At 70.2% G+C, this 922,746-nt stretch carries 807 protein-coding genes, 14 tRNA genes, 9 rRNA genes, 1 other RNA gene, 10 pseudogenes, 2 CRISPR repeat arrays and 3 riboswitches (2 of these 846 cut by a window edge); of the genes and pseudogenes, 332 read left to right on the forward strand and 509 right to left on the reverse strand.

The genetic code is table 11. The annotated features are described in order from the left end of the window. Positions 1-662: the end of a nicotinate phosphoribosyltransferase gene (locus DVK44_RS10575; RefSeq protein ID WP_114659442.1), read on the forward strand. The gene continues 667 nt to the left of window position 1, outside the view; only the last 662 of its 1,329 coding nucleotides appear in the window; its start codon lies beyond the left edge, outside the window; the stop codon is at positions 660-662. A 109-nt stretch (positions 663-771) separates the two neighbouring features. Next, a complete protein-coding gene (locus DVK44_RS10580) occupies positions 772-1,371 on the forward strand; it encodes a nicotinamidase (protein ID WP_114659443.1) in 600 nt (199 codons plus the stop codon). A 93-nt stretch (positions 1,372-1,464) separates the two neighbouring features. On the opposite strand, the gene DVK44_RS10585 is transcribed toward DVK44_RS10580, so the two are convergent. From DVK44_RS10585 to DVK44_RS10595, 3 genes are all read right to left on the reverse strand, one after another. Continuing rightward, the gene (locus tag DVK44_RS10585) at positions 1,465-2,211 is read right to left on the reverse strand and encodes a hypothetical protein (protein ID WP_114659444.1); all 747 of its coding nucleotides are present in this window, start codon (positions 2,209-2,211) and stop codon (positions 1,465-1,467) included. 74 nt (positions 2,212-2,285) lie between these two features. Then, the gene (locus tag DVK44_RS10590; RefSeq protein ID WP_228447077.1) at positions 2,286-2,690 is read right to left on the reverse strand and encodes a hypothetical protein; all 405 of its coding nucleotides are present in this window, start codon (positions 2,688-2,690) and stop codon (positions 2,286-2,288) included. Positions 2,691-2,814: 124 nt separating this feature from the next. Then, a complete protein-coding gene (locus DVK44_RS10595; protein ID WP_114659445.1) occupies positions 2,815-5,232 on the reverse strand; it encodes an immune inhibitor A domain-containing protein in 2,418 nt (805 codons plus the stop codon). 370 nt (positions 5,233-5,602) lie between these two features. On the opposite strand from DVK44_RS10595, the gene DVK44_RS10600 reads away from it, so the two are divergent. Next, positions 5,603-5,896 carry a hypothetical protein gene (locus DVK44_RS10600; protein ID WP_114659446.1) on the forward strand — a complete coding sequence of 98 codons (294 nt, stop codon included), beginning with the start codon at positions 5,603-5,605 and terminating at the stop codon, positions 5,894-5,896. Here DVK44_RS10600 and DVK44_RS10605 read toward each other — a convergent pair. After that, positions 5,882-6,607 carry an RDD family protein gene (locus DVK44_RS10605; protein WP_114659447.1) on the reverse strand — a complete coding sequence of 242 codons (726 nt, stop codon included), beginning with the start codon at positions 6,605-6,607 and terminating at the stop codon, positions 5,882-5,884. The genes DVK44_RS10600 and DVK44_RS10605 overlap by 15 nt on opposite strands. A 138-nt stretch (positions 6,608-6,745) precedes the next feature. Next, on the reverse strand, positions 6,746-8,446 hold the full coding sequence (locus tag DVK44_RS10610) for an RDD family protein (RefSeq protein ID WP_114659448.1): 1,701 nt from the start codon (positions 8,444-8,446) through the stop codon (positions 6,746-6,748). A gap of 423 nt (positions 8,447-8,869) precedes the next feature. Here DVK44_RS10610 and DVK44_RS10615 point away from each other — a divergent pair, with 423 nt between their 5' ends. Next, positions 8,870-9,346 carry an SsgA family sporulation/cell division regulator gene (locus DVK44_RS10615; RefSeq protein WP_114659449.1) on the forward strand — a complete coding sequence of 159 codons (477 nt, stop codon included), beginning with the start codon at positions 8,870-8,872 and terminating at the stop codon, positions 9,344-9,346. Between the two features lie 120 nt (positions 9,347-9,466). Here the strand turns inward: DVK44_RS10615 and DVK44_RS10620 are convergent, their stop codons facing one another. Continuing rightward, positions 9,467-10,834 carry an FAD-binding oxidoreductase gene (locus DVK44_RS10620; RefSeq protein WP_114659450.1) on the reverse strand — a complete coding sequence of 456 codons (1,368 nt, stop codon included), beginning with the start codon at positions 10,832-10,834 and terminating at the stop codon, positions 9,467-9,469. 97 nt (positions 10,835-10,931) lie between these two features. Here DVK44_RS10620 and DVK44_RS37605 point away from each other — a divergent pair, with 97 nt between their 5' ends. Continuing rightward, a complete protein-coding gene (locus DVK44_RS37605; RefSeq protein ID WP_269439588.1) occupies positions 10,932-12,527 on the forward strand; it encodes a tetratricopeptide repeat protein in 1,596 nt (531 codons plus the stop codon). 63 nt (positions 12,528-12,590) lie between these two features. Here DVK44_RS37605 and hppD read toward each other — a convergent pair whose 3' ends face one another. Further along, on the reverse strand, positions 12,591-13,670 hold the full coding sequence (hppD, locus tag DVK44_RS10630) for a 4-hydroxyphenylpyruvate dioxygenase (protein ID WP_228447595.1): 1,080 nt from the start codon (positions 13,668-13,670) through the stop codon (positions 12,591-12,593). Positions 13,671-13,896: 226 nt separating this feature from the next. On the opposite strand from hppD, the gene DVK44_RS10635 reads away from it, so the two are divergent. The 7 genes from DVK44_RS10635 to DVK44_RS10670 all read left to right on the forward strand — a co-directional run bounded on the left by DVK44_RS10635 (position 13,897) and on the right by DVK44_RS10670 (position 20,787). After that, complete coding sequence (locus DVK44_RS10635) at positions 13,897-14,472, forward strand: Lrp/AsnC family transcriptional regulator (RefSeq protein WP_228447078.1); 576 nt, start codon at positions 13,897-13,899, stop codon at positions 14,470-14,472. Further along, positions 14,469-15,116: an ABC transporter permease gene (locus DVK44_RS10640; protein WP_114659452.1), complete on the forward strand. Its 648-nt coding sequence runs from the start codon at positions 14,469-14,471 to the stop codon at positions 15,114-15,116. The genes DVK44_RS10635 and DVK44_RS10640 overlap by 4 nt, the downstream gene beginning before the upstream one ends. A gap of 94 nt (positions 15,117-15,210) precedes the next feature. Then, positions 15,211-16,491, forward strand: a complete 1,281-nt coding sequence (locus tag DVK44_RS10645) for a betaine/proline/choline family ABC transporter ATP-binding protein (RefSeq protein WP_228447596.1) — start codon at positions 15,211-15,213, stop codon at positions 16,489-16,491. After that, on the forward strand, positions 16,488-17,372 hold the full coding sequence (locus tag DVK44_RS10650; RefSeq protein WP_181957441.1) for an ABC transporter permease: 885 nt from the start codon (positions 16,488-16,490) through the stop codon (positions 17,370-17,372). The genes DVK44_RS10645 and DVK44_RS10650 overlap by 4 nt, the downstream gene beginning before the upstream one ends. A gap of 32 nt (positions 17,373-17,404) precedes the next feature. Next, positions 17,405-18,379 carry a glycine betaine ABC transporter substrate-binding protein gene (locus DVK44_RS10655; protein ID WP_408055393.1) on the forward strand — a complete coding sequence of 325 codons (975 nt, stop codon included), beginning with the start codon at positions 17,405-17,407 and terminating at the stop codon, positions 18,377-18,379. 1,139 nt (positions 18,380-19,518) lie between these two features. Beyond that, entirely contained in the window at positions 19,519-20,010 is a 492-nt protein-coding gene (locus DVK44_RS10665; protein WP_114659456.1) for a hypothetical protein, read from the forward strand. A 426-nt stretch (positions 20,011-20,436) separates the two neighbouring features. Continuing rightward, positions 20,437-20,787: an SGNH/GDSL hydrolase family protein gene (locus tag DVK44_RS10670; protein ID WP_114659457.1), complete on the forward strand. Its 351-nt coding sequence runs from the start codon at positions 20,437-20,439 to the stop codon at positions 20,785-20,787. Positions 20,788-20,837: 50 nt separating this feature from the next. On the opposite strand, the gene DVK44_RS10675 is transcribed toward DVK44_RS10670, so the two are convergent. Beyond that, complete coding sequence (locus DVK44_RS10675; protein WP_114659458.1) at positions 20,838-21,350, reverse strand: hypothetical protein; 513 nt, start codon at positions 21,348-21,350, stop codon at positions 20,838-20,840. Positions 21,351-21,671: 321 nt separating this feature from the next. Here DVK44_RS10675 and DVK44_RS10680 point away from each other — a divergent pair, with 321 nt between their 5' ends. The 3 genes from DVK44_RS10680 (at position 21,672) to DVK44_RS10690 (ending at position 25,117) form a co-directional block, all read left to right on the forward strand. Beyond that, entirely contained in the window at positions 21,672-23,342 is a 1,671-nt protein-coding gene (locus tag DVK44_RS10680) for a purple acid phosphatase family protein (RefSeq protein WP_228447079.1), read from the forward strand. A 129-nt stretch (positions 23,343-23,471) separates the two neighbouring features. Next, positions 23,472-24,272: a hypothetical protein gene (locus DVK44_RS10685; RefSeq protein WP_114659460.1), complete on the forward strand. Its 801-nt coding sequence runs from the start codon at positions 23,472-23,474 to the stop codon at positions 24,270-24,272. Next, positions 24,269-25,117, forward strand: a complete 849-nt coding sequence (locus DVK44_RS10690; RefSeq protein WP_114659461.1) for a nickel/cobalt transporter — start codon at positions 24,269-24,271, stop codon at positions 25,115-25,117. The genes DVK44_RS10685 and DVK44_RS10690 overlap by 4 nt, the downstream gene beginning before the upstream one ends. A gap of 113 nt (positions 25,118-25,230) precedes the next feature. Here the strand turns inward: DVK44_RS10690 and DVK44_RS10695 are convergent, their stop codons facing one another. Continuing rightward, the gene (locus DVK44_RS10695) at positions 25,231-26,172 is read right to left on the reverse strand and encodes a hypothetical protein (RefSeq protein WP_114659462.1); all 942 of its coding nucleotides are present in this window, start codon (positions 26,170-26,172) and stop codon (positions 25,231-25,233) included. Positions 26,173-26,213: 41 nt separating this feature from the next. Next, complete coding sequence (locus DVK44_RS10700; RefSeq protein WP_114659463.1) at positions 26,214-26,669, reverse strand: NUDIX domain-containing protein; 456 nt, start codon at positions 26,667-26,669, stop codon at positions 26,214-26,216. A 536-nt stretch (positions 26,670-27,205) separates the two neighbouring features. On the opposite strand from DVK44_RS10700, the gene DVK44_RS10710 reads away from it, so the two are divergent. Further along, positions 27,206-28,426 carry a helix-turn-helix domain-containing protein gene (locus DVK44_RS10710; protein WP_114659464.1) on the forward strand — a complete coding sequence of 407 codons (1,221 nt, stop codon included), beginning with the start codon at positions 27,206-27,208 and terminating at the stop codon, positions 28,424-28,426. Between the two features lie 214 nt (positions 28,427-28,640). Here DVK44_RS10710 and DVK44_RS10715 read toward each other — a convergent pair whose 3' ends face one another. Continuing rightward, positions 28,641-29,393 (reverse strand): SDR family oxidoreductase, encoded by a 753-nt coding sequence (locus DVK44_RS10715; RefSeq protein WP_114659465.1) that lies wholly within the window; start codon positions 29,391-29,393, stop codon positions 28,641-28,643. 220 nt (positions 29,394-29,613) lie between these two features. On the opposite strand from DVK44_RS10715, the gene DVK44_RS10720 reads away from it, so the two are divergent. Together DVK44_RS10720 and DVK44_RS10725 are read left to right on the forward strand one after the other, a co-directional pair. Beyond that, positions 29,614-30,507 carry a helix-turn-helix domain-containing protein gene (locus DVK44_RS10720; protein WP_408055305.1) on the forward strand — a complete coding sequence of 298 codons (894 nt, stop codon included), beginning with the start codon at positions 29,614-29,616 and terminating at the stop codon, positions 30,505-30,507. Next, a complete protein-coding gene (locus DVK44_RS10725) occupies positions 30,504-30,731 on the forward strand; it encodes a DUF397 domain-containing protein (protein ID WP_114659466.1) in 228 nt (75 codons plus the stop codon). Before DVK44_RS10720 ends, DVK44_RS10725 begins: the two co-directional genes overlap by 4 nt. Positions 30,732-30,759: 28 nt before the next feature. Here the strand turns inward: DVK44_RS10725 and DVK44_RS10730 are convergent, their stop codons facing one another. The 8 genes from DVK44_RS10730 to DVK44_RS10765 form a co-directional block, all read right to left on the reverse strand. Further along, positions 30,760-31,260 (reverse strand): GNAT family N-acetyltransferase, encoded by a 501-nt coding sequence (locus DVK44_RS10730; protein ID WP_114659467.1) that lies wholly within the window; start codon positions 31,258-31,260, stop codon positions 30,760-30,762. Further along, complete coding sequence (locus tag DVK44_RS10735) at positions 31,257-32,054, reverse strand: GNAT family N-acetyltransferase (RefSeq protein ID WP_114665048.1); 798 nt, start codon at positions 32,052-32,054, stop codon at positions 31,257-31,259. The genes DVK44_RS10730 and DVK44_RS10735 overlap by 4 nt, the downstream gene beginning before the upstream one ends. A gap of 142 nt (positions 32,055-32,196) precedes the next feature. Next, positions 32,197-32,991 (reverse strand): S16 family serine protease, encoded by a 795-nt coding sequence (locus DVK44_RS10740; protein ID WP_114659468.1) that lies wholly within the window; start codon positions 32,989-32,991, stop codon positions 32,197-32,199. A gap of 179 nt (positions 32,992-33,170) precedes the next feature. Continuing rightward, positions 33,171-33,812: an IclR family transcriptional regulator gene (locus tag DVK44_RS10745; RefSeq protein WP_114659469.1), complete on the reverse strand. Its 642-nt coding sequence runs from the start codon at positions 33,810-33,812 to the stop codon at positions 33,171-33,173. Between the two features lie 586 nt (positions 33,813-34,398). Further along, on the reverse strand, positions 34,399-36,192 hold the full coding sequence (locus DVK44_RS10750) for a DEAD/DEAH box helicase (RefSeq protein ID WP_114659470.1): 1,794 nt from the start codon (positions 36,190-36,192) through the stop codon (positions 34,399-34,401). Between the two features lie 162 nt (positions 36,193-36,354). Then, on the reverse strand, positions 36,355-36,723 hold the full coding sequence (locus DVK44_RS10755) for a type II toxin-antitoxin system death-on-curing family toxin (RefSeq protein ID WP_114659471.1): 369 nt from the start codon (positions 36,721-36,723) through the stop codon (positions 36,355-36,357). Continuing rightward, entirely contained in the window at positions 36,723-36,920 is a 198-nt protein-coding gene (locus DVK44_RS10760; protein WP_114659472.1) for an Arc family DNA-binding protein, read from the reverse strand. The genes DVK44_RS10755 and DVK44_RS10760 overlap by 1 nt, the downstream gene beginning before the upstream one ends. 74 nt (positions 36,921-36,994) lie before the next feature. After that, the gene (locus DVK44_RS10765) at positions 36,995-38,503 is read right to left on the reverse strand and encodes an MFS transporter (RefSeq protein WP_114659473.1); all 1,509 of its coding nucleotides are present in this window, start codon (positions 38,501-38,503) and stop codon (positions 36,995-36,997) included. 211 nt (positions 38,504-38,714) lie between these two features. On the opposite strand from DVK44_RS10765, the gene DVK44_RS10770 reads away from it, so the two are divergent. Next, positions 38,715-38,789 (forward strand) — tRNA-Cys (locus DVK44_RS10770). A gap of 197 nt (positions 38,790-38,986) precedes the next feature. On the opposite strand, the gene DVK44_RS10775 is transcribed toward DVK44_RS10770, so the two are convergent. The 5 genes from DVK44_RS10775 to DVK44_RS10795 form a co-directional block, all read right to left on the reverse strand. Beyond that, positions 38,987-41,290 (reverse strand): xanthine dehydrogenase family protein molybdopterin-binding subunit, encoded by a 2,304-nt coding sequence (locus DVK44_RS10775; RefSeq protein WP_114659474.1) that lies wholly within the window; start codon positions 41,288-41,290, stop codon positions 38,987-38,989. Next, entirely contained in the window at positions 41,287-42,735 is a 1,449-nt protein-coding gene (locus DVK44_RS10780) for a 2Fe-2S iron-sulfur cluster-binding protein (RefSeq protein WP_114659475.1), read from the reverse strand. The genes DVK44_RS10775 and DVK44_RS10780 overlap by 4 nt, the downstream gene beginning before the upstream one ends. Then, on the reverse strand, positions 42,732-43,625 hold the full coding sequence (locus DVK44_RS10785; RefSeq protein ID WP_114659476.1) for an FAD binding domain-containing protein: 894 nt from the start codon (positions 43,623-43,625) through the stop codon (positions 42,732-42,734). Before DVK44_RS10785 ends, DVK44_RS10780 begins: the two co-directional genes overlap by 4 nt. Before the next feature lie 553 nt (positions 43,626-44,178). Further along, positions 44,179-44,478: a DUF3039 domain-containing protein gene (locus DVK44_RS10790; protein ID WP_114624094.1), complete on the reverse strand. Its 300-nt coding sequence runs from the start codon at positions 44,476-44,478 to the stop codon at positions 44,179-44,181. 222 nt (positions 44,479-44,700) lie between these two features. Next, a complete protein-coding gene (locus DVK44_RS10795; RefSeq protein ID WP_114659477.1) occupies positions 44,701-45,261 on the reverse strand; it encodes a YqgE/AlgH family protein in 561 nt (186 codons plus the stop codon). 295 nt (positions 45,262-45,556) lie between these two features. Here DVK44_RS10795 and murA point away from each other — a divergent pair, with 295 nt between their 5' ends. Then, positions 45,557-46,897: a UDP-N-acetylglucosamine 1-carboxyvinyltransferase gene (gene murA, locus DVK44_RS10800; protein WP_114659478.1), complete on the forward strand. Its 1,341-nt coding sequence runs from the start codon at positions 45,557-45,559 to the stop codon at positions 46,895-46,897. A gap of 195 nt (positions 46,898-47,092) precedes the next feature. Here the strand turns inward: murA and DVK44_RS10805 are convergent, their stop codons facing one another. From DVK44_RS10805 to DVK44_RS10850, 10 genes are all read right to left on the reverse strand, one after another. Further along, the gene (locus DVK44_RS10805) at positions 47,093-47,374 is read right to left on the reverse strand and encodes an HU family DNA-binding protein (RefSeq protein ID WP_003954777.1); all 282 of its coding nucleotides are present in this window, start codon (positions 47,372-47,374) and stop codon (positions 47,093-47,095) included. 408 nt (positions 47,375-47,782) lie between these two features. After that, a complete protein-coding gene (locus tag DVK44_RS10810; RefSeq protein WP_114659479.1) occupies positions 47,783-49,195 on the reverse strand; it encodes an NAD-dependent malic enzyme in 1,413 nt (470 codons plus the stop codon). Positions 49,196-49,630: 435 nt separating this feature from the next. After that, positions 49,631-52,162, reverse strand: coding sequence for a HelD family protein (locus DVK44_RS10815; RefSeq protein ID WP_228447080.1), 2,532 nt, complete (start codon positions 52,160-52,162; stop codon positions 49,631-49,633). 47 nt (positions 52,163-52,209) lie between these two features. Next, positions 52,210-53,067, reverse strand: coding sequence for a zf-HC2 domain-containing protein (locus DVK44_RS10820; protein ID WP_114659480.1), 858 nt, complete (start codon positions 53,065-53,067; stop codon positions 52,210-52,212). Further along, positions 53,064-53,657 (reverse strand): sigma-70 family RNA polymerase sigma factor, encoded by a 594-nt coding sequence (locus tag DVK44_RS10825; RefSeq protein WP_114659481.1) that lies wholly within the window; start codon positions 53,655-53,657, stop codon positions 53,064-53,066. The genes DVK44_RS10820 and DVK44_RS10825 overlap by 4 nt, the downstream gene beginning before the upstream one ends. 977 nt (positions 53,658-54,634) lie before the next feature. Further along, entirely contained in the window at positions 54,635-55,165 is a 531-nt protein-coding gene (locus DVK44_RS10830) for a GNAT family N-acetyltransferase (RefSeq protein ID WP_114659482.1), read from the reverse strand. Positions 55,166-55,324: 159 nt separating this feature from the next. Further along, positions 55,325-56,464 (reverse strand): uroporphyrinogen-III synthase, encoded by a 1,140-nt coding sequence (locus DVK44_RS10835; RefSeq protein ID WP_114659483.1) that lies wholly within the window; start codon positions 56,462-56,464, stop codon positions 55,325-55,327. 117 nt (positions 56,465-56,581) lie between these two features. Beyond that, positions 56,582-57,979, reverse strand: a complete 1,398-nt coding sequence (locus DVK44_RS10840) for a nitrate/nitrite transporter (RefSeq protein ID WP_114659484.1) — start codon at positions 57,977-57,979, stop codon at positions 56,582-56,584. 240 nt (positions 57,980-58,219) lie between these two features. Further along, positions 58,220-59,086, reverse strand: a complete 867-nt coding sequence (locus DVK44_RS10845; RefSeq protein ID WP_114659485.1) for an LLM class F420-dependent oxidoreductase — start codon at positions 59,084-59,086, stop codon at positions 58,220-58,222. A gap of 380 nt (positions 59,087-59,466) precedes the next feature. Continuing rightward, positions 59,467-59,976, reverse strand: a complete 510-nt coding sequence (locus DVK44_RS10850; RefSeq protein WP_331461590.1) for an ATP-binding protein — start codon at positions 59,974-59,976, stop codon at positions 59,467-59,469. A gap of 395 nt (positions 59,977-60,371) precedes the next feature. On the opposite strand from DVK44_RS10850, the gene DVK44_RS10855 reads away from it, so the two are divergent. The 4 genes from DVK44_RS10855 (at position 60,372) to DVK44_RS10870 (ending at position 63,468) form a co-directional block, all read left to right on the forward strand. Beyond that, positions 60,372-60,923 (forward strand): GntR family transcriptional regulator, encoded by a 552-nt coding sequence (locus tag DVK44_RS10855; RefSeq protein WP_114659487.1) that lies wholly within the window; start codon positions 60,372-60,374, stop codon positions 60,921-60,923. 5 nt (positions 60,924-60,928) lie between these two features. Next, positions 60,929-61,717 (forward strand): GntR family transcriptional regulator, encoded by a 789-nt coding sequence (locus tag DVK44_RS10860; protein WP_408055306.1) that lies wholly within the window; start codon positions 60,929-60,931, stop codon positions 61,715-61,717. Between the two features lie 40 nt (positions 61,718-61,757). Continuing rightward, on the forward strand, positions 61,758-62,600 hold the full coding sequence (locus DVK44_RS10865) for a DUF4037 domain-containing protein (protein WP_114659489.1): 843 nt from the start codon (positions 61,758-61,760) through the stop codon (positions 62,598-62,600). A gap of 61 nt (positions 62,601-62,661) precedes the next feature. Then, positions 62,662-63,468, forward strand: a complete 807-nt coding sequence (locus tag DVK44_RS10870) for a hypothetical protein (protein WP_181957443.1) — start codon at positions 62,662-62,664, stop codon at positions 63,466-63,468. Positions 63,469-63,583: 115 nt separating this feature from the next. On the opposite strand, the gene DVK44_RS10875 is transcribed toward DVK44_RS10870, so the two are convergent. After that, on the reverse strand, positions 63,584-64,738 hold the full coding sequence (locus DVK44_RS10875; RefSeq protein WP_162793772.1) for a methyltransferase domain-containing protein: 1,155 nt from the start codon (positions 64,736-64,738) through the stop codon (positions 63,584-63,586). A gap of 338 nt (positions 64,739-65,076) precedes the next feature. On the opposite strand from DVK44_RS10875, the gene DVK44_RS10880 reads away from it, so the two are divergent. Then, positions 65,077-65,391, forward strand: coding sequence for a hypothetical protein (locus tag DVK44_RS10880; RefSeq protein ID WP_162793774.1), 315 nt, complete (start codon positions 65,077-65,079; stop codon positions 65,389-65,391). An 11-nt stretch (positions 65,392-65,402) separates the two neighbouring features. Here the strand turns inward: DVK44_RS10880 and DVK44_RS10885 are convergent, their stop codons facing one another. From DVK44_RS10885 to ftsE, 11 genes are all read right to left on the reverse strand, one after another. Next, a complete protein-coding gene (locus tag DVK44_RS10885) occupies positions 65,403-66,353 on the reverse strand; it encodes an RNA polymerase sigma-70 factor (RefSeq protein ID WP_114659492.1) in 951 nt (316 codons plus the stop codon). Between the two features lie 85 nt (positions 66,354-66,438). Beyond that, positions 66,439-66,849 carry a VOC family protein gene (locus DVK44_RS10890; protein WP_114665050.1) on the reverse strand — a complete coding sequence of 137 codons (411 nt, stop codon included), beginning with the start codon at positions 66,847-66,849 and terminating at the stop codon, positions 66,439-66,441. Between the two features lie 10 nt (positions 66,850-66,859). Beyond that, positions 66,860-67,351: a helix-turn-helix transcriptional regulator gene (locus DVK44_RS10895; RefSeq protein WP_114659493.1), complete on the reverse strand. Its 492-nt coding sequence runs from the start codon at positions 67,349-67,351 to the stop codon at positions 66,860-66,862. 127 nt (positions 67,352-67,478) lie between these two features. Beyond that, positions 67,479-68,768, reverse strand: coding sequence for an acyltransferase family protein (locus DVK44_RS10900; protein WP_114659494.1), 1,290 nt, complete (start codon positions 68,766-68,768; stop codon positions 67,479-67,481). Then, the gene (locus DVK44_RS10905) at positions 68,765-70,972 is read right to left on the reverse strand and encodes a bifunctional polysaccharide deacetylase/glycosyltransferase family 2 protein (protein WP_114659495.1); all 2,208 of its coding nucleotides are present in this window, start codon (positions 70,970-70,972) and stop codon (positions 68,765-68,767) included. The genes DVK44_RS10900 and DVK44_RS10905 overlap by 4 nt, the downstream gene beginning before the upstream one ends. Beyond that, on the reverse strand, positions 70,973-71,713 hold the full coding sequence (locus tag DVK44_RS37610) for a hypothetical protein (RefSeq protein ID WP_162793776.1): 741 nt from the start codon (positions 71,711-71,713) through the stop codon (positions 70,973-70,975). It abuts the gene before it with no gap. Between the two features lie 272 nt (positions 71,714-71,985). Beyond that, positions 71,986-72,372: a transfer-messenger RNA gene (gene ssrA / locus DVK44_RS10915) on the reverse strand. A gap of 185 nt (positions 72,373-72,557) precedes the next feature. Continuing rightward, on the reverse strand, positions 72,558-73,037 hold the full coding sequence (smpB, locus tag DVK44_RS10920; RefSeq protein ID WP_114659497.1) for an SsrA-binding protein SmpB: 480 nt from the start codon (positions 73,035-73,037) through the stop codon (positions 72,558-72,560). 65 nt (positions 73,038-73,102) lie between these two features. After that, on the reverse strand, positions 73,103-74,269 hold the full coding sequence (locus tag DVK44_RS10925) for a S41 family peptidase (RefSeq protein WP_114659498.1): 1,167 nt from the start codon (positions 74,267-74,269) through the stop codon (positions 73,103-73,105). A 67-nt stretch (positions 74,270-74,336) separates the two neighbouring features. Continuing rightward, on the reverse strand, positions 74,337-75,254 hold the full coding sequence (ftsX, locus tag DVK44_RS10930; RefSeq protein WP_114659499.1) for a permease-like cell division protein FtsX: 918 nt from the start codon (positions 75,252-75,254) through the stop codon (positions 74,337-74,339). Between the two features lie 52 nt (positions 75,255-75,306). Then, entirely contained in the window at positions 75,307-75,996 is a 690-nt protein-coding gene (gene ftsE, locus DVK44_RS10935; protein ID WP_114665051.1) for a cell division ATP-binding protein FtsE, read from the reverse strand. A 283-nt stretch (positions 75,997-76,279) separates the two neighbouring features. On the opposite strand from ftsE, the gene DVK44_RS10940 reads away from it, so the two are divergent. Next, positions 76,280-76,474: a hypothetical protein gene (locus DVK44_RS10940; RefSeq protein ID WP_114659500.1), complete on the forward strand. Its 195-nt coding sequence runs from the start codon at positions 76,280-76,282 to the stop codon at positions 76,472-76,474. 138 nt (positions 76,475-76,612) lie between these two features. On the opposite strand, the gene DVK44_RS10945 is transcribed toward DVK44_RS10940, so the two are convergent. The 4 genes from DVK44_RS10945 to DVK44_RS10960 all read right to left on the reverse strand — a co-directional run bounded on the left by DVK44_RS10945 (position 76,613) and on the right by DVK44_RS10960 (position 82,081). Beyond that, entirely contained in the window at positions 76,613-77,413 is an 801-nt protein-coding gene (locus DVK44_RS10945) for a hypothetical protein (protein WP_114659501.1), read from the reverse strand. Positions 77,414-77,696: 283 nt separating this feature from the next. After that, entirely contained in the window at positions 77,697-78,803 is a 1,107-nt protein-coding gene (prfB, locus tag DVK44_RS10950; protein ID WP_114659502.1) for a peptide chain release factor 2, read from the reverse strand. Positions 78,804-78,900: 97 nt separating this feature from the next. Beyond that, positions 78,901-80,142: a serine/threonine-protein kinase gene (locus tag DVK44_RS10955; RefSeq protein WP_114659503.1), complete on the reverse strand. Its 1,242-nt coding sequence runs from the start codon at positions 80,140-80,142 to the stop codon at positions 78,901-78,903. 157 nt (positions 80,143-80,299) lie between these two features. Continuing rightward, positions 80,300-82,081, reverse strand: coding sequence for a serine/threonine-protein kinase (locus tag DVK44_RS10960; RefSeq protein ID WP_114659504.1), 1,782 nt, complete (start codon positions 82,079-82,081; stop codon positions 80,300-80,302). 489 nt (positions 82,082-82,570) lie between these two features. Between DVK44_RS10960 and DVK44_RS10965 the strand changes: the two genes are divergently transcribed. The 4 genes from DVK44_RS10965 to DVK44_RS10980 all read left to right on the forward strand — a co-directional run bounded on the left by DVK44_RS10965 (position 82,571) and on the right by DVK44_RS10980 (position 90,234). Then, complete coding sequence (locus tag DVK44_RS10965) at positions 82,571-86,266, forward strand: FtsK/SpoIIIE domain-containing protein (RefSeq protein WP_114665052.1); 3,696 nt, start codon at positions 82,571-82,573, stop codon at positions 86,264-86,266. A gap of 203 nt (positions 86,267-86,469) precedes the next feature. Continuing rightward, positions 86,470-87,924 (forward strand): ABC transporter substrate-binding protein, encoded by a 1,455-nt coding sequence (locus DVK44_RS10970; protein WP_114659505.1) that lies wholly within the window; start codon positions 86,470-86,472, stop codon positions 87,922-87,924. A 4-nt stretch (positions 87,925-87,928) separates the two neighbouring features. Continuing rightward, a complete protein-coding gene (locus tag DVK44_RS10975; protein WP_114659506.1) occupies positions 87,929-89,323 on the forward strand; it encodes a carbohydrate ABC transporter permease in 1,395 nt (464 codons plus the stop codon). Continuing rightward, entirely contained in the window at positions 89,320-90,234 is a 915-nt protein-coding gene (locus DVK44_RS10980) for a carbohydrate ABC transporter permease (RefSeq protein ID WP_114659507.1), read from the forward strand. Before DVK44_RS10975 ends, DVK44_RS10980 begins: the two co-directional genes overlap by 4 nt. Before the next feature lie 142 nt (positions 90,235-90,376). Here DVK44_RS10980 and DVK44_RS10985 read toward each other — a convergent pair whose 3' ends face one another. Beyond that, a complete protein-coding gene (locus tag DVK44_RS10985; protein ID WP_228447081.1) occupies positions 90,377-91,000 on the reverse strand; it encodes a TetR/AcrR family transcriptional regulator in 624 nt (207 codons plus the stop codon). A 180-nt stretch (positions 91,001-91,180) separates the two neighbouring features. On the opposite strand from DVK44_RS10985, the gene DVK44_RS10990 reads away from it, so the two are divergent. Then, entirely contained in the window at positions 91,181-92,128 is a 948-nt protein-coding gene (locus DVK44_RS10990; RefSeq protein WP_114659509.1) for an ABC transporter permease, read from the forward strand. Further along, positions 92,121-92,954 (forward strand): ABC transporter ATP-binding protein, encoded by an 834-nt coding sequence (locus DVK44_RS10995; RefSeq protein WP_114659510.1) that lies wholly within the window; start codon positions 92,121-92,123, stop codon positions 92,952-92,954. Before DVK44_RS10990 ends, DVK44_RS10995 begins: the two co-directional genes overlap by 8 nt. A 92-nt stretch (positions 92,955-93,046) precedes the next feature. Here DVK44_RS10995 and DVK44_RS11000 read toward each other — a convergent pair whose 3' ends face one another. The 3 genes from DVK44_RS11000 to DVK44_RS11010 form a co-directional block, all read right to left on the reverse strand. Further along, entirely contained in the window at positions 93,047-98,080 is a 5,034-nt protein-coding gene (locus tag DVK44_RS11000) for an NAD-glutamate dehydrogenase (RefSeq protein ID WP_114659511.1), read from the reverse strand. Positions 98,081-98,563: 483 nt separating this feature from the next. After that, a complete protein-coding gene (locus DVK44_RS11005; protein ID WP_114659512.1) occupies positions 98,564-99,235 on the reverse strand; it encodes an HAD family hydrolase in 672 nt (223 codons plus the stop codon). An 89-nt stretch (positions 99,236-99,324) separates the two neighbouring features. Further along, positions 99,325-99,831, reverse strand: coding sequence for a DUF6912 family protein (locus tag DVK44_RS11010; RefSeq protein WP_114659513.1), 507 nt, complete (start codon positions 99,829-99,831; stop codon positions 99,325-99,327). A gap of 284 nt (positions 99,832-100,115) precedes the next feature. Between DVK44_RS11010 and DVK44_RS11015 the strand changes: the two genes are divergently transcribed. Further along, positions 100,116-100,652, forward strand: a complete 537-nt coding sequence (locus tag DVK44_RS11015) for an Rv3235 family protein (protein ID WP_408055307.1) — start codon at positions 100,116-100,118, stop codon at positions 100,650-100,652. A gap of 149 nt (positions 100,653-100,801) precedes the next feature. Here DVK44_RS11015 and secA read toward each other — a convergent pair whose 3' ends face one another. Beyond that, positions 100,802-103,624, reverse strand: a complete 2,823-nt coding sequence (gene secA, locus DVK44_RS11020; RefSeq protein ID WP_114659514.1) for a preprotein translocase subunit SecA — start codon at positions 103,622-103,624, stop codon at positions 100,802-100,804. 241 nt (positions 103,625-103,865) lie between these two features. Here secA and DVK44_RS11025 point away from each other — a divergent pair, with 241 nt between their 5' ends. Beyond that, the gene (locus DVK44_RS11025; RefSeq protein WP_114659515.1) at positions 103,866-104,438 is read left to right on the forward strand and encodes a GNAT family N-acetyltransferase; all 573 of its coding nucleotides are present in this window, start codon (positions 103,866-103,868) and stop codon (positions 104,436-104,438) included. Between the two features lie 78 nt (positions 104,439-104,516). After that, positions 104,517-105,740, forward strand: a complete 1,224-nt coding sequence (locus DVK44_RS11030) for a winged helix-turn-helix domain-containing protein (protein WP_114659516.1) — start codon at positions 104,517-104,519, stop codon at positions 105,738-105,740. Between the two features lie 64 nt (positions 105,741-105,804). On the opposite strand, the gene DVK44_RS11035 is transcribed toward DVK44_RS11030, so the two are convergent. The 7 genes from DVK44_RS11035 to DVK44_RS11065 form a co-directional block, all read right to left on the reverse strand. After that, positions 105,805-106,572: a response regulator gene (locus DVK44_RS11035; RefSeq protein ID WP_114659517.1), complete on the reverse strand. Its 768-nt coding sequence runs from the start codon at positions 106,570-106,572 to the stop codon at positions 105,805-105,807. Positions 106,573-106,837: 265 nt separating this feature from the next. Then, positions 106,838-107,536 (reverse strand): ribosome hibernation-promoting factor, HPF/YfiA family, encoded by a 699-nt coding sequence (hpf, locus tag DVK44_RS11040; protein ID WP_114659518.1) that lies wholly within the window; start codon positions 107,534-107,536, stop codon positions 106,838-106,840. A gap of 236 nt (positions 107,537-107,772) precedes the next feature. Continuing rightward, entirely contained in the window at positions 107,773-108,498 is a 726-nt protein-coding gene (locus DVK44_RS11045) for a ComF family protein (RefSeq protein ID WP_114659519.1), read from the reverse strand. A 200-nt stretch (positions 108,499-108,698) separates the two neighbouring features. Beyond that, positions 108,699-110,564, reverse strand: coding sequence for an LpqB family beta-propeller domain-containing protein (locus tag DVK44_RS11050; protein ID WP_114659520.1), 1,866 nt, complete (start codon positions 110,562-110,564; stop codon positions 108,699-108,701). After that, the gene (gene mtrB / locus DVK44_RS11055; protein WP_114659521.1) at positions 110,554-112,635 is read right to left on the reverse strand and encodes an MtrAB system histidine kinase MtrB; all 2,082 of its coding nucleotides are present in this window, start codon (positions 112,633-112,635) and stop codon (positions 110,554-110,556) included. Before mtrB ends, DVK44_RS11050 begins: the two co-directional genes overlap by 11 nt. Position 112,636: 1 nt before the next feature. Beyond that, a complete protein-coding gene (gene mtrA, locus DVK44_RS11060) occupies positions 112,637-113,314 on the reverse strand; it encodes a two-component system response regulator MtrA (protein WP_114659522.1) in 678 nt (225 codons plus the stop codon). Positions 113,315-113,539: 225 nt separating this feature from the next. After that, on the reverse strand, positions 113,540-113,959 hold the full coding sequence (locus tag DVK44_RS11065) for a hypothetical protein (RefSeq protein WP_162793778.1): 420 nt from the start codon (positions 113,957-113,959) through the stop codon (positions 113,540-113,542). Positions 113,960-114,158: 199 nt separating this feature from the next. Here DVK44_RS11065 and DVK44_RS11070 point away from each other — a divergent pair, with 199 nt between their 5' ends. From DVK44_RS11070 to DVK44_RS11090, 5 genes are read left to right on the forward strand one after another with little or no spacing between them, the layout of a single operon-like run. Continuing rightward, positions 114,159-115,394, forward strand: a complete 1,236-nt coding sequence (locus DVK44_RS11070) for a DUF7544 domain-containing protein (protein WP_114659524.1) — start codon at positions 114,159-114,161, stop codon at positions 115,392-115,394. Between the two features lie 4 nt (positions 115,395-115,398). Continuing rightward, entirely contained in the window at positions 115,399-116,082 is a 684-nt protein-coding gene (locus DVK44_RS11075; protein ID WP_408055308.1) for a DUF4129 domain-containing protein, read from the forward strand. Then, on the forward strand, positions 116,079-117,269 hold the full coding sequence (locus DVK44_RS11080) for a DUF4350 domain-containing protein (RefSeq protein WP_114659525.1): 1,191 nt from the start codon (positions 116,079-116,081) through the stop codon (positions 117,267-117,269). Before DVK44_RS11075 ends, DVK44_RS11080 begins: the two co-directional genes overlap by 4 nt. Then, the gene (locus DVK44_RS11085) at positions 117,266-118,276 is read left to right on the forward strand and encodes an AAA family ATPase (protein ID WP_228447083.1); all 1,011 of its coding nucleotides are present in this window, start codon (positions 117,266-117,268) and stop codon (positions 118,274-118,276) included. Before DVK44_RS11080 ends, DVK44_RS11085 begins: the two co-directional genes overlap by 4 nt. Before the next feature lie 11 nt (positions 118,277-118,287). Continuing rightward, complete coding sequence (locus tag DVK44_RS11090; RefSeq protein ID WP_114659526.1) at positions 118,288-119,598, forward strand: DUF58 domain-containing protein; 1,311 nt, start codon at positions 118,288-118,290, stop codon at positions 119,596-119,598. Between the two features lie 138 nt (positions 119,599-119,736). Here the strand turns inward: DVK44_RS11090 and rrf (DVK44_RS11095) are convergent. The 4 genes from rrf (DVK44_RS11095) to DVK44_RS11115 all read right to left on the reverse strand — a co-directional run bounded on the left by rrf (DVK44_RS11095) (position 119,737) and on the right by DVK44_RS11115 (position 126,517). Continuing rightward, a 5S ribosomal RNA gene (gene rrf, locus DVK44_RS11095) occupies positions 119,737-119,853 on the reverse strand. Between the two features lie 81 nt (positions 119,854-119,934). Continuing rightward, a 23S ribosomal RNA gene (locus DVK44_RS11100) occupies positions 119,935-123,058 on the reverse strand. Positions 123,059-123,358: 300 nt separating this feature from the next. After that, positions 123,359-124,884 (reverse strand): 16S ribosomal RNA (locus DVK44_RS11105). The 16S, 23S and 5S rRNA genes sit together here, the layout of an rRNA operon. 625 nt (positions 124,885-125,509) lie before the next feature. Further along, on the reverse strand, positions 125,510-126,517 hold the full coding sequence (locus DVK44_RS11115; protein WP_114659527.1) for a stage II sporulation protein M: 1,008 nt from the start codon (positions 126,515-126,517) through the stop codon (positions 125,510-125,512). A 121-nt stretch (positions 126,518-126,638) separates the two neighbouring features. Between DVK44_RS11115 and DVK44_RS11120 the strand changes: the two genes are divergently transcribed. Continuing rightward, positions 126,639-127,568 carry an RDD family protein gene (locus DVK44_RS11120; protein WP_114659528.1) on the forward strand — a complete coding sequence of 310 codons (930 nt, stop codon included), beginning with the start codon at positions 126,639-126,641 and terminating at the stop codon, positions 127,566-127,568. Between the two features lie 48 nt (positions 127,569-127,616). Here the strand turns inward: DVK44_RS11120 and DVK44_RS11125 are convergent, their stop codons facing one another. From DVK44_RS11125 to DVK44_RS11160, 8 genes are all read right to left on the reverse strand, one after another. Continuing rightward, entirely contained in the window at positions 127,617-128,249 is a 633-nt protein-coding gene (locus tag DVK44_RS11125) for a hypothetical protein (RefSeq protein ID WP_114659529.1), read from the reverse strand. Between the two features lie 178 nt (positions 128,250-128,427). After that, positions 128,428-129,885 (reverse strand): adenosylhomocysteinase, encoded by a 1,458-nt coding sequence (gene ahcY / locus DVK44_RS11130; RefSeq protein WP_114659530.1) that lies wholly within the window; start codon positions 129,883-129,885, stop codon positions 128,428-128,430. A gap of 225 nt (positions 129,886-130,110) precedes the next feature. Further along, a complete protein-coding gene (locus DVK44_RS11135) occupies positions 130,111-131,058 on the reverse strand; it encodes a cation diffusion facilitator family transporter (protein ID WP_114659531.1) in 948 nt (315 codons plus the stop codon). A gap of 87 nt (positions 131,059-131,145) precedes the next feature. After that, positions 131,146-132,315, reverse strand: coding sequence for a mannose-6-phosphate isomerase, class I (manA, locus tag DVK44_RS11140; protein ID WP_114659532.1), 1,170 nt, complete (start codon positions 132,313-132,315; stop codon positions 131,146-131,148). Between the two features lie 71 nt (positions 132,316-132,386). Next, positions 132,387-133,538, reverse strand: a complete 1,152-nt coding sequence (locus tag DVK44_RS11145; RefSeq protein ID WP_114659533.1) for an SIS domain-containing protein — start codon at positions 133,536-133,538, stop codon at positions 132,387-132,389. 39 nt (positions 133,539-133,577) lie between these two features. Next, the gene (locus tag DVK44_RS11150; protein WP_114659534.1) at positions 133,578-133,760 is read right to left on the reverse strand and encodes a Trm112 family protein; all 183 of its coding nucleotides are present in this window, start codon (positions 133,758-133,760) and stop codon (positions 133,578-133,580) included. A 385-nt stretch (positions 133,761-134,145) separates the two neighbouring features. Further along, a complete protein-coding gene (locus DVK44_RS11155; protein ID WP_114659535.1) occupies positions 134,146-135,504 on the reverse strand; it encodes a phosphomannomutase/phosphoglucomutase in 1,359 nt (452 codons plus the stop codon). Positions 135,505-135,621: 117 nt separating this feature from the next. Then, positions 135,622-136,050: a DUF3499 domain-containing protein gene (locus DVK44_RS11160; protein ID WP_114665056.1), complete on the reverse strand. Its 429-nt coding sequence runs from the start codon at positions 136,048-136,050 to the stop codon at positions 135,622-135,624. Between the two features lie 275 nt (positions 136,051-136,325). Here DVK44_RS11160 and DVK44_RS11165 point away from each other — a divergent pair, with 275 nt between their 5' ends. Then, on the forward strand, positions 136,326-136,754 hold the full coding sequence (locus DVK44_RS11165) for a metallopeptidase family protein (RefSeq protein WP_114659536.1): 429 nt from the start codon (positions 136,326-136,328) through the stop codon (positions 136,752-136,754). Between the two features lie 46 nt (positions 136,755-136,800). On the opposite strand, the gene DVK44_RS11170 is transcribed toward DVK44_RS11165, so the two are convergent. The 3 genes from DVK44_RS11170 to DVK44_RS11180 all read right to left on the reverse strand — a co-directional run bounded on the left by DVK44_RS11170 (position 136,801) and on the right by DVK44_RS11180 (position 142,665). Beyond that, positions 136,801-138,339: a DUF5719 family protein gene (locus DVK44_RS11170; protein ID WP_114659537.1), complete on the reverse strand. Its 1,539-nt coding sequence runs from the start codon at positions 138,337-138,339 to the stop codon at positions 136,801-136,803. Then, the gene (locus DVK44_RS11175) at positions 138,336-142,103 is read right to left on the reverse strand and encodes a glycosyltransferase family 2 protein (RefSeq protein WP_114659538.1); all 3,768 of its coding nucleotides are present in this window, start codon (positions 142,101-142,103) and stop codon (positions 138,336-138,338) included. Before DVK44_RS11175 ends, DVK44_RS11170 begins: the two co-directional genes overlap by 4 nt. Before the next feature lie 298 nt (positions 142,104-142,401). Then, a complete protein-coding gene (locus DVK44_RS11180; protein WP_114659539.1) occupies positions 142,402-142,665 on the reverse strand; it encodes a WhiB family transcriptional regulator in 264 nt (87 codons plus the stop codon). Between the two features lie 716 nt (positions 142,666-143,381). On the opposite strand from DVK44_RS11180, the gene DVK44_RS11190 reads away from it, so the two are divergent. Genes DVK44_RS11190 through DVK44_RS11200 form a run of 3 tightly spaced genes read left to right on the forward strand, consistent with a single transcriptional unit; the run spans position 143,382 to position 146,176 of the window. Then, the gene (locus DVK44_RS11190) at positions 143,382-143,885 is read left to right on the forward strand and encodes a cysteine dioxygenase (protein ID WP_114659540.1); all 504 of its coding nucleotides are present in this window, start codon (positions 143,382-143,384) and stop codon (positions 143,883-143,885) included. Positions 143,886-143,897: 12 nt separating this feature from the next. Next, positions 143,898-144,854 carry a 2-phospho-L-lactate transferase gene (gene cofD / locus DVK44_RS11195; protein WP_114659541.1) on the forward strand — a complete coding sequence of 319 codons (957 nt, stop codon included), beginning with the start codon at positions 143,898-143,900 and terminating at the stop codon, positions 144,852-144,854. Then, a complete protein-coding gene (locus DVK44_RS11200) occupies positions 144,851-146,176 on the forward strand; it encodes a coenzyme F420-0:L-glutamate ligase (protein WP_114659542.1) in 1,326 nt (441 codons plus the stop codon). Before cofD ends, DVK44_RS11200 begins: the two co-directional genes overlap by 4 nt. Before the next feature lie 19 nt (positions 146,177-146,195). On the opposite strand, the gene DVK44_RS11205 is transcribed toward DVK44_RS11200, so the two are convergent. From DVK44_RS11205 to DVK44_RS11215, 3 genes are all read right to left on the reverse strand, one after another. After that, entirely contained in the window at positions 146,196-147,191 is a 996-nt protein-coding gene (locus DVK44_RS11205) for a DNA-3-methyladenine glycosylase family protein (protein WP_114659543.1), read from the reverse strand. A gap of 276 nt (positions 147,192-147,467) precedes the next feature. Then, positions 147,468-148,550 carry a mannose-1-phosphate guanylyltransferase gene (manB, locus tag DVK44_RS11210; protein ID WP_114659544.1) on the reverse strand — a complete coding sequence of 361 codons (1,083 nt, stop codon included), beginning with the start codon at positions 148,548-148,550 and terminating at the stop codon, positions 147,468-147,470. Positions 148,551-148,656: 106 nt separating this feature from the next. Next, positions 148,657-150,138: a peptidoglycan recognition protein family protein gene (locus DVK44_RS11215; RefSeq protein WP_114659545.1), complete on the reverse strand. Its 1,482-nt coding sequence runs from the start codon at positions 150,136-150,138 to the stop codon at positions 148,657-148,659. 136 nt (positions 150,139-150,274) lie between these two features. Here DVK44_RS11215 and DVK44_RS11220 point away from each other — a divergent pair, with 136 nt between their 5' ends. From DVK44_RS11220 to DVK44_RS11280, 12 genes are all read left to right on the forward strand, one after another. Further along, positions 150,275-151,027 carry a TIGR03089 family protein gene (locus tag DVK44_RS11220; RefSeq protein WP_114659546.1) on the forward strand — a complete coding sequence of 251 codons (753 nt, stop codon included), beginning with the start codon at positions 150,275-150,277 and terminating at the stop codon, positions 151,025-151,027. Positions 151,028-151,228: 201 nt separating this feature from the next. After that, complete coding sequence (locus tag DVK44_RS11225) at positions 151,229-152,746, forward strand: LCP family protein (RefSeq protein ID WP_114659547.1); 1,518 nt, start codon at positions 151,229-151,231, stop codon at positions 152,744-152,746. A gap of 224 nt (positions 152,747-152,970) precedes the next feature. Then, positions 152,971-154,776, forward strand: coding sequence for an LCP family protein (locus DVK44_RS11230; protein ID WP_114659548.1), 1,806 nt, complete (start codon positions 152,971-152,973; stop codon positions 154,774-154,776). A 65-nt stretch (positions 154,777-154,841) separates the two neighbouring features. Continuing rightward, the gene (locus DVK44_RS11235; protein ID WP_114659549.1) at positions 154,842-156,551 is read left to right on the forward strand and encodes an LCP family protein; all 1,710 of its coding nucleotides are present in this window, start codon (positions 154,842-154,844) and stop codon (positions 156,549-156,551) included. A 225-nt stretch (positions 156,552-156,776) separates the two neighbouring features. Continuing rightward, positions 156,777-158,249: an LCP family protein gene (locus DVK44_RS11240; RefSeq protein WP_114659550.1), complete on the forward strand. Its 1,473-nt coding sequence runs from the start codon at positions 156,777-156,779 to the stop codon at positions 158,247-158,249. A 157-nt stretch (positions 158,250-158,406) separates the two neighbouring features. After that, positions 158,407-159,591, forward strand: a complete 1,185-nt coding sequence (locus tag DVK44_RS11245; protein WP_114659551.1) for an LCP family protein — start codon at positions 158,407-158,409, stop codon at positions 159,589-159,591. Next, positions 159,591-160,004, forward strand: a complete 414-nt coding sequence (locus DVK44_RS11250) for a cytidine deaminase family protein (protein WP_114659552.1) — start codon at positions 159,591-159,593, stop codon at positions 160,002-160,004. Before DVK44_RS11245 ends, DVK44_RS11250 begins: the two co-directional genes overlap by 1 nt. A gap of 180 nt (positions 160,005-160,184) precedes the next feature. Continuing rightward, on the forward strand, positions 160,185-160,376 hold the full coding sequence (locus DVK44_RS11255; protein WP_114659553.1) for a hypothetical protein: 192 nt from the start codon (positions 160,185-160,187) through the stop codon (positions 160,374-160,376). Continuing rightward, positions 160,360-160,884, forward strand: coding sequence for a DUF6879 family protein (locus DVK44_RS11260; protein ID WP_114659554.1), 525 nt, complete (start codon positions 160,360-160,362; stop codon positions 160,882-160,884). The genes DVK44_RS11255 and DVK44_RS11260 overlap by 17 nt, the downstream gene beginning before the upstream one ends. Next, entirely contained in the window at positions 160,881-161,711 is an 831-nt protein-coding gene (locus tag DVK44_RS11265) for a helix-turn-helix domain-containing protein (protein WP_114659555.1), read from the forward strand. Before DVK44_RS11260 ends, DVK44_RS11265 begins: the two co-directional genes overlap by 4 nt. A gap of 334 nt (positions 161,712-162,045) precedes the next feature. Continuing rightward, positions 162,046-162,279, forward strand: coding sequence for a DUF397 domain-containing protein (locus DVK44_RS11275; RefSeq protein WP_114659557.1), 234 nt, complete (start codon positions 162,046-162,048; stop codon positions 162,277-162,279). Between the two features lie 59 nt (positions 162,280-162,338). Then, on the forward strand, positions 162,339-162,806 hold the full coding sequence (locus DVK44_RS11280; protein ID WP_114659558.1) for a hypothetical protein: 468 nt from the start codon (positions 162,339-162,341) through the stop codon (positions 162,804-162,806). On the opposite strand, the gene DVK44_RS11285 is transcribed toward DVK44_RS11280, so the two are convergent. Then, positions 162,807-163,985, reverse strand: a complete 1,179-nt coding sequence (locus DVK44_RS11285; protein WP_114665057.1) for an acyl-CoA dehydrogenase family protein — start codon at positions 163,983-163,985, stop codon at positions 162,807-162,809. 187 nt (positions 163,986-164,172) lie between these two features. On the opposite strand from DVK44_RS11285, the gene DVK44_RS11290 reads away from it, so the two are divergent. Further along, positions 164,173-165,519: a UDP-glucose dehydrogenase family protein gene (locus tag DVK44_RS11290; RefSeq protein ID WP_114659559.1), complete on the forward strand. Its 1,347-nt coding sequence runs from the start codon at positions 164,173-164,175 to the stop codon at positions 165,517-165,519. A gap of 369 nt (positions 165,520-165,888) precedes the next feature. On the opposite strand, the gene DVK44_RS11295 is transcribed toward DVK44_RS11290, so the two are convergent. Next, the gene (locus DVK44_RS11295) at positions 165,889-166,410 is read right to left on the reverse strand and encodes a CGNR zinc finger domain-containing protein (protein WP_114659560.1); all 522 of its coding nucleotides are present in this window, start codon (positions 166,408-166,410) and stop codon (positions 165,889-165,891) included. Between the two features lie 92 nt (positions 166,411-166,502). On the opposite strand from DVK44_RS11295, the gene DVK44_RS11300 reads away from it, so the two are divergent. Further along, complete coding sequence (locus DVK44_RS11300; RefSeq protein WP_114659561.1) at positions 166,503-166,880, forward strand: VOC family protein; 378 nt, start codon at positions 166,503-166,505, stop codon at positions 166,878-166,880. 67 nt (positions 166,881-166,947) lie between these two features. On the opposite strand, the gene DVK44_RS11305 is transcribed toward DVK44_RS11300, so the two are convergent. From DVK44_RS11305 to DVK44_RS11315, 3 genes are read right to left on the reverse strand one after another with little or no spacing between them, the layout of a single operon-like run. Then, positions 166,948-168,168, reverse strand: coding sequence for a dipeptidase (locus tag DVK44_RS11305; protein WP_114659562.1), 1,221 nt, complete (start codon positions 168,166-168,168; stop codon positions 166,948-166,950). Further along, positions 168,165-168,662, reverse strand: coding sequence for a 5-(carboxyamino)imidazole ribonucleotide mutase (gene purE / locus DVK44_RS11310; RefSeq protein WP_114665058.1), 498 nt, complete (start codon positions 168,660-168,662; stop codon positions 168,165-168,167). The genes DVK44_RS11305 and purE overlap by 4 nt, the downstream gene beginning before the upstream one ends. 44 nt (positions 168,663-168,706) lie before the next feature. Beyond that, on the reverse strand, positions 168,707-169,846 hold the full coding sequence (locus tag DVK44_RS11315) for a 5-(carboxyamino)imidazole ribonucleotide synthase (RefSeq protein WP_114659563.1): 1,140 nt from the start codon (positions 169,844-169,846) through the stop codon (positions 168,707-168,709). Between the two features lie 220 nt (positions 169,847-170,066). Between DVK44_RS11315 and DVK44_RS11320 the strand changes: the two genes are divergently transcribed. Beyond that, positions 170,067-170,552, forward strand: coding sequence for a GtrA family protein (locus DVK44_RS11320; protein WP_114659564.1), 486 nt, complete (start codon positions 170,067-170,069; stop codon positions 170,550-170,552). Between the two features lie 31 nt (positions 170,553-170,583). On the opposite strand, the gene DVK44_RS11325 is transcribed toward DVK44_RS11320, so the two are convergent. Both DVK44_RS11325 and DVK44_RS11330 read right to left on the reverse strand, forming a co-directional pair. Then, positions 170,584-171,858 (reverse strand): ATP-binding protein, encoded by a 1,275-nt coding sequence (locus DVK44_RS11325; RefSeq protein ID WP_114659565.1) that lies wholly within the window; start codon positions 171,856-171,858, stop codon positions 170,584-170,586. Positions 171,859-171,899: 41 nt separating this feature from the next. Further along, a complete protein-coding gene (locus DVK44_RS11330) occupies positions 171,900-172,577 on the reverse strand; it encodes a response regulator transcription factor (protein WP_114659566.1) in 678 nt (225 codons plus the stop codon). Positions 172,578-172,806: 229 nt separating this feature from the next. Here DVK44_RS11330 and DVK44_RS11335 point away from each other — a divergent pair, with 229 nt between their 5' ends. Beyond that, positions 172,807-174,330, forward strand: coding sequence for a peptide MFS transporter (locus tag DVK44_RS11335; RefSeq protein ID WP_114659567.1), 1,524 nt, complete (start codon positions 172,807-172,809; stop codon positions 174,328-174,330). Positions 174,331-174,419: 89 nt separating this feature from the next. Here DVK44_RS11335 and DVK44_RS11340 read toward each other — a convergent pair whose 3' ends face one another. Beyond that, positions 174,420-174,908, reverse strand: coding sequence for an ATP-binding protein (locus DVK44_RS11340; RefSeq protein WP_114659568.1), 489 nt, complete (start codon positions 174,906-174,908; stop codon positions 174,420-174,422). A gap of 357 nt (positions 174,909-175,265) precedes the next feature. Continuing rightward, the gene (locus DVK44_RS11345; RefSeq protein WP_114659569.1) at positions 175,266-175,634 is read right to left on the reverse strand and encodes an STAS domain-containing protein; all 369 of its coding nucleotides are present in this window, start codon (positions 175,632-175,634) and stop codon (positions 175,266-175,268) included. Positions 175,635-175,896: 262 nt separating this feature from the next. Between DVK44_RS11345 and DVK44_RS11350 the strand changes: the two genes are divergently transcribed. Next, complete coding sequence (locus tag DVK44_RS11350) at positions 175,897-176,865, forward strand: RNA polymerase sigma factor SigF (RefSeq protein WP_114659570.1); 969 nt, start codon at positions 175,897-175,899, stop codon at positions 176,863-176,865. Between the two features lie 96 nt (positions 176,866-176,961). Here DVK44_RS11350 and DVK44_RS11355 read toward each other — a convergent pair whose 3' ends face one another. Beyond that, a complete protein-coding gene (locus DVK44_RS11355) occupies positions 176,962-178,161 on the reverse strand; it encodes an endonuclease/exonuclease/phosphatase family protein (RefSeq protein WP_162793780.1) in 1,200 nt (399 codons plus the stop codon). Positions 178,162-178,250: 89 nt separating this feature from the next. On the opposite strand from DVK44_RS11355, the gene DVK44_RS11360 reads away from it, so the two are divergent. From DVK44_RS11360 to DVK44_RS11370, 3 genes are all read left to right on the forward strand, one after another. Further along, the gene (locus DVK44_RS11360; RefSeq protein WP_114659572.1) at positions 178,251-179,201 is read left to right on the forward strand and encodes an LLM class flavin-dependent oxidoreductase; all 951 of its coding nucleotides are present in this window, start codon (positions 178,251-178,253) and stop codon (positions 179,199-179,201) included. Between the two features lie 131 nt (positions 179,202-179,332). Then, positions 179,333-179,665 carry a DUF397 domain-containing protein gene (locus tag DVK44_RS11365; protein WP_162793782.1) on the forward strand — a complete coding sequence of 111 codons (333 nt, stop codon included), beginning with the start codon at positions 179,333-179,335 and terminating at the stop codon, positions 179,663-179,665. 86 nt (positions 179,666-179,751) lie between these two features. Then, a complete protein-coding gene (locus tag DVK44_RS11370; protein WP_162793784.1) occupies positions 179,752-179,949 on the forward strand; it encodes a hypothetical protein in 198 nt (65 codons plus the stop codon). Positions 179,950-181,169: 1,220 nt separating this feature from the next. Here DVK44_RS11370 and DVK44_RS37030 read toward each other — a convergent pair. The 10 genes and pseudogenes from DVK44_RS37030 to DVK44_RS11420 all read right to left on the reverse strand — a co-directional run bounded on the left by DVK44_RS37030 (position 181,170) and on the right by DVK44_RS11420 (position 188,931). After that, positions 181,170-181,847 (reverse strand): hypothetical protein, encoded by a 678-nt coding sequence (locus DVK44_RS37030; protein WP_114659575.1) that lies wholly within the window; start codon positions 181,845-181,847, stop codon positions 181,170-181,172. A gap of 117 nt (positions 181,848-181,964) precedes the next feature. Beyond that, positions 181,965-182,069, reverse strand: a pseudogene (locus DVK44_RS37865) (aldo/keto reductase); the annotation flags it as partial. A 142-nt stretch (positions 182,070-182,211) separates the two neighbouring features. Next, on the reverse strand, positions 182,212-183,324 hold the full coding sequence (locus DVK44_RS11385; protein ID WP_114659576.1) for a CU044_5270 family protein: 1,113 nt from the start codon (positions 183,322-183,324) through the stop codon (positions 182,212-182,214). Then, positions 183,321-184,004, reverse strand: coding sequence for an RNA polymerase sigma factor (locus tag DVK44_RS11390; protein WP_228447085.1), 684 nt, complete (start codon positions 184,002-184,004; stop codon positions 183,321-183,323). Before DVK44_RS11390 ends, DVK44_RS11385 begins: the two co-directional genes overlap by 4 nt. A 74-nt stretch (positions 184,005-184,078) precedes the next feature. Further along, on the reverse strand, positions 184,079-184,675 hold the full coding sequence (locus DVK44_RS11395; protein ID WP_114659577.1) for a dihydrofolate reductase family protein: 597 nt from the start codon (positions 184,673-184,675) through the stop codon (positions 184,079-184,081). 52 nt (positions 184,676-184,727) lie between these two features. Then, positions 184,728-185,714, reverse strand: a complete 987-nt coding sequence (locus DVK44_RS11400) for an aldo/keto reductase (RefSeq protein WP_114659578.1) — start codon at positions 185,712-185,714, stop codon at positions 184,728-184,730. 228 nt (positions 185,715-185,942) lie between these two features. Further along, entirely contained in the window at positions 185,943-187,085 is a 1,143-nt protein-coding gene (locus DVK44_RS11405; protein WP_114659579.1) for a methyltransferase domain-containing protein, read from the reverse strand. A 235-nt stretch (positions 187,086-187,320) separates the two neighbouring features. Continuing rightward, positions 187,321-188,178, reverse strand: a complete 858-nt coding sequence (locus DVK44_RS11410) for a Scr1 family TA system antitoxin-like transcriptional regulator (protein ID WP_114659580.1) — start codon at positions 188,176-188,178, stop codon at positions 187,321-187,323. 17 nt (positions 188,179-188,195) lie between these two features. Continuing rightward, a complete protein-coding gene (locus DVK44_RS11415; protein WP_114659581.1) occupies positions 188,196-188,717 on the reverse strand; it encodes a DUF6879 family protein in 522 nt (173 codons plus the stop codon). Further along, positions 188,683-188,931, reverse strand: a complete 249-nt coding sequence (locus tag DVK44_RS11420; RefSeq protein WP_114665060.1) for a hypothetical protein — start codon at positions 188,929-188,931, stop codon at positions 188,683-188,685. The genes DVK44_RS11415 and DVK44_RS11420 overlap by 35 nt, the downstream gene beginning before the upstream one ends. Positions 188,932-189,152: 221 nt before the next feature. Between DVK44_RS11420 and DVK44_RS11425 the strand changes: the two genes are divergently transcribed. The 3 genes from DVK44_RS11425 (at position 189,153) to DVK44_RS11435 (ending at position 194,073) form a co-directional block, all read left to right on the forward strand. Further along, positions 189,153-190,496, forward strand: coding sequence for a histidine-type phosphatase (locus DVK44_RS11425; RefSeq protein WP_181957445.1), 1,344 nt, complete (start codon positions 189,153-189,155; stop codon positions 190,494-190,496). Between the two features lie 153 nt (positions 190,497-190,649). Next, positions 190,650-191,912 carry a DegT/DnrJ/EryC1/StrS family aminotransferase gene (locus DVK44_RS11430; RefSeq protein ID WP_114665062.1) on the forward strand — a complete coding sequence of 421 codons (1,263 nt, stop codon included), beginning with the start codon at positions 190,650-190,652 and terminating at the stop codon, positions 191,910-191,912. Then, entirely contained in the window at positions 191,905-194,073 is a 2,169-nt protein-coding gene (locus tag DVK44_RS11435) for a lipopolysaccharide biosynthesis protein (RefSeq protein ID WP_114659582.1), read from the forward strand. The genes DVK44_RS11430 and DVK44_RS11435 overlap by 8 nt, the downstream gene beginning before the upstream one ends. Here DVK44_RS11435 and DVK44_RS11440 read toward each other — a convergent pair. The 7 genes from DVK44_RS11440 to DVK44_RS36310 all read right to left on the reverse strand — a co-directional run bounded on the left by DVK44_RS11440 (position 194,052) and on the right by DVK44_RS36310 (position 202,168). Continuing rightward, positions 194,052-195,155, reverse strand: coding sequence for a glycoside hydrolase family 26 protein (locus DVK44_RS11440; RefSeq protein WP_114659583.1), 1,104 nt, complete (start codon positions 195,153-195,155; stop codon positions 194,052-194,054). The two genes, DVK44_RS11435 and DVK44_RS11440, sit on opposite strands and share 22 nt — an antisense overlap. A 92-nt stretch (positions 195,156-195,247) precedes the next feature. Beyond that, entirely contained in the window at positions 195,248-195,772 is a 525-nt protein-coding gene (locus DVK44_RS11445; protein WP_114659584.1) for a hypothetical protein, read from the reverse strand. A 50-nt stretch (positions 195,773-195,822) separates the two neighbouring features. Next, positions 195,823-197,637, reverse strand: coding sequence for a hypothetical protein (locus tag DVK44_RS11450; protein ID WP_228447086.1), 1,815 nt, complete (start codon positions 197,635-197,637; stop codon positions 195,823-195,825). Between the two features lie 227 nt (positions 197,638-197,864). Beyond that, positions 197,865-198,692 (reverse strand): polysaccharide deacetylase family protein, encoded by an 828-nt coding sequence (locus DVK44_RS11455; protein WP_228447087.1) that lies wholly within the window; start codon positions 198,690-198,692, stop codon positions 197,865-197,867. Further along, positions 198,689-200,176: a glycosyltransferase gene (locus DVK44_RS11460; protein WP_114659585.1), complete on the reverse strand. Its 1,488-nt coding sequence runs from the start codon at positions 200,174-200,176 to the stop codon at positions 198,689-198,691. Before DVK44_RS11460 ends, DVK44_RS11455 begins: the two co-directional genes overlap by 4 nt. Before the next feature lie 45 nt (positions 200,177-200,221). Next, positions 200,222-201,274, reverse strand: a complete 1,053-nt coding sequence (locus tag DVK44_RS11465) for a GNAT family N-acetyltransferase (protein WP_408055309.1) — start codon at positions 201,272-201,274, stop codon at positions 200,222-200,224. Positions 201,275-201,595: 321 nt separating this feature from the next. Beyond that, entirely contained in the window at positions 201,596-202,168 is a 573-nt protein-coding gene (locus tag DVK44_RS36310; protein ID WP_162793786.1) for a DUF6415 family natural product biosynthesis protein, read from the reverse strand. Positions 202,169-202,334: 166 nt separating this feature from the next. Here DVK44_RS36310 and DVK44_RS11475 point away from each other — a divergent pair, with 166 nt between their 5' ends. Then, positions 202,335-203,801, forward strand: coding sequence for a hypothetical protein (locus DVK44_RS11475; protein WP_114659587.1), 1,467 nt, complete (start codon positions 202,335-202,337; stop codon positions 203,799-203,801). A 90-nt stretch (positions 203,802-203,891) separates the two neighbouring features. On the opposite strand, the gene hutI is transcribed toward DVK44_RS11475, so the two are convergent. From hutI to hutU, 4 genes are all read right to left on the reverse strand, one after another. Next, a complete protein-coding gene (hutI, locus tag DVK44_RS11480; RefSeq protein ID WP_114659588.1) occupies positions 203,892-205,070 on the reverse strand; it encodes an imidazolonepropionase in 1,179 nt (392 codons plus the stop codon). A 119-nt stretch (positions 205,071-205,189) separates the two neighbouring features. Continuing rightward, a complete protein-coding gene (locus tag DVK44_RS11485) occupies positions 205,190-206,689 on the reverse strand; it encodes a formimidoylglutamate deiminase (protein ID WP_228447088.1) in 1,500 nt (499 codons plus the stop codon). Then, a complete protein-coding gene (locus DVK44_RS11490) occupies positions 206,686-207,873 on the reverse strand; it encodes an allantoate amidohydrolase (RefSeq protein WP_114659589.1) in 1,188 nt (395 codons plus the stop codon). Before DVK44_RS11490 ends, DVK44_RS11485 begins: the two co-directional genes overlap by 4 nt. Before the next feature lie 47 nt (positions 207,874-207,920). Beyond that, positions 207,921-209,594, reverse strand: coding sequence for a urocanate hydratase (hutU, locus tag DVK44_RS11495; protein WP_114659590.1), 1,674 nt, complete (start codon positions 209,592-209,594; stop codon positions 207,921-207,923). A gap of 103 nt (positions 209,595-209,697) precedes the next feature. Between hutU and DVK44_RS11500 the strand changes: the two genes are divergently transcribed. The 6 genes and pseudogenes from DVK44_RS11500 to DVK44_RS11525 all read left to right on the forward strand — a co-directional run bounded on the left by DVK44_RS11500 (position 209,698) and on the right by DVK44_RS11525 (position 213,912). Further along, positions 209,698-211,236: a type III PLP-dependent enzyme domain-containing protein gene (locus DVK44_RS11500; RefSeq protein WP_114659591.1), complete on the forward strand. Its 1,539-nt coding sequence runs from the start codon at positions 209,698-209,700 to the stop codon at positions 211,234-211,236. Positions 211,237-211,423: 187 nt separating this feature from the next. Beyond that, a pseudogene (locus tag DVK44_RS11505) lies at positions 211,424-211,612 on the forward strand (hypothetical protein); the annotation flags it as partial. A gap of 282 nt (positions 211,613-211,894) precedes the next feature. Then, a pseudogene (locus DVK44_RS37870) lies at positions 211,895-212,077 on the forward strand (hypothetical protein); the annotation flags it as partial. Between the two features lie 68 nt (positions 212,078-212,145). Beyond that, a complete protein-coding gene (locus DVK44_RS11515; RefSeq protein WP_114659592.1) occupies positions 212,146-212,928 on the forward strand; it encodes a transcriptional regulator in 783 nt (260 codons plus the stop codon). A 91-nt stretch (positions 212,929-213,019) separates the two neighbouring features. Next, positions 213,020-213,412: a roadblock/LC7 domain-containing protein gene (locus DVK44_RS11520; protein ID WP_408055310.1), complete on the forward strand. Its 393-nt coding sequence runs from the start codon at positions 213,020-213,022 to the stop codon at positions 213,410-213,412. Between the two features lie 125 nt (positions 213,413-213,537). Next, complete coding sequence (locus DVK44_RS11525) at positions 213,538-213,912, forward strand: hypothetical protein (RefSeq protein WP_114659593.1); 375 nt, start codon at positions 213,538-213,540, stop codon at positions 213,910-213,912. A 26-nt stretch (positions 213,913-213,938) separates the two neighbouring features. On the opposite strand, the gene DVK44_RS11530 is transcribed toward DVK44_RS11525, so the two are convergent. The 4 genes from DVK44_RS11530 to DVK44_RS11545 all read right to left on the reverse strand — a co-directional run bounded on the left by DVK44_RS11530 (position 213,939) and on the right by DVK44_RS11545 (position 216,333). Beyond that, positions 213,939-214,505, reverse strand: coding sequence for a hypothetical protein (locus DVK44_RS11530; RefSeq protein ID WP_114659594.1), 567 nt, complete (start codon positions 214,503-214,505; stop codon positions 213,939-213,941). Positions 214,506-214,815: 310 nt separating this feature from the next. After that, entirely contained in the window at positions 214,816-215,199 is a 384-nt protein-coding gene (locus DVK44_RS11535; RefSeq protein ID WP_162793788.1) for a hypothetical protein, read from the reverse strand. Positions 215,200-215,275: 76 nt separating this feature from the next. Beyond that, entirely contained in the window at positions 215,276-215,482 is a 207-nt protein-coding gene (locus tag DVK44_RS11540; protein WP_114659596.1) for a DUF397 domain-containing protein, read from the reverse strand. Between the two features lie 11 nt (positions 215,483-215,493). Beyond that, complete coding sequence (locus DVK44_RS11545) at positions 215,494-216,333, reverse strand: helix-turn-helix domain-containing protein (protein WP_114659597.1); 840 nt, start codon at positions 216,331-216,333, stop codon at positions 215,494-215,496. A 176-nt stretch (positions 216,334-216,509) separates the two neighbouring features. Between DVK44_RS11545 and DVK44_RS11550 the strand changes: the two genes are divergently transcribed. Continuing rightward, positions 216,510-216,959 carry an ATP-binding protein gene (locus tag DVK44_RS11550; RefSeq protein WP_114659598.1) on the forward strand — a complete coding sequence of 150 codons (450 nt, stop codon included), beginning with the start codon at positions 216,510-216,512 and terminating at the stop codon, positions 216,957-216,959. Continuing rightward, the gene (locus DVK44_RS37615) at positions 216,917-217,042 is read left to right on the forward strand and encodes a hypothetical protein (RefSeq protein ID WP_269439599.1); all 126 of its coding nucleotides are present in this window, start codon (positions 216,917-216,919) and stop codon (positions 217,040-217,042) included. Before DVK44_RS11550 ends, DVK44_RS37615 begins: the two co-directional genes overlap by 43 nt. A 46-nt stretch (positions 217,043-217,088) precedes the next feature. On the opposite strand, the gene DVK44_RS11555 is transcribed toward DVK44_RS37615, so the two are convergent. Both DVK44_RS11555 and DVK44_RS11560 read right to left on the reverse strand, forming a co-directional pair. Next, the gene (locus DVK44_RS11555; RefSeq protein ID WP_331461591.1) at positions 217,089-218,897 is read right to left on the reverse strand and encodes a HAMP domain-containing sensor histidine kinase; all 1,809 of its coding nucleotides are present in this window, start codon (positions 218,895-218,897) and stop codon (positions 217,089-217,091) included. Continuing rightward, complete coding sequence (locus DVK44_RS11560) at positions 218,884-219,591, reverse strand: response regulator transcription factor (RefSeq protein ID WP_114659599.1); 708 nt, start codon at positions 219,589-219,591, stop codon at positions 218,884-218,886. Before DVK44_RS11560 ends, DVK44_RS11555 begins: the two co-directional genes overlap by 14 nt. 111 nt (positions 219,592-219,702) lie before the next feature. Here DVK44_RS11560 and DVK44_RS11565 point away from each other — a divergent pair, with 111 nt between their 5' ends. The 4 genes from DVK44_RS11565 (at position 219,703) to DVK44_RS11580 (ending at position 223,743) form a co-directional block, all read left to right on the forward strand. Beyond that, positions 219,703-220,323, forward strand: coding sequence for a hypothetical protein (locus DVK44_RS11565; RefSeq protein WP_162793790.1), 621 nt, complete (start codon positions 219,703-219,705; stop codon positions 220,321-220,323). Between the two features lie 113 nt (positions 220,324-220,436). Further along, the gene (locus DVK44_RS11570) at positions 220,437-221,747 is read left to right on the forward strand and encodes an efflux RND transporter periplasmic adaptor subunit (RefSeq protein WP_114659601.1); all 1,311 of its coding nucleotides are present in this window, start codon (positions 220,437-220,439) and stop codon (positions 221,745-221,747) included. Continuing rightward, positions 221,744-222,478, forward strand: a complete 735-nt coding sequence (locus DVK44_RS11575) for an ABC transporter ATP-binding protein (protein ID WP_114659602.1) — start codon at positions 221,744-221,746, stop codon at positions 222,476-222,478. Before DVK44_RS11570 ends, DVK44_RS11575 begins: the two co-directional genes overlap by 4 nt. Continuing rightward, positions 222,475-223,743 (forward strand): ABC transporter permease, encoded by a 1,269-nt coding sequence (locus DVK44_RS11580; RefSeq protein ID WP_114659603.1) that lies wholly within the window; start codon positions 222,475-222,477, stop codon positions 223,741-223,743. The genes DVK44_RS11575 and DVK44_RS11580 overlap by 4 nt, the downstream gene beginning before the upstream one ends. Before the next feature lie 19 nt (positions 223,744-223,762). On the opposite strand, the gene DVK44_RS11585 is transcribed toward DVK44_RS11580, so the two are convergent. Together DVK44_RS11585 and DVK44_RS11590 are read right to left on the reverse strand one after the other, a co-directional pair. Next, complete coding sequence (locus DVK44_RS11585; RefSeq protein WP_114659604.1) at positions 223,763-224,614, reverse strand: MurR/RpiR family transcriptional regulator; 852 nt, start codon at positions 224,612-224,614, stop codon at positions 223,763-223,765. Then, positions 224,611-226,317 carry an aromatic amino acid ammonia-lyase gene (locus tag DVK44_RS11590; protein WP_114659605.1) on the reverse strand — a complete coding sequence of 569 codons (1,707 nt, stop codon included), beginning with the start codon at positions 226,315-226,317 and terminating at the stop codon, positions 224,611-224,613. The genes DVK44_RS11585 and DVK44_RS11590 overlap by 4 nt, the downstream gene beginning before the upstream one ends. A 194-nt stretch (positions 226,318-226,511) precedes the next feature. On the opposite strand from DVK44_RS11590, the gene DVK44_RS11595 reads away from it, so the two are divergent. From DVK44_RS11595 to DVK44_RS11610, 4 genes are read left to right on the forward strand one after another with little or no spacing between them, the layout of a single operon-like run. Beyond that, the gene (locus DVK44_RS11595) at positions 226,512-227,648 is read left to right on the forward strand and encodes an ABC transporter ATP-binding protein (RefSeq protein WP_114659606.1); all 1,137 of its coding nucleotides are present in this window, start codon (positions 226,512-226,514) and stop codon (positions 227,646-227,648) included. Continuing rightward, on the forward strand, positions 227,645-228,307 hold the full coding sequence (locus DVK44_RS11600; RefSeq protein WP_114659607.1) for an ABC transporter permease: 663 nt from the start codon (positions 227,645-227,647) through the stop codon (positions 228,305-228,307). Before DVK44_RS11595 ends, DVK44_RS11600 begins: the two co-directional genes overlap by 4 nt. 8 nt (positions 228,308-228,315) lie before the next feature. Then, positions 228,316-228,978 (forward strand): ABC transporter permease, encoded by a 663-nt coding sequence (locus DVK44_RS11605; protein WP_114659608.1) that lies wholly within the window; start codon positions 228,316-228,318, stop codon positions 228,976-228,978. 37 nt (positions 228,979-229,015) lie between these two features. Continuing rightward, positions 229,016-229,981: an ABC transporter substrate-binding protein gene (locus DVK44_RS11610; protein WP_228447089.1), complete on the forward strand. Its 966-nt coding sequence runs from the start codon at positions 229,016-229,018 to the stop codon at positions 229,979-229,981. A 6-nt stretch (positions 229,982-229,987) separates the two neighbouring features. Here the strand turns inward: DVK44_RS11610 and DVK44_RS11615 are convergent, their stop codons facing one another. The 3 genes from DVK44_RS11615 to DVK44_RS11625 all read right to left on the reverse strand — a co-directional run bounded on the left by DVK44_RS11615 (position 229,988) and on the right by DVK44_RS11625 (position 232,678). After that, positions 229,988-231,274 (reverse strand): RNA polymerase sigma factor, encoded by a 1,287-nt coding sequence (locus DVK44_RS11615; protein WP_228447090.1) that lies wholly within the window; start codon positions 231,272-231,274, stop codon positions 229,988-229,990. A 63-nt stretch (positions 231,275-231,337) separates the two neighbouring features. Continuing rightward, complete coding sequence (locus DVK44_RS11620; protein ID WP_114659611.1) at positions 231,338-231,691, reverse strand: YciI family protein; 354 nt, start codon at positions 231,689-231,691, stop codon at positions 231,338-231,340. A gap of 147 nt (positions 231,692-231,838) precedes the next feature. Continuing rightward, complete coding sequence (locus DVK44_RS11625) at positions 231,839-232,678, reverse strand: oxidoreductase (protein ID WP_114665068.1); 840 nt, start codon at positions 232,676-232,678, stop codon at positions 231,839-231,841. Between the two features lie 112 nt (positions 232,679-232,790). Between DVK44_RS11625 and DVK44_RS11630 the strand changes: the two genes are divergently transcribed. Next, positions 232,791-233,366, forward strand: coding sequence for a TetR/AcrR family transcriptional regulator (locus DVK44_RS11630; protein ID WP_114659612.1), 576 nt, complete (start codon positions 232,791-232,793; stop codon positions 233,364-233,366). A 12-nt stretch (positions 233,367-233,378) separates the two neighbouring features. Here DVK44_RS11630 and DVK44_RS11635 read toward each other — a convergent pair whose 3' ends face one another. The 4 genes from DVK44_RS11635 to tsaB are packed head-to-tail and all read right to left on the reverse strand — an operon-like array spanning position 233,379 to position 236,101. Then, positions 233,379-233,699: a hypothetical protein gene (locus DVK44_RS11635; RefSeq protein ID WP_228447091.1), complete on the reverse strand. Its 321-nt coding sequence runs from the start codon at positions 233,697-233,699 to the stop codon at positions 233,379-233,381. Beyond that, the gene (tsaD, locus tag DVK44_RS11640; protein WP_114659613.1) at positions 233,696-234,856 is read right to left on the reverse strand and encodes a tRNA (adenosine(37)-N6)-threonylcarbamoyltransferase complex transferase subunit TsaD; all 1,161 of its coding nucleotides are present in this window, start codon (positions 234,854-234,856) and stop codon (positions 233,696-233,698) included. Before tsaD ends, DVK44_RS11635 begins: the two co-directional genes overlap by 4 nt. Then, positions 234,849-235,403: a ribosomal protein S18-alanine N-acetyltransferase gene (gene rimI / locus DVK44_RS11645; RefSeq protein WP_228447604.1), complete on the reverse strand. Its 555-nt coding sequence runs from the start codon at positions 235,401-235,403 to the stop codon at positions 234,849-234,851. Before rimI ends, tsaD begins: the two co-directional genes overlap by 8 nt. 35 nt (positions 235,404-235,438) lie before the next feature. Further along, on the reverse strand, positions 235,439-236,101 hold the full coding sequence (gene tsaB / locus DVK44_RS11650) for a tRNA (adenosine(37)-N6)-threonylcarbamoyltransferase complex dimerization subunit type 1 TsaB (RefSeq protein WP_114659614.1): 663 nt from the start codon (positions 236,099-236,101) through the stop codon (positions 235,439-235,441). A 118-nt stretch (positions 236,102-236,219) separates the two neighbouring features. Here tsaB and DVK44_RS11655 point away from each other — a divergent pair, with 118 nt between their 5' ends. Continuing rightward, complete coding sequence (locus DVK44_RS11655; protein ID WP_114659615.1) at positions 236,220-236,789, forward strand: hypothetical protein; 570 nt, start codon at positions 236,220-236,222, stop codon at positions 236,787-236,789. A 19-nt stretch (positions 236,790-236,808) separates the two neighbouring features. Here DVK44_RS11655 and DVK44_RS37035 read toward each other — a convergent pair whose 3' ends face one another. From DVK44_RS37035 to glmS, 7 genes are all read right to left on the reverse strand, one after another. After that, on the reverse strand, positions 236,809-236,994 hold the full coding sequence (locus tag DVK44_RS37035) for a hypothetical protein (protein WP_114659616.1): 186 nt from the start codon (positions 236,992-236,994) through the stop codon (positions 236,809-236,811). 203 nt (positions 236,995-237,197) lie between these two features. Continuing rightward, entirely contained in the window at positions 237,198-237,779 is a 582-nt protein-coding gene (gene tsaE, locus DVK44_RS11665) for a tRNA (adenosine(37)-N6)-threonylcarbamoyltransferase complex ATPase subunit type 1 TsaE (RefSeq protein ID WP_114659617.1), read from the reverse strand. Continuing rightward, entirely contained in the window at positions 237,751-239,022 is a 1,272-nt protein-coding gene (locus tag DVK44_RS11670; protein WP_114659618.1) for an alpha/beta fold hydrolase, read from the reverse strand. Before DVK44_RS11670 ends, tsaE begins: the two co-directional genes overlap by 29 nt. Then, positions 239,019-240,197 (reverse strand): alanine racemase, encoded by a 1,179-nt coding sequence (gene alr, locus DVK44_RS11675; protein ID WP_408055311.1) that lies wholly within the window; start codon positions 240,195-240,197, stop codon positions 239,019-239,021. Before alr ends, DVK44_RS11670 begins: the two co-directional genes overlap by 4 nt. Before the next feature lie 138 nt (positions 240,198-240,335). Continuing rightward, on the reverse strand, positions 240,336-241,805 hold the full coding sequence (locus DVK44_RS11680; RefSeq protein WP_114659620.1) for an NAD(P)H-hydrate dehydratase: 1,470 nt from the start codon (positions 241,803-241,805) through the stop codon (positions 240,336-240,338). Between the two features lie 126 nt (positions 241,806-241,931). Further along, positions 241,932-242,300: a holo-ACP synthase gene (locus DVK44_RS11685; protein WP_114659621.1), complete on the reverse strand. Its 369-nt coding sequence runs from the start codon at positions 242,298-242,300 to the stop codon at positions 241,932-241,934. A gap of 30 nt (positions 242,301-242,330) precedes the next feature. Continuing rightward, complete coding sequence (gene glmS / locus DVK44_RS11690; RefSeq protein WP_114659622.1) at positions 242,331-244,214, reverse strand: glutamine--fructose-6-phosphate transaminase (isomerizing); 1,884 nt, start codon at positions 244,212-244,214, stop codon at positions 242,331-242,333. Positions 244,215-244,388: 174 nt separating this feature from the next. Here glmS and coaA point away from each other — a divergent pair, with 174 nt between their 5' ends. The 3 genes from coaA (at position 244,389) to DVK44_RS11705 (ending at position 247,702) form a co-directional block, all read left to right on the forward strand. Beyond that, positions 244,389-245,426 (forward strand): type I pantothenate kinase, encoded by a 1,038-nt coding sequence (gene coaA / locus DVK44_RS11695; RefSeq protein WP_408055312.1) that lies wholly within the window; start codon positions 244,389-244,391, stop codon positions 245,424-245,426. A gap of 282 nt (positions 245,427-245,708) precedes the next feature. Next, the gene (locus DVK44_RS11700) at positions 245,709-246,515 is read left to right on the forward strand and encodes a class I SAM-dependent methyltransferase (protein ID WP_114659623.1); all 807 of its coding nucleotides are present in this window, start codon (positions 245,709-245,711) and stop codon (positions 246,513-246,515) included. A 44-nt stretch (positions 246,516-246,559) separates the two neighbouring features. Beyond that, positions 246,560-247,702 carry a Fic family protein gene (locus DVK44_RS11705; RefSeq protein WP_114659624.1) on the forward strand — a complete coding sequence of 381 codons (1,143 nt, stop codon included), beginning with the start codon at positions 246,560-246,562 and terminating at the stop codon, positions 247,700-247,702. Here the strand turns inward: DVK44_RS11705 and DVK44_RS11710 are convergent. From DVK44_RS11710 to DVK44_RS11735, 6 genes and pseudogenes are all read right to left on the reverse strand, one after another. Continuing rightward, entirely contained in the window at positions 247,680-248,786 is a 1,107-nt protein-coding gene (locus tag DVK44_RS11710; RefSeq protein WP_228447605.1) for a protein kinase family protein, read from the reverse strand. The two genes, DVK44_RS11705 and DVK44_RS11710, sit on opposite strands and share 23 nt — an antisense overlap. Before the next feature lie 348 nt (positions 248,787-249,134). Then, positions 249,135-249,747: pseudogene (locus DVK44_RS11715) on the reverse strand (IS21 family transposase); the annotation flags it as partial. 139 nt (positions 249,748-249,886) lie between these two features. Then, positions 249,887-250,375, reverse strand: coding sequence for a GNAT family N-acetyltransferase (locus DVK44_RS11720; protein WP_114659625.1), 489 nt, complete (start codon positions 250,373-250,375; stop codon positions 249,887-249,889). Next, complete coding sequence (locus DVK44_RS11725) at positions 250,369-251,253, reverse strand: protein kinase domain-containing protein (protein WP_114659626.1); 885 nt, start codon at positions 251,251-251,253, stop codon at positions 250,369-250,371. Before DVK44_RS11725 ends, DVK44_RS11720 begins: the two co-directional genes overlap by 7 nt. Continuing rightward, positions 251,169-251,867, reverse strand: coding sequence for a DUF6875 domain-containing protein (locus DVK44_RS11730; protein WP_114659627.1), 699 nt, complete (start codon positions 251,865-251,867; stop codon positions 251,169-251,171). The genes DVK44_RS11725 and DVK44_RS11730 overlap by 85 nt, the downstream gene beginning before the upstream one ends. Next, a complete protein-coding gene (locus DVK44_RS11735; RefSeq protein ID WP_114659628.1) occupies positions 251,864-252,268 on the reverse strand; it encodes a hypothetical protein in 405 nt (134 codons plus the stop codon). The genes DVK44_RS11730 and DVK44_RS11735 overlap by 4 nt, the downstream gene beginning before the upstream one ends. 332 nt (positions 252,269-252,600) lie before the next feature. Here DVK44_RS11735 and DVK44_RS11740 point away from each other — a divergent pair, with 332 nt between their 5' ends. Together DVK44_RS11740 and DVK44_RS11745 are read left to right on the forward strand one after the other, a co-directional pair. Next, positions 252,601-253,662, forward strand: a complete 1,062-nt coding sequence (locus DVK44_RS11740) for a helix-turn-helix domain-containing protein (RefSeq protein ID WP_228447092.1) — start codon at positions 252,601-252,603, stop codon at positions 253,660-253,662. A gap of 14 nt (positions 253,663-253,676) precedes the next feature. Beyond that, positions 253,677-254,249 carry an HD domain-containing protein gene (locus tag DVK44_RS11745; RefSeq protein WP_114659630.1) on the forward strand — a complete coding sequence of 191 codons (573 nt, stop codon included), beginning with the start codon at positions 253,677-253,679 and terminating at the stop codon, positions 254,247-254,249. Between the two features lie 1,169 nt (positions 254,250-255,418). Here the strand turns inward: DVK44_RS11745 and DVK44_RS11755 are convergent. Further along, positions 255,419-256,027, reverse strand: coding sequence for a hypothetical protein (locus DVK44_RS11755; RefSeq protein ID WP_114659632.1), 609 nt, complete (start codon positions 256,025-256,027; stop codon positions 255,419-255,421). A gap of 848 nt (positions 256,028-256,875) precedes the next feature. Between DVK44_RS11755 and DVK44_RS11760 the strand changes: the two genes are divergently transcribed. Further along, positions 256,876-258,216 carry a tetratricopeptide repeat protein gene (locus DVK44_RS11760; protein WP_114659633.1) on the forward strand — a complete coding sequence of 447 codons (1,341 nt, stop codon included), beginning with the start codon at positions 256,876-256,878 and terminating at the stop codon, positions 258,214-258,216. A 60-nt stretch (positions 258,217-258,276) separates the two neighbouring features. Here DVK44_RS11760 and DVK44_RS11765 read toward each other — a convergent pair whose 3' ends face one another. Both DVK44_RS11765 and DVK44_RS11770 read right to left on the reverse strand, forming a co-directional pair. Then, the gene (locus DVK44_RS11765; RefSeq protein ID WP_114659634.1) at positions 258,277-259,212 is read right to left on the reverse strand and encodes a major capsid protein; all 936 of its coding nucleotides are present in this window, start codon (positions 259,210-259,212) and stop codon (positions 258,277-258,279) included. Positions 259,213-259,256: 44 nt separating this feature from the next. Beyond that, positions 259,257-259,754, reverse strand: coding sequence for a phage terminase small subunit P27 family (locus DVK44_RS11770; protein WP_228447093.1), 498 nt, complete (start codon positions 259,752-259,754; stop codon positions 259,257-259,259). 613 nt (positions 259,755-260,367) lie between these two features. On the opposite strand from DVK44_RS11770, the gene DVK44_RS11780 reads away from it, so the two are divergent. Then, positions 260,368-260,658: a hypothetical protein gene (locus DVK44_RS11780; protein WP_114659636.1), complete on the forward strand. Its 291-nt coding sequence runs from the start codon at positions 260,368-260,370 to the stop codon at positions 260,656-260,658. Here DVK44_RS11780 and DVK44_RS11785 read toward each other — a convergent pair. From DVK44_RS11785 to DVK44_RS11800, 5 genes are all read right to left on the reverse strand, one after another. Next, the gene (locus DVK44_RS11785) at positions 260,655-260,993 is read right to left on the reverse strand and encodes an HNH endonuclease (RefSeq protein ID WP_114659637.1); all 339 of its coding nucleotides are present in this window, start codon (positions 260,991-260,993) and stop codon (positions 260,655-260,657) included. The two genes, DVK44_RS11780 and DVK44_RS11785, sit on opposite strands and share 4 nt — an antisense overlap. Before the next feature lie 38 nt (positions 260,994-261,031). Further along, positions 261,032-261,106, reverse strand: a tRNA-OTHER gene (locus DVK44_RS36315). Positions 261,107-261,703: 597 nt separating this feature from the next. Beyond that, entirely contained in the window at positions 261,704-263,290 is a 1,587-nt protein-coding gene (locus DVK44_RS11790) for a recombinase family protein (RefSeq protein WP_162793792.1), read from the reverse strand. A 1,139-nt stretch (positions 263,291-264,429) separates the two neighbouring features. Further along, positions 264,430-264,639 (reverse strand): DUF397 domain-containing protein, encoded by a 210-nt coding sequence (locus tag DVK44_RS11795; protein ID WP_114659639.1) that lies wholly within the window; start codon positions 264,637-264,639, stop codon positions 264,430-264,432. Positions 264,640-264,642: 3 nt separating this feature from the next. Beyond that, a complete protein-coding gene (locus DVK44_RS11800) occupies positions 264,643-265,473 on the reverse strand; it encodes a helix-turn-helix domain-containing protein (RefSeq protein ID WP_228447094.1) in 831 nt (276 codons plus the stop codon). A 294-nt stretch (positions 265,474-265,767) separates the two neighbouring features. On the opposite strand from DVK44_RS11800, the gene DVK44_RS11805 reads away from it, so the two are divergent. Continuing rightward, the gene (locus DVK44_RS11805; RefSeq protein WP_114659641.1) at positions 265,768-266,277 is read left to right on the forward strand and encodes an ATP-binding protein; all 510 of its coding nucleotides are present in this window, start codon (positions 265,768-265,770) and stop codon (positions 266,275-266,277) included. A gap of 497 nt (positions 266,278-266,774) precedes the next feature. Here the strand turns inward: DVK44_RS11805 and glmM are convergent, their stop codons facing one another. From glmM to DVK44_RS11825, 4 genes are all read right to left on the reverse strand, one after another. Beyond that, positions 266,775-268,133: a phosphoglucosamine mutase gene (glmM, locus tag DVK44_RS11810; protein ID WP_114659642.1), complete on the reverse strand. Its 1,359-nt coding sequence runs from the start codon at positions 268,131-268,133 to the stop codon at positions 266,775-266,777. Positions 268,134-268,461: 328 nt separating this feature from the next. Beyond that, positions 268,462-268,989 carry a 30S ribosomal protein S9 gene (gene rpsI / locus DVK44_RS11815; RefSeq protein WP_114659643.1) on the reverse strand — a complete coding sequence of 176 codons (528 nt, stop codon included), beginning with the start codon at positions 268,987-268,989 and terminating at the stop codon, positions 268,462-268,464. Positions 268,990-269,031: 42 nt separating this feature from the next. Further along, positions 269,032-269,475 carry a 50S ribosomal protein L13 gene (rplM, locus tag DVK44_RS11820; protein WP_114659644.1) on the reverse strand — a complete coding sequence of 148 codons (444 nt, stop codon included), beginning with the start codon at positions 269,473-269,475 and terminating at the stop codon, positions 269,032-269,034. Positions 269,476-269,820: 345 nt separating this feature from the next. After that, a complete protein-coding gene (locus DVK44_RS11825) occupies positions 269,821-271,440 on the reverse strand; it encodes an ABC-F family ATP-binding cassette domain-containing protein (RefSeq protein ID WP_408055313.1) in 1,620 nt (539 codons plus the stop codon). A 446-nt stretch (positions 271,441-271,886) separates the two neighbouring features. Here DVK44_RS11825 and DVK44_RS11830 point away from each other — a divergent pair, with 446 nt between their 5' ends. Next, positions 271,887-272,735, forward strand: coding sequence for a hypothetical protein (locus DVK44_RS11830; protein WP_114659646.1), 849 nt, complete (start codon positions 271,887-271,889; stop codon positions 272,733-272,735). Positions 272,736-272,776: 41 nt separating this feature from the next. On the opposite strand, the gene truA is transcribed toward DVK44_RS11830, so the two are convergent. The 31 genes from truA to rpsJ all read right to left on the reverse strand — a co-directional run bounded on the left by truA (position 272,777) and on the right by rpsJ (position 290,190). Next, positions 272,777-273,652 carry a tRNA pseudouridine(38-40) synthase TruA gene (truA, locus tag DVK44_RS11835; RefSeq protein ID WP_228447095.1) on the reverse strand — a complete coding sequence of 292 codons (876 nt, stop codon included), beginning with the start codon at positions 273,650-273,652 and terminating at the stop codon, positions 272,777-272,779. A 103-nt stretch (positions 273,653-273,755) separates the two neighbouring features. After that, a complete protein-coding gene (gene rplQ / locus DVK44_RS11840) occupies positions 273,756-274,265 on the reverse strand; it encodes a 50S ribosomal protein L17 (RefSeq protein ID WP_114659648.1) in 510 nt (169 codons plus the stop codon). A gap of 160 nt (positions 274,266-274,425) precedes the next feature. Then, positions 274,426-275,448: a DNA-directed RNA polymerase subunit alpha gene (locus DVK44_RS11845; RefSeq protein WP_003956430.1), complete on the reverse strand. Its 1,023-nt coding sequence runs from the start codon at positions 275,446-275,448 to the stop codon at positions 274,426-274,428. 245 nt (positions 275,449-275,693) lie between these two features. Further along, positions 275,694-276,098 carry a 30S ribosomal protein S11 gene (gene rpsK, locus DVK44_RS11850; RefSeq protein ID WP_003956432.1) on the reverse strand — a complete coding sequence of 135 codons (405 nt, stop codon included), beginning with the start codon at positions 276,096-276,098 and terminating at the stop codon, positions 275,694-275,696. A gap of 67 nt (positions 276,099-276,165) precedes the next feature. Continuing rightward, positions 276,166-276,546 (reverse strand): 30S ribosomal protein S13, encoded by a 381-nt coding sequence (gene rpsM / locus DVK44_RS11855; RefSeq protein ID WP_114659649.1) that lies wholly within the window; start codon positions 276,544-276,546, stop codon positions 276,166-276,168. A 188-nt stretch (positions 276,547-276,734) separates the two neighbouring features. Next, entirely contained in the window at positions 276,735-276,848 is a 114-nt protein-coding gene (rpmJ, locus tag DVK44_RS11860; RefSeq protein ID WP_003956441.1) for a 50S ribosomal protein L36, read from the reverse strand. A gap of 56 nt (positions 276,849-276,904) precedes the next feature. Next, entirely contained in the window at positions 276,905-277,126 is a 222-nt protein-coding gene (gene infA, locus DVK44_RS11865; RefSeq protein WP_003956442.1) for a translation initiation factor IF-1, read from the reverse strand. A gap of 175 nt (positions 277,127-277,301) precedes the next feature. Then, positions 277,302-278,138, reverse strand: a complete 837-nt coding sequence (gene map / locus DVK44_RS11870; RefSeq protein WP_114659650.1) for a type I methionyl aminopeptidase — start codon at positions 278,136-278,138, stop codon at positions 277,302-277,304. Positions 278,139-278,277: 139 nt separating this feature from the next. Then, complete coding sequence (locus tag DVK44_RS11875; protein ID WP_114659651.1) at positions 278,278-278,940, reverse strand: adenylate kinase; 663 nt, start codon at positions 278,938-278,940, stop codon at positions 278,278-278,280. Next, positions 278,940-280,259, reverse strand: coding sequence for a preprotein translocase subunit SecY (secY, locus tag DVK44_RS11880; protein ID WP_114659652.1), 1,320 nt, complete (start codon positions 280,257-280,259; stop codon positions 278,940-278,942). Before secY ends, DVK44_RS11875 begins: the two co-directional genes overlap by 1 nt. 233 nt (positions 280,260-280,492) lie before the next feature. Continuing rightward, positions 280,493-280,948: a 50S ribosomal protein L15 gene (gene rplO / locus DVK44_RS11885; RefSeq protein ID WP_114625513.1), complete on the reverse strand. Its 456-nt coding sequence runs from the start codon at positions 280,946-280,948 to the stop codon at positions 280,493-280,495. Position 280,949: 1 nt separating this feature from the next. Then, positions 280,950-281,132, reverse strand: coding sequence for a 50S ribosomal protein L30 (rpmD, locus tag DVK44_RS11890; RefSeq protein ID WP_041985698.1), 183 nt, complete (start codon positions 281,130-281,132; stop codon positions 280,950-280,952). Continuing rightward, positions 281,132-281,734 carry a 30S ribosomal protein S5 gene (gene rpsE / locus DVK44_RS11895; protein WP_017239585.1) on the reverse strand — a complete coding sequence of 201 codons (603 nt, stop codon included), beginning with the start codon at positions 281,732-281,734 and terminating at the stop codon, positions 281,132-281,134. Before rpsE ends, rpmD begins: the two co-directional genes overlap by 1 nt. A 46-nt stretch (positions 281,735-281,780) precedes the next feature. Beyond that, positions 281,781-282,164, reverse strand: a complete 384-nt coding sequence (gene rplR, locus DVK44_RS11900; protein WP_114659653.1) for a 50S ribosomal protein L18 — start codon at positions 282,162-282,164, stop codon at positions 281,781-281,783. 3 nt (positions 282,165-282,167) lie between these two features. Then, on the reverse strand, positions 282,168-282,707 hold the full coding sequence (gene rplF / locus DVK44_RS11905) for a 50S ribosomal protein L6 (protein ID WP_114659654.1): 540 nt from the start codon (positions 282,705-282,707) through the stop codon (positions 282,168-282,170). 21 nt (positions 282,708-282,728) lie between these two features. After that, positions 282,729-283,127, reverse strand: coding sequence for a 30S ribosomal protein S8 (rpsH, locus tag DVK44_RS11910; RefSeq protein ID WP_030351444.1), 399 nt, complete (start codon positions 283,125-283,127; stop codon positions 282,729-282,731). A 214-nt stretch (positions 283,128-283,341) separates the two neighbouring features. After that, positions 283,342-283,527 carry a type Z 30S ribosomal protein S14 gene (locus tag DVK44_RS11920; protein ID WP_003948630.1) on the reverse strand — a complete coding sequence of 62 codons (186 nt, stop codon included), beginning with the start codon at positions 283,525-283,527 and terminating at the stop codon, positions 283,342-283,344. A gap of 2 nt (positions 283,528-283,529) precedes the next feature. After that, complete coding sequence (rplE, locus tag DVK44_RS11925) at positions 283,530-284,090, reverse strand: 50S ribosomal protein L5 (protein WP_114659656.1); 561 nt, start codon at positions 284,088-284,090, stop codon at positions 283,530-283,532. Beyond that, the gene (rplX, locus tag DVK44_RS11930; protein WP_114659657.1) at positions 284,090-284,413 is read right to left on the reverse strand and encodes a 50S ribosomal protein L24; all 324 of its coding nucleotides are present in this window, start codon (positions 284,411-284,413) and stop codon (positions 284,090-284,092) included. Before rplX ends, rplE begins: the two co-directional genes overlap by 1 nt. Positions 284,414-284,415: 2 nt before the next feature. After that, positions 284,416-284,784 (reverse strand): 50S ribosomal protein L14, encoded by a 369-nt coding sequence (gene rplN / locus DVK44_RS11935; protein ID WP_003974257.1) that lies wholly within the window; start codon positions 284,782-284,784, stop codon positions 284,416-284,418. A 112-nt stretch (positions 284,785-284,896) separates the two neighbouring features. Then, on the reverse strand, positions 284,897-285,181 hold the full coding sequence (gene rpsQ / locus DVK44_RS11940) for a 30S ribosomal protein S17 (RefSeq protein ID WP_114659658.1): 285 nt from the start codon (positions 285,179-285,181) through the stop codon (positions 284,897-284,899). Then, a complete protein-coding gene (rpmC, locus tag DVK44_RS11945) occupies positions 285,181-285,405 on the reverse strand; it encodes a 50S ribosomal protein L29 (RefSeq protein WP_030351440.1) in 225 nt (74 codons plus the stop codon). The genes rpsQ and rpmC overlap by 1 nt, the downstream gene beginning before the upstream one ends. Further along, positions 285,405-285,824, reverse strand: coding sequence for a 50S ribosomal protein L16 (rplP, locus tag DVK44_RS11950; RefSeq protein WP_014047785.1), 420 nt, complete (start codon positions 285,822-285,824; stop codon positions 285,405-285,407). Before rplP ends, rpmC begins: the two co-directional genes overlap by 1 nt. Positions 285,825-285,829: 5 nt before the next feature. Continuing rightward, complete coding sequence (rpsC, locus tag DVK44_RS11955) at positions 285,830-286,675, reverse strand: 30S ribosomal protein S3 (protein WP_114659659.1); 846 nt, start codon at positions 286,673-286,675, stop codon at positions 285,830-285,832. Further along, positions 286,675-287,022: a 50S ribosomal protein L22 gene (gene rplV / locus DVK44_RS11960; protein WP_114625505.1), complete on the reverse strand. Its 348-nt coding sequence runs from the start codon at positions 287,020-287,022 to the stop codon at positions 286,675-286,677. The genes rpsC and rplV overlap by 1 nt, the downstream gene beginning before the upstream one ends. A 40-nt stretch (positions 287,023-287,062) precedes the next feature. After that, positions 287,063-287,344 (reverse strand): 30S ribosomal protein S19, encoded by a 282-nt coding sequence (rpsS, locus tag DVK44_RS11965; RefSeq protein WP_003966956.1) that lies wholly within the window; start codon positions 287,342-287,344, stop codon positions 287,063-287,065. A gap of 12 nt (positions 287,345-287,356) precedes the next feature. Beyond that, positions 287,357-288,193, reverse strand: a complete 837-nt coding sequence (gene rplB / locus DVK44_RS11970; protein WP_114659660.1) for a 50S ribosomal protein L2 — start codon at positions 288,191-288,193, stop codon at positions 287,357-287,359. 50 nt (positions 288,194-288,243) lie between these two features. Beyond that, a complete protein-coding gene (gene rplW, locus DVK44_RS11975) occupies positions 288,244-288,561 on the reverse strand; it encodes a 50S ribosomal protein L23 (protein WP_114659661.1) in 318 nt (105 codons plus the stop codon). Further along, positions 288,561-289,214: a 50S ribosomal protein L4 gene (rplD, locus tag DVK44_RS11980; protein ID WP_114659662.1), complete on the reverse strand. Its 654-nt coding sequence runs from the start codon at positions 289,212-289,214 to the stop codon at positions 288,561-288,563. Before rplD ends, rplW begins: the two co-directional genes overlap by 1 nt. A gap of 8 nt (positions 289,215-289,222) precedes the next feature. Beyond that, a complete protein-coding gene (gene rplC, locus DVK44_RS11985) occupies positions 289,223-289,867 on the reverse strand; it encodes a 50S ribosomal protein L3 (protein ID WP_114659663.1) in 645 nt (214 codons plus the stop codon). Positions 289,868-289,881: 14 nt separating this feature from the next. Then, a complete protein-coding gene (rpsJ, locus tag DVK44_RS11990) occupies positions 289,882-290,190 on the reverse strand; it encodes a 30S ribosomal protein S10 (RefSeq protein WP_003948644.1) in 309 nt (102 codons plus the stop codon). Between the two features lie 651 nt (positions 290,191-290,841). Between rpsJ and DVK44_RS11995 the strand changes: the two genes are divergently transcribed. Beyond that, complete coding sequence (locus DVK44_RS11995) at positions 290,842-291,294, forward strand: RlpA-like double-psi beta-barrel domain-containing protein (protein ID WP_114659664.1); 453 nt, start codon at positions 290,842-290,844, stop codon at positions 291,292-291,294. Between the two features lie 90 nt (positions 291,295-291,384). Here DVK44_RS11995 and DVK44_RS12000 read toward each other — a convergent pair whose 3' ends face one another. Further along, positions 291,385-292,395: an aldo/keto reductase gene (locus DVK44_RS12000; protein WP_114659665.1), complete on the reverse strand. Its 1,011-nt coding sequence runs from the start codon at positions 292,393-292,395 to the stop codon at positions 291,385-291,387. Between the two features lie 103 nt (positions 292,396-292,498). Between DVK44_RS12000 and DVK44_RS12005 the strand changes: the two genes are divergently transcribed. The 3 genes from DVK44_RS12005 (at position 292,499) to DVK44_RS12015 (ending at position 295,032) form a co-directional block, all read left to right on the forward strand. Further along, on the forward strand, positions 292,499-293,476 hold the full coding sequence (locus DVK44_RS12005; RefSeq protein ID WP_114659666.1) for an AraC family transcriptional regulator: 978 nt from the start codon (positions 292,499-292,501) through the stop codon (positions 293,474-293,476). A 138-nt stretch (positions 293,477-293,614) separates the two neighbouring features. After that, on the forward strand, positions 293,615-294,133 hold the full coding sequence (locus DVK44_RS12010) for a hypothetical protein (protein WP_228447096.1): 519 nt from the start codon (positions 293,615-293,617) through the stop codon (positions 294,131-294,133). 95 nt (positions 294,134-294,228) lie between these two features. Further along, positions 294,229-295,032, forward strand: coding sequence for a hypothetical protein (locus DVK44_RS12015; protein WP_162793794.1), 804 nt, complete (start codon positions 294,229-294,231; stop codon positions 295,030-295,032). Positions 295,033-295,075: 43 nt separating this feature from the next. Here the strand turns inward: DVK44_RS12015 and DVK44_RS12020 are convergent, their stop codons facing one another. The 5 genes from DVK44_RS12020 to DVK44_RS12035 all read right to left on the reverse strand — a co-directional run bounded on the left by DVK44_RS12020 (position 295,076) and on the right by DVK44_RS12035 (position 298,482). After that, a complete protein-coding gene (locus tag DVK44_RS12020) occupies positions 295,076-295,588 on the reverse strand; it encodes a hypothetical protein (RefSeq protein ID WP_114659668.1) in 513 nt (170 codons plus the stop codon). A gap of 4 nt (positions 295,589-295,592) precedes the next feature. Beyond that, positions 295,593-296,942, reverse strand: coding sequence for an AAA family ATPase (locus tag DVK44_RS12025; protein ID WP_162793796.1), 1,350 nt, complete (start codon positions 296,940-296,942; stop codon positions 295,593-295,595). 169 nt (positions 296,943-297,111) lie between these two features. Continuing rightward, positions 297,112-297,303, reverse strand: a complete 192-nt coding sequence (locus tag DVK44_RS36320) for a hypothetical protein (protein WP_162793798.1) — start codon at positions 297,301-297,303, stop codon at positions 297,112-297,114. A gap of 106 nt (positions 297,304-297,409) precedes the next feature. Beyond that, on the reverse strand, positions 297,410-297,607 hold the full coding sequence (locus tag DVK44_RS12030) for a DUF397 domain-containing protein (RefSeq protein ID WP_114659670.1): 198 nt from the start codon (positions 297,605-297,607) through the stop codon (positions 297,410-297,412). Next, on the reverse strand, positions 297,604-298,482 hold the full coding sequence (locus DVK44_RS12035; RefSeq protein WP_228447606.1) for a helix-turn-helix domain-containing protein: 879 nt from the start codon (positions 298,480-298,482) through the stop codon (positions 297,604-297,606). The genes DVK44_RS12030 and DVK44_RS12035 overlap by 4 nt, the downstream gene beginning before the upstream one ends. A gap of 173 nt (positions 298,483-298,655) precedes the next feature. On the opposite strand from DVK44_RS12035, the gene DVK44_RS12040 reads away from it, so the two are divergent. From DVK44_RS12040 to DVK44_RS12055, 4 genes are all read left to right on the forward strand, one after another. Continuing rightward, complete coding sequence (locus DVK44_RS12040; protein WP_408055314.1) at positions 298,656-299,153, forward strand: ATP-binding protein; 498 nt, start codon at positions 298,656-298,658, stop codon at positions 299,151-299,153. Positions 299,154-299,704: 551 nt separating this feature from the next. Then, complete coding sequence (locus DVK44_RS12045; protein WP_114659671.1) at positions 299,705-300,640, forward strand: helix-turn-helix domain-containing protein; 936 nt, start codon at positions 299,705-299,707, stop codon at positions 300,638-300,640. A 78-nt stretch (positions 300,641-300,718) separates the two neighbouring features. Continuing rightward, positions 300,719-300,967: a type II toxin-antitoxin system VapB family antitoxin gene (locus DVK44_RS12050; RefSeq protein WP_114659672.1), complete on the forward strand. Its 249-nt coding sequence runs from the start codon at positions 300,719-300,721 to the stop codon at positions 300,965-300,967. 2 nt (positions 300,968-300,969) lie between these two features. Further along, positions 300,970-301,386: a PIN domain-containing protein gene (locus tag DVK44_RS12055; protein WP_114659673.1), complete on the forward strand. Its 417-nt coding sequence runs from the start codon at positions 300,970-300,972 to the stop codon at positions 301,384-301,386. A gap of 224 nt (positions 301,387-301,610) precedes the next feature. Here the strand turns inward: DVK44_RS12055 and DVK44_RS12060 are convergent, their stop codons facing one another. Continuing rightward, a complete protein-coding gene (locus DVK44_RS12060) occupies positions 301,611-302,396 on the reverse strand; it encodes an NADPH-dependent F420 reductase (RefSeq protein ID WP_408055315.1) in 786 nt (261 codons plus the stop codon). 179 nt (positions 302,397-302,575) lie between these two features. On the opposite strand from DVK44_RS12060, the gene DVK44_RS12065 reads away from it, so the two are divergent. After that, a complete protein-coding gene (locus tag DVK44_RS12065) occupies positions 302,576-303,265 on the forward strand; it encodes a TetR/AcrR family transcriptional regulator (protein ID WP_114659675.1) in 690 nt (229 codons plus the stop codon). 20 nt (positions 303,266-303,285) lie between these two features. Here DVK44_RS12065 and DVK44_RS12070 read toward each other — a convergent pair whose 3' ends face one another. From DVK44_RS12070 to DVK44_RS12165, 19 genes are all read right to left on the reverse strand, one after another. Then, on the reverse strand, positions 303,286-305,718 hold the full coding sequence (locus tag DVK44_RS12070; RefSeq protein WP_408055394.1) for a GH92 family glycosyl hydrolase: 2,433 nt from the start codon (positions 305,716-305,718) through the stop codon (positions 303,286-303,288). A 209-nt stretch (positions 305,719-305,927) separates the two neighbouring features. Then, positions 305,928-307,652: a hypothetical protein gene (locus DVK44_RS12075; protein ID WP_228447097.1), complete on the reverse strand. Its 1,725-nt coding sequence runs from the start codon at positions 307,650-307,652 to the stop codon at positions 305,928-305,930. A gap of 251 nt (positions 307,653-307,903) precedes the next feature. Further along, entirely contained in the window at positions 307,904-310,273 is a 2,370-nt protein-coding gene (locus DVK44_RS12080; RefSeq protein WP_114659677.1) for a YncE family protein, read from the reverse strand. Continuing rightward, positions 310,270-310,836 (reverse strand): hypothetical protein, encoded by a 567-nt coding sequence (locus DVK44_RS12085; RefSeq protein WP_114665075.1) that lies wholly within the window; start codon positions 310,834-310,836, stop codon positions 310,270-310,272. Before DVK44_RS12085 ends, DVK44_RS12080 begins: the two co-directional genes overlap by 4 nt. 189 nt (positions 310,837-311,025) lie before the next feature. Then, positions 311,026-312,444, reverse strand: coding sequence for a glycoside hydrolase family 43 protein (locus DVK44_RS12090; RefSeq protein WP_114659678.1), 1,419 nt, complete (start codon positions 312,442-312,444; stop codon positions 311,026-311,028). A gap of 270 nt (positions 312,445-312,714) precedes the next feature. Next, positions 312,715-313,908, reverse strand: a complete 1,194-nt coding sequence (tuf, locus tag DVK44_RS12095; RefSeq protein ID WP_114659679.1) for an elongation factor Tu — start codon at positions 313,906-313,908, stop codon at positions 312,715-312,717. A gap of 150 nt (positions 313,909-314,058) precedes the next feature. Further along, entirely contained in the window at positions 314,059-316,185 is a 2,127-nt protein-coding gene (gene fusA, locus DVK44_RS12100) for an elongation factor G (RefSeq protein ID WP_114659680.1), read from the reverse strand. Between the two features lie 38 nt (positions 316,186-316,223). Next, positions 316,224-316,694, reverse strand: a complete 471-nt coding sequence (rpsG, locus tag DVK44_RS12105) for a 30S ribosomal protein S7 (protein ID WP_030351427.1) — start codon at positions 316,692-316,694, stop codon at positions 316,224-316,226. 2 nt (positions 316,695-316,696) lie between these two features. Further along, the gene (rpsL, locus tag DVK44_RS12110) at positions 316,697-317,068 is read right to left on the reverse strand and encodes a 30S ribosomal protein S12 (RefSeq protein ID WP_003948652.1); all 372 of its coding nucleotides are present in this window, start codon (positions 317,066-317,068) and stop codon (positions 316,697-316,699) included. Positions 317,069-317,413: 345 nt separating this feature from the next. After that, on the reverse strand, positions 317,414-321,325 hold the full coding sequence (locus DVK44_RS12115; RefSeq protein WP_114659681.1) for a DNA-directed RNA polymerase subunit beta': 3,912 nt from the start codon (positions 321,323-321,325) through the stop codon (positions 317,414-317,416). A gap of 125 nt (positions 321,326-321,450) precedes the next feature. Then, positions 321,451-324,933, reverse strand: a complete 3,483-nt coding sequence (gene rpoB / locus DVK44_RS12120) for a DNA-directed RNA polymerase subunit beta (protein ID WP_114659682.1) — start codon at positions 324,931-324,933, stop codon at positions 321,451-321,453. Between the two features lie 584 nt (positions 324,934-325,517). Then, the gene (gene rplL, locus DVK44_RS12130; protein ID WP_114659683.1) at positions 325,518-325,901 is read right to left on the reverse strand and encodes a 50S ribosomal protein L7/L12; all 384 of its coding nucleotides are present in this window, start codon (positions 325,899-325,901) and stop codon (positions 325,518-325,520) included. 81 nt (positions 325,902-325,982) lie between these two features. Next, positions 325,983-326,543 carry a 50S ribosomal protein L10 gene (gene rplJ, locus DVK44_RS12135; RefSeq protein ID WP_114659684.1) on the reverse strand — a complete coding sequence of 187 codons (561 nt, stop codon included), beginning with the start codon at positions 326,541-326,543 and terminating at the stop codon, positions 325,983-325,985. A gap of 281 nt (positions 326,544-326,824) precedes the next feature. Further along, complete coding sequence (locus tag DVK44_RS12140) at positions 326,825-327,730, reverse strand: LolA-like protein (RefSeq protein ID WP_114659685.1); 906 nt, start codon at positions 327,728-327,730, stop codon at positions 326,825-326,827. A gap of 166 nt (positions 327,731-327,896) precedes the next feature. Continuing rightward, complete coding sequence (gene rplA / locus DVK44_RS12145) at positions 327,897-328,619, reverse strand: 50S ribosomal protein L1 (protein WP_114659686.1); 723 nt, start codon at positions 328,617-328,619, stop codon at positions 327,897-327,899. 85 nt (positions 328,620-328,704) lie between these two features. After that, on the reverse strand, positions 328,705-329,139 hold the full coding sequence (gene rplK / locus DVK44_RS12150; RefSeq protein ID WP_114659687.1) for a 50S ribosomal protein L11: 435 nt from the start codon (positions 329,137-329,139) through the stop codon (positions 328,705-328,707). A gap of 168 nt (positions 329,140-329,307) precedes the next feature. Beyond that, positions 329,308-330,171 carry a transcription termination/antitermination protein NusG gene (nusG, locus tag DVK44_RS12155; RefSeq protein ID WP_114659688.1) on the reverse strand — a complete coding sequence of 288 codons (864 nt, stop codon included), beginning with the start codon at positions 330,169-330,171 and terminating at the stop codon, positions 329,308-329,310. Between the two features lie 72 nt (positions 330,172-330,243). After that, on the reverse strand, positions 330,244-330,528 hold the full coding sequence (gene secE / locus DVK44_RS12160; protein ID WP_114622197.1) for a preprotein translocase subunit SecE: 285 nt from the start codon (positions 330,526-330,528) through the stop codon (positions 330,244-330,246). A gap of 109 nt (positions 330,529-330,637) precedes the next feature. Then, positions 330,638-330,710: transfer RNA gene (locus DVK44_RS12165), tRNA-Trp, on the reverse strand. A gap of 227 nt (positions 330,711-330,937) precedes the next feature. On the opposite strand from DVK44_RS12165, the gene DVK44_RS12170 reads away from it, so the two are divergent. Both DVK44_RS12170 and DVK44_RS12175 read left to right on the forward strand, forming a co-directional pair. Continuing rightward, the gene (locus DVK44_RS12170) at positions 330,938-332,164 is read left to right on the forward strand and encodes a pyridoxal phosphate-dependent aminotransferase (RefSeq protein WP_114665076.1); all 1,227 of its coding nucleotides are present in this window, start codon (positions 330,938-330,940) and stop codon (positions 332,162-332,164) included. 154 nt (positions 332,165-332,318) lie between these two features. Beyond that, positions 332,319-333,344, forward strand: coding sequence for an adenosine deaminase (locus tag DVK44_RS12175; protein ID WP_181957448.1), 1,026 nt, complete (start codon positions 332,319-332,321; stop codon positions 333,342-333,344). 27 nt (positions 333,345-333,371) lie between these two features. Here DVK44_RS12175 and DVK44_RS12180 read toward each other — a convergent pair whose 3' ends face one another. The 6 genes from DVK44_RS12180 to DVK44_RS12205 form a co-directional block, all read right to left on the reverse strand. Next, the gene (locus DVK44_RS12180) at positions 333,372-334,427 is read right to left on the reverse strand and encodes a UDP-N-acetylmuramate dehydrogenase (protein ID WP_114659690.1); all 1,056 of its coding nucleotides are present in this window, start codon (positions 334,425-334,427) and stop codon (positions 333,372-333,374) included. Positions 334,428-334,506: 79 nt separating this feature from the next. Then, positions 334,507-334,935 (reverse strand): MaoC family dehydratase, encoded by a 429-nt coding sequence (locus DVK44_RS12185; RefSeq protein WP_114659691.1) that lies wholly within the window; start codon positions 334,933-334,935, stop codon positions 334,507-334,509. A gap of 5 nt (positions 334,936-334,940) precedes the next feature. Beyond that, the gene (locus DVK44_RS12190; protein ID WP_114659692.1) at positions 334,941-335,393 is read right to left on the reverse strand and encodes a MaoC family dehydratase N-terminal domain-containing protein; all 453 of its coding nucleotides are present in this window, start codon (positions 335,391-335,393) and stop codon (positions 334,941-334,943) included. A gap of 130 nt (positions 335,394-335,523) precedes the next feature. Next, on the reverse strand, positions 335,524-335,688 hold the full coding sequence (gene rpmG, locus DVK44_RS12195) for a 50S ribosomal protein L33 (RefSeq protein ID WP_003956487.1): 165 nt from the start codon (positions 335,686-335,688) through the stop codon (positions 335,524-335,526). Positions 335,689-335,781: 93 nt separating this feature from the next. Next, positions 335,782-335,854 (reverse strand) — tRNA-Met (locus tag DVK44_RS12200). Between the two features lie 47 nt (positions 335,855-335,901). Then, positions 335,902-335,974 (reverse strand) — tRNA-Thr (locus DVK44_RS12205). A 228-nt stretch (positions 335,975-336,202) separates the two neighbouring features. Here DVK44_RS12205 and DVK44_RS12210 point away from each other — a divergent pair. Together DVK44_RS12210 and DVK44_RS12215 are read left to right on the forward strand one after the other, a co-directional pair. Then, complete coding sequence (locus DVK44_RS12210; RefSeq protein ID WP_114659693.1) at positions 336,203-337,516, forward strand: amidohydrolase family protein; 1,314 nt, start codon at positions 336,203-336,205, stop codon at positions 337,514-337,516. 54 nt (positions 337,517-337,570) lie between these two features. Next, complete coding sequence (locus DVK44_RS12215) at positions 337,571-338,233, forward strand: SDR family oxidoreductase (protein WP_114659694.1); 663 nt, start codon at positions 337,571-337,573, stop codon at positions 338,231-338,233. A 111-nt stretch (positions 338,234-338,344) separates the two neighbouring features. Here DVK44_RS12215 and DVK44_RS12220 read toward each other — a convergent pair. Next, positions 338,345-338,426: transfer RNA gene (locus DVK44_RS12220), tRNA-Tyr, on the reverse strand. Positions 338,427-338,609: 183 nt separating this feature from the next. Here DVK44_RS12220 and DVK44_RS12225 point away from each other — a divergent pair. Beyond that, a complete protein-coding gene (locus DVK44_RS12225; protein WP_114659695.1) occupies positions 338,610-339,098 on the forward strand; it encodes a YajQ family cyclic di-GMP-binding protein in 489 nt (162 codons plus the stop codon). 134 nt (positions 339,099-339,232) lie between these two features. Here DVK44_RS12225 and DVK44_RS12230 read toward each other — a convergent pair whose 3' ends face one another. Then, positions 339,233-339,502 (reverse strand): GlsB/YeaQ/YmgE family stress response membrane protein, encoded by a 270-nt coding sequence (locus tag DVK44_RS12230; RefSeq protein ID WP_114659696.1) that lies wholly within the window; start codon positions 339,500-339,502, stop codon positions 339,233-339,235. A gap of 297 nt (positions 339,503-339,799) precedes the next feature. Here DVK44_RS12230 and DVK44_RS12235 point away from each other — a divergent pair, with 297 nt between their 5' ends. Continuing rightward, positions 339,800-340,201, forward strand: coding sequence for a YccF domain-containing protein (locus DVK44_RS12235; RefSeq protein WP_114665077.1), 402 nt, complete (start codon positions 339,800-339,802; stop codon positions 340,199-340,201). Positions 340,202-340,210: 9 nt separating this feature from the next. Here DVK44_RS12235 and htpX read toward each other — a convergent pair whose 3' ends face one another. The 11 genes from htpX to DVK44_RS12290 all read right to left on the reverse strand — a co-directional run bounded on the left by htpX (position 340,211) and on the right by DVK44_RS12290 (position 350,826). After that, entirely contained in the window at positions 340,211-341,074 is an 864-nt protein-coding gene (gene htpX, locus DVK44_RS12240) for a zinc metalloprotease HtpX (protein WP_114659697.1), read from the reverse strand. Between the two features lie 148 nt (positions 341,075-341,222). Then, the gene (locus DVK44_RS12245) at positions 341,223-342,728 is read right to left on the reverse strand and encodes an NADH-quinone oxidoreductase subunit N (protein ID WP_114659698.1); all 1,506 of its coding nucleotides are present in this window, start codon (positions 342,726-342,728) and stop codon (positions 341,223-341,225) included. Next, positions 342,725-344,317 carry a complex I subunit 4 family protein gene (locus DVK44_RS12250; RefSeq protein WP_114665078.1) on the reverse strand — a complete coding sequence of 531 codons (1,593 nt, stop codon included), beginning with the start codon at positions 344,315-344,317 and terminating at the stop codon, positions 342,725-342,727. The genes DVK44_RS12245 and DVK44_RS12250 overlap by 4 nt, the downstream gene beginning before the upstream one ends. Before the next feature lie 27 nt (positions 344,318-344,344). After that, positions 344,345-346,363 (reverse strand): NADH-quinone oxidoreductase subunit 5 family protein, encoded by a 2,019-nt coding sequence (locus DVK44_RS12255; protein WP_114659699.1) that lies wholly within the window; start codon positions 346,361-346,363, stop codon positions 344,345-344,347. After that, positions 346,360-346,737, reverse strand: a complete 378-nt coding sequence (gene nuoK, locus DVK44_RS12260; protein ID WP_114659700.1) for an NADH-quinone oxidoreductase subunit NuoK — start codon at positions 346,735-346,737, stop codon at positions 346,360-346,362. The genes DVK44_RS12255 and nuoK (DVK44_RS12260) overlap by 4 nt, the downstream gene beginning before the upstream one ends. Then, positions 346,737-347,342, reverse strand: a complete 606-nt coding sequence (locus DVK44_RS12265; RefSeq protein WP_228447608.1) for an NADH-quinone oxidoreductase subunit J family protein — start codon at positions 347,340-347,342, stop codon at positions 346,737-346,739. The genes nuoK (DVK44_RS12260) and DVK44_RS12265 overlap by 1 nt, the downstream gene beginning before the upstream one ends. Positions 347,343-347,389: 47 nt before the next feature. After that, entirely contained in the window at positions 347,390-347,947 is a 558-nt protein-coding gene (locus tag DVK44_RS12270; RefSeq protein ID WP_114659701.1) for a NuoI/complex I 23 kDa subunit family protein, read from the reverse strand. Next, positions 347,947-348,915: a complex I subunit 1/NuoH family protein gene (locus tag DVK44_RS12275; protein ID WP_114659702.1), complete on the reverse strand. Its 969-nt coding sequence runs from the start codon at positions 348,913-348,915 to the stop codon at positions 347,947-347,949. The genes DVK44_RS12270 and DVK44_RS12275 overlap by 1 nt, the downstream gene beginning before the upstream one ends. Next, a complete protein-coding gene (locus DVK44_RS12280; RefSeq protein WP_114659703.1) occupies positions 348,912-349,802 on the reverse strand; it encodes an NADH-quinone oxidoreductase subunit C in 891 nt (296 codons plus the stop codon). The genes DVK44_RS12275 and DVK44_RS12280 overlap by 4 nt, the downstream gene beginning before the upstream one ends. Beyond that, entirely contained in the window at positions 349,799-350,443 is a 645-nt protein-coding gene (locus tag DVK44_RS12285) for an NADH-quinone oxidoreductase subunit B (protein WP_114659704.1), read from the reverse strand. Before DVK44_RS12285 ends, DVK44_RS12280 begins: the two co-directional genes overlap by 4 nt. Next, entirely contained in the window at positions 350,434-350,826 is a 393-nt protein-coding gene (locus DVK44_RS12290; RefSeq protein ID WP_114659705.1) for an NADH-quinone oxidoreductase subunit A, read from the reverse strand. The genes DVK44_RS12285 and DVK44_RS12290 overlap by 10 nt, the downstream gene beginning before the upstream one ends. Positions 350,827-351,100: 274 nt before the next feature. Between DVK44_RS12290 and DVK44_RS12300 the strand changes: the two genes are divergently transcribed. From DVK44_RS12300 to DVK44_RS12320, 5 genes are all read left to right on the forward strand, one after another. Further along, complete coding sequence (locus DVK44_RS12300) at positions 351,101-352,303, forward strand: sensor histidine kinase (RefSeq protein WP_114659707.1); 1,203 nt, start codon at positions 351,101-351,103, stop codon at positions 352,301-352,303. A gap of 156 nt (positions 352,304-352,459) precedes the next feature. After that, complete coding sequence (locus DVK44_RS12305; protein ID WP_114659708.1) at positions 352,460-353,773, forward strand: sensor histidine kinase; 1,314 nt, start codon at positions 352,460-352,462, stop codon at positions 353,771-353,773. A gap of 133 nt (positions 353,774-353,906) precedes the next feature. Next, positions 353,907-354,566, forward strand: a complete 660-nt coding sequence (locus DVK44_RS12310) for a response regulator transcription factor (protein WP_114665079.1) — start codon at positions 353,907-353,909, stop codon at positions 354,564-354,566. Between the two features lie 342 nt (positions 354,567-354,908). Next, a complete protein-coding gene (locus DVK44_RS12315; RefSeq protein WP_114659709.1) occupies positions 354,909-356,876 on the forward strand; it encodes a 2-oxoacid:acceptor oxidoreductase subunit alpha in 1,968 nt (655 codons plus the stop codon). Next, positions 356,869-357,948: a 2-oxoacid:ferredoxin oxidoreductase subunit beta gene (locus DVK44_RS12320; protein WP_228447100.1), complete on the forward strand. Its 1,080-nt coding sequence runs from the start codon at positions 356,869-356,871 to the stop codon at positions 357,946-357,948. The genes DVK44_RS12315 and DVK44_RS12320 overlap by 8 nt, the downstream gene beginning before the upstream one ends. 40 nt (positions 357,949-357,988) lie before the next feature. Here DVK44_RS12320 and DVK44_RS12325 read toward each other — a convergent pair whose 3' ends face one another. Continuing rightward, a complete protein-coding gene (locus tag DVK44_RS12325; protein ID WP_114659710.1) occupies positions 357,989-358,375 on the reverse strand; it encodes a winged helix-turn-helix transcriptional regulator in 387 nt (128 codons plus the stop codon). Positions 358,376-358,479: 104 nt separating this feature from the next. On the opposite strand from DVK44_RS12325, the gene DVK44_RS12330 reads away from it, so the two are divergent. After that, complete coding sequence (locus tag DVK44_RS12330) at positions 358,480-359,340, forward strand: SDR family oxidoreductase (protein WP_114659711.1); 861 nt, start codon at positions 358,480-358,482, stop codon at positions 359,338-359,340. A 149-nt stretch (positions 359,341-359,489) separates the two neighbouring features. Then, a complete protein-coding gene (gene rarD / locus DVK44_RS12335) occupies positions 359,490-360,518 on the forward strand; it encodes an EamA family transporter RarD (protein ID WP_114659712.1) in 1,029 nt (342 codons plus the stop codon). Here rarD and DVK44_RS12340 read toward each other — a convergent pair. After that, the gene (locus DVK44_RS12340) at positions 360,470-361,963 is read right to left on the reverse strand and encodes an MFS transporter (RefSeq protein WP_228447101.1); all 1,494 of its coding nucleotides are present in this window, start codon (positions 361,961-361,963) and stop codon (positions 360,470-360,472) included. The genes rarD and DVK44_RS12340 overlap by 49 nt on opposite strands. A gap of 131 nt (positions 361,964-362,094) precedes the next feature. On the opposite strand from DVK44_RS12340, the gene DVK44_RS12345 reads away from it, so the two are divergent. After that, positions 362,095-362,529, forward strand: a complete 435-nt coding sequence (locus DVK44_RS12345; RefSeq protein ID WP_114659713.1) for a winged helix-turn-helix transcriptional regulator — start codon at positions 362,095-362,097, stop codon at positions 362,527-362,529. A gap of 54 nt (positions 362,530-362,583) precedes the next feature. On the opposite strand, the gene DVK44_RS12350 is transcribed toward DVK44_RS12345, so the two are convergent. Further along, complete coding sequence (locus tag DVK44_RS12350) at positions 362,584-363,195, reverse strand: CGNR zinc finger domain-containing protein (protein ID WP_408055395.1); 612 nt, start codon at positions 363,193-363,195, stop codon at positions 362,584-362,586. Between the two features lie 172 nt (positions 363,196-363,367). Here DVK44_RS12350 and DVK44_RS12355 point away from each other — a divergent pair. Further along, a pseudogene (locus DVK44_RS12355) lies at positions 363,368-364,297 on the forward strand (M28 family metallopeptidase); the annotation flags it as partial. Positions 364,298-364,352: 55 nt separating this feature from the next. Here DVK44_RS12355 and DVK44_RS12360 read toward each other — a convergent pair. From DVK44_RS12360 to DVK44_RS12380, 5 genes are all read right to left on the reverse strand, one after another. Beyond that, the gene (locus DVK44_RS12360) at positions 364,353-365,267 is read right to left on the reverse strand and encodes an ABC transporter permease (protein ID WP_114659715.1); all 915 of its coding nucleotides are present in this window, start codon (positions 365,265-365,267) and stop codon (positions 364,353-364,355) included. After that, positions 365,254-366,201, reverse strand: a complete 948-nt coding sequence (locus DVK44_RS12365) for an ABC transporter ATP-binding protein (RefSeq protein ID WP_114659716.1) — start codon at positions 366,199-366,201, stop codon at positions 365,254-365,256. The genes DVK44_RS12360 and DVK44_RS12365 overlap by 14 nt, the downstream gene beginning before the upstream one ends. An 82-nt stretch (positions 366,202-366,283) precedes the next feature. Then, positions 366,284-367,675 (reverse strand): FG-GAP and VCBS repeat-containing protein, encoded by a 1,392-nt coding sequence (locus DVK44_RS12370; protein ID WP_114659717.1) that lies wholly within the window; start codon positions 367,673-367,675, stop codon positions 366,284-366,286. A 246-nt stretch (positions 367,676-367,921) separates the two neighbouring features. After that, positions 367,922-369,235, reverse strand: coding sequence for a LolA family protein (locus DVK44_RS12375; RefSeq protein WP_114659718.1), 1,314 nt, complete (start codon positions 369,233-369,235; stop codon positions 367,922-367,924). Between the two features lie 313 nt (positions 369,236-369,548). Continuing rightward, the gene (locus DVK44_RS12380; RefSeq protein ID WP_114659719.1) at positions 369,549-370,559 is read right to left on the reverse strand and encodes a polyprenyl synthetase family protein; all 1,011 of its coding nucleotides are present in this window, start codon (positions 370,557-370,559) and stop codon (positions 369,549-369,551) included. Positions 370,560-370,714: 155 nt separating this feature from the next. On the opposite strand from DVK44_RS12380, the gene DVK44_RS12385 reads away from it, so the two are divergent. The 3 genes from DVK44_RS12385 (at position 370,715) to fahA (ending at position 375,755) form a co-directional block, all read left to right on the forward strand. Beyond that, entirely contained in the window at positions 370,715-372,220 is a 1,506-nt protein-coding gene (locus tag DVK44_RS12385) for a peptide MFS transporter (RefSeq protein ID WP_228447103.1), read from the forward strand. Between the two features lie 70 nt (positions 372,221-372,290). Further along, positions 372,291-374,372: a CocE/NonD family hydrolase gene (locus DVK44_RS12390; RefSeq protein WP_114659721.1), complete on the forward strand. Its 2,082-nt coding sequence runs from the start codon at positions 372,291-372,293 to the stop codon at positions 374,370-374,372. A 159-nt stretch (positions 374,373-374,531) separates the two neighbouring features. Then, a complete protein-coding gene (fahA, locus tag DVK44_RS12395) occupies positions 374,532-375,755 on the forward strand; it encodes a fumarylacetoacetase (RefSeq protein ID WP_114659722.1) in 1,224 nt (407 codons plus the stop codon). Positions 375,756-375,821: 66 nt separating this feature from the next. On the opposite strand, the gene nuoN is transcribed toward fahA, so the two are convergent. The 14 genes from nuoN to DVK44_RS12465 form a co-directional block, all read right to left on the reverse strand. Then, the gene (gene nuoN, locus DVK44_RS12400) at positions 375,822-377,474 is read right to left on the reverse strand and encodes an NADH-quinone oxidoreductase subunit NuoN (RefSeq protein WP_114659723.1); all 1,653 of its coding nucleotides are present in this window, start codon (positions 377,472-377,474) and stop codon (positions 375,822-375,824) included. After that, positions 377,471-379,075: an NADH-quinone oxidoreductase subunit M gene (locus DVK44_RS12405; RefSeq protein ID WP_114659724.1), complete on the reverse strand. Its 1,605-nt coding sequence runs from the start codon at positions 379,073-379,075 to the stop codon at positions 377,471-377,473. The genes nuoN and DVK44_RS12405 overlap by 4 nt, the downstream gene beginning before the upstream one ends. A gap of 6 nt (positions 379,076-379,081) precedes the next feature. Further along, positions 379,082-380,977 (reverse strand): NADH-quinone oxidoreductase subunit L, encoded by a 1,896-nt coding sequence (gene nuoL / locus DVK44_RS12410; RefSeq protein ID WP_114659725.1) that lies wholly within the window; start codon positions 380,975-380,977, stop codon positions 379,082-379,084. 14 nt (positions 380,978-380,991) lie between these two features. Beyond that, entirely contained in the window at positions 380,992-381,291 is a 300-nt protein-coding gene (nuoK, locus tag DVK44_RS12415; protein WP_114659726.1) for an NADH-quinone oxidoreductase subunit NuoK, read from the reverse strand. Next, the gene (locus tag DVK44_RS12420) at positions 381,288-382,166 is read right to left on the reverse strand and encodes an NADH-quinone oxidoreductase subunit J (protein WP_114659727.1); all 879 of its coding nucleotides are present in this window, start codon (positions 382,164-382,166) and stop codon (positions 381,288-381,290) included. The genes nuoK (DVK44_RS12415) and DVK44_RS12420 overlap by 4 nt, the downstream gene beginning before the upstream one ends. Beyond that, entirely contained in the window at positions 382,163-382,720 is a 558-nt protein-coding gene (gene nuoI, locus DVK44_RS12425) for an NADH-quinone oxidoreductase subunit NuoI (RefSeq protein ID WP_114659728.1), read from the reverse strand. The genes DVK44_RS12420 and nuoI overlap by 4 nt, the downstream gene beginning before the upstream one ends. 97 nt (positions 382,721-382,817) lie before the next feature. Next, entirely contained in the window at positions 382,818-384,218 is a 1,401-nt protein-coding gene (gene nuoH, locus DVK44_RS12430) for an NADH-quinone oxidoreductase subunit NuoH (protein WP_114659729.1), read from the reverse strand. Beyond that, positions 384,215-386,764, reverse strand: coding sequence for an NADH-quinone oxidoreductase subunit G (locus tag DVK44_RS12435; protein WP_114659730.1), 2,550 nt, complete (start codon positions 386,762-386,764; stop codon positions 384,215-384,217). Before DVK44_RS12435 ends, nuoH begins: the two co-directional genes overlap by 4 nt. Continuing rightward, positions 386,761-388,122 (reverse strand): NADH-quinone oxidoreductase subunit NuoF, encoded by a 1,362-nt coding sequence (gene nuoF / locus DVK44_RS12440; RefSeq protein ID WP_114659731.1) that lies wholly within the window; start codon positions 388,120-388,122, stop codon positions 386,761-386,763. The genes DVK44_RS12435 and nuoF overlap by 4 nt, the downstream gene beginning before the upstream one ends. Next, positions 388,122-388,862, reverse strand: a complete 741-nt coding sequence (gene nuoE, locus DVK44_RS12445) for an NADH-quinone oxidoreductase subunit NuoE (protein ID WP_114665083.1) — start codon at positions 388,860-388,862, stop codon at positions 388,122-388,124. Before nuoE ends, nuoF begins: the two co-directional genes overlap by 1 nt. Positions 388,863-388,897: 35 nt before the next feature. Next, the gene (locus DVK44_RS12450) at positions 388,898-390,259 is read right to left on the reverse strand and encodes an NADH-quinone oxidoreductase subunit D (RefSeq protein ID WP_114659732.1); all 1,362 of its coding nucleotides are present in this window, start codon (positions 390,257-390,259) and stop codon (positions 388,898-388,900) included. Further along, entirely contained in the window at positions 390,259-390,981 is a 723-nt protein-coding gene (locus DVK44_RS12455; RefSeq protein ID WP_114659733.1) for an NADH-quinone oxidoreductase subunit C, read from the reverse strand. The genes DVK44_RS12450 and DVK44_RS12455 overlap by 1 nt, the downstream gene beginning before the upstream one ends. Before the next feature lie 91 nt (positions 390,982-391,072). Further along, on the reverse strand, positions 391,073-391,627 hold the full coding sequence (locus DVK44_RS12460; protein ID WP_114659734.1) for a NuoB/complex I 20 kDa subunit family protein: 555 nt from the start codon (positions 391,625-391,627) through the stop codon (positions 391,073-391,075). Positions 391,628-391,645: 18 nt separating this feature from the next. Then, a complete protein-coding gene (locus DVK44_RS12465) occupies positions 391,646-392,005 on the reverse strand; it encodes an NADH-quinone oxidoreductase subunit A (protein WP_114659735.1) in 360 nt (119 codons plus the stop codon). A gap of 759 nt (positions 392,006-392,764) precedes the next feature. Here DVK44_RS12465 and DVK44_RS12470 point away from each other — a divergent pair. The 7 genes from DVK44_RS12470 to DVK44_RS12500 all read left to right on the forward strand — a co-directional run bounded on the left by DVK44_RS12470 (position 392,765) and on the right by DVK44_RS12500 (position 399,290). Next, on the forward strand, positions 392,765-393,646 hold the full coding sequence (locus DVK44_RS12470) for a C40 family peptidase (RefSeq protein WP_114659736.1): 882 nt from the start codon (positions 392,765-392,767) through the stop codon (positions 393,644-393,646). A gap of 318 nt (positions 393,647-393,964) precedes the next feature. Beyond that, positions 393,965-394,798, forward strand: a complete 834-nt coding sequence (locus DVK44_RS12475; protein ID WP_114659737.1) for an AfsR/SARP family transcriptional regulator — start codon at positions 393,965-393,967, stop codon at positions 394,796-394,798. A 420-nt stretch (positions 394,799-395,218) separates the two neighbouring features. Further along, positions 395,219-395,722, forward strand: coding sequence for a MauE/DoxX family redox-associated membrane protein (locus DVK44_RS12480; protein ID WP_331461592.1), 504 nt, complete (start codon positions 395,219-395,221; stop codon positions 395,720-395,722). A 12-nt stretch (positions 395,723-395,734) separates the two neighbouring features. After that, positions 395,735-396,313 carry a TlpA family protein disulfide reductase gene (locus DVK44_RS12485; RefSeq protein WP_114659739.1) on the forward strand — a complete coding sequence of 193 codons (579 nt, stop codon included), beginning with the start codon at positions 395,735-395,737 and terminating at the stop codon, positions 396,311-396,313. A gap of 77 nt (positions 396,314-396,390) precedes the next feature. Next, complete coding sequence (locus tag DVK44_RS12490) at positions 396,391-398,184, forward strand: ABC transporter ATP-binding protein (protein WP_228447104.1); 1,794 nt, start codon at positions 396,391-396,393, stop codon at positions 398,182-398,184. After that, entirely contained in the window at positions 398,181-398,603 is a 423-nt protein-coding gene (locus tag DVK44_RS12495; protein ID WP_114659741.1) for a S26 family signal peptidase, read from the forward strand. The genes DVK44_RS12490 and DVK44_RS12495 overlap by 4 nt, the downstream gene beginning before the upstream one ends. A gap of 135 nt (positions 398,604-398,738) precedes the next feature. Continuing rightward, on the forward strand, positions 398,739-399,290 hold the full coding sequence (locus tag DVK44_RS12500; protein ID WP_114659742.1) for a glycoside hydrolase family 25 protein: 552 nt from the start codon (positions 398,739-398,741) through the stop codon (positions 399,288-399,290). Positions 399,291-399,315: 25 nt separating this feature from the next. On the opposite strand, the gene DVK44_RS12505 is transcribed toward DVK44_RS12500, so the two are convergent. Continuing rightward, the gene (locus DVK44_RS12505) at positions 399,316-400,602 is read right to left on the reverse strand and encodes a geranylgeranyl reductase family protein (RefSeq protein ID WP_114659743.1); all 1,287 of its coding nucleotides are present in this window, start codon (positions 400,600-400,602) and stop codon (positions 399,316-399,318) included. A 107-nt stretch (positions 400,603-400,709) separates the two neighbouring features. Here DVK44_RS12505 and DVK44_RS12510 point away from each other — a divergent pair, with 107 nt between their 5' ends. Next, on the forward strand, positions 400,710-401,237 hold the full coding sequence (locus tag DVK44_RS12510) for a GNAT family N-acetyltransferase (protein WP_114665084.1): 528 nt from the start codon (positions 400,710-400,712) through the stop codon (positions 401,235-401,237). A 169-nt stretch (positions 401,238-401,406) separates the two neighbouring features. After that, positions 401,407-401,940 carry a flagellar hook-length control protein gene (locus tag DVK44_RS12515; protein WP_114659744.1) on the forward strand — a complete coding sequence of 178 codons (534 nt, stop codon included), beginning with the start codon at positions 401,407-401,409 and terminating at the stop codon, positions 401,938-401,940. 95 nt (positions 401,941-402,035) lie between these two features. On the opposite strand, the gene DVK44_RS12520 is transcribed toward DVK44_RS12515, so the two are convergent. From DVK44_RS12520 to DVK44_RS12535, 4 genes are read right to left on the reverse strand one after another with little or no spacing between them, the layout of a single operon-like run. Next, a complete protein-coding gene (locus tag DVK44_RS12520; RefSeq protein WP_114665085.1) occupies positions 402,036-402,728 on the reverse strand; it encodes a demethylmenaquinone methyltransferase in 693 nt (230 codons plus the stop codon). A gap of 57 nt (positions 402,729-402,785) precedes the next feature. Then, entirely contained in the window at positions 402,786-403,874 is a 1,089-nt protein-coding gene (locus tag DVK44_RS12525) for an acyltransferase family protein (protein ID WP_114659745.1), read from the reverse strand. Continuing rightward, the gene (locus DVK44_RS12530; RefSeq protein ID WP_114659746.1) at positions 403,874-406,114 is read right to left on the reverse strand and encodes a bifunctional polysaccharide deacetylase/glycosyltransferase family 2 protein; all 2,241 of its coding nucleotides are present in this window, start codon (positions 406,112-406,114) and stop codon (positions 403,874-403,876) included. Before DVK44_RS12530 ends, DVK44_RS12525 begins: the two co-directional genes overlap by 1 nt. A 4-nt stretch (positions 406,115-406,118) precedes the next feature. Beyond that, on the reverse strand, positions 406,119-406,397 hold the full coding sequence (locus tag DVK44_RS12535) for a hypothetical protein (RefSeq protein WP_162793800.1): 279 nt from the start codon (positions 406,395-406,397) through the stop codon (positions 406,119-406,121). Positions 406,398-406,778: 381 nt separating this feature from the next. Between DVK44_RS12535 and DVK44_RS12540 the strand changes: the two genes are divergently transcribed. After that, positions 406,779-407,855 carry a glycoside hydrolase family 18 protein gene (locus tag DVK44_RS12540; protein ID WP_114659748.1) on the forward strand — a complete coding sequence of 359 codons (1,077 nt, stop codon included), beginning with the start codon at positions 406,779-406,781 and terminating at the stop codon, positions 407,853-407,855. A gap of 20 nt (positions 407,856-407,875) precedes the next feature. Here the strand turns inward: DVK44_RS12540 and DVK44_RS12545 are convergent, their stop codons facing one another. The 4 genes from DVK44_RS12545 to DVK44_RS12560 all read right to left on the reverse strand — a co-directional run bounded on the left by DVK44_RS12545 (position 407,876) and on the right by DVK44_RS12560 (position 412,483). Next, entirely contained in the window at positions 407,876-408,334 is a 459-nt protein-coding gene (locus DVK44_RS12545; protein WP_114659749.1) for an imidazolonepropionase-like domain-containing protein, read from the reverse strand. Between the two features lie 44 nt (positions 408,335-408,378). Continuing rightward, a complete protein-coding gene (mqnC, locus tag DVK44_RS12550) occupies positions 408,379-409,593 on the reverse strand; it encodes a cyclic dehypoxanthinyl futalosine synthase (protein ID WP_114659750.1) in 1,215 nt (404 codons plus the stop codon). 118 nt (positions 409,594-409,711) lie between these two features. After that, complete coding sequence (locus tag DVK44_RS12555) at positions 409,712-411,529, reverse strand: serine/threonine-protein kinase (protein WP_114659751.1); 1,818 nt, start codon at positions 411,527-411,529, stop codon at positions 409,712-409,714. 72 nt (positions 411,530-411,601) lie between these two features. Next, complete coding sequence (locus DVK44_RS12560; RefSeq protein ID WP_181957631.1) at positions 411,602-412,483, reverse strand: menaquinone biosynthetic enzyme MqnA/MqnD family protein; 882 nt, start codon at positions 412,481-412,483, stop codon at positions 411,602-411,604. Positions 412,484-412,822: 339 nt separating this feature from the next. Between DVK44_RS12560 and DVK44_RS12570 the strand changes: the two genes are divergently transcribed. Then, on the forward strand, positions 412,823-413,026 hold the full coding sequence (locus tag DVK44_RS12570; protein WP_003967102.1) for a cold-shock protein: 204 nt from the start codon (positions 412,823-412,825) through the stop codon (positions 413,024-413,026). A 152-nt stretch (positions 413,027-413,178) separates the two neighbouring features. Here the strand turns inward: DVK44_RS12570 and DVK44_RS12575 are convergent, their stop codons facing one another. From DVK44_RS12575 to DVK44_RS12595, 5 genes are all read right to left on the reverse strand, one after another. Continuing rightward, a complete protein-coding gene (locus DVK44_RS12575) occupies positions 413,179-413,487 on the reverse strand; it encodes a DUF4229 domain-containing protein (protein WP_228447105.1) in 309 nt (102 codons plus the stop codon). Positions 413,488-413,579: 92 nt separating this feature from the next. Next, positions 413,580-414,107 carry a GNAT family N-acetyltransferase gene (locus DVK44_RS12580; RefSeq protein WP_114659753.1) on the reverse strand — a complete coding sequence of 176 codons (528 nt, stop codon included), beginning with the start codon at positions 414,105-414,107 and terminating at the stop codon, positions 413,580-413,582. Between the two features lie 13 nt (positions 414,108-414,120). After that, a complete protein-coding gene (gene mqnE, locus DVK44_RS12585) occupies positions 414,121-415,299 on the reverse strand; it encodes an aminofutalosine synthase MqnE (RefSeq protein WP_408055316.1) in 1,179 nt (392 codons plus the stop codon). A gap of 110 nt (positions 415,300-415,409) precedes the next feature. Beyond that, positions 415,410-415,862 carry an Lrp/AsnC family transcriptional regulator gene (locus DVK44_RS12590; protein WP_114659755.1) on the reverse strand — a complete coding sequence of 151 codons (453 nt, stop codon included), beginning with the start codon at positions 415,860-415,862 and terminating at the stop codon, positions 415,410-415,412. A 93-nt stretch (positions 415,863-415,955) separates the two neighbouring features. Beyond that, the gene (locus tag DVK44_RS12595; RefSeq protein WP_114659756.1) at positions 415,956-416,690 is read right to left on the reverse strand and encodes a UbiX family flavin prenyltransferase; all 735 of its coding nucleotides are present in this window, start codon (positions 416,688-416,690) and stop codon (positions 415,956-415,958) included. A 134-nt stretch (positions 416,691-416,824) separates the two neighbouring features. Between DVK44_RS12595 and DVK44_RS12600 the strand changes: the two genes are divergently transcribed. Continuing rightward, positions 416,825-417,448: a rhomboid family intramembrane serine protease gene (locus DVK44_RS12600; RefSeq protein WP_114659757.1), complete on the forward strand. Its 624-nt coding sequence runs from the start codon at positions 416,825-416,827 to the stop codon at positions 417,446-417,448. Positions 417,449-417,481: 33 nt separating this feature from the next. On the opposite strand, the gene mqnP is transcribed toward DVK44_RS12600, so the two are convergent. Next, on the reverse strand, positions 417,482-418,387 hold the full coding sequence (mqnP, locus tag DVK44_RS12605; protein ID WP_114659758.1) for a menaquinone biosynthesis prenyltransferase MqnP: 906 nt from the start codon (positions 418,385-418,387) through the stop codon (positions 417,482-417,484). After that, positions 418,384-419,835 (reverse strand): menaquinone biosynthesis decarboxylase, encoded by a 1,452-nt coding sequence (locus tag DVK44_RS12610; protein WP_114659759.1) that lies wholly within the window; start codon positions 419,833-419,835, stop codon positions 418,384-418,386. Before DVK44_RS12610 ends, mqnP begins: the two co-directional genes overlap by 4 nt. Before the next feature lie 126 nt (positions 419,836-419,961). On the opposite strand from DVK44_RS12610, the gene DVK44_RS12615 reads away from it, so the two are divergent. Further along, on the forward strand, positions 419,962-420,402 hold the full coding sequence (locus DVK44_RS12615) for a PLD nuclease N-terminal domain-containing protein (protein WP_114659760.1): 441 nt from the start codon (positions 419,962-419,964) through the stop codon (positions 420,400-420,402). A 117-nt stretch (positions 420,403-420,519) separates the two neighbouring features. On the opposite strand, the gene ccsB is transcribed toward DVK44_RS12615, so the two are convergent. From ccsB to hemL, 7 genes are all read right to left on the reverse strand, one after another. Then, positions 420,520-421,617 carry a c-type cytochrome biogenesis protein CcsB gene (gene ccsB, locus DVK44_RS12620; protein ID WP_162793802.1) on the reverse strand — a complete coding sequence of 366 codons (1,098 nt, stop codon included), beginning with the start codon at positions 421,615-421,617 and terminating at the stop codon, positions 420,520-420,522. Then, positions 421,614-423,479 (reverse strand): cytochrome c biogenesis protein ResB, encoded by a 1,866-nt coding sequence (gene resB / locus DVK44_RS12625; RefSeq protein WP_114659761.1) that lies wholly within the window; start codon positions 423,477-423,479, stop codon positions 421,614-421,616. The genes ccsB and resB overlap by 4 nt, the downstream gene beginning before the upstream one ends. A gap of 4 nt (positions 423,480-423,483) precedes the next feature. Beyond that, the gene (locus DVK44_RS12630; RefSeq protein ID WP_114659762.1) at positions 423,484-424,221 is read right to left on the reverse strand and encodes a cytochrome c biogenesis CcdA family protein; all 738 of its coding nucleotides are present in this window, start codon (positions 424,219-424,221) and stop codon (positions 423,484-423,486) included. Positions 424,222-424,315: 94 nt separating this feature from the next. Next, entirely contained in the window at positions 424,316-424,939 is a 624-nt protein-coding gene (locus tag DVK44_RS12635) for a TlpA family protein disulfide reductase (protein WP_114659763.1), read from the reverse strand. A 98-nt stretch (positions 424,940-425,037) separates the two neighbouring features. Further along, positions 425,038-426,300 carry a polysaccharide deacetylase family protein gene (locus tag DVK44_RS12640; RefSeq protein WP_114665088.1) on the reverse strand — a complete coding sequence of 421 codons (1,263 nt, stop codon included), beginning with the start codon at positions 426,298-426,300 and terminating at the stop codon, positions 425,038-425,040. 229 nt (positions 426,301-426,529) lie between these two features. After that, complete coding sequence (locus DVK44_RS12645; protein WP_228447610.1) at positions 426,530-427,177, reverse strand: histidine phosphatase family protein; 648 nt, start codon at positions 427,175-427,177, stop codon at positions 426,530-426,532. 113 nt (positions 427,178-427,290) lie between these two features. Continuing rightward, a complete protein-coding gene (gene hemL, locus DVK44_RS12650) occupies positions 427,291-428,622 on the reverse strand; it encodes a glutamate-1-semialdehyde 2,1-aminomutase (RefSeq protein WP_114659765.1) in 1,332 nt (443 codons plus the stop codon). Positions 428,623-428,738: 116 nt separating this feature from the next. On the opposite strand from hemL, the gene DVK44_RS12655 reads away from it, so the two are divergent. Further along, positions 428,739-429,407 carry a hypothetical protein gene (locus tag DVK44_RS12655; protein WP_114659766.1) on the forward strand — a complete coding sequence of 223 codons (669 nt, stop codon included), beginning with the start codon at positions 428,739-428,741 and terminating at the stop codon, positions 429,405-429,407. A 206-nt stretch (positions 429,408-429,613) separates the two neighbouring features. On the opposite strand, the gene DVK44_RS12660 is transcribed toward DVK44_RS12655, so the two are convergent. From DVK44_RS12660 to DVK44_RS12690, 5 genes are all read right to left on the reverse strand, one after another. Beyond that, entirely contained in the window at positions 429,614-430,090 is a 477-nt protein-coding gene (locus DVK44_RS12660; protein WP_114659767.1) for a carboxymuconolactone decarboxylase family protein, read from the reverse strand. A 140-nt stretch (positions 430,091-430,230) separates the two neighbouring features. Beyond that, positions 430,231-432,054, reverse strand: a complete 1,824-nt coding sequence (locus DVK44_RS12665) for a M4 family metallopeptidase (protein WP_228447106.1) — start codon at positions 432,052-432,054, stop codon at positions 430,231-430,233. 1,468 nt (positions 432,055-433,522) lie between these two features. After that, a complete protein-coding gene (locus tag DVK44_RS12680; protein ID WP_162793804.1) occupies positions 433,523-433,867 on the reverse strand; it encodes a hypothetical protein in 345 nt (114 codons plus the stop codon). Next, positions 433,864-434,175: a hypothetical protein gene (locus DVK44_RS36710; RefSeq protein ID WP_181957449.1), complete on the reverse strand. Its 312-nt coding sequence runs from the start codon at positions 434,173-434,175 to the stop codon at positions 433,864-433,866. The genes DVK44_RS12680 and DVK44_RS36710 overlap by 4 nt, the downstream gene beginning before the upstream one ends. Continuing rightward, on the reverse strand, positions 434,172-434,453 hold the full coding sequence (locus DVK44_RS12690; protein ID WP_228447107.1) for a hypothetical protein: 282 nt from the start codon (positions 434,451-434,453) through the stop codon (positions 434,172-434,174). Before DVK44_RS12690 ends, DVK44_RS36710 begins: the two co-directional genes overlap by 4 nt. Positions 434,454-434,654: 201 nt before the next feature. On the opposite strand from DVK44_RS12690, the gene DVK44_RS12695 reads away from it, so the two are divergent. Both DVK44_RS12695 and DVK44_RS12700 read left to right on the forward strand, forming a co-directional pair. After that, on the forward strand, positions 434,655-435,449 hold the full coding sequence (locus DVK44_RS12695) for a helix-turn-helix domain-containing protein (protein WP_331461593.1): 795 nt from the start codon (positions 434,655-434,657) through the stop codon (positions 435,447-435,449). Further along, positions 435,439-435,645 (forward strand): DUF397 domain-containing protein, encoded by a 207-nt coding sequence (locus tag DVK44_RS12700; protein WP_114659771.1) that lies wholly within the window; start codon positions 435,439-435,441, stop codon positions 435,643-435,645. Before DVK44_RS12695 ends, DVK44_RS12700 begins: the two co-directional genes overlap by 11 nt. Positions 435,646-435,809: 164 nt before the next feature. Further along, positions 435,810-436,321: a CRISPR direct-repeat array (repeat unit 24 nt; unit sequence TCCCCGCGCGTGCGGGGATGGTCC). A gap of 1,188 nt (positions 436,322-437,509) precedes the next feature. Here DVK44_RS12700 and DVK44_RS36715 read toward each other — a convergent pair. The 8 genes from DVK44_RS36715 to DVK44_RS12740 all read right to left on the reverse strand — a co-directional run bounded on the left by DVK44_RS36715 (position 437,510) and on the right by DVK44_RS12740 (position 452,675). Beyond that, positions 437,510-437,686, reverse strand: a complete 177-nt coding sequence (locus DVK44_RS36715) for a hypothetical protein (RefSeq protein ID WP_181957450.1) — start codon at positions 437,684-437,686, stop codon at positions 437,510-437,512. Positions 437,687-437,790: 104 nt separating this feature from the next. After that, positions 437,791-439,341 carry a hypothetical protein gene (locus tag DVK44_RS12710; protein WP_114659772.1) on the reverse strand — a complete coding sequence of 517 codons (1,551 nt, stop codon included), beginning with the start codon at positions 439,339-439,341 and terminating at the stop codon, positions 437,791-437,793. A 180-nt stretch (positions 439,342-439,521) separates the two neighbouring features. Next, positions 439,522-440,031, reverse strand: coding sequence for a hypothetical protein (locus tag DVK44_RS12715; protein WP_162793806.1), 510 nt, complete (start codon positions 440,029-440,031; stop codon positions 439,522-439,524). Positions 440,032-440,136: 105 nt separating this feature from the next. Beyond that, entirely contained in the window at positions 440,137-445,104 is a 4,968-nt protein-coding gene (locus DVK44_RS12720) for a DNA repair ATPase (protein WP_114659774.1), read from the reverse strand. A 136-nt stretch (positions 445,105-445,240) separates the two neighbouring features. Next, positions 445,241-447,349: a flotillin family protein gene (locus DVK44_RS12725; protein ID WP_114659775.1), complete on the reverse strand. Its 2,109-nt coding sequence runs from the start codon at positions 447,347-447,349 to the stop codon at positions 445,241-445,243. Between the two features lie 146 nt (positions 447,350-447,495). Next, on the reverse strand, positions 447,496-448,176 hold the full coding sequence (locus DVK44_RS12730) for a hypothetical protein (protein WP_114659776.1): 681 nt from the start codon (positions 448,174-448,176) through the stop codon (positions 447,496-447,498). 241 nt (positions 448,177-448,417) lie between these two features. Then, complete coding sequence (locus tag DVK44_RS12735; RefSeq protein ID WP_114659777.1) at positions 448,418-451,102, reverse strand: hypothetical protein; 2,685 nt, start codon at positions 451,100-451,102, stop codon at positions 448,418-448,420. Positions 451,103-451,220: 118 nt separating this feature from the next. Beyond that, positions 451,221-452,675: an MFS transporter gene (locus DVK44_RS12740; protein WP_114659778.1), complete on the reverse strand. Its 1,455-nt coding sequence runs from the start codon at positions 452,673-452,675 to the stop codon at positions 451,221-451,223. Positions 452,676-452,869: 194 nt separating this feature from the next. Between DVK44_RS12740 and DVK44_RS12745 the strand changes: the two genes are divergently transcribed. Further along, positions 452,870-454,426 carry a glycoside hydrolase family 28 protein gene (locus DVK44_RS12745; RefSeq protein WP_114659779.1) on the forward strand — a complete coding sequence of 519 codons (1,557 nt, stop codon included), beginning with the start codon at positions 452,870-452,872 and terminating at the stop codon, positions 454,424-454,426. Positions 454,427-454,497: 71 nt separating this feature from the next. On the opposite strand, the gene DVK44_RS12750 is transcribed toward DVK44_RS12745, so the two are convergent. The 4 genes from DVK44_RS12750 to DVK44_RS12770 all read right to left on the reverse strand — a co-directional run bounded on the left by DVK44_RS12750 (position 454,498) and on the right by DVK44_RS12770 (position 458,844). Beyond that, positions 454,498-456,000, reverse strand: coding sequence for a Cys-Gln thioester bond-forming surface protein (locus DVK44_RS12750; protein WP_114659780.1), 1,503 nt, complete (start codon positions 455,998-456,000; stop codon positions 454,498-454,500). An 808-nt stretch (positions 456,001-456,808) separates the two neighbouring features. Beyond that, positions 456,809-457,386: direct repeats of the CRISPR family, unit length 29 nt; unit sequence CGGTTCACCCCCGCCTGCGCGGGGAGCAC. Between the two features lie 125 nt (positions 457,387-457,511). Then, positions 457,512-457,745 (reverse strand): DUF397 domain-containing protein, encoded by a 234-nt coding sequence (locus DVK44_RS12760; protein ID WP_331461594.1) that lies wholly within the window; start codon positions 457,743-457,745, stop codon positions 457,512-457,514. Further along, positions 457,703-457,894: a DUF397 domain-containing protein gene (locus DVK44_RS12765; protein ID WP_331461595.1), complete on the reverse strand. Its 192-nt coding sequence runs from the start codon at positions 457,892-457,894 to the stop codon at positions 457,703-457,705. Before DVK44_RS12765 ends, DVK44_RS12760 begins: the two co-directional genes overlap by 43 nt. Next, complete coding sequence (locus tag DVK44_RS12770; protein WP_331461596.1) at positions 457,891-458,844, reverse strand: helix-turn-helix domain-containing protein; 954 nt, start codon at positions 458,842-458,844, stop codon at positions 457,891-457,893. Before DVK44_RS12770 ends, DVK44_RS12765 begins: the two co-directional genes overlap by 4 nt. 115 nt (positions 458,845-458,959) lie before the next feature. On the opposite strand from DVK44_RS12770, the gene DVK44_RS12775 reads away from it, so the two are divergent. Both DVK44_RS12775 and DVK44_RS12780 read left to right on the forward strand, forming a co-directional pair. After that, positions 458,960-459,394 (forward strand): ATP-binding protein, encoded by a 435-nt coding sequence (locus DVK44_RS12775; RefSeq protein ID WP_114659785.1) that lies wholly within the window; start codon positions 458,960-458,962, stop codon positions 459,392-459,394. Positions 459,395-459,495: 101 nt separating this feature from the next. After that, positions 459,496-459,732: a hypothetical protein gene (locus DVK44_RS12780; RefSeq protein WP_114659786.1), complete on the forward strand. Its 237-nt coding sequence runs from the start codon at positions 459,496-459,498 to the stop codon at positions 459,730-459,732. Positions 459,733-460,953: 1,221 nt separating this feature from the next. Here DVK44_RS12780 and cobN read toward each other — a convergent pair. After that, the gene (gene cobN / locus DVK44_RS12785) at positions 460,954-464,634 is read right to left on the reverse strand and encodes a cobaltochelatase subunit CobN (protein WP_114659787.1); all 3,681 of its coding nucleotides are present in this window, start codon (positions 464,632-464,634) and stop codon (positions 460,954-460,956) included. 58 nt (positions 464,635-464,692) lie between these two features. After that, positions 464,693-464,818, reverse strand: a riboswitch (cobalamin riboswitch). A gap of 159 nt (positions 464,819-464,977) precedes the next feature. Between cobN and cobG the strand changes: the two genes are divergently transcribed. The 3 genes from cobG to DVK44_RS12800 are packed head-to-tail and all read left to right on the forward strand — an operon-like array spanning position 464,978 to position 468,737. After that, positions 464,978-466,528, forward strand: coding sequence for a precorrin-3B synthase (gene cobG / locus DVK44_RS12790; RefSeq protein ID WP_228447108.1), 1,551 nt, complete (start codon positions 464,978-464,980; stop codon positions 466,526-466,528). After that, the gene (locus tag DVK44_RS12795; RefSeq protein ID WP_114659788.1) at positions 466,525-467,175 is read left to right on the forward strand and encodes a precorrin-8X methylmutase; all 651 of its coding nucleotides are present in this window, start codon (positions 466,525-466,527) and stop codon (positions 467,173-467,175) included. The genes cobG and DVK44_RS12795 overlap by 4 nt, the downstream gene beginning before the upstream one ends. Next, positions 467,172-468,737, forward strand: a complete 1,566-nt coding sequence (locus tag DVK44_RS12800) for a precorrin-2 C(20)-methyltransferase (protein ID WP_114659789.1) — start codon at positions 467,172-467,174, stop codon at positions 468,735-468,737. The genes DVK44_RS12795 and DVK44_RS12800 overlap by 4 nt, the downstream gene beginning before the upstream one ends. Here the strand turns inward: DVK44_RS12800 and DVK44_RS12805 are convergent. After that, positions 468,716-469,480, reverse strand: coding sequence for a cobalt-precorrin-6A reductase (locus DVK44_RS12805; protein WP_114659790.1), 765 nt, complete (start codon positions 469,478-469,480; stop codon positions 468,716-468,718). The two genes, DVK44_RS12800 and DVK44_RS12805, sit on opposite strands and share 22 nt — an antisense overlap. 17 nt (positions 469,481-469,497) lie before the next feature. Between DVK44_RS12805 and DVK44_RS12810 the strand changes: the two genes are divergently transcribed. Next, a complete protein-coding gene (locus tag DVK44_RS12810; protein ID WP_114659791.1) occupies positions 469,498-470,643 on the forward strand; it encodes a cobalt-precorrin-5B (C(1))-methyltransferase in 1,146 nt (381 codons plus the stop codon). A gap of 740 nt (positions 470,644-471,383) precedes the next feature. Here the strand turns inward: DVK44_RS12810 and cobM are convergent. From cobM to DVK44_RS12830, 4 genes are all read right to left on the reverse strand, one after another. Then, positions 471,384-472,154, reverse strand: coding sequence for a precorrin-4 C(11)-methyltransferase (gene cobM / locus DVK44_RS12815; protein WP_114659792.1), 771 nt, complete (start codon positions 472,152-472,154; stop codon positions 471,384-471,386). Next, positions 472,151-473,482 (reverse strand): precorrin-6y C5,15-methyltransferase (decarboxylating) subunit CbiE, encoded by a 1,332-nt coding sequence (cbiE, locus tag DVK44_RS12820; protein ID WP_114665091.1) that lies wholly within the window; start codon positions 473,480-473,482, stop codon positions 472,151-472,153. Before cbiE ends, cobM begins: the two co-directional genes overlap by 4 nt. A gap of 139 nt (positions 473,483-473,621) precedes the next feature. Continuing rightward, complete coding sequence (locus DVK44_RS12825) at positions 473,622-474,488, reverse strand: CbtA family protein (protein ID WP_114659793.1); 867 nt, start codon at positions 474,486-474,488, stop codon at positions 473,622-473,624. A 21-nt stretch (positions 474,489-474,509) separates the two neighbouring features. Beyond that, positions 474,510-474,740 (reverse strand): CbtB domain-containing protein, encoded by a 231-nt coding sequence (locus DVK44_RS12830; RefSeq protein WP_114659794.1) that lies wholly within the window; start codon positions 474,738-474,740, stop codon positions 474,510-474,512. A 76-nt stretch (positions 474,741-474,816) separates the two neighbouring features. Then, a riboswitch (cobalamin riboswitch) is annotated at positions 474,817-474,938 on the reverse strand. A 35-nt stretch (positions 474,939-474,973) separates the two neighbouring features. Between DVK44_RS12830 and DVK44_RS12835 the strand changes: the two genes are divergently transcribed. Then, positions 474,974-475,666, forward strand: coding sequence for a histidine phosphatase family protein (locus tag DVK44_RS12835; protein WP_228447109.1), 693 nt, complete (start codon positions 474,974-474,976; stop codon positions 475,664-475,666). 93 nt (positions 475,667-475,759) lie between these two features. Here DVK44_RS12835 and DVK44_RS12840 read toward each other — a convergent pair whose 3' ends face one another. Both DVK44_RS12840 and DVK44_RS12845 read right to left on the reverse strand, forming a co-directional pair. Continuing rightward, positions 475,760-476,023 carry a GlsB/YeaQ/YmgE family stress response membrane protein gene (locus tag DVK44_RS12840; protein ID WP_114659795.1) on the reverse strand — a complete coding sequence of 88 codons (264 nt, stop codon included), beginning with the start codon at positions 476,021-476,023 and terminating at the stop codon, positions 475,760-475,762. A 130-nt stretch (positions 476,024-476,153) separates the two neighbouring features. Then, positions 476,154-476,765: a TIGR03086 family metal-binding protein gene (locus DVK44_RS12845; RefSeq protein WP_114659796.1), complete on the reverse strand. Its 612-nt coding sequence runs from the start codon at positions 476,763-476,765 to the stop codon at positions 476,154-476,156. 130 nt (positions 476,766-476,895) lie between these two features. Between DVK44_RS12845 and DVK44_RS12850 the strand changes: the two genes are divergently transcribed. From DVK44_RS12850 to DVK44_RS12865, 4 genes are all read left to right on the forward strand, one after another. Continuing rightward, the gene (locus tag DVK44_RS12850; protein WP_114659797.1) at positions 476,896-477,768 is read left to right on the forward strand and encodes a helix-turn-helix domain-containing protein; all 873 of its coding nucleotides are present in this window, start codon (positions 476,896-476,898) and stop codon (positions 477,766-477,768) included. 72 nt (positions 477,769-477,840) lie between these two features. Then, positions 477,841-478,377 carry a GNAT family N-acetyltransferase gene (locus tag DVK44_RS12855; RefSeq protein ID WP_114659798.1) on the forward strand — a complete coding sequence of 179 codons (537 nt, stop codon included), beginning with the start codon at positions 477,841-477,843 and terminating at the stop codon, positions 478,375-478,377. Positions 478,378-478,430: 53 nt separating this feature from the next. Further along, a protein-coding gene (locus DVK44_RS12860; protein WP_114659799.1) for an IS5 family transposase occupies positions 478,431-479,311 on the forward strand; the annotation gives its coding sequence in 2 pieces (ribosomal slippage) (positions 478,431-478,791 and positions 478,791-479,311; 882 coding nt in all). A 110-nt stretch (positions 479,312-479,421) separates the two neighbouring features. Then, on the forward strand, positions 479,422-480,237 hold the full coding sequence (locus DVK44_RS12865) for a Mut7-C RNAse domain-containing protein (RefSeq protein ID WP_114659800.1): 816 nt from the start codon (positions 479,422-479,424) through the stop codon (positions 480,235-480,237). Here the strand turns inward: DVK44_RS12865 and DVK44_RS12870 are convergent. Continuing rightward, a complete protein-coding gene (locus DVK44_RS12870) occupies positions 480,234-480,632 on the reverse strand; it encodes a hypothetical protein (RefSeq protein WP_228447110.1) in 399 nt (132 codons plus the stop codon). The genes DVK44_RS12865 and DVK44_RS12870 overlap by 4 nt on opposite strands. A 339-nt stretch (positions 480,633-480,971) precedes the next feature. Between DVK44_RS12870 and DVK44_RS12875 the strand changes: the two genes are divergently transcribed. After that, the gene (locus DVK44_RS12875; protein WP_114659802.1) at positions 480,972-481,796 is read left to right on the forward strand and encodes an SDR family NAD(P)-dependent oxidoreductase; all 825 of its coding nucleotides are present in this window, start codon (positions 480,972-480,974) and stop codon (positions 481,794-481,796) included. A 61-nt stretch (positions 481,797-481,857) separates the two neighbouring features. Here the strand turns inward: DVK44_RS12875 and DVK44_RS12880 are convergent, their stop codons facing one another. After that, a complete protein-coding gene (locus DVK44_RS12880; RefSeq protein ID WP_114659803.1) occupies positions 481,858-483,051 on the reverse strand; it encodes an RtcB family protein in 1,194 nt (397 codons plus the stop codon). Positions 483,052-483,235: 184 nt separating this feature from the next. Between DVK44_RS12880 and DVK44_RS12885 the strand changes: the two genes are divergently transcribed. From DVK44_RS12885 to DVK44_RS36325, 4 genes are all read left to right on the forward strand, one after another. Then, a complete protein-coding gene (locus DVK44_RS12885; protein WP_114659804.1) occupies positions 483,236-484,072 on the forward strand; it encodes a DUF3558 domain-containing protein in 837 nt (278 codons plus the stop codon). 153 nt (positions 484,073-484,225) lie between these two features. Beyond that, positions 484,226-485,029 carry a DUF3558 domain-containing protein gene (locus tag DVK44_RS12890; protein ID WP_114659805.1) on the forward strand — a complete coding sequence of 268 codons (804 nt, stop codon included), beginning with the start codon at positions 484,226-484,228 and terminating at the stop codon, positions 485,027-485,029. A 190-nt stretch (positions 485,030-485,219) separates the two neighbouring features. Then, a complete protein-coding gene (locus tag DVK44_RS12895) occupies positions 485,220-486,947 on the forward strand; it encodes a DUF2637 domain-containing protein (protein ID WP_114659806.1) in 1,728 nt (575 codons plus the stop codon). Positions 486,948-487,118: 171 nt separating this feature from the next. Beyond that, on the forward strand, positions 487,119-487,973 hold the full coding sequence (locus DVK44_RS36325) for a calcium-binding protein (protein WP_162793808.1): 855 nt from the start codon (positions 487,119-487,121) through the stop codon (positions 487,971-487,973). 96 nt (positions 487,974-488,069) lie between these two features. Here DVK44_RS36325 and lysS read toward each other — a convergent pair whose 3' ends face one another. After that, positions 488,070-489,827, reverse strand: a complete 1,758-nt coding sequence (gene lysS, locus DVK44_RS12905; protein ID WP_114659807.1) for a lysine--tRNA ligase — start codon at positions 489,825-489,827, stop codon at positions 488,070-488,072. Positions 489,828-489,978: 151 nt separating this feature from the next. On the opposite strand from lysS, the gene argS reads away from it, so the two are divergent. The 4 genes from argS (at position 489,979) to DVK44_RS12925 (ending at position 494,963) form a co-directional block, all read left to right on the forward strand. Continuing rightward, positions 489,979-491,772, forward strand: a complete 1,794-nt coding sequence (gene argS, locus DVK44_RS12910; protein WP_114659808.1) for an arginine--tRNA ligase — start codon at positions 489,979-489,981, stop codon at positions 491,770-491,772. Positions 491,773-492,005: 233 nt separating this feature from the next. After that, complete coding sequence (locus DVK44_RS12915; RefSeq protein WP_114659809.1) at positions 492,006-492,689, forward strand: DUF4232 domain-containing protein; 684 nt, start codon at positions 492,006-492,008, stop codon at positions 492,687-492,689. Between the two features lie 78 nt (positions 492,690-492,767). Continuing rightward, positions 492,768-493,568, forward strand: coding sequence for an alpha/beta fold hydrolase (locus DVK44_RS12920; protein WP_114659810.1), 801 nt, complete (start codon positions 492,768-492,770; stop codon positions 493,566-493,568). Between the two features lie 243 nt (positions 493,569-493,811). Next, positions 493,812-494,963 (forward strand): methyltransferase domain-containing protein, encoded by a 1,152-nt coding sequence (locus DVK44_RS12925; RefSeq protein ID WP_114659811.1) that lies wholly within the window; start codon positions 493,812-493,814, stop codon positions 494,961-494,963. Here the strand turns inward: DVK44_RS12925 and DVK44_RS12930 are convergent. Further along, on the reverse strand, positions 494,911-495,378 hold the full coding sequence (locus DVK44_RS12930) for an ATP-binding protein (RefSeq protein ID WP_228447111.1): 468 nt from the start codon (positions 495,376-495,378) through the stop codon (positions 494,911-494,913). The genes DVK44_RS12925 and DVK44_RS12930 overlap by 53 nt on opposite strands. Positions 495,379-495,490: 112 nt before the next feature. Between DVK44_RS12930 and DVK44_RS12935 the strand changes: the two genes are divergently transcribed. From DVK44_RS12935 to DVK44_RS12945, 3 genes are all read left to right on the forward strand, one after another. Then, the gene (locus DVK44_RS12935) at positions 495,491-496,318 is read left to right on the forward strand and encodes a helix-turn-helix domain-containing protein (RefSeq protein ID WP_114659813.1); all 828 of its coding nucleotides are present in this window, start codon (positions 495,491-495,493) and stop codon (positions 496,316-496,318) included. Further along, complete coding sequence (locus tag DVK44_RS12940; protein ID WP_114659814.1) at positions 496,315-496,557, forward strand: DUF397 domain-containing protein; 243 nt, start codon at positions 496,315-496,317, stop codon at positions 496,555-496,557. Before DVK44_RS12935 ends, DVK44_RS12940 begins: the two co-directional genes overlap by 4 nt. Before the next feature lie 169 nt (positions 496,558-496,726). After that, positions 496,727-497,362 (forward strand): DUF4232 domain-containing protein, encoded by a 636-nt coding sequence (locus DVK44_RS12945; protein ID WP_114659815.1) that lies wholly within the window; start codon positions 496,727-496,729, stop codon positions 497,360-497,362. 161 nt (positions 497,363-497,523) lie between these two features. Here DVK44_RS12945 and hemB read toward each other — a convergent pair whose 3' ends face one another. The 6 genes from hemB to DVK44_RS12975 all read right to left on the reverse strand — a co-directional run bounded on the left by hemB (position 497,524) and on the right by DVK44_RS12975 (position 504,188). Further along, positions 497,524-498,516: a porphobilinogen synthase gene (gene hemB / locus DVK44_RS12950; RefSeq protein ID WP_114659816.1), complete on the reverse strand. Its 993-nt coding sequence runs from the start codon at positions 498,514-498,516 to the stop codon at positions 497,524-497,526. A gap of 147 nt (positions 498,517-498,663) precedes the next feature. Further along, positions 498,664-500,325 (reverse strand): bifunctional uroporphyrinogen-III C-methyltransferase/uroporphyrinogen-III synthase, encoded by a 1,662-nt coding sequence (locus tag DVK44_RS12955; RefSeq protein WP_114659817.1) that lies wholly within the window; start codon positions 500,323-500,325, stop codon positions 498,664-498,666. Next, positions 500,322-501,335 carry a hydroxymethylbilane synthase gene (hemC, locus tag DVK44_RS12960; protein WP_114659818.1) on the reverse strand — a complete coding sequence of 338 codons (1,014 nt, stop codon included), beginning with the start codon at positions 501,333-501,335 and terminating at the stop codon, positions 500,322-500,324. Before hemC ends, DVK44_RS12955 begins: the two co-directional genes overlap by 4 nt. Beyond that, complete coding sequence (locus DVK44_RS12965) at positions 501,332-502,723, reverse strand: glutamyl-tRNA reductase (protein ID WP_114659819.1); 1,392 nt, start codon at positions 502,721-502,723, stop codon at positions 501,332-501,334. The genes hemC and DVK44_RS12965 overlap by 4 nt, the downstream gene beginning before the upstream one ends. Next, positions 502,720-503,544, reverse strand: coding sequence for a redox-sensing transcriptional repressor Rex (locus DVK44_RS12970; RefSeq protein ID WP_114659820.1), 825 nt, complete (start codon positions 503,542-503,544; stop codon positions 502,720-502,722). The genes DVK44_RS12965 and DVK44_RS12970 overlap by 4 nt, the downstream gene beginning before the upstream one ends. A 365-nt stretch (positions 503,545-503,909) precedes the next feature. Next, positions 503,910-504,188, reverse strand: a complete 279-nt coding sequence (locus tag DVK44_RS12975) for a glutaredoxin family protein (protein WP_114659821.1) — start codon at positions 504,186-504,188, stop codon at positions 503,910-503,912. 160 nt (positions 504,189-504,348) lie between these two features. Between DVK44_RS12975 and DVK44_RS12980 the strand changes: the two genes are divergently transcribed. The 3 genes from DVK44_RS12980 (at position 504,349) to DVK44_RS12990 (ending at position 507,906) form a co-directional block, all read left to right on the forward strand. Further along, on the forward strand, positions 504,349-505,296 hold the full coding sequence (locus tag DVK44_RS12980; RefSeq protein WP_114659822.1) for an HAD family hydrolase: 948 nt from the start codon (positions 504,349-504,351) through the stop codon (positions 505,294-505,296). A 316-nt stretch (positions 505,297-505,612) separates the two neighbouring features. After that, a complete protein-coding gene (locus tag DVK44_RS12985) occupies positions 505,613-506,410 on the forward strand; it encodes an ECF subfamily RNA polymerase sigma factor, BldN family (RefSeq protein WP_114659823.1) in 798 nt (265 codons plus the stop codon). A 257-nt stretch (positions 506,411-506,667) separates the two neighbouring features. After that, entirely contained in the window at positions 506,668-507,906 is a 1,239-nt protein-coding gene (locus DVK44_RS12990; protein ID WP_114659824.1) for a DUF5667 domain-containing protein, read from the forward strand. Positions 507,907-508,028: 122 nt separating this feature from the next. Here the strand turns inward: DVK44_RS12990 and DVK44_RS12995 are convergent, their stop codons facing one another. From DVK44_RS12995 to DVK44_RS13045, 11 genes are all read right to left on the reverse strand, one after another. Continuing rightward, complete coding sequence (locus DVK44_RS12995; RefSeq protein WP_114659825.1) at positions 508,029-509,087, reverse strand: lysophospholipid acyltransferase family protein; 1,059 nt, start codon at positions 509,085-509,087, stop codon at positions 508,029-508,031. Continuing rightward, positions 509,080-510,183, reverse strand: a complete 1,104-nt coding sequence (locus DVK44_RS13000) for an NAD-dependent epimerase/dehydratase family protein (protein ID WP_114659826.1) — start codon at positions 510,181-510,183, stop codon at positions 509,080-509,082. Before DVK44_RS13000 ends, DVK44_RS12995 begins: the two co-directional genes overlap by 8 nt. Positions 510,184-510,361: 178 nt before the next feature. Further along, positions 510,362-510,460, reverse strand: coding sequence for a 30S ribosomal protein bS22 (locus DVK44_RS13005; protein WP_003948845.1), 99 nt, complete (start codon positions 510,458-510,460; stop codon positions 510,362-510,364). Between the two features lie 110 nt (positions 510,461-510,570). Beyond that, positions 510,571-510,783 carry a helix-turn-helix domain-containing protein gene (locus tag DVK44_RS13010; RefSeq protein ID WP_162793810.1) on the reverse strand — a complete coding sequence of 71 codons (213 nt, stop codon included), beginning with the start codon at positions 510,781-510,783 and terminating at the stop codon, positions 510,571-510,573. Positions 510,784-510,911: 128 nt separating this feature from the next. Then, on the reverse strand, positions 510,912-511,727 hold the full coding sequence (locus tag DVK44_RS13015; protein WP_114659828.1) for a phosphatase: 816 nt from the start codon (positions 511,725-511,727) through the stop codon (positions 510,912-510,914). A 161-nt stretch (positions 511,728-511,888) separates the two neighbouring features. Further along, entirely contained in the window at positions 511,889-513,061 is a 1,173-nt protein-coding gene (locus DVK44_RS13020) for an acetoin utilization protein AcuC (RefSeq protein ID WP_114665093.1), read from the reverse strand. Then, complete coding sequence (locus tag DVK44_RS13025; protein WP_114659829.1) at positions 513,030-514,259, reverse strand: MFS transporter; 1,230 nt, start codon at positions 514,257-514,259, stop codon at positions 513,030-513,032. Before DVK44_RS13025 ends, DVK44_RS13020 begins: the two co-directional genes overlap by 32 nt. A 43-nt stretch (positions 514,260-514,302) precedes the next feature. Next, the gene (locus tag DVK44_RS13030) at positions 514,303-514,959 is read right to left on the reverse strand and encodes an HAD family hydrolase (RefSeq protein ID WP_114659830.1); all 657 of its coding nucleotides are present in this window, start codon (positions 514,957-514,959) and stop codon (positions 514,303-514,305) included. A gap of 66 nt (positions 514,960-515,025) precedes the next feature. Continuing rightward, positions 515,026-515,142, reverse strand: a 5S ribosomal RNA gene (gene rrf / locus DVK44_RS13035). An 80-nt stretch (positions 515,143-515,222) separates the two neighbouring features. Continuing rightward, positions 515,223-518,346: ribosomal RNA gene (locus tag DVK44_RS13040) — 23S ribosomal RNA — on the reverse strand. Positions 518,347-518,649: 303 nt separating this feature from the next. Further along, positions 518,650-520,175 (reverse strand): 16S ribosomal RNA (locus tag DVK44_RS13045). 867 nt (positions 520,176-521,042) lie between these two features. On the opposite strand from DVK44_RS13045, the gene trpS reads away from it, so the two are divergent. Next, the gene (trpS, locus tag DVK44_RS13055; RefSeq protein WP_114665094.1) at positions 521,043-522,074 is read left to right on the forward strand and encodes a tryptophan--tRNA ligase; all 1,032 of its coding nucleotides are present in this window, start codon (positions 521,043-521,045) and stop codon (positions 522,072-522,074) included. Between the two features lie 38 nt (positions 522,075-522,112). Here the strand turns inward: trpS and proC are convergent, their stop codons facing one another. The 5 genes from proC to DVK44_RS13080 form a co-directional block, all read right to left on the reverse strand. After that, positions 522,113-522,922, reverse strand: a complete 810-nt coding sequence (gene proC / locus DVK44_RS13060; RefSeq protein ID WP_114659831.1) for a pyrroline-5-carboxylate reductase — start codon at positions 522,920-522,922, stop codon at positions 522,113-522,115. Between the two features lie 129 nt (positions 522,923-523,051). After that, positions 523,052-523,849: an ABC transporter permease gene (locus DVK44_RS13065; protein ID WP_114659832.1), complete on the reverse strand. Its 798-nt coding sequence runs from the start codon at positions 523,847-523,849 to the stop codon at positions 523,052-523,054. Continuing rightward, positions 523,846-524,673 (reverse strand): ABC transporter ATP-binding protein, encoded by an 828-nt coding sequence (locus tag DVK44_RS13070; protein WP_114659833.1) that lies wholly within the window; start codon positions 524,671-524,673, stop codon positions 523,846-523,848. Before DVK44_RS13070 ends, DVK44_RS13065 begins: the two co-directional genes overlap by 4 nt. Positions 524,674-524,706: 33 nt before the next feature. Next, positions 524,707-525,492 carry a class I SAM-dependent methyltransferase gene (locus tag DVK44_RS13075; RefSeq protein WP_114659834.1) on the reverse strand — a complete coding sequence of 262 codons (786 nt, stop codon included), beginning with the start codon at positions 525,490-525,492 and terminating at the stop codon, positions 524,707-524,709. 152 nt (positions 525,493-525,644) lie between these two features. After that, positions 525,645-526,022 (reverse strand): SH3 domain-containing protein, encoded by a 378-nt coding sequence (locus DVK44_RS13080; RefSeq protein ID WP_114659835.1) that lies wholly within the window; start codon positions 526,020-526,022, stop codon positions 525,645-525,647. A 129-nt stretch (positions 526,023-526,151) separates the two neighbouring features. On the opposite strand from DVK44_RS13080, the gene DVK44_RS13085 reads away from it, so the two are divergent. Then, positions 526,152-528,554, forward strand: coding sequence for a serine/threonine-protein kinase (locus DVK44_RS13085; RefSeq protein WP_114659836.1), 2,403 nt, complete (start codon positions 526,152-526,154; stop codon positions 528,552-528,554). A 99-nt stretch (positions 528,555-528,653) separates the two neighbouring features. On the opposite strand, the gene ilvD is transcribed toward DVK44_RS13085, so the two are convergent. From ilvD to DVK44_RS13105, 4 genes are all read right to left on the reverse strand, one after another. Further along, complete coding sequence (gene ilvD, locus DVK44_RS13090; RefSeq protein ID WP_114659837.1) at positions 528,654-530,504, reverse strand: dihydroxy-acid dehydratase; 1,851 nt, start codon at positions 530,502-530,504, stop codon at positions 528,654-528,656. A 105-nt stretch (positions 530,505-530,609) separates the two neighbouring features. Next, a complete protein-coding gene (locus DVK44_RS13095) occupies positions 530,610-531,236 on the reverse strand; it encodes a TetR/AcrR family transcriptional regulator (RefSeq protein ID WP_114659838.1) in 627 nt (208 codons plus the stop codon). Beyond that, the gene (locus DVK44_RS13100) at positions 531,233-532,147 is read right to left on the reverse strand and encodes a sugar phosphate isomerase/epimerase family protein (RefSeq protein WP_114665095.1); all 915 of its coding nucleotides are present in this window, start codon (positions 532,145-532,147) and stop codon (positions 531,233-531,235) included. The genes DVK44_RS13095 and DVK44_RS13100 overlap by 4 nt, the downstream gene beginning before the upstream one ends. A gap of 48 nt (positions 532,148-532,195) precedes the next feature. Beyond that, a complete protein-coding gene (locus tag DVK44_RS13105) occupies positions 532,196-533,125 on the reverse strand; it encodes a Ppx/GppA phosphatase family protein (RefSeq protein WP_114659839.1) in 930 nt (309 codons plus the stop codon). A 40-nt stretch (positions 533,126-533,165) separates the two neighbouring features. Between DVK44_RS13105 and DVK44_RS13110 the strand changes: the two genes are divergently transcribed. Further along, entirely contained in the window at positions 533,166-534,065 is a 900-nt protein-coding gene (locus DVK44_RS13110) for a hypothetical protein (protein WP_114659840.1), read from the forward strand. 59 nt (positions 534,066-534,124) lie between these two features. Here DVK44_RS13110 and DVK44_RS13115 read toward each other — a convergent pair whose 3' ends face one another. After that, on the reverse strand, positions 534,125-536,152 hold the full coding sequence (locus DVK44_RS13115; protein WP_114659841.1) for an RNA polymerase sigma factor: 2,028 nt from the start codon (positions 536,150-536,152) through the stop codon (positions 534,125-534,127). A gap of 166 nt (positions 536,153-536,318) precedes the next feature. On the opposite strand from DVK44_RS13115, the gene radA reads away from it, so the two are divergent. Then, positions 536,319-537,728: a DNA repair protein RadA gene (radA, locus tag DVK44_RS13120; RefSeq protein WP_114659842.1), complete on the forward strand. Its 1,410-nt coding sequence runs from the start codon at positions 536,319-536,321 to the stop codon at positions 537,726-537,728. A gap of 44 nt (positions 537,729-537,772) precedes the next feature. After that, positions 537,773-538,897 carry a DNA integrity scanning diadenylate cyclase DisA gene (disA, locus tag DVK44_RS13125; protein ID WP_114659843.1) on the forward strand — a complete coding sequence of 375 codons (1,125 nt, stop codon included), beginning with the start codon at positions 537,773-537,775 and terminating at the stop codon, positions 538,895-538,897. A 122-nt stretch (positions 538,898-539,019) separates the two neighbouring features. Here the strand turns inward: disA and DVK44_RS13130 are convergent, their stop codons facing one another. Beyond that, a complete protein-coding gene (locus DVK44_RS13130; protein WP_181957452.1) occupies positions 539,020-539,946 on the reverse strand; it encodes a hypothetical protein in 927 nt (308 codons plus the stop codon). Between the two features lie 176 nt (positions 539,947-540,122). On the opposite strand from DVK44_RS13130, the gene DVK44_RS13135 reads away from it, so the two are divergent. From DVK44_RS13135 to cseC, 6 genes are all read left to right on the forward strand, one after another. Next, positions 540,123-540,773: a phosphatase PAP2 family protein gene (locus DVK44_RS13135; protein ID WP_114659845.1), complete on the forward strand. Its 651-nt coding sequence runs from the start codon at positions 540,123-540,125 to the stop codon at positions 540,771-540,773. 286 nt (positions 540,774-541,059) lie between these two features. Continuing rightward, positions 541,060-541,986: an HhH-GPD family protein gene (locus DVK44_RS13140; RefSeq protein ID WP_228447611.1), complete on the forward strand. Its 927-nt coding sequence runs from the start codon at positions 541,060-541,062 to the stop codon at positions 541,984-541,986. A 202-nt stretch (positions 541,987-542,188) separates the two neighbouring features. Next, on the forward strand, positions 542,189-542,785 hold the full coding sequence (locus DVK44_RS13145) for a SigE family RNA polymerase sigma factor (protein WP_228447112.1): 597 nt from the start codon (positions 542,189-542,191) through the stop codon (positions 542,783-542,785). Positions 542,786-542,835: 50 nt separating this feature from the next. After that, on the forward strand, positions 542,836-543,444 hold the full coding sequence (locus DVK44_RS13150) for a hypothetical protein (RefSeq protein WP_228447113.1): 609 nt from the start codon (positions 542,836-542,838) through the stop codon (positions 543,442-543,444). 10 nt (positions 543,445-543,454) lie between these two features. Next, positions 543,455-544,162 carry a two-component system response regulator CseB gene (gene cseB, locus DVK44_RS13155; protein ID WP_114659848.1) on the forward strand — a complete coding sequence of 236 codons (708 nt, stop codon included), beginning with the start codon at positions 543,455-543,457 and terminating at the stop codon, positions 544,160-544,162. Between the two features lie 96 nt (positions 544,163-544,258). Continuing rightward, the gene (cseC, locus tag DVK44_RS13160) at positions 544,259-545,575 is read left to right on the forward strand and encodes a two-component system sensor histidine kinase CseC (protein ID WP_114659849.1); all 1,317 of its coding nucleotides are present in this window, start codon (positions 544,259-544,261) and stop codon (positions 545,573-545,575) included. Between the two features lie 138 nt (positions 545,576-545,713). Here the strand turns inward: cseC and DVK44_RS13165 are convergent, their stop codons facing one another. Continuing rightward, the gene (locus tag DVK44_RS13165) at positions 545,714-547,357 is read right to left on the reverse strand and encodes an MDR family MFS transporter (RefSeq protein ID WP_114659850.1); all 1,644 of its coding nucleotides are present in this window, start codon (positions 547,355-547,357) and stop codon (positions 545,714-545,716) included. Positions 547,358-547,480: 123 nt separating this feature from the next. On the opposite strand from DVK44_RS13165, the gene DVK44_RS13170 reads away from it, so the two are divergent. After that, a complete protein-coding gene (locus tag DVK44_RS13170) occupies positions 547,481-548,059 on the forward strand; it encodes a TetR/AcrR family transcriptional regulator (RefSeq protein ID WP_114659851.1) in 579 nt (192 codons plus the stop codon). 34 nt (positions 548,060-548,093) lie between these two features. Here the strand turns inward: DVK44_RS13170 and DVK44_RS13175 are convergent, their stop codons facing one another. After that, on the reverse strand, positions 548,094-548,723 hold the full coding sequence (locus tag DVK44_RS13175) for a M23 family metallopeptidase (protein ID WP_114659852.1): 630 nt from the start codon (positions 548,721-548,723) through the stop codon (positions 548,094-548,096). Between the two features lie 664 nt (positions 548,724-549,387). On the opposite strand from DVK44_RS13175, the gene DVK44_RS13185 reads away from it, so the two are divergent. The 3 genes from DVK44_RS13185 to DVK44_RS13195 are packed head-to-tail and all read left to right on the forward strand — an operon-like array spanning position 549,388 to position 552,883. Next, complete coding sequence (locus DVK44_RS13185; RefSeq protein WP_114659853.1) at positions 549,388-549,750, forward strand: trypco2 family protein; 363 nt, start codon at positions 549,388-549,390, stop codon at positions 549,748-549,750. Then, positions 549,747-550,799, forward strand: coding sequence for a trypsin-like peptidase domain-containing protein (locus DVK44_RS13190; protein ID WP_162793812.1), 1,053 nt, complete (start codon positions 549,747-549,749; stop codon positions 550,797-550,799). Before DVK44_RS13185 ends, DVK44_RS13190 begins: the two co-directional genes overlap by 4 nt. A 35-nt stretch (positions 550,800-550,834) precedes the next feature. Beyond that, positions 550,835-552,883, forward strand: coding sequence for an NACHT domain-containing protein (locus tag DVK44_RS13195; RefSeq protein WP_331461647.1), 2,049 nt, complete (start codon positions 550,835-550,837; stop codon positions 552,881-552,883). An 88-nt stretch (positions 552,884-552,971) separates the two neighbouring features. On the opposite strand, the gene DVK44_RS13200 is transcribed toward DVK44_RS13195, so the two are convergent. After that, on the reverse strand, positions 552,972-555,494 hold the full coding sequence (locus tag DVK44_RS13200) for an ATP-dependent Clp protease ATP-binding subunit (RefSeq protein WP_114659856.1): 2,523 nt from the start codon (positions 555,492-555,494) through the stop codon (positions 552,972-552,974). 434 nt (positions 555,495-555,928) lie between these two features. Between DVK44_RS13200 and DVK44_RS13210 the strand changes: the two genes are divergently transcribed. Next, positions 555,929-556,567 (forward strand): SCO3374 family protein, encoded by a 639-nt coding sequence (locus DVK44_RS13210; RefSeq protein ID WP_114659857.1) that lies wholly within the window; start codon positions 555,929-555,931, stop codon positions 556,565-556,567. Here DVK44_RS13210 and DVK44_RS13215 read toward each other — a convergent pair. From DVK44_RS13215 to DVK44_RS13265, 11 genes are all read right to left on the reverse strand, one after another. Continuing rightward, complete coding sequence (locus DVK44_RS13215) at positions 556,546-556,881, reverse strand: histone-like nucleoid-structuring protein Lsr2 (RefSeq protein WP_114659858.1); 336 nt, start codon at positions 556,879-556,881, stop codon at positions 556,546-556,548. The two genes, DVK44_RS13210 and DVK44_RS13215, sit on opposite strands and share 22 nt — an antisense overlap. A 155-nt stretch (positions 556,882-557,036) precedes the next feature. Further along, positions 557,037-557,576, reverse strand: coding sequence for an amino-acid N-acetyltransferase (locus DVK44_RS13220; RefSeq protein ID WP_114659859.1), 540 nt, complete (start codon positions 557,574-557,576; stop codon positions 557,037-557,039). Positions 557,577-557,585: 9 nt separating this feature from the next. Next, the gene (locus DVK44_RS13225; protein ID WP_114659860.1) at positions 557,586-558,065 is read right to left on the reverse strand and encodes a BlaI/MecI/CopY family transcriptional regulator; all 480 of its coding nucleotides are present in this window, start codon (positions 558,063-558,065) and stop codon (positions 557,586-557,588) included. 101 nt (positions 558,066-558,166) lie between these two features. Continuing rightward, positions 558,167-558,355 carry a hypothetical protein gene (locus DVK44_RS13230; protein ID WP_114659861.1) on the reverse strand — a complete coding sequence of 63 codons (189 nt, stop codon included), beginning with the start codon at positions 558,353-558,355 and terminating at the stop codon, positions 558,167-558,169. A 14-nt stretch (positions 558,356-558,369) separates the two neighbouring features. Further along, a complete protein-coding gene (locus DVK44_RS13235) occupies positions 558,370-558,996 on the reverse strand; it encodes a hypothetical protein (protein WP_114659862.1) in 627 nt (208 codons plus the stop codon). A gap of 129 nt (positions 558,997-559,125) precedes the next feature. After that, positions 559,126-559,923 (reverse strand): type III pantothenate kinase, encoded by a 798-nt coding sequence (locus tag DVK44_RS13240; RefSeq protein ID WP_114659863.1) that lies wholly within the window; start codon positions 559,921-559,923, stop codon positions 559,126-559,128. Continuing rightward, positions 559,923-560,999, reverse strand: a complete 1,077-nt coding sequence (nadC, locus tag DVK44_RS13245; protein WP_114659864.1) for a carboxylating nicotinate-nucleotide diphosphorylase — start codon at positions 560,997-560,999, stop codon at positions 559,923-559,925. Before nadC ends, DVK44_RS13240 begins: the two co-directional genes overlap by 1 nt. Before the next feature lie 3 nt (positions 561,000-561,002). Further along, positions 561,003-562,787: an L-aspartate oxidase gene (locus tag DVK44_RS13250; protein WP_114659865.1), complete on the reverse strand. Its 1,785-nt coding sequence runs from the start codon at positions 562,785-562,787 to the stop codon at positions 561,003-561,005. Continuing rightward, positions 562,784-563,863, reverse strand: coding sequence for a pantoate--beta-alanine ligase (panC, locus tag DVK44_RS13255; protein WP_114659866.1), 1,080 nt, complete (start codon positions 563,861-563,863; stop codon positions 562,784-562,786). Before panC ends, DVK44_RS13250 begins: the two co-directional genes overlap by 4 nt. Next, complete coding sequence (locus DVK44_RS13260; RefSeq protein WP_228447114.1) at positions 563,860-564,867, reverse strand: Rossmann-like and DUF2520 domain-containing protein; 1,008 nt, start codon at positions 564,865-564,867, stop codon at positions 563,860-563,862. The genes panC and DVK44_RS13260 overlap by 4 nt, the downstream gene beginning before the upstream one ends. Positions 564,868-564,981: 114 nt before the next feature. Next, the gene (locus tag DVK44_RS13265) at positions 564,982-565,182 is read right to left on the reverse strand and encodes a hypothetical protein (protein ID WP_114659868.1); all 201 of its coding nucleotides are present in this window, start codon (positions 565,180-565,182) and stop codon (positions 564,982-564,984) included. 100 nt (positions 565,183-565,282) lie between these two features. Between DVK44_RS13265 and DVK44_RS13270 the strand changes: the two genes are divergently transcribed. Next, entirely contained in the window at positions 565,283-566,371 is a 1,089-nt protein-coding gene (locus DVK44_RS13270; RefSeq protein ID WP_114665096.1) for a DUF5937 family protein, read from the forward strand. A 36-nt stretch (positions 566,372-566,407) separates the two neighbouring features. On the opposite strand, the gene DVK44_RS13275 is transcribed toward DVK44_RS13270, so the two are convergent. From DVK44_RS13275 to DVK44_RS13285, 3 genes are read right to left on the reverse strand one after another with little or no spacing between them, the layout of a single operon-like run. Next, complete coding sequence (locus DVK44_RS13275; RefSeq protein ID WP_114659869.1) at positions 566,408-567,010, reverse strand: AAA family ATPase; 603 nt, start codon at positions 567,008-567,010, stop codon at positions 566,408-566,410. A gap of 4 nt (positions 567,011-567,014) precedes the next feature. Then, positions 567,015-567,689 (reverse strand): response regulator transcription factor, encoded by a 675-nt coding sequence (locus DVK44_RS13280; RefSeq protein WP_114659870.1) that lies wholly within the window; start codon positions 567,687-567,689, stop codon positions 567,015-567,017. A gap of 58 nt (positions 567,690-567,747) precedes the next feature. Then, entirely contained in the window at positions 567,748-568,947 is a 1,200-nt protein-coding gene (locus DVK44_RS13285) for a sensor histidine kinase (RefSeq protein WP_114659871.1), read from the reverse strand. A 204-nt stretch (positions 568,948-569,151) separates the two neighbouring features. On the opposite strand from DVK44_RS13285, the gene DVK44_RS13290 reads away from it, so the two are divergent. Beyond that, positions 569,152-570,165 (forward strand): SAM-dependent methyltransferase, encoded by a 1,014-nt coding sequence (locus DVK44_RS13290; RefSeq protein ID WP_228447613.1) that lies wholly within the window; start codon positions 569,152-569,154, stop codon positions 570,163-570,165. Next, positions 570,162-571,319, forward strand: coding sequence for an NADH-quinone oxidoreductase subunit D (locus DVK44_RS13295; protein ID WP_114659872.1), 1,158 nt, complete (start codon positions 570,162-570,164; stop codon positions 571,317-571,319). Before DVK44_RS13290 ends, DVK44_RS13295 begins: the two co-directional genes overlap by 4 nt. Positions 571,320-571,363: 44 nt before the next feature. Here the strand turns inward: DVK44_RS13295 and DVK44_RS13300 are convergent, their stop codons facing one another. The 4 genes from DVK44_RS13300 to DVK44_RS13315 form a co-directional block, all read right to left on the reverse strand. Then, positions 571,364-572,452, reverse strand: coding sequence for a hypothetical protein (locus tag DVK44_RS13300; RefSeq protein WP_181957453.1), 1,089 nt, complete (start codon positions 572,450-572,452; stop codon positions 571,364-571,366). A 164-nt stretch (positions 572,453-572,616) separates the two neighbouring features. Beyond that, entirely contained in the window at positions 572,617-573,606 is a 990-nt protein-coding gene (locus DVK44_RS13305) for an ABC transporter substrate-binding protein (protein ID WP_114665099.1), read from the reverse strand. A 52-nt stretch (positions 573,607-573,658) separates the two neighbouring features. Beyond that, the gene (locus DVK44_RS13310) at positions 573,659-574,417 is read right to left on the reverse strand and encodes an ABC transporter permease (protein ID WP_114659873.1); all 759 of its coding nucleotides are present in this window, start codon (positions 574,415-574,417) and stop codon (positions 573,659-573,661) included. A 2-nt stretch (positions 574,418-574,419) separates the two neighbouring features. Beyond that, entirely contained in the window at positions 574,420-575,166 is a 747-nt protein-coding gene (locus DVK44_RS13315) for an ABC transporter permease (RefSeq protein ID WP_114659874.1), read from the reverse strand. A 142-nt stretch (positions 575,167-575,308) separates the two neighbouring features. Between DVK44_RS13315 and DVK44_RS13320 the strand changes: the two genes are divergently transcribed. Continuing rightward, complete coding sequence (locus tag DVK44_RS13320) at positions 575,309-576,511, forward strand: ABC transporter ATP-binding protein (protein ID WP_114659875.1); 1,203 nt, start codon at positions 575,309-575,311, stop codon at positions 576,509-576,511. Here DVK44_RS13320 and DVK44_RS13325 read toward each other — a convergent pair. Next, entirely contained in the window at positions 576,498-577,613 is a 1,116-nt protein-coding gene (locus tag DVK44_RS13325) for an alpha/beta hydrolase (RefSeq protein WP_114659876.1), read from the reverse strand. The two genes, DVK44_RS13320 and DVK44_RS13325, sit on opposite strands and share 14 nt — an antisense overlap. A gap of 145 nt (positions 577,614-577,758) precedes the next feature. Here DVK44_RS13325 and DVK44_RS13330 point away from each other — a divergent pair, with 145 nt between their 5' ends. The 7 genes from DVK44_RS13330 (at position 577,759) to DVK44_RS13360 (ending at position 584,506) form a co-directional block, all read left to right on the forward strand. Beyond that, a complete protein-coding gene (locus DVK44_RS13330; RefSeq protein WP_114659877.1) occupies positions 577,759-579,645 on the forward strand; it encodes a phosphatidylglycerol lysyltransferase domain-containing protein in 1,887 nt (628 codons plus the stop codon). Between the two features lie 144 nt (positions 579,646-579,789). Next, complete coding sequence (locus DVK44_RS13335; protein WP_114659878.1) at positions 579,790-581,346, forward strand: serine/threonine-protein kinase; 1,557 nt, start codon at positions 579,790-579,792, stop codon at positions 581,344-581,346. Positions 581,347-581,433: 87 nt separating this feature from the next. Further along, positions 581,434-582,342 carry a dihydropteroate synthase gene (gene folP / locus DVK44_RS13340; protein WP_114659879.1) on the forward strand — a complete coding sequence of 303 codons (909 nt, stop codon included), beginning with the start codon at positions 581,434-581,436 and terminating at the stop codon, positions 582,340-582,342. Then, on the forward strand, positions 582,339-582,803 hold the full coding sequence (locus DVK44_RS13345) for a nuclear transport factor 2 family protein (protein WP_114659880.1): 465 nt from the start codon (positions 582,339-582,341) through the stop codon (positions 582,801-582,803). Before folP ends, DVK44_RS13345 begins: the two co-directional genes overlap by 4 nt. Positions 582,804-582,956: 153 nt before the next feature. Further along, on the forward strand, positions 582,957-583,316 hold the full coding sequence (gene folB, locus DVK44_RS13350) for a dihydroneopterin aldolase (RefSeq protein WP_114659881.1): 360 nt from the start codon (positions 582,957-582,959) through the stop codon (positions 583,314-583,316). Beyond that, positions 583,313-583,951, forward strand: a complete 639-nt coding sequence (gene folK, locus DVK44_RS13355; RefSeq protein ID WP_114659882.1) for a 2-amino-4-hydroxy-6-hydroxymethyldihydropteridine diphosphokinase — start codon at positions 583,313-583,315, stop codon at positions 583,949-583,951. The genes folB and folK overlap by 4 nt, the downstream gene beginning before the upstream one ends. Positions 583,952-584,002: 51 nt before the next feature. Continuing rightward, entirely contained in the window at positions 584,003-584,506 is a 504-nt protein-coding gene (locus DVK44_RS13360; RefSeq protein WP_114659883.1) for a DUF3180 domain-containing protein, read from the forward strand. A 38-nt stretch (positions 584,507-584,544) separates the two neighbouring features. On the opposite strand, the gene folE is transcribed toward DVK44_RS13360, so the two are convergent. The 6 genes from folE to dacB form a co-directional block, all read right to left on the reverse strand. Beyond that, entirely contained in the window at positions 584,545-585,150 is a 606-nt protein-coding gene (gene folE / locus DVK44_RS13365; RefSeq protein WP_114659884.1) for a GTP cyclohydrolase I FolE, read from the reverse strand. Positions 585,151-585,260: 110 nt separating this feature from the next. After that, the gene (gene ftsH / locus DVK44_RS13370; protein WP_114659885.1) at positions 585,261-587,288 is read right to left on the reverse strand and encodes an ATP-dependent zinc metalloprotease FtsH; all 2,028 of its coding nucleotides are present in this window, start codon (positions 587,286-587,288) and stop codon (positions 585,261-585,263) included. Positions 587,289-587,524: 236 nt separating this feature from the next. Continuing rightward, positions 587,525-588,085: a hypoxanthine phosphoribosyltransferase gene (hpt, locus tag DVK44_RS13375; RefSeq protein ID WP_114659886.1), complete on the reverse strand. Its 561-nt coding sequence runs from the start codon at positions 588,083-588,085 to the stop codon at positions 587,525-587,527. A 68-nt stretch (positions 588,086-588,153) separates the two neighbouring features. Beyond that, complete coding sequence (gene tilS, locus DVK44_RS13380; protein ID WP_114659887.1) at positions 588,154-589,254, reverse strand: tRNA lysidine(34) synthetase TilS; 1,101 nt, start codon at positions 589,252-589,254, stop codon at positions 588,154-588,156. 187 nt (positions 589,255-589,441) lie between these two features. After that, the gene (locus DVK44_RS13385; RefSeq protein WP_114659888.1) at positions 589,442-590,572 is read right to left on the reverse strand and encodes a zinc-dependent metalloprotease; all 1,131 of its coding nucleotides are present in this window, start codon (positions 590,570-590,572) and stop codon (positions 589,442-589,444) included. A 291-nt stretch (positions 590,573-590,863) separates the two neighbouring features. Further along, complete coding sequence (gene dacB / locus DVK44_RS13390) at positions 590,864-592,357, reverse strand: D-alanyl-D-alanine carboxypeptidase/D-alanyl-D-alanine endopeptidase (protein WP_114659889.1); 1,494 nt, start codon at positions 592,355-592,357, stop codon at positions 590,864-590,866. Between the two features lie 108 nt (positions 592,358-592,465). On the opposite strand from dacB, the gene DVK44_RS13395 reads away from it, so the two are divergent. Both DVK44_RS13395 and DVK44_RS13400 read left to right on the forward strand, forming a co-directional pair. Next, positions 592,466-592,960 (forward strand): inorganic diphosphatase, encoded by a 495-nt coding sequence (locus tag DVK44_RS13395; protein ID WP_114659890.1) that lies wholly within the window; start codon positions 592,466-592,468, stop codon positions 592,958-592,960. Between the two features lie 196 nt (positions 592,961-593,156). After that, positions 593,157-594,869, forward strand: a complete 1,713-nt coding sequence (locus DVK44_RS13400; RefSeq protein ID WP_114659891.1) for a threonine/serine exporter family protein — start codon at positions 593,157-593,159, stop codon at positions 594,867-594,869. A 58-nt stretch (positions 594,870-594,927) separates the two neighbouring features. On the opposite strand, the gene DVK44_RS13405 is transcribed toward DVK44_RS13400, so the two are convergent. Both DVK44_RS13405 and DVK44_RS13410 read right to left on the reverse strand, forming a co-directional pair. Continuing rightward, a complete protein-coding gene (locus DVK44_RS13405; RefSeq protein ID WP_114659892.1) occupies positions 594,928-595,998 on the reverse strand; it encodes a DedA family protein in 1,071 nt (356 codons plus the stop codon). A 202-nt stretch (positions 595,999-596,200) separates the two neighbouring features. Beyond that, the gene (locus DVK44_RS13410) at positions 596,201-596,962 is read right to left on the reverse strand and encodes a MerR family transcriptional regulator (RefSeq protein WP_114659893.1); all 762 of its coding nucleotides are present in this window, start codon (positions 596,960-596,962) and stop codon (positions 596,201-596,203) included. Positions 596,963-597,118: 156 nt separating this feature from the next. Here DVK44_RS13410 and DVK44_RS13415 point away from each other — a divergent pair, with 156 nt between their 5' ends. Beyond that, positions 597,119-597,745: a Uma2 family endonuclease gene (locus DVK44_RS13415; protein WP_228447116.1), complete on the forward strand. Its 627-nt coding sequence runs from the start codon at positions 597,119-597,121 to the stop codon at positions 597,743-597,745. 88 nt (positions 597,746-597,833) lie between these two features. Then, positions 597,834-599,270, forward strand: coding sequence for a glutamate decarboxylase (locus DVK44_RS13420; RefSeq protein WP_114665100.1), 1,437 nt, complete (start codon positions 597,834-597,836; stop codon positions 599,268-599,270). A 43-nt stretch (positions 599,271-599,313) separates the two neighbouring features. Here the strand turns inward: DVK44_RS13420 and DVK44_RS13425 are convergent, their stop codons facing one another. From DVK44_RS13425 to DVK44_RS13445, 5 genes are all read right to left on the reverse strand, one after another. Then, on the reverse strand, positions 599,314-600,138 hold the full coding sequence (locus tag DVK44_RS13425) for an ABC transporter permease (protein ID WP_114659895.1): 825 nt from the start codon (positions 600,136-600,138) through the stop codon (positions 599,314-599,316). Then, positions 600,135-601,100: an ATP-binding cassette domain-containing protein gene (locus tag DVK44_RS13430; RefSeq protein ID WP_114665101.1), complete on the reverse strand. Its 966-nt coding sequence runs from the start codon at positions 601,098-601,100 to the stop codon at positions 600,135-600,137. The genes DVK44_RS13425 and DVK44_RS13430 overlap by 4 nt, the downstream gene beginning before the upstream one ends. Positions 601,101-601,209: 109 nt before the next feature. Continuing rightward, positions 601,210-601,851 (reverse strand): PadR family transcriptional regulator, encoded by a 642-nt coding sequence (locus tag DVK44_RS13435; protein WP_114659896.1) that lies wholly within the window; start codon positions 601,849-601,851, stop codon positions 601,210-601,212. A 73-nt stretch (positions 601,852-601,924) separates the two neighbouring features. Then, positions 601,925-603,391 carry an aldehyde dehydrogenase family protein gene (locus tag DVK44_RS13440; protein ID WP_114659897.1) on the reverse strand — a complete coding sequence of 489 codons (1,467 nt, stop codon included), beginning with the start codon at positions 603,389-603,391 and terminating at the stop codon, positions 601,925-601,927. A gap of 63 nt (positions 603,392-603,454) precedes the next feature. Continuing rightward, positions 603,455-604,336, reverse strand: a complete 882-nt coding sequence (locus DVK44_RS13445; protein WP_181957454.1) for a helix-turn-helix domain-containing protein — start codon at positions 604,334-604,336, stop codon at positions 603,455-603,457. Positions 604,337-604,658: 322 nt separating this feature from the next. On the opposite strand from DVK44_RS13445, the gene DVK44_RS13450 reads away from it, so the two are divergent. Next, complete coding sequence (locus DVK44_RS13450; protein WP_162793816.1) at positions 604,659-605,171, forward strand: ATP-binding protein; 513 nt, start codon at positions 604,659-604,661, stop codon at positions 605,169-605,171. A 209-nt stretch (positions 605,172-605,380) separates the two neighbouring features. Here DVK44_RS13450 and DVK44_RS13455 read toward each other — a convergent pair whose 3' ends face one another. The 5 genes from DVK44_RS13455 to rpmG (DVK44_RS13475) all read right to left on the reverse strand — a co-directional run bounded on the left by DVK44_RS13455 (position 605,381) and on the right by rpmG (DVK44_RS13475) (position 607,735). After that, a complete protein-coding gene (locus DVK44_RS13455; protein ID WP_114659900.1) occupies positions 605,381-605,623 on the reverse strand; it encodes a DUF397 domain-containing protein in 243 nt (80 codons plus the stop codon). A gap of 214 nt (positions 605,624-605,837) precedes the next feature. After that, positions 605,838-606,092 (reverse strand): 30S ribosomal protein S18, encoded by a 255-nt coding sequence (gene rpsR / locus DVK44_RS13460; protein WP_114659901.1) that lies wholly within the window; start codon positions 606,090-606,092, stop codon positions 605,838-605,840. A 3-nt stretch (positions 606,093-606,095) separates the two neighbouring features. Beyond that, positions 606,096-607,256 carry a CobW family GTP-binding protein gene (locus DVK44_RS13465; protein ID WP_114659902.1) on the reverse strand — a complete coding sequence of 387 codons (1,161 nt, stop codon included), beginning with the start codon at positions 607,254-607,256 and terminating at the stop codon, positions 606,096-606,098. Then, positions 607,253-607,546, reverse strand: a complete 294-nt coding sequence (locus DVK44_RS13470; RefSeq protein WP_114659903.1) for a type B 50S ribosomal protein L31 — start codon at positions 607,544-607,546, stop codon at positions 607,253-607,255. Before DVK44_RS13470 ends, DVK44_RS13465 begins: the two co-directional genes overlap by 4 nt. A 24-nt stretch (positions 607,547-607,570) precedes the next feature. Further along, positions 607,571-607,735: a 50S ribosomal protein L33 gene (gene rpmG, locus DVK44_RS13475; RefSeq protein WP_114659904.1), complete on the reverse strand. Its 165-nt coding sequence runs from the start codon at positions 607,733-607,735 to the stop codon at positions 607,571-607,573. A 52-nt stretch (positions 607,736-607,787) separates the two neighbouring features. On the opposite strand from rpmG (DVK44_RS13475), the gene rpmB reads away from it, so the two are divergent. The 3 genes from rpmB to DVK44_RS13490 are packed head-to-tail and all read left to right on the forward strand — an operon-like array spanning position 607,788 to position 608,901. Beyond that, positions 607,788-608,024, forward strand: coding sequence for a 50S ribosomal protein L28 (gene rpmB / locus DVK44_RS13480; protein WP_114665102.1), 237 nt, complete (start codon positions 607,788-607,790; stop codon positions 608,022-608,024). Beyond that, on the forward strand, positions 608,024-608,329 hold the full coding sequence (gene rpsN / locus DVK44_RS13485) for a 30S ribosomal protein S14 (protein WP_114659905.1): 306 nt from the start codon (positions 608,024-608,026) through the stop codon (positions 608,327-608,329). Before rpmB ends, rpsN begins: the two co-directional genes overlap by 1 nt. Positions 608,330-608,367: 38 nt before the next feature. After that, on the forward strand, positions 608,368-608,901 hold the full coding sequence (locus tag DVK44_RS13490; RefSeq protein WP_114665103.1) for a hypothetical protein: 534 nt from the start codon (positions 608,368-608,370) through the stop codon (positions 608,899-608,901). Positions 608,902-608,936: 35 nt separating this feature from the next. Here DVK44_RS13490 and DVK44_RS13495 read toward each other — a convergent pair whose 3' ends face one another. After that, positions 608,937-611,138: an FUSC family protein gene (locus DVK44_RS13495; protein ID WP_114659906.1), complete on the reverse strand. Its 2,202-nt coding sequence runs from the start codon at positions 611,136-611,138 to the stop codon at positions 608,937-608,939. A gap of 89 nt (positions 611,139-611,227) precedes the next feature. Next, entirely contained in the window at positions 611,228-612,433 is a 1,206-nt protein-coding gene (locus tag DVK44_RS13500) for a DUF2786 domain-containing protein (protein ID WP_114659907.1), read from the reverse strand. 189 nt (positions 612,434-612,622) lie between these two features. Between DVK44_RS13500 and DVK44_RS13505 the strand changes: the two genes are divergently transcribed. Continuing rightward, the gene (locus DVK44_RS13505) at positions 612,623-613,183 is read left to right on the forward strand and encodes a sugar O-acetyltransferase (protein ID WP_114659908.1); all 561 of its coding nucleotides are present in this window, start codon (positions 612,623-612,625) and stop codon (positions 613,181-613,183) included. Positions 613,184-613,216: 33 nt separating this feature from the next. Here DVK44_RS13505 and DVK44_RS13510 read toward each other — a convergent pair whose 3' ends face one another. Then, on the reverse strand, positions 613,217-613,708 hold the full coding sequence (locus tag DVK44_RS13510) for an ATP-binding protein (RefSeq protein ID WP_114659909.1): 492 nt from the start codon (positions 613,706-613,708) through the stop codon (positions 613,217-613,219). 162 nt (positions 613,709-613,870) lie between these two features. Further along, entirely contained in the window at positions 613,871-614,785 is a 915-nt protein-coding gene (locus DVK44_RS13515) for an NADP-dependent oxidoreductase (RefSeq protein ID WP_114659910.1), read from the reverse strand. Between the two features lie 216 nt (positions 614,786-615,001). Here DVK44_RS13515 and DVK44_RS13520 point away from each other — a divergent pair, with 216 nt between their 5' ends. After that, complete coding sequence (locus DVK44_RS13520) at positions 615,002-616,708, forward strand: bifunctional 3'-5' exonuclease/DNA polymerase (RefSeq protein ID WP_114659911.1); 1,707 nt, start codon at positions 615,002-615,004, stop codon at positions 616,706-616,708. Between the two features lie 69 nt (positions 616,709-616,777). Here DVK44_RS13520 and DVK44_RS13525 read toward each other — a convergent pair whose 3' ends face one another. From DVK44_RS13525 to DVK44_RS13535, 3 genes are all read right to left on the reverse strand, one after another. Further along, positions 616,778-618,028, reverse strand: a complete 1,251-nt coding sequence (locus DVK44_RS13525; protein ID WP_114659912.1) for a hypothetical protein — start codon at positions 618,026-618,028, stop codon at positions 616,778-616,780. A 75-nt stretch (positions 618,029-618,103) separates the two neighbouring features. Continuing rightward, positions 618,104-618,634, reverse strand: coding sequence for a SigE family RNA polymerase sigma factor (locus DVK44_RS13530; protein ID WP_228447117.1), 531 nt, complete (start codon positions 618,632-618,634; stop codon positions 618,104-618,106). Positions 618,635-618,790: 156 nt separating this feature from the next. After that, entirely contained in the window at positions 618,791-621,094 is a 2,304-nt protein-coding gene (locus tag DVK44_RS13535) for an N-acetylmuramoyl-L-alanine amidase (RefSeq protein ID WP_228447614.1), read from the reverse strand. 511 nt (positions 621,095-621,605) lie between these two features. Between DVK44_RS13535 and DVK44_RS36330 the strand changes: the two genes are divergently transcribed. Then, the gene (locus tag DVK44_RS36330; protein WP_162793818.1) at positions 621,606-622,064 is read left to right on the forward strand and encodes a hypothetical protein; all 459 of its coding nucleotides are present in this window, start codon (positions 621,606-621,608) and stop codon (positions 622,062-622,064) included. A gap of 16 nt (positions 622,065-622,080) precedes the next feature. Then, entirely contained in the window at positions 622,081-623,160 is a 1,080-nt protein-coding gene (locus DVK44_RS13540; RefSeq protein WP_162793820.1) for a WD40 repeat domain-containing protein, read from the forward strand. A gap of 276 nt (positions 623,161-623,436) precedes the next feature. On the opposite strand, the gene DVK44_RS13545 is transcribed toward DVK44_RS13540, so the two are convergent. Continuing rightward, positions 623,437-624,639 carry a cytochrome P450 family protein gene (locus DVK44_RS13545; RefSeq protein WP_114665104.1) on the reverse strand — a complete coding sequence of 401 codons (1,203 nt, stop codon included), beginning with the start codon at positions 624,637-624,639 and terminating at the stop codon, positions 623,437-623,439. A 53-nt stretch (positions 624,640-624,692) separates the two neighbouring features. Next, positions 624,693-626,060 (reverse strand): serine hydrolase domain-containing protein, encoded by a 1,368-nt coding sequence (locus DVK44_RS13550; RefSeq protein ID WP_228447118.1) that lies wholly within the window; start codon positions 626,058-626,060, stop codon positions 624,693-624,695. 234 nt (positions 626,061-626,294) lie between these two features. Between DVK44_RS13550 and DVK44_RS13555 the strand changes: the two genes are divergently transcribed. Then, a complete protein-coding gene (locus DVK44_RS13555; RefSeq protein ID WP_114659916.1) occupies positions 626,295-627,692 on the forward strand; it encodes a sensor histidine kinase in 1,398 nt (465 codons plus the stop codon). Then, positions 627,677-628,321 carry a LuxR C-terminal-related transcriptional regulator gene (locus DVK44_RS13560; RefSeq protein ID WP_114659917.1) on the forward strand — a complete coding sequence of 215 codons (645 nt, stop codon included), beginning with the start codon at positions 627,677-627,679 and terminating at the stop codon, positions 628,319-628,321. The genes DVK44_RS13555 and DVK44_RS13560 overlap by 16 nt, the downstream gene beginning before the upstream one ends. A 512-nt stretch (positions 628,322-628,833) precedes the next feature. Here the strand turns inward: DVK44_RS13560 and DVK44_RS13565 are convergent. Genes DVK44_RS13565 through DVK44_RS13580 form a run of 4 tightly spaced genes read right to left on the reverse strand, consistent with a single transcriptional unit; the run spans position 628,834 to position 633,605 of the window. Next, positions 628,834-629,571, reverse strand: coding sequence for a TatD family hydrolase (locus DVK44_RS13565; RefSeq protein ID WP_114659918.1), 738 nt, complete (start codon positions 629,569-629,571; stop codon positions 628,834-628,836). Further along, the gene (gene qatC, locus DVK44_RS13570; RefSeq protein WP_114659919.1) at positions 629,568-630,905 is read right to left on the reverse strand and encodes a Qat anti-phage system QueC-like protein QatC; all 1,338 of its coding nucleotides are present in this window, start codon (positions 630,903-630,905) and stop codon (positions 629,568-629,570) included. Before qatC ends, DVK44_RS13565 begins: the two co-directional genes overlap by 4 nt. Continuing rightward, the gene (locus DVK44_RS13575) at positions 630,902-631,615 is read right to left on the reverse strand and encodes a hypothetical protein (RefSeq protein ID WP_114659920.1); all 714 of its coding nucleotides are present in this window, start codon (positions 631,613-631,615) and stop codon (positions 630,902-630,904) included. The genes qatC and DVK44_RS13575 overlap by 4 nt, the downstream gene beginning before the upstream one ends. Position 631,616: 1 nt before the next feature. Then, entirely contained in the window at positions 631,617-633,605 is a 1,989-nt protein-coding gene (locus DVK44_RS13580; RefSeq protein WP_114659921.1) for a P-loop NTPase fold protein, read from the reverse strand. A gap of 125 nt (positions 633,606-633,730) precedes the next feature. On the opposite strand from DVK44_RS13580, the gene DVK44_RS38025 reads away from it, so the two are divergent. Then, a protein-coding gene (locus DVK44_RS38025) for an IS630 family transposase (RefSeq protein WP_456243356.1) occupies positions 633,731-634,815 on the forward strand; the annotation gives its coding sequence in 2 pieces (ribosomal slippage) (positions 633,731-634,174 and positions 634,177-634,815; 1,083 coding nt in all). 294 nt (positions 634,816-635,109) lie between these two features. Here DVK44_RS38025 and DVK44_RS13595 read toward each other — a convergent pair. From DVK44_RS13595 to DVK44_RS37875, 3 genes and pseudogenes are all read right to left on the reverse strand, one after another. Then, positions 635,110-636,894: an IS481 family transposase gene (locus DVK44_RS13595; RefSeq protein ID WP_408055396.1), complete on the reverse strand. Its 1,785-nt coding sequence runs from the start codon at positions 636,892-636,894 to the stop codon at positions 635,110-635,112. A 368-nt stretch (positions 636,895-637,262) separates the two neighbouring features. Further along, positions 637,263-637,877 carry an IS630 family transposase gene (locus tag DVK44_RS37040; RefSeq protein ID WP_228447615.1) on the reverse strand — a complete coding sequence of 205 codons (615 nt, stop codon included), beginning with the start codon at positions 637,875-637,877 and terminating at the stop codon, positions 637,263-637,265. Positions 637,878-637,971: 94 nt separating this feature from the next. After that, a pseudogene (locus tag DVK44_RS37875) lies at positions 637,972-638,355 on the reverse strand (helix-turn-helix domain-containing protein); the annotation flags it as partial. Between the two features lie 732 nt (positions 638,356-639,087). On the opposite strand from DVK44_RS37875, the gene DVK44_RS13605 reads away from it, so the two are divergent. From DVK44_RS13605 to DVK44_RS13625, 5 genes are all read left to right on the forward strand, one after another. After that, positions 639,088-640,233, forward strand: a complete 1,146-nt coding sequence (locus DVK44_RS13605) for an ATP-grasp domain-containing protein (protein ID WP_228447120.1) — start codon at positions 639,088-639,090, stop codon at positions 640,231-640,233. Then, positions 640,230-641,378: an MFS transporter gene (locus DVK44_RS13610; RefSeq protein ID WP_114659925.1), complete on the forward strand. Its 1,149-nt coding sequence runs from the start codon at positions 640,230-640,232 to the stop codon at positions 641,376-641,378. Before DVK44_RS13605 ends, DVK44_RS13610 begins: the two co-directional genes overlap by 4 nt. Continuing rightward, the gene (locus DVK44_RS13615; RefSeq protein WP_114659926.1) at positions 641,375-642,724 is read left to right on the forward strand and encodes a hypothetical protein; all 1,350 of its coding nucleotides are present in this window, start codon (positions 641,375-641,377) and stop codon (positions 642,722-642,724) included. The genes DVK44_RS13610 and DVK44_RS13615 overlap by 4 nt, the downstream gene beginning before the upstream one ends. Then, positions 642,721-643,833 carry a class I SAM-dependent methyltransferase gene (locus DVK44_RS37045; RefSeq protein ID WP_228447121.1) on the forward strand — a complete coding sequence of 371 codons (1,113 nt, stop codon included), beginning with the start codon at positions 642,721-642,723 and terminating at the stop codon, positions 643,831-643,833. Before DVK44_RS13615 ends, DVK44_RS37045 begins: the two co-directional genes overlap by 4 nt. A gap of 129 nt (positions 643,834-643,962) precedes the next feature. Continuing rightward, on the forward strand, positions 643,963-644,148 hold the full coding sequence (locus DVK44_RS13625; RefSeq protein ID WP_114659927.1) for a DUF1737 domain-containing protein: 186 nt from the start codon (positions 643,963-643,965) through the stop codon (positions 644,146-644,148). Between the two features lie 457 nt (positions 644,149-644,605). On the opposite strand, the gene DVK44_RS38030 is transcribed toward DVK44_RS13625, so the two are convergent. The 9 genes and pseudogenes from DVK44_RS38030 to DVK44_RS13675 form a co-directional block, all read right to left on the reverse strand. Then, positions 644,606-645,690 (reverse strand): IS630 family transposase gene (locus DVK44_RS38030; protein ID WP_456243357.1). Its coding sequence is split into 2 segments (ribosomal slippage): positions 644,606-645,244 and positions 645,247-645,690, totalling 1,083 coding nucleotides; the frame shifts between segments, so codons are not numbered across the junction. Positions 645,691-645,753: 63 nt separating this feature from the next. Further along, positions 645,754-646,980, reverse strand: a pseudogene (locus DVK44_RS13640) (relaxase/mobilization nuclease domain-containing protein); the annotation flags it as partial. Further along, on the reverse strand, positions 646,980-647,387 hold the full coding sequence (locus tag DVK44_RS37050; protein WP_228447122.1) for a plasmid mobilization protein: 408 nt from the start codon (positions 647,385-647,387) through the stop codon (positions 646,980-646,982). The gene DVK44_RS37050 and the pseudogene DVK44_RS13640, both read right to left, overlap by 1 nt. Before the next feature lie 254 nt (positions 647,388-647,641). After that, positions 647,642-647,866 carry a hypothetical protein gene (locus DVK44_RS13650; RefSeq protein ID WP_114659930.1) on the reverse strand — a complete coding sequence of 75 codons (225 nt, stop codon included), beginning with the start codon at positions 647,864-647,866 and terminating at the stop codon, positions 647,642-647,644. A gap of 102 nt (positions 647,867-647,968) precedes the next feature. Beyond that, positions 647,969-649,015: a DUF2637 domain-containing protein gene (locus DVK44_RS13655; protein WP_114659931.1), complete on the reverse strand. Its 1,047-nt coding sequence runs from the start codon at positions 649,013-649,015 to the stop codon at positions 647,969-647,971. Beyond that, a complete protein-coding gene (locus DVK44_RS13660; RefSeq protein ID WP_114659932.1) occupies positions 649,012-649,578 on the reverse strand; it encodes a WhiB family transcriptional regulator in 567 nt (188 codons plus the stop codon). The genes DVK44_RS13655 and DVK44_RS13660 overlap by 4 nt, the downstream gene beginning before the upstream one ends. Before the next feature lie 116 nt (positions 649,579-649,694). Then, on the reverse strand, positions 649,695-650,402 hold the full coding sequence (locus DVK44_RS13665; RefSeq protein ID WP_114659933.1) for an ATP-binding protein: 708 nt from the start codon (positions 650,400-650,402) through the stop codon (positions 649,695-649,697). Continuing rightward, the gene (locus DVK44_RS13670) at positions 650,402-651,421 is read right to left on the reverse strand and encodes a hypothetical protein (protein WP_114659934.1); all 1,020 of its coding nucleotides are present in this window, start codon (positions 651,419-651,421) and stop codon (positions 650,402-650,404) included. Before DVK44_RS13670 ends, DVK44_RS13665 begins: the two co-directional genes overlap by 1 nt. Position 651,422: 1 nt before the next feature. Beyond that, the gene (locus DVK44_RS13675) at positions 651,423-651,749 is read right to left on the reverse strand and encodes a transcriptional regulator (RefSeq protein WP_114659935.1); all 327 of its coding nucleotides are present in this window, start codon (positions 651,747-651,749) and stop codon (positions 651,423-651,425) included. A gap of 564 nt (positions 651,750-652,313) precedes the next feature. Between DVK44_RS13675 and DVK44_RS13680 the strand changes: the two genes are divergently transcribed. The 3 genes from DVK44_RS13680 to DVK44_RS13690 all read left to right on the forward strand — a co-directional run bounded on the left by DVK44_RS13680 (position 652,314) and on the right by DVK44_RS13690 (position 654,993). Beyond that, entirely contained in the window at positions 652,314-653,189 is an 876-nt protein-coding gene (locus DVK44_RS13680; RefSeq protein WP_114659936.1) for a helix-turn-helix domain-containing protein, read from the forward strand. 181 nt (positions 653,190-653,370) lie between these two features. Then, a complete protein-coding gene (locus DVK44_RS13685) occupies positions 653,371-654,036 on the forward strand; it encodes a site-specific integrase (RefSeq protein ID WP_228447123.1) in 666 nt (221 codons plus the stop codon). Positions 654,037-654,141: 105 nt separating this feature from the next. Further along, complete coding sequence (locus DVK44_RS13690; protein WP_114665107.1) at positions 654,142-654,993, forward strand: DUF3626 domain-containing protein; 852 nt, start codon at positions 654,142-654,144, stop codon at positions 654,991-654,993. 60 nt (positions 654,994-655,053) lie between these two features. Here DVK44_RS13690 and DVK44_RS13695 read toward each other — a convergent pair. Then, positions 655,054-655,934, reverse strand: a protein-coding gene (locus DVK44_RS13695; RefSeq protein WP_114659937.1) for an IS5 family transposase whose coding sequence is annotated in 2 segments (ribosomal slippage) — positions 655,054-655,574 and positions 655,574-655,934 — 882 coding nt in all. Because the reading frame shifts where the segments join, the coding sequence is not laid out codon by codon here. Positions 655,935-656,200: 266 nt separating this feature from the next. Here DVK44_RS13695 and DVK44_RS13700 point away from each other — a divergent pair. Next, the gene (locus DVK44_RS13700; RefSeq protein WP_114659938.1) at positions 656,201-656,413 is read left to right on the forward strand and encodes a hypothetical protein; all 213 of its coding nucleotides are present in this window, start codon (positions 656,201-656,203) and stop codon (positions 656,411-656,413) included. Between the two features lie 34 nt (positions 656,414-656,447). Here the strand turns inward: DVK44_RS13700 and DVK44_RS13705 are convergent, their stop codons facing one another. Next, positions 656,448-657,050 (reverse strand): ArsR/SmtB family transcription factor, encoded by a 603-nt coding sequence (locus DVK44_RS13705; protein ID WP_114659939.1) that lies wholly within the window; start codon positions 657,048-657,050, stop codon positions 656,448-656,450. Between the two features lie 122 nt (positions 657,051-657,172). Here DVK44_RS13705 and DVK44_RS13710 point away from each other — a divergent pair, with 122 nt between their 5' ends. The 6 genes and pseudogenes from DVK44_RS13710 (at position 657,173) to istB (ending at position 659,942) form a co-directional block, all read left to right on the forward strand. Beyond that, positions 657,173-657,580 carry a hypothetical protein gene (locus tag DVK44_RS13710; RefSeq protein ID WP_114659940.1) on the forward strand — a complete coding sequence of 136 codons (408 nt, stop codon included), beginning with the start codon at positions 657,173-657,175 and terminating at the stop codon, positions 657,578-657,580. Beyond that, positions 657,573-657,845: a hypothetical protein gene (locus DVK44_RS13715; protein ID WP_114659941.1), complete on the forward strand. Its 273-nt coding sequence runs from the start codon at positions 657,573-657,575 to the stop codon at positions 657,843-657,845. The genes DVK44_RS13710 and DVK44_RS13715 overlap by 8 nt, the downstream gene beginning before the upstream one ends. Positions 657,846-658,035: 190 nt before the next feature. Next, positions 658,036-658,428, forward strand: coding sequence for a hypothetical protein (locus tag DVK44_RS37055; protein WP_228447124.1), 393 nt, complete (start codon positions 658,036-658,038; stop codon positions 658,426-658,428). Between the two features lie 24 nt (positions 658,429-658,452). After that, a complete protein-coding gene (locus tag DVK44_RS37880; RefSeq protein WP_408055317.1) occupies positions 658,453-658,905 on the forward strand; it encodes a Mu transposase domain-containing protein in 453 nt (150 codons plus the stop codon). After that, the gene (locus tag DVK44_RS37060; protein ID WP_228447125.1) at positions 658,895-659,137 is read left to right on the forward strand and encodes a hypothetical protein; all 243 of its coding nucleotides are present in this window, start codon (positions 658,895-658,897) and stop codon (positions 659,135-659,137) included. The genes DVK44_RS37880 and DVK44_RS37060 overlap by 11 nt, the downstream gene beginning before the upstream one ends. Next, positions 659,134-659,942: pseudogene (gene istB / locus DVK44_RS13725) on the forward strand (IS21-like element helper ATPase IstB). Before DVK44_RS37060 ends, istB begins: the two are co-directional and overlap by 4 nt. A gap of 402 nt (positions 659,943-660,344) precedes the next feature. Here the strand turns inward: istB and DVK44_RS13730 are convergent. From DVK44_RS13730 to DVK44_RS37070, 5 genes are all read right to left on the reverse strand, one after another. Further along, entirely contained in the window at positions 660,345-660,974 is a 630-nt protein-coding gene (locus DVK44_RS13730; RefSeq protein ID WP_114659942.1) for an HAD-IA family hydrolase, read from the reverse strand. A gap of 253 nt (positions 660,975-661,227) precedes the next feature. After that, the gene (locus tag DVK44_RS13735; RefSeq protein ID WP_331461598.1) at positions 661,228-662,427 is read right to left on the reverse strand and encodes an MAB_1171c family putative transporter; all 1,200 of its coding nucleotides are present in this window, start codon (positions 662,425-662,427) and stop codon (positions 661,228-661,230) included. Between the two features lie 181 nt (positions 662,428-662,608). Further along, positions 662,609-665,128 (reverse strand): ATP-binding protein, encoded by a 2,520-nt coding sequence (locus tag DVK44_RS37065; protein ID WP_228447127.1) that lies wholly within the window; start codon positions 665,126-665,128, stop codon positions 662,609-662,611. Positions 665,129-665,779: 651 nt separating this feature from the next. Continuing rightward, the gene (locus DVK44_RS13750; protein WP_331461599.1) at positions 665,780-666,460 is read right to left on the reverse strand and encodes a DUF6082 family protein; all 681 of its coding nucleotides are present in this window, start codon (positions 666,458-666,460) and stop codon (positions 665,780-665,782) included. Between the two features lie 445 nt (positions 666,461-666,905). Then, a complete protein-coding gene (locus DVK44_RS37070; RefSeq protein ID WP_228447129.1) occupies positions 666,906-667,385 on the reverse strand; it encodes a hypothetical protein in 480 nt (159 codons plus the stop codon). Between the two features lie 318 nt (positions 667,386-667,703). Between DVK44_RS37070 and DVK44_RS13760 the strand changes: the two are divergent. The 4 genes and pseudogenes from DVK44_RS13760 to DVK44_RS13770 all read left to right on the forward strand — a co-directional run. Beyond that, positions 667,704-668,348 (forward strand): annotated as a pseudogene (locus DVK44_RS13760) (helix-turn-helix domain-containing protein); the annotation flags it as partial. Between the two features lie 115 nt (positions 668,349-668,463). Continuing rightward, positions 668,464-668,580, forward strand: coding sequence for a hypothetical protein (locus DVK44_RS37620; RefSeq protein ID WP_269439640.1), 117 nt, complete (start codon positions 668,464-668,466; stop codon positions 668,578-668,580). Continuing rightward, the gene (locus DVK44_RS13765) at positions 668,577-668,771 is read left to right on the forward strand and encodes a DUF397 domain-containing protein (RefSeq protein WP_114659944.1); all 195 of its coding nucleotides are present in this window, start codon (positions 668,577-668,579) and stop codon (positions 668,769-668,771) included. Before DVK44_RS37620 ends, DVK44_RS13765 begins: the two co-directional genes overlap by 4 nt. 153 nt (positions 668,772-668,924) lie before the next feature. After that, positions 668,925-669,734, forward strand: coding sequence for an SDR family NAD(P)-dependent oxidoreductase (locus DVK44_RS13770; RefSeq protein ID WP_114659945.1), 810 nt, complete (start codon positions 668,925-668,927; stop codon positions 669,732-669,734). Between the two features lie 9 nt (positions 669,735-669,743). Here DVK44_RS13770 and DVK44_RS13775 read toward each other — a convergent pair whose 3' ends face one another. Next, positions 669,744-671,129, reverse strand: a complete 1,386-nt coding sequence (locus DVK44_RS13775; protein ID WP_114659946.1) for a hypothetical protein — start codon at positions 671,127-671,129, stop codon at positions 669,744-669,746. 210 nt (positions 671,130-671,339) lie between these two features. On the opposite strand from DVK44_RS13775, the gene DVK44_RS13780 reads away from it, so the two are divergent. The 7 genes from DVK44_RS13780 (at position 671,340) to DVK44_RS13810 (ending at position 677,073) form a co-directional block, all read left to right on the forward strand. After that, positions 671,340-672,860, forward strand: a complete 1,521-nt coding sequence (locus DVK44_RS13780) for a radical SAM protein (RefSeq protein ID WP_114659947.1) — start codon at positions 671,340-671,342, stop codon at positions 672,858-672,860. Between the two features lie 16 nt (positions 672,861-672,876). After that, positions 672,877-673,554 (forward strand): maleate cis-trans isomerase family protein, encoded by a 678-nt coding sequence (locus DVK44_RS13785; RefSeq protein ID WP_228447130.1) that lies wholly within the window; start codon positions 672,877-672,879, stop codon positions 673,552-673,554. After that, entirely contained in the window at positions 673,551-674,375 is an 825-nt protein-coding gene (locus DVK44_RS13790; protein ID WP_114659949.1) for a hypothetical protein, read from the forward strand. Before DVK44_RS13785 ends, DVK44_RS13790 begins: the two co-directional genes overlap by 4 nt. Positions 674,376-674,391: 16 nt before the next feature. Next, a complete protein-coding gene (locus tag DVK44_RS13795; protein WP_114665110.1) occupies positions 674,392-675,210 on the forward strand; it encodes a PfkB family carbohydrate kinase in 819 nt (272 codons plus the stop codon). A 24-nt stretch (positions 675,211-675,234) separates the two neighbouring features. Next, positions 675,235-676,188 (forward strand): nucleoside 2-deoxyribosyltransferase, encoded by a 954-nt coding sequence (locus DVK44_RS13800; protein ID WP_114659950.1) that lies wholly within the window; start codon positions 675,235-675,237, stop codon positions 676,186-676,188. After that, positions 676,185-676,685 carry a hypothetical protein gene (locus DVK44_RS13805; RefSeq protein WP_114659951.1) on the forward strand — a complete coding sequence of 167 codons (501 nt, stop codon included), beginning with the start codon at positions 676,185-676,187 and terminating at the stop codon, positions 676,683-676,685. The genes DVK44_RS13800 and DVK44_RS13805 overlap by 4 nt, the downstream gene beginning before the upstream one ends. A gap of 82 nt (positions 676,686-676,767) precedes the next feature. After that, positions 676,768-677,073, forward strand: a complete 306-nt coding sequence (locus DVK44_RS13810) for a MazG-like family protein (protein ID WP_114659952.1) — start codon at positions 676,768-676,770, stop codon at positions 677,071-677,073. Between the two features lie 197 nt (positions 677,074-677,270). On the opposite strand, the gene DVK44_RS37075 is transcribed toward DVK44_RS13810, so the two are convergent. Beyond that, positions 677,271-678,131, reverse strand: coding sequence for a DUF4231 domain-containing protein (locus DVK44_RS37075; protein ID WP_228447131.1), 861 nt, complete (start codon positions 678,129-678,131; stop codon positions 677,271-677,273). A 181-nt stretch (positions 678,132-678,312) separates the two neighbouring features. Continuing rightward, positions 678,313-678,600, reverse strand: a complete 288-nt coding sequence (locus DVK44_RS13820) for a hypothetical protein (protein WP_114659953.1) — start codon at positions 678,598-678,600, stop codon at positions 678,313-678,315. A gap of 91 nt (positions 678,601-678,691) precedes the next feature. Here DVK44_RS13820 and DVK44_RS13825 point away from each other — a divergent pair, with 91 nt between their 5' ends. Beyond that, a complete protein-coding gene (locus tag DVK44_RS13825) occupies positions 678,692-679,351 on the forward strand; it encodes a helix-turn-helix domain-containing protein (RefSeq protein WP_114659954.1) in 660 nt (219 codons plus the stop codon). Further along, positions 679,348-680,961: a site-specific integrase gene (locus tag DVK44_RS13830; protein ID WP_114659955.1), complete on the forward strand. Its 1,614-nt coding sequence runs from the start codon at positions 679,348-679,350 to the stop codon at positions 680,959-680,961. Before DVK44_RS13825 ends, DVK44_RS13830 begins: the two co-directional genes overlap by 4 nt. Positions 680,962-681,201: 240 nt before the next feature. Here DVK44_RS13830 and DVK44_RS13835 read toward each other — a convergent pair whose 3' ends face one another. The 13 genes from DVK44_RS13835 to bldG all read right to left on the reverse strand — a co-directional run bounded on the left by DVK44_RS13835 (position 681,202) and on the right by bldG (position 699,436). Continuing rightward, the gene (locus DVK44_RS13835) at positions 681,202-681,447 is read right to left on the reverse strand and encodes a hypothetical protein (RefSeq protein WP_114659956.1); all 246 of its coding nucleotides are present in this window, start codon (positions 681,445-681,447) and stop codon (positions 681,202-681,204) included. After that, positions 681,444-682,553, reverse strand: a complete 1,110-nt coding sequence (locus DVK44_RS13840) for a hypothetical protein (protein WP_114659957.1) — start codon at positions 682,551-682,553, stop codon at positions 681,444-681,446. The genes DVK44_RS13835 and DVK44_RS13840 overlap by 4 nt, the downstream gene beginning before the upstream one ends. A 299-nt stretch (positions 682,554-682,852) precedes the next feature. Further along, positions 682,853-682,926, reverse strand: a tRNA-Thr gene (locus DVK44_RS13845). Between the two features lie 148 nt (positions 682,927-683,074). Further along, a complete protein-coding gene (locus tag DVK44_RS13850) occupies positions 683,075-684,640 on the reverse strand; it encodes an alpha/beta hydrolase (RefSeq protein ID WP_114659958.1) in 1,566 nt (521 codons plus the stop codon). Between the two features lie 185 nt (positions 684,641-684,825). Further along, entirely contained in the window at positions 684,826-686,031 is a 1,206-nt protein-coding gene (locus DVK44_RS13855) for a DNA polymerase III subunit delta' (protein WP_114659959.1), read from the reverse strand. Positions 686,032-686,237: 206 nt separating this feature from the next. Next, positions 686,238-689,714, reverse strand: a complete 3,477-nt coding sequence (tmk, locus tag DVK44_RS13860) for a dTMP kinase (RefSeq protein ID WP_228447132.1) — start codon at positions 689,712-689,714, stop codon at positions 686,238-686,240. 154 nt (positions 689,715-689,868) lie between these two features. After that, positions 689,869-692,745, reverse strand: coding sequence for a type I DNA topoisomerase (gene topA, locus DVK44_RS13865; RefSeq protein ID WP_114659960.1), 2,877 nt, complete (start codon positions 692,743-692,745; stop codon positions 689,869-689,871). Positions 692,746-693,136: 391 nt separating this feature from the next. Then, positions 693,137-693,334: a hypothetical protein gene (locus DVK44_RS13870; RefSeq protein ID WP_114665113.1), complete on the reverse strand. Its 198-nt coding sequence runs from the start codon at positions 693,332-693,334 to the stop codon at positions 693,137-693,139. A gap of 195 nt (positions 693,335-693,529) precedes the next feature. Beyond that, positions 693,530-695,092, reverse strand: coding sequence for a DUF7059 domain-containing protein (locus DVK44_RS13875; protein WP_114659961.1), 1,563 nt, complete (start codon positions 695,090-695,092; stop codon positions 693,530-693,532). A gap of 98 nt (positions 695,093-695,190) precedes the next feature. Next, positions 695,191-695,787 (reverse strand): small secreted protein, encoded by a 597-nt coding sequence (locus DVK44_RS13880; RefSeq protein ID WP_114659962.1) that lies wholly within the window; start codon positions 695,785-695,787, stop codon positions 695,191-695,193. 226 nt (positions 695,788-696,013) lie between these two features. Further along, positions 696,014-698,314 (reverse strand): sodium-translocating pyrophosphatase, encoded by a 2,301-nt coding sequence (locus DVK44_RS13885; protein ID WP_114659963.1) that lies wholly within the window; start codon positions 698,312-698,314, stop codon positions 696,014-696,016. Between the two features lie 232 nt (positions 698,315-698,546). Continuing rightward, positions 698,547-698,996 (reverse strand): ATP-binding protein, encoded by a 450-nt coding sequence (locus DVK44_RS13890; protein WP_114659964.1) that lies wholly within the window; start codon positions 698,994-698,996, stop codon positions 698,547-698,549. A 98-nt stretch (positions 698,997-699,094) separates the two neighbouring features. Further along, a complete protein-coding gene (bldG, locus tag DVK44_RS13895) occupies positions 699,095-699,436 on the reverse strand; it encodes an anti-sigma factor antagonist BldG (protein WP_114659965.1) in 342 nt (113 codons plus the stop codon). A gap of 79 nt (positions 699,437-699,515) precedes the next feature. Here bldG and DVK44_RS13900 point away from each other — a divergent pair, with 79 nt between their 5' ends. Further along, positions 699,516-702,026 (forward strand): DEAD/DEAH box helicase, encoded by a 2,511-nt coding sequence (locus DVK44_RS13900; RefSeq protein ID WP_114659966.1) that lies wholly within the window; start codon positions 699,516-699,518, stop codon positions 702,024-702,026. Here DVK44_RS13900 and DVK44_RS13905 read toward each other — a convergent pair. The 7 genes from DVK44_RS13905 to ssd all read right to left on the reverse strand — a co-directional run bounded on the left by DVK44_RS13905 (position 701,947) and on the right by ssd (position 706,972). Continuing rightward, positions 701,947-702,339, reverse strand: coding sequence for an Rv3654c family TadE-like protein (locus tag DVK44_RS13905; RefSeq protein ID WP_114659967.1), 393 nt, complete (start codon positions 702,337-702,339; stop codon positions 701,947-701,949). The genes DVK44_RS13900 and DVK44_RS13905 overlap by 80 nt on opposite strands. Then, positions 702,324-702,755 (reverse strand): TadE family type IV pilus minor pilin, encoded by a 432-nt coding sequence (locus DVK44_RS13910; RefSeq protein WP_114659968.1) that lies wholly within the window; start codon positions 702,753-702,755, stop codon positions 702,324-702,326. Before DVK44_RS13910 ends, DVK44_RS13905 begins: the two co-directional genes overlap by 16 nt. After that, on the reverse strand, positions 702,742-702,951 hold the full coding sequence (locus tag DVK44_RS13915; RefSeq protein ID WP_114665114.1) for a DUF4244 domain-containing protein: 210 nt from the start codon (positions 702,949-702,951) through the stop codon (positions 702,742-702,744). The genes DVK44_RS13910 and DVK44_RS13915 overlap by 14 nt, the downstream gene beginning before the upstream one ends. Before the next feature lie 79 nt (positions 702,952-703,030). Further along, positions 703,031-703,813 carry a type II secretion system F family protein gene (locus DVK44_RS13920; protein ID WP_181957455.1) on the reverse strand — a complete coding sequence of 261 codons (783 nt, stop codon included), beginning with the start codon at positions 703,811-703,813 and terminating at the stop codon, positions 703,031-703,033. Further along, on the reverse strand, positions 703,810-704,652 hold the full coding sequence (locus tag DVK44_RS13925; protein ID WP_114665115.1) for a type II secretion system F family protein: 843 nt from the start codon (positions 704,650-704,652) through the stop codon (positions 703,810-703,812). The genes DVK44_RS13920 and DVK44_RS13925 overlap by 4 nt, the downstream gene beginning before the upstream one ends. A 62-nt stretch (positions 704,653-704,714) precedes the next feature. Next, positions 704,715-705,878, reverse strand: a complete 1,164-nt coding sequence (locus DVK44_RS13930; RefSeq protein WP_114659969.1) for a TadA family conjugal transfer-associated ATPase — start codon at positions 705,876-705,878, stop codon at positions 704,715-704,717. Next, positions 705,875-706,972, reverse strand: a complete 1,098-nt coding sequence (gene ssd / locus DVK44_RS13935; RefSeq protein WP_114659970.1) for a septum site-determining protein Ssd — start codon at positions 706,970-706,972, stop codon at positions 705,875-705,877. The genes DVK44_RS13930 and ssd overlap by 4 nt, the downstream gene beginning before the upstream one ends. Positions 706,973-707,480: 508 nt before the next feature. Between ssd and DVK44_RS13940 the strand changes: the two genes are divergently transcribed. Both DVK44_RS13940 and DVK44_RS13945 read left to right on the forward strand, forming a co-directional pair. Beyond that, on the forward strand, positions 707,481-708,329 hold the full coding sequence (locus DVK44_RS13940; protein ID WP_114659971.1) for an HAD family hydrolase: 849 nt from the start codon (positions 707,481-707,483) through the stop codon (positions 708,327-708,329). Between the two features lie 177 nt (positions 708,330-708,506). After that, positions 708,507-708,731 carry a hypothetical protein gene (locus tag DVK44_RS13945; protein ID WP_114659972.1) on the forward strand — a complete coding sequence of 75 codons (225 nt, stop codon included), beginning with the start codon at positions 708,507-708,509 and terminating at the stop codon, positions 708,729-708,731. Here the strand turns inward: DVK44_RS13945 and DVK44_RS13950 are convergent. Next, positions 708,713-709,594, reverse strand: a complete 882-nt coding sequence (locus DVK44_RS13950; protein WP_114659973.1) for a Fic family protein — start codon at positions 709,592-709,594, stop codon at positions 708,713-708,715. The two genes, DVK44_RS13945 and DVK44_RS13950, sit on opposite strands and share 19 nt — an antisense overlap. A 102-nt stretch (positions 709,595-709,696) precedes the next feature. On the opposite strand from DVK44_RS13950, the gene DVK44_RS13955 reads away from it, so the two are divergent. Continuing rightward, complete coding sequence (locus tag DVK44_RS13955; protein ID WP_114659974.1) at positions 709,697-710,683, forward strand: ATP-binding protein; 987 nt, start codon at positions 709,697-709,699, stop codon at positions 710,681-710,683. A gap of 61 nt (positions 710,684-710,744) precedes the next feature. Here the strand turns inward: DVK44_RS13955 and DVK44_RS13960 are convergent, their stop codons facing one another. Then, entirely contained in the window at positions 710,745-712,001 is a 1,257-nt protein-coding gene (locus DVK44_RS13960; RefSeq protein ID WP_114659975.1) for a polysaccharide deacetylase family protein, read from the reverse strand. Between the two features lie 305 nt (positions 712,002-712,306). On the opposite strand from DVK44_RS13960, the gene DVK44_RS13965 reads away from it, so the two are divergent. The 6 genes from DVK44_RS13965 (at position 712,307) to DVK44_RS36725 (ending at position 720,628) form a co-directional block, all read left to right on the forward strand. Beyond that, entirely contained in the window at positions 712,307-714,901 is a 2,595-nt protein-coding gene (locus DVK44_RS13965; protein ID WP_114659976.1) for a bifunctional SulP family inorganic anion transporter/carbonic anhydrase, read from the forward strand. Between the two features lie 188 nt (positions 714,902-715,089). Next, positions 715,090-717,045 carry an acetate--CoA ligase gene (gene acs / locus DVK44_RS13970; RefSeq protein WP_114659977.1) on the forward strand — a complete coding sequence of 652 codons (1,956 nt, stop codon included), beginning with the start codon at positions 715,090-715,092 and terminating at the stop codon, positions 717,043-717,045. Between the two features lie 227 nt (positions 717,046-717,272). Next, positions 717,273-718,703: a Na+/H+ antiporter NhaA gene (gene nhaA / locus DVK44_RS13975; protein ID WP_114659978.1), complete on the forward strand. Its 1,431-nt coding sequence runs from the start codon at positions 717,273-717,275 to the stop codon at positions 718,701-718,703. 71 nt (positions 718,704-718,774) lie between these two features. Further along, positions 718,775-719,269, forward strand: a complete 495-nt coding sequence (locus DVK44_RS13980; protein WP_114659979.1) for a phage holin family protein — start codon at positions 718,775-718,777, stop codon at positions 719,267-719,269. Continuing rightward, positions 719,266-720,234 carry an alpha/beta fold hydrolase gene (locus DVK44_RS13985; protein ID WP_228447133.1) on the forward strand — a complete coding sequence of 323 codons (969 nt, stop codon included), beginning with the start codon at positions 719,266-719,268 and terminating at the stop codon, positions 720,232-720,234. The genes DVK44_RS13980 and DVK44_RS13985 overlap by 4 nt, the downstream gene beginning before the upstream one ends. 217 nt (positions 720,235-720,451) lie before the next feature. After that, positions 720,452-720,628, forward strand: a complete 177-nt coding sequence (locus DVK44_RS36725) for a hypothetical protein (RefSeq protein ID WP_181957456.1) — start codon at positions 720,452-720,454, stop codon at positions 720,626-720,628. A gap of 54 nt (positions 720,629-720,682) precedes the next feature. On the opposite strand, the gene DVK44_RS13990 is transcribed toward DVK44_RS36725, so the two are convergent. From DVK44_RS13990 to nth, 3 genes are all read right to left on the reverse strand, one after another. Beyond that, positions 720,683-721,882: a MarP family serine protease gene (locus DVK44_RS13990; protein WP_114659980.1), complete on the reverse strand. Its 1,200-nt coding sequence runs from the start codon at positions 721,880-721,882 to the stop codon at positions 720,683-720,685. Between the two features lie 127 nt (positions 721,883-722,009). Further along, positions 722,010-722,714 (reverse strand): NUDIX hydrolase, encoded by a 705-nt coding sequence (locus tag DVK44_RS13995; RefSeq protein WP_114659981.1) that lies wholly within the window; start codon positions 722,712-722,714, stop codon positions 722,010-722,012. Positions 722,715-722,857: 143 nt separating this feature from the next. Beyond that, a complete protein-coding gene (nth, locus tag DVK44_RS14000; protein ID WP_408055397.1) occupies positions 722,858-723,751 on the reverse strand; it encodes an endonuclease III in 894 nt (297 codons plus the stop codon). 341 nt (positions 723,752-724,092) lie between these two features. On the opposite strand from nth, the gene DVK44_RS14005 reads away from it, so the two are divergent. Beyond that, on the forward strand, positions 724,093-724,767 hold the full coding sequence (locus tag DVK44_RS14005) for a Crp/Fnr family transcriptional regulator (RefSeq protein ID WP_015034542.1): 675 nt from the start codon (positions 724,093-724,095) through the stop codon (positions 724,765-724,767). 184 nt (positions 724,768-724,951) lie between these two features. Here the strand turns inward: DVK44_RS14005 and DVK44_RS14010 are convergent, their stop codons facing one another. The 4 genes from DVK44_RS14010 to DVK44_RS14025 all read right to left on the reverse strand — a co-directional run bounded on the left by DVK44_RS14010 (position 724,952) and on the right by DVK44_RS14025 (position 727,646). Further along, positions 724,952-725,782: an MBL fold metallo-hydrolase gene (locus tag DVK44_RS14010; RefSeq protein ID WP_114659983.1), complete on the reverse strand. Its 831-nt coding sequence runs from the start codon at positions 725,780-725,782 to the stop codon at positions 724,952-724,954. Beyond that, positions 725,779-726,864 (reverse strand): NUDIX hydrolase, encoded by a 1,086-nt coding sequence (locus tag DVK44_RS14015; RefSeq protein WP_228447135.1) that lies wholly within the window; start codon positions 726,862-726,864, stop codon positions 725,779-725,781. The genes DVK44_RS14010 and DVK44_RS14015 overlap by 4 nt, the downstream gene beginning before the upstream one ends. Before the next feature lie 153 nt (positions 726,865-727,017). Then, positions 727,018-727,488 (reverse strand): RidA family protein, encoded by a 471-nt coding sequence (locus tag DVK44_RS14020; RefSeq protein WP_114659984.1) that lies wholly within the window; start codon positions 727,486-727,488, stop codon positions 727,018-727,020. Further along, on the reverse strand, positions 727,485-727,646 hold the full coding sequence (locus DVK44_RS14025; RefSeq protein ID WP_106965770.1) for a DUF4177 domain-containing protein: 162 nt from the start codon (positions 727,644-727,646) through the stop codon (positions 727,485-727,487). The genes DVK44_RS14020 and DVK44_RS14025 overlap by 4 nt, the downstream gene beginning before the upstream one ends. A gap of 71 nt (positions 727,647-727,717) precedes the next feature. Here DVK44_RS14025 and DVK44_RS14030 point away from each other — a divergent pair, with 71 nt between their 5' ends. Further along, positions 727,718-728,683, forward strand: a complete 966-nt coding sequence (locus DVK44_RS14030; protein ID WP_114659985.1) for an ArsA family ATPase — start codon at positions 727,718-727,720, stop codon at positions 728,681-728,683. Then, positions 728,680-730,113: an ArsA family ATPase gene (locus DVK44_RS14035; protein WP_114659986.1), complete on the forward strand. Its 1,434-nt coding sequence runs from the start codon at positions 728,680-728,682 to the stop codon at positions 730,111-730,113. Before DVK44_RS14030 ends, DVK44_RS14035 begins: the two co-directional genes overlap by 4 nt. A 368-nt stretch (positions 730,114-730,481) precedes the next feature. Here the strand turns inward: DVK44_RS14035 and DVK44_RS14040 are convergent, their stop codons facing one another. Next, positions 730,482-730,826 (reverse strand): WhiB family transcriptional regulator, encoded by a 345-nt coding sequence (locus DVK44_RS14040; protein WP_030751176.1) that lies wholly within the window; start codon positions 730,824-730,826, stop codon positions 730,482-730,484. Positions 730,827-731,234: 408 nt separating this feature from the next. Here DVK44_RS14040 and DVK44_RS14050 point away from each other — a divergent pair, with 408 nt between their 5' ends. Next, positions 731,235-733,505, forward strand: a complete 2,271-nt coding sequence (locus DVK44_RS14050; RefSeq protein ID WP_114659987.1) for a transglycosylase domain-containing protein — start codon at positions 731,235-731,237, stop codon at positions 733,503-733,505. A 178-nt stretch (positions 733,506-733,683) separates the two neighbouring features. On the opposite strand, the gene DVK44_RS14055 is transcribed toward DVK44_RS14050, so the two are convergent. Continuing rightward, positions 733,684-734,148 (reverse strand): GatB/YqeY domain-containing protein, encoded by a 465-nt coding sequence (locus DVK44_RS14055; protein ID WP_114659988.1) that lies wholly within the window; start codon positions 734,146-734,148, stop codon positions 733,684-733,686. A gap of 75 nt (positions 734,149-734,223) precedes the next feature. Between DVK44_RS14055 and DVK44_RS14060 the strand changes: the two genes are divergently transcribed. The 6 genes from DVK44_RS14060 to DVK44_RS14085 all read left to right on the forward strand — a co-directional run bounded on the left by DVK44_RS14060 (position 734,224) and on the right by DVK44_RS14085 (position 739,583). Beyond that, positions 734,224-735,162 (forward strand): metallophosphoesterase, encoded by a 939-nt coding sequence (locus DVK44_RS14060; RefSeq protein ID WP_114659989.1) that lies wholly within the window; start codon positions 734,224-734,226, stop codon positions 735,160-735,162. A gap of 112 nt (positions 735,163-735,274) precedes the next feature. Then, a tRNA-Pro gene (locus DVK44_RS14065) sits at positions 735,275-735,348 on the forward strand. 163 nt (positions 735,349-735,511) lie between these two features. Then, positions 735,512-736,186 (forward strand): DUF433 domain-containing protein, encoded by a 675-nt coding sequence (locus DVK44_RS14070; RefSeq protein WP_114659990.1) that lies wholly within the window; start codon positions 735,512-735,514, stop codon positions 736,184-736,186. Continuing rightward, positions 736,183-736,635: a DUF5615 family PIN-like protein gene (locus DVK44_RS14075; protein WP_114659991.1), complete on the forward strand. Its 453-nt coding sequence runs from the start codon at positions 736,183-736,185 to the stop codon at positions 736,633-736,635. The genes DVK44_RS14070 and DVK44_RS14075 overlap by 4 nt, the downstream gene beginning before the upstream one ends. 355 nt (positions 736,636-736,990) lie before the next feature. Continuing rightward, a complete protein-coding gene (locus tag DVK44_RS14080; protein ID WP_114659992.1) occupies positions 736,991-737,932 on the forward strand; it encodes a helix-turn-helix domain-containing protein in 942 nt (313 codons plus the stop codon). A 247-nt stretch (positions 737,933-738,179) separates the two neighbouring features. Continuing rightward, positions 738,180-739,583 (forward strand): hypothetical protein, encoded by a 1,404-nt coding sequence (locus tag DVK44_RS14085; RefSeq protein WP_228447136.1) that lies wholly within the window; start codon positions 738,180-738,182, stop codon positions 739,581-739,583. A gap of 28 nt (positions 739,584-739,611) precedes the next feature. On the opposite strand, the gene DVK44_RS14090 is transcribed toward DVK44_RS14085, so the two are convergent. The 7 genes from DVK44_RS14090 to DVK44_RS14120 all read right to left on the reverse strand — a co-directional run bounded on the left by DVK44_RS14090 (position 739,612) and on the right by DVK44_RS14120 (position 747,261). Then, positions 739,612-740,829 (reverse strand): hypothetical protein, encoded by a 1,218-nt coding sequence (locus DVK44_RS14090; RefSeq protein ID WP_162793822.1) that lies wholly within the window; start codon positions 740,827-740,829, stop codon positions 739,612-739,614. A 119-nt stretch (positions 740,830-740,948) separates the two neighbouring features. Next, positions 740,949-741,686 (reverse strand): type I-E CRISPR-associated protein Cas6/Cse3/CasE, encoded by a 738-nt coding sequence (locus tag DVK44_RS14095; protein WP_114659995.1) that lies wholly within the window; start codon positions 741,684-741,686, stop codon positions 740,949-740,951. Between the two features lie 7 nt (positions 741,687-741,693). Then, on the reverse strand, positions 741,694-742,545 hold the full coding sequence (gene cas5e / locus DVK44_RS14100; RefSeq protein WP_114659996.1) for a type I-E CRISPR-associated protein Cas5/CasD: 852 nt from the start codon (positions 742,543-742,545) through the stop codon (positions 741,694-741,696). After that, positions 742,542-744,011, reverse strand: a complete 1,470-nt coding sequence (locus tag DVK44_RS14105) for a type I-E CRISPR-associated protein Cas7/Cse4/CasC (RefSeq protein WP_228447137.1) — start codon at positions 744,009-744,011, stop codon at positions 742,542-742,544. Before DVK44_RS14105 ends, cas5e begins: the two co-directional genes overlap by 4 nt. Continuing rightward, positions 744,008-744,646 carry a type I-E CRISPR-associated protein Cse2/CasB gene (gene casB / locus DVK44_RS14110; protein ID WP_114659997.1) on the reverse strand — a complete coding sequence of 213 codons (639 nt, stop codon included), beginning with the start codon at positions 744,644-744,646 and terminating at the stop codon, positions 744,008-744,010. Before casB ends, DVK44_RS14105 begins: the two co-directional genes overlap by 4 nt. Position 744,647: 1 nt before the next feature. Next, positions 744,648-746,141 (reverse strand): type I-E CRISPR-associated protein Cse1/CasA, encoded by a 1,494-nt coding sequence (locus tag DVK44_RS14115; protein ID WP_231717285.1) that lies wholly within the window; start codon positions 746,139-746,141, stop codon positions 744,648-744,650. A gap of 940 nt (positions 746,142-747,081) precedes the next feature. Then, the gene (locus tag DVK44_RS14120) at positions 747,082-747,261 is read right to left on the reverse strand and encodes a hypothetical protein (protein WP_114659998.1); all 180 of its coding nucleotides are present in this window, start codon (positions 747,259-747,261) and stop codon (positions 747,082-747,084) included. A gap of 918 nt (positions 747,262-748,179) precedes the next feature. On the opposite strand from DVK44_RS14120, the gene DVK44_RS14125 reads away from it, so the two are divergent. Continuing rightward, on the forward strand, positions 748,180-751,224 hold the full coding sequence (locus DVK44_RS14125; RefSeq protein ID WP_114659999.1) for a hypothetical protein: 3,045 nt from the start codon (positions 748,180-748,182) through the stop codon (positions 751,222-751,224). A gap of 406 nt (positions 751,225-751,630) precedes the next feature. Here the strand turns inward: DVK44_RS14125 and DVK44_RS14130 are convergent, their stop codons facing one another. After that, positions 751,631-752,914: a hypothetical protein gene (locus tag DVK44_RS14130; RefSeq protein ID WP_114660000.1), complete on the reverse strand. Its 1,284-nt coding sequence runs from the start codon at positions 752,912-752,914 to the stop codon at positions 751,631-751,633. A 212-nt stretch (positions 752,915-753,126) separates the two neighbouring features. Between DVK44_RS14130 and DVK44_RS14135 the strand changes: the two genes are divergently transcribed. Further along, complete coding sequence (locus tag DVK44_RS14135; RefSeq protein WP_114660001.1) at positions 753,127-753,900, forward strand: glycosyltransferase family 2 protein; 774 nt, start codon at positions 753,127-753,129, stop codon at positions 753,898-753,900. Positions 753,901-754,004: 104 nt separating this feature from the next. Continuing rightward, positions 754,005-754,382 carry a nuclear transport factor 2 family protein gene (locus DVK44_RS14140; RefSeq protein ID WP_114665120.1) on the forward strand — a complete coding sequence of 126 codons (378 nt, stop codon included), beginning with the start codon at positions 754,005-754,007 and terminating at the stop codon, positions 754,380-754,382. A gap of 65 nt (positions 754,383-754,447) precedes the next feature. On the opposite strand, the gene DVK44_RS14145 is transcribed toward DVK44_RS14140, so the two are convergent. Then, positions 754,448-755,065 (reverse strand): ATP-binding protein, encoded by a 618-nt coding sequence (locus DVK44_RS14145; protein WP_114660002.1) that lies wholly within the window; start codon positions 755,063-755,065, stop codon positions 754,448-754,450. Positions 755,066-755,284: 219 nt separating this feature from the next. Between DVK44_RS14145 and DVK44_RS14150 the strand changes: the two genes are divergently transcribed. The 3 genes from DVK44_RS14150 (at position 755,285) to DVK44_RS14160 (ending at position 757,024) form a co-directional block, all read left to right on the forward strand. Further along, entirely contained in the window at positions 755,285-756,136 is an 852-nt protein-coding gene (locus DVK44_RS14150) for a helix-turn-helix domain-containing protein (RefSeq protein WP_114660003.1), read from the forward strand. 10 nt (positions 756,137-756,146) lie between these two features. Next, entirely contained in the window at positions 756,147-756,338 is a 192-nt protein-coding gene (locus DVK44_RS14155) for a hypothetical protein (RefSeq protein ID WP_114660004.1), read from the forward strand. 302 nt (positions 756,339-756,640) lie between these two features. After that, positions 756,641-757,024: a hypothetical protein gene (locus tag DVK44_RS14160; RefSeq protein WP_228447138.1), complete on the forward strand. Its 384-nt coding sequence runs from the start codon at positions 756,641-756,643 to the stop codon at positions 757,022-757,024. A gap of 3 nt (positions 757,025-757,027) precedes the next feature. Here the strand turns inward: DVK44_RS14160 and DVK44_RS14165 are convergent, their stop codons facing one another. Beyond that, positions 757,028-760,339, reverse strand: coding sequence for a type ISP restriction/modification enzyme (locus tag DVK44_RS14165; RefSeq protein ID WP_114660006.1), 3,312 nt, complete (start codon positions 760,337-760,339; stop codon positions 757,028-757,030). 322 nt (positions 760,340-760,661) lie between these two features. Between DVK44_RS14165 and htpG the strand changes: the two genes are divergently transcribed. The 9 genes from htpG to DVK44_RS14210 all read left to right on the forward strand — a co-directional run bounded on the left by htpG (position 760,662) and on the right by DVK44_RS14210 (position 777,550). Further along, a complete protein-coding gene (gene htpG, locus DVK44_RS14170; RefSeq protein ID WP_114660007.1) occupies positions 760,662-762,617 on the forward strand; it encodes a molecular chaperone HtpG in 1,956 nt (651 codons plus the stop codon). A 208-nt stretch (positions 762,618-762,825) separates the two neighbouring features. Further along, a complete protein-coding gene (locus DVK44_RS14175; protein ID WP_114660008.1) occupies positions 762,826-764,124 on the forward strand; it encodes a pyroglutamyl peptidase in 1,299 nt (432 codons plus the stop codon). Positions 764,125-764,368: 244 nt separating this feature from the next. Then, positions 764,369-766,399 (forward strand): hypothetical protein, encoded by a 2,031-nt coding sequence (locus DVK44_RS36335; protein WP_162793824.1) that lies wholly within the window; start codon positions 764,369-764,371, stop codon positions 766,397-766,399. Positions 766,400-766,463: 64 nt separating this feature from the next. Continuing rightward, a complete protein-coding gene (locus DVK44_RS14185) occupies positions 766,464-768,014 on the forward strand; it encodes an ABC transporter substrate-binding protein (RefSeq protein ID WP_114660009.1) in 1,551 nt (516 codons plus the stop codon). 121 nt (positions 768,015-768,135) lie between these two features. Further along, positions 768,136-769,887: a TIGR02677 family protein gene (locus tag DVK44_RS14190; RefSeq protein ID WP_114665121.1), complete on the forward strand. Its 1,752-nt coding sequence runs from the start codon at positions 768,136-768,138 to the stop codon at positions 769,885-769,887. Further along, positions 769,884-771,260: a TIGR02678 family protein gene (locus DVK44_RS14195; RefSeq protein WP_114660010.1), complete on the forward strand. Its 1,377-nt coding sequence runs from the start codon at positions 769,884-769,886 to the stop codon at positions 771,258-771,260. Before DVK44_RS14190 ends, DVK44_RS14195 begins: the two co-directional genes overlap by 4 nt. Further along, positions 771,257-775,738 carry a TIGR02680 family protein gene (locus tag DVK44_RS14200; RefSeq protein WP_114660011.1) on the forward strand — a complete coding sequence of 1,494 codons (4,482 nt, stop codon included), beginning with the start codon at positions 771,257-771,259 and terminating at the stop codon, positions 775,736-775,738. Before DVK44_RS14195 ends, DVK44_RS14200 begins: the two co-directional genes overlap by 4 nt. After that, positions 775,735-777,231, forward strand: a complete 1,497-nt coding sequence (locus tag DVK44_RS37080) for a TIGR02679 domain-containing protein (RefSeq protein ID WP_228447139.1) — start codon at positions 775,735-775,737, stop codon at positions 777,229-777,231. Before DVK44_RS14200 ends, DVK44_RS37080 begins: the two co-directional genes overlap by 4 nt. Before the next feature lie 43 nt (positions 777,232-777,274). Further along, on the forward strand, positions 777,275-777,550 hold the full coding sequence (locus DVK44_RS14210; protein WP_114660012.1) for a hypothetical protein: 276 nt from the start codon (positions 777,275-777,277) through the stop codon (positions 777,548-777,550). A gap of 99 nt (positions 777,551-777,649) precedes the next feature. Here the strand turns inward: DVK44_RS14210 and tatA are convergent, their stop codons facing one another. Further along, complete coding sequence (tatA, locus tag DVK44_RS14215) at positions 777,650-777,988, reverse strand: Sec-independent protein translocase subunit TatA (protein WP_114660013.1); 339 nt, start codon at positions 777,986-777,988, stop codon at positions 777,650-777,652. 139 nt (positions 777,989-778,127) lie between these two features. Between tatA and DVK44_RS14220 the strand changes: the two genes are divergently transcribed. After that, positions 778,128-779,708 carry an LCP family protein gene (locus DVK44_RS14220; RefSeq protein WP_114660014.1) on the forward strand — a complete coding sequence of 527 codons (1,581 nt, stop codon included), beginning with the start codon at positions 778,128-778,130 and terminating at the stop codon, positions 779,706-779,708. On the opposite strand, the gene mgtA is transcribed toward DVK44_RS14220, so the two are convergent. The 4 genes and pseudogenes from mgtA to DVK44_RS14240 all read right to left on the reverse strand — a co-directional run bounded on the left by mgtA (position 779,699) and on the right by DVK44_RS14240 (position 784,324). After that, positions 779,699-782,617, reverse strand: coding sequence for a magnesium-translocating P-type ATPase (gene mgtA, locus DVK44_RS14225; RefSeq protein ID WP_114660015.1), 2,919 nt, complete (start codon positions 782,615-782,617; stop codon positions 779,699-779,701). The two genes, DVK44_RS14220 and mgtA, sit on opposite strands and share 10 nt — an antisense overlap. A 115-nt stretch (positions 782,618-782,732) precedes the next feature. Next, a pseudogene (locus DVK44_RS14230) lies at positions 782,733-783,053 on the reverse strand (ArsR/SmtB family transcription factor); the annotation flags it as partial. Between the two features lie 185 nt (positions 783,054-783,238). After that, the gene (locus DVK44_RS14235) at positions 783,239-783,490 is read right to left on the reverse strand and encodes a twin-arginine translocase TatA/TatE family subunit (protein ID WP_408055318.1); all 252 of its coding nucleotides are present in this window, start codon (positions 783,488-783,490) and stop codon (positions 783,239-783,241) included. Positions 783,491-783,607: 117 nt separating this feature from the next. Beyond that, positions 783,608-784,324 carry a hemerythrin domain-containing protein gene (locus tag DVK44_RS14240; protein WP_162793826.1) on the reverse strand — a complete coding sequence of 239 codons (717 nt, stop codon included), beginning with the start codon at positions 784,322-784,324 and terminating at the stop codon, positions 783,608-783,610. Between the two features lie 226 nt (positions 784,325-784,550). Here DVK44_RS14240 and DVK44_RS14245 point away from each other — a divergent pair, with 226 nt between their 5' ends. Together DVK44_RS14245 and DVK44_RS14250 are read left to right on the forward strand one after the other, a co-directional pair. Then, positions 784,551-786,362, forward strand: coding sequence for a S9 family peptidase (locus DVK44_RS14245; protein WP_114660018.1), 1,812 nt, complete (start codon positions 784,551-784,553; stop codon positions 786,360-786,362). Between the two features lie 155 nt (positions 786,363-786,517). Next, the gene (locus tag DVK44_RS14250; protein WP_114660019.1) at positions 786,518-787,270 is read left to right on the forward strand and encodes an SURF1 family protein; all 753 of its coding nucleotides are present in this window, start codon (positions 786,518-786,520) and stop codon (positions 787,268-787,270) included. 47 nt (positions 787,271-787,317) lie between these two features. Here the strand turns inward: DVK44_RS14250 and DVK44_RS14255 are convergent, their stop codons facing one another. From DVK44_RS14255 to DVK44_RS14295, 9 genes are all read right to left on the reverse strand, one after another. Beyond that, entirely contained in the window at positions 787,318-788,808 is a 1,491-nt protein-coding gene (locus DVK44_RS14255; RefSeq protein WP_228447141.1) for a DUF4232 domain-containing protein, read from the reverse strand. Beyond that, the gene (locus DVK44_RS14260; RefSeq protein WP_114660020.1) at positions 788,805-789,380 is read right to left on the reverse strand and encodes a SigE family RNA polymerase sigma factor; all 576 of its coding nucleotides are present in this window, start codon (positions 789,378-789,380) and stop codon (positions 788,805-788,807) included. The genes DVK44_RS14255 and DVK44_RS14260 overlap by 4 nt, the downstream gene beginning before the upstream one ends. A 514-nt stretch (positions 789,381-789,894) precedes the next feature. Beyond that, positions 789,895-790,974 carry an aspartate-semialdehyde dehydrogenase gene (locus tag DVK44_RS14265; protein WP_114660021.1) on the reverse strand — a complete coding sequence of 360 codons (1,080 nt, stop codon included), beginning with the start codon at positions 790,972-790,974 and terminating at the stop codon, positions 789,895-789,897. 20 nt (positions 790,975-790,994) lie between these two features. Then, complete coding sequence (locus tag DVK44_RS14270; protein ID WP_114660022.1) at positions 790,995-792,266, reverse strand: aspartate kinase; 1,272 nt, start codon at positions 792,264-792,266, stop codon at positions 790,995-790,997. A 243-nt stretch (positions 792,267-792,509) separates the two neighbouring features. Beyond that, positions 792,510-793,319, reverse strand: coding sequence for a hypothetical protein (locus DVK44_RS14275; RefSeq protein WP_331461600.1), 810 nt, complete (start codon positions 793,317-793,319; stop codon positions 792,510-792,512). A gap of 260 nt (positions 793,320-793,579) precedes the next feature. Then, positions 793,580-794,155, reverse strand: coding sequence for a Uma2 family endonuclease (locus tag DVK44_RS14280; protein WP_114660024.1), 576 nt, complete (start codon positions 794,153-794,155; stop codon positions 793,580-793,582). A gap of 50 nt (positions 794,156-794,205) precedes the next feature. Further along, positions 794,206-795,129, reverse strand: coding sequence for a hypothetical protein (locus DVK44_RS14285; protein ID WP_228447142.1), 924 nt, complete (start codon positions 795,127-795,129; stop codon positions 794,206-794,208). 457 nt (positions 795,130-795,586) lie between these two features. Further along, positions 795,587-795,799: a DUF397 domain-containing protein gene (locus DVK44_RS14290; protein ID WP_228447143.1), complete on the reverse strand. Its 213-nt coding sequence runs from the start codon at positions 795,797-795,799 to the stop codon at positions 795,587-795,589. Continuing rightward, on the reverse strand, positions 795,796-796,665 hold the full coding sequence (locus tag DVK44_RS14295) for a helix-turn-helix domain-containing protein (protein WP_114665123.1): 870 nt from the start codon (positions 796,663-796,665) through the stop codon (positions 795,796-795,798). The genes DVK44_RS14290 and DVK44_RS14295 overlap by 4 nt, the downstream gene beginning before the upstream one ends. A gap of 82 nt (positions 796,666-796,747) precedes the next feature. Between DVK44_RS14295 and DVK44_RS14300 the strand changes: the two genes are divergently transcribed. From DVK44_RS14300 to DVK44_RS14310, 3 genes are all read left to right on the forward strand, one after another. Then, positions 796,748-797,164, forward strand: a complete 417-nt coding sequence (locus tag DVK44_RS14300; protein WP_228447144.1) for an ATP-binding protein — start codon at positions 796,748-796,750, stop codon at positions 797,162-797,164. Between the two features lie 189 nt (positions 797,165-797,353). Continuing rightward, positions 797,354-797,779, forward strand: coding sequence for a DUF4259 domain-containing protein (locus DVK44_RS14305; protein WP_114660028.1), 426 nt, complete (start codon positions 797,354-797,356; stop codon positions 797,777-797,779). A 1,750-nt stretch (positions 797,780-799,529) separates the two neighbouring features. Further along, positions 799,530-800,516 carry a trypsin-like serine peptidase gene (locus tag DVK44_RS14310; protein ID WP_228447145.1) on the forward strand — a complete coding sequence of 329 codons (987 nt, stop codon included), beginning with the start codon at positions 799,530-799,532 and terminating at the stop codon, positions 800,514-800,516. Between the two features lie 26 nt (positions 800,517-800,542). On the opposite strand, the gene DVK44_RS14315 is transcribed toward DVK44_RS14310, so the two are convergent. The 3 genes from DVK44_RS14315 to DVK44_RS14325 form a co-directional block, all read right to left on the reverse strand. Continuing rightward, entirely contained in the window at positions 800,543-801,223 is a 681-nt protein-coding gene (locus DVK44_RS14315) for a DUF5063 domain-containing protein (RefSeq protein ID WP_114660029.1), read from the reverse strand. Then, positions 801,216-801,815 (reverse strand): recombination mediator RecR, encoded by a 600-nt coding sequence (gene recR, locus DVK44_RS14320; RefSeq protein WP_114660030.1) that lies wholly within the window; start codon positions 801,813-801,815, stop codon positions 801,216-801,218. The genes DVK44_RS14315 and recR overlap by 8 nt, the downstream gene beginning before the upstream one ends. Before the next feature lie 111 nt (positions 801,816-801,926). Beyond that, positions 801,927-802,262: a YbaB/EbfC family nucleoid-associated protein gene (locus tag DVK44_RS14325; RefSeq protein WP_114660031.1), complete on the reverse strand. Its 336-nt coding sequence runs from the start codon at positions 802,260-802,262 to the stop codon at positions 801,927-801,929. 288 nt (positions 802,263-802,550) lie between these two features. Between DVK44_RS14325 and DVK44_RS14330 the strand changes: the two genes are divergently transcribed. Next, the gene (locus tag DVK44_RS14330) at positions 802,551-803,420 is read left to right on the forward strand and encodes an SLATT domain-containing protein (protein WP_114660032.1); all 870 of its coding nucleotides are present in this window, start codon (positions 802,551-802,553) and stop codon (positions 803,418-803,420) included. A 106-nt stretch (positions 803,421-803,526) separates the two neighbouring features. On the opposite strand, the gene DVK44_RS14335 is transcribed toward DVK44_RS14330, so the two are convergent. From DVK44_RS14335 to DVK44_RS14350, 4 genes are all read right to left on the reverse strand, one after another. After that, complete coding sequence (locus tag DVK44_RS14335; RefSeq protein WP_114660033.1) at positions 803,527-804,177, reverse strand: hypothetical protein; 651 nt, start codon at positions 804,175-804,177, stop codon at positions 803,527-803,529. Positions 804,178-804,357: 180 nt separating this feature from the next. After that, complete coding sequence (locus tag DVK44_RS14340) at positions 804,358-807,111, reverse strand: dolichyl-phosphate beta-glucosyltransferase (RefSeq protein WP_114660034.1); 2,754 nt, start codon at positions 807,109-807,111, stop codon at positions 804,358-804,360. 20 nt (positions 807,112-807,131) lie between these two features. After that, positions 807,132-807,815, reverse strand: coding sequence for a GntR family transcriptional regulator (locus DVK44_RS14345; protein ID WP_114660035.1), 684 nt, complete (start codon positions 807,813-807,815; stop codon positions 807,132-807,134). A gap of 199 nt (positions 807,816-808,014) precedes the next feature. Beyond that, positions 808,015-809,403 carry an aspartate aminotransferase family protein gene (locus DVK44_RS14350; RefSeq protein WP_114660036.1) on the reverse strand — a complete coding sequence of 463 codons (1,389 nt, stop codon included), beginning with the start codon at positions 809,401-809,403 and terminating at the stop codon, positions 808,015-808,017. Between the two features lie 327 nt (positions 809,404-809,730). On the opposite strand from DVK44_RS14350, the gene DVK44_RS14360 reads away from it, so the two are divergent. After that, a complete protein-coding gene (locus tag DVK44_RS14360) occupies positions 809,731-811,650 on the forward strand; it encodes a protein kinase domain-containing protein (RefSeq protein ID WP_114660038.1) in 1,920 nt (639 codons plus the stop codon). 83 nt (positions 811,651-811,733) lie between these two features. Here DVK44_RS14360 and DVK44_RS14365 read toward each other — a convergent pair whose 3' ends face one another. Continuing rightward, a complete protein-coding gene (locus DVK44_RS14365; protein ID WP_114660039.1) occupies positions 811,734-813,587 on the reverse strand; it encodes a bifunctional metallophosphatase/5'-nucleotidase in 1,854 nt (617 codons plus the stop codon). A 1,451-nt stretch (positions 813,588-815,038) separates the two neighbouring features. On the opposite strand from DVK44_RS14365, the gene mshD reads away from it, so the two are divergent. Further along, entirely contained in the window at positions 815,039-815,992 is a 954-nt protein-coding gene (gene mshD, locus DVK44_RS14370) for a mycothiol synthase (RefSeq protein WP_114660040.1), read from the forward strand. A gap of 33 nt (positions 815,993-816,025) precedes the next feature. Here the strand turns inward: mshD and DVK44_RS14375 are convergent, their stop codons facing one another. After that, positions 816,026-816,640, reverse strand: a complete 615-nt coding sequence (locus DVK44_RS14375) for a LysE/ArgO family amino acid transporter (RefSeq protein WP_114660041.1) — start codon at positions 816,638-816,640, stop codon at positions 816,026-816,028. A gap of 86 nt (positions 816,641-816,726) precedes the next feature. On the opposite strand from DVK44_RS14375, the gene DVK44_RS14380 reads away from it, so the two are divergent. From DVK44_RS14380 to DVK44_RS14410, 7 genes are all read left to right on the forward strand, one after another. After that, entirely contained in the window at positions 816,727-817,647 is a 921-nt protein-coding gene (locus DVK44_RS14380; protein ID WP_114665125.1) for a LysR family transcriptional regulator ArgP, read from the forward strand. A gap of 101 nt (positions 817,648-817,748) precedes the next feature. Beyond that, entirely contained in the window at positions 817,749-818,192 is a 444-nt protein-coding gene (locus DVK44_RS14385) for a GntR family transcriptional regulator (RefSeq protein ID WP_114660042.1), read from the forward strand. Next, complete coding sequence (locus DVK44_RS14390) at positions 818,189-819,208, forward strand: ABC transporter ATP-binding protein (protein ID WP_114660043.1); 1,020 nt, start codon at positions 818,189-818,191, stop codon at positions 819,206-819,208. Before DVK44_RS14385 ends, DVK44_RS14390 begins: the two co-directional genes overlap by 4 nt. Next, complete coding sequence (locus DVK44_RS14395; protein ID WP_114660044.1) at positions 819,205-820,128, forward strand: ABC-2 transporter permease; 924 nt, start codon at positions 819,205-819,207, stop codon at positions 820,126-820,128. The genes DVK44_RS14390 and DVK44_RS14395 overlap by 4 nt, the downstream gene beginning before the upstream one ends. A 324-nt stretch (positions 820,129-820,452) precedes the next feature. Continuing rightward, positions 820,453-822,777, forward strand: coding sequence for an RNA degradosome polyphosphate kinase (locus DVK44_RS14400; protein ID WP_114660045.1), 2,325 nt, complete (start codon positions 820,453-820,455; stop codon positions 822,775-822,777). Positions 822,778-822,790: 13 nt separating this feature from the next. Beyond that, entirely contained in the window at positions 822,791-823,888 is a 1,098-nt protein-coding gene (locus DVK44_RS14405) for a CHAD domain-containing protein (protein WP_114665126.1), read from the forward strand. After that, complete coding sequence (locus DVK44_RS14410) at positions 823,885-824,316, forward strand: NUDIX hydrolase (RefSeq protein WP_114660046.1); 432 nt, start codon at positions 823,885-823,887, stop codon at positions 824,314-824,316. The genes DVK44_RS14405 and DVK44_RS14410 overlap by 4 nt, the downstream gene beginning before the upstream one ends. Positions 824,317-824,325: 9 nt before the next feature. Here DVK44_RS14410 and DVK44_RS14415 read toward each other — a convergent pair whose 3' ends face one another. The 6 genes from DVK44_RS14415 to DVK44_RS14440 all read right to left on the reverse strand — a co-directional run bounded on the left by DVK44_RS14415 (position 824,326) and on the right by DVK44_RS14440 (position 829,018). Continuing rightward, positions 824,326-825,228 carry a JmjC domain-containing protein gene (locus tag DVK44_RS14415; protein WP_181957457.1) on the reverse strand — a complete coding sequence of 301 codons (903 nt, stop codon included), beginning with the start codon at positions 825,226-825,228 and terminating at the stop codon, positions 824,326-824,328. Between the two features lie 46 nt (positions 825,229-825,274). Beyond that, positions 825,275-825,724, reverse strand: coding sequence for a hypothetical protein (locus DVK44_RS14420; protein WP_114660047.1), 450 nt, complete (start codon positions 825,722-825,724; stop codon positions 825,275-825,277). A gap of 3 nt (positions 825,725-825,727) precedes the next feature. Next, a complete protein-coding gene (locus DVK44_RS14425; RefSeq protein WP_114660048.1) occupies positions 825,728-825,970 on the reverse strand; it encodes a DUF397 domain-containing protein in 243 nt (80 codons plus the stop codon). 100 nt (positions 825,971-826,070) lie between these two features. Beyond that, positions 826,071-826,925 carry a helix-turn-helix domain-containing protein gene (locus DVK44_RS14430; RefSeq protein ID WP_114660049.1) on the reverse strand — a complete coding sequence of 285 codons (855 nt, stop codon included), beginning with the start codon at positions 826,923-826,925 and terminating at the stop codon, positions 826,071-826,073. A 37-nt stretch (positions 826,926-826,962) separates the two neighbouring features. After that, on the reverse strand, positions 826,963-827,520 hold the full coding sequence (locus DVK44_RS14435) for a DUF6879 family protein (protein ID WP_228447146.1): 558 nt from the start codon (positions 827,518-827,520) through the stop codon (positions 826,963-826,965). Between the two features lie 178 nt (positions 827,521-827,698). After that, the gene (locus tag DVK44_RS14440; protein ID WP_114660050.1) at positions 827,699-829,018 is read right to left on the reverse strand and encodes an erythromycin esterase family protein; all 1,320 of its coding nucleotides are present in this window, start codon (positions 829,016-829,018) and stop codon (positions 827,699-827,701) included. A 58-nt stretch (positions 829,019-829,076) separates the two neighbouring features. Here DVK44_RS14440 and DVK44_RS14445 point away from each other — a divergent pair, with 58 nt between their 5' ends. Then, positions 829,077-829,823 carry a TioE family transcriptional regulator gene (locus DVK44_RS14445; protein ID WP_114660051.1) on the forward strand — a complete coding sequence of 249 codons (747 nt, stop codon included), beginning with the start codon at positions 829,077-829,079 and terminating at the stop codon, positions 829,821-829,823. A 39-nt stretch (positions 829,824-829,862) separates the two neighbouring features. On the opposite strand, the gene DVK44_RS14450 is transcribed toward DVK44_RS14445, so the two are convergent. Further along, positions 829,863-830,522, reverse strand: coding sequence for a LysE family translocator (locus DVK44_RS14450; RefSeq protein ID WP_114660052.1), 660 nt, complete (start codon positions 830,520-830,522; stop codon positions 829,863-829,865). 357 nt (positions 830,523-830,879) lie between these two features. Between DVK44_RS14450 and pstS the strand changes: the two genes are divergently transcribed. The 4 genes from pstS (at position 830,880) to pstB (ending at position 835,124) form a co-directional block, all read left to right on the forward strand. Then, positions 830,880-832,013, forward strand: a complete 1,134-nt coding sequence (gene pstS / locus DVK44_RS14460; RefSeq protein WP_114660054.1) for a phosphate ABC transporter substrate-binding protein PstS — start codon at positions 830,880-830,882, stop codon at positions 832,011-832,013. Between the two features lie 190 nt (positions 832,014-832,203). Then, positions 832,204-833,202: a phosphate ABC transporter permease subunit PstC gene (gene pstC, locus DVK44_RS14465; RefSeq protein WP_114660055.1), complete on the forward strand. Its 999-nt coding sequence runs from the start codon at positions 832,204-832,206 to the stop codon at positions 833,200-833,202. After that, positions 833,199-834,317, forward strand: coding sequence for a phosphate ABC transporter permease PstA (gene pstA, locus DVK44_RS14470; protein WP_114660056.1), 1,119 nt, complete (start codon positions 833,199-833,201; stop codon positions 834,315-834,317). Before pstC ends, pstA begins: the two co-directional genes overlap by 4 nt. A gap of 30 nt (positions 834,318-834,347) precedes the next feature. Then, positions 834,348-835,124: a phosphate ABC transporter ATP-binding protein PstB gene (pstB, locus tag DVK44_RS14475; RefSeq protein WP_114660057.1), complete on the forward strand. Its 777-nt coding sequence runs from the start codon at positions 834,348-834,350 to the stop codon at positions 835,122-835,124. Positions 835,125-835,236: 112 nt separating this feature from the next. Here the strand turns inward: pstB and DVK44_RS14480 are convergent, their stop codons facing one another. Further along, entirely contained in the window at positions 835,237-836,235 is a 999-nt protein-coding gene (locus tag DVK44_RS14480) for an inorganic phosphate transporter (protein ID WP_114660058.1), read from the reverse strand. Between the two features lie 5 nt (positions 836,236-836,240). Further along, complete coding sequence (locus DVK44_RS14485) at positions 836,241-836,861, reverse strand: DUF47 domain-containing protein (RefSeq protein WP_114660059.1); 621 nt, start codon at positions 836,859-836,861, stop codon at positions 836,241-836,243. 239 nt (positions 836,862-837,100) lie between these two features. Between DVK44_RS14485 and DVK44_RS14490 the strand changes: the two genes are divergently transcribed. Beyond that, positions 837,101-837,427: a metal-sensitive transcriptional regulator gene (locus tag DVK44_RS14490; protein ID WP_114660060.1), complete on the forward strand. Its 327-nt coding sequence runs from the start codon at positions 837,101-837,103 to the stop codon at positions 837,425-837,427. A 450-nt stretch (positions 837,428-837,877) separates the two neighbouring features. Here the strand turns inward: DVK44_RS14490 and DVK44_RS14500 are convergent, their stop codons facing one another. Then, complete coding sequence (locus DVK44_RS14500; RefSeq protein ID WP_114660062.1) at positions 837,878-838,714, reverse strand: hypothetical protein; 837 nt, start codon at positions 838,712-838,714, stop codon at positions 837,878-837,880. Between the two features lie 1,486 nt (positions 838,715-840,200). On the opposite strand from DVK44_RS14500, the gene DVK44_RS14510 reads away from it, so the two are divergent. From DVK44_RS14510 to DVK44_RS14520, 3 genes are all read left to right on the forward strand, one after another. Further along, positions 840,201-841,856 (forward strand): IS4 family transposase, encoded by a 1,656-nt coding sequence (locus DVK44_RS14510; protein WP_114660064.1) that lies wholly within the window; start codon positions 840,201-840,203, stop codon positions 841,854-841,856. A 472-nt stretch (positions 841,857-842,328) separates the two neighbouring features. Beyond that, positions 842,329-843,270 carry a COG4315 family predicted lipoprotein gene (locus DVK44_RS36340; protein WP_162793828.1) on the forward strand — a complete coding sequence of 314 codons (942 nt, stop codon included), beginning with the start codon at positions 842,329-842,331 and terminating at the stop codon, positions 843,268-843,270. A 59-nt stretch (positions 843,271-843,329) separates the two neighbouring features. Continuing rightward, entirely contained in the window at positions 843,330-843,965 is a 636-nt protein-coding gene (locus tag DVK44_RS14520; protein ID WP_228447147.1) for a sortase domain-containing protein, read from the forward strand. A 64-nt stretch (positions 843,966-844,029) separates the two neighbouring features. Here DVK44_RS14520 and DVK44_RS14525 read toward each other — a convergent pair whose 3' ends face one another. Then, the gene (locus DVK44_RS14525; RefSeq protein ID WP_114660066.1) at positions 844,030-844,800 is read right to left on the reverse strand and encodes a phosphatase PAP2 family protein; all 771 of its coding nucleotides are present in this window, start codon (positions 844,798-844,800) and stop codon (positions 844,030-844,032) included. Between the two features lie 231 nt (positions 844,801-845,031). After that, entirely contained in the window at positions 845,032-846,039 is a 1,008-nt protein-coding gene (locus DVK44_RS14530; RefSeq protein WP_114660067.1) for a C40 family peptidase, read from the reverse strand. 340 nt (positions 846,040-846,379) lie between these two features. Between DVK44_RS14530 and DVK44_RS14535 the strand changes: the two genes are divergently transcribed. The 6 genes from DVK44_RS14535 to DVK44_RS14560 all read left to right on the forward strand — a co-directional run bounded on the left by DVK44_RS14535 (position 846,380) and on the right by DVK44_RS14560 (position 853,927). Next, positions 846,380-846,688, forward strand: coding sequence for a hypothetical protein (locus DVK44_RS14535; RefSeq protein ID WP_030353484.1), 309 nt, complete (start codon positions 846,380-846,382; stop codon positions 846,686-846,688). Between the two features lie 289 nt (positions 846,689-846,977). Continuing rightward, positions 846,978-847,841, forward strand: a complete 864-nt coding sequence (locus DVK44_RS14540) for a hypothetical protein (protein ID WP_114660068.1) — start codon at positions 846,978-846,980, stop codon at positions 847,839-847,841. Between the two features lie 139 nt (positions 847,842-847,980). After that, on the forward strand, positions 847,981-849,291 hold the full coding sequence (locus DVK44_RS14545; protein WP_114665129.1) for a hypothetical protein: 1,311 nt from the start codon (positions 847,981-847,983) through the stop codon (positions 849,289-849,291). Further along, positions 849,288-850,841: an SCO6880 family protein gene (locus tag DVK44_RS14550; protein ID WP_114660069.1), complete on the forward strand. Its 1,554-nt coding sequence runs from the start codon at positions 849,288-849,290 to the stop codon at positions 850,839-850,841. The genes DVK44_RS14545 and DVK44_RS14550 overlap by 4 nt, the downstream gene beginning before the upstream one ends. Before the next feature lie 91 nt (positions 850,842-850,932). Continuing rightward, complete coding sequence (locus DVK44_RS14555; protein ID WP_114665130.1) at positions 850,933-852,393, forward strand: ATP-binding protein; 1,461 nt, start codon at positions 850,933-850,935, stop codon at positions 852,391-852,393. A gap of 1 nt (position 852,394) precedes the next feature. Then, on the forward strand, positions 852,395-853,927 hold the full coding sequence (locus DVK44_RS14560) for a type IV secretory system conjugative DNA transfer family protein (RefSeq protein ID WP_228447148.1): 1,533 nt from the start codon (positions 852,395-852,397) through the stop codon (positions 853,925-853,927). On the opposite strand, the gene DVK44_RS14565 is transcribed toward DVK44_RS14560, so the two are convergent. The 5 genes from DVK44_RS14565 to DVK44_RS14590 form a co-directional block, all read right to left on the reverse strand. Continuing rightward, positions 853,924-854,499, reverse strand: coding sequence for a GNAT family N-acetyltransferase (locus DVK44_RS14565; RefSeq protein ID WP_114660070.1), 576 nt, complete (start codon positions 854,497-854,499; stop codon positions 853,924-853,926). The two genes, DVK44_RS14560 and DVK44_RS14565, sit on opposite strands and share 4 nt — an antisense overlap. A gap of 119 nt (positions 854,500-854,618) precedes the next feature. Further along, positions 854,619-854,735 (reverse strand): 5S ribosomal RNA (rrf, locus tag DVK44_RS14570). Positions 854,736-854,816: 81 nt separating this feature from the next. After that, a 23S ribosomal RNA gene (locus DVK44_RS14575) occupies positions 854,817-857,941 on the reverse strand. Between the two features lie 301 nt (positions 857,942-858,242). Beyond that, a 16S ribosomal RNA gene (locus DVK44_RS14580) occupies positions 858,243-859,768 on the reverse strand. A 642-nt stretch (positions 859,769-860,410) separates the two neighbouring features. Then, complete coding sequence (locus DVK44_RS14590) at positions 860,411-860,980, reverse strand: MarR family winged helix-turn-helix transcriptional regulator (RefSeq protein WP_114660071.1); 570 nt, start codon at positions 860,978-860,980, stop codon at positions 860,411-860,413. Positions 860,981-861,081: 101 nt separating this feature from the next. Between DVK44_RS14590 and DVK44_RS14595 the strand changes: the two genes are divergently transcribed. Next, entirely contained in the window at positions 861,082-862,392 is a 1,311-nt protein-coding gene (locus DVK44_RS14595) for an MFS transporter (protein WP_114660072.1), read from the forward strand. A 7-nt stretch (positions 862,393-862,399) separates the two neighbouring features. Here DVK44_RS14595 and DVK44_RS14600 read toward each other — a convergent pair whose 3' ends face one another. Then, a complete protein-coding gene (locus DVK44_RS14600) occupies positions 862,400-864,145 on the reverse strand; it encodes an ATP-binding SpoIIE family protein phosphatase (RefSeq protein WP_114660073.1) in 1,746 nt (581 codons plus the stop codon). A gap of 136 nt (positions 864,146-864,281) precedes the next feature. Continuing rightward, positions 864,282-865,748 carry an NAD(P)/FAD-dependent oxidoreductase gene (locus DVK44_RS14605; protein WP_114665132.1) on the reverse strand — a complete coding sequence of 489 codons (1,467 nt, stop codon included), beginning with the start codon at positions 865,746-865,748 and terminating at the stop codon, positions 864,282-864,284. Positions 865,749-866,071: 323 nt separating this feature from the next. On the opposite strand from DVK44_RS14605, the gene DVK44_RS14610 reads away from it, so the two are divergent. Next, positions 866,072-866,923 (forward strand): TetR/AcrR family transcriptional regulator, encoded by an 852-nt coding sequence (locus DVK44_RS14610; RefSeq protein ID WP_114660074.1) that lies wholly within the window; start codon positions 866,072-866,074, stop codon positions 866,921-866,923. Positions 866,924-867,197: 274 nt separating this feature from the next. Beyond that, positions 867,198-869,393 carry a sigma-70 family RNA polymerase sigma factor gene (locus DVK44_RS14615; RefSeq protein ID WP_114660075.1) on the forward strand — a complete coding sequence of 732 codons (2,196 nt, stop codon included), beginning with the start codon at positions 867,198-867,200 and terminating at the stop codon, positions 869,391-869,393. 71 nt (positions 869,394-869,464) lie between these two features. Here the strand turns inward: DVK44_RS14615 and DVK44_RS14620 are convergent, their stop codons facing one another. After that, a complete protein-coding gene (locus DVK44_RS14620; RefSeq protein WP_114660076.1) occupies positions 869,465-871,570 on the reverse strand; it encodes an asparagine synthase-related protein in 2,106 nt (701 codons plus the stop codon). A 694-nt stretch (positions 871,571-872,264) separates the two neighbouring features. Here DVK44_RS14620 and DVK44_RS14625 point away from each other — a divergent pair. The 4 genes from DVK44_RS14625 to DVK44_RS14640 all read left to right on the forward strand — a co-directional run bounded on the left by DVK44_RS14625 (position 872,265) and on the right by DVK44_RS14640 (position 877,614). Beyond that, complete coding sequence (locus tag DVK44_RS14625; RefSeq protein WP_114660077.1) at positions 872,265-873,851, forward strand: sporulation protein; 1,587 nt, start codon at positions 872,265-872,267, stop codon at positions 873,849-873,851. Between the two features lie 162 nt (positions 873,852-874,013). Then, positions 874,014-875,321, forward strand: coding sequence for an L-2-hydroxyglutarate oxidase (gene lhgO / locus DVK44_RS14630; protein WP_114660078.1), 1,308 nt, complete (start codon positions 874,014-874,016; stop codon positions 875,319-875,321). Between the two features lie 98 nt (positions 875,322-875,419). Next, a complete protein-coding gene (gene trmB / locus DVK44_RS14635) occupies positions 875,420-876,193 on the forward strand; it encodes a tRNA (guanosine(46)-N7)-methyltransferase TrmB (protein ID WP_114660079.1) in 774 nt (257 codons plus the stop codon). A 77-nt stretch (positions 876,194-876,270) separates the two neighbouring features. Further along, the gene (locus DVK44_RS14640) at positions 876,271-877,614 is read left to right on the forward strand and encodes a PrsW family intramembrane metalloprotease (RefSeq protein ID WP_114660080.1); all 1,344 of its coding nucleotides are present in this window, start codon (positions 876,271-876,273) and stop codon (positions 877,612-877,614) included. Positions 877,615-877,731: 117 nt separating this feature from the next. Here the strand turns inward: DVK44_RS14640 and DVK44_RS14645 are convergent, their stop codons facing one another. The 5 genes from DVK44_RS14645 to DVK44_RS37090 form a co-directional block, all read right to left on the reverse strand. Next, entirely contained in the window at positions 877,732-878,811 is a 1,080-nt protein-coding gene (locus DVK44_RS14645; RefSeq protein WP_114660081.1) for a M23 family metallopeptidase, read from the reverse strand. 11 nt (positions 878,812-878,822) lie between these two features. Beyond that, positions 878,823-878,977, reverse strand: a riboswitch (cyclic di-AMP (ydaO/yuaA leader). A 215-nt stretch (positions 878,978-879,192) separates the two neighbouring features. Next, a complete protein-coding gene (locus DVK44_RS14650; protein ID WP_228447618.1) occupies positions 879,193-880,377 on the reverse strand; it encodes a PP2C family protein-serine/threonine phosphatase in 1,185 nt (394 codons plus the stop codon). A gap of 443 nt (positions 880,378-880,820) precedes the next feature. Then, a tRNA-Met gene (locus DVK44_RS14655) sits at positions 880,821-880,894 on the reverse strand. 64 nt (positions 880,895-880,958) lie between these two features. Continuing rightward, the gene (locus DVK44_RS36730) at positions 880,959-881,117 is read right to left on the reverse strand and encodes a hypothetical protein (protein ID WP_181957458.1); all 159 of its coding nucleotides are present in this window, start codon (positions 881,115-881,117) and stop codon (positions 880,959-880,961) included. Positions 881,118-881,302: 185 nt separating this feature from the next. Continuing rightward, positions 881,303-881,554, reverse strand: a complete 252-nt coding sequence (locus tag DVK44_RS37090) for a hypothetical protein (protein WP_114660083.1) — start codon at positions 881,552-881,554, stop codon at positions 881,303-881,305. A gap of 963 nt (positions 881,555-882,517) precedes the next feature. On the opposite strand from DVK44_RS37090, the gene DVK44_RS14665 reads away from it, so the two are divergent. Both DVK44_RS14665 and DVK44_RS14670 read left to right on the forward strand, forming a co-directional pair. After that, the gene (locus tag DVK44_RS14665; protein ID WP_114660064.1) at positions 882,518-884,173 is read left to right on the forward strand and encodes an IS4 family transposase; all 1,656 of its coding nucleotides are present in this window, start codon (positions 882,518-882,520) and stop codon (positions 884,171-884,173) included. Between the two features lie 383 nt (positions 884,174-884,556). Further along, a complete protein-coding gene (locus tag DVK44_RS14670) occupies positions 884,557-884,970 on the forward strand; it encodes a hypothetical protein (protein ID WP_114660084.1) in 414 nt (137 codons plus the stop codon). A gap of 52 nt (positions 884,971-885,022) precedes the next feature. Here the strand turns inward: DVK44_RS14670 and DVK44_RS14675 are convergent. The 3 genes from DVK44_RS14675 to DVK44_RS14685 form a co-directional block, all read right to left on the reverse strand. After that, a tRNA-Lys gene (locus DVK44_RS14675) sits at positions 885,023-885,095 on the reverse strand. A 143-nt stretch (positions 885,096-885,238) separates the two neighbouring features. Further along, positions 885,239-887,452: a DEAD/DEAH box helicase gene (locus tag DVK44_RS14680; RefSeq protein ID WP_114660085.1), complete on the reverse strand. Its 2,214-nt coding sequence runs from the start codon at positions 887,450-887,452 to the stop codon at positions 885,239-885,241. A 236-nt stretch (positions 887,453-887,688) separates the two neighbouring features. Continuing rightward, a complete protein-coding gene (locus DVK44_RS14685; protein WP_114665133.1) occupies positions 887,689-888,354 on the reverse strand; it encodes a hypothetical protein in 666 nt (221 codons plus the stop codon). A 143-nt stretch (positions 888,355-888,497) separates the two neighbouring features. Here DVK44_RS14685 and DVK44_RS14690 point away from each other — a divergent pair, with 143 nt between their 5' ends. From DVK44_RS14690 to DVK44_RS14720, 7 genes are all read left to right on the forward strand, one after another. Next, entirely contained in the window at positions 888,498-888,848 is a 351-nt protein-coding gene (locus DVK44_RS14690; RefSeq protein ID WP_114660086.1) for a metallopeptidase family protein, read from the forward strand. Positions 888,849-889,005: 157 nt separating this feature from the next. Further along, positions 889,006-889,078 (forward strand) — tRNA-Glu (locus DVK44_RS14695). A gap of 39 nt (positions 889,079-889,117) precedes the next feature. Further along, positions 889,118-889,192: transfer RNA gene (locus DVK44_RS14700), tRNA-Asp, on the forward strand. A 27-nt stretch (positions 889,193-889,219) separates the two neighbouring features. Further along, positions 889,220-889,296 (forward strand) — tRNA-Phe (locus DVK44_RS14705). 97 nt (positions 889,297-889,393) lie between these two features. Next, entirely contained in the window at positions 889,394-893,335 is a 3,942-nt protein-coding gene (gene hrpA, locus DVK44_RS14710; protein WP_114660087.1) for an ATP-dependent RNA helicase HrpA, read from the forward strand. A gap of 174 nt (positions 893,336-893,509) precedes the next feature. Further along, positions 893,510-893,584: transfer RNA gene (locus DVK44_RS14715), tRNA-Asp, on the forward strand. A 202-nt stretch (positions 893,585-893,786) separates the two neighbouring features. Next, positions 893,787-894,080, forward strand: coding sequence for a DUF6274 family protein (locus DVK44_RS14720; RefSeq protein ID WP_162793574.1), 294 nt, complete (start codon positions 893,787-893,789; stop codon positions 894,078-894,080). Between the two features lie 467 nt (positions 894,081-894,547). Here the strand turns inward: DVK44_RS14720 and bldC are convergent, their stop codons facing one another. Together bldC and DVK44_RS14730 are read right to left on the reverse strand one after the other, a co-directional pair. Continuing rightward, entirely contained in the window at positions 894,548-894,754 is a 207-nt protein-coding gene (gene bldC, locus DVK44_RS14725) for a developmental transcriptional regulator BldC (protein ID WP_003949541.1), read from the reverse strand. A gap of 569 nt (positions 894,755-895,323) precedes the next feature. Beyond that, positions 895,324-896,172 (reverse strand): hypothetical protein, encoded by an 849-nt coding sequence (locus tag DVK44_RS14730; RefSeq protein ID WP_114665134.1) that lies wholly within the window; start codon positions 896,170-896,172, stop codon positions 895,324-895,326. A gap of 170 nt (positions 896,173-896,342) precedes the next feature. On the opposite strand from DVK44_RS14730, the gene DVK44_RS14735 reads away from it, so the two are divergent. Both DVK44_RS14735 and DVK44_RS14740 read left to right on the forward strand, forming a co-directional pair. Further along, complete coding sequence (locus tag DVK44_RS14735) at positions 896,343-897,479, forward strand: Leu/Phe/Val dehydrogenase (protein WP_114660089.1); 1,137 nt, start codon at positions 896,343-896,345, stop codon at positions 897,477-897,479. 333 nt (positions 897,480-897,812) lie between these two features. Further along, a complete protein-coding gene (locus DVK44_RS14740) occupies positions 897,813-898,064 on the forward strand; it encodes a DUF3073 domain-containing protein (protein ID WP_114660090.1) in 252 nt (83 codons plus the stop codon). Between the two features lie 200 nt (positions 898,065-898,264). On the opposite strand, the gene purM is transcribed toward DVK44_RS14740, so the two are convergent. From purM to DVK44_RS14770, 6 genes are all read right to left on the reverse strand, one after another. Next, the gene (purM, locus tag DVK44_RS14745) at positions 898,265-899,341 is read right to left on the reverse strand and encodes a phosphoribosylformylglycinamidine cyclo-ligase (protein WP_114660091.1); all 1,077 of its coding nucleotides are present in this window, start codon (positions 899,339-899,341) and stop codon (positions 898,265-898,267) included. Between the two features lie 192 nt (positions 899,342-899,533). After that, positions 899,534-901,057: an amidophosphoribosyltransferase gene (gene purF / locus DVK44_RS14750; protein WP_114660092.1), complete on the reverse strand. Its 1,524-nt coding sequence runs from the start codon at positions 901,055-901,057 to the stop codon at positions 899,534-899,536. 131 nt (positions 901,058-901,188) lie between these two features. Further along, complete coding sequence (locus DVK44_RS14755; protein WP_114660093.1) at positions 901,189-902,232, reverse strand: META domain-containing protein; 1,044 nt, start codon at positions 902,230-902,232, stop codon at positions 901,189-901,191. Between the two features lie 58 nt (positions 902,233-902,290). Continuing rightward, positions 902,291-903,160: a maleylpyruvate isomerase family mycothiol-dependent enzyme gene (locus tag DVK44_RS14760; protein ID WP_114660094.1), complete on the reverse strand. Its 870-nt coding sequence runs from the start codon at positions 903,158-903,160 to the stop codon at positions 902,291-902,293. Between the two features lie 10 nt (positions 903,161-903,170). Continuing rightward, complete coding sequence (locus DVK44_RS14765) at positions 903,171-904,055, reverse strand: alpha/beta hydrolase (RefSeq protein ID WP_114665135.1); 885 nt, start codon at positions 904,053-904,055, stop codon at positions 903,171-903,173. Positions 904,056-904,087: 32 nt separating this feature from the next. Next, complete coding sequence (locus tag DVK44_RS14770; protein ID WP_228447149.1) at positions 904,088-904,870, reverse strand: alpha/beta fold hydrolase; 783 nt, start codon at positions 904,868-904,870, stop codon at positions 904,088-904,090. 66 nt (positions 904,871-904,936) lie between these two features. On the opposite strand from DVK44_RS14770, the gene DVK44_RS14775 reads away from it, so the two are divergent. From DVK44_RS14775 to DVK44_RS14795, 4 genes are all read left to right on the forward strand, one after another. Further along, entirely contained in the window at positions 904,937-905,551 is a 615-nt protein-coding gene (locus DVK44_RS14775) for a TetR/AcrR family transcriptional regulator (protein ID WP_114660096.1), read from the forward strand. 58 nt (positions 905,552-905,609) lie between these two features. Further along, positions 905,610-906,215 (forward strand): DinB family protein, encoded by a 606-nt coding sequence (locus tag DVK44_RS14780; protein WP_114660097.1) that lies wholly within the window; start codon positions 905,610-905,612, stop codon positions 906,213-906,215. Between the two features lie 1,369 nt (positions 906,216-907,584). Further along, on the forward strand, positions 907,585-907,878 hold the full coding sequence (locus DVK44_RS14790; RefSeq protein ID WP_114665136.1) for a hypothetical protein: 294 nt from the start codon (positions 907,585-907,587) through the stop codon (positions 907,876-907,878). A 205-nt stretch (positions 907,879-908,083) separates the two neighbouring features. Further along, on the forward strand, positions 908,084-909,238 hold the full coding sequence (locus tag DVK44_RS14795; protein ID WP_114660098.1) for an ABC transporter substrate-binding protein: 1,155 nt from the start codon (positions 908,084-908,086) through the stop codon (positions 909,236-909,238). A 112-nt stretch (positions 909,239-909,350) separates the two neighbouring features. Here the strand turns inward: DVK44_RS14795 and DVK44_RS14800 are convergent, their stop codons facing one another. Next, positions 909,351-909,941 carry a DoxX family protein gene (locus DVK44_RS14800; protein WP_114660099.1) on the reverse strand — a complete coding sequence of 197 codons (591 nt, stop codon included), beginning with the start codon at positions 909,939-909,941 and terminating at the stop codon, positions 909,351-909,353. 189 nt (positions 909,942-910,130) lie between these two features. Here DVK44_RS14800 and DVK44_RS14805 point away from each other — a divergent pair, with 189 nt between their 5' ends. The 4 genes from DVK44_RS14805 to DVK44_RS14820 all read left to right on the forward strand — a co-directional run bounded on the left by DVK44_RS14805 (position 910,131) and on the right by DVK44_RS14820 (position 913,563). Next, positions 910,131-910,676 carry a SigE family RNA polymerase sigma factor gene (locus tag DVK44_RS14805; RefSeq protein WP_114660100.1) on the forward strand — a complete coding sequence of 182 codons (546 nt, stop codon included), beginning with the start codon at positions 910,131-910,133 and terminating at the stop codon, positions 910,674-910,676. A gap of 4 nt (positions 910,677-910,680) precedes the next feature. After that, positions 910,681-911,601, forward strand: a complete 921-nt coding sequence (locus DVK44_RS14810; protein WP_114660101.1) for a hypothetical protein — start codon at positions 910,681-910,683, stop codon at positions 911,599-911,601. A gap of 82 nt (positions 911,602-911,683) precedes the next feature. Beyond that, complete coding sequence (locus tag DVK44_RS14815; protein WP_228447150.1) at positions 911,684-912,484, forward strand: hypothetical protein; 801 nt, start codon at positions 911,684-911,686, stop codon at positions 912,482-912,484. 119 nt (positions 912,485-912,603) lie between these two features. Continuing rightward, a complete protein-coding gene (locus DVK44_RS14820; RefSeq protein ID WP_114660103.1) occupies positions 912,604-913,563 on the forward strand; it encodes an intradiol ring-cleavage dioxygenase in 960 nt (319 codons plus the stop codon). 94 nt (positions 913,564-913,657) lie between these two features. Here DVK44_RS14820 and metG read toward each other — a convergent pair whose 3' ends face one another. Beyond that, complete coding sequence (metG, locus tag DVK44_RS14825; RefSeq protein WP_114660104.1) at positions 913,658-915,373, reverse strand: methionine--tRNA ligase; 1,716 nt, start codon at positions 915,371-915,373, stop codon at positions 913,658-913,660. Positions 915,374-915,761: 388 nt separating this feature from the next. Between metG and DVK44_RS14830 the strand changes: the two genes are divergently transcribed. Both DVK44_RS14830 and DVK44_RS14835 read left to right on the forward strand, forming a co-directional pair. After that, entirely contained in the window at positions 915,762-916,415 is a 654-nt protein-coding gene (locus DVK44_RS14830) for a response regulator transcription factor (RefSeq protein ID WP_114660105.1), read from the forward strand. 191 nt (positions 916,416-916,606) lie between these two features. After that, positions 916,607-917,845, forward strand: coding sequence for a sensor histidine kinase (locus DVK44_RS14835; RefSeq protein WP_228447621.1), 1,239 nt, complete (start codon positions 916,607-916,609; stop codon positions 917,843-917,845). Positions 917,846-917,900: 55 nt separating this feature from the next. On the opposite strand, the gene DVK44_RS14840 is transcribed toward DVK44_RS14835, so the two are convergent. Then, positions 917,901-919,415 carry a VWA domain-containing protein gene (locus DVK44_RS14840; RefSeq protein WP_181957459.1) on the reverse strand — a complete coding sequence of 505 codons (1,515 nt, stop codon included), beginning with the start codon at positions 919,413-919,415 and terminating at the stop codon, positions 917,901-917,903. Positions 919,416-919,617: 202 nt separating this feature from the next. Here DVK44_RS14840 and DVK44_RS14845 point away from each other — a divergent pair, with 202 nt between their 5' ends. Then, positions 919,618-920,061 carry an RNA-binding S4 domain-containing protein gene (locus DVK44_RS14845; protein WP_114660107.1) on the forward strand — a complete coding sequence of 148 codons (444 nt, stop codon included), beginning with the start codon at positions 919,618-919,620 and terminating at the stop codon, positions 920,059-920,061. Positions 920,062-920,099: 38 nt separating this feature from the next. Here DVK44_RS14845 and DVK44_RS14850 read toward each other — a convergent pair whose 3' ends face one another. Together DVK44_RS14850 and DVK44_RS14855 are read right to left on the reverse strand one after the other, a co-directional pair. Continuing rightward, positions 920,100-920,786 (reverse strand): FMN reductase, encoded by a 687-nt coding sequence (locus tag DVK44_RS14850; RefSeq protein ID WP_228447151.1) that lies wholly within the window; start codon positions 920,784-920,786, stop codon positions 920,100-920,102. Between the two features lie 5 nt (positions 920,787-920,791). Beyond that, complete coding sequence (locus DVK44_RS14855; protein WP_114660109.1) at positions 920,792-921,931, reverse strand: LLM class flavin-dependent oxidoreductase; 1,140 nt, start codon at positions 921,929-921,931, stop codon at positions 920,792-920,794. A gap of 239 nt (positions 921,932-922,170) precedes the next feature. On the opposite strand from DVK44_RS14855, the gene DVK44_RS14860 reads away from it, so the two are divergent. Further along, positions 922,171-922,746, forward strand: partial view of an alpha/beta hydrolase gene (locus DVK44_RS14860; protein ID WP_114660110.1) — the 5' portion only. 555 nt of this gene lie beyond the right edge of the window; 576 of the gene's 1,131 nt are visible here — the first part of the coding sequence; the start codon lies at positions 922,171-922,173; the stop codon falls past the right edge of the window.

Raw genomic sequence — 922,746 nt, forward strand, 5'->3', positions numbered from 1 at the left:
GGGCCCAGATCGACTCGCTCGGCCGGGGCACCACGCTGCTGGTCGACACGTACGACGTGGCCGAGGCCGTCCGTACCGCCGTGGAGCTGGCGGGCCCCGAGCTGGGGGCCGTCCGGATCGACTCGGGGGATCTGCTGCTGGTCGCGCACCGGGTACGGCAGCAGCTGGACGACCTGGGCGCGGTGAACACCAGGATCGTGGTCACCTCCGACCTGGACGAGTACGCCATCGCCTCGCTCGCGGCGGCGCCGGTGGACGCGTACGGCGTCGGGACGCAGCTGGTCACCGGCAGCGGGCACCCGACCTGCTCGATGGTCTACAAGATCGTCGCCCGCGCCGGGTCCGCGGACCCGAAGGCCCCGCTGCACCCCGTCGCGAAGAAGTCCCTCGGCGGCAAGACCTCGGTCGGCGGCCGCAAGTGGGCGGCGCGTCGGCGGGACGCGGAAGGGTACGCGGAGGCCGAGGTGATCGGCACCGGGCCGGTGCCGCCGGAGCTGCTGGACCGGCAGCTGCTGGTGGAGCTGGTCAAGGGCGGCGAGATAGTCGCGCGGGAGCCGCTGGATGTCGTCCGCGCGCGGCATGTCGCGGCGCGGGCCGGGCTGCCGATGTCGGCGATCCAGCTGTCGCGCGGGGAGCCGGTGATCCCGACCGAGTACGTGTGACCGAGCCGCACGGGCCGGCGACACGTCGTCCGAGCCCCTCGTCTGTGGAGTGCGGCGTGCTTAGGCTCGAAAACGACCGTCCGTCCCCCACTATCGAAGGAAAATCGTCATGCACCGCGCATTGATCGTCGTGGATGTCCAGAACGACTTCTGTGAGGGCGGCAGCGTCGCGGTGACGGGGGGTGCCGAGGTCGCCGCCGCCATCACGGATCTGGTCGGCCGGGCCACCGCCGGGTACCGGCATGTGGTCGCCACCCGCGACTGCCATGTCGACCCGGGCGCCCACTTCGCCACTCCCCCGGCCGTCCCGGACTTCGTCAACAGTTGGCCAGTGCACTGCGTCGCCGGTACGGAGGGGGTGGGCTTCCACCCGAACTTCGCGCCGACCGTCGCCTCCGGGGCGATCGAGGCGGTCTTCGACAAGGGCGCGTACGAGGCGGCGTACAGCGGCTTCGAGGGCGCGGACGAGAACGGCGAGCGGCTGGCGGACTGGCTGCGGGAGCGCCAGGTCACCGAGGTCGATGTGGTCGGGATCGCGATGGACCACTGTGTCCGGGCCACCGCGCTGGACGCGGTCCGCGCGGGCTTCACCACGCGCGTCCTGCTCGATCTGACGGCCGCGGTGGCGAAGGAGACCACCGAGCGGGCGCTGGTGGAACTGCGTACGGCGGGCGTGGAGCTGAGCGGGGCGCCGGTCCTGGCGTCGTAGCGGGCGCGAGGAGGGCGCCGTCGGCCGGGTGCGCGTACGTACGTAGTACGTACGTGAATGCCCGGCCGGCGCCGCGCCTCAGCTGTCCGGACCTCAGCTGCCCATGACCTCCTTGCGGAAGTCGGCCATCGGCATCGTGTCGGCCTCCTTCGGCAGGGTGATCGTGTTCTTCTCACCGAACCGGCCGTACGTGGTGGAGCTGGTCCGGCCCTCCCGCGTCGAGTCCATCTTCAGCAGGTACGGCGGGCCCTCGGCGGCCACGTGGTACGTGTCGGACGTGGCGCCGACCGACATCGTGAGCGCCACGGTCTCCTGCCCGCCGACCTTGCCGTTGCGGTCCTTGGCGAACTTCGCGCTCTCGTCGATGCGGTAGTACGCGTCACAGCTCTGGCCGGCCTCGTTGGAGACGTACACATCGGCGAGCTTCGGCGGCACGGTGATCTTCTGGCCGGTCTGTTCGACGCTCGCCGCGAGCAGGGACGCGCTGATGTAGTTCTTGCCGTCCTTGCAGAACATCTCGCCGGCCCCGTCGGCGCCGGCCGACTTCATCCGCAGCCCCTCGACCGGGTCCGACCAGGTCTCCTGCGTACCGCCGCCGAGGGCGGTGGAGGAGCCGGAGGCGTGGAAGGCGGTGGCCTTCATGGCCTTGTTGACCTCTTTGACGAGGTCGCCGGCCTTGTCGTAGGAGGCCGCGTTCTTGCCGGAGCCGCTCTCCGAGCCGCTGCCGGAGCTGCCGGAGCAGCCGGTCACGGCGGCCAGCAGCGCCGCCGTGACGATCAGGGGGCGCAGCAGGGGCCGCGGCGAGCGCGACGGCGTGGCCGGACGGTGGATGTGACGCACAGGTGATCCCCGGGTTCCTGTCAGTGACGATTTGCTGGTCGGCGGCACAACCTAGCAACCCGGAGCGGGGGATCCTAAACCAGGCGCGCGAGGGGAACGTCAGTGCGCCTGCCGGGCAGCACCGGGCGGTGGGGTGCCCTGCGGTGGGCGCGGGCCGGGGTGCCGATCAGGGCCCGTATCGGCTGCCAGAGCTGCTCCAGGCACTCGGGGGTGGTGCGCCAGAGCAGCCCGTCGGGGTGGTGCAGGACGGCCGTGATCTCGTCGGGGGTCGGCGGTTCCGCGTTGCCGCGGAGGTAGACCGCGCGCAGTCCGAGGTTGCGCAGCCGGGTCAGGGCGCGGGCCCGGTTCGCCGCGTGGACCAGGACGCGTACGGACCCCTCGCCGGAGGCGCCGCCCGGGGCCTCGGCCGCGGGTCTGGGCAGGGTGAGTGCCACCACCACCGTGCCGTTCGGGAGTCTGCTGAAGCCTCCGCCTGCCATGGTCTTCATCTCCGCCGTGAGCCATCGTGTCAATAAGGATCCGTAGGACGCACCTAAACACGATCGGCCGCCGCCCGCTAGGGGGCGACGGCCGATCACGGCTCTGACCTGGGATTACTCCCGGTTACTTGCCAGACTTGCCCACCTTGACCGTCATCGTCAGCCCATCCAGCGGCTGGCTGATGATGCTGATCTTGGTGTTGGTGTCAGGAACCTTGACGCTCGCGCGCGGGTTCTCCGCGCTCCAGTACGTGCCCTTGCGGTCGTCGAAGACCGGCACCCCGAGCTGCGGCGCTACGCGCGTCGCCTTGTCGGCCTTGTGGAGCGTCATGCCCGTCGTCGGCCACCAACTGAACGTCGAGTCGTACGACTGGATCCTGGCCCGCATCAGCGTGCCGTCCGACCACTTGAGCGGCTTGGCGTGCGCGTCGACCGGCAGGATCAGGCCCTCGCCCTCGTGCTGGCTGGTGTTGTTGTCCTTCTGCGAGGTGTCCCAGAGCCAGATCAGCAGGCCGTTCTGGTACGCGTAGTGCTCGACCTTGCCGTCGTTCGGCGCGGTGAAGCCGAAGTTGTACGGGCCGACCTTGAGGGTCTTGTCGTACGAGACGTACTGCCGGTTCTCCGCGATGTAGTACTGGTCGTAGTCCTCGGTGAAGGACTCACCGATGCGCGAGAAGCCCTTGGCGGTCCAAGCGGGGTCCGCCGTCTCGGCGTTGTCGCTGAACACCGGTGTGCCGTCGGCGGTCAGGGTGATGTCGTCGGCGGTGAAGCCGAGGCCGCTCACGCCGCCGTCGGTCTGGTAGCGGAAGCGCAGGTCGAGCTTCTGGCCCGCGTAGGCGTCCAGCGGGAAGACGAGCTTCCGGTACCCGTCCGACACGTCCGTGAGGACCGGCCTGTCGGCGGAGTCGCGCGGCAGCGGCGCGCCGTCGGCGGTGCCGTCGAGCGGGGTGTACGTGCTGCCGCCGTCCGTGGAGACCTCGGTGTAGAGGAAGTCGTAGTCGGCCTCGATGTCCCACCAGCCCTGGAGTTCCAGCGCGGCGGAGGACTTGCCCGTCAGATCCACCGAACGAGTGAGGGTGTTCTTGAGGTCGTCACCCATTCCGCTCCACCACTGGGTGGCGCCCTGGGCGGGCTTCACCACGGTGGTGGTCCGGGTCTTCTTGGGCAGATCGACCACGAGGGCCTGCGGGTTCTTGGTGTTGTACGCCGAGACGCCCAGCTTGTGCGTGGAGGCGGTGGCCGCCTTGGCCCGGTCGTAGTCGAGCCAGCCGAGCTGGAGTTTGTCCCAGGCGGTCATGTCGCCGGGCAGGTCACCGATCGCGTCCTTGCCGGTGCCGAGCCAGGAGCCGGACGACATCAGCGTCCAGAAGCCGGTGGAGTTCTCGCCGCCCGCGGTGTCGTACAGGTCGGGCAGGCCGAGGTCATGGCCGTACTCGTGGGCGAAGACGCCGAGTCCGCCGTTCTCCGGCTGCATGGTGTAGTCACCGACCCAGATGCCGGTGTCACCGATCTGGGCGCCGCCGGCCTTGTTGTCGCCGGGGCCGGTGCTGCCCGCGCCGGTGCCGTACGCGTACCAGCGGTGCGCCCACAGGGCGTCGGAGCCCTGGACGCCGCCGCCGGCGGACTCGTCCTCACCGGCGTGGACGATCTGGAAGTGGTCGATGTAGCCGTCAGGCTCGTTGAAGTCGCCGTCGTTGTCGTAGTCGTACCGGTCCCACTGGTCGTACTGGGAGAGGTAGTCCTTGATCTCGGCGCTGGACTTGCCCTGCGCCTTCTGGTCGGCGACCCAGGCGTTGACGCCGTCGCGGACCAGGTCCCAGACGTTGGCGCAGTTGCTGGAGCCGCAGTAGTTCGAGCCGTAACGGGCCTCGTTCCACGGGACCTTGACCCAGTCGGAGACCTGGCCGTCGACCGAGTAGCGCCCGGAGGACGTCTTCTCGTAGTAGGTCTTCAGGGACTCCTTCGGCCGGCCCTTGAGGTCCGTGCCGGAGCCGAAGTAGAGGTCCTGGAAGTGCTCCTGGCTGTAGTCGGCCTGCCAGGCGGTGGAGTTGTCGACCGTACGGTCGGGTTCGGCTATCTCGTTGTGCAGGGGACCGGGCGTGCCGCCGTACTTCACGACGGACGGGCCGGAGGGGCCCTGCGGGTAGTACAGGGTCTCGTTGTCGACCTGGTCGCCGAACTCCACGAGGATGGTGAAAATCTTGTCGGTCTTCTCCCGGCCCAGCTCGACGTACTTCTTGTCGTCGAGCTTGACGACCTGGGAGCCGCCGCGCTTCTGGATCTTGGCGCCGCCCGAGATGACCTGCTGGAGCGCGGCCTCGCGCTGCTGTGACTGCTGCTTGCTGAACGGACCTTCCAGATCGTGTTCGACCACGCCTTCCTGGGGGGCCGGATCGCGGGTCTCGATTCCGGTGGGGGCCGCCGCCGGACCGGTGGGCCCGGGCTGTGCCTGTGCCGTGGTGAAGGCCGAGGCCGTCGCGGCGGTGGCGGCGAGCGCCACGATGACCGCGGACAGCCGTCTCGTCCGTCGATAGCTGATCACTTGATGTGTTTCCTCCCCGGCGCACGCGATCCGCGGACCGTAAGTGGGGGATCCGCGCGCGTCTGCGCGACATAAGTGACGACATTGGACCGGAGTTGCAGAAGAAAAGACAGATCTTGACTTGCACAGGTCAACTGCACTATGCGTCCGTCCACTTCCGGTATCCGGACGCGCGGCCGGACAGGGAGGAATTCGGGCAACGGGAACACTTTTTCGGCCACTTGCCGGGAGGGAATGACTCGGTGCGCCCCCCGTGCACCGGCACCGCGGGTGAGGTCAGGCTTACTTCCCGCCGCCTCGGGCATCCACCGTCGTAGAGTCGCCTGACAGTGAGTCGTCCGACACGATGCTTCGAGGGACGGATTCCGCCATGCCGCGTCCGACTGCCGCACAGCTCGCCTACGGTTCCGCCACCATCATCTGTTCGACACTCGCCATGCTTCTGCTCTCCGGCACCACCACGGGGGTCGGGGCCGCGCTGATCGGGGTCGCGGCGCTCGCGCTCGGCCTGCTGGTCGCCGTCACCCTGCCGCTGCCGCGCGGGCGCGCCCGGGGCACCCGGCCCGTCGCCGGGGATGCCGGAAGCACCCGGCCCGTCGCCGGGTCCGGTGCGCCGGCACCCGCACCCGCACCTGCACCGGCGCCGCACTCAGTGCGGCGCTGAGGTCGTCGAGGTCCCCTCGGTGTCCGATACGACGACCGTCCTGGCCGCCTTGTCGTGCAGGCCCTGCCGGTAGGGCTTGCTCGCCAGGACGGTCGCGAGGATGATCAGCCACCACAGCACGAAGCAGCAGAGCAGCGCGGGCAGCCAGAGCACGGCCGCGCGCAGCAGCGACGCGTTGGTGTCCGGAATGGTGCCGTGGTTCAGCATCGCGACGCGGATCTTCATCCAGCGCTTGCCGAGGGTCTGACCGTACTTCCGCGTCATATAGGTGTCGTAGCCGACATACGCGACGAGGGAGATCAGCGACCAGATCCAGTGCCGGCCGGTGTTCACCTGATTGGTGACGCTGTTCCAGCTGTCGCCGTTCGTGGAGTCCCAGGCGCCGCCGGTGAAGGCCGAGATGATCGCCAGCGGGATGAAGATGATCAGGATGTCGATGATCCGCGCCGCCAGCCGCTTGCCGAACGGCGCGAGCGGTGGCATCCCGGCGAGCGGATCGGTCCCCCCGTAGGAGCTGCCCCCGAAGGGATCGCCGCCGTACGGGGACGACGGGGGCGGACCGCCGGGGCCGCCGTACGCGTTCCCGTAGGGGGAGGAACCACCGGAAGTCGGGGGCTCCCCCGAGGGCGGGTGCTCCCCGGACGGCGGGGGCTTCTTGAGGAACGGGTCGTCCTCGGGCGGCTGGCCTGGCGGCGGCTGATCGTTGCTCATGGGGGCAGTGCATCCCGCCGGGCAGGGGCCCGCAACGGCGCGGCGTCCGTTCGGAGGAACGCCGCGCCTGCCGGTACGTCAGCTCACCGGGCGTCAGCCGCCGCGTCAGCCAGCGGCGCGGTCTGACGCCCGCAACGGTCAGCCCGCGACGAAGGTGTGCGCCGCCTTGTCGTGCCAGCACTGCCGCCAGGGCCGGTCGACCAGACACCACAGCACATTGCCGATCCCGACGACAAGCAGCCCCAGCACCCCGTAGACCAGCCAGCGCCGGAGCGCCGCGCCAAAGCCCGGCGCCTCATGCGTCTCGATGTCGCGCACGTCCAGACCGCACAGCTTCTTGCCGAGCGTGCGCCCCCACTTGGCGGTCGGCACCGCCTCGTACAGCAGGCCCACGACCAGCAGCGCGGCGATGACGATGCCGAGGTAGGAGGCGGTCGTCGCGTCGAGCAGCCAGACGGTGACGGTCTCTCCGGTCTGCCGGGCCGCCTCGACCTTGTCGTCGATGTGGGTACGGGCCCGGAGCGCCAGCGGCACGGCGAGCGCGCCGACGACGACGCCCAGCACCAAGCTGTCGATCAGCCGCGCGACGAGCCGCTTGCCGAGCCCGGCGGGTCTGGACGCGGCCTGGGCGCGGGCCGCCTGGAGGAACGGGTCCTCGACCGGGGGCTTCCACGGCACGACGGGCTCGTCGGCGCCGTCCGCGCGGGCGAGCCGGTGCACCTGCTGCGCCCAGGAAGTGGCGCCGCCGCCGGTGCCGGTGCTGATGGGGGTGTCGGGAGTGGTGGGGGTGGCGGGCGCGGCGGGCGGTTCCTGCGCGATGGTGGGCTGCGCCTGAGCCGGGGCCGGGGCCTGGGGCTGCTGGAGCTGGGGGGCCTGCTGCGGCTGCGGCGGCTGGAGCTGCGGGGCGGGCGGGAGTTGCGGGGCCGGGGGGAGCTGTGGGGTCGGCGGGGACTGCGACGGCACCCTCGGCAGGGCCTTCGCGGCCTTGCTCGCCTCGATGGCGCCCTGGCTGAGAGCGCGGATCGCCATCGTCCCGTCGGCCTGTCCCGTACGGCCCGCCGCCGCGTCGCCCTCGGCCTTCGCGCGCCGGGCGGCCCGCAGGGCGCGGATGGCGACGGTGCTGTCCACCGGGGGCTGCGCGCTCGGCGGCGGCACCAGCGGCCGGTCCGGCACACCCGTACCGGTGCCGCTGCCGGACCCCTGCTTGGGGCCGCGCCGGCCGGCCCGGATCGCGACCGTACCGTCCGAAACCGGTGGCTCGGACGGGGGCGGGGGCGCGCCCGCGACGGCGGTACGGTCCGACGCGCCGTCCGGGGAGTCGGGCGCGCGCATGCCGGGCAGCGCGCCACGGGTCGGGTCACCGGCGGACGGGCTCGCGGCCGGGTTCCGTACGCCGATACGGGGATCGACGGGCCCGGCGCCCGGCCCGGAGGCGGACTGCGGTCCCGGGACCCGGGGGTCCTGAGCCTGTCCCAGTCCCTGACCCTGCCCCTGACCTTGTCCCTGGTCCTGACCCTGAGTTCCCCAGGAGATCCGGGCGTCACGGTCGCCGCCGAAGCCGCTCTGCCGCGAGGCGTCGGCCTGCCACGCGGACGCCGGTTCCGGCCGGGACGGTCCGGCGGGCCCCTCGTCGAGGAACACCGGGCCCGTCTCCTCGAAGCCGGGCCCCGCGGCGGCCCGTTCGGCGCCCCGCTCGGGGGGCGGATCCTGCGGCGCGGGCCGGCTCGTACCGGGCACCCAGGCGGCACCGTTCCAGTACCGGACGTATCCGGGGATCGAGGGATCCGGGTAGAAGCCTTCCCGGGGTACGTTCCCGCCGTCGCCAGGAGGAGTAGCCAATGACCCCAACTCCGTTCACTCGCACCATGTTTGACCTGTCCGGGCTGTCGGCTGCCGGACATGTCCGGGCGCGTCACGCCGCTTGTCCAAGGAAGACATTAACGAAGAACGCGGGGACCGGAGGACAGAGACCGAGGACAAGAATCGCACGCGGACGGCGCTCTCCGGACGCCGATGCGCGGTACGGGGTCACCGGGCGAGGCCGGTTCGTCAGGACATACGAAACGGCGTACGAGGCGGCGCACACCCGTACCCACGGAACGCCCGGGCACCCTCCACCCACCCCTCACTCGCCCCTCACTCGCCCCTCACCGAAGACCGGCGAAAATTCCTGCCCGAAGTCGCGTCATAGCCGGCGGGGTGGCGCCTCTCATCTGGTACGGCCCCGGTCCGGGGCCCTGGCCAGAAGAGGAAGTGCCGCTCATGCACACCGTGGTGGAACGAGAACTGGAACTGAGTCTGGTGCTGTCGCCGGAGCGCAGCATCCCCGTCCCTGCCCGGCTGACGTACCGCACGGACGATCCGTATGCCGTGCACATCACCTTCCACATCGGTTCGGACACCCCCGTGCACTGGACCTTCGCCCGCGAGCTGCTGGTGGAGGGGGTGTTCCGGCCGTGCGGGCACGGAGACGTACGGATCTGGCCGACGAAGGTCGCCGGCCGGGGCGTGCTCTGCTTCGCGCTCTCCTCGCCGGACGGCGACGCGCTGCTGGAGGCGCCGTCGGTGGCGGTGGCGGCGTGGGTGGAGCGCACGCTGCGGATCGTGGAGCCGGGGACCGAGGCCGACCGGCTCGGCCTCGACGAGGGGCTGACGGAGTTGCTCTCCCCGCTGCCCGCGGACGATCTGTGGCTGCGGGACCCATGGCCGTCGGACGGCACGGCGGACGGCGATGCGTAGAGGCGGCGGGGCCGGACACGGGTGGCCGCGGGGGCCGTACCGTGTCCGGCACGCCGGTCGGGCGGAGGGCGCGGAGGGCGCCGAGCGCACGAAAGGCGCCCGTCACGTGCGTAACGCCCCTCAGAACAGCTTGCCCGGGTTGAGCAAACCCAGCGGGTCGAACGTCTGCTTGATCCCCCGCTGCAACTCCAGACCCACCGGCCCCAGCTCGCGCGAGAGCCACTCCTTCTTGAGCACCCCCACGCCGTGCTCCCCCGTGATCGTGCCGCCCAGTTCCAGGCCGAGCGCCATGATCTCGTCGAACGAGGCGCGGGCCCGGCGGGATTCGTCGGGGTCGGCCTGGTCGAAGCAGACGACGGGGTGGGTGTTGCCGTCGCCCGCGTGCGCGCAGACGCCGATGGTCAGGTCGTGCTTACGGGCGATGGCCGCCGTGCCGTCGAGCATGTCGCCGAGCCGGGAGCGCGGTACGCACACGTCGTCGATCATGGTGGCCGACTTGACCTTCTCCAGCGCGATCAGCGACTGACGGCGGGCCTGAAGCAGCAGTTCGGACTCGGCGGCATCCGCGGCGGGCACCACTTCGGTGGCGCCCGCCGCCACGCACAGCTCCCCGACCGCCGCGAGGTCGGCCGCCGGGTCCGGTGTGTCGAAGCCCGCGAGCAGCAGCGCCTCGGTGGACTCCGGGAGGCCCATCCGGGTCATCGCGTTGACGGCCCGTACGGTCGTACCGTCCATCAGTTCGAGGAGGGACGGGGTGTGCCCGCGCTCCATGATCCGGCAGACGGCATCGCACGCGGCGGCGGCCGAGGGGAACTCGGCGGCCAGCACCAGCTGCCGGGGCGGCAGCGGCCGGAGCGCCAGTACGGCCTTGACGACGATGCCGAGGCTGCCCTCCGAGCCGACGAAGAGCCGCGTCAGGTCGTATCCGGCGACGCCTTTGGCCGTACGGCGCCCGGTGGTCAGCAGCCGGCCGTCCGCGAGGACGACCTCCAGCCCGAGGACGTACTCCGCGGTGACGCCGTACTTGACGCAGCACAGACCGCCGGAGGCCGTGCCGATGTTCCCGCCGATGGTGCAGGTCTCCCAGCTGGAGGGGTCCGGCGGGTAGTACAGACCGACCTCGGCGACCGCGCGCGAGAGCGTCGCGTTGACGACGCCCGGCTCGACGACGGCGATCCGGTCGACCTGGCCGATCTCCAGGATCCGGTCCATCTTCGTCAGGGACAGGACGATGCACCCGTCCGTGGCGTTCGCGGCCCCGGACAGCCCGGTACGGGCGCCCTGCGGGACGACGGGGACGCGCAGCGCGGTGGCGGTGCGCATCACGTGCTGCACCTGTTCGACCGTGCGCGGCAGGACGACGACGGCCGGTGTGCCCGCCGCGCAGAAGCTCGCCATGTCGTGGGCGTAGGAGGCCATGACATCGGGATCGGTGATCAGCGCGTCGGCGGGGAGGGAGGACCGCAGCTGTGCGAGGAGATCATCCATGGGCCCAGCGTCGCATCCGGGGCCATCGGTGTGAACCCGTCTGCGATCCACCCGGCAACCCCGGACCCCCTCTTCGTATTGACGCACAGTAATCCGTATGAACGCCATGAAGACGGAGCAGACCCGGCGGACCGGTCCGATCCGGCAGGTCAGGAGGGCGGCGCTGGCGGCCGGGGTGGGAGCCGTACTGGTCGGGGGTGTGCTGCTGTTCGTACCCGACCGGAGCGGCGGACCCGCCGCTCCCAGCCCCGAGGCGCGCGCGCTCGCGGCGGTCGGCGCGGGCGCCCCGGCGGCCCTGCCGGATCTGGCGGCGCTGGTCCGCGACCGGGAGGCCCGGGTACGGGACCATCCGGACGACGACGGGGCGTGGGCGGTGCTCGGCGCGGCGTATGTGGAGCGCGGGACCGGGCTGGGCGATCCGGCGGACTACGGGAAGGCGGAGCACGCGCTGCGGCGTTCGCTGGCGGTACGGCCCGAGGACGCCGGGGCGGCGGGAGGCCCGGGGGCCGGGGCCGCTTCCGGGGCCGACGGCAAGGCGAAGGGGGCCGCGCCCGGCGGTAACCCCGGGGCGCTGGCCGGGCTCGGCGCGCTGGCCAACGCCCGGCACGACTACGCCGCCGCCAAGCGGTGGGGCGAGAGCCTGCGCGCCCGGCGGCCGGCCGAGTGGACGGCGTATCCGGTGCTGATCACGGCGTACCGGGGGCTCGGCGACTACACGGCGGCCGGAAAGGCGCTCACCAAGCTGAAGGACCTGCGCTCCGACACGCCGGTGCTCACCCGTGCGGCGGAGGTGTACCGCGACCGGGGCTGGCGCGAGGACGCGGAGGCGAAGGCGACCGAGGCGGTGGCGCGCGCCGCTTCGCCCGCCGAGAAGACACAGGCGCTCGGCACCCTGGGCGAGCTGGCCGGGCAGCGCGGCGAGCACACCGAGGCGCTGGGCCGCTACGACGCGGCGCTCGCGGTGACCCGGGACCATGCCCCCGCGCTGGCGGGCCGGGCCCGGGCGCTGGCCGCGCTGGGCAGGACGGACGAGGCGTCCCGCGCCTACCAGTCGGCGCTGAGCAAGCAGCCGAACCCCGAATACGCCCTGGAACTGGGCGAGTTGTACGACTCGATGGGCCTGGACGGCGATGCCCGTACGCAGTACGCGACCCTGCGCGCGCGGACCGGGGCGGCCCAGCGGCGGGGCGGGGTGAACGAGGAGCTGGTCCTCGCCCGGTTCGAGGCCGACCACGGCGATCCGCAGGCGGCCGTACTGCGGATGAAGTCGGAGTGGCGGGAGGGGCGCCGGAGCATGGCGGTGGCGGACGCGCTGGGGTGGGCGCTGTACCGGGCCGGGCAGGAGAGGGAGGCGCTGCCGTACGCGAAGAAGGCGTCGGAGCAGGGGGTGCGCAGCGCGCTGTTCGCGTACCACCGGGGCGAGATCGAACGGTCGCTGGGGATGGCGGGGGCGGCCCGGCGCCATATCGAGGAGGCGCTGCGGACCGATCCGCACTTCTCGCCGCTGCTGGTGCCGAGGGCGCTGGACGCGCTGGACGACCTGGGCGAACCGGCGGGCGGCGGACCGGCGCAGATGGACGCCACGGCACCGCCGGAGGCACCGACGCGGGTACGGAAGCCGGGGGCGCCGAAGGCGTCACCGTCGCCGTCACCGAAGGCGTCAGCATCGGCGTCGGCGTCGTCCGGGACGTAACGGTCGCGGGGAGGGACGCGGGAGGGGTACGGGCCGCCCGTACCCCTCCCCGCGACCCTCGTCTCACAGGTTGCCGCGCTTCTCCTGCTCGCGCTCGATCGCCTCGAAGAGCGCCTTGAAGTTGCCCTTGCCGAAGCCCATCGAGCCATGGCGTTCGATCATCTCGAAGAAGACCGTCGGCCGGTCCTGGACCGGCTTGGTGAAGATCTGGAGCAGATAGCCGTCCTCGTCCCGGTCGACCAGGATCTTCAGCTCGCGCAGCGTTTCCACCGGCACCCGGGTGTCGCCCGCCCACTCGCCGAGCGTGTCGTAGTACGAGTCCGGGGTGTCCAGGAACCGTACGCCCGCCGCCCGCATCGCCCGTACGGACGCGACGATGTCGTTCGTCGCGAGGGCGATGTGCTGGACGCCGGCGCCGCCGTAGAACTCCAGGTACTCGTCGATCTGCGACTTCTTCTTGGCGATCGCGGGCTCGTTGATCGGGAACTTGACCTTGAGGGTGCCGTCCGCGACGACCTTCGACATGAGCGCGGAGTACTCGGTGGCGATGTCGTCGCCCACGAACTCCTTCATGTTGGTGAAGCCCATGACCTTGTTGTAGAAGCCGACCCATTCATTCATCCGGCCCAGTTCGACATTGCCCACGCAGTGGTCGATGGCCTGGAAGGTACGGCGGGCGGGCGGCTCGACGATCGGTTCGGCGGCGTCGAAGCCCGGGAGGTACGGACCGTCGTAGCCGGAGCGCTCGACCAGGGTGTGCCGGGTCTCGCCGTACGTGGCGATGACGGCCCGGACGACGGTCCCGTGCTCGTCCTTGCTCTCGTACGGCTCCTCGATGCCGCGCGCGCCGTGCTCGACGGCGTACGCGTACGCGGTCCGCGCGTCCGGCACCTCGATCGCGAGGTCGACGACCCCGTCGCCGTGGGCGGCGACATGCGCGGCGAGGAAGCGGCCCCAGTCGGTGGACGGCTTGATGACCGATGTGAACACGAACCGGGCCGCGCCGTTGACCAGGACGTAACTGGCGGTCTCGCGGCTGCCGTTCTCCGGTCCCGCGTAGGCGACGAGCTTCATGCCGAAGGCCGTGGAGTAGTAGTGCGCGGCCTGCTTGGCGTTGCCGACGGCGAAGACGACCGCGTCCATCCCCTTGACGGGGAAGGCGTCGGTGGCCGGGCTCGGAGGGCGCGAGGGGACGGGGGCGGCGGCGCTGTGCACTGCGGTGTCAGCCATGGGGCCAGCGTCTCGCCGCTTCACAAGGTGCGCAATAGTTCATGTTTTCGCTGGGCAATCTGTACAGCAGCGGGCGGAATCCACTCGGCTGTCTGCACATGATGACCATGTTTGACTCACGCGACAGGGGAGATGGCGCATGACGACCGACGGCATCGACGAACTCGACGGCAGACTGATCGTCCTGCTGGCGCGGGAGCCCCGGATCGGCGTGCTGGAGGCGTCGCGGCGGCTGGGGGTGGCGCGCGGGACCGTACAGGCGCGGCTGGACCGGCTTCAGTCGAATGGAGTGATCCGGGGATTCGGCCCGACGGTCGACCCGGCGGCGCTCGGCTATCCGGTCACGGCGTTCGCCACGCTGGAGATCAAGCAGGGGAAAGGCGTCGCCGTACGGGCCCACTTGGCGACCGTGCCCGAGGTTCTCGAACTGCACACCACGACCGGCCAGGGCGACATGCTGTGCCGGCTCGTGGCCCGCTCGAACGCCGATCTTCAGCGAGTGATCGACCGGGTTGTCGGGTTTGATGGCATTGTCCGGGCCTCCACGGCGATCGTCATGGAGAACCCCGTACCCCTGCGGATCATCCCGCTGGTGGAGCAGGCGGCACGGCAGCGGGCGGGAACGGGGTCGGGAGCGGGGTCGGGAACGGCGGCGGGAACGGCGGCGGGAACGGCGGCGCGTGTGCGAGAGCGAGTGGGAGAGGAGCACAGTTGAGTTTCTGGGGCTATCTGGACAGCCAGCGCGGCCAACTGCTCACCGACGGGTTCCAGCACGTCAGCGCCGTGTTCCAGTGCATGGTGATCGCCACCGCGCTGGGCGTGCTGATCGGCGTCGTGAGCTACCGCAGCTCCTGGGGCGGGAATCTGGCCATCCTCTCCACCGCCTCGATGCTGACCATCCCCTCCCTCGCCGCGATCGGTCTGCTGATCCCCGTGGTCGGTCTCGGGGTCGCCCCCACCGTGATCACCCTGACGCTGTACGGGCTGCTGCCGGTCGTCCGTAACACCGTCGTCGGGCTGCGCGGGGTGGATCCGGCGCTGGTGGACGCGGCCAAGGGCATCGGGATGTCCCGTACGGCCCGGATGCTCCGGGTCGAACTGCCGCTGGCCTGGCCGCCGATCCTTACGGGTATCAGGGTCTCCACCCAGATGCTGATGGGGATCGCCGCGATCGCCGCGTACGCCTCGGGGCCGGGGCTCGGCAATGAGATCTTCCGCGGGATCGCCTCGCTGGGCAGCGCGAACGCGCTGAACCAGGTGCTCGCGGGGACGCTCGGGATCGTCATCCTGGCGCTGCTCTTCGATGCCGCGTACATCCTGCTGGGCAGGCTGACCATCCCGAGGGGGATCCGTGTCTGAGGAGAAGCCGCCGGGTTCGTACGAGACGCACGAGACGCACGGGGCGTACGAGGCGCCCGAGACGCGGCCCGCGGCCTCCAGCTCCGGGGCCGGCATCCTGCTGGAGGGCCTCACCAAGCGCTATCCGGGCAGCAAGCAGCCGGCCGTGGACGACGTACACATGGAGATCAGGCCCGGCGAGACGGTGATCCTGGTGGGCCCGTCGGGCTGCGGCAAGTCGACCACCCTCAAGATGATCAACCGGCTGATCGAGCCGACCAGCGGCCGGATCACCATCGGCGACGAGGACGTGACCGATATCGACCCGGTGAAGCTGCGCCGCCGGGTCGGCTACGCGATCCAGTCGTCCGGCCTCTTCCCGCACATGACGGTCGCCGAGAACATCGCGCTCGTACCGAGGATGGTGGGCTGGTCCAAGGCGCGGGTACGGGACCGGGTCGAGGAGATGCTCGATCTGGTCGGGCTCGATCCGCGTGAGTTCCACGGCCGCTATCCGCGCCAGTTGTCGGGCGGGCAGCAGCAGCGGGTGGGGGTGGCGCGGGCGCTGGCGGCGGATCCGCCCGTACTGCTGATGGACGAACCGTTCGGCGCGGTCGACCCGATCACCCGCGACCATCTCCAGGACGAGCTGATCCGGCTCCAGCACGAGCTGCACAAGACGATCGTGTTCGTGACGCACGACTTCGACGAGGCGATCAAGCTCGGGGACCGGATCGCGGTGCTGCGGGAGCGGTCGCAGATCGCGCAGTTCGACACACCGGAGGCGCTCCTCACCAATCCGGCGGACGACTTCGTCTCCGGTTTCGTGGGGGCGGGCGCGGCGCTGAAGCGGCTGAATCTGACGCGCGTACGGGAGGTGGAGATCGCAGACTTCCCGACGGTGACCGTCGACGACCCGCTCCAGTCGATCTTCAACAAGCTGCGCGCGGGCCCGCACAACGAGCTGCTGATGCTGGACCGGCGGAACCGTCCGTACAAGTGGCTGCGGCGCGGCGATCTGATGCGCGCGAAGGGATCGCTGGCGCGCGCGGGCCAGTTGGTGCACGACACGGTGACCCGGGACGCGACCCTGCGCGACGCGCTGGAGGCGGTCCTGATCGACAGCGGCGGCCGGGTGGCGGTGACGGGGCGGCGCGGGGAGTACATCGGGGTGGTCGACATGGAGACGCTGATCAACTCCGTGCACGAGATGCTGGAGGCGGACCGGCTGGCCGCGTTCGAGCACCAGCACGAGCAGGCGGAGCTGCTCGACGGGACCGGCCGCGCGGGCGAGGCAGGCGGGGCGGGGGCCACGGACGGCGCCAGCCGGGTGGATGAGGCCGACGGACCGGGCGGACCGGGCGGAGCGGGCGGACCGGGCGGAGCGGGCGCGTGAACGCGGCCACGCGGTGGAGCGGTGGCCCGCCGCCGCCGGACCGGCCGGCCTGGGAGGAGGCGGAGGACCCCACTCCGTCGCCGCCCAGCGGCCCGGCACCCGACCCGGCGGTCGGACTGCGCGGTGCGCGGCTCAGGGGGCTGCGGCGCCGGATCACCTGGCGGAAGCTGGTGACGGTGCCGGGGGCGGTCGTCGTGATCCTGCTGCTGACCTGGCTGTACGTCAGCGACACCCACCTCGACTCGATCGCCAGGAACTCGCTGAGCGGGGGCAATGTGCAGCTGCGGCTGTGGCAGCACATCCAGCTGACCGCGATCTCCACGTTCTGGGTGCTGGTCATCGCGCTGCCGCTGGGTATCGCGCTGACCCGGCCCGCGCTGCGGAAGGCCGCGCCGGGGGTCACGGCGCTCGCCAACATCGGGCAGGCGGCGCCCGCGATCGGGCTGCTGGCGCTGCTGGTGATCTGGCTGGGGATCGGGCCGTCGACGGCGATCGCGGGGATGGTCGTGTACGCCGTACTGCCGGTGCTGGCCAATACGGTGGCCGGGCTGCGGGCGATCGATCCGGGCCTGGTGGAGGCGGCCAAGGGCATCGGCATGTCGGGGCGGGGCACGCTGGCGAGGGTGGAACTGCCGCTGGCGGTACCGCTGATCCTCGCGGGGGTACGGACGGCCCTCGTCCTGAACGTCGGTACGGCGACACTCGCGACGTTCGGCGGGGGCGGCGGGCTCGGTGACCTGATCACCTCGGGGATCCAGACGCAGCGGATGCCGGTGCTGATCATCGGTTCCGTACTGACGGTGTGCCTGGCGCTGATCGTGGACTGGCTGGCGTCGCTGGTGGAGGTCGTCCTGACGCCGCACGGACTGGAGACGATCTGATGCGCAGCTGTCGGACGACTTCCCGGACGGCGCTGACGACCCGGACGGCGCTGGCAACCCTGACAGTGCTGGCGGGACTGGCGGGTCTGGCGGGCTGCGGCCTGAAGAGCGGCTCCCCGATGGTGGACAACGTCGAACCGGGCCGGCTGGGCGCGGGCAAACCACTGAAGGGCGCCTCTCTGACGGTCACTTCGAAGAACTTCAGCGAGAACATCATCCTCGGCGAGATGATCGGCCTGATCTTCAAGGCGGCGGGCGCGGAGGTCCTGGACCGTACGAACCTCCCCGGCTCGATCAGCGCGCGCGAGGCGATCGTCAAGGGCGACGCCGACGCGATGTACGAGTACACGGGTACGGCGTGGATCACCTATCTGGGCCATGAGAAGCCGATCCAGAACAGCCAGAAGCAGTGGGCGGCCGTCCGCAACGCCGACCGCGCGCACGGCGTGGTCTGGCTGCCGCAGTCGACCCTCAACAACACCTACTCACTGGGCATCAACCAGGCCAACAACAAGAAGTACAAGCTCAGGACACTCTCCGACGCGGCAGCGCTGGCGAGGAAGAACCCGTCGGCGGTCAGCGTCTGCGTGGAGAACGAATTCGCCTCCCGCGACGACGGCCTCACCGGCATGCAGAAGGCGTACGACATGCCCCTGTCCGCGTCCCAGATCAAGAAGATGGACGCCGGCATCGTCTACACCCAGGTCGCCAAGGGCGCCTGCCTGCTGGGCGAGGTCTTCACCACGGACGGCCGCATCCAGGCGCTGCACCTCGACATCCTCGCCGACGACCGCCACTTCTTCCCCCTCTACAACGCGGCCCCGGTCATCCACGCGGCCACCTTCAAGAAGCACCCCCAGATCGCAAAGCTCCTCGACCCGCTCTCGAAACGCCTGAACACCAAGGTCGCCCAGGAGCTGAACGCCCAGGTGGACGTGGCGGGCGAGGACCCGCACAACGTGGCGAAGCAGTGGCTGATCAAGGAGGGCTTCATCAAGAAGGGCTAGGGCTAGGGCCGGGTGCCGGGTGGGGTTGTTGTCTGCGGGTCAGTACCAAGAGGTAGAGCGGGGTGTACGGGAGCAAGGTGCTTGGCGCTGGGCCGCCCCTCCTTTCGCCAGTGTCGCGCCTCCAGGGGAGGTGTAAAGGGCGCTCCTTCGTCGCGTCGGCTGCGCCGACTCCGCTGCGCTACGCCCTTGACACCTCCCCTTCCGGCGCGTGTACGGGAGAGGGGGGCGGCCGGGGGGAGGGGGCCCGAGGGGTGGTGCCGTTCTGCCACTCGGTTCAGGGGCTGGCGGGTGGGTGGGCCCTGCGGGGCGCGCGACAGAGGAATGGGGTGACTCGGCCCCGGCTCAGCGGCCAACGGTCCGCTGTTGGTTGCGACTCAAGCCCCGCTGGTCACCGTTGCGCTGTGGTGCCCGGAAGGCGGACGGGTTCTGCGGCCCGGCTCGGGTCTGCGGGCCACCCCCCTGCCGATCCGCCCGATATGGGGCGATTTGGGGGGCGATTGGAGGTCTCTTTGGGCGGCACATGCGTCCTCAGGTGCGTTAGCGGCACTCCAGGACGCATGGACGGCCTTCAGGGACCCACTTGTTGTCACACACGCCCCAGCAACCCCACAACCCACACTCGGTGCCCAGCGGGGCTTGAGTCTCAGCAAACAGCGGACCGTTGGCCGCTGAGCCGGTGTGGGACCGCCCCATTCCTCTGCCGCGCAGCCCCGCAGGGCCCACCAGGCCGCCGGACCCTGAACCGACCGGCAGAACGGCGCCACCTCCTGGGCCCCCCTTCCCCCCGGCCGCCCCTCCCGCACCCGCACTTGCGACTCCGGAGGAGGTGTCAAGGGCGGAGCGCAGCGCAGTCGGCGCAGCCGACGCGACGAAGGAGCGCCCTTTACACCTCCACCGGAGACGCGACACTCAAAGGCCGGAGGGGCGGCCCCACACCCAACAACCCCCACCACCAACCCACCCCACTCAACGCCGCTCTAACCTGCACCCAACAACCCCACCGCGCCCAGCAGCACATGAGTCCCAAGTCGCCGCACGTCGGCGCCTTGACGCCGGGCATCCGGTGGGCGACCGTAACGCAGCAAGAGAGCAGGAGAACTGTGAACCATCGAAGCCCTGATGTATGGACAGCTAACCGGGTGGCTGTGTCCTTGGCCTTCCTGTGGCTCATCTGGGTAGCGTCGTCCGGTCAGGCGATCAGGACTGGCTGGGACGGGTGGCGCAGCCTGTTTGACGGCTTCCCCCTCTGGGGCTGGGTGCTTGCCCTGTGGCTGGTGGTCCTCCGGCCGTTTCTCTACCCCCGGCCCACTCCGGGGCTGGTGCTCCCCGGGGAGGATCTCCGGCCCTCGGGATTCGGCTGGCGGGCCGTGGCGTTTCTCGGCGTCATGGCCACGACCCTGCTCGTCCTCGTGGTCAATGGCCCGCTCCTCGGGCTGGCCTTCCGCGAGGGCACCTGGGCTGACTCGATCGCCGGGCTGGGCGACTTCCTCGCCAGTGCCGCCTTTCTCGTCCCGACGGCCCTGATAGCCGGGTTCCTCTTCCTGTCCCCGGCGATATGGCCCTCAGAGGCATGGGCGAGACGGGTCAGGGCCCGGCTGGCGGGTGGCCGCCCGGCCAAGGGGAAGCCGTAGCCCGTAACCCATCCCCTATCACCCGTCACCCATCACCCATTCGCCGACGAATCTCACTTTCCCAAGAACCGCGACCATGATCAATTGGTTGTAGTGGCACCCGCGATGTGCGGGCTGTACGGGGACGGGGACGGGGACGGAATGAACGGCTGGACAAGACGTGCGGCATGGGAACTTGCCGCGGTGTATGCGCTGGCGGCGGCGGTCCATGTGACGGGGGTGATCAGCGTGTTCGTCTGGAACGGATGGGTGCTGCTGCACTTCGTACCGGCGAGCGTCGGCTCCCTGATCGGTGCCCGCTGCGTTCATCGGGCCATCCGCCCAGTCGCCGTAGCCCCCGCCACCGTCCCTGCCGAAATCATCCCTGAGGTGGCATCTGTCGCGGAACGCCCCCGCTCCACGGCCGGAGTTCAGTAGGTTGGCGCCATGCCTTCCGTACTGATTGTTGGTTATGACCCGCACTCCATCCCGGACTCCGACGCCGAGGCCCTGCTCAAGCAGCTCGACCAGGAGATGGCCCGCTTCGAGGGGCTCGGCATCAGCGCGACCGCGGCCCTGGTCACGGCGGACGAGTCCACCGAGCCCGCCCTCGTGGCGCAGTTGGCCGACCGGCCGTGGGATGTCGTCGTCATCGGCGCCGGTGTCCGTACGCCCGAGCCGGCGCTCGTCCAGTTCGAGCGCATCGTGAACCTGGTCCGGCGGTACGCGCCGCAGGCCGCCGTGGCCTTCAACACCGGCCCGGACACCAGCGTCGAGGCGGCTCAGCGCTGGATCTGATCGCGGAGGGGGCAGAGGAGGGGTGGGGGCATACAGATGGCCGCCCCGCCTCAGAGCAGGGGCAGCATCGACTTCGTCAGCTCCCCGCGCGGGCTGTAGACCACGCACATGATGTCGCGGTCGCCGCCCGCCCACGTCTCCGCCGTCGGCAGGACCGGATAGAAGTCGAGCGCGGACTCCGCCGTCTCCCGCTCGCCCCACTGCTCGCGGAAGCCGCGCTCGCAGCCGCGCCGGGCGAACTCCGCGAGCGCGGGGCGGTCATAGGCGCCGTCGTCGGCCAGCAGGAAGCCGTACGACTGGTTTGCCGCGCCCTCGTCGCACGCGCGGTAGAGCACGACCTTCTCGTCGGCCGTCACGGAGTACGTGGGGTCGGTGAAGCACTCCGCGCCCTCGATGTTGAGGATGCCCGGCGTCGCGGCCGTAATGAAGGTGTCGTCCTTGCGCATGACCGTGGGCGAGGGCTCGACCAGCAGCGTCCCCAGCGCGAGCAGGCTGGGAACGGCGGCCAGCAGCCGGGGAGTTCGACGTCGGCGTACGGGCGCAAGAGGCACGGCATCCAGCACGGCATCCACCTGACCGGGGAGAACGGGTAGTCGGGAGGGCAGAGAAGAGGGGGCTGAGAAGGGGGCGGCGTGCCCCCTCGGTACCGACCGACCATAGGCGGCGCCGAATGAACGTCAGATCCCGTACGGGCAAAGCCCAGGCGGACAGCCGACGACAAACGGGCACGCGGCTCGGCGCGCCACCGCGCCACTGTTCCGCCGCCGTACAGATCAACATAAGTAAAAGTTAAGTCAACGCTGATTAAATTTCTGGCAATCCAGGCAACCGCCATGGAACGCGCTTTTACGTGCTTTCTCTCCTCAAAGGGATACGGCTCTCCTGTGAACGATGTCAGAAGCCCCTGGACCCATGCCTCCCGCCGCGTGAAGATCACCACGACCGGTGTCGCCGTCCTGGTCGTCGCCGGTGTGGTGGCCGGCCCCGCCGCCTTCGGCGACAACGCGACGCCTCCCGTCAAGGTCCCCGCCGCCGAGGTCCACAAGCCGTCCGCGATACCGGACCGCATCCTGCTCACGCCCACCACCACCCCCGCCACCAGCCAGAAGGTGACCTGGCGCGCCAAGGCCGAAGCCCCTTACGCTCAGGCGCAGTTCATGGAGGCGCCGCGCGCGCTCGGTGATGTGGCCCCGGCGGCGGGCGCGGTCACCTCCGTACAGGCGGAGGCGACCAACTCGGTCAACACCTCGCTCGGTTACGCCTCCACGTACCACACCGCGCAGTTCACCGGCCTCAAGCCAGCCACCCGCTACACCTACCGCGTCGGTGACGGCACCAACTGGAGCCCGTGGACCGACTTCACCACGGCCGCCGCCGAGTTGAAGCCGTTCTCCTTCATCTACTACGGCGACGCGCAGAACTACATCGACTCGGCGGTCCCGCGCGTCTTCCGCAAGGCGTTCGCGGACCGGCCCGAGGCCAAGGTGGTCGTCAACGCCGGTGACCTCATCGACACGGCCAACAGCGAGGAGCAGTGGGGCCAGTGGTACCAGGCCGGCAGCTTCATCGACGCGCAGGTCAACAGCATCTCGGTGCCGGGCAACCACGAGTACAGCAACGGCCTGTCGAACTTCTGGCGCCCGCAGTTCCCGTACCCGGACAACGGCCCCGGTGACGCCGCGCTGAAGCAGACCGCGTACACCGTGGACTACCAGGGCGTGCGCTTCATCGCCCTGGACTCCAATGTGCAGAGCGACGCCAAGCTGATGGCCGCCCAGACCGCCTGGCTGGAGGGCCTGCTCAAGAACAACCCCAACAAGTGGACGGCCGTCACCTTCCACCACCCCGTCTACTCCACGACCGGCTCCCGCAACAACGCCGCCGTACGCGACCAGTGGGGCCCGCTCTTCGAGAAGTACGGTGTGGACCTGGTCCTCCAGGGCCACGACCACAGTTACGGGCGCGGCAACAAGACCGAGAACCGCAAGAGCGTCACCACGCACAACGGTGTCACGTACGTCGTCTCCGTCTCCGGCGGCAAGATGTACGCGCTCAACAACGGCGCCAACTGGACGGGCAACGGCGCCGAGCCGGTCGCCAACAGCGAGCGCACCCAGCTCTACCAGCTGATCGACGTGGAGAAGGACCAGCTGCGCTTCGAGGCCCGGTACGCCAACGGCGAGCACTTCGACGGGTTCACCGTCCGCAAGAACGCCAAGGGCGAGAAGACGGTCAACGAGATCCGCACCCCGGAGAACTCCGTGGGCGAGCACGTCACCGTCGACAAGACGAAGGTGTCCAACCGGCTCGGCACTGTGGACGTCTCGGCCTTCGGTTACGACCCGGGCGAGTCGGCGACCGTGTCCATGCGGCGCACGGACGGCAAGAAGGTCATCCTTCAGCTGCCGATCGGCGTGGCGAAGGCCGACGAGCTGGGGCGGCTGCGGCACACGGCCCGGCTGAACCCGCTGACCATGCCCAAGGGCACGTACGTGATCCACCTGGAGAGCAAGAACCAGAAGATCACCAGCCCGGTCATCACCGTCACCAACTGATTCGGTCGGCGTTCTCGCACCGTTCACCTCCCCGCCGGGACGGAGCCGGAGGCTCGGGTCCCGGCGGGGGTGTGCGCGCTCCGCCCCTCGACTGACCCCTCGCCCCGGCCGCTCAGGAGAACAGATCCCTTGACCACCGACCAGCCGCCACGAGCGCAAGGACCGGCGCGCGGCACCGGGGCCGCGTCCCGGGCGGTCCGGGCCCAGTCCCGGTCCCGGGCCCGCAGGGTTACGGTCGTACGGGCCGCAGCGCTGCTCGTAACCCTCGTACCCCTCGTATCCCTGGCTTCCCTCGCCCTCGCCCTCGCGGCCCCGCCCGCGTCCGCGCACCCCTTCGGGCCGCCGTCGACCGCCGGGATCAGCGCGCAGGGTTCCCGGATCTCCCTCTCCTGGCAGGCCGAGGCGGACGACTGGGTCGCGCTGGGCCATTCGCTGCGCGCCTTCGACTCTCCCGACGACGACCCGGCCTTCACCGAGCTGACCGGCGAACAGAAGCTCCAGCGCTCCAAGGCCGTCCACACGTACCTGCTGCGGCATATCGAGGTCCGCCAGGCCGGACGCGCGTGCCGGGCCACGGTGGCACCGCTGGAGGGGCTGCTCGACCAGGGGGCCCGCTTCACCTTCGACTGCCCGGAACCGCTGGTGGAGGCGGATGTCACGCTCAGCCCGCTCACCGATCTGAACGAGTCGTACCGCACGATGCTCACGGCGGAGGGCGCCGCCACCCCCAAGCAGTCCCTCTTCACCTCCGCCGCCCCGACCCACCGGCTGCGCTTCACCGCCTCCGGCGACGGCGTACGGAACACCGTGACCGCCGTGGCCACGGGCACCGCCATCGCCGCACTCGCCGCGCTGGCCGTACCAGTCACGCGCCGAGTACGCAGAGCGCGGCAGCAGACGACCAACACGCCCTCGGGGAGCGCGACATGACGGATCTCGGCAGCCTGGACAGCCGACTGGTCGCCCTCTTCGACGGCCGTACGGTCTTCTGGGTCGCGCTGGTCGTGGCCCTGGGCGTCGGCGCGGCCCACGCCGTCGCCCCCGGCCACGGCAAGGCCATCACCGCCGCCTACCTGGCCGGTACGCGAGGCCGCTACCGTGACGCGGCGCGCCTCGGGGTGATCGTCGCCGCGATGCACACCTTCTCGGTGCTGGTACTCGCCCTGTTGTGGGTGGGCGTCAGCGGATTGGCAGCCACGGGTACGCGGACGATCACGGGGTGGATGCAGGCGGTGGCAGGGATCGTGGTGGTCGGGGTGGGGGTGAACCTGGTGTACCGGCATGTACGGGGACGCGGGCACGGGCATAGCCACGGGCACGGCCACAGCCACACGCACAGCCATGCACACGGCCACAAGCACGACCACGACCACGCCGACGTCAACAGCGACCACCCCCACCCCCACCCCCACGAACACCCGTCTCCGCCTCCGCCTCCGACCGACCCCTGGTCCCGGCGCGGCCTGGCCGCTCTCGCGCTCTCCGGGGGTCTACTGCCTTCCCCGTCCGCCTTCCTGGTGCTCGTGAGCGGCCTGCTGACCGGCCGCGCCCTGGGCGCCGTCGTCCTGGTCATCGTGTTCGGCATCGGGATGGCGCTGACCCTGACAGGCGTCGGCGCCGCCTCCATCAGCGGCTTCGCCTTCCTGGAACGCCGCTTCAGCGGCGGCACTGCGGCCCGGCGCCTGGCGTCCTGGACCCCGGTCGTAGCCGGGGCCACCGTGGCAACGGGCGGCTGCCTCTACCTGCTCGCCGCCGTCACCACACTCGCGGCCTGACACCGGCGGCTACTCGAAAGCGAGGACGAGCACTAGGACGAGCACTAGGACGCGCAATAGCCCCGTCCACACGCCACGGAACGACGCGCGGACGGGGCCGACCAGGCGACCGCCTACGCGGTCACCGGCTCGAAGTAGCCTGGCGTCCGGAACAGTCCCGCGAACGTACCGGGGCCGTGGCGGTCGTCGAGCCATGCCCCGAGCGTCGTTGTGTCGCCGCTGATGACGGCCGCGAGCAAGCGCGTGTGGCACTCATTTTCCTCCCCCGGGGCGAACTCTTCGAGGAAGTGCAAGTACCGCCGGTTCACGCCCATTTCGTAGTGCCGAAGTGCTGCGGCATATTGTGTCTGTTCCGCGCTTTCCGGCACATCCACCGCTCGCCGGCTGTCCTCTTTGGTGAGCGTTCCCGTCACGTCCCTGAAGGCGAGCGCACCAAGAACGTCCGTGGGTTCCGTGAAACCGAACCGTTCAGCGGTCTTCCGGGTGATGGAGCGCGCTTCCTTGTCGCACGCGCCCTCCATGACGATTCCGAGGTTGCGCGTGTGGCGGCTTCCGCGCTCATCGGCAACCGAGTACGACTGTCCGGTCACGCGACGGTAGTTGATTCCGTACTGAGTACGGACTGGCAAGCCTGCCACCTCCGCATATCGCCGACGCGATCCGTAGTGAAGGCAGTCATGGGCGTACGCACGCAGCAGGTCGAGCAGCGCCAGCGAGGGGCGTTCAGGATTCCGGCGTTCCATGGGGCCGTGCATGGTGATGACAGCGACCATTTGGAGATGCCGGTAACCCTGGTTCGGGTGGTGGAATCCGCCGAAGGCCCCAGCGCGCGAGGATTCGCAGCCGACCAACACCCGGTCGAGCGGGAGCATCCTCGACAACCCGTAACCTGTGTAACGACGTTGGGCGTTCTCCACACCGGCGCGGAAAGGAGTGGTGTCGATCCCGTCGGCCGCCCATAGGCTGAGGATTTCCGAGAGCGGGTGGAAAACGTGGGCGGGGTGCGTTCCCGTGAGTGGGGACGTGTCGGCGCGCATGGCAGAGAGGGCCGCCATTGCCCGCGCTCCCGTCACGGACTCGTTCGGGGCCAGTTCCGTTAAGTCGGGGTACCCGACTTGATGAGCTGAATGTGAGACTCTTGCATCCCCTCCGGGAGCATGTCCGGGCTGAACCACTTTGCCTCCAGAATCTCGAAGTCGTCAATCTTGAGCGTTCCACCCACGTGCAGAGCCTCGTACGCGATTTCCAGGCGGAGCTTGTAGCCGCTGGTCACCTGAACCAGTCGCCCCGGCACCACGTCGAGGCCCGTTTCTTCTCGGACCTCCCGAACAATGGTCTTCGGGAATTCCTCACTCTTGATGGCGTACCCGGTAGGAAGACCCCACGGGCGGTCAGCGGGCCACATGCGGTGTTTCAACAGCAGGACTTCCCCCGCCTCATTGCGCACAATGCCCGTAACGCCGACCATGAATTTGGCGTGCGCGAACCACAGAACACGCCATTGCAGCGGGCCGCGAATGAGCTTCCACATTCGAGCAATGATTCGCTTCATATGCACCCTTTCGATAAGGCAAGCGGTGTCCAGCGCTTGCGATGCTGGCTCAACCTATGCCGTGGGGTGCAGGTCACGCCCAGGCTTCTCCGCACCCGCCCGGACGCTCTCGATCTGTCTCTCCGGCCAGCTGGTTGAACGTACGGGGGCTCGCACTGCGGGCCTGGTCACCCATGGGCGTCCGCGTGGTGGCGGATCATCCTGACGTTGCAGTCGCTCTGCTTGCTCCCGTCGCCGTTCGCCTGCGCCCGGTCGCGCTCCATAGCGACGTTGTCGCAGTGCGCGCACCCCGGGACCGGCTTCGGGTCACTCTCCAACCTCAACGGGAGATCTACGGGATTCTCCTGCGTGGTCCGTGTCCTGGTCGCCATGGTCACCATCCCGCTCGTTTCGGCAAGTCCGTTGCTGCCCGTTGGTCAAGACAAGCCTGATGAAGGTCCGCACACCACAGCAAAAGGGCCGCAACCCTGCCGCGCCCTGGCCGCACTGGCTACGCTGACCAGGGAAGACGTGTTCCTGAGAGGAGGCCGGCCACGATGACCAGCAGGCGACGGAGGTTGGCGGAGCGCCGGAAAGCGTGCGGGTTCAATCAGGAGGAGTTCGCGGAAGCAGTCGGCGCTGATCGCTCAACGGTCCAGCGCTGGGAGAGCGGAAAGAACGACCCCCAACCTTGGCAGCGCCCGAAGATCGCTAAGGCGTTGTCGATCACCTCAAGAGAACTTGACGTGCTGCTGATTCCTGACGCTTACGCCCCGCCGCAGTCTCGTGCCGGTTGGCTCACTGCCGCATCTCCGGATAGTGAAGACGAGTTTGACGCACTCGAATTGGCTCGACGGGTTTCAGCCAGCGACGTAGGGAAGGAGACATTGAATCGTCTCGAAGGTGCGTTTGATGAACTGGCTATGAAATACCCCGTGTCTCCTCCGCAAGACCTGCTCGAAAGAGTACGCAAGCATTCCGCGTATGTGACTCGCCTCATGGATGCACGCATGACGCTTACAGAACAGCGCCGCCTTTATGTGACCGGAGGCTGGTTCCAACTTTTGGGAGCCACTCTGCATATCGACCTGAACCAAGAGTGCGCCGCGACTGCCCGGTTGCAGACGGCAGCTACCCTCGCTCAGCACGCAGAGCACCGTGAAATTGAGGCATGGTGTTACGAAACGGACGCTTGGCGAGTGCTCACGGATGGCGACTACGCCCGCGCGCTGGAACTCTCTCTGATCGCACAGGAATTGGCGCCGACCGGAACATCGGCCGCAATCCAGGCAACAGCGCAAGAGGGGCGGGCGAGAGCGCGACTCGGAGAGGGGCCCGAAACGTACGCGGCGATAGACCGAGTTCAAAGAATGTCATCCGCAATGTCCCCACGCAAGGGAACTGAACATCACTACCAATATGATCCCGGTAAGGCCCTGGCTTATACGGCGACGACCCTTGCATGGATCGGAGATTCAGCAGCGGAGGACTACGCCCGCCAGGTAATCACCAGACTGGCGCCCAGTGGCGACGTGAAAAAATGGCCGCGCCGAGTGGCTTCAGCAAATATTGACTTGGCGCTGGCTTTACTTGGTGGTGACCGGCTGGACGAGGCGTGCAATGCGGCACAGCGGGCCATACTTTCCGGCCGCATCGTTCCTTCAAATCACTGGCGCGCGCTTGAAGTCGTTAAGGCCGTGGAGCGGCGACAGCTTCCGGAAGCGTCCGATCTGCGAGAGGCTTACCAGGGATTGAAGGCAATCCCTAAAGGAGACTGACTGGCCCGCCTGCACCTGAGAACGCAGAAATCCCCGCATCCGTCACCTGGTGTAGATGACGGCGCGGGGGCTCTGTGTTGCTGCGGATCCCTGCCGCTCAGCCAGCGGGCGGGTATGGGGTACCCGCCCGGTCAAACGGCGGACGCGAGCCACGCGCCGAAGGGTCTCAGTGCAGACCGTCCACGCGAGGAATTCCCGCCTGTGCCAGTAAGAATCACGTCTGGTGGGGGCCCTGTTCGGGGAGCTGCTCGAAGTGGAACGCCTTGATGAAGCAGTCCCGGGGCTGGCCGAGTGCGAAGAACACACACTCCGCGACGGATTGGGCCGTCAGCATGTCGCCGGAGCCGCGCGGTGTGGTCTCCCACTGCGGGGAGAGCGGATCCGGGTTGTGGAAGTCCGGCGGGTAGAGCGAGATGACCCGCACACCGTGGGGTCTCAGCCGCTTGGAGAGGACGTCGGCGAAGCCGGCCTGTGCGCTCTTCGCCGCGTAGAAGGCGGCGTGTGCGTCGGAGCGGTGGTGGCCGGGGAGCCCAGCCGCGGAGATCATGTTGACGATGTCCGGGCGGTCGGACGCGAGCAGCAGCGGCAGCAGGCGCTTCACCATCAGGACCGTGCCGGTGGCCCCGGAGGCGATGGTGTCGATCACGTCCTCGTCGCTAGCCGAGAGCAGATCCGGCCCCTCCAGCCAGCGGGCCCCATTGTTGACCAGCACGTCCACCCGGTCGGTACGTTCCGCCAGTTCGGCGGCAAACCACCGGATCGAGGCGGCTTCAGCCACGTCGCAGGCGAAGGCGTGCACCCGCTCATGCCCGAGGTCACGGATCTCGGCCGCCACGCGCCGCGACGCCTCCAGGGAACGGGAGGACAGATAGACCTCAGCCCCCTGCTGAGCGAAGCGGATGGCGAGAGTACGGCCGAAGTCACGGGCCGCACCCGTGATGACGACGCGTTGGTGTTCCAAGTTCATGCGAGTGCCGGACACGCCGACATCATCACAAGCCGTTCGTGGAGAGGGGAAGGAGACCTTCGGCCTAGGACTTCCCACCCCGACTGCACGCGCGTTCGAGCGGCATGGCCGGGTTTCTGTCCGGGTGTTGTACGGGTTCTGTCCGGTGCGCGGGGCGTGACTTTTCGCAGCGTCGAGGGGATTACGTAGCGAGCGAGGTCTCGTTTCGGAGGTGTACGCAGTGGGCGTGGACAACGGCGGTACGGGCACGGACAGCGGCGCGGCAGAGGGAGCGGACGGAACGGACGAGCCGGACTGGGAGCCCGGCTCCGACGAGGAGTCCGACGGGGTCATCACTGCGTTGGGCCGGCAGATCAAGCTCTGGCGGATGGCGGCGGGCCTGAGCCAGATCGAGTTCGGGGTGGCGATCGGGTACAGCGAGAACCAGGTCTACAAGGTCGAGGCCGGAAAACGCATCCCCAGACCGGAGTTCCTGGACAAGGCGGACAAGGTCCTGAAGGCGGGCGGCAGGATCTCCGCGATGAAGGCGGACGTGGCGGTCGTTCGCTACCCCCGGAAGGTCCGGAACCTGGCGAAGCTTGAGGCGGAAGCGGTAGAGCTGGGCGCATATGGAAACACCGTTGTTCACGGGCTTCTCCAAACGGAGGCGTACGCCCGCTCGCTGTACGGGCTACGGCGACCGGCTTACGATGACAACGAACTCGAACGTCTGGTGGCCGCCCGGCTGGGGCGGCAGAGCATCTTCGATCGGCGGCCCTTCCCTTTGCTCACGTTCGTGCAGGAAGAGGCGGTGCTCCGGCGGCCCGTCGGAGGCAGAATGGTATTGCGGGGACAGCTCGAACACCTCCTGAAAATTGGCAAGTTGCGGCACGTCGAAATCCAGGTGATGCCCACATCGGCCGAGGAGCACTCAGGCTTGGGCGGCTCGCTCCAGGTACTGAAGCTCCAGAACGGCGCGACAGTGGGGCACAACGAAGTCCAGCTCATCAGTCGTGTGATCTCCGACCCCAAGGAGGTCCAGATCCTCGATATGCGCTATGGGATGATCCGATCGCAGGCACTGAGGCCACGAGAATCGATGGCCTTCATTGAGAAGCTTCTTGGAGAAACATGACTCTCAAGCCCTCTGCCGGAGACGGCTCCGCGCCGAGGTGGACGAAAAGCAGCTACAGCACCAACGACGGCCCGGAGTGCGTCGAGGTCGCCGCCACCCCTCACACCATCCACGTCCGCGACACCAAGGACATCCGCCTCCCCCACCTGGGCTTCGCCCCCACCGCCTGGGGGGACTTCGTCACGTACGCGTCAGGGCGCGGGCGCGTGCAGGCCGGCCAGTAGACCGCGTCTGCGTCGGCCGCCGGGGTGGCTACCGTACGGCGGACAGCTCGCGCTCCCCCACCGTCTGCCCGCCGCTCCGCTCTCCCGTAGGCCGGAAGCCGAGCCCCAGGTAGAAGCCCTCGGGGCCGTCCTCGCCCGGCTCCCAGGTGGTGGTGAAGCGGGTGCCGCCCCGGCGGGCGATCTCGGCGGCCACGGCCTCGACCGCGAAGCGGCCGTAACCGCGCCCCTGTTCACCGGCCGCGATGTTGAGGCGCCAGAGGCCGGAGCGGATGTCGGTGCCCGTGCCGTCGCCCTTGAAGTCGATGCCGAGGAAGGCCATCAGGAAGCCGACCGGCCTCCGGTCACCGTCCACGATCAGGCGCGGCCAGGCCACACCGGGATGTACGTATGCCTCGGCCAGCGACTTCACGACCGGTGCGACGAACCGTTCCTGATCGGGGTGGACCCGTACACCGAGCGCGGCGTCGAGGTTGGCCGGAGTGATCTCCTCCAGCCAGGGTGCGTTCCGAGGGGCGTTTACGGTGGTCATGCGGGCTCCGGGGCCAGGAGGGCGTGTTCGGTGAACTGGCCGCAGGGGTGGAAGCCCAGGCGTCGGTAGACGGGTTCGCCGTCGGTGGACGCCTGGAGTACGGCGGTGCCGTGGTCCAGGTCGACGGCGGTGCGGAGCGCGGCGAGGGTGATGGCGCCGCCGTAGCCGCGTCGGCGGTGGGCGGTCAGGGTGCTGATGTTGTAGATCCCGGCGACACCGGCATGGAGGAAGACCTCGGCCGAGCAGACCGGACGGCCGTCGACGTAACCGACCAGGTAGCGGGCCGGGCTGTCGGGCGCCAGGGCCGACGCCTGTTCGGCGGCGGCGAGGGTGAAGAAGCGGCGGACGGTGTCGGCGGGCGGATCCCAGTTGGCGGCGAGGACCGTGGCGTAGTCGTCCAGTTGCTCAGGCGTGGTCACCGGGCGGATATCGAGTCCCTCCGGTACGTCCGGTACGTACGGACGCGGCGCGGTGTCGGTCAGCTCGGCCCACATCGCCGTCTCGCGCTCAGCGACGGGCAGACCGGCGGCCGAGAGGCGCGCGCTCAGATCGGCCGGTGCGGACGCGGGCCCCACCCACCAGGAGAACGGGCGGCCGGTCGCGGTCAGAGCCCGGAGGGTCTCAGCGATCCGCGCCGGGGCAGTCGCCTCGGTGAAGCGGGCGGCGGCGACGATGTTGAAGGTGTCGTCGTCGAGACCGCTGTCGGCGATGAGGAGGTCATCGGCCTCGGCGGTGCTCGCGCCTGTCATCCGCCGGTGGAGGTGGGCGGCGTGTTCCGCGAGGTTCTGCTCCATCCTGCGCAGCAGGTCGTGCTCGCCCGGGTCCGGCCCTGTCATCCGCTTCATGTTGGCCGATCACATCACGTCGGTCCGGCGGTCGGCCAACGGTTTGCGGGCGCAGCCGTCAGCTCCGTAGCTCAGTAGCTCCGTAGCCCAGTCAGCAGGCCGGGACCTTCTCGTCCTGCTTCCCCAGCGCCTTCAGCGCCGAGACCGCGCCCTTGAGCGTGGTCACCGGGATCAGCCGCATCCCCTTCGGCAGCTCGCTCTTCGCGTCCGAGCACTCCGCCTTCGGTACGAGGAAGACGGTCGCCCCGTCGCGGCCCGCCGCCTGGGTCTTGAGCGCGACCCCGCCGACGGCGCCGACCTCGCCGTCGCCCGTGATCGTGCCCGTACCGGCGATGACGCGGCCACCGGTGAGGTCGCCGCCCGTGCCGTCGCCGTCGAGCTTGTCGACGATGCCGAGCGCGAAGAGGAGGCCGGCGCTGGGGCCGCCGACGTCGGAGAGGTGGAGGGTGACGTCGACGTTCCTCGGGTTCTTGCCGAGGTAGCCGAGGGCGGCGCGGGTCGCGGAGTCCTGCGACTGGACCATGTCGTGGACGTTGTGCTGCCGGATCTCCTTGTCGGACTTGCCCGACGGATAGACCGCCTCGCGCGGCAGCACGGCCCGGTCCGTACGGAACCAGCCCGCGACCACATCGCCGAAGTCGACGTCCGTGGACGGGCCCGTCGCCTCGATGGTCGTCATCCGCAGCTGGCCCGTGGTCTCGCGGGTGGGCGTGTCGCCGGTGATGGTGATGATCTGGCGGCCCTGGTTCGCGCCGAGGACGTTCGCCGTCATGCCCGGCTGCGCCACGGCGTACGGCAGCGGCGCGACCCCGACGACGACGAACAGCGCGACGATCGGAACGGCGCAGAGCGCGAGGGCGCCGGGGCGCGTGAGGCGAGAGAACACCCGGTCAATCTATCGGTCGCGCTGTGAGCCGTGCGCAAGGGCGGACGGGGGGACGGACGGGAACCCCCGGTCGCGCTGTTGCGCCCTGCGCCACCCGCCCTGCGCCCGGGAAGCAGCCGTACGCCCGGGAACCGGCCGTACGCCACCCACCGCACCCGCCACCCACCCGGCGAACCGTTTCAGCGCAGCGCGTCCGCCACTTCCCGCGCCGCGTCGAGCACCCGCGGACCGACCCGTTCCGGTACGGCGTCCGCCAGCATCACCACGCCCACGCTGCCCTCGATCCCCGTCACCCCGATCAGCGCCGCCGCCGCCCCGCTCGCGCCCGCCTCCAGCTCGCCGGCGGTCAGGGTGCAGGCCGGTTCGCTGTAGGCGTTCTGCCGGGCGGCGAGTATCGCCCGGCCCGCCGCGCCGCGTTCGAGCGAGTGCCGGAAGCCGGTGCGGTACGCGACGTGGTAGTCGGTCCAGGTCGGCTCGACGACCGCGACGGCCAGCGCCTCCGCCCCGTCGACGAGCGTCAGATGGGCGGTGGCGCCGATGTCCTCGGCGAGCGAGCGCAGCGCGGGCAGCGCGGCCTCCCGTACGAGGGGATGCACCTGCCGGCTCAGCCGCAGCACACCGAGCCCCACCCTGGCCCGGCCGCCCAGGTCGCGGCGGACCAGGGCGTGCTGTTCTAGGGTGGCGAGCAACCGGTAGACGACGGTCCGGTTGACCCCGAGCCGGTTGGACAGTTCGGTCACGGTCAGCCCGTGATCGGTGTCGGCGAGCAGTTTGAGGACCCGTAGTCCTCGGTCCAGCGTCTGGGAAGTCTCCGCGGTCACGACGCCCTCTCCTTCGGAGTGAGAATTCGGAGTGAGTGACGACGGCACTCTCACGACCTGCGGCACCGGTCCCGTCGGTGACACACGGAGAGGCCACCGGTGGCCTGACGCCACCGGATGCGCTACGCGGCGGAGTTGCCACGGAGCGTTTACGTTTCGGGGACACTAACCACTGGACTCCGCTCAGCGGAAGCCCTGGTCCAGAATCCGGGCACAGGAGGCGACCGGCCGATAACGGAACGGAGTTGATCTTCCGTGTATGCCGGCTTGGCCGACCGGTCGAACGCGCCCTGAAAAACGGCTGGTTCGGGCGTTTATTTCGGTGATGTCGGCATATGGATGCGGCTGCCACCCGAAAGGGCAGCAGCCGCAGTCATATGCGCCGCACACGCGGGGTGACGCTGGGTGATAATTCGTCGCGCATATCTTTACTCAGCAGCGCATCCATCTCGACGGTCCCGCCGCACGGGACGGACGCGCCCCGGTCACTCAGCGCGTCGAGCGCAGGCGCGACACCCAGCGCTTTTCGGTCACTCACCGCGCCGCACCAGAAGCACTCGGTGACCCAGGGGGCCGACAGCGCCCCTCAGCGCATCCGCGTCGCCCACTCCCCCACCTTCGCGATCCGCTCCCGCAGCTGACCCGCCGTCGCCTCCGCGCTCGGCGGCCCGCCGCACACCCGGCGCAGCTCGGTGTGGATCACCCCGTGCGGCTTGCCGCTCTGGTGGACGTACGCGCCGACCATCGTGTTGAGCTGCTTGCGCAGCCCGAGCAGCTCCTTGTGGGAGACCACGGGCCGCTTCTCGGCGGGCAGCTCCAGCAGGTCCGCCTCCGCGTCCGGCTTCTTACGGCTGTGCGCGATCTGCCGGGCCTGCCGCTTCTGGAGCAGCATCTGCACCTGGTCCGGTTCCAGCAGGCCGGGGATGCCGAGGTAGTCCTGCTCCTCCTCGCTGCCGGGGTGCGCCTGCATGCCGAAGGCGGCGCCGTCGTACATGACCCGGTCGAAGACGGCGTCGGACTCCAGCGCCTCGAACGTGAACTGCTCCTGTTCGCCGGTGTCCTCGTCCTGGAGCTTCTCGGCCTCCGCCATCTCCTTCTCGGACTCGGCGTAGGGGTCGTCCTCGCCCTTCTTCGGCTTGTCGAGCACATGGTCGCGCTCGACCTCCATCTCGGAGGCGAAGCCGAGCAGGCCGGGGATGGTCGGCAGGAACACGGACGCGGTCTCGCCGCGCCGCCGGGACCGTACGAAACGGCCCACGGCCTGCGCGAAGAAGAGCGGGGTGGAGATGGTCGTGGCGTACACACCGACGGCGAGACGGGGGACGTCGACGCCTTCGGACACCATGCGGACGGCGACCATCCAGCGGTCGTGGTTCGCGCTGAACTCGTCGATACGTTTGGACGCGCCGGTGTCGTCGGAGAGGACGACGGTCGCCTTCGAGCCGGTGATCTCCCGGATGATCTTGGCGTACGCGCGGGCCGAGTCCTGGTCGCTGGCGATGACCAGGGCGCCGGCGTCGGGGATGCCCTTGCGGACCTCGGTGAGCCGGCGGTCGGCGGCGCGCAGGACGTTGGGCATCCAGTCGCCGCGCGGGTCGAGGGCGGTGCGCCATGCCTGGGAGATGGCGTCCTTGGTCATCGGCTCGCCGAGCTTGGCGGCGATCTCGTCGCCGGCCTTGGTGCGCCAGCGCATGTTGCCGCTGTAGCTGAGGAAGATGACGGGGCGGACGACGCCGTCGCCCAACGCGTTCCCGTAGCCGTACGTGTAGTCGGCGGAGGAGCGGCGGATGCCGTCGTTGCCCTCCTCGTACGCGACGAACGGGATGGGGTTGGTGTCGGAGCGGAACGGCGTCCCGGTCAGCGCGAGCCGCCGGGTCGCCGGCTCGAACGCCTCCAGGCATGCCTCGCCCCAGGACTTGGAGTCACCGGCGTGGTGGATCTCGTCGAGGATGACCAGGGTCTTCCGCTGCTCGCACCGGTTGCGGTGCAGCATGGGCCGCACGCCGACACCGGCGTAGGTGATGGCGACGCCGTCGTACTCCTTGCTCACCGGTCCCGCGCTGTACTCCGGGTCCAGCTTGATGCCTATACGGGCGGCGGCCTCGGCCCACTGCTTCTTCAGGTGCTCGGTGGGCGCGACGACGGTCACCTGCTGCACGACGTGGTGGTGCAGCAGCCAGGACGCCAGGGTCAGCGCGAAGGTCGTCTTCCCGGCGCCGGGGGTCGCGACGGCGAGGAAGTCGCGCGGCTGCGTCTCCAGATATCTGCCGAGGGCGTTCTCCTGCCAGGCGCGCAGCTTGTTGGCGGTGCCCCAGGGGGCGCGGCCGGGAAACGCGGGTGAGAGGTGATGGGAGGAGGGGGAGGAGGCGGTAGTAGTCACGGTCTCCGGTTCGGCGCTCGGGGTCGGCACGCGTGGGCGGGGGCCGCGAGGGCGGGGACCGCGCGTACGAGGACCGGGCCACCCTACCCGCGCGACGGCCCGGTCCTCGTATGAACCGAGGGGTCGGCGGACAGGTGGGACGGGCGCCACACCGTCATCGGCTCAGCGCGCGAAGCGCGGGAGCAGCTCAGCGATCTTCGGCATCTCCAGCTCGCCCTGGCAGACGCTCAGCACGAACCGTTCCGCTTCGTCGACGTCGAAGTCGGGTCGCAGCGGATGCCCGTTCAGGTGCAGAAGGACCCAGGTTGCATACCAGGCGATGCGCTTGTTGCCGTCCACGAGCGCGTGATTGCGTGCCAGCGATTCCATCAGGGCAGCGGCCTTCTGCCATACGTCCGGATAGGCATCCTGGCCGAACACGCTCGCCTGCGGGCGCGAGAGGGCCGAGTCGAGCAGCCCGTAATCACGCACCTCGTCGGTGCCGAGATTCTTGGCGAGGCCGAGACTCTCCGGCAGCGTCAAGTAGTACATCAGGCGAGCCTCCGGTTCAGCTCCTCACTCGCTCTCAGCACGTGGGCCGCCGCCTCGTTGAAGAGGCGGGCGCGCTCGTTCACAGCGGTCATGACCGCGTCGTGCGCGAAGGACTGCATACTGCGCCCCTCAGCATCAGCACGATCGCGCAGGGCGTCCAGCTCTTCTTCGGTGAACCTCAGATTCAGACCAGCCATGGCGCCATGGTACCGAGTGGTACCGCGTGGGGCCCAAAGAGTTGTTCACCGGACCGGACCCGGCCCCCCACCTGCTATCGCCCGGGAACCGGCCCCGCCGCCGGGACCCGTACCCGCAGGGCCACCCAGACCCCCGCCAGGGCCACCATCGCCATCGGGAGGAAGACCGCCACGAAGGCCGCCGGGTGGGAGCCGGTGGTGGCGGCGGTTGCCGCGTCGGTGGCGGCGCTGTGGCCCACCGCGCCGCCGCCCAGGGCGGCGAAGGCCGTGCCGCCCGCCGCGAGGAGGAGGACGTTCGAGAGGCCGTCGGACATCTGGAGCGCCGCCGAGTTCGCGCCCGCCTCCTCCGGCGCCGAGAGCTTGAAGAGCAGCACGCTCGTCGAGGCCAGCACCGCGCCCATGCCGAGACAGCCGACGCCCCAGCCGACCGCCAGGACCCAGACCGGGACGGCCTCGATCAGTACGGTCGGCGCGATGGCGATCGCCAGCGCGACCAGCACCATGCCGCCCGCCATCAGCGGCTCGCGGTACGGCTCCAGGCGCGGCCGGGACTGTACGTACGAACCGAGCGCCCATGTCGCGCCGCCCGCCGCCAGCGAGAGACCGGCCATGGTCGGGGAGAGGCCGCGCTGGGTGACGAGCATCAGCGGCACAAAGCTCTCCGCCGCGATGAACGACCCCGCCGCGACCCCCCGGAGCAGCACCACCGACGGCAGCCCGCGAGCCGCGCGCCAGGTGCCGGCCGGGAGCAGCCCGAGCACGGCGGGCACGAGGAACGCGATCCCGGCCACCGCCGGCAGGAGCGAGAGCCAGCGCGCCTCCTGGCCCGCGTACTGGAGCAGCGCCGCGCCCAGCGAGATCGAGAGCGCGAGCCGGATCCGGCGCGCGTCGAACGCGGGCACGGGTCCCGACGGGTCGGCCGGCCCGGACGCCGTCCGCCGTATCGCGGGCAGCGCGAGCGCCAGCGGCGGCAGGACGAGCACGGGGATGCCGACGAACACCCAGCGCCAGCCGAGGTGCTCGGTGATCGTCCCGGCGGCGAGCGGCCCGACCACCGACGGGATCACCCAGCTCGCGGCGAACGCGGCCATGATCGCGGGCCGCAGCCGTTCCGGATACGCGCGGCTCACGACGACGTACAGCGCGACGATCACCAGCCCGCCGCCGAGCCCCTGCACGGCGCGGCCGAGGATGAACAGCAGCATCGTGGACGCGGTGCCCGAGACCATCAGCCCGGCGGCGAACGCGCTGATCCCGGTGGCGAGCGGCGCCAGCGGCCCGCTGCGGTCGGCCCACTGCCCGGACAGCACCATCGCGAAGAGGCTGGTGGTGAAGTACGCCGAGAACGCGAACGCGTACAGCGACACGCCGTGCAGCTCCCGCGCGGCCACCGGCATCGCCGTACCGACGGCGGTCGCCTCGAAGGCGATCAGCAGCACGACGGAAACGATGCCGATGCTGAGCGCCCGGTGCGCCGGCCCGAGCACCCCGCGCTCGGGCGTCGGCGCGGGGGCGGGGGCGGGGGCGGGCGCTTGGGCTGGTGCTGGTGCGACGGCGGCGTCGTACGGATCCGGGACGGTCATTGCCTCAGCGTAAGGGGCTTGTCCCTGTTTGAGCCCTGGCGCGAGGTGTATCCGCCCTGGTCCCTTGGTCGTAAGCCGTTCATGAACGGCGTATGGCAGTCGCGTTGCACGGCGCCCGGGACCCTTGAGCGGGTGAGGTGCGGGGGCCTACCTTCGAGAAGGCAAGAGGAAAGCAGAGAACGCAGAGAACAGCGAACAACAGCAGTTGCCCGGCCGTGTGCCCGAGTGGTTCAGGGGCTCGATTGCAAATCGAGTTACGTGGGTTCGATTCCCGCCACGGCCTCCATACAGAGCGGCCCGTCCCCTCCGGGGGGCGGGCCGCTCCTCGTGTCAGCCCGATGCCCCGCCGTGAGGTTAGCGGGTGAGCATCGTGCCGAGTTCCCGCCGAAGCGGGGCTGGACGGCGGGCTGCCCATGCCGTTCTCCTGCACGGTCGGCAACTGCGGCGAATGCCGGGGCAGCGGAGTGACGAAGTACTACGGAATCACGGCGCCGCCACCGCCGCCTGCGGCCGGATCGGGAGTCGGCTGATCGGCCGGCCCGTGGCCGCCCGTACCGCCGACGCCACCGCCGCCGGGGACGTCACGACCGGCGCCGCACTGGCGGGCTTCGCGCCGAAGGGCGCGACCACGTCGCGCTCCTCGATGAGCTGGACGATCCGGATGTCCGGCGCGTCCAGGGACGTCGGCAGCGCGTAACCGGTCAGGTCGGGACGGCGGATCACCCCGCGGTTGGTACGCAGGTTCTCGGTGAGGGCCGTGCCGATGCCCTGGGTGACGCCGGCCTCGATCCGGGTCGCGAGCTGCGCCGGGTTGAGGACGCGGCCGACGTCCTGCGCCACGGCCATCTCCACCACCCGTACCGCGCCCAGCTCGATGTCGACGTCCACCACCGCGCGGATCGCGCAGAACGCCATGCCCACGAAGGCGTCGCCCTGCCCGGAGGCGTCGAGGGGCTCGGTCGGGTGCGGGCGGCACTGGGCGGTGGCCCACAGTTCCTTGCCGTCCATGGCCTCGGTGACGGTGGTGGAGAGCACCCCGTCGTACGAGGTGATCTTGCCGTCGGTGATCTGGAGCAGCTCGGTCGACATCCCGAACTTGTGCGCCAGCGGCTGGAGGAGCTGCGTACGGACCATCTTCGCCGCTCGCTCGACCGCGCCGCCCGAGACCCAGGTGTGGCGTCCGTGGGCGGCCGGGCCCGCCGGGGGCTGGTCGGTGTCGACGGAGGCCACGTGGACCTCCTCGATGCCCAGGGTCTCCTGGACGATCTGCCGGGCGAGGGTGGCGAAGCCCTGTCCGGTCTCGACGGCCGCGCAGATGACCGTGGCGATGCCGTCGTGGACCTTGACGGTGGCGGTGGAGACCTCGTCGGCCCCCTCGGCGCCCAGCATGTGGACCATGCCCAGCGCGTAGCCGACCCCGCGCCGTACCGCGCCCGGCTCGCCCGCGCCCTCCGGGCCGCCGGGCAGCAGCCAGGCGGCCTCGGGGGTGTCCTTGGGGAGCGGCGGCAGCGGGTAGTCCCGTACGGCGGTGAGGAGTTCGGCCACCGGGGCCGGGCAGGTCACGGTCTGGCCGGTGGGCAGGATGTCGCCGGTCGCGAGGACGTTACGGAGCCGGAGTTCGGCCGGGTCCACCCCGATCTTGGCTGCCAGCTTGTCCATCTGGCCCTCGTACGCGGCACAGACCTGCATGGCGCCCTCGCCCCGGACATGGCCGGAGGGCGGGTTGTTCGTACGGACGGCCCAGCCCTCGATGAAGGCGTGCGGGACGACGTACGGGCCGCAGGCGAAGGCGACGGCCGCCGCGAGGGACTCGGACGAGGCGTCCGCGTACGCGCCCGCGTCCAGCAGGATCTGCGCCTCGACCTTGACGAGCCGGCCCTCGGTGTCCGCGTGGTGGCGGTAGCGGAGCAGGGTCGGGTGGCGGTGGGCGTGGCCGAGGAAGGACTCCTCGCGGGTCGCGGCGAGTTTGACCGGGCAGCCGGTGCGCAGGGCGAGCAGGCCGAGCGGGATCTGGAAGCCCGGGTCCTCGCGGTCGCCGGTGGCGCCGGGGACGCCGGTGACGACGACCTTGACCATCTCGGGGGCGAGCCCGAAGCAGGCGGCGGCCAGATCGCGGTCGGTGTGCGGGTCGGTGGAGGCGGTGTAGATCTCGACGCCCCCGTCGGGTCTCGGCACGGCGAGGCCGGCCTCGGCGCCGATGGGGGCCGGGTCCTGGCGGCCGATGCGGTAGAGGCCCTCGACGATGACCTCGCCGGTGACCGTGGCGTCGCCGTAGCTGAGCGGGATGTGCCGGATCAGATTGCCGTCGGGGTGCAGCGGTTCGGCGGCGAACGCCTTCTCGGGGTCGGTGACCGGGTCGAGCACCTCGTACTCGACGGTGATCGCGGCGGCGGCGAGCCGGGCGGTGTCGGGGTGGTCGGCGGCGACGGCGGCGATGGCCTCGCCGTGGTGGCGCACGACCTCGGCGGCGAACACGGGACGGTCGACGACGCGCCGGCCGTACGCGGTGTCGCCGGGGACGTCGTCATGGGTGATGACGGCCCGTACACCGGGCATTTCGGCGGCGCCGGAGGTGTCGATGGCGATGATCCGGGCATGCGGGTGCGGGGAGCGCAGGATGGCCGCCCACAGCAGTCCCTCGGCCCACAGGTCGGCGGCGTACGGGAAGGTGCCCTCGGTCTTCGCGCGCGCGTCGGCCGGGGGGAGGGACGCACCGAGGCCGTGCGCGGGCGGCTCCTGCTGGGGGCCGTCGAGCGCCGTGATCCCGGTGGCCGCGTCGTTGCTCACGCCATGCCTCCGTCGGGCGAGTGCGGGTTCTGGCCGTTCTGGTGCTGGCTGTTCTGCTGCTGGTTGTTCTGCTGGCCGTTCTGGGCGCCGGGTGACGCCTGGTGCGGTACGCGGGCCTCTTCGGACGCCGCGGCGGCGGCCTCGGCGCTGGCCTTGCGGCCGGCGACGACCTCGTCCACCGCGTCGAGCACACCACGGTAGCCGGAGCAGCGGCAGAGGTTGCCGCAGAGCGCCTGGCGGGTCTCCAACTCGCTGGGGGCGTGATTGCCCTCCAGCAGATCGTGGACGGTCATGGCCATGCCGGGGATACAGAAACCGCACTGCACCGCACCGCACTTGGCCAGCGCCCGCTGGACGTCGGAGGGTTCGCCGTCGGCGGCCAGGCCCTCGACCGTACGGACCTCGGAGCCGGCCGCGGTGGCGGCGGGCACCAGGCAGGACGCCACGAGCCGGCCGTCGACCTGCACGTTGCAGGCGCCGCACTCGCCCTGCGAGCAGCCGTCCTTGGCGCCCGCGAGGCCGAGGCGCTCGCGCAGCACGTACAGCAGCGACTCGCCGATCCACGCGTCGGTGACGGGGCGGTCCGCGCCGTTGACGCGCAGGACGTAGGAGCCGCCGGGGTGTTCGGCGGTGCCGTTGCTGCTGGTGAGCGGCTCGGGCTCGGCGGACTCCGGGGCGGGGGCGGGCTCGGGCGTTTCCGGTACGTCGGCGGGGGTGGCCGCCTCCGTGCCCGTACCCGCGTCCGTATCCGCGCCCGGGGCGCCCTCGTCGGAGACAGCCGCGTCGGACGCGGTGGCGTCCCCGTCCGCCGCCCACGGAGCGGCGGCGCCGCCCGGCAGTGTGGCGGGCGGGCTGCCGCCGGTCCACTGGGCCGACGACGTCAGCGCGGCGGTGCTGAACTCGCCGGATTCCTCCGGCAGTTCGCCCCGCGCGACGGGAATGGTCCACTGGCCGGTCAGCTCGGCGCCGCCGCCTCCGTCCGCGCCGCCCGTACCCGAGGAGGACGGCCCCTGGCCGTCCTGACCGGGCCCCGCGCCGAGGTCCGCCTCCGCGACGGTGGCGCTGAAGTTCCAGTGGCTCGTGCCCTGCGACTCGTAGCCGCCCGGGCCGTAACCGCCGTGCGCGTAGCCGCTCGTGCCGTACGCCTGGCCGTCCCCCGTGCCACTGCCGTCCCGCGCGGGCTCGGGCCACTGTGTGCCGCCCGCGCCGGCGACCGGCTGCGCGGCCCAGCCGCCCGGCGCCGCCTGGTCGTTGTGCGTGGGCGGGCCGATGCTCGGCGGTACGTAACCGTGCCCGGGCGCGGCCAGCGGCGCGTCCTGGGAGTCCTCCGGGGGCAGCTGGACAAACGCGGTCGACTCACCGTCGTACTCGCCGCCCTGCGGGACCGGCTGCCAGCCGCCCGGTGCCACGGGCGTCCCCGTACCGGAACTCTCATTGGTGGTCACGACAACGCCCTCCCCAGTGCCCGTCGGGCCAGCGCGGCGACCGTACGCCGCAGATGAAGTATGGCGGCCGACGGCGGGGGTGCCTCTCCCCCGCCCGGCGGCGGCTGGTCCGGGATGCACGCGGCGGCGACGTACTCGCCGAAGGCGGCGAGCGCCTCCTGCGCGAGCCCGCGCGCGCCGTCCCAGTCGATGAGCGAGGCGATCCAGCGCTCGGCCTCCAGCGGACGCAGCGGCATCGGCGCGATCGCCCCGACCGCGCAGCGCACACCGCGCCGCGCCGGATCGAGGACGACGGCGACGGACGCGGTGGCCCGGCCGGGGCCGGTGCGGCCGGTCGCCTTGAGGAAGACCTGCGGGGCGTGCAGCAGCGGTACGCGTACGAAGCCGATGAGTTCGGCGGGCGCGAGCATCTCGCGGCCGGCCAGCAGATGCGACACGGGGATCTCGCGGCGCGCGCCGTCCGGGCCCGCGACCACCAGATCGGCTTCGAGCGCGGCGAGTACGGGCAGGGCGTCACCCGTCGGGGCGGCGCTGGCGATATTGCCGCCGAGCGTGCCCGCGTTACGGATCTGGGGCGGCCCGGCCGCGCGCGCGGACGCGGCGAGCGCGGGGATGAGCGCCGCGAAGTCCGGCCTGCCCATGCGCGCGTGGGTGAGGCCGGCGCCGAGGAGCGCGTGACCGTCCTGATAGTGCCAGCCGCGCAACTCGCTGATCCGGCCGAGGCCGACGAGTCCCGCGGGCCGCAGCTGGCCTTTGTTGACCGCCGCCATCAGATCGGTTCCCCCCGCGACGGGCACGGCGGCGGGCATCGCGGTGAGCGCCCCCACGGCCTCGTCGAGAGAGGTCGGCAACGTCACGAACTGCGCCGTTTGCGGTGCGTGCGTGGTCAACCCAGCTGCCCCTTTCCGGTGTCCCGGTGTCCCGCCTGTGTTGCCGTACCGTACGTGCTCACAGCCCGGACGTGGCAACTCTGGCACATCTTCCGGGCCCGTCGTCGCGAGGGTCCACGAAGGGTGCATCCGTCCCCGACCAGGGGGAAGGTCCGGTTTCACACCTCTTCGCCGTCAGATGCGAAATGCCACTCTTCGGCGGTCGTTGTACGACTTATCCGTACGGACCGGGTGAGCGGACGGACCGTCGGACCGCCCTCGGCGGCTCTCCGGCGGACCGGTTCACGCCCGGTTCACAGCGGGTTCACACGATCGGGGACGACGCGCCGGGGCAACACGCCGTCGCGCGGCCGATATTCGCCACAGCGGATTCCCGCCGCGCCGCGCGCCCGTCGCGCGCCCGTCGCACGATCGCCGCACGATCGCCGCGCGCTTCGCGTACGTACGGGAGCACGCGTGAGCGCGTACGGGAACGTGGACGAGAACGTGAACGGCCCCCGGAGCGCGCCGCACACGCGCGCCCCGGGGGCCGTCCGACGTCGAAGGCCGGTGGCTACTTCTTGCCGCCGTCCTTGCCGCCCTTGCCCTTGTCCTTGTCCCCGCCGGGGCCCATGGACTCGTAGATCTCCTTGCACATGGGACAGACCGGATACTTCTTGGGGTCGCGCCCCGGTACCCAGACCTTCCCGCACAACGCGACCACGGGAGTGCCCTCCAGGGCGCTCGCCATGATCTTGTCCTTCTGGACGTAGTGGGCGAAGCGCTCGTGGTCGCCGTCGCCACGCGACACCTGCGGTGTCGGCTCCACGAGGGTGCCCGTGCCTGCCCCGCGATCGGGCTCAAGAGTGCTCATGGGAGCCAAGGGTACCCACGCCCGCCCCGTCGTGGCGGCCCCGGGTCCGTGCACTCCGGAGCCGCGCGCTCACGCATCGCGCCGACACGCCGGGAGCGGGGGCGGGGCAGGACGGCGCAATCAGGCCAATCCCCCCTTCCGGATCCCCGTCATCGCCCGCGCCAGGCCCGCGTCATCGCCCTTCAGGGACCCGCGCCATCGCCCTCCGCGCGGTCCGGCGGCTCAGTTGAGCGAGGGATCGTCCGGGTAGGTGGCGACCATCGCCAGCTCGCTGCGCTGTCTGCGCAGCACGGCCCGCCACAGCCCCTCGGGCCGGGGCGAGGAGATGTCGCCGGGCTCCGAGTCGACCACGTACCAGGCGCCGTCGCGCAGTTCGTTCTCCAGCTGGCCGGGGCCCCAGCCCGCGTATCCGGCGAAGATACGGAGCGAGCCGAGCGCCCGTGCCAGCAGCTCGGGCGGCGCGTCGAGGTCGACCAGGCCGATCGCCCCGTACACCCGGCGCCAGCCCAACGGCCCCTCGCCGCCGGGGATGACGGCGAGGCCGAGCGCCGAGTCGAGGGCGACGGGGCCGCCCTGGAAGACCACCCCGGGCTCCCCCGCCAGCTCTCCCCAGGGCTCCAGGATGTCCCCGACGTCCACCGGGGTGGGCCGGTTGAGGACCACGCCGAGGGAACCCTTCCCGTCGTGGTCGAGCAGGAGGACCACCGCGCGGTCGAAGTTCGGGTCCGACAGGGCGGGTGTCGCGACAAGCAGCCGCCCTGTGAGCGAGGACACCTCGGTCATGCGAGCCATGATCCCGCATCTTCGCCGCGCGCGGGGCGCGCCCGGCGACGTGGGCCGGATCTCGGCCTGTTGGAGCGCGGCGGAACGGGCGGCGGACGCGCGGCGGACAGCGGGCGGACAGCGGGCGAACCCCGCGCGGTGACCCTGCGCGAGGGGCCCTCCACCGTACGTGCCGACCCTCCGCTCTTACATGTCCATCACGTGTCCTGCCCGTCCCGGCCCTTACAGGACAGGGGCCTTCGCCCCTTACCCTTTTCCTTGACCGCCTGCCCGCCCACTCCGGAACGCGAGATTCATGACCGCCACAGACGATGTAATGCTTGTCCACGGTGGAACCCCGCTGGAGGGCGAGATCCGCGTCCGAGGCGCGAAGAACCTGGTGCCGAAGGCCATGGTCGCGGCGCTGCTCGGCAGCGGTCCGAGCCGGCTGCGCAATGTGCCCGACATCCGTGATGTCCGGGTCGTGCGGGGGCTGCTCCAGCTGCACGGGGTGACGGTGCGCCCCGGTGACGAGCCGGGTGAGCTGATCCTCGACCCGACGCATGTCGAGAGCGCGAACGTCGCGGACATCGACGCGCACGCGGGCTCGTCGCGTATCCCGATCCTGTTCTGCGGACCGCTGCTGCACCGGCTCGGCCACGCGTTCATCCCGGGTCTGGGCGGCTGCGACATCGGCGGCAGGCCGATCGACTTCCACTTCGACGTGCTGCGGCAGTTCGGCGCGACGATCGAGAAGCGGGCGGACGGCCAGTACCTGGAGGCGCCGCAGCGGCTGCGCGGCACCAAGATCCGGCTGCCGTACCCGTCGGTCGGCTCGACGGAGCAGGTGCTGCTGACGGCCGTGCTGGCCGAGGGCGTCACCGAGCTGTCGAACGCCGCGGTGGAGCCGGAGATCGAGGATCTGATCTGCGTGCTCCAGAAGATGGGCGCGATGATCTCGATGGACACCGACCGGACGATCCGGATCACCGGCGTCGACCGGCTCGACGGCTATACGCACCGGGCGCTGCCGGACCGTCTGGAGGCCGCGTCCTGGGCCTCGGCGGCGCTGGCCACCGAGGGCAACATCTATGTGCGGGGCGCGCAGCAGCGCTCGATGATGACGTTCCTCAACACGTACCGCAAGGTCGGCGGGGCCTTCGAGATCGACGACGAGGGCATCCGCTTCTGGCATCCGGGCGGCTCGCTCAACGCGATCGCGCTGGAGACGGACGTACACCCGGGCTTCCAGACGGACTGGCAGCAGCCGCTGGTGGTGGCGCTGACGCAGGCGTCGGGGCTCTCCATCGTGCACGAGACGGTGTACGAGTCGCGGCTCGGCTTCACCTCCGCGCTCAACCAGATGGGCGCGCACATCCAGCTGTACCGGGAGTGTCTGGGCGGTTCCGACTGCCGTTTCGGGCAGCGCAACTTCCTGCACTCGGCGGTCGTGTCGGGGCCGACCCGGCTCCAGGGCGCGGATCTGGTCATTCCGGATCTGCGCGGCGGTTTCTCGTATCTGATCGCGGCGCTGGCGGCGCAGGGCACCTCGCGGGTGCACGGCATCGACCTGATCAACCGCGGTTACGAGAACTTCCTCGACAAGCTGGTGGAGCTGGGCGCGAAGGTGGAACTGCCGGGCCGCACACTCGCCTGACCGTACAGAGGACCGTAGATCCGACCGTACGAAGCCGGGAGGACCGTACGGAGCCGCTGACCAGGGGCTCCGCGGCTCTGTACGGTCCTCTGACGGCCTCGCACAGCAGGGGCGGCCATCCGGATCGGATGGCCGCCCCTGTGCGTCGTACTGGTGTCCTGTACAGGAGGTACAGGCACTGTTCGCCTATGGGTGTTACTTGCCCTTGGCGGCTTCCTTGAGCTTGGAGCCCGCGGAGACCTTCACGCTGTAGCCGGCCGGGATCTGGATGGGGTCGCCGGTCTGCGGGTTACGAGCGGTGCGAGCGGCACGGTGGGTGCGCTCGAAGGTCAGGAAGCCGGGGATGGTGACCTTCTCGTCGCCCTTGGCGACGATCTCGCCGACCGTCTCGGCGAGAGCGGCCAGCACAGCGTCGGCGTCCTTGCGGGTCACCTCGGCGCGGTCGGCCAGGGCGGCCACCAGCTCACTGCGGTTCATGTTGTTACTCCCGTGTTCTTCTTGCCTGTGAGGCGTGAGATCGAAGCCGATGCTGCCAGGGCCCTCGGACAGTCCCCGGACCCGGGTCTGCTGACAGACCCTCGCGCCCGAATACGCATCCTGCCCCCACCAGCGGCGGGAAAGCCAATCCGGCACCCTCCGGAGTCACACGAAAAGCGCCACTGCCTCGTCGTCGTGACGTTCCGTCGACTCTGTGGAGACTCCTTGGAGCCTTGGGGCCCTTGAACCCGCCGGAGGCCCTGAAAACCTCCCTGGAGCGGCGGGGCTCATGGTCCGCCACCCTAGATGGGCCCGTGGGGCCCGGCGAATCGCGACGCGCCGGGCACCGGACGGACGTGAGATGTACCACCGGCGTACGGTGCGGTACGGGAGCCGGACGACGGCTTCTCAGCCCTCGCCGTTCGCCTTCGCGGCCTCGCGCACCGCTCCCGCGACCGCGCCCGCGACCCGGTCGTTGAAGACCGACGGGACGATGTAGTTGGCGTTCAGCTCGTCCTCGCCGACGACGTTCGCGAGGGCGGCGGCGGCGGCCAGCATCATGTCCGTGTTGACCGTGCGGGACTGGGCGTCCAGCAGGCCGCGGAACACACCGGGGAAGACCAGCACGTTGTTGATCTGGTTGGGGAAGTCGGAGCGGCCGGTGGCCACCACGGCGGCCGTCTCGCGCGCGATCGCCGGGTCGACCTCAGGGTCCGGGTTGGCCAGCGCGAAGACGATCGCGCCGTCGGCCATGGCGGCCACGTCGGCACCGTCCAGCACGTTCGGGGCGGAGACCCCGATGAACACGTCCGCGTCGACCACGGCCTCCTTGAGGGTGCCGGTGACGCCCTCCGGGTTCGTGTTGTCGGCGATCCAGCGCAGCGGCGACTCGGGGGCCGCGTCGACGAGGTCGGCGCGGTCCGCGTGCACGACACCGTGGATGTCGGCGACGACGGCGTGCTTGACACCGGCCGCGAGCAGCAGCTTGAGGATGGCCGTACCGGCCGCGCCGGCGCCGGACATGACGACCCGTACGTCGCCGATGCCCTTGCCGACCACGCGCAGCGCGTTCGTCAGGGCGGCGAGGACGACGATGGCGGTGCCGTGCTGGTCGTCGTGGAAGACGGGGATGTCGAGGGCCTCGCGCAGCCGTGCCTCGATCTCGAAGCAGCGGGGCGCGGAGATGTCCTCCAGGTTGATGCCGGCGAAGCCGGGCGCGATGGCCTTGACGATCGCGACGATCTCGTCGGAGTCCTGGGTGTCCAGGCAGATCGGCCAGGCGTCGATGCCGGCGAAGCGCTTGAAGAGGGCGGCCTTGCCCTCCATGACGGGCAGCGCGGCCATCGGGCCGATGTTGCCGAGGCCCAGCACGGCGGAGCCGTCGGTGACGACGGCGACCGAGTTGCGCTTGATGGTCAGCCGGCGGGCGTCCTCGGGGTTCTCCGCGATCGCCATGCAGACGCGCGCCACACCGGGCGTGTAGACCATGGAGAGGTCGTCACGGTTGCGGATGGGGTGCTTGGACTGCATCTCGATCTTGCCGCCGAGGTGCATCAGGAACGTACGGTCCGAGACCTTGCCGAGGGTGACCCCCTCGATGCCCCGGAGCTGTTCCACGATCTCTTCCGCGTGGCCGGTGGAGCTGGCGGCGATGGTGACATCGATCCGCAGCTTCTCGTGGCCGGAAGCGGTCACGTCCAGACCGGTCACCGAGCCGCCGGAGGATTCCACGGCCGTGGTCAGCTGCGAGACCGCGGTACCGCTCGCGGGCACCTCCAGCCTGACCGTCATCGAGTACGAGACGCTGGGCGCCGTTGCCATGACCGTGTTCCTCTTCTTTCCTCAGCCTCATTGCCGCCCCGTCCGGCCCCTGGACCGGAGAGACCTTCAGATGGTCGCACCTACCGGCCGGTAACAGGTAAAGACCTTTATCTACGGAACCTGTCTTCCAGGATGCGAGACGGCAAGGGCGGGCGGCGAGGGCGGGCGCGCGACAGAAACAGGCCCCTGCCGGATCCGCTGATCCGGCAGGGGCCCGCCGAGAAAAAGGTGGCACCGGCCCGCCATGCTCGCCTCGCGGCAAGTGGTCGCTCGAAGCGACTAAGGTTGGGCCCGGGGGCTTGGATCGAACCGGTGCCACCCCCAGGCTAACAAACCACCCGCGACAAGTGATTCCCTCCCGCGCGAGTTGACCCGCGGTCAATCCGGCGGGTCAACCCGTACGTCAACGTAAAGTGGACGCCCCCCGGTGCGCGCCTACTCCCGCAGCAGGTCCGGCACCCCGTCCGCGTCCGGCTCGTCCCGGGCCGCCGAGACCACCGTGAGCTGCTGGGTCGCCCTGGTCAGCGCCACGTAGAGCACCCGCAGCCCGGCCGGGGACTCGTCCGCGATGTCCGCCGGGGAGACCACGACCGTCGCGTCGTACTCCAGCCCCTTGGCCTCCAGACTGCCCAGCGCCACCACCCGGTCACCGAGCCCGGCCAGCCAGCGCGCCGCCTGCTCGCGCCGGTGCATGGCCACGACGACGCCCACGGTGCCGTCCACCCGCTCCAGCAGCCGCCGCGCCTCCTCCCGTACGGTCGCGGCCAGGTCGCCGTCGCCCACGGCGGCGAAGCGCGGCCGTACGCCGGTGGAGCGCACCGCCCGCGGGGACTCCATGCCGGGCATGGCCAGGTGGAGGACCTTCGCGGCCAGCTCGGCGATCTCCGCCGGGTTGCGGTAGTTCACCGTCAGGGTGAAGCGGCGGCGCGGGCGCGTGCCGAGTGCCTCGTCACGGGCCTCGGCCGCCTCGTCCGGATCGGACCAGGACGACTGCGCGGCGTCCCCGACGACCGTCCAGGTGGCCTGCCGGCCGCGGCGGCCCACCATGCGCCACTGCATGGGCGTCAGGTCCTGCGCCTCGTCGACGATGACATGCGCGTACTCCGTACGCTCCGCCGCCAGCCGCTCGGCCCGCTCGCGCTGGGTCTCCTCGCGGGTCGGCATCAGCTCCTCCAGCCCGGTGAGCTGGTCCAGCGGGTCCAGCTCACGCCGCTTGCGCGGGCGCGGCGGCGCGCCGAGGAGCATCTCCAGCTCGTCCAGGAGCGCCACGTCGTGCACGGAGAGCGCCCCCTTGCCGTCCGGCCCCAGCCGGGCGAGCGAGCGGGCCAGCCGGCGGCTCTCGCCCTGGTTGAGGACCCGGCGCGACCAGCGGCCCAGACGCCGTTCGTCGCCCATCGCGGCGAGCACCGCGCGCGGGGTCAGCTCGGGCCACCAGGCGTCGAGGAAGCCGGTGAAGTCGTCCTCGGAGGTGATGTCCTCGTCGAACGACGAGCGCAGCTCCGCCGCCAGTTCGGGATCGGTGTGGCGGCCGGCCGAACCGGACTTGGTCCACAGCGCGTCGAGCAGCAGCCGGCGGGCGCGCGGTCTGAGCAGGTTGACGGGCGCGGTGCCGCTGAGCACCGTCTGCCGGATGCGGTGCAGCTCGGGCTCCGCCAGCTCCAGGCGGCGGCCGAAGGCGACGACGCGGAGCCGGTCGGTCCGTACGGTACGGGCGGGCTCGTCGTCGTCGGGGCCGCCGAGACCGTCCGGGCCGTCCGGGCCATCCGGGTCCTCACCGAAGGCCAGCTGGGCGCCGTCCCGGAGCTGCCCCTGCCGCTGCCGCCCGCCCTGGCCCGCGGACCGGCCCCCCGAGCCTCCCGTGCCTCCCGAACCTCCCGAGGCCCCCTCCAGCGCGCCCCGGGCCGCGTGGCGCAGCACCCGGATCATCCGCGCCGAGCCCTTGACGCGGGCCACGGCCGGTTCGTCGTACGCGGTGGCCTCCGCGCCGTCCACCAGGGATCCGACCGCGCGGATGGCGACCTGCCCCTCCTCGCCGAGCGAGGGCAGCACGCCCTCGGTGTACGCCACGAGCAGCGGCGTCGGCGAGACGATGAGGATGCCGCCCGCGTACCGCCGCCGGTCCTGGTAGAGCAGATACGCGGCGCGGTGCAGCGCGACGGCCGTCTTGCCGGTGCCGGGGCCGCCGGCGACCTCGGTGACGGACGCGGCGGGGGCCCGGATGACCAGGTCCTGTTCGGCCTGGATGGACGAGACGATGTCGCGCATGGTGTGGCTGCGGGCCTGGCCGAGCGCGGCCATCAGGGCGCCGTCGCCGATGACGGCGAGCGGGTCGCCGTCCAGGGTGGCGGTCAGCTCGGGGCGCATCAGGTCGTCCTCGACACCGAGGACCTTGCGGCCCTTGGAGCGGATGACCCGGCGCCGTACGACCCGCCCCGGATCCACCGGGGTGGAGCGGTAGAACGGCGCGGCGGCGGGCGCGCGCCAGTCGATGACCAGCGGTGCGTAGTCGGAGTCCAGGACGCCGATCCGGCCGATGTGGAGCGTCTCGGCGATCTCGGCCGTACGGTCGTCACGGATGGCGTCGTCGGCCGGCTCGACCGAGGTGAACGCGCCGTCCGGGCCCTTCTGCCCGTCCTTGCCGCGGAGCAGGTCGACCCGGCCGAAGAGGAAGTCCTCGAACTCGTTGTTGAGCCGGTTGAGGTGGATACCGGCCCGGAAGACCTGCGCGTCGCGCTCCGCAAGGGCTCCCGGGGTCCCGACCTGACCCCGTTTGGCGGCGTCGTTCATCAGGAACTCCGCCTCGTGGATCTTCTCCTCCAGCCGGCGGTACACCTGGTCCAGATGGTGCTGTTCGACGCCGATCTCGCGGTCGCGAACGGAGTCGTGCCCCGTGTCGCGTGCGGGATCGACGGCGGGTCCAGCTGATTGAACAGCGGCATCCTGCGCGGCCACCGAGGCCCCCTTCATGACGTGCGTTGGGCAGCCGTCAACCGTACGCGAAGGGGGCCGTTATGTCAGGCAGGGATCTCCACGAGCTTGTCGCCGTCGAGAGTCACGACCTCGAAGTGGTCGATGTCGCTCTTCTGGATCGACGTCCCGCCCTGTACGTAGAGCGGCTTCTTGCCGGCCGCGTTGGGACTGTCGGGGATGCCGTAACCCCACTCGGGCACGGCCCAGGTGGTGACGGTCTCCTTCTCGCCGGTCTTGGAGACGGCGACAAGGCTGCACTTCAGCGGCCCCTTGACGTTCTTCAGCTCCAGCATGGACTCGGTGCCCCACAGCTTCTCCGTCATGCTGACGGAGGCGCTGACCTTGGTGGCGGGATCGGTGGCACTGAGCTTGCCCGACGCCGACTGGAAGTCAGCGGCGGGATCCCTGGGCTGAGGCTGCGCGAAATTGCCGCTGCTGCTGGTGTCCCCGGAGGTGGCGACGATCGCCCCCACCGGACCGGCGATGATCAGCGCAGCCGCGGCGGCGACCAGATACAGCCCGCGCCGCTTCCGCTTCGCCCGTTTGATGGCGACCTCGTCGACCAGCCGGTCGAGCAGCTGGGGAGTCGGTTGCACGGAGACGGACGGCGTCGGAATCTCCGCGAGCGACATGACCCCGGGTGAGATAGGGGTGACGGACGCTCCGCTGAAGGAACTGGACAGGTTGGGCGAGCCGAGCGAGGAGGGCGCATCCCCGAGCATGGCCAGCATTGGCTCCATCCCGGAGAACTCCTCCAGATGGACGGCGCAGATCCGGCATCCGGCCAGATGCGCCTCGAATGCTGTCGCCTCGGCATCGTCCAGAATTCCAAGGACATATGCTCCGACGGCTTCATGCACAGTACTTTCGTCGCCCAGTCCGTACTGCTCGTGCGTGGTCATGCCGAGATCCCCCTTTCCTCCAATGCGAGCTTCATCGAGCGCAGTGCGTAGAACACACGGGAACGCACGGTCCCGCTGGGTATGCCGAGCGTCTCGGCAGCCTCATTGACGGTCCGTCCCTTGAAGTACGTCTCCACGAGTACTTCCCGGTGAGCAGGGGTCAAATCCTCCAGCGCATCCGAGAGCGTCATCAGCCACAACGCCTTGTCGATCTCGTCCTCCGCGGGCATGACCTCCAGCGGTGACGGATCGACTTCCTGCGGCCGGGCCTGCCGGCTGCGGTGTCCGTCGATGACGATGCGTCGTGCGACCGTCACCAGCCAAGGTCGGACAGAGCCGGTCGCCCTATTGAGCTGGCCGGCGTTCTTCCAGGCACGGATGAGCGTTTCCTGAACGACATCCTCGGCCCGCTGGCGGTCGCCCGCCACAAGACGCATGACGTAGGCAAGGAGCGGTCCGGCGTGTTCCCGGTACAGCGCTCGCATCAACTCCTCGTCGGGAGCGGGAGCAGGAGTATTGGTGCGCGGTGTCGCGCTCCGGTGTCGGGCCCGGTGAGGGCGGTCATCGGCCACGGCCGCATCCTTGCGCACCTAAACCTCCCGGTCGAGACCTTCTTGGCTGCTTCTCCCTCATCAGTACGGAGACGGGGGCCACCGGACTCAACGCCGCCGAAGAAAGTTTCAAGATCTTTTGAGCCATCCGACAGGCGTCCTGGGCGGGTTCGCGCCGATCCGGGGCCCACGGAGGTTTCGTGCAGGACACGTGGAGGATCTGTCAGGGACCCGTACAGGAACCACGCAGAGTTGGCTGAAAATCGCTCAAGAACCTTATGTAATTCCCACACAAGAGACGACTTCAGCCACGCCAACGACCACCTACCGGCCACGGTCCGGTGCGCGAACGCGCGCATGGAAAGATCACCGGGCCACCCCGCCCCCGGCGGCACCCCGGCACCCCCTGGCGACGGCCGCCACCCGCGCCCCCGCCACACCCCACCCGCACCCCGCGCACACCCCCGTCCATACGCCCGCCTGTTCAGCGGCAGCGCACCCGCCCCGGCCGCTCAGAGCGCCGTGAGCCGCCGAAAGCCCCCGGCCCCACCCCCGGGTCCACCATCGCCCCACGCGCCCCACGCACCCCAACTACCGCGCACCGGCGCACAGTTAGGCGCGCGCCCATACCCATCACGCGCCCAATCCACGCCCCCTCACCACCGCGCACCCCGACGCACCGACAGCTATCAGCCATCGGCGAGGTGTTGGCCGCGGGCGATCACGAGCATGTGAGCGGACTTCCGTACGCAAAAGAGGCCACCCCGGCCGTCCTTCATGGCGTTCACGCGCCCCACAGGCAGTCCAGGCCCCGGAGCCTCCGCCGGACAGCCCGACACGACCGGCACGCCGCACGGTCCGCTCCAGGCCGTGAGGGGGCGGCGCCCGGCGCGCGCGGAGCAGGCCGCCAGGAAGGAATGCGCCGGGGTGAGCAGGCCCGGACGCGCCTCTGGGGACGGTCTGGGGACCCACGCGCCCCGCGTGACGGTTTCAGGCCAGCGCAGGGGTACGGGCGCCTAAGGCATGGCGTTCGGCGGACCGTTGTGCAGGATGCGCTGGTACAGCCGGTGGTCGCGCCACTCGCCGTCGATGTGGAGATAGCGCGGCGCCGTACCGATCACCTCGAACCCGCACTTGGCCAGCACCCGCTGCGACGCCGCGTTGGCCAGGACCGTGCCCGCCTCGATGCGGTGGAGCCCCAGGTCGTCGCGGGCCGACCGGCAGACCTCCTGGGTGACACGGGTCGCCAGACCGCGGCAGGTGTACGCGGCGTCGACCCAGTATCCGAGGCTGGCGCTGCGGAACGGCCCGAGCGCGATGTTGGACAGCGTGGCCTGCCCGACGATGCGCCGGCCGTCGGTGAGATGCCAGCGCTGTACGGACGGATCCGCGAGGCGGTGGGCCTGGGCGCGCGCGGTGAAGAAGTCGGCGGGGCGGTCCGGCTCCCAGGGCCGCATGTGGTCGCGGTTGCGGACGAGGGCCTCGGCGACCAGTTCGGCGTCGTCGGCGGTGGCGGGCCTGAGGCGGATCGTGGAGTCGTGGGCCATCTCCGTACCGTACGTACGGAACGGACGGGCCGGGAAACAGGCCCACCGGCCACATAGGCCCCAGAAAACGCAGGAGCCCCAAGAGCCCCAGGGCCGCACAAACCTCCTGAGGCCGACCGCCCTCAGCCGAGTCCGCCCTCCAGCCTCCCGCCTCCGCCCTCAGACGTCCGCGTACTTCGAGTCCGCCGTAGGGTCCAGCGCCAGCCGGTAGCCCCGCTTGACCACCGTGTGGATCAGCTTCGGCGCGCCCAGTGCCGTCCGCAGCCGGGCCATGGCCGTCTCGACGGCGTGTTCGTCACGTCCGGCGCCGGGCAGCACACGCAGCAGCTCCGCGCGCGAGACCACCCAGCCGGGCCGCCGGGTGAGCGCGCGCAGCAGGGCCATCCCGGCGGGCGGCACCGGCCGCAGATCGCCGTCCACCAGCACCGCGTGGCCCCGGATCTCGACGCGGTAGCCGGCGACCGGCAGCGTACGGGCCCGGCCGGGCAGCTCCGCGCAGAGCACCTGCACCAGCGGCCCGAGCCGGAACCGCTCCGGCTGTACGGTGTCGATGCCGCGCGCCTGGAGCGGCAGCGCGGTGACGGGGCCGACGCATGCCGCCAGCACGTCGTGGTGCAGGGCCGTGAGCAGATCGGCGAGCTGCCCGCGTTCGTCGGCGCGGGAGAGCAGCGAGGCGGCGGCGGGCGCGCTGGTGAAGGTGACGGCGTCGACGGCGCGGGCGACGGTCGCGTCGATCAGCCGGTCGACCGGCGCGAGGTCCTCCGGCGGCATCCAGCGGTACACGGGGACGACGACGACATCGGCGCCCCCGGCCCGGAGCGCCTCCACGAACCCCGGCAGGGGCTCGCCGTGCAGCTGGAGCGCGATCCGGCGGCCCTCGACGCCCTGCCCGAGGAGGCGTTCCAGCACCTCGGCCATGGATTCGGAGCTGGGCGACCACTCCTCGGTGAGTCCGGCGGCGCGGATGGCGCCTTTCACCTTGGGTCCGCGCGCGAGGAGTTCGACACCGCGCAGACAGGCGAGCAGGTCCTCGCCGTACCCCCAGCCGTCGGCGGCCTCCACCCAGCCGCGGAAGCCGATCGCCGTGGTCGCGACGACGATGTCGGGGACGTGCGCGATCAGTTCCTTGGTCGCGGAGAGCAGCTCCGCGTCATCGGCGAGCTGCACGATCCGCAGGGCGGGCGCGTGCACGACGGTGCCGCCGCGCCGCTTGAGCAGCGTGCCCAGCTCGTCGGCGCGCCGGGCCGCGGTGACCCCGATGGTGAATCCCGCGAGCGGACCGTGGCGCTGACCGTCCATACCTCTCCCACCTGACGACGCTGCTGACGGCACAGGACCCGTCGGCGTACCGAGCCTGCCAAGGATGCGTGACGGGCCCGGTACACCGGAATTTCACCCACGTTACGTCGGGCGGCCTCACACCTCCGAGTAGCTGAGCCGGGACCTGCCGCTCTCGGCCGGGACGGCCGCCTCGGCGGCGGGGGCCGGCTCGCGAAGGTATACCGCCCAGGTCAGCGCGAAGCACGCGACGTAGAAGAGCAGGAAGACGACGAACGCGGACGTTCCGGTGCCCGCCGTCATGAAGGACTGCCGGAAGGCGAGGTTGATGCCGAGGCCGCCGAGCGCGCCGACGGCTCCGATGAGCCCCATCGAGGCGCCGGAGAGCCGCCGTCCGTAGGCGTCGGCGGCGGCGCCGGCCATGCCCTTCTCGACGGCGCGGGCCCGGAAGATGCCGGGGATCATCTTGTACGTGGAGCCGTTGCCGAGGCCGGTGAGCAGGAAGAGCGCGACGAATCCGACGAGGAAGACGGTGAGGGACTCGATGACGGAGGCGAAGACCACGACGCCGGTCGCGAGCGCCATGGCCGCGAAGTTCCAGAGGGTGATGCGGGCGCCGCCGTACTGGTCGGCCAGTTTGCCGCCGATCGGCCGGATCAGCGAGCCGAGCAGCGGTCCGATGAAGGTGAGCGACGCGGCCTGGAGAGGGGTGCGCCCGAACTGGGTCTGGAGGACCAGACCGAAGGCGAAGCTGTAGCCGATGAAGGAGCCGAACGTCCCTATGTAGAGGAGGGACATGATCCAGGTGTGCCGGTCGCGCAGGGCCTCCCCGGCGGCGCCCGCGTCGTTGCGTACCGGCGCGAGGTTGTCCATGAACAGCGCCGCGCACACGGCGGCCACGACGATCAGCGGGATGTAGACGCCGAGGACGATGCGCGGGTGGGTGGCCCCGGCGGTGCCGATGACCAGTAGTCCGATCAGCTGGACGACGGGCACGCCGATGTTTCCGCCGCCGGCGTTGAGGCCGAGGGCCCAGCCCTTCTTCCGGAGCGGGAAGAAGGAGTTGATGTTGGTCATGGACGAGGCGAAGTTCCCGCCGCCGACGCCGGTGAGCGCGGCGACGGCCAGGAAGGTGCCGTACGAGGTGCCGGGCTCCATGACGAGATACGCGGCGCCGGTCGGCAGCAGCAGCATCAGCGCCGAGAAGACGGTCCAGTTACGGCCGCCGAAGCGGGCGACGGCGAAGGTGTACGGGACGCGTACGACCGCGCCGACCAGGGTGGCGGTGGCGATCAGGAAGAACTTGCCGGCCGGGTCGACGCCGTACTCGGGCCCCATGAACAGGACCATGACCGACCAGAGGGTCCAGATCGAGAACCCGATGTGCTCGGAGAGTACGGAGAAGACGAGATTGCGCCGGGCGACGCGCTCGCCGGTCTCCCGCCAGAAGGTCTCGTCCTCGGGGTCCCACCGCTCGATCCAGCGGCCGCGGCGGCCCCCTTCGGGCGGTGCGGGGGTGGTGGTCGGGGCAGTCATCGCGCGCCTCCCGGACGGGATCGAATGGTGAGCCCCGACCGTAGGGACACCGCGTTTCGGCCCGGTGCCGCCGGGTGACCGGTGCGAAACCTTGCTCTCACCCGGGGGCGCGGACCGCTGTGAGCGCTTTCACCAGCGCCTCAACCTCACTTACGGCTCAGATCCACCCGCGGCTCACCCATGGCTCACCCGCGGCTCACCCATGGCTCACCCGCGGCTCACCCATGGCTCACCCGCGGCTCACCCTCGGCTCAGCCCGAGGACGCCGGCAAGCCGCCGCCACCCCTCCACCGGAAGCCCGGTGGCGGCCCCGTCCCGGACGATCTGAAGGGCGAGATGGTCGGCGCCGGCGGCGAGGAAGGCGTCGATACGGTCGCGTACGCGCGCGTCGTCGCCCCAGGCGTAGACGGCGTCGATCAGCCGGTCGCTGCCGCCGCCGGTGAAGTCGTCCTCGGTGAAGCCGAGCCGCAGGAAGTTGTTGGTGTAGTTGGGAAGCAGGAGATACCGGGAGAAGTGCTCACGCGCGGCACTGCGCGCGATCTGCGGGTCGGTCTCCAGCACGACCTTCAGATCGGGCGCGAGCAGCGGCTGCGCGCCCAGGATCTCGCGGGCCTCGGCGGTGTGCTCCGGCGTGACGAGGTACGGGTGCGCGCCCCCGGCCCGGTCCCGGGAGAGCCGGAGCATCTTCGGCCCGAGCGCCGCGAGCACCACCCGCGAGGCGGGCACCCCGGCCGCGTCGAGCCCGTCCAGATACTCCACCATCGCGGAGTAGGGCCGCTCGTACTGCGCGGCGAGCTTGGCGTGACTGGCCCCGATCCCGAGCACGAACCGCCCGGGATGCGCGGCCTCCAACTCCAGGAACCGGGCGCCGACCTCGGCGGGCGTGTGCTGCCAGATGCTGAGGATCCCGGTGGCAACGACGATCCCGGCAGACCCCTCGACCAACGGCGCCGCGTCCCCCACCCCAGGACTCCCCCCGAACCACACACCCCCGTACCCCAACGCCCCCAACTCAGCAGCGGCCACACCCCGCTCCCCCGCCCCCACGGTATGCAACTCCGAACTCCAGATCCCGTACCGGCCCATGGCGTCCCGCAGAGCAACCATTTCTTGTCTCCCAGATGTCCCAGAGGATGCGTCGGTCAACAATCACTCCAACCCCCCAAAAACACCCCGCATTCCACCCACCCCACCCCCCAACCGAACCAAATGGCCGAACCCCGGCTACCGGGCTCGGCGGCCACTGAAGCGCTCTTCCCGAAGCCACCCGACCAGGAATTCCCACTCCGCCGTGGGGTACGGCCCGACACAGCACCCACAGGGGCAGGCCCCGGACGTGCGGATGCCGGGAACCCCGAGCACGGACCCCAGCACCAGCCGAACCAGCAACCAGCCCCGCCGGGCGAAGGCACGCCGACGGCCACGCCTACCGTTCACAGGCCGCCGCGCCGATCTCTGTGGGCCCTTCGCCATGATCCAAGGCCACGTCACCCGGACACCACCGCCCAGACAGCCTTGCCGACACCGTCACGGCCGGCGACACCCCATGAGTCGGCAACCGCCTCAACAATCAGAAGCCCCCGCCCAGCACAGGCACCGGGCGAAGCGTCCTGCACCTCCGGCCGCCGGGAACAGGCGTCATGCACCTCAAGACGCACCCCACCACCGGGCAGCGCCAGGAACCGCGTCTCGACCTCCCGCCCGGCCGGCACGTGCGCGTGCCGTACGGCATTGGTGACCAGCTCCGAGAGCACGAGCACGGCCGCCTCCTCCACCGAACTCAGTCCCCACAGCGCCAGCGCCTTCCGCAACTCCGCCCGCGCGAGCCCAACGGACCGTGCGTGCCGCTTCCACCTGCGCACCACCGGAGCCCGGCTCACCGCACCGCCCCCGTGCCCGACCCCTGCGCGGCCAGCCACTCCGTCCGCATCAGCAACCGCCGCCTGTACTGCTCCACCCGCTCCCGGCGCTCGACATCCCGCCGGGAACACGGCCACAACAACGCGCTGTGCACTCCCCGCCCCGAGGACCAACAGCCATGCACAAACACCAGCCGAGGCCGAAACTCCACAGGACGCTTCGGAGGGAAGACCACCAGGCAACAGGCCACCCGCCCGGGTTGACGCCGTCGAACGGCCGGAAACAAGCCGCGTAACGGCGACTCGAAGAAACGAACGATAGGGTTCACGACGTCTGACGCTCCTTCAAAGCGTTGGACCACGCCCCGGGACGCCCAACGTCGCCGGGGTTCGCGGTATCCAAGGCCAAACCGTATCGCTATTCGCGAAAAGCAGCAAGGTAGTGTGGCGTGTGCGGCACCCAGACGCTCACCTACCGTGTAGAGCGGCACGGCATGGACAGGGAAATCCGTCAACGACACTGTGAGGACGTCATGAGCACCAACGCCGCCGGTCATTGGGTCAGCACCTCCATGCCCTACCTGACACCACAGCCCCCCGGCGGCCCCGACGCGTGGGCCGCCGAGTCCGCGGCACGGGGCCGGCGCGGCGCGCAACGGATCGTCGGGGCCGGCGAGGTCGCGGCGTCCGACGAGGTCGCGGAGCTGCTCGGGGTCGCGCCGGGCGCGTTCGTCGTCGTACGGCGGCGCGTGATGTACCTGGACGACGAGCCCTGCGAGCTGACCGACACCTACTACCCGGCCGCCATCGCCCGCGGCACCCGCCTCGCCGGTACGGCCAGGATCCCTGGCGGCGCTGTCACCCTCCTCGCCGAGCTGGGACACGTGGGCGTACGCGTCCGCGAGGACATCACCGCCCGCCTCCCCACCCCCGAGGAACGCGAAGCCCTCCAAACCGCCCCGGACGAACCGGTACTCCGCCTGACCCGCACCACCCTCGACGGCGAGGACCACCCCATCCAGGCCGACACCATGACCATGCCCGCACACCGCCAACGACTGCGGTACGAGATCAGAATCGGATGACACCCGTGCCCCGGACCACCGCGCCCCAGACCGGAGAGAACAGGCCCGACCGGCGCTCCCTCCATCAGCGGATCGCCGCCGATCTGCGCGACGAGATCATGACCGGAGACCTCGCCCTGGGCGCTGACCTGCCGTCCACCACACGCCTCAAGGAGCGATTCGACGCCTCGAACGCCACCGTGCAGAAAGCGCTGCAACTCCTCAAGGACGAACAGCTGGTCATCGGGCGCGCGGGCGCCGCCGTAACCGTGCGGGAGCATCGGCAGCTGACCGTACGGCCCGCCTCGTCCCTGGACGTCGCGGACCGCGGCAGGCCGTACCCATGGCTCGCGGAGACCGCGAAGCACGGCGGCACAGCCCGCACCAGACTGCTCGCCGTCGCCGAGACGGCGCCTCCCGCCGATGTGGCGGCGGCCCTCGGACTGCCGTCCGGCGGCACCGCACTCCTGCGCCACCAACTGCTGCTCCTCGACGAGCAGCCGGTCGAACTCGTCCACGCCTACTACCCACTGGACATCGCCCGTGGCACCGCCCTGATGGAACACCGCCGCATCCGGGGCGGAACCCCCGCCCTCCTGACCGAACTGGGCCACTCACCCCGCCTCGGCGTCGACCACGTCTCCGCCCGCGTCCCCACCCAGGAGCAGTACGAGGCGCTCCGCCTCCCCGGCGACCTGCCGGTCCTGCGCACACTGCGCGTCGTGTACGGGCCCGACGAGCGACCGGTCGAGGCCACGGTGATGGCGAAGGCAGGCCATCTGTACGAGCTGCGGTACGAGTTCACTCCCGCTTGAGAACCGCCCCGCGCATGCGCCGGCTGCCAGACTCCTCCGTATGCGGCAGCTCATCGAGAACATGGCCCACCGCCTGGCCGAAGTCCCGGGTGTCGTCGGGGTGATGCTCGGCGGGAGCCGGGCGCGTGGGGAACAGCGGGCGGATTCCGACTGGGATCTGGGGGTGTACTACCGGGACACGCCCGATCTCGGCGCGTTGCGCGCGCTGGCCGGGCCCGGGGTGGAGGTGGCCGGACCCGGGGGCTGGGGGCCGTGGGTGAACGGGGGCGCGTGGCTGCGGGTGGACGGCGTGGCGGTGGACTGGATCCTGCGGGATCTGGACCGGGTCGAGCGGGTGTGGGCGGACTGCCGTGAGGGCCGGTACGAGGTGGGGACACAGCCGGGGCATCCGCTCGGGTTCTGGTCGCCGTGCTACGCGGGCGAGGTCGCGCTGGGGGACGTACTGGCGGACCCGAGCGGTGAGCTGACAGACCTCCGGCGCCGGACCACCGCCTACCCCGAGCCGCTGCGCGAAGCGTTGATGGCTGGCGCGTGGGAGGCGGAGTTCCTGGTCGCCGCCGCGATGAAGGGCGCGCACCGGTCGGACACCCTCTTCGTCTCGCTCTGCCTGTCCCGGGCCGTCGGCGTACTGGTGCAGAGCCTGTACGCCGAGGACCGACGCTGGTGCCTCAACGAAAAGGGCGCGCTGGCCGTCGCCGCGACCCTGCCGAGCGCACCGCCCGACTTCGGACCACGCGTCCGCCGTCTCCTGGGGGCACCCGGCGAGAGCGCCGAGGCGCTGACGGCGACGGTGGCGTCGGCGCGGGTGCTGACCGAGGAGACCCTCGCCACGCTGCGGAACCGCATCCGTCAGGAGAACCGGGCCAGCGGAATAAGGGGATGAGGGGATGAGCAAGGAGATAAGGACATGACAGCCGGAGCCGGGCCGTCCGACAATCGGGGCTATGACCTCAGAGCCTCGGCGCTTCGCCATCCGTGTCGTCGTGCCGACCGACCCCGGAAACGAAGGCGTCGAGGTGCGTCCGCTGGCCGACGGTGAGGACATCGTGGAGCGGATGTTCGACGACGGGGCGGCCATGGACCCCCGGGAGCTGCTGTCGACCACCGAGCCCCTCATCGCGGCGGAGGCTCCGCACGAGGTTCGGCTGGCTCAGGCGCGGTGTGCGGAGGGGTGCTGCGGCGCCCTCTACGTGACGATTCGACGCGAGAGTGACCACGTCGTCTGGGGGCCGTGGCGCAATCCCGCCGACGACGGCATGAACCTGCCGGAGCTTCGCTTCGACGCCGTCCAGTACCGGGCCGAGGTCGAGCGGGCGGTGGCGGATCGTGGGTGGGAGTGGCCCGCCCGTACCGTGGCTCGGCTGCTGGAGGCGGAACTCCTCGCCCGTACGGACTGGCTGACGCGCTGGGAGTGCGAACTGCAAGGCGTCTTCGCCTGGCCTGGGGACGGGAACGGGGATCGTGTCGTCCTCCGCCTTCTCCACCCGGGGCGCGCCGCCATCACCGCCGAGCGCCCTTGGCTCCAGTTCCAGCTGAGGCTGGCCGTATCCCCCGGCGACGACCCGTCGGTTCAAGCGGCGCGGCTGGCCGATCAATTGACGGCCGCCGGCGACCCCCGCGCGGCGGCGGAGGTCTGCGGCGGCTCGGCCGACAACGCCGAGCAGCTCGGCTATCCATGGCTGCCCGGCTCGGAGAAGCCGGGCCGTCGGGCCCGCAGGCTGCCGTTCAGGGCGGGGCGGCGGCCGGAGTGACCCCGCGGTGAAGTTCTTGGCTCAGCTGTTGCAGGTCGGGCACTTCTCCGAGCGCTGTGTGCCGTCGTAGTTGACCTTGACCCACCCCGAACCGCCGCAGGTGCCACAATTCGGATCAGCCATGCTCGCTTCCCTTCGTAAAGCCCATCGTTTGAGCGGCGGATACGGTCGGATCGTCCAGCCATACGTACTGCCTTGACCGCGTCACGGTGAATCCGATGCGATCGAGCCCGGGGCTTCCCCTCTCCTTCCAGCCCCGGTACACCTCCTCGGCCTCGTCCCACAGATCGCGCGGCCCTGTCTGTGTGACCCGGCCGGCCTCCACCGTCGCGAGTGACGTCCCGGAGCTGAGCAGTCCCGCGTCCCCGGAGCCGGAACCCGAGCCGGAGCCGGAACTCCCGGTGGCGAAGGGGATGTCTCCCACCAGGTCACCGAGGAGCACCTCAAGCCCCGGTTCGGTGTGTGCGTGCAGCAGGGGGTCCGGGGCGGTGCGCAGTTTTCGGGTACGTGGCTCCGTGCGCTTCAGGCGGCTCACCGGTCGGCGCTGCGCGCGCAGCAGCATGAACGAGCACACCTCGTGGAAGCTCCCGGACGCGGTGCCGTTCTCGCCCACGGTGAGGCGCAGCAGTCGGGTGGCCGGTGCGTGCGGGAGGACGATGACGCCGCCGGGGCGGGTCTGTTCCACCCAGCGGTACGGAATGTCCCGTACCCCGCAGGTGACATGGACCCCGTCGAACGTCGCGGCGGGGTCGGGTATCCCCGCCGTTCCATCGCCGACCACAAGGCGGGGCGCCATGCCGACGGACCGCAGATTCCGCTCCGCGACGGCGGCGAGAGCGGCGTCCACTTCGACCGTCGTCACGTTCTTCTGGTCGCCGGTCACGTACGAGAGGAGCCCGGCGGTCCATCCCGTGCCCGTGCCGATTTCCAGGATCCGGTCGCCCTGCCCGGGCCCGAGCCGCCGGAGAAAGGCCGCGACGAGGGACGGGCTCGAAGCGGAGCACGTGGGTGCGAAGGTCTTCGCCGCGTTCTCGGCGGTGAGCGGGCTCTCCCCGTCGTCGAGTTGCGTATAGATCGCCGCATCCGACGAGACGGCCCGCCACCACACCTCGGGGTCGGCGTCCCGGTCGATCCAGCGCCCGCGCGTCGCGCCGGAACCGGCACCCGCGGGAGTGCCCGCGGCCCACGCCTGCCGAGGGATGAACGGATACCGGGGTACATGAATCAGCGCGTCCGCGAGATGAGCCGTACGCCGTGCCAACGCTTCCACCACGCCCCCCTACCGACAGCCCCTGTCGAGATCGCCGCACTCAGTCACTACACCCAGGCTGCCCACTACGGAGAGTATTCAATCCACCACCCAGAGCGGCAGAGGTGGGCGACAAAGAAGGGGCCTTCCTCGTGTGAGGAAGGCCCCTTCTCGCATGGAGCGCCCGGCAGGCCTTGCACCTACATTTCCCACCGGCAGGTGGGCGTCTTTCCTTGGACCACAGACGCGCGACTTCGTTTGCGTGAACCGAAGTTACACCATGATCATACATGATGTGCGGGCGCTCAATGCCGCCCGGAAGCATGTCGTCCGCCTCGGCCCGGTGCGACACTTCCGCCATGACGGAGACGGAGAAAGGCTCCGAACGGCCCTCCTTCGCCGAGGACTTGGCCGTCGCCGTACTGATCCCGCTGCTCGATCTGGCGGTCGTCCTTCTCGCCCTCTACACACCGCTCTGGGTGTTCGGCCCGAAGGGCCCGCTGCCTCTGCCCGTGGACGTCGTCTACACGCTGTTCCTGCTGATGGTGGTGTTCCTGGTGGTGGCCGCCGGGCGCAGTGTGTACGTGCTGTACCGGCGGCGGTGGCGGGTGGCCGGCACCGTACAGGTCCTCGTCCTTCTGGGGGTACCCCTGCTGCTGGCGCTCACCCGGTAGCACTCCCCCGGTCACCCCTTCCGTCGGCGCGCCTCGATCATCGCCTCCTTGAGCGCCCATCCGTCCGCCACCGGACCCACGTGCCCCAGCTTGTCGGGATTGACCACCGAGTGGATCGCCCGGATCCGGCCGTCGCCCACATCGAGCGCCATGGTGCCGATGACCTTGCCGTCCCGGTCGCGGATGAGTACGCCCGGCAGGCCGTTCACCTCGCGCGCGCCCAGCGTCACATCGATCAGCGCGAGCTGCGGCAGGTACGCGGCGAGCAGCCGGGCCACCTTGTCGGCGCCGACGATGTTCCGGGCCAGCTGCGGCGCCTTGCCGCCGCCGTCCCCGACCAGCTGGACATCGGCGGCGAGCAGCTCCCGCAGACCGTCGACGTCGCCCTCCCTGAGCGCGTCGAAGAACCGTGCCGCCAGCTCCTCGCGCTCCCGCCGGTCCGCGTCGAACCGGGGGCGCCCCGCCTCCATATGGCCCCGCGCCCGTACCGCGAGCTGCCGGCAAGCCGCCTCCGAGCGCCCCACGGCCGGGGCGATCTCGGGGAAGCCGAACCCGAACACCTCCCGCAGCACGAAAACCGCCCGTTCGAGCGGACTGAGCCGCTCCAGCAGCAACAGCGCCGCCATCGACAGCGAGTCCGCCAGCTCCGCCGAGCGCGCCGGGTCCTCGTAGGGGTCGGTGAGCAGCGGCTCGGGCAGCCACTGCCCGACGTACCGCTCCCGCCGTACGCGGGCCGAGCGCAGTACGTCGATCGAGATCCGGGTGACCACGGCCGAGAGGAACGCCTTGGCCGACGCGGGACGGGTCGGGTACGTCTCGTAGCGCAGCCAGCTCTCCTGGACCGCGTCCTCGGCCTCGCTCACGCTGCCGAGGATCCGGTAGGCGATCGAGAACAACAGCGGCCGCAGCTCCTCGAACTCCTCGGTCCGAGTGGTCTGGGTGGCCCCGTTCTCCCGCGTCATCGCGACTCCTCCCTGAAGATGCTGTCCTCAGGACACGGGACGAGACAGCCCCTCCGTCCGTGACATGCCCGGACGTTACGGAGCGCTACGCCTTGGCGACCTGCTGGATCCGCACCATGTTGCCCGAGGGGTCACGGAACGCACAGTCCCTCGGGCCCCAGGGCTGGTCGGCCGGCTCCTGGAGCACCTCGGCGCCCGATGCCCGTACCCGCTCGAAGAGCGCGTCCAGGTCGTCGGTGCTGAAGCCGACGTTCTGAAGGGCACCTTTGGTGACCAGCTCCTGGAGCCTGTCGCCGTCGGCCTGGGAACGGCCACCGTGCGGCTGCGAGAGCACGATCTCCAGGCCGGGCTGAGTGGGGCTGCCGAGGGTGACCCAGCGGAATCCGCCGGAAGCGACGTCGTTGCGGACTTCGAGGCCGAGTGCGTCGCGGTAGAAGCCGATCGACTCATCCGGGTCGTTTACGGTGATATGCGCATACTTGAGTGCGATGTTCATGCCGCCCACGTTAGGCGGCGGCCGTGCGGCCCGCTTCTTGAATCCTGCTCGACGAATTCGACGGGTTCGACGGGTTCGACGGGTTCACCGAGGACCCACCCCCCGGCTTCCTCGTCGGGCGCGTCTGCGTCTTCGCCACGCACGGCGGCATCGCCACCACCGCCGAGTGCTCCCGGCGGCGGTACGCGCTCGGTGTCTCCCCCACCAGCTCGCTGAAGCGCGAGCTGAACGAGCCGAGCGACGTACAGCCCACCGCCATACACGCGTCCGTCACGCTCATCCCCCCGCGCAGCAGCGCCATCGCCCGCTCTATCCGGCGGGTCATGAGGTAGCTGTACGGCGTCTCCCCGTACGCCGCCCGGAAGCGTCGCGAGAAGTGCGCCGGCGACATGAGCGCGCGGCGCGCCATCGCGGGCACATCGAGCGGACGCGCGTACTCGCGGTCGATCAGATCCCGCGCCCGGCGCAGGTGCGCGAGATTGGCAAGCTCTTCCGGGGTCATGAATCGAAGCTACCACCGCCCACTGACATCACCCCTGACCTGCATGAACAGCAAAACAACGGTGCCCGCTCGCCTTCCCCGGAGGGAGACGAACGGGCACCGCCGGCAAGACCGAGGACCAACCGCCTCAGCGGCGTCTGCGCGCCCCCGTGCCCGCCCCATCCTTCGCCGCGTCCCTTGCCGCATCCTTCGCCGCGCCGTTCGGCCACCACCTGGGCCGCCGTTTCGCCGCCACGTCCTCCACCCATCCCATCGCCAGGATCGCCAGCCCGATCAGCGGCCAGACCAGCACCAGCGGCAGCACGTCGTACGAGGCGTTCAGCTCCGAGGAGTACGCGTCGATGCCGGGGATGTTCCAGAGCTGGTCGATGAGCGGGAACGTCGCCAGGATCATCAGGTTGTGCCAGAGGTAGATCGTCACGGCCCGGTTGTTGGCGAGCGTGACCACCGAGTCGAACTGCGCCAGCCTCCCCGGCAGTTCCTTCCAGGACGGTGAGTACTGGAGCAGGATCGCGCAGAAGCCCAGCGACCAGGCCGCCTGGGCCAGCGGGATCTCGTCGAAGTTCCAGCCCTCGTCGGTGAGATGCCCGGCCGCCCACCACAGGGCGAAGGCCATCAGGAAGAAGGACAGCGAGACGGTGAGATAGCGCGGCACCTTCTGGAACAGGCCGTCGTTGTGGGCGAAGCCGAGCACCCAGCACGCGCCGTAGATCGCGAAGTCGATGACGATCTGCCCGGCCTCACCGGGGATGGTCACCAGCTCGCTGCTGACGATCGCCGTCAGCACGACCGGGAAGAGCAGCGTCACCCACGGCAGCCGGCGGAACGCCCGCAGCAGCAGCGGCGACAGCAGGACGAACCACAGATACGCGCGGATGTACCAGAGCGGCCCGGCGACATCCTCCGCCCAGGTCGTGTCCAGATACGCGCTGCTGCCGTCGCCGCTCTCCTCCGGATACGGCGGGGCGCCCAGCGGGAGGAAGTAGTTGGCCAGTTTGAGGAACCACCAGACCCCCTCCTCCCGTACCGGCTTCCAGCCCATCACGAACATCAGCGGCACGGTGAGCACCGCGAACGCCCACATCGGCGGCAGCAGCCGGCGGAGCCGGCTCCGTACGACGCTCCAGGGGGTACGCCGCGACAGCGACCGCGCCATCAGCGACCCGGCCAGCGCGAACATGACGCCCATGGACGGGAAGAGGATCGTCAGCCAGGCCCAGCCGAAGATATGGAAGACGACGACACGGACCAGCGCGATGGCGCGCAGCAGGTCCAGATAACGGTCCCGGCCGCCGCCACCACCGGAGGAGGGCTTCTCAGCGGCCTCCGCCACGACGGCCGCATCCGCCGTATCGACCGGAACAGGCGGAACAGCCGGAACAGCCGGAACAGAAGGAGACGGTCCAACGCCGCTCATGCCACCGGCCTCCGGTCCTTCTCCACACCGCTCCCCGACGCGGAACTCGCCGCCGAACCCGCCCCCGGCGCCGCCTCCACCACACCCGTACGGCGCAGCTTCTGCCACCGCAGCCGGCCGCCCGTCAGCGCGGTGATCCACGACTGGAGCAGCACCACGTACATCAGCTGCCGGTACAGGATCTGCTGGAGCGGCAGCGATATCAGATGCGTCATCCGTTCCTTGTCCAGCCGGAAGGCGTACGCGGCGCACACCAGCTGTACCGCCAGCACCCCCAGCCACGCCCCGATCGTCTTCTCCGTCGGGCCGAAGACCAGCCCGTACAGCAGGAACACGTCGATCAGCGGCGCCAGCAGCGGCGCCAGGACCATGAACAGCGAGACCAGCGGCAGCCCGACCCGGCCGAAGCGCCCGGAGGGGCCGCGTTCCAGGAAGGCGCGGCGGTGCTTCCAGATGGCCTGCATCGTGCCGTAGCTCCAGCGGTAGCGCTGGGACCACAGCTGCTGTACGGACTCGGGCGCCTCGGTCCAGGCGCGGGCGCGCTCGGCGTAGACGACGCGCCAGCCGTCCCGGTGCATGGCCATGGTGATGTCGGTGTCCTCGGCGAGGGTGTCCTCGCTCATCCCGCCGACGCGCTCCAGCGCGGTCCGCCGGAAGGCGCCCACCGCGCCGGGGATGGTGGGCATGCAGCCGAGCATGTCGTACATACGGCGGTCGAGGTTGAAGCCCATCACGTACTCGATGTGCTGCCAGGCGCCGATCAGGGTGTCGCGGTTGCCGACCTTGGCGTTGCCGGCGACCGCGCCGACGCGCGGGTCGCCGAAGGGCTGGACCAGCTCGCGCACGGTGGACGGTTCGAAGACGGTGTCGCCGTCCATCATCACGACGATGTCGTGACTGGCGTGCGCGATGCCGTTGTTGAGGGCGGCGGGTTTGCCGGAGTTGGGCTGGCGTACGACATGGACGTTGTCCAGCCAGAGCGCCTCGACGATGTCCGCGGTGCCGTCGTTGGAGCCGTCGTCGATGACGATGACCTCGATCGGATGCTCGCTCGCCGTCAGGGAGTTGACCGTATTGGCGATGCACTCGCGTTCGTTGTACGCGGGTACGAGCACGGTGACGGGCTCGGTGACGGGCTCGCCCCAGCGGAAGTCGCGGCGGCGGACCTTGCGCGCGTGCGCGAAGGAGAGCACCAGCATCAGGCCGAACCGGGCGATGACCAGGGAGCCGATGATGGAGAGCCCGACGACCAGGATCGCGGTGACATTGCCGGAGAGGGCGACGGCGGCGACCCATGCCTTGCCCTTCCAGAGGTCGACGCCGGTGACCGGGGTGTGGGCGCTGGGGGCGCCGAGGGCCTCGGTGAGGTTGCTGAAGCGGAAGCCGCGCTTCTTCATGTCGGGCAGGAAGCGGTCGAGCGCGGCGACGGTCTGCGAGCGGTCGCCGCCGGAGTCGTGCATCAGCACCAGTGAGCCCTTGGTGCCCTTGGGCGTGGCCCGCTCGATGATCGCGTCGACGCCGGGCCGCTTCCAGTCCTCACTGTCGGTGTCGTTCAGTACCGTGATGTAACCGAGGCTGCCGATGTACTCGGTGACCGGCCAGGTCTTGTTGTCCATCGCGCCGGCGAAAGAGGAGTACGGCGGCCGGAAGATGGAGGAGCGGATGCCCGCCGCGCCGGCGAGCGCCAGCTGGTTCTGGGAGAGTTCCCAGTCGATCCGGGAGGGGGTCTGGAGGGAGAGGTCCGGGTGGTTGAAGGTGTGCAGGCCGATCTCGTGGCCCTCGGCCACCATCCGCTTCACCAGCTCGGGGTAGCGCGAGGCCATGGTGCCGGTGATGAAGAAGACGCCGTGGGCGTTGTGCTGCTTGAGCTTGTCGAGGACCTTGGGGGTCCACTCGGGGTCGGGTCCGTCGTCGAAGGTCAGGACGAGCTGACGGTCGGGGATGTCGAGGGACTTGGCGGGGCCGGTGCCGCGCGCGTCGATGACCGGGCCGCCGCGCAGGATGTGGTCCGGCACCTGCCCGGTGGGCGCGGGGTCCCGGACCCGGTGGTCGGCGAGGATCTCGCTGTGCACATAGCCGCGCAGCATGAGCATGGCGAGCAGTGCGACGAGGATGAGCGAGGGCAGCAGATAGCGCATCGGCAGTCTGCGCCGGGGGCCGCGCGGGCGCTTGCGCGCGCGGGCCCGCTTTCCGGAAGTCGCCATCTAGCGCGCCCCCTTCACGGCCATGGCCTGATCGCCGTCCACCCCGGGCGCGGGCTCCTCGGAGGTGCTCGGCTCCACGGGGGACGCGTCCGGTTCGACGACCGGCGCGGAGGTCGTGGGCACACCGCCGCCGGAGCCGGGCGGCACACTCTCGTCCGGGCCCGGCACCGGGTCCGTGCTGGGCTGCGCCGACATGTCGGCGGAGGGCGAGAACTGGGGCGCGGGGATCGACGAGGAGGGTACGGCCTGACCGGCGGTGCCCACCACGGCGGTGCCCGACGGCCGGGGCACGACGACCGTGCCCGGGTCCGTGGCCGTGGTCCCGGCCGAGGGCTCGACGGGGTCGGCGGTGGCGGTGGGGCTCTCGGTGGCCTCGGGCCGCACCTTGACCGTGTCGGCCTTCTTCTTGTCCGCGCCGGGTATCGGGAGCCAGGGGGCGTTGGAGTCGCCGCCGACGAGGGCCGCGACCACGGTCATGGCGTAACAGGCACACGCGATGGCGACGACCCAGCCGGCTCTCCGGAGCTTCTTGCTCCGCCGCCCGCTCTCATCGACGAACACCGGCCCGTCGGCCGCCTCGGGGCCCTCGGCCGCTATGGCCGGCAGAGCCGCCGTCTCCTCCACGGGCCTGGTGCCCGCGGGGAGTTCGGAGAGCTGACGTCCCAGACCGTCCAGCTCGACGGTGACGTCATTCGGCTCGTATATATGCCCATGAGAGGCATCTTTTCGCCAATTATCCACTGCTGTAGGCACATCCCCCACCACGGAACGATTTGGGCATATACGCAGCATGGTCGGATCTACCACCGGATCGGGTCCCCACCCGAAGCGGACGCCCCCCTACCACATTGCACCCGTGGCACGAATGTAGCCCACGCCGACGGCAGTCAAGTTCCGTTTCCCGTGTTGCCGTGCATCGATGTGATGACAGTGGTACAAGACGAGTGGCACGACAAGAGGCCCCGCTGCCTGAGCAGCGGGGCCTCTGTCCGTTTTGATAAAAAACATGGGAATTGTGGAGATGGCGGGAATCGAACCCGCGTCCAACGGTGCGGAACCAGGGCTTCTCCGAGTGCAGTCCGCTACGATTTTCTCGGCCCCGGAGATCACACGGACAAGTCTCCGACGGGCTCAGTCACTGTTTGATTTCCCTCTGTGTCCCGTGACCGGGCTCAGAGGTTTAGTTCCCTAGTTGATGCCAGGAACCGGGTCGGGAACAGCCCCGGGCTGACACTCCGCAGAGTCTTCGCTAGCTGCTAATTAGGCAGCGAGGGCGAAGGCGGAGGAATCGCGCTTGGAAGTGGCGATTATTGTTTGCGACATATGGTTTACGAGATCATTGCCGCTTCCTCGACTCGCTTCCCCTGCTTCGACATCCGCTGTCGAAACCGATCATCCCCATGTGTTTTTTTCAAAAGCGCCCATTCGCATGAGCGTGTACAGCTCGTACCGCGTAGATGCCGGTAGTGCGTTGTGCGGTACGGATCCCATCCTACGTGACCGACGCGCCACCGTGCCAGCCATTACCCGCGACGCGACCGCGCATACGACCGGCACACGACCGGGCAACACGACTGGGCGCGGGTCAGGCGCGCTGCCGGCGCTTGACCGCCGAGATCGCGCGGTCCGTCTCGCGCCGGTCCTGCTTCTCCCGGAGCGTCTGACGCTTGTCGTACTCCTTCTTGCCCTTCGCCAGCGCGATCTCGATCTTGGCGCGGCCGTCCTTGAAGTACAGCGCCAGCGGCACGATCGTGTGGCCCGACTCCTGCGCCTTCGACTCCAGCTTGTCGATCTCGGCGCGGTGCATCAGCAGCTTCCGCTTGCGCCGGGCGCTGTGGTTGGTCCAGGTCCCCTGGCTGTACTCGGGCACATGGACGTTGTGCAGCCACGCCTCGTGGCCGTCGATCTGTACGAAGCCGTCCACCAGGGAGGCCCGCCCCTGGCGCAGGGACTTCACCTCCGTACCGGTCAGCACGAGTCCGCACTCATAGGTGTCGAGAACGAGGTAGTCGTGCCGCGCCTTCTTGTTCTGCGCGATCAGTTTGCGCCCAGTTTCCTTAGCCATAGTCCCGCCATTTTCGCACCCCCGCGCAACTCTTTTACTCCCCTGCGCCCCGGACCTTCCCGGAGCTACTCCGTGCTTCCCAGACCGCTCAGTACGGTCCTGGCGCGGTCCTCGGCGTTCTTGTTCGCCAGCAGATCCGGGGTGACCCCGCGGTCGTCCACGCTGTGGCCCGCCGGGGTGCGGTAGTGGCCGACGGTCAGCTCGGCGACGGAGCCGTCCGGGAGCGGGCTCGGCATCTGGACCGAGCCCTTGCCGAAGGTCCGCGAGCCCACCGTGACGGCCCGGCCGCGGTCCTGGAGCGCGCCGGTGAGCAGCTCGGCGGCGCTCATCGTGCCGCCGTCGACCAGCACCACCAGCGGCCGGTCCGTCTCGCCGCCCTGCTCGGCGTAGAGGGCCCGCTGCTCGCCCCGTACGTCGTACGTCGCGACGAGACCGCCGTCGAGGAAGGCCGAGGCGGCGGTGACGGCCTCGGTGACCAGCCCGCCCGTGTTGCCCCTCAGGTCCAGCAGCACACCGGCGCCGTGCGGGGCGGCCAGGACGGCGCTGCGTACGCGCTCGCCCGAGCCCTTGGTGAACGAGTTGACCTTGATCCGCCGCGCGCCGCCCTCTATCGCCTCGACGGTGACGGACTCGGTGGAGAGCCGCGCGCGGCGCAGGTTCTCCGTACGGAGAACGCCGTCCCGTTCCAGCCCGAGGACGACGGGGGTGCCCGCCTCGGCGCCCTTGGCGCCCCGCAGCAGCGCCATGACCTCCGTGACGGGCCGCTTGGCCACGCCCGTACCGTCGATGGTCCTGATCAGATCGCCGGGGCCGATGCCGGCCCGGGCCGCCGGTCCGTCCGGATGGACGCGGGTGACCTCTATCCGGCCGCCCGCCGCGCGCCGGGCCCAGAGCCCCACACCGGTGTACTCGCCGTCGAGGGCCTGCTGGAACTCCTCGTACTCGCGCTTGTCGTAGACGGCGCCCCAGCGGTCCCCGCTGCGGCTGACGACCTCCTCGGCCGCCTCCGTGGCCGACTTGCCGTCGGCCATGGCCTGCGCGGCGGCCCGCGCGACCTCGTCGCGGTCCGCCGTGGCGGCCGCGGGGCGTACGGCGGGCCGCGGCGCCGCCTCCTCGCTGTGCGGCAGCGAGTTCGTGGCCGCGGCCGTGGCGAGCACGCTCGCGAACACCAGGGTCAGGGCCGCACCGCGGCCCACACCCCGGGGCTTTCGGTACGACTCGGATCCCGGCATGGCGCCGAGTCTAGGACAACGGACGCCGCCGGAACGGTGCTTGTCCAGTCCACGCCAGGGGCACAGATCACACGCGAAGGTACTTGCGCAGCGCTATAAAGGCGGCTGCGGCGGGCATCAGGAGGCCGATCGCGAGCACCAGAGGCAACTTGGCGAGGACCGCGTCCCAGCCGATGAAGTTGACGAGTTCCATCTTGTCGGCCAGGGCCAGTCCGTGGTCGATCAGGAAGTAACGGCCGAAGAGCAGCATCGTGCAGGCGACGACACCACCGATCAGTCCGGCGAACGCGGCCTCCATGATGAACGGCATCTGGATATAGAAGCTCGAAGCGCCGACGAGCCGCATGATCCCCGTCTCGCGCCGTCTGCTGAACGCCGATACGCGCACGGTGTTGACGATCAGCATCAGCGCGATGACGAGCATCAGCACCATCACCCCGAGCGCGGCGATCCGCATTCCGCTCATCAGATCGAAGAGGTTCTCCAGGATGTCCCGCTGGTCCTGGACGGACTGGACACCGTCCCGGCCGGCGAAGGCCGTCGCCACGACCTGGTACTTCTCCGGGTCCTTGAGCTTGACGCGGAAGGACTCCGGCATCTGGTCCGGGGTGATGGTCGCGGCGATGGGGCTGTCGCCGTACCGCTCCTTGTAGTGCTTGAACGCCTCGTCGGAGGTCTCGTAATGGACGCTCTGCACGATGTCCATCTTCTTCAGATCGGCCTTGATCTGATCCCGCTGCTGACCGGTCACGGCGCCCTTGACGCACTTGGGCGTGGTGGCCGCGTCGTTCTTGTTGCAGAGGAAGATGGAGACGTTGACCTTGTCGTACCAGTAGCCCTTCATCACGTTGACCTGCTCGCTCATGAGCAGCGCGCCGCCGAAAAGAGCGAGCGAGAGGGCTACGGAGACGACGACCGCGAAAGTCATCGTGAGATTCCGGCGGAGACCGACGCCGATCTCCGACAGGACGAACTGGGCGCGCATGGCGTCCTTTCAGCTTTCGATACTCGGTGCGCAGTTACTGGTGACGCTGCTGTCAGTGCTGGTAGCCGTAGACGCCGCGGGCCTGGTCTCGTACCAGACGGCCCTTCTCCAGCTCGATCACGCGCTTGCGCATCTGGTCGACGATGTTCTGGTCGTGGGTCGCCATCACGACCGTCGTACCGGTGCGGTTGATGCGGTCCAGCAGCTTCATGATGCCCACCGAGGTCTGCGGGTCGAGGTTGCCGGTCGGCTCGTCCGCGATCAGCAGCATCGGCCGGTTGACGAACGCCCGCGCGATCGCGACGCGCTGCTGCTCACCGCCGGACAGCTCGCCGGGCATACGGTCCTCCTTGCCGCCGAGACCGACCAGGTCGAGGACCTGGGGGACGGCCTTGCGGGTCTCGCCGCGCGGCTTGCCGATGACCTCCTGCGCGAACGCGACGTTCTGCGCGACGGTCTTGTTGGGCAGCAGGCGGAAGTCCTGGAAGACCGTGCCCAGCTGGCGGCGCATCTGCGGCACTTTCCAGTTGGACAGGCGCGCGAGGTCCTTGCCGAGAACGTGCACCATGCCGTGCGTGGTGCGCTCTTCGCGGAGGAGCAGTCTCAGGAAGGTCGACTTGCCGGAACCGGACGAGCCGACCAGGAAGACGAACTCCCCCTTCTCGATTTCGAGGGAGACATCACGCAGGGCGGGGCGGTTCTGCTTCGGGTAGGTCTTGGAGACGTTGTCGAATCGAATCACGGGATGCACCACGGTCGGCCGGGAGTAGGTGAGCGAGACCTTACGCGAACCCGACCGGCGCGCGCAGTCCGCGTCCGGGGTTGGAGGGGCGCGCGGGCCCGCGCATGGGCGATTTATCACGGATACGGACGGGCCGCCAGTGGTACCCGGCCATCGGATTCCGGCCGATCGCGCCGAAACGGCCAGGAACTGGCACAGTGGAGGAGGGGAACGGTCGTGTTCCCCCGAGCGTTGAGCGGAGTGACACGTAAGCGGCTCCGCCGCGTGGTGAGGAGGAATGCGCATGACCTACGACCGATTGGTGTGCGCCAACTGCGCGGGACCGGTGGCGGAGGGCAGGTGCCGTGTGTGCCGCGCCCACCGGGAGCGGCTCCAGCAGCAGGGCCCCCTCGGCGGCCTGAGCCCGGTGGCACTGCTGACCCTGCTGGTGCTGCTGGTGGCGGCGGTGGCGCTGGTCGCGACACACCAGCCCGCGTGAGCCGCGACACACCCACGGACGAGTACGAGCAGGAAAGGCGAGGGCCCGGACGCTGATTCAGCGTCCGGGCCCTCGCTTCCGCTTACGCGTCCGTACCCCGCGGGCACGTTACGTGACGAGGCGCGTGGTGTACGGGCCTCAGGCGGCCGTGGCGCCACCGGCGAGCAGACGCGGCAGCATCCGGAAGCCGATGCCGCCCGCGATCATCGTCGCGGCACCGATGATCAGGAACGAGGTCTCGGCGGCGCCGGTCTCGGCCAGCTCCTCCTTGACCTCACCCTGCTGCACCGGCTGCGAGCCGACGCTGTCGGTGTCGGCGCCGTTGCCACCGGTCGTGGTCTGGCCGCCGGCCGTCGAGGACGAGGCGCCGTCGGTGGAGCCACCGGTGGTGCCGGTGGTGCCGCCCGAGGTGGTAGTGCCGCCGTCGGTCCCGCCGTCGGTGCCGGTGGAGCCGGTCGTACCGGTGGAGCCGGTCGTGCCCGTGCTGCCGGTCGTGCCGGTGGAGCCGGTCGTACCCGTGGAACCGGTCGTACCGGTGGTCCCGCCGTCGGTGGTGCCACCGTCGGTCGTGGTCCCGCCATCGGTCGTGGTCCCGCCGTCGGTGGTGGTGCCACCATCGGTCGTGGTCCCGCCATCGGTGGTGGTGCCACCATCGGTCGTGGTCCCGCCATCGGTGGTCGTGCCACCATCGGTCGTGGTCCCGCCGTCCGTCGTACCGCCGTCGACGCCGCCGTCGACGCCACCCGGGTCGCCGCCGCCGTCGGTGGTGCCGCCGTCCGTCGTACCGTCGTCGTCACCGACACCGAGACCGGCGTCGGCGGTGACGGACACGCCCGTACCGGCGGCCTGAGCGATGCCCGCGATGGTCAGCGAAGCACCCGCGGCGATCACGGCGCCGGCCGCCACACGCGCCACGCGGATCCGCGTCTTCTTTGTCATCTGGTTGCTACCCCCAGTAGGTCATTCGTCAGTGGTGCAGCGTCCGGGCCCGTGGCCGCTGAGGGGGTCCGTACCACTCCGCCCCCGGTCACACACGACCCGGAAATTCGCATGCCAAACGTCAGAGTTCCCGTTTTCCAGATACGCGTCAAGGTCGTTGCGGGCGCGATGACCGTTAACGGAACACTTGTCCGGCCTGTGGGGTTGCAACTGTGACATAAAAAGGGAACTGCCGCTCTGTACGCGACAGTTCCCTCACTATGTTTGTCGACAAAGCGCGAATTTAGCGTTCCTGCTGCTTGCGCCAGCGAATTCCGGCTTCCAGAAAGCCGTCGATCTCGCCGTCAAGTACCGCCTGGGGATTACCCACTTCGAAGTCCGTGCGCAGATCCTTGACCATCTGGTAAGGGTGCAGAACGTACGAACGCATCTGGTTGCCCCACGAGTTGCCGCCGTCGCCCTTGAGCGCGTCCATCACGGCCTGCTCCTCCTGGCGGCGGCGTTCGAGCAGCTTCGCCTGGAGGACGTTCATGGCGCTCGCCTTGTTCTGGATCTGGGAGCGCTCGTTCTGGCAGGAGACCACGATGCCGGTCGGGATATGGGTGATGCGTACGGCGGAGTCGGTCGTGTTGACGCCCTGGCCGCCGGGGCCCGAGGCGCGGTAGACGTCCACGCGCAGCTCGGTCTCGTCGATCTCGACATGGTCGCTGGACTCGACGACCGGGAGCACCTCGACGCCCGCGAAGGAGGTCTGGCGGCGGCCCTGGTTGTCGAAGGGCGAGATACGGACCAGGCGGTGGGTGCCCTGCTCCACGGAGAGCGTGCCGTACGCGTACGGCGCCTTGACGGCGAAGGTGGTCGACTTGATGCCGGCCTCTTCCGCGTACGACGTCTCGTAGACCTCGGTGCCGTAGCCGTTCCGCTCGGCCCAGCGCAGATACATGCGCTGGAGCTGCTCGGCGAAGTCGGCGGCGTCGACCCCGCCCGCCTCGGCGCGGATGTTGACGAGCGCCTCGCGCTCGTCGTACTCGCCGGACAGGAGGGTACGGACCTCCATCTCGTCCAGCGCCTTGCGCACGGACGCCAGCTCGGTCTCGGCCTCGGCGCGGGTGTCGGCGTCGTCCTCGGCCTCGGCCAGTTCGAAGAGGACTTCGAGGTCGTCGATACGGCCGCGGAGCGCCTCCGTCTTGCGGACCTCGGCCTGGAGGTGCGAGAGCTTGCTGGTGATCTTCTGCGCCGCCTCGGGGTCGTCCCAGAGGGACGGCACCGCTGCCTGCTCCTCCAGTACGGCGATGTCGGCCCTCAGTTTGTCGAGGTCCAGGACGGCCTCGATCGACCCCATGGTCGAGGAGAGGGACTTCAGCTCTTCGGATACATCGACGACTGCCACGCACCCAGCCTAACGGCTGGCCGCGCGAACCCCACCCCCGCCGGTGATTCCCGCCGGTGGGCCCGACTGACCTGGCGCACGGGTCACAGCGCGCGGGTCACGGCACCGGGGACATCGTCTGCTTCGAGTCGCCCGGGGCTCCGTCCGTACCGTTGCCGCCCGTGGCCAGCCAGCCGCCCACCCCTACGGCCGCGATCAGCAGCACCGCCGCCGCGCCCAGCGTGATCCGGCGCTTGCGGACCGTCTCCGCCTTGTGGCGGGCCGAGCCCGGCCGGCGCTGTCCGGACGGGCGCGGGGCACGGGCCGTGCCGCGGGCGCCGCCCGCCAGCTCGTCGGGGGCCGGGACGCGCATGCTCGTATGCGTGTCGCGGTTGGAGTCGGGGGCGGCGCCGGGCACCAGCGGGACCGCCCCCCGGCGGCGCGGCTCCGTCTCGGCGGCGGGCCCCGGCTCCCGGTCGTCGTAGGGCTGCTGGGTGGGCTCGCCCTCCGGCTCGTCCACGTCCAGCGGGGGTATGCCGGCCAGCGTCGGCAGCTGCTCGCGCAGCCGGTCCGCCAGCTCCGAGGCGCGCAGCCGGGAGGCGGGGGCCTTCGCCAGGCACTGGACGAGGAGCTGCCACAGCTCCTCGGGGATGCCGGGCAGCGGGACGACGGTCTCGGTGACATGCCGGCGCAGTACGGCGCCGGGGTGGCCGCCGCCGAACGGCGTGAAGCCGGCGAGCAGCTCGTACAGGACCGTGGCCAGCGCGTAGATGTCGACGGCGGCGCGCGGCGGGAGGCCCTCGACGATCTCGGGGGCCAGATAGTCCGGCGTGCCGATGATCTTGGACGCCTTGGTGCGCCGGGGGGTGTCGATCAGTTTGGCGACGCCGAAGTCGGTGAGCAGCGCGGGATGCGCGCCGCCCGGGCCGAGCGGGCCTTCCATGTCGAGCAGGATGTTCTCGGGCTTGACGTCGCGGTGGACGACTCCGGCCGCGTGCGCGGCGGCGAGTCCGTCGGCGATGTCGGCGACTATGGCGACGGCCGCCTCGGGGGCGAGCCTGCGCTCGCGGTCCAGCCGGGTGCGCAGATCGGTGCCCCGGACCAGCTCCATGACGAGCGCCAGGTCGTTGCCGTCCACGACGAGATCGTGGACGCCGACCACCCGGGGGTGGTCGAGCCCGAGCAGGGCGGTGCGCTCCTGGACGAAGCGTCCGACCAGCTCCTGGTCGGACGCGAGGTCCTCGCGCAGGAGTTTGATGGCGACGGGCCCCTCGGGGCCCTCGCCGAGCCACACCGTGCCGGCGCTGCCCCGCCCCAGGATCTGATGGGCGGTGTACCGGCTGCCGATATTCCGTGCCAAGACTGCTCCCTCAGCGGCTGGCGTTGCCCCCTCAAAGTACGCGGGAATCGGGGTGCTCCGTGCCCCTGTTCACGCCGAGCCCTCGCTACGGCGGACGATTTGCGGCACTCCGGGGCTTCTGTCCCCGAAGTGCCACGGCAGGTGCCACGGCCGCCGGTCAGCCGCTGAAGCTCCGCACCCGCGCCGCCCAGTCCGACACCTTGTCGTAGGCCTGGCCGAGCGCGGAGAAGAAGCCCCGGGTGCTGCCGACCCACTCGGGCAGCGGGGTCAGCGTCCACAGGAGCCAGCAGCCGACGAAGAGCAGGATCACCATGAACAGGCAGCCCTTGAGGCAGCCGAGCCCGGGGATCTTCATCGGGTTGGAGCTGCGCTGACGCGGCTCGCGCGGCGGGCGCGGTTCGCGCTCCGGGCGGGGCGCCGGACGCGGGGGCTCCTGCTGGGGCGGCGGCTGGGGCGCGAACCGCTGCTGCTGCTGTTGCGGTTGTTGCTGCTGTTGCTGTTGCTGGGACCGCTGCGACCGGCGCTGCGACCGCTGGGGCTGCTGCTGGGGCGGTGGCTGCTGGGGCGGCGGTCCGTACTGCTGCTGGCCCTGCGGGGGCCCGTACTGCTGCTGCCCGTAAGGCTGTTGCCCCTGCTGCGGGCCCTGCTGCTGGCCCTGTTGCGGGTACGGGGCCTGCTGCGGCGGGTGCGGAGGCTGCTGGGGCTGGCGCTGCGGGCGGCGGCGCAGCGGGTCCTCGCTCGGGTCGAGGTACTGGACCTGCGTCTGCTCGTTGCGGTCGCGCGCGGCCTGGAGCTGGCCCTGCCACGGGTGCGGTCCGTCCGGCTCGGCCGGCGGTACGGGCGGCATCATCGCGGTCGGTTCGGCGCCGCCGGGCACCGCGCCCGTCGGCAGCACGCTGGTCGCCGCGTTGGGCCCGGTGGTCGGCAGGAAGCTGGTCGCCGCGTTGGGGTCGTACGAACCCGCGTTGCTCGGCAGGACCTGGGTCGGGTCGGCCTCGCCGCCGGGGCTGCCGGGGACCGGCGCGGGCGCCGGGTCCGGGGCGAGGAGCGCGCCGACGCCGAGCGCGGCGCTGATCCCGTCGGGGGTGGCGTGCGCGCCGATCCCGTCCGCGACGACCCGCAGGGCGTGCGCCAGGCTCTGGGCGCTGGGCCGCTGGCCGGGCTCCTTGCGCAGACAGCGCTCGATGACCGTCCACAGCGGTTCGGGCACGTTGCCGGGGCGGCGCGGCTCCTCGCTGAGATGGCGCTGGAGCACTTCGAGCGCGGTCGCGCCGGCGAACGGCGGCTGGCCGGTGACCAGTTCGTACAGCAGGATGCCCGCGCCGTAGATGTCGACGGCGGAGGTCTGCGGGCGGCCCTCGGCGGACTCCGGCGCGACATAGGCCGGGGTGCCGACGAACTCGTGGGCGCGGGTCAGCCCCGGGGAGTCCGCGAGGCGCGCGATGCCGAAGTCGGTGAGCATCGGGTGCAGCTGGTCGCCGTCGCTCTTCAGGAGGACGTTGGCGGGCTTGAGGTCCCGGTGCACGACGCCGTCGTGGTGGCTGGCGGCGAGCGCGTCCGCGATCTGGGCGGTCACCAGGGCGGCGGCGACCGGGCTGAACGGGCCGTTCTCCCGCAGATAGCGGTGCAGGTCGGGCCCCTCGACCAGGTCCATGACGAGCGCGAGGAGATCGCCCTCGACCACCAGGTCGCGGGTGCGGACGATATTGGGGTGGGTGAGCCGGAGCAGTACGGAGCGCTCGCGCAGGAAGCGCATCACCACGTCCGGATCGTGCGCCAGCTCCTCCTTGAGGACCTTGATCGCGACGGTCTCGCCCGGACCGCCGGCCACGGCCGCCTCGGCCCCTGCGGTCTCCCGCTGACGAGCGCGCCACACGGTGCCGGTGGCGCCGCGTCCGATGGGCTCATCGAGCAGATATTTGCTGCCTACGGGCCGCACGCCATGCGCTCCCTGCTGTTCGTGGTCGTCACTCGTCCCGGCCCCGCCGGGATCCGACCCACTGTAGACCGGCCGGACGGATCACCGAGGTGGATGCCGAGTGGATCACAGGTCCGGTCCGTTCGAGGATTCCTTCGAGGATTCCGGGGATTCGAGTGATCTCGAAAGACAGAGACGACGACATCGTACGGATGGTTGCCGGGAAGCGCCGTCGCGGAGGTCACAGACGATCCCAAGCCGTATCGAAGCGGTGTCCAAGCAGGCGATTTTGCGCCAACAGCCGACCATTCAAGATCACTTGTCACCGGTCGCCGGGCGTGTTGTCAGTGGCAGGTGCGAGGATGCCCCCAGCACGCGGCGTGTGGAATGGGGAATGACACCGCCCGTGCCGACCAGTACCGGACGACGCGTCCGTGCGCGGTGGGGGGATGCGGGACCGTGGACATTCCCCTGCCCGGGTACTCCGCGCAGAAGGGACCGCTGACGGCGATGCAGATCCGGCTGACCGTCCTCGCGCCACGCGGCGGCCACGCCGCCGGGCGGCCGTGCGACGTGCTCGTCACCGCGCCGGCCGGGACGGCGCTCGCCGCCGTCGCCTCCGGCCTGGCCACCGCCGCGGCGGGCCCCGACGCCTCCGGCGCCGTCGTCCTCTACTCCGGCCGCGAGCGGCTCGACGCGCAGCGCCGCACCCTGGGCGAGCCCCCGCTGATCGACGGCGCGGTGCTCTCCCTCCAGGTCCCCGGCGAGGACGACACGCCCGAGGAGGACGTCCCGGCCCGGCTCCATGTGGTCGCGGGTCCGGACGCGGGCGGGGTGCATCTGCTGCACGGCGGCCAGATCAGGATCGGCCGCTCCGGCGACGCCGATGTCCCGCTGGACGACCCGGACGTCTCCCGGCTGCACTGCGCGGTGACGGTCGCCGCGGACGGCGCGGTCACGGTCGCGGACCTCTGCTCGACGAACGGGACGACGCTGGAGGGCGTCCGGGTCGGCGAGCGGCCGGTCCCGCTGCCCTCCGGCGCGCTGCTGCGGATCGGTGAGTCCGCGCTGCGCCTGACCACCGGCGCCCGGGCCGCCGAGCGACCGCCCGCGCGGCCGACGGCGCCGGACGGCGAGGGGCATCTCCGGCTCCTCGACCCGGCGGGCCGCACGGCCGACGCGGACGCGGATACGGGTACGGGTACGGAATCGGACGCGCGCGCCGCGGACGCCCACGGCGGCGCGGGCAGCCGACCGTACGGGACCTCGCCGGGCGATCCCGGCCGGGCGTCGTACCGGACGGGGGCGTCGAGCCGGATCCCCGGGCCGCAGTACGGCGCCTCGCGGTACGGCAGCCCGCCGGGCACCCCGCGCGTGCCGGACCCGCGCGCCGAGGACACGCATTACGCCAGTGGCCGCGGCCCCGCCCCGGAGGGACCGGGCGCGTACGAGCCGCGTACGGACCACGGAACGCACGGCGGCAGGGCCCTGACGTACGAGACGTACGACCGGCCGGCGGACGCCACGACGGCGGCCACCAGCCCGGCAGGCACAGGCCCCGGCACAGGCACAGGCACAGGCACAGGCTCCGCCAACGGCCTCGCCCCGGGCCCCGACGGTACGGCGCCCGCCCACGCGCCCGCCACCCACGCCACCACCCCGGCCCCCGCCTCGGCCTCGGCCTCCCGGCGGCAGGACACGCCCCCGCGCGGCACGGAGCCGCCCCGTAACCCCCGCCTCCCCGACGCCCCGGAGGCCGCCGCCACGACCGACCCGCTCGCGGCGCCCGCCGCGCCCGAGGCTCCGGACGCGGTGGCGGCCCGGCGGCGCGGCGGCATAGGCGCCTGGGCGCGCCGCCTCGCCGGTGGCCGGGGCGAGGAGCCGCCCGAGGCCGCCCCGGGACCGCCGGACCCCGCCGGGGCAGTCGGCCCCGCCCCGCGCGCCGAGATCTGGCCCGACCCGGCCGCCGTCCTGCTCACCGCGCTCGGCCCCGGCCCCCGGCTGTGGGAGCGGGGCACCCGGCACGCGGAGGCGTTCGCCGTCCGGCTGGGCACGGCGGACCGGCAGACCGCCGACGGGAGCGGCGCGCTGCCGCTGGTGCCCGTGACGGTCGGGCTGCGCGAGGCGGGCTCGCTCGGCCTGGCCGGTCCCCGCGAGCGGCTGACGGGGCTGGCCCGGTGGGCCGTGGCCCAGCTCGCCGCGCTGCACTCCCCCGCCGATCTGGAGATCGTCCTGATCAGCGCGGACCGCGCGCAGAGCCTGGAGCGGCGGAAACGGGACTGGGGCTGGCTCGGCTGGCTCCCGCACGTCCGCCCGGCGCACGGCCAGGACTGCCGGCTCCTGCTGGCGTACGACCGCGACCAGGCGGCGGCCCGCCTCGGTGAGCTGACCCGCCGGCTCGACGAAGGACCGCTGGGCGCGGGCTGGGCCTCGGCCGACCCGTGGACGGTCACGGAGGCCGGCGCCCGGCACGACGGCCCGCACACCCTGGTGGTCGTCGACGGCGACCCCGGCTCCGCCGCGCTGCGCGAGGCGACGGCGCAGCTGGCCCAGGGCGGCGCCGCCGCCGGGATCCATCTGATCTGTCTGGCCGAGACACCGTCCGCCGCGCCGGACTCCCCGGTCGCGGCGGTGTACGAGACGGCGTGCGCGGCCTCGCTGCCCTTCCGCGAGTGCGGGGCCGTCGCGCTGCTCAGCGGCGATGTGGCCACCGCGCTGCGGCTGCTGCGTACGGCGGTGGGGCAGCCCGCCGGGCATGGCTCGGTCGCCGTGGTGGACGCGGTGTCGGCCGCCTGGGCCGAGCGGTTCGGCCGGGCGCTGGCGCCGCTGCGGGCGGCGGCCGGCAGCGGCCGGGACCGGCCCGCGACGGCGCTGCCGCGCGTCTCCCGGCTCCTCGACGAGCTGGGGCTGGCCCGCGCCACCCCGGCGTCGCTGATGGCCCGTTGGGCGTCCGCGGCGGACCGTACGGACGACTGCACGGTCGTGCTGGGCGCCGGTCCGCGCGGCCCGGTGAGCGTCGATCTGCTGGAGGAGGGGCCCCATCTGCTGATCGAGGGCCCGGCGGGCAGCGGCCGTACGGAGCTGCTGCGGTCGATCGCGGCCTCCCTGGCCGCCGCCGCCCGCCCCGACCGGCTGGGGCTGCTGCTGGTCGACGGCTCGGGCGGCGAGCGCGACGACGCGGCCGGCGGGCTGTCCGTCTGTACGGAACTCCCGCACGCGACGGAGCACTTGGTGGCGTCCGACCCGGTGCGGATGCGCGAGTTCGCGCAGGCGCTGGGCGCGGAGCTGAAGCGCCGGGCGGAGCTGCTGGGCCGGCTGGACTTCGCCGAGTGGCAGCGCGCCCAGGAGACCCGGGACCGCGACCGGGACCGGGTGATCGGCCCGCGCACACCGGGCGGCACGGAGCAGCGGTCGGAGCAGCGAGCCGACCAGCGGTCCGACCAGCGCGCCGACCAACGAGCGGGCAGACGCGGCGAACAGCAGCTCCGTACGGACCCGGTGCGCGCGGACTCCGTGCGTACCGACTCGGTGCGTACGGAGCAGCTGCGTACGGACTCCTTCCGCGCCGACCCGTACAGCACCGACTCCGCCCCACTGGACCGCGACCGGGAGCGCAACCAGGACCGCGACCGGGACCGCCCCCAGGACCGCGTCCGCGAGGACCGCCCGCCCGCCGCCCTGCCCCGGCTGGTCGTCCTGGTCGACGACTTCGACGCGCTCGTCGCGCCCGCCCTCGGCAGTCCGGGCCGCCCCGCCGCCGGCTCCGTCGTCCGGGCGCTGGAGGCGGTGGCCCGGGACGGCGAGCGGCTCGGCGTGCATCTGGTCGCGGCCTCGGCCCGCCCCGAGCGTACGGTCGACACGGAGCTGGCCCACGGCGCCCGGCTGCGCGTCGTACTGGACCTGCCGCCCGCCGCGCCCGCCCCGGACGAACCGTCCCCCGGGCGCGGCCGGCTGGGCCATCCGGACGGCCGGGTCACCCCGTTCCAGGGCGGCCGGGTCACCGGCCGTATCCCCCGGACGGCCACCCAGCGGCCGACGGTCGTGGTGCTGGAGTGGGAGCGGATGGGCGACCCGCCGGCCCGCCGCCCGGTCCGCGAGCTGGGGAACGGTCCGACGGATCTGGCGCTGCTCGCCAGCGCGCTGGAGCGGGCCGCCCGTTCCGTCGACGCCGTCCCTGTCGCCCCGCTGACACCGGCTCACCCATGAAGTCACACCAAGATCCCATACGTCCGTACCGGCACGTCACGAGGCCATCACGATCCGAGAGTTGAGGCCGAGAACGGTATTGCGGCCCCAGGTCACCCGGCGTAGGACTATGCGCACGGGACGCGAGCAGCGCCGCCACGTCACGGCCGCACCGCCGCGCCCGTACGCGTAGACCGTACGCACACGGGAAGAGACGGGGAGTAATGGGCACAACGCGCGAAGCGGGCAAGGCACATGGCATCGGGAGAGGTCCGGGGGCCGGCCGGGGCGGCGCCCGGGACGGCGGGCCGGGGCCGGTCACGCGCCGGGCCGCCGTGGCGCTCGTCGCCGTCGGCGCCCTGTCGCTCGCCCTGACCGGCTGCGGCGACTCGGGCGGCTCCGGTGACGGCAAGGGCTCGGGATCGGGGGGCGGTTCGGCCGATCCGTCGGCCGTCTCGGTCGAACTCCCCAAGCTGGACGGGGAGAAGATCCAGGTCGCGGCCGTATGGACCGGATCCGAGCAGAAGAACTTCACGAAGGTGCTGACCGAGTTCGAGAAGCGCACCGGCGCGACGGTCACCTTTGTCCCCGCGCAGGACCCCATCGTCAACTTCCTGGGCACGAAGATCGCGGGTGGCAGTCCGCCCGATGTGGCGCTGCTCCCCCAGGTCGGCGCGATCCAGCAGGCCGTCGAGAAGAAGTGGGCCAAGCCGGTCGGCGCCGAGGCGAAGGCCCAGCTGGCGAAGAACTACGACCAGGGCTGGCAGGATCTCGGCGCCGTGGACGGCGAGCAGTACGGCGTGTACTTCAAGGCCGCCAACAAGTCGCTGATCTGGTACAACAACGCCGCGTTCGAGAACGCGGGCGCCACCGTGCCGAAGACCTGGCCGGAGTTCCTGGAGACCGCCGAGACCATCTCCGCCTCCGGGGTCACCCCGGTCTCGGTCGGCGGCGCCGACGGCTGGACCCTCACCGACTGGTTCGAGAACATCTATCTGTCGCAGGCGGGCCCGGAGAAGTACGACCAGCTGGCGAAGCACGAGATCAAGTGGACCGACCCGTCCGTGAAGGACGCGCTGACCACGCTCGGCCAGCTCTTCGGCAAGCCGAGCCTGATCGCCGGCGGCACGGACGGCGCGCTCCAGACGGAGTTCCCGGCGTCCGTCACGCAGACCTTCACCGGCGGTGAACAGCCCAAGGGCGCGATGGTCTTCGAGGGCGACTTCGTCAGCGTCAACATCGCGGAGACCGACGCCGAGATCGGTACGGACGCGAAGGTCTTCCCGTTCCCCGCGGTCGGCTCCGACTCGCCGGTGGTCACGGGCGGCGACGCGGCCGTGGCGCTGAAGGACACCAAGGGCGCGCAGGCGCTGCTGACCTTCCTGGCCTCGGTGGACGCCGCGAAGATCTGGGCGGAGTCGGGCGGTTTCCTCTCGCCGAACAAGTCCCTGGACCTCGCCGCGTATCCGAACGACGTCCAGCGCGACATCGCCAAGGCGCTGATCGCGGCGGGCGACGACGTCCGCTTCGACATGTCGGACCAGATGCCGCAGTCGTTCGGCGGTACGCCCGGCAAGGGCGAGTGGAAGGCCCTCCAGGACTTCCTGAAGAACCCGAAGGACATCGCGGGGATCCAGCGGCAGCTGGAATCGGCCGCGGCCAAGGCGTACAAGAGCTGACGGGGTGACCTCACCGACCACGGGGGGCGCCGCGTCCGCGCCGGTACCGGCGTCCGCGCCCGTACCGGCGCCCGCGCCGCCGCCCCCCGCTTCCCGTACGCGCAAAAGCGTGACCGGCACCCGCAAGATCGTCGCGGCGGCCTTCCTGCTGCCCGCGCTCGTGCTGCTCGGCGCGCTCGTCGTCTATCCCATCGGGTTCTCCGTCTACCGGTCGTTCTTCGACAAGGCGGGCACCGGCTTCGCCGGGTTCGGCAACTATGTGGAGCTGTTCACCGACGACACGATCCTGACCGCCGTCAAGAACAACGCGATCTGGGTGGTCGTGGCGCCGACCCTGGCGACCGCGCTCGGCCTGATCTTCGCCGTACTGACCGAACGGGTCAGCTGGGGCACGGCCTTCAAGCTGGTCGTCTTCATGCCGATGGCCATCTCCATGCTCGCCGCGGGCATCATCTTCCGGCTGGTGTACGAGCAGGACCCGGCCCGCGGCGTCGCCAACGCGGTGGTGGTCGGTGTGCACGACACCTTCAGCGACGCGGCCGGCTATCCGCGGGCGCACCCGCTGCCGGTCCATCCCCTGGAGGCGACGGCGGACGACGACGGCGCGTTCGTCACCAAGGAACCGGCGCGCGCCGGTACGCGGGCCCTGCTGCCGCTGGTCGGGGTCGCCCCCGCCAAGATGCCGTCCGACGCGCGCCCGGCGAAGGAGGCGGCGCCGGAGGCGGGCCGGGTCACCGGCACGGCCTGGCTGGACTTCACCCCGGGCGGCGGCGGAAAACCCAATGTCATCGACGCCGCGGAGCTGGGACTCAAGGGGCTCAAGGTGGAGGCGGTGAAGGACGGAAAGGTCGTGGCCGCCACCACGGCACGCGCCGACGGTACGTTCAGCCTCCCGGCGGCGGCGGACGGGGCCCTGCTCCGGCTGCCCGGCGCCAACTTCAAGGAGCCGTACAACGGCGTGACCTGGCTCGGTCCGTCCCTGATCACCCCGGCGATCATCGGCAGTTATCTGTGGATGTGGGCCGGGTTCGCGATGGTGCTGATCGCGGCGGGGCTGGCGAGCGTGCCCCGGGAGCTGATGGAGGCCGCGCGGGTGGACGGCGCGACGGAGTGGCAGGTCTTCCGCCGGATCACCGTGCCGCTGCTGGCGCCGGTCCTCGCGGTCGTCATGGTCACGCTGATGATCAATGTGCTGAAGATCTTCGACCTGGTCATGATCATCACACCGGACTCCTCGGAGGCCGCCGCGAATGTGCTGGCGCTCCAGCTCTACCGCTCGTCGTTCGGCACGGACGCGGATCTCGGGGTCGGCAGCGCCATCGCCGTACTGATGCTGCTGCTGGTGCTGCCGGTGATGCTGTTCAACATCCGGCGCATGCGGAAAGAGAGCCGTCGATGACTCCTCTGACGACCACTCCGGACGTCGCGGACGCCCCGGCCAAGGCTCCGGCCAAGGCCAGGCCGTCCCTCGGCAGCCGGATCGCCGCCCGCGCGGGCGGCGGCGCGGTGCGGGTCTTCCTGGTCCTGGTCGGTCTGTTCTGGCTGATGCCGGCCATCGGCCTGCTGATCTCGTCGCTGCGCGCGCCCTCCGACATCAACGCGAGCGGCTGGTGGAAGGTCTTCACGGCCCCCGCGCAGCTCACCGCTGACAACTACACGCGGCTGCTGGAGAACGGCACGATCACCAACTCGCTGCTCTCCACCGTCATGATCACCGTCCCGTCGACGGTCCTCGTGGTGGTGATCGGCTCCCTCGCCGCGTACGCCTTCGCCTGGCTCGACTTCCCGGGCCGCGACTGGTGGTTCCTGGGGGTCGTGGCGCTGCTGGTGGTGCCCGTACAGGTGGCGCTGGTACCGGTGGCGAAACTCTTCGGCGCCATCGGCATTTTTGAGACAACCTTCGGCGTGATCATCTTCCATGTCTCCTTCGGGCTGCCCTTCGCGATCTTCCTGCTGCGGAACTTCTTCGCGGAGATCCCGAGGGAGCTGCTGGAGGCCGCGCGGCTCGACGGGGCGGGCGAACTGCGGCTGTTCACCCGGGTCGTGATGCCGCTGGGCGGGCCCGCGATCGCCTCGCTGGGCATCTTCCAGTTCCTCTGGGTCTGGAACGACATGCTGGTCGCGCTGATCTTCGCGGACTCCAAGAACCCGCCGATCACGGTCGCGCTCCAGCAGCAGGTACGGCAGTTCGGCAACAACATCGATGTGCTCGCGCCCGGCGCGTTCGTGTCGATGATCATCCCGCTGGCGGTGTTCTTCGCGTTCCAGCGGCAGTTCGTGTCCGGGGTGATGGCGGGCGCGGTGAAGTAACGCCCGGACGGGCCACAAGGGCCACAAGGGGTACGAGCAGGACGAGCGGGCGCCGGTGTGCGCCCGCTCGTTCCGTACGCGCCCACGCTTTTGGTACGCGCCCGTTTCTTACGCGTCGCCCGCCCTTTTGGTGCGCGCCCGTCTACTTCGTGAGCGCGCCGACCGCCGATGCCGCCAGGTCGTCGAGGTACCCCTTGGGCAGATCGCCCCGTACGACCACAAGCCGCCAGTAGAGCGGTCCGATGATCAGATCGAGCGCGCGGTCGGGGTCCGTGCCCTCGGGGAGTTCACCGCGCTCCACCGCCTCGCGGACGATCACGGCGGCGATGCCCTGCTGTCCGTCCAGCAGCGCCGCCTTGATCGCGTCGGAGATCTCCGGGTGCCGGGCCGCCTCCACCAGCAGATCCGGGATGACCTGCGAGGCGACCGGGTGGCGCAGGGCGTGCGAGGCCACTTCGAGCAGGGCGCGCACATCCCCGTACAGCGAACCGGTCGCGGGCGCCGGCAGCCCCCGCGTCGCGAAGGCCGAGACCAGGTCGAGTACGAGCGCCAGCTTGGACTTCCAGCGGCGGTAGACGGCGGTCTTGCCGACCCCGGCCCGGCGCGCGATGCCCTCGATGGACATCCGGGCGAACCCGACCGCCGCCAGCTCCTCGAAGACGGCCGCGCGGATGGCGTCGGTCACGTCCTCCCGGAGCACGGCGGCACCCGCCGGGACACGGCGAGCGGTGCGGGGGTCGGCCGGGGGGCGGGATTCCGTAGTCATCACCGCCGAGCATAGCGGCATCGACGTCACGACGACACGGTTGCGTTGCGACGTACTCCGGCCTACCTTGTCGTTACGACGATACGGACCCGTCCCGGCGCTTCGGCGCCCCATGCACCCCGCTGCCCCGTTGCCTCCATCGCCTCTGTTTGCCTCTGTTGCCTCCCGAAAGCGACACCCGTGAGCCAGACGACCGCCCCGCCCCCCACCCAGGCCCCGCGATCCACCGCCGGGGCCCCTGGTTCCGCCGGCACCGCCGGGACCGACCTCAGCGCCCTGGCCCTCCGCCACGGTCTGACCGTGAGCGGCGCGCGCCCGCCCCTGCCCCAGTACATCGGCCGGCTCTGGTCGCGGCGCCACTTCATCACCGCGTTCGCCACCGCGCGGCTGACCGCCCAGTACAGCCAGGCCAAACTCGGCCAGATCTGGCAGATCATGACCCCGCTGCTCAACGCGGCGGTCTACTACTTCATCTTCGGCGTCCTGCTCGACACCAGGCGCGGGGTCGACGACTTCATCCCGTTCCTGGTCACGGGCGTGTTCATCTGGACCTTCACCTCCAGCTCGATCATGGCGGGCACCCGCGCGATCTCCGGCAATCTCGGCCTCGTCCGCGCCCTGCACTTCCCGCGCGCCGCCCTGCCGATCGGGCTCGCCCTCCAGCAGCTCCAGCAGCTGCTGTTCTCGATGGGCGCGCTCGTCGTGATCCTGGTCTGCCTCGGCCAGTACCCCTCACCCAGCTGGCTGCTCGCCGTCCCCGCGCTGCTGCTCCAGTCGCTGTTCAACACCGGCGTCTCGCTGATCGTGGCGCGGCTCGCCGCCAGGACCCCGGACATCTCCCAGCTGATGCCGTTCCTGCTGCGCACCTGGATGTATGTCTCAGGGGTGATGTGGAGCGTGGACAAGGTGACGAGCAGCGACCATCTGCCCCACTTCGTCACGCTGGCCCTGGAGTGCAATCCGGCCGCCGTCTATATCGACCTGATGCGCTTCGCGCTTGTCGACAGCTTCACCGCCGCCCAACTGCCCCCGCACATCTGGGCCGTGGCGCTCGGCTGGGCCCTGCTCGCGGGCGTCGGCGGATTCCTGTTCTTCTGGCAGGCCGAGGAGGAGTACGGACGTGGCTGAGCCCGGAACCACCCCCACACCCGCCCCCGCGCCCGACAGCGCCGAACCCACCCCCACCGTCGTCGTCGACGGCGTCCACATCACCTACAAGGTCCACGGCACCAAGGGCGGCCGGGGCAGCGCCACCTCCGCCCTCAGCCGGATCGTCTCGCGCCGGGCGGCGCCCGGTGTGCGCGAGGTGCACGCGGTCAAGGGCGTCAGCTTCGCCGCGTACAAGGGCGAGGCCATCGGTCTCATCGGCTCGAACGGCTCCGGCAAGTCCACCCTGCTCAAGGCCATCGCCGGGCTGCTGCCGCCCACCGAGGGCCGGGTGTTCACCCGGGGCCAGCCCTCGCTGCTCGGCGTCAACGCGGCGCTGATGGCCGATCTGACCGGCGAGCGCAATGTCATCCTCGGCGGCCTGGCCATGGGCATGTCGCGCGAGCAGGTCCGTACCCGCTACGACGACATCGTGGAGTTCTCCGGGATCAACGAGAAGGGCGACTTCATCTCGCTGCCGATGCGCACGTACTCCTCCGGGATGGGCGCCCGGCTGCGGTTCTCGATCGCCGCCGCCAAGAGCCATGACGTACTGCTGATCGACGAGGCGCTCTCCACCGGCGACGCGAAGTTCCAGCGCCGCAGCCAGCGCCGGATCGCCGAACTGCGCGAGCACGCCGGGACGGTCTTCCTCGTCAGCCACAGCAACCAGTCCATCCTGGAGACCTGCGACCGGGCGATCTGGCTGGAGTCGGGGACGCTGCGGATGGACGGTCCCGCGGAGGATGTCGTCGCGGCGTACGACGAGTTCACCGGCAAGGGGAAAGACGCCAAGAAGAAGTCCTGAACGGACGACGGAGAAACGAACGACGGCGGGCGTCCGGCTCACCAGGAGCCGGACGCCCGCCATCTCCCCCTCACCTACGCGTCAGCTGCGCGTCAGCTGCGCGTCCGCAGCAGCGTCCGCATCGTCCGCATCGCCACCGACAGATTCGCCAGGTCGAAGGTGTCCGACCCCTGGATCTCGTCCAGCGTGGCGCGCGACCGGCCCAGGATCGCCGCGTTCTTCTCCTCCCACGCCTTGAACCGCTCCTCGGGCGTCGAGTCGCCGTCGCCCACCGCCAGCACATCCGCCGTCAGCGCCGCGTGCGCCGCGTACAGGTCCTCGCGGATGGAGGCGCGGGCCATGGACTGCCAGCGGTCGGCCCGCGGCAGCTCGATGATCCGGTCCATCAGCCGGGTGATCCGCAGCCGGTCACCGAGGTCGTAGTACACCTCGGCGACGGCGAGCGGGTCCTGGTCCGTACGGTCCGCGATCGCCACGACGTCCAGCGCCGGGAAGGCCGACGAGAACCCGGCCACCCGCAGCGCCAGCTCCTCCGGGACCCCCGCGCCGGTCAGCTCGGCCAGGATGCCCTGGTACCACTCCAGCTCGGCGCCGCGCAGCATCGTCGGCAGCTGCGCCCAGACCCGCTCCACGCCCGCGGCGAAGAACTCGATGGTCCCGGCGATCTCCAGCGGCTGCGGCCGGTTGCCCAGCAGCCAGCGCGTACCGCGCTCCACCAGCCGGCGGCTGTGCAGCCTGATCCGGGTCTGCACCTCGGCCGGAACACGGTTGTCGAGCGCCTCGACGGCGTCCCAGACCGCGTTCAGCCCGAAGATCTCCCGGGCCGCGGTCTGCGCCCGTACGATCTCCTCGACCGATGCGCCGGTCTCCTCGCGCAGCCGGTGCAGGAAGGTCGAACCGCCCGCGTTGACCGTGTCGTTGACCAGCACCGTCGTGATGATCTCGCGGCGCAGCGCGTGTCCGTCGATCTGCTCGGCGAAGCGCTCCCGCAGCTGCCGCGGGAAGTAGGCGTGCAGCAGCTTGCGCAGATACGGGTCGTCGGGCAGGCCCGTGTGGATCAGCTCGTCGGCCGTCGTGATCTTGGTGTAGGCGAGCAGTACGGCCAGCTCCGGCTGGGACAGGCCCTTGCCGGTGGCGAGCAGTTCGCGGATCTGCCGGTCGGACGGGAGGAACTCCAGCGCCCTGTTGAGGTGCCCGTCCCGCGCCAGCCGGCGCATGAAGCGCTGGTGCGCGTGGAGCAGCGAGGGCGCCTGCGAACCGGCGTTGCCGAGCGCCGTGTTCTGCGCGTAGTTGTTGCGCAGCACGAGCGCGCCGACCTCGTCGGTCATCTCGGCGAGCAGCGTGTTGCGCTGCTTGACGGTCATGTCGCCGTCCGTGACCAGCCCGTTGAGCAGGATCTTGATGTTCACCTCGTGGTCGGAGGTGTCCACGCCCGCGCTGTTGTCGATGGCGTCCGTGTTGACCTTGCCGCCCTCGCCGTCGGCGCCGCCGCGCCGGGCGAACTCGATCCGGCCGAGCTGGGTCAGCCCCAGGTTGCCGCCCTCGCCGACGACCTTGACGCGCAGATCCTCGCCGTTGACGCGGATCGCGTCGTTGGCCTTGTCGCCGACGTCGGCGTCCGTCTCGGTGGACGCCTTGACGTACGTACCGATGCCGCCGTTCCACAGCAGGTCCACCGGGGCCTGGAGGATCGCCTTCATCAGCTCGGCGGGCGTCAGCTTCGTGACGCCCGGCTCGATCCCGAGGGCCTCGCGCACATGCGCGTTGACCGGGATCGACTTGGCGGTACGGGGGTGGATCCCGCCGCCCTGCGAGAGCAGCCCCTTGTCGTAGTCGGCCCACGACGAGCGCGGCAGCTCGAAGAGCCGGCGGCGCTCGGCGTACGAGGTGGCCGCCTCGGGGTGCGGGTCGAGGAAGATGTGGCGGTGGTCGAAGGCCGCGACGAGCCGGATGTGCTCGGAGAGCAGCATCCCGTTGCCGAACACGTCGCCGGACATGTCCCCGACGCCGACGACGGTGAAGTCCTCGGTCTGGGTGTCGTGGCCCAGCTCGCGGAAGTGCCGCTTGACGGACTCCCAGGCGCCGCGGGCCGTGATGCCCATGCCCTTGTGGTCGTAGCCCGCGCTGCCGCCGGAGGCGAAGGCGTCCCCGAGCCAGAAGTCGTAGGAGAGCGCGACGTCGTTGGCGATGTCGGAGAAGCTGGCGGTGCCCTTGTCGGCGGCGACGACCAGATAGGTGTCCTCGCCGTCGTGCCGCACCACATCGGCGGGGGGCACGACCTCGCCCGCGACCATGTTGTCCGTGATGTCCAGCAGCGCCGAGATGAAGACCTTGTACGAGGCGATGCCCTCGGCGAGCCAGGCGTCCCGGTCGGCGGCCGGATCGGGCAGCTGCTTGGCGACGAAGCCGCCCTTGGCGCCGACCGGCACGATCACCGTGTTCTTGACCATCTGCGCCTTGACCAGGCCGAGGATCTCCGTACGGAAGTCCTCGCGCCGGTCCGACCAGCGCAGCCCGCCGCGCGCGACCTTGCCGAAGCGCAGATGGACACCCTCGACACGCGGCGAGTACACCCAGATCTCGTACGCGGGACGGGGCGCGGGCAGATCGGGGATGGCCTGCGGGTCGAACTTCATCGACACGTAGTCGTGGAACCCGCTGCCGCTGCCGCTCCGGTGCTGGAAGAAGTTCGTCCGCAGAGTGGCCTTGATGAGGGTGAGGAAGGAGCGCAGGATGCGGTCCTCGTCGAGGCTCGCGACCTGGTCGAGGGCCCCGTCCAGCTCCTCCAGCATCGCCTCGGTCAGCTCGATGCCGGCGTTCTGCCGCTCCGGCGACATCCGGGCCTCGAAGAGGGAGATCAGCAGCCGGGTGGTGTGGACGTTGTCGCGGAGGGTGTCCTCCATGTACTCCTGGCTGAACGTCGAGCCCGACTGGCGCAGGTACTTGGCGTACGCGCGAAGCACCATCGCCTGCCGCCAGTCCAGACCGGCCCGCAGGACGAGCGAGTTGAAGCCGTCGTTCTCCGCGGCTCCGGTCCAGACCGCGGCGAACGCGTTCTGGAAGCGCTCGCGGTCGTCCTCCGTCAGATAGTCGCCGCCCCCGGACCCGCCGCCCTGCGGCAGCCGCAGGCCGAAGTCGTAGATCCAGGAGGTCGTACGGTCCGCGCAGCGCAGCTCGTACGGGCGCTCGTCCACGACCTCGACGCCCAGGCGCTGGAGCACGGGGAGAACGGCGGAGAGGGAGACCTGCTCGCCCGAACGGTAGATCTTGAAGCGCCGCTCGCCGGGGCCCGCGCCGACCGGCTCGTACAGGGAGAGCGAGAAGTCCGACGTCGACTTGTCGAGCGCCTCCAGATGGGCCAGGTCGGCCACGGCGGCGCGCGGGGTGTGGTCGGCCTTGTACCCCTCGGGGAAGCCGCCGCCGTACCGGCGCAGCAGCTCGGCCGCGCGCTCCTCGCCGCACTCGGCGTTCAGCGCCTCGCCGAAGGCGTCGGCCCAGGAGCGGGCGGCGGCGACGAGCCGGGCCTCGATCCGGTCCGTGTCGGCGTCGGTGAGCTTGACCAGCTCGGTGCCCCGGGGGACGCGGACCACGAAGTGGAGCCGAGAGAGAACCGATTCTGTGTTCCAGGCGGTGAAGTCGACGCTGGTGCCGCCCAGCTCCTCCTTCAGGATGTCCACGAGCCGCAGCCGGACACCGGTGGTGTAGCGGTCGCGCGGCAGGTAGACGAGGGCCGAGTAGTAGCGCCCGTACTCGTCCTGCCGGAGGTAGAGCCGCAGCCGGCGGCGCTCCTGGAGGTAGAGCACGCTGGTGACGATCGAGCGGAGTTCGTCGACGGGGGTCTGGAACAGCTCGTCGCGCGGGTACGTCTCCAGGATCTGGAGCAGGTCGCGGCCGTCGTGGCTGTCGGGCGAGAAGCCCGCGCCCTTCAGCACCTCGGCGACCTTGCGCCGGATCACCGGGACGCGGCGTACGGACTCGGTGTACGCGGCCGAGGAGAACAGCCCGAGGAAGCGCCGCTCCCCGATGACATTGCCCTTGGCGTCGAACTTCTTGACCCCGACGTAGTCGAGGTAGCTGGGCCGGTGGACGGTGGCGCGGCTGTTGGCCTTGGTGAGGACGAGCAGCTTGTGCTCACGGGCCTTGGCGCGGGCGTCGGCGGGCAGCCGGCTGAAGGAGGGGCTGACCGGGTGGTCGTCGTCGGCCGCGGCGTGGACGGGGTCGGAGCGCAGCACGCCGAGCCCGGTGCCGGGCACGGCGGACAGGGCGTCGCTGTCGGTGAGTTGGTACTCGCGGTAGCCCAGGAAGGTGAAGTGGTCGGCGGCGAGCCAGCGCAGCAGCTCCCGCGCCTCCTCGACCTCCTGGTCGCGCAGATCGTCGGCGGTGGGCTCGCCGGGCAGCTCCTCGGCGATGCGCAGCGCGGCGTTGCGCATCTTCTCCCAGTCCTCGACGGTCTCGCGGACGTCGGACAGGACGCGCAGCAGGTCGGCGGTGATCTGCTTGAGGTCGGCGCGCTCGGTCTCGCGGTCGACCTCGACATGGATCCAGGACTCGGTGACCGCGTCGTGCGGGCGCTCGGCCGCGGTGGCCGTCCCCTCGGGGAGCACCTCGATCAGCTTGCCGGTGACATCGCGGCGGACGACGACCTGCGGGTGGATGACCGCGTGGATGCCGCGGTTCTGCCGGGACAGCTCGTTGGTGACGGAGTCGACCAGGAAGGGCATGTCGTCGGTGACGACCTCCACGACGGAGTGGCTGCACGTCCAGCCGTTCTCCTCGACCGTCGGGGTGTGCACGCGCACGCTCGCGGTCCCCTGGGGACGGTGCGCGGCGAGGCGGTAGTGGGAGAGCGCGGCGCCGGCGATGTCGAGCGGATCGCGGCCCGCGAGATCCTCGGGAGCGGTGTGCAGGTAGTAGCGCTGGAGGTAGGCCAGAAGGGCGTCCTGGCCACCCGGACCGCCTGGACCGCCGGGGCCGTCCCCGTGGTCGGCGGTGCGGTGCCCGGCCGGGGCGCCGTCCGGGCCGGGGCTGTGCCCGGGACCCCACGTACCCCCCGCCGGTCCGCTCTCAGCGGCCAGGGCCGCCTGTTCGAGCAGCTCGGCCTTGGCTTCGTCCAGCTTGGTGTGCATGTCCTCTGGCTCCTGTCGCGCGCCGTTGCGTGACGTAGGTGAAGGAAGCGACACAACGCCACGACGCGGGGTTTCCGGTCTGAGTCGACGTTATGCCGCCATGAGAGATGTCCGGGGCCTTATTGGCGAATTCTGGCTGCCGGCCCGGTCCGGGGGCGTGTCGCGCACGTCCCGGCCGGCTCACGACGGCGGCGAGGCCGCGGCACTCCGGGTGACCAGCGGCCGCCCGGGCGCGGTGGCGCTCCGGGCGCGGGGCGGGGGCTTCGCTGCCCCCACGGCTTATCGCGCTGATCACGGACACAAGGCTATCGCTCTCCACCGGGGGCATGTCATGGACCGCTTATGTACAAAGGCGGCCCCCGAGTTGGCCGGACCGGACAGAGCGCGCGCGACGGCACGCGCGTACGGCGCTCAGGCCGGCCGGCCCCTCAGCCACTCAGGACGCCCGAACGCCCGGCCCGGGCTCACCCTGGGGTCAGGCCATCAGGACGTCAGGTCTCCCGCCACGGCGACCGCCTCCGCGAGGCTGTCGACGACCGGAACGCCGACGGCCTCCAGCGCGGCCCGGCTGTGCGAGCCCCCGGTGTACAGCACGGCCCGCGCGCCGACGTGCGCCGCCGCCATCGCGTCGTCGACCGCGTCGCCGATCACCACCGTGCGCCCGGGGGATATCTCACCGGCGGCGGCCAGCGCGGCCAGATGGCGCTCCATGTGCTCGGCCTTGCCGCCGCCGGAGGGACCCGTACGCCCGTCGATCCGGACGAAGTGGCGGTCGATGCCGTACCCCTTCACCACCGGGACCAGCTCCGCGTGCCCGTACAGGCTCAGCAGCGACTGGGTGCCGCCCTCCAGGGCCCACCGGGCGAGCAGCTCCTCGGCGCCCACCGTCAGCCCGCAGTCCACGCGGCGGGCCGTGTAGTGCCGGTGGAAGACCTCGTCCATGACGACCCACTCGGCGTCGCTCGGCAGCCGGCCCATCAGCCGCTCGTAGAACTTGGGCACCGGAACGCAGTACAGCTCGCGGTAGCGCTCCAGGCTGATCGGTTCGAGCCCCGCTTCCGCGAACGCGGCGTTGGTCGCCCCGATGACGGCCTGGATGTCGTCGAGGATCGTGCCGTTCCAGTCCCAGACCAGATGCGTGTTCTGCTTCCCCATGCCCAGAACGGTACCCGGAGGGTCTGACAACGGCCCGGCGCGAGCGGGCGCGCACGGGCGGCCGGGGCGGGCGTGCCGGGGCGGTGTGCTCAGGCGATGAGGTTCGGGATCTCCTGGACGCCGTACCAGAGCAGTTCGTGGTCCTCCGCGCCGTCCACCGTGAAGCGGGCGTCGTCGTCCCCGTGGTCCGCGGCGCCCAGCGCCGCCGCGGCGGCCGACACATCGGCTTCCGCGTCGTCGGAATCGACGTGCACCGCCGCCGCCTTGGCCAGCGCGATCGCAGAGGCGATCCGCACCTCGCCGAGCCCGGCCGAGTCCGGCCCGCGGTCCGGGTCGGCCACCGCGTCCCGGTCGGGTACGTCGGCCGCGACGACGACCCGGCGGCGCCCGGCGTCCGGGTCGGCGGCCAGCAGCCGGAGCGAGCCGCCAGCGGCCCGGCTGAGCGCGGCGTACTCCAGCTCCTCGATGTCGTCGGAGACGTACCACTCGCGCAGCCCGGGGGTCACCGCGTAGGCGATCACCGGCCCCGGCCCCAGTTCGCCGGTCTTGTGCGCCTCTGCGAGACCGGGAAGGGTCAGGGGGACGTAGACGCGCATTGGCTGGCCGCTTTCGTAGGAGGAGAGCCCCCAAGGATACGTGCGGAGTCCCTCTTCGGGGTGATGCCCGATACGCCCCCGGCTGTCCACCACGAACCGCGCGCCACCTCGCGATCGGCGCCGGGACCGCCATCGGGTCACCCTGATAGGTGACTCTCCGGTCCGTTCATCCCGGCCCGGCGGCGCCTTGCGGCCCGCCCCCGGGGGAACGTAAAAGATCCCCCAACAAAAGTTACCGACCGGTATCGAACCGGACGGGCAGAACGGGGGCGATCTGCGTGCACATGAACAGGACCGGAACTCCCGCCACCGGCGCTCCGGGACGGGCGGCGCACCCGGCGCCGCCCACCGCGTCCGGCCTCGCCGCCGACCGCGCGGCGGCCCGGAACGTCGCCGCCGCGGCCGGACCGGCGGCGACCAGGCCGCCCGGCCGCCGCGACCAGCGCCGGCCCGGCACCGTACCGGCGCAGCGGCGGCGCGGCCGGCACCTCCCGCCGCACGAACTCTTCGCGGAACGCCTGCTCGCCGTCCTCAGCGGCCACCGCCCGGTGCACTACATGCTCGGCCTGACCGTCGGCGAGGCGTACGAGCAGCTGGTCCGTCTCGCGCCCGGCACCCCGCTCAGAGCCCGTGGCACCCGCCCGGTGGTCCGTACCTGCCGCGGCTTCCAGCCCTGCCGGGGCGTGGTCGAGGCGTCCGCCAGCATCGCCGCGGGCGAGCAGGTGCGGGCCATGGCCTTCCGTCTTGAGCTGAGCCCCGATCTCCGCTGGCGCTGCGCGGCGGTGGAGCTGGGCGGTGAACGGCTCCCCACGGGCCCCTGAGCCCGGCTCAGGACCGCGCCACGAGCCCGCCACGAAGCGCGCCGGGAAACGCATACGGGCCGGGGTCACGCACAACGCGTGTGCGTGACCCCGGCCCTTACCTCTGACTACCGCTTACGGCACCCACGGCCCCCGAGGGCCGCGCGCCCCTACTTCTTGCGGCGGCGGCCGGCCGTGCCCTTCTGGGCCTTCCGGCGCTCCGCCCGCGTCATCCCGTCCGACGTCGACCGCGTCGGTCCGTCCACGTTCTGGAAGTCGCCCTCCACGATGCCGCCCTCCCCGTCCACGGTGGGAGCGGAGAAGTGCAGCCGGTCCGGCCGCTGCGGCGCGTCGAGCCCCTTGGCGCGGATCTCCGGGCGCGCGGTGCCGGCCGGCACCGCGTCCTCCTTGGAGAGCGAGGTGCGCTCGGCGGAGTCCTGCACCGGGACCTCCTCGACCTGCTGCTCGACCTGGACCTCCAGGTTGAACAGGTAGCCGACGGACTCCTCCTTGATGCCCTCCATCATGGCGTTGAACATGTCGAAGCCCTCGCGCTGGTACTCGACCAGCGGGTCCTTCTGCGCCATCGCCCGCAGGCCGATGCCCTCCTGGAGATAGTCCATCTCGTAGAGGTGCTCACGCCACTTGCGGTCGAGGACGGAGAGCACCACGCGCCGCTCCAGCTCGCGCATGATGTCCGAGCCCAGCTGGTTCTCGCGCTCCTCGTACTGGGCGTAGATGTCTTCCTTGATGGACTCGGCGATGAACTCGGCGGTGATCCCGGCCCGGTCGCCCGCCGCGTCCTCCAGCTCCTCGACGGTGACCTTCGTCGGGTAGAGCTGCTTGAACGCGCCCCACAGCCGGTCGAGGTCCCACTCCTCGGCGAAGCCCTCGACGGTCTCGGCCTGGATGTACGCGTCGATCGTGTCGTCCATGAAGTGGCGGACCTGCTCATGGAGGTCCTCGCCCTCCAGGACGCGGCGGCGCTCGCCATAGATGACCTCACGCTGCCGGTTGAGCACCTCGTCGTACTTCAGGACGTTCTTGCGCGTCTCGAAGTTCTGCTGCTCGACCTGCGACTGGGCGGAGGCGATGGCGCGGGTCACCATCTTGTTCTCGATCGGGACATCGTCCGGCACATTGGCCATGGCCATGACGCGCTCGACCATCTGCGCCTTGAAGAGCCGCATCAGGTCGTCACCGAGCGAGAGGTAGAACCGGGACTCGCCCGGGTCGCCCTGACGGCCGGAACGGCCGCGCAGCTGGTTGTCGATACGGCGCGACTCGTGGCGCTCGGTGCCGAGGACGTAGAGCCCGCCCAGCGCCTTGACCTCCTCGAACTCCGCCTTGACGGCCTGCTCGGCCTTCTCCAGCGCGGCCGGCAGCGCCGCCGCCCACTCCTCGACGTGCTCGATGGGGTCCAGGCCGCGCTGGCGCAGCTCGGCCTCCGCCAGGTCGTCGGGGTTGCCGCCGAGCTTGATGTCCGTACCGCGGCCCGCCATGTTGGTGGCGACGGTGACGGCGCCCTTGCGGCCCGCCTGGGCGACGATCGTCGCCTCCCGGTCGTGCTGCTTGGCGTTGAGCACCTCGTGCTGCACACCGCGCTTGCTGAGCTGCTGCGAGAGGTACTCGGACTTCTCGACGGAGGTGGTGCCGACCAGGATCGGCTGGCCCTTCTCGTGCTTCTCCGCGATGTCGTCGACGACCGCGGCGAACTTGGCGACCTCGGTGCGGTAGATCAGGTCGGACTGGTCCAGACGCTGCATCGTCCGGTTCGTCGGGATCGGCACGACGCCCAGCTTGTAGATCTGGTGGAACTCGGCGGCCTCGGTCATGGCCGTACCGGTCATGCCGGAGAGCTTGCCGTAGAGGCGGAAGAAGTTCTGGAGGGTGATCGTGGCGAGGGTCTGGTTCTCGTCTTTGATGTCCACCCCTTCCTTCGCCTCGATCGCCTGGTGCATGCCCTCGTTGTAGCGGCGGCCGGCGAGGATACGGCCGGTGTGCTCGTCGACGATCATGACTTCGCCGTCGATGACGACATAGTCCTTGTCGTTCTTGAAGAGTTCCTTGGCCTTGATGGCGTTGTTCAGATAACCGACGAGCGGGGTGTTCACCGACTCGTACAGGTTGTCGATGCCGAGCCAGTCCTCGACCTTGGCGACGCCGGGCTCGTGGATGGCGACCGTGCGCTTCTTCTCGTCGACCTCGTAGTCGCCGGTCTCCTCGATGCCCTTGAGCTGGTTGCCGGCCTCGCCCTTGGTCAGCCGCGTGACCAGCTTGGCGAAGTCGCCGTACCACTTGGTGGCCTGGTCGGCCGGACCGGAGATGATCAGCGGGGTACGGGCCTCGTCCACGAGGATCGAGTCGACCTCGTCGACGATCGCGTAGTTGTGGCCGCGTTGGACCAGCTCCTCCTGGGACCACGCCATGTTGTCGCGGAGGTAGTCGAAGCCGAACTCGTTGTTCGTGCCGTACGTGATGTCGCAGGCGTACTGCTGGCGGCGCTGCGCGGGCGTCATGTTCGCCAGGATGCAGCCGACCTCCAGGCCCAGGAAGCTGTGGACGCGGCCCATCATCTCGGAGTCGCGCTCGGCCAGGTAGTCGTTCACCGTGATCAGGTGGACGCCCTTGCCGGACAGCGCGTTGAGGTACGCGGGCAGCGTGCCGACGAGGGTCTTGCCCTCACCGGTCTTCATCTCGGCGACATAGCCGAGGTGCAGCGCGGCGCCGCCCATCAGCTGTACGTCGTAATGACGCTGGCCGAGGACGCGCTTGGCCGCCTCGCGGACGGTCGCGAACGCCTCCGGAAGCAGGTCGTCCAGGCTCTCGCCGTCGGCGTACCGCTCTTTGTACTCGGCGGTGAGCGCCTTCAACTCGGCATCGGAGAGGTTGACGAAGTCCTCTTCGATAGAGTTGACCTGGTCCGCGATGCGGTGCAGTTTGCGCAGGACCTTACCTTCGCCTGCACGCATGAGCTTGTGGAAGACGGACACTGAGGCTGGTCTCCTTGCCGGTCGGGCCTGGCACGTGGGTCGTGTACGGACACGGGCGCGGGCACGGCAGGCGGGCCCCACCGCAACGGCCATCGTAAGCGAGGACCCGCCCGCCCCGGGAGGGCCGCCGTCACGCGGGCCCGCCGTCACCCACCAGTGAGAACGCGCGGAAGGCGCGGAAGGTGCCGGTGTCACGGGAAAACCGTTCGCCGTACGGTACCGGGGTCAGCACAATCCGTTCATGGAACCCGTCACCCTCACGACCGAACGCCTGCTGCTGCGCCCTCTCACCCCCGACGACATCGACACCGTCTTCACCACCTGCCAGGATCCCGGCATCCAGCGCTGGACAACGGTGCCGTCGCCGTACGAGCGTCAGCACGCGGTGGACTTCATCGAGCGGATCGCCCCCGACGGCTGGCGCGACGGCACGGCGTACACCTTCGGTGTACAGCGGCGCGACGGCGGCCCCCTCATCGCCTCCGCCGCCCTCCACTTCCCCCGCGCCGGGACCTGGGAGGTCGGCTACTGGACGGCCCCGGAGCACCGCCGCCGCGGCTACACGGCCGAGGCGGTAAGGGCGCTCTGCCACTGGGCCTTCACGACGGTGGGCGCGATACGCGTCGAGTGGCGGGCCGAGGCGGGCAACACGGGCTCGCGCGTCGTCGCCGAGAAGGCCGGCTTCGTGATCGAGGGCACCCTGCGAGGCGGGCTGCTCAACAAGGGCACGGTGCGCGACTGCTGGATCGGCGGGCTGCTCCCGTCCGATCTGCGGCTGCCCGGAGCCCACCCGTATCTGCCGGCCGAGCGCTGAGCCCCGGCCGGCCGGGCCACGGCGGGCAGGCGCGGGGCCGGGGACCGATTGTCAGTGGCGCCGTATAGCGTGCGGACCATGACCACTGCGACCGCTCCGCCGCCCGTCACCGAGCTGTCCGCCGACGAGGCCCGCCGGATAGCGCTGCGCGCGCAGGGCTTCCTCGGCGCCCCGGACCGGCGCGCCGGTGTGCGGGGCGTGCTGCGCCACCTCGGAGCCGTCCAGCTGGACACGATCTCGGTGCTGGCGCGGTCGCACGAGCTGATTCCGTACGCGCGACTGGGCGCGGTGGGCCGCAGGACGGTCGAGGACGCCTACTGGACACCACCCGCCCCGGCGGCCCCGGACGCCCCCGCCGACGCGCCCTCGGCGTCTCCGCACGCGTTCGAGTACTGGTCGCACGCGGCGTGTGTGCTGCCCATCGAGGAGTGGCCGCACTTCGCGTTCCGCCGCCGCGCCTACCGCGCCCGCCCGCACTGGTACCACGAGCTGGCGGACGGGGCGTACGAAGCGGTGATCGCACAGCTGCGTACGCAGGGCCCGCTGACCGCCACGGAGCTGGGCGGCGCCAAGAACGGCGGCCCCTGGTGGGACTGGTCCGAGGCGAAGGTCGCCGTCGAGCGCGCGCTGATGTACGGCGAAGTCGTGTGCACCGGGCGGCGGAGCTGGAAGCGGGTGTACGACCTCGCGGAGCGTGCCGTCCCCGGCGAGCTGCTCCACGACGACCTGGACGACACGGAGTGCCTGCGCCGGCTCGTGGCGCTCGCCGGGCAGTCGCTCGGTGTGGGCACCCGCGCCGATATCGCCGACTACCACCGCCTCAAGGGCGAGCAGGTCGACGCGGTGATCGCGGACTCCGGTCTGGTGCCGGTGACGGTGGCGGGATGGGACAGGCTCGCCTGGGCCGATCCGGCCGCCCTCGCGACCGCGCCGAGCGGCCGCCACCGTACGACGCTGCTGTCGCCGTTCGACTCCCTCATCTGGGAGCGCGCCCGCACCGAGCGGATATTCGGCTTCACCCACCGGCTGGAGGCGTATGTGCCCAAGGCCAAGCGCGTCCACGGCTACTTCGCGATGCCGCTGCTGTCCGGCGGCCGGCTGCTGGGCCGTGTCGACCCGGCGCGCGAGGGCGCCACCCTGGTCGCCAAGCAGGTGTCGCTGGAGACCCCGCGGGCCGTCCTCCCGATGGCCCGGGCGCTGCGAGAGGCCGCGGAGTGGGTCGGCTGCTCGGACGTACGGGTCGAGCGCGTAGAGGCGCCGGAGCTGCGCGAGCCGCTGGCGAAAGCGCTCACCGCCGGCTGACGCGACCGGAAGCGGGCCGGCGGATCAGCCGGTCAACTGGTCAGCCGGTCTACGGACCGGCCGGTCAGCGGATCTCCAGGATCTTCTCCCGCATCGCGTAGACCACGGCCTCCATCCGGGAGTGCAGCTGGAGCTTCTCCAGGATGTTGCGCACATGGTTCTTCACGGTGTTCTCGGAGATGAACAACTCCTTGGCGATATCACGGTTGTTCATCCCCGTGGCCACCAGCTTGAGGACCTCCAGCTCCCGTTCGGTGAGCCGCGGCGCCGGCACGAGCCGGCGCTCGTCGGTGCGCTGGATCATCGACTTGAACTCGGTCAGCAGCTTCGACGCCATGGACGGGCTGATCTGGGACTGGCCGTCCGCCACGGCGCGGATCGCGGTCGCCACCTCGTCCGTGGAGATCTCCTTCAGGAGATAGCCGGTGGCCCCCGCCTTGATCGCGTCGTAGAGGTCGGCCTCCTCGTCGCTGATCGTCAGCATGATGATCTTGGCACTGGGGGCCACCTCCTTGATGGAGGTGCACGCCTCGATACCGCCGCGCCTGGGCATCCGTACATCCATCAGCACGATGTCGGGCAGCAGGTCGGCGGCCTTGTCGACGGCCTCCGCGCCGTCGCCCGCCTCCCCGACGACCTCGATGCCCTCCTCGTGGGCGAGGACGATCTCCAGCCCCCGGCGGAAGAGCGCGTGGTCGTCGACGACCAGGACCCGGATCGGCTCGGCGCCCGCGCCGCCGCCCTCCGCGCCCGCGCCCGTATCGGCCCCGGCACCCCCGGCCGGGCCGTCGGAGCCGCCGGCGTGGTGCACCGGTCCGAAACTGTCCGCCATGGTTCCCTCCCCTGAAGGCCGGGGCCCGAATTCCTGAGAGCCGGCCAACCGCAGTTCGCAGACCACCTGTTGGCTTGCGACTCCATGATTTCATGCCCGGACGGCGGAGCGGGGGTGCACGGACTCGCAGGACGGTGCCCCTGAGGGCACACAGGGCGCTCAGGGGCACCGCCGGAGCATGAAACTCCGTATCATCCGGACCGGTTCCGGCCGGAATCGGTCGTTCCGGCCTCAGACCCCTTTCCGGGGCAGGGCCTGTGCGGTATCAGCCGCCGAGGGCGCCGCCCGCGCCACTCCCCTCGGAGCCCGCGAACGGGTCCGTACGGAGGTGGATGACGCCGTAGTCGTAGGCATGGCGCCGGTAGACGACGCTGGGTTCCTTGGTGTCCGAGTCGACGAACAGATAGAAGTCGTGCCCGACCAACTCCATCTCGTAGAGCGCCTGGTCAAGGGTCATGGGCGCGGCGGCATGGGTCTTCTCGCGGACCACCAGGGGGCCTTCGCCCTGGACCTCCAGCGAGCCGGCCATGGTCGTCGTGATGGTGGTGGCCGCCGCGGCGGTCTCCTCGGCCGCGGTCGCGCCGTTCGCGTTCAGCCGGGCCACGCCGGGGACGGCATCGGGGACCTCCGCCGCCGAAAGCCGGCCGTTGCCACGCCGGCTGTAGCGCTTCTCGTGCTCCTTGCGCAGCCGCGCCTCCAGCTTGCCGGTGGCCAGGTCGAGCGCCGCGTAGGGATCGGCCGCCGACGCCTCCGCACGGATCACCGGACCGCGGGACCGGAGAGTGATCTCCACCCGGTCGCTCCGGTCGGCCTGACGCGGGTTGTGCTCCTTGGACACCTCGACGTCGAGGCTGATCACCTTGCCGTCGAGCTTCTGGATCTTCTCCAGCTTCAGCTTCTCGGCCACGTGCTTACGGAACCGCTCGGGTACCTCGGTCTTGCGGCCCTTGACGACGATGTCCACGCAGAACTCCGTTCCCGGATCACTCCGCCTCGTCGCGGAGTTGCTCCCTGTTGCACCAGACCCCGGTCACCGCCGGAGCCTCGGACTTGGCGACCTGCCGCCTCCTCCTCTCCGCTTGCGCCACCCCTCATAACCGAACATAGACCTCCCGGACGGGTGTCGGCACCCGCTACCGGCACGTACCTCTGTTCAGCTGTTCTCCTGCCCTGTCTACCTGCAACGATGCGCGGTCCCGGTCAGTTCCGATTTATTTCGAAGGAAAGCGGCGGCGCGGCCACCACCGCCGCGCTCACCGGCACACCCCCCGGCTGCTGCCCGGCCCAGGTCGCGGCCCGCAGCGCCCGCGCCGCCTCGACCAGCGAGGCACCCGTCGTCATCAGGTCGTCCACCAGCACCACCCGGCCGCCCTCCAGCAGCCGCGCGCCCCCGACGGCCACCTCCAGGGCCCCCGACAGGTTCGCCAGCCTCTGACGGGCGCCGAGGCCCGCCTGATCGGCCACCGCGCGCCGCTGCCGGAGCACCGGCAGCACCCGGCAGGACCGTCCCGTACGGCGCAGCTCCCCGGCGGCGGCCAGCGCGATCCGGCGGGCCGCGTCATGCCCCCGCGCGCCCACCGCACGGCGCGCGGACGGCACCGGTACGAGCAGCAGCGGCCCCACCCCGGTCCCGGGCGGCGCGGCGACCCGTACCGCCCCGGCCAGCGCGCGTCCCAGCGGCCCGGCGAGCCCGAGAGCGCCGCGCTCCTTGTGGGCCAGCAGCACGGCCCTTACCGCGTCCTCGTAGGGCGCGGCGGCGTACACCGACGGCAGGCCCGCCGGCTCGGGCACCGGCCGCACCCGGCACGGCCAGGTCCCGTACAGCGCCCGCCCGCAGTCCTCGCACAGAGGTGTCCGGGGACTGCCGCAGCCGCCACAGGCGACCGGCAGCACCAACCCGGTGATCTCACGCCACCACGCCCGCATAGAAGACACTGTGCCAACCTCGCGGTCACCGGGCCACCCCTGTGGACAACCGGACACATGAGCCCACTGCCCCGCCACCCACCAGGAACACGGCACCGGGCCGCACGGGCCCGCGGCCGGGGCGGCCTCCCGGCCCTTTCCCCGGCCCGGCGCCCGGCCCGATGCCTCGCGGTCCGCTGCCCCGGCCCGATGCCCCGCGGTCAGCCCGGGTAGACCGGCGACGACCCCGACTCGACCATCGTCTGCCAGTTCGCCCCGGTCGGCAGCCGGACGATCCCCGCGTCGTCCGAGTCCGCGATCAGCGGCTGCCGGTCGTCGTCCGCCGCGGCGATCGCCGTCACCTGGTTCAGCCCGGGCAGCACCCCGGCCGCCGAGGTCGACCCGTCGGTCTGGATGTAGCGCACCTGCTGCACCCCGCCGGCCTCCTTGCCGACGACCACCAGCCGGCTCGGACCGGCCCACGACACCGCCGTCACCGTCTCCATCTGCGGCGCCACCGACTGGAGTTCCGTCACGGTCACCTTCGGGTCGTCCTTGGGGCCGTGCCGCTCCACCCGTCCGATCTGAAGGGTGGTCCGCCCGCCCTTCGTCAGCAGCAGCGCGATCCGCACCCCGTCCGCCGACACCCGCAGCGCCTTGACGCGCGCGCCGTCGAGCCCCTCGACCGTCACCGGACGGGCCGGCCCGGCACCGTCCGCGAACCGCAGCAGCCGAGGCTTCGCCGGGTCACGGTCCGCGATCCACAGATCGCCGCGCCCGTCCCAGCTGGGCGCCGACAGCGCGCCCTCCTTGCCCTTGCCGCCACTGGTCACCAGCGGATCGCCCAGCTCGCCCTCCGAAAGGATCGACGCCACATGGAGCGACCTGAAATCGTCCGTGACCCCGGCCGCGTGCTTCTCGTCGCGGGCGACCGCCACCGCGCCGAGCTTCACCGCGCCCGTACCGAAGGGGCCGATGACCTGCGTACGGTCCACCGTCGCCTCGTCGCCGCCCGTCTGAAGCAGCGACAGCCGCCCGTGCTCGTCCACGAAGTACGGCGTGACCGGACGGCCCGTCGGACGGTCGGGCGCGAACTCCTCGGCCTGGTCCCCCCGGAGCACACAGAGCGAGGAGCCGTCCGCGAGCAGCTCGACCTGGCCCACCGGCGTTGCGGAGAGATCCCGCAGGGTGAAGAGCAGTTGGGCCGCCATCTTCCGGCACTGCGCGCGCCCCGCCTTGGCCGCCTTCCCGTTCAGCGGCACCTTCAGCGCGTTCCGGTCGTCGAACTCCAGTGACGTGACGCCCTTCTGGAGCGCCGTCCCGCGCGGGAAGGGCGAATCGACGACCGGCTTCAGCCAGTTCGTCGGACCGTCGAGCAGCACCCTGACGGCCTGGGTGACCGGGTCCATCCGCGAAGTGGGGTCTATCCGCTGCCGGATGTACACGGGGTCCGCGACCAGCCAGTTCTCACCGGACGCGAAGTAGTACTTGTTGACGGAGCGGTAGTTGCGCTGGAAGTCCGACTCACCGAGCACCAGCCCCTGCGGCAGACTGTCGATGCGCCACTCCTTGGTGCCCCCGATGGTCTGCTGCACAAGGTGGATGTCACCGCCGTACGCCGTCGGCTCGATCGGCTTGTAGGCGTGCGAGGAGTCCATGTCGGCGATCTGGTCGCCGTACAGCGGATAGGTCAGCCCCGCACTCGCCCGGCCGGACGCCTCCTTCGGCCCGGCCGGATCCGGCGCGGCACGCAGCACCACCGCCCCCGCCCCCGGCTGCCAGAAGTCGGACGCGTCCTTCGTCAGATACTTCCTGGCCATCGCGAAATCGGGGTCGTCACTGGTCATGGCCTCCAGGAAGCCATTGACGATCTCGTCGGGCTCGGCCTTCTCCCGAGGCGGTACGGCGTACACCCGCACCTGGGACTCGCCCGGCGGCGACGCCTTGACGGGCTGCACATCGCCGCTGTCCGGGATCGACGCGCACCCGGCCAGCAGCACACCGCACACACCCAGCACAGCGGTCGCCCGCGCGCCGGACGCCCGTACCGCGCCTCCCTGACCCCTACGACGGCGGTCAACGCCCACGAATCGTGCCCTCCCGCTCCGCACCACGCTCCACGGGACCGGCGGCCCCGCTCTCCCCGTTCTGCCCGCTCTCCCCGTCACCGGGGCCCTCCACGCCGGGCAGCCGCTCCCCCGCGGGCCGCGCCACCACCCGGGCGCCGCTGCCGGGCAGCGCCGTCGGATCCACCGCGCTCGCCCCGAGCGGCGCGGCCGGCACCCCGGGCGCCCCAGTCAGCGTGGGACGGTCCGCCCGCGGCTGGCCGGGCACACTCGCCAGCCGGTGCGCGCTCTCCTTCACGTCCTGGGCGCCCGCATTCTCGCGGTTGCGCCGCGAGTCCTCCGGCTCCAGCGGTATCGGGGAGCCGCGCAGCGCCTCGTCCGCCGTACGCGGCAGGGTCAGCCGGAACTGCGAACCCCCGCCCGGCTCGCCCCACGCCTGGAGCCAGCCGCCGTGCAGCCGCGCGTCCTCGACGGCGATCGACAGACCGAGGCCGGTGCCCCCGGTGGTCCGGGCCCGGGCCGGGTCGGCCCGCCAGAACCGGTTGAACACCCGGGTCGCCTCGCCGGGCTTCAGCCCCACCCCGTAGTCACGCACCGCGACCGCGACCGCGCCGCCCGCCGCACCGAGCCGTACGACGACATCGCGGCCCTCGCCGTGCTCCACGGCGTTGACGACGAGATTGCGCAGCACCCGCTCGACCCGGCGCGCGTCGGCCTCCGCGACCACGGGCTGTTCGTCGCCGAGCACCCGGATCCTGCTGCCCTTGGCCTCGGCCAGCGGCAGCGCGCCGCCGATCACCCTGCGCACGACCTGCCGCAGATCTATCGGCTCGGCCTCCAGCGCCGCCGCCCCCGCGTCGAAGCGGCTGATCTCCAGCAGATCCGACAGCAGCGACTCGAAGCGGTCCAGCTGGTCACCGAGCAGCTCCGCCGAGCGCGCCGTGATCGGATCGAAGTCGGCGCGCGCCTCATGAATGACATCGGCGGCCATCCGTACGGTCGTCAGCGGCGTCCGCAGCTCGTGCGAGACGTCGGAGACGAACCGCCGCTGCATCCGGGACAGCTCCTCCAACTGCTGGATCTTGAGCTGGAGGTTCTGCGCCATCTTGTTGAACGCCTCGCCGAGCCGGGCGATGTCGTCCTCGCCGGTGACCTTCATCCGCTCCTGGAGGCGCCCGGTGGAGAGCCGCTCGGCGATCCCGGCGGCCATCCGTACGGGCGTCACCACCTGCCGCACCACCAGCCACGCGATCGCCCCCAGCAGCACAACCACGAAGAGCCCGGCCGTGGCGAGCGTGCCCTTGACGAGATTGAGCGACTGCTCCTCCTGCGACAGCGGGAAGAGGTAGTACAGCTCGTACGCGTTGCCGTCGATGTCGTTCAGCCGCTTGCCGACGATCAGCCCCGGCTCCGGATCCCGGCCCTCGCCCGCCCCGGTGTACCTGATCAGCGCATACGTCTGGAACGGCCCATTGCCCTGGGCGACCGCGGCACGCAGATCGGCGGGCACACTGGCGAAGTCGACGCCGCCCGAGACCCGGGGCGCGCGATTGGTCGACGCCACCGAATCCGGACTCAGCGCCACCACGTTGAACGCCCCGGGACCACCACTGGCCAGCTGTTCCACCAGGTCCGAGCGCCAGTTGACGGAGTTACGGCCCGATCTGCCGCTCGTCCCGTCGCCCTCCCGGCCGCCGAGCGCCGCCGGTACGTCGGCCTTCTCCTTCGCCACGGTGAAACCACCGGCCGCCTGACTCTGCGCGGCCTTCTCCTTGGCTTCGAGCAGCCCGTTACGGACCTGCCCGATGACAACGAACCCAAGCAGCAGCACCACACCGAGCGACATCAACAAGGTCGTTGTGATGATCCGCAGCTGGATATTGCGCCGCCACAGCCGCACGGCGGGCAGCAGCGGACGCCGCACCCCACGCACCACGAGCCGGAGCAGGGGCGCGCCCGGCGACCCGTCCTGGAGCAGCCGGCCGCTGCGGAACAGCGGGCCGAGCCGCGAGAACATATGCCCGGAACCGGCAGCCCGCCCCGCACGGACCCCCGGCTCACCGGGCTTCGGAGCAGCGCTGCCGCCGGTCATCTCAGCTCGGTCCTGCCTTGTAGCCCACACCGCGCACGGTCACCACGATCTCGGGCCGCTCGGGGTCCTGCTCCACCTTGGAACGCAGCCGCTGGACATGCACATTGACCAGCCGGGTGTCCGCCGCGTGCCGGTATCCCCACACCTGCTCCAGGAGCACCTCCCGGGTGAACACCTGCCACGGCTTACGGGCCAGCGCCACCAGCAGATCGAACTCCAGCGGCGTCAGGGCGATCGACTGCCCCTCACGCTTCACCGAGTGACCCGCCACATCGATGACCAGATCCCCGATGGTCAGCTGCTCCGGTGCCGGCTCCTCCGACCTGCGCAGCCGCGCCCTGATCCGGGCCACCAGCTCCTTGGGCTTGAACGGCTTGACGATGTAATCGTCGGCGCCCGACTCCAGCCCCACCACCACATCCACGGTGTCGCTCTTGGCCGTGAGCATCACGATGGGGACCCCGGACTCGGCCCTGATCAGCCGGCAGACCTCGATACCGTCCCGGCCGGGGAGCATGAGATCCAGCAGCACCAGATCCGGCTTGGCCTCCCGGAAGGCAGCCAGTGCCTTGTCACCGTCCGCTACGAACGACGGCTCGAAACCTTCACCACGCAGCACAATGCCGAGCATCTCGGCCAGTGCGGTGTCGTCATCGACGACAAGGACGCGTCCCTTCATATCGACATCATCCCATTTTCATTTCCGTTGCGTAGACACGCGTGACTTGCCTCACAGAGCAGCGACGGTCTGCGTCGAAGTCCGAGGGCGACCGTCGCCGTCGGTGGCCGTCGATGTCAAGCATTGCTGTCAAACCCGTACGGCCCGGCCCGAGCCATGGCCAACCGCCACAGCACCACCCACCGCCCTCTCCCCTCCCGTCGCCCCCACACGGTAGTGGAGCGACTACGCCCTCGCGGACGGGCCGGCCCAGCGACGGAGCCTGCCGAGACTCTCCTCCTTCCAGCGAGCGACTGCCGCGGCCTCGCCGCCGCCACTCATCAGCGCCATCACCGGCGTCCAACGCCGCCGCCCCGAGAGGTCCGTCCACCGGATCGCGGGAAGATCCGTGACCGCCGTAATGGCCGCCCGGGAAATCGTCCGCGTCCGCAGCAGGCCCCGTACCCGCACCCGGTCCCCGCCGCACAGCACAGCAGCCCGGTACCCCCGCACCGCCAGCACCGGAACGGCGGGGGACACGGCCAGCATCCCCACCACCGCCGCAGCCTCCGACCACAAGGCCCCCAGAGCCCCCGCCACCACCAGCGGGAACACCCCGCACACGGTATTGGCCCACCGATTGACGGCCGGCGGAATCAATCTCATGGCACACCCCCTTCGCCGCCACAGCCTCGCACCACCGCCCGCACGGCAAAGGCGGAGGCCGGTGGAAGAAGGAGAGACGGCCCCCGGCCCACCACAAGCCGACGCGTGGCACGATGGCGGTGCCCCGCTCTGGCCGGGTACCACCGAAAATCCGGCCCGCCGAAGCAGAATCCGCAACCAATCCACGAGGTGGACGACCGTGAACGACACTCCGGGCTGGGCCTCGCCCGGATCCGCCCCGTCCGACGGCCAGGACGCCACCGTGCCGGGCCAGGCCGCGCCCGCCGACGACGCCGCCCCCTCCAAGTGGTCCGCGGCCCAGCCGCCGCCCGGCCAGTGGTCCCCGCCGAGCACCCCCGCCGGCGGCCCCGGCGGCCCGCCCCCGCCCACCCCCGGCTGGGGCGCCCCCGGCCAGGGCGGCGGCTGGGGCGGCAACTGGGGCAAACCGCCCGCCGCCAAGCCCGGTGTGATCCCCCTCCGCCCCCTCGGCGTCGGCGAGATCCTCGACGGCGCCGTATCGACCCTGCGCACCCACTGGCGCACGGTGCTCAGCGTCAGCCTCGTCGTCGCCGTCATCTCCCAGATCAGCGACATACTCGTCCAGCGCTATCTGATCCCCGAACCCATCGCGGTGGACGCGAACGCGGGCGCCGCGGAAGCACTCCGGCAGACCGCCGACTCCCTCCAGGGCAGCCTTGCCGCCGAGCTTCCCTCCCTGCTCATCATGCTGATCAGCACGATCTTCAGCACCGCGATCCTGACCGTGGTGATCAGCCGCTCCGTGGTCGGACGCCCCGTCACACTCCCGGACGCCTGGCACGAAGCCCGGCCCCGGCTCGCCCAACTGCTCGGTCTCACCGTGCTGGTGCCGCTCATCAGCGTCCTCGTGATAGCGGTCGGTATCCTCCCCGGTGTGCTCGTGGGATCCGATGCGGGAGCCGCACTGGCCGTGCTCGGCGGATTCGCCGCCTTCGGCGTCGTCGTCTGGCTGATGGTCCGCTTCAGCCTCGCCTCCCCCGCGCTCATGCTGGAACGTCAGGGCGTCGTGGCGTCCCTGCGCCGCTCCGCGAAGCTCGTCAACGGCACCTGGTGGCGGATCTTCGGCATCCAGGCCCTGACCTTCGTGCTGATCATGTTCATCTCGCTGGTCGTCGCCATCCCGTTCAGCGTCATCGCCCTCCTCGCCGACAGCTCCGGCCTCGACGGCCTGCTCGCCGGCGACACCCCGAGCTTCGGGTGGCCCTTCCTGATCATCACCGGCATCGGCGCGGTGATCACCAACACGATCACCTACCCGATCGCCGCCGGTGTCACCGTCCTCCTCTACGTGGACCAGCGCATCCGGCGCGAGGCCCTCGACCTCGAACTGGCCCGTGCCGCCGGGGTGTCCGCCGACAGCACGGAGCAGCCGGGCCGGCACGCCCCCGGGAACTGACACAGTGTCCATTCCGGGGGGAGCGAAGGAATTGCTGATCCGCGTCAGCGGCGAGATACCGGTGGACACTCCACGCGTCCCCGCCCGAGAGGCGGCGGAGCGGGAGCTGTCCAAACCGATGTACCACGAGAGCGACCCGAACCTTCTGGTCCAAGCGATAAACGCCTTCTGGGACTGGGTCGGTGACCTCCTCGACTCGGTCTCCGGCGCCGCCCCCGGCGGCCCGCTCGGCGCCGTCGTCATCATTCTGATCGTCGTGGCCCTCCTCACCGCCCTCTGGTGGCGCCTGGGCACACCCCGCCGGCCGGCCGGCGGACCGGAAGAACTCTTCGACCAGGGCCCGCGCAGCGCCGCGGAACACCGCGCCGCCGCCGAACGGCACGCCGCCGCGAACCGCTGGACCGAGGCCGTCCAGGAACGGATGCGCGCCATCGTCCGCTCCCTGGAGGAACGGTCCCTGCTCGACCCCCGCCCCGGCCGCACCGCCGACGAAGCCGCCGACGAAGCCGCACGCGCCCTCCCCGACCACGCGGCCCGGCTCCGCACCGCCGCCAGGGAATTCGACGACGTCACATACGGAGGACGCACCGCGGACCACCGGACATATCTGTGGCTGCGCGAACTCGATACCGACCTCCAGCGCACCAAACCCCAGCTGAGCACCGCCGCCGGAGGACCTGCCGAGTGACCTCCACGAACACCTCCACCACGCTCTCCCCCACGTCCCGGCAGCTCTGGAACCGAAGCCGCGGGCTGCTCCTCGCCCTGGTAATCCTTCTGGCCGCCGGCGTCACCATGGCGGCGATCCGCTCCGGCGACCAGCACGGCGTCCTCGACCCCCGCTCCGCCGACCCGTACGGCAGCCGCGCCGTCGCCGAACTGCTCAAGAGCAACGGAGTCACCGTCGACGTGGTGACCACCCTCGACGCCGCCACCTCCGCCGCCGGCACCGACACCACCCTCCTGGTCACGGTGCCCGACCTGCTGACACCCCGCCAGCAGCACACACTGCACACCACGATGGCCTTCTCGGCCGGCCGCACCGTCCTGCTCGGTGCCGGAACCCCTTCCGTGGACACACTCGTCCCCGGCGTCCGCGCGTCCACCCCCATCCCCGTCGGGACCTCCGCGCCCCGGTGCGACTTCCCCGCCGCCATCCGCGCGGGGAAAGCCGACATCGGCGGGGAGCGCTACATCACCGACTCGCCCGACACCGACGCCTGCTACCCCACCGACGGCCTGCCGTCCCTGCTCCGGGTGGAAGAAACGGGCTCCGGCGACACCGTCCTGCTGGGGTCGCCCGACATTCTGTTCAACAAGCGTCTCGACCACGAGGGAAATGCCTCGCTGGCCCTGCAAGTGCTCGGCTCCCGGCCTCATCTCGTCTGGTACCTCCCTTCGCTCAGTGATGTCTCCGCCGTCGAGGAAAGCGACGACGGCGAGAGTGCCTTCCTCGCTCTGATCCCGTCCGGTTGGCTCTGGGGCGCCTTCCAGCTCCTCCTCGCCGCCGTACTCGCCGCCATCTGGCGCTCCCGTCGGCTCGGTCCGCTCGTGACCGAACGGCTCCCCGTCGCCACCAGGGCATCGGAGTCCACCGAGGGCCGCGCCCGCCTCTACCGCAAGGCGAACGCCCGCTCCCATGCCGCCGCCGCACTGCGCCAGGCAGCTCAGAACCGGCTCGCCGCCCTCCTCGGTGTACCGCCCACCGAGGCCCACACCCCCGACGCCCTGCTCCCCCCGATCTCCGTCCGGCTTCCCGCCACCGCGCTGGACCCGGCCACCCTGCTCTTCGGCCCGGCGCCGGCCGACGACAACGCTCTCGTCCGCCTGGCGGACCAACTCGACGCCCTCGAAAGAGAGGTACGCACTTCATGAGTGCCCCGACCGCACCCAACGCCGGGACCGCCGGAATCACCGCGGACACCGCGACCGCGGACAGCGCCCGCGCCTCCCTGGAGGCACTCCGCGCCGAGATCGCGAAGGCGGTGGTCGGCCAGGACCCCGCCGTCACCGGGCTGGTCGTCGCCCTGCTCTGCCGCGGCCACGTCCTCCTGGAAGGCGTCCCCGGCGTCGCGAAGACCCTTCTCGTCCGGGCACTCGCCGCTTCCCTCGAACTCGACACCAAGCGCGTCCAGTTCACCCCCGACCTGATGCCGAGCGACATCACGGGATCGCTGGTCTACGACACCCGCACCGCCGAGTTCTCCTTCCAGCAGGGTCCCGTATTCACCCATCTGCTGCTGGCCGACGAGATCAACCGCACTCCGCCCAAGACACAGTCATCGCTCCTGGAAGCGATGGAGGAGCGCCAGGTCACGGTCGACGGCACCCCGCGCCCGCTGCCCGATCCATTCCTGGTGGTGGCCACCCAGAACCCGGTCGAGTACGAGGGCACCTACCCCCTTCCCGAAGCCCAGCTCGACCGCTTCCTGCTCAAACTCACCGTGCCGCTGCCGTCCCGCGACGACGAGATCAGCGTCCTGACCCGGCACGCGGAAGGCTTCAACCCGCGCGATCTCCAGGCCGCGGGGATACGGCCCGTCGCGGGGCCCGCCGACCTGGAAGCCGCGCGCGATGCCGTCGCCAAGACTTCCGTCTCGCCCGAGATCGCGGGCTACGTCGTCGATATCTGCCGTACCACTCGTGATTCCCCCTCGCTCGCGCTCGGCGTCTCTCCCCGAGGCGCCACCGCCCTGCTCTCCACCGCCCGCGCGTGGGCCTGGCTCACCGGCCGGGACTATGTCACCCCGGACGATGTGAAGGCCCTGGCTCTGCCGACTCTCCGCCACCGCGTCCATCTGCGGCCCGAGGCCGAGATGGAGGGCGTCACCGCCGACTCCGTCATCACCGCGATCCTCGCCCAAGTCCCTGTCCCCCGATGAGGTGTTGAACCATGGCCCTCACCGGACGAACCGCGCTCCTCGCCGCTCTTGGCTCTCTCCCCGTCGGCCTGTTCGCCCCCAGCTGGGCGGGGATTCTCGCTGTCAACGCGCCCCTCTCACTCGCCATTCTGTGCGACTACGCCCTGGCCGCACCAGTGAAAACGCTCCAATTCACCCGAAGCGGTGACACTTCTGTTCGACTCGGTGACGGCGCGGAGGTACAGCTCACCGTCACCAACCGCTCAAGTCGCCGTCTGCGCGCCCGAGTTCGGGACGCCTGGCAGCCGAGCAGCTGGCCCGCGGGCGACGAGCAGGATTCCTCCCGCCACGCACTGACCGTCCCGGCCGGCGAGCGTCGCCGCCTGACCACGTTCCTGCGCCCCACCCGACGCGGCGACCGGCGGTCCGAGCGCGTCACCGTGCGCTCGTTCGGGCCGCTGGGCCTGGCCGCGCGCCAAGGCAGCCACGAGGTGCCGTGGACCGTACGCGTACTGCCGCCCTTCACCAGCCGCAAACACCTGCCGTCCCGGCTCGCCCGCCTCCGGGAACTGGACGGCCGCACAAGCGTGCTCACCCGTGGCGAGGGCACCGAGTTCGACAGCCTCCGCGAGTACGTGCCCGGTGATGACACCCGGTCCATCGACTGGCGGGCCACCGCGCGCCAGTCGGCCGTGGCGGTACGCACCTGGCGCCCCGAGCGCGACCGGCATCTCCTGATCGTCCTCGACACCGGCCGCACCTCGGCCGGCCGCGTCGGCGATGTGCCACGACTCGACGCGTCGATGGACGCCGCGCTCCTCCTGACCGCCCTGGCCTCACGAGCCGGCGACCGCGTCGATCTCCTCGCCTACGACCGCCGCACCCGTGCACAGGTCCTGGGCCGCTCGGCGGGCGATGTCATACCCTCCATGGTCAACGCGATGGCAACGCTGGAACCGGAGCTGGTGGAGACGGATGCCCGTGGCCTCAGCACAGCGGCACTGAAGCACGCCCCCCGCCGTTCGCTCCTCGTCCTGCTCACCAGCCTCGACGCGGCCCCGGTCGAGGAGGGGCTCCTCCCCGTCCTCGCCCAGCTCACGCGTCGCCACACAGTTCTCGTGGCGTCGGTGGCCGACCCGCATATCGAGAAGATGAGCGCGGCCCGGGGCACAGTGGACGCGGTGTACGAGGCAGCCGCGGGAAGCCAGGCAACGGCTCAGCGGCTCCGTACGGCCGAGCAGTTGCAGCGCCACGGTGTGACCGTCGTGGATGCCACCCCGGACAACCTGGCGCCGGCACTCGCCGACGCCTATCTGGCACTCAAAGCGGCAGGGCGCCTCTGACATTTCTCTTTACGCGCCGCCATGGCGATTGGCCATACGGATCATCCGACCCTGGAAAGGAAAAAGGGCCCCGAAAGGGCCCTGAACGCAGAAATGCCCTGTACCAGATACCTGGCACAGGGCATTCCCACAATAATTGTTCGGCGGCGTCCTACTCTCCCACAGGGTCCCCCCTGCAGTACCATCGGCGCTGTGAGGCTTAGCTTCCGGGTTCGGAATGTAACCGGGCGTTTCCCTCACGCAATGACCACCGAAACACTATGAAGTTAACCAAACTACCGGATGACAACACGGCTGTTCGTTACTTCAGAACTAACACAGTGGACGCGAGCAACTGAGGACAAGCCCTCGGCCTATTAGTACCAGTCAGCTCCAACCGTTACCGGTCTTCCACATCTGGCCTATCAACCCAGTCATCTACTGGGAGCCTTAACCCCTCAAAGGGGGTGGGAGTCCTCATCTCGAAGCAGGCTTCCCGCTTAGATGCTTTCAGCGGTTATCCTTTCCGAACGTAGCCAACCAGCCATGCCCTTGGCAGAACAACTGGCACACCAGAGGTTCGTCCGTCCCGGTCCTCTCGTACTAGGGACAGCCCTTCTCAAGACTCCTGCGCGCGCAGCGGATAGGGACCGAACTGTCTCACGACGTTCTAAACCCAGCTCGCGTACCGCTTTAATGGGCGAACAGCCCAACCCTTGGGACCGACTCCAGCCCCAGGATGCGACGAGCCGACATCGAGGTGCCAAACCATCCCGTCGATATGGACTCTTGGGGAAGATCAGCCTGTTATCCCCGGGGTACCTTTTATCCGTTGAGCGACGGCGCTTCCACAAGCCACCGCCGGATCACTAGTCCCGACTTTCGTCCCTGCTCGACCCGTCGGTCTCACAGTCAAGCTCCCTTGTGCACTTACACTCAACACCTGATTACCAACCAGGCTGAGGGAACCTTTGGGCGCCTCCGTTACTCTTTAGGAGGCAACCGCCCCAGTTAAACTACCCATCAGACACTGTCCCTGATCCGGATCACGGACCCAGGTTAGACATCCAGCACGACCAGAGTGGTATTTCAACGACGACTCCACCTGAACTGGCGTCCAAGCTTCAAAGTCTCCCACCTATCCTACACAAGCCGAACCGAACACCAATATCAAACTATAGTAAAGGTCCCGGGGTCTTTCCGTCCTGCTGCGCGAAACGAGCATCTTTACTCGTAGTGCAATTTCACCGGGCCTATGGTTGAGACAGTCGAGAAGTCGTTACGCCATTCGTGCAGGTCGGAACTTACCCGACAAGGAATTTCGCTACCTTAGGATGGTTATAGTTACCACCGCCGTTTACTGGCGCTTAAGTTCTCAGCTTCGCCAACCCGAAAGTCAGCTAACCGGTCCCCTTAACGTTCCAGCACCGGGCAGGCGTCAGTCCGTATACATCGCCTTACGGCTTCGCACGGACCTGTGTTTTTAGTAAACAGTCGCTTCTCGCTGGTCTCTGCGGCCACCCCAAGCTCAGAGTGCAAAACTCATCACCCAGAATGGCCCCCCTTCTCCCGAAGTTACGGGGGCATTTTGCCGAGTTCCTTAACCATAGTTCACCCGAACGCCTCGGTATTCTCTACCTGACCACCTGAGTCGGTTTAGGGTACGGGCCGCCATGAAACTCGCTAGAGGCTTTTCTCGACAGCATAGGATCATCCACTTCACCACAATCGGCTCGGCATCAGGTCTCAGGCTCAATGTCATCCGGATTTACCTGGACAACGCCCTACACCCTTACCCCGGGACAACCACCGCCCGGGCTGGACTACCTTCCTGCGTCACCCCATCGCTTACCTACTACCACCTTGGTTCAGCGGCTCCACCACTCCCCTTCACCCGAAGGATCCAGGACGGCTTCACGGCCTTAGCATCAATGGATTCGATACTGGGCGTTTCAAAGCGGGTACCGGAATATCAACCGGTTGTCCATCGACTACGCCTGTCGGCCTCGCCTTAGGTCCCGACTTACCCTGGGCAGATCAGCTTGACCCAGGAACCCTTAGTCAATCGGCGCACACGTTTCCCACGTGTGTATCGCTACTCATGCCTGCATTCTCACTCGTGAACCGTCCACAACTAGCTTCCGCTGCTGCTTCACCCGGCACACGACGCTCCCCTACCCATCACAGCGGGCGTTGGCCCTCATGCTGCAATGACACGACTTCGGCGGTACGCTTGAGCCCCGCTACATTGTCGGCGCGGAATCACTTGACCAGTGAGCTATTACGCACTCTTTCAAGGATGGCTGCTTCTAAGCCAACCTCCTGGTTGTCTCTGCGACTCCACATCCTTTCCCACTTAGCGTACGCTTAGGGGCCTTAGTCGATGCTCTGGGCTGTTTCCCTCTCGACCATGGAGCTTATCCCCCACAGTCTCACTGCCGCGCTCTCACTTACCGGCATTCGGAGTTTGGCTAAGGTCAGTAACCCGGTAGGGCCCATCGCCTATCCAGTGCTCTACCTCCGGCAAGAAACACACGACGCTGCACCTAAATGCATTTCGGGGAGAACCAGCTATCACGGAGTTTGATTGGCCTTTCACCCCTAACCACAGGTCATCCCCCAGGTTTTCAACCCTGGTGGGTTCGGTCCTCCACGAAGTCTTACCTCCGCTTCAACCTGCCCATGGCTAGATCACTCCGCTTCGGGTCTTGAGCGCGCTACTATAACGCCCTATTCGGACTCGCTTTCGCTACGGCTTCCCCACACGGGTTAACCTCGCAACACACCGCAAACTCGCAGGCTCATTCTTCAAAAGGCACGCAGTCACGACGCACCGAGTAAACTCGGCGCGCGACGCTCCCACGGCTTGTAGGCACACGGTTTCAGGTACTATTTCACTCCGCTCCCGCGGTACTTTTCACCATTCCCTCACGGTACTATCCGCTATCGGTCACCAGGGAATATTTAGGCTTAGCGGGTGGTCCCGCCAGATTCACACGGGATTTCTCGGGCCCCGTGCTACTTGGGTGGTTCTCAAACGAGCCGTACAGATTTCAGCTACGGGGGTCTTACCCTCTACGCCGGACCTTTCGCATGTCCTTCGCCTATCCATACGGTTTCTGACTCGCCGACCGGCCGGCAGACCGATCAAAAGAACTCCCACAACCCCGCATGCGCAACCCCTGCCGGGTATCACACGCATACGGTTTGGCCTCATCCGGTTTCGCTCGCCACTACTCCCGGAATCACGGTTGTTTTCTCTTCCTGAGGGTACTGAGATGTTTCACTTCCCCTCGTTCCCTCCACACTGCCTATGTGTTCAGCAGCGGGTGACAGCCCATGACGACTGCCGGGTTTCCCCATTCGGACACCCCCGGATCAAAGCTCGGTTGACAGCTCCCCGGGGCCTATCGCGGCCTCCCACGTCCTTCATCGGTTCCTGGTACCAAGGCATCCACCGTGCGCCCTTAAAAACTTGGCCACAGATGCTCGCGTCCACTGTGCAGTTCTCAAACAACGACCAGCCACCCACCACCCCACCTTCACAGGCGAGTTCACTGGGGCCGGCAACCCGAAGGGCGAGCAACGCTCGCACCCTCAGACACCCAACAGCGCGCCCGGCACACCCGATCCCCCACTGCGTTCCACGCCGAAGCAGTACTTGCAGAAGAAACCTGATGTGCCGAATAGTCAACGTTCCACCCATGAGCAACCAGCACCGGACATTCGCCGATGTACTGGCCTCTGACCAGAGCAAGCCCTGGTAAGAAATGCTCCTTAGAAAGGAGGTGATCCAGCCGCACCTTCCGGTACGGCTACCTTGTTACGACTTCGTCCCAATCGCCAGTCCCACCTTCGACAGCTCCCTCCCACAAGGGGTTGGGCCACCGGCTTCGGGTGTTACCGACTTTCGTGACGTGACGGGCGGTGTGTACAAGGCCCGGGAACGTATTCACCGCAGCAATGCTGATCTGCGATTACTAGCAACTCCGACTTCATGGGGTCGAGTTGCAGACCCCAATCCGAACTGAGACCGGCTTTTTGAGATTCGCTCCGCCTCGCGACATCGCAGCTCATTGTACCGGCCATTGTAGCACGTGTGCAGCCCAAGACATAAGGGGCATGATGACTTGACGTCGTCCCCACCTTCCTCCGAGTTGACCCCGGCAGTCTCCTGTGAGTCCCCATCACCCCGAAAGGCATGCTGGCAACACAGAACAAGGGTTGCGCTCGTTGCGGGACTTAACCCAACATCTCACGACACGAGCTGACGACAGCCATGCACCACCTGTACACCGACCACAAGGGGGCGACCATCTCTGGCCGTTTCCGGTGTATGTCAAGCCTTGGTAAGGTTCTTCGCGTTGCGTCGAATTAAGCCACATGCTCCGCTGCTTGTGCGGGCCCCCGTCAATTCCTTTGAGTTTTAGCCTTGCGGCCGTACTCCCCAGGCGGGGAACTTAATGCGTTAGCTGCGGCACCGACGACGTGGAATGTCGCCAACACCTAGTTCCCAACGTTTACGGCGTGGACTACCAGGGTATCTAATCCTGTTCGCTCCCCACGCTTTCGCTCCTCAGCGTCAGTAATGGCCCAGAGATCCGCCTTCGCCACCGGTGTTCCTCCTGATATCTGCGCATTTCACCGCTACACCAGGAATTCCGATCTCCCCTACCACACTCTAGCCTGCCCGTATCGAATGCAGACCCGGGGTTAAGCCCCGGGCTTTCACATCCGACGCGACAAGCCGCCTACGAGCTCTTTACGCCCAATAATTCCGGACAACGCTCGCACCCTACGTATTACCGCGGCTGCTGGCACGTAGTTAGCCGGTGCTTCTTCTGCAGGTACCGTCACTTGCGCTTCTTCCCTGCTGAAAGAGGTTTACAACCCGAAGGCCGTCATCCCTCACGCGGCGTCGCTGCATCAGGCTTTCGCCCATTGTGCAATATTCCCCACTGCTGCCTCCCGTAGGAGTCTGGGCCGTGTCTCAGTCCCAGTGTGGCCGGTCGCCCTCTCAGGCCGGCTACCCGTCGTCGCCTTGGTAGGCCATCACCCCACCAACAAGCTGATAGGCCGCGGGCTCATCCTTCACCGCCGGAGCTTTCAACCTTCCCCCATGCGGAGAAAAGTATTATCCGGTATTAGACCCCGTTTCCAGGGCTTGTCCCAGAGTGAAGGGCAGATTGCCCACGTGTTACTCACCCGTTCGCCACTAATCCACCCCGAAAGGCTTCATCGTTCGACTTGCATGTGTTAAGCACGCCGCCAGCGTTCGTCCTGAGCCAGGATCAAACTCTCCGTGAATGTTTACCGGATATCCGGCTAGCACACACGAGAGCGGAACCACCGGCCGGAATAAGACCAGTGGTTCACAGCGTCCTCGCTGTGTTTTTCTTCAAAGGAACCTCAACCCACCGAGTATTCGGTAGGTCGGGGTATCAACATATCTGGCGTTGACTTTTGGCACGCTGTTGAGTTCTCAAGGAACGGACGCTTCCTTCGTACTCACCCGCAGACTGTTTTCTGGGGCTTTCCTCCGGGCGCTTTCCCTTCGGTGTTTCTTGTTTTGTTTCCGTCTTGCGTTTCCGACTCTATCAGACTCTTTCGTGTCCGATTCCCCGTCGGAGCGGGGCTTGCTTTCCAGTTCTTCGCTTTCGCGTTTTCCCTTTCCGGCGGTTCCGACTCTACCAGACTCACTCGGCGTGTTCTGCCTCAAGAATTCTGGTGGCCTTTGGACTGGCCTTTTGTCTTTCGACGGACTCGACCGGAAATTCGATTTCCTGCCGGGAGTCTCGTAGAGATTAACTTCCGCACCCGAAGCTTGTCCAACTTCGAGGCAACCGTTCAAATCTACCTCCCCACCCAGGCCGTGTCAACGGTCTTTGTGGGGCGAAGAGGAGACTAACAGGTCGGGGACGTGCGGCGCACATCAGGCCGCGACGGGGAGTTCGGCGCTTCGGTCCGGGGCCTCCACATCTCCTGTGTCGCCGGCGCGGGCCGCTCGGCCGCCCAGGATGTAGACGTAGGCGAGGAAGGCCAGTTCGGCGGCGACGCCTATCGCGATGCGTGCCCAGGTCGGCAGGCCGGACGGGGTGACGAAGCCTTCGATGAGGCCCGAGATGAAGAGGACCAGTGCGAGTCCGATGGCCATGCCGAGGGCCGCGCGGCCCTCGCGGGCCAGTGCCGTACGGCGGGAGTGCGGGCCGGGGTCGATGACCGTCCAGCCCAGGCGCAGGCCCGTACCCGCCGCGACGAAGACCGCCGTCAGTTCGAGCAGACCGTGCGGAATGATCAGGCCGAGGAAGGTGTCCAGCCGGCCGGCCGCCGCCATCAGGCCGATGCCGACGCCCAGGTTCAGCACGTTGACGAAGAGGATCCAGATCACCGGCAGGCACAGGAAGGCGCCCAGGACCAGGCACATCGCGGCGGCCTGCGCGTTGTTCGTCCAGACCTGGGCCGCGAAGGACGCCGCCGGATGGCTTGAGTAGTACGTCTCGTACTCCCCTCCCGGTCGCGTCATCTGGCGCAGCGCCTCCGGGGCCGCGATCGCGGACTGGACCTCGGGGTGTACGGATATCCACCAGCCGATCACCACGGCCAGCAGCGTGGAGAGCAGCGCCGTAGGGATCCACCAGCGCCGCGAGCGGTACACAGCCGCGGGAAAGCCCGCCGTCAGAAAGGCCGTGGCGTCCCGCCAGCCGGCGCGTCGCGTACCCGTGACCGTGGCACGGGCGCGGGCGACGAGCTGCGTGAGGCGCGAGGTGAGCATGGGGTCAGGGGCGCTGGACTGGATCAGTGAGAGGTGCGTCGACGTGCGTTGGTAGAGCGCGACGAGTTCGTCGGCCTCGGCACCGGTGAGGCGGCGGCCCCGGCGCAGGAGATGTTCCAGGCGGTCCCACTCGGCGCGGTGGGCGGTCACGAAGACATCGAGATCCATGGTCGGCTGCTGCTCCAGGCACTGGGTGCGTACGGTCTGTACTACTGCGGCGCGCTGCGGGCCAGCTTGGCAGACTGGGAACTTCAGGGGCAGGGAAGGTCGGCAGAGGGGTGGGGCACCGGTGAATGAGCTTGTGACGGGCGACGCGGTCGTGCTGGGGCTCCGGCCGGCGAAGCTGCCGAGCCGGGCGCTGGCTCTGCTGATCGACATGGTGGTCGTCTGGTCGGTCTATCTGGCGGTGTCGCTCGGGGTGGTGGCCTCGACCAGCGCCCTGGACGACGCCGCGGTCGCCGCCCTCTCCGTCGCGACGTTCCTGCTGGTCCTGGTGGGCGGGCCGGTGGCCGTGGAGACGCTCAGCCACGGGCGGTCGCTGGGCAAGCTGGCCGTCGGCCTGCGGGTCGTACGGGACGACGGCGGGCCCATCCGGTTCCGGCACGCCCTCGTGCGTGGGGCGCTGGGCGCGGTGGAACTCCTCATGACCTTCGGTGTCATCGCCTGTATCGCGTCGCTGGTGTCCGCGCGCGGCCGGCGGATCGGCGATGTGTTCGCCGGGACGCTGGTGGTACGGGAGAGGGTGCCGACCCCGCACATGGCCACTGTGCCGCCGCCCCCGCCCTGGCTCGTGGGGCGGTTCGCGGAGCTGGACCTGTCCGCCGTGCCGGACGGGCTCTGGCTCGCGGTACGCCAGTACTTGACGCGTATGGAACAGCTGGACGCGGCGGTGAGCCGGGCGATGGCCGAGCGGCTCGCGGATGATCTGGTGGCGCGTACGGGGGCGCCCGCGCCGCAGGGAGTGCCCGCGGCGGCCTATCTGGCGGCCGTGATGAACGAGCGGCAGGCGCGGGACGCCCGGCGGGCCTTCGGGCCCGGTGCTCCGACCGGCTCGCCCGCTCCCGGCCCTGTGGCCTCTTTCGGTCCCGTGCCCACTTCCGGTCCCGTGGCCTCTTTCGGTCCCACGGCCCCTTCCGGTCCCCTGGCTCCGTCCGGTCCCTCGCCCGCTCCGGCGCCCGTCCCTCCGCGGCCCGCCACCGGGTTCGTACCGCCCGCGTAGAGACCGGATCAGGTCCGGGTCGGGAGGTTCGGGGCGGGGCGGGGTGGGTCAAGCCAGGGGCGAGGGTGGGGATTCGAGGTCTTCGAGTTCGATCCCGGGGGCCGCGAGCACCACGTCGCCGGCCAGGTGGACCGTGTGCTGCTCACCGGTGTCCAGGGCGCTGACCTGGTACTCGTCCACGATCAGGGGGCCATTGTCAGTGGCATGCGCTTCACTGTTCACCAGCGCCCAGGACTGGTCCACGGTCCGGGGTGCCAGGACGGGGTCGGTGAAGGCCACGAGGCGTACGCGCGTCGCGGGGGAAGCGGGGGTGAGGCGGAGCAGGCGGGTGATCGCCACGAGGAAGGCGGGGGAAGTGCCGGTGAAGGCGTGGGCGCGCACATTGCCTTCTGTGGCATGGACACCGGTGGGGTCGGTACGGACCCAGGTGACGCCGTCGAGTGCGGCGCCGCGGACTTCCCAGTCGGCGGCGAGGAGTTGGAGACGGATGGGGCGGCCGAGTTCGTCGAGGGCCAGATCGACGGAGCCCGCGTCGTCGCCGGAGGGAGTGGTGATCCCGGCGGGAGCGGTGATCCGGGAGACATAGCGCCAGCCGGAGGGGCCTGGCGCGCAGTGGAAGTGTTCGTCGCCGAGAGGGGTGTGGTCGTGCGGGTCATGGAGCGAATACCGGCCGCGGGGCATGGGGCTTCGAGGTCCTTCGGGGCTTTCGGATCTTTCTGGTCCCTCGGGGCTTCGGCCGGCGAGTCCGTTCGTACGGTCTCGCCCGCCCGGGCCCGTCACTGACGGAACAGGCCCCCGTCACGGGGGTGCGGGGGCCTGTTCTGCGTCACTGTCGTCCGGAGGCCGTGGCCTCCGGGTCTCAGTAGCGGTAGTGGTCGGGCTTGTACGGGCCTTCGACCTCGACACCGATGTACGCGGCCTGCTCGGGGCGGAGCGTCGTGAGCCTCACGCCGAGCGCGTCGAGGTGGAGGCGGGCGACCTTCTCGTCCAGGTGCTTGGGCAGCACATAGACGTCGGTCGGGTACTCCTCCTGCTTGGTGAACAGCTCGATCTGGGCCAGCGTCTGGTCCGCGAACGAGTTGGACATCACGAAGGACGGGTGGCCGGTCGCGTTGCCCAGGTTCAGCAGGCGGCCCTCGGACAGGATGATGAGGGTCTTGCCGTCCGGGAAGGTCCAGGTGTGGACCTGGGGCTTGACCTCGTCCTTGACGATGCCGTCGATCTTCGCCAGACCGGCCATGTCGATCTCGTTGTCGAAGTGGCCGATGTTCCCGACGATCGCCTGGTGCTTCATCTTGGCCATGTCGGCGGCCATGATGATGTCCTTGTTGCCCGTCGTGGTGACGAAGATGTCGGCGATGGAGACGACATCGTCCAGCGTCGCGACCTGGTAGCCGTCCATCGCCGCCTGGAGCGCGCAGATCGGGTCGATCTCCGTGATGATCACGCGGGCGCCCTGGCCGCGCAGGGACTCGGCACAGCCCTTGCCGACGTCGCCGTAGCCGCAGACGACCGCGACCTTGCCGCCGATCAGGACGTCGGTGGCGCGGTTGATGCCGTCGATCAGCGAGTGGCGGCAGCCGTACTTGTTGTCGAACTTCGACTTGGTGACCGCGTCGTTGACGTTGATCGCCGGGAACAGGAGAGTGCCATCACGATGCATCTCGTACAGCCGGTGGACACCGGTCGTGGTCTCCTCCGTGACACCGCGGATCTCGGACGCGAGCCGGGTCCACTTCTGCGGGTTCTCGGAGAGGGTGCGGTTCAGCAGACGGAGGATGTAGCTGTACTCCTCGCTGTCCGCCGTGGCCGGGTCCGGGGCCTCGCCGGCCTTCTCGAACTCGACGCCCTTGTGCACCAGGAGGGTGGCGTCACCGCCGTCGTCCAGGATCATGTTCGGGCCGCCGGTGGGGCTGTTGGGCCAGGTCAGGGCCTGCTCCGTGCACCACCAGTACTCCTCCAGCGTCTCGCCCTTCCAGGCGAAGACGGGGACGCCCTTCGGGTCGTCCGGGGTGCCGTGCGGGCCGACCGCGATGGCGGCGGCGGCGTGGTCCTGGGTGGAGAAGATGTTGCAGGACGCCCAGCGGACGTCCGCGCCGAGCGCGACCAGGGTCTCGATGAGCACGGCGGTCTGCACGGTCATGTGCAGGGAGCCGGTGACCCGGGCGCCGGCCAGCGGCTGCGCCGCGGCGTACTCCTTGCGGATCGACATCAGGCCGGGCATCTCGTGCTCGGCGAGAGTGATCTCTTTGCGGCCGAACTCGGCGAGCGAGAGATCGGCGACCTTGAAGTCCTGTCGGTTGGCGACAGTCGTCATAGCGAGCTGCTCCTCGTGAAGGGTGTCGAGGGTGAATACGTACGGCTGGCTCTGCGGCGGCGGGCATACGGATGCCCGGGCGCTCGCGGCCCAGTCCGTCGGAGGCCCTCTCTCCCTCGGCCGGTCCGCAAGCGGGCCGCCCGACCGCCATCAGCAGCGACGTCTGGCTCTGTCCACGAATCTACACCGGACGGTCCGGCCGCCCACAGCCGATCGGCGAAGGAGTCAGTCCTTGGCCGGGTTCGTCCCCGCGGCGGCGGCCGACGCGCTGTAGATGTCGGGCTCCAGATAGATCACCCGGGCGATCGGCACCGCCTCCCGGATCCGGGACTCGGCCGCGTTGATGGCCGCGGCGACCTCGCCCGCCGTGTCGTCGTGCTCGACCGCGATCTTGGCCGCGACCAGCAGCTCCTCGGGGCCGAGGTGGAGCGTGCGCATGTGGATGATGCCGGTCACGACCTCGTCGTCGACGATCGCGGCCTTGATCTTCCGTACGTCCTCCGCGCCCGCGGACTCGCCGAGGAGCAGGGACTTCGTCTCGGCCGCGAGCACCAGGGCGATCACGATGAGGAGGATGCCGATGCAGAGCGTGCCGATGCCGTCCCAGATGCCGTCGCCGGTGAGCACGGCGACCCCCACACCGCCGAGCGCGAGAACGAGACCGATCAGCGCGCCGAAGTCCTCCAGCAGCACGACGGGCAGCTCAGGCGCCTTCGACCGGCGGATGAACTCCTTCCAGGACTGCGTCCCCCGCGTGGCGTTGGACTCCTTGATGGCCGTCCAGAACGAGAAGCCCTCCGCGATGATCGCGAAGACGAGCACCCCGACCGGCCAGTACCAGGAGGTGATCTCGTGCGGGTGCTTGATCTTCTCGTAGCCCTCGTAGATGGCGAACATGCCACCGACCGAGAACAGCACGATGGAGACGAGGAAGGCGTAGATGTAGCGCTCGCGGCCGTAGCCGAAGGGATGCTCCTCCGTGGCCGCGCGCTTCGCCTTCTTGCCGCCGAGGAGCAGCAGCCCCTGGTTGCCGGAGTCGGCGAGGGAGTGCACACCCTCGGCGAGCATCGAAGAGGAGCCGCTGAAGGCGAACGCAACGAACTTGGCTACCGCGATGGCGAGATTGGCGCCGAGTGCCGCCACAATCGCCTTGGTTCCGCCGGACGCGCTCATGGGTGCGTGGGTTTCCCTTCCGTGTTCTGCGGCCCTGGCGCCGCTGTACGGCGGGAATTGTCGCAGCCCGTGGTGCGGCCGTTCCTCTCAGACCACCACGGTGGCGCGGAAAACGGTTCCCGTACCGGACAGTTCGGCCTTTTCGCCCGCCGGTACGAAGACCGAGCCGCCCGGGGTCAGCGCGAGACCGTTCGCCCGGGGCTCGCCGGCTGTGCAGAGCAGGATCTGCGGGGTGGCGGCGGTCAGGTCGCGCGGTGCGCCGCCCGGCGCGAGGGCGTAGCGGGAGAGCCTGAACTCGTCGATGGGCGTGTCGTACACCTCCTCGCCGGAGGCGGACACCTCCGGGCGCAGCACGCCCGGGTCGGTCGCCTCGAAGCGCACGATACGGAGCAGTTCGGGGACGTCGACGTGCTTGGGCGTGAGGCCGCAGCGCAGGACGTTGTCCGAGTTGGCCATGATCTCGACGCCCAGGCCGTTGAGATAGGCGTGCGGGACGCCCGCTCCCAGGAAGAGCGCCTCGCCGGGCTGGAGCCGCACGTAGTTGAGGAGCATGGCCGCGATGACGCCCGGGTCGCCGGGGTAGTGGCGCGCGATCGACGCGTAGGGCGCGTAGTCGCCGCCGAGGCGTTCCGCGGCCGCCGCGGTCTCGGTGACCGTCGCCGTCATCTCGTCCGGATCCGCGGCCAGGACGGCCGTCAGGACCTCGCGCAGCGCGGCCTCTTCGGGGTGGGCGCGCAGCAGGTCGACGTACGGCTTGAGCGCGTCGACGTCCAGCCCCGCGAGCAGGTCGGCGGCCTCCGCCGGCGCGCGGAAGCCGCACAGTCCGTCGAAGGGGGTGAGCGCGCAGATCAGTTCGGGCTTGTGGTTGGCGTCCTTGTAGTTGCGGTGGGGCGCGTCGATCGGCACGCCCCGGCTCTCCTCGTCCGCGTAACCCGCCTTCGCCTGGGCGAGATCGGGGTGGACCTGGAGCGAGAGCGGCGAGCCCGCCGCGAGGATCTTGAGCAGGAACGGCAAGCGCGGGCCGAACTTCTCCACGGCGGCGGCGCCGAGTTCGGCGGCGGGGTCGGCGTCGATCAGGCCGGAGAGCGTCTGCTCCCCGGCGCCGGCGCCCCGGTCGAGCCGCGACGGGGCGCCCGGGTGGGCGCCGAGCCACATCTCGGCCTGGGGTTCGCCCGTGGGGGTCTCGCCGAGGAGTTCGGGGATGGCGGTGGTGGATCCCCACGCGTAGGGGCGCACGGTGTTGGAGAGGCGGTCCATGAGTGAGCTTCCTTGTACGGGGGGGGTGTTCTGTGCGGGTGGTGGATTTGTGTGCGGGTGCGTGCTTGCTGTCAGGCGGGGGTTTCGCCCGCCAGCGCCAGATAGACCGTCGCGAAGTCCGTCACCGCGATCAGTTCGGCGAGCGCTTCCAGCTCGCCGCCCTCCTCTGGCTCCAGTTCGCTGATCGCCGTGTCATGTCCCAGCGCGAGTTCGCGCGCGGCCGGCGCTGCGGTCAGCCCGCCCGTCGGGCGGTCCCTGAGCAGCACGATCCGTGCGCGCAGCGCCGGCCGGTCCTCCACGCGGTCGCGGAAGAAGTCGTCCGGTCCCGCCTCGCCGCCCGACAGATCGCCCACGAGCAGCGCGCCGTGCGCCGTGATCGCCTCGGGCAGCTCCGCGGCGAGCGCGGGCCGGCCGGTCAGCTCGGCCAGTACGTCGGCGAAGCGGCGCCCGGCGGGGGCCGCGGCCGGGCCCTCCGTCCAGACCAGCGGGAGGCTGTCGGCGAGTTCGGCGGCGAGCGTCTTGGCCGGGTTGCTGTACGTCGCGATGGCCGGACCGCAGCGTTCCGCCACGCGGTCCAGCCGGTCGGCCACGAGCTGAAGCGTCTCGGCCGGCGCGGTCAGCAGCCCCGCCCGGTCGAGGAGCGCCAGCAGCGGGACGAGCAGCGCCCACAGCGCTCCGGGCGCGGCGGCCGGCGCAGCGCCGTCTTCCGTCTCCCGCGCGAACTCGTTCGGCGCCTTCGCCATCGGTACGAGGAGACCGCGCGTACCGCCCAGTTCCTCGCTCAGCGGCGAGCGCTCCGGGGCGACGGCGACGACCGTACAGCCGCGGCGGTACGCCTGATCCACGAGGAGCGCCAGCCCGGGTTCGCTGCCGTCCGTCGTGGCGATCAGCAGCAGATCCACGGGGCCGGCCCAGCCCGGCAGCGTCCACCGCAGCGCACCGGCGGCGGGGGCCACACCGGTGGGGCGGAGCCGGGTCACGGGAGCGGCGGGCGCGGCCAGCGCGGCGAGGATGTCGGCGGTGCCGGTCGCGGCGGCGCCCGAACCCGCGATGAGTACGGCGCGGGGGCGGCCCTCGGGGCTCAGCGCCATCACGCCGGCCTCCGCGGAGTGCCGCAGCGCGGTACGGACGCGGGCGCCGGCCTCGGCCGCGCCGCGGAGCAGACCCTGGCGGTCGGCGCGGGTCAGCTCTTCCGGAGCGTCGAGCAGCGACTCGTCGAGCATGGGGGATGGACCTCCGTTGGACCGGGGTTGCGGCTGCGGTTATGCGGGGCGGCGCGCCTCGTCCACCAGGAGGACGGGGATGTCGTCGCGTACCGGGTAGGCCAGACCGCAGTCCTCGCCGGTGCAGACCAGCTCGGGGGTGTCGGCCGCGGTGCGGTCGGCGAGCGGGGCGTGGCAGGCGGGGCAGGCGAGGATCTCCAGGAGACCTGCTTCGAGCGGCATGGGGGGCGTCCCTTCGAACATGTGGATCGGGCCACGTCAGCGTACCGGTCCGCCTCCCGTCTAAGGGGCCGTGGTCTTTGGCGGTGCGGGGTGCGGGCCGGTTCGTTTCGTGCCGGGAGCCGGGGCGGGGTCGCCTCCCGGCGGGGGGTCGTAGTGCGGGCCGGTTCGGGGTGCGGGTCGGTTTCCCCGTGCCGGGGGCCGGGGCACTCCGGAGGCGCATCCCCGGATGCATGATTTACGCCGCCGCGCGGCGGCGTTCTTCGACTGCGGACCGTACAGCGGCACAAATCACGCTCTACATCCGGGGACGTCACCTCCTGCGACCCCGGCCCCCTCCGGTAGGTGGACGGCCCGTGTCCAAACGTCGCGGGTCGAGCCCGGAAGCTCAGCCTCTGATGAGGGTCAGAGCCTCGTCCCTGATGTGCTCCATCGTTTCCCTGTCCCTCGCCTCCACGTTCAGCCTCAGCAGCGGTTCCGTGTTCGAGGGGCGGAGGTTGAGCCACCAGTCGGCGGCCGTGACCGTGAGGCCGTCAAGGTCGTCGAAGGTGACGTCGTCGCGGGTGGCGAAGGCCGCGTGGACGGCGGCCGTTCGGGCGGACTGGTCGGTGACCGTGGAGTTGATCTCGCCGGAGGCCGCGTACCGGTCGTACGAGGAGACCAGTTCGGAGAGGGGGCCGGGCTGGGTGCCGAGGGCGGCCAGGACATGGAGGGCCGCGAGCATGCCGGTGTCGGCGTTCCAGAAGTCGCGGAAGTAGTAGTGCGCGGAGTGCTCGCCGCCGAAGACCGCGCCGGTGGTGGCCATTTCCTGCTTGATGAAGGAGTGGCCGACGCGGGTGCGTACGGGGGTGCCGCCGTGTTCCTTGACGACTTCGGGGACGGACCAGGAGGTGATGAGGTTGTGGATGACCGTGCCGCCCGGGTGCTTGGCGAGTTCGCGCGCCGCGACGAGGGCGGTGATGGCCGACGGGGAGACGCCCTCGCCGCGCTCGTCGATGACGAAGCAGCGGTCGGCGTCGCCGTCGAAGGCGAGGCCCAGGTCGGCGCCCTCGGCGCGGACGCGGGCCTGGAGGTCGACGAGGTTCTTGGGGTCGAGGGGGTTGGCCTCGTGGTTGGGGAAGGTGCCGTCCAGCTCGAAGTACATCGGTACGACATCGAGCGGGAGGCCGGCGAGGACGGTGGGGACGGTGTGGCCGCCCATGCCGTTGCCCGCGTCCACGACGACCTTCAGCGGGCGGATCGAGGAGAGGTCGACGAGGGAGAGCAGATACGCCGCGTAGTCGCGCAGCGTGTCGCGCCGGGTGAGGGTGCCCGGCGGGGTGACAGCGGGCGGGGTGCCCTGCGCCAGCCAGTGTTCGGTCAGGGCGCGGATCTCCGCCAGGCCCGTGTCCTGGCCGACGGGCGCGGCCCCGGCGCGGCAGAGCTTGATGCCGTTGTAGCGGGCGGGGTTGTGCGACGCCGTGAACATCGCGCCGGGGATGTTCATGTTCCCCGACGCGTAGTACAGCTGGTCGGTGGAGCAGAGTCCGATGATCGTGGCGTCGGTGCCGCGCGCGACGGCGCCCCGGGCGAAGGCCGCGGCGAGGCCCGGCGAGGAGGGCCGCATGTCGTGGCCGATGACGATCGACCCGGCCTCGGTGACCTCGGCGAAGGCGGCGCCGAGGAGTTCGGCGAGCGGCTCGTCCAACTGCTCGGGGCAGAGCCCGCGGATGTCGTACGCCTTCACGATCTGCGCCAAATCGGCCACGGCCAACCCTCCAGAACTGCGTTCCCCTACGGACCCGTCAAACTACCCGTGGACATGGGGATGATCCCCTAGGTGTAGTGCCTTGCGGGGCATCGGGGTCCTGTACGTACGGAGAACTCAGGACTCCGGCGAGCGCAGTACGCGCAGATGTCCTCGTCGGCCGACTTCCGCCGGGTCCGCTCCCCGGGTCCCCTTGCCGCCACCGCCGGACGCCGGGCGCTCCTGCGGGCGGGCCGCTTCCCGTACGGCGTTGGCCAGCGCTTCGAGATCGTCGCCGCTCGGGCGTGACGGGGCCGAGCCGTCCGTCAGGCGGACGACCTCCCAGCCGCGCGGAGCGGTCAGCCGCTCGCTGTGTTCCGCACACAGGTCGTAGCAGTGGGGCTCGGCGTAGGTGGCGAGCGGGCCGAGGACCGCGGTCGAGTCGGCATAGACGTACGTCAGTGTCGCGACAGCAGGACGGCCGCACGCGGTGCGCGAACAGCGACGTACAGGGCTCACGATGTTGGACGGTACCGCACTCTTGAGCGGGCCGCGACGACTCGCCACCCGCTCACCCACCCGTGTCGCGGTCGGCCGCTCCGCTCCGGTTGGCCGGAATCAACTGCCCTGACCTGCATGGAAAGATGCGTGACGGAGAAGCGACGCCCGGTGACGCGGTCACCACTCGGGGCAAAAGGCATCATTGGCGGCCGGGCCGGTGATCGCGGGGGTGCCGGAATACGGGTCCGGGCTTGGCCGGAATGCTCAATATGCGACATGCCGTGCGCGGGGGCGGCGGCCGAGATATCGGATTCCCGGCGCGGGGCTACGCTGCGTCAGTGATGGACAGTCCTGTATCTCCCCGCCCGGCCGAGCCGGGTCCGCGCCGCCGCGACCGCCACGGCCGCGGTATGCGCGGGCCGGTCGCGCCGCCCCAGGTGCCGCTCTCGACCAGCCGCTCGGAGTCCTTCCACGATCTCGTGCGGGACTCGGTGGACCGGCTGGAGCGGCGCTGGCCCCAGCTGGCCGAGGTCGATTTCCTGGTCATGGAGGTGCCGGTCGCGCTGGACGACACCGTGCCGCTCGGCAGCTCGGAGCCCGCGGACAAGAACGCTCCGGCGCGCATCGTGGTCTACCGGCGGCCCGTGGAGATCCGTACCAAGAGCCGCGACGAGCGCGCGCTGCTGGTGCACGAGGTGGTGGTGGAGCAGGTCGCGGAGCTGCTCGGGCTCGCTCCCGAGTCCGTCGATCCCCGGTACGGGCAGGACTAGGCGGGGGTGGGGGCGGGGCGGTTTGCCCCTCCCCCGCCCGCATCCGCTACTTCCCCTCCAGGATCGAGAGGTCCTCGCGCGCCTCCGGTACGGAGACCGTCCCCCGGTCGTCCGGCAGCGTCTGTACGGTGAACATCTGGACGCCGTCCTCCGGCAGCGACAGCATCCGCGCCGCGTGCACCGGACCGCCCGACTCCGGTTCCACCGTCAGCGCGTACGCGCCCTTGAGCCCGGCCGGCACCTCCGGCTCCACGCCCAGGGTCGTACCGGCCTTGACCGTGTACGTCTTCACCGTCGCCTCGCCGCCCCCGCTGCCCGCCGAGGCCGTGACCTTGACCTTCGCGGTCGCGCCCGGGGCCGTCAGATAGAGGGTCGAGCCCTTGGCGCGGTTGTCGGCCACGGTCGCCCGTGAGGCGATCGCGCCGGTCGCCGGGATGAAGGCGATCTCCCGCTTGTCGCCCTTGCCGCGCACCACGCGCAGCGCCGCGACCACCGGGGCTCCGCGTCCGCCGCCGGACGGGGAGACGATCAGCGTGCCCGCCTCGCCCTTGGTCACGTCCGACAGGTCGAGCGCCGCCGTCATCTTCGACTTGACGTGCAGGCTCTCCGCGCCGGCCGGGGTGAACGTACCGTCGGAGCCGGCGAGCTGGACCTTGAGGTCGGCGTCGTCGTCGCCGGTCGAGAACGCCACCAGCCGTACGTCGGTGGCGTCCGCCGGGATGCCGGGGAGCACCTGGCGGCCCGCCGCGTCCGCCGAGGCGGCCAGCCAGTCGCTGCCGCCCGCGGTGTCGGCGGCGCTCACCGCGGCCCCGATCCTGCCCGTACGGGTGGTGACATGGACGGTCACATTGGGCTCGTCCTGGGTGGACAGCGTGGAGAGCAGCACGGGGACGCTGGACCGGGCGGGGACCGGAATGCCCTCCCCCGTCTCCGACTTGATCAGGCCCTCCTTCCCGTACAGCTCGATGTCCACGACCGCCACCGAGTCGTCGGGGTTGGTGAGGTGGACATAGTCCTGGCGGGAGCGCTCGGTGCTCGCGGCGGGGAACCAGAAGTCGGTCTCCGGCGGGGTGCAGGTCAGCCCGAGCAGCCCGCGCGCGTCGCCGACGCCGACCGTGGTGGTCTGCTGCGTGGTCCAGCCGGGGGCGAACCGGCCGGTGGCGACGCCGACGAGCGCCGGGGCGTCGGCGCCGTTCTTCTCGGCGGTGACCGGCTTGCCGGGCTCCTTCAGGGCGAGGAACGCTTTGGTGTCGGACGTGTCCTTCTTGGTCGTGCTCTCCTGCTTGCCGTCATTGGCGATCAGGGTCACGGTCGACACCTTCAGCTCGGCCGAGGCGTCGCCCTCCGCGCTCGCCTCACGGTCCGCGCCGCCCTTACCCGTAGGGGTGACGGAGGTGTACGTGGTCTCCGCGACGTCCGAGACGCTCGGTACGGGGCAGAGCTGGCTGGTGCGCTCCACCGGCAGCCGTGCGGCGGTCGCCGGGGCGGCCGTGTCCCCGGCCGCCGGGGCGGTCATGGAGGCGAAGCCGGTGATGGCGGCGAGGGCGGTGGCGACCGCGAGGAGGGAGAGGGTCGTACGGTTCACTGGTTGCTGCTCCCGTCGGGGCGCTGACGCGGGTCGTTCTCGGGGGCGTTCCCGTAGGGGCCGTCACCGTAGGGCTGCTGGTGGGGCGGCTGGGGCTGCTGGGTGTACCCGTAGGGGTCGTACGGCTGCTGCTCCTGTACGTACGGTCCGGCGGCCGGGAAGCCGCCGTCCTGGTACTGGCCGCCGTCCTGGTACTGCCCCTCCGGGTACTGGCCCTGCTGCTGGTACGGGTCGGGGGCGTACTGCTGCTGGTACTCCTGCTGGTACTGGCCCTCGGCGTACTGCTGCACGGGCTGCTGTACAGGCGGCACGGGCTGCTGCGTGTACGTGCCCGGGTCCCATTCGTCGTACGTCTGGTCCTGGGCCTGGGGCTGCTGCGGCTGTTCCTGTGCCTGCGCCTCGGTCCGCTGCTGCGGTACGCCCGCGAGTACGTCCGCGTTCTCCCCCTCGGCCCGCGCGTCCGGCGCATCCGGCAGATCGGGCGTCTCGGCGCCCTCCGCCTCCGCCGCCGCGCGCAGCCTGCGCGCCCTGCGTCCGTCGCCCGACGCGGACTCCGCCGGGATCTCGGTGTCCTCCTCGGGCAGGTCGTCGTCGATCTCCCGGCGCCGCCCCGGCAGGGCCAGCACCAGCAGGACGACGGCGAGCGCGCACTGCGCCCAGATCCACACCCGGTGGGTGAAGGGCTCCTCGTACGTGAGGTCGAGCCGGCCGCCCTCGGCGGGCAGTTCGAAGCCCTGCGCCCAGCCGTCGACGGTCTTCTTCGGCAGGGGCTTGCCGTCGAGCGTGGCCTCCCAGCCGTCGTCCGCCCGGTCCGCGATCCGCAGCACCCGCCCGGCGGAGCCCGACGGGATCTTGGTGTGTGCCTCGACCGGCCCGGCGGCGACGGCCAGCGGCTCGCCGATGCCCTTGCCGTTCACGATGGTGGCCCGCGAGATCTGCCGGTCCACGCGCCACAGCGCGCTGCCGTCGAGCTGGCTGAGCCGGGTCAGGCCCGGGGTGGCGTCGAGGACACGGCTCGTCTCGCGCGGCGCTCCGTCCCGTACCAGTACGTACCGGATCGCGAAGCCGCTGAGCTGGTCGGTCTGGTCGGCGCCGGAGCCGGCCACCAGATTCGCGACGATCTTGTCGAGCCGGGCGTCCCCGCCGCCCGACGCGGTCAGTTCGGCGTCACCGAGCCGCGCGCCGGAGCCCCTGACCAGGGAGTACGAGACCACGGCCGGTGAGGTGCCGCCGAGCACGAGGGTGCGCGGCTGGTCACGGGTGATGCTCTCCTCGGCGACGAACGCGGGGACCTGCACCGGGTCGCGGCGCTCCAGCGGTCCGGCCGCGCCGCCGATCATCCAGCCGAAGGCGGCGATCAGCGGGGCGGCGCCCGCGGCGGCGGCGATGAGCACGGCGACGGGCTGGCGCCAGCCGAAGCTCTCGGCGGCGACCCGGATCCGGGCGCCGTCGGCGCCGAGGACGGCCGCGGCGATCAGCGCGAGCCCGTAGAGCAGGGTGGCGGGTCCGGCCCAGCCGGAGTTGTTGGAGAGGACGGCGAAGACGAGCGCGCCCAGGGCCACCGCCCAGGCCGTACGGATCGCGAACTGCCGCTCGCCGCGGAGCAGGGCGGCCAGCGCGGCCAGCACGATGCCGAGCATCAGGATCCCGCCGGCCGCCTTGGGCCCGCCGGGGCTGATGCCGAGCAGGTCGAGCGCGGTCGCCGAGCCCGTGCCGAACTCCAGGCCCGCCTCGCGGAAGAAGGCGCCGGGGTCGGTCAGCAGCGACAGCGACCAGGGCGCCAGCATCAGCAGCGGGGTGCCGAGCGCGACGAGCACGCGCGGCGCGTACGCCTTGATGTCGCCGCGCCGCAGCACGAGGACGCCCAGGCCGAGCAGCCCGGCCAGCGGCCAGACGATCGGCGTGAAGGCCATCGCGAGGGTCAGCAGGAAGGCGTACGCCCAGGTCGCGCGCCAGCTGCCGCGCGCCTCGGCGTGCGCGCCGTCGCGCAGGGCGTACGCGGCGACGGCGGCGCGGGCGATCAGCGGCAGCAGGACGGCGAGCACGGCCGTGCCGAGCCGCCCGGTGGCCAGGGCGCCGGTCGCGGCGGGCAGGAAGGCGTACGCGACGCTCGCCCAGGCGCGCAGCAGCCGGGACGGTACGAGGGTGCGCGAGGCGAAGTACGCGGTGACCCCGGCGAGCGGCACGGAGCAGACGAGCAGCAGGGTCAGCGCGAAGCCGGTGGAGCCGAGGAACAGCGCGGACAGGGCCGCGAGTACAGCGAGATAGGGCGGCGCGGTGTCGGTGAGCCCCGTGCCGACGGGGTGCCAGCCGTCCGCGTAACGGGACCAGAGGTCGGATACGTCGGCGGGCGCCGGGAGCAGCGCGCCGCCGGCGAGGGAGCCGCCGCCGAAGAGGCCGCGGCAGGCGACGACGGAGATGAGCAGGAGGAGCGCGAAGAGGACGGGCCCGGGCTTGCGGGCCAGCTTCTTGAGCCGGGCGAACTGCTCGATCTCCATGTAGTCGGCGTCGTCGCCGCCCGGTCCGGACTCGACGGCGCCGTGGCGCGAGCCGCCCGCGTCCGTACCGTCGGAGTCGCCGCCGAAGGTGGTGGCGATCTGTTCGACGGTGACGCGGATGGTGGCGCCGGCGGGCGGGAAGAGGGGGCGCAGTTCGGCCGCCTCGACGACGGCCTTGCCGCGCTCCTTGCGGCCGCTGATGATCCTGCCCGGGCGCAGCAGGGTGCCGCAGAGCCCCATGACCTCGTCGATGGCCTGGACGGGCGCCTTGCCGACGATGTAGGCGAGGGTGCGCAGGAGCGTGCCGATGACGAGCCGGAAGAGCACGTAGGGCAGCACGGTGGCCCGTGCGTTGACGAGCATGGTGTAGACGGCGCCGGCCTTGTCGACGCGGTGCGGGTTGACGACGGAGCGGCCCGCGCAGTCGACGCTGCGGCGCTCGCGCGCGGATGCCTCGGCGTGCCGCAGGACGGCGTCGGGGGCGACGAGCACCCGGTGTCCGGCGGCGTGCGCGCGCCAGCAGAAGTCGACGTCGTCGCGCATGAGGGGCAGCGCCCGGTCGAAGCCGCCGAGTTCGTCCCAGACGTCGCGGCGCACGAGCATGCCGGCGCTGGAGACGGAGAGGACCGTACGGACCTGGTCGTGCTGGCCCTGGTCCTGCTCGCGCCGGTCGAGGCCGGTCCAGCGGCGTCCGCTGTTGGCGATGGAGACGCCGACTTCGAGGAGCTGCTTGCGGTCGTACCAGCCGCGGAGTTTGGGGCCGACGACGGCGGCGTACTCGTCGGAGTCGGCGACGCGCAGGAGTTCGGCGAGGGCGTCGGGCGCGGGCGCGCTGTCGTCGTGGAGGAGCCAGAGCCACTGCACCGGTTCGCCGTGCGGGAGTTCCGGCAGGTCGTAGTTCTCGTCCTGCCAGGTGCGGGTCACCGGGTTCCAGCCGCCCGGCCGCCGCAGATACGCGATGTCCTCGGGGGTGAGCACGCCGGCGAGCCGGGCGGACTCGTCCACGGCCGCGCCGAAGCCGGACCGGCGCGCGAGGTGCAGCACATGGTCGTCGCCGAGGGCCTCGGTGAGGAGTCGGGCGGAGTCGTCGGCGCTGCCGGTGTCGGCTGCCATGACGTTCTGTACGGGGCGTTCCTGGCCCAGCAGCCCCGCGAGGACGTCGGGCAGCCAGCGCGCGCCGTCGTGGGAGACGAGCACCGCGGTCACGACGTGCCGCGGGAACTCGGGGGCGGTGGCGGGAACGAACGCGGCTGTGGTGGGGGACATTGAAGTAGCAGGCCCTCCGGCCGGGGGGTCGCCCCGAAGGGGCGTTGGAGCGTCTCGGACGGGGCCCCACACTAACGGTAGGAACGGACAAGGAGCGCCGGGTCACCGGGTCCGCCGGGAAACGGAACGGTCCGCCGTCCGCGGGGAAGCGCGGACGGCGGACCGTGTCGTACGTGGGTGAGGGCGGGGCCGGTGGGGCGGGGAGGCCGGACCGGGTTTCGGGCAGAGCCTCGGGCCGGGTTTCGGGCGGGGTCTCGGGCCGGGTTTCGGGCCGGTCTTCCGGAGTGAGCGCGGGGCGTCAGATCGCGGCCTTTTTGAGCCGGCGCCGCTCGCGTTCGGAAAGTCCTCCCCAGATGCCGAATCGCTCGTCGTTGGCGAGGGCGTATTCGAGGCATTCGGAGCGGACCTCGCAGGCGAGGCAGACCTTCTTGGCCTCGCGGGTGGAACCGCCCTTCTCCGGGAAGAAGGACTCGGGATCGGTCTGGGCGCACAAGGCGCGCTCCTGCCAGCCGAGTTCTTCGTCCGCGTCCTCGACCAGCAGTTGTTCGAACAGCTCGGTCATGTGCGCCCCTCGTCTGTCTATATACGTCCCCGTGGCTGTGGCCGCTGTCGAGTTCGGCCGAACGACACGAGTGAAATTACAAGTGCGTGCTCTGGGTGGGTCAAGCCGAGATCTGCTATTGGGCCCGGTATTCACTCTCCGGAACCAAGGCTATGCGGAAAGTGTTCAAATCACCAAAAACCTGACACATGCCACTGGCCTGCCCGCATCACCTCTCTCTCGACAAGAGAGACGTCACGAACCACGGCCCTGTTGCGTGTCCGGCCGAGGTTGCGATCCGGATCACAGTCACGACCGCCGGGCGGCACCACCGGTACGCCACCGGTCGCCGCCGCCGGACAGTCGCTGCCCCATGTGTCCGCGGCCTTTCGCGCACAAACCTTTCTCCCGTCGAAGCAACCGGAAGAGGTGAAACATTGCCGCCGAATCAGTTACCGAGTTGACATCTGGGAGCGGATTCGCGACCTTAGGTCTCATGCCAGCGAACCCCTCGCAGACCGCGACCCACGCCCGTGGATTCCGCAGTGCTGTCCAGGCCCGCTGTCGCTGTTCCGCCCGCGCCTGCTGTTGATGCCCCGAGGCTCCAGCCGATCGCGTTGATCATCACCGCTCGCTCCCGCGTGTTCACCACGCTCCGCGCCGTGTGACCCGCCTTCCCCGCTTCATCCGTGTGACCCGCCTTCGTCATCCGTATCTGCCGAGGACCACCGCACCCCATGAACAGCGACAGCGACCTTCAGATCGCCGGCGACCTCCTTGAGGTCCCGCACCTTCTCCAGCCCGCCCGGGAGCACCCCGTCACCGTCGCCGACTTCGTCGGCCTCGCCCGTACCGTCGCCGCCGACCGCGCGCAGTGGGCACCGCTCGTCCAGTACGACGCCACCAGCCGCTGGTACCACCGGCTGCGCACCGGGCCCGGCTACGAGGTCTGGCTGCTCTCCTGGGTGCCGGGGCAGGGCACCGACCTGCATGACCACGGCCGGTCCTCGGGCGTACTGACCGTCCTCGAAGGCGAACTGACGGAGCGTTCGGAAGGCGGCAGCCGGGTCCTCGCGCCGGGCGCGGAGCGGGTGGTGGCGCCGGGGCAGGCACACGAGATGGTCAACGCGTCGCTCGAACCGGCGGTGAGCCTGCACATCTACTACCCGGGGCTCACCGAGATGCCGATGCACACCACCGCGGCGGTCGCCGCGGCCTCGGAGGATGTCGTACCTGCCTGACACACTGTTCTCATGCGCATTGTGGTTCTGGCCGGCGGCATCGGCGGCGCCCGTTTCCTGCGTGGCCTCAAGCAGGCCGCGCCGGACGCGGACGTCACGGTCATCGGCAACACGGGTGATGACATCCATCTGTTCGGGCTGAAGGTCTGTCCCGACCTCGACACCGTGATGTACACCCTCGGCGGTGGCATCAACGAAGAGCAGGGCTGGGGGCGTCTCGACGAGACGTTCCAGGTGAAGGCGGAGCTGGCGGCCTACGGGGTGGGGCCCGAGTGGTTCGGCCTCGGCGACCGCGACTTCGCCACACACATCGTCCGTACGCAGATGCTTGGCGCCGGCTATCCGCTGAGCGCCGTCACCGAGGCGCTCTGCGCCCGCTGGAAGCCGGGCGTACGGCTGCTGCCCATGTCCGACGACCGCGTGGAGACGCATGTCGCGATCGAGGTGGACGGCGAGCGCCAGGCCGTGCACTTCCAGGAGTACTGGGTGAAGCTGCGGGCGTCCGTCGACGCCCAGGCGGTCGTGCCGGTCGGCGCCGAGCAGGCCAAGCCGGCGCCGGGCGTGCTGGAGGCCATCGCCGCCGCCGACGTCATCCTCTTCCCGCCGTCCAACCCGGTCGTCAGCATCGGCACGATCCTCGCCGTCCCCGGTATCCGCGAGGCCATCGCCGAGGCGGGCGTGCCGGTCGTCGGCCTCTCCCCCATCGTCGGGGACGCGCCCGTGCGCGGGATGGCCGACAAGGTGCTCGCCGCGATCGGCGTCGAGGCGACGGCCGCGGCCGTCGCGCTGCACTACGGCTCGGGGCTGCTCGACGGCTGGCTGGTCGACACCGTGGACGCCTCCTCCGTACCCGCCATAGAGGCCGCGGGCATCCGCAGCCGCGCCGTTCCGCTGATGATGTCGGACGCGGACACCACCGCCGCGATGGCCCGCGAGGCGCTCGCGCTGGCCGAGGAGGTGCGGGCATGACGGGCGGTACGGGCATGACGGGCGCCCCCTCGTACAAGGTGCGCGCGCTGCCGGGGCTGCCGGAGATCCGCCCCGGCGACGACCTCGCCAAGCTCATCGCCGCCACCTCTCCCGGGCTGGCCGACGGGGATGTCCTGCTCGTCACCTCGAAGATCGTCTCCAAGGCCGAGGGCCGGATCGTCGAGGCGACGGACCGCGAGGCGGCGATCGACGCGGAGACGGTCCGGGTCGTCGCGCGGCGCGGCCCGCTCCGTATCGTCGAGAACCGGCAGGGCCTGATCATGGCCGCCGCCGGGGTCGACGCCTCGAACACCGCGCCCGGCACGGTCCTGCTGCTGCCCGAGGACCCCGACGCCTCCGCCCGCGCGATCCGGGACGGGCTGCGGGACACGCTCGGCGTGGACATCGGCGTGATCGTCACCGACACCTTCGGCCGGCCCTGGCGCAACGGGCTCACCGATGTCGCGATCGGCGCGGCGGGGGTACGGGTCCTGGACGATCTGCGCGGCGGCACGGACGCGCACGGCAATCCGCTCCAGGCAACGGTCATCGCGCTCGCGGACGAGCTGGCGGCGGCGGGCGACCTGGTCAAGGGCAAGACCGAAGGGCTGCCGGTCGCGGTGGTGAGCGGCCTGCCGCACCTCGTCGGCCCTTCCGTTCCCGACACCGGCAGCCGTTCGCTGGTGCGGGACGCCGCCGACGACATGTTCCGGCTCGGCACGTCCGAGGCCGTACGGGAGGCGGTGACCCAGCGCCGTACCGTCCGCGACTTCACCGACGAGCCGGTCGACCCCGGCGCGGTCCGCCGCGCGGTCGCGGCGGCGCTCACCGCGCCCGCCCCGCACCACACCACACCCTGGCGCTTCGTCCTGCTGGAGTCGGCGGAGTCCCGGCTGCGGCTGCTGGACGCGATGCGCGACGCCTGGATCGCGGATCTGCGCCGCGACGGCAAATCGGAGGAGTCCGTCGCCAAGCGCGTCCGGCGCGGCGAGGTGCTGCGCCGGGCGCCGTATCTCGTGGTCCCGTGCCTCGTCGCGGACGGCGCGCACACATACGGCGATCCGCGGCGCGACGCGGCCGAGCGCGAGATGTTCGTCGTCGCGATGGGCGCGGGCGTCCAGAACTTCCTGGTCGCCCTGGCCGGCGAACGGCTCGGCTCCGCGTGGGTCTCGTCCACGATGTTCTGCCGGGACGTCGTACGGGACGTCCTGGCGCTGCCCGCCGACTGGGACCCGATGGGCGCGGTCGCGGTGGGGCACGCGGCGACGGCACCGGCCGCGCGGCCGGCCCGGACGCCGGAGGGCTTTATCGAGGTGCGCTGAGGATCTGTTGCACTTGGCCCTACAGGCGCGCGATGTTCCGGATCTCCATCCGGGGCGCGCGCCGGGCCGGGACCCGGCCGCTGAGCAGGATCAGCCGGACGGCGCGGTGGCGCTGGCCCTCGTACGGGGCGAGCAGTTCCAGCATCGCCGCGTCGTCCGCGTCCCGGTCGTCCGCGAGCGCGTGCCCGACGATGCCGGGCAGATGCAGATCGCCGACGGTGACGGCGTCGGGCGCGCCGTTCGAACGCTGGATCACCTCGGCGGCCGTCCACGGCCCGATCCCCGGGATCAGCTCCAGCCGGGCGGCGGCCTCCGCCGGCGCCATCGCCGCCGCCTCCTCCATCCGGCGCGCGACCCGCACGGCACGCAGGATCGTCGCGGACCGCTTGGCGTCGACCCCGGCCTTGTGCCACTCCCACGACGGGACGAGCGCCCATGTGCGGGCGTCGGGCACGACGTACAGGCGCGTGTGCTCGTCCTCGTTGCCTTCCCCGCCGGGGCCGGGCGCGGGCTCGCCGTACTTCCGTACCAGCAGCCGCCAGGCGCGGTACGCCTCGACCGTCGTGACCTTCTGCTCCAGCACCGACGGAATCAGCGACTCCAGTACGAGCCCGGTCCGGCAGAGCCGCAGCCCCGGCCGACGCCGCTGGGCCTCCGCGAGGACGCGGTGGCGCGGGGTGAAGGCGCCGGGGTCGTCGTCGGCGCCGAGCAGTCCGGGCAGCCGCTCCAGCAGCCACCCGGCCCCCGGCCCCCACGCCTCGGCCACCACATCGCGCCCGTCCCGGCCGACGCGCACCGTCCCGGCGCCCTCGGGCGTCCGGCACGTCCGCCACACCGTCCCGTCCCCACCGGCCCGGAACGTCGGATCCCCCGGCCCCCGCCGCAACGGCCCGAGCACAAGACCGAGGTCGTACGGCCCCTCCGGCGGCGTCCACCGCCGACTCAGCCCCGAGGCACGCAGAGTCGCGCTGCGCGCTGGTGCGTGGGGTCTGTCAGGGGAGAAGCGTCCGGCCACGAGGTCGAGCGTAAGGGGTCCGGGCCCAGCCCAAGACGTCTGGGCGTCGGCCGACCACGACCGGAGGGGGCCGGGGTCGCAGGAGGTGACGTCCCCGGATGTAGAGCGTGATTTGTGCCGCTGAACGGTCCGCAGTCAAAGAACCCAGCCGCACGCGGCGTAAATCATGCATCCGGGGATGCGCCTCCGGAGTGCCCCGGCCCCCGGCACAAAACGAACCGGCCGCACCCCCAAACCGGCCCGCACTACGCCCCCCGCCGGGAGGCGACCCCCCGGTTACTGATCCGCGGAGAATCTCACCGCGCCCGCGCCCAGTACCGCGTCGCACCAGACCCGGACCCCCTCGCGCAGTTCGTTGTCCGGCCCCACGATCGCGCCGTCGCCGATCACCGCGTCCGTGACCACCGTGCGGGCGCCGACGTGGGCGTGGTTGCCGATCAGTGAGTTGGTGATCGTGGCGTTGGGGGCGATGGTCGCGCCGTCGAGGATCACGCTGCCCGCGACCCGGGCGCCCGCGCCGATGACCGCGCCCGCGCCGACGACCGTGCCCGCCGTGAGTTTGGCGTCGGGGGCGACCGTGGCGGTCGGGAGGGTGAGGCGGTCGCCGCAGCGGCCGGGGACCGCCGGGGACGGGGCGCGGCCCAGGACCAGATCGGCGGAGCCGCGGACGAACGCGGCCGGGGTGCCGAGGTCGAGCCAGTACGTGGAGTCGACCATGCCCTGGAGGTGCGCGCCGGCCGCAAGGAGGCCGGGGAAGGTTTCCCGTTCGACCGATACCGGCCGCCCCGCCGGTATCGCGTCGATCACGGAGCGCCGGAACACATACGCCCCCGCGTTGATCTGGTCGGTGACGATCTCCTCCGGGGTCTGGGGCTTTTCGAGGAAGGCCGTCACGCGGCCGTCCGTGTCGGTCGGCACGAGGCCGAACGCGCGGGGGTCAGGGACGCGGGTCAGGTGCAGTGAGACATCCGCGCCGGAGGCCGCGTGGGTGGCGACGAGGGCGCGGATGTCGAGGCCGGTGAGGATGTCGCCGTTGAAGACGAGTACGGGGTCGTCGGGCCCGGCGCGCAGCCGCGACGCGACATTGCGCAGCGCGCCGCCCGTGCCGAGGGGCTCGCGCTCGGTCACGTACTCCAGGCTCAGGCCGAGCGACGAGCCGTCACCGAAGTACGGTTCGAACACCTCCGCGAGGTACGACGTGGCGAGCACGATGTGCTCGACGCCCGCCGCGCGGGCCCGCGCCAGCTGGTGGGTGAGGAACGGCACGCCCGCCGCCGGGAGCATGGGCTTGGGTGTGTGCACCGTGACGGGGCGCAGTCTGGTGCCTTTGCCGCCGACCAGGAGGATCGCTTCTGTCAACGTGTGGTCTCCGCTTCTCGGTGATCGCGTTCTCGTGGGCCGCGTCTACGTACGTATATCCATACATGCGCGGGTACCCGGAACCGACCAGTCCGTGCGGACCGGGTCAGCGCCCCTGGTATCCGGCCGCCTTCGTCCGTACCGTGCCGAGCTTCTCGTAGAGGTGGGCACCTGGGCATTCGGTGGCGAATCCGTCCCGGTGGCCGGAGATGGTGTGCAGGGTGACGCGGGTCCCCTTGCCGTACTTTCCGCTGCCGCCGGAGGTCAGGGTGACCTTGCCGCCGGGGTTGACGCCGTGCAGTCCGAGCTTCCAGGCGGTGAGCTGGGCGAGTGCGGTGACCGCCGCCGCGGGCGGGTTCGTACCGGTGTACGTTCCGAGGACGGCGATGCCCGTGGAGTTCGTGTTGAAACCGAGGGTGTGGGCGCCCAGCACGGGCTTGGCCACTCCTCCGGCGCGCCCTTCGTAGATGTTTCCGCACTTGTCGACGGCGAAGTTGTAGCCGAAGTCGCGCCAGCCGCTGCTCTTGACGTGGTAGCGGTAGATACTGCGCAGGACTGAGGGTGCCTCGTCACAGGTGTAGTTGTTTCCGGTGGCGCTGTGGTGGACGAAGGCGGCCTTGACGGTGCTGGTGTAGCCGAAGTTCCGCTCACGCAGGGACTCGTCGGCGCCCCAGCCCCTGCGGGTGATGATGCGCGGCCGGGGGGCGTCGTACCGCTGCGCCTCCGCCTCCGACGCTGCGGAGGACGCGGCAGAGGACGAAGACTCGGACGAGGACTCGGACGCGGGTACGGCCAGGGCCGGGATCTCTCGTGCGCCGGAGGCCACCAGTTCCTCGTTCGCGGCCGAACTGGCCAGCTCCTCGGGGGACATGGGGGCGAGCGGGGCGCGTTCACCGGTGGTGCCGGTACCGGTAGTGGTGCTGGTGCCGGTAGTGGTGGCGGGGTCCGCCGGGGTCTCGGCCGTGTCCTTCGCGCCCTGCTCCGCGCTGCCGCCCACCGCCGGTTCCACGCCCGGGTCGATCAACTCCAGCCGCAGGCCCTGCGGGAGCAGCGCGCGGGCCGGGCCCGTCTCGTTCTGGTCCTGGGTGGCCCGTACGCGCAGCTCCACGCCGTCCGAGCCGCCGACCCAGAGCGGGGCCGTGGAGCCGTGCACGGTGCCGGAGTCGCGTTCCTGGCTGCCGGGGTCGGCGCCGTGTTCCTGGTTGTGGGTCTCCAGGTCCTGCCACTCGGACCAGGTCTGGGTGCCCGCCGCGCGGGTACGGACCTGGACCGTGCCGTGGAACTCGGTGTCGGCGTCGTCCCACACGACCCCGAGCAGCGAGAAGGGGCGCACATCGCGGCGGCTCACACCCCGCTCCCGCGCGGCGCCCAGGGATCGGTCGGCGGGGAGCGCGGTCAGCGGGATCGACTGGGTGGAGCCGGGGACGCCCGGGGGCACGGTCACGGCCGGCACTGAGGCCGGCGCGGCCGCCGCGACCGGGGTACCGGCGGCCGCCGGGAGCGCGGTGGCGCCCGAGGGGAACGACAGCGGAAGGACCAGGGCGGCGGTGCACGCGACGCCGATCGGGGTTGCAAGGTAGGCACGCATGAACCGATCCTCGGCGCCCGACCGCCCGCGCGCCCGCTGGACGCTCCCGGAAAACTGACGGCCCGTCGCTCCAACCGGTGGAGGCCGTCACCGGTACGGCGGTGGCCCCACAGGGTCGCGGCGTACCCTTTGCCGCGTGAATGCCAGCGACCGTACCCCCGCCGACCTGCTGCGATCCGCTCTCGCCACGGACCCGGCCCGCCCCTTGGTCACGTTCTACGACGATGCCACCGGTGAACGGGTCGAATTGTCCGTCGCCACCTTCGCCAATTGGGTGTCCAAGACCGCCAACCTGCTCCAGGGCGAGCTGGCGGCGGAGCCGGGCGACCGGCTCGCGCTGCTGCTGCCCGCGCACTGGCAGAGCGCGGTCTGGCTGCTCGCCTGCTCCTCGGTGGGGGTGAGTGTCGACATCGGCGGCGACCCAGCGAAGGCCGGCCTCGTTGTCACCGGTCCGGACACACTCGATGCCGCGCGCGCGTGCGGCGGCGAGCGGGTGGCGCTCGCGCTGCGCCCGCTCGGCGGGCGCTTTCCGCAGCCGCCGGAGGGCTTCATCGATTACGCGGTGGAGGTGCCCAGCCAGGGCGACCGCTTCGCACCGTACGCCCCGGTCGACCCGGACGCGCCCGCGCTCACCGTCGAGGGTACGGAGCTGACCTCGGCCCAACTCGTCGCGCTGGCACGGGAGAACGCCTCGGAGCGCGGTCTGGCGCCGGGCTCGCGGCTGCTGTCGGGGCTCGCGTACGACAGCTGGGACGGGCTCTCGGCCGGGCTGTTCGCACCGCTCGCGGCGGGCGGCTCCGTGGTGCTCTGCCGGCACCTCGGGTCGCTCCCGGCAGCGGCGCTCGAACAGCGTGTGACGAGCGAGCGGGTCACCCACCGCGCGGTGTGAACGGGGTGGTGTCGGCGTCGGCGAACGTCGGCGAACGTCCGAAAACCGCCCGGTCTGCACACAACGGACCGGGGTAGCGCGGCCGTAACCAAACTGAAGTACATGATCGGCAATATGTACGACCTCCCGTACAACCAAGGGCGCTGTTTGCCCGTCTACGACATCAACCGGCGGCCCAGTGCGCCGTCGATGCCTTGAAGGATGGACGAAGACGTGACCGACAGTGCTGGCACGCCGCCCGAGCCGAACGAGAACTCCGGCGCCGGGTCCGGGACCGAGTCCGGGAGCACGGACGGGACCACGCACGGAACTGCGCACGGGACCGCGGACGGGACCGCGGACAGGACCACGCACGGGACCGCGGACGAGAGCGCCGACGGGACCGCCGTCGAGGCCGGAGACGGGATCAGGGACGCGGCCGCGGACGAGTACCGCGCCGCCCTCACCGCCGTCGCGTCCGCCATGACCGCCGCCCTCACCGCCGCCGCCTCCGCCATGGCCGCCGCCGTGGCCGCCGGCACACCGGCCGACGCACCGGCCGCCGTACGAACGGACATATCGGCCGACGCACAGGCCAAAGCGCCTCTCGCGCCCCCGAAACCGCCGAAGCCGCTCAAACGACGCAAGCGCCGCTGGTTGCGCTGGGTAGCCGTAGGCGCGGCCGCCGCCGTCCTCGCCTCGGGCGGCGCCGGCTGGTGGTTCTACCGGCAGCTCGACCACAACATCACGACCGATACCACCACCGCGGCCGAACTTCAGACGTACGAGAAGGAACGGCCGAAGCCCGTCGTCCTCGACGCGGAGAACATACTTCTCGTCGGCTCGGACAGCCGGGCCGGCAAGAACGGCAAGTACGGCCGGGACGACGGCGGTTCACAGCGTTCCGACACCACGATCCTGCTGCACCTGGCCGCCGACCGGAAGAGCGCGACCGCCGTCTCCTTCCCCCGCGACCTGATGGTGGACATCCCGAGCTGCCGCCGATCGGACGGCTCCCGGACGCGGGCGCAGTTCGCGCAGTTCAACTGGGCCTTCGAGTTCGGCGGCGCGGCCTGCACGATCCGTACCATCGAGAAGCTCACGGGCATACGCGTCGACCACCACATGGTGGTGGACTTCCAGGGCTTCAAGGACATGGTCGACGCGGTGGACGGGGTCAAGGTCTGCCTGAAGGAACCGGTCGACGACAAGAACTCCAAGCTCAAGCTCGACGCCGGTACGCACACCCTCGACGGGGAGCAGGCGCTCGCGTACGTACGCGCCCGGCACAGCCTCGGGGACGGCAGCGACACCCAGCGCATGGGCAGACAGCAGCGGTTCCTCGGCGCCCTCTTCAAGAAGGTGCGGAGCAACGGTGTCCTGCTCAACCCGACGCAGCTCTATCCGGTCCTGGACGCGGCGACGAAGTCGGTCACCACGGACCCCGGGCTGGGCTCGCTGAGCGCGCTCTACGATCTGACACGGTCCATGCGGAGCGTACCCACCGAAAAGGTGCAATTCCTTACGGTGCCGCGCCAGCAGTACAGCCTGGACCGCAACCGCGACGAGCTGGTGCAGCCGGCCGCCGGGAAGCTCTTCGAGCAGCTTCGCGACGACGCCGCCGTCACCGTCGTACCGGCGAGCAAGGACGATGACACCGCACCCTCCGCCTCGCCCTCACCGGACGGCGGGGACACCGTGTTCGAGGGGACAAATGCCGCGGCGGGCGTGTGTGAGTAAAGCGATCCTCAAAGAGATGGCAGCAGTCCACGGAGATTGAGCGGATTGCCCACTTGTAAGCGATGAGGAATGTGTCACTGGCGTCGCTCGACGCCGAACTGGACGGATAGTGTGGCGCGATCCGGTGTATCCGACCAACAGGTCGCGCACTAGCTGGAGCAAAACCGAGCGCCTTCCGGAAGAGAAGGCGACTCGCGTGGCACCGACGGAGGATTCAGGCAACCGTGGATGCACATAGCCGTGGGCAGGCGGACGAAATCGATCCCGCCGACCAGTGGGTGCTCAACCCGGACACGGGTAACTACGAGCTGCGACTGGACCGCTCCGCAGGGCAGCCGCCCGCACCGCGCGCGGCCACCGGTTCGAGAACCGACGGCCCCGGCACGGCCCCCGACACCGGTACGGGTAAGGGCAGCGGCTCCGCGACGGGCGGATCCGGTACGGAGCCGGACCCCGACCCGGACCGGGAACCGCAGGCCAGACGGGCCGACGTGCCCGGCCAGCGGAGCCGGCGGGCGGGGAAGAACCAGACGGCCCCGCCGCCCGCCGCGGCCGGCCGCCGCAAGGGCAAGGGCAAGAAGAAGACGGGCAAGAAGAAAGCCCTGCTGTGGACCGGCGGTGTACTGGCGTTCGTCCTCGTGGGCGCCTCCGCGGGCGGATATCTCTACTACGAGCACCTCAATAGCAACATCGCCACGATCGATGTCGCGGGCGCCGGTACCGGCGGATTCAAAAAGGGCCAGCCCGTCAACATCCTGCTGATCGGCACGGACAAGCGGACCGGCGCCGGGAATGAGGGATACGGCGACGCGGGCAGTATCGGCCACGCCGACACCAATCTGCTGTTCCATGTGTCGAAGGACCGTACGAACGCGACGGTGCTGTCCATCCCGCGCGACCTGATCACCAACATTCCCGACTGCGAGACCAAGACCGAGGAAGGCACCAAAGTCATCCCGGGCTCCTCGGACCAGCGCTTCAACAACAGCCTGGGCCAGGACGAGCGGGACCCCGGCTGCACGATGCGTACGACCACCGAACTCACCGGCCTGGAGATCGACCACTTCATGATGGCGGACTTCAACGCCGTCAAGACGCTGTCCACCGCGGTCGGCGGCGTGGAGGTCTGTGTGGACAAGGACGTCGACGACAAGAAGTCGCGGCTCAAGCTCACCAAGGGCACCCACCGGATCGAGGGCGAGCAGGCCCTCGCCTTCGTACGGACCCGGCACGCCTTCGGCAACGAGAGCGACCTCACCCGGATCCAGACCCAGCAGCAGTTCCTCAGCTCGATGATCCGCCAGATGAAGTCGGGCGACACCCTCACCAGCCCCACCAAGCTGTTCAAGCTGGCGGAGGCGGCGACGAAGGCGCTCACCGTCGACACCGGCATCGGCAGCATCGAGAAGCTGAGCGAGCTGGCCAAGGAACTCGCCAAGGTCCCGGCGAAGAACATCACCTTCATGACACTGCCGGTGCTCGACAACCCGGCGGAGGCCGTCCGGGCCACGGTGGTCCTCAACGAGGCCGAGGCCAAGAAGCTCTTCACGATGATGCAGAACGATGTCTCCCTCACCGAGGTGAAGGAGAAGGAGTCGGCGGCGAAGAGCGCGGCCAAGAAGAAGCAGGCGGCGCTCCTCAAGGGCACCAAGGCCGCTCCGGGCGATGTACGCGTCGACGTGTACAACGGCGGCGGGCCGCAGGGCTCGGCGCAGGAGACGCTGAACTGGCTCCAGAACTCCGAGGGCGTCCTGAAGTCCTCCAACAAGGGCAACGCCGACACGGAGGTCAAGAAGACCCAGCTGGAGTACGCGCCGAACCAGGCCGATCAGGCGCGGGCGCTCGCGGAGATGCTCGGACTGCCGGGCAGCGGCATGAAGCCGGGCACCGAGGACGCGGTGGGGCTTGAGGCGATGACCCTGACGCTCGGCAAGGACTTCAAGGGCGCGGGCGTGCCCATCACGGGCGCGGCGAAGGTGTCGGACGTCGTGCAGCGCGTGAAAGCGGACAAGCAGGTCTGCGCCAAGTGAGCCAGCGCGGGCAGAGTGGTGCACGGCCTGAGGGCGCGCCGGAACAGGCGCCCCAGGCAGGCGAGTTGGGCTGGGACGACAGCCTCTACGAGGGTGCCGACGGCGATACGGGAACGAAGACGGCGACAAAGGCGAAGGCGAGGACGGACGCGGGTACGGGTGCCGCTGACAGCGGTGCCGGTGCCGACGGTACGGCCGCGAGCGGCAGCAGTGGCGGCACCGTCGCCGGGCGCGGCACCCTGCGGCGCGCGCTGCGCTGGGCCGCCGCCGTACTGTCGCTGCTGATACTCGGGACGGCCGGCGCCGGTTACCTGTACTACAAGCACCTCAACGACAACATCCGCAGCGGCGCACGCACCGGCGGCTCGGACGACCCCGAGAAGGCCGCGGCGAACGCCGCCGGGGACACCCCGCTGAACATCCTGCTTCTCGGCTCCGACAGCCGCGGCAAGCCCGAGAACGTCAAGCTCGGCGGCGGCAAGAACCTCACGTCGGACCCGCCGCTCGCCGACGTACAGATGCTCGTCCACATATCCGCCGACCGGAAGAACGCCTCGGTCGTGTCCATACCCCGGGACACCCGGGTCGACATACCCGAGTGCAAGGACGCCGAGACCGGCAAGGTCTACCCGAAGACCAATACGATCATCAACGCGTCGCTCGGACGCGGTGGCGCCGGCTGCACCCTCGCCACCTGGCAGAACCTGACCGGCCTCTACATCGACCACTGGATGACGATCGACTTCTCCGGTGTCGTGCAGATGGCCGACGCGATCGGCGGGGTCGACGTCTGTGTCAAGAACAACGTGTGGGACCGGCCGCTCCCCGGGGTCCCCGGCGGTTCGGGGCTGAAGCTCACCAAGGGCACGCACCAGGTCAAGGGCGAACAGGCCCTCCAGTGGCTGCGTACCCGGCACGCGTTCTCCAGCGACCTCGGCCGCGCCAAGGCGCAGCACATGTACATGAACTCGATGATCCGTCATCTCAAGTCGCAGAACGTCTTCACGGACACCCCCCGGCTGACCGGGCTGGCGGAGGCCGCCACCAAGTCGCTGGAGGTCTCCGAGGAGATCGGTACGGTCAAGAAGCTCTTCGATCTGGCCATGCAGCTCAAGAGCGTGCCGACCGACCGGGTCACCATGACCACCATGCCGACCGTGACGGATCCGCAGGATCCGAACCACCTGGTCGTCCAGCAGACCGACGCCACCAAGATGTGGACGATGCTCCGCGACGACGTCGCCTTCGACGGCAACGCCAGCAAGGCGGACGAGGAGGCGGCGGCCGCCAAGAAGAAGAAGGCCGCGGAGAAGGCGGCCGAGCAGGCCGCCGCGGCGGTCAAGGACCCGGCCGGCGACCCCGCCGACACCGGTGTGCTCGTACGGAACGGTACGGGCGGGACGCAGACGCCGGTACGGGGACGGGCGGCGACCGTGGCGTCCCTGCTGGTCGGCAAGGGCTACACACTGGCCAGGGCGGACGCGACGCTCACCCCGCAGGAGAAGACGACGGTCCTGTTCCCGAGCGCGGAGCTGGAGGGGGACGCGCAGGGCGTGGCCAAGGCGCTGGGGATCCCGCTGACGTCGGTGCAGCGGTCCACGGATGTCTCAGGGGTCACGGTGACCGTGGGCGCGGACTGGCGTACGGGGACCTCGCCGTCGGAGGAGACCGCCGCGCCGCCGTCGAAGGCGGGCGCGATACCGGACACGGCGGACGCGATCAACGGCGCCGAGAAGGACGCGTGCATGGACGTGTACGCGCCGTACCGCTTCTGAGCGGTCTGCCGTCCGGCCCGTCCCCTTCAACTTCAACGCGAGCCGGAGTGGTGGCGCCCCGTTACCGCGAACGGGGGACAGCCACGCGCGCCGCCGGGTTGCGGCCCGGTGCCGCTGATCGTATGGGCCTACTGTGCGCGTAATCCGCCACGATCGCCCTTCTCCTCCCCCACTCCCCCCACTTCCCCCCGCTTCCCCCCACTCCCACCGCGGAGGTGCTCCCCCGTGCCCACGCCGCCCCGCACGACCACCCGCACCACCACCCGCCGCACCACCGGCGCGGCCCGATCCGCCCCGCGCCGCGGCCCGCGCTGGGGGAAGCGCACGGCGACGGCGCTCTCCGTGCTGGTCCTGGGCGCGGGCGGGATCGGGCACGCGGTGGTGACCGGCCTCGACACGGGGATCGAACGGGTCGATCCGTTCAAGGACATGAAGAACCGGCCGCACGCGGGCCGCGGGTTGAACCTCCTGCTCGTCGGCACCGACGGCCGCGACAAGATCACCGAGGAGGAGCGGCAGAAGTACCGGCTGGGCGGCGCGCCCTGCCACTGCACCGACACGATCATGCTGGTGCATCTCTCGGAGGACGGGAAGCGCGCCAGCGTCGTCAGTGTGCCGCGCGACAGCTATACGGAGCTGCCCGAGCACACCGACACCAGCGGCAAGCGCCACGCCGCGCACCCGGCGAAGCTGAACGCGGCGTACGCGGAGGGCGGGCCGGGGCTGACGGTCAGTACGGTGGAGCGGATGACGGGGGTGAAGATCAGCCATTATCTGGAGGTCGACTTCACCGCCTTCATGAAGACGGTGGACGCGGTCGGCGGGGTGGAGATCTGCACGGCCAAGCCGATGAAGGACACGTACACCGGGCTCGACCTGGCGGCCGGCACCCACCGGATGAACGGCGGTGAGGCGCTCCAGTACGTACGGTCCCGGCATATCGACGGCGCGGCCGATCTCGGCAGGATGCAGCGCCAGCAGCGCTTCGTGGCCGCGCTGATCCACCGGGCGGCGGGCAGCGGTGTGCTGCTGAACCCGGTGCGGTTCAAGGAGGTCACCTCGACGGTGCTGGCCTCGGTACGGGCGGACGCGGGGTTCGGCGCGGAGCAGATGCTCGCCCTGAACGAGGCGATGCGCGGCTTCTCGCCCGCGTCGTCGGAGTTCACCTCCGTACCGCTGGCCGGTGACGGGTCCGGGGTGACGGTCAAGGGGCTGGGCTCGACGGTGAAGTGGGACCCGGAGAAGTCACGGCGGCTCTTCCGGGCGCTGCGCGACGACAAGCCGCTGACGGCCGCGCACGAGCCACGCGAGCGCGGCCACTCAGGGCCCACGACGGTCGAGGTGGACCCGAGCCGGATCAAGGTGCAGGTCTACAACGGCACCACGGCGGACGGCCTCGGCAAGCGGGTGGACGACGCGCTGCGCGCGACCGGCTTCGACACCACCCGCGCCCCGCTCGGCTCCGACGGCCCGGATGTGCACCGTACGGTCGTCATGTACGACCCGCGCTGGGACCGCTCGGCGAAGTCGCTGGCCGCGGCGCTGCCGGGCAGTGAGCTGCGCGCGGTGAAGCAGCAGGGCGCGACGCTGAAGGTGCTGGCCGGCACGGACTACAAGACGGTGACGCCGGTCCGGGCGCGGGAGACACCGAAGAACGAGTTCGGCGCGACGACGGGGGACGAGGCGGTCTGCGCGTAAACCCCGTAACCGCTGCCGCGAAACGATCTCCGAACGCCCCCGGAACCGCTCCCCATGGGAACAAACAGGTCCTGATTGCATCATCTTGGCAACGGGCCCGGTCCGATTTCCCACCCTCCCTGTATGGAGCGCGACAAGGCCCGGCACACTGGTCCGCATGAATGACTGGCCCAATGGATCGCACGCACAGCGCCAGGGTGTGCCGCCGCAGCGGCCGCAGTACGTCCAGGGCGCGGGACCCACATCCGGCCGCGGAGCGGGCCCCCGTCCCGGCTCCGGATACCACCAGGGCCAGGGGTACGGCTCGCCCTCCGGCGGCGTACCGCCCCAGCGCGGCGGCGGGCCGTCGGGGCCGGCGCAGGGCCCCGACTGGCGCCGCCGGATCAAGATCGGCTCGCTGGTGCTGGTCGTCGTCATCCTGGCGACCACGCTCGGCACGTACTTCTGGGCGGACTCCAAGCTGCGGCGCGAGGTCGATCTGTCGGTCGTGATCGACCGCCCGGCCGAGGGCAAGGGCACGAACTATCTGATCGTCGGTACGGACAGCCGCGACGGCATGTCCGACGAGGAGAAGAAGAAGCTCCACACGGGCTCGGCCGAGGGCAGCAGGACCGACTCGATGATGATCCTGCACACGGGATCCAACGGGCCGACGCTGATCTCGCTGCCGCGCGACACCGATGTGCAGATCCCGTCTTTCAAGGGCTCGCAGTCCGGCAAGCTCTTCCCCGCGCAGACCGCGCACAAGAAGCTCAACGCGGCCTACGCCGAGGACGGCGCGCCGCTGCTGGTGCGTACGGTCGAGGCCAAGACCGGGCTGCGGATCGACCACTACGTGGAGATCGGCTTCGCCGGATTCGCCAATGTGGTGGACGCGATCGGCGGGGTGGACCTGGACATCCCCCAGGCGTTCAAGGACAAGAAGTCGGGCGCGGACTTCCAGGCCGGCGAGCAGACCCTCAACGGCGAGCAGGCGCTGGCCTTCGTCCGGACGCGGTACGCCTTCGCGGGCAGCGACCTGGACCGTACGAAGAACCAGCAGAAGTTCCTCGCCGCCCTGGCCGCCCAGACGGCCACCCCGAGCACGATCATCAACCCGTTCCGCTTCTACCCGGCGGCGGGCGCGGGCCTGGACACGCTGGTCGTGGACAAGGACATGTCCCTGTGGGCGCTGGGCCGGATGTTCTTCGCGATGAAGGGCGTGACGAGCGGCGACGGTACGTCGATGAACATGCCGCTGGCGGGCCAGAGCGGGGGGAACCTGCTGTGGGACGAGGCCAAGGTCAAGCAACTGGTGAGCCAGCTCAACAACGACGAGAAAGTAACGGTCACCGGCAACTGATGACGCCACCCGCCGCCGCCCCCGCCGCCGTCGACCACGCCCTCATCGAGGCGGCAACGGCCACCGCCCGCGCCCACACCCACGGCGACCTGCACACCATGGCCGCCGCGGGCCGGTCGGCGGACGGCCGCGTGGTCACGGCGATGAACGCGTACCACTTCACCGGCGGCCCCTGCGCCGAGCTGGTCCTCGTCGGAACGGCGGCGGCGCTGGGGATCCACGACCTGACCACGATCGTCGCGGTGGGCGACCGCGACCGCGGCGTCATGCCACCCTGCGGCCGCTGCCGCCAGTTCCTCTTCGACTACTTCCCGACCCTCCACGTCATCGTGGGCACGGGCCCCCACCTCCGCACGGTCCCGATCACGGAGCTGCTGCCGGAGGCGTACGCCTGGTCGGACCACCAGGACTGAAGGACTGGCAGTGCGCGGGAGGCGGGGCAGCGAACGGCGTGTTCTCCGTCGTAACTCGGAGCCGGCCGCACGGTTTCCCGTTCCGTCAATCGCGGCCGCTTGACCCGCGTACCCCAGCCTCGGGAGCATTTGCGTAGGTGCCGTGTACCGGCAGCGCCAGGGAGAAGGGGAACCCGGACCATGAAGGTCACCAAGCTGGTCAGCACGTGCGACATCAAGGACTGCCCGACGATCTACGCCACGGATCGCGGCACCCTCCTGGTTCAGGGCGAGACTCCGACCGATCACGGGCTGCGGATTCCCGCCCACGAAAACCTCGTTGAGATCCCGATCGAGCTGATCCAGAAGGCCATCCGTGACAACCTCATTTAGGACACTCGGAGATCTCTTCGACACGTTCGAGCATGAGGCGTTCCGGCTGGAAACGCTCGACGACTACAGCAGATCCGGGAACGTGGATGCCTATCACGCCTTCCTGGCCGGGGATCCGAAGCCGGACGACTACAACACGGGATGGATCGAAGAACTCCGCTCCCACACGGAGCGAGGAAAGCGGGTCTACCGGGTACACATCCTGACCCGCCCGCTCACGGACTACCTCCGGTTCGAACTCGGGTGGGGATACCGGACGAACATGTCGGGGGGCGAAGAATTCTTCATTCTTGACGTCACCGACAGGCCCAACCCGCTGGAGAATGTGCCGGACTTCTGGTTCTTCGACTCCGCATCGGTTGCCGTGATGAACTACGACGGAACGGGAAAATTCCTGGGCCCGGAAATCCTTCCGCCGGAACGAGCGGCGGAGTTCACGCGGTTCCGCGACAGCGCGCTCGCCCAGGCTGAGCCGTTCACCGAATGGTGGGCCAAGTACGGCTTGTGAACAGAGCACAGATTGGGGCTGCGCTGCGGGCACTGCGAGTGGCATCCGGGAAGGAGGCCAAGGCGGTTGCCCGGAGCGCGCTCATGTCTCCGTCCAAACTGTCCAAAATCGAGAACGCCAAGATGACGGCCGACGCGACGGACGTGGAGCGCATCCTCACCGCCATAGGCGTCTCGGACGAGGTCAAGGCGGAGTACGCCGAGGCAGCGAGGGCGTCAGTGACGGAGACGACCGCCTGGCGCCTCCTGAGGCGGACGGGGTTCCACAAGGGCCAGCAGGCCGTGAGGGCTCTGGAAGCGCAGATGTCGACGTTGCGGCTGTTCCAGCCGTCCCTGGTTCCCGGCCTGCTCCAGACACCGGAGTACATCCGGGCCGTTCTGCATCGCCACCGCCTCAGTGAGGACGCCCTCTCCCGGACGATCAACGGGAGACTCGAACGTCAAGCGGTCCTCTACGACAACACGAAGTCACTCCGGTTTGTCATCACCGAACCGGTTCTGCGGTGGCGAATCGTCCCACCCCAGATGATGGCCGCGCAGATCGACCGGATCGTTTCCCTTTCACGGCTCCCCCACGTGGACATCCGTGTAGTTCCCCTTGAGATCGAGCAGCACGATATCGCGAATCACTCATTCGTCATCCGTGACGACCGGATGGTGACGGTGGAAACGATCCACGCCGAAGTGGTCGTCACCGACCCCAGAGACGTGGGGCTCTACATCAAGAAGTTCGACGGATTCGAACAGTCAGCCGTGTCCGGCGATGACATGCGGAGTCTGGCCGAGGGAATCCGGGACGGGTTTTTGCGGGAACGGGAAACAGGATAGAGAGTCCTCCGCGACCCGTTGAAGATAGTGCCGTGGAAAGCGAAGAGAGAACTCCCGACCCGAAGCCCCGGCGCACGGCGGAGACGTATCTGACCGAACTCCCCCGCGAACCTTCAGCGGTACCCGGCTGCTCGACGTGCCTGTCGCTGTCGGTTTCCCGCGGAAACGCGAGGTCCGTGGGGGACTACAGCGGCGTATCCGACTCCAACGTGAGACTGCGTCAGCACCAGCGGGACGAGCACACGGAAACGGCCGCAAGCACCACGTCCGAGGAGATCGGCACACGGGCCCCCGGCGGCCCCGTCCGCACGCAGTCGAACGGAAAGGCATAGCGATGCTGAACGAGTCCGATCTGTACGCGCTGGACATCACCGGCGCCGCGTTCGTGAAGGCATGCGGCGGTAACACCCACCCCGACGGGGAGTCGTGCGCGGTTCTCGCGAAGATCGGTGTGGACGCGTGGGCGCTCGCCGACAGCAAGCGGCCTGGGCAGGAGCCGCTCCGCTTCACCACGGCCGAGCTGGCCGCGGCGGGGATCGACCCGGCGCGGTTCGGGCTGTCCGTCTGACCCGGCCGCCCCTTCGGGGGAATCCCACTCCCGCGGACTCCCCCGAAGGGGAACGACCAGTGCACCATCACGGCTATCTGTGGACCGGCCCCAAGCAGCGGTTCGACGACGAGGCCCTGCGGCGGCCGGCGTATCCCGAGCCGCCGCCTGCCGGCAGCAGGCCGGAGCTGGTTCAGCGGTATCGCGACGTGGCCGCGGAGTTCCCGGTGTGTGATCTGCCGCCGCTGGAAACGGCGCTCTGGCTCGTCAAGCCGCGTTCGCTGGTGCGCGGCACATGGCACGAGGCGAAGGAGGCGGCCTTGTGGCTCGCGGAGCGGCTGGCCGAGTACGCGCCCCGCTTCGACTCCGCCGCGCAGCGCGACCCGGGCCGCCTCGCGCTGCTCGTCGGCTCCGCCGCCGCGCGGCTGGCGCGGGGCGGCGACGTGTCCCTCGGCTGCTACCTCGAACGGCCCTCGTATCTGTCGCTGGCGCTGGTGACGTGTTCCCCGAACCGGGCCGCGCCCGAACTCCGCTGCCCTGTCGCGTAGTTACGGGAGGTTCCGGGCCATCACGACGCGCTGGACCTGGTTCGTGCCCTCGTAGATCTGGGTGATCTTGGCGTCGCGCATCATGCGTTCGACCGGGTAGTCGCGTGTGTAGCCGTAGCCGCCCAGGAGCTGGACCGCGTCCGTCGTGATCTCCATCGCCGCGTCGGAGGCGAAGCACTTGGCTGCCGCGCCGAAGAACGTCAGGCTCTCCTGGGTGCCGGTCGCGCCGCCGGAGACGCGTTCGGAGCGGGCGGCGGCGGAGTAGGTGAGCTGGCGGGCGGCCTCCAGCTTCATGGCCATGTCGGCGAGCATGAACTGCACGCCCTGGAAGTCACCGATCGGCTTGCCGAACTGCTTGCGCTCCTGGACGTACCCCTTGGCGTAGTCCAGCGCGCCCTGCGCGATGCCGAGGGCCTGGGCCGCGATGGTGATGCGGGTGTGGTCCAGGGTCTTCATCGCCGTGGCGAAGCCGGTGCCCTCCGCGCCGATCAGCCGGTCGGCGGGGATACGGACGTTGTCCAGGTAGACCTCGCGCGTCGGCGAGCCCTTGATGCCGAGCTTCTTCTCCGGCGCGCCGAAGGAGACACCCTCGTCGCCCTTCTCGACCACGAACGCGCTGATCCCCTTCGTTCGCTTGTCGGGGTCGGTGACGGCCATGACCGTGTAGTACTCGGAGACGCCCGCGTTGGTGATCCAGCGCTTCACACCGTTCAGCACATAGTGGTCGCCGTCCCGGACCGCCCTGGTCGTCATACCGCCCGCGTCGGAGCCCGCGTCCGGCTCCGAGAGACAGTACGAGAACATCGCGTCGCCCTTGGCCAGCGGCGTCAGGTACTTCTTCTTCAGGTCCTCGCCGCCCGCCAGCATCACCGGCAGCGAGCCCAGCTTGTTCACGGCCGGGATCAGCGAGGAGGAGGCACAGACCCGCGCGACCTCCTCGATCACGATCACGGTGGCGAGCGCGTCCGCGCCGGCCCCTCCGTACCCCTCCGGGACATGAATGGCATGCAGGTCGGAGGCGACGAGCGCGTCCAGCGCCTCCTGCGGGAAGCGGGCCTCTTCGTCCACAGCCGCCGCGTACGGCGCGATCTTCGCCTCGGAGAGCGCGCGGACGGTCTCGCGGAGCATCTCGTGCTCCTCGGACGGGCGGTACAGGTCGAAATCAGCCGATCCGGCCACGGTCACTCACTCCCCAAGACGCTAACTACCGTTAAGTAACACGATTTTAGTGGGCGGACCTCGCGCCCGCATAGGTGACGTTGCCGACAGACCTCCGGCGGGGCTCTCCCGGCCGCGCGGTTATGCTCGGGCCGCACTTCGCTGTACGTACTACAAGGTCCCTCGCCGTCCCCCACCTGGAGTTTCCATGGCCCCCAAGATCACCGTGATCGGCACCGGCTACCTCGGCGCCACCCACGCCGCGGCCATGGCGGAGCTGGGCTTCGAGGTGCTCGGGCTCGATGTCGTACCGGAGAAGATCGAGCTGCTCTCGAAGGGCCGGGTACCGATGTACGAACCCGGTCTGGAGGACCTGCTGCGCAAGCATGTCGCCGGCATCGAGGGGTCCAGCGGCCGGCTGCGCTTCACCATGGACTGGGCGGAGGTCGCCGAGTTCGGCGATGTGCACTTCGTCTGCGTCAACACCCCGCAGAAGCACGGCGAGTACGCGTGCGACATGTCCTACGTCGACTCCGCCATGGAGAGCCTCGCCCGCGAGCTGCGCCGGCCCGCGCTGGTCGTCGGCAAGTCCACCGTCCCGGTCGGCAGCGCCGAGCGGCTCGCCGCCCGTATCACCGAACTGGCGCCCGCCGGCCCGGAGGTGGAGCTGGCCTGGAACCCGGAGTTCCTCCGCGAGGGCTTCGCCGTCCAGGACACCCTGCACCCGGACCGGATCGTGGTGGGCATACGGAGCGAGGCCGCCGAGCGCACCCTGCGCGAGGTCTACGCGACGCCGGTCGCGGAAGGCTCGCCCTTCGTGGTCACGGACTTCCCCACGGCCGAGCTGGTCAAGACCTCCGCCAACTCCTTCCTCGCCACGAAGATCTCCTTCATCAACGCGATGGCCGAGGTCTGCGAGGCCGCCGGCGGCGATGTGGTCAAGCTGGCGGAGGCCCTCGGCTACGACGAGCGCATCGGGAACAAGTTCCTGCGCGCCGGGATCGGCTTCGGCGGCGGCTGTCTGCCGAAGGACATCCGGGCATTCATGGCCCGCGCGGGCGAACTCGGCGCGGACCAGGCGCTGACGTTCCTGCGCGAGGTCGACTCGATCAACATGCGCCGCCGCGGCCACATGGTGGAGCTGGCCCGCGAGGCCGTCGGCGCCGACTCGTCGTTCCTCGGCAAGCGCGTCGCCGTCCTGGGCGCGACCTTCAAGCCGGACTCCGACGACGTACGCGACTCCCCCGCGCTCAACGTCGCCGGGCAGATCCACCTCCAGGGCGGCCAGGTCACCGTCTACGACCCGAAGGGCATGACGAACGCCAAGCGCCTCTTCCCGACGCTCGGGTACGCGGACTCCGCGCTGGAGGCCGTACGCGGCGCGGATGTCGTCCTGCACCTCACGGAGTGGCGCGAGTTCCGCGAGCTGGACCCGGCCGTCCTGGGCGCGGCGGTCGCGCGCCGGCTCGTACTGGACGGCCGCAACGCCCTGGACCCGTCACCCTGGCGCGCGGCGGGCTGGACATACCGGGCAATGGGCCGCCCGCGAGCCTGAGCCGCGGCGTTTGAGGCCCGGCCGTCCACCGGCGGGAGGGGGCCGGGGTCGCAGGAGGTGACGTCCCCGGATGTAGAGCGTGATTTGTGCCGCTGTACGGTCCGCAGTCGGCCGACGAAGCCGCACGCGGCGTTCGGGGGTCCGGGGGTGTCCCCCGGGAAGGCACAGCATGCATCCGGGGATGCGCCTCCGGAGTGCCCCGGCCCCCGGCACAAAACGAACCCGCCGCACCCCGTACAACCACAAACCACGGCCCCCTAGCCGGAAGGCGACCCCGCCCCGGCCCCCGGCACCGAAACAACCGGCCGCACCCCGCACCGCCAAAAACCACGGCCCCCTAGCCGGGAGGCGACCCCGCACCACGGCCCCTCAGACGGGAGGCGTCTCCGTCAGCCTCGCCCGGTACGCCCTCATCTTCGCCCGCGCCCCGCACACCGACATCGTGCACCAGCGGCCGCGGCCCGCCGGGCTGCGGTCGTAGAACGCCCAGAGGCAGTCCTCCGCCTCGCACGCCTTGAGCCGGTCCCAGGTGCCGTCCGCCGCGCCCGCCGCGATCGCCTCCGCCACGCGCGCGGTCAGGGTGGCCGCCAGCGGGCGGACGGCGGCGGCGCCCGCCAGGTCGACCGTCACCCGCAGCGGGGCCTCGGCGAGCAGGCGATCGAGTTCGGCCGTCGAGGGGCGGCCCGGGAGGTGGATCCCGGCGTGTGCGAGGCAGGCCGTACGGAGCGCTTCGCGCAGTTCGCGGGCGGCCGGGACCTCCGCTTCGGCGAGGCCGAAGGCGGCGCGGCCGTCGGGCGATTCGAGGGAGTCGACGCCCGTCTCCACGTTGAGGGAGTTCACCAGCGCCTGCACCAGGGCGAGCCCGCCCGGCGCGGGGGGCCTGTTCGTCATGGTTGCGACGTTACCTCTTCTGGGGGAGTATGCGGTAACCGTTCATAGTTACTGAATGGGCGTCTTAACCGGTAACCATTGGAGGAGCTTCCATGGCCATCGCCACCCTCTGCACCGTCGTCCTGGACTGTCCCGACCCGGCCGCACTCGCCCGTTTCTACGCCGGGGTCCTCGGCGGTGAGGTCGTCGCGGAGCGCGAGGGGCCCGACGCCTGGTTCGAGTTGACGGGCGCCGGCGGGACGACGCTCGCCTTCCAGGCCGCGCCCGGTTACGTACCGCCTTCGTGGCCCGCGCCGAACGGGTCGCAGCAGTTCCATCTGGACCTGGACGTAACGGATCTGGACGCGGCGGAGGAGCAGGTGCTCGCGCTCGGCGCGACGGTGCTGGACGCGGCCGACCGGAAGCGGTCGTTCCGGGTCTACGCCGACCCGGCGGGGCATCCGTTCTGCCTCTGCCTCTGCGCCGGTTGAGACGCGAGGGGCGCGGGGGCGCGGGGGCCGAAGAACGGCCCCCGCCCCCGCTCAGCCCCCGCACGGCTCAGCCGTCCAACGCCTCGATCGTCGCCTGCGACGGCCCCCGCGTCGCCTTCAGCGACCGCGACACATCCTCCGCCGCCCGCAGCACCCGTACCGCGTTCTGCCAGGTCAGCTTGGCCACGTCCGGTGTCGACCAGCCGCGTGCCAGCAGCTCCGCGATCAGGTTCGGATAGCCCGCCACATCCTCCAGGCCCTCCGGCGTGAACGCCGTGCCGTCGAAGTCCCCGCCGATGCCGATGTGGTCGACGCCCGCGACCTCGCGCATGTGGTCGAGATGGTCCGCGACCGTCGACACGGTCGCGACCGGGCGCGGGCGCGCCGCCTCGAAGGCCGCGTGGACCTTCATGGCCTCGGGTGTGGTGGCGAGCGGATGCAGCCCGTGGGCACGCATGTTCTCGTCCGCCTCGTGCGTCCACTCCACCGCCTCGGGCAGGATGAACTTCGGTACGAACGTCACCATCGCGACGCCGCCGTTCCCCGGCAGCAGGGCCAGCACGTCGTCCGGCACATTGCGCGGATGGTCGCAGACCGCCCGCGCCGACGAGTGCGAGAAGATCACCGGCGCCTCGGTCACCGCGAGCGCGTCGCGCATCGTCGTGGCCGCGACATGCGAGAGGTCGACGAGCATCCCCGTACGGTTCATCTCGCGCACGACCTCGCGGCCGAACGCGGAGAGCCCGCCCACCCCCGGCTCGTCCGTCGCCGAGTCCGCCCAGCGCAGATTGTCGTTGTGCGTGAGGGTCATGTAGCGGACGCCCAGGGTGTACAGCGCCCGCAGTGTGGCCAGGGAGTTGTTGATCGAGTGGCCGCCCTCGGCGCCCATCAGCGAGGCGATCCGGCCCCGGCGGCGCGCGGCCTCCATGTCGTCCGAGGTCAGAGCGCGGGCCAGGTCGTCCGGGTAGCGGTCCAGGAGCCGGCCGACGACGTCGATCTGCTCCAGCGTCGCGCTGACCGCGTCGTCCCCGGCCATGTCGGAGCGTACGTACACGGACCAGAACTGGCCGCCGACCCCGCCGCGCCGCAGCCGGGGCAGGTCGGTGTGGAGGCGGGCGGAGGTGTCCCCGCCGATGTCGAGCCGGTCGAGGTCGTAGCGGACCTGTTCGCGCAGCGCCCACGGCAGGTCGTTGTGGCCGTCGACCACGGGGAAGTCCGCGAGCAGGGCGTGTGCTCGGTCCAGGAAGTCCCCGGCGGAACCGGCGTCCGGCGCGGCCGGCGGCGTCACTTGCCGAATCCGAAGTGCTCCGAGCCCTCGACCTTGGCGCGCAGCCGCTTGCCCTTCTCCGTCGCCTGGTCGTTCAGGTCCTGCTGGAACTCCCGCATCCGCTGCTGGAGTTCCGGATCGTGCGCGGCGAGGATACGGGCGGCCAGCAGCCCCGCGTTCCGCGCGCCGCCGACCGAGACCGTCGCGACCGGCACCCCGGCCGGCATCTGGACGATGGAGAGCAGCGAGTCCATGCCGTCGAGGTACTTGAGCGGTACGGGAACGCCGATCACCGGCAGCGGTGTCACCGAGGCCAGCATGCCCGGCAGATGCGCCGCGCCGCCCGCGCCCGCGATGATCGCCTTCAGGCCGCGGCCGGCCGCCCGCTCGCCGTACGCGATCATCTCGTGCGGCATCCGGTGCGCGGAGACGACATCGACCTCGTACGGGATCTCGAACTCGTGCAGGGCCGTCGCCGCGGCCTCCATGACGGGCCAGTCGGAGTCCGAGCCCATGACGACGCCGACGAGGGGCGCGTGGGGGGTGCGTGGGGAGGTGGTCACTCGGTGATCGTTCCTCGCAGGTAGCCGGCGGCGTGGCGGGCGCGCTCCAGCACCTCGTCCAGGTCGTCACCGTAGGTGTTGACATGCCCCACCTTGCGGCCGGGCTTCACGTCCTTGCCGTACATATGGATCTTGAGCTGCGGGTCCCGGGCCATGCAGTGCAGATACGCCGTGTACATGTCGGGGTAGTCGCCGCCGAGGACATTGCACATGACCGTCCAGGGCGCGCGCGGGCGCGGGTCGCCGAGCGGCAGGTCGAGGACGGCCCGTACATGGTTGGCGAACTGCGAGGTGATCGAGCCGTCCTGGGTCCAGTGCCCGGAGTTGTGCGGGCGCATGGCCAGCTCGTTGACCAGGATGCGGCCGTCGGCCGTCTCGAACAGCTCGACCGCGAGATGGCCGACGACACCCAGCTCGGCGGCTATCCGCAGCGCGAGCTGCTGGGCCTCGCCCGCCAGCTCGTCGGAGAGTCCGGGCGCGGGCGCGATCACGGTGTCGCAGACGCCGTCGACCTGCCGCGACTCGACCACCGGATACGCCACGGCCTGGCCGTGCGGCGAGCGGACGATATTGGCCGCCAGCTCCCGTACGAAGTCGACCTTCTCCTCGGCGAGCACCGGGACCCCGGCGCGGAACGGCGGCTCGGCCTCGGCCTCGGACCGTACGACCCACACGCCCTTGCCGTCGTACCCGCCGCGCACGGTCTTGAGGACGACCGGGAAGCCGCCCACCTCGGCGGCGAAGGCCGCGGCGTCGGCCGGGTCCGTCACCACACGGTGGCGCGGGCAGGGGACGCCCAGTCCGCTGAGGCGGGCGCGCATCACGCCCTTGTCCTGGGCGTGCACGAGCGCGTCCGGGCCGGGGCGGACGGGGATGCCGTCGGCCTCCAGTGCCCGCAGATGCTCGATCGGTACATGTTCGTGGTCGAACGTGATCACGTCGCACCCGCGCGCGAAGTCACGCAGCGTGTCCAGGTCGCGATAGTCGCCGATGACGACATCGCTGACCACCTGGGCCGCCGAGTCCTGCGGGGTGTCGCTGAGAAGCTTGAACCTGAGGCCGAGGGGGATGCCCGCCTCGTGGGTCATACGGGCGAGCTGACCGCCGCCGACCATGCCGACTACCGGGAACGTCACGCACCCAGGGTATCCGGACACCGCGGGCGGCACGTCGCGCGGTGTCCGGACCGCCCTGGCGCGGCCCGGCTCCGGGCCCCGCGCCGTACCCGCACCCGACCACCCAACGTCACCGAGCGTGACGTACGGTCGCCCAAGCGGCGGAGGAAGCCCCTGGTTAGCATGGTCCGGTACCGCCGGATCGAGTGAACTATCGAGTGAACTGGGGCTGAACGAGCATATGAGCGAACGCAGCGCACTCCGCGTGCGACTGGACCGACTCGTACGCGAGGCGGCCAAGTTCGGCGCGGTGGGCGGCGCGGGGCTGCTGGTGAATCTCCTGGTCTTCAACCTCGTCCGGCACACCACCGACCTCCCGGTGGTGCGGGCCAGTGTTCTGGCCACCGTCGTCGCGATCGCCTTCAACTACGTGGGCTTCCGCTACTTCACGTACCGGGACCGCGACAAGGGCGGACGGACCCGGGAGCTGACGCTCTTCCTCGTGTTCAGCGCGATCGGGCTGGTGATCGAGAACGGTGTCCTGTACACGGCGACATACGGGTTCGGCTGGCACTCCCCGCTCCAGAGCAATGTGTTCAAGTTCGTCGGCACCGGGATCGCGACGCTGTTCCGCTTCTGGTCGTACCGGACGTGGGTGTTCCGGGTACGGCCGGTGAAGGACGGCGAGCCCGCCGAGGAGACGGCGGAGCCGGCGGGAGTGCGCTGACCGGTACGGGACGGCCCCTGAGCGGGCCGGATCAGCGGACCGGGCGCTGCGGGTCGCCCGACCCCTTGCGCGTACGGGCCTCCCGGCTCAGGAACAGCGCGAAGACCGGCGGCTGCTGCTGGAGCAGCTCCAGCCGCCCGCCGTCCGCCTCCGCCAGATCGCGCGCCACGGCGAGCCCGATACCCGTCGAGTTGCGGCCGCTGATCGTCCGCTCGAAGATCCGCGCGCCGAGGTCCGCCGGGACGCCGGGGCCCTCGTCGGTCACCTCGATGACGGCCTGGTTGCCGGTGACACGGGTGCGCAGCGCGACCGTACCGCCGCCGTGCATCAGCGAGTTCTCGATCAGCGCGGCCAGGACCTGCGCGACCGCGCCCGGTGTGGCGACGGCGCGCATGCCGGGCCGGCCCGAGCAGACGATGGCGCGGCCCGAGCTGCGGTAGGCCGGGCGCCACTCCTCGATCTGCTGCTTGACGACCTCGTCCAGGTCGAAGGCGACGGCGGAACCGGTCCGCGGGTCGCGGGCGTTGGTGAGCAGCCGTTCGACCACATCGGTGAGCCGCTCGACCTGCGTCAGCGCGATCTGCGCCTCCTCCTTCACCGTGTCCAGGTCGTCGGTCACGGAGATCTCCTCCAGCCGCATCGACAGCGCGGTGAGCGGTGTACGGAGCTGGTGCGAGGCGTCCGCCGCGAGCCGCCGTTCCGCCGTGAGCATCCGGGCGATCCGCTCGGCGCTGGCGTCGAGCACATCCGCGACCCGGTCCAGCTCGGGCACCGCGTACCGCCGGTGCCGGGGGCGCGGGTCGCCGGAGCCGAGGCGCTCGGCGGTCTCGGCGAGATCGGTGAGCGGCGAGGCGAGCCGGTTGGCCTGGCGTACGGCGAGCAGCGCGGCGGCGACGACGGCCAGCAGCGCGACCATGCCGATGATCAGCAGCGTACGGCCGACCTCGCGGGTGACGGAGGAGCGCGTCTCCTCGACGGTGACCGTCTCGCCCTCCTCGCCCGTCGCCCGCGCGCGCAGAACGCTGCCGGTGGGCCGCTCGCCGACCTCGACGGTGGCGCGGCCGGGGATCTCGATGCGCGCGTACCGCTTCTTGGCGACCTGCTCGGAGAGCACCTTCGCGTTGACGCGGTCGCCGCCGAGCAGCCGGCTGTCGACGATGCTGACGAGCCGCAGCGCCTCGGAGTCCACGCTCTCCTGGGCGCTGCTGCTGATCGTGCGGGTCTCCACGATGACGAGCGAGACCCCGAACACGCCGATGACGATGAGCACCACGGCGAGCGTGGAGGTGATCAGCCGGCGGCGCACGGCCCACTCCTCGCGGGGGAGCCGCCTCCGAAGTCGTCCATCTAACTCTTCTCGAACCGGAAGCCGACGCCCCGTACGGTCGCGATGTACCGCGGGTTGGCCGCGTCGTCGCCGAGCTTCTTGCGCAGCCAGGAGATATGCATGTCGAGCGTCTTGGTGGACGACCACCAGGTGGTGTCCCAGACCTCGCGCATCAGCTGGTCCCGGGTGACGACCCGGCCGGCGTCCCGGACGAGCACACGCAGCAGGTCGAACTCCTTGGCGGTGAGCTGAAGCTCCTCGTCGCCCATCCACGCGCGGTGCGACTCGACGTCGATACGGACGCCGTGCGTGGCGGGGGCGGGCGTGGTGTCGGCGGCGCCGCGCCGCAGCAGCGCCCGTACCCGGGCCAGCAACTCGGCGAGCCGGAACGGCTTGGTCACGTAGTCGTCGGCGCCGGCGTCGAGGCCGACCACGGTGTCCACCTCGTCGGCGCGGGCGGTCAGCACCAGGATCGGGATCGTGTGGCCCTCGGCGCGCAGTCTGCGAGCGACCTCCAGGCCGTCCATACCGGGCAGCCCCAGGTCGAGGACCACCAGGTCGATACCGCCCTGGAGTCCTGCGTCCAGCGCGGTCGGGCCGTCTTCACGGACCTCGACCTCGTAACCCTCCCGTCGCAGGGCGCGGGCCAGCGGCTCCGAGATGGAAGCGTCGTCCTCGGCGAGCAGTACACGGGTCATGAGGTGATGGTAGACCGCGCGGGCCGGGGCTCGGGCGGTGTGGCTCCGGCTGCGTCCGCTGAGGCCCGAGGGGCGAGGGAGCCGGGGCACCGTATCGCTATCTGTCATGCCGTATGGTGTCAAGACGCCTGTAGTACCACTTGGGGACCTTTGGCCCGCTCAGCGCCGAAGGTCCCTTTCGCGTGATGCTGCAACGTCCCCCACACACAGAGCAAGCAAGGAACGATCCATGGCGTCCAGCCTGACGACGGACCCGCCCAGCGCGCCCGCCGGCCCCGAGAAGACCTTCTTCGGCCACCCGCGCGGGCTGGCCACCCTCTTCATGACGGAGATGTGGGAGCGCTTCAGCTTCTACGGCATGCGGGCCCTGCTCACCATCTATCTGATCTCCGGCGGTCCCGACGCCTCCAAGGGGCTCCAGGGCGGCGGCCTCGGGATGGACCTGGCCACCACCACGGCCATCTACTCCATCTATCTCTCGATGGTCTATCTGCTGGCCATGCCGGGCGGCTGGCTGGGCGACCGGGTCTGGGGCCCGCGCAAGACCGTCACCATCGCGGCCTGCACGATCATGCTGGGCCATCTGACCCTGGCGCTGCCGGGCTCGGGCACCTTCTTCGCCGGGCTGGCGCTCGTGGCGCTCGGCTCGGGGCTGCTGAAGGCCAATATCTCCACGATGGTCGGCCAGCTCTACGACGGCCCGGACGACCCGCGCCGCGACGGCGGCTTCACCGTCTTCTACATGGGCATCAACATCGGCGCCTTCTTCGCGCCGCTGGTCATCGGCACGGTCGGCGAAACGTACAGCTGGCACCTCGGCTTCGCCCTGGCGGCGGTCGGCATGGGCATCGGCCTGGTCACCTTCCTCGTCGGTACGCGCCATCTGAACCCGGCGAGCAGCCTCGTCCCCACCCCGCTCTCCCGCGAGGAGCGCGCCTCCTGGCTGCGCAAGGGCATGACCTGGCTGCTGATCGCGTCGGTCTTCTACGCCACCGTCGTGCTCAGCGGTCACTTCACCCTCAACTGGGCGATGGTGCCGCTCACGCTGGCCGGGGTGGTCATCCCGGCCGGGGTACTGCTCCGTATCAAGCGGGACAAGGACCTGACGGCGGCCGAGCAGACGCGGATGTCCGGGTACATCTGGTTCTTCGTGGCCGCCGCGGTCTTCTGGATGATCTACGACCAGGGCGGCTCGACGCTCCAGGCGTTCGGGACGACGAAGTCGGCGGGCACGCTCTTCGGGCTGTCCTTCCCGACGTCCTGGTACCAGTCGCTGAACCCGGTGTTCATCATGGCGCTGGCGCCGGTGATGGCGTGGTTCTGGCTGTGGCTGAACCGGCGGGGCCAGGAGCCGACGACGGTCGTGAAGTTCGCGGCCGGTCTGGTCCTGATCGGCGTCTCGTTCTTCTTCTTCCTGGTGCCGCTGGTGATGGCGGGCGACGGGACGCTGGTCAGCCCGATGTGGCTGGTGGGCATCTATCTGATCCAGACGGTGGGCGAGCTGTGCGTGTCGCCGGTGGGCCTCTCGGTGACCACGAAGATGGCGCCGGCCAAGTACGCGAGCCAGATGATGGGCGTGTGGTTCCTGGCGGTGACGGCGGGCGACTCGGTGACGGGGCTGCTCTCGATCGCGCAGGTGGATCTGAGCCGGTCGGGCGTGGTGGCGCTGGAGGCGCTGCTGGCGACGCTGGCGGGGGTCGCGGTGTACATGTACCGGAAGCAGGTGCGGGCGATGATGGGCGACATTCACTGAGCGGGGGCGGGGGCGGCTGAGGCGTACATACGTACGCGCCGACACCGTCACGTACGTATCTACATACGTACGTGACGGTGTCCGTGGTTTTACGCGGGTGCCGCCAGCTCCGCCCATACGGTCTTGCCCGTCGCGCCGGGCGCCCGGACGACGCCCCAGTCGAGGCAGAGCCGCTGGACGATGAACATTCCGTGGCCACCGGGCCGGCCGGCGCGGTGCGGGGTACGGGGCGCGGGCTGGCCGGCGCCCCGGTCGGTGACCTCCAGGCGCAGCGCCTTCGTGCCGTACGCGACGCGCAGCCGCTCCGGGCCCTCGGCGTGCAGACAGGCGTTGGTGACCAGCTCGGAGACGACCAGCAGCACGTCCTCCGCCGCCGCCCGCCGGTCCGCGGTCGGGGCGGGCAGCCAGCCCCAGTCGTGGAGCGCCTGGCGGGTGAAGTCGCGTGCGAGCGGGACGACGCCGCTGGCACCGGACAGCACGAGCGTCCGTACCCGTGCGCCGGGCGTGGCGGGGGCGGGGCCCGCCTCGTCCGGCTCGGGGCCGAGGTCGCCCGGCGGAGGCTGCCGGGTGGTGCTCATCAGCGCTTCACCTCACCGATTCGCCAACTGTGTGGATTCCGTCAGATTCAAGTACGTACAGAGAACGCGTCAATACAGGTCGGTACAGCACATCGTGCACATCGTCATACAGCAGTCGGCGCAGAACGTGCGGCGTCCAGATTTCCATGGTCCTCCCGCGCGGCCCGCCCGGGGTCTTCTGCCCGCCCGAATCGTGACAACACCCACTTCACCGATACGGAAGGCGTGACGCAGGCAACACGGGGGGCCGCCGGGGCGGGGGAAGGCGGGGAGGGACGAGGCGGACGGGTGGGGCGCGGGCCGAACGGCGCGAGGAGAGGGCGGGGCGCGGGCAGGGGGCCGGACACCGGCCCCGATTCAGTCGGCCAGGGCCTCTTCGAGCGACTCGTGGACGGTGAAAACGGCGTCCGCGCCGGTGATCTCGAAGACTCTCGCGACGACAGGCAGCATTCCCGCCAAGTGGACCCCTCCCCCGGCGGCGTCCGCTTTCAGGCGGGCGCCGAGCAGCACATTGAGTCCGGTCGAATCACAGAACTCCAGTCGCGAACAGTCGATCACCAGACGGGACCGGCCCTGTTCGAGTGCCTCGTCCAGCGGGACCCGCAGCAGGTCGGCCGTATGGTGATCCAGCTCACCGGCCGCCGTCACCACCTCGCTCCGGCCCTCCGTGCGCGCCGTGACCTGGAGCCGGCCCCGGTTCGTGCTGTCGGCCGTCTGGCGGTCCATGCCCGTCCCTCTTCGCCGTGTCGTCCCGTGGTCACCACAAATGGATGACGTCCGCCGAACATTACGCCTTTCACCCGCCGACCGGTACTCAAACTCCCCTACATTACGGGCATAGCGCACAAATCGCACTTGCAAGTGGCTGCTTATAGCGGGTAGGGCTAGTAGGGACACATCCGACCGCGACCGGCTTTGGAGGCGCCGCAAACCGCAGCAACGCGCATCGGCACCGGCAGCCATATGCCGCTACGTATGGAGGAGACCCATGTCACCCCGGCTCGACGAACCGCGTACCCCGCACGCGCCGTCGGCAACTCCCCCCGCCCCTTCTGAGCAACTCTCCGCCGTCTCCACCGTCTCCACCGCTCCTGCCCCGGACGGCCACGACGGCCACGACAACCTGAACGGCCTGACCGGCCTGGACGGCCTGCCCGAGATCCCGCAGTTCGACAAAGTCAACGCGGTAGACGCCCGGGCGCTGTCGAAGACTCTCTTCGCCCGTCTCGCCACCCTCGAAGAGGGCACGCACGAGCACGCGTACGTCCGTAACACCCTGGTCGAACTGAACCTCGCCCTGGTGAAGTTCGCGGCGTCCCGGTTCCGCTCCCGCAGCGAGCCGATGGAGGACATCGTCCAGGTCGGCACGATCGGCCTGATCAAGGCCATCGACCGGTTCGAGCTGAGCCGGGGCGTCGAGTTCCCCACCTTCGCGATGCCGACCATCATCGGCGAGATCAAGCGTTTCTTCCGCGACACGTCGTGGTCGGTACGGGTCCCGCGCCGGCTCCAGGAACTCCGTATCGACCTCGCCAAGGCCGGCGACGAACTGGCCCAGCAGCTCGACCGCGCGCCGACCGTCGGTGAACTCGCGGACCGGCTCGGCCTCACGCACGACGAGGTGGTCGAGGGCCTGACCGCGAGCAACGCGTACACCGCCAGCTCTCTGGACGCCCAGCCCACGGACAGCGACGGGGACGGGAACGGCGAGAACGCGCTCGCGGACCGGATCGGGTACGAGGACCACGGACTTGAGGGCATCGAGTACGTCGAGTCGCTGAAGCCGCTGATCGCGGGCCTGCCGTCGCGGGACCGCAAGATCCTCTCGCTGCGGTTCGTGGCGAACATGACGCAGTCGGAGATCGGCGAGGAGCTGAACCTCTCGCAGATGCATGTGTCGCGGCTGCTGTCGCGGACGCTGCGGACGCTGCGCAGGGGTCTGACGCTGGAGGAATGAGCGCGGGCGACTGCACCACAGACGGCCGATTCACCCGCGCGCCCGCCCCGGAGGAGCATCGGGGCGGGCGCGGGCGTTGGGTAACCGGGCGCCTGATCAGCTCAACTGCCGCTGCCGGCAGTCCTTCTCGACGCCGCTCTTGTAGAGGCAGACCTTGACGACCGGTGAGGTCACGGCCCCGGCCGCCGTCGTGAACGTACCGCAGCGGTCCGCGTACGCGCCGTCCGCGCCGGTGAGCACCTCGGCGCCGCCGGACGTCCGGGAGACGTAGGCCCGTACGCCCCAGCCGTCCGCCTTGTTGTCGCACACCCGCAGGGTGGCCGCGCCGTCGCCCTGGACGGCGAGATGCGCCCAGCCCGCGTCGGAGTCGGCGCCCGCGAGCACCGTGCCGGTCCTGGTCACGGCGGTGGAGCGGACGGTGAGGTCCGTGACGACGGGCAGGTGGTCGGAGGCGTTGGTGGAGACGGTGTGCGCGCCGTCGACGTCGAAGGCGGGGGTCGAGTAGACGTAGTCGATCCGCGAGTCGTCCAGGCCATCACCGGGGTGGGTGACGGCGGAGGCGCCGGTGTTGACGTTCACCCGGGTCCAGGAGTCGATCCAGTCGGCGGCGGCGAACCAGGGCCGTATCCCGTCGTCGGGGCGGACGTTGAGGTCGCCGGTGAGCAGCATCGGGGAGGTCATCAGCGCGCTGGGCAGCTTGTCGATGACCGCGCGGGCCTGCCGGTTGCGGCGCTCGGTGGCCTCGGTGCCGACGCCGGCCGAGAGGTGTGTGGTGTAGACGCGTACGGCCGTCCCGTCCACGTCGAGCCGCGCGCCGCCGAGGCTGCGCAGGACGGCGGTGGTGTTGGCGGGGTACTGGGGCAGTTGGTAGGTCAGCGTCTCCTTGATGGGGTACTTGCTGAGGATGACGTTGCCGGCGAGGCCGCCCAGCGCGTTGGTGTCGCTCTTCGCGAAGTGCGCGGAGTACTGCGGGAGGGCGTCGAGGAGGGCCCCCCACTGGTTGACGCCGCCGATGGCGCGGTTGTCGTGGAGTTCCTGGAGGGTGACGACGTCGGGGTCCTGGGCGCCGATGACCCGGGCGACGCGGTTGATGTCGGTGACGCCGTCGGTGCCCTTACCGCCCTGGATGTTCCAGTCCATGACGCGGAGGGAGAGGGCGGCGGCGGTCGTGGCCGTGGGTTCGGCGGCCTGGGCAGCCTGGGCTGGGGCGGCCTGGGCTGGGGCGCCGCTGCCTGCGGCGACGAGGGCGAGGGCCCCGATCAGCCCGGATATGAGGCCATGGGTACGTCGTCTCATTGCTGTCCCCGTTCGTTGGTGCGTGAGTTGGTGGGCAGATTCAACCAGAGGGCTGGTCGGGGCACGCGGCGAGTTATTAAGGTCAGGAAATGACCAATGCCTTCTCCACGTCTTCCTCCGCCTCATCCGCTTCAGCAGCACGCCGGATCGGCGTGATGTTCGACAGAGCCCGCCGCCCGGAGGAACTCGCCTCTTTCGCCGCCGAGTTGGAAAATCTGGGCGCGGGCCCGCAGGTGGACGACCTGTGGGTGGTGGAGGACCTGGGCTGGGCCGGCGGTGTCTCCTCGGCGACGCTCGCGCTGGCGGCCACCGAGCGGCTGCGGGTGGGCATCGGCATCAGCCCGGCACCGCTCCGTAACCCCGCGCTGCTGGCCATGGAATTCGCCACGCTGGCGCGGGTGTTCCCCGGCCGGTTCGTCGCGGGCATCGGGCACGGCTCGCCGGACTGGATGGCGCAGGTGGGCGCGGCGTCCCCGACGAAGCTCGCGCTGCTGGAGGAGACGATCGGGGCCGTACGCGGCCTGCTGTCAGGCGCGACCACGAGCGTGGACGGCCGTACCGTCCACATCGACGGCGTCACCCTGGTCCACCCCCCGGCCGAGGCACCGCCGGTGGTCGCCGGGGTCGTACGGCCGCGCTCCCTGGAACTCTCCGGCCGGGTGGCCGACGGCACGGTGATGGCCGAGGGCCAGGGCCCGCGCGCGGTCGAGGCCGCGCTGAACACCATCGCCAAGGGCCGCGCGGCCGTATCGCCGGACGGCCCGGCCGCGCACGAACTCATCGTCTTCACGCACCTGTACGTGGACGACGACCCGGCCGGGGTCACGACGGCGACCGCGCCGGTGGTGGCGGAGTACACGGAGTGGCTGGGCATCCCACGGGAGGACGTCTTCCTCGCGGCGGGCCCGGCGGCCACGGCGGCGGAGCGGATCCGCAGCCTCTGGGAGGCGGGCGCGGACACGGTGGTCCTGAGGCCGATCGGCGAGAACCCGCTGGGCCAGGTACGGGTGGCACTGGCGGCCCTGGCGGAACTGGCGTAGCCCTACGCCGCACGCGGCCCGGGGGAGGCGCCGCCGCCTCCGTACGCTTCCCCCGGAGCGCGGGCCCGGGACCGGGCCCCGATCCGGGCACCGGTCCGCCCGTAACACGCGACGACGCCCACGCAGACCCCATGCCGTCCCGCAGGACACACCGCGAGCGGTTGGCGCACATCCACAAGGTGGCGCAGCAGCAGAACGTCTGCGTCCAAGTGCTACCGCTGTCGGAGTGGCAGGCCGCGCACTTGTCGTCCCACTTCGTGATGTTCAGCCTCGGACCCGAACTTCAGGCTGTCGTCTACGACACCACCGCAAGCTCCGTGGTCCTGGAAGACCTCGACGCGTCCGCCGGACCGACCAACGACTGCGTGGAGGTAGCCCACCGGGACAGCGGCACGCAGTTCTACACCTCCGCCGAGTGGGCGGCGTTCCTCGACGGCCTGAAGTCCGGCGACCTCGGCCGGTGACGGACGGCGGCGGCAGGGACGCGCGGCCCAGGGGACAGATCAAGGGACAGATCAGGTGACACACCGAGCAGAGGATGAGATTCAGGGTGGAGCAGAATAAAAGCGTCAGAATTATTCAAGCCGCCATCCACTCATTGGCGATTATTACCTCGTTCGTTTTCCTCATGGACAGCTGGCTGTTCGTTGCCCCGATCTTGGCGGCAGGCGTGATCAATTTTCTCTTGCTTCCTCGCGTGCACCATAAGCTTCTCGTCACCAAAAAGATCAATGAAGGTAAGTGCTGACTCTCCGCCATATCCACAAAGCGGCAAGCCGTTATCCGTAGGGCAGTGCGCGAGGCTGACGGGCGGGGCCGGACCTTGTCGGGGCCAGCCGGTGGCGAGTGTGCGGCGTTGGGCCGCCCCTCCTCCTGCCAGTGTCGCGCCTCCAGGGGAGGAGTAAAGGGCGCTCCTTCGTCGCGTCGCTGCGCGATGGGCTGCGCCCACCCTTGACACCTCCCCTTCCGGCGCGTGTACGGGAGAGGGGGGGCGGCCGGGGGGAGGGGGCCCAAGGGGTCCGCTGTTCTCTCGGCCGGCTCAGGGTCCGGCGGCCCGGTGGGCCCTGCGGGGCTGCGCAGCAGAGGAATGGGGCGGTCCGACACCGGCTCAGCGGCCAACCGCCCGCTGCTGGTTGCGACTCAAGCCCCGCTGGTCACCGTCGCGTGTGGTGCCCGGAAGGCGGACGGGTTCTGCTGTCCCGGCCGGGTCTGCGGGCCGGGTACCCTGCCCGCATGCCCCATATGGGGCAGTTTGGTAACCCGTTGGGGGGCTGCTCGGGCGGCACATGTGTCCTCAGGTGCATTAGCGGCCCTCCCCGACGCATAGACGGCCTTCAGGGGGCCACTTGTCGTCACCTGCGTCCCGGCAACCCCACAACCCACACCCGGTGACCAGCGGGGCTTGAGTCTCAGCCGACAGCGGGCGGTCGGCCGCTGAGCCGGGGCCGAGTCACCCCATTCCTCTACCGCGCGCCCCGCAGGGCCCACCCGCCCGCCGGACCCTGAGCCGAGTGGCAGTGCAGCGGACCCCCCGGGCAACCCCCTCCCACCCGGCCGCCCCTCCCAACAAGCCGCACTTGCGACTCCGGGGCAGGTGTCAAGGGTGACCGAAGGTCATCGCGCAGCGACGCGACGAAGGAGCGCCCTTTACACCTGACACGGAGACGCGACACTCACACCAGGAGGGGCGGCCCCGTCACCCCGCAACCCCCGCCACCGACCCACCCCACTCGGCTTCGCACTGACCCGCAGACAGACAGGTAGCCAGGCCGTCTTCACCGCACTTGGCCGGGTTGCAGGTACACCAAGCCGTTTGGCACGAGCTGTAGCGCGCGGGCGGCGCGGGGTTACCGGTGCCCGGGATAGCCAGTGCGTAGGAGCTGCGGTGCGGTGTCCACCAGCAAATCGACTGTCCAGAAAATGCGTGACCCCTCAACAGCCTTTGCTACAAGCCTCATCGCCGTCTCTCTAAGGTTGCTCTTCTGTCGTCTCGACTGCGAACGGTCCGGTGGCAGGAGCTGTACACACTGCGACATCCGATTCCCTGCCCGTCGCCAAACCCGCCTCGCAGAGTCGGCCGCCTTTCTCGCGCAGGTCGAGGTAGAAGCGCGTGGCCTTGCCGTCTTGCTTGAGGCCGTGAATGCGTTCGTCAATGTAGCCGAGGCCGTTCAGGGTCACTCTGACCTTGGCGGGGGTGGGCTCCGAGACCTTCTGCAGCGCCTGGATGATGCGCTGTTCGTGCTGGAGGCTCGCGCACTGATCGCGGTCGTTCAGCTGTACTGCGGGCTCCGTGGGTGCGCCGGGCTCGATCGGGTCTGTCGGGGGAGTCTCACCAGGGGCGAGACTCTGTTCCCCCTCCGGACCGGTCGGACCGGTCGGACCGGTCGGCATCTTGTCAGTAGGTCCAGACGCGGTCCCATCGGTCCAAGAACACGGCTGCGCAAGCCTGTCGAGCATCGCCGCGAATGCCACCTGCTCGGACGGCGACGATGTGGCGTTCACCTTGGAGTCGACGCGCCTGCCCGGCTCACTGCCACCCAGCTCGTCACTTCCGCAGCCGGTAATCGTCAGGGCTGTGAGGGCGGCAACCGCGAGAGCGCGCCGGGGGTGGGTGAACGCGCTGATGGAAGCGCGGATTCGTGTCATGTGCAGAGTCTCCGGCGGACGCCCCGCGCTCCGCATGAGTATGCGTGCTCATACGCATGGGTGCTCACAGTCAGTAGCCCAAAGCCTCCCTTACTGCAGGAATCGGGCGCGTGGCTTCCGTTTCAGCACGCGGGCCACCGGCGCGATGGCCCGGGCCTCAGCCAGGCTCTCCGGGCCCACGCCGGAGACGCCCAGGTGCCGGATGAGGCCGGAGCCCCGCAGGGCCCACCCGCCCGCCGGACCCCGAACCGGCCGCCAGGACAGCGGGCCCCCTGGGCAACCCCCACCACCGACCCGCAGGTGATAACGGAACCACCCTGCGGTGTCGGAGGCCGGCTGGAGGACTTACGGGAATGTCGAGGTCTTACGAGGACGGGGTCTGCTTCATCTCGTCCACTACGGCGCGCGTGAGGATGGCGCTGGTGTAGTTGACGGTGCCGGGCTTGATCACGATGCCCTCTTCTGTCTGCTGCTTCACCTGGACGTTGCGCTGGCCGAGGAAGGCATGGGTCTTCTTGTCGAAGATCCACTCCTCGCGGTTACCGCCCAACTCGTCCTGCCGGGCAACGGCGATGCCGGGACGGCCCGTCGCGTCCACGGCGTTGTTCACGACGACCACCCCGGGGATCTTCGCGGCGGCCTTGAACAGCGCCGGGTACAGCGCCGCGGGCGGGTAGCTCTCGCTGAGCAGGTCGCCGATCGTGCTGAATGCCTGCTGGTCGGGGGAGTTGCCCTGGCCGGCGGTCTCCTTGTAGATCTTCGCCAGCAGCTTGTCGGGGTTGGTGGTGAGCTTGGTCAGGTAGTCGTACGACGCTCCGTTCAGGCTCGGCTTCGGGGTGTTGCCCTGCTCGTCGGGCAGGCTCAGGGTCTCCCCCTCGGGACCGTCGTTGACCGTGGGGTCGATCAGCCAGCCCTTGGTGCCGTCGGGCGACATCCAGATCTGCCGTGTGCTGAGCGGTTCGCTGATGAGGCGGCTCTTGTCGTTGACGGTCTTGATGAACGTGCTGGCCGTCTTGGACTCGACGTAGATGAACTGGCCGGGCCCGACCTTCGGGCGGTCCGTCCCGGAGGCGGCGGCGAGCGCGATCTGGTCGATCAGCTGGGGTACGCCGTCGGCGCTGGCCGTGCCGAGGTCGGTGGTCAGGGCCGGCCCGGTGGCGACATCGTCTCCGCCACCGCCGATGTCGAGCACCGAGGCGGCCACGATCACACCCGCCACGGCGGCGGCCAGCGCGGGCAGCGCGATCGCCAGGCGCGGCATCCGCAGCCGGGCCTTCTTTACGGGGGCGGGGGCAGTGGGGGCGGATGCGGTGGACGCCGTACCGTTTTCGTTCTGCCGCATGTCGTGGATCTGGGCCATCAGACGCTCCTTGTGGAACTGGTGACGGCCCGGCGGCAGGTCGCGCGCTGTACGGGACATGAGCTGGGCGCTCTCGTCCATGTCCGCCGGGGACTGCCGGGACGGGTTCGCGTTCATCGGTTTCCTTCCTGTACGGGCCGGATCGCGTTGTTGTGATCGCCTCTTATCTGTCGGGTGAGGACAGTGGCTTCCCGTTTTCCGCGTACTTCTTTCCGGGCCGTCGTCTCCCGGAGCGTGGCGTCCAGCGGGCGGGCGAGTTCGGCCTCGGCCAGCGTGCGCAGCTTCTTGCGGGCCCGGGACAGCCGGGAGGCGACCGTACCGACTGCGATGCCGAGCGCCTCGGCCGCCGCCTCGTAGTCGAGGCCCTCGCCCAGGCAGAGCGCGATGACCTCGCGCTCGTTCCGGCGCAGCGCGGCGAGGCAGGTGAGTACGGTCGCGAGTCTCCGGCGGTCGTCGACCTGGCCGGCCACCTCGTCGGCGTGGTCGGGCACCGACAGCTCGGCCGCCGCGGCGGCGTTGGCGGCGGCCCGGTACCGGCGGTTGGAACGGAACTGATTCCGCGCGGTGTTGGTGGCGATCCCCAGCAACCAGGGCCGCAGCGAACCCCCTTCGGGATCCACCCTGTCCCGCAGCTTCCACGCCTCCATGAACGTGGCGGCCATCACGTCCTCGGCGGTCGACCAGTCGGCGGTCAGCCGGAAGGCGTGGTTGTAGATCGCGCGCGCGTAGCTGTCGAACAGCTCGGCGTACGCGCTCGAATCCCCGGCTCTGATCCGGGTACGCAGTTGAGTGCTCACCTCAGGAAGCTGTCCGGCACCCGCTACCGCCTTCCCGTGACCTGCGCCACACGGCGCAGGTCACGCACCACATGTCACGCGCGGCGTCGGTCGTACGTGAGGAAGACTCCTCCGCTCTTGAGAACGGTGTGGTCGGTCAGCTCCCAGGCGTGGGGCGCGAAGGCGGTGGTCCGTCCGAAGAGGGGGATACCGGTGCCGATGGTGAGCGGGCTGAGTTTTACGATCACACGGTCGATCTCGGTGTAGAGCGCGCCGGCCAGTTCCGCACCGCCGACGAGCCAGATGTCCTTGCCGTTCCCACGCTTCAACTCCCTTACCTTCGCGACTGGTTCATCGGCTGCGAGTTCGACGGCGGGGTCCGGGCTCTCCGTCAGTGTCCGGGAGAAAACCACATGCTTGAGGTGGGGATAAGCGTCGGTCACACCGGCCGCGAGCCCGACCTCGTAGCTCCTGCGGCCCTCAACGACGGTGTCGAAGCGGACGCCCTCGGCGGTGACACCGAGCGCGGCGCGGGCCGGTCCCGGCAGGGTCTCGGGGTACTCCTCCACGAGGTGCTGGATGTAGTCCTCGGCCGGGGACCAGAAACCGCCGGGGCCGCTGGGGTCCGAGCCGTCGGGGCCGGCGATGAAGCCGTCGAGCGTGGAGGCGATGAAGTACACGAGTTTGCGCACAATGAGTCCTTCGTTGATCGGATCGGTCGCGATGAAGACCGCGGCTGAGCGCTTACGCTTCGCCGCTGTGGCGGGGCGGCGGCTGGAGGCGGGCCAGCTCGTCCGGGGAGAGCCGCAGCGCGCCGGCGGCGATGTTCTCGACGAGGTGGCCGGGGTCGCCGGTGCCGGGGATCGCCAGCACATGGGGGCCGCGGTGCAGTGTCCACGCCAGCCGGACCTGCGCGGGCGTCGCGCCGTGGGCGCGCGCGACGGCGAGCACTTCGCCGTCAGGCGTGGCGCTCGCGCGTACCTCGCTCGTACGCGCCGCACCCGTACGCGCCTCGCTCGTACGCGCCACACCTGTTGGCGCCTCGCGCCGGTCGCCTGCGATCGCGAAGTACGGTACGAACGCGATGCCTTGCGCTCCGCAGATCTCCAGCAGGCTCTCGGTACCGGCGAGTTGGGCACCCAGACCGTACTGATTCTGCACGCAGACCACCGGCGCGATGGCCTGGGCCTCAGCGAGGTGCTCCGGGCCCACGTTGGAGATGCCCAGGTGGCGGATGAGTCCGACGGCGCGCAACTCGGCCAGGGCGCCGAAGTGTTCGGCGATCGAGTCCTGGGTCGTTCGGCGCAGGTTGACGACATCGAGGTGGTCGCGGCCGAGCTGACGCAGGTTCTCCTCGACCTGGCCGCGCAACTGCCCCGGCGCGGCCATGCCCAGCCACTCCCCCGACGGGCTCCGCCCCGGTCCGACCTTGGTGACGATGACCAGGTCGTCGGGGTAGGGGGCCAGCGCCCGGTTGATCAGCTCGTTGGCGGAGCGCAGGGGGGAGAAGTAGAACGCGGCGGTGTCGATGTGATTCACCCCGAGTTCGACCGCGCGGCGCAGCACTCCGACCGCGCGGGCGCGGTCGATGGGGGCGCCTTCGGAGTTCCCCCTCATGCCATTGCCCGTCAGCCGCATCGTGCCGAAGCCGAGACGGTTGACTTCCCGGTCGCCGAGCTTCCAGGTGCCGGCAGCCCCGGCGGTGATCGGCGTGCTCGGTTCCGAGGTCATGGTTGGGCTCCCCCTTGTGGCTCGGCACACTCTGAAATGGGCGCGCGCGGGCTGCCCTGACCGGCCGCCGACCTCGGATTATGGAGCGCGGTCGCCATGAGAAGAAGGCACGGCGCGGGCGGGAAAAGTCACATGGCGTACGGGAACGCGTTCGCTCCGTGTCGCGTTGGACAGTGCGGGAGCTGCCGCACCCGCGCTCACCGGATGCGCATCCTTGCTACGTACGGTCTATCCGGCACCCGTGTGCGCCACGACGTGGTGCAGGTCGTCCAGCCAGATCTGTTGGCCCCCGGTGCCGGTGCCAGCACCGGTGCTGACCGAAACACCGAAGCGGGAGCGGTCCGGGGCGCCCAAGTCGTGCCAGCGCAAGAACTCGTGCCGGACCTCGTCCCAGAGGGCGCGGCGGCCGTGCTGCTCGACCTCGTACGCTGCCGCGTCGGGTACGTACGCGACCGTGGCCCACGACATTCCGTCGTCCGCGACAAACCGGAGTGTGGCCTCGCCGCTGTCGTCGTCCGCCGGGCACCAGCGGTAGCGCACGTCGGTGAGGCTGAGGCCGGTGAAGAACGCCGGGGCGTCCTGGATGACGTGCTGCGGAGGGATATCGGTCGTGGTCCTCGTCTCCGGGGCCCCCGGCCCGCCTCGGCCGCTGCCCCCGGGCCGGACCGATCCCGCCCGGGCCGTACGGTCCCACATGAAGGCCGGGTCGCCCGAGAACGTACCGAGCGCTTGTCCGTCCTTGACTGTCAGGGTGAGGAAGGAGCCGCTGAAGTAACTGCTGCCCCAGGGGGTGACGATGCGCCCGTCGGGACACTGCTCCAGCCACGCTCCCGGCACATTCCGCATGGTGCACGTGCAGATGATCCGATCGTACGGGGCGCCCGCCGGATGCCCTTCGTGACCGTTGCCCAGAACCGTCGTCGGGTGGTGGCCGAGGTTGCTGAGATTCTTCACGGCGGCGGACAGGACCGCCTCGTCGAACTCCACGCTCGTCACATTCGCCGCGCCCAGCCGGTGGGACAGCCAGGCCGCGTGGTAGCCGGTCCCGGTCCCGATCTCCAGTACGCGATGCCCTTCGCGTACGTCGAGCAGTGCGAGCATCTCCAGCATGATGGACGGCATCGTGGAGGAGGATGTGAAGAGCCTGAACTCGCTGTCGGGCGTGGGCTTCCCGTCGTTGACCTGGGTCACGACCGGAGCGTCGGCGTAAACGGACCGGAGCCAGCCTTCCGGGTCCGCGGTGAAGTCTCCGCCCTCGCACACCTCCGGAATGAACAGCCCGCGGTCCACCGAGGCCACGGTCTCGTGCCACTCGGGCGGTAGTACGCCTTGGCGAAGCAGCGTGTGCACGAGCTGCTGGTGCGTTGTCATCCGGCATCACCTCTTCGGGGGCTCGTACGGCTTGGTCGGCCCCGGCGGCTTCTCACGGTGGCCGTCGCTCTCGGAGGTGTCCGGCTTTCCGGAGTGGTCTCCGCCCTTCTTGCCCATGGTCGCCTCGTCCTCTCACGTCATCTGTCGGCTCGACTGCCGGCTCGGCTGTCGGGCCAATGACGTTACGGACGGGAGTGGTTGACGGTCCACGTTGTTGCATTCTGTTGCAGGCCATTCACTCGGGAGAGCCACGGGAGTCAATCGCTCTGTCGATCAGGGCCCTTGCACGAGGTCCGTACACCGCCATCCGACTGATCCTGGCGAAAGCACGCTGATACAGCAGCACCTCGCCCGGAACCGTGACGGTCACCTTGGCTGAAAGCAGCTCAACGTGAACTCTCACGTCGTCGAACATCGTGAACGTCTCGATTCCCCAAATGACCCGGGGCGCGGAACTCGGAACAATCCCCAGCGAGACAGCCGGATAGGTCATAGCCGTGCGCAAATAGGCGAGTTGAGCGGTCATAACGGGGTCGGCAGCGATGCGCTGGAAAAGGACATCCTCCTCGACGAGCAGCACGACACGGTGATGCCCGTCGCGGACGACACGCGATCGGGCCACGCGTGCCGCAGCCGCCTCGTCGACGTCATCGGGAAGTCCACGGAAGTCAGCGACGAGAGTGAGCAGGGCTCGTGCGTAGTCCTCCGTCTGAAGAAGTCCGGGCACGACCCTGGAGCAGTACGCGCGGATCAGCGCGGTGCGCTCGTACAACGGGACGCCGGCTTGCTGAAGGCTCCGTAGCCCCGTCCGCTGCGTTCGCCGCCACTCGACGTACATCATGTCCGCAGATCGGGAGAAGGCGATCAGGTCGTCGGCCCGGTCCTCGGCGCGACAGGCGATGCACCACGCCCTGATGTCGGCGTCGGAGGGCGTGGTTCTCGCGCTCTCGATACGTGAGGTCTTCGCCTTGTTCCAGCCGCACAGGTCGGCCAGCGCCTGCATGGTCAGATGCGCGCCGAGGCGGAGGTCCTTGAGCTGCGTGGAGACGCACTCGCGGGCAGCCTGCGCGCTGGAGAACGAAAACGAGGGCATGGAACGGCAGCTCCGTGTCAGACGCTGTACTTCTCGTGCGGGATAGCCCGCTCCCACACGGCCTCGAAAGACGAGGCGAGCAGCTTGAGGAGGGTGGGGTCGGTGCTGAACTCGTCATCGACGAGCGAGCCGTCCCCCGCGAAGTGGTGAATCCTCGCCAGGCGATCGTCGAACAGCCAGTAGTCGTTGCCGGGGAGTGCGAGGTCCGACGCGGAACGCCGCGGCAGCCAGCGGACGTGTTCGCCGGCACCCACATTGGCGCGTGTGACGTCATGCTCCCAACGGACGTATTCCGACACGGGCTCGCTGACCACCCGCGCCCGTCGGATCACGACTCCGCGCGCCACCGCCCCGGCGACCTCCTCGTGAAACCCACGCCACCACGTCGCACGGTCGCTCCAGTCCGTCCGATGCCCGCGGCGCCAGGCCGCGAAGCGCTCGTTGTCGCCGTAGGCATCACGCATCTCCAGGTGCACCGCGGAGCGTTCCGTGCCCCTGAGGATCTCAGCGAAGCTCGGCTGCTCGCTCTTCTGCGGCATCACATGCCCTCCTGATCTGCGGCACCATTCGTGCCGGGATACGAATGACTGCCTCGGTCGGAGGGATCGAGCCGACTTCCCGGCACTTGTCCTCGGTCGCGTCGTCCGCCTTCCAGCCCTGGAGGACGAGATCGGCATTGTCGTCATCCACCCAGGCCGACGGGCAGTGGTCCTCGTCCGTGTCGGGGTCCTTGCCGAAGAACAGTAGGGACATGGCGGCTCTCCCATCCAACATTCAGTACATCGCGATCTGTTGAACAACCTTCACTCTCCGCAGTCGGGCCGGTCAAGGGACTCCCGCGTCTTCGGGTGATCGGTTGGTGGACATGTCTCGTTCATCTCGGCGGGCCACGGTGGAGCGGCCCCGGGGCGCCCTTTCGTGGAGCGGGTTGTCCGTGTCCGCTGTCGGCCGAACTGAATGAGGACCAGAGGATCATGCGACGCGCTACCGCCACCGCCACCGTGCCCGCCATCGCGCTCGCGCTCGTCGCGCTGTTGCCCGGTGGGGTGGCCACCGCTCATGGGGGTGGGGAGACCTTGTACGCCACCAAGACGCCGTACCGGCCGCAGCAGGACGCCCGTACGTATCAGCGGGTGCCTGCCGGGTTTGTGCCGGTGTTCACGGAGAACGTGTCGCGGCACGGGTCGCGGGCCGCGACCAGTGGGGAGGACGGGGAGCTGGTGCTCGCGCTGCTGGCCAAGGCTGGGGCGGACGGGGCGCTGACCTCGGCGGGGAAGGCGTTCGGGGCGGAGGTCCAGGGGCTGCTGGACGCCATGGCCAAGGTCGGGTACGGGGAGCTGAGCGGGCGCGGGAAGCAGGAGTTGCGGGATACGGCGGCGCGGCTGCGGAAGCGGCTGCCCGCGCTGTTCGGGGCGATGCCCGCGAAGAACGAGCGTATCGACGTCGTCAGCTCCGGCAAGGGCCGCGCGGTCGACAGCGGTACGGAGTTCACGAAGGCGCTCGTCGCCGCCGATCCCGCGCTCGGGCCGCTGGTCGGCCCCGCCCGTACGGACGCGGACCTGCTCTACTTCCACAAGTCGGCCGGCGGCGCCGCGTACCGCGACTACCTCGCCAACGACCAGCGCCTCGCCGCCACCCTGAAGAAGATCCGGGAGCAGCCCCGGACCGATGCCGCCGCCCGGAGCATGCTGCGCAAGCTCTTCTCCGCCTCCTTCGTCAACCGGATGACCGCCGCCGACCGGGTCGCCGCCGCCGAGGCCGTCTACAGCCTCTACGCCATCGCACCCAGCATGAGCGCCGAGGGCGACTGGCACATGGACCGCTACATCGACAGCCGGGACGCCTCCTGGTTCGGGTATCTGGACGACGCCGAGAGCTTCTACGAGGCCGGTCCCGGTTTCAATGACTCGGACATCACCTACCGCATGGCGGACGTGCTGCTGGACGACCTCTTCCGGCAGGTCGAGGCCAAGAAGGCCGGCACGAGCGAGTTCGGGGCCGTGCTGCGCTTCACCCACGCCGAGGAGATCATGCCGCTCGCCGCGCTCATGAAGCTCCCCGGCAGCGAGCGCCCGGCGTCGCCGTCCCGCCCGTACACGTACGCGGACAACGTCTGGCGCGGCTCCTCGGTCGCGCCCATGGCGTCGAACATCCAGTGGGACGTCTTCCGCAAGGGCAGCACCTACCTCGTCCGGATGCTCTACAACGAGAAGGAGACCGCCTTCAAGGCCGGCTGCCGGCCCGTCTCCAGGGGCAGTTTCTTCTACAACCTGGATGAGCTGGAGCGTTGCTTCGACCGGGCGAAGGCCGCGCGCTAGCCACCGGCACCGGTCCCGTCCTCCGCCCCATGCCTTATTGACTCCCCCCGCCCGGTATGGGAGACATTGAGCCGGGACAGGGGGGTCGCAATGGCTCGTGGGGAGGGCCCGCCGGCGGAGCAGCGCTCCGCGTACGCGGCCTTGGAGTCGCTGATGCGCGCGCGCCTCGGCAGGGACGTTCTGTACATGCCGTCGTGCCGGCTCGGGCTCTATGTGGCGCTGCGCCACTGGTGCCCGCCGGGCGGGCGGGTGCTCATGTCGCCGGTCAACGACGACGTGATCTTCTTCGTCGTGCTCGCCGCCGGACTGCGGCCCGTACAGGCGCCGTTGAATCCGTACGACGGGTCGATCGACCTCGGCGCCGTGCCGGAGAGCGTGTGGGGTGGGCTGTCCGGCGTCATCACCACCAATCTGTACGGCAATCCCGATCCGGCGCCCGAACTCCGGTCCCGCTGCGACACGTTGGGGATTCCGCTGATCGAGGACTGCGCCCACGCCATCGGGTCCACGGTGGCGGGGCGGCCGGTCGGGTCGTTCGGGGACGCCGCCGTGTTCAGCCTCTCCAAGCATGTGGGGGCCAAGACCGGGGGGTTTCTGGCCTTCGGTGGGCCGAAACAGCAACCGGACGTACGCGACTCGCTCGTTCGGCTGCGCGATCTCGCCCTTCTGCCCGCTCGCCCCTCCGCCGAACTCGCCTACGCCGTACGCCCGTACGCCGAAGCCGCCGTACGCGCCACCCGTCTCGTCCCCGCCGCGCGCGCCGCGCTGCGGCTGCTCGGGCAGGAGGAGCGCGACGGCATCCGGATGCCCCTGCGGGCGGACGAGCTGGCGCGGGCCGTCGCCGCCGCGCCGGATCTGGCCGCGTTCCACTCGTGGGTACGGGTCGACATGCACGACTACCGGTTACGGCCCGGACGCCTCCGGTTACGCCGTACGGAACGGCTCCTCGGCGCCCTCGACGCCACACTCGACGCCCATCGGGCCGGTACGGAGGCGCTGTTGGGGTCGCCCTGGGCGCCGCCCAGTAGCGGCCCCGTACAGGGCGGTCCCGTACAGGGCGGTCCCGTACAGGGCGGTCCCGTACAGCCGCTGTTCCGCTTCCCCCTTCTCGTCGCCGACCGGGCCGCCGCCGTCGCCGCCCTCGCCCGGCGGCACATCACCACTGGTTATCTTTACGATCCTCCCCTCGACAGCTACGCCGGCGCCGCCTTCACCGATCCGCCGCCCTCGCCCGCTCCCGGTACATCCGCCGGCGCCTGGTTCGCGCGGCACGCGTTGCCGGTTGATCCGCGCCTCGCCGACCGCGTGATCTCGGTACTCCGGGAGGCGGACGTGGTACCGGTCCGGCCGGTGGAGTCCGGAGCCGACAACGGAACCAGCAGCCGCGCCGGCAGCGGGACCGGCACCGGTGGCTGACACCGCCCGGCTGCCGGGACGCGCCGACCGGCCGGCGCCGCCCCCGGCATCCCCCGCTCCCCCGGCGAAGCCGCCCGGCGGCGACTCCATGTTCCGCAACGCCTACGCCCTCATGCTCTCCACCGGCGTCTCCGCCGCCCTCGGCCTCGGCTTCTGGCTCGTCGCCGCCCGCTACTACACCGAGGAGGCCGTCGGCCAGGGTTCCGCCGCCATCGCCGCCATGCGGCTGCTCGCCTCGATCACCGCCACCACCATGATCGGCGCGGTCGTACGCTACGTCCCGCGCGCCGGGCGTGCGACCGGGCCGCTGGTGTGGCGCGCGTACGCCGTCAGTTCGCTGGTGGTGTGCGTCGCGTGCGTCGTGTTCCTGATGACGCTCGACCTGTGGGGGCCCTCGTACGCGCCCCTCGGCGGGCTGACGGCGGGGCTCGTCTTCACCGCGTCGTGTGTCGCCTGGGCGCTGCTCACCCTCCAGGACGGGGTGCTGACCGGGCTGCGCCGGGCCTTCTGGGTGCCCGTCGGCAACGCCGTCTTCTCCCTCGGCAAGCTGGTGCTGCTCGTCGTCCTCGCCACGGCGCTGCCCGTCCTCGGCGTCTTCGTCTCGTGGGCGGCGGCCATCGCGCTCTCCGTCCTGCCGCTGGGCTGGCTGATCTTCCGCCGGCTCATCCCGCGCCAGGCCGCCGCCGACCGCGACCGCGAGCCGCCCCGGGCGGCCGACATCGGACGGTTCCTGGCGGGCGACTCGGTCGGGGCGCTCTTCAGCCTGGCGATGATCAACCTGCTGCCGGTGCTGGTCGCGGTCCGCTTCGACGCCGCGCACAACGCCTTCTTCTACACGGCCTACACGGTCGGCGGCACGATGGAGTTCATGGCCATCAACATGGCCTCCTCGCTCACCGCGCACGCCTCCCACAGCCCGGACCGGCTGGCCGAGGGCGTACGCGGCGCGCTGCGCCGGATGGCGCTGCTGCTGGTACCGGTGGTGCTCGTACTGGTGGTGTTCGCGCCGCAGGTGCTGGCGCCGTTCGGCGCGGATTACGCGCGCCACGGCACAACGGTGCTCCGGCTGCTGGCCGCCGCCGCGCTGCCCCGGGTGATCGTGGAGCTGTACATCGGGGTGCTGCGGGTCCAGGGCCGTACGGGCCTGCTCGCCGCGCTCCAGGGCGCCATGTGCGTGCTCGTGCTCGGCAGCGCGCTGTATCTGTTCGGTCCCGGCGGGGCGGGGATCGCCGGGGCCGGGGTCGCGATGCTGCTGCCGATGACGCTGATGGCGCTGGTCGCGGCGTTGGGGCTGCGGCTGGCGCTGCGGCCGGGGGCGCGCGGCGCGTACGGGGCGCGGCATCGCCGTTCCGGGGGGTATCGGGCCGGCGCGGGAGCCGGCGCGGGAACCGGCGCGGGTGCCACCGTCGTCAGCGACGGGTACGGGACGAACTGGGCGCGCGAGGCCGCCGCGCCCGCGCCCGCTCGCAGTTCCGGTTCCGGACGCATCGACGAGAGCCGTCTCATCACCCTCCTCTGGCTGCTGCTCGGCACCTCCGTCGGGCTGTTCTGGGCGCCGCTCGTCCGCGTCGGGGATCTCGGCCTCGACCGGCTCACCGGCGCGCGACTCCTCGACGTACTACCGCCGTTGACCCTGCTCGGCGCCATTGTGCTGATCGTCGTCCAGTGCGCCACCGTCTCCCTCGTACGGCCGGGCGCGGCGCTGCTCGTACTGGGGCCGCTCCTCACGTTCGCCGCGCTGCACTCCGCGCCGCTGCTGATCGGCGTACGGCCCGACCCGCTGTCCGGGCGCTGGCACGGGCCGGTCGCCGACGCCGTGACACGGCTGGCGGACTGGGCGGCGGGCATGCGCGCGGACCTGGGGGCCGGGCAGGCAGCCACCGGAGCCGCCGGAGCCGCCGACCGTGACGCCGTGCTGTGCGCCCTGCCCGTCGCGCTCCAGCTGCTCTGCCTCCTCCTCGTCGCCCTCGCCCTGTGGGCGGTACGGACGGACGGGCGCCTCGCCGCGAGCGTGCTGTGGGTGCTGGTGGTGGCCGGCTGGGCGGCGCAGGGGCTCTTCGCCTCCGCCGCCGTCCCCGTCGCGCTCGCCCTGCTCGCCGTGGCCTCGGCAGCCCTCGCCGTACGGGCCCGGTTCCCTCGTCAGCGCGTCGGCAACGGCTGATTGAAGTAGGGATCCGCGCCCGCCTTCCGGTAACCCTCCAGCGCCGGGCCCTTGTTGACCGTCAGATCGCAGTTCTCCCCCGGCACCGGCCGGTTCCAGTGCACCAGCGCCCGCACCGCCGGCAGCCGCGGCGCCACCTCCGGGATCGCCTCGTACCAGCCGCGCTGCCGGTCGGGCCGCTCCGGGTCCGGAGCCGTACTGAACTCGGACAGCATGATCGGCTTGTCGGCCGAGACATTGGCGCGCAGCCAGTCGTACGCCGGGCGCTGGCTGCTCTCGAAGTCCAGCCAGGACGCGCTGCGTTGACAGCGGTAGTAGTTGTACTGGTCCATGCCGATCCAGTCCACGTACGCGTCGCCCGGATACAGCGCCTTCATCAGGTCCGCGTGCCCCAGATAGCCGGAGACCGTCCACACCCACACCACGTTGTCCACGCCCAACTCCGCGAACCGGTCGTGGATATGGCGGTACGCGGCGACGAACTCCTCCGGCGTCCCCGCGTCCGGCGTCCGGAAGTCGGTCTCCTGGTCGAACGAGAAGAAGACGCGCTTGCCGTACGCCTTGAGCCGCCTCGCCTGCGGATCGATGATGTCCCGGTCGAACTTCCCGGCCGCCACCTCCCGCCAGCCGAGCTGAGTCTCGGTCCAGTTCTCGTGGTGCGGCTCGGTCCACACGGTGGACTCCCAGGCCAGCATCAGCATCCGGTCGCGCCCCAACTCCTGCTCGTCGGGGGTGAGAAGGACGCCGTCGCGCTCGGTGTTGGACATGTCGTGGTAGTTGTAGACGAGGTCGAGCCGCCGGCCGATCTTCTTCTCGAAGGCGTGTACGGCGTCCTTGAGCGAGCCGTTCTCCGCGTACGGGACATACGCGCCCCACCAGGCCCCGCAGCCCGGCTCCAGCAGCGCGCTCGCGGCGCACCGGCCGCTCGGCATCGGCCCGGAGGCGGCGTTGTCGGGCAGATCGCGGGAGGAGGCCGACGAACCGTCGTCGCGGTCGTCGCGGGTGATCCAGACCCCGAGGGCGACGATCATCGCGCCTATGGCGGCCAGGATGACGGCGGTGTACGTATGCCTGCGTGCCATGGGTTCCCTGTGTGCCCTCGGTCGCTTGCGTGCGCTTGGTGCCTTGCGTGTCGTCGGCTCCTTGCGTGCCCTCGGTTCCTTGCGTGCCCTCGTCATTGGCCCCTCCACAGCGGCATCGGCCCGTCCGTACGGCCCGGGTCGCGGCGCTCGGCCGCCCCTCGGGTCACGGCGGGCAGCGGTACGGCGGGCAGCGCCGCCGCGAGGGTGGTGACGGCGGCGAGCGAGGCCAGGAACACCGTCGCCGTGAAGCCCGCCACGAGGTGGAGCGCGGTGGCGGCGAGCGTCGCGAGCGACAGGCTCAGCGGCGCGGCCAGCGCCAGCACCTCCAGCCGGGCGGCGGGCCGCAGCCCGCGCGGCAGCGGGAGCAGGAGCGCGCAGCCGGGGCCGAAGGCGACGAAGAGCAGCACGGGGATCCAGCGCGCGGGCCAGCCGGCGGGCAGCGCCGTGGCGGCGAGCGCGAGCCAGCCGGTGAGCGCGAGGGCGGCTCTGAGCAGCCAGGGCGCGAAGGGGGCTCTGCTCGGCGCCTGGGGCTGGACCGCGGGCCGCGTTTCAGGCTGCGCCTCGGGCCGCGCCTCCGGCTGATGCTGCTCCTCCGGCTGTCCCTCGGTTGGGTACATGGCTGTGGCGGCCTCCTCGTATCGTCTTCTCGTATCGTCTTCTCGTCTTCTCATGGGCTCGCGGAAACACCAGGCGCCGGTACGTGTTCCAGGAACAGCCCGTTCCGGTTCTCCTCCACCACCCGGAAGCGCGGCGACCGCTTCAGCGCCGCGCTCATCCGGGCGAAGCCCCCCGCCGGCAGATACCCCTCGCTGAACGTGGCCCTGTCCTGCGCCGGCGTGAGCAGCACGTAAGCCGGCCGCCCCTCCGGCACCCCCGCGTCGAGATAGCCAGCCGGATCCTCCAGCATCCGCAGGTTCCCCGACACCTCCTGCTCGGTGAAGAACCAGCGCTCGTACCGGTCGTAGCGGTAGTACGCCCCCGGGAAGGACCCGGTCGTCGCCATGATCAGCGCACCCTCCGGCGCCCGGTCGTAGGACCGTCTGACAAACGCGGTCTCGGTCGGGGACACGTACTGCATGCCCTCCTTGCCGTAGTACGACGGCAGAAAGCCCGCCAGCAGCGCGACCAGCGCCAGCGGCAGGGCCACCGCCGTCGCCCGGCGCGCGTGGCGGCGCGCCCTGTTCGTGCCCGCGGCGGTCGGGACGAGCGCCGCGGCGGCGAAGAAGGCCGTGCCGGGCAGCCCGAACAGATAGACGCGGAAGAGCATTTCGCCGCCGTAGTCGTTCACGGCGAACAGCGGTACGGGCGCGGCGGCGGCCAGCAGCAGCGGCAGCGCGCTGCGGGCCAGGCGGCGCCGGAGCAGTACGGCCGTACCGGCGAGCGCGCCGAGGACCAGCACCATCGCGATATTGGCGTTGCCCACCAGCTCCGGCCCGGGACCGGTCGGCGCGCCCGCGTAACCGGCGCGGGAGTTCTTCATCAGGTCGCCCGCCGAGTCGCGCAGTGTGCTCAGGGTGTCCAGGAACAGCACCCGGCCCATGGTGAGATCCCAGATGAGCATGATCAGACCGGTCACGGCGAGCAGCCCGAGATTGCGGTAGCGCCGGGTCAGGCACAGCGCCATCAGGGTCATGCAGAGCATGACGGGCGTCAGCTGGTGCGAGGCGTTGACGGCCGCGATCAGCGGCGCGAGGATCGCCACGCAGAGCGCGCGCTGCCACCGGCCGGTGGGCGGCGGCACGGCGGTCGCGGCCGGGTCGAGCCGGTCGCGGGAGCGGAGCGTACGGGCGGATCCGGGCCGTACGAAGTGCCGTACGACGACGGCGAACACGCTCAGGAAGAGCAGATACGCGAACGCCTGGGGCGCCAGATAGTCCTGCCCCACCCAGTTCGCGAGCTGGAAGATCCACACCGCCGTCCAGACGAGCCGCCAGTCGTCGGTGAAGGTGCGGTAGATCAGGACGAGCACCGGCAGCATCAGCAGACCGAAGGCGATCGGCGCCCAGTTGATGTACGGGGCCGCGCCCGTCGTCCCGAAGGCCCTGATCAGCGCCGCGTTGAGGGAGAAGAAGCCGGGCCACTGGTCGTACGCGGCCATCCCGCCGGAGAGCGGCGTGTGCGGGTGTACGGTCCCCTCCGCCAGCAGCCGGGTGATCACCTCGTCGTGCTTGGACGCCCAGGCGTAGCGCACCGAGTCGTAGAGCAGCGCGGGCGGCGCCTTGAGCGCGGTGAGCAGGGCGACGCAGTAGGCGAGCGGCCAGAGGGGGGCGGTGCCGGCGCGGCGGAGGGTGTGGAGAAAACCGGCGGTGAGGACGAGGAGGGAGGCGTAGAAGGCGAGCGGGAAGCGGTCGAGGAGGCCGAACTCACCGATGTCACGGAAGCCGATACGGGGCAGGGACCAGCTCCAGAGGGCTCCCGCGATCAGCAGGAGGAGCAGCGGTACGGAGGCGAAGGCGCGCGCCCGGGGGTGGGGGCGGCGCATGGGCGGGGGCGGCGGCGGGGGTGGGGGCGCGGGGGGAACGGGTGCGGGAGGTGCGGGGCGCACGTCGGTGTATATAGCGGTGCCGGTCGCGGTGCCGGTCGCGGCGCCGGTGACAGTGCCGGTCGCAGCGCCTGCTTCGGCCCCGGTCGCGGTACCGGCGTCGGTCTCGTACGTACGTTGCCGCACAGTGTGGCGCCCTCCTCTTCCCGTAGCTCGGTTCCGTTCCGTCATCCGGCGAACTCCGGGCCGCGTACGCGGGCGCGCGCCCCCCGGTACAGCCGCCAGCCCAGCGTCGGCAGCGAGTCGGGGAAGGGCGCCACCCTGGCCCGTTCCCCCTCGGCCGCCGCCCCCGCCATCCAGGAGGCGACATCGGCGGCGGTGTGGGTACGGCGCACGATCAGCCGGGCGATGCGGTACGTGTCGTCCCGGTCCGAGCTGAGCGCGTGGCGGACGGCGACGGCGGAGGCGTACCCGGCGCGCGCGGCGGCCCGGCGCACGCGGGCGCTGTTGTAGCCGTGGGGATAGGCGAGATGCGCGACCTCGTGTCCGAGCGTGTCCTCCAACACCCTTTTCGCGTCGTGGAGTTCCCGGTGGAGCGCGGGGGCGCGCACGGTGTCGAGCTGCGGATGGGTGACCGTGTGCGCGCCGACCTCCACTCCGTACTCGACCAGCACCGACGCCTGCCGGAGCGACATCATCGGGGCGGGCGGCAGCAGGCTGGTCAGGCCGGGGGTGATGGCGCCGGTGGTCAGATAGGCGGTGGCGGGCAGCGCGCGGGCGGCGAGCGCCTCGGCGGTGGGACCGGGGAGATCCGCGAAGCCGTCGTCGAAGGTGAGCACGACGGGCCGGGGCGGCAGCGGTGTGCCGCGCGTCAGATGCCGTACGAGGACGCTGACCGGGACGGCCGACCGGCCCGAGGCGACGACCGCGTCGAGGTGGGCGGCGAAGTCGCCCGGCGCGACGGTGAATTCGGCGATCCACGGGGGCGGGTCCGCCATGACGGCGTGGTAGAGGAGAACGGGGATCGGCGCGCGGGAACCGACGTCAGCGGTCATGCCGGGCCCCCGCTTCCGCCCTCGCCCCTGCTGCCCCGGCCTTTGCCCCCGCCTCTGTCTCCGCTGTCTCCGCCGCGTATCCGTCGGCGCGCCTTGGCGTAGCCCAGCGGGCCGTACAGCATCCCCCGGCGCTCCAGCCGGGAGAGTGCGCGCGGCCAGGGGTGGCCCTGCCCGCCGTGCGCGCCGGGGACGCCATCGGAGGCCACCCCGCTTTCGGTGTCAGCCCGGTGAGCCGTGATCGCGCGGGCGTGCGCCAGGGCGCGCGGCAGCTTCGTGAGGAAGGCGGGCAGCAGCGCGGGCCGGCGTACGAGGAGGGCGGTCAGATACGCGGTGAGCCCGGCGCCGTATCCGTACGCCTGGTTCCGCAGGTCGGCCCAGGTCTCGCGGTGGTGGTGCCAGACGAGCGCCTCGGGCGTGTAGCGCAGCCGGTGGCCCGCCGTCAGGATCCGTACGAAGGCGTAGAGGTCGTCGCCGCCCCTGGCGGGCGTGCCGGTGCCGGTGGCCGGGTCGAAGCCGCCGACCGCACGGAGCGCGTCCGCGCGGAACGCCATGTTCGCGCCCGAGCCGAAGCTGCCCGCCGTGAACGGGAACAGCGGCTCGTCGGCGGGTGGCCGCGCGGGGTCGTACAGCCGGGGCGTGAAGCCCTTGGCGAAGCCGCCGTGGCTCTCCAGCAGGATCTGCGCGGGGGTGGCCAGCCGGGCGGGGAGGATCAGGCCGGTGACACACCCGAGTCCGGGGTCCGTGGCGAAGGGCGCGGTGAGGGCGGTGAGCCAGTGCGGGTCGGCGATCACGTCGTCGTCGGTGAAGGCGAGGACGGGGGTGGCGGTGGCTGCCTCCGTGATGCCCCGGTTGTGGGCGACGGCGAGGCCGGGGCGCGGTTCGAGGACGTAGCCGACCCGCCCGTCGTAGCGCGGGGACCGTACGAGATCACGCGTGGCGGTGGTGACGGGCGCGTTGTCGACGACCAGGACGCGGAAGTCCGGGTGGTCCTGTGCGAGGAGCGAGTCGAGGGCGCGGGCGAGCTGCCCGGCGCGCTCACGGGTGGCGACGACGACGGTGGTACGGGGGAGGGCCGGCGGCCCGGCGGACGGGGACTCTTCGGCGTAGCCGTAACCGCTTCGGTAGCCGTGGCCGTACCCGCTCCGGCGCTCCTCGGCGTACCCGTACCCGCTCCGTCGCTCCTCGGCGTACGCGCTTCGATAGCCGTTGCCGTACCCGTCCCGGTACTCCTTCCGCGCGCGGAACGCCGCCGTCAGCACCTCCGCCGGGTCCTCCCCCGCCGCCACCCGTCCGACCACCGTGGCCACCGGCCGCCCCCGGAGCCGTACGAGCGCGTATACGTCGCCGCCCGCCTCGCCCGGGAGGGGCCCGCCGGGCGCCGGTAAGAGGGAGAGCACCGCGCCGTCGGGGCCGTCCAGGTCGAGCTGGACGACGGCGATCGGCTGAGGGCTCGGTCTGCGTGGTGCGCGTATGTGCTCTGCCATCGGCTCCCCCGTTGCTCACGCGGTTACGTCGTCGGCCGTCCGTCGTCACCTGACCCGCAGCCGGCCCATCCGGCTCAGCGTCGCTTGCGCGTACCCGGCCAGTCCGGGCCGGTTCCGTACGAAGGTGTGGGCGCGCCGGGACGGCTCCCGGCTCAGCCAGTGGAGCGCCGCCCGCGCGCCCGGCCGGACGGCCGCGCCCTCGTACACGCGCAGTCCGCCGGTCTTGAGCGCGTCCTTGTACTCCGCCGCGCCGCGCCCCAGGTCGAGCAGGCCGATGCCCGCCCCGGCGGCGGCCTCGGCCATCCGCAGATGCAGGATCAGCCCGGGCGAGTACTTGGCGAACTCCGGGTCGTACGCCGGGAACCAGCAGGACAGTACGGTGCGCGAGCGCAGCCCGAAGTGCGCGGCGACGGGGCGGTCGGCCACGTACAGCACGGAGAGCACTCCGGCGCAGTCCGGCGCGCGGGTCGCGGCGAGCCGGCGCACGAGCACGCTGATCCACACCTGCGCGAACCGGTCGCGCCGGCCGGTGCGCCGGTACTGCGCGGACTTCCACGCCATGAGCGTGCGCAGGGCGGCCGGGTCGCGTTCGTCGAAGACGAAGCGGACCTCACCCGCCTGCCTGCCCAGCTTCCGTTCCTTCGCGGCCGTCGTACGGAAGAACTTGGGCGACCGGACGCGCAGGGCCGACTCGTACGCCGCGTACCCCGCCCCGACGTCGATGACCGGGGACTCCAGCGCCGCGGCGGCGGCCGGGACGAACAGCTCCTGCCCCGCTTCGAGGTTGTCGAACTCCCAGGCCGACAGCGAGCAGCCGGTCAGCAGTTCACGCGCGCTCAGCCCGAGCCCGGGGCGGAACACCCCGCCCTGGCAATCCGACACGCCGAGCCCGATGGCCCGTCCCCGGCCCAGCCGTCCCTTCTCGTACGGGAGAAAACCGACCGGTTCGCCGGTGCCGGCGTCCTGGACGACGGCGACCCGGGCCCGGGGGCGGACGGAGCCGACCGCCCGGGTGAACTCCGGTTCCATGAAGGGGTTGGCGGGCGCGCCGGACCTGGCGCGTAACTCACGCCATGCCTCGGCTTCCGCTTCGCTCAATTCCCCCGGTGCCACCACACACACGCGGGTGCGCACGGCACTGCGTACCTGACTCAACTCGACCCCCCGGTCACTGCCCCGTCCCCGTACTTCCCCACCCCGCTCGACAGGACGGTACCGGTCGAAATCATTACGGGACAGTGCCAGTCGCCCATCTGGTGACGGATCCGGGGATGGGGTGATACGGATGGGGCCAGTGATGCTAAAGAGGCGAACGCGGCGCTACAAGGCGCTACAACCGGAGTCCGACCGCGAGGGCGATGGTGAGCCCCAGCGTGCAGACGGCGACCACGAACCACGCTTGCTGCTTGCCTTCGGGACTCATGTGCGGCCTCGCAGATAGTCCATGAAGGTGCGGCACATCCGCGCCATCGCGCGCATGTGGACCCAGTTGGCCATGGCGCCCTCGCCGGGTCCGCCGTCGGTCAGGTCGTACCAGTCCTTGAGCGCGCCCTTGGCCCGTACGGAGTGCTGGGACTCGGGGATCGCCTCCACGACGGCGACGAGCCGCGCGCCGTGGCTGATGAGCCGGACCGTCAGATCGGCGATCTCCGCGGGCGGGGGCATCATCCGGTGGGGGGCGAGGGCCCGGTCGGCGTCGAAGCTGATGGCGTCGGGGTCGAGGAGCACGGGAGTGGCAGGAACGGTGGGGTGGGCGGGGGTGGGATCGACGGGGGCGGGGCGGCCGGGGGTGGTGGGGCGGACAGGTAAATCGGTGTGGGCGGTGCGAGAGTTGGTGGTGGTGTGGGCGGTGCGCGAGGTGCCGGCCGTGTGCGTGGTGTGCGCAGTGCTGGAGGTGTGCGCGATGCTGGAGGTGCTGGTGGTGTCTATGGCTGGCGTGGTGTGCGTGGTGTGCGCGTTTTCGCCTGTGCCACCTGTTCTGTCGTCTGTCACTGTGGTCACCTTGACCCCCGTCTTCGTGTTCTCTGCCGCTGGAAGTGCTGGAACCGCTGGAGCCGCTGAAGCTCTCTGACGAGAGAACCGCGTTATCACCCTCCGCGAGTACCGTGGAAGGCAGGTCCAATGATGAAAGCCATGAACGCACTGGGGGAGTTGGAACATGGCGAGTAATTCACGCACGCCCAACAGCGGTCTGGCCCTGCTGCTGACGCAGGCGAAATGGTCCCGCTCACAGTTCGCCCAGATCATCAACCGCATGGGCGCGGAAGCCGGGCTCGAACTCCGCTACGACCAGTCGGCCGTCTCGCACTGGGTGGCCGGAACCGTACCGAAAGAGCAGGTCAGGCCGCTGATCGTGGAGGCTTTCGCACGGAAGTTGCGGCGGCCCGTCACCCACGCGGAGGCCGGCCTGCCGAGCACATCGGGATCGTCCGACCCTCCTGGCACCCTCGGCACTCTCAACACCCACAGCGCTCCCGGCACTCGGGGATCGGCCTCCTCGTCGTCCCCGTCCGCCTCGGCCGCCTCACCCACCTCACCTGGCTCTTCTTCTCGCACCAACACCCTCGAAGAACTGGTCGACATGGGGAGAGCGGACATGGACCCCTCGCGCCGGAGCCTGATCGCCGCCGGACTCTTCTCGGCGGCCGTCGTCGTACCGCTCTTCCCCGATCTGGCCCATGCGGCCACCCACTCGATCACCGCCGCCCCGGGGAAGCGGACGGTCCGGATCGGCGTGCCGCAAGTACAGGCCGTACGCACGATGACCGATCGGATAGCAGACATTCTGGACGAGTTGGGTGGTGGTCATGCCCGACCCATGGCTGCCGCGTTCCTCGTAAACACCGTCATGCCGTGGCTGAAGGCCGAGGCCGCCGAACCCGTCCGCAAGGACATGCTGGCGGCGGCCTCCGACCTGGTGTACCTGACCGGGTGGATGGCGATGTACGAGCGCGCCCACGGACTGGGCCAGCGGTACTACCTCCGGGCACTGGAGCTGGCGGGCGCCGCCGAGGACCATGTCACGTACTGCCGCACCCTGCGCGGGATGTCGCTCCAGGCGTCGAACCTCGGTTACGGGAAGCGCGCGCTGGAGCTGGCCGACTCGGCGGCCGAGGCGTCACCGAAGGCGGAGCCGCGCCTCCAGGCGTTCCTCTCCGGGCAGCAGGCGCACGCGGCGGCGATGGTCGGCGACAAGCGGCAGGCCATGGCGCGGCTGCGGCAGACCGAGACGGCGCTGACGAAGGCGGACAGCCGGCGGGAGTCGGTCGGGGGGTACGACCGGAGCGCGTACCTCTTCCATGTGTCGCACGTGCTCTACGAGTTCAAGGATCTGCCCGGCTCGATCTCGGCGCTCCAGCAGTCCCTGAAGACACAGGAGAAGAACGAGCGGCAGGGGCGCGTCCACTTCCTGGCCGTACTGGCCCAGCGCCAGCTGGAATTGGGCCATCTTGAGGCGGCGTGCGCGAGCTGGACGCTGTTCCTGGAGGACTACGAGCACGTGTCGTCGGCGCGCGGGGACGAGCACTTCGAGACGATGCGCCGACGGCTGAAGCCGTACGCGCAGACGCGGGCGGTACGGCAGTTGCGGCCGCGGATGGACGAGATGGCGGTGCTCAAGGCGTAGGCGGGTACGGGGGCGGCGGTACGGGCGCGAGGCGCGCCTACGCCCGTACGACGACGCGCGTACCGCCGCTGCACGACCCGCGTGCCGCCGCTATACGACCCGCGTGCCGCCGCGCCAGACCTCCGAGACGAGCGGGACGCCGGGGCGGTACGCGAGGTGGACATGGCTCGGCGCGTCGAGGAGGGCGAGGTCGGCGCGGGCCCCGGGCGTGATGCGGCCGATGTCCGTACGGCGCAGCGCGGCGGCGCCGCCCGCGGTGGCGGACCAGACGGCCTCGTCCGGGGTCATGCCCATGTCGCGTACGGCGAGGGCGATGCAGAAGGGCATCGAGGAGGTGAAGGACGAGCCCGGGTTGCAGTCCGTGGAGAGCGCGACGGTCGCGCCCGCGTCGAGCAGCCGGCGCGCGTCGGGCCAGGCGGCGCGGGTGGAGAACTCGGCGCCGGGGAGCAGGGTGGCGACGGTACGGCTCTGGGCGAGCGCGTCGACGTCGGCGTCGGTGAGATGCGTGCAGTGGTCGGCGGAGGCGGCGTCGAGTTCGACGGCGAGCTGGACTCCGGGGCCGTACGACAGCTGGTTGGCGTGCACCCGGGGGTGCAGGCCCTTGGCGAGACCGGCGGTGAGGATCGCGCGGGCCTGGTCGCCGTCGAAGGCGCCCTGTTCGCAGAAGACGTCGATCCAGCGGGCGTGGGGCGCGCAGGCGTCGAGCATCTCGCCGGTGACGAGGGCGACGTAGGCGGCGGGGTCGGTGGCGTACGCGGGGTCGGGCGGGACGATGTGGGCGCCGAGATAGGTGGTCTCGTCGGTCTGTTCGCGGGCGATGCGCAGGGCGCGGGCCTCGTCGTGGACGGTGAGGCCGTAGCCCGACTTGGTCTCCTGGGTGGTTGTGCCCTGGCGGAGCGCCTCGGCGAGGTAGCGGGCGACGTTGGCGCTCAGCTCGGCGTCGGTCGCGGCGCGGGTGGCGGCGACGGTGGTGCGGATGCCGCCGGCGGAGTAGGCGCGGCCGGACATCCGGGCGTTGAACTCCTGGGTGCGGTCGCCCGCGAAGACCAGGTGGGAGTGGGAGTCGACGAAGCCGGGGACGACGGCCCGGCCGCCCGCGTCGAGGGCGTTGTCAGTGGCGGGTGCTTTGCTTGATTCACCGACCCAGGCGATGCGGTCGCCGTCGATGACGACGGCCGCGTCCTGGATCAGACCGATGGGGGTTCCGTCACCGAGGGAGGGATCGTTGGTGACCAGGCTGGCGATGTGGGTGAGGGCGGTGGTCGTCATCGCGGGGATGCTCCTGTACGGCCTCTTCGGCGAGGTCAGCGGGACGGAGGACGGAGGGAGTACGGCGGCCGGCGGGCCGGGACGTCTGCGGACGGCAGGTCTGCGGACGGCAGGCGGGGTCAGCGGTCGTCGTGCAGGGCCGCGATGGTCGAGGCGAGTGCGGCGGGGACGTCCGGGACCAGGGTATGGACCCCGTCGCGGACGATCTGCCGGCCCCCCACGACCGTGTGGCGGACATCAGCGGCGGAGGCGGCGAATACGGCGGTCTCCGCACCGAGCGAGGGCCGTGGTCCCGCTGTTCTGACCGAGTCCAGGGCGATCGTGGTCAGATCCGCGAGCGCGCCCGGCGCGATCCGGCCCGCGCGGTCCCAGCCGAGGGCCGCGTGTCCGTCGGCGGTGGCGGCGCGCAGCAGCGCGGCCGCTGTCCAGTGGCCCCGGGTCCTGGTGCGCAGGCGCTCGTCCAGCTCCAGCGCGCGGGCCTCTTCGAGGATGTCGATGACGGCGTGGCTGTCGCTGCCCAGCGACAGCGGCGAGCCGGCCCGCTGGAGGCGGGCCGCCGGGCCGATGCCGTCGGCGAGGTCGCGTTCGGTGGTGGGGCACATGCAGGTGCCGGTGCGGGAGGCGCCGAGAAGGGCGATGTCCTCGTCGGTGAGGTGCGTGCTGTGGACGGCGGTGGTGGCGGGGCCGAGGACGCCGTGGTCGGAGAGGAGCTGGGTCGGGGTCCGGCCGTGGGCGGCCAGACACGCGTCGTTCTCGGCCGTCTGCTCCGAAAGGTGCACATGGAGCGGGGCCCGCCGCTCCTGGGCCCAGCGCGCGACCGTGGCCAGCTGGTCGGCGGGGACCGCCCGTACGGAGTGAATGGCCGCGCCGATCCTGGCGTGGTCGCGATCCTTGACAACTGAACAGCGTGTGGCCCAGGCGTCCGCCGTCCCGTCGGAGAAGCGGAGCTGGTGACGGTCGGGCGGGGCGCCGAAGCCGGCGGAGAGATAGGCGGTGTCGAGGAGGGTGATCCGGATCCCGGCGTCGGCGGCGGCCTGGATGAGGGCCTCGCCCATGGCGTTCGGATCGGCGTAGGGGGTGCCGCCGGGCGCGTGGTGGAGGTAGTGGAACTCTCCTACGGCGGTGATACCGGCGAGCGCCATCTCGGCGTACACAGCGCGGGCGAGCGCGTGGTACGAGTCGGGGGTGAGCCGGTCCGCGACGCCGTACATGACCTCGCGCCAGGTCCAGAAGGTGCCGGAGCCGACCTGGACGGTGGCGCGCAGGGCGCGGTGGAAGGCGTGCGAGTGGGCGTTGGCCAGCCCGGGGAGCGTGAGCCCGCGCAGCGCGGTGGCGCCGGGGGGCGGGGTGGCGACACCGGTGCGGACATCGGTGATACGGCCGTCGGCGACGGAGAGGAGGACACCGGAGGCGACGCGGGGACCGGCGTGGGGGCCGGTCGAGGACCCGGCGTGGGGACCGGCGTGGGGCCCGGAATCAGCAGCCGGGGCAGCGTCCGGCCCTGCTCCCTCCGACCCCGTGCCCTCCGACCCGGCGCCGTCCAGCCAGGCGTGCTCCAGCCAGTAGTACGTCGTCGTGCGGGCCGTGCGGGTCGTGCTGGCGTTCTGCCGGGTGCTCATGCGCGCACGAGTCCTTCCAGTACGTCGGCGAGCGCGTGGACTCCGGCCACACAGTCGTCCTCGGTGGCGGATTCGGCCGGGGAGTGGGAGATCCCGGTCGGGTTCCGGACGAAGAGCATGGCGGTGGGGACGGCGCCGGAGAGGACCCCGGCGTCGTGTCCGGCGCCGGTGCCGAGGACGGGCGGCCGGCCGAGGATCGTGCCGATCTCGTCGCGCAGGGCATGGCCGAACTCGACGATCGGGCTGAAGGACTCCCGTACGACGCGCAGATCGATCCCGGCGCGGTCCGCGTCGGCGCGGGCGGCGCTCTCGACGGCGGTGACGACGGCGTCGAGGGTGGCCTCGTCGGCGGCCCGCGAGTCGAGCCAGCCCCGGACGAGGGAGGGGATGGCGTTGACGCCGTTGGGTTCGACGGAGACCTTGCCGAAGGTGGCGAGCGCCCCGGCGAGTTCCGCCTCGCGGCGGGCGGCCAGGACGGTCCCGGCGAAGGTGAGCATCGGGTCGCGGCGGTCCGCGAGCCGGGTGGTGCCCGCGTGGTTGGCCTCGCCGTGGAAGTCGAAGCGCCAGCGGCCGTGGGGCCAGATCGCGGAGGCGATGCCGACCGGGTCGCCGGAGAGGTCGAGGGCACGGCCCTGCTCGACATGGAGTTCGACGAACGCGCCGATCCTGGCCAGGCGTTCGGGGTCCGGGCCGATGGCGGCCGGGTCGTAACCGGCGGCCTCCATCGCCTTGGGCAGCGGGATGCCGTCGGCGTCGAGCAGCTCGTGGGCTCGGGCGGCAGTGAGCTGCCCGGCGGCGAGCCGGGAGCCGACGCAGGCCACGCCGAAGCGGGCGCCCTCCTCGTCACCGAAGTTGGCGAGGGCGAGGGGCCGGCCGAAGCGCGTTCCCCGGCGGCGGAGTTCGTCGAGCGCGGCGAAGGAGGAGACGACGCCGAGGGGGCCGTCGAAGGCGCCGCCGTCGGGTACGGAGTCGAGGTGCGAGCCGGTGACGACGGCGTCCCCGGCGAGCGGGTCACCGAGCCAGGCCCACTGGTTGCCGTTGCGGTCGACCTCGTAGGCCAGCCCGCGTGTCTCGGCCTGCGCCCGGAACCAGGCGCGGCAGTCGGCGTCGGCGGCGGTCCAGGCGTAGCGGCGGTAGCCGCCGGTGGTGGAGTCACGGCCGAGGGGGGCGAGGTCGCGCCACATCTCCTGGAAGGAGGGGGGCGCTACCGGCCCGGGCGCGAGGGGAGCGCTCACGCGTCCTCCCGCATGGGGATACGGACGTCGCGCTCGTCCGCGACGGTCTCGGCGAGGTCGTAGCCCGCGTCGACATGGCGGATGACGCCCATGCCGGGGTCGTTCGTCAGGACCCGGCGGATCTTCTCGCCCGCGAGCTTCGTGCCGTCCGCGACGGAGACCTGGCCCGCGTGGATGGAGCGGCCCATGCCGACGCCGCCGCCGTGGTGGATGGAGACCCAGGAGGCGCCGGAGGCGACATTGACCATGGCGTTGAGGAGGGGCCAGTCCGCGATGGCGTCGGAGCCGTCGAGCATGGCCTCGGTCTCGCGGTACGGGGAGGCGACGGAGCCGCAGTCGAGGTGGTCGCGGCCGATGACCAGGGGCGCGGCGAGTTCGCCGGAGGCGACCATGTCGTTGAAGCGCTCGCCGGCCCGGTCGCGCTCGCCGTAGCCGAGCCAGCAGATCCGGGCGGGCAGGCCCTGGAAGTGGACGCGTTCGCCGGCCATTTTGATCCAGCGGTGGAGGGACTCGTTCTGGGCGGAGTCGCCTTCGGGGAAGAGTTCGAGGATGGCCTTGTCGGTCTTGTGGATGTCCGATGCCTCGCCGGACAGGGCCGCCCAGCGGAACGGGCCCTTCCCTTCGCAGAAGAGGGGGCGGATATAGGCGGGGACGAAGCCGGGGAAGTCGAAGGCGCGCTCGTATCCGGCAAGTTGGGCCTCGCCCCGGATGGAGTTGCCGTAGTCGAAGACCTCGGCGCCCGCGTCCTGGAAGCCGACCATGGCCTCGACGTGCCGGGCCATGGCCTCGCGGGCGCGCAGGGTGAAGTCTGCGGGCTTCTCGGCGGCGTACGCGGCCATGTCGTCGAAGTCGACGCCGAGCGGCAGATAGGCCAGCGGGTCGTGGGCGGAGGTCTGGTCGGTGACGATGTCGACGGGCGCGCCCTCGGCGAGCATCCGGGGCAGCAGTTCGGCGGCGTTGCCGAGCAGTCCGATGGAGAGCGGCCGGCGCGCGTCCCTGGCCTCGGTGGCGAGCTGGAGGGCGTGGGCGAGGCTGTCGGCCTTCACATCGAGGTAGCGGTGCTCGATCCGGCGGTCGATGGCGCGCGGGTCGCAGTCGATGCAGATCGCGACGCCGTCGTTCATGGTCACGGCCAGCGGCTGGGCGCCGCCCATGCCGCCGAGTCCGGCGGTGAGGGTGATCGTCCCGGCGAGTGTGCCGCCGAAGCGCTTGGCGGCCACGGCGGCGAAGGTCTCGTAGGTGCCCTGAAGGATGCCCTGGGTGCCGATGTAGATCCATGAACCGGCGGTCATCTGCCCGTACATGGTGAGCCCGAGGGACTCCAGCCGCCGGAACTCCTCCCAGTTCGCCCAGTCGCCGACCAGGTTGGAGTTGGCGAGCAGCACGCGCGGCGCCCACTCGTGGGTCTGCATGACGCCGACGGGCCGGCCGGACTGGACGAGCATCGTCTCGTCCTGCTTGAGGGTGCGCAGCGTACGGACCATGGCGTCGAAGGAGCGCCAGTCGCGGGCGGCCTTGCCGGTGCCGCCGTAGACGACGAGCTGGTCGGGGTGTTCCGCGACCTCGGGGTCCAGATTGTTCTGGAGCATGCGCAGCGCGGCCTCCTGCTGCCATCCCAGGGCGCTCAGTTCCGTACCGCGCGGTGCCCGTACGGGGCGGGGTCCTGACATGGCGGGGCCTCCTCCGAAGTAGTCAATCTATTCACATCCTGGCCCGATGAATAGTTGTAGTCAACAGCTGCGGGCCGGTCCGGCGGGTGATTGGCTGGCAGACATGTCTTCCGTTGAGCACGGCACCGGCGCTCCCGGCAGCGCGGGCAGGGGCGCGGGCGAGGGCGCGGACCCGGACGGCGGCCCGGACGGCGCCCGGGTGGCGGCCCGCCGTGACCGTGGCGTACGGGCCGCCGTGGAGCAGGGTCTGCTGGGCCCGGCCGGGGCCATCGGCGGAGACCTCGGAGAGGACGGCGGGGGCCCCGGGCGGGACGCCGGCGGGGGCCCGCCGGTCTGCGCGCTGCTCGACGTGGCCGGAATCCGCGCCTCGGCCGCCGCGCTGCGGGCCGCGTTCGCGGAGGTCACCGCTCCGGGGACGCCCGTCCTGCACACCTTCGCCGTGAAGGCCACACCGCTCGTGCCCGTACTGCGGCTGCTGGACGCGGCCGGGATCGGCGCGGAGGTCGCGAGCCCCGGGGAGCTGGCCCTGGCGCGGGCGGCGGGGGTACGGGCGGACCGGATCGTCCTCGACTCCCCCGCCAAGACGCTCGCCGAGCTGCGCGAGGCGCTGGCGCTCGGGATCGCCGTCAACGCGGACAACCCGCAGGAGCTGGACCGGATCGACGCGCTGATGGACACGCACGCGGGCGGAGGCCGGGGCGCGGGCCTGGGCGCGGGCGCCGGCGGAGCCCCCGGCGCCGGGGCAGGGTCCACTCTCGGGCTGCGGATCAATCCGCAGACCGGCGGCGGCTCGATCGACGCGACGGCCACCGCGACGGCCACGTCCAAGTTCGGCGTGGCGCTGCGCGACGAGGGCGCCCGCGCCTGGGTCGTCCGGGCCTTCCTCGACCGGCCCTGGCTGACCCGGCTGCACACCCACTCCGGCTCGCAGGGCATCCCGACGGCCCTCATGACACGGGGCGTGAGGGAGCTGTACGACCTGGCCGAGGAGATCAACGCGGCGGCCGGCCGCCGGCAGGTGGACACGCTGGACATCGGCGGAGGGCTCCCGGTCAACTTCGCCTCCGACGAGGAGACGCCGACGTACGCGGAGTACGCCCGGCTGCTGAAGGAGACCGTCCCCGGACTGCTGGACGGCCGCTACGGTCTGGTGACGGAATTCGGCCGTTCCCTGCTCGCCCGGCACGGCACGGTTCTCACCCGGGTCGAGTACGCGAAGTCCGCCGGGTCCCGGCCCATCGCGGTCACCCACGCGGGCGTGCAGCTCGCCACCCGTACCGTCTACGCCCCGGCGTCCTGGCCGCTGCGCGTCGCCGCGTACGACCCGGCGGGGCGGCCCAAGGGCGGGCCCGCCGTGGCCCAGGACATCGCGGGCCCGGCCTGCTTCGCGGGCGACCTGCTGGCCGGGAACCGGCCCCTGCCCCTGCTGGAGCAGGGGGATCTCGTCGCGGCCCTGGACACCGGCGCCTACTGCTTCACCGCCCACTACGCCTACAACAGCCTGGCCCGGCCCGGGGTGTACGGGTTCACGGAGGCCCCCGGCGGCGGGGTACGGTTCGCGACCGTACGGGCGCCGCAGACGCTCGCGGAGATCGTCGCCGAGTCGGGCGGCGCGGCTCCGGACGCGCTGCTCGACGGCTGACCGGACGCGCGGCCTCCGGGCCGGTCCGCTGTGGTCCACCGAAATCGCGCCACCCCCGGCCGGACGTTCCGAGCATGTTCCGATGGAAAATGCCAGAACGCCCACCCCACGCGCGAACGTTGCGTAATCTCACGATTACCGCCGTACGACAGTGCGCCCGCACGCCCGGCTGGGGAGGGGAATCCGCGTGCCCGGAATCGATGCATGCCTGGACGAGGCCATGAGCCTGCCAGGCGCGCGCGGAGCGGCGATTGTCGACTGGACGAGCGGCCTCGCGCTCGGCACAGCGGGCGAATCGCCCAACGGAGACCATGAGGCGACGGCCGCCGAGACGGCCGAACTCGCCAGAGCGGCGGCCGAGTACTCGGCGTTCGCGCCGACGGAGAGACCGGCGGCGAGACCCGCGAGACCGGTCCTGGCGCTGCCCGCAGGACCGCCGCCCGCCAGAGCGCTGCCCCCCGGGTTACTCCCCGTCGGTCCGCCGTATCCCGCCGGACCGCCGTTCCCCACCGGGACACCGCCGGCCGGGACACTGCCGCCCGGTCTCGCACCGGCCGTCGGGCACCCGGGAAGCCCCGAGCCCCCCGAGTCCTCCGGGAGCCACGAGAACCCCAGCGGCTCCGGCGGCCCCAGCGGCTCCAACGGCCCCAGAAGCGAGAAGGGCCCACCGGTCGAGGACCTCATCGTCACCACACGCACCGGGTACCACATCATGAGTTTCGTGGAGACGACGTTCGACAGCAGCGTCTTCCTGCACCTCTGGCTCGACCGGGACTCCGGCAACCTCGCCCTCGCCCGAATCCGCCTCAGGCAGCTCGCCGAACGGCTGGTACTGGGATGACCGCGCAGTCCCCCCTCCCCCACATACCGCCGGTACCGCCGATACCCCCGTCGCCGCCGGAGCCGGTCATGCCGCCCGGGACCCATATCCAGTCGGCCGTCTCCCCGATGCTCGTCCGGCTGGCTGGCGAGCGCGCCACCGGCGCCCTGCTGCGCGATCAGGGCACGCTCTATCTCACCGACGGCCGCGTCGTCCACGCCGAGAGCCCGGTGGCACCCGGCATGGACGTCCTGCTGACGGCGGGCGGCCGGTTACCGCGCGGCGGCTGGGAGGAAGCCGTCGACCGCGCCGGCACCCGCCGCGAGGTGGGCAGATATCTCGTGGACAGCGGCCGGCTGCACAACGGAGAGCTGGAAATAGCCCACCTGGGCGCCCTGTTCGACGCCGCGTTCTTCGCCCTGGCCCCCGGCAGCGGACCCACCCGGTTCCGGTACGGGGTGGCGCACTGGATGGGTCCCGTACGGCCCGTGTCCGCCACGGCCGTCGAGCGCGAGACGGTGCGCCGGCGCGAACTCCTCGACCACGTATGGCCCTACGCGGCCGTCGACACCGCGCCCCTGGTGGCGCGCGAGCCCGCGCCCGGCCAGACCGTCACCCGCCGACAGCGCGCGCTGCTCGCGCTGGCCGACGGTGTACGCACCCCGGTGGCCATCGCCTGGGCCCTCGGCCGGCCGGCGTTCCACACCCTTCTCGACGTCCGGCGGCTGGCCGCCGCCGGGCTCGTCGAGACGCCCGACGACCCGGTGCCGACCGCTCCCGCGACGCTTCCGCCGTGGGTCGCGACGGTCTCCGGCGACCCGGACATCACGCTGTTACGCCGGCTCCGCGACGCCCTGGAGGCAAGCCTGTGATCCCCCGCTCCATCCACCGCCACCCGGTCCGTGCCACGCCGTCATGGTCATGAGGCGTGCTCTGCGGGCGCGTGCCGAGAGGAGACAGCTGATGAGCGCAGAAGCCGACGTACTCGGCGAGATCAGACGCCTGCGGGCGCGCCTTCCCCAGCTCACGGGGGCCATGGCGGCCAGCACGGACGGCCTGGTCCTCGCCCAGGACACGGCCGATGTGGAACCCGAAGGCGTCGCGGCACTCACCGCCGCCGCCCTGGGCGTCGCCATGCGCCTGACGGACGCCACGGGCCAGGGCGGCTTCCGTGAGCTGCTGATCCGGGGCGAACTGGGCTATGTCGCGACGTACGCGGCGGGTTCCTCGGCGGTCCTGACGCTCCTGGCGGAGCCGAGGACCAACGTGGGCCGGCTGCATCTGGAGGCCCGCCGGTCCAGCGCCAGGATCGGCGAGCTGGTGGACGGCGCGCTGGAGCGCCTGGAGAACGCCTGACGACAGACACACCAACCACCCCGACCGCCACCCCACACAACTCCGCCCCATCACCTCGCCCACCTCTCCCACCTCCCCCACCGAACAGATTTCAGACTCACACCAAGAGAAGGAAGTGCACGTCCATGGCCAACACCGAAGCCGCTCTCAAGGAAGCCGTCACATCCATAGAAGGCGCCATCGGAGCAGCCCTCGTCGACTACGCCAGCGGAATGGCCCTCGGCACGATCGGCGGCAGCAAGGAACTCGACCTGACGGTCGCGGCCGCCGGCAACACCGACGTGGTCCGGGCGAAGGTCCGCACCATGGAACTGCTCGGCCTGAAGGACGAGATCGAGGACATCCTCATCACCCTGGGCGGCCAGTACCACCTGATCCGCCTTCTCAAGGGCCGTGGCAACAGCGGGCTCTTCCTCTACCTGGCGCTCGACAAGGCCCGCGCGAATCTGGCGATGGCCCGCCACCAGCTGATGAAGATAGAGGCGAGCCTGGAGGTCTGACAGCCCCTCCAAGCACCCCGCGTCCCTCAACGGCGACGCCGCGCCCCGCCGGGCCCGGCGTCGCCGGCCGCGATTCCGGTGGTGCGGTAGCCCTTCACCTTCTTGCCGACCGGCCGGCCGGCACCGGCCCAGTCGGTACGTACCCACAGCAGCACGTCGTCCCGGCGCTCCCGGCCGCCCAGCCAGAGCGACTTGAGCCAGAGTCCCGCGCCGGCGCCCGCGAGGACGAGCCCGCCGGCGATGGGCAGCACGAACGAGAAGACCCCGGCCACCAGGAACGCGCCCAGCAGCCACCACCGGTGCGCCCGCCGCCAGTTCCGCAGCGTTACGGCACGGTCCTGGAGGATGTCGAACTTCCCGGCCTTCGAAGCGGCGTCCGCCCACCCCGTATAACGCCGCCGCCGCACCAGCGCGACCACGGCGGCACACACCAGGAACAGCGCGGCCCCGGCATACCCCCCGATCCGGCGCCCGGTCAGCCCCGGGATCAGGAATCCCACCCCGGCGGCCACCACCCCCAACCACCACAAGGGCAAGGCCCCCGCCCGTACGACCACCGCGACCCGTGCCAAGGACTGTCCGCCGCGCCCCACTGCCTGCCTCCTCGAAGTCACCGTCCGGAGCCGTTCGTAGCGAAGGATAGTAACGCTCTCTGAGCGTTCTCTGAGAGCCCTGCGACAGGAGCAAATCGAGCGACGCGAGGAACGCGAAAGGGGCCCTTCCTCTTGCGAGAAAGGGCCCCTCCGTGTCGAGCGCCCGGCAGGCCTTGCACCTACATTTCCCACCGGCAGGTGGGCGTCTTTCCTTGGACCACAGACGCGAGACTTCGTTTCGGTGAACCGAAGTAACACCATGATCATACAAGAGACTTGAGGTGTGGATCAACACGGCTCACGGGCTGGCTCAGCTCAAGAAGTGGGCCACCAGGACGAGTCCCGCGAGCAGGCCGTAGTAGGCCAGGACCAGCAGCAGGCTGACGAGGAGCAGCAGCCAGCCGATCAGGATGGCGATCAGGGCCATCCCCCGGTCCTGGCCGCCCAGCCGCTTGCCCCGGCGGCGGCCGAGATGCCCGGCCGGGATGGCGACGATGCCGCACAGAAACAGGAGGAAGGTGTAAAAGCCGCCGTACATCAGCCAGAACATCGGCGTGATCGCGGTGGCGGTGATCAGGGTGACTCCCCCGATGGCCGCCGCGATACTGACTCGGGCGGGCGTGTTGCGTGCCTTCGTCAATGGCTCGGCCGCCGATGGGTCCTCGGCCGTCGATGGGTTACTGCTGGTCGTCATCATGCTCCCCGTTGGTCAAAAAAAGGCGGCGGCCGACAGGTCGGCCACCGCTTCCGTAACGTACTGCGCGCGAATGTCAGGCAGCGAGCGCACCCGAACGGACGGCGTTCACGAACGCCTGCCAGGACCCGGGGGCGAAGACGGCGGCGCCGCGCTCGCGGTCCTTGGTGTCGCGGACGGCCTGACGGCCGGAGAGCAACCGGCCGCGTTCAACGCACCCGTTGTCACTGCCGCTGTATGTGCTCTTGTGCCAGACCGCACCATCGAACTCGTCGGAGGTCACTGCCCACTGCCCTAGAGGAGATCACGGATGTACTTCTCTGACGCGGACGGCGAGAGAGCCGCGGCGGTGAACTCATCCCACACACGCGTGTAAATCTGCACATCCGTCCGCTGTTCCAACAAAGTACCACCGGTGACATGCTCCAACCATGCGACGTCGATGGAAGGTTCACCTCGCAGAGAGAAGAGCGTGAACGGGGCGTACTGCTCAGCGGGGATCGCCGCGTCGAGCGGCAGGATCTGGATGCTGACGTTGGGCCGGTCTCCCATCTCCAGCAGATATTCAAGCTGCTCCCGGGCTACGGCCGGCGACCTGCTGATCCGATGCAGCACAGCCACATCGATGATGGTGCGCAGCGTGAAGTCCAGCTGTGCGTCGATGAGTTCCTTCCGCTTCAACCGCGTCTCCGCCAGTGGGCCGATCTTCTCCGCCGGGTGGCGTGTCTCGAAGATCCGCCGCATGTACGTCTCAGTCTGGAGCAGCCCGGGAATGACCGTTGGAACGTACTCCCGCACCAACTCGGAGTCCGCCTCCAGCGTCAGGTAGTCCCGAAGCGTGTCGTGCAGCAACGGGCCCTGGCTGCTCCACCAGTCCACCTTGTGGATCTCCTTGGCCAGCCGCCTGACGCTTGCCACGTACGCCGCGTCGTCGATCTCGTAGAAGTCCAGCAGCACCGTCAGGTCCAGTGGCCTTATGCCCCGCTTGCCGTTCTCGATCTGCGAGACCTTCGGCTGACCGCACTGCAACTTCTCGGCGATGTCCTGGACTTTGTAGCCCCTCTCCAGACGGAGTCGCCTCAGCTCGTTACCGAGCCGCTTGCTGCGCATCGTGGGCATATCCCTTTGCTCCATGGCGACATGGTTGCGTGCCCGCCCTCCCGATAACAGCACTTCGGTACAGCTTTCACCCTCAAGTGTGAATGCTTGGGAATTACTTGCCCATTGCTAAGTTCACCAGACACCATCACTCCGTAACACGGCGCACCAACCCGGTGACTCGCCGTCACCCCCGCAGTCCAGGAGGAGCCATGGCGAGCGTGGCCGGGATCGAACGGGAGCTGCGGCTCAGCATCGCCGTGCAGCCGGCGGAGTTGGGCCGTATCCGGCGTGACCTGCTGGAACGGCTGGACGCATGGGGGTACGCGGCCGTGCGTGACGACGCCGTGCTCGTCGTCACGGAGTTGCTGACGAACGTTCACCAGCACGCCGGCGGCCGGTGCGACCTGCTCGTCAGAGCCGCCGAACCGGACCTCCTGCTCATCACGGTCAGTGACCCCGTGATGGTCGCGCCGGCCCGCCGGAAGCCACAGCCGGTATCCGGTCCCGCCGAGGACGGCCGGGGGCTCGTCCTGGTCGACGCGCTGACCGAGCACTGGGAGACCGTGCTCACCGCGACCGGCAAGGACATCAGGTGCTCGATGCGCGTTCCGCCCCCATGCGCCTCCTCGGCCGCCGCTCCCACGACAGCCGCCGTATGAGTCCGAGCGCCGAGCAGCTCGGTTACGTCATCGCGGTCCTGGTGATCGGCGGCTCGCTCGCCTTCGCCGTCTGGCGCGGCTGAAGGGCGGCGATCGGCTGAAGGGCGGCGATCGGCTGAAGGGCGGCGATCAGCCCCCGTGCCGGGGCAGGCTCACGGTGAACGTGGTGCCCTCGCCGGGGGTGCTCCGTACCGTGATCGCGCCGCCGTGGGCCTCGGTGAGTTTGCGGGCGATGGAGAGGCCCAGTCCGCTCCCGCCGGTCTGGCGGCTGCGGGACTTGTCCGCGCGCCAGAACCGGTCGAAGACGTACGGGAGATCCTCGGGCGCGATCCCGGTGCCGGTGTCCACGACCTCCAGCAGCACATCGTTCTTGCGCTGCCGGGCGCTCAGGGCGACGCTGCCGCCGCTCGGGGTGTGGCGTACGGCGTTGCCGACCAGGTTGCCGACGATCTGGCGGAGCCGGAGCGGGTCGGCGTACCACATCTCGTGGTCATCGGCGGGTACGGCGATGCCCTCGACGTGGGTGCTCAGGGTGACGCCCGCCTGCGCCGCCGTGCCGCTGTGGGCCGAGGCGACATGGTCGAGTACGTCGGGGAGGTGCACCGGCTCGGTGTGGAGGGCCAGGCTTCCGGCGTCCGCGGCGGCCAGGTCCCGCAGGTCGTCGATGATGTGCTGGAGCAGGACCGCCTCGTCCAGCAGCAGATCGAGCAGTCGCCGGTCCGCCGGGGTGATGCCGTCCTGGGCCGCCTCCAGCCAGCTGCGGATGTTCGTCAGCGGACTGCGCAGTTCGTGGGCGACATCGCCGACCATCGTCGTCCGCTGCTCTTCGAGCCGTTCCCGGCGTTCGGCGAGGTCGTTGAAGGCCACGGCGAGGCGCCCGATCTCGTCGTCGGCCCCCACCGCGATCCGGGGCGTCCGCTCGGCGGGCTGCTGGGCCGCGGAGATGAGCGTCCGCAGCGGCCGGACGAGACGCCGTCCGACGACGACGGAGACGCCGACGGTGACGGCCAGGACGAGGGCCGCCGCCAGGGCGATCCGGGTCACGCCGTCGCCGGACAGCTCGAACTCGGCGGGCTCCTGGGCCGCCGCCTGTCCCGAGGTGCCGACGAAAAGCAGCGCCGCCGGGGCCACATAAGGCCGGAGCTGCTGCTGGCGGGCCCCGTCCAGACACTGCTGGGCCACCGCGTCCGCCATCGTCGTCCGTGTCTCGTCCTGGAGCCTTACGGCGAAGTCCTGGGTCACCTCGACCGTCTTCGGCTCGACGTCGAGGCACTCGGCGGTCTGCGCGGTCAGTTCGTCGAGCGCCGCGCGCCGGGCGGGCGAAGGCGCCTGGTAGGTGTAGAGATCGCAGACGTTGGCGATCTTGGCCTGGTGGTACACGTCCGGGAAGAGGATCTGCCGCCGCCCGCTGGGCAGTTCCACCACCTTCGGTTCCAGGCCGACTTCTCGTACGCAGGCGAGCGCCTTGGCCGTCTCCGTCCGTACGGTCGCGCGCTCCTTCGCCGTCAGCCGGTAGGGGCCGACGGCGCGGGGGTCGATGGGCCCGCTGTCCGTGCGCGCGAGGACGACGTTCAGGTTCAGCGGATCGATGACCGCCGCCGGCCGGTCCGGCAGCACGCGTGCCGCCCCGGGGGAGGCCGCGAGCCGGGTACGGGAGGGGGTGGTGAGCGTGATCGTACGGCCGGTCTCGTCCGCGAGTTCGGTGACGAACCGCTGAACACCGTCCCATCCTCGGTGAGTTGCCGCGTAGCCGATGAGCGCGTCATAGATCTCGTTGCCGTCGGAGAGGGACTGGCCCGGCTCGCCGCGCAGATTCTGGGTGGTGGTCGTGGCGGCGATCCACGCGGTCGCGGCCACCGCGCACATCGCGATCAGGGTGGAGGCGGTGAGCAGCCGGACCAGCAGCCGCCGGTGCAGCGGGATCCTACTCGGGCGCACGTCGGCCGCCGTCCGTCAGTTTGTAGCCGACACCGTGGACGGTCACCAGATGGACGGGCGTCCGGGGGCTGCGTTCGATCTTCTTGCGCAGGTTCATCACATGCATGTCGATGGTGCGGGTGGTGGGCATGGTGTCCCAGCCGCGGGTACGTTCCAGCAGCTGCTGCCGGGTGAAGACGCGGCCCGGCTCCGCCGCCATCGTCGCGAGCACGGTGAACTCGCCCGCCGTGCAGGCGATGGGCCGGCCGTCGACCCGTACCTCGTGCCGTACGGTGTCCACCGCGATCGGCCCCACCCGCAGGACGCTGTCCGCCCGCGACGGCGTCGCCCGCTCGACCCGGCGCAGCAGGGTCCGTATCCGCGCCATCAGTTCGCGCGGACTGTACGGCTTGCTCATGTAGTCGTCGGCGCCCAGGTCGAGCCCGAGCAGCAGGTCCTCCTCGGCCGTCCGGGCGGTCAGCATCAGGATGGGCATCGTCGTCTCCTGCCGCAGGATCCGGCAGACGTCGAGGCCGTCGATGCCCGGCATCATCACGTCGAGCACGAGCAGGTCCGGGCGCAGCCGGCGTACGGCGTCGACGGCGGAGCGGCCGTCATGGGCGAGCAGGGCTTCGTATCCCTCGTGGCGCAGGTACAGGCGCAACACCTCCGCCTGCCGTTTGTCGTCCTCAGCGATGAGGACCGTGGCGTTCATGAGCCGACTATATGAGGGGGTCGGCGGGGGTCGGGGCGGCCCGGCGGAAGCTGACAAACTCAATACATCTGCCCGACGGCGGCCTGATTTCCGTACGCCAGTCTCAGTGCCATGAAACAGCGCGCGACTATTTCCCCGGCTCCCGCCCTGGTCGTGGGAGCCCTGTGCGGCGTCCTGCTCGTGGGGTGTTCCTCCGGATCCGACTCCGGCCAGGACAGCGGTGCCGGAGCCGGGAACGAGACCGGCATCGCCTCGGTGGCCTCACCTGACGCGAAGGACGGAAAGGACGGGAAGGACGGAAAGGCGTCCTCCGGCGGCACCGGAACACAGCAGAAAAAGGGCACCATGATCGGCATAGACCTGGACACCGCGGAAGTGGCCGCCATCGAGGATGCCTGGCGTGCCTGTCTGATCTCCAACGGTGCCAAGACATACCGGAAGGGGGGTCAGGAAATCCCCGACCAGCTGTCCCGGGAGCCCGCGTCCGCCTACAAGGCGTGCGAGGCGAAGGAGCCCTACGTCGACCCCGTGCTCGACCCGGACGCCAATCCCCGTTACGCCGAACAGACGAAGACGTGGATGGCCTGCATGAACCGTAACGGGATCGAGGTCAGCCGCAGCGGGGACAGTGAATTCTTCAACTACGGAAAGATCGACCCGAAGCTCGAAGCCGAGCCCGACGGCATAAGCAAGGTCACCAGCAAGTGCTACACGGAGTCCTACAAGTGGTGACCGACGACGACTCGACTCTCCCCGCTCCTTCCGCTCCCTCCGCTCTCTCCGATCCCCCCGCTCCTCCCGCGCGCCGGAGCCGCCGGAAGCGCGCCGCACCCGACGAGACCCCCGTGTCCGGGGGCAGCGGCGCGCCCGGCACCCGCCGCCGGGCCCGGATCATCGCGGCGACGAGTCTCGTGGCCCTGCTCGTGACGGGAGCGGCCGGGGCCGCCGTGTGGAGCTACGGCTCCGGCAGAACGGTTACGGCGGGCACGGCGTCCGACCCGTCCGCGCAGACCGCCACGGTCACCCGGACCGATCTGAGCAACAGCCGCACACTGGACGGGACCCTCGGCTACGGCAGGGCGACGACCGTCCGCGCGAACGCCACCGCCGGCGCCAACGGCGGGGGCACGGTCACCTGGCTGCCGGCCGACGGTACGGAGGTCACCAGGGGCAAGGCCCTCTACCGTGTCGACGACCGCCCGGTGTCCCTCCTCTACGGTGACCTTCCGCTGTACCGGCGGCTCGACACGCTCAACACCGTGGGCCGGGACGTCCGCATGCTCGCCGAGAACCTGGTGGCCCTCGGCTACACCATCGGCAACCAGCCGCTGCCGGGCCAGACGGTCAACGTAAGACTGCCGGACCCGGACCCGGACCAGGGCGCGGGCGCGGACGAGGCACCGAGCCGGGACGCGGACCGGGATACGGATCCGAGCCCGGACGCCAGTACGCCGGCCACCGGCGGCTCGACCGCTCCGCCCACCACGAAGACGGCCTCGCCGTCGTACCTGCCGGTCAAGGTCGGCCCGGACGACGGGGTGCTCACACAGGAGCTGATCGACGCGGTCAAGCGCTGGCAGACCTACCTCGGGGTGCCGGCCACCGGTGTCATCGACGCGTCCGACATCGCCGTGCTCAAGGGGGCGGTCCGGGTGGACAGCGTGCAGGTCCAGACGGGAGACCCGGCGGACGGGCCGATGCTGAAGGCCACGACCACGGGCAAGGCCGTGACCCTCTCCATGGAGGCCACCGAGTCCGGCGGTATCAAGCGCGGTCAGCGCGTCACCGTCCATCTCCCCGACGAGTCCACCGTGCCGGGCAAGGTCTCCTCCGTGGCCACCACCGCGGAACCCGCCGGCGCGGAACAAGGCCCGGACGCCCCGCCCATGGTCACCGTCACCGTGACGCTCGACAACGAGGCCAAGGCCAGGAAGTTCGACTCGGCGCCGGTGCGCGTGGACTTCGCCGGCGAGAGCCGCAGCAATGTGCTGACCGTCCCGGTCACGGCGCTGCTGTCGCTGCGCGAGGGCGGTTACGGAGTGCAGCTGGCGAACGGGAAACTGATCGCGGTGACCACGGGACTCTTCTCCAAGGGACAGGTCGAGGTCAGCGGCGACGGGCTCGCCGAGGGCGCCCGGGTGGTGGTCGCGTCGTGACGGCGGTGCTCTCCGCCCGGGACGTACGGGTCGCGTACGCGGGCGGGGTGACGGCGCTCGACGGTGTCTCGCTCGACATCCACCAGGGTGAACTGCTGGCGATCGTCGGCCCGTCCGGCTCGGGCAAGTCCACCCTGCTGAACATCATGGGCACGCTCGCCCTGCCGACCGGCGGCCGAGTCGAGATCGCCGGACACGATGTCGCCGGACTGACGGACCGTCAACTCTCGTCACTGCGCGGACGCCTGCTCGGTTTCGTCTTCCAGCACTTCCATCTGTCCGACGGTCTCACCGCCGCCGAGAACGTCGCCACCGGCCTGCTGTACGCGGGCGTGCCGAGGCGCGAACGCCGGCGGCCGGCGCTGAAGGCGCTGGAGCGGGTCGGCCTCGGCCACCGGGCCGGTCACCGGCCGCCGCAGCTCTCGGGCGGTGAGCGCCAGCGGGTCGCCATCGCCCGCGCGCTGGTCCACCGCCCCCTGCTGGTCCTCGCGGACGAACCCACCGGCGCGCTCGACACGGCCAACGGGCGGCTCGTACTGGACCTGTTCACCCAGCTCAACCAGGAGGGCACCACCATCGCGCTCATCACCCACGACCGCGGTATCGCCGAGAGCATGCCGCGCCGGGTGGAGATCCTGGACGGCCACATCGTGAACGACACGGGCGCGGTCGCGACCGACACGCTCTCCCTGCCCGCCCCCGTACCCACATGGCAGGGGGCCACCTCATGACCCACAGCCAGCTCACACCGTCGCCATCGCCGCCGTCGTCTCCGTCGTCTCCCCCGCCCTGGCTGCGCCCGGTGCGGCTGTCCCCGTCCGATCTGCTGCGGCTGGGCCTGGTCGGGATCCGTACCCGCCGGATGCGTGCCGCGCTCTCCGCACTCGGCATCTCCATCGGCATCGCCACCATGATCCTGGTCACCGGCATCCCCACATCGAGCCAGCGCGCGCTGGAGGCGGAGCTGACCGCGCTCGGCACCGACCGGCTCCAGGCCGTCGCCGACTCCAAACTCGCGCGACCGGGCGAGAGGGCCGCCTTCCCGGCGGAGGCGGCCGCCATGGTGGCCCGTATCGGTCCCGTCAAAGCCGTCGCCGAGACCGCCAACGTCCATCGGAGCGTGCGGCGTTCCGACCGGGTCGACGCCGGTCTCACGGCGGGACTCACCGTCCAGGCCGCCCGGCCCAATCTGATCGAGGTGATCAACACGGAGGTCCGGTCCGGGAGCTATCTGACCGACGTGACGGAGAAGTTCCCCTCCGCGGTACTCGGCGCGAAGGCCGCCGCCACCCTCGGCTTCACCCGTATCACCCCGGGCGCCGAACCCCCGCAGATCCTCATCGGGAAAAGCTGGTTCAGCGTGGTCGGCATTCTGCGCACCACCCCGCTGACCCCCGCGATCGACGGCTCGGTCCTGATCGGCTGGGACGCCGCCCGCGACCATCTCGCCTTCGACGGCCGCCCGACCCAGCTCTTCATCCAGGCCGAGGAGTCGGCCATCGAGGACGTGTACTCCGTACTGCCCACGACCATCGCACCGCAGAACCCCGGCCTCGCCAAGATCAGCCGCCCCACGGACGCGCTCGCCGCGAAACGCTCCACGCAGTCGGCCTTCTCCGGTCTCTTCATCGGGCTGGCCGGGGTCGCGCTGCTGGTCGGCGGGATCGGAGTCGCCAACACCATGGTGATCTCCGTACTGGAACGCCGTAAGGAGATCGGGCTGCGCCGGGCGCTGGGCGCGAGCCGGGGCCAGATCCGCGCCCAGTTCCTCACCGAGTCCATCGCCCTGTCCAGCCTGGGCGGGGTGGCCGGTGTCGTGCTGGGGGCGACGGCCACCATGGCGTACGCCGCGTACCGCGCGTGGCCGATGGCGATCCCGCTCCCCGCCGCCGGGGGCAGTCTGGCCGGCGCCGTACTGGTCGGTGTGCTCGCCGGGGTTTATCCGGCCGTACGCGCGGCGCGCCTCCCGCCGACGGAGGCGCTGTCCGCCACGTAACGCCGTAAACCCACGGCCCTCACTCCACGAACAGCCCCCGCGCGCTCGCCCGCGCGTCGAACTCCTCCAGCCGCGCCTGCGCGTCCGGCAGGCCGTCGCACATCGCCTCCAGCAGCACCCGCCCCAGCAGCATCGGCGCGCACACCGTGTCGAAGGCGAGGCCCGTGCCGACGGCCGCCGGGAGGAGCAGATCGCTGTGGTGGGCGACGGGGGCGAAGGCGGAGTCGGCGACCGTCACGACCGTCAGACCGGCGGCCCGGGCGTACGCCAGCGCGTCCACGACCTCCTTGGGGTGGCGCGGCAGCGCGAAGCAGAGCAGCGCGCTCGCGCCCGCGTGGCGGGCCGTGTCGATACGGTCCGCGAGCATCGTGCCGCCCTCGTCGAGCAGCCGTACGTCCGGGTGCACCTTGGCGGCGAAGTACGCGAAGCCGCGCGCCTGCGAGGAGGCGGCGCGCAGCCCGAGGACCGGGAGCGGGCGGGAGGCGGCGAGGAGCCGGCCGGCGCGTTCGACGGGGGCCGGGTCGGCGAGGAGTTCCGCGAGCTGGCGCAGGTTCTCGATCTCGCCCTGGACGGCCTGCTGGTACTCGTTGTACGAGGCGCCCCGGTCCGCCTCCGCCGGGGTGGTCCCGTTGCCCGGCGCGACCTCGCGCAGATGCCGGCGCAGCGCCGGGTAGCCGTCGAAGCCGAGCGCGACCGCGAAGCGGGTGACGGACGGCTGGCTGACCCCGGCGAGTTCGGCCAGCTCGACGCTCGACAGGAACGGCGCGTCGCCGGCCCGGCGGACCATGCTGTGCGCGATGCGGCGCTGGGTGGGGGTGAGGCGGTGGCCCTCGAAGAGCTGCTGGAGTCGGGCGGCAGGGCTGTCGCTCATGCGATCCCCCTTGTCGGTACGGTCGGTTCGGTCGATGTGGTCATTGACAGATACGCGGCGGAAGCACCGGAAACGGCTGACGTGTCGCCTCCGTACCCGTCATCGCTCACGCGACGCGCCACCTCCGCGAACCGGTCCAGCAGCGCGGCGGCCGCCGTCACATCATCGGTCAACGGCCGGTCCGCGATCGCCTCGTCGAGTACGGACCCGGCCAGCTCCAGCGCCCGGCCGACCGGCAGACCGGCCTCCGGGGTCAGCCCGCGCAGCCGCAACGCCCGTACGGCGGCGACGAGTTCGCAGCCGACGACCAGCCGGTACGCACCCGCCACCCGCAGCGTCTGCCGTGCGGCGAGCGACGCGAAGCTGGCCTGTTCCTCCACGCCCCGGGACAGTACCGCGTGGCCGAGCGAGGCCGGGGCCGCGTAGGCGCGCAGATCACCGAGGGCCGCACCGGCCGCGTACTCCAGGATCATCACGCCGGAACTCGCGGGCTCGGCGTCCGCGAGGAAGGGCCGCAGCCGGGTGAAGGCCGGCTCGTTCAGGGCGGAGAGCCGGGAGGTGGAGAGCCGGGCGGTCTGGACGAGGGAGAGCCGGAAGTGGTCGAGCGCCAGGGCTATCTGGGCCAGGTAGAAGCCGCCGTGGTGGTACGCGGCGGGGATCGGGTCGGCGTCCGTGCCCGGGAAGATCAGCGGGTTCTCGGCGGCGGCGTTGATCTCGACGGCGAGGGCGGTCTCCAGCGCGTCGGCGGCGTCCCGCGCGGGGCCGTGTATCTGCGGCACGCAGCGGAAGCCGTACGGGTCCTGGATCCGGCCGAGCGGCGGCCCCGGCCGTTCGGCGGCGCCCAGGAGCCGGCGCATCCGGGTGGCGACGGCGTACGAACCGGGGTGCCGGCGCGCCGCGTGCACGGGCTCGGCGTACGCCTCGTACGAGCCGTCGACGGCCAGCAGCGAGAGCGCGGCGACCAGCTCGGTGGCGTCGAGGAGCCGGCGCAGCTCGTCCAGGGCGAGCGCGGCCTGTCCGAGCGTGAGGGCGTTGCTGCTGATCAGGGCGAGGGCGTCGTTGTTGTCGAGCGGCTGCGGCTCGGGGGCGTGCCCGCCCTGCCAGGGGTGCTCACCGACGAGGGCGAGGCCCATCTGCGCGAGGGCCGCGATATCGCCCGTACCGACCGAGCCGAAGGCGTGGACGACCGGGTACGCGCCGGATTCCAGCGCGTCGCAGAGGGCCGTGATCACGGTCGGCCGGAGCCCGGCACCGCCCGCGAGCAGCTGGTTCGCCCGTACGGCGAGCATGGCGCGGACCTCGCGGGCGGGCAGCGGATCGCCGATGGCGCCGGCGTGGCTGCGCAGCAGGCGCAGCCCGTGGTCGGCGGCGGCCTCGGTGGGCACGCTCTCGCCGCGGTTGGCGCCGACGCCGGTGGACCGCCCGTACACCCGGCCGGAGGCGGCCAGCTCACGCGCGACGTGCCAGCTCTGTTCGGCGCGCTTGATCGCGTCGGTCCCGGGTACGGGACGAGCGGCGCCGGAGGCGAGGCGGACGACGTCGGAGACGGGGAGGCTCCGGCCGTCGAGGACGACGATGGCGGGAGGCGAGGGCGCGGTGGCGGCGGACGCGGGCGCGGCAGCGACCACGGGTGTGGCGGCAGAAGGGGCCGGAGCCGCGGCCGGGGCCGGTGTCACGGAGCCGTCACTCTCGGTCCTGGTCATACGCGCGCACCTCTTCCGTCTCGCCGCGCCATGCCGCGCGGTGCCGACCCGACGGCACCACCGGCCCCCGTCCACATCCGTAACCAGTGATTTACCTCGGGGCATTGACAATCTATTCAGTCACCGAGAACTCTGCATGACTATATGCAGCCAGGCAAGGGACCGACGCGTGCGGACTCGGCAAGGGACGACAGATGATCAAGTTCGACACAGTGCACAAACGCTTCCCGAACGGCACGACGGCGGTCCACGATCTGACGCTGGAGATGCCGGAGGGCGGGATCACCGTCCTGGTCGGCTCCTCCGGCTGCGGTAAGACGACCACGCTGCGCATGGTCAACCGCATGGTCGAGCCCACCTCGGGCACCATCCGGCTGGCCGGCAAGGACATCCGCGAGCAGGACGCGGCCGAGCTGCGGCGCGGCATCGGATATGTGATCCAGCAGTCGGGCCTCTTCCCCCACCGTACGGTCCTCGACAACATCGCGACCGTGCCGCTGCTGCTCGGCTGGGGCCGCCGGAAGGCCCGGGCGCGGGCGTCGGAGCTGCTGGAGACGGTCGGGCTGACGGCGGAGACCGGCAAGCGCTACCCGCACCAGCTCTCCGGCGGCCAGCAGCAGCGCGTCGGCGTGGCGCGCGCTCTGGCGGGCGATCCGGCGGTGCTGCTGATGGACGAGCCGTTCGGGGCGGTCGACCCGGTCGTACGGATCCAGCTCCAGGACGAGCTGCTCCGGCTCCAGCAGGAGCTGAACAAGACCATCGTCTTCGTCACCCACGACATCGACGAGGCGGTCCGGCTGGGTGACCGTATCGCCGTCTTCCGTACGGGCGGCCATCTCGTCCAGTGCGCCCCGCCGGCCGAGCTGCTGGCGCGCCCGGCGGACGATTTCGTGGCGGGGTTCCTGGGCGAGGAGCGGGAGCTGAAGCTGCTGTCGCTGATGACGCTGGCGGATGTCCCGGTGGCACCGAAGACGACGGTACGGACCGTACGGGACGACGAGCCGGCGCCGGGCCCGGAGAGCGGGCCGTGTCTCGTGGTCAACGCGAAGGGCGAGCCGCTGGGCTGGCGCGAGGCGAAGGCGCCGACAGCCAAGACGCCGGCAGCCAAGACGCCGTCCGGTGATCAGGGCCCCCTCCTCCCGATCCGCCCCCTCCGCGACACCGACTCCCTGCTGGCGGCGCTCAACGAGTCGATCGCCTCGCCCGCACCGGCCGGCCTGATAGCCCGGGTCGACGCGGAGGGCGTGCTGAAGGGCGTGACCTCGCGGGACGCGATCCATGAGCACGCGGGCCGCCGGCACGGCCGGGCCCGGGACGGGGAGTCGATATGACGATCGACTGGTCCTGGATCTCCGATCACGCGGGCGATCTCGCCTCCCTCACCCTCAACCACCTCCAGGCCGCGCTGACCGCCGTCTTCTTCGGTCTGCTGCTCTCCCTCCCGCTGGCGGTGCTCGCCCACCGGGTGCGCCCGCTGCGCGGGGTGCTCCTCGGGGTGTCGAACGTCCTGTTCACGATCCCGTCCATCGCGGTCTTCGTGCTGCTGCTGCCCATCTCGGGCCTGACCAGGACCACAACCGTCATCGGGCTGACGATCTACACGATCGTCGTGCTGCTGCGGAACACCGTCGAGGGCCTCGACTCGGTCCCCACGAGGGCCCGCGAGGCGGCCGTCGCCATGGGCACGCGCCCGCTGCGGACGCTGCTGACCGTCGAACTGCCGCTGGCGCTGCCGGTGATCATGGCGGGGGTGCGGATCGCGACCGTCATGTCGATCTCGCTGGTCAGCGTCGCCACGTACATCGGTGACGGCGGTCTCGGCCAGCTCTTCACCGACGGCTTCCAGCGCAACTTCCCCACCCCGGTGGTGGCCGGCATCGTGCTGACGCTGCTGCTGGCGCTGGTCGCGGACGCGCTGCTGGTGACCGTGCAGTACGTACTCACGCCCTGGACCAGGAAACAGCGTCACTCAGCCGGCGGAAGGGCCTAGGGACTGCCATGTTCGAACTCCTCAAGAACCTGGGCTCCTGGCTGGTCGCCGGCGAGCAGTGGACCGGCTCCGACGGCATCGGCCACCGCCTCGCGGAGCACCTCCAGTACTCGCTGCTCGCGACGGTGATCGCCGCCGCGATCGCGCTGCCCGTAGGACTGCTCATCGGGCATACGGGCCGAGGCGCGTTCGTGGCGATCAATCTCGCCTCGTTCGGCCGGGCGCTGCCGACCGTTGGTTTGGTCGTCCTGGTGTTTCTCGCGAGTGGTCTGTCGATGACGCCGGTGTACGTGGCTCTGGTCGCGCTCGCGGTGCCGTCCATCGTGACCAACACGTACGCCGGGATGAGCGCCGTCGATCCGGAGGTGAAGGACGCGGCGCGCGGTCAGGGCATGCGCGGCCACCAGGTGCTCCTGCGGGTCGAGGTGCCGCTGGCAATGCCGCTGATCATGACCGGGCTGCGGCTGGCGCTGATCCAGGTGGTGGCGACGGCGACGATCGCCGCGTATGTCAGCTTCGGCGGCCTGGGCCGGTATGTGTTCGACGGGCTGGCCCAGCGCGATCTGGTGCAGGTGCTGGGCGGGGCGGTGCTGGTCGCGGTGGTCGCGGTCGCCCTGGACCTGGCGCTGTCGGGGCTTCAGCGCGTTCTCTTCCGCCACCGAGCGGCCTGACCGTAATGAGCGGCATGACCGTAATTAGGAGAAACCCATGACCTCATCCCCTTCCTCCTCATCCATGCCCCGCCGACGGGCCGTGCTCGGCGGCCTGTTCGCCGCCGCGTCCGTCCCCGTACTAGCGGCGTGCGGCGGCGGGATCACCTCTCTGGACGGCCAGGGCGGCAACGGCGGAGGCGGCGGTGGCGGCTCCAGCGCGGACGGGATCACCATCGGCACCGCCAACTTCACCGAGAACCAGATCCTCGGCTATCTGTACGCCGCCGTGCTGAAGTCCGCCGGTGTGAAGACGAAGGTCCGGCCCAACCTCGGGACGCGCGAGATCCTCATCCCGGCGCTGAAGGGCGGCGACATCGACCTTCTCCCCGAGTACCAGGGCGCGCTGCTCCACTACCTCTCCCCGAAGGCCACCGCCACGGAGGAGGGCGAGATGCAGAACGCGCTCACCATCGCCCTCCCCGCGGGCCTCCAGGTCCTCCCGTACGGCGCGGCCGAGGACTCGGACGCGTTCGTGGTGACGCGCGCGACCGCCGACAAGTACGGCCTCACGTCCCTGGCCGACCTGCGGAAGCAGAACGGCAAGCTGGTCATCGGCGCGGCGCCGGAGGTGAAGAAGCGGGTCGTGGGGGTCATCGGGCTGAAGGACGAGTACGGCGTCGAGTTCAAGGAGTTCAAGTCGCTGGACTCGTCGGGCCCGCTGGTGAAGGGCGCGCTGAAGAAGGGCGATGTGGATGTCGCCAACCTCTTCACGACGGACACGGACATCGTCGCCGAGGGCTGGGTGGTCCTCACCGACCCGAAGAACCTGATCCCCGGCCAGCACATCGTCCCGCTCATCACCGACCGCAAGGCCGACCCTGCCGTACGGAAGGCGCTGGCGCGGCTGGGCAACGCCCTCTCGACGGAGGACCTGACCGAGCTGAACCGCCAGGTGGACAAGGACAAGAAGGACCCGGAGGACGTGGCGAACAGGTGGGCGGCGGCAAACATAAAGGCGTAGGGGGCGCTACTCCCGCGGCGCGGCACGGCGCAGGAGCAGGTCGCGTTCGCGCGCGTTGCGGGTGAGGGCAGCGGCGCGCGAGAACTCCGCGCGGGCCTCGGCCGTACGCCCCAGCCGCTCCAGCAGGTCGCCGCGGACGCTCGGGAGCAGATGGTACGAGCGGAGTTCGGGGCCGGCGGCGAGGGCGTCCACGAGCGCCAGCGCGGCGGCCGGGCCGTCGGCCATGGAGACGGCGACGGCGCGGTTCAGCTCCACGACCGGGGAGGGCGTGAGCGCGGCGAGCCGGCCGTAGAGGGTGGCGATGGCGGACCAGTCGGTGGCCGCGTAGTCCGCCGCGCGGGCGTGGCAGGCGGCGATGGCGGCCTGGAGGGCGTACGGCCCGGGCTCCGCCGTGAGGCCGCCGGCGCGGGTGAGGGCGGTGAAGCCGCGCCGGATGAGGAGCTGGTCCCAGCGGGCCCGGTTCTGGTCGGCGAGGAGCACGGGCTCGCCGTCGGGTCCGGTACGGGCCGCCGTACGGGACGCCTGAAGCTCCAACAGCGCGGCCAGGGCGTGGACTTCGGGCTCGTCGGGCATGAGCGCGGCAAGCTGCCGGGCCAGCCGGAGGGCGTCCTCGCAGAGGCCGGGACGGAGCCAGTCGTCACCGGCGGTGGCGGAGTACCCCTCGTTGAAGACGAGGTACACGACCTCCAGCACGGAGGCGAGCCGCGCGGCGCGCTCCGTACCGTACGGCACCTCGAAACCGACGCCCGCCGCGGCGAGACTCCGCTTGGCACGGACGACGCGCTGGGCGACGGTCGCCTCGGAGGCGAGGAAGGCGCGGGCGATCTCACCGGTGGTGAGCCCGCAGAGCAGCCGGAGGGTGAGGGCGATCCGGGCCTCGGTGGAGAGGACGGGGTGGCAGGCGGTGAAGATGAGGCGCAGGAGGTCGTCATCGATGGGCTCGGACTCCGCCTCGGCCAGCTCCGCCAGAACCCGCGCGTCAACCCCCGGCTCGGCGGCGGAGTCCGCCAGCTCCCGCCCCACCTCGGCGAGCTTGCGCGCGTAGGTCTCGCGACGGCGGACGAGGTCGATGGCACGGTGCTTGGCGGTGGCCATGAGCCAGGCCCCCGGTCTCTCCGGGACACCCGACTCCGGCCACCGTTCCGCCGCCGCGACCAGCGCGTCCTGCGCGATCTCCTCGGCGATCCCGACATCGCGCACGATGCGGGCGACCACCGCGATGATCTTCGCCGACTCGACCCTGAACACCGCGTCGAGCGCGCGGTCCGCCTGCTCAGCCCGTTCAGCTCTCACAGAAACCCATCAGAGCACAAACGGACACGCCAAACGCGCCTACGCAGCCACTCGGCTACTCGCCTACTCGGCGATCTGCCGGACCTCAAGGGTCACGGGCATCTCGTCCTCGTGCACATCCACGAAGCGCTGCGCCCAGTAGACCGCCTCTTCCTTGTCCTTCGCCTGAAGAAGCGCATACCCCCCGATGACCTCCTTGGCCTCGGTGAACGGCCCGTCGGTAACGGTGGTCTTCCCCTCCCGCCGACTGACCCGCACCCCGTCCGAGGTAGGCGTCAGCCCAGCGGTATCGAGCATCGCCCCCGCCTTGGTGATCTCCTCCAGCAGCGCCCCCATGCGCTGCATCAGCTCAGGACTGGGACCGCCCTCGGGGATGGCGGACTCTTCAATGCGAACCATGGACAGATACCGCGGCATCGTGACTCCTCAGATCGTTCCGGACACACCGGATGTGCCGAACGGAGCGGGACTGTTTCCCGCTCTCACCCTTACGTCGAACGACAGACACCCGGATCGACACACGCCGGACCTTTTCCCGAAGATTTTTTACGGAGACGGGGAAGCTCAGCGCGGCAGACCGACCGCGCGGGAGATCACGGTGTCGAAGGCACGGTCGGGCAGGACCTTGCGCAGGGCGATGAGGGGCCGGGCGCCGAAGCCGGTGGCGTAGCGGGTCCTGGGGCGGTGGGCGGTGACGGCCTTCGCGACGGCGTCGGCGATGACGGTGGGCGGGGAGTTGCGCTTGGTATTCGCCTCGGAGCGCAGAGAGGCGGCCACGGCGGTGGCCTGCTTCGCGTAGGGGCCGCTGTTGGAGGACGCCTCCAGCCTGTCGGCGGCGATGCCGCCCCATTCGGTGGCGATGCCGCCCGGTTCGATGACGACGACGTCGATGCCGAAGGGTTTGACCTCCAGGCGCAGGCAGTCACTGAGTGCTTCCAGGGCGAACTTGGTGCCGTGGTACCAACCACCCAGCGGCGTATGGAGCTTGCCGCCCATCGAGGTGATGTTGACAACGGTGCCGGCGCGCTGGGCACGCATGTGGGGCAGGACGAGCTGCGTCAGGCGCAGGGCGCCGAAGACGTTGACCTCGAACTGGTGCCGGGCCTCGGCCAGGGGCACGTCTTCGAGGGCGCCGTAGGAGCCGTAGCCCGCGTTGTTGACCAGGGCGTCGATACGTCCGGTCTCGCTCAGGATCTTCTCGACGCCGGCTCGCACGGAGGCGTCATCGGTGACGTCCATGGCCAGCGGACGCACCCCGACGTCGGCGAGTTTCTGGAGCCGTTCCGTACGGCGGGCGGCCCCGTAGACGGTGTAGCCGAGTTCTCGCAGCTTGAGAGCGGTGGCCTCGCCGATGCCGGAGGAGGCACCGGTGACAAGGGCGGTCTTGGTGGTCTTGGCAGGCATGGCGGGCATGACGATCGGTCCTTACGGTTAAGATGAACTCTGGTTCACTATCTATCCTGAACCGCAGTTCACTTTTATGCAAGTGCACGTGTACGTGGAAGGCAGGCACCCCGTGACCCAGGCCAAGGCGCCGCGCGCCGACGCGGTCCGCAACCGGAAGAAGATCCTCGATGCCGCCGGAGAGCAGATCACCGCTCACGGGCCCGACATCGGGATGGACCAGATAGCCGCCGCGGCGAGCGTGGCCGTGGGGACCCTGTACCGGCACTTCCCCACCAAGACCGACCTGGTCGCGGCCGTCGTCGCCGAGTACGTGGCCCGCGTCGCGGACGACGCCGAAGCCACCCGCGCGCGGGTGAAGGCCGGCGCCCGTGCGCTGGCCGAGCTGACCGCCTTCCTCAGCCGCGTCATCGAGGCGTCCGCGACCGACCGCGCGGTCAAGGCCGCGGCTCACGCCCTCGGCGCCGAGCCGGGCGACCACACCGTCGAGGAGCGCGCCGGCGCGGCCGTCGCCGCCCTCATCCGGGCAGGCCAGGACGACGGCGACATCCACCCGGACGTCACCGTCAACGACATCTACCTGCTGTTCTCCACCGCCCCCACCGACCGGCCCGCTGCCGACCGCGCCCGCTGGCTCGCCCTCGTCACCCCGGGACTGACCACGAACGCCCGCGTCACGGGCGGGTGAGAGCGGGGAATCTCACGTCACGTCGCGTGACCCCGACGGCGGAGCCGCGTCCGTCCCCAACGACTCGAAGCGCCAGCGGTGCACCGGACGGGCCAGCAACTCGCCCTCCGGATCGGGGAGTTCGGGGACGTCCGCGTCGTACGCGCCGGGCCACCAGGCGATGACCAGGACCCGGTCCCCCGGCGCGCGCAGGAGTTCGTGGCGCAGCGGGGCGGGCGTCAGCTCGTTCGTACGGGCGCGGGCCCAGGTCAGGAGGTCCGGGGCCCGGTCGGGGGCGGCCTTGGCCTCCCACATGAGCGCCACGATCGGGGTTCCGGGCATCGGCTCGCTCATGAGTACAGGTTGTCCTTCGCCAGCTCATGCAGATGGTCGTGATCATGACCACCGTGCCCGTGCCCGTGGTCGTGCCCGTGCCCGTGGTCCTGCCCGTGGTCCTGCCCGTGCTCGCGGCCCGGCACATGCGGGTCCGTCACCGGCAGCGACGAGTCCGCCGACAGCTCCCAGTCCGACGCAGGCCGCCCCCGCGCCACCATCTCCGCGCCCAGCGCCGCCACCATCGCGCCGTTGTCCGTGCACAGCCCCGGGCGCGGCACCCGCAGCCGGATGCCGGCCCGCTCGCAGCGTTCCGCCGCCAGCGCGCGCAGCCGGGAGTTCGCCGCGACGCCGCCGCCGATCATCAGGTGGTCCACGCCCTCGTCCTTGCAGGCCCGTACCGCCTTCCGGGTCAGCACATCGACGACCGCCTCCTGGAAGGACGCCGCCACATCCCGTACGGGCACCTCCTCGCCCGCCGCCCGCTTCGCCTCGATCCAGCGGGCCACCGACGTCTTCAGGCCGGAGAAGGAGAAGTCGTACGCCGCGTCCCGCGGCCCGGTCAGCCCGCGCGGGAACGCGATCGCGCGCGGATCGCCCTCGCGCGCCAGCCGGTCGATCACCGGCCCGCCGGGAAAGCCCAGATGCAGTACGCGCGCGATCTTGTCGAACGCCTCGCCCGCCGCGTCGTCAATCGTCGCGCCCATCGGCCGCACATCGGACGTGATGTCCGGCGCGAGCAGCAGCGACGAGTGCCCACCGCTGACCAGCAGCGCCATCGTCGGCTCGGGCAGCGGGCCGTGTTCGAGCTGGTCGACGCAGATGTGGGAGGCCAGGTGGTTGACGCCGTACAGCGGCTTGCCCAGGGCGTACGCGTACGCCTTCGCCGCCGAGACGCCCACCAGCAGCGCGCCGGCCAGCCCGGGGCCCGCCGTGACCGCGATCCCGTCCAGGTCCCGCGCCGAGACGCCCGCCTCCTTCAGCGCGCGCTCGATCGTCGGGACCATCGCCTCCAGATGCGCCCGGGACGCGACCTCCGGTACGACACCGCCGAAGCGCGCGTGCTCGTCGACGCTCGACGCGATGGCGTCGGCGAGGAGGGTCGTACCGCGCACGATGCCGACACCGGTCTCGTCGCAGGAGGTCTCGATACCGAGGACGAGGGGTTCGTCAGCCATGGGTGTCAGTCCTTGAGGAGGCTTCTTGCCCCGCGGGGGCTTCGGTGGATTCGGGTGCTTCTTGCTCTGCGGGGGCTTCTTGCTCTGCGGGGGCTTCTGGGTGGTTCTTCACGATGAGCCGCATGACGAGCGCGTCGACATTGCCGGGCTGGTAGTAGCCGCGCCGGAAGCCGATCGGTTCGAAGCCGAACCGCGTGTACAGCTTCTGCGCCCGGGTGTTGTCCACCCGTACTTCGAGCAGCACCTCCTCGCACTCGAAGGCGGTGGCGTGCTGGAGGAGGTCGGTCAGCAGCCGGGCGCCGAGGCCGCTGCCCCACTGGTCGCGGGCGACGGCGATGGTCTGTACGTCACCGAGCCCGCCGGCCGCCGCGAGCCCGGCGTATCCGGCGATCCGCCCGTCGGGCGTCTCGGCCACCACGTAACGCCGGGTCGCCCGCGGACCGCGCGCGTGCGCCAGCTCCGACCAGAACATGCCGGCCGACCAGGCGTCCTCGGGGAACAGCTCGTGCTCCAGCTCGAGGACGGGATCGATGTCCCACCAGCGCATCTCGCGCAGCGCCGCGGAGGGCTTGAGACCGGTGGTCACTGGGGGGTGACCACCTTGTAGTTCTTGGGCACCTGCGCGTCCGGCCGGCGCAGATACAGCGGCACCGGCGGCAGGAACCCGCTGTTGTCCCCTTCAGCCAGCATCTCGGCCGCCAGCGCCGCCAGCGCCGCCGCCGACTGGTGCTCGGGCCCGCGGGCGTCCGGGAAGGCGTCGGGGTAGAGCAGCCCGCCGGCCCCGACGACCGGCAGGCCGGCCAGCCGCTCCGCGATATCGGCGGGCCGGTCGACGGCCGGGTCGGTGAGCCGCGTACGGCCGCCGTCCGCGTACCGCGCCCAGTAGACCTCCTTGCGCCGCGCGTCCGTGGCGACGGCAAACGGCTCCGCCAGCCCCGCCGCGTACGCCAGACCGTCCAGCGTGCACAGCCCCCGTACCGGCACCCCGAGCGCCGAGCCGAAGGTCAGCGCCGTGACCAGCCCGACCCGCAGTCCGGTGTACGGTCCCGGGCCGACCCCCACGATCACCTCCGTGACGGCGTCGAGTCGCACCCCGGCCGCGCCGAGGACGCGGTCGACGGCGGGCAGCAGCAGCTCCCCATGGCGGCGGGCGTCGACCTGGCTCTCCGTGGCCAGGACGGAGCTGCCGTCGTGGAGAGCGACGGTGACGGCGGGCGTGGCGGTATCTACGGCGAGCAGAAGCACGCAAACAGCCTACGGCTCCCGGACCCGTGGCACGCCGCCCCGGGTCGCCGCCCGGGGTCCCGGGACGCCTGCTGCTACGGTCCCCAACGGGGTCCCACGCACGAGAGGCGGATCAAAGGTGTCCAGGAAAACCTCCGGAATCGTCGCCGCACTCACCGCCGCGGCGATCGGCGCGGTCGGCTTCCTCGCCTTCCAGGCATCGGCGAACATTCCCGGGAAGGCCACCGCCACCGGCAGCCCCGGCAGCTCCCCGAGCGCCTCCGCGTCCGGCTCCGCCGGCTCCCCCGCGCACCAGCGCAAGAACCCGCGCGCGCTGCCCGCCGAATCCGGCACCGGGGAGCGGGTCGTGTACGCGCTCGGTGAGCGCCGGGTGTGGCTGGTCGCCGAGGGCGGCAAGCCGGAACGTACCTTCGCGGTCGTGCCGAGCACGGTCAGCCCGGCGGCCGGCTCGTACGCCGTCTCCTCGCGCTCCGGCTCGGTGACCGGCTCTGACGGCGTACGGATCGAGCACGTGGTCCGGTTCACGAGCGTCGACAACGTCGTGATCGGCTTCAGCTCGGCGGTGGACGGCACGACGGCGACGCCGGACCCGACGCTGAAGACGGGCGGGGTACGGATGAAGCGGGGGGACGGGAACGCGATGTGGAGGTTCGCGACGGTGGGCACGAAGGTAGTGGTCGTCCCGTAACTCTGGGGCCGAAACTGCCTCAGGCGGCGGCTTCCCCGACCTCGTCCGAAACAGGGGCCACCACCGGAGCGGGCGGAGCCGGCGGCGTGGACACGGCTCTGGCCGCCGCACAGGACGCGAGCAGGTCTTTCATCGGTACGGACGAGGGCGACAGCGTCCGAAAGAGGTACGGCTGCGGACGGGTTTCACGCTCGGGGGCCGGCATGGATGCCTCCTGTGGCTCCGGGGGCAGGCATGGTTAGGTAGACCTAACCACGTCTCTGTCACCATGTGACCATGCGCGGCACGGCATGCGCAACATTTTGCCGACGTCTTGTCGGAATGTACGGAACACGTACGACCACCGCGTACGGAACACCTGGCAGCGGAGTCCGGCACACCCGCCCGCACCGCCCCCACCGCCCGCACTCAGCGCGTGAGCGCCTCCAGGCGCGACCAGTCCGCCGCCGCCCAGCGAGCCCCGTACCCCGTGAAACGCACGCTGCGCCGGTCGTCGTCTTCGCTCTCCACAGCGGTCTCGCCGCCGACAGCGCGCTCGATCACCACATGCAGCCGGTCGTCCGACAGCTCCTCGACCTTGCCGTCGCCCCACTCCACGACCACCACCGAGTCCGGCAGCGAGACATCCAGATCGAGATCCTCCATCTCGTCCAGCCCCCCGCCGAGCCGGTACGCGTCCACATGGACCAGCGCGGGGCCGCCCACCAGCGACGGATGGACACGGGCGATCACGAACGTGGGCGAGGTCACGGCGCCCCGGACGCCGAGCCCCTCACCGAGGCCGCGGGTCAGCGTGGTCTTGCCCGCGCCGAGTTCGCCGGTGAGCATCACCAGATCGCCGGGGCGCAGCAGGGCGGCGAGGGAGCGCCCCAGGTCGCGCATGGCGTCGGGCGACTCGACGGAGCGAACGGCAGAAGTGCGGGAGTTACGGGAGTTACGGGAGTTACGGGCGGGGGCGGCGTCAGTCGCCCGGCTGTGCGGTGCTTCCATGCGGGCCAACGTTAGACGGTCCGGCCCCCGTACCGCCGGATGTACTCCCCGCCACGGCGCCCACCCGCGCCAGCAGGTCCGCGAGCCGGTCCGTGACCGCCTCCGGGTGCTCCAGCATCACCAGATGCCCGGCGTCGGGCACGATCACCAGCTCCGCGTCCGGCAGCAGATCCCCGATGGTCTCGCTGTGCGAGCTGGGCGTCACGAGATCGCTCTCACCCGCCAGTACGAGCGTCGGGACGTCCCGGAAGACGCCGAGCGCCCGCACCTTGTCGTGGTCGGTGAAGGCCGGGTAGAACTCCGCGACGACATCGATGGGCGTGGACTCGATGAGCCGCTCGGCGAACCGTACGACGGCGGGGTCGACGTCCTTCGAGCTGAACGAGTACCGCTTGATCAGCACGGCGAAGAGGTCCGCGGTCAGCCGCCGCCCGCGCTCGACCAGCTCCGCCTGCGATCCGAGCGCCCTGAGGACGCCGGGAAGTATGCGGCGTACGGCGTTGACGCCCGCGACCGGCAGCCCCCAGCTGACCTCGCCGAGCTTTCCGCTGGACGTACCGACGAAGGCGGCGCCGACGACCCGGTCGCGTACCAGCTCGGGGTACTGGTCGGCGAGGGCCATGATCGTCATCCCGCCCATGGAGTGCCCGACGAGGACGAGCGGCCCCTCGGGCGCGGCGGCGTCGATGACGGCCTTCAGATCGCGGCCGAGCCGGTCGATGGTGACGGGCACCGCGTCCGGTCCGGCCTGGGAGACGCCCCGTTCGGAGCGGCCGTGGCTGCGCTGGTCCCAGTGGACGGTACGGACGAGACCGCGCAGGGCGGCGCGCTGGAAGTGCCAGGAGTCCTGGTTGAGGCAGTAGCCGTGGCTGAACACGACGGTGACGGGGGCGGGCGCCTTGCGGCCGAACAGCCGCCGCCGGCGCGGGGCGGAACCGCCGGCTCCGGTGCCGGCACCGGTCTCGGGGACGGCGGCGTCGACCTCGAAGTACAGCCGCGTACCGTCGTCGGCGGTGGCGGTGCCGGGGGTGCCGCGCAGGGCGCCGTACGGTCCGGTCGCGTCGAGCGCGAGCCGGGCGCGGCGGCGCATGGAGCGGCCGACGGTGAGCCGCTCGATCGCGACACCGGCGGCGGCGGCGCCGGCGATCACCCCGACGGCGACCCCGGCGACCCCGGCCCGGCGCCAACTGCCGGCGGCGTCGGCCGCGTCCAGAGCGTCGGCCACCACACCCCCGTCACTCACGGCGCACCCACCGAGTGCGCAGCACCCTCGCCGTCCACATAAACCCGGGGAACCCGGGCCCCGATCCGCGTGACGATCTCGTACGCGATGGTGTCCGCGGCCCGCGCCCAGTCCTCGGCGGTCGGTTCGCCCCGGTCGCCGGGCCCGAAGAGGATGGCCTCCGCGCCGGGCTCGGGCGTGTCGGCGCCGAGGTCCACGACGAACTGGTCCATGGCCACCGTCCCGGCCACCCGCCGCCGCACCCCGCCGACGAGCACGGGCCCGCGCCCGGAGGCGTGGCGGGGGATGCCGTCGGCGTAACCGAGCGGGATGAGCCCGAGGTGGGTCTCCGCCGGGGTCACGTAACGGTGCCCGTAACTGACTCCGTGCCCCGCCGGTACGCCCTTCACCAGCGCGACGGAGGCGGCGAGCGTCATGACGGGCCGGAGGCCGAAGTCGGCGGGGACGCCGATCTCGGGGCTGGGCGAGAGGCCGTACATGGCGACGCCGGTACGGACGAGGTCGAAGTACGACTCGGGCAGGGTGAGCGCGGCCGGGGAGTTGGCGATGTGCCGCACCTCGGGCGTCACGCCTTCCTTCTCGGCGTACGCCAGCATCCCGTGGAAGACGTCCAACTGCCGTGCGATGGACGGGTGTCCGGGCTCGTCGGCGCAGGCGAAGTGCGACCAGAGGCCGGTGACGTGGACCAGCCCGGCGGCCTGCGCGGCGAGGGAGGCACCGACGAGTTCCGGCCAGTCGGCGGGCTGGCAGCCGTTACGGCCGAGACCGGTGTCGGCCTTGAGCTGGATACGGGCGGGCCGCCCCGCCTCCCGCGCGGCGGCGGTCACCTCGCGCAGCGCCCACATCCCGCTGACGGCGATGTCGAGGTCGGCCTCGATGCCCTCGCGCCAGGGGTCCCCGGGCGTCCACAGCCAGCACATCACCCGCCCGTCGATCCCCGCGGCCCGCAGCGCGAGCGCCTCGTGCGGCGTCGCGGTCCCCAGCCACCCGGCCCCGGCCGCACGGGCGGCCCGGGCGACGGGCACCATGCCGTGCCCGTACGCGTCGGACTTGACGACGGCCATCAGCCCCGCCCCACCCCCGACCCGCGCCCGCAGGGCCCGCACATTGCCCCGCAGGGCAGCAAGATCGACTTCGGCACGGGCCCGGGGGGCGGCGGTCGAGGTCTGTGTCATTCCGGTCATCATCGCCAGTGTCTCAGAAGGGCCCCTCCGCGAAGGGTTGCGGCCGTCTCCTGACCTCAGGGCATGACAAACGGAAGGAGCGAGAGAAGCAGGAGCGAGAGAAACGGGAGGAGCGACCGCGACGCTCGCTCACCCCACCACATTCCGCCACGCCTCCGGCAGCCACGCAGCCACATCGTCCGCCGCCACCGGCGCCCCCCGCGCCGCCAGCCGCGCCGCCAAGCCGTGCAGGTACGCGGCCACCGAGCCCGCGTCGCGCGGGGGCAGGCCCGTGGCCAGGAGGGATCCGGCGAGGCCGGACAGGACGTCGCCGCTGCCCGCCGTGGCCAGCCAGGGCGTCCCGGTGGGGTTCACCCGTACGGGAACGCCCGCGTCCGGGTCCGCGACCAGCGTCGTCGAGCCCTTCAGCAGCACCGTCGCGCCGTACCGCGCCGCCAGTTCCCGTACGGCGTCGAGGCGGCCCGCCTCGACGTCCTCGCGTGGGATGCCGAGCAGCGCCGCCGCCTCCCCCGCGTGCGGGGTGAGCAGCGTGGTCGCCGTGGCGGCCCGCGCCGAGCGCCCCCGGAGCGTCTCCACGTCCAGCAGCCGCAGCCCGTCCGCGTCGACCAGCACCGGTACGTCCGAGGCCAGCACGTCCGCGACGGCCGCCGTCGCCCAGGAGCCGTCGCCGAGGCCGGGGCCGACCACCCAGGACTGGACCCGGCCGGCGGCGGACGGCGAGCCCTCGTGCACCAGCGTCTCGGGGAAGCGCGCGAGCACCGCCTCGACGCCGGGCCCGACGTACCGCACCGCCCCCGCGCCACCCCGCAGCGCCCCCGCGACGGCGAGCACGGCGGCCCCCGGATAGCGCGCGGAACCGGCGACGACCCCGACGACCCCGCGCCGGTACTTGTCGCTCTCGCCGGTCGGCACGGGCAGCAGCCGCGCGACATCCGCGTGCTGGAGCGCCTCCAGGGCCGGTACGGACGGCAGATACGGCCCGAGCCCGATGTCCACGAGCCGCAGCGCGCCCGCCCGCTCCCGGGCCGGGTCGACGAGCAGGCCCGGCTTGTACGTACCGAAGGTCACCGTCGCGTCCGCGCGCACCGCCTCCCCGGCCACCTCGCCGCTGTCCGCCTCCACCCCGCTGGGCAGATCGACGGCGACGACCATCGCGCTCCCGCTCCGCGCCGCCCGCGCCACCGGTACGGCGTCGGGCCGCAGTCCGCCGCGCCCGCCGATGCCGGTGATGCCGTCGAGGACGAGATCGGCGGCGGCCAGTACGTCGAAGGGGTCGTCGGCGACGCGCCCGCCCGCGCCCAGCAGCGCGCCGAGGCCGCCCTGGTGCGTACGGCCGGGAACGAGCAGCACGGCGCACACACCGGCGCCCCTGCGGGCCAGCCGCGCGCCGGCGTACAGCGCGTCACCGCCGTTGTCGCCACTGCCGACGAGGAGGACGACACGCGCCCCGTACACCCGGCCGCGCGCCTCGCGGAGCAGCCCCGCGCAGGCCGCCGCGAGCCCGGCCGCCGCGCGCTGCATGAGCGCGCCCTCGGGGAGCCGGTCCATCAACTCCCGCTCGGCGTTACGGACGGCCGCCACCGAATGAGCGGTACGCATGTCTCAAACCACCTCCATCGATCAACTACCGATCAACTGCCGATCCCCCTTCGGCAACTACCGATCATCCCTCGGCCGATCAGCCACCACGGCCGATCAGCCGCCTCCACGATCACCCCTCCACGATCACCCCTCCGCGATCACGACCGCCGACGCCACCCCCGCGTCATGGCTGAGCGAGACATGCCAGCTCCGCACCCCCAGCTCGGCCGCGCGCGCCGCCACCGTCCCGCGCACCCGCAGCCGGGGCTGCCCGCTGCCCTCCTGCCACACCTCGGCGTCGGTCCAGTGCAGCCCAGGGGGCGCGCCGAGCGCCTTGGCGACGGCTTCCTTGGCGGCGAACCGCGCGGCCAGGGAGGCGACCCCGCGCCGCTCGCCGCTCGGCAGGAGCAGCTCGCTCGCGGAGAAGAGCCGGTCGGCGAGGAGCGGGGTCCGCTCCAGGGACGCCGCGAACCGGTCGATGGCGGCGACGTCGATGCCCACCCCAATGATCATTTACCGAACCTCACAGAGTCGCACCGAACCTCACTCCACTGTCACGGACTTGGCCAGATTCCGGGGCTGATCCACTTCATTGCCCCGCGCCGTGGCCAGCTCGCACGCGAAGACCTGCAACGGCACGGTAGCGACCAGCGGCTGAAGCAGCGTCGGCACCACCGGAATCCGGATCAGATGATCGGCGTACGGCGCCACCTCCTCGTCCCCCTCCTCCGCGATCACGATCGTGCGCGCGCCCCTGGCCCGGATCTCCTGGATGTTGGACACGATCTTGCCGTGCAGCACCGAGCGCCCGCGCGGCGACGGTACGACGACGACCACCGGCAGATCGTCCTCGACGAGCGCGATCGGACCGTGCTTCAGCTCGCCCGCCGCGAACCCCTCGGCGTGCATGTACGCCAGCTCCTTCAGCTTCAGCGCCCCCTCCAGCGCGACCGGATACCCGACGTGCCGGCCCAGGAAGAGCACGGTCTCCTTCTCCTTCAGGGAACGCGCGAGGTCCCGTACGGGCTCCATGTCCGCCAGGACGCGTTCGATGGCGTCCGGCACGCGCGCGAGGTCGCGTACGACGTCCCCGATCTCGTCGCCCCACTTCGCGTCGCGCCGCTGCGCCAGATAGAGCGCGACGAGGTAGCAGGCCACGAGCTGGGTGAGGAACGCCTTGGTGGACGCGACGGCGACCTCGGGCCCGGCGTGGGTGTAGAGGACGGCGTCGGACTCGCGCGGGATGGTCGAGCCGTTCGTGTTGCAGATGGCGAGCACCCTGGCGCCCTGCTCCCGCGCGTGCCGCAGCGCCATCAGCGTGTCCATGGTCTCGCCGGACTGCGAGATGGCGACGACGAGCGTACGGGGGTCGAGGATCGGATCGCGGTAACGGAACTCGCTGGCCAGCTCCACCTCGCAGGGCAGCCGGGTCCAGTGCTCGATGGCGTACTTGGCGATCAGCCCGGCGTGGAAGGCGGTGCCGCAGGCGATGATGACGACCTTGTCGGCCTCGCGGAGGACGGCGTCGGGGATCCGCACCTCGTCGAGGGTGAGCACGCCCTCGGCGTCGACGCGGCCGAGGAGGGTGTCGGCGACGGCCCTGGGCTGTTCGGCGATCTCCTTGAGCATGAAGGAGGCGTAACCGCCCTTCTCGGCGGCGGAGGCGTCCCAGTCCACGTGGTACGAACGGACCTCGGCCGGCGCCCCGGAGAAGTCCGTAACACTGACGCCGACCCGCCCTCCTTCCCGGCCCCCCTCCGAGCCCCCGTCCCGCCGCAGCTCCACCACCTGATCCTGACCCAGCTCGATCGCCGCGCGCGTGTGGGCGATGAAGGCGGCGACATCGGAGGCGAGGAACGCCTCGCCGTCCCCGACCCCCACGACGAGCGGCGAGTTGCGGCGCGCGCCCACGACGACATCGGGTTCGTCGGCGTGGACGGCGACGAGCGTGAAGGCGCCCTCCAGCCGCCGGCAGACCTGCCGCATCGCCTCGGCGAGGTCGCCGCACGCCGAGAACGCCTCGGCGAGGAGGTGCGACACGGCTTCGGTGTCGGTCTCCGAGCCGAGGTGGTGCCCCCGGCCGGCCAGCTCGGCGCGGAGCGCGGCGAAGTTCTCGATGATGCCGTTGTGGACGACGGCCACGCGCCCGGAGTTGTCCAGGTGGGGGTGGGCGTTGGCGTCGGTGGGGCCGCCGTGGGTGGCCCACCGGGTGTGCCCGATCCCGGCGGGCCCGCTCGGCAGCGGCTGTTCGACCAGCACCTTCTCCAGATTGACGAGCTTGCCCGCCTTCCGCGCCGAGGCCAGCCCACCATCGGCGAGCACGGCCACCCCGGCCGAGTCGTACCCCCGGTACTCCAGCCGCTTGAGCCCGGCGACGACGACGTCGAGCGCCGACTGCCCGCCGACGTAACCCACGATTCCGCACATGAAGCTCCCCTTTCAGCCACCAATGCCTCATTCACGCCGAATCGTCGCAGAAGGGACACCGGGGTCCGGGGACCACACGACCGTGGCGACCGTGGCGCCGACCGCCCGGCGCCACGTACCCGGGGTGACGCAACACACCAGCAACAATCAGCCACGACCCCGGACAATGGCCCGGTGATCACTCCGCCGCCGAACGCCACCGCCACCCCCCGCCACCGAGGCGACAACCGCCGGGGCGACCACGGCCCGGCCCCGGCCCAGCCGTCGACCCCGTACGTGGACCTCTCCCGCGCCGAGTGGAGCGCGCTGCGCGAGAAGACCCCGCTGCCGCTGACGGCCGAGGAGGTCGAGCGGCTGCGGGGGCTCGGTGATGTCATCGACCTGGACGAGGTACGGGACATCTACCTCCCGCTCTCCCGGCTGCTCAACCTCTACGTACAGGCGACGGCCGGTCTGCGCGGCGCGCTGAACACCTTCCTGGGCGACGCGGGCAACGGCCACGGCGCGCAGCGCGGCACCCCGTTCGTCATAGGGGTCGCGGGCAGCGTGGCCGTGGGCAAGTCCACCGTCGCCCGCCTCCTCCAGGCGCTGCTGGCGCGCTGGCCGGAGCACCCGAGGGTCGAGCTGGTCACCACGGACGGCTTTCTGCTCCCGATGAAGGAGCTGGTCGCCCGCGACCTCATGCGCCGCAAGGGCTTCCCCGAGTCGTTCGACCGGCGCGCCCTGACGAGGTTCGTGGCCGACATCAAGGCGGGCAAGGACGAGGTGACGGCGCCGGTCTACTCGCACCTGATCTACGACATCGTCCCGGGCGAACGGCTGACCGTACGGCGCCCCGACATCCTGATCGTCGAGGGCCTGAACGTCCTCCAGCCGGCCCTGCCGGGCAAGGACGGCAGAACGCGCGTGGCGCTGGCCGACTACTTCGACTTCAGCGTGTACGTGGACGCGCGGCCGGAGGACATCGAGACCTGGTACCTGAACCGCTTCCGCAAGCTCCGCGAGACGGCGTTCCAGGACCCGTCCTCGTACTTCAGGAAGTACACGCAGGTCTCCGAGGAGGAGGCCCTCGACTACGCCCGCACCACCTGGCAGACCATCAACAAGCCCAACCTCCTGGAGAACGTGGCCCCCACCCGGGGCCGAGCCACCCTGGTCCTGCGCAAGGGCCCGGACCACAAGGTCCAACGACTGTCACTGCGCAAGCTCTGACGCCGTACGACACAAGCCGCAGACACCCCCCTCCGACCACCCCCCGCCCCCCTCCGACGGCCCGCGCCGGCCCGCGCCCAAATCCACTGGCCCCGCCAGCCCGCACCGGCCCCCGCCGGCCCGCGCCGGCACCCGCGGGCCCGCGCCGGCACCCGCCGGCCCGCGCCGGCCCCCGCCAGCCCGCGCCGGCCCCCGCCAGCCCGCACCGGCCCCCGCCAGCCCGCACCGGCCCCCGCCCAAAAACCACTGGCCCCCTCCAGCACCGCCTGCCACCCTGCCCCCATGACCACCGTCGACAGAGCCTTCGCCGAGCCCCGGCTGGCCGCGCTCTACGATCTCTTCTCGCCCGAGGCCGGCCGTGGCGACTTCACCCTCTACCTCCCGCTGGTGATGTCCGCCCGGTCCGTACTGGACATCGGCTGCGGTACGGGCCAACTCCTGCACCGGGCCCGCGAGAACGGCCACCCCGGCCGCCTCTGCGGCCTGGACCCGGCGGCCGGCATGCTGGAGGTAGCCCGTAAGACCGCTACCGCTACCGCTACCACCCCCACCTCCACCACTACCCCCTCCCCGGAAATCGAGTGGATCCAGGGCGACCTGTCCACGGCCCCCGCCTGGCGGGACACGTTCGACCTGGCGGTCATGACCGGCCACGCCTTCCAGGCCCTCCTGACCGACGCCGAGATCCACACGGCACTGACGGCGGTCGCCGCCGCCCTCACCCCCGACGGCACCTTCGCGTTCGAGACGCGCAACCCGTCGGCACGGGAGTGGGAGGACTGGCACCTCCGCTACTCGGGCCGGGTGACCGACCCCACCACCGGCGCCACGGTGGAGAACCGCTGCGAGGTGATCGCCGCCGAGGGCGACCGGGTGACCTTCACCCACACGTACACCAGCCCCACCTGGGACACCCCCCAGCAGAGCCGCAGCACCCTCCGCTTCCTCACCCCCGAGGCCCTCACCACCGCCCTCACCGCCGCCGGCCTCACCATCACGGCCCAGTACGGCGACTGGGACCACAGCCCCCTGACCACCACCGGCCCAACCCCCAGCCCAGAAATCATCACCCTCGCCCGCCGCGTCTGAGACCGCAGCATGAGTGAATGATAGGAGACAGGTATCATTGACTCATGCTGTATCGAACGCCTCGCCTGGAGCCCCTCGACATCCAGGTCTTGGACCAGATCAACGCCATGCGCGACGAGTTGCGGCACGCAGTGCGCCAGGCCCCCGCGAAATGGACCCTCGACCTGCGCAAGGCCCTGACCGCCAGCGCCATCGCCGCGTCCAACACCATTGAGGGGTACCGGGTGGAGGCCAGGGACGTGGCCGACCTGATGGACGGCGAACGCGAGGTAGAGGCCAGCGACGAGAACAAGGCCGAGACCCTCGCCTATCAGCAGGCCATGACCTACATCCAGTCCCTGCACGACGCCCCCGACTTCCGGTACGGCAAAGGGCTCCTCAACGCCCTCCACTGGATGCTGCAAGGCCACCATCACCCCCTCAAAACCGCAGGTCAGTGGCGGAAGACCGCCATCCGTATCACCGCTCCCGGAGACGACCTCGCGACCGACTACGAGGGCCCCGACCAAGACCTCGTCCCCGGCCTCATGAGCGAGCTGGTCGACTGGCTCAACGGCGGCGACCTCGACAGCCACGTCCTGATCAGGGCCGCGATGGCGCATCTGAACCTGGTGAAGATCCACCCCTGGTCCGACGGCAACGGCCGGATGTCCCGCTCGCTCCAGACGCTTCTGATCGCCCGCGGCGGTGTCCTCGCGCCCGAGTTCTCCTCGATCGAGGAGTGGCTGGGCATGCCCGGCAACACCTGGGAGTACTACAAGGTGCTGCGCGAGGTCGGTGGACCGGTGTGGTCGCCCGAACGGAACACACTGCCGTGGATCAAGTTCAACCTGCTCGCGTACCACCAGCAGACCCAGCGAGTGCGCCGCCGCGTCGACCGCTCCAACGAATGCTGGATTCAGCTGATCGAGACAGCCGACGCCTACGGCGTGACCGAGCGGCAAACCACCGCCTTGCACGAGGTGGCAATGGTGGGGAGAGTGCGACGCTCCCGTTACGAGAAGGCCGAGGCCCTCAACAACCAGCAGGCCACCCGGGACCTCCAGGCCCTCACCAAGGCCGGCCTGCTGACAGCCGTCGGCCAGACCAAAGGCCGGCATTACGTGGCGGGCCCCCGCTTCCCCCAGCAGGTCCTGGCCACAGCCCAACGGCCCCACACCATCGTCAACCCGTACGCCGCCGAGTAACCCGACCCCCGGGGCCGCCCTCCCGGACCTGGTCCCGGACCCGGTCCCGGACCCGGCGGATCTCCTCCAGCGGGTACGGAGTCGCCCGGCTCACGCCGCGCAGCGCGCCGAGGAACTCCGACACCACCACGGCGAGCGGCGCGTCCCGCGCGAGAATCGCGGCGGCGGCCACCGGAATCCCGGCGGGTAGCTCGCCCCCGGCCCAGGCCCGAAGCAGCGCGGCGCGCTCCTCGCCCCGGCATCCGTACAGCGCGGCGGTCAGCCAGTGCACCAGGTACGAGTCGACGTAGTCGCGGTCGTAGGTCCGGTGCGTACCGTAGAAGTCAGCCTCCTCGGCCGACAGTTCGAACCGGGACGAGAGAGCAAGCCCGAAGTCCGCGAAGAAGAGGCGCCGGCCGTCGGTCAGGATGTTCTCGAAGTGCGCGTCGAAGTGCAGGAGCCCGCGCCCGTTCATGAACGCGATACCGGCCCCCAACTCCCGTTCCACCATGCCGCAGGCGCGCTCGGCGGCCTCACCACCGGCGGCCACCCGCTCCCCCAGCCACTGATGCAGGTTCTGGGGGACATACTCCAGGAACAACGCGACGCTCGCCGTCGCGTCCCGCAGCCCCTCGATCCGACGCCGCACCGCCGATCCGCCACCCCAGTAGGCGACGGTCCGTTCCACATCGGCCAGTTCCGGTGGCAGGGACACGGGCACCACATCCGGCAGCACCCGCCAGTGGTACATGAGCGGAAAGCCCTCGTAGGCGCCCGCGAGGACCCAGTCCGTCGTCATGGTGTGCACGGCCAGCTCCCGCCACACCCCGAACCCGGGCCCACCAATGCCGTACTGACACACGACCGGCAGCCCGAACAGATTCGCCGTGGACCGCACATGCTCCGGCCGCCGCTCCCAGTCGGTCAGAGGCACCCGCTTCACAAAAACCGGCACCCCCGCGACCTCCACCAACACCGACGTCCCACCAATCCCCCGCCCCAGGGGCACAGCCCCCGCGACAAGCGCACCAAGCGCCCGGTCACTGAGCGAGGCCAGCGCCGAGGACACACCACGGTGAGCAACAACCCGCGCGTTACGCGCCATCACACCCTCAAAAAGTCTCAACCGGTACGCCACCGACGAACGACGACCGCAGGGCCGGAGCCAGGCGAGGCAGCGTAGCGCGGGGCCGCCCGTCCGTCGCTGGTTGCGCCCCAAGCCCCGCTGGTCACCGTTGTGTGGGTTGTGGGGTTGCTGGGACGCGGGTGACAACAAGTGGGCCTCTGTGAAGGCCGTCCATGTGTCCAAGAGTGCCCCTAACGCACCTGAGGACACATGTGCCGCCTGAGGAGCCCCCCAACAGGTCGCCAAACCGGCCCATAGGGGATGCATGGGCGGGATCGGACGGCCCGGGGGTCCGACCGGACAACAGGGCCCGCCCAGCAGTAACAGGACACACGTATGTACTTGCAGGCCGTAGTGCCGTCCCGCGGCGACGACTTGGGGGTGGCGGACTGCGACCCCGGCGACCCGGTCGATGGTCATCGTCTTCTCGTTGTCGGTCAGGACATAGGTCGGGACCCCGCCGATCGCCCGCAAGGTGCAGTCGATGCAGGAGACCACGGTGGGCAGAGTGCGGTCCCAGGTCGGGGTCACCACCCGGAACCTCGACCAGACCAGCCAGGCGCACAACAGCAACGTCTGTCGCTCGTCCGAGCCGCCCGGACCAGGGACTTTCGCCCCCCAGTCGAACTGCAACCACAGGCCCGGCTCGGTGATCCACGGCCGGTAGGTGCGGCGGTGGCCGGCCTTCCAGCGTTCCTTCGCCTTCGCGACCGCGCGGCGGGTGGTCCGCTCGTCGCCGGTGAACCCGAGCAGGACCAGGCGCTCGTGGAGCTTGTCGGCCCGCACCCTGCCCTGCGAGCGTTAGACCCACTCCTCGATCGACCGGACGGCCCGTGTCCCTCATCCGTGCGTACCTGCGTACGGTCTTCGGGTCGACCCCCGCCAGCTCGGCAGCCGAATGCGCACACCCAGTGGCATCCAGGGCCTCGAAGATTTCCATGATCTCCCTGTCAGGCTTCTTCAACGATCCCTCCGGCCATTGCAGGGCGGCCAGTGCCAGGTCGGCGCGGAAGCGCTCGAAACTGAGGCCGCCGTCTTGGCGGCGGGCCATCAGGGGGCGGAGGTCGTTGAGATTCATGTCAGGCACCGCGCTCCAGCGCGTACAGCTCGTAGGGGACGGTTCTGGTCTCGGTGTCCCGGTCGGCCGTGCCGATGTGGGTGAACCCGGTTTTGGCCAGGACGCGGCCGGAGGCGGGGTTGTCGGGGTGGTGCATGGCCTCCAGCCGGGTGAGGCCGGCAGTGGTGAAGGCGACGGTGACGACCTGGTGGGCGGCGTGGGTGGCGTAGCCGTTGCCCCAGCTGTCTTCCCGGAAGATGTAGCTGATGGTGCCCATGGATGGGGTGCGTCGGCGCAGGGAGATCAGGCCGATCAGGTCGCTCTCGTGGAGGATGCCCCAGCTCCACTGCGCGCGCGGGGTTTCGGCGGCTCGGGTGAGGGCCGTGCGGATCTTGTCGTGGGCCTGGTCGAGGGTGAGGGGCTTGCCGGTCGTGTGCCGGATGGAGGCCCCGCTGTAGATGCGGGTGAGGGCGGGGGCGTCGTCGAGGGCCAGGGCGCGCAGGGTCACCATGCGGTGGTCAGCTCCTTCGCGGTGGGCCGGTCTGCGGGGTCGGGTGCGAGACACGCGGTGATGGCGTCCTCGAACTCGGGGAAGGGCCAGGGCCGGGCGTCGCGCAGCGCGGTGGTGGTGCCCCGGGCGATGGCGGCCAGCTTCTTCGGCCGGTCCAGGTCGTCGTCGTAGGCGACGGGGCGCCGGCCGGTCCAGCACCAGAACAGGGAGGCGCCAAGGCTCCAGATGTCGCCGGAGGGCTGTGCCTGGATGTGGGTGTCGGCGGGGGTATCGAGGATCTGCGTGGCGAGCTCGGGGGCGGTGGTGTGGGTGAGGGCTCCCTGGTACGGGACGCGGCGGCCGTCGCCGGGGCCGCAGGCGAGGGCGTAGTCGATGACGGCGGCGTGACCGCCTTGGGTGACCAGGGTGTTGGTCGGCTGAACGTCGGCGTGGGCCCACCCGGCGACGTGCATGAGCGCGAGGTGTTCCGTCCAGGTGCGGGCGATGCCCGCGAGCCAGGGGCGGACCGAGGCGCGGTCTCCTTCAGGGCCGCGGGCGAGGGTGAGGGCCCGCCACAAGGGTGTGCCGTCGATCCAGTTGACGGCCAGCCACCGGCCGCCGTCCCATGTCCCGGCGCTCACACGGTAGTCGGGGCTGAGTGCGCAGGCGGCGGTGAGGCGGAGCAGGTGGTCGTCCTCCTGGGCCATCTCGGCGGCCTTGTCGCGGGCGTTGTCCCCGTCGGGGTTGTTGGCTTTCAGTACGACGGCACGTTTGGGGCCCTGGAGTTTCCAGGCGCGGGAGCCGCGCCGGTCGCTCAGGAGCTGGACGGCAGTGGGCTCGCCGGTGTGTGCGCCAAGGAGGACGACGGCTTCGCCGGGGGGAGCAGGTGTTGTGCCCATGTACGGATCTTCTTCCACTCGGTGGGGATGTGCTCGAACACGTCACGGCCGTCGTCGTCGGCCGCGGCAAGAGCGGCGGCCAGGTCGGGAGTCGCGCTCAGGAAGCGTGGGTCGCGGCGACGGACGGCGGCCCTCACGGGGAGGAACGAGACGGGGGCGGCCGGGATCCGCCGGCCGGACGCGGCGACTTCCTCTTGGCCCGCGTAGAACTTGCCGAACATCACGCCGATGGGGCCGTAGAGGTTCTTCAGCACCCAGTGCGGCCAGGCGAGCAGGTCACGGTGCCGAGTCCCGGGTACGCCGCCCAGCAGGACGATGTTCTCGCACCGCAGGAGGCCGTGCGGCCGGTTCAGCAAGGGCCGCAGCCACTCAGCGGCCTGGACACCCGTGTGGAAGAGCTCCGCCTGAACGCCCTCGGCGTCGCCGTCGGCGCGGTAGACCGTCCAGGACGTCAGACCCTGCTGGAGGGAGGGGGCCAGGTAGGGGCAGTGGGAAGTCATCTGCCGCGCGTAGTCGCTGATGTCCACGGAGGTGGGCCGGGTGGTGCCGGCCTCAACGAGGCGCAGCGCCCCGGCGGTGGGCCGGGGCGCTGCGCCGGTACGGCCGGTGGTCACCGGCGGGCGGTCTCCGGCTGGTCGGGCGCGACGTCGTCGCCGTCGCCGCCGGTGGGAACGCAGTCCCACTCCGCGACCACGGTGCCGGCCTCCCGGTAGCGGGCGACGGCGTCCTGGTCGAGGTTGCCGTCGGCGTCGGTGAACCACATCTCTGGCAGCGGCCCGTACACCTCTTCGTAGGCGGCGACCCAGGCGATCGGGCCGTGGCCGTTGTTCGCGACGTGACGGATCGGTTGCCCGGCGGTCTCCAGGCACAGGGCCTCGTAGGCCGGGGTGCCGAGCAGGTCGTGCCACGCCTTGTCGACGGCCGGGGAGAACATCTCGGGTGCGGACTGGCCGGTCTTGAAGCGCTGGCCGGTGATGGTCAGGAACCGGCGCAGCTCAGTCGGTGCGGTGCTCACGGTGGCGCCCCTTTCAGTGTCGAGTGGTGCTCGCCCGGCCCGGGTTGGGACGGGTGTGGTGCCGGTGCGCCGCGCACCCGGAGGGATCGGTCCCGGCCGGGTGCGCGATGGTCTCAGGGGGGTGTGGAGGACCAGGTGTGTGCTGCTCATCGGGGCCTCACCGGGTCAAGTGGTCGCGGGCGGCACGGTCTCGTTCGTCGGACGTCGACCGCATTCCGACGGTAGGGACGGGCGGGATGCGGTAGGACTGACCGTGAGTACGGGTTTCGGTGCAAAGGGTGACTGGGGAGCAGGCCGGTATGGGCAGGCCCGGGCGAACATCGGCAGGCGTAGTGAGCGGGTTCGTGCTGCGCCTGGCCCGCGAGTCGATCCCGTACACGCAGGCCGTCCTGGCGGAGGCCCTGGGCGTGGACGTCGAGACGCTTCAGGGCTGGGAGTCGGGGCGGCGGCCGCTGGCGAACATGCGGGCCGGGGCGCTGCTGGAGCTCCGGCGGCGGCTGCCGGCGCTCGGTGCGGACGTGGCGCTGATGCCGTGGCTGGACGCGGCGATGGACGCGGACCGGATCATCGCGGCTGCCCTGGACGGCGACGGCGAGACGGGCAGGCCGCACCCGCTGGCCGGGTGGGTGCACACCCGGGACACCGCACACATGCTGGCCTGGGCACTGAACGGCACCATCCCACCGGCGCTCGCCGGACGGTTACCCCGGCCCCGGCGCGGTCCGGTCGCCGTCGCACCGCAGCTGACGGCCGCGGACCGGGCGGCGTTCTTCGACCACCTGCGGGGCACGACCGAGGCGGCGGCCCGGCAGACCGAGGGCGGGGTGCTGCTGCACCGCCAGGCGCTCTACCTCGCCTCGTACGACCAGGGGCCGGACGCGGCCGCGTGGACCGCGCACACTCTCCACCGGCGCCGTGACGTGCTGGCCCGGCGGGGCTGGTCGCCGCACTGGGCGGAGGCCCGCTCCACCGCCACCGCGCTCGCCCGCCTCGGAGACCCGCAGCCGCTGCTGGACTTCATCGACCGCGCCCTGGCTGACGACGACACCGCGGAGGCCGCGAACCTCAACTACTGGGCGTTGTGGCTGGGAGCGTTGCCGCTGCCGCAACCGGACGACGCGTTCATGCGCAACCGGGACCTGTCGGGCTGGGATCCGGTCACCCTGCTGCGCGGACTCGCCCGCGGCGTGCATCTCGCGCCCGGCTACGTCGACCTGTACGCGCACTCGCTGTGGGCGCTGCTGAATGCGTTCCCGTGGCTGGCACAGGCCGCCGGGCCGCTCGCGGGTCCGCTGCGCGAGCAGGCCGGCCAACTCCTTGACGGGGCACCGCTGTCGGCGAGATCGCGGCGCGAGCTGGCCGACGTCCACTACGTTCTCGATCACAACCGCTGACACCGGAGGACCGCATGGCCGACGACACCACTCAGGGCACCGCGAGCTTCATCTCCGAGATGGGCGTGCTCAAGCGCGTCGCACGGACCGGCTGGTGGTTCACCGGCAACAAACAGCCGGAGTCCGTGGCGGAGCACTCCTTCCGGGTCGGGGTGATCGGCTCGGTCCTCGCCATGATGGAGGGCGCCGACCCGGCCCGGGTCGCGCTGATGTGCCTGTTCCACGACAGCCAGGAGACCCGGATCGGGGATATCGCGCATATCGGCCGAAAATACATCAAGGCCGCCCCGAACGGCGAGGTGACCGCCGACCAGGTCGCCAACGCCCACCCGGCCGTACGCACCGGGGTGCAGAGCGCCGTCGACGAGTACGAGGCCGGCGAAACCCCGGAGGCGATCGTCGCCCGCGACGCCGACAAGCTCGAATGCCTCGTGCAGGCGGTGGAGTACCGGGAGCAGGGCTACAGCCTCACCCAGAACTGGATCGACACCAGCCTCGCGTCGCTCAAGACCCCGTCCGCAAAGGCCCTCGCCGACGCCGCGCTGAGTATGAACTCGCTCCAGTGGCAGCAGAACTTCCTGCCCTGACCAGCCGCCGTCTCCGGCGAGGCCCCCGCTGCCGGGGGCTCCTCGCTGTTCGGCCCTGGACCAGCGCCTGAACCGCTCGGGTAACTCCCACCATTTCGTCCCGTTCCGGAACCGCCCACACGACGCCTTCGAGACACCCCACCGTTCCACACAGGCCCTGGCGGGGCCAGCAAGGCGGGGAGGGGCGGCCGGGCGAGAGGGGGTAGCCCGGGGGTCTGCCGTAGTGGCGGCCGGTTCAGGGTCCGGCGGCCCAGCGGTCGGGTAGCCCCTACGGGGCCGCGCAGCAGCCGCATGGGGTGACTCGGCACCGGCTCAGCGACCAACCGTCCGTCGCTGGTTGCGACTCATGCATCGCTGGTCACTGTGGGGTTTTTGTCTGCGGGTCAGTACCAAGAGGTAACCGGGGCGTACGGGAGCGAGCGTGCAGCGCTGGGCCGCCCCTCCTTTTGCCAGTGTCGCGCCTCCAGGGGAGGTGTAAAGGGCGCTCCTCCGTCGCGTCGGCTACGCCGACTCCGCTGCGCTCCGCCCTTGACACCTCCCCTTCCGGCGCGTGTACGGGAGAGGGGGGGGCGGCCGGGGGGAGACCCTACACCCTGGGACCTGGGAAAACACCGGGATCCGGGCATGCGGAAGCCCCGCCCGACACGTGGTCGAACGGGGCTGGTCCGCTGTCTCAGGACCGGACTACGCGGCCCACTGTGCCCTGGTCATGCACTCCTCCCCAGTGCGGAGAACTGATCATCCGGGTACCGGTACGGGTACTCCACTCCCCGCGCCGCGAACTCAACGGCGAAGCGCCGTTCCCGCTGTACGGGCGTGAGTGGCATGGTCTCTTCGGCCCGGAAGATGGCTCGCGCGTCCGCCGAGCTGGGCCCGGTCCACGGCTTGGCCCAGGGGCCCGTAGTGGGCGCGCACGGCTCTGCGGGGACTGCTGAGGGTTCCGCACGGCGCTTCCCGGTAGCGGGCAGCACAGCGGCAAGGATGAGGTGCAGGCATGCCACAAGGGCACGCGCGATAGAGTGACGCACGTCGGCAACTCCTGAGGTTGTCGGCCACGCCCCGGGAGTGTTAGCGCACTCGCCGGGGTTTCTTTTTGATGTTGTGTCAGGGACCGTAACACCCCGGCACCGACACCGGGAAGTACCCACCAAGCACGGCGGGTTGGCGCGCTACGGGAGATCGACGACCGTCACGCCGCGCAGTTCGCGGAAGAGCCGGGATGCGAGCATGCCCGGAAGTCTCTTCTTGCTGTACGCGGAGAGCACGTCATCCTCAGTGGTGACCCAACCGTTCAGCGTCAAGCGGTAGACGATCCCCGCCACCCCATACAGGGGAGCTTTCCGAGCCCGCAGCACGACGTACGGCCCATGGCGCAGATGCGGACACTGCCGCGCCGACACCCGGGCGTGTTCGGCACACACGGGCGGCATCGACGTGAGGGAACGCTCAGGCCATGTCGGCGGCGATTCGACGCGCTGCCAGTCGATGAACAGCCATCCCTGCCGGTTCCGGTCGGCGGGCTCCCTGCACACCTGACACAACATGTGTTCCATGCATTCGCGTTGACGGCGCGGGTGCATCGAGTGATAGAGAACCTTGCTCGGGCCCGGAGTCTCTTCCATGCGGGCCCACAAGTTCCCGTGCTTGTCACGGTCCCCGGGCCGCGTGCTCTTATAGGCGAGCCGGTACCCGTTCGGGCTGTCCTCAATTTCCAGCTCTGATTGGAGCGTGGCTACTTCGGTACTGAGTAAGGCGACGTAGGGGGTTAACAGCGGCATGGGTCTTTGGCTCCTTGGCGGTACGTGTTCCCGTGCTGGTGCGGGGCTACTTGTCGTGGGTCACAATCACGATGATGAGTACGGCGATTCCGACCCATACAACGGCAGCGGCGAGCGCCCAACCGGTCTCCTGCGTGGCACGCTTCACCACTGGATTTTTCCTAGCGTCACGTCCCCGCCGGCACATGTCCGGCAGGGAATTTTGAAGGTGTAGTGGCAGACGTCGCATCCCGCGAATCCGCAGCACACCGGACACCAGACTTCACGAAATCCGATACATTCCCCGCAGTACGGACCCTTGCGCGGAGTTCCGGTATCAGCGCGGCGATTGCGAGCGGTCACCCGGGTCTCCGCCTGGTCCGGTCTCTCGCCTTTTCCAGAAGGGGCCGGATGCGTTCCATGGCGGGACTGCGCGACCGGTCGTCGTCACCCGCGTACGGCGGGGGCGGCTTGTCCGGGCACTCAGGATGCCCGCACTGGCAGGGCGGCCACCGGAGCCCGGACCGGGTCGGCTGCCCGCTCACCGGGCTCACCACGTCTCACCCGGACCCGGCACGGAGAGCGCCAACAGCCGGAGAGCAACACGCGCCAGCACAAGACGAGTTGGCGCGACGTAGCCACCACGGGGCACCCAGTCCGGGGCGAGCCCGTAGTAGCCACCGGCCCGGATGAGTTCACATAACAGGTCAGCGTCGCCACCTGGGGCTTTCGCTGGTTTCCCCTGGTCATCCATGGTCGCCCCGCCTCCTGGAGTGATCTCGACTCACTCAAGGCAACTTGACGACTACTCACAGCGCTACGCTTGTCACAGCGTGAAGACATAAGAGCCATAAGTCCGCTGCGGGGAGATGGGAACAGTGAAGGCACTGGAGGCGAACACGGCACTTGAGCGGCTGTACCGCGAGAGCGGGTGGACGATGCGCCAACTCGCCCAAGAGGTCAACCGCATCGGAACCGAACGCGGAACACCGCTCAAGTACCAGCAGCCATCCGTCAGTCAGTGGCTGAAGGGGCACTTGCCCAAGGAATCTGTCCGTCCGCTGATCCTGGAAGCGTTTGCCCGACGTCTGCGACGACCCGTCACTCACGCCGAGGCAGGGTTTCCCGCGCCCCCCAAGGAATCAAATGCCCAGCCGGATACGGTGGAAGGGCTGATCGACTTGGGGAGGAATGACGTTGACCCGTCTCGCCGATCCATTCTCGGCGCGGGGCTCTTCTCGGTAGCTCTAACCATTCCGGGGTGGCCCGATGTCGTCGACAGATTGGAAGCCATAAAAGTTGATCCACAGCGGCGCATCGGCCAGTCCGAAGTGCAAACAGTTCTGGCGGTTACCAACCGCCTTTCAGATCTTGATGACGATTTCGGTGGACGCTTTGCACGTCCGATGGCTGCCGCTTTCTTGGTCAACACGGTTGCCCCCTACTTGAAGGCGAGTGCGTCACATGAAACGCGGCAATCGATGATGTCTGCCGCTTCCTTTCTCTGCTACCTCACAGGATGGATGGCGGTAGACGAAGGGGCTCATGGACGAGCGCAGGAATATTACGTGAAAAGCCTAGAACTTGCAGGAGCGAGCGGTGACCACTTGACCTATTGCCATGTCTTGCGCGGCATGTCGGTGCAAGCGGCAAATCTAGGGCATGGCGCACCTGCCGTACGGCTCGCAAATGCCGCCGCCGAAGCATCGCCCGAATCCACCCCGCGCATGCGCGCATTCCTCGCCGGGCAACAAGCACATTCTTATGCGCTAGCAGGTGAGAAGACAAATGCATGGAGCAGCCTGCGCGAAGCGGAGCGCGCAGTAAACCAGGCGGAAAGCCAGATCGGAACATTCGGAGGTTTCAGCTCGGCAACTTTGGCCTATTCAACTGCGGAGGTTCGATACGCATTGGGTGACACGAAAGGAAGTGTCGAGTCTCTTCATGACCACTTCCGGCTTCGGGATTCTACAGATATGCAAAGAACCAAGCTGATCTTTAGTTCCCTACTGGCGGAAAGGCAACTTCAAATCGGACACCTAGAGGCCGCATGCGCCACTTGGGAATCCGTCCTTGATAAATATCCGTCAATCCACTCAGGCAGGATTGACGGGCAGGTGGCAAAAATCCCATCTCTGCTTTCGCGCCATAGGTCGAATTCGATTGCGAGGCAAACATTCGAGCGCTCTCGCGAACTATGCTCAAAATAAAAAACCCCGCACCCGCCATCCCAGTCAAGGAGAGACGAGTACGGGGCGCTGATGATCCGATCAGCCGTTCGCTACGCCCCGGAGGCGTGCGGCAGCCTTACCACCGAACATGGCGAGTCCGCAGTAGAAATCAATCCGGGTCCGAAACACCGGCTTTTCGTGGGCCTCGCCCAAATCGGTTGCCTGAATCCCGCCGTTGGTGAGCCCGGTTACCCCGGTGTCAGCCTCAGACGCGCCGAAGCGGACGGCGTACATATCGCTGGTCTCCTTGCCGTCCTCGCCGATTGTCAGCGGGATAACGTCCGTGCCGTCGAGATTCTGGCCGGCGTCCAGAAGAGGAACACCGTTCCACGTGGGCGCGCGCTTTCCCCCGATCTCGCTCACAAGGAGTTCGCTCCCTCCGAGTCGCCGGAATCCCGACTTGACCTTGGCGATTATCTCACTGTTGGTATAGATAGCGCCGTTCGATCCACTGAGTCCGTTAACCCGTCCGACCAGGGAATCCAGCGCATCAAAGAATGCAAAGCCATCCGCCACAGGAGAAAGCCCCTCGGCGTCGGCCACCTGTGAGCCGATCAGCCTCTTACGGAGACCATCAAAACCCTTCGGGTTGACCATGACGTCACCGTTGAAGAACTGATCGGAAAAGTGGATTGATGCAGCCTTGATCTTCATATGTGTGTGAATGGCGCGTTGCTCATTAAGATTGCTTCGCGTCTGAACGATGAACTTGTCGACGTCCGCGTCACCGCCAAGGATGGCAAGCGTTTCGATCCGCTGGTTGACTGCACCAACACTCTCCGGATACGCCTCGTTCACAGCGCGGAAAGCGACACCGGGAAGCTTGGATTCCTCGTTGTACTTGTACGCACTCCCTTGGACGTTGATAAGCGGCAGGCGGTCGAGGATCGGCGATTCTTGAACAAACATCTCGATTACGCCGAGCTTGAGCATGTCCTCAGTGAGCTTGGCAGATTCAGCAAGTGTCAGAGCCACAGTTATTTCTCCAATTTTATTTCAGCGTGGTCGCGAGTCGGCAATCAGTCCCAGATATCCGAGTCGTCATCATCGAATTCCGGCGCAGTGATAGCGATCCGCGCACTCGGCGAGAGACCCAACTCCCGGATATATCGTGCGAGTTGCGTCCGGTACTGCGCTGCGATCGTTGCGGCGCCGTTCTTCACCGTTCCACGCTCGGCAGTCACCATCAGCCCGCGCTCTGAGAGATCCCGTTCCGCCTGGTCGATCCGTGCGACACACACGCACAAGTCTTTGACGGTCGCGTGGTCCACTTCACCAATACCGGCGGCAACTTCCAACACCGGTACTACGCGCCGCCATTCAGTGGATGCCACATTCCGGCAACGCTCGTTCGCTGATTCAACGGCGGGATCAGGTGAGGTCTTGAAAACCTCGCTCCAATCCGACTCGGTGAGGATCGCGCGAGGGATTACCACTCCCTCTTTGATCGATGTCTTTGACGGGTTACCCTCGCGGGCCCGCTGGACAGCGGACATGGGCCGGTATCGGTCGGCCACAAAACCTCGCTTCCTTTTGATGCGTTCAATTGGGGCCCCAAAAACGCCTTCAGCTCCGGAGAGAGTTTTTCTCCTCCCTGCCGCTCAGGATCGCGAGGGGCAGGGGGTACCCGCCTGGTCAGAACGGCGGACGCTCGCCGGCTTCACGACGGGAACGAGCTTCCGCAGCGAACCCGCCCGGCTGATTCCGCGCGGTTTCGCGGTTATGGCACGCGACACACAACGGCCGAAGATGCTTCGGAGCATCCGGATTCACAACACCCTGCGCGAGCAACTCGCGCCGAGACAGCGGGAAATGATCCGCCACGTTCGCCAACCGACCACACAACACACACCACGGGTTCGCATACAGGTACGCCTTACGGATCCGCTGCCACCGCGTCGTGTAGACCACACCGCCACGCGAAACACGGTCTCTCGCTGCTTCCCTCGCATGGGCCGCACAACGGCCACCCGTGGTCAGCTCGGGACACCCGGGGACAGGGCAAGGGGGGCGGGGTTTGCGGGGCATGGGGGCTCACCTCCAGGCAAGGCGGGAAACAGGCGGTCGCCAAGGGCTCGGGATGGGTACGGTCAAGACGACCGAACAACCCGCAAGGAAGAGAGAGAGCCCGTGCCCGTCCCGGACGACTTTGACCCTGACTCGGTAGACCCCGAGTCGCTGTTACTCCCGCAACGCCCCGCACACGGTGACCCGTTCATTGAGTGGCTGTTGCAGCGCGGGGAAAAGAACGGCCTGACCAGCGAGCCCGGACGCGCGCACCTCATGCTGACGGGCGCTATCGCCGTAGAAAAGGGCTTGACCACACCCATGGCCGAACAACTCGCCACGCTGCTAGAGACCAGCGAGGACGAGATTTGGGCCAAGCACCACGAGTTGGGATACGGCAGGACGCTCGACTAGGCCGCGTGCCCGAACTCGGTACGCGTCTTGAGCTGGTGGCAGCCGTGGCACAGCACTTGCACATTGCTGTCCGTATCCTCGCCACCAAGGGCGAGGGGCCGCACGTGGTCCACGTCCACCCCGCCCGCAGGGAAGTCGCCCAAACACCAGTCGCACCAGGCCGAGCCCCGTTCCTGCACTCGCCGGCGAAGCCTCGCAGCAGCGTCACGACGGTTCGCACGACGCCTACCCCGTGCCCGTCGGGAACGGACGCTCGGCCGTCCCTCGTACGCCCCGTGGTGCGTCTTACAGCGGCCCCGGTGCGTGGCGGGCTCGGTGCAGTCGATACAGCGCATGTGCGTCCCCCTGGTCGTTGTCCTGGTGCTCGTCGTCGTGCCCGCCCCCGGACTCGAACCGGGGAACTCTGCCGATTGGATACGGCGCACCTCTCACCGTTGGGTCAGCGGGCAAGCTCGTTGCCCTCGCCGGCGGAACCGGTTCAGACAACGTGGAGGACTGCACGGCTTCACGGCGGTGCAGTCCCCCGAACGCGCTGCCACACGACCCCAGCGGCCACCCGGAACGGGTGCGTGGTGCACGGGCAACGCGCCGAGAGAGGGGTACTCAGACCGCCGGAATCCCCGTTGGGGTGGGTGCGCGGTAACCCCGCTCTCTCTTCCGGAAGTAGTAGGGACGGACGAATTCCTACTAGGTACCGTCGCTACGGTGCTTCCGGTGAGGTCTCGTCTCGTTCTGCTTCCGGGAGTAGTAGGGACGGACGAATTCCTGCACACCATGCAAGCGGTAGAGGAAGGCCCGGGTTCCCGAGGATGCCGACTGGTGACGCGGTGACGGCCGAGACCCCAAACTCTCTTCTCTCTTATTTTTTCTATGTGATCTAAAAAAATACAAAAAGTCGTCACCCCAACACCCTTCGCCCTGCTGAAGAGCGGCCCCCGGAGTCGGGTTGCCAGGGAGCCCCAGGGTGCGTGTGCCCGTCTGCGGGCATGGGAGAGCCCCGGTGGCGTGGGGGCCGTCCGGGGCTGTCTCAGGCTTGCAGGGACCGCTATGCGGCTTCGGTGTAGTCGTCTGTGGTGGGTTCGGGGGTGGCCCATTCGATGGTGACGCGCTGGTCGCCGTTGAACTTGATTCCGCGTTTGGCTGCTTTGGTGACGTGGATGGTGTCGATGGCGAGGCCCAACAGGTCGCGTCGCGTGGCGGGGTCGGAGCCTTCCCACTTGGTGAGCGCGTCGCCGTCCATGAGGACCGAGACGTCCACCCGTGTGTCTCCGGTGAGTTCCCGGATGCGTGCTTCGGCCTTGTCGAGTCGGCGTTCGGCGGCGTTCTTGTGGGGGATGCGATAGCGGGCGGAGCGTCCGGTGTAGAAGTCTGCTGCGTCGTCGGCCATGAACTTGTCGAGTTTGGCTTGTGCTGCTTTGAGTTCGGCGCGTGCGTCCCGGACTGCCTGTGTTTCTTCGGGGCGGGTGAGTACCTGCCAGCGTTCGGCTACGGCGATCATGAGTTCGTCTTCGTCGCCTGTCTCGCCGAGTTTCGCGGCCCATTCGGCGACGACGTACTTTTCCAGTGCGGTGCGGGTGGCGGATGCGGGGGCGGGGCAGTGTCCACCGCCCGCGTGCTGCTGGCACACGTAGGAGTCTGCGTCTTTGGACATGGCGTATCCGCATCCGGTGCAGCGGAGTCGTCCGGTGAGTGCGTGGAGGCTGCGGCCGGGGGTGGGTGTGGTGGTGTTGACGATGGTTTGGTGTCCGCTGAGGATCCGTCGTGCGCGGGACGCTGTCTCGGCCGGAATCATCTCGGGCAGAACGGTGTCATCGACGCAGCGGACACGCTGTCCGGCTTCGTTGACGTAGTGCGCGGGCACCTTCCCGGAGTGCGTGAGGGTGAGCCATCCCTCATAGGCGGGGTGGACGATGATTGCCCGTATCCCCGCGCCGGTCCATGACTTCCCCGTGGATGTGCAGATGCCCTCGGCGTTGAGCTTGCGGGACAGGGCACGCGAGGACACGCCCTCGGCGATCTCCTTGAAGATGCGGACGACCACTTCCCACGGGGAGATCTCGCGGCGGCCCTCAATCAGGCACAGGTACGGGGCACGGTTGGGGGAGAGCCGGCGCGTGTCCGGGTGGGCGACCAGGCCGAACGGCGCTTTGGCGAGCCAGCGTCCCTCGTTGCGCTGCCTGTTCTTCGTCCCCCGCACGTTGTGGGACAGGCGCTGGGAGTATTCGCGGGCGTTCTCCGCGCGGTCGATGATCCATCGGCGGTCGCGCTCGTCCATCGAGTCGAGCCGCTCGTAATCGAAGATCACGCGTGCTTTGCCGAGGATCGGCACCACGGCTTCGGCACCCTTGCGGCTGAACCGGTCGAGCGCGTAGCACCAGAGCGCGGGGACCTCTCCGCCGAGTACGGCGTCCATGGCAGCGTCATACATGGGCCGCTTCACGTCCGACCAGGCAGACAGGTTCTCCTTCCACACCCGCCGCACCCGGTAGCCGTTCTCAGCGGCCCACGCACGGCCCCGCTCTTCCTGCGCACGGATGGAGAGGGCGCGTTCACCCTCGCGGACGATCTTGGACTTCCTCAGCAACAGGTCGGCTTCGGGCCGGTCGTCGGGCGTGCTCGCTACGTTGTTCATGCCTCTTGTAGGGACGGATGAGTTCCTGGCGGCCCTGGTAGGCATCGCTGTAGCCATGTGAAACCCCTTGTGACCAGCGGAAACGGTCCGCTGCCCGAGTGCTCCCAGAGTGTTGGGTTCACTGGGGGAGGGGGCCCGGGGGGTCCGCTGTTCTGCCACTCGGCTCAGGGTCCGGCGGGCCGGTGGGCCCTGCGGGGCTGCGCGGCAGAGGAATGGGGCGGTCCCACACCGGCTCAGCGGCCGACCGTCCGCTGTTTGCTGAGACACAAGCCCCGCTGGTCACCGTGGTGTGGGTTGTGGGATTACTGGGACGCAGGTGGCGACAAGTGGGTCCCTGAAGGCCGTCTATGCGTCCGGGAGTGCTCCTAACGCACCTGAGGACACATGTGCCGCCGGAGGAGACCCCCAACAGGCCGCCAAACCGCCCCATATGGGACATGTGGCTGGGGGTGGGTGGCTCGAGGGGGCGACCGAGTGGCGGGCCCCGTCCGGCGGCGCGGGAAGGTGCCTGCCGGGACGCGCGCGGCGCCAAGTGGGCCCCTGGGGGTCGTCTATGCGTCCCGGAGTGCCGCTTATGCACCTGAGGACACATGTGCCGCCCGAAGGGACCCTCGACAGCCTTCCAGACAGGCACATACGGGACAGATCGGCAAGGGGGCGGCCCGCAGACCCGGCCGGGCCGCAGAACCCGTCCGCCTTCCGGGCACCACAACGCAACGGTGACCAGCGGGGCTTGAGTCGCAACCAACAGCGGACGGTCGGCCGCTGAGCCGGTGTCGGACCGCCCCATTCCTCTGCTGCGCAGCCCCGCAGGGCCCACCCGCCTGCCGGCCCCTGAGCCGAGTGGCAGAACAGCGGACCCCTTGGGCCCCCTCCCCCCGGCCGCCCCCCCTCTCCCGTACACGCGCCGGAAGGGGAGGTGTCAAGGGCGGAGCGCAGCGCAGTCGGCGCAGCCGACGCGACGAAGGAGCGCCCTTTACACCTCCCCTGGAGGCGCGACACTGGCAGGAGGAGGGGCGGCCCGGCAGGCACCTGGCGTTCAGCTTCTCGCTCCCGTACACCCCGGTTACCTCTCGGTACTGACCCGCACCCGACAACCCCAGCGGGGCATGAGTCTCAACCAACCGGCGGCCCCACCCTCACTGCCGCACGCCACCGACGAACGCGGCCCACGCCGTGGCCGAGACCACGAGGGCCGGGCCGGTCTTGTGCTTGGAGTCGCGGACGCCGACGTGACCGGCGCCGGCGAGGTCGGCGATCTCCAGGCAGTTGGTGCCGATCTCCTGGCTGTACGACGACTTGAACCAGGACTGTTCGGGGACTACTTCAGGGCCTGTGCGGTAACTCATACGTCAGTTCTCTCGCGCTAGTCGTTCCAGGAAAGCGGCCGTCTCGCCCGGCGGGAGAGCAGCTGCCCGCAGGGCATCGAATCTACGGGTGAAGGACCAGATCTCCACCTCCTTATCCGAGATGTTCGACCCCCAGGTCGCGTCAACCTGCGCGATGGCTGGCAGCGGAGCACCGAAGTCCATCAAAGCGAAGTTGGAGCCGCTCCGGAACGTAGCTGTAGCCATCGGAAGGATCTGGACGGTCACATTGTCCGCGCGAATGAACTTGGCGATCTCTTCGTACTGCTCAAGCATCACGTCCCTGCTGCCGACCACCCTCCTCAGCGAAGCCTCGTCCAGAATGACCCACAGCTCCAGCGGACTGCTCCTACGAGTCAGCAAGTCCTTGCGCTGCATCCGGATCTGAGTGTGGCGCTCCACAAACTCGGTTGTTGTCTCTTCGACGAACTTCGCAGCCAGGAACAGCTCACGCGCGTAACGCTCCGTCTGGAGCAGCCCGTACACCACGTTCGGCTGCCAGGCACGGACACTACGCGCGCCGCTCTCCAGCCCGATGAACATGCTCATACCGGACGGCATAACGCTGCGATAGACGGACCACCAGCCCCGGTTGAGCGAGTCGCGGTGGATCTCCACCAGGAAGTCCACGTCCTCCTGGTCCTCAACCCCATAACGGTCCAGCAGGTCCTTCAAGTCCTGAACCTTCGGCAGACCGGTCAGCCCGTTCTCCGTGCGGTGCAGCTTGGACGGGGAGAACGTCAACCCGTCGACCGCCTGAGCAAGGGTGAAACCGGCCTTGTCCCGCAACTGCTTCAGTTCCCAGCCGAGTTGCATGCGCCGAACCGTTGGTCCTGTGGGTGCTGCCACGAGTGTGCCTCCGTGGGGAGAGAGACTGCCGCGCCAAAGTGCTTGCCGCGAGTCTGGCAGTTCCTGTCCCTCACGTGGAGTGCGTAGCGCGCTCGATCACATATACCAATTCGCGCGAGATTCCCGCGCCAGCTTGCTCAGCAGGCACAACGCGTCCCAATCTGGCTGAGCGACCACCCCATCACCGTCGGTAGCGATCGCTGAAGTTACCGCTTCTGGGTGATCCGCGCCCAAAACCCAGAAAAGCCGCTGGAGTTCCCCATGCCCCTCCACCACCCGGCCGACCCCGCCCGCTCCAACCGCCCCCCGTTCATACTGAGCGCGCTGGAGGCGCACGGCGCTCTCCCCTCCCCCACCGGGCGGCCCGCGTACACGCAGACGCTGCCCTGCGCGCCCGAGTCGGCCCGCCGGGCGCGGCTGCTGGTGAGTGCCGCCTGTACGGCGTGGGAACTGGCCGGACTTGTGGACAGCGCGACGCTGATCGTGTCGGAGTTGCTGGCCAACTCCGTTGAGCACAGCGGTAGTCGGCTGGTACGGGTGGTCGTGTCACACCCCGAGCACGGCCGCGTACGGGTAGCCGTGGCGGACAACTCCCGCACACAGCCCACCCCACGCACCGCGCCCGACAACGCCGAGGACGGACGTGGCCTCGCCGTCGTCCAGGCCCTCGCGGACCGGTGGGGTACGGACGTCAGACGCTGGGGGAAGCTGGTGTGGGCCGAGTGCGCCACGGCCGAGCGCGCCACGAAGGACAAGGTCCGCGAGCCGTGAACCACCCGCCGCCCGGCCCACCATCCCCGCCCCTGACCCGGCTCACTCCCCGGCAACAGATGGCCATCGACTGCGCCCGCTGCACCCGCCGTCTCGGTATGGACGGTCGCGTACTGGGCGAAGTGCACCACCTCGGCCGGCTCTTCAGGCTCTGGGGCTGCGTGCCCGACTGCACAGGGCCTCTGCGGGCGAACGGTACGACATGATCAGCCGACGCCCACACCCACGCCGACGCCCGCACGCACACCCCCGCCCGCACCCACGCCCCCGCCCACCCCACCGCAGCCTCCCCAACCGCCGCAGACTCCTGCTGGAGGCCGTGCTGACCAGCCTGACGACCGCCGTCCTCCTCATATCCCTGGCCTACGGCGTCACCGGCCGCAACGGCCCCGGCCGGTGACCGCACACGGCTCAGACACTGGACGACGCGGACGCCCGGCACCCGGCACAGACGTCCAAACGCCACCGGCGGCCCGCACCCGCGCCCGCACCCACCCTCAGCCCAGCGCCACCTTCACCGCGTCCGCCAGTCGCCCCGCCACCGCGCGGGCCTGGTCGATGTCGGCCGCCTCGACCATGACCCGTACCAGCGGTTCCGTGCCCGAGGGGCGCAGCAGGACGCGGCCCGTCGTGCCGAGGTCGCGTTCCGCCTCGGTGACCGCCGTCGCCAGCTCCGCCGAGGTCTTGACCCGCGACTTGTCGACGTCGGGGACGTTGACGAGGACCTGAGGCAGCCGGTCCATGACGCCGGCCAGGTCGGCCAGCGTACGGCCGGTCGCGGCGACGCGGGCCGCGAGCATCAGGCCCGTCAGCGTGCCGTCGCCGGTGGTGGCGTGGTCGAGGACGATGACATGGCCCGACTGCTCGCCGCCGAGGGCGTAGCCGTGCTCCTTCATGGATTCGAGGACGTACCGGTCGCCCACCGCGGTCTCCACCAGGTGGATGCCCTCGCGCTCCATCGCCATCTTGAAGCCGAGGTTGGACATGACCGTCCCCACGACCGCGTCGCCGCGCAGCGTGCCCGCCTCGCGCATCGCCAGCGCGAGCACCGCGAGGATCTGGTCGCCGTCGACCTCCGCACCCGTACCGTCCACGGCCAGGCAGCGGTCCGCGTCGCCGTCGTGGGCGATGCCGAAGTCCGCGCCGTGCTCGACGACCGCGGCCTTGAGCAGCCCGAGGTGGGTGGAGCCGCAGCCGTCGTTGATGTTCAGCCCGTCCGGCTCGGCGCCGATCGTGATGACCTCGGCGCCCGCGCGCGCGAACGCCTCCGGGGAGACCCGGGCCGCCGCGCCGTGCGCCTCGTCGAGGACGACCTTGAGGCCGTCGAGCCGGTTCGGCAGTACGGCGATCAGATGCGCCACGTACTGGTCGAAGCCCTCGTCGTACGTACGGACCCGCCCGACGCCCCCGCCGGTCGGCCGCGCCCACGGCTCGCCGGTGCGGTGCTCCTCGTAGATCTTCTCGATCCGGTCCTCAAGATCGTCGGCGAGCTTGTGGCCGCCGCGCGCGAAGAACTTGATGCCGTTGTCGGGCATGGCGTTGTGGCTCGCGGAGAGCATCACGCCGAGGTCGGCGCCCAGCACACCGGTGAGATACGCCACCGCGGGGGTGGGCAGCACACCGACGCGCAGGACGTCCACGCCCGCGCTCGCGAGGCCGGCCACGACCGCCGCCTCCAGGAACTCGCCGGACGCGCGCGGATCGCGCCCGACCACCGCCGTGGGCCGATGCCCCTCGAACGTCCCCACTTCGCCGAGCACATGCGCCGCCGCCACCGACAGCCCGAGCGCCAGCTCAGCCGTCAGATCGGCGTTGGCGACACCGCGCACGCCGTCCGTGCCGAAGAGTCGTCCCACAGCTCTCCCTCCGAGAAACGCGTGGACCGCTACCCGCCCACGCGCGAAACTCCGAAAATGCTCCGAAAATGCAAACCCATGCGAACTTATGCCAGCACTCGCCAACACGCGTCGGTACAGGAGACGCGCTCGCCAAACTGACCGAGCGTCCGATGACTCAGTGTCCGATGAGACTGTGATCCTGTTATACGCCCGGATAAGCAGGAAAACGAATGCCCCGGCAGCACGGAGTGCCGCCGGGGCGTTCGAATGCCGTAAGGCCGGGCCCGAAACAGTCGTGACGTGCGAGTCTCGCGGACGCGCGGGCGACGTTCGGACCCGTGAGCGATTAACGCTTGCTGTACTGCGGCGCCTTGCGGGCCTTCTTGAGACCGGCCTTCTTGCGCTCGACCGCACGGTCGTCGCGGCTCAGGAAGCCGGCCTTCTTCAGCGTGGCGCGGTTGTTGTCCACGTCCGCCTCGTTCAGCGAGCGGGCCACACCGAGACGCAGCGCGCCGGCCTGGCCGGAGACGCCGCCACCCGAGATACGGGCGATGACGTCGTAGCGGTTGTCCAGCTCAAGCACCTTGAAGGGCTCGTTGACAGCCTGCTGGTGCACCTTGTTGGGGAAGTAGTCCTCAAGGGTGCGACCGTTGATCTTCCACTTGCCACTGCCCGGGACGATCCGGACACGGGCGATGGCGTTCTTGCGGCGGCCCAGGCCGGCGGCCGGCTGCGGGTCGCCGAAGCGGCCCGCCAGCGACTCGGAGGTGTACTCGCCCTCCAGGGGCACCTCCGACTCGAAGGTCGTCACGGCGTCGAAGGTCTCCTCGACCTCAGCGCCTTCGACGGGGGTCTCAACAGTGGTCTCGGCCACGATGCTCCTCAGATTTCTTTTCGTCTTAGGGGGTGGCCGGAATTACTGCGCGACCTGGGTGATCTCGAACGGCACCGGCTGCTGGGCAGCGTGCGGGTGCTGGTCGCCCGAGTAGACCTTCAGCTTCGAAAGCATCTGACGGCCCAGGGTGTTCTTGGGGATCATGCCCTTGATGGCCTTTTCGACGGCCTTCTCGGGGTTCTTGGCGAGCAGCTCGTCGTAACGGACGGAGCGCAGACCACCCGGGTAACCGGAGTGGCGGTACGCCATCTTCTGGGTCTTCTTGTTGCCGGACAGGTGCACCTTGTCCGCGTTGACGATGATGACGAAGTCACCGGTGTCGACGTGGGGGGCGTAGATCGCCTTGTGCTTACCGCGCAGAAGGTTGGCGGCGGTGGTCGCCAGACGGCCCAGGACGATGTCCTGCGCGTCGATGATGTGCCACTGGCGCGTCACATCGCCGGGCTTGGGGCTGTACGTACGCACGGTCGTATGCCTTCGCTTCTTCAGTGAGTGGAGTCCTGACAAGGCCACCCGGACGATCACGACAGCCCTGGTGGTACGCCGGGGACGCAACCCGTGTACCTACCGCTGTCCATCGGCCCGGTGGACCGGCGTAAGGGCCCCTCGCGTGAGAACGACCAAGCCAATACGCATAACGAACCAGAAGAATACCGTCGTGCCCCCGTACGGGTCAAAACGAGGTCCCGGGGCGGCCGCAGGGTCAGTCCCGGGACCGGCCGCGGGGTCACTCCCGGGACCGGCCGCAGGTCACTCCCGGCGCCGGCCGCGGGGTCAGCCCCGGGGCCGGCCACAAGCACCAGGTCCCCCCTACCGCGCCCGCTCCACCCGCCGCTCGTCCCACACCGGCTCCGCCGTCTCCCGTACGACCCCGTCCGACCCGAAGACCAGATAGCGATCGAACGTACGAGCGAACCACCGGTCGTGCGTCACCGCCAGCACCGTCCCCTCGTACGCCTCCAGACCCTCCTGGAGCGCCTCCGCCGACTCCAGGTCCAGGTTGTCCGTCGGCTCGTCCAGCAGCAGCGCCGTCGTCCCGCGCAGCTCCAGCAGCAGGATCTGGAAGCGCGCCTGCTGCCCGCCAGAGAGCCGCTCGAACGGCTGGTCGCCCTGGCGCTCCATCTCGTACCGCCGCAGCACGCTCATCGCGCCGCCCCGGTCCTTCGCGTGCTCCGTCCACAGGATGTCGACCAGCGTGCGCCCCAGCAGCTCCGGATGGGCGTGCGTCTGCGCGAAGTGGCCGGGCACCACCCGCGCGCCCAGCTTCCACGTCCCCGTGTGCCGTACGTCCTCGCCCGCCAGCAGCCGCAGGAAGTGCGACTTGCCGGAGCCGTTCGAGCCGAGGACCGCCACCCGCTCGCCGTAGAAGATCTCCAGCGAGAAGGGCTTCATCAGCCCGGTCAGCTCCAGGTTCTCGCAGGTCACGGCCCGTACGCCGGTACGGCCGCCACGCAGCCGCATGGTGATCTCCTGCTCGCGCGGCGGCTCCGGCGGCGGGCCGGCCTCCTCGAACTTCCGCAGCCGCGTCTGCGCCGCCGAGTAGCGGGACGCCATCTCGTGGCTGACCGAGGCGGCCTGCCGCAGATTGACCACCAGCCGCTTGAGCTGCGCGTGCTTCTCCTCCCAGCGCCGCTTCAGCTCCTCGAAGCGGGCGAACCGCTCGCGCCGCGCCTCGTGGTACGTGTCGAACCCGGCGCCGTGGACCCACACGTCCGAGCCCGCCGGCCCCGGCTCCACGCTGACGATCTTCTCGGCGGCCCGCGCCAGCAGCTCCCGGTCGTGGGAGATGAAGAGCACGGTCTTACGGGTCTCCCGCAGCCGCTCCTCCAGCCAGCGCTTGCCCGGGACGTCCAGATAGTTGTCCGGCTCGTCCAGCAGCAGCACCTCGTCCGGACCGCGCAGCAGCGCCTCCAGCACCAGCCGCTTCTGCTCGCCGCCGCTCAGCGTGCGCAGCGCGCGGAACTGCGCCTTGTCGTACGGGACCCCCAGCGCGGCCATGGTGCAGATGTCCCAGACCGTCTCGGCCTCGTACCCGCGCGCCTCCGCCCAGTCGCTCAGCGCCTGCGCGTAGGCCATCTGCGCGGCCTCGTCATCGACCGTCATGATCGCGTGCTCGGCCTCATCGACGGCCGCGGCGGCCTCCCGGATCCGCGGCTGGGCGACGGAGACCAGCAGGTCACGCACCGTGCGCTCGTCCCGTACGGACCCCACGAACTGCGACATCACACCGAGCCCGCCGCTGACGTTCACCGTCCCGCCGTGCGGTTGCAGCTCGCCCGCGATCAGGCGCAGCAGTGTGGTCTTGCCCGCGCCATTGGCTCCGACGAGCGCGACGACGCCGCCCTCCGCGACGCGGAAGGACGCGTCGCCGAGAAGCACCCGTCCGTCGGGGAGGTAATACTCCAAATGCGCGGCCTCTAGATGTCCCATGCCCCGCATTGTCCGTGCATTCGTCGCAACGGCCCAATCACTTTCCGGTTTCCGGTTCCGCTCACGGGGCGACCGCACGCGCGCCCGGGCTTAAACTCGCGGGCATGAGCTTTGGGCAAGGGGGGGCCTCCTGGGGTGACTCCGGTTCACCGGGACAGAACCCGCATGGATCACAGGACCCGTACGCATCGCAGGACCCACACGGCACACCGGCGCCCTACGGAGCACCGGACCCGTACGCGCAGGACTCTTACGCATCGGACTCCTATGCGCGGAAACCGTATGCGCAGGATCCGTTCGCTCAAGATCCATTCGCGCAGGACCCATTCACACAAGGCCGTCAGGAACGGCGCGAACAGCACGACACATATCCGGCACGGGAGCCTTATGCGGCACAAGAACCGTACGCCCGGGACCCGTTCGGACCGTCCAACCGGTTCGGTTCGGTGAACCGGCACGACGAGGAGGACCCGTACGGCAAGAGCACCCCGGACTGGGGCGCCCTCGCCGACGCCTCCGCCGCGCGCAGCCGGCGCAGGCGCTGGCTGCTCGCCGGCAGCGGCGTTCTCGCGACCGGCGCGATAGCCGCGCTCGTCGCGACGAGCGTGGTGTCCGTGGGCAACCAGGACGCCAACGCCGCCTCGGGCCGCGGGGCGAACAATCTGCCCCCGGTCGCCGAACTCCCCTCGGAGACGGCCGAGCCGGAGCCGAACTTCTCCTCGGTCGCGCCGCCACCGCCGCCGAATCCGAAGGACTACGTCTCCAGCGCCGACAAGGACAAGGCACCACTCACCGTCGAGTCCCTTTTCCCCGGCGCCAAGTTGACGGCCGTGGACCGCGTCTACCAGAAGGGCGCCACCACGACAACAACCAACTGCGCCGCCGCCGCACAGGGCGCGCTCGGCTCGATCCTCGCCTCCAACAGCTGCGACCAGGTCATCCGCGCCACGTACCGCAAGGACGGGGTCGCCGTGACCGTGGGGGTGGCCGTCTTCGCGAAGGAGGCGCAGGCCCTCAAGGCCAAGGACCAGGCCGAGGGCGGGATCGCCTCACTCTCCGGAGCGGGCGTCACCACCTTCTGCCGGGCCCCTTCGGTCTGCCGCAAGACGACCAACTCCTACGGCAGGTACGTGTACTTCACGGTCGGCGGCTTCATCAGCGGCCAGAACGTGACGAACGCGGACAAGGATGTCTTCACCGCCGGTGACGATGTCGCGGAGTTCACGTTCCAGCAGATCCTGGCCCGTGGACAGGCGCAGGCGTCGGCAGCGGCCACCAGGCCCGTAGACCCGTAACAACCAGCCACCAACTAACCCACACCGGCCGCCGAGCCGGCTCAGCAGCAACCGTCCACCGGAATCCCGCCCAGCGTCCGCTTGTTGCGTGCCTGAAGATTGCGCGCACCGAGCAACTCGTCCGCCGGATAACCCACTTCCTCCAGCGTCAGCCCGTGCGGCCGTACGACATGCACCGCCGAGTCCCGTACGCCCGCCGCGAGCACCTTCGCCGGCCACTCCACGGGCCGGTGCCCGTCCCCCACGAACAGCAGCGCACCGACCAGTGAGCGCACCATGTTGTGGCAGAAGGCATCGGCCCGAACCGTGGCGGTCACGACCCCGTCCGCCCCGCGCTCCCACTCCAGCCGCTGGAGCGTACGGATCGTCGTCGCCCCCTCGCGCCGCTTGCAGTACGCCGCGAAATCATGCTCGCCGAGCAGCCCGGCCGACGCCGCGTTCATGGCGTCCACGTCCAACTCCCAGTCGTGCCACAGCACATGGCTCCGGAGCAGCGGGTCGACCCCGCCCGGGTGATCGGTCACCCGGTACGCGTAACGCCGCCAGATCGCCGAGAAACGGGCGTTGAAGCCCGCCGGGGCCTCGGCCACGCTCCACACCCGTACGTCGTGCGGGAGGCGCCCAGCGAGCCGCCGCAGCAGCCTCTCGGCGTGCTCGGCCCAGACCTCCGCCGGCAGATCCACATGCGCGACCTGGCCGCGCGCGTGCACACCCGCGTCGGTACGCCCGGCGACGGTCAGCTCGTACGTACGCGACGAGCGCGTCACCGTACGCAGCGCGTCCTCGATCTCGCCCTGTACGGTCCGCCGGGTCTTCTGCTTGGCCCAGCCGGAGAACTCCTTGCCGTCGTACGACAGATCCAGCCGCACCCGCACCTGCCCGGCCGGGGGCCCCTCGGCCTCCACAGCGCTTTCCACGTCCCCACTCACCCGCGGTCACTCCCCTCAAGCTCAAGCTTCAAAGACAAACGGGCCCGCCCCCGTGAGGGAGCGGACCCGTCCGTCAGTCGCGTGAACGCGCTCAGGCGTCCTTGGACTCGGCCTCGGCCTCGACGGCGGCAGGCTTGGCGTCCTCGACGGTCTCGGCCGGAGCCTCGTCCTTCTTGAGGGCGTCTTCCTTGACCGCGCGCTTGGTCGCGGCCTCGGCCTCACCGGTGGCCTCCTGCGCCACGGTCAGCGCCTCGACCAGCTCGATGACCGCCATCGGGGCGTTGTCGCCACGACGGTTGCCGATCTTGGTGATACGGGTGTAACCACCGGGGCGGTTCTCGTAGCGGGGGGCGATCTCGGTGAAGAGCGTGTGGACGACGCTCTTGTCCGTGATCGACTCCAGCACCAGGCGACGGTTGTGGATGTCGCCCTTCTTCGCCTTGGTGATGAACCGCTCGGCGATGGGCCGCACACGGCGGGCCTTCGCCTCGGTGGTGGTGATGCGGCCGTGCTCGAAGAGCGACTTCGCGAGGTTCGCGAGAAGCAGCTTCTCGTGCGCAGCGCTGCCGCCCAGACGGGCGCCCTTGGCGGGCTTCGGCATGGTGTTACTCCTTCATATCTGCACCGGCCGTGTCAGGTACCGATGTCAGTTCCCGGACGGGCGATTACCCGCCGGAACCCAAAGCTCTCGCTCCGGAAGTTTTCATCTCAAGCCCGTCCGGCGATTGAGGACAGAACCCCAACCGCCGGCCGGAGGCGTATCAGTACTGCTCGGTCTCGACAAAACCGGCGTCCGCGTCATCATCGGCGCCGAACGCGTCAGCCGCGGCGGTCGGGTCGAATCCGGGCGGGCTGTCCTTGAGCGCCAGGCCCATGCCGGCCAGCTTCGCCTTGACCTCGTCGATCGACTTCGCACCGAAGTTACGGATGTCGAGCAGGTCGGCCTCGGAACGCGCCACCAGCTCACCCACGGAGTGGATGCCCTCGCGCTTGAGGCAGTTGTACGACCGAACGGTCAGCTCCAGCTCCTCGATCGGCAGCGCCAGATCGGCGGCGAGCGCGGCGTCCGTGGGCGACGGGCCCATGTCGATGCCCTCGGCGTCGATGTTCAGCTCGCGCGCGAGACCGAACAGCTCGACCAGCGTCTTACCGGCGGACGCCATGGCGTCGCGCGGCCGCATGGCCTGCTTGGTCTCGACGTCGACGATCAGCTTGTCGAAGTCGGTGCGCTGCTCGACACGGGTCGCCTCGACCTTGTACGTGACCTTGAGCACCGGCGAGTAGATGGAGTCGACGGGGATCCGGCCGATCTCCTGGCCCACCTGCTTGTTCTGGACGGCGGAGACATAGCCGCGACCGCGCTCGACGGTCAGCTCCATCTCCAGCTTGCCCTTGCCGTTCAGCGTCGCGAGGACGAGGTCCGGGTTGTGGACCTCGACACCGGCCGGGGGCGCGATGTCGGCGGCGGTGACCAGGCCGGGGCCCTGCTTGCGCAGGTACATCACGACGGGCTCGTCGTGCTCCGAGGAGACGACCAGCTGCTTGATGTTGAGGATGAGGTCGGTCACGTCCTCCTTGACGCCCGGCACGGTGGTGAACTCGTGCAGGACTCCGTCGATCCGGATGCTGGTGACAGCGGCACCGGGGATCGAGGAGAGGAGCGTACGGCGGAGGGAGTTGCCGAGGGTGTAGCCGAAGCCCGGCTCCAGCGGCTCGATGACGAACCGCGAGCGGTATTCGTCAACGACTTCTTCGGTCAGCGAAGGGCGCTGAGCGATCAGCATGGCGAGATCCTTCTGTCATGGGCACCCACTATTTGATGCCCTATGTGCAAGGGTACGGGCGGCACAGCCCGAATGAGCCGTACCGCCCGCACCCCAAAAACAACAACGTGTCGCCGGACCTGAAGGCCCGGACCCCGAAGGGTCAGACGCGACGACGCTTCGGCGGGCGGCAGCCGTGCTGCATCATGTGGGGAATAATCCCCACACCCCAAGCCGAAACGCCCGGCGTAGCTGGCCCCGAAGGGTCAGACGCGACGACGCTTCGGCGGGCGGCAGCCATTGTGCGGGGTGGGGGTGACGTCCTGGATCGAGCCCACCTCCAGGCCGGTGGCCTGGAGCGAACGGATCGCGGTCTCACGGCCGGAGCCGGGACCCTTGACGAAGACGTCGACCTTGCGCATGCCGTGCTCCTGCGCGCGGCGGGCGGCCGACTCGGCGGCCATCTGCGCGGCGAAGGGGGTGGACTTGCGCGAGCCCTTGAAGCCGACGTGGCCGGCGGAGGCCCAGGAGATCACGTTGCCCGAGGGGTCCGTGATCGAGACGATGGTGTTGTTGAACGTGCTCTTGATGTGGGCGTGCCCGTGAGCGACGTTCTTCTTTTCCTTGCGGCGCACCTTCTTGGCAGCGCCCTGACGACCCTTGGGGGGCATCTATTACTCCTACAGGGAGGTGGTCGGTCCTACAGCGCAAGACCGCTGATGAGCGTCCGGCTGAGGACTACTTCTTGCCCGGCTTCTTCTTACCGGCGATGGCGCGACGCGGGCCCTTGCGGGTACGGGCGTTCGTGCTGGTGCGCTGGCCGTGCACCGGGAGGCCGCGGCGGTGACGCAGACCCTGGTAGCAGCCGATCTCGACCTTGCGGCGGATGTCGGCCGCGATCTCGCGACGGAGGTCACCCTCGGTCTTGAGGTTGGCGTCGACGTACTCGCGGATCTTGACGAGGTCTTCCTCGGCAAGGTCGCGGACGCGGACGTTCGCGTCGACACCAACGGCGGCGAGGGTCTCCTTGGACCGGGTGCGCCCGATACCGAAGACGTAGGTGAGGGCGACCTCGACGCGCTTGTCGCGCGGGAGGTCAACGCCTGCGAGGCGTGCCATTCATGGCTCCTGTTGATTCGGAGGTCTTCCGCAGTGTCCCTCCCGGCCGGTCGGCGGCCGGGTCTCCGGCCTCCGCCGGAGGTGTCGGCCGCTGCCCTGTCGTAACCGACGGGGACGGGACCGGACACTGCGTAATTACGGTGTTGCTCGCGTCACGCGAAGTACTGCGAGAGGCAGGCGGTCGTACGTCAGCCCTGGCGCTGCTTGTGGCGCAGGTTGTCGCAGATGACCATGACCCGGCCGTGACGGCGGATCACCTTGCACTTGTCGCAGATCTTCTTGACGCTCGGCTTGACCTTCATGGGATTGAGGTTCTCCGGGTCAGTGCGGACACCCGTCTGAGGGGCGCCAGCAAGATCTACTTGTATCGGTAGACGATCCGGCCACGCGTCAGGTCGTAGGGAGACAGCTCCACCACTACCCGGTCATCGGGGAGGATTCGGATGTAGTGCATCCGCATCTTGCCGCTGATGTGCGCGAGGACCTTGTGACCGTTCTGCAGCTCCACCTTGAACATGGCGTTCGGGAGGGACTCGATCACGGTGCCCTCGATCTCGATGGCACCTTGCTTCTTGGCCACGCTTCGCCCTTCGAATCGGCTACCTTGATCGATTCTGGCAGCCGCATGAGGACACACGGGTACACCAGAGCCGACGCGTCAGTCTACGGGAGTGCCCTCGAAAAGACGAATCCGTTGAGTTTGCCCAGACCGCATGATTCTCAATCCCGCAACGCCCCGCTCGCGGGATCGCCGCCTACCCCAGCGGATCAGGCGCCGCCGTCACGCCCAGCTCCGCCAGCTTCGCCTTGCCGCCGTCCACCGCCGTCAACACCAGCGGGCCGTCCTCCGTCAGCGCCACCGAGTGCTCCCAGTGCGAGGACCAGGTGCCGTCCGTCGTGATGACGGTCCACTCGTCCTCCAGCACCTCGGTGTGCGGCGTGCCCAGCGAGACCATCGGCTCGATGGCCAGGCAGAAGCCCGGGATCAGCTTCGGGCCCTTGCCGCGCTTGCGGGTGACGTAGTTCAGCAGGTGGGGGTCCATGTGCATCTCCGTGCCGATGCCGTGGCCGCCGTACTCCTCGATGATCCCGTACTTGCCGCCGCCGGGCCGCGGCTGGCGGCGGATGTACGTCTCGATCGCGCGCGAGACGTCGACCAGCCGGTTGCCGACGCGCATCGCGGCGATGCCGGCCCACATCGACTCCTCGGTGACCCGGGACAGCTCGACCAGCTCCGGGGCGTGACCGGTGCCGACGAACGCCGTGAAGGCCGCGTCACCGTGCCAGCCGTCGACGATCGCGCCGGCGTCGATGGAGATGAGGTCGCCGTCCTTGAGGACGGTCCTGTCGTCGGGGATGCCGTGGACGACGACCTCGTTGACCGAGGTGCAGATCGTCGCGGGGAAGCCGCCGTACCCGAGGAAGTTCGGCTTGGCGCCGTGCTCGGCCAGCACCTTCCGCGCGACCTGGTCGAGATCGTTCGTGGTGGCGCCCGGCACCGCCGCGGCGCTCGTCGCCGCGTGGACGGCGGCGACCACCAGTCCCGCCTCGCGCATCTTCGCGATCTGGTCGGGAGTCTTGATCTCCACCATGGCTATGCCTTCGCCTTCCAAGAACGTTTCAGCAAATCAGCAGATCATCACTTAATGAATACCGTGTTCAACAGTAAGGCCGCAGCGCCCCGAAGGACACCACGGCCTCACCAAAAGCACGCGTCGTACGTACGGGACCTCAGGCCGCGGCCGGCCCCCGCCCCAGCGCCTCCATCGCACGCTCGGTCACCTCGGTGACCTTGCCGAGCGCGGAGATCGTCACTACGAGGCCCTGGGCCCGGTAGTGGTCGATGATCGGCTCGGTCTGCGTGTGGTAGACCTCCAGGCGCGTCCGTACCGTCGCCTCGGAGTCGTCGTCCCGCTGGTACAGCTCGCCGCCGCAGACGTCACAGACGTCCTCCGTCTTGGGCGGGCTGTACGTCACGTGGAAGACATGCGCGCTGTCGTTCCGGCAGATGCGCCGGCCGGCGATCCGCTTCACGACCTCGCCCTCGGGAACCTCCAGGTCAAGCACCGCGTCCAGCTTCACACCGTCCGCCGTGAGCGCCTCGTCCAGGGAGACCGCCTGCGACACATTGCGCGGGAAGCCGTCCAGCAGGAATCCGTTCTCGGCGTCCGGCTGGGCCATGCGGTCCTGCGCCATCGCGATGGTCACCTCGTCCGGCACCAGGTTCCCGGCGTCCATGTACGCCTTCGCCTGTTTGCCGAGGTCCGTGCCCTGGCTGATGTTGGCACGGAAGAGGTCGCCCGTGGAGATGTGCGGGATCGACAGGTTCTTGGCAAGGTACGCGGCCTGCGTTCCCTTGCCGGCACCGGGCGGCCCGACGAGGACGATTCGCATCAGCGGAGGAACCCTTCGTAATTGCGCTGCTGAAGCTGGCTCTCGATCTGCTTCACGGTCTCCAGACCCACACCCACGATGATCAGGATGCTTGTCCCGCCGAACGGGAAGTTCTGGTTAGCACCACCGAAGCCCGCCAACGCCATCGTCGGAACGAGAGCGATCAGACCCAGGTACAGCGAGCCCGGCCAAGTGATCCGGTTGAGCACGTAGCTCAGATACTCGGCCGTGGGACGACCTGCCCGGATACCCGGGATGAAGCCACCATACTTCTTCATGTTGTCAGCGACTTCTTCGGGGTTGAACGAGATCGCCACGTAGAAGAAGGCGAAGAAAACGATCAACAAGAAGTACGTGGCGATGTAGTAGGGGTGGTCGCCCTTGACGAAGTGCGCCTCGATCCAGGTCTTCCAGCCCGACTGGCCACTGGAGAACTGGGCGATCAGCGCCGGGATGTAGAGCAGCGACGACGCGAAGATGACGGGGATCACACCCGCCTGGTTCACCTTGAGCGGGATGTACGTCGACGTGCCGCCGTAGGAGCGGCGGCCGATCATGCGCTTCGCGTACTGGACGGGGATACGGCGCTGTGCCTGCTCGACGAAGACGACGAGGCCGACCATCACGAAGCCGATCAGGATGACCGTGCCGAACTCGATCCAGCCGTGGGCGAGCGTGCCGCTCTCCTTGATGGCCCAGAGCGCGCCGGGGAAACCGGCGGCGATGGAGATGAACATCAGGATGGACATGCCGTTGCCGATGCCGCGGTCGGTGACGAGTTCACCGAGCCACATGACACAGGCGGTACCGGCGGTCATGGTGATGACCATGGTGACGGTGACGAAGATCGACTTGTCCGGAACGATCTCCGAGGCGACTGGGCAGCCGCTGAAGAGAGCGCCGCTGCGGGCGGTGGCGACAAGACCGGTGCCCTGGAGAACGGCCAGGGCGACCGTCAGATAACGGGTGTACTGCGTGATCTTCGCCGTGCCGGACTGGCCCTCTTTCTTGAGGGCCTCCAGCCGGGGGATGACCACGGTCAGCAGCTGGAGGATGATGCTCGCGGTGATGTACGGCATGATGCCCAGGGCGAAGATGGTGATCTGGAGCAACGCCCCGCCGCTGAACATGTTCACGAGCCCGAACAGGCTGTTGTTGCCCTTCTGAGCCGCGTCGACACAGATCTGGACATTCGCGTAGCTGACCCCGGGCACGGGCACATGCGCCCCGAGCCGGTACAGCACGATGATGGCCAGCGTGAAGAGCAGCTTCTTGCGCAGGTCGGGCGTCTTGAACGCCCGGGCGAACGCGGTGAGCACGGTGCCTCCTGCGACCCCCGCGCTACTGCGTCAGAGGTGACGGTATTGAGGATCGACGGATACGGAACAAGCAGTTCCGGGAAGGGTCCCCGGGGCCGGGGGCGAACTCCCGGCTTCAATACAGCAAGAACGCACGCCACCTTACCGGCGACTGTGCCCCCCTTGGAACGACCAACCGGGGATGCCCCTTTTGAGAGGCATCCCCGGTCGGATGTTCAGGCCATCGAGTTGTCTCAGACAAGCTCGGTGACGGTGCCGCCGGCAGCGGCGATCTTCTCCTTGGCGGACCCGGAGACGGCGTCAACCGAAACCTGGAGCGCCACCGAGATCTCGCCCTGGCCCAGGACCTTGACGAGGCTGTTCTTGCGTACCGCACCCTTGGTGACCAGGTCGGCCACCGTGACCTCGCCGCCCTCGGGGTAGAGAGCGGAGAGCTTGTCCAGGTTCACGACCTGGTACTCGGTGCGGAAGGGGTTCTTGAAGCCCTTCAGCTTCGGCAGACGCATGTGGAGGGGCATCTGCCCACCCTCGAAGCGTGCCGGAACCTGGTAGCGGGCCTTCGTACCCTTGGTACCACGACCTGCGGTCTTACCCTTGGACGCCTCACCACGACCCACACGGGTCTTGGCGGTCTTGGCGCCCGGGGCAGGACGGAGGTCATGCGCCTTCAGCGGGCTGTTCTCCGCCATGTCAGTCAACCTCCTCAACCGTGACGAGGTGCCGCACGGTGTTGGCCATGCCGCGGAACTCGGGACGGTCTTCCTTGACAACCACGTCGTTCAGGCGCTTCAGCCCGAGCGAACGGAGGGTGTCGCGGTGGTTCTGCTTGCTGCCGATGTACGACTTCGTCTGCGTGATCTTGAGACGGGCCATTACGCACCCGCTCCCGCACGCGCACGGAGCAGAGCCGCGGGGGCGACGTCCTCAAGGGGCAGACCGCGGCGGGCCGCGATCTCCTCGGGACGCTGCAGGCCCTTGAGGGCCGCCACGGTCGCGTGCACGATGTTGATCGCGTTGTCCGAGCCGAGCGACTTCGACAGGATGTCGTGCACGCCCGCGCACTCCAGCACGGCACGCACCGGGCCACCGGCGATAACGCCGGTACCGGGGGAAGCCGGCTTGAGCAGAACGACGCCGGCCGCCTTCTCGCCCTGGATCGGGTGAGGAATCGTGCCCTGGATACGGGGGACCTTGAAGAAGTTCTTCTTGGCCTCCTCAACACCCTTGGCGATGGCGGCCGGAACCTCCTTCGCCTTCCCGTAACCGACGCCGACGGTGCCGTCACCATCGCCCACCACGACCAGCGCGGTGAAGCTGAAGCGACGACCACCCTTCACAACCTTGGCGACACGGTTGATCGCGACAACGCGCTCAACGTAAGCGGTCTTCTCGGCGGCAGCGCCACCGTCGCGACCCTTCCGGTCCCGCCGCTCGCCGCCACCGGCACCGCTTCCGCGGCGCTGGGGTCCAGCCATTGGATTTACCTCTCTCTGTTACGTCCGTTAGTCCCGGAACCGGGGCTTAGAACTTCAGCCCGGCTTCGCGGGCGGCGTCAGCCAGAGCGGCAATGCGCCCGGCGTACCTGTTGCCACCACGGTCGAACACGACGGCCTCGACACCGGCGGCCTTGGCGCGCTCGGCGACCAGGGCCCCGACCTTCTGGGCCTGGGCGCTCTTGTCGCCCTCGCCACCGCGGATCGAGGTGTCCAGCGTCGACGCCGAAGCGAGCGTGTGGCCCGCGATGTCGTCGATGACCTGCGCGACGATGTTGCGGTTGGAGCGCGTCACCACGAGGCGAGGACGCTCCGGCGTACCGGAGACGTGCTTACGGACGCGGATGTGACGACGCTTGATGGCAGCGCGCTTGTACGCGTCACCCTTGGCGATCTTTACACCGTATGCCATGGCTTACTTACCCGCCTTTCCGACCTTGCGGCGGATGACCTCGCCCGCGTACTTGACGCCCTTGGCCTTGTACGGGTCGGGCTTCCGCAGCTTGCGGATCTTAGCGGCGACCTCGCCGACCTTCTGCTTGTCGATGCCCTCGACCGTGAACTTCGTGGGCGTCTCGACCTTGAAGGTGATGCCTTCGGGGGCCTCGATGGTGATCGGGTGGCTGTAGCCCAGGGCGAACTCCAGGTTGGAGCCCTTCGCCTGGACGCGGTAACCGACACCACTGATTTCGAGCGCCTTGATGTATCCCGTGGTCACGCCGGTGATCATGTTCGCCACCAGCGTGCGGGACAGGCCGTGGAGGGCCTTGTTCTGACGCTCGTCGTTGGGGCGCAGCACCGAGAGGGTGCCGTCCTCGCCCTTGGTGACCTCGATCGGCGCGGCGACGGTGTGCGAGAGGGAACCCTTGGGGCCCTTCACCGCGACCGTGCGGCCATCGATGGTGACGTCCACACCGGCGGGAACCTGGATGGGGAGCTTGCCGATTCGCGACATGAGCTTTTCCTCCGTTCCCGACTACCAGACGTAGGCGAGGACTTCCCCACCTACGCCCTTCTTGCTGGCCTGCTGGCCGGTCAGGAGACCGTGGGACGTGGAGATGATCGCCACGCCCAGGCCGCCCAGAACCTTCGGCAGATTGGTGGACTTCGCGTACACGCGCAGACCCGGCTTGGAGATGCGCTTGATGCCGGCGATCGAACGCTCGCGGTTCGGGCCGAACTTCAGCTCCAGGACGAGGTTCTTGCCGACTTCGGCGTCCTCGACCTTCCAGCCGGTGATGAAGCCCTCCTGCTGGAGGATCTCCGCGATGTGCGACTTGATCTTGCTGTGCGGCATCACGACGTCGTCGTGGTATGCCGAGTTCGCGTTGCGCAGACGCGTGAGCATGTCTGCGATGGGATCAGTCATGGTCATGAATTGGCCTTCGGCCTCTCTCGCCGGGGTTTCCTGTATGCGCCATCCCTCTCCCCGATCAGAGCCGGGACGGGTGCGGTGCGGGGACCTACGGCGTAGTAAGTCTTCATGGACGGCAGGCGCCCAACCCCACAAGCCTACGGCATGTGAGGGAGGGCTCCTGCCAACCCAAATTACTTACCGAGAGTTCGGGCAGTTCTCCGGAACGGAGGAACTACCAGGAACTCTTGGTCACGCCCGGCAGCTCGCCACGGTGGGCCATCTCACGAAGGCACACGCGGCACAGGCCGAACTTGCGGTAGACGGAGTGGGGCCGGCCGCAGCGCTGGCAGCGGGTGTAACCGCGCACACCGAACTTCGGCTTGCGGGCGGCCTTAGCGATCAGAGCCTTCTTCGCCACGGTCAGTTCTCCTTGAACGGGAAGCCGAGGTGACGAAGGAGGGCACGACCCTCGTCGTCGTTGACCGCCGTGGTCACCACGGTGATGTCCATGCCCCGGACCCGGTCGATCTTGTCCTGGTCGATCTCGTGGAACATGACCTGCTCCGTGAGACCGAAGGTGTAGTTGCCACGGCCGTCGAACTGCTTCGGCGACAGACCGCGGAAGTCACGGATACGCGGCAGCGCGAGCGACAGCGTACGGTCCAGGAACTCCCACATGCGGTCACCGCGGAGGGTGACGTGGCAGCCGATCGGCTGACCCTCGCGCAGCTTGAACTGCGCGATGGACTTGCGGGCCTTGGTGACGGACGGCTTCTGGCCGGTGATCGTGGTGAGGTCCTTGATGGCGCCCTCGATCAGCTTGGAGTCGCGGGCGGCGTCGCCCACACCCATGTTGACCACGATCTTGACGAGACCGGGGATCTGCATGACGTTCTCGTACGAGAACTCCTCACGCAGCTTGCCGGCGATCTCCTCGCGGTAGCGCAGCTTCAGACGCGGCGCGGTAGTGGTCGCAGTCATCAGATGTCCTCACCGGTCCGCTTGGCAACGCGGATCTTGTTGCCCTCGTCGTCAAAGCGGTAGCCGACGCGAGTGACGACCTTCTTGCCGTCCTTCTCCACGACCAGCTGAACATTGCTGACGTGAACGGGGGCCTCGGTGGTCACAATGCCGCCGGTCTGCGAACCGCGAGCCGTCTGACCGGCCTTGGTGTGCTTCTTGACCCGGTTGACACCCTCGACCAGAACACGGTCCTGCGTGGGGTAGGCCACGATGACCTTGCCCTGCTTGCCCTTGTCCTTGCCGGTGATGACCTGTACCAGGTCGCCCTTCTTGATCTTCATGCTTACAGCACCTCCGGAGCGAGCGAGATGATCTTCATGAACTTCTTCTCGCGCAGCTCGCGGCCCACCGGGCCGAAGATGCGGGTGCCACGAGGGTCGCCGTCGTTCTTGAGAATGACGGCGGCGTTCTCGTCGAAGCGGATGTACGAGCCGTCCGGACGGCGGCGCTCCTTGACGGTGCGAACGATGACCGCCTTGACGACGTCACCCTTCTTCACATTGCCGCCGGGGATCGCGTCCTTGACGGTGGCGACGATGACGTCGCCGATGCCCGCGTAGCGGCGACCCGAGCCACCGAGAACACGGATGGTGAGAATTTCCTTCGCACCCGTGTTGTCGGCGACGCGCAGTCGCGACTCCTGCTGGATCACGTCTATCTCCTGATCGTCTGCCGGTTCCCCGGGGGCCGCTCGCTGAGCGGCCCCCGGAGCCTGGCGGAACTACCTCCGCGGGGAGACCCCCGGGGAGGAAATTACCGAACTACTACTTGGCCTTCTCGAGGATCTCGACGATGCGCCACCGCTTCGTGGCGGACTGCGGCCGGGTCTCCATCAGGAGGACGCGGTCGCCGATGCCGGCGGCGTTCTGCTCGTCGTGCGCCTTGAGCTTGTTCGTACGGCGGATGACCTTGCCGTACAGGGCGTGCTTCACGCGGTCCTCGACGGCGACGACGACGGTCTTGTCCATCTTGTCGCTGACGACGAGACCCTCACGGGTCTTGCGGTCTCCGCGGGAAACCTTGTTCTCGGTCACGTTGTTCTCAGTCATCAGGCGCTCTCCACCGTCTCGATGCCCAGCTCGCGCTCACGCATCAGGGTGTAGATCCGCGCGATGTCCTTACGGACGAGCTTCAGCCGCCCGTGGTTTTCGAGCTGACCGGTCGCCGCCTGGAAGCGGAGGTTGAACAGCTCTTCCTTGGCCTCGCGAAGCTTGGCGACAAGCTCCTCGTTGCCCAGCTCGCGCAGTTCGGACGCCTTGGTAACGGCCGCCATCACGACTCACCTGCCTCGCGCCGAACGATCCGGCACTTCATCGGAAGCTTGTGAGCAGCGCGGGTAAGCGCCTCACGCGCAATCTTCTCGTTCGGGTAGGACAGCTCGAACATCACCCGACCGGGCTTGACGTTCGCGATCCACCACTCGGGGGAACCCTTACCGGAACCCATGCGGGTCTCGGCGGGCTTCTTGGTGAGCGGACGGTCCGGGTAGATGTTGATCCAGACCTTGCCGCCACGCTTGATGTGACGGGTCATCGCGATACGAGCGGCCTCGATCTGACGGTTCGTCACGTACGCGGGGGTCAGCGCCTGGATACCGTATTCGCCGAACGCAACCTGCGTGCCACCCTTGGACATACCGCTGCGCTTCGGGTGGTGCTGCTTGCGGTGCTTGACCCTACGGGGGATCAGCATTTCGGTCAGGCCTCCGTTCCGCCGGTAGAAGAGGACGTCGCCTCAGCGGCCGGAGCGGTGGTGGCCTCGGCCTTGGGGGCCTCGGCTCCCGTGCCCTGCGGCTTGCGACCGCGTCCGCCACGCTCGCCACCGCGGCCACCGCGGCCGGCGGGACGGTCGTTGCCGCCACCACGGGCCGGACGGTTGCCGGCGCGGGCCGCGGCGTTCTCGGCGCGCACCTCGGCGATGTTCTTGACGTCGCCCTTGTAGATCCAGACCTTCACACCGATACGGCCGAAGGTCGTCTTGGCCTCGAAGAAGCCGTAGTCGACGTTCGCACGGAGCGTGTGCAGGGGCACGCGGCCCTCGCGGTAGAACTCCGAGCGGGACATCTCGGCGCCGCCGAGACGGCCACCGCACTGGATCTTGATGCCCTTGGCGCCCGCCTTCATCGTCGACTGCATGCTCTTGCGCATGGCGCGACGGAAGGAGACACGCGAGGAGAGCTGCTCGGCGACGGCCTGGGCCACCAGCTGAGCGTCCACCTCGGGGTTCTTGACCTCAAGGATGTTGAGCTGGACCTGCTTGCCGGTCAGCTTCTCCAGCTCGCCGCGGATACGGTCGGCCTCGGCGCCGCGGCGGCCGATGACGATGCCCGGACGCGCGGTGTGGATGTCCACGCGGACTCGGTCACGGGTGCGCTCGATCTCGACCTTCGAGATGCCGGCCCGCTCCATGCCCTTCGTCATCATGCGACGAATGGCAACGTCTTCCTTGACGTAGTCCTTGTACAGCTTGTCGGCATACCAGCGGGACTTGAAGTCCGTGGTGATACCGAGCCGGAACCCATGCGGGTTAACCTTCTGGCCCATTACCGGGTTCCTTCCTTGCTGCTGACGACCACGGTGATGTGGCTGGTCCGCTTACGGATCCGGTAGGCCCGGCCCTGGGCGCGCGGCCGGAACCGCTTCAGGGTCGGACCCTCGTCCACGTACGCCTCGCTGATGACCAGCGAAGAGGCGTCGGTGTGGTCGTAGTTGTGAGCGGCATTGGCAATGGCGCTGTCGAGCACCTTGCCTACCGTCACGCTCGCGGCCTGCGGGGCGAAGCGCAGGACCGCCTGAGCCTCCGTGGCATCCATGCCACGGATGAGGTCCACCACTCGGCGGGCCTTCATGGGCGTGACGCGGATGTACCGCGCCTGGGCCCTGGCTTCCATGGTTGTCCCTTCGGTGTAAGTCATAGTCAGTCACCCCGCGTTAGCGGCGCTTCGACTTCCGGTCGTCCTTGACGTGGCCGCGGAAGGTGCGAGTCGGCGAGAACTCGCCGAGCTTGTGGCCGACCATCGACTCGGTGACGAACACCGGGACGTGGATCTTGCCGTTGTGCACCGCGATCGTGTGGCCGAGCATGGCCGGGACGATCATCGAGCGACGGGACCAGGTCTTGATGACGTTCTTGGTGCCTGCTTCGTTCTGGACATCCACCTTCTTGATGAGGTGTCCGTCGACGAAGGGCCCCTTCTTGAGACTGCGCGGCATCTAAACCCGCTCCTAGCGCTTCTTGTTCGTCTTGCGGCGGCGGACGATGTACTTGCTGCTTGCCTTCTTCGGCGAGCGAGTACGACCCTCCTTCTGACCCCACGGGCTGACCGGGTGGCGACCACCGGAGGTCTTGCCCTCACCACCACCGTGCGGGTGGTCGACCGGGTTCATCGCGACACCGCGGACGGTCGGGCGAACGCCCTTCCAGCGCATACGGCCGGCCTTGCCCCAGTTGATGTTCGACTGCTCGGCGTTGCCGACCTCGCCGATGGTGGCGCGGCAGCGCACGTCGACCATCCGGACTTCACCGGAGGGCATACGAAGGGTGGCCATGGAGCCCTCCTTCGCCAGCAGCTGCACCGAAGCGCCCGCGGAGCGGGAGATCTTCGCGCCGCCGCCGGGACGCATCTCGATGGCGTGGATGGTCGTACCCACCGGGATGTTGCGCAGCGGCAGGTTGTTGCCCGGCTTGATGTCGGCGCCGGGGCCGTTCTCAACCCGGTCGCCCTGGCTCAGCTTGGCCGGGGCGATGATGTAGCGCTTCTCGCCGTCTGCGTAGTGCAGCAGCGCGATGCGGGCGGTGCGGTTGGGGTCGTACTCGATGTGCGCGACCTTGGCCGGCACGCCGTCCTTGTCGTGACGACGGAAGTCGATCACCCGGTAGGCGCGCTTGTGGCCACCACCCTGGTGACGAACGGTCACACGACCGGCGTTGTTACGGCCGCCCTTGCTGTGCAGCGGGCGGACCAGCGACTTCTCCGGCGTGGACCGCGTGATCTCGACAAAGTCGGCGACGCTGGAGCCACGACGGCCCGGGGTCGTCGGCTTGTACTTGCGGATACCCATTGTCTCTCAGTCCTCGGAAATATTCCGGATCCTGGACGTCTCGACCTCCGTCAGGAGGTCGGTCCGCCGAAGATGTCGATACGGTCGCCCGCGGCAAGGGTGACGATGGCGCGCTTGGTGTTGGCGCGCTTACCGAAACCGGTGCGGGTGCGCTTGCGCTTGCCCTGACGGTTGATCGTGTTGACCCCGGCGACCTTGACCGAGAAGACCGCTTCCACGGCCTGCTTGATCTGGGTCTTGTTGGCGTGGGGCGCCACGATGAACGTGTACTTGTTCTCGTCGAGCAGCGCGTAGCTCTTCTCGGAGACCACGGGCTTCACGAGAATGTCGCGCGGGTCCTCGAAGGTCTTGCTGGTGATCTCGGCCATCAGGCTTCGGTCCCTTCGGAGTCATCGGCCTTGGAAGGGCCAGACACGAAGGACTCGAAAGCGGCCTGGGTGAAGACCACGTCGTCGGAGACGATCACGTCGTACGTGTTCAGCTGGCCCGGCGCCAGGATGTGCACCTGGGGCAGGTTGCGGGCGGAGAGCCACGCGGCCTCGTCGGAGCGCTCGGCGATCAGGAGCACGTTCTTGCGCTCGGAGATCTTGCCCAGCAGCGTCCTCGCGGCCTTGGTGGAGACCGCTCCGTCCACCACGCCGGAGACGACGTGGATACGGGAGTGACGGGCCCGGTCGGTGAGGGCACCGCGCAGGGCGGCGGCCTTCATCTTCTTCGGGGTCCGCTGCGAGTAGTCACGCGGCTGCGGGCCGTGGACGACGCCACCGCCGACGAACTGCGGAGCGCGGGTCGAGCCCTGACGGGCGCGGCCGGTGCCCTTCTGGCGGTACGGCTTCTTGCCACCGCCGCGGACTTCGCCACGGGTCTTGGTCTTGTGCGTGCCCTGGCGGGCAGCGGCCAGCTGGGCGACAACGACCTGGTGGATCAGCGGAATGCTGACCTTGGCGTCGAAGATCTCCGAAGGGAGTTCGACGGTCCCGGCCTTGTCGCCTGCCGGCGAAAGGATGTCAACGGTGCTCATCAGTTACCTCAGGCCCCCTTGGCCGCGGTACGGACCAGGACGAGGCCGCCGTTCGGACCAGGAACCGCACCCTTGATCAGGATGAGGCCCTTCTCCGCGTCAACGGCATGAACGGTCAGGTTCTGGGTGGTGACCCGCTCGTTGCCCATACGGCCGGCCATCCGCATGCCCTTGAACACGCGGCCCGGGGTGGCGCAGCCACCGATGGAGCCAGGCGAGCGGTGCTTGCGCTGGGTGCCGTGACCGGCGCCGAGGCCCTTGAAGTTGTGACGCTTCATGACACCGGCGAAGCCCTTGCCCTTGCTCTTGCCCGTGACATCAACCTTGATGCCGGACTCGAACACGGCGGCGGTGATCTCCTGGCCGAGCGTGTACTCGCTCGCGTCGGAGGTCCGCAGCTCCACCAGGTGGCGGCGGGGGGTCACGTCGGCCTTGGCGAAGTGGCCCTTGAGGGGCTTGTTCACCTTGCGCGGGTCGATCTCGCCGAAGGCGATCTGGACCGACTCGTAGCCGTCGCTGTCATTCGTACGGACCTGGGTAACAACGCAGGGCCCGGCCTTGACCACGGTCACCGGGACGACACGGTTGTTCTCGTCCCAGACCTGGGTCATGCCGAGCTTCTCGCCCAGGACACCCTTGATCTGCTTTGCCATCTCTTCCGCGCCTCTCAGAGCTTGATCTCGATGTCAACGCCGGCCGGAAGGTCCAGGCGCATCAGCGAGTCAACGGTCTTGGGCGTCGGGTCGAGGATGTCGATCAGGCGCTTGTGCGTGCGCATCTCGAAGTGCTCGCGCGAGTCCTTGTACTTGTGCGGCGACTTGATGACGCAGTACACGTTCTTCTCAGTGGGCAGCGGCACCGGGCCCGCGACCGACGCACCAGTACGCGTCACCGTCTCGACGATCTTCTTCGCCGAGGAATCGATGACCTCGTGGTCGTAGGCCTTGAGCCGGATGCGGATCTTCTGTCCCGCCATGGCTGCTTCGTAGTCCTGTCTCTCGTAACGCTCTGGGACCCGGTGATTCCGGGCTCTTCTCCGACCCACGCGGTCGGGCGTGTCGCATCCTCGCCAATGAAAATTTCCCTGAGGATTTCCCCTGCGAGGAGCGGCCCGAGTCCGCCGGCCGGAGCAGAACCGCGACCGCCTGAGCGATCACTCTCCGCCACCGGGAGCCTGGTCGGCACCCCACTGACACTTCCCGAAAGATTCCCGTACGTCCGCCCCAGCGCTGCCCCGTAAGGCAGTTGGGACGACGAGTACTGTGGGACTCGCTTCCGGTCCTCCCGGCGGGAGGCGCGCAGCATTGGCACTCAACCGAGCAACCTGAACAGTGTGCCATAGGGCCACTTGCCCTGGCCAATCGGGCCAGAAAGCGTACCCCACGCCCCGAACGGCCAACCCACCCCCACACGCGACGCACGCGAAGCGTCACGGACCGGCTTCACTCCGTGTCCTCCGCTCCGGGCCGACAGGCGCGCGACACGCACCAGGGTGGCGGAAAGGCGCTCTGGGAAAGCGCTGCCGCGCCACGCATCATGAGTCCGCACCACCCCCACACCCCCACCCGTTGGCACGGATGACTGGCGCCACTCCCGAACACATCCACCTGTTCGAAGGGGTCAACCGATGTCCCGTACATCCCTCGCGTCCCGCGTGTCCCGCGCGTCCCGGATCCCCACGGCCGTCCTGGCCGGCGCCTCGACGGCCCTGGCCCTGGGCACGCTGGGCGCCTCCGTGACCTCGGCCAGCGCCGCCCCGGACACCACGGCCAGGATCCAGGTCGCGGGCCAGGCGACGTGGTTCAACACCGGCCTGGGCGCCTGTGGTTGGTACAACAACAACAGCGAGCTGGTGGTGGCCATCTCCCCCGCCCTCTACGGCACGTACCCCAACCCCAACAACTCCCCCGCCTGCGGACGCCGCATGGCGGTCAGCGGCCCCTGGGGCTCCGTAACGGTCACCGTCGTAGACCGTTGCGCCGGCTGCGCCACCAACGACATCGACCTCAGCCCCACGGCCTTCTCCCGCATCGGCGACCTCAACGCGGGCCGCATCAACGTCAACTGGAACTGGGTCTGACGCGGCCCGACGCGATACGGGCGGCCTCCGGCCGGGGCCGGAGGCCGCCCGTGGGGCCGGCCCGTACAACTGGTGAACCGTGTCCGGCGGTTACCGCCAGGTAGGCATCATCGCCTCGGAGTAGCGGGAGCCCGCCGCCCCGTGCGGCAGGATTTCCGTGATGCGGGTGAGGTCCTGGGGCGTGAGGGTGGTCTGCGCGGCGGCCACGTTCTCCTCCAGTCGGCGGGGGCTGCGGGTGCCCGGGATGGGGACGATGTCGTCGCCCTGGGCGAGCAGCCAGGCCAGGGCCAGCTGGGTGACCTTGATGCCCTTGCTCTCCGCCAGCGCGGTCAGCTCGCGGACGGCGGCGAGGTTCTTCTCGTAGTTGCCGGGCTGCCAGCGGTCGTCGCCGCGGCGCATGTCGTCGGCGGGGTACTCGGCGGCCGGCTTGACCGCGTCGGTGAGGAAGCCGCGGCCCAGGGGCGAGTACGGCACGAAGCCGATGCCCAGCTCCCGGAGCACCGGCAGGACCTCGGCCTCCACCTCCCGCTCGAACACCGAGTACTCGGTCTGGAGCACCGAGACCGGGTGGACCGCGTGGGCCCGCCGGATCGTGTCGGCGCCGGCCTCGCTCAGCCCGAAGTAGCGGACCTTGCCTTCGGCGATCAGCTCACCGACCGTCCCGGCCACGTCCTCGATGGGGACATCCGGGTCCACACGGTGCTGGTAGAGCACGTCGATACAGTCGGTGCCGAGGTGGCGGAGGCTGCTCTCGGTGACCTCGCGGATGTGCTCGGGCCGGCTGTCGAACGCGGCGCCGATCCTGGCCGGGTCGCTGAGGTCGAAGCCGAACTTGGTGGCGAGCAGGATCTCGTCACGGAAGTCCTTCACCGCGCGGCCGAGAAGCTGCTCGTTGCTGCCGGTGCCCAGGCCGTACAGCTCCGCGGTGTCGAAGAGGGTCACGCCGAGTTCGTAGGCGCGGCGGATCGTGTCGACGCCGCCCTGCTCGTCAGGGGCTCCGTAGGCCATGGTCATGCCCATGGTGCCCAGGCCGATCGCACCGGCCTGGAGGCCCTGCCCGCCCAGGGTCCGGCGGGGGAGGTTCGTCGTGTGCTGTGTCATGCCTTCAACGCTAGGGACGCGGTGTCCGGGGGGGCATGGGGCATCGGTCGCGTACAGTTGCCTGATCCTCTCAGCGAAGGATCAGTAAAGGAGCGCCGACGCGATGACGCAGGAGCCCGCACGCGCCCCGCTGGACCAGCGAGCCCCTCAGGACCAGCGAGCCCATCGAGCCCAGCGCGACCAGCTGGACCGGCTCGGCGCCGCCGTCGACCGGCACCGCCTGGGCCTGAGCACGGACACCGCCATCCCCCGGCTCACCGTCATCTCGGTCGAGGAGCCCATCGAGCCCGATGACCAGCTGTACGAGCCGATGATCTGCTTCATCTCCGACGGCGCGAAGCGCACCACCTCGGGAGATCTCCGCTCGGCCGCCGGCACCGGCGAGATGCTCCTGAACACCATCGACCTGCCCGTCGCCGTGGAGCTGGCGAAGGTGCCCTACCGCGCCGCCGTGATGCGGCTGGACGGCCAGACCGTCACCGATCTGCTCATCGAACTGGACATCCGCCCGGACGGTACGGGCCCGGCCACCGCATCGGCCGTGGCCGGACTGACCGCCGCGCCGATGACACCGGAACTCCTCGACGCGGTCACGCGCTGGGTCGAACTCCTCGACACCCCCGAGGACATCCCCGCCCTAGCCCCCCGTATCGAGAGCGAGATCCTCTACCGGCTGCTGCGCAGCGCGCTCGGCCCCAGCCTGCGCCAGTGGTCGCCGGGCGACTCGGCCACCAACCGGGTGCGCCAGGTGGCCCGTTGGATCTGCGAGCGCTACACCGAGCCGCTCAGCATCGACGCGATCGCCGCCGTGGCGCACATGAGCCCGGCGAGCCTGCACCGCCACTTCAAGGCGACGACCGGCATGAGCCCGCTCAGGTACCAGAAACACCTGCGCCTCCAGGCCGCCCGCCGCCGCCTGCTCGCGGGCGACGCCACGGCGGCGCAGGTCGCGCAGGCGGTCGGCTATGTGAGCGCGACGCAGTTCAACCGCGAGTACCGCAGCGCCTACGGCCTCCCACCCGGCCAGGACGCGGCCCGCCTCCGCGCCCGCCTGACGGACACCCCGACGGGCCCGACATAGCCGCGGGCCAACCGCATCGGCCCATACGGGTGCTTTACGGCCTCGTACGGACCGATCCGCGCCGCGAAGGGGCAGAGAGGCACCGCACGGTGCCCCCGCCCGGGCACCGGCACCGCCCGCGAGAAGGAGCCCCGCCACATGCCCGCGAACCACCGCGCCACCCGAGCATGGACGACCACCACGGCCGCAGCGGCGGCAGGCGCCCTGGCCGCCACCGCCCTGCTCGCCCTCCCCTCCCCCGCCCACGCGGCAGCCCCCACCTGGTACTGCGGCGATTCGAGCTGGAGCTACCCGGACCCCGCCACCGAGGTACGCACCCTGCTCTGCCTGGGCGACACCCTCGGCCAGCTCACCCCGTCACTCACCTCCGAGTGCAAGTACAACGGCACCTGGGGCTGGAACAGCACCCAGTGCGACGCCAAGGACCTGCGCTTCCGCCTCACCAACCCGAGCGGCACGGTCTACAACGGCACCATGCCCGACGGCACCGGCTACTACTGGGACATCTACGGCACCCCCGAGGTCCCCTGCGCCGTCGGCGACTGGACGTACGAACAGTCCTCCACCCACCGCAAATGGGGCGACAGCTGGAGCCCCGCCGGCCCCTGGGGCGACACCTCCTCCACCCGCACCATCAACGTAAGCGCGTGCGGCTGACGCGTGCGGCTGACGCCCACTGCGCCTGCCCCCACCGGTGACCGCTTCTCCGTGACGACTCCCCCACGGCGGCGACGGCTGACACCGTCCCGCCGGTGGAGGCACTGGAGAGAGGCCGGTTGAATACCCGAATGGTGGATGTGGATTGGGCACAAACGCACGACTGCTGCTTCGACACCGATCGCGTCCCCAAGCTCTTGGAGCAAGTGGAGCGAACGGAACAAGCAGATCAGGTGGAGCAGGCGCAGCGCGGAAGCGACGCTGAGGCGTGGCAGGAGCTGGGGTACAGACTGGTCCTTGAGCACGACCTCGTATCGCCTGCCAGTTTCGCCGCCCTGCCCACCCTGGTGCGTCTCGCCCACAACAACACGAACGCGCGCCGTCTGGCCGGAGAGATCATGGAGCGTGCGGCAGGGCAGCATGGCTGCGACGAGCTGCTGGCGGAACGCGCCGATGCCGTCATGGGGTTCCGCGAGCTGCTGGACAGCCACCTGCGATCACGGCCGGCCGACTACCTGGCGGCCTTCCGCGCACTGCTCGCGGTTGAGAAGCAGTACCACTGGGCGTCGGTGCTGGGAGACTTCACAGACGACTTCTTCCACGTGGGCTGTCCCCACTGTGCCGTGGAAGTGACCGTCGCCGTCGGCTGCCACGGGCACTACTCCGCGATCCGGGACTGGCACCTGGGCGACGTGGGCCGGCGCACCCTGCGACCCGCCTGCGCCGAGGAGTTGTCCGGCACCGGCCGCTGGATGCACAGGATCGCCGTCCGGGACGGGGAGGATGTCCTGGCTGACGGAATCCTCCACCTGTTCGGCAAGGCGGAGTGCCCCCGCTGTATGAGCGTCTTCACCATCGCGGACGAGTACGCATCCGCCAACCTCCCGGCCTTGAGGTAAGCCACATGACGCCGATTCCCTCCGGCTCAGCCGGCCCTCCGGCTCAGCCGAGATCGGCCCACGTGTTCATCGTCGCCTCCAGCGTCCAGATACGGACCTGGGCCTGTACACGCGTGGAGTAGAGGTCACGCTCCACCACAATGCTCAGATCGCCCGTACCGAGCTGCTGCCGCGCGGCATGGTCGACAAGGTCCATGCCCGTGGCACCGCCGTCGCACAGAGACATGAGGAGCGAACCGTCCCAGGTGCGCTCGTGCAGCACCCACGGGGCTTCGCCAAGCGCGGTCTTGCGCAACATCTTCATGAACGTGGCGGCGCACCGGCGCCGGGCCACCCCTTCCTTGATCTGGAAGACATGATTCCCGGTCTCCACCACCGTCGCGGTGGGGAGGATGAACTGAACGCGGGCAGCGAGCCTGCGGTCCATCTCGGCGAGCACGTCGGCTCTGTGGTCGTTCATGTAGGGAACGTCGAGAATCTCGACGAAGACGGACGTGTCGAGGAAATCGACGACCGGAAGCCCTAAACCGGAAGCCGGCCGGCGCTGCTTGCTCACAGACTCACAGACTCCTCAAGAAGTCCTCGACGCTGACGACCGTGCCCGCGTCCCTGGGACGTACGGCATCCGGTAGCCGCCCCTTGGCAACAGCGTCCCCCAGATCCCCGGCCGCCAGGAGATCCACATAACCGGGCAGCTCCGTGAGGGGCGTCAGCCTGCTCTCCCCCGACTCCGGATCGCGGGTGCAGACGACAACCCCCGAGTGATCCTCCGCGGTAAGCGCATTCAGCAGGGCCGGGCTGTGCGTGGTGAAGAGGACCTCGATACGGCGCTGCTGCGCCTCTTCCCTCATCAGACGCAGCACGCGAGCGGCCTGGGTGGGGTAGAGCCCGTTCTCGATCTCCTCGATGACGAGAAGCCGCGCGGGGCGGGCCCTGTCCGCCGCGCCATCGCGGTCGGGCGCGTCGAGCAGCGCCGTGCCGAAGGCGAGGAACCGGAGCATCCCGTCGCTGAGCAACCGAGCCGGAACCTCATGCACGGCACCGTGGAACCCCGACTCGTGGAGCACGAGCTGTACGTCTCCGAGCGAGGTGACGACCGTGTCGATATCCACGACCGGATTCTCCGGCATCCCGCTGATCAGCTCCTTGAGCCGACCGAACGACTGCGGATCGCGGCTCCGCAGTTCACCCACCACCGCGCTCAGGTTGTCGGCGCTGCGGCGCAGTTCGGTGTCCCGCTCCGGCACGTACTGACGCATGAGGTGCGGGACCGGGTCCAGCAGGAAGACCTGCCGGAGGGCCGCCAGCACGCGATCGACAGCTTCATTCACCAGACGGCCGGCGCTGGTTCTGTCCGAGACGAAGGAAGGCGCCACAGCACACGCAAGGTAGGAAAGGCCGTGGAACCTGCCGATGTCTCCAGGGTCCTTGCGGCCATTGAAAAAGCGCACTTCGATCGTGCTGGAGTCCTCGTTGTAAGGCTCCGCCTCCAGCAGGACCCGGCCGGAAGGCAGAATCCTCTTGCCGTACCGCACACCCTCCACCGCGACCAGCCGTTCACGACGGACGCGTACAGCGGGCCGCACCTCGATCTCCACGTCGTAGTCCAACACCGCCTCCCCCACCCGCACGCGGCAGCCGAGGGCGAAGAAATCACGCCCCAGCGGAGCGCACCCCTCGGCGCCACCCCGGATCGGTTCCTCGCCACCGTGCCGGGGGCCATCCAGCGCATCCCGTACGGGCTCCCCGAGAGCGAGCCGGGACAGGACCGTCAGGGCGTCCAGCGCGTTGGACTTGCCGCTGCCGTTCCGGCCGATGAGAAGGGTGAGGTTCTGAAGGGACAGCCGCTGGTCGGTGAAGCTCTTGAAGGAGGTGAGGCGCACTTCCTCCAGGCGGGGGATCGTCTGCACTGGGCACCTCGCTCGCTCGGCCAGGCCCGCCGGGCGCAGCGGGACTGCCTCTCACCTAACAGCACCCATCAACGCACCGTCCAACAGGACAGGCGCACGGACACGAGTGCCGCTCTCCCGGGCTACTCACGGCTGCGGCTGGGCAGCTCGTCAGCGGGAACGAACCGACTCAGTTGACGGCGCGCACCACGAGCCGGACCACGGCCGCTATTCCTCGCCCGACCCACTCGATCCCTCCGCCCGGCACGACCAGGTCGCCGACCTCCGAGGCCACCTTCTCCGTGCGCTTTCCGGCGCGGCAGCGCGGGCAGGAGCGGGGCCAACTGCGCTTCTTCGTATCGCACTTCTTGCAAATCGCCATGGCCCCATTCTCAACTGCCGCCCCGCGCAGGCGGATCGACTGCGCGGGGTAGAAGCAGGTTCCCGATCTCCTCCTCGTGGTGTACGGGTCGTACGCCTCCGGGAGGTCAGCGCTCGGAGGCGTACGGGACGAAGGCGGCCCAGGCGGGGGCGGCGAAGCCGAGGTGGGGGCGGTGGGGGTTCTTGGAGTCGCGGACGTGGACGGTGGTGGGGCTGCCTGCGGCGGCTGCCACCTCGACGCAGTCGTTGTCGTTACTGCCGCTGTAGCTGCTCTTGAACCAGTTCAGCTCAGACTCGCGCGTCATGTCTCTCCCAGCACTTTCTCGATAAAGGCCAGCGACTCCCGTGGGCTGAGAGCCTGCGATCGGATGATCCCATATCGCATCTCAAGGATCTGAATGTCTTTCGGGTCGGAGAGCACCCGGGTGGTGAGCTGCCCCGACACATATCCCGCCGCGGAACCGTCCTTGAGTTTCAGCACTTGGAGCTCGCCGCCCATGCCTGCGTGGTCCTCTTGATCCGTCGGCATCACCTGGATCTCCACATGCAGCAACTTCCCTCTCTCCAGAAGGTGTTCGAGTTGTCGGCGCAATACCATTCTGCCCCCGATCGGCCGCCTCAGCGTGGCCTCTTCCTGGACAAAGGTGAGCGTGGTCACCGGCGTACGGTCGAAGATCTCCTGCCGTGCGATACGGGCGGCCACGTACCGCTCGCGGTCGTTCGGGGCGAAGGCCGGGCGCCGGACGTCGAAGAGCGCCCGCGCGTACTCTTCCGTCTGCAACAGACCGTGAAGATTGTGGTTGCCGTACGCTCCCAGCTCTACCGCCTCCGCCTCCAGCCTCGCCAGGTCCCGGATCTTCTTCGGATACCTCGCCTGCGCCACATCCACCTTCATCGCGGCGATCCTGCCGCCCGCCCTCAGCACCTTGTCCGCCTTGTCGAGGAACTCCGGTCTGGGGATGCGCTTACCCGCCTCCACCTTGTAGATCAGGTTCTCGCCGTACCCGATCTCCACCCCGAACTCCGCCTGACTCAGCCCCATCGCCGCCCGCCAGAGCTTGATCTGCCGGCCCACCGCCACCATGACGGCTCGCGAGTCGTCGTCCAGGTCGGCGGCATCCCAGTCGGGCTCGTCCGCGCCGTCCGTCGTGAAGTCCTTGGCCTTGCCGTCTGCACCCACTTCGTACACCTCCGGATTCGTGTCGTCATGGCTCAATCCCCGTACCCCCACTCAAGGTCACGGCCCGCGACCCGGACAGCGCCCTGACAGAAAGGCGCCCCGACTGTACACATCACCGTCCGTAAGGGGATGCTCACTGTTCAGGCTAGACATATCCGGCCACTCTGTGTGATGTGAACCAAGAAACCGTCGAGAGCGTCGACAGCGGCCACCTGCCGCTCACCCAATCCGCGCCGTACTCCGAGGAGTTCCGCGTCCAGTTCTCCTCCACCCGCAGAGGCGCCCGGCTGGCGCGGCTGCTGGCTGTGGAGCAACTGCGGTCGTGGGGACTGCCCTTCGAGGCGGCGGCGCACGTGGTGGCGGAGTTGGCGACGAACGCCGTGCAGCACGGCCGTACGCCCGGACGGGACTTCCGCTTGCGCCTGCTGCGGCCCGGGCCGGGGATGCTGCGGATCGAGGTGTCCGACTCGCAGGGCACCAGGCTCCCGGCGACCGGGCGGCGGCCGGTAGGGACGTACGAGGAGACGGGGCGCGGGCTCGCGCTGGTCGCGGCGTTGGCCGACCGGTGGGGCGTGACGTCCGGGCCGCCGCCGTGCAAGACGGTCTGGGCCGAGCTGAGCTTCACCGAGGCCGGGACCGGGGCCGAGGAGCGTGCGCCGTGGACACCGTAACCATGCGCGTCCTGTGGGGCGTTACGTCGATATCGCTCAGCCTCGTCGTCCTGGCCGCCGGCGTGCTGTACGCACACACGCAGAGCCCGGCGCGGGCCTTACCGCCGCCACCCCTCGAAGCCGAACAGGGCTACTCGTACACCTGCTACTGCCACCGCGACCCAGTCCACGTGACCGTACCCACACACCAACGCCCCCGCCTCCACGGCCGGGGCCACCGAAGCCCGGAAACACAGGCCCTGGCGGAACGGGCGTCGCGGCTGCGGGACGTCAAAAACCAAAGAACCTAGGTAAATAACCAACCCAACCCAACCAAACCCCGGGCAGGTCACCCACACGGGTGATCTCGCCCTGGACGGCTGGCTTTTGGTGCGTTCGGAGAGGCAGGCTCAGCCTCAACAACACCACACATGAGACGGCCCCCGGCCGGGACTGGCATCCCGATCCGAGGACCTGACCAGCAAGGAAGAAAAGGCTTCCCGATGGATGAGCAGCAGTTTAGTGCGCCCTCGCGGGCCCTTCAGGTAGTTCGCGGATCCGGCCGCGGCGGCGTGGCGAAGGTCCACCTGCCCCAGGACCCCGGCTACACGATCGTGGGCAACCACCTCGCCCAGCACGTCGAGTTGTCGTTCACCGCGATCGGCCTCGGCACACATATCCAGTCGTTGCCGGTGGGCGCGCCGGTGGACATCCGGACGCTGTCGGCTCGGCATCCGGAGGGGCGGGAACGGATCGCCGCCGCTTTACGGGAGCTGGAAGCCCACGGGTACATCGAGCGGCGCCGCGAACGGACCGACGACGGCCGGATCGTCAGCCTGACGATCTCGTACAACAACCCCGAGGCGGCCCGCGCCCGGCTGGCCCTCGAAGCGGCCCTGCCGACGGAGCCGCCGCCGCTTCAAGTGCAGCCGGAGGCGGCACCGGAAGCGGTACGGGAAGAGGCGCCGGAAGCGGTACGGGAAGCACCTCCGGAGACCGTAGAGGTACGCCCCGAGCCCGTACCGGCGGCCGAGGCACCCCCCGAAGCATCGCCCGCGCCCCCGCCCCCGCTCCCCGACGCGGAAGCCCACGACCCGGACCGCCGTCGCGCCGCGGCCGACCTCCTCGCCGGACTGCGCCGCGACGACCCCCGCCTCCTCCTCCCGGAACGGGACGTACGGCGGCTGGCGCCGGGCGTCGAAGCCTGGCTGGAGCGGGGCGCCACGCCGTACGCCGTACATCACGCGCTGACCGCAGCCCTGCCGCTCAACCTGCGCCACCCGGCGGCCCTCCTGGCCCACCGCCTGACCGCGCTGCTGCCACCCCCGCTGCCGCCCGCACTCGCGCTCCAGGCCGCGCCCGTGGGCGCCGTAACCGCTCCTCGCCCGCACCCGCTCCAGAACTGCGACCACTGCGACCGCGCCTACCGCGCCCCGGAACCGGGCACCTGCCAAGGCTGCACGGCAGCGGCACCGGCAGCGGTCGTGGCCCACCAGCAAGCAGCCTGAGCGACGTCACATCGCGACACGCGGAACATACAAAGCATCCACTACCTTTGTATGTAGCCAACATTACGGAGGCAGGCGATGTCCGCCACACAGATCGATATCGACGATGAAGCCCTCAAGGAAGCCATGCGACTCTCTGGCGCCAAGACCAAAAAGGAAATGGTCAACATCGCTCTCCGTGAGTACGCGGAACGCCGTCAGCGTACGGAGAAGCGGCTTCGTCACGTAGAAAATGCCCAGCACTGGGACGAGGACAGCTTCTGGCGGCGCCATGCGGCAGAGAAGGGCGCACTGGACAGCCCGCGTTCTCAGTCGGGGGCAGCCTGACCATGATCAGCTATCTCGCCGACTCCACTGCGGTCTGGCGTCTACGACGCAACCTGAAGCTGAATGACGCGTGGGGTCACGAACTCGATGAAGGCGCCATCGGTTCGTGCGCTCCACAGCGCACAGAGTTCCGGCAATCGGCTCGAAGCCTCGATGAATACGACCAGATGACGGCGATGTTCACCGACATCCACCCTGACGTACCTGTCCCCAAGCGGGCATGGCAGTGGATCGAGACAGCGCAATACCGACTCGCACAACGAGGCCAGCACCAGAGCCTGTCGGCGGTCGACTGGCTCATCTGCGCGACGGCGGCGCACCACGGGTTGGTTGTACTTCACGACGACCATGATTTTTCAGCTGCCGCACGCCTTCTCGACGACGTGACAGAGCGAAGTGTCTTCGCTCTGTCGGAGTGACAGGGCCCGGCCACCGAGCCCGCCGCCGAGCCGGGCCAGTGCGGCCACGCTCGGGGTGTTGCCCGGTTCCGCCGTGAACATCACGCAGCCGGCACGTCGACGCCGGGCAGCAGGGGCTGGCAGTACCAGGTCAGGACTCGCTCCGGATGGCGCAGACGCTAGCGCGGCGCCTGTACGTATACGAGGCGTACGTCATGTCGCGCCAACCGGGGGCGGACTCGGGGTCAGGCCACCACGCGATCGGCGGTGAGCTTGCGGGGGGTGTCGGCGAGGAGCGTGCGCAGCTGGGCTGCGGGCAGCGGGACGCCCTGATCGACCGGCGGCGGTGTCTGCGGCGCGGTGCCGGCGCGGAGGGCTTCGCTCAGCTGTGCCCAGAAGGCCCTCATGGCGTCGGGGTCGGCGGAGTACGGCAGCGCGTAGGGGTCGGTCTCCGGCTCGAAGCGCCAGCTTTCGGCCAGGGGGCCGGCGTCGACGGTGTCGAAGCCGAGCCGGCCGATCAGGTCGGACGCGCTCGCCTTGGCGTCGGGGTCGTCGCCGGAGATGGGCAGGGCGGATCGGTCGGCGGCGCCTGCGGGGCGGGCGAGGGCGGGGATGTGGTGGTCGCTGATGTTGTTGAACGCCTTGACGAGCTTCGCGCCGGCCAGGTGTTCCTGGACGAGTTCGCTGGTGGTGGTCTTGCCGGAGTCGAGGGCCTCGATGTGTCCGTCGCGCATCGGGTAGTAGTTGATCGTGTCGAGCACGACCTTGCCGGCCAGCGCGGTGACGGGAAGCTCCCGGAAGGGGGCGAGCGGGATGCTCACCACCACCCAGTCGCCCGCCCGTGCCGCCTCTTCCGGGGTCGCGGCGCGGGCCCGCTCGCCCAGCTCCGCCACGGTCTCGGCCAGGGTCTCGGGACCGCGTGAGTTGGACAGGACGACGTCGATCCCCGCCGCGACCGCGAGCCGGGCGATGCTCGTGCCGATGCTGCCGCTGCCGATGAAGCCAAGTGTTGCCATGAAAGGTCTCCTCATTTCGCGGACCGTGCGGTCCGTCCGCAGTCCGTCCGCAGTCCGTCCGCAGTCCGTAGGTGGCTCCGCAGGGGAGCAGGGCTCAACCCCTCGCACCACAAACGGAGCAATCGCTCCCCTTGAAGGTAACACAACCGGAGCAGACGCTCCGCAATGCCGGAGTTCCCCTGTACCCTGAACGCGTGACCCTCGCCGACCAGCCAACCCCCGTCCCCGACGGCGCCCCCGGGCAGCCCGCCAAGCGCGGCCGCCGCGCCGACGCCGAACGCAACCGCGCCGCGATCATGGAGGCGGCCGGCGCCGTCTTCGCCGAGCACGGCGGCACCGTCGACGTCCGGGAGATCGCCCGCCGCAGCGGCGTCGGCATGGGCACGCTGTACCGCCACTTCCCGACCAAGGACGACCTGCTCCTCACCGTCCTGGAGAAACAGTTCGGCTCCTGGCTCGCCGACGCCCACCAGCAGGCCACCGCCACCGAGGACCCCTGGCAGGCGCTGAGCGGGTTCTTCGAGCAGATGCTCACCACACAGGCCGGCAACCGCGCCGTCGTCGAGAGCTACACCACCCGAGGCGGCCCCACCGCCTCCTGCGCCCAGCGCTGCTACGCCTTCATCGACGAACTGCGCACCCGCTGCATGGACGCCGGCCTCCTGCGCCCCGACGTCACCACCGACGACCTGGTCCTGCTCAGCGGCTCCCTGAGCCAGGCCGTGCTGACCACCGCCGACAGCCGGCCGGGCCAGTGGCGCCGCCTCCTGCGTATCTCCCTCGACGGCCTCAGCAGCCGCAACACCGAACCACTGCCCGAGCCCGCGCCCTCGACGGAGCCCGAGCCCGAGCCGTCAACCTCGCCGGGGCGAAGCACATCCTGATACCCCGGCAGGTGAGCCACTCAGCGCGGCAGGCGCTCCGAAGCCGTCGCCCACGTGGTGTTCGGGTGGTCGGTCAGGCCGAAGGTGAGTGATCCGCCCTTCCGTACGAGCGAGCCGTCGACCCACGACGCGTCGTGCGTACGGCCGTTGAGCCGTACGGAGTCGATGTAGGGGTTGGCAGTCGACGCGGCCGGCGCGCTCACCGTGATCGCGCCTCGGCGGCCCGCCGGAGCGATCACCGCGCGCGGGAAGAGCGGGCTCGTCAGGAGCAGGTCGGCGCGGCCGGGGGTCTGGGGATAGATGCCGAGCGCGGCGAAGACGTACCAGGCGGACATGGTGCCGAGGTCGTCATTGCCGGGGAGGCCGGCGGGACCTGTGCCGTACACCGTGTTGACCAGTTCGCGCACCGTCTCCTGGGTCTTCCAGGGCTGCCCGAGCGCGTTGTAGAGCCAGGGCGCGTGGATGCCCGGCTCGTTGGTGGCGTCGTAACGGAGCGGGTCGCCGCCGCGCAGCGACCAGGAGCCGTCGGGCTTGTGGAAGAAGCCGTCCAGCCGCGCCGCCGCGATCTCGCGCCCGCCCATGGCGCCGGCCAGGCCCTGGACGTCCTGCGGCACCATCCAGGTGTACGTGGCCGATGTGCCCTGGGCGAAGCCGCGTTCGGAGGCGGGGTCGAAGGGGGTGACCCAGGAGCCGTCGAGGTTCCGGGCCTGGGCGTAACCAACGCCGTTGCCGGCGGCCGGGTTGAAGACATTGCTCCAGTAACCGCCGCGCTCCGCAAGCTCCTTGGCCTCGTCCTCACGGCCGAGGAGCTTCGCCCAGTGCGCGAGCGCCGAGTCCGCCACGGCGTCCTCCAGCGTCTCGGCGGCGCCGCCCCAGCAGTGGCACACGTCGTGGGCGGCGTAGTGGGAGTCGAGGTACTGGGCGAGGTTGGGGCGCTGGCCCTCGCACTGGCCGGGGCAGCCGGCGTCGGACAGGCCGTCCGGGTGCGGGACGGTGGCCTGGCGGTAGAGCGAGGCGTAGGCGCCTTCGACGTCGAAGTTACGGACGCCCATGGCGTAGAAGGTGGCCAGGGTCGCGGCCGTGGGGTCGCCGGTCATCACATGCGTCGCGCCGCTGATGTGCACCCAGCGGTCCCAGACGCCGCCGTTCTGGCGCGCGAAGTTGAACAGCGACTGCGCGAAGTCGCCCGCCACACGCGGTTCGAGGAGGGCGAGCAGCTGCACCTGGGCGCGGTACTGGTCCCAGCCGGAGAAGTTGCTGTACTGCGCGCCCTGCCCGCGTACGACGCGCCGCGTCTCGCCCATGGCGTCGGCCTTGTCGTCGGGATCGCCGCCCATTCCCGGGTAGCGGCCGTCACGGTCGCTGATCAGGTTGGGCTGCTGGAGCGCGTGGTAGAGCGCGGTGTAGAAGGTGGTGCGCTGCGCCTCGCTGCCGCCGCTGATCCGCACCCCGCGCAGCTTCCTGTCCCAGACGGCCCGCCCGGCCGCCGCGACATCGGCCGCGCTCGCGCGGGGGGCTATCTCGCCGCGCAGATTGGCCTCGGCACCGGCGAGGGAGACGTACGAGATGCCGAGCCGCATCCTGACATCGTTGTCGTCACGCGTGTCGAAGCTGACGTAACCACCGGAGCCGCGCCCCGCCCGGTCCGCGCCCGTGAGGTACCCCTCGCCGCCGCCGGCCGTCGTGGCGCCCGGCGAGAGCGTGCCGTCGCGCCAGGTGCCGACAGCGGAGAAGGCGCGGTCGAACGACGCGGTGAAGTGGAGGCGGTAGTAGCTCTTGCGGTTGTTCGAGCCGCCGTTGGCGCGCCTCCCGCAGAACGCGCCGGTCTCCACCCAGCCCGTCACCTTGCGGTTCTTGGCGTCGATGTCGATGTGCGCGTCCTTGCTGCCGTTGAGGGAGTTGGAGACGCGGAAGAGCAGATTGGCCGGCTGGTCGGCCGGGAAGGTGAAGTCCGCGACACCGGCCCGCTCGCTGACGGCGAGGTCGGTGCTGGCCCCGGAGTCCAGCTTCACGCGGTAACGCCCGGGCTCCGCCTTCTCGTTGGCGTGCGAGAAGCCCGACGCGTACTTCTGGTCCTTGGTGTCGGCCGTCGGCGAGGAGTCCACCTCCCCCACGAACGGCATGATCGGTACGTCCCCCGCCGCGCCCGGATGGCAGCCGGCGCCGTTGACATGCGTGAGGCTGAAGCCCCGGACGCGGGTCGTGTTGTACGAATAGCCGTTGGCGGCGGCGGTGTTGGTCTGGTCCCCGGCGGTGCTGGTCGGGGACCAGGCGATCATCCCGAAGGGCAGATTGGCCCCGGGGTACGTATTGCCGCCGTTCGACGACCCGATCAGCGGATCGACGTACGCGGAGGGACTGCCCACCTCACCCGCGTGTACGCCCGTAGCGCCCGCGACGGGAGTGGCGACGAGGAGCGGCGCGATCAGTCCCCCGACCACAACAGCCACCACACCCGCGCCCCCGCCGCCCGCGCCCCCGCCGGACCTGCCCGGTCCACTCCCGAACACCGCACTTCCCCTGGAAAACACACTCATCGTGGGCCTCAACCTCTCGTCAGCCGTGCTCAGTTGGAGATCGGCAGTGACGATAGGGGCGCCCGGCGATCCCCACCATGCCCCACGAGACACGAGTGATGAAGCTTGGATGAAGTCGCCACCGTCTAGTCGTCGTCGGCGGGGGCCGCGACCGTGGGAAGAGGGCACGTGAGCGGGAGGACCCGCTCGGTCAGCCGTCCCGTGAGGTGGGTCTCGGTGACCACGGCCTCGGCCAGCCAGTCCGCCGCCGTCAACCGCTCGATGAGACACGGCAGTTCATCGCGGTCAACAGCGCACGCGGACGCGAGGAAGTCCAGCGCGACGCCCTCGCCGGAGGAGCCGAGCCGGCCATTGGCACTGATCCGGGTGGCAAGCGTCAGGGCGAGCAGCCGGACGTCCGCGGGAGCCTTGCTCTTGCGGAGCTTCTTGTCCGAGATGACCCTCTGGGCCCATCCACTGAGCTTGGGCCGCATCTTCTTGCCGAAGACGAACGGGCCGGGCGCGTCCGGCTGGGGCGTGAGGGACGGGACGGTGACGGGGGTCGGGTTCTCCGGCCGGGAGACGACAAGGTCGTCCACCGTGCCGGGGATGCTCAGCCAGCCGCAGTCGATCAGCTCCGCCATCAACTGCTCCGGATCGCTCAGGCCAAGGGAGTTGAGGTCCTGCCCGACGAGATTGCCCGTGCCGCTGTGCGCGGCCCGCAGGGTCAGCATCACCACCAGCAGGCGTGCCTCCGGGCCGGGCAGCGGGGTGCTGTCGGTGACGTGGGCGAGGACGGACCGGGCGTGCTCCCACTGCGCGGCACCGGTCAGCAGGCGGGTCACACCCGACGGGTCCTCGCTCGACACGCCCGTACGGTGCTGATGCTGGAGGCGGGCGGCGGTGGCGGCCTGCTCGGCGCGCTGGGCGTCCAGCCGCAGGCCCGTGTCGCAGGTGGCGTCGGCCCAGGCAATGAAGGCGCGCGCCTTGCGCGCGTGGAGATCGGCGAGCAGCGCGAGGTCCGGCTCGCTGCGCCGCTGGTAGGCGCGGAAGAGATCGCCCAGCTCGATCAGCTCGTCGCGCAGGACGACGGGCCGCAGATCGTACGGAATGATCCGCTGCGCGATCTTCGGACGCCGGGGCCGACGCCGCCCGGGCCCGGGGACCGACGCGTCCCCGGACGCGGCGGGCCCAGGCGCGGGCCCAGGCGCGGGCGCAGAGCCGGACGCAGGCGCAGCCCCGGAGCCAAAGCCTGAGCCGGCAGCGGAGCCGGAAGTGGAGCCGGAAGCGGAAGCGGAAGCAGACACCGGCTGCGGAACGGGCGCCGTCGCACTGTGGGAGAACTGCGCGCTCGCGGGCAAGCCCGCCGGCCGCCCCTCAGCCGCCCGGACGCGGGCGGGAGCGGGCGCGGTACGGGAAACGGCGCCGGAAGCGGCCGAAACCTGCGCGGCAGTGGAGACGATCTTCGTACCGGGCGTGGCCGCCGCGCAGCGCGAACAGCACTCCAGCGCCTGCCACCACCGCCCCTCCCGGTCGCCGAGCACCGCCAGAACGACCGCGCCGCCGCACCGCCAGTGTTCGGCGCGCTCACCGCGATCGGCGGGCCGGACATGGCCGCGGCACCCCTCGGCCTTGCAGGCGCAGTACGCCTCGGCCCGAGGCGCGGCAGCGGCCCGGAGATGGGCCTTGAGGTGCTCCACCGCCGCCTCGCGCCCGGCCGCCGCGGACGGCAGCAGCCGCGCGGCACAGGAAGGCCGGCTGCACGAGACCCGCACCGCCACACTCCCCCGGCCAACGCCGTCCAGCCGCACCGTCCACCTGCGTCCCAGCACCCGTTCATCCAGCCCGCCGGCTGCCATGGCCTCCGTCATCCTGCCCACCTCCCCCGGTGTCCCCACCGTCCGTCACCGTCACGAACAACGGCCCCCACAGAGAGCCTCCCCCGCATCCGGTGTTCTGATCCACGGTTGTAAACGACTACCAGCCGTTCGAGTGACACCCCGGCGGAACATCTGGCTGGTTCTGAGCCAGAGGAGACCGATCGGACACCGTACGAAAGCGCCCGGCGCCCCTGGGGATTCGGGGCGCCGGGCTGGTTGAGGTGACGTGGTCGCCGCTCGGCTCAGCCGGCGGTGGAGGTACGGCGTCGCCGTACGAGGACCGCCGCCGCGCCCGCCAGGATCAGCAGGGCCGCGGTGCCGGCCAGCGGGAGTACGGAGCTGCCGGTGGAGGCGAGGCCGCCGCCGGTGCCGCCGATGGTGTCGACGCCCCCGGTGGTGTCCGAGCCGCCGACGGTTCCGCCGGAGGTGGAGGATCCGCTGGATCCGCCGGTGGCGGAGCCACCCGCAGTGGAGCCACCGGCCGTGCTGGTACCGCCGTCAGTGGTCGAACCACCGTCCGTAGAACCACCGTCGGTCCCACCATCAGTGGAGCCACCGTCGGTGGCACCCCCGTCCGTACCACCATCGGTCGACCCACCATCGGTCGAACCGCCGTCGGCACCCCCGTCAACGCCACCATCAGCGCCGCCGTCCGTGCTTCCGCCATCCGTACCGCCGTCCGTACTGCCCCCGTCCGTACTTCCCCCGTCCGTACCGCCTCCGTCCGTACTACCGCCGTCCGTACCGCCGTTGCCGCTACCCGCCTCGACCGTCAGCCGCGCCGCCGACGTACGCACGCTGCCGACCACGTTGCTGAAGACCGCGCGGTAGCGGTAGCCGTCGTGGGCCGCGCGGGCCGTGAAGGTGAGTTCCGGGGCGGCCGAGTCGGCGATGACGTTCCACGTCTGGCCGTCGTCCGGGCTGACCTCCCAGAGCGCCACCGGCGCCGGGGTCGCGTCGGCGGCGGCCGTCAGGGCCACCTCCGTGCCGGCCTCGACCGTGGTGTCCTCGGGAGCCCGGGTCACCTTCGGGGAGACCTGCCGGGCGATCTGGTGGACCTTGCCGTCGGCCAGCGCGTACGCGGTGTGCCGAGGGCCGTCCAGGGCCAACGCCGAAGGACTGCCCGGGAGTTCGATCGGGTCAAGGATCTCCGGAGCGTCCCCGGCCATGTCGACCACGGCGACCGCCGTGCTGTTCAGCCGGCCCGCGTACAGCGTCTTCGTCTCCGCGTCGAACGCCAGGAACTTCGGCGCGCCGCCGACCGGGATCGTACCGGTGACCTCGCCCGCGGCCAGGTCGACGACCGAGACCGTACCGGCCGCGATATTGCCCACGTACGCCGTCCGCGTCGTCGGGTCGACGGCCACGCCCTGGCTGCCGAGGGCGGTGGTGCCGATGCTGACCGTGGAGGTCAGGGTGGCGGTCTCGCCGTCGATGGCTTCGAGGTTGTTGGCGAAGGTGTACGTGCCGTTGACGACCGCGCCGCCGACGTAGACCGCGTACCCGATGTGGTGCACGGGGTCGACCGTCAGCCCGTACGGCGCGAAGGGCAGCGCGACCGGCGCGCCGACCGCCTGCCGGGACTCCGTGTCGTACACGAGCACCGATTTGGCGTTGGAGACGGCGACGTAGAGCCGCTTGCCGGCCGGGTCGAGGGCCATCAGCCCGACGTTGCCCGGGACGGCGATCGGCTCGCCGACCGCCTCGCCCGTACGGGAGTTGACGACGGCGACCGCGTTCGACCGGGGTACGTAGAGCAGCCCGGCGTCCGGGTCCACCGCCATGGTGGCGGCGGTGGCGGTGCCGGGGCCGGCCAGCGGGTCACCGGCCGGCTCACCGGTCTCCGGGTCGTACGTGGTGAGGCCGCGCGCCTCGCTGACGTGGACGCTCCCGGACGCCGAGTCGACGGCGAAGGCCGCGGGGCCGGTGCCGAACGAGCGGGTCAGCGCGTGCCGTACGGTCCCCTCGGGGACCTCGGGGGTGGGCTCCTCGTTGCCGTCACCGTCGCCCGTACCGAAGGTGACCGGGACGATCACGTCCTGGGCGCGCTCGGTGATGTGCGTGTGGTCGGCCTTGGTGACGACGGCGCAGCGGACCTGGGTGCAGTCGATCTCCGCGTCCTGCGCCTTGACGGTGAGCTGGAGTTCGAACCCGCCCTTGCCGTCCGCCTGTTGGGTGAAGGGCTTGACCATCTCCACCGCGTAGGGCGGCGGGTTGCTGGAGATCCAGTACGAGGATCCCGACGAGCCGGTCGTGTCGGCGCCGCCGAGGCAGGGGGTGGGCTCCTTGCCGGTCTCGGGGACGACGCAGAAGGCGAGGTAGACGCCCTTGTCGAGGGCGTAACCGGAGCCGGTGACGGTGACGGTGGCGCCCTTGGGGGCGAGGCCCTCGGTGGCGGAGACGGTCAGGGTCTGACCGGTGGGCCCCGTACCACTACCGGGAACAGCCGCAACAGCCGCTCCCGTAGAGGCCGTTACGGCCGTTCCCGCAACGGCCACCGCCGCGACGGGCGCCGCACCGGTGACTCCGGTGATCAGCAGACCCGCCGCGGCGGTGGCCGCGAGAAGACGGCCTCTTTTGGAGAGATGTCTTTTCGGGAGAAGTGAACTCACTGGAAGGTCACCGGCACATAGACGTCGTAGTCACGGTTGTTGGAGTCGAAGTGGTCGGCGCGCGTGACGATGGCGCACTTCACACCGTTCTGGCCACAGGTGACACCGGAGGCGATGTTCGGGTTGACGTGGATCGGCACGGAGAAGCTGCCACGTCCACTGACATTGGTGTACGGGGACGCGTTGGAGCCCGCCAGCCAGTACCAGTCGCTGTTGATCCAGTGCGAGGCGCCGGTGGTGCCGGACTCGTCCTGGCCACCGAGACACGGCGTGGGCTTGGCGGTGAAGGTGCTGGAGTCGTTGGTGTCGACGCCGTCGGGGATGACGCAGAGGCTGACGTAGATCCCCTTGGCGGTGTTGTAGCCGCTGCCCGTGACCGTGACGTTCTCGCCCGCGGCGGCCAGGGTGCTGGGCGCGGTGACCGAGAGGTTGTACGTGTTCGTACCGACGGTGACCGTACGGCCGGCGGTCGCGGCGGACGCGGAGCCCGCGAGACCGACGGTGAGCGCGGTGGCGGCGAGGCCGGCGAGGGCGGTACGGGCGAGGAGAGCGGTTGGACGCATGAAGAAGGACACCTTTCGACACGTTGACGAGCAAGCTCGCCGCGGAGGCAAGCTTAGGTAAGGCATACCTAAGTATAAGATCGGCAAAGCGTCAACACCCTTCCGCCACCGACCTCTTGAACAACCGCTCCGAACCGCCCTCCGAGCAACCCCTCCAAACAGCCCCCGCCCCTCCCCCGCCCCTCCCTCTCAGTAACCGACGGAGAAGGTCGCGTCGGCCAGCTCCGTAGCGGTCGACACCGGGTCGATCCGCAACACGCTGTCGACGTGCCGGATGTAGCGCGTCGGGAAGTTGTACGAGCGGAAGGACGCCCAGGAGGAGTCGGCCAGCCCGGCGGTGCGGTGGAACGTGGCGTCGGCGGCGAACGCCGAGGTGCCGTCGTTCTCGTCCAGCCGCAGGTTGTAGCTGTAGTGCCGCAGATAGCGGGCCGGGTAGTTGACCGACTGGAAGGACACACCCGCGCTGTCGGCGAGCCCCGGCACGAGCTTCCACTGCGCGTCCGTGTACGGGTCGAACGGGTACGGGTCGATCCGGCCGACGAAGCCGGAGTGCCGGACGTAACGGCCGGGATAGTTGTACGACTTCAGCCGGTTCCAGGCCGGACTGCCCCACCGCGCGACGAGGTTGGTGTACTCCGCCGCGGTGATCGTCGCGATCGTACAGTGCTTGGAGTTGACCGGCTGTGTGTAGAGGCGCTGGTTGACGGCGGTCCAGGTGCCGGCCGCGAGGTCATTGCTCTGCCAGGCGTAGAACACACCGTTGGGCGTGTATGTGTCGCCCCACAGGTACCAGGTGCCGGACGTGAGGGATTTCACCAGCGTCGGCCCCTCGGTGCCGCCCTGCGCGGCCGGTGTGCTGAAGGGGGTGAAGCTGCCGGGGGTGAGGGTGGTGGAGCGCGCGCCGACGAGCGCCTGATTCCTCTTGTAGTACAGGTAGTTGACGCCGTTGACGCCCACGGCGAGGTTGCCGTCGATGACGTCGTAACCGGGATCGAAGAAAACCTGCGGCTCCGAGGCCGTACGGAAGTCGGTGGTGTAGTTGACCATGATCACGTTGTGGCCGCTGGAGTTCACCGACGAGTAGATGACCCCGTACTGCCCGCGCCCCGCGTCCCAGAACGCCTCGGGCGCCCAGCTGTGGGTGACCATGTCGTGCAGCTTCAGCAGCCGGTAGCCGGTGAAGGTGCGGAGGTCGGCGGAGTCCCAGACATGGATGTACTGACTGTTGCGGCTCCAGTCGGTGCCCTTGAGGTCGGTGGCGATGACGATGAAGGTGCCGTCCTGCCTCCGCATGATGAACGGATCCCGCAGCCCGGCGGCGCCCGCGGTGGGGACGACCACGGGGTTGTTCTGGTTGAGCGGCATCCACTGGAGGCCGTCGGTGCTGACGGCCAGATGGAGCCCGTAGTCGTCACCCAGCCCGTTCGGCGACTCGGTGAAGTAGCCCATGACATAGGCCGAGTCCGCGGCATACGCGGCTCCCGCCCCCACGCTCAGCACCCCGGCCATGGCCAACGGCACAGCCGCCGCCGCACCGAGCACCGCTCGCCGCGAGGGCCGGGCTCCACCACCGGGAAGGGGACTTGAGGGACTTACGCTCGCACTCATCTGCGCTCCAGGGTCCGAAGGTCCATGCGGGGACGTGCGGGAAACAGCTGACCGATGACCGATATCTCGAACACGGTTCGGCAAACCGATCAGAAGGTAGGCGCATGGCGTGTTCGCGTCAATCATTCGGACACATCTCGACACTCCAGCACCACAACGCAAAGAGCCCCGCCCACCGTCCGCAAAGACAGTGCACGGGGCCCTTCAAGCCGCTCCGAGGAGCGACCACTACTGCTACCAGGCCGGATCGGACCCGATCGTCAAGGACGATCAGACGTTGATCTTGGTGACCTGGCCGGCGCCGACGGTCCGGCCACCCTCACGGATGGCGAACTTGAGGCCCTCCTCCATGGCGACCGGCTGGATCAGGTTGACCGTCATGACGGTGTTGTCGCCCGGCATGACCATCTCGGTGCCCTCGGGAAGGGTCACCACGCCCGTTACGTCCGTGGTACGGAAGTAGAACTGCGGGCGGTAGTTGTTGAAGAACGGGGTGTGACGGCCACCCTCGTCCTTCGACAGGATGTAGGCCTGGGCCTCGAACTCGGTGTGCGGCGTGACCGAACCGGGCTTGATGATGACCTGGCCGCGCTCGACGTCCTCGCGCTTGATGCCACGGAGGAGCAGACCGACGTTCTCACCGGCCTGGCCCTCGTCGAGCAGCTTGCGGAACATCTCGATGCCGGTGACCGTGGTGGTGGTCTTCTCCTGCTTGATGCCCACGATGTCAACGGTCTCGTTGACCTTGAGGACACCACGCTCGATACGACCGGTGACGACGGTGCCACGACCGGTGATCGTGAAGACGTCCTCGATCGGCATCAGGAACGGCTTGTCGACGTCGCGCTCGGGCTGCGGGATCGCCTCGTCGACGGCGGCCATCAGGTCGAGGACCGTCTGGCCCCACTCCTTGTCGCCCTCAAGGGCCTTGAGCGCCGAGACCTTGACGACCGGAAGGTCGTCGCCCGGGAACTCGTACTCGGAGAGCAGCTCACGGACCTCGAGCTCGACGAGCTCAAGGATCTCCTCGTCGTCCACCATGTCGGCCTTGTTCAGCGCGACAACGATGTACGGCACGCCGACCTGGCGGGCCAGGAGCACGTGCTCCTTGGTCTGCGGCATCGGGCCGTCGGTGGCCGCGACCACGAGGATGGCGCCGTCCATCTGCGCCGCACCCGTGATCATGTTCTTGATGTAGTCCGCGTGACCCGGGCAGTCGACGTGCGCGTAGTGACGCGACTCCGTCTGGTACTCGACGTGCGCGATCGAGATCGTAATACCGCGCTGGCGCTCCTCGGGAGCCTTGTCGATCTGGTCGAAGGCCGAGGCCTCGTTCAGGTCCGGGTACGCGTCGTGCAGCACCTTGGTAATGGCGGCCGTGAGGGTCGTCTTACCGTGGTCAATGTGACCGATGGTGCCGATGTTGACGTGCGGCTTAGTCCGCTCGAACTTCGCCTTCGCCACTGGGTCCTCCTGGAGTGGTTCTGTACGCCTTACTCATCGGCGCCAGGTGATCTTTGCTGGGATGCCGGGGCCCTGCGTATCCCCCACCGCGATGCGGCGGGGATACCCCAGGACTTCCGGTGACAAGCCTAAAGCGTGGACTCGGAAGAGTTACTCGCCCTTGGCCTTCGCGATGATCTCCTCGGCGACGTTCCGGGGAACCTCGGCGTAGGAGTCGAACTGCATCGAGTAACTTGCGCGACCCGAGGTCTTGCTGCGGAGGTCTCCGACGTAGCCGAACATCTCCGACAGCGGCACCAGGCCCTTGACGACCTTGGCGTTGGACCGGTCCTCCATGGCCTGGATCTGGCCACGGCGGGAGTTGATGTCGCCGATCACATCGCCCATGTAGTCCTCGGGCGTGGTGACCTCTACGGACATCATCGGCTCAAGGAGTACGGGAGAGGCCCTGCGGGCACCCTCCTTGAACGCCTGCGAACCGGCGATCTTGAAGGCCAGCTCCGAGGAGTCGACCTCGTGGTAACCACCGTCGAGCAGCGTGATGCGCACACCGGTCATCTCGTAGCCCGCGAGGATGCCGAACTGCATGGCCTCCTGCGCGCCGGCGTCCACCGAAGGGATGTACTCCTTCGGGATACGTCCACCGGTGACCTTGTTCACGAACTCGTACGAGGTGTCGCCACCCTCGATGGGCTCGATCATGATCTGCACCTTGGCGAACTGCCCGGTGCCACCGGTCTGCTTCTTGTGGGTGTAGTCCACACGCTCGACGGTCTTACGGATCGTCTCACGGTAAGCGACCTGCGGCTTGCCGACGTTCGCCTCGACCTTGAACTCGCGGCGCATCCGGTCGACCAGCACCTCAAGGTGAAGCTCGCCCATACCGCCGATGACGGTCTGGCCGGTCTCCTCGTTGCTGTGCACCTGGAAGGAGGGGTCCTCCTCCGCGAGGGACTGGATGGCGACACCCAGCTTCTCCTGGTCGCCCTTGGACTTGGGCTCGATCGCGACCTCGATCACCGGGGCCGGGAAGTCCATGGACTCCAGGATCACCTGGTTCTTGTCGTCGCACAGCGTCTCACCGGTGGTGGTCTGCTTCAGGCCCATGACGGCGACGATGTCACCGGCGCCCGCCGACTCGATCTCCTCACGCTTGTTCGCGTGCATACGGTAGATCTTGCCGATGCGCTCCTTGCGGCCCTTCACGGAGTTCAGCACCGCGGTGCCGGACTCCAGCAGGCCGGAGTACACCCGGATGAAGGTGAGCTTGCCCAGGTGCGGGTCGCGCATGATCTTGAAGGCCAGCGCGGCCAGCGGCTCGTCGACGGACGGCTTGCGCTTGACGACCAGCTCGGGGTCCTTCACGTCGTGGCCCTCGATGGCCTCGACGTCGAGCGGGGTCGGCAGGTAGCGCACGACCGCGTCGAGCAGGGGCTGGACGCCCTTGTTCTTGAACGCGGTGCCACAGAACACCGGGGTGACCGTGGTGCCGCCGGCCTTGCCGGAGGCGATGGTGATACGACGGATCGCCGCGTAGAGCTGCTCCACGGAGGGCTCGGTGCCCTCCAGGTACAGCTCCATCAACTCGTCGTCGTTCTCCGAGACGGTCTCCAGCAGCGTCGCGCGCCACTCCTCGGCCGCCTCGGTGTGCGTGTCCGGGATGTCGACGACGTCGTACATCTCGCCCTTGGCGGCCTCGGCGGACCAGACAAAGGCTTTCATCGTCACGAGGTCGACGACACCCTTGAAGTCGGCCTCGGCACCGATCGGAAGCTGCATGACGATCGGAACCGCGCCAAGGCGGTCCTTGATCATGTCGACGCAGCGGTGGAACTCCGCGCCGGTCCGGTCGAGCTTGTTGACGAAGCAGATACGGGGCACGCCGTAACGGTCGGCCTGGCGCCATACCGTCTCGGACTGCGGCTCCACACCGGCGACACCGTCGAACACGGTGACGGCACCGTCGAGGACGCGGAGCGAACGCTCCACCTCGACCGTGAAGTCCACGTGACCCGGGGTGTCGATGATGTTGATGGTGTGGTCGACGTCGTCGAGCGGCCAGTGACAGGTCGTCGCGGCAGACGTGATCGTGATGCCGCGCTCCTGCTCCTGCTCCATCCAGTCCATCGTGGCAGCGCCGTCGTGGACCTCACCGATCTTGTAGCTCACACCGGTGTAAAACAGGATGCGCTCGGTGGTCGTCGTCTTGCCCGCGTCGATGTGGGCCATGATCCCGATGTTGCGGACCTTGGCCAGGTCAAGCGAAGTGGTGGCCATAAGGCTCAATCTTCTCTCGGTCTCGATGTGGGTAGCGACTACCAGCGGTAGTGCGCGAAGGCCTTGTTGGACTCGGCCATCTTGTGCGTGTCCTCACGCTTCTTGACCGAGGCGCCGAGACCGTTGGAGGCGTCGAGCAGCTCGTTCATGAGGCGTTCGGTCATGGTCTTCTCGCGACGGGCGCGGGAGTAGCCCACGACCCAGCGCAGCGCGAGGGTGGCGGCGCGACCGGGCTTGACCTCGATCGGCACCTGGTAGGTGGCGCCACCGACACGGCGGGACTTGACCTCAAGCGTGGGCTTGACGTTCTCAAGCGCGCGCTTCAGGGTGATGACCGGGTCGTTACCGGTCTTCTCGCGCAGGCCCTCCATGGCGCCGTACACGATCCGCTCGGCGGTGGAACGCTTGCCGTTGAGCAGAAGCTTGTTGATGAGGGACGTGACAAGAGGAGAACCGTAGACCGGGTCGATGATGACCGGGCGCTTCGGGGCGGGGCCCTTACGAGGCATTCTTACTTCTCCTTCTTGGCGCCGTAGCGGCTGCGGGCCTGCTTGCGGTTCTTGACACCCTGGGTGTCAAGGGAGCCGCGGATGATCTTGTAGCGAACACCCGGCAGGTCCTTCACACGGCCACCACGCACGAGCACGATCGAGTGCTCCTGCAGGTTGTGTCCCTCACCCGGAATGTAGGCCGTAACCTCGATACCAGAGGTCAGACGCACACGTGCGACCTTCCGGAGCGCGGAGTTCGGCTTCTTCGGGGTGGTCGTGAAGACACGCGTGCAGACGCCACGACGCTGGGGCGAACCCTCAAGCGCGGGTGTCTTGTTCTTCTCGACCTTGTCCTGCCGGCCCTTCCGGACCAGCTGCTGGATCGTAGGCACTACTTCTCCGGTTTCTGTGTGCCGTTAGTGAAACTAACCTGGAACACCTCCGACCCACGCGGTCGGGTGTGTCGAATGCTGCATGACCCCGCACGAGGCGGAAGAAGCGCAGATCGCGGTGGCCGGTACTCGGGCTCCCGATGCGGCTGTAGACACGCACAGGAGCCCAGGCACACCCCAGGCACAAGGTCTGAGCGTACCTACCTCATCCACTCCGGTCAAAACAAATGCCGGGCACCCCGACACGCCGAGGCTTCACGGGCCTGTACGGGCCCGTACAAGACCCCGAAACGACCGGAGGGTGGCCACCCCGCCCGGGATGGCCACCCTCCGTTCACTCACGCCTTACTGGTTGTACGGACCGTAGTCGTAGTCCTCCAGCGGGACGGCCTGGCCGGAGCCCGTGCCGAACGGCGAGTAGTCGATGTCGTCGTAGCCGACGGCCGAGTACATCGCGGCCTTGGCCTCCTCGGTCGGCTCCACCCGGATGTTGCGGTAGCGGGACAGACCCGTACCGGCCGGGATGAGCTTACCAATGATGACGTTCTCCTTGAGGCCGATCAGGGAGTCCGACTTGGCGTTGATCGCCGCGTCGGTCAGAACCCTGGTCGTCTCCTGGAAGGACGCCGCCGACAGCCACGACTCGGTGGCCAGCGACGCCTTGGTGATACCCATCAGCTGCGGACGGCCGGAGGCCGGGTGGCCGCCTTCCGTGACCACACGACGGTTCTCGGTCTCGAACTTCGAGCGCTCCACCAGCTCGCCCGGCAGCAGCTCCGCGTCGCCGGACTCGATGATCGTCACCCGGCGCAGCATCTGCCGGATGATGATCTCGATGTGCTTGTCGTGGATCGACACACCCTGCGAGTTGTAGACCTTCTGGACCTCGCCGACCAGGTGGACCTGGACCGCGCGCTGACCGAGGATCCGCAGCACGTCGTGCGGGTTGGTGGCACCGACGGTGAGCTTCTGGCCCACCTGGACCGCGTCGCCCTCGCCGACCAGCAGACGGGCGCGCTTGGAGATCGGGAACGCCGTCTCCTCGCTGCCGTCGTCCGGGGTGACGACCAGCTTCTTGGTCTTCTCGGTCTCCTCGATACGGACGCGGCCGGCCGCCTCCGAGATCGGGGCGACACCCTTGGGCGTACGGGCCTCGAACAGCTCGACCACTCGGGGCAGACCCTGGGTGATGTCGTCACCGGCCACACCACCGGTGTGGAAGGTACGCATCGTGAGCTGCGTGCCGGGCTCACCGATGGACTGGGCGGCGATGATGCCGACCGCCTCACCGATGTCGACCAGCTTGCCGGTGGCCAGCGAGCGGCCGTAGCAGAAGGCGCAGGTACCGACCGCGGACTCGCAGGTCAGGACCGAGCGGGTCTTGACCTCCTCGACCCCGGCGGCCACGACGGCGTCGATCAGGACATCGCCCAGGTCGACATTGGCCGGCGCGATGACCTTGCCGTCGACGACGACGTCCTCGGCGAGCATCCGCGCGTACACGGACGTCTCGACGTCCTCCGCCTTGCGCAGCACACCATCGGCGCCGCGCTCGGCGATCCGCAGCTTCAGACCGCGGTCGGTGCCGCAGTCCTCCTCGCGGATGATGACGTCCTGCGAGACGTCCACCAGACGACGGGTGAGGTAACCCGAGTCGGCGGTACGCAGGGCGGTGTCGGCCAGACCCTTACGGGCACCGTGGGTGGAGATGAAGTACTCCAGCACGGACAGACCTTCACGGAAGGACGCCTTGATGGGACGCGGGATCGTCTCGTTCTTGGCGTTGGACACCAGACCACGCATACCGGCGATCTGACGCATCTGCATCATGTTTCCGCGAGCACCCGAGTTGACCATCATGAAGATGGGGTTGGTCTTCGGGAAGTTCGCGTTCATCGCCTCGGCGACCTCGTTGGTCGCCTTCGTCCAGATCGCGATGAGTTCCTGCGTGCGCTCGTCCTTGGTGATCAGACCGCGCTCGTACTGCTTCTGGACCTTCTCGTCCTGCGCCTCGTAGCCCTGGACGATGGCCTTCTTCGCCTCGGGCACGACGACATCGGAGATGGCGACGGTGACACCGGAGCGGGTCGCCCAGAAGAAGCCGGCCGCCTTCAGGTTGTCGAGCGTCGCCGCCACGATGACCTTGGGGTAGCGCTCGGCGAGGTCGTTGACGATCTCGGAGAGCTGCTTCTTGCCGACCGAGTCGTCGACGAACGGGTAGTCCTCGGGCAGCAGCTCGTTGAAGAGCGCGCGGCCCAGGGTGGTCCGGAACCGGAACGGGTCGCCCGGCTGCCACGCGACGGCGGTGCCGTCGGTGTCGTCCTCGGCGGCCGGCGGGGTCCAGCCGCGCGGCGGGATGGTGCCCACCGGGAAGCGGATGTCGACCTTCGCCTGGAGCGACAGCTCCCGGTTGTCGAACGCCATGGTCGCCTCGGCGGTCGAGCCGAAGGACCGGCCCTCGCCGATGACCTTGCGCTCCTCCTCGTCCGTGGTGAGGAAGAAGAGGCCGAGCACCATGTCCTGGGTCGGCATGGTGACGGGACGGCCGTCGGCCGGCTTCAGGATGTTGTTCGAGGACAGCATCAGGATGCGGGCCTCGGCCTGCGCCTCCGCGGAGAGCGGCAGGTGGACGGCCATCTGGTCACCGTCGAAGTCCGCGTTGAACGCGGTGCAGACGAGCGGGTGGATCTGGATGGCCTTGCCCTCGACCAGCTGCGGCTCGAACGCCTGGATGCCCAGTCGGTGCAGCGTGGGCGCACGGTTCAGCAGTACAGGGTGCTCGGCGATGACCTCTTCGAGGACGTCGTACACGACCGTACGGCCGCGCTCGACCATGCGCTTGGCCGACTTGATGTTCTGCGCGTGGTTCAGGTCCACCAGGCGCTTCATCACGAACGGCTTGAACAGCTCCAGCGCCATCGCCTTCGGCAGACCGCACTGGTGCAGCTTGAGCTGCGGGCCGACGACGATCACGGAACGGGCCGAGTAGTCGACGCGCTTGCCGAGGAGGTTCTGACGGAACCGGCCCTGCTTGCCCTTGAGCATGTCGCTCAGGGACTTCAGGGGACGGTTGCCGGGACCGGTCACCGGGCGACCGCGGCGGCCGTTGTCGAACAGCGCGTCGACGGCCTCCTGGAGCATCCGCTTCTCGTTGTTCACGATGATCTCGGGGGCACCGAGGTCAAGGAGACGCTTGAGGCGGTTGTTCCGGTTGATCACACGGCGGTACAGGTCGTTCAGGTCGGAGGTCGCGAAGCGGCCACCGTCCAGCTGCACCATCGGACGCAGGTCCGGCGGGATGACCGGCACGCAGTCCAGCACCATGCCCTTGGGGCTGTTGCTGGTCTGGAGGAACGCGGAGACGACCTTGAGGCGCTTGAGCGCACGGGTCTTCTTCTGGCCCTTGCCGGTACGGATGATCTCGCGGAGGCGCTCGGCCTCCTCGTCGAGGTCGAAGGACTCCAGGCGCTTCTGGAGCGCGGCGGCGCCCATCGAACCGTCGAAGTACGTGCCGAAGCGGTCGCGCAGCTCGCGGTAGAGCAGCTCGTCGCCCTCCAGGTCCTGGACCTTGAGGTTCTTGAAGCGGCTCCACACCTCGTCGAGACGGTCGATCTCGCGCTGCGCGCGGTCGCGCAGCTGCTTCATCTCGCGCTCGGCGCCTTCGCGCACCTTGCGGCGCACATCGGCCTTGGCGCCCTCGGCCTCCAGCTCGGCCAGGTCGGTCTCAAGCTTCTTGGCGCGGGCTTCGAGGTCCGAGTCACGGCGGTTCTCGACCTGCTGGCGCTCGACGGAGACATGCGCCTCCAGCGAGGGCAGGTCGCGCGTCCGGCGCTCCTCGTCCACGAACGTGATCATGTACGCGGCGAAGTAGATGACCTTTTCGAGGTCCTTCGGCGCGAGGTCCAGCAGGTACCCGAGGCGTGACGGGACACCCTTGAAGTACCAGATGTGGGTGACGGGCGCGGCCAGCTCAATGTGGCCCATCCGCTCACGGCGCACCTTGGCGCGGGTGACTTCGACACCACAGCGCTCACAGATGATGCCCTTGAAGCGGACACGCTTGTACTTGCCGCAGTAGCACTCCCAGTCCCGGGTCGGACCGAAGATCTTCTCGCAGAAGAGTCCGTCCTTTTCGGGCTTGAGCGTGCGGTAGTTGATGGTCTCCGGCTTCTTCACTTCGCCGTGCGACCAGGTCCGGATGTCGTCCGCGGTGGCAAGGCCGATCCGCAGCTCGTCGAAGAAGTTGACGTCGAGCACTTGTCGTCAATCCCTCTTTCGGGGGTTCGAGCCCCTCGCGTCAGCGAGTAGATGGGGCACTTCAGCAATGGTCTGAACGGGTCCGGGGAGAGCCGGCCGGATACGGGATCCGGCCGGCGAACCCGTCAGACCTCTTCGACGCTGCTCGGCTCGCGCCGGGACAGGTCGATACCGAGTTCCTCCGCCGCGCGGAAGACGTCCTCGTCCGTGTCGCGCATCTCGATGGACATACCGTCCGAGGACAGCACCTCCACGTTGAGGCAGAGCGACTGCATTTCCTTGATGAGCACCTTGAAGGACTCGGGGATGCCGGGCTCGGGGATGTTCTCGCCCTTGACGATGGCCTCGTAGACCTTCACGCGGCCGGTCACGTCGTCGGACTTGATCGTCAGCAGCTCCTGGAGTGCGTACGCGGCGCCATAAGCCTCCAGCGCCCACACCTCCATCTCACCGAAGCGCTGGCCACCGAACTGGGCCTTACCACCCAGCGGCTGCTGGGTGATCATCGAGTACGGGCCGGTCGAGCGGGCGTGCAGCTTGTCGTCGACCAGGTGGTGCAGCTTGAGGATGTACATGTACCCGATCGAGATCGGGTCCGGGAACGGCTCACCGGAGCGGCCGTCGAACATCCGCGCCTTGCCGGAGCCCTTGACCATCCGCTCGCCGTCGCGGTTCGGGATCGTGGACTCGAAGAGTCCGGAGATCTCGTCCTCGCGGGCGCCGTCGAAGACCGGGGTGGCGACGTTGGTGCCGGGCGCGACATCGTCGGCGCCGATGGCCTTCAGCCGCTCCATCCACTCCTCGTTGCCCTCGACCTTCCAGCCCTGGCTGGCGAGCCAGCCGAGATGGATTTCGAGGACCTGTCCCGGGTTCATTCGGGACGGCACACCGAGCGGGTTGAGGATGATGTCGACCGGGGTGCCGTCCTCCAGGAACGGCATGTCCTCGATCGGCAGGATCTTCGAGATGACGCCCTTGTTGCCGTGCCGGCCGGCGAGCTTGTCACCGTCGGTGATCTTGCGCTTCTGGGCGACGTAGACGCGGACCAGCTGGTTGACGCCGGGCGGCAGCTCGTCGCCCTCCTCGCGGTCGAAGACGCGGACGCCGATGACCTTGCCGATCTCGCCGTGCGGGACCTTCAGCGAGGTGTCACGGACCTCGCGCGCCTTCTCACCGAAGATCGCGCGGAGCAGCCGCTCCTCCGGGGTCAGCTCGGTCTCGCCCTTGGGCGTGACCTTGCCGACCAGGATGTCCCCGGCGACGACCTCGGCACCGATACGGATGATGCCGCGCTCGTCGAGGTCCGCGAGGACCTCCTCGGAGACGTTCGGGATGTCGCGGGTGATCTCCTCGGGGCCGAGCTTGGTGTCCCGGGCGTCGACCTCGTGCTCCTCGATGTGGATCGAGGAGAGGACGTCGTCCTGGACCAGCCGCTGGCTGAGGATGATCGCGTCTTCGTAGTTGTGGCCCTCCCACGGCATGAACGCCACGAGCAGGTTCTTGCCGAGCGCCATCTCACCCTGCTGGGTGGCCGGCCCGTCGGCGAGGACCTGGGACTCCACGACCCGGTCGCCCTCGTTGACGACAACCTTCTGGTTGACCGAGGTGCCCTGGTTGGAGCGGGAGAACTTGGCGATGCGGTACGTGGTGTACGTACCGTCGTCGTTGGCGACGGTGATGTAGTCCGCGGAGACCTCCTGGACCACACCCTCCTTCTCCGCCTTGATGACGTCACCGGCGTCGACCGCGCAGCGGTACTCCATGCCGGTGCCGACGAGCGGCGCCTCGGACGTGATCAGGGGCACGGCCTGACGCATCATGTTCGCGCCCATGAGGGCACGGTTGGCGTCGTCGTGCTCCAGGAACGGGATCATCGCGGTCGCGACCGACACCATCTGGCGCGGCGAGACGTCCATGTAGTCGACGTCGTCGCCCGGGATGTAGTCGACCTCGCCGCCACGGCGGCGGACCAGCACGCGGGGCTCCGTGAAGCGCATGTCCTCGGAGAGCGTGGCGTTGGCCTGCGCGATGACGAAGCGGTCTTCCTCGTCGGCCGTCAGGTAGTCGACCTCGTCGGTGACGACACCGTCGGTGACCTTGCGGTACGGCGTCTCGACGAAGCCGAACGCGTTGACCCGGCCGTAGGAGGCGAGCGAGCCGATCAGACCGATGTTCGGGCCTTCGGGGGTCTCGATCGGACACATGCGGCCGTAGTGCGACGGGTGCACGTCACGGACCTCGAAGCCGGCCCGCTCACGGGAGAGACCACCCGGGCCAAGAGCCGACAGACGGCGCTTGTGGGTGAGACCCGACAGCGGGTTGTTCTGGTCCATGAACTGCGACAGCTGGCTGGTGCCGAAGAACTCCTTGATGGAGGCGACGACCGGCCGGATGTTGATCAGGGTCTGCGGCGTGATCGCCTCGACGTCCTGGGTCGTCATGCGCTCGCGCACGACGCGCTCCATCCTCGCCAGACCCGTACGGACCTGGTTCTGGATGAGTTCGCCGACGTTGCGCAGACGGCGGTTGCCGAAGTGGTCGATGTCGTCGGTCTCGACGACGATCTGGGTGCCGTTCTCGCCGACCGTCTCGGTCTCACCGGCGTGCAGCTTGACCAGGTACTTGATGGTCGCGATGACATCGTCGGTGGTGAGCACGCCGGCGTCCAGCGGCTCGTCCGCGCCGAGCTTCTTGTTCACCTTGTAGCGGCCGACCTTCGCGAGGTCGTAGCGCTTCGGGTTGAAGTAGAGGTTCTCGAGCAGCGTCTGAGCGGCCTCGCGCGTCGGCGGCTCGCCCGGACGCAGCTTGCGGTAGATGTCGAGAAGCGCGTCGTCCTGGCCCTGGGTGTGGTCCTTCTCCAGGGTGGCGCGCATGGACTCGTACTCGCCGAACTCCTCCAGGATCTGCTCGGTCGTCCAGCCGAGAGCCTTGAGGAGTACGGTCACGGACTGCTTGCGCTTGCGGTCGATACGGACACCGACCATGTCGCGCTTGTCGATCTCCATCTCCAGCCAGGCACCCCGGGACGGGATGATCTTGGCGGAGAAGATGTCCTTGTCGGACGTCTTGTCGATGGAGGAGTCGAAGTAGACACCCGGCGAGCGCACCAGCTGGGACACCACGACACGCTCGGTGCCGTTGATGACGAAGGTGCCCTTGTTGGTCATGAGCGGGAAATCGCCCATGAAGACCGTCTGGGACTTGATCTCGCCGGTCTCGTTGTTGGTGAACTCGGCCGTGACGAAGAGCGGGGCGGCGAACGTGAAGTCGCGGTCCTTGCACTCGTCGATCGAGTTCTTCGAGGGCTCGAAGCGGTGGTCGCGGAAGGTCAGGGACATCGACCCGGAGAAGTCCTCGATCGGGGAGATCTCCTCGAAGATCTCCTCCAGACCTGACTTCCTGGGGACGTCCTGCCCACTCTCGACAGCCGCCTCGACACGAGCCTTCCAGGCGGGGTTGCCGAGCAGCCAGTCAAAGCTCTCGGTCTGGAGCGCCAGAAGGTTCGGAACCTCAAGCGGCTCCTTGATCTTTGCAAAGGAGATGCGCAGCGGGGCAGTGCTTGCGCCGTTGTTCGTATTCGTGGTCGAGGCGTTGCGCGAGGCGGCCAAGAGGGGGTCCTTCCGAGGGCTCGGACTCACTACGCGCGTACCGGTCCCAAGCAGACACGGAGAGGGAAAGCCCAGTTCAGGGCTGTTAACTCACCGATGCTCTTGCGAGGGGGTGCCCCTGGTGACGGGCAGGGAGCAGCTAACAGGCAGCGCAAAGGGTCAGTGTAGCCACTTGGCACACTGATGTCCAGAGCGGGTTTTCCGACACCCTCGTTTTTCTCAACACCCTTGTCTCAACTGCATGTCTCTACTACGCAACATCGCGCCGTGGGCGCACATCGTTACTGCCCTCTTCGCCATCGATCCATGCCTCGGATCCGGATCGATTGTGACGACGCGTCCTGAGAATTGCGCGCTGCGTGCGGTTCGTCAAGGCCCCCGCCTCCCGCGAGAGGCCCCGGGCGTACGGAAGCACGGCGATGATCACGATACTCGCAGCGCGCGGAAGAGCAAGGCACCCCCCACGCGAACGGCGAAGGGCGACCACCCGACTGGGTGATCGCCCTTCGCGTCAACGCTGCGCCGCGAGGCGCCGAGACAGCCTCCGTACGCCTCTCAGCGGCCGGAGACGGACTCGCGTGGGGTTACTTGACCTCGACGGAGGCGCCGGCGCCCTTGAGGGCCTCGGCGGCCTTCTCGGCGGCAGCCTTGTCGACCTTCTCGACGACGGGCTTGGGGGCGCCGTCCACGAGGTCCTTGGCCTCCTTGAGGCCCAGGGAGGTCAGCTCGCGCACGACCTTGATGACCTGGATCTTCTTCTCGCCGGCACCGGTGAGGATGACGTCGAACTCGTCCTGCTCCTCGACGGCGTCCGCGACGGCGGCAGCGCCACCGGCAGCGGCGACGGCGACCGGGGCGGCGGCCGTGACGTCGAACTTCTCCTCGAACGCCTTCACGAACTCAGCAAGCTCGATGAGGGTCAGGTTCTCGAACTGCGCGAGCAGCTCTTCCTGGGACAGCTTCGCCATGATGGCGTCCTTCCACTATGCGGCTGGTGCCGTGTGTACAGTTCCGCGGGCATACCGCCCGCTGTGGCCGGCCGAGCGTGATTACTCGGAGTCGGCCTCGACGGGGGCCGCCGGGGCGGCACCGTCCTGCTCTTCCTTCTTGGCGCGAAGCGCTTCCGCGGTGCGGGCGAACTTCGACGGAAGCGCCTGGAAGAGCGCGGCAGTCTGGGACTGCTTGCCCTTCATGGCACCCGCCAGCTTGGCGAGCAGAACCTCACGGGACTCGAGGTCCGCGAGCTTCTTGATCTCATCGGCGGACAGCGCCTTACCGTCAAGGACACCGCCCTTGATGATGAGATTGGGGTTGTCCTTGGCGAAGTCACGAAGACCCTTCGCCGACGTCACCGGGTCACCGGTGATGAAGGCAACCGCTGTCGGACCCGCGAACAGGTCGTCCAGCGCGTTGATCCCGGCCTCGTTGGCCGCGATCTTGGTCAGCGTGTTCTTCACCACGGCGTACTGGGCGTCCTCACCGAGAGAACGGCGCAGCTCCTTGAGCTGCGCCACGGTGAGACCCCGGTACTCGGTCAGCACAGCGGCGTTCGAGCTGCGGAACTGGTCCGTCAGCTCGGCTACCGCGGCAGCCTTGTCGGGCCTTGCCATGAGCGTCGGCCTCCTTCCGGGTGATGAGGACCGCTCAGAAGGGGCTGGGCAAAACGAAACGCCCCGGCGCAGGCGCACGGGGCGTAGCTCGACCGAATGGGATCCGGGAGCTTTCCACAGTCACCTGCGCAGGACGTCCGCAGCTAGCGGATCCTTCGGCCGCCGCACCCTCTTACGAGCACACGGCAACGACCAGCGGTCTTTGGCTTCTGGGGAAGAGTACGTGCGAACCGGCACGAAGGGCAAATCGCGCCCGGTCAGGCGTTCGGTCGAGCGTCCCGTCAGGCGTCCGAACCGTCCTCGGCGCCCGCCATCATCTCGGCGAGGTCGGCCACCTCGGAGGCCGGCGGGGCCTTGATCTCGACCGGCTTGTTGTAGTCGACGAACTTGATCGTCATGTCGAGCGGCCCACCGTCCGTGGTCGCGCGGGTACGGACCTGCTTGGTGCGGTCGTCCCCGTCGACCCACATGTCCATCGTGAGCTTGTCGATGCCCAGGTCCTCGTACGCCTTGAGGCTCTTCTGGCGCTGCTTCTTCGTGTCGGCGTCCAGGCCCTTCAGCGCCGCCTTCATGGCGCTGAGCGGGACCGAGCCCTTGTAGTGGGTGGTTTTCACCCCGTCGACGGTCTCCTCGCCGACCCGCTTGAGGTCCTTGGCCGCGGTGAGCGACGCGGTCTCGGCGGCCGGGTTGCGGTCCAGCTGGCTGGACATCGCGCCGAGCGGGCTCTCCCCGCTCTTGCCGGCCATGTCGTCGAGAGCCGCCATGGGGAACTTGAGCCAGCGCTTGCCGTTCATCTCCGGATCGGCGGCGGCCTCGTCACCGCCCATGTACATGGCCTCGGAGGTGAGCAGGATCTCGATCTCCTGCTCCTCGCCCTCCAGCTCGCCCGCCATCTTCATGCGCATGCCGAACGGGTCCATGCTCATCGCCACGTCGCCGCTGATGGTCCCCTCACCCGGGACCTTGCCCTCCATCGTGTAGGAGAGCGAGGTGATCTTCTCGTTCTTGTCGGCGGCGCGCTGGACGGCGGCCACCGGGTCCATCTCGACGGTGGTCGCGGAGACGGAGGGCGACGCGGACGGCTTCGTGGCGGTGTCGGCGGAGTCCGTGGACGAACAGGCGGCGGTGGTACAGAGCAGCACACCGCTGAGCACGGTCACCGCGGCGGTGCGGTACATCGGGTTCATGATTCCCCCCACAGGAATGGCACAGATGATCCAAATATCCCGCTGACTGTACCGTCCGCCTCTGACAACGCCACCGGAATAACGAAGCAGCCGGTCCCCGCACCTCAGGAGAGATGCGGGGACCGGCTGCGTACCGTGCGGTGCGACCCGCGGCCTGCCGTCGGTGTCAGACGGCGGCCGGGTCCTCCTCGACGAGGAGGTTACGGGTGCGGTTGGCGTCCAGCGGGATGCCGGGGCCCATCGTGGTGGCCAGCGTGGCCTTCTTGATGTAGCGGCCCTTGGCGGCGGACGGCTTCAGACGGAGGATCTCGTCCAGCGCGGCGGCGTAGTTCTCGACCAGCTTCGTCTCGTCGAAGGAGACCTTGCCGATGATGAAGTGCAGGTTCGAGTGCTTGTCGACGCGGAACTCGATCTTGCCGCCCTTGATGTCGTTGACAGCCTTGGTGACATCGGGGGTGACGGTGCCGGTCTTCGGGTTCGGCATCAGACCACGCGGGCCGAGGACGCGGCCGAGGCGGCCGACCTTGCCCATGAGGTCCGGGGTGGCGACGACGGCGTCGAAGTCCAGACGGCCCTTCGACACCTCGTCGATCAGTTCGTCGGCGCCGACGATGTCGGCGCCCGCGGCACGCGCGGCCTCGGCGCGGTCACCGGTCGCGAAGACCAGGACCCGGGCGGTCTTGCCGGTGCCGTGCGGGAGGTTCACGGTGCCACGGACCATCTGGTCGGCCTTGCGCGGGTCGACGCCCAGACGCATGGCGACCTCGACGGTGCCGTCGAACTTGGTGGAGGTGGTGTCCTTGGCGATACGGACGGCCTCGAGCGGGGCGTAGGTACGCTCCCGGTCGATCTTGGCGTCCGCGCCGCGGAGTGCCTTGCTGCGCTTCACTTCGTCTCCTGGTGTTTCTTCAGGTGTGGAGTTCGTGGTCCGGACCGCGCATGGCCCTGCCACTGGGTGGTACTGCGGGGCTGGATCAGCCCTCGACCGTGACGCCCATGGAACGAGCGGTGCCGGCGATGATCTTCTCGGCGGCGTCCAGGTCGTTGGCGTTGAGGTCGGGCATCTTCGTCGTGGCGATCTCGCGCACCTGGTCGCGGGTGAGCTTCGCGACCTTCTTGACGTGCGGCTCGCCGGAGCCCTTGTCCACACCCGCGGCCTTGAGGATCAGCTTGGCGGCCGGCGGAGTCTTGGTGATGAAGGTGAAGGAGCGGTCCTCGTAGACCGTGATCTCCACCGGCACGACCATGCCACGCTGCGACTCGGTCGCGGCGTTGTAGGCCTTGCAGAACTCCATGATGTTCACGCCGTGCTGACCCAGCGCGGGGCCGACCGGCGGAGCCGGGTTGGCCGCGCCGGCCTTGATCTGGAGCTTGATAAGCCCCGTGACCTTCTTCTTCTTGGGAGGCATTGCTCTCTCCGGGTCCTAGTGAGAGTTTTCGGCCGCCATCCGGTCATCCGGACGGAGGCATACCGCACAACGATAACGGGTATAGCTGCACGGCCAAAAACCGACAGGTCAGACAGGTGGTGAAGCCTGTCTGACCTGTCGGAAGCTGGGGAGCGGGGTCGTCCCGGCTCAGTTCTTCTGGATCTGGTCGAAGCTCAGCTCGACCGGGGTCTCGCGACCGAAGATCTCGACCAGGCCCTTGACCTTCTTCGAGTCCGCGTTGATCTCGTTGATGGTCGCCTGGAGGGTGGCGAACGGACCGTCGGTGACGGTGACCGAGTCGCCGACCTCGAAGTCCAGCACCTGGACCTCGACCTTGCGGGCCGGAGCCGGCTTGCCCTCGGCCTCGGCGGCCTCACGCGCGGCCTTCTCCTCGGCCTCCGGGGCGAGCATCTTGACGATCTCGTCCAGGGTCAGCGGGTACGGGTCGTAGGCGTTGCCCACGAAGCCGGTGACGCCGGGGGTGTTGCGGACGACGCCCCAGGACTCGTTCGTCAGATCCATGCGCACCAGGACATAGCCCGGGAGCTTGTTCTGGCGGACGTTCTTGCGCTCGCCGTTCTTGATCTGGACGATCTCTTCCTCGGGGACCTCGGCCTGGTAGACGAACTCCTCGACGTTCAGCGAGACGGCGCGCTGTTCCAGGTTCGCCTTCACGCGCTTCTCGTAGCCCGCGTAGGTGTGGATCACGTACCACTCGCCGGGCAGGGTGCGCAGCTCCTCGCGGAGCGCGGCGACCGGGTCGACCGCGGGAGCCGCGGTCTCGTCCTCGGTGGCCTCGTCGTCCTCGTCCTCGGCGTCGTCCCGGGCCTCGTCAGCCTCGTCGTCCTCGGCCTCGACGTGAACAGCGGCTTCCTCGGCCGGCTCGCCCGCGGCGATGTCAGCGGCTTCGGCCTGGTCTGGCTCGACAGCGTCCGCCGCCTCGACGATGCCGGTCGCGTCCTCTCGGGACTCCACCGACTCGCTGGCGTCGTTCAGTTTCGGGTCAGACACGGTGGCTGCTTCTTCCTGGCTCAATGGGTGGAACACGCGAAAGGGGCGCCGCACTGGGCGCCCTACGCGGGATCAGCCGAAGACGTACTTGATTGCTTGCTGGAAGCCATAGTCAATCACGGTCACCAGACCGATCATGACGACGACGAAGACAATCACGACTGTGGTGTACGTAGTCAGCTGACTACGAGTCGGCCAGACAACCTTGCGCAGCTCTGCGACGATCTGGCGGTAGAAGAGCGCGAGACGGCCCAGAGGGCCCTTCTTGCCTCGCTTGCCACCCTTACGGGGCTTCTTCGACTCGGCGGACTCATCGTCGGCATCAGGCTTGTCGATGGAGCCCACGGCGTCCGTCACGCTCTCTCACCTGATTCCGGGTCGTGACCGTGCCGCGCCCGGGGGAGCCGCACGGCGATGCATTGAATGTACGTACATGCGCACACGCCCTGGCGAAGGGGGTGTGTAGCAGGGCCGGAGGGACTTGAACCCCCAACCGCTGGTTTTGGAGACCAGTGCTCTACCAATTGAGCTACGACCCTTTGTGTTTTCCCGAACCTACCGCATCCAACCGGATACATGGAGTGCCCGGTACGGACTTGGCGGATGAAGGCCAACGACGAGTGAGTGTACGTGGTCGTCGGCCCTGCGTCGAACAGCTCCCCCGGGAACCGTCCGCGTCCAACCGTCCACAGTTCTTGTCGGGTTATGTGTCCACCGTACGAAACCTGTGTACCCCGGATGTTTCGGGTCTGCGAGCATGGTGCTCATGAGCGCTGCAATCCCTCCGACCGAGCGCCGGGTCTCCGCCCGCATCGGCGCGATCTCCGAGTCCGCCACCCTCGCCGTGGACGCCAAGGCGAAGGCCCTGAAGGCCGCCGGCCGTCCGGTGATCGGCTTCGGCGCCGGTGAGCCCGACTTCCCGACCCCCGGCTACATCGTCGAGGCCGCTGTCGAGGCGTGCCGCGACCCCCGGTACCACCGCTACACGCCGGCCGGCGGGCTCCCCGAGCTGAAGGCCGCCATCGTCGCGAAGACGAAGCGCGATTCCGGTTACGAGATCGAGCCGGCCCAGGTCCTGGTGACCAACGGCGGCAAGCAGGCGATCTACGAGGCGTTCGCCGCCATCCTCGACCCGGGCGACGAGGTCATCGTCCCGGCTCCGTACTGGACGACGTACCCGGAGTCGATCCGGCTGGCCGGCGGTGTCCCGGTGGAGGTCGTGGCCGACGAGACCACCGGCTACCGCGTCTCGGTCGAGCAGCTGGAGGCGGCCCGTACGGAGCGCACGAAGGTCGTGCTCTTCGTCTCCCCCTCGAACCCGACGGGCGCCGTCTACAGCGCGGCCGACACCGAGGCCGTCGGCCGCTGGGCCGTCGAGCACGGCCTGTGGGTGATGACGGACGAGATCTACGAGCACCTCGTCTACGGAGACGCCGTCTTCACCTCGCTGCCGGCCGTCGTCCCCGAGCTGCGCGACAAGTGCGTCGTGGTCAACGGCGTGGCCAAGACCTACGCGATGACCGGCTGGCGGGTGGGCTGGGTCGTCGGCCCCAAGGACGTCGTCAAGGCCGCGACGAACCTCCAGTCGCACGCCACGTCCAACGTCTCCAATGTCGCGCAGGTCGCCGCGATCGCCGCGCTCACCGGCGATCTCACCGCCGTCACCGAGATGCGGACCGCCTTCGACCGCCGCCGCCGCACGATCGTGCGCCTGCTCAACGAGATCGACGGCGTCCTCTGCCCGGAGCCCGAGGGCGCGTTCTACGTGTACCCGTCGGTGAAGGGCCTGCTCGGCAAGGAGATCCGCGGCAAGCGCCCGCAGGACTCGGTGGAGCTGGCCGCGCTGATCCTCGACGAGGCCGAGGTGGCCGTCGTCCCGGGCGAGGCGTTCGGCACCCCGGGCTATCTGCGGCTCTCGTACGCGCTGGGCGACGAGGACCTGGCGGAGGGCGTGGGCCGGATCCAGAAGCTGCTGGGCGAGGCGAAGGACTGACCCCGCCCCTCACCACCCGGCGCTTCCCCCACCTCACCGGTGGGACCAGAACGGGCTTCCGGCTGTCGGCCGGGAGCCCGTTTTTCCGTCTCGGCGAGACCACGATCGGGGAAAGTGGCTGCCACCGGGCCGATCCGTGCGGCAGGATCTAGCAATGGAGAGCACCATCCCCCGCGATATCAGCCTGCTGCCCAAGGCTCATCTGCATCTGCACTTCACCGGCTCGATGCGCCCCACCACCCTGCTGGAGCTGGCCGACAAGTACGGCGTCCATCTCCCGGACGCGCTCACCGGCGGCGAACCGCCCAAACTGCGCGCGACCGACGAACGCGGCTGGTTCCGCTTCCAGCGGCTGTACGACATCGCCCGGTCCTGTCTGCGTGCCCCCGAGGACATCCAGCGGCTGGTCCGCGAGGCAGCCGAGGAGGACGTCAAGGACGGCTCCGGCTGGCTGGAGATCCAGGTCGACCCCACCTCGTACGCCCCGCACCTGGGCGGGCTGATCCCGGCCCTGGAAGTCATCCTGGACGCCGTCGACGCGGCCTCCCGGGAGACCGGCCTCGGAATGCGCGTCCTGGTCGCGGCGAACCGGATGAAGCACCCCCTGGAGGCCAGAACGCTGGCCCGGCTCGCGGTGCGGTACGCGGACCGGGGTGTCGTCGGCTTCGGGCTCTCCAACGACGAGCGCCGGGGCATGGCCCGGGACTTCGACCGGGCCTTCGCGATCGCCCGGGACGGCGGGCTGCTGGCCGCGCCGCACGGCGGCGAGCTGACCGGCCCCGCGTCCGTACGGGACTGCCTGGACGATCTGAGCGCCTCCCGGATCGGGCACGGCGTCCGGGCCGCCGAGGATCCCAAGCTGCTGCGCAGGCTCGCCGAGCGCGGGGTGACCTGCGAGGTCTGCCCGGCGTCGAATGTCGCCCTGGGCGTCTACGAGAAGCCCGAGGACGTGCCGCTGCGGACGCTGTTCGACGCCGGGGTGCCCATGGCGCTCGGCGCGGACGACCCGCTGCTGTTCGGCTCCCGGCTGGCCGCCCAGTACGAGCTGGCCCGCCGCCACCAGGGCTTCTCCGACGCCGAACTGGCCGAGCTGGCCCGCCAGTCGGTACGGGGCTCGGCCGCGCCGGCGGACGTACGGGCCAGGCTGCTGGCGGGCATCGACGCCTGGCTGGCCGCGTGAGCCTGGTCTATCTGGCCAGACAACCCGCTACAGGCTGACGCCCACCGTCACCGGCTCGTTGACCAGCGTGATCCCAAAGGCGGCGTGCACCCCGGCGACCACCTCGCGGGCCAGCGCGAGGAGGTCCTCGGTGGTCGCCGCGCCCCGGTTGGTCAGGGCGAGGGTGTGCTTGGTGGAGATACGGGCCGGACCCGTGCCGTACCCCTTGGTGAAACCGGCCTTGTCGATCAGCCAGGCGGCGGAGGTCTTCGTACGCCCCTCCCCCTCCGGGAAGCCGGGCGGTGTCACGTCCTCGCCGAGGCGCTCCCGGACGCGGGCGGTGAAGTCGGCGTACTGCGCGTCGTCGAGGATCGGGTTGGTGAAGAAGGAGCCCGCGGACCAGGTGTCGTGGTCCTCCGGGTCCAGCACCATGCCCTTTCCGGCCCGCAGCCGCAGGACGGTCTCGCGGGCGGTCGCCGCCGCCACCCGCTCGCCGGGCCCGACGCCCAGGGCACGGGCCGTCTCGGCGTACGCGAGCGGCGCGGAGAGCCCGCCCGCGTCCTCCAGGGCGAAGCGGACGCGCAGCACGACCCAGCGGCCAGGGTGCTCCTTGAAGCGGCTGTGGCGGTACGCGAAGCCGCAGTCGGCGTTGGTGAGGGTGACCCGCTCGCGGGTGGTGCGGTCGTAGGCGTCGACCTCCGTGATGGTGCGGGAGACCTCCTGGCCGTACGCGCCGACGTTCTGGATCGGTGTGGCGCCGACCGAGCCGGGAATGCCGGCGAGGCACTCGACGCCCGCCAGGCCCGCTTCGACCGTACGCGCGACCGCGTCGGTCCACACCTCACCGGCGGCCAGCTCCAGCGCGGTGCCGTCGAGGGCGAAGCCCCGGGTGGCGATACGCAGGGCGGTGCCGTCGAAGCCCTTGTCCCCGATGATCAGGTTGCTGCCGCCGCCGATGATCAGCAGCGGGGTGCCGGTGTCGTCCGCCTCGCGTACGACGGCGATCACTTCCTCGTCGGTGGTGGCCGTGACCAGACGGGTCGCGGGGCCGCCGAGGCGGAAGGTGGTCAGGGGGGCGAGGGGGGCATCGTGGAGTTCCTGCACGGGGACAAGAGTACGGTCCGTCCCCCAGCCGGGGACGGACCGCAGAGCCGTACGCGCGCGCCCGCGCGCATCAGGTGTCTCAGGCGAGCCGGACGACCGCGCGGGACAGGCCCAGCACCTTCTGTCCGGCGCTCGTGGCCGTCAGATCGACGCGGACCTGGTGGTCGTCGAGCTTGGCCGCGACCTTCGCGCTGACCTCGATGAGCGCGCCCTCGTCGTCGTTGGGCACCACGACGGGCTTGGTGAAGCGGACGCCGTACTCGACGACGGCGGCCGGGTCGCCCACCCAGTCGGTCACCACCCGGACCGCCTCGGCCATGGTGAACATGCCGTGGGCGATGACGTCCGGGAGGCCGACCTCCTTGGCGAACTTCTCGTTCCAGTGGATCGGGTTGAAGTCCCCGGAGGCGCCCGCGTACTGGACCAGCGTCGCGCGGGTGACGGGGAAGCTCTGGGCCGGCAGCTCCGTGCCGACCTCGACGTCGTCGTAACCGATCTTCGCGGTCATCGGTCTCACGCCTCCTCGGCGGCGCGCGCCACCAGCTTGGTCCACGCGGTCACGACATGCTCGCCGGCCTCGTCGTGCACATCGCCCCGGACATCGATGACATCGTTCCCGGCGAGGGACTTGATCTCCACGATGGTCGAGGTGACCGTCAGCCGGTCGCCCGCCCGTACCGGACGGCTGAAGGCGAACTTCTGGTCGCGGTGCACCACCCGGCTGTAGTCCAGGCCGAGCTGCGGATCCGCGACCACGTCGCCCGCCGCCTTGAACGTGATGGCGAACACGAAGGTGGGCGGCGCGATCAGATCGGTGTGCCCGAGCGCCTTCGCGGCCTCCGGATCGGTGTACGCCGGATTGGGGTCGCCCACCGCCTCGGCGAACTCGCGGATCTTCTCCCGGCCGACCTCGTACGGCTCGGTGGGCGGATAGCTCCGCCCCACGAAGGACTGGTCGAGCGCCACGACTCGCTCCCTCCTGATGTCCTGCTGAACTGAACGTTCTGCTGATCTTGTACTGATGTTCTGCGGTAGGCGTGCCCAAACGACGCGAGGCCGTCCCCAGTACGGGGACGGCCTCGCGTACGAGCCTGATTCAGCGCGTTTCGCGGTGCGCGGTGTGCGAGTTGCAGCGCGGGCAGTGCTTCTTCATCTCAAGACGGTCCGGGTTGTTACGCCGGTTCTTCTTGGTGATGTAGTTCCGCTCCTTGCACTCCACGCAGGCCAGCGTGATCTTCGGGCGGACGTCGGTGGCAGCCACGTGAGTGCTCCTTGGACGGACAACGGATGAACGGATGAACGCATAAAAGAGTAGCCGATCGAAGGACCGACCCCACAATCGGCTACTTTTGTGTAGCGGTGACCGGACTTGAACCGGTGACACAGCGATTATGAGCCGCTTGCTCTACCGACTGAGCTACACCGCTTCGATGTTGGTTCTCCTCGCCCGAAGGCGAGGATCACCGAACATCTGAGCCCCAATACGGAATCGAACCGTAGACCTTCTCCTTACCATGGAGACGCTCTACCGACTGAGCTATTGGGGCGAGCGATGAAGACATTACACGGTCGGCTGCCGATCGCCCAAATCCGTTTCAACGGCCTCTTCCCCGTGCCTCACCAGGGCCCCATCGGCCCCACCGGTGGGCTCGCCGGTACGACTATTCCGCTCCTCCTTCGCTCCTCCTCGAAGCGCGGCGGGGCCGCCCCTAGGCTCGACCGCACCGCGTGATCCTCCCCACGTTCCGCTGCCCCTCTTGCACCTCCGGAGCCCGATGCCCGACAGCCCACCGCAGCCGTCCGACGACGCCACGGCCGACACCACCGCGCTCGTCCTGTGCGGCGCCCGGCTCGCCGACGGCAGGACCGTCGACGTACGGCTCGCCGCCGGCCGGATCGAGGCGGTGGGCACGGCCGGCAGCCTCACCGTGTACGGCACCCGGGTCGACCTCACCGGCTTCCTGCTGCTCCCGGCCCCCGCCGAACCCCACGCCCACGGCGACACCGCCCTCACGGCACTGCCCCCGGGCGGGGGTACGGGCGGGCATCCGTCCGGGCCGGCCGGGCCCGTCTCGTACGCCCCGGAGGATGTCCAGCGCCGCGCCACCGAGGCCACCCTGCTCCAGCTCGGGCACGGCGCGACCGCGGTCCGCGCGCACGTACGGATCGGCGAGCGGCAGCGGCTGGGCCGGCTGGAGGCGGTGCTCCAGGCGCGGCGGTCGCTGCGCGGGCTCGCCGATCTGACCGCCGTCGCGGTGCCCCGGCTGCTGACGGGCGTGGCCGGCGCCGACGGGCGGGCGATGCTGCGCGACGCGGTCAAGATGGGCGCGGGCGTGGTGGGCGGCTGCCCGGATCTCGACCCGGATCCGGCGGGGTACGCGGAAGCGGTGCTGGAGGTGGCCGCCGAGCACGGCTGTCCCGTCGATCTGCACACGGACGGCGCCGATCCGGTACGGCTCGCGGCGCTGGCCGCCATGGCGGGCGGGGTGCGGCAGGGCGTGACGCTCGGGCCGTGCGCGGGGCTGGCCCGGCTGCCGGCCGAGGTGGCGGCGCGGGCGGCGGAGCGGCTGGCGGCGGCCGGGGTGACGGTGGTGTGCCTGCCGCAGGGCACATGCGGCGGCGCGGAGCGCGCGGGCGATCCGGTCCGTGCGCGGGCGCGGAGCGCGGAGCGGGGGCGCGGGGTCGCGCCCGTACGGCTGCTGCGGGCGGCCGGGGTACGGGTCGCGGCGGGCGGTGGCGCGCTGCGGGACCTCGCGAACCCGGTGGGGCGCGGGGATCCGCTGGAGGCCGCGTATCTGCTGGCTTCCCGGAGCGGGCTGCGGGCGGCGGACGCGTACGGCGCGGTGAGCGCGGCGGCGCGGGCCGCGATGGGGCTGGCCGAGGTGCGGGTGGAGGCGGGTTTCCCGGCCGAGCTGCTGGCGGTGCGCGGGGACAGCGTCGAGGGCGCGCTCTCGCTGGCGTACAGCCGGATCGTCATCCACCGGGGCCGGGTGGTGGCGCGGACGAGCGCGGTGCGGGAGTACTGCGACTCGGCGGCGGTGGCGGCGCTGGAGCTGCCGCGGCAGGGCCGCTCCGACCTCGGCGCCTGAGCGCGTACGTCTGCGGTACGTCACCGGGGATGGTGTCCGGCGTACGGTCTGATCATGCGAATCGTGATTGCCGGAGGACATGGACAGATCGCGCTGCGGCTGGAGCGGCTGCTCAGCGCGCGCGGGCATGAGGCCGTGGGGGTGATCCGCGCCGCCGGGCAGGCGGACGACCTGCGGGCGACCGGCGCGGAACCGGTCGTGCTGGACCTGGAGTCGGCCTCGGTGGACGAGGTCGCCGGGGTGCTGGAGGGCGCGGACGCCGCGGTCTTCGCGGCGGGCGCGGGCGGGGGCAGCGGGGCGGCCCGCAAGGAGACGGTGGACCGGGGCGCGGCGGTGCTCTTCGCGGACGCGGCGGAGCGCGCGGGCGTACGCCGGTTTGTGGTGGTCTCCTCGATGGGCGCGGACCCGGACCGCGCGGGCGGCGAGGTCTTCGACGCGTACCAGCGCGCGAAGGGCGCGGCGGACGTGTACGTGCGGTCAAGGACCGCGCTGGACTGGACGATTCTGCGGCCGGGCCTGCTGACGGACGACGCGGGTACGGGACTTGTCGCGCTGGAGGCGTCAACGGGGCGCGGTCCGGTGCCGCGTGACGATGTGGCGGCGGTTCTGGCGGAGCTGCTGGAGACGCCGGGGACGGCCGGTCTGACGCTGGAGCTGATCAGCGGCGCGGTGCCGGTGGCGGACGCGGTGACGGCGGCGGCGGACGGCCGTTCCTGACCGGTTCGGGACCGTTCGGGGGCGGCTCCGGGCCGCTTCCGAACGGTTCCGGGCGTACGAAAAATGGCCTCCGCCTCACGTTTCCGTGAAGCGGAGGCCATCTCTCTCGTGTGGCGGCGCCAGGATTCGAACCTGGGAAGGCTAAGCCGGCGGATTTACAGTCCGCTCCCATTGGCCACTCGGGCACACCGCCATGGGATGTCGCTGCCGTGAGGATCATCGCTGGTGGGCGGTGCTCCGTGGCAACGACGTAAACAATACCCGATGCCCGGGGGTGCTCCGCCACTGCTTTGATCAGCGCTGGGCGCGGGCGCGGGTGACTAGGCTTTACGGCAGCACTGCACCCCGCAGCACCGATGACAAGGAGCCACAGGACATGGCCGACTCCAGTTTCGACATCGTCTCGAAGGTCGAGCGGCAGGAGATCGACAACGCGCTCAACCAGGCATCGAAGGAACTCGCCCAGCGCTACGACTTCAAGAACGTCGGGGCCTCGATCGGCTGGTCCGGCGAGAAGATCCTGATGCAGGCGAACTCCGAGGAGCGGGTCGCCGCGATCCTCGATGTCTTCCAGTCCAAGCTGATCAAGCGCGGTATCTCGCTGAAGGCGCTGGACGCCGGCGAGCCGCAGCTGTCCGGCAAGGAGTACAAGATCTTCGCCTCGATCGAGGAGGGCATCTCCCAGGACAACGCGAAGAAGGTCGCGAAGTTCATCCGTGACGAGGGCCCCAAGGGCATCAAGGCGCAGGTCCAGGGCGATGAGCTGCGCGTCAGCTCGAAGAGCCGCGACGACCTCCAGACGGTGATCGCGCTGCTCAAGGGCCAGGACTTCGACTTCGCGCTCCAGTTCGTGAACTACCGCTGACGCCTGCCGACGGCCGCCGTCTCCCGGCCGCCGCCACACGGCGGCGGCCCGCGAGGGCGCCGTAACCGCTCGCGCCGTAACCGCTCGCCGTACCCGCTCGCCCTGCCTGCTCTCCGTACCGCTCTCCGTACCGCTCAGCGGGACCGCGAGTGGCCGAAGACGATCCGGTAGCCGATCAGCAGGACAAGCGCGCCGCCGATGGCCGCCGCCCAGGTGGCGCCGTCGTAGAAGCTGTTGTTGATGGGGTGGTCGAGCCAACGGGCCGAAATCCAGCCGCCGATGAACGCGCCCGCGATCCCGATGAACGTCGTGCCGAGGATGCCGCCGGGGTCCCGGCCGGGGAGCAGAATCTTGGCGACGGCTCCGGCGAGCAGTCCGAGAATGATCCAGCCGATGATGCTCATGCCTTGGGTCCTGCCTTTCCGTGCTGTGTACCGGGGAAGACGTCGAGGTGGCGGCCGATGGTTGCGCGTTTTCGCAACTCACGGCGTACACACAGGAACACACAGGAAGCCTTACGCCCCGGGCCGGGCAACCCTGCGCCCCCGGGAGAGCGTCTGCCCCGGAAAGCCGCCGTCACCGCCGATGTGATCGTCGGCACCGCCGGGAACCGGGGCCGGTCAGGTTTCGTCTCAGGCGGTCGGAGCCGGATAATTGGCTTGAGCGGTGATGCGGGCGGACCTCGCGAAAGGCAAGTGATCATGAAGCTCATCGAGCTGATCCTGAATGTCCTGTGGCTGGTGCTCTGCGGCATCTGGATGGCCATCGGCTATGCCATCGCCGCGATCATCTGTTTCGTCCTGATCGTGACGATCCCGTTCGGCATCGCCTCGCTGCGTATCGCCGGCTACGTACTGTGGCCCTTCGGCCGCACCACGGTCGAGCGGCCCGACGCCGGGGCGCCGTCCTTCATCGGCAACATCATCTGGGTCGTCTGCGCGGGCTGGTGGCTGGCGCTCGGGCATCTGCTGACGAGCATCCCGCTCTTCGTCTCGATCATCGGCATCCCCTTCGGCTGGGCGAACCTGAAGATGATCCCGGTCTCGCTGATGCCGCTGGGCCGCGAGGTCGTGTCGTCGGACGAGCGCTTCGGCGGACGCTGAGCAGAGGCCCTAGGGCCGGTGGGGGCCGGCCATCCGCTCCAGCCGGGCGATGCGCTCCGCCATCGGGGGGTGCGTGGAGAACAGCTTCGAGACCTCGCCGGGCCGGAACGGGTTCGCGATCATCATGTGGCTCGCGGTCTCGATACGCGGCTCCGGCGGCAGCGGCAGCTGCCGCGTCCCCGTCTCCAGCTTGCGCAGCGCGCTGGCCAGCGCCAGCGGGTCGCCGGTGAGCTGGGCGCCGGCCGCGTCGGCCTCGTACTCGCGCGAGCGGCTTACCGCCAGTTGGATGACGGAGGCGGCGAGCGGGCCCAGGATCATGAGCAGCAGCATGCCGAAGAAGCCCGGGCCGTCATCGTCGTCGGAGCGGCCGAACGGGATCAGCCAGGCGAAGTTCACCAGGAACATCACCACCGAGGCGAGCGCCCCGGCGACCGAGGCGATCAGGATGTCGCGGTTGTAGACATGGCTCAGCTCATGGCCGAGGACACCGCGCAGCTCGCGCTCGTCGAGGAGCTGGAGGATGCCCTCCGTGCAGCAGACGGCGGCGTTGCGCGGATTGCGGCCGGTGGCGAACGCGTTGGGCGCCTGGGTCGGTGAGATGTAGAGGCGCGGCATGGGCTGGCGGGCCGCCGTCGACAGCTCCCGGACGATCCGGTAGAGCTGGGGGGCCTCGAACTCGCTGACCGGGCGGGCGCGCATGGCGCGCAGGGACAGCTTGTCGCTGTTCCAGTAGGAGTACGCGTTGGTGCCGAGCGCCACGACGAGCGCGATGATCAGGCCCGTACGGCCGAAGAAGCTGCCGATCCCGATGATGAGCGCTGAGAGTGCCGCGAGGAGTACGGCGGTTTTCAGCCCGTTGTGCCGGCGGTGCACGGTACGCCCTCCAAGTGGTGCGGCAGGGGAACCCTTTGCCTGGTGCTGCTCCACGTCTCCAGTGGACCCTTACCTTCTGGTCAACGCGAGGCGAGCGGTCCGGGTTCCCCTCCGTGCCCGTACGGGCACGGCGCGGGGGGCCGACCGGTCAGAACAGGCCGGTTCCCGCGAAGCGCAGCACGAGCTGGGGCGCTCCCGACAGCACGATCCCGGCGGCGGCCGTCAGCCCGATGGCGGCGGTGATCGCGGGGGTGGCGGTGACGGTGTGCGTGCCGGTGGCGGTCTCGTCCCCGGGCGCCTGGAAGAGGACGGCCGTCCACCGGAGGTAGTAGGTGAGGCCGATCACGACGTTGACGGCCATGACGGCGGCCAGCCAGCCGAGTCCCGCGTCCACAGCCGCGGAGAAGACGGTGACCTTGGCGAAGAGGCCGATGATCCCCGGGGGCAGTCCGGCCAGGCAGAGCAGGAAGAAGGCCAGGGCGAGGGCGGCGAAGGGCCGGCGCGCCCAGAGGCCCCGGTAGTCGGAGAGGCGGTTCAGCGGCTTCGTACGGGCCACCAGGACTGTGACGGCGAAGGCACCGAGGTTCACGACGGCGTACATCAGGGCGTACGCGACGGTGGAGCCGACGCGCCGCTCGCCCGCGTACGCGGCCGACGCGATCGGCACCAGCAGATAGCCCGCCTGGGCGACGGACGACCAGGCGAGCAGCCGTACGGCGCTCCACGCGCGCGTGGCCGACTGCCGGAGCGCGGCGACATTGCCGAGGGTCATGGTGAGCGCGGCGAGGACCGCGAGGAGCGGGCCCCACACGTTCCCGTACGAGGGGAACGCGACGACGGTCACCAGGATGAGGCCGGAGAAGCCGACCGCCTTGCCGACGACGGAGAGATACGCGGCGATGGGCAGGGGCGCGCCGATGTAGGTGTCGGGGACCCAGAAGTGGAAGGGGGCGGCGGCGGTCTTGAAGGCGAAGCCGACCAGGGTGAGGGCGACACCCGCCCCGGCGAGCGTCTCCAGCGGGCCGGTCCCTTCGGCGAGTTCCCCGGCGATCTCGCCGAGGTGGAGGGTGCCGGTGGCCGCGTACACGAAGCTGACGCCCAGGAGCATCACGGCGGTGGCGGTGACCGAGGAGAGGAAGAACTTGAGCGCCGCCTCGGAGGAGCGCCGGTCGCCGCGCCGGAGCCCGACCAGGGCGAACGCGGGCAGGGAGGCGACCTCCAGGGCGACGACCAGGGTGGCGAGGTCGCGCGCGGCGGGCAGCAGGGCGGCGCCGGCCGCCGAGGCGAGCAGCAGGAACCAGTACTCCCCTACGGGGAGTTCCCCGGTGTCGTGGAGCGAGAGGAGCACGGTGAGCAGCGCTCCGCCGAGCACCAGCGCCTGGATGACGAGGGTGAAGTGGTCGGCCGTGTAGCTGCACACGCCGGGCTGGGCGGGGAGGCAGAAGGTGGCGCGGTGTCCGTCGCGCAGCGGTACGAGGGTGAGGAGCGCGGCGACGAGTCCGGCGACGGCGAGTCCGCCGAGGAGCGGCTTGCGGTGCGCCGGTACGAAGAGGTCGGCGACGAGGACGATCAGGGCGACCGTCGCCGTGAGGGTGGGGGGCGCGATCGCGAGCCAGTCGACGGACTGGACGAGGCTGGCGGCGGCCACGGTCACGACTTGCCTCCTGCGAGGAGCTTCTGCACGGCGGGGTCGGTGAGGCCGAGGAGGACGGCGGGCCAGAGTCCGGCGACCACGGTGAGGACGACGAGGGGGCTCCAGGCGGCGATCTCGTAGCCGTGGATGTCGGCGGCGGGAACGCCGGGGTCCTGTTCTTTCGGGGTGACGTCTTCCTTCGGGGGGACGCCCATGCACACGCGGCGCACGACGACCAGGAGGTACGCGGCGGTGAGCAGCGTGCCGACGGCGGCGATGGCCATGAAGGTACGGAAGGCGGGGCGGCTGAGCCCCTCGGCCGGGTCGAACGCGCCGAACAGGGTGAGCATCTCGCCCCAGAACCCGGCCAGTCCGGGCAGTCCGAGGGAGGCGACGGCGGCGAAGGCGAACAGCCCGCCGAGGCGGGGCGCCCGGCCGTAGAGCGCGGCGCCGGTCGCGCCGGCGAGGGTGTCGAGGTCGGCGGTGCCGTACCGGTCCTTGACCGCTCCGGCCAGGAAGAAGAGCAGGCCGGTGATGAGGCCGTGGGCGATGTTGGCGAAGAGCGCGCCGTTGACTCCGGTGGGGGTCATGGTCGCGATGCCGAGCAGCACGAAGCCCATGTGGCCGACGGAGGAGTAGGCGATCAGCCGTTTGAGGTCGCCGCCCGCGCCCTGCCGCGCGAGGGCGAGGCAGGCGAGGGATCCGTAGATGATGCCGGCGACGGCGAAGGCGGCGAGGCAGGGGGCGAAGGTCCGCATCCCGTCCGGCGCGATGGGCAGGACGATCCGGACGAATCCGTACGTTCCCATCTTGAGCAGGACACCGGCGAGGAGGACGGAGCCCACGGTCGGGGCGGCGGTGTGGGCGTCCGGCAGCCAGCTGTGCAGCGGCCACATCGGGGTCTTCACCGCGAGCCCGAGACCGATCGCCAGAACGGCGGTGACCTGCACGGATGTACTGAGCCCTGACCCGTTGTCAGTGGCGAGTGCCACCATGTCGAATGTGCCCGCGTTGATTCCGATCAGCAGCAGGCCGAGCAGCATGACCACGGAACCGAGCAGGGTGTAGAGGATGAATTTCAGGGCGGCGGCCTCCCGGCCGCCGGCCACGCCTTCCGATCCGCCCCAGCGGGCGATCAGGAAGTACATGGGGATCAGCACCATCTCGAAGGCGAGGAAGAAGAGCAGCAGATCGAGGACGGCGAAGGTGGCGAGGGTGCCGGACTCCAGGACGAGCAGCAGGGCGACGAACGCCTTCGGGGACGGGCCCGTGGGCGGCTTGTAGTAGCTGTAGAGCGCGCAGAGGAAGGTCAGCAGCGCGGTCAGGACCAGAAGGGGGAGGGAAATGCCGTCGATGCCGAGGTGGATCCGCACGTCGAGTGCCGCGATCCAGCTGATGTCCGTGGTGGCCTGCATCCTCGACGGATGGCCGTGGTCGAAGCCGAGCGCGAGGACGACCGTGGCGGCGAGGATCGCGCCGGTCACGGTGACACCGTGGCGGAGCACGGCCTGGTCGGGGCCGGTGCCGCGCAGTCCGGGCGGGGCCGGCAGAAGCGCGGCGACGGCGCCGATGAGCGGCCCGACGATGATCAACGCCAGAAGGAACTGCATCACGGACTCACTGATATCGATCACGGCTCACGCTCCGGCGGTTCGCGCGATGAGTACGGCGGCGATCGCCAGGACGACGGAGCCGGCGAGCAGGACGCTCAGATAGGTCTGCACATTGCCGGTCTGCGCGCGGCGCACGGCCGCGCCGAGCCCGCGTGCCCCCGCGCCCGCGCCGTGTACGTAGGTGTCGATGACCTCGCGGTCGAGGAAGCGGACCAGCCGGGCCGCCGCCAGCACGGGGCGTACGAACAGGCGGTCGTAGAGGGCGTCGAGGTGGAAGCCGGCCGCCGCGTGACGGTGGAGCGGGCCCAGCAGGACCCGGCCGGGGTCGGCCGGGTCGGGGGCCGCCGCGGTCGCGGGTCCGTACATCCGGGTGTGGGCCTCCATCGCCGCGACCTCGGCGAGGGCGGGTTCGGCGTCGGGGTGGGCGGCGACGGCGCCCATGGGGGTGCGGGCGGCCAGGGCCGTGGTGTGGCGCCAGCAGCCGTAGGTGATCAGGCCGCCGACGAGCGCGGCGCCCGTGCCGAGCACGGAGGTGGTGAGGTTCGGGGCGAGGCTGTGGCCGTCGAACCAGCCGGGGAGACGTCCGGCGGTCAGACCGAGCGCGAGGGAGGGTACGGCGAGCACCCAGAGCACGGTGTTCATGGCGAGCGGCTGTCTGCCGTGGTCGGGGGCCTCGGCTCCGTGCCCGCGGAAGGCCAGCAGCCAGAGACGGGTGGCGTAGGCGGCGGTGAGGAGGGCGGTGAGCAGACCGGCGACGAGCACGGTCCAGCCGGCCGCGCCCGGGGCGGTGGTGCCGGTCGCGCCGAGGGCCGTGTGCTCGGCGGCGACCAGCACGGATTCCTTGGAGAAGAAGCCGGCGAAGGGCGGGATGGCGGCCAGCGCCAGCAGGGCGACGGTCATCGTCCAGTAGGCGTCGGGGATACGGCCGGGCAGTCCGCGCAGCCGGGACATCGTGGCGAGCGAGTTGGTGCCGGCGGCGTGGATGACCACACCGGCGCCCAGGAAGAGGAGGGCCTTGAACGCACCGTGCGAGACGAGATGGAAGACGGCCGCGCCCCGGTCGCCCACCGCCAGGGCGCCCGACATGTAGCCGAGCTGACCGATGGTCGAGTAGGCGAGGACCCGTTTGATGTCGTCCTGGGCGAGGGCGGCGAGCGCCGAGCCGACCGCGGTGACCGCGGCCAGCGCCGCCAGCACGACCAGGGCCGCCGCCGAGGCGGCGAAGACGGGAAGGAGCCGGGCGACGAAGTAGATACCGGCGGCGACCATCGTGGCGGCGTGGATCAGCGCGGAGACGGGCGTCGGGCCCGCCATCGCGTCGGGCAGCCAGGTGTGCAGCGGGAACTGCGCGGACTTGCCCGCCACCCCCGCGAGCAGCAGCAGCGCGACCGGCGTGGGGTGGTCGAGGCCGCCCTCGGCGACGGTCTTCAGGATGCCGTTGATCCGGAACGTACCAGCGGCGGAGGCGAGGGCGAACAGCCCGATGAGGAAGGGGACATCACCGAGCTTGGTGACCAGGAACGCCTTGAGGGAGGCCGCGCGGGCCTCGGGGGTCTCCCAGTAGTGGCCCACGAGGAAGTACGAGCAGATGCCCATGATCTCCCAGCCGACCAGCAGCACCATCAGGTCGCCGGAGTAGACGACGAGCAGCATCGCGGAGGTGAAGAGGGAGACCAGAGCGGCGTACGAGGGGTAGCGCGCGTCGCCGCGCAGATACCCCGTCGAGTAGATCTGCACACAGGTCGCGACAACGCCCACCAGGACGGCGACGAGCGCGGCGAAGCCGTCGATGTGGAGCGCGAGGTCGATGGGGACCGAGCCGGTCGGGGTGAGCCGGGTCGAGGCGTCCAGCGGCGCCGTGCCGTCACCCGCGCCCCCGCCCTGGCGCACGGCCACCACGACGGCGAACGCGGCGGCGGCCAGGGTCGGCAGCACGGCCAGCGGGCGGACGAACCCGGGGGCGGTGCGGCCGAGCAGCAGCCCGGCGACGGCGCCCAGGAACGGCAGGAGGGGGACCAGGACGGCGAGGGTCGTGGTGGTCACGCGGTGGCCTCGGCCTTCTTCTCCGCTGCCGGAGCGTCGGGGTCCGCCGGGTCGTCGGCGCCGGCCGGGCCCTCGGCGGTGTCGCGGAGCCGGTCGATGTCCGCGGTGCCGCGGTTGCGGTAGACCATCAGGACGATCGCCAGCCCGATGCCGATCTCGGCGGCGGCGATGGCGATGACGAAGAGAGTGAGGGACTGTCCGGCGTGCAGCTCGTCGCGGAGCCACACGTCGAAGGCGACGAGGTTGAGGTTGACGGCGTTGAGCATCAGCTCGACGGACATCAGGACGAGGATCGCGTTGCGGCGGGCGAGCACCCCGTACAGCCCGACGCAGAACAGGAGGGCCGCCAGCACGGCGGGATAGGCGAGATGCATCAGCGCCGCTCCTCGCGGTCCGTGGGGCCCTTGGGATCCTTGCGGACCTCGGGCCCCTTGCGGACCTCGCGGTCCTTGCGGTCCTTGCGGTACAGGACGATCGCGCCGACGAGCGCCGCGAGCAGCAGCACGGACAGCGCCTCGAAGGGCAGCACCCAGTTCCGGAACAGGAACTGCCCGGTGACCTCGGTGGAGCCCTGCACCGGTCCGTCCAGGTCGATCCACGTCGTCCGGAACGCGTCGACGACCACCCAGACCAGACAGCCGGCGGCGACCACGGCCACCCCGAGGGCGACCGGGCGGTTCTCCCCGTCGGCGTCCGGGGAGCGGCCGATGGGCGCCCTGGTCAGCATCAGCCCGAAGAGCAGGAGGACCACCACGGAACCGACATAGATGAGGACCTGCACCCAGGCGATGAACTCCGCCGTCAGCAGCAGATACTCGACGGCCAGCCCGCCGAGCGCCACCACCAGCCAGAGGGCGGCGTGCACCAGCTGCTTCGTCGTGACGGTCACGAGGGCCGCGCCGAGGGTCAGCAGTCCGACGAGTACGAAGGCGATCTCGACGCCGGTCGGGGAGAGAAAGCCAGGCCCGGTGGCGGCCATGGTCAGAGGCGCCGTCAGGGGTGTCGTCACGGCTGCCGTCAGGAAGGTCACTCGCCGCCCTCCTCGGCTGCTGCCGCCGCCGCTGCCGCCGCGAGCTTGTCGGCGGTCTTGCGGGCGGCGCCCAGCTCCTTCGGCTCCTCCGCGCCCGGGTCCAGCGCGGGCGGCGCGGGCACCGTCCACATCCACTCGCGGAGCTTGTCCCGCTCGTGGGTGAGTTCGAGGATGTCCGTCTCCGCGTACTCGAACTCCGGTGACCAGAACAGCGCGTCGAAAGGACAGACCTCGATACAGATCCCGCAGTACATGCAGAGCGAGAAGTCGATGGCGAACCGGTCCAGGACGTTACGGCTGCGCTCCCGCCCGCCGGGGGCCGCGGCCGGGACCGTCTCCTTGTGGGAGTCGATGTAGATGCACCAGTCGGGGCACTCACGGGCGCAGAGCATGCAGACCGTGCAGTTCTCCTCGAACAGGCCGATCACCCCGCGCGTGCGGGGCGGCAGTTCGGGCTGCACCTCGGGGTACTGGGCGGTGACGGTCTTTCTCGTCATCGTCCGCAGGGTGACGGCCAGACCTTTGGCCAGGCCGGATCCGGGGATCGGGGACATCAGCTGATCGCCACCTTCACGATGCCGGTGAGCGCGATCTGCGCGAGGGCGAGGGGGACAAGGACGGTCCAGGCGAGTTTCTGGAGCTGGTCCTCGCGCAGCCGCGGATAGCTGACCCGCAGCCAGATCACGACGAACGCGAGGACGGCGGTCTTCAGCAGCGTCCAGACCCAGCCGGCGCTGTCGGGGCCGAACGGGCCGTGCCAGCCGCCGAGGAAGAGGACGGTGGTCAGCGCGCACAGCACGACGATGCCCGCGTACTCGGCGAGCAGGAACAGCGCGAAGCGCAGCCCCGTGTACTCGGTGTAGGCGCCGAAGATGATCTCGGAGTCGGCGACCGGCATGTCGAAGGGCGGGCGCTGGAGTTCGGCCAGCCCCGCGACGAAGAAGACCAGCGCGCCGACGATCTGCCAGGGCAGCCACCACCACTGGAACGCGTCGAGAATGCCCGGCAGCGAGACCGTCCCGGCCGCCATGGCGACGGAGGCCGCGGCGAGCAGCATCGGCAGCTCGTACGCGAGGAGCTGGGCGGCGGTCCGCAGTCCGCCCAGGAGGGAGAACTTGTTGGCCGAGGCCCAGCCCGCCATGAGCGAGCCGAGCACCCCGACGCCCATCACCGCGAGCACGAAGAAGACGCCCGCGTCGACGGCCTGGCCGACCGCGCCCTCCCCCCGCCCGACCGGGATGACGAGCACGACCAGGAGGTACGGGAGGAGGGAGACGGCGGGGGCGAGCTGGAAGACACGGCGGTCGGCGCTGGCCGGGACCACGTCCTCCTTCTGCACGAACTTCACACCGTCCGCGACGAGCTGGGCCCAGCCGTGGAAACCGCCCGCGTGCATGGGGCCGAGCCGGCCCTGCATGTGCGCCATCACCTTGTGCTCGGTCTGCCCGACCACGAGCGGGACCACCATGAACACGGCGAAGACGATGAGCAGCCTGAGGGCGACGTCGAGCACGTCGTTCACGCGTCTCCTTCGGGACGGTCGCGGTCGGGTTCGGGTGCGGGCCTGGATTCCGGCGTGGGCTCAGGTGCGGGTGCCGGTGCGGGCTTGGATTCCGGCGCGGGCTCGGATGAGGGCACGGGCTCGCGCCACGGTGCGTCCGCGGTGGGCTTCGCCGCCGGCCGCTGGCTCGCCGAGCCCGCCGAGACGCTGCGCGACCGCCGTACCGGACGGTCACCGCCCGCGCCCGCCGGACCCGCGCCACCCGCCGCCGCGCCTGCCGCACCCGCCGTGCGGGCCCCGCGCGCCGGGCGGGCCGGGGCGGGTGGCAGCTGGCCCTTGAGCGGACCCCACTCGTTCGGGTCGGGCACACCGGGCGGCAGCATCTGGCGCCGCTTCGGGCCGCCGTGCCCGGCCGCCGCCTCGCCCGGCTCCTTCGCGCCCGGCCACGCCTTGGCCACCCGGGCCGCGAGGACGAAGTCCTTGCGCAGCGGATGGCCCTCGAACTCCTCGGGGAGCAGAAGGTGGACCAGGTTCGGATGGCCGGTGAAGGTGACGCCGAACATCTCGTACGTCTCCCGCTCGTGCCAGCCGGCGCCCGCGTACACGCCGATGGCGGTCGGCAGGACGGCCGCGTCGTGCGGCACGGTCGTACGGACGAGGAGGCGCCGCACCCGGCCCCGCTCCAGCGCGGCGACATGGGCGCCGACGCGGAAGCTGGTGCCCGGTTCGTCGACGGCGCTCAGCCAGTCGAAGTAGGTGCAGTCCAGCCCGTCGCGGGCGGTCTCCAGAGCGGCGAGCCAGCCGGCGGCCGGGACGTCGACGGTGAGCAGACCGTGGGCGAGTTCGGCCGTGGCGTCCGGGCCGAAGATCTCGGTGACGGCGTCCGGGAGCCGGTCGTACGCGCTCACGCGCCCCCCTCCCCCGGCGCCGGGACCCCCGGGGCCCCCGGCGTCGGCGGCGGCGCGACAAGGCCGCTGCTCAGCGCGGCGGCCGAGGGCCGGCCGGCCGTCGCGTACCGCTCACCGAGCGACTCGCGGGCGATCTTCTCCTGAAGCTTGAGAATGCCCTGGAGCAGCGCCTCGGGACGCGGCGGGCAGCCCGGTACGTAGACATCGACCGGGATGATCTGGTCGACGCCCTTCGTCACCGAGTAGGAGTCCCAGTACGGGCCGCCGCAGTTGGAGCAGGCGCCGAAGGAGATCACGTACTTCGGCTCGGGCATCTGCTCGTACAGCCGCTTGACCGCGGGCGCCATCTTGTCCGTGACGGTGCCGGAGACGACCATCAGATCGGCCTGGCGCGGTCCCGGGGCGAAGGGGATGACGCCCAGCCGGATGAAGTCGTGCCGGGCCATGGACGCGGCGATGAACTCGATCGCGCAGCAGGCGAGTCCGAAGTTGAAGACCCAGAGGCTGTAGCGGCGGCCCCAGTTGAGGATCACCTTCATCGGCTCGGGGGCCAGCCGCGAGAGCACACCGAGCTTCGGCTCGGGAAGTGCTACAGGCGCGCTGCGCGCGGGAGTCGTGCCGGTCTCGGGAGTCACGTCCATTCCAGGACGCCCTTCTTCCATGCGTAGAGCAGTCCCACGGCGAGGAAACCGAGGAAGACGAACATCTCGACCAGCGTCGTGGCGCCATATCCCGGGGCCGCGAAAATCGTCGCCCATGGGAAAAGGAAGATCGAGTCGACCGCGAAGATCACATAAAGGAACGCGTAGACGTAGTAGCGGACCTGGGTGTGCGCCCAGCCCTCGCCCACGGGGTCGACACCGCATTCGTACGTGAGCAGCTTCTCCGGCGTCGGCACCACCGGCCGCAGCAGACGTCCCGCTCCGAAGGCCACGGCGACGAAGAGCGCCCCGACGACCGCGAGCAGTCCGACGACCGCGTAGCCCTGGAAGTAGTCCGACGCGAGAACGGTCGGTTGCGACACGCCCGCCCCTCGCTCCCTGACCTCGTATGGACCTCGTACGGACCCTGTATGGACCGTGTATCGACTTCATCGGCTTCTTCGACGACTTGTACGGACGGGAGTCTAGGCCCTGTTAAAGAGCCGGTAAGCAGTCGCGTCCGAGGTAATGGGCGGTCGCGCGTGGCACAGGGGGGATATCCCTACTCCGTCACCACCGAGCCACCCCATGGCGCCCGGCCCGCGCCGCAGGGCACGCTGGGGCTCCATGACCATGCCGTAGTCCGGGAGCAAGCCCGTGAGCAGCACCCCCTCCGCCCAAGCAGCCGCCGCGGCGGCGCCCACGACCGACGACGGCCGGCCGCCGCCCGCGCGCTTCGGCTACGACCGGCACACCTGGCGGGAGATCGCGTTCCTGCTGACGAATTTCCCCGTCGCGCTGATCGGTTTCCTTTACGCGGTGACGACGGTGTCCACCGGGGTGTCCCTTTCGGTCACCGTGATCGGTCTGCCGTGGCTCGTCGTCGGGCTGAGCGGCGCGCGCTGGCTCGGCCGCCAGGAGCGGGCGCGGGCGCGCGCGCTGCTGGGGGTACGGATCGACGAGCCGAGCCCGCTGTACCGGCGCAAGGAGAGCACGCTCGGCCGGATCTGGACGGGCCTGCGGGATCCGGTGGCCTGGCGGACCATGCTGTACGGGTTCATCAGACTGCCCTGGGGCGTGGCGACGTTCGCGGTCACGCTGGTGGGGCTGCTCGTCCTCTGGCCCGTCCTGCCGTTCGTGGTGCGGGCGCTGACCAATGCGGACCGGGCGATGGTGCGCGGGCTGCTGTCGCCGTCCGACGAGCTGGAGCGGCGGATCGCGGAGCTGGAGTCGGACCGGGGGGTGGTCGTGGACACGGCGGCGGCCGATCTGCGCCGTATCGAACGCGATCTGCACGACGGCGCCCAGGCCCGGCTGGTCGCGCTCGCGATGGGCCTCGGCCTGGCGAAGGAGAAGCTGCTGGAGGACCCGGAGGCCGCGGCCCTCATGGTCGACGAGGCCCACGGCGAGGTGAAGCTCGCCCTCCAGGAGCTGCGCGACCTCGCCCGCGGCATCCACCCGGCCGTCCTCACCGACCGCGGCCTCGACGCGGCGCTCTCCTCCGTCGCCTCGCGCTGCACGGTCCCGGTGAAGGTGACGGTGGATCTGCCCGCCCGGCCGGCGGCGGCGATCGAGGGCATCGCGTACTTCACCGTCTCCGAGCTGCTCCAGAACGTCAGCAAGCACAGTGGGGCGCGGATGGCGTCCGTCGATGTGTGGCGGACGGAGCAGCGGCTGCTGATCCAGGTACGGGACGACGGGCGCGGCGGCGCGCGGATGGACGGCGGTACGGGGATGGCGGGGCTGTCGGAGCGGCTGGGCGCGGTCGACGGGCTGTTCGTCCTGGACTCCCCGCCGGGCGGGCCGACGACGGTGACGGCGGAGCTGCCGTGGCGGGAGCGGGAGCGGGAGCGCGCCTGACCGTCCGTCCCCTGTACGCGCCGTACGGGGGAAAACCCCCGGCGAAGAGGGCGACCGTCCTCATGGTGCGGGCCCGCCCGGCCGCCGCACCATGGACGGACACGGACGCCACACCGCCCGCCCACGCCACCCGCTCCCAGATCGGACGAGACACCGATGGCCACGGATCACGGATCGCAGCCGCGCCCCCGCCTCCCCCTGCCGCCCGCGCTGCGCGCGCCGTTCGGGGGCCGCGCCTGGCGCGAGTTCGGCTATGTGCTGCTCAGCCTGCCGATCAGCGTCGTGCTCTTCGCGTACGCGATCACGATGGTCTCCCTCGGGACCGGGCTGCTCGTCACGTTCCTCGGGGTGCCCGTGCTGGCGCTGGCGCTCGTCGGCTGCCGGGGCATCGGCGCGCTGGAGCGGGCGCGGGCCCGGGCGCTGCTGGGGGTCGAGATAGCGGAGCCGGAGCCGGTCCGTGCCCGTACGGAGGAGAAGGGGCTGCTGCCGTGGATCGGCGCGGTCCTGAAGAGCGGGGTGTCCTGGCGCCATCTGGTGTACGCGGTACTGCACTTCCCGTGGGCGGTGTGCGCGTTCGTGGTCGCGGTGACGTTCTGGGTCACGAGCTGGGGGCTGCTCCTCTATCCGCTGTGGTACCCGCAGCGGAGCGATGCGACGGGGTTCGTGCTCTTCGCGGACACCCGGGGGCACCGGTTCTATCTGGACAGCCCGTTCGAGATCGCGGCCGTCACCGCCGTCGGGCTGGTCGCCGTCATGGCCTGCCCGTGGCTGGTCCGGGGCCTCACGGCGGTGGACCGGCTGATGGTCACCGGGCTGCTCGGGCCCTCGCGGCTGGCCGGCCGGGTCGCGGAGCTGGAGTCGGACCGGGGGGTGGTCGTGGACACGGCGGCGGCCGATCTGCGCCGTATCGAACGCGATCTGCACGACGGCGCCCAGGCCCGGCTGGTCGCGCTCGCCATGGATCTGGGGCTGGCGAAGGAGAAGCTGCCGGCGGACCCGGAGGCGGCAGCGCGCATGGTCGACGAGGCCCACGGCGAGGTGAAGGTGGCTCTCCAGGAGCTGCGCGACCTCGCCCGGGGCATCCACCCGGCCGTCCTCACCGACCGCGGCCTCGACGCGGCGCTCTCCTCCGTCGCGTCCCGCTGCGCGGTCCCGGTGAAGGTGACGGTGGATCTGCCCGCCCGGCCGGCTGCGGCGATCGAGGGCATCGCGTACTTCACCGTCTCCGAGCTGCTCCAGAACATCAGCAAGCACGCGCGGGCGACCCGGGCGGCGGTGGAGGTGTGGCAGACGCGGGACCGGCTGATGATCCAGGTCACGGACGACGGCCGGGGCGGCGCGGACCCGGCGACGGGCAGCGGGCTGGCCGGGCTGACGGAGCGGCTGGGCGCGGTCGACGGGGTGCTGGTCGTGGACTCCCCGCCCGGCGGGCCGACGACGGTGACGGCGGAGCTGCCCTGGCGCGGCTGATCCGCGCGGCGGGCGGGTCCCGTGCCTCTGGAGGGGGGCGGAGTGGTCCGAATCCTGGGATGCTGGTGGGACCAGGGGCGCGACAGACTTCGGCAGTGGGGGATTCGGATCCGTGAAGGACGTGCAGGACAGAGTGCGTGTGGTCATCGCCGAGGACTCGGTGCTGCTGCGGGAGGGCCTGACCAGGCTGCTGACCGACCGCGGGCACGACGTGGTCGCGGGCGTGGGTGACGGCGAGGCGCTGGTCAAGACCGTCGACGATCTGGTGGGCGCGGGGACGCCGCCGGACGTGGTGGTGGCGGACGTACGGATGCCGCCGACCCACACCGACGAGGGCGTACGGGCGGCGGTGCGGCTGCGCAAGGACCACCCGGGGATCGGGGTGCTGGTGCTGTCGCAGTACGTCGAGGAGCAGTACGCGACCGAGCTGCTGGGCGGCAGCAGCCGGGGCGTCGGGTATCTGCTGAAGGACCGGGTCGCGGAGGTCCGGGAGTTCGTGGACGCCGTGGTCCGGGTGGCGGGCGGCGGTACGGCGCTGGATCCCGAGGTGGTGGCCCAGCTGCTCGGCCGGAGCCGCAAGCAGGATGTGCTGGCCGGGCTGACCCCGCGTGAGCGGGAGGTGCTGGGGCTGATGGCCGAGGGCCGGACGAACTCGGCGGTGGCCAAGCAGCTCGTGGTGAGCGACGGCGCGGTCGAGAAGCACGTCAGCAATATCTTCCTGAAGCTCGGGCTGTCGCCGAGCGTGGGCGATCACCGCCGGGTGCTGGCCGTACTGACGTATCTCAGATCCTGATCCGGTACGGTCCCGGCCGGTCCGGATCGGCCGCTCCGGATCGCGCTCCAGCGCGCCTCAAGCGCGGCCCCGAACAGTCCACCGTCGAATACAGGTGCGAATCCGCCCCGCCATCGAAACCAGCAGAAGTCCTAGACACAAAGGCTGAGGGCACGTCAGCCCTCTTCCGCACACACAAGGCCGGGAAGCATGACAAATTGGTACGCCGAGACGTCGCGCACGGCGTCCGCCGTCCGGCCGGTCAAGGAAAGGCAATCCTTACCGACGTAGGGTGGCCGGTCTCCGGGACCGCCGGGCGACCGGCACGCTCCGGGCCCGCCGCCTCCAAGGAGGTCAAGTTCAGTGACCAGCCAGGTCAGTAGCCCGGCCGAGCAGGCCGACGAGACCCACGGTGCGGGCGGCGGCGACGACCGCGCCCTCGGCGAACAGCGAGCGCCGCTGCGCAGACGCGCGGGCGACAAGGAAGTCCGCCGTCTGGACCGGGTGATCATCCGTTTCGCGGGTGACTCGGGCGACGGGATGCAGCTGACGGGCGACCGGTTCACCTCGGAGACCGCGTCCTTCGGGAACGACCTGTCGACACTGCCGAACTTCCCGGCGGAGATCCGGGCCCCCGCCGGGACCCTGCCGGGTGTCTCCTCCTTCCAGCTGCACTTCGCCGACCACGACATCCTCACCCCGGGCGACGCGCCGAACGTGCTCGTCGCGATGAACCCGGCGGCGCTGAAGGCGAACATCGGCGATGTGCCGCGCGGCGCGGACATCATCGTGAACACCGACGAGTTCACCAAGCGCCCGATGGCCAAGGTCGGTTACCAGGTCTCCCCGCTGGAGGACGGCTCGCTCGACGCGTACCGGATCCACCCGGTGCCGCTGACGACACTGACGATCGAGGCGCTCAAGGAGTTCGGGCTGCCCCGCAGGGAGGCCGAGCGCAGCAAGAACATGTTCGCGCTCGGGCTGCTGTCGTGGATGTACCACCGGCCCACGGAGGGGACGGAGCGCTTCCTCCGGGTCAAGTTCGCGAAGAAGCCGCAGATCGCCGAGGCGAACGTGGCCGCGTTCCGGGCCGGCTGGAACTTCGGCGAGACGACCGAGGACTTCGCGGTCAGCTACGAAGTGGCCCCGGCCGGCGCCGCGTTCCCGCCCGGCACGTACCGCAACATCTCCGGCAATCTCGCCCTCTCGTACGGTCTGATCGCCGCCGGCCACCAGGCGGAGCTGCCGCTCTACCTCGGCTCGTACCCGATCACCCCGGCCTCGGACATCCTGCACGAGCTGTCCAAGCACAAGAACTTCGGCGTACGGACCTTCCAGGCCGAGGACGAGATCGCCGCCATCGGCGCGGCCCTGGGCGCGGCCTTCGGCGGCGCGCTCGCCGTGACCACCACCTCCGGGCCCGGGGTGGCGCTCAAGTCGGAGACGATCGGGCTCGCGGTCTCGCTGGAGCTGCCGCTGCTCGTCGTCGCCATCCAGCGCGGCGGCCCGTCCACCGGGCTGCCCACCAAGACGGAGCAGGCCGATCTCCTCCAGGCGATGTACGGGCGCAACGGCGAGGCCCCGGTGCCGGTGCTCGCGCCCCGGACGCCGGCCGACTGCTTCGACACCGCGCTGGACGCGGCCCGGATCGCGCTGACGTACCGTACGCCGGTCCTGCTGCTCTCCGACGGCTATCTCGCCAACGGCTCCGAGCCCTGGCGGGTCCCGGACACCGCTGAACTCCCCGATCTGCGGGTCCGGTTCGCCACCGCCGCGAACCATGAACTGGCCGACGGCACCGAGGTGTTCTGGCCGTACAAACGCGACCCGCTGACGCTGGCGCGGCCCTGGGCTGTCCCCGGCACACCCGGTCTCGAACACCGGATCGGCGGCATCGAGAAGCAGGACGGCACGGGCAATATCTCCTACGACCCGGCCAACCACGACTTCATGGTCCGCACCCGGCAGGCCAAGATCGACGGCATCGAGGTCCCCGCCACCGGGGTCGACGATCCGGACGGCGCCCGCACGCTGGTGCTGGGCTGGGGCTCGACCTACGGGCCGATCACCGCCGCCGTGCGCCGACTGCGCGCGGCGGGCGTGCCGATCGCGCAGGCGCATCTGCGCCATCTCAACCCCTTCCCGCGCGATCTGGGGGAGGTGCTGCGCCGTTACGACAAGGTCGTGGTGCCGGAGATGAACCTCGGTCAGCTCGCCACGATGATCCGCGCGAAGTATCTGGTCGACGCCCACTCGTACAACCAGGTCAACGGCATGCCGTTCAAGGCCGAGCAGCTCGCCACGGCCCTCAAGGAGGCCATCGATGCCTGACGACATGACGACCAGGGCCATCAGCAACGAGCTGCTGACACTGGTGCCCCGGGCCGAGTCCAAGCAGGTCATGAAGGACTTCAAGTCAGACCAGGAGGTCCGCTGGTGCCCCGGCTGCGGGGACTACGCGGTCCTCGCCGCCGTCCAGGGCTTCATGCCGGAGCTGGGTCTCGCCAGAGAGAACATCGTGTTCGTCTCGGGCATCGGCTGCTCCTCCCGCTTCCCGTACTACATGAATACGTACGGGATGCACTCGATCCACGGCCGCGCGCCCGCCATCGCGACCGGGCTCGCCACCTCGCGCCGTGATCTGTCGGTCTGGGTGGTAACCGGCGACGGCGACGCGCTCTCCATCGGCGGCAACCATCTGATCCACGCACTGCGCCGGAACGTCAATCTGAAGATCCTGCTGTTCAACAACCGGATCTACGGACTGACCAAGGGCCAGTACTCCCCCACCTCCGAGGTAGGGAAGATCACCAAGTCGACGCCGATGGGCTCGCTGGACGCGCCCTTCAACCCGGTGTCCCTGGCGCTCGGCGCGGAGGCGTCGTTCGTGGCCCGCACGGTCGACTCGGACCGCAAGCATCTGACGGAGGTGCTGCGGCAGGCCGCCGAGCACCCGGGCACGGCGCTGGTGGAGATCTACCAGAACTGCAACATCTTCAACGACGGCGCCTTCGAGGTCCTCAAGGACAAGGAGCGGGCGGCGGAGGCGGTGATCCGGCTGGAGCACGGACAGCCGATGCGCTTCGGCACGGACGGCGCGAAGGGCGTCGTACGGAACCGGGCCACCGGCGATCTGGAGGTCGTCCCCGTCACCGCCGCGAACGAGGCGGACGTCCTCGTCCACGACGCGCACGCGGCGAGCCCGACCACCGCGTTCGCGCTCTCGCGCCTCGCCGACGCGGACACGCTGCACCACACGCCCATCGGGGTGCTGCGCAGCGTGAAGCGGCCGGTCTACGACACGCTGATGTCCGACCAGCTGGACGCGGCGGTCGAGCGGCAGGGCAAGGGCGACCTCGGCGCGCTGCTGGCGGGCGGCGACACCTGGACGGTCGCGGGCTGAGCGCCGCCCGGATCGAAAGCTAAACCGAGGCCCGGATCCCCTATTCCGCCGTCAGGGGGGTCCGGGCCTCGTCGTACGCCTCCCGCGCCTGGAAGACCTCCTCCAGCCGCCGTTCGGTCCAGCGCGCCAGCCCCCACACCTGCTCGGCGGCCTCCCGCCCCAGCTCCGTCAGCGAGTAGTCCACGCGCGGCGGGATGACGGCCTTGGCGTCGCGGTGGACGAAGCCGTCGCGCTCCAGCGTCTGGAGGGTCTGGGCGAGCATCTTCTCGCTGACACCGCCGACCTCGCGCCGCAGCTCGCTGAAGCGGTACGAGCGCTCCAGCAGCGCGGCCAGGACCAGCACGCCCCAGCGGCTCGTGACGTGCTCCAGGACGAGCCGGGAGGGGCACATCGTCCGGTTGACGTTCGGCGTATTACTTACTGTCATACCAGTACCTTACTTCAAGGTGGGTACTTTCACTTAGTTAGTGCGGCCCATAAGGTGAGTGCATTCGATACCGCACAAAACCGCACGGACTGGAGACCACCCCCATGAGCATCGTCGTCACCGGAGCCACCGGACACCTCGGCCGTCTCGTCGTGGAAGCCCTGCTCGCCGCCGATGTACCGGCCGACGGGATCGCCGCCGTCGTCAGGAACAAGGAGAAGGCCGCCGGGCTCGTGGCCCTCGGTGTCGAGCTGCGGGTCGCCGACTACAGCGCCCCCGAGACGCTGAAGGACGCCTTCCGCTCCGGCGACCGGGTCCTACTGGTCTCCGGCAGCGAGGTCGGACAGCGCGTGGCGCAGCACACCGCCGTCATCGACGCCGCGAAGGCGGCGGGCGTGGCCCAGCTCGCGTACACCGGTGTCCTGGGCGGCCCGGAGGCCGACTTCGACCTGGCGGCCGAGCACAAGATCACCGAGCAGGCGATCCTGGACTCCGGTCTGCCGTACACCTTCCTGCGCAACGGCTGGTACACGGAGAACTACACCGACAACCTCGCGCCGGTGCTGGAGCACGGCGCCGTCGTCGCCAACGCGGGCGAGGGCCGGATCGCCTCCGCGACCCGCGCGGACTACGCCGCCGCTGCCGCCGCCGTCCTGACCGGCGAGGGCCACCTGAACAAGGCGTACGAGCTGAGCGGCGACACGGCGTGGTCGCTCGCGGAGTACGCGGCCGAGATCGCGCGCCAGACCGGCAAGGACATCGCGTACAGCAACGTGCCGGCCGAGACCCATCTCCAGATCCTGACCGGCGCCGGCCTGCCCGAGGCGTTCGCCGCGATCCTCGTGGACGTGGACGCCGCGATCGAGCGCGGGCGGCTGGCCGGCACCACCGGCGACCTGGCGCGGCTGACCGGCCGTCCGACCACGCCGTTCGCCGAGACGATCGCCACGGCGCTCAAGGGCTGACGGCCACGCCCACCTCGGTCCCGCAACACCCTCTGCGGCGTCATGACCGTATGACGATACGAACATGACATCCTGGCCCGCGCGGCGCTACCTTCGACGGGGCTCGTCCGTCCCGGCAGGGGACGGCGCGCGCGGGACGGGGAGGTCCAGTGAAAGCGGAGGGCGAACAGCGGGCGGGACTGCTGTACGGGATCGGCGCCTACGGCATGTGGGGGCTGGTCCCGCTCTACTGGCCGCTCCTCCATCCGGCCGGCGCCATGGAGATCCTCGCCCACCGGATGGTCTGGTCCCTGGGCGTCGTCGTGATCACGCTCCTGGTGCTGCGCCGCTGGGCGTGGATACGGGAGCTGCTGCGGCAGCCGCGCAGGCTGGCGCTCATCGCGGTGGCCGCCTCCACGATCTCCGTCAACTGGGGCGTCTACATCTGGGCGGTCAACACCGGCCGGGTCGTGGAGGCGTCCCTCGGGTACTTCATCAACCCGCTGGTGACCATCGCCATGGGCGTCCTGCTGCTCAAGGAGCGGCTGCGGGCGGCCCAGTGGACGGCGGTCGGTATCGCCATCGGCGCCGTGCTGGTCCTCGCGGTCGGCTACGGGCGACCGCCGTGGATCTCGCTGACGCTCGCCTTCTCGTTCGCGACGTACGGACTGGTCAAGAAGAAGGTCAACCTCGGCGGTCTGGAGTCGCTGGCGGCCGAGACCGCCGTGCTCTTCCTGCCCGCGCTCGGCTATCTCATCTGGCTGAGCGCGACCGGCGCGGCCACGATCGGCTCCGGGGGCGCGGGCCATGTGGCGCTGCTCGCCGGCACCGGGCTGATCACCGCCGTGCCGCTGATCTGCTTCGGCGCGGCGGCCATCCGGGTGCCGCTGTCGACGCTCGGACTGCTCCAGTATCTGGCCCCGGTCTTCCAGTTCCTGCTGGGCATCTTCTACTTCCACGAGGAGATGCCGCCGGAGCGCTGGGCCGGCTTCTCCCTGGTCTGGCTGGCGCTGTCGGTCCTGACGTGGGACGCGCTGCGGACGGCGCACCGCAACAAGGCGCAGGTGCAGGCGCTCCGGCTGACGGCGGCGGCCGAGGCGGCGGCTGTGACTCCGGCTGTGGCGGCGTCTCCGGCTGTGACTCCGGCTCCTCAGGGGCTGACGCCCTCCGCGACGACCCCGCGCGAGCCCTCGGCCTGACCGGATCCACCGCCGGATCCGGCGGCCGGTCGGATACGGGCGTTCCGCCGCCGCAGCCCGGTGGCCATGACCAGCGCGCCGAGGACCACCCCGGCCACCGGGACCAGCAGCGCCGCCCGGTACGCCGTCAGCGCGGCGGCCGGGGAGCCGTCCGTACCCGCGACGGCCAGGCCGTACACCGCCGTCACCGCCGAGATCCCGACCGCCGAGCCGAACTGGGTCGCGGTGTGCAGCAGCCCGCCCGCCAGCCCCTGTTCCCCCGGGGCCACCCCGTCCGTCGCCGCGATGGCCAGCGGCCCGTACACCAGCGCGAAGGCGACGCCGGTCAGCAGCAGGGTCGGGAACATCGCGGCATACGTCCAGTCCGGGCCGATGGGCAGGAACAGTCCGTACGACACGATCGCGAGCAGGAATCCGCCGAGCGCCACCCGGACCGTGCCGAACCGGTTCACCAGGAGCGGGGTCAGCAGCGGGGCGAGCACCGCGTCGCACCCCATGACCACCAGCGCGAGCGCGGTCTCCAGGGACGACCAGCCGCGCAGCTCCTGGAGGTAGAGCGTGACGACGAACTGGAAGCCGAAGAACGAGCCGACGAAGAGCAGCGCGCCCAGGTCCGCGCGGACCATCGCCGCCCGGCGGAAGATCCCGAGACGCACCAGCGGCGCGGGCGAGCGGCGCTCGATCACCGTGAAGACGCCCAGCAGCGCCAGTCCGGCGGCGAAGGCGCCGGCCGTCACCCGGAGGCCCGAACCGGCGTGTTCGAGCCGCAGGATCCCGTACGCCAGGAGCAGCATCGCCCCGGCCGCGGCGGCGGCGCCCGGCAGATCGAAGCCGCGCGGACCGCGGAGCGATGCGGGCCCGGTCCCGGATGCGGCCCGGTCGCCGCGCGGCAGCAGCCGTACGGCGGCGGCCAGGATCACCGCCGAGGTCAGCACCGGCGCGAAGAACACCCAGCGCCAGCCCAGTTCGGTCAGCAGCCCGCCGATGACCAGCCCGAGCGAGAACCCGGCGGCGCTCGTACCGGCGAAGATCAGCAGGGCCCGGTTGCGGCGCGGCCCCTCCTCGTACGACGTGGTGATGATCGACATCGCCGCCGGTGTCATGAACGCGGCTGCCACGCCGGTGATGAAGCGGGCCACGACCAGCGTCGCGCCGTCGCCCGCGAACCCGCCCAGGCCGGAGAAGAGCAGAAAGACCACGAGCGAGCCGAGGAACATCCGGCGACGGCCGAGCAGATCGGCCGCCCGGCCGCCGAGCAGGGTGAATCCGGCGTAGCCGAGGACGTACGCGCTCATCACCCAGGCCGCGGTGCCGGTCGACAGCCCCAGCTCGGCGCGGATCGAGGGGATGGCCACCGCGAGCATCGCGACATCGGCGCCCTCCAGGAAGACCGTCCCGCAGAGGACGAGAAGCAGCGCGACGGGTGCGGATCGGGCGGGTGACATGCGGAAACCCCTTGAGGAGCGGCAGGCGGCGGAGCGGCAGGCGTAGGAGCGGCAGGCGGAGGTAGCGGTTACCGGGACGAGGGTCGGTTCCTTCTTGTAACCGCTCACAGCCTGCGGCAGCATGACCACCTATGGAAGAAGGCACTTCGAAGTCACCGGGTTACCGCGAGGGAACCGGCTCCTCCGTCGACGACGAGGATCTCGACCCCTTCCAGTGGGACACCCGGGAGGACTGCGAGGTACGGCAGATCCTCGACCGGGTCGCCGGCAAGTGGTCGCTGCTGGTCATCGCCCTGCTGGACCGCCGCAGGCTGCGCTTCACCGAGCTGCGCCGGGAGATCGACGGCATCAGCCAGCGGATGCTGACGGTCACCCTGCGGCAGCTGGAGCGGGACGGGCTGGTGCGGCGTACGGTGCATCCGGTCGTGCCGCCCCGGGTGGACTACGAACTGACGTCACTGGGCCGCACCCTGCACACCACGATCCGCGCGCTGGTCACCTGGACCGAGGAGCACCAGACGGAGGTGGCGGCGGCCCGCGCCGCGTACGACGCGGCCGAGCGCTGACGGCCACGCCTGGGGCGTCACCGCGCCCTGGGCCGTCACCGGGCACGGCGCGCGTCACCGGGCCCGGCGCGCCCGGTGGGTCCGTACCTTGTTGCGGTTGCCGCATCGCTCCATGGCGCACCAGCGGCGGCGGCCCGGCCGGGAGGTGTCCGCGAAGAGCAGGAAGCAGTCGTGCGAGCCGCATTCGCGGATCCGGTGCGCGTACGGGCCGGTGAACAGCTCGACGGCGTCGCGGGCGACGGTCGACAGCAGCCCGGTCCCGGTGGCACCGGGCACCCAGGCGTGCGCGCCCTCCGACGTGATCCGGGCCACGAGCGGGGGCTCGGCCGCCGCCGCGTTCAGCGTCGCGAGGTCGGCCCGGTCCGGGGTCAGGTCGTGCGCGCGGGCGAGGGTGAGCCGCAGCAGCGCGTCCCGTACGGCACGGGCCGTCCGTACCTCCGTATCGCTCACCGACAGCTCCGGCTCCAGCCCGGGCGCGAGCCGGCTCCGGGCGGCCCACTCCGCCAGCGCGTCCGGGGTGTGCAGCACCTCGTGGCGCGCGTACGGCCCCGGGCCGCCGGTGATCAGCAGCTCCAGACAGAGCGCGCCCGCGTCGAAGCGGAACGGGCGGCCCTCGGGCGTACGCAGGATCAGACCGGGTTCGTACGGCCCGGGGCCGTCGGGCAGGTCCCTCGCGAACTCGATCACGTCACCACGGTAGGTGGTCGCTCAGCGGACACCCGTGTCCATTTCCCGCCTCTTGACGGCGAGTCAAGCTCTCGTTGACCATTCAGCACGCTCAACCGTTTCCCCGTAACGCACCAACCCCCCACCCCCGCATACGGATCCGGAGCCCCCCATGAAACTCTCCGTTCCCGCCGTCGTCGGTCTCGCGCTCGCGGGACTGCTCGCGGCGAGCGCGCCGAACGCGTCCGCCGCCACCACCCTGGCGGCGCCCGAGATACCGCTCGCCAACGTCAAGGCGCATCTGACGCAGCTGTCGTCGATCGCGGCGGCCAACGGCGGCAATCGCGCCCACGGCCGCGCCGGCTATCTGGCGTCCGTGAACTACGTGAAGGGCAAGCTGGACGCGGCCGGATTCACCACCACCGTCCAGCAGTTCACCGCCAGCGGGTCCACCGGCTACAACCTGATAGCCGACTGGCCGGGCGGCGACAGCAATCAGGTTGTCATGTCTGGCTCACATCTGGACTCGGTGACGGCGGGCGCCGGCATCAACGACAACGGCTCGGGCTCCGCCGCGATCCTGGAGACCGCGCTCGCCGTCTCCCGGGCCCAGCTGAAGCCGACAAAGCACCTCCGGTTCGCCTGGTGGGGCGCCGAGGAGCTGGGCCTCGTCGGGTCCCGCTACTACGTCAACAACCTGCCGACCGCCGAGCGCGCGAAAATCAGCGGCTATCTCAACTTCGACATGATCGGCTCCCCGAACCCCGGCTACTTCGTCTACGACGACGACCCGACGATCGAGCAGACCTTCAAGAACTACTACGCGGGTCTCGGCATACCGACGGAGATCGAGACCGAGGGCGACGGCCGCTCGGACCACGCCCCGTTCAAGAACGTGGGCGTCCCCGTCGGCGGCCTCTTCAGCGGCGCCGACTACATCAAGACGGCCGCGCAGGCGCAGAAGTGGGGCGGCACCTCCGGGGTGGCCTTCGACCGCTGCTACCACCGCGCGTGCGACACCACGGCGAACATCAGCGACACCGCGCTCGGCCGCAACAGCAACGCCGTCGCGTACGCGGTCTGGACACTCTCCGGCGCCAGCTGACCGCGCCCGCACCGGCCCGGGGAGCCCGCACCGGCTCCCCGGGCCCGGCCCCTCAGGTCGTGATGTCCTTCGTCGTGAACCTCGCCCACGCCGCCGACCCGAACACCGCCGCGTACACCGCCTGGAGTTGCAGGTTCTTCCCGATGTCCTCCCAGTAGAACGGGTCGCGCAGCACATCCGCGAACGACAGCCAGTAGTGCGGGAAGAGATACGGCTGTACGGCGTGGAGCTGCGGGATCGTGTCCAGGATCTGCGCCGTGACCACCAGCCCGACCGTCGCCGCCATGGCACCGATGCCGCTGCTGGTCAGCGTCGAGACGAACAGACCGACCGCCGCGAGCCCGGCGAGCGACGCGGCGACCAGCACCGCGATCAGCAGGGCCCGTATCAGCCCGTCCCCGAACGGGATCCGGGTCCCCGAGATCGTGGTGACCTCGCCGAGCGGGAACAGCAGCGCCCCCACGGCGAGCGCGGAGGCCGCCACCGTCAGGGTCGCGACCAGGCAGAAGACCAGCGTCGAGGCGTACTTGACGAGCAGCAGCCGCGTACGCCCCGCCGGCGCCACCAGCAGATAGCGCAGTGTGCCGGCGCTCGCCTCACCCGCGAGCGCGTCGCCCGCGATCACCCCGACGGCCATCGGGAGGAAGACCGGGAGCGTCGCGGCGAGCGCGGCGAAGACCAGGAACAGCCCGTTGTTGGTGACCTGGGTGAGGAAGGCAGGACCGTGCGCCGCGCCGCCGCCTCCGACCGTGCCGTCGTCACTCGTCTGGATCTTCACCGCGATACCGATGAGGACGGGCACGGCGGCCAGCACCCCCAGCAGCGCCCAGGTCCGCCGGCGCCGCAGGACGAGCGCCAGCTCGGAGCCGAGCAGCCCGGCGGCCCACCACAGCCGCGCCGCCCGCACCCGCTCCGGTCCGTCCCCCGTCCCCTCCCCCGCCGCAACCCCCGCCTCAGCCCGCGACATCGAATCCCTCCCCGGTCAGCGCGACGAAGGCGTCCTCCAGGGAGGCGCGCTCCAGGCCGAAGGCCCGTACCCGCACCCCCGCCCCCACCAGCGCCGCGTTCAGCTCGGCGGGATCCGCGTCCGCCGGGGGCTCGCCGGTCACCCGGTCGTCCACGGCCACCACATCGGTGACGCCCCGCTCCTTCAGCACCCGGACGGCCGCGCCCGGATCGGGCGTGGTGACGGCCAGCCGGCGCCGGGTCCCGGCCGCCAGCTCCGCGACCGTGCCCTGGGTGATCAGCCGGCCGCGGGTCATCACCGCGGCATGGGTGCAGACCTGTTCGATCTCGTCCAGCAAGTGCGAGGAGAGGAAGACCGTCGTGCCGTCCGCAGCCAGCTCCCGCACGAGCGCCCTGATCTCGCGCATGCCCTGCGGGTCGAGCCCGTTCGTCGGCTCGTCGAGCACCAGCAGCCGGCGTGGCCGCAGCAGCGCCGCCGCCAGCCCGAGCCGCTGCTTCATCCCCAGGGAGTACGCCCTCGCCCGCTTCCCCGCGGCGGCGGTCAGCCCGACCCGCTCCAGCGCCCCGGCCACCCGCGCCCGGCGGGTACGGGGGTCGGCCGTGGGATCGGCCGCGTCGTACCGTACGAGATTGTCCCGGCCCGTCAGATACCCGTACAGCGCGGGCCCTTCGATCAGCGCCCCCACCTCGGGCAGTACGGCACGGGCCGCGCGCGGCATGGGGCGGCCCAGCAGCACGGCGGAGCCCGCGGTCGGCTCGATGAGGCCCAGCAGCATCCGGATGGTGGTGGTCTTCCCCGAGCCATTGGGCCCGAGAAAGCCGAAGACACTCCCGGCGGGCACGGTCAGATCGAGCCGGTCGACGGCGAGCTGCCCGCCGCCGTACCGCTTCGTGAGCCCACGCGTCTCGATCACGCGATCCACCACGGAATCCATCACCACCCCCGTCCGCTACGAGAACGGACCGCCCCCGCCCAGCGTTCCGCCCGCCGCGGAAGCGACCGCCCTCCTTCGCCCGTCACTGGGGGAAGCTCGGCCACACCCCCACCCTCGTCACGCCGGTGGTGGTGATACCGGCAGAGCCGCCGCGAAGGAACAGGCTGTGCTCGTGGTCGTTGTCACCGATCAGCAGGTCGGCGTAGCCGTCCCGGTCGATGTCGCGCAGCCGGAGGTTCAGTCCGAACCTCTGGTACGCCGTGGGGCTCCCGGGTATGCCGGCGGTGGCGCGGGTGAACCATTGCGAACCGGCGCCGGTCAGGCCCTTCTTGCCGCCGCGCAGGATATGGACGCCGCCCGCCTCCTTGGCCGAGCCGACCTTCTCCGACGGCGCGCTGACCGCGAGGTCCGGGTAGCCGTCGCGGTTGGTGTCACCGGCGGAGAGTTCGGCGCCGAAGTAGTCGTTCTTGGTGGCGGACGTGGCGACGCCCGGCGTGGACTGGGTGAGGCGGTACGTGGTGGTGGGGCCGGACGCTCCGCCGCGTACGACGACGACCGAGCCGGCCCCCTGGTTGTGGCGGACGTCTCTGACGGCCAGATCGCCGTAACCGTCCTTGTCGAAATCCGCGATGACGCCCGTGGGGCCGTAGTCGGGGGCCGTGTTGTTGATCCGCGTGACCTTGGCGGCGGGTTTGATCGTGGCACCGCCGCGCAGGAACCAGGCGTCCTGGGTCATCTTGTTGTCGCGGTAGCCCTGGCCGAGGACGTACAGGTCAGTGGCCTTGTCCTTGGTGACCTTCCCGGCGACGAGCCCGGTGGGTTCGAGGATGTCGCGCGAGCCCGCGGGAAGGTGGTGCTTGGTGACCTTGCCGGTCGTTCCGGTCTTGGAGAAGCCGCCCCGGAAGATATAGACGGTGCCGAAGGAGTCCACGACCGCCAGATCCGGCTTGCCGTCGCCGTTGAAGTCACCGGCCTCGATGGCCTTGCCGAAGCTCCGGTGGGTGACGGCGCCGACGGGGAGCCGGGTGGCTTTGGTGCCGAGGCCGGACTTGGCGCCCCACATGATGGTGACCGCTCCCGAGGAGACCTTGCCGCTGACCTTCTCGGTGAAGTCGCTGACCGCGAGGTCGGCATAGCCGTCCTGGTTGAAGTCTGCGACGGCCAGGTCCTCGCCGAAGGCATCGGCGTAGCCACCGGCGTCCCCGGCCTTCCCGGGAATGCCCGGGCTGTTCTGCGTGAATTCCTTCGTCACGGTGCCGGGCCCGGTCGCGGTCCCGTACGTCACCGTGAAATAGCCGCCGAGGGACGCCTGGGCGTAGTCCCGGTAACCGTCCCCGTTGAAGTCGTCGGCGTACTTCGCGGGCGCGGCCACGGCCGTCCCCGAGAGGCCCAGCGGCCCGGCGCCGGTGAGGGACACGACGACGACGGTCGCGAACGCGAGCCGGAGCGGGCGGGGAGTCCTGTGCGCGAACATGCGTCTCCTGGATGCGCGGGACCGGCTGGAACCGGTCCCCGGTGATCTCGCGATGCGAGGCACAGAGGAGACGTACGACGACGGAAGAGGGTTGTAGCCGAAGAGACCCGGCCCCGCGGAAGCGGCGCCGGAGTACAGGTGCGAGCCCGAGCCAAAAGCGGTCCGAGCGCCCCGCAGCACAGCGTTCCGCAGCACAGCGTTCCGCCCCGCCGCGCGAACCTCGCGGCGGGGCGGTCGGCGGGCGGGCTACTTCGCCTGGTCCGCGGCCTTGAGCAGGGATTCCTTCGTTACGGCGCCTACGTAGACCTTGCCGTCGTCCGTCATCAGGGCGTTGACGATGCGGGTCTTGTAGAGCGTGCCCGAGCCGAACTTCCCGGTGACCTTCTCGCCCAGGGAGTTGATGAAGCCCTGGGTGTCGGCCGGCAGGTCGTCCGCCTTCGCGGAGTCACGGTCCGCGCCGCCCCTGACGCTGTCGCCGGACGTCAGCTCGAAGACCGTGCTCCAGCCCTTGCCGATCGTCTTCACGCCGCCGTCACCCGCTCCGGCGTCGAGTCCGACGAGGCCGCCGAGCCCGTCCGGGATCCCTCCGGAGTTGAAGGGCGTGTCGTCCGAGGACGGGTCCTTGGCGCCGTCCGCCGTCGCGGCGTCGTGGTCCTTCCCCTCCGTCACCTTCGCGCCCTTGGGCGGGGTGAAGTCGAAGGTGGACGCGGCGGGCTTGGCGAAGTCGACCTTGGTGAAGCCCACGTCGACGATGGCCTTGCCGCCCGCGCTCGACGCCAGCGTGAACTTCAGCGGGGTGCCCGTCTTCGCGTCGACCGCGATCGTGACCGAGCCGATCGTCGAACCCGACTGCTTGGGCTTGACCAGCAGCCGGTACGCGTCGCGCCCGGCGATCCGCGTCGTGCCGTCGACCGTCACGGAGGTCGTGTCGGCGGATGCCTTCAGCGCCTCCGCGGCGAAGTCGGCCGGGGTGGCCGTCAGGCTCCGGCCCTGGGACTCGGTGGCGCCCTTCCCGGTGGTCTTCGCGCCGTCCTTGGGGGCCGTCGCGTGGTACGCCTCGTTGGAGGCGCTGTCGTACGCCCACACCTCGTCGCCGTTGTGGATCAGGCTGTACTCGGCGGCGTTCTCCAGGATGGAGAGCCGCTGCTTGTCGGGGCCGTCGACCGCGACGCGCAGGGTGTGGGTGCCGGAGCTGAGTTCCATGAGCTTCTCGCTCGGGTCCGCGGACGCGGCGCCGCCCGTGACGCTCCCCGCGCCGAGCGAGCCGGCCAGGCTGTCGAGACCGGACAGCCCCGGGAGCCCCAGATCCGTGGAGATCTTCACGGAGCCGGAGAGCTGCTGGGTGTCCGAAGCGGCGATCTTCTCGATGAGCCGCTGTGCGCTGATGTCCGCCAGATCAGGACCGCCGGTGGTCGCGGCCAGCGCGGGTACGAGCCCGATGGTCGCCGCGGCCACCCCGGCGACGGCGAGCGGAAGCCCGTAACGCGTCGCCTTCCGGCGGATCACGCCCGGCTCCCGGTCCTCCTCCTCGGTGATGCGCGCACTGTCGTTCGCTGCCATGTGTGCCCTACCTCCGTGGTCGGCGGCCTTCCGTCCATTGCACTCGTCCACCCCTCGCCGCCATTCTCACCCGAATTGGTCAGGAGTGTTGCTTACCATCTGACCAATTCGGCGCCGCTGAAGCGTCAGCCCCCGGGATCAACTTCCCGTACTGCTTTGGGATGACATACGGAGCGGACGCCCCGGGGCACCCACTAGGGGACGCCCCTGAGCGCGGAAAGACGACCGGACGCGCACCGCCGACCGGGCGCGGGACACGTCCGATCGGGGCAGTCCACCGGTCCGCCGGCTTACGCGGCCCGCTGCCGGACCGTCAGCCCGCGCGGTGGACCACCGCGTCGCACAGCTCCACCAGCGCCGACTTCGCGTACCCCTCGGGCAGCGGCGCCAGCGTCGCCCGCGCCGCCTCCGCGTACCGCACGGTGTCGCGCCGTGCCTGCTCCAGCGCCGGATGGACGCGCAGCCGCTTCAGGGCCTCGGCGAGCAGCGCGTCGTCCGCCAGATCGCCGTCCAGCAGCTCGACCAGCTCCAGGTCCTCCGGCCGGCCGTGCGCCGCCGCCTGGGCGCGCAGCAGCAGCACCGGCAGCGTCGGGATGCCCTCGCGGAGGTCGGTGCCGGGGGTCTTGCCGGACTCGTGCGAGTCGCTGGCGATGTCGAGGACGTCGTCGGCGAGCTGGAAGGCGACCCCGAGCCGCTCCCCGTACTGGGTGAGGATGTCGATGACGGACTCGTCCGCGCCGGAGGCCATCGCGCCGAAGCGGCCGGAGACCGCGATCAGCGAGCCCGTCTTGCCGCCGATGACGTCGAGGTAGTGGTCGACCGGGTCGCGGCCGTCGCGCGGGCCCACCGTCTCCAGGATCTGGCCCGTCACCAGCCGCTCGAACGCCTCCGCCTGGACCCGTACGGCGTCCGGGCCCAGGTCGGACAGGATCTGCGAGGCGCGGGCGAAGAGGAAGTCACCCGTGAGGACGGCGACGGAGTTGTCCCAGCGGGTGTTGGCGCTGGGCACCCCCCGGCGGACGTCCGCCTCGTCCATCACGTCGTCGTGGTAGAGCGTCGCGAGATGCGTCAGTTCGACGACGACGGCAGCGGGGACGACACCGGGCGCGTAAGGGTCACCAAATTGTGACGCGAGCATGACCAACAGAGGCCGGAAACGCTTGCCTCCCGCCCGCACCAGATGCTGGGCGGCCTCCGTGATGAAGGGCACGTCGCTCTTGGTCGCGTCGAGAAGTCCCGCCTCCACGGCGGCCAATCCGGTCTGGACATCGGCCTCAAGAGCCTGGTCCCGCACGCTCAGCCCGAACGGCCCGACGACGGTCACGAGAGGTACTCCTGTCTGCTGACGATCACACGGATTGTCGATGTGTCGCTGTCATCACTCAAGTCAGCGTATCCGGTCCCCTTTCGATCACCATGGGCGGCTTCCCGGCTCCGCCGGTATGTTCGGGATCATCCGTACGAGCAGGAGTGATGCTTTTGTCCGGAACCACGACCGACCCCGTCGCGCCCGAGGACGAGCCGCCCCCTCGTGACGATCATGCCTTCCTCGGCCATCCCCAGGGACTGCTGACCCTCTCCGGTCTGGAGGTCTGGGAGCGCTTCTCGTTCCTCGGGATGCAGGCGATCCTCGTCCTCTACTTCGTCTCCTCCCTCGAAGAGGGAGGACTCGGCTTGGCGCCCGGCACGGCCGCCTCCCTCTCGGCCGCGTACGGGACCCTCGTCTATCTGCTCTCGGTGGCCGGCGGCTGGCTGGCCGACCGGATCCTCGGCTCGTACCGCGCGGTGCTCTGGGGCGGCGTCCTGATCGCCGCCGGCCACTACGCCATGGCCGTCCCCACGGCCGCCATGACCTGGGCCGGGCTCGGACTGATCAGCGCCGGTACGGGCCTGCTCAAGCCCAATGTCTCCGCCATGGTCGGCAAGCTCTACCGGACCGAGGACGAGCGCCGGGACGCCGGCTTCGCCCTCTACTACATGGCCATCAACATCGGCGCCTTCCTCGGCCCGCTCGTCACCGGCTGGCTCGGTGACCACGCGAGCTGGCACACGGCGTTCTCCGCCGCCGCCGTGGGCATGACCCTCGGGCTGGTCCAGTACGTGGCGGGCCGCCGCCATCTGGCCGGGCGCAAGCACGCCGCCGAGTTCGCCCTCGCGCCCGGACCGATGCGCCGGGCGCTGCGGCTGATGGCCGCCGGCGCGGCCGTGGCCGCCGTCCTCGCGGTGGCGCTCTCCCTGGCGGGGTGGCTGACCATCGGCCGCTTCGCCGACGCGCTCACCGTGCTCTCGGTCGTCGCGCCGGTCGTCTACTTCGCGGTGATGTTCCGCAGCCCCCGGGTGAGCGCCGAGGAGCGCGGCAGGCTCCGCCCGTACGTGGTGCTGTTCCTGGCCTCGGTCGTCTTCAACTTCATCCTCTTCCAGGCGTACTCGACGATGATCCTGCTGGCCTCCACCAACGCCGACACCTCGATCCTCGGCTTCACCTTCCCGGCCGGCTGGTACGCCTCCGCCCTCGGCGCCTTCGAGGTGGCGCTCGCGCCCGTGGTCGCGGCCGTCTGGGTCCGGATGGGCCGCGACCAGCCGCACGCCTCCAACAAGATCGCGGTCGGGGTGATCCTGGGCGGGCTGTCCTTCCTGCTCATGGTCCTGCCCACCTCGGGACACGGCGGGGCGGAGTACCGGATGGCCGCCTGGTGGATCGTCGGCTCGTATCTGCTGCTCGGCCTCGGCGACATCCTGGTGGAGACCTCCGGGCTCTCCGCCTCCACCAAGCTCGCGCCGAAGGCGTTCGCCAGCCAGACGCTCGCCCTCTGGTTCCTCTCCCTGGCCCTCGCCAACGGCATCCAGGCCCAGACCGTGAAGCTGTACGGCCGGGTCTCGCAGCCCGCGTACTTCGGCGTCAACGGCGCCGTCGCGGTCGTCGCCGGGCTGCTCGTGATCGCCGCGGCGCCCTGGCTGCGCCGCACCATGCACCCCGTCCGCTGACAGGGGCGCCACACACCCCGTCCCTTGACGGTAACCCCGTCCACTGACAACGCCCCGCGAGGTGACCGGTATGCCGTCGTCCCCCACCCCCACCGTCCGCCGCGACTTCCCGTACGGGACCACCCGCGAGGACGTACGGATCCCGCTGTCCGACGGCACCCGGCTCTACGCCCGCGTCTGGCGCCCCGTCACCGACGAGCCCGTGCCCGTCCTGCTCGAATACCTGCCGTACCGGCTGACGGACTGGACCGCGCCGCGCGACTGGCAGCGCCACCCCTGGTACGCGGGCCACGGCTACGCGTCCGTACGGGTCGATGTGCGCGGGCACGGCAACAGCGAGGGGCTGCCGGGCGACGAGTACGACGCGACCGAGCTGGCCGACGGTGTCGAGGTGATCCACTGGCTCGCCGCGCGGCCCTGGTCGAGCGGCCGGGTGGGCGTGTTCGGCATCTCCTGGGGCGGCTTCAACGCGCTCCAGCTGGCCGCCCTCGCGCCCGAGCCGCTCAAGGCGATCGTCACCGTCTGCTCCACCGACGACCGGTACGACAACGACGTCCACTACATGGGCGGCTCCGTCCTCGCCGTCGACATGCACGCCTGGGCCGCGACCATGCTCGCCTTCGCCGCCCGGCCGCCGGACCCGCTGTACACCGGGGACGCCTGGCGCGCGATGTGGCTGACCCGCCTCGAAACCGTAGAGCCGCTCATCCACACCTGGCTGGCCCACCAGACCCGGGACGCGTACTGGCGGCACGGCAGCGTCTGCGAGGACTACGGCGCGATCCAGGCGGCCGTGCTGGCGGTCGGCGGCTGGCACGACCCTTACCGCGACACCGTGCTGAGGCTGGTCGAGCGGCTGGATCCGGCGCGGGTACGGGGGCTGATCGGGCCCTGGTCGCACCAGTACCCGGACCGGGGGCTGCCGCCGGGGCCCGCGATCGGCTTCCTCCAGGAGACGCTGCGCTGGTGGGACCAGCACCTCAAGGGCGCCGACACGGGGATCATGGACGAGCCGCTGCTGCGCTCCTGGATCAGCGCCTCGCACCCGCCCGCGACCCGCTACCGGGAGCTGCCGGGCCGCTGGGTGGGCGACCCCGGGTGGCCGTCGCCGAACGTCGCGACCGTGCCGTACGCCCTCCGGGGTGAGCCGGTGATCGTCGGCTCCCCGCACCACACGGGCCTGGACGCGGGCCGCTTCTTCCCGTTCGGCAATGACGCGGATCTGCCGCCGGACCAGCGGGAGGAGGACGCGAAGTCGGCGTGCTTCGACTTCCAGGTGCCTGACGGAGTGACCGATGAAGTGGCTGACGGAGTGGCTGACGGAGTGGCCGACGGCCCCGCACCGGCCGGGGGAGGTATCGAGATCCTCGGCCGCCCCCGGGTCAGACTGCGGCTGCGGATGGACGTCCCCGCCGGGCAGGCCGTCGCCCGGCTCTGCGATGTCGCGCCCGACGGCTCCTCCACCCTGGTCACCCGCGGCGCGCTCAACCTGTCGGCCAGGAAAGGCCGGGACCGGATCGAGCCCTGGCCCGAGGGCGCCACCGAGGACGTCACCTTCGAGCTGAACGCCATCGGCCACACCTTCCCGCCCGGCCACCGCGTCCGGCTCGCCGTCTCCTCCGCGTACTGGCCGTGGATCTGGCCGCGGGCCGGGTCGGCGGGCTTCACGCTCCACCCGGTCGGCAGCTCCCTCGAACTGCCCGTACGGGCACCGGAGGAACGGCCGCGTCCGGTTGTCTTCGGCCCGCCGGAGCAGTCGGAGCCGCTGGGCGTGGTGTTCCCCGCGACGCTGGACGAGGAGCGCCCCGAGCGGCTGGTGGTACGGGATGTGGCCAAGGGGCTCTGGCGGCTGGAGGTGGACCCGCGCTACGGCGGCTCCCGGGTCTATCCGGACGGTCTCGAATTCACCGAGGAGGCGCGGGAGACGTACACCATCCAGGAGGACGACCCGCTGTCGGCGCACACCCGTTCGGACTGGACGATCCGGCTGCACCGGCCCGAACTCGGCTGGGACACCCGGGTCACCACGCGTTCGGAGATCAGCTGCGACGCGGCCGACTTCCTCACCTCCAATGAGGTGATCTGCCACGCGGGCGACGAGGTGGTCTTCCACCGCACCTGGGAGAGACGGATTCCCCGGACAGCGGGCTGACCTGCCGTCCGAGGCAGCGGCCGGCGCCGCGGCCGGCGCGGCGGCCCCCGGAGCCACCTCCGCACCAGGATGCCCAATGCGGGCTTTTCACCACTGCCGCCAGTGGGCAACACCGACGTAACGTGTCCTGCATCGATCCGGAAAGCGAGGCAGTACCCCATGCCCGAGCAGAGCCCGCTCGAACCGGCCGAGGGCGACCCCTTCGGCCCGCACAACCTGCCGTACGGAGTCTTCTCCCCCGCGGCCGAGCCCGACCGCCGCCGGGTCGGGGTCCGTATCGGCGACCATGTGCTCGACGCCGGAGCGGCGGCGCGGGCGCTGGGCTCCCCCTACGTGGCGCTGCTGGACCGGCCGAGCCTCAACCCCCTGATGGCGGCGGGCCGTACGGCCTGGCGCGATGTACGGCGCGCCCTCACCGCCTGGGTCACGGTGCCCGCGCACCGGCCCGACATAGAGCCTCTGCTCCATCCGCTCGGCTCGGTGACCCTGCATCTGCCGTACGAGGTCGCGGACTATGTCGACTTCTACGCGAGTGAGCACCACGCCACCAACGTCGGCCGGATCTTCCGCCCGGACGGCGAGGCGCTGACACCCAACTGGAAGCATCTGCCGATCGGTTACCACGGCCGGGCCGGCACGGTCGTCGTGTCCGGTACGGAGGTGACGCGCCCGTCCGGGCAGCGCAAGGGCCCCGCCGACCCGGCGCCGGTCTTCGGACCGTCCACCAAGCTGGACATCGAGGCGGAGGTGGCCTTCGTCGTCGGTACGCCGTCCGCGCGCGGCCGGGGGGTGGAGCTGGCCTCGTTCCGCGACCATGTCTTCGGGCTGTCCCTGCTCAACGACTGGTCGGCGCGGGACATCCAGGCGTGGGAGTACGTGCCGCTCGGCCCGTTCCTGGGGAAGTCCTTCGCGACGTCCGTCTCGGCCTGGGTGACGCCGCTGGAGGCCCTCGACGCGGCCCGGGTGGCCCCTCCGGCGCGCTCCACGGGGCTGCTCCCCTATCTGGACGACGCGGACGAGGAGGAGCCGGGCGGTTTCGACCTGCGGATCTCCGTCGCCCTGAACGGCGAGGTGATCTCCGAGCCGCCGTTCTCCACCATGTACTGGACGGCGGCTCAGCAGTTGACGCATATGACGGTCAACGGCGCGTCGCTCCGTACGGGCGATGTCTTCGCCTCCGGCACGGTCAGCGGCGCGGCGCGCGAGCAGCGCGGCTGCCTTCTCGAACTGACCTGGAACGGTACGGAGCCCCTCGAACTCGGCGCCGGTAAACGGACGTTCCTGGAGGACGGCGACGTGGTCACCCTCACCGCCTGGGCGCCGGGCCCGGACGGCACCCGGGTCGGCCTGGGCGAGGTCACGGGCCGGGTCCTGCCCGGCTGACGGGGACGGACGGAGGCCCGGCACCTCCCCCAGGTGCCGGGCCTCCGTCCGCCGTACCGTTGAGCGCTACCGTACGAAGACCCCCGCCTGGCCCGCCAGATCCAGGAAGTACTGGGGTGCGACGCCCAGGACGAGGGTGACGAGGACACCGACGGCGATCGCCGTCATGGTGAGCGGCGAGGGCACCGCGACGGTGGGTCCCTCGGGCTTCGGCTCGCTGAAGAACATCAGCACGATGACGCGGATGTAGAAGAACGCGGCGATCGCCGAGGCGATCACACCGACCACCACCAGCACCCCCGCGCCGCTCTGCGCCGCCGCCTTGAAGACGGCGAACTTGCCGGAGAAGCCCGAGGTCAGCGGGATGCCCGCGAAGGCGAGCAGATAGACGGCGAAGACCGCCGCGACCAGGGGCGAACGCCGCCCGAGACCGGCCCACTTGGACAGGTGCGTCGCCTCGCCGCCCGCGTCGCGGACCAGGGTGACCACCGCGAACGCGCCGATGGTGACGAACGAGTACGCGGCCAGATAGAAGAGGACGGACGAGATGCCCTCGGCGGTCCCGGCGATCACACCGGCCAGGATGAACCCGGCGTGGGCGATCGAGGAGTACGCCAGGAGCCGCTTGATGTCGGTCTGGGTGATGGCGACGATCGCGCCGCCCAGCATGGTGACGATGACGACGCCCCACATCACCGGCCGCCAGTCCCAGCGCAGCCCCGGCAGGACGACGTACAGCAGCCGCAGCAGCGCGCCGAAGGCGGCGACCTTGGTGGCGGCGGCCATAAAGCCGGTGACCGGGGTGGGCGCGCCCTGGTAGACGTCCGGTGTCCACATGTGGAACGGCACCGCGCCGACCTTGAAGAGCAGCCCCATCAGGACCATCGCGCCGCCGATCAGCAGCAGCGCGTCGTTCCCCATGGTGTCGGCGAGCGCCGGGTCGACGTTCTGGACGGTGCCGTCGACGACCTCGGCGATCCGGGCGTACGACACGGAGCCGGCGAACCCGTACATCAGGGCGATTCCGAAGAGCAGGAACGCCGAGGAGAAGGAGCCGAGAAGGAAGTACTTGACCGCCGCCTCCTGCGACATGAGCCGCTTGCGGCGGGCCAGGGCGCAGAGCAGATAGAGCGGGAGGGAGAAGACCTCCAGCGCGATGAAGAGCGTCAGCAGATCGTTGGCCGCCGGGAACACCAGCATGCCCGCGACCGCGAACAGGGCGAGCGGGAAGACCTCGGTGGTGGTGAAGCCCGCCTTGACCGCGGCCTTCTCGCTGTCGCTGCCCGGTACGGACGCGGCCTGCGCGGCGAAGGAGTCGACGCGTCTGCCGTGGCTCTCCGGGTCGAGCCGGCGCTCGGCGAAGGTGAAGATGGCGACGACGGACGCCAGCAGGATCGTGCCCTGGAGGAAGAGCGCCGGGCCGTCGACGGCGATCGCGCCCATGGCGGCGATCTGTGCCTTGGTCGTGCCGTACCCGTCGGCGGCGAGCGCGACCACCGCCGCGAAGGACGCGGCGAGGGCGACGAGGGTGAGGAAGAGCTGTGCGTGATAGCGCCCCTTACGGGGGACGAACGCCTCGATCAGGATGCCCAGGACCGCGGCGCCCAGCACGATGATCACCGGTGACAGCTGCGCGTACTCGATTTTCGGGGCCGGGATCTTGACGATCGCGTCGGCCGCCGAAGTTGTCCACAGGCTGTGGACAGCGATCGCACTCATGGCGCGGCCTCCACCTCGGGCTTGGGGTCGGTCTTCTGTACGTCGGAGAGCGTGTGCTCCACCGCCGGGTTGACGATCTCGGTCAGCGGCTTGGGATAGACGCCCAGGAAGAGAAGCAGCGCGATCAGCGGGGTGACGACCACCAGCTCCCGTACGCGCAGGTCCGGCATGGTCCTGACCGCGTCCTTCACCGGGCCCGTCATCGTGCGCTGGTAGAGGACGAGAACATAGAGCGCGGCGAGCACGATGCCGAGGGTGGCGATGATGCCGACCACCGGATAGCGGCTGAACGTGCCGACCAGGACCAGGAATTCACTGACGAACGGGGAGAGCCCCGGCATGGAGAGCGTGGCGAGCCCGCCGATCAGGAAGGTCCCGGCGAGGACGGGCGCGACCTTCTGGACGCCGCCGTAGTCCGCGATGAGGCGCGAGCCGCGGCGCGAGATCAGGAAGCCGGCGACCAGCATCAGCGCGGCGGTGGAGATCCCGTGGTTGACCATGTAGAGCGTGGCGCCCGACTGGCCCTGGCTGGTCATCGCGAAGATGCCCATGATGATGAAGCCGAAGTGCGAGATCGACGCGTACGCGATCAGCCGCTTGATGTCGCGCTGGCCGACGGCGAGCAGCGCGCCGTAGATGATGCTGATCAGCGCGAGCACCAGGATCGCCGGGGTGGCCCACGCGGACGCCTCGGGGAAGAGCTGGAGGCAGAAGCGCAGCATCGCGAAGGTGCCGACCTTGTCGACGACTGCGGTGATCAGTACGGCGACGGGCGCGGTGGCCTCGCCCATGGCGTTGGGCAGCCAGGTGTGCAGCGGCCACAGCGGCGCCTTCACGGCGAACGCGAAGAAGAAGCCGAGGAAGAGCCAGCGCTCGGTGTTGGTCGCCATCGTGAGCGAGCCGTCGGCCCGCGCGGCGGCGATCTCGGAGAGCGAGAAGCTGCCCGCGACGACATACAGCCCGATGACGGCGGCCAGCATGATCAGGCCGCCGGCCAGGTTGTAGAGGAGGAACTTGACGGCCGCGTACGAGCGTTGGGTGGCCGCCGCCTCGTCGCCGCCGCCCGCCGCGGCAGCGGCAAATTGAGCAGGTGCGGCGCGGTCACCGAAGCCGCCGATGAGGAAGTACATCGGGATGAGCATGGCTTCGAAGAGGATGTAGAAGAGGAAGACGTCGGTGGCCTCGAAGGAGAGGATCACCATCGCCTCGACCATCAGGATCAGCGCGAAGAAGCCCTGGGTCGGCCGCCAGCGGCGGTTGGGCCGCGCGTCCTCCAGCGGGTCCGCGTCGTGCCAGCCGGCCAGGATCACAAACGGGATCAGCAGGGCGGTCAGCGCGAGCAGCGCCACCCCGATGCCGTCCACGCCCAGTTCGTACCGGACGCCGAAGTCCGCGATCCAGGCGTGCGATTCGGTGAGCTGGTAGCGGTCGCCGCCGGGCTCGAAGCGGACCACGACGAGCGCGGCCAGCACGAGGGTCGCGAGCGAGAAGAGCAGCGCCAGCCACTTGGCGGCGGTGCGCCGGGCGGCGGGCACGGCGGCCGTGGCGATCGCGCCGACCGCCGGGAGAACCGCCGTCGCCGTCAGGAGAGGGAACGACATATCCGTTTACACCGCCCTCATCAGCAGGGTCGCGGCGATGAGCACTGCCGTACCTCCGAACATCGAGACCGCATAGGTGCGGGCATAGCCGTTCTGCAATTTGCGCAGCCGGCCGGAGAGCCCGCCGAACGACGCCGCGGTGCCGTTGACCACTCCGTCGACCAGGGTGTGGTCGACGTACACGAGGGAGCGGGTGAGGTGCTCGCCGCCGCGTACGAGGACGACATGGTTGAAGTCGTCCTGGAGGAGATCGCGGCGGGCGGCGCGGGTGAGGAGCGAGCCGCGCGGGGCGGTCACCGGGATGGAGCGGCGCCCGTACATCAGCCAGGCGATGGCGACACCGACGGCCAGGACGACCATGGTGGCGCCGGTGACCACGCCCGCGCTGACCGGCGCGTGCCCGTGGTCGTGCCCGGTGACGGGCTCCAGCCAGTGCACGAAGCGGTCACCGATCGAGAAGAAGCCGCCCGCGAAGACCGAGCCGAAGGCCAGGACGATCATGGGGATGGTCATGGACTTCGGGGACTCGTGCGGGTGCAGCGCGTGGCCGTCGGCGTCCGGCTGCCAGCGCTTCTCGCCGAAGAAGGTCATCAGCATCACGCGGGTCATGTAGAACGCGGTGATCGCGGCGCCGAGCAGGGCGACGGAGCCGAGGATCCAGCCCTCCGTGCCGCCCTTGGCGAAGGCCGCCTCGATGATCTTGTCCTTGGAGAAGAAGCCGGACAGTCCGGGGAAGCCGATGATCGCCAGATAGCCGAGTCCGAAGGTGACGAAGGTGACCGGCATGTACTTCCGCAGGCCGCCGTACTTCCGCATGTCGACCTCGTCGTTCATGCCGTGCATGACCGAGCCGGCGCCGAGGAAGAGCCCGGCCTTGAAGAAGCCGTGCGTCACCAGGTGCATGATCGCGAAGACATAGCCGATCGGGCCGAGGCCCGCCGCCAGGATCATGTAGCCGATCTGCGACATCGTCGAGCCGGCGAGCGCCTTCTTGATGTCGTCCTTCGCGCAACCGACGATCGCCCCGAACAGCAGCGTCACCGCGCCGACCACCACGACCACCAGCTGGGCGTCCGGCGCCGCGTTGAAGATCGCGCCGGAGCGGGTGATCAGATAGACGCCCGCGGTCACCATCGTCGCCGCGTGGATCAGGGCCGAGACCGGGGTCGGGCCCTCCATCGCGTCACCGAGCCAGGACTGGAGCGGCACCTGCGCCGACTTGCCGCAGGCGGCCAGCAGCAGCATCAGGCCGATCGCCGTCAGCTTGCCCTCCGTGGCACCGCCCGTGGCCTCGAACACCGGGCCGAAGGCGAAGGTGCCGAAGGTGGTGAACATCAGCATGATGGCGATCGACAGGCCCATGTCGCCGACCCTGTTGACCAGGAACGCCTTCTTGGCGGCCGTGGCCGCGCTGGGCTTGTGCTGCCAGAACCCGATGAGCAGGTACGAGGCGAGCCCGACGCCCTCCCAGCCCATGTAGAGCAGCAGGTAGTTGTCGGCGAGGACCAGCAGCAGCATCGCCGCCAGGAACAGGTTCAGATAGCCGAAGAAGCGGCGGCGGCGCTCGTCGTGCTCCATGTAGCCGATGGAGTAGACGTGGATCAGGGTGCCCACACCGGTGATCAGCAGGACGAAGGTCATCGACAGCTGGTCGAGCTGGAAGGCGATGTCCGCCCGGAACCCCTCGACGGGGATCCAGCTGAACAGATGCTGGTGCAGGGAGCGGTCCTCCGCGCCCCTGCCGAGCATCTCGGCGAAGAGCACCGCGCCGATCACGAACGAGGCGGCGGCCAGCGCGGTGCCGAGCCAGTGGCCGGCGCGGTCGAACCGCCGGCCGCCGCAGAGCAGGAGCGCCGCTCCGAGCAGAGGCGCCGCCACGAGCAGCGCAATCAAGTTCTCCACGATTCAGCGACCCCTCAGAGCTTCATCAGGCTGGCGTCGTCGACCGAGGCCGAGTGGCGGGAACGGAAGAGCGACACGATGATCGCGAGCCCGACCACGACCTCCGCGGCGGCGACGACCATCGTGAAGAAGGCGATGATCTGGCCGTCGAGATTGCCGTGCATACGGGCGAAGGTGACGAACGCGAGATTGCAGGCGTTGAGCATCAGCTCGATGCACATGAAGACCACGATCGCGTTGCGCCGGATGAGCACACCGGCGGCGCCGATGGTGAACAACAGGGCCGCGAGATAGAGGTAGTTGACCGGGTTCATCGCTTCGCCTCCTCCTCGTCCCGACCGAGTTCGTCACGACCGGCTTCATCACGGCCGAGCCGGTCCGCGGACCGCTGCTCCAGCGCCTTGATGTCGGCGATGGCCTCGGCGGACACATCGCGGATCTGGCCGCGGTCCTTGAGCGTCTTCATGACCGTCAGCTCCGACACGGTGCCGTCCGGCAGCAGCCCGGGGATGTCCACCGCGTTGTGCCGGGCGTAGACACCGGGGGCCGGCAGCGGCGGCAGGTGCTTGCCCTCGCGGACCCGCTCCTCGGCCATCTCCCGCTGGGTCTTCGCCCGTTCGGTGCGCTCCCGGTGGGTGAGGAGCATCGCGCCGACGGCCGCGGTGATCAGCAGCGCGCCGGTGATCTCGAACGCGAAGACGTACTTGGTGAAGATAAGGGCGGCCAGCCCCTGCACATTGCCGCCGGCGTTCGCCTGGCCGAGCCCGTTGAACGAGGTCAGCGAGGCATTGCCGATACCGGCGATGAGCAGGGTGCCGAAGCCGAGCCCGCAGAGGGCGGCCCACCAGCGCTGCCCCTTGAGCGTCTCCTGAAGGGAGTCGGCCGCGGTGACACCGACCAGCATCACGACGAAGAGGAAGAGCATCATGATCGCGCCGGTGTAGACGACGACCTGGACGATGCCCAGGAAGTACGCCCCGTTGGCCAGGTAGAAGATCGCGAGGACGATCATCGTCGCGGCCAGGCAGAGCGCGCTGTGCACGGCCTTGCGCATCAGGATCGTACAGAGCGCGCCGACCACGGCGACCGTGCCGAGGATCCAGAACTGGACGGCCTCACCGGTCGAGGTGGCGGACGCGGCGGTGGAGACCGTGGAGACGGCGGTGGAGGCGGCGGCGAGGGTGCTCATGCGCCGACCTCCTCGTCGTGCGGCTTCTCGCCCTTGCTCACGGCGACCTGCGGAACGGTCCCGGGCGCGGCCTCCGTGACCAGCCCCCGGTAGTAGTCCTGCTCGTCCGTGCCGGGGAAGATCGAGTGCGGCGACTCGACCATGCCCTCGGTGAGCCCCGCGAGAAGCTGCTCCTTCGTATAGATGAGGCTCTCGCGGGAGCTGTCGGCCAGCTCGAACTCGTTGGTCATCGTGAGCGCCCGGGTCGGGCACGCCTCGATGCACAGCCCGCACAGGATGCAGCGCGCGTAATTGATCTGATAGACGCGGCCGTAGCGCTCGCCCGGGGAGTAGCGCTCCTCCTCCGTGTTGTCCGCGCCCTCGACATAGATCGCGTCCGCCGGGCACGCCCAGGCGCACAGCTCGCAGCCGATGCACTTCTCCAGGCCGTCCGGATGCCGGTTGAGCTGGTGGCGGCCGTGGAAGCGCGGCGCCGTCACCTTCGGCTGCTCCGGATACTGCTCGGTCAGCCGCTTCTTGAACATGGCCTTGAAGGTCAGCCCGAAGCCGGCCACCGGATTCCGAGGGGGACGCGGGACATCGCCCTCGTGCCCGTGCTGCCGGTCACCCGGGTGGTCACCCGCGTGTCCGCCCGCATGTTCACCCGAAGTGTCAAACACCGCCGGCCTCCTTTCCGTCACTCTCGGTTCCGTCACTCACAGTATTGACCCCACCACTGACAATCAGCTCCCGCTCCCGGTGCGACCGCCGCCGCGGTACGGGCGGCAGCGTCTGGCCGGGCAGCGGCGGTACGGGGAATCCGCCGGCCATCGGGTCGAAGGCGGGTGGTTCGGGCGCGTTCTCCGCCGCCGCCTTGTCCCGTTTGTCGCGGAAGACGTCCGCGACGAAGGAGAGCAGGAGCAGCAGGATCACCGCGGACACCACGTACAGCACGATCTGCTGGAAGTCGTAGTTCTCGTTGCGCAGGGCCCGTACGGTCGCGACGAGCATCAGCCAGACCAGCGAGACCGGGATCAGGACCTTCCAGCCGAGCTTCATCAGCTGGTCGTAGCGGACCCGGGGCAGGGTGCCGCGCAGCCAGATGAAGAAGAACAGCAGCAGCTGGACCTTGAGGACGAACCAGAGCATCGGCCACCAGCCGTGGTTCGCGCCCTCCCAGAACGTGGAGACCGGCCACGGAGCGCGCCAGCCGCCCAGGAAGAGCGTGACGGCGACGGACGAGACGGTGACCATGTTGACGTACTCGGCGAGCATGAACATCGCGAACTTGATCGACGAGTACTCGGTGTTGAAGCCGCCGACGAGGTCGCCCTCGGACTCCGGCATGTCGAACGGGTTGCGGTTCGTCTCGCCGACCATCGTGATGACGTAGATGACGAAGGAGACCGGCAGCAGCACCACGTACCAGCGGTCGGCCTGCGCCTCGACGATCGCCGAGGTCGACATCGACCCGGAGTAGAGGAACACCGAGGCGAACGCGGCGCCCATCGCGATCTCGTACGAGATCATCTGCGCGCACGAACGCAACCCGCCGAGCAGCGGATACGTCGATCCCGAGGACCAGCCGGCCAGGACGATGCCGTAGATGCCGACCGAGGCGACCGCGAGGATGTACAGCATGGCGATCGGCAGGTCGGTCAGCTGCATCGCGGTGCGCTGGCCGAAGATCGACACCTCGTTGCCCGCGGGGCCGAACGGGATCACGGCGATCGCCATGAACGCGGGGATCGCGGCGACGATCGGCGCGAGGACATAGACGACCTTGTCCGCGCGCTTGACGATGATGTCTTCCTTGAACATCAGCTTCACGCCGTCGGCGAGCGACTGGAGCATGCCCCAGGGGCCGTGCCGGTTGGGGCCGATGCGCAGCTGCATCCAGGCGACGACCTTGCGCTCCCAGACGATGGAGAAGAGCACGGTCACCATCAGGAACGCGAAGCAGAACACGGCCTTGACGACCACGAGCCACCACGGGTCGCCGCCGAACATCGACAGGTCCTCGACGGCGAGTACGGTCCGCGGCGGTGCGGCGAGTTGAGCGAGGGCGGTCATGCGCGCACCTCCGGTGCCGCGTCGGACGGGGAGGCGCCGGCCGGCGAGTCGCCGGCCGAAGAGGCGTCGGCCGGATGCGCCGGAGCGATACGGACCAGCGTGCCGGGCCGGGATCCGGTGTCGGAGAGGACACCGCCGCCCGTGGAGTTCAGCGGCAGCCAGACCACCCGGTCCGGCATCGCCGTCACCCGCAGCGGCAGCGTGACCGTGCCCGCCGGGCCGCTGACGGCGAGTTCGTCGCCGTCCTTGACGCCCGTCTCGGCGGCCGTCGTGGCGGAGAGCCGGGCGACCGCCGCGTGCCGGGTGCCCGCCAGCGCGTCGTCGCCCTCCTGGAGCCGGCCCTGGTCGAGCAGGAGCCGGTGGCCCGCGAGGACCGCCTCGCCGTCGGCGGGCCGCGGCACCGGCCGCGCCGCCTCCAGCGGCTCGGTGGCGCGCGGCCCGTCCCAGCCGCCGAGCCGGTCCAGCTCGGCGCGGGCGGCCCGCAGGTCCGGCAGCCCGAACGCGGTGCCGAGCGCGTCGGCCAGCATGTGCAGCACGCGCGCGTCGCTCGGCGCGAGCCGCCGGGTCATCTGCTCCGGCTTCAGCGACGCCTCGAACAGCCGCGCCCTGCCCTCCCAGTTGAGGAAGGTGCCGGGCTTCTCGGCGACCGCCGCGACCGGCAGCACCACATCGGCCCGCTCGGTCACCTCGCTCGGCCGCAGCTCCAGCGAGACAAGGAAGCCGACCGCGTCCAGCGCGGCCCGCGCCGCCGCCGGGTCGGGCAGATCCGCCACCTCGACCCCGGCGACCAGCAGCGCGGACAGCTCACCGGTGGTGGCCGCCTCGACGATCTGGCCCGTGTCGCGCCCGTAGCGGTGGGGGAGTTCGCTCACGCCCCAGACCGCCGCGGTCTCCGCACGGGCCCGCGGGTCGGTGGCGGGGCGTCCGCCGGGCAGCAGCGACGGGAGCGCGCCCGCCTCGACCGCGCCGCGCTCGCCCGCCCGGCGCGGGATCCAGACCAGCCGGGCCCCGGTCGCGGTCGCGGCGCGTACGGCGGCGGTCAGCCCGCCGGGGACGGCCGCGAGCCGCTCCCCGACGACGATCACGGCGCCCGGCGCGCGCAGCGCCTCGGCGGCCCGCTCGCCGTCCTCGTCCAGACCCGTACGCCCGGCCAGCGCGTCCAGCCACTCCGTCTCGGTGCCGGGCGCGGCCGGCAGCAGGGTGCCGCCCGCCTTGGTCAGCCCTCGGGTGGCGTACGGCGCGAGCGAGAAGGTCCGCTGGCCGCGCTTGCGGTGGGCCTTGCGCAGCCGCAGGAAGACGCCGGGCGCCTCCTCCTCCGACTCGAAGCCCGCGAGCAGCACCGCCGGCGCCTTCTCCAGCGTGGTGTACGTGATCCCCGTACCGTCCAGGTCCCGGCCCCGGCCGGCGACATGGGCCGCCAGGAAGTCCGCCTCCTCGCCGCTGTGCACGCGCGCGCGGAAGTCGATGTCGTTCGTGTCGAGCGCCACGCGCGCGAACTTGGCGTAGGCGTAGGCGTCCTCGACGGTGAGCCGGCCGCCGGTGAGCACGCCCGTACGTCCGCGCGCCTCTTCCAGTCCGCGGGCCGCGGCGGCCAGGGCCTCGGGCCAGCTCGCCGGTTCGAGGACGCCGTCCGCGCCCCGCACCAGGGGCGTCGTCAGACGGTCCGGCTTCTGCGCGTAACGGAAACCAAACCTCCCCTTGTCGCAGATCCACTCCTCGTTGACCTCGGGGTCGTCCGCCGCCATCCGCCGCAGGACCTTGCCGCGCCGGTGGTCCGTACGGGTCGCGCAGCCGCCCGCGCAGTGCTCGCAGACGCTTCGAGAGGAGACCAGGTCGAACGGGCGGGAGCGGAAGCGGTACGCCGCCGAGGTGAGCGCGCCGACCGGGCAGATCTGGATGGTGTTCCCGGAGAAGTACGACTCGAACGGATCGCCCTCGCCCGTGCCGACCTGCTGGAGCGCGCCGCGCTCGATCAGCTCGATCATCGGGTCGCCCGCGACCTGGTTGGAGAAGCGGGTGCACCGGGCGCAGAGCACACAGCGCTCGCGGTCCAGCAGCACCTGGGTGGAGATCGGTACGGGCTTCTGGAACGTGCGCTTCTTGCCCTCGAAGCGGGAGTCGGCGGAACCGACCTGCATCGCCTGGTTCTGGAGGGGGCACTCGCCGCCCTTGTCGCAGACCGGGCAGTCCAGCGGGTGGTTGATGAGCAGCAGCTCCATCACCCCGCGCTGGGCCTTCTCGGCGACCGGTGAGGTCAGCTGCGACTTGACGACCATGCCGTCGGTGCAGGTGATGGTGCAGGAGGCCATCGGCTTGCGCTGGCCCTCGACCTCGACGATGCACTGCCGGCAGGCGCCGGCCGGGTCGAGGAGCGGATGGTCGCAGAAGCGCGGGATCTCGATGCCGAGCAGTTCGGCGGCGCGGATCACCAGTGTCCCCTTGGGGACGGAGATCTCGATGCCGTCGATCGTCAGCGAGACGAGATCCTCGGGCGGGACCGCCGCGCCTTCGCCCCCGGAGTGGGCGGCCGACGTGGTGACGGTCATGCGTTCACCTCCAGGTGCGGGTTCCGGTCGGCCCACACGGTGGACTTCGCGGGGTCGAAGGGACAGCCCTCGCCGGTGATGTGCTCCTCGTACTCCGCGCGGAAGTACTTGAGCGACGAGAAGATGGGTGAGGCGGCGCCGTCACCGAGCGCGCAGAACGACTTGCCGTTGATCGTGTCGGCGATGTCGTTCAGCTTGTCGATGTCCGACATCCGTCCCTTGCCGGCCTCGATGTCGCGCAGCAACTGGACGAGCCAGTAGGTGCCTTCCCGGCACGGGGTGCACTTGCCGCAGGACTCGTGCGCGTAGAACTCGGTCCAGCGGGTGACGGCCCGTACGACACAGGTCGTCTCGTCGAAGCACTGGAGCGCTTTCGTGCCGAGCATCGAGCCGGCGGCGCCCACGCCCTCGTAGTCCAGCGGGACATCGAGGTGCTCCTCGGTGAACATCGGGGTGGAGGAGCCGCCCGGGGTCCAGAACTTGAGGCGGTGACCGGCCCGGATGCCGCCGCTCATGTCGAGGAGCTGGCGCAGTGTGATGCCGAGCGGGGCCTCGTACTGGCCGGGGCTGGTGACATGGCCGCTGAGCGAGTAGAGCGTGAAGCCCGGGGACTTCTCGCTGCCCATCGACTTGAACCAGTCCTTGCCGCGCTGGAGGATCGCGGGAACCGAGGCGATGGACTCCACGTTGTTCACGACAGTGGGGCAGGCGTAGAGGCCCGCCACCGCCGGGAAGGGAGGACGCAGCCGGGGCTGTCCGCGACGGCCCTCCAGGGAGTCCAGCAGCGCGGTCTCCTCGCCGCAGATGTACGCGCCCGCGCCCGCGTGCACGACGACGTCGAGGTCGAGTCCGCTGCCGAGGATGTTCTTGCCGAGATAGCCCGCCGCGTACGCCTCGCGCACCGCCTCGTGGAGTCTGCGCAGTACGGGGACGACCTCGCCGCGCAGATAGATGAACGCCTGCTGCGAGCGGATCGCGTAACAGGCGATCACGATGCCCTCGATGAGGGCGTGCGGATTGGCGAAGAGAAGGGGGATGTCCTTGCAGGTTCCCGGTTCCGACTCGTCCGCGTTGACGACGAGATAGTGCGGCTTGCCGTCGCCCTGCGGGATGAACTGCCACTTCATGCCGGTGGGGAAGCCCGCGCCGCCCCGGCCGCGCAGGCCCGCGTCCTTGACGTACGCGATGAGGTCGTCGGGCGCCATCGCGAGGGCCTTGCGCAGGCCCTGGTAGCCCTCGTGCCGTTCGTAGGTGGCCAGGGTCCAGGACTCCGGCTCGTCCCAGAAGGCGGAGAGGACGGGGGCGAGGAGCTTCTCGGGGCTGGTCCCGTTCTGATCGAGCTGGGTCGCCATGGTCATCACTCCCCCTCCTCGGCTGCGCCGGGGTGCGGTTCGTCCTGGGGATGGTCGCCGTCCCTGGGCCGTACGACGCGCTGCGGGGCCTCGCCCCTGGCGAGCCGGAGGCCGGTCAGCGAGGCGGGTCCTGCGCCGCCGGTGGCCTCGACGGCGCCGGGGCGCTCGTCGGGGAAGCCGGCCAGGATCCGGGCGGTCTCCTTGTACGTGCAGAGGGGGGCGCCGCGGGTGGGCTCGACGGTGCGGCCGGCCCGGAGGTCGTCGACGAGCCGGGTGGCGCTCTGGGGCGTCTGGTTGTCGAAGAACTCCCAGTTGACCATCACCACGGGCGCGAAGTCGCAGGCGGCGTTGCACTCGATGTGTTCGAGCGTGATCCGGCCGTCCTCGGTGGTCTCGTTGTTGCCGACGCCGAGGTGCTCCTTGAGCGTGTCGAAGATGGCGTCGCCGCCCATCACCGCGCAGAGCGTGTTGGTGCAGACCCCGACCTGGTAGTCGCCGCTGGGGGCGCGCCGGTACATGGAGTAGAAGGTCGCGACGGCGGTGACCTCGGCGGTGGTCAGGCCGAGCAGTCCGGCGCAGAACGCCATGCCCGTACGGGAGACATAGCCCTCCTCGGACTGGGTGAGGTGCAGCAGGGGAAGGAGCGCGGACCGGCTGTCCGGGTAGCGCGCGATGACGTCCTTCGCGTCGGCCTCCAGCCGGGCGCGCACATCGGCCGGGTAGTCGGGCGCGGGCAGCTGTGGCATGCCCAGGCTGACCTGGGAATCGGGGGGTGTGGCGGTCACCGGTCGACGCCTCCCATCACGGGGTCGATGGACGCCACGGCGACGATGACGTCGGCGACCTGGCCGCCCTCGCACATCGCCGCCATGGACTGGAGATTGGTGAAGGACGGGTCGCGGAAGTGGACCCGGTAGGGGCGGGTGCCGCCGTCGGAGACGACATGCGCGCCGAGTTCGCCCTTGGGCGACTCCACGGCCGCGTACGCCTGGCCGGCCGGGACCCGGAAGCCCTCCGTCACCAGCTTGAAGTGGTGGATCAGCGCCTCCATCGAGGTGCCCATGATGTTCTTGATGTGGTCGAGCGAGTTGCCGAGTCCGTCCGGGCCGAGCGCGAGCTGCGCGGGCCAGGCGATCTTCTTGTCGGCGACCATCACCGGTCCCGGCTCCAGCCGGTCGAGGCACTGTTCGACGATCCGCAGCGACTGGCGCATCTCTTCGAGGCGGATGAGGAAGCGGCCGTACGCGTCGCAGGTGTCGGCGGTCGGGACCTCGAAGTCGAAGGTCTCGTAGCCGCAGTACGGGTCGCTGCGGCGCAGGTCGTGCGGGAGGCCGGCGGAGCGCAGGACCGGGCCGGTGGCGCCGAGGGCCATGCAGCCGGTCAGGTCGAGATAGCCGACGTCCTGCATACGGGCCTTGAAGATGGGGTTGCCGGTGGCGAGCTGGTCGTACTCCGGGAGGTTCTTGCGGAGCTTCTTCACCAGCTCGCGCAGGGAGTCGGTGGCGCCCGGGGGCAGGTCCTGGGCGAGACCGCCGGGCCGGATGAACGCGTGGTTCATCCGCAGGCCGGTGATCAGCTCGTAGGCATCGAGAATCAGTTCACGATCGCGGAAGCCGTAGATCATGATCGTGGTCGCGCCGAGTTCCATACCGCCGGTGGCGATACAGACGAGGTGCGAGGAGAGCCGGTTCAGCTCCATCAGCAGGACGCGCAGGAGGGTGGCCCGGTCGGGGATGTCGTTCTCGATGCCGAGGAGCTTCTCGACGCCCAGGCAGTACGCCGTCTCGTTGAAGAACGACGTCAGGTAGTCCATGCGCGTGACGAAGGTGGTGCCCTGCGTCCAGTTGCGGAATTCGAGGTTCTTCTCGATGCCGGTGTGCAGATAGCCGATGCCGCAGCGGGCCTCGGTGACGGTCTCGCCGTCGATCTCCAGGATCAGCCGCAGCACACCGTGGGTGGAGGGGTGCTGGGGGCCCATGTTGACGACGATGCGCTCGTCGTCGGCCTTGGCGGCGGACTGGACGACCTCGTCCCAGTCACCGCCGGTGACCGTGTAGACGGTGCCCTCGGTGGTCTCCCGGGGCGGGGCGGCCGAGGCGTCGGGAGCCGTGAAGGCGTCGGAAGCGTGTGAAGAAGTGGTCATCAGGAGTACGACCTCCGCTGGTCCGGAGCCGGAATCTGGGCGCCCTTGTACTCGACGGCGATTCCACCGAGCGGGTAGTCCTTGCGCTGCGGGAAGCCCTGCCAGTCGTCCGGCATCATGATCCGGGTCAGGGCCGGATGTCCGTCGAAGACCAGACCGAAGAAGTCGTACGTCTCGCGCTCGTGCCAGTCGTTGGTCGGATAGACCGCGACGAGGGACGGCACATGCGGGTCGGCGTCCGGGGCGGAGACCTCCAGCCGCAGCAGCCGGCCGTGGGTGAGCGAGCGCAGGTGGTAGACGGCGTGCAGCTCGCGGCCCTTGTCGCCGGGGTAGTGGACGCCCGACACCCCCGTACACAGCTCGAAGCGGAGCGCGGGGTCGTCGCGCAGGGTGCGGACGACACGGACGAGGTGTTCGCGGGCGATGTGGAAGGTGAGTTCGCCGCGGTCGACGACCGTCTTCTCGATGGCGTTGCCGGGGAGGAGTCCCTGCTCCTCCAGGGCGCCTTCGAGTTCGTCGGCGATCTCGTCGAAGACTCCGCCGGGTCCGCCGTACGGCCGCGGGGTCGCGCCGGGGAACATGACGGTCCGGACGAGGCCGCCGTAGCCCGTGGTGTCCGCGCCCTTGGTGGCGCCGAACATGCCGCGCTGGACGCGGAGGGGCTCGGCGGTGCCGTCGTGCGGTACGGGAACGGCGTCCCCTGGCAGCTGCTCGTCACTCACCGCGTGCCCCTTTCGTTCGCTTCTCCGCCCGCTCGGCGCAGAGGCGCGGCTCTCGTATCCATCTGCGGCCCGGCGGCCTCCCGTGCGTCACTCACCTGAGAAGCCCTTTCATCTCGATCGTCGGAAGCGCCTTCAGCGCCGCCTCCTCCGCCTCACGGGCCGCTTCCCTGGCGTTGACCCCGAGCTTCGAACCCTGGATCTTCTGGTGGAGCTTGAGAATCGCGTCCATCAGCATCTCGGGGCGTGGTGGGCAGCCGGGCAAATAGATATCGACCGGGACGACATGGTCCACGCCCTGCACAATCGCGTAATTGTTGAACATTCCGCCCGATGAAGCACAAACCCCCATGGAGATCACCCACTTGGGGTTGGGCATCTGGTCATAGACCTGCCGCAGGACGGGCGCCATCTTCTGGCTCACCCGTCCGGCCACGATCATCAGATCGGCCTGGCGCGGCGAACCGCGGAAGACCTCCATACCGAACCGCGCCAGGTCGTACCGCCCGGCACCGGTCGTCATCATCTCGATGGCGCAGCAGGCGAGGCCGAAGGTCGCGGGGAACACCGACGACTTCCGCACCCAGCCGGATGCCTGTTCGACGGTGGTCAGCAGAAAACCGCTCGGCAGCTTCTCTTCGAGTCCCATGGGTTCCCCCTCAGCCCCTCAGTCCCATTCCAGGCCGCCGCGCCGCCACACATACGCATAGGCGACGAAGACGGTGAGCACGAAGAGCAGCATCTCCACGAGCCCGAAAATCCCCAGGGAGTCGAAGGTGACCGCCCAGGGGTAAAGGAAGACGACCTCAATATCGAAAATGATGAAGAGCATCGCCGTCAGGTAGTACTTGATGGGGAATCGGCCGCCTCCGGCCGGCGTCGGCGTGGGCTCGATGCCACACTCGTACGCTTCGATTTTCGCCCGGTTGTAGCGCTTTGGGCCGATAAGCGTGGCCATGACCACGGAGAAGATCGCAAACCCGGCCCCCAGAGCGCCGAGCACGAGGATGGGTGCGTAGGCATTCACGCCCCTCAGCTCCTTCCAGTCGTCCTTGACCGTTGGATCGCACCGGGCGGTTCACATCGCCGCCCCGCCGCGGATCGCTGAAGATCGCGTACATGTGAGGCAGTTCACAAGCCCGACTGCCCCGCATCCTATGCCGACTCGTCTGTGATCTGCGACACGGGGTACAGCACGGGCTTTGTGATCTCCACCACCTGACGAAGGATCATGAACCCGGGTGAGCGGTGATCTTCATACGCGAAGGCGCCAGGCGATCACCAGATGTGACATTCGCGCTTGTTGACGCTGGTAGGAGACGTGTGGCTCTACCAAGAGATGCAACCTACAAACAAATTGGCGATGAGACGCTTTCGAGTGATAAGGCACCGCCCCTCACCCGGGCGAGGGGCGGGCGGGGAGCGAAGTGGACACGTGCACGCATTCACGAGCAAGAAGGCGCGTGCTCGCGCGCGGCCGGAAGGGGTGCGCCGGGCGCCGTGATCGCCCTGACGGTCGGACGGTGACCTTCCTGTGACCTTTGCCACTCCACCCCACCCCCCGGAGAAGCGGTCTTGGCCATCAGTCCGAAGGGGTGGTAAGCGATCGGCAATTCGGACCTTTAGCGGAAAGACTCTGATCACAGCCATGATCGCCCTTGCCCGGTTTGCCCGTTACGGCGTCAATAAGGGCCACTACCAAGCGGATTCATAGATTCCGCGCGCAACTGTGGCGCAGGACACGTTTCTTGACGGGAATGGGGTCCGGCCTGATAGCCGTTGTCCCATGTCCCACACCGCTCAGATACCCAGCCACCGGAAACCCCGCCGGAGCGCGCAGAAGGTCACCGTCCTCCGGGCCGGAGTCACCGGTGGTGTGCTCAGCACCATCGCGATCGCGGCGGCCGCCGGTCCGGCGAACGCCGACGCGGTGACCCAGACCGTCGAGATGCCCACCCTCACCTCCGGCCTCGCGAGCGACTTCGCCAAGTCCGCCGACGCCACCCAGCGGGTCGCGAACAACCTGGACCTGCGCGCCCAGGAGGACGCCGCGATCGCCAAGGCCGCGAAGTCCGCCAAGACGGCCAAGGCCGAGGCGGAGCGCAAGGCCGAGGCGGAGAAGAAGAAGGCGGAGGCCGAGGCCCGCGCCGAGGCCGCCCGGGTGGCCGAGGCCGAGCGCGCCTCGCGCACCGCCGAGCGGACCGTCCTCACCGCGTCCTCCTCGAACTCGAACACGGGAAGTTCCAACTCGGGCTCCTCCACCGGTTCGAGCACCTCGACCAGCACCGCCTCGACCGTGACGTCGCAGGCGACCGGCTCCGCCGCCGCCGTCGTCTCCTTCGTCCAGTCGCACATCGGCGACGCGTACATCATGGGCTCCACCGGCCCCAACGCGTGGGACTGCTCCGGCCTCGTCCAGGCCGCGTACAACCAGATCGGTGTGAACCTCCCCCGGGTGTCGCAGGACCAGTCGACGGCCGGCACCCAGGTCTCGCTGAGCAACCTCCAGCCGGGCGACATCCTGTACTGGGGCAGTGCGGGCAGCGCGTACCACACGGCCATCTACATCGGCGGCGGCCAGTTCGTCGGCGCGCAGAACCCCAGCAAGGGCGTCGTACAGGCGTCCCTGGACTACGACCCGCCGAGCGGCGCCGTCCGCGTCCTCTGACCCACAGGTTCGGCCGAGGCCCGCACCCCGCTGCTCGGGGGGTGCGGGCCTCTGTCGTTTGTCCGGGCGCGGATTTGTTTGAGCACGGTCACTTTCACGGGTACGTTGTCGAATTGGCGGGGGGCCGATCAAGAAAGCTGCATTGCAAAAGGGTTTCTCAACACGCATCCCTCCCCAAATGGCACGGTAGTTCACACATCGGGGGCAGGTGATATGCGGACCACATCGTTCCGTTCCTACACGGACTCCATCGTTCCGCTCTCCATATACGGACTCCGCACTTCCGCCCTTGTGCAGCAATGACTTGAGGAGCCTGTCATGGAGATCAGAATCTTGGGTTCAGTGCACATACGGGTGAACGGCGTACCCGTGGAGCTTCGTTCGGAGAAGACCCGCAGTCTGCTCGCCCTTCTCGCGCAGCAGCCCAACGAGTATCTTTCCGACGCGTTCGTGATCGATCGGATATGGGAGGAGGAACTGCCCGTACGCCCTCGGGACGCGCTCTACACCTGTGCCAGCAGACTGCGCCACGCCTTCGGCGAGGGAACGCACCACCTTCCGGGGGAAGTCGTCCGCCGCAGCAGGGGCGGCTATCTGCTGAACGTCCCTCCGCACACCATCGATCTGCACCGGTTCCGCTCGCTCGCGCGGTCGGCCCGCGATGCCGTCCGGCGGGGCAGCCGGGGCGCGACCACCGAGGAGGCCCTGAGCCTGCTCGACGACGCGCTCGCGCTCTGGCGGGGTACGCCGATGTCCGACCTCCAGTCGTCCTGGTCGGCCCGGGCCCGCCTCACGCTGGAACAGGAGCTGCTCTCCGCCCGGATCGACCGCGCCCAGCTGGCGATGCGTCTGGGGCGCCAGCGGGAGACCGTACCCGCTCTGTACGAACTCGCCGAGGAACACCCCCTGGACGAGACCGTCACCGCGCTGCTGATGGAAGCGCTGTACCGGAGCGGACGCCAGAACGAATCGCTGGCCTGCTTCACCACCATTCACCACAGGCTCGTTCTCGAACTGGGCGACGGGCCGGGCTTCGCCCTGCACGAACTGCACGGCCGCATCCTCCGCCGGGACCCGACCCTGCAATGTACAAACGAACCAAAAGAGACAAAGAGTCGAACCCTCCAGTACTCGCACCTCAACCTCATATAAAGACCGGTCCGGTCCGTGAAAGACCCGTGAAAGATTCGTGAAAGATGCGCGAAAGGCATCGGAGAAAGAATCCGAACGGATGCGGGAAAGCGTGCAGCGCGTTCCCCACGGACGAAAGGACCGAAAAATGTCCAGGATGATACGAGGAATTGCCGGCAAGCTCGCCGAGCGGCTCCTTCCGGCAACGCAGGCATCGGCCGGCTGCGCCCCCGACTGTCAGACCACGTGCGCCGGCATCCCGATCCCCGGATCCACGGTCGGCTGCACCACGTGCTGCTACAAGCCGACCTGCGTTCTCTACTGCAAGTAGCAGGCTCCTCGGGGGAGAAGTAAGCATGGCGCATCCACGGTGCACAGAAAGTGGATGCGCCATCCCCCGGAAAGCAAAGGCGCGCCGGTAACGGGGGTGATCGATCGACCATGGCGATATTCGGGAAACTTGTACTGATGGCAGTGTTCGTACTGTCGGCCTCAATGAAGATCTACGACTTCTCGTCCTTCAGGGCGCAGATACGGACCACCACTCCCCTCCCTGCCGGGCCGGCCAAGGCGCTGGCCGTGGGCATTGTCTCCCTTGAGATGGGGGCCTTCCCTCTGCTGCTCATGGGCCGTCCCGCCTGGGGCGGATACGCACTGTGCATGGCGCTTCTCGCCGGCTTCACCTGCTACCTCGTGTGGTTGCTCGTATTTCACCGCGGGGCCTCCTGCGGATGCGCCGGGAGCAGCACCTCCCCGACATCCGGGGTGCATGTGATCCGGAATGTTCTGCTGCTTTCCCTGACGGGCGCCGCCTGGTGGCTGGAGGCACGCTCGGGCACCCCCACGCCCTTGGAGTACCTCGTTCTCGCAGGGCCCGCCGCGGTCGCGGGCGCCTTCCTGCTGTATCTCGACGAAGTCATCTCTCTGTTCCGTGAGAGAACGTGAAGGGACCAACACGTGATCACATCCATCTCCGTCCTCGCCGTACTGATGGCGTCCTTGGCCTGTGCGCTGTCTCTCGCGGTTGCCCTGCGGGTGAAAAAGGTCATCGATCCGCTGGTGGAAGAGGGAAGGATGGGCAACGGCCGTCCCGAAGCGATACCGGCGGGGACGCTTCTTCCCGGGACACGGCCGATGACCGATACGGACGGTGCGTCGGTCGAGTTCCCGATGAACAGCGCGAACCCCTGGATCCTCACCTTCCAGTCGATCGGATGCAGTGGCTGCAAGCAGCAACTGCCGAGGTACAAAAGGCATCTTGAGGCTCTCAAGCTCGATCGCAGCCAGGTCTTCTCCGTCATCATCGGTGACGGCGAAGAGATCGAGCACTACAGAAAAGAACTGAACGGCCTCAGCCACATCGTCCAGGCGGATGAGTTCCTGAACGAGTTCACCGAGTCGCTCGGTATCTCCGTATGGCCGACCTATCTGGTCGTTACGAACGGCAGGGTCGGATTCTCGGCCAACAGTGCGGCGCGGCTGGCCGAAGTCAAGATCTCTCTTGATTCCTCACGAGAAAACACCGTGACGGCATGAGGTCCGCGCAGGGCCTGATCCCGCTGCTCGGACGGGCACGGGCGGCACTCTCCCTCGCCTGGCGCGCCTCGCCGGGGATGATCGTCCTCTACACGGCCCTTTCCCTCGTCGGCGGCGCCCTTCCGGTCGCCGCCGGCTGGTTCATGAAGATGATCCTGGACCAACTGGCCGGCGGGGCGGCTGTCGGCGACATCATCGCCCTCACGGGATGCCTCGCTCTCATAGGAGTGGGACAGGGGGCGCTGCCCCATGCCCTCACCTACGCGAGGGCCAGTCTGGAACGCGGTATCGGGCGGCTCGCGCAGATCGAGTTGTTCTCCGCGGTCAACGGCTTCGTGGGCCTGGGGCCGTTCGAGAATCCCGAGTTCCTGGACAAGCTCCGTTTCGCCCGGCAGTCCGGAAGTGTCGCCCCGAACCAGGTGATCGGCAGCTTGATCGGCGGTCTGCGCTCCCTTGTCACGGTGGTCGGCTTTCTTGGTTCGCTCGCGCTCCTGGGGCCGATGATGGCGGTGTTCGTGCTGCTGTTCTCGGTCCCCATCGTGGCCGCGGAGATTTCGCTGTCCCGCAGACGGAGCGAGATGCTCTGGAACATCGGTCCCACGGAGCGTCGTGAGTTCTTCTACGCTCAGCTGCTGTCCAGTGTCGAGGCGGCGAAGGAGGTCCGGCTCTTCGGCATCGGGGACTTTCTGCTGGGGCGGATGCGCAGCGAGCGAGAGGTCTCCGACCGCGCGAAGCGGCGTATGGACATTCGGCAGACCCGCACGCAGTTCGGGCTGGCGGTCATCGCCGGTGTGGTCAGCGGGGGCGGTCTCATCTGGGCGGTGAACCAGTCGCGCGCCGGCGCCCTCTCCATTGGTGACATCACCATCTTCGTGGCCGCGGTGGCCGGAGTGCAGGCCGCCCTGAATCAGCTGGCCTCCGAGGTCGGTTTCACGCATCAGGCGCTGACTCTGTATCAGCACTATCTCACCGTCGTCACCTCCGGCCCCGAGCTTCCCGTCGCGGAGAAGCCCCGGGAACTGCCCCCGCTCAGGCGGTCGATCCAGCTCAAGGACGTCTGGTTCCGCTATTCGGATGACCACCCCTGGATTCTGCAAGGGGTGAATCTGGAGATAAAGCAGGGGGAATCACTCGGGCTGGTCGGTCTGAACGGTGCCGGAAAGTCGACGCTGGTGAAGCTGCTGTGCCGTTTTTACGATCCCACGCGCGGAGCGATCCTCTGGGACGGGGTGGATATCCGCCAGGTCGATCCCGACCGGCTCCGCGGGCGTATGACCGCCGTATTCCAGGACTACATGCAGTACGACATGACCGTGAAGGAGAACATCGGCCTCGGTGACCTGACCGCGCTTGAGGATATCGACCGTATCAAGCGGGCCGCTCACCGTGCCGGTATAGCCGAAGTGATCGAGGGCCTTCCGAAGACCTATGAGACTCTGCTGACCCGGATGTTCTTCGCGGAATCGGACAAGACGAATCCGGAGACCGGCATCGTGCTTTCGGGAGGACAGCAGCAGCGCCTGGCGGTGTCCCGTGTCTTCCTGCGCGACCAGCCGGACTTCGTCATCCTCGACGAGCCCTCATCGGGTCTTGACGCGGAGGCGGAACACGACATTCACACGGCTCTCGGCAATCACCGGAAAGACCGGACGAGCCTGCTGATCTCACACCGGCTCGGCGCGGTTCGGGATGCCGACCGGATCGTCGTGCTCTCCGAGGGGCACATTGTCGAGGAGGGTATGCACGGCGACCTGGTCAGCCTCGACGGTGAGTACGCCCGGCTCTTCGCTCTCCAGGCTTCGGGATACACGGAAGACCAGTCCGACGACGGGGCGACGCCGGCCGGGGCGGGTATCGGGGCGAATTCATGATATTCGGCCTGATCGCGGTCCTGTTGTGCGCGCCGGTGGTGATCTGGCGGCTGCTGGCTCGCACGCTGATCGTGGTGACCGTACAGGGAATGAGTATGGAGCCGACCTACAGTCCGGGTGATCGCGTCCTTGTCCGGCGTGGAAAGAACGCGGGCCGGGGGGAGGTCGTGGTGGTCGAACCGCCCGCCGGCAGCTGGGCACCGGACGAATCACCGGGGAATCCGTGGATGATCAAAAGGGTCCTCGGGCTGCCGGGTGACCCCGTACCGCACTATGACCGCGGAGAGACGCTGGAAGGGACCGTTCCGCCGGGAATGCTCTTTCTCCTCGGAGATAATACGAAAGTAAGCCTGGATTCACGGCAGATGGGATTCTTCTCCACGGGCCAGATGCTGGGCACTGTCCTCTGTAGATTGTGACCGCCCGGCCCCTTTTCCTCCCTACTTAACCCGTTCGAGTGAATGGGAAGGTAACTCCTCGTGGGTAGAAGTCACTTACGTCACTTCTCATCACACCGCCGGACACGCCCCGCTTTTCTGGCCGGAGGAACTCCCATGACCACCAAAGGCATCGACGTCTCGTCCCACCAGAACTCCACCTTCAGCACGACCGGCCTCGACTTCGTCTTCGTCAAGGCCACCGAGGGGACGACATATCTCAACCCCAGGATGACCGCGCAGGCCGGGCACGCCCGCGCCGCCGGACTCGTCGTCGGCTTCTACCACTTCCTGCGGCCCGGGGACATGAAGGCCCAGGCCAAGTACTTCGTGGAGAAGTGCGCGAGCCTCGCGCACGATCCGCTCTTCGCGGACTGGGAGGACGACGGCGTCTCCAACGCCCAGAAGGACGCCTTCCTCGCCGAGGTGAAGCGGCTGCGCGGCGCCACCCACCGGGTCGGTCTCTACTGCGGCCAGTACTACTGGCTGCACCGTGACACGACGAGCAACGCGGGCGACGCCCTGTGGATCGCGGACTACGTGACGGCGGGCAAGCCCCGTATCAAGGCCGCGTGGAAGTTCCACCAGTACACGGACAGCCCGATCGACAAGAACGTCGGCGCGTTCGCCGACCGGGCCGCGCTGCGCGCCTGGGCGAAGAAGGGCTGAGACCGTGAGAGCCATGATTCCGGGCTCAGGCTTTTGGCGCCACCTTCGACAGGCCGTTGATGACGCGGTCCATCGCGTCACCGCCCGTCGGATCCGTCAGATTCGCCAGCATCTTCAGGGTGAACTTCATCAGCAGCGGATGCGTCAGCCCGTGCTGGGTCGCCAGCTTCATGACCTTCGGGTTGCCGATCATCTTCACGAACGCGCGGCCCAGCGTGTAGTAGCCGCCGTACGTGTCCTTCAGGACCTTCGGGTAGTGCCGCAGCGCCAGTTCCCGCTGGCCGGGGGTGGCGCGGGCATGGGCCTGGACGATGACGTCCGCCGCGATCTGCCCCGACTCCATGGCGTACGCGATGCCCTCGCCGTTGAACGGGTTGACCATGCCGCCCGCGTCCCCGACCAGCAGCAGGCCCTTGGTGTAGTGCGGCTGCCGGTTGAACGCCATCGGCAGGGCGGCGCCGCGGATCGGCCCCGTCATGTTCTCCGGCGTGTATCCCCACTCCTCCGGCATCGAGGCGCACCACGCCTTGAGCACCTCGCGCCAGTCCAGCTCCTGGTACGCGGAGGACGAGTTGAGGATCCCCAGGCCGACGTTGGAGGTGCCGTCGCCCATGCCGAAGACCCAGCCGTAGCCGGGCAGCAGCTTGTCCTCCCCCGGGCCGCGCCGGTCCCACAGCTCCAGCCAGGACTCCAGATAGTCGTCGTCGTGGCGGGGCGAGGTGAAGTACGTACGGACGGCCACGCCCATCGGGCGGTCCTCGCGCCGGTGCAGGCCCATCGCGAGGGAGAGCCGTGTCGAGTTGCCGTCGGCGGCGACGACGAGCGGCGCGCGGAAGGTGACCGGGGTCTTCTCCTCGCCGAGCTTGGCGTGCACCCCGACAATCCGGCCGGTGCGCTCGTCCAGGATCGGGGCGCCGACATTGCACCGCTCGTACAGCCGGGCGCCGGCCTTCTGCGCCTGGCGGGCGAGCAGATCGTCGAAGTCGTCCCGCTTGCGGACCAGCCCGTAGTCCGGATACGCGGCGAGGTCCGGCCAGTCGAGCTGGAGCCGCACCCCGCCGCCGATGATCCGCAGGCCCTTGTTCCGCAGCCAGCCGGCCTCTTCGGAGATGTCGATGCCCATCGACACCAGCTGCTTGGTGGCGCGCGGCGTCAGGCCGTCGCCGCAGACCTTCTCGCGCGGGAAGGCCGTCTTCTCCAGCAGCAGGACGTCGAGTCCGGCCTTCGCCAGGTAGTACGCCGTGGTGGAACCGGCGGGTCCGGCGCCGACGACGATGACGTCCGCGGTGTTTTCGGAGAGGGGCTCGGTCACAGCGGGTTCTCCCGAAGACTCGAAATGGTGTACCGACCGGCACTCGACATGTGCAGTCTATGGGTGCGTACTGATCCCCCCAGTGAAGGGCTGCCCTCGTGGACCACATCACCAAGCCGCTCCCCGTGGTACAGCTCCGTGTTCCCACGGAGGAGGACACGTTCACCTGGCACGAGGTCTTCAACGACCCGGAGGTGATGGAGTTCCACGGCGGCGCCCCCGCCGAACTCTCGGTGTACGCGGAGCTGACCGCGCGGCAGCGCCGGCACGACGCGGAGCGCGGCTTCTGCTTCTGGACGATGCTGGACGAGCGCGGCGAGGTGATCGGCTTCACCGGCGCCCAGCCCTGGCCGCACCAGAACATGGGGCCGGTCGGCGAGATCGAGATCGGCTGGCGGCTGAGCCGGGCCCACTGGGGCCGGGGCTATGCGACGGCCGCCGCCCGGACCACCCTGGAGCGGGTCCGGGCGGCGGGTGTCGAGCGGGTCGTGGCGATGGTCAACTCCCGGAACGAGCGATCGGCGGCCGTGGCCAGACGGCTGGGCATGGAGGAGGACGAGACCTCCGCGTTCTCGTTCTCCTCGCCGCACTACGCGACGGAGCAGCGGGCGCTCTGCTTCCGGCTCGACCTGTGATCCAGCAGCCCTTGCATATGCCGGAGCGCCACCACAAGAGTCCCCACTCGGGCATCACTGTGTCATTTGCGGCCAAGTACTGAAGTAAAGCGAAAGCGATCAGTCGCTTCCCCGGATGCTGTGCGAGCACCGGCCCTGCCCAGGGCCGGTCTCACCGAAGGAGCGATCCTTGAAGAAGTTACTGGCCCGGACGACGGCCGCCCTCGCCACGGCCGCCTCCCTCGTACTGATACCGCTGGCCGCCGCCCCGGCCCAGGCCACCGTCACCGCCAACCATCCCGGCATGACCTGGAGCGTGGTCAACAAGGGGAGCGGCGTGGTCCAGCCGAGTTCCGACGCCGTGACCAACCCGTACAACGGCGACACCCCGGCGAGCGCCACGCTGCCCGTGCTCTGTCTGAGAGTCACCAACGCCCCCGTGCCCGCCGGTATCACCCCGACCTTCAACGTCGGATGGGCGCGCGGCACGGTCGCCGCGACCCCGCCCGTCCAGGGCACCACGCTGACCAGCTGGGCCGTGGCCGACGCGCTGTGCGTCCAGTACTACGGGCCGGGCTGGCGGATGGCCGAGTTCCATGACGGCCGCTACGGCGCCGATCTGTCGCAGTCGGGCGGCTGGTCGTTCTGGGCCCACGGCTATCTGCCGGAGAACACCCGCTTCTGGGTGGCCATCAACGACCAGATCGCCAACCCCTGGAACTGACGGGCACCGAGCCGGTGCCGCGGCGGACTCGCGGATCCCGCGGGCCCGTCGCGGCGCGGCGCCCGGCATGGGGCCCGTACACCCGGCGCCCAGTATCAGGCCCGTACGCCCCGGTGCAGTGCGACGACCCCGCCCGTCAGATTGCGCCACGCCACCTTCGACCAGCCCGCGCCCTGGAGCCGGGCCGCCAGCGCCGGCTGGTCAGGCCAGTCGCGGATGGACTCGGCGAGATAGACATACGCGTCGGGGTTGGAGGAGACCGCGCGCGCGGTCGGCGGGAGCGCGCGCATCAGGTACTCCTCGTACACCGTCCGGAACGGCGCCCAGGTCGGGTGGGAGAACTCGCAGATCACCACGCGCCCGCCCGGCTTCGTCACCCGGTACAGCTCGCGCAGCGCCAGATCGGTGTCCTGGACGTTGCGCAGACCGAAGGAGATCGTCACCGCGTCGAACACCTCGTCGGCGAAGGGCAGCCTCGTCGCGTCGCCCGCCGTGAACGGCATCCAGCCGTGCCGCTTCTTGCCCTCGCGCAGCATGCCCAGCGAGAAGTCGCAGGGTACGACGTACGCGCCGGTGGCGGCGAAGGTCAGCGAGGAGGTGGCGGTGCCGGCCGCCAGGTCGAGGACCTTCTCCGCCGGACGCGCGTTCACGGCCTTGGCGACCTCCTTGCGCCACCGCCGGTCCTGGCCGAGCGAGAGCACATCGTTGGTGAGGTCGTAGTTCGCCGCCACGTCGTCGAACATCGAGGCGACTTCGTGCGGCTGCTTGTCCAGGGATGCTCGGGTCACGCCCTCCATTGTGGCAGGGCGCCCCCCGCGCCTCCCCTGTCAGGGCCGTCAGGGCCGTCAGGGCAGCAGCCTCGGTGCCCGTTTCGCGGCGACGTCCTCCACCCAGCCGAAGAGCCCGACCGCGACGGCGATCAGCACCCACGCGATCCCGAACTGGAACCACTGGCTGTCGAGCGGCAGATCCTGCTCGAAGGCCGGGATGTTCCACATCAGATCGATCAGCGGTACGGACACCATCAGTGCCACCTCGTGCCAGAGATAGACCGTCACCGCGCGGGCGTTGAAGATCTTCACGATCCGGTCGGCCACCGGCCACCGCGCGAGCGCGCCGAAGTCCGGCCGGAACCTCAGCAGCAGCAGGACGAACCCCCCGGACCACAGCGCCTGCGCAAGCGGGATGTCGTCCAGGTCGTACGTACCGTCGACCTGATGGCCGAAGGCCCACCAGCCGCCGGCCGCCATCAGCGGCAGCGCCGCCCCGGTCACCGCGCCCGGCCGCAGCCGGTCGAGCACCCCGTCGCGGTGCGCGAAGCCGAGCAGCCAGCAGAACAGGAAGACCGACAGATCGCTGAGCGCGCTGCCGAGCCGCCCGTCCGGCACGCTCCACACCGTCTCGAACACGACGACCGGGAGAAGGGAGAGCAGCAGCACGGGAAGGGGCGCGAGCCGGAACACCCGCAGCAGCACCGGCGACAGCAGTACGAACCAGAGATACGTGCGCAGATACCAGAGCACCGCCCACGCCTGCTCGCCCCACGCGTTGCCCGGCGGATCCCCCACCGGCAGCACCCAGTAGAGGGCGTCCGCCCCCGGCAGCCACCCGTGCTTCGCCATCGCCACCCCGATGACCAGCGCGAACACCCACAGCGGAATCAGCAGCCGACGCAGCCGGCTCCGGATCACCCGCCCGGCCGGCCGCTCCAGCGAGCGCGCCATCAGCGACCCGGCGAGCGCGAACATCACGCCCATCGACGGGAAGACCAGCCCCAGCCACGGCCACTCGAAGGTGTGGTACGTCACCACCCGGACCAGCGCGAAGGCGCGCAGCGCGTCGAAGTACCGGTCGCGGCCCGCGCCACCGGGCGCCTGGGTGGACGCGCCCTTCGCGGCCACCGCCCGCGTCCCTCTGCGGTGCGCGCCCGCCATCAGAGCGCCCCCGCCCCGGCGCGCGGTGTGCCGACCTCGCCGGTGCGCTTGAGCTTCTGCCAGCGCAGCCGGCCGCCGGTGAGCGCCGTGACGCTGGAGTGGATCAGCACGAGATACATCAGCTGCCGGTAGGCGATCTGCTGGAGCGGCAGCATCAGCAGATAGCGGTACTTCTCCCGGTCGAGCCGGAACGCGTACGCGGCACAGAGCAGTTGGACGAGCAGTACGGCCAGCCACGCCAGCAGCGACGCCTTGAAGTCCACGAAGATCATCGCGTACACGGTGAACACGTCGATAAGGGGCGCGAAGACCGGCGTGACCACCTGGAAGAGCACCACGAGCGGCATCCCCACCCGGCCGAACCGGCCCGAGGGCCCCCGGTCCAGCACCGACCGGCGGTGCTTCCACAGCGCCTGCATCGTGCCGTAACTCCAGCGGTAGCGCTGCCGCCACAGCTGGCCGATGCTCGCGGGCGCCTCGGTCCAGGCGCGCGCGTGCTCCGCGTAGACGACACGCCAGCCGGCCCGGTGGAGGGCGATGGTGATGTCGGTGTCCTCGGCGAGGGTGTCCTCGCTCATCCCGCCGACCGCGAGGACCGCCTCCCGGCGGAAGGCGCCGATCGCGCCGGGGATGGTGGGCATGCAGCGCAGCAGGTCGTACATACGGCGGTCGAGGTTGAAGCCCATCACGTACTCGATGTGCTGCCAGGCGCCGATCAGGGTGTCGCGGTTGCCGACCTTGGCGTTGCCGGCGACCGCGCCGATCCCCGGGTCGCCGAAGGGCTGCACGAGCAGGCGTACGGTGTCCGGCTCGAAGACGGTGTCGCCGTCCATCATCACGACGATGTCGTAACGGGCCTGCCGCACCCCGTTGTTGAGCGCGGCGGACTTCCCGGCGTTCTCCTGGCGGATGACGCGGAGGTTGGGCAGCCCCAGGGCCTCCGCGATCTCGGCCGTACCGTCGGTGGAGCCGTCGTCCACGAGGACGATCTCGATGGGGTGGGTGCTCGCGGCCAGGGAGTTGAGGGTGTTGGCGATGCACTCCTTCTCGTTGTACGCGGGCACGATGACGCTCACCGGCTCGTACACCGGCGGCCCCCACGCGAAGCGCCGTCTGTTGCGCTGCCGGTAGTGGCGGCGGGCGAGGACGAGCATCAGCCCGAAGCGGCCCATCACGGCGACACCGACGACCGCGAGACCGACCGCGAGACCGGGTACGGACCACTCGGCGACGGCTACGGCGGCGATCAGCGCGCGGCCCTCCCAGAGGGTGGTGCCGGTGGCTTTGTGATGGGCGGCCTGGAGGAGATTGCCCTGAGCGCCGTCCTGCGGGCCACCGAACGTGTCTCCCGCCTGCTGCCGGTCCTGCTGCTGGGCGCCGCTGACCGTGGTGAAGGTGTAGCCCTTCGCCTTCATCCGCTTGATGTACTTGGGCAGCGCGGTCAGCGTCTCCTCGCGGTCGCCGCCCGCGTCGTGGAAGAGCACCGCCGCGCCCTTGCCGCTCTTCGGTGTCGCCCACTTGATGATCTTGTCGACCCCCGGCAGCTGCCAGTCCTCGCTGTCGGTGTCGATGAAGACGCTGGTGTATCCCATCGCGCCGAGCCGCTGATAGACAGGCCAGCTCTCGTTGTCGATCGCGTCGTTCGTGGAGGAGTACGGAGCCCGGAAGAGCGTCGTCGTAATTCCCGCCGCGCCCGCCAACGCCAGCTGGGTCTGCGCTATTTCGCGCTTGACGCGGGCCGCGCTCTGATACGAGAGATCGACATGGGTGAACGTATGGACACCGACCTCGTTCCCGTCCGCGACCATCTTCTTCACCACGCCCGGATAGCGGGAAATCATGGAGCCGATCAGAAAGAAAGTGCCGGGGACGTCATTGTCGTCAAGGATCTTGAGAACCTGGTCGGTGTACTCGGGATCCGGGCCGTCATCAAATGTCAGAACGATGGTTCTGTCGGCCACGGACTGCGTGCGCGGACGCCCGTTCTCGAAGGTCAGGAAGGGCCCGCCGTCAGCGACCGACTCGGGGACCTCGCTGCTGCTCGCGTCGGACCGTACGCGCTGGTCGCCCCCGACCTCGGAGCGCAGATAGCCGTCGAGCAGCAGCACACTGACCAGCCCGACGAGGAGCAGCAGGGCCACGATCACACGCGGCTTGGGGATCGCCTGGCGGCGGACCTGCTCGATACGGCTGGGGGTGGCGTGACGGCGTTTACGGCTGCCGGTGGTGTTCTCGGTCATCGGATCAGTTGCCGCTGGCGGTCGAAGCAGCGGGAGAGGGCGCACCGCTCGGCATCCCGCTCGGCGGCGCCCCCTCCCCCGGCGGTACGTTCCCGGCGCCGCCACCACCGCCACCACCCTCCGCCGCCGCCGGACCGCCGTTGAACGGCGAGATCTCCGAGGGCGTCAGGGAGATCCCGCCCATGAAGGCGAGCCCGAGCACGGCGACATAGCCGATGCAGACGATGCCGAACACCACCCCCGCGCGGCGCAGCAGCCGGGACCTGCGTCCTGACGTGTCCACGAATACGGGGCCTTCCCGGTGGCCGGTGCCACGCTTGCGACGGCGGCGGCCACGCGGCGCTGATCGGTTCTCAAGGGCGGAGTCGGAATGCATGCGAGCACGTTGGCCGTTGGTTATGTGTGAATCCTGTGCCTCGTGGTCGGCATTGCTATGAATGCGGTCCATCCCTGTCAATGAGCTGAGAAAAGCGCCGTGCGGACCACCGTCCGGGGTACTCTCCGCACCCCATAACCGGCAGCGCGAAAAGGGCAGTTGGCGGAAGATACCGAACAGCTTTCCGAAGCGCTGTGCGGTCCGTCACCCCATTCGCCCGTGAGAGGCTCGCCCCGTCCTCTTGTCCTTCATTCCGCGACGGAAATCACGAGAGCGGGTGCATTCACCATGCGGAGTTTTCCGAACCGGACGGCAGTGTTGCGGGCCGGAGCGGTCGCGCTGATCCTGGCCTGCGCGGGCTGCTCGACGGGTACGGCCGCCGACACCGGCCAGGGCTCCGCGCCCAAGGGCGGGCCGTCCGGTCCCGGCGGGCCCGCCGGCGATACGGGCGCGGGCACCGCCACCGCCCCGACCGGCTACGCCCCGTACGTCAGCGCCACCACCGCCGCGAGCACCGACGCGACCGGCTCCCCGGCCACGTACAACCTCGCCTTCGCGGTGGCCGACAGCACGGACGGCAGCGCCACGTGCGCCCCCGCCTGGGGCGGTACGGCGGCGTACGGCAGCGCGGCCGTGGCAGCCCGTACGGCGAAGCTGACGTCCTCCGGCGCCGACCTCCGGGTCTCCTTCGGCGGCGCCGCCGGCACCGAACTCGCGCTCGCCTGCGGCAGCGCCGACAAGCTCGCGGCGGCGTACGCGAAGGCGCTCGACGCGGTCGGCGCGGCCAAGGCCGACTTCGACATCGAGGGCGACGCCCTCACCGACACGGCCTCGATATCCCTGCGGAACAAGGCGCTCGCCCAGCTCCAGAGCGCCCGCGACCTCGACATCACGTACACCCTGCCGGTGATGCCCGACGGCCTGGAGAAGACCGCGACGGCCGTCCTCAGCGACGCCGTGAAACAGGGCGTGGACATCTCGGCCGTCAACATCATGGCCATGAACTACAGCACCTCGAACACCGGCGACATGGGCGACTACGCCGAGAGCGCCGCCGAGGCCGCGCACGACCAGATCGCCGACACCCTCGGGCTGTCGTCCGCCAAGGCGTGGCGGGCGCTGCACATCACCGCGATGATCGGCGTCAACGATGTCGCCGGCGAGACCTTCACCCTCGCGGACGCCACCCAACTGCGCGCGTTCGCACGGCGGAAGGGCGTGGGCACGCTCTCCATGTGGGCGACCTTCCGCGATCAGCGGTGCGCGGACGGGGTGTCGACGGCCAAGGCGTCGGACGCGTGCAGCGGCGTCGACCAGAAGACGGGCGCCTTCGCGAAGGCGCTCTCCGGGACAGGTAACGACTGAAGCGCCGGGACAGCAGTTCCTCAGGCCCTTCGGTGCAGCAGCCGCCCCGCGCACACCGTCGCCACACACCGCCCGTCCGCGTCGAACACCGCGAGATCGGCGCGGCCCGCCTCGGCGATCGCCGTACGCCGCGCCCCGGACCGCCCGCCCGGCAGGACCACGACCCCGGCCCGCGCGGCGGCCTCCCGGACGCCCGGCTCCGCCGCGTACCCCTCCAGCACCGCCACCGCGCCCCGCTTCAGGACGGCGTGGATCCGCTCGCGCGGGCTCGGCGCCTCGGGCAGCGGCCCGTCATGGACGAGCGCGGGCCCGAGGACGCCGCTCCACCGCCGTACGCGGGCGGCCGGGAAGCGTTCCCTCAGCTCCTCGTACGGACCGATCGCGCCGATCCGGTCACCGGCCACCAGGACCGCGCCCCCCGCAGCGGCGTCCGCGTCCCAGGCCGTACGGACCTCGTCAGCGGTGTGCAGGGTCTCCAACGCGGACTCCGGCCTCTCGGTTGGTGACGATCAGTTGGTGGCGATCAGTTGGTGGCGATGAGCTTCAGCTCGGGGTGCGCCGTACCGCCCTCGATCGCCGTGGAAGAGATGTGCGAGGCCACGCGGTCGTCCACCGGGTCGTTCGCCGGGTCGTCGTGCACGACCAGGTGCTCGTACGTCGTCGCGCGCTGCGCCGGGACGCGGCCCGCCTTGCGGATCAGGTCGATGATCTCCAGCCGGTTGGAGCGGTGCCTGGCCCCCGCCGACGAGACGACGTTCTCCTCCAGCATGATCGAGCCGAGGTCGTCCGCGCCGTAGTGCAGCGACAGCTGGCCGACCTCCTTGCCGGTGGTCAGCCAGGAGCCCTGGATGTGCGCGACGTTGTCGAGGAAGAGACGCGCGATCGCGATCATGCGCAGGTACTCGAAGAGGGTGGCCTGCGTCCGGCCCTTCAGCTTGTTGTTCTCCGGCTGGTAGGTGTACGGGATGAACGCGCGGAAGCCGCCCGTCCGGTCCTGTACGTCCCGGAGCATCCGCAGATGCTCGATGCGCTCGGCGTTGGTCTCGCCCGTACCCATGAGCATGGTGGACGTGGACTCGACGCCCAGTCCGTGCGCGGTCTCCATGATCTCCAGCCAGCGTTCGCCCGACTCCTTGAGCGGGGCGATCGCCGTGCGCGGCCGGGCGGGCAGCAACTCGGCGCCGGCGCCCGCGAAGGAGTCCAGACCGGCGGCGTGGATCCGCCGGATCGCCTCCTCGACCGAGACCTTGGAGATCCGCGCCATGTGCTCGACCTCGGAGGCGCCGAGGGAGTGGATGACCAGCTGCGGGAATTCCTTCTTGATCGCGGCGAAGTGCTCTTCGTAGTACTCCACGCCGTAGTCCGGGTGGTGGCCGCCCTGGAACATGATCTGCGTACCGCCGAGTTCGACGGTCTCCGCGCAGCGGCGCAGGATGTCGTCGAGATCGCGGCTCCAGCCCTTGGCGGTGTCCTTGGGCGCGGCGTAGAAGGCACAGAACTTGCACGCCGTCACGCAGACGTTCGTGTAGTTGATGTTCCGCTCGATGATGTACGTCGCGATGTGCTCGGTGCCGGCGTAGCGGCGGCGGCGTACGGCGTCGGCGGCGGAGCCCAGCGCGTGCAGCGGCGCGGAACGGTAGAGGACGAGCGCTTCCTCGGGCGTGATCCGGCCGCCGGCGGCGGCACGGTCGAGGACGCCAGCGACGTTCACGGACGTAAGGTCGGCCTTTTCGGTCACTGGGGCGGGTCCTTCCCGAGGGGGTGCTGACGACCGATCCAGCGTACGCCAGGCGGGCCGGCGGACCAGCGAGCGGCCTGCCTCCGCCCCCGCCTCACCGGCCCCGCCGGCTCACTGTTCACCGTTTCTGCGGGGTGAGCGTGCCGTGCGGCGTTCCGGCCGCCGCGTCCCGCGAGTCGTAGCTCACGCTGGAGCCGTCGCCCGCGAGGGTGTAGACCACCTCGACCGTGCCGCCGGTGCACAGCCCGGCGACGGAGGACTTGTCCGGATCCAGGCGCTCGGTGACCAGCAGCTCCCGGTCCGCGGTGACGGAGACCAGCGTCCCGACGCCGTGGCACGCCAGCTCGTCGCCCAGGCCGGGGACCTGATTGGTCGTACGGACGACGGTGTCGCCCTTCGCGCCTTTGCTGAACACGGCCGTGAGGGAGCCCCCGGGCAGACCCGAACGGGTGGTGACATCCCCCTTCCAGGTGCCGACGAAGCCGGCCGGCAGCTCGGTGGCACGCCCACCGGCGTCACCGGCGGTGGTTCCGTCGGGCATGGGATCGGCGCCGGTGTCGGGCAGGGGGGCGCCGGTGGGGGTGGACACATTGCCCTTGCCGACATCGCTGGTGCCGCTGTCGCCGCCCGGGAGGAGATCGAGGAAGAACGCGCCGCCCACGGTCGCCACGGCCACCACGCCCGCCACGGCGAGGGCGATGGTGCAGCTCATCCGGCGGGTACGCGGCCGGACGCCGGCGCCGGACGCCCCGCCCGGCGCCGTACCCGGATCCGTACCGCCCTCGGCGGTGACGGAGAAGGACAGCCGCTGCGCGGGCACCGGACGCGCGAACGGCTCCCCGGGCGCGGGCGGTACGTCGGTGAGGGCCGGACTGCTGAACGGTACGAGCCCGGTGTCCTCCACCGGAGCCGGGACAGCGGGAACGGCCGGGACAGCGGTGGCCGTCGGGACAGCAGAGGCAGCGGAGGCAGCAGAAGCCTGGGCTACAGGCCCGGCCCCCGGCCCACCCCCCGGCGCGTCCACCGGCCCCGCCGTGTCCAGGTCCAGCAGCCGTACCGCCGCCCGGCTGACCGCCTCCACCAGCGGCCCCGGCAGCCACCCGCCCGCCGCGACCAGCGCCCCCGCCCCGCCCGCGCCGGGCGCCAGCCGCTGGGCGACCTCCTCGGGCGCGGGCCGGGCGGCCGGGTCCTTGGCGAGGCAGGACGCGACCAGCTCCCGCAACGCGCCTTCGAGGGAGCCGAGTTCCGGCGCCTCGTGCACCACCTTGTAGAGCAGCGCGGCCGACGAGTCACCGGCGAACGGCCCGGTCCCCGTCGCCGCGTACACCAGCACCGCGCCCAGCGAGAAGACGTCCGCGGCGCCGGAGACGGTCTTGGCCAGTATCTGTTCGGGCGACATGTAGCCGGGCGAGCCGACCGAGACACCGGTCGAGGTGAGCGAGGCCGTGCCGTCGACGGCGCGGGCGATCCCGAAGTCGATCAGCCGGGGCCCGTCGAGGGTGAGGAGCACGTTCGACGGCTTGACGTCCCGGTGGACGAGTCCGAGGCCGTGCACGGCCGCCAGCGCCTCCGCGAGCCCGGCGCCCAGCGTCCGTACGGACCGCTCGGGCAGCGGCCCGTGGCCCGCGACCGCCTGGGTCAGCGAGGGGCCCGCCACATAGCCGGTCGCCACCCACGGAACGGCCGCCTCCGGATCCGCGTCCAGCACCGGCGCGGTCCACGCCCCGCCGACCCGCCGCGCCGACTCGACCTCGCGCCGGAACCGGGCGCGGAACTCGTCGTCCAGCGCGAAGTGCGGATGGACGACCTTGACCGCGACCGTACGACCGCCCCCGGAGCGGGCCAGATAGACCCGCCCCATCCCGCCCGACCCCAGCCGGCCGAGCAGCCGGTACGGCCCGATGGACGCCGGCTCACCTGCCTCCAGCGGCTGCATGGCCCCCGCCTCCCCCTCGTCCGTGACCGCTTCTCGCTCGTCTGCGCAGCAGCCTAGGGGGTCACACAGGGCCTAGGGTGCGAGCAGTTCGACGTGTACGTCCGCCGGGAAGCCCGTCGTGGGTCCGGTCCGGCGCGCGAACTCCCGTACGCCCGCGAGCTGGTCCGGGCCGAAGCGGAAGTCGAGCGTCGTGAAGTAGCGCTCCAGCAGCTCCGCGTCGAAGGACTCCCAGCGCGCCGCCTGCTTGGCGACCTGTCCGACCTCCTCCAGCGAGAGGTCACGGGAGGCGAGGAACGCCTCGTGCGCCTTCCTCACCTGCCGCGGCTCGCGCGCCAGATAGTCCTTGCGGGCCGCCCAGACCGCGAAGACGAACGGCAGCCCGGTCCACTCCTTCCACATCTGCCCCAGGTCATGGACCTGGAGGCCGAGCCGGGGCGCGTCGTGCAGCGAGGCGCGCAGCGCGGCGTCACCGATCAGGACGGCCGCCTCGGCGTCCTGCATCATCACCCCGAGGTCGGGCGGGCACGTGTAGTAGTCGGGCCGGACGCCGTACTGCTCACTGAGCAGCAGCTGCGCCAACCGAACTGATGTACGAGAAGTGGAGCCGAGCGCCACCCGGGCGCCGTCGAGCTGCTCCAGCGGCACCTGCGAAACGATGACGCAGGACATGACAGGACCGTCGCAGCCAACGGCGAGGTCGGGGAATGCGACTAGGTCGTCGGCGTTACGGAGGAATTCGACGAGGGTGATGGGGCCGATATCCAGCTCGCCCCGAATCAGCTGTTCGCTGAGCTTCTCCGGGGTGTCCTTCGTCAGCTCCAGATCGAGGAGTGTTCCGGTCCTGGCGAGCCCCCAATAGAGGGGCAGACAGTTCAGGAACTGAATATGGCCGACGCGCGGACGGGTACGGCCCGGACGGCCGCCGGCCCCCGCCCCGGCGTCCGCCGCCGTCACCGCTTCCGCCACCGCTGCTGGCGCTGCCGCTGTGTTTTCCTCGGGACTCTCCACATCGCGAGGCTAGACCCGCGCGGTGGCGGGGGCCGATCCGGGGCGCCGGCGGAGCCCGCCCGGGGGGCCGTTTCGTCAGCCCGGAGGGGTCTATACAAACGTCCGGGTGAAGTGATCTTTCCCTCTACCGCTGCACGCGGAGTGCGTGCTAGGCTCGCCGCAAGTTGCAGTTTGGTTTCCCTTGCAGTACAGAGCCTGCGGAGCATGTGACCCGCAGGCTTTTGTAGTTTTCAGACTTCTTTGCAGGTTCTGGAGCAGGGCAACCCTTTGGCCCAAGGAGGGCTTATGGCTACCGGAACCGTCAAGTGGTTCAACGCTGAAAAGGGCTTCGGCTTCATCGCCCAGGACGGCGGCGGCCCGGATGTCTTCGTCCACTACTCCGCGATCAACGCGTCCGGGTTCCGCTCCCTTGAGGAGAACCAGGTCGTGAACTTCGACGTCACTCAGGGCCCGAAGGGCCCCCAGGCGGAGAACGTCACCCCGGCCTAGTCTCCCGGGTCGGCGATCGCGCTCGACTTAGCAGTAACCAAGGAGCCCTGCTTCCCCCACTCGGGTGGGGAAAGCAGGGCTCCTGCCTGTGCGGGGTCGCCTCAGGTCGCCGCCGTATACGAAACAGCTACGAACCGTGACGGCGCGCGCCCCTACTGGACGGCGCCGTCCTCCTGGGTCCGGTTGGACTCCAGACGGGCGTCCAGCTTGGCCTTCGCCTGGTCGACCTTGGGGGCGAGCTGTGCGGACATCTCGTCGCGCTGCTTGCGCAGCAGGACGAAGCTGAGCGGCGCCGAGACGACGAGGGAGAGCAGCAGCACCCAGACGAAGTTGGAGGCGCCGAGGCCCTTGGGCACGATGCCGAACTGGACCAGGGCGGCCACGACGACGAACGAGCCGACGAAGATGCCCAGGCGCATGACGCTGTACCGGATGGTGGCGTTCGTCTTCGCAGCGGTCACGGCGGGGCCTTCTCTCTCGTCGGGGTGCCCGAACAGTCAAGCACGTCCCGTTCGGTACCTGTTCCTTCGGTACCTGTTCCCTCGGTACGTGCTCAGCGGTGCAGCGGGAGCAGCATCGTGATGTCGTCGCGGTCGTCCCCGGGGGCGACCCTGATCGCGTCCGGCACACGGCCGACCTCTTTGTAGCCGCAGGCCGCGTAGAACGTGTCCACGCCCGTGCCGCCCCGGCAGCCGAGCCGGATCGCCTCGATGCCGTCCAGCCCGCGCGCGGCGTCCGCGACGGCGGCCATCAGGTCGCGGCCGTATCCCTTGCCCTGGTGGCCGGGGTGCACCATGACGGTGTAGAGCCAGAGCCAGTGCCGCATCAGCCGGTGGGTGTTGAGCGTGAGGAACGCCGTCGCGGCGACGGCGCCCGTCTCGTCGTACCCGACCAGCAGCCGGGAGCGGCCCTCGGCCATCGCCGTGAAGTGCTTGAGCAGCTCGGGCCGTATGTCCTCGGGCGTCACGGGCGGTACGAACCCGACGGCGCCGCCCGCGTTGCTGACGTCCGCCCAGAGGGCGAGCAGTCCGTCGCGCAGGGCGGGGTCCACCGTCGGGTCCAGCTCGAAGATGAGCGCCATGTCCGGGACCGCCTCAGATCCGCATCGGCTGCGGGGACTCGCGGCGCTCCGCGTCCGGGCCCGGGTACTCGCGGATGATCTCGTACCGGGTGTTGCGCTCGACGGGGCGGAAGCCGGCGTCGCGGATGAGGTCGAGCAGGTCCTCGCGGCCGAGCTTGTTCGGGGTGCCGTAGTTGTCCGCGTCGTGCGTGATCTTGTACTCGACGACGGAGCCGTCCATGTCGTCCGCGCCGTGCTGGAGGGCGAGCTGCGCGGTCTGGACGCCGTGCATCACCCAGAAGACCTTGACGTGCGGGACGTTGTCGAAGAGCAGCCGGGAGACTGCGAAGGTCTTCAGCGCCTCGGCGCCGGTGGCCATCGAGGTCCGTGCCTGGAGGCGGTTGCGGACCTTGCCGTCCTTCATGTCCACGAAGTCGTGCTGGTAGCGCAGCGGGATGAAGACCTGGAACCCGCCGGTCTCGTCCTGGAGTTCACGCAGCCGCAGGACGTGGTCCACCCGGTGGCGGGGCTCCTCGATATGCCCGTACAGCATCGTCGCCGGGGTCTTGAGCCCCTTCGAGTGGGCGAGCCGGTGGATACGCGACCAGTCCTCCCAGTGGGTGTTGTGGTCGACGATGTGCTGCCGGACCTCCCAGTCGAAGATCTCGGCGCCGCCACCGGTCAGCGACTCCAGACCGGCGTCGATCAGCTCGTCGAGGATCTCGGAGGCGGAGAGCCCGGAGATCGTCTCGAAGTGGTGGATCTCGGTGGCGGTGAACGCCTTGAGGGAGACCTGCGGGAGGGCTTCCTTGAGCGCGCTGAGCGAGCGCGGGTAGTAGCGCCACGGCAGCGTCGGGTGCAGGCCGTTGACGATGTGCAGCTCCGTGAGGTTCTCGCCCTCCATCGCCTTGGCGAGGCGGACGGCCTCCTCGATGCGCATCGTGTACGCGTCCTTCTCGCCCGGCTTGCGCTGGAACGAGCAGTAGGCGCAGGACGCCGTGCACACATTCGTCATGTTGAGGTGACGGTTGACGTTGAAGTGGACCACGTCACCGTTCTTACGGGTCCGGACCTCGTGCGCGAGGCCGCCGAGCCAGGCCAGGTCGTCGGACTCGTACAGGGCGATGCCGTCCTCACGGGTCAGCCGCTCACCGGCCCTGACCTTCTCCTCCAGCTCGCGCTTGCGACCTACATCCTGGACAGATGCAGTCATCAGGCCGCCTCCCATACGTCTACCAATCGGGCGGTCCGAGCCTACGCCCCCCGACTGACAACGCCCGAGGCGGCCCTCCGACGGCCGACGCGGCCGGGCCCCTCCCCGGCTCACTCCTCGGGCAGTTCACCGACCCGGTTCTCCCACTTCGTGGAGAGAACGATGGTGGTACGCGTCCGGGAGACGCCCTTCGTGCCGCTGAGCCGGCCGATCGTCCGCTCCAGACCGTCCACGTCACCGGCCCGGACCTTGAGCATGTACGAGTCGTCGCCCGCGATGAACCAGCAGTCCTCGATCTCGCTGAGGTCGCGCATCCGCCGGGCGACATCCTCGTGGTCGGCCGCGTCCGAGAGGGAGATCCCGATCAGCGCCGTGACACCGAGACCGAGCGAGGCCGAGTCGACGGTGGCGCGGTAGCCGGTGATGATGCCGGCCGATTCGAGCCGGTTGATCCGGTCGGTGACGCTGGGGCCGGAGAGCCCGACGAGCCTGCCCAGCTCGGCGTACGAGGCCCTGCCGTTCTCCCTGAGGGCCTGGATGAGCTGCCTGTCCACGGCGTCCATATGGGTTAAAGCCTTCCATTATTCAGCGATCAAGCGAGAATACACGGCCAATCTAAGGCATGCAGCACGGGATGCCTGCGAATCAGCAGTTTTCTAACGGCCGGGGCTCCCGGGAGCCGAGCCGCCGCCCAGCTCCCCCTCCCAGCGGCGGTACAGCCGGTGCGCCACCCCTGCCGCGTCCAGTACCCGCCCGGCGACGAAATCCACCAGGTCCTGGATACGGGTCGCGCCCGCGTAGAACGCGGGCGACGCCGGCAGTACCACGGCGCCCGCCTCGTCCAGCGCCACCAGGTGCTTCAGCGTCTGCCCGTTCAGCGGCGTCTCCCGTACGGCGACCACCAGCGGGCGGCGCTCCTTCAGGGTCACGCTCGCCGCGCGCTGGAGGAGGTCCTTCGACAGCCCGAGCGCGACCCCGGCCACGCACGCCGTCGACGCGGGCACGATCAGCATCCCCTTGACCGGGTACGAGCCGGACGAGGGACCGGCGGCCAGATCCCCGGCGCCCCAGTGCCGTACGCCGTCGCCGTCGAGCCCCACGGGCTCGAAGGTGTCCGGCCTGCCGTCGGCGCCGCGCGCGAGCCAGGTGCGCAGGTCGTCCCGCCAGTGCGCGTCCCGGTAGGAGATCCCGGTCTCGTCCAGCAGGGTCAGCCGCGAGGCGCGGCTGACGACGAGGTCGACGCTCTCGCCGGCGTCCAGCAGGCCGCGCAGCACGGCGGCGGCGTACGGCGTCCCGGACGCCCCGGAGACCCCGACGACCCAGGGCCGCCTGGGCCGGGGCTCCCCGGGCGGTCGGGGGGTGGCGTCGTCTGCGTACGGTCCGGGCTTCACGCGTCCGAGCCTATCCGGCGGCCCCGGGCCGGAACCGAGAGCCGTCCCCCGGACGTTGGAAGGGGGAGAGAAGCGGGAAGAGAAGCGGGAGAAGAGAGAAGCCGGAGGAGACGGAATCCGGCGAGGGGGCCCTGATGCCGTATCCGAATCGCACCATCGACCATTCGACCCCGCGGGGGCGCACCTCCCGCATGAAGGCCGCCGCCGGCGTGATGATCGGCTGGGTGGCGCTGCTCTGGGTGCTGGAGGCGTTCAACAGCGCGACGGGCTCGCTGACGACGTACGGACTGAGTCCGCGCGAGGTCGGTGAGCTGCGCGATGTGATCCCGATGGCCTTCCTGCACCACGGCTTCGACCACCTCATGTCGAACACCGTGCCGCTGCTGATCCTCGGCTTCCTCGCGGCGCTGACGGGCCTGCGCCGGTTCGCCGCCGTGGTGCTGACGATCATGATCGTCGGCGGTCTGGGCGTCTGGCTCACCGCCGCGGACAACACCGTCACGGCGGGCGCCTCCGGAGTCGTCTTCGGCCTGCTCGGCTATCTCCTGGTCCGCGGCTTCGTGGACCGCAACGCGGTGGACATCGTCACCGGCCTGCTGGTGCTCCTCTTCTACGGCTCGGCCCTGTGGGGCGTCCTGCCGACCAACTCGGCGGTCAGCTGGCAGGGCCATCTCTTCGGCCTGATCGGCGGGGTGATGGCGGCGTTCATGTTCCGCCGCGAGGCCCCGCTGAACGAGCGGATAACCGGCCGCGGCTGAGCGCGCGGCCGGGCCCGGCTCGGGCCCGGCCGGCTACACGCCCAGACCGCGGACGGCCAGGTCGAGAAGCGCGCACACGAAGAGAGCTATGCCGATGAAGCCGTTGACCGTGAAGAAGGCACGGTTCAGCCGGGACAGATCGTGCGGCTTGACGATGGTGTGCTCGTAGAGGAACGCGGCGGCGACGATCACCAGACCGGCCCAGAAGAACGCGCCGGCGCCGGTGGCCAGGGCGTACCAGACCAGCAGCGCCATGGTGACGGCGTGGCAGCCGCGGGCGCCGTACAGGGCCGCCGGGACGCCGAAGCGGGCCGGGACGGACAGGACGCCGTGCGCGCGGTCCGCCTGGACGTCCTGGCAGGCGAAGATCAGGTCGAAGCCGCCGATCCACACCCCGACCGCCAGCCCGAGGATCACCGCCTCCCACGACCAGCTCCCGGTCACCGCCAGCCAGGCGCCGACCGGGCCCATGGCCTGCGCGATGCCGAGGATGGCGTGCGGGTAGTGGGTGAACCTCTTGCCGTACGGATAGACCACCATCGGGACGACGGCGACCGGCGCCAGCGCGAGACAGAGCGGGTTGAGCGCCGCCGCCGCGCCCAGGAAGACGGCGAGGGCGACCAGCGCCCCGGTCCACGCGGACCGTACCGACACGGCGCCCGTCACCAGCTCGCGGCCGGCCGTGCGCGGGTTACGGGCGTCGATCTCGCGGTCGATGATCCGGTTGCAGGCCATCGCGAACGTACGGAGGCCGACCATGGCGACCGTGACCAGCAGCAGCCGCAGCCAGTGGACGGTGCCGTCCAGCCGGAACATCGCGGTCAGCGCGGCGATATAGGCGAACGGCAGGGCGAAGACCGAGTGCTCGATCATCACCAGCCGCAGAAATCCCCTGGTCCGGCCGGGTGGCCGCGGCAGGGCCGCGGCGGCGCTGGTCACAGGCCGTACTCCCGCCAGCGGCGGTCGACCTTGGCCGCCGTCTCCGGATCGGACTCGACCATCTCCGGCCAGCCCCCGTCCCGGGTGTAGCCCTCCTCGGGCAGCTTGCGGGTCGCGTCGATCCCCGCCTTGCCGCCCCAGAACTGCTGGTAGGAGGAGTGGTCGAGATGGTCGACCGGGCCCTCCACGACGGTGAGGTCGCGCGCGTAGTCCGTGTTCCCCAGCGCCCGCCAGGACACCTCGTGCAGATCGTGGACATCGCAGTCCGCGTCGACCACCACGATCAGCTTGGTCAGCGACATCATGTGCGCGCCCCAGATCGCGTGCATCACCTTCTGCGCGTGCTTGGGGTACTTCTTGTCGATCGAGATGATCGCGCAGTTGTGGAAGCCGCCCGACTCGGGCAGGTGGTAGTCCACGATGTCCGGCACGATGATCTTGAGCAGCGGCAGGAAGAAGCGTTCCGTCGCGCGGCCCAGCGGCCCGTCCTCGGTCGGCGGCCGGCCGACCACGATCGACTGGAGCAGCGGCTTCTTCCGCATCGTCACACAGTCGATGGTGAGCGCCGGGAACTCCTCCTGGGGCGTGTAGAAGCCGGTGTGGTCGCCGAACGGGCCCTCGGGCAGTGTCTTGCCCGGTTCGAGCCAGCCCTCGATGACGACCTCGGCGTGGGCGGGCACCTGGAGCGGCACGGTCTTGCAGTCGACCATCTCGATCCGGCGGCCCTGCACGAAGCCCGCGAAGAGGTACTCGTCGATATCGCCCGGCAGCGGCGCCGTCGACGCGTAGGTCACCGCGGGCGGACAGCCGAACGCGATCGCGACGGGCAGCCGCTCGCCGCGCTTGGCGGCCACCGCGTAGTGGTTGCGGCTGTCCTTGTGGATCTGCCAGTGCATGCCGATGGTGCGTCGGTCGTGGCGCTGGAGCCGGTAGAGCCCGAGGTTGCGGATGCCGGTCTCGGGGTGCTTGGTGTGTGTGAGCCCGAGGTTGAAGAAGGAGCCGCCGTCCTCCGGCCAGGTGAAGAGCGCGGGCAGCTGGTCCAGGTCCACGTCGTCCCCGGTGAGGACCACTTCCTGGACCGGCGCGTCCTTGATCTTCTTCGGCGGTACATGGGTCATCGCCCCGAGCTTGCCGAACGCCTCGCGCACCCCGATGAAGCCCTGCGGCAGCTCGGGCTTGAGCAGCCCGCCGATCTTGTCGCTGATGTCGGTGTACGCGTTCAGCCCGAGGGCCTTCAGCAGCCGGCGGTCCGTGCCGTACACGTTCATCGCCAGCGGCATGGACGAGCCGCGTACGTTCTCGAAGAGGAGCGCGGGCCCGCCGGCCTTGTTGACCCGGTCGACGATCTCCCCGACTTCCAGATGGGGGTCGACTTCGGCCTTGATGCGCTTGAGGTCGCCGTCGCGCTCAAGCGCCCTGAGGAGCGAGCGAAGATCGTCGTAAGCCATGCGCTCCAGTGTGTCATCCTCCCCGGCGGCTTCCGCCGGGGGCGGTACTCCGGGCGCACTCGCTACTCTGGACGTTCAGGGGGGCCGTTCACCCGGTCTCGATCTCCAAGCGCAGGGGGGACCTCCATGCTGCGGGTGCTGATGTTTCTGGTGCCGCTGGCTCTCAGCATCTACGCCTTCATCGACTGCATCACCACCGATGAGAAGGAGATCCGCTTTCTCCCGAAGCCCATCTGGGCCATCCTGGTGCTGCTCTTCCCGCTGGTCGGCTCCATCTCCTGGCTGATCGTCGGCCGGGACCGTACGTCGGCGGTGCGCCGCGGCGGCTGGGTCGCGCCGGACGACAACCCGGAGTTCCTGAAGTCCCTCAAGGACGAGAAGGACCCCGGAAAGCCGGAGAAGGACGCGAAGAACACCAAGGACGCGAAAGGCGCCAAGGACGCCGAGGATTCCGACGACTCCTCGCACCTGGCGCAGTGGGAAGCGGACCTGCGCCGCCGCGAGGAGGAGATCGAGCGCCGTGAGAAAGGCGGCGGCAGCGCGGACGACGTCCCGCCCAAGGCGTGATCGCGAGTCATCGCACGCGACAGAAGAGGCGCCCCCGGAGAAGGAACCGGGGGCGCCTCTTCTGTTGCGTGTGCTCCACGCCTGTTATGCGCGCTCTGCTTATGCGCGCTCCAGGCGTCAAACTCCCGCGTACGAGTGTTTTCCGCTGACGAAGATGTTGACGCCGTAGTAGTTGAACAGCCAGCAGCCGAAGGCGATCAGGGCCAGATAGGCGGCCTTGCGGCCCTTCCACCCGGCCGTGGCGCGGGCGTGCAGATACGCGGCGTACGCGACCCAGGTGATGAAGGACCAGACCTCCTTGGGGTCCCAGCCCCAGTAGCGGCCCCAGGCGTCGCCCGCCCAGATCGCGCCCGCGATGATCGTGAACGTCCAGAGCGGGAAGACGGCGGCGTTGACGCGGTACCCGAACTTGTCGAGCGTCGCGGACGCCGGGAGCCGCTCCATGACGGACGTGGCGAACGCGCCAGGCTTCTCCCCGGCGGCGAGCTTCGTCTCGTACCGCTCGCGGAAGAGGTAGAGCACCGTGGCGGCGGCGCCGACGTAGAAGACGGCGCCGCAGAAGATCGCGGTGGAGACGTGGATCCACAGCCAGTACGAGTGGAGCGCGGGCACGAGCTGGTCGCTGGCCGTGTACAGGACGGTGACGGCGAGGCCCAGGTCGAGCAGGACCGTCGTGATGAGCGGCAGCCCGAGCCAGCGGACGTTCTTCTTCATCACCAGGAACGTGAGGTAGACGGTCACGGCGACCGTCGAGAAGGTGATGTTGAACTCGTACATGTTGCCCCACGGCGCCCGTTGCACGGACAGCGCGCGGGTGACCACGCCCGCGGCCTCGACGGCCCAGGCGAGGACGGTGAGGGAGATCGCGATACGGCCGTAGAGATCGCCCTGTTCGTCGCCGCCGGCCGCGCCGGGGCCGTCCGGGATGTCGCGGGTGCCGGGCGCGGCGCGGGTGATGATCTTCGGCCGGTCCAGGACGGCCGTACCGCCCTTCACCGCCGCGGCGTCCGCGCGCGCGGGTTTGCGGGCGCCCGGGGCCGTCTTGGCGCCGCCGGTGATGGCCGCGGCCGTTCTGGCGACCTTGGAGCGGCTGCCGAACAGCCACTCGGCGATATGCGCGAAGAAGGCCAGCAGGTAGACGGCCATCGACGAGTAGATCAGCACATTGCTGGTGCTTGCCAGGCTCTCATTGGTTGCTGCGGCGGCGAGATTCACTTCTCGGCCCCTCCGGCATTCTCTTCTCGGGACTCTGCGGATGCTGCGGATTCGGCGGACTCGGCCGATTTGGCGGACTCGGCAGGTTCAGCCGGTTCGGCGGGCTCGGGCGCGGTGGGCGCCTTCGCGTGGAGGGCGTAGGCCAGCTCGCCCAGTTCCTCGGGGAGCTTGGCGGACTCGCTGCGGCCCAGTCCCGCCATCTCGACCACGGTGACGCCGTCGGCGCCCCGTACCGTACGGACCCAGATCCGGCGCCGCTGGATGAAGAGCGAGCCCGCGAGCCCCACGATGGCGGCGATGGCCCCGGTGAGCGCCCACGCGTCGCCGGGCTGGTGGGTGATCTGGAAGCTCGCCCACTCCTTGACGCCCTTCTCGAAGGTGATCGAGCCGGCGCCGTCGGGCAGGGTGAGCTTGTCGCCCGGCAGCAGGGTCTTCTTCAGGACATTGCCCTTGGCGTCCTTGAAGGCGGTCAGCTTGCGGGTGTTGAGCTGGTAGACGTTCTGCGGCAGTCCAGCGTCGACGCCCAGGTCACCGTGGTACGCGCCGATGTTGAGCACCGGGAAGTCGAGCGCGGGGAAGCGGGAGAACATCTGCCCGGAGCCCTTGCCGCCGTAGGTCGGCACGAAGAACGCGGCGAAGCCCAGCTGGTCCTTCTTGCCGTTCTTGTCGCGGTAGCCGTCCATCACCTTGATGGCGCCCGTGGACGAGATGTTGTTGTCGATGGGCAGCAGCGGGACCGCGCCGGAGAAGACCACCTTGCCCTTGCCGTCCCGGACGGTGACGACGGGCGCGTAGCCGTGGGCGATCAGATAGACCTTCGAGCCGTCCACCACCAGGGGCTTGTTGACCTTGATGACCGCCTTGCGGTCCTCGGCGTCCGGGCCGTCCGCGTAGTTGACGTGGGCCTCGAAGGTCCGGGGGGTGCCGAGCTGCGGGCCGCTGCGTTCGTACGTCGCGGTGAACTTCTCCAGGTTGAAGCTGAACGGCGCGAGGTCCTCCGTGCTGAACAGGGAGCCCGACTTGAAGTCGTCGTACTGCGTGAGCGTGTTGGCGAAGCCGTCGCCCTCGACGATCAGTTTGCCGCCCTCGGACTTGAAGAGCTGTCCGGAGGCGAAGGCGATCAGCAGCACGATGAGCGCGATGTGGAAGGAGAGGTTCCCCGCCTCGCGGAGATAGCCCTTCTCGGCGGCGACGGCGTCCCCGACGGTGTGGGCGCGGTAGCGGCGCTTCCGGAGGATCGCGAGCGCGGCCTCCCTGGCCGCCTCCGGCTCCGCCGTCGTACGCCAGGTGGTGTACGCGGGCAGCCGGGTGAGGCGCCGGGGGGCGCCCGGCGGACGGCCGCGGAGCTGACCGACGAACTGCCAGGTGCGCGGGACGATACAGCCGATGAGCGAGATGAACAGCAGGATGTAGATCGCGGAGAACCACACCGAGCTGTAGACGTTGAAGAGCTGGAGCTTGTCGTAGAGCGGGGCGAGGGTCTCGTGCCGGTCCCGGAACGCCTGGACCTTCAGCTCGTCGATGCTGGTCTGCGGGATCAGCGAGCCGGGGATGGAGCCGAGGGAGAGCAGGAAGAGCAGGATCAGCGCGACGCGCATCGAGGTCAGCTGCCGCCAGAACCAGCGGATCCAGCCGATGATCCCGAGGGTGGGGCCACCGATGACATCGCTGTCGCCGGCGCCGGCGCGGTCCGCGGCGCCGTCGGCGCCCGTACCCTCCTCGCGTGGCGCGGTGGAGAGGCGGGCGCCCGCGTCACTGAAGTCCCGGGCGTCCTGCGCGGCGCTCGTACCGTCCGCTGCGTTCGTACCGTCGGCGGCGTCCGTGCCGTCGGGCGCTGTGTCGCTCGTCGAAGCCTTGCTCATGGAACTAGATCCCTACCGTGAAGCCGTTCGACCAGGTCTGCATCTGCTGCACGATGGTGTCCCACGCCCCTGTGAGCAGCAGCAGACCGGTCACGATCATCATTCCGCCGCCGACGCGCATGACCCATACGTAGTGGCGCTTTATCCAGCCGAACGCCCCCAGCGCCTTGCGGAAGGCGAGCGCGGCGAGCACGAACGGCAGCCCGAGGCCGAGGCAGTACGCGGCCATCAGTATCGCCCCGCGGCCCGCGCTGGCCTCGTTGAGCGCCAGGGTGTTGACGGAGGTGAGCGTGGGGCCGAGGCAGGGCGTCCAGCCGACCCCGAACATCACCCCGAGCAGCGGGGCGCCCGCGAGGCCGGCCACCGGGCGCTGGTGGAAGCGGAACTCGCGCTGGGTGAGCCAGGGCATCAGCCCCATGAAGAAGATCCCCATGAGGATCATCACCACGCCGAGTACCCGGCTTATCGCCGACTGGTACTCCTGGAGCGTGGCGCCGAAGAACCCGAAGAGCGCGCCGCCCGACACGAAGACGGCCGTGAAGCCGAGCACGAAGAGCGAGGCACCGGCGAGCATCCGGCCGCGCCGGGCATCCGCCAGGTCGGTGCCGCTGACCCCGGTGACGTAGGAGAGATAGCCCGGTACGAGCGGCAGCACGCACGGCGAGAAGAACGAGACGAGCCCGCCGAGCACCGCGATCGGGAGCGCGAGCATCAGGGCCCCGCTGTAGACCGTCTCGTTCATACGGGACGCCGCCCCGGGCGCTCCGGTACGGGACGCTCCGGTACGGAACGCGGTACGGGACGGCCCGGGCGCTCGGGCCCGTCGTGCCGGCTCATCACTTCTCCGCGATCAGCGGGGCGATCATCTTGCGCAGCTTGTCCTCGTTGAGCGCCATCAGCGAGCGGGCCGCGATCTTCCCGTCCCGGTCGAGCACGATCGTGGAGGGGATGGCCTGCGGGTTCAGGGTGCCCTTCGGGAATCCGCTCAGGATGAGCTTGCCCGTCGGGTCGTACAGGCTGGGGTACTCGACGCCGTAGTCCTTCTCGAAGGCGAGCGCCGGGCCCTTGTTGGGGTCGCGTGTGTTGATGCCGACGAAGGAGACGCCCTGGGCCTCGGTGTCCTTGGCGACCTTGGCGAAGTGCGGGGCCTCGGCGCGGCAGGGCGGGCACCACGAGCCCCAGACGTTCAGGACGACGACCTTGCCCTTGAGGTCGGCGACGTCCAGCGTCTTGCCTTCGAGGGTCTCGCCGGCGATCTCGTTGACGGACGTACGCTCGGTCCGTGCGACGGTGGTGATACCGCCGGAGTTCGTCACGAAGTTGGTGTCACCACCGCCCCCGGACTTGCCGCCGGAGCCGCACGCCGAGAGGGTCAGCGCGGCGACGGCGATCGCGATCGGTGTGATCACGCGGGAACGATGGCGGCCGGAGCGGGGTCGGGAGGCACGACCTGAGTTCATGTGAAAAGTTTCGCATGGGCGTTTCGTGGATCTTGCGCACCCCCCTGATCCCGGCCGGAACGGCACGAACACCCTCGTCAGGCGCCCTGCCGGGGGCGTCAGGCGTCCTTGAAGAAGCCGATCCAGCCGCCCTCGGGCTTCTGCCCGGGGTTCAGCGTCCGGAGCTTGGCGATGACGGCCGGGTCCTGGGCGTCCATCCAGTCGGTGAACTGGCGGAACGACACCAGCCGTACGTCCTTCTTGCCCGCGATCTTCTCGATGACCTCCTCGACGGCGTCCATGTAGATGCCGCCGTTCCACTGCTCGAAGTGGTTGCCTATGAAGAACGGCGCGCGGTTCGACCCGTACGCCCGGTCGAAACCGGCGAGATAGGACCCGGCGGCCTGTTCGCGCCATTCCGCGTAGCGCGAGGTCATTCCCTTGGTGGAATTCCCCGACTGGTTGGCGAGAATGTTGTAGTCCATGGAGAGGACTTCGAAGCTGTGGCCGGGGAAAGGCATCGCCTGGAGCGGGAAGTTCCAGATGCCGCCCATTTTCGCCGGCCAGATCTGAGTGCCGCCGGGGGAACTGGCGTCGTACCGCCAGCCCAGTTTCTTCGCCGTCGGGAGCAGATTCTCCTGGCCGAGGAGACAGGGCGTACGGGCCCCGATCAATTCCTTGCGGTAATCGAAGGGCAGCGGGTCGAGATCCGTCCAGCCCGTGTTCGTACGCCACTCGGTGACGAAGGAGACGGCCTGGTCGATCTCGCTGCGCCACTGGGCCGGAGTCCAGTTCCCGACCGAGCCCGAGCCGCCGCAGAAGTGGCCGTTGAAGTGCGTGCCGATCTCATGGCCGTCCAGCCATGCCTGCCGGACGTTCTTGAGGGTGTCCTTGACGTGGTCGTCGGTGAGATAGCCGATGTCGGAGGCGCCGACGGGGTTGCCGGGCGGGCGGTAGAGGGTCTTCTTCGACTCGGGGAGCAGATAGATCCCGGAGAGGAAGAAGGTCATGGCCGCGTCGTGCTCCTTGGCCAGCTTCAGGAAGCGCGGGAAGAGGCCGTTGCCGACCTCGCCCGCGCCGTCCCAGGAGAAGACCACAAACTGCGGCGGGGTCTGGCCGGGCTCCAGCCGGACGGGCGCGGCCGGCTGGTGGGGCTGCTTCCCGGTGTCGGCGGTGGAACCGTCACCGATGAGCCGGGCGTCCTTGGCGGTGGGGCTGGGCTTGGCGGACGGGCTGCCGGACGGGCTCCCGCTCGCGTCGCCGCTGCCCTTGCCCGTCGCCCCCGCCAACTTGCTCTCCTCGGAGGAGCAGCCGGCGATCCCGACCGCTGCCGCCGCCCCGAGCCCCGCGCCGAGCAGACTCCGCCGGCTGATGTCACGCATACAGATCCCCATCCCAAGCCCGTTACCGCTCATACAAGTCTTACAAGCGGCAATACATGGGATGGGGGAACGAACGCGGAGGTTCCGCCTTTTTTCAGATTTTCACTTACGTAACAAGAGATGTGACAAAAGCCGTCACAACTCCACAACTACGCCACTTCACCACTCGGTCACGTCACCACGCGGCCACTCGGCGGCTTCACCGCTCGGCCACTTCACCGCTCGGTCGCTACGCCCCGAACGCCTTGGCCCCGCCCTTCACCGGCCGCGCGCCCGGCAGCAGATGGGCCGGTACGAGATCACGGGCCGGCTCCGAGTAACCGACCGAGACGATCTTGTCACCCTGATAGGTGAAGCTGGTCAGGGACGCGAGCGTGCACTGCCGGCGCCGCGGGTCGTGCGCCAGCCGGCGCCGCTCGACGAAGCTGCGCACGATCCAGATCGGCAGCTGGTGGCTGACACAGACCGCCTCATGGCCCCGGGCGGCGTCGCGCGCGGCGGTCAGCGCGCCCATCATCCGTACGACCTGGTCGATATAGGGCTCGCCCCAGGACGGGCGGAACGGGTTGGTCAGGTACTTCCAGTTGGCGGGGCGGCGCAGCGCGCCGTCACCGACGCCGAAGGTCTTGCCCTCGAAGACGTTCGCCGCCTCGATCAGCCGGCCGTCGGTGTCGAGCGTCAGCCCGTGGATCTTGGCGAGCGGCGCGGCCGTCTCCTGGGCGCGCTCCAGCGGGGAGGCGACGACATGGGTGATGTCGCGGCCCGCGAGGTGCTCGGCGACCCGCTCGGCCATCTGAACGCCCAGCTCGGAGAGGTGGTAGTCGGGGCGACGGCCGTAGAGCACGCCCTCGGGGTTGTGCACCTCGCCGTGGCGCATGAGGTGGACGACGGTGATATCGCTCGTACCGCTCGTACCGTTCGGCTTGCTCGGATTCTTCGACTCGCTCGGCTTGTTCGGCTCGCTCGTCTCGTTGCTGGGGGTCGGGTCGCTCATGCGGCGTTCTCCGGTTCGGTGGCCCGCGCGGCGGCGCGGGCGGCGGCGGGCAGGGCGGCGGCGATCCGCTCGACCGCGCGCTCGTCGTGCGCGGTGGAGACGAACCAGGACTCGAAGGAGGACGGCGGCAGATAGACGCCGTCGGCGAGCATCGAGTGGAAGAAGGGGGTGAAGCGGAACGACTCCTGCTTCTTGGCGTCGTCGTAGTCACGCACCTCGTCGGCCGTGAAGAAGACGGAGAACATGCTGCTCGCCGTCTGCACCCGGTGCGCGACGCCCTCCTTGGTGAGCGCCTCCGTCACCAGCCCCTGGATCTCGCGCGACACCGCGCCGAGCGTCTCGTACGCCGCGTCGTCCAGCAGCCGCAGCTGCGCGAGGCCGGCGGCGGTCGCGACCGGGTTCCCGGAGAGCGTGCCGGCCTGGTAGACGGGCCCCACCGGGGCGAGCCGGCCCATGACATCGGCGCGCCCGCCGAACGCGGCGGCCGGGAAGCCGCCGCCCATCACCTTGCCGAAGGTCATCAGGTCGGGCGCGACGCCGTCGATCCCGTACCAGCCGGCCTTCGACGTACGGAATCCGGTCATTACCTCGTCGGAGATGTACAGCGCGCCGTCGGCGGCGCAGATCTCCTTGAGCCCGGCGTTGAAACCGTCACGCGGGGGCACGACGCCCATATTGCCCGGCGACGCCTCGGTGATCACACACGCGATCTCGCCCGGGTGCGCGGCGAAGGCGCGGCGTACCGCTTCGAGATCGTTGTACGGCAGGACGATGGTGTCCCCGGCCTGCGCGCCGGTCACGCCCGGCGTGTCGGGCAGCCCGAGCGTGGCGACCCCGGACCCGGCGGCGGCGAGCAGCGCGTCGACGTGCCCGTGGTAGCACCCGGCGAACTTCACGATCTTGGCCCGCCCGGTGAAGCCGCGCGCCAGCCGGATCGCGGACATCGTCGCCTCCGTACCGGACGACACGAGACGCACCTGCTCCAGGGGTGCGATCCGCGCCACCATCTCCTCGGCGAGCGCGACCTCGCCCTCACCCGGCGTGCCGAAGGACGTACCGCGGGCGACGGCGGCCTGGACGGCCTCGGTCACTTCCGGGCGGGAATGCCCGAGAATCATCGGCCCCCAGGAACATACGAGGTCTACATATTCGCGACCGTCCGCATCGATGAGGTATGGACCGTTACCGGACACCATGAACCGGGGCGTACCCCCCACCGCCTTGAAGGCACGGACGGGAGAGTTCACGCCGCCGGGCGTCACGAGGGCCGCACGGTCAAAGAGTGTCTGCGAAACTGGGGCGTCATTGGGGAAGCTCACGCAATCCATGGTGTCAGAGGCTCGGACGTATCCGCGGACTGGTGTTTCACCGGACGTCCGTGGGGGAGGTCACTGTCACGATGATCGGGTTGCGCGGCCGGGGCTGCGAGTGGTCGGGTGGAGATATGCATCGCGGTGGCGGAGTGGGCGAGGGGACCGACGACCTGGGTCCGGAGCCTGCCCGGGGCAAGCACCGGCGACGAGAGCGCCAGGAGCGGGAGCGCCGGGAACGCGGGACGGACGGCGCCGGCGGCGGTTCTGGCGGCGGCTCTGGCCTCGGCGGCGGCCCGGCGGACGAGTCCCTCGACGCCGACGGTCCCCTGGCGGAGTTGCCCGAGATCAGGAGTGGTGGCCGCATGGGTGTGACCTACCGCTACTTCGGCGCGCCCAACGGGGCGACAGCGGCCCGTGTGCCCATCTCGATGCGCCCGGAGGAGCTGGGCGGCGACGAGTTGGGCATGGGCGGGATGTTCTCCAAGATCAAGCCGGAGACAATAGCCGCGATGGTCCTGACAGGCATTCAGGGCATGCCCCTGAACAAGGTCCCGCCGCTGGAACTCGTCGTGCTCCACCCGGATTACGCGGTGGTCAAGCTCCCCATGACGGTCGTGGACCCGCTGCGCGACATCGGCGAGGAGTCGGTGGGCGCGGCGGCCTTCATCTGGTCGACGGTCCCGGACCGGGGCGGCCCGAGGGACGCGTACAACGTCTACCAACTGCTGCACGAATGGCAGGACTTCAGCCACCGGCTGCATGAGGCGGGGCATCAGCCGTACTGTCTGGTGTGGCCGTGAGCGGGGGCTTTGCCGGTGTCGGTTCTGGTGTGGGTGCCGGTGCCGGTGCCGGTGCCGGTGCCGGTGCCGACTGAGGCTGCGGGCCGGGGATCGGGCCAACGCCGGTGCCCGGAGCCGGGTTTCTGTGCCGGGCTCCGGGCGGGGGTGGGGGTCTGGGGCCGGGGTCGCTGTTCGCGGCTCAGCCGATGTGGTTCAACCAACTTGGTTCAGTGGGGGAATTGCCCGGCCTTGTAGTCGCCGGCGGGCTGCTGGGTGATGATGTTCAGCCGGTTGACCATGTTCATGAAGGAAATCAGGATCACCAGGGCGGTGAGCTGCTCCTTCTCGTAATGCTCGGCGGCACGGTTCCACACCTCGTCGGAGACCCCGCCCGCCGCGTCCCCGACCCGGGTTCCCTCCTCCGCCAGCTCCAGCGCGGCGCGCTCGGCCGCCGTGAAGACCGTGGCCTCCCGCCACGCCGCGACGAGGTTGAGCCGAACCGCGGTCTCACCGGCCGCGGCGGCCTCCTTGGTGTGCATGTCGAGGCAGACGGCACAGCCGTTGATCTGGCTCACGCGCAGCGCCACCAGCTCCTGGGTGGCGTCCGGCAGGGGTGAGCCCTTGAGCGTCTTGCCCAGCCCCATGACGTGCTTGAGGGTCTTGCCGGCGGTCGGGTCGGTGGCGTATTCGAGTCGCGCGTCCATGGTGTGCTCCCTGGTGTGATCGTCAGTGGCTACACCTCTGGGACGAGACAGCCCGCGCGTCTGTGACACGGGAGCGGAAACGCGTGTGAGTGCGCGCGTGAGTACGAGTGCGAGTGTGCGTGCGAGTGCGCGCGATGTGGTCAGCGCAGGCGGCTGCCGACGTTGACAGCGGCCCAGGCGCCAGCGACCGTCCCGTACGCCTCGCCGGTCCGGCCGTACAGATCGGCGGCGGCCTGGAGGGTGGCCGCGCGGGCGCCGGCGTAGTCGGTGGTGGACGTCATGTAGAGGGTCAGCGCGCGGTACCAGATGGTGAAGGCGTGACGCAGCCCGAGGCCGGGAACGGGCAGGTTGTCGTAGGTGGGGCTGTCGTACGCGATGCCGTTGACGGTCTTCTGCCCGCTGCCCTCGGCGAGGAGGTAGAAGAAGTGGTTCGCGACGCCGGACGAGTAGTGCGGGCCGAGCCCCTCGGTGCGTGAGGTCCAGTAGTCCTGGGAGACACCGTCCCGGGAGGGCCGGTCCATGTACCGGAGCGGGGAGCCGTCGCCGAAGAGGTCGATGCCTTCGCCGATGAGGTAGTCGGGGACGTCGTTCGGGTTGTCGGTGAAGAACTCCACGGCGGTGGCCATGATGTCGCTGGTGGCCTCGTTGAGACCGCCGGACTCGCCGTTGTAGTAGTAGAGATCGGCCGTGGACTGGGTGACGCCGTGTGTCATCTCGTGCGCGGCGACTTCGAGTTGGGTGAGCGGATGGGCATTGTCGACGCCGTCTCCGTACAGCATGCAGAAACAGGCCCTGTTCCAGAAGGCGTTGACGACACGGTTGCCGTAATGGACCCGGGAGGACGCGCCAACGCCGTCGTTGGCTATGCCGTGACGCCCCAGCTCGTCGCGGTAGAAGTCCCACGTCTGCTGCGCGCCGTACGCGGCGTCCACGGCGGCGGTCTGCGGGTGGCCGGCGGTCGAGTCGCCCCAGACGTCGTCGGGGCTGGTCAGGAGCGTGCCGGTACCGGTGACGGTGACGGTGACGGTGGTCGCGCCGTTGAGGTTGTACGTACGGTGGCCGCCGCGGTGGGGGTCGGTCAGCTCGTACAGTCCGCTGCTGCCGTCGCGCACGCTGCCGATCTCGACCTCACCGCTGAACTGCCCGTGTCCGATGCCCGCTTGGACCTCGTCGAACTCCTGGAGCCGCCGCCCGCTCACCGCGTCGGTCACCACGTGCAACTCGCTGGGCCCACCGCCGTCCCGTACCCCGGTCACCACCACCTCCCACGCGAGCGCGGCCACCCCGTCCTTGACCCAAACCACTTGCCGGGGCGCGCCTTGGGCGACGGCTTTGGTGGTGCCGGCGTTTTTGGCGAGGGCGAGGGCGGTTTGGGTGGGGGTGGAGGGGGCGCTACCGGCGGGGGTGGGGTTGGGGAGCGCGATGGCGGGGAGTGCGAGGGCGGGGGCCGGTGTCGTCCCGTCGGCGGTGGTGACGGCCACGACCGTACGGTCCCCAGCTCCCGTACCGTCCCCGGCTCCCTCTGACGCCTTCTCGTGCACGACGAGGTCACCCCCAAGCACGGGCAACCCCCCGAGGGTCCGCGCGTACCGCGTGTGAACGGTCCCGTCGACATCCTCGACGACGTCCTTCGGCAGCAGCCTCTCCGCACTCCCGAGCCGCAACGAACGCGCCGTATCCGCAGCGGAGTCAGCGGCGGCCTTGAGCAACCGCACCCGCTGCCCAGGCGACAACTCGACGGCGCGGGCACCGGGCCTGGGCTCGACGTCGACTGCGCTGCGCGGGGCGCGGCGGGTGGCGTCGTGCGCTGTCGCCGTTGTCGCTGTCGCTGTCGACGGGGTGACGGCGGCGGCGGGGAGGGCGGAGACGACGAGGGCGACGAGCGCGGCGGCGGTTGTGACCGTGGCTGTGGTCGTAGTCGTGGTCGTACGGCGACGGGACCGGCTGGCGCGAGAGATGTTCAAGCTCCTGGTGCTCCTTCTGATCCAGTCGCGCGATGCCCAACGACCGGTGGGGAATGCGGCTGAGGGGGGGCGGCGAGGGCGGGGCGAGGCGAGGGCGGGGCGCGATTGGGCTGGCGGGTCGTGGGTCGTGAGTGGCGGGTGATGCCGTGACGCCCACCGCGACGCCGCAAATGGTCACAGCGGATCACCCGCTTGTCATCAGCCCACATCCGCACTGTCCGAAACCCCACTGCGGCTGCGCGAGGGGCCCTAGGCAAGGCCCATCGATCACATGCGCCTTTACGCGAAGGCAACATCGGCTCCCACGAACCCCTTTGGCCGCTTTCTTCACCGGGGGTGGGGGCGGCAGGCAACGGCCGGGGCGCCCAGCGCACCAACGGACGCGCGAGGCACGCGCTCGGCAGCAGACGGCGAGTTGGCCGGACGCCCACCTTGGGCGGGGCGGGTCTGCGAGACTGGGGGCGGTTGTTTGGAGCTGGAGAGCGAGGGGATTTGAGCCGATTGCCGGAGTCACTGCTTGTGAAGAATTTCGGCCCCAGCGCCAAATAAAGCCCCAGCTCACGAAGGGTGCTCCCCGCGCGTGCGGGGGTGGTCCTCTCGACAAGGCACTGTCGATCGGGAGCGCCATGTGCTCCCCGCGCGTGCGGGGGTGGTCCCTTCGTCCGGCCGCCGGGCGGCAACATCAAGGGGTGCTCCCCGCGCGTGCGGGGGTGGTCCCAGCCCGGCCGCGATCCTGGCCCGCCTTCAGCGGTGCTCCCCGCGCGTGCGGGGGTGGTCCTCCTGTTAGCCCCACCAGGATCGCGTAGCAGGTGTGCTCCCCGCGCGTGCGGGGGTGGTCCGCCCCCGCCGCCCGCCGCTCCCGCCAAGCCGGTGTGCTCCCCGCGCGTGCGGGGGTGGTCCGTCGTCGGCGGCCGTTGTTCCGGTGGCGGCCGTGTGCTCCCCGCGCGTGCGGGGGTGGTCCCTCCGCGACCTGGTTGTCCGACGTGGACGGCGAGTGCTCCCCGCGCGTGCGGGGGTGGTCCCAGGTCGAAGGGGGACAAGGACCCCCAGGACTGGTGCTCCCCGCGCGTGCGGGGTGGTCCTCAGGTCGCGATCACGAGCGGGACGTGGCGCTTGTGCTCCCCGCGCGTGCGGGGATGGTCCGGACGTGAAGCCGGCGCCGTGGAGCTGCGCCGTCTGCTCCCCGCGCGTGCGGGGGTGGTCCGGTTCTGTGGGCGCTGGTCCTGCGTCAGTTCTCGTGCTCCCCGCGCGGGCGGGGGTGGTCCCAGCCAGGCCAGCAGGACCGCAGTGGTCTCGGAGGGTTCCCCGCGCCTGCGGGGATGGTCCGGAGTGGGGCGAGATGGTCACTCTTGGGGTGGCATGTTCCCCGCGTGTGCGGGGGCGGCTGCCGTTGCGGCCGGCTACGGGCGCGTTCGCGCAGCCGTACCGGCCGCAGCGGGCGGCGAGGGGTCGCCCGCGACCGTACAGCCTAGGGCGCGGGGGCCGGCGCGCCCCAGGGCTGAGGCCCGCCGCCCCCGGCGGCGGCCGCCCGTGCCACGGCCCGCCGGTCCATGGTCATCGCGTGGTCCCAGATCGCGTCGTGCAGTGCCTGTACGCACGGGCCGCAGACCGTGAACGGCGCCGCGACTCCCCCGGCCGTCTGCGCCGTTCCCAGCCAGAGCACGGGCGTGTGCACCTGGCCGCACCAGAGCCAGCAACGGCCGTAGGACCACTCGTTGCCGTCGTCCGTACGGGCCGGCTCGGGCCGGTTCGCGTTCAGGCGGAGGGCGATGCCTGGGGCGACCCCCGTCACGGGCCCCCTCCCGGTGGTCACTTGCCCCACCGTCGGCCCGCGTTGGCGATCACCAGCCGCGCGCTCATCGCCTCGCGCTCCGACAACCGCGTCACCTCCGTCGGCGCCGCCTCCCAGAAGGCGCCGCCCTTCAGCGGGCGAAGCCGTACGCACGCATCCGTACGTACGACCACCACGCCCACCCGATCCCGCGCGGTGTCCTTCGCGAGGCTCCCCGGTACGAGGTCCGGCGCCGCCGCCGGAGGGGCGGCCGGAACCGTCGGTTCCGGGTGCGGGTGCGGGCCCGCGCCGCCGCCCGCACCCGCATCCGCGCCTGGCGCGCGGCTCACGCGCCCGCTCCCCTCTTGACCGCCGCAGCGATCCCCCGGACGACATCCGGCCGCGCGCCGCCCAGTTCCACCAGCACCAGCCACGGCATCAGCGCGCTCGCGTTGATGCCCAACGACGGCAGAACCAGGCCGACATCCGCCAGCGCCGCCTTCAGCTCCTCCACCGCCTCTTCCGCCGCGTCCCAGGGGTCCAGTTCGTCCGCCGGGTCCACCGGGGCTGCCGAATCTGCCGGGCCTGCCTGCTCCGTTGCGCCTTCAATTTCCTTTGTGCTGGCCATTGCCGCGCCGTCTCCCATTCCTCAGCCCTCGACCCGCGCACTTCGCCGTACGTAGCCGAGTGTTGACATTTAGTATTCAGCTTGGCCTTGTCATCGTTAGCCTCGAAAGGGGGTGACCGACCACAAGGGCTTTGTAACGAGGAGGAGTTAGGTCATGGCCAAAGGTGAGAGGCCCGGAGCGCTCGGCCGACTCAAGGTCGGATGGGAATTCTTCGGCTCAGAACTCAACGCCATCGCGAAGCCGCCGGGCTGACCCAGCACCAACTGGGCGCACGGGTGTTCTGTTCCGGTTCGTACATCGGACAGTTCGAGTCGGGCTTCCGCAGACCACAGCTGGACCTGGCCAAACGTATGGACGCCGAGCTGCATACGGGCGGCATCCTCGCCCGCATGTGCAAGGCGCTGATCAACAGTTCCCCTTACGCCAACTACTTCGCCGAAGCGGCTTATCTGGAAAGCCTGGCCGGCGCGATCCGGCAGTACGCGCCGGTGTTCGTACCGGGGCTGCTCCAGACGCGGGCCTACGCCCGGGCCGTGTTCTTGGCTGCCCAGCCGCTCACACCTGAGGAGAAGATCGAGGAACTGGTGGCGGCACGACTGGAACGCGGGGCCCTGCTGAACCATCCAACAACCCCCTTGTTGTGGGTGGTCCTGGACGAAAGCGTGCTGCGGCGGGAGGTCGGCGGGCACGCGGTTATGCGTGAACAGTTGCTCTACATCGTGGAGTTGATGCGCAAGCGCCGCGTCATGGTGCAGGTACTTCCCTACGAGGCGGGAGCGCCGTCCGTGGGCGGTCTGCTGAAGCTGATGGAGTTCGACGATGCGCCGCCGGTGGCGTACGAAGAGGGTTCGCAGACGGGAAATCTGCTGGACGATCCGGCGCTAGTAGCCCAATGCAGCCTGGACTACGATCTCATTCGGGCCTCCGCCCTTTCGCCTGAGCGGTCCTTGGCCCTGATCGAGTTGGCGGCGGAGGAATTCGAGCATGAGCGTTGACCACGGCCTGAACGCAGTGGCGTGGCGCAAGAGCAGCTACAGCAACGGGCAGAGTGGCGACTGCGTCGAAGTGGCGGACGGCTTCCCCGACGTCGTCCCTGTACGGGACAGCAAGGCCCCCACCCACCCCGCCCTGTGTTTCCCCGCGCCGGCATGGTCAGCCTTCGTCCGACACCTCAAGGCCCAGGCGTTGTAGGCCACTCTGAGTGCAGAGGTCGCGAGATGCCTTGCTGCTCGTTTCACAGGTCGGCGCGTGCACGACAGGCCCCACAAAGGGAGGCTTCACCGTAATGCCCAAGTTGCCGCTAGTGACAAAAATCCGCCCCACCCGAGGATAAACCCGCAGGTCACGAAGGGGGCTCCCCGCGCGTGCGGGGATGGTCCGCCCTTGCGTACAACTCGCATGCCCCACAGGTAGGGCTCCCCGCGCGTGCGGGGATGGTCCCCGCCGCCCGCAGCGCCTGCACGAGCGCACCTCGTATTCCCCGCGCGTGCGGGGATGGTCCCACCCTTGCATGGGTTATTGGGATTCGCACATCGTGCTCCCCGCGCGTGCGGGGATGGTCCGTAGTCCTTCGACCACTCCTCGTTGTAGGACGGGTGCTCCCCGCGCATGCGGGGATGGTCCGGATGACTGGTTGTGGTCAGAGTGGCTGAAGAAGTGCTCCCCGCGCATGCGGGGATGGTCCGACTCAGCCGACCCGCGCCGGTGGCCGCTGCCCGTGCTCCCCGCGCATGCGGGGATGGTCCCGCGTCGGCCGGCGCGGTCTGCCCGACCTCCCAGTGCTCCCCGCGCGTGCGGGGATGGTCCCCAGCTTCAGGACCTGAACGGCGGCGCAGCCGGGTGCTCCCCGCGCGTGCGGGGATAGCCCCGTGGTCAGCTCGCGGCGATCGTGTCGTTCATTCGGCCGAACGTCGTGCACGCGCAGTACTGGACGCCCTACGGGGAGCCGCTCGGAAATCCTGGAAGTCCGCTTTATGTGATGGCCAAGGAGAACAATGACTGGCGGCTTGTCGCCTGCCAGAACACGGAGATCCTTGACTCGTAGCCCGTCCGCACGCCCAGGGGGGAGCGTCGCCTCCGTGGTGTTGTCGGGTGCGGGTCAGAGCGGGACTCTGTCGGGGGTGGGCCGGTGGCAGGGGTTGTTGGACGTGGGGCCGCCCCTCCAGCTGTGAGTGTCGCGTCTCCGGCGGAGGAGTAAAGGGCGCTCCTACGTCGCGTCGGCTGCGCCGACTCCGCTGCGCTCCGCCCTTGACACCTCCCCCGGAGCCGCAAGTGCAGGTGCGGGAGGGGCGGCCGGGGGGAAGGGGGGCCCAGGAGGTCCGCTGTCCTGCCACTCGGCTCAGGGGCTGACAGCCCGGTGGGCCCTGCGGGGCTGCGCAGCAGAGGAATGGGGCGGCCCGACACCGGCTCAGCGGCCGACCGTCCGCTGTGTGCTGAGACTCAAGCCCCGCTGGTCACCGTAGCGTTGTGGTGCCCGGAAGGCGGATGGGTTCTGCTGTCCGGTCGGGTCCCCGGGCCTGACACCCCGCCCATTTGTCCCATATGGGATAGTTTAGCGGCCCGTTGGGGGTCTCCTCGGGCGGCACATGTGTCCTCAGGTGCATAAGCGGCACTCCACGACGCATAGACGGCCTTCAGCGGCCCACTTGGTGTCACCCGCGTCCCAGCCAACCCACAACCCACACCCGATGACCAGCGGGGCTTGGGTCGCAACCAACAGCGGACCGCTGGCCGCTGAGCCGGTGCCGAGTCACCCCACTCCTCTGCCGCGTGCCCCGCAGGGCCCACCGGCCCGCCAGCCCCTGAACCGAGTGGCAGTACGGCACCACCCCTTGGGCCCCCTCCCCCCGGCCGCCCCCCTCTCCCGTACACGCGCCGGAAGGGGAGGTGTCAAGGGCGGAGCGCAGCGCAGTCGGCGCAGCCGACGCGACGAAGGAGCGCCCTTTACACCTCCCCTGGAGGCGCGACACTGGCAAAAGGAGGGGCGGCCCAGCAGGCACCCGGCGCCTAGCTCCCCGCCACCGGCCCACCCCGGTTACCCCTTGGTACTGACCCGTCACGGGAACAGCGCGATCCCCACGACCACCAGCACCAGCACCGTGAGCACGATGACCATCGCCGTCCACGTCTTGCTGTGTGCCAGAGGCGCTCTCGGGCCGCCGCCTCGGGGGCGGTCTTCCGGGAGGGTGGGATGGGGTGGTCGGTCGTGGGAGTAGAAGTCGCTGTTCGTCATCACAACCCCCTCACAGAGGTCTGCCGCAGAGGTCCGCCAACAGGGGTCTGCGAGGCGCAGCCCGGCATTGCTCCGCTTATGTGCCTATTTTACGCCCGGCGCCCTCATCGGCCCGCTGCCGCCAGCCTCGCCGCCTCCCGCCGCTTCGCCCGCCATACGACCAGCGGCCTCCGGCGGCGCCACAGCCAGACGCAGGCCGCCGCCACCAAGGCCGCGAACCCCAGCAGGAACGCCAGGGCGATGAGCGCGTCGGTGGTTGTCGTGGTGGAGGCCAGGTGGAGGGTGAGGTCTTCCTGGGTGGTGTTGCCTGCGGGGTCCGTGGCGGTGATCTTGAGCTGGTGGTCGCCCGGCGGGAGGTCCAGGGTGAAGGTGTGGCGGGTGCCCACCAGGGTTACGGGCGTTACGGAGGTTGTGGGTGTTGCGGATGTTGCGCTCTCCACCGTGATCCGCGCGCCCGGTTCGCTCCGTACCGTGAGCAGCGCCTTGCCCTCCGTCGCGCGGTCCTCGTCGTACGCGACCGTCAGCGGCGGCGCCGCCGTGTCGATCGTGAAGGCCGCCGTACGGGCGGTGCCCTTGCGGCCGTAGGGGTCCTGGAGGGAGAGCGCGGCGCGGTGGTCGCCGTCCTTCAGGTCGGTGGTGATCCTGGCGCGGCCGGTGGCGTCCAGGGTGACGGGGTGGTCCGCCGCGCCCACCGTCAGTGTGCCCCGGCTCTTCGGCGGGCCCACCAGCGCGAAGGCCGTACGGGTCTCGGTCGGCGCCTCCGCCACCTTGACGCGCGGTGTGAACGCCTCCAGGTCCACCTTCGCCGTCGTCCCGGCCCGCGACTCGTTGCCGGCCTTGTCCCGTACGAGGACGGTGATCCGGTACGTACCGTTCGGCAGGTACAGGTGGCCCGTCACCTCGCCGTCCGCGCCGGCCGTGCCGGTGAGTCCGTCGGCCTCGCGGCCCTCCACCGTCACCGTGTAGCCCGCCTTCGGCTCGGTGGTGAAGCCGATGTCCGTCCGGCCGGTGGCCGGGTCGGCGGGGGAGGCGGTGGGTGTGTCCAGTTCCGGTTTGTCGGCGTCGACGGTGAGGGCGAACTCGTCGCTGGCCTCGCTCTCGTTGCCCGCCGCGTCCACCGCCACGACCGCGTAGGTGTGCTTGCCGCTCTGCGCCGTGAACGCGATCCGCTGGGGCGCTCCGGTGGCGGTCGCCCGGGCCACGACCTTGTCGTCGTCGGACGCGTCCCGTACCTCAATACGCGCACCCGCCTCGGCCGTCACCATGACCTCGACCGCCCCGCCCGCCCCCGCCTTCGGCGTCTTCACCTTGGGGCGCGACGGCGGCTCGGTGTCCGGCTCGGGTTCCGGTTCGGGCTCGGGGTCGGGGTCGGCAGCCGGTCCGGGTTTCGCCGGGGTCTCCGTGCCCGGCAGCGAGCTGTACCCGCACTCGCTGAAATACCCCAGGTCACCGCAGACATAGGAACCGGTGTCCGACGGGCACGAGTGCCAGCGGTGGCAGCCGTCCCGGTGCGCGGGCGTGGCGGCGACGGCCTGTCCCGCCGTACCCACGAACAGCAGCGGCAGTGGCAGCGCCAGTGCGAGCGCCGATGCGAGCGCGGATGCGGATGCGAGCGCGAGCCTTGTCGTACGGCTCGCGCGGGTGCGTACATTCACGTGAGAAAAGCCCCCCAGCTTCACGGCGGCTCAACAGCACGCCGGATGCCGGATGTTCACAGAGGTACGAGGGGGCTGTCGAGCCGTGGCCAAAGGTTGCCACGGTTGCCAAAGGTTACGGACGCACCCAAAGGGCCTTGCCCGGCCGCGTACGCGCGAGCCATACGCCCTCCACTTCGGCTACTTCAGCCTGTCCGCGCACTGCTCCGGGAATTCGATGATCATGCTGTCGTAATCGCCCGCCTCGGCCTTCTTGAACGGGCCGTCGAAGCGGTCCCTGCGATCAGAGTCGTTCTTGTACACGGCGGCCTCCTTGAACTTGGCGATTTCCTTCACCGCCGCGCTCTGCTCGCTCTTCGGGAGACCCTCCTTGAGGAGCTGCCGCTGCCAGGTGCAGAGCCAGTACTCGTCCGCATTGGCCCGGCCACCCCCAGGTTCGATCCGGACGCTGTAGTCCTTGCCGTCCTTCTCCGGATCCGGCTCCTCGGAACCGACCATGGCGAGCGTTTCGGTCGGCCACTTGCTCTCCGGCGGGAGTGTGAGCGTCTTGCTGTGCGCCACGTACTCCGCCTTGGCCTCCGCGACCGACAGCCAGCCCTCGTGCTCGTCCTTGTCGGACGAGCAGGAGGTCAGGGCGAGGACGGAGACCACTAGCGCGGCCGTGGCGTACAAGGATCTGGGACGCAGCATCACTGTTCAACGCTCCAAAGGGCTTACGCGGAAGACGATCACTCAAGGAGATGCGCAAGTGGCGGAGGTGGTTCCACATCCAACTCCGCTACCCACATAGGTACTTCAGCTCGCCGCGTGACGACCCGACCCCGAGCCCTCCGCCGTCACCTCCCCCGCCACCCGTGTGATCGCCGCCTCCACCCCGCCCATCCGGTCCGCCAGCAGCCCCAGCGCCGCGATCGCCCGCGTCAGCGGGTCGTCCTCCGGGCCGCCGAGGGTCGTGTTGCGTACGTGGGACCGCTTGATCTCCGTCCAGCGCGCCGCCCGCTCCGGGGTCAACGTGCCGCGCAGTGCGGCGAGTTTGAGGAGGTTGGACTCGGCGCCCGAGGTCAGCGTCTGGGCCTCGCCCGTGTAGTGGTCGTCGATGACGGCGGCCAGCTCGTCGTCGTTCATGACGGCGTCGATCCGGGCCACGATCTTGTTCATGTTGCGGTACGAGCCCTGGAGCAGGAACGGCGGCTCCGTGCGCGTCGCGTCGGACTGGGCCGCCGAGGCGATATACGCCTCGTTGACCGCCAGCACCGTCCGGCGCGCCGTCAGCAGATGCCGCAGGACGGCCACAACGCGGTCGAGTTCGGCCGGTGCGTACGGATGCGTCAGCCGGTCGGCGGCGGCCGTCGGGTCCCCAGCAGCCAGGCGTACGAGAATCTCCAGGTCAGCCCGGTCACGCGCCGCGAGCGGGGCGAGGACCGGGTGGGAGGTGAGGGCGTTCTCCACGAAGCTCAGCGCGAAGACGTCCTCCTTCCCGGTCAGCACATCGCCCAGATTCCACACGTCGGCCCGGTTGGCGAGCATGTCCGGGATACGGAAGCGGTGGCCGGACTCGGTGTACGGGTTGCCCGCCATGCAGACCGCGAAGCGCTTGCCGCGCAGGTCGTACGTCCGCGACTCGCCGTTCCGTACGCCCTCGATACGGCGCTGCGCGTCGCAGAGCGGGATGAACTGCTGGAGCAGCTCGGGCGAGGTGTGCTGGATGTCGTCCAGGTAGAGCAGGGTGTTGTTGCCCGCCTCCAGCGCAAAGTTGATCTTCTCGACCTCCTGGCGGGCGGTCGCGTTCGGTGCCCGGTCCGGGTCGAGGGAGGTGACGGCGTGGCCCAGGGCCGGGCCGTTGATCTTGACGAGGACCAGGCCCAGCCGGTCGGCCACGTACTCCATGAGCGTTGTCTTGCCGTAGCCCGGCGGGGAGACGAGGAGCAGCAGGCCGTTGCTGTCGGTGCGCCTGGACTCGCCGGCCGTACCGAGCTGCTTGGCGAGGTTGTCGCCGATGAGCGGCAGATAGACCTCGTCGATGAGGCGGTTGCGCACGAAGGACGACATGACGCGCGGCCGGTAGTCGTCCAGCCGCAGCCGCGCCCGCTCGGCCGCGACGAGAGTGCCGCGCAGCCGCTGGTACGCGCGGAAGGCGGGGGCGACGCGGGTGCGGAAGTCGGCCGTACGGGCCAGGAGTTCATCCAGTCGTACGGTCAGCCGTCGTCGTTCGATCCGCGGATGGGCACCGAGCAGGCCGTCGACCGTTTCGCTGAGTGAGGCCGACACCTCGTAGCGGGGCAGGTCCGGGCACAGCTCGACCGCGACCGCCTCCGCCAGGTCGCCGGGGGTGATGCCGTCCTGGCCGCCCGCCGTCGCGTACGCGCCGAGCCAGTTCTCCACGAGCTGGCGGCGCGCGGCGAGGTCGCCGCCGAGTCCGGCCAGGTCTTCGTCGTACGCGGAACTGCCGGAGCCCGAAGTGCCCACCGCGTGACGGAACTTGTCCAGCAGGGTGCGCGCGTCCGCGCTGGTGGCGAAGCCCTCGGGACCGGAGGTCAACTCCTCGAAGAGGTAGACAGAGGCCGGCCCGCCTACCGTCAACTCCCCCATCGCCTGCGCCAGTTCCCCCTGGAGCGCCTCGATCGCGGGCGCCAGGCCGAACGTCTCCCTCGCGCGCGCCATCGACACCGCCCGCCGCGTCCACGCCGCGCGCGCCTCCGGTGTCGTACCGTGCGCCCAGAACAGCTGCGCGGCGGCGCGCGCGGCCGGTTCGTGGCGCAGGGCTCCGGCCTCGGCGCGCAGCCGCAGCAGGGCGCCGAGGATCAGGGTGGCGTCGCGGTCGTGGACGCCGCGCTCGTACCCCTCGTCGTATGCCTCCTCGGCCAACTTTCTTACAAGGGAGGCGAGTTCGGCCTCGGTGACCGGGCCGTCGGCCGCCCCGCTCGCCAGCAGCCGCGCGGCCAGGTACTCGCCCCGGTACACCTCGGCCGACTCCGACGGCAGCTCCTGCCCCCAGTACGGCCGCGTCGCCGCGAACTCCGGGTCGGTGACGGGCGCCCGGTAGTCGGTGCCGGTGAGCGCGAAGCTCAGCCCGCCCGCGCCCCCGCCATGGGGTACGAGGGTGAGGTCCAGCGGCTGCGTGTTCACGGCGAAGCTGTGCCGCCCCAGCCGGATCAGCGCGCCGCCGTCCGCGTACAGGTCCGTGCGGTCGCGCAGGGCGCGCGCCGCCTCCTGGCGGGCCGCCTTGATCCGGCCGTCCAGCTCCTCCGCCCGTACGCGGTCGCCCAGTTCGCGCAGCTCCGCGACCGTACGCCGGACCTTGGCGACCATCGGGTCGGAGGCGAAGTACGTGCTGACCTCGTCGGCCGAGCCGAGCGCCGCCGCCCGCCGGCCGATGGTCTCCAGCACCCGCGCCGCCGAGTCCCCCAGCCGCTCGGCGCGCCGCGCGCGGGCGTCCTGGAGTCCCTGCTTGCGGGCCGAGAACGTCTCGTAGACCTCGGTGCGCCGCTCCGCCAGCCCGGCGAGGAACTCGTCCGACTCCGCGAACCGGGATTCGAGGTTCTCCAGCCGCAGCAGCAGCGCGGCGAGCTGGTCGTCGCAGCTCTCGGGCGTGGTGGCGGCGGCCAGCGCGCCCGTGACCGCCTGCCCCAGCAGGGCGGACTCCGCCGCGAACTCCGCCCGGCCCTCCCGGTCGCCCAGCTCCCCGCGCCGCGCGTCCAGAGTGGCGCGGGCGGCGTTGACCCCGCCGAGGACCTCCGCGATGCGCTCCAGGATGGACGTACGGACCGTCGCGTCAGCGATGTCCAGCCCCGCCACCACCTCGGTGACGGTACGCAGCCCCTCCGCCAGCTCGTCCAGCCGCGCCGCGACCGGCGCGGCCCCGGCGGCCGTGGTGAGCGCCTCGGCGGCGGCCGTCAGCGCCTCGGTGTCCGCGTGGTACGCGCTGAAGGCGTCCTCGCCGCGCAGGAACTCGACCGCCCGCCGCGCGAACGAGGTGAGGTCCCCCTCGACCTCGGCGGCCAGCGCGTCGATGCGCCCGGTGTCCGCGTACCGCTGCTCCTTGAGCGTGAGCAAGTGCCCCTGCGCACGCCGCAGTTCGGTCAGCCGCTCGACCCAGCCGGCGGCCGAGCGCGGCGCCTCGCCCCGGGTCCGGCGCACCAGAGCGGCGATCGTGGCCGCCGACTCGTCGAACGCGTCGGCGGCCCGCCGCGTCAGGGTCTGTACGGTCGCGAACTCGGCCAGCACCTGGTCGGCCGTCGCCCGTACCTCCGACAGCGGCCCGCGCAAATCGCCCGCCTCGGCGTCGCCCAGCCAGTGGTAGGTGTCGGTGGCGCGGACGCAGGCGGCGACGAGCGCCTCGTACCCCTGCGTGGTCGGGGTGGCCGTCCCGGTGACGGCGCGCGCCAGCGACAGGCAGTCGGAGATACCGCGCACGAGGTCGGCGTTGCCGATCCGGCCCAGCGGCCCGGCGTCGGCCGCGGCGGACGCGGCGGCGGCGTGGGTGTCGGAGACGTACGGCGAGCCCCAGATCTGGAGCGGGTGGATCCGGGCCGGCTCGTCGGTGTCCGGCGCCCGCAGGACCACCAGCGTGCCGTCCTCGAAGAGCGCGTGGCCCTGGCAGGGCAGCGGCGCCGCGACCTCCTTGCGGATCAGGTTGTACGGCAGGAGCAGGCCCCGGCCCTCGGCGCGGGCGTGGAACGCGTACAGCACGTCCTCGCCGTTCGGGGAGCGCAGCTCGCGCTCGAACTCCAGCCCGGTGGTGTCGGTGTCGAACGTCCGGTGCGCGCCGCTGGCCAGGCAGTAGCCGCCGGGGAAGACGATGCCCTGCTCCTCGGGCAGCCGCCGGCACGCCTGCCCGATGCCGTCGAGGCGTACGACGGTCCGGGTGACGGTGTTGAAGACCAGGTGGCGCCGGGTCTCCTCCTTGTACGGGCGCACCCGCAGCAGGACGAGCGCCCCGGCCCGCGCGTACTCGACCTCGGCGTCGGCCAGCGACTGGAGCGGCTCGTCGACCGGCTCGGTGTACAGCGGCCCGGCACCCGAGGACGACGACTCGGTGTCGTTGTCCGCCTTCACGGTCAGCGCGCCGCCGACGGTCGAGACGAAGACCGTGCCCCCGTCGATGGCGATGTGCGGGTACCGGCCGAGGACATGGTCCTCGCGGGTGGTCGCCGTCCACTCCACGTCCTGCCCGGCCGGGAGGACGTCGTCGCGCTCACCGCGCGCGTCCAGGAACCGCGCCGTCCCGTCCACGGCGATCGCCCAGCGCAGCACCCGTACGTCGGTGGCGCTCTCGCCGGTACGGAAGACGGCGAGCAGCCGGCCCTCGGTGTGCCGGAGCCGGAGCAGCCGGGCGTCCCGGAAGTAGCGGTGCAGCTCCGCGAACTCCCGTACGAAGTCAGGGTCGTCGAGCAGTCCGGGCACGGCATCGGCCGGCAGCGGATTCAGCTCGCGGTCGTAGAGGGCGAGGACATCACCGACGGCCGGCGCCCCGGAGCCCGCCCTCTGCGCCTGCCCCGGCGGAACGTTGCTGCCGAGGAGCAGCGCCCCGCCCACCGCGACGACGTCCCGGGGCAGGCGCGGCTGCTCCGTGCGGATGCGCGCCGTCCCCGTGAGGGCCAGCTCCATCGAGCCGAACGCCTCGATCCGGCGGGCGTTCAGCGCCTCCGCGCGGCGCGCCAGCTCGGCGGCCCGCGCGCCGAGCCGGTCGCGCAGGACCTCGTACGTACCGGCGTCCACCGAGGCCGTCGCGGCCACTGCTGTCTCGGCCACTGCTGTCTCCATCGGGCTCGTCGCCTTCCGTTCCGTACGAGTTCGTCATACGTGGGTCTTGTTACGCGGGGGATCCGGAACCATCGACCCCCGTACGGCGGCTTCGGATCCCCCACTCCCTCGGGTCGGGGCCCGCAGGCCCAGCCCCTCAGGCTTTACCGCGGCCCGCCCCCGCCGCCGCGCCGTTCAGCGTGGTGTTCAGCGCGGCGATCGGTGTGTCCGCGAGTCCCAGCCGGTCCGCCTGCTCCAGCAGCTGATCCAGCTGCGTGGACCCCGCGACCCCGGACTTCATCAGCTTCATCAGCAGCGCCGACACCGTCAGGTTCTGCACATCGCCCGTCGAGACCGAGCCGAGGATCTGCTTCAGGTCTTCCGGCAGACTGGCCGAACCGTCCAGCCACGGCTTCGCCAGCGCCTGCGCCGTCTCCGAGTGGGCCATGAAGCCGTCGACGCTCTTGCCGAGCGAGATGGACGACACCAGCCGGTCGAAGAAGACGGACTCCCCGCCGACGATGTTGATGTCGGCGTTCTCCAGACCGGTGGCGAGCACCGTGGCCTGCGCCTCCGCCACCTGCCGCTGCACATCGAGACCGGCGAGCCGGATCTCCTTCTCCGCTTCGAGCCGCAGCCGGTACTCCTCGTGCGTACGGGACGCCTCGTCCAGCGCGGCCATCGCCGCGGCCTTCTCGGTCAGCCCCGCCGCCTCGGCCTTCAGCTTCTCGCCGATGACCGCGGCGTCCGCCGTGGCCTGCGCCTGCGTACCCTCCGCGACCGCGAGCGCCTTGAGCCGCGCGCCCTCGGCCTCGGCCCGCAGCCGCGCCTCGGTCGCCTCGGCGGTGGCACGGCCGGCCTTCTCGATGACATCCGCCTCCCGCTCGCGGACCTGTGCCTCCGCGAGTCCGGCGGCGGCGGCCTCGGCCTGGATGCCCTCCGCGAGCCGCAGCTTGGCGCGCGAGTCGAGGTCCGCGGACTTCAACCGGGCCTCGGCGAGCGTCAGTTGCTCGGCCGCGAGGTGCTTGGCCGATGCCTCCGCCGCCTCGGCCGCCTTGATGTCCTTGACCAGCTTCTCCTGCGCCTCCGCCTCGGCGCCGATGATCACGGCCTGGCGGGTGCGCTCGGCCTCCTCGACGATACGGAGCTTCTTGATGGACTCCTCCTGCTCCGCGACCGTACGGTCCACGGCGATCCGCTCGCGGATGACATCCGCGACCTCGCGGCGCTCCGCCTCGACCTCCTTGTCCTTGGACATCCGGCTCATCTCGGTCTCGCGCTCGCGCCCGATGACCTCCAGCAGCCGGTCCTTCTCGATCCGCTCGTTCTCGATGGCGATGACCCGCTCGCGGTTCTTCTGCGCCACCGCGATCTCGCGGGCCTGGTTCTCCCGCTGGATGCCGAGCTGCTCTTCCGTACGGAGGAACGCGGTCTGCGCACCGAGCCGCTCCTCCTCCTGCACCTTGGCGGTCGCCGCCTCCTCCCGCGCCCGCAGCGTCTCGACCTCGCGGCGCTGCTTGATCTCAGCCTCGGCCTGGCGGCGCTCCAGCTCCAGGATGGTCTCCCGGGCGTCGACGTTCTGCCGGGTGATCTCCTTCTGCTCGGTGCGCTGGAACTCGTTCGTACGGACGTGCTCGACCGCCGTCAGCTCGGTGATCTTGCGGATGCCCTGGGCGTCGAGGATGTTGGCGCCGTCGAGCTGGGTCATCGGGGTCTGCTCAAGGAAGTCGATGGCCGCGTCGTCGAGGTGGTAGCCGTTGAGGTCCGTACCGATGACCCGGATGATCCGGTCGCGGAACTCCTCGCGCTTGGTGTAGAGGTCGACGAAGTCGAGCTGCTTGCCGACGGTCTTGAGCGCCTCGGAGAACTTCGCCGCGAAGAACTCCTGGATGGCGACCTTGTCGCTGGCGCGCTCCGTGCCGATCGCCTGGGCGACCTTGATGACGTCCTCGACGGTCTTGTTGACGCGGACGAAGAATGAGATGTGGATGTCGGCGCGGATGTTGTCCTGGCAGATCAGCCCTTCCCGGCCGGTCCGGCGGATCTCGATGATCTTCACCGAGATGTCCATGTACTCGGCCTTGTGCAGGACCGGCAGCACGACGGCGCCCGTGAAGGTGACATCCACCTTCTTGGTCTTGGAGATGATCAGCGCCCGGCCCTGCTCCACCTTGCGGAACAACCGGCTGATCAGCAGAAACGTTGCGATGGCGATGAGCAGGACAACGGCGATCAGCACGCCGATGCCCAGAGAGATGGCATCCATGGGAGTCCTTGCGAAGCGAGAAAGAGAAGAAGGAAAGACAAAGGCAAAGGCGAAGGCGAAGGCGAAGGCACAGCGGACATGGCTGCGCCGGGCAGCGGTACGAGTGGGTCCGGCAGATGTACGAGTACGGGCAGCGCGCGTCGAGGTCAGGCGGCGTTGCGCGGGTCGAGCGCCGGGTCGTACGGCGCGACCCAGAAGAACTCGCCCTCCACGTCGAACGCGTACAGCAGCCCCGTGGACCCGGAAACCAGCGCGCCGGCCGTACCGGCCGTACCTGCTTCATGGGCCGTCTCGGCCTGCCGCACCTGGACGAGCGCGGTCGAACCGTCCGCCGCCGCCACCTCGGCCTGACCGAAGTCGGCGGAGACGGAGCCGGTACGGATCGTGCACGTCAGCCCGATGAAGTCCAGCCGTGACGGCGGCGCCTGTTCAGGAACCAGGTCGCGCAGCCGCCGTACGAGCAGCCGCGTGACACCCCAGGCGATCAGCGCCCCGGCGACGAGCACGGCGGCGGACCAGAGCGTACGGCCGGTGCCCGGCTCCACCTGCCGGCGCACCAGCACCGATCCCGCCAGGGTAGTGAACCAGGCAATGGCGATCAGCAGCGATACGGGAATGGTCACCGGCACTCCACCGAGCCCGGCGCCACCGGTACTTCCCGTACCACCGGCGCTGTCCGCGCCCGTGCCGGTGTCCATCGATGAGTTGAAGGCGTCGTGCTCGGCCGCGCCCGCCAGCACCAGCAGCCAGAAGGCGATCACCACGAGCAGCGCGGCGCCGAACAGGACGGCGGGGAAACCCAGTGCGGCGCCGATGAACTCGTTCATCCCCACCCCGCCTTCCCCGTCGATGTGTGTACCGGCCCCCGACGCCGATACGTTGCCGTATCGCGACGCCGGGGACCGGTCCCCCGCGGTTCCCCCGTGTTCCCCCGTGGTCCCCCGTTGCGGTGAGACCATTGTGCTTGCAGGGAGCATCGAAATACATTGCCGGAACCCGGCAATCTTTACGTTTCCTTAATGCCGATCCCGTCCCCAACGGGCTGGATCGCGGGGGTACCGCGGGCCGCTACTTGACGACGACGGAGACGCCGGAGGAGTTGACCGCCGAGGCGATCGACGAACCCGCGTAACTGAAGCGCCAGTGGCCCGTCTTGGTGCCCTTGACCGTGGTCTTCAGCTTGCCGGCGCTGTCCGCCTTCACCGTCTTGACGTTGGTGTACTCGCTGCTGCCCTTCTTGCGGAACTGGAGCTTCACCGACTGGCCGCCGTGGCCGACGTAATGGGTCTGGCTGGGGTTCTCCAGGTTGAGCAGGGAGAGCTTGCCGGTGACCGTCAGGGTCTTGCCCTTCTTGACCGGCTTGGGCGTGGCGGCCACCGTAGCCCTGGAGTGGCGCCTGAGCTGGACAGTCTGCACGGACTGGCGGTCGGTCAGGCTCTGGCCGTCGGCCGACCGGGCCCAGGCGGCGGCCTTCCAGGTGCCCGCGAGCGCGTTCTTGCCCAGGCTGGCGACCGGGTCGAGATAGCCGAAGGTCACGTCACAGACCGAGGTGGTCGCGTTGGTCCGCTTGCAGGTGGCGGGCCAGCCGGTCACCACGGCGTCGGGCTTGTTGTACGCGCCTCGGTACAGATACAGATCACCGTCGGCGATGCCGGACGGGTCGGTGGCGGTGAACCGCGCGGTGAAGCTCTGCAACGGGTCGTTGTGGAGAGTCAGGGGCTTTCCGCCGTTGATCACGACCTTGCTGATCATGGTCGCGCCGACGGTCTGATCGGTCTGCGGCGCGGGCCCCATGAACGCGCGGGTGACCGTGCGCCGTACCGTACCGCCGGCCTTGTTCGCCGCCGTGACGCGCAGCGACACGAAGGACGCGTTCGCGGGGACGGGCAGGGTCGCCGAGGCGCTGCTGCCGTCCGTCTCCCCCGGCTCCTGCGGCTCCTGTGTCTCCTGGAGCGGCAGTCCGTGCCAGTTCGCGCCGTCGTCCGTCGAGTACTCGATGCCGGTGACCGTACTGACGTCGTCGTACGGATCGTTGAACCCGTTCGTCCGGGTGGACGCCGTCGCGGTGACGGTCACCGGGGCCGCCTTAGCGGTGTTCCTCGCGTCGAGTCCCGACACGGTGAGGGCGGTGTCGACCAGGGGCAGGGACCCGCTGCTCCGCATGGCGGCCGACGCGAACGTCCACTCGCTGCGCACCTGTGTGGAGAGCCGGGAGTAGGGCACCTTGCGGTCGGCGGTGTGGACGAGTTCGTACATCCCCGAACCGCTGGGGACGCCCGTGTTCAGCGTCTTGAGGGCACCCAGGTCCTTCGCCTCGGCGAGGGTCTGGCCCCGGAAGGCGAGCCGGTACGAGACCTTGGCGCGGGAGTCGTAGGCGCTGTGGCCCTCGGCGTCCGAGAAGGCGTAGGGCTCGTACAGCTGGATCGTGGCGGCCCTCCGGACGGAACCGGAGTAGTCGCTCTGCGGATCCGGCTGGAACGGCGCCGTGCCGAGCGTCTCCCCGGCGGACGTGCCGGCCTTCAGGGTGCGGTCCGGCATGGTCACCGAGTGACCCCCGCTGTCGTACGAAAGCATCCTGGAATAGGGCATGCCAGGCGTCACATACTCGGTGACGCTGCCGCCGAGGGGCACGGCGCTGCCGATGTAGGCGCCGCTCCCGCCCGTGTCGGGTGCGGAGAACAGATAGCCGCTGCGGCCGGTCCCGGGCGCGCGGACGGCGGTGACGGTCTTGGCGAGGTTCGCGGTGCGCACCTGCTTGACCGGCGAGGCGGGAACGGTGTCCTTGAAGGAGTGCGTGAGGTCGTACCGGTACGGGGACGGCGCGGCGTCGGCCGAGCCCTTTTTGACCTGGATCTCGTGGAGCCACAGCGAGGCACCGGTCTGCGAGAACGGGGTGACGTAGACCTTCCGGTTCATACCGTCCCAACGACGCCCGCCACCCGCGAAGCCCGCCACATCACCCCCCGGAACGGAGATCCAGACGCTGGACGTGTCGAGGACGGCCGTGGACTGGTCGGTCCGGATGCCGGTCTCCTTGGCCTTCTTCCTCTCGAAGCCGACCGTGAGCGCCGCCGTGGTGACCTTGAAGGTACGGACCAGCAGGTAGTCGGGCGATTTCCACTCGGAGACCAGCACGACGGAGAAATAGTCGCCGGGCGGCAGCTTGATCGAGGCACTGGGGTGGGCGCTATCGGTGCTGATGCTGTACGACGCCCAGGTCTTGCTGTTCCAGATCCGGAACAGCGAACCGGGGCTGTTCTCGCCGTCGACCTTCATCTTCACGGTGTACGGGCCCGCTGCGGCCCCGGCCTTGGCGGCCGACGCCGGCTTCCCGTTCCCGGCGGCGGGTATCTCCGTCGTGGCCACGGGCTGCCGCACGTCGACCGGCCGGACGCTCAGATCGCCGTCGGTGGAGGCGAAGGCGTAGCGGCCCATGGTGCGGCCGGGGCCGGGGGTGATCCGGATGTTCGAACCGGAGCCGGAACCTGTGCCCGTGCCCGTACCCGTGCTGCCGTCGATGACGTCCACCCGCTCGCCGGTGGCCAGTTCGGCGCCGCGCGTACCGGGAGCGGCGGTGGCAGGGGCGGCGGCGGAGGCGGCGGCCGTCGTCCCCGAGTCCGCCCAGCTCGTGCCCGTTCCGGCGCCGCTGAGCAGGGTCGAGGCCGACAGGACGACCGTTCCCGCCAGGGCGATTCCGGTGGTGGTGGCGCGGTGTCTTCGGCTTTCCGCGCGGTGATTCCTGATAGGCGGCATGTGCCGCTTCCCCCTTGTGTCAGGTGCTCCGAACCGCCTCCGGACGGGAGGCAGGAGCGATCACGGACACTTTAAACGCAGTCAGCGGCACATGTTCGGACTTATGTTCCCCACCTAGTCAGGCCGTACCAGCGGTACCAGCCGTACCAGCGGCGCCAGCCGCACCAGAGGTATCAGCCGCATCAGCCGCATCAGCCGCATCAAGAGGAAGTGGCCGCCGGTCCGGCCCCCGTACACCCCGGTCGTCGTCCTCCGCCTCCCGCCGGCTCATCGCCGCCGCGCGGGTGTCCGGCATCAGGACGTACGCCACCAGCGAGATCAGCGCGCACCCGGACACGTACCAGAAGAAGTACGTCTCGTGGCCGCCGTCCTTGAACCACAGCGCCACATACTCCGCCGTCCCGCCGAACAGCGCGTTGGCGATCGCGTACGGCAGCGCCACCCCGAGCGCCCGCACCCGGGTCGGGAACAGCTCGGCCTTCACGACCGCGCTGATCGAGGTGTAGCCGCTGACGATGGTGAGCGCCAGCACGGACAGGCCCAGGGCCGGCCAGAAGGAGGTGACACCGCCCAGCGCCGTCATGATCGGATACGTACCGACCGCGCAGCCGACCCCGAACCCGATCAGCAGCGGCCGCCGCCCCACCCGGTCGGAGAGCATCCCGAAGAGCGGCTGGAGACAGGCGTAAAGGGTGAGGGCGGTGAAGCTGACCAGCGTGGCGGTGTTCTTGTGCATGCCCGCGCTGCCGATCAGGTACTTGGTCAGATAGGTGGTGTACGTGTAGTACGCGAGCGTGCCGCCGAGGGTCAGCGCGATGACGAGCAGGGCCTCGCGGCGGTGCTCCCAGAGCGCCTTCATGGTGCCGCGCTCCCCGGCACCGGCCTGGCGGCCCGCGTCGGCCCGCTGCTGCTCGGCGAACGCCTCCGTCTCGTGCAGCCGGCGCCGCAGCCAGAACACGACCACGGCGAACACCGCGCCGAGCAGGAACGGCACGCGCCAGCCCCAGGTGGAGATCTGCTCGGTGGTGAGCGTGCGCTGCATGACGATCAGCATCCCGAGGCCGAGCAACTGCCCGGCCGTCATGGACACATACTGGTACGAGGAGCCGAGCCCGCGCTTGTTACGGTCGGCGGCCTCCGTCAGATACGTGGCGCTCGCCGCGTACTCCCCGCCGATGCTCAGCCCCTGGAGCAGCCGCGCGACCAGCAGCACCCCCGCGCCGAGATAGCCGGCCTGCCCGTACGTCGGCGCGAGCGCGATCAGCAGGGCCGCCGCGGACATCAGGGTGACGGTGAGGGTGAGCGCGCTCTTGCGCCCGTGCCGGTCGGCGGCCCGCCCGAGCAGCCAGCCGCCGACGGGGCGCATCAGGAAGCCGACGGCGAAGATGCCGGCGGTGTTCATGAGTTGGGCGGTGGGGTTGTCGTTGGGGAAGAAGTTGCCGGCGAAGTAGAGGGCGAAGCTGGCGTAAACGAACCAGTCGTACCACTCGACGAGATTGCCGAGCGATCCACCGATCATGGCGAGCCGCCGGCTCTGCTCGCGCGGAGCGAGGGCGGCATCGGGGGACGGCATGGCGGCTCCAGGGACTTCGGGTCGGGGAACTGGCCCGCTGAGAAAGGGGTGTTACGGGCGCGTCCCGGCCGCTCGAAACCAACACCAAGGTCAAGTTCCGGCAAAGCCAAGCGCCGTACGGCAACTTCGTTGCCCAGCGGGGTGCACTCAAGGTCGAAGACCGAAGGCCCCACCTGAACAGGATGCCGCTCCCTATGCCGACCACCCCCGCCGAGCCCACCCCCTCAACTGTCCCCGCCCCGGCCCCCACCAAGCACCGCCGCCGGAAAATCACCCGAACGAAGGTCGCGGTCAGCGCGGCCCTGGCCGCGGGTGTGGCCGGCGGGGTGCTCGTGAGCGCCAACGCCGCGACCACCGCGGCCGCCGCCCTCCCGGCGTCCGCAACGGGCGACAGCCGTACGGTCGTCGAGCCGAAGGTCCCGTCCACGGTCTGCAAGACGCTGACGGCCGGGCTGAGCATGACCAGCCGCAAGAGCGACGCGGCGAAGGAGGCGGCCCCGCCGGACACCGCCCGGATCCAGGCCGCCCTGGACGCGTGCAAGCAGAGCGGCACGGGCACGGTCGCCGTAAAACTCACCGCGAGCACCAGCACAAGTAGCAGCACCGCCGCCAAGGCCGCGTTCCTCACCGGCCCGGTCACCGTCCCCCAGGGCGTCGTCCTGCTGCTGGACACCGGCGTCACCCTGTACGGCTCGCTCAACGCCGCCGACTACCAGGTCACGGGCAAGCCCACCTGCGGCACCGTCACCACCGACTCCGGTGGCTGCAAGGCGCTGATCACGGTCTCGGGCGCCAACGCGGGCGTCGAGAGCGTACGCGCGAGCGGTGGCGCGCAGGGCACGATCGACGGGCGCGGCGACATGACGCTGTACGGGAAGAGCGTCACGTGGTGGGCGCTGGCCACCCAGGCCAAGACCGAGAGCAGGAACCAGAACAACCCCCGCATGATCCAGGCCGTGAAGGCGAACAACTTCACGCTCTACAACATCAACCTGGTCAACTCGGCGAACTTCCATGTCTCGTTCCAGAACGCCACCGGCTTCACCGCCTGGGGCGTACGCATCAAGACGCCCGCCACCGCCCGTAACACCGACGGCATCGACCCGGCCGGCGCCACGGACGTCACCATCGCCAACTCCTACGTCATGACGGGCGACGACGGCGTCGCGATCAAGGGCGGCAGCGCGGCCTCGAAGAACATCACCGTCAAGAACAGCCACTTCTACGGTACGCACGGCATATCCATCGGCAGCGAGACGACCAGCGGCGTCAGCAATGTCCTGGTCAGCAACAACACGATCACCGGCACCGACACGCTCGGCAATGCCAGCGCCAGCAGCGTCGGCCTGCGCGTCAAGAGCAGCGCGGCGAACGGCGGCAAGGTCTCGCAGGTCACGTATCTCAGCAACTGCATCACGAAGGTGAAGCAGCCCCTGGTCTTCGACACCCGTTACTCCGGCGGCACCGGCAGCTCCGTACCGTTCTTCACGGGCATCCTCGTCAACGGGGTCCGCTCGACCGCCTCGACCGCCAACGCGAAGTCGGTCCTGACCGGTTACGACGCGGCCCGCCCGCTGGGCCTGACCCTGGCGAACGTCAGCCTCGACACCACGGCGCTGACGGCCTCGTACGCGAGCGTCGGCCTGTACAACACCAATCTGACGCCGTCCGGCACGGGCGTCACCACGAGCACGCTGACGGGCAGTGGCACGGTCCCGACCTGCACGTTCCCGTCGTACCCGGCGCTGTAGAAAAAGACAGAAGCCCCGGACACCAGAGGAAGCACCTGGTGTCCGGGGCCCACAGTCAACTCGGCCAGGGACTACGCCTGGGCCGCGTTCTTCTTCTTACGGAGGAAGAACACCGCGCCGCCGCCGAGGGCGACGAGGATCAGCGCGATACCGCCGATCACCGGGGTGGCGCTGCTGCCACCGGTCTGGGCGAGGTCGCCACCGCCGGTGGTGCCGGAGGTGGAACCGCCGGCCGAGGCCGGGCTGGGCTCGTTCGACGGGGACTCGGAGTTCTCGGTCTCCGGCTCGTCGGTGCCCGGCTCGTCGGTGCCGCCGGTGCTGGTCTCGCCCGTGGTCTCACCGGTGGTCTCGCCCGTGGTCTCACCGGTCGAGCCGCCGTCCGAACCGCCGGTCGCGGAACCGCCGGTCGCGCCGCCCGTGTCGCCGCCGCCACCGATGGTGCCGGAGGTCTCGCAGTCCAGCACGCCTTCGAAGGTCTGCTCGAAGCCGTTGGAGCCCTTGACGACGATCTTGTACGGCTCGTCCTCACCGACCGGGACGGTGGTGGTCTCGGAGCCGCCCGGCTGCACCGTCAGCTCCTTGTCGCCGACGGTGTATGTGAACGGCTTGTCACCCTCGTTGGAGACGGTGACGTCCACGCCGCCCACCTCGCAGTTGACCTCGGCGTGCGCCGCCGGAATCGGGCCCTTGGCGGCCCAGTTGGCGGTGGCCGTGGCGGTCACACTGCTCTCGGTGGAGCCGGCCAGGATCTGGGTCTGGCTGCGCTTGTTGCCCTCGCCGCTGGTGAAGACGCGGCCGACGGGGATCTTGGTGCTGGCCTTGGCGGTCAGCGAGGCGGTGCCGTCGTCGGTGCCGGCGGGAACGTCGAAGAAGACCTCGTCGCCGCCCTTGACGCTGGTCACCTCCGTACCGTTCTTGTCGACGACCTTGACGCCGGCCGGGGTGCCGGCGCCCGCGGCGATCTGTACGGAGCCCGCGTTGGTGCTGACCGTGATCGGCCCGAGCTTCTCGCCCGACTTGCCGGAGACGGCGGGCGGGTTGAGGCTGAGGGACGCCTCGGGCTCCGAGGAGTTCTTGGCGTTCTTCTGGAGGTAGTCGGCCAGCTGGTTGGCCCTCTTGTCCTGCGCCGTCACATCGGCGGCGTCGGAGAGGCGCCAGATGGCGACCTGCGTGGCCGCGGCGGCGAGCTGCGGCGTCAGCGAGCCGCTCACACCGGCGGCCTTGGCCAGCGCGGTGAGGTCGCTCACGTGGGGGTAGGAGTTCTCCAGAATCCAGTTGACCTTCCCGGCGTCCGGGTTGGATCCGAGGGAAGAGGACTTCCAGGGGACTTCCTGGTACTTGGCGTTGTTCTTGGTCGGCTGGTGGATGTCGATGCAGTAGGTCTGGATCTTCCCGCCGTTGTCGACCGCCATTTCGAACAGCCCGGCCGAGACCTTCTGGCTCCGGCCGTTCAGCTTGATGACCGCGGTGCTGTAGGTCTTCAGCCCGGTCAGCTTGGCGGTAGCGCCCCCGGCGTTCGGAGACTCATCCGCGAACGCGGCTCCCGCGCCGGCAATCGCACCACCGGTGAACATGCCGGCCGCGAGAACGGCGACTGCGAGGCGAGAGACCCCGCGACTTCCCACTCTGTACATATATTTCCCCTCCGGGCGAGGCTCCGTATGGCGGGATCGCCGGGTACGCCTCGTCTGCGAGCACTTCGAGTCCCCGTGCTACCCGCCAAACCCTAGGGACCGCCCACAGCGAACAAACAGCTAATCGCCTTTGGTGATCATTCCGAATCGCAATTGTTATGCGCCTCAGGTGCACTTTGCGGGAATGTCTACAAATCTTCAATGCGATTCGGGGCGCGTGAAGGTATTGAAAAGCCCTTGAAAAGACAGCGTATATGCATCAACACCCGAAGTTGAACGTTTGACCGCCTAGCCCTTATGACATCCCATATGCCCGAATAGCCGGGCGATCTGAGCGGTCCGAGCAGGCGGGGACCCGGACGGGCCCACGGAGTCGACCCACCGGTACAAAGTGCCGCCGAGACGACCGACACCGTCCGGCTCCCACGCTCAGCGTTGACCATTCACGGACCGTTTAAGGACGACGCTCTACGCCTGCGCGTCAAACCCCGCCCACTTGCCCAAGTGGGCGCAGGGCCTGGGGAACTCCATCGAGAAGATCGATGAACAATGGGGCCGCGGAGTCCACCCGATGCGCGTGATCGCCAACGGCACCGAATGCGAAGCGCTGTTCACCCTGCGCCGCCGCCCCGAGATCACCGAGGAAAACTTCCACCGCGACGCCGTATGCGCCGGCCGGCGGGGCGTCACGCCAGGCCACGCCGGTCGACGGCGCCGACGCACTGATCACGGTCCCCACAGTGGGCTTCGAGTCACCCCCGCCTGCGCGGGGAACACTGGCCCGGCGCGCGCTCGCCAGCTCCGGCCTCGGGTTCATCCCCGCTTGCGCGGGGAGCACGGGCGGAAGGTCAAGAGCACGACCTACCGCGGCGGTTCACCCCCGCCTGCGCGGGGAGCACGATGCGGTTTCGATCCCGTGGCGGGGCATCGCCGGTTCACCCCCGCCTGCGCGGGGAGCACACCACCCCGAAGATCGAAGGGTTCTTCAAGTACGGTTCACCCCCGCCTGCGCGGGGAGCACATGAAGTCGCCTGAGAGCACAGGAGCCGTGGCCGGTTCACCCCCGCCTGCGCGGGGAGCACACCGCCGACCACTTCCGCATGAAAGTCGCCGTCGGTTCACCCCCGCCTGCGCGGGGAGCACGAAACCCCGCTGCCCTGGGCGCCCGCCACGGTCGGTTCACCCCCGCCTGCGCGGGGAGCACGGCGTCTTCCTGACCGCATGGGACAAGTCCAGCGGTTCACCCCCGCCTGCGCGGGGAGCACCAGCGGGGTACCCGTCGTCGTGCTGCACAAGTCGGTTCACCCCCGCCTGCGCGGGGAGCACACTTTCTGACCTGCGGCTTCAGAGACGCTTTGCTCGCTCTTGACCACAATGCCGAACCACATCGACGCAGTTGTCGTCCTGGCCCGGGCAGGACAACTCCCGGTCAGGGCCTACGGCCTTAAGGCTCAACAGGCTTCTGACTTGGCGTGCGCCAAGAAGATCTGCCACTGAGCACGGGCGAAGCCAAGAGGCCGCCGGGCCTGGTCCTTGCTGTCACGTACGGCGCAGCCGCCATCGTCCGTGATGGCTACTTCAACGCAGTTGCCCTGCTGCCCGGAATAGGAGGACTTCCGGTACGGACCTACGGCCTCGGAGGTCACGAGGTATCCGCCTTCGTGTGCGTCAGGAAGATCTGCCACTGGGCACGGGCGAAGCCGAGAGGCTGTCGGGCGTGGTCCTTGCTGTCGCGTATGGCACAGCCATTGGCCGTGGGAGCTACCTCGACGCAGTCGTTGTTGTGGCCCGAGTAGGACGACTTCCGGTAAGGGCCTACCACCTCAGCGGTCACGATGCTTCTTCCTTGCTGCTCCGCAGTACTCGCCGGATGAGCCGGGCGCTCGCATCCGGTGACAGAGCTTCCGATCGTAGTTGGTCGAACGCACTCGCGTAAGCCGTTAGATCGTCCACCCCTTCAAGGATCGACGCACCCCGCAGGTTGTCAATGGCGACGGCTTCCACGGTGGGCTGGCTCTCGAAAGAGAATGAGGAGAACGGGTAGCTGATGCCTGCCTTCACCCCGGCCGAGACGGGGAGCACCTGAATGGAGACATTGCTCCGCTTCCCCACCTTGAGGAGGTGCTCCAACTGCTCCCGGTGCACATCCTCCGGTACCAGCGGCAGCGTCACGATGGGCTCCCAGATGATGGCCGCATAGCTGGTGCCACCCTCTTCGATCTTGGCCTGCCGCCCCTCGCGCACCTTGACGAACTGCGCCACCACGTCCGGCGGAACGCGATTGGGCGCGAGCATGGACGTCTGTTCCGCGTACCCAGCGGTCTGCAACAGCCCCGGAACCAGGACGGTTTGCCAGCCCCGGATGAACGTCGCGTCATCCTCCAGCGAAATATGGTCGCGGTAACCGTCCGACAGTTCCGGGAAGTTGAGCCACCAACCCCGGTGGCCGGAGTTCTTCGCCAGCCACACCAGGTGGTCGCGCTCCGTCTCGTCCGTGATGCCGTACCGGTCCAGCAGGAGCAGCACTTCCGCCGGCCTGGCCGTGGTGATCCCGTCCTCCATGCGGCTGATCTTGGATCGCGATCCATGGATGAACTGCGCCGCCTGCGCCTGGTCGAACCCGGCACCGACCCTGTGCCGCTGCATCTTGCGACCGAATCGCCTGCTGCGCACCGTCGGCTTTCCACCTGCGGGCATCTCGTTGCCTCCCTCTCCGCTCGCGCCCAAGTCTGCACGGCCGGGCGCCGTTTGGTGGCCCGTCACACGATCGAGGTAATCATGCACGCGTGCATGAGTTTGGGTTGTGGAAGTTATCCATCCCACCCTAGCCTCAGGAACGCGCCGTCCGCATCCCGCTACGCGGCGTAACTCCGACCACGCGTCAGCTGGGGGTTAAACCATGCCCACAACCCTTTCCGCGGAGCCGCTTCGCGCCACCTTCCGCATTCCGAAACGCAAGAAGCACGTGCCGGCCGTACGGGCCCGGGTCACGGAAACCTTGGCGGCCTGGGGGCTCGAACAGCTTGCCCCGGACGTCGAGTTGGTGGTGTCAGAGCTGGTCACGAACGCCGTCGTCCACTGCCGCGTGAGCTTCGCCGAGGTCGAGGTGACGCTGCATGTGGACTGGGGCGAGCTGGTGCTGGAGGTCTCCGACCCCGACCGCACGAGGCTGCCGCAGCTCGGCACGGGGTGTCCCGAGGACGGGGAGGGCGGGCGCGGGCTGCTGCTGGTTGCCGCGCTGGCCGGCTCGTGGGGGTGCCGGGAGCTGGAGTACGGGAAGTGCGTGTGGGCACGGTTCGAGGCAGGCCGGAACGGCGCCGGGGGCTCGGTGTGAGGGGGTTGGTTACGACGCACCTTCGGGCGGCAGGCAGCGCTGCCGATGACGTACGGATGGGAATGGGGCCGGGGCCAGAACCGGGGAGAGTGGTGGCGCACATGGGCGGGCTGACCGTCGGGATGGTGGCGTACGACCGGACGGTCGAGATGCCCGGCCGGATCACCAGCTTCGCGGGGGAACGCGTCTGCCTGGAACGGCCCACCGGCTTCGCCTGGGTCGCGCAGCTGAGCACCGTACGGCCGGCAACCCCGTGGGAACAGCGCCAACTCGCCGCCCTCGACAGGCTCCACCGCCACCGGCGCCACTCCACGCCGCGATGGCGCGGAGAGCCGTAACCTGCGGGTCAATACGAGCGCCAGGTGTGGTGGACGGAGGCGGGCGTGGAGCGCGGGGCGGGGGGAAAGGGGGCCCAAGAGGTCCGCTGCACTACCACTCAGCTCAGGGCCCGACGGCCCGGCGGACCCTGCGGGGCGCGCGACAGAGGAATGGGGCTGCCCGGCTGATCTCAGCGGCTGACGGCCGCCGGTTTACTGGCATTCATGCCCCGCTGGGCGCCGTGGGATTGTCGACTGCGGGTCAGCACCAAGAGGTAACCGAGGTGTACGGGAGCAAGAAGCTGAACGCTGGGCCGCCCCTCCTCCTGTCAGTGTCGCGCCTCCAGGGGAGGAGTAAAGGGCGCTCCTACGTCGCGTCGCTGCGCGATGGGCTGCGCCCACCCTTGACACCTCCCCTTCCGGCGCGCGCACGGAAGAGGGGGGGCGGCCGGGGGGAGGGGGCCCGAAGGGTGGTGCCGCACTGCCACTCGGCTCAGGGGCTGACAGGCCGGTGGGCCCTGCGGGGCTACGCAGCAGAGGAATGGGGCGGTCCCACACCGGCTCAGCGGCCAACGGTCCGCTGTTGGTTGCGACCCAAGCCCCGCTGGTCACCGAGCGTGGGTTGTGGGATTTCTGGGACGTGAGTGGCGACAAGTGGGCCCCTGAAGGCCGTCCATGCGTCCAGGAGTGCCGCTAACGCACCTGAGGACACATGTGCCGCCCGAAGAGCCCCCCAACCGCCCGCCAAATCACCCCATATCAGACAGATCGGCGGGGAGGGTGGCCCGCAGACCCGGCCGGACAGCAGAACCCGCCCACCTTCCGGGCACCACAACGCAACGGTGACCAGCGGGGCTTGAGTCGCAACCAACAACGGGCCGTCAGCCGCCGAGACGGGGCCGAGTCACCCCACTCCTCTGCCGCGCGCCCCGCAGGGCCCACCCGCCCGCCGGACCCTGAACCGACCGGCAGAACAGCGGACCCCCCGGGCCCCCTCCCCCCGGCCGCCCCCCTCTCCCGTACACGCGCCGGAAGGGGAGGTGTCAAGGGTGAAGCGAAGCGCAATCGGCGAAGCCGACGCGACGCTAGGAGCGCCCTTTACACCTCCCCTGGAGGCGCGACACTGACAGGAGGAGGGGCGGCCCACCCCGCACCAAGCGCCCAGCACCTCGCCACCGGCCCACCCCGGTTACCTCTCGGTACTGACCCGCACCCGGCGCACCCGCCGCACCCGCCGCGCCCTCACCCCTCGCCCTCGTCCTCCCCCTCCAGCTCGCCCTCCGTCTCCAGGAATACCTTCCGCAGCGCGTCCAGTACCGCCGGGTCCGGCTTCTCCCACATGCCGCGTGATTCCGCCTCCAGCAGGCGTTCCGCGATGCCGTGGAGTGCCCAGGGGTTGGCCTCCTGGAGGAAGGCGCGGTTCTCGGGGTCCAGGACGTAGGTTTCCGTCAGCTTGTCGTACATCCAGTCCGCGACCACGCCCGTCGTCGCGTCGTACCCGAAGAGGTAGTCGACCGTTGCCGCCAGTTCGAACGCGCCCTTGTAGCCGTGGCGGCGCATCGCCTCGATCCACCTCGGGTTGACGACGCGGGCGCGGAAGACGCGGGAGGTCTCCTCGACCAGGGTGCGGGTGCGGACCGTTTCCGGGCGGGTGGAGTCGCCGATGTACGCCTCCGGGGCCGTGCCCTTCAGCGCGCGTACGGTCGCGACCATGCCGCCGTGGTACTGGAAGTAGTCGTCGGAGTCCGCGATGTCGTGCTCGCGCGTGTCCGTGTTCTTCGCGGCCACGGCGATGCGCTTGTACGCGGTCTCCATCTCCGCCCGCGCCGGGCGGCCGTCGAGTTCGCGGCCGTACGCATAGCCGCCCCAGACGGTGTAAACCTCCGCGAGGTCCGCGTCCGTACGCCAGTCGCGGCTGTCGATGAGCTGGAGGATGCCCGCGCCGTACGTACCGGGGCGGGAGCCGAAGATACGGGTGGTGGCGCGGCGTTCGTCGCCGTGTTCGGCCAGTTCGGCCTGGGCGTGGGCCCGTACGAAGTTGGACTCGGCCGGCTCGTCCAGCCCGGCGACCAGCCGCACCGCGTCGTCCAGCAGCCCGATGGCGTGCGGGAACGCGTCCCGGAAGAAGCCGCTGATGCGCAGGGTCACGTCAATGCGGGGGCGGTCGAGTTCCGCGAGGGGGACGGGTTCAAGCCCCGTTACCCGCCGCGACGCGTCGTCCCACACCGGCCGTACGCCCAGCAGCGCCAGCGCCTCCGCGATGTCGTCGCCGGAGGTACGCATCGCGCTCGTACCCCACAGGGAGAGCCCGACGGATGTCGGCCACTCGCCGTTGTCCGTGCGGTAGCGGGTCAGCAGGGAGTCGGCCAGCGCCTGGCCGGTCTCCCAGGCGAGGCGGCTCGGGACGGCCTTCGGGTCGACGGAGTAGAAGTTGCGGCCGGTCGGCAGGACGTTGACCAGACCGCGCAGCGGCGACCCCGACGGGCCCGCGCTCACCGAGCCGCCGTCCAGCGCGTGGAGCACATTGTCGATCTCGTCGGTCGTCGCCTCCAGGCGCGGTACGACCTCCTCGGCGGCGAATTCGAGGATCGCGGCGACCTGCTCCGGGTGGCCGGCCGCGACGGCGGGCACCGCGTCCACGTCCCACTCGGCTTCCTCCATCGCCTGGACCAGCGCGCGGGCCGTCGCCTCGACCGTGTCCGCGTCAGCCCGCGTCGGCGCCGACTCGTCGAGGCCGAGCGCCTCGCGCAGGCCCGGCAGCGATGTCGTACCGCCCCAGATCTGGCGGGCGCGCAGGATCGCCAGCACGAGATTGACGCGCGCCTCGCCCTCCGGCGCGTGGCCGAGGACATGCAGCCCGTCGCGGATCTGCGCGTCCTTGACCTCGCAGAGCCAGCCGTCGACGTGGAGGAGGAAGTCGTCGAAACCGTCGTCGTCCGGCCGGGCCTCAAGACCGAGGTCGTGGTCGAGCTTCGCGGCCTGGATCAGCGTCCAGATCTGCGCGCGGATGGCGGGCAGCTTGGCCGGGTCCATCGAGGAGATCGCCGCGTACTCATCAAGAAGCTGCTCCAGGCGCGCGATGTCGCCGTACGACTCGGCGCGCGCCATCGGCGGTACGAGATGGTCCACCAGCGTGGCATGCACGCGCCGCTTCGCCTGCGTACCCTCGCCCGGGTCGTTGACCAGGAACGGATAGATCAGCGGTACGTCACCGAGCGCGGCGTCGGGCGCGCAGGCGGCGGAGAGGCCCGCGTTCTTGCCGGGCAGCCACTCCAGATTGCCGTGCTTGCCCAGGTGGATCATGGCGTCGGCGCCGAAACCGCCGTCCGTGCTGTCGGCGGCGATCCAGCGGTAGGCGGCCAGATAGTGGTGCGAGGGCGGCAGATCGGGGTCGTGATAGATCGCGATCGGGTTCTCACCGAAACCGCGCGGCGGCTGAATGAGGATGAGCAGATTCCCGCGCCGGAGGGCGGCGAGGACGATATCGCCGTCCGGGTCGCCACCGTTGCCGACCCGGCTGCGGTCGAGGAACATCTCGCCGGGCGGCGGGCCCCAGTGCGTCTCGACCTTCTCGCGCAGCTCGGCGGGCAGCTTGTCGTACCAGCGCCGGTAGTCGGCGGCCGGGATACGGACCGGGTTACGGGCGAGCTGCTCCTCGGTCAGCCACTCCTGGTCGTGGCCGCCGGCGTCGATGAGGGCGCGGATCAGCTCGTCGCCGTCGCCGGAGGAGAGGCCGGGGACGGGTCCGTCGGTGTCGCCGGTGCCGTCGGGGTCGCCGAAGTGGTAGCCCTGGGCCAGCAGTTCACCGAGGAGTTCGATGGCACTGGCGGGGGTGTCGAGACCGACGGCGTTGCCGATACGGGAGTGCTTGGTGGGGTACGCGGACAGGACGAGCGCGATCCGCTTGTCCTGCGTCGGGATGTACGCGAGCCGGGCGTGCTTCACGGCGATCCCGGCGACGCGCGCGGCCCGCTCGGGGTCGGCGACGTAGACCGGCAGCCCGTCCTCGTCCAGCTCCTTGAAGGAGAACGGGACGGTGATCAGCCGCCCGTCGAACTCCGGCACCGCGACCTGCGAGGCCGCGTCCAGCGGCGTCAGCCCCTCGTCGCTCGCCTCCCAGGCGGCGCGGCTGGAGGTCAGGCAGAGCGCCTGGAGAATCGGTACGTCCAGCCCGGCGAGCGCACCCGCGTCCCACGCCTCGTCGTCGCCGCCGGCCGAGGCCGTGGCGGGCTTGGTGCCACCGGCGGCGAGGACGGTGGTGATGATCGCGTCGGCCTCCTCCAGCGCCTCCAGCAGCTCGGGCTCGGGGGCCCGGAGCGACGAGACGAAGAGGGGCATCGGGCGGGCGTCGGCGTCCTCGATGGCCGTGCAGAGCGCCTCCACGAAGGCGGTGTTCCCGCTCATGTGGTGGGCGCGGTAGAAGAGCACCGCGACGGTCGGAACCGTCTCGACCACCGAGTGGCCGGGCCGGCCCAGGCGCGGCGGCCGTACGCGACGCTCCAGCCGGCCCCAGGTCGGCGACGCGGCCGGCGGCTCGAAGCCGTGGCCGGTCAGCAGCACGGTGTCGGAGAGGAAGCGGGCGAGCTGCCCGAGGTTCTCCGGGCCGCCGTGCGCGAGATACCCGTGCGCCTCGGCGGCGATCCCGATGGGGACGGTCGACGCCTCCATCAGCTGCGCGTCGGGGGCCTGCTCACCGGTGAGGACGACGACGGGCCGGGGCCCGGCGAGCAGCTGGTCGATGCCCGCCTGCCAGGCACGCAGCCCGCCGAGGAGCCGTACGACGACGAGGTCGACGCCCTCCAGCAGCGCGGGCAGCTCGTCGAGCGCGAGCCGGGCGGGGTTGGCGTACCGGTACGGGACCGGTCCCTCGGCCGCGCGGGCGCTGAGCAGATCGGTGTCGGACGTCGACAGGAGCAGAAGCATGCGGCGTCTGGCCTTCCTCGGGGTCCGCGCCCCGGGCGGGTGGTGAGTGGACGGCGGGAGTTCCTGACTCGTCCGGCGCCGCGTCGCATCGCGCGCTGCGCCGCGTTACGGCTGCGCACGTCGCAAGGCACACGTCGCCGGGCTCACAGTGGCGGGACCGCGCCGGGTTCGCACCGGGCTTCCTCCCCAAGACGCCGTCGCTGGCGATGGCGGCGGGCCGTGGAACCCGCCGTCTGCATAGTAAGTGCTGAGGTCACGGGCGGGGAGGGCACCCGGACGGACGGCGGAGCCGGGCACCGCGCGACAGGTGGCCGGGCGGCCCGGCGTGGGTATGCTCGCGGCCATGCCGCCCACCCCGCAACCACCCGTGAAACGGGACGAAACCCCCGGCCGGGAGCCCGTAGGGGACGCCGACGTGGCGCCCGTACGGGATGCCGTCGTGGTGCCCGCAGGGGACGCCGACGTGGCGCCCGTACGGGAGGTCGCGCCCGTGCCCGTACGGGATGCCCTACGGGATGCCGCTGTGGCGCCCGTACGGGAGCGGGGTGACGCCTGCCCGGGCGCCCTGCGGCTGCACAGCGCCGACGACGGCCGGCTGGCCCGGCTGCGGCTGCCCGGCGGACTGCTGACGTACCGCCAGGCGGAGGCCCTCGCGGTGGCGGCCGAGCGGCTGGGCGACGGGCATCTCGACATCACATCCCGGGGAAACATCCAGCTCCGGGGGCTGGGCGCGGCCTGCGGCGGCGAGCTGGAAGCACTGCTGGACGCGGCCGGTCTGCTGCCCTCGCCGGAGCACGAGCGGGTACGGAACATCGTGGCGTCCCCGCTCTGCGGACTGGACGGACCCGCATCCGCACCCAGGCCCGGACCCGCACCCGTACGGGAAGTCCCCTCGGGGAACGCCCAGTTGTGGGCGCGCGAGCTGGACGCGCTGCTCTGCGCGAGCCCGGCGGCGACGGCCCTGTCGGGCCGCTTCCTGTTCGCGCTGGACGACGGCCGGGGGGATGTCGCGGCCCTGGGCGCGGATGTGACGTTGCTCGCACGGGCGGACGGCGGAGCGACCGTACACATCGGGGCAAACCACCCCGGTGTACGGGTATCCGCCGCCGACGCGCCTCGCGCGGCCCTGCTCGCGGCGGAGACCTTCGTCGCGGAGGCAAACGGAACTGGCACCGGCGCCTGGCGCGTACGGGAACTCCCGGACGGGGGACGGGAGCTGGCCGGAGCGTTGGCGGCCCGGCTGACCAAGGCGGGAATCGAGGCGCGCCAGTACGAGCCGACCGCCCCAACCGCCTCCCAGGAGCCCTGGCCATACGCTGCTCCCCCGCCCCCCGGCCGAATCGCCTCCCCCGATGGCACGGTCGCCCTCTCCGTCCACGCCCCGCTGGGCCGGCTGAGCGCCGAGCAGTGGCGACTCCTGCTGTCGGAGAGCGGGACGGGCGAGCTGCGCGTCACCCCCTGGCGCGGCGTGATCATCCCCGGCCTGCCCCCGGCCGCCGCCGACGCCCTGCGCGACCGGCTCCGTACCGCCGGACTGATCACCACCCCCGACTCCCCCTGGCACGGCGTCGGCGCGTGCACGGGCCGGCCCGGGTGCGCGAAGGCGCTGGCGGACGTACGGTCCGACGCGGCCGACGCCCTGGCCGCCGACGTCACCGTCGCCGGCGCGGCCAGCCGCGACGCCCTGCCGGTCTACTGGTCGGGGTGCGCACGGCGCTGCGGCCATCCCGGGGGCGCGTGGGTGGACGTGGTGGCGACGGAGGCGGGCGACTACACCGTCTCCGTACACGGGCACGGCGTTCCGCAGCCCACAGCGCCGGCGACGACCACCCGACCGCGGTTGCCCACAACCGTGGCAACAGCCCGAACACGATCAACAACAGTCACGAAATGAGCGAGACCAGAGTGTCCACAGCGTTCGACTACGAGAAGGACGGCGCGGAGATATACCGCCGTTCCTTCGCCACGATCCGCGCCGAGGCGGACCTCGCCGGGCTCCCCGCCGATGTCGCCCAGGTCGCGGTGCGGATGATCCACGCCTGCGGCATGGTCGATCTGGTCCGCGATCTCGCGTACACGCCCACCGTGGTCGCCCGCGCCCGCGAGGCGCTGCGCGCGGGCGCGCCGATCCTGTGCGACGTGTCCATGGTCGCCAGCGGGGTCACCCGCAAGCGGCTGCCGGCCGACAACGAGGTCGTCTGCACCCTCTCCGACCCGTCGGTGCCCGCGCTGGCCGCCGAGCTGGGGACGACACGCAGCGCCGCCGCCATGGAGCTGTGGCGGGACCGGCTCGAAGGCTCGGTCGTGGCCGTCGGCAACGCGCCGACCTCGCTCTTCCGCCTGCTGGAGATGATCGAGGACGGCGCGCCGCACCCGGCGGCGGTCATCGGCGTACCGGTCGGCTTCATCGGCGCGGCCGAGTCCAAGGACGCGCTCGCCGAGCACCCGGCCGGGCTGGCACATCTGGTCGTACGGGGGCGGCGGGGCGGCAGCGCCATCGCGGCGGCGGCCATCAACGCGATCGCGAGTGAAACGGAATGACCGAGAACAGCACCCAGAACAGCACCGAGAACCGCACCGATAGCGCCACCACGCCCGGCCCCACGCCCGGCCCCGGCCGCCTGTACGGCGTAGGTCTCGGCCCCGGCGACCCGTCCCTGATGACCCTGAGGGCCGTCCAGGTCATCGCCGAGGCGGATGTCGTCGCGTACCACAGCGCCCGTCACGGCCGTTCCATCGCGCGTTCCATAGCCGCCGGGCATCTGCGCGCGGACCACATCGAGGAACCGCTCGTCTACCCCGTCACCACCGGCACCACCGACCACCCCGGCGGCTACCGGGGCGCGATGGAGGAGTTCTACGCGGAGGCCGCCGCCCGGCTGGCCGTCCATCTCGACGCCGGGCGGACGGTCGCGGTGCTGGCGGAGGGCGATCCGCTCTTCTACGGCTCGTACATGCACATGCACAAGCGGCTGGCCGACCGCTATCCGACCGAGGTCGTCCCCGGGGTGACGTCGGTGAGCGCCGCCGCGGCCCGGCTCGGGGCGCCGCTGGTCGAGGGCGAGGAGGTGCTGACGGTCCTGCCGGGCACGCTGCCCGAGGAGGAGCTGACGGCGAGGCTCGCGGCGGCGGACTCGGCCGTGGTCATGAAGCTCGGGCGTACGTTCCCGGCCGTGCGGCGCGCGGTCGAGCGGGCGGGGCGGCTGGGGGACGCGCGGTATGTGGAGCGCGCGACGATGAGCGGGGAGCGTACGGGCGCGCTGGCGGACATCGATCCGGAGTCCGTGCCGTACTTCTCGGTGGCGGTGCTGCCGAGCCGAGTGGACGCGAGCCCTCCCCTTTCACCGGCGGGCGAAGTGGTCGTCGTGGGAACGGGCCCGGCGGGTCCGCTGTGGCTGACGCCCGAGACACGTGGCGCGCTGGCCGATGCCCAGGATCTGGTCGGCTACACCACCTATCTGGACCGTGTTCCGGTCCGGCCGGGGCAGGAGCGGCACGGTTCCGACAACAAGGTGGAGTCGGAGCGCGCCGAGTTCGCCCTCGATCTGGCCCGGCGCGGCCGGCGGGTGGCCGTCGTCTCGGGCGGTGACCCGGGCGTCTTCGCGATGGCGACGGCGGTGCTGGAGGTCGCGTCCGCCGATCCGTACCGGGAGATTCCCGTACGGGTTCTCCCGGGTGTGACGGCGGCCAACGCGGCGGCGGCCCGCGTGGGCGCCCCGCTGGGCCACGACTACGCCGTTCTCTCGCTCTCCGACCGACTCAAGCCGTGGGAGGTCATCGCGGAACGGCTGCACGCGGCGGCCCGCGCCGATCTTGTCCTCGCCCTCTACAACCCGGGCTCGCGCAGCCGCACCTGGCAGGTCGGCAAGGCCCGCGAACTGCTGCTGGAGCACCGCGCGCCGGACACCCCGGTGGTCGTGGCCCGCGATGTGGGCGGCGCGGAGGAGCGGGTGCGGATCGTACGGCTGGCGGATCTCGACCCGGCGCAGGTCGATATGCGGACGATCCTGCTGGTGGGTTCGTCGCAGACGGTACGGGTGGAGCGCGGCACGGGCGAGGAGATCATCTGGACCCCGCGCCGCTACCCGGAGCCGGAAAGCTGACGCACAACCCAGTCGGCGGCCTCGCTGGAAGTAGTAACCACCGGCACCCCCGCCGCCCCGGCCGGCCGCCGTACGACCACCACCGGAATCCCCGCCTCCCGGGCGGCGGTGAGCTTGGGCGCGGTGGCCGCGCCGCCGCTGTCCTTGGTCACGAGGGTGTCGATACGGTGCCTTCGCAGAATGTCCCGCTCGCCGTTGAGCCCGAAAGGTCCCCGGTCCAGCAGGACGTCCATTCGGGACGGATGGGGCGGCTCCGGGGCATCCACGGACCGTACGAGGAACCAGGCCGCGTCGAGGTGCGCGAAAGCGGCGAGCCCCATCCGCCCGGTGGTGAGGAAGACCCGGCGGGCGCCGAGGGCGGAGAGCACCTCGGCGGCCTCGGGCAGCCCGTCGGCCGGATGCCAGTCGTCGCCCGCGACCGGGACCCAGGAGGGGCGGCGCAGGGCGAGCAGGGGAACATGGGCGGTGGCGGCGGCGAGGGCCGCGTTGTGGCTGATGACGGTGGCGAAGGGATGGGTGGCGTCGATGAGCGCGTCCACCTGGTGTGCCCGGAGCCAGTGCGCGAGCCCGTCGGCACCGCCGAACCCGCCGATACGGACGTCGCCGGGCGGCAGCGAGGGCCGGGAAACGCGCCCGGCGAGGGAACTGGTGACCTGGAGCCGGGGATCCGGAACCAGAATCTCGGCGAGACGGCGGCTCTCGGTGGTCCCCCCAAGCACAAGAACGCGAAACGGCTCACTCATCGACGACGGAACTCCCTTTGACTACTGACGGCGGCGGCGGATCCGCGTCCGGCGGCGCGGCGGGCGGACGAGGTGCCCAACTCAAACACACCGGCCTGCGCCCCGGCTGGACGACCGGCGCGTGCGCGACGGCGGCGACGAAGGCCGCGTACACGGCGCTGCTGACGGGCGGGTTCCCCGACCCGGTGACCATCGAGCTGCCGAAGGGCCAGACCCCGTCCTTCGCGCTGGCGAAGGAGCGCCTGACGGCGGGACCGGACCGGTCCGCGATGGCGGCGGTGGTGAAGGACGCGGGCGACGACCCGGACGTCACCCACGGCGCGCTGATCCGCGCCACGGTCCGCCTGTTGCCGCCGGACAGCGGCGTCGTCTTCCGGGCGGGCCCGGGCGTGGGTACGGTGACGCGCCCCGGCCTGCCGCTGGAGGTCGGCGAGCCGGCGATCAACCCCGTACCCCGGCAGCTGATGCGCGCTCATGTGGCGGAGGTGGCGGCCCGGTACGGCGGCACGGGCGATGTCGAGATCACGGTCTCCGTGGACCACGGCGAGGAGATCGCCCGCTCCACGTGGAACCCGAGGCTGGGCATCCTGGGCGGCCTCTCCATCCTGGGCACGACGGGCATCGTCGTGCCGTACTCCTGCTCGGCATGGATCGACTCCATCAGGCGGGGCGTGGACGTGGCCCGCGCGGCGGGCCGTACGCACGTGGCCGCGTGCACGGGCTCGACGTCCGAGAAGACGGTCCTGGCGACCTACGCCCTCCCCGAGGACGCGCTCCTGGACATGGGCGACTTCGCGGGCGCGGTCCTCAAGTACCTCCGCCGCCACCCGGTGGACCGCCTCACCATCTGCGGCGGCTTCGCCAAACTCTCCAAACTGGCAGCCGGCCACCTGGACCTCCACTCGGCCCGCTCCCAGGTCAACAAGGACTTCCTGGCCACCCTGGCCACCGAGGCCGGCGCGCCCCCATCCCTGGCAGCCCAAATAACCACAGCCAACACGGGCCTGGAGGCCCTGCGCCTCTGCGAATCACAGGGCATCCCCCTGGGCAACACAGTCGCAGCACGAGCCCGCACCGAAGCCCAAGCAGTCCTACGGGAAGCGCCGGTGGAGGTCGACGTGATCTGCATCGACAGAGCAGGCACGGTGGTGGGCCGCTCCTGACCGGCACCGTGCCCCGCGTGCCCCGCGTGCGCGGGGGAGCACCGCTGGAACAACCTGGCCGACCTCGCACGCCTCGGACTATCCCCGCACACGCGGGGAAGCGCGCTGTCCCGACGCACGGCCTCGCGGCCCGGCCGGACCATTCCCGCACACGCGGGAAGCAACGCACGCTGATCGCCGGGGATGTCAAGGGCGAGGGACCATCCCCACACGCGCGGGGAGCACACGTGCCCGGCGAACAGGACGCAGCCGTCGCCGGGACCATCCCTGCACGCGCGGGGAGCACACCCACCAGCCGACCTGCCGGCCCACAAAGTAGGGACCATCCCCGCACACGCGGGGAGCACTCGGTCCACCCGTCGAGCCAGCGGCGGGCGAGGGGACCATCCCCGCACACGCGGGGAGCACAGGCAGCGCGGCCGGGTGAGGTAGCCGCGAACGGGACCGTCCCCGCACGCGCGGGGAGCACGGCACCTGGCAGGCCACGCTGACCGACTTCCCGGGACCATCCCCGCACGCGCGGGGAGCACATCCGCCTCGATCATCGCGCGCCAGCGCCGCAGGGACCATCCCCGCACGCGCGGGGAGCACTTCAGTGTTCCGAAGACCGGCTTGATTCCCGAGGGACCATCCCCGCACGCGCGGGGAGCACGCTGCCCGACCCGCGACCCTACGCCCCGCCAACACCCCCCACGCCCAGTTTCACCGAAACCGGCATTCCGCCCGCGACAGGGCATTCCTCAGCACGCGTGGTCGTCCCCCGGCCCCATCCCCCGGTCCCGCGTCGTCGAGTAAAGGTGGCTGTCGCGGAACTGTTCCGCGCCCAGCGTGCGGCCCACCAGGATGACCGCCGTGCGGACCACGCCGGCCTCGCGGATGCGGTCCGCGATGTCGGCGAGGGTGCCGCGGAGGACAAGTTCGTCGGGGCGGGAGGCCATCGCGACGACCGCGGCCGGGCAGTCGGGGCCGTAGTGCGGGAGGAGTTCGGCGACGACGCGGTCCGCGTAGCGCGCCGCCAGGTGCAGCACCAGCAGCGCGCCGCTGCGGCCGAGCGTGGCCAGGTCCTCGCCCGCCGGCATGGGCGTGGCCTGCTGGGCGACGCGCGTGAGGATGACCGTCTGGCCGACGGTCGGGACCGTCAGCTCCCGCTTCAGCGCGGCCGCCGCCGCCGCGAACGCCGGGACCCCCGGAATCACCTCGTACGGCACACCCGCCGCGTCCAGCCGCCGCATCTGCTCCGCGACGGCGCTGAAGACCGAGGGGTCGCCGGAGTGGAGCCGGGCCACGTCGTGGCCCTCCTGGTGCGCGCGCACCAGCTCCGCCGTGATCCCGTCCAGATCCATCCGCGCCGTGTCGATCAGGCGCGAGTCCGGCGGGCATTCGGCCAGCAGCTCGCGCGGGACGAGGCTGCCCGCGTACAGGCAGACCGCGCACGAGGCCAGCCGCCGCGCACCGCGCAGCGTGATCAGGTCGGCGGCGCCCGGGCCCGCGCCGATGAAGTACACCGTCATCGTTCTTCTCCTGCTCCATCTGAAGGCCATTCCGCAGAGTCCTCCGAGAGACTCTTCGTCACCGCCCACTGCGTCACCGGCATCGCCTGCCGCCACCCCGTGAACCCGCCCACCGGCACCGCGTGCGCCACCGCCAGCCGTACCAACTCCCCGCCCCGGCGCCGGTACCACTCGGCCAGCAGCGCCTCCGACTCCAGCGTCACCGTGTTCGCCACGAGCCGGCCGCCCACCGGCAGCGCCGCCCAGCACGCGGCCAGCAGGCCCGGCACCGTCAGTCCGCCGCCGATGAACACCGCGTCGGGGACCGGCAGTCCCGCCAGCGCGGCGGGGGCCGCGCCGGTCACCACGCGCAGGCCGGGCACGCCCAGCGCACGCGCGTTGCGGCCGATGCGCTCGGCGCGCGCCGGATCGCGTTCGACGGACACCGCCCGGCAGGAACGGTGCGTACGCATCCACTCCACCCCGATCGAGCCCGAACCACCGCCCACGTCCCACAGCAGCTCCCCCGGCGCGGGCGCCAGCGCGCCGAGCGTCGCGGCACGCACATGGCGCTTGGTGAGCTGGCCGTCGTGCTCGTACGAGGCGTCCGGCAGCCCGGGTACGGCGCCGAGGCGCGGCGCGCCCTCCGCGCGGCGGCAGTCGACCGCCACGACGTTCAGCGGGTCACCGGCAGGCGCCGACCAGTCCGCCGCGCTGCCCTCGACACACCGCTCGCGCTCCGCGCCCAGGGCTTCGAGTACGCGCAGCCGGCTCGGCCCGTAACCCCGCTCCCGCAGCAGCGCCGCCACCTCGGCGGGCGTCGCGGCACCGGCGCTGAGCACCAGCACCCGGCGCCCGTCGTGCAGCGCGGCGGCCAGCGTCGCGGTGGGGCGGCCGACAAGCGTGACGACCTCCGTGTCCTCCACCGGCCAGCCGAGCCGCGCGCAGGCATACGACACCGACGACGGATGCGGCAGCACCCGCAGCGCACCGGGTCCCACCTCCTCGGCCAGGGCCCGCCCGATCCCGTAGAACATCGGGTCCCCACTGGCCAGTACGGCGAGACGGCGGCCGGCGTACGCGGCCAGCAGCCGGGGTACGGCGGCCCGCAGCGGCGTCGGCCACGCGACCCGCTCACCCCCACACTCCCCAGCCCCACTACCCGTCCCCGTCCCCGGGAGCAGATCCAGCTGGCGCGGGCCGCCGATGACCACCTCGGCACGGCACAGCGCCGCCCGCGCGGCATCGGTGAGCCCGCTCCAGCCGTCGGCGCCGATCCCGACGACTGTCACACGGGCCTCATCGGCCCCGACGACTTCGCCGGACCCGTGGCCCTCGCGGGGCGGGATGCTCACTGCCGTACACCTCAGAGCTTCTGAACTGGGAGAAAACCGACCTCGAACTCTACTTCTCCCCGCTACTGCTCCCCGCTCCCGCTCCCCGCCGAGGCATCAGCCCCCGCCCCAGCTCCCCCCGCCGCGGGAGGCGTCAGCGCGCCGGTTCGGCCGCCGGTCGTGCCGTCGCGCCGTCCTCGGCCGCGCGTTCCTCCTGGCCGGCCCGGAGCATCCGCTCCGCCAGCGCGCCGAATATCAGCCCGAAGGCAGTCCAGAGCACCGCCTGAACGGCGAGCGACGACAGCCGGAACTCCCAGAGCAGAGCCGCCGGGAAGGTCTCCGGAATGGCGTCGGTGTTCGCGGGCAGTACGAGACACGCCACGGCCACGGCCACGACGAAACCGGCACCCGCGGCGAGCGACGCGTTCCAGTTCCCCAGCCTCGGCGCGAGCCGTCGGCCCACGATGACCGCGGCGACCGCCAGCAGCACGCTCAGCAGGATCATCAGGAAGTACAGCGCGGTGCGCCGGCCGATGGTGTCCCCGTCGCCGACCGCGGGCGGGTTCGCCGGATACTTCAGGAACGGCACCAGACAGACGGTGGTGAAGGCCGCCCCGGCGATCAGCGCCGCGATCGCCCTCGGCCCGAACCGGCCGATCCGGCCCAGGCAGACGGCGAAGACCAGAGCGGCGATACCGCCCACGGCCACCCCGTACACCAGGACACCGGTGGCCAGCCCGAACGTCGACTGGACCGGCCTGCTGACGAGATCTCCCTCCTCATCTCCATGCGAATGGCCTGCGGAATCAGCATCAGAAGCGGAATCGGAATCGGAATCGGATGAACCCTCTGCTCCGTCGCCGTGCTCATGCGCCGGCGCGGAGTTGGCCTCCTCCTGCGCGATCGAGGCCCGTATGGAGGGCTCGCCCGCGAAATAGGCCAGTCCGAACGCGACAAGTCCGGCCAGCACGCCCGCGATCATGCCGCGGACCAGGAGGTTTCTGACGGTGGAGGCATGCATGCGCGTGATCTCCGTCAGTGGTCAGTGGCAGGGGAAGCCGAGCAGATGACGGCCGTCGTGCACCCACTCGTGCACCCCCGCCCCGGAGAACACCGATGTCGCGCCCTGTTCGGCACCGACGAAGTAGAGCAGCACCAGCATCAGCGTGCCCATGAACACCGCCCACGGCAGCACCGCGCGCAGCGGGAGCGGGGTCACCGGCGTACCGGCGTCGGCGGGTGAAATGACCGGATGCGCGATGGACTGCGCCATGACACAACCTCCTTGGGGAACTCGCGTCCCATAAGTGGAGCTTTGACGACGGCCATCGGGTCTGACTCACCCGGAACCCACCGCCTGGTACGCGGCCGGTCCCCGGCATACAGTGGCGCGACCGTGCCGGACTCTCACCGGACTTCCGTCTCGCCGTCGTGATATCGACGTGAAGGTACCGCGAACCGACAAGCGGGCCAAGAGGCCCTTTGCCCAGGAGTTGGCCCCCGCGTATGACCATGACCACACAGCTGTCACTGCATGTGTCCCTCATCGCCCCCGCCATCAGCCCCGCCCTGCGCGAGGCCCGCTTCGGCGAGACCGAAACCGAAACCGACCACGGCAGCGGGGACGAGAGCAACGACGGAAGCGACGACGACGGGCTTGACGCCACCGGGCTGCGCCAGGCCGAAGCCGTACGGGAGACCTTCCCCCGCGCCACCGCCCTCTACGCCTCCCCCACGCGCCGCTGCCGCCGGACCGCTCAGGCCCTCGGCCTGACCACCGCCCCGCTGGCCGCCCTCGCGCCGTGCGCCATGGGCCGCTGGCAGGGCAGGACCCTGGACGAAGTGGCCGCCGCGGAACCGCAGTCGGTGGCCGCCTGGCTGTCCGACCCGGAGGCCGCACCCCACGGGGGAGAGTCCTTGAGCGACTTCCACACCCGCGTCGCCCACTGGCTGGACACGGCCGGCGAGGCCCACAGCGACGGCACGACAGAAGCCGCCGGGCCCACCATGCCCCCCGCAACCGGCAGGCGCCTGCTCGTCGTGGCCGAGCCGGACTTCATCCGCGCCGCCACCGTCCACGCCTTGGGCGCGCCTGCGCGTACGTTCTGGAGGATCGACGTACGTCCTCTGTCCGTCACCGAACTCAGCGGACGCGACGGCCGCTGGAACCTGCGCCTCGGCCGCCCGCTCCACGAGTGAACCCGGCGCGCCGGCCCCCGTATGTCCAGGCCCTCCAGGACGTACGGGACGTCCTGGACGTACGGAACCTCCAGGCCCTCCAGGACGTCGGAGTCAGCCCCGGCCCTTCACCCGGTCCAGCGCGGCGACACCCACCGCCGCCAGACCGATCTGGATTATCAGCTCGATCCAGTCGATCCCCTTGGTGTTCGCGACTCCCAGACCCGCCGCGAGCGCCGTACCGATCAAGGCCGCGACGATGCCCACCAGAACTGTCAGCAGCACACCGATGCGCTGGCGCCCGGGCACGACGAGCCGACCCAGCACACCGATGACGATGCCGACCACGATGGCCGTGATGATGCCGGAAATCTCCATGTCTTCTGGCCCCTCCCTCTCGTCCCTCTCGCACAACCGCTACGGATAGTGGTCTCTGCCAAGACGTCTGCCCGCCGTGAACCCATCCAGTCCCGTCCAACCAATGATTGCGAGTGTTCGCCAGTTCGGTTTAGGTTCCGGCAGCCGCGGTAGAAGACGACGTTTCGGGGCGGGTCCAGCGGGGGTCCCGGCCGGTCAGCCCGAGCAGTTCCGCGAACGGACCCGCGCCCTCCGCCACCGCCACCGGCTCCCCGAACACCCCCATGGACCGCGCCATCGGCGCCAGCGCCGCGAACTCCGCCCCGACCGCAGCCACCACCGCCGCGTCCGGCTCGTACGGCTGCCCGGTGGCCCGCGCCAGATCCCATCCGTGCACGGTCAGATCCCCGAGCGCCATCGCCCCCACCGTCCTGGCCGGCAGCCCCATCGCCCCCGACATGCCCTCCTCGGCATCCGGCGCGGCCCACGCCGCCACGAGCCGTACGGTCTCGGCGGCGAACCGGTCGCGCCACTCACCCGTCAGCCGCTCCGGCGCGGTCCCGAAGTCGGCGTCCCGCTTGCGCGCCAGCTCCTGGAAGTTCTCCACGACCTGGAGAAGATGCCCGACGAGCGCGTCCACGTCGTACTCACCGCACGGGGTCGCCGCGGCCAGCTGCTCATCGGTGATGCCACGGACGACGGCGACGGTCCGGTCGCCCGCCACCGCCAACAATTCGCTCAGGTTGCTGATCTTGTCGTTCATGGTGCCGACCCTAGGAAGCACCGCTCCGCACGTCTTGAACAAACGCGACACCGCCAGACCGTCGCGCACACAGCCACAGCCACAGCCGCACGCAGCCCGTACACAGCCGTACGCACGTACCCTGGGCCCCATGGCAGCAGGTCCGCGGCGTGACACCCGGGGCATCGTCGACGCCCCCGAGCTGTTCGCGCGCGTACGCTTCCGGCGCCGCTCGCCCGCCCCCGCGCTGCGCTCGTATCTGGAGCACTACTGGCTGATCGACTGGGACCTGGCGCAGCCGTACACCTCCTACGTCGTGCCGCACCCCTCGGTGAACGTGGTCTTCCAGCACCACGGCTCCCGGCCTCCGGCGTTCGCTGAGGTCGCGGGCGTCGGGCTGGAGCTGTTCAGTCAGCGCCTGGAGGGCCGGGGCCGGGTGTGCGGGGTCCAGTTCCGGCCGGGCGGCTTCCGGCCGTTCGCACCGCGCCGGCCCGTGGCGGAGTGGACCGGCCGGCGGGTACCGATCAGCGAGGCCCTGCCGGCGACCACGGACACGGACATCGCGGCGGTGCTCCAGGACGACGAGAACGCCCGCGTGGCCGCGCTCGACGCGTATCTCCTCGGCCTCGGCCCCCGGCCGGATCCGCAGGCCGACCGCGCCATGGCGCTGGCGGACCGGATCCGGACGGACCGTACGATCCGCCGCGTCGCCCAGCTCGCCACGGCGGAGGGCATGTCGGCGCGCTCGCTGCAACGGCTGTTCGCCGCGTACGTGGGGGTCGGACCGAAGTGGGTCATCCTGCGCTACCGCATCCACGAGGCGCTGGAGCGCGCGGAGAACCCGGAGCGCGCGGAAGGCACGGAGCGGTCGGAGCGGGGCCGGCCGCCCGGCGCACCGTCCGCCGAGGTCGACTGGGCGGCCCTCGCCGCCGACCTCGGCTACAGCGATCAGGCGCACCTCGTACGGGACTTCACCGCGACGGTCGGCGTACCACCCACGGCGTACGCCCGCGCAAGCCCGTAACCAGTGCAAGCCCGTAACAGGTGCGAGCCCGCAACCGGTGCACTGTCAGACCTCCGTCCTAAAGTGCCGGACATGGAGTCCACGACGCCGCGAGTACGGCTCACCCCCTGGTCGGAGAGCGACCTCGACCTCCTCCGCGCGGCCAACGCACCGGAACTGATGCACCATCTCGGCGGCCCGGAGACAGAGGAACAACTGCTCAAGCGCCACAAGCGTTACGTCGCCCTCAGCGCCGACCGCAAGGGCCGGGGCCGGATGTTCCGCATATCCCTCGCCCCGGCCGGTGAGGCCGTCGGCACGATCGGCTTCTGGGAGCAGACCTGGCAGGGCCGGAAGGTGTACGAGACGGGCTGGGCGGTGCTCGCCGCCCACCAGGGCCGGGGCATCGCGGTCACGGCGGTGGCCGATGTGGTGGACCTGGCGCGCGCCGAGGCCAGACACCGCTATCTGCACGCCTTCCCGTCCATCGGCAACCCGCCGTCGAACCGGCTGTGCCGCAGAGCGGGGTTCTCCCTGCGGGACGAATGCGAGCTGGAGTATCCGCCGGGGCGCCCGATGCGCTGCAACGACTGGCGGCTCGATCTACGCCCGGGAGACCCGGCGGACTAGGTCCTGTCCGGCGGATCATGTGACCTTCTGACCGGTCGCTCGTTGGTTCGGGTATGGGTCGGGGGGATTTGATGAACCGCGAGTGGTCGTTGCTGGAGCCGCATCTGCCATCTCTGGGTGGCCGGGGCGGCCGGTGGAACGACCACCGCACCGTGGTCAACGGGATCCTCTTCCGGGTCCGGACCGGTGTCCCGTGGCGTGACCTGCCGGAACGCTATGGCTCGTGGAAGACCGTCCATGAACGGCATCGCCGCTGGTCGGCGGACGGTACCTGGGACCGGATCCTGCACGCGGTCCAGGCCGACGCCGACCTGGCCGGGCGGATCGACTGGTCGATGATCGGCATCGACTCGACGTCCTGCCGGGCCCATCAGCACGCGGCCGGCGCCCGCAAGGCCCGTCCGCGGATCCCGAAAAAAGGACGACGCCCCGGCACCACCGCCCCGACGAGGGACTCGGACGGTCCCGGGGCGGCCTGACCTGCAAGATCCACCTCGCCGGCGAAGGCGGTTGCCGCCCCATGGCCCTCCTGCTCACGCCGGGTCAGTGGGGCGACGCCCCGCAGATGGTCGAGGTCCTGGACCGAATCCGGGTCCCCCGGCCACGGGGCGGACGCCCCCGAACCAGGCCCGACCACGTCAGCGGCGACAAGGCATACAGCTCCCGCCGAAACCGCCGCTACCTGCGAAGACGCCACATCCGGCACACGATCCCGGAACCGAAGGACCAGCGGGCCAACCGCCAACGCAGAGGCAGCAGCGGTGGCAGACCCGCCGGCTTCGACCGCGACCGCTACCGGCGCCGCAACGAGGTCGAGCGGACCATCAACCGGCTCAAGAACTCCCGCGCGGTCGCCACTCGTTACGACAAGCGGGCCTACGTCTTCCACGGCACCGTCACCGCCGCCGCGATCCGACTCTGGCTCCGCCAGTGATCCGCCGGACAGGACCTAACCCCGGCCCGCCCCGGCCCCCAGCCACGCCAGCCCGGCTCCCCCGCGATAACCCATGGCCCCGCCCCTCCCCCACTGACATCCTTGGCCGCGTGAACGGACCCGAGATCCAGATCGACTTCGCCCACGAACTGCGCCTGTTCGTGCCGGCCGAGCGGCGTCAGGGGCGTACGGCCCTGCGCACCGACGGCTCCTCCACCCTCGGCCACGCCGTCGAGTCGCTCGGCATCCCGCTCACCGAGGTCGGCCCGCTGCTCGTCGACGGCCGCGAGGTGGCCGTCTCGCACATCCCGGCGGCGGGCGAGTCCGTGGAGGTACGCGCCGTACACCGGCCGCAACGGGTCCCCACCGCACCAGGCACAACACCAAGCACACCGAACACACCGGGCGCACCCCCGCGCTTCCTGCTCGACGTCCATCTCGGCACCCTCGCCCGGCGGCTGCGGCTGCTCGGCGTCGACGCCGCGTACGAGAGCACGGACCCGGGCGATGCGGCGCTCGCCGCGCTCTCCGCCGCCGAACACCGCGTCATGCTCTCCCGGGACCGCGGGCTGCTGCGCCGGCGCGAGATCTGGGCCGGGGCGTACATCTACAGCGACAACCCGGACGCCCAACTCCGCGACGTACTGGAGCGCTTCGCGCCCGCCCTCGCCCCCTGGACCCGCTGCACCGCCTGCAACGGCCCGCTGTCCCCCGCCGACAAGGAGTCCGTCCAGGACAGGCTGGAGCACGGTACGCAGCACGGCTACGACGTCTTCGCGCAGTGCGCGGCGTGCGAGCGGGTGTACTGGCGGGGCGCGCACCACGCGCGGCTCGCGGCGATCGTGGACGACGCGGTAAGGGAGTTCGGCGACGCGACCACCCCGTCACAGCACGAGCCAGACGCGCGTACAAATCTACGGCCCTAGAAGGCGTAAAGATCCCCAGTGGCCGGCACCAGCACCCGGTGCCGCTGATTCTCCGGGTTACGGTCGCTCGCGCCGCCGTTCCACGCGGTGTCGATCCGTACGACGACCTCGGCCGGATCGCCGGTCATCGCCAGTTCGAACGCGGTCTCGCGGGCCCTCCCGGCCGGCCGGAGCTGCCCCGTACGGCACAGCACCACGCGGTCGCCGCCCCACAGACAGTGGTCGGGCAGCGCCTGCCCGGCCGCGGGCGCGGCCGAGAGGTCCAGCCGTACGGTCGCCTCCGGCACCTTGGCCGGGCCGTGGTTCCCGGACTCCAGCCGGAGCGTCAGCCGGCCCTGCCAGAGGGAGACGTGGCCGTGGTGCGAGAGATCGGCCTCAACGTCCGGCACAGACACAGCCACAGGAACAGGCGCAGAGGCAGAAGCCGAGGCAGAGTCGGAGGCGGAAGCGCCCGGACCGGCACCCGCACCCAGCACGACCGCCGCGGCGGTGGACACCACGGTCAACAGGGACTTGCGCATCACAGCCATAGCGGGAACATACAGATCATCACACCGCAATTCGCCGCACTCGCCGCACAGCACACCCCCATCACCCAAACACCGGACCCCACATCCCCAGCCCACACCCCCGGTCCGCCTCCCGGACACCCGGCGCACGCCCCCGCGCCCCCTGCCTATCCTGGCCCTGACCAGCTCGGCCGATCAGCCGATCACACGCGCGAGGAGTACGTCATGACCGTCGCCGGCAGCACCCCCACCGCGCCCGCCACGCCCGCCGCACCCCCCGCCGCGCCCGTCGCCGTCGTCACCGGAGCGAGCAGCGGCATCGGCGCCGCCACCGCCCGGCAGCTCGCCGGCGCGGGCTACCACGTCGTCGCCACCGCCCGCCGCAAGGACCGCGTCGAGGCCCTCGCCGCCGAGCTGACCGCCGCGGGCCACCGCGCGACCGCGTACGCCCTCGACGTCACCGACCGCGCCGCCGTCGACGCCTTCGCCGCCGAGCTGACCGAGGCGAACGGCTTCCCGACCGTCAACGTCCTGATCAACAACGCCGGCGGCGCCCTCGGCGCCGACCCGGTCGCCACCGGCAGCCCCGCCGACTGGCGTCAGATGTACGAGACGAACGTCATCGGCACCCTCAACGTCACCCAGGCCCTGCTCCCCGCCCTCACCGCCAGCGGCGACGGCACGGTCCTCGTCCTCTCCTCCACCGCGGGCCACGCCACCTACGAGGGCGGCGCCGGCTACGTGGCCGCCAAGCACGGCGCCCACGTCCTCGCCGAAACCCTCCGCCTGGAGATCGTCGGCACCCCCGTCCGCGTCATCGAGATCGCCCCCGGCATGGTCAAGACCGACGAGTTCGCCACCACCCGCTTCAACGGCGACACCGAGAAGGCCGCCAAGGTCTACGCGGGCGTGGCCGAACCCCTCACCGCCGAGGACATCGCCGACACCATCACCTGGGCGGTCACCCGCCCCAGCCACGTCAACATCGACCTCCTCCTGATCCGCCCCCGAGCCCAGGCCTCCAACACCAAGGTCCACCGCGAGCTGTAAGCAGCACATGGCCATACGGCCGGCGCGTGACCGGCTCACCTACACCCGGCCACGCGCCCGCTCACCCCTTCACACACACGACCTGCTTGAGCTTGGCGACCACCTCGACCAAATCGCGCTGCTGGTCGATCACCTTCTCGATCGGCTTGTACGCCCCCGGGATCTCGTCCACGACGCCGGAGTCCTTGCGGCACTCCACCCCCCGCGTCTGGTCCGCCAGATCCTGGGTCGTGAAGCGGCGCTTGGCCGCGTTACGGCTCATCTTCCGGCCCGCGCCGTGCGAGGCGGAGTTGAACGACGCCTCGTTCCCGAGGCCCTTCACGATGTACGAGCCGGTGCCCATCGAGCCCGGGATGATGCCGAAGTCGCCGCTTCCGGCCCGGATCGCGCCCTTCCGTGTGACCAGCAGGTCCATGCCGTCGTACCGCTCCTCGGCGACATAGTTGTGGTGGCAGCTGATCTCCTGCTCGAACGTGACCCGCGCCTTCTTGAACTCCTTGCGGACCACGTCCTGAAGGAGCTTCATCATGATCGCGCGGTTGTGCTTCGCGTACTCCTGCGCCCAGAAAAGATCGTTCCGGTACGCCGCCATCTGCGGCGTGTCCGCGACGAAGACGGCCAGGTCCCGGTCGATCAGCCCCTGGTTGTGCGGCAGCTTCTGCGCCTGCCCGATGTGGAACTCGGCCAGTTCCTTGCCGATGTTCCGGGATCCGGAGTGCAGCATGAGCCACACCACGTCAGACGTATCTACACATACTTCGATAAAGTGATTTCCTCCGCCGAGCGAACCCATCTGCTTCGTGGCGCGATCCTGACGGAATTTGACCGCGTCGGCCACCCCGTCGAACCGCCCCCAGAACTCCCCCCACCCCGCCGTCGCGAAGCCGTGCAGCCGGCCCGGGTCCACCGGGTCGTCGTGCATGCCCCGGCCCACCGGGATCGCCTCCTCGATCTTCGAGCGCAGCCGGGACAGATCGCCCGGGAGGTCGTTCGCCGTCAGGGACGTCCGCACCGCGGACATGCCGCAGCCGATGTCCACCCCCACCGCCGCCGGGCACACCGCGCCGTGCATCGCGATGACCGAGCCGACCGTCGCGCCCTTGCCGTAGTGCACGTCGGGCATGACCGCGAGGCCCTTGATCCACGGCAGTGTGGACACGTTGTGCAGCTGCTGCATCGCGACGCCCTCGACCGTCGCCGGATCGGCCCACATCCGGATCGGGACCTTCGCCCCCGGAATCTCTACGTACGACATAACCGCCCATTCCCCCTGAAGTCCATGAAACGCAAAAACCGGAACCAGGGCCGTCATAGAGGACAGCCGGCCAGCATCGACGGCTTCGCGTGCGATAGACATTGTGTCCACCGGCCGCCTCGCGGCGGCAACCAGTTTTCGCGCGCAGCCCGCGCGGAACCCGTACAGAAGGGAGCCCTGGACCGTGCAGCCAAAGGCGCGCCACGCGTACCTCCCCGGCCTGGCGGCGCTCCTCGTGGTGGCCGTCACCGGCTGCTCGGGCGGCGGTCAGGGCGGCGGGTCGGCCTCCGATTCCAAGCCGGGCGGCCCCACCACCGTCACCGCCGCGCAGCCCGGCAAGTACCGCACCCTCCGCGAAGCGTGCGGCACCGTGCCGCGGGCCACGCTGAAGGAGCTGCTGCCCGGCGCCGCGTCGCTCCCCGACACCCAGCAGGCCAAGGCGTACCGGGGCACGCCCTCCCTCACGTACGACACCGACCGCCGCGTCGGCTGCTCCTGGAAGGCCGACTCCGCGGACGCCTCCCACCAGCTGGCGATCGACCTCGAACGCGTCGTGTCGTACGACCCGACCGTGAGCGACGCGGACCGCGCGCGGGAGGTCTACGAGAAGCAGCAGCTCGCCGCCGGCCTGCCCGTCACCGACACCAGCGCCGACACCAGCGCCGATCCCGATACGGTCCCGGATGCGGACGCGGATACGGACGCGAGCGCGAAGGCGGGCAAAACCCCCCAGATCGACTCCGCCTCCGGCTCCCCCACCGCCTCCACCAGCGCCTCCGGCCTCGAACCCCGCACCCTCGACAGCCTCGGCGACGCCGCCTTCCTCAACGACGTCCTCGCCCACTCCGGATCGGCCGCCCAGCGGCGCACGGTGAGCGTGGTGTTCCGCACATCGAACGTGATCGTGACCGTCCGGTACACCGAGCAGTCCGCCCGCTCCACCGAGATCCCCGACAGCGCGGAACTCCAGGACAAAGCACGGTCACTGGCCGGAAAACTCCGCGATCAGCTCAACGACTAGCCGCCCGTAAGCCCCCCGCGCGCCACCCGCGGGCCCGGCCGGGCCACCGGGCCCGCGCGGAACCGGTGTACGGCTCACCGGCCCGCGGAGCCGCTCCGGCGGTTACCGTGGCCGATCGGACCGTACCGTGACCCAAGGACCACTGAAGGAACCATGCGCCGATCAGCCTCGCGACTCCGACTCACCCGCATCCTCGCCTGCGCAGCCGTTCCGGTGATGCTCGCCGCCGTCGGCTGTTCGTCCGACTCCGGTGACAAGAGCGACGCCGACGGCTCCTCCACGAGCCCGAGCACCGCGCCCTCCCCGACCGTCGCGCCCGCCAAGTTCAGCGGCCTCCCCGACCCCTGCAAGATGCTCGCCGTCAAGACGATCGAGTCGCTCGTCCCGAAGGTGAAGACCAAGGGCGGGACCGCCGGTACGTCCAGCGACACCGCCGCCCGCGGCAGCTGCTCCTGGAACGGTCTGGACGACAAGGGCGTGAAGGGCTCGCAGTACCGCTGGCTCGACGTCTCCCTCATGCGGTACGACTCCGACGTGACGCTCGGCACCGGCGCCAAGCGCGCCGACGAGTACTACGCGAAGGAGGTCTCCGGCGCGCAGGCCACCGAGGGCGCCAAGGACGTCAAGTCGGCACCGGCGACCGGTGTCGGGGACCAGGCGACCACGGTCACGTACACGCTCAAGAAGTCGAACGCGGACTTCTCGTACGCGACGATCGTGACCCGTACGGAGAACGTCGTCCTCACCCTCACCTACAACGGCGCGGGCCTCGCGGGCGCGAAGTCGCCGACGATCGCCGAGATGACGGCCGACGCGGTGAAGGCCGCCAAGGAGGGCGTGACCGCGATCGCCGGCGGCGGCAGCGGCTCCGGTTCCGGAAACGGCGGCGACTCGAAGGACGACAGCTCCGAAGGCGTCGGCGCGAGCCCCGACAACTCCTCGGCCAAGACGGAGTAGTACGGCAGTACGGCAGTACGGGGCGAGGGCCACCGGACCACCGGACCACCGGACCACCGCAACCCGGGCCCCAAGGCCCTCCCCCACCTCCCCCACCACACCCCCGTACTATCCGTACTCATGTGCCAGGCGCCACGTCCGGCGTCTTACCCGGCCCGCGGAACGGGTCGCATACGGGAGGGGATCGCGGGTGGCCGCGATGCAGCTGACACGCACACACCGCATACTCATCGGGGTCGTGGTCTTCGGCGCGGTGATCATCGCCGCGATCGGATTCGCGGGTTCCTACACCGCCGTACGGGAACTCGCCGAGCAGAAGGGCTTCGGGAAGTTCTCGCTGGTCTTCCCGATCGGCATCGACGCGGGTATCTGCGTCCTGCTCGCGCTGGACCTGCTCCTCACCTGGATGCGCATCCCCTTTCCGCTGCTGCGCCAGTCCGCCTGGATCCTGACGGTCGCCACCATCGCGTTCAACGGCGCGGCGGCCTGGCCGGACCCGCTGGGCGTCGGGATGCACGCGGTGATCCCGCTCCTCTTCATCGTCACCGTCGAGGCGGCGCGCCACGCGGTCGGCCGGATCGCGGACATCACGGCCGACAGGCACATGGAGGGCGTACGCCTCACCCGCTGGCTGCTGTCGCCCATCCCCACGTTCAAGCTGTGGCGCAGGATGAAGCTGTGGGAGCTGCGGTCGTACGAGCAGGTCATCAAGCTCGAACAGGATCGGCTCATCTACCAGTCCCGGCTCCAGGCCCGCTTCGGCCGCAACTGGCGCCGGAAGGCGCCCATCGAGGCGCTGATGCCGCTGCGCCTCGCCAAGTACGGTGTGCCACTGGCCGATACGGCGGCCTCGGGGCTGGCGGCCGCGGGCATCGAGCCCGTACTGCTGCCGCCCGCGCCGGAGCCGGTACGGGCGGCGCCGGTACGGGCGGCGCCGGTACGGGCGGCGCCGGTACGGGACGCCGTGGCGGACGCCGCCCGGCCGGTGGCCGAACTCCCGCAGGCGCAGGGCGAGATACCCACCGGCCCCGCGCCCGCCGCGCAGGAGCAGCCCGCCGCACAGCCCACGCAGCCCACGCTTCAGAAGCAAGTGCAAGAGCAAGAGCAACAGCAGCCCCAGCAAGCCCAGCAGCAACCTCAGCAACAGCCGCAGCAAACCCAGCAACAGCCCCCGCAGGCTCAGCAGCCGCAGCCGCAACAGCCGCAACAGCCGCAACAGGACCAGCAGCAGCCCCAGCAGGCCCCCCAAGCCGCCCCCCAGCCCGGCGCCGACTCCGCCCCCGCCGACCCCCAGGTCAGCCCCTGGTTCGCCGCCCCGCTGGTCCAGGAGGCCCCGTACGAGGGCTCGTACAACCCGGCGTACAACCCCGCCCAGGCCGGCGCCAACCCCGACGCCGGGACCGGCTCCGAGACCGGGCAGGTCCGGGTCCCCGCCGGCCCCGGCCGCAGCCGCGCGCTCGGCCGCGTACCGGGCCAGGGACCGCAGCCCTCGCCGCAGCAGCCCCCGGACCAGCAGCAGCCGTACGCCGGTCCCGAGAACCGGCAGGCGACCGACCGGACGGCGGGCAACCAGACCGCCGGCCATCAGACCGCCGGAAACCAGATCGGCGGCATCGACGGCCCCGGCTCCGCCACCGGCTCGTTCCCGATCCCGGGCCAGGACGGGTTCGAGGAGCTGCCCGTCCCCAACCTGCCCGACGGAGTGACCCGCGAAGAGGCGTACTTCAGCGCCTTCCGCAAGTACATCAGCGAGAACGGCGACTTCCCCAACGCGCGCCAGTTCGCCCTGTACTTGATGGATCTGTACGGCATCACCGGCCGCAACGGCGGTCCCCTGAGCGAGAACTCACTGCGCACCTACCTCAGGAACTTCAAGGAGCGCTACACCGCCGAGATGGACAGCGAGTACATCGCCTGACCTCAAGCCGACGGACAACAGACGAACAGCGAACGAACAACCGACAAACAGACGAACATTAGTCCGGCTACGCGCACAACCATTGCCCCACCTCCCTCGTCTTTCCTGACAATCCATCAGAACACCGGTGGAACAGACACACCTGAGACATCCCGTGGGGGGAAAACAACCATGCGTACGCGCGCCACCGCCGCCGCCACCGTCGCGGCTTCCGGGGCCCTGGCCCTGTCCGTCCTGACCGCACCCGCCGCCATCGCCGGCACCGCCACCTCGTCCAGCACCGCTACCGCCACCACCGCCACCACCGCCACCACCACCGCCGTCTCCCAGGACGACAGCGGCTTCGAGGTCCTCAAAGGCGCGGTGAACGGCGGCGCACCGATCGTGGTCGGCACCTCGACGACCAAGAAGATCAAGGTCGCGGCCACGGTCAGCCACGAGGACGGCGTCGCCGCCGCCCGCTTCACGCTCTACTCCGGAAAGAGCTTCGACGACCCGGCGAAGCGCGTGCTGGCGACCAGCACCGCGTGGCGGTCGTGCGAGGAGGCGTACGCGATCATCGTGAACTGCGACGCGACCTTCACGATCGACCCGAAGAAGCTGCGCAACACCGACGCCCGGACCTGGCGCCTCGCCATCGACGCGAAGCTCGGCGAGAACGACAGCTACGCCTTCAACGGCGACGTCGCCACGGGCACCCTCCAGCGCGCCCCGAAGCTGACGGTGAAAGCGGCGCCGAAGCCGGTGAAGAAGGGCAAGACCCTCACCGTCACCGGCAAGCTCTCCCGCGCCAACTGGGACGTCAAGGCGTACAAGGGGTACGCGGGGCAGTCGGTGAAGCTCCAGTTCCGCAAGAAGAACTCCGACTCGTACACCACGGTCAAGACGGTGAAGACCTCCAGCACGGGCACGCTGAAGACCACCACCAAGAAAACGAGCGCCTCCGGCTACTGGCGCTGGAACTTCGCGGGTACGGCCACCACCGCGCCGCTCAAGACGGCGGGCACCCTGGTCTCGGTCAAGTAGAGGCCCAGCAGACACACGAAGGCAGACAGACACACGAAGGGCCCGGCCTCATCCCACACCCGAGGCCGGGCCCTCACGCCGTTCACCCATAAACACTCAGGCCCCGAGCAGCTTCCGCACCCGGTCCGCCCCCACCGCCAGCAGCAGCGTGGGCAGCCGCGGCCCGGTGTCCCGGCCCACCAGCAGCCGGTAGAGCAGCGCGAAGAACGACCGCTGCGCGACCTTCAGCTCGGCCGTCGGCTTCGCGTCCGGCTCCAGGCCCGCCAGCACCTTCGGCACCCCGTAGACGAGCGTGGTCAGCCCGTCCAGCGACCAGTGGCTGTCCAGACCGGCCACCAGCAGCCGCAGCGACTCCCGGCCCTGCTCGTCCAGGGTCGCCAGCAGCTCCTGGTCCGGCTCGGACCGTACGATCGTGCGCGCCTCGGCCGGCACCTGGCTGGTGATCCAGTTCTCCGCGCGGTCCAGCCGCGGCCGGGCCTCGTCCAGCGAGGTCAGCGGGTGCGCCGGGTCCAGCTCACTGAGGATGCGCAGCGTCTGCTCCTCGGCACCCGCCGTGATGTCCGCGACCGAGGCCAGCGTGCGGTACGGCAGCGGGCGCGGCGTACGGGGCAGCTCGCCGGCGGCCGTGCCGACGGCCCTGGCGTACGCGGCGGCGTCGGCCGGCAGGACCGTACCGTCGGCGACCTTGCGCTCCAGCGCGTCCCACTCGTCGTACAGCCGCTGGATCTCCTGGTCGAAGGCGATCTTGAACGACTGGTTCGGCCTGCGGCGCGCGTAGAGCCAGCGCAGCAGCGGTGCTTCCATGATCTTCAGCGCGTCGGACGGGGTGGGAACGCCGCCCTTGCTGGACGACATCTTGGCCATGCCGGAGATGCCCACGAAGGCGTACATCGGGCCGATCGGCTGTACGCCGTCGAAGATCTCGCGCACGATCTGGCCGCCGACGACGAACGAGGAGCCGGGCGAGGAGTGGTCGACGCCGGACGGCTCGAAGATCACGCCCTCGTACGCCCAGCGCATCGGCCAGTCGACCTTCCAGACCAGCTTGCCGCGGTTGAACTCGCTGAGCGCGACGGTCTCCGAGAAGCCGCAGTCGGCGCAGGTGTAGGTCAGCTCCGTCGTCTCGTCGTCGTACGCCGTGACGGTGGTGAGGTCCTTGCCGCAGCCGCCGCAGTAGGGCTTGTACGGGAAGTAGCCGGCGCTGCCGCCGCTGCCGTCGTCCTCGGCGGCGGCGCCGGAGCCCTCGGCGGCCTCCAGCTCGGCTTCCTCGGGCTTCTTCTGGCTCTTGGCCTGCCCCTGCGCCTGCCCGGACTGATTCTTCGGCTTGTCCTTCGTCCGGTACCGGTCAAGGATCCCGTCGATGTCCCCGCGGTGCTTCATCGCGTGCAGGATCTGCTCGCGGTAGACGCCCGCCGTGTACTGCTCGGTCTGGCTGATCCCGTCGTACGTGACGCCCATCTCGTCGAGCGCCTCCGTCATCGCGGCCTTGAAGTGCTCGGCCCAGTTCGGATACGCGGAGCCGGCCGGGGCGGGCACGGACGTGAGCGGCTTGCCGATGTGCTCCACCCACGACGGGTCCGTACCGGGGACGCCCGCGGGCACCTTCCGGTAGCGGTCGTAGTCGTCCCAGGAGATCAGGTGCCGGACCTCGTACCCGCGGCGGCGGATCTCGTCCGCGACCAGGTGCGGGGTCATGACCTCGCGGAGATTCCCCAGGTGAATGGGGCCGGAGGGGGAGAGCCCGGACGCGACCACCACAGGTTTGCCGGGGGCGCGTCGCTCCGACTCGGCGATGACATCGTCCGCGAAACGGGAGACCCAGTCGGCCTCGGTGCTCGGAGCCACGATCGGCACGTCCTTCTTTCTTTCACATACGCCACGTACGCCCAACAGAACCGGCGACAGCCATTCTCCCAGGTACCCACGACGATGCGAAAACGGATTGAGCACGCATGGGATACTTGACAGATCTCACCTCAACCTCCGACAGGAACGGCTTCAGCCCATGGCCCCGGTCATCTCCCTCGCTTCGACCGTAGATCAGCGCATCGCGGACGCCCTCTCGGCTGCCCTGCCGGAGGCCGGCGCCGCGGACCCGCTGCTGCGACGAAGCGACCGGGCCGATTTCCAGGCCAACGGCATGCTGGCGCTCGCGAAGCGGCTCAAGGGCAATCCGCGTGAGCTGGCGACCAAGGTCGTCTCCGCCATCACCGCGCCTGAGCTGATCAAGGAGATCGAGGTCTCCGGACCCGGCTTCCTCAACATCACGCTCACCGACCGGGCGATCACCGAGACCCTGGCGGCCCGCGCGGCCGACGCGACCGGCCGGCTCGGCGTTCCGTACGCGGAGCACCCGGGCACGACGGTGATCGACTACGCGCAGCCGAACGTGGCCAAGGAGATGCACGTCGGCCATCTGCGTTCCGCCGTGATCGGCGCGGCGATGGTCGAGATCCTGGAGTTCACGGGCGAGAAGGTGATCAGGCGCCACCACATCGGGGACTGGGGCACGCAGTTCGGCATGCTCGTCCAGTATCTGATCGAGCACCCGCACGAGCTGGACCACAAGAACGCCACCGAAGCCGCCCCCTCCGGCGAGGAGGCGATGTCCTCCCTCAACCGCCTCTACAAGGCGTCGCGGACGCTCTTCGACTCCGACGAGGAGTTCAAGACGCGCTCCCGGGACCGGGTGGTGGCGCTCCAGGCGGGCGAGCCGGAGACGCTCGCGCTCTGGCAGCGGTTCGTGGACGAGTCGAAGATCTACTTCTACTCGGTCTTCGACAAGCTCGACATCGCGATCAGCGACCCGGACGTGGTGGGTGAGTCCGGCTACAACGACATGCTGGAGGAGACCTGCCGGCTGCTGGAGGAGTCGGGCGTCGCCGTCCGCTCCGAGGGCGCGCTCTGTGTCTTCTTCGACGACGTCAAGGGCCCGGACGGCAACCCCGTACCGCTGATCGTCAAGAAGACGAACGGCGGTTACGGCTACGCGGCGACGGACCTCTCGGCGATCCGCGACCGGGTCCGTAACCTCGGCGCGTCGACACTGGTGTACGTGGTGGACGCGCGCCAGTCGCTGCACTTCAAGATGGTCTTCGAGACCGCGCGCCGGGCCGGCTGGCTGAGCGACGAGGTCAAGGCCGTCCAGCTCGCGTTCGGTACGGTCCTCGGCAAGGACGGCAAGCCGTTCAAGACCCGTGAGGGCGAGACCGTACGGCTGGTGGATCTGCTCGACGAGGCGGTCGAGCGGGCGACGGCGGTCGTCCGGGAGAAGTCCGGGAAGCTGGGCCTCGGCGAGGACGAGATCACCGAGCGCGGCGGTCAGGTGGGCATCGGCGCGGTGAAGTACGCCGACCTGTCGACGTCCGCCGCCCGGGACTACAAGTTCGACCTGGACCAGATGGTGTCGCTGAACGGCGACACGTCCGTCTACATCCAGTACGCGTACGCCCGTATCCAGTCGATCCTGCGCAAGGCGGACGAGACGGCGGGCACCCCCGCCCCGCTCGCCCACCCGGAGCTGACGCTGGCCCCGGCCGAGCGGGCGCTCGGGCTCCATCTCGACCAGCTCGGCGAGGTGCTGGCCGAGGTCGCGTCGGCGTACGAGCCGCACAAGCTGACCGCGTATCTGTACCAACTGGCGTCGCTCTTCACGACGTTCTACGACCAGTGCCATGTGCTCAGCGACGACAACGCGCCGGAGGTCGTGGAGAACCGCCTCTTCCTCTGCGACCTCACGGCCCGCACGCTCAAGCAGGGCCTGGCGCTGCTGGGGATCCAGGCGCCCGCGCGGCTGTGACAGCGACGTAACGGTACGTAGCGGAGGAGCCCCCGGCGGAGTGGTCGCGCCGGGGGCTCCTCCGTTGTCACGTCCGGCGCGCCGGAGACCAGCGAGGGCTGAACTTCCTTTGTGCGAGGGCCGGTTCCTGATACAGAACCCGGACAATCACACAATCATTTCATGAACGTCCGAGCCCTAATGTTGTCGACGTCAGCAGGACAGACAGTAACCAGTAGCCGACGGAGACCTCGATGCGCTCGCGCCTTGCCAACCGCCCAGCCCGTCTCGCCCTTGCCGTCGCGGCCACCGTGGCCCTCGCCGGCGGCCTCACCGCCTGTGACGACGACGACCTGGCGGCCAGCAACCCGTCGGCCTCGGGCGGCTCCAGCTCGGGTGGTTCCAGCTCCTCCGGCGGCTCCAGCACCGGCGGAAGCTCCAGCACCGGCGGCTCGTCCGACTCGAACGCCGACGCCGGCGAGGACACCAACGCCGACGACGCGAAGAAGGAAGGCTACGGACAGGTCTGCGGCGCCAACGACCTGGACTTCTCGGTCGCCAAGAAGACGGACGCCGGCGGCTACCTGCTCGTCACCGCCAAGGCCAAGTCGGGCATCACCTGCGCCCTGGTGGGCCGGTACCCCATCGTCACCTTCGGCAACGAGGAGGACGGCGAGGCCACCTCGCCCGAGCAGGCCGTCGGGGACGACATCAAGCTCTCCGGCTCGACCGTCGCCTACACCGGCATCAGGCCGAAGAACACCAAGGACGAGGGCGGCAAGGAGTACGAGCAGATGATCATCGGGCTCGACGAGGACGACGCCAACCCGGCCACGGTCTCGCTCCCCGAGTCGACCCTCGTGGAGAAGCCCATCGTCGTCAACTGGTACGCCAACGCCGGCGACGCCGTCCCCCCGTCCAACGGCGCCAACACGTAAGCACCGGCCCGGCCGTTCGCGCGGCGGCAGCGGGGATACGGAGTCAAGCCGTTCCCCGCCGCGTGCTTCCATGAACCGATGAACACTCCGCCCAAGTCCGTACCCTCCCTCTCCCCCACCCCCGCCGTCCCGGTCCGGCTCCCCGTCCTCCACTGGGGCCGGCCCGACGCGTCGCGCCACGCCCTGCTGCTCCACGGGCTGACCTCGTCGGGCGCCTGCTGGTGGCGCGTGGCCGACGAACTGGCCGAGGCGGGCTGGTCGGTGACCGCCCCCGATCTGCGCGGCCACGGCCACGCACCCCGGACCCGGCGCTACGACATCGCGAGCTTCGTCGCCGACGTCACCCCGCTCACCCCGCACGGCGGCGGCGCCTGGGACCTGGTCATCGGCCACTCCCTGGGCGGCGCCATCGCCACGGCTACGGCCGGCGCCGAGCCCGGCTGGGCGGCGCGCCTGCTGCTGGTCGACCCGGCGCTCACGATCGCGGGCGAGCTGAACGAAGCCATGCTCCAGGCCATGACCGCCGAGCTGGCCGCCACCCCGGAAGCCCTGCGCGCGGCCCACCCCGCATGGCACCCGGAAGACATCACCCTGAAGGCCGCGGCAGCCGCCCTGACCAGCCCGCACGTCGTCAACAGCATCCTGCGGCAGAACATCCCCTGGTCATACGAACAGACCCTGACCGCCTACCCCCACCCCGCCACCGTCCTGGCCGCCGACCCCACCCAACACCCGGCCTTCACCGCCGAGGAGGGCCGCCGAGTGGCAAGCGCGAAGAAGAACTTCACCTGGTCGGTAGTAGAGGGCGCGGGCCACTCCATCCACCGCGACAACCCAGCGGCGGTCATCGCAGCAGCCCTGGCCGAACCACAGGCATAACGACACCCCCGGAACCGGGGCAGTCACGCTCCTTGTCACACCCTTTTGCCCCTTGCGCGCTCTCCCGTCGCTGGCGGCCCCCGGCTACTTTCTACGCACCAGGATGTATCGCGTCGCAGCAGAGGAAGGCAGTCCGATGAGCGGCAGCCACGGTGGCAAACCCGACACAGCCGAGAGCGACGGACACAAACCCAACAAACCCATCCCGCCGGCCGATCCGAAACGTCCTGAGACGCCGAAGAGGTGAGCGCGGAAAACTCCCCGTCCACCCTCGCCCGGCAACTCGTCCGAGAGGGACACCTCGCGCCCGCGTGGCGCGAGGTGTTCACCCTGGTCGACCGCAAGCGGTTCATCCCTGACCGCGTCTGGATCCATGGCGAGGACGGCTACCACCCGCTCAACCGCGCCACCGACCCCGACCGCTGGCACCAGGTCGCCTACGAGGACCGGGCTCTCGTCACCCAGGTCGAGGACGACAGTGTTGTCGATACGGCGGCGATCGTCCCCTCCAGTTCGGCGAGCATGCCGCGCGTCGTGGCCGCCATGCTCGACGCGCTCACCGTGGCCGACGGCATGCGTGTACTGGAGGTCGGCACCGGCACCGGCTACAACGCGGCGCTCCTCTCCGAACGGCTCGGCGACCAGCAGGTGACCTCCGTCGAAGTGGACCCCCGCATCGCCGACACCGCACGGGCCACCCTGAAGAACGCGGGCTATTCACCCACGGTCATCACCGGCGACGGCGGCCTCGGCTGTCCGGCACACGCACCGTACGAGCGCACCATCGTCACCTACGCGCTCCACAACGTTCCGTACGCCCTGGTGGAACAGACCGCACCCGGCGGAGTGATCGTGCTGCCGTGGGGAACCGGCCTGTACAACGGGGTCCTTGTACGCCTCACCACGGGCGAGGACGGTACGGCGACCGGCCCCGTCATCGGCGACTCCGCCTTCATGTGGAACCGGTTCGAGACCCCGCAGCGGGACGTCATGGCTACCGTCCAGAACCGGGGCCAGGACCAGGGCGACCTCACCGCGGCCACAGCCACGCTCACCGGCCTCGACCCGCGGCTCGTCTTCGGCGACGAGGACGCCACGTTCACCACCGGCGTCCTGGTCCCCAACTGCCGTTACAGCGTCGGTCACGGCCCTGACGGCGAGTTCACCCTCTGGCTCGCCGACCACACCACCGGCTCCTGGGCCAGCGTCGACTACCTCCCCGACGCCGCCGACCATCCGCTCCGGCAGTACGGGCCTCGCGCCCTCTGGAACGAGGTGGAAGCCGCGTACGCCTGGTGGCAAAACGCCGGATCACCGGAGCGCATCCGCTTCGGTCTCACGGTCACGCCTGCCGGACAACGTCTCTGGCTCGACTCGCCTGACCGTCCGCTCTGACGTCGAACTCGCACCACACGATCTTGCCGGGATCCCGCTCGCCGACCCCCCAGGTGTCGGCGAGCGCTTCCACGAGCAGCAACCCCCGCCCCGACTCAGCCGCCCCCGCGCCGCGCGCCGCGTCGGCCGGCGCGCTCACCCGGGGCTGCCCGCCGCCGCTGTCATGGACCTCGATCCGCAGCGGCCCGTCCGCGCACCACCACAGCCGCAGCAGAAACCCCCGCCCCGGCGGCACGCCGTGGATGAGCGCGTTGGTGGTCAACTCGCTGACACAGAGCAGCACATCGTCCAGCCGCGCGCCAAGGCCCCATTCCTCCGCAGCGGCACGGACAAACTCCCTGGCAGCGGGCACGGACTGACGCTCACGCCGATAGAAACGCTCACGCAGCAGATGGTGTTGCATCGTCTCGTTCACGAGACGAGTGTCACTGTGCGTGACTACACTGGTGCAGTGCGTGGACCCGTACATCGAAACTGTACGGGTGGCTGCGCGTGACGTACGGGTGAGGAAGGGGAGTTGGAGAGTCATGCACCCCAGAAAACGGCCACGCAAGAACGCGTCGGCGATGAAGCTCGTAGGCAAGCTGGTGGCCCGGTTCCGCGAGGCGGCGGGACTCACCCAGCGCGAACTGGCCGAGCGGCTGAACGCGCACGAGGAGACGATCGCCTCCATCGAACAGGGCAGAAGGCCGCTCAAGCCGGACATGGCGGAAGCGATGGACCAGCTGCTGGAGACGAAACGGGCGCTGGAGACGGCGGTGGAGAACATGCCGGAGATCGACCTGATCCCGGCGTGGGCGGAGGAGTACATGGATCTGGAGAGCGAGGCGATCGCGCTGTCGTTCTTCGCGAACCAGGTGCTGCCGGGCCTGCTTCAGCCGAAGCCCTACGCGCAGGCGGTCTTCCGCAGCAGAGTCCCGGTCTTCAGCCAGGACGAGATCACCGCCCTGGTCACCTCCCGGCTGGAGCGCCAGGAAATCCTGCGCCCCAAAGTGCCGCCCGCCATCAGCTTCATCCTCTCCGAAGCCGTCGTGCTCGCGCGGCTCGGCGGCGACAAGGTGTACGCGGAGACGCTCCGGCACCTCCATACCTGTGCGGAGCTGCCTGGTATCACCCTCCAAGTGATCCCGCTCAGCCGGCAGACCCACGCGGCCCTGGACGGCCCCTTCGTCCTCATCGAAACACCGGACCACCAGCACCTCGGATACACCGAGACCCAGCGCGGCAGCCAGATCGTCTCCGACCCCGACGAGGTCAGCATCCTCTCTCAGAAATATGCGATGCTGCGGACGCAGGCCCTCAACCCAGAGGACACGAAGGCCCTGTTGGACCGGCTGCTAAGGGGAGAGCAATGAGCACCGCACTTGAGTGGTTCAAGTCCAGCTACAGCGGCAGCGACGGCGGCGAGTGCCTCGAAGTCGCCTACGCCTGGCGCAAGTCCAGCTACAGCGGCAGCGAAGGCGGCGAGTGCCTGGAGATGGCCGCCCATCCCGCCGCCGTGCACATCCGGGACTCCAAGGTCCCCGACGGACCGATGCTGACCCTCGCCCCCACCGCCTGGGCCGCCTTCACCGGACACGTCACCACTCGCTGAGGGCAAGCCCAACACACGAGCCCAACTGTCGTTACACAGAGGCCGGTTGGTGAGACAGAACCCGGACATTCACGAGATCATTTCATGAACACATCGACCATAAAGTTGACGTTGTCAGCAGGGCACACCGCAGCTCACACCGCAGCCAACAAGTCGATGGAGATCTCCCATGCGTTCGCGTCTCGCCACCCGCTCCACCCGCGTCATCCTGGCCGTCGCCACCACCGTCGCCCTCGGCGCCGGTCTCACCGCCTGTGACGACGAGGACCTCGCCGCGGGCGGCTCCGGTGGCGCCGCGGCCTCGACGGGTGGCTCCGGCGGCTCCGGCAGCACCGGCGGCTCGTCCGACAAGGGCGGCACCGACGGCGAGAACGCCACGGACGACAAGGGCGTCGGACAGTCCTGCGGCGCCAACGACCTGGACCTGAAGATCACCGACGCCGACGGCGGCCACTACCTCATCGCCGCCAAGGCGAAGTCGGGCATCACCTGCCAGCTGAGCGACAGCTCCGCGGTCGTCTCCTACGGCTCCGGCGAGAAGAGCACGACCTACCCGGCCGAGCTGATGGGGAAGCCCGCCCCCAGCTCCATCAAGCTCTCCGGCTCCGCCGAGGCGTTCGCCACCCTCGTGACCAACTCCGAAAGGGCCGAGGGTGCGCCGGAGTTCAAGCAGGTGAAGCTCGCTGTCAGCAATGACGACACCACCCCGGTCTCCGTCGACCTGCCCAAGTCGGCCGACTTCTCTGCCCCCGTCGTCTCCCAGTGGTACTCCACCGCCGCCGACGCCGTCATCAACGCCAACTGACGCGCCCCCTGTGCACCCCACGGCGGGTTTCGGGCTGTCGTATGAGAGAGCGGATGAGCGAGCAACCGCCTCATACGACAGCCGGACACCCGCCGCACAGCTGTCCCGGCAGCTGTCACGGCTGCTGTCCCGGCGGCCGTCCCGCCCCACGGCTGTCCGGCTCAGAGCCGCCGCGCGGCCTCCGTCGCCCAGTACGTGAGGATCATGCTCGCGCCCGCGCGCTTGATGCCCGTCAGGGTCTCCAGGATCGCGGCGTCGCGGTCGATCCAGCCCCGCTCGGCCGCCGCCTCGACCATCGCGTACTCACCCGAGATCTGGTAGGCGGCGACCGGCACGCTCGCCTCGGCGGCGATGCGCGCGAGGATGTCGAGGTACGGCAGGGCCGGCTTGACCATGACCATGTCGGCGCCCTCTTCGAGGTCGAGCGCCAGCTCCCGCAGGGAGTCCTGGACGCCGCCGGCCGGGTCCTGCTGGTAGGTCTTGCGGTCGCCGGTCAGCGACGAGCCGACGGCCTCCCGGAACGGGCCGTAGAACGCCGACGAGAACTTGGCGGTGTACGCGAGGATCGCCACGTCCTCCCGGCCTATCGTGTCCAGCGCGTCGCGGACCACGCCGACCTGGCCGTCCATCATCCCGCTGGGGCCGACCACATCGACGCCCGCGTCGGCCTGGACCTGCGCCATCTCGGCGTACCGCTCCAGCGTGGCGTCGTTGTCGATCCGGCCCCGGGCGTCCAGCACCCCGCAGTGGCCGTGGTCGGTGAACTCGTCGAGGCACAGGTCCGACATGATCAGCAGCTCATCGCCGACCTCGGCGCGTACGGCACGGATCCCGGCCTGGAGGATGCCGTCCGGGTCGGTGCCCGCCGTACCCGCCGCGTCCTTCTTGGCGTCCTCGGGAACGCCGAAGAGCATGATGCCCGACACCCCGGCCGCCGCCGCCTCCGCCGCCGCCTTCCGCAGCGTGTCCAGCGTGTGCTGGACGACGCCGGGCATCGAGGAGACGGGTACGGGCGCGCTGATGCCCTCCCGTACGAACGCGGGCAGGATCAGGTCCGCCGGGTGGACCCGGGTCTCGGCCACCATCCGCCGCAGGACCGGATTGGCCCGCAGCCGCCGGGGGCGCGAACCGGGAAAGGAACCGTACGCAGTCATCCTTCGACCATAGCTCCGGCCGCCCGGTGCGCTTGCCGACAGCGAGCCCGGGAAACGAGAGCCCGCGGCACTGCCCACGCGAGAGGGGTCCCACCGCTTCCCTCGCGGTGGAACCCCTCATCGGCTCACGTAACCAGCCCCCGGCGTTCAGGTCGTCGTACGCCTTCTGCGGCTGCCGGGACGGCGCTCGCTCGGGCGGGTGACCGTTTCACCGGCTTCCTTCGCCGCCAGCCGGCGCTGCGCGCCGAACGCGGCCAGGGCCTCCGCCAGCTTGTGCACCGACGGCTCGGGCGACAGGACGTCGACGCGCAGACCGTGCTCCTCCGCGGTCTTCGCCGTCGCCGGGCCGATACAGGCGATCACCGTCACGTTGTGCGGCTTGCCCGCGATCCCGACCAGGTTCCGTACGGTCGAGGAGGAGGTGAAGAGCACGGCGTCGAAGCCGCCGCCCTTGATCGCCTCACGGGTCTCGGCCGGCGGCGGCGAGGCGCGCACCGTGCGGTACGCGGTGACGTCGTCGACCTCCCAGCCCAGCTCGATCAGGCCCGCCACCAGCGTCTCCGTGGCGATGTCGGCGCGCGGCAGGAACACCCGGTCGATCGGGTCGAAGACCGGGTCGTACGGCGGCCAGTCCTCCAGCAGCCCGGCCGCGGACTGCTCCCCGGAGGGTACGAGGTCGGGCTTCACGCCGAAGTCGATCAGCGAGGCGGCCGTCTGCTCGCCGACCGCGGCGACCTTGATCCCGGCGAAGGCGCGCGCGTCGAGCCCGTACTCCTCGAACTTCTCGCGCACCGCCTTGACCGCGTTGACCGAGGTGAAGGCGATCCACTCGTACCGCCCGGTGACCAGGCCCTTGACGGCCCGCTCCATCTGCTGGGGCGTACGCGGCGGCTCGACCGCGATCGTCGGCACCTCGTGCGGGACCGCGCCGTACGACCTGAGCTGGTCGGAGAGCGACGCGGCCTGCTCCTTGGTGCGCGGCACGAGGACCTTCCAGCCGAACAGCGGCTTGGACTCGAACCACGCGAGCTGGTCGCGCTGGGCCGCCGCGCTGCGCTCGCCGACCACGGCTATGACGGGCCGGTGGCCCTCCGGGGAGGGCAGCACCTTCGCCTGCTTGAGGATCTGCGCGATGGTGCCGAGCGTGGCGTTCCACGTCCGCTGGCGGGTGGTCGTCCCCGCGACGGTGACGGTCAGCGGGGTGTCCGGTTTACGGCCGGCCGCGACCAGCTCACCGGCGGCGCCGGCGACCGTCTCCAGGGTGGCGGAGACCACGACCGTGCCGTCGCTGGCGCCGATCTCGGCCCAGCAGCGGTCGTTGGCCGTCCTGGCGTCGACGAACCGGACGTCCGCGCCCTGGGCGTCGCGCAGCGGCACTCCGGCGTACGCCGGCACACCGACCGCGGCGGCGACGCCCGGAACGACCTCGAAGGGGATGCCGGCGACAGCGCAGGCCAGCATCTCGGTGCCCGCGTCACCGTCCAGCCCCGGGTCGCCCGTGACCGCACGGACCACCCGCCTGCCGCCCCGCGCGGCCTCCATGACAATATTGGCCGCATCCCGGATCGCGGGGATCCCGGCGGCTGCTGACACATCGTCCACAACCGTCAGCGCGGGGGTGCTCACACCCGCCCTCGCATGGCTCCGTACGACTTCGAGCACATCAGGCTCGGCGATCAGTACGTCAGCACCCGCGAGCGCCTCGACGGCGCGGAGTGTCAGCAGACCCGGATCTCCGGGTCCGGCACCTAGGAAGGTGACGTGCCCCGATGCGGAGCAGGCCGGAAGGTCAGAGGTGGTGGGGCTCAAAGTGCTCGCTCCCCCATAAGACCGGCCGCACCCTTGGCGAGCATCTCGGACGCGAGTTCGCGCCCGAGCGCGGACGCGTCGCTGTGCGACGTGGGTACGGGACCGGTGGTGGACAGCTGCACCAGCGTCGAGCCGTCGGTCGTGCCGACGACGCCGCGCAGGCGCATTTCGTTGACAACCTGTCCGTCGGCCAGCAGGTCGGCCAGCGCACCCACAGGTGCGCTGCAACCGGCCTCCAGGGCGGCGAGCAGGGAACGCTCGGCGGTCACGGCGACCCGGGTGTACGGGTCGTCGAGTTCCGCGAGCACAGCGGCGAGGTCCACGTTGACCGCGGCGCACTCGACAGCGAGGGCCCCCTGGCCGGGGGCGGGCAGCACGGCGTCGACCGACAGGAAGTCGGTCACCTCGTCCGTCCTGCCGATGCGGTGAAGCCCGGCGGCGGCGAGCACGACGGCGTCGAGTTCCCCGCTCCGGACGTAGCCGATCCGCGTGTCGATGTTCCCGCGGATCGGTACGGTCTGTATGGCGCGGCCGTGGCCGCGCGCGTACGCGTTGAGCTGGGCCATCCGGCGCGGCGACCCCGTCCCGACGCGGGCGCCCTCGGGCAGCTGCTCGAAGGTCAGCCCGTCCCGGGCGACCAGCGCGTCGCGCGGGTCCTCCCGGCGCGGCACGGCGGCCAGCGTCAGATTGTCGGGCTGCGTGGTCGGCAGGTCCTTCAGGGAGTGCACGGCGAAGTCGACCTCACCGGCGAGCAGCGCGTCGCGCAGCGCGGTGACGAAGACGCCCGTACCGCCGATCTGCGAGAGATGCTCGCGGGAGGTGTCGCCGTACGTGGTGATCTCGACCAGCTCGACCGGGCGGCCGGTCAGTTCGGTCACCGCCTGTGCCACCTGCCCGGACTGGGCCATGGCGAGCTTGCTGCGTCTGGTGCCGAGCCTCAGGGGGTGCTCGGACCCCAGGACCCTCTCGGGCCTCGAAGCCCGCTCGGACCTCAGTGCCTTCTCGGTCATACTCGCCCTCTGCCTACACCGTCGGTGTCATTCAGGTCGGCCCGGCTGACGGCGGCGACCGTCTGCGGGTCGAGGTCGAAGAGTTCGCGCAGCGCGTCCGCGTACCCGGCGCCGCCGGGTTCGCTGGCGAGCTGCTTGACCCGCACGGTGGGCGCGTGCAGGAGTTTGTCGACAACGCGGCGTACGGTCCTCGTGACCTCGGCCCGTTGTTTCTCGTCAAGATCGGGGAGCCTGGCTTCGAGGCGCGCGACCTCGCTGCTCACCACGTCGGCGGCCATGGCACGCAGGGCGACCACGGTCGGCGTGATGTGCGCGGCGCGCTGGGCGGCGCCGAAGGCCGCCACCTCGTCGGAGACGATCGTACGGACCTGGTCGACGTCGGTGGCCATGGGCGCGTCGGCGGATGCCTCGGCGAGCGTCTCTATGTCCACGAACCGGACGCCGCCCAGGCGGTGCGCGGCGGCGTCGATGTCCCGGGGCATAGCCAGGTCGAGCAGGGCGAGCGGGGTACGGCGGCCGTGCGCCGCGGCCTCGACGGCGTCGGCGGTCAGGACGAGGCCGGTCGAGCCCGTACAGGACACGACGACGTCGGCGCGGGGCAGTTCGGCGTCGAGGGCGCTCATGTCGACGGCCCGCGCGCTGACGCCGGGGGCGGCGTCCGCGGCGGCGGAGCGGTGACGGAGCGGGCCGTGCTGCTGGTTGAGGATCTCCACGAGCCGGTCGGCGCGGGCGGGCGTGCGGTTGGCGACGACGATCTCCCGTACGCCGACGCGGGCGAGCGTCGCGGCGGCCAGCGAGGACATCGAGCCGGCGCCGATCACCAGCGCGCGGCGGTCCTTGGCCCAGGACTCGACGGCGGTGCCGGCGGCGAGCTGCTCCAGGCCGAAGGTGACCAGCGACTGCCCGGCGCGGTCGATGCCGGTCTCGCTGTGGGCCCGTTTCCCGACGCGCAGGGCCTGCTGGAAGAGGTCGTTGAGGAGCCGGCCGGCGCTGTGCAGTTCCTGCCCGAGCGCGAGCGCGTCCTTGATCTGGCCGAGGACCTGGCCCTCGCCGACGACCATCGAGTCCAGTCCGCAGGCCACCGAGAAGAGGTGGTGGACGGCGCGGTCCTCGTAGTGCACATAGAGATAGGGGGTCAGCTCGTCGAGCCCGACGCCGCTGTGCTGGGCGAGGAGCGTGGACAGCTCTGCGACCCCGGCGTGGAACTTGTCGACGTCGGCGTACAGCTCGATGCGGTTGCAGGTGGCGAGGATGGCCGCCTCGGTCGCGGGCTCCGCGGCGAGGGTGTCCTGCACCAGCTTGATCTGCGAGTCGGTGGTGAGCGACGCGCGCTCCAGCAGACTGACCGGTGCGCTGCGATGGCTCAGTCCGACGACCAGGATGCTCATGCCGGCATCACCGCCGGGACGTCCCCGTCGGGTCCTTTGCGGCTCGCCGCGGCGCCCGTGCCCGTACCCGCTTCGGGGTCGGTGCCGGGGCCGGCGTCCGGGACGGGTGCGGTGACGACGGCGGGTGCCGGGGACAGCGCGGCCTCGGCCGCCGCCCCCTCGCCGGCCTTGCGCTGCTCGTGGAAGGCGAGAATCTGCAGCTCGATGGAGAGGTCGACCTTGCGGACGTCCACCCCGTCGGGCACGGAGAGCACGGTCGGCGCGAAGTTGAGGATCGAGGTGACCCCGGCGGCGACCAGCCGTTCGCAGACCTGCTGGGCGGCGCCCGCGGGGGTCGCGATGACCCCGATCGAGACACCGTTGTCGGTGATGATCTTCTCCAGCTCGTCCGTGTGCTGGACGGGAATGCCCGCGACCGGCTTGCCCGCCATCGCGGGATCGGCGTCTATGAGGGCGGCGACCCGGAAGCCCCGGGAGGCGAACCCGCCGTAGTTGGCGAGCGCGGCGCCGAGGTTGCCGATACCGACGATCACGACCGGCCAGTCCTGCGTCAGGCCCAGCTCGCGGGAGATCTGGTAGACGAGGTACTCGACGTCGTAGCCGACACCGCGGGTCCCGTAGGAGCCGAGGTACGAGAAGTCCTTGCGCAGCTTCGCCGAGTTGACCCCGGCCGCGGTCGCGAGTTCCTCGGAGGAGACCGTGGGCACGGAACGCTCGGAGAGAGCGGTCAGCGCCCGCAGGTACAGCGGAAGCCGGGCGACGGTGGCCTCGGGGATTCCTCGGCTACGGGTCGCCGGTCGGTGTGTTCGGCCAGTTGCCACGGTGCTCCTGCGGGATGAGCGGGGCTGTAGGCGGCCGTATGTCCCAGGACCGCCCCGTCCCCTGCAGGCTATGTCTTTGTGAACGCGTGCACAAAGATGGTGTCCGCTTTGTCCGAGCAAAGTGATCGGGGTCACGCGTTTTGATCCGGCCAGCACGGAACCGGACACCGCTTCAGCCCGTTGCACACACGAAGGGGGCAAAACCGCACACACTCCTCACGAATACGCCCCCGAGACCGCTTCCCGTACGTTCCGGGACCGGTCCCCGGACCTCCGGCGACAACTCCCGTACCGCGTTCGCGGCGTGGACCATGATCACCGGAGGAAACCCAGCAAAGCGCCCACGATGGTAACCGTCTTTCCCTTCAGCCCCCCAGTTCCCGGCGGAGCCGATCGGGATCCACGCGCCAGAAGGTGTGCTGCTCGCCGTCGACCAGGACAACCGGAATCTGCTCCCAGTACTCCCGGTACAGCGCCTCGTCCCGGGAGATGTCCTTCTCCTCCCAGGATGCACCGGTCTCGGCGCACACCGTCTCGACGACGGCGCGCGCGTCGTCGCAGAGATGGCAGCCCGGCTTGGAGACAAGCGTCACCACCCGGTCGCTACTCTTCTTCTTCGTCGTACGCCGCAACAGAGGAGTCATGAGAGCCATTCTCCGCCCCCGCACCGCCCTGAGCGGCCCGTTCTCCACAGCCGGACACCGACCAGAAGATCACCGGATTAACACACCGTCCGCCGAGTGTTCACCCCTCGGCGGCCCCATCCCGGCCATGAGCCCCGAACAGACTGGCTATGCTCGCGCTATGGCCGCACTGGGATGGCTCACTCCTCGTAGGCGCTCCGCCACCGCACGGAGCGTGCTCGCGGGCGAGGCCGCAGCCGAGGCAGGGCTGAAGTCCACACAGGAATCGGCCGACCCGCGCACCGGCGCGGCGGGCGTGACCGGCGCCCACGAGGTACCGGACTTCCCCGTCTTCGGCGACGACCGCGCCGCCGCCTTCTTCGACCTCGACAACACCGTCATGCAGGGCGCCTCGATCTTCCACTTCGGCCGCGGCCTGTACAAACGGAAGTTCTTCCAGCGCCGCGAGCTGGCCAAGTTCGCCTGGCAGCAGGCATGGTTCCGGCTGGCCGGGGTCGAGGACCCCGAGCACATGCAGGACGCCCGCGACAGCGCCCTCTCCATCGTCAAGGGCCACCGCGTCTCCGAGCTGATGTCCATCGGCGAGGAGATCTACGACGAGTACATGGCCGACCGCATCTGGCCCGGCACCCGCGCCCTCGCCCAGGCCCACCTGGACGCCGGCCAGCAGGTCTGGCTGGTGACGGCCGCGCCCGTCGAGACCGCGACGATCATCGCCCGCAGGCTGGGCCTGACCGGCGCGCTCGGCACCGTCGCCGAATCGGTCGACGGCGTCTACACCGGCAAGCTCGTCGGCGAACCGCTGCACGGCCCCGCCAAGGCCGAGGCCGTCCGCGCCCTCGCCGCCACCGAGGGCTTCGACCTCGACCGCTGCGCCGCGTACAGCGACTCGCACAACGACATCCCGATGCTCTCGCTCGTCGGCCACCCGTACGCCATCAACCCGGACACCAAGCTCCGCAAGCACGCGCGCCGGCTGGAGTGGCGCCTGCGCGACTACCGCACCGGCCGCAAGGCGGCCAAGGTCGGCATCCCCGCCGCGGCCGGCGTCGGCGCCCTCGCGGGCGGCACGCTCGCGGCCGTGGCGCTCCACCGCCGCCGCCGCTGACCCCACCCGCCCCGCACACCGCACAGCTCGCCCCCGTACGGACATCCGTACGGGGGCGAAGTCGTCACTCAGCCACAACCCATCACGAGAGCAAGCAGATCTTGACGCAATCCGATCAGTAAACGGTCACGATGTGCGACTAGATACGCCGCTTAGGCGTCACGGAAGCGACGTAATCGATGATTTGAGCAACTGGGTGTAGTGCTGCCTGTACGAAGCGTTATTCTCCTCAGACGCATACCGGACCCCACTCGTCGCTACGACGAGTGAAAGGTCCCGCACTGCACGTGATGGAAGCTCTGCCTCTGGGAGTCCCGTGTACCCACACGTCGGGGTTGACGCCTCGGGCCTGGCTACGCTGCGCGCAACGGTCCTCGACCACTTGCGCGGCTTCGTCCCCACCGCGTACGCCGTCCCCGCCCTCGCCGCACCGGCCCCTGCCGAGAGCGGCCCTATCGGTCCTTGTTACGCCCTGGCGAACGGCGGTGCGGCGGTCGGCAGACGGGGAAGCCGAAACAGCACCGCCGCCTCGACCACCACCCCCCGCCGACCCGCCGCCGACAGCGACAGCGCCCGCATGATGGAACTGGTCGAACGCGCCCAGGCCGGCGAGGCCGAAGCCTTCGGCCGGCTGTACGACCAGTACAGCGACACCGTCTACCGCTACATCTACTACCGCGTGGGCGGAAAGGCGACCGCGGAGGACCTCACCAGCGAGACGTTCCTGCGTGCCCTGCGCCGGATCTCCACGTTCACCTATCAGGGGCGCGACTTCGGCGCCTGGCTGGTCACCATCGCCCGGAACCTGGTCGCCGACCACTTCAAATCGAGCCGCTTCCGGCTCGAAGTGACCACCGGCGAAATGCTCGACGCCAACGAGGTCGAGCGCAGCCCCGAGGACTCCGTCCTGGAGCACCTCTCCAACGCGGCCCTGCTCGAAGCCGTACGGAAACTCAACCCCCAGCAGCAGGAGTGCGTCACGCTGCGCTTCCTCCAGGGCCTCTCGGTCGCCGAGACCGCCCGGGTCATGGGCAAGAACGAAGGAGCGATCAAGACCTTGCAGTACCGAGCCGTCCGCACCCTCGCCCGGCTGCTCCCGGAGGACGCCCGCTGACCGGCTCCCGCCCCGCCCCCGTCCTCCTCGCCCCTTCCAGGGACTCAACTCACAGTCGGTGACGCCTCGATGACGCACTGGTCCGATCATCCTCCGCGCGTAACCCAAGTGCCGCGCCGCTCGTTGTGCGGGATGCAGGCTCCCTGCGGTCACGCCATGCCCGCGGCCACTCACTCCATCGTGTGGGGACGCTCAAGGCGTGCAACCTTCCGGACCCCCAGGGGAGTCGATCGTCATGACGAGAGGAGGTGCCGCCAGTGATCGCGAACGTTTCGGCACACCGGCGGGCGAACGCCTTCGCCCAGTCCCTGGACGACCAGACGGTCCAGGGCGCGGCGGGGGACCAGCCCGCCGAGTCGGTCGAACCGGCCGAACAGGGGCGGCTGTTGGCCCTGGCGCGTGGTCTCGGCGAGCTGCCGAAGCCCACGCTGGACCCCGAGGTCAAAATGGTGCAGCGAGCACAGCTCGTGGCAGCCATGGAGGCCATGCTGCTGGAGGGCAGAGCCCCCGGGGGGGCGTCCTCGGGCCCTACGGTGCCCGAGCAGCGGACCTCCGGCAAGGGCGCCCACCGGGCCTCCCCGCTCCGCAAGCTGCGGCCGAGGTCCCGTTGGTCCAAGGGCCTCGCGGCCGGCGGACTCACGGTGGGTGTGGCGGCGGGCGCGTTCGGCGGAGTGGCCGCTGCCAGTTCCGACGCCCTGCCCGGTGATTCGCTGTACGGGCTGAAGCGCGGCATGGAGGACATCAAGCTCAATCTGGCGGGTGACGAGTCCGCGCGCGGCGAGCTGTATCTCGACCACGCCTCGACCCGGCTCAGCGAAGCCCGCCGGCTCATGGAGCGCGGCCGTTCCGGCCCTCTCGACCACGAATCCCTGGCCGAGATCCGGCGCACACTGAGCGGGATGAAGCACGACGCGTCGGAGGGCCACCGCCTGCTCCATCAGGCATACGAACGGGACGGCGCCATCGGCCCGATCGCCACCCTCTCGTCGTTCTCCGCCTCGCACCGCCAGTCGTGGAACGGACTGCGCGACCGGCTGCCCATCCAGCTGACGGACGTCGGCGACGAGGTCAGCTCGGTGTTCGACGCCATAGACGAAGAGGTGGCGCCGCTCCAGTCCCTCCTGCCGCGCGCCCCCGAAAAACGCCAGGACATCACCCGTCCCGGCGCCACCGAGGACTCCCCCGGCACCAGCCGTACGGAGCCCTCCCCGGCCCCGTCCACCCCCGCCAGGAGCGACGAGGAGGGCCCCCTCACCAGCTCGGGCACCAGCGAGGGCCCCAAGCCGTCCGGCCAGGACTCGGGCACCCCGTCCGACGAGGGCCTCCTCGGCGGCAGTACGGCCGGCCTGCTCGACCCGGCGCCGAGCAATGCCACCCCCTCCCCGTCCGACAGCAGCAAGGAGAGTTCCGAACGCCCGGGACCGAATGTCACCATCCCGCCGCTCCTGCCGGATCTGCTGCCCGGACTGGGCATTAAGGCGGAGGACGCCGACTAGCGCGGCCCACGCCCGACCACTGATCGCCGGACAGGCCCCGACCTCAGCCCGCCCGGCGATCAGTCATGCCTGGTCTCACGTCATGCCGGTCCCACCGGAAGAAAAGCGTCGGAAGAACCGCGTCAGAAGAACACCGACCGCCGCTGCACCAGCAGCTTGTAGAGCGTGTGCTGAATCTGCTCCCGCACCTGATCGGTCAGATTGAACATCAGCATCGGATCCTCCGCCGCCTCCGGCGGATACCCGTCCGTCGGAATCGGCGCACCGAACTCGATCGTCCACTTCGTCGGCAGCGGCAGCGCCCCCAGCGGCCCCAGCCACGGAAACGTCGGCGTGAGCGGGAAGTACGGCACCCCCAGCAGCCGCGCCAGCGTCCGCGCGTTGCCGACCATCGGGTATATCTCCTCGGCGCCCACGATCGAGCACGGCACGATCGGCACCCCCGCCCGCAGCGCCGTCGACACAAACCCGCCCCGGCCGAAGCGCTGCAACTTGTAGCGCTCCCCGAACGGCTTGCCCAGGCCCTTGAAGCCCTCCGGCATCACCCCGACGACCTCACCGCGCATCAGCAGCCGCTCCGCGTCCTCCGCGCACGCCAGCGTGTGCCCGGCCTTCCGCGCCAGCTCGTTGACCACCGGCAGCATGAACACCAGATCCGCGGCCAGCAGCCGCAGATGCCGGTCCGCCGGATGGTGGTCGTGGACGGCGACCTGCATCATCAGCCCGTCCAGCGGCAGCGTCCCCGAGTGATTGGCCACCACGAGCGCCCCGCCGTCCGACGGGATGTTCTCGATGCCCTTCACCTCGACCCGGAAGTAGTTCTCGTACAGCGGCCGGATCAGCGACATCAGGACCTGGTCGGTCAGCTCCTCGTCATAGCCGAACTCGTCGACCTGATAGTCCCCGGTGACCCGCCGGCGCAGAAACGCCAGCCCGCCCGCGATCCGCCGCTCCCAGCCGCTGCCTCCGGGCTCCGGAGCGGCCGTTGCCTCCGTTGCCTCCGGCACTGGCTCAGGCTCCGGTACGGGCGCCAGCGGGCGCTTCCCGGCGGCGTCCTTGGCCTGCTGCCCCGACTGCCCCTGCGGCCCGGACGGCCCGGACTGACGGCGGCCACCGCCCCCGGAGCCACCGCGCCGCGGTCTTGGTTCGTCACCGAAGGGGAGGACTTTGGCATCAGCCATGGGGGAAGCGCTCCTTGCTGGCGGAGGGGGCGGAGGTGGTAGGGGAGTCCGATGACACGGCGGAGGTGGCGAGGGCGACCAGACCCGAGAGCCGGTCGACCGCGCCGGCCGCCGTCTCCGGCGGCAGCGGCCCCGTACCCCGACCCCGGACGAAGTCCGCGAACGCCTCGGCCGTCGTGTACGAGGGCGTGAAGCCCAGTGTCTCGCGCAGCTGATCCGTACTGACCACCCGCCCATGGGTCAGCAGCCCGATCTGCTCCGGCGCGAAGTCCGTCACCCCGACCGCCCGCAGCGCCGAGCCGACCCAGGTGACCGCGGGCAGCACGACGGGCACCGTGGGCCGTCCCAGCCGCCGCGCGCACTGCGACAGCAGCAGCACGCCCTCACCCGCGACATTGAACGTCCCGCTGTTCAGCGTGCCGCGCCGGGGCTCGTCCGCGGCGAGCAGCAGGACATCGAGGACATCGTCCTCGTGTACGAACTGGAGCCGCGGGTCGTAGCCGAGAACCGTCGGCAGCACGGGCAGCGAGAAGTAGTCGGCCAGCGGGGAATCCGCCGCGGGCCCGAGGATATTGGCGAAGCGCAGCACACAGACCGCCACATCCGGCCGGCGCCGCGCGAAGCCGCGTACGTACCCCTCGACCTCGACCGTGTCCTTGGCGAAGCCGCCGCTCGGCAGCGACTTGGGCTGGGTGGTCTCGGTGAAGACGGCCGGGTCGCGGGGCGCCGAGCCGTACACCCCCGTACTGGACTTGACCACCAGCCGCCGCACACCGGGCGACTTCTGGCACGCGCCGAGCAGCTGCATCGTGCCGATCACATTGGTCTCCTTGACCGTGGACCGGCCCCCGGATCCCCGTGGAATTCCCGTCACATCGAGATGGACGACCGTATCGACGCGATGCTCCGCCAGGACCCGCGCGATGGCCGGCCGGCGAATGTCCGCCCGGACGAATTCCGCGCCGCCCAGATCGTGCTCGGGAGGGACCGCGTCCACCGCGATCACCCGCTCCACCCCGGAGGCGCGTTGAACACGCCGTACAAAACGGCTTCCGAGCTGCCGGGCCGCTCCGGTCACCAGCACGACCTTGCCCAAGATCAGCGCCTTTCTCTCATACTGCTGCCGCTGCCTCTGCTGCCTTCACCGCCGTTGCCGGCCACCGCGTCACCGTACAGCGCGGTCCCGTACCGCACGGAAAACGCGGGGCACAGAAAACACCGCGGCCCTCCCACCGGTTCGGTGGAAGGGCCGCGAATGCACGAACAGCTGCCGCTTACTTCTTGTTGCGACGCTGCACGCGGGTGCGCTTGAGCAGCTTGCGGTGCTTCTTCTTGGCCATCCGCTTACGCCGCTTCTTGATAACAGAGCCCACGACTACCCTCGCTCACTTCTCTTCACTCGGTGCGGGGCGTCTGGGCCCACACGACCTACGTCGGCCTAGCCTACCCGCCACCGAGTGAGGGACGTAATCCGAGGGAACTCCTAGGCGGACTGGACCCCCACAAAGGACTCGCGGAGGTACTCGTGAACCGCTTGCTCCGGAACCCGGAATGACCTGCCCACCCGGATCGCCGGCAGATGACCGCTGTGCACCAACCGGTACACGGTCATCTTCGACACTCGCATCACCGAGGCGACTTCCGCCACGGTAAGGAACTTGACCTCGTTGAGAGGCCTCTCGCTGCCAGCAACCATGATCCACCTGTACCTTCCGCACCCGACGGCCACCGGCTTCCCCTCCGGTAACTCTTCGTCGCTGTGCGCTCACAACCCAGAGTAGGGGCGGGTGATACGAGTGGGGAAGAGGAGCAGCCTCCGGCCGTTTACTGTGACAGACACGCCCGATTGAGTACATAGCGCGTCAACGGCCGGTAGTAAGCCGCCCGCGCCGCGTCGTCCAGCGGCACCGCCACCGACACCCGCCCCTCGGCCTCACCGACGAACAGCGCGGGGTCATTGGTGTCGGCCAGACCGATGGCCTCGATACCCAGCTGACCTGCCCCGCAGACCCATCCGTGGTCCCCGACGACCAGCTTCGGCAGGGGGTCACCAGCGGCCACCAGACCGTCCAGAGCGACCCGGACAGGCAGCGGTGAGTGGGTATGTGCGCCGGTGTCACTCCCGGCACTCCGCGCGCCGGGTTCCCGCACCAGCGCGACTCCCCGTACGTAGTCAAGGTTGCACGTACGTACCCCGAACCGGGTCGTTATGTCGATACATCGGCCCTGCGCGGGGGTGAGGACGAGACATCCCGCCGCCGACAAAGCGTCTGCCAGACCTGCGTAGAACCCGAGCAGCCGATCCGGATGCCCCGTCCCGAACAGCACCGGAACCCGCCGCGCCGCGGCCCACCCCAACCGGTCGGCGAACGCGTCCAGCGCGCTCAGCGTCCGCTCGGGATCAATGACATCAGGCCCCGACACATGATCGGAATCGCCGGAAACCCCGCACTTGTCTGCCATAAGTCTGAGCAAGTCCCGCTCGTTCCATGCCCATTCCGGATCGAGTCCGAGCATGACCCGGGGATCGCGCACGGCGAAGAGACGGTAGCTGCGCAGACTCTCCTCCCGCGACGTGGCCACAGGACCGGCCAGCCTGGCCGCCAGCAGATGCGCCCGCAGGGCTCCCTTGCTCAACACCCCGCCGATGCTGCCGCCCGCACCACCCGCCCGGGCCGGAACCCCGGATACACCGCACAGTTGGCGTAACGAACGTAACGGACCACCCCGGCGGCCCCAGGCCGCCCCGAGCGCACCACGGCCGCACCACGGCCGTACGACGGCCGCGCACCACGGCACCTCTACGCGAGCATCCCCCGCAGCGGGAACACGGCCTTCCGCGTCGCCAGCACCGCCTGGTCCAGCCGGTCCGCCGGATCGTACCCGGCCTCCCACGGCTCCCACCCCGGCGTCCGCCCGTCCGTCATCCGCCCCGGCCCCGGCTGCCGCGTCCGCGCGTACACCTCGGCCCGCCAGTCCGCCGGCACCAGCGACCCCGGATCCACCGGCGCGTGCGCCGCGATGCCCACCAGATGCGTCCAGGACCTCGGCACCACATCCACGACCGCGTACCCGCCCCCGCCGAGCGCGACCCACCGCCCACCGTCCGCATACGCGTGCGCCAGCTCGTGGCAGGCCACCTGCACCGCCCGCTGCGCGTCGAGCGACACCGCCAGATGCGCGAGCGGATCCTCGACATGCGTGTCCGCGCCGTGCTGTGTCACCAGCACCTGCGGCCGGAAGTCCGCCAGCAGCTCCGGCACCACCCCGTGGAACGCCCGCAGCCAGCCCTCGTCCCCGGTCCCGGCCGGCAGCGCGACATTCACCGCGCCGCCCTCCCCTGCCCCCGCGCCGGTCTCCTCCGGCCATCCGGTGCCCGGGAAGAGCGTCCGCGGATGCTCGTGCAGCGAGATCGTCAGCACCCGCGGGTCCTCCCAGAACACCGCCTGGACACCGTCCCCGTGGTGCACGTCCACATCGACGTACGCGACCCGCTCCGCGCCCAGCTCCAGCAGCCGCGCCACGGCGAGCGCCGCGTCGTTGTAGACACAGAACCCGGCGGCGGCCCCCGGCATCGCGTGGTGCAGCCCGCCGGCGAAGTTCACCGCGTGCGCGTTCTCGCCGCGCCACACGGCCTCGGCCGCGCCGACCGACTGCCCGGCGATCAGCGCCGACGCCTCGTGCATCCCCGCGAACGCCGGATCGTCCACCGTACCCAGCCCGTACGCGCCATCGGCGGCCCGCGGATCCCGCGAGGCCCGCCGTACCGCGTCCACATAGTCCTGGTGGTGTACGAGCCCCAGCGTCGAACCGCCCGCGGCCGGCGCCGCGACGACATCCACCAGCCGGTCGAGCCCGCAGGCCCGCACCAGCCCCATGGTCAGCGACAGCCGTACCGGATCCATCGGATGACCGGCGCCGAAGTCGTATCCCGTAACCGCGTCATCCCACATCAACCGCGCGTGGCCGCTCATGCCCGCCACCGTATCGGTCCGGCTCCACCCCGAACGAGCGGGCATACACCAGAGTCACCAGCACCATCACCATCGGTACGAGCATCGCGCCCCGATAGCTCCACGCATCCCCGAGCGCCCCCACCAGCGGCGAACCGACCAGAAAACCCACATAGTTGAAGACGTTGAGCCGCGCGACCGCCGCGTCACTCGCCGCCGCACCCCGCTCCCCGGAGGCGAGCCGCCCGGCGGCGGCGAAGGTCTGCGGCACGATCACACAGAGCCCGAGCCCCAGCATCGTGAAACCGGCGATCCCCACCCACGCCCCCGGCGCCACCGCCACCACGGCGAATCCGGCCCCCGCCAGCAGCGCCCCGCACCGCACCACCGCCACAGGCCCGAACCGCCGCACCCCGAGATCCCCGACCGCGCGCCCCAGCAGAGTGGTCACCATATAGGCGTTGTACGGGACGGTCGCCAGCTCCTCCGAGCCGCCGAGGACGTCCTGAAGGTACTTGGCGCTCCAGTTCGACACCGTGGAGTCGCCGATATACGCGAACGCCATGACGAGACAGAGCGGCAGCAGGAACTTGAACGCCACCGGCGTCCCCCCGCCACCGCTCTCCCCCGCACCGCCGGCACCCGGCTCCGGCTCCTGCCGCACATCCGCGTACCAGCGGCTCCCGAGCAGCGCCGCGGGCAGCAGCACCACGACCACCGGGAGGTACGACACGACCAGCGCCAGGTGCCAGTGCGCCCCCACCCAGGCCAGCGAGGCCCCGGCGATGCCCCCCAGGCTGAACGCGGCATGGAACCCAAGGATGATGCTGCGCCCGTACGCCCGCTGAAGGCTCACGCCGAGCATGTTCATGGACGCGTCGAGCGTGCCGACCCCGAGGCCGAACATGGCCAGCGAGAGCCACAGTTGCCAGACCTCGTCCCCGGCGCCCACCCCGAGCAGCGCCAGCAGGACGACGGGCTGCGACCAGCGCAGCAGCATCCCCGGCCACACCCGCGCCACCAGCTTCTCGCTGAGCACGCTCCCCACCCCGGCCAGCACCGGCACCGCGGCGAGGAAGAGGGGGAGCATCCCGTCGGATATCCCGTAGCGGTCCTGGATGGCGGGGATGCGGGTCACCAGGAGCGCGAACGTCACCCCCTGGACGAAGAAGCTGAGCGCCAGAGAGACCCGACCGTGCCGCAAACGCGCATCTGTCATGGCCGGACAGCGTAGGACCCCGCGCTACCCATGGGTAGATGGATCAGCCCACGGATCCGTGGAGGAGGCCGGGAAGTTCGGACATGTGGGAGAAGAGCCCGGTCGCCCCGGACAGTTTCCCGGCGGGGGTCATCGCGGTGAACGCGTAGACGTCCATGCCCGCGGCCCTGGCGGCGGTGACTCCGTGCGGGCTGTCCTCGACGACGGCACAGCGGCCAGGGGCGATCCCCATTCGCTCGGCGGCGTGAAGGAAGAGATCGGGCGCCGGCTTGCCCCGCCCGACATCCTGGGCGCTGAAGATGATGCCGTCCCCGAACAGCCGGTCGAGCCCGGTCTTGCGGTGTCCCACCCGGATCCGTTCATGGCTCCCGGACGAGGCCACGCAGTACGGCACCCCGTCGCCGGCGAGCTTCTCCACGACGTCGACCGCTCCGTCCACCGGCAGCAGCTCGCGCTCGAAGGCGGCGAAGATCCGGGCGTGGAGGACATCGTCGAAGTCGGCCGGCAGCGCCTGGCCGGTCCGCTCGCGTACGAGGTCATGGATCCGGTGGACGGCACCGCCCATGTAGTCGTGCAGGCACTGCTCGTAGGTCGTGGGGTGACCCAACTCGGTGAGATAGGCGGCGAGGATGGTGTTGGAGATCGGCTCGCTGTCGACAAGCACACCGTCGTTGTCAAAAATGATCAGTTCGTAGCGCATGCTTCGACCCTAAACGCAAAAATGCCCTGTACCAGATACCTGGCACAGGGCATTCCCACAATAATTGTTCGGCGGCGTCCTACTCTCCCACAGGGTCCCCCCTGCAGTACCATCGGCGCTGTGAGGCTTAGCTTCCGGGTTCGGAATGTAACCGGGCGTTTCCCTCACGCAATGACCACCGAAACACTATGAAGATATCCAACAGCTGGAAGACAACACGGCTGTTCGTTACTTCAGAACTAACACAGTGGACGCGAGCAACTGAGGACAAGCCCTCGGCCTATTAGTACCAGTCAGCTCCAACCGTTACCGGTCTTCCACATCTGGCCTATCAACCCAGTCGTCTACTGGGAGCCTTAACCCCTCAAAGGGGGTGGGAGTCCTCATCTCGAAGCAGGCTTCCCGCTTAGATGCTTTCAGCGGTTATCCTTTCCGAACGTAGCCAACCAGCCATGCCCTTGGCAGAACAACTGGCACACCAGAGGTTCGTCCGTCCCGGTCCTCTCGTACTAGGGACAGCCCTTCTCAAGACTCCTGCGCGCGCAGCGGATAGGGACCGAACTGTCTCACGACGTTCTAAACCCAGCTCGCGTACCGCTTTAATGGGCGAACAGCCCAACCCTTGGGACCGACTCCAGCCCCAGGATGCGACGAGCCGACATCGAGGTGCCAAACCATCCCGTCGATATGGACTCTTGGGGAAGATCAGCCTGTTATCCCCGGGGTACCTTTTATCCGTTGAGCGACGGCGCTTCCACAAGCCACCGCCGGATCACTAGTCCCGACTTTCGTCCCTGCTCGACCCGTCGGTCTCACAGTCAAGCTCCCTTGTGCACTTACACTCAACACCTGATTACCAACCAGGCTGAGGGAACCTTTGGGCGCCTCCGTTACTCTTTAGGAGGCAACCGCCCCAGTTAAACTACCCATCAGACACTGTCCCTGATCCGGATCACGGACCCAGGTTAGACATCCAGCACGACCAGAGTGGTATTTCAACGACGACTCCACCTGAACTGGCGTCCAAGCTTCAAAGTCTCCCACCTATCCTACACAAGCCGAACCGAACACCAATATCAAACTATAGTAAAGGTCCCGGGGTCTTTCCGTCCTGCTGCGCGAAACGAGCATCTTTACTCGTAGTGCAATTTCACCGGGCCTATGGTTGAGACAGTCGAGAAGTCGTTACGCCATTCGTGCAGGTCGGAACTTACCCGACAAGGAATTTCGCTACCTTAGGATGGTTATAGTTACCACCGCCGTTTACTGGCGCTTAAGTTCTCAGCTTCGCCAACCCGAAAGTCAGCTAACCGGTCCCCTTAACGTTCCAGCACCGGGCAGGCGTCAGTCCGTATACATCGCCTTACGGCTTCGCACGGACCTGTGTTTTTAGTAAACAGTCGCTTCTCGCTGGTCTCTGCGGCCACCCCAAGCTCAGAGTGCAAGACTCATCACCCAGAATGGCCCCCCTTCTCCCGAAGTTACGGGGGCATTTTGCCGAGTTCCTTAACCATAGTTCACCCGAACGCCTCGGTATTCTCTACCTGACCACCTGAGTCGGTTTAGGGTACGGGCCGCCATGAAACTCGCTAGAGGCTTTTCTCGACAGCATAGGATCATCCACTTCACCACAATCGGCTCGGCATCAGGTCTCAGGCTATATGCTGTCCGGATTTACCTGGACAACGCCCTACACCCTTACCCCGGGACAACCACCGCCCGGGCTGGACTACCTTCCTGCGTCACCCCATCGCTTACCTACTACCACCTTGGTTCAGCGGCTCCACCACTCCCCTTCACCCGAAGGATCCAGGACGGCTTCACGGCCTTAGCATCAATGGATTCGATACTGGGCGTTTCAAAGCGGGTACCGGAATATCAACCGGTTGTCCATCGACTACGCCTGTCGGCCTCGCCTTAGGTCCCGACTTACCCTGGGCAGATCAGCTTGACCCAGGAACCCTTAGTCAATCGGCGCACACGTTTCCCACGTGTGTATCGCTACTCATGCCTGCATTCTCACTCGTGAACCGTCCACAACTAGCTTCCGCTGCTGCTTCACCCGGCACACGACGCTCCCCTACCCATCACAGCGGGCGTTGGCCCTCATGCTGCAATGACACGACTTCGGCGGTACGCTTGAGCCCCGCTACATTGTCGGCGCGGAATCACTTGACCAGTGAGCTATTACGCACTCTTTCAAGGATGGCTGCTTCTAAGCCAACCTCCTGGTTGTCTCTGCGACTCCACATCCTTTCCCACTTAGCGTACGCTTAGGGGCCTTAGTCGATGCTCTGGGCTGTTTCCCTCTCGACCATGGAGCTTATCCCCCACAGTCTCACTGCCGCGCTCTCACTTACCGGCATTCGGAGTTTGGCTAAGGTCAGTAACCCGGTAGGGCCCATCGCCTATCCAGTGCTCTACCTCCGGCAAGAAACACACGACGCTGCACCTAAATGCATTTCGGGGAGAACCAGCTATCACGGAGTTTGATTGGCCTTTCACCCCTAACCACAGGTCATCCCCCAGGTTTTCAACCCTGGTGGGTTCGGTCCTCCACGAAGTCTTACCTCCGCTTCAACCTGCCCATGGCTAGATCACTCCGCTTCGGGTCTTGAGCGCGCTACTATACCGCCCTATTCGGACTCGCTTTCGCTACGGCTTCCCCACACGGGTTAACCTCGCAACACACCGCAAACTCGCAGGCTCATTCTTCAAAAGGCACGCAGTCACGACGCACCGAGTAAACTCGGCGCGCGACGCTCCCACGGCTTGTAGGCACACGGTTTCAGGTACTATTTCACTCCGCTCCCGCGGTACTTTTCACCATTCCCTCACGGTACTATCCGCTATCGGTCACCAGGGAATATTTAGGCTTAGCGGGTGGTCCCGCCAGATTCACACGGGATTTCTCGGGCCCCGTGCTACTTGGGTGGTTCTCAAACGAGCCGTACAGATTTCAGCTACGGGGGTCTTACCCTCTACGCCGGACCTTTCGCATGTCCTTCGCCTATCCATACGGTTTCTGACTCGCCGACCGGCCGGCAGACCGATCAAAAGAACTCCCACAACCCCGCATGCGCAACCCCTGCCGAGTATCACACGCATACAGTTTGGCCTCATCCGGTTTCGCTCGCCACTACTCCCGGAATCACGGTTGTTTTCTCTTCCTGAGGGTACTGAGATGTTTCACTTCCCCTCGTTCCCTCCACACTGCCTATGTGTTCAGCAGCGGGTGACAGCCCATGACGACTGCCGGGTTTCCCCATTCGGACACCCCCGGATCAAAGCTCGGTTGACAGCTCCCCGGGGCCTATCGCGGCCTCCCACGTCCTTCATCGGTTCCTGGTACCAAGGCATCCACCGTGCGCCCTTAAAAACTTGGCCACAGATGCTCGCGTCCACTGTGCAGTTCTCAAACAACGACCAGCCACCCACCACCCCACCCCCTACAGGGCGAGTTCACTGGGGCCGGCAACCCGAAGGGCGAGCAACGCTCGCACCCTCAGACACCCAACAGCGCGCCCGGCACGATCCCCGAACCCTTACGTTCCACGCCGAAGCAGTACTTGTAAGAATCAAAAAACCGTGCCGAATAGTCAACGTTCCACCCATGAGCAACCAGCACCGGACATTCGCCGATGTACTGGCCTCTGACCAGAGCAAGCCCTGGTAAGAAATGCTCCTTAGAAAGGAGGTGATCCAGCCGCACCTTCCGGTACGGCTACCTTGTTACGACTTCGTCCCAATCGCCAGTCCCACCTTCGACAGCTCCCTCCCACAAGGGGTTGGGCCACCGGCTTCGGGTGTTACCGACTTTCGTGACGTGACGGGCGGTGTGTACAAGGCCCGGGAACGTATTCACCGCAGCAATGCTGATCTGCGATTACTAGCAACTCCGACTTCATGGGGTCGAGTTGCAGACCCCAATCCGAACTGAGACCGGCTTTTTGAGATTCGCTCCGCCTCGCGGCATCGCAGCTCATTGTACCGGCCATTGTAGCACGTGTGCAGCCCAAGACATAAGGGGCATGATGACTTGACGTCGTCCCCACCTTCCTCCGAGTTGACCCCGGCAGTCTCCTGTGAGTCCCCATCACCCCGAAAGGCATGCTGGCAACACAGAACAAGGGTTGCGCTCGTTGCGGGACTTAACCCAACATCTCACGACACGAGCTGACGACAGCCATGCACCACCTGTACACCGACCACAAGGGGGCGACCATCTCTGGCCGTTTCCGGTGTATGTCAAGCCTTGGTAAGGTTCTTCGCGTTGCGTCGAATTAAGCCACATGCTCCGCTGCTTGTGCGGGCCCCCGTCAATTCCTTTGAGTTTTAGCCTTGCGGCCGTACTCCCCAGGCGGGGAACTTAATGCGTTAGCTGCGGCACCGACGACGTGGAATGTCGCCAACACCTAGTTCCCAACGTTTACGGCGTGGACTACCAGGGTATCTAATCCTGTTCGCTCCCCACGCTTTCGCTCCTCAGCGTCAGTAATGGCCCAGAGATCCGCCTTCGCCACCGGTGTTCCTCCTGATATCTGCGCATTTCACCGCTACACCAGGAATTCCGATCTCCCCTACCACACTCTAGCCTGCCCGTATCGAATGCAGACCCGGGGTTAAGCCCCGGGCTTTCACATCCGACGCGACAAGCCGCCTACGAGCTCTTTACGCCCAATAATTCCGGACAACGCTCGCACCCTACGTATTACCGCGGCTGCTGGCACGTAGTTAGCCGGTGCTTCTTCTGCAGGTACCGTCACTTGCGCTTCTTCCCTGCTGAAAGAGGTTTACAACCCGAAGGCCGTCATCCCTCACGCGGCGTCGCTGCATCAGGCTTTCGCCCATTGTGCAATATTCCCCACTGCTGCCTCCCGTAGGAGTCTGGGCCGTGTCTCAGTCCCAGTGTGGCCGGTCGCCCTCTCAGGCCGGCTACCCGTCGTCGCCTTGGTAGGCCATCACCCCACCAACAAGCTGATAGGCCGCGGGCTCATCCTTCACCGCCGGAGCTTTCAACCTTCCCCCATGCGGAGAAAAGTATTATCCGGTATTAGACCCCGTTTCCAGGGCTTGTCCCAGAGTGAAGGGCAGATTGCCCACGTGTTACTCACCCGTTCGCCACTAATCCACCCCGAAAGGCTTCATCGTTCGACTTGCATGTGTTAAGCACGCCGCCAGCGTTCGTCCTGAGCCAGGATCAAACTCTCCGTGAATGTTTACCCGTAATCGGGTGACACCACGAGAGCGGAACCACCGGCCGGAATAAGACCAGTGGTTCACAGCGTCCTCGCTGTGTTTTTCTTCAAAGGAACCTCAACCCACCGAGTATTCGGTAGGTCGGGGTATCAACATATCTGGCGTTGACTTTTGGCACGCTGTTGAGTTCTCAAGGAACGGACGCTTCCTTCGTACTCACCCGCAGATTGTTTTCTGGGGCTTTCCTCCGGGCGCTTTCCCTTCGGTGTTTCTTGTTTTGTTTCCGTCTTGCGTTTCCGACTCTATCAGACTCTTTCGTGTCCGATTCCCCGTCGGAGCGGGGCTTGCTTTCCAGTTCTTCGCTTTCGCGTTTTCCCTTTCCGGCGGTTCCGACTCTATCAGATCCTTTCGGGCCTGATTCCCAGTCAGAGTGGGCTGTCATCCGGGCTGTTCGACCCTTCCGACGAGTGAGACTTTAGCGGAATCTCGGGCTCCGACGCTAATCGGGGCTGCGTCCCTTCGAACGCGGATTCCTCATTTCGCAAACCCACACGCGAAAACAGAGCGACCATGGTCGCTGCTCGTTGTGTGGTCCTGCGGAGTGGCTGTCCGGGGCCGACCTGGGCCGGTTCTCACGTCGGACAGCTCGGAGAACATTACGGATCCGTGTTTGCCGTGTCAACTCGGGGGGTCGGCGCTACTCTGGGAGCCATGAACGCGCGTATGTGTCGCCTTGAGTGGCGGGCCGCCTGACGGCGGCCCCGTGACGCATGTACGCGCGCAACGGCCGCCGCCTCGGCGGCCGTTCGTGTTTCTCCCTCCCCGGGAGTCCGGCCGTCGGTGGTGCCGGCCCCGGCTCCGATCAACTGGAGGATGAGGAAGAGATGACGCGGATCTTCAGCGGGATCAAACCGACCGGACATCTGACGCTGGGCAACTACCTCGGTGCTCTGCGGCGGTGGGTCGATGTCGACCAGCGCCGGGCCGACGCCCTGTTCAGCGTGGTGGATCTGCATGCCCTGACGGTCGAACACGATCCGGCTCGGGTACGCAGGCTCAGCCGGCAGGCCGCGACCCTGATGCTGGCAGCCGGGCTGGACCCCGCGCTGTGCACCGTCTTCGTACAGAGCCATGTGGACGAGCACACCCGGCTCTCGTATCTGCTGGAGTGCACGGCCACGGACGGCGAGCTGCGGCGCATGATCCAGTACAAGGAGAAGAGCGCGCGGGCGCGGGCGGCCGGGGAGAGTCTGCGTTTCTCCCTGCTGTCGTATCCGGTGCTGATGGCGGCCGACATCCTCGCCTACGGCACCGACGAGGTCCCGGTGGGCGAGGACCAGACCCAGCATGTGGAGCTGACGCGGGATCTCGCCGTGCGGTTCAACCAGCGGTACGGGCACACCTTCGCCGTACCGAGGGCGACCCGGCCGGCGGTGGCCGCGCGGGTCATGGACCTTCAGGATCCGACGTCCAAGATGGGGAAGTCGCACGAGCCGGGCGCCGGGATCGTCTATCTGCTGGACGACGCGGATGTCGTACGGAAAAAGATCATGCGGGCCGTCACGGACAGCGGGCGCGAGGTCGAGTACGACCGGGAGACCAAGCCGGGGATCGCCAATCTGCTGGAGATCCTCGCCGCCTGCACCGGCCCGTCCGGCCAGGTCGGCCCGGACGGGCTGGACCCCCGGGAGCTGGCCGGGGGCTACGACTCGTACGGCGCGCTGAAGAAGGACACCGCCGAGGCCGTCATCGAAACGCTGCGGCCCCTGCGGGAGCGGCACGCGGTCCTCGCCTCGGACATCGGGGCCGTGGATCAGGTGCTGCGGGACGGCGCGGAGCGCGCCAGGGGGCTGGCCCGGCCCGTGGTCGACGCGGCCTACCGGGCGGTCGGGCTGCTCCCGGCCGCCGCCGGATGACCGGATGAGCCGCTGTCGCTGAGGTGGGCGGCCCCGTCTCAGCCGGTGCCCGTGGCCAGGGCGCGGCTGCGGTCGCGGGCCGCCTCGATGGCGGCGATGAGGGCCGCCCGTACGCCGTGGTTCTCCAGCTCGCGGATGGCGCTGATGGTGGTGCCGGCCGGGGAGGTCACCGCCTCGCGGAGCTTCACGGGGTGCTCGCCGCTGTCGCGCAGCATCACGGCGGCGCCGACGGCGGCCTGGACGATCAGCTCGTGGGCCTGGGCGCGGGGCAGGCCCAGCAGGATGCCCGCGTCGGTCATGGCCTCGACCAGGAAGTAGAAGTACGCCGGGCCGGAGCCGGACAGGGCGGTGCACGCGTCCTGCTGGGACTCGGGGACGCGGAGGGTCTTGCCGACGCCGCCGAAGATCTCCTCGGCATGGGCCAGATGGGCGGCCAGGGCGTGGCTGCCGCCCGAGATGACGGACATGCCCTCGTCCACCAGGACGGGGGTGTTCGGCATGACGCGGACGACGGGGGTGCCGAGGGGCAGTCGTTCCTCGATGAACGCCGTGGTGATGCCGGCGGCCGCGCTGATGACCAGGCGGTCGGCGGTGAGGTGCGGGGTGAGTTCGTCGAGGAGCCGGCCCATGTCCTGGGGCTTGGGGGCGAGGATGAGGATGTCGGCGCGCTTCGCCGCGTCGGCGTTGGTGACGGTCTCGACGCCGTAGCGGTCGCGCAGCTCCTCCGCGCGCTCGGCGCGGCGGGTGGTGGCGAGCAGATCGGCGGCTCGCCAGCCCGCGCGGATCATGCCGCTGAGCAGGGCCTCGCCGATCTTTCCGGTGCCGAGGACTGCGACTGTCTGGGGCATTGCGGGGTCACCTCGCCGGTGGGTACGGGTGCTGCTGTTCGTCCGCCGCCCATCCTCGCACCGGGGTCGGACATCGGGCGTGAGGTGTCCGAGGAGCGGTACGCGTCGCGAGGGGCCTCGCGGTGCGCGTTATGCCGTACGGCGGCGGAGGGTGGCCGCGCCGAGGACCAGGACGAGGAGGGCGCTTCCGGCGACGACGGCGCAGTCGCGGACGAAGTCGCCGGTGACGGTGGAGTGGCGCAGGACCTGGGTCATGCCGTCGACCGCGTACGACATGGGCAGCACGTTGGAGATCGCTTCCAGTACGGGCTGCATGTTCGAGCGCGGGGTGAACAGTCCGCAGAGCAGGAGCTGCGGGAAGATCACCGCGGGCAGGAACTGGACGGCCTGGAACTCGGACTTGGCGAAGGCGGAGACGAAGAGGCCGAGGGCCGTGCCGAGCAGGGCGTCGAGGAGCGCGATCAGGAGCAGCTGCCACGCGGAGCCCGCGACATCGAGCCCGAGGAACTGGACGGCGAGGCCGGTGGCGAGGGCGGACTGGACGACGGCGAGCGCGCCGAAGGCGAGGGCGTAGCCGGCGATGAGGTCGGCCTTGCCGAGCGGCATGGCGAGCAGGCGTTCGAGGGTGCCGGAGGTGCGTTCGCGCAGGGTCGCGATGGAGGTCACCAGGAACATCGTGATCAGCGGGAAGATGCCGAGCAGTGAGGCTCCGATGGCGTCGAAGGTGTGCGCGCTGCCGTCGAAGACGTACCGGAGGAGAAAGAGCATCGCGCACGGGACGACGATCATCAGCGCGACGGAGCGCGGGTCGTGGCGCAGCTGGCGCAGGACGCGGGCGGCGGTGGCGAGGGTCCGGTGCGGTGAAAGCGTGCTCGTGGGCGTCGGCTGCCTGGCCGTCGCGGGCGTGGTCGTCGCGGGCGTGGTCATCGGGGGCTCTTCCGGGGTTCGCCGGACGCGGGTCCGGGGGTGGGCGTGGGGGTGGGGGTGGGTCCCGGGCCGGGTGCGTCGACCAGGTGGAGGAAGGCCGCTTCGACGGTGTCCGTGCCGGTACGGGCGCGGAGGGCGGCCGGGGTGTCGTCGGCGAGGATCCGGCCGTCGCGCATGAGGAGCAGCCGGTCGCAGCGTTCGGCCTCGTCCATGACGTGGGAGGAGACGAGGATCGTCGCGGCGCGTTCGGCGGCGATGCGGTGGAGGAGCTGCCACAGGTCGCGGCGGAGTACGGGGTCGAGGCCGACGGTCGGCTCGTCCAGTACGAGCAGTTCGGGTGTGCCGAGCAGGGCGACGGCGAGGGAGACGCGGCTGCGCTGGCCGCCGGAGAGCCGGCCGGCGAGCGCGTCGGCGTGGGAGGCGAGGCCGACCTCGTCGATGGCGCGGGCGACGGAGTCCCGGCGGTCGGCGCGGTGGGCGCGGCCGGGTTCGAGGACGGCGGCGAAGTAGTCGAGGTTCTGGCGGACCGTCAGGTCGTCGTAGACGGAGGGCGCCTGGGTGACGTAGCCGATCCGGGCGCGCAGCGTGGCGTCTCCGGCGGGCCGGCCGAGGACGTCGAGGCTGCCGCCGACGCCGGCCTGGGTGCCGGTGATCGCGCGCATCAGGGTCGATTTGCCACAGCCGGAGGGGCCGAGCAGTCCGGTGATCAGGCCGGTCGGTACGGAGAAGCCGAGGTCCCGCAGGACGGTGCGGCCACCGCGCCGCACGGTGAGGCCGTGGGCGCGGATGGCCCCCGTCGCCGTCGGCGCCAGCAAATTCATCATGTGATGAATAATGCGACCGCCCGGCCGGGTCCGTCAAGGGCGTGGCGGGGTGAGGGACGGGGTGACGGGCGGGTTGAGGGGCCGGGCGAGGGTCAGCTCCGTCACGTACGCCTCGGGGACCGTGCCGTCGGGGAACTCGCTGAGCAGCGCGGCCCGTTCCGCGGCGAGGAAGCCCGCCGTGGACCGCTCTCCGAGCAGCTGGAACACGGAGTGGCTGCCGAGGTTGGCGAGGTGGGTGTCGACGGGGACGCGGCGGCCCCACGGCACCTGGCGTTCGGTGCGCTCCAGCGTTCCGGGGAGGTCGAGTCCGCGCCCGGAGGCGCTGTGCGCGCCATGGGCGCTGTCCCGGGTCCAGCGGTGGATACGGTCGCCCTGGGCGGCGATCCAGGGGACCTCGGTGTCCGAGACGTTCCACCAGAGCGCGAGCGCGCCGCCGGGCCGCAGGACGCGCAGGGCCTCGGGCACGGAGCGGGCCGGGTCGGTCCAGTGCCAGGACTGGGCGTACGTGACGAGGTCGGCGCTGCCGGCGGCGAAGGGCAGCGCGTCGCCGGAGCCGCGGACGAGCGGGACGCCGGGCAGGACACGGCGCAGCCGCGCCGCCATACCGGGGCCCGGCTCGACGGCGACGACGCGGGCCCCGCGCTCGTGCAGCGGGCGGGTGGCGATACCGGTGCCCGCGCCGACGTCGAGGACGCGGGCGCCGTGGAGCGGACGGCCGGTCAGCTCCTCGACGGCGTCGAAGAGGGCGGGCGGATAGCCGGGGCGGGCCGTGTCGTACTGGTCGGCCACGGCGTCGAAGGAGAGTGCGCGACGGGTCATACGCCCATCGTGCGCGCGGGACGGGAGGGGCCGGGACGGATCGGAGCGCCGAAGCCGGTGGTACGGGAGCGCCGGCCGTCGTGGGGGACGGCCGGTGCCGCCGGCCCGGGGCTCACGCGGCGTTTTTCACCGCCACGCGCGCGTGCGGCGCGTCAGGAGCAGCGCACCGTCACATAGCCGATCTTGCCCGTGTAGACGTACGAGTCCGAGATGTACTGACCGTTGGCGATGTTGTCCCAGAGGTTCGTCGTGCCGTACGGACCCGCGATCGTCTCGCCCGGCTTCTGGCAGTTGATCGTCACGGTCGCGCCGTACGACAGCACCCGGACGATCGAGTAGCCCGTGCCGGGACCGCTGCGGACGTTCACCCGGTAGTCCGGGTGGACGGCGTACTTGGTGGCCGCCACCTCGAACACCGCCTCGGCCTCCGCCTCGACGGCCTCCACCTCGACCGCCTTCGTCTCGACCGTCCCCGCTTCGACCGCCCCTGTCGCGGCCATCGTCATGTCGCTGACCTCTTCGACCGACATATTCGTTCCTCCCCCATAGAAGGTGTATGTCCCTGCCGCGGCACGCTAGCAAGCCATGGCCGGATCGCACGCACCATCGACTAGGCTCCGTGCGTCGCGCTCGCGCACGAATCTCAACGGGGGTGGGCGGTGCCACCACAGCGCCATACCGGGCCGGCCCCGGAATCGGAACATCCGGACTACGCGGGCCGCTATCTGCTCGAAGCGGCCCTGGGATCCGGCGGTATGGGAGTGGTCCATCTGGCCACCTCCGCCTCGGGGTTGCGGCTGGCCGTCAAGGTCATTCATGGCCATCACGCCTCGGATCCCGAGTTCAGGGCGCGCTTCCGGCAGGAGGTCGCGGCGGCCCGCCGGGTGAGCGGGGCGTTCACCGCGCCGGTCGTGGACGCCGATCCCGAGGCCGTACGGCCCTGGATGGCCACGCTGTTCATCGACGGTCCGACCCTGTCGGAGCGGGTGAAGCGGAACGGGCCGCTGGACTACGAGGAGTTGGTCAGATTCGGCGCGGGCCTGGCGGAGGGGCTGCGCGACATCCACCGGGCCGGCGTGGTGCACCGCGATCTGAAGCCGAGCAATGTCCTGCTGGCGGCAGACGGTCCCAAGGTCATCGACTTCGGTATCTCACGTCCCGTGGACAGCGATCTGCGGACGGAGACGGGCAAGCTGATCGGCACACCGCCGTTCATGGCGCCCGAGCAGTTCCAGCGCCCGCGCGAAGTCGGGCCCGCCGCCGATGTGTTCGCGCTGGGGGCGGTGCTGGTCCACGCGGCCACCGGGCGGGGGCCCTTCGACTCGGACAGCCCGTACATCGTCGCGTACCAGGTGGTGCACGACGAGCCGGATCTGACGGGTGTTCCGGATGGGCTCATACCGCTGGTCACCCGGTGTCTGGCGAAGGAGCCGGCAGACCGGCCGACGCCGGACGAGCTGATGACGGCGCTGCGCCTCAACGGTCCGGGCGGTACGGGCGGTCCGGGCGGGAGCGGCGTTACGGATGGTACGGACGGTACGCACGGGGGCCGCGGGCCCGCGCACGGCACCGGTACCGACACCGCCAGCACCCATGGCTCCGGCGCGCGCCCGGCGCACGGGGTGAGTCCCCTCGTACCGGCGCGGCGGGCCGCCGATACCGCCGAGTCCGCGCGCCCCTCGCTCGCCACCACCCACTCCCCGGCCGCCCCGCCGCCCCAGACCGTCCAGTCCACGCCGACCCGCGCCCGCCGCCGGGTCCGCCGGGCGGTCGCGACCGGGATCGCGGCGGCGGCGCTGGCCACGGGCGGTGTGGTCGCCGTACACGCCTCGGGCGACGACACACCGTCGGCGGTGGCGGACGCTCCCGCCTCCCGGGTGGAGCCGAAGAGCCGGCCGGTCCAGCCCTGGCACCGGAAGCTGCGCGCCGGGGACGGCGCGGACAAGGTGCCGTTCTGTACGGCCGGAGGCACGGACGCGGGTACGGGTACGGGTACGGGTACGGGCTCAGGTACGGATACGGACGCGGACGCGGGCGTCTACTGCACCGGCTCCGGCATCACGGCGGCGCGTCTCGACCCCGCCGACGGAAAGGTCCGCTGGACCGTCAAGCACACCGCCGCGGACGCGAGCGCGGGCGCGGAGTCCGACGACGGCGCCCCGCCGGTCCTCTCCGGCGGGCTGCTGCTGGTCACCACCCCCGGCCGGGCCCGGCTGGCGGCGCTCGACCCCGCCTCGGGCACCGAGCGCTGGTCGGTCCCCCTCTCCTCGTACGCGATGCTGCGCCACACCGCCGACAGGGTGCTGCTCGTGACGTACGACGGCGAGGTGCGGGCGCTGGACAGCGCGACCGGCACCGAGCGCTGGACGGTCCGGCACGGCGGGACCGGCACGGTCTGGAGTACGGCAAGCGGTGCGGAGGGCGGTGCGGGCAGCGGCCTGCTGTACGCGGCGACTCCGTCGCCCGACGGCGCGACCACCGAGGTCGGCGCCCTCGATCCGGCCTCCGGCGCGCTGCGCTGGACGAAGCGGCTGACCGGCACGCTGACCCCGGCGGGCGCCTCGGCCGACGCGCTCTTCCTGCTGGCCAGTGGCACCGACGACGTGACCCGCGCGGTGGTACGGATCGACGCGGCGACCCGTACCGTACGGCGGGTCCCGCTGGCCGCGCCGGTCGAGCAGGCGCAGGCCACGGTGTTCGGCGACACGGTCTATGTCATGGGGTACACGGGTTCGCTGCTCGCCGTGGACACCACCGGCGCCACCGCCGACACCGGCAACGGCGCGGGCGTCCGCTGGCGGCTGGAGACCTCGGTCACCCGGGCCTCCCGGCCCACCGCGACGAAGGACCGCGTCTATGTGAGCGCGGGGGACGGGCGGCTGCTCGCCGTGGACACCGCGCGCGGGAAGCTGCTGGGGCAGACGAAGCCCCGGATGGGCTCGGCGGGCGGCACGGTCGCGGCGGCCCTGGCCGCGCCCGTCGCCCTCGGCCGGCGGGTCTTCGCCACGGCGCCCGACGGATCCGTCTTCACCGTCGCCGGGCGCGATCCCGCGCGCTGGTAGCGCGGAACACGGAACGGGTGGAACGGGCGAGGCCGCGCGCCCCGGATCGGGGACACGCGGCCTCGTCGTACGACGTACGGATACGGGTGAGAAGCGACGTCAGCCGAGCCGCGACACGTCCCGCACCGCGCCCTTGTCGGCGCTCGTCGCCATCGCCGCGTACGCGCGCAGCGCCGCCGAGACCTTGCGCTCGCGCTGCGCCGGGGCGTACACGCCGTTCAACGCGGCGCGCCGGGTGGCGAGTTCCTCGTCGTCAACAAGGAGTTCGATCGTCCGGTTCGGGATGTCGATCCGGATCCGGTCGCCGTCGTTGACCAGCGCGATCGTGCCGCCCGAGGCGGCCTCCGGGGAGGCGTGGCCGATGGAGAGGCCCGACGTACCGCCGGAGAAGCGGCCGTCCGTGACCAGCGCGCAGGACTTGCCGAGGCCGCGGCCCTTCAGATACGAGGTCGGGTAGAGCATCTCCTGCATCCCGGGGCCGCCGCGCGGTCCTTCGTACCGGATGACGATCACATCGCCCTCGGTGATCTCCTTGCGGAGGATCTTCTCGACGGCCGCGTCCTGCGACTCGCAGACGACGGCGGGGCCCTCGAACGTCCAGATGGACTCGTCGACACCGGCGGTCTTCACGACACAGCCGTCCTCGGCGAGGTTGCCCTTGAGGACCGCCAGGCCGCCGTCCTTCGAGTACGCGTGGCCGACATCGCGGATGCAGCCGCCGGCCGCGTCGGTGTCGAGCGTGTCCCACCGCTCGGACTGCGAGAACGCCTCGGCGGAGCGCACACAGCCGGGGGCCGCGTGCCACAGCTCGACGGCCTCGGCGGACGGCGAGCCGCCGCGCACGTCCCAGGTCTCCAGCCAGTCCTTGATGCTCGGCGAGTGGACGGTGTGCACGTCCTCGTTGAGCAGCCCGCCGCGGTACAGCTCACCGAGGATGGCGGGGATGCCGCCGGCCCGGTGGACGTCCTCCATGTAGTACGTGCCGCCGGGGGCGACGTTCGGCGCGACCTTGGCCAGGCAGGGGACACGGCGCGAGACGGCGTCGATGTCGTCCAGGTCGTAGTCCAGCTCGGCCTCCTGGGCGGCGGCGAGCAGGTGGAGGATGGTGTTCGTGGAGCCGCCCATCGCGATGTCGAGCGCCATGGCGTTCTCGAAGGCGGCGCGGGTGGCGATGTTGCGCGGCAGGACCGACGCGTCATCCTGCTCGTAGTGGCGCTTGGTGATCTCGACGACCGTGCGGCCGGCGTTCTCGTACAGCGCCCTGCGGGCGGTGTGGGTGGCGAGCACCGAGCCGTTGCCGGGGAGGGAGAGGCCCATGGCCTCGGTCAGGCAGTTCATGGAGTTGGCCGTGAACATCCCGGAACAGGAGCCGCAGGTGGGGCAGGCGTTCTCCTCGATACGGAGGATGTCCTCGTCCGAGATGGACTCGTCGACGGCGTCCGAGATCGCGTTGACCAGGTCGAGTTTTCGGACCGTACCGTCCACCAGGGTGGCTTTGCCGGCCTCCATCGGGCCGCCGGAGACGAAGACCGTGGGGATGTTGAGGCGCAGCGCGGCCATCAGCATGCCCGGGGTGATCTTGTCGCAGTTGGAGATGCAGATCAGCGCGTCCGCGCAGTGCGCCTCGACCATGTACTCGACGGAGTCCGCGATCAGGTCGCGGGACGGCAGGGAGTAGAGCATGCCGCCGTGGCCCATCGCGATGCCGTCGTCCACGGCGATCGTGTTGAACTCGCGCGGCACGGCGCCCGCGGCCTTGATCGCTTCGGAGACGATCCGGCCGACCGGGGCGAGGTGGGTGTGGCCGGGCACGAACTCGGTGAAGGAGTTGGCCACGGCGATGATCGGCTTGCCGATGTCCGCGCTCGCTACGCCCGAGGCTCGCATAAGGGCACGTGCGCCCGCCATATTGCGGCCATGGGTGACAGTGCGGGACCTCAGCTCGGGCATCGCCGTTCGCTCCTTCGACAGATCCTTCGGCAGAAAAGACTCTTTCCGAGCGTACGCCCCGGATCCAAGATCTGGACATGGCGTCCGGAATGCGGGATACGCGTATCAGCGCTCGGTCAGATAGCGCTGGATCGTCGGCGCCACCAGCGCGATGATCTCCTCGGGGTCCGCCGACGCGAGCGGCTCCGCCTTGATCACGTACCGCAGGAACGCCGTCCCGATCATGTGGGAGGCGGCCATCTCCGCCCGGAACTCCGGGTTCGGTACGTCCAGCTCCCCCGCGATCCGGCCGAGGAGCCGGCGCAGCAGGAACGACCGCAGGACCGTGGCCGCCGCCTCGTGCGTCAGCGCGGAACGGATCACCGCCAGCAGCGGGGCGCGGGTGGCCGGGTTCTCCCAGATGGCGATGAAGTGGCGCGCGAGCTGCTCCCCGATGTGGTCGCGGTCGGCGGTGAACAGCGGGGTGACCAGCAGGGCGGGCTCGAAGGAGACCTCGATGGCCGCCGCGAACATCTCGTCCTTGGTACCGAAGTAGTGGTGCACCAGCGCCGCGTCGACGCCCGCGGCCTTGGCGATGCCCCGGACCGACGTCTTGTCGTACCCCCGCTCGGCGAACTGCGCGCGCGCCGCGTCGAGGATCTGCTGCCGGGCGCCAGGGCCGTTGCCCGCGTCCTTGCGGGCGGGACGGCCACGGCGGCGGGGGGTGTCGCCCGGGGTGCCGGCCGGGGTCATGAGGGTTCGGACGTGTGCGAGGTACGCGGCGACGTACGCGACGATGACGCCCGTACGGGAGCGGAAGCGGGACCGGGAGCCGGACCGGAAGCCGGAGCGGCTGCGCCCAGATGCTGCCGGGCGAACGCCAGCGCCTCCGCGAGATCCGCTTCGCGCTCCGCCGCCGACATCGCGCGCCGCGTGTTGACCTCGATCACCACATGGCCGTCGAAGCCGCTGCCCGCCAGCCCCGCCAGCAGCTCGGCGCACGGCTGGCTGCCCCGTCCCGGCACCAGGTGCTCGTCCTTCCCGGAGCCGGTGCCGTCCGCGAGATGGACGTGGCCGAGCCGGTCGCCCATCCGGTCGATCATGGACAGGGCGTCCGTACGGGCGGTCGCGGTGTGCGAGAGGTCGACGGTGAAGTGCCGGTAGTCGTCCTTGGTGACGTCCCAGTCGGGGGCGTAGGCGAGCATCTCGCGGTCCCGGTAGCGCCACGGGTACATGTTCTCGACGGCGAACCGCACGTCCGTCTCGTCCGCCATCCGCCAGATACCGGTGACGAAGTCACGCGCGTACTGCCGCTGCCAGCGGAACGGCGGATGTACGACCACGGTGTCCGCCCCGAGCCGCTCCGCCGCCTGCCGCGCGCGCTGGAGCTTCACCCAGGGATCGGTGGACCAGACCCGCTGGGTGATCAGCAGACAGGGCGCGTGGACGGCCAGGACGGGGACCCCGTGGTAGTCGGAGAGCCTGCGCAGCGCCTCGATGTCCTGGCTGACCGGATCGGTCCAGACCATGACCTCCACGCCGTCGTACCCGAGGCGCGCGGCGATCTCGAAGGCCGTCGCCGTGGACTCCGGGTAGACCGAGGCCGTCGACAGCGCGACCTTCACCGCGTTCTCCGCCGGGTTGCGCACCACTGGATCTGCCACGGAAGACAGCGTACGGGCACCGCGTACGGGCACCTTCCGCACCGTGAGCTACACCGTGAGCTGGTCGAGGCGGCGCAGGATCACGCCCTCGCGCAGCGCCCAGGGGCAGATCTCCAGCGTCTCGACCCCGAACAGATCCATCGCCGCCTCCGCGACCAGCGCCCCCGCCAGCAGCTGCGAGGAGCGGCCCTCGGAGACACCGGGGAGCGCGGCGCGCTGGAGGGCGTTCATCGTGGCGAGCCGGGGGACCCACTCCTCCAGCGACGCGCGGCTCAGCTCGCGCTGGACGTAGAGCCCCTCGGCGGAGCGGGCGGCCCCGGCGATCCGGGCGAGCTGCTTGAAGGTCTTGGAGGTCGCCACCACATGGTCCGGGGTGCCGAGGCGGGCGAATTCGCCGACGGTACGGGCGATCTCCGCCCGTACGTGCCGGCGCAGCGCCTTCACGTCGATGGGGTCGGGCGGGTCACCGGGCAGCCTGCCCGCCGTGAGCCGGCCGGCGCCCAGGGGCAGGGAGACGGCGGCGTCGGGCTCCTCGTCCATGCCGTACGCGATCTCCAGCGAGCCCCCGCCGATGTCCAGGACCAGCAGCTTCCCGGAGGACCAGCCGAACCAGCGCCGGGCGGCGAGGAAGGTGAGCCGGGCCTCCTGCTCGCCGGTGAGCACTTCGAGATCCACACCGGTCTCGCTCTTGACGCGGCCGAGGACCTGGTCGGCGTTGGTGGCCTCGCGCACGGCGGAGGTCGCGAACGGCAGGACCGCCTCGCAGCCCTTGTCCTCGGCGGCCTGGAGCGCGTCGGCGATGGTCGCCACCAGCCGGTCGACGCCCTCGGGACCGATCGCGCCGTCCGCGTCGAGGAGTTCGGCGAGCCGCAGCTCCGCCTTGTGCGAGTGCGCGGGCAGCGGGCGGGCACCGCGATGCGCGTCGACTGCCAGCAGGTGCACCGTGTTCGAACCGACGTCGAGGACTCCGAGTCTCATGGGCGGAACGCTACTGCGGCCGCGCGCATACGCTGGACCCGTGCCAAAGACGAAAAAGGCGAAGCCGGGCAAAGCTCAGGGCCCGAAGAAGCAGGACGAGAGGCGTCGGGAGGTCCGGGTCGCGGCTCCGGACGTCCCCGACGAAAAGGGTCTGGACTTCGCCCGCGCCTGGGTGGAGTTCCCCGACCCGGCGGACGACGAACAGGTCTTCCGCTGTGATCTGACATGGCTCACCTCGCGCTGGACCTGCGTCTTCGGCAGCGGCTGCCAGGGCATCCAGGCGGGCAGGGCCGACGACGGGTGCTGCACACTGGGCGCGCATTTCTCGGACGAGGAGGACGAGCAGCGGGTCGCGGAGCATGTGGCGCGTCTCACTCCCGATCTCTGGGAGTTCCACGCCGAGGGAACGAAGACGGGCTGGACGCAGACCGACGACGACGGCGAGCGCCAGACCCGGCGCTGGAAGGGCTCGTGCATCTTCCAGAACCGGCCGGGCTTCGCGGCGGGCGCGGGGTGCTCGCTGCACATCCTGGCGCTGCGCGAGGGGCGCGAGCCGCTGGAGACGAAGCCGGACGTCTGCTGGCAGCTGCCGGTGCGCCGGACGTACGACTGGATCGACCGCCCCGACGAGACCCGGGTCCTCCAGGTGTCGATCGGCGAGTACGACCGGCGCGGCTGGGGCTCGGGCGGTCACGATCTGCACTGGTGGTGCACCTCGGCGACGTCGGCGCACGGCGCGGGTGAGCCGGTGTTCCGGACGTACCGCCCGGAGCTGACCGAGCTGATGGGCAAGGAGGGCTACGACCGCCTGGTGGAGCTGTGCGAGCGGCGGATCGCGAGCGGGCCCGCGATGGTGGCGCCGCATCCGGCGGACCCGGCGCTGCCGCTGCTTCCCGTACCGCCGGTGCCGCCGGCCGCTCCGGCCGCCGCTGGGGGCTGAGGGCGAGCGCGCCGTCAGCCCGTACGGCATCGGTCCGTACGGCATCGGTCCGTACGCCGTCAGTCCGACGGTGGCGGGTCGGCCGGGCCCGGCGCGCTGGAGTCGGGCGGCGAGGGCGCGGAGCCGGACGGGTCCGGATCCGGGTGCGACGGGGACGGATCGCCCGGATCCGGCCCCTGCCCAGGACCGGTGGGATCCGCGGGGTTCGGCGGGGACGGGTCGGTGGGGCGTGGGGTGCCGGGGCCGGATGGGGCGGGCGGCGAGGCCGGTCCGCCGGTGCCGCCTCCCGTACCGCCGCCGGGGCCGCCCGGTCCGGTGGTGTGACCGGGGCTGCCCGGTCCTGGCCGGCCGCCCGTCGCCGGGGGCCGGACCCCGTAACCGTGGAGCTTGACGACCACACCGGCCGGGTAGAGGGCGATCCGCGCGCTCCAGGGCCCGGACGGTGCGCGCCGGTGGTCGACGGTGACGCGGACGGTGGCGGACTCGCCGGGCGCGAGGGTGCCGTAGTGGCGGCTCAGCCGCAGCCAGGGGGCTTCCGTACCGGCGGTCCAGGAGACCGGTTCGCCGCCGGACGCGCGCAGGATGATCAGCGTCGAGTCGACCGCGTCCCCGGCGGGCCGCGCCTCGACGGCGATCCGGCCGGGGTTCGGCCGGTCCGGTCCCACGGGCGGCACCCCGACGCCGTCGCTGATGATCTCGACGGAGATACCGGGCGCGCGGCTGCCCTCGATGAAGCGGGCCCCTGTCCCGTCGCGGGTGCTGCCGGTGTTCTCGTAGTGCTCGTACGGCTCTCCCCCTGGCCCTTCCGGACCGTACGGACCGTCCGAGCCCGCCGGCCCGCCGGTCTCGCCCGCGGCGATCGAGGAGCCGCCGCGGCTCTCGCCGGTCTGCGGTGCGCCCCGGTACGCGGCCCAGAGCGCGAGCACGGGGGCGGCGACGACCGTCGCGACGACGGTGGTGGTCACGGCGCGCGCCCGGAGCCGGTCGCGGCGGGCGGCGCGGTCCTTGGGGTCCATGGGAAAACCGTTACGGCCGAAGCGCGGCGCCGACGGGCGAGCGCGGCGGGCCCGGGTCATGGCGGCGTACGCGGCGCTCCTGGGCGCGGTGACGAGGGGCAGCGTCGCGGCGGGTGAGACGGACGAGGTGGGCGGGGCGGACGGGACGGCAGGTGCGGCCGTGGCGGTGGAGGCGCTACTGACGCCTCCCGCGGCGGGCGCCGAGGCCACCGGGACCGCCCTCGGTGCCGGGACCACCGGGCGTGAGCCGGGCCACGGGTCCGCCGCCCCGGCGCGCTCGGCGGCGCGGCGGCAGCGCGGGCAGTCGTCCACGTGCCGGACGAGTTCGCGCCGGAGCGCGGCCGAGAGCAGCACCTGGTCGTCGCCGGTGAGCCGGGCGACCGACGCGCAGCCGCCGGTGTCGACGACGGCGAGGGCGGCGCGGGTGCGCTCCACCTCGCAGGCGGCGGAGGAGAGCAGCGCGCGGGCAGCCGGGGGCTCCATGGACAGGACGGCGGCGACTTCGCCGGGGCCGAGCCGGTGCCGTACGGCCAGCTCCAGGGCCTCGCGCTGTTCGGGCGTCGTCCCGGCGGCCTCGGGCCAGGCCAGCAGCGCGAGTTCACGGCGGCGCCGCTCGGCGGCCTCGGGCTCGTGACCGGGGCCGGGCTCGGCAGCGGCGCCCGGTCCGGCCGTCTTCGCCACACCGTCGCGCCGCCCTTCACGCCGCCCTTCACGCCGTCCTTCGCGCCCCCGCTCCGGCTCGCGGCTGCCCGAATACGCCCCCGGCCGGCCGCGCCGCCGCTCGGTCATCTCGCGCAGACAGGCCCAGCGCGCGATCGCGTACAGCCAGGCCCTGCGCTCCCCCTCGCCGGCGGGGCAACGCCCGTACTGCCGCTCGGAGATGGCCAGGACATCGCCCAGTACGCCGGTCGCCGCGTCGTGGTCGCAGAGGACCGAGAGACAGTAGGTGAACAGCCCGTCCAGATACGGCTCGTAGCGGGCGGGCGGGACCGGCGCCACCGACTGGGGCGCACTACGGGGCGCGCGAGGTGCGCCGGTGGTATCCGGGGAGGTGTGGGGACCGCTGCTCATCACCCGGTGACGGTAGACAGGACAGCCCGCACCCTTCGCAGACCTTGAGTCAATTTCATTCTTACGGGTGAATCTATCGCTCGAAAGGGGAACACTGGCCCTCCTCCGGCCCGGACGCCGCACCGACTGGTAAGGCGCTGTCAGTGGGCCCCTATACGGTGACGTCATGGCTGTCCGTACGAAATCCGCGAAGGACCGGCCGTCCTACCGCTGCACCGAGTGCGGCTGGACGACCGCCAAGTGGCTCGGCCGCTGCCCCGAATGCCAGGCATGGGGCACGGTGGAGGAGTACGGCGCGCCCGCGGTGCGGACGACGGCGGCCGGCCGGGTCTCCACCCCCGCGCTGCCGATCGGCAAGGTCGACGTCCGTACGGCCACCGCGCGCTCCACGGGCGTGGCCGAGCTGGACCGAGTGCTGGGCGGCGGGCTGGTGCCCGGCGCGGTCGTGCTGCTCGCGGGCGAGCCGGGCGTCGGCAAGTCCACGCTGCTGCTGGACGTCGCCGCGAAGGCGGCGAGCGCGGAACACCCCACGCTCTATGTGACCGGCGAGGAGTCCGCCAGCCAGGTGCGGCTGCGCGCCGACCGGATCAAGGCGCTGCACGACCATCTCTATCTCGCGGCCGAGACGGATCTCTCCGCCGTCCTCGGCCATCTCGACGCGGTCAAGCCGTCGCTGCTGATCCTCGACTCCGTACAGACGGTGGCCTCCCCCGAGATCGACGGCGCGCCCGGCGGGATGGCGCAGGTCCGCGAGGTGGCGGGCGCGCTGATCCGGGCGTCGAAGGAGCGCGGGATGGCGACGCTGCTGGTCGGGCATGTCACCAAGGACGGCGCGATCGCGGGCCCCCGGCTGCTGGAACATCTGGTGGACGTCGTGCTCTCCTTCGAGGGCGACCGGCACGCCAGGCTGCGGCTGGTCCGCGGTGTCAAGAACCGGTACGGGGCGACGGACGAGGTCGGCTGCTTCGAGCTGCACGACGAGGGGATCACCGGACTCACCGATCCCTCGGGGCTGTTCCTGACCCGCCGCGACGAGCCCGTGCCGGGGACATGTCTGACCGTCACCCTTGAGGGCAAGCGCCCGCTCGTCGTGGAGGTGCAGGCGCTGACGGTCGACACCCAGATCCCCTCACCCCGGCGCACCACCTCCGGGCTGGAGACCTCGCGGGTCTCGATGATGCTGGCCGTGCTGGAGCAGCGGGGCCGGATCAGCGCGCTCGGCAAGCGGGACATCTACAGCGCGACGGTCGGCGGGGTGAAGCTCACCGAGCCGGCCGCCGATCTCGCCGTGGCGCTCGCGCTGGCCTCGGCGGCGAGCGACACCCCGCTGCCGAAGAACCTGGTCGCGATCGGTGAGGTGGGGCTCGCGGGCGAGGTCAGACGGGTCACCGGCGTGCAGCGCAGACTCGCCGAGGCACACCGTCTGGGCTTCACCCACGCCCTTGTTCCGAGCGACCCGGGCAAGATCCCCGCCGGTATGAAGGTCACAGAAGTCGCCGACATGGGCGACGCTCTGAGAGCGTTGCCGCGCCGGGGTAGGGCGGACGCCCCACGGGACGACAACGCTCGCCGGTAGACTTTGCCCTGGTCTCGCCCATCCGTACGAGCCGGAGGAGTGCAGTGGCAGCCAACGACCGGGCATCAGCGCCCGGAAAATCCGGCACGGGCTCCGGCAACGAAGCGCTGATGCGCGCCACCCTGAGCGCTGTCGCGCCCGGCATGGCCCTGCGCGACGGGCTGGAGCGGATCCTGCGCGGCAACACCGGCGGTCTGATCGTCCTGGGCATGGACAAGACCGTCGAATCGATGTGCACGGGCGGCTTCGTGCTGGACGTGGAGTTCACCGCGACGCGCCTGCGCGAGCTGGCGAAGCTCGACGGTGCGCTCATTCTGGACAAGGACATCACCAAGATCCTGCGGGCCGGTGTGCAGCTGGTCCCGGAGTCCTCGATCCCCACGGAGGAGACGGGCACCCGGCACCGCACGGCGGACCGGGTGTCGAAGCAGTGCGGCTTCCCGGTCGTCTCGGTGTCGCAGTCGATGCGGCTGATCGCGCTGTACGTGAACGGTGAGCGCCGGGTGCTGGAGGAGTCGGCGGCGATCCTGTCGCGGGCGAACCAGGCGCTGGCGACGCTGGAGCGCTACAAGCTCCGGCTCGACGAGGTCGCGGGCACGCTCTCCGCCCTGGAGATCGAGGACCTGGTGACGGTCCGTGATGTGACGGCGGTGGCGCAGCGGCTGGAGCTGGTGCGCCGGATCGCCACGGAGATCGCGGAGTACGTGGTCGAGCTGGGCACCGACGGCCGGCTTCTCTCGCTCCAGCTGGAGGAGTTGATCGCGGGCGTCGAGCCGGAGCGGGATCTGGTCGCGCGCGACTATGTCCCGGAGCCGACGGCGAAGCGGTCCCGTACGGTCGAGGAGGCGCTCGACGAGCTGCACGCGCTGACCCATCCCGAGCTGCTGGAACTGCCCAATGTGGCGCGGGCGCTGGGCTACAGCGGTTCGCCCGAGACGCTCGACTCGGCGGTCTCGCCGCGCGGTTACCGGCTGCTGGCGAAGGTGCCCCGGCTTCCGGGCGCCATCATCGAGCGGCTGGTCGAGCACTTCGGCGGGCTCCAGAAGCTGCTGGCGGCGAGTGTGGACGATCTCCAGACGGTGGACGGTGTCGGCGAGGCGCGGGCCCGGAGCGTGCGCGAGGGGCTGTCGCGGCTGGCGGAGTCGTCGATCCTGGAGCGGTACGTGTAGCGGGCGCGCACGTCAGGTCTTGTCCGTACGAATGCCCCGGTGGGACCGGAAGATCCCACCGGGGCATTCGGCTGTGCGGTCCTTCAGTTGCTGAGCCTTCAGCGCTTCAGCCCTTCGCCGCTTCAGTCCTTCTCCAGGCGGATGGACGCCCGGCCCTGCTTGACCGAGGCGCCCGCCGCCTCGACCTCCACCAGATAGGTGCCGGTGCCGACCGCGCCGGGGGCCTTGGTGGCCTCGCAGTCGGTGGTGCTCTTCCGGCGGTCCCAGGTGACGGTCCGGGTGATGGTGCCCTTGGCGGGGACCTCGAAGAGGGCGGCGCCGGTCTTCGGGCAGTCCTTGGAGGTCCAGACCTCGTCGTCGTCCGCGTTGGTGATCGTCAGTACGAGGGCCTTCGGCCCGAAGTCCGCCTTGCAGGCGGTGTCGGAGGTGTTCATGGCGGTCAGCCGGAACGCGGGCTTCTCACCCGGCGCGTAGGCGACCTTGGTGGCGGCGAGGCGCAGGGTGAGGGAGTTGGGGGCGCAGTCGGGGAGACCGGAGCCCGTCGCCACCTGACGGCCCGACCCGGTCGAGCCGGTGCCCCCGGCTCCGGAGCCGGCCGAGCCGCCGCCCGTACCGCCCGAGGAGCCCGCCGCCGTACCGTCTCCGCCGTCCGTGGCGCCGGCGCCGCCGGGTTCCGACGAGGCGCCGCTGTCGCCGGAGCCGCCGCCGGAGCCGTTCTTGCCGCCGTCCTCGCCCTCGTCCGTACCGGCACTGGCGCCGCCGTCACCGGAGCCGCTGGTGGCGCCGTCCTCGCCGGAGCCGTCCGCGTCGTCACGGCCGCCGGGCTGCCGGCTGATGGCGGGACCCGAGCCGGAGGGCCCCGGGCCGATGGTCTTCGTGGGGTGCGCGCCGTCGGTGGTGTCGCCGGTCTTCTTGCTCCCGCCGCCGCCGATGCTGACGACCCAGACGACGAGGAGAGCGAGCAGCGCGATCAGCGTCGCCGCTACAGCCCTCCGTCGCCAGTAGATGGTGGAGGGAAGCGGCCCGACCGGATTGCGCAAAGATCCCACGGCTCAAACTGTACGAGAGATCGGCGCCAACTCCCGCCCCCCATGCCGCCCGTCTCGGCAAGTTTTACGGATCATCATTCCGGCGAAGCGGACCGATGCCCCGCCGACGGCCCGTCAAAACCTTATGAGGGACCGCGCATGCGGGGAACGCTGGGCGAACTCTGTACGTTCTCCCCATGGACAGCAGCGCAACTGCCGATCTCTATCGGGACATAACCGACTTTGCCCGTTCGACCCCCTCCTGGTTCCAACACCTCGCCGAGCTGTGGACGGAGGCCGGACTCCTTCTGTTCGGCGTCATCTTCATCGTGCTCTGGTGGTCCGCCCGGCCGACCGGCTCACGCGCCGTGGCCGTGGCGGTGCTCGCCCCGCTCGCGACGGCCATCGCGTATGTGTGCAGCGAGACGCTCAAGACCGTCTTCACGGAGGACCGGCCCTGCCGGGCGGTCGCGGGGGCCGGGGCATCGCTCGTGGCCTGCCCCCCGGTCGGTGACTGGTCCTTCCCGAGCAACCACTCGACGATCGCCGGCGGCGCCGCGATCGCGATCGCGATCGTGAGGCCCCTGCTCGCCTATCTCACGGTGCCGATGGCGCTCCTGATGGCGTTCTCCCGGGTCTTCGTCGGCGTGCACTACCCGCACGACGTCGCCGTGGGTCTGGTGCTGGGCGGTGTGGTGGCCGCGCTGATCGTTCTGCTCGCCGCCGGTCCCGTACAGAAACTCGTGGAGACCATGCGGACGAGCCAGTCGGGGGCGGTCCTCTGGATGGTCGGTACGGGTGCGCGCGCCGGGGCCGAGCGGGGCCGGCACAGCGCCGGCCGCCGCTGACCGCGCCACCGGACCGGACACCACACGAACGAGCACGTACGACAACGCCAACGCACGACTACAAGTACGAGGAACCGAACGGGAGAATGGACGGCAGCGGAGCCGGGCGCGTGACAACCTCCGGCGTACGCCCGCCCGCTGCACCGTCCACGCTCCCGGCCGTGCCAGGATCGGTGGTGCCATGACTGCTACCCCCGCGCACACCCCAGACGCCGTGCACACCCCAGCCGCCGCGCACCTGCCGGACACCGCACCCGCCCTGGACATCCCGTCCGCCACAGACAGCATGTCCACCACGGATATCACCTCCACCTCACTCTCCCCCTCCCCCGCCACCGAAGCGGCGGCCCTGCACACCCCCGTCCTCGCCTGGTTCGAGACGCACGCGCGCGACCTGCCCTGGCGCCGTCCCGAGGCCGGCGCCTGGGGCGTGATGGTCAGCGAGTTCATGCTCCAGCAGACCCCCGTCAGCCGGGTGCTCCCCGTGTACGAGCAGTGGCTCGCCCGCTGGCCGCGCCCCGCCGACCTCGCGGCCGAGGCCCCCGGCGAGGCCGTCCGCGCCTGGGGCCGGCTCGGCTACCCGCGCCGCGCGCTGCGGCTGCACGGGGCCGCGCAGGCGATAACGGAACGGCACGGCGGTGACGTACCCCGCCGGCACGCGCAGCTGCTCGCCCTGCCCGGCATCGGCGAGTACACCGCCGCCGCCGTGGCCTCCTTCGCGTACGGACAGCGGCACGCCGTGCTCGACACGAACGTGCGCCGGGTCCTCGCCCGCGCCGTGACCGGCGTCCAGTACCCGCCCAACGCGACCACGGCCGCCGAACGCAAGCTCGCCCGCGCGCTGCTGCCCGCCGACGAGGACACGGCCGCGCGCTGGGCCGCGTCCTCCATGGAGCTGGGCGCGCTGGTCTGCACCGCGAAGAACGAGAGCTGCGCGCGCTGCCCGATCGCCGCCCGCTGCGCCTGGCTGCTGGCCGGCAAGCCGCCGCACGACGGCCCGGCCCGGCGCGGCCAGACGTACGCCGGTACGGACCGCCAGGTGCGCGGCAAGCTCCTCGCCGTACTGCGCGACACGCACGGTGCCGTCACGCAGCGGGCGCTGGACGCGGTGTGGGACGAGCCGGTGCAGCGGGCCAGGGCGCTGGACGGGCTGGTCGCGGACGGGCTGGTCGAGCCGCTGGACGGCGGCCTCTACCGGCTGCCGCGGAGCTGATCCCGAACGGCCCCGACCGGGGCGGCCCGGTCACCCACCGGAAACCTCTCACCACATGACCGTTACACAACCGATGGACAGCCGTGCGTCCTCCGACGGCTGTCCCGCACAGCCTCGTGACAGACGCTCCGTAATTTCAGTGACGTAAGGAAAAGCGCCGTCAGGGAACGGCGCGGTGGTCACGGGGTCGGAGGCGGTTGGCATGGCGCAGGGTGAGGTGCTCGGTTTCGAGGAGTACGTGCGTACCCGGCAGGAGGCGCTGCTGCGCAGCGCCCGCCGTCTCGTACCGGATCCGGTGGACGCGCAGGATCTGCTCCAGACCGCGCTGGCCCGTACGTACGGCCGCTGGAACAGCATCGCCGACAAGTCCCTGGCCGACGCCTATCTGCGCCGGGTCATGATCAACACCCGTACGGAGTGGTGGCGCGCCCGCAAGCTCGAAGAGGTCCCCACCGAGCAGCTGCCCGACGCTCGGGTCGAGGACGGCGCCGAACAGCGCGCCGACCGCGCGCTGCTGATGGATGTCCTCGGGGTGCTGGCTCCCAAGCAGCGCAGTGTGGTCGTCCTGCGGCACTGGGAGCAGATGAGCACCGAGGAGACGGCCGCGGCGCTCGGTATGTCGCCGGGTACGGTGAAGAGCACACTGCACCGCGCGCTGGCCCGGCTCCGCCAGGAGCTGGAGAGCCGGGCGCGGGAGAGCAGGGCGCAGGAGGGCCGGGCGCACGAGAGCCGGGCCCTCGACAACCGGGAGTCCGGGACGAGGTCCGGGGAAATGGGGCGGGAGAGGTGCGCGGCCTGACAGGCCCCGGCCGGCCGGGGGGCGGATCGCCGGCGACAGGAGGCACGCTGATGGCCGGGCTGATCGCCCTGGGCCTGTTCGCGGGGGCCTGTTCGACCGGCGGTACGGGGACGAGGGACGAGGGGGCGGCCATGACCGCGCCCACCCAGCACGGCGTGGCCTCGCCGAGGGCGCCCGGGGCGGCGTCGAAGACGAAGACCGTCGATCCGGTGGCGGTGCTGCGGAAGGATCCCACCGTCAGCAAGCGGATCAAGGCCGAGCTGAAGCCGTGCTCCGGGGCCGGCTACCCGGTGGACACCTCGTACGGGAACCTCACCGGCGGTACGGTGCCGGATGTGGTGATCAACGTGCTGACATGCGCCGACTCGGTGGGGGTCGGGACGTTCGTGTACCGCGAGAAGAACGACGCGTACGAGAAGGTCTTCGAGGCCGAGGAGCCCGCCGTCTACGCCACGATCGACCGCGGCGAACTGGTCGTCACCCAGCAGATATACGCGCGCGGGGACGCGGCCACGTTCCCCTCGGGCGAGGACGTGGTGACCTACGGCTGGGCGGATACCAAGTTCAGCGAGCGCTACCGGGTGCGCAACGACTACAGCAGAGCGGTGGGCAACGGCGACGGCAACGCCGACGAGTCCGCCGCGCCGAGCGATCACTGAGAGGCGCGGGATGGCCGAGACCCACGTCCTGTTCGTCGAGGACGACGATGTCATCCGCGAAGCCACCCAGCTGGCGCTGGAGCGCGACGGCTTCGCGGTCACCGCGATGCCCGACGGGCTGTCGGGGCTGGCGGCGTTCCGCGCGAACCGGCCGGACATCGCGCTGCTCGATGTGATGGTGCCGGGGCTGGACGGGGTCAGCCTGTGCCGGCGTATCCGCGACGAGTCGACCGTGCCGGTGATCATGCTGTCGGCGCGCGCCGACTCGATCGATGTGGTGCTCGGTCTGGAGGCCGGCGCCGACGACTATGTGACGAAGCCCTTCGACGGCGCGGTGCTGGTCGCGCGGATCCGGGCCGTACTGCGCCGCTTCGGACACGCGGGAGGGGCCGCCGGGGAGCCGGACGGCTCGGACGGGTACGCCGACGAGAACGGGGTGCTGACCTTCGGCGATCTGGTGATCGACACGGAGGGCATGGAGGTGCGCAGGGCGGGTGCGCCGGTGGCGCTGACCCCGACGGAGATGCGGCTGCTGCTGGAGTTCTCGGCGGCGCCCGGGACCGTACTGTCGCGGGACAGGCTGCTGGAGCGGGTCTGGGACTACGGCTGGGGCGGTGACACCCGGGTGGTGGACGTCCATGTGCAGCGGCTGCGTACGAAGATCGGCCAGGACCGGATCGACACCGTCCGGGGTTTCGGCTACAAGCTCAGGGCCTGACCCGCCGGCCCGACGGCCCAGGCCCTTACCCACGTACATCACGCCCGGACGGTCCGCGTCCGGGCGGTCCGGCATCCAGAAGGAACAGGGAGCACGATGAAGCGGCTCGTCCTGCGCACCGGGGTCAGGTGGAAGATCAGCATCGCGATCGCCGCCGTCGGTGCGCTGGTCGCGGTGGCGCTGAGCCTGGTGGTGCACAACTCCGCCCGGGTCTCCATGCTCGACAACGCGCGCGAGTTCCAGATGGAGCGGCTGCTGTTCGCCCAGCGGATGTACGAGACGACCAAGGACCCGAAGTTCGGCACGAAGATCAACGACCCCGCCCTCCCGCGCGATCTGCACCGGAAGATGAAGGAGGGGCGGCGCGCGACCTTCGTGCACGAGAACGCGAACGGGTCGCCGGACATCTGGGCGGCCGTGCCCATGTCCAACGGCTCGGTGCTCTCGCTGCACGGTACGGTCGCCGACCGCAGCGCCTCGATCATGTCGGCGCTGGACCGCTCCCTGATCATCGGTTCGGTCGCGGTGGTCTTCGGCGGCTGCGCCCTGGGCGTGCTGATCGGCGGGCAGCTCTCGCGCAGACTGCGCAAGGCCGCCGCGGCGGCGGGCCGGGTGGCGCAGGGGAACACGGACGTACGGGTCGGGGAGGCCATCGGCGGGCTCGTCCGCGACGAGACCGACGAGCTGGCGCGTGCCGTGGACGCCCTGACGGACGCGCTGAACGCGCGTATCGAGGCGGAGCGCCGGGTCACCGCCGATATCGCCCATGAGCTGCGTACCCCCGTCACGGGACTGCTCACGGCCGCCGAGCTGCTGCCGCCGGGCCGCCCCACGGAGCTGGTACGGGACCGGGCGCAGGCGATGCGGACGCTGGTCGAGGACGTCCTCGAAGTGGCCCGGCTGGACAGCGCGTCGGAGCGCGCGGAGTTGCAGGAGATCGCGCTCGGCGAGTTCGTCGGGCGCCGGGTGTCGCTGCTGAACCCGGACATCAGGATCCAGGTGGTGCACGAGTCCTGGGTGAACACCGATCCGCGCCGGCTGGAGCGCATCCTCGGCAATCTGCTGGCGAACGCGGCCAAGCACGGCGCGACCCCGGTCGAGGTCACGGTCGAGGGCCGGGTCGTGCGCGTACGCGACCACGGTCCCGGTTTCCCCGAGGCGCTGCTGCGCGAGGGCCCGAGCCGCTTCCGTACGGGCGCCACCGACCGGGCGGGCCACGGCCACGGGCTGGGTCTGACGATCGCGGCGGGCCAGGCCCGGGTCCTCGGCGCGCGGCTCACCTTCCGCAACGCGACGCCGGAGGGCGCGGTGGAGCGCGAGGGCGAGGGCGGCGCGATCGCGGTCCTGTGGCTGCCGGAACACGCGCCGACGGCGACGGGCAGCTTCCCGATGCTGCCGCACCTGATGGACTAGAACGCACCACGCGGACAACAGGACGACCGACAGCGGCTCCCCGGCGCGATGTGCGCGCCGGGGAGCCGCTGTGAGGGTGCCGACCGGGGATCCGGGGGTACGGGTCAGTGCCGTACGGGCGGCGAAGGGGTCAGGCGGTCACGCGGGCTGCGCGACCTTGCCGTCCGCCGCGGGCGGCACGGTCGGCGCGGACGTCTCGCCGCTCTCGCCGGGTTCCTGCGGTCCCGCGCCCCTGAGCGGGACCTCCTTGACGAAGAACGCCGCGACGAAACCGACCACCGCGACCGCCGCGCCCAGCGTGAAGGCCGCGTGCGTACCGGACGACACCGCGTGCTGGTACGCCTCGCGCGCCACGTCGGGCAGCTTCGCCAGGCTCGCCGCGTCCAGCTGCGCGGACTGCGAGGCCGCGCCGGCGGCGGCGCCACCGGCCTGGGACATCTCGTGCTGCACCCGGCTGGTGAAGAGCGCGCCCATGATCGCGGCGCCGAAGGAGCCGCCGAGCGTACGGAAGAGGGTGGTCGTCGACGAGCCGACGCCCATGTCCTTCATCTCGACGCTGTTCTGGGCGACGAGCATGGTGATCTGCATCAGGCAGCCCATGCCCGCGCCGAGCACCGCCATGTAGAGGCCGGAGGTCAGCCGCGAGGTGCCGGTGTCCATCTGCGCGAGCAGGAACAGCCCGGCGACCATCAGCCCGCTGCCCATGATCGGGAAGATCTTGTACCGGCCCGTGCTGGTGGTGACCCGGCCCGCGACGAGCGAGACGAGCATCATCGACAGCAGCATCGGCAGGAGCAGCAGCCCGGAGTTGGTGGCCGAGGCGCCCTGGACGGCCTGCTGGTAGAGCGGCAGGAAGAGGACCGCGCCGAACATGACGAAGCCGACCAGGAAGCCGATCACCGACATGAGCGAGAAGTTGCGGTCGCCGAAGATGTGCAGCGGCATGATCGGCTCGGCCGTCTGCCGCTGTACGGCGACAAAGCCGACCAGCGCGGCGATCCCGCCGAAGATCAGCAGGAGGATCACCGGCGAGGTCCAGTCGTACTCGGTGCCGCCCCAGGTGGTGACCAGCACGATCGCGGTGATACCGGCCGCCAGCAGCCCGGCGCCGAGATAGTCGACCTTGGCCTTCCCGGGGTCCTTGGCGGGCAGCTGGAGGACGATCGTGATCATCGCCAGCGCGACCGCGCCCAGCGGCAGGTTGATGTAGAAGCTCCAGCGCCAGCCGAGGTGGTCGGTGATGGTGCCGCCGACCAGCGGTCCGCCGATCATGGCGAGCGCCATGACGCCGGCCATCATGCCCTGGTACTTGCCGCGCTCGCGGGGCGGGATGAGGTCACCGATGATCGCCATGACACCGACCATCAGACCGCCGGCGCCAAGTCCCTGGATGGCCCGGAAGCCGATCAGCTGGCCCATGTCCTGGGCCATGCCGCTGAGCGCGGAGCCGATCAGGAAGACCACGATCGAGGTGAGGAAGACGCTCTTGCGCCCGTAGAGGTCGCCGAGCTTGCCCCAGATCGGGGTGGAGGCGGCGGTGGCCAGGGTGTACGCGGTGACCACCCAGGAAAGGTGTGCGAGCCCGCCCAGCTCGCCGACTATGGTCGGCATCGCCGTACCGATGATCATGTTGTCCAGCATGGCGAGCAGCATCGCGATCATCAGCGCGAGCAGCACCACGCGCACGCTGCGCGGCTGCGCCTGGGACGGGGACCGCGGATCGTCCTGCGTCTGTTTGTCCCTGCCGGCCGCTTCGACCGCGCCTGGATTGGCCGTACTCATCTGCCCCAACTCCCCTGTCCCACTGCCCCTGCACTTACTTGCCGCCCGGCAAGCTGACTACACTGGGGGAAGGTAGACCTTTACTTGCCGGGCGTCAAGTAAGTTAATTCTCGGGAGAGCAGCATGGGCAGCACCCAGCACCCGCGACGGGGCGACACCCGCCAGCGCATCCAGGACGTCGCGCTGGAACTCTTCGCCGAGCAGGGGTACGAGAAGACCTCGCTACGGGAGATCGCGGAGCGGCTGGATGTGACAAAAGCGGCGCTCTACTACCACTTCAAGTCCAAGGAAGACATCATCGTCAGCATCTTCGCGGATCTGACGGCGCCGATCGACGAACTGATCGCCTGGGGCCGGAGCCGGCCGCACTCCCTGGAGACCAAGCACGAGATCCTGCGCCGCTACAGCCGGATGCTGGCGAACGCGGCACCGCTCTTCCGCTTCTTCCAGGAGAACCAGGCGAGCCTGCGCGATCTGCGCATCGGGGCGCCGTTCAAGGACCGGATGCTGGATCTGCGCGATCTGCTCCAGGAGCCCGGCGCGTCGATGAGCGACCAGGTCCGCTGCCTGAGCGCGCTCTTCACCGTGCACACCGGGATGCTCGCGCTCAAGGACGTGGCAGGAGACCCCGAGGAGAAGCGCGAGGCTGTCCTTGAGGTCTCCTTCGAGCTGATGAACCGGGCTCACGGTGTGACCGGCTGAGACGGTACGCGACCGCTCAGCCACGTTCGGCCGGTCAGACCTTCACACCGACGGAGCGCAGGAAGTTCACCGGATTGACCGCCGAGCCGTAGTTCGGGGTCGTACGGATCTCGAAGTGCAGGTGCGGGCCGCTGGAGTTGCCGGTGTTGCCGGACAGCGCGATCTGCTGGCCCGTCTTCACGGCCTGGCCGATCTTCACCTGGATCTTCGAGAGGTGCGCGTACTGCGAGTAGGTGCCGTTGGCGTGCTTGATCACGATCGCGTTGCCGTACGCGGGACCGTCACCGCCGCCGTTGGGGCCGGCCTTCACGACGGTGCCGTTGTGGGCGGCGTGGACGGCCGTGCCGACCGGCACCGCGAAGTCCTGGCCGGAGTGCTTCTGCGACCACATGTTGCCGCCGAGACCGAAGCTGGCGCTCAGCGTGTACTTCTTGACCGGACCGGTCCAGGTGACGGCCTTCGCGGCCGCTTCCTTGGCCGGGGCGTGCGCGGCGGCCCGGTGCGATACGGAGGCGGAGGCGGCGGCCGTCTCGCCACCACTGGTCGCGGCGACCGCGGCACCGGCCCCGACCACCGCGGACACCCCGAGTCCGGCAGCCAGGACACCGGCACGGGTACGAAGGGCGGACGGGCGGACGAGACGGGACAGCGTGCGCTGCGACATACGCGAGAACCTCCGGGCGTAAAGGGACCCGGCACTCGAAGCGCCGGGCTTGCCTCACCTTGGTAACCCGGACCCCACCGCATCCCAAAACACCCCATCTACGACATCGCGTCGTAGCGAACGCCCCTGCCCTCCGCCCCTTGACGCTTCAAACACCCGGGCCGTAAACCTCCCGGCATATGCCAATCCGTACCCTTCCACGGCTTCCTGAAGGGGTACGGAACGACGGCGCCGTCCAGCGGGGACAGCGAGAACCCGCCCGCCGCCGAAGGTCCCCCGCCCCGCCCGCCCCTCGGCCCGGCCGGCGACGGGCGCGGCTACTACCCCGCGTAGGGGGGCCGAAAACGCCTGTGCGCCTTGTCACGGCCACCGGGCCGGAAGGCCGTCCGTTTCGGGACGTAGGTCCTTGCCGGAAACGGCGGGTACGGAGGGGCCCGGAACCCTAGACGAGTAAGTCCGAAGTAGCGTCGTCCGCCCCTTGGGGCGGGCGGGGAAGTGTCAGGTGCGTGCAGCCGCAAGGCGGAGGAGGGAGGCGACGCGGAGCGTCGTCGACCGACGACAACGCCGCGGATGTGCGTGCGTGGCGCTTCCCCGCAGACGGGACTTCGGACTTACTCGTCTAGGCTCGACGGGATCCCGAAACCAGCTCAGGGGGCGAACAGCCATGACCGGCGCCGACGACCGGACCGAGGACCACGAGTTCGACGGCATCGAACTCGCCGACGCCATCCAGTCCGTACGCGACCAGCTCCTGGACGCCGCCACCCGCGCCACGGGCCAGCCCATGGCCTTCGAGGTCGGTGACATCCAGATGGAATTCACGCTGGAACTCCGCAAGGAGATCAAAGGCGGCCTCAAGGTCAGGGCATGGGTGGTGGAGGCGGGCGCGGACGGCGCCCGTACCTCGGCCCACACCCACAAGGTCGCGTTCACGCTGAAGCCGCGGGACGCCCGTACCGGAGCGCCGTGGCAGGTCGGCAACGCGGACCGGGGCAGCACGGCCGGCTTCGGCGGCCCGGGGCGGTGACCCTGGCCCGGGTCGTCGCCGTCCTGGGCGCGAGCCAGGGCACGGGGGTACTGCTCACCCCGCGCCTGGTCCTCACCTGCGCGCACGTGCTGGGCGACGGCAGCGGCGACGGCAGCGGACCGTCCGTCGCCCATCCGCAGCGCACGGGAAGCGTCGCCGCCGCCGTCCAGTGGCGGGACGACGGTCTCGACATCGCGGCCCTGATCACCGGCGAGGACATCATCGGCCCGGAACTGGCCGCTCCGCTCGGCATGATCCGTGTCGGCACCCTCGCCACCGAGTCGCCCCTGCCGCACTGCGCGATCACCGGCTTCCCCGCCGTCCAGCGGTACGGGGACGACGGCGCGCTCGAACTCGACCAGTACCGCGCGACGGTCCTCCCGGCGGCGGGCACCCTGCGCTCCGCGCTGGTCTGTGAGCTGGACCACCCGGCGGCCGAGGACCGCCACGACGGCACCACACCGCTCGCCGGGCTCTCCGGCGCACCGGTCTTCGCGGGGAGCGTGCTGCTGGGCGTGGTCACCCAGGTCCCGCGCGGGCGCGGCCATCTGCGCGTCGAGGGCGTACCGATGGACCGGATCGTCAGCAGCCTCCCGGTGAAGCTGTTCCCGTTGAAACACGAGTCGCTCACCGGCCATCACCCGCGGGACCGGCGTTTCGAGGAGGAGTACGCGCGGGCCGTCCGGGCCCGCTACCGCAAGACCCGGATCTTCGGCATCGACGAACTGGGCGCGGGCGAGTCCACCTGGGACCTGGACACGGCGTATCTGAGCCTGGAGGCCGGCCGGCGGGACCGCTCCCCCGGCCGGCCCCGCCGGATCGAGGAACTGCTGACGGAGCGGCCCCGTACGCTCCTGCGCGGCGAGGCGGGCGCCGGCAAGACGACCCTGGTGTGGTGGCTCGCCGCCCACGCCGCCTGCGGCACCCTGGGCCCCGAGCTGGCCGGCCTCAACGGCCTGGTCCCGTTCGTCGTCCCCTTACGGACCCTGCACGCCCGTGGACTCGGCCCCCGAGCCCCACCGCGCTCCACTCCGTCGCCCAGATCCTGACGGACGACCCGCCGCCCGGCTGGGCGCGCCGTGTCCTGTCTGCGGGCCGGGCGCTCCTGCTGATCGACGGCGTGGACGAGATCCCGCCGGGCGAGCGCGAGGAGGCCCGGCGCTGGCTGGGCGAACTGCTGGACCTCTACCCGCACATCCACTGTCTCGCCACCGTCCGGCCGCTCGCCGTCGAGGACGACTGGCTCCGCTCGGAGGAGTTCGAGGAACTCCAGCTCCTGCCCATGCGGGACAAGGACATCGAGGCGTTCGTCACCGCCTGGCACCGGGCGGCCCGCCTCGAATGCGACCGATACGCGGACCAGCACCGCGCCGCCGCCGAACGCGCCGAACTGGACGGCCTGGAAGCGGAGCTGAAGGAGCGGTTACGGCAGAACACCGCACTGCGCACCCTCGCGCGGACCCCGCTGCTCTGCGCGGTCATCTGCGCCCTGCACCGCCGCCGGGGCGGCCTCCTGCCCGACACCCGCTGGGAGTTGTACCGCGCCACCCTCGCGATGCTCCTCGGAAACCGGGACGCCCAGCGCAGGATCGGCAGCCCCGAAGGCATCACCATGGGCTTCGAGGAGCACCAGGAGCTGTTGCAGTGTCTGGCGGTCTGGCTGGTCCGGGCGGGGCGGGCGCAGCTCTCCCGCGCGGACGCGGAACAGCAGATCGAGGTGGCGCTGCGACGGCTGCCCAAGGTCAGGGAACAGGGATCGGCGGCGACGGTTCTCCGGCATCTGCTCAACCGCAGCGGTCTGATCCAGGAACGCGCGGACGACGAGATCCAGTTCATCCACCGCACCTTCCAGGACTATCTGGCGGCCCGCGCGCTCATCGAGGGCGGCTCGCTGCTTGAGCTGCTCCAGAACGCCCCCAACGAGCAGTGGCGGGACACGGTCCTGCTGGCGGTGGGCCACTGCCGTCCGCACGAGGTACGGAGACTGGTCGAGGGCCTGCTCGCGGACGGGGCGGCCTCGTCCTACGGCGGCAGACGCGCGGACCTGTATGTCCTCGCGGCGCGCTGTCTGCTCAACACGGTCGTGGTGGACGAGACGGTGGGCGAACGGGTCGCCGACCGGATCCGTACGCTGCTGCCGCCCCGGGACAGCGGGCACACGGACGCGCTGGTCTCGCTCGAAGACTATGTGCTGCCGCTTCTCCCCGAACCGTCCGGCCTCGGCGTCAGGGACGCCGAGGAAGTGGCCGAACTCATCTGCATGGTGGGCGGATCCAGCGCCATTCCCTACGCCAAGCGGTTCTCCCTGCACGAGAGCGTGCACGTACGGTCCACCATCGCGGCAAGCTGGTTCCAGTTCCCGACGGAGCGGTACGCCCGTGAGGTACTCGCCGGGATGTCTCTGACGGGCCTGGCCATCAGCGTATCCACGCCGGACAGACTGCGGCTGCTCCCCGGCCTGCCATCCCCGTCGGCGGTCGATGTCTCCATCGACGCCTCCTCCTCGCAGCTGGGTGAGTATCTCCCCACCGCGGGATGCGAAGAGCTGAACGTCTACGGCAACGCGGTGCTCCGGGATGTGTCGTTCCTCCCGGGACTCACCGACGTGCGGAGTCTCAGTGTCACCAAGTGCCCCGCCCTGGAGGACCTGTCCGGGCTGGTGAACACGCCGCTCACCGCTCTGGAACTGGACGTGGGCACCCTCGGCGAGGAAGAACTCGACGCTGTCCACCGGATCCCGTACCTCCGGAGTCTGACGCTCACCTACGGCAGCTCGTCCCCCGGCCGGCTGCCCGCCGCCCACCCCGGGGTGAGCTACCTCCGACTGGACAGTCGGCAGCCGCTCGATCTCTCGTCCCTGGACGCGTGGTTCTCACTGCGGGAACTCGATGTGACCGTCGACTCGTGCGACTGGCTCACCCTCGGCTCCCCCGGTCCTGTCCGTGCGCCTCAGGTCGCCTCGCTCACGCTCCGGCTCTCGGCGGACCATGCCGGGCTGGCCCGCCTGGGCGAGGTGTTTCCGTTCCTGGCCACGCTCGTTGTCTTCACTCATGTACCGGGCCCGCTGCCGGACCTGACGCCTCTGCGCACACTCCCCGGGCTGCGGACCAGCGTCGCCCGTCGCGCCGACTGAGCCCCGCCCACGCCAAAGGGGCTGCCCCGGACCGTGGAACCGGTTCCGGGGCAGCCCCTTCGTACTGCTCAGCGTGGAGCGCGGACGCTCACGCCTCCTTCGTCAGGTTCGGGCCGCCGCCCGCTGCCTGCTCGATCGGGGGGACGTCCGGGAGGGGGGACTTCTCCTCGCCGCGGAAGGTGAATTCCTTGGCGTCGCCCTCACCCGTCGTGTCCACGACGACGATATGACCGGGGCGCAGCTCGCCGAAGAGGATCTTCTCGGAGAGGATGTCCTCGATCGACCGCTGGATCGTCCGCCGCAGCGGACGGGCGCCCAGGACCGGGTCGTAGCCCTTCTTGGCCAGCAGCGACTTCGCGGACGGGCTCAGCTCCAGGCCCATGTCGCGGTCGCGCAGTCGCTCGTCGACCTTGTCGACCATGAGGTCGACGATCTGGATGATGTCTTCCTCGGTGAGCTGGTGGAAGACGACCGTGTCGTCGACGCGGTTGAGGAACTCGGGGCGGAAGTGCTGCTTCAGCTCTTCGTTGACCTTGTTCTTCATCCGGTCGTAGTTCGTCTTGGTGTCGCCCTGGGCGGCGAAGCCCAGGTTGAACCCCTTGGAGATGTCCCGGGTCCCGAGGTTGGTCGTCATGATGATGACCGTGTTCTTGAAGTCCACGACCCGGCCCTGGGAGTCGGTCAGCCGACCGTCCTCCAGGATCTGGAGAAGGGAATTGAAGATATCGGGGTGGGCCTTCTCGACCTCGTCGAAGAGGACGACGGAGAACGGCTTGCGGCGGACCTTCTCCGTCAGCTGGCCGCCCTCTTCGTAGCCCACGTATCCGGGGGGAGAACCGAAGAGACGGGAAACCGTGTGCTTCTCGCTGAACTCCGACATGTCGAGAGCGATCAGCGCGTCCTCGTCACCGAAGAGGAATTCGGCGAGCGTCTTCGAAAGCTCGGTCTTACCGACACCGGACGGGCCGGCGAAGATGAACGAGCCACCGGGGCGCTTCGGGTCCTTCAGACCGGCTCGCGTACGGCGGATCGCCTGCGAGAGGGCCTTGATGGCGTCCTTCTGGCCGATGACGCGCTTGTGCAGCTCGTCCTCCATACGGAGCAGCCGGGAGGATTCCTCTTCCGTGAGCTTGAAGACCGGAATACCCGTGGCGGTCGCCAGAACCTCGGCGATCAGCTCCTCGTCCACCTCGGCGACGACATCCATGTCGCCGGCCTTCCACTCCTTCTCGCGCTTGGTCTTCGCGGCCAGCAGCTGCTTCTCCTTGTCGCGGAGAGAGGCCGCCTTCTCGAAGTCCTGGGAGTCGATGGCCGACTCCTTGTCGCGACGGACGCCCGCGATCTTCTCGTCGAACTCGCGGAGGTCCGGCGGCGCGGTCATCCGGCGGATACGCATCCGGGAACCGGCCTCGTCGATCAGGTCGATCGCCTTGTCCGGCAGGAAGCGGTCCGAGATGTAGCGGTCGGCGAGCGTCGCGGCGGCGACCAGGGCGGAGTCCGTGATGGACACGCGGTGGTGCGCCTCGTAACGGTCGCGCAGACCCTTGAGGATCTCGATCGTGTGCGGCAGCGACGGCTCCGCGACCTGGATCGGCTGGAAGCGGCGCTCAAGGGCCGCGTCCTTCTCCAGGTGCTTGCGGTACTCGTCGAGCGTCGTGGCACCGATGGTCTGCAGCTCACCGCGGGCCAGCATCGGCTTGAGGATGCTCGCGGCGTCGATCGCGCCCTCGGCGGCGCCGGCACCCACCAGGGTGTGCAGCTCGTCGATGAACAGGATGATGTCGCCGCGGGTGCGGATCTCCTTGAGGACCTTCTTCAGGCGCTCCTCGAAGTCACCGCGGTAGCGGGAGCCGGCGACCAGCGCGCCGAGGTCGAGGGTGTAGAGGTGCTTGTCCTTGAGGGTCTCGGGCACCTCGCCCTTGACGATGGCCTGCGCCAGTCCCTCGACGACCGCCGTCTTGCCGACGCCGGGCTCGCCGATGAGGACCGGGTTGTTCTTCGTACGGCGGGACAGCACCTGCATGACCCGCTCGATCTCCTTCTCGCGCCCGATGACCGGGTCGAGCTTGGATTCACGGGCGGCCTGGGTGAGGTTCCGGCCGAACTGGTCGAGGACCAGGGACGTGGAGGGCGTGCCCTCGGCAGGACCGCCCGCTGTGGCGGCCTCCTTGCCCTGGTAGCCGGAGAGCAGCTGGATGACCTGCTGCCGCACCCGGTTGAGATCGGCGCCCAGCTTCACGAGGACCTGGGCGGCGACGCCCTCGCCCTCGCGGATCAGGCCGAGCAGGATGTGCTCCGTGCCGATGTAGTTGTGGCCCAGCTGAAGGGCCTCGCGGAGCGACAGCTCCAGGACCTTCTTGGCACGGGGGGTGAAGGGGATGTGACCGGACGGGGCCTGCTGACCCTGCCCGATGATCTCCTCCACCTGCTGGCGGACCGCCTCGAGCGAAATCCCGAGGCTCTCCAGGGCCTTAGCGGCGACACCCTCACCCTCGTGGATAAGGCCCAGGAGGATGTGCTCGGTGCCGATGTAGTTGTGGTTGAGCATCCGGGCTTCTTCCTGAGCCAGGACGACAACCCGCCGCGCGCGGTCGGTGAACCTCTCGAACATCGTTAATCGCTCCTCAGAGCGGTCAGGCAGTAAAGGGGTCGGTCCCCTCCCTGTCCTTCCGCAGCTTAGTCCCGCAAGCGGGGACCGCTCATTCCAACTGCTGACACCTGTCCCAGGCTCTCAGCCCCGAACGCCGGACACCAGCTCCAACCCGATGGTCCGAGACGATGTTCCCGCAGGCCAGGCAGATACCCCCGCCATCAGTACGCCGATGGCGAACGCGAGCCGCCCGAAACCGCGTGTCGCCCCTCTCCCACTAGGTAATGTCTTACCCGCCGTCACTGACAGTCCATGCGGCGCACCCCTGTTCCCTCCGCTACGGGCGAACACCCTTGCGCTCCGGGACGCTCCCGCACGCCCCCGAATCCCGCACCCTGTGCGACGCGTACGCGACACAGCGTAACTCCGTGCCCTGTTCGGGAGTTGCTCCGGGTATGGCCCTTCCCGTCCCGCCCCCGCGCGCCGCTCCCGAAGGCGGTCCCGCGCGCCAGGATTCCACCGGGCGCGCTGGTGGCGCCGGGTGCGCCGGCCGGGATCTCGCGCGGTGGTACGAGGAGGGGCTCGGCTGGCCGACCGCGGCGGGGCCGCCGGTCGCGCTGCTCACCGGGGTGCGGTTCGACGCGCTGGAGCTGCCGGCCGACGCGGGCGCCGCGCTGCTGCGGCGGATCGGCCCGACGGGTCCCGTGGCGCTCCACGGGGACCGGATGCGGCTGCTGGTGGCCGTGGGCGGCGCGGACGAGCTGCCGGGGCTGCTCGACTGGCTGGAGTGGGGCGGTATCACCCTGGGGCTGACCGCGCTCGGCGCGGGCGGGCGCATGACCGCTCCCGTGCCCCCGCGCTGGGGGGCCGCCACCGCGCAGGGGGCCGCCGTGTGGCTGCGACCCCCCGTGCCCGGGCGCGAGAGGGAATCGGCGCTGCCGGCGTTCGTACCGTTCGGACAGCGCGGGGGCAGCGGTGGGGGTGCCCCCGATCTCGTACGCCTCGTGGGCGCGGCGGCGTTGGAGTGCCACCGGGCCCGGTTGCTGCGCAGAAATACGTTTCGTACGAATACTCAGCCGTTGGCCTTCTCGTAGGCTTCACGGATCTCGGCGGGAACACGGCCGCGGTCGTTGACGTTGTAGCCGTTCTCCTTCGCCCACTTGCGGATTTCCGCGGTGTCCTTGTTGCCACCGGCCGCTACCCGGCCCTTGCCGCGGGTGCCCGCACTCCGGCCACCGGTACGCCGGCCGCCCTTGGTGTACGGATCGAGGAGACCCCGGAGCTTGTCCGCATTCGCGGTAGTGAGGTCGATCTCGTAGGTCTTGCCGTCGAGCGCGAACGTGACGGTCTCGTCCGCCTCGCCGCCGTCGAGGTCATCGACAAGAAGGACCTGAACCTTCTGTGCCACCGGATTTCCTTTCATCGAAAATGCAGTACGCGGAAAGGAAACCGCTTTTCTCAGGAAAACACAAACCCCCGGTAGAGGTTCGGTCCTGCGGACGCGCGGGAAACGTGCGCGATTCGGACATAGGGCTCTCGGCGCTCTCGACCGTAGTCCGGCGATCACAGGTGCAGAAGCATCCGGCTGTTGCCCAAGGTGTTCGGCTTCACCCGTTCGAGACCGAGGAACTCGGCAACACCCTCGTCATAGGAACGGAGCAGCTCTCTGTAGACATCTCCGTCGACCGGTGTCTCACCGATCTCGGTGAAGCCGTGCTTCGTGAAGAACTCGACTTCGAAGGTCAGGCAGAATACGCGGCGCACTCCCAGCCAGCGGGCCGTCTCCAGCAGCTTGTCCAGAAGAAGATGTCCGGCGCCCGCCCCCCTGGCCGCGGGATCCACGGCGAGTGTGCGCACTTCCGCGAGGTCTTCCCACATCACGTGCAAGGCGCCGCAGCCGATGACAGTAGCGTCGTCGTCGCGTTCCGCTACCCAGAACTCCTGGATGTCCTCGTAAAGGGTCACCGGTGCTTTGTCGAGCAGGATGCCTTCACTCACGTAAGGGTCGACAAGGCGGCGGACCGCGGGTACATCCCTGGTCCTGGCCCGCCGGACGGTGAGGGCATTTGCCGCGGGATTGGGAGGCGGAAGGGCTGAGGACATGGCTGGACGCTATCGCCCCGTCCCGGTCGGATCGTCGGCGCCCTCGACCGGCTGTTCGGATGCCGCTTCGGCGGGGGCTTGCGCGGATGTCCCGCCGTCTTCGGAGTCATCGGCGTCGTCTTCCGGCCGGTCGGCGCGGACCATACGGACCGCGTCCACCAGTGAGGTGCGCTGCTCCGGTGACATCATGCCGAAGAAGGCGACGAGCGCGGCGGCCGGATTGTCACTCTTCGACCAGGCTTCGTTCATCAGCGCGGCCGCGTAGGCGGCGCGGGTGGAGACCGCCGTATATCGATAGGCGCGGCCGTCCACTTCCCGGCGCACCCAGCCCTTCTGATGGAGATTGTCCATTACGGTCATGACCGTGGTGTAGGCGATGGACCGTTCCTGTTGAAGGTCTTCCAGGACTTCCCGGACAGTGACCGGACGGTTCCATTGCCAGACACGCGTCATGACGGCGTCTTCCAGGTCTCCCAATTGGCGGGGCACAGCGCAACCATAGTGCGAGATGTCCGAATGGCCGGTTATTGACGTAACAAAAAGGACGTACGACTGAAGGCAGTCGTACGTCCAGGTCATACGCCCGGCCGTCAGACGCCGGGGGCGTCCGGGGCCGGGCCCTGCGCGCGGGCGGCTTCCGCGCGGGCGAACGCCGCGTCGACGGCGGCGTCCTCCTTGGCCTTGTTGGGACCGCCCTGGCTCTTGACGATCGTCACGACCAGGCCGGTGAAGAAGGCCGCCATCACCACGGGCGGCAAAAGAGCGGATACGTATTCCATGCCGCCCAGAGTAGCTATCCGGCGGCGAGACGCTCCGGCGGGGGCTTCGGGCGGCGGCGCGGCGGGAAGACCTCGGACGGCTTGGGCGCGGGCGGCCGGGGCGCGGCGGGATCGCGCGGGTCGCGCGGATCGCGGGGTTCGCGCGGCACGGCCGGGCGCTGGGGCTCCTTGGGGCGGCGCGGCTCGTCGGCGGCCCGGCCGCCGGGCAGGGCGAGCAGCCGGGTGCGCGGCGCGGGGGTCATGGCGAGGGGGCGGGCGGCGGCGGTCGCGCGGCCGGCGAGGCGGGCCCGTACCGACTCCTCGGCGAGCCGCAGACAGCGGTCCAGGAGGGCCCCGGCGGTCGGGTGGCCGCGCAGGGCGCGCAGCGCGGCCAGATCGTCGGCGACGGGGACGTAACCGGCGCCCAGGGCGTCCTGGAGCAGCTCCAGATAGCCCGCGAGGGACCCGGGGAGGGCCAGGCGGTATCTCGCGAGGTCGGCCAGGAGAAAGTCGCGCAGCCGTCCGGCCTCGCGCATCGCCTCGTCCACGGACTCGGCGAGCCGCAGGCACGCCCGTACGTCGTCGTTCGGGAGCGGGGCGGGATGGAGGGCAACGGCGAGGGCACGTCGGAGCACACGCAGCTCGTCGGTGCCGAACGCCATGCCGCCGCGGGATCCGTATGGCGTGGGCATGCGGCGACAGTACGCGCCAAAGGGACAAAATCCTCTTAACGCCCTCTTCTGGCGCGGCCCCGGCCGCCGAACGGGGGACGGCGGCCGGGCCCGGGGTGCTCACATGCGGGAGACGTTGCGCTCGTACACCAGGCGCAGCCCGATCAGGGTCAGCCAGGGCTCGTGCTCGTCGATCACCGACGCCTCGCCGAGGACCATGGGCGCCAGGCCGCCGGTCGCGATGACCGTGACGTCCTCGGGGTCGTCGGCCAGCTCCCGGGCCATCCGGGTCACCACGCCGTCGACCTGTCCGGCGAAGCCGTAGAGGATGCCCGACTGCATCGCCTCGACGGTGTTCTTGCCGATGACGCTGCGCGGCCGGGCCAGTTCGATCTTGCGGAGCTGGGCGCCCTTGACGCCGAGCGCCTCGACGGAGATCTCGATGCCGGGGGCGATGACTCCGCCCGCGTACTCGCCGCGCGCGCTGACCGCGTCGAAGGTGGTCGCCGTACCGAAGTCCACGACGATCGCCGGGCCGCCGTACAGCTCGACGGCGGCGACGGCGTTGATGATGCGGTCCGCGCCGACCTCCTTGGGGTTGTCCATGAGGATCGGCACACCGGTCTTGATGCCGGGCTCGACGAGGACGGCCGGGACGTCGCCGTAGTAGCGGCGGGTGACCTCGCGCAGCTCGTGCAGGACGGAGGGGACCGTCGAGCAGATGGCGATGCCCTCGATGCCGTCGCCCAGCTCGTCGCCGAGCAGCGGGTGCATGCCCATCAGGCCCTGGAGGAGGACCGCGAGTTCGTCGGCGGTGCGGCGGGCGTCGGTGGAGATGCGCCAGTGCTCGACGATCTCCTCGCCGTCGAAGAGACCGAGGACCGTATGGGTGTTGCCGACGTCGATGGTGAGCAGCATCAGACGCCCGCCCCGGCGCTCTCCGCCGTGTCGGCCTCGCGCAGGTCGAGGCCGATGTCCAGGATCGGCGAGGAGTGCGTCAGCGCGCCGACCGCGAGATAGTGCACGCCGGTCTCCGCGTACGCGCGCGCGTTGGCCAGCGTGAGCCGGCCGGAGGACTCCAGGACCGCGCGGTCCTGGACGATCAGCACGGCCTCGGCGGTCTGCTCCGGGGTGAAGTTGTCCAGCAGGATCAGATCGGCGCCCGCGTCGAGCACCTCGCGGACCTGGTCGAGCGTGTCGACCTCCACCTCGACGGGGACGCCGGGGAACCGGTCCCGTACGGCCTTGAAGGCAGGCGCGACGCCGCCGGCCGCGACGACGTGGTTGTCCTTGACCAGGGCCGCGTCGGAGAGCGACATACGGTGGTTGACGCCGCCCCCGCAGCGCACCGCGTACTTCTCCAGGGCGCGCAGCCCCGGCGTGGTCTTGCGGGTGTCGCGGACCTTGGCGCCGGTGCCTTCGAGGGCGTCCGCCCACGCGCGCGTGGCGGTCGCGATGCCGGAGAGCCGGCACAGGAGGTTGAGGGCGCCGCGCTCGGCGGTCAGCAGGTCCCGGGTGCGGGTGGTGACGCTCAGCAGCTTCTGGCCGGCCTCGACGCGGTCGCCGTCCAGGACGTGCCGCTCGACCTCGAACGCCTCCGTACAGACGAGGGACAGGACGGCCTCGGCGATGTGCAGGCCGGCGACCGTACCGCCCTCGCGGGCCGTGAAGTCGCCGGTGGCGACGGCGTCCTCGGGGACGGTCGCGACGGAGGTGATGTCCTCGCCGCCGTCGAGGTCCTCCTCGATGGCGACATGGGCGATGTCCTCGACCAGGACGGGGTCGAGCCCGCCGTCCAGGAGGAGCTGGGCGAGCGCGGGGTCGAGCCCGCACTCCAGCTCGGCGAGGCCGTCGGCGCCGTCCTCCCCGCCGCAGCCGCAGCCGTCGCCGCAGCCGCCGGACCCGGCCGCCGCGGGGGCGGAGGCGGGGGCGCCGATCTGGATGAGCGGTACGTCCACGGGCTCGGGACGCGGATTGTCTTCGTACGTGCTCACGGTTTACGGCTCCCTGGGGGCGTCGGTGGGAAGGAGTGCGGGGTGTACGGGCGGGAAGGCGGCGGTGTCCGTACGGCGCGTCACGAGCCCGCGCCCGGGTGTCAGCCGGACCACGAGGTGGCGGCGCCAATCGGCGTCGTCGCGCTCGGGCCGGTCCTCGCGCCAGTGGCAGCCGCGGGTCTCCTCGCGCTCCAGCGCGGCGGCGACGAGCACGCGCGCGACGCAGAGGAGATTGGTGGTCTCCCAGGAGTCGACGCCCGGCTCGGCGGCCTTGGCGTCGGGGGCCAGGGGCTCGTACGCGGCGGACTGGACGGCGTCCAGGGCGCGCGCGGCCTCCTCCAGGCTGCGGGCCGAGCGCAGGACGCTCGCGCCCCGGGACATGGCCCGCTGGATCGTGGAGCGCGCCTCGGGGACGATGAGCGGCAGCACTTCGGCGCTCGCCGCGTCCTCCGTGAGGGCGCTGGCCGCGTCCTCCGTAAGGAGGCTGTGTCCGGCCGGTCCGGGGCGCTCGGCCGCGACGATGTCCGCCGCGATGCGCTCCGCGAAGACCAGGCCCTCCAGCAGGGAGTTGGACGCCAGCCGGTTCGCGCCGTGCACGCCCGTGCAGGCGGCCTCGCCGCACGCGTAGAGCCCGGGGACCGTGGTCCGGCCGCGCAGGTCCGTACGGATGCCGCCGGAGGCGTAGTGGGCGGCGGGCGCCACCGGGATGGGCTCCGTGACGGGGTCGATGCCGTGCGAGCGGCAGGCCGCCAGAATCGTCGGGAAACGGTGCTCCCACATGTCGGCGCCGAAGTGCCTGGCGTCCAGATACATGTGCTCGGCGTCCCGCTCGCGCATCCTGCGCATGATCGCCTTGGCGACGATGTCGCGCGGCGCCAGCTCCGCCAGCTCGTGCTGGTCGAGCATGAACCGGATCCCGTCGGCGTCCACGAGATGCGCGCCCTCGCCCCGTACCGCCTCGGAGACCAGCGGCTGCTGGCCCTCGGAGCCCGCGCCGAGGAAGAGCACCGTCGGGTGGAACTGGACGAACTCCAGGTCGGAGACCTCCGCGCCGGCCCGCAGCGCGAGCGCCACCCCGTCCCCGGTGGAGACGGCGGGGTTGGTCGTCGCGGAGAAGACCTGGCCCATGCCGCCGGTGGCGAGGACCACGGCGGGCGCGTGGACGGCGCCGACGCCGTCGTGCTGCCCCTCGCCCATCACATGGAGGGTGACACCGCGCGTACGGCCCTGGGCGTCCGTCAGGAGGTCCAGTACGAGCGCGTTCTCGACCGTACGGAGACCCGCCGCGCGGGCCGCCTCGACCAGGGCCCGGGAGATCTCGGCGCCGGTCGCGTCGCCGCCCGCGTGGGCTATCCGGCGGCGGTGGTGACCGCCCTCGCGGGTCAGCTGCAACTCGCCGCCGTCGGCGGTGTCGAAGTGCGCGCCGGTGTCGATCAGCCGGTGCACGGCGGCGGGGCCCTCGGTGACCAGGGTGCGTACGGCCTCCTCGTCGCAGAGTCCCGCGCCCGCGACGAGCGTGTCGGCCAGGTGCTGCTCGGGGGTGTCGCCCTCGCCGAGCGCGGCGGCGATGCCGCCCTGCGCCCAGCGCGTGGAGCCGTCGTCGAGCCTGGCCTTGGTGACGACGACCGTACGGAGCCCGGCGGCGGCGCAGCGCAGGGCCGTGGTGAGACCGGCGACGCCCGAGCCGACGACGACCACGTCGGCGTCGATGGCCCAGCCGGGGGCGGGGGCGGACAGCCGTATTCCGGTGCCCGCTCCGCCGGCGGTGCCGGTCGCTGTTCCGGTCATGGGGTGGCTCCGAACGTGAGGGTGATGTTGTCGATCAGCCGGGTGGTGCCGATCCGCGCGGCGACGGCGAGGACCGCCTCGCCGGTGTGGCCGTCGGGGACCTCGGTGAAGTCCCGGGGGTCGACCAGCGCCAGGTAGTCGAGGGTCAGCGGCGGTACGGACCGGGCCGCCCCGTCGAGTACGGCGCGGGCCGCGGCCCGTACGGCGTCGGCCCCGCAGGGGCGGCCGGGCGGCTCCTCGACGGCCCGGAGCCCCGCGGCGGCCACCGCGTGGGCGTCGGCCGCGAGCCGGTCCTCGCCGAGCGCGGAGAGCCCGGCGGCGCGGGCGGCCGGCGCCGGGGCGGACACGGCGCGGGCGCGCAGCGCGTGCTGGGCACCGAGGCGGTCCCGGGCGGCGAACAGGGCGCGGGAGAGGGTGAGGGCGGTGCGCCGCTCGGCCGGGGAGAGGTAGCGGTTGCGGCTGGAGCGCGCGAGGCCGTCGTCCTCCCGGACCGTCGGTACGCCGACGATCTCGACCGGGAAGTTCAGATCGCGGGCCATCCGGCGGACCAGCGCCAGCTGCTGCGCGTCCTTGCGGCCGAAGAACGTGACGTCCGCGCGCGTGAGGTGCAGCAGCTTGGCGACGACGGTGAGCATGCCGTCGAAGTGGCCGGGGCGCGCGGCGCCTTCGAGCCGCTCGCCCATGGGCCCGGCGGCCAGGGTGACCTGGGGCGCGCCGTCGGGGTAGACCTCGGCGGCGGACGGCGCGAAGACGGCGTCCGCGCCCGCCGCGCGCGCCAGTTCGAGATCGGCGTCGAGGGTGCGCGGATAGCGGTCCAGATCCTCGCCCGCGCCGAACTGGAGCGGGTTGACGAAGACGGTGACCACGACGAAGCCGGCCGGTCCCACGCGGTCGCGCGCGGCCCGTACCAGCGCGGCGTGGCCCTCGTGGAGGGCGCCCATGGTCAGTACGGCGGCGATCTCGCCGGAGGTGGCGCGCGCCGCGTCGAGGAGACGGTCGAGGTCGGCGCGCGCGGTGACGGGTCCGGGGCCGCGGCCGTGTTCGGGTCCGGGGCTGGAGCTGGGGCCGGCGCTCATCGGGTGCCCCCCGCGCCGCCTCCGCGGGCGCCCCCGAGGCTGTCCCCGCCGGCGAGCACGCCGAGAAGATCCTCGGCCAGCTCCGGCTTGAGCAGCCCGTTCGCCAGCGCCCGGTCCGCGGTCGTCCGGGCCATCGCGAGATATCCGGCGACGGCCGCGGGCGCGTGCGCGCGCAGCTCCGCGACGTGCGCGGCGACCGTACCGGCGTCCCCGCGCGCGACGGGTCCGGTGAGCGCGGCGTCGCCGGAGCGCAGCGCGTTGTCGAGGGCGGCGCCGAGCAGCGGGCCGAGCATCCGGTCGGGGGCGGCGACGCCCGCCGTACGGAGCAGCTCCATGGCCTGGGCGACCAGGGTGACCAGGTGGTTCGCGCCGATGGCCAGGGCCGCGTGGTAGAGCGGCCGGGCCTCCTCGGCGATCCACTCCGGCTCGCCGCCCATCTCGATGACGAGGGCTTCGGCGGCCAGCCGCAGTTCGTCGGGCGCGGTGACGCCGAACGAGCAGCCCGCCAGCCGCTGGACGTCCACCGGGCTGCCGGTGAAGGTCATCGCGGGGTGCAGGGCGAGCGGCAGCGCGCCGGCGCGCCGGGCCGGGTCGAGGACCTTGACGCCGTACCGCCCCGAGGTGTGCGCGAGGAGCACTCCCGGCCGTACGGCGCCGGTCTCCGCGAGCCCCTCGACCAGTCCGGGGAGGGCGTCGTCGGGGACGGTGAGCAGCACCAGCTCGGCGCGGGCGAGCACCTCGGCGGGGGTGACCAGGGGGATGTCGGGCAGCAGCGCGGCGGCCCGCCGTACGGAGGCGTCGGAGACCCCGGAGACGGCGACGGGCCGGTGTCCCGCGAGCTTCAGCGACGCCGCGAGGGCCGGGCCGACCCGGCCCGCGCCGACGACACCGACCGTGAGCCGGGCGGGGCGGTCCCGGGGATCGAAGGGGTCCTGTGGTGGTGGATTCACGCGGCGGGGCCTTCCGTTCCAGTCCGCAGGGGGTACCGGACGATTTCTCGCCATGCTACGCCAGCGTTTCGGGGAGCCGCCCGAGTTGTCCACAGGCTGTGGGCCACCGCCCACGGACCGCGCGGAGCGGCCCCGGGCCACCCCTCTGCCGTCGCCGCCGTCCCGTCCTTACGGACGGGACACAGTCAGCCGGCCGAGCAGCCGCGCCAGCCGCGCGGCGAGGGTGGCGCCGCACCCGCCGCACCTCTCGCGGTACTCGCGGATCGTACGGAACGTCTCCCGGTCGTAGCGGCCGGGCGCCGGGGGGACGGGCTCGCCCCGGAGTGTGGCGCGGTAGCTGTCGAGCATGTGCTGCTGAATCGAGTCCATGGCGCACACCCTGTGCCGGGGAGCGGGCGGCGGGCGCGTCGTTTGACCGCCCCCGTCAAACGAGGGCCCGTTGTCGGTGGCGGCGGGCACCATGGGGGTTATGAGCGTGTTCATCGACATCACCGGGCTGCCCCAGGAGCGGATCGCCTTCGGCATCTCGCCGCTGGCCGAGCTGGCCGCCGCCCTGCACGCGCTGTCCGAGCCCGCCCATCACCCCCGGCTGCACGGCTGGACCACCTCCATATCCGCCACGTTCAAGGCGGAGCTGGCCGAGCGGCTGCACGAGGCGGACTTCCTCTGGCGCGCCGCCCGCGCGGACTTCCTGCTGCCGGCCGTCCCGCGCGGCACCCTCGCCGAGGAGCTGGACGACCTCGACCAGATGGACGACGAGCGGTATGTCGCCGCCGCGCTGGAGATCTCCTGCGCCAGCCGGTACTGCGAGGGCGTGCCCTCGCCGCTCGTCGACGCGGCGGCGCGCGGGCGTGCCCTGGACCTGGCGGCGGCGCGCGGCCCGCGCCAGGCCGCGTTCGTCCAGCGCATGCTCGACGACCCGCCGGCCGTCCGGGCCTGGATCCGGCGGCTGCTGGAGGAGTGCGACGAGGTGTTCTTCTCGGACACCTGGCGGCGCGCCCGGGTCCAGCTCGCCGCCGACGCCCGGCACAAGACGGAGCTGCTGCGCCACAAGGGGCTGGCGGAGGCGCTCCAGGCCGCCTCGCCCGCCCTCACGGTCGAGGAGGACGGCCTGCGCACCCGGATCGTGGTGGACAAGCTCGGCGCGGGCCGCACCACGGCCGCGGGCTCGTCGCTGACGCTGCTGCCGACCGCCTTCGGCTGGCCGCATCTGATGGCCCTGTACACCCCGGGCTGGCAGCCGGTCGTCCAGTATCCGGTGGCCGCCGGTGAGCCGGCCGGCGCCGCCTCGGTCGACACGGTCAGGCTGCGTCTGGAGGCGGTCGCCCACCCGATGCGGATGCGGCTGTGCCGGCACCTCGCGCGCGGTACGTACACGACGGGCGAGCTGGCCGACGCGAACGGGATCACCGCGCCCGAGGTCTCGCGCCATCTCGCCGTCCTGCGGAAGGCGGGGCTGCTGACGACGCGGCGCCGCGGCCGCTATGTGCTGCACCAGCTGGACGTGTCGGTGGTGGCGCGCCTCGGCAGCGACTTCCTGGAGGGGATGCTGCGCTGACGGCCGGCGGCACATCCGCTCGGTCGGAGGGGACGCTCAGTCGAAGCGGATGTGCCGCAGCCCGATCCGGATCTGCCGCAGCCGGTGCCGCCGCGGCCCGTAGGTGTTCGGCGCCAGCCGCAGCCCGGCCGACTCCGCGATCCGGTCGGCGACCCCCGGCAGCGTCAGCCGGTCGGTGTGGAGATGTTCGGCGAACAGCGGGTCCGCCAGGGCGTCCAGGCAGTGGTCCAGTTTCCGTACGGCGAAGCTCTCCCGCTTGAGCCCGGTGCCCCAGCCGCGCTCGGTCAGCCGGCGCAGTACGGTCGCGCGCTCGGCGAGCAGCGCGAAGTGGCGCACCTCGTGCCCGGCCGCGCGCAGCCGGCCGATGATCTCCTCGAAGTAGCCGCGGTCGGTCAGCGTCATCGGCGCGATCACCACCCCGGGGTGCTCGCGCAGGGCCAGATCGAGCACCTCGTACACGCCCTGCCGCCAGGCGGACAGATCCTGGAAGTCGCCGCGCAGACCGGCCGGGAGCATCCGGTGCAGGCCGAAGCCGACATGCTCCGGGTCGCAGACGACACTGCCCGGCAGCCTCCGCCGGATCTCGTACGCGGTCTGTGTCTTGCCGCCGCCGAAGGGGCCGTTGATCCACAGGAGCATGGGCTCAGCGTGCCGTACCGCCGCCCGCCCGCACCAGTCCGGTCTCGTACGCGAGGACGACGACCTGGACGCGGTCGCGCAGGCCGAGCTTGGTGAGGATCCGGCCGACATGGGTCTTCACGGTCGCCTCGGAGAGGACGAGCCGGCCCGCGATCTCGCCGTTCGACAGCCCCTGCGCGACCAGCAGCAGCACCTCGCGCTCGCGGGCGGTCAGCCGGCCGATCTCCTGGTTCTGCGGCTGCGCGCCGCCCGGCAGCAGGGGCGCGAAGCGGTTGAGGAGTCGGCGGGTGGTGGACGGGGCGACGACGGCGTCGCCGCTGTGCACGGAGCGGATCGCGGTCAGCAGCTCGGCCGGCGGCACGTCCTTCAGCATGAAGCCGCTGGCCCCGGCCTTGAGCCCGGAGAACGCGTACTCGTCCAGGTCGAAGGTGGTCAGGATGAGCACCTTCGGGGCGTCGGGCTGCGCGCAGATCCGCCGGGTGGCCTCGACCCCGTCCAGACGCGGCATCCGGACGTCCATCAGGACGACGTCCACCGCCGTGGCGCGGAGGTTCTCGATCGCCTCCGCGCCGTCCCCGGCCTCCGCGACGACCTCCATGTCCGGCTGCGCGGCCAGCACCATACGGAAACCGGTGCGCAGGAGCACCTGATCGTCGACGAGCATCACGCGGATCGACATACGGGGAGTCCTGTCCAGTAGAGCGGCGGGGGGAAGAGGGAAGGAACCAGGGAGGCGGCTAGGAAGCGGATTTCAGGGGCAGCAGCGCGCTGATCCGGAAGCCGCCGCCCGGCCGCGGTCCGGCGTCCAGCGTGCCGCCGACCATACCGATCCGCTCCCGCATTCCGATGAGCCCGTGCCCCCTGCCGTCGGCGCCGCCGTCCTCGTACAGCTCGTGCGTCGCGCCCCGGCCGTCGTCCTCGACGAGCAGCCCGAGCCCGTCGTCGAAGTAGACGAGCCGCACACTGGCACCGACATCGGGGCCGCCGTGCTTGCGGCTGTTGGTGAGGGCCTCCTGCACGATGCGGTACGCGGTCAGCTCCACGCCGCTGGGCAGCGGGCGCGGGGTGCCCTCGATCCGGAAGTCCACGGTGAGACCGGCCTCCCGCACCTTCTCGACCAGGTCCTCGATCTGGCCGACGTCCGGCTGCGGTACGTACCCGTCGCTGTCCTCGGCGTCACCGGTGCGCAGGACGCCGAGCAGCCGGCGCATCTCCGCGAGGGCCTGCCGGCCGGTGGTCGAGATGGTCTCCAGCGCCTGCTTGGCCTGGTCGGGGGCGGCGTCCAGGACGTACGCGGCGCCGTCCGCCTGGACGACCATCACCGAGACGTTGTGGGCGACGACATCGTGCAACTCGCGGGCGATCCTGGCGCGTTCGGCGGCGACCGCGACCTTCGCCTCGGCCTCGCGCTCCTTCTCCAGCCGGGTGGCGCGCTCCTCCAGCTGGTCGAAGTAGGCGCGGCGGGTACGGAGCGAGTCGCCGAGCACCCAGGCGAGTACGAACGGCACGGTCATCACGACGGTGAAGAAGACCCGGCCCGCCGTGCCGGACTCCGGCAGGGGCCAGCGCAATTGGGAGACCGGTGTGGCGGCCACCCCGCCGGCGAGCGCGAGCCGGGAGACCCAGCGCGGTCCGCCCTGTCCGGCGACGGTGTAGATGATCACCAGCATCGCGAAGTCGGCCGGATTGGGCTCGATGTCGAACGCCACCTGACCGACACCGATCACCCCCGCGCCCAGCAGCATCGTCCCGGGCGCGCGGCGGCGCAGCGCCACGGTCAGGCTGAGCAGCAGCACCGCGGCCATGGCGGCCAGCCGCACCGCCGCTCCCGTGTTCTCCCTGACCACCCACAACAGGGAGAACCCGAAGAGCAGGACAGCCCAGAAACTGTCGACGCCCGTCGGGTGTCTGCGGAGAAAGTCGTAGAAGCGCTGCACGTAACCCAGCGTAGGGAGGGGGGAACGGGGGACGGGTCAACCGGAGGGTCGATCCGGTCGGCGGAAGCGTACTCCCCAAGGTGGAGACTTGGTGCCGTGGTGGATGAGCTGACGCACAGGACGGGCCGGCACGCGCACCGGAACGCGGGCGGTGACCGGCCGCCCGGGCGCGCGCTCACCTGGCGTACGGCGGCCGAGGCCGCGCTGTACGGCCCGGGCGGCTTCTATCTGCGTCCCGAGGGCCCCGCGGGTCACTTCCGTACCTCGGTGCACGCCTCCCGGCTCTTCGCCGCCGCCGTCGCCCGGCTGCTGGCCGGGACCGCCCGGGAGCTGGACACCGACGAGATCGCCGTCGTGGACCTGGGCGCGGGCCGCGGCGAACTGCTGACCGGGATCCTGGCCGCGCTCCCCCCGGGCCTCACCGTGCGCCCGTACGCCGTCGAACGCGCCGCGCGCCCCCCGGGCCTCGATCCGCGCGTCGAGTGGCTGGCCGAGCCCCCGGCCGGGGTCCGCGGGCTGCTGTTCGCGAACGAGTGGCTGGACAACGTACCGCTGGATGTCGCGGAGACGGACCGGGACGGCGTCGTACGGTACGTCCTGGTCCGGCCGGACGGTGCCGAGGAGCCGGGCGAGCCGGTCCGGGGCGCGGACGCCGCCTGGCTGGAGCGCTGGTGGCCGCCGGGCGGTCCCGGCACGCGCGCGGAGATCGGCCGGCCGCGCGACGAGGCGTGGGCGGCGGCCGTCGCGACGCTGGAGCGCGGGCTCGCGGTCGCCGTCGACTACGCGCACACCCGGGACGGCCGGCCGGCCTTCGGCACCCTGACCGGCTTCCGCGCGGGGCGCGAGGTGCGGCCCGTACCGGACGGTTCGTGCGACCTGACCGCCCATGTGGCGCTGGATTCCTGCGCGTTCGCGGGTACGGGCACGGGCGCGGGTACGGGCACGGGCGCGGGTACGGGTACGGGTACGGGCACAGGCGCGCCCGCCGAGCTGCTCACCCAGCGCGAGGCGCTGCGCCGGCTCGGGGTGAGCGGCGCGCGCCCGCCGCTCCCGCTCGCCGCCACCGACCCCGCCGGGTACGTACGCGCGCTGGCGGCGGCCGGCGAGGCGGCCGAGCTGACCGCGCGCGGCGGCCTGGGGGACTTCGGCTGGCTGGTGCAGCCCGTCGGGACCGCTCCGAGTGGGCCGGGCGGCGCTCTGCGAGACTGTGGCGCATGACGGAGACGACCCCCACCCGGACGACGGTCGGCATCGGCGGCGCGGCGGAGAGCACCGACATGGTGCTCAACATCGGCCCGCAGCACCCTTCCACGCACGGTGTGCTCCGGCTGCGCCTCGTGCTGGACGGCGAGGTGATCCGGGAGGCGGAGCCGGTCATCGGCTATATGCACCGGGGCGCGGAGAAGCTCTTCGAGGCCCGTGACTACCGGCAGATCGTGATGCTCGCCAACCGCCACGACTGGCTGTCGGCGTTCTCCAACGAGCTGGGTGTGGTGATGGCCGTCGAGCGGATGCTCGGCATGGAGGTGCCCGAGCGCGCGGTCTGGACGCGGACGCTGCTCGCCGAGCTGAACCGGGTGCTGAACCATCTGATGTTCCTCGGCTCGTACCCGCTCGAACTGGGCGGTATCACCCCGATGTTCCACGCCTTCCGGGAGCGCGAGGAGCTTCAGTCGGTGATGGAGGAGATCTCCGGCGGCCGGATGCACTACATGTTCAACCGCGTCGGCGGCCTCAAGGAGGATCTCCCGGCGGGCTGGCTGTCCAGGGCCCGGCACGCGGTCGCCGAGGTGCGTTCACGGATGGACGTGTACGACCGGCTGGTGCTCGGCAACGAGATCTTCCGGGGCCGTACGCGCGGTATCGGCGCGCTGTCGCGGGAGGCGGTCCACGCGTACGGGGTGTCCGGGCCGATCGCCCGTGCCTCCGGGGTGGACTTCGACCTGCGCCGCGACGAGCCGTATCTCGCGTACGGGGAGCTGCTCGGCACGCTGAAGGTGGTGACGCGCGAGGAGGGCGACTGCCTGGCGCGCTTCGAATGCCTGCTGGAGCAGACGCACAACGCGCTGGATCTGGCGGACGCCTGTCTGGACCGGATCCCGGAGCTGCCGCCGGGGCCGATCAACCAGCGGCTGCCGAAGGTGCTGAAGGCGCCCGAGGGGCACACGTACGCCTGGACGGAGAACCCGCTCGGGGTGAACGGCTACTACCTGGTGTCGAAGGGCGAGAAGACGCCGTACCGGCTGAAGCTGCGGTCCGCGTCGTTCAACAACATCCAGGCGCTGGCCGAGCTGCTGCCCGGGACGCAGGTCTCGGACATGGTGGCGATCCTGGGCTCGCTGTTCTTCGTCGTCGGCGACATCGACAAGTAGGCCGTACGTACGGAGGCGTGCATACGGGCCCTACGTACGCGCCCTCAGGAGCTGACCGCGCCCCTCAGCCGGCCGAGTTCGAACCGCTCGGTGTCGTCGTGCGCGGTCAGGTCGATGACCTGGCCGACGCCCCGCTCCTCGGCCTTGCGCCGCTCGGCGAGCGCCTCCTCGCCCACCACATCGGCGAGATCCTCGCGCTCCAGCGCGGCGGCCGGGACAGCGAGGGTCTCCGGAGCGGGCTCCTCGCCCGGTCCCTCGGCCGATTCCCCGCCCGATTCCCCGGCGGGCTCCTCGCCCGGCTCCTCGCCGGACTCCTCCTTGGGCCGGCCCTCCGCGCCGAAGAAGTCGAAGCCGCCCTCGGGCCGCACCGGACGGCGCAGCGGGGAGTACGGCACGATCGCGGACGCCGTCGCGACCCGGGACGCGGGCAGGGCGGGGAGCGCGGGCGCCGGACGGGCGTGCTGCTCGGACTCCGCCGTATCGGCCGCCGCGTGCTTCCCCTGCTGGTCCTCGGCCTCGATGGCACGCTCCGCCAGGTCGCGCGCGCGGGCCGCCTCCACGGTGCGCCGCGCCTCCTGGGCGGCGGCGTTGCGCAGCAGCTCGTCCAGCGCGCGGGCGGCGCCGAGATATGCCGCCGTGGTGGGCGCGTTGCCCGTGGTCAGTGCCCGGGGCTCGGCCGCCGCCTCCAGGGCGAGCCGGCGCCGGCCCTCCAGCGCCGTGGCACGCTCGGTCTCGGCGGTGGCGTAGCGCCGCAGGAGCGCGGCGTGTTCGCCGCGGAGCTTGGCCAGCTCGACGCGCTTGGCCCGGAGCTTGATGTCGAGCTTGAGGCGCAGTTCGCGCGACTCCTCGACATCGGCCTCCAGTTCGGCCACCCGCTCCTCGGTCTTCCACTGATCGCTCTCCCGGCCGCGCGCCAGCTCGGCGACACGGCGGCCGGCGCTGCGGTCCCAGCCGCGCATGACGATGGCGCCGCAGACGGCGACGGCCGTCGTCGCGGCGACGAGTCCACGCAGCACCAGGGGATCCGCGAACAGCCAGGAGCCCGCGGCGAAGAGAACCGCGGCTCCGGCGACCGCCGAGGGCGGCAGAAGCTTGTGGAGGGGTGGCGAATGGCGGTGGCGTCCACGTGGCATGGCCTGAAATTTACCGCGAGTGCGGACCGAATGGGGCACCGGTCGGACAATCTTTCCCGGTCCGTTGCCGGGCCCCCTCGGTCCGTCTTCCGTTTCCGCTGGAGAACTCCTTTATGCCTGGTGCGGGTTACCCCGCGGGTTAGCGTGCGACCGCCCGGCGGGGGCTACTTGCCGACCAGACCTTTGCTCTCCAGATACTCCTTGGCGACATCCTGGGGCTTGGCCCGCTCGGCGTCGACCTTCAGGTTCAGCGCGCCGAGATCGGCGGTCGTCAGAGCGGCGGTCAGCTTGCCCAGAACGTCGGCTATCTCCTGCGAACCGGCGTCCTTGGCATTGACCACCGGCAGGATGTTGTCCGCGTTCTGGAGGTTCTTGTCGTCCTCCAGCACCACCAGTCCGAAGCTGTCGAGGGTGCCGTCGGTGGTGGTGCTGAGGACCAGTTGGTCGACGCCGTCCTTGACGGCCTGTTTCGACTGCGGGGTGCCGACGCCCTTGGGGTCGATGCCCGCCACGTCGATGCCGTACGTCTTCTTCAGACCGGGCGCGCAGAACGGCCGTACCTCGCACTCGTCACCGGCGGCGATCTTCACCTTGATCTTGGACTTGCCGAGGTCGGAAAGGGTCTTGAGGTTGTTCTTCGCCGCGAATTCCTTGCTGACCGCGAAGGCATTCTGGTCAACGGCCTGTCCGGCCGGGAGCACCTTCAGCCCGCGCGGCTCGGCGAGCTTCTTCAGCTCGGCGACGGTCGCGTCCGCGTCGCTGGAGGCGAGCGGCTTGGCCGCCGCCGCGTCGGCGCCGTTCACCTTCGCGTTGAGGAATTCCGTGATCGTCGCGGCGTATTCCGGTACGACGTCGATCTCGCCCTTCTCCAGGGACGGTTCGTACAGCTCCCGGTTCTTGACCGTCGTGACGGAGGTCGAGTAGCCGGCGTCCGCGAGGATCTGGGCGTACAGCTCGGCCAGGATCTTGGACTCGGTGAAGGCCGCCGCGCCGATGACGAGCGATTCCTTCCCGCCGGACCCGGACCCTGACCCGGAATCCGAGCCGGCACCGCTCTTGTCCTTCTCCAGGCTGTCGCCGCCGCACGCGGCGAGCGACGCCGCCAGCGCCACCGCCGCGAGTACCGCACCCGCGGTGCGCGAGGTCTTGCTCATGATGTCCACCATCTCCAAGAAGCCGAAAGGTCGGTCGTCACGCGGTCGTGCATCACGCGGTCGTACGGGCGGGGTCCTTACGGGCAGGATCCTGAGCGGCGGGATCCTTACGGGCGGGGGCCGCCGGGGCGCCGGCCGCGGGGGCCCGGCGCGCCGCGGCCGGGCCGATCAGCCGGTCCAGCAGAAGCAGCGCCCCTTCGACCAGCAGCGCGAGCAGCGCGACGAGCAGGGCGCCCGCGACCACCTGCGGGGTGTTGTACGTGTTGAAGCCGGCGGTGATGATCCGGCCGAGCCCGCCCTGCCCGACCATCGCCGCGATCGTCGCCGTGGCCACCACCTGGACGGAGGCGGAGCGCAGACCGGTCATGACCAGGGGATGGGCGAGGGGCAGCTCCACCCGCAGGAAGAGCTGCCACCCGGACATCCCCATCCCCCGGGCCGCCTCCACCACCGCGCGGTCCACCTCGGCCATCCCCACATACGCGTTGGTCAGCAGGGGCGGTACGGCGAAGAGCACCAGCGCGATGACGGTGGGCACCGAGCCCGAGTTGCGCAGCGGCGAGACCATGAAGAGCGCGAGCACGGCGAAGACGGGAACGGCCCGGCCCACATTGGAGATATTGATCGCGACGGCGCCGCCCCGGCCGAGGTGCCCCAGGAAGAACGCCACGGGCAGGGCGATCGCGCAGGCGATGAGGAGCGCCGTCGCGCTGACGGTCACATGCTCCTGGAGGCGGTGCCACACCCCGCCGTCCCCCACCCAGTGGCCGGCCGTCGCCAGCCAGGTCCACGCCTCCCCCAGCACGCCCATGGTCAGCCCACCGCCCCGGCCGACGCGGGCGCCGTGTCGCCCGTACGCGTCTTGTCGCCCTTACGCCCCGTGTCGCGCGGCGTCCGTATCCGGGTCCAGGGTGTCAGCAGCCGCTGGACGCCGAGCAGCAGCAGATCGGCGGCCACGGCGAGCAGCACACAGAGCACCGAGGCCGCCAGCACCTGTGCCTTGAAGAAGTTCTGGAGGGCGTCGTCAATGAGATTGCCGAGCCCGCCGCGGCCGACGATCGAGCCGATCGTCGTCAGCGCGACCGTCGACACCGTCGCTATCCGCAGGCCGGCCATCAGCGCGGGCAGCGCGAGCGGCAACTCGACCTCCCAGAGCAGCCGGCCCGGGCCGTACCCCATCCCGCGGGCCGCTTCCCTGGCCTCTTCCGGAACGGAATCCAGCCCCGCCAAGATGTTTCGCACGAGAATGGTGAGTGAATACAGGACCAACCCCGTGATCACCAGTCCGGCGGAGAGTCCGAACAGCGGCAGCAGCAGCGAGAACATCGCGAGTGAAGGAATCGTGTAGAGCAGGGTGGTCAACCCGAGGACCGGTCCCGCGAATACCGGTCTGCTCCGGGCCAGCAGCGCCAGCGGAAAGGCCACCAGGAGACCGATGGCGACCGAGACCGCCGTGATCCACACATGCTGGACCGTCGCGTCCGTCAGCTCCTGGCCGCGCGAGCGGAGATATTCCCCGCAGATCCAGTCGTTCGCCGCCAGACATCCACGTGTGCTCATCCCTTCCCACCTCCCCCGTTCTTCTCGCGTACGACCCTATCCCCGACCACTGACAATCGCGGAGGGCCGCCACATTCCAGCAACATGGCCTTCACACGAACCGCCGTACACCGCCCGCGCATCGCCCGCACAATGGGGAGTCATGATCCGATTCGAGCACGTCTCCAAGCGGTACCCGGACGGCACGGCAGCAGTCGACGATCTCTCCTTCGAGGTCGCCCGGGGTGAACTGGTCACGCTGGTCGGGCCTTCGGGCTGCGGCAAGACGACGACCATGAAAATGGTCAACCGGCTCATCGAACCGACCGAGGGACGGATATTCCTCGACGGCGACGACATATCCGCGATCGACCCGGTCCAACTCCGGCGCCGTATCGGCTATGTGATCCAGCAGGTCGGGCTCTTCCCGCACCGGACGGTCCTGGAGAACACCGCGACCGTCCCGCACCTCCTCGGCTGGAAACGCGCGAAGGGCCGGGCCCGCGCCGCCGAACTCCTCGATCTGGTCGGCCTCGATCCGTCCGTCTACGGCGACCGCTATCCCGAGCAGCTCTCCGGCGGCCAGCGCCAGCGCGTCGGGGTGGCCCGCGCGCTCGCCGCCGACCCGCCGGTGCTGCTGATGGACGAGCCCTTCGGCGCGGTCGACCCGGTGGTGCGCGACCGGCTCCAGGGCGAGTTCCTCCGGCTCCAGGCGGCGGTCGGCAAGACGGTCCTGTTCGTCACGCACGACATCGAGGAGGCCGTCCGGCTCGGCGACCGTATCGCCGTCTACGGCCGGGGCAGGATCGAGCAGTTCGACGCCCCCGCCGCCGTGCTGGGCGCCCCGGCGACCCCGTACGTCGCGGACTTCGTCGGGGCCGACCGGGGCCTCAAGCGGCTCTCCGTCACCCCCATCGAGGAGGGCGATCTCGAACAGCCGCCCGTCGTCCACCTGGACGACCCGCTCGCCGGCGCCGCCGCGAAGCTCGCGCGGGCGGGCGCGCGCTGGGCCGTCGTCCTGGACTCCGAGGACCGGCTGCACGGCTGGATCCCGGCGGCGCCGTCCGGCGCTCAGGACACCGCGCCGGACACCCCTGAGGCGTCGGGAACGGTACGGGAGCACGCCCGCCGGATGGAGGCGTGGCTGCCCGTCGGCGCCTCCCTCAAGCAGGCGTTCGCCACGATGCTCCAGCACGACGCCGGCTGGATCGCCGTCATCGACCGCGAGGAGACCGGCCGCTTCCTCGGCGTCCTCACCCCGGCCCGGCTGCACGAGGCGCTGCGCCGGTCCATCGACGCCGACGGCCGGGCCGTCCCCCGTACCGACGTCGAGCTGGAGACCATCAGCACCGTCACGCGCCGCTGAGGCGCCCGCTCATCCACACCAGGGCCGGCGGGATCTCGCGGCGCCAGGTGTTGAAGTTGTGCGCGCCGCTCGGGAGGATGATCGAGGAGACCTGCGCGGGCGCCTTGACCTTGCCGATGAACGTCTCGGTGTCCTTCAGGTTCCGCTCGCCCTTGCGGGAGCTGGTGACGAGCAGCGAGGTGTCGCCCTGCGGCAGATGGTCGAGGCTCCACAGCAGATTCGCCCGCTTCCTGAGCGCGTCGTCGCCCTGGAAGAGATCGCCGGTCGTCGGGTCCTCGGCCGCCTTGTAGTACGCGGAGAGCCCGGCGCCCACCGAGAACTGCTCCGGGTGGTGCATGGCGATCTTCAGCGCGCAGTAGCCGCCGGTGGAGTTGCCGATGATGCCCCAGCTGCGCGGCACGTCCTTCACCCGGTACGCCCGGGACACCGCCGTCGGCACGTCCTTGGCGAGGAAGGTCTCGGTCTGCGGGCCGCCGGGGACGTCCACGCACTCGGTGTCGCGCGGCGGCGCCACGGTGGGCCGCAGCATCACCAGGATCATCGGCTGCATCTTGTTCGCCTTGGCGAGCTGCCAGGCGGTCGTCGGGTAGTTGAGCCCCTTGATGAGGTTCTCCGCCACGCCCGGGTAGCCGGTGAGCACCTCGGCCGCCGGGAACTTCTGCTTCCGGAACTGCGGCTGGAAGTACTGCGGCGGCAGATAGACGTACGCCGTGCTGTTGATCCCCGACTTCTCGCCGCTTATGGCGATCTTCTGGATCTGGCCGGCCACCGAGGGCTGCCGGCTGCCGGGAACGGGCGAGTGCTGTGTGTCCATGACCGTGACGTGCTTGCCGTCGGCCGCCGCGTGCCCGACGACCGCCCCCAGCTCCTGCTCCTGGCCGAAGAGATCGCCCCAGGTCCCGTAGAAGAGGAAGTACTGATTGGCCACCAGGGCGACCGCGGCGAAGATCGTCACCTGGGTGGCGAACAGCATCCCGATACGGCCGAGTACGGCACGTGGCGTACGGCGGGACAGCCGCGGCCACAGCCAGATGGTCGCGGCGAACAGCAGCACGGCCACCAGAACCGCCACGGCCAGGACTTTATGGCTGGTAAGACCCATGTCGACCGATGCTCTTCCGTGAGATTTTCCTGTACGCAGAGGAACCCGCCCCCCGAAAGCGACGTCCTAGAGGTCGCAAAATGTCCGGCCCGCGTACTGGACGCGGATACGGCCACCACACTCTCTCGCGGAGCCACGGGAAGCGATGTCTGTGACGCTAGATGGGGATAAATCAGGATCGGTTCCGAATCAGGCTGACCGGTCGTCGGGGATACCTCCGAAGGCGAAGCCGCGCCGGCTGCCCGCCCGGGTACGACGGATCGTCAGGGGCCCCCGGCCCGAGGCGGTCCCGGGCCTGGTCGGCACGGCATGCACCCTCATCGGCCTGATCGACATCGCCGCCGGGGTCTTCCCCCGCTTCCGTCACAGCCGGATGCACTCCCTGGCCGAGGTGCTCCCGGGGGCGCTCGGACCGTTCGCCGCCGCGCTGGCGATGAGCGCCGGCGTACTCCTGCTGCTGCTCGCGCACGGGCTCAAACGGCGCAAGCGCCGGGCGTGGCGCGCCGCCGTGATCCTGCTGCCCGTGGGGACAGTGGCGCAGTTCGGGTACCGGCACTCGATCGCCGGGGCGGTGTTCTCGCTCTTCCTGCTCTGGGTACTGGTACGGCACCGGGGCGAGTTCGCGGCGCTGCCCGACCCGCGCAGCCGCTGGCGGGCGCTCGCCAACTTCGTTCTGATGGGCGCGGGTTCGATCGGGCTCGGGCTGATCATCGTCAGCGTCCATCCGCACCGTACGGTCGGCAATCCCAGCCTGACCGACCGTCTCGAACACGTGATGTACGGCCTGTTCGGCTTCGAGGGCCCGGTCGAGTACAGCGGCACCGTCGACTGGACGGTGGGCTACTCGCTCGGCGCGCTCGGCCTGCTCACCGCCCTCACCACCATCTATCTCGCCTTCCGTCCCGAGCATCCGGCCGCGCGGCTGACCGAGGAGGACGAGCGGCGGCTGCGCGAGCTGCTCGCGCGCCACGGCGCCCGGGACTCCCTGGGCCACTTCGCACTCCGCCGCGACAAGGGCGTCGTCTTCTCCCCCAGCGGCAAGGCGGCCGTCTGCTACCGGGTGGTCTCGGGGGTGATGCTCGCCAGCGGCGACCCCATCGGGGACGTCGAGGCGTGGCCCGGCGCCATCGAGCGCTTCATGGACGAGGCCAAGGCGCACTCCTGGACCCCCGCCGTCATGGGGTGCAGCGAGACCGGCGGCGAGGTCTGGACCCGTGAGACCGGGCTCAACGCGCTGGAGCTGGGAGACGAAGCGGTGGTGGACGTGCCGGATTTCTCCCTGCACGGACGCGCCATGCGAAACGTACGCCAAATGGTGAAGCGCATCGAGCGCGCCGGCTACGAAACGCGGGTACGGCGCGTCCGTGATCTCTCCGACGGCGAGCTGGAGCGGATCCGCCGCGCCGCCGACGACTGGCGCGGCACCGACACCGAGCGCGGCTTCTCGATGGCGCTCGGCCGGATCGGCGACCCCGCCGACGGGGACTCGGTCGTGGCCACCGCGCACAAGCCGGGCGAGGAGACACCGGGCCCGTACGGCGATCTGAAGGCCGTACTTCACTTCGTTCCGTGGGGTACGGACGGGATGTCCCTGGACCTGATGCGCCGTGACCGGTCCGCCGATCCCGGTATGAACGAGCTGCTGATCGTGGCCGCGCTGCATGCCGCGCCCCAGCTGAAGGTGGTGCGGGTCTCGCTCAACTTCGCGATGTTCCGCTCGGCGCTGGCCCGGGGCGAACGGCTGGGCGCGGGGCCGGTGCTGCGCTGCTGGCGGGGGCTGCTGGTCTTTCTCTCGCGCTGGTTCCAGATCGAGTCGCTGTACAAGTTCAACGCCAAGTTCCAGCCGCGCTGGGAGCCGCGGTACGTGGTCTTCCGGGCCGGCGGCGACCTGCCCAGGATCGGCCTCGCGGCGATGCAGGCGGAGGGGTTCGTGACGCTGGCGCTGCCCCGGCCGCTGCGCCGGCTCGGCCGGGACCGGCCGGGGGGCCGCTCGGCCCGTACGCCCTCGGACCATGAGGTCAGTACGGCGTGAGTACGGCCTGAGGGACGTCCGAGGAACGCCGGAGGTCCACCGGAGGGACTGTTCAGGCAAGCCGGTTATCGTATCGAAAGTCCGGAAACCGGCCGGCTGGTGGGGCAGAGCCCGGTGGACCACGGTGGATCGAAGAGGTGTGGTGTGACGCAGGAGGGACGGCTGATCGCCGGGCGGTACCGGATCGCCGGGCTGATCGGCCGCGGCGGCATGGGCACCGTATGGCGGGCCGAGGACCTGGTGCTGGACCGCGAGGTCGCGCTCAAGCGGCTGCACGCGACGCCGGACCGGCTCTCCGCGGACGAGATCGCCACGCTGCACGAGCGCTCCCGCCGCGAGGCGCGCAGCGCCGCCCGTATCGCCCATCCCCATGTGGTCGTCGTCCATGACGTGGTGGAGGACGACGGGGTGCCGTGCCTCGTCATGGAGTACGTGCGCTCGGTCACCCTCGGCTCGCTGCTGGCGGACGGCGCCGCCGTCCCGGTGCGGGAGGCGGTACGGATCGGGCTGGCGATGACCGGCGCGCTGCGGGCCGCGCACACCGCAGGGGTGGTGCACCGGGACGTCAAACCCGCCAACGTACTGCTCGGCGACGACGGCAGGATCGTCCTCACCGACTTCGGCATCGCGCTGCCCAGCGGCGCGTCGACGCTGACCGCGACCGGCGAGATGATCGGCTCCGTCCGCTACATGGCACCGGAGCGCGTCAGGGGCCGCACCGCCGGGCCCGCCTCGGACCTCTGGTCGCTCGGGGCGACGCTCTACCGCGCGGTGGAGGGACGGCTGCCGTTCGACCGGGTCACGGCCATGGAAATGGCGTACGCGATCGCCGTGGACCCGCCCGGGCCGACGAAGCTGGCCGGGCCGCTCGGGCCGCTGATCGAGGCGCTGCTGGCGAAGGAGCCCGAGGAGCGGCCGTCGGCGGAGGAAGCGGAGCGCACGCTGCGGACGCTGTGGGCCGCGGAGACGGAGACGAAGACGGCGGAGAACGCGGAGGCGGCGAATACGACGGACGGGACGACGGCCCTGGAGCCGGTACAGGAGCCGATACGGGATCCCGCACCGGAGGCGATACGGGCCACGGCCGCCCCCGCGCCTCCCCGCCGCACCCGCGTCCTCCTGCGGACCGCGACCGCGCTGGCCGTCGCCGCCGCCACCGCGACCGGCGCGCTCTACATCTGGCCCGACGGCGGCACCGGCACCCGGCAGCAGGGCACCACGCCCCGGAGCCCTGCGGCGGACACCACCTCCCCGCCGCCCCTCCCCGCCGGCTACCACCTGGCCGAGGCCGCCCAGCTCGGCGTCTCGCTGCCCGTACCGGACGGCTGGACCGTGGGCCGGTCCTCGGACGAACAGGTCACCTACCAGTCCCCCTCCGGCCTCGCGGGCATCACGATCGGCACCGTCGACCCGGCGGGCTCGGACCTCACCGCGCACTTCGCGGACATCGAGACGAACACCAAGAAGAACTACACCGTGTACCGGCGGCTGCGCCTCCAGCACACGACCTTCCGGGGCGCGCCCGCCGCCGTCTGGGAGTTCACCTTCCAGGGCCGGGCGCGCGCCTTCCGCGCCATCGACCTCGGCTTCGGCCGGGCCGGCGAGCGGGAGTACGACATCTATCTGTCGGCGCCCGACGAGGACTGGGACACCTACCGCCCTGTCTTCGACAGGGTCAAGGAAGGACTGCGCACCCCTTGAAGCCCCCGAACGGCCCCTTGGGGCGGTTTGGTGTGCGCCGCAGCAGGCCCCCGCGCCATCCGAACGGGAGGCCCTAGGGTGGGGCATATGAGTATGTTGCGCGCGCGTGGCACGGTCGAGGGACTGCCCGGGTGGGACCGCTGTGCGGTCATGGGCGTCGTCAATGTGACGCCCGACTCCTTCTCCGACGGCGGTCGCTGGTTCGACACCACGGCCGCGATCAAACGCGGCCTCGCCCTCGTCGCAGAAGGCGCCGATCTCGTCGATGTCGGCGGCGAGTCGACGCGCCCCGGCGCGTCCCGGGTCGACGCGGACGAGGAGCTGCGGCGGGTCGTGCCGGTCGTCCGGGGGCTGGCGTCCGAGGGCGTCGCCGTCTCCGTCGACACGATGCGCGCGGCGGTCGCCGGGCAGGCGGTCGAGGCCGGCGCGCTGCTGGTCAACGATGTGAGCGGCGGTCTCGCGGACCCCGCGATGGTGGGCACGGTCGCGGCGGCGGGCGTGCCGTTCGTGGTGATGCACTGGCGCGGGTTCAGCGAGGGGATGAACAGCCGCGCCGTCTACACGGATGTCGTCGCCGAGGTCGTCGCCGAGCTGCGGGCCCGGATGGACGCGGTGATCGCCGGCGGTATCGCCCCCGAGCGGCTGGTGATCGATCCCGGGCTCGGTTTCGCGAAGACCGCCGCACACGATCTGGCGCTCCTCGCGCACCTGCCCGAGCTGCGCGCCCTGGGCCGTCCGCTGCTGGTCGCGGCCTCCCGCAAACGCTTCCTCGGCCAGGTCCTGGCGGACCCCGAGGGCGCCCCGCCGCCCGCGCGCGAACGCGACGCGGCCACCGCCGCGGTCTCCGCGATCGCCGCCCACGAGGGCGCCTGGGCGGTCCGGGTCCATGAGGTACGGGCCACCGCCGACGCGGTACGGGTGGCGCGCGCGGTCGAGGGCGCGACGGGCACCCCGGCCGCCGCGGGCAGCACGGGCACCGCCGGGCTCGCCGGATGACGGCGCGTACGGACAGCGAGCGGGTGGAGCTGGCCAACACCGCGTTCTACGAGGTGATGGAGCGCGGCGACTACGACGCGATGTCGGGGCTCTGGCTGGAGGAGGACGACGGGCCGGTCTCGTGCGTCCACCCCGGCTGGCCGGTGCTCACCGGCCGCGGCGATGTGCTGCGCTCGTACGCGGTGATCATGGCGAACACCGAGTACATCCAGTTCTTCCTGACCGATGTCGAGGTCTCCGTCCAGGCCGACACGGCCCTGGTGACCTGTACGGAGAACATCCTGAGCGGCGGCCCGGCCGAGGACGGCGGGGAGCTGGGGCCGCTCGTGGGCCAGCTGGTCGTGGCGACGAACGTGTTCCGGCGCACACCGGGCGGGTGGAAGATCTGGTCGCACCACGGCTCGCCCGTACTGGCCGAGACCGAGGCGGACCCGGAACCGGACGACGGGACTCCCGCCTGACCCCGGCCCGAGTGGGTAGGTGCCCTTCCGGGGGCCGGGCCGTCACCCCCTCGGGGAAGCACTGTCGGTGGCCGCGGGTAGATTCGGAAGTGGGTACGGAACCGCCCGTATGCGGCGGTGCCGTGACGATCAACGACAGCAGGAGTGATTCGCGTGGACCGTGTCGCGCTGCGCGGCCTCAGGGCCCGTGGGAACCATGGCGTCTTCCCCCGGGAGCGCGAGGAGGGCCAGACCTTCATCGTGGATGTGGTGCTCGGCATCGACACCCGGCCCGCGGCGGCCGCCGACGACCTGTCGAAGACCGTGCACTACGGGATCGTGGCCGAGGAGGTCGTGGACGCCGTCCAGGGGGAGCCGGTCGATCTGATCGAGACCCTGGCGGAACGCATCGCGCAGCGGTGCCTGAAGCACGACGGGGTCGAGGAGGTCGAAGTGGTCGTCCACAAACCGGACGCGCCGATCACGGTGCCCTTCGACGATGTGACCGTCACGATCACCCGGAGCCGAGTATGAGTCTGTTTTCCGGAAGCGGGCCCCAGGGCGACCCGGCGGGCGTCCCCACCAGCGACCCGACCGCCCAGCCGGTGCCGGCCGCGGTGGTCGCGCGGGTCGACGCCGCGGACAGCACGCTGTCCAATCCGCAGTGGGCCGTGGTCTCCCTCGGCTCCAATCTGGGGAACCGTCTGGAGACGCTCCAGGGCGCCATCGACGCGCTGGAGGACACCCCGGGGCTGCGGGTCAAGGCGGTCTCCCCGGTGTACGAGACGGAGCCGTGGGGCGTCGACCCGGGCTCCCAGCCGTCGTACTTCAACGCGGTCGTGGTGATCAGGACGACCCTGCCGCCGGACTCGCTGCTGGAGCGCGGCCACGCCATCGAGGAGGCGTTCGACCGGGTCCGCGCGGAGCGCTGGGGGCCGCGCACGATCGACGTGGACATCGTGGCGTACGCGGACGTGGTCTCCGACGACCCGCGGCTCACCCTGCCGCACCCCCGGGCCCATGAACGCGCCTTTGTGCTCGCCCCCTGGCACGACGTGGATCCCGGGGCGCGGGTGCCGGGCCGCGGGCCGGTCGCCGAGCTGCTGGCGGAGATCGGCCGGGAGGGCGTGCTGCCCCGGTCCGATCTGGAACTCCGCCTGCCCGAGTAGTCGTTAGGCTCAGCGGGTCGGAACAGCAGAGGTTGAAGGGCGGCTTTCTCGGTGAAGCAGTTGCGGATCGGCGTCCTCGCCGGCCTGTTTGTGGTGGCGGGCGTGCTCTCGTGGGCCGCGGCCCGGCTCTGGGACGCATTCGGCACCCTGCCGAGCGTGCCGCTGGCCGCGCCGATCGTGCTGGGGGCGATCGCGGCCGTCCTGCTCGCCACCGCGCTGTCGCTCCGCTCCCGGCTGCGCGCCCAGCGCGAGCGGCGCCCCGACGCGAAGGGCGTGGACCCGCTGATGGCCGCCCGCGCGGTTGTCTTCGGCCAGGCCAGCGCCCTGGTCACAGCCCTTGTCTGCGGCCTGTACGGCGGCGTGGGGGTCTTCCTCCTGGGCTCCCTCGACATCCCCGTCCGCCGCGACCAGGCCATCTACGCCGGCTCCGCGGTCCTGGCGGGCTTCGCGGTGATCGCCGCCGCGTTCTTCCTGGAGCACGTCTGCAAGCTCCCGGACGACACGGACGACCCCCGCCACCACAACGGCGCGGCCCCGGCGGGCCCTCCCGCCTAGACCGCGCCGTCGCGCAAATCCGACTCAGCGCGCCCTGATCAGCGCGCCATGATCAGGCTCATGGCCTCCGCACGCGTCGCGGGCACCCGCATCTGCCCCCGGACGGCCGAGGTGATCGTCTTGGCGCCCGGCTTCCGCACTCCGCGCATGGTCATGCACATGTGCTCGCACTCGACCACGACGATCGCTCCGCGCGGATCGAGGATCTCCATCAGCGAGTCCGCGATCTGGGTGGTCAGCCGCTCCTGCACCTGCGGCCTGCGCGCGTACACGTCCACCAGCCTGGCCAGCTTCGACAGCCCGGTGATCTTCCCGTCGGCGGAGGGGATATAGCCGACGTGGGCGACCCCGGTGAAGGGGACCAGATGGTGCTCGCAGGACGAGATCACCTCGATGTCCTTCACCAGCACCATCTCGTCATGGCCCAGATCGAACGTCGTGGTCAGCACGTCCTCGGGGTTCTGCCGGAGTCCCGCGAATATTTCCTTGTACGCACGGGCCACCCGGCCGGGAGTGGCCCGCAGGCCCTCGCGGTCCGGGTCCTCGCCGACCGCGATCAGCAGTTCGCGTACCGCGTCCTCGGCCCGCTTCTCGTCGAACTCGCGGACCGGGATCGCGCCGTCCAGCGTCACCGGGTCGGTCATCTGTGCCTCGTTCCTGTGCCGTCCATCGCTCGGGCATACGAATGCCGCGCCCCCTCAGGCTAGAACCTGGGAAGCGCGGCATCCATTCCGGGCCTGGTGTGCGCCCGGTATCAGCTCTCCGGACGCTCCTCCGGAACCGCTTCGGCCGACTTCTCGATCGTCACCGCGGGGACGACGCCGTTCGAACCGGTCGCCGCGCCGTTGGTCAGCGCCAGCTCCTTGGGCGAGAGCACCGGCGGCCGCGTCGACGGGGTACGTCGCGAGGAGCCGGTCCACGCCGGACGGGCCGGACGCTTCACGATGGTCGAGAAGATCTCCGCGATCTGCTCCTTGTTCAGCGTCTCCTTCTCCAGGAGGGCCAGGACCAGATTGTCGAGGACGTCGCGGTTCTCGACGAGAATCTCCCACGCCTCGTTGTGCGCGGTCTCGATGAGCTTCTTGACCTCTTCGTCGACCAGCGCCGCGACCTCTTCCGAGTAGTCGCGGGCATGACCCATCTCACGGCCGACGAACGGTTCGGTGTTGTCGCCGCCGAACTTGATCGCGCCGAGCCGCTCGGTCATGCCGTACTGCGTGACCATGGCGCGGGCCGTGGCCGTGGCCTTCTCGATGTCGTTGGCCGCGCCGGTGGTCGGGTCGTGGAAGACCAGCTCCTCGGCCGCCCGCCCGCCCAGCATGTAGGCGAGCTGGTCGAGCATCTCGTTGCGCGTGGTCGAGTACTTGTCCTCGTCGGGCAGGACCATGGTGTAGCCCAAGGCCCGGCCGCGGGACAGGATCGTGATCTTGTGGACCGGGTCGGAGTTCGGAGACGCCGCGGCGACCAGGGCGTGACCGCCCTCGTGGTACGCGGTGATCTTCTTTTCCTTCTCGGACATGATCCGGGTCCGCTTCTGCGGGCCCGCCACGACGCGGTCGATCGCCTCGTCCAGGGAGTGGTTGTCGACCAGCTTCTTGTCGCTGCGCGCCGTCAGGAGCGCCGCTTCGTTCAGCACGTTCGCCAGGTCCGCGCCGGTGAAGCCGGGCGTACGACGGGCGACCGCGCCCAGGTCGACGTCCGGGGAGACCGGCTTGCCCTTCTGGTGGACCTTGAGGATCTCCAGCCGGCCCTGCATGTCGGGGCGGTCGACGGCGATCTGCCGGTCGAAGCGTCCCGGGCGCAGGAGCGCCGGGTCGAGGATGTCGGGCCGGTTCGTCGCGGCGATCAGGATGACGCCGCCCTTCACGTCGAAGCCGTCCATCTCGACCAGCAGCTGGTTCAGCGTCTGCTCGCGCTCGTCGTGACCGCCGCCGAGGCCCGCGCCGCGGTGCCGGCCGACGGCGTCGATCTCGTCGACGAAGACGATCGCCGGGGCGTTCGCCTTGGCCTGCTCGAAGAGGTCGCGCACCCGGGAGGCACCGACACCGACGAACATCTCGACGAAGTCGGAGCCGGAGATCGAGTAGAAGGGGACCCCGGCCTCACCCGCGACCGCGCGGGCCAGCAGGGTCTTGCCCGTACCGGGCGGGCCGTACAGCAGCACACCCTTCGGGATCTTGGCGCCGACGGCCTGGAACTTCGCCGGCTCCTGGAGGAACTCCTTGATCTCGTGCAGCTCCTCGACGGCTTCGTCGGAGCCCGCGACATCGGCGAACGTCGTCTTCGGGGTGTCCTTGGTGATGAGCTTGGCCTTGGACTTCCCGAACTGCATGACGCGGGAGCCGCCGCCCTGCATCTGGTTCATCAGGAAGAGGAAGACCACCACGATCAGCACGAAGGGCAGCAGCGAGAACAGCACCGAGAGGAACGGGCTCTGCTTCGTCGGCGAGACCGTATAGCCCTTGGAGATGTCGCCGTTCTGGAACTTGGCCTGGAGGGTCGAGGCCAGCTGGGATCCCTGGCTGCCGATATAGCTGGCCTGGATCTTGTCGCTGCCCTTGACCTTGACCCCGTTCTTGAGGTCGACCTTGATGACCTGGTCATCACCGGTGGTCAGCTTGACCTGCTCTGCCTGGTTCTTGTCGATCGCCTGGACGACCTCACCGGTGTCGACCGTCTTGTAGCCGCTGCCCGAGCCGACGACATTCATCAGCACGACCACGGCGAGGACGGCCAGCACGATCCACATGACCGGCCCACGGAAGTATCGCTTCACGTCCATCCATACGAGGCGAAGTCGCCCCGTCCCTCCTGCCCGTAGGTAAATGCTGCTGTGAGAAAAGAGTGTTCTTCGGACGGTACCCCAGCATCATGGCCCGCGACCGCACGGGACGGCTGACAAACCCGCCTTCCCATGCTTCAACGGCGCGAAGCGTGCTGGGGTTCCCCCTCGTACCGTGGCCTTTCCGTAACACTTCGCCGTACCGGTACGGCCCGGGGCCGCCGGCGGGGCCCGGACTAACCCCCGTAGACGTGCGGCGCGAGGGTGCCGACGAATGGCATGTTGCGGTACTTCTCCGCGTAATCCAGGCCGTATCCGACGACAAACTCATTGGGAATGTCGAAGCCGATCCATTTCACGTCGATGGCGACCTTTGCGGCATCCGGCTTACGGAGCAGGGTGCAGACCTCCAGCGAGGCCGGCTCCCGGGAACCGAGGTTGGACAGCAGCCACGACAGCGTCAGTCCCGAGTCGATGATGTCCTCGACGATCAGGACGTGCTTGCCCTTGATGTCGGTGTCCAGGTCCTTGAGGATCCGGACCACGCCGGAGGACTGGGTGCCCGCCCCGTACGAGGAGACGGCCATCCAATCCATCGTCACGGGGGTGGACAGGGCGCGCGCCAGGTCCGCCATGACCATCACGGCACCCTTGAGGACCCCCACCAGCAGCAGGTCCTTGCCCGCGTACTCCGCGTCGATCTTCGCCGCCAGCTCGGCCAGCTTTGTGTCGATCTCTTCCTTGGTGATGAGCACCGACTGAAGGTCTTCGCCCATGTCCTTGTCGTCCACCCGCATCGCTTTCGTCGTCGGCCAGAGGTCCGGAACCCGCGGCTCCGGAGACACAGCCGTAGTGCATCCGCGCTTCAGCCCTGCCGGATGACCAGTCTGCCACCCTGCCTCCTGGCCTCCACGCGGCCGGGCAGGTTGATGGCTCCCTGGCCGCGCCAGCCGGTGATCAGGCGGTCGACCTCTTCGATGTGACGGGCGAACAGCGAACCCGCCGGGGCGCCCGCGGCGATGGCGGCCCGGCGCAGCACCCGGCGGCGTACGGCGGGCGGGAGCGCGTAGAGCTTGGCGCACTCCAGCAGCCCCGCCTCGTCCCGGACGGTCGTCTCGGCGCCGGCGGCCCAGGTGTCCAGGGCGTCGGCGTCGTCGCGGGAGAGCTGGGCGGTACGGGCCAGGGCCTCGACGACGCCTTTGCCGAGGGCCTTCTCCAGCGCGGGCAGCCCTTCGTGGCGCAGCCGGGAGCGGGTGTAGGCGGGGTCGGTGTTGTGGGGGTCGTCCCAGACGGGGATCGACTGGACCAGACATGCCTTGCGGGCGGTCTGCCGGTCGAGCTGGAGGAAGGGCCGCCGGTAGCGGCCGGTCGCCCCGGAGACGGCGGCCATGCCGGACAGCGAGCGGGTGCCGGAGCCGCGGGCGAGGCCGAGCAGTACGGTCTCGGCCTGGTCGTCGCGGGTGTGGCCGAGGAGGACGGCGGCCGCGCGGTGGCGGTCGGCGACGGCGTCCAGCGCGGCGTAGCGCGCGTCGCGCGCGGCGGCCTCGGGTCCGCCGCCCGTGCGGCGCACACCGCCGCCGCCGTGGGCCGCGCTGTGTGCGACCGGGGTCTCCGCGCCGACGGTGACGGCGACGGATTCGACGGGGTCCAGACGCATCGCGCCGAGCCGGGCGACGACTTCCGCGGCGCGGAGCGCGGAGCCTTCCTGGAGTCCGTGGTCGACGGTGACGGCGCCCGCGCGGACGGAGAGTTTCGGTGCTTCGAAGGCGAGGGCCGAGGCGAGCGCCATGGAGTCGGCGCCGCCGGAGCAGGCGACGAGCACGAGCGGCGGCGCGCCCGCGGCAGCGGGTGCGCCGCCGGTGGCGGTGGGCGGGTCCAGCTCCGCCCGTTCGGTTTCGGTGAGGATGTCGTGGAGTACGCGGCGGACCGCCAGGCGTATCGCCGCGACCGCAGGATGGGGACCCATATCCGGTGCCCTTCGTGAAGTTTTTTGGGGGGTGCCTCGGTCGGGGTAAGAACGGAGAGCGTCACTCAGAGTGCGTCGATGGTGACAGAACCGAGCCATTACCCGAGCATTGCACGCCTATCCCTCACCGACGGTCCCTCGGATGGGTGATACGCGAGGCGTCCTTCTGCCAAGAGGGCGTTTTGGCTCAGGAATCTGCCTTACGGTGCACCCGCGCGACCCAATCCGCCGGTTTGGCGATCTCCGCCTTGGTGGGGAGCGTGTTGGGCGAGGTCCACACCCGGTTGAAGCCGTCCATGCCGACCTGCTCGACCACGGCCCGGACGAACCGCTCCCCGTCGCGGTACTGACGGAGCTTGGCGTCGAGGCCCAGCAGCTTGCGCAGCGCCTGGTCGAGCCGGCCGGCGCCGCTGGCCCGGCGCTGCTGGAACTTCTCGCGGATCTCGGCGACGGAGGGCACGACCTGCGGTCCCACGCCGTCCATCACATAGTCGGCGTGGCCTTCGAGCAGGGACATCACGGCGGTGAGCCGGCCGAGGATCTCGCGCTGGCCGGGGGTCTGCACCAGCTCGACGATCGAGTGCCCGTCCTCGTCCCGCTCGCCCTCGGGCCGGCCGCCCGCCAGCGACTGGGCCGCCTCGCGGAGCCGTTCGACCACGGTCATCGGGTCGACCTCGGTCTGGTCGAGGAACGACTGGATCTCGCCCTGGAGGTGGTCGCGGAGCCAGGGCACACCGGTGAACTGGGTGCGGTGGGTCTCCTCGTGGAGCGCGACCCAGAGCCGGAAGTCGTGGGGCGCCACGTCGAGTTCGCGCTCGACGTGGACGATGTTGGGGGCGACGAGCAGCAGCCGTCCGCTGCCGTCGGGGGCGCCGGGGAGGTCGCGGGAGGCGGGGGCGAACGTCTCGTACTGCCCGAGCACCCGGGAGGACATGAAGGACAGCAGCATGCCGACCTCGACGCCGGTGACCTTGCCGCCGACCGCGCCGAGCACGGCGCCGCCGGGTCCGCCGGGGCGGCGGTCGCGCATCTTCTCGAAGAGGGGCTTCAGCAGCTCGCGGAAGCCGGCGACATTGGCCCGGACCCAGCCGGCCCGGTCGACGACCAGCACGGGGGTGTCCACCGGGGCGTGGCCCTCGGGGATCATCCGGGTGTACGCCCGGACGTGCTCCTCCGCCGCCTTGGCGTGCCGCCGCAGCTCGGCGACGATCTCACGCGCCTCGTCGCGGCTCACTTCCGGTCCCGGCCGCGCGAGGCGGGTCGCGGTCGCCACCGCGAGGTTCCAGTCGACCATCTCTGCACCACCGATGCTCGTCATGCGTCAACCGTACGTGCTCGGCTCGCGGAGCGGGCGAAGCTGTCGTCCCACTCTGCTTCGGACAGGCCGAGGGACCTGGTGCCGTCGGATCCAAGGCGGAGGAGGGAGTGAACGCGGAGCGTTCGTGACCGACGACAACGCCGGAGGCGGCGGTGCCAGGCCCCTCGGGCCCGGAGCAGGGTGGGACGACAGCTTCTCGGCGTGATGGCCCCGGTTCTTCCCCCATCTTCGGTCTCGGGGGCCTCTCCGGGGCCTTTCCGGGGCCGGTCGAACGCCGCCCCTACGGGCCCGTCACTCGGGACGGGCCGCCGGCGCCGGGAGCAGGGCCGCCGAGAGCCGGTCCAGGGCCGCCTGGGCGGGGTCGGCGGCCGGGGTGTCGCTCGCCAGGAACGCGAAGGCCAGCAGCCGCCCCTCGGCGTCCACCACCGTGCCCGCCAGGGCGTTGACCCCGGTGAGCGTGCCGGTCTTGGCCCGCACGAAACCGGCCGCCGGCGGCTGGTCCGCGTACCGGGTGCGCAGCGTGCCGCTGAAGCGGGCGATGGGCAGGCCGGTCAGGACCGGGCGCAGCTCCGGCCGGTCCGGGGCGGCGGCGCGCGCCAGCAGGCCGGTGAGCAGGGCGGCGCTGACCCGGTCCTTGCGGCTGAGACCGCTGCCGTCGTCGAACACGGCCCCGGTGACGGGCAGTTGGAGCTTCCGGAGCTGGGCGCGGACGGCTCTGCCGGCGCCCTCGAAGCTCGCGGGCTCGCCCGCGGCCAGGGCGGTCTGGCGGGCCAGGGACTCGGCGATGTCGTTGTCGCTGTTGGTCAGCGCGCGTTCGGCCAGGGCGGAGAGCGGGGCGGAGTAGGTCCGCGCGAGCGGCTCCGCTTCCTTGGGCGCTCTGCTCCGTTCGGGTGCGCCGTCGGTACGGACGCCCCGCTCGCGCAGGAGTTTGGCGAAGACGCGGGCGGCGTCGCCCGCCGGGTTGCCGCTGCGCGGCGCGGGCCCGCTCGCCGAGGTGTCGAGCCGGCCCTGCCCGGACATCAGGGAGACGACGGGGGCGATGTTGTCGTTGGGGCCGATGGGGTGTTCCCGGGGGCCGGAGTAGAGGGATGTGTCGTACCGCAGCTCGACCTCGGTGACGCCCCGGTCGCGCAGGGCGCGGACGGTGTCGTCGGCGAGCCGGCCGAGCCCGGTCCGGTCCAGGGTGGCGTCGCCGCCGCCGACCAGGGTGATCCGCCGTCCGTCGGGGGTGGCCCGGACGGTGGTGGCGATGCGGTGGTCGGGGCCGAGCGCGGAGAGCGCGGCGACCACGGTGGCGATCTTTATCGTGGATGCCGGGACCATCGTCTTCGCGTCGCCCTTCCCGTACAGCCGCTCGCCGGTGACGGCGTCCACAACGGAGGCGGTACGGTCCGGGCCGAGCGCGCCGTCGTCGAGGAGGGGGCCGAGGGCCGCCGCGAGTCCGGACGGCAGCGCGGGGGGCTTTCCGGTGCCACCGATCCCGCTCATCCCGCCGGTCTCGCCCGCCCCAGCGGTCCCGCCCGTCCCGTTGGACTCGGCGGCGCCGCGGCCCGTGACCCGGAGCGCGGAGAGCACCGCGGCGGCGCTGGGCGCGGGCGCCGGCTCGCGCGGCGCGGACGCGTCGCGGGCCTCGCCGCCCGTACGGCTCTGGGCGACCGCCCACTCCCGCTCGGCCCTGCGCTGCCCCGAATCCCAGGGGCCGGCCGCGGCCACCACCACGGCCGCGAGCGTCAGCCCCAGGACCACCGAACCCGCCGTGACCTGCCACACTTTCGGCTCAAGCACGGCTGACCAGCCCCTTTCGCGATCACACAGCTGCGTGGGGGACACTTAACCACTGCGCCTTGCCACGCAGCATCACCGACATATGTGTTGATCATGGAGGAGCCACCCGTGGAGTTCGACGTCACCATCGAGATCCCCAAAGGTTCGCGGAACAAGTACGAGGTGGACCACGAGACCGGTCGGATCCGGCTGGACCGTCGACTCTTCACCTCGACCAGCTACCCGGCCGACTACGGCTTCGTCGAGAACACCCTCGGCGAGGACGGCGACCCGCTGGACGCGCTGGTCATCCTGGACGAGCCCACCTTCCCGGGCTGCCTGATCAAGTGCCGCGCGATCGGCATGTTCCGGATGACGGACGAGGCCGGCGGCGACGACAAGCTGCTGTGCGTCCCGGCGTCCGACCCCCGGGTGGAGCACCTGCGCGACATCCACCACGTGTCGGAGTTCGACCGCCTGGAGATCCAGCACTTCTTCGAGGTCTACAAGGACCTGGAGCCCGGCAAGTCCGTCGAGGGCGCCGACTGGGTCGGCCGCGCCGAGGCCGAGGCCGAGATCGAGGCGTCGTACAAGCGGCTCCAGGCGCAGGGCAACGCGCACTGAACGCGCATTGAACGCGCATTGACCGCGCACCGCGCGAACGCACAGCACCTGTGCGATGAACGGGCGGCACACCCTTCCGGGTGGGCCGCCCGTCCGTGTGTGCCCACCCGGTTCGCTGCCCATACTGGGCAGGAACCCGGGCAGGGGACCGGAATGACGGGGACGGTCACGACAGGGAGTGAGGGCGCAGACAGTGGTGGCCGAGCCGGACGGTCCCGAGGACCGTAAACCGCAGTCGGACGAGGCGCGCAGCGCCTTCACTCCGCCGCTCGGCGTGGAGCAGCCGCCACCGCCCGAGGACGACCGTCCGACCTCGGAGTTCGCCCTCCCGGAGGGGCTGAACGCGGAGCCGCCGCCCGAGCCCGAGGGCTCCGCCTTCGATCTGCCGGGCGGTACGCAGCAGGGCGCCGCCGGACGGCCGCCGGGACCCGGCGCGGGGCCGGGCGGGACGTCCCCGTACCCGTCCTCCTCCTACCCGTCCACGTACGGGCTCCCGCTGGCGCTGCTGCCCAAGGACGCGCCCTGGCAGGACCGGATGCGGACGCTGCTGCGGATGCCGGTCGGGGAGCGTCCCGTACCGGAGACGGTCCAGCGGCACGACGACAACGGGCCCGCCGTACCGCGCGTGCTGGACCTGACGCTGCGCATCGGCGAGCTGCTGCTGGCGGGCGGCGAGGGCGCCGAGGACGTGGAGGCCGCGATGTTCGCGGTCACGCGCGCGTACGGGCTCGCCCACTGCGAGCCGACCGTCACCTTCACCCTGCTGTCGATCTCGCATCAGCCATCGCTGGTGGACGATCCGGTGACGGCCAGCCGGACGGTACGGCGGCGGGGCACCGACTACACCCGGCTGTCCGCCGTGTACACGCTCATCGACGACATCACGAGCGCGGACACGGACATCACGCTGGAGGAGGCGTACCGGCGGCTGGCGGAGATCCGCCGCAACCGGCACCCGTACCCCGGCTGGGCGCTGACGGTGGCGAGCGGGGTGCTGGCGGGGGCCGCGTCCGTGCTGGTGGGCGGGGACGCGGTGGTCTTCGTGGCGGCGGCGCTGGGCGCGATGCTCGGCGACCGGCTGGCGTGGCTGTGCGCGGGACGCGGGCTGCCGGAGTTCTACCAGTTCGTGGTGGCCGCGATGCCGCCGGCCGCGATGGGGGTGGCGCTGACGCTGCTGACATCGGCGCTGCACTGGGGCGGCCGGCCCTCGGCGGTGATCACCGGCGGTCTCTTCGCGCTGCTGCCGGGGCGGGCGCTGGTGGCGGGTGTGCAGGACGGTCTCACGGGCTACTACATCACCGCGGCGGCGCGGCTGCTGGAGGTCATGTACTTCTTCATCGCGATCGTCATCGGGGTGCTCGTCGTGCTCTATCTGGGGGTGCAGCTGGACGCGCAGCTCAACCCGGACGCGGCGCTGCACACCGTGGAGCGGCCGTGGGTGCAGATCGTGGCGGCGGTGGCGCTGAGTATGACGTTCGCGATCCTGCTCCAGCAGGAACGTTCCACCGTGCTGCTGGTCTCGCTCAACGGCGGGGTCGCGTGGACGGTGTACGCGGCGATGCACGACACGGGCGGGATCTCGCCGGTGGCCTCGACGGCGGTCGCGGCCGGGCTGGTGGGGCTCTTCGGCCAGCTGTTCTCGCGCTACCGCTACGCGTCGGCGCTGCCGTATGTGACGGCGGCGATCGGGCCGCTGCTGCCGGGGTCCGCGACGTACTTCGGGCTGCTCGGCTTCGCGCAGAACGAGCTGGACCGGGGGCTGGCCTCGCTGTCCAAGGCGGTGGCGCTGGCGCTGGCGATCGCGGTCGGGGTGAACCTCGGCGGGGAGGTCTCCCGGCTCTTCCTCAAGGTCCCGGGCGCGGGCCGGGCATCGAGCCGCCGCGCGGCCAAGCGGACGCGCGGCTTCTGAGTCCGATCGGTCGCGATCGGTCCGGTCGGTCCGACCGGTTCGTACGGTACGGAGCCGGTCAGCGCCGGGCGTGCCGGCCGCGCTGGCCGCTGCCCGGCCCGTCGTCGGGCCCACCGGGCGCCTGGTGCGACCCGGGAGCGGGGTTCTGATAGCCGCCCGGGGCGTCGTAGCCGCCGGGGACGCGGGGGTCGGCCGGGATACGGGGGTCGACGGGGGCGTCGTAACCGCCCGGAGCGCCGTAACCGCCGGGCTGTCCGGCGGGCTGTCCGCCGGGCCGCTGCTGACCGTGCCCGCCGCCCTGACCGACGCCCTGGCCGCCCTGCCCGTTCGGAACGCCGCCCTGGGGGCCCTGGGGGCCCTGCGGACCCCGCGCGCCCTGACCGCCCTGCGCACCCTGACCGCCGCCGACCGCCGGGAACTGCATCGTCGCGCGGTCCACGCCGGGGCCCGGCTCCACCGGGTGGTACCCGATGGCGGCCTCGTCCTCGGCGGCGTTGGCGGCGGCCTTCTTGTTGTGGGAGCGGGCCCGCAGCAGCTCGATGATGATCGGCAGCACCGAGATCAGCACGATCAGGATCAGGATCATCTCGATGTGCTTGTGCACGAAGTCGATCTTGCCGAGCGCGGCACCGAGCAGGGTGACGCCCGCGCCCCAGAGCACACCGCCGATGATGTTGAAGATGATGAACGAGCGGTAGTTCATCCGGCTCACACCGGCGATGATCGGCGTGAACGTACGGATGATGGGGACGAAGCGGGCCAGCACGAGCGACTTCGGGCCGTACTTCTCGAAGAACTCGTGCGCCTTCTCGACGTTCTCCTGCTTGAAGAACCTGGAGTCGGGCCGCCGGAACAGCGCCGGCCCCACCTTCCTGCCGAAGAGATAGCCGACCTGGTCACCCGCGATGGCCGCGAGCACCACCAGACTCGCCACGATCCACAGCGGGGTGTCCAGGGCGCCGGTCGTCACCAGCAGGCCGGTGGTGAAGAGCAGCGAGTCGCCCGGCAGGAAGAAGCCGATGAGAAGCCCGGATTCGGCGAAGACGATGACCAGAACACCGATCAGCCCGAAGGTCCCGATCAGATAGTCCGGGTCCAGCCAGCTGGGTCCGAGCGCAAGGGTGGTCACGGGTTCCGGACTCCTGAGTCGTTGGTCGGTCGATCGTCGTTTCGGCGTGGTCGGCCGCGCACAAGCTATCAACGCCCGTAAGGACTCCCAGGTTCCACCTCCCCCGCTACAGCGCCCCCACCCCCCACCCCGTACCCGTATCACCCACCCTGCCCCTTACGCGCCCGCGCCCGCGCGTCCGCGTAAGGGGCCGCGAGCGCGCCTACCCGCCGTGCCGGGCCGCGTTCGCGCGGATCGCTTCCCGGAGGTGGGCGGCCAGGCCCGGGCGGCGGGCGTCGTAGAAGGCGCGGAAGCGGTCCTCCGTCACGTACAGCTCGCCGAGGCCCCGGTGGGTGTCGTAGCCGCACTCGTAGTACCAGCGGGAGATATGCATTCGGTGCTCCTCGGCCAGCTCCATCGCCCGCTCGCCGGCGGCCGGCTCGCCCGCCGCCATGAGGGCGTCGTAGCGCTCGCCCCAGTCGGTGGTCTCGTCCTGGATGCGCTGCCACTGCTCCTTGGTGTAGCGGGCGGTCCTGCGCTGCGACTCGGCGTAGTTCGCCGTGCCGCCCCAGCGCCGGTCCGCCTCCTCGGCGTACGCCTCCGGGTCCTTGTCCCCGAAGACCTCGAACTTCTCCTCGGGGGAGAGATTGATGCCCATCTTCCGCGCCTCCATGGCGTGCTCCACGGCCTCGGCCATCTTCCGCAGTTCGGCGATCCGGGTGGTCAGCAGCGTGTGCTGCCTGCGCAGGTGCTCCTGCGGGTCCGTGTCCGGATCGTCGAGCAGGACCGCGACCTCGTCGAGCGGAAAGCCGAGCGCCCGGTAGAACAGGATCTGCTGGAGCCGGTCGAGATCGGCGTCCTCATAACGCCGGTGCCCCGCATGGCTGCGCCCGCTCGGGCAGAGCAGCCCGATCGCGTCGTAGTGATGCAGCGCGCGCACCGTGACCCCGGCGAATCCGGCGACCTGTCCCACGGAGAAGCTCACAGCTCCCCGCTCCTTCCTGTGTGTCGGTACGCACCCCAGCCTCGCCCCTCACGCGACGTGAGGCGCAAGCGCTGAAACGATGCCTCCTCACTCGCGCGGGTGGCGCTACCGTCGAATCGGGAACATGACCGGCAGCACCACTCGACGATCTTCTCCATGGGAGCAGTCATGGCCGCAGAGGCGCGTATCGAGCACGACGGGCAGGCCACTCCGGAGAACTGGATGTACCCGCCCGAGGACGGCTGGACGTACGACCAGATCAAGGAGTTGGAACTCCCTTTCGACTGGGAGCTACTGGATGGGAACATCGTGGTGCGTGGGGCGGCGAAGTGGTGGCATGACCAGGTTCGGGACAGGTTGTACCTGTCGCTCATGCTTGCGAGGCGCGCGCCTTATTCGGTCAACGTCGAGCGCTCCACCCTCTTCGACGAACACAACGTCCCGAAGCCCGACATCGTCGTCTTCGACAAGACCGGACTCGACATCCGCACACTGGAGTGCACCCCGGTGGCGAGCGTCGCCCTCGCCGTCGAGGTGGTCTCCCCCGGCTCGCGCACCCAGGACCGGTTCCGTAAGCCCGGCATGTACGCCGAAGCCGGCATCGCCTACTACTGGCGTGTCGAGCGCGGTGAGGACGATCTTCCGGTCGTCCACGAGTTCTGGCGTCACCACGAGACCGGCGTATACGTATCGAGCCCCGAACGGCCCACGCACACCGGAAAGCTCATCACCGAGGTGCCCTTTCCCGTCGAGATCGATCTGCACGGGCTGATCGAGGTCTGAGCCGCACCACCCGGCGGGCGGTTCGCCCGGTTCGTCCGTATTCTCGCGGAGGGGGATGTCGCAGCCGTATCACCGCCGGGAGAGCCGCATGCCACTCCACCGAGCAACGGACCGGGCCGCCGGTGTGCCCGCCAAGGAGCGGGCCGAGTTGCGGCGGCTGTCGTTGAATCCGTTCTTCGGGGCGGCCGATCCGACCGGGGACATGACCGCGGCGCCGCCCACGCACCGGCTGCCGGACGGCCCGATCGCGCCGGACACCGCGTATCAGCTGGTGCACGACGAGCTGATGCTCGACGGGAACGCCCGGCTCAATCTGGCCACGTTCGTCACGACGTGGATGGAGCCGCAGGCGGGCGTGCTGCTGGCCGAGTGCCGTGACAAGAACATGATCGACAAGGACGAGTACCCCCGCACGGCCGAGCTGGAGCGGCGCTGTGTGGCGATGCTCGCCGACCTCTGGCACGCCCCCGACCCGCCGTCCGCCGTCGGCTGTTCGACCACCGGGTCCAGCGAGGCGTGCATGCTCGCCGGGATGGCGCTCAAGCGGCGCTGGGCCACCCGCAACGCCGACCGCTATCCGGCGACCGCGCGGCCGAATCTCGTCATGGGCGTCAATGTGCAGGTCTGCTGGGAGAAGTTCTGTTCCTTCTGGGAGGTCGAGGCGCGGCAGGTGCCCATGGAGGGCGACCGCTTCCATCTCGATCCGCGGGCCGCCGCAGACCTCTGTGACGAGAACACGATCGGTGTGGTCGCCGTGCTGGGCTCGACCTTCGACGGCTCGTACGAGCCGGTCGCCGAGGTGTGCGCGGCGCTGGACGCGCTCCAGGAGCGTACGGGGCTCGATATCCCCGTCCATGTCGACGGGGCGTCGGGGGCGATGGTCGCGCCGTTCCTGGACGAGGATCTCGTCTGGGACTTCCGGCTGCCGCGCGTCTCGTCGATCAACACCTCGGGGCACAAGTACGGGCTGGTCTACCCGGGCGTCGGCTGGGCGCTGTGGCGCTCGCCCGCCGAGCTGCCGGAGGAGCTGGTCTTCCGCGTGAACTATCTGGGCGGCGACATGCCCACCTTCGCGCTGAACTTCTCCCGGCCCGGCGCGCAGGTCGTCGCGCAGTACTACACCTTCCTGCGGCTGGGCAGGGACGGCTACCGCGCCGTCCAGCAGGCGTCGCGCGACATCGCGACGAAGCTCTCCGGCCGGATCGCGGAGCTGGGTGACTTCACGCTCCTCACCCGGGGCGACGAGCTGCCCGTCTTCGCCTTCACCACCGCCCCAAGCGTGACGAACTTCGACGTCTTCGACGTCTCGCGCCGGCTGCGCGAACAGGGCTGGCTGGTGCCCGCGTACACCTTCCCGGCGCACCGCGAGGATCTGTCCGTGCTGCGGATCGTCTGCCGCAACGGCTTCTCCGCGGACCTGGCCGCGATGCTGCTGGCCGACCTGGAGCGCGTCCTGCCGGACCTGCGCCGCCAGGAACACCCGCTGGAGCGGGACACGTCCGCCGCCACGGCCTTCCACCACTGAGGAGGGGTACGTACGGTACGTACCCCTCCTCAAGCACCTGCGCTCAGCGGCTCAGCCCGCCGAACTTCCGTACCGCCAGCGGGAAGAAGACCACCAGCAGCGCCACCGGCCACACCACCGCCAGCGGCCCCGCGTGCTCCGCCGCCCAGGAGCCGCCGTCCGCCGCGACCGCGGGCGTGGCGCCGAAGAAGTCGCGTACGGCCGTGGCGGTCGCCGACATCGGGTTCCACTCCACGACCGCGCCCAGCCAGCCCGGCATCGACTCCGGCGTCGCGAACACGTTGGAGAGGAAGCCGATCGGCCACACCAGGATCTGTACGGCCTGCACCATCTCGGGCCGGCCCGCGACCAGCGCCAGCAGGATGCCGATCCAGAGCATCGCGAAGCGGAGCAGGAGCAGTAGCCCAAAGGCGGCGAGGAAGGCGCCGGGGCCGGCGTGCCAGCGCCAGCCGATCGCGTAGCCGACGCCGGTCAGCGCGGTCAGGCCGACCGCCGACTGGAGCATGTCGGCGGCGCTGCGGCCGACCAGGAACGCCGAGGACGCCATGGGCAGCGAGCGGAAGCGGTCGACGACGCCCTTGTTGAGGTCCTGGGTGACCGCGAGCATGGTCGATTCGAGGCCGAAGGCCATGGTCAGCGCGAGCATGCCGGGCACGAGGAAGTCGACGTACTCCCCCGCGACACCCCGGCCGCCGCCGATCAGGAAGCCGAACATCAGCAGCAGCATCACCGGGAAGACCAGGCCGACGACGACCTGGACCGGCTGCCGCGCCCAGCGGGCGAGTTCGCGCCGGGTCATGGTCCAGCAGTCGGTGAGCGCATGGCCGACGCCACTGCCGCCGCCCGCGCTTATGGAGTCCGTCGTCATGCCGCCGCCTCCTCCTTCTCCGACGCCTTGTCCTTCGGCCCGCTTGTGAGGCGCAGGAACACCTCGTCCAGCGTCGGCCGCCGCAGCGCGATGTCAGCCGCCTCGATACCCGCCTCGCGCAGGGCCCGTACGGTCTCGGTGAGCGCAGTCATCCGGTCGGCGGCCGGGGCGCTCAGCAGCAGCCGGTCCGGGTCCGTGGAGACCGCGCCCGCCGCGTCCGCACCCACCACCCGCGCCAGCAGCCCCGCCCCCTCCGCCAGCCGCTCCGCGTCGCGCAGGACGACATCGATACGGTCCCCGCCGCTCGCCGCCTTGAGCGCGTCGGCCGTGCCCTCCGCGACGACCCGTCCCCCGTCCACCACCGAGATACGGTCGGCGAGCTGGTCGGCCTCCTCCAGGTACTGCGTCGTGAGCAGTACGGTCGTCCCGTCGCCCACCAGCGAGCGCACCGCGCTCCACACCTCCGCCCGGCCGCGCGGGTCGAGCCCGGTCGTCGGCTCGTCCAGGAAGAGCACCCCGGGGCCGGTGATCAGGGACGCCGCCAGATCGAGCCGGCGCCGCATACCGCCGCTGTACCGCAGCACCGCCTTGCGGCCGGTACCGGCCAGGCCGAAGCGCTCCAGCAGCTCGTCGGCGCGGCTGCCCGCGCGCCGGGCGCCGAGGTGGTGGAGCCGGCCGAACATCTCCAGGTTCTGCCGCCCGCTCAAGTCCTCGTCCAGCGCCGCGTGCTGGCCGAGGAGGCCGATCCGCCGCTTGACCTCGCGGCTGTGGGTCCGTACGTCGAAACCGGCCACCCGGGCCGTCCCCCCGTCGTGCCGGAGCAGGGTGGTCAGCACCCGTACGGCCGTGGTCTTGCCCGCGCCGTTCGGCCCGAGGAGGCCGTGCACCGTACCGGCGCGCACCCGCAGATCCAGCCCGTTCAGCGCCCACTGCGCGCCGTACCGTTTCCGTACACCCGTCATGACGATCACCGCGTCGTCCACCCGCGAACCCCCTTCGACCCCACAACAGTAATCAAATTTGACTACTGACCGGAAGGGTAACCCTCGCCCACCCATTGGTCAAACTTGATTAGCGACGGTCCCCGTCATGCGCGGTCCCCGTCGCGTACGGGTTCTCCTCGCCCTCGGCGAGCACCCCCACGAACGGCTCACCCTCCCCCGCGAAGGTGTACGCGCCCGCCTCCACGCGTCCGATCAGGCCCCGCGTCCACGCCGCGCCCGCGTCCGCCGTGTGCACCCACATATTCATGATCTCGCCGATGTGCCCGAGCACCTCCGGGCCGTCCTCCGGCACATAGTCCTCGGTCACGGCGGCGCGCCACTCCTCGATGGCGGCCACCCGCCGCCGGAGCAGCTCGATCGCCTCGGCGCGCGGCAGGTCGACGAGGAAGCCGATGGCGGCGGAGAGCACGTCCATCTTCTGGTCGTACGAGGTGAGCGAGGCGCGCAGCAGCCGGAAGTACTCCTCGCGGCCGGCCTCCGTGACCTCGTACTCCGTACGAGGCGGGCCGCCCGCCGTGCTCGGCGCGACCTCGTGCGCGAGCAGCAGGCCCTGCTTGGCCATCTGCTTCAGCGCGTGGTAGATCGAGCCCGGCTTGGCGTTGGACCACTCATGGGCGCCCCAGTACTCCAGGTCGTTGCGGACCTGATAGCCGTGCGCGCGCCCGTGCTGACGGACCGCGCCGAGGACGAGCAACCGGATCGCTGACATCGCCCCAGGTTATGGCCCGCGGGTCAGGGGCCCGCGGCCGGTCCCGCCGGTACGGACCCGGGCCGGAGCCGTCTCAGAAGGGGAAGTCCGTGCGTTCGTGCCGCACCGAGATCCACTTCTGCGTCGTGAACGCCTCCACCGCCGAATCGCCGTTGAGCCGCCCCAGCCCGGAGAACTTCTCGCCGCCGTACGCCACCATCGGCTCGTCCTGCACGGTCGAGTCGTTCACATGCATCATGCCGGTCTCGATCCGCCACGCGAACGCGACGCCGCGCTCCACGTGCGCGGTGTGGACGGCGCCGCTCAGTCCGTACGGCGTGTCGTTGGCGAGCCGTACCGCCTCGTCCTCGCCGTCGAACGGGACCAGCAGCACGACCGGCCCGAAGATCTCCTGCCGCAGCAGCGGGGAGTCCGCCGCCAGTCCGGTGAGCACCGTCGGCTCCACCAGATTGCCGCGCGTGCGCCCCCGTACGAGCGCGGTCGCGCCCTCCGCGAGCGCCTGGTCCACCAGCGCGGTCAGCGCGTCCGCGTGGGAGCTGTTGATGACCGGGCCGATCTGGGTCGCGGGGTCGCGCGGGTCGCCGGTCCTGAGCGCCCGCACCCGGGCCACGAACTTCTCGGTGAACTCCCGCTCGACCGACCGGTCCACGAGGATCCGGTTGGCGGCCATACAGATCTGGCCCTGGTAGAAGAAGCGGCTGTGGACGGCCGCGTCCACCGCGTGGTCGAGCCCGGCGCCGTCGAGATCGTCCAGCACCACCAGCGCGCTGTTGCCGCTGAGTTCGAGGACGGTCCGCTTGAAGTGGGCCCCCGCGACGGCGCTGACATGGCGGCCGACCCGGTCGGACCCGGCGAAGGAGATCACCTTCGGGACGGGGTGCTCCAGCAGCGCGTCACCTATCTCCGCGATGTCCGTGACGACCACGTTGAAGAGTCCGGCCGGCAGTCCCGCGTCCTCGAAGAGCTTGGCTATGAGGCCGCCGCCGATGACGGGCGCGTTCTGGTTGGGCTTGACGACGACCGCGTTGCCGAGCGCCAGCGCGGGCGCCACCGACTTGATCGTCACCAGGAAGGGGAAGTTGAAGGGACAGATCACTCCGACGACCCCCACCGGCAGCCGGTAGACGCGGTTCTCCCGGCCGTCCACGGGCGACGGCAGGATCCGGCCCTCGCAGCGCAGCGCGAGCTGTACGGCCTCGCGCAGGAACTCCTGGGCGGCCCGTACCTCGTACAGCGCCTTGCGCCGCGTACCGCCCAGCTCGTCGATGATCGCCTCGACGATGGGTTCGGTGTGCTCCTCGACCAGCCGGAGCACCCGCTCCAGTACGTCCCGGCGGGTGTACGGGTTGGTCTCGGCCCAGGCCCGCTGCGCGCGCTCGGCCGCGCGGTACGCCTCGTCGACCTCAAGGGCGGTGGCGACCGTGATGGCGGCGAGCTTCTCCCCGTTGTACGGGTTGAAGTCGATGATGTCCCACGAGCCGCTGCCGGTCCGCCACTCGCCGTCGATGTACTGATGGGCCAGGTCGGTGAAGTAGGACATGCGATCCCTTACTGCGGGTGCTACAGGCGCAAACTCCTGATGTCTGGTCATCGTACTGATGCCTCAGATCAATTGGAGCAATCCGCGGAGGACATCTCGGCTCTCCTCCGGCCCCGGGCTGTCCTCCTGGAGCCGCGCCATCACCCGCTCGTACTGGCCGACCTCCTCGCGCTTGTCCAGATACAGCGCGCTGGTGAGCTGTTCGAGGAAGACGACGTCGGAGAGGTCCGACTCGGGGAAGCTCAGCATGGTGAACGCGCCGCTCTCGCCCGCGTGTCCGCCGAAGCTGAACGGCATCACCTGGAGCGTGATGTTCGGCTGCTCGGAGATCTCGATCAGATGCTTCAACTGCCCCTGCATCACGGCACGGTCGCCGTACGGCCGGCGCAGCGCCGCCTCGTCGAGGATGGCGTGGAAGCGCGGCGCCCGCTCGGAGACGAGCACCTTCTGCCGCTCCAGCCGCAGCGCGACCCGGCGTTCGACCTCGGCGCAGGGCGCGTCGGGCTGGCCGCGGGTGACGACGGCGTGCGCGTACGCCTCCGTCTGGAGCAGTCCGTGCACGAACTGCACCTCATAGATACGGATCAGTGAGGCGGCGCCCTCCAGACCGATGTACGTCTGGAACCAGCCGGGCAGCACATCGCCGAAGCTGTGCCACCATCCCGCGACATTGGCCTCCCGGGCCAGCCCGAGCAGGGCGGCGCGCTCGCCCTCGTCGGCCACCCCGTAGAGGGTCAGCAGGTCCTCGATGTCTCTGGCCTTGAAGCTCACCCGTCCCAACTCCATACGGCTGATCTTGGACTCGGATGCGCGGATCGAGTAGCCGGCGGCTTCACGTGTGATGCCGCGCGTCTCGCGCAGCCGCCTCAGTTGTGAGCCCAGCAGGATGCGCCGCACCACGGAACCGCCCGATTCGGCTGCGGTCACGTCTTCAACCCTCCCCATCACACACATGTGGTTCCCCTCGGAGCGCCCCCGGGACTCCAAGAGGCGGATTCTGCCATCAAAACGCTTCAGCCCGTACTCATTCGATTACGGAAATAAGAAGGGTTTGCGGAGAGGGCGAAACTGGTCACGGGAAGAAATGACCAAGAATCACCACGGGAGGGGTGAAGTCCGGCGCGTGCACGTGCATCTGCCCTTGCATCTGCCGTGCGCATTCGGAACCATGGGCCTCGCGCACCTGCGTGTTCGTTTCGTGATTGACGTGTTGTGACGCTGGACCACCGCAGTATCGCTACGGCCGCGAATCCCGGGAGTGCCTCGCATGGGGATGAATGGATCGACCATGCTGGAGCCGTTAAGGCGGGGATTGCCCCCGATCGACCCGGCGGCTGCGGCAGGCGCTGTTTCGTGCGCCCTGCCCCCCCGCTACGAAGCGGTGCGCGGGGCACGGCAGTTCACCAGGACCACGCTGTCCCAGTGGGAGCTGACCGAGCGCTTCGACGATGTCGCGCTGGTCGTCTCCGAGCTGGTCACCAACGCGCTGCGGCACGCCCTGCCGGCCGACACCCCGCGCGACCCGCACGAGGCTCCGGTACGGCTGCATCTGATGCGCTGGTCGTCCCGGCTGATCTGCGCGGTACGGGACCCCAGCCACACGAGTCCGGCGACCCGGGAGACGGACGAGGACTGCGCGGCGGAGTCCGGGCGCGGGCTGTTCCTGGTCGAGTCGTTCAGTGACACCTGGGGCTGGCACCCGCTGGCGGGATCGCTGCACGGCAAGGTGGTCTGGGCGCTGTTCCGGCTCCCGCAGGACCGGGACAGACCGCAGGACTGAGACAGAACCGGAAAAAAGTACCGGCCGGTCCTCATGGACCGGCCGGTACTGTTCGCTGCCCCACACTTTTTCGGTCATGAACACACGGAAGATTGACCGAAAACACCCCACCAGAACGTCGACTTCGGGCGACCGCCGTCACACGGCCGCTGTCGGATGACCGACGCCGGGCTGTCGACGCCGGACGGGCCGGCGCCGGGCGTCCGACGTCAGGTCGTCGCCGCCAAGTGGTCGAACTCCCCCGCCTTGGCGCCGATCAGCATCGACTCGATCTCGGCACGGGTGTAGACGAGCGCGGGACCCTCGGGGTGGCGCGAGTTGCGTACCGCCACCTCTCCGCCGGGCAGCTGGGCGAACTCCACGCAGGAACCCTGGGAGTTGCTGTGCCTGCTCTTCTGCCAGACGACTCCGTGAAGCTCTGTGGCCGCTATGCCGTTGTACACGTGGTGCACAGGACGCTCCCCGAGTTGCAAGGTGCAGGTGTCAACTGTCTCGGATCATAGCTGTGTTTCATGTGCGGATGCATGAGCAAATGCACGTGCACGCGGGGTGTTCCCTTGGTTACAGACGCACCCGTGCAAACCCCCTCTTATAGAAGAGACGCGTTTGGCGGCCATCTGGATGCGTCCGGTTTTCCGTGTCCGGCACGGGTCTCAGCGCGGGGTGTCAGCGCGGGGTCGAGCCGTACGGCAGCAGCGCCATCTCCCGGGCGTTCTTGATCGCGCGCGCGAGCCGGCGCTGCTGCTGGGCGCTCACCCGGGTCACCCGGCGGCTGCGGATCTTCCCCCGGTCGGAGAGGAACTTCCGCAGCAGATCGGTGTTCTTGTAGTCGATGTAGGTGATGCCGTCCCGGTCCAGCGGATTGGGACGGGGTGCGGGCGGCTTGCGGTCGCCGCGGCGGCCGGGCTGACGGCTGGGCATGGGTCAGACCTCCAGAAGGGCGTCGAAGGCGGGCGGCAGGCGCTTCCAGGCGGCGCGGCCCGCGGTGTACTCGGCGTCGGTGAGCAGGCAGGAGTCGAGCAGCCGCCCGATCCCCTCACGGTCGAGACCGGGCGAGGTGAAGACCAGGTGCTGGCAGCGGTCGCCGTGCCGGGGGTCCCAGTCGAGGGCGGCGGCGGCCCGGCGCAGCGGCGGGACCGTCTCCCACTCGGCGTCCGGCAGCGACGCCAGCCAGGGGCCGAAGCTCTCCACGCAGAGCGCTCCGCCGGCCGCGTCCCAGTGGAGCAGGGTGTCGGGGCGGTCCGCGAGCCAGAAGCGGCCCCGGCTGCGGGCCGCGGCGCAGGTCAGGTCCTCCAGCGCGCGGTAGAGCCGCTCGGGGTGGAAGGGCCGGGCGCGGTGCCATACGTACGTACCGACCCCGCATTCGTCGGCGTCCTGGGGCAGCAGCGCGCAGGCGGGGTGCTGCCGGGCGGCGGCGGCCTCGACGTCGAAGCCGGCGAAGACGGCGGTGGCCAGCTCCTCGCCCGCTATCGCCACCTGCCGTGCGGTGGGGTGCAGTTGGGCGAGGAGCGCGCGGTCCTCGTCGTCCGCGAGCGGGCTGTCGGCGAGGGCGAGCACCGGCGCGTACTCCAGCTGCCTGGCCCAGGTGTCGGCGACGGTGCGCCGGTCGGTGGCCGCGGCGGCCAGTCCGGCGTCGGCCAGGTCGTCGCCGTTGCCGAGGTACGGCAGGAGCAGCGCCGGGTCGACGGCGGTGAGCACCGCGCTGACGGCCAGCCGTTCGCCGTGCGCGGCGACGACCTCGGCCATCGCGCGGGGCTCGACGGAGTCCCACAGCTCGACGATGGCGAGCCGGGTCGTACCGTCGTCCGCGAGCCGGACCAGCTCGGGCACGAGGTCCTCGCGCAGCGCGCAGCAGGCGCAGTCGTTGACGAGTGCCGCCTCTCCGTAGGAGAGGCGGCCGTTGGCGTCGCGGACGGTACGGACGACGGTGCCGCGCGCGGCGGTCGACAGATCGTGGTGGAGCGCGACGCTGCCCGGCACGGTGGCGAGCAGCCGCCGTACGGCCGCCTCGCGGGCGTCGGCGTGCAGACCGCAGACGATCGCGACGGGCAGCCGCCCGCCGAACCGCCCGAACTCCCCGCTCACGACCGGGCCTCGGACGTACCGGCCTCGGACGTAGGGGCCTCGGGTGCGCGGCGGCCGTAGCGGCGTTCGAAGCGCTCCACGCGGCCGGCGGTGTCGAGGACGCGTGCCGTGCCCGTGTAGAAGGGGTGGCTCGCCGAGGAGATCTCGACGTCGATGACGGGGTAGGTGGCGCCGTCCGCCCAGTCGACCGTCTTCTCGCTGGTGGCGGTCGACCGGGTGAGGAAGGCGAAGCCGGCCGCCTTGTCGCGGAAGACGACGGGCCGGTACGCGGGGTGGATTCCGGGCTTCATCTGCTGGTGGTTCCTTCGCTTCTCTCAGCGCTCTTCGCGGAAGCCGACATGGCGCCGCACGACCGGGTCGTACTTGCGCAGCGTCATGCGGTCGGGGTCGTTACGGCGGTTCTTGCGGGTGACGTAGGTGAAGCCGGTACCGGCGGTGGAGCGGAGCTTGACGATCGGGCGTAGTTCGTTGCGGGCCATGGGGTTAGTATATGGAAATGGTTTCCATTTCCAAAGAGAGGGGTGTGTGACCTTGTCCGCCCACTGCCAGCTGACCGGGGCCGAGCCGGGATTCGGCAACAAGATCTCCCACTCGCACCGGCGTACCTCCCGCCGCTTCGACCCGAACATCCAGCGCAAGCGCTACTGGCTGCCGAGCGAGGGCAGGCATGTACGCCTCACCCTCAGCGCCCGGGCGGTCAAGACGATCGACTCGATCGGCATCGAGGCCGCCGTCGCCCGGATCCGGGAACGCGGGGTGAAGGTCTGATGGCGAAGAAGAGCAAGATCGTCCGCAATGAGCTGCGCAAGGAGACCGTCGAGCGGTACGCGGCACGCCGCGCCGAGCTGAAGGAGATCCTGCGGCTCCCCGGCACCCCCGAGGCGGAACGGATTTCGGCGGAACGGGAGTTGCGGCGCCAGCCGCGCGACGCGAGCGCGACCCGGATCCGGAACCGGGACAGCGTGGATGGGCGTCCTCGTGGACATCTCAGGAAATTCGGCCTCTCCCGGGTCCGGTTGCGCGAGCAGGCGCACGCCGGCTTTCTCCCGGGGGTGCGGAAGTCGTCCTGGTAGTTTGACCGCGTTCGGTGACTGACAAGGGGGACTTGATCGTGCGGAAGCTGGTACGGACGGGCGGGGCCGCGGCCGGGATCGTCGTGCTCGCGCTCGCGCTCACCGCGTGCGGTGGGGGCGGCGACGACAGCGGTGACTCGGGCAAGGACACGGCCGGGTCGAGCGCGTCCGGCGGGACGGGCGGCGACTCGGGATCGGGTTCCGGCTCCGGTTCCGGTTCGGACGCCGCGGTCGCGGACGGCACATGGGCGGCCCTCACCGACGGCAAGCCCGTCGCCATGTCGGTCAAGGACCAGCAGATCACGCTGGCGGTCGAGGGCCATGCCTGTACGGGCGCGGTGAAGGAGATGAGCGGCGCCCCGATGCTCGCCCTCGTCTGCGCGGACGGCTACAAGGACCGCACGATGGGCACGATCGAGTCGAACGACGGCACGAACCTGGTGGTCTCCTGGAGCGGCGGCCCCAAGGACACCTTCATGAACGCCGACAAGGGCGCGATTCCCCCGGGTCTGCCGGCGGAGTTGCCGACGGAGCTGCCCGAGGGCTTCCCGACGACGCTGCCGAAGTCCTGACGCGACGGACGGCGTGCGGACCGCCGCCGGCCCGTTCAACGGCGGCCCGTGCCCCCTTCCGCTTCGGATTCCGCTTCCGCGTCCGCTGCCCGCTCCGGCGCCCGTTCCGGTGCCAGCGCGCGGGAGAGCTGCTCCAGCGCGTCGAGCAGCAGGCCGGCACCGCTCCGTACCAGCGCCGGATCCGGTGACTCCGCGGGCGGGGCCGTGTCGTCCCAGCGGTCCAGCGCGTCCCGTACCGCGTCCCAGCGCGGGACGCGGCCGTCCCGTACGGCCTTCGCCCCGCGCTCCGTGGCGTGCCGCAGCGCCTCGGCCAGCCCCGCCGCCGCGGGCAGGGGCGCGGCGTCGCGGTCCGGGAGGTGCGCCTCCAGCAGCATCGCGACCCGGGCGAGCTGGGCGAGCGCGTCGTCCGCGGCGTCGGCGGCCTCCGGTGACAGCCCCCGGTGCCGTACCGGTTCAAGACTGGCGCGCGTCTCGGCCGCGTGCCAGGCGATACGGGCCTCACGGCTCGCCAGCAGGGTCTCGCGCACGTCGGGAGCCGGCCGGCCCGCCGGCCGCCCCGCCGGGCGCCCGGCGGGGCGGGCGTAGTGCGCGACGACCGCCGCCGCGTAACGCCCGTCCGTGACCAGCCAGTCGGCGAGCCGGGCGCGCAGCCGGGGCGTCTCCCAGGCCGGGTAGACGGCGTACGCGGCCATGGCGAGCAGCCCGCCGAGGAGGGTGAGCAGCACCCGGTCCCGTACGGTCTGGGTCACGCCCTCACCGGCCGTGTCGAGCAGGAACACCACGTACGCCGAGACGAAGACCTGGCTGATGGCGTAACCGGTGCGCAGCAGCAGGTACATCAGCCCGGCGCTGAGCACGGCGAGGGCGATGGAGACACCGGTGCCGGGGTGGGTGGCGTGCACGATGCCGGTGGCCAGGACGACGCCGACGAGGGTGCCGCCGAAGCGCGCCACGGAGCGGCCGTAGGTCTGCGAGAAGTCCGGGCGCATCACCATGACGACGGTCATCGGCGCCCAGTAGCCGTGGCCGAGGGGCAGCGCGGCGCCGAGGACATAGCCGGCCGAGGTGACGGCGCAGACCCGTACGGCGTGGCGCAGGATCGGTGAGTCGTGGTGCAACTCGGCGCGGGCGGAGCGCAGGGCGAGCGGGAGGAGCCGCCAGAGGCCGGGACGGTCGCGGTGGGCGCCGACGGGGGTCGCGTGCGCGGGGCCCGTGCGCTCCCGCTCCCGGCTCTCGCGGGCGGCCGGGTGTTCCGCCGCGTCGACGACCGCCTCCAGCAGCGGGGCGAGCCGGCTCGCGGCGCGCCGGGCCGGTCCGGTGAGGACGGTCTCCGTGTCGGGGGTCCGGAGCGCGGCGAGCGCGGCCGGGGCGAGATGGACGGGCGCGCCGCCCCGGACCGCGCGGGCGGTGGAGTCGAGCACGGAACCGGCGGCGGCGAGCAGCTCCCGCACCCGGTCGCGCTCCGGCCCCTCGGCGGCGGCCCCGAACGCCGGATCGGCGAGCGAGGCGAGTACGGGCCGGATCCGCTCGGCGAGCCCGCGCGCGCCGTGCAGCTCGACGGGGCGGCGGCGGGCCTCCCGGGGGGTGACGGCGGCGGCGCTGCGGGCCGCCATCAGCGGCTCGGGGTCGAACGGCGCGGTCGGGTCGTGCCGCAGCCGCCGGGCGTAGTCGCCCATGGCGGCGAGAGCGTCGGCGAGCGCGTCGCGCTGGAGGCCCCAGGGCCGTACGGGAAAGAGCACGATCATCGCGGCCTGCACGAGACCACCGGCCGCGATCACGGCGGCGTGCCCGGCGGCGGCCGCCACGGAGGTGGGCAGGGTGACGGTCACCAGCATGATCGCGACATTCGACGACGCGATCACGCCGACGGCCGGCCCGGCGGTCCAGGCGAGCCCGGCGAGAAACGTCCAGACCGCCAGGAGCAGCAGGAACAGCCCGGAGTGCGCGCCGGTGAGATAGCCGAGGAACGTACTGACGGCCAGGCTGGCCCCGGAAGCGAGCGCGAGCACGGGCCGGGGCCGCCAGCTCCGCTGGAGCGTCGCGATCCCCGCCTGGAACGCGCCGAACGCCCCACTGACCGCGACCCCCGGCCCGAACAGCGCGAACGCCACCCCCACCACCACCGCCAGCCCCGCAGCCCCCCGCACCGCGACCCACGGCTCCAACCGCCGCCGCTCCACCTTGAACCCCGACCGCGCGGTCTCCTTCAACGCCCGCAGCCAGCCGGCACAGCTCATGGGGTGAGCGTAGCGAGACAGACCGGACAGAACACCCAAGACCTGCCCAACGGAGCGGGGCGGACGCGGGACCGGAACGTCGTGCTCGGTCAGGCGCGTGGGCGGAGGCGGGGTTGGGGGGCGTGGGCCGCGCCGTCCGGGGTGACCCGGGCCGCGTTCGCCGCTGAGGTGCCGTGTGTCCAGCCGTCGAGGTCGGTGGCCGCGCGGACGCGGGTGGCGACGGTCTTCGGGAACATCCGGTCCGTACGGCCGGCCACGGCCGTCTCGCGGGCGGCCAGTACGGGCAGCAGGCCCGGGTGGTCCGCGGTCGCGTCGTGCGACTGCCGCCGCGTGGCCAGCGCGAGCCGTTCGCCCAGGCGGTGGGCGTACGCCAGCAGGAACGACTGGCGGAAGGTCTTGGTCCGTCTGCGCCCGCCCGCGCGCTGCTCCGCCTCCGCGCGGGTCATCGCGGACATGCCCTGGACCAGCAGCGACGTGTACAGCAGCTCGGTACCCGCCAGGTCCGGCTCGAAGCCGACGACCACCGAGAAGCCGTACGTGTCGTGCCACACCGAGCGGCAGCGGTTCGCCGAGGCGACGGCGTCGAGCAGGATCGCCTTGGCCGTCTCGTACGGCGCGTCCACGCCGATCCGGCACGCGCCGGGCACATCGCCCCGCCGCGTACGCTCGGCGAGCACCGCCTCGTCGATGCTGTGCCGCGCCATCAGCTCCTGCGCCTTGGCGGTGAGCGCCTCCGCCTCCGGCGGATAGCTCGTCGCCTCCGCCTTCGCCAGCAGCGCCCGGATCCGGGTGAGCATGCGCGGCTCGCCGTCCTCGGGGAGCGGCAGCAGCTCCGCGCCGGGCAGGGGGCCGACCGGCTCGATCGCGGGCAGCCGGGCGAGCAGCAGATACAGCTCCAGCACGGCGGTCGCGTACGAGAAACGGTCGGCCCGGTACGGCTTCTCCCCAGCACCGGCGGCCGTGCCGGCCCGCGCACCCGTGCCCGTCCCCGCCGCCGGGTCCGCGATCTCCGCCAGCTGCGCCGGCCACCGCGCCGGCAGCCGCTCGTAACGGCGTGTCTCCCCGGCTATCAGCCCCGCCAGCAGCCGTACGTGCGGATCGCGCAGGTCCCGGCGGACGAGCCGGACCACATCGGCCGGCTGCCAGCCGCGCTCCCAGGCCAGCCGCACCAACCGCTCGCCGTGCCGCCGCAGTTCGTCGTCGGCCGACGGGTCGGCGGCGAGGAGGGAGGCACCGGTGTCGGTGGACTCCCCGCCCAGCACGGAGGCGAGCGCCCGCTCCACGGTCCCGCTCATGCCACGCCCCGCACACGGTCACGTACACGCACACCCGCACGTACACGGTCACCCACACGTACACCCACACGTTCGCACTTCATGCACCCGATGATCCCAGGTGCGGGCCCACACCCCCCAACTTGTCCACAGGCTGTGGATTACCGTGGGCGTTCGCGAGACCCGAACCTGCGAGGGGAACAGGAATCCATGGGCGAGAACAAGCGGCGGATGCTGGCGGGCGAGTGGTACGTCCCGGACGACGAGGAACTCACCGCGGACACCGAGAGCCGCTTCGCGCTCTGCGCGGCGTACAACGCGAACGGCGGCGCCGCGCCCGCCGACCGGGACAAGATCCTCGCGGAGCTGCTGGGTTCGGTGGGCGAGGGGGTCTGGATCCGGCCACCCTTCCAGTGCGACTACGGCGCCCTCATCAGCATCGGCGCCCGTACGTTCGTCAACTTCAACGCGGTCTTCCTCGACGCGGCGCCGATCACCATCGGCGCCGACGTCCAGATCGGGCCGAACGTCCAGCTCCTCACCCCCACCCACGAACTCGACGCGGAGCGCCGCCGCGCGGGGTGGGAGCGGGCCTCGCCGGTGACGATCGGCGACAACGTCTGGCTGGGCGGCGGCGTGATCGTCTGCCCGGGCGTCACCATCGGCGCGAACACGGTGGTCGGCGCGGGATCGGTGGTGACGAAGGATCTCCCGCCGGGCGTCCTGGCGGTGGGGAACCCGGCGCGGGTGATCCGTCAGCTGGAGGACTGACGGGCTGACGGGCTGGCCGACTGACGGCGATCGTCAGCCGGCGGGCTGACCGGGGGCGAACTCGCACCACACCACCTTCCCCCGGCGCCGCCCCGCGTGATCGCCCCAGTCCGCCGCCAGGGCCGTGACCAGCAGCAGACCGCGCCCCTCCTCCGCCTCGGCGGCGGTCTCCGCGTCGACCGCCTCGATGCCCGTGGGCCACCTGGGCGGCGTACGGGACGGATCGGCGACCTCGACGCGCAGCCGGTCGCCGGCCCGCAGGAGCGTGAGCGAGACCGGGCCGCGGGTGCAGCCGCAGAGGCAGACCCCGTGCCGCACCGCGTTGGTGACGAGTTCGCTGACCGCCAGCTCGACGGCCGCGGCCAGCTCACCGTCCACCCGGCGGAGTTCGAGGACCTCGCGGGTGTGGTGGCGGGCCCGGGGGGCCGCCTCCGGCCGGTGCGGCAGCGGGATCCTGGTGAGGGGCAGCCAGGACCCCCGACCGGGGTCGTAGATGTCGTGCGCAAGTCCACTGTCAGTGAGCATCGTTACTCTCGGACATCAATAGGTCACCGAAAGCAACCCATGGTGCCCGAGAGGAGCGTTGTCGTGCCACATCCCCGATCCCGGGCCCTGTCGGATCGGCCCGATCCGGCGGATCCGCCACGCCGGACGGCCGGTCGCGCGGGCCGCGCAGAATCCGCCGATTCAGGGCGTGATCACCAGTTTTCCCTTCGCGTGCCCGGCTTCGCTCGTCTCCTGGGCCGCCGCCGCCTCCGCGAGCGGGAACGTCCGTGCGATCTGTACCCGAAGGGTGCCGGCCGCCGCCAGCCGGGCGTTCTCGGCGAGATCCGCGCGCATCTTCTCCGGTGGCGTACCGCCCGAGGAGAAGGTCACGCCCAGCTCCTGGGCGGCCATGTCGGCGATGGTGACGACGCGGTCCGTGGTGCCCCCGCGCAGCTCGATCGAGTCGGGCAGCGCGCCCTTGCCCGCCGTGTCGAAGACGGCGTCCACACCCTGGGGCGCGACGGCCCGTACGCGCGCGACGAGCCCGTCGCCGTACGCCACCGGGACGGCCCCGAGGGAGCGCACGAACGCGTGGCCGGCGGGCGAGGCCGTGCCGATCACGGTCGCGCCGCGCGCCACGGCGAGCTGCGCGGCCATCGCGCCGACGGAGCCCGCCGCGCCGTGCAGCAGCAGGGTCTCGCCGTCCCGTACGCCGAGCGCGTCGAGCACCCGTACGGCGGTCTCCCCGGCGACCGGCAGCGCCGCGGCCTCCGCCCAGCCGAGGCCGGCCGGCTTGACGGTGACGTTCTTGGCCAGCGCGTACTGGGCGTACGCGCCGGTGGCGGACCAGCCGAGCACCTCGTCGCCGACGGCCAGGTCGGTCACACCCTCACCGACCTCGTCCACGACACCGGCGAACTCCGTGCCGGGCACGGCGGGCAGCGGCGTCGGGAACGCCTGCTCCATCCACCCCCGGCGGATCTTCCAGTCGATCGGGTTGACGCCCGCCGCCCGCACGGCCACCCGTACCTGGCCGGGGCCCGGGTGCGGCTCGGGGGTCTCCTCGGGCCGCAGAACCTCGGGCCCGCCGAACTTCTCGAAAACGATCGCGCGCATTGCAGCCTCCATGGCCGGTCCGGTGATGCGGGTGGTGCGGGTGAGGTGGGCGGTGCGGCGGGGGTCCGTGCCATCAGCACGTACCTCGTGCCCGCCGCTCATGCCACTTCGGAACGATCTTGCCGGTGCCCAGCCGCACGCGCCTCACCCATGGCTCCACCTGTCCGAAAAGAATCAGCCCCGTCACTGTCAGACCCCACTGCGAGACTCGGATACATGACCGAACGATGGGCGCTGGCCCCGGTGGAGGGCGACGGGGCCCTGCTGGCTCCGCTGGGCGCGGACGGGCTGCCGTCCGGGCCCGTGGTGCGGGCTCCGGATCTGGTCACGGCGGTCCGGGAGCGGGCGCCGGACGTCGGCCGGTGGGTGTGGCGGTCGACCTCGGAGGTGTATCCGCGGCTGCTGGCGGCGGGGGTGCGGATCGAGCGGTGTTACGACATCGAGGCGAGCGAGCTGCTGCTGCTCGGCCACGAAGGGCGCCTCGGCGAGCCGCGCTCGGCCGCCGCGGCGTGGGCCCGGCTGCGCGGAGCGCCGGTGCCGCCCGACCCGCCGCCGCGCGCGGCGATGCCCGGCTCGCAGTCCTCGCTCTTCGAGCCGCACGCGGGGGCCGGACTGCCGTTCGAGGCACTGCTGGAGGTGTACGCGGAGCAGGAGCGCCGCCATGACACCGCCGAGCACCCCGGCCGGCTGCGGCTGCTCACCGCGTCCGAGTCGGCGGGGATGCTGGTGGCCGCCGAGATGCACCGGTCGGGGCTGCCCTGGCGGGCGGACACCCACCGGGAGGTGCTGCACGAGCTGCTCGGCGAGCGGTACGCGGGCGGCGGCGAGCCGCGCCGGCTGGCCGAGCTGGCGGACGAGGTGTCGGCGGCGTTCGGGCGCCGGGTGCGGCCGGATCTGCCGGCGGACGTCATCAAGGCGTTCGCCGGGGCCGGCATCAGGGTGAAGTCGACCCGGCGCTGGGAGCTGGCGGAGATCGACCATCCGGCGGTGGAACCGCTGATCGCGTACAAGAAGCTGTACCGGATCTGGACGGCGCACGGCTGGGGCTGGCTCCAGGACTGGGTACGGGCGGGCCGCTTCCGGCCCGAGTATCTGCCGGGCGGTACGGTCTCCGGCCGCTGGACGACGAACGGCGGCGGGGCCCTCCAGATCCCCCGGGTGATCCGGCGCGCGGTCGTCGCCGACGAGGGCTGGCGGCTGGTGGTGGCCGACGCCGACCAGCTGGAGCCGCGCGTGCTGGCCGCGATCTCCCGCGACCCCGGGCTGATGGAGGTCGCGGGACACGACGGCGATCTGTACACCGCCCTCTCCGACCGCGCCTTCTCCGGCGACCGCGACCACGCGAAACTCGCGCTCCTCGGCGCGATCTACGGGCAGACCTCCGGCGACGGCCTGAAGAACCTGGCAGCGCTGCGCCGGAGGTTCCCGCTGGCCATCGCGTACGTGGACGACGCGGCGCGGGCGGGCGAGGAGGGCCGGCTCGTACGGACCTGGCTGGGCCGGACGAGCCCGCGCGCGGCGGGCGCGGAGGACGCCGACGAGGCGGGCATCCCCCAGGAACCGGGACCCGGGCCCGACCCCGGGGCAACGGCGGGGTCGGGGACGGGGTTCGGGTACGGGGCGGAGTCGGCCGACCGGGCGCGCGGCAGGTTCACCCGTAACTTCGTCGTCCAGGGCAGCGCGGCCGACTGGGCGCTGCTGATGCTGGCGGCGCTGCGGCGCGCGACCGCCGGGCTCCGGGCCGAGCTGGTCTTCTTCCAGCACGACGAGGTGATCGTGCACTGCCCGGCGGAGGAGGCCGAGGAGGTGGCGCGGGCGATCGCGGTGGCCGGGGAGCTGGCCGGCCGGATCACCTTCGGGGAGACGCCGGTGCGCTTCCCGTTCACGACGGCGACGGTGGAGCGGTACTCGGACGCGAAGTGAGCGTGAGCGAGCGGCGCCGGACGAGACCCGGACGGCCCTCCACCGGCCGTCCGCTACCGCGAGCAGCCCCTACCGCCCCGTCCACTCCTCGCTGGTCGCGATCGCCGCGAGCTGCTCCATCGTCAGCGCGGGCTCGGGACGGCTGGGCGGGCTGAGCTGGTCACCGGCGTTGAAGGCGGAGACGACGACCCGGAGCCCGTCGACCGTGAGCGTGTCCACGGTCCACATCACCGCGCCCGCCACGTCCTTGTCACCGCCCGAAGCCTGCTCCCTGAGCAGCGTCCCGTTCGGCAGGGTGGTGGGGTCGCTGCCGAAGAGCGCGCCCCGCAGATCCCCGCTCCCGGGCTGCACATTGATCTGGACGAGGCTGCGGCCCTTGCCGTCGTCGACCACGAGGTACCCGTAATCGCCCTCCTGTCCGCCCCTGTCCACCACCTCCAGCCCGGCGGGCAGCAGCAGGCGCATGACCTTGGCCGCGTCCACCGCGCTCTCCGGAGCGCCGCTCCCCGTACCGTCCGGCGACGGCGCGGGCAGGGTGTCCAGATGCCCGTGCCAGAGGTCGGAGGTGACCAGCGCCCGCAGCCGTGCCGGATCCAGCGGCGGATCGGTACGGGACACGGCAGCGCCCTTCTCGGCCGGGGCGTTGTACTCGTTCGCCTCGATCACATGGCCGTCGACCGTCCGTAGCACGGCCCGCCATACCTTGGTCTTCTCGCGCAGGTCCGCGTACACGTTCCCCTGGAAGACCATGAGCACGCCGCCGCCGTCGGACAGCTTCGTACTGGTGCAGCTGGAGTTCGGCAGGTGGAGGCTGTCGGGGCAGTTCGCCTCGTCCCCCCTGAGGAAGGCACCGGACGCGGGCGCGAGCGCGACGGAGACTTCCGCGGCGCCCTTCCCGTCGTCGAAGACACCCCGCACCAGCAGCTCGGGGCCCTTGCTCACCTGGACCCCGGCCAGTTTCCCGGCCGGGAGCAGCGTGGCGAGGGTCGCGGCCAGGTCGTCGCCGGGCACCGCCTGCGGGCCGGTGGTCAGCCCCGCGCTCTCGTCCGCGCCCATAGACACGGAGTGCGTACCGGCACCGCCCAGCAGCCCGCTGCCGTATCCACCGCCCAGCCCCACCGCGACCAGGGCGAACGCACCCCCCGCCGCCACGGCCGTACGCCGTCGGGCGCGCCGGCGGCGGCCGCGCGCGACACCGGCGTCGACCAGCGCGGGCCGGTCCACCGGGGCGAAGCCGCCCCCGGCGCGGCGGAGCACCTCGCCGAGTTCGTACTCGAACCGCTCTTCGAGGGTCTGGTCAGAGGGAGTGTCCGAGGGCATGGTTCGACCCCGCTTCCTGCTTGGCTACCGGAAAGAATCGGATTCTGAGAGGGCGAAACGCGCCGGGAGGTGGCGTCAGTGGTCGGCCAACTCCGTGAATCTGCCGCCCAGTTCCTGCCGCAGCTTCGCGAGCGCCCGCACCGATCGGGTGCGTACGGCGGCGGAGCTGGAGTTCATCGCGTCGGCGGTCTCCTCGATGCTGCGGTCCTCCCAGTACCGGAGCACCACCACCGCGCGGTCCTTGGCCGTGAGCCGGCCGAGCGCGTCGAGGAGCGCGACCCGCAGCGCGGGATCGTCGGCCGCGTCCCCCACCGCGTCGGGGAGCACGCCCAGGGGCCGTTCGGTGGCGGAGCGACGGCGCTGATGGGTGAGGAAGGCACGGACAAGGACGGTCTGCGCGTATCCGGCCGGATTGTCGATTCTGGCGATCCGGCCCCACCGCGCGTACATCCGGCCGAGTGTCTCCTGCACCAGGTCCTCGGCGAGATGGGTATCGCCGCTGGTCAGCAGACACGCGGAGCGGAAGAGATGGTGCGTACGGCCGACCGCGAACTCTTTGAAATCATCCTCTCGGGATGATCTCTCCCCCGTTCGGCCCGTACGCACCGCCCAGACCGTGCGCCGCATCGATCCCCCGATCCCCCGTCGGCACGCGGTCCTTGCCCCCGCCTTCCACCCCTTTGACGCGATGACCCGGCGGAAATGTTTCAGACCAATTCTCAGGAACCGGCGAACCGCCCCTGAACTGCCCTTTCTTTTTCGTTACTTGAGATAGACGAGGGCGTCCGTGGTGACCGCGGGCCGGTCCTTGGTGCCGACCACGACGATCTTGAGCGTGTGCGCGGCGGAGGCCGACCAGGTCTGGGTGAAGATCGCGTCCCGGTACTTGGTGGTGGCCGACTTCAGATCGACGGTCGAGACCTTCTTGCCGTCGAGGTAGATGTCCGCCTGTCCGGAGGTCGCGGCCCGGGAGACCACCCAGGAGACCGAGCGGCCGGTGAACTTCCAGGTCAGGGACGCCTGCTTGGAGGAGCTGGTCAGGGACTTGCCGCCCAGGTAGCTGCCGGAGGACTTGGCGGTCCAGGTGCCCGTCCGTACCGCCGCCGTCTCCTGGAGGATGACCGGCGTACCGGACACCGACGCGGCGGCGGTGTTGCCCGCCTGGTCGTACGCCGTCATCGACCACTTCGTCGCGACGCCCGACGCGGCGGTGTGGGCGGCGCTCGGGACGGCCGGCCCGTACGTCCTGGCGAGCGGCGCCGTCAGCCGTACGTCCTTGAGCGCGGCGCTGTCGGCGGCCCGCCAGCTCAGGGTGAGCGGGACGGCGGCGGTGTTGACCGTGCCGGTGCGCAGGGCGAGCGACGGCTTGACGGGGAACGTGGGGGCGGTGGTGTCGGCGACGACCGTCGTGTCGGTGGTACTGGCGGTGGCCTTCCCGGACTGGTGTACGGCGCGGACGGCCACGCGGTGGCTGCCGGGGGTGAGCGTCACCTTGGCCGAGGTGGCGGTGGCGGACGCCTTCGCGGCCACCTGGCCGTCGACCAGCACCTCGTGCGCGGTGAGCAGCGCGGCAGGGGTGGCCGTCGACCAGTTCACGGTGACGGCGCCCTTCGTGTAGTACGTCGTCCCGACCGCGCCCGCGCCCGTACTCGCGACCGCGCTCGCGCCGCCGAGCGAGGTGATCGCCGGGGCGGCCGGGGGACCCGCCGCCCAGGACCGTACGGTGGCGAGCCGGTCGTAGAACGCGTCGCCGGGGCACTGCGTGTTGTAGCCGTCGCGGTGTCCGTGGATCGCCGGGAGCGACCGCTTCGCGCCCTTGGCCCAGGACGCGCGGAAGAGGTTGGTGCCGGCCTCACCGGCGGTGAGGGTGGCGGTGGAGGCCGGGTCGACGCCGTACTGGCCGAGCTTCCAGGCGGCGATACGGGCGACCGAGACCAGCGCGGCCTGCGAGGGCGCGGCGGTGGTGTACGTACCGAGGACGGAGATACCGGTCGTCTCGGAGTTGAAGCCGTAGGCGTGCGCGCCCTGGACGGGACGGTCGACACCGCCCTTGCGGCCCTCGTAGACCGTGCCGCACTTGTCGACCAGGAAGTTGTAGCCGACGTCCTTCCAGCCCAGGGTCTTCACGTGGTACGTGTAGATGCCACGCACCACGGCGGGGGCCTGAGCGCAGGTGTAGTCGTTGCTCTCGGCGGTGTGGTGGACGACGACCGCCTTGACCTTGCCGCCGGGCAGATAGCCGGGCTCCTCGGGGCTGATCGACTCGTCGGCGCCCCAGCCGGCGCGCGAGGTGATCGCCGGGCGCGGCGCGGTGGACGGCGGTCCCGCCGGTACGGATACGGTCGGGCTCGGCGAGCCGGCGACCGGGGACGACGTGGCGGGCGCCGGGGTGGCACTGCCGCTTCCGGTGCCGGCGCTCGCGCCCGTACCCGAGGAGGGCGCGGGGGAGGTGGAGCCGGCCGTGGGGGCGTCGCTCGCGGTGGGCTCGCCAGTCGAGGACCCGGAGCCGTCGCCCGGGTCGGCCTCGGGGGCTGTGCCGGGGTCGGGGTCGGGGGACTGGGTGTCCGCGGGCGCGTCGGGGTCGCCGGGGGCGGGCTCGGTGGAGGGCTCGTCGGCGGCGAAGGCGACGGTGTCCAGGGCGAGATCGGCGCGGCTGCCGGCGCGGCTGTCCGCACTGCCGTACGCGCGGCTGCCGCTGCCGGCGGCGCTGCGGCCACCGTCGGCGCCGCCGGCGCCACTGACGCCGCTGGCCTTGTTACGACTGCCGCTGCCGGCCCCGGCAGCCCCGGCGGCCCCGCCGTCCGGGTCGATCATGGCGAGGCTGAGGCCGGCGGGCAGCCGCCGCGAGGCCGTCCCGTCGCCCGCGACGACCCGTACCTCCACCCCGTCCGAGGGCCCCACCCAGGCGGGTTCCGTACCGCCGCGCCCGGCGGTCTCCTCGCCCTGCCCGCTGTCACCGTCGAGCGCCAGCCAGCGGGACCAGGCCCCGGAACCGACCGCGCGCGTACGGGCCTCGATCCGGCCGGTCACCCGGACATCCGGATCGTCCCAGGTGACGCCCAGCATGCTGAACCGCTCGGTGTCCCGCCGGGGCAGCACCGCGCCCCGGCCGTCGTCCCGGGCATCGAGCCCGGCCGACCTGACGTCCACCTCGACGGGCCCGGCCCCTTTGGCACCACCGGCGCGGGCCCCCTCACTCCCCGTACCGCCACCGGGCAGCCCCTGAACGACGAGCACCCCCGTCACCCCGACCGCCGTTATCCCGGCAGCACCGAACCAGACACGACGTGCGACCACGCCGTCCTCCCCCCGTTGGACCCGCGGCGACCACGGAACGGCGGCGACACGCCGCGCTCACGACCGCGAAAGCAGCGCTATTTTCACACAACTCCCCAGCCGTCCCTTCCCTGGCGCCACTCCCCGTCGTCCCTCGCGGTACGGGAATGCTGTGCTCCCTCATCCAGCGGACCGCGTTCGGTGAAGTAGCGGCCCTGGACTGCGACTAAACACCCGGCAACTGCCACAGGGACGACCAGAGCCGTAGCCGGAGGGGTCGTAGCCGTTCTTGGAAGGCGCCGTGGAGGCAGAAGACAGTCACAGCATCGCCGTACGTCACCATCCCGGCACCCTCCGCTACCGTACTCTCGTGACTGGCTTGCAAGCTGCGCTCTGGGGACTACTGGGAAGCGGCGTCGCCGAAGCTCTGAGTATCTCCAGATCCATGCATCCGAGCGGCCCGCACCGGATGTGGCGCTGGCCATGGGACAGCAAGGCCGACCGGCCGATGATGCTGGTGGCGATCGGGCTGCGGCTGTTCGCAGGGTGTGGGCTCGCGGCGGCCCTGTGGGCGTCCGGGTATCTCAATAGCGAGACCGCCGCGCTGGCCGCAGGGGTCGCCACACCGCTCATCGTTGCAAGGCTGTTCCAGTTCCTTCCGTTGCACGACGAAAATTCTGCGGTCGGTGAGTCCGTGCGACCCGCCACGCTCAATGGTGACGCTCTGTCGACAGACGGGAGGTCCGATGCCACACGCTGACAGCCGAGTTGGGAGATTGATCCGGGCGCTGGCAGCAGAGCCGCCGCCCGCAAAAGTCGAGGAGCGGGTTGCGGGGCGGCTCGTGCTGGCGCTGGGAGCAAGGTCGTTGCCTCCACGGGCCGTCCCCGAACGGCCTCGTCGCCCGCTTCCGGAACCCGGCCTTGCCGTCGGCCGGTTCTCCGGGTTCCTGACCTCTCTCGCCGTAGTACTGACCTGCCTCACGGCAACCGTCGCGCAGGGAATGCTGCCCGTGCCGTGGGCTCCCAAGAGGCCGGGGAAGGAGGTCGCGATCGAGCAGTGGCGACTGGTAGACAACGGGCGGCTCTGGACCGACCTAGGCACCGATGCACTGACCTTCTCGCCGAAGGACGGTCATCTGCTGATGACCATTTCCGCCAAGGGCGTGGACAGTTGGGATGTAGCGAATCCAGAGCACCCTGAACGGGTCGGCCTGGGAGAACACGGCGTGAAGAGCCGAGCGCTCCTGGGGGTCAGCCCCGACGGCCTGACACTCGTGGTCGTTGACGGCCAAAGTGTCCTCGGCCTGCGGACCGACAACGGGCAACGAGTCTGGTCGATCACCAATCCGCACACCAAAGTGAAAGCAATCCACGTAAGCCAGTACAGCGTGATGTTCGCGGTATCCGACGCGACCCGCTCCACCCAGTTGCAGAGCGTCTCTCCCGGCGAAACCGACGGCACCCGAACCACAGCAAAGGGGCGAATTCCGCTGGACGCCCGTGCGGCCCAGTTCTCTCCGGATGGAAAGACCCTGGCCATCGCCACTGACGACGGTGCTCTGCACCTCTGGGACACCTCCTCCTCCAGCGGCCCGCGCCGCACGGGCCCGCCGTTCCCGGCGGAGAACAAGCGGACAACGGCCCTCGCCTTCAGCGCGGACGGCCGTCTTCTCGCGACAGTCGACGCGGATCACGTCGCACGGTTGTGGGACGTAGAGAATCCGGAACGCCCCCAGCCCCTCGGTAGCCCCCTGGCCTCGAACGTGCCCGTAACCGCCATTGCGTTCAGCCGTGATCCCCGCCTCGTCGCGACCGTCGGAACCGACCGCACCGCCTACCTCTGGCGACGGAATTGATGTTCAGCGGTGCCTCGCCGACGTACTCCTTCTCCCTCACCCAGGCATCCCCCTGGTACGCCCACGGCCTCCAGCTCGGCGCGTCCTACCGAAGCGACCTCGTCAACAGTGCGAGCAAGGGCAACGCACCACCCCGATCACCGCGGTTTACCCGCATCAACCCAAACATCCAACTGCAGCCAGCAGAGCAACCATTAGGCGCGTCTTGGGCCTGCGCCGCTACCTCCGCTTCGTCGCCACGGGCCACTGACCGCCCGCCGATTAGGGCACGGCAGGTCAGTAGCTCACCGGCAGAGCGACCAGCCCGCGGGCGCGCATCGACGGGCGCCACTTCAGCTCACCCGGCGCGGCGTCGAGGGTCAGTCGCGGGAAGCGGTCGAGGAGGGCGGTGAGGGCGGTCTCCGTTTCCATACGGGCCAGGGGCGCGCCGAGGCAGTAGTGGATTCCGTGGCCGAGGGCGAGGTGGCCGGACGCGTCGCGGCCTATGTCGAGCCGGTCGGGATCGGTGAAGCGGCGCGGGTCGCGGTGGGCGGCGGCCAGGGACAGCAGGACGGTCTCGCCGGCCGGGATGCCGACCCCGCCGACCGTGATGTCTTCGGTGGGGAAGCGGCGTATGGCCAGGGGCACGGGCCCGTCGTAACGGGCAAGCTCCTCGACGGCGGGTCCCAGTGCGCCGGGATCGGCGCGGAGCGCGGCCAGTTGGTCGGGGTGGCTGAGCAGGGCCAGGGTGGCGTTGCCGATCAGGTGGACGGTGTTCTCGTATCCGGCGAAGAGGATGAGGAAGGCCAGGGACATGAGTTCGTCCTCGGTCAGCCGGTCCTCGTCGTCGCGTACGGAGATCAGCTCGGAGAGCAGATCGTCGGCGGGGACCGCCCGCTTGGCCGCGAGGAGCCCGGTGAAGAAGCCGAGCATGGACCGTACGGCCGCCTTCGTCTTCTCCGGCCGGGCCGGGTCCGGGGCCACCAGCGCGTCGGTCCAGGACCGGAAGTCCCGCCGGTCGTCCGGGGCCACGCCGAGCAGATCGCAGATGACGGCGATCGGCAGCGGCGCGGCGTACGAGGCGATGAGATCGGCGCGGCCGAGCGGCGCGATGGTGTCGAGCAGCGCGTCGGCGGTCTTCCTGACGGGTTCCCGCAGGAGTTCGACACGGCGCGGGGTGAACGCCTTGGACACCAGGCGCCGGATACGGGTGTGGTCCGGCGGGTCCATGTTGAGCAGGTTGGCGTCCAGCGCCGGCGGCAGCGAGAGTCCGTGGTAGCCACCCGGCTTCGCGTTGCGCTTGTCGAGGGAGAGCCGGGGATCGGCGATGGCCTGGCGTACATCGTCGTAGCGTGTGACCAGCCACGCGGGGAGCCCGTCCGTTCCGGTGATGCGGTGGACGGGCCCCGCCTCGCGCAGCCGCGCGTACGCCTCGTACGGGTTCGCGATGAGCTGCGCGGGGTCAACTGGGTTCTGTTCAGCGGGTGTTGAGGTCGGCATGGCCTCCACCCTAGACAGGCGGACGGCGGACGGCGGGTGGCGGGCGGTGTGGCTCAGGAGCCGGTCGGCGCGGGCGCGGGTGTCGCCGGGACCGGCTTGCCGAGCATGGCGCACACCGCGGCGTTCATCAGGGCCTGCTGGGCGGCGCGGGGCTTCGGTGAGGCGATACCGAAGATCGTGGTGGTGTAGACCGAGACCGTACGGCGGCCGGCGGCGTCGGTGTAGTTCTCGCTGGAGTAGCCGGGGACCTCGCCGTTGTGGCCCCAGACGGTGCCGCAGGGGGTGGCCACCTCCTCCAGACCGAGCCCGTAACGGCGGTTCGGGAACTCGGCCTCCTCTGCGCGGGTGGTACGCATCTCCTTCATCAGCGCGGGCGGCAGCAGCTTGCCGGACATCAGCGCGCCGGTGACGGTGGCCCACTCCCGCGCGGTGGAGACAGCGCCACCGGCGGCCCCCGTCGTACTGGGGTTGATCCAGGTGGTCTCGACGTGTCCCTCGGGCTTGGCCGGGCCGCTGAACGCGGTCCCGGCGGGCACGCCCGGGGGGAGCAGGCCGACGAGGCGGGCGGCGTCCGGTTCGTAGCCGGGGGCGAGTGCGGGATTCGTCGACTTGTCGGCGGCGTTTCCGGCGCCGGTGACCAGATAGGTGTTCTTCAGCTGGAGCGGACCGGCGATCTGCCGCTGGACCAGGTCCTCCAGGGGCTGTCCGGTCGCCTTCTCCGCGATCAGGCCGAGCGCCGCGTAGTTGGTGTTGCTGTAGGCGTAGTCCGTGCCGGGCGCGAACATCGCCTCGTGCCGGACACCGGCGGCGACCTGTTCCTCGGGCGTCCAGACCTTGGTGTCCTGGCCGATGAACGCCTGGAACACATCCGGGTCGAAGAGGTAGTTGAACAGCCCGCTGGTGTGGTTGAGCAGCATCCGTACGGTGATCTCGGAGCCGCCCGGGATCATGCCGGGCAGCCACGCGTCGACCGGATCGCTCAGCTTGAGCTTGTTGTCGGCGACCAGTTGGAGGACCACGGTGGCGACCATCGTCTTGGTGTTGGAGCCCATCCGGAACTTGTCGCTCGCGGTGAGCGCGTGGTCGGCCTTGGTCCAGGGCGCCTGCCGGGTGATCTCGACCGGCTTCCCGCTGCCGTCGTCGACCCGGACGATCGTCCCGGGGGCACCGGCGTCCACGACCTGCTGGGCCAGCTCGGCCAGCCGGGCCCGCGGGGACGCGGCGGCATCGGAGGATACGGCCGCGCCGGAGGATGTGGCCGATGTGGAGACGGCCGAGTCCCTGCCCGACTCCTCCGCCTCCGCCGCGTCGCACGCGGTGAGGGCGCCGGTCAGCGCCACGGCCACGAGAAGCGACATACCTGCCTGGCAGCGGTGGCGCGGGGACGGCTTGCGCGGGGACTGCTTGGTACGACCGGTCATGAGGGTCCTCCTGTACGAGAGGGCGTCGGTCCGGGGGCGTCCGACGCCTGCCCTCAGAGCCTCGCTGGGTCCGGGCCGCGGAACACGGGTGGTGACCCCCCGGAGGGGTGGAGAAAACCCCACTGCGCGCGCCCGGCCGGCCGGTCATGATCAACGTCCAACCACCGGTGCCGGAGGCCCGTTGCCCCGGCATCGATACGCTTCGGGGCGCGGGCAGCACGATGATGGAGCGTGATGACCGATCCCAGCGCGACGCGCCTCCCGAGCAGCCCTGCCACGGGCAGCCCAGCCCCGCGCCACGGTCCCGCCCGCCACGAAGCCCCGCGCCACGATCCCGCCCACCGCTCCGGGCCGGCCCTGCGGATGAGCCTGCTGGGCGGGTCGCTGGTGCTGCTGCTGGCCTCGGCCGCGGGCGCCGCCCTGGCCACGCTCTGGATCACCTCGCTGTCGGTCGCCGCGATCGGCGTCGGGATCCCGCTGACCCTGCTCGCGACCGTACTGATCCGCTGGTTCGCCGATCTGCACCGCCAGTGGGCCGCCGACCGGCTCGGCGAACCGGTGGCCCGGCCCTATCTGCCGCCGCCCGACGCCGGGTGGCCGGCGCGGCTGTGGACGATCGCGCGCGACCCGGCGAGCTGGCGTGACTGGGCCTGGCTGCTGGCCAACTCGGTCACCATGTGGTTCACGTACGGGCTGTCGCTCCTCCTCTTCCTCAGCGGCGTCTTCTATCTGATCTACCCGCTCCTCTACCGACTGACCCCGCCCCAGGTGTTCCGCACCCCCCTGGGCAACGGCTTCCGCCTGGAGAGCGTCCAGGAGTCGTTCGCGCTGGTGCCGCTCGGCCCGGTGTTCCTCCTGCTCTGGTACGTCACCGCCGTACGCCTGGCGAACCTGAACGCCCGAGTGATCCGCTCCCTGCTCGGCCCCACCGAGCAGGCGCGACTGCGCTCGCGCGTACGGGAGTTGGCGGACTCGCGGGCCGAGACCGTCGACGCCAAGGCCAGTGAACTGCGCCGGATCGAACGGGATCTGCACGACGGCGCGCAGGCCCGTCTGGTGTCGCTCGGTATGAGCCTGGGCCTGGCCGAGCAGCTGCTGCCCAACGACCCGCGGGCCGTCCAGCGACTGCTGGCCGAGGCGCGGGAGTCGACCGCCGACGCGCTGACCGAACTGCGCGACCTGGTACGCGGCATCCATCCGCCGGTCCTGGCGGACCGCGGCCTGGACGGCGCGCTGAAGGCCCTGGCCCTGGTCAACCCCATTCCGACTACGGTGGTGACCCATCTGCCGGGACGGCTGCCCGCACCGGTCGAGTCCGCGGCGTACTTCGCCGTCGCCGAGGCCCTGTCGAACGCCATCAAGCACGCCGGTCCCCAACACATCAGGATCGAGGCGGAGTTCACCCCCCATCCGGCCCGCGAGGCGGGGGAACTGACGATGCGGGTGTACGACGACGGCCACGGCGGCGCCACCATGGACGCCGACACCCCCACCCCCGCCACCACCCCCACCGGCACCGGCCTGCGCGGCATCGCCCGCCGCCTGGCCGCCTTCGACGGCACCCTGACCGTCGACAGCCCGCCCGGCGGCCCCACCGAGATAAGGATGTCCCTGCCGTGCGCCTTGTCGTAGCCGAGGATCTCGCGCTGCTCCGCGAGGGCCTGATCAGGATCTTCCAGGCCAACGGCTTCGAGGTCGTGGCGGCCGTGGACAACGGCCCCTCCCTGCTCCGGGCCCTCACCACCCACCGCCCCGACGTCGCCATCGTCGACGTACGCCTCCCCCCGACCTTCACCGACGAGGGCCTGCGCGCCGCGATCACCGCCCGCGAACGGCTCCCCGGCCTGCCGGTCGTGGTGCTCTCGCAGTACGTGGAGCAGCTCTACGCACGCGAGTTGCTGTCGGACCGCGCCGGGGCGGTCGGCTATCTGCTGAAGGACCGGGTCATGGCCGTCGACCGCTTCGTCGCCAACGTCCGCGAGGTCGCCGCGGGCAGCACGATCATGGACCCGGAAGTCGTATCCGCCCTACTGACCCACCGCGGCGCCGACCCCCACCTCCTGGCACTGACCCCACGCGAGCGGGAGGTCCTCTCCCTGATGGCCGAGGGCCGCTCCAATGCCGCCATCGCCACCCGCATGTTCGTCACCGAGAAAACGGTCAGCAAGCACAGCTACAACATCTTCACCAAGCTCAACCTCGAACCGTCCGAGGACGACAACCGCCGAATCCTGGCCGTCCTCGCCTACCTGGAAGGCTGACCCACACACCCACCCAAAAGCAAAAGCCCCAGGTCACGGCGAGTGAGTCCTGAGGCTTCCACAGAGCCGCCTTCGGGATTCGAACCCGAGACCTACGCATTACGAGACCGTGAGCGATCGTGTTACGTGGTGCCTGGTCGTGCTGCCCAGTGATGTTCTGCCTGATCAGAGCATGTGCGACTGCTTGACCTGTGCTACCTCGTATTACGTCGTCCAAAGGCGTCCGGCCACCGGCTGGCCACCGGGAAGGGCACCGTCGGCGACAAGAAGCAGGTTCACCCAGGTTGTCGGCCTCCCACAGACCTCCTGCGATAACCCTGCCCTCCGAACGGATCGCTCCAAGGGAAGCTGCTCTAGCGTAGCCGGGAGGCTGTTCCCGCGACCGCTGACGGGGAGAACGAAAGGCCGTTGACAGGGGCCGCAGAGGGTGACGGGGCCCTGCAGGTGAGTCTTCGGCCTTCTCATGCACCTCCCGTCGCAAAGATCCCTACCGGGCCCCACACCACAGCTTGTTACACAGATGTGTGGAGCCGCTGCTGGTTGTCGCGGACCTGTCGGATGACGTCGTCAGGGGACAGAGCCCATCGGGCGGCGAGATGGCCGAGCATGCGCGGTAGGTCGCCGGGGCGGGCGGGGCGGGCCCCGACCCGGGTGAAGGGGCCGTCGGTCTCCAGCAGGACCCGGTCCATGGGCAGAGCCCCGAGCAGCGTTTGCCCCTTGGCGGTTGCCGTCATGGCGGGATTGAATGAGAAGTAGGCGCCAGCCACCAAGGCGTTGTCGATAAGCGTCGCAGGACCTGTGTACCAGTGCAGGATCGCGGAACTGACGTCGATCTGCAGCAGACGGTTGATGATTTCCTTTTCGGCGCCGCGGCTGTGGATGGTCATGGGCAGGCTGCGGGCGCGCGGGTCGCCGAGGATGGCTTCGAAGATGCGGGTCTGGGCGTTGCGGGTGGCACGCCCGGCGGGAGAGAAGTCCAGTCCAACCTCCCCGATCCAGGTGGCCTGGGAGAGCATGCGCAGGAAACGGGCGAGATCGGCCGGAGTGAAGGAGTGAGCGCGCAGGGGGTGCATGCCCAGGGCCGGGGTGACCCCGCTTCGTCGGCCGAGGCGGGCTCGCAACAGGCGGTATTCGCCGGGGTCTTCGGTGACGGCCACGACGTCGACATCGGCCTGTGTAGCCTCGTCGAGGATGGCGATGGGGTCACGGTAGCCGGTCAGGTGGCAGTGGGTGTCCCACAGCGTGTTCACGTGTCCGTGTCCAGAAGGCCGGCCAGGTCGCCTTGGGCTCCTGCGGTGAGCCAGCCGCGCACCTCGTCGCTGCCGCGGCGCCACACGTCGAGGAAGAGGCGCCGTTCGCCGCGGGGAAGAGGTCCGTTGCGCAGTACGTCGATGGCGGGCCGGCCGGGGCGGGTGCCGGCGAGGACGGCGCGCAGGTCGGCGCTGCGGTGGGTGGCCGCATCGAGGAGGTGGGGGTCGGTGAGGGCGTCCCAGGCGTAGTCGGCGGCCTGGTCCCATCCAACTTTGGCCATTGAGGCGCGCCGGATCAGGCAAGGGAAGCAGTAGCCGCAGTTCCCCTGAGCGCGGCCGTCGTAGCGGGCCGCTTCGGGATGGGAGCAGGAGATGCTGGCCGGGGCGAGTTCCCGTAGCAGGTCCTGGTTGGGGTTGGTGGTGAGCATTTCGCCCTTGGTCATCAGGCGGTAGGGGTTGATGAGTGGATTGGTCACCCCTGCCTCGTTCTTGAGTCCGGTGAACAGGGTGAGGAAGTGCGGGTGGGTCGTACGGGTGCTCAGGCTTCCGGCCCGTGCGCGGGTCAGAGGCGCGTTGAGTCCGATGTAGCCGTTTTCGGGCAGGTACACCGGAACGTCGGGGCCGAGCGATGAGGCGATCGCCAGTGCGGTGCTCAAGAACATAGCCGAGCGGGAGCGGGTGGTGGTCTCTCGGCTCTCGGGCAGCACCCGGGCCTGGGCGGGGTGCGCGGGAGCAGGGCGCAGGAAGAGACGCAGCGACGTCACCCGGCGTCCGTACCGGGCCGAGAGGCGTCTCAACAGCCGTGTCTGTGCAGCGGGGGTCTGTCCCCCCTCGTAGTGCGACAGTAGGCACAGCCGGAGGCCGGGATCCGTCTCAAGCAGGTCGATGACGCCGCACAGTGAGTCCAAGCCCCCGGAGAAGAGGCAGACTCCGTCTGCGACCACGCGCCCGCGGTCCTGGTCCGCCGCAGCTTCCATTACAGGGGCGGACTGTTGTCGGGCCGTGAGCGTCCAGCGGTCTCCTGTCAGGAAACGCAACGCTTCCTGTGCGACGGCGACCGGCCATCCTGCAGCTGTTTCCACCGGGAACTGCAGGTGCAGGTCGCGGGTCCAAGCATCTGCTGTGGCGCTGCGTGCGCTGATCCGGTCCGTCACGTAGGCGCCGAATGACAACAGCATCAGATCGGCCGCAGCGCGTGTCGGGGTAAAACTGCGGAAGAACCCTTGCCCCGCCTGGACGGTGGCGTGGGCGGAGCCCGGGACGAAGTCCAGCAGGACGTCGTCGCCCTCCTCCGCTGCGCGAAGGGTCTTGGTGCGTACCACGAATACGCTCACGCCAGTTCCTCCAGGGCGGTGTAGGCAAGCTGCAGCGCGCTGTCGACGATCTGTCGCCCGTGGGGACCAGACCAGTCCACACGCCATGGGTCGCCTTGTACCTTGATAGCCACACAGTCTTCGATGATCTGCCGCATCTGACGGTCGGCCCGCCTGGCGGCCTCGGGGTCGTTGATGCTGCCCAGCCGCTCCGCCACGACGGGCACACGGTTGTAGATGTAGTGCGTCAAGAACAGTTCCAGCAGTCGCTCTACGTCGCTACGGCTGGCCGCAGCAGCCTCCAACTCCTCCCAGGAGTCGGCTTCGGCAAAGAATTCCTCGAGTACGTCGCACACCGCGTCGCGAGCCGCCTGGGCGTCCAGGTCTCCGCCCGCTCCGGCGAGAGACGTGACCAGCTCGTCAACGACCTCATACCGGTCGCGCCCTACCAGGTCACCCAGCCCGGCCTGCTGCAGGGCCTGCCCGAGGCCGCCTGAGGCCACCCCGGCCAGCAGGCCACCCAGCCGCTGTGCAGCAGTGCGGCCCGCGCCAGCACCGGCTGCCGCTCCCCCGGCTCCGCCCAGCACCGGGACGTGTCGTGCCAGGACCATCGCTGCACGCTGACGCGCCGCGCTGCCACTGCTGATGTCGCGGGTGTAGGCCGTGGCGGCGTGCTTCAGTCCCGTCCAGGCTCCGCCGGAGCCGCTGGTCCGGTCGGTGGAGGTGCCCATCTCAGCCTCCCGTTCCGCTCTGGCGAAGCTCTCCGACCAACCGACTGATCGGGTGTGGGCTGTTCTGCCAGCCGTCCAAAAGCGCCACCACCGACGGATCGTTGGCGGGCAGCCGGCGCACGATGGTGGTCAGTTTCGAGCGCAGTGTGTCCAGCGGAATCATCCGCAGGGCCTCGCACAGCGCAGGAACCACGGACGATACGGCCTGCCCGAGTTCCAGGGCACCGTCCGTCGCGGGACCGGTCGGGTCCCTGAGGACGATCTGGAGCAAGTGCTCGACGAGTACAGGAAGATCCTGCTCCGACACCGATTCAGTTACCGATCCCACTGCGGCCCGGCGCTGTCCACGTACGTCGGACTGGAGCTTACCCAGCAGCTCCTGGACCTGGGCGGGAAGCCGCGCGGTGCTGGCGGCGAGGGTGAGACGGGCCCGGGCGAAGGTGAAATAAGGGCCCAGGTCCACATTCGCCAGCGGAGGATCCAGCAGCAGCCACGCTGCAATGTGCGGTTTGTCCGCCCAGGCCCGCACTTCCTCGTCGAGTTCCCCGCCGGATGAGTCTGGGGCAGGCGCGCTCGGTGCCGTGCCTGCCCGCCGCTGCGAAGACCCGCGCCGCCCGCTCGTGTTCTGCGGTGTCCCCGGCTGCCCGGCGTCGCCGACCGGAGCGGGCGACGGTGGCTGCACGTGTCGCTCGGCAGCAGCCAACCGGTTCACCGCCTCGGGGCCCTGGACTTGCCAGTCGAACAGTTTCTGGAAGTCCGACAGATGTTGCTCCTCCAGCACCATCAGTTTCGCCAGAACCTTCGGACTGAGCGTGGTCCCCCTCCGCTCGGCACTGGCCAGCCGGAGAGTCAGCGTATTCATGAACCGTTTGATCTGCCGCGGGTTACCGCGCAGTCCGCTTCCCAGGACCGGGGCGGTCTGAGCGGCCCACGACATGTCCGAACGAAGGCGTTCGGGCATTTGTTGGCCCAGTGTCTGGGCCGCCAGCCCCGCGTTGAGAGCGACGGCAAGGGCACTCTGCCGCCTGCGCCGTGCGACCGCGTCCTTGACCTGCGTGAAGGATGCTTCGTCGAGGTGGGACTGAGCGAGCAGGAGGTGCATATACGTCTCGGCTTCGGGGGCCGAGAGAGCGGGGATGTTGACCTTGACCTGCAGCATCTTTTCTAGATACTCGGCGCCCAGACCCGTGGTGCCAGGGCGCCCCAGCCCCGGGTAGCGCATGTCAATGGCGGCCTGTACGACCTCGGCATGCGCAGCGATGACGAACGCGCTCTTTTCTACGTTCAAAAAGAGCCGGATCGCCTCGAACGTGCCGACGACGGTCGGGGGCAGGCAACGGTCCAGATCATCAATCATCACAATCACCGCACTGACCTGGGGCAGCGACGCCAAGAGTTCGGAGAATCGATGCCGGAAAGTGCCCACGTCCACATACAGCTGCTCTGCCTCGCCCTGCGGTGGGAGAGTGTCGTCCGTCCCGTCGGAGGATGCGGGCGCTACTCCGGCGAGGGCTTGCTGGGTAAAGGCGGACGCCATGTCACCCAAGGCCGGGTCGGCGAGGGCGGCAGCCATTGCCACTCCGGTGGGTGCGGCAGACAGAGCGGCTTGCCCCAGCCGACGTGCCGGTCGCCTGAGCCGGTCGACCATCCGGTGCAGCCTGCCAACCTCCTCGGCCTCGGGTGTTTCTTCTTCCACGAGGCTGCCGAGACGCGTCAGTACCGACTCCATGAGCGCTGTCTTGATGTCCTCATAGCCCTCGTACTGCCACGGGCTGAAGGACACCACAACGTAACGACCGGACTCCGGGCCGACCATCTGACCGAGCTCCGCAGAAACGATCTTCAGCAGACTGCTCTTGCCCGAGCCCCAGCCGCCCAGAACACCCACGGTCAGCGGAAGTAGCTGAGGCTGGGTCAAAGCCACCACAAGCTCATCGACCAGAAAGTCGAATCCGAGCAGATCGAGGTCGGTTTCGTTGTCTGACCACACGTCGCGCTCACAGCCCCCTCCATCACACACCTTTGTGTGCCGATGATCCTATCTGGGGTTACTGACCTTGAAGTCGTCTTGTCGTAGGGGCTGACGGTTGGTGATCGTCGCGGTATGCCGGAGGTATGAGGTATCCGCAGGGTGGGGGTCTGACCGCGGAGAGGCAAGCATTTCGCGAGCGGGTCCGGATGGAAGCGGTCGCCATGTTCGCCGACGGACGTGGCAGTACGGAGATCGCGAAGGAGTTACGGGTCAGCGTCCGGTCGGTTCAGCGGTGGCGGCGGTCCTGGCGGGAGGCCGGCCAGGACGCGGTCCGTTCCCGCGGCCCGGTGTCCCGTCCGAAGCTGAATGACCGACTGTTCGCGGTGCTCGAGGAGGAGTTGGCCAAGGGACCGGTCGCTCACGGCTGGCCGGACCAGCGGTGGACGCTCGCCCGGATCAAGACGTTGATCGGCCGACGGTTCCACAAGTCCATGACGCTGTCGGGGATCTCCCAGATGCTGCGGCGCCGTGACTGGAGCCATCAGGTTCCGGCCCGTCGTGCCGTCGAGCGCGACGAGGCAGCCGTCGCCGGCCGGGTGAAGGAGGTGTGGCCGCACCTGGAACCACCGCGGCGGCGCTCGGGGCCTGGACCGTCTTCGAGGACGAGGCCGGATTCTCGATGACGCCGCCGACCTCACGCACGTGGGGCAGACGCGGATCCACCCCGGTCATCCGCGTCCGGGGCCGTTCCCGGCGTCGCTTCTCCGTGGCAGCCCTGTGCTGCTACCAGCCCGGCGAACGCTCCCGCCTGATCCACCGGCCCAAACGGCATACCGACCACAAGAGCGGCGGCCGCAAGAGCTTCGCCCGGACCGAGTACCGCGACCTCCTCATCGCCGCCCACCAGCAGCTCGACGGACCCATCGTCCTCATACGGGACAACCTGAACGTCCACAAAGACCGCCGCATGCGGGCCTTCATCGACGCACAGGACTGGATCACCGCCCACCACCTGCCGCCCTACGCACCCGACCTCAACCCCGTCGAAGGCATCTGGTCAGTACTCCGTCGGACCACCCAGGCCAACACCGCCTTCACCGACCCCGACCACCTCATCCGCCAGCTACGGCACAGCCTCCGCCAGATCCAATACCGCAGCGACATCATCGACGGATACCTCACCGGGACCGGCCTCACACTGACGACACCACGCCTACAACCTCAGTAGATGTCTCGAAGTCACCATAAGGACGACTCGGTTGACTGGTGAGAGACTGCCAACACTGTTTCCCGCTCGTCGGTGTAGATCTGGTCCAGGAACGACGGTTGGGTGACACAGGGTCACCCGCCCCAGCGGAGGCTTCGGGGTCCTCAGCCCTCAGACGACTCGTCAACGCTCATTGTCAACGGCCTTGTAGTGCTCCCCGCTTGTGAGGTCCGGAGAGATGCTTGACGGCTCGGTCTCGGGACTTACTTGACGGTGTCTCGCGGGATGCTTGACGGTTCCGGGTGATGCTTGACGTCAGCGGGAGTCGGCGATGAAGCGCAGGACGGCGCCGCCCTTGCGGGGGTGGGTGGAGATCTCGACCTCGCCGTCCAGGACGCGGAAGCAGGTCTCCTCGATCACCACGGTGACGCTCTTGCCAGCGTGGGCGATGCCCGGCCGGAGCTTTTGTCGGGCGACTTCGAAGGTGCCGTCCGCGCCGACGCGCCGGATGGCCCGTCGTGGCTGTGAGGGAGGCGGGGGCAGCGGTGTCGTGGCGACCCGTGCGCCGGTGAGTTTCGCGCGGCGCTGGTAGGGGATGGCTGCGGGCAGTGTCTTGACCAGAAGCCCGGCATGGATCACATACATCATGCTGCCGTCGAAGCGCAGGGTGACGTGCTTGCCGATCAGGCCGGCGCCGACGGCAACGGGCGTCTGCCCGAGCGAGACCACGCCGTCCTTGGTCACCTTGCGGTCGACCTCGACCACGGACATGGGGGCGAGGGGCTTGTCGGCTCTGATGCCGCCCTGGGGTTCCGTCCCGCCGGGCCGTCCACCGCGCATGATCAGCCAGTTCAGGTCGGCGTCGGTGAAGCTCATCGAGCGGGTCCGGACCAGTTGTCCGTCGAGCAGGACGTGGACGGTGTGGTGGCTCGCCCAGACGGTGACGGTGCGGCCGACCAAGGTGGGGCTGAACTTCAGGCTCTGCCGTTGCGGGAGATTCACGTGCCGACTGGGGGCGATCACGGCCTCGAACTCCACGGCCTGGAGCGGGATGTTGTCCTCGGACGAGCCCGGTGGCGGGAGCATCGGAAGCCGCATGGGTTCGGCTGGCCGGGCCATCGGCACCGCTGGCACGGCTTCCACGGCCCGCGGTGGATCGATCGTGAGCGTGTGCGGGCGAAAGACCTGGGCTGGGGTCGCCATCTCGAGCGACTGGTGGAGCCGGGTGTGGTTGTAACTGTGAACCCAGGCGTCGATTGCAGCCTGTGCAGCGGCCGGGTCGGCGAAGGGGCCGGCGTGGTCCAGCATCTCGCGCCGCAAGGTCTTGTGAAAGCGTTCGATTTTCCCGGTCGTGGTCGGTGACCTGGGCTTGGTCAGCCGCTGGTTGATGCCGTTCTCGCGCAGGACGCGCTCGAACATGACCTCGGTGGGCAGGGGTTTGGAGTACCGGCCGGTGAACTGTTTGCCGTTGTCGGTCAGCACCTCCGAGGGGACCCCGAAGCGACGCATCGCCTCGATGAATGCCTGGCACACGGCCCGCCCGCTCGGTTGGACGAGCACCGTGGTGATCACGATGAACCGGGAGCAGTCATCGATCCCGGTGAGGAGCTTGCACTCTCGCCCGTCGGCCAGAAACACCCCGCCCATCAGGTCCATCTGCCACAACTGCATAGGCGCGTCACGCTGCCATCGTTTGTAGACGCGGCGGTGGACCTGGACCTGGTGGCTGACGAGCCCGTTGCGGACCAGCACACGGTGCACTGTGGAGCGGCTCGGCGCCTCCGCAACCCCGCGCACGGCCAGCTCGTGGGCAATCCGTCGGGCACCCCACTTCGGGTAGCTCTGTCGCAGTTGGCAGATCGCGAGCTCGACTTCGACCGGTACCCGCGACGGCGAGGTGTGTGGTCGACGCGAGCGGTCCTTCAACCCGTCCCGCCCACCCTCACGGAATCGCCGCAGCCAGGTGTGCAGCGACTGCCGCGATGTGCCGTACCGACGGGCGACCTCAGCCACCGGCGCACCATCCAGCACCTCCACCACGGCCCGGAATCGATGCTCAACTGTCCAGTCCTCACCTGCGGTCTCGGCAGGATCAGCTATCTCACCCATGCCCGTACCAACGAGCGGCGTCCGTAAGGGATGTGCCTGGACCATCAAGAGTCTCCCTCGACCGTCAAGCAAGTCCAGCAACAACGGCGTCAAGGAAGAGCTGGGACTGCACAGTCACTCATTCCGGGGAACAGCGATTCCAGAGGTTACGGAGGCAGCGTGAGTGCCTGAATCCGTGTTCCAGAGGCGACGATCTCATCTGGAGTCACCAGCTCAAGGCGGCACATTGGGCACTGCAAGGCCGTGGGTACGAGAAGGGTCGCCGTGGGCGAAGATGCGATCTTGTCGTAGAAAACTGATGCTCTACCTGAGCACGCCGGGCACTTCGCGGCCACTAGTGTCTCGTGACCCTGTTCATGTCAGTTCGAGTTGTTATTTACGAGTTTCTTCACGTTGGTCGCGACGAGTCGGACCTTCGCAAGGACTTCGCCGGCGGTCGCGGTCCAGGTGAACGGTTTCGCCGTCGTGTTCCAGGAGTTGATGTAGTCGCGGATCTGTTTGACCAGTACGTTAACGCTGGAGAACGTGCCGCGGCGGATGGACTGCCGGGTCAGGATTCCGAACCAGATCTTGATCTGGTGCAGCCACGAGGGGCCGACGGGAGTGAAATGGAAGTGGACGTGCGGGTTCTTCGCCAGCCACTCCTTGACCTCCGGGGTGGTGTGCGTCGAGAGGTTGTCCAGGACCACATGGATGTCCTTCCCCGCGTGCGGCTTCAACGCCTTCTTCAAGAAGGCGAGGAAATCCTTGCCGTTCCGGGTCGGCCTGCACTCGCCGAGTACTTCGCCGGTGGTCACGTTCAGGGCGGCGAAGAGGTTCATGGTGCCATGCCGGATGTAGTCGGCGGTGCGCCGCTCGCTCACCGCGAAGGCGACCGACAGCACCGGCTGGGTCCGGTCCAGCGCCTGGATCTGTGTCTTTTCGTCGATCGAGAGGACCACCGCGCCGCCCGGCGGCGCCAGGTACAGACCGATCCATCGGCCACCCTCTCCGCGAACGCGGGTCTTTGGAAAGCTTGAAAGTGCCGGACCGGTGCGGCTTCAGACTCTCCTCCCGCCAGATCCGCGCGATGTAGTGCCAGGACACAGTGATGTTCTCGACCTGCTTCAGGTACTTCGCCAACTCGCGTGTGGACCAGTGCGAAAGGCCGGTGCCGTCCGGCGGCGTCATGCGCGTCAGCGCGATCACGCGGGCCCGCACCCGCGCGGGCACCTGTTCCCGGGCCCCGCCGGGCCGATCGCCTTCCAGCCCGGCCAGTCCGAACTCGGCATAACGCCACTTCCAGCGGTCCACCGTCGGCAGCGATACGCCAAGCAGCTCGGCAATGTCCTTGCGCCGACGGCCTTCACTCGACCACAGCACGATCCGGCCCCGCGTCGCTATGCCGGCAGGCACGTCTCGACTGTTCACCAACTCCCGCAACACGACGGCCTGTTCCGCGGAGAGCTTCATACCGAGCGACCCTGCCACAAAAGATCAAGTAACGCTGACGGAATCACGAGACACTAGGCCGAACCAACGCCTCGACTATGACATTAATTTACACGTCTGAAATATTCGACACCGACCGGGAAAATACCGCCACCAGTTACGTCAATCTATTCAAACTGGACCGGAGAATCCAGGCGAAGCCCGGTCGACCGACTCGCCGCGAGATGTAATGTCGGCCACACCGACAGCCCAGGCGGGCCACCAACCCGACGCCCTTCACCAGCACCGGAAGCACAGAAGCATCGGCGCGCGGCACTCCGGGACGCGTCACGCGATCACTGCGGAGCCATGCCCCAGAAGATGAACCAAGGCACGGCAGGTCACCTTTTCACGCCAGGTCCGAAAACGATCTCTTGCGGGTCACTCTCGCCGATGGCTACGATCTTGCGGCAGGGGGTCCACGTAAGCTGTTTAGTTGACGTGTCGATTGAGGCGAGAATACAAATCGCTGCGCCCAGGTAGCGGCGGACCCTCTCAGTCGCGAATTGATTCACGTTTTCTCATTCGATCCCAAGCGACAATGCCAACAATAAACATGAGCGCGCCGAGGGATCCTTGAACGTCGGGAGTAAATCCATGCAAACGGAAGAATACGTACTCCTACTCGGAGCGGACCAGTATCTCCGCGAACGAGCCTTCTCGGGAGCAAAACAGGCCGTTGATCTCCCCGTCTGGGCAGCCACGGAAGACCCCGTGCGCAAACCGAACCGCACGTTCGACAACATGCTGTCCGCCGATCCCAAGGACTCTGATTCCCTACTGAGGGCCATCCACGAACAATCCGCACAGGGTTGGCACCCCAGGATGATCATTCCGCTCAACGACTGGACCGTGGATTCCGCGAACACCGTGAACCGCGCCCTCGGACTGGGCGGACTGGACGCCACGACGGTGACCAATGCCCGAAACAAGTACGCGATGAAGCAGACATTTCTGGCCGCCGGCGTCCAGGCGCCTGACTCCCGACTCGTGCAGTCAGAGCAGGAGTTGCTCGACGCCATTGAGTCCGTCGGTCTGCCCGTGGTCATCAAGCCGTACGACTTCGGCGGCAGCGGCGGGGTCGTCCTGGCCACCACACGCGAGGAGGCGGTCGCCGGTCTCGCGGAGTCGAAGGCCGTCATCGCGCAGTACGGATCGTCGTTCAACATCCTCGGCGACAAGTACCTCGTCGAGCAGTTCATCGACTCCGACGAAGAGGTGTCAGTCGAGGTACTCTGCGGCGCCGGCCGCGCACAGGTGCTCGCCGTGACCGAGAAGTACCTGTCCCCCCGCCCTTGGTTCGCCGAGGTCGCGCACCTAGTGCCGAGCCACCGCACCGGAGACCCGGTGCTGACCGACCTCGCAGTACGGGCCTGTACCGCGCTGGGCATCGATCGGGGTCTTGCTCATGTGGAGATCAAGTTCGACCCGGACGGGACGGCCTGGGTGATCGAGGTGGCCGCCCGGCCGGGCGGCGACGGGATCATGGACCAGGTCGAGAGGGTGTACTCGCTGAACCCTTATCGGCTGCACGTCGGCTCGTATCTCGGCTCCGATCTTCTTGACGTCGTCGTCGGTGCGGTGCCCACCAGAACCTCGGCGATCGCGTTCCTCAAGGCCGCGCCCGGCAGGATCCAGGACATCCTCGACGGGAAACCGCTGCCGCCCGAGGTGCGGAGCATCAACATCAGTGCCAAGCAAGGGGATCTCTCACAGGCCGCCAAGAACTGGAGCACCAGGGAGGGCCTTGTGGAATTGGAATGGGACGAATTGTTCAGCGAGAAGACCCTGCTACCGGTGACCATGGCGAACGAGTTGTCCGACCAGATCTTCGTGAGCGGTGAGACGGTCAGCGAGTGACGCGGTACACCCTCTACTCCGGTCTCTACCGGTTCTTCAACGGAGTGGTGCTGCTGCTCCTGAACTGGCACATCGCCTCCTCGCAAGGGGGCGGCTATGACGCACTCGCCATCTCGACGGCGCTCTCCTTCGTACCCGCCGTCTTCGTTCCGCCGTTGATCCGCTTCTGTCCGATCGCCGGCGGAGCCAGGATGACCGCCGCAGGGCTCTCCGGGGTCTCCCTGACCCTGCTCCTGATGGCGGCCGTCTACGACCACGTGCACGTGGTCGTAGCCCTGAACTTCGTTCTGTGGATCTTCTTCTTCTTCCTGGAATCAACCTGGGAGATTTGGTTCAACGACGAAGCGTCGGGGCTCGACGACGTCGTCCTGCGCAAGCACAGTTCGCTGACGATGACCGTCAACCAGGTCGCGCTCATGGTCGGCCCGCTGTTCGCCCCGCTGTTCACTCGCGTGATCCGGGCCGAGTGGGTAGTGGTCGTCTGCGCCGTCCTCTTCGCCGCTGTCGCGGTCATGAGTCTGGGATCACACCGGACCGCCACCTCCACGGAGCAGACGCCGCAGGAGGCCGGGCCGAAAAGCCAGGGCAGCCTCAGTATCATGTACCTCCTCGCCTTCATGCTCGTCTGGCCCATCCTGGGAACGTTCAATCTCATGCTGCCGTTGCAGGCCCTTGCCAACGGCGAGAGCATGCTCGCCGTCGGAATCATGGACATGTTCCTCGGCATCGGAATGGCTGTCGCAGGAACCTTCCTGCATCGTCTGACGAAGAGCCTGGGGTCCTGGGTGCTGGTGGGAGCCGCTCTTGCCGTGGCCGCGGCGATGGCGCTCTGGCTCTCCGTCCCGGTGTTCGGAGCGCCGCAGATGGTCGCCATCTTCGCCCTCGGATGCGCCTTCGGCTCCATGAGAGTGCTCCTTCGCGCGGAGGCGGCTTCGGCTTTCTCGCCACGACAGGTCGGTGCGATCGTGGCGAACGCCAACGCCTCCTCACTCGTGCTGTTGGCCGCGGTCCTGGCGTGCGGAAGGTACTTCTCCACCCACATCTGGCTGGCCCCGTTCGCACTGACACTGCTGCTTGTCCTCGCGTTCCACGGAATTCGCAAGGTCCAGAGCAGTCGACTCATACCGATCGAGGTGTCCGAATGACAGTGCTCACCGATTCCCGAGGCGTTCCGCATCTTGTCGACCAGCCGTCGGACATGGAGCTCGTCGAGAGTGCGATCGTGCAACTGGTCTCCATGAAACTGGACCACGAACGATGTCGTCCGTCCGCTCGGCCCACCCCGCCCGTCGCACTCCAGCTGATGCTCGCCGTAGACCTTCTGAGCTCCATGGAGCGGCCGGCGGTCATGCAGGCCGCGACAATCCACGCCTCCCTCCTCGAGACCGGCCTGGCCGAGCCCCGGACCATTGCAATGCTCTCCGCCATCGGTTCCTGGGCTGAGGGAGATCTGATCGCCGCCCGAGACAGCTTCCAGAGCATCGTCGACACGTATCCCGGGGATGCCGTGTCGGTCTTCACCGTGCACATGCTGGACTTCTACCTCGGCGACGCACCGCACATGCTGGCGTCGACGGCGGAGGCCATCGAGGTCTTCACGGCCGATGACCCGGTCATCGGCTACCTGAACGGGCTGTACGCGTTCGCACTTGAGGAGAACGGCCTGATCCCGGCCGCGATCGAACGCTGTCGGACCGCCCTCGCACTCAACCCCGACGACATCTACGCGATGCACGCGATGGTGCACTGCCTCTACGAGACAGGTCGCCACGAGGAGGGCTCCCGGTACATCCGGGAGTACATGCGCGGCCGGAACGGCTCGACCCCCATGCGTATCCACATCTGGTGGCACTACGCGTTGTTCGAGCTCTACGCCGACAACATCAAGGAAGTACTGGCGTGTTACCGCGTCGGCATCCGCAGGAAGACGTCACTGCGGTCGGCCGAGGACCTCGACGCCGTCACGCTCCTCTGGCGTCTCGCCCTCGTCCGACCGTCGCTGGACCTCTCCGCCTACTGGCGGTCACTCTTCCAGGACTGGGAGCCCTACCTGGAGGAGAGCTGGTATCTCTTCAACGACTTCCACGCGTACATCACCTACTGCCAGGTCGGGGAATACGGCCGTGCCGACTCGCTTCTGGCAGCGGCCCGGGCACGCGACAAGGAGTTGTCCGAGGAAATGGTCGACATATTCCTCGGCTTCCGGTCCTTCACCACTGGCGACTACGCCGACGCCTCGGCCCGGCTGGCCGGCTCGTTCCGTCGTGCGTTTCCGATGGGTGGCAGCAACGCTCAGCGCGACGTCATCGAGCTCACCGGAATCGAAGCCGCTCTTCGCTGCCAGAACTACGAAGTCGCGCGGGACATTCGCGACTTCGGCCGGATCTTCCGGCATCAGGGCCCGGTAGTCCAGGCGTACGAAGACCGTCTGGCGGCTCTGCGCACATCCGAACACCACACGCAGCACGACACACAGGGGGTACTGAAGTGAGCTACTACCAGGCGATTCTCGACGAAGCCACGCCCGAGGGTACGCAGCTGGCCGAGATCAAACTCGCCGACCGAACCACCGTCTGGCAGCTGGACAGCTCGTCCGGCTTCGCCGCCAAGGTGACCCGGGGACGAGCAGCGCTCTTCATATGTGAGAAGACCGCCGCGCTCACACTGGACACGCTGAAGGAGTGTTGTGCGCCCTTCGGGGTCGGCGAGCCGGTCGAGTGCGACGAGTCGCAGTACATTCTTGCGATCGGGCTGCTCGACGACACCACGCTCATGGTGCTGGGCGCGGCGACGGACGTCACGGCCTCGCCGGCAGAGTTCTCGCCCACCAGCGACGACGTACGGAGCATCGTCGGCTCGATCGGCGACTACTACTACGGCTACGAGGACCGCTACCGAACCGTGTACGAGAACGGCGCTGAGCTGTGGGAGTCGGCGGAGCCGAACGCCTCACTCCTCCAGATACTCCGGGAGCGACCGGACGTCTTCTCCGGACAGATCATCGACCTGGGATGCGGTGAGGGACGCGACTCCCTGTACCTGTTGTCGCAGGGACACGACGTCGTCTCGGTCGATGTGTCGCACTCGGCTCTGACTCGCGCGCGTGAGCTGGCCACCGCCGCCAACCTGGATACCTCGGGGTTCGTGGAGCGCGACATCATCTATCTTCGCGGCTTCGGTGAGAGCAGCTTCGACCTCGCCATGAACATGGGCTGCCTCCACATGCTTGTCGACGAGGAGCAGCGCGGCAGTCACATCTCCCGTGTCTTCGACATCCTTCGCCCAGGCGGTCACTTCATCGTGGACCACTGCGCGAGCGAGTGGGGGAAGGGCTTCTTCTCCATTCCGGACTACACAGAGGTCGCTGACGAACTGGTCCCGGGCCGGGTGATCTCCAGAAGGATCCGGGTCGCGGACGGCGAGAAGAACATCGGCCTGGAGGTACTCCCCTTCTCGGAACGGTCCGGTGACGCCTTGGCCGCGGAGATCAGCCGGTACGGCTTCAGCCTGGTGAGCACCACGCGCACCGACACCGAGGCGTTCGGATCCTCGACGATGCTCCTGTTCCAGAAGCCGGAGGGCAGGGAGCGGACTTCCTGATCCAACGTCGATTGCCTGCGGCGGCCTTTCGGTTCCCTCCGAGAATCAGGAACCGGAAGGCCGCCGCTTTCGGTCACGGCTGGCAGAGCGCCATACACAGTTAGCACACCGGCTGAGAACCTTATTCCCATGAATACACCACCGGACGGACTGCCCATCTACCGCGTTGTGACTGGCCCGGACGACGCCGCCTTCTGCCATCGAGTGAGCGAGGCCATCGACCTCGGCTACACACTGCACGAAGGCCCCGCCATCACCTTCAACGGCGAGAACGTCGTCGTCGCCCAGGCACTGGTCTGGCGAGCGCTGCCGTAGCGGTCCACCGAGCAACTGTTGTCGTGGCCGGCCCGTGACACGAGAAGACCCTTCAACCCAAGCCCTCACCCCCAGGGCTCTGTGGTTGTCGCGGTCGGCCCGAAGCCGCCGGTATGCGCCCGATACCCCAAGTCAGCCAGGGTGGGGAGCTCGTGATGCGCGATGAGATACGCCTGCAGGCACGGCTTCCAGTGATCATGGAGTGTCGAATTCGCTGATAACCAAAACGTAAGTCCGTGCCGCTGCGCCAGCATCACTCATCCCTGCCGGGCTGGACCAACTCGTGGGTCGTGATCTGGCCTGACCCGAGGAGCTTCCCGGCCTGCTGGCTCGGCTGTCCCGCCTACCCGACCCGCGTCATCGCCGGGGGCCGCCGTCACCCGCTGCCACACCGCACTCGGCGGCCAGCTACCCATCACCCGCGTCAACAACCTGCGGGTCAACACACCTAGCGAGGTTACTGAGGTTGTAGGCGTGGTGTCGTCAGTGTGAGGCCGGTCCCGGTGAGGCATCCGTCGATGATGTCGCTGCGGTATTGGATCTGGCGGAGGCCGTGCCGTAGCTGGCGGATGAGGTGGTCGGGGTCGGTGAAGGCGGTGTTGGCCTGGGTTGTCCGACGGAGTACTGACCAGATGCCTTCGACGGGGTTGAGGTCGGGTGCGTAGGGCGGCAGGTGGTGGGCGGTGATCCAGTCCTGTGCGTCGATGAAGGCCCGCATGCGGCGGTCTTTGTGGACGTTCAGGTTGTCCCGTATGAGGACGATGGGTCCGTCGAGCTGCTGGTGGGCGGCGATGAGGAGGTCGCGGTACTCGGTCCGGGCGAAGCTCTTGCGGCCGCCGCTCTTGTGGTCGGTATGCCGTTTGGGCCGGTGGATCAGGCGGGAGCGTTCGCCGGGCTGGTAGCAGCACAGGGCTGCCACGGAGAAGCGACGCCGGGAACGGCCCCGGACGCGGATGACCGGGGTGGATCCGCGTCTGCCCCACGTGCGTGAGGTCGGCGGCGTCATCGAGAATCCGGCCTCGTCCTCGAAGACGGTCCAGGCCCCGAGCGCCGCCGCGGTGGTTCCAGGTGCGGCCACACCTCCTTCACCCGGCCGGCGACGGCTGCCTCGTCGCGCTCGACGGCACGACGGGCCGGAACCTGATGGCTCCAGTCACGGCGCCGCAGCATCTGGGAGATCCCCGACAGCGTCATGGACTTGTGGAACCGTCGGCCGATCAACGTCTTGATCCGGGCGAGCGTCCACCGCTGGTCCGGCCAGCCGTGAGCGACCGGTCCCTTGGCCAACTCCTCCTCGAGCACCGCGAACAGTCGGTCATTCAGCTTCGGACGGGACACCGGGCCGCGGGAACGGACCGCGTCCTGGCCGGCCTCCCGCCAGGACCGCCGCCACCGCTGAACCGACCGGACGCTGACCCGTAACTCCTTCGCGATCTCCGTACTGCCACGTCCGTCGGCGAACATGGCGACCGCTTCCATCCGGACCCGCTCGCGAAATGCTTGCCTCTCCGCGGTCAGACCCCCACCCTGCGGATACCTCACACCCTCCGGCATACCGCGACGACCACCAACCGTCAGCCCCTACGACAAGACGACTTCAAGGTCAGTAACTAGGACCAAAGTGGAGACGAGCATGGCGGTGGTGCCGCCGTCTTCTCCTCGGCCGAGCGCGCCTCCGGCCTGGATGATGCCCCGGGCCGCCGAGCGGATCGCCCGGGTGTCGGCGCGTTCGGCTCGGACGTGGCTGCGGGTGGCCCGTTCGAAGGAGCGGGCGGCGGCGCCAAGTTCGGCGCGGGTGGTGGCCGGGGAGGTCTGGGCGACGGCGTCCAGGAGTTCGCCGACTCCGACGAGTTGGGCTGCGGCTTCGTCGTCGTCGCTGTCCAAGAGGACTGCGGCGCGCTCGGCGATCCCGGTCGCGGTGCGTCGCCCCTGTGCGGGAGGCGACCAGTTCGACCGGCCGCTGTCTGCTTCCGGCAGCAGGGCCTCGTCGGGGGTTCCGTCGGCGAGGCGGCGCTGGATCCTGGGATAGGAGAGGTCGGGGGCCAGGGTCGAGCCCGCGAACCAGACCGGCTCGCGGTCGCGGTTGCGGTCTCCGGGCAGCGCGACCGTGTAGCCGAGGACGTCTCCGGAGGGGGCGTGCCGGAGCTTGACGCGCAGGCCAGCCTCGCGAAGGCAGGTGAAGAACTCGGCTTCGCTGGCGGCTCCGGCGACGGCTTCGCGCAGCGTCTCGCGCGGTGTCTCGGGTCGGCCGACCCTCTCCGCTTTGAAGCGCTCGGCACTGGTGGGCGTCTTGGCTCCGGTGCCGTCGCCGGGCTTGAGCCGGCGCAGGCCCATCTCCTGTTCGATGCGACGGCATTCGGCCTGGGCCTTCTTGAAGTCGTAGTTCATCCTCGGGCGCCGCAGGGCACCTCGGACCATGGTGGCGAGGATGTGGATGTGGTCGTCGGCGTGGCGTACCGCGCCCCAGCGGCAGCCGTCGGGATCGCCCTCGGGCGCGAGGTTGACGGCGTGGACCAGGCGGCGGGCGCCGATGTTCCACTCGTCGTCGGTCAGGGTCCGGTCGCCGGGGTCGGTACGGACCGAGAAGTGCCAGACGTGCTGGGCCGACGCCTTGTCGCCGGCCTGCTTGACCCGCAGGTCCAGGGCCGCGGCAAGCCGGGCCAGGGTGACCTTAGGGTCGGGGTCGGGGCTGGTGTCACGGCCGGGGTCGGGGGCGAAGCCGTCCCAACTGCCGACGAGGTGGGGGGCGGTGTGCTCGTCGCGCTTGCCGGGGCCGTACAGGTAGACGAGCAGGCCGTGGGTGCGCGAGCCGCGTCGGATCTTGGGGACCATCAGAGGCGCTTCTTCACCAGGGTGTCGGCCGCGTCGTCCACGCGGGCCAGGACGCGGTTCACGGTCGTCAGGGCGCGGTTGAGTTCGCCGGGACGGGGCTGTCCGCCTGCGTTGTAGACGAAGGCGATCTGGTTGATGTTGTTGCCGACACGGGAGATAGCGGTGCGCAGAGCGGCCAGCTCGTCGATGGCGGCGTCGAGCTGTTCGTTGGTGTGCACGGTGGTCGAACCGCGGGCTGCTGAGAGGCCGGCGGCGGCGAGGAATCGGGCGACGGTGACGGCGCGCTGGTGGGCGGCGGCGGTGATCTCGGTCTTCTCGGAGTCGGAGAGGCGGGTGGTGGTCTTGTGCGTGCGTTGGCTCGGGTTGCGGGTGCGGCGGCGCGGCGCGCGGTCGGGGAACGCGGGCACGCTGGGGCTCGGCTGCTCGCGCGGGGCGCGGTTGTCGGTGTCTCCTCCTGTGGCCGGCGCCCCCTGGTGCCGGGTGTCCGGTTGGTCCCCGTGCGCCCTCGCTCGGGGACCAGCCGGGCTTCCCCCGCCCTCTGGGGCGGGGGCAAGTGCGTACGACGGGCCGTAGGACCGTCGTACGCGACAACTTGCTCCGCCAGGAGCCGTCGTGGGGTCACGCTGCTGACCGACGGTGGTGACCACCGGATCGTTGGCCGTCACCGGCTCGACTCCGGATTTTCCTGCCGCAGTTCGCGGACGAGTTCCTCTATCCAGTCCATGGCCAGGACCGGGTGGTGGAGGGTCCAGGGGCGGCTTTCCCGGGTTCGCTGCACGATCCAGGTGTTGTCGGGGCCGGGCTGGGCCCGGTGCAGGTGGCCGCGCTGGTGCAGGACGGTCAGCCAGGAGTTGACCTCGGCGGGTGTGACCGCGTGGGTGCGCATGGGGTTGCTCTCCGCTTCGCTTCGGAAGGATGTGGGGCGCGTGTCCGGGGGCGGGTGACCGGCCGTGGTGTCCGGCGCGGGCACCCGCCTCGTGCTGTCCTGTCAGTTCCGGGTGGAGGTGACCGGCTGTCCGTGCTGTTCGCGGAGCTGGGCCATCAGGGCGGTCAGGGTGTCGCTGGACAGCGGTATCTGCTGACCCCGGATCGCCTGGGCGACCACCTTCCGGGTCAGCTTGTCCTCGGCCCTGACCGCTGACCGGGCGATCTTCAGCAGCTCCTCGGTGTCCGGGTCACTCCGCCGGTCACTGGCTGTCCGGGCGTCCCGGTCAGTGAACGGCGGCGGAGTGACCGGCCGGTCGGTGTCCGGCGCGTGGCCGTCCAGGTTGCCGGTGACCGGCTCGGTGCCGACCGCGCGGTCAGTGACCGGCGGCGCAGCATGCGGCTGTCCGGGCAGGTCAGGGGCCTCGTGCGGCTGTTCGCGGTCACCAGTGGCCGGGCTGCTGTCCGCCGGAGCGCCGTCCTCGGTCAGTGACCGAGCGCTCCGGGACTGCTTGTCCAGGGGCAGTCGAGGCCGGTCGGTCAGGGCAGTGACCGGCTGCCCGGCGTTGACCTGACCGGGCTGCGGCGCCTGCTGACCGGCCCGGTCAGTCCGGGTGACCGCGATGCCCTCGGGCCGGTCAGCCTGACCGAGGTCCTCCCGGTCGCTCTCCTTGACCGGGCCCCGGGCGATCAGGATGTAGAGGTGGACCGCTCCGGCCAGGGCGAGGGGGGCGATGGTGGACAGCACGGCGACCACCGTGTCCCCGAGCCGGAGCCCGGTGCCGGCGACCGCTTCGTCGTTGAGCCGGACCGCGTGGAGGGCGTTGGCCCAGATGCTCGCGGCGGTGGCCGTGCCGAAGAGCGTCCAGACATAGAGCCGGGCACGCAGCGGCGCGTCACGCAGGACCAGGAGCGCCCGTATGCCGTACGCGATGAACCCGTCGATCACCAGCGGGAAGAGGTAAGTGAGGAGACCACGGACGTGGATGGCGACGGCCATCTGCTGAAGGGCGTCGTACGACAACGCGCATCCCGCGCCGCCCAGCGCGATGACGACCGCGCGGTCCCAGCCGGAAATGTGCGCCGCCACCGGCGCGCTCGCGGTGTTCACGCCGCCGTCCCGAAGTCGTCGCGGACCAAGTGCTCGCCGCTGGCCTCGGGTAGCAGGGCGGTGTCTGAGGGCTGGTCCAGGTCCCGGTTGCGCAGGGCGCGGCGGAGTTCGCGGTAGAGCTTCTGGGCGTGCTCCTCGGTGATCTTCAGGAGCCAGGCCAGGCGCTGCTCACTCACCCCGTGGCGGTAGGCGGCGCGGACGACCGCGCGGCGCTCGGCCTTGGTGAGGTGGACGTCGCGCCCGGCGATCGTGTCGTTGACGCGGCTGTAGTCGAGACGTTGGGCGAGCTTCTCGTGCAGCGGCCCGCGCTCCTCCTCGGTCAGTCCGCCCCGGATGCCGTCGGTGGTGCCGGCTTCCAGCGCGGCGTCCAGGCAGGCGCGGCGGACCGGGCACTGGCCGCACAGGGCCTTCGCGGCAGCGATCTTGTCGGTCTCGTCGGGCTCCGGGAAGAAGATCTCAGGGTCCACCGGGTTGTACTCGGTGCTCTGGCAGACGGCGTCGGCCTGCCAGGTGTGGTCGCCGAGGAGGCGGTGGCGGGCAGGGCTGATCGTCGTGGCGGTCATGCGGGTTGCTCCGATCGCTCTCCGCGCAGGGGAATCGGCGGAGAGGTGCGCTGGGTCGGGAAGGTGCTCGGGCGGCGCGCGGAGGACGCGGCCCGGCGTGGCGGCCTGTGGCAGGGTCAGGCGGCGGCGCGGTGGCGTCTGCGGTCGACCTCGTCGAACTCGACCCGGGTGGTCATCTGCGCGAGCCGGGAGGCGACGCGGTCGCCGAGGTAGGCCCGGAAGTCCCTGATCGCCAGGTTGGTGGTGATCAGGGTCGGGAGTTCGAAGTTGTACCGGCGGTTGATCAGCCGGTACGTGATCTCCTCGGTCCACTCGCTGGCCTTGGCCGCGCCGAGGTCGTCGATGATCAGGAGCGGGCACCGACTGACGGCCGCCAGCGCACGCTCGCTGTCGACCCCGGGCCGGGGCCGCAGGTCGGCGTAAAGATCGGCGGCGGTGGTCGCGCGCCAGCGCACGCCGACTCCGCTCTGCACCAGTCGCCGGACCGCCCCGTACGCCTGGTGCGTCTTGCCCGCGCCGACGACCCCGGCCATCAGCAGGCTGGGGCCGGTGGTGACCTGCCGCCGGGCTCCCCCGCTGGGGGCGACGGCTGCCGAGGCGACGTCACGGGCCCAGGCCAGGACTTGAGGATGGTCGGCGACGGCGGCCTGGTAGCGCGGCGGCACCCCCGCCAGCAGGGCCTCCAGCGGAGAGAACGGCTCGGGCTCGTCGACGAGGGCGGCGACGGCGGCCGGGTCGATGCTGCGGGCGGCCAGGATCCGGGCCATCCGGTCCAGGGCGCCCCCGCCGCCGAGGGTCTGCGGCTCGCGGTTACGGGTGCGCATCACAGCTCCTCGGCATAGGCGGCAGCAGCGTCGACAGGGTTGGTCCACGCCTGATGAGCAGGCACGGTAGGCCGCATTCCCGGCCGCGCCAAACCGCCGGACCGTACGTTCATCGCGTCGTTCACCAGGCTCGGCAGACGACTGGGATGGCCCTGGATCTCCGAGAAACGCCGCAGCCCGGCGCGGACATGCTCCGGGGCGATGCCCTCGCCGAGGAGCTTCTTGATGATGCGGCCGAGATGCCCGAGCACATCTCCCGGCGGTCGCTCATCGCACGAGGCCGCGTACTCGCCGATGAGGTCGCCTGCCGAGACGGTGACGCCGGGCTCTGTGCGCCCCGTAGGGAAAGAAGATCCAGGATCCAAGATCCTAGATCCAGGCGCCGAGCCCTCCCCGAGACTTCGGGGAAGGTTCGGGGAGCCCTCGGCGAATGCGCCCTGACCTGCACTTTTCGCGTCCGCGTGGCCAGGGGCGCCGGTTATGCCATCGAAGGCGTGCTGCTGGAGGGCGGGATCCTGGGCTGCGTGGCCGTGAGGTGTCACGGCGGGCTGCGCGGGCAGATCGAGGGCTCGGGGAGCGTTCGGCGAAACCTCGGCGAGCCCTCGGGGAGGAGTGGGCGACGCCTCGATGCGCTTGGCGCAGGTCCCCTTGCAAGGGCCGCACCGGTCCACCGACTGGTGCTGCGGGCAGGAGGGCAGCCGGGACTGGCTCGGCTTGTCGATCTTCTGATGCTCGGACCAGGTCACGATGTGGAGGTACCGGCGGCCATCACAGCCGGTGTACCGGCAAATCAGACCCGCGTTCGCCAGCTGGTGGAGGTCGTCCTCGACGTGGACCGAGGTGTGCTCGGCGCGCAGGGGCCAGAGAAGCCCGGCGATGATCGCGGCGTTGTCACGGTGACGGCCGTGGTCGTCGGCCTGGGTGAGCAGACCGAAGAAGGTCCGCTCGGCCTCGACGCTCACCTCGGCGAGCGACTCGGAGAAGAACGCCTCCGGCTTGATGGTCCGAATCCGCGCCATGTCAGCGGCCCCGACCGGCGGCGACCAAGTCGCTGCGGGTGAGGGTGGCGTCGGCGAGGTGGAAGGTGTGCGGTCGCGTCCAGTCCGCCTCCGGCCAGACCCGGAGGATCCAGCGGGCCGCGACCCTGGCGCTGGTGCGGCCCAACTCCATCGTCTTCCCGGTCTCGTCCTTGACGACGGCGTGCAGGTGGGGCCACGTCTGCTGCGGGTCGGTGAGGCTGACCCGGATGGTGGCCGCGCCCGGGATCATGTCGGCGAGCTGGACGGCGAGGCGGCGCTGGCGGCCGGTGTCCGGGCAGGCCGGAATTCCGCTCGGCGTGGCGAGCATGCGATACTCCGTTGTTCGTAGGAACGCGGTGCGGCGGTCTCGTGCAAGAAGCCCTGCCACCCGCGTGATGTGAATTGGCGCCCCTTGGGGTGCCGGCCCGGCGCTTGGGAGTTGGTATCTCCCGGGCGCCGGTTTCATTTTCCGAGCCGCGTCACGGGCCCTGCGATCGCATTCGCCCCACCCCCTCTCTGGTGCTCGTTCCGTTCCTCCTCGGGGCGCCACCCGGCGAGGGACGACGAACATACGTAGACACCTGCGGCAAGTCCATCTCGGCCCTGAAGATCGTTAGCAGTCACACAGAACTCCCGACGGTTGGTGTCGGGGAGAGTGCCGTCGCGACGGCCGACTATGGCCTGGCACTAAATCCGACGACGCGTTGCGCAAGTGGCCATGACAACGCAGCATTCATACGGGTCCTCCAAGGGCTGGCACCATGGAAAGCCAGGGCCCGACCAACAGGTGCGATACGAAAACGTACGCCAGTTTCGCAGACGCATCAAGCCTGGTTACAGTTACCCCAGACGCTGGCCTCACCGGCCCAATCGCCACCGAGCAGGAGTTCACATGCCCCCACGTCAGATCGACGGCAGTCGCGTGCGTGCTGTCAGACGGGGCAAGGATCTCCATCAGAGAGAGCTGGCCGTGATGGTGGGCGTCAGCGCCCCCACCGTCGCGCGATGGGAGAACGGCCAGGACTTTCCCAAGGGCGAGAAGCTGCCCGCGATTGCGGCGGCCCTCGGTCAGCGGCTCGATGTTCTGTTCCCCCATGAGGGTCCACCGGACCTCCAGCTCTTGAGGTGCGATGCCGGCCTCAGCGTGGCGGAGGCCGCTGCGGTCATCGGCACGAGCCGCGTGCCAGTGAGCAACGCCGAGTCCGGTCGGCGAAGGCTTAGCGACGCCTACGTGCAACCGCTCGCGCGGGCGTACGGGGTGACCGAGGATGAGTTGCTGGCTGCCCAGGACTGCTCGTTCGGGCTCCGCCCCAGGGCCTCGCGTAGCGAGCAAGAAGCCACACCCCGCACGCTCGGGGAGAAGATCAACTTTCTCCTGCGGTACGGGTACGGAGCCCAGGCGTCTCCCTCTGAGAGGGAGATCGCACGGCTCGTCAATGCTCACGCGGGCGTGGCAGCCGTCACCGCCGAGGACATCGCGGTCCTTCGCGCCGGTGACACAACCGAGGTGTCCGACATAGTGCGTGCCGGCCTGGCCCACGCGCTTCAGGTCGACGTCGCCATCCTCGGGGACGACGCCGAACTCAATCCTGCAGCCCGCCAGCTTCTGGAGGCGATCCGTTTCATCGGCTCGATTGACCGAGGGCAGATCCTCGGCCTTGCTGCCCGCGGCAACGACGAGGGCCTGTCCGTCGAGATGATGGCCAGCATGAACAAGGTCGTCGGAGAACTGAAGCACAAGCTGCCAGAGGTGCAGGACGAGGAGTAACGCCGTCACCCTGCCGCCGCGCGACGAACGAGTCGTCGCCCTGGAGAAGTGGATCACCGAAACGGTCCAGGCTCACACGGACCCCACAGAACGCCGAATCCTGCACGGCTACGCCGTCTGGCACCACCTGCGCCGACTCCGCCGCCGCATCGGCGACCAGCACACCACCCAGCTCCAGGACATGAACGTGCGCTGCCACGTCACCGCAGCCGACAACTTCCTCACCCGGCTCGCCGCCGAAGGACTCACCCTGGGCACCTGCACGCAAGGCGACCTCGAACGCTGGATAACCGACCCCGCCTTCACCTACCGCGACGAGACCGGCCACTTCGTCCGCTGGTCCGTACAGCACCGCCATGCCCACGGCCTCACCCACGGCACCGTCCGCTGGACCGGCCCGCAGAGCACCATCGACAGCGAGAAACGCTGGGCCGACGCCCGCCGCCTCCTCAACGACGACACACTGCCCACCGGGGATCGCGTCGCCGGACTGCTGCTGGTCCTCTACGCACAGAAGATCGCCGCCATCAGCCAACTCACCGTCGACGATGTCGACATCACCGGCGAGACCGTTGCGATCTCCTTGGGAACCTCACCCGTCATCCTCCCGATGCCGCTGGCCGCCCTGGTCCGCGAGCTCGTCGCGACCCGACGTGGCAAGGCCAAGATCGGCACCCCAGACGACGTCCCCTGGCTCTTCCCCGGCGGACAGCCCGGCCGTCCCCTCAGCGACAGCCAGATCGGCCTGCGGCTGCACAAAATCGGCATCCGGCCCCAACAAGACTGCTCCACGGCCCTGTTCACCCTCGCCGCCGACGTCAGCCAGCGCGCCGCCAACCGCCCGTGACGCCTGAGTGCAGATCTTCCCACCGCCAAGCACCGTGAACAGCAGGTCACGGTGCGCAGGCCAACCCAGGTGCACCAGTTGACCAAGCTCGGGCACACTGCGCTAGTGAACGCTGATACAGCCCCGTCTCCGCAGGAACAGGCAATCCGTCATGTTGCATCGCTGTCGTCCGGGGGCCCGGTCGACCCTGCGCTGCGAGTGACTCTGAACTTTCACCCGGATCGCACGGTGCGCGACCGGCCGATCCTGCTCGCGTTGGCCGAGGACGGCGTCTATCATTCACAGTTCGTCACGGGCGCAAGCAACGGCGGCTTGACGGCCCATCCCGGGGGTGACCGGTGGCGCTGGGAGAGCCGGATCTTCGGGGGCGCATATGACCATGCGCCCGCGCACGAGCGACCCGTCTACGGCGCGCTGAACTTCCGGCGGAAGCCGCTCGGCGGAGCGCCCCGATTCGGCTCCGCGCACTTTCGGCTGACTGATGAGGCTCTCTCGCGAGCCACGTTCTGCTACCCGGACAGCTTCTTCGAACCGTCGGCGTTCGGTGTCGCGGCCAGCATGTCCCTCATGGAGCTGGCTGAGGTCGATAGCCAGGACGCACTCGACGACTACATCGAGGCACAGGTGCACGGGTCACTCGTCCTGAACCATGATGTCGAGGCGTTGGTCCTGGATCCGAGCTATCGAGGAACCGTAGTGGAGGCAGCAGCCCGCGACCTGCCATGCCCACTCGAATGGCACCCAGGGCTCCGGCTTGCCGTCGAAGAACTCGTTCGTCACCCGGACTACCGCGGACAGGAGTACGTCGACCTGGGAACCGAGATCGCCGTTGACGGCTATCTCGATCCGCGGATCATCGGTGACGCCGCACGCACCGGGCTCCATGACCAGCAGGCGCTCAAGAAGGTGTGGCACTGTCTGGCGCGCTTCGGGGAGTCCGAGGAACGCAACGCGTGATCAGGCAGGCATTCGGACAGTTCCAATACCCGACTCCACCATTAGGTCCTGTCCGGCGGATCACTGGCGGAGCCAGAGTCGGATCGCGGCGGCGGTGACGGTGCCGTGGAAGACGTAGGCCCGCTTGTCGTAACGAGTGGCGACCGCGCGGGAGTTCTTGAGCCGGTTGATGGTCCGCTCGACCTCGTTGCGGCGCCGGTAGCGGTCGCGGTCGAAGCCGGCGGGTCTGCCACCGCTGCTGCCTCTGCGTTGGCGGTTGGCCCGCTGGTCCTTCGGTTCCGGGATCGTGTGCCGGATGTGGCGTCTTCGCAGGTAGCGGCGGTTTCGGCGGGAGCTGTATGCCTTGTCGCCGCTGACGTGGTCGGGCCTGGTTCGGGGGCGTCCGCCCCGTGGCCGGGGGACCCGGATTCGGTCCAGGACCTCGACCATCTGCGGGGCGTCGCCCCACTGACCCGGCGTGAGCAGGAGGGCCATGGGGCGGCAACCGCCTTCGCCGGCGAGGTGGATCTTGCAGGTCAGGCCGCCCCGGGACCGTCCGAGTTCCTCGTCGGGGCGGTGGTGCCGGGGCGTCGTCCTTTTTTCGGGATCCGCGGACGGGCCTTGCGGGCGCCGGCCGCGTGCTGATGGGCCCGGCAGGACGTCGAGTCGATGCCGATCATCGACCAGTCGATCCGCCCGGCCAGGTCGGCGTCGGCCTGGACCGCGTGCAGGATCCGGTCCCAGGTACCGTCCGCCGACCAGCGGCGATGCCGTTCATGGACGGTCTTCCACGAGCCATAGCGTTCCGGCAGGTCACGCCACGGGACACCGGTCCGGACCCGGAAGAGGATCCCGTTGATCACGGTGCGGTGGTCGTTCCACCGGCCGCCCCGGCCACCCAGAGGTGGCAGATGCGGCTCCAGCAAGGACCACTCGCGGTTCGTCAAATTCCCCCGACCCATACCCGAACCAACGCGTGACCGGTCAGAAGGTCACATGATCCGCCGGACAGGACCTAGCGGTCTATCCCGAGGAGGTCATCCGCCACTACCGGCAGTTCGCCGACCAGCGCCGGACCGACCGCCCCAGCGAGGAGTACCGCGAGCCCAGCGACACCGAGTGGCAGGACTTCCGTGACCACTTCAGCCTCCGCAAGGTCGCCCTCTGCACCTGCGACCGCCCCTACGGGACCCCTTGCCAGCATGAAAACGCCTGCTTCAGGTGCCCCATGCTCCGCCTGGACCTGGTCCAGGAGCCCCGGCTGCTGGAGATCGAGACCAACACCCGCCAGCGTCTCGGGGAGGCCCAGCGGATGCAGTGGCTCGGGGAGGTCGCCGGCCTGCCGGAGAGCCTGCGGCACATCGCCGACAAGAAACAGCAGGCCGAACGCCTGCGAGCTCAAGCCGACCGAGGCGAGGACGGCGTCACTGCCCTGGGCTGACGTCGATGCCAGGACACTGTCGTCTGGTGCGGCGCTAATCGCCGTCCGGCTCAGTTGGCAGGGCGGGCCGGGGGCTCTCGTCGGGCACAACTACCAGGCGTACGGCCATGTGCCGTGAGTCGGGTGGGTGGTCACCGGGCTCCGTCAGGTATTTGCGTAGAAGTGTCTGGTACTCCTCAACGAATGTGGCGACCTGCTCCTTCGTCATCCGCAATCCAGCGCGGTAGATCTGGTTCCAGCCCGCGGAGGAGTCGTACCCGGCGTATGCGCTCACGACCAGGTTCAGGTCGTGGGTCATCTTGAGGGCGCCGATTTTCACCGCGGCCTCGCGTTCGTCGGCCGTCAACTCCAGGCCCGGCGGCGTGAAGATGTCCGTCATGAGTGACTTCCACCAGCGTTCCCGGCCGGTGGACCGCTCCTCGATCTCAGCAATCAGCTTGAGGTCGGCAAGTTTGCGCAGGTGGTAACTGGTGGTGCCGGTGCTTTCACCGAGGGCCTTGGCGACGCTGGTGGAGTTCGCTTCACCGTGCTCGCCGAGGTAGCTCAGGATGTCGCGGCGCACCGGGTTGGACAGTGCCTTGTAGAAGGCTTTGAGGTCCGGGCCGGTGAGCACTCTCTTCTCGGGGCGCTCGACCATGGCGACCAGCGTACTGCAGAGACTCTCTGCAGCCATCACAGAGATTATTTGCAGAATATCTCTGCAATCGATACTTTAGTTCAAGAGGGCGCCAGCGGGCGCTGGGACGCTCAGGGGTCGAGATGCGAAAAAAACTGTTCGAGGGGCTGTTGCTGGCCGCAGGGCTGGCGTTGGTGCCGTGGCTTGCGGTGCTGTGGACGACACTGCCGGACCCCTATCCGGCGCAGCACTGGCGGATCGCCTGGGTCGGCTTCGATGCGTTGGAGATCGCCGGTCTGCTGACGTCGGCGATGCTGGTCCGGCGTAGTGACCACCGGGCGCCGCTGGCGTCAGTCGCGACAGCCGTGTTGTTGCTGGTCGACGCCTGGTTTGACGTCATGACGGCCGGGCACTACGTCGTCATCTCACTGACGCTGGCCTGCACGCTGGAACTCCCCCTGGCGGCATTGTGCGCTGTCGTCGCGCTGCGGCCGCCGATGGTGGCTTCCGTTCAAGCAACTGCGGTGCAGCGGGTGGCTGTCCATGCCTGAATCACTGGATGCCCAGATGCGGGACGAGATCGACGATCAGGTCGCGGAGGCGTTCGACGCCTACCTGGCCGACAGGTTGGCCGAACCGGGGCCACTGCGCGCGTCACTGGCATTGAGGCGCAGCACCAGGCTGGTGCTGGGCACAGTCGGATTGGGCGCACTTGCCACGGCTCTGGCACCGGACGGAAGCGCCGTCGTCTGCTCGATCTGGGGAGCGATCGCGGTGATAGATCTCGCCTGGCTGCTGACCGCACGCCGCCGTTGACGGTCCGTGGACCGAGCCCTCGCCTGCCAGTCGATCTCACTTGGTCCATGGAGTCGGGGGCTCATAGCGACCGGCCGAACAAGGCGGAGTTGAGAGTGAAGATGTACGTCGCGCACGGGCGCTCACTCCCGTTACGAGCTCATCAGCGGATAAGCCGCTTACCCAGCGCTGCTGGTTAGTACAAAAAAGTGTGTTCGCCTCCTGCGGCCAGGAAGCCTTCTTCGAAGGCCACGTCCACGCGTTGCGGAGCCTGGGCGGGGTTCCAAGGACCAAGGTCCGCTACGACAACCTGAAGGCCGCCGTCGCCAGGGTGCTGGGGCAGAGCCGGGGAAGAGTTGAGGCCGACCGGTGGATCGCTTTCCGTTCGCACTTCGGCATCGAGAGCTTCTACTGCCGGCACGGCATCGAAGGCGCCCACGAGAAGGGCAGAGTCGAAGGGATGATCGGCTACTTCCGCCGCAACCACTTCGTTCCCGTCCCCGAGGTCGCCTCGCTCGCCGAGCTGAATGAGATGGTCGAACAGTGGAACCGGCAGGACGACGCCCGACGCATCGGATCGAGACCCAAGACGGTCGCGGAGTAATACGGACTCGAACAGCCAGTGCTGATGCCGCTGCCCGACGAACTGTGCGAGACCGGAAGGGTGTTCACGCCACGAGTCGACCGCTATGGACAGATCCCGGTCCGCACCAACCGCTACTCGGTCCCGATCCGGCTGATCGGCAAACGCGTGCGGGTCGTCCTGCACGCTTCCCACCTGGTGGTTTACGACCAGAACGTGGAAGTGGCCCGTCATGAACGGCTGATCGCGAAGGGCGCCGTCCGCCTGGACCTGGACCACTACCTGGAGGTCCTGCTCCACCGCCCTCGAACAGGCCCGCTCCGCCGACAGGTTCACCTCGGTCCACGACGCCTGGTGGGACCAGGCCCGCAAGATCCACGGCGAGCGCGACGGCACCCGGGCTCTGATCGAGGTCCTCCTGCTGGGGCGTCATCTGCCCCACGAGCATGTCGTCGCCGGCCTGGCCGCGGCCTTGCGGGCCGGGGCCATGACCGCTGACGCAGTCGCGCTGGAGGCCCGCAAAGCCGCTCAGGCCGAGACCGAACCCACCCCTGCGGCCGACCGGCTGCTTTCCGGCAAGCCGTCGGCGACGGTGACGTCCCTGCACGAATGGCGGCTCGCTCACCTTCCCCCGGACACCAGGCCGCTGCCGTCGGTGACCCCCTATGACCAACTACTCCGACGCCGTCGCACCAGCGGCGGCGACCACCGTGAGGGAGAAGCACAGTGACCCTGCCCCGCCAGCGAGGCTTGACCGAGCAGGCCGCCGACGCCGCCATCGACAGCGCCTGCCGCCTGCCGCCTGCCGCCTGCTGAGGTTGCCCTCGATCCGCAACGAGTTCTCCGACATTGCCGAGCGGGCGTTGAAGGACCAGATGAGCTACCGCGGGTTCCTTGCCGAGCTGCTGATGGCCGAGTGCGACGACCGGGCACGGCGCCGCTCGGAGCGGCGGATCAAGGCGGCCGGCTTCCCGCGGGAGAAGTCGCTGCGGGCGTTCGACTTCGACGCCAACCCGAACATCGACGCCGCGACCATCCACACCCTCGCCAGCTGCGAGTGGATCAAGAAGAGCCAGCCGCTCTGCCTGATCGGAGACTCCGGCACCGGCAAGTCCCACATGCTCATCGCGCTCGGCACCGAAGCAGCCATGAAGGGCTACCGCGTCCGCTACACCCTGGCGACGAAGCTGGTGAACGAGCTGGTCGAGGCCGCGGACGAGAAGCAGCTGAACAAGACCATCGCCCGCTAAGACCGCGTCGAACTTTTGTGCATCGACGAGCTCGGCTACATGGAACTCGACCGCCAAGGAGCCGAACTCCTCTTCCAGGTCCTGACCGAACGCGAGGAGAAGAACAGCGTCGCCATCGCGTCCAACGAGTCCTTCGGCTGGACCAAGACCTTCACCGACCCGCGTCTCTGGGCGGCCATCGTTGACCGGCTCACCTTCAACGGCACCATCATCGAGACCGGCGCCGACTCCTACCGCCTCGCCAGCACCCGGGCCCGAGCCGAGGAGCCGGCCAAGGCCGGCTGACCTCTGCCGCTGCCAGCCTCGATGGCCAGCCGCCCTGACGGGCGGCTGGCCATCTCGCGTTCACGGCCACAGCAGTGCCGTCATTTCCCATCGACATCCACGAGCCGAGTGATCACCAACCGCCTCCGAAAACCGTCGACAAACGCTGTCCCTAGAGATCAACGAAGCCACCCGTGCGTGGACCAGTTGGCCGGCACGAGCTGTGTTACAGACGGGCTGGTGCCGACAATGCGAAGGGACTACGGCGCTGCCCCGACAGGGCAGCGCCGTAGTCCCTTCGCAGTTCCTGACCTCCGCGCTCCAAGGCCGAAGATGGAGGTTCGCTCGCCCTCCGACAGCCGCCACCACTGTCGTGGCTATCGGCCGAGACGGGCGTACGTTGCCAGTGCGCACGGCGTCGGGTTAAGACGCGGTGAGGTCCACGCCGAGCAGCTCGGAGAGAGTGGCTACCGTCTGCTTGGGGTCCTGGTTGTGTACCCCCGCGATGCCGAGAGGCTTTGCTGCCTGAACGTACGCTTCGGTGTCGTCTACGAAGACAGTCTGCTCGGCCGGCAGATCCATGAGCTTGAGGGTGACCTCGAAGAGTTCGCGATCGGGCTTGCGCATCAGGTGCTGCTCGGAGATCACCACGACGTCGTACAGCCGCTCAAGTTCGTAGCCGGCGTACAGGTCCCAAGGGGTCAACCCCACCGAGTTGGACAAGATGGCCACCTTGATACCGGCCCGGCGTGCCGCCGCTGCTGCGTCGATCAGCAGCGGCTCAGGGCGCAGGGTGCCGAAAATGCGCCCCATCAAGTTGTCAGCCGGCACATCCAGCATCCTGCCGGCGAACTCGTTCCACTCGTTCTGGGAAACCACGCCGCGCTCAAGATCGCTGGTTATCCGAACCCCCTCCTTGTCCTTATAAAGGGCCGTCAGACAGGCGCCCTGCGGAAGCCCCTCGCGCTGCTCAAAGGCGAGCACTGCGGGCAGCAGAGGGCTGGTAAGGACGCCCCCAAAATCGAGGATGAGGCCGGTGCGGCGGTTGGACATGCGGGAACTCCATTGCTGAGATTTCGAACGCCCATCCAGACCGGACAGCGTCACGGACCCGGCTGCGCATAGCCGCAGCAGCAGCTGCGCATCGCAGGCCAGGGTGCACTTGGGGCGGAGCAATACCTATTCATCCCCACGACCCACGGTACCAGCCCAGGTTCATACAGCAGCTGGTGCTAAATCTCACTCAGCAGCCCACCATTCAAGATCGCCATACTCTTCGGTCTCGGCCTGTGAAGCGCATTACAAGCTACCGATCCGATTCGTATTCCAACCTTGCGGAGTGGAGGAGGACATGCCGGGCCTGATCCGTGGTGATGTGCGAGTAAACCGTACTGACTCGCGCTTGCCACGCCGCTTCGCTGTCGGTGTCAACGAACGGTTTCTCTCTCAGGAGGGATACGGCGTACGGACTGGCGGGTGCAGAGTCAGCGGCCTGGAGTCCGGCCTTAATCCAGTACGCCTCTGCAGCTGGCTCGGGGTCGGGATGCGAGACGGTAATGTCTTCTGCCGCGAACATCAAGTCTCGTGGAGTGTAATATCGCAGCTTCTCGCATGCGTCAGCAATATCCTGAGTCCACCGATCCAGGCGGACATCGATGGGGACGCGTATCTGCATGAGTTCTGCGAGACGCCGCCCAGGCGGATACAGGCTCGTCCCAGGAAAAGCCTCCACCAGGTCAAACCAGAGTGGATAAATCCTGTACAGCGTGCGCCAATCATTCCACTGGGCCGCCGCCGCGCGGGTGGTGGGGATGCTTGCACCTACGGCAACGATAAGGAAGAGTAGATCCATCCATATCGATGTGGCATCCACAAGGAATCGCACCATGGAAGGGCTTACGGGAAAAGCCACCGCAGCCCAAAGAATAGTGACGCGGGCCGCCGTATGGGCCAGCCCCATCCACATTGCAATCCCCATCAATCCCAACCCAATACGCATGCTTGCGCTTTCGACCTGTAGCGCCGCCCTCGTCCACTGGTAGCCACAAACGGCGGTCGTAACAAGCGGGAAAAAATAAAAAACGCTCATGTAGACCGCGACTCCCCATTGTCCAGCGTGGTCGATGAGGAAATTTTGACTCGGCCCGCCTCGGTCCACCACGGTGAAAAATAGGACCGTGAGCAGAATGACACCAATCGTCCCCGCCTTATAGGATGCACGGGCGATCCAACGGGAGACCTCTACATGCCGTGGCACGACTGTCTCCGCGCTCTTCCCGTAGCTGGTGGCGACGTAGGTCAGGGCAGCCACGATTGCCGCAGTACTGGCAAAGTGCCGGAGCAGGGCGCTCAGGTCCACGACGGGAATTCCATCCACCGCATCCATTGCCGCCGGCGTGTAAAGACATAGAGCTATGGCGAATCCCGCATAACCACCCCAGAGCGCCCTGCGGTGAGAATCACCGTACCGAACGGCAGGGAATCTCCATATGGCGATCAAAGTCATCACTGCCGCAGTTAGCTATTTAAAGTAATCGAACACGAAATCAGTAGGTATCCATGTGAGCTGCGCGTCTCGTCAACTCGAAAGTTCGACTGACTGCAGACCTGATTGCCAGTAGGGAAAATTGTGCGGTGCGGCGGAAGACTTGAGGCCGAGATCTGAACCCTCGGCGATCGACACGTAATTACGGCTGGCGTCGACGCCGCGGTGCAGCAACTGGGTGAGCAAGCGAATACTCCAGAAGGCTGATCACATCATCCCCTGCGATCGCCTGGCGGCGTGCCAGTCGTTTTATCAATGAGGCCGAAAGCTCGGCCTGCTTCTCCTCCAGGCTGTCAAAATCTACGCGCGCTTGCACCAGAGCCGACGGGAAACGTCGAAGGACTTCCTGGCGAATCTGTTCAGGGACGTATCGCTCAATCTCGGCGCCCGTCAGGGAGGCCCCGTGGTCCATCCATTCGTGCGCGATCTCATGGAGGATAATGTGCTCAGTTTGGTTACGACTCGGACGACGCCGATAGAGAATGATCGTCAATTCTGGCGCTTTGACTCGAAGACCACATGCCGCACCCAGACCCCCGTCGGGATCATCCAGTGGCACTAGCCGAATCTGACGACCCGACATGCTCTCTATCGTCCGCATGCCCTGCATCATCACCGTGTGCGCCTGGAAGACCTGGAAGTTCGGGAAGGCGCTGACCACGCCCGCTAACGCGTTCACCCCGCGCACGAGGTCATCCATCGGGTCCAGCCCGACGATGTACGTGTACGAGGTGTCCAGCCCCGCCGCCCGGGCCCGAGCCAGCAGGTCCGGCATCTGTTCCGGGCGCAGGTCGGCCTTGGTGGACTTCATCAGGGCCGCCCGCCGGGTGAAGTGCTCGACGGTCAGCCTGAGCACGAACGGCGACACCTGCGACGCGATGGTCCCGAACGCCTTGTCGCTGCGCAGTACGGAGGTCAGGAAGCCGATCCGCGCACTGACGCCGGCCCGCTCCAGAGCGGGCCGCAGGGCGGTCAGGTGAGCGATGGCGGCCCCCTCCCTCTCGAAGCAGCCGGTGGAGACGGTGACCTCGGTCAGTTCGGCCAGGTTGTGACGGGGGTGCTGCTCACCGAGGGCGCGCAGCAGGTCATCGAGACCCTGCTCCTCCTGCAGCCTTGGATCGGCGGCGGCCTCCAGGGTGTTGGGGCACCAACCGCACCCGACGCACCGGCTGCGCGCGTTGGGGTTAAGGGTCGCGGCCCGGCCGTCGTTGCGGAAATACCCTCCGACCGCCTCGTCGGCGTCGATGCGTTCGACGTGCGCGACCACCTCACCGTTCAGCGACAGCTCGTCGCCCCGGAGCCGGAACGGACTGGCCGGCCGGTTCAGCGGGACGATGATCTGCCAGGGGACGTCGGGACGGGACACGAGGCGCAGGTTGACTCGGGCCCGGTGACGGTCCTGGTCCGAGGTGATCCCGTACAGGTTGACAGCGATCAGCAGCACGTCCTCGACGGGCACCCCGTTGGCCAGGGCGACCCGCTCCAGCTGAAGCAGGCGGGCAGCGCCGACAGCACCGTCCGAGGATATGGCCTGGCTCTTGGAGAGATGCGGCATGAAGGGCTCCAACTGTCGTGGATTCGAGGAAAGGTTGCTACAGAGCGGGACGGCAGCGTGCCGTGTGCGGCTCTCAGCGGCACGGTCCACCCGGCCTCGGTGCCCCACTCGGTCTCCAGGCCCATCGAGTCGTCCACGTACCGGCGCACCGGGACGGGCGCGGAGGAGGCCGGCCGGGTGGACGGGGGCGAGCTGCCAGAAGCCGTTCTCGGCGGGTGCCCAGCAGGCGGGCGAAGACGGTGTCGGAGTCGAACCGGCGCAGACGCAGCCAGTCGATGCTCCGTCTCGCCGAACCAGAGCCGAGGCCCGCTGGTCGCCGATCAGGGCATAGTCCTCGATCTGCCCGGGGTTGTCCTCGCCCGGCACGGGTAAGGCGACGTAGACGCGGCGGCCTTCGGGCTCGTCCTGGCGGACGAGGAGACCCTCGGCGAGCGGGGGTCGGCACACCCGGGCTATGCGGCAGGCATAGAGACCGCTCCGCTGGATCGACAGCGGCATGACGGCCCGGTGGCGGCCGGAGAGGATCGCGTCACGGATCTTGCGCGCGAGCTGGATGTCCGCCGGGTGTGCCTCGTCCGGGCGCAGACGCCTCCGTCTACGCCCGATCGACGGAGGTCGGCCCGGGGGCCGTTCTAATCGCTCGCTCTCACCGGCGCAGCTCACAGGGCTCAGGCCAGCCTCGGCCCACACCACCTTGCCGGCCCTGCCCCGAGCCGGGTAGTGGCCCCAGCGACTGCTCATCACCGCGACGATGAGGATCCCTCGTCCGCTCGTCGCCTCGACCCCGGGCTCCGTCAGCACAGGCGGCCTCACGTCGCGGTCCCACACGGAGACCCTAACGGCGTCACGGAACATCTCCAGGGCCAGCTCGAACGTCTGCACGTCGAAGTGCGAGGAGTACAAAGAGACCTCCTCGCCTTCCTTCTTCTCGGGGTGACGTACCGCATTCGTGGTCAGCTCCGAAACGATGAGCTTCACCGTCTCCACGACCTCGGCCGACACGCCCCAGTGGGAGAGGACGTTGGCGGCGTGCAGCCGCGCCAGACCCACAGCGTTGGGCGTGTCGGCCAGCGTGAGCGTGTCTCGCGGGGGTGGTGCCTGGGACATGGTGCCTCCCGAGTCGGGAGAGGAGCGGGGGTGCCGCTGACTCTCACTTCATGGTGGGGACCGCCTGACCCCGGTTCGGCGGTTGAGCGGTGGTGTACTGCCGTTCCGGGGTCGTGTCATCGCCCGAGTCCCGAGCGCCGATGCTGGCTCTGGCTGATCGCCGTTGCACGGTTGGCCCAGGACCGGGTCCGTCGATAAGGGAACTGCTGCGACGTCCTGGCCAGAAGGGTGTATGGGGGATGTCTTCAATCACGTGGGTTGGCACGGTTGTTCAAACCGTCGCGCCAGCGATGTCACCGTGGGTTCAAATCCCTCTCTTCGCAGCCGTTTTCAAGGGGAGGACGAGATCGTGCAGACCCTGTTCGCGAATGGAGCCGACCCCGCTACCGGGACTCCCTGGGCCATCGAGGCTGCTACCCGGTTCGGTCGGCCGGACCTGCGGAGCTGTTCACGGGCAAGTAGCAGGAAATCTCCTGAGGGCAGGCCACTGGCGGCGACGCCCGGAAGAGTTGGGGGCGCTCGTTCCACATGGTGGTGCGAGCGCCCCCAACAGTCCGTAGATTCGGTAGTTGGTGTCTTCGAACCCAATAGGGCTTTGTGAACCAGCCATCAGGTCCGACGCACGCGCCGACGAGGGGTCTTGGGGCGGCGCTAGGCTCCCGCGCCGACCAGGTCACTGGGTTCGGACAGGGCCCGCAGCGCCTTGTGGAAGGCGTCTTCCATGGCGTTCACGAACTGGTGGCCGCGCTTGCCGTGGACTCCTCGGCGCTGGATGGGTGCGGCGCGCTGCCAGTACGCGCGCGCGTGGGCGCTCTCCATGAAGGCCCCGGCGACCCGGTGCAGCGCGTCCTCGTCCAGGAGTCCGGACCGGAACTGAAGGTGCCAGAAGGTCACTCGCTTGTTGCAGTGGAGGAACCGGACGCGGTCCGCTTCGGTGAGCGCGGCGAGGTAGGGGTACAGCTCGGCCAGTTCCGGGCCGCTCTCCTCCGTCAGCATCCTGTGGTGCATCTCCATGGTGGCCAGCCGCATGTGGTCCCGATGGTGTCGCCGGTCGAGAACCAGGCGGGCAACGCCGACGGCGGCAGCGGACAAAACCGCGGTGGTCAGGAGTCTCGATGTCATGGTGGCCTCTCGTCGTGCGGTCTGGTCTGTTGCGATGTGCCCGCCCTGGCCGTCAACGGCGGAACCGTGACCGTGACGACCAGGGCGGCATCCGTACCGGCGACCGTCCCCACCGATGGTTGTCGGAGCGACCGGTACGGAGTTCGAGGGCCGCTGAGTGCCGCAGCGGTATTCGGCACGCGTGACGGTCGCCGGAACAGGGCGAACCATCTCCGCTTCCGTGGCTTGCGGTGTCTCTGGCGACCAGGGCGAAGGGCCAGCGGGGGCGGAGGTGCAGGAGGAGCCGGTGCGGGGGGCAAGGGACGCGCGCTCAGCGTGTAGCGGCCGGTCGTATCGGCCGCGACGAAGGTGAACTCCTCACCTGCGGCGAGCCGGTTCCGCGCCACCTCCTGCTCAGTCAAGTCGCCACACCAGAAACGAAGTTCAGCAGGAACATCCGGCTCGGGGGCCGTCACCGGAACGATCAGCTTTCGCGGGATCCATACCGCGCACGGGTCGGGGTCGAGCCCGTCGGCGATCCGTCGAGCCTGTCCGCGAAGCCAACGAAGCGCCCGCTCCGGAGAGATGGCCTCCCGTAGGCCGAGCACGACGCGCACCATCTGCCCGTTGGCCGGCCCCTCACCGGTCACGGTGGCGACGTAGACGCGCGATTCCGTCATGACCGCCCGCCCGCGCCACGCTTCCGGTGCAACTCGGCGAGCGCGCGCAGCTGCTGGCGCTCCCGATCCGTCGCCGGACGGACCCTGATCGGTCGGGCGTTCCACGTGTGACCGGTCGGCCGGATGAGGCAGACGAGGTTCCCGTAGAGCCGGTGCACCACGCCCACCATCTCCCGGTCCGGGTCCCACACCGCCAGGCCCACGACGAGCGTGATCCGACGGGACGGCTCGGGCAGATGCGCGAAGGGAGACGCGCCGTTCGCAGGCGCCGTACGGTCTACGGCCTTGCGGTGCGGGTGCGCTGCGATCTGCCGCGCGCAGTCGAGCACGCTCACGGCCCCGATGCCGCGCGACGCGTTGTTCCGGCGCCTGTGCCACCAGGCGCACACGTCGCAACCGGGAAACGGGATGAGGCCGAGCGGGGGATTGAGCGTGGCCGGCGAGATTCCCAACCGGTCCCGGTCACTGGGCAGCATCGCCACACCGCCGTTCGAGTCCCGCCTGCACGTCGAGCGAACAGGGCTGAGTGGACTCGGCGTATGTCCGAGGTGCGTCGTCAGGCAGTAAGCGCCAGAAGAAACGGCTGCTTACGTTCGCGTGCAGCGCGGCGGCGCCGACGGGCGACGGGGAAACCTCGTTCGACATACGGGTGCCCTCCTTCTACTCCCTGTGACTGGGGGTGTTCAGAGTGCGACAGGTGCCGCTAGGTTTGGAAGCCATTCAGCTACCAACCTGGCTGTTGGGTTCAGCGGCATATGCGAACAGTGTTGACCTGCACTGACACGCACGCAGGGATGCCTTTTCAGACCCGTGGTGGAGGGGGTTTTGATGTGGTGGGAGACCGGGAAGTTGACAGTGCGGCGGTCGGTGAGGCGAGGATCGCGCGACGGAAATTCGCGGAAGCCCTGCGTGACGCGCGAGAACTGAGACCCGAGGGCAGGTGGACACAAGCCCAGCTCGCAAGGGAAGTTCGAACGTCCAGCTCGACGATCTCGCGTATCGAGGGCAGCGACCTGCCCATCCCGAGCAACCTCCCAGCCCTCTTTGACCAGGTCTTCGGGACGGATGGGACGTTCAAGCGTCTGTACGAGGAGATCCAGGCGACCGGCTTCCCCGCCCACTCCCGGCGGAGGATCGCGCTGGAGCCCCACGCGGTGGCCATCTCGCAGTGGACGCAAACCGTGGTTCCTGGAATGCTCCAGACGGAGTCGTACGCGCAGGCGCTCTTCCAGACGGGCGACCCCAGGGCCAGCGATCAGGAGATCGCGACCATGGTCCGATCCCGAATGGACCGGCAGAAGGTCTTCGAACGGAGTTCGCCGCCCGACTTCTCAGCGGTCCTCTGCGAGTCCGTGATCAGGCGTACGGTCGGCGGCCCCGACGTGATGCGCGACCAGTTGGCCGCGCTTCTGTCGCATGGGGCACGTCGTACCAGTGTGGTTCAGGTGCTGCCCCTGAACGCCGGTTGCCACGGACTGATGGACGGCACGATGTCGATCCCCGGCGGAAGGGGCAATAATCGTCTATACGGAGGGCATCCGATCCGGAGCGATCATCGAGGATCCCAGTTCCGTCAGGGAGCTGTCCCGGTCCTACGATGTTCTGACCGCCTCGGCGCTCTCGCCCGACGCGTCCGCACGTCTGATCTTGAAGCTTATGGAGGCGCCATGACCCACAGTTGGGTCAAGTCCAGCTACAGCAGCCAGGACGGGGGCGACTGCGTGGAGTGGGCACCGACGCACGCACGGGCCCACGGGATCGTGCCGGTGCAGGACAGCAAGCAGCCGGGCGGTCCCGTACTCATGGTCTCCGCCGCAGCGTGGCAAGCGCTGATCGAGGCCACCTGGAACTTCGAGGCGTAGCCGACCATCAGCGTTTCCCGCTGTGTTCGCCGACAGCGGCGGGGCGCCGCTCGCTTTGGTGGCCGCTGGTCCATCTGTGTTCCAGGCCCGGAGCGGAATCACTACGGATGCCGTTCGTTCAGGTCAGAAGAGGGTGCGGCAAGGGGCACGCAGATGACGGACACAGAGCATGACCGCGAGCAGCGAGGGACGGCAGGGCGGTTCGCGGGTCGTCGCTTTGTGGTGACGGGAGGCTCCAGAGGGCTGGGCGAGCACGTGGTGCGCCTGCTCCTGTCCCAAGGAGCGCAGGTGGCGACGTGCGCCCGGAAGCCCGAGCCCCTGGAAACGCTCCACAACTCGCTGGACACGCCGGCTGATCTGTTCGTCAGGACTCTGGACGTATCCGTACCGGAACTGCTGGACCGGTTTGTGGAGGACGCCGTTTCAGCGCTGGGCGGGCTGGACGGTGTCGTTGCGTGTGCGGGCGGTGCGCAGGGGCGGGGAATCACCGAAGCGTCCGCCGAGGACTGGGCGGCGACTTGGAGGATGAACGTGGGCCACGTCGCCCAGCTGGTGTCGACGAGTTCCCCACACCTGCGGGAAACAGGTGGCGGATCAATCGTCGTGGTGGCTTCGGTCTCCGGATGGAAACCAGGGCCGCAGGCTCAGTACGGTTCGGCGAAGGCGGCCCAGATCCATATGGTGTCGTCCCTGGCCAGGGAGCTGGCCCCGGACGGCATCCGGGTGAACGCGGTCTCTCCGGGATCGATGCTCATCCCGGGCAAGCGGTGGGACCGGATGCGCCGCGAGGACCCGTCGGCCTTCGACCGGTTCCGCTCGGAGTTCCCAGGGGGCGAGCTGGTGCGGCCGGAGGAGGTGGCGGACGTGATCGCCTTCCTGCTCTCGGACCAGTCGCGAGGGGTGACCGGGATCAACCTGCCCGTCGACAAGGGCCAGAACGCGCCGACGCCGGAAGGGTACTGATCGACGCCGTCAGGCCGCTGTGCCGAGTATCGGCCGGGCCTTCCGCTCGAAGTCACGGACGACGGCTTCGCCCCGATGAGGGGCAAGCCGTGCCCGGAAGTCACGCAGGGCTTGGACGGACCGCTCGCTGTGAACGCCGGCGAGCAGATCCACGGCGTTGCTCGCGGTCCCGACCGCCTCGTCCAGCCTGTTCTGCTGGAGGAACGCCGTCGCGAGCACCGAGCGGCTGATGGCCTGCCGACGGCGACGGTCGCCGTTCGCCTCGACGGACGCCAGGGCGAGGCGCTCGGCCTGCCCCGCTTCACCGAGGTCGCGGTGGACCAGCGCGGCCTCAGCCTCCAGATAGTGGTGGTCCAGGAAGCGGACCCACGGCGATTCCTCGGCCGGTCCCCGGCTGACTTCCAGCTTTTCACCGGCCGCCAGCAGGGAGGCCGTGGCCTGCCGGGAGTCACCGAGGACTGCGTATCCGCGGGCGGCCATGGCGTGCAGGCGCATGAGTCCGAGCGGGCTGCCCGCCGACTTGGCGGTCGCGATTCCCACCCGCGCCAGCGAGACTCCTTCGGTGGGGTCGCCGAGGCTGGTGGCGAGGTGCGACATGCCGGCCAGGATCTGCCCGCCGAGTACGCGGTCGCCGCCTTCGGCGCACAGCCTCAGCGCCTGGATCATGTACCTCTCCGCGAGTCCGTAGTCGGCGGAGTCGTACGAGCACCAGCCGGCCATCGCGGCCAATTTCGCGGCCGAGGTGTAGAGAACTCGGCGCTGGGGCGTGGGCAGGCCGCGCTGCTGGAGCATGGGGGCGAGTTCGGTGCTCAGGTAATGCACGATGCTCGCTCGAACCCCGCCGCCGCCGAAGCGGTTGTCCATCTCGTCGAACATCTCGATCATGGCTTGGACCTGTTCGGCAGGACCGCTACCGGCAACGACGGCGAGACGGGGGGCCTGTTCATCCTCAAGGAGCCACAGCATCCACTGCCGCTGCGGATCCAGGAGGGCGGTCGCGACGTACGGCACCGCGCCAAGAAGGCTGCGCCGCGAGATGTCGGTGGAGCCCAGCTCCGCGAGCGTGTGCAGTGTTTCACCCACGTCTTCACGGTACGTCAAAGCTCTTGCGACCACGGGCTTCTGCCCCTGCTCGGCAAAGCCGATGTCAACAGGGGCAACGGGACGGCCGGAGAAGCCGGCCAGTGCTGCGGCGATGAACTCAGGAGCGCGTCCACGAGGGGTCATCCCCTGCGCCCATCGGGTCACCGACGCCTTGTCGTAGCGCGACACCTCGCCCTGTAGCAAACCCAGTTCGTTGACCTTGCGCGCCAACGCGGCGTGCGAACAACCGGCTTCCAGAAGCACGGCCGCGAAGGCGGTGTTGGCCTCGCCGGTCCCCCTTGCACTGCCCATGCGTAGATGATGCCGCGCGGGTCACTCTGTGTCCCAGCGTTTCGACGCTGAGCCATGAAAGTGCAACCCCCGTACAACCGAACAACCCCTCCGCCCCCTCCTCCCGAGGCCCGCGGGCACGGAGACTGAAAGGGCTTCGGGCCGACTGCCCTTCCCGGCAAGGACGTTGATGGATCATCACCCATGCCCTCAGCATCGGAGGGAGATTCCATGCAGACTGTAGTGATCTTGGACTGCTTCACCGTCGAGCCGAGCGGACTCGGCGTTCCGCCCTACCTGTCGACCTACGTCAGGAACGCCTGGTCAGCGCTGCGACGAGCGCGGCCGGAGGCGGACGTCCGGTACGTGACCATCGACGACGTCCGCTGGTGCCTGGTCGGCGGCAAGCCCACCGTCGAACCGCCTCTGAGTGACCGGCTCACCTACTCGACCACCGTCAACCGTGACACAGCCATTCAGCTCCTGCGGGACGCCGAGATCGTGGTCGTCATCGCCGGGAACGCGGTCCCGTCCGTCCATCTACACGCCGTGAACGGGTCGTTCGAGGAGATCGCTCGCGCGCTCGCCTGCACGCGAGGTCGCCGGTACCTGCTCGGACCGTTGTCCACGTACGCCCTGGCCTCCCCCGTGGAGTACGCCGGGTTGTTCGACGCCGTCCACACCCACACAGTGACGTCCGGCGACCTTCTGCTCGGCAGTCGGCGGCCGGCCGACTACGAGCAGACGCGACGTGAGCGCGACTCGTTCACCGGCCTCGTCGAGCAGATGCCCTGGCGGCCGATCGCCGAACTGGAGCTGTACCGCGGCTGCACCCGCCGGAAGTTCTGCGACTTCTGCAACGAGCCGGCGAAGTCACCCCTCGTCGCCTTCCGCGAGGTCGAGGATGTCGTCACCGAGGCTGCCCAGCTCTACGCGGCCGGCATCCGGAACTTCCGGCTCGGCCAGCAGACCTGCTTCTTCTCCTACCGCAACCGGGACGAGGACGCGATCCGCGCCCTGCTCGGCGGCATCCGCGAGCGCTGCCCCGAGTTGGAGGTGCTGCACATCGACAACGCGGATCCCCTCGCCGTGGCCGCACCCGTCGGTCTGCGCATCGCGAAGCTGGTGGCGGGCTACTGCACCGAGGGCAACTGCGCGCCGATGGGTATCGAGAGCTTCGATCCGGTGGTCATCGAGCGCAACACGCTCACCTGCACGCCCGAGATCCTGACGCGTGCCGTCGAGCACGTGAACGAGGCGGGTGCCGCCCGTGGTCCGGGTGGTCTGCCGATGCTCCTCCCGGGCCTGAACCTGATCTACGGTCTGCCGGGCGAGACGCACGGCACCCACGTGGCGAACCTCCGGGGGCTGGCCGGGATTCTCGATGCCGGCCTGTTGTGTCACCGCACGAACGTGCGCCTGGCGAGGGCCTTCCCCGGTACCCCGCTCGCCGCGCTCGGTGAGCGGGAGCCGCTGCCGTCGGCTGAGCACTTCCCGTCGTGGAAGGCGGACATCGACTTCACCTGGGACCAGCCGATGAAGGAGCGGGTCTACCCGACCGGTCTGCGCGTGCCGGGCCTCCACTCCTACTTCATCGGCCAGGGCGGCACCTGGTGGCGGCGGCTGGGCTCATACTCCATCCAGATCGTCGAGCGTGACGCGGCGGTGCCGCGCGGTACTACCGGGGACCTGGTGGTCACCGGTCATGCGCCGCGCATGATCTACGGAGAACGTGTTGCATCCGCTTCCTGACGGGACGCTCGCGACGTTGGCGGGCCTGGACGCGGCAGCGGCCCGTACCGTCCGCGTGGGGCTGCTGCTGCCCTGGGCCAACGTGGCCGTGGAGACCGAGTTGGCCCGCCTCGGCCTGCGCCGTACGGTCTTCCACCACGCGCGGCTCGTACCCGAGTCCAGGACGACGGCAATCGACGCCTCGTTCTGGCACGGGCTGCGTGCGGCATCGGCGCAGGCGCTGGACTCGTTGTCCCACGTTCCGCTCGACGCGGTGATACTGGCGTGCACGTCAGCGGGCTTCACCGGCGGTCCGCCGCTGCCGGGCGGCGTGTTCACCGCCTTCGACGCCCTTCTGCGGGCTCTCGTCGAGGCAGCCGTGACGCGCGTGGCGCTGGTTACGCCCTATCCCGCCCCGGTGGCCGAAGCGGAAGCCGCAGCGCTCGCCGAGGCCGGCATCAAGGTGCTGGCTCATGCGAGCCTGGGCCTGACCGACGGCTATCCCGACGTCACCCCGGATCAAATCCTTGCTCTGGTGGGGCAACTGCCGGAGAACGCGGTCAGCTCCGCCGAGGCGGTGATCCTTTCGTGCACCGGGTGGCACACCCTGCCGGTAATCACCGAGCTGGAGTACCGGATCGGGAAGCCCGTGTTCTCCTCCAATCTCGCCATGGCACTTCTCGCGGCCCGCGTCTGTGCTGGAGTCGGTTCATGACGATCGAGCGTGTGAAGGCGAAGCCGCTGGAGATCCGGCGCGTCCACCGACTGGTCGCCCGCGCCGCCGGCCTGCCGGACGTACGGGCCGAGGTAGAGGCCAACCACGACGAGAACCGGTGGTGGCCGACATCGATCAGCGATCCGCGCGTACGGATGCTCGCCGCCGGCTGGTCCACACGGGTCTCCTATCGCATGGTGGAGACATACGCCGGAGTGATCGCCTCGGCGAATACTCATGGCTTCGACAGTCTCGCCCAGGCCACCGACACAGAACTGATCGCGCTCGTACGCCCCATCGGCCTGCTGCAGACCCGGATCGACTATCTGCGCTCCCTCGCCGAACTTCTCCGCGGCTGGGACAAGGAGGGGACCGACCCGACAGCGGAATCGGCCGACTGCGACGCCTTGGTAAACGACTTCGCGGGGCGAGTACGAGGTGCCTCCTACAAGGTCGCCCAGTGCGCCCTGCTCACCGCTCGCGGGTATCACTGCGGCATCATCCCGGTGGATTCCGGCATGGTCACCAAGCTGGCGCCCGCCTTGGGCCTCGCCCTTCCGTCGGGGGCCGTGGCTCACGAACGTATGCGGCACGTCCTTGAGTCGGCCGTGCGCGCCCGCTCGGCCGAGTTCCGCTCCCTGGTCAACGACCATGAGTATCAGGTCACCATCCCCGAGGGGGTGGATCCGACCTGGTGGGTGCACCTCGTCCTGATCTATTTCAAGCGCCTGTACCTCAACGGCCCGGCGCGACAGCTCTGCCGACGTCGGCCGGTCTGCACGAAGGTCGTCGACTGCGCGCACCGCACCCGCCGCGCCTGATCTCTTGGGGGAGTTCGTGGAACGGCTCGACGTGATCGGCAACATCAGCCGGGACCTGACCCGCTACCCCGACCATCGCGGCGGATCCCGGCTCGGCGGCGCGGCTCTGCTCCTGTCCTTGGCGACGACAAAGGCTGGCCGCCGGGCGGCCCCGGTCTCTGTTCTCGGAGACGACCTCGCTCACCTTCCCGAGGCGCCGGGGCTGGACACGCTCGACTGGTCCGCGCAGATCCAGGCCGTCGGCATGTCCACCACCTTCGACCTGGAGTACGACCTGCAAGGCGAGCTGCTGGCGGTAGGCACGGACTACGGCGTGGCCGAGGGCCTGACCGCGCATGCGCTCAGGCACGTGGACCAGCACCCACGCGGCAGCTACCACGTCTGCTGCCGCCGCCCGCTGGACGTGGCCGCAGTCCTCGGCCGACTCACCAAGAACGCCGCCGACTTCAGTGTGGACTTCTTCCTGCCGAGCGCGGAAGCGATGATCCGCGCTGCCGCATCCTGGCTGCCGAGAGCAACCACCCTGTTCGTCAACACTGCCGAGTACCGGCTTCTGAAGCAGGCGATCGACTGCGGCACCCTCCCGGAGATCGTCGTCACCGACGGCCCCCGGGCCGCAGTCGTTCGCCACTTCGGCCGCCAGGTCGCCTCCGCCATTCCACCACCGCATCTTCCGCGCGAGGTCTCCGGCGCCGGAGACACCCTGGCCGGAACCTTCCTGGCCCATCGCTCGCAGGGTGCGACAACCGCCCAGGCTCTGGCCGAAGCAACAGCAGCCGCAGCCAGATACGTCGCGGCCCCGGCTCTGCCTATCCCCGCGCCCCGACGCGGCTGACCTACGACTTGGGGGCCCCTTCCGGTGTCCGTCTACGTAGCCCACCGGCTCTTCGCCGCGCACGACCGTGCTCTCGCCGCCGACCTCGCCGAGCGACTCGCCGCGAAAGTCGGTCCCGGCCGAGTCTTCCTGCCGTTCTGCGACACCGACGAAGAGGACCTGATAGCCGACGTCAAAGGGCGCCGCCTGTTCGAGCTGGACCGCGAACGCCTCGGCCGCCTCGACGCCATGGTCGCCATCCTGCACGGCCCGAGCCTCGACGACGGGGTCTGTATGGAGATGGGATACGCCGCTGCTTCGGGCGTCCCGGTCATCGTGCTCACGACCGACTTCCAGACCTACTCGCTGACCGAGGCCGGCCCACGCCTCGAATTCCCCGACCCCCTCGTCCAGGCCGTGGCCACACGCATCGTGCGCGTCACCAAGCTCGGACCGCCAACCCTGCCGTCGACTCCGCCCCAGTCCCGCTTCTCGGGCTTCCAGACGCGCAACGTGGCCCAGATGAACACGGCACTCGACGCGACCGTCGACGCACTGCTCGACCTCCCGGAACAGACCCCCCGCCCTCTGCGCTCGACTGCGGATCCCGGCACACCGGTGTACGTCGAGGCGTCGCCGTACGCGGCATGGGGACGTGATCACCTGGTCAAAGCCTGTACGGATGCCGGCCACACCATCGTGCTGCCCCAGCGCTTCACGGCGCCGGACCCGGTAGCAGGGGCCCTGGCCGACCTGACCGCGGTGTGCTCGGCCGCCCGACTGCTGGCCGACGTCTCCGGCCCGGAGACACCACCGGGAACCGCCCTGCTCATCGGCGCGGCCGCGGCCAGCGGCGTACGGATCGCGGCCTTCCAGCCGCGCCCGACGTTCACCCACGCCCAAGGCCGCGAGCCCAACTGGCGCAACCTCATGGTCCAGTACGCCACCGACGCTCACCTTGCCAACGGCGACGCCGTACGGTCCTGGCTGGCCGCATGAACCTCGACGACATCGCCGGTGAGTACCGGACCGTGGTCCTGGAAGGCTGCGACGGAGTTGGCAAAAGCACGCTCGGCGCACACCTGTCGACGCACCACGGCTTCGCTGTGGTGCACTCCCCCAGGACTCCGGACCACCTCGACCTGGCCGGCCGCTACCGGAGCATCCTCGCCGGGACCGGGCGGATCCTCTTCGACCGGTGCTTCATCAGCGAACTGGTCTACGGCCCCCTGCACCGGGGCCGTTCCCGGATCAACTGGAGCCAGGCGATCGACCTTGCCGAAAGCGTCATCGAGCGATCCGGCGTCCTCATCCACCTGACCGCGCCCCCGGCCGTCATCCGTCGGCGGCTTCTGTCGCGCGACGGCGAGGCGGTCAGCCTGGAGGAAATCTCCGCCCTGGTAGCGGGGTACAAACGGGTCTTCTCGACCCTCACCGACTACACCCGCGTGCTCACCCTCGACACCACGACCCTCGAACGTCCTTCGACAGGGTGAGAGGGCCTGCCGAATCCAGCCCGTCGGCACACCGCTCCCGCTAGGCTCCGGGAGCACCTGCTGTACCGCCACTGGAGGAGTCTTGGAGATCGGGTCCGCCCAGAAACTCGCCTGGGAGAACAAGACCCTCAAGGGGTTCAACACCACCGACGTGGCCATGGAGTTCGGCCTCCTCACCGCCGAGGTAGGCGAAGCCTTCACCTCCTGGCGCAAGGGCCTGCCCGACCTCGGAGAGGAACTGGCCGACGTCTTCCTCTACCTGACGGCCCTGGCCGAGATGAACGGCGTGGACCTCGACTCCGAAGTCGCCCGGAAGATCGAAAAGAACACGCGACGTACGTACGAGCGAAACAAGCACGGAGCGCAGATCCGGACAAGCGACACGTAGGTCTTCCCGCTGACCGGCAGCTCGTGTGCCCGAGCGCTTCATTTGACGGATGAGCACGTGAGTTGGCGACCGAGACGTCCGGTGGCTCAGTCAATGATCAAGCGGTTCTGTGTGGCTGTGCCCCAAACTTGGTGAAGCTATTCGACGATTCCGGGCGCCACATCGGTCTCCGGGGCCCACTCCGGAACGACTGCTGGTCATACAGCCGGCGGAGGTCCGGCTGGACCGGCCTGTTCGGCAGGCTGGTCCAGCTGCTGCTCACGACGCCGTTGCTCGTTGCGAAGCGCCTCAACGCGCTGGGTGAACTTGGCGAGGGCCTCGCCCTCCTGCTCCTCGGTGAACTGGCTGTATTCACCGATCCCGAGCATCACCGCATTCAGTTCCTCCTCGATGGCGTCAGCTGTCTGCCGCAGGAAGTAGCTACGCTCGCGGTACTTGTAGTAGCCGCTGAACGCGGACGCGAGGGTGATGCTGAACCCCAGAACCACAACGGACAATGTCTGCCAGTTCCAGTCCTGCTGGCTGAAAGAGGCGATCGTAGTCACTGCGGTCGATCCGATCATGATCAAGGACTGCAAGCTGTTATGGACGCGGCGGTAGTGGCGGCTCTCCCGCCCGTACTGAGCAAGGACCTCAGCCGTATCCTCGCGGTACATGCTGCGACGCTCCATCAGCCGTGGTTGTGCCCGCAGACTCCTCATACGCAGTTCTTCGCGCTTGGTGTCGAGGCTGTCCCGTAGTCGCGTCAAGCTGTACTCGTAGCGATCCGGTGGCACGTACTCAGTGCGGAAATCGAGCGGGTCAGCCCGGATGAGGTGATCCATACAGATCACTCCGACCGTGAGACCGCCGACGACCAGCACAGTGACGAGGAATCCTCTACCGGCCACAAGCACGGCATGGAAATCGGCGAACACGACGTTCCACGCGATGAGCGAGGGGATGCTCGCCAGGGTGACCAACAGAGAAGTGGCCAGAAGACGCACGCGTCTCCGCTTCCAGGCAACCTCGCGCTCCAGCTCCTGAACCGTCGTTCGTAACTCTTCGATCTCAGGCACCAACGCCCGCCCCCATAGTCAACTCCGAACGCGTACACGTCCGATGACTCCAAGTTATCCGCATCAGCTGATCACTCGGCCGTATCAACGGAAGATCGGTACGCGCTTGACCGGCCAACTGGGGTGCTCAGCCACACATCGTCGTACACATCAAGGTCAGCGCATTGCTCGGTTGACGCCTCTAGGCGGCAAGGCCGTGCCGCTCGCTTCTCTCGCCCCCCTGATCTCCACCCGCCTGCGGGCGCTCCAGGCCCAGCAACTTCAGCAGGTCAGCCGTCACCACCCGGTAGGCGTTACCGAGACGCAGCACCTTGACCGGGTACTGCCCCTGCTTGGCGAGTCCGTAACCCGTGGATCGGCCGATCATCAGCGCTCGGTTCGAGGTGTCGAGGTCGATCACGGCAGGGAGGGCAAGCAACTCGTCGCCCGTTAGCCCTCGCACTTCACGGGATGAGTTGGATGCCGCCATGGTGCCCTCCTGGAAACGTCGCATGCCGCAGTGACACCAAAGATGTATCACTTAGTTGCAGCAGCGCTTTTTGCCTGCCTAAAGTGTCACCATGACACCTGATCAATGGTCGACAGCGTTCACCGGTCGGATCGCCCAGCGCTTGCGGGACTCGCGCAAGGCCGCCGGCCTCACCATGGCCGAAGTCGCCCAGGGCTGTGCCGACCGCGGCTTGCCGGAGTTCACCGAGCACTCGGTGAAGAATCTGGAGTCCGGGCGCAAGACGAGCATCACCGTGGCGGATTTCGTCGTACTGGCCGACGTCCTGGGCGTCCCGCCTGTGACTCTCCTCTTCCCGCTCGGGTCTTCGGCCACGGTCGAGGTCCTCCCTGGCCGGGAAGTGTCCACCTGGGACGCGGTCGCGTGGTTCACCGGCGAATCGCCCTTGGACGAGCCCGCCCCCGAAGGCTCCGCACGGGACGTCCTCGACGTCTTCCGCCAGCACGGTGACCTGGTGGCTGCCGCGATGTACTCCTATGCCCTGGCCAGTGAGAGGCGACGGGCAGCCAGTACCACCCTGGACCGGACCCGACGAGCCGCCCTCCTACAGCGCGCCGAGGGCTACGAGGAGCACGCGTTCGAGGACTGCCAGGAACTGCGTGCGTTCCGTGGCCGGATGCGCCACCGCGATCTGGCACCCCCGGCCCTACCCGACGAACTGGCCTTCGTCGACCAGCCCGAAACACCGGCACACGTGGAGGACAGCGAGTGAAGAACGGCAACCTCATACGTCGGTGCCGCTGCACCGACCCGAAGACCAAGAAGGAGTACGGCGCTTCCTGCCCCAAGCTCAAGTCCTCCCGCCGACACGGCACCTGGACCGCCGTCCAGGAACTCGAACCCAACCAGAACGGCGACCGCAGGCGGTTCCGTCGCGGCGGATTCGAGACCTCCACCAAGGCCCAGGAGGAGTTGGACAAGGTCCGTGCCCTCATGGCCATTCCCGAGGAGGATGACGCCTGGGGCAAGACCCAGATCAGCGACCTCCTGGAGAACTGCGTCAAGGACAAGGACCCGGTCCCGGACTACGACGAGACCCGCCGCCGCTTCAAGACAGGCCAGTCCCTGAACTCCAAGGTCACCGTGGCGGAGTGGCTAGACACCTGGCTGGCGGGACGCAAGCGTCTGCGGCGCGGCGGGGCGGCCCGCTACGAGTGCGATATCCGCGTCCACCTGAAGCCGCATCTCGGCCACCTGCGCCTCGACAAGCTCCGCGTGCACCACATCGACTCGATGTTCGACGCGATCAACGAGCGCAACATCGAGATCCAGGAACAGAACGCCCAGCGGCGCGTGGTACGCAACGACCTCAAGGCCACCCCGAACAAGGGTGCCGAGAACCGCGCCCGACGCCCTTGGCTGCGGGCCCAGCTCGACGCTATGCCGGCCTTCCGACGGATTACCGGTCTCAACACCCAGCCGCACATCCGGGACACCCTGCGCGCCGCGCTGAACGTCGCCATCGCCCAGCAGGTGATGCCCGCCTTCAACCCTGCGGCGCACGTCGAGTTGCTGCCGGGCACCAAGCCGAAGGCGCTCGTCTGGAGCGACGAGCGCATCGCGCGCTGGCAGGAGACCGGCGAGAAGCCTTCACCGGTCATGGTCTGGACCCCCGACCAGACCGCGACGTTCCTCGACTTCGTCGAGCAGGACCGGCTCTACGTGCTCTGGCGGCTCATCGCCTTCCGGGGCACACGACGCGGCGAGGGCTGCGGCGTCCGGTGGGAAGACCACTCGGCCAAGGCTCGCTCGCTCGCCATCGCCACCCAGCTCGTCCAAGACGGCTGGGAGGTCCACGAGGGCGCCCCCAAGACCGACAGCGGCATCCGCCTGATCGCCCTCGACGAGGAGACCAACCAGGACCTTCTCGCCCACAAGGCCCGCCAGCAGCGGGAGCGGGAGGCATGGGGCGAGGGCTGGCAGGACACCGGCCGGATCTTCACCCAGGAGGATGGATCCCTTCTCCACCCTGGCAAGGTCAGCGACCTTTTCGAGCGTCTGGTGGAAGCCGCTGGTCTTCCGCCAATCCGGCTCCACGATCTTCGCCACGTCGCAGCGACGCTGATGCTCGCTGCCGGGGTCGACATCAAGGTGGTCTCCGAAACGCTCGGCCACTCGGACACGCGGATCACCCGGGACATCTACCAGTCGGTCCTTGACGACCTCGCTCGCGACGCCGCCGAGAAGGTCGTTCAGCTCGTGCCGCACGCCCGGAGGCCCCTGGCAGCGGTGAAGGACGGGGAGCCGACACCCTCTCCGCGCCGGCCGAGGATGACGCCTCCACGCAAGAGCAACGAGGCCAAGGAAGAACGCTCCGCCTGATTCAGGCGCGAAGGAGCCCCGGCCAGCTGGAATCTGACCGGGGCTCCGGCATGTGGTGAACGTCACCTGCTAGGTGGGGCGTCCCGTGAGTGATCGCACAACGTGACTATCACCCTCTCCGGCAACAGCCTCGCCAAGCCGCCCACTCCGCAGCCGTCACCCTGTCCCCGGCGGTCGATCGCTCGGGTAGCTGATCGCTCACCGTGCCACCTCGGCGTGGTAGTGGGGGTGGTTCTTCCATCATGCGGCATCAATGCGCAGCCACGCGAACTGTCGGACGGCGCCCACGATGTCGCCGCAGTCCAGGTGCGTCTCGGCACTGCCGTAGGCGTATCCGAGGGCCTTCCAGAACTGGGGGGCCATCTCCTCGGCCGCCCGCGCGTCCACGAACTCGTACAGGGCCCGGAGCTTGGCGGCCAGCTCAGCGAAGGCGTCGACCGGGGCCTCGGTGCCCGGTTGGGTAGGCCGGTTCTCGCGGGCGGTCATCGCAGGGCCTCTCCGGGGTAGCGCAGGCGCGCGCAGTTACTGCACAGGGGGAGGCGGTCCGGCCCGCCGCTGTCCATCAGCGTCCCGCATCCGCCGCAGTCAGTCAGGTTGTCGAAGGTTCTGCCGCACGCGAAGCACAGGGGTGTAGTGCCCAACGGGTTCGCCGCAGTGACCGCTTCGATCACCAGCGCGTACACCTGGCAGCTCGGGCAGTCGGTCATCGAGGGGGCGTATTCGTCCGCGATGTTGGAATTCTCGTCCAGCCCCAGAATGATCCACGCGTAGTCGGCGGCTGCGGACTGCGGGGCGTGGTCCCAAGTCTGGTAGCAAAAGCGGCAGGTGGGACCGGCCCCGGCGCCGTCGGCGACCATGGCCCACTGCTCGCAGTCCGGGCACTTCACTGTCACGTCGGCAACCTTGGCCAGATCGCTGCGCAGATTGTTCATGCGCTGCTTGACCAGTGTTTCAATGGCCTTGAGCTGCAACCGAAACGAATCCATGTCGCTCTCGACGCCCTGAGCTTCGGCGGGTTCGAGCACTGGGATGAGATGCCGGTGGACGAACGTAATCAGGAATTCGAGCACCCTTGCCGCGCGGGACTCGATGGCGTACGCGTTATGCGTCAGGCCATAGTGCTGGAGAGCGTTGCGGTGATCCGCGAGCTCCTTGATCCGTTTCCGGTCATCGTCGTCGAGCGCCAGGCGGGCGATGCGGCGTAGACGATCGAAGGCGTCCAGAGTGCCGCAGCTCTTGAAGACCCCCTTCTGCCAGGCATCGTGCGTCGCCTCGGTGGGGTCGGCGAAGATGAGGCTGAAGTGCTCGTGCGCAAGCCGGGCCTTGAGTAGTACCTCGGTGGCCGCCTGGAGGTGGAGCACCGTGTACTTGAGGTCGCGGGCACCGGGCGGCTTTTCACCTTCGGTCAGGTGCCGGAAGACGCTCACCAGATAGTCCATTCCGTTGGACACCGGAGTGTAGGACACGTCCGGCCGCGGGGATGGACGCTCCGTCTTCTTCACGCCCTGGGAGGGCACGGTCGTCGGCGCCGGGGCCTGCTCCGCGCTGTCCTCAGGCTCGACAGGATGCTGCGCGTCTGTCTGGTCGGTCATTGAGGCCCCTCCCCTAGCTACCGGTTCTTCCAGGAAGAACACCCGGCAGAACCTCTGTACTCATGTTCCCCGAGGCTGCAAGGCAACGACATGTAGGAATGGAACAACAACCAGACCTTTGTCCGCCCGCCCCCACTGTCGCGCTCGGCCACCGCTGCTGCACGCCATTTGCACGTTTGGCCACCGGTCGGCCACCAGCGGGCGCCTGGCGGAGCCACTGGGGTGGCAGATCGACAGAATTAAGGTAATGAAATGGAAAAAACCCCAGGTCACGGCGAGTGAGTCCTGGGGTTAATCCGAGCCGCCTTCGGGATTCGAACCCGAGACCTACGCATTACGAGTGCGTTGCTCTGGCCAACTGAGCTAAGGCGGCGTTGCCGTGTGCACCATGGTGCGATCAGCGGCGCGGCCAAGTCTACACAGTTTTGAGGGGTGCTCCGTACGCGCCCGCGCGGAGGCGGCGGAGGGGCGGCTGAGCGGGACTCCGCGCAGGGTTCGCGCAGGTCAGGGGGCCAGGGCGGTCAGGAGCACTTCTTGTCGGCGGTGGGGGGTGTGCCCTCCAGGAGGTACGTGTTGATCGCCGTGTCGATGCAGTCGCTGCCCCGGCCGTAGGCGGTGTGGCCGTCGCCGTCGTAGGTGAGGAGGGTGCCGGAGGAGAGCTGGCCGGCCAGGGACTGGGCCCACTTGTACGGGGTGGCCGGGTCGCGGGTGGTGCCGACCACGACGATCGGGGCCGCGCCCCTGGCCTCGATGCGGTGGGGGGCGCCGGTGGCCTTGGCGGGCCAGTAGGCGCAGTTCAGGGAGGCCCAGGCCAGGACCTCGCCGAAGACCGGGGACGCCTTCTCGAAGGAGGGGAGCGCCTTGGTGACCTGCTCGGGGCTGTCGAAGGCGGGCGGCAGGTCGAGACAGTTCACGGCGGAGTTGGCGAACATCAGGTTCTGGTACGAGCCGTCGCTGTCGCGTTCGTAGTACGAGTCGGCGAGCGCGAGCAGGGCCGCGCCGTCGCCGTCCAGGGAGCCCGTAAGGGCGTCGCGGAGCTGGGGCCAGGCGGACTCGTCGTACATCGCGGCGATCACACCGGTGGTGGCGAGGGACTCGCCGAGCTGACGGGTCTCGCCGGTCGGGACGGGCTTGGTGTCCAGGTCCGCGAAGAACGCCTTCAGCCGGGTCGAGACCTCGGCGGGCGAGGTCGTGTCGAAGGGGCAGTCGGACCGCTTGACGCAGTCCCGGGCGAAGGACTGGAAGGCCGTCTCGAAGCCGGCGGTCTGGTCGCGGTTCAGCTCGCGGGCCGGCAGGGACGGGTCCATCGCGCCGTCGAGGACGAGCCGGCCGGTGCGCTGGGGGAACAGCTCCGCGTAGGTCGCGCCGAGGAAGGTGCCGTACGAGGCCCCCACGTACGACAGCTTCCGGTCGCCCAGCACCGCGCGGAAGAGGTCCATGTCCCGGGCCGCCTCGACCGTGGAGACATGCGGCAGGACCGCGCCGGACCGCTTCTCGCAGCCCTGGGCGAACTTCTTGAAGGCGTCGGTGAGCAGCGTGATCTCGGCCTGGTCGTCCGGTGTCTGGTCGACCTGGGTGTACGCGTCCATCTCCTTGCCCGTGAGGCACTCGATCGGCTCGCTGCGGGCGACACCGCGCGGGTCCATGGCCGCCATGTCGTACTGGGCGCGGATCTGCGCCGGATAGCCGATGCCCGCGTACCCCTGGAGATAGCCGATGGCGGAGCCGCCGGGGCCGCCCGGGTTGACGAGGAGCGAGCCGAGCCGCTTGCCGGGGCCGGTGGCCTTCTTACGGGACACGGCCAGGTCGATCTGCTTCCCGTCCGGCTCCGCGTAGTCCAGCGGGGCCTTCATCGTGGCGCACTGGAAGTCGGGGACCCCGCACGCCCGCCAGGTGACCTTCTGCTCGTAGTACTTCTTCAGCGCCGCCTCGTCGACGGACGCCGAACCCGACGCCGACCCCGCGCCCGGAGCCGAGGCATCCGCGCCCGAGTCGGACGGTGAGCCGCCGGAGCTGCATCCGGAGATCAGCAGACCGGCCGCCACCAGCGCGGCAGCGGAGATACGGAACGGGTGCCTGGAGTCCATTCCCGGAGCCTAACCGCCCGGCCGAGCACGGCGTACGTCCACACTCGTACGGGTGATTCCCGGCCCGTGGCGCCCCTCCAGCCCGGTCCGGCCCGCCCGCGGCACCCCTCCGCCCCCGGTCTGCCCCGCCCGCGGCGACCCGTCCAGCCCGGTCCGCACGGCCCGCCGCGGCGGGCCCGCTCTCCTCAGCCCGCCCTCAGCGACACCGCCATCGCCTCGACCGCCAGCAGCGGCGCCACATTGCGGTCCAGCGCCTGCCGGCAGGCGCCGATCGCCTCTATCCGGCGCAGCGTCCGCTCCGGGGTGGAGTCGCGGGCGACCCGGTCCAGCGCGTCCCGTACGTCCCCGTTGGCGAGCGCGACCCGCGACCCCATCTGGAGGGCCAGCACATCCCGGTAGAAGCCCGTCAGGTCGGTGAGCGCGAGGTCGAGGCTGTCGCGCTGCGTACGGGTGGCGCGGCGCTTCTGCCGGTCCTCCAGCTCCTTCATCACCCCCGCCGTCCCCCGGGGCATCCGGCCGCCCGCCGAGGCGCCCAGCGCGGCCTTCATGTCCTCCGTCTCCTTGGCGTCGACGTCCTCCGCGACCTGCTTGGCGTCCTCCTTGGCCGCGTCGACCAGCTCCTGCGCCGCCTTGAGGCAGCCCCCGATGTCCGCCACCCGCAGCGGCATCTTGAGCACGGTGGCCCGGCGGGCCCGGGCCCGCTCGTCGGTGGCCAGCCGGCGGGCCCTGCCGATGTGCCCCTGGGTGGCCTGGGCGGCGGCGTGGGCGGCCTGGGGCTCGATGCCGTCGCGCCGGATCAGGACATCGGCGACGGCCGCGACGGGCGGGGTACGCAGGACGAGATGGCGGCAGCGGGAGCGGATCGTGGGCAGGACGTCCTCCAGGGAGGGCGCGCAGAGCAGCCAGACCGTCCGGGGCGCGGGCTCCTCCACCGCCTTCAGCAGGACGTTGCCGGCGCCCTCGGTGAGGCGGTCGGCGTCCTCCATCACGATGACCTGCCAGCGGCCGACGGCCGGGGAGAGCTGGGCGCGGCGGACCAGCTCACGGGTCTCCTTGACGCCGATGGAGAGCAGATCCGTACGGATCACGTCGACGTCCGCGTGCGTGCCGATCAGGCTCGTATGACAGCCGTCGCAGAACCCGCACCCCGGCTCCCCGCCCAGCGCCCGGTCCGGGCTGGTGCACTGGAGGGCGGCGGCGAAGGCGCGGGCCGCGGTGGAACGGCCCGACCCCGGCGGCCCGGTGAAGAGCCAGGCATGGGTCATCTTCGACGCCTCGGGCGGCGCGGTGCCCGTCGCGTCGGCGGTGACCAGCGCGTCGGCGTCACGGGCGGCGGCGGCCAGCGTCACATGCACGCGGTCCTGTCCGACCAGCTCGTCCCATACGGTCATGCGCCGTCACCGCCTCCTTCGTCGCCTGTCAGCAGTACGCGTACGACAGCCGCCGGGTGCCGGGCACCGGGCGTACGTCGTGCGCGGATTCCATTGTGGGGCCGGGGTCTGACATTCCGGCATTCCGGCCTTCCGGCACCGCCGGACAGGACCCCGTGCAAGGCGGAGGGGGTTGCCCCAGTACTGAAGGCAACCCCCACAACGCCCTAGCGGCGCCGTCCGCTCCCGCCGCCCTCGCCGCCGTCGTCGTCCCCGCCCTCGATCACGTCGCGCGAGCCGAAGAGTTCGTCCGCCAGGGTCGGAAGGTCGTCCAGCGGGGTCTCCTCCGCCCAGTCCGACCGACGGCGCGGACGCTCGGCGCCGCGCTCCGGCGGGCGCGCCGGGCGCGCGGCTCTCGGGTCGATCCTCGGCAGCTTCGCGGTCCGTTCGACCGCGCGCTCCGGCGGCGCCGACGGTGCCGGAGCGTCGTCGCGGAAGAAGCCGCGCGGCACCCGATCGGCCGGACCGGAGCCGGCCGGACCCGCGCCGGCCGGACCGGAATCCCGTACAGCCGGGAGGACGGCGGTCTCGTCGTCGGTTACGGCCGGGAGTACGGCGGTCTCATCGGCCGCGCGGGCGTCCTGCGGCTTGTCGCGCGGCTCGTCCCGTACCGGCGGAAGCACCGTCGTCTCCGCCGCGTCGGATCCGACACCGGCCCCGGCACCCGCCCCGGCACCCTTCGGCCGCAGGTTCTCCGGACGTACCGCCGGGACCTCCTGTGTCACATCGTCAGGAGCGACCGTCTTCTTCTCGGGCTTCCGGACGACGGGCGTGGGCACCGTGATCTCGTTCGGCGAAGCGACCGGGGGCTTCGCGAGCCCCACCGACGGCGCGGAAGCCGCGGACGCGGCAGCAGCGGACGCGGCAGCAGCCGCAGCGGCCGCGGCAGCCTCGGCCTCCGCCGCCCGCCGCCGCGCCTCCTCCGCCCTGACCAGGGCCTCCTCCGCCTTGCGCTGCTTCTCCAGACGGCGCTCCTCGGCCTCCGCGCGGAGCCTGGCCTCCTCCTTGGCCTGCTTCCGCAGCCGCTCCTGCTCCGCCTCGTACAGCCGCTCCTCGGCCTCGCGCCGCTCGCGCTCCTCCTCGGCCTTCCTGCGCTCCTCCTCGGCGCGCCGCCTGGCCTCCTCCGCCTGCCGTTCGGCCTCGCGCCGCTGCGCTTCCTCCAGCTCGCGCCGCTTGCGCTCCTCCTCCTCGGCGCGGAGCTTGGCGAGCTGCGCCTGCCGCTCGCGCTCCAGCCGCTCCTCCTCCGCCTTGCGCGCGGCCTCTTCCTCCGCCTTGCGCCGGGCCTCCTCGATCGCGGCCCTGCGGGCTTCCTCCCGGGCCTTGATCTCGGCCTCGGAGAGCGGCAGCAGCTGGTCGAGCCGGTGCCGTACGACCGTGGTGACCTCCTGCGGCTCCTGCCCGGCGTCCACGACGAGATAGCGCGTCGGGTCGGCGGCTGCCAGGGTAAGGAAGCCGGTGCGCACCCGCTGATGGAACTCGGCGGGCTCGGACTCCAGCCGGTCGGGCGCCTCCGTGAAGCGCTCGCGCGCCGTCTCCGGCGCGACATCGAGCAGCACGGTCAGATGCGGTACGAGTCCGTCCGTGGCCCAGCGGGAGATACGGGCGATCTCGATCGGTGAGAGATCCCGGCCCGCGCCCTGGTAGGCCACGGACGAGTCGATGTACCGGTCCGAGATGACGATCGCACCGCGCTCCAGGGCCGGCCGCACGACCGAGTCGACGTGCTCGGCGCGGTCGGCCGCGTACAGCAGCGCCTCGGCGCGGTTCGACAGACCGGCGCTCGACACGTCGAGCAGGATCGAGCGCAGGCGCTTGCCGACCGGGGTGGCGCCCGGCTCGCGGGTGACCACCACTTCGTGGCCCTTGGCACGGATCCACTCCGCGAGCGCCTCCACCTGAGTGGACTTGCCCGCGCCGTCGCCGCCTTCCAGGACGAGGAAGAAGCCGGTCGCGGCCTGGGCCTGGGCCGGATCGGCGCCGCCCCGCAGCGCGTCGCGCAGATCGCTCCGGAGCGGCACTCCGGAACGGTCGTCCGTCTTGGCGAGGACCACCGCCGCCAGGGGCAGCAGCAGCGCGCCCACCAGCATCAGCGTGAACGCCGCTCCGTCGTGGGCGAAGACGAAGGTGCCGCTCGCGAGCCGGTGCGGGCCGATGGCGGCGGCGACGAGGGGGGCGAGCACCACGCCGAGCGCGACCGAGACCCTGACTACCGCATGCAGATGGTCGGTTACTCGCTGTTTACGGTACTCCTCGATCTCCCCGTCGAGAAGAGCGTGTCCAGTATTCGCCACGACACCCGCCGAGAAGCCGGCGAACAGCGCGAGGAACAGCACCGTCGCCGTGTCGGGCACGAGCCCCATGACCAGCAGCACCACACCCGTGACCGCGATCGACAGGGCCAGCAGCCGCCGCCGGGAGAGCGCGGGCAGCACCTTGGCCGCGTCGCGGATACCCAGCGCCGTGCCGCCCGTCAGGGCGAGGACCAGCAGGGCGAAGGCGACGGGACCGCCGCCGAGGTCCCCCGCCTGAAGGACGGAGACCGACACGGCCGCCGCGATCGCGCCCGCGATGGCCCCGGACGCCAGCACCAGCAGCGGCACCGCGCCAGTACGGCCCTTCTCCCGGCCTTCACCGGAAGCGCCGTCACCGGAAGCGCCCGCACCCGGGCTCCGCAGCCCCTCGATCGGCGACCGCGGCCTGGGCGTACGCCCGTCGGGCAGCTGAAGGAAGTACAGCGTCGAGACGGACGCCGCGAACAGCCCGGCCGCGACATACGAGCCCAGCGCCGCCTGGTGCAGCGAGAACCAGTCGATCCCCGTGCCCAGCAGATTGCCGATCAGCGTGGCGACGAGCAGGACCACCGCCGCCACGGGCACGGACAGGAACGTCGTACGGAGGGTGAGCCGGCGCAGCGCGTCGAGATGGTCCGGCAGCGGGCGTACGGCCGCGCCCTCCAGTGGCGGCGCGGGCAGCAGCGCGGGCGCGGCGCTCTCCTTGGCCACCGTCCAGAAGCGCTCGGCGACACCGAGGACGAACACCGTGCCGAGAAGGAACGGCAGGGCGCGGCCCGGAGTCCAGTCGAGCCACAGCGGCGCGACCATGAGCAGGCCGAGCCGGAGCACATCCGCGACGATCATCGTCCAGCGGCGGTCCAGCGGGCCGCCGTCGCGCTCCGGCTTCGTGCGCTTGAGCACCACCGTGGCCCCGCCCGGCGCACCGGGCGCGTCCGACGCACCGGACGCACCGTGCGCGTCGGCCGACGTCGCGGGCTTGACCAGCCGTACGGGCTTGGCCGGCCGGGTCCCCGTGCTCGGCGCGACCAGCGCCGACACCGGGCCGAGCAGCACCGCCCCGAACAGCAGCGTCGCGAGGACCCGGACGCCGAACACGGCGGCGACGGCGAACGCCGCGCCCCGGTATCCGTCGCCGAAGGAGCCCTCGGTGACCGCCGCTTGCAACGACAGCAGCAGAAGCACGAGTACGGCCAGTACGTCGCCGACTCCGCCGGCGAACTGGGCGCCCCACAACCGCCGCAGCGGGGGGAGGCGCAACAAGGAGCGTAGGGCGCGTTCTCGTGAGTCCGCGGCAAGTGCGTCGGGGCCGGAGGGGGCGCTCACGACCGTTGGCTGCTCGGCTCGCGTCATCCGCCCAGCCTATCCGGCCCCACCGACAACCCCGCGCCGCGTCCGAACGTACGCGCACCACTGAAGCGGTCCGGGGCCCGGCGCGTGAGCCGGACCCCGGACCTGTGGTCGTGTCGTCAGCATCTTTAAAGAGGCTGACGAAAAGACGCTGACACTACTCGCCAGTACGCGAAGCCACCGTCTTCTTCGCGACGGTCGTCTTCGCTGTCGTCGTCTTCGCGGCGGTCGTCTTCTTCACCGCGGTCTTCTTCGCGGCGCTGGCCGCCGTAGTCGTCTTCTTCGCGGCGGTCTTCTTGACCGCGGTCTTCTTGGCGGCCGTCGCCGTCTTCTTCGCGGGGGCCTTCTTCGCCGCCTTCTTCGCGGTCTTCTTCGCCGGGCTCTTCGCCCGCTTCTCCGCGAGCAGCTCGTAACCGCGCTCCGGCGTGATCGCCTCGACGCTGTCGTCGGTCCGCAGCGTCGCGTTCGTCTCGCCGTCCGTGACGTACGGCCCGAAGCGCCCGTCCTTGACCACCACCGGACGCTCGCTCACCGGGTCCGTGCCCAGCTCCTTCAGCGGCGGCTTGGCCGCGGCCCGGCCCCGCTGCTTGGGCTGCGCGTAGATCGCCAGCGCCTCGTCCAGCGTGATGTCGAAGAGCTGGTCCTCGCTCGTCAGCGAGCGCGAATCCGTGCCCTTCTTGAGATACGGGCCGTACCGGCCGTTCTGCGCGGTGATCTCGACGCCCTCGGCGTCGGCGCCCACCACCCGCGGCAGCGACATCAGCCGGAGCGCGTCGTCGAGCGTGACCGTGTCCAGGCTCATCGACTTGAAGAGCGAGGCGGTCCGGGGCTTGACCGCGTTCTTGCCGGTCTTCGGCGTGCCGTCCGGAAGGATCTCGGTCACATACGGGCCGTACCGGCCGTCCTTGGCGACGATCTGGTGGCCGGTCCCCGGGTCGGCGCCCAGCTCGAAGTCGCCGCTGGGCTTGGCGAGCAGCTCCTCGGCGTACTCGACCGTCAGCTCGTCGGGCGCCAGCTCCTCGGGCACATCGGCGCGCTGGTGGCCCTCCTCGTCCTTCTCGCCACGCTCGACGTACGGGCCGTAACGCCCGACGCGGAGCATGATCCCGTCGCCGACGGGGAACGAGGAGATCTCCTTGGCGTCGATCGCGCCGAGGTCCGTGACAAGTTCCTTGAGCCCGCCGAGGTGATCGCCGTCACCGTTCCCGGCGCCGGCGGCGGCGCCCGCGCGGTCGTCGCCCTCGCCGAAGTAGAAGCGCTTCAGCCACGGCACTGCCTGGGCCTCGCCCTGGGCGATCCGGTCGAGGTCGTCCTCCATCTTGGCCGTGAAGTCGTAGTCGACCAGCCGGCCGAAGTGCGTCTCCAGCAGATTGACCACGGCGAAGGAGAGGAAGGACGGGACGAGCGCCGTGCCCTTCTTGAAGACATAGCCGCGGTCGAGGATGGTGCCGATGATCGAGGCGTAGGTCGACGGGCGGCCGATCTCGCGCTCTTCCAGCTCCTTGACCAGCGAGGCTTCGGTGTAGCGGGCCGGCGGCTTGGTGGCGTGGCCGTCGACGGACAGCTCCTCGGAGGTGAGCGCGTCGCCCTCCGCGACCTGCGGCAGCCGCCGCTCGCGGTCGTCCAGCTCCGCGTTCGGGTCGTCGGCGCCCTCGACATACGCCTTCATGAAGCCGTGGAAGGTGATCGTCTTGCCGGAGGCGGAGAATTCCGCGTCCCGGCCGTCGCTCGATGTGCCGCCGATGCGGACCGTGACGCTGTTGCCGACCGCGTCCTTCATCTGGGAGGCGACGGTCCGCTTCCAGATCAGCTCGTACAGCCGGAACTGGTCGCCGGTGAGCCCGGTCTCCGCCGGGGTGCGGAAGCGGTCGCCCGACGGGCGGATCGCCTCGTGCGCCTCCTGCGCGTTCTTGACCTTGCCGGCGTACGTACGCGGCTTCTCCGGCAGATAGCTCGCCCCGTACAACTGCGTGACCTGCGCCCGGGCCGCCGAGATCGCGGTGTCGGAGAGGGTCGTGGAGTCCGTACGCATATAGGTGATGAAGCCGTTCTCGTACAGCTTCTGCGCGACCTGCATCGTGGACTTCGCCCCGAAGCCCAGCTTGCGCGACGCTTCCTGCTGGAGGGTCGTCGTCCGGAAGGGCGCGTACGGGGAGCGGCGGTACGGCTTGGACTCGACCGAGCGGACGGCGAAGGCGGCGTCCGCCAGGGCGACGGCCAGCGCCCGCGCGTTCGCCTCGTCGAGGTGGAGCACCTGGTCGGACTTGAGCCGGCCGTCCGGGCCGAAGTCGCGGCCCTGGGCGACGCGCCGGCCGTCGACCGAGTTCAGCCGGGCGACCAGCGAGGACGGGTCGGAGGGGTCTCCGGCGCGGCCCGTGGAGAACGTGCCGGTCAGGTCCCAGTACTCGGCGGAGCGGAAGGCGATGCGCTCGCGCTCGCGCTCGACGACGAGCCGGGTGGCGACGGACTGGACCCGGCCCGCGGAGAGGCCGCGCATGACCTTCTTCCAGAGGACCGGCGAGACCTCGTACCCGTAGAGCCGGTCGAGGATACGGCGGGTCTCCTGGGCGTCGACCATGCGCGTGTTCAGCTCGCGCGGATTGGCGACGGCGGCCCTGATCGCGTCCTTGGTGATCTCGTGGAAGACCATCCGGTGGACCGGGACCTTGGGCTTCAGGACCTCCTGGAGGTGCCACGCGATGGCTTCGCCCTCGCGGTCCTCATCGGTGGCGAGGTACAGCTCGTCGGATTCGGCCAGCAGCTCCTTGAGCTTTCTGACCTGCGACTTCTTATCGGCGTTGACGACGTAGATCGGCTGGAAGTCGTTCTCGACGTCCACGCCGAGGCGGCGCACCTCACCGGTGTACTTCTCGGGCACCTCGGCGGCGCCGTTGGGAAGGTCACGGATGTGCCCGACGCTCGCCTCGACGACATAGCCAGGGCCGAGGTAGCCCTTGATCGTCTTCGCCTTGGCAGGCGACTCGACGATGACGAGTCGGCGGCCGCCGTGTGCGGTCTCGCTGGTCGGGGACAACTTCGCTCTTCTCTCCGGTCGACACTCGGTGGGCCCGTACGGGGGGTACGGCAGCGGTACGGCGGGGTCGCGGGGCGGCCCAGCGGTGACACTGCTTCGCTGCGGAGTGTGACGGTACAACCCGCCCCCGTGTCAAACGGCAAAAGACCGCAACGGCCCCTCGAACGGTAACCCGACTCCGGGCGTTCCTGCCGCCCGGACCCCCGGGCCCGTCGCGTCGCACCGGCCGGGCGGTGATTCCGCCGGGGGCCGTACGGACGGCTCGCCGACGGCCGGCCCCAAACCGTTCCCCGCAGGTCCGGCGCAGGTCCGAGGCCCTGCGGGCGGTGCCGGAAAGGTCGGTTCGATCATGGTCCGGAGGTTCCGGTACAGCTGTCCGGAAACGCGTGGATCACATACGCCCGAAGCACCAGAGGCCGAGAGCGAGAAAGACCACGCCCGAGAGTGTCGTGAGGGTGATGGCCGCTTTCGGCCGTACGCCGAGGGCCACGGGCGCCCGGTGCAGGACACGGGCGCCCGTCCACAGCAGCAGTCCGGCACCGAACAGCACGAAAACCGTTCCCGCGAAGACCGCAGGGCTGTTCTCCATACCCGCACCCCGTTCCGTCCGTCCGATCGCCGTCCGGGCGACGGAGGCGACGAAGCCCGAGGCTGACACCCCGGGGCGTCACCGGGACGTCACCGGCACGAACTCCGGGTGAACGCCGCACGCGAGTTGCCACGCGGCGGAGAGGACCGAAGAGCGCCGGGCCGGCGGGCCGGGGGCGCCGGACGCCCCCGGCCGCTACGCCGGGTCCAGATCCGGGACCGGTTCCAGGAAGCCCTCCTCCACCAGCAGCCGGATCGCCCGCGGCGTACGGTCGCGCAGCAGCACCGCGTCATCCCCCGTCAGCTGGGCGATCGCGTCCAGGATCCGCCCGGCGCTCAGGCTCCCGTCGCAGACGCCCGCGAAGCCCGCCCCGACCGTGTCGACCTTCGTCGCCCTGCGCATGCCCCGGTGCTGACGCAGCACCACATGCTCCGGGTCCTCTGCGCCGGGCAGCCCCACCTGCTCCTGCACGACCTCCGGCGCGAGCGTGAACCGCCCGGCGAGGAGCGCCGCGTCGTCGTGCGTCCGCAGATAGTCCTGCCGCTCGAAGTGGGCCCGTACGGTCGCGCCGAGGGGCTGTTCCACCGGGTGCGGCCACTCCTCCACGACGACCGAGGGGCGCTCGGCGGCCGTTTTCCTGAGCGTGATCCAGCCAAAGCCGACCGCTTTGGTCTTGCGGGCCTCGAACTCGTCCAGCCAGGCTTCGTACCGCGCGGCGTACGCCTCGGGGTCGCCGTGGTGGTCGCCGCTGTCGCGCAGCCACAACTCGGCGTACTGCGTGATGTCCTGGACCTCGCGCTGCACGATCCAGGCGTCGCAGCCGCGCGGCACCCACGCGCGCAGCCGGTCCTGCCACTCCTCGCCCTCGACGTGCTGCCAGTTGGCGAGGAAGTGCGCGAATCCGCCCTCGTTGAGATGCTCCCCCGCGTGCTGGACGAGGGTGCGGCACAGATCGTCCCCGCCCATCCCGCCGTCCCGGTAGGTGAGCCGGGCGCCGGGCGAGATGACGAACGGCGGGTTGGAGACGATGAGGTCGTACGTCCGGTCCGCGACCGGCTCGAAGAGCGAGCCCGCGCACAGCTCGGCGGGCGGCGCGTCCGAGAGGGCGAGGGTCAGCCGGGTGAAGCCGAGGGCCCGGGGGTTGAGATCGGTGGCGGTGACGCGGGTGGCGTGCTGGGCGGCATGCAGCGCCTGGATGCCGGAGCCGGCGCCGAGGTCCAGCGCGCTGGTCACAGGCGTACGGACCGTGAGCCCGGCCAGGGTCGTGGAGGCGCCGCCGACGCCGAGCACCACCCCCTCGCCGTGGCCGCTCGCGCCGGACGCGCCGCCGACGGCACACCCCAGGTCGGAGACGATGAACCAGTCCTCGCCCTCGGGGCCGCCGTACGGCCGTACGTCCACGGTCGCGCGGACCGCGTCCGAGCCCCCGCGCCCGCCAAAGCCCTCACCCCCGTCGTCCCCGTCCCCGTCCCCGTCCCGTACGACCCAGCCGCCGACCAGCGCCTCGGCCAGCGGGAGCGCCGCCTCGGCGGCGGCGTACGTCACCGGGCGCTGGAGCAGGAAGAGCCGCACAAGCGTTTCGAGCGGGGTGTCACCCCGGGTGGCGCGCAGCGCGGGCACGGTCTCGCTGCGGGCCAGCGCGGCGTAGGCGGGCGCGCCGAGCAGGTCGAGCAGCCCGTCGGCGGTGAAGTCCGCGGCGAGCAGGGCCGCGCGGAGCGTGGGCGAATGGTCGGGCACGGGAAGGCTGGTCGTACTCACCCGCCCATTGTGACGGCTCCCACTGACAACGGCCCGTGGCCCGGCTCCTCGTAAGGGGCCGGGCCACGGTTTTCATCGGCGGTTGCCGCCGTCGTCGGTCAGGATTCGCTGCCCGCGGCGGTCGGGGCGGCGGACCCGCCCGTGGCCGAGGGCTTCTGGCAGCCGGGCTGCTTCGCCATGGCCTTGCCCACATCACCGGACTGGAGCTGCCTCAGCGCCTTGTCACCGCTGTTGCTGAGCTTGTCCAGCTCGTCCGCGACGTCCTTGAGGCCGTCGGCGAACTTCGCCTGGTCCTTGATGTCGAGCGCGTCGACCTTCGTCTTGAGGCCCGCGTACGCCGTCGAGGTGGCGTTCAGCTCCTTGACCGCCTCCTGCTGCGTCGTCTCGCCCTCCTTGCCGGGCGGGGCGCCGGCGCTGTCGACAGCGGCGCCCAGCGACCTGTACGCCTCGGAGATGGACTGGAAGGCGGCGGAGTCGGTCCGCTGGACCTCTGCGGGCTTGCTGCTGTCCGAGGTCGCCTGCTGGATGGACGTATTGGCGCCCGCGATCTTCGACAGCTGTGGCTGTACCTGATCACAGACCTTCTTGGCCCAGTCGTTCACCTTGCTGTCGCTGTCGTCGCCGCCACTGCAACCTGACAGCGCCATGAGCAGTACCGCACCGCCGGACAGTGCGGCCACAAGCTTCTTGTTCACCGGAGGGGTCCCTTCCAAGGCTCTCGGCCCCGGAACATACACGCCAAGGGGGTGGCAACCGCGAGGAGAGCGCCCGTTCCGTACGCCATTGCAGCCATTTGCACCAAGGGAGAGACACCTCACGGCCGGCGCGCGTTCCGCCCGGCGCGAACAGCGGCGGGCGGAACGCGCGCGGTGCAGCCGGAACGCGCGGCCGGCGCGGACCGGGCGTCGGTCCACGCTCCCCCTAGTCCACGCTCTCCCTCGCGAGCGGGCGCCGCTTGGAGGCGTACACCGCCCCGACGATGACGAGGAGTGCGAGAACGGCCACCAGCGCCCTGACGCCCGCGCCGGCGGTGGTCCCGTAACTGAAATGGACGATCGCCGGGGCGATGAGCAGGGCCACCAGGTTCATCACCTTGAGCAGCGGGTTGATGGCGGGGCCCGCCGTGTCCTTGAAGGGGTCGCCGACGGTGTCGCCGATGACCGTGGCGGCGTGGGCGTCGCTGCCCTTGCCGCCGTGGTGACCGTCCTCGACCAGCTTCTTGGCGTTGTCCCAGGCGCCGCCGGAGTTGGCGAGGAAAACGGCCATCAGGGTCCCGGTGGCGATGGCCCCCGCCAGGAACGAGCCGAGCGCCCCGACGCCGAGGGTGAAGCCCACCAGGATGGGGGTGAGGACGGCGAGCAGCCCGGGGGTGGCCAGTTCGCGCAGCGCGTCCTTGGTACAGATGTCGACGACACGGCCGTATTCGGGCTTCTCCGTGTAGTCCATGATGCCGGGGTGCTCGCGGAACTGCCGCCGTACCTCGTAGACCACCGAACCGGCCGACCGCGACACCGCGTTGATGGCCAGTCCGGAGAAGAGGAAGACGACGGCGGAGCCGAGGATCAGCCCCACCAGGTTGTTGGGCTGGGAGATGTCCATACTGAGCGTCAGCTCGCCCGCCCTGGCGCCCGCGTCCGCGACCGCCGTGGCGATGGCGTCGCGGTACGAGCCGAAGAGCGCGGCCGCCGCGAGGACGGCCGTGGCGATGGCGATGCCCTTGGTGATGGCCTTCGTGGTGTTGCCGACCGCGTCGAGTTCGGTGAGCACCTGTGCGCCGGCGCCCGTGACATCGCCGGACATCTCCGCGATGCCCTGGGCGTTGTCGGAGACCGGGCCGAAGGTGTCCATGGCGACGATGACGCCGACGGTGGTGAGCAGCCCCGTGCCCGCCAGCGCCACCGCGAAGAGCGCGAGCGTGATCGACGCACCGCCGAGCAGGAACGCCCCGTACACCGCGAGTCCGATCAGCAGGGCGGTGTAGACGGCCGATTCGAGGCCGATGGCGATACCCGCGAGCACGACGGTGGCGGGGCCGGTCAGGGCCGAGTCGCCGATGTCCCTGACGGGGCGCCGGGTGGTCTCGGTGAAGTAGCCGGTCAGCTGCTGGATCAGCGCCGCGAGCACGATGCCGATGGCGACCGCGAGCAGGGCCAGCAACCGGGGGTCGCCGTCGTGATCGAGGATCGCCCGGTCGGTGACACCGTTCAGCTCGGCGTAGGTGGCCGGCAGATAGACGTAGGACGCGACGGCCACCAGCACGAGCGAGATCACCGCGGAGAGGAAGAACCCGCGGTTGATGGCGCTCATCCCGCTGCGGTCGGTACGGCGCGGGGTGACGGCGAAGATGCCGATCATGGCGGTGATCACCCCGATCGCGGGCACGATCAGCGGGAAGGCCAGACCGAAGTCCCCGAACGCCGCCTTGCCCAGGATGAGCGCGGCGACGAGCGTCACGGCGTACGACTCGAAGAGGTCGGCGGCCATGCCCGCGCAGTCGCCGACGTTGTCGCCCACGTTGTCCGCGATGGTGGCGGCGTTGCGCGGATCGTCCTCCGGGATGCCCTGTTCGACCTTGCCGACCAGGTCGGCGCCGACATCGGCGGCCTTGGTGAAGATACCGCCGCCGACCCTCATGAACATGGCGATGAGCGCGGCGCCGAGGCCGAACCCCTCCAGGACCTTGGGGGCGTCGGCGGCGTAGACGAGGACCACGCAGCAGACGCCCAGCAGTCCGAGGCCGACCGTGATCATGCCCACCACACCGCCCGTGCGGAAGGCGATCTTCATCGCCCGGTGGGAGACCTCCGTCGGATCCTTCGCCGGCTCGCCCTCGGCCGGAGTCGCCTCCCGCGCGGCGGCGGCGACCCGCACATTGCTCCGTACGGCGAGACGCATGCCGATGTACCCGGTGGCCGCCGAGAAGACCGCACCCACCAGGAAGAACAGCGAACGTCCCGCGCGCTGCGACCAGTTGTCCGCCGGTAACAGCATCAGCAGAAAGAAGACCACAACGGCGAATACGCCGACGGTACGCAACTGCCGTGCCAGATAGGCATTCGCGCCTTCCTGTACAGCGGCCGCGATCTCTTTCATGGAAGCGGTGCCCTCGTCGGCGGCCAGCACCTGGCGCACCAGCAGTTGAGCGACGAACAGGGCCGCCAGTGCGACGGCCGCGATGACGATCACGATCAGCCGGTTGTCGTCCGTGAGTACCGGAGTCATTCGTCCTCCTTGACGCTCAGCGTTCAGGATGGACGGATTGTAGGGAGCGGAACCTGATCAAAACAGGGCACGCCACAGACGAATTCCGGAAAAAAAGAAAGACCCTGCTCGGCAGGGTCTTTCTCAAGAATGAATCACTCATTCAATAGCGGTACGGCGTGATCGCGAAGGCGCGATCAGGACGGCGCCGCCAGGGCGACGCGGCCGGCGCGACGCGACCGGGGTGGAGCGGTCAGGGCGGGGTGGTGGCGGCCGACGCGGTGGGCCAGCTCATCCGGATGACCCCGCCGTCGTCGCCGGACGTGACCTCCACGTCGTCGACGAGCCCGCTGATGACGGCGAGGCCCATCTCGTCCTCGCCCTCGGCGTCGCTCTCGTGGGAGTCGCCCGCGGCCGTACCGTCGCCGGACCCGCCGGCGGAGCCGCCCGAGCCGGGCACCCCGTCGCCGACCTCGATGGAGAAAGTCTTCTCCTCCTCGGTCAGCACGACTCTCACCGGGTCGGTGATGCCATGGCCGCGGTGCAGCCCGACCGCCCGGCTGCACGCCTCACCGACCGCGAGTCTGACCTCGTCCAACACAGCCTCGTCGACGCCCGCGCGACGAGCCACGGCAGCGGCCACCAGACGGGCCGTTCTGACGTGCTCGGGCTGGGCGCTGAAGCGGAGTTCAACGGTGGCCATGCGATCCCCCTCGAACGTACGAGCGTGCGAATCCCACAGGCGGGGGCACCCGGGCATGCCGCCCGGTGCCCTGCCTCTTCCTCCGGAAGGCCGCGACCTCAGTCGGTGGCGCTCACGGCCTCGTCGACCGAGTTGTGGATCGGGAACACCTTGGTGAGACCGGTGATCCGGAAGATCTTGAGAATGCGCTCCTGGTTGCAGACCAGCCGCAGGGAGCCCTCATGGGCGCGCACCCGCTTCAGTCCGCCCACGAGCACGCCCAGACCGGTCGAGTCCAGGAAGTCCACGCCTTCCATGTCCACTACCAGGTGGTAGTTGCCGTCGTTCACCAACTCGACCAGCTGCTCACGCAGCTTGGGCGCGGTATACACATCAATCTCGCCACCGACCTCGACAACCGTACGGTCGCCAACGTTGCGAGTCGACAGGGACAGGTCCACGGATCCTCCAGCACCTTGCTATCGAGCGGTCGCCCCTCGGGTCTCCCCGACGGAGCCAGGGGACGTATCGCCAGCCGCGATGGCATTCAATCACTTACCAGCAGTCATGCACGACGCCTTCGGACCATTGTCCGTCACACCAGTGACAGACTCGGTGCCGATGGCAGCGAATCACCGACCCGGCGGACCCCCGGAGAGCGGGGGTGACAGCCCCTCCCCCGGCACGGTCCTCGACCGGCTCGCCGCAGGGGCGGGCCGTGCTGCGCGCATCACCCATACGGAGCACCTGCCCCCGAGGGAGGGCAGCCATGCGGTCTGGCCCGATCGCATCCGCCCAGAAGTGATCAATGCCATTCAGCGGGCCGGGATCACCCATCCGTGGACCCATCAGGCGACGGCGGCCGAACACGCGCTCGACGGCGAGTCCGTCGTCATCGCCACGGGCACCGCGTCCGGCAAGTCCCTCGCCTTCCTCGCACCCGTGCTGTCCACGCTCCTCGACGGCTCGGAAGCCGCCAACGGCCGGGGTACGACGGCGCTGTACCTGGCCCCGGCGAAGGCCCTCGCCGCCGACCAGCGCCGCGCCGTCAAGGCGCTCGCCGCCCCGCTCGGCAACCGCGTACGCCCCGCCGTGTACGACGGGGACACCCCCGTCGAGGAACGCGAATGGGTCCGCCAGTACGCCAACTACGTACTGACCAATCCGGACATGCTGCACCGGGGCATCCTCCCGTCCCACCCCCGCTGGGCCTCCTTCCTGCGCGCCCTGCGCTATGTCGTCATCGACGAATGCCACACCTACCGCGGCGTCTTCGGCTCGCACGTGGCCCACGTACTGCGCCGGCTCCGCCGCGTCTGCGCCCGCTACGGGGCGCACCCCGTCTTCCTCCTCGCCTCCGCGACCGCCGCCGAGCCCGCCGTCACCGCGAGCCGGCTCACCGGGCTCCCCGTCCACGAGGTCGCCGACGACGCCTCCCCCCGCGGCGAACTGGTGTTCGCCCTCTGGGAGCCGCCGCTCACCGATCTCCACGGCGAGAAGGGCGCCCCCGTCCGCCGTACCGCCACCGCGGAGACCGCCGACCTCCTCACCGACCTGACCCTCCAGGGCATCCGCACGGTCGCCTTCGTACGCTCCCGGCGCGGCGCCGAGCTGGTCTCGGTCATCGCCCAGGAACGCCTGGCCGAGGTCGACCGCTCCCTGGCCCGCCGTGTCGCCGCCTACCGCGGCGGCTATCTCCCCGAGGAGCGCCGCGCCCTGGAGAACGCCCTGCACTCCGGCGAACTCCTCGGCCTGGCCGCCACCACCGCCCTGGAGCTGGGCATCGACGTCTCCGGCCTGGGCGCCGTCGTCATCTCCGGCTACCCCGGCACCCGCGCCTCCCTGTGGCAGCAGGCCGGCCGGGCGGGCCGCGCCGGGCAGGGCGCGCTGGCCATCCTGGTCGCCCGGGACGATCCGCTGGACACTTTCCTGGTGCACCACCCGGAGGCGCTGTTCCAGCAGCCCGTCGAGTCGACCGTCCTCGATCCGGACAACCCGTACGTCCTCGCCCCCCATCTGTGCGCCGCGGCCGCCGAACTCCCGCTCACCGAGGACGATCTGACGCTCTTCGGACCCGCCGCGCCCGGCCTGCTCCCGCAGTTGGAGACCGCGGGCCTGCTGCGTCGCCGTACCTCCGGCTGGTACTGGACGCGGCGTCAGCGGGCCGCCGACCTCGCCGACATCCGGGGCGAGGGAGGCCGTCCGGTCCAGATCGTGGAGGCGGGCACCGGCCGGCTGCTGGGCACGGTCGACGAGGCGGCCTCCCACACCGCCGTCCACGAGGGCGCCGTCCACCTCCACCAGGGCCGCACCTATCTGGTGCGTCAGCTCGATCTCACCGATTCGGTCGCCCTCGTGGAGGAGGCCGCTCCGCCGTACTCCACCACCGCCCGTGACACCACCGCCATCTCCGTGCTCGAAACCGACACCGTGATCCCCTGGGGCGACGGCCGCCTGTGCTACGGCTCCGTCGAAGTCACCAACCAGGTCGTCTCCTTTCTGCGCCGCAGACTCATCACCGGCGAAGTGCTCGGCGAGAGCAAGCTCGATCTGCCACCACGGACCCTGCGTACCCGGGCCGTGTGGTGGACGGTCACCGAGGACCAGCTCGACGCCGCCCGCGTCAACCCCGAGCAGCTGGGCGGCGCGCTGCACGCCGCCGAGCACGCCTCCATCGGGATGCTGCCGCTCTTCGCCACCTGCGACCGCTGGGACATCGGCGGCGTCTCCGTACCCCTCCATCCCGACACGCTGCTCCCGACGGTCTTCGTGTACGACGGCCATCCGGGCGGCGCCGGATTCGCCGAGCGGGCCTTCCGGACGGCCCGGGAGTGGCTCACCGCCACCCGCGAGGCCATCGCCTCCTGCGAGTGCGAGGCGGGCTGCCCCTCCTGCGTCCAGTCCCCCAAGTGCGGCAACGGCAACGAGCCCCTCCACAAGCGCGGCGCCGTCCGCCTGCTGACCGAACTGCTCAGGCCGGCGCCCGGGACACCGCTTCCGGCGGATCCGTCCCCGGCGACGGGCCCGGTGGCGGACCCGCCCGGGCCCTGACCGTCGGCCTGTACGGTCCGAAGGCGGCCCGCGCCGTGACATCGACGATCTCCCCGCTCAGCGCGCACCGCACCACCTCGGCTCCCTGGGCCGCCGCCACCTCGGCCGCCCTGCGGCACGCCTCCGCCGGTCCGGCGAGCGCCCGGTCCGCCGCCGCGAGGGCCGCGAGATCGGCGGCCGCGCCCGCCCGGTGCCGGGCGGCGACCGCCTGTCCGAGCCCCAGCACCACCGCGAACACCGCGCACATCGTGGTCGCCGCCATGGCCACCCACACCGTCGCCGACCCCCGGTCCCCCCTCAGGTCTCCGGCCATGGCGCCACCCCCGTCCCCGGCGCCCCGTCGAGGTCCTCCGCGGCCGCGACGGCCTCGGCCGTCAGCGTCAGGGCCAGCGCGCCCGGCCCCGGCGTCGGCGCCTCGACCCGTACCCGCCACAGATCCCCCGTCCGCCCCAGGGTGACCCTGGCCCCGGCGGGCGCCGCGGCGCGGGCCATGTCCAGCGCCACCACCCGCGGCTCCGACCGGGCGACCGCACGCGCCCCCGCGCGCGCCGCGTCCACGCACCGGATCTGCGCGGCGGCGGCCGTCAGCGACCAGACCAGCGCCATGGTCAGCGCCACCAGCGCCGGCACCGCCACGGCCGCCTCCGCCGTCACGGCCCCCCGGTCACCCGTACGGCCCGAGCGCCCCGGTCCGGCCCGGCGCGGCCTCCCCGGCTCAGAACTGCGCATCGAGGGCCTTCCCCACGAGCGACTGCAACGCCCCCGAGACGGCGCCGCTGGTCACCACCTTGTAGAGCACCGCCGCGAAGGCGCACGCGGCGATCGTGCCGACCGCGTACTCCGACGTGGTCATCCCCGCGTCGGCACCGGCCCCGCGCCGCAACGCCTGGAGCGTTCGCCGTGTCCTCGTCCACATCCGTCGCATCAGCACTTCGGTCTCCTGTTCAGGTCTTGTTGTCGCGATCAGGTCAGGTCAGGCCGAGCCGGCCCGGTCCCGAAATCGATCAGTCGCCGGTCAGCAGCCCGCTCGCCAGGCCGATGACCACCGGCGCCACCCCCACCGCCAGGAAGGCGGGCAGAAAGCAGAGCCCCACCGGCGCGGTGATCAGCACTTGGGCGCGCTGGGCCCTGGCCACCGCGGACCGGGCGCGATTCGCCCGGAACCCCTCGGCCAGCCGGGCCACCGGCTCCGCCGCCGGGGCCCCCGTGGCCCCGGCCCGCTCCAGGCAGCCGGCCAGCGCCGCCGCGCCCGGTATCGCCCCGAGCCGCCCCCACGCCTCGGCCGGTTCACCGCCGAGGCGCAGTTCCGCCGCCGTACGCGCCAGCCGGTCGCCGACCGGGCCGCCCAGCGACTCGCCCACGGCCTCCGCCGCTTCGCGCGGCCCGGCGCCCGCGCCGAGGCAGGCGGCCAGCAGATCGGCGGCGAGCGGCAGTTGCCGCGCCGTCTCGGCGGCCCGGGCCCGGTCGGTTCCCTGCGGGCCGCCGTGCCGCGCCAGCCGCCGGACCGCGTACGCGCCGACGAGTCCCACCGCCCAGCCGGCCACCCCGCCGATCAGCACCGCGCCGGTGAGCACCGCGCCGAGCGGCGGCCCCCACCGCACCGCCCACGTCCGCGCTCTCCCCCGCAGCCCCGGACCCGGCTGCCCGCGGGGGACGTTGAGCAAGGCCGCGAGCCGCCCGCGCGTCCCGCGCTCGCGCCGCCGGGCCGCCATCGCGAGGGCCAGACAGCACACGGCGGCGAGCAGCGGGGCCGCCGTCCACAGCCCAGCGCCGAATGTCCCGGTCATGGCGCCTCCCCGGCCCGTACGACACGAGCGGCCCACCACAGGCCCGCGCCCTCCAGCAGCCCGCCCACCGCCAGACAGCCCAGGCCGGCGGGGGTGTGCAGCAGCACCCGCAGCGGGTCGGCGCCCAGCGCCGCGCCCATCAGCAGCCCCACCACGGGCAGCAGGGCGAGCACCACCACCGTCGACCAGGCGCCCGCCAACTGCGCCCGTAACCCCTCCCGCTGGTCCTTCTCCGCCCGCAGCGCGGCCTCCAGCCGGTCCAGCCCGGCGGCGAGCCCCGCACCGCTGTCCACCGCCACCCGCCAGCACGCCGCGAACCCCACGAGCCCGTCCGCCCCCGGCTCCCGGGCCGCCCGGCGCAGCGCACCCGGCACGTCCCCGCCGAACCGCGCAGCTGCCCGCACAGCGGCCTCCGAGCCGCCCAGACCACCCGTGGCCCCGGCGGCGGCCAGCAGGGCCTGTACGGGCTGGGAACCGGCCCTCAGCTCAGCCGCCGTCACCCCGCAGAGCGCGAGGACCGCGTCGGCCCGCCGCTCCCGGGCCCGCCGCAGCTCCCGGGCCCTGAGCCGACGCCCCACGAGCGGCACCGCCGCGGCGCCCCCGATCAGCGGCAGCACCGACTCGCCCCACACGGCGAGCAGCACCGCCGGCGGCAGACACCACCACTGCCTGCCCAGCCCCCGCACCCAGCCGCGCGCCCCCGGCAGCCACCGCTCCCACGGAGGCGCGCCCGGCACCCCCGCACCCGGCGTCCCGGAACCCCGCTTCCCCGCGCCCGGCCTCTCGCCTTCGGCGAGCAACAGCCGGGCCCTGCGCAGCGCCCGCTCATGACCGGCCATCAGCCAGGCCGCCGCTCCGGCGCACACCGCCGCCGTACAGCCGACGACGGTCGCCGCCGCCGTCACAGCGCGCCCCCGATCAGCTCCAGCAGCCGCGGCCGGCCCCGCTCCCGGACGAACCCCTCCGCGCCCCAGCGCAGCGCGGGCACCGGCACCACCAGCCCCGCCGCGTCCCGTTCCAGCACATGCACCTCGGCGACCCTCCGCCGCCCGTCCCGGTCCCGTACGAGATGGATCACGACCGACAGAGCCGCCGCCAACTGACTGTGCAGCGCGGCCCGGTCGAGCCCCGCGGCCGTCCCCAGGGCCTCCAGCCGGGCCGGCACGTCCGCCGCCGTATTGGCGTGCACGGTGCCGCACCCGCCCTCGTGCCCCGTGTTGAGCGCGGCGAGCAGTTCGGTGACCTCGGAGCCGCGGACCTCGCCGACGACCAGCCGGTCGGGCCGCATCCGCAGCGCTTGTCTGACCAGGTCCCGCAGCGTCACCAGGCCCGCGCCCTCCTGGTTCGCGGGCCGGCCCTCCAGCCGCACCACATGGGGATGGTCGGGCCTCAACTCCGCCGAATCCTCGGCCAGTACGATCCGCTCCCGCCCGCCGACCAGCCCGAGCAGAGTCGACAGGAGCGTGGTCTTGCCCGTGCCCGTACCCCCGCTGACCAGGAAGGAAAGCCGTGCCTCGATCAGCGCCCGCAGAATCCGCTCCCCACCGGGCGGCACCGTGCCCGCGGCGACCAGCTCGGCCAGGGTGAACGCCCTGGGCCGCACCACGCGCAGCGACAGACAGGTGGATCCGACCGCGACGGGCGGCAGAACCGCGTGCATCCGCGTCCCGTCGGGCAGCCGCGCGTCCACCCAGGGCCGGGCGTCGTCGAGCCGGCGCCCGGCCGCGGCGGCGAGCCGCTGCGCCAGCCTCCGTACGGAGGCCGCGTCCGCGAACGTCACCCCCGTCAGCATCAGGCCGCCGCCTCGGTCCACCCACACCCGGTCGGGCGCGGAGACCAGCACATCCGTCACCGAGGGATCGGCGAGCAGCGGCTCCAGCGGGCCGGTCCCCACCAGCTCGCAGCGCAACTCCTCGGCCGCGCCCAGCACTTCCGTATCGCCCAGCAGCCGTCCCTGCGCCCGCAGCGCCGCGGCCACCCGGGCGGGCGTGGGATCCGCCCCGCTCTCCGCGAGCCGCTGCCGTACGGCGTCCAGCAGGCCCCCTGCCGCCGTCCCCGCGCTCATGACGGCACGCTCTCTTCCCCCGCGAGCGCCCGCTCCCAGAAGGCCGCGCAGAACGCCGCCAGCGGCCCCCGGGTGCGGGAGCCCGGCGGCGCTCCGGTGTCCTGCGCCTGCGACAGGCCCTGTTCCACCGGGAGTTCCCCCGCGAGCGGCAGGCGCAGCGCGTCGGCGATCCACTGCTCGTCCAGTCCCGCCGCGTACGGGCCCCGGACCACGACGCGCAGGTCCGGAAGGACCATGCCCACCATCGAGGCCACCCGGCCCGCCGCCGCGACGGCGCGCAGTTCGGCGGGGACCACCAGCAGCCCGAGATCCAGCTGGGCGAGGGCCTCGGCCACCGCCTCGTCCACCCGGCGCGGCAGGTCCACCACGACGATGCCGCCGCGCCTGCGGGCGGCGGCGAGCACCGACCGCATGGCCTCCGGCCGGACGACCACGGAGTCCCCGCGATCCCAGCTGAGCACCCGCAGTCCGTGGAGACGGGGCAGCGACTCCTCCAGCGCGCCGCCCGCGACCCGGCCCTTGGAAGCCGCGAAGTCGGGCCATCGTCTGCCTTCGGTCCGCTCTCCGCCGAGCAGCACATCGAGCCCGCCGCCGAGCGGATCCCCGTCGATCAGCATCGTGCGCCGGCCGGCCCGCGCGGCGGTGACGGCCAGGGCGCAGGCCAGGGTCGAGGCGCCCGCGCCGCCGCGTCCGCCGATCACCCCGATGGTGAGTGCCTGCCGCCCGACGTCCTCGGCCGCGTCCGCGATCCGGTCGACCAGCCAGCTCTCCGCGTCGGGCAGCCGCAGTACGCGGTCGGCGCCGATCTCGACGGCCCACCGCCAGACGTCCGCGTCGTCCTGGTCCCGCCCGACGAGCATGACGCCCCGCCGCCGGGCCGCGCCGCGGCACCTGGCCGCCGCGTCGTCCCCGACGAGGACCAGCGGCGCGTCCTCCCAGTGCCCCTTCCGCTCGGGCACCGAGTGGTGCACCTCGGGCTCGACCCCGGCGGCGGCACACAGCCGCAGCAGATCGTCGAGCAGTGCCACGTCCTCGGTGACGATCAGCGGTCGTGCCCCGCGGTCCCGGGCCCCCGGTGACCGGTCGGATGTCATGGATCCAGCCACGATCCCCGCCCCCTATCTCTGCCTTGATCCGGTATCCGCGAGTCGTTCTCCGAGCGATCTCGCGACGATCCGGTATCCGTGATTCCGGCTTCCGCGAACTTCGCGGCCGGAATCACCGTGCAGCGGAACAGGAAATCGTGTGGATCTTGCTTGAAAACTGTGGACAACTCACGAGTTGTGAATATCCCGGTAGCTCATACCGGTGACTTCCGGAGAGCTGCGCATCGACTACACACGGTGACGGGCATGCTTGCCGCGACAGCGCTTTCACGCGAACACGGAAAGAGGGAGGGCCGCACGATGCGAGAGCAGAAAAGCCGAAAAGGGGCCCGGACATGCGACGACCCCCGCCGGGGGGGAGAGCGGGGGTCGTCCCCACGGCCGACTCGGGGGGGGAGGAGCCGGACCGGGTTAGCACGGTCGCGAACGATCCGTGACTTCCATGGTGTACCCGAGAGCCTTCTCAGGCAAACCCACGCGCCATACCTTACGCCGAATGGTGGGCGCATATGCTCGACCCGTGGAAAACCACTCCTTGCCGCGCACAGCAGCCTTCTTCGACCTGGACAAGACGGTCATTGCGAAGTCATCGACGCTGACCTTCAGTAAGTCCTTCTACCAAGGCGGTCTGATCAACCGCCGCGCCGTGTTGCGCACCGCATATGCACAGTTCGTCTTCCTCGCCGGAGGCGCCGATCACGACCAGATGGAGCGTATGCGGGAGTACCTCTCCGCGCTCTGCAAAGGCTGGAACGTCCAGCAGGTCCGGGAGATCGTCGCGGAGACCCTGCACGACCTGATCGACCCGATCATCTACGACGAGGCCGCGTCCCTCATCGAGGAGCACCACACGGCGGGACGCGACGTGGTGATCGTCTCCACCTCGGGCGCGGAGGTCGTCGAGCCGATCGGCGAGCTGCTCGGCGCGGACCGGGTCGTCGCCACCCGGATGGTCGTCGGCGCCGACGGCTGCTTCACCGGGGAGGTGGAGTACTACGCGTACGGGCCGACCAAGGCCGAGGCGGTCAGGGCGCTCGCCGCGTCCGAGGGGTACGACCTGTCGCGCTGCTTCGCGTACAGCGACTCCATCACCGATGTCCCCATGCTCGAATCGGTCGGCAACCCCTTCGCGGTCAACCCGGACCGCGCCCTGCGCCGCGAGGCGACGGCCCGCGCCTGGCCAATCCTCGTGTTCAGCCGGCCCGTCCGCCTCAAGCAGCGGCTGCCCGCCTTCTCGATGCCACCCCGCCCCGCCCTGGTCGCGGCAGCGGCGGTGGGCGCCGCCGCCGCGACGGCGGGGCTGGTCTGGTACGCGAGCCGGCGTCGGCAGTCCGCTCTCGGCTGACCGATTCACCACCCTCCCCACCTGCACTTTTTGCCCTTGTTTGAAGGCAAAAGTAAAGAAGTGGGGGCCAGGGGTTCCGCATCCTCGCCCACAGGAGTACAAAGGATTCAACGGCCCGCGAGACCAAGGACATCCGAGAGGATCACCTGTTACGCACCAGGCCCCACGGACCGAAACATGAAAACCGGGCACCCACGCGACGTCGACCCGTCGATTACGGGCCAGCCGCACCAGGCGACGGGCGAAGTACCCGACCTGATGGGCGAATTCACGAGGACGCTTGGTAACCCGGTGGACATGCAGCGGCGGCGCCAGTACGGCGTCGCCGCAACGCTGTCCGCTCCGGCGCCCCTTACCCCGTCGCTTTCGGCGTCCGCTCCGGCTCAGGCCGCGCCGCGCTGAAGCGCCTCGCACACGGCCGTCGACTCCCGTACCCCCAGCTCGATCGCCCGCCCGCAGTGCGTGATCCATGCCGTCATACCGTCCGGGGTCCCGGACAGATAACCGTCAAAGGCCGCCGCGTACGCCGCGCGGCCCAGCTCCGCGTGGCCCACCTCGGCCGGACAGATGGACTTGGGGTCAAGGCCACTGGCGATCAGCACGATCCGCTCGGCCGCCCGCGCGACCAGACCGTTGTACGAGCCGAACGGACGCAGCGCCAGCAGCTCTCCGTGCACCACCGCGGCCGTCACCAGCGCGGGCGCGGCGCTCGTGGCGATCACCAGCCGCGCCAGCCCGTCCAGCCGCCCCGCGACCTCGTCGGCCCCGGGCAGCGGCGCCCCGGCCCCCGCCGACCCCGCGTCCCGCGCGCCCGGCATCTCCACGGCCGGCTCGCCGGGCAGCCGGGGCCGTCCGACCGTCCCGTCGGACACCCCCGCACCGCTCGCCGCCACCAGATGGAGCCGGGCCAGCACCCGTACCGGCGACTGCGCCCAGATGGACAGCAGTTGGCCCGCCTCGGCGTTCAGCCGAAGCGCCGCGCCGACCGTAAGCGCCTCGGCGCCGGAGCCGAAGTCGGTGCGCCGCCGTACCTCTTCGAGCGCCCAGTCCGCGCCGGACAGCGCGGCCGAACCACGCGCCGCCCGCAGCGCGGCTTCCGAGGTGATCTCGTTGCTCCGCCGCCGCATGACCCGGTGCCCGTAGACCCGGTCGACGGCATTGCGTACGGAGTCCACCGCGTCCGGCACCCCCGGAAGAGCGGCCAGCACGACCAGGGGGTCCGCCGATCGCGGCGCGGAAGAGGCGTCAGAGGCTGTCGTACTCATAGGTAAGGAGGCTACGCGCCCTGAGCACATGCCCCACCTTGGAGTGGTCTTCCTCACGGAAGTTCATCACCATCCGCAAGAGTGCTACTACGCTACGTGAACATGAAGATCGCTTTCGTGGGCAAGGGCGGCAGTGGCAAAACCACGCTGTCCTCGCTCTTCATCCGTCATCTGACCGCCAACGAGGCCACCGTCGTCGCGGTGGACGCCGATATCAACCAGCACCTCGGGGCCGCGCTCGGCCTCGACGAGGCGCAGGCCGCCGCGCTGCCCGCGATGGGCGCGCACCTCGGTCTGATCAAGGACTATCTGCGGGGCAGCAATCCGCGGATCGCCTCGACCGAGGCCATGATCAAAACCACTCCGCCCGGCGAGGGATCGCGGCTGCTCAGGGTCGGCGAGGACAATCCGGTGTACGCGGCCTGCGCCCGGAGCGTACGGCTGGACGACGGCGAGATCCGGCTGATGGCCACGGGCCCCTTCACCGAGTCGGACCTCGGGGTCGCCTGCTACCACTCCAAGGTCGGCGCGGTCGAACTCTGCCTGAACCATCTGGTGGACGGGCCCGACGAGTATGTGGTGGTCGATATGACGGCCGGTTCCGACTCGTTCGCCTCGGGGATGTTCACCCGGTTCGACATGACGTTCCTGGTCGCCGAGCCGACCCGCAAGGGGGTGTCCGTCTACCGTCAGTACAAGGAGTACGCGCGGGATTACGGCGTCGCGCTCAAGGTCGTCGGAAACAAGGTGCAGGGCCGGGACGACCTGGACTTCCTCCGTGACGAGGTGGGCGACGACCTGCTGGTGACCGTGGGCCACTCCGACTGGGTCCGCGCCATGGAGAAGGGCCGCCCCAACCGCTTCGAGCTGCTGGAGGCGGACAACCGCTGCGCGCTCCAGACCCTCCAGGACGCCGCCGAGGACTCGTACGAGCACCGCGACTGGGAGCGGTACACGCGTCAGATGGTCCACTTCCACCTCAGGAACGCCGAGAGCTGGGGCAACGCGAAGACGGGTATCGATCTGGCCGCCCAGGTCGATCCCGCCTTCGTGCTCAGCGAGGCACTCGCCGTACCTCAGCCCTCCTGACAGGGCCCGGAGCCCGGACGGCGCCCCGGCGCCTTCCGGGTGGTCAGCGCTTTTCGCACAGTCAGTGCTTTTCGGTACGGTCCGCCGGGGCCGTGTCCGTGGCGGTGAAGGCCGGCCAGCCGGCCCGGGGCGCCTCGCCGACCTTCAGACCGCGCAGCTTCTCCAGCGTCGCCGGGTCCTGCGCGTCGAGCCAGTCGGCGAGTTGACGGAAGGTCACGCACTGGACGTCCCGCTGCACACAGACCGTCTTGATCGTGTCCTCGACGGCGCGCATGTACGTACCGCCGTTCCATGACTCGAAGTGGTTGCCGATGATCAGCGGCGCGCGGTTCCCCTCGTAGGCGCGGTCGAACGCCTGGAGCAGGCCGTCCCGCATCTGATTGCCCCAGTACTCGTGCTCGTCCGGGTCGCCGCTGGTCGTTCCGGACTGGTTGTACATGAAGTTGTAGTCCATCGAGAGCGTCTCGAACTCCCGGCCCGGCACGGGGACGAGCTGGAGCGGCAGGTCCCACAGGCCGTCGGTCTTCTTCGGCCAGATCTGGTTGCCGATACCGCTGGAGTCGTAGCGGAAGCCCATCGTCCGGGCCGCCGCCATCATGTTCTTCTGCCCTTCCAGACAGGGCGTACGGCCGCCGACGACCTCCTTGGCGTAGTCGAAGGGCAGCGGCGCCTCGTCGGGCAGGTCGGCGTTGGTCTTCCAGTTCTCCACAAAGGACTTGGCCTGGTTGATCTCGCTCTTCCACTCCTCGACGGACCAGGTGCCGACACCGCCCTCCTTGCCGCAGAAGTGCCCGTTGAAGTGGGTCCCGATCTCGCTGCCCTCGTGCCAGGCCGCGCGCAGCTCGCGCAGGGTGTCCTTGATCCCCTGGGTATCGCCGAAGCCGATGTCCGAGGTGCCGATGTCGTGCTTCGGCGGGTCGTACAGCCTGGCCTTCTCCTCGGGGAGCAGATAGACGGCGCTCAGGAAGTACGTCATCTTCGCGTCGTACTTCTTGGCCACCTGCCGGAAGTGGGAGAAGAGCTTCTGGCTGTCCTCACCGGCGCCGTCCCAGGAGAACACCACGAACTGCGGCGGCTTCTCCCCCGGCTTCAGGCGCTGCGGCGGGGTGATGTTGGGCTGGGCCCCGGTGAACGCGGTCGAGCCGTCGCCGATGAGCCGCACCGCGTTCTCCGGGCCCGGGGCCTTCTTGGCGCCAGGGGCACCCTTCGTGCCCCCCTCGTCGGCTTCGGACCCACCGGATCCGGAGCATCCGGCGAGACCGACGGCGAGCGCCATGACGGCGGCACCGAAGGCGACTCTCTTTGTGGCGGCCAGCATCCGCCCACCCTCTTCCCTCAGGTTTCGTACGGAAGTGCCGCGCGGCGACTGCCGGCACGGCGCCGAGCGCCGACAACCTCGCATGAGGGATGAAGATATGAATAAACGACAAGCCGACCAAAGTGACCAATCACCACTCTGGGTGAATCATTGCCCTATTTGCCCCAAAAGTCATGTCTCATTCTTTACTCTGCATTACGATCCATTTACTGAGAGTTGAGATACCGCATCCCGCCACTGCACGCCGTGACCCACGGCCGCGACCCGCGTTCCGCGACCGCGCTGCCCCGGAGGAGACGGGAACCATGACTGCTGATGTCCCCACTCGCACCACTCCCACCGTCCACAAACCCCCCGGACCACCGCCCGGTGGCCGCAGGTTCCGGATCGCCGGGGCCGACCTGTCCGCGTCCGTCTGCGTCTTCCTGATCGCCCTGCCGCTCTCGCTGGGCATCGCGCTCGCCACCGGCGCGCCGCTTCAGGCGGGTCTGGTGGCGGCCGCGGTCGGCGGTCTGGTGGTGGGCCGGCTGGGCGGGGCCCCGCTCCAGGTAAGCGGCCCGGCCGCCGGACTCACCGTGGTCACGGCCGATCTGATCCAGCGGTACGGCTGGCGCACCACCTGCGCCATCACCATCTGCGCGGGCCTGGCCCAACTGGGCCTCGCCGCGCTCCGGGTGGCCCGCTCGGCGCTCGCCGTCAGCCCGGCGATCGTGCACGGCATGCTCGCCGGCATCGGCGCCACGATCGCCCTCGCCCAGCTCCATATCGTCCTCGGCGGTACGCCGCAAAGCTCCGCCGTCGCCAACGTACGAGGGCTGCCCGCCCAGTTGGCCAACCCGCATCCGGGCGCGCTCTCGGTCAGCGCCCTGACCGTGGCGGTGCTGCTGCTGTGGCCGCGGATTCCCGGCCGGGCGGGCCGGATCGTCCGCAGGCTGCCGGCGGCCCTCGCCGCCGTGGCGCTCGCGACGGCGGCGGCCGCCCTCGCCGGAATCCGTCTCGAACGCGTCGACCTGCCCTCCTGGAGCAGCCATGCCCTGCCCGAGCTGCCCGAGGGACCGGTGCTCGGACTCCTCGCCGCCGTACTGACCGTCACCCTGGTCGCCAGTGTCGAATCGCTGCTGTCGGCCGTCGCCGTCGACAAACTGACGGCCGCGCGCAAGGACAGCGTCCGGATCCCGCGCGCCCGGCTCGACCGGGAGCTGGCCGGACAGGGCGCGGGCAATGTCGTCTCCGGCGCGCTCGGCGGACTGCCCATCACCGGCGTCGCCGTACGCAGCGCCGCCAATGTCGCGGCGGGAGGCGTCAGCCGGAACTCGACGATGCTGCACGGCCTGTGGATCGCGATCGCGGCGCTGCTGCTGGTGCCCGTCCTCGATCTGATCCCCCTGGCGGCGCTGGCCGCGCTGGTGATGGTGGTCGGCGTCCAGATGGTGAACCTCACCCATGTGCGCAGCGTCCGGCGGAACCGCGAGCTGCTGGTGTACGCGGTGACGCTGACCGCCGTCGTGCTCACCGGCGTACTGGAGGGCGTGCTGATCGGGATCGCCGTGGCGGTCGCGGTGTCGCTGCACCGGCTGACCAGGACGCGGATCACCCTGGAGGAGAAGGAAGGGGTGCATCATGTCCGCGCCCGGGGGCAGTTGACGTTCCTCGCCGTGCCCAGGCTCAGCCGGCTGCTGCACCAGGTGCCGCGCGGCGCGGCCAGTGTGGTGGAGCTGGACGGGTCCTTCATGGACCACGCGGCGCACGAGGCGCTGCACGACTGGCGGACCGCGCATGTCGCACAGGGCGGTACGGCCGAGTTCACCGGCCGGGCCGGCCGCCGTATCACCGAACCGGTCGCCGCCGAGGCCCACGCCTGTTGCCGGCCCTGGACACCCTGGCGCAATCACCACTGCGGCGCGCATACGGACGCGGACCAGCCCCTGGCCGGCGCCTCCGCCATCACCGCCGGCGCCGAGCCCCCCGGCCCGGGGCAGAAGCCCGGACCCGTAGCCACGGACACAGCGGACACAGGCACCACCCCGCCCGCGGTCGCGGGACCGCGAGCCGACGCGCCCCCGGGCACGGCTGCCCGCGCGGACGCCGGAGCCGCTGTCGGCGGGAGCGCCGTTACGGGGGCACGAGCGCCGGCGGCGGGCCGCCCGGCCGGTGGTGGTGGCGGAGCCGGCGGTGCGCTCCGCTCACCGGGCGGCCGGCAACTCGCCAGCGGGCTCAGCTCCTTCCAGCGCCATACGGCCCCCTTCGTCCGCGGCGAGCTGGCGCGGCTGGCCCGCGAGGGCCAGCGCCCCTCGCAGCTCTTCCTCACCTGCGCGGACTCCCGGCTGGTGACGAGCATGATCACGTCCAGCGGTCCGGGCGACCTCTTCACCGTGCGGAACGTGGGCAATCTGGTTCCGCTGCCCGAACCGGCCGGCGCGGACGACTCGGTGGCCGCGGCGATCGAGTACGCCGTGGACGTCCTGCGGGTCGCGTCCATCACCGTCTGCGGCCACTCGGGATGCGGCGCGATGCAGGCCCTGCTGAACACACCCGAGGACGGCGAGGCCCCCCGTACCCCACTGCGACGCTGGCTGCGCCACGGACAGCCCAGCCTGGAGCGCATGAGGAGCCGTCACCACTCCTGGGCCAGGATCTCCGGGCGGCTGCCCGCCGACGCCGTCGAGCAGCTCTGTCTGACCAATGTGGTGCAGCAGCTGGACCACCTCCGGGCCCACGAGGCGGTCGCGCGCCGGCTGGCCGAGGGCACGCTGGAGCTGCACGGCATGTACTTCCATGTGGGCGAGGCCCAGGCGTATCTGCTGGCGGACGGCGTGGGGACCGTCGGCAGCGGCGTGGGCGGGGACGAGGAGGTGTTCAACCGGGTCGCGCCGACCGCCTTCGAGGAGTCACGCGTCTGACCCCGGCCGGTCTGAACCTCTCCCGTACCGCATCCGTGAGAGTGTGTGGCCCCTTCTTTCCGTCCGCTCCGGGAGGGAGGGGTCCCACACAGGTCTACACCAATTCCCCGGATGCGCCCCTTGTCACCCGGGCGCCCGACTGATGAGCTGACCCGGGACACCTAGGACACCCTGGGAAGGGAGAACTCGTGAGCAACGAGAGCCTGGCCAACCTGCTCAAGGAAGAGCGGCGATTCGCACCGCCGGCCGAGCTGGCCGCGCACGCCAATGTCACGGCGGACGCGTACGAGCGGGCCGCGGAGGACAGGCTTGGCTTCTGGGCCGAGCAGGCGAAGCGGCTCACCTGGAGCACCGAGCCGACCGAGACGCTGGACTGGTCGAACCCGCCCTTCGCGAAGTGGTTCGCGGACGGCGAGCTGAACGTCGCCTACAACTGCGTCGACCGGCATGTGGAGGCGGGCAACGGGGACCGCGTCGCGATCCACTTCGAGGGTGAGCCGGGGGACAGCCGTGCCCTCACCTACGCGGAGCTGAAGGACGAGGTGTCGCGGGCCGCCAACGCGCTCACCGAGCTGGGGGTCCGCGCGGGGGACCGTGTCGCCGTCTATCTGCCGATGATCCCCGAGGCCGCGATCGCCATGCTGGCCTGCGCGCGGATCGGGGCCGCGCACTCCGTCGTCTTCGGCGGCTTCTCCGCCGACGCCGTCGCCTCCCGTATCCAGGACGCCGACGCCCGGCTGGTCATCACCGCCGACGGCGGGTACCGGCGCGGGAAGCCCGCCGCGCTCAAGCCGGCCATCGACGCGGCGGTCGCCAAGTGCCCGCAGGTCGAGCATGTTCTCGTGGTGCGCCGGACGGGCCAGGACACCGCGTTCGACGATTCCCGGGACGTGTGGTGGCACGACATCGTCGCCCGGCAGTCCGCCGAGCACACCCCGCAGCCGTTCGGCGCCGAGCACCCGCTCTTCATCCTCTACACCTCGGGGACCACCGGGAAGCCGAAGGGCATCCTGCACACCTCGGGCGGTTATCTCACCCAGGCCGCCTACACCCACCACGCCGTCTTCGACCTCAAGCCCGAGACGGACGTGTACTGGTGTACGGCCGACATCGGCTGGGTGACCGGCCACTCGTACATCGTCTACGGCCCGCTGGCCAACGGCGCGACCCAGGTGATGTACGAGGGCACCCCCGACACCCCGCACCAGGGGCGCTTCTGGGAGATCGTGCAGAAGTACGGGGTGACGATCCTCTACACCGCGCCGACGGCGATCCGTACGTTCATGAAGTGGGGCGACGACATCCCCGCGAAGTTCGATCTCTCCTCCCTGCGGGTGCTGGGCTCGGTCGGCGAGCCGATCAACCCCGAGGCGTGGATCTGGTACCGGGAGCACATCGGCGCCGGCCGGACGCCGATCGTGGACACCTGGTGGCAGACCGAGACCGGCGCCATGATGATCGCCCCGCTGCCCGGTGTGACCGAGACCAAGCCGGGCTCCGCCCAGCGGGCCCTGCCCGGCATCTCCGCGACCGTCGTGGACGACGAGGCCCGCGAGGTGCCCAACGGCGGTGGCGGTTACCTCGTCCTCACCGAGCCCTGGCCGTCCATGCTGCGCACCATCTGGGGCGACGACCAGCGGTTCCTCGACACCTACTGGTCGCGCTTCGAGGGCCAGTACTTCGCCGGGGACGGCGCCAAGAAGGACGACGACGGCGATATCTGGCTGCTCGGCCGGGTCGACGACGTCATGCTCGTCTCCGGCCACAACATCTCCACCACCGAGGTGGAGTCCGCGCTCGTCTCCCACCCCAAGGTCGCCGAGGCCGCCGTCGTCGGCGCCAACGACCCGACGACCGGGCAGGCCATCGTCGCGTTCGTCATCCTGCGCGGTACTGCCAGCGTCGACGACGGTCTGGTGGCCGAGCTGCGCAACCATGTCGGGACCACGCTCGGCCCGATCGCCAAGCCCAAACGGGTCCTGCCGGTCGCGGAGCTGCCCAAGACCCGCTCCGGCAAGATCATGCGCCGGCTGCTGCGGGACGTCGCCGAGAACCGGCAGCTGGGGGATGTCACCACGCTCACGGACTCGTCCGTCATGGACCTGATCCAGACTCAGCTGCCCAGCGCGGCCAGCGAGGACTGAGCCTGCTGCCCGGCTCGGGCGGACGGGCGGGCGGGCCGGGGGGCGAGGCGGCGGGGCGGGCGGGCAGGTGCGGCAGGACCGCGCTCCTCCCCGCGCCCCTCCCCCTCCCCCGCCCGTCCGGGTAGTGTGGGCGACGCGTCAACAACAGAACACGCTTTTCCAGGTGCGCCGGGAAGTCTGGTCGGCAGGTAGTTCGTCATGCCCGCCGAAGAACCGGAGTCGTTCCCGTGCCCGCGCCCACCCCCACCCCGGACCCCCGTCCGAACCCCGTCCCCCCGCGCCGTACGTTCCTCGGGCGGCTCTCCCTCCCCGAGCGGAACTACCTCACCGACGCGCTGCGCACCGAGACCGTCGGCGGAATGCTGCTGCTGGTCGCCGCCGTCGTCGCGCTGCTCTGGGCGAACACCCCGCTGAGCGGCGGCTACGCGTCCGTACGCGACTTCCACATCGGCCCCGCCGCGCTCGGCCTCGATCTCTCCGTACAGCACTGGGCCGCCGACGGGCTGCTCGCCGTCTTCTTCTTCGTCGCGGGGATCGAGCTGAAGCGGGAGCTGGTCGCCGGGGAGCTGCGCGATCCCAAGGCCGCCGCGCTGCCCGTTATCGCCGCGCTCTCCGGGATGGCCGTACCGGCCCTGGTGTACGTGCTGGTCAACACGGTCGGCGGCGGGTCGCTGGACGGCTGGGCCGTGCCCGTGGCGACGGACATCGCCTTCGCGCTCGCCGTCCTCGCCGTCCTGGGTACGTCGCTGCCGTCCGCCCTGCGCGCGTTCCTGCTGACCCTCGCCGTCGTCGACGACCTCTTCGCCATCCTGATCATCGCGGTCTTCTTCACCGGCGATCTGAACTTCCCGGCGCTGGGCGGCGCCGTGGCCGGGCTCGCCGTCTTCCGACTGCTGCTGAGCAAGGGGGTGCGCGGCTGGTACGTATACGTCCCGCTGGCCCTGGTCATCTGGGGGCTGATGTACAACAGCGGGATCCACGCCACCATCGCCGGTGTCGCGATGGGGCTGATGCTGCGCTGCACCAGGAACGAGGGCGAGGAGCGGTCCCCCGGCGAGCACATCGAGCATCTGGTGCGCCCGCTCTCGGCGGGGCTGGCCGTGCCGCTGTTCGCCCTCTTCTCCGCGGGTGTCTCGGTCTCCGGCGGCGCCCTCGGTACGGTCTTCACCCGGCCGGAGACCCTCGGGGTGGTCCTGGGCCTGGTGGTGGGCAAGACGGTCGGCATCTTCGGCGGCACCTGGCTGGCCGCGCGCTTCACCCGGGCCGAGCTGAACGAGGATCTCGCCTGGCCGGACGTCTTCGCGGTCGCCGCGCTCGCCGGCATCGGTTTCACCGTCTCGCTCCTCATCGGCGAGCTGGCGTTCGCGACGGACCAGGGGCTCGCCGACGAGGTGAAGGCCGCGGTGCTGACGGGCTCGGTGATCGCCGCCGTCTTCTCCGGCGTCCTGCTGAAGCTCCGCGTCCGTACGTACCGGGCCCTGTACGAGGAGGAGGAACGCGACGAGGATCGGGACGGTGTCCCCGACGTCTACGAGCAGGACGATCCGGAGTACCACCTGCGCATGGCCGAGCTGTACGAGGCGAAGGCCGCCGAACACCGCAGACTGGCCGCCGAACACGCGGGGGCAACGCGCGCGGACGGCGGCGGTCCGGCATGATCGGCACAACGAGTCCGTAGCCGCGAAGTCCGCGAAGGCCGCGAAATCCGCGACGGAAGAGGGAGTCACCGATGAGCGACACCGGCACGCAGACCGCCGACGCTGTCCGGACCGGCACCATTGTCGGAGTGGGCAACGCCGACCGGAGTATCGGCCAGTTGGTCGCCGCGGCGACCGCCGAGATGTCCGCGCTGGTGCACGACGAGATCGCCCTCGCCAAGGCGGAGGTCCGGCAGGACGTCAAGCGCGGCATCATGGGCAGCGCCGCCGCCGTTATCGCGGGGGTGTTCGCCCTGTTCTCGCTGCCGGTGCTGAGCTTCGCGGCGGCGTACGGCATCCACAATCTGGGCCTCGGGCTCGCCTGGTCGTTCCTGATCGTGGGGGTGGCGTTCCTGCTGCTGGCCGGGGTGCTGATCCTGCTCGCGCTCAGGAAGTTCAAGAAGGTGAAGCCGCCGGAGAAGTCCATCGCCTCGGCCAAGGAGACGGCGGCCATTCTCCAGAACGTGAAGCCCCACCCGCGCGAGACGGGGGAAAGCCTGAAGTCTGTGACACGCTCGACTGTATGACCGCTCCCCCTCCCGGCCCCGGCTTCGACCCCGGCCCCGGGCCCGGCCCGCACCCCGTCGCCTCCGCCGTACGTCTCGACGGCCCCTGGTCACATCGGGACGTGGCGGCCAACGGCGCGCGTTTCCATATCGCCGAAATGGGCGAAGGGCCGCTGGTACTGCTGCTGCACGGCTTCCCGCAGTTCTGGTGGACCTGGCGCCATCAGCTGCCGGCGCTGGCGGAGGCCGGTTATCGCGCGGTGGCCATGGATCTGCGGGGCGTGGGCGGCAGTGACCGTACGCCCAGGGGTTACGACCCGGCCAATCTGGCCCTCGACATCACCGGGGTGGTGCGCTCGCTCGGTGAGCCGGACGCCGCGCTGGTCGGCCATGACCTCGGCGGATATCTCGCCTGGACCGCGGCGGTGATGCGGCCGAAGCTGGTGCGCAGGCTCGCGGTGTCCTCGATGCCACATCCGCGCCGCTGGCGCTCGGCGATGCTCTCCGACTTCTCGCAGAGCCGGGCCGGCTCGTACATCTGGGGGTTCCAGCGGCCCTGGCTGCCGGAGCGTCAGCTCGTCGCGGACGACGCGGCGCTGGTGGGGCGGCTGATCCGGGAGTGGTCGGGGCCGAGGCCGCCGGACGACGCGGCGATCGAGGTCTACCGGCGTGCGATGGCCATCCCGTCCACGGCGCACTGCTCGATCGAGCCGTACCGGTGGATGGTGCGGTCGATGGCCCGGCCCGACGGCATCCAGTTCAACCGGCGGATGAAGCGCCCGGTGCGGGTGCCGACGCTGCAACTGCACGGCTCACTCGATCCGGCGATGCGGACGCGCTCCACGGCGGGATCGGCGGAGTACGTGGAAGCGCCCTACCGCTGGCGGCTGTTCGACGGACTCGGGCACTTCCCGCACGAGGAGGATCCGGCGGCGTTCTCCTCGGAGCTGATCAACTGGCTCAAGGACCCCGAGCCGGACCGTTGAAGACTGACCGCTGATCGTTGAAGACTGACCGCTGATCGTTGAAGGCTGACGTCGGCTGACGGCCCGTGCCGTCGTGATGGGGTCCCTGACCGCCCTGACGACCCGGCATCTCACCCTTTGAACGCTTGTCCTACGAACAGCCAATTGCCGCGCGCATAGGCCAATTGGCCCTCTCTCGGGCGGTTACCGACCATGGGGCACGGGCAAAATTCGCGGTATGGGCTGGATGCACGACTACGGTGACGCCGCACGCAACCGCCGCTCGGCCGCTGTGCCGATCACCCGCAGAAGGGGCGGCCCCGAAGGGGGCCATGATCCCCGGCTCGGTATTCCCCGCATCCTGCGCCGCAGGGCCCGCTGGGTCTCGGCCCGGCTGCGCCACCAACGCGGCTAGGACGGGTGGGAGAAGTCCCGCCCCTCGCGTCACCGCTCCAGCCCGCTGCCGCCGCTACAGGGCGCACGCCTGCGTGTCGACCTGCTGGTTGGCGGTCCGGCCGAGCGTGATGTCCTCGCTGATCTCATCGACCGTCAGGGCGTAGCCGGTCTGCTCGTCGTCGAGCGACCTGGCGAAGATGACCCCGTAGACCTCGCCCGTGGGGGTGAGGAGCGGACCGCCGGAGTTGCCCTGGCGTACGGTCGCGTAAAGCGAGTAGACGCCTCGGCGCACCTCGCCGCGGCGGTAGATGTCCGGCCCGTTGGCCTCGATACGGCCGCGGACGCGCGCGGAGCGCACGTCGTACGCGCCGTTCTCCGGGAAGCCCGCGACGATCGCGCCGTCGTTGATCTTCGCTTCCCGGTCGCTGAAGCGGAGCGGCTTCGCCGGCAGGTCGGGAACGTCCAGTACGGCGATGTCGCGCCGCCAGTCGTAGAGGACGACCTTCGCGTCGTAGAGCCTGCCCTCGCCGCCTATCTGGACCGTGGGCTCCTCCACGCCACCGACCACGTGCGCGTTGGTCATCACACGGCCGTCGGCGAAGACGAAGCCGGAGCCTTCGAGGACCTTGCCGCAGCTGGGCGCCGTACCGACGACCTTGACGATGGAACTCTTGGCGCGGGCCGCCACGCCGCTGCCCGCGAGCGCCGGGTCGGGCGGCCTGACGTCGGGGATGTTCTCGTTGACGAACGGGTTGAAGACCTGGGGGAAGCCGTTCTGCGCGAGGACGGAGGAGAAGTCCGTGAACCAGGTCGACGCGTCGGACGGCATCACCTCGGAGATCTCGCGCATCACCTTCGAGCCGCGGACCTCCTTGCCGAGCGTCGGCAGCGAGGTGCCCGCGAGGGCGGAGCCGATCAGCCACGCGACCAGCAGCATGGCCACGACATTGACCAGCGCGCCGCCGCCCGCGTCGAGCGCGCGGGCGGGCTGCCAGGTGATGTGGTTGCGGAGCCGGTTGCCGAGGTGGGTGGTGAACGCCTGGCCCACGGAGGCGCAGACGATCACTATGACGACCGCGATGACCGCGGCGGTGGTGGAGACCTCGGCGTCCGAGGTGAGCTTCGCCCACACCACCGGAAGGAGGTAGACGGCGACGAGACCGCCGCCGAGGAAGCCGATCACCGAGAGGACGCCGACGACAAAGCCCTGGCGGTATCCGATGACGGCGAACCAGACGGCGGCGAGCAGCAGCAGGATGTCCAGCACGTTCACCGTCAGTAGCCTCGCTTGCTCGCAGATACGTCTCCGGTCCCCCGGGCTCCGGTCCCCCGGGAGGGGTGGCGGCGGCCGGGTGGCCGCCAGGGGCACAGCACGTGGGTCAGCCTGTCACGCGCACCTGTCAGGCGCGCCAGTCCAGCGGAACCAGCCGGGAGGAGTCCCACGGCCGTTCCCAGCCCGCGAAGTGCAGGATGCGGTCGATGACCCCGGCCGTGAATCCCCAGACCAGGGCGGACTCGACCAGAAACGCCGGGCCCTGGTGGCCGCTGGGGTGGCGGGCCGTCGCCCGGTTGGCCGGGTCCGTGAGATCCGCCACGGGGACGGTGAAGACACGGGCGGTCTCGGCGGGATCCACGGCGTCGACCGGTGTGGGGCGGTGCCACCAGCCGAGGACGGGCGTCACCACGAAGCCGCTCACCGGGATGTAGAGGCGGGGCAGCACACCGAAGAGCTGGACGCCGGACGGATCGAGTCCGGTCTCCTCCTCGGCCTCCCGCAGCGCGGCCCGCAGCGGGCCCGTGGTCGCCGGGTCGCCGTCCTCGGGGTCGAGGGCGCCGCCGGGAAAGGCGGGCTGTCCCGGATGCGAGCGCAGACTGCCCGCCCGCTCCATGAGCAGCAGCTCGGGCCCTCCGCCGCTCTCGCCGAAGAGGATGAGCACGGCGGACTGGCGTCCGTGACCGCTCGCGGGCGGCAGGAAGCGGCTGAGCTGCTCCGGCGCGACCGTCTCGGCCGCCCGGACGACGGGCGCGAGCCAGTCCGGCAGCCCGTCGGTGGTGACGGTGATCCCGGTCATCGGACCACCGTAGGTCTCTTCAGCGTGCGTCATGGGCAACCCCCGTCGTAACAACGCCTGCCGTCGGCCGGATCGTTCCGCCGCCGGTGTCCCGCCCGCCTCCGCCTCCTCCTTCTCCCCGTCGCCCCCGCTCGCTCTCCGTCGCTCGTGTCCTCATACGGTCCGGTCCGCCCCGGCTACTCAGCCCGGGCCGGGGCGGGCCTGCCCGGATAGCCGGCGGGCGGGTTGAGCCGCTGGCCGGGCTGGCCGCCCATCTCGTACTTGAGGAGTTTGCGGGCCTTCTCCGGGTCGGTCTCGCCCTCTCCGTAGGAAGGGCACAGATGCGCGATCGGGCAGGCGCCGCAGGCCGGTTTACGGGAGTGGCAGACCCGGCGGCCGTGGAAGATCACCCGGTGGGAGAGCATCGTCCACTCGCTTCTGGGGAAGATCTCCGCGATCTCGGCCTCCACCTTCTCCGGGTCCTCCTGCTCGGTCCACCGCCAGCGGCGGACCAGCCGGCCGAAGTGGGTGTCGACGGTCAGGCCGGGAACGCCGAAGGCGTTGCCGAGCACGACGTTGGCCGTCTTGCGGCCGACGCCGGGGAGCGTCACGAGGTCGTCGAGCCGTCCGGGGACCTCGCCGCCGAAGCGGTCGCGCAGGGCGGTGGACAGGCCGATGAGGGACTTCGTCTTGGCGCGGAAGAAGCCGGTGGGCCGGATCAGCTCCTCCATCTCCTCCGGCGCGGCCGCGGCCATGTCCTCGGGGGTCGGGTACTTCGCGAAGAGGGCGGGCGTGGTCTGGTTGACCCGGAGGTCGGTGGTCTGGGCGGAGAGGACCGTCGCCACCAGCAGTTCGAACGGATTGCGGAAGTCCAGCTCCGGATGGGCGTACGGATAGACCTCCGCCAGCTCGCGGTTCGTGCGGCGGGCCCGGCGGACCATGGCGAGCCGCGACTCGGGCGCGGCCGGCTTGACGGGCTCGGCGCGCTTGGCGGGCTCGGCAGACCTGGCGGCGGGCCCGGCGGGTTCGGCGCGCTTGACCTTTGCCCCTTTTGCGGCTTTTTTCGGTTTCACTGAAGGCTGTTCGCCCACAGCGGAATTACGCTCCACGGACACTCTCCCAGCCCCCTTCGGCCTGCGCTGACACCGGCGAGTTGAACACCCGGCCAGCGTAGAGCCCGGCACTGACATCCGCCCCGGCCATGGCCGATCACCACCCGAATCGGCCCCCCTGGCACGGATGGGCACGCCCGTACGTCAAACTTGTGATTGATCGCACGGTTTCGAACAGCCAAAATTCGGCGGAGTGCGAGAAAGCCCGGCGATGCCAAGCCACCCGAGAAGAAGCGGCACGTACGGCATCATGGGGACCACGGTTCCTGAGCAGGTGGGGACCCCCCGGTCCCCTGAGCAGGTCGACAAGGAGAGAACACGTGGACGACGTTCTGCGGCGTGCCCCGCTCTTCGCGGCGCTCGATGACGAGCAGGCGGCAGAGCTGCGCGCCTCGATGAGTGAAGCGACGCTCGCGCGCGGTGACGCGCTCTTCCACGAGGGCGACCCGGGCGACCGGCTCTATGTGGTCACCGAGGGCAAGGTCAAGCTCCACCGCACCTCCCCCGACGGCCGCGAGAACATGCTGGCCGTGCTCGGCCCCGGCGAGCTGATCGGCGAGCTGTCGCTCTTCGACCCCGGTCCGCGCACCGCGACCGCCACGGCGCTGACCGAGGTCAAGCTCCTCGGCCTGGGCCACGGCGACCTCCAGCCCTGGCTGAACGCGCGCCCGGAGGTGGCCACGGCCCTGCTGCGCGCCGTCGCCCGCCGGCTGCGCAAGACGAACGACCAGATGTCCGACCTGGTCTTCTCCGATGTGCCCGGCCGGGTGGCCCGCGCCCTCCTCGACCTGTCGCGCCGTTTCGGTGTGCAGTCGGAGGAAGGCATCCACGTGGTCCACGACCTGACCCAGGAGGAGCTGGCCCAACTGGTCGGCGCCTCCCGCGAGACGGTCAACAAGGCCCTCGCCGACTTCGCCCAGCGCGGCTGGCTCCGCCTTGAGGCGCGTGCCGTGATCCTGCTGGACGTGGAGCGCCTCGCGAAGCGCTCGCGCTGACCGCGCCACCAGCGCGCCACCGTAAAAGCTGTTTGTACGTTTTCGAAGGGCCCCGCCTCCGCGTTCCGGAGGCGGGGCCCTTCGGCGCGTCCGGGGCGCGGAGGCGGGGGCCGGCCGTCCGCGACGGCGAGCGTTGTCAGTGGGTCGGGCTACCGTACGAGCACGGACAGTGACCGGCCGCCGGTCAGATCAGTCCGTGGTCGCGCAGATACTCCAGCTGCGCGCGTACGGAGAGTTCGGCGGCCGGCCAGAGGGACCGGTCCACGTCGGCGTAGACGTGGGCCACGACGTCGGAAGGTGTGCGATGGCCGTTCTCCACAGCCGTCTCGATCTGGGCGAGCCGGCCGGCGCGGTGCGCCAGATAGAACTCGACCGCGCCCTGGGCGTCGTCGAGCACCGGACCGTGCCCGGGCAGCACAGTGTGGACTCCGTCGTCGACGGTGAGGGAGCGGAGTCTGCGCAGGGAGTCGAGATAGTCGCCGAGCCGGCCGTCCGGGTGCGCGACGAGCGTCGTCCCGCGGCCGAGGACGGTATCGCCGGTGAGCACGGCGCGATCGGCCGGGAGGTGGAAGCAGAGCGAGTCGGAGGTGTGCCCCGGGGTCGGTACGACCCGCAGCTCCAGGCCGCCGGTGGTGATGACGTCCCCGCCGGCCAGCCCCTCGTCACCGAGCCGCAGGGCCGGGTCCAGGGCCCGTACGGGGGTGTTGGTCAGCGCCGCGAAGCGGGCCGCGCCCTCCGCGTGGTCCGGGTGGCCGTGGGTGAGGAGGGTCAGCGCGATCCGCTTCCCCGCCCGCGCGGCCGTGTCGACGACCGCCTTCAGGTGGCCTTCGTCGAGCGGCCCTGGGTCGATGACGACCGCCAGTGCGGAGTCGGGCTCCGAGACGATCCAGGTGTTGGTGCCGTCCAGGGTCATCGCGGAGGCGTTGGGCGCGAGGACGTTGACGGCGCGGGCGGTGGCGGCGCCGGACAGCACACCGCCGCGCGGCTGGCCGGGAAGGGCGGCGGCTTCGGTCATCGGGGGCCTCCGGTCGGGCTGCTCTGCTCACTCGTACGGCCGGGGTCGGCGGTGGCGGTCCGGTCCGGCGGGGCGGTGCGGTCTGTCGGGGCGATGGAGTCCGGCGGGACGGTCCGGTCTGCGGGGACGGTCCGGTCCGCCGGGGCGATCCGCTTTGTGAACTCGTCGTGTCCGGGCCAGCTCAGCACCAGCTCCCCGTCCGTCAGCCGCGCCCTGGCCAGTACGGGCGCCATATCGCGGTCGGCCGCCCCGGCGAGCGCCTCTGCGGCCGTGCCGTACGGCTGGAGCTGACGCAGTGTCGAGACGGTCGGCGGCATCATCAGCAGCTCGCCCCTGTCGTACGCCGCGATGGCCTCGCCCGGGCCGATCCAGACCGTACGGTCGGCCTCCGTGGAGGCGTTCCGGGCGCGCTGTCCGGGTGGGAGCACCGCGACGAAGAACCAGGTGTCGTAGCGGCGCGCCTCGAACTCCGGTGTGATCCAGCGGGCCCAGGCGGCCAGCAGATCGCTGCGCAGGACCAGCCCGCGCCGGTCCAGGAAGTCCGCGAAGGACAGCTCGCGGTCGACCAGGGCCGTACGGTCGGCCTCCCAGTCGGCGCCGGTCGTGTCGGCCACGACCGTACCGGCGCTGCCGCCCGCGAGCAGGACGCCGGTCTCCTCGTACGTCTCGCGTACCGTCGCGCAGACGATGGCCTGCGCGGCGGCGGTGTCGACACCGAGCCGCCGTGCCCAGGCGTCGCGGGCCGGGCCGGCCCAGCCGATGGGCCGGTCGTCGTCGCGGGGATCGACCCCGCCGCCGGGGTAGACATAGGCGCCGGCGGCGAAGGCCATGGAGGCCCGGCGCCGCAGCATGTGGACGGCGAGGCCGGTGGGACCGGTGTTCTCTCCGGCGGGACCGCCGTCGGGCTCAGGGGCGGTCGCACCCGCGGGGCCGGTCTCGCCCGGGGCCGGGGAGCCGCCCGTACGGTCGCGCAGGAGCATCACGGTCGCCGCCCGTCGCGGGGCCACGGGCGTCAGCTCACCGGCGGCGAGAGCGCGGATCCGCTCGGGCCATTCGGGCGGGTACCACTGACCATTGGGCATGGCCGGATGCTATGCGCTGGGGCGGCGATGTTCGAGGGCACATGCGGCCTCGCCGCCGACGCGATTGCCCCGGCCCGGGGCGGCCCGACCGGCCCGGGCGGCGCGCGTGCCGCCCGGCGTCCCGGTCGTCGGTCAGTCGTTGACCGTCGTCGGTCAGTCGTCGGTCAGTTCGACCTGGATCTCGACCTCGACCGGCGCGTCCAGCGGCAGCACCGCCACACCGACGGCGCTGCGCGCGTGCAGCCCCTTGTCGCCCAGGACCTGGCCGAGCAGCTCGCTCGCGCCGTTGATGACGCCCGGCTGCCCGGTGAAGTCGGCGGCCGAGGCGACAAAGCCGGTGACCTTGACCACGCGCGCGATCCGGTCCAGATCGCCGACGACCGACTTCACGGCGGCCAGGGCGTTCAGCGCGCAGACACGCGCCAGCTCCTTGCCCTCCTCCGCGGTGACCTCGGCACCGACCTTGCCGGTGACCGGAAGCTTGCCGTCCACCATCGGGACCTGGCCCGAGGTGTAGACATACGCCCCGGACCGTACGGCCGGCTGGTACGCGGCCAGCGGCGGTACGACCTTGGGCAGCGTCAGGCCCAGTTCGGCGAGCGCTGCCTCGACTGCTCCGCTCATGCGCCCTTCTCCCGCTTCAGATAGGCGACGAGCTGCTCCGGGTTGTTCGGCCCGGGCACGACCTGGACCAGCTCCCAGCCGTCCTCGCCCCAGGTATCCAGAATCTGCTTGGTCGCGTGCACGAGAAGAGGCACGGTCGCGTACTCCCACTTGGTCATGGATCGACTGTAGTCGTACCGCGTGGCGGCCTCGTGCGTAGCCCGCGGCCTTACTGGTTAGGCTCGAATACGTGAGCAGGCTCCAGGTCGTCAGCGGCAAGGGCGGTACCGGTAAGACGACGGTCGCCGCCGCACTCGCGCTCGCCCTCGCGACCGAGGGCAAGCGCACTCTCCTCGTCGAGGTCGAGGGCAGACAAGGAATCGCACAACTTTTCGAGACCGAGGCGCTTCCGTACGAAGAACGGAAGATCGCGGTCGCCTCGGGCGGCGGCGAGGTGTACGCGCTGGCGATCGACGCCGAGCGCGCGCTCCTCGACTACCTCCAGATGTTCTACAAGCTCGGCAGCGCGGGCCGGGCCCTCAAGAAGATCGGCGCGATCGACTTCGCCACGACGATCGCGCCGGGGGTACGGGACGTCCTGCTGACCGGCAAAGCGTGCGAAGCCGTACGCCGACGGGACAAGCAGGGACGTTTCACCTACGACTACGTGGTGATGGACGCGCCGCCCACCGGCCGCGTCACCCGCTTCCTGAACGTCAACGACGAAGTGGCCGGGCTGGCGAAGATCGGCCCCATATACAACCAGGCGCAGGCCGTGATGCGCGTCCTGAAGTCCCCCGGAACGGCCGTGCACATGGTCACGCTCCTGGAGGAGATGCCCGTCCAGGAGACGGCGGACGGCATCACCGAACTGCGGGCCGCCGAACTGCCGGTCGGCAAGGTGATCGTCAACCAGGTCCGGCCCCATCTGCTGGACGAGGCGGCCGTACGCGCCGCGGGCGGCGACCGCCGCGAGGAGGTCGCCGCCTCGCTCAGGACGGCCGGGGTGGCGGCCCCGGCCCAGCTCGTCGGACCGCTCCTCGGCCAGGCGGCCGAACACGCGCAGCGCGTCGAGCTGGAGCGCGAGCAGCGGGCCGTGCTCGCCCGGCTCGGGTTGCCCACGTACGAACTCCCCTTCATCGGGGAGGGGATGGACCTCGCCGGTCTCTACCGGCTGGCGGGCGAGCTACGGCACCTCGGGGAGGTCTTCGCATGACCCTGGACTCCGCGGCGGCGCCGCTCGACATCGATCCGCTGATCGACGACCGCGCCACCCGCATCATCGTGTGCTGCGGCTCCGGGGGCGTCGGGAAGACAACGACCGCCGCGGCGCTCGGTGTACGGGCCGCCGAGCGCGGGCGCAAGGTCGTCGTCCTGACCATCGACCCGGCGCGCAGACTCGCCCAGTCCATGGGGATCGACTCGCTCGACAACACCCCGCGGCGGGTCAAGGGCGTCGAGGGCCCCGGCGAACTGCACGCCATGATGCTCGACATGAAGCGGACCTTCGACGAGATCGTCGAGGCGCACGCGGACGAGGAGCGGGCCCGCTCCATCCTGGACAACCCCTTCTACCAGTCCCTGTCGGCCGGCTTCGCGGGCACGCAGGAGTACATGGCGATGGAGAAGCTGGGGCAGCTGCGGGCGCGCGACGAGTGGGACCTGATCATCGTCGACACCCCGCCGTCCCGCTCCGCGCTGGACTTCCTGGACGCGCCGAAGCGGCTCGGGTCCTTTCTGGACGGGAAGTTCATCAGACTGCTGATGACCCCGGCGAAGATGGGCGGCCGGGCCGGAATGAAGTTCCTGAATGTCGGCATGTCGATGATGACGGGCACACTCGGAAAGCTGCTGGGCGGTCAGTTCCTGCGCGATGTGCAGACGTTCGTGAGCGCGATGGACACGATGTTCGGCGGTTTCCGGACGCGCGCGGACGCGACGTACCGGCTGCTCCAGGCGCCGGGCACGGCCTTCCTGGTCGTCGCGGCGCCGGAGCGGGACGCGCTGCGGGAGGCCGCGTACTTCGTGCAGCGCCTGGCGGAGGAAGAGATGCCGCTGGCCGGGCTGGTCCTCAACCGGGTGCACGGCAGCGGGGCGGCGCGGCTGTCGGCGGAGCGGGCGCTGGCCGCCGCGGAAAATCTTGAAGAGGGGCGCATGGCGGATCGGGAAGTGGGGAATGCTTCCGGGCGAGGCACTGCAGCACCGGCCGACTCCTCTCCCGAAGCCGCCGAGGCGCACGAGCCCACCCCCTCGCAGCATGAAGCCGAAGTCGAAGCCGCGGAATCCGCCACCGAGGGATTCGCTGTGGATTCCGAGGTTTCCGAGGCCCCCGAGAGCCGCCGCCCTCGATCAACCATGTCCGACCCGCCCGACCTGTCCACATCCGTGCCGTCATCCGAGTCCACCACCGCGCCCGCTTCTGTCACAAGTGTGGAACAGCTGACGGCCGGTCTACTGCGTCTGCACGCCGAGCGGATGCATGTGGTCGCGCGCGAGAAGCGCACGCGCGACCGCTTCACCGCGCTCCATCCCGAGGTGGCGGTGACCGAGGTGGCCGCGCTGCCCGGCGATGTCCATGACCTGGCCGGGCTCAGGGCCATCGGCGAGCGTCTCGCATCGGCGCGTACGGACGCCACGGACGCGTAGCGGGACGCGGCAGCGCGCCACGCAGCCCGGCCCCGCGCGCACCTGGGCGCGCGCTCGCCACGCCTCCGTACGTACGGGCGGCACACCTACCGGCGCGCGTACGGGCAACGCGGTGCCGCCGTGCCGGCACTGGTCCCGACCGCCGGCCTCCGGTCGGACAGGGCGTTGCGTTCCCGCAGGTCAATCGGGGTGCGGCGGCAAGCCATGACGACGTGCGGCCGGGGCGGACCGCGGCTTCGGCATGTGCGTACGACCTGTGCGTGCCTGGACACGCGCGTACGCGCCGAAGCGCTTTCCGCCCCACCCCACGCCATGGCGGGAGCCGTCCCGCAGGGGTCCCGGGCTCCCCCGGGTCACCCCACCGCGGGCTACCCCACCGCCGCGTATGTCTCGTACGTCTCGTCGTCCTCCAAGCCCACGGGCAGCAGGCCCGCGCCGCGCTCGTACTCCGTGCGCGCCGTCTCCAGCAGCCGACGCCACGAAGTGACGGTCGGACGCCTGCGCAGCAGTGCGCGGCGCTCCCGCTCCGTCATCCCACCCCACACGCCGAATTCGACGCGATTGTCCAACGCGTCGGCCAGGCACTCGGTCCGCACCGGGCATCCGGTGCACACCGCCTTGGCCCTGTTCTGCGCCGCGCCCTGTACGAACAGTTCATCTGGATCGGTAGTGCGGCATGCTGCCTGCGCACTCCAGTCGGTTACCCAGCCCATGCTGGCGCCGTCCTCTCCCGAATCGAGGCTCCCCCACGGCGGCAGCGGCATATTCACCGTTGCCAGTTGAGGACGTTACGGAAGGCGGGCACAGCGCAACACCCCCTTCGGGCCCAATCTTGAATGGCCCGAACGGACTATGCGTACGCGGCAGATCACCCAGAGGAGTGACCCAGGGGCATATGCGACTGGTCCGACAGAGTCGGAAATTTCAGGAGCACCACAAAGGACATCCAGCGACAGACATTAACGATTCGGGCATCGGCGCGGACATGGCTTTCCATGTTTCGGGTTCACGGAAAGTTCATCGGCGGGTCTTGATGCGGGACCGCACTGCTGTGACAGTTGAGGACAGCTTAGGCCAGAGCCTTGACGCGTGTCCGGCGATTGAGAACGTAGGCTGCCCCCATGCCAAAAACGCGCTCCGGCGGGGGTCTGTCCGGGACCCAGCAGGCCGCCAAATTCCTCGGTGTCAGCGTGCTCGCGGGGGCTGTGCTGGCGGGCATCGCCCTGCCGGCCTTCGGGGCACTGGGACTGGCGGCCAAGGGAACGGTCGAAGGTTTCGACGAGATCCCCGCCAACCTCAAGACCCCGCCCCTGAGCCAGCGCACCACCATCCTGGACTCCCAGGGCGGCAAGATCGCCACGGTGTACTCGCGCGACCGCACGGTCGTGCCCCTGACGGACATCTCCCCGTACATGCAGAAGGCGATCGTCGCGATCGAGGATTCGCGCTTCTACGAGCACGGGGCCATCGACCTCAAGGGTGTGCTGCGCGCGGTCAACCGCAACGCGCAGTCGGGCGGTGTCGCCCAGGGCGCGTCGACCCTCACGCAGCAGTACGTGAAGAACGTGTTCGTGGAGGAGGCCGGCGACGACCCGGACAAGGTCGCGCAGGCCACCCAGCAGACCCTGGGCCGCAAGATCCAGGAACTGAAGTACGCGATCCAGGTCGAGGAGGAGCTGGGCAAGAAGAAGATCCTCGAGAACTATCTGAACATCACCTTCTTCGGGCAGCAGGCATACGGCATCGAGGCCGCCGCCCAGCGCTACTTCTCCAAGCCGGCCAAGGACCTGACCCTCCCGGAGTCGGCCATGCTGGCGGGCATCGTCCAGTCGCCGAGCCGGTACGACCCGGTCAACGACGAGGAGGAGGCGACCAAGCGGCGCAACACCGTGCTCCAGCGGATGGCCGCCGTCGGCGCCGTCTCGCAGAAGGAGGCGGACAAGGCGAAGGCCGAGCCGATCGCGCTGAAGGTGAGCCGTCCCAAGAACGGCTGCATCACGGCGGTCAGCGGCGCGGGCTTCTTCTGCGACTACGTACGGAACGTGTTCCTCACCGACCCGGCCTTCGGCAAGACGCGCGAGGAGCGGGGCAAGGTCTGGAACCAGGGCGGTCTGACGATCCGTACGACGCTCGACCCGCAGGCCCAGAGCGCGGCGCAGGATTCGATCAAGAAGCACGTCTACAAGAGCGACGCGGTCGCGACGGCGCTGACCATCGTCCAGCCGGGCACCGGCAAGATCCTCGCGATGGGCCAGTCGCGCCCGTACGGCTTCGACAAGCACGAGACCCAGATCAACCTGTCCGTCGACCAGAAGATGGGCGGCGGCGCCGGGTACCAGCCGGGCTCGACCTTCAAGCCGATCGTCGCCGCGGCGGCGCTGGAGCGGGGCATCTCGCCGACGCAGGCGTACTCGTCGCCGTACCAGATGGACTACCCGAGCCCGATCTCCACGTGCGCCGGCAACTACGTGAACACCAACGGCGAGAAGCTGGAGAACGAGGACGAGTCCGAGGTCGGTCCGTACGCGATGAAGGAGGCGATGGCCAAGTCGGTCAACACCTACTTCGTCCAGATGATCGCCCAGACCGGCACCTGCGCCGTCACCGAGCTGGCCGGCAAGCTCGGCGTCAACCGCGCCGACGGTTCGAAGCTGGGGACCGGTCCGGCCATAGCGCTGGGCACGGAGGAGATGTCGCCGCTGACGATGGCGCAGGCGTACGCGACCTTCGCCTCCCGGGGCACGCGGTGCGAGCCGATCGCCATCGAGTCGATCACCGGCCCGGACAAGAAGTCGATCCCGGTGCCGAAGAAGTCCTGTGCGCGGGTGATGTCGGAGAACACGGCCGACACCATCACCGCGCTGCTGAAGGGCGTGGTCGAGGACGGTACGGGCCAGCAGGCGGGCCTCAGTGACCGGCCGAGCGCGGGCAAGACCGGTACGACGGACGGCCGTTACGCGGCCTGGTTCACCGGCTACACGCCGAACATGGCGACCGCGGTGTGGGTCGGCGACCCGGCGCACGCCAAGCGCATGATCGACATCTCGATCGGCGGCCAGTACCACGACAAGGTGTACGGCGGCGACACGCCGGGGCCGATCTGGCGCGACGCGATGAGCGGGGCGCTGGCGGGCCGGACCGTGGAGCAGTTCAACGACATCGTGATCCCGGACCCGCCGAAGAAGGACCGGGACAAGCCGAGCGACAACCAGAGCGACGACAGCGGCGACCAGGGCGCGCAGGGCGGCCAGGGCGATCCGGGCGACGCTTCGGCGGGCAACGACGGCAACGAGAACGGGAACAACGGCAACAACGGCAACAACGGCGGCGGATTCGGCGGCTTCCCCGGGGGCAGCAGCAGCCAGGGCAACAACGGGCGCGGGGGGCGGTAGGCGCGTTCGTACGGCCGACGGCGGGCGGTGATGATCACCGCCCGCCGTCGGCGTTTGTGCGTATGTACGGGGGGGTGTGCTGTTGCCCCGGGCGGCCCGCGTACGTACGGGGGCGTGTGCTGTTGCCCCGGGCGGCCCGCGTACGTACGGGGGGCTCAGCCCGCGAGCGTGCGGGGGCTCAGCCCGCGAGCGTGCGCTTGACCGCCGCGGAGACCCGGCCGCCGTCCGCGCGGCCGGCCACCTTCGGGTTCACGATCTTCATGACGGCGCCGATCGCGCGCGGCCCCTCGGCGCCGGCGGCCTTCGCCTCGCCCACGGCCTGCGCGACGATCTCGCCCAGCTCCTCGTCGCTCAGCTGCTGCGGCAGATACGCGTCGAGGAGCACGCCCTCCGCCTTCTCCCGCTCGGCCTGCTCGGCACGGCCGCCCTTCGCGAATGCCTCCGCCGCCTCACGGCGCTTCTTCGACTCCCGGGCGATCACCTTCCGCACCTCGTCGTCGGAGAGCACGCGCGGCGAGGTGCCCGCGACCTCCTCCTTGGTGATCGCGGTGAGGGTCAGCCGGAGCGTGGCGGAGCGAAGCTCGTCGCGCGCCCTGATGGCTTCGGTGAGGTCTTCCTTCAGCTTGGACTTGAGGCTGGTCATGGGCCAAGTGTGGCAGGTGCGGTGGCGGGTCCGCCCGCGGATTACCCGCCCGTAGGAGTCTGCGACGATGGGCGCATGCGCGCACGCTACGGGATTCCCCTGAAAATCACCGCTGGTCTCGCGGCGGCCGGTGTGGCCGGTGTCGCCTATGCCGCCGGATTCGAAGCCCGCTCGTTCAGGCTGCGGAGGATCTCCGTACCGGTGCTGCCGCGCGGTATGCGGGACCTCCGGGTCCTCCAGGTCTCCGACATCCACATGGTGAGCGGGCAGGGCAAGAAGCGGCGCTGGCTCCAGTCGCTGGCCGGGCTGCGGCCGGATTTCGTGGTCAACACGGGCGACAACCTCTCGGACCCGGACGCGGTGCCGGAGGTGCTGGACGCGCTGGGGCCGCTGATGGAGTTCCCCGGCGTCTATGTCTTCGGTTCGAACGACTACTACGGCCCGAAGCTGCGCAACCCGGCCCGCTACCTCATGGAGAAGGCCCAGGGCCGCCACGGCCTGAACGGCAACGCCCCCGCCGTCGCGGCCGTCCACAACCCGTGGGAGCCGATGCGCGACGCGTTCGACGCGGCGGGCTGGGTGGGCCTGAACAACACCCGCGGCCGGCTCAAGCTCGACGGCCGCGAGATCGCCTTCACCGGCGTCGACGACCCGCACATCAAGCGCGACCGGTACGAGCGCGTGGCGGGCGGCCCCGACCAGGGCGCCGACCTCTCGATCGGCGTGGTCCACGCCCCGTACCTGCGCTCCCTGGACGCCTTCACCGCGGACGGCTACCCGCTGATCCTGGCGGGCCACACGCACGGGGGGCAGCTCTGCGTCCCCTTCTACGGGGCGCTGGTCACCAACTGCGACCTCGACACCGACCGCGTGAAGGGCCTCTCCACCCACCGCAGCGCCGGCCGTACGGCCTACCTCCACGTCTCGGCGGGCTGCGGCACCAACCGCTACACCCCGATCCGCTTCGCCTGCCCCCCCGAGGTAACCCTCCTGACCCTGACATCCCACCCCTGACCCACCCCCCCCGGCCCGGCCCCCCTGCCCCCGCCCACGGCCCCGAAACCGGATTTCGTCTCCGGCCAGCGGTGGGCTAAAGTAATCGATGTCGCAGCGAGACCGGCGACATCGGGGTGTAGCGCAGCTTGGCAGCGCGCTTCGTTCGGGACGAAGAGGTCGTGGGTTCAAATCCCGCCACCCCGACAGCTGAAACACCAGGTCAGGGCCTTGATCCACTTAGTGGATCAAGGCCCTGACTCGTTTCCGGGAGGCGTCCTTGCCTCAAAAGGGTCGCACTGGCTGAGCCCTCGACGGAGAATGCAGTACGGTCGCGCTCATACGGGTAGGTAGCGGAGAGGAGGGGTTCATGTCGTACGAACCGAAGCTCGCGGCAGCGCTGTCCGGCGCGACGATGGCCCAGCTCTCCCACTGGCGCCATGGCTCAGGCGCAGGAAGCGCCGTCCTCGTGCCGGAGATTTCGGCTACTCGCCCCATCCTGTATTCCTTCCGAGACGTCGTCGCACTGCGAACCTGCGTGCGTCTCCGGCAGGAGACCTCACTGCAACGGATCCGCCGCGCAGTGGACTCCCTCAGGGAGGATCTGGGCGAACGAGAACACCTCTCGGCCTACCAGCTCGTCACCGACGGGGGCACGGTGTATCTGGCCGATCCCGACCATGCTGTCGACTTGATCGGCCATAAGGGCGGCAAGAGCAACCTCGTCATCCACCAGCTCGTCGACGTCCTCGCACCGTTCTATCGGAACGGCCGGCACATTCCCGACCTGCTGTCCCCCCGTCCAGACGTAGCGGTGGATCCATCCGTACGTGGTGGTGAGCCGGTGATCCGTGGCACCCGCATTCCCGCGGCCGAGGTCGCGGCCCTGATCCGAGATGGAATTCCGCCGGAGCAAATCGCCGACTTCTATCCCGGAGTCAGTGCCGGAGCAGCACTTGAAGCAACTGATTTCACCGATTACGTCGACAGCTACACGGGCACGCCAACAGGTGTAGGCGCAGGTGCGAGTCGAGGCGCCGCTTGAAACTGCTGCTCGACGAAAACGTGCCGCGGCCTATGGCCGACATCGTCCGCATCCTCCTCAAGGCTCACAACGTCATACACGTTCATGACCTGCCCGGATGGGCCGGCACCAAGGACATCGCACTGTTCGAGAAGGCTCGCGCCGAAGGCTTCGACGCAGTCCTCACCAACGACATCAAACAGATGAGCCGCAGCCTGGAAGTCGCCGCAATCGCCGCGTCCGGCCTCCATAGGATTGAGTACCGCCAGAACAACAAGCACGGCGGATTGGTCGGCCTCGGCTCAGCAATCGCCACGGTTTGCGCGGGGCTCCCCCATGCTCTGGCCGAACTCTCGGTCGCAGACGGACAGCGTCTGGTCTCCCTCACTTCGGTCGACCCCACACGCGCTACCCGCGTCCGCACCGTCGACCCTCAAGTGGACGCGCCCAAATTCTGGCCGACGGGCTGACCTGCGGCGCAGAGCCGTGGAAATCCATGCGCCACGCTCCTCCGGCTGCCCTAGCTGCTCTTGGAGCGCGCTTGACCGGAACTCGCTCCGGCGGGTTCCGGTGGTTCGGGTGGTCCCTCCAAGGACGTGACGGAGAGAAAGAACCCCTACCAAGCCCCACCCCACCCGCCCGTCGTTCACACTCACTCGGGCGGGTGAACATCCCTGGTTTTGGTGGATTTCGTGTGTGGTGACTGCCTTACGCTCTGCGAGAGCAACAGAGACACCCACCGACGACACGACATACGTCGGCCCCCGGCCGGGACTTGCCATCCCGATCGAGGGCCTGACCACCGCGGAAGAAGAGAGCTTCCTGATGGATGCCAACGACATTAGCGCGCCCCCGCACTCCCCGTCCGGCTTACGCGACTCGCAGCGCCCCGCACGGGCTAATCCACGTCCCGGTGTTCGGCCATCGGCCTCCCCGGACGTTCGGCCCGCCGGGATCGAGCACGACAACTCCCGTCACACCGAACGCTTCACCGTGATCGGCAACCACCTCGCCCAGCACGACAAGCTGTCACTGGTCGCCATGGGCCTCGGGCTCCACATCCAGTCACTGCCCACCGGCGCCCGCGTCGACATCAAGACCCTCGCGGGACGCTTTCCCGAAGGACCGACGCGAATTGCCGCCGGGCTGCGGGAACTTGAAGCCCACGGCTACCTGCGGCGGCTGCGCGAACGTACCCCCGGTGGGCGGATCGTCACCCGTACGATCTCCTGCAATCAGCCCGCAGCGGCGGCGGTACGGCACCACCGGAGCGGTGGCGCTACGACTGCGGTGGTCCGCCGCACCGCGCCCCCCGACACGTGCGCCGAACCCGCTCGGCCCGCGCCGCCCGCGCCCCGCAAGAAGCGGCCCCTGCCCGACGTGCCCCAGCCCGGATACTCCTCCCCGGACCTTCTCGGTGTGGCCACCGCGGTCCTTGCCGATCTGCGTGTTCATGATCCGCGTCTGCTGCTCTCCGCCTGCGACACGGCGCATCTCGCGCCCGGCGTCGCCGCCTGGCTGGAGCGGGATGTGGCGCCCGCCGCCGTACGCCAGGCGCTGATCTCGGACCTGCCGGCCGAGGCTTTGCGGCGGCCGGCCGCCTTGCTCGCGTACCGTCTGGCCGACCAGTTGCCACCGGCGCCGCCCTTTCGCGCGCCCGCCGCCGTCCGGTATCCGCTCCGTAACTGCGACCACTGCGACCGCGGCTATCGCGGGCCGGAGCCGGGGTGCTGTGGGGACTGTCGGGAGCGGGCATTACTCAACTGACCTGCAAGAATTCGCTCGTTGAACCCCTCCTGTTCGTCCTGCCTGGCTAATCTCCACACGCCCTGGTCGGGTACAGGAGAGGCACAGGTTCATGAGCAGCGCGATTCACCGCATCTCGCACCGGCGGCCTGTGGCTGCCTCGACGCCAATCCGGCAGCCTCGGGGCGGGAGTTCGGAGGGGAACGCGGCGCAGCGTGCTCTGCTCGGGATCCAGGCCGGTGCCGGCAATCGGGCCACGGTCGTGGCGGTGCAGCGTGCCAGGGACGCGGCGAAAGGGAAGGCGGCAGAGGGGCGTAACGCGGCTGGTGGTGCTAAGAGTTACCGCGATCGGATCTCCGCCGTTCTCAACAAGCTCAAGACGCATCTTGAGTTCATCGACACCTTCGTCAAGGGCCTTCATGTCCCCGCCAACGCGGGTATCTCCCAGCAAGCCTCCGCCACGGTCAGCGACGGTCTCAAACACTCCGCCGGCTCGTCGGGGACCGCCGCCGCGTCGGAGAACCTGGTTACGGAGGCCGCCGGCGCCGTGCTGAGTGGTATGGAAGCGGGCAAGGCCAGGAAGGACGCCAAGAAGTACGGGAGTGGGGCCGCCTTCCACAGCGCGGACAAGAAGGCCAACTCCAAAACGGCCGACGCGGTCGTCGGTGCCGCCAGCTCCGGTAGCTACGCCCTCGGTATCGCCAAGGAGCTGACCAAAGCCCAGAAGATGGCACACGCCGCGACGATGTCCGAGGCGAGCGGTATCGGATCCGGTGTGGTCGGCGTGGTGAAGGGCGTCCGTGCGGCGGGGCGTACTGGACTGACGGCTCGTAAGTACCGCGCGCTGAAGGGGATTTCGAGGTCCGACCGTACCGACGAGGTGGCGCTGGCCCGGCTGAACCAGGCGCGGCAGGAGGCCGAATGGGCCGCGGCCGAGGCGTACATCGCGCTGGGCACCCACTGGGAACACGAGGGCGAAGACAGGCTGGAGCGTGTTTCCGAGGCCATCGATACGGCCTGGGCGGCGATGGGTGACGCCCGTGACGCGGGCAGGGACCTGCGGCGCGCCGAGGACGTGAACACCATGGATACGGTGCACACGTACGCGCTCGGCAAGCAGCGCAACAAGATCGGCAAGCAGGCGCTGACCGCTGTGGGCGAGTCCACCAAGGCCGCGGGCGGCATCGTCACGGCGGTCGCCGCCACGGCGGGAGGCGCCGGGCTGGCGAGCAATCCGGTCGGGTGGGGCCTGGCCGCGGGTGCGGCGGGTCTGATCCTGGGCGTCACCGCCTACAAGGCGGGCCGGGCGGGCATGAAGCGTTACGAGGGGGCGCGCCACCCTGAGCGCTGGGCGGCGGACGAGACGCCGGCGGAGCCCGCCTCGCGCGAGGACGCGCTGAAGGAGGCGCTGAAGTTCTGGAAGAAGGTGGAGAACGGCGAGCGCCAGGCCATGGCCCGTAAGCTCTACGGTTTGGCGGCGGGCGCGGACATCAAGGGAAGCGGCGACACGTCGCCCGAGATGCGGGGCTCGGCCAGAGCGCTTCTCGTCGCGCTCAAGTCAGGCCCCACCCAACACCGGCAGACCCCGGACGAGTGGGCGGATTCGCTCAACGACCCGGCCAAGAGCGGTGCTTGGGTGAAGGAGATCGCGGCGCAGTTGTCTTCGGCCTGAGCGGGGGGGGTGGGGTGTGTGGAGTGTGTCAGCTTGGGGTGAAGGTGAGCACTGGGGTGTAGTAGGCGCCGGCGTTGAAGACCACCTGTGGCGCGTGTGTCAGTGAGCCGAACGCGCTCAGCGGCAGGGTCCAGGTGTAGGTGGAGCCGCTGACCGTCTGCCTGCGGTGGGTCGCGACCTTGGCCCATTTCCAGCTGGTTGACAGGCTTCGGTAGAGGACGCCGTTCTCGATCATGTAGTCGGCGCCGAGGGCCGAGGGCGACGGAGAGGGCAGCTGGTAGCCGGTCCCGGCGTGGCCATCGGTGTTGATGAAGGCGTGATGGAAGCTCGCCTTGACGTTGAAGGTCACCTGAAGGTCGACGGTCCCGGAAGAGGCTGATACGCAGACGGAGTAGCCGGTGATCGCTCCGTAGCCCGCGGCGTAGCTACAGGAGACGCTGTTTCCGCCGCCGCCCGATCCCGTGTGGGCACGGTCGGTGCCGGGCGGGGCGGCGGCGTGGGTGGCGGACTGCTGGGGCTGTGCGTCCGGGCCGGTGTCGCCGCCACCCATGGCGAAGGGCGGGGCGGATGGCGGGGCGGCTGCCGCGGTGGATTGCTGGGGCTGGGCGGTTGTCGTGGCCGGTGGGTGTGGCGACGCGCTGGTGTCGTCGGCCGACGGCGAGGGGGATGTGGATGGGGACGCGGATGGCAGCGGGGTCGAGCCGGGCTGATTCGGCGTGCTCTCGCGAGGGTCGCCGTCCCGAGCGGCGTCCGCCACATCGTCGGCCGCGGCGCCCGCCGACGGCCGCCCGCCACTCTGACCGGCGCCCACCACGAAGAACGTACCGCCGATCAGCGCGGCCCCGGCCATCGCGGCGCCGGCCAGCAGCGCCGCCCGGGGCAGCCGCCGCCCGGCCTGGCGCCGAAGGGCGGCTGCGGCTTTGGCTTTGGCTGCGGCTTTGGCCGTACCGGCAGCCTTCTGGTCCGGCGGTGTGACCGTCAGCTCGGCAACGAACGCGGCCGCCGCCGCGGATATCTGCGGCGGCGTGGCAGCCTCGGGTTCGGGGCCGGCGTCTTTGCCGGGGGCGGAGCCGGCGTCTGTGGTTGTGCCCGCTCCTGTGTCGGAGCCGGGCTTTGAATCATCCGTGGAACCCTGACCGGTGACGGCGGCGGACGCCGCAGCGATCGCCGACGGTCCCTTCGACCGGTGTGGCAGCGGAGCCCTCACTGTTCTGGCGCCCTTCCAGGAGAGCTGTGCTGAACGCACCCGGCGGCGCTCACCCGCCGATCGTACCGAAGTACGGAGCGGGTCCTGCCGACTGCCATCGAGTGTGGTTCGGCGTCAGCAATGTGCTTGTGACAGTGGCCAGTTGATGCGTCGCGTCGTCACCGCACCAGGATCAGGCCGCAGCTGTACGCGCGGGCGTGGCCGATGCCGCGGGTGAGGGCGGCCACGAGGGTCGCCGGGTCCGTCACGGTGAGGGATCCGCGGATTTCCGCGCGGATGATGCGCAGGCCCTTGTGCGGTGCCGGGCTGGAGACGGTGGGCAGCATACGGACCGCCAGGGCGGCGGGGTCCGCGGTGGCTCCGACGCGGGCGAGGCCGCTCTCCTCGGCGGGAGGTTCCCCCTCGGCCTGGAGACGGCGCAAGAACCAGTTCTTGACGTGGTCGGGGCGGGTGTGGGCAACCCTGACGCCGCGCACCTTGGCGTCGGCGGACCCGCCGGCCGGTGACTTGCTGTGGGTGGGATGGACAACCGTACGGAAGTCGAGGGTGTCGCCCACCCGGAACGTACGGTCGACGGTGAGGGTGTGCGGTTCGTCGAGGAGTGCCGCGCGGGGGACACGGCTCCAGTCTCCCGGGACTCCCGACTGGACCACCAGGACGAGGGACGCCCGCTTGAGGTCGACGGACCAGGTCGACAGAACGCCCATCTGCGCGCGGGCGTCGCGGCTTCCGTTGTCGACCCAGCCGCGGAATCCGCTCATGACCGTACGGTGCATGTCCTGCGCGTCCACAAGGGACTTCGCCGCGTACGGGTGCCGCGCGTCCAGTGTCAGGACGGAGTGGGTGGCGACAAATCGGGCGGTCGCCGAGGGGGCCGTGGGGCGTGTGGTCTTCATGTGGTCCTCACGGGATGACGTCCCATTCGGTAGCGGTCGGGGCAATCGCGATACGAGTACGGATCTCCCACCGGGTGGTGTGGACGCGCCGCAGCGGATCGAAGCTCACCGGCTGGTCGCGGACCGGCGTGGCTCCCGGTGTGCTCGGCGGCTGCTGGATCCAGGCCCACGGCCCTCGCCGCGGGGCGGAGTCCTCGTCCCCGCCGGGTCCCGGGAGCAGGCGCTTCGCGGCGAACGCCTCGCCGAGCGTGCCGGGCAGGATGCCGCCGGCCAGCGTTCCGGACGGCGGGCAGGACTTGCGTCCCAGCCAGAGCAGGTACTTGGGGTGCTCCAGGGCGTACGCGATCTCTTCGAGCCAGCCCTTGTCCTCGTGCTGGAGACCGGCCACGAAGGCGGCGTCCGCGAGGTACCAGCGCTCGGTGATCAGTGCCGTACGGGAGAGTTCACCGGAGACCAGGTTCCCGGACGACGGGTCGGTGGCGATCTTCTTGGGCGCTCCGTACCAGTCGGTGAGTTCGTGGTGGCCGAAGTGGCAGCCCGTCGCCGCGTCCAGACTCGCGGAGACCGCGGCGGCGCGCCGGTGGTCGGTGATGATGTCGCGCGGGCGCAGGGGGTATGTACCGGCGCCGACGGTGTGGTAATCGCGCAGCGGGATGCCGGGATGGTCGGCGCGGACGCCGAAGACCAGCCCGGCCAGGTCGTCCAGGGGGGCCGTTCGGTCCCGGCCGAGAGCTGCGGCGCACAGGCCGAGGACAGCCGACTTGGTGGGCCTGCTGTGGGTGTCGCGTCGGGAGAAACGGGACATCGCTCCCCACGACTGAAGCGGAGCGGCGAGCCGCACGAGCAGGACGTGCGTCACTCCGTCAGTCCCTCGATCGACTTCACCGTGGTCGCACCCGTATCGAACGATTTCCTCAACTCGCCCAGCAGACAGTCGATCTGCGGGTCGTAGGTCAGCATGCGCGCGGACTTGATGTCCGCTCGGCGGTCGCGTACGAACGTGTGGTGGCGCAGCAGCCTCTCTACGCCCGCGGGCCCCGCGGGGCCTTCACCGCCCTTGTCCGCCGGGTTCTCGTCGATGGGCCGCTGGAAGGCCGCCGCGTAGTTGTAGGGGCGCTCGCCCTCGAAGGCGAGGACAAGCGCGGGGAGGGAACCGGTGGAGGCGGTGGAGTTCTTCTTGGCTTCGGGGAACGCTTCGACGAAGGAGTTGACGAACTCCTGCTCGGCCGCGAAGGATGCCTCTTCCGCCTGCTCCTCGGTCATCCCCGCTGCCCGGAGATTCCTGCGCAGCTGACGGCGGTCGAGTACGGCGTGCCGGTAGAAGGTGCCGGAGATCAGAGACTGGTAGCCGGTCATGCCGGCGCCGGCGTCGTCCGCGATGTCCAGGAAGTCGAGCGCGTTTTTCTTTCGGTCGAGTTTGGCGTCGTCGGCGGCGGCGTAGAAGTCGTCGACCTGTTCGGCCTCCTGGACGGTGAAGGCGTGAGCGCTCTGGACGGCGCCGTCCACGTTGGGTGAGTCGGCGATCTCCGCGAGGAAGCGCCCGTACAGGGCGATGTCGATGGCGTCGCGGGGGGCGAGGGCGGTGAGGACCGCCGGGCGGGCGCCCTTCGGCAGCGGGGGCAGGGTCGGGACGGCCGCTTTGGCGTCGGCCGCGGATGCGTCGCCGGGGTCGGTACCGGTCTCGGACGCCGGCTGTCTCCGCGATCCCTTCCGGAGCTTGGCCGCCGCCGCGGCGGCGGCCTGCGCCGTCAGGTACTCGGCCGTCCAGTCCCGGAACTCCTGCTCATGCGCCGCGATATGTGCGGCGATGCGGTCGCCGGCGTCCGAGGGCGCGAACAACAGGACCTTGGTGCGGTTCGCGACGGTCGCCTTGGCCACGTCCCCGAACTTCAGGCCGGTGGCCTCCAGGACCGCACGCGCCGTGATGACCGCCTCGTCGCGGTCCCAGCCGTGCTCGGCCGCCAGCGCCCGGGCAGTGATGAGGGCCCACTCGCGGGTACGGACGCCGGTGCTCCGGCCGGCGAGGGCGCCGATGCCGGCGTTGGCACGGTCACGGGCGTGGACGCGCTCGGCGCGGCGGCGGGCCTGACTGGTGATCATGTGCCGCTCGACGCCGCCGTACACGATGGTCTTGGGCGAGCCATTCTCGTCCCTGACGGGCAGGACGGCCGCCAGAGTCTCCAGCAGGTGGAGGGAGAGGAACTGGGCGCGGGTACGGGAGGCGGGGGTGTCCGTCGGCGCGTCGGGCGTCAGCGTGTCGGCCGTCGGTGCGTCGGGCGTCAGCGCGCCGAGGATCGGTGCGTCGGCCATCGGTGCGTCGGTCACGTCGTCGTGCCCTTCCGGTTGGTCTGCTTGCTCGCGGTGCTGGGGTTGCCCGTGTCGTACAGCGGGAAGTCGGCGGCCGACGGGTCGTGGAAGTCCACGGCCCAGCGGTAGGCGATCCGAGCCTTGCGGTCGTGCCACTCGCCGAGATCATTGGCGAGCCGCGTCCATGAGGGCGGTTGCTGTTCACAGGCACGCAGCCGGGCGACCGTGTGCTGAAGGTGGCGCCACGGAATCCGGCGGCTGGCGACAATCCGGTCCACCAGGCGCACCGCCCCGGGGTCGTCGGGGCCACGTCCGGCGCGGCTGCCGATCCTGCGCGCCGCCGCACCGAGGCTTTCCGTGCCGTACAAGGGCTTCGACATGCCCCGGTGGTACACAGCGAACAGGAACGCCACCTGCTCGAACACCTCGCGCCCGGCGGGGTTCTCGCGCGCCTCAGGCGCGTACCAGCCGGCTCGGATGTGTGCGTTCGTCTGGACTCGGGAGCGGCGGAGCTGGGCGAGGTCCCCGTATTCCCTGTTGCGTACGAGGGTGGTGAGCCAGGCCGTGAGCTGCTCGCTCGGAGGTTTGTGCGGAGATGCGACAGAGTCGGGGTCGAGGCCGAGGTCGGGTTCGGAGCCGGGTTCAGCTTTCATGTCATACCCCCCTGAGTTCGGCCGGGGCTCGGCGCCCGGTCAGCTCGTCCTTGAGACGGCGCAGCGCCACGGCACGCGCCCTCAAGCCCTGGTTGTTCCGCGGCAGCGAGTCGAGGCGCTTGGTGAGGAATTGGATGGCCGCGGCCTGGAGTGTGTCCGCGTAGTCGAGGAGGGAGTCCGGTACCGGCTCCCCCTCGGCGGTCTCCTCCAGAAGGATCTGGAACGGGCCGGCCGCGGCCGGCCAGTGCTCCGCTCTGGCGTCAAAACGGGCGACCTGCCGGTCCCTGTCGGACGGTCTGGGATTCGGATAGGCGACTTCCCAGGCCGCGTACGCCGCAATCTGAAGGCTCCGGGCCACGTGTTCGGCAATGGCCGAACCGCGTCGCGACGCCTCGTGCAGCTCATGGTCCATATGCGGGGCGAAGGGGAAAAAGCCTTCGGTCCAGGAGATGGGCAGAGTCTTGTTGGCGACGAGCCCGACAGCCCAGAGTTTGAGGGAGTGCGGGCCGGGGCGCCGGGGTAATTCCCCCAGGAGTCCGTACAGACCGGCCTGCCGCTCGGTGACGGCCGCGTAGAGCGCGTGGGCTTTCAGCCACAGGGCGCGGCTCGCGGAGGGCCAGAGCGGCTTGACCGTACCCCCCATTGTTCTAGCGAAAACCGCGTCCTGAAGATGGCGCATCTCCAGGGTGAGCAGTTCGCCGGCGCCGATCAGTACGCGGTCGACGTGAACGGTGGTGCCGTCCGGCCCGATCGTGGGCCGCAGCAGCACCGACCGGCCGAGGTAGCTGTGGAGATCGGCGGGCCCGCTCACCTCCCGCCCGGGCGGTCTGGCCTGGAAACCCCGGCGTGCCATGTCCCCCGTGGTCCAGGAGAGGTTGAGGGTGCCCTTGGGGCCATTGGGCGGGTAGAGGTTGAGACGTAGCGTCTCACCGAGAGTGGTGCCGAGCGCGAGTACCCGGATCCTGCCACTGAGCCGACCGGCGGAAAGGTTGGTGATGGCGGGGCCGAGGGTCGCCTTGCCGGATATGCGGGCGCGGGCGGGTAACCCGTACACATGCTGCGTGAGCATGGCGCGGAAGGCGTCGGCGGGAAGAAAGGGCTCGGGGTGTTCGAGGTGGTGGTGGTCGAAGAACTGACTGTAGTCACCGGACCGTTCCACGACGAGCTGGGCCGGTCCTGTGCCGTGTTCATCGAGAAATGGGGCGAGGAGGATGTTCTGCCCCAGCGGTTGAGTGGGATGGAACAGATCCCAGTTCTCGTCGGGCTCATCGGCCAGCCAACTGGCAGCCCGGTCGAGTGAGTGATCCTCCTCGACCCATGTCTGCCATTCCTCCACGGACGAGGGGTACGTCTCGGACGCGTAGCAGAGGGCGAGCAGATGCTCGATGACCGCGACCGTCTCACCGGGCGTCGCCCCACTCACGGCCCGCAGTTTCTCTGCTTGCGCGAGCAGCTCGACGAGGCTCAGCTCGACCATGGCGCCGTCAAGGGCCACAGCCGGGACACATGGGTTCCGTCTGGGGTCCCAGTGGGGGCGGGGAGGGGCGGGGGACGGACCGGGTAATGGAGCGCGGCTCATCTGCTCCCCCTCTCTGCTACTGCTCGTACTGGCCACAACTCGCAGTGCTCGCCCACGCACTCTGGACGATCTCCGCTGGATCGATTCAGGACGCTAGCAGCGGCGCGGGTGCGGTATGAGCGGTTTGCCGAAGATCAAGCGGGCTTGCGTCCTGGGCGGGGTCGGCGGCGGCCCCGAAAGCGAAGGGGCCCACCGGGCCCCTTCCATCCCCGCGCACGCGGGGTGTGCATACGAATAACGCGCCCCCATCCAACGGGCCATCCCCCGCAACCCCGGGGGCGAACACGAACATCGAGGCTACCGGCCGGAGTGAAAAGCCGGGACATGCATCTCGCGATGGACGGTGCAGCAACCGCGAGCCTATGGTTGAAGACTCCCCGTTGCGTTCGGCAAACACGCTGACCATGGTGTTTGGCGAAGCGCCGACGCGACAGCCGTTCCTTGGCGGGGTCTCGCTCCGCTGCAACGGAACGAGACCCCTGAGGAGTGGTGGGACGCGGCTGCTCTCGGCGCGCTTATTGGGCCGAGAGCAGCCGTCACAGGAGAGCGTCCACGCCCCTGCCGACCAGAACCGATACAACTGCCGCGATCACGGTCAGAACCAGCTCAGTCCTGTACCGACTCAGCCACTCCCATAAGCGATCAACCATGTCTCGATGCCCTTCCTGCCTCCGGGGGCCCTGCCCAGTTGGGCAGGACGCACGGCCGCAGAACGCGCAACTCGGTCGGCGCCACGTGAATCAGTGTGGCACTCGCCGCCATTTGCCGTACACAGATTGACCAACTTCGTCCCCACCAGATGCTACAAGAAAAACGCATTCCCCCATCCAAATTGGATTCTAAATCCGCCCCTCCCTTAACACGGCGGCCGGCGCCGCATCAGGATCGCCAGTGTGGCCCGGGCGTCGCGGCGGCGGGCCGGGCTGCGGGACGCGATCGAGGCCGTGGCGACGGCCAGCAGTGTGACCGCGTACGTCATGCCGGTGACGGCGGTCAGCGCGGCGATGTCGTTCAGTACGGCGGGCAGTAAGGACACGGCGGGCCCCTTCCGGAGTCGGGCCCGGCGGTCGTGTCCGCCGGGCTTCGGCAGCAGGTTGCCGCGCCGAGTTCCTTTCCATCGACCTCCTGATGGGTAGGAAGACTTCAAATGCCCTGGTCAGACCACATACAGAAAGCCTCCAGCGACATGTCTGCAGCTGAAACCGGAGCGCCGGGGCACCGGCGAGGAGCCGCAAGGCCGACAGCGATGCCTCTCCACGTGAGGTTCGCCCGTCTGTACGAGGCGGCACGTGCTCAGCACCCTCACATCTCGCTCGAATACCTTGCGAAGTCCGTGCTGCATGGGGCGGTAAGCGTCTCGACCATCGGCAACTGGAGAACCAAGGAAACAGCACAGAAAAAGGAGAACTGGGATTCCTTCATTCAACTCGTCCACTATCTGGAGGAGCATGCACAAAATCACCCAAAATTTCCCACACATAGATGGCTGGAGGCCGTCGTCGCCAGCTCTCAAGAGAGCAGAAAAAGAAAGACGGGACGCCCGCCGGCATCCGGCATCCGTCGCACCCATGTAGCCTCCGACATCGCGGCACCCGAATTCGTCGGCCGGGAAGCCGAGTTAGCCGAGCTGACATCGTTCGCTACCGCCCGCGGCGGCACCAGTCCCTCCTATGCCTGGTGGCAGGCAGGGCCGTGGGCAGGGAAGACCGCACTGCTGGCCTCGTTCGTCGTGGATCATCAGCCGGCCCATGTGGACATCGTCAGCTACTTCATTTCGCGCAGCCGAGGTACCAACACCAGGGACCTGTTCCTGGATTCTATGGCGGAGCAATTGGCAGCCGTCGCGGGGAAAAGACTCTCAGCGAGTTCGTCTCGCGATTACGCTCTGGTGTGGAAGCTTTACCGGGATGCCGCTCGGGCCAGTGACGCTCGCAAGCGCACTCTCCTCGTCGTCGTGGACGGGCTCGACGAGGACGAGGGCGCGGGAATGCCCGGCCGCAGTATCGCCGCGGTCCTTCCGAAAAATCCCCCACGCGGTATGCGCGTTCTGGTCACCGGCAGGTCAAACCCGGCCCTCTCGGCGGATGTTGACGCCGACCATCCTCTGCGGGACAGCAACCATGTCCGGGTGCTCGCCGTATCGTCCGAAGCGCTGATCATCCGGGACGCGGCCATGCAGGAGCTGTCGAGGCTGCTCGACGACCCTTTGGGCAGTGACCTTCTCGGCCTGTTGTCCGCGGCACGCGGCGGGCTCGGCCTCGACGACCTCGCCGAGCTGACCGGGGCGTCGCCCTACAAGGTCGAGAAGCTCGTACGCGGTGTGACCGGCCGCAGCATGGCGCCGCAGAGCGCCGGGCCGCCGACGTACGTACTGGCGCACGAAGGACTGCTTCAAGAGGCGCTGAAGGCGCTGGGCAAGTCCGAGGTCACCCGGTACGAGCAGCGCCTCCACGACTGGGCCGACGCGCATCACGTGATGGACTGGCCGGCGGACACCCCTTCGTATCTCCTCACCCACTACACCTGGCTCCTCCGCCACAACAGTGACACCACCCGTCTGACGAAGTACGTCCTCGCCCCGAAGCGTCAGTTACGCCTCGCCGCCGAGTCAGGCGCGGATCTGGCCCTTGCGGAACTACGGCTGCTGCTTGAGTCCGTCAGTCCCGAGGGCACAGAGGGCGCAGAGGGCTACTCGGGCGGCCAGGACCGCCCGGGTGGTACGGCCACGCCCAAGGCTCTCGCCGTCGCCGCGGCCGTCGCCGTATCCCGGGAGTTTCTGCTCAGCCACGCGCGGGCGGTGCCGCGCGATCTGCTCCGGGCATTCGCCCGTATCGGAGACACCGGAGACGTACGGCGGGCCAGGGCGCTCGCCCTGCTGGCCCCGCATCCGAGTGCGCGAGCGCTGAGGCTGAGCGATATCAGCCGCAATCTCGCGAACAAGGAAGAGGCTTTGGCGCTGGCGCGGGAGGCGGCCGTGTGGGCGTCAGAAGGCCGGTGGCACATCCCGCCTCTCCCGCCGGAGGACGAGGAGGCGGACGTGGACACGGCGCTTGCCGAGTCGGCCGGTGCGCTCCTCAGAGCGGGGGCTCATAACGAGGGGCTTGATCTGCTGCGTTCCGTCGAGGCCCGCAGCGCGGCATGTTTCACGGCGGTGGCCGCGGCGGCGGCCGATCTTCTCCAGATCGACGGACAGGAAGACGCCGCTGCGGCAGTCCTGGATGGTCTGAAAGAGCAGGCCGAGTTTCTCGCGAGTGACATGGTGGGCCATGGAGCGGTCGCCATCGAGGTGTGGGGCGCGCTGGTCAAGGTCGTCACTCCCAAGGAGGCGACCAAGATCTTCGACCGGATGGAGGAAGAGTGCCGCGAAGTATGGGCCTGCTCCCCTGAACTGACCGTCGTGGACACCCTGGCGCTGGCCGCCACCGCACTGGCCGGACGCAGACGCACCCACGCCCGGGACTTCGCCGACCTCACCGTAGAACGCCTCCTCGCCGCCTTCCGGGCCCCCGAGTCACTGAGTGCCGAAGACCACGCCCACATGGCCCTCGGGCTCGCCACAAGCCTGGCCCGCGTCGTACAGGCATTGATCGACACGGGCGACCGCAGGTCCGAGGCGGCAGAGCTGCTGGAGGCGGTTCCGGAGGACCTCCGCACCAGGTTCTCCGGATACGACGTCCGCGACGCGGCCCGTGCCGTACTCGGGGAGCGGCGGAGCGCGGACCCTGGTGACGCGTCGCTCGGTCCAGGCCCCGATCCAGGCCCCGATCCGGTCCTGGATGTCGAGAGGCTGATCATCGAGGCGCGCCACCTTTCGGAACACGGCAACGCCCCGGAAGCCCGGCAGCGCCTGGACGAGGTCCTGCGGCTGCTCGCCCTGCCGGGAAGCGGCACCGAGCCCGCGGTGCGGTGGCTGCCCGCGCTGGCCGGCGCTCTGGCGGGCAGCGGCAAGTACGCCGAGGCCGAACAGCTCGCCCCGTGGATGCCGGACGACAACGGGCGGGCCCGGCTCCACGCCGCCTCGTCGATGGCGTGCGCGGCATCGGTGGACCGTACGAAGGCGCTGGAGTTCGCCCGCAGGGCCGATCACACCACCCGGAACTCGGATACCCATCCCGCCACCCGCGCCGTCATCGCCCAGGCCCTGGCCCACGCCGGCGACGCCACCCGCGCCATGGAACTCGCCGAACAGATGGAGCCCACGGGCGGACTCCGCCGAGGGCAGGTACGGCAACAGACGCGGCATGCCCTCGTGGCCGTCTCGGCGGGTCTCGCCGCCTATGCCCCGGACGCCGCGAACCGTATCGTCGAGGACCGGTTGGCCAAGCTGGCCGCACACGCCGACCTGCCCGGGGCGCGGGCGCGCCGCCTGCCCGAACTGGCCGAACTGCTCCTCGGCGTAAAGGACATGGAGCAGCCCTGCTACGAACCACTGCGCACGGCCATCCGTACAACATGCGGGCGCGACGACGTTCATCCGGCGGAGCGGGAGTACGGAACCGTGGCCGTCCACGTGCTCCTGGGCCTCGCGGCGCGCGGTGCTCCTGCTCCGGATGTGCGCGCCGAAGTGAAGTGGCTGGAGGGAAAGGTGAGGAACAGCCCTCCGCATGTGGCACCGGCAGATCAACTGGCCGTTCTGTACGCGCTGATGGGCGACGTGGACGCGGCGCGGCGGACTGCCGCCCGCCCGCGGTCCACGGCACTCCGTGCGGCGGCCTACTCCGCTGTGGCCGGTCAACTGGCTGGAATCCGCGACTACTTGTCTACGTCGTGCGACTCGTCCAGTACCGAACCGGCCATCCATCGGCTCCGGGCACTGGCGCTGGCGTTGGTTCCGGCCGCCCCGAGGGATGCTGAGGCGGCCCGGGGTTTCGTCTGGCAGGCGCTGGCGGAGGACGGCTGGCACCACGCGCTCCCCTTGCTGGCGCAGCTGGCACCGGAGGCGGTGACGCGGGTGGGGGACATCACCCGCGTCCACTTGGGGTCGCACTCACCGCAATGAGTACGGTTGGCCGGCCCGGGGCACACCTCCCCGGCCGGACGCCGGCGCGGCTCAGCTTCGGAGGATCACCGTCCGCCCGTCGGAGCCGGCAGAACGGACGGAGCCGTCGGCCATGGGTGTCTCCGCCGTCCTGCCCCGGCGGAACTCCTGCGGGCTGATGCCCCGTTCGCGTTTAAAGCCGTGCTCAGTGCGAACGGCGTGGAGTGGCAGCGATGGGAGCGGAGACTGGGGCAGGGGCAGGGGCGGAGACAGGGCCGGGGCTGTTGTTGTTCTGCGTGTGAGTGCTCATGTGGCCATTGAAGTCTCCACGCGGCAGCCACCGAATAGCCTCACGGCTCACTTTCATACGCGACCGTCTCGGTCCGGTGCTGTCAGGGCAACGACCCACGGCTCACCCGGCAAACGGTCAGTCCCGTGGATCGTTCCTCCCGCCGCCGCGCAGCGAGGAGAGCACCAGCCGGCCGTATCGGGTGGCGAGCGCGGCGGCCGTGACGACGACCGAGCAGCCGAGGCCGACGAGGAGATGTGCCACCGAGTCGTCGCCCAGCACCTGGAGGATGCCGAGCGCCGTGCCGAGCGGAAGGCCAAGGATGGTGAGGACGCCGAGCGCGCCGCTGATCTGCTGGCTCTCCTGGGTCTGGACGAGCCGGCTGTTGTCCGCCGCCTCCGCCAGGATCTCGGCGAAGCGGGCGGGCAGCCGGTGCTGGGCCTGGAAGGCGAGGAGCAGTTCGTTGGCGGGGCCGTGCGCGGTCAGGTGCTGGCGCCAGTACGTGCTGCGGAAGTACGCGATGTTCCGTTCCAGCGCGGCCACTCTCCGGGCCAGCCGCGTTCCGTCGAACACCGCGGACAGCTCATCGGTGAGTTCGTCGATGTGGTCGCGCTGGAGGGAGCCGAGGAGCAGGGCGTCGAGGTAGACCGTACGGGCGTGCAGCGCGGCGAAGTCGTAGAAGTCGCCGTCTCCGGTGTCGGCGCGATGCCCGAGGAAGGCGGCGCCGTGGCGCAGCACCAGCGCGCTCCAGTCCGCGGAGATCCGTACGGCATCGCGGAACTGATCCGCCGCGATCTCGGGTGCGAGCGGGAAATCCGCCGTGGTCGACCGCGAGGCCAGCTGCCACAGCCACCCATCGGCGGAGGGAGGCAGTCCGACCGTGGGATGGGACCGGAGAGCGGGCGTGTGGCGGGCCTCCGGTGTCAGGAAGGCCACGGTGTACGGGCGGGCAAGGGCGAACGTGCCGGTGCCGTTCCTGACTTCGGCGATACCGCTGAGCAGCCGTTCCGGGTCCAGGGGGCCCGCGAGGGGATCGGTATCGGCTCCGGGGCGGTGCGCTATGGCCCGGAGCAGCGGCAGCAGCGGCCTCGCCACGGTGAAGTGCAGAACGACGAGGGCGTGGTCCCGGTGCCGGGCGGTGGCGGTACGCAGCAACTCCATGCCGTGGAGCCGCAGTCCGTCGTGGTCGACCGCCATCGGCCGGTACCAGCGACGGGGGCGCTCGGGCGAGCCGTACAGCACGCGGGCCGAAGCCGGGGCGAAGTAGGTCGCGCGCGTCGCCGCGTCGGTCCGTCTGCTGCCCAGCTCGAAGGGGAAGGGGCCCTCCGCCCAGTCCGCGGTCCAGTCCGGGGTACGCGTCAGCCGTGCCGGCAGTACGACGGTGACGGCCTGGCGCGCTCCCGTGACATTCCGCTGGTCCACAGTCCCCCCGCGCGCGTCCGGCTGCCCGTCTCCTCGGCCGTCTCCTCGGCCGTCTCCTCGGCCGTCTCCTCGGCCGTCTCCTCGGCCGTCAGCAGGCTACCCGCCGCAAGCCTTCCGCGACATGGCGTGACGCCGCCTTGACGCATGGCGGCTCGTACTTGATTGCGATGCTTGAATGGACCGTCGTTCCTGGTCCGGCAAGGAGATGCACTGTGCCCCTGGTATCTGTCGTGATGCCCGTGTACAACTCGGCGGCCACCCTCGGCGCGGCCGTTCGGTCGGTGCTCACACAGACCCACGGTGACCTGGAGCTGCTGGTCACCGACGATCAGTCCACCGACGGCTCCATGGACCTGCTCCGCGAGTTCGCCGAGCAGGACAAGCGCGTCCTGCCGGAGACCGCACCCGAACAGGGCGGCGCGGGGCGGGCCCGTAATCTCGCGATGGAGCGGGCCCGCGGGGACTACATCGCCTTTCTCGACAGCGACGACATGTGGCTTCCGGAGAAGACCGAGAAGCAGCTCGCCTTCGCGGCGGAGGGCACCGCGCCGCTGACGTTCACCTCGTACTTCAAGATGGACGCCGACTACGACGGCGAAAGCACCGACTGGGTCCCGAACGGGCGGGTGATCCGTGCGCGGGCGCATGTGGACTACCGCGCGATGCTGGTCCAGGACCACATCGGCGCGCTCACCGCCATGTACGACCGCAAGGTCCTGGGTACGAGGCTGATGCCGGAGATGCGCAAGCGCCAGGACTACGCGCTCTGGCTGTCGATCATGCGGGACGGCGCCGACGCCCGGGGCCTGGCCGAGCCGCTCGCGGTGTACCGGGCCCATCAGGCGGGATCCCTGTCCTCCAACAAGCTGTCGCTCGTGCAGTACAACTGGGCCCTGTACCGCGAGCACGAGCATCTGTCGGTCCCGCGCGCGACACGGGCGCTGGCCGGCGCGGTGTGGCAGTCGGTGCGCAACTCGCGCGTCTAGCGCCGTAATCGGGACGGTCCACCGTGATCGGACGGCGTACGCGGCGTACGACGGAGCGCGGCTCGCGGGACGAGCGCACGCGCAACGGCTGGTATTACTGGGTCATGCAGGAAGAGACGGCACGCTCCGCGATCGACACGTTCATCTCCGCGTTCAACGCCTCGGACGACAGCTATGTGACTGCCCTGCTCTCCCAGGCCCTGACCTCGGACGTGGTCTTCTGGGGGCCGTTGGGCCGCAGCGAGGGAATCGCGGCGGTCGAGCGGTTCGTACTGGACATCCGGCGCCACCCGGCGGGGACCGGCACGATGGTGCGCTGCTCAGGGGTGGACATGCCTGACGAGTGGGCCCGCTACCAGTGGGTCTTCACCACACCGGACGGAGGCCCCCGCCTGGCGGGAACGGACGTCGTCCATCTGCGGCGGAGCCTCATCGACCAGGTGATCGTCTTCGCGGGGGAGATCAAACCGTCCACCTCCTGAGCCGCCCTTCTGCCGCTAGGAACAACGTGGCGAGCGCGCGTGCTGGGCGGCGAGGCGCGCTCCGCTCAGGCGGCCCAGTTGCGGGGCGTGTGGACGAGGGTGGCCCAGGTCCACGTACCGGCCCTTGAGCCTTGCGCCTGTGCCTGCGCCTGTGCCTGCGCGGCGCTGAATCCCCAGGTGCCTCGGTACGCCGACACCAGGTCGGGGGTGTGCGCGAGGGCGGCGCGGCGGCGCTCGTCGCAGGCGGCGGCGAGGCGGGGTTGCGGGTGCGGCGGGTGGGGGTCGTGGACGGTGACGCGCAGCGTGCCGGCGCGGTAGCGGAGGCCGAGGTGGATGTCCTGGCCGTCCTCGGAGAACTGACAGGCACAGGCGACCAGTTCGCGCACCAGTACAAGCGCGGGATCGATCAGCCGGTCCACGTCGTGCACGTCGAGAACCAGCTCCGCGACCTCCCGCGCGACGATCGGCCCGGCCATCCCGGCGGGCAGGGTGAGGTGGTACGTGAGGTTCCCGGGCGCCGGGTCCGCGAGGCCGGGAAGCCCCGGAAGCCCCGGCGCGTAGGGCGGGCACGGCGCGAAGACCGGGGCGGTCGGGGGCGCCGGCGGGGTGGGGCCGCCGGGGGTGGGGCCCTCCTGAGGCAGGTCGTTTGTCGCCGATACGGGTGTGGTTCCGCTTTCAGGCATGACAACTCCGCTCGCTGATGCGTTGGTTGTTGTGTGGTGCGTGTGCGTGTGCGACGCAGGCTCGCGCGATGCGCGTCCGCCTCGCTTTGCGTGAGCGCCGCATCACTGAAGGTAGGGCACGTGGGGCGCCAAATGCCACCCCTCGCTGTAATTTGGTGCCCCATTAGACCTATAGGGTGACGCTCGGCACACTGATGCCGACCGAGAGGAAGGATCTCCATGGCCGCACGGACAGCACCAACTCAGCGTCAGAAGAGGCTTGGCGCAGAGGTCCGCAAGTTGCGCACCGGCGCGGGCATGTCGATCGAGTTCGCCGCCGGACTGCTCGGCGTCGATCGCAGCAAGATCTCGCACATCGAGTCGGGTATCAGACACATCAGCACCGACCGGCTCCGGACCCTGGCGACGAACTGCGAGTGCACGGACGAGGAGTACGTAGCCGCGCTGCTCGAACTCTCCGCATTGCCGCGGCGGAACTGGTGGGACGAGTACCGAGGACGGCTGTCGCCGGGAATGCTGGACATCGCGGAACTGGAGTGGCATGCGGTACGCGTACAGAACATGCAGTCCATCCATGTGCCCGGTCTGCTCCAGACCGAGGATTACGCCCGCAGCATCATGATGGCCGCACTCCCCGCGCTCTCACGCCTCGAAGTCGAACTTCGCGTCGCCCACCGCATGGAACGGCAACAGGTGCTGAGCCGGGAACAGCCGGTCCAGTTCGTGGGTTACATCCACGAAGCTGCGCTACGCATGCGCTTCGGCGGTGACGAAGTAACCCGAAGTCAACTGAACTCGCTGATCACAGCGTCGGAGAAGGACAACGTGACTATCCGCGTGGTGCCGGTCGCACTCGGCAGCTTCCCCGGCGCGGGGCAGTCCCTGCTCTACGCCGAGGCAACCGTGCCGCAACTCGACACCGCGCAGATGGATTCGGCACACGGACCGGACTTCCTGCACACCGAGCCACATCTCACCAAGTACCGAGCCCACTTGGGGTGGATGGACAAGGAGTGCTTGTCAGTAGGCGCGTCGCGCGACTTCATCCACACCCTTGTCCGGGAGCTATGAGGAGAACGCCATGACTGAGATCACCTGGGAAGAACCGTTCTGCGCCGAGGGCAACAGCTGCTTCCGTATAGGCACAGACGCCGATGGCAACGCCTTTATCGCCATCGCGGGCCAGGAGGACACCTACCTCACCGACACCCGCGAGGCCCTCAGCACCCTCATCCGCGACATCAAGGCCGGCAAAGCCGACCATCTGTTGTAGCCGTTCAACAAAGGCGTCCGGGGGGTACGGAACAACTCACCCCACCCGGGCGCCATCACAAGCGCCCGGCGGCAGGCCCGCGAGGTCAGAGAGCCGCCGCACGGACGAGCATCGTACCCACGGACTTGCCCTCCGGCGGGTCGATCACGGCCACGCGGCACCGAAGATCGAGAGCACGACATCGAATACCTCGTCGTTCCGGATAGGGCGTGCCCATCGCGGCGACGTTCAGGGCGTCTCTCAAACCTCAGCCAGGACGAGCTTCACGCGGCCTGTCAGTGGGGTGTGCTAGGCATGGCGGCATGTACCCCCCACCTCTCCCACCCCTGCTGCCCCAGGTGGACCTCACGGACTTCCAGTGGCAACTGCTCTCGTACGTGGCGTCCGCCTCCGTGCCCGTACCCGACCCCGACCGCGGGGGAAGCGCCGCGGATGCCGTGGCCGGGGTCGGGCTCGATCCCGAGCAGGTGCGCGCCGATCTCCCGACCCTGGTCTGGCTGAAGCTCGTTGCCAGGAAGGAGGGGACGCTGATGGTCACCGATCTGGGCGCGGCCGTCGCGTTCCGGGCTCTGTACGAGTCGGCGGAGGAACGCCTCGGTGAGATCGCGCGGCTCGCGGCGGCGCATGAGGAGGAGGCTCCCCGGCTGGCGCGCGGCGTTCGCCGGCTGGCTCAGGGAGCCTTATGAGCCTCAGGTGACGTCCTCCTCCGCGAAGAGGGCGCCATCGGGACGCTGCCGCGGCTTGCGGCTCGCGGCGGTGACCGGCAGCACTCCGGCGGCGGTCAGGTCGGCGTGGGTGAGCACGGGGGCGGCGAGTACCGCGGTCAACAGGTCGTTCTGGGGCGGGGCCAGGTCGGTGAGACGGCGGAGCACCGAGAGCAGTTCGATCAGCTCCCTCGTCCATTCTCCCGGCCAGGACTCGACGTGGATCTTGTCAAGCGGACTGGTCTTCTTGCTGCTGGGGTGCGCCTTGCGGTAGCCGAACCACTTGTTGACGATCCGCATGCCGCCGACGTCGTACTCCCATACGGCTTCGGGCACGGGCGCGAATGTTCCCTCGCCGACGTACAGCGTCTGTGCCGTCGAGTTGTACCGCAGCGCGTCCGGGACAGCCGTACCGATGGGGGTGAGATAGCGGACCTGCCGCTCGTCCCCCACCGGAAAATCGACGCGGGCGGCGGGCCGTCCGGCGTCCTGGTCGGCGCACCGCTCCCCGTAGGTCGAGGCCCACAGCACCTCGCGGCCGAGGGCGACCGCCCGGTCCCACAGCGCCGGATCGCGAGTCAGGGGCAGGCGTACGCCCGGCGTGAGCAGCTCCTCGGCGAAGCGCTCGGTGAAGGCGCTGTGTCCCGCGACGGCGACGGTGTACGCGGCCAGTTCGGGCGCGGTGACGCGTTCCGCGCCCAACGCGCGGGCCAGCTGGGACAGCAGCCCGGCGGGGGTGTTGGGGGAGCCGTCGGGGTGCAGTACGGGCATGATCCGGCCGCCACGCCCGTTGAAGTGGTCGGTTTCGGGAAGGAGATGGGTCGCCACCACGGCGGGCCCCGAGCAGATCGCGTGTGACGACTGCTGGTTGAGGAAGAGCTGCCCGTCCTGTGCCGACCTCCACAGGTCGGCGCGCGGTCGATCGAGCACCCGGTTGTCCGCGACCAGCCACTGGCGGTCGAAGCTGCGCAGCGCCGTACGGACGAGTTCGGGGCGCACGGAGGTCTCATGGCCGATCGGGCGCGCATGGGCCTTCCGGCCCGGTAGCGGTTCCTTCCTGCTGTCGAGTGTGCGGCCGTCGGTCTCCTTGAACAGGACTCCCTTGCGCTCCGGGTCGCTCTCCCGTACCAGCGTCGTCCAGCGCCTCCGGAGCGTCTCGTCGGAGGGCGAAGTGACCCAGGCACGGTTCGACGTCATGCCAAGACTGCTCCAGGGGAAAAGCTCGTCCAGCGCCGGGAAGTCCTCCCAGCCGGACTCGGTCAGCGGGGTGAACGGGCGCGCCTCCTGGGTGTGGGTCTCCCGCCAGCCCCCGTCGTCCAGTCCGATATCACGCAACTGCCGGAACTTCTCGGCGCGTTTGCCGGCGACCGAACGGTAGTGGACGCGTGCGTGGTGTCCCTCCGTCCGGACCACGCCCGCCCTGCGGACGAAGACGCAGATAGCGAGCGGCTGGGCGACGCCGGGGAAGATACGGGTGGCGACCTCCGACCGCTGTCCCTCGGGCGAGAGGTTGATGATCCAGCCCTCGTCGCACGTACGCCGCAGATACGCGCGCATGCCCCGGCCGCCCGGGCCGGTGGCCCACCCGGAGGGGGTGATGAGGCAGACCACACCGTGCCGGCCGTCCTCGTGGGCGTCGAAGACCTTCCAGGTGGTCCAGCGCCAGAAATACACGTACATGTTCTTGAGGAAGTGCTCGTACCGCCCGTTGCCCGGATACCGGAAGGCATGAAGCAGGGGAATGTCCGGGCCACCACTGCCCTTCTCCACCCAGCCGCCGCGGTTCTCCGCCTTGTGGTCGTAGGGAGGATTCGTGATGGCGGCTGTGACCTCGATGTTCGCCTTCAGTCTGTTGGCGCGCCGCCGGGAGTCGGACAGCGGACCGGAGGTGGACGGGAGGTACTCGTCCTCCACGAAGGGGTTGTCGAGGGTGTCGGTGACGAAGAGGTTGAGACCGTTGTCGGGCAAGGGCGAGTCGTAGCGCTTGAGGAGTTCCGACGTCCGTAACTCGGCGACCGCGTAAGGGCCCATCTGCAATTCGAAGCCGGAGAGGCGCGAGGCGAGCCGGGAGATGGCGTCCGGCGCCATGGCCGGTCCGTAACGCTCCTCGGCCTGTGCCGCCACCCGCTCGATGATCGTGTGGAGAAAGGTCCCGGTGCCCATGGCGGGATCCACGATCCGTACCTCATCCGAGCCGAAGCCGTCGGGCCGGCCCAGTCGGGTGCGGAGCACGTCCTCGGTGAGGCGGACCATCTCCTCCACGATCTCGTGCGGGGTGTAGTACGAGCCGCTGCTCTGCCTCAACTCGGAGTCGTACACGGTCAGGAAGTGCTCGTAGAGGTGGAGGTAGGCGTCGCGGTTCCCCGCTCGGATCGCCTCCCAGTCCACCTGGGCGATCGTGCCGCGGAGGAGTTCGAGCGTGACGGTGAAGCGTTCGTTGACATGGCCGGTGAGCAGTTGCAGCGCCCGGCCCATCAGCGCGTGATCGGCGTCCAGGCGGCGGCCGACCTCGTGGAGGCCCGTGTCCTCGGTCAACAGCCCGTCGGAGCGGGCCAGCAGCAGCGCGAAGGTGACCGCCTGCGCGTAGCCGTCCGCGAACGTGGCGTTGTCGGCGGACGGGAAGAGCAGCTTGCGCCAGTCGTTCTTCAGTCCGGTGAACGGCCTGGCGCGGATGTCGTCGTCCGGAGCGGCCGAGCCGGCTTCGGCGGCCAGCTGTTCCAGGACGGCGGAGCGCAGGAGGCGGCAGAGCGGTGCGACATGCTGGACAAGACGGGGTACCCGGGTGATGGGCTCGGGCTTCCACAGGAGAAACGTCTTCAACAGGGCGTCGAACGATGCCGGGTCCGCGGGGGCGAGCTTGGTCCCGGCGCTCTTCAGCGTCCCGGTGAACCGGACGGTCTCGCCCAGCTGACGGCCGTCCCGGAAGATCCGCCACTCCGTACCGTTGGAGTAGAGCAGATTGGGCAGATTCCGCAGCTTTTCCCACTGCTCCCGGTTGGCCTTGCCGAACGTATCCGGATCGACGGGGAGACCGGGTCTCTTCAGTTCGATGTAACCGGTCAGGTCGCCGCCGACACGGACCGCGTAGTCGGGCCGCACCCCGAGTCCGGGGATACGGAACTCGTCGTGCCACATGACATCGGGCCGCTGGTGGTGCTCACCCACCGCCTGGAGCAACACTTCGAGGGGACCGCGGATGGACGCTTCGTCGCCACCGCCCCCGGACAGTTTGAGTTTGGACATACGCCCGAACTCCGCCACGGCGTCGAGCAGCCAGCCGTACATCCCCCCTGGCATCTACCCCCCACAGATCGGTTCGTACGGATCGTGCCGGATCCCCGAACTTAACTGCACAGCGTCAACAAGGAAAGACACAGTGCTACCGGGCCGCCAGTAGGGTATGGGCGGCCCGGGGTGGCCCGCCCGGTATGGAGCGGACCGCCCCCTACCGCCCCCTATGCAGGTGACCACCGCCGCGGAGCCTCGCGGTCATTCCTCGCATGGGCGGCCATGGGGCAGGGGAGGCTGGATACGATGCTCGGTGGCGCGATGCGTTGGCACGGTGGTTTGACGCGGGGCGCCGGCCGATTACCGGGGAAGACGAAAGGGAAGCGCGCAGATGCCGACCGAGACATTCGAGTTCCAGGTGGAAGCTCGCCAGCTTTTGCAGATGATGATCCATTCGATCTATTCGAACAAGGATGTCTTTCTGCGGGAGCTTATCTCCAATGCCTCCGACGCACTGGACAAACTCCGGTTGGAAGTTCTGCGGGACGACGGGCTCAAGGAAGATGTGTCGGACCTCCATATCGGTATCGAGGTCGACAAGAAGGAGCGCACACTGACCGTGCGCGACAACGGCATCGGTATGTCGCATGCCGAGGTTGTGCAGCTCATCGGGACGATCGCGAATTCCGGTACCGCAAAATTCCTCAAGGAGCTGAAGGAGAGCCGGGAAAGCCGCGAGGGCCAGGAAGCGGGGACTGTTTCCGAGGAGTTGATCGGGCAGTTCGGGGTGGGGTTCTACGCGAGCTTCATGGTGGCCGACGAGGTGACGTTGCTGACCCGGCGTGCCGGGGAGAGTACGGGGACGCGCTGGGAGTCGAGCGGGGAGGGGACGTACACCGTCGAGTCGGTGGACGACGCGCCGCAGGGGACGTCCGTGACGCTGCGGCTGAAGCCCGAGGACACCGAGGACCAGCTCTTCGACTACACGTCCGGCTGGAAGATCCGGGAAATCGTCAAGCGGTACTCGGACTTCATCACCTGGCCCATCCGGATGGCCGCCGAATCGACCGTCTCGGCCGACGAAGAGAGCGTCGACGGGACTCCGCGTGAACCCGAGACCGTCAATTCGATGAAGGCCCTGTGGGCGCGGTCCCGGAGCGAGGTGACCGATGAAGAGTACAACGAGCTGTACAAGCACATCAGTCACGACTGGACCGATCCGCTGGAAACCGTCCGCATGCAGGCGGAAGGCACCTTCGAATACCAGGCGCTGCTCTTCATTCCGTCCCACGCCCCGCAGGACCTGTTCATGCAGGGACACAAGCGCGGTGTGCAGCTGTACGTGAAGCGCGTGTTCATCATGGACGACTGCGAAGCGCTCATGCCGGAATACCTGCGCTTCGTCAAGGGTGTGGTGGACGCCCAGGACCTGTCGCTGAATGTGTCGCGGGAGATCCTCCAGCAGGACCGTCAGATCCAGTTGATGCACCGGCGGCTGGTGAAGAAGGTGCTGTCCACGGTGAAGGACATGATGTCCGCGCACCCGGACCGCTACGCGACGTTCTGGCGGGAGTTCGGCCGGGTCGTCAAGGAAGGGCTGCTCAGCGACTACGAGAACCGCGACGCGATCCTCGGTGTCTCGTCGTTCGCCACCACCCAGGACACGGAGAAGCCGACCACCCTGCGCGCCTATGTGGAGCGTATGAAGGAAGGCCAGCAGCACATCTTCTACATGACCGGCGAGTCGCGCTCGGCCATCGAGAGTTCGCCGCACATGGAGGCGTTCAAGGCCAAGGGCTTCGAAGTGCTGTTGCTGACCGACCCGGTGGACGAGGTCTGGGTGCAGTCCGTCCCCGAGTTCGAGGGGAAGCAGCTCCAGTCGATCGCCAAGGGCGAGGTCGACCTCGACACCGACGAGGAGAAGAAGGAGGTCGAGGCCGAGCGCGAGAAGCGGCAGCAGGAGTACGCCGGCCTGCTGACCTGGCTGACGGCCCAACTGAGCGAGCAGGTCAAGGAGGTACGGCTGTCGTCCCGGCTCACCGTGTCGCCCGCCTGCATCGTCGGGGACACGCACGATGTGACCCCCGCCCTGGAGAACATGTACCGCGCGATGGGCCAGGAGATCCCGCAGGTCAAGCGGATCCTTGAACTCAACCCCACCCACGGGCTGGTCAGCGGGCTGCGCAAGGCGCATGCCGCGCAGGCGGAGGACTCGGACAGTGGTTCCGGGCTCGACGAGGCCGCCGAGCTGCTCTACGGGATGGCCCTCCTCGCGGACGGCGGCGAGCTGAGCGACCCGGCGCGCTTTATCCGGCTCATGGCGGACCGGCTGGAGCGCACGCTCTGACGACACGCACACCCGAAGGTGCCTTCCGCCCGGGAGGCACCTTCGTGTCGTTCTGGCGACGCTCCGACGTGACAGTGATCGGCCGCAAAAGCACGGGACGTTGCGCTCTTCGCACTACGTCACGCGTCATAACAAGCCGAAATCCCAGGAACCGGCGTGCCTGTCCGTCTTCACGGTGATGCTTCCGCCACCCGACGGAAGGATTGTCATGCCCTCAGCCAAGCTGCACCCGCACCCGCACCCAGCGCGAAGACGCGCATGGGGCCTGACCCTGCTCATCGCCGCCGCGCTGCTGTTCACGGGCGGCCCCCTGCCCGCCGTCGCCGCTCCGCAGGCGGGCCCGACCGATCTGACCGTCGAGGAGCTGCGCCTGACCCAGGCGGTGCCGCAGGACATACTGCGGCGCAGCGGGTACGGGGATGCGGGGCCGGCCCTCGACACGGCCCTCCGGCAGACGCAGTCGGTGGCGGCGGCCGAGGCGGTCGTCGCCCAGCACGGTCTTCAGCTGTGGAAGCGTGCCGTGAATCAGGCACGGGGGCTGACCCCGGTGGTCGGGGACCTGAGCAAGGAGGACGACCGCCCGCTGTACTGGGCGCGGCTCGCCATGTCCAAGGTCCTGCGTCAGTGGCAGCCGGTTTTCGGTCTCTCCGACGCCTCCAGGACGGCGCTGCTCGACAAGCTGGAGATCTCCTCACGAGGCCAGGACTCCGTGTCCTGGGAGCCTCTTCCCCCGGACCAGCCCTGGAAGTTGAACAAGATCGTGCTGACCGGGTTCGACCCGTTCGGTCTGAGCGGCGACATCCGCGCCAGCAATCCGTCCGGTGCGGCGGCACTGGCGCTGGACGGTGAACTTGTACTCAGCGACAACGGCCGTTTCTTCCGTATCGAGACCATCATGCTCCCCGTCCGCTGGAAGGACTTCACCGAAGGCACCGTCGAACGCGCCCTGAGTGAGCCCATCGCGCGGGCCGACATGTTCTTCACGGTGAGCCAGGGCCGGCCCGGCCGATTCGACCTGGAGAACTACAACGGGGCCTGGCGGGGAGGAGCGCTGGACAACGAGAACGCGTCCAGCACGGGGCTCATCCCGGTGAGTGATCCCGCCACCCAGCCGCAGTGGACCGCGAGCACGCACTCCCACCCGTTCATCGTGTCGGTGAATTCCGGCCGGTTCCCCGTGTACAACAACACGCAGGTGACGGAGATCCCTGTCCTCTCTCCCCCCGGAACCGCCCCTGTCGTACGGCCCAACGGCCCCAGCAGTGTCTGGTCGACGGCCCGGGCGGGCAGTGGCGGGGACTTCCTGTCGAACGAGGTCGCCTACCGGGCCACTCTGCTCCGTGACCGGATGGGGAGGTCCGGCATGCCGGGAGGTCATGTGCACACACCGGTGCTGGAGTTCGGGTCCGGGGCGGTGACCGACGCCCAGCTGGTCCGTAACCGGCAGGACATCCTGGCCCAGCTCCACCGGATCATCAGGGTCGCCGGCGCCGCACCTCTCCCTTAAGGGCACCCTCCAGCCCCCTTCGGCCCCGTCTCTGGCACCCTCCAACCCTCTCTAACCCCCTCCGGCCCCTTCCGTCCCACCCACACCACCGAGCGTACGTGAGTCACTACAACGGGGTCACCATCCCCCTAGTCACACGCGGCCCCGCTCAACCATGGTGGAAGCGCGCACACAAAGGAAGAAACCGGGGGGGGAGGGCGGCATGGTGGCCATGCCGGCGGAGCGGCCTCAAGGTGTCAGAGACGTGGGGCGGCTGTTCAACGAGTGCCGTAGTCGTACGGGCGAGAGCCGTGAGCTTCCGATCATCACACTGCTCGGTCGGCGGGGCAGCGGCAAGACCACCACACTCCACTGGCTCGGCTATCTGGCCTCCAACAGGCCCAACGCCCTGTACGACTTCGCCTCGGCCGCCGCCAAACGGCCGCACGAGGTGGCGGCGCGGCTGGCGCTCGGGCTCTCGTACCGTTTCCCCCGGCAGCCCGCCGTGCTCTTTCCCCGGCTGGCGCTCGGGCTGCTCGTCATCCACACCACGATCGGCCTGGGCGGCGCCGACCCCGGGGCCGTACGGGCGGAGCTGAAGCGGGCGCTGCGGCAGGCCAAGGAGAGCACCGAGGCGTACGAGCGGCGCAACGGGGCCGTCGAGGCGTTCGGGGTGCTCCAGGACCTCAACCTCATTCCGCTGCCGGGCGCCAACCTCGCCCTGAAACTCGTCCAGTTCGGGCTGCCGAGGCTGCCCGTCACCGTCATGTGGCGCACCGGGCTGAGCTGGTACGCCGACGGCCCCAACCGGCCGGTCGACGCGCTGGTGCGCCTCAACGAGCTGGCGGGGAGCGAGGCGCCGCAGGACCGGGAAGAGGTCGACCGGGTGCTGTGCGGGGCGTTCGTGGAGGATCTGCGCGACCACTTCGTACGGCACCGGCGCGACAAGCAGTGTGTCGCGCTGCTCGACAACATCGATGTGCCCAGGGGCCGCGAGTTCCTGGATCTGCTGGTACGCGTCAGGGAGGCCAACACCGCGCTGGAGCGCGGCCACGACCCGCTGCTCGTCGTCGCGACGGCCGCCAACGCCCGTGCCGTACCCGGCCCCTACGCCCCGGATCTCCCGGCCGAGCTGCGTATCCGCGCGCCCGAGGAGGTCTCGTACCAGGACTGGCGGACAAGCATTCCGCGGCCCGCGTCGACCACGAAGTGGCACTGGTACCCGGTCCGGCTGCGCGATCTCACCGAGCCGGAGGTGACCACACTGACCGAGCGCAGGGCGAGCGCGCTCGTCCCCACCACACCGCTGATCCACCGGCTCTCGTACGGGCACCCCTGGAGCGCCCGCGTCATGCTCGACGCCGCGCACGCCATCGTCGTCGAGCGCGGCGGCGGGGCGGCGGAGCTGCGCCAGATCCTCGACTCGCCCGCGCCGGTGCCGGGGCCGCCGGAGGACCCGATGCCGCTGGACGCGGCGGCCCGGCGCTATCTGCTGCGCGATCTGTCCGAGGGGCAGCGGGCGGCGCTCCAGGTCTGTGCCGCCGCGCGCGCCTTCGACTCGGCGCTGGACGCGGGCGTGCTGGAGCAGTTCGACCAGCTCACCAAGGACACCCTGCGCCGGGACATCGACGCCAGGCTCTGGCTGGACCCGCCGGTCCCCGAGGACGCCGGCACGCGCGGCGGGCGCGGCAGCGGCTATCTGGAGTACTGCCGGGAGGAGGAGAGACCCGCCGTCGTCCTCCAGCCGTGGCTGCGGCTCGTACTGCTCCAGGCGCTCTCCCAGCAGCCGCCCGACGCCCCGTCCGGCTGGACCACCACCCATGAGGCGCTCCGGGGCTGGCACCGGAGCGAGCAGTGGCCGCGAAGACACGCCCTGGACGCCCGCTACCACGCCCTCGCCCTCAACGAGCTGGACCGTACCGTCGCGTATCTCGCCGAGCGGTTCCACGAACTCCCCACCACCGACCAGTGGCTCTACGAGCTGTACGCGATCACCGCCGCGCCGATGCGCGTCCCGGTGGCACCCAGCGGACCGGGGCTGCGCGGCCCCACGCCCTCCGACCGCGTACGGCAGCTGGCCGAGCGGCTGGCGCCCGCCTCCCTCGACGAACACTGGTCGCTGACCATGCTGGTCACGGCGTTGTGGCTGGCCGCCGATCCCCGTAACCGGGTCGCGCACTCCGCCCCCGAACTCAACTCCACCATCGCGGCGATGTTCCACCGGCTGGCCGCGCTGCCCCACAGCGGTGCGGCGGGTCTCCTCCGGGAGGCCGAGCGGTACGAGCCCCGGCCATGACCGGAGCGGACGCCCGAAGCGGACGCCCGATACCCCCCAGCAGGCGAGAGGAAGCAGCAGCGCCATGACCACGTCGCTCGCGGACGATCTGCCCGACGCCAATCCGCCCGTTCCGCGCTGGCGCTTCGCCGCCCTCGGAGCCGTCGTCCTTCTCCTCCTCGGCGGCGGTGCCTTCTGGCTCTTCCGGCCCGAATCCACCGACTGCGCCGAGGGGGTGCGGCGGGTCGAGGCCGGCAATGCCACGCGCTGTGTCGGACTGACCGACGGCTCCTACCCGTTCACCAAGGACCTGCGCACCGTCTTCCGGCTGGTCGAGAAGGAGAACCGGCAGGTCACCGAGGAGGCCGCGCAGCCCGGCGGCACACCGTACGTCAGTGTCGTCTATCTGATGGGCATGAGCCCCCGCCCCGGCGACAGCAAGAACACCGAGTCCGTACGGCATGAGCTGGAGGGCGCGTACACCGCCCAGTACGAGGCGAACCACCGCCGCGCACAGGGCCGTACGCCCCGAATCAGGCTGCTGCTCGGCGACACCGGGAGCCGGCCCGAGCAGCGCGCGTACACCCTGGAGCAGATCAGGGCGCGGCTGGACCGGGACCGGATCGTCGCGGTCGCCGGGGCCGGCACCAGCCTCGGCGGCACCCGCGAGATGGTCGCGCGGCTGAACAGCTGGGACATCGCGTCCTTCGGCTCCGTCCTCACCTCCGACGTGCTGGAGAAGTCCGCCGGTCTGGTACGGGTCGCCCCACCCAACGCGGACCAGGCGGCGGCCGCCGTGCGCTACCTGTCGCGGGAGGAGTACGCCGGGTCGAAGGTGCTCATCGTCAAGGACTCGAACAACGACGACCTCTATACGAAGACGCTCGCGGAGAAGTTCGGCGCCGGCTTCCCCGAGCCGCGGCTGGCGGCGCCGGAACCCATGCAGTACGACTCCTCGAAGACCCAGCTCGCGACGTACTTCAGCAACCAGATGCCCAATCTCTGTCTGGAGCGGCCCGATGTCGTCTACTTCGCGGGCCGGGGACGCGATCTGCCGGACTTCCTGGCGCCGCTCTCCGAGCGCCAGTGCAGCGGCTCGCCGCTGATGGTGCTCTCCGGGGACGACACCTCGCAGGTGTTGCAGGCGGACGGCTTCAACGAGGTCAAGCAGTCGCTGCGGAAGGGGAACATCCGGCTCGTCTTCACCGGTCTCGCCCATCCCGGGGCGTGGGACCTCGCCCCGCGGTTCTTCGACCCCAACGCGATAGGGCCGTTCCTCCCCGACGGCACCTTCAGGACCACCTTCCGCGACGACAAGCTCGACGACGGCCAGGCGATCATGGGGCACGACGCGGTCCGTACCGCCGTCAAGGCGATCAGGAAGGCCGTCCCGCTGGAGAACTCGGACCAGCGGATCGAGCGCAAGGACGTCATGCAGAATCTGTCCCTTCTGTACGACGCCAACGCCGTGGCCGGGGCGAGCGGGTGGATCTCCCTGAAGAACAACGGCAGTCCCCGGGACAAGGCCATCCCCCTCATCGAAATAGACGGCACGGGCAGCACGAAGACGATCGCTGTCGTCTCGGGCGGTGACGCAGGTACTCCGTACCTGCCGAAGTCCGCCGGGCCCGGTTGAGCGGACCGGGCTGAGCGGACCGGGCTGAGCGGACCGGGGCCGGTCTGATCTTCGTAACGGGTGAAGGGCGTGGTGAGGGAGGCATTCGCGGCTGTCAGTGGCACTGCGTAGCCTCTTGGTCATGCGGGAACCAGCGGCGGACAGCGACAGCTCGTGGCAGCGGCTGACCGCGTACACGTATCTGAGCGCTCCGGAGCGGCTGGAGTACGTGGCGGTCATGCGGGTGTTCTGCGCCACCCTGCTCGCGGACCTGGCCGTCCCGGACGTGCTGGCGAAGCTCCCGGGAGGCGCGCTCACCGCCGAGACGCTCACCGCGCGGCTGGAGCAGCTGGTGCGCTGGGGCAATCTGCTGCGCAGCAGTCATACGGTGAAGGCGTCGAGCATCACCGAGTATCAGCGGGCCCGCTCCCGCTACCAGTTGTCGAAGCTCGGTGAACGGATCCAGCGCGACGCGGACGAGGTGCTGGCCGGGGCGGACGCGGCGCGCGAGGTGAGCAGCGAGCTGCTGGCCCTGGTCGAGCGCGGGCTGCGCGAGCTGGCCGGGCTGGTGGTGGGGCCGGAGGGGGCGACAGCCGGCCCGGGAGTGGCTTCCCCGGAAGCGGTCTCCCCAGGGGTGGTTTCCCCGGGAGTCGAGCCTCAGGACGCCCTGGAGCGGGTCAGTACGCTCTTCGTGCAGTTCAGCGAGTTCGCCGACTCCGTACGGGACTTCTACGCGTACCTCGGCCAGGTGCTCGCCCGCTACGACCTCGACAGCGCGGAGTACCAGGGCTTCAAGGAACTCCTCCTCGACTACGTCGAGGCCATCACCGAGGACGTCGCCTTCCGGGCGCCGCGTATCGCCGCCCTCCTTGAGCGGCTCTGGCCCGCGCTGCCCGGCCTCCTGGAGGTGCTGGACGCGCACGCGCGCGGTCTCTCGGTGCTCAAGGGAACAGCGGCCGGAACCGGACCCGCAGGGCCGGTCGAGACACGGGTGCTGCGCAGCCGAGGACGTGAACTCGCCGACTGGGAAGGGCTGCGCGGCTGGTTCACCGATCTGGACGGGCTGGGCAGTCAGGTCGACCAGCTGCGGGACGCCACCCTGCGCGCGTTGCAGTCGCTCCTCGCCAACGCCAAGCGGATGCTGCGCTCCGCCTCCGGCGAGATGTCCCGGCGCAACGACCTGCTGCGGCTGGCCCGTTGGTTCGACGAGGCGACGCCCGAGGACGCGCACGACATCGCGGTCGCCGCCTTCGGCATGTACGGGTCCCGGCATCTCGGGGTGGAGCCCGCCTCCGACGAGACGGTCCCCGCGTACACCAGTTGGTGGACGGGACCCGTGGTCGAGGTGCCGGTGTCACTGCGGGAGCGGGGCAGCCGCGCTCAGCGGGGCCGGGCGGCGACGGTCGAGGACCACTCCGCGCAGAAGGCGCGGCTCCAGCGCGCCGCCCGCGAACAGGCGGCGGACCGGCGCTCGGCGGCGATCGAGCTGCGCAGCGCCTCGGGCCGGTTCGCCGGGATCGAGCTGACCTCCGCCGCCCTCGCGCTGCTGCTCGAACTGCTGGCGACCGCCCTGGGCAACGCGCGGCTGCGCGGAGCGCACCGGCAGGAGGACGAGGAGGAGCCCGCGGGGTCGGACGGGTTCACGCTGGAGGCGGCGCGCAGCGAGGACGCCGAGCTGGGCATCCGGCTCACCGTCCGCCGGGTCACCGACGCGCGTACGGTGCTCCGCTCGGTGGACGGCGAGCTGCTCCTCGACGAGCTGACGCTGACCGTCGAGGGGCTGGACGGCGACGGTGACCGGGGCAGCGGCCGGGAGAGGGACGGGGACGGCCGTTTCCGCTCCAACGGCGTCTCCCCCGCCGCCGACTTCGCCCCGGAGGTGACCCCTTCATGACGCTCCCCTCCGCGCACGACGTCGCCCTCGCCGCCGAGCGCCGCAGCGCCGGCCGGCTGCTGCTGGCCCACCCCCTGGTCACCGCCGACGGTCCGCACGCCGATCTGTTCCCGCTGATCCGCCGGCACGCCGACTGGCTCGGCGGGCGCTTCCAGCAGGTGCTGGGCTACCGCCTGCTCGTCGACACCTCGTACGCCCGCCTCTTCAAGGCCGGACTCGGCCCCGGCTCGGGGCACCGGCTGGAGCGGACGACGGGGACGCCGTTCACCCCGCGCACATACGCGTGCCTCGCGCTGGCCCTGTCCGTCCTCGTCACCGCGCCCGAACAGCTCCTGCTCTCCCGGCTCGTGGCCGACCTCAAGGCGGCGGCGGCCGACGCCGGGATCGAGCTGGAGGGCAGCGGCCGGGCGGCGGAGAAGCGGACCCTGGCCGCCGCGCTGCGCCGGCTGGTCGACTGGGGGGTGCTCACGGAGACCGAGGGCAGCGTCGGCGCGGTCGCCCTGGAGGACGGCGGCGAGGCGCTGATCACGGTGGACCGCGAGATCGCCCGCGCCCTCGTCGCCGGACCGCTCACCCAGAGCCGGGACGGCGCCGACCTGGTGCGCCGCGCCGCCGACCCCGGGTTCGGCGGACCGCGTACGTACGTACGCCGCAGGCTCGTGGAGACGCCCGCCGTCTATCTCGACCAGCTGACCGACGCCGAGCGCGACTGGCTGCGGACCCGGCAGCGGCGCGAGGCGCAGGCGTTCTCCGAACTGCTCGGCCTCGAAGCCGAGATCCGCGCCGAAGGGGCCGCGCTCATCGACCCGGAGGACGAGCTGACCGATCTGCGGCTCCCCGGCACCGGTACGGTCCCCCAGGCCGCGCTGCTGCTGGTCGAGCGGCTCGTGGAGCGGCTCCGGCCCGACGATCCGGGGCACCCGGCGACCGGCGGACGGCTGCGCGTCGGGGTGGCCGTCCCGCCCGGCCTGATCGACACGCTGCTGGCCGGGGCCGTCGCCGAGTACGGACAGCGGGGCGGCTGGCAGCGCGGCTATCTGGAGGACCCGGCGGCGCTGCGGGAGGCCGTGGTGGACCATCTCGTACGGATGGGCCTGCTGGCCCCGGCGGGCCCGCCGTCGTCGCTCAGGGCGGGCGGGCACGGACTGCCGGAGGGGTACGCGGGCGCGCTGCCCGACGGGCGCTCCGTCACGGACGTGTCCGGGGCCCGGCCGGACGGCACCCCCGGCGGCTGGGTGCTGCTCGCCGCCGCCGCGCGCTACGCCACGCGCGTCACCGTGCGCGGGGCGGTGTCCGGAGCGGGCCCCGACGCCTCCACGCCGGCCAGCGCCTCCGTACAACAACAGCACGCACCACAGGAGCTGACGTCATGACCCAGGACCGGCAGCTTCAGGACCGGCAGGACCGACAGGACCGGCAGCCCCAAGGCGTACCGCCCCTCGCCGTACCCCTCCCCGCGCAACGCACCCCCACGCAGCGCACCGCCGCGCCCGCCACCGCCCGTTTCCGGCTGCACCGCGCCGGGATCCGCAACGTATGGCAGTACGACGAGCAGGAGTTCGCGTTCGGCGCCGGCCGGCTGCTGCTGCGCGGCAAGAACGGCGCGGGCAAGTCCAAGGCCCTGGAGATGCTCCTCCCGTACCTCCTGGACGGTGACTCCCGCGCCCTGGACGCCACCGGCACCGGCCGGACGACGCTCGCCTGGCTGATGCTCGACGGCTTCGAGCGGACGAACCGGCTCGGCTATCTCTGGGTCGAGTTCCGGATGGCGACCCCCGGCGGCGGCGACCGCTATCTGACGCTCGGAGCCGCGATCCGCGCCTCGCAGTCGTCCAAGAGAGCCGTGCCCGCCTTTTTCGTCACCCCCATGCGCGTGGGCGCCGATCTCCATCTGGTCGACGCGGGCAAGCCGTTGCCCGTGGACCGGCTCAAAGAGGCCGTCGGCGCGGAGAACGTGACGGAGCGGGCCGTCGAGCACCGCGCGCGGGTGGCCCGCGAGCTGTTCGGCATCACCGACACCGCGCGCTACCGCAACCTCACCCAGCTGCTGCACCGTCTGCGCCGCCCCACCGTCGGGGACCGCATCGAGTCCGGCGGGCTGGTCTCCCTGCTCAGCGAGACGCTGCCGGGGCTGGACGAGGAGGTCGTCGAGAAGGTCGCGCGCAATCTCCACGACCTCGACGCCGTACGGGACGAGCTGGGCCGCCTGGAGCGGACCGACGTCGCGCTGCGCACGTTCCTCACCACGTACCGCGGCTATCTGGCCGGGGTCCTGCTGCGCGGCTCCGAGGGCGTACGGCAGGAGCTGGACGCGCTGGGGCGCCGCCGCCGGGAGACCGGGGACGCCGCGAAGCGTACGGGCGAGCTGCGCGCGCGGGAGGCCGAGGCGGACGCGCGGCTGGTCTCCCTCGGCGAGGAGCGGCAGGCCGCCGCGGCCGAACTCGCCGCGCTGCGCGCCAGCGAGGGATACCGCTCGATCGAGGAGCTGTCCGAGCGCCGGAGTACGGTCACGGCGCTGCGTTCGGCCGCCGACGCGGCGTTCGGCGCGCTGATCAGGGCGCACAGCGCCGAGGAGGCGGCGGGTGAGCGGCTGACGCAGGGGGCCGAGCGGCTGCGCGGCCGGCTGGGCGAGCTGGCCACGGAGCACCGCGCGCTGCTCGGGCAGGCCGAGCGGGCCGGGCTGCCCGGCGGCCATCTGGGCGAGCCGGTCGCCCTGGAGCGTACGGAGGCCACCGGGACCGGCGGCGGGACCGGGACCACGGCCAGCGGCGTCGGACCCGGCGCCGGAGCCAAGCCCCCGGCCGGCCCCGGGCGCTTCGAGCTGACCGGCCCGGACGGCGACACCCGGACCGTCCGCCACACACCGGTGTCCGGCGTGGACGCGGTGGCCGCCGAGTCCGCCCTGCGCGCCTGGCGCGAGCAGTTGGAGGGCGCCGGGTCCGTCGCGCGCAACCGGCTCAGGACGGTCCAGGACGTCGGCCGGCTGGCCGGGCGGGCCCGCGAGGCCAAGGCGGAGGCGGCGCGCGCGGACGCCCACCGGGAGCGCCTCGAAGAGGACACGGAACGGGCCGCGGGCCGCCTTGAGGAGAGCCGCGAAGCGGTCGCCCAGGAGAGCGCGGCCTACGCGCGCGAGGTGGCCGCGTGGGCGGCGCGCGCGGCAGCGGCGGCCGGGCCCGACGGCCCGCCCCTGGACGCCGTGACCGCCGCCGTACGCCACGAGACCTCGCCCTACGCGCCGTACGCGGAGCGCGTGCTGCCCGCCGGGGCCGACACGGACGCGGAGGACGCGGCCCGCGCCGCCCTGGACCCGTACGCCGAGGAGCTGACCGGCCGCCGGGACGCGCTCGCGGTCGCCGTGAGCCGCGCCGAGGAGGAGCGGGACCGGCTGGCCGGGGAGCAGCGGGAGTGGGAGCGGCGGACGGATCCGGAGCCGCCCGTTCCGTATCACCGTGCCGCCCCGCGCGCGCCGGGTACCGGAGCGCCGTTGCACCGGCTGGTCGACTTCGCCGAGGGCCTCTCCCCGTCCACCCAGGCCGGGTTGGAGGCGGCGCTGGAGGCGAGCGGGCTGCTGGACGCCTGGATTCCGGCGGACGGCGCGCTCATCGACCCGCTGACCTGCGACACACTGCTCCGCCACATCCTGCTCCAGCCCGGCCTGCCCGCGCCGTCGTGGCCGACGCTGGCCGAGGCGCTGCGGCCGGCCGCCGATCCGGCGAGCGGCGTCAGCGCGGAGCGCGTCGCGCGCGTGCTGGCCGCCGTCGCCCTCGTACCGGCGGAGGACACCGCGACGGCCACCTCGGCGGCCAGCGCCGTGTACTACGACGGCAGTTGGCGGCTCGGCGCCCTGCGCGGACGGCACATGAAGAGCGGCGCGGAGTACGTGGGCGCCGCCGTCCGCGCCGAGACCCGCCGCCGCAGGCTCGCGGAGCTGGCGGAGCGGCTCGCCGAGGTCGGGCTGCGGCTGGCCGCCGACCGCGAGCGGCTGGCCGGGAGCGAGGCGCGGCGCCGCCGACTGGCGCTCGTCTGGCGGGAGTTCCCCCGTACGCGCCGGCTGGCGGGCGCGTGGACGCGGGCCGAGGGCGACGAGGCCGCCGTACGGGACCTGACCGGCCGCACGGCCCGCGCCGCCCGCCTCGCCGAGGAGGCGCGTACGGAAGCGGTCGCCGCGCGCGCGGTGGCCGAGGCGGAGGCCGGCGCCCACGACCTGCCGACCGACCCCGACGGCCTCGCCCGCGTGGCGACCGCGCTGACCACGCTGACCGGCGGGCTCGACCAGCTGGGCCGGGCCGTCCGGGGCACGGCCGAGGGACTCGGCGGCAGCCGCGCCGAGCTGGCGGGGTACGAACGGGCCCGCGCCGACCGGACGGAGACCCACGGCGAGTACGCGGCCCGGCTCGACGAGCTGCGCCCGGCCCGGCAGGCGCTCCGTACGCTCGAAGAGACCATCGGCGCGGCCAAGGACGAGATCCTGGCCCGCGAGGAGCGCACCGAGCACCGGATCAAGGCCGCCGACCGCGCCCTCCCGGAGGCCAGGGGCGCGCTGGACGAGCTGCGCGCGGAGCGGGTGCGCGCGGAGGAGAGCGAGAAGCGCCACCGCGAGGAACTCGTGGGCCAGGAAGCCGCGGTGATGGCGGCGGGCAGCCGGCTGCGCGGCGCGCTCGCCCGCCCGGAGGTGGTGCGCGGCGCCGCCCTGGACACACGGGCCGTGCCGACGGCGGCGTCCCCCGGCCAGGACCCGGCGGCGGACGCCCGCAGCCGCGTACGGGCCCTGCGCGAACTGGCCGACGCCGTACGGGACGCGCTGACCGGCGCGGTACGCGGCGAGGCGCCGACGCGCGGAGAGACGCCCGCACGCGGCGAAGTGTCGGCGCGCGGCGAAGTCTCGGCACGCGGCGAGGTCTCCGACAGCATCCTGCTCAAACGGCACACGGAACTGCGCGACCAACTGGCCGGCGGTTACGACGCGCAGCTCGACGAGCACGACGGCATCAAGATCTGCCGGCTGGTCGACGACCACGGCCACCACGACGTGGCGCAGGTCGGCGAGCGCATCGCGGACAAGGCCGCCGAGGCGCGAGGCCGCCTCACCGACCGCGAGCGCGAGGTCTTCCAGCGCTTCCTCACCGGCGAGCTGGGCGACCATCTGTCGACCCAGGTCATCGCCGCCGCCGGGCTGGTCGCCGCACTCAACGACACGCTGCGCACCGTAAGGACGTCGCACGGCCTCGGGGTGGAGCTGCGCTGGAAGCTCAACGAGGACGTCGACGCCGACGTACGGGCGGCGGTCGGGCTGCTGAGCAGCCCCTCGGGGCTGCGCACCCGCGAGGAGACCGAGCGGCTGCGCGAGGTGCTGCAACGCCGGATCGAGGACGCGCGCCGGGCCGACCCGTCGGCCGGTTACGCCGCGCATCTGCGCACCGCGCTGGACTACCGCGACTGGTTCCGCTTCCACACCTACGTGGTCGAGGACGCGGCCCCCCAGCGCCGCCGCAAGCTCACCGGCCGTACGGGGCTCAGCCAGGGCGAACAGCGCGTGCTCTCCTACCTGGTCCTCTTCGCGGCGGCGGCGGCCCACTTCACCACACTCGGCGAGGCGGCGCCGCACGCGCCGCGGCTGATCCTGCTGGACGACGCGTTCGCCAAGGTGGACGAGCCGACGCACGGCCGGCTCGGCCGCATCCTGGTCGACCTGGACCTCGACTTCGTCCTCACCAGCGAGCGCCTGATGGGCAATTGGCCCGAGGTGCCGTCGCTGCACATTTACGAATGCCTGCGCGACCCGCACGTACGCGGGGTCGCCACCCTCCACTACACGTGGAACGGCCGCCAGCGCCGTCTGGTGCCCACATGACCGAGCCTCCTGCCGCCGGGGAGCCGCCCGCTCCCGTCCCCGTGCTGCCCGCTGAGACACGGACCTGGCTGGCGGGCCCCGGTCTGGCCCGGTTCCTGGACGCGGCGCGCGCCCGGCTGGAGCGCAACGGGCTGCGCGCCACCGGCACCCTGCGGCTGACCGCGCCCGTACCGGAGGAGCGGACGGCGCTGTCGCAGCTGGCCGGCCGGGCGTTCACGGGGGCGGACATCACGGTGAGCCTCGCCGCGCTCGACACACGCCTGCGCGCCTCGGCGGCCGGGCTCGGCCTCGTCGACACCCTGCGCGCGCTCGGCCCGCCGCTCACCGACCGCCGGGCCGTACGGGCGGGCGCGGAGGCCCGGCGTACGCGGATCTGGGCGGCGGCCGAGGCGGCGCTTGACGCGTCGCCGCTGGCCGGGGAGGCGTGGGCGCGGCAGTGGTACGAGGCGCTGCGCCGCGCGGGCGTGCCCGCCGAGGTCGAACCGACGGCGGCGACCCGTACGCTGCGGCAGGCGGTCCACGTACTGGCGGTGCTGCTGCCACCCGCCGGGCCGCATCGGGGACGGACGGCAACCGAGCACCGGGGCCGGGGTGAACTCGCCGCCGAGGTCACGGGATCCGCGCACGGACTGGACGACGGCACATGGCTGGCCCGGCTCGTCCAGCGCGGCATCGCCCTCGCCCACGGCATGGAGCCGCCGGTCGACGCGGCCGGGCGGCGCGCGCTCTGGCGGCTGGCGGGTGTGGTGCCGGACGAGATATCCAGCACCGTGCTCGTGTACGGGCTGCGCCCCGAGGGCGACGGCTGGCGCGAACGCGCCCTGCGCGAACGGGCGGAGCACCACGCCGAAGCCCATCTCACACTGCGCGACCTGCGGGCACTGACCGCGCCACGACAGCCGACACCACCCGGACCGTCGCGGCTGTACGGGCCATCGCCGGACGGACCTTCGCCGCGTAACGGGCAGCCGCCGTACGGAACATCCTCGTACGAGCCCTCGCCGTACGGGCCCTCGCCCCGTAACGGGCCACCGCCGTACGGGCCGCCCGCGCTGTCCCTGCCGCCCGGCACCCTCGTCCGCGTCTGCGAGAACCCGCGCGTCGTGGAGGCCGCCGCCGACGCCCGCTGCGCGCTGCCGCTCGTCTGCACCTCGGGCAGCGCCTCGACGGCTGTGCTCACGCTCCTCGACGCCCTCGCCGCCACCGGCTGCCGCTTCGCGTACCACGGCGACTTCGACTGGCCGGGGCTCGCGCTCGCCAACCGGATCATCCGGCGGTACGGAGCCCGGCCGTGGCGGCTGCTCGCCGGGGACTACGAGCGGCTCGCCGCCCGTACCGGCGAGCAGGCGGTCCCCCGGCTGCCGCTCTCCGGGCCGCCGGTCGACGCGGACTGGGATCCGGAGCTGGCGCCCGCGATGGCGGCGCGCGGGGTCGCGCTGCACGAGGAGGTCACACTGGACCTGCTGGTGCGCGATCTCTCCCGGCCGGACTGACTCCCCTATAGTTCAAAGATTGCGCAACCTTTAAAGTGTTGCCATGGGATATGACGACTCCAGGACAGAGACAGCAACCCACCAACGCACACCGAAGACCACCGGGACCGGATGGGAGGTCGCCGTACTCGACGGCGGCCCCGCGGACGGAGTACGGATGAGGGTCGCCGACCGGCCGTCCGTCGTCCAGGTGACGTACCCCTGCGAGCTGGACGGCCCGGCCGGCGGCGCGCACGTGGACGCGCTCTACGTCTACCGGCGGGATCTGCGCGTCAAGGCCGAACCGCTGCGGTACGGGGTCGATCCGGCCAGCCCGTGACGCGGTCGGCGCAGCCTGTCGTCAAAGTCCCGCCCGTCCGGAGAGCATCCGGCGGGCGGGACTTTGACGACAGGGTGTCCTGGGCCTGGGCCCTGGACCCTAGGCGCGGGGCGATCCCGGGGTGACGGGGGCATCGGCAGCCGCGGGAGTCACAGACGTCACGGGCGTCACCGGAGTCACCACGCTCGGAGCCACCTCCTCGGCAGCAGCGGGAGCAGGGGCAGGGGCGGCAGCAGCAGGCGCGGGAGCGGGCGCAGGTGCGGGAGCGGCGTACGAAGCCTGCCCCTCCTCCTTCATCGCCTTGGTCTCGCTCTTGAGAATGCGCATGGACTTGCCCACCGCGCGAGCGGTGTCGGGAAGCTTCTTCGAGCCGAACATGGCGATGATCACGACAGCCACGACCAGCAGGTGCCAGGGCTCCACCGCGTTACGGAACATCTCTCGCCTCGCCTTCCTCTCGTTCCAGCGTTTCGTCCGGCCGAGGAGGCAACCTCCCGCAGACCGAACCCCTCAATAAAGTTGCTACATTGCGCAACTGTACAACCATGGGTTCGGCCGGAGGGATGAGGGCGCACATATGGCAGGCAGCCGCCAGCAGACGGCATCCGCGCGTCGCGACGACGATCGCCGCGGGGGCACACGCCGTGCCAACGCCCGGGCGGCCGCCTCCCGCAGGCGGAAGAAACGCAGCCGGCTACGGCTCACGCTCGCGATAACCGTGTCCCTTCTCGTGCTCGCCGCGTCGGGGGCCGGCTGGGTCTACTTCAAGCTCAGCGGCAATATCGAGACCTTCGACGCCGACGGCCTCTCCGACAACCGTCCCGAGAGCACCGCGAAGGGACAGAACGTCCTCGTCATCGGCTCGGACGCGCGGACCAGCGGAAACAGCGCGCTGGGCGGCGGCAGCAAGGACGATGTCGGCCGCTCCGACACCGCGTTCCTGCTCCATGTCTACGCCGACGGCAAGCACGCCGTCGCCGTTTCCGTACCGCGCGACACCCTCCTGGACATACCGCCCTGCAAACTGCCCGACGGCAGCTGGACCGAGGAACAGAAGAACGCCATGTTCAACGCGGCGTTCTCGGTCGGGCAGACCACCAAGGGCAACCCCGCGTGCACCCAGAACACCATCGAGAAGCTCACCGGCCTCCGTGTCGACCACACCATCGTCGTCGACTTCAAGGGCTTCGCGAAGATGACCGAGGTCGTCGGCGGTGTCGAGGTCTGCCTGCCGAACGACCTCTACCAGCGCGACCTCAACCCCAACCGCGCCACCAGGGGCGACCTCATCTTCAAGCAGGGCATCCAGAAGCTCTCGGGCGCCAAGGCGCTGGATTACGTACGGATCCGGCACGGCATCGGTGACGGCTCCGACATCGGGCGCATCAAACGCCAACAGGCGTTCGTCGGCAGCCTGATCAAGCAGGTGAAGAGCGACGGCCTGACCCCCACCAAGCTGCTGCCGCTGGCCACCGCCGCCACCGAGTCGATGACCGTCGACGCCGAACTCGGCACCGCCGACAAGCTGATCAGCTTCATGATGGGGCTGAAGAGCATCGACCTGCACAACACCAAGTTCATCACCATCCCCTGGCGCTACCAGGGCGCGCGCGTCGCCATCGTCGAGCCGGACGCGACCCAGCTCTGGGCGGCGCTGAAGGCGGACCGTACGGTCGACGGCACGGACGCCAGCGGCAAGAGCAAGGGCAAGAAGAGCAAGGAGACCGCGGAGCCGTCCCCGTCCGCGACCACCTCGGAAGCGGTGTCGGGCGAGGGCATCGCCGTCGCCGTCTACAACGGCACGACGGTCAACGGGCTCGCGGCCCGCGGTGGCCGCGTCCTCATGGACCACGGCTTCACGCTCACCGGCACGGCCACCGCGGCCACCCAGGACTACGGCGCCACGGTCATCGAGTACGGTCCGGGCGAGGACGCGAAGGCGCGCACCACGGCGCGGCTCTTCCCGGGGGCGAAGCTCCAGCAGGCGACCGCGCCGGGCATCAACGTCATCCTCGGTACGACGTTCGCGAACGATCCGACGGCCGGTCCGGTCGCGGCCTCACCGGACTCCTCCGAGGAAGCCTCCGTCCCCTCCGCCGTCGCCGACGACGCGCGGTCCGCGGACGACGACCCGTGCTCGAACCTGTCCTACGGCTGAACGGCGCGGAGGGGCGGGGCGTCGGGGGCGCCCGGGACGTCGGGGGCGGCCGAGGCAGCTGAGGCAGCTGAGACGCCCGTCGCACCCGTCACGTCCGCCGCACCCGCCCCAGCGGCGCCCGCCACGATCGTGCCGGCCTCCGTGGCGGTGTCGGCCTCACCGGCTGCCACCAGGGCCGCGTGCCGGCGTTCGTGGCGGTCCTTCGCGACCACCAGCCCGACCGCGTACAACCCGAGAACCGCCGCAAGCAGTACGTAGTACTGCGCGGGCAGCGCCGGCATCCCGAGGGCCGGGCCGAGCGGGGAGAGCGGCAGCAGGAGGCCGGTCGCCGCGAGCCCCCCGGCCGCCCACCGGACCGGACCCGCCGCCCGGCGCCGCTCCGAGCCCGCGCCGCGCTCCGAGCCCGCGCGTCGGCCCGCGCCCCACAGCGCCGGGCCCCGTACTCCCGTACGCAGCAGCAGCATCACCAGCGCCTGGGTGAGCAGGTTCTCGGTGAACCAGCCCGAGTGGAAGGCCGCCTCGCTCTCCAGGCCCGAACCGGCCGCCGTGTGCAGGGCGTACGCGAGCACCGCGAACGTCGCCAGGTCCGCGCTCGCGTTGATCAGCCCGAAGCGCGTGATGAAGCGCAGGAAGGCCCGGGAGCGCAGCTCGCTCGGCCGGCGCAGCGTCTCCGGCCGCGGCCGGTCGTACGCGAAGGCGAGCTGCGCCGCGTCGAAGCACAGGTTCTGGACGAGCACCTGCACCGGAAGCATCGGCAGGAAGGGCAGCAGCAGCCCGGCGACGAGCATCGCTATGACGTTGCCGAGGTTTGAGGAGAGAGTGATCCGCAGATAGGTGGCGATATTGCCGCTGGAGTGCCGTCCGGCGGTGATCGCGTGGTCGATCGCGGTCAGGTCCTTCTTCGCGAGGACCACATCGGTGGACTCCCGGACGACATCGACGGCGTCCCTCGGGCAGATCCCGACATCGGCCGCGTACAGCGCGGGCAGATCGTTGACGCCGTCCCCGAGGAACCCGGTGGTGTGCCCGGCGGCCCGCACCGCCGCGACGATACGGGCCTTGTGCTCCGGGGCGCAGCGCGCGAAGACGGTGGTCCGCCCGGCGAGTTCCGCGAGTTCGGCGTCGGAGAGGGCGTCGATACGGTCGGCGGTGACGACCTCGCCGGGGCCCAGCCCCAGGTCCAGACAGGCGCGGGCCGCCGTCCCGGGGTGATCGCCGGTGAGGATCTTGACGGTCACCCCCCGGTCCGCGAAGACCTTCAGGGCGTCGGCGGCGGTCGGGGCGAGCGCGTCGCGCAGGGTGACGAAGCCCAGGAAGTCGAGCCCGTACTCGTCGGCCGGCGTGTAGTCGCGCTGCCGGGCCGGCCGCTCCGCGCGCGCGACCGCGAGCAGCCGCAGCCCGCTGTCCGCCTCGCGCGCGGCCAGCGCGGTCAGCCGCGCGCGCTCGTCGTCGTCGAGCGCGCACCGCTCAAGTACGTCGGTGACGGCGCCCTTGACGACCAGGGTGTGGGTGCCGAGGCGGCCCGGCCGGCGGACGACGGCGGTGGACAGCCGCCGTACCGGATCGAAGGGGAGCGCCGCGACCCCGTCCGCGCCCTCCGCGGCGGCGTCCTCGCCGACCGCGCCGAGAATCGCCTCGTCAAGAGCGTCGGGAACGGGCAGATCAGCGAGTTGCAGCGTCCACCAGGCGTTGACCGCGGCCCAGCGCAGCACCTCGGGATCGGCCGCGCCGTACGCGTCCATCGCGCGGGCGACCACGGGCCGGTCCTGGGTGAGCGTGCCCGTCTTGTCGAGGAAGAGCACATCGACCGCGCCCAGATCGTGCAGCGCGGGCAGTCGTTTGACGATGACGCTGTGGGCGCGGGCCAGCCGCGCCGCGCCCCGGGCCAGCGCGGTGGTGACGATGACGGGGAGCATCTCGGGGGTCAGCCCGACGGCGACCGCCACCGCGAACGGCAGCGTCTCCAGACCACGGCCGCGCAGGGCGGCGTTGGCCATGAGGACAAGTGGCGGGGTCAGCAGCATGAAGCGGATGAGGACCCACGAAATCCCGTTCACCGAACGGTCGAACGCGCTGGGCGAGCGCCGTCCGGGGCGCCGGCGCGCGGCACCGAAGCGGGTACGCGCCCCGGTCGCGACGACGACGGCGGTACCGCTGCCGGAGGCCACGGAGCTGCCCTGGAAGCACAGGTGCGGCTGCGCGAACACCCCGGCGTAATCGCCCACCGGGACCACCGGGCCCGGCTCCGGCAGCCCCGGCCCGTCCACCGCGTACTTGGCGACCGGCGCCGACTCCCCCGTGAGCGGCGCCTGATGCACGGTCAGCCCGCTCGCGCGCAGCAGCCGTACATCGGCCGGTACGAGATCCCCGGGCCCGAGCCGGATCACATCGCCCGGTACGAGCTGGTCGACCGGGATCTCCCGGGTCTCCGGCGTGTCCCGGGCCTCCTCCCGGCGCAGTACGGTCGCGGTCGTCGCCACCAGCTCGCGCAGCCCGGCCATGGACCGGTCGGCCCGGTGCTCACCGGAGGAGCGCAGCAGACAGCTGACGGCCACCAGCGAAAGGATCACCAGGGCCGTGCCCCAGGCGGCGACGGTGGCGGACACCAGCCCGAGGCAGAGCAGTACGGCGGTGAACGGGTCCCGCAGGCTCCACAGGAATCGGCGCGGCCACGACGCCGTCCGCCACTCCGGCACCGCGTTCTCGCCGTATTGGAGCAGCCGCTCCTCGGCCTGCGCCTCGGTGAGGCCGCGCGGTCCGCTGTCCAGGTGGCGCAGCAGCTGGAGCGCGGTGAGCGCGCCGGGATCGGCCGGCCCGCCGCTTCCGGGCGCGCCGTCCGCTACCGGCGACCGGGCCCCCGGCGCATCGGCCCCCGGTACCGCGGGTTCGGGCACGGCGGAGTCGCGCACGGCAGACTCAGGCGCCGACGTCGCTGATACGGCGTGGCCCCGGGGTGCGCGCGGCGGAGTACCCCACGGTGTGCGGCCCGGCGGCGTGCGCACCCGCGGCGGACGGACCCGCGGCGTGCGCGGCGCGGTCGGTGAGCTGCCCGACCATCAGCCGGACCACGGTCACGACATCGGGGTCGTCCACGAAGTAGACCTGCCGCCGGCCCTCGCGCCGCGACCGTACGAGACCGGCCAGCTTGAGCTTGGTCAGATGCTGGCTCACGGCGGGCAGCGCGCCGCCCACCCGCTCCGCGAGCCCGGTCACATCGCTCTCGCCCTGGGCCAGCACCCAGACGATATGCAGCCGCGCGGACGACGCCAGCAGCCCGAACGCGGCAGCCGCCTCCGCCAGCACCTCGGCGGGAGGATCCCCGAAGCCGCCGACATCTGCCGTCACGTCGCTCTCCTCGTCCCGCGATCGTCCCGCGAAAATACGTTCGCCCTGCCGCCCTCAGCGGCTCAGTGTAGGGGCAGCATCACGGGGCGCAGTAGCGCGCGGTGCCGGGGGTCGGGGCGTCGCGGCGAGGTCGGCGGTGCCTGGGGCAGCCGGGTTCAGCTGGGGTCAGTCGGGGGTAGCCGGGGTCAGGAGGTCGCGGGCGGCTCGTCGCGGTTGATGATCGTGCCGCTGACGACACGGCGTCCGCCCGGCTCACCGGGGCGCGCGCCCTTGGCGGAGGCGTCCGGGACCGTACCGCCGCCGCCCTCCTCCTTGAGCGCCTGCTTCTCGCTCTTGAGGATGCGCGCGGCCTTGCCCGCCGAGCGGGTCAGCTCGGGCAGTTTCTTCACCCCGACGATCACGGCGATGACCAGGAGGATCACGGCCAGCTCACTCATGCCGAACATCGGGTCTGCTCTCTGCCGGGGACGGGCGGTCTACAGCGCTGTAGAAGTATCCAGCACGGCACGACCGGGCAACAAGCCCCCGCTTCCGTCCGCACCTGGCCAAAAAGGTTACCGAGCGCCCTCCAGCGTGGAGACCCCGAGCGCCCGCTTGACCGAGCGGTAGCGCGCCAGCAGCACCGGGCGCAGCCAGCGCACCGACGCCGGGAAGTTGTTCATGAGGGCCGTGTGCCCCGGCAGCCGCTCCGGGTCCTCCATCAGCCCGAACACGAGATGCGGAGCGGTCCGCGGGGCCGCCTCCCGGATCGCGCCGCGCAGCCGCGCGACATCGCGGTCCGGGACGCGCGGGATCAGCCCCAGCAGCACCGGCTCCTCCGTGTCGAAGTGCTTGGCCAGCAGGGACTGGACGCGCTGCGCGGAGGGCAGCCCCGACATCGCCGCCTCACTGACGACCTCCAGCGTCACGGCGGGCCCGCCGCCGAGCTGCCGGGCGGCCAGCGCGTCGACCGATCTGCGCAGCGCGTGCAGCTCGGCGTCGAGCGCCTCGTGCTCAGCGGCACCGCGGTCCAGCTCGGCGACCGCGGCGGGGAAGAGATCGCGCAGCACCGGCCAGAAAAGCCGGACCTCGCTCGTGTGCTGGCCACCGACGAAGTCGACCAGCCAGCGCGTCGTGCCGATCAGCGTCCTGACATCGACGGACTCGCCGTCGGCGAGACGCGTGAATCCGGCGACGACCAGGGCGGCGCCGCGACGCATGATCGTGTGCTCGACCAGCAGCTCCTCGTACATCCGGGAGCGCTCGGCTCGAAGCGCGGGTGAAACAGCCATAGCCATCATGTCCCTTTCTTCGCGCTGTCCAGGCACGAGACGGCGAAGCGCTCCGGGACGAGGGCACCTCTCCCTGAAAAGATGCCCGGCGGGCGATCACCTCACACCTCCCGGACCGAACCTCCGGGGCAGAACCGAACGCAGGTCGGAAGCGTGATCGGCAGAGTTATCCACAGGCTGTGGCAGACCCCGACGCGATGTCAGGAGCGGGGCGCAGAATGGGGCCATGACTCAGACCACCGATGCCACCACGACGCCCGAACCGACGCCCGCATGGGAGAAGCGCTTCCGGGCGCCGCGGGTCTCCCTGCCCGACTGGGCGGAGGACGCCCCGCAGCGGTCGCTCTTCGTGTCCAACGCGACGGGGACGTACGAGCTGTACGCGTGGGACCGGGAGACCGGCGAGCAGCGCCAGGTGACGGACCGGCCGAACGGGACGACGGACGGGGTGCTGTCGCTGGACGGCGCGTGGATCTGGTGGTTCTCCGATACGGACGGGGACGAGTTCGGGGTCTGGATGCGGCAGCCCTTCGCGGCGGGCGGCAAGGACGAGCAGGCGACCCCCGGTCTCGACCCCTCCTATCCGGCCGGGCTGGCGCTCGGCCGGGACGGCACGGCGGTCGTCGGCCGGTCGACCGACGAGGACGGGTCGACGGTCCATGTCGTACGGCCCGGGGAGGCGCCCGTCGAGATCTACCGGCACCGGGAGTCGGCCGGGGTCGGCGATCTGTCCCATGACGGCACCCTGCTGGCGATCGAGCACACGGAGCACGGGGACGCGATGCACTCGGCGGTCCGGGTGCTGCGGCTGGACGGCTCGCTGGTGGCCCAGCTCGACGACACCGAGGGCGGCACCCGCGAGCTGGGCCTGGAGGTGCTCGGTTTCGCTCCGGTGGCCGGTGACGGCCGGCTGCTCATCGGCCACCAGCGCCGGGGCCGCTGGGAGCCGGTCGTCTGGAATCCGCTGACCGGCGAGGAGACCGACCTCGCGATCGAGCTGCCCGGCGATGTCAACGCCGAGTGGTATCCGGACGGCTCCGGGCTGCTGATCTCGCACAGCTTCGAGGCCCGCGGCGAGCTGTGGCGGTACGACTTCGCCAAGAGCGCGCTGATCCAGGTGGACACCCCGAAGGGGACGGTGTCGGGGGCGACGGCCCGGCCGGACGGCAGCGTCGAATATCTCTGGTCGTCGGCGGCGACCCCGCCGGAGGTCCGGTCCACGGCGGGCGGGGTCGTCCTCGACCCGCCGGGCATGAAGGCGCCCGCCTCGGTGCCGGTGACGGACGCCTGGGTCGAGAGCCCCGGCGGCCGGGTGCACGCGCTGGTGCAGCGGCCGGCCGGGGAGGGCCCCTTCCCCACGGTCTTCGAGATCCACGGCGGCCCGACGTGGCACGACAGCGACGCGTTCGCCGCCGGCCCGGCCGCCTGGGTCGACCACGGCTTCGCGGTCGTCCGGGTCAACTACCGCGGCTCGACCGGCTACGGCCGGGAGTGGACGGACGCGCTCAAGCACCGGATCGGGCTGATCGAGCTGGAGGACATCGCGGCCGTCCGTGACTGGGCGGTCTCCTCCGGTCTGGCGGACCCGGCGCGGCTGGTCCTCGCGGGCGGCTCGTGGGGCGGCTATCTGACCCTGCTCGGCCTCGGCACCCAGCCGGACTTCTGGGCCCTGGGCCTCGCGGCGGTCCCGGTCGCCGACTATGTGACGGCGTACCACGACGAGATGGAAGCCCTCAAGGCGATGGACCGGACGCTGCTGGGCGGCACCCCGGAGGAGGTGCCGGAGCGCTTCGAGGCATCGTCCCCGCTGACGTACGTGGACGCGGTGAAGGCCCCGGTCTATATCTCGGCGGGGGTGAACGATCCCCGCTGCCCCATCCGCCAGGTGGAGAACTACGTGGACCGGCTGGCCGCCCGGGACGCGGTCCACGAGGTGTACCGGTACGACGCGGGGCACGGCTCGCTGGTGGTGGAGGAGCGCATCAAGCAGGTCCGGCTGGAGCTGGACTTCGCGAGGAGGCACCTGGACATGAAGTAGCGGGGAGCCTGCGGCGGGCACCAGCGGCGACAACGGCGGAGACCAATGGCGACAGCGGCTGGGACCAACGGCGGCGGGGGCCGGTTCCGTAGCGGGGAGGACGAAAAGGCGCCCCCGGGACCGGGCGGCGGGGCGGCATTCCGTACCGTGGAGGCGTGTACCGGTTTCTGGTGACTCCGCGTTGGTGGGGGATCAACCTCTTCGTCCTGCTGGCGATCCCCTTCTGCATCTTCATGGGGACGTGGCAGCTCGGGCGTTTCGAGGACCGCGTCGCCACCCATGAGGCGGCCAAGACACGGCCCGACCCCGGGGAACAGCCGGCCGTCGCGCTGACGAAGCTGCTGCCGGTCGACCAGGAGACCTCGGGCCGCCACGCCACGGCGAGCGGGCGGTACGAGGACCAGTTCCTGGTGCCCGGCCGGAAGCTGGACGGCAAGGCGGGCTCGTATGTGCTGACCATGCTGCGCACCGGCGACGGCAAGGCGCTCCCCGTGGTACGCGGCTGGCTCGCCGAGGGCGGGCGGGCGCCCGCGCCGCCCCGGGGCGAGGTGACCGTGACCGGGTCGCTCCAGGCATCCGAGTCCACCGGCTCGAACGGGGTGCGGGCCGTCGGCGGTCTGCCGCAGGGGCAGCTCTCCATGATCAGCGCCGCGTCCCTGGTCAATGTCGTGCCGTACGACGTGTACAACGCCTGGGTGACGCTCACCCAGGCGTCGGACGGGCTGCTCGCGGTGCCGGCGACGGCGCCGCAGAACACCGGTCTTGACCTGAAGGCGTTCCAGAACCTCGGCTACACCGGCGAGTGGTTCGTCTTCGCGGGCTTCGTGGTCTTCATGTGGTTCCGGCTGGTCCGCCGTGAGGCGGAGACGCTGAAGGACCGGGCCCTGGGCCTGGAGACGGCGGCGTAACAGCCGCCGGCCAGGCCCTGCCCTGTTCCCTACCGGTTCCCGAGCGGCTATGTCGCGCTGAGGAGACCGGTCTTGTAGACCGTGCCCGCGCAGGCGTTGGAGATGGTCGCGGACGCCGTCGGGGATCCCCCCGAGGCGACGAACAGCACGGACACGCTGCCGTCCTGCGTACCGTCCTCGCCGCCGAGCTGCGGGTCGACGACCGAGCCGCCGTCCTGGCCGGTGCCGGTGCTCGTTCCCGTACCGCTGGACGTCCCCGCCGAGGCGTCCTCCGAGGGGCTCGGATCCGGTGAGGGACCGGCGGTCGGGCAGGTGTCGGAGGGCACCCAGGCGAACTTGACCTCGTACGCACCGTTCGGGGTGAGCACGAGCGATGCCACCGCCAGCGAGGGATCGGGCAGCCCGCTCGCCGCGTCACCCGGCATGTGGGTCACCACACCGATCCGGCTGCCGTCCGCCGCTCCGGCGGTGGAGAAGTTGACCGTGCCCCCGCCGGTGACCGTACAGCTCGTACCGGAGATGTTGGTGACCCGGAAGGTGCCGTACACCTTGCCCATGGCGTCCGGGGCGCCGCCCTGGCCCGAGGCCGTGAGCTGGCTGGACCCGCAGGTGGTCGAGGCCGGAACGGTCTGGTAGTTCTTGTCGGTGCCCGAGCCCGAACCGGAACCGCTGCCGGAGCCGCCCGTCCCACCGCCGCCACCCGAGGGACTGGACGCCTTACCGCTGGGCTTGGGCGCCTTCGAGGGGTCGTCGTCCTCGGCGGCGGAGACCCGGTCCGAGGGCCGGTCCACGTCCTTCTTGCCGCCCTCGGCCCCCTTGTCGGTCCCCATCCCGCCCTGCGCCTGCTCGCCGTGGCCGGCGACGGCGGACTTCTGGTCGGCCGTACTCGTCGAGTTGGCCACATGGATGAAGGCGGGCACGGCCGTACCGCAGAGAAGCGCGGCGGCCGCCATACCCACGACGGCCTGGCGCTTGCGCGCCCTGCGAGTCGGCACGGCCTTGCGCAGATGGTCGAGCGCGCCCTCGGAGGGCTTCAGCTCGCCCACGGCGCCGTGCATCAGCCGGCGCAGCGCCAACTCGTCCTGGCCGAGGGCGCCGTTCACATCGCTGAGCGTGTCGCCGAACGGGTCGTCCTGCGCGTCACCGCCGCGCGGGCCGCCGAAGAGGGCCGCGGTCAGCGCGCTGGTCACGTCGCCGTCGGGCACCCGCGTCTCGGCGGCGCCGCGCTCGGCGGCCTTGCCCTCACCGTCGCCCTTGCCCTTGTCGGCGCCCTCGCCCTTGCCTGCGCCATCGAGGCCGTTCAGATCGTTCTCCGGCCCGTTGTTCACAATTCCGTTCCCAGTCACGTCACGCGACGGCCCGGTATCCGGTCCGTCCTGCTGCTCGTCCTCGCGGTTCTCGGGTTCCTGCGCGTCGTTCGCGTCCTTCGCGATGTCCGCGCCGCTCGCGCCGTTCACGTCCCGCGCGCTGTTCGCGTCCCGCGCGTCCCGTGCGCTGTTCGCGCCCTTCGCATCGTTCGTGTCCTCGGGCCGGCTCATTTCGTGGCCTCCATGGCGACCCGCAGCGCCGCGATGCCCCGGGACCCGTACGCCTTCACCGAGCCCAGGGATATCCCCAGCGTCTCGGCGACCTGCGCCTCAGTCATGTCCGCGAAGTACCGCAGCGACAGCACCTCGCGCTGCCGGCGCTGCAACCCGCGCATCGCCTTGATCAGCGCGTCCCGCTCCAGCAGGTCGTACGCGCCCTCCTCGGCGCTCGCCATGTCGGGCATCGGCTTCGAGAGCAGCTTGAGCCCGAGGATGCGGCGGCGCAGCGCGGAGCGGGACAGATTCACCACGGTCTGCCGCAGATACGCCAGCGTCTTCTCCGGCTCGCGCACGCGGTTGCGCGCGGAGTGGACCCGGATGAACGCCTCCTGGACGACGTCCTCGCACGAGGCCGTGTCGTCCAGCAGAAGCGCCGCGAGACCCAGCAGCGACCGGTAGTGCGCCCGGTAGGTCTCGGTGAGGTGGTCAACGGTGGTCCCCGCCGCCACCGTGTCCTCAACGCCCTCGCGCTGGGACGGTATACGGGTGGATCTGGCCGCAGGCATGGGAGCGATCACCGGCATCCCACCGCCGCCGGACGCACGCGGGCGCCGCACGGGGCGTACCGCCGCGCCGCGCACCGGGCCAATCGCTGTGATGTCGAGAACCTCTGCTGCCACGCCTGTTGGACACGCTTCCCCCCATCAGGGTTGTACGCGCACGCCACCCCATTTGACGCTGCACTAAATACCCTCATGCGTACCCGATCTCCCCCTATGCCCCATTCGTGCGGCACCGCACAGGGGCGACCGCAGAGACGCTTCCCGGCCGGCCGGCGGTTGCAGTGCTGTCACAGAAAGGCGCACATGCATCGTCGAACAAGACAACGCCCCAGTTCAAGTGGCATGGACAGCTGACTTGCTCACAGGGCGTTCACAGGATCCTACAAAGATTTGTGGATCTACGGTTTTCGATTTCCGCCGACAGCAGCGCCACGGACCGGAGTTACGGAACGGAGGCGGAACGGGGCCTGAACGAGACAAGGCTCACGCCAAGCCGCCCACCCCGCCCGTCCCGGCCGGCTCAGCTCAGTTCGGCTCAGCTCAGCTCGGCGGCAACAGCCTCGGCGATCTGTACGGCGTTCAGCGCGCCGCCCTTGCGGAGATCGTCACCGCAGATGAACAGTTCCAGCGCCCGGGGGTCGTCCGGCGCCCGCCGTACCCGCCCGACCCAGGTCGGATCCGTGCCCACCACATCGGCGGGCGTGGGGAATTCGCCCGCCCCCGGGTTGTCGAACAGCACCACGCCCGGCGAGGTCGCCAGCACCTCGTGGGCCCGCTCGACGGTGACCTCCTGCTCGAAGCACGCGTGTACGGACATCGAGTGCGCGGTGATCACCGGAACCTGTACGCAGGTCGCCACGATCCGCAGATCGGGCCGGCCGAGGACCTTGCGCGTCTCGGCCCGGATCGCCAGCTCCTCGGCGGACCAGCCGTCGCGCTGCCCCTGGAGCGGCCCGGTCCACGGCACGACATTGAGCGCGAGCGGCGCGGGGAAGGGGCCGGTGGCATCACCGACCGCGCGGCGCACATCGCCCGGCCGCGTACCCAGATCCGTACCGGCGACCAGGGAGAGCTGCTCGCGCAGCGCGAAGACACCGCCCTGATCGGCCCCGTCCGGCCCGTCCACCGCGCTGGCCGCCTGGTACGAGGAGACGACCAGCTCACGCAGGCCGAACGCGCGGTCCAGCGCGCCCATGGCCACGATCATCGACAGCGTCGCGCAGCCGGGACTGGCGACGATGGAGCGCGGTCGGGCCCGTACGGCCTCGGGATTCAGCTCCGGAACGACCAGGGGTACGTCCGGATCCAGCCGGAAAACGGCCGACCGGTCGACAACGACCGCGCCCCGCTCGACGGCGACGGGTGCCCACTGGGCGGACAGCCTGTCCGATACGAGAAACAGCGCGACGTCGACACCGTCGAAAGCGGCCCCGGTGAGCGGAAGGACGGGGGTGACCTCACCCCGTACCACCAGCTCACCACCAGCGTCATCCGGCGCGGCGTCGAGCAGCCGGATCTCGCCCCAGACGTCCGCGTGCTGGGACAGAAACTGGAGCGCGACAGAGCCGACGGCCCCGGTCACACCTACGACCGCGAGCGTCGGCCTGTCGCCCATCACTGCTTCTCTCCCTCTGCCTACCGGCCGGTGCCCCCGTAGACCACGGCCTCGTCGGAGTCACTGTCCAGCCCGAAGGCGGTGTGCACGGCGCGCACGGCCTCGGTGACTTCGTCCGCGCGGGTGACAACCGAGATACGGATCTCGGATGTCGAGATCAGCTCGATATTCACGCCCGCGTTCGCCAGCGCCTCGAAGAATCCGGCCGTGACGCCCGGGTTTGTCTTCATCCCCGCGCCGACCAGCGAGATCTTGCCGATCTGGTCGTCGTACCGGAGCGAGTCGAACCCTATCGACGACTTCAGCCGCTCCAGCGCGTCGATCGCCTTGCGGCCCTCGGTCTTCGGCAGCGTGAACGAGATGTCGGTGAGACCGGTCGACGCCGCGGAGACGTTCTGCACGATCATGTCGATGTTGATCTCGTTGTCCGCGATGGCACGGAAGATCGTGGCGGCCTCGCCCGGCTTGTCGGGAACGCCGACGACCGTGATCTTCGCCTCGGAGGTGTCATGGGCGACACCGGAGATGATGGCCTGCTCCACCTTGCGGTCCCCTCGCGGTTCGTTGCTGACCCATGTGCCGGGGAGCCCCGAGAAGGAGGACCGTACATGGATCGGGATGTTGTATCGGCGTGCGTACTCCACGCACCGGTGCAGCAGCACCTTGGAGCCGGAACTCGCCAGCTCCAGCATGTCCCCGAAGGAGATCCAGTCGATCTTCTGGGCCTTCGCCACGACCCGGGGGTCGGCGGTGAAGACACCGTCCACATCGGTGTAGATCTCGCACACCTCGGCGTCCAGCGCCGCCGCGAGCGCGACAGCGGTGGTGTCCGAACCGCCACGCCCCAGGGTGGTGATGTCCTTCTTGTCCTGGGACACGCCCTGGAACCCGGCGACGATGGCGATATTGCCCTCGTCGAGGGCGGTACGGATCCGGCCCGGCGTGACATCGATGATGCGCGCTTTGTTGTGGACCGAGTCGGTGATGACGCCCGCCTGGCTGCCGGTGAACGACTGGGCGTTGTGCCCCAGGTTTTTGATCGCCATCGCCAGCAGGGCCATGGAGATCCGCTCTCCGGCGGTCAGCAGCATGTCGAACTCACGCCCGGCGGGAATCGGGGATACCTGCCCGGCGAGATCGATCAACTCGTCCGTCGTGTCGCCCATCGCCGAAACCACGACGACCACCTGGTGGCCGTTCTTCTTGGCATCGACGATTCGCTTGGCGACCCGCTTGATGCCTTCGGCATCGGCTACGGAGGAGCCTCCGTACTTCTGCACGACAAGGCCCACGTGCGCTCCTCGCTCAGTCCATAGTCACTGTCGGCTCAGTTTAACGAGCAGTCGCGAAACGCCCGCCTAATACCACATCGTGAGATGTCCCGCTCACTCCGTGATCATCACGTACGCCCACACGCCACCCGAAGACCATGCATGCCCCACCCCAGCCCCCGCACGCAAAAACGTGGCCCACATCACGACGAATCCCCCACCCCCCGAACCGGATCACACCACGGCCCGCCGGCCGACCAGACCCTAGGCGCCGGCGCCGGTCTCCACGTCCTTGTCGGTGAAGACGTCCTCGGCTTCGGTCACAACGATCGCCCGGTCCAGCCAGCGGCTGAGGGTGTCGGGGTCCGAGCACCCGACGACGCGCGCACGGACTTCCTCCGGCACGGAACCCAGGCGCAATTCGAGAACACGCAGGATGGCCGCGACCTGCCCCTTCGCCTCGCCCTCCAGATACGCCTCCTCACGGAACGTTCCCCGGCCCGGAAAATAAGTAATGGGTTTCATCAGGTCCCTCCACGTGTCGTGGGCCTGGCCTTGTCCCAGGCCCAAATCCAGCAACTCGGCGTAGTACAAGCTGGTTTCTTCGTCTGTCGCCCTCAGGGCTCCGGCCAGTGCGTTCAGTATGGCCGGAGCGTGACGGCTGTCGCTGTGTGTCATGGCCGAGAAAGCGGCCATTCCGAGATCCCGTGCCGCATCCGCGACATCGGTGATCATGGGCACGTTGTCCGGCCCCAGCACCAGCGGATGCGTGCTGAGCGCCGTCCACCCCCTGGCCCCGCACCGGAACGGACCCGCTGCCCACTCGGCAGTCGTCCGGTTCCGGCAGACCACGAGCAGCAGCACCGGAAGCTTGTACTTCGCCTGTAAGTACGCGACGTAGTACGACCAGCTCGCGGCCTTGTCCTCGTCCCGGCGGCCCTGCGCCTCGATGGCGAGCATGAAGCTGTCACCGTCCGACGGCTCGACGCGCAGCACACTGTCCACCCGGCGCTCCAGCGGCCGTATCTCCGTGCTGTCGCCGCTGACCACTTCGATGATCGCCTTCGTCGGCATGGGTACACCCAGAAGGTCGAAGACAGGGCTGAGGATCTCGGGCCGCTCCTGGAAGATCCGGTGAGAGACCTCGTGAACTGATGTGACCATGCGTCACAATCTAGGGGGAGCTTACGGCGGATATCCAGCTAAACGGGTGACGACCACCCGTTCGAGCGTCGCCGCTATGTCGGGTTGACCCGCCTCGACAGCCGAGGCCCGCCCGCCCCCGCTTGGGCCGCTCGCACGCCCCCCCTCGGACGGACCCCCCAGACGGGCCCTCAGACGTAGTCCTTGAGCTTCTCCGTCTCCAGCGCGATCCCGACCGGATCGGGAAGTTCGACCACAGCTCCGAACGGGCGGGTGGTGGTGCTCCGGTACGCCCCGGCAGCCGGCTCCTGGTGGACCGTTACGGACCCGGCCTCGCGGTCCACCAGCAGATAGACGGGGATACCCGCAGCCGCGTAGCCCTGCGGCTTCTCCACTCGGTCCCGCTGGTTGGTGTCGGCGTCTCCCGACGTGACCTCCACGACCATCAGGACACCGTCAGAATCGGCCCACTCCCCAGCGCCGACGAAGTACTCCTCGGGCGCCAGAACCCCGTCGGGACGAGCCCGCCCCCTGCGGTACGAATCGACCTTCAGCCCCTGCTCCGGAAAGAGCGACAATTCCGGGCGCCATCGCATGCACTGCTTGAGCAGCCACATGATGATCTGCCCGTGATTACCATCCGGCACCGCCTTGACCTGCACCTTTCCATTGAGGAACTCAAGCCGCACCATCTCGGGCGCACGGCGCTCAAGCTCTTCGAACTCCTCGATCGACATCTGAGGCCGGTCAGCGGTCCTGGGGGTCATGGCATTGCCTCCTTCCCCCCATCGTGCCCTGACCGGGACTTCCCGCACTCTCATTCGCCCCGCCGCGACCGCAGGCCGCCCGCCGCGCGGGCCTCGGCGGCTCGGGCGGCGATGTCGACGCCGGTGGCCGGGCCGGCGCGGAAGGTGGCGGGGATGAAGCCGGGGACCGGGGCGGGGGCAGCGGCAGCCGCCATGGACGCGGGCGCGGCAGAGGGCGCGGGCGGGTCGTCGCTCGCCTCGTACGTCTCCATGTCCTCGCGGCACTCGACGCACACCCCCCTGACGATCCGCGTGGTCCTCTCGTCGGCCTCGCAGCTGATGCAGACCATCCACGCCTCGTCGGTGTACGCGGGCGGCGGGCTGATCGGTTTGGGCGGCATCTTGGTCTCCAGTCGTTTACGGGCAAGCGCTCCCGGGCTGTGCAGCGGATGCGGCAACCCGTCAGTGAGCGTGCGGCTGAGCTGTTCCGGTACGACGCCCCGCGCCAGCCACTCGGCGGCCAGCGCTTCGAGGGCCTCGCACTCGGCGGCGGACAGGGTCATACGGGGCTCGGTACGACCGAGGCCGGCGAGCAGTCGGTACGCGGGGGTGGGGGTGGCGGCGGGTACGGGGGTTCGCGCGGGCTCCGGCTCGGGCTCGGGGCCAGGCGTCCGCTCCGTACGCTCCGTACTCTCCGCACTCGCACTCACGCCCGCGCTCCCACTCGCTCGCTGCGCCCGTTCCCGCGCGGTGAGGTCGATCCCCAACAGCCCGTCCACAAAGGTCTTCCACCAGGCGTCATCCCGCGCCGTACGCGAGAAGTACGTCCGCGTCACCCAGCGGAAACTGTTGTCCTCCACCATCAAGTGCTGCTTCACGTGCCGCAGATGCCCGGCATCAGAGAGAAAGCGCAACGCCTTCGCACACGCCTGCTGGCCGTACGCGGCGATGTGCGCGGCAAGCGGCTTGTAACCGATCGCTGCCCCCTCGGGCAACCGATCGATATACGCGGCGATCGCCGCTTCCCTGGGGCGCAGATGTACGAAGTCGGCCTCACCACGCGGCTGCTGACCGGAAGCGGAGCGTTTTCCGTACCCGGGTTTGGCGTGGGGGTGAGCGGAAGTGGGCGGGGCGGGACTAGAATCCGTGGAAACCACGATCGACCTTCTTTCGATTCGCTGGTGAGGCCCCGGAGTCGGTGTTGGCACACCACCGGGGCCGCTTTATGCGGCAAGTGATGCGAAGGCTAGAGCTTCGCCACGCTACGCAGCAAGTCGACCACGGAAAGTCATATCGTCAGGTCGCGAACGGTTCCCTGAGGGCTGGCAGGACGGTAGGGAGGTTGGTTTCACCACCAACCAACCAACCAACCAACCCAAGGAAGGGCTCAAAGCCCGAGACCCGCAACCCGAAACCCGAAACTCAAGCCCCGGGCCCACCAGCGACAACCGGTCAGCCGACAGGGCTCGCATGCACGTACGCCACGAACGCGACCCAGGCGGGGGCGGCCACGGCGAACTGGGGGCCGGCGCTGGGGGCGAGCTTGGAGTCGCGGACGTGGACGGTAGCGGGGCAGGCAGCGATCTCAACACAGAGGTCGCCCTCTTCGTCGCTGTACGAGGACTTCCGCCAAACGAGGGTGACTTCGGTTCGGATAGCTTTCAAAGCTGCTCCATCATTCCCGTAATGAAGCTCATGGATTCCTCAACACTGAGCGCTTCCGTTCGAAGCTTCCCGAAACGCTCCGTCAGTTTGCCGATCTGCTCAGGCAGGGACATGAACTCGCTGAAAGACTGGCCCGAAACATAGCCCGAACACACGTGCTCAGCATCCCACATCACGACGATCGGACCGCTGAGCGCAGAGGATACAGCGCGCTTGAACGGCAACACCTGCAACGAGACATTGCGCAACTGCGCCATGTCCGCCAAGTGCTTCAACTGGCCTTTCTGGGCGTCCCGCCCGCCCATTGGAACATGCAGAGCAGCCTCGTACACCACGAAGCTGCATGCCACCAGTGGAGTACGGGTGAGGAGCTTCTGGCGCTCCAAGCGTCCACGCAAGCGCTCCTTCTCCACATCCTCGGACACTACAGGGCAGTTGTCCTTGAACAGAGCCCGCGCGTAGGTCTCCGTTTGCAGCAGCCCTGGAATCAGTGCCACTTCGTAAGACCACATGCTGACCGCTTCGGCCTCAGCGTCCATGATCTCCTGCGACCGAAGCGGAAACCGTTCCTTTCGCAGATACTGCTTCCCCGCGCTCAGCAACCCCTCCGCCCGGAACAGGTCGTCCGCCGCGTCCAGGAGTTTCGGCGTCGGCATCCGTACGCCCTGCTCCATCGACTTGATCGTGTCGGGCGCGTACGCGGCGGCGAGGCCGAGTTCCTCGCGGCTGATCCCCGCCCGCATACGCCACCGTTTCACCTGGTCACCCGCGTACCGCCACGCGATGGGCGTCTGGGTCTGGGACTGCTGCTGGGACTGCTGTTGCGACTGTGGCTGCGGCTGGGGGTTCTGGTTCTGAAGGGACACTGCTGGCACCTCCGACTGATACGTCACCCGGGTATCCGGCTCGTCACTTCCGAGCGTAATCACACATCAGCAATCTGTGACCATGAACACAGAAATGCGCTCTTCCGGGGGCGCCGTCCTGATGCGGTTCGCCCGCTCGTCCGCCTCCGTTCCCTCCGCTCGTGCCTTCGCGCGGGGGGTGCTCCGTGAGGTCTGTAGTGGCAGCGGCGCCTGCGACCTCGATGATGTGCTGCTCGGGGTGTCCGAACTGGCGACCAACGCGGTGCGGCACGGGGTGCCGGTGGGTGGGGCGTTTCTGCTGAAGATCGAGTTCAGCGGGGAGCGCGTACGCGTCGAATGCCACGACGCCAACCGCCGGCGTCCGCGCCTCCGGCACCCCGCCGACGACGACCAAGGCGGGCGCGGGCTGCTGTTGGTGGAGGCGATCGCGTCGCGGTGGGGTGTTGGGGAGCGGCCGTTCGGGAAGTTCGTGTGGTTCGAGGTGGACCACAACCGGTGAACCCGAACTCGCCGCGCGGCGCGGCCGTCTGCCTCACGGCGGCTGCGGTATTGGTCATCGTCGCGTTGGGGGTCAGCGCGTACGTCGCGCTGGACGACGTACCGCCTCACGGACGCGGAAAGGGTCCGCACCTGATGTCAGTGGCGCCTGCCACGATAGGCGGGACACCATCACGGTCAGGAGAGACGCATGGGCACCTGGGACGTCGGCCCCTTCGACAATGACACGGCGGGCGACTGGTGCGACGCCCTCGACAAGGCGAGCCCCGACGCGCGCGAGGGCATCATCCGCGACGCGCTCGTCCGTACGGCCGACACCACCGGCCTCCTCGACGCGAACGTTGCCGAGGAGGCCGTCGCCGCAGCCGCCTTGGTTGCCGCGCAGTGCTCCGGCGGCGAACCCGCCGATCCTTACTGCGGACCTGCCGAGCCCCTCCCCGACCTCACCGGCCTGCGCGCACTCGCCCTCCAGAGCCTCGACCGAGTCATGGCCGAGCCGTCCGAACTCCCGGACCTCTGGGCCATGTCGGACGGCGACTACTGGCAACGAAACGTCGACCGGCTCCACAACACCCTCATGCCACAGCCACCGGGAGAACAGCTCAGCCTGGGCTGACTGCCTGCCTGCCCACTGCCCGTTCCCCCGTTGCTGTCTGCGGGTCAGTACCAAGAGGTAGACCGGGGTGTACGGGAGCGAGGTGCTTGGCGCTGGGCCGCCCCTCCTCCTGCCAGTGTCGCGCCTCCAGGGGAGGAGTAAAGGGCGCTCCTAACGTCGCGTCGGCTGCGCCGACTCCGCTGCGCTCCGCCCTTGACACCTCCCCTTCCGGCGCGTGTACGGGAGAGGGGGGCGGCCGGGGGGGAGGGGGCCCGGGGGGTGGTGCCGTACTGCCACTCGGCTCAGGGTCCGGCGGGCCGGTGGGCCCTGCGGGGCTGCGCGGCAGAGGAATGGGGCGGTCCCACACCGGCTCAGCGGCCAACCGTCCGCTGCTGGTTGCGACCCAAGCCCCGCTGGGCGCCGTGGGGTTGTCGGGTGCGGGTCAGAGCGGAACTCTGTCGGGGGTGGGCCGGTGGCGGAGGTTGTTGGGCGTGGGGCCGCCCCTCCAGCCTTTGAGTGTCGCGCTTCCGGGCCGGGAGTCAAGGGCGCTCCTAAAGTCGCGTCGCTGCGCGATGGGCTACGCCCACCCTTGACACCCAACCCTCCAGCGCAAGTGCGGGTGCGGGAGGGGCGGCCGGGGGGAAGGGGGGCCCAAGATGTGGCGCCGTACTGCCACTCGGCTCAGGGTCCGACGGCCCGGTGGGCCCTGCGGGGCTGCGCAGCAGAGGAATGGGGCGGCCCGACACCGGCTCAGCGGCCGACCGTCCGCTGTTTGCTGAGACACAAGCCCCGCTGGTCACCGGGTGTGGGCTGTGGGGTTGCTGGGACGCGGGTGGCGGCAAGTGGGCTTCTGAAGGCCGTCTATGCGTCCGGGAGTGCTCCTAATGCACCTGAGGACACATGTCCCGCCCGAGGAGACCCCCAACGGGTCGCCAAACCGGCCCATATGGGACGCGCGGGCGGGATCGGGCGACCCGAGGGGCCGACCGGACAGGAGAGTCCGCGCAGCGGCGCAGAGAAGTGCCTACTGGGACGCGGGTGGCGGCGAGTGGACCCCTGAAGGCCGCCCATGCGTCCCGGAGTGCCGCTAATGCACCTGAGGACACATGTGCCGCCCAAGGAGACCCCCAACAAGCCATCAAACCACCCTATAAGGGACAAGCGAGTGGGGATGCCGCCCGCAGACCCGTCCAGGCGGCAGAACCCACCCGCCTTCCGGGCACCACAACGCAACGGTGACCAGCGGGGCTTGAGTCGCAACCAACAGCGGACCGTCAGCCGCCGAGACGGGGCCGAGTCACCCCACTCCTCTACCGCGCGCCCCGCAGGGCCCACCCGCCCGCCAGCCCCTAAGCCGGCCGGCAGTGCAGCGGACCCCTCGGGCCCCCTCCCCCCGGCCGCCCCCCCCTCATCCGCACTTGCGACTCCGGGGGAGGTGTCAAGGGCGGAGCGCAGCGGAGTCGGCGCAGCCGACGCGACGAAGGAGCGCCCTTTACACCTCCCCTGGAGGCGCGACACTGGCAGGAGGAGGGGCGGCCCGGCAGGCACCCGGCGTTCAGCACCTCGCCACCGGCCCACCCCGGTTACCTCTTGGTACTGACCCGCAGACAGCAACACCGCCGCCGCCAGGACTGCACACCTCTGCGCCTTCATACGCATGTGTCACAGATCGCCAACAGCGCAACCGGACAAGGTGAGTTCGCCTCTCTCTTGCAGCGGATCGAACAACCCCCCGCCCATCCGCCCGCACCCCGATGAGGAGACATCCGCCATGTCCGAGACGCCCACTCCCGTCATCCGGCATCTCCGTGGTCGTGCCATGGGGATCGCCGTGGCTGCGGCCCTCGTCCTCGCTGCCCCGGTCTCTACTGCGGAGACGGAGACGGAGGCAGCAGCGGAGACAGCGGCGACCGCGACGGCTACGGCCGAGGTTGCGCAGGCCGCCGCCCGTACCGCCACCGCCACCGCCACCGATCCCGTCTCGGTCATGAAGTACACCGCCAAGGAGCGCAAAGAGGCCCTTGCCTACTGGACGGCCGCCCGTATGAAAGCCGTGGGGAAGTCCGTCGATCTCGGGCCGACCGGGCCGAAGTCCAAGCCGTACAAGGGCACTCCGCTGAAGACCGTGGGGCGGCTCTTCTTCGTCAACGCCAACGGCGCCGACACCTGGTGCACGGCCACCGCCGTGAAGAGCGCCAATCGCTCCGCCGTGATGACCGCCGCCCACTGCGTGCGCCGGGGGTCGTCGCCCGGCAATACCAACATCCTGATGGTGTTCGCCCCGGGTTACAGCAAGGGCAGGACGCCGCACGGCACGTTCGCGGTGCGCAGCGCCGCCACCCCGCGCGCGTGGCAGACCGCGTCCACCAACGACATCGCCGCGCTGGTCGTCGCCGCCGACAAGAAGAACCGTAAGCTCACCGACGTCGTGGGCGGCCAGAAGATCGCCTTCAACCGCGCCGTCGGCGGCACCGTCTCCGCGCTCGGCTACTCCGCCACCCGCCCGCAGCGCGGTGAGGTACTCCTCCGCTGCGTCGGCAAGGCCAAGAAGGAGCAGGGCATGCAGGCCATCCCCTGCGACCTGACCGGTGGCTCCAGCGGCGGCCCGTGGTTCGCCGACTTCGACACGGCCACCGGCAAGGGCGTCCTGGTCTCGGTCAACGCCTCACTGGACTCCCTGACACCGACCAAGATGTACGGAGAGGTACTGAAGGCCACCGCCAAGAAGGTCTACGACCGGGCTCAGAACAGCAGTTGACTCAGGCAGAGGCAGCCAAGACGCCGCTACCGCGCCGTCCCCGTACCCGTCCGCAGTCCCAGCGGGCCCGCGATCTCCTCCGCCATCACCCGGCCCGCCTCCTCCGCCAAAACCGCCTCCGCGTCCTCCGTCAGGGCCTGGTCCGTGTCCAGGCCGTCGAGAGCCGGGAGCGGCTGGTCCAGGCGGACATGGGCGACCAGGGACTGGAGCGCGCGCAGGGTGGCGGAGGCGGTGGAGCCCCAGTTGGAGAAGTACGAGAACTGCCACCACCACAGCGCCTCGGTCGTACGGCCGGCCCGGTAGTGCGCCATGCCGTGCCTCAGGTCCGTCACCACGCCCGCGATGTCGTCGGAGATACGGGCGGGCACCGGCGCCTTGCGGGGCTCGTACGGGTCGAAGACCTCCGAATAGACGTCGATCGGCTCCAGGAGCACCGCGAAGCGCTCGCGGAGGTCGTCGACGTCGGGCTCGGGGCCGAGATCGGGTTCGTACCGTTCCTCGGGGAGAATGTCCTCGTGGGCGCCCAACCGGCCGCCGGCCAGCATGAGTTGCGAGAACTCCAGCAGCAGGAACGGTACGGTGCTGTCCGGCTCGTCGCCCTTCGCCACTTCCGTGACCGCGACGATGAAACTCTCGATCTGGTCGGCGATCTGGACGGCGAAGTCATCCGGATCCTGGTGGACGGCGTGCAGCGTTGCGTCAGACATCGAGAAGTCGTCTCCCCTCGAAGGCACGCCCGAGCGTGACCTCATCGGCGTATTCCAGGTCGCCCCCCACGGGCAGACCACTGGCCAGACGTGTGACCCGCAGGCCCATCGGCTTGATCATGCGGGCGAGGTACGTGGCCGTGGCCTCGCCCTCCAGATTGGGGTCGGTCGCGAGGATGAGTTCGGTCACCGTGCCGTCCGCGAGCCGCGTGAGCAGCTCGCGGATCCGCAGATCGTCGGGGCCGACACCCTCGATGGGGCTGATCGCGCCGCCGAGCACGTGGTACTTCCCGCGGAACTCGCGGGTGCGCTCGATGGCGACGACGTCCTTCGGCTCCTCCACCACACAGATCACCGTGACATCGCGGCGCGCGTCGCGGCAGATCCCGCACCGCTCCTCCTGCGCGACGTTCCCGCACACGGCGCAGAACCGGACCTTGTCCTTGACCTCAAGGAGGGCGTGGGCGAGGCGGCGGACGTCGGTCGGTTCGGCCTGGAGGATGTGGAAGGCGATCCGCTGCGCGCTCTTGGGACCGACGCCGGGCAGCCTGCCCAGTTCGTCGATGAGGTCCTGGACCACGCCTTCGTACAACGGATTGCCTCTCTGAGGTGCGGGCGCGCTGTGACGTGCGCTCTATATGCGTGTCGTGCGCTCTATGTACGGTCGTACACCAGCCGGCGTACGGACAGCGTCAGAACTGAACTAGAACGGCAGGCCCGGCATCCCGCCCAGCCCCTGCGCCAGCGGGCCGAGCTTCTCCTGCTGGAGCCGCTGCGCGTTGTCGTTCGCCGCGTGTACGGCGGCGAGGACCAGGTCCGCGAGGGTCTCCGTGTCCTCCGGATCCACCGCCTTCGGGTCGATCACCAGACCGCGCAGCTCGCCCGAGCCGTTGACCGTGGCCTTGACGAGACCACCGCCCGACTGGCCCTCGACCTCGGCGCTCGCCAGCTCCTCCTGCGCTCGCGCCAAGTCCTGCTGCATCTTCTGGGCCTGCTGGAGCAGGTCCTGCATGTTGGGCTGGCCACCACCGGGAATCAAGGTCACTCCAGGCACTTAGACGACGGTTTATCTGTAAGCCGAGCCTACGTGGTCCCCGCGCACCGCGCCCTACCCCGCCGTGACGAACTCTTTCGAGTGAGAGCATCCCGGCACCTCTACCTGATCAAGGCCCCCAGCGGGGGTGAAATGCCGGGATTTCGAGCGCACCGCCCACCATTTGGCGGTAGGAAGTGCATACGCGTTGTCCGCACATTGACGATTACGCAGAGTCACATCATCAGATCGACAGAACTGACAGAACCGACAGACCGACAGAGGAGTGCCCCGGTGAGCCAGCCGGAGATGCAGCCCGGGGGCCCCGCCCGGGAGGAGGGCGCCTCGTCCGGTGCCGGTGAGAGGGAACGAGAGAGCGACAGGGAAAGCGAGGGTACGGGCACGGGTACGGATCCCGACACGGGTACGGGTACGGGCGCGGAGGACTCCGACGGCCATGGAACGGGCCGCGCCGAGGGCCCGCAGCCGTACGGCGATCTGACCGGCGGCCCCTTCCCCCTCGGCGACTGGGGCGAGCCCGCCGAGCGGCTCGACGAGCTGTACCGCTGGGTCGAGACCGGGGCGCTGCGTACGGTCGACTGGTATCTGGCCGACCGGTTACGCAAACGCCGCCTCGCCCGCGCCCTGCGGGCCGCCACGGCCACCGCCGTGACGGCGGGCGCCGCGTTGCCGCTGCTGGATGTGACGGGGGCGCTGCCGGGCGCCGCCGGCTGGGGGTACCTCGCGCTGCTCCTGGGCGCGGCCGGTGTGGCGTGCGACCGCTACTGCGGGCTGTCGTCGGGCTGGATGCGCGCGGTGGCGACGGCACAGGCCGTACAGCGGCGGCTCCAGACGTTCCAGTTCGACTGGGCTTCGGAGTGCGTACGGGAGGTGCTGGGGCCGACGGAGGGCACGGCGAGCGAGGCGGCCGAGCGGTGTCTGACGGTCCTGCGGAAGTTCACGGAGGACGTGACGGAACTGGTGCGGGTGGAGACGGCCGACTGGATGGTCGAGTTCCGTTCGGGCCCCGCGCCGCTGATGATGCAGTCGCTGCCCATGGCCGGGGCGCGCGTCGAGGGCCCCGTACAGCCTCTGGGCCGCTTCCCGCTCCCCCCGGGCACCCGCCCGAACATGCCCCGGCAGCGACCGCCGGAGACCCGGTAACGGCGTTGGCCGAGGGGCGGCGGTGAGGGGACGCGGTGAGGGGGCGCGGTGAGGGGCGGCACGGTCTCCGTGCCGCCCCTCGGCCATCTCGCTCAGCAGAGATTTCTCAGCTGAAGATGATCATTGAGCCCTGGCCCAGGCTCCTGGTGGCCGCCGCATGGAGGCCGAGCCAGACATGGCGCTCCCGGGCGAAGGGGCTGTCGTCGTACGGAACCGAGATCGCCGGTTCCTCCAGGGACGTGGGGGCGTGCGGCGGGGCCGGGGCGGCCGGGGGGTTCGCCGGATCGATCCCGATCGCCGGGGCGACGATCTCCAGCTCCCGCAGCAGGCCCTGCGTGGATCCCAACGGGCCGCCGCCCGCGAGGAGTTCATCGTTCGAGAGGGGCGCGTCATAGTCCACGGGGACATACGCGCCCGCGTGGTCGTAGTGCCAGACCAGATGCGACTCCTGGGCCGTCGACTCGAACATCTCCAGCAACTGCTCGTAGTCACCGCCCAGTTCACCGACCGGCGTCACCGCCAGGCCGCAGAGCTGGAGCAGATACGCGCGCCGCAGGAAGTGCAGCGCGTCGTAGTCGAAGCCGGCGACCGGGGCGACATCGCCCGACAGGCCCGGCATATAGGCGAAGACGGGGACGGACGGCAGCCCGGCTTCGCCGAGCGCCTTGTCGTAGACGGCGATCTCTTCGGCGAAGGGATTGTCGGGGCTGTGGCACAGCACATCGACGAGGGGGACCAACCACAGGTCACAGGCCAAGGGAGGCTCGCTCTCCAAGCGGGTTCGTACGCGTGCGCGCGATGGTCGGGACAGCGTAATGCGGCGGACTCGTTCGGCGTAGAGGGCGGGTAGGTGCCAGGGAGGAGCCGGGCAGGTGCCGGGGACGGGAAGGGGAGCAGGAGAGCTGAGGACGGGGGCGGCGCGGTGCCGGAACCCCCATCATCGGGCCTCCGCGCGTACGTCCCAGATCCAGACCCCGCCGACCCGCTTCCCCGGCCGCTCGAACAGCTTCTCCAGCAGGTCGTACAGCGCCGCGTCGTTGGGCTGCGGCGCCAGCACCACCACGCCCGCCTTCCAGAAACGCAGGTCGAACCGCGCCTGCGCCCGCCACTGATCACCGATCTCCGGGATCGCGGCGCCGTAACGGACGTCACGGAAGAGGTTGGAGGTGTAGCGGGCCGGCGCGCCGTAGATGCCCGTCCGGTCCTCGCCGTACGGACCGTTGAAGTACCCCCGGGGCACGGAGAACCCGAACTTCGTCGCCGACTGCCAGTGCAGCGCCTCCGCGTTCCCCGGGTCGGGCAGGGGTACGGGGACGACGGTCTCGCCCTTCGTGGTGTACGGCCGGTACATGGCCTGCGTGATGAACTCCGGCACGGCCAGCCGCTCCCGTACCGGCAGCGCCGTCGGCACGATCGGCAGCAGCGTGACGGCGACGACGGACAGCGCGACGAGCCGGGGCCCGTACCGCAGCGCGTAGCCGTGCAGTGCGGAACCCTGAAGCGCGGAGTCCTGAAGCGCGGAGCCTTGAAGCGCGGAGCCCTGAACCGTCGTTCCGCCGGGCGAGAGATCCTCTGTCTCTGTCTCCCCTGCCTCACCCGTCGCCCGTAGCTCCAGTACCCGGTCCACCGCGATCGCCAGCAGCGCCCCCAGCGCCGGCGCGCAGATCATCGCCACCCGGGACTCGATGACCGACTCGAACAGCGGCTGATCCGCGAGAAGCCGCCACGGGCCCGGCACGATCACGTCCGTGTACGGGATACGGATCTTCGGCCCCAGCGACAGCAGCGCCGCCGCCACCGCCGTGAACGCCAGCGCCCTGACTACCGCGAGCCGCCACAGCCACACCACGATCCCCAGCGTGAGCGAGATCAGCGGCCAGCCGTAAAAGGCGTTCTGCTCGGTCCGGTTCATCGCGAGCCGGTCGGCCGTCGCCTCGTCGCCGAAGAGCGCGCGCCCGGAGAACTCCAGGAAGGAGAGCGGGCTGTTGCCGGCGTTGTCGCCGTGCAGCACGCTGTGGTAGCTCTGCGGGCCGAAGAACTGCCACCCCAGCGGGAACGCCACCAGCGGCAGACACACCAGCAGGCCCCACCCGACCCCGCGCAGCAGCGGGCGCAGCGTCTCCCGCGCCACATCGCGCCGTACGACCGCGTAGCCGATCACGAAGAGCAGGGTGCCCATCACGGCGATGAGCAGCGGCTCCTCGCCCAGAAAGATCTGGTACGTGGCGAAGAGGCCGAGGAGGATGCCGTTTCGCCGTACGGCCTTCCGGTTGCCCCGGTCGTCCTGCTTACCCCGCTGGTCCCGGTCGCACAGGCGCATCGTCCTGTCGATGATGACCGGCAGCATGAACAGCACCAGGAAGTTCGGATGCGCGTTCGCGTGCGAGATCATCGGCGGCGCGAAGGCGGCCAGCGCCGCGCCGATGGCCGCCGCCCAGCGGTTACGGGTCAGCCGGCGCGCGAACAGCCAGCACCAGGCGGCCGCCGTCGCCGCCAGCCCGAGCGTGAGTACCAGCGCCCAGGTGACATCCGGGCCGAGGAGGAGCGTGACCGGGGTGAGGGGCACCGAGAGGCCGAGCATGACGGTGTTGGCCATCAGGTTCACGCCGTCGGGGAAGTTCTGGTACGTCGTGAAGAGCGGGTTCCGGAGGTGGGTGACGTTGTCGGCGGTGACCGCGAAGAACCACTCCCACTGGTTCTGGTCGGAGCCCGCGTCGGCGAGATAGGCGCGGCCGAGGTCGGACCAGAGCCCGTTGTAGAGATAGAAGGAGGCGAGGAGGAAGAGGACGACGATCCCGGCGTCGGTACGGAGGTGGGGGCGTCCACGGAGGCGGTCGCGGAGACGGCGTCCTATAGAACCCGTGCTGCCTTGCATGCCCCCCGTACCCCCCGTAACTCCCCCAACTCCCTTACCCCCCGCGCCCGCCAGCCTCAGCCGTATCAGCTCCAGCAGCACCCTGAGGTAGTCCAGCGGCCGTACCTTCGACCCCGCCTGATGCGCCCAGCGCACCGGCACCTCTGTCACCGGCCGGCCCGCCCGCCGGAAGGCGCGCAGTATCTCGACGTCGATGCCCCAGCCGTCGAGCCGCGACTCCGCGAACGCCGCCCGCGCACGCTCGCCCTCGAAGAGCTTGAAGCCGCACTGGGTGTCGTTGATGCCGTCGATCGCGACGCGCTGTATCAGCCGGTTGCCGAGCCGGCCGAGCCACTCGCGCACCGCGAGCTGCCGTACCTCGATCCGCGCGTCGGGGTGCGCGCGCGAGCCGATCGCGGCGCCGTCGCCGCCGTCCGCCGTGAGCTGCGCGTCGAGCCGGTCGAGTTCGGCGATCGGGGTCGCCAGGTCCGCGTCCGTGAGCAGCACGCGTCTGCCGTACGAGGCGAGCACGCCCTGGCGCAGGGCGTGGCCCTTGCCGTGGTTGCCGTCGCTCGTCACCACGTGGATACGCGGTTCGGCGGCGGCGGCCTCGGCGGCGACGGCGGCCGTACCGTCGGTGGAGCCGTCGTCCACGACGATCAGCTCCCAGCGGCCCCAGCGCTCGGGGTCCGCGCGCAGATGGTCGCGGATGGCGTCGAGGGTGGGGCGGAGGCGGTGCTCCTCGTTGTACGCGGGGACGACGACGGTCAGGTCGATGTCCCCGGCCCCGGCACCGGCCCCACCCCCGGCCACCACAGCCTTCGCGTCCGTATTCATGTCTGTGCGAGCGTTCTCAGTCACCGGTGTGAACGCTCCAGCCTCTCCGCCCACTTGAGCGAATGATCGTCGTACTCAGCGATCACGGCGCGTGCCGCCACCGCGTCGCCGAGGGTCAGCGCGGTCACCAGACGCTCGTGCCCGCTCCACAGCCACTTCCCGCCCTCCGCGTCCGCGCGCAGAAACGGTACGGAGAACACCCACGTCTGCACCCGCAGCCGGTGCAGGAACTCCGCGACATACCGGTTGGCGACCAGCGCGCACAGCTCGCGCCAGAACCGCAGGTCGTAGCCGATGAGGATGTTCAGGTCCCCGCCGCGCGCCGCGCGCGCGGCCTCCTCGGCCCGGCGCCGTACGGAGACCAGGGCGGGGCCGTGCGCCCTGGCCGCCAGCCGCTCGCCCTCCAGCTGCCGGAAGACGGCGTCCACGACGAGCGCGCGGGCCTCGACCATGCCCCGGAAGTCATCCACCGAGAACTGGTGCACCCGGAAGCCCCGGTGCTGGTCCGAGTCGAGCAGATCCTGCGCGGAGAGATCGACCAGGGCCTCCCTGACGGGCGTGGCGGAGACCCCGTACTGCTCGGCGATCTGCTTGACGGTGAATTCCTGACCTGGCAGTAAACGCCCCGCGAGCACCTCGTCACGGAGCGCGTCCGCGATTTGCTGCCGCAGCGTACTGCGGGTCACGGCTCCGCTTGCGGGCATGGTCGTTCCGTCCCCTCGTCCGGCTTCGGACACCTTAGACCGACGTCCGGCGGACGGGACGAGTGAGACGGGAGAGACGAATTCGGATGTCTCTCTTCCGGCCGTTCACTGCCGACTTCCGGCCTCAGCCTCCCGCCCCTTCCGGCCGCTGGCCGCCCGCTCCTTCCGGCTCCGCTTACTGCCGCCTCCGCCCGCCCGCCTACTCGACGACGTACCCGTCCGCCACCTCCAGCGCCGCGTCCAGCCGCGCCAGCCCCTCCTTCGCCTCGGCCTCGGTGATGTTGCAGGCCGGGACCACATGCGTACGGTTCATGTTGACGAAGGGCCACAGGCCGCTCTTCTTGCAGGCCGTCGCGAAGGCCGTCATGGCCGCGTTCGCGCCGCCCGACGCGTTGTACGGCACGAGCGGCTCGCGCGTCTCCGGGTCCCGTACGAGGTCGAGCGCCCAGAAGGCCCCCGTACCGCGCACCTCGCCCACCGACGGGTGCCGGCCGGCCAGCTCGCGCAGCCCCGGGCCGAGGACCGTCGCGCCGAGGTGCGCGGCGTGCTCGACGATCTTCTCCTCCGCCATCACCCGCATCGTGGAGACGGCGGCGGCACAGGCCAGCGGATGGCCGGAATACGTCAGTCCGCCGGGGTACGGGCGCGTCGCGAAGGTGTCGGCGATCTCGGGGGAGATGGCGACACCGCCGAGCGGCACATAGCCGGAGTTGACGCCCTTGGCGAAGGTCAGCAGGTCCGGTACGACGTCGAAGTGCTCGGCGGCGAACCACTTCCCCGTACGGCCGAACCCCGTCATCACCTCGTCCAGCACGAACACGATCCCGTGCCGGTCGCAGATCTCGCGCACCCCCGCGAGATAGCCGGGCGGCGGCGTCATGATGCCGGCCGTGCCCGGGATCGTCTCCAGGATGATCGCGGCGATGGTGGCCGGGCCCTCGAAGCCGATGGTCGCTTCGAGGTGCGCCAGCGCGCGGGCGCACTCCTCGGCCTCGGTCGTGGCGTAGAAGGGGGAACGGTAGAGGAACGGCGCGTGGAAGTGGACGACGCCCGCCGTACCGCTGTCGGACGCCCAGCGGCGCGGGTCGCCGGTGAGGTTGATCGCGGTGGAGGTGCCGCCGTGGTACGAGCGGTACGCGGAGAGAATCTTGGGGCGGCCGGTGTGCAGCCGGGCCATCCGGACGGCGTTCTCGACGGCCTCGGCGCCGCCGTTGGTGAAGAAGATCTTGTCGAGGTCGCCGGGGGTGCGCTCGGCGATGAGCCGGGCCGCCTCGGACCGTACGTCCACGGCGAAGGCCGGCGCGAAGGTCGCGAGACGGCCGGCCTGCTCCTGGATGGCGGCGACGACGGTGGGGTGCTGGTAGCCGATGTTGGTGAAGACGAGGCCGCTGGTGAAGTCGAGGTAGCGGTTGCCGTCGTAGTCCCAGAAGTACGCGCCCTCGGCACCGGCGACGGCGAGCGGATCGATCAGCTCCTGCGCGGACCAGGAGTGGAACACGTGCGCGCGGTCGGCGGCCTTGACGGCGGCGCCGGTGGCGGGGTCGGCCGACGGGGTGGCGCTGGCTGCGTTGGTGGCATGCGGGTTCATGGAGGCCAGCGTAGGGAGTGGGCGGTAGTGGGCGGTATGGCCAGGTTGTATGGCCGGAGCGTCATGAGTCGGCATGGTGCCGACCGCCACGCCGACCCCGCGCACGTGTTCGCCGACGCTCCGTTCGAGATACTCAACGGGTCGGCCCCGTCGTGCGAGATGATCCGGGGCGAAACAGCGGTAATCCGAAATCCCGGCACAGCAACGGCCCGGGGGCACGGACATCGGCACGGAACACGCGGCACACGGCGACGCGCGACACGGAACACGCGGCACGGAACACACGACACACGACACGGACACGGGGAGCGGGGAGGACCACGCGCCATGGAGAAGCTGGCGGCAGAAGATCCACGACACATCGGTGCCTACCGGCTGCTGGCGCGGCTGGGCGAGGGCGGGATGGGCCGGGTCTATCTCGCCCGCTCGGACCGCGGCCGTACGGTCGCGGTCAAGCTCGTACGGCAGGAACTGGCCGCGCAGGAGCAGTTCCGCGGCCGGTTCCGGCACGAGGTGGCCGCGGCGCGCCGGGTCGGCGGGGCGTGGACGGCGCCCGTGCTCGACGCCGACACGGAGGCGGCGGTGCCGTGGGTGGCGACGGGGTACGTGGCGGGGCCGAGTCTGCTGACGGTGGTGTCCGGCGGTCATGGTCCGCTGCCGGAACGTTCCGTCCGGATCCTCGCGTCCGGTCTGGCGCACGCGCTCCAGGACATCCACGCGGCCGGGCTGATCCACCGCGACCTCAAGCCGTCCAACGTGCTGGTGACGATCGAGGGACCGCGCGTCATCGACTTCGGCATCGCCCGCGCGCTGGAGACGGTCAGCGAGGAGCCGCAGGTGGAGGGGCTGACCGCGACCGGCACGCTGGTCGGCTCGCCCGGCTTCATGGCGCCCGAGCAGGTGCGCGGGGACCGGGTGACGGCGGCGAGCGATGTGTTCTGCCTGGGCTCGATCCTGGCGTACGCGGCGACGGGCCGACCGCCCTTCGGCGACGCGAACACGGGCGCGCACGCGCTGTTGTTCCGTATCGCGCAGGAGGAACCGGACCTGGAGAGGCTCCCGGAGGGCTTGGTCCGGCTCGTACGCGGCTGCCTCCAGAAGGACCCGGCCGCGCGGCCGACGACCCGGGACATCCTGGTCGCGGTGGGCGAGCAGACGGGGGCGGGGGCTGCGGGCGCGGGCACCGGCACCGGCACCGGCCGTGAACCGTGGCTGCCGGGCGCGCTGCTGGCGGAGCTGGGCCAGCACGCGGTACGGCTGCTGGAGCACGAGGACCCGCCGGGACCGGCACCGGCGGAGGCGTACGGGACGCAGGGAGCGCAGGGGACGCGTTCCGAGGCCCACGGGGTCCCGGCGCCGGTCGGCGCGACGGCCCCGCCGACGCCGCCGACGCCGCCAACCGGGTCCGTATCCGTATCCGCGCCCACTCCCACCCCCGCACCCGCACACCCGGCGGCGCAGGCTCAGTCGCAAGCGCCCACCACCGTCATCCCCACCGTGGCCCCCGCGCCTCAGGCGTACGGCCCGCCGCCCGCGTACGGCTATCCGCAGTCCGGATACGGCTATCCGCAGCCGGGATACCCACCGCAGGGCAACCCGCCGCAGGGCAACCCGTACGGGGCGCCCCCGTACGGCGCGATACCGACGCCCGCCCCAGCCCCCACCTCCGCCACCCCCCACGAGCCCGCCCACGAGCCCGAACCGGAGCCGCGCAGCGCGCGCTTCACGGTGGTGCTGGTCACGGTCGCGCTGATCGTCGCGGTCTGCGCGGGCGCCTCGGTGTACGCGTTCATGAGCGGCGACGACGGGAGCAGCGCGAAGGACGGCAAGACGGGCCCGATCGGCTCCGGCGAGTCCCCAAGCCCGTCCGGCGACCCGTCCGGCGGCCCGGTCCCCGCGAAGTACCTCGGTACGTGGACGGGCAGCGTCAGCACGGACTCCGGCGAAAGCCCCCGCCGCCTGGTCGTGCGCCAGGGCGAACTGGGCGACACCGTCATCACGTTGACCGTCGACGGCCCGGCGGCAACCGGCGGCGGCGCCTCGTACCACTGCGTCTTCGAGGCCCCGCTCGCCTCCGTACCGGTCGACGGGGAGCCGCTCCACATCGGCCCGTCCGAGGTCATCACGGGCGAGCCGATGACGTCCTGCACCCCCGGCCCGGAGACCCGCCTGACGCTCACGGCGGACGGCGGCCTGCGCCGGGAGAGCACGAGCGGGGAGCCAGTCACGTACAAGAAGCAGAACTGACGACGCGGAGAGAACGAAGAAGAGGGGCAGCGAGCCAAAGGCCCGCCGCCCCTCTTCTTCTTTCCCTCAAGTATCGAGCGCGCCTACTTGAGGATCGTGATCCGGTCCGCCGCCGGCGGGGCCAGCGGGGTGGCCGGGGACGAGTTCGTCTTCAGGTAGGCGTTGAACATGTCGAGGTCCGACGCGCCCACCAGCTTGTTCGTGCCCTGGCCGAGCACCGCGAAGCCGTCGCCGCCGCCCGCGAGGAACTCGTTCATCGCGACGCGGTACGACGCGGTCGGGTTGATGGCCGTGCCGTTCAGCTTGACCGAGTCGGTGATGACCCGGGCGGCGCCCGTCTTCGTCATGTCCAGGGTGTAGGTGAGGCCCTTCGAGATCTGAAGGATCTTCGGCGACGCCTCGTTCGCGCCGCTGACCTGCTGCTGGAGCGCCGTGATGACCTGGGCGCCGGTCAGGGTCACCGCGTTCATCATGTTGGTGAACGGCTGGACGGTGAACGCCTCGCCGTACGTCACGACTCCGTCGCCCTCGGTGCCGGACGCTTTGTAGACCAGGTCCGACCTGATCCCGCCCGGGTTCATGAAGGCGATCTGCGCGCCGCCCTTGTCCGCCGCCGACATGCCGTCGAGCTGGGCGTCCGCGATCAGGTCACCGAGGGGGGACTCGGGGGTGGTGGCGCCACGGCCGTTGATGTCGGCCGAGATGTAGCCCTGCGGGGTGTTGGCGATCGGCGCGGCGAGCTTGTTCCACCGCTCGATCAGCGAGGTCATGTCCGCGGCCTTGGGCTGCTCACGGCTGACGATGTGGTTGGCCGACTTCACGCTCGTACGCACGATGTCGTGCGTCTTGAGGTCGTACGTCAGCGTGGTGTCCGTGTAGAGCTTGCCGAAGGCCGACGCCGACGTCACCAGCCGCGGGTTGCCCGACGGGTCCGGGATCGTGCAGGCGTACGCCTGGTGGGTGTGGCCGGTGACCAGCGCGTCGACCTTGGCCGAGATGCCCTTGGCGATGTTGACGATCGGGCCGGAGATGCCGTCACCCGCGCCCGGGCTGTCGCAGTCGTAGTTGTACGAGGTGGACGCGGGCGCGCCGCCCTCGTGGATCAGCGCGACGATCGACTTGACGCCCTGCTTGTCGAGTTCGTTCGCGTACTTGTTGACGGTCGCGATCTCGTTGTGGAACTTCAGGCCCTTGACGCCCTCGGCCGTCACGATGTTCGGCGTGCCCTCCAGGGTCACTCCGATGAAGCCGATCTTGACGCCGTTCTTCTTCCAGACCGTGTACGGCTTGAGGATCGGCTTGCCGGTCTTCTCGGACGTCACGTTGGCCGCGAGGTACGGGAAGTCGGCGCCCTTGAACTTCTTGCCCTTCTCGAAACAGCCGGCCGTCGGGTGACAGCCGCCGTTCTGGAGACGGGCCAGCTCGACGGCGCCCTCGTCGAACTCGTGGTTGCCGACGGCCGTCACATCGAGCTTGACCTTGTTGAGGGCCTCGATGGTCGGCTCGTCGTGGAAGAGACCGGACAGCAGCGGGCTGGCGCCCACCATGTCGCCGCCCGCCGCAGTGATGGAGTACGGGTGACCCTTGCGCGCGGTGCGCAGCGAGGTCGCCAGGTACTCCATGCCACCGGCGGGGATCGACTTGACGGTGCCGTCGGGCTGCGTCTCGTTGACCGCACCGGCCGAGCCGGCCGGCGGCTCAAGGTTGCCGTGCAGGTCGTTGAAGGACAGCAGCTGCACATCGACGGTGCGCGCCTTCTTCGGCTTCGTCTTCTTGTACGGGTTGCCGCTGCTCGCGCTGTGGCCCTTGTCCTTGTCGGCCACATGACTCTGCGCGGTGGCCGGCATGGCGGCGACCAGCGCGCCGACGGTGACCAGCCCCGCGGTGGCGGCGAGCATCCGCCGTGCCACGCGGTTCTTCTGCGGTGTCGCTGACATCGATCCCCTTGGGTTGAGCGTGTACATATGCCGGTGAGCGGGCGGCCTTGCTGCCGCGCCGACGGCATTCGGAGGTTGCCGTGGGGGGCTCGCGAAGCTCCGGAAACCACAGAGACCCGCGAGCGGCAGCCTAGAGTCAACGCGCGTAGCACAACAGGGGGTCCCGGGTTACGAGCTGGTTGCCATTCGTGGTTCGACTCGGGGGCAGGCTCGCCGTGGGGCGCGGTGGGGTTGTCGGGTGCGGGTCAGTACCAAGAGGTAAGCAGGGGTGTACGGGGGCGAGGTGCTTGGCGCTGGGCCGCCCCTCCTCCTTTCAGTGTCGCGCCTCCGGTGGAGGTGTAAAGGGCGCTCCTTCGTCGCGTCGGCTGCGCCGACTCCGCTGCGCTCCGCCCTTGACACCTCCCCCGGAGTCACAAGTGCGGATGAGGGGGGGCGGCCGGGGGGAGGGGGCCCAAGGGGTGGCGCCGTACTGCCACTCGGCTCAGGGTCTGGCGGGCGGGTGGGCCCTGCGGGGCACGCGACAGAGGAATGGGGTGACTCGGCCCCGGCTCAGCGGCCAACGGTCCGCTGTGGGTTGCGACTCAAGCCCCGCTGGTCACCGATGCGCTGTGGTGCCCGGAAGGCGGACGGGTTCTGCGGCCCGGCCGGGTCTGCGGGCCGAATACCCTGCCCATATATCCCATATGGGCCGGTTTGGCGGCCCATTGGAGGCCCCCTCGGACGGCACATGTGTCCTCAGGTGCGTTAGCGGCACCCCTGGACGCATAGACGGCCTTCAGGAGCCCGCTTGCCGTCACCCGCGTCACCCACTCCCGCCCGCATGTCCCATATGGGCTGATTTGGCGACCCGTTGGGGGCTCCTCCGGCGGCACATGTGTCCTCAGGTGCGTTAGCGGCACTCCGGGACGCATGGACGGCCTTCAGGAGCCCACTTGGTGCCGCCCGCGTCCCAGTAACCCCGCAACCCACACCACGGTGACCAGCGGGGCATGTGTCTGAGGAACCGGCGGCCGTCAGCCGCTGAGACGCACCGGGCAGCCCCATTCCTCTGCCGCGTGCCCCGCAGGGCCCACCGGCCCGCCAGCCCCTGAGCCAAGTGGCAGTACGGCACCACCCCTTGGGCCCCCTCCCCCCGGCCGCCCCCCTCTCCCGTACACGCGCCGGAAGGGGAGGTGTCAAGGGCGGAGCGCAGCGGAGTCGGCGTAGCCGACGCGACGAAGGAGCGCCCTTTACACCTCCCCTGGAGGCGCGACACTGGCAAAAGGAGGGGCGGCCCACCCCGCACCAAACGCCCAGCACCTCACCACCGGCCCACCCCGCCCTACCCCTCGGCACTGACCCGCACCCGACAACCCCACCGCGAGCCCACCCCGCAGGGCCCGCCCCACCCGCCCCACCCACGCCGTCATCGAACGGCGCGGCAGTGCCAGGCGCGCCGTACCCTCGGACGCATGACTGACGCAGCAGCCGTAGCAGCCCGCGAGCCCGGCCGGCAGATCCAGATCCTTGACGCGCTCACCCCCGAACAGGCGGAGGACGTACTCGCTCTGCTCGCGGAGGCCGCCGCCTCGGACGGCGTGCAGGCCGTTTCCGAGCAGGGCCGGCTTCAGTTGCGCGGCGGACACCGGGAGGGGGTGCGGCACTTCCTGCTGACCGTCGAGGGGGACCTCGTCGGTTACGGGCAGTTGGAGGACACCGACCCCATCGAGGCGCCCGCCGCCGAGCTGGTCGTCCGCCCCGGCCGCCGGGGGCAGGGGCACGGCCGGGCGCTGGGTACGGCGCTGCTCGCGGCGTCCGGGAAGCGGCTGCGGGCGTGGGCGCACGGCGGGAAGGCCGCCGCCCGCCATCTGGCGCAGGTGCTCGGGCTGACGCTCTTCCGCGAACTGCGCCAGCTCCGGCGTCCATTGACCCCGACGGAGGCAGCAGCGCAGACAACAACCGCCATCGACGAGCCGACGCTCCCCGCCGGGGTCACCATCCGTACGTTCGTCCCCGGCACGGACGACGCCGCCTGGCTCGCGGTGAACGCCGCCGCCTTCGCCCACCACCCCGAGCAGGGCGCGCTCACCCAGCGCGACCTGGACGACCGTACGGCCGAGCCCTGGTTCGATCCGAAGGGCTTCTTCCTGGCCGAGCGCGACGGCGAGCTGATCGGCTTCCACTGGACCAAGGTGCACGCCGAGGAGCAGCTCGGCGAGGTGTACGTCGTCGGGATCAGGCCCGAGGCGCAGGGCGGCGGACTCGGCAAGGCGCTGACGGCGATCGGGCTGCGGCACCTGGCGGCGGAGGGGCTGCCGACGGCGATGCTGTACGTGGACGCCGACAACACGGCGGCGGTGACGGTGTACGAGCGGCTCGGTTTCCGTACGCACGAGGTGGACCTGATGTACCGCACGGAGTCCTGAGCCCCGCGACCGCAGTATCTCCCCCCACCCCCCTCACGCCCCGGCCGCCAGCACCGCCGCGCCCGCCAGCATCGTCGCGGCCACCAGGCCGTCAAGCACGCGCCACGAGGAGGCGCGGCGGAAGAAGCCGGCCAGGAGGCGGGCCCCGTAGCCGAGCGCGGCGAACCAGCACAGGCTGGCCAGCACCGCGCCGGCGCCGAACTCCCAGCGCAGCGAGCCGTACGTGGCCGCGACGGCGCCGAGCAGCAGCACGGTGTCCAGGTAGACATGGGGGTTCAGCCAGGTCATGGCGAGGCAGGTCAGCACGGCCCGGCGGCCCGACCGTACCGTCGGGCCGTCGCCGTCCAGCGCGGCGGCGGGCCGCAGCGCCCGGCGGATGGCGAGCGCGCCGTACGAGAGCAGGAAGACCGCGCCGACGATACGGACCACCACCAGCGCCGACGGCCAGGCGGTGACCAGTACGCCGAGGCCGGCGACCCCGCAGACGATCAGCACCGCGTCGGAGAGCGCGCAGATCGCCACCACCGGCAGGACGGCCTCGCGTCGGATGCCCTGGCGCAGGACGAAGGCGTTCTGCGCGCCGATGGCGACGATGAGCGAGAGGCCGGTGCCGAATCCGGCGGCGGTGGCGGTGAGTGCGGTTCCCATACGGGCACGCTAAGGACCGATCCACCCCTTAGGCCAGCTAAATTTTCTTACGTACCATTAGCGGAAATAATGTCGCCATGAACTCCGTGATGTCCGAGCTGCCGCACGACCTGGTCCGTACCCTGCTTGCCGTGGTCGACGAGGGCACCTTCGACGCCGCCGCCACCGTCCTGCATGTGACGCCCTCCGCCGTGAGCCAGCGCGTCAAGGCGCTGGAGCAGCGCACCGGCCGCGTCCTGGTGACCCGTACCAAACCGGTCAGACCGACCGCGTCCGGGCAGGTCGTGGTCCGCTTCGCGCGCCAGCTCGCCCGGCTGGAGGACGACGCGCGCGCCGAGCTGGGGATGAACGACGCCGAGGAGCATCCGCGGCTGTCCATCGCGGTCAACGCGGACTCGCTGGCGACCTGGTTCCTGCCCGCGCTCACGACACTCACGGCACCGGCGCGGGACGCGCCCGTCTACTTCGATCTGCGCCGCGAGGACGAGGCCCACACGACGGAGCTGCTGCGCGAGGGCGAGGTGATGGCGGCGGTGACCTCCTCGCCCGATCCGGTGGCGGGCTGCTCGGTGCGCCGACTCGGCAGCATGCGCTATCTGCCCGTCGCCGCACCGGAGTTCGCCGCGCGGTGGCTGTCCGGCGACGACGTGGTACGGCTGCTGCCGCGAGCGCCCCTGGTCTGCTTCGACCGCCGCGACGAGCTACAGGATCTCTTCGTACGCGAACTCACCGGCGGCGGGCACTCCCGCGCGAGCGCGCTGCGCCATCACGTCCCGTCCAGCGAGGGATTCGCCGAGGCGGTGACGGCCGGGCTGGGCTGGGGGCTCGTACCGCGGATCCAGGCGGAACCCCGGCTGCGCGCGGGCGCGCTGGTCGGCTTCGCGCCCGGCCGCACGCTGGAGGTGCCCCTGTACTGGCAGCAGTGGCGGCTCGACTCCCCCGCGCTGGCGCTGGTGGCACGGGCGGTGACCGCGGAGGCGGCGCGCTCGCTCGAACAAGTCGGGTAACTCGACGCGCGACTCCTCTAACTCAACGAGCGACTCCTTGACGTCCACCACCCCCGTACGGCACCCTTTCACTACTTCCTTAGTGAAAGGTGGTTGAGCGGGTGATCGAGTACCGCATCGACCGGCGCAACGGGGTGGCCACCTATCTCCAGATCGTGCAGCAGACCAAGCAGGCACTCCGGCTCGGCCTGCTGGAGCCCGGCGACAAGCTGCCCACCGCGCGCGAGGTGGTCGAAGCCACGGCCGTCAACGCGAACACCGTGCTCAAGGCGTACCGCGAGCTGGAACGCGAAGGGCTGGCCGAGGGGCGGCGGGGGATGGGCACTTTCATCCGGGGGACCCTCGGCCGCGGCTCCGCCGACAGCGCGCTCCGCGCGGAGCTGACCGCCTGGGCGGACCGCGCCCACGCCGAGGGCCTGGACCGGGACGACATGACCGCGCTCTTCACATCAGTGACGGAAGAGCGCTTCGCAACCAACAGCGCGAACAACAACGGAAACAACAACGGGACCGACAGGCCCGACCGGGGGGACGAAGAGAGATGACAGCGACAGCGACAGCCATCGAGGCGGCGGGCCTCGGCAAGCGGTACGGAAAGCCACCCGGCCCGGTCAACTGGCGCCGGCGCCAGGAGCACTGGGCCCTGCGCGGCTGCTCCTTCCGTATCCCCACCGGGCGGATCTGCGCCCTCGTCGGCCCCAACGGCGCCGGCAAGTCCACCCTCCTCGCCCACGCGGCCGGGCTGCTGAAGCCCACCGAGGGCACGGTCGGCGTCCTCGGCGCCACCTCCCCCGCGGCCGTCCGGGCCCGGATCGCGTACGTGGCGCAGGACAAGCCGCTGTATCCGCGGCTGACCGTCGGGGAGACCCTGCGGATGGGCCGCGAGCTGAACGCCGAGCGCTGGGACGACGCGCTCGCCGAGCGGGTCGTCGCGGGCGGCGGCCTCGACCACGGGTGGCGGGTCGATGCCCTCTCCGGCGGCCAGCGCACCCGGGTCGCGCTCGCCCTCGCGCTCGCCAAGCGTCCCGAACTGCTGCTGCTGGACGAGCCGATGGCGGACCTCGACCCGCTCGCCCGGCACGAGCTGATGGGCACGCTGCTGGCCGAGGCGGCCGAGCAGGACACCACCGTCGTGATCTCCTCGCACATCCTCGCCGAGGTCGCCGAGACCTGTGACTACCTGCTGCTGGTGGACGGCGGCCGGGTACGGCTCGGCGGCGAGACCGAGGACCTGCTCACCGCGCACACCCTCCTCACGGGCCCGGCGAGCGAGGCCGCCGCGCTGGCGTCGCGCACGGTGGTCGAGTCCCGTACGACGGGACGGTCGCTGACCGCGCTCGTACGGACGGAGGGCGACGCCCCGCCGGCCGGCACCCGCTGGCGGACGGCCGAACCGTCGCTGGAGGAGCTGCTGCTCGCGTATCTGCGCTCACCGGAGGCGCCGGTACTGCTCACCCCGTCCGCCTCGGCCACCCGTACGAAAACAACAGGGACCACCACCGGCACGACGACCACCGGCACAACGGACGGCACGACGAAGAAGACGGAGGCGACGGCATGAGCGCGCTGACCCTGCGCGGCCCGCACTGGGTGACCGGGCGGCTGCACCGCCGGGCGCTGTGGATGGCGCTGGTGTTCCTGGTACTGGTGACGGGCGTGACGCTCTACATGTGGTGGCGCACGGCCGCCGCGTACACCGACTTCACCGCCACCGGGTGCCCCCTCAACGGGGACTCGGGAGCCTGCGCCCAGCCGTCCCGGGACTACTCGAACATCGAGCGCCACTTCGACGAGTGGCTCCGGTATGTCGATCTGACGCTGCCGATCCTGCCCGCGGTCGTCGGCTCGTTCGTCGCGGGCCCGGTGATCGCCCGGGAGCTGGAGCACGGTACGTACCGGCTCGCCTGGACCCAGTCGGTCTCCCCCGCCCGCTGGCTGCTGTCACGGCTCGCCCTGCCGACGGCGTGGACGGTGCTGCTCACGGCCCTGTTCACCGTGCTCTTCCGCGTGGCCTGGGCGCAAGGTCCGCACCACGTCTACCGGGGCTACTGGTACGACGACTTCTACTACTACGGCCTCGGCCCCGTCCTGATGGGGTACGTGCTTCTCGCCATCGCGGTCGGCGCGCTCGTGGCAGTGCTGATCCGCGGGACCGTCGCGGCGATGGCGGTGACCTCCGCCGCGGTGGTGACGGTCTTCCTCGCCTTCGGGATCAAGCTGCGGGGCCTGCTGATGCCGACCCTGCAAACGGCGGCCGACGAGCAGGTGCCGGAGAACAGCTGGGTGGTCAGCTGGAACGACGTACCCATGCCGGACAAGCCCGACACCTTCTACTCGCCCGGAACCACCGGCACGCTGGTGGACTACCATCCGGCATCGCACTTCTGGCCGCTCCAGTTCATCGAGACCGGCATCCTGCTGGCCCTGGCGGCGCTGGCGGCCTACGGAGCGTTCCGGGCGCTGCGCAGGCTGCACGCGTAACCGCCGTATCCATACCTGTACGGGGTGTACGGGGTGGTACGAGGGCTCACCCGAGCCCCCGTACCACCCTTCAGCGCCCCCGGACCGCCCCCGGACCGCCCCTTGGCGCCCCCGTCCGGCCCCATGCCGCCCCCGTATCCGCCCCCGCCGGTCCCCGTCCCGCTTCCCTACACGTCATGTCGCCGTTACCGGCCATTCAGAAGCGCTTGCGACCCTCGCTGAATGCAGCCCGCTGTGCCCCCCACCCCGAGGAACGGCAGGATCCACCTCACCCCGGCGCTCTCCGACGCGCCTGTCATGCCCTCCGCGCGGAACAATGGGGACATGAGCCAGCAGCCCGCCGAGGTACCGGTCCAGCAGTCGCAGCAGTCTCAGCAGAACCACCAGTCCCACCAGCACCAGCACAACCAGGCCGCGCAGCCCTCGCAGCCCCCGCAGCCCTCCGTAGGCTTCCTGGCCGCGCACCGCCCCCACACGGTCGCCACCACCGGTTCCGCGGGCGACCTCGAACCGGACCTCGACTCCGACCTCGACGACCTCGACGCGTACGAGGAGAGCGCCCACGCCGCCCACCCCGACGGCACGGAGCTGCCCCAGGGCCGTTTCCTGGACCGGGAGCGCAGCTGGCTCGCCTTCAACGAGCGCGTCCTGGAGCTGGCCGAGGACCCGGCGACCCCGCTGCTCGAACGCGCGAACTTCCTCGCCATCTTCGCGTCCAACCTGGACGAGTTCTTCATGGTCAGGGTCGCCGGACTCAAGCGCCGTATCGCCACCGGCGTCGCCACCCGCTCCGCGTCCGGGCTCCAGCCGCGCGAGGTGCTGGACCTGATCTGGACCCGCTCGCGCGAACTCATGGCCCGGCACGCCGCCTGCTACCAGCAGGACATCGCGCCCGCGCTGGCCGACGAGGGCGTCCACATCATCCGCTGGCCCGAGCTGACCGAGAAGGAGCAGGCGCGCCTCTTCACGCTCTTCCGCCAGCAGATCTTCCCGGTCCTCACCCCGCTCGCCGTCGACCCGGCGCACCCCTTCCCGTACATCTCCGGGCTCTCCCTCAACCTGGCCGTCGTCGTACGGAACCCGGTCAGCGGCCACCGCCACTTCGCGCGCGTCAAGGTGCCGCCGCTGCTCTCCCGCTTCCTCGAAGCGTCGCCGCAGCGGTACGTACCGCTCGAAGACGTGATAGCGGCGCATCTGGAGGAGCTGTTCCCGGGGATGGAGGTGCTGGCGCACCACATGTTCCGGGTCACGCGCAACGAGGACCTGGAGGTCGAGGAGGACGACGCCGAGAACCTCCTCAAGGCGCTGGAGAAGGAGCTGATGCGGCGCCGCTTCGGGCCGCCGGTGCGGCTGGAGGTCGAGGAGTCGATCGATCCGTACGTGCTCGACCTGCTGGTCCGCGAGCTGAAGGTGTCCGACGCGGAGGTCTATCCGCTGCCGGGGCCGCTCGATCTGACGGCGCTCTTCGGGATCTCGGCGCTGGACCGGCCGGAGCTGAAGTTCCCGAAGTTCATAGCGGGCACGCACCGCGATCTCGCCGAGGTGGAGTCGGCGTCGGCGCCGGACATCTTCGCCGCGCTGCGCGAGCGCGATGTGCTGCTGCACCACCCGTACGACTCGTTCTCGACGTCCGTCCAGGCGTTCCTGGAGCAGGCCGCGAGCGACCCGGACGTCCTCGCCATCAAGCAGACGCTGTACCGCACCTCGGGCGACTCGCCGATAGTGGACGCGCTGATCGACGCGGCCGAGTCCGGCAAGCAGGTGCTGGTCCTCGTCGAGATCAAGGCCCGCTTCGACGAGCAGGCGAACATCAAGTGGGCGCGGAAGCTGGAGGAGGCCGGCTGCCATGTGGTGTACGGCCTGGTCGGGCTGAAGACGCACTGCAAGCTGTCGCTGGTGGTACGGCAGGAGGGCGAGACCCTGCGCCGCTACTCGCACGTCGGGACGGGCAACTACCACCCGAAGACCGCGCGGCTCTACGAGGACCTCGGGCTGCTCACGGCGGACCCGCAGGTGGGCGCGGACCTCTCCGACCTCTTCAACCGGCTCTCGGGCTACTCGCGCCGGGAGACCTACCGTCGGCTGCTGGTCGCCCCGAAGTCGCTGCGCGACGGGCTTGTCTCCCGTATCAACAAGGAGGCGGCGCACCAGCGCGCCGGGCGGCCCGCGTATGTCCGTATCAAGGTCAACTCGCTGGTCGACGAGGCGGTCATCGACGCCTGCTACCGGGCCGCGCAGGCGGGGGTGCCGGTGGACATCTGGGTGCGCGGGATCTGCGCGGTACGGCCCGGGGTGGCCGGCCTCTCCGAGAACATCCGGGTGCGTTCGATACTGGGGCGCTTCCTGGAGCACTCCCGGATCTTCGCGTTCGGCAACGGCGGCGAGCCGGAGGTCTGGCTCGGCAGCGCCGACATGATGCACCGCAATCTCGACCGCCGGATCGAGGCGCTGGTCCGGATCACCGACCCGGCGCACCGGGCGGCCATCACCCGGCTGCTGGAGACCGGGATGTCCGACTCGACGTCCTCCTGGCACCTGGGCGCGGACGGGAACTGGACGCGGCACTCCACGGATGCCGAGGGCCAGCCGCTGCGGCACGTACAGGAAATGCTCATTGACGCCCGGAGGCGAAGGCGTGCGGCACCATGAAGCGGACCCTCTGATGCGGGGGGCCACGGCGCTCCCGGCGGACCCGGTGCACCCGGCGGACCTGCGGGCGGACCTGCGGGCGAACGCCGCCGTGCTGTCGGGCGGTGAGGTGCTGGCGGACTACCTCCACGGCCGCGCGGGCGACTTCCTGCGCGGGCTGCGGCTGTACGGCGAGAGCGGCGCGGACACGGAGGCGGCGGCGGAGGCGGCCCGCTCGCTGCGGGGCGCGGCGCGCCGGATCGGCGGCACGCTGCACACGTACCGGCCGCTGCTGGACGCCGGCTGGGCCGACCAGTTCCGTACGGAGCTGATGTGGCTGTCGGGCACGCTCGCGCAGGAGCACGCGTGCGCGGCGCGGGCGAGCCGGCTGCTGGGGGCGCTGGCGAGACTGTCAGGAGCGGTTCCGCAGCCACGCACCACGGGAGCGCCGACCCCCACAGGTACGGCCGCCGCCCCGAACCCCCCGGCCGCCGGCCCCGACCGGACGCTCACGATGGGCGCGTCCCGGGCGGCGGCCCTGCTGGAGCGCCAGCTGACCCTGGCCCGGACGCGCGCGCACTCGGCGACGCTCCAGGCGCTGGGGTCGTCGCGTTTCCACGCGGTGGCCGACGCGGTGGCCGTACTGGCGTCGGAGGTGCCGCTGACCGCGGCGGCCGAGGCTCCGGCCGGTGAGGTGCTGGCCGGTCCCGCCGAGGCGGCCGAGCGCAGGCTGCGGGAGGCGGTGACCACCCTGCCGCTGGCCCGCGCCGCGCACCCGTACAACGCCGACGCCCTGATCCACGGCCTGGCCGCGGCGGCGGCGGGCGAGGCGCAGGACGCGCCGTGGCACCAGGTGCGGCATCTGCTGCGGCTGCACCGCTACGCCGAGGAGGTACGGTCCGCGGGCAGCCTCCCCGACCCGGCACCGATCGCCGCGGGCCGGACCCTGGACCACCACCGCGACGCCGCCGAAGCCGCGGCGGCCGCCGCGAACGCGGCCCGCACACCGAGGATCGCCCCGGCGACGGCGTACGCGCTGGGCGTCCTGCACGCGGACCAGCGCCACGAGGTCGAGGCGGCACGCTTCGCGTTCCAGCAGGTGTGGCAGAAGGCGACGGTGACAACAAGATGACCCCCCTCCCCGACTCCACGCCCGTACGAGCGGCGGGCTGCGTCCTGTGGCGCCGCACCCCGGCCGGCACCCCCGGCCCGCACATCTGCCTGGTCCACCGCCCCAAGTACGACGACTGGTCCCACCCCAAGGGCAAGCTCAAGCACGCCGAGTCCCCCCTGACCGCCGCCCTGCGCGAAGTCCTGGAGGAAACCGGCCACCACTGCACCCCGGGCCCCCGCCTCGACACCATCCACTACGAGGCCCAGGGCCGCCCCAAGGAAGTCACCTACTGGGCCGCCGAGGCCACCACCGGCACCTTCACCCCCAACGCCGAGGTGGACCGCCTCCTCTGGCTCCCCCCACCCGAGGCCCGCACCCGCCTCACCCAACCCAGAGACCGCCTCCTGATCGACGCACTCCTGACCTCACTGCACACGACGGAGTAGCCCGGCGGCTCAGGTCGAGTACTCCAACTCCGTCATGGCCGCCCGCCGCACGGCCACGGCGACGCCGTCCGTGTCCAGACCGGCGAGATACCGCACAAGCGCGTCCCGGGTCTCCCTCACCCGCTCGGCCAGCACCGCACCGCCGATGTCACCCGGCGGAACGACGCGCCGGAAAGCCGGCTCCTCGATCGCCCCCGCGATCAGCTTCTCGGCCAGCCACAGCGGGGTACGTTCCCGGATGGCGAAGGTCAGGTGGACACTGGGCGTGCCGGGGTCGGCCACGTACGGATTATGAACCCAGCCCCTCGGCAACAGGAGCGACTGCCCCGGCCGTAGATCGACCTCAACCTCCGGACCGGCGGCGTCCCATCCCGGAATGAAGTCCTCCCGCCACACCCGCCAGCTCTCGTTGTACTCCCGCATCGGCGCTTCCACGGCCGGGCGCCACAGCTGCCACCGTTTGACGCCCGAGATCTGCGCGATCACGGCCATCTGCTGGTCCCAGTGGTGACGCAGGCCCTGATTGCCGGGCGGGGTCATGAAGGCGTGGATGTAGTTGGAGTACCCCGTCTCTCGCTGAATGTCCCGGGAAACCCCTGCCAGGAACGGAATGACACGCTGCATATTCCCCAGCCTGATGGTGTGGCCCCCGGCGTAGAGCTTGCGCAGCTTCGCCGGGTCCGTACGTCCGTACGTCATAAATGCTTCCCGGCTCAACGACGGACCGGGCGCTTTCACCACGGCGATCTCACCCGCGGGGACGCACCCGCTGTCGATGTAGTCGTCAAGGACCACCGAGGTGATGGTGCTGTCCAACTCCGTGGCACCCCGTTCGTACACGCGAGGCTCCTGTGGCCAGTGAGCCAGAAGATCGGCGACGCCGTCCTCGGGAAGCAGCAGGCTGAGCGACATGGCGACCTCTTCATGAGCGACGAGAACGAGAAGGACCGGAAGGTGGTCAGGCCGGCGAAAGCGGGCACGGAATCCCCGGGTGGAAGCGGTGGGGACAGCACACCACCGCGAACGACACCAGGTTCGACGACTTGGTGTAGTGGACCCACACGACATCGTTCCCGCGTGGCAGGTCGTCCTCCGCGTATGCGGCCTTCGTGTCGAGGCCGACGTACGCCTGCCTGCCGTCCGCACGGTCGGCGGGCTGATGCGCGCCGTGGGTCTTCTTCAGCCAGTCCACCGCATCAGCGACGTCCGTCCAGGTCAGATGGGCCGCGGTCTGGTCGCGACGCAGCAGCCAGTGCCCCGTCTGCATGGGCGGCAGGGTCGAGGCGAGAAACACCCGGGTCTGCTCGTCCGACGGGAATGCCCCCGGACGGCGAAGCATCTCCTGCCCGTACGCGTCCCTGCCGCCGCTCCACGGGCCGAACCCGTGCCAGTGTCCTGACCAGCTCATCGGTCAGACCGCCAGGCCGTGCCGCTTGACCCATCCGACGGCGAAGGCGTTCAACTCCGCCACCGTGAAGCGCAGTTCACGGCCGGCGCCCTCGGGCTTGCTGTCCCGGAGGATGTACGAGGACGCCGTGCCGGTACGGGGGATGACGGCGATCTCGACGCACGATTCGTGCTCTCCGCCGAGGTTGCCGCCGCAGAAGCTTTCGAACGCGGCTTCCTCCGTGGGGAGGCTGTAGAGACCGGTCATGGATGGTCCTCCTGAAACGTCCGGTGTACGGGATCCGATGACTGGAGCATCGGTCCGCGGCACCGTGGGCCTCAAGGAACTTCTACGGACTTGCGTGGATTCACCCGAGCGCGTCGATCGCCGCGGTGATCAGATCACGGGCAGCCGCTCCGTACACCGCGGCACCGGACAATTCCTTGAACGTACGTACATACTCGGTGACTTCACGCGGCTGCGTCACGGTGAGGCTCGCGGACACCAGCTCGACGGTGACCCGAGCGTCGTCGAAGACGCAGAAGGACTCGGTCGGCCAGGCGTCGCCGCGCTCGATCCCCATGGGAATGACTCCGAGACTCACGGCGGGAAGGGACGCCACCGCGATGAGGTGGTCGAGCTGCCCGGCCATCACACGGGAATCACCGATCACGGTGCGAAGGACCCACTCCTCCACCAGCATGGCGAACTGCTGCCGTCCGGAGTGGAGCACACGCTGTCGTTCCATGCGCACCGCGACGGCCGCGTCCACATCGTCCGGAGCGCCTCTCAGCGCCACCGCCGTAGCGAGTACCGCGCGGGTGTAGTCGGCGGTCTGGAGCAGACCGGGTACCACCCACGACTGGTAGAACCGGAAGCGCAGGGTTCCCTCGAAGAGGGGTCGTACCGACTCCTGCACCCGTTTCAGCCCGCCCCGCTCCAACCGCCGCCACTCGACGTACATGCCCTCTATGCCCCGGGCCGTGGCGATGAGGTCGGCGTTCCACTCCTCCGCCCGGCACAGCCTGGTCCAGACGCGAATGTCGGCGTCGGAGGGCAGAGTCCTGCCGTTCTCGATACGCGAGGTCTTGGACTCGTGCCACCCGGCCGCCGCCGCCAGAGCGCGCGCTGTCATGCCGGAGTCCTGCCGGATCTCGCGCAGGCGCGATCCGAGAGCCTCCTTGGCTCTCTGCACATTGGACGGCGACGACGACTGGGCCATGGTCGCTACGCCTGTCCTTCTTGTCGGTACGGAACGTTCAGAACGGCTCGTACTCCTCGTGCGGAACCGCCCGCTCCCAGACCGCTTCGAAGGCAGCCGCGCACAGGCGCACAACGGCCGGTTCGGCCGTACGCTCCTCGTCCCCCTGCGGGGACAACTCGCCTTCCCCGGTGAAGTGGAGGAAGACCACCAGACTGCCGTCGAGCAGCCAGAAATCATTGCCGGGAAGGGCGAGGTCGGAAGCCCTGCGCCGGGGAAGCCACCGAACCTGCTCGCCGCCCGCCGCATTGCCGGCCGTCAGATGGTGCTCGAACCGGATGTACTCACTGATCGGCTCCGAAACGATCCGAGCCCGGCGCACCTCAACCCCCCGCCCGGTGATCTCCCGCATCAACTCCAGCCAGGGCCGCTGGCCCGGATCCCCGGTGGCGGAGACGCTGCTCGGGTCCTGCTGCCAGGTGCCGGTTCCGCCGCCATCGCTGACCTCCGGAAAGAACTGCGCCATGTACGTGGGGATTTCCACGACGGTCTCGTGGCCGGGCAGGTCCAAATGCGACAGTCTCCCCTCGTCGAGCGCTCTCAGGTGCAAGGTCATGATGACCTCCAGTGTCGCGTGCGTCGGACGCCCAATGCGTCCCACTCTGCGCCGAACGCACCCCCCAATAAAGAGACTTGCACAAACTTGCACCCATTCACGTTACGCAGACCTCCCCCTCGGCGGCACCCGAGGCGACGGGGCGCTCACGCCGTAGCACCGCAGAACGCCGGCGGCTTCAGCTCGGCGCGGTGTCCTTGACGTACACGATGCCGTCGCTGCCCGCCAAGTGGGCCGGGTCGAGCGGGGCGTAGCCGAACCAGGGGGATACGCGGGCGGCGGGCGGGAGGGTGTTGCCGAGGGTGGTGGCCAGGCGGCGGGCGTCGATGATGCCGCGGTCCGGCGGGAGTTCGTACAGGAGTCCCTCGATGGTGTCCGGCGGCGGGGTGTCGACTCCCTGGTGCCGGATCGTGCCGAGGGCCGTGGCCAGGAAGGCGTACTCCTCGCCCAGGTGGGCGCTCGCGAGCGCGCCGGCGCTCCACCACTCCACCGGGCCCTGCCACATCCCCATCGCGCTCTTCTCCCGCTGGAAATGGGAGTTGTGGCCGTGGACGAGCGCCGGGCCGCGGGCGGCGAGGGCGAGGAGGTTGTCGGCCATCATCCGGTCCCGCAGTGCGCACAGCCGCGCCATACGGGACGGGGAGGGGTCGGCCATCGCGTGGTGGTAGCGCAGCAGACCGATGGCGGTACGTCCGTACAGGCGCGCCCGGTGCCAGGCGTCGCGCGAGGTCGCCGCGATCAGGTGCGGGGTCTGGGTGTCGAGCAGCGTCACCAGGTCGTCGGCGAGCAGCCGCAGCTCCCCGGCCTCGGCCGACCGCCCCACGGAGCCAGCCGGGTCCATCATCGCGGCGGGATCGGTCCACCGGTCGTCGGCCGCGCCGTCCGCGCCGAGCAGACGGTCGAGCGTCCCCGCGGGGAAGGGGAGCAGGTCCGCGTCCACCCACTGCGCGAGGTAGCCGTGGAGCGCGGTGAGGGCCCGGCGCGGGCTCTCGGCGGCGGTGATCTCCAGCGGGCCGTCGAAACCGGCGAAGCGGAGCCGCTCCGGCGCGGGCCGGCCGTCGTTGTACGTACGTATCCAGCGCACGAGTGCGCGGTTGCCCTCGTGGGCGCCCCAGCCGTGGCTGAAGCCGCGCTCCATGACCTCGTCCTCGTCCAGAGTGCGCGTGCCCTCGCCCGAGCCCTCACCCTCACCCTCGCCCTCGCCCTCGCCCGAGCCCGAGCCCTCGCCCTCACCCTCGCCCTCACCCTCGCCCTCACCCTCGCCCGAGGTGACGTAGTCGTCCACGAGCAGGCCCCGCAGGCAGTCGCTCTCGATCGCGATCGTCCGGTATCCCTCCTCCTCTACGAGCTGCCGGAACAGCTCGTTGCGCAGGCCGAGCAGGGTCTCCTCGCCATGGGTGGGCTCGCCGAGGGCGAGCAGCCCCGGCCGGGACGGGAGCAGCTTCATGACGGCGGAGGCGTCGACGGCATGGATGGTGTCCTTGATGTCAGTTGCCATGCCTTCAACGGTATCGTTGAACCCTCGGTTGAAACTTTTCCACGATACGGCAAGGGCTGTGGCACACAACCTTCAAAGCGGTGAACGGATCAGACTCCGGCCGGTCGACCTCGCGCGCGGCCACGGGCTCTCCACCCAGGCCGTACGGAACTACGAGGACGCCGGCATCCTCCCGGCCGCCGACCGCACCCCCCACGGATACCGCGCCTACACCCCGCTGCACGCACAGGCCCTGGCCGCGTTCCTCGCCCTCGTACCCGGCCACGGCCACGCGACGGCGACGGCGGTCATGCGGGCGGTGAACGAGGGCGCGCCCGAGGAGGCGTTCCGCCTCATCGACGAGACCCACGCCCAGCTCCTCGACGACCGCCGGACCCTCCGGGCCGTCGAGAACGCCCTCCGCGACCTGCCGCCGGCAACGGCACCCGGGCCCCACACCGCGACCCCCGGCGGCGCCACCTTCATCGGCCCGCTCGCGGAGAAGCTCGGCATCCGGCCCGCGACGCTCCGCAAATGGGAGCGCGCCGGGCTGATGCACCCCCGCCGCGACCCGCTCACCGGCTACCGCGTCTACGACGAGGCCGATGTACGGGACGCCCGGCTGGCCCACCAACTCCGGCGCGGCGGCTACCTGCTGGAGCAGATCGTGCCGCTGATCACCCAGATACGGGCCGCCGGTGGCCTGGAGCCGCTGGAAGCCACGCTGCACGACTGGCACGCCCGCCTGTCCACCCGCGCCCGCGCGCTGCTGACCGGCGCCGCGGAGCTGGACACGTACCTCCGCGCGCGCGAACAGAGCGGATAAGCGGATAGCGGAGACGGACAGGGCGGGCGCCCCGCCCGCTCAGTCGCTCAGCGCCAACCGCAGCCCGAACGCCGCGACGACCGTGCCGGTGACACGGTCCAGCACGCGGCGGGCCCGGGGCTGCTGGAGCCACGTACGCAGGACGCGCGCGAAGGAGATCAGCGCCAGCGACCAGACCAGCCCCAGCAGGATGTGTACGGAGGTCAGCAGCAGCCCCATCGTGAAGTGGGGCGCGCCGGCGGGGATGAACTGAGGGAGAACGGCGACGTAGAAGACGCCGACCTTCGGGTTGAGCAGATTGGTCAGCGTGCCCTGCTGCCAGCCCCCGGCCACGGTGTCCTTTCCGGCCAGCGCCAGGCCGTCATCGCCCGCCGCCCCATCCGATCCCGCCGCCCCCTCCGCGCGCCCGCGCCAGGTGTCGACGATCATGCGGCCGCCCATCCACAGCAGATACGCGGCACCCGCCCAGCGCAGCGTCTCGTACGCCACGTGCGACGCCGTGAGCAGCGCCGTCACCCCCAGCGAGGTGAGCGCGCCCCAGATCAGGGTGCCCGTCTGGATACCGAGGACCACGCCCCACGCCCGGTGCCGGCGGCCCAGCGCCGAGGTGCGGAGGACCAGGGCCGTATCGAGACCCGGGGTCAGGGTGAGCAGCCCGACGACCAGCGCGAAGGACCACAGTGCGGTGGTTATTTCCATGCACGGCAATCTACGTAATCCCCCCGGCCCACGCCCGCCACTTCCCAGGCAGCCCGCCCCCTGCCCAGGCCCCGCGCCCGCCGCCCGTCAAGCCCGCGCACCCCCGTACCCCCGCCCACCTGCGGCGATACCCCCGCCCCCGCCCCGCGCGCCCCCACGTCCCCCCGCCGGGAGGCGAGCCCGCACCGGGCCGCCCGCCACGGTTCACCTTCCGTTCACTCGCACCCGTCGACGGCTTCACCTGTTCTGCCTAATTTCGGCCTTACACGGTGCGTGGCAGACCGCCACGCCCGCCACCACCTCGCACGCCGCCGTACAACGAGAGACCCCCGGCGGCTCCTGGAAGGAACACCCGAAGTGAAGCTTCTGCGCAAGAACGGGCTGCGCGCCACCGCGCTCGGTGCCCTCGCCGTCTCCGGCGCCCTGGTTCTCACGGCGTGCGGATCGGACGACAACACTGACGCTTCCAGCACACCCACGAAGTCCGACACCGCTACGAGCGCGGTCTGCAAGGACGCCAAGGGGCAGCTGCTCGCTTCCGGTTCCAGCGCGCAGAAGAACGCCATGGACCTCTGGGTGAAGAACTACATGGCCACCTGTTCCGGTGTCCAGGTCAACTACAAGTCGTCGTCCTCCGGCGAGGGCATCGTCGCGTTCAACCAGGGCACCGTCGGCTTCGCCGGCTCCGACTCGGCGCTCAAGCCCGAAGAGGTCGCCGACTCGAAGAAGGTCTGCAAGGACGGCGGCCAGGGCATCAACCTGCCGATGGTCGGCGGCCCCATCGCGATCGGTTACCACCTGGAGGGCGTGGACAGCCTGGTCCTCGACGCTCCCACGCTCGCCAAGATCTTCGACAGCAAGATCAAGAACTGGGACGACGCGGCGATCAAGAAGCTCAACCCCGACGCCAAGCTCCCCAACAAGCCGATCCAGGCGTTCCACCGCTCCGAGGACTCCGGCACCACCCAGAACCTCGGCAAGTACCTGAGCGCCACCGCCGCCTCGGACTGGAAGTACGAGCCCGAGAAGAAGTGGCCGGCCCCGGGCGGCCAGGCGGCCTCCGGTTCGTCAGGCGTCGCCACCCAGGTGAAGCAGGTCGACGGCTCCATCGGTTACTTCGAGCTGTCGTACGCCACCTCGCAGAGCATCTCCACCGTCAAGCTGGACACGGGCGCCAGCGCCCCCGTCGAGGCCACCTCGGAGAACGCGTCCAAGGCCATCGCCGCCGCCAAGATCAAGGGCACCGGCAACGACCTGGCGCTGGACCTCGACTACACCACCAAGGCCGACGGCGCCTACCCGATCGTCCTCGTGACGTACGAGATCGCCTGCGACAAGGGCAACAACCCCGCCACCCTCGCCACGGTCAAGTCCTTCCTGACCTACACCGCCAGCGCGGACGGCCAGAAGGTGCTCTCCGAGGCCGGCTACGCGCCGATCCCCGAGGAGATCAACAAGAAGGTCCAGGAGACGGTCGCCTCCCTGAGCTAAGGGCTACGGGCTGAGGGCTGAGGGCTGAGGCCCGACAGCACCACGCTCCACAGCGGCCGGTCCGGCGCCCCTCGGGCCCGGACCGGCCGCCACACCTCTTAAAACACAACACAAGCAACACGAACCCCCCACCCCCATCCGGTGCACCGCCGCCAGGGGAGCCCCGCTCCCCCACACAGACCGGAAAGACATGGCTTCCACCACACCGATAGACACGCCGCCGGCCCCGCCGGCTCCCCCCGCCGGCCGCTCCAGCAGCTCCACCGGCCGCGCGGGCGACAAGATCTTCGCCGGCCTCTCCAGCGGGTCCGGCATTCTGCTGCTCGTCATCATGGCGTCGATCGCGGGGTTCCTGACCTACCGCGCCGCCAACGCCATCTCCCAGGACCACGGCAACTTCCTCACCACGTTCGACTGGAACCCCTCCGGGAACCCTCCGGTCTTCGGCATCGCCGTCCTGCTCTTCGGTACGGTCGTCAGCTCGATCATCGCGATGGTCATCGCGGTTCCGATCGCTGTCGGCATCGCCCTGTTCATCTCGCACTACGCGCCGCGCAGGCTCGCCGCGCCCCTCGCGTACGTCGTCGATCTGCTCGCCGCCGTGCCGAGCATCATCTACGGCATCTGGGGCGCCCTCGTCCTCGTGCCGTACCTCGGCGGTCTCAACATCTGGCTCGACCAGTACTTCTCGTGGACGTACATCTTCGACCAGACCCAGCCCGGCGTGGCCCGCAACATGCTCACCGTCGGCATCCTGCTGGCGATCATGATCCTGCCGATCGTCACCAGCGTCAGCCGCGAGGTCTTCCTCCAGGTCCCGCGCATGAACGAGGAAGCCGCGCTCGCGCTCGGCGCGACCCGCTGGGAGGTGATCCGGCTCTCCGTCCTGCCCTTCGGACGCTCCGGTGTCATCTCCGCCTCGATGCTCGGGCTCGGCCGCGCGCTCGGCGAGACGATGGCCGTGGCCACCGTCCTCTCCCCGAACTACCTGATCTCGCTCCACCTGCTCGACCCGGGCGGCGGCACCTTCGCCCAGAACATCGCGGCGAAGTTCGACGAGGCCAACCCGCTCGGGCGGGACGCCCTGATCGCCTCCGGCCTCGTCCTCTTCATCCTCACCCTGCTGGTCAACAGCGCGGCCCGGCTGATCATCGCGCGCCGCAAGGAGTACTCGGGGGCCAACGCATGAGCCACACAGCCATAACGGACCAGCCGGCCCCCGTGGACCCGCCCGGCGGCCACGGCCGCGGTGGGCGCGGCGGCCGGGGCAGCGGCGGCAACGGCGACCTCAGCCAGCGCAGCCTGCCGCGCTGGGCCCCCATGGGCTTCGCCGTCCTCGCGGTCCTGATCGGCTCGGGCATCGGCGCCGGCGCCGGGCTCGACAGCAAGGTCCAGTGGGGCCTGATCGCCGTCGTGGCGTTCCTCGCCATCTCGTACGGTGTGACGACCGCGGTCGAGAACCAGCGCCAGGCCAAGGACCGGCTCGCCACCAGCGTCGTCTGGGTGTGCTTCGTCCTCGCCGTCATCCCGCTCTTCTCGCTGCTCTGGACGACCATCAGCCGCGGGGTGAAGGCCCTCGACCTGAACTTCCTGACCCACTCGATGGCCGGGGTGCTCGGCTCCGAGCAGGGCGGCGGCGTCTACCACGCGCTGCTCGGCACGCTGGAGCAGGTCGGCATCGCCACCGTCATCTCCGTACCGCTCGGACTGCTCACCGCCGTCTACCTGGTGGAGTACGGCAAGGGCGCGCTGGCCAAGGCCGTCACGTTCTTCGTCGACGTCATGACCGGTATCCCGTCCATCGTCGCGGGTCTGTTCATCCTGTCGCTCATGCTGATGACCAACACCCAGCCGTCCGGTCTGATGGGCTCGCTCGCGCTGACCATCCTGATGATCCCGGTCGTGGTGCGCTCCACCGAGGAGATGCTCAAGCTCGTCCCGAACGAGCTGCGCGAGTCCGCGCTCGCGCTCGGCGTACCGAAGTGGCGCATGATCCTCAAGGTCGTCCTGCCGACCGCGATCGGCGGTATCACCACCGGCGTCATGCTCGCCATCGCGCGTATCGCCGGTGAGACCGCGCCGATCATCCTGCTGGTCTTCGGCAGCCAGCTGATCAACGCGAACCCCTTCGAGGGTGCCCAGTCGTCACTGCCGTTCTACATTTACGAGCAGTACAAGGTCGGCGAGGTGGCGGCGATCGACCGGGCCTGGGCAGCGGCCCTGGTCCTGATCGCGTTCGTCATGATCCTCAATCTGGTGGCCCGCGGTATAGCCCGCTGGAAGGCCCCGAAGTCCGGCCGCTGAGGCCCCGAAAGAGACAGTGGTTTCCCCATCATGGCCAAGCGAATCGACGTCAGCGGACTGACCGCCTTCTACGGCTCCCACCGGGCCATCGACGACATCTCGATGACCGTGGAGCCCCGCTCCGTGACGGCCTTCATCGGCCCGTCCGGCTGCGGCAAATCCACCTTCCTGCGCACCCTGAACCGGATGCACGAGGTCACCCCCGGTGGCCGCGTCGAGGGCAAGGTGCTGCTGGACGACCAGAACCTGTACGGCGCGAATGTCGACCCGGTCGCGGTGCGCCGTACGGTCGGCATGGTCTTCCAGCGCCCGAACCCGTTCCCCACCATGTCGATCTTCGACAATGTCGCGGCCGGCCTGCGGCTGAACGGCCTCGCCCGCAAGTCCGAGCTGTCGGACGTCGTGGAGAAGTCCCTCAAGGGCGCCAACCTCTGGAACGAGGTCAAGGACCGCCTGAACAAGCCCGGCTCCGGCCTCTCCGGCGGCCAGCAGCAGCGCCTGTGCATCGCCCGCGCGATCGCGGTCGAGCCGGAGGTGCTGCTGATGGACGAGCCGTGCTCGGCGCTCGACCCGATCTCGACGCTCGCGATCGAGGACCTGATCGGTGAGCTGAAGGAACGCTTCACCATCGTCATCGTGACCCACAACATGCAGCAGGCCGCGCGCGTCTCGGACCGTACGGCCTTCTTCAACCTGGCCGCCGTCGGCCAGCCCGGCAAGCTCGTCGAGATCGACGAGACCGAACGGATCTTCGCCAACCCGTCCGTACAGGCCACGGAGGACTACATCTCCGGCCGCTTCGGGTAAGGCGCAACGACGTCCTGCGGTGCTGCATGGCGGTGCCACCGCAAGGCGAAGGGCCCGCCCCCTCTCCCAGGGGGCGGGCCCACTTTTCGTATCAACCTCAGGCGGTCGGCGGTCAGCCGAAGGCCAGATTCACGATCCAGAAGCTCAGCGCCGCCACCAGCGCGGCGGCCGGCATCGTGATGAACCAGCCCAGAATGATGTTCTTGGCGATCCCCCAGCGCACGGCCTTCACGCGCTTCGTCGCCCCGACCCCCATGATCGCCGAGGTGATCACATGAGTCGTCGAGATCGGCGCGTGGAACAGGAACGCCGAGCCGAACATGATGGTCGCGCCGGTCGTCTCCGCCGCGAACCCCTGCGGCGGGTCCAGCTCGATGATCTTCCGGCCCAGCGTCCGCATGATGCGCCAGCCGCCCGCGTACGTACCGAGCGACAGCATCACCGCGCAGCTGACCTTCACCCAGATCGGGATCTCGTCGCCCTGGCCCTCCACATCGGCGATGACCAGCGCCATCACCACGATGCCCATGGTCTTCTGCGCGTCCTGGAGGCCATGGCCGAGCGCCATGCCCGCCGCCGACACCGTCTGCGCTATACGGAAGCCGCGCTTGGCCTTGTGCGGGTTGGTACGGCGGAAGATCCACATGATCCCGACCATCACCAGATAGCCGAAGAGCAGCCCGATGAACGGCGAGAGGAACATCGGGATGACGATCTTCTCCAGCACGCCGGACCAGATCACCTCCGTTCCGCCCGCGAGCGCCGCGCCCACCATCCCGCCGAACAGCGCGTGGGAGGACGAGGACGGCAGCCCGAAGTACCAGGTGACCAGGTTCCAGACGATCGCGCCGACCAGCGCGGCGAACAGGATGCCCATCCCCCGCGAGCCGTGCGGGGTGGCGATCAGCCCTTCGCTGACGGTCTTGGCGACGCCCTGGCCCAGAAACGCGCCGGCGAGGTTCATGACCGCGGCCATCGCGAGGGCGGCACGCGGGGTGAGGGCCCGGGTGGAGACCGACGTCGCGATCGCGTTCGCGGAGTCGTGGAAGCCGTTGGTGTACGTGAAGCCGAGCGCGACACCGATGGTCACGATCAGTGCGAAGGTGTCCACGTGGTTCAGGACTCCTTGACCGCGATGGTCTCCACCGTGTTCGCGACGTGTTCGAACGCGTCGGCGGCCTCTTCAAGCACGTCGACGATCTGCTTGAGCTTGAGCACCTCCATCGCGTCGTACTTACCGTTGAAGAGGTGGGCCAGCAGCTTGCGGTGGATCTGGTCGGCCTGGTTCTCCAGACGGTTGACCTCGATCCAGTACTCGGTCAGATTGCTCATCGTCCGCAGGTGCGGCATGGCCTCGGCGGTCAGCTCGGCGGCCCGGGCGAGCACCTCGATCTGCTGCTCGACACCCATGGGGAGTTCTTCGATGTTGTAGAGGACGACGAGATCGACGGCCTCCTCCATGTAATCCATGATGTCGTCGAGCTGGGACGCGAGGCTGTAGATGTCCTCACGGTCGAACGGCGTGATGAAGGAGGAATTGAGCTGATGGAAGATCGCGTGCGTCGCGTCGTCTCCCGCGTGCTCGGCCGCCCTCATCCGCTCCGCGATCTCGGCCCGGGCGGAGGAATCCGCGCCGAGGAGTTCCATAAGGAGCTTGGAGCCCGTGACGATGTTGTCCGCGGACGCGGCGAACATGTCGTAGAAGCTCGTCTCCCTGGGGGTCAGACGAAAGCGCACCTGGGGTCCTCGGGTTACATGGAATCGGTCAGGGGTGATGCTAAGCGCATCATCCGGCCACTGCTAACCGGCTGTCCCAGTGTCACTCATGGGGCAAGGTCATGAGACAGGGCCCTGCCCCAAGGCTCACAGACGGGTACCATATACCCAGGTGGGGTATATACCCCTTTTATGGAGCACGCCCCAGCACACTCCGGCACATCCATCCCATCCAGCACTCACCACCCCGGGAGGACGCGATGACGACCACCGACGCGGCCGGCTCGACGGCCCCCGCCGCGACCGTGCACGGCTACCACAAACAGAAGGACGAGCACCTCAAGCGGCTGCGCCGGATCGAGGGCCAGATCCGGGGGCTCCAGCGGCTGGTGGACGAGGATGTGTACTGCATCGACATACTGACGCAGGTCTCCGCCTCCACCAAGGCCCTTCAGTCCTTCGCGCTCCAGCTGCTGGAGGAGCATTTGCGCCACTGCGTGGCGGACGCGGCGGTCAAGGGCGGCGCGGAGATCGACGCGAAGGTGGAGGAGGCGACGAAGGCGATCGCCCGGCTCCTGCGCACCTGACGTCGTCGCGGTCCCGGTCACGTTCCCGCGTACCGACTCCACCGCCACCGACTCCGACGCCGGCTCCAACACCCACTCCGACGCCCGCGCCTCCGCGCTCGCGCCGTACGTTCAGCACCTCGTCGATACGGTCCGGGCTGAGCCGTTCGCCGTCCGTGGCCGACGCGGCGATCATCAGCTCCCCGCACCACTCGATCTCGGCGAGCGCCACATGGTCATGGACGGTCGGCGTGCGCAACAGAGCCACGGGCAATCACCTCTTCCAGCCGGTATCGACGAGCAAGCCCTAGCGTAGGGAGAGCGATACACACCGCGCATGGCACGTCCGGACCATTTTCCGGCTAGACCATCGGCTGTTACGGCCCCGGATCGGGCGCGAATCGGCAGCGAAACGGGCCCGAGGAGAGGGCAAAGAGGCCGAAAAACGGAGAAAGAGGTCAGCCGTACGGCTCAGGTCCCGATCTCGCCCTCGTAGATGTCACCGCTCGGCGGCAGCGTGACCGTGACCGGCTCGCCGAAGGCATACAGGAGCGTCGTGGACGCGACCTCGACCGTACGTCCCTGGTTGACGTAGCTGAACCGGTGGCGCACCTTGCGCAGCCGCCCGGCATCGTCCAGATACGCGTCGAACGGCACCGCCGCCTTGGCGAACCCTTTCGCCGCCGAGGTCAGCGCCGCACGGGCGTACGGAGACGCCTGCCGGCCCGCCCGCACGATGTCCGCCACACCCCGGTAGTGCCGCACCCGGGTCCCGGCCAGGTCCTGCTCCGCGACGAACGTCACATCCGTGGCCGTACGCAGCAGCTCGGCGGCGGTCAGCGGATCCGTCACCCCGCCCGTGACCAGATTCCCGTCGTCCAGGGCCGTCGAGTCGATCCGGACCCACTTGTCGTCCGGGACGCCGGCACCGCGATTCTTCATATAGAGAGCGTCGGGCGACAGCAGCTCCGTGATGGGCCGGTGCTCGTCCGCGCCCGAGGGATCCTCGGGCAGCACGACCCGCAGCTTCCCCATCCGCCGCCCGAAGTCGTACCCGCCCTCGCCCCTGATGGTCACCCGGGTCCCGCCGGCCGCCATCTCCATCGACGTACTGGCCTTGGAGCTGCCCGCGGCGAGCAGGACGTCCGCCGCCTTCCGTACGACATCGGCCTCCCGGCCCGGCCGCTCGTCCGCCGGCGCACCCCCTCCACCATCCCCGCCCGCGCAACCGCCGGCCGTGGCAACCACCCCCGCCACGGCCATGGCCGCGAACGCCGCGCCTCCACGTCTGTGCTGCCGCGCCACCACCGTGCCAACCCCCAACGCCCACCGCGCTTGCCCGAACCGACCCGCTGTCCCGCACCTGCTGTCCCCACCCACTGCGCATAACGACGCCCCGCGCGCACCGTCACGCCGGAACCGGACACGGGGTCCGCGGGTACGGTGGAAACGTGAGCGAGCAAGACACCGACGCCCCAGGCAGCGCGGAGCCGTCCCACCTGACATCAACGTTCGAACGCGGCTCGTTCTGCCTGGCCCGCTGCTCCTGCGGCTGGTCAGGCCCCGCCCGAAGATCCCGCGACCTGGCCCGCACAGACGCAGCAACCCACCCACAGCCGTCGGCGGCACCGGCGGCGTAGGGCCGTCGGCTGCGGGTCAGAACCAAGAGGTAGAGCGGGGTGTACGGGGGCGAGGTGCTGGGCGCTTGGTGCCTGCCGGGCCGCCCCTCCTCCTGCCAGTGTCGCGCCTCCAGGGGAGGTGTAAAGGGCGCTCCTCCGTCGCGTCGGCTGCGCCGACTCCGCTGCGCTCCGCCCTTGACACCTCCCCTTCCGGCGCGTGTACGGGAGAGGGGGGGCGGCCGGGGGGAGGGGGCCCAAGGGGTGGTGCCGTACTGCCACTCGGCTCAGGGGCTGGCAGGCGGGTGGGCCCTGCGGGGCTACGCAGCAGAGGAATGGGGCGGCCCCACACCGGCTCAGCGGCCAACCGTCCGCTGTCGGCTGAGACACAAGCCCCGCTGGTCACCGATGCGCTGTGGCGCCCGGAAGGCGGACGGGTCCTGCTGTCCGGTTCGGGTCTGCGGGCCGCCCCCTTGCTAACTTGCCCCATATGGGGTGGTTTGGTGGCCTGTTGGGGGTCCCCTCGGACGGCACATGTGTCCTCAGGTGCATTAGCGGCCCTCCAGGACGCATGGACGACCCTCAGGGGCCCACGCGCCGTCACCCGCGCCCCGGTAGGCACTTTCCCGCACCGCTGGACGGCCCCCGCTGCCCGGCCGGACCCTCGGGCCACCCACCCCAGCACGCATGTCCCATATGGGGCGGTTTGGCGACCCGTTGGAGGTCTCCTCGGGCGGCACATGTGTCCTCAGGTGCGTTAGGAGCACTCCACGACGCATGGACGGCCTTCAGGGACCCACTTGCCGCCACTCACGTCCCAGCAACCCCACAACCCACACCCGGTGACCAGCGGGGCTTGAGTCTCAGCAAACAGCGGACCGTCAGCCGCCGAGACGGGGCCGAGTCACCCCATTCCTCTGCCGCGCGCCCCGCAGGGCCCACCCGCCCGCCAGCCCCTGAGCCGAGTGGCAGCACGGCACCACCCCCCGGGCCCCCTCCCCCCGGCCGCCCCCCCTCTCCCGTACACGCGCCGGAAGGGGAGGTGTCAAGGGCCAAGGCCGTGAAGTTAAGGGTTTGTGGTGGTGGTTACGGGGTGGGGTGGGGGAGGTACGGACAGAGCTCCTGGTCGTTGAGGTGGTTGTCGAGACCGATTCCTCACGGCAGGAGCTCTGTTGGACATGCAGTCTGCCACTGTGACGTATTCGCGTGCTATCACTGTCGCTCCGGGGAAGTACGCACCCGGACATCTGGGCGAATTGACGCCGTACCTGCCCTTCGCGGCTGTCGATGAGGTGTTGGAGGAGGCCGGCCGGCTGGGGCAGCGCCGGCGGGACCTGCCCACGCGGGTGGGCGTGTACTGGGTACTCGCGCTGGCATTGTTCGGATGCGGATACCGTGCCGGGTGGAACCGGCTGACCGCGGGACTGGCCCATGTCGCGGAGGTGCCCATGCCCTCGGTGACAGCCCTGGCAGGCTTACGCCACCGGGTGGGAACCGAGCCTGTCAAAGCACTGTTCACCGCGGTCTCGGGCCCGCTCGCGATCCCGGGCTCCACCCCGGGTTCCTTCTACCGGGGACGACGCGTCGTGGCCTTCGACGGCTGCTCGTCCATCAAAGTACGGGACCTGCCCTGCAACCGCCGCTGGCTGGAGAAAATCCGCCACGCGGTGGGCTGGGCCGGCTACCCGAGCCTGATGCTGATGACACTGGTGGAGACCGGCACCCGCAGCATCATCGGAGCCGGGTTCGGCTCCCTGCGCCACGGCGAACGCCACTACGCACACAGCCTGCTGCCTCTCCTGGACACCAGCATGCTGCTGCTCGCCGACCGCGGCTTCGACGGAAACGACTTCCTCGCCCAGACCGACGCCACCGGCGCGGCCTTCCTCATCCGCCTCAAATCCGCCCGCAGACCAACCATCGAACAACGCCTGCCCGACGGCTCCTACCTCACCCGCCTGGGACACCTCACAGTCCGCGTCATCGAAGCGTCCATCACCACCACCTGCGCCGACGGCACCCACTGGACCAGCAACTACCGCCTGGCCACCAACCTCCTCGACGAGGGCCCCGACCCGGCAGAACGCCTCCTCGCCCTCTACCACGAACGCTGGGAGATCGAAGTCACCTACCTCGCCCTGCGCCACACCCTGATGAAAGGACGCGTCCTGTCCTCCGGCACCCCCGACGGAATCCGCCAGGAAATGTGGGCCCTGCTGACCGTCTACCAACTCCTGCGGACCGCCATGACCGACGCCGCGGCCACCACCGGACTCGACCCCGACCGGATGAGCTTCACCCGCGCACTGGAAGCCGCCCAGCTCTCCGTCATCAACGCCACCGGAATCACCCCCACCACCACCAGCCCCGGCCCCGACACCGGCCCCGGCACCCACAGCCCCCCGGACAGCATCCACCGCACCCTGCTCGCACACCCCCTCCCCCCACGACGGCCCCGGACCAGCACCCGCAAAGTCAAATCCCCCATCTCCCGCTACCACACAGCCCCCCAAACCGGACGCCCCGCCCGCAGCACCCCCGTCACCGAGATCACCCTCACCATCCACCACCCCGGCAACCCCGCCCCACCACCCACCACACCCCCCGCCCCACCACGCCGCCCCACCCGCCTCGACCAGATCATCAACGCCATACACAACAACCCCGACCACACCTGGACCCCCAAAGAAATCACCCGCGCCATCAACTACCAAGGCTCCTCCGGAACCCTGGTCACCCAACTCACCCAATGGGTCACCAAAGGCTTCCTCCACAAAATCGCCCACGGCATCTACACACCCCCACCACCCACAACCAACACCACAAACCCTTAACTTCACGGCCTTGTGTCAAGGGCGGAGCGCAGCGGAGTCGGCGCAGCCGACGCGACGAAGGAGCGCCCTTTACACCTCCCCTGGAGGCGCGACACTGACAGGAGGAGGGGCGGCCCACCCCGCACCAAGCACCCAGCACCTCACCACCGCACACCCCGGTCTACCTCTTGGTACTGACCCGCAGACAGCAACACCACAGCGCCCAGCGGCGCATGAGTCTCAACCAACCGGCGGCCGTCAGCCGCCGAGACGACCACGGCAGCCCCACTCCTCTGCCGCGCAGCCCCGCAGGGCCCGCCCGTCCGCCCGCATGGCTGAAAAGCGCCCCTGCGTCAGGTCGGCCCGGCGCGGGTGCCCGCGTCCGTGCTTAACCCGTACGACACGCTGAAGTGGCCGTGTGGAGCGGCGGGCGGTGGCCTGTACGTAGCAACCGCGTCAGGGGGGCACCGACCCGACTCGCAAGGGCGTACCCATGCACCGAACCGGACCCGTCCGCCGGATAACCGCACGCACCACACCTGCCAAAGCCGCCACAGCCGCCACGCCCGCCGCGCTCGTCACGGTCGCCCTGCTCCTTCTCGCCCTCACCGTCGCCACCGTCGAGCGCGCCGCAGCCGTCACTCGGCCGACCGATCCCGGTGAGCTGACGCTCATCGACACCGCGATGGGCCGGGTCCTGGCGGACAAGAACGGCAACGCGCTCTATCTGCGGCAGGCCGACGCGCCCAATCAGCCCGGGTGCACGGGCGCCTGCGCGGTGACCTGGCCGGCCGCGACCGGCCGCCCGGCGCGGGCGCGGGGCGTCACCGCGCCGATCTCGGTGACCCCGTTGAGCGCGGTGGGCAGCACCGAACGGCAGGTCGTGTTCGGCACACATCCGCTGTACTACTTCCGCGACGACCGGCCGCACCGCCCCGAGGGCCAGCATGTGCCGGGCTTCAGTCTGGTCTCGGCGCACGGTACGGCGGTCGCGCCCGCGGTCTCGGCGGCGGAGACCGCGTCGTCGACATCGAGGCCAAAACCCAAACCGACGCCAACGCCGACACGGACCCCAACACGGCCCCCGACACAGACACCAACCCCCACCCCCACACCCTCGCCAAAACCAAAGCCGAAGCCAAAACCGAAGACCAGCACGTCAAAGCCATCCCCGCCCTCAGCACCCCCGGCTACCCCGGCTACCCCGACGCCCCCGCCATCCCCCGCCACCGTCGGTGCCCTCAAGGTCACCCCCTCCGGCGCGGCCCGCGGTGGCGCGGACCACCCGGCGGCCGCCGCGACGGCCGCGCCGCCGCCCGGTCGCTCGGCCGCCGCCCAGCTCGCCCTCGCCATCGGCGCCACCGCCGCCGCGTCCGCCGGGACGATCCTGCTGGTACGCCGGCTCCAACGGCGCGCGACAGGCGGGGAGCACTGACCGCGACCCGCCCGGACCGCCCGACCCGGCCGGACCGGGCGACCCGGGCAGCGGTCACCGTGCTCTTCGTCGCGGCCGTCCTGTGCGCCGTGGCCGCCGTACTCCTGCACCTGCGCCTGCTCCCACTCGCGCTCCAGGCCCCCGACCCCCGCCCCCGGATACCCGCGGCCCCCGCCGAACCCCGCGTCGTCCGCGTCCCCGACGCGGCCTCCGCGCCCGTACGGCTGCGCATCCCGGTGCTCGGCGTGAACGCCGGCGTGCTGCCGCTCGCGCTCGGTGCCGGAGGCGAGCTGGACGCGCCGGGCTTCCGGCACGCGATGCGGGTCGGCTGGTACGCGGGCGGTCCCCGCCCCGGCGAGCCGGGGCCCGCCGTGCTCGTCGGCCACCGCGACGCCCCGGCCAACCCGGGCACCGCCCCCGTACGCAACGGCCGGGACAACATCAAGAACGCCGTCTTCGCCCGGCTCGGCCGGCTGCGCCCCGGCGACCGGGTCGACGTGGAGCTGGGAGACCGGCGGCGAGTGGGGTTCCGGGTGACGGCGGTGGACACGTACCGCACGGAACGCTTCCCCACCGAGCGGGTCTACGGCCCGTCACCCACCCCGCAGCTGCGGCTGATCACCTGTGGCGGGGTGATCGACGCCCGCGGCCACTGGGACTCGAACGTCGTGGTCAGCGCCACGGCAATCCCGTAAACCCCGCAGATCCCATAGCGGCGCCCCCTCAGCCCCAGAACCCAGCCGTCACCGCGTCACCGCGTCACGCCGCCAAGTTGTTGTCGTCCGGCCGCGGCTCCGGGATCCCCAGCGGTCGCGTACCGCCGCCCAGCGCGCCCGCACCCCCGCCAGTACCCGCGCCCGCGCCCGCACCCCCGCCCGCCGACCCCCGGTCCGCCTCGCGCGCGGACTTCGACCGTACGAGCGGTGCGAGCCGTGACGAGCGCGCGACCGCCGAGACCAGCGGGGTGAGCAGGGCGAGCGCCAGAGGCGTGAGCAGCAGCGTGACCGCCGTGCCGAGCGCGAAGCCGCCAATGACGTCGGTCGGGTAGTGCACGCCCAGGTAGACGCGGCTGAAGCCTTCGAGGAGCGCGAGCCCGAGCGCGGCGAGGCCGAGCTTCCGGTGGACGATGAAGACGCCGACGCCGATGGCCATCGCCATGGTCGCGTGGTCGCTGACGAACGAGTAGTCGGTCTTCCCCGTCACCAGGACCTCCAGGCCCTTGTGGTCGACGAAGGGTCTCGGCCGCTCCACGAACCCCCGGATCGGGATGTTGACCAGCAGCGCGACGCCCGCGGCCAGCGGCGCCCACAGCAGCCCGGCGACGCCGGTCACCGAGTCCTCGGCGGAACCGGCCCGGCGCACGCTCCACCAGGCGCAGAGCACGAGCAGGACCAGCGCGATCATGATCCCGTACTCGCCGGTGAACTCCATGGCGCGGTCGAACCACGACGGGGCGTCCTTGGCCAGCCCGTTGATGTCATAGAGCAGGCTGACATCAGGGTTCGACCCATCCAGTACGAGTCCAGCCATCTGCCGCGGCCCCTTGTCTCTGTCTCTCCCGCGCGCGGCACACTTCCGCGTGCGTCGCCTCCGCCAACACCCGTGGTCGGTACGGAAAATGCTGCGTAAACATGTTGCGTAAACATGCTGCGTGATCCATACCGCAGCCTTCGTCCATGGAACGGGCCACACGCCGCCCGCGTTCCAGCCGCTACCGAAAGATCACCATGCCGTTATCGAAGAGTGACACATAGTTGCGGGTCAGGCTTCCGGCCGGTTCTCGGGAAGGGCGGTGGGCAGCGATTTGGCGCCATCTTCGGTCACTCGGGTGGCCCCGAAATAGTCCGGAGTGTCGATCTTGTCGAAGCGAATGACCGCTCCCGTAAAGGGCGCGTTGATCATATAGCCGCCGCCGACATAGATGCCCACGTGCCGGATCAAACGTGAATTAGTGAGATCGTCGGAGAAGAAGACAAGGTCACCGGGAAGCAGTTCGTCCCGCGAAGGATGCGCACCCGCGTTGTACTGATCGTTCGCCACCCGAGGCAGCTCGATCCCGACCGTCCGGTACGCGGCCTGGGTCAGCCCGGAGCAGTCGAACCGTCCTCCCTGGTCCGCCGTGCCGTTCCCGCCCCACAGATAGGGCGTCCCGAGCTTCTGCTGCGCGAAGTGGATGGCGCTGGCTGCCTGCTTCGAGGGCGCCACGCGTCCGACGGGGGCCGCGAAGCTCTGCTCCAGGGTGCGGATGATCTTCACGTAGTTCTGCGTCTCGCGGTACGGCGGCACGCCCCCGTACTTGATGACGGCGTACGCCCCCGCGTTGTACGCGGCGAGCATGTTGCTGGTCGGATCGCCCGGCACATTCTTGACGTACCCGGCCAGTTCGCAGTCGTACGAGGCGGCGGACGGGATCGCGTCCTCCGGGTCCCAGATGTCCTTCACGCCGTCGTTGTTGCCGTCGACGGCGTGCGCCGCCCATGTCCCCGGGATGAACTGCGCGATGCCCTTGGCGTTGGCCGGACTCTGCGCGGTGGGGTTCCAGCCGCTCTCCTGGTAGAGCTGCGCGGCCAGCAGGGCGGGGTTGATGGCGGGACAGAGGTTCCCCCACTGCTTCACCAGCGGCTGGTACCGCGCCGGCACGGCCCCCTTCGCCAGCCCCACGCTCTGCCCGGCGGCACCGGCCAGACCGGCGGCGGCGGAGTACGTCCCGATGACGAGCAGGGCGACGAAACTCATCCCCAGCCCGCCGACAGCGGCCACGACCACCATTGCCTTACGCACCGTCAAACACCCTCCGCGTCAGGGCCACCGCCGCCCGCCAGTGTAGGCGCGACAGGGCCCGAACCCGAAGAGGTGACCGCGTGACCGTAAAGGTGTAACAACGACAGTCATTGCCCAAAGTCACGCACCGTGATACACAGAGTAACCATACGCGTCCCCGTATATCCGATCCGTACCAGGTCAGCGCATCGACGTCGGTCATACGTGCGGGGATCGGGTAAAGAGAGCAGCCAAGCGGCATACGTGGCCGGATCCATCAGCGAAGATAGAGCGTGACCCGTGCCATGGGGGCGCGGGCGAGAACGACCCAACAGGGGCGGTGAGTTACATGTACCTGGCGGCCGAGAAGGGCGACATCACCACCATCATCGGTGGCATCGCACCGAACTGGGGGCCTTTCGGAACTCTGGGGAACGAGGCCCGCATCATGATCGAGGTGGTGATGGCCGTGGCCATCCTGCTCTGCCTCGGCATCGCGATCTGGGGCGCGGCGAAACAGCGGATCGGAGCGACGGCGCTGCGGGACACGTTCAGCGCCGAGCAGGGCAAGGGTCTGATCGTCGCCGGGCTGACCGGAGTCTTCATCATCGGCTCGCTGGGCACGCTCTTCACGATCGTGTACGGCATGGCCGTTTAGCGCCCGCACCAGCGCGCACCACAGCCCGCGCCGCACCCCGCGCCGCGGCCCGCACCTCCGGGCCGTACCTCCGGGTCCGTACCTCCGGCCCCGCGCCTCCCGTCCCCCACCCCTGTCCCCCTCAACACCACCCGTCCGTCGCGCCCAACGGCTGAGGTTGCGTCTCCCTGATGTCCCTGATGTCGAGTCACCACACCGCGCCCGCGCGGCAACCAGCACGGCTACCGTCGTACTACGCGGGCATCGCAGGCAACGCGGACCGGCACACGGCTGAGGGGGCGTACGCGGCATGAGCTTCGGCGACGACCACGGCTACGGCGGGGATCCCGGCCGTAAGGACGACCGTTTCGGCGGTACGGGCCAGACCCGTACCCGCCTGCCCGACGGCAGAACCGGCGACCCCTACGACGGCCCCCGCCGGCCGCCCCGGCCCTCCCGCTCCATCATCACGGTCGTGGGCGTCGTGGTGCTCCTCATCGCCGCCCTCGCCTTCGCGAACCGCAGCGGCCAGAGCGACACCGCCGGCGGCGCCACGACCCGCTCCGCCAACGGCGCGGGAGCCGCCGACCCGACCGCGGCCTCCGGCGTCAAACCCGTCACCGGCAAGACCGGCACGATCCCCTCCGGTTTCGCCCGCACCGAACAGGGCGCGGCCAGCGCGGCGGCCAACTACGCGGTCGCGCTGGGCTCGGACGGCATGTTCGACGCCGCGGGACGGGACACCATCATCCGGGCCACCCACGACCCCGCGAAGGCCGACGGCCTGCTCAGCGACCTGGACCGGGCCTACTCGCCCGCGTTCCTGGAGAACATCGGGCTCGGCAAGGACGGTTCGCCGCCCCAGGGCCTCACCTTCATCTCCAGAACCGTCCCCATCGGTACGAAGGTCACCAAGATCAGCGCCGACGCCGCCACCGTCGAGGTGTGGTCCACCGGACTGGTGGGCCTGGCCGGCGAGGGCTCCACGAAGCCGGTGACCGAGAGCTGGTTCACCCTCACCGAACAGCTCCGCTGGATCGACGGGGACTGGAAGATCTCCTCGTCGAGCCAGACCCAGGGACCCACGCCGGTCAGCAGCGGCAACCGGGCCTCCTCCGCGGACGACATCGCCCAGGCTGTGCAGGGATACGGAGGCTTCACCTATGCCCGGTAGCCAGACGGACGCTCCACGGACATCGGACGCGCCACGGACATCCCGTCACCACGGCTTGCGCGCGCGCCTTCCCCGCGCGTCCTCGCTCACCGCGCGCCTCCCGCTGTCCCTCGCGGGCGCCTCCGCGCTGATCGTCACACTGGCCACCCGAGCCGCCGCCGAACCGACGCCCACAGCCGACCCCGGCTCGCCCACCCCCTCACCCTCCGCGAGCGCCGGCGAGAACCCCTGCGAGCTGATCCAGGGCCTCGCCAGGGACTACTGCGAGGACGGCGCCAAGGCCGGCACCAACGGTGGCGGTACGAACACCAGCACCCTCGACGCCGCCGACCCCCTCGCCTCCCTCGCCCGGGGCTGCGCCGACGCCGCGTACTGGATCGTCGGCAAGCTCAGCGCCGCCGTGAAGGAGACCGCGAACGTCGACTTCACCAACCCGTCCTTCCTCCGCCAGTACGCCGTCGTCTTCGCCGCCTCCACAATCCTCACCCTCGTCCTCTGGCTGCTGGCCGTCGCCAAGCGCGCCATCCGCGGCGTACCGCTCACCACCGCGCTCTCCGAGGCCATCGGCTTCCTCTGGCTGACCGTCCTCGCCTCCGCCTTCACCCCGCTGATCCTCTACACCGTCGTCTCCGCCACCGACAGCGTCACCGAGGTCGTCTCCTCCGCCACCGGCGGCCAGACCGACGTCTTCTTCGGCGGCTTCGCCGAGGCGCTCAAGAAGGGCGACAGCATCGGCGGCGGCCCCATCATGCTGATCGTCGTCTCCCTTGTCTCGATCCTCGCCGCCGGAGTCCTCTGGCTGGAGCTGGTGATCCGGGCCGCCCTCCTGTACGTCGGCGCCCTCCTCGGCACCGTCGTCTACGCCGGGCTCGTCGACAAGAACATGTGGGGCCACGTCCGCCGCTGGGCCGGCATCATGATCGCCGTCATCATGGTCAAACCGGTCATCGTGATCGTCCTCGGCCTCGCCGGCGCGCTCTCCGCCGACGAAGGCCCCGACGCCCTCTCGGCCGTCGTCTCCGGCCTCTCGATCATCCTGCTCGCCATCTTCGCCTCCGCGATGATCTACCGCTTCGTACCGGGCTTCGGCGACGAGATCGCCGCCTCCCGTACCAACCGCAAGCAGGCCACCGACGGCGCCCAGGCCGCCGCCATGATCAGCTCCCCCGCCGCCCTCGTCTCCCAGGGCATCAAGACGCACAGCAGCCGCGGCGGCGGACAGAGCGACAGCGGAGGCGGTGGCGGAGGCGGCGCCCGGCCCGGCAACGCCCTCGCCGGCGGCGTCGCCGCGCACAGCTCGCGCGGCTCCACATCCGGGGGCGGCAGCGGCGGCGGACCTGTCCCCTCCGCCGCCCCTCCGCCCCGTAACAGCAGCCCGACCAGCGGCACCCCGCACAGCTCACGCGGTTCCGGCACCGGCAACAACAGCACAGGAGGTGGCGGGCGTTGACAACCCAGTCCCATCCGATCGCGCCCCGCCGTACGTATCTGATCGGCCGCGCCCGGCCGAACGCGATCGTCGGCAAGAACCGTGAAACCGGCGAGATCGCCCTGATCATCGCCGGCGCCTTCGTCGGCATGATGTGCGGTCTCCTCGTCCCCGTCCTCTCCCTGCGGATCGTGACGCTGACCGGCTTCCCGATGCTCGGCCTCGCCGCCGTGTACGTCCCGTACAAGCAGCGCACGTTCTACAAGTGGTTTGAAATCAATCGCAGTTATAAGCGCACGCTGCGCCAAGGCACCACCTACCGCTCCGCCGTCATGGAGGCGGGCACCCGCTCCGACGGCCGCGAGGTCGAGATCGGCCCGCCCCCCGGCATCGGCCGGATCAACTGGCTCGCCGCCCCCTTCGGCCCCGACGAGATCGCCGTCCTCCTCCACGCCGACCGCCGCACCGTCACCGCCGCCATCGAGATCGAGGGCCCCGGCGTCGGCCTGCGCGACAGCGAGGACCAGGAGGCGCTTGTCGACCGCTTCGGCACCCTCCTCAAGCACGTCGCCAACGGGGACGGCTTCGTCACCCGCCTCCAGATGCTCGCCCGCACCCTGCCCGCCGACCCCGACGCGCACGAGAAGGACGTCGCCCAGCGCGGCGACAGCAAGGCACCCGGCTGGCTCCAGGACTCCTACGACCAGCTCCAGTCGATGGTCTCCACCTCCAGCGAGCAGCACCGCGCGTATCTCGTCGCCTGCATGCACTACACCCGCGAACTCGCCGCCGAGGGCTCCGCCATGGCCCGCGCCGCCCGCCAGGCCGCCGGCACCCGCAAGCTCGACCGGGACGCCGGCCTCGCCGTCGTCATGGCCCGCGAGCTGACCGACATCTGCGCCCGGCTCGCCGAGGCCGACATCCGGGTACGCCAGCCCCTCGGCCAGGGCCGGCTCTCCTCCCTCGTGCACTCCATGTACGACCCCGACCACCCCATCGACCACATCCAGGCCATGACGAAACGAAACGCCTGGCCGGCCGAGCTGGACGCCATGGAACCGACGTATCTCCAGGCCAAGACGCGGGAGTCGTCCACCCGCGCGCCCTGGTGCCACGCCACCGCCTGGGTCAAGGAGTGGCCGATGACCCCGGTCGGCGTGAACTTCCTCGCCCCGCTCCTCGTCCACACCCCCGACGTGATCCGTACGGTCTCCGTCACCATGGACCTCGAACCCACCGAGATCGCCATCGAGCGCATGCTCACCGAGAAGACCAACGACGACGCCGAGGCCAGCCGCGCCGCCAAGATGAACCGCACCGTCGACCCGCGCGACATCGCCGCGCACGGCCGGCTCGACCAGCGGGGTGAAGATCTCGCCAGCGGGGCGGCGGGGGTCAACCTCGTCGGGTACATCACAGTGTCCTCCAGGTCCCCGGAGAGCCTCGCCAGGGACAAGCGGACGATCAGGGCCTCGGCCGGCAAGTCGTATCTGAAGCTGGAGTGGTGCGACCGCGAGCACCACCGCGCCTTCGTGAACACCCTGCCGTTCGCGACCGGAATCCGCCGCTAGCTCCGCCGCCGTACCGCCGCCCTACTACCGCTGAATCGCCGCCGTACCGCCGCTACCGCCGAACCGCCGTCAGAACCGAAAGGGGCCTGTGGTGCGAGATCCGCTGTCCATCCTCACGGACGCCTTCACCGGCTTCCTCTTCGGGAAGGTGGAGACGACCCGTCTCCCGGTCCGTACGTCCACGGGCCAGGCCCAGGCCGTCTATCTGCCCACCGCCGCCCCCGGACTCGGCGACTCCGGCGTCATCATCGGCCGCGAGGTCTACAGCGGCAAGGGCTATATCTACGACCCCTTCCAGCTGTACGGACAGCAGCTGCCCGCCCCCCACTGGCTGGTCCTCGGCGAATCCGGCAACGGCAAGTCGGCGCTGGAGAAGACCTACGTCCTGCGCCAGCTCCGCTTCCGCGACCGCCAGGTCGTCGTCCTCGACGCCCAGGGCGAGGACGGCGCCGGCGAATGGAACCTGATCGCCCAGGAGCTGGGTATAACCCCCATCCGCTTGGACGCGATGGCCGCGCTCGACCACGGCATCCGGCTCAACCCGCTCGACCCGGCGATCACCACGACCGGCCAGCTCGCCCTGCTCCGTACGATCATCGAAGTCGCCATGGGGCACGGCCTGGACGAGCGCTCCGGCTTCGCCCTCAAGGTCGCCCACGCGTACGTCAACGAGACCATCACCGACCGCCAGCCGGTCCTGATGGACATCGTCGAGCAACTGCGCCACCCCGAGCCCGAGTCCGCCCAGGCCATGAACGTCGACCTCGATGACGTACGGGCCTGGGGCCTCGATGTGGCCCTGGTGCTGGACCGGCTGGTCGACGGCGACCTGCGCGGCATGTTCGACGGGCCGACGACCGTCGGTATCGATCTCGACGCCCCGCTGATCGTCTTCGACCTCTCGCACATCGACCGCAACTCGATCGCCATGCCGATCCTGATGGCGATCGTCGGCGTCTGGCTGGAGCACACCTGGATCCGCCCCGACCGCAAGAAGCGCATCTTCCTCGTGGAGGAAGCGTGGCACATCATCAACTCCCCCTTCGTGGCCCAGCTCTTCCAGCGGCTGCTGAAGTTCGGCCGCCGCCTCGGCCTGTCGTTCGTCGCGGTCGTCCACCATCTCTCCGACGTCGTCGACGGAGCGGCGGCCAAGGAAGCGGCGGCGATCCTCAAGATGGCCTCGACCCGTACGGTCTACGCGCAGAAGGCCGACGAGGCACGGGCGACGGGCCTGGTCCTCGGACTGCCCCGCTGGGCCGTCGAGATCATCCCCACGCTCACCCCCGGCATCGCCGTCTGGGACGTCAACGGCAATGTCCAGGTCGTCAAACACCTGGTCACAGAGGCGGAACGGCCGCTCGTCTTCACCGACCGCGCGATGACGGAGAACTCCGCCGCGTCCAACGCCTCGGACGCCGCCGACGCCTTCGCCCTGGGCGGCGGCGAACTGCCCGCGGACATGAGGGCCGCGGAGTGGGAGGCGGAGCAGCGGACGGCCCTGCTGGAGAGGCAGCGCCGGTTCGACGAGTCCTCCGAGTCGACGGTGGCATGACATGCCGGCCCGGTACGACGGTTACGGCAGCCACGGCGATTACGACGGCGGGGACGCCCGGGGCCGGCCCCATCACGGCGGCGGCCGGGGCAGTGGCCCGGGCGGCACCTCGGGCGGCATCCCGGACGGCCTGCTCGTCGGTCTGCTCGGCTTCCTCCTCGGTCTGACGCTCCTGGTCTGGACGGCGACCGGCCTGGCGGGCCTGTTCACCCACGGCTCCTGGCCGCCGGGCGTGACCTTCACCCGTACGCCGATGGCCATGCGCGAACTCGCCGCCGCCCCGCACGACCTGCCGACGGCCTGGCCGGACACCCCGCCGACGGCGCTGTCGGGATACGGGCTGTTCTGGGGCCTGCTGATCAGCCAGCTGATGGTGCTGATCGTCCTGACGGTGTTCGTCCTCGGGGTCACGGCCCGCTACCGCGTGGTACGGGCCCGACGCCGCGAGCAGTGGGCAGAGCCGCAGGAGGACGCGCCGGTGGAACACGTACCACCGAAGCCCACCCCCCTGAGCAAACCAACACCACCACCACCCGAGCCCGAACCCGAGCCCACCCCCGTACCCGAACCCGAACCCGCCACCCCAACGGTCCCCGTACCCTCACCGCGTGTACGGTACGGAGACCCCCGCACCCGCCGCCCCACGGCCGTCCAGGCCATCCTCGACGCCCAGGGCCCGGCGCTCGTCGTCACCTCGAACCCGGCCGTGTGGACGGAGACCAAGGACGCCAGGGCCAAGCTGGGCCCCGTCCTCGTGTACGACCCCGGCCACCTCTGCGACACCCCGTCCCGGCTGCGCTGGTCCCCGACCGCCGGCTGCGAGGACGCCGCCACGGCGGCGGCCCGGGCCCACGCCCTGCTCTCCCCCGTACGCCCCAGAGCCCTCCTCGACGCCACCATGGCCGACACCGCGGAGACGCTGCTGCGCTGCTGGCTGCACGCGGCGGCCGTGGACGGCAGACCGGTGAAGCAGGTGCTGCGCTGGGCACAGGGCAGCGGGGCGCAGGAGGCCGTACGGATACTCCGCACCCACCCCAACGCCGCCTCGGGCCTGGCCGGCCTGCTGGAATCCGCCCTCACCGCACACCCCGAACGCCGTGAGGTCGCCCAGGAGCTGACGGCCCGTGCGCTGAGCGCCCTGTCGTCGGTCCACATCCGGGACGCCAGCACACCGAACCGAACTGATTCGCTGTCTTTGGATTCCTTTGTCAACGAGGGGGGCACGCTCTATGTGGTGGGCGAGCCGATCGAAGATCCGCGCTCCCGCCCGGGTGCGATGCCGCTGCTCACCGCACTCACCTCGCACGTGGTCGAGCACGGCCGCCGCATGGCCGCACGGTCATCTGACGGTCGGCTCGACCCACCAATGAGCCTCGTCCTGGACGACATCGCCGCCGTGGCCCCACTCCCGATCCTCCCGGAGCTGCTGGCCACAGGCGACCAACAGGGCCTCCCAACACTGGCCCTGCTCCGCTCCCCACAACAGGGCAAAGACCGCTGGCCCCGCCACGAACTGCACGAGCTGTCGGGCTAAGGCCGCGCGATCGCCAACTCCAGCTCGCGCAGCCGCGGATCGTCCTCCGCCGGCACCCCGACGCCGGTGGGGGCGAAGCCGAGCTTCAGATAGGCGGCATGGGCCCGCCGATTGCCTTCATGGACATAGAGCCGTACGCGGTCCAGCCGGGGATCCTCCACCGACCACGCCCAGTCGAGAGCCGCCCTGACCAGCGCACCGATCAGCCCGGTGCCCCGGTGCTCAGGACGTACGTACACGCCGACAAGATGCCCCTGCGCCCGCTCGGCCACGTTGCCGAAGAAGTCCTTGACGCCGGCCTCCTCCACGATGACGGCCACCGTGCCGATCCACCCGCCGTCAGGAGCCTCTGCCACGAACTGCCGCACATGGGGCCGCGCGGCACGCTCGCGCCAGTAGTCGTCGGTACGCGCGACGGCTTCCTCGTACGTCTCCAGGAACGCCAGCGGCGCCGCCGGATCCTGGAGCGCGACCAGCCGCAGCGCCTTGGCCCGAGCCCACTCGTCGGGCCGTACGGGCCGGATCACCTGGTCTCTGTGGTCCCTGTCGTTATCGCTATCGCTATCGCTCATGGACCGATCCTCCGCACGGACCGCGCCGGCCGCAAACGAGTTACCGTCCCACCAAACCGGCCCTGAACGCAAAAATGCCCTGTACCAGATAACTGGTACAGGGCATTCCCACAATAATTGTTCGGCGGCGTCCTACTCTCCCACAGGGTCCCCCCTGCAGTACCATCGGCGCTGTGAGGCTTAGCTTCCGGGTTCGGAATGTAACCGGGCGTTTCCCTCACGCAATGACCACCGAAACACTATGAAGTTAACCAAACTACCGGATGACAACACGGCTGTTCGTTACTTCAGAACTAACACAGTGGACGCGAGCAACTGAGGACAAGCCCTCGGCCTATTAGTACCAGTCAGCTCCAACCGTTACCGGTCTTCCACATCTGGCCTATCAACCCAGTCGTCTACTGGGAGCCTTAACCCCTCAAAGGGGGTGGGAGTCCTCATCTCGAAGCAGGCTTCCCGCTTAGATGCTTTCAGCGGTTATCCTTTCCGAACGTAGCCAACCAGCCATGCCCTTGGCAGAACAACTGGCACACCAGAGGTTCGTCCGTCCCGGTCCTCTCGTACTAGGGACAGCCCTTCTCAAGACTCCTGCGCGCGCAGCGGATAGGGACCGAACTGTCTCACGACGTTCTAAACCCAGCTCGCGTACCGCTTTAATGGGCGAACAGCCCAACCCTTGGGACCGACTCCAGCCCCAGGATGCGACGAGCCGACATCGAGGTGCCAAACCATCCCGTCGATATGGACTCTTGGGGAAGATCAGCCTGTTATCCCCGGGGTACCTTTTATCCGTTGAGCGACGGCGCTTCCACAAGCCACCGCCGGATCACTAGTCCCGACTTTCGTCCCTGCTCGACCCGTCGGTCTCACAGTCAAGCTCCCTTGTGCACTTACACTCAACACCTGATTACCAACCAGGCTGAGGGAACCTTTGGGCGCCTCCGTTACTCTTTAGGAGGCAACCGCCCCAGTTAAACTACCCATCAGACACTGTCCCTGATCCGGATCACGGACCCAGGTTAGACATCCAGCACGACCAGAGTGGTATTTCAACGACGACTCCACCTGAACTGGCGTCCAAGCTTCAAAGTCTCCCACCTATCCTACACAAGCCGAACCGAACACCAATATCAAACTATAGTAAAGGTCCCGGGGTCTTTCCGTCCTGCTGCGCGAAACGAGCATCTTTACTCGTAGTGCAATTTCACCGGGCCTATGGTTGAGACAGTCGAGAAGTCGTTACGCCATTCGTGCAGGTCGGAACTTACCCGACAAGGAATTTCGCTACCTTAGGATGGTTATAGTTACCACCGCCGTTTACTGGCGCTTAAGTTCTCAGCTTCGCCAACCCGAAAGTCAGCTAACCGGTCCCCTTAACGTTCCAGCACCGGGCAGGCGTCAGTCCGTATACATCGCCTTACGGCTTCGCACGGACCTGTGTTTTTAGTAAACAGTCGCTTCTCGCTGGTCTCTGCGGCCACCCCAAGCTCAGAGTGCAAGACTCATCACCCAGAATGGCCCCCCTTCTCCCGAAGTTACGGGGGCATTTTGCCGAGTTCCTTAACCATAGTTCACCCGAACGCCTCGGTATTCTCTACCTGACCACCTGAGTCGGTTTAGGGTACGGGCCGCCATGAAACTCGCTAGAGGCTTTTCTCGACAGCATAGGATCATCCACTTCACCACAATCGGCTCGGCATCAGGTCTCAGGCTATGTGCTGTCCGGATTTACCTGGACAACGCCCTACACCCTTACCCCGGGACAACCACCGCCCGGGCTGGACTACCTTCCTGCGTCACCCCATCGCTTACCTACTACCACCTTGGTTCAGCGGCTCCACCACTCCCCTTCACCCGAAGGATCCAGGACGGCTTCACGGCCTTAGCATCAATGGATTCGATACTGGGCGTTTCAAAGCGGGTACCGGAATATCAACCGGTTGTCCATCGACTACGCCTGTCGGCCTCGCCTTAGGTCCCGACTTACCCTGGGCAGATCAGCTTGACCCAGGAACCCTTAGTCAATCGGCGCACACGTTTCCCACGTGTGTATCGCTACTCATGCCTGCATTCTCACTCGTGAACCGTCCACAACTAGCTTCCGCTGCTGCTTCACCCGGCACACGACGCTCCCCTACCCATCACAGTCCCCGTTGGGGGTATGTACTGCAATGACACGACTTCGGCGGTACGCTTGAGCCCCGCTACATTGTCGGCGCGGAATCACTTGACCAGTGAGCTATTACGCACTCTTTCAAGGATGGCTGCTTCTAAGCCAACCTCCTGGTTGTCTCTGCGACTCCACATCCTTTCCCACTTAGCGTACGCTTAGGGGCCTTAGTCGATGCTCTGGGCTGTTTCCCTCTCGACCATGGAGCTTATCCCCCACAGTCTCACTGCCGCGCTCTCACTTACCGGCATTCGGAGTTTGGCTAAGGTCAGTAACCCGGTAGGGCCCATCGCCTATCCAGTGCTCTACCTCCGGCAAGAAACACACGACGCTGCACCTAAATGCATTTCGGGGAGAACCAGCTATCACGGAGTTTGATTGGCCTTTCACCCCTAACCACAGGTCATCCCCCAGGTTTTCAACCCTGGTGGGTTCGGTCCTCCACGAAGTCTTACCTCCGCTTCAACCTGCCCATGGCTAGATCACTCCGCTTCGGGTCTTGAGCGCGCTACTATAACGCCCTATTCGGACTCGCTTTCGCTACGGCTTCCCCACACGGGTTAACCTCGCAACACACCGCAAACTCGCAGGCTCATTCTTCAAAAGGCACGCAGTCACGACTGACAGCACAAGTGCTGCCAGCGACGCTCCCACGGCTTGTAGGCACACGGTTTCAGGTACTATTTCACTCCGCTCCCGCGGTACTTTTCACCATTCCCTCACGGTACTATCCGCTATCGGTCACCAGGGAATATTTAGGCTTAGCGGGTGGTCCCGCCAGATTCACACGGGATTTCTCGGGCCCCGTGCTACTTGGGTGTCACACAAACGAGCCGTACAGATTTCAGCTACGGGGGTCTTACCCTCTACGCCGGACCTTTCGCATGTCCTTCGCCTATCCATACGGTTTCTGACTCGCCCAACAGCCGGCAGACTGTTGAAGTGCAATCCCACAACCCCGCATGCGCAACCCCTGCCGGGTATCACACGCATACGGTTTGGCCTCATCCGGTTTCGCTCGCCACTACTCCCGGAATCACGGTTGTTTTCTCTTCCTGAGGGTACTGAGATGTTTCACTTCCCCTCGTTCCCTCCACACTGCCTATGTGTTCAGCAGCGGGTGACAGCCCATGACGACTGCCGGGTTTCCCCATTCGGACACCCCCGGATCAAAGCTCGGTTGACAGCTCCCCGGGGCCTATCGCGGCCTCCCACGTCCTTCATCGGTTCCTGGTACCAAGGCATCCACCGTGCGCCCTTAAAAACTTGGCCACAGATGCTCGCGTCCACTGTGCAGTTCTCAAACAACGACCAGCCACCCACCACCCCACCCCATACAGGGCGAGTTCACTGGGGCCGGCAACCCGAAGGACAGACTCGAAAGCCCGTACCCTCAGACACCCAACAGCGCGCCCGGCACACCCGATCCCCCACTGCGTTCCACGCCGAAGCAGTACTTGCAGAAGAAACCTGATGTGCCGAATAGTCAACGTTCCACCCATGAGCTAACCACCGTCGAACATTTGCCGACGTAGTGGCTCTGGATTCCTTACGGAATCTAGATGCTCCTTAGAAAGGAGGTGATCCAGCCGCACCTTCCGGTACGGCTACCTTGTTACGACTTCGTCCCAATCGCCAGTCCCACCTTCGACAGCTCCCTCCCACAAGGGGTTGGGCCACCGGCTTCGGGTGTTACCGACTTTCGTGACGTGACGGGCGGTGTGTACAAGGCCCGGGAACGTATTCACCGCAGCAATGCTGATCTGCGATTACTAGCAACTCCGACTTCATGGGGTCGAGTTGCAGACCCCAATCCGAACTGAGACCGGCTTTTTGAGATTCGCTCCGCCTCGCGGCATCGCAGCTCATTGTACCGGCCATTGTAGCACGTGTGCAGCCCAAGACATAAGGGGCATGATGACTTGACGTCGTCCCCACCTTCCTCCGAGTTGACCCCGGCAGTCTCCTGTGAGTCCCCATCACCCCGAAAGGCATGCTGGCAACACAGAACAAGGGTTGCGCTCGTTGCGGGACTTAACCCAACATCTCACGACACGAGCTGACGACAGCCATGCACCACCTGTACACCGACCACAAGGGGGCGACCATCTCTGGCCGTTTCCGGTGTATGTCAAGCCTTGGTAAGGTTCTTCGCGTTGCGTCGAATTAAGCCACATGCTCCGCTGCTTGTGCGGGCCCCCGTCAATTCCTTTGAGTTTTAGCCTTGCGGCCGTACTCCCCAGGCGGGGAACTTAATGCGTTAGCTGCGGCACCGACGACGTGGAATGTCGCCAACACCTAGTTCCCAACGTTTACGGCGTGGACTACCAGGGTATCTAATCCTGTTCGCTCCCCACGCTTTCGCTCCTCAGCGTCAGTAATGGCCCAGAGATCCGCCTTCGCCACCGGTGTTCCTCCTGATATCTGCGCATTTCACCGCTACACCAGGAATTCCGATCTCCCCTACCACACTCTAGCCTGCCCGTATCGAATGCAGACCCGGGGTTAAGCCCCGGGCTTTCACATCCGACGCGACAAGCCGCCTACGAGCTCTTTACGCCCAATAATTCCGGACAACGCTCGCACCCTACGTATTACCGCGGCTGCTGGCACGTAGTTAGCCGGTGCTTCTTCTGCAGGTACCGTCACTTGCGCTTCTTCCCTGCTGAAAGAGGTTTACAACCCGAAGGCCGTCATCCCTCACGCGGCGTCGCTGCATCAGGCTTTCGCCCATTGTGCAATATTCCCCACTGCTGCCTCCCGTAGGAGTCTGGGCCGTGTCTCAGTCCCAGTGTGGCCGGTCGCCCTCTCAGGCCGGCTACCCGTCGTCGCCTTGGTAGGCCATCACCCCACCAACAAGCTGATAGGCCGCGGGCTCATCCTTCACCGCCGGAGCTTTCAACCTTCCCCCATGCGGAGAAAAGTATTATCCGGTATTAGACCCCGTTTCCAGGGCTTGTCCCAGAGTGAAGGGCAGATTGCCCACGTGTTACTCACCCGTTCGCCACTAATCCACCCCGAAAGGCTTCATCGTTCGACTTGCATGTGTTAAGCACGCCGCCAGCGTTCGTCCTGAGCCAGGATCAAACTCTCCGTGAATGTTTACCGGATATCCGGTTGAACACCACGAGAGCGGAACCACCGGCCGGAATAAGACCAGTGGTTCACAGCGTCCTCGCTGTGTTTTTCTTCAAAGGAACCTCAACCCACCGAGTATTCGGTAGGTCGGGGTATCAACATATCTGGCGTTGACTTTTGGCACGCTGTTGAGTTCTCAAGGAACGGACGCTTCCTTTGTACTCACCCTCTCGGGCTTTCCTCCGGGCGCTTTCCCTTCGGTGTTTCTTGTTTTGTTTCCGTCTTGCGTTTCCGACTCTATCAGACTCTTTCGTGTCCGATTCCCCGTCGGAGCGGGGCTTGCTTTCCAGTTCTTCGCTTTCGCGTTTTCCCTTTCCGGCGGTTCCGACTCTATCAGATCCTTTCGGGCCTGATTCCCAGTCGAAGTGGGGTTGTCCTCCGGGCTGTTGGGCCCTTCCGACGTTCCAAACCCTAGCCGATTCCGCAGGTGACTCATAATCGAGTCTCGAATATCAATTCCGGCATGCCGAAATTGATCCCGCTCCGGGAGATCGTTCTGGTGTTTGGTTGCCGCTGACGCGGCGGGAGTGGTTGCTACGGGACCGTGTCGGCTCCGTGACAACTCGAAGAACTTTACGGATCGCCCTGGGGCGTGTCAAACCGCTAGTCCAGGTCCGTCAGGCGTCCGCCGGCGTCCGGCTGGGCCTGTTCCACGCGGCGGAGAACGCGGATGAGCAGCTCGCCCAGCACCCCGCGCTCGTCGCCCGAGAGGTCCTGGAGGAGTTCCTCCTCGAAGTCGGAGGCCATACGCATCGCCTCCAGCCACTTCGTACGGCCCTCGTCCGTCAACTCGACGATGACGCGGACCCGGTTGTTCTCGTCGCGGTCGCGCGTGACCAGGCCCTCGCCCGCCATGCGGTCGACGCGGTGGGTCATCGCGGCCGGGGTCAGACCGAGGCGCTTGGCGAGTTCGCCGGGGCCCAGGCGGTAGGGCGCTCCCGCGAGGACGAGGGTCTTGAGGACCTCCCACTCGGCGCTGCTGATGCCCAGGTCGGCGACCTGTCTGCCGTACGCCACATTCATCCGTCGGTTCAGCCGGCCAAGTGCCGAGACGACCTTCTCGACCTGGGGGTCCAGATCGCGGAACTCGCGCTGATAGGCGGCGATCTGCTCGTCGAGGCTCGGTTCCTGGAGGTCCGGCGGGACCGGTTTCTCCGGTGTGGTCTCTGGCATCGGGGCAGTATGCCACGCACTCGCTGGCATTGAAGTCCTTCGATGTGTACAGTTCACCTTCGAAGTTTAGCTTTGAAGTCTTCAGCTTTGAGGGGTGAGTGGTGACCACGGCTACGGGCGCGGCGATGCGCCGGATCCAGGCGGGAAACGCGCTGAGCGCGTTCGGGCTCGGATTCACGGTTCCGTATCTCTATGTGTATGTGGCGCAGGTACGGAACCTGGGCGCGGGGACGGCCGGTGCCGTGCTGGCGGTCTTCGCGCTGGCCGCGCTCGTCGTGCTGCCGTTCACCGGCCGGGTGATCGATCGCCGGGGCCCGCTGCCCGTGCTGGTCGGCGGCTCGGTGCTGGCCGCCGTGGGCGCGCTCGCCATGGGGCTGTCGGGGAACGTACCCGCCGCCGTCCTGTCCGCTTCCGTGCTCGGCGCCGGTACGGCGGTGCTCCAGCCCGCGCTGGCCACGATGATCGTGCGGTGCTCCACGCCGGCGACCCGCACCCGGGCGTTCGCGACGCAGTTCTTCCTCGCGAATCTGGGGCTCGGCGTCGGCGGGCTGATCGGCGGTCTGATCGTCGACACGAGCCGGCCCGGCAGCTTCCTGCTGCTCTTCTCCGTCGAGGCCGCGATGTTCCTCGTTCTGGCCGCCGTGGCCGGTTCCGTTCGGATGCCGCGCCCCAGCGGTAACGGGAGCGGGAGTGCTTCGGTCTCCGCGTCGGCCGGGCCTTCCGGGATGCGGGCGCTGCTGCGGGACCGGGCCATGGTGCGGCTGTGTGTGCTGGGCTTCGTGCTGTTCTTCGCCTGTTACGGGCAGTTCGAGTCGGGCCTCGCCGCGTACAGCACGGAGGCCGCCGGGCTCGACCCGTCGATGCTGGGGATCGCGCTGGCCGCCAATACGGCGGTGATCGTGCTGGCGCAGTTCGTGGTGCTGCGGCTGGTCGAGCCGCTCAAGCGCAGCCGGGTCATCGCGGCCGTCGGGCTGATCTGGGCGTTCGCCTGGCTGCTCGCGGGCTACGCGGGGCTCGGGCACGGCAGTACGACGCTGGCGACGGCCGCGCTCATCTCCACGTACGCGCTCTTCGGGCTCGGTGAGGCGATGCTGTCGCCGACCGTGGCGCCGCTGGTGGCGGATCTGGCGCCGCCGTCGATGGTTGGGCAGTACAACTCGGGGTTCGCGCTGGTCAAGCAGTTGGCGCTGGCGGTCGGTCCGGCGGTGGGCGGGCCGATGGGGGCCTCGCTGCACGCGCCGTACATCGTGACGTTCGTTCTCTTCTCGCTCGGCATCACCGTGCTCGCCCTGCGGCTGGGGCGGCTGCTCACGCCCGTACAGAACCAGCCGTCCCTGCTGACGGCGGGGTCGCGGGTGGTGGCCCGGCACGCGCCTTCCGAGGTGAGCGCCGAGCGGCACGCGGTGCGGTAGCCAGCGCTCAGTGCGGTAGCGCGAACTCGCACCAGACGGCCTTGCCGCCGCCCGGGGTGCGGCGAGATCCCCACGACGAGGCGATCGTCGCGACGATCGAGATACCGCGGCCCGCCTCGTCGGCCGGTTCGGCGCGGCGGCGGCGCGGCAGGTGGTCGTCCCCGTCCGTCACCTCGATGATCAGCCGGCGGTCCGTTCTGCGCAGGCGCAGCCGCATGGGCGGGGTGCCGTGCTGGAGCGAGTTGGCGACGAGTTCGCTGGTGGCGAGGACGCCCAGGTCGCGCAGCTCCACGGGGAAGCGCCAGGAGGCCAGGACTCCCGTCGCGAAGGCGCGGGCGCGCGGGGCCGCCTCAATGCCGCCGAGCAGGTCGAGCGCCGCGTTGTGGAACAGCTCCGCGTCCGCTCCCGTACGGGCGGGGTGCTGGAGGACGAGGACGGCCACGTCGTCGTCGTGGTCGTCCGTGACGCCGAGGGAGCGGATCAGCCGGTCGCAGACGACCTGGGGGGTGCCCTGGGCGCCGGACAGGGCGCGTTCGAGCCGGGCGACGCCCTCGTCGATGTCCTCGCCCCGGCGCTCGACGAGACCGTCCGTGTAGAGGACGGCGGTGGAGCCGGGCGGGAGGGCGATCGCGGCTGAGGTGTGCTGCCAGCCGCCGGTGCCCAGCGGCGGGCCCGTGGGGTCCTCGGCGCGGGTGACCGAGCCGTCCTGGAGGCGTACCAGCAGGGGGAGATGGCCGGCCGAGGCGTATTCGAGCAGACCCTCGTTCGGGTCGTGGACCGCGTAGACGCAGGTGGCGATCTGGCTGGCGTCGATCTCGGCGGCGAGTCCGTCGAGGAGCTGGAGCACTTCGTGCGGCGGCAGATCGAGCCGGGCGTAGGCGCGGACGGCGGTGCGCAGCTGGCCCATGACGGCGGCGGCGCGCACGCCCCGGCCCATGACGTCACCAATGACCAGGGCGGTGCGCCCGGCGCCGAGCGTGATCACGTCGTACCAGTCGCCGCCGACCGCCGCGTCCTCGCCGCCGGGCCGGTAGGTGGCGGCGACGCGCAGGTCGTCGGGCTGCTCCAGCTCCTGCGGGAGCAGGGAGCGCTGGAGGGTGACGACCGTACGGCGGTGGCGGCGCTCGCTGCCGCGCAGCCGCTCGGCGGCCTCGGCGTGGTCGGTGACGTCGGCGGCGTAGATGAGGATGCCCGCGGTGCCCCGGCAGTCGACGGGCGTACAGGTGACCGTGTAGGAGCCGGTGAGGGAGCCTTGGGGGTGGCCTGAGAGCTGTCCCTGGGTGTGGGCCTGGGGCTGGTCTTCGGGGGCTTCCGTGCTGTCGCCGTCCGCGCTTTCCGGCTGCCGCGCGTCGGCTCCGACCTGGGCCTTGCGGGACTTGACCGTACGCGGCTTGCCGCTGCGGAGCACCTGGTCGAGGAGCGGGAGCAGGCCCAGCTGGGCCAGTTCGGGGCAGCTCTCGGCGGCGGTGGCGCCGGCCTGGCGCGGGCCAAAGGCCGTCGCGTACGCCCCGTTGACATACGCGACGCGGTGCTCGGGTCCGTACACCAGCGCGGCCAGGGCGGGGAGTTCGCCGAGGACGTCCCGTACGGAGAGGTCTTCGAGGGCCGGGATGTCCGTCACGGGGTCGGGGCGCCGCTCCCGCTCCCCGCGTTCGTACTCACCGCGGGCCGCCGGCACGGACCCGCGGTCCGTGCGCGCGGCGGCGCGGCGCTGCGTACCGGGGAGGCGGGCGCTCCAACGCGTGAAGTTCACGGATTCTCAAGCCTCATGGTGTTTGTGATGGGGTCGGGGCCGGTTCACTCTGTGCGGATGTGAGCCCACCTATGGTCACACGTCCAGTGTGACCGATCGCACTGACAACCGCCTCACCCGCCGGGTTCCGGCCGTCTCAGCCGGCCGTGCCGTCCCGGCCGTCGTGGCCGTCCTGGCCGGCTCTGCCGTCCTTGGGCGGGCGCTCGGTTCCGGCGGCGAGTTCGAACTCGGCGCGCGGGTGTTCCAGCGAGCCCAGAGAGACGATCTCCCGTTTGAAGAGCCCGGAGAGGGTCCATTCCGCGAGCACGCGGGCCTTCCTGTTGAAGGTGGGGACGCGGCTGAGGTGGTACGCGCGGTGCATCAGCCAGGCGGGGTAGCCCTTGACCTTGCGGCCGTAGACGTGCGCCACCCCTCTGTGGAGTCCGAGGGAGGCGACCGAACCGGCGTACGCGTGACGGTAGTCCTGGAGGGGTTCTCCGCGCAGGGAAGCGACGATGTTCCCGGCGAGTACCTTGGCCTGGCGGACGGCGTGCTGGGCGTTCGGCGCGCACTCCTTGCCGCCGGTTTCGCCGGTGGTCCGGTCGGGTACGGCGGCGGTCAGGTCGGGTACGGCCGCCGCGTCGCCGGCGGCCCAGACGTGTTCGGCGCCGTCGACCGTGAGCCGGGCCGTACAGCAGAGTCTGCCGCGCCCGTCGAGCGGCAGACCGGTGGCGGCGAGGAGCGGGGAGGGCCGGACGCCTGCGGTCCAGACGACGGTGCGGGTGGGGAAGCGGGTGCCGTCGCTGAGGACGGCCAGCCGGTCCGCGCAGGAGTCGAGGCGGGTGCCGAGCCGTACGTCGATATTGCGGGCGCGCAGCTCGCGTACGGCGTATCCGCCCATGGCCTCGCCGACTTCGGGGAGGATCCGGCCGGTGGCCTCGACGAGGACCCACTTCATGTCCTCGGCCTTGATGTTGTGGTAGTAGCGCACGGCGTAGCGGGCCATGTCCTCCAGTTCGGCGAGGGCTTCCACGCCCGCGTAGCCGCCGCCGACGAAGACGAAGGTCAGGGCGGCGTCGCGGACGGCGGGGTCGCGGGTGGAGGAGGCGATGTCCAGCTGTTCGAGGACGTGGTTGCGCAGCCCGATGGCCTCTTCGACAATCTTGAAACCGATGGCGTGCTCGGCGAGGCCGGGGATCGGGAGGGTGCGGGAGACGGAGCCGGGCGCGAGGACGAGTTCGTCGTAGCCGTATTCGACGGTGCCGGTGCCCTCGGCCTCGGAGCCGAGGGTCTTGAGCGTGGCGGTGCGCTTGGCGTGGTCGATGGCGGTGGCCTCGCCGATCACGATGCGGCAGCCGGGCAGGATCCGTCTGAGGGGGACCACGACATGGCGCGGGGAGATGTTCCCGGCGGCGGCCTCCGGCAGGAAGGGCTGATACGTCATATAAGGGTCCGGTGTGACCACCGTGACCTCGGCCTCTCCGCTTCTCAGCTTCCGCTGGAGGCGCAGCGCGGTGTACATGCCGACGTAGCCGCCGCCGATCACCAGAATGCGCGGCGCGCCGGGCTGGGGTGCGGGGGTCGTCCCCCGGGATTTATCAGCCTTCACCTCCCCATGACGCATCGGGGTCCGGTGTTTGTCCACAGGCACGACACATTGTGTGACCGGAGGCCGCCGGGGTGCGCGGGCGGGCGGGAGCGCTGCCGGGCGGGGAGGAGCGCAGGTCAGTGGGGGCGTGCGCGGGGCCGTGCGGAGGGGGGACGGGACGTGTTCCGGTCCTTGCTCCGATCGGGGGGCGTGCTGTGCGGAATCACCCTCTTCTGAATTGCCCCGGGCTCAACTATGTTCGTAACCCGTCGGAGTGTCCGGCATCTGACTGGACGGCACGCACCGGCCATCAGGGCGGGGCGTCTCCGGGGGGAGACATCATTACCGGGGGAACCATCATGCAGATTCAGGATTTACACGGTCATGCCGTTGTCGTCGCGGGCGGGAACGGCCGAGTGGGTACGGGACCGGGACCGAGTTCCGGTCCGGGGGCGAGCGCCGGTCCGGTCACGGGATCGGGCGCGGGACCAGGCGCGGGATCGGGTCCGGGTTCAGCCGGCCCGGCCGGTGCGGGCGGGCGTTCGGCGCCGCTCCGGGTGGACGCGCAGCGCAACCTGGAGCACGTTCTGCGGGCGGCGCGTGAAGTGTTCGGGGAACTGGGTTACGGCGCCCCGATGGAGGACGTCGCGCGCCGGGCGCGGGTCGGGGTCGGCACGGTCTACCGGCGCTTCCCGAGCAAGGACGTGCTGGTCAGACGAATAGCCGCGGAGGAGACCTCCCGGCTGACCGACCAGGCGCGGACGGCGCTCGGGCAGGAGGAGGAGCCGTGGTCGGCGCTCTCCCGGTTCCTGCGCACCTCGGTGGCGTCGGGCGCGGGGCGGCTGCTGCCTCCGCGGGTGCTGCGGGTGAGCACGGACTCGGAGGACGTGACGCCGCCGCGCGCGGCGGCGGACGAGGCGCGGGTGCCGCAGCAGCGGCAGGCCGGGCAGAGCGATCCACGGGTGGCCGGGGTGCGGGTGTCGGCCTCCGCCGAGGGGCTGGACGACCCGGGCGCGGCCGAACTGCTCGACGTCGTCGGCCAGTTGGTGGACCGGGCGCGGGAGGCGGGTGAGCTGCGGGACGATGTGACCGTGGCCGATGTGCTGCTGGTGATCGCCACAGCGGCGCCCTCGCTGCCGGATCCGGCGCAGCAGGCGGCGGCTTCGGCACGGCTGCTGGACATCCTGCTGGAGGGGCTCCGGCCTCGGTAGGCATGTCCCGGCCCGGAACCGCGGCCGGGACGCGGCAGGGGTGAGGTGGGCCGTACGGGACATGTGTCCTGTGCGGGCCACCCGCCGCCGCTTTCGAACGGGCCCTCCGAATAAGGCAATTGACCTTTCCCCTAATGGGTGAAGATTAAAGATTCGTTCCGGGAATCCACCCCGGACGAGTGGTTGCCGCATTCGAACATCCGGGAACACCGGGTGCGCTGTGGCACGCTGACCCGGTGTTCGGGTTGGAGCGGCGCGTACGGGGGCTTCCGCGATGAGCGGTGACGGGCGGGACGAGCCGGTCGACGAGCCGGTCGACGAGCCGGTCGACGAGCCGGTCGGTGGCGGCGACAGCGGTGCCGGTGGCGCCGGTCGTGCGGGTGACGCCGGCGGCGGAGCCGAGTCCGGCGGAACGCCGCCGTCGCAGCGGATGCCGTCCGCCCAAACGCCTTCCACGCAGACTCAGTCCACTCAGGCACCTTCCCCGCAGGCACCGCCCACGCGAGCACCCGTTCCGCAGGTGCCGGCGCAGCGCGAGCGGGCCGGGGCGTCGGCCGCCGGGACGCCGTCCGGCGAGGCGCCGGGCGAGGACTGGCCGACGCTCGAACTGACCGCAGTCGGGGTGCCGTTGGGCGATCCGGCGTCGGCCGGGCCGCCGCCGGCGGACGCCGTGCTCGTGCGGCGGATGCGCGACGGCGACGACAGCGCGTACGAGGAGCTGTTCCGCAGGCACGCGGCGGCGGTGCGCCGGTACGCCCGTAGCTGCTGCCGGGACGCGCACACCGCCGACGATCTGACCGCCGAGGTCTTCGCCCGCACCCTCCAGGCGGTACGCGGCGGGGCCGGGCCCCAACAGGCGGTCCGGGCCTATCTGCTGACGACCGTACGGCGGGTGGCCGCAGGCTGGGCCAAGTCCGCTAAGCGGGAGCAGCTCGTCGAGGACTTCGCGGTGTTCGCGGCGCAGGCCGCCGGCTCCTCCGAGGTGCCGGACGCCGACACGCTCGATCTGGGCGCCGATGTCCTGGCGATGCACGAGGCCGAACGGTCCATGGCGCTGCGGGCCTTCCGGAGTCTGCCCGAGCGCTGGCAGGCGGTGCTCTGGCACACGACGGTGGAGGAGGAGTCGCCCAGCCAGATCGCGCCGTTGTTCGGGCTCTCCGCCAACGCCACGGCGGTGCTCGCCAGTCGGGCACGCGAGGGGCTCAAGCAGGCGTATCTCCAGGCGCATGTGAACGCGGCGCTGACCTCGGCGGGCGACTGCGCGCGCTACGCCGACCGGCTCGGGGCGTACGCGCGCGGCGGGCTGCGGGTGCGCGCCGAGCGCGGGCTGCGCAAGCATCTGGAGGAGTGCGCCAAGTGCCGGCTCGCCGCCGGTGAACTGGCGCATGTCAACGCGGGGATCCCGGCGCTGCTGCCGGTGGCGGTGATCGGCTGGTTCGCCGCGGGCTACTCGCTCAAGGCCGCGGGGATCGTGGCGGGCGGCGCGGTGGGCGCGGCCGGTGCGGGCGCGGCGGCCGCGGCGACGGGCGGGGCTGCGGGCGGTACGGCCGCGGGCGGGGCTTCCGGGGGCGCGGCCTCGGCCGGTGGCGGTGCCGGTGCCGCCGCCGAGGGGCTCGGCACGCCCGCGAAGGCCGGGATCGGCGCGCTGGCCGTCGCCGTCGCCGTAGCCGGGCTGGTGTGGGCGCTCTCCGGCGGCGAACAGAAACCCGAGCCGAAGACGGAGGCGAAACCCCCGGCGGCGCGTTCCGTCGTACCGCCCGAAGCCGCGCCCCCGGCCGAGCCCGGCGCACCGGGCGCGCCCAAGTCCGCGCCGCCGTCGCCCGTACCCGCCGCGGCAGCCGCTTCCGCCTCGGCTCCGGCGTCGAAGAAGCCGACGCCCGCGTCCTCCGCCGCCAAGCCCACGCCCAAGCCCACGCCGACTCCCACCCCGAAGCCGGCGCCCCTCCCCCCGCCCCCCATCGCCGTACCGGACACCCCGCCCCCCGCGTTCCCCGAGCCAGAGCCCACTCCCCCGGAGCCCACGCCCGAGCCCGCCCCGGCCGTCTACCGGGTCAGCCGGCTGGCGTACGACATCGGCGGGGACGGTACGGAGCCCGAGGTCCGGCTCGGCGCGAGCGGCCTGCTCTGGCAGCGGTCCGCCGTCTCCATCGGCGGCACCCGCTACAGCCACGGCGTCACGACGCACACCCCGTCGTCCATCACCATCGACCTGAACCGCGCGTGCTCCCGCTACGAGGCCCTCGTCGGCGTCGACGACCTGACCCTGGGCCTCGGCTCGCTGCGCTTCTCCGTGTACGGCGACGAGGCCCGCCTCTGGCGCTCCCCGGTCCTGAGCGGCGGCGACGCGGCCGTCCCCGTGGAGGTCGGCATCGCGGGCCGGAGCAGCATCCGGCTGGTTGTCGAGCCGCAGTCGGCGTTCGACGTCGTGGCGCTCGGCGACTGGGCGGAGTCCCGTATCACCTGTGGCTGAGGAGCCGTCTGACGAGCCGCCCGACGCAGCGCCCGACGCAGCGCCCGGGGCAGAGGCCGGGGCAGAGCCCGCTACCGCCGCAGCGTCGGCCGCTGCGGCACCACGCCGCCCGCCACCGCGCGCTGGCGCGGCGCCGCCGTCCCCGTCCAGCAGGTGCCTCGGCGCGACAGCAGGCGGCGCAGCCAGAGTTCGGTGGAGACGAGGTCGGCGAGGCCGTCGAGCGGGACGGGTTCGCCCTCGGCCGCCGCGCGCAGGGCCTTGCGGACGACGCGGGCCTCGATCAGCCCGGCGTCGGCGAGGAGCGGAGCGTCGAAGAGGGTGATCAGGTCGCCGACGGCGGTGCGCAGGCCGACGCGGGTGGCGGCGGCCGATCCGGGCCGGGAGGTGGCGCCCCAGCCGGCCGGCAGGTCGTGGATGCCGGTGGCGGCGAGGACCGTACGGAGGATCTCGGCGCGGGCGCCCGGCTGGACGCGCAGGGCCTCGGGGAGTTCGCGGCAGGCGCGTACGACCTGGTTGTCGAGGAAGGGCGCGTGGAGCCGCTGGCTGCGGATCTCGGCGGCCTGTTCGAAGACGCGGTGGTCGGCCGCGAGCCGGGTCAGGGCGGCGCGGGCGCGGGACTCGCCGGGGCGCTGGACGGAGGTGGGACGGGTCGCCGCGGTCATCAGGCGAACCGATACTTCAGCCAGCGCCTCCCCGGTCAGCCAGCGCGCCGCCGGACCCGGCCGGGACCAGGCCAGGGCGGCGAGCGACGCGCTCAGCGGGCCGTCGGAGACCGGGGTGCGGGACCGGTTGGCCTCGGGCAGCCGGGCCGCGGCCTCCTCCAGTCCGGTGCGGTACGGGGTACGGGCCAGCCGGCGGGCCGCGCGGTACACGGTGAACGGCAGGAACAGCGAGGCGGGCAGGGCGCCTTCGGCCCGGGCGAGCGCGCTGACCGGGTGCAGCAGATGACGTCTGCGCCGGTCGAGCAGGAGATCGGCCATGCGCGCCGGATGCGCGTCGAGCACCTCGCGCGCCCCCGTACCGGTGAAGTGGTCGGCGCTGCCCGCCGCGAGCCGGCGCCGGTGCCGCTCGGCCGTGACGAGCGAGGGGCCCGGCTCGTCGGTGAGCGGCCCGTCCAGCTCCGCGTACGGCAGGGCCTCCTCACCGGCGGCGACAACGACATGGTGCAGCCGGGGGTTGGCCGCGATGGACCGGGCCCGCTCCAGCTCGGCCTCGTCACGGCTCGCGCCGGACAGGTCGTTGAACGTCACGGCGAGCAGCCGCTCGCCCGCGCCCGTACCGTGCCCGAGGATCGTGCCCGGCGCGCCCGGCAGCCCGGCGGCCAGCAGCGCGAGTGTGCCGGACGCGCTGCCGCCCGACAGGTCGGCGCCGATGCCGGGGACGGGCCCGCCCCGGGCGGCGCGCCGGTCGGCCGGGCCCATGCCGGGGACGGGGCCGGGATCGGGCGGCAGGGTCTCGGGCGCGTGGCGCGGCGCGAGCAGCCGGGCCCGTACGGCTTCGACGAGCGCGTCCCGTACGCCCTCGACCGCGCGGTCGGCGTCCTTCTCGGGCCCGGCGACGGCGAGGGAGGCGACCGGTTCGTACCCGGTGATCTCGCGCGATCCCTCGCGCAGGACCAGCGCGTGGCCGGGCGGGACGCGTTTGACGCCCTCGTACGGGGTGGAGTCGCGCAGCGCCTCCGGTGTCTCCGGGCAGGCGAGGAGCGCGGCCAGGTGCCCGATGTCGAGCTGGGCCTCGATGAGGTCGGCGAGCGGCAGCGCGGCGGTGGCGTACGCCGTGCCGTTGGCCCACGGGGTGTGGAAGACGGGCCGCGCGCCGGCCAGGTCACCGGCGACGGTGATCCGGCGGCCGATCTGCGCGACGGCGGTGTAACTGCCGGGCCAGGCGGTGAGATGGCGCAGCGCGCCGCCGCGCGCGGCGAACAGGCCGACGCGCAGCTCCTCGTCGCTGGCGCCGCAGCAGCCGAGCACGGCGAGCCGGGTGAAGGGGTCGACGGTGACGACTCTCACCTCGTCGGGCCGCCAGTCGCCGACGGCCCAGAGCGGATCGGGGTCGCCCCACAGGAGCTGGGAGCCGACGGGGTGCACGCTGCCACTGTCGGAGTCACCGGCCGGGCCGACGGCCCCCGCCGTGCCGAAGCGCGCGGCGATACTGCTCCATCCCACCAACCAGCGCATCGCCGCCTCCACAGCCCGTGGACCATTCCGACCCCGGGCCAGGAGTGCAGAAGTACCGGAGTCCGGGGAGTAATCGGAGTACGCGCAGGAGTACGAGCAGCACCCGAGTACCGGTCCGGACGACCGGTCCGACCAGCCGTCGCCGGACCCGTTCGGGAACATGCTGCCACGACAACGGCGCATACGACGGCCCTCGGAAGCACGGGCAGGAACGCGAATGCGCCCCTGGCATTCGCCATATGGCGGAGAAACGGCCCTCGGCACATAGGCAGCATTCAGCCAATCTCCGTGCACGGTAAGGCGCTTGGGCACGGCCGACCGCCCCCCGTACGGCCGCCGCACGTTCAGCCCGGGAGGCGTTTCCCGCCTCCCGGACCGACTCCACCGCCCGCGGGGATGGGGCGGCGGGATCCCCCAGCCCACTGGTTTCCAGTACGCAATGGGCCGACCCACGCAGGTCTTATGGAAGCCCCGGCGTTCCTTCCCGGCCAAGAGCGCACAGCCGGGCGCACAGCCGCGCACCGGGAGCACGAGGCCCCGCCGGGGGGCCGGTTGGGCCTTCGCCGCACGGACAACAATCCCGCCATCCGGAAGTCCGCCCCTTAACGGCCCGGATGTGGCGAACTACGCTGGGTTTACGAATGCCGCGCGCCTATGCCGCGACGCGGCGGCCGTCTGTGTCGAGGGGTGGCGCATGTCCAGGGAGCAACGAGGGCCGAACGAAAAGCTCGGAACCGTTCTCGCCCTCGCGGGAATCAGCAACGCCGGCCTCGCCCGGCGGGTCAACGACCTCGGGGCCCAGCGCGGTCTGACACTTCGCTACGACAAGACCTCCGTGGCGAGATGGGTGTCGAAGGGGATGGTGCCGCAGGGTGCGGCGCCTCATCTGATCGCCGCGGCCATAGGGGCCAAACTGGGACGTCCTGTCCCACTCCATGAGATCGGCCTCGCGGACGCGGATCCGGCGCCCGAGGTCGGGCTGGCCTTCCCGCGCGATGTGGGGGAGGCGGTGCGCGCGGCGACGGAGCTGTACCGGCTCGATCTGGCGGGCCGCCGCGCGGGCAGCGGCGGCATCTGGCAGTCGCTGGCCGGATCCTTCGCAGTGAGCGCTTACGCGACGCCCGCCTCGCGCTGGCTGATAACGCCCGCCGACTCCTCCGTCGCGCGTGACGCGTCGGTGGCGGAGGCGGCGCAGGGAGCGCACGGCGCGGGGAGCGGCTCGGGGAACAGCGCCGGGAACGGCTCGGGGAACAGCGCGTCGAGAGAAGGCTCCGGGAACGGCCCGGACGCCAAAGAAGCCAAAGAAGCCAAAGAAACCAAAGAAACCAAAGAAGCGGCGAAGGACGCCGGCGAGACGTCCCCGCTCCGCGTCGGCCACAGCGACGTGGCCAAACTCCGCGAGGCGGCCTCCGACGCCCGGCGCTGGGACTCCAAGTACGGCGGCGGCGACTGGCGTTCGTCGATGGTCCCGGAGTGTCTGCGGGTCGACGCGGCGCCGCTGCTGCTCGGCGCGTACAGCGACGAGGTCGGCCGGGGCCTCTTCGGGGCCACCGCCGAACTGACCCGGCTGGCCGGCTGGATGGCCTTCGACACCGGGCAGCAGGAGGCCGCCCAGCGCTACTACATCCAGGCGCTGCGCCTGGCGCGCGCGGCGGCCGACGTACCGCTCGGCGGCTATGTGCTGGCCTCCATGTCGCTCCAGGCGACCTACCGCGGCTTCGCCGACGAGGGCGTCGATCTCGCCCAGGCGGCGCTGGAACGCAACCGCGGTCTGGCCACCGCCCGCACGATGAGCTTCTTCCGGCTGGTGGAGGCGCGCGCGCACGCCAAGGCGGGCGACGCGGCGGCGGCCGGGGCATCGCTCAAGGCGGCGGAGGGGTGGCTGGAGCGGTCCCGCGAGGGCGACGCCGATCCGGCCTGGCTGGGGTTCTACTCGTACGACCGGTTCGCCGCCGACGCCGCCGAGTGCTACCGGGATCTCAAGGCACCACGCCAGGTACGCCGGTTCACGGAGCAGGCGCTCTCCCGGCCGACCGAGGAGTTCGTACGCTCGCACGGGCTGCGGCTGGTCGTCAGCGCGGTCGCCGAGCTGGAGTCGGGCAATCTCGACGCGGCGTGCGCGGCCGGCACCCGGGCGGTGGAGGTCGCGGGCCGTATCTCGTCGGCGCGTACGACCGAGTACGTACGGGACCTGCTGCACCGGCTGGAGCCGTACGGGGACGAACCGCGCGTCGTCGAGCTGCGGGAGCGCGCGCGCCCGCTGCTGGTGGCGCCCGCCTGACCCGCCCGCCCCGCCCGGCCGGCGGCTCCCGGATCCGGGCATACCGACGCGTACGGCATATGCCTCCGGCCGTGCACAGCGGTATGCCCGCTCGATCGCTTCTCGTGGTTTAAGCACGTCATCCGCGGGCCAGTGCACTATCGGGGTGGGGAGGTGAGCCCGATGGCAGCCGGCGGCGGACAGAAGGCGCGCGGCACACGCGCTTCGCGCATCGCACGCGCGGGATTCACGCGCGCGGGGTTCGACTGCGACGTGCTCGTGATCGGCGGCGGGATCGTCGGGCTGTCGACGGCGTACGCGCTCACCCGCGCCGCCCCCGGCACCCGCGTCGTCGTGCTGGAGAAGGAGCCGGGCCCGGCCCGCCACCAGACGGGCCGCAACAGCGGAGTGATCCACAGCGGCATCTACTACCGCCCCGGCTCGCTCAAGGCGCGCTACGCGACCGCCGGCTCCGCCGAGACGGCGAAGTTCTGCGCGGAGCACGGCATCGCCCACCGGATCAGCGGCAAGCTGATCGTCGCGACCCGGCGCGACGAGCTGCCCCGGCTGCACGCCCTGGTCCAGCGCGGCCGGGAGAACGGCATCCCGGTGCGCGAGCTGGGACCGGCGCAGATCAGCGAGTACGAGCCGCGGGTGCGCGGCCTGGCGGCGATCCGGGTCTCCACGACCGGCGTGTGCGACTTCACGGCGGTCGCGCGCCGGCTCGCGGAGGCGGCGGGGGCCGCGGGCGCCTCCGTACGGTACGGGGCCGAGGTCACGGCGGTGGACCGGCGGGCGTGGGGCGTCGCGGTCCGTACGGCGGCCGGGGAGACCGTCCGGGCGCGGGCGCTGGTGAACTGCGCGGGGCTGTACGCGGACCGGGTGGCGCTGCTGGCGGGCGACGACCCCGGGATGCGGATCGTCCCCTTCCGCGGCAAGTACTACGAGCTGGCCCGGCCGGAGCTGGTGCGGGGGCTGGTCTATCCCGTGCCCGACCCGGCGTTCCCGTTCCTGGGCGTGCATCTGACCCGGTCCGTGGACGGCTCCGTGCACGTCGGGCCGAACGCGGTCCCGGCGGCGGCCCGCGAGGGCTACACCTGGTCGGCCGTACGCCCCGCCGAGCTGGCCGCGACGCTGGCCTGGCCCGGCTCCTGGCGCATCGCCGCCCGGCACTGGCGGTACGGCGCGGGCGAGCTGCGCCGGTCGCTGTCGAAGCACGCCTTCGCGACGGCCGTACGGCGGCTGCTGCCGGCGGTGACGGACGCGGACCTGCGGCCGGCGGCGGCCGGCGTACGGGCCCAGGCGGTGCTGCGGGACGGGACGCTGGTGGACGACTTCCTGATCCGGCGGGCACCCCGGACGGTCCATGTGCTGAACGCGCCGTCCCCGGCGGCCACGGCGTCGCTGCCGATCGGGCGGGAGGTGGCGGGACGGGCGCTGGCGGTGCTGGCGGAGGACGAGGGGAACGTGGTCCGCGCGGGCGCTCCGTAGAATTGGCTCGGGCCGAGCCCGTGGCGGGCCGGCACCGAGCCCACCACTGCCCGCGGCAGACCACCCCCGAACCGACCCAGCAGACCGGACCGAACCACATGACCGACACCCCCGCTCAGCGCGCCCTCGCGCACCCCATGAGCCGGATGTTCCCCGACGGCACCGGCCCGGCGGCCGACCCGGCCGGCTCGCACTTCGAGCGCCGCATCCGCAGCTTCCAGCCGCGCCGGAGCCGGGTGACCACCGGCCAGGCCGAGGCGCTGCGCCGGCGGTGGGCCGACTGGGGCATGGACATCGACGGGCAGCGGGTGCTGGACCTGGACACGATGTTCGGCGGGCTGCCGGTCGTGCTGGAGATCGGCTTCGGGATGGGCGAGGCGACGGCCGAGATGGCCGCCGCCGACCCCGCCACCGGGATACTCGCCGTCGATGTGCACACCCCCGGCCAGGGCAATCTGCTGCGGCTCGCGGAGGACCGCGGCCTGGAGAACATCCGGGTGGCCAACGGCGACGCGATCATCCTGCTCCGGGAGATGCTGCCGGCCGCGTCGCTCGCCGGGCTGCGCGTCTACTTCCCGGACCCCTGGCCCAAGGCCCGGCACCACAAGCGCCGGCTGATCCAGGAGGAGTTCCTCACGCTGGCGGCCGGCCGGCTGCGGCCCGGGGCCGTACTGCACTGCGCGACCGACTGGGAGCCGTACGCCGAACAGATGCTGGCGGAGCTGACGGCGCACCCCGGCTACGAGAACACGGAGCCGGGCGGCGGCTACGCGCCGAGGCCCGCGTTCCGGCCGCTGACGCGGTTCGAGGGGCAGGGGCTCGACAAGGGCCATGTGGTGCACGACCTGCTGTTCCGCAAGGTGTCGGGCTGAACGGTCAGCGAGCGTCCGGCTGAACGTCCCACCGATTTTTCTCCCCCATTGTCAGTGGTGCTCGTTAGGGTCATGGGGTGTCAGAACCGTCGCCGCAGCGCCTCGACCAGCGTCCGGCGGTCCCCGACTTCGAGCAGCAGGAGCGGCTCGGCGAGTTGTGGACCGCCGTGCCGGAGCCTGCCCGCAGGCGGTACCGGCCGCGCCGGGCGTTCTGGCGGCACCGGGGGGTGCGGGCGGGGACCGTGATCGCGGTGCTCGGGCTCTGCGCGCTGCTGATCCTCGCGCTGGTGCGGGACGAGACGGGGACGGACGGGTTCCTGGTCGGGCTGGGCATGGCCGTCCTGCCGGTACCGCTGCTGATGGCGGCGTTCCGCTGGCTGGACCGGGTGGAGCCGGGGCCCTGGCGGAATCTGCTGTTCGCCTTCGCCTGGGGCGCGTTCGCCGCCGCGCTCGTCGCGATCATCGCGAACTCCTTCGCGACGGAGTGGATAGCGACGGCCACGGCGGATCCGGCGGGAGCCGAGTCCGTCGGGGCCACGGTGGTCGCGCCCGTCGTCGAGGAGAGCGCCAAGGCGGCGGCGATCCTGCTGCTGTTCCTCTTCCGCAGACGGTCCTTCACGGGGCTGGTCGACGGTGTGGTGATCGCGGGCTTCACCGCGACCGGCTTCGCCTTCACCGAGAACATCCTGTATCTGGGGAGCGCCTTCGGCGAGGACCAGGACGTCGGCAACTCGGGCCTGGCGTCGATCACCGCCGCGACCTTCTTCGTACGGATCGTGATGTCGCCGTTCGCGCATCCGCTGTTCACCGTGCTGACGGGCATCGGCTTCGGGCTGGCCGCGATGGCCGACCGGCGCCAGAAGGTCCGCCGGGTCGCCTTCCCGCTGCTCGGCCTGGCGCTGGCGATGGGCGTGCACGCGCTGTGGAACGGCTCGGCGTCGCTGCTGGGGCCCTTCGGGTTCTACGCGGTGTACGCGGCGTTCATGGTCCCGGCGTTCGCGCTGCTGACATGGCTGGCGATCTGGAGCAGACAGCGCGAGCTGCGCACGATATCCACCGAGCTGCCGGCGTACGCGGCGGCCGGCTGGCTCACCCCGGCCGCGCCTCTCGCCCTCTCCTCGATGCGCGCCCGCGGTCTGGCCCGTACGTACGCGGGCCGTGTCTTCGGCCCGCACGCGGCCCGCGCGGTCGGTGAGTACGAGGCGTTCGCGACGTCCCTGGCGTTTCTGCGCCACCGCGCGCAACGCGGCGCGGTCGGGGCGGACTTCGTCGCGCGCGAGCGCGAGCTGCTGCACCATCTGTGGCAGCGCAGGGAGATAGCCGGCCCGGCCCTCACCCACGCGGCCCGCCTCACCGGCCGGGCATGGGCGCCGCCGCCGTACGTGGACTACGAGGGCTACAACCCGTACCGCCGGTACTGAAAGTACTGACCCGGGGCGGTAAGGGGTGGTGTGGTGCGGGACCGGACAACGGAAAACGCCGGGGCCCGCGAATGGCTCGCGGGCCCCGGCGTACGCGTCCCAACCGGACGGTGAACGTCAGGGGTTGATGCCCCGGCTGCGGAGCCAGCTCATCGGGTCGATGCCCGTGCCGCCCGCCGTGTGGACCTCCAGGTGGAGGTGGGGGCCGGTCACATTGCCGGTCGCGCCGACGCGGCCGATGACATCGCCGGTGGCGACCTTCTGGCCGACGGTGACGGTCATCGAGGACTGGTGGGCGTACCAGACCTCCGTGCCGTCATCCAGCTCCAGCACGGTGCGGTAGCCGTACGAGCCGGACCAGCCGGCCGACTTGACGGTGCCGCTGTGCACGGCCTTGACCGGCGTGCCCGTCGGCGCGGCGAAGTCGAGGCCGGTGTGGTGGCCGGAGGACCAGAGCGAACCGGCCTGGCCGAAGGTGGAGGTGATCGTGTACGAGGAGGTGGGGAGGGAGAAGCTGGCGGCCAGCTTGGCGATGCGCTCCTGCTCCGCCTTGGCCTGGGCGGCGGCCTCGGCCTCCGCCTTCCGCTCCGCGGCGGCCTTCTCGGCCTCGGTCTGCTGCTTCTTGGCCGCGGAGGCGGCCTGCTGGATGGCGGCGGCCTCGGCGGCGGCGCGCTGCTCGGCGGCGGCCTCGGCCTGCTGCTGCTCGGCCTGCTGGAGGATCCGGGCGCGGAGCGCCTCGCCCGCGTCGGTCGCGCCCTGCTCGGTGTCCGCGACCGTGAGTCCGGCGGTGGAGAGGGGCGCCTGCGCGAGCGCCTGGGCCGCCTCACTGGCCTTCTTGTCCGTCGTGCTGGTGCCCGAAGAACCGATCCCCGGAAGCGACTTGGCGTCCGGAAGATTGTCCGCGATGACATCGGGCAGGGATATGGAGACGGCCGGCTTGTCCTGCGCGGTGGCGATGCCGCCCGCGCCGACGGCGGCGATGACACCCACGCCGAGGACCGTGGAGCTGCGGGCGAGCCCGCGCTGCTTGGTGACCCGGTGCCTGCCGCGTACGGGGGGTCGGACGGTCTCCTCGGTGGGATTCCACTCCCCCCAGGTGCGCTCCGGCTCGTTGCCCTCGCCGCGGCCGAAGCGGTAGGGCTCGGCGGGGGCGGCGGTTGCTACGGAGCCTTCGGAGGCAGGCTTGTTGGACGCCACTGAGGCGCGCTCCTTTCCTTCCTTCTCGCCTACCGGGTTAGCTGACGGGTTCGGAGCAGGAAGGTCTCCTACGGGGTTCCGCTGTCCGCGCAAGGCAGCGAAAATTCCCGATTCACCCCAATGTGTGGTTCCCCGGTTCCCTTGCGGGATTCGGCGCGTGCGCGCGGTGCCATCTCTGGCGACGGCTGGGACAACCGCGCTGCGTTATCGAACGTTAATAGAGACCAGGGGTTTATTCCAAGCCGTTCCTGATGATCGTTAACGACTTCGCAACGGACACACCCGGACACAAGAGCGCGCAACCGGGCGAGTTGACCGGAGATTGGGAGGTTATGTGTTTCTGACGGTGTGTCAGCTGTTATGCGGAGCGGTACGCCCCGATCACGGCCCGTGTCCCTCGGGCCCGGGAGCGGCGGATTCCGACGCGGGGCCGGGGTCGGAGCCGGCCTCTTGAGGGCTCTCCACCCCCGCCACGGCTCCGGCCGCCGCCCCCGGCGTGAAACCGGGCGCGGAGCCCAGCACCGGCCGGCTGACCGCCAGCAGCGCCATGTCGTCCTGGCTGCCGCCGCCCGTATGCACCCGTACGTCGTCGATCAGCGCCTGGAGCAGCTCGTCGGGCCCCGGGAAGACCCGCCCGTCGAGCCGCTCACGCGGGCGGTAGAAGACACCCGCGCTGTCACGCGCCTCGGTGAGCCCGTCCGTGTAGAAGAGCAGCATCGCGCCGTCGGGATACGGATTCGGCTCCGCGCGGTCCGGCCACGCGCCCAGCTCGCTCATCCCCAGGGGCAGCGCGGGATCACCCGGCGCCAGCATCCGTACGGCACCGTCCCCGCACATCAGCAGCGGCTCGGGATGGCCGCGGTTGAGCAGCCGTACGACGTCCTCGCCGTGCGGGATCTCGGCCAGTACGGCCGTGGTGAACCCCTCGAAGACATCGACCCCGGCCCGGCGCGTCCCCTCCCGCAGCAGCGCCCGCTCCAGCCGCTGCGCGACCCCTTCGAGCGAGGGCTCCTGCTCGGCGGCCTCCCGGAACGCCCCGATGAGCACCGCCACCGCCTCGACGGCCTCCAGCCCCTTCCCCCGTACGTCCCCGACCACCAGCCGCACACCGAAGGGCGTGTCCTGTACGGCGAAGAGGTCCCCGCCGATGAACGCGCCCTCCTGAGCCGCCTCGTACCGCGCGGCGATCCGCAGCCCCCCGATCCGTTCGGCGGGTCTGGGCAGCACGGCGCGCTGGGCGGTCTCGGCGATGACACGGGCGGAGGCGAGCCGCTCCCCGCTGCGTCTGACGATGCCGGTGATGTACATGGCGAGTACGGAGACGACCAGTACGGTCAGCAGCTGGCTCAGCGACACCAGACTGATCAGCGTCGAGGTCCTTATGTGCAGCCCCACCTCGGCGACGACCGCGGCGAGCGCGACCAGGAACGTACCGACCATCGGGTAGAACGGGGCGGCGACCAGCGGCGCGGCGGCGAAGAGGGGGGCGGAGGTCACCCGGGCCGGGGTGGTGACGTCGACGACCACTCCGACGGCGATCACCAGGACCGGCAGCAGGGCCACCATCCGGCGGCCGGCCGGGGTCCGGCCGCCGCGGATGCCGCCGCGCCCCGGGTGCGGGTGGTCGTGATCCGGGTCGCCGGAGCCCCAGAAGCCGGTGCCCTCGGCAGCCCAGAAGCCCGCACCGCCGGTGGAGCGACGCCCGCCGCCGACGCGTCTTCCGAGCCTCCTCAGCTTCCCCACCACCATTGGTCTCCTCGCCCGGTCCGCTCGCGGCTGCGGACGGCTCCTCGCTCCACCCAGGCTGGCCGCTGCCGCACGAGCAGGCGACTCGCCTCGGCCGAGTGGGCTACGGGATGCACTTCACAGCCGTACCCCTCACGTTACTTGTCATAGGCTGGTATGAAATATTGATCATCGAATCAATTTGTCACCATATGACTCCGCGCTGTGCGCGCACACGACGAAGGCCCGGATTCCTAAGGAATCCGGGCCTTCGTTTTTATGAGTAGCGGGGACAGGATTTGAACCTGCGACCTCTGGGTTATGAGCCCAGCGAGCTACCGAGCTGCTCCACCCCGCGCCGTTGAAGACAACTCTACGGCATCCGGCGGACGCTCATGACCACTCCCGTGACCACTCCCACCTCAGGCCGCCTCGGCCACATCGGCCCGCACCGCGGCGGCCCACTCCACCAGCAGCCGCTGATAACGCTCCTGGTCGGCGGGGCGCAGCCCACCCCCGGAGCGCGTCCACAGGGCGCGGATCTCCTCATTGATCACCGCGGCGGTCCGCACGGACCGCACGGGCGGGACCTGGGCGGCGTGCCGGGCGGCGCGGGCACGGTGTAAAGAATCGCGGGCAACTGATGAAGAAGTGGTCGAGGAAACGAACATGGAAGCAAGGTTACGGGCAGCCACTGACAATCGGCGGAGGGTTTTCCCCGGCGCGGCCTCACCCATTCGCCACGCGGCAGCCGGCCCGGCGCCGGTCAGCCCACCCCATCCCCATCCCCACCCTCCCCCTCCCCCTCGCCCGCGTAGACGTGCGGGGCCCCGCCCTGCCACTCCACCCAGTGCGGATCGTCGAGCAGCTCCCAGGCATCGGGAAGGCCGGCCTGCCGGAGAAACTCGACCAGGTGGCCATCGGAGTGCGCGAGCCCCATGATCCGCCCACGCACGGTCACCCGCCGCCCCCCTGTCCCGGACGGCCGGTGCACAACGATCGGAACCTCACGCCCCATACCCCCAGAGTGCGCCGCCCCAGCCCACACCGCAGTCCGGTCAGAGCGGAACTCTGTCGGGGTGGGTCGGTGGCAGCGGTAGCCGGACACGGGGCCGCCCCTCCAGCTGTGAGTGTCGCGGCTCCGACGAAGGAGTAAAGGGCGCTCCTAAAGTCGCGTCGCTGCGCGATGGGCTGCGCCCACCCTTGACACCTCCCCCGGAGTCGCAAGTGCAGGTGCGGGAGGGGCGGCCGGGGGGGAAGGGGGGCCCAGGGCGCACACGGGAGCGCGGGCCGGTTCAGGGTCCGCCGGCCGGTAGGCCCTGCGGGGCGCGCGACAGAGGAATGGGGCGGTCCGACACCGGCTCGGCGGCTGACGGTCCGTTGCTGGCCGGGACTCAAGCCCCGCTGGTCACCGAGCGTGGGCGGCGGGGTTGCTGGGACGTGAGTGGCGGCAAGTGGCCCCCTGAAGGCCGCCTATGCGTCCAGGAGTGCCGCTAACGCACCTGAGGACACATGTGCCGCCCGAGAAGACCCCCAACCGCTCGCCAAACCGCCCCATACGGGACAGGTGGGCAGGGTGTCCGGCCCGCAGACCCGGCCAGACAGCAGAACCCGTCCGCCTTCCGGGCACCACAACGCAACGGTGACCAGCGGGGCTTGAGTCTCAGCAAACAGCGGACCGTCAGCCGCCGAGACGGGGCCGAGTCACCCCACTCCTCTGCCGCGCGCCCCGCAGGGCCCACCCGCCCGCCAGCCCCTGAGCCGAGTGGCAGAACGGCGCCACCTCCTGGGCCCCCCTTCCCCCCGGCCGCCCCTCCCGCACCCGCACTTGCGGCTCCGGGGGAGGTGTCAAGGGCCAAGGCCGTGAAGTTAAGGGTTTGTGGTGGTGGTTACGGGGTGGGGTGGGGGAGGTACGGACAGAGCTCCTGGTCGTTGAGGTGGTTGTCGAGACCGATTCCTCACGGCAGGAGCTCTGTTGGACATGCAGTCTGCCACTGTGACGTATTCGCGTGCTATCACTGTCGCTCCGGGGAAGTACGCACCCGGACATCTGGGCGAATTGACGCCGTACCTGCCCTTCGCGGCTGTCGATGAGGTGTTGGAGGAGGCCGGCCGGCTGGGGCAGCGCCGGCGGGACCTGCCCACGCGGGTGGGCGTGTACTGGGTACTCGCGCTGGCATTGTTCGGATGCGGATACCGTGCCGGGTGGAACCGGCTGACCGCGGGACTGGCCCATGTCGCGGAGGTGCCCATGCCCTCGGTGACAGCCCTGGCAGGCTTACGCCACCGGGTGGGAACCGAGCCTGTCAAAGCACTGTTCACCGCGGTCTCGGGCCCGCTCGCGATCCCGGGCTCCACCCCGGGTTCCTTCTACCGGGGACGACGCGTCGTGGCCTTCGACGGCTGCTCGTCCATCAAAGTACGGGACCTGCCCTGCAACCGCCGCTGGCTGGAGAAAATCCGCCACGCGGTGGGCTGGGCCGGCTACCCGAGCCTGATGCTGATGACACTGGTGGAGACCGGCACCCGCAGCATCATCGGAGCCGGGTTCGGCTCCCTGCGCCACGGCGAACGCCACTACGCACACAGCCTGCTGCCTCTCCTGGACACCAGCATGCTGCTGCTCGCCGACCGCGGCTTCGACGGAAACGACTTCCTCGCCCAGACCGACGCCACCGGCGCGGCCTTCCTCATCCGCCTCAAATCCGCCCGCAGACCAACCATCGAACAACGCCTGCCCGACGGCTCCTACCTCACCCGCCTGGGACACCTCACAGTCCGCGTCATCGAAGCGTCCATCACCACCACCTGCGCCGACGGCACCCACTGGACCAGCAACTACCGCCTGGCCACCAACCTCCTCGACGAGGGCCCCGACCCGGCAGAACGCCTCCTCGCCCTCTACCACGAACGCTGGGAGATCGAAGTCACCTACCTCGCCCTGCGCCACACCCTGATGAAAGGACGCGTCCTGTCCTCCGGCACCCCCGACGGAATCCGCCAGGAAATGTGGGCCCTGCTGACCGTCTACCAACTCCTGCGGACCGCCATGACCGACGCCGCGGCCACCACCGGACTCGACCCCGACCGGATGAGCTTCACCCGCGCACTGGAAGCCGCCCAGCTCTCCGTCATCAACGCCACCGGAATCACCCCCACCACCACCAGCCCCGGCCCCGACACCGGCCCCGGCACCCACAGCCCCCCGGACAGCATCCACCGCACCCTGCTCGCACACCCCCTCCCCCCACGACGGCCCCGGACCAGCACCCGCAAAGTCAAATCCCCCATCTCCCGCTACCACACAGCCCCCCAAACCGGACGCCCCGCCCGCAGCACCCCCGTCACCGAGATCACCCTCACCATCCACCACCCCGGCAACCCCGCCCCACCACCCACCACACCCCCCGCCCCACCACGCCGCCCCACCCGCCTCGACCAGATCATCAACGCCATACACAACAACCCCGACCACACCTGGACCCCCAAAGAAATCACCCGCGCCATCAACTACCAAGGCTCCTCCGGAACCCTGGTCACCCAACTCACCCAATGGGTCACCAAAGGCTTCCTCCACAAAATCGCCCACGGCATCTACACACCCCCACCACCCACAACCAACACCACAAACCCTTAACTTCACGGCCTTGTGTCAAGGGCGGAGCGCAGCGGAGTCGGCGCAGCCGACGCGACGAAGGAGCGCCCTTTACACCTCCACCGGAGCCGCGACACTCAAAGGCTGGAGGGGCGGCCCCACACCCAACAACCTCCGCCACCGACCCACCCCACTCAACGCCGCCCTAACCCGCACCCAACAACACCACCGCACCCAGCGTGCCCCGCAGGGCCCACCCGCCCTCCCGCCGGGGGCAGGGGCGGGAGCGGGCGCGCGCAACCCTCCACCACCCCCGTGTGCCCCCACGCGCCCCCGTTCGCCGGGGCGGAGGACCAGAGATCGCCTGCCGGGCGGCCCGGCCCGTGCCTAGGCTGATTTGGCCGTCACGGAAGGAAAGATCCTCAATGCGCCCCCCGCGATTCCAGGATTTCGTTCTTGACCTGGTCAAGAACACCCCGGGTGTGACCCGTGTCCAGAGCCTCAGTGAGGCGGGGGACACCACGCACCCGTTCGGGCTGGCCATCGCGGCTGCGGGCGACGAGGTGCGGTGGCAGATCATTGGGCAGTTGGCGACCGGGGAGAAGCACGACGGCCCCGACACCCCCGTAAACAGCGAGCCCGTACCCGCTCTACCCGCAGAGGCGGGCGAGCCGGATCCCAGCGACCACGAGGGGTGGCTGTACGCCGTCCTCGTGCGGGCCGGGTCCTCCGAGATCGCCGGCATCGCGCGCTGGTCCACCCGGGACGACGCGGGCAAGGCCCGAGGGCTCACCCTTGATTTCCACAATGGTGCGCGGGCCTTTGTCCGGCGGATTTGAGGCGGACGCGATCGGCCCCGGGGCAGAGGATCTCTGACCCGGGGCCGGGGTGTAGGCCATGTCGGACTCGAACCGACAACCAACGGATTAAAAGTCCGCTGCTCTGCCAATTGAGCTAATGGCCCGTGGCACAACACCCAAGAGCATAGCCCGCCGGTGGCGGTGTGCCGATCGGGTATCCCGGTCGGGGTGGTCGTGCCGTAACGGGCAGGGCCCGTGGCCACCTTGGAGGGTGGGCACGGGCCCTGTCGTGTCGTGGGGCTACCGGTCAGCCGTTGCGCTTCCAGCGGGGCTTGTCGTCGCGGCGGCCGAAGGAGCCGGTGCCGGTACCGGTGGTGCCGCCGCGGTGGTCGTCGCGGCGAGTGGCCGGACGGTCGTGGCCGCCGGTGCGGGCGCCGAACGCCGGGCGGTCGTCGCGGCGGTCGCGGTTGACGGGACGGTCGCCGGCGCGGTGGTCGCGGCGCTCGAAGGGACGGCCGCCGCGGTCGCCGCCGCGGTCGTCACGGCGCTCGGGGCGGTCGTTGCGGTCACGGTTGAAGCCGCCACCCGTGCCACCCGTACGGTCGTCACGGCGCTGGAAGCCACCGCGGTCGCCGCCACGGTCACCACCGCGGTCGTCACGGCGCTGGAAACCACCGCGGTCGCCGCCACGGTCGTCACGGCGCTCGGGACGGTCGTTGCGGTCGCGGTTGAAGCCGCCACCCGTACGGTCGTCACGGCGGTCGTCACGGCGCTGGAAGCCGGCACGGTCGCCGCCCTCGCGCGGCGTGTAGCCACGCGCGCCGCCCCGGCCGCTGCGCTCGCCGCGGTCGTCACGGCGGCCGAAGTTGCCCCGCTCGTCACGGTCACGGTCGCGGTACGCGGACTGCTGCGGTACGGCCGCGGCCGCGGCGGCCGCAGCCGCCACCTCGCGCTCGGCCTCGGCGATGACCTCCGCCACCGCCTCCTCCGGGTCGTCGCCCCGCTCGCGCGCCGCGCGGGCGACCAGCCGGCCGGCCTCCTCGCGCAGCTCGACGGCGCGCCGCTGCGCGCGCTCCAGCTGCTTCGTCAGGTCGGCGGCCTCCCGCTCGGCCTGCTTGGCGGCGTTGTTCGCGGAGTCGGCCTGGACCTCGGTGAGCGACCGGGCGCCGGTGATCTCGGCGACCTCGGGGTCGAACGCGCCGGCCCCGCCGACCATGTGGCGCGTGGCGTCGACGCCCGCGTCCTCCATCAGCCGGAAGATCTGGCGGCGCTGGTGCGGCAGCGACAGGGAGACGACGACACCGGACTTGCCGGCCCGCGCCGTACGGCCCGAGCGGTGCAGGTAGTCCTTGTGGTCACCGGCCGGGTCCACGTTCAGCACCAGGTCGATGCCGTCCACGTGGATACCGCGCGCGGCGACGTCGGTGGCGACGAGGGCGTTGACGAGCCCCTCCTTGAAGTCCGCCAGCGTCCGCGTCCGCGCGCCCTGCGTCATGCCGCCGTGCAGCGCGTCGGCCTTCACACCGGACTCGCGGAGTTGCTCGGCGATACGGTCGGCGCCCAGCTGCGTCCGTACGAAGATGATCGTGCGGCCCTTGCGGGCGGCGATCGCCGCGGTGACCGGCGCCTTGTCCTTCGGCTTCACGACGAGGACGTGGTGGGTCATGGTGGTGACATTGCCCTGGGCGCTGTCGACCTCGTGGCTGACCGGGTTGCTCAGGTAGCGCTTGACCAGCGAGCTGATCTCGTTCTCCATGGTGGCGGAGAAGAGCATGCGCTGGCCGCCGGCCGGCACCAGGTCGAGCAGCTCGGTGACCTCGGGCATGAAGCCCAGGTCCGACATCTGGTCGGCCTCGTCCAGGATCGCGATCTGGACCTGGTCCAGCGAGCAGGCGCGGCGGTTGATGAGGTCACGCAGCCGGCCCGGGGTGGCGACGAGGATGTCGACGCCGCGCTCCAGGGCGTAGATCTGGTTGCTCATCGACGTACCGCCGCAGACGACCTTCATCTTCAGGCCGAGGACGTCGCCGTACGGCTGGAGCGCGTCGGCGACCTGCATCGCCAGCTCGCGGGTCGGGGTGAGGATGATGCCGCGGGGCTTCTTCTTCTCCGTGCGGCCCTCGGCCAGCGTGGCCAGCAGCGGCAGGCCGAAGGAGAGGGTCTTGCCGGAGCCGGTACGGCCGCGGCCCAGGATGTCCTTGCCGGCCAGGGCGTCCGGGATGGTCGCGGCCTGGATCGGGAAGGGGGCGGTGACGCCGTTCTGGGTGAGCTTGCGGACGATGCCCTCGGGCAGGCCCAGGTCACCGAAGGTGAGGCCGGGGGCCTTGGACTCGGTGGACTCGGTGGTCTCGTCGGAGTCGACGGAGTCCTCAACGACCTCAACGGCCTCGATGACCTCAGCGGTCTCGACCGTCACGGTGGGCTCGACAGCCTCGACCGTCTCTACGACCTCTACGGCAGCCGTCACGGCCGCCTCGTCGCTCTCGGGCATGACGGAGTTATCAGTACTGGAAATGGACATGCGAAATGCGAAACCTTCCGGAGTCTCGGCACGCGCCCAAACTCCGTGATTCGCAAATCGACCGCCTCAATGCGGTCAGCCACGGCAAGGGAGAGTACGCGCCACGCGGCGCTCTTCTGTGTCGGCGCCGGGCAATGATCAAACGATCTACTACCATACGCACCCTCCCCCCTCCCTGGCAAATCCCGGCTGCCCGCACGCCGCCCGCAAGCCGCCCACCGCGCTACCCGCCCCGCTCACACCGGGCCCACCTGCGGCGACGCCGACGGCTCCTTCCACGCCCAGATCCCCGCCACCGGCGCCCCCGCCCGTACGTCCGCCGCCGGGGACGCCGACGGCGCCTCCGTCGGCTTCGGCTCGGGCTCCGGGTCCGGGTCGGGGTCCTGGTTGGTCGGCGTCGGGGTCGGCTGCGGCGCCGGGCGCGTCGGCTCCTTCGACGGTACGGGCTCCTCCCCCGGCGGGGTCGGGCCGCCGCCGCCCGGCCGGGGCCGGGTGCCCTGCGAGGGCTCCGGAGCCCCCGGCGGCGGTGAACTGGCACCCGGCGACACGCCCTTGCCGTTCCCCTTCCCGTCCCCGCCCGGCTCGCCCGCGCCCGGGTCGCCCTCGCCGTCCTTGCCGTCCTTCCCCTTGGCGCTCTCCTTCGCCCCCGTCTTCTTGTCGACGTGCCCGGCCGCGCCGTTCGGACCCGTACCGCCCCCGTCGGCGGCGCCGGGTGCCGCCGGGCCCGCGTCGGCGCCCGTACCCCCGTCCGGTTCGGCGGCGGAGCCGCTGCGGTCGGACGGGCGCGACGGCGCCGGGCCGGGACCGTCGTCGCCGACGCTCATACAGCCCGCGGAGGCCGCGACCGCCAGTGAGGTGACGATCCAGACGGCGAGACGGCCTGGGGCGGACAAGGCGGACACCTGGCGCACGGACGGCACCTCCGGGGCAAAGGGGGTCGGGTCACCCCGCCGGCGGCGAGGGAAGGTTTCCCTGCACAACTTCCTTTTCCCCACCGGGGACACGCCCGGGGCCCGATCCCCTGCGCGTCCGGGACAATGACCGTGTGCTGGAGATGACACGCGAGACCTTCGAAGAACTGGTCAGCCAGGCCCTCGACCGGATCCCACCGGAACTGACCCGGGTCATGGACAACGTCGCCGTCTTCGTCGAGGACGAACCCGACCCGGCCGATCCCGAGCTGCTGGGGCTGTACGAGGGGACTCCGCTCACGGACCGGGGCGAGTGGTACGCCGGAGTCCTGCCCGACCGCATCTCGATCTACATGGGGCCGACCCTGCGCTACTGCGAGACCGCGGAGGACGTGGTCCACGAGGTCTCCGTGACGGTCGTCCACGAGATCGCCCACCACTTCGGCATCGACGACGAGCGGCTCCACGAGCTGGGCTGGGGCTGAGCCGGGCCGCCGGGCCGAGCCAGGGCCGCGGCCCCGCCCCTCCCGGCGCGCGGAGCCCTCCCCGCACCGCCCCCCAAACCGTTTTGGCGATCCCTCCACCCATCCCATATGCTTCTCACGTCCCCGACGCGCTGCAAAGCGCCCAGGCGGGCCCTTAGCCCTCATCGTCTAGTGGCCCAGGACGCCGCCCTTTCAAGGCGGTAGCACGGGTTCGAATCCCGTTGGGGGCACGCAACACTGTGTGCGAGACTTGTGCTCGCACATTGCTAGGTCCTGTGGAGCAGTTTGGAGTGCTCGCCACCCTGTCAAGGTGGAGGCCGCGGGTTCAAATCCCGTCAGGACCGCTTGCAGCTCACCCTGGTGAACTGCGTGGCTGGGTAGCTCAGTTGGTACGAGCGATCGCCTGAAAAGCGATAGGTCGCCGGTTCGATCCCGGCCCCAGCCACCATCCGAAAGCCCCGGCCGAATTCCCCGCCGGGGCTTTCCGCGTACCCGGTGAAATCCGTTCGCCGTTCCGGAGCGCCGGGTGAGATCCTGGTTTCGGTATGTCTACTTCCTTCGCCGACCTCCAGACCCTGCTGGCCGATGTCTCGCTGCGCGACGCAGCCCGGCTCGGCCGCCGTCTCGAAGGCGCCCGGCGCATCCGTAAACCCGACGCGCGACAGGCCGTACTGGACGAGATCGCAGGTGAGGCCGGGAAGGCCGCCGAGCGGACGCGCCGGCGCGGGGAGCGGGTGCCGCCCGTCTCGTATCCGGAGCAGCTGCCCGTCAGCCAGAAGAAGGACACGATCCTGGAGGCGATACGTGACCACCAGGTCGTGATCGTCGCCGGGGAGACCGGGTCGGGCAAGACGACCCAGATCCCCAAGATCTGTCTGGAGCTGGGGCGCGGGGTCCGCGGGATGATCGGGCACACCCAGCCCCGCCGGATCGCCGCCCGTACGGTCGCGGAGCGGGTCGCGCAGGAGCTGGACACGCCGCTCGGTGAGGCGGTCGGCTGGAAGGTCCGCTTCACCGACCAGGTGAACCAGGACGCGACGTTCGTGAAGCTGATGACCGACGGCATCCTGCTCGCGGAGATCCAGACCGACCGCGAACTCCTCGCGTACGACACGATCATCATCGACGAGGCCCACGAGCGCAGCCTCAACATCGACTTCCTGCTCGGCTATCTCGCCCAGCTCCTCCCCCGCCGGCCCGACCTCAAGGTCGTCATCACCTCGGCGACCATCGACCCCGGGCGCTTCTCGCGGCACTTCGGCGACGCGCCGATCGTGGAGGTCTCGGGCCGTACGTACCCGGTGGAGGTCCGTTACCGGCCACTGCTGGAGGAGGACGGCGAGGAGGGCGACCGCGACCAGATCACCGCGATCGCGGACGCCGTGGACGAGCTTCAGTCGGAGGGGCCCGGCGACATCCTCGTGTTTCTCTCCGGGGAGCGGGAGATCCGTGACACGGCGGACGCCTTGGAGAAGCGCCGGCTGCGCTTCACCGAGATCCTGCCGCTGTACGCGCGGCTGTCGCACGCGGAGCAGAACCGGGTGTTCCAGCGGGTCTCCGGTAACGCGACCCGGCGGGTCGTCCTCGCGACGAACGTCGCAGAGACCTCGCTGACCGTCCCCGGCATCAAGTACGTGATCGACCCGGGCACCGCCCGGATCTCCCGCTACAGCCACCGCACCAAGGTCCAGCGGCTGCCGATCGAGCGGATCTCCCAGGCCAGCGCCAACCAGCGCAAGGGCCGTTGCGGCCGTACGTCGGACGGCATCTGTATCCGGCTGTACGCGGAGGACGACTTCACCTCGCGCCCGGAGTTCACCGACGCGGAGATCCTCCGTACGAACCTCGCCTCGGTCATCCTCCAGATGACGGCGGCCGGGCTGGGCGAGATCGAGAAGTTCCCCTTCATCGACCCGCCGGACCACCGGAACATCCGGGACGGTGTGCAGTTGCTCCAGGAGCTGGGCGCGCTCGACTCGGTGGAGAAGGACCCGAAGAAGAAGCTCACCCCGCTCGGCCGCAAGCTCTCCCAGCTCCCGGTGGACCCGCGGCTGGCCCGGATGGTCATCGAGGCCGACAAGAACGGCTGTGTCCGCGAGGTGATGGTGATCGCCGCCGCGCTCTCCATCCAGGACCCGCGCGAGCGCCCGGCCGAGAAGCAGACGCAGGCCGACCAGCAGCACGCGCGCTTCAAGGACGAGACGTCCGACTTCCTGGCGTTCCTGAACATGTGGCGGTACGTGCGCGAGCAGCAGAAGACGCTGTCCTCGTCGGCGTTCCGCCGGATGTGCAAGTCGGAGTATCTGAACTTCCTGCGGATCAGGGAGTGGCAGGACATCTACTCCCAGCTCCGTACGGTCGCCAAGCAGATGGGGCTGCGGATCGGCGAGGACGACGCGGCGGACCAGGCCGTCCATGTGTCGCTGCTGGCCGGACTTCTCTCCCATATCGGAATGAAAGACGTCAAAGAGGGCGCGAAGAACGAGTATCTGGGGGCGCGCGGCGCGAAGTTCGCGGTGTTCCCGGGCTCGGCGCTCTTCAAGAAGCCGCCGCGCTTCGTCATGTCGGCCGAGCTGGTGGAGACCTCCCGGCTGTGGGCGCGGGTCAACGCGAAGGTCGAGCCCGAGTGGATCGAGCCGCTGGCCGGCCATCTCCTGAAGCGGACGTACAGCGAGCCGCACTGGGAGAAGGACATGGCGGCCGTGATGGCGTACGAGAAGGTGACGCTGTACGGCGTGCCGATCGTGGCGCAGCGGAAGGTGAACTTCGGGCGGATCGACGCGGAGACGTCGCGGGAGCTGTTCATCCGGCATGCGCTGGTGGAGGGCGACTGGCGGACGCACCATCAGTTCTTCCATGACAATCGCAAACTTCTGGGCGAGGTCGAGGAGCTGGAGCACCGCGCGCGGCGCCGCGACATCCTCGTGGACGACGAGACGCTCTTCGACTTCTACGACCAGCGGGTGCCGGCGGATGTGGTGTCCGGGGCGCACTTCGACGCGTGGTGGAAGGCGCGGCGGCGGGACGAGCCGGAGCTGCTCGACTTCGAGCGGTCGATGCTGATCAACGAGAAGGCCGGCTCGGTCACCAAGGACGACTATCCGGACAACTGGCGTCAGGGTCCGCTCAAGTTCCGGGTGACGTACCAGTTCGAGCCGGGCACGGACGCGGACGGTGTGACCGTCCACGTACCCCTTCAGGTGCTCAACCAGGTCACGCCGGAGGGCTTCGACTGGCAGATCCCGGGGCTGCGCGAGGACGTGGTGGTGGAGCTGATCCGCTCGCTGCCCAAGCCGATCCGCCGGCACTACGTGCCCGCGCCGAACTACGCCGCCGCCTTCCTCGACCGCGCGGTGCCGCTCCAGGAGCCGCTGCCGGTGACGCTGGCGCGGGAACTCCAGCGGATGGTGGGGGTGCCGGTCGCGGCGGAGGACTTCGATCTCGCCCGGGTCCCGGACCACTTGAAGATCACGTTCCGGATCGTCGACGAGCGGCGCCGGAAGATCGCCGAGGGCAAGGACCTGGCGGCGCTCGTGCTCCAGCTGCGCCCCAAGGCCCGCCAGGCGCTCTCCCAGGCCGCCGCGGCGACCGCCGAGCGGGCGGGCGGCGAGACGATCGAGCGTACGGGCCTGACGGACTGGACGATCGGCACGCTGGTACGGGTCTTCGAGACCCGGCGGGCCGGCCAGCCGGTGAAGGCGTATCCGGCGCTGGCCGACGAGGGCACGACCGTGGCCGTACGGCTCTTCGACACGGAGGCCGAGCAGCAGCAGGCGATGTGGGCGGGGACCCGGCGGCTGATCATGCTGAACATCCCGGTGAACCCGGCGAAGTTCGCCTCCGACCGGCTCACCAACCAGCACAAGCTGGCGCTCTCCCGCAATCCGCACGGCTCGGTGCAGGCGCTGTTCGAGGACTGCGCGACGGCCGCCGCCGACAAGCTGATCGCGGACCACGGGGGTCCCGCGTGGGACGAGGAGTCGTTCCGGAAGCTGTACGAGAAGGTCCGCGCCGACCTCGTGGACGCGACGGTGCGCACGGTCGGCCAGGTGCAGCAGATTCTGGCCGCCTGGCAGGCGTGTGAGCGCCGTTTGAAGGCCACGAGCAGTCCGGTGCTGCTGCGCAACGTCCAGGACGTCAGGGACCAGCTGGCGGCCCTCGTACCGGCCGGCTTCGTGACCCGTACGGGGCTGCGCCGGCTGGCGGACCTGATGCGCTATCTCGTGGCCGCCGACCGGCGGTTGCAGCAGATGCCGACGTCCGTCCAGCGGGACACCACGCGGATGGAGAAGGTCCACGAGATGCTCGACGAGTACGCGTGGCTGCTGGAGCAGCTGCCCCGGGGCCGTCCGGTGCCGCGGGAGGTCACGGACATCCGCTGGATGATCGAGGAGCTGCGGGTGAGCTACTTCGCGCACGCGCTGGGGACGGCGCAGCCGGTGTCGGACAAGCGGATCGTGAAGGCGATCGACGCGGCGGCGCCGTAGCCGCCGGGGGCGCCCGCGCGGCGGTCCGGGCTCCGGTCCGCGCGCCGTCCGGATCGGGTTCGCGCTCCCGTCCGTATCCGGTTCGCGCTCCCGTCCGGATCGGGTTCGACCGCACCCTCCGAGCTGCTGTAGAGTCTGTCTTCGCAGCCCACGGAAACAAGGGCCGCGAAACCTGGTCCTGTGGAGCAGTTTGGAGTGCTCGCCACCCTGTCAAGGTGGAGGCCGCGGGTTCAAATCCCGTCAGGACCGCAGTAGAAGAAGCCCGCATTCGATATGGATGCGGGCTTCTTCGTGTGCCTGAACGTCTGCCCACCGCGCGGTCACGCCGCGGTAATGACGCGTCGATGGTGCGCCTATGGCACGTCCAAATCGGCCGGGGCGGGACCTCCGCTCCTTGACTCGCCACCGCCCCGGGAGTACCCCAGTACATGAGCCCTGGGGGGTGGTGCACATGACCGTATCGACGACAGATCCGTCGGCGGGGCAGACGGGACCAGTGAGCCGGGAGAGGCCACAGAGGCCGTTGAGGCATGAAACCGGCGCGCTGCTGCGCGCCCATCTGGCGGCGGCTTCCGGCCATCCGCATCGCACCGGCCACTGCCCGATCTGCTATCGCCTCCAGAGGCTTGCCATGGAGTCCGCGGCGGGCGACGATCCCTTCAATGGCGAACTGTTCACTACTGAACTCTTCAAAAAGAACGCCGCGGACCGCTTATCCGACGGCCAATACCCCTCGGCCGGCTGACTGCTGACCGACCGTTCACCCCGTACGGCGACGATCACGCACCCCCGATGGCGGGGTAGCGATGTGACGGGTGTCACCTCAAGAGTTTCGACCGGAGCTGCCCTTACAACCGCCCTACACGACACCAATTTAATATGTGCAATTGCACTCTCCGGAAAGCCTCTCCTCACCCGCCCTCCGCACCCCCCGCACAGGCTCTCAACAGGGGCGGAACAGGACCCCCACACCGAACAAAAAAGATCGCGCCGGACTCGGCGGAGTCCGGCGCGATCGACGACTTACCCGTGTTGCGAGGGCATGGCACCTGTTGGGGCAGGTGCCCCGTCGTATGGAGCTATAGGTAGGGAACGACCGAGTTGGGGGACCCGGCGATTTCCCTGGTCGGCGAGCCCTGAAGAGCCCTGACGGGCTCCATCAGGCTCTGGGGTGAGCCCTGTTGAGCGTTGCTGAGCCTTGCTTGAAGCGGTTCAGGCCTCGCTGCGCTGCTGCGGAATACCCGCAAGCAGTGCGCGAACCTCTGCCTCGCGATACCGGCGATGCCCACCGAGCGTGCGGATGGACGTGAGCTTGCCGGCTTTTGCCCAGCGAGTGACCGTCTTCGGGTCCACGCGGAACATCGTGGCAACCTCAGCCGGGGTCAGCAGCGGCTCGGCATCAGGGGTGCGAGCGGTCATGAGCGGCCTCCTCGGGAGAACCGAACCATCTCGGTTCTTTCCTCTAAATTCTGCACCTTGACCCGCGTTGCCCGAAATGGCGGACGCGGGCCGAGTCGGTTATAGGACGAACGGCTTGTCCTCGGCACTACAACTACACCATCCGTCCAGCCACGTCGGCCAAACCGATGGAATTGCCCTCTGAGGTGCTCATCAGCGGCGGAAGCCGATGGACCATGCCATAGCGGACAGTCACGTCACAGATACGATCAGTCACAGAGCGATCAGGAGTCACCGGACCCCCCGTATAGAGTGCAAGGACGAGCAATCCGCCCACACTTGGGCGGAAGGAGCCCTCCCCGGACTCCTTGTCCTATTTTGACACGAGGGTGGGTGTTGGGCGCAAGAGCCCCGTTAGTGCGGTCCGTCACCCTTGAGGGCAAAGGCCCGGATCGGGACTTCCGCCCCGGCGCTTCGTTCAAGTCTGATTCAAGTCTCTCCCATGACCGTTTCACGCCCGTTTCAAGCGCGAGGCGCCCGCCCCGGGCGGCCGGATACGGTCCGTACGCGCCGTAGCCGCCCCGCTGCGCTCAGTTCGCGTACTGCCGGTCCCTGACGGCCCGCCAGCGCTCGCTGAGCCGTCCGTACGCGACGCCCGCCGCCTCGCCGTCCCCGGCCCGCAGCGCGGTGAGCGCGGTGGTGAGATCGGCGGCCGAGCGGTCCTTCTCCAGCTGGGCGCCGGACAGGACATGGACCAGGCCCCCGTAGTCCAGTTCGACCAGTGAACGCGGGTGGAACTCCTCCAGCCAGCGCCCGACATCGACCAGCCCCTCGGTCATCGGGCTGTCGTCCAGCGCGTCCCGCAGCGTCTTCAGCGAGCGTGCGAGCCGGCGTCTGGCCTGCACCATCGGGGTCCGATAGCGCAGATACGGGGTCCGCTCGCCCTCCGGGCCGCCCGGCTCGTACTCCCGCTCCGCGTCCTCGAAGAGCGTGAACCAGCGCACCGGCACCTGCCAGACCGCCGTCCTGATCCAGGGCCGCGCGTCCGGATTGCGCTCGCGCCAGCGCGCGTAGTCCGCCGCCGCCTGCCCGCGCACCACCTCGGGCAGCACCGCGTCCAGCAGCCGCGGCGGGAGCGTCTGCGCAAGCTCCTCCAGCGCCAGCCAGCCGCGCAGCCGGGTCCGCCAGGGACAGACGCACACGACTCCGTCGACCTCGGCCACGAACGCGTCCCCGCTCTCGTGCACCGGGACGGCCACCGGGGGCGTCGGCAGCAAGTCGGCCAGGGAGCGCCGCAGTTCGTCCTGGGCGGTCGGTGTGCCCTCCCGGGTGGCGTAACGCCGCCAATGCGCTCTCTCGGCTTCCGGGAAGGCCGCCAACGGCTCGTAGACACGCAGGTAGGACGCGTAGGGCACAGGAATCAAAGAGACCGCCGGCATGCCGCGCATCGTCCCATGTCCGTCACTCTCCAGGGGGTGATCCTCGGCACTGCGGGCGATCTACGCACGCGTAGGACTTAATCTCGGGTCTGCCCCACCGGTACCTCCCCCACCCAGCCGGAGGGCCGGAGGGACTTCCCACCGCCGCTTCGTACTTGGGAGTCACTACAGTGACCGATGTTTCCGGCGCGCACGTCGACGTACCGCACACGGCCGTATCGCACACCGCCGTACCGCACTCCGACGTACTGCACACCCTGTTCCGCACGGAGCAGGGCGGCCACGAGCAGGTGGTCCTCTGCCAGGACCGCCCCACCGGCCTGAAGGCCGTCATCGCCCTCCATTCCACCGCCCTCGGGCCCGCCCTCGGCGGCACCCGGTTCTACCCGTACGCCTCCGAGGAGGAGGCCGTCGCCGACGCGCTGAACCTCGCCCGGGGCATGTCGTACAAGAACGCCCTGGCCGGACTCGACCACGGCGGCGGCAAGGCCGTGATCATCGGGGACCCCGAGCAGATCAAGACGGAGGAACTGCTGCTGGCGTACGGCCGGTTCGTCTCCTCGCTCGGCGGCCGGTACGTCACCGCGTGCGACGTCGGCACGTACGTCGCGGACATGGACGTCGTGGCGCGCACCTGCGCGTGGACGACGGGCCGCTCCCCGGAGAACGGCGGCGCGGGCGACTCCTCGGTGCTGACCGCCTTCGGCGTCTTCCAGGGCATGCGGGCCAGCGCGCAGCACCTGTGGGGCGATCCGTCGCTCCGCGGCCGTACGGTCGGCATCGCGGGCGTCGGCAAGGTCGGCCACCACCTGGTGGAACACCTGCTCAAGGACGGCGCGCGGGTCGTGATCACGGACGTACGGGCCGCGTCGGTCGACGCGATCACCGCCCGGCACCCGGAGGTCGCCGTGGCCGCCGACACGGAGGCGCTGATCCGCACCGAAGGGCTGGACATCTACGCCCCGTGCGCGCTCGGCGGGGCGCTGAACGACGCCTCGGTGGCGGCGCTCACGGCGTCGATCGTCTGCGGAGCGGCCAACAACCAGCTCGCCCATCCGGGGGTGGAGAAGGATCTCGCGGACCGCCGGATCCTCTACGCGCCCGATTACGTGGTGAACGCGGGCGGGGTCATCCAGGTCGCCGACGAGCTGCACGGCTTCGACTTCGAGCGGTGCCGGGCGAAGGCCGCGCGGATCTTCGACACCACGCTGCAAATCTTCGCACGTGCGAAGAGCGACGGGATTCCGCCGGCCGCGGCGGCCGACCGGATCGCCGAGCACCGGATGGCGGAGGCACGGCGCGGCTGACGGCGCGGGCGACGCGCGGATGAGCTTGGGACGGGTCCTGGAAGGTGTTTCTCCGGGGCCCGTCCGGCGTAGGCGGCCGACGGGGAGACCAGACTCACTCGGGTCGGCGGGTCGGGCCCTCAGAAGAGGTTAAAATCGCACCTGACCAGGGAGGACGAGGCGCCTCACCGGTCCTGCGGCGAGGCGCGTCATGCGGGCGGCGTACCGTATGGCCGCGAGAGCAGGTACCGTTGAAGCCCTACGGACGGGCTCTCCGCGGAGAGCGCGTTCTGATTCATGAACGCGTGTCAAGACTCTGGGGCCGTCGAGCCCCGTCACCGAGGGGGTCGAGCCATGGGGCGCGGCCGGGCCAAGGCCAAGCAGACGAAGGTCGCCCGCCAGCTGAAGTACAACAGCGGCGGGACAGACCTGTCGCGTCTGGCCAACGAGCTGGGCGCATCACCTTCGAGTCAGCCACCGAACGCAGAGCCGTTCGAGGACGACGACGAGGAAGATGACCCGTACGCACAGTACGCGGATCGATACAACAAGGACGAGGACGAGGACGACCAGTCCGGACCCTCCGCGCGGCGCCGCGGCGCTTGACGTCCGTATCCCCCGAGCATCATCAGCTCACATGCCCGGTCCGGGCCCGACCCCGGACCGGGCTCTGTGCTGCTGTCGTACGGAACGTACGGACCGGGAGGTCTCGGAGGTACGTACCGGACATGCCGGGACGGACCGGTCGCACTCGGCATGTGCCATGACGAGTGCGACGAGTGGCCTTCCTCACGCCCGGCCACCGGTCAGCCGTTGCTCGCGTAGTCGCCGGTCAGCGCCGCGCCCGTGGCGTGGTCGCCACGCTCGGTGATCTCGCCCGCGACCCAGGAGTCCACGCCCCGGTCGGCGAGCGTGGTGAGCGCGGCGTCGACGGAGTCCGCCGGGACGACGGCGATCATGCCGACGCCCATGTTCAGGGTCTTCTCCAGCTCCAGCCGCTCCACCCGGCCGGCCGTACCGACCACGTCGAAGACCGCGCCGGGCGTCCAGGTCGAGCGGTCGACCGTGGCGTGCAGCCCGTCCGGGATCACCCGGGCGAGGTTGGCCGCGAGGCCGCCGCCGGTGATGTGACTGAACGCGTGCACATCGGTGGTCCGGGTGAGCGCCAGACAGTCCAGCGAGTAGATCTTCGTGGGCTCCAGCAGCTCCTCGCCGAGCGTGCGGCCGAACTCCTCGATCTCCCGGTCCAGCGACCAGCCGGCCCGGTCGAAGACCACATGCCGTACCAGCGAGTACCCGTTCGAGTGAAGCCCGGAGGACGCCATGGCGATCACGGCGTCACCCGTACGGATACGATCCGCGCCGAGCAGCCGGTCCGCCTCGACCACGCCCGTACCGGCACCGGCGACATCGAAGTCGTCCTCGCCCAGCAGCCCGGGGTGCTCGGCGGTCTCGCCACCGACCAGGGCGCAGCCGGCCAGCACACAGCCCTCGGCGATGCCCTTGACGATGGCGGCGACGCGCTCGGGGTGGACCTTGCCGACACAGATGTAGTCGGTCATGAAGAGCGGCTCGGCGCCGCAGACGACCAGGTCGTCCACGACCATGCCGACGAGGTCGCGGCCGATCGTGTCGTACACGCCCATCTTCCGGGCGAGGTCGACCTTCGTCCCGACGCCGTCGGTGGCGGAGGCGAGGAGCGGACGCTCGTAGCGCTTGAGGGCGGAGGCGTCGAAGAGGCCGGCGAAGCCGCCGAGGCCGCCGAGGACCTCGGGGCGCTGCGTCTTCTTCACCCACTCCTTCATCAGCTCGACCGCGCGGTCACCGGCTTCGATGTCGACGCCCGCGGCGGCATAGCTGGCACCAGTAGTCGTTTCGGACATGGCTGGGTACTTTCCTGTCGTCGTTCGGTCGTCGAACGCTCGGAGAGCGTCACAACGGGGATGTGGCGGGTGGAGGTGGGGGTCTTCTGGAGGGCCTTCCAGATGGCAGATGACCATCCGGAGACCGTCCAGAGCCATCCAGAAGGTCATCCGGAAGGTCATCCGGAAGGCTTTTCCGGCCTTTCCGGACCGCTAGGGACGTCGCAGCGCCTCGGACGCGGCGCTCGCCGGGCCGGCCGCCAGCTCGGTCTCCAGCAGCTGCTTGCCGAGCAGCTCGGGATCGGGCAGCTCCATCGGGTACTCGCCGTCGAAACACGCGCGGCAGAGATTCGGCTTGGCGATGGTGGTCGCCTCGATCATCCCGTCGAGGGAGATGTACGCGAGCGAGTCCGCGCCCATGGAGACGCCGATCTCGTCCACCGACATGCCGTTGGCGATCAGCTCCGCGCGGGTGGCGAAGTCGATACCGAAGAAGCAGGGCCACTTCACCGGCGGGGACGAGATCCGTACATGGACCTCGGCCGCGCCCGCCTCGCGGAGCATCTTGACCAGGGCGCGCTGGGTGTTGCCGCGGACGATCGAGTCGTCCACGACCACCAGGCGCTTGCCCCGGATGACTTCCTTCAGCGGATTCAGCTTGAGGCGGATGCCCAGCTGGCGAATGGTCTGGGAGGGCTGGATGAAGGTCCGGCCGACATAGGCGTTCTTGACGAGACCCGAGCCGTACGGGATGCCGCTGGCCTCCGCGTAACCGATGGCGGCGGGGGTGCCCGACTCGGGCGTCGCTATCACCAGATCGGCTTCGACCGGAGCTTCTTTGGCGAGTTTCCGTCCCATTTCGACGCGGGACAGATAGACGTTCCGGCCCGCGATGTCCGTGTCGGGACGGGCCAGGTAGACGTACTCGAAGACACAGCCCTTGGGCTTCGCTTCCGCGAATCGCTGCGTACGGAGACCGTTCTCGTCGATGGCGATCAGCTCGCCCGGCTCGATCTCGCGGACGAACGAGGCGCCGCAGATGTCGAGGGCGGCACCCTCGGAGGCGACCACCCAGCCGCGCTCCAGCCGGCCGAGGACCAGCGGGCGGATGCCCTGGGGGTCCCGGGCGGCGTACAGCGTGTGCTCGTCCATGAAGACGAGCGAGAAGGCGCCCTTGACCTCGGGCAGGATCTTGGCGGCGGCTTCCTCGACGCTGAGGGGCTTGCCGTCGTCGTCCGTCTGGCCGGCCAGCAGGGCCGTCACCAGATCGGTGTCGTTGGTGGCGGCGACGCGCGTCGTCCGGCCGTTCTCCTTCGGCAGATCGGCGACCATACCGGCGAGCTGCGCGGTATTGACCAGATTGCCGTTGTGACCGAGCGCGATGGAGCCGTGGGCCGTGGCCCGGAAAGTCGGCTGCGCGTTCTCCCACACCGAGGCACCGGTGGTGGAGTAGCGGGCATGGCCCACCGCGATATGGCCCAGGAGGGAGCTGAGAGAGGTTTCGTCGAAGACCTGCGAGACGAGGCCCATGTCCTTGAACACAAGGATCTTGGACCCGTTGCTCACTGCGATGCCCGCGGACTCCTGTCCGCGGTGCTGAAGGGCATACAGTCCGAAATAGGTGAGCTTGGCGACCTCTTCGCCCGGGGCCCAGACTCCGAAGACGCCGCAAGCGTCCTGGGGGCCCTTCTCTCCGGGGAGCAGGTCGTGGTTGAGTCGTCCATCACCACGAGGCACGCCACCGAGTGTAGGCGAGATCGACCACTGGTCCGAATTGGGGATGCGGAAGAGCGCGGACCAGTGGCCCGGATCCGGGCTGAATCCGGGCCGGATCCTGGTGGAATCTCGGCCGGATCACGTCTGTCGGATCACCTGCGCAGGGGGGTTGTCGCGCTTATGCCGAGGCCGTCCTCGGTGATGAGCTTCAGTTGGTTGTGGCTCAGCTCATACGCGATCTCACCCGACAGCACCTTCGCCATACGCTCTTCGAGTTCTTTTTCGGGCTTGGAGCATGCCTTCTTGGTCATGCGGAGGGCGCCGAAGGTGATCTTGTTCGTCGCCTCGGAGAGCCGCGCGGAGCCGCGGAAGACATTGCAGCCGCTGGTGCCCTCCACCGTGCCGCTCGCGCCGCCCTTGCCCTTACTGAACGTGAGCGACGCCTTGCCGTCCGTCCCGCTGGGCAGCGAGCCCTCGGTGTCGGCGTGGTCGATGACGGTGTCGATGACCCCGTCCAGCCGCCAGTCCGTGCCCACGAGGGGTGCGGGGCTGTCGCGGGTGAGGTCGATCGAGTCACCGGTGGCGCCGGTCAGGGTGAGGGTGAGGGGGGTCGCGGGGTCGTCACTGAGCGTGGCCGAGAGCTTGCCGGTGAACACCTTGTCGAAGGCGTCCGCGAAGGGGTGCTGCTCCTCCGGGCAGTACATCATCGTGGACCTGCCCGGGCCGTCGCTCACGACGAGGGCGCCGCCGTCGACGGTGACCTCTGTGGTGCGGATGTTGCAGTCCGGGGAGAGGCGAAACGTTCCATCAGCGCCGACGCGGAGGCTCGCGGGGGCTTGAGCGACGGGGGTGATCTTCTTGCCCCCGACCGTCACGCTGTCCATGCGCCAGACGCTGCCCTTGACGCCGTTGGTGCCTTGGGTGTTGCGCAGGACTTCGGGGAGCGCGGTGACGACGTCGACGCGACCGCCGGCGCCGGAACCGGCGGTCGATCCGGCGCCGGCCGTCGCTCCGGCTGTCGATCCCGGGTTTTCGCCGGTACCGGCCGCGTTGGCCGCGTTGGCCGCGTCGGCCGTGTCGGACGCGCTCCCGGATGTCGTCTCCGTACCGCAGGCGGTGATCAGGAGCGCGGCGATCGTCGTGGCCACCGCGACGGTGGACAGGGTGGTGATCTGGGCGAACTGCTGCTTTGGCATGCCGATGTGACGGAAGCCACCTGCGTACGGTTCCCCCCTTTTCCGTCCGGCCCGTTGGTCAGCCCATCAGCGGGAGCAGCCCGGAGAGATCCGCGCGCTCCCCGCTCGCGCTCACCCGCGCCGTATCGAGCCCCTCGGCCCAGGCCGTCCGGCCGGTGGCCAGCCGCAGCCAGGTCAGCGGGTCGGTCTCCACGACGTTGGGCGGCGTACCGCGCGTGTGCCGGGGCCCCTCCACGCACTGGACCACGGCGTACGGCGGAATCCGCACCTCGGTCGACGCGCCGGGCGCCTTGACCGCGAGGGCGTCGGCGAGCAGGCGCGTCGCGGCGGCGAGGGCCTGGCGGTCGAACGGGATGCTCAGCCCGGCGGCGCGGTTGAGGTCGTCGGTGTGGACGGTCAGCTCGACGGTCCGCGTCACCAGATAGTCCGCGAGCCGCATCGCCCCGACCCGCGTCACCAGCACCCGCCCGTCGTCCGCCGCCGGCAGCAGCGCCCCGATCCGCTCGACGGCCCGCCCGAGCAGCTCCCCGGGCGGCGCGGTCACGGCGAGCGCCGTGACGTCCTCGGCGATCGCTCCGGCGTACCGAACAGTCACGAACGGCCACTCGGCCAGCACGACCACCGGCCCGGCCTCGGCGACCACGGCCGCCTCGGCCCGTACCGGCTGCTCCAGAAAGAGGCTCACCGACTCGACCCCCATCGCCACATGCGCGACCAGCTCCCGCACACTCCACTCCCCGAGCCCACTGGGAAGCGCAAGCTGCGCGGGCGTGAGCGTCTGCACGGCGTCCTGCACGTGCCGGACCTGCGCGAGCACGGCGGCCCGGGTCTTGGCGTAGTCGTACGCGCGCGGACGCGGACGCTTCGCGGCGGGCTTTCTGGCGGGATTCGTGGCGGGTGTGCTCGCGGGATTCGTGGCGGGTGACATGGGGACGAGGCTAGATCGTGCCGTACGCGCCGGTCCGTGCCGGGCGTCGGTCCTCGTCGGCCCGCCACAGCCAGCGGAGGGCATCGGGGAGCAGGACGCCGCCGTGGTTGGGGCTGTGACCGCCGTCGCCGAGGACGAGGCGGAAGTCGTAGCCGGCTTCCGCGAGCGCGGCGGCGACGCGCAGCTTGTTGGCGAGCCAGTTCCGCTCGGGCTCGTTCCAGTGCAGGTCGCGGTGGCCGGCTTGGAGGAAGATACGCAGCGGCTTGCCGGGGGTGTCGCGAAGGAGTTCGGGGTAGGGGTTGCCGCCGGGCATCTGCGTGAAGCTGGACAGGAACGCGGCGACCCGGCGGAACCTCCCGGGCCGCAGCCAGGCCACGGTGAGGGCGCAGTTGCCACCGCTGCTGCCGCCGCAGATGCCCCACTGATCGGGGTCCGCGGTGATCGAGTAGCGCTTGCTTACCTCGGGGATGATCTCGTCGAGGAGAAAGTCGGCGTATCGGTCGTCGAAGGCGTCGTACTCGGTGTTGCGGTTCTTCGGCTCCTCGGCGCCGGGGAAGATGCCGGGGTCGACGAACACGCCGATGGTGACCGGGATGTCACCCCGGTGCATGAGGTTGTCCAGGACGATCGCACCGCGGACCTCACCCGCGGGATCCAGATACCACCATCCGTCCTGGAACACGATGAGCGCCGCCGGTTCGGCAGGGCTGTAGCCCGCCGGCACATGCACCCAGAACTTCCGGGACGTACCGGGGTAGATCGCGCTGTCGTTCCAGTCGAACTCGACCGTCTCGCCGGACGGCACGCCGGGCTGTACGGCGGAGTCGGGGCCGTGGGCGTAGCGAACGTCCGACTGGTCAATCGGCAGCGGCTGGTAGGGCACTTCGATCGTCACGCGGGTCAACCTAGGAGAGATCACGACCCGCTTCAAAGGGGTTTGGCCGCCCCGGCGGCTTCGAGGATCCGTTCGGCCACCAGGTCCGGCTGATCCGTCGGCAGGGCGTGGCCCGCGTCGGCCACGACCTCCACCCGGGCGGAGGGCACGAGTGCGCCGATACGCGCGGCCACTTGGGGCGCGTCGTGCAGGGTGCTGCGTGCCCCGAGCAGGAACTGCGAAGGGACGGCGCACAAGCGGCCCAGTTCTTCGTCGCTGAAGACCTCGGCAGGCGGCAGTACGCGGCGGAATCCTACGGACGCCCGTCCCAGGCGCATCAGTTCGCTCTCCAGGATCGCGCTGTTGCCGACCATGCGAGCCAGGCGAGGGCGCAGCCCGCACGGCGCCATGCCGGCCAGCGCGCCGGCGATCACCCAGGTGTAGAACCGCCGACCGGGGACGGCGAAGCCCGCGGGATCGACCAGGGTGAGACCGGCGGACCGGTCGGCAGCCAGCCACGCCGCGCCGTCCCGGCCGTCATCGATGGGGGCGCTCTGCACGCTCAGGCCCGGTTCGCCGACCGTGTCCACGGCGATGACCGTACGGTGCCGGGCCAGTACGGGGATGTACCGGTGCCACATCAGCGCGTTACCGCTCGCGCCCGACAACAGCACGATCGGTTCACCGCTCGGCGGGCCGACACGGTAGGCGCGGGTCGTACCGAAGGCGGTCGGGATGTCGAGCACCGTCCGGGGCTCCGGCAGCAGTTCCTCCAGCGCGCGCTCGTAGACGGCGTAAAAACGGGCTCTGGCCTTGTCGTTCTTGAATCCGCTCATTCCCATGATACAGATGTATCACGTCATGATACGCATGTACCACCAAGGGGCAGAGGGAGACGCATCATGACCGCGCGGGTCGATCGCGAGGAACGCAGAACACAGATCGCCGAGGCGCTGCTCCGCATCGCCGACACCCAGGGCCTTCAGTCGGCCAGCATGCGGGCGGTCGCCGCCGAGGCCGGCGTCTCCCTGCGGCTGGTGCAGTACTACTTCACGACGAAGGAAGCGCTGCTGCTGGACGCGCTGACCAGGCTCGGCGACCAGCTCCAGGCCCGTATGACCGCATGGATCAGCGCGGCGGGCTCGCCGTCCACACCGCGCGGGACCGTGACCGCGATCCTGTCGAGCATCCTGCCGACCGACCCGGAGAGCCGCCGGATCACCCGCACGTATGCCGCGTACTACACGCTGGTCCTGGGCGGTTCCGAGGGCTCCGATGTGGTGGAGAAACACGGCACGACCTCCCCCGACCTGCTGGAGTCCTTCCTCGCCCAGCAGATCCACGCGGCACGCGAGGCCGGAGAGATCGGCCCCGGCAAGAACCCCGAGATGACCGCGGCCGGACTGCTCGCCATGGTCAACGGCCTGGGGTCGAGCGTGCTGGGCGGCCAGCGCACCGGGGACGAGGCGCTGGCGATCCTGAACCATCACTTGAACGAGCTGTTCCGGACTCCCTGAGGGGAGTGGAGTCTGCGGTCAGGGCCCGTTGTCAGTGCTCGGTGGGACACTGCGCGGCATGGTCGAATCGAATCCGAAAGCGGATCTTCTCCGGTATCTCCAGGACGCTCGCGACTCCCTGCTGTGGAAGCTGGAGGGGCTCTCCGAGTACGACGTCCGCCGCCCCTTCACACCGACCGGCACCAACCTGTTGGGCCTGGTCAAACATGCCGCCGGTGTGGAACTGGGGTACTTCGGCGATACGTTCGGACGGCCGTACTTCGACGGGGAGCGACGTCGCCGCCCGTCCTGGTGGTACACCGAGTCCGACGAGCACAACGTGGACATGTGGGCGAGCGCGGACGAGTCCCGCGAGCAGATCGTGGACCTGTACCGGGCGGCGTGGCAGCACTCCAACGACACGATGGCGGCGCTGGACCTGGACGCGCCCGGATCCGTCCCGTGGTGGCCCGAGGCACAACGCGAGGTGACGCTGCACCACATCGTCGTACGCGTGATCAGCGACACCCAACGGCACGCGGGCCACACGGACATCGTGCGCGAGCTGATGGACGGCGCCGTCGGGTGGCTGCCGGGCAAGGACAGCCTGCCGCCGGGTGATCAGGCGTGGTGGGAGGAGTACCGGGGACGGCTGGAGCGGGTGGCGCGGGAGGCCGGGGGCTGATCTTTCCCCGCATCCTCGGACGCGGACACTGGCTCCCCTTACGGCGCCGGTGGCGCTGGTGCGGTAGGGAGACGCGCCATCGGGGCTCGGGTGATCGAACCCCGGCCCGACAGCCGGAAGGTCCTGCTCCACCGGCCAGATGCCGTACTGCCGCTCATGGTTGATGACCACCTTCAAGCACCGGCCGGTTGAAACCGGTTGAACGAGAAAGACAACACCCCGTCACACAACCGCGCGGCGAGCGGGGTGAGCCGGGGCCTCGTCGGAGTGAGTCGGTGGCGGAGGTTGTTGGGCGTGGGGCCGCCCCTCCAGCCTTTGAGTGTCGCGTCTCCGGTGGAGGTGTAAAGGGCGCTCCTTCGTCGCGTCGGCTGCGCCGACTCCGCTGCGCTCCGCCCTTGACACCTCCCCCGGAGTCGCAAGTGCAGGTGCGGGAGGGGCGGCCGGGGGAAGGGGGCCCAGGGGGTGGTGCCGTTCTGCCGGTCGGCTCAGGGTCCGGCGGGCGGGTGGGCCCTGCGGGGCTGCGCGGCAGAGGAATGGGGCTGCCCGGCTCGTCTCAGCGGCTGACGGCCGCCGGTTTACTGAGACTCATGCCCCGCTGGGCGCCGTGGTGTGGGTTGTGGGGTTGCTGGGACGCGGGTGGCGGCAAGTGGGCCCTTGAAGGCCGTCTATGCGTCGTGGAGTGCCGCTAATGCACCTGAGGACACATGTGCCGCCCGGAGAAGCCCCCAACAGCCTTCCAAATAGGCACATATGGGATAGATCGGCAAGGCGTGGCCCGCAGACCCGGGCTGGGCAGCAGAGTCCGCCCGTCTTCCGGGCACCACAGCGCGACGGTGACCAGCGGGGCTTGAGTCGCAACCAACAACGGACCGTTGGCCGCTGAGCCGGTGTCGGGCCGCCCCATTCCTCTGCCGCGCGCCCCGCAGGGCCCGCCCGCCCGTCGGCCCCTGAGCCGAGTGGCAGTACGGCGCCACCTCTTGGGCCCCCCTTCCCCCCGGCCGCCCCTCCCGCACCTGCACTTGCGCTGGAGGGACGGGTGTCAAGGGTGGAGCGCAGCGGAATCGGCGAAGCCGACGCGACGTAGGAGCGCCCTTGACTCCCGGCCCGCAAGCGCGACACTCAAAGGCTGGAGGGGCGGCCCCACGCCCGACAACCTCCGCCACCGACCCACCCCCGACAGAGTTCCGCTCTGACCCGCACCCGACAACCCCACGGTGACCAGCGGGGCATGCGCCTGAGGGTGCTGGCCCGCGTCGGGGTGTGTCGCGGTGTTGGGGGGGCGTGGCGGATTATGCCGTACGGCCAATGGCCGGTCTGGTTCGGTTGGAGATCCGGGGTGCCGTTCGATGTGCGCCCGCAGAGGGGAAACATGAAGCTCTATCTCGTCATACCTGTTGCTCTGGTCGCCCTGCTCATCGGCGCCTCCGGCGTTGCCGCTCTTGTCCGTGGCTGGGTGCTTCCCCTGAGCCGGGAGCAGGTTCGCCGGCCGCGTCTCTTCGGTTGGGGGCAGCTGGCTGTTGCCCTTGGCCTGTGTGGGCAGATGGTCTTCTTCATGGCCGACGACATCGACATACGCCAGTTCGGGACCCTGTCCGGCAGCGCGCTGCTGCTGGTCGGCGTTCTCGTGATGGGGCTGAGCCGCCGCCGATCCGCGAACGCGTAACCAACGGGGCATCGCCCCGCACCCCGCCGCCGCGCCGCCCCTCCCCGTCCGCACTTGCGGTGGAGGGGCGGCCCTGCGTTGCGCCTCGCGTCGCGTCCTCGCCCCCGTATCGCATCTCTGCTTGAAGTCTCAAGCAAATACCTCTAGGGTCCCGATTGCTTGAACTTTCAAGGCTCCCGCTCGGTCGATCCCGGAGGAACCCCCCATGAAGCTCAACCGCAAGGCGCTCGCCGGAGCCATCGCGCTCTCCCTCATAGCCGTCGGCGGCGCCACCGCCGCGTACGCCGGGCCGCTCACGGGCAGCAGCAGTAGCAGCAGCGGTGGCGGCAGTAGTAGCAGCGAGGACGCGCAGCTCAAGAAGTTGTACGCGGAGGCCGTGGCCGAGGGCGGCAAGCTCACGATCTACGCCGGCGGCGACAAGCCCGACCAGCAGGACTATCTGCGGGACGCCTTCGTGAAGGCATTCCCGAAGATCAAGGTCAACGACATCGTCGACTTCTCCAAGAACCACGACGCCCGCGTCGACAACCAGATCGACGAGCGCAAGGTCGTCGCCGACGTCGTCCAGCTCCAGACCGTCGACGACTTCCCGCGCTGGAAGCAGGAGGGGTCGCTGCTCAAGTACAAGCCGGTCGGCTGGGACAAGGTCTTCCACCAGGTCAAGGACAAGGACGGCTACTACACCGGCGTCTTCTTCTACGCCTTCGCCAACGTCACGGCCACCAAGCTCGGTGACGGCGCCCCGGTCGAGGCCAAGGACTTCCTGAAGCCGGAGTACAAGAACAAGCTCGTCTTCACCTATCCGAATGACGACGACGCCGTCCTCTACTACTTCAAGCAGCTCACCGACGCGTACGGCTTCGGCTATCTGAAGCAGCTCCTCGCCCAGAACCCGAAGTTCGTACGCGGTACGCAGGACTCCGCCGACGCCGTCACCAACGGCGACTACGAAGCCGCCTTCGGCACGGCCGCCAACCTCACCGCCGCGCCCGGGGACACCGCGAAGTTCTCCGTGCCCGCCAAGAGCCCCTGGGTCGCCTGGCCGCAGACGGCCGCGATCCTCAAGGACGCCCCGCACAAGGCGGCGGCCAAGCTCTACCTCAGCTGGGTGCTCTCCAAGAAGGCCCAGCAGAACGACATCTACACCTGGAGCGCCCGCAACGACGTGGCCGCGCCCGCCGGCTACAAGGGCATCTTCGACTACAAGAACATGAACCCGCTCGGCCTCACCGGCTTCCTGAGCGACCGCACCGCGCTGGACCGCTACAAGGCCCGTATCAACCTGTACGTCGGCGACCCCCAGGGCGTGAATCCGGCCGACCCCAAGGGTGACCTCGGGCTCTACCCCGGAGCCTTCTGACCGGGCCCCCGGACCACCAGGCCGCCAGGCTGCCGTAACGTGACGCTGCCCCGGGCTCCGCTCTCAAGCGGATTCCGGGGCAGCGTCACATCCAGCCGTCCAGCAGGCCGTCCTACTTCCGCAGCAGCAGCGTGACCCCCGCCACCACCAGCCCGAGCGCGACCGCCGCCGCGCCGTACGCCAGGCGGTGCGCCCTGACCCACGGCAGGAAGCGGTCGACCGCTATCCGGCCGGGGCCGGTCAGGGCGAGGGCGGCGGCGCCGGCGGTGAGGACGAGTTCGTACTCGATGCCCTCGGGCGCGAAAAAGTGGCCGGTTCCCTTCACGGCGATCGCGTTGACCATCGTGCCGACCACCGCCGCGCCCGCGAGCGGTGTGAGCAGGCCGATCGCCAGGGCGACGCCGCCCGCGGTCTCGCTCAGCCCGGCCACGACGGCCAGCGCCTTGCCGGACGGGTAGCCGCTCATGGTGAAGAAGGCGCCCGTGCCGTCGATGCCGCCGCCCCCGAACCAGCCGAAGAGCTTCTGGCTGCCGTGCGCGGCCATCGTCAGTCCGAGGACGACGCGGAGCAGCAGAAGTCCTACGTCATAGGCGTGGGGCGTGGCCGCGTGATCGCGGAAGGCGCCGGAGATGGGGCCTCCGGCTACGGGGCTCGTGGTGCTGATGGTGTCAGTGGTGCTCTTGGTGCTTGCGGGGGACGTCATAGCTGCGCTCTCTCCTGAGGTGAGGGGGGCAAAAAACGCTGTGCTTGAAAGTTACAGCAAATCTCCGGCCGACCGCGTATGAGGCCCATGACCACCGTGTGAATACTTTTTCGAGCCGAGGCAACCCGATCGACGGTCCACCGCGTTCGACAGGCGTGGCAGACCGAACAGAATGGCGAGGACGGCACGATGGATCCGGGCGACGCCGACTTCGAGGCATTCGTCGCCGCCCGCGGGCCGCGGTTGCTACGGGTCGCGTGGCTGCTGACCGGCGACGCGCATCTCGCGGAGGACCTGCTCCAGAGCACGCTGGCGAAGGTGTGGCCGAAGTGGTCGCGGATAGCGGGCGGCCAGCCCGAGGCGTACGTCCGCAAGGCGCTCGTGCATCAGCACGCCTCCTGGTGGCGGCGGCGCTGGCGCGGGGAGCTGCCGTACGGCGAACTCCCGGACATGGCGAACGCGGTGGACGCGTACGCGCACGTGGATCTGGAGCAGACGCTGGCGGCGGCCGTACGCTCCCTGCCGGTACGGCAGCGGGCCGTTGTCGTGCTGCGGTACTTCGAGGACCTGAGCGTCGAGGACACCGCGGCGGCGCTCGGCTGCACGCCCGGCACGGTCAAGAGCCAGTCGTCCCGGGCGCTGCACTCCCTCCGGCGCCTGCTGCCCACGCCGGTGGACGCGCCGGTGGACGCACCCGTGGACGCGCCGGTGAAGCGCGGTGACCGCCATGGATAAGCGGGTGCAAGAGCATGAGCAGGAGTACGAGCACGAGCAGGAGCACGCGGAGGAGCTGCGCATCCTGCTGGAGCGCGCTGTTCCCCGGCTGCCCGCCCCCGAGGGCCGGCTGGACGACGTACGGCAGCGGGTCGTACGGACCCGGCGCAGGCGCCGTCGTACGGCGGGCGCCGCCGCGGCCACCGTGACCGGGCTGGTCCTGGCGGGCGTGCTCCTGCCCGGGCTGCTGCCCGACGGCGCGGGGTCGGCGCTGCCCGCGTCCCCGGCCCCGTCCGTCACCTCGCGCCCGGTGCCCACACCCACCCCGTCCGCCACCTCCGCCACCTCGACCCCCAACGGGACCGACGAGCGCCGGCTCGCCCGCTTCCCGCAGCTCGGCGCCCTGAGCCTGCGCCTCCTCGCGGGCTGGCAGGCTCAGCCCGTACCGCACGACACACCGGCCACGCCGTCGAGCACCGGCTACTTCGCGAACCAGCCGCTCACCCCGTACGCCGCGGACTGTTCCGAGCCGGTATCGAGCCGCTGCCGGCCGGTGCGGTCGCTGCTGCCCAGCGGTGCGCTGGCGATGATCTCCGGGCCGGTCAAAACGCTTCCGCCCGCGTCCCCGACCGCGACCGCGACTCCCACCCCGGCCCCGTGGCAGCTGGTCCCGTCGGGCACCCTCTCGTCGTTCTGCCGGGCGCTCGGCGCGGCCAAGGAGTACGGCGGGAAGTTCACCCTGCCCGTACGTACCGCCGACGCGAATGTCGTCTTCACCGTCACCCTCTGCCTGGGCAGCGACTCGCCGGGGATCGTCGAGGACGTCCATACGATGATCTCCAGCGCAGACTTCGGGACAGAAGTAACAGAAGCCACCAAACCCCCCACATCGCCCACTCCCTCCATCGGCGCCACCCACACCACCGCCGCCGACGACCGTCCGTAATCCGTAATCCGTAATAACGAAAGGCCCCTCCATGTCTGCGCGCGCTCTCCACGCTGCCCGAAACCTCCGCAAAGGGCCGAGAATGGCCGCCATGCTGCTGGCGACCGGTCTGCTGCTGACCGGCTGCGGAGTGGCGGGAGGTGACGCGGAGACCGCCGACAAGGCGGGATCCGTACCGGGCGACCGCGCCTCCACCAGCGGCAGCGCCAACAACACCAACGCCAACAACGGCGGCGGCAGCGGCAGCAAGGACACCATCAGCACCGAGACCGAGGTCCAGGAAGTCATCCCGCAGGAGATCCCCGGCCTCGGCCGGCGTACCCGCGCCGAGATCTCCCCCGAGACCACCCAGGCCGTCGTCGTGACCGGTGACGACCAGGACTCCAGCGACTCGACCCTCCAGGTCTACGAACGCGATCCGGCCGCCGGCTGGACCCCCGTCACCGACCCCTGGCCCGCGCACAACGCCAAGCGCGGCTGGACCGAGGACCACAACCAGGGCGATCTGCGCTCCCCCATCGGGGTGTTCACGCTCACCGACGCCGGCGGTCTCTTCGACGACCCCGGTACGAAGCTCACCTACGACCAGGGCCCCGCCTTCACCGCCTCCGGCGACGGGTTCAACGGCGAGCCGCTCGAAGGATCCTTCGACTACGTCGTCGCCATCAACTACAACCGCGTACCCGGCACCACCCCGCTCGACTGGACCCGGCCGCTCGGCATGGAGAAGGGCGGCGGCATCTGGATCCATGTGGACCACGACGGCCCCACCCAGGCATGCGTCTCGATCCACCGCGAACAGATGCGCGAGCTGCTGCTCCTGCTGGACCCGGAGAAGCAGCCGGTGGTCGTGATGGGGGACGCGGCGTCGCTGGCCCGCTGAGACGCTGGCCCCTGTCCTCCGTCCCCCGTCCCCTGTCCCCATCCCCGTCCCCGTCGTGAAGGGCAGTTCACAGGCCCTTCCTATGTGACTGCCAGCTTCGCCCCCTAGCGTCCCGTGGCATGACAGAGACCCAACCCCCCAAACATAAAAAAGACTTGACCCGCCGTCGGGTCATCGTCGCCGGCAGCGCGGCCGTCGCCGCCACCGGCATCGGCGCCATCGCCGTCACCACCGCCTCGGCCGGCGAGGAGACGGCCGCCCAGCGCGCCGCCGCGGCGAAGGCGGGTGGCGGCAAGGCGACCACGAAGGCCACCGAGGTGTGCTACACCCTCACCTCGCAGACCACCGAGGGCCCGTACTACATCGACGCCGACAAGATCCGGAAGGACATCACCGAGGACAAGGAGGGCATACCCTTCACCCTCCGCCTCAAGGTGATCGACTCCGAGAGCTGCGCGCCGGTCAAGGCCGCGGCCATCGACATCTGGCACTGCGACGCCACCGGCATCTACTCCGGTTACGAGGCCGTCGGCTCCGGTGGCGGCGGCGCCCCCGGCGGCGGCACCCCGCCAACCGACGCCCCCACCGGCGAACCGACCGGCGAGCCCCCCACCGACGGCGGCGGTCCCGGTGGCGGCGGCGGTGGCGGCGGCCACGAGGAGCCCACCGACGACGAGCGCTATCTGCGCGGCACCCAGCTCACGGACAAGAAGGGCTTCGTCGAGTTCACGACCCTCTTCCCGGGCTGGTACCAGGGCCGCGCCGTACACATCCACGTCAAGGTGCATGTCGACGGCAAGCTCACCGACAGCGGCTACGAGGGCGGCCACACCTGCCACACCGGCCAGTTCTTCTTCGAGGAGGCGGCCGTCCTCGAAACCGAGAGCGTCGAACCGTACGCGACCAACGCGGCCGTCCGTACGACCCTCACCCAGGACACCATCTACGACCAGAGCGGTGTCACGGGCGGTCTGCTGAAGCTCACGTACAAGAAAAAGAACGACATCGCGCGCGGCGTCGTCGGCACCATCACCGTCGGTGTCGACCCGGACGAGACCAACGACGGTACGAGCCTCTGAGCGGCCGACTCTGAGCAGCTGCCACTGAGCAGACAAAGGGCCCGGGAAGCAGGTCGAACCTGCTTCCCGGGCCCTCAGCGCTCTATAGCCCGCTCTACGCGTCCGCGCCCCCGAAGCGCTCCTTGTACGCCCCCAGATCATCGTCCGTGATCTTCGCGAAGAGCACCGGCGGTACGGTGAACGGCGTCCCGGCCGGGACCGCGTCCAGCGCCTTCGCCTCCTCGGCGCTCACCCACACCGCCGTGTCCCCCTCCAGCGCGAACGCCGCCCGCATCGCCGCCGCCGAGGCCGGGATGAACGGCTCGGAGACCACCGCGTACAGGTGGATCAGGTTCATCGCCGTACGGAGAGTCAGCGCCGCGCCCTCCTCGTCGGTCTTGATCTCCAGCCAGGGGGCCTTCTCCTCCAGATACGAGTTCCCCGCCGACCACAGGGCGCGCAGCGCCGCCGCCGCCTTGCGGAACTGGAGCGCCTCCATGTGGCCCTCGTACTCCGCGAGCAGCTCCGCGGTCTGCGCGCCGAGCTTCGCCTCCGCCTCGCCCGCCGCCCGGCCCGCCGGCACGGCGTCGCCGAAGCGCTTGCGCGAGAAGGAGAGCACCCGGTTGACGAAGTTGCCGAGGGTGTCGGCGAGGTCCTTGTTGACCGTCGCCGTGAAGTGCTCCCAGGAGAAGGAGGTGTCGTCCGACTCGGGCGCGTTCGCGATCAGGAAGTAGCGCCAGTAGTCGGCGGGCAGCAGCTCCAGCGCGGCATCGGTGAAGACGCCCCGCTTCTGCGACGTGGAGAACTTGCCGCCGTAGTAGTTCAGCCAGTTGAACGCCTTGACGTAGTCGACCTTCTTCCACGGCTCGCGCGTGCCGAGCTGGGTGGCCGGGAACATCACCGTGTGGAACGGGACGTTGTCCTTCGCCATGAACTCGGTGTAGCGGACGGTCGCGTCGGCCTCGTACCACCACGACTTCCAGTCGCGGTTCGCCGGGTCCTGGTCCGCCCACTCCTTTGTCGCGCCGATGTACTCGACCGGGGCGTCGAACCAGACGTAGAAGACCTTGCCCTCGGCCGCCAGCTCCGGCCAGGTGTCGGCCGGGACCGGCACGCCCCAGTCCAGGTCGCGGGTGATCGACCGGTCGTGCAGGCCCTCGGTCAGCCACTTGCGGGCGATGGAGGACGCCAGCTGCGGCCACTCCTCGCCCGTCGCGTCGATCCACGCCTCGACCTCGCCCGCCAGCTTCGACTGGAGGAGGAAGAGATGCTTCGTCTCGCGGACCTCCAGCTCGCTGCTGCCGCTGATCGCGGAGCGCGGCTCGATCAGGTCCGTCGGGTCCAGCACGCGCGTGCAGTTCTCGCACTGGTCCCCGCGCGCCTTGTCGTAACCGCAGTGCGGGCAGGTGCCGACGATGTAGCGGTCGGGGAGGAAGCGGTCGTCGGCGACGGAGAAGACCTGCCGGATCGCGCGCTCCTCGATGAACCCGTTCTCCTGCAACTTGCGCGCGAAGTGCTGGGTGATCTCGCGGTTCTCGGCGGACGAGCTGCGGCCGAAGTAGTCGAACGCCAGCTGGAAGCCGTCGTAGATCGCCTTCTGCGCGTCGTGCTGCTCGGCGCAGAACGCCTCGACCGGCACCCCCGCCTCCTTCGCGGCCAGCTCGGCGGGCGTGCCGTGCTCGTCGGTCGCGCAGATGTAGAGGACGTCGTGACCGCGCTGGCGGAGGTACCGGGAGTACACATCCGCCGGGAGCATGGACCCCACCATGTTGCCCAGGTGCTTGATCCCGTTGATGTACGGAAGGGCGCTGGTGATGAGGTGTCGAGCCATTGCAGGCTGCTCCCAAGTCGCTACATGGAGTGATTATTTGGTCTACGGAACGTCAATATCGTATCCGACCGCCACGACACGAGTCGCCCGTGTTTAAGCGGGTGGTGGATGAGGAGAGCCTGCGGAGAGCTTTCGGAAACAGCCATTGCGGTAGACATGCCCGTCCTGGGACGAGAAGGGCATCATGTACGAGGCTGGGCAGCGGGCGGCGGGGGCGGCGGGGCACGAAGTGGCGCGGAAAGTGGCACAGGAAGTGGCGAACGGAACGGCGCAGGGGACAACGCAGGGAACGGCGACGGCGCACGGATCGGCGCAAGGAGCGGCGCGAGGAACGGCGGTAGGGCGCGGGCCGGAGACCGGGAACGGCACAGGGGCAGGGGACGACACCATGCGAGTACTGGTCGCCGAGGACGAAGAGGTGCTGGCCGAGCTGGTGGCCACCGGGCTGCGCCGGGCGGGGTTCGCCGTCGACACGGTGTACAGCGGGGACGCCGCCCTCGCCTACCTGGGGCTGCACGACTACGACGTCGTCGTCCTCGACCGCGACCTCCCGCGTGTGCACGGCGACGACGTCGCGCGCAGACTCGTCGCCGAGTCGTCCCGTACCCGCATCCTGATGCTCACCGCGTCCACCTCCATGGAGGACCGCGTCGAGGGGCTCGATCTCGGCGCCGACGACTACATGGGCAAGCCCTTCGACTTCCCCGAGCTGGTCTCCCGCGTACGCGCCCTGCGCCGGCGCAGCGCCCGGCCCGTACCGCCGCAGCTGGAGCGGCTGGGCGTACGGCTCGACTCCGTACGGCGCCTGGCCTGGCGGGACGGGGTGGAGCTGGACCTCTCGCCCAAGGAGTTCTCCGTACTCCAGATCCTGCTGGAGGCCGACGGCGCGCCCGTCTCGGCCGAAGAGCTGCTGGAGCGCGCGTGGGACGCGCACGCGGACCCGTTCACGGGCGCGGTACGGGTGTGCCTGAGCAAGCTGCGCGCGAAGCTGGGCGAGCCGGCGCTGATCCGTACGGTGCAGGGCGCGGGATACGCGCTGTGACGGCGACGGACGCGGGCGCCCAGGCGGACTCCGACGTGGCCGCCGCGGACACGGACACAGAGATACGTACGGGTACGGGTACGGGCGGCCCCGCCGCCACCGCCCGCGCCGGGACCGACACCTGGGCCGGGACCGGCACCCGCGCCGTCACGCGCCTCGCGCTGCGCCGGGTGCGCGGCTGCCGGGGGCGGCTGACGCGCGCGCGCCCCGTGGCCTCGCTCGCGCCCGGCGCCCTGGTGCGCAGCACCACCATCCGTACGCGCATCGCGCTGATCTACGGCGGGGCCTTCCTCGTCCTCGGCGGCTGTCTGCTCGCCGTCGTCAACCTGCTGTCCAGAGCCGCCACCCAGAGCGAGGCCAACCAGATCGCCGGCCGGGTGACCCCCGCGCAGGTGGTCCCCTCGCCGTCCGGCACCTCCGTCAGCGGGCTGATCACCGAGCGGCAGGTGGAGCCGGTCACCGCCTACGAACTCACCGACACCGTCACGAACGTCGCCTCCAACGAGATGCTCTACTGGTCGCTCGTCGCCCTCGTCGTCATGGCCGCGTGCGCGGTCGCGGTCGGCTGGTGGACGGCCGGCCGGGTGCTGCGCCCGGTGCACGCCATGACGGCGACGGCGCGCCGGCTCTCCGAGCGGAACCTCCACGAGCGGATCGGCGCGAGCGGCCCCGACGACGAGCTGAAGGAGCTGGGCGACACGCTGGACGCGCTGCTGGCGCGGCTCCAGAAGGCGTTCGACAGCCAGCGCCGGTTCATCGCCAACGCCTCGCACGAGCTGCGTACCCCGCTGGCGACCCAGCGCACCGCGATCCAGGTCGGTCTGGACGACTCCTGCACACCGGACGAGCTGGCCCGTACGAAGCAGACCCTCCTCGACAACAACCGGCGCAGCGAGCAGCTCATCGAGGGGCTGCTGGTGCTGGCGCGCAGCGAACGCGGGCTGGAGGACCAGGAGCTGGTCGATCTGGGCGAGGCGGTCGCGGAGGAGACGGCGCGCTGCCGCCGGGATGTCTCGCTGATGATGTCGCTGTCCGTGCAGGACGCGGCCGTGGTCCGGGGAAACCGGCTGCTGCTGGGACAGTTGGTGGGAAACCTGCTGGCCAACGCGGTGCGCTACAACGTCACGGACGGTACGGGGACGGTCCATGTCGCCGTCACCGGCAATGTCGTCGTCATCCGGAACACCGGGCCCGAGGTCGCGGCGGCGGACATACCGGCGCTCTTCGAGCCGTTCCGGCGGGGCGAGGGCCGCGACCGGATGGGCCGGGGGGCCGGGCTCGGCCTCTCCATCGTGCGCTCGATCGCGAAGGCGCACGGCGGGACGGTCACGGCGGTGCCGAACAGATCGCGCGGCTGGGGGGGTTCGGGTGGCTCGGGCGGCGGCCTGGCTGTCACAGTGACGCTGCCGCCGGCCCGGGTCGAGGAGTGACGACGGGGGCGGGCGGCAGCGTCAGGGTCGTGCGTATGAGGTGTACGGGAATGCTTCAGCTCGGGTCGGCGGCGGGCCGCCAGGCCGCGAGCAGGTCGCGGTAGAAGGTCGCGTCGGGCAGCTCGCGGGGCGTGGGCCCGGCGTGCGAGAAGCCGACGTTCTCGGCGGCGGCGTCGGCGCCGAGCTTCCGGGCGAAGTCGAAGTCCTTGGCGTCCTCGGCGCCGAAGGCGACCAGCTGCCAGAACAGCGGCAGCCGCGCGGCCTCCGCGAACGCCTGCTTGGCGAGGCGGATGGCGCTGGGCGCGCCGTCCGTCTGGAAGATCACCAGCGCGGGCCCGGTGGCGCCGGACTTCTCGTGCAGCTCCACGACCTCTTCGACGGCACGGTGGTAGTTCGTCCGGCCCATGCGGCCGTAGGAGGCGTGGAGTTCGTCCAGCTTCCCTTCGTACGCGTCGGTGTCGAGGCCGAGTTCGCCCGTTCCGTCGATGTCGGTGGAGAAGAAGACGACGGAGACGGCCGCGTTCTCGTCCAGGTGCGCGGCGAGCGCGAGGGCCCGCTCGCCGAGGTGCTGGACACTGCCGTCCTGGTAGAACGGCCGCATGGAGAGGGACCGGTCGATGACGAGGTAGACGGCGGCCCGCTGCCCACCGAGCCCGGCCTTCTTGAGCGCGGCACCGGCGGCCTTGTACTGCTCGACAAGCCCGGGAGCCCGCGACTTGACGCGCGCGAGCGTGAGCGCGGGCCGCGCGGCGGTCTCGGGCTCGGGGGCCGGGGCGGGGGCGGGGGCTACTACGTCGGCGGGCTCGGGGGCCGGGACCTCGGCGGCCGGCTCGGGCTCAGGTGCGACGACGGGCTCGGGCTCGGATACGGCCACCGGCTCGGGCTCGACGACCGGCTCAACAACCGGTTCGGCGTCGGCGACGGGCTCGGGGGTCACGACCTCAGCCACGGCAAGGGGCTCGGGCTCCGGCTCCACCACGGGCTCGGGCTTCACCTCGGCCACGGGCTCCGGCTTCGGCTTCGGTTCCGGTTCCACCACGGGCTCAGGCTTCACCTCGGCCACGGGCTCCGGCTCCGGCGCCACCACAGGCTCCGGCTCCGGCTTCGGCTCGGGCTTCACGAGTTCCGGTTCGGGCTCCGCCGACACCTGCGCGGGTACGGATACGGACACAGACGCGGACGTGGACTCGGCCGGCGCCGGGGTCGCCGCCGGCGGCTCCTCGACCGTACGCGTACGGGACGCCTGCGCCGGTACCGTGCGCTCCGACTCGGACGGGCGGGCCTTGTCGAACGCCTCGGCGACCAGGTCGGCCGCGGCGGGGGCGTGCACGGCGACGCCCGAGCCGGAGACAGAAGAAGAGGACGACGAGGAGGACGCGGCGGAAGCCGAGGTAACGGCCGAGGCCGAAGCCTTGGCGGACGACTTCTCCTCGGACTCCTTCGCCTCGGGCTTCTCCGACACCGGCTCCGTACCGTCGGCCTGCGCCGGTACGGAAGCTGTCGCCGACTCGTCGCGCTCCTCCGCACGGTCGCGCCCGAACACCTTGCGCAGCATGCTCCGAATGCCCATGGGCGAGCCCTTCCAGATGAGTTGGGTGGGGTGTCCGCCGCCGGGGAACACGCGCATCCCTGGCCAGGGCGGATACGTAAGGTTAGCGGCCCCTGCAAGGGATCTCCGGCAGGGGCGGCGCCCGTGTGCGTGGACGGTACCGCCTCGGCGGCGCCCGCGCAGCCCTTGTCCACGACCGGTCGTCCCCGATTACCCTCGGGGTATGGCTTCCGAGGCAGCTGCTGAGTTCCCGGGCGCGGGCGAGGGTTCCGCCCGTGTCGACACCTGGATCTGGTCCGTTCGGCTGACCAAGACCCGCTCCCAGGCCGCCGCGGCCTGTCGCGCGGGCCATGTCCGGGTCAACGGCGACCGCGTCAAGCCGGCGTACTCACTGAAGGCGGGCGACGAGGTCCGGGTGCGGCACGAGGGCCGGGACAGGGTCGTGGTGGTCTCCCGGATCGTACGGAAGCGGGTGGGCGCGCCGGTCGCCGTCGGCTGCTACGTCGACAACAGCCCGCCGCCCCCGCCCCGCGAACTCGCCGCCCCCATCGCCCTGCGCGACCGGGGTACGGGCCGCCCCACCAAGCGCGACCGCCGCACCCTGGACCGCCTCCAGGCCCAGAATCAGGGCCAGGGAGGCGGCCAGGGCCAGGGCGGGGGCCACTGACCCCGGGCCTCCGCCCCGTCCCCCATCCTCACCCCCGCCTACGGCTCCGGGTGTGGTGCCCGTACCTCTCCGGTGTCTCCGACCGAGTCGAGCCCCGTGGACCAGCCGTTCGCGAGGAGCTGCTCGAAGGGCACCACCTCGTCCAGCTCCGCTGCCGCCGCCTCCTTCTCGGCCGCCGGCCGCGCCGTACCGTTCAGCAGCCGGGCGAACTCCTCGCCCGCGCGGCCGATACGGACCGACAGCTCGCCCGTGGCCCAGTCGTCGGTGGCCGCGAAGACACCCGTCGGCGCGGTCAGGGCGTGCAGGTACGAGAAGAGCGGGCGCAGGGCGTGTTCCACCACGAGGGAGTGGCGCGCGGTGCCCCCGGTCGCGCCGAGCAGGACGGCCTTACCGGTCAGCGCGTCCGGATCGACCACGTCGAAGAAGGACTTGAACAGTCCGCTGTACGAGGCCGCGAAGACCGGGGTCACCACGATCAGACCGTCCGCCTCCGTCACCGCGTCCAGCGCGTCGCTCAGCGCGGGCGACGGGAAGCCGGTGATCAGGGTGTTCGCGAGGTCGACGGCCAGCTCGCGGAGTTCCACGACGGTGTTCTCCGCCTTGCGGTCGCCGGCCGCCAGTTCGCGGGTGACCGCCTCGGCCAGCCGGTCGCCCAGCAGCCTGGTCGAGGACGGCCTGCTCAGGCCGGCCACCACCGTGACGATCTTCAACGTCTCCGTGCTCATAGCGCTCATGACTCCTTCTGCGTCGTCGTCCCGTGCGTCGTCGTGCTGGGTGCCGTCGTCGTGCTGGGTGTCTCCGTCCTGGCCGCCGCCACCGCCGGGTGCAGCGGTCCCTCCGGCACCCCGGCCGGCCGCAGCGCCGCGAACTCCTTGCGCAGTACGGGGACCACCTCCTCGCCCAGCAGATCCAGCTGCTCCAGCACAGTCTTCAGCGGCAGCCCCGCGTGGTCCATCAGGAACAGCTGGCGCTGGTAGTCACCGAAGGAGTCGCGGAACGCCAGCGTCTTCTCGATGACCTGCTGCGGGCTGCCCACGGTCAGCGGCGTCTGGTCCGTGAAGTCCTCCAGCGAGGGCCCGTGCCCGTACACCGGCGCGTTGTCGAAGTACGGACGGAACTCCCGTACCGCGTCCTGCGAGTTCTTCCGCATGAACGCCTGGCCGCCGAGGCCGACGATCGCCTGTTCCGGGGTGCCGTGCCCGTAGTGCGCGTACCGCTTGCGGTAGAGGCGGATGAGCTGCTGGAAGTGCTCCTTGGGCCAGAAGATGTTGTTGGCGAAGAAGCCGTCCCCGTAGTACGCGGCCTGCTCCGCGATCTCCGGCGAGCGGATCGAACCGTGCCAGACGAACGGCGGGGTGCCGTCCAGCGGGCGCGGGGTCGCGGTGAAGCCCTGGAGCGGCGTACGGAACTGGCCCTCCCAGTCCACGACGTCCTCCCGCCACAGTTTGTGGAGCAGCGCGTACTTCTCGATGGCCAGCGGGATGCCCTTGCGGATGTCCTCACCGAACCACGGGTAGACCGGCCCGGTGTTCCCGCGTCCCATCATCAGGTCGACACGCCCGTCCGCGAGGTGCTGGAGCATCGCGAAGTCCTCGGCGATCTTCACCGGGTCGTTGGTGGTGATGAGCGTCGTGGAGGTGGAGAGGATCAGCCGCTCGGTGGTGGCCGCGATGTGGCCGAGCATCGTGGTGGGCGACGACGGGACGAAGGGCGGGTTGTGGTGCTCGCCGGTCGCGAAGACGTCGAGGCCCACCTCCTCGACCTTGTTCGCGATGGTGACCATCGCCTTGATCCGCTCGTGCTCGGTCGGCGTACGTCCGGTGGTCGGGTCGGTCGTGACATCACCGACGGTGAAGATCCCGAACTGCATCGCGCTCACACCTCTCGCTCTCGTGCTCACATTGTCGCGTATTAGTTGAATATTCAACTGAAGCTTACAACGGCGACCCGGCCCACGCTATTCCCACCCCTGCGGCCCCCTGCGCCTGTCACCCGTCCGGCCGGTTTGAACAGATTTGTACGACCGGATCGGAACCTCTGCCTCCGGTCCACCCCTCCCGATGGGTGGAACGTGACGACGACGATCAGGAAGGGCAAGGGGAACGCGCGATGACACCCACCCGACCCACCAGGCGAGGCGGAGGGCTCCACCGGTCGCGAGGCCACCGTCGTGCGGCGCGCGCGAAGGGATGGGTCTTCGGTACGACGCTGGTGATCCTGCTCGCCCTGGTCGCCTGGCCGGTCATGGACCACTTCGGGGTCTTCTCGGACAACGGCGACCCGATCAGCTTCGCGCGTACCGGCACCGCGTCTCCCGGTCCCGGGAGCAGCCCCGGCACCGGAACCGGCACCGCGCGCTCCCCCGTCCTGATGCCCACCGGCCCCGCCGCGTCCTTCTCCGTGGCAGCCACCGTCCCCGAGGACGGCTCCAAGATCGCCGTCACCACCCTCAAGGGCCGGAAATCCGGCTTCACCGGCCGCGTCTGGGTCTGGGCCCCGCCGCAGTACAGCGAACCGAAGTACGCGAAGAGCGGCTTCCCCGTGCTGATCGCGCTGCCCGGCGGCGCCGGTTATCCGGTCAACTACTGGATGGGTACGGACCTCAAGCTGGAGGCGAGCATCGCCGCCTGGTCCAAGGAGGGCAAGAGCCTGCCGTTCATCCTCGCCATGCCGGTCCTGAACCCG

The sequence above is a fragment of the Streptomyces paludis genome (genome assembly GCF_003344965.1).
Taxonomy (GTDB): Bacteria; Actinomycetota; Actinomycetes; order Streptomycetales; family Streptomycetaceae; genus Streptomyces; species Streptomyces paludis.

Coding starts and splice junctions, on each gene's coding strand:
- DVK44_RS12845 (WP_114659796.1), bottom strand. CDS start 476,765: ATGAACGACAAGATCAGCAACCTGAGCGAATTGTTGGCGGTGGCGGGC.
- DVK44_RS11625 (WP_114665068.1), bottom strand. CDS start 232,678: ATGCCTGCCAAGACCACCAAGACCGCCCTTGTCACCGGTGCCTCCTCC.
- hemL (WP_114659765.1), bottom strand. CDS start 428,622: ATGGATTGCGTGAGCTTCCCCAATGACGCCCCAGTTTCGCAGACACTC.
- DVK44_RS36325 (WP_162793808.1), top strand. CDS start 487,119: ATGCGTACGCGCGCCACCGCCGCCGCCACCGTCGCGGCTTCCGGGGCC.
- DVK44_RS12030 (WP_114659670.1), bottom strand. CDS start 297,607: ATGACGCGCGAGTCTGAGCTGAACTGGTTCAAGAGCAGCTACAGCGGC.
- DVK44_RS14025 (WP_106965770.1), bottom strand. CDS start 727,646: ATGACCAAGTGGGAGTACGCGACCGTGCCTCTTCTCGTGCACGCGACC.
- DVK44_RS12050 (WP_114659672.1), top strand. CDS start 300,719: ATGTCCGCCACACAGATCGATATCGACGATGAAGCCCTCAAGGAAGCC.
- DVK44_RS14775 (WP_114660096.1), top strand. CDS start 904,937: ATGACCGCGCGGGTCGATCGCGAGGAACGCAGAACACAGATCGCCGAG.
- DVK44_RS37060 (WP_228447125.1), top strand. CDS start 658,895: ATGACCGCTGACGCAGTCGCGCTGGAGGCCCGCAAAGCCGCTCAGGCC.
- DVK44_RS14450 (WP_114660052.1), bottom strand. CDS start 830,522: ATGGAAATAACCACCGCACTGTGGTCCTTCGCGCTGGTCGTCGGGCTG.
- DVK44_RS11145 (WP_114659533.1), bottom strand. CDS start 133,538: ATGCTCGACGAGTCGCTGCTCGACGCTCCGGAAGAGCTGACCCGCGCC.
- DVK44_RS13170 (WP_114659851.1), top strand. CDS start 547,481: ATGGGCAGCACCCAGCACCCGCGACGGGGCGACACCCGCCAGCGCATC.
- DVK44_RS13425 (WP_114659895.1), bottom strand. CDS start 600,138: ATGACGACGGACTCCATAAGCGCGGGCGGCGGCAGTGGCGTCGGCCAT.
- DVK44_RS13250 (WP_114659865.1), bottom strand. CDS start 562,787: ATGACCGGAACAGCGACCGGCACCGCCGGCGGAGCGGGCACCGGAATA.
- DVK44_RS12175 (WP_181957448.1), top strand. CDS start 332,319: ATGGAGAGCACCATCCCCCGCGATATCAGCCTGCTGCCCAAGGCTCAT.
- murA (WP_114659478.1), top strand. CDS start 45,557: ATGACCGCCACAGACGATGTAATGCTTGTCCACGGTGGAACCCCGCTG.
- hrpA (WP_114660087.1), top strand. CDS start 889,394: ATGTCTACTTCCTTCGCCGACCTCCAGACCCTGCTGGCCGATGTCTCG.
- DVK44_RS10790 (WP_114624094.1), bottom strand. CDS start 44,478: ATGAGCACTCTTGAGCCCGATCGCGGGGCAGGCACGGGCACCCTCGTG.
- DVK44_RS12375 (WP_114659718.1), bottom strand. CDS start 369,235: ATGGCAGCGAACGACAGTGCGCGCATCACCGAGGAGGAGGACCGGGAG.
- DVK44_RS13135 (WP_114659845.1), top strand. CDS start 540,123: ATGGACAGCAGCGCAACTGCCGATCTCTATCGGGACATAACCGACTTT.
- DVK44_RS14855 (WP_114660109.1), bottom strand. CDS start 921,931: ATGCAGTTCGGGATCTTCACCGTCGGTGATGTCACGACCGACCCGACC.
- DVK44_RS12805 (WP_114659790.1), bottom strand. CDS start 469,480: ATGAGTGAGCCGTTTCGCGTTCTTGTGCTTGGGGGGACCACCGAGAGC.
- DVK44_RS12540 (WP_114659748.1), top strand. CDS start 406,779: ATGCGGAGTTTTCCGAACCGGACGGCAGTGTTGCGGGCCGGAGCGGTC.
- DVK44_RS12420 (WP_114659727.1), bottom strand. CDS start 382,166: ATGAGCACCCTCGCCGCCGCCTCCACCGCCGTCTCCACGGTCTCCACC.
- DVK44_RS13680 (WP_114659936.1), top strand. CDS start 652,314: ATGCCCCCACGTCAGATCGACGGCAGTCGCGTGCGTGCTGTCAGACGG.
- DVK44_RS10735 (WP_114665048.1), bottom strand. CDS start 32,054: ATGGAGCAGAACCTCGCGGAACACGCCGCCCACCTCCACCGGCGGATG.
- DVK44_RS14020 (WP_114659984.1), bottom strand. CDS start 727,488: ATGAGCGGAGCAGTCGAGGCAGCGCTCGCCGAACTGGGCCTGACGCTG.
- DVK44_RS14340 (WP_114660034.1), bottom strand. CDS start 807,111: ATGAATACGGACGCGAAGGCTGTGGTGGCCGGGGGTGGGGCCGGTGCC.
- nuoN (WP_114659723.1), bottom strand. CDS start 377,474: ATGAGTGCGATCGCTGTCCACAGCCTGTGGACAACTTCGGCGGCCGAC.
- rplR (WP_114659653.1), bottom strand. CDS start 282,164: ATGGCATACGGTGTAAAGATCGCCAAGGGTGACGCGTACAAGCGCGCT.
- DVK44_RS37880 (WP_408055317.1), top strand. CDS start 658,453: ATGCCGCTGCCCGACGAACTGTGCGAGACCGGAAGGGTGTTCACGCCA.
- DVK44_RS10580 (WP_114659443.1), top strand. CDS start 772: ATGCACCGCGCATTGATCGTCGTGGATGTCCAGAACGACTTCTGTGAG.
- DVK44_RS14805 (WP_114660100.1), top strand. CDS start 910,131: ATGGATCCGGGCGACGCCGACTTCGAGGCATTCGTCGCCGCCCGCGGG.
- DVK44_RS13905 (WP_114659967.1), bottom strand. CDS start 702,339: ATGGCCGGAGACCTGAGGGGGGACCGGGGGTCGGCGACGGTGTGGGTG.
- cseC (WP_114659849.1), top strand. CDS start 544,259: ATGAAGCGGCTCGTCCTGCGCACCGGGGTCAGGTGGAAGATCAGCATC.
- DVK44_RS13675 (WP_114659935.1), bottom strand. CDS start 651,749: ATGCTCGCCACGCCGAGCGGAATTCCGGCCTGCCCGGACACCGGCCGC.
- DVK44_RS14740 (WP_114660090.1), top strand. CDS start 897,813: ATGGGGCGCGGCCGGGCCAAGGCCAAGCAGACGAAGGTCGCCCGCCAG.
- DVK44_RS13615 (WP_114659926.1), top strand. CDS start 641,375: ATGACAGTGCTCACCGATTCCCGAGGCGTTCCGCATCTTGTCGACCAG.
- DVK44_RS10855 (WP_114659487.1), top strand. CDS start 60,372: ATGAGCACCAACGCCGCCGGTCATTGGGTCAGCACCTCCATGCCCTAC.
- DVK44_RS13750 (WP_331461599.1), bottom strand. CDS start 666,460: ATGGTTCGCCCTGTTCCGGCGACCGTCACGCGTGCCGAATACCGCTGC.
- DVK44_RS36340 (WP_162793828.1), top strand. CDS start 842,329: ATGCACCGAACCGGACCCGTCCGCCGGATAACCGCACGCACCACACCT.
- DVK44_RS36725 (WP_181957456.1), top strand. CDS start 720,452: ATGGGCTGGATGCACGACTACGGTGACGCCGCACGCAACCGCCGCTCG.
- DVK44_RS12250 (WP_114665078.1), bottom strand. CDS start 344,317: ATGCAGTTCCTTCTGGCGTTGATCATCGTCGGGCCGCTCATCGGCGCC.
- DVK44_RS11085 (WP_228447083.1), top strand. CDS start 117,266: ATGAGTGCCCCGACCGCACCCAACGCCGGGACCGCCGGAATCACCGCG.
- DVK44_RS13185 (WP_114659853.1), top strand. CDS start 549,388: ATGACCGGCGCCGACGACCGGACCGAGGACCACGAGTTCGACGGCATC.
- DVK44_RS14305 (WP_114660028.1), top strand. CDS start 797,354: ATGGGCACCTGGGACGTCGGCCCCTTCGACAATGACACGGCGGGCGAC.
- DVK44_RS12225 (WP_114659695.1), top strand. CDS start 338,610: ATGGCCGACTCCAGTTTCGACATCGTCTCGAAGGTCGAGCGGCAGGAG.
- DVK44_RS10695 (WP_114659462.1), bottom strand. CDS start 26,172: ATGGCGGCCCTCTCTGCCATGCGCGCCGACACGTCCCCACTCACGGGA.
- DVK44_RS10965 (WP_114665052.1), top strand. CDS start 82,571: ATGCAGATCCGGCTGACCGTCCTCGCGCCACGCGGCGGCCACGCCGCC.
- DVK44_RS10885 (WP_114659492.1), bottom strand. CDS start 66,353: ATGACGCGGGAGAACGGGGCCACCCAGACCACTCGGACCGAGGAGTTC.
- purE (WP_114665058.1), bottom strand. CDS start 168,662: ATGGGCTCGGACTCCGACTGGCCCGTCATGGAGGCCGCGGCGACGGCC.
- DVK44_RS12890 (WP_114659805.1), top strand. CDS start 484,226: ATGCGCCGATCAGCCTCGCGACTCCGACTCACCCGCATCCTCGCCTGC.
- DVK44_RS13305 (WP_114665099.1), bottom strand. CDS start 573,606: ATGAGCAAGACCTCGCGCACCGCGGGTGCGGTACTCGCGGCGGTGGCG.
- DVK44_RS11250 (WP_114659552.1), top strand. CDS start 159,591: ATGACGCCACCCGCCGCCGCCCCCGCCGCCGTCGACCACGCCCTCATC.
- DVK44_RS13900 (WP_114659966.1), top strand. CDS start 699,516: ATGGCATTCAATCACTTACCAGCAGTCATGCACGACGCCTTCGGACCA.
- tsaE (WP_114659617.1), bottom strand. CDS start 237,779: ATGGAAGCACCGCACAGCCGGGCGACTGACGCCGCCCCCGCCCGTAAC.
- DVK44_RS10835 (WP_114659483.1), bottom strand. CDS start 56,464: ATGGACGGTCAGCGCCACGGTCCGCTCGCGGGATTCACCATCGGGGTC.
- DVK44_RS11490 (WP_114659589.1), bottom strand. CDS start 207,873: ATGTGGCGCGACCTCGCCCCCCTCGGCCGTGACTCCACCACCGGCGGC.
- DVK44_RS37035 (WP_114659616.1), bottom strand. CDS start 236,994: ATGCCGGCCCCCGAGCGTGAAACCCGTCCGCAGCCGTACCTCTTTCGG.
- DVK44_RS12090 (WP_114659678.1), bottom strand. CDS start 312,444: ATGAGTGCGAGCGTAAGTCCCTCAAGTCCCCTTCCCGGTGGTGGAGCC.
- DVK44_RS12695 (WP_331461593.1), top strand. CDS start 434,655: ATGGGAATTCTTCGGCTCAGAACTCAACGCCATCGCGAAGCCGCCGGG.
- mqnE (WP_408055316.1), bottom strand. CDS start 415,299: ATGACTGCATCTGTCCAGGATGTAGGTCGCAAGCGCGAGCTGGAGGAG.
- DVK44_RS11795 (WP_114659639.1), bottom strand. CDS start 264,639: ATGAGTTACCGCACAGGCCCTGAAGTAGTCCCCGAACAGTCCTGGTTC.
- hutU (WP_114659590.1), bottom strand. CDS start 209,594: ATGTCAGGACCCCGCCCCGTACGGGCACCGCGCGGTACGGAACTGAGC.
- DVK44_RS10710 (WP_114659464.1), top strand. CDS start 27,206: ATGACCAGCAGGCGACGGAGGTTGGCGGAGCGCCGGAAAGCGTGCGGG.
- DVK44_RS11420 (WP_114665060.1), bottom strand. CDS start 188,931: ATGTCCCTACTGTTCTTCGGCAAGGACCCCGACACGGACGAGGACCAC.
- DVK44_RS11430 (WP_114665062.1), top strand. CDS start 190,650: ATGCGCGCGCGCCTCGGCAGGGACGTTCTGTACATGCCGTCGTGCCGG.
- DVK44_RS11585 (WP_114659604.1), bottom strand. CDS start 224,614: ATGAGCGACAGCCCTGCCGCCCGACTCCAGCAGCTCTTCGAGGGCCAC.
- DVK44_RS11515 (WP_114659592.1), top strand. CDS start 212,146: ATGCCGCCCGGGACCCATATCCAGTCGGCCGTCTCCCCGATGCTCGTC.
- DVK44_RS11340 (WP_114659568.1), bottom strand. CDS start 174,908: ATGAGCACCACCCGGCAGCCTCCGCCGGGCGACCTCGGCCCCGAGCCG.
- DVK44_RS11245 (WP_114659551.1), top strand. CDS start 158,407: ATGAATGACTGGCCCAATGGATCGCACGCACAGCGCCAGGGTGTGCCG.
- DVK44_RS12005 (WP_114659666.1), top strand. CDS start 292,499: ATGACGCAGGAGCCCGCACGCGCCCCGCTGGACCAGCGAGCCCCTCAG.
- pstC (WP_114660055.1), top strand. CDS start 832,204: ATGGCTTCCACCACACCGATAGACACGCCGCCGGCCCCGCCGGCTCCC.
- DVK44_RS14345 (WP_114660035.1), bottom strand. CDS start 807,815: ATGCCCGCAAGCGGAGCCGTGACCCGCAGTACGCTGCGGCAGCAAATC.
- DVK44_RS13995 (WP_114659981.1), bottom strand. CDS start 722,714: ATGACGCACGCTGAAGAGACCTACGGTGGTCCGATGACCGGGATCACC.
- DVK44_RS14430 (WP_114660049.1), bottom strand. CDS start 826,925: ATGGCCCAGTCGTCGTCGCCGTCCAATGTGCAGAGAGCCAAGGAGGCT.
- DVK44_RS13260 (WP_228447114.1), bottom strand. CDS start 564,867: ATGGCGAGAAATCGTCCGGTACCCCCTGCGGACTGGAACGGAAGGCCC.
- DVK44_RS11135 (WP_114659531.1), bottom strand. CDS start 131,058: ATGAGCGCGTCCGGCGGAACCAAGGCGATTGTGGCGGCACTCGGCGCC.
- DVK44_RS14210 (WP_114660012.1), top strand. CDS start 777,275: ATGGGATATGACGACTCCAGGACAGAGACAGCAACCCACCAACGCACA.
- DVK44_RS11790 (WP_162793792.1), bottom strand. CDS start 263,290: ATGAACAACGTAGCGAGCACGCCCGACGACCGGCCCGAAGCCGACCTG.
- DVK44_RS14190 (WP_114665121.1), top strand. CDS start 768,136: ATGCGGGAACCAGCGGCGGACAGCGACAGCTCGTGGCAGCGGCTGACC.
- rplK (WP_114659687.1), bottom strand. CDS start 329,139: ATGCCTCCCAAGAAGAAGAAGGTCACGGGGCTTATCAAGCTCCAGATC.
- DVK44_RS13385 (WP_114659888.1), bottom strand. CDS start 590,572: ATGACGAGCATCGGTGGTGCAGAGATGGTCGACTGGAACCTCGCGGTG.
- DVK44_RS13920 (WP_181957455.1), bottom strand. CDS start 703,813: ATGACCGGGACATTCGGCGCTGGGCTGTGGACGGCGGCCCCGCTGCTC.
- DVK44_RS14050 (WP_114659987.1), top strand. CDS start 731,235: ATGCCAAAAACGCGCTCCGGCGGGGGTCTGTCCGGGACCCAGCAGGCC.
- DVK44_RS12780 (WP_114659786.1), top strand. CDS start 459,496: ATGGGCGGGCTGACCGTCGGGATGGTGGCGTACGACCGGACGGTCGAG.
- DVK44_RS12830 (WP_114659794.1), bottom strand. CDS start 474,740: ATGGCGCAGTCCATCGCGCATCCGGTCATTTCACCCGCCGACGCCGGT.
- DVK44_RS11330 (WP_114659566.1), bottom strand. CDS start 172,577: ATGACCCGTGTACTGCTCGCCGAGGACGACGCTTCCATCTCGGAGCCG.
- DVK44_RS11550 (WP_114659598.1), top strand. CDS start 216,510: ATGGCGAGCGTGGCCGGGATCGAACGGGAGCTGCGGCTCAGCATCGCC.
- DVK44_RS11415 (WP_114659581.1), bottom strand. CDS start 188,717: ATGCCGCAGAAGAGCGAGCAGCCGAGCTTCGCTGAGATCCTCAGGGGC.
- DVK44_RS10615 (WP_114659449.1), top strand. CDS start 8,870: ATGCACACCGTGGTGGAACGAGAACTGGAACTGAGTCTGGTGCTGTCG.
- DVK44_RS11025 (WP_114659515.1), top strand. CDS start 103,866: ATGGAACCCGTCACCCTCACGACCGAACGCCTGCTGCTGCGCCCTCTC.
- DVK44_RS12470 (WP_114659736.1), top strand. CDS start 392,765: ATGTCCCACACCGCTCAGATACCCAGCCACCGGAAACCCCGCCGGAGC.
- DVK44_RS14260 (WP_114660020.1), bottom strand. CDS start 789,380: ATGCCGGTGATCGCTCCCATGCCTGCGGCCAGATCCACCCGTATACCG.
- rplP (WP_014047785.1), bottom strand. CDS start 285,824: ATGCTGATCCCCCGTAGGGTCAAGCACCGCAAGCAGCACCACCCGAAG.
- DVK44_RS10795 (WP_114659477.1), bottom strand. CDS start 45,261: ATGACCGAGGTGTCCTCGCTCACAGGGCGGCTGCTTGTCGCGACACCC.
- DVK44_RS12615 (WP_114659760.1), top strand. CDS start 419,962: ATGCTGCGGGTGCTGATGTTTCTGGTGCCGCTGGCTCTCAGCATCTAC.
- DVK44_RS12055 (WP_114659673.1), top strand. CDS start 300,970: ATGATCAGCTATCTCGCCGACTCCACTGCGGTCTGGCGTCTACGACGC.
- DVK44_RS14760 (WP_114660094.1), bottom strand. CDS start 903,160: ATGTCACCCGCCACGAATCCCGCGAGCACACCCGCCACGAATCCCGCC.
- DVK44_RS11200 (WP_114659542.1), top strand. CDS start 144,851: ATGACGGGCGGTACGGGCATGACGGGCGCCCCCTCGTACAAGGTGCGC.
- DVK44_RS13730 (WP_114659942.1), bottom strand. CDS start 660,974: ATGTCCAACCGCCGCACCGGCCTCATCCTCGATTTTGGGGGCGTCCTT.
- DVK44_RS14415 (WP_181957457.1), bottom strand. CDS start 825,228: ATGTCGCTCAGCCTGCTGCTTCCCGAGGACGGCGTCGCCGATCTTCTG.
- purM (WP_114660091.1), bottom strand. CDS start 899,341: ATGTCCGAAACGACTACTGGTGCCAGCTATGCCGCCGCGGGCGTCGAC.
- DVK44_RS13505 (WP_114659908.1), top strand. CDS start 612,623: ATGGGCGAGAACAAGCGGCGGATGCTGGCGGGCGAGTGGTACGTCCCG.
- DVK44_RS11030 (WP_114659516.1), top strand. CDS start 104,517: ATGACCACTGCGACCGCTCCGCCGCCCGTCACCGAGCTGTCCGCCGAC.
- DVK44_RS12840 (WP_114659795.1), bottom strand. CDS start 476,023: ATGGAGATTTCCGGCATCATCACGGCCATCGTGGTCGGCATCGTCATC.
- DVK44_RS10760 (WP_114659472.1), bottom strand. CDS start 36,920: ATGGCTGGTCTGAATCTGAGGTTCACCGAAGAAGAGCTGGACGCCCTG.
- rplJ (WP_114659684.1), bottom strand. CDS start 326,543: ATGGCAAGGCCCGACAAGGCTGCCGCGGTAGCCGAGCTGACGGACCAG.
- DVK44_RS13235 (WP_114659862.1), bottom strand. CDS start 558,996: ATGGCGTTCGGCACCGACGAGCTGCGTGTGCTCCGACGTGCCCTCGCC.
- DVK44_RS14530 (WP_114660067.1), bottom strand. CDS start 846,039: ATGGTGGTCGTGGCCGCTGTCGGCGGGCTGGGGATGAGTTTCGTCGCC.
- DVK44_RS11445 (WP_114659584.1), bottom strand. CDS start 195,772: ATGTACCCAACCGAGGGACAGCCGGAGGAGCAGCATCAGCCGGAGGCG.
- DVK44_RS11700 (WP_114659623.1), top strand. CDS start 245,709: ATGACCACCGTCGACAGAGCCTTCGCCGAGCCCCGGCTGGCCGCGCTC.
- DVK44_RS13525 (WP_114659912.1), bottom strand. CDS start 618,028: ATGCCCTCGGACACTCCCTCTGACCAGACCCTCGAAGAGCGGTTCGAG.
- DVK44_RS11360 (WP_114659572.1), top strand. CDS start 178,251: ATGACCAATGCCTTCTCCACGTCTTCCTCCGCCTCATCCGCTTCAGCA.
- DVK44_RS14435 (WP_228447146.1), bottom strand. CDS start 827,520: ATGACCTTGCACCTGAGAGCGCTCGACGAGGGGAGACTGTCGCATTTG.
- DVK44_RS13550 (WP_228447118.1), bottom strand. CDS start 626,060: ATGACCGGTCGTACCAAGCAGTCCCCGCGCAAGCCGTCCCCGCGCCAC.
- DVK44_RS10845 (WP_114659485.1), bottom strand. CDS start 59,086: ATGGTTGCTCTGCGGGACGCCATGGGCCGGTACGGGATCTGGAGTTCG.
- DVK44_RS13885 (WP_114659963.1), bottom strand. CDS start 698,314: ATGACTCCGGTACTCACGGACGACAACCGGCTGATCGTGATCGTCATC.
- DVK44_RS13930 (WP_114659969.1), bottom strand. CDS start 705,878: ATGAGCGCGGGGACGGCGGCAGGGGGCCTGCTGGACGCCGTACGGCAG.
- DVK44_RS13165 (WP_114659850.1), bottom strand. CDS start 547,357: ATGAGTACGGCCAATCCAGGCGCGGTCGAAGCGGCCGGCAGGGACAAA.
- DVK44_RS10830 (WP_114659482.1), bottom strand. CDS start 55,165: ATGGCCCACGACTCCACGATCCGCCTCAGGCCCGCCACCGCCGACGAC.
- DVK44_RS12630 (WP_114659762.1), bottom strand. CDS start 424,221: ATGAACGAGACGGTCTACAGCGGGGCCCTGATGCTCGCGCTCCCGATC.
- DVK44_RS11580 (WP_114659603.1), top strand. CDS start 222,475: ATGACCCACAGCCAGCTCACACCGTCGCCATCGCCGCCGTCGTCTCCG.
- rpsC (WP_114659659.1), bottom strand. CDS start 286,675: ATGGGCCAGAAGGTTAACCCGCATGGGTTCCGGCTCGGTATCACCACG.
- cobM (WP_114659792.1), bottom strand. CDS start 472,154: ATGACGGTGTACTTCATCGGCGCGGGCCCGGGCGCCGCCGACCTGATC.
- DVK44_RS11560 (WP_114659599.1), bottom strand. CDS start 219,591: ATGAACGCCACGGTCCTCATCGCTGAGGACGACAAACGGCAGGCGGAG.
- DVK44_RS11150 (WP_114659534.1), bottom strand. CDS start 133,760: ATGCCGCTCGAAGCAGGTCTCCTGGAGATCCTCGCCTGCCCCGCCTGC.
- DVK44_RS12405 (WP_114659724.1), bottom strand. CDS start 379,075: ATGTCGTTCCCTCTCCTGACGGCGACGGCGGTTCTCCCGGCGGTCGGC.
- DVK44_RS14160 (WP_228447138.1), top strand. CDS start 756,641: ATGTACCCCCCACCTCTCCCACCCCTGCTGCCCCAGGTGGACCTCACG.
- DVK44_RS14790 (WP_114665136.1), top strand. CDS start 907,585: ATGAAGCTCTATCTCGTCATACCTGTTGCTCTGGTCGCCCTGCTCATC.
- DVK44_RS11115 (WP_114659527.1), bottom strand. CDS start 126,517: ATGGATCTCGATGTCTTCGTGACCGCCCACCGCGCCGAGTGGGACCGC.
- DVK44_RS11450 (WP_228447086.1), bottom strand. CDS start 197,637: ATGCGCCGCCCCCACCCCCGGGCGCGCGCCTTCGCCTCCGTACCGCTG.
- DVK44_RS11255 (WP_114659553.1), top strand. CDS start 160,185: ATGAAGGTCACCAAGCTGGTCAGCACGTGCGACATCAAGGACTGCCCG.
- DVK44_RS11485 (WP_228447088.1), bottom strand. CDS start 206,689: ATGAGCACCCGGCAGAACGCCAGCACGACCCGCACGGCCCGCACGACG.
- DVK44_RS10755 (WP_114659471.1), bottom strand. CDS start 36,723: ATGTACTACTTGACGCTGCCGGAGAGTCTCGGCCTCGCCAAGAATCTC.
- DVK44_RS11565 (WP_162793790.1), top strand. CDS start 219,703: ATGAAACAGCGCGCGACTATTTCCCCGGCTCCCGCCCTGGTCGTGGGA.
- DVK44_RS12965 (WP_114659819.1), bottom strand. CDS start 502,723: ATGAGCATCCTGGTCGTCGGACTGAGCCATCGCAGCGCACCGGTCAGT.
- DVK44_RS13765 (WP_114659944.1), top strand. CDS start 668,577: ATGACCCACAGTTGGGTCAAGTCCAGCTACAGCAGCCAGGACGGGGGC.
- DVK44_RS13030 (WP_114659830.1), bottom strand. CDS start 514,959: ATGCGCTACGAACTGATCATTTTTGACAACGACGGTGTGCTTGTCGAC.
- DVK44_RS10725 (WP_114659466.1), top strand. CDS start 30,504: ATGACTCTCAAGCCCTCTGCCGGAGACGGCTCCGCGCCGAGGTGGACG.
- hpt (WP_114659886.1), bottom strand. CDS start 588,085: ATGCGGGTGGACGACAAGGACATGGGCGAAGACCTTCAGTCGGTGCTC.
- rpmG (WP_114659904.1), bottom strand. CDS start 607,735: ATGGCCCGCAACGAACTACGCCCGATCGTCAAGCTCCGCTCCACCGCC.
- rplQ (WP_114659648.1), bottom strand. CDS start 274,265: ATGCCGAAGCCCGCCAAGGGCGCCCGTCTGGGCGGCAGCGCTGCGCAC.
- DVK44_RS11745 (WP_114659630.1), top strand. CDS start 253,677: ATGGCCGACGACACCACTCAGGGCACCGCGAGCTTCATCTCCGAGATG.
- hutI (WP_114659588.1), bottom strand. CDS start 205,070: ATGACGACCACCGCCCTCACCCACATCGCCAGCCTGGTCACCAACGAT.
- DVK44_RS13775 (WP_114659946.1), bottom strand. CDS start 671,129: ATGGGCAGTGCAAGGGGGACCGGCGAGGCCAACACCGCCTTCGCGGCC.
- DVK44_RS10635 (WP_228447078.1), top strand. CDS start 13,897: ATGACGACCGACGGCATCGACGAACTCGACGGCAGACTGATCGTCCTG.
- tilS (WP_114659887.1), bottom strand. CDS start 589,254: ATGGGTCCCCATCCTGCGGTCGCGGCGATACGCCTGGCGGTCCGCCGC.
- pstA (WP_114660056.1), top strand. CDS start 833,199: ATGAGCCACACAGCCATAACGGACCAGCCGGCCCCCGTGGACCCGCCC.
- DVK44_RS13270 (WP_114665096.1), top strand. CDS start 565,283: ATGAGCGTGTTCATCGACATCACCGGGCTGCCCCAGGAGCGGATCGCC.
- DVK44_RS12775 (WP_114659785.1), top strand. CDS start 458,960: ATGCCCACAACCCTTTCCGCGGAGCCGCTTCGCGCCACCTTCCGCATT.
- DVK44_RS12825 (WP_114659793.1), bottom strand. CDS start 474,488: ATGCATGCCTCCACCGTCAGAAACCTCCTGGTCCGCGGCATGATCGCG.
- DVK44_RS13670 (WP_114659934.1), bottom strand. CDS start 651,421: ATGGCGCGGATTCGGACCATCAAGCCGGAGGCGTTCTTCTCCGAGTCG.
- DVK44_RS13230 (WP_114659861.1), bottom strand. CDS start 558,355: ATGGAATACGTATCCGCTCTTTTGCCGCCCGTGGTGATGGCGGCCTTC.
- trmB (WP_114660079.1), top strand. CDS start 875,420: ATGACCGACACCCCCGCTCAGCGCGCCCTCGCGCACCCCATGAGCCGG.
- rplF (WP_114659654.1), bottom strand. CDS start 282,707: ATGTCGCGAATCGGCAAGCTCCCCATCCAGGTTCCCGCCGGTGTGGAC.
- DVK44_RS13320 (WP_114659875.1), top strand. CDS start 575,309: ATGATCCGATTCGAGCACGTCTCCAAGCGGTACCCGGACGGCACGGCA.
- DVK44_RS14165 (WP_114660006.1), bottom strand. CDS start 760,339: ATGCCAGGGGGGATGTACGGCTGGCTGCTCGACGCCGTGGCGGAGTTC.
- DVK44_RS37605 (WP_269439588.1), top strand. CDS start 10,932: ATGAACGCCATGAAGACGGAGCAGACCCGGCGGACCGGTCCGATCCGG.
- DVK44_RS12345 (WP_114659713.1), top strand. CDS start 362,095: ATGGAAGAAGGCACTTCGAAGTCACCGGGTTACCGCGAGGGAACCGGC.
- DVK44_RS13710 (WP_114659940.1), top strand. CDS start 657,173: ATGCGAAAAAAACTGTTCGAGGGGCTGTTGCTGGCCGCAGGGCTGGCG.
- DVK44_RS14665 (WP_114660064.1), top strand. CDS start 882,518: ATGCAGTCTGCCACTGTGACGTATTCGCGTGCTATCACTGTCGCTCCG.
- rpsQ (WP_114659658.1), bottom strand. CDS start 285,181: ATGACTGAGAACAACGTGACCGAGAACAAGGTTTCCCGCGGAGACCGC.
- DVK44_RS10880 (WP_162793774.1), top strand. CDS start 65,077: ATGACGGAGACGGAGAAAGGCTCCGAACGGCCCTCCTTCGCCGAGGAC.
- DVK44_RS10700 (WP_114659463.1), bottom strand. CDS start 26,669: ATGAAGCGAATCATTGCTCGAATGTGGAAGCTCATTCGCGGCCCGCTG.
- DVK44_RS13020 (WP_114665093.1), bottom strand. CDS start 513,061: ATGAGCGGCCACGCGCGGTTGATGTGGGATGACGCGGTTACGGGATAC.
- DVK44_RS13500 (WP_114659907.1), bottom strand. CDS start 612,433: ATGAGCGGGACCGTGGAGCGGGCGCTCGCCTCCGTGCTGGGCGGGGAG.
- DVK44_RS12645 (WP_228447610.1), bottom strand. CDS start 427,177: ATGCGCCACGGCGAGGTGCACAACCCCGAGGGCGTGCTCTACGGCCGT.
- DVK44_RS12235 (WP_114665077.1), top strand. CDS start 339,800: ATGAAGCTCATCGAGCTGATCCTGAATGTCCTGTGGCTGGTGCTCTGC.
- DVK44_RS14280 (WP_114660024.1), bottom strand. CDS start 794,155: ATGACCCCCAGGACCGCTGACCGGCCTCAGATGTCGATCGAGGAGTTC.
- DVK44_RS13950 (WP_114659973.1), bottom strand. CDS start 709,594: ATGAGTACGACAGCCTCTGACGCCTCTTCCGCGCCGCGATCGGCGGAC.
- DVK44_RS11365 (WP_162793782.1), top strand. CDS start 179,333: ATGCCGTCCCGCAGGACACACCGCGAGCGGTTGGCGCACATCCACAAG.
- DVK44_RS11225 (WP_114659547.1), top strand. CDS start 151,229: ATGGACGAAGACGTGACCGACAGTGCTGGCACGCCGCCCGAGCCGAAC.
- DVK44_RS10865 (WP_114659489.1), top strand. CDS start 61,758: ATGCGGCAGCTCATCGAGAACATGGCCCACCGCCTGGCCGAAGTCCCG.
- DVK44_RS14605 (WP_114665132.1), bottom strand. CDS start 865,748: ATGCGTCATGGGGAGGTGAAGGCTGATAAATCCCGGGGGACGACCCCC.
- DVK44_RS10765 (WP_114659473.1), bottom strand. CDS start 38,503: ATGACCGTCCCGGATCCGTACGACGCCGCCGTCGCACCAGCACCAGCC.
- DVK44_RS10810 (WP_114659479.1), bottom strand. CDS start 49,195: ATGGCAACGGCGCCCAGCGTCTCGTACTCGATGACGGTCAGGCTGGAG.
- DVK44_RS11595 (WP_114659606.1), top strand. CDS start 226,512: ATGATCAAGTTCGACACAGTGCACAAACGCTTCCCGAACGGCACGACG.
- DVK44_RS13660 (WP_114659932.1), bottom strand. CDS start 649,578: ATGACCGCCACGACGATCAGCCCTGCCCGCCACCGCCTCCTCGGCGAC.
- DVK44_RS11010 (WP_114659513.1), bottom strand. CDS start 99,831: ATGCGCGTCTACGTCCCCCTGACCCTTCCCGGTCTCGCAGAGGCGCAC.
- DVK44_RS10980 (WP_114659507.1), top strand. CDS start 89,320: ATGACTCCTCTGACGACCACTCCGGACGTCGCGGACGCCCCGGCCAAG.
- DVK44_RS11610 (WP_228447089.1), top strand. CDS start 229,016: ATGACCTCATCCCCTTCCTCCTCATCCATGCCCCGCCGACGGGCCGTG.
- DVK44_RS14395 (WP_114660044.1), top strand. CDS start 819,205: ATGAGCGCGCTGACCCTGCGCGGCCCGCACTGGGTGACCGGGCGGCTG.
- DVK44_RS14015 (WP_228447135.1), bottom strand. CDS start 726,864: ATGCCCAATGGTCAGTGGTACCCGCCCGAATGGCCCGAGCGGATCCGC.
- DVK44_RS13010 (WP_162793810.1), bottom strand. CDS start 510,783: ATGGTTGCTGGCAGCGAGAGGCCTCTCAACGAGGTCAAGTTCCTTACC.
- DVK44_RS11045 (WP_114659519.1), bottom strand. CDS start 108,498: ATGCGGGCGTGGTGGCGTGAGATCACCGGGTTGGTGCTGCCGGTCGCC.
- DVK44_RS13555 (WP_114659916.1), top strand. CDS start 626,295: ATGACCGATCCCAGCGCGACGCGCCTCCCGAGCAGCCCTGCCACGGGC.
- DVK44_RS12700 (WP_114659771.1), top strand. CDS start 435,439: ATGAGCGTTGACCACGGCCTGAACGCAGTGGCGTGGCGCAAGAGCAGC.
- nuoH (WP_114659729.1), bottom strand. CDS start 384,218: ATGACCGCCCTCGCTCAACTCGCCGCACCGCCGCGGACCGTACTCGCC.
- DVK44_RS13855 (WP_114659959.1), bottom strand. CDS start 686,031: ATGACCGTATGGGACGAGCTGGTCGGACAGGACCGCGTGCATGTGACG.
- DVK44_RS12875 (WP_114659802.1), top strand. CDS start 480,972: ATGACCGTCGCCGGCAGCACCCCCACCGCGCCCGCCACGCCCGCCGCA.
- DVK44_RS14535 (WP_030353484.1), top strand. CDS start 846,380: ATGTACCTGGCGGCCGAGAAGGGCGACATCACCACCATCATCGGTGGC.
- DVK44_RS12170 (WP_114665076.1), top strand. CDS start 330,938: ATGAGCGCTGCAATCCCTCCGACCGAGCGCCGGGTCTCCGCCCGCATC.
- DVK44_RS11545 (WP_114659597.1), bottom strand. CDS start 216,333: ATGGAGCAAAGGGATATGCCCACGATGCGCAGCAAGCGGCTCGGTAAC.
- DVK44_RS14540 (WP_114660068.1), top strand. CDS start 846,978: ATGAGCTTCGGCGACGACCACGGCTACGGCGGGGATCCCGGCCGTAAG.
- DVK44_RS12480 (WP_331461592.1), top strand. CDS start 395,219: ATGGCGATATTCGGGAAACTTGTACTGATGGCAGTGTTCGTACTGTCG.
- DVK44_RS13535 (WP_228447614.1), bottom strand. CDS start 621,094: ATGCTGGGCGTCACCTGGGACGATCCGGATGTCCGGGTGACCGGCCGG.
- DVK44_RS14405 (WP_114665126.1), top strand. CDS start 822,791: ATGCGGGGGGCCACGGCGCTCCCGGCGGACCCGGTGCACCCGGCGGAC.
- DVK44_RS13520 (WP_114659911.1), top strand. CDS start 615,002: ATGACCGAACGATGGGCGCTGGCCCCGGTGGAGGGCGACGGGGCCCTG.
- DVK44_RS11190 (WP_114659540.1), top strand. CDS start 143,382: ATGAACAGCGACAGCGACCTTCAGATCGCCGGCGACCTCCTTGAGGTC.
- DVK44_RS13575 (WP_114659920.1), bottom strand. CDS start 631,615: ATGGGCACCTCCACCGACCGGACCAGCGGCTCCGGCGGAGCCTGGACG.
- rplC (WP_114659663.1), bottom strand. CDS start 289,867: ATGGCAAAGCAGATCAAGGGTGTCCTGGGCGAGAAGCTCGGCATGACC.
- rplE (WP_114659656.1), bottom strand. CDS start 284,090: ATGACTGCGACCACTACCGCGCCGCGTCTGAAGCTGCGCTACCGCGAG.
- DVK44_RS14670 (WP_114660084.1), top strand. CDS start 884,557: ATGCGCCCCCCGCGATTCCAGGATTTCGTTCTTGACCTGGTCAAGAAC.
- DVK44_RS13780 (WP_114659947.1), top strand. CDS start 671,340: ATGCAGACTGTAGTGATCTTGGACTGCTTCACCGTCGAGCCGAGCGGA.
- rpsK (WP_003956432.1), bottom strand. CDS start 276,098: ATGCCCCCCAAGGGTCGTCAGGGCGCTGCCAAGAAGGTGCGCCGCAAG.
- rpsN (WP_114659905.1), top strand. CDS start 608,024: ATGGCGAAGAAGAGCAAGATCGTCCGCAATGAGCTGCGCAAGGAGACC.
- DVK44_RS37070 (WP_228447129.1), bottom strand. CDS start 667,385: ATGCTGCCCAGTGACCGGGACCGGTTGGGAATCTCGCCGGCCACGCTC.
- rplW (WP_114659661.1), bottom strand. CDS start 288,561: ATGGCCGAGATCACCAGCAAGACCTTCGAGGACCCGCGCGACATTCTC.
- rplX (WP_114659657.1), bottom strand. CDS start 284,413: ATGAAGATCAAGAAGGGCGACCTGGTACAGGTCATCACCGGCAAGGAC.
- DVK44_RS13650 (WP_114659930.1), bottom strand. CDS start 647,866: ATGCGCACCCACGCGGTCACACCCGCCGAGGTCAACTCCTGGCTGACC.
- DVK44_RS11295 (WP_114659560.1), bottom strand. CDS start 166,410: ATGACGAACAGGCCCCCCGCGCCGGGCGGGCTCGCCCTGGTGCAGGCG.
- rpmJ (WP_003956441.1), bottom strand. CDS start 276,848: ATGAAGGTCAAGCCGAGCGTCAAGAAGATCTGCGACAAGTGCAAGGTG.
- DVK44_RS14615 (WP_114660075.1), top strand. CDS start 867,198: ATGAGCGGTGACGGGCGGGACGAGCCGGTCGACGAGCCGGTCGACGAG.
- DVK44_RS12600 (WP_114659757.1), top strand. CDS start 416,825: ATGCCGTATCCGAATCGCACCATCGACCATTCGACCCCGCGGGGGCGC.
- DVK44_RS12740 (WP_114659778.1), bottom strand. CDS start 452,675: ATGCCGTCCCCCGATGCCGCCCTCGCTCCGCGCGAGCAGAGCCGGCGG.
- DVK44_RS10945 (WP_114659501.1), bottom strand. CDS start 77,413: ATGACAAAGAAGACGCGGATCCGCGTGGCGCGTGTGGCGGCCGGCGCC.
- hppD (WP_228447595.1), bottom strand. CDS start 13,670: ATGGACGCGGTCGTCTTCGCCGTCGGCAACGCCAAGCAGGCCGCGCAC.
- DVK44_RS12495 (WP_114659741.1), top strand. CDS start 398,181: ATGATATTCGGCCTGATCGCGGTCCTGTTGTGCGCGCCGGTGGTGATC.
- DVK44_RS12720 (WP_114659774.1), bottom strand. CDS start 445,104: ATGGAGACAGCAGTGGCCGAGACAGCAGTGGCCGCGACGGCCTCGGTG.
- DVK44_RS13025 (WP_114659829.1), bottom strand. CDS start 514,259: ATGACAGATGCGCGTTTGCGGCACGGTCGGGTCTCTCTGGCGCTCAGC.
- DVK44_RS14420 (WP_114660047.1), bottom strand. CDS start 825,724: ATGAGCTGGTCAGGACACTGGCACGGGTTCGGCCCGTGGAGCGGCGGC.
- smpB (WP_114659497.1), bottom strand. CDS start 73,037: ATGGCTAAGGAAACTGGGCGCAAACTGATCGCGCAGAACAAGAAGGCG.
- DVK44_RS10905 (WP_114659495.1), bottom strand. CDS start 70,972: ATGGCGACTTCCGGAAAGCGGGCCCGCGCGCGCAAGCGCCCGCGCGGC.
- DVK44_RS12835 (WP_228447109.1), top strand. CDS start 474,974: ATGACCATGACCACACAGCTGTCACTGCATGTGTCCCTCATCGCCCCC.
- DVK44_RS12850 (WP_114659797.1), top strand. CDS start 476,896: ATGGCAGCAGGTCCGCGGCGTGACACCCGGGGCATCGTCGACGCCCCC.
- DVK44_RS11590 (WP_114659605.1), bottom strand. CDS start 226,317: ATGACCAGGACCGAGAGTGACGGCTCCGTGACACCGGCCCCGGCCGCG.
- ilvD (WP_114659837.1), bottom strand. CDS start 530,504: ATGCCCGAGCTGAGGTCCCGCACTGTCACCCATGGCCGCAATATGGCG.
- DVK44_RS13940 (WP_114659971.1), top strand. CDS start 707,481: ATGGTGGGCGCATATGCTCGACCCGTGGAAAACCACTCCTTGCCGCGC.
- DVK44_RS12305 (WP_114659708.1), top strand. CDS start 352,460: ATGGCCACGGATCACGGATCGCAGCCGCGCCCCCGCCTCCCCCTGCCG.
- DVK44_RS13330 (WP_114659877.1), top strand. CDS start 577,759: ATGTCTGTGACGCTAGATGGGGATAAATCAGGATCGGTTCCGAATCAG.
- DVK44_RS10605 (WP_114659447.1), bottom strand. CDS start 6,607: ATGAGCAACGATCAGCCGCCGCCAGGCCAGCCGCCCGAGGACGACCCG.
- casB (WP_114659997.1), bottom strand. CDS start 744,646: ATGAAAGCTGAACCCGGCTCCGAACCCGACCTCGGCCTCGACCCCGAC.
- DVK44_RS13300 (WP_181957453.1), bottom strand. CDS start 572,452: ATGCCACGTGGACGCCACCGCCATTCGCCACCCCTCCACAAGCTTCTG.
- DVK44_RS14840 (WP_181957459.1), bottom strand. CDS start 919,415: ATGGGCATTCGGAGCATGCTGCGCAAGGTGTTCGGGCGCGACCGTGCG.
- DVK44_RS13545 (WP_114665104.1), bottom strand. CDS start 624,639: ATGCCGACCTCAACACCCGCTGAACAGAACCCAGTTGACCCCGCGCAG.
- DVK44_RS12655 (WP_114659766.1), top strand. CDS start 428,739: ATGCATCGCGGTGGCGGAGTGGGCGAGGGGACCGACGACCTGGGTCCG.
- DVK44_RS14175 (WP_114660008.1), top strand. CDS start 762,826: ATGCCCTCAGCCAAGCTGCACCCGCACCCGCACCCAGCGCGAAGACGC.
- DVK44_RS12660 (WP_114659767.1), bottom strand. CDS start 430,090: ATGGACGCGCGACTCGAATACGCCACCGACCCGACCGCCGGCAAGACC.
- pstB (WP_114660057.1), top strand. CDS start 834,348: ATGGCCAAGCGAATCGACGTCAGCGGACTGACCGCCTTCTACGGCTCC.
- cobG (WP_228447108.1), top strand. CDS start 464,978: ATGCCGCCCACCCCGCAACCACCCGTGAAACGGGACGAAACCCCCGGC.
- DVK44_RS14095 (WP_114659995.1), bottom strand. CDS start 741,686: ATGAAGACCACACGCCCCACGGCCCCCTCGGCGACCGCCCGATTTGTC.
- DVK44_RS14490 (WP_114660060.1), top strand. CDS start 837,101: ATGACGACCACCGACGCGGCCGGCTCGACGGCCCCCGCCGCGACCGTG.
- DVK44_RS11755 (WP_114659632.1), bottom strand. CDS start 256,027: ATGCCGCTGTTAACCCCCTACGTCGCCTTACTCAGTACCGAAGTAGCC.
- DVK44_RS12060 (WP_408055315.1), bottom strand. CDS start 302,396: ATGAGGAGACCTTTCATGGCAACACTTGGCTTCATCGGCAGCGGCAGC.
- DVK44_RS13980 (WP_114659979.1), top strand. CDS start 718,775: ATGAGCGACACCGGCACGCAGACCGCCGACGCTGTCCGGACCGGCACC.
- DVK44_RS13070 (WP_114659833.1), bottom strand. CDS start 524,673: ATGATGAATTTGCTGGCGCCGACGGCGACGGGGGCCATCCGCGCCCAC.
- DVK44_RS37065 (WP_228447127.1), bottom strand. CDS start 665,128: ATGTCCCAGGCACCACCCCCGCGAGACACGCTCACGCTGGCCGACACG.
- DVK44_RS13890 (WP_114659964.1), bottom strand. CDS start 698,996: ATGGCCACCGTTGAACTCCGCTTCAGCGCCCAGCCCGAGCACGTCAGA.
- DVK44_RS37090 (WP_114660083.1), bottom strand. CDS start 881,554: ATGGGGCGTGAGGTTCCGATCGTTGTGCACCGGCCGTCCGGGACAGGG.
- DVK44_RS10690 (WP_114659461.1), top strand. CDS start 24,269: ATGACGGATCTCGGCAGCCTGGACAGCCGACTGGTCGCCCTCTTCGAC.
- DVK44_RS14620 (WP_114660076.1), bottom strand. CDS start 871,570: ATGCGCTGGTTGGTGGGATGGAGCAGTATCGCCGCGCGCTTCGGCACG.
- DVK44_RS11600 (WP_114659607.1), top strand. CDS start 227,645: ATGACGATCGACTGGTCCTGGATCTCCGATCACGCGGGCGATCTCGCC.
- DVK44_RS14185 (WP_114660009.1), top strand. CDS start 766,464: ATGACCACGTCGCTCGCGGACGATCTGCCCGACGCCAATCCGCCCGTT.
- DVK44_RS11015 (WP_408055307.1), top strand. CDS start 100,116: ATGAACAGGACCGGAACTCCCGCCACCGGCGCTCCGGGACGGGCGGCG.
- DVK44_RS13415 (WP_228447116.1), top strand. CDS start 597,119: ATGGGAGCAGTCATGGCCGCAGAGGCGCGTATCGAGCACGACGGGCAG.
- lhgO (WP_114660078.1), top strand. CDS start 874,014: ATGGCAGCCGGCGGCGGACAGAAGGCGCGCGGCACACGCGCTTCGCGC.
- DVK44_RS13315 (WP_114659874.1), bottom strand. CDS start 575,166: ATGAGCACACGTGGATGTCTGGCGGCGAACGACTGGATCTGCGGGGAA.
- DVK44_RS14720 (WP_162793574.1), top strand. CDS start 893,787: ATGACCGTATCGACGACAGATCCGTCGGCGGGGCAGACGGGACCAGTG.
- DVK44_RS12320 (WP_228447100.1), top strand. CDS start 356,869: ATGCCTGACGACATGACGACCAGGGCCATCAGCAACGAGCTGCTGACA.
- DVK44_RS14680 (WP_114660085.1), bottom strand. CDS start 887,452: ATGTCCATTTCCAGTACTGATAACTCCGTCATGCCCGAGAGCGACGAG.
- DVK44_RS14300 (WP_228447144.1), top strand. CDS start 796,748: ATGAACACAGAAATGCGCTCTTCCGGGGGCGCCGTCCTGATGCGGTTC.
- DVK44_RS11605 (WP_114659608.1), top strand. CDS start 228,316: ATGTTCGAACTCCTCAAGAACCTGGGCTCCTGGCTGGTCGCCGGCGAG.
- DVK44_RS13850 (WP_114659958.1), bottom strand. CDS start 684,640: ATGGACTCCAGGCACCCGTTCCGTATCTCCGCTGCCGCGCTGGTGGCG.
- DVK44_RS12610 (WP_114659759.1), bottom strand. CDS start 419,835: ATGGCTTACGACGATCTTCGCTCGCTCCTCAGGGCGCTTGAGCGCGAC.
- DVK44_RS13435 (WP_114659896.1), bottom strand. CDS start 601,851: ATGTCAGCGATCCGGTTGCTCGTCCTCGGCGCGGTCCGTCAGCACGGG.
- DVK44_RS12285 (WP_114659704.1), bottom strand. CDS start 350,443: ATGGACGTGACTCCCGAGACCGGCACGACTCCCGCGCGCAGCGCGCCT.
- DVK44_RS13065 (WP_114659832.1), bottom strand. CDS start 523,849: ATGACCACGCCCGCGACGACCACGCCCGCGACGGCCAGGCAGCCGACG.
- DVK44_RS14525 (WP_114660066.1), bottom strand. CDS start 844,800: ATGGCTGGACTCGTACTGGATGGGTCGAACCCTGATGTCAGCCTGCTC.
- trpS (WP_114665094.1), top strand. CDS start 521,043: ATGACGCGGATCTTCAGCGGGATCAAACCGACCGGACATCTGACGCTG.
- rpmD (WP_041985698.1), bottom strand. CDS start 281,132: ATGGCCCGTCTCAAGATCACGCAGACGAAGTCGTACATCGGCAGCAAG.
- DVK44_RS12490 (WP_228447104.1), top strand. CDS start 396,391: ATGATCGTCCTCTACACGGCCCTTTCCCTCGTCGGCGGCGCCCTTCCG.
- DVK44_RS14275 (WP_331461600.1), bottom strand. CDS start 793,319: ATGCCGACGAAGGCGATCATCGAAGTGGTCAGCGGCGACAGCACGGAG.
- DVK44_RS12010 (WP_228447096.1), top strand. CDS start 293,615: ATGCCCGCGAACCACCGCGCCACCCGAGCATGGACGACCACCACGGCC.
- rpsH (WP_030351444.1), bottom strand. CDS start 283,127: ATGACCATGACTGATCCCATCGCAGACATGCTCACGCGTCTGCGCAAC.
- mtrB (WP_114659521.1), bottom strand. CDS start 112,635: ATGACCGGCGGCAGCGCTGCTCCGAAGCCCGGTGAGCCGGGGGTCCGT.
- DVK44_RS12995 (WP_114659825.1), bottom strand. CDS start 509,087: ATGGCTGATGCCAAAGTCCTCCCCTTCGGTGACGAACCAAGACCGCGG.
- rpsJ (WP_003948644.1), bottom strand. CDS start 290,190: ATGGCGGGACAGAAGATCCGCATCCGGCTCAAGGCCTACGACCACGAG.
- DVK44_RS12690 (WP_228447107.1), bottom strand. CDS start 434,453: ATGGCCAGCACAAAGGAAATTGAAGGCGCAACGGAGCAGGCAGGCCCG.
- DVK44_RS11405 (WP_114659579.1), bottom strand. CDS start 187,085: ATGACAACGCACCAGCAGCTCGTGCACACGCTGCTTCGCCAAGGCGTA.
- DVK44_RS13440 (WP_114659897.1), bottom strand. CDS start 603,391: ATGTCCTACTTCACCGACCTGGCCCATCAGTACATCGACGGCGAGTGG.
- DVK44_RS13915 (WP_114665114.1), bottom strand. CDS start 702,951: ATGCGACGGATGTGGACGAGGACACGGCGAACGCTCCAGGCGTTGCGG.
- metG (WP_114660104.1), bottom strand. CDS start 915,373: ATGGCTCGACACCTCATCACCAGCGCCCTTCCGTACATCAACGGGATC.
- DVK44_RS12750 (WP_114659780.1), bottom strand. CDS start 456,000: ATGTTCACCGGTGGTGCGATTGCCGGCGCGGGAGCCGCGTTCGCGGAT.
- DVK44_RS10970 (WP_114659505.1), top strand. CDS start 86,470: ATGGGCACAACGCGCGAAGCGGGCAAGGCACATGGCATCGGGAGAGGT.
- DVK44_RS11725 (WP_114659626.1), bottom strand. CDS start 251,253: ATGGGCACAACACCTGCTCCCCCCGGCGAAGCCGTCGTCCTCCTTGGC.
- DVK44_RS12735 (WP_114659777.1), bottom strand. CDS start 451,102: ATGCCGCCTATCAGGAATCACCGCGCGGAAAGCCGAAGACACCGCGCC.
- DVK44_RS11355 (WP_162793780.1), bottom strand. CDS start 178,161: ATGAGACGACGTACCCATGGCCTCATATCCGGGCTGATCGGGGCCCTC.
- DVK44_RS13275 (WP_114659869.1), bottom strand. CDS start 567,010: ATGCTCCTGTGGATCAACGGCCCCTTCGGCGGCGGCAAGACACAGACC.
- DVK44_RS14255 (WP_228447141.1), bottom strand. CDS start 788,808: ATGAGCCGGCCCGAGGACACGAACGATGCGAAGGGCGCGAACAGCGCA.
- DVK44_RS14195 (WP_114660010.1), top strand. CDS start 769,884: ATGACGCTCCCCTCCGCGCACGACGTCGCCCTCGCCGCCGAGCGCCGC.
- radA (WP_114659842.1), top strand. CDS start 536,319: ATGGCTGTCCGTACGAAATCCGCGAAGGACCGGCCGTCCTACCGCTGC.
- fahA (WP_114659722.1), top strand. CDS start 374,532: ATGCCCGAGCAGAGCCCGCTCGAACCGGCCGAGGGCGACCCCTTCGGC.
- DVK44_RS10895 (WP_114659493.1), bottom strand. CDS start 67,351: ATGACCCCGGAAGAGCTTGCCAATCTCGCGCACCTGCGCCGGGCGCGG.
- DVK44_RS14510 (WP_114660064.1), top strand. CDS start 840,201: ATGCAGTCTGCCACTGTGACGTATTCGCGTGCTATCACTGTCGCTCCG.
- DVK44_RS10890 (WP_114665050.1), bottom strand. CDS start 66,849: ATGAACATCGCACTCAAGTATGCGCATATCACCGTAAACGACCCGGAT.
- DVK44_RS13280 (WP_114659870.1), bottom strand. CDS start 567,689: ATGTCGATCCGCGTGATGCTCGTCGACGATCAGGTGCTCCTGCGCACC.
- glmS (WP_114659622.1), bottom strand. CDS start 244,214: ATGTGCGGAATCGTGGGTTACGTCGGCGGGCAGTCGGCGCTCGACGTC.
- rpsE (WP_017239585.1), bottom strand. CDS start 281,734: ATGGCTGGACCCCAGCGCCGCGGAAGCGGTGCCGGTGGCGGCGAGCGG.
- DVK44_RS13265 (WP_114659868.1), bottom strand. CDS start 565,182: ATGGACTCGATTCAGCAGCACATGCTCGACAGCTACCGCGCCACACTC.
- DVK44_RS11710 (WP_228447605.1), bottom strand. CDS start 248,786: ATGGCGCGTAACGCGCGGGTTGTTGCTCACCGTGGTGTGTCCTCGGCG.
- DVK44_RS10820 (WP_114659480.1), bottom strand. CDS start 53,067: ATGACCACGCACGAGCAGTACGGACTGGGCGACGAAAGTACTGTGCAT.
- DVK44_RS12795 (WP_114659788.1), top strand. CDS start 466,525: ATGAGCGAGACCAGAGTGTCCACAGCGTTCGACTACGAGAAGGACGGC.
- DVK44_RS14375 (WP_114660041.1), bottom strand. CDS start 816,640: ATGGGAACCGCACTCACCGCCACCGCCGCCGGATTCGGCACCGGCCTC.
- rpsM (WP_114659649.1), bottom strand. CDS start 276,546: ATGGCACGCCTCGCAGGCGTTGACCTCCCGCGCGACAAGCGCGTCGAG.
- DVK44_RS14315 (WP_114660029.1), bottom strand. CDS start 801,223: ATGTCTGACGCAACGCTGCACGCCGTCCACCAGGATCCGGATGACTTC.
- DVK44_RS13240 (WP_114659863.1), bottom strand. CDS start 559,923: ATGCTGCTCACCATCGACGTCGGCAACACCCATACGGTCCTCGGTCTC.
- DVK44_RS12215 (WP_114659694.1), top strand. CDS start 337,571: ATGCGAATCGTGATTGCCGGAGGACATGGACAGATCGCGCTGCGGCTG.
- DVK44_RS11805 (WP_114659641.1), top strand. CDS start 265,768: ATGCCCCTCCACCACCCGGCCGACCCCGCCCGCTCCAACCGCCCCCCG.
- manA (WP_114659532.1), bottom strand. CDS start 132,315: ATGGACCGCCTCTCCAACACCGTGCGCCCCTACGCGTGGGGATCCACC.
- DVK44_RS11535 (WP_162793788.1), bottom strand. CDS start 215,199: ATGACGACCAGCAGTAACCCATCGACGGCCGAGGACCCATCGGCGGCC.
- DVK44_RS12880 (WP_114659803.1), bottom strand. CDS start 483,051: ATGTCGTACGTAGAGATTCCGGGGGCGAAGGTCCCGATCCGGATGTGG.
- DVK44_RS12640 (WP_114665088.1), bottom strand. CDS start 426,300: ATGCGTGACATCAGCCGGCGGAGTCTGCTCGGCGCGGGGCTCGGGGCG.
- DVK44_RS11065 (WP_162793778.1), bottom strand. CDS start 113,959: ATGAGATTGATTCCGCCGGCCGTCAATCGGTGGGCCAATACCGTGTGC.
- DVK44_RS13495 (WP_114659906.1), bottom strand. CDS start 611,138: ATGAGCTGTGCCGGCTGGCTGCGGGCGTTGAAGGAGACCGCGCGGTCG.
- DVK44_RS14350 (WP_114660036.1), bottom strand. CDS start 809,403: ATGAACCCGCATGCCACCAACGCAGCCAGCGCCACCCCGTCGGCCGAC.
- DVK44_RS37030 (WP_114659575.1), bottom strand. CDS start 181,847: ATGACACGAATCCGCGCTTCCATCAGCGCGTTCACCCACCCCCGGCGC.
- DVK44_RS12365 (WP_114659716.1), bottom strand. CDS start 366,201: ATGGATTCCGTGGTGGATCGCGTGATCGAGACGCGTGGGCTCACGAAG.
- DVK44_RS13080 (WP_114659835.1), bottom strand. CDS start 526,022: ATGTCGGTCGAAGAGGTCAGCGACATGACGATGGCCGCGACAGGGGCG.
- DVK44_RS13805 (WP_114659951.1), top strand. CDS start 676,185: ATGAACCTCGACGACATCGCCGGTGAGTACCGGACCGTGGTCCTGGAA.
- nuoK (WP_114659726.1), bottom strand. CDS start 381,291: ATGAACCCGGTCAACTACCTCTATCTCGCGGCCCTGTTGTTCACCATC.
- DVK44_RS11525 (WP_114659593.1), top strand. CDS start 213,538: ATGGCCAACACCGAAGCCGCTCTCAAGGAAGCCGTCACATCCATAGAA.
- DVK44_RS12475 (WP_114659737.1), top strand. CDS start 393,965: ATGGAGATCAGAATCTTGGGTTCAGTGCACATACGGGTGAACGGCGTA.
- DVK44_RS13820 (WP_114659953.1), bottom strand. CDS start 678,600: ATGGCGGCATCCAACTCATCCCGTGAAGTGCGAGGGCTAACGGGCGAC.
- hemC (WP_114659818.1), bottom strand. CDS start 501,335: ATGACCGAGAAGGCACTGAGGTCCGAGCGGGCTTCGAGGCCCGAGAGG.
- DVK44_RS14390 (WP_114660043.1), top strand. CDS start 818,189: ATGACAGCGACAGCGACAGCCATCGAGGCGGCGGGCCTCGGCAAGCGG.
- DVK44_RS12340 (WP_228447101.1), bottom strand. CDS start 361,963: ATGTCACCCGCCCGATCCGCACCCGTCGCGCTGCTTCTCGTCCTCTGC.
- proC (WP_114659831.1), bottom strand. CDS start 522,922: ATGCCCCAGACAGTCGCAGTCCTCGGCACCGGAAAGATCGGCGAGGCC.
- rplO (WP_114625513.1), bottom strand. CDS start 280,948: ATGGCGGAGAACAGCCCGCTGAAGGCGCATGACCTCCGTCCTGCCCCG.
- DVK44_RS11175 (WP_114659538.1), bottom strand. CDS start 142,103: ATGTCCCCCACCACAGCCGCGTTCGTTCCCGCCACCGCCCCCGAGTTC.
- DVK44_RS12450 (WP_114659732.1), bottom strand. CDS start 390,259: ATGACCACTTCTTCACACGCTTCCGACGCCTTCACGGCTCCCGACGCC.
- DVK44_RS11385 (WP_114659576.1), bottom strand. CDS start 183,324: ATGAACGCGAACCCGTCCCGGCAGTCCCCGGCGGACATGGACGAGAGC.
- DVK44_RS12915 (WP_114659809.1), top strand. CDS start 492,006: ATGCGCTCGCGCCTTGCCAACCGCCCAGCCCGTCTCGCCCTTGCCGTC.
- DVK44_RS13430 (WP_114665101.1), bottom strand. CDS start 601,100: ATGACGGGTGTACGGAAACGGTACGGCGCGCAGTGGGCGCTGAACGGG.
- DVK44_RS13325 (WP_114659876.1), bottom strand. CDS start 577,613: ATGGGTCTTACCAGCCATAAAGTCCTGGCCGTGGCGGTTCTGGTGGCC.
- DVK44_RS13700 (WP_114659938.1), top strand. CDS start 656,201: ATGCTCCGCCTGGACCTGGTCCAGGAGCCCCGGCTGCTGGAGATCGAG.
- DVK44_RS14610 (WP_114660074.1), top strand. CDS start 866,072: ATGCAGATTCAGGATTTACACGGTCATGCCGTTGTCGTCGCGGGCGGG.
- DVK44_RS11705 (WP_114659624.1), top strand. CDS start 246,560: ATGCTGTATCGAACGCCTCGCCTGGAGCCCCTCGACATCCAGGTCTTG.
- DVK44_RS14235 (WP_408055318.1), bottom strand. CDS start 783,490: ATGAGTGAGCTGGCCGTGATCCTCCTGGTCATCGCCGTGATCGTCGGG.
- ftsH (WP_114659885.1), bottom strand. CDS start 587,288: ATGGACGTGAAGCGATACTTCCGTGGGCCGGTCATGTGGATCGTGCTG.
- DVK44_RS10925 (WP_114659498.1), bottom strand. CDS start 74,269: ATGCCGGGATCCGAGTCGTACCGAAAGCCCCGGGGTGTGGGCCGCGGT.
- DVK44_RS14845 (WP_114660107.1), top strand. CDS start 919,618: ATGGCTTCCGAGGCAGCTGCTGAGTTCCCGGGCGCGGGCGAGGGTTCC.
- DVK44_RS14035 (WP_114659986.1), top strand. CDS start 728,680: ATGACCCTGGACTCCGCGGCGGCGCCGCTCGACATCGATCCGCTGATC.
- DVK44_RS13665 (WP_114659933.1), bottom strand. CDS start 650,402: ATGCGCACCCGTAACCGCGAGCCGCAGACCCTCGGCGGCGGGGGCGCC.
- DVK44_RS11520 (WP_408055310.1), top strand. CDS start 213,020: ATGAGCGCAGAAGCCGACGTACTCGGCGAGATCAGACGCCTGCGGGCG.
- DVK44_RS12945 (WP_114659815.1), top strand. CDS start 496,727: ATGCGTTCGCGTCTCGCCACCCGCTCCACCCGCGTCATCCTGGCCGTC.
- DVK44_RS12140 (WP_114659685.1), bottom strand. CDS start 327,730: ATGAACCCGATGTACCGCACCGCCGCGGTGACCGTGCTCAGCGGTGTG.
- DVK44_RS12325 (WP_114659710.1), bottom strand. CDS start 358,375: ATGACAGTAAGTAATACGCCGAACGTCAACCGGACGATGTGCCCCTCC.
- DVK44_RS12460 (WP_114659734.1), bottom strand. CDS start 391,627: ATGGGACTCGAAGAGAAGCTGCCGAGCGGTTTTCTGCTGACCACCGTC.
- DVK44_RS14410 (WP_114660046.1), top strand. CDS start 823,885: ATGACCCCCCTCCCCGACTCCACGCCCGTACGAGCGGCGGGCTGCGTC.
- DVK44_RS11125 (WP_114659529.1), bottom strand. CDS start 128,249: ATGCCCCGCGGCCGGTATTCGCTCCATGACCCGCACGACCACACCCCT.
- DVK44_RS13150 (WP_228447113.1), top strand. CDS start 542,836: ATGGCCGGGCTGATCGCCCTGGGCCTGTTCGCGGGGGCCTGTTCGACC.
- DVK44_RS11320 (WP_114659564.1), top strand. CDS start 170,067: ATGAGCGAACGCAGCGCACTCCGCGTGCGACTGGACCGACTCGTACGC.
- nuoK (WP_114659700.1), bottom strand. CDS start 346,737: ATGCATCTCGCCTATCCCGCCGTGCTGGCGGCCCTCCTGTTCTGCGTC.
- DVK44_RS13685 (WP_228447123.1), top strand. CDS start 653,371: ATGAACGTGCGCTGCCACGTCACCGCAGCCGACAACTTCCTCACCCGG.
- DVK44_RS10620 (WP_114659450.1), bottom strand. CDS start 10,834: ATGGATGATCTCCTCGCACAGCTGCGGTCCTCCCTCCCCGCCGACGCG.
- DVK44_RS14795 (WP_114660098.1), top strand. CDS start 908,084: ATGAAGCTCAACCGCAAGGCGCTCGCCGGAGCCATCGCGCTCTCCCTC.
- DVK44_RS14650 (WP_228447618.1), bottom strand. CDS start 880,377: ATGGTGGCCCTGCTGCCGGTCCTGGTGATCGCCGTCGGAGTGGTCGTC.
- DVK44_RS12855 (WP_114659798.1), top strand. CDS start 477,841: ATGGAGTCCACGACGCCGCGAGTACGGCTCACCCCCTGGTCGGAGAGC.
- DVK44_RS13870 (WP_114665113.1), bottom strand. CDS start 693,334: ATGGAGAACAGCCCTGCGGTCTTCGCGGGAACGGTTTTCGTGCTGTTC.
- DVK44_RS10900 (WP_114659494.1), bottom strand. CDS start 68,768: ATGAGCGGCGTTGGACCGTCTCCTTCTGTTCCGGCTGTTCCGGCTGTT.
- DVK44_RS11180 (WP_114659539.1), bottom strand. CDS start 142,665: ATGACCGAGCTGTTCGAACAACTGCTGGTCGAGGACGCGGACGAAGAA.
- DVK44_RS14830 (WP_114660105.1), top strand. CDS start 915,762: ATGCGAGTACTGGTCGCCGAGGACGAAGAGGTGCTGGCCGAGCTGGTG.
- DVK44_RS12360 (WP_114659715.1), bottom strand. CDS start 365,267: ATGTCGCGGGCTGAGGCGGGGGTTGCGGCGGGGGAGGGGACGGGGGAC.
- DVK44_RS13770 (WP_114659945.1), top strand. CDS start 668,925: ATGACGGACACAGAGCATGACCGCGAGCAGCGAGGGACGGCAGGGCGG.
- DVK44_RS14145 (WP_114660002.1), bottom strand. CDS start 755,065: ATGCCTGAAAGCGGAACCACACCCGTATCGGCGACAAACGACCTGCCT.
- tatA (WP_114660013.1), bottom strand. CDS start 777,988: ATGTTCCGTAACGCGGTGGAGCCCTGGCACCTGCTGGTCGTGGCTGTC.
- DVK44_RS11785 (WP_114659637.1), bottom strand. CDS start 260,993: ATGCGCTGTATCGACTGCACCGAGCCCGCCACGCACCGGGGCCGCTGT.
- rpmC (WP_030351440.1), bottom strand. CDS start 285,405: ATGGCGGCCGTTACCAAGGCGTCCGAACTGCGCGAGCTGGGCAACGAG.
- DVK44_RS13705 (WP_114659939.1), bottom strand. CDS start 657,050: ATGGTCGAGCGCCCCGAGAAGAGAGTGCTCACCGGCCCGGACCTCAAA.
- DVK44_RS14780 (WP_114660097.1), top strand. CDS start 905,610: ATGGTCGAATCGAATCCGAAAGCGGATCTTCTCCGGTATCTCCAGGAC.
- DVK44_RS12800 (WP_114659789.1), top strand. CDS start 467,172: ATGACCGAGAACAGCACCCAGAACAGCACCGAGAACCGCACCGATAGC.
- DVK44_RS10600 (WP_114659446.1), top strand. CDS start 5,603: ATGCCGCGTCCGACTGCCGCACAGCTCGCCTACGGTTCCGCCACCATC.
- DVK44_RS14360 (WP_114660038.1), top strand. CDS start 809,731: ATGGAGAAGCTGGCGGCAGAAGATCCACGACACATCGGTGCCTACCGG.
- DVK44_RS12570 (WP_003967102.1), top strand. CDS start 412,823: ATGGCTACCGGAACCGTCAAGTGGTTCAACGCTGAAAAGGGCTTCGGC.
- DVK44_RS11440 (WP_114659583.1), bottom strand. CDS start 195,155: ATGGCACGCAGGCATACGTACACCGCCGTCATCCTGGCCGCCATAGGC.
- DVK44_RS14310 (WP_228447145.1), top strand. CDS start 799,530: ATGTCCGAGACGCCCACTCCCGTCATCCGGCATCTCCGTGGTCGTGCC.
- DVK44_RS13960 (WP_114659975.1), bottom strand. CDS start 712,001: ATGCTGGCCGCCACAAAGAGAGTCGCCTTCGGTGCCGCCGTCATGGCG.
- DVK44_RS13835 (WP_114659956.1), bottom strand. CDS start 681,447: ATGACCGCCCGCGAGAACCGGCCTACCCAACCGGGCACCGAGGCCCCG.
- bldC (WP_003949541.1), bottom strand. CDS start 894,754: ATGACCGCTCGCACCCCTGATGCCGAGCCGCTGCTGACCCCGGCTGAG.
- DVK44_RS11845 (WP_003956430.1), bottom strand. CDS start 275,448: ATGCTGATCGCTCAGCGCCCTTCGCTGACCGAAGAAGTCGTTGACGAA.
- DVK44_RS13945 (WP_114659972.1), top strand. CDS start 708,507: ATGAAAACCGGGCACCCACGCGACGTCGACCCGTCGATTACGGGCCAG.
- DVK44_RS11300 (WP_114659561.1), top strand. CDS start 166,503: ATGGCCATCGCCACCCTCTGCACCGTCGTCCTGGACTGTCCCGACCCG.
- DVK44_RS11000 (WP_114659511.1), bottom strand. CDS start 98,080: ATGCACACCAAGCTGGACGAAGCCAAGGCCGAGCTGCTCGAACAGGCG.
- DVK44_RS13220 (WP_114659859.1), bottom strand. CDS start 557,576: ATGTCCTCAGCCCTTCCGCCTCCCAATCCCGCGGCAAATGCCCTCACC.
- DVK44_RS13965 (WP_114659976.1), top strand. CDS start 712,307: ATGACTGCTGATGTCCCCACTCGCACCACTCCCACCGTCCACAAACCC.
- DVK44_RS14820 (WP_114660103.1), top strand. CDS start 912,604: ATGACAGAGACCCAACCCCCCAAACATAAAAAAGACTTGACCCGCCGT.
- DVK44_RS14040 (WP_030751176.1), bottom strand. CDS start 730,826: ATGGGCTGGGTAACCGACTGGAGTGCGCAGGCAGCATGCCGCACTACC.
- tmk (WP_228447132.1), bottom strand. CDS start 689,714: ATGACGCGAGCCGAGCAGCCAACGGTCGTGAGCGCCCCCTCCGGCCCC.
- DVK44_RS12920 (WP_114659810.1), top strand. CDS start 492,768: ATGAACACTCCGCCCAAGTCCGTACCCTCCCTCTCCCCCACCCCCGCC.
- DVK44_RS13345 (WP_114659880.1), top strand. CDS start 582,339: ATGACGGCGCGTACGGACAGCGAGCGGGTGGAGCTGGCCAACACCGCG.
- DVK44_RS14800 (WP_114660099.1), bottom strand. CDS start 909,941: ATGACGTCCCCCGCAAGCACCAAGAGCACCACTGACACCATCAGCACC.
- DVK44_RS14060 (WP_114659989.1), top strand. CDS start 734,224: ATGCGCGCACGCTACGGGATTCCCCTGAAAATCACCGCTGGTCTCGCG.
- DVK44_RS14365 (WP_114660039.1), bottom strand. CDS start 813,587: ATGTCAGCGACACCGCAGAAGAACCGCGTGGCACGGCGGATGCTCGCC.
- DVK44_RS12555 (WP_114659751.1), bottom strand. CDS start 411,529: ATGCAGCCGCTGGAGGCAGGTGAGCCGGCGTCCATCGGGCCGTACCGG.
- DVK44_RS12715 (WP_162793806.1), bottom strand. CDS start 440,031: ATGCTGCGTCCCAGATCCTTGTACGCCACGGCCGCGCTAGTGGTCTCC.
- alr (WP_408055311.1), bottom strand. CDS start 240,197: ATGACACAGACCTCGACCGCCGCCCCCCGGGCCCGTGCCGAAGTCGAT.
- DVK44_RS11400 (WP_114659578.1), bottom strand. CDS start 185,714: ATGACCTCGGAACCGAGCACGCCGATCACCGCCGGGGCTGCCGGCACC.
- DVK44_RS14425 (WP_114660048.1), bottom strand. CDS start 825,970: ATGACCGGTCTCTACAGCCTCCCCACGGAGGAAGCCGCGTTCGAAAGC.
- DVK44_RS13735 (WP_331461598.1), bottom strand. CDS start 662,427: ATGACTTTGATCGCCATATGGAGATTCCCTGCCGTTCGGTACGGTGAT.
- DVK44_RS12370 (WP_114659717.1), bottom strand. CDS start 367,675: ATGTTCGCGCACAGGACTCCCCGCCCGCTCCGGCTCGCGTTCGCGACC.
- DVK44_RS12940 (WP_114659814.1), top strand. CDS start 496,315: ATGAGCACCGCACTTGAGTGGTTCAAGTCCAGCTACAGCGGCAGCGAC.
- DVK44_RS14080 (WP_114659992.1), top strand. CDS start 736,991: ATGGATGCCAACGACATTAGCGCGCCCCCGCACTCCCCGTCCGGCTTA.
- DVK44_RS11635 (WP_228447091.1), bottom strand. CDS start 233,699: ATGAGCGAGCCGATGCCCGGAACCCCGATCGTGGCGCTCATGTGGGAG.
- rimI (WP_228447604.1), bottom strand. CDS start 235,403: ATGCGCTGGTGGGACATCGATCCCGTCCTCGAGCTGGAGCACGAGCTG.
- DVK44_RS11035 (WP_114659517.1), bottom strand. CDS start 106,572: ATGGCGGACAGTTTCGGACCGGTGCACCACGCCGGCGGCTCCGACGGC.
- DVK44_RS12730 (WP_114659776.1), bottom strand. CDS start 448,176: ATGAACGAGTTCATCGGCGCCGCACTGGGTTTCCCCGCCGTCCTGTTC.
- DVK44_RS13450 (WP_162793816.1), top strand. CDS start 604,659: ATGGGGATGAATGGATCGACCATGCTGGAGCCGTTAAGGCGGGGATTG.
- DVK44_RS11825 (WP_408055313.1), bottom strand. CDS start 271,440: ATGGGACATCTAGAGGCCGCGCATTTGGAGTATTACCTCCCCGACGGA.
- DVK44_RS14140 (WP_114665120.1), top strand. CDS start 754,005: ATGCAGGAAGAGACGGCACGCTCCGCGATCGACACGTTCATCTCCGCG.
- rplV (WP_114625505.1), bottom strand. CDS start 287,022: ATGGAAGCCAGGGCCCAGGCGCGGTACATCCGCGTCACGCCCATGAAG.
- mtrA (WP_114659522.1), bottom strand. CDS start 113,314: ATGAAGGGACGCGTCCTTGTCGTCGATGACGACACCGCACTGGCCGAG.
- DVK44_RS12590 (WP_114659755.1), bottom strand. CDS start 415,862: ATGGACGCCGTGGACAGGCAGCTCATCCAGGCCCTCAGGGAGAACGGC.
- DVK44_RS36715 (WP_181957450.1), bottom strand. CDS start 437,686: ATGACGAACAGCGACTTCTACTCCCACGACCGACCACCCCATCCCACC.
- DVK44_RS12185 (WP_114659691.1), bottom strand. CDS start 334,935: ATGACCGCGAAGATCGGTTACGACGACGTCGAGGTCGGCACGGAGCTG.
- DVK44_RS11165 (WP_114659536.1), top strand. CDS start 136,326: ATGGACAGTCCTGTATCTCCCCGCCCGGCCGAGCCGGGTCCGCGCCGC.
- DVK44_RS10840 (WP_114659484.1), bottom strand. CDS start 57,979: ATGACTGCCCCGACCACCACCCCCGCACCGCCCGAAGGGGGCCGCCGC.
- DVK44_RS14240 (WP_162793826.1), bottom strand. CDS start 784,324: ATGGCTGTTTCACCCGCGCTTCGAGCCGAGCGCTCCCGGATGTACGAG.
- DVK44_RS13910 (WP_114659968.1), bottom strand. CDS start 702,755: ATGCGCAGTTCTGAGCCGGGGAGGCCGCGCCGGGCCGGACCGGGGCGC.
- DVK44_RS14150 (WP_114660003.1), top strand. CDS start 755,285: ATGGCCGCACGGACAGCACCAACTCAGCGTCAGAAGAGGCTTGGCGCA.
- DVK44_RS12265 (WP_228447608.1), bottom strand. CDS start 347,342: ATGGCCGCCACCGGGCCTGGCTTTCTCTCCCCGACCGGCGTCGAGATC.
- cobN (WP_114659787.1), bottom strand. CDS start 464,634: ATGCTTCTGCTCCTGTCGACGTCCGACACCGATCTGCTCAGCGCCCGC.
- cofD (WP_114659541.1), top strand. CDS start 143,898: ATGCGCATTGTGGTTCTGGCCGGCGGCATCGGCGGCGCCCGTTTCCTG.
- DVK44_RS10815 (WP_228447080.1), bottom strand. CDS start 52,162: ATGAAGGGGGCCTCGGTGGCCGCGCAGGATGCCGCTGTTCAATCAGCT.
- DVK44_RS13840 (WP_114659957.1), bottom strand. CDS start 682,553: ATGACCGACCAGACAGACGCGCAGCATCCTGTCGAGCCTGAGGACAGC.
- fusA (WP_114659680.1), bottom strand. CDS start 316,185: ATGGCCACCACTTCGCTTGACCTGGCCAAGGTCCGCAACATCGGGATC.
- DVK44_RS12085 (WP_114665075.1), bottom strand. CDS start 310,836: ATGCGTCCAACCGCTCTCCTCGCCCGTACCGCCCTCGCCGGCCTCGCC.
- DVK44_RS13510 (WP_114659909.1), bottom strand. CDS start 613,708: ATGCTCACTGACAGTGGACTTGCGCACGACATCTACGACCCCGGTCGG.
- DVK44_RS11345 (WP_114659569.1), bottom strand. CDS start 175,634: ATGGACCGCCAGACGGCCGACAGCACGAACCGGGGCCGGCTCCAGGTC.
- DVK44_RS11685 (WP_114659621.1), bottom strand. CDS start 242,300: ATGATCATTGGGGTGGGCATCGACGTCGCCGCCATCGACCGGTTCGCG.
- DVK44_RS14220 (WP_114660014.1), top strand. CDS start 778,128: ATGGCAGGCAGCCGCCAGCAGACGGCATCCGCGCGTCGCGACGACGAT.
- DVK44_RS12975 (WP_114659821.1), bottom strand. CDS start 504,188: ATGACTCCTCTGTTGCGGCGTACGACGAAGAAGAAGAGTAGCGACCGG.
- DVK44_RS12935 (WP_114659813.1), top strand. CDS start 495,491: ATGCACCCCAGAAAACGGCCACGCAAGAACGCGTCGGCGATGAAGCTC.
- DVK44_RS10670 (WP_114659457.1), top strand. CDS start 20,437: ATGCCTTCCGTACTGATTGTTGGTTATGACCCGCACTCCATCCCGGAC.
- ahcY (WP_114659530.1), bottom strand. CDS start 129,885: ATGACGACTGTCGCCAACCGACAGGACTTCAAGGTCGCCGATCTCTCG.
- cseB (WP_114659848.1), top strand. CDS start 543,455: ATGGCCGAGACCCACGTCCTGTTCGTCGAGGACGACGATGTCATCCGC.
- DVK44_RS13210 (WP_114659857.1), top strand. CDS start 555,929: ATGGCCCTTCCCGTCCCGCCCCCGCGCGCCGCTCCCGAAGGCGGTCCC.
- DVK44_RS14055 (WP_114659988.1), bottom strand. CDS start 734,148: ATGACCAGCCTCAAGTCCAAGCTGAAGGAAGACCTCACCGAAGCCATC.
- DVK44_RS13105 (WP_114659839.1), bottom strand. CDS start 533,125: ATGAGACTCGGAGTCCTCGACGTCGGTTCGAACACGGTGCACCTGCTG.
- DVK44_RS13955 (WP_114659974.1), top strand. CDS start 709,697: ATGAAGATCGCTTTCGTGGGCAAGGGCGGCAGTGGCAAAACCACGCTG.
- DVK44_RS14400 (WP_114660045.1), top strand. CDS start 820,453: ATGAGCCAGCAGCCCGCCGAGGTACCGGTCCAGCAGTCGCAGCAGTCT.
- folP (WP_114659879.1), top strand. CDS start 581,434: ATGAGTATGTTGCGCGCGCGTGGCACGGTCGAGGGACTGCCCGGGTGG.
- DVK44_RS11275 (WP_114659557.1), top strand. CDS start 162,046: ATGCTGAACGAGTCCGATCTGTACGCGCTGGACATCACCGGCGCCGCG.
- DVK44_RS11215 (WP_114659545.1), bottom strand. CDS start 150,138: ATGCGTGCCTACCTTGCAACCCCGATCGGCGTCGCGTGCACCGCCGCC.
- DVK44_RS14010 (WP_114659983.1), bottom strand. CDS start 725,782: ATGACCGAAGCCGCCGCCCTTCCCGGCCAGCCGCGCGGCGGTGTGCTG.
- nuoE (WP_114665083.1), bottom strand. CDS start 388,862: ATGCCACAGCTGCCCGCGCCCGACTACCCGGCCGATGTGCGCGCCCGG.
- DVK44_RS12500 (WP_114659742.1), top strand. CDS start 398,739: ATGACCACCAAAGGCATCGACGTCTCGTCCCACCAGAACTCCACCTTC.
- DVK44_RS13115 (WP_114659841.1), bottom strand. CDS start 536,152: ATGAGCAGCGGTCCCCACACCTCCCCGGATACCACCGGCGCACCTCGC.
- DVK44_RS12980 (WP_114659822.1), top strand. CDS start 504,349: ATGGCCGCACTGGGATGGCTCACTCCTCGTAGGCGCTCCGCCACCGCA.
- DVK44_RS13140 (WP_228447611.1), top strand. CDS start 541,060: ATGTCCACCACGGATATCACCTCCACCTCACTCTCCCCCTCCCCCGCC.
- folK (WP_114659882.1), top strand. CDS start 583,313: ATGAGTCTGTTTTCCGGAAGCGGGCCCCAGGGCGACCCGGCGGGCGTC.
- DVK44_RS12000 (WP_114659665.1), bottom strand. CDS start 292,395: ATGACACAGCACACGACGAACCTCCCCCGCCGGACCCTGGGCGGGCAG.
- DVK44_RS13145 (WP_228447112.1), top strand. CDS start 542,189: ATGGCGCAGGGTGAGGTGCTCGGTTTCGAGGAGTACGTGCGTACCCGG.
- DVK44_RS14770 (WP_228447149.1), bottom strand. CDS start 904,870: ATGAGCGGATTCAAGAACGACAAGGCCAGAGCCCGTTTTTACGCCGTC.
- DVK44_RS11620 (WP_114659611.1), bottom strand. CDS start 231,691: ATGCCGCGGTATCTGTCCATGGTTCGCATTGAAGAGTCCGCCATCCCC.
- DVK44_RS13445 (WP_181957454.1), bottom strand. CDS start 604,336: ATGGGGAGGGTTGAAGACGTGACCGCAGCCGAATCGGGCGGTTCCGTG.
- DVK44_RS12530 (WP_114659746.1), bottom strand. CDS start 406,114: ATGACCGAGAACACCACCGGCAGCCGTAAACGCCGTCACGCCACCCCC.
- DVK44_RS12435 (WP_114659730.1), bottom strand. CDS start 386,764: ATGACCGTCACCACGTCGGCCGCCCACTCCGGGGGCGAAGGCGCGGCG.
- DVK44_RS11455 (WP_228447087.1), bottom strand. CDS start 198,692: ATGACCGCTGACGTCGGTTCCCGCGCGCCGATCCCCGTTCTCCTCTAC.
- DVK44_RS12525 (WP_114659745.1), bottom strand. CDS start 403,874: ATGGCGGGCGCGCACCGCAGAGGGACGCGGGCGGTGGCCGCGAAGGGC.
- hemB (WP_114659816.1), bottom strand. CDS start 498,516: ATGACTGCGTACGGTTCCTTTCCCGGTTCGCGCCCCCGGCGGCTGCGG.
- DVK44_RS13925 (WP_114665115.1), bottom strand. CDS start 704,652: ATGGCCGGTCATGAGCGGGCGCTGCGCAGGGCCCGGCTGTTGCTCGCC.
- htpG (WP_114660007.1), top strand. CDS start 760,662: ATGCCGACCGAGACATTCGAGTTCCAGGTGGAAGCTCGCCAGCTTTTG.
- DVK44_RS10715 (WP_114659465.1), bottom strand. CDS start 29,393: ATGAACTTGGAACACCAACGCGTCGTCATCACGGGTGCGGCCCGTGAC.
- rplD (WP_114659662.1), bottom strand. CDS start 289,214: ATGAGCACCGTTGACATCCTTTCGCCGGCAGGCGACAAGGCCGGGACC.
- DVK44_RS36320 (WP_162793798.1), bottom strand. CDS start 297,303: ATGGCGATTTGCAAGAAGTGCGATACGAAGAAGCGCAGTTGGCCCCGC.
- rplB (WP_114659660.1), bottom strand. CDS start 288,193: ATGGGTATCCGCAAGTACAAGCCGACGACCCCGGGCCGTCGTGGCTCC.
- ssd (WP_114659970.1), bottom strand. CDS start 706,972: ATGACATCCGACCGGTCACCGGGGGCCCGGGACCGCGGGGCACGACCG.
- DVK44_RS13095 (WP_114659838.1), bottom strand. CDS start 531,236: ATGACCCCGGCCGGCACCCCGGGCGACACCCCCCGCCGCCGTGGCCGT.
- DVK44_RS12075 (WP_228447097.1), bottom strand. CDS start 307,652: ATGACGGAGGCCATGGCAGCCGGCGGGCTGGATGAACGGGTGCTGGGA.
- rpsR (WP_114659901.1), bottom strand. CDS start 606,092: ATGCCCAGCCGTCAGCCCGGCCGCCGCGGCGACCGCAAGCCGCCCGCA.
- DVK44_RS11335 (WP_114659567.1), top strand. CDS start 172,807: ATGGCGTCCAGCCTGACGACGGACCCGCCCAGCGCGCCCGCCGGCCCC.
- DVK44_RS37080 (WP_228447139.1), top strand. CDS start 775,735: ATGACCGAGCCTCCTGCCGCCGGGGAGCCGCCCGCTCCCGTCCCCGTG.
- DVK44_RS14560 (WP_228447148.1), top strand. CDS start 852,395: ATGCCGGCCCGGTACGACGGTTACGGCAGCCACGGCGATTACGACGGC.
- DVK44_RS10730 (WP_114659467.1), bottom strand. CDS start 31,260: ATGACCACCGTAAACGCCCCTCGGAACGCACCCTGGCTGGAGGAGATC.
- DVK44_RS11875 (WP_114659651.1), bottom strand. CDS start 278,940: ATGCGAATCGTCCTCGTCGGGCCGCCCGGTGCCGGCAAGGGAACGCAG.
- map (WP_114659650.1), bottom strand. CDS start 278,138: ATGGTGGAGATCAAGACTCCCGACCAGATCGCGAAGATGCGCGAGGCG.
- DVK44_RS12230 (WP_114659696.1), bottom strand. CDS start 339,502: ATGAGCATCATCGGCTGGATCATTCTCGGACTGCTCGCCGGAGCCGTC.
- DVK44_RS14565 (WP_114660070.1), bottom strand. CDS start 854,499: ATGAGCGATAGCGATAGCGATAACGACAGGGACCACAGAGACCAGGTG.
- nuoF (WP_114659731.1), bottom strand. CDS start 388,122: ATGACCATGGCGACCCAGCTCGATCAGAACGGGACCAGCCCCGAGAAG.
- DVK44_RS13420 (WP_114665100.1), top strand. CDS start 597,834: ATGCCACTCCACCGAGCAACGGACCGGGCCGCCGGTGTGCCCGCCAAG.
- DVK44_RS37615 (WP_269439599.1), top strand. CDS start 216,917: ATGCGCCTCCTCGGCCGCCGCTCCCACGACAGCCGCCGTATGAGTCCG.
- DVK44_RS14200 (WP_114660011.1), top strand. CDS start 771,257: ATGACCCAGGACCGGCAGCTTCAGGACCGGCAGGACCGACAGGACCGG.
- DVK44_RS10985 (WP_228447081.1), bottom strand. CDS start 91,000: ATGACTACGGAATCCCGCCCCCCGGCCGACCCCCGCACCGCTCGCCGT.
- DVK44_RS12270 (WP_114659701.1), bottom strand. CDS start 347,947: ATGTCCCCGATCCCCGGATCCGGCCTGGCCAAAGGTCTGGCCGTCACC.
- DVK44_RS12580 (WP_114659753.1), bottom strand. CDS start 414,107: ATGGCGCTCATCTTCGAGCTGGACCCGACGGTGGACCCCGCCCTGCGC.
- DVK44_RS11500 (WP_114659591.1), top strand. CDS start 209,698: ATGTCTTCCGTTGAGCACGGCACCGGCGCTCCCGGCAGCGCGGGCAGG.
- DVK44_RS13515 (WP_114659910.1), bottom strand. CDS start 614,785: ATGCGCGCGATCGTTTTCGAGAAGTTCGGCGGGCCCGAGGTTCTGCGG.
- DVK44_RS10590 (WP_228447077.1), bottom strand. CDS start 2,690: ATGGCAGGCGGAGGCTTCAGCAGACTCCCGAACGGCACGGTGGTGGTG.
- DVK44_RS13175 (WP_114659852.1), bottom strand. CDS start 548,723: ATGTCGCAGCGCACGCTGTCCCGTCTCGTCCGCCCGTCCGCCCTTCGT.
- DVK44_RS14265 (WP_114660021.1), bottom strand. CDS start 790,974: ATGGGCGACAGGCCGACGCTCGCGGTCGTAGGTGTGACCGGGGCCGTC.
- ftsX (WP_114659499.1), bottom strand. CDS start 75,254: ATGCGCGCCCAGTTCGTCCTGTCGGAGATCGGCGTCGGTCTCCGCCGG.
- argS (WP_114659808.1), top strand. CDS start 489,979: ATGGCCCCGGTCATCTCCCTCGCTTCGACCGTAGATCAGCGCATCGCG.
- DVK44_RS11090 (WP_114659526.1), top strand. CDS start 118,288: ATGGCCCTCACCGGACGAACCGCGCTCCTCGCCGCTCTTGGCTCTCTC.
- DVK44_RS12210 (WP_114659693.1), top strand. CDS start 336,203: ATGCCCGACAGCCCACCGCAGCCGTCCGACGACGCCACGGCCGACACC.
- DVK44_RS12745 (WP_114659779.1), top strand. CDS start 452,870: ATGCCGACCACCCCCGCCGAGCCCACCCCCTCAACTGTCCCCGCCCCG.
- DVK44_RS13075 (WP_114659834.1), bottom strand. CDS start 525,492: ATGACCCGTCGCGCACTCTCCTTCGACGCCGTGGCCGACCAGTACGAC.
- tsaD (WP_114659613.1), bottom strand. CDS start 234,856: ATGGCTGACGAACCCCTCGTCCTCGGTATCGAGACCTCCTGCGACGAG.
- DVK44_RS11350 (WP_114659570.1), top strand. CDS start 175,897: ATGTCACCCCGGCTCGACGAACCGCGTACCCCGCACGCGCCGTCGGCA.
- folE (WP_114659884.1), bottom strand. CDS start 585,150: ATGACCGACCCGGTGACGCTGGACGGCGCGATCCCGGTCCGCGAGTTC.
- rpsS (WP_003966956.1), bottom strand. CDS start 287,344: ATGCCGCGCAGTCTCAAGAAGGGGCCCTTCGTCGACGGACACCTCATC.
- DVK44_RS14590 (WP_114660071.1), bottom strand. CDS start 860,980: ATGCCAGAGACCACACCGGAGAAACCGGTCCCGCCGGACCTCCAGGAA.
- DVK44_RS14755 (WP_114660093.1), bottom strand. CDS start 902,232: ATGCCAAAGCAGCAGTTCGCCCAGATCACCACCCTGTCCACCGTCGCG.
- DVK44_RS13470 (WP_114659903.1), bottom strand. CDS start 607,546: ATGAAGCCCGGAATCCACCCCGCGTACCGGCCCGTCGTCTTCCGCGAC.
- DVK44_RS10940 (WP_114659500.1), top strand. CDS start 76,280: ATGACCTACGACCGATTGGTGTGCGCCAACTGCGCGGGACCGGTGGCG.
- DVK44_RS13985 (WP_228447133.1), top strand. CDS start 719,266: ATGACCGCTCCCCCTCCCGGCCCCGGCTTCGACCCCGGCCCCGGGCCC.
- DVK44_RS11680 (WP_114659620.1), bottom strand. CDS start 241,805: ATGCGTACCGCTCATTCGGTGGCGGCCGTCCGTAACGCCGAGCGGGAG.
- DVK44_RS12725 (WP_114659775.1), bottom strand. CDS start 447,349: ATGGATGCCATCTCTCTGGGCATCGGCGTGCTGATCGCCGTTGTCCTG.
- DVK44_RS13715 (WP_114659941.1), top strand. CDS start 657,573: ATGCCTGAATCACTGGATGCCCAGATGCGGGACGAGATCGACGATCAG.
- DVK44_RS11425 (WP_181957445.1), top strand. CDS start 189,153: ATGCGACGCGCTACCGCCACCGCCACCGTGCCCGCCATCGCGCTCGCG.
- DVK44_RS14815 (WP_228447150.1), top strand. CDS start 911,684: ATGGCCGCCATGCTGCTGGCGACCGGTCTGCTGCTGACCGGCTGCGGA.
- resB (WP_114659761.1), bottom strand. CDS start 423,479: ATGAGCAAGGCTTCGACGAGCGACACAGCGCCCGACGGCACGGACGCC.
- DVK44_RS11290 (WP_114659559.1), top strand. CDS start 164,173: ATGGCCCCCAAGATCACCGTGATCGGCACCGGCTACCTCGGCGCCACC.
- DVK44_RS13625 (WP_114659927.1), top strand. CDS start 643,963: ATGAATACACCACCGGACGGACTGCCCATCTACCGCGTTGTGACTGGC.
- panC (WP_114659866.1), bottom strand. CDS start 563,863: ATGAGCGCCGGCCCCAGCTCCAGCCCCGGACCCGAACACGGCCGCGGC.
- DVK44_RS12635 (WP_114659763.1), bottom strand. CDS start 424,939: ATGAACTCAGGTCGTGCCTCCCGACCCCGCTCCGGCCGCCATCGTTCC.
- DVK44_RS11460 (WP_114659585.1), bottom strand. CDS start 200,176: ATGGCAGAGCACATACGCGCACCACGCAGACCGAGCCCTCAGCCGATC.
- DVK44_RS11800 (WP_228447094.1), bottom strand. CDS start 265,473: ATGCAACTCGGCTGGGAACTGAAGCAGTTGCGGGACAAGGCCGGTTTC.
- DVK44_RS11760 (WP_114659633.1), top strand. CDS start 256,876: ATGGGAACAGTGAAGGCACTGGAGGCGAACACGGCACTTGAGCGGCTG.
- DVK44_RS11410 (WP_114659580.1), bottom strand. CDS start 188,178: ATGCCCTCGTTTTCGTTCTCCAGCGCGCAGGCTGCCCGCGAGTGCGTC.
- DVK44_RS13310 (WP_114659873.1), bottom strand. CDS start 574,417: ATGGGCGTGCTGGGGGAGGCGTGGACCTGGCTGGCGACGGCCGGCCAC.
- DVK44_RS10870 (WP_181957443.1), top strand. CDS start 62,662: ATGACCTCAGAGCCTCGGCGCTTCGCCATCCGTGTCGTCGTGCCGACC.
- rpsG (WP_030351427.1), bottom strand. CDS start 316,694: ATGCCTCGTAAGGGCCCCGCCCCGAAGCGCCCGGTCATCATCGACCCG.
- DVK44_RS11995 (WP_114659664.1), top strand. CDS start 290,842: ATGTCCCGTACATCCCTCGCGTCCCGCGTGTCCCGCGCGTCCCGGATC.
- DVK44_RS14730 (WP_114665134.1), bottom strand. CDS start 896,172: ATGCCGGCGGTCTCTTTGATTCCTGTGCCCTACGCGTCCTACCTGCGT.
- DVK44_RS13825 (WP_114659954.1), top strand. CDS start 678,692: ATGACACCTGATCAATGGTCGACAGCGTTCACCGGTCGGATCGCCCAG.
- DVK44_RS13200 (WP_114659856.1), bottom strand. CDS start 555,494: ATGTTCGAGAGGTTCACCGACCGCGCGCGGCGGGTTGTCGTCCTGGCT.
- DVK44_RS13790 (WP_114659949.1), top strand. CDS start 673,551: ATGACGATCGAGCGTGTGAAGGCGAAGCCGCTGGAGATCCGGCGCGTC.
- DVK44_RS14850 (WP_228447151.1), bottom strand. CDS start 920,786: ATGAGCACGGAGACGTTGAAGATCGTCACGGTGGTGGCCGGCCTGAGC.
- DVK44_RS14070 (WP_114659990.1), top strand. CDS start 735,512: ATGTCGTACGAACCGAAGCTCGCGGCAGCGCTGTCCGGCGCGACGATG.
- DVK44_RS14625 (WP_114660077.1), top strand. CDS start 872,265: ATGTCCAGGGAGCAACGAGGGCCGAACGAAAAGCTCGGAACCGTTCTC.
- DVK44_RS14155 (WP_114660004.1), top strand. CDS start 756,147: ATGACTGAGATCACCTGGGAAGAACCGTTCTGCGCCGAGGGCAACAGC.
- DVK44_RS11005 (WP_114659512.1), bottom strand. CDS start 99,235: ATGGGGAAGCAGAACACGCATCTGGTCTGGGACTGGAACGGCACGATC.
- DVK44_RS11720 (WP_114659625.1), bottom strand. CDS start 250,375: ATGGTGACCCTGCGCGCCCTGGCCCTCGACGACGCCCCCGCCCTCACC.
- DVK44_RS10805 (WP_003954777.1), bottom strand. CDS start 47,374: ATGAACCGCAGTGAGCTGGTGGCCGCCCTGGCCGACCGCGCCGAGGTG.
- DVK44_RS13295 (WP_114659872.1), top strand. CDS start 570,162: ATGACGGAGACGACCCCCACCCGGACGACGGTCGGCATCGGCGGCGCG.
- DVK44_RS11475 (WP_114659587.1), top strand. CDS start 202,335: ATGGCGAGTAATTCACGCACGCCCAACAGCGGTCTGGCCCTGCTGCTG.
- DVK44_RS14245 (WP_114660018.1), top strand. CDS start 784,551: ATGACTCAGACCACCGATGCCACCACGACGCCCGAACCGACGCCCGCA.
- mshD (WP_114660040.1), top strand. CDS start 815,039: ATGACTGACGCAGCAGCCGTAGCAGCCCGCGAGCCCGGCCGGCAGATC.
- rplL (WP_114659683.1), bottom strand. CDS start 325,901: ATGGCGAAGCTGTCCCAGGAAGAGCTGCTCGCGCAGTTCGAGAACCTG.
- DVK44_RS12390 (WP_114659721.1), top strand. CDS start 372,291: ATGCCGTCGTCCCCCACCCCCACCGTCCGCCGCGACTTCCCGTACGGG.
- DVK44_RS14440 (WP_114660050.1), bottom strand. CDS start 829,018: ATGGCAACTGACATCAAGGACACCATCCATGCCGTCGACGCCTCCGCC.
- DVK44_RS12330 (WP_114659711.1), top strand. CDS start 358,480: ATGAGCATCGTCGTCACCGGAGCCACCGGACACCTCGGCCGTCTCGTC.